A 716,318-nucleotide genomic window follows, 5' to 3' on the forward strand; every position below is an offset into this window, starting at 1 on the left:
CGCATTGCCTCAAATTAAAAGTAACTTTAGGAGAAACGTTGCCTCACAATAGATGTTACCTTGGGCAGAGAATAGAGAGCTGCCGAGGGAGCTATGATGAGTCAACAAAGCAAGCGAGAATTAGTAGAAACCATCCGACCCCGCTATCAAAAAGGGAACAAAACAGAAAAAGCAAGAATACTGGATGAATTAGTCGCCATCACGGGATATCATCGTAAGTATGCGATACGAGTATTGGGTAGGACGGGAAAACCAAGAGCCAAAAAGAAACCGGGGCCACGGAGAATCTATCAAGGCGAGGTGGTCACGGCCCTGGAGTATATCTGGGAAATATGTGGTCAGATTTGTTCGAAGCGTCTAAAGCCATTTTTGCCAGAAATCGTAAAGGTACTTGAACGGAATAACGAAATCCACATATCGCCAGAGACAAAAAAGTTACTGCTGCAAATGAGCCGGTCCAGCATAGACCGGTGTTTGAGTTCAAGATATGACGTGCGTCCTCATGGGCTAAGCACCACAAAACCAGGTACACTCCTTAAAAAATCAATTCCGGTACGTACCTATACCCCCTGGAATGAGGAAAGACCGGGGTTCATGGAAATTGACCTTGTAGCTCACTGTGGAGATACAGCCGCAGGTCAATTCGTAAATACATTGACCTGCGTGGATATTTGCACGGGGTGGACCGAGTGCCAGGCAGTCTTCCCGCGTAGCCGACAGACGGTTCTGGAGGCTATTGTGGCCATGCAAGAACGCCTCCCGTTTGATCTATTGGGGCTTGATTCAGATAATGGCAGCGAATTCATCAATGAGATGTTGTTCCAATACTGCCAATTTGAAAAGATCACTTTTACACGCTCTCGCCCTTATCGCAAGAATGATCAGGCTCATGTCGAACAGAAGAATTGGTCTGTGGTACGTCATCTGGTCGGTTATGACCGCTTTGATACTCTCTCTGGATATAATCTTCTGCAGAGTATTTACTCTGATCTCAGTCTCTATTTCAATTTCTTTCAACCAGTGCTTAAGCTTATCTCCAAGGAGTATGTTGATGGTCGAATTATCAAACTCTATGACAAAGCGGCTACTCCCTACCAACGAGTTCTCGGTTCTGATCTGATCCCCTTCCAGATCAAAGCCAACCTCACCAATTTGTATGTTCAGCTAAATCCAGTTACTCTTCGTAAGTCCATAGATCAGAAGGTTCACCAATTATGTACTTTATCTCGGTAACATCAATTATGAGGCAACGATTACCCTTTGGTTACATTTTCCCGTGAGGCATTACGGGTACGTATAAAGGCAAGAGTAGTTCTGAATGAATAAAATCGGAACGTCAGGTTTCGATAGAATTGTTTTATAACAGGCATTGACATAAAGCAGCCTGCACCTTACGTATGGAGAACACCGATTGAAAAAGTTCATTGGAATATTTATGGTGATATCCGGTGTATTGATGATTGGAATGTGGCTTTTCTTCCTATTGACCGGAAAAGTTCCTGAATTAGGCAGCGCTCCCTGGACGACAATGGCGCATATCTCTGCCGAGTTATGTACAGGCAGTTTAATGATTTTAGGAGGATTTCGTATTATTAAGATGAAACAAAACGCAGAGCGTATTGCTTTATTTGCGCTCGGATTTTATATTTACGCCGTCATTCAGGCTTTCGGGTATTATCTTCAACAGGGACTTTTCTTTTTTGTTGTCATGTTCACGGTCTTTTTTGTTCTGGGGATTTTATCTGTAAGCATCCTGGTTCGGTCAAACCTGGAATAATCAGTTCCACTATAATCAAAGGTATGATACTCTCCGAGCGATTTAAAGATGCCCTCTGGCGGGCAACAGACCTTCATGCCAACCAGAGCCGGAAAGGTTCAGGGGTACCCTTTGTTGCCCATTTATTAGGTGTGGCCAGTCTGGTTCTGGAATATGGTGGAACCGAAGATGAAGCCATTGCAGCTTTGCTTCATGATGCTGTGGAAGATCAAGGCGGTCAACGTACCCGTGAAATGATTGCCGATAAATACGGTGCGACCATTGCCCAGATTGTTGATGGATGTACAGACAGTGACACCATCCCGAAACCACCCTGGCGGGAACGAAAAGAAGCCTATATTGCCCACATCGCCACAGCCTCACCGTCTGTGCTGCTGGTTTCTGCCTGTGATAAATTGTATAATGCTCGATCCATTCTGGCTGATTACCGAGTGATGGGTGAAGAAATCTGGGAACGGTTCAAAGGCGGAAAAAAGGACGGCACTCTCTGGTATTACCAGGCTCTCGTGGAGGCCTATAAGAAAACCGGTCAACACCGTGTATATGATGAACTGGAACGTACGGTCAGGGAAATAGTTGATATGGTTCAATCGAATGATCATGATTGATTCTGATTGAAAACCGGCATCCCATAACCGGTGCGCCATGAAAAAATACGTGGAAAATTTATTTAGTGGAGGATTTCCTCATGCACATTGTTGTTACCAATGATGATGGTGTATACGCTCCGGGTTTACTGGCTCTGGCAAAAGAACTGATGAAATTGGGGACTGTGAGTATTGTGGCGCCAGATCACAACTGGTCTGCTTCGGGACATGTGAAGACACTGCACCGGCCGCTGCGTGTAAAAGAAATTGAGTTAGAAAACGGCATACCTGCCCGGGCTTGCGATGGCGCGCCGTCAGATTGTATTGCCCTGGCTGTGCTGGGGTTGCTGTCGGAAAAGATCGATTTCGTTGTCTCTGGCATTAACCCGAATGCCAACCTCGGTCATGATCTGACATACAGCGGCACGGTGACGGCGGCTATGGAAGGCGCTATCTGGGGTATTCCGTCTGTGGCTGTTTCGCTCGATGCACCGGAATATCACCGTGGACCCCTGGATTATTCCGCTTCGGCTGCTGCCGGTCGGATGGTGCTGGAAAAGCTGGCACAGAATCCGGTTGATGAGCATATTTTATTGAATGTCAACGTTCCCTATCTTCCGCTGGATCAAATGAAAGGTTTTGCCATCACCCGACAGGGACTGCGTATCTATAGGGATGAGCTGGTCAAGAGGGAAGACCCACGAGGTCGGCCGTATTACTGGATCGGTGGTGATGCCCCGACAGGTGTGAAGGAAGCTGGTACCGATTTCGGTGAGTTGGCTAAAGGATACATTTCTGTCACGCCCATCCAACTGGATTTAACGGCACATAACCTTATTCCCCAGATCAATACCTGGAACTGGAGTATTTAAAGGCAGGCTGAAAATACCATTGACGGGTTCGGACTAGCTGGATGGAGGCTGGATTCAATAGGCCAGCCTTTTCTGTTTATGTCTCATCGACCGATGTTCTCGTCTCATCAATTCAATCAATGTAAAGTCTATTGGCCATAAAACGGTGGATTTGTCTGTTTGTTATGCCGCTTCTTCAATCTCCTTAATTTTTCTTCTGTAGAAAATGCCCAGCAAGATTCCTGAAATTATGGATGCCAGCCAGTTTATGGATAATGTAGCAACCTCGAAACGATAATCTCGATCAAGCCCAAATTGAACTGAATAATAGATGAATGCGAATGTATTTAAAATAAACGGCAATAATAAGACCCAATGGAGAACCTTTTCCAATCGATTTTTCATAGTATAAGCAGGTGATAAGAATAAAAACGCAATACTCATCATGGAATAACCCAGTTCTTCAAGTGCAATGAAAATTCCATGACCGTTGTATTGTGTGAGTAATGCAATTCCATCCGTCTGGTCTTTCATAACACTGATTGGAATAACGGAGAATTGAAGAAAATAATCTGCCAGAAGGATTGTGGTCGAAATGATGGCAAAAGCAACACTGATGAGCGTGTATATTTTCTTCTCAACAGGTGCATTGAAGTGATTTGCGATCATCAGAATCAAAAACAAACATAGTTGGATAACAACCAGATACATCCAGTAGTAATCCCGCGGGAAATAGGTGAGAATATCAGGATAAGGATAATTCATGCAATTGCCGGGGCAATATGGACCAGAAGGTGGAACAGCGATTAATGCCAGTATAAAAGTAAGTAACGCAAATATCGCCAGCAACCATGCCGAATATATCCCAACCTTTATTGCATTCATACTCTTATAGTTTTTCTCCATTTTCTTCTCCTGTTGGATTGGCTGCTTTTCGGGAATTTTCCCTTTCAAGCCGCTATGGATGTCATATACCACGCTACGTTAATGGGACTTTCTTTGAGATTTTTAATGGGCTGTTTTCTTTTTTTTACTACGATAGTAAAGGCTGCAGGTGTTTTGCTATACTGAATACACTAACTATATGCAAAGAATCTGGAAAGGAGAAACGGCAATGGAATTCAAAGTACGTGATTGGATGGTCGATCTCATTGTGTACGTTGATCCCGAAAGTTCCGTCAGTGATGCGCTTGCGATCATGAGACGCCGTTATATTCACAGCCTGATCGTGCAAAAGACGAAAACCAACCCGGAATATGGAATTTTGACATCCACCGATATCAATGACAAGATTATTGCATTGAACCAGAATCCCTCAACGGTACGAGTTCGCGAGATTATGACGTCCCCCATTCTGTCTGTAAAAACTGATTTACCGATTCAGGAATGTGCCCAGATCATGAAGCAAAAACATATTCATCACCTGCCGGTCATAGATGAGAAAGGGTCTCTGGTCGGTATGATCTCAGCCACAGATTTTCTTGTAGCGGCAGAGGCTATGGGGCGCGAGCCCGGGCACAGACTCACGTAGACAGGTATATTCTTGCGCGAATCAGCGGGTGATTTCCCAGGCGAGATGTTGCATCTCGGGGGCAATCAGCCGTTCCCAGGCCAGTTGGACGGCTGCGGGAGAACCGGGTGTTGAGATAATCGCTTTGCCGCGAAATACCCCGGCTGTTGCACGAGAAAACATGGCGGCAGCTCCCACCTGTTCAAAGCTGAGCAGACGGAATATCTCACCGAACCCTGGCATCACTTTTTCCAATTTACGCGATATCACATCATATGTGGTATCGCGTTTTGATATGCCGGTTCCTCCATTAAAAAGGATCACCTGGGCATCAGATTGTGCTAATGTATCCAGGATTTTCTCAATTTCCACAGGTTCATCTGGCACGATATGGTAGGCGGCCAGAACAAATTCAGCATGTTTGATCTGCTGTTTCAAGTATTTGCCGTTCACATCGGTTTCCGGGGTGCGGGTATCACTGACTGTTACAATGGCAATCTTTGCAGGCGGCATTTCTTCTGCTTTGTGGTGATGTTCGCTTTTCCCTGATGGAAGTTGTCCTTCGCCAGGATTCATGACCCTATCCTTTTTAATACGTAGTTTTTTAATCTTCTATAAATGTACCACTTTTATATTGATCCAATATTGAATCTGGTATCCACAGAAAAAACAGTTTACATTTAATCGCCTGAAACGGCAAAAAGCTTACATCTTTTTAATACGGCGGGGAATAATCCTTGAAACCGTAAGGGTATAATGTGCGTGTGAAAGAAAAAATGCGAAAAATCCTCACATATTTATTTATTACTGTATGCCTGATGATCCCACCGGTCACAGTCAGCGCAGATTCGGGGAATGTCTACGACATGATCGCCCAGGTAAATGCCGTCCGTACCGGTAATGGGCTGTCTGCATTGGAAATCGATGGGGCACTCATGGCATCTGCTCAGGCGCATGCCGAGTATATGGCCAGCACCGGGTCGTGTTCACACACCGGGGCTGGAGGAACCAATGCCAAGCAGCGTATGGTCAATGCGGGTTATGGCGGAGGTTCCACCGTCTGGGGTACGGAAAACATCATGTGTGGTAATTTTTCCGTATCTGAGGTTGTCACCTGGTGGCAGGGCGATGAACTTCACCTTTTACCTTTCAATACTGCCAGTTATCGGTCAATTGGCGGGGGCATTGCTTCGGCTGCCAATGGGTATCGTTATTTTGTCATTGATGTGGCATACACGTCGGGTGGATCAGGCAACAGTAATACCACCACATATAATCCAACTTCGGCAGCGGCCAACCAGAATCAGGCCAGTACGGCATCTGCTGCACAGCGGGTTGTTCCGGTTATAACGGCTACATTAATGCCAGATGGATCATTGATACACGAGGTCGCGCAGGGGCAGGCGTATTGGAGCATTGCCATAGCCTACGGAATCAAAGTCAATGACATTATCCAGATGAATGGGTTGTCTTCTGGATCTGTATTAAGTATCGGTCAAAAATTGCGGATTCATGGACCGTATACCTCTACACCTGTATTATCAGAAACACCCACCCCAGAACCTGATACTGCCACACCTACCATTACACAGACTCCCACAATCACACCCACTCCAACGCAAACAAACACTCCCACCCAGCGGCCACTTTTTGAAGGCGCATCCGGGCTGCAAAAAATTGACCGCCGCAGCCTCGGGATCGGGCTTGTAATGGTGTGTGTGCTTGGCCTCGGATTAATGATAGTCAGTGGAATACGGCGCAAGAAAAAAGAAACACCGGAAGATTATGACCCTCTTGATCCACCAATTGATTCTCTCTAGATCATAAAATCTTCCCCATGCCAAAGACCTTTTTCCGGGGCCTGTGGTGTCAGAAACAACTCTAGACGGGCATCATCCTTATATAGAGGGAGATGCCCGTTCCCATTTCCGTTCACATGAATGTGTAGATTGGATTCGACTTTTTCGAGACGTTCCAGAATATAGGTTACAGATGCCCCGATGGTATCAGGCAGTAGATCATGGTGCAGATCCGGTGCGGCTTCGCGTGGTTTGCTGCGCTTCACGATCTGTCCCGGAACACCCACAACTACCGAATCGGGCGGCACAGATTTGACTACAACCGCATTCGCGCCAATCCGGCTGCCTTCACCAATGGTGATGGCGCCAAGGATTTTAGCTCCGGCACCCACAACCACACCATCCTGCAGTGTAGGATGGCGCTTGCCTTTTTCCAGGCTGACTCCTCCCAGGGTTACTCCGTGATACAGGGTCACATTTTTCCCGATCTCAGTGGTCTCTCCAATGACGACCCCCATGCCGTGGTCGATGAAGAAGCCTTCACCGATCACGGCTGCAGGGTGAATTTCAATACCGGTCGAATGTCGGACAAAATGCGAAATCAACCGACCAATCAGCAACATCCGGTGGGTCCAAAACCAGTGGGAAATTCGGTATCCCCACAGGGCATGCAAGCCCGGATACGCTAGAAGGACTTCCAGAGTGGAGTGCGCCGCCGGATCGCGGTCAAATACGGCTTGAATATCGTTTCGGATGGTTCTGAACATATCCGTCTCCTTATTCAACCAGATCGGCATACAACGGAGTGCTCAGGTAACGTTCACCGAATGATGGAATGATGGCGACAATAAGTTTTCCGGCATTCTCATCACGCCGGGCGACTTGAATGGCTGCCCACAGGGCAGCACCGGATGAAATGCCAACCAGTAATCCTTCCAATCTGGCTGCCGCCCGGGCTGTGGCAAATGCATCCTCTCCGGTTACCCGGATAATCTCGTCAAAAATTTTTGTATTCAATACCTCTGGAACAAAACCGGCACCAATACCCTGTAAAGGATGGGGTCCTTTTGTCCCGCCAGAAAGCACCGGAGAGGCATCGGGTTCTACGGCAATGGCTTTGAAGGATGGTTTACGTGCTTTTATCACTTCACCAATGCCGGTAATGGTTCCTCCAGAACCGACCCCGGCGACAACAAAGTCAACCTGACCATCTGTATCCCGCCAGATTTCTTCTGCCGTGGTCTTGCGGTGAATTTCTGGATTGGCCGGATTCTTAAATTGCTGGGGTAAAAAGTACCGAGGATCAGAAGCGGCCAGCTCTTCCGCTTTTTTAATGGCGCCGCCCATGCCTTCCGTTCCAGGAGTCAGGATCAAGTCTGCTCCGTAGGCTTTCAATAACATACGGCGCTCTTTGCTCATGGTCTCTGGCATCACTAATGTGACTTTATATCCCCTGGCGGCTCCTACCATGGCCAGGGCAATACCTGTATTCCCACTGGTGGGTTCAATAATAATTGAGTCTTTTTTTAATAAGCCGGCTTTTTCCGCCGCATCGATCATGGCAAAACCAATGCGATCTTTCACACTGTGAGCGGGATTAAAAAACTCAAGTTTTGCTGCAATTGTGGCCTTTGAACCTTCGGCCAGGCGATTAATGCGAACAAGGGGAGTATTGCCTATTAATCCGGTAACATCGGATGCGATATTCATGTAAACCTCTGCTAAATCTGAAAATAATACAACGAAAGATATATCTGCTGCGTATATGTAATATGCGGAGATACAACAGAGGCCTGGTTATTTAGTTGGTCGAATTATCAAATAAGAAATAATAACCGGGGCGGCTGAATTATCTCCGCCCGGTACACAAGCAAATAAGTGGTCTTTGAATGAATAGGATCATTAGAATTCTCAATTTCTTTGGCTAATTATACAATAGAGGCCAATTCTGTCAACAATATTGACACAGGTTGTACAACGGATGCAATGAAAATCAGTTGTAATCAGTCCAAGGAGGACAGGTATGCGAAAAGGTGGCTTATTATGGGGGTTGCTTTTACTCATGGGGGGTATCTTATTTCTGCTCGATAATCTGGGTTTTCTGCCGATCAGCGCGTTATCCTTGTTTTTCCCGGGCGTATTAATCCTGATTGGACTCTGGTTTCTGTTAGGACCGTTAATGTTTCGGCAGGTTGTTGAAACGCGTACACTTAGTCTGCCTGCCAATGGTTCAACGGCAGCACAGATCAAGTTCCGGCATGGCGCCGGAAAGATTTCCATTGGTTCATTATCTGCCGGTAATAACCTGCTGGAAGGTACATTTGCCGGCGGCGTTGAGGAAAAAATTGATGGTTCCGGTTCTGAGACAAACATACGATTAAGTGTGCCTGAAATGGAATGGTGGGGATTCCCTTCCATGGCTTCATCTAATGGGTTTAGCTGGGATGTGATGTTAAACAAACAGATCGCTTATGCTCTGGATATCAAAACAGGGGCCAGTAAAACCAGCCTTGATTTGCATGACCTCATCATCACAGATCTGAACATGGATTTCGGCGGAAATGGGACAGAGGTTTTCCTCCCAGAACAGGCCGGGAAGACAACCTGTCATTTCAATTTTGGATCTGCCACTCTGGAACTCCATGTGCCCTCCAATGTAGCAGCAAGGATCAAGATTGACGGTGCCATGTTGGAGACATCTGGCATTGATGAACAACGGTTCCCCAAAACAGGCGGCATTTTTTGCAGCCCAGATTATTCGACGGCCGCCAATACAATTGATATAACTGTAGAAGCTGGTGTTGGGAAAGTTATCGTTCACTGAGGCAGATATGAATCGCAAATTTCTAATTGGTCTTTTTTTTCTGGCAATTGGTATTGGAACGCTGTTTTCCAATCTGGGGTATTTTTCAATCAATGAACTCATCTGGCCGGCTTTGATGGCCGGAGGCGGATTGATCTTCCTGTATTATTTTGTGACTTCCCGCGGAAACTGGTGGGCGGCCATTCCCGGTTGTGTATTGCTTTCCGTTGGAATTACTGCTGCTCTTCCCTGGGTGGCACCTGGCTTGGATGCCCGGTTGGGAGGACCTGTAGTGCTGGCGGGCATATCCCTGGGATTCTGGCTGGTGTTTTTGCGGATTCCATCCAACTGGTGGGCCATCATCCCTGCAGGAGTAATGCTCACACTGGCATCAATGACCCTGTTGAATTCCGCCAATGGCCTCGAAACAGCCGGTGTGTTCTTTATCGGTCTTGGTCTGACGTTTGCCCTGGTGGCATTACTACCGGGCGGCGCATTACGCATGGCCTGGCCGTGGATACCGGCTGGAATCTTGCTGGTTATGGGTTTCCTTTTTATTTCATCCGCGTCCCGGTTGGCTACGCTGGTATTACCAGCAGCCATGATCATTGCCGGCGTGGTTTTAACTTTACGTGCAATTCGTCATCATTGATAGGAGAAAGACAATGCAAAGTCGTTTGGTTCGACCTGAAAATGGAAGAGTATTGGCCGGAGTATGCGCCGGTTTGGCTCAGTGGATCGGTTTGGATGTCACTCTAGTCCGGATTATTTTCCTCTTTCTGGGAATCTGGACAGGAATGGGCGTGTTGATTTACCTGGTGTTGTGGGTAGTCATGCCATCTTCCATGGAAACACCCGGCATTCAGACAGATTGGTCTATGCGAGCCGGTCAGATGAGGGATGATTTCATCCAGGCTACCAGCAAACCGAACATGGATGCCCTCAAAATTTTCGGAGGCGTATTGGTGGCACTGGGTTTGTTTTACCTGGTTAAAGAAATCCGCCCTGAATGGTTTTACTGGGCAAACCGGGGCGTCATCTGGGCACTGGTGTTGATAATCATTGGCGCAATATTCGTAATCCGCGCCTTACGTGGAGAAAAATAATGGACGAGAATTCATCCAACGAAAGAAATTACCGAAAACGAAGAGGGATTTTCTTCCCGTTGCTTTTGCTCACTTCTGGTGTGCTTCTACTTTTATCCAACTTTGGTTACTTACCCGGTGGATTCTGGGGATTTGTTGAATTGTACTGGCCTGTTCTTTTAATGGCAGCCGGTCTCGACGGTCTGATTCGCGGGAATGGAATCACCGCCTCGGTTTTGATCATTGGTTTTGGCGGGGTGCTTTTGGCCGGAAATCTGGGGTATATAGAAATCTCGGCCTGGGAATTATTGACCAAAGCCTGGCCGTTGATATTAATCGGGATGGGATTGGACATCATCGTAGGACATCGAACGGTTGCCCGATCGTTAATTGGATTATTTATCGCATTTTTGCTGATTGCCGGCCTTGTCTGGGTGGCAGATTTTTCACTCCCGGGTTCTGTAAAGACTCAGGAATTCAATCAGAATTACCGGCAGGAATCCAGCCTTATTCTCAACCTTGATCGAACGGCAGGAAGCATTAAAGTTAAATCAGGCAGCAAAAGTGACTCACTGGTAAAAGCCCGATTGAATTTACTAAAGAACGAGACTGTTGAGCCGGTCATCCAGCAAAATGCGGATTCAACCGAAATAGATCTGGAAGATAACAAGACCCTATTCCCGGGAACCTCGCGGCCGGTGCAAAACTTGGCATGGGAAATTGCCGTCAATCCAAAGCCGCTATTGATCTTGAAATCCAAAATCGCGATGGGTGAGAATAACCTCGATTTACGAGATTTGAACGTCAAAGAGCTGGTTTGTGAGACTGCTGCCGGGCGTTCAGTGATTTATGTGTCAGAAACCAGGGATTCTCGTTATCGTATCTCCGGCGCCACCGGTCAGATCAGTATCCATGTTCCAGCAGGAGCTCCGGTAAAGATTACGGCAGAAAAAGCCATTGGTGCGCTAACTGTTCCCTCGAAATATGTTCGTGAAAATGGATTTTATAAATCTCCCGCCTATAAGTCAGGTGCACCGGCCATTGAAATCTCCGTCGAATTGCCTATTGGGGCGATACAGGTTGTTGAATACTCCACCACGCTATAGGTAAAATGGAACAAATCAGGCAGGGAAAACGTCATACTGACTGGAATACTTATCCCTATGGAGGAAAAATGAAAAAAGTTTTATTAATTGTTATGAGCACGATATTGTTATTTACCCTTCTGGCTGCCTGTTCTCCTGCAGCCATTCCCACCGTTCCTGTTACGCTGGCCTCCACTACTTCTCAGCCTGAAGCTACGGCGGTTGAAAAAAAGGCAGCCAGTGGTGATGACTCTTCCCCCATACGCACCATGAGTGTGACCGGATCCGGTCAGGTTTTTCTTGTACCTGATGTGGCTTATATCTATATTGGCGTCCATAGCCAGTCTGAAAATGTGACGACTGCCTTGAATCAAAATAATGAACAGGCGAAGGCCGTTTCAGATGCCCTGAAAAAGCTCGAAGTGGAAGAAAAAGATATCCAGACAACCAGCTTTAATATCTATCCACAGCAGCAATATGAGCAAATGACGGGAAAAGTCACCGGGACAATTTACATGGTTGATAATACCGTCTATGTGACGGTGCGTGACCTGAAGAAGTTGGGAGAGATACTGGATGCTGTCGTCCGGTCTGGAGCCAACAGTATCAATGGTATTACTTTTGATGTGGTGGATAAAGAAACTGCCTTAAGCAAAGCCCGTGAACTTGCGATTGACAATGCCCGTAAACAGGCGGAAGAACTGGCAAAGGCATCAGATGTCACCCTGGGCGATGTACAGTATATTTCAACATCCCAGGTATCGACCCCAATGGCAAAGGAAATGTATGCTGTTGGCGGCGGGGGAAGCGGAATGGCGTCAGCCCAGACACCGGTTTCCGCCGGTCAACTGGTACTTTCTGTAGATGTGTCGATAACGTATCAAATCAAGTAAAGACAGGAATCTGGGACAAAACAGAGCCGGCGATTTTTCGCCGGCTTTTGTTGTTTTATTTCCAGAATTGGGTCAGATAATACCCGATCGGGACCGCCCAGAGCCATGAATCAATTCGATCAAAGATTCCTCCGTGACCAGGGATCAGATTCGATGAATCTTTAATGTTGAAATACCGCTTGAACATACTCTCGCCCAGGTCACCAAGAATACAAACCAGGCTTAAGATGACTCCTAATACCAACCCTTTTATGGGCGTTATCTCCGGGGCACGCAACTGCCACATCATAGCAATCAACGGGCAGCAGATGGCCGCCGTGACCAGGCCGCCGATATACCCTTCCCAGCTCTTGTTCGGGCTGGCACGCCGGGATATTTTATGAAATCCCAGATGCCTTCCTATCGCATAGGCACCGCCGTCGGCAATCCAAATGGAAGGCAATACCAGAAGCAGCCACCATTCGCCGTGTGGAATATTCCGAATTGAGATGAAATAGGCACCCAGCCAGCCCAGATAGAGAGCCCCACCCAGACTGATTCCAAAATCCAGGGCGGATGTCTGACTGCCGGCTTCATACTCGAATAAGTGGATGGCCAGGGTGATAAAGAGAACGACAACCAGCCAGATATCCACAAATTCAAATTTATAGAAATACCGCAAAACGGCCAGACTGGCTGGGCCGGCAACCAGGATAAAAGCGGAAGGCCGGTATCCACCGCGGGTGAACATTCGCCAGTATTCCCAACCGGCCAATGCGAGCATCAGGATGACGGCGATGGTGAACAACCACCCGCCAGCAACGACCAATGCCACTGCAGCAGGAATGAGGGGAATGAGGACGAGCAGCCGTTCTTTTAGCATCGGAGAGGGAAAAAGTTCAGGTGGATGACACTTTGCCGAAACGTCTGTCACGGCTGCTATAGGCGTATACAGCTTTACGGAGTTCCTCTTTATCAAAATCAGGCCAGTATGTGGGTGTGGAATACCACTCGGAATAGGCGCCCTGCCAGAGCAGGAAATTGCTGATACGCATTTCACCGCTTGTTCTGATGATCAGATCAGGATCAGGAACTCCTTTGGTGAAAAGATAGGTATTGAAGAGTTCGGGCGAAACCTGATCTGGCTTCACGCCATCTTCCATCATCTTCTTGATGGCACAAATAATTTCATCCCGGCCGCCATAGTTAAAAGCAATATTCAAGATCAGACGGTCATTGTTACGGGTGAGCTCAACAGCATTCAATACTTTTTCTTGCAAATCCGGTTCAAGACCATCAAGATGCCCGATATGCCGTAATTGAACACCTTCTTTGTTCAATTCATCCAGTTCTTTTTCAATTACCTCTTTAATGATATTCATTAAACCGGTAACTTCATCTGCCGGACGCCCCCAGTTCTCTGTGGAAAAGGCGTATATCGTTAAATATTTAATACCAAATTCCACAAAGCTGCGGATTACCCGCCGCAGGTTTTCCGTTCCAGCTTTGTGACCGGCAAGGCGGGGCAAGCCACGAGATTTTGCCCAACGTCCGTTGCCATCCATGATGATGGCAACATGATTGGGCATATGTTCAGGCAATCCGGTAAGTGTTGTATCGTCAGCCATAGGCGGGGAGGATTACACCTCCATGATCTCCTTTTCTTTCTTTATCCCGACCGCATCAATCGATTCGATGATTTTTTCCGTCAGTTTCTGAAGTTCCTCTTCACCATGTTTCAGGTCATCTTCAGAAATCAATTTTTCTTTTTCAAATTCTTTCAAATCTTTCATGACATCCCGCCGAATATTGCGAGCGGAAACACGGGCTTCTTCCAGTCGAGTGTGAACCATTTTGACCAATTCTTTACGTCGTTGCTCGGTTAACACCGGCAGATTCAGACGAATCACTTTCCCATCATTATTGGGCGTTAATCCGAGTTCACTGGCCAGAATGGCTTTTTCAATGGTTTTCAGAGTAGATGGATCAAATGGACGGATCATCAACACTCGAGGTTCAGGAACGCTGATCGACGCCAGCTGCATAAGCGGAGTCGGAGCGCCGTAATAATCCACCGCGAGATGTTCTACCAGGGCTGGTGAAGCGCGTCCTGTGCGAATGGCAGACAGGTCTTCTTCCAGAGCCTGAATGGTGCTTTTCATCCGTTGATCAGTTTCAGTAATCGTCTCCTTGATCATCTTGCCTCCTGTTATTTTTTCAAAGTGGGGGATGATGTTTTCTGTTTGCTGAATAGGGAATAATTATACAGCATACCCGGAAATCAATTTTGGCTCATTCCTTGCATCTATTACGACAACGCAACATTGAAGTCAGGCTTCTGGAGGAACACATGAGCACCGGTATGCTCTGGTACGACAGCAATCCAAAAAGCGACCTTCTTTCGCAAATAGCGCAGGCGGCTGCTTATTATCAATACAAATACGGGCAATATCCCGAACTATGCTATGTTCACCCTGATACGCTGGGCGGTGCACAGATCAAGACACATGATATTGTTGTATTGCCTGATCAGCAAGTTCAACCCGGCCATCTGTGGCTGGGTGTACGCGATGGCATGGTGCCGCTGGCCGCTTAGTCCTTTTTTCGTTTGGATAAGAACAAAATCTGTGAAATCCTGTGGATGAACCGTTTCACAGGATTTTCTGCAAATGTATTGAAAAAATCCCTGGCAGCATCTTCCAGAGAAATGTCAGAATTCTGGTCTTTCATCAGGAACCAGCGGTGCTCCATAATCCATAAATACAGGTCGGCTTCTGTTCTGTCCGGGAACCCGTTGAGTATTTGTTGACCACGGATAATATTGATCATGGGAAGGTAAATATTGTCATACCAGGATGTGGTGGCTTCTTCAAATGAAACACAGGCATGCCGTTCTTCACCGAGAAACCAGCCGTGGGTTTGGATGTGTTCCAGAAGTTTGGAATACATCTCAGGAATGCTTAATTCCACATTTGAATCCGGGCGCAGTTCTTTAATCCGAGTCTTCTTGAAAAATCTAATTTTCTCCCGCTGGCCGATCAGATCGAGCAAATCTGTATCCGGGGTAATAGGAATAGGGGTATTGATTTCAATGACCACGGCGTCGATAAACGCCTGACCGCGCTCCCGGGCAACCGAAACTCGATGGTTTCCATCTTTGACAAAATAAACCTCACCGAGTTTATAGACTTCTATCGCTGGAAGGTCAATATCCATCAGGTGGGCACGGTCAATACTCTCCCACCGGCCGCGGGTGGCTTTTCCTCTAGGAAGAAAAGCCCTGTCAAAATCTTGAAACCGGCCTACACTGCCGACGATGGCATCTATTGGCACCTGCCGCATTCCAACGTAATGCTGACCTGAGACAGGCAGCAACCGTAAAACCTGATCATAAGGCAGTAACTGGTTGGATTGGTGCGTGAGGGCGGCAAGCATTTGCCGAAAATTACTTTTCCGGTGGGCTGAATCGAAGTCTGCCTGGGCTTGTTGTACAAAATTGGATGGCATGTGTTGGCGTGAATCTGTCATCCGTTACTCCGTTTGTTAAACAAATTTGAGGGAAGTTCGGTAATCTGATACCCGTATGTGTTTATTATTTTTGTTTTGCCGAAGAACGTTAATTTTATGGCATCCTGCCTGTACAGATGAACATGCCCATGAAGATGATAAGCAGGCTGAAAGACCCGGTCAAACCAGTGAAAAGCTTTGATGCCCCTGTGAGGTAGATCTTCTGCGTCATGTATACCCCATGGAGGGGCATGGGTCACAAAATAATCCAGATACCGGCCGTAATGCAATCGATTCCAGAAGAGGCCGGGAACCAAACGAAAGACATTGAGCCACATTTGCCGCTGGGAATACTGATATGGACCCCTGTTATAACGCAGGCATCCTTCCAATCCAGCCAAAAGCGCCCCATTATGAGTCGTTAATGTCCTTCTGTGTATATTTTTCCCGCCGAGAGGAAAACGCCTTTCCCATTCAGATCCGTATTCAACTACAGGAGCATGGTTACCCCGAACGAAGAACAAGGGTTTGTTCAACATACTGATCATATATTCGAGATAGTAATACGGAAGATCACCGCAACTGATAATAATATCGACATCACCAAACCGTTCCACAATTTGAGGACTGTAAATTAAACTCAATTCGATGTCGCTGACGGATAGGACCTTCACTCTGTATCCATTCCCACGGCGGTCACGGCGGCTGCGGCGGTTTGTCTTGTGTGTGTGATACTGACAGCCCAGGTGGTGAGGCCGAGCATGTCAGCCAGATGGGCGGCATTCCCATGCAGGACAACGCGGGGAGCTCCTTTACTATCTGCAACTGTCTCGATATCTTGCCAGCTTATTTCACCAATTCCGCAACCCAAAGCTTTAGAGACAGCTTCTTTCACACAAAAAATACCTGCCAGAGAAGCAAACGACCCGTCCGCGCTTTCCAATTCGGCTGGAAGGTAGACACGGCGCATAAATCGATCACGAATCTTGGGATCGATTTCCTCCAACCGCGAAATATCCAACATGTCTATTCCGGTTCGCAAAATCAACCGGGGCATGGTTCATTTCTCCGGTCCGGCACTAATAACCGCCACTTTATCCGGGTGGATATACTGCCGGGCAGTTTCAAGAATCAATTCTGGTGTAACCGAATTGACAATATCTGCATAACGGCGGTAGTAATCCAATCCAAGCTGAAATCGTTCAATATTCAAAAGTGCACCGGCTACACCGCCATTGGATTCCAATGACAGAGGAAGACGACCTGTGAAATTTGCCTGGCTATCAGCCAGTTCTTCCGCCGTCACCAGTTCGCTGGTGAAACGTTTTAACTCCTGGATGACCAGGTCAACAGTTCGTTTGAGGTTGGCCGGGTTAACGCCGGCAGATACTTCCCACGATCCGGCTTCGATCCAGGAATTCAAACTGGCACTGGCATGGTAAGCCAGGCCGGATTTTTCACGAACAACATCTCCAATGCGTCCCATCATTCCAAATTGTCCGAGGATGCTATTACCCAGGGAAGCTGCCATATATTCTGGTACATTCCGTTTGGGGCCGAGAGTACCGATGATGATATCTGTCTGGCTTTTTCCCGGAATGGTGATGTGACGGGTCACTTTCTTGGTCAATGGCATCACAGTTGGGAATAATTTCAATGGAAGTGTATTCTCTACACTCCAGGAATCAAACACCCGGCACACCATATCAAAGCAGGCTTTCGGATCAATGGCTCCCACTACCACCAGCACCATACCGACCGGATGATACGCAGTTTTTTGGAAGGTACGGATATCTTCTGGGGTGATTTGAGAGATTGTTTCAACATAGCCATCTTCAGGCAGTCCATAGGGATGGTTGGCAAACAGGGTTTCATCAAAGGTCAGAGAAGCCATTTCTTCCGTGTCCTGAGACCGAATGGCCAATCCAGTTAAAAGCTGGGTACGCAGGCGTTCAATCTGGTCATCGGGGAAAACCGGTGTGCGCAGGGAATCAGAGAGAATTTCCAGTAGAAGCGGCAAATCTTCTGACAGGCAGCGTCCGCCAAAGCTGGTATGGTGCACACTGGAGCTGAACCCCAGACTGGCACCCACACTTTCGAGGGCATCGTACGTCTGTTGAAAATCGCGTCGTGTAGAACCGCGCATCAATGACATGGATGTGAAATGTGCCAGCCCCAGTTTTTCCCGGGGATCATACATGCTGCCGCATTGAATGTACCCGTTTATAACAACCGACTGACTGTTGAAATTTGGCCTGGTAAGCAACACCAAACCATTACGAAGTTCGAATCTTGATATATCGTCAGGTCCGGGCAGGCTATTGAGATGAGATGTGATGTTTGGCGGGGTCATAATTGATCTCCCGGTTTGTCTTCTGCGTGGTAAAAACCGACCACCCGGTTAATTGGTTTCAGGTATTTTCGGGCACAATTCTGCAAGGCTTCAGGGGTGACCTGCTCAAGCCGGGTAACGTATTTCTCAAACCAGGCGTAATTCGCGAACATTTCGGAATAACCCAGCCAGAAAGCCTGGTTGGTGATGTTTTCACTGCCATAGGCAAACAGTGCCCGCGCCTGTTTTACCGCCCTGGCGATCTCTGCTTCCGAGACTTTTTCAGCCAGAAGGCGGTCGATTTCGTCATCAATCACTGATAAGGCTTTTTCAAACGGACGATCATTGCGTAAAGTCAGCATGATCTCATATAAGAACGGATCGATCGTAGCCTGCAAGCCGCCGGATATGGCAACAGCCAGTTCTTTATCAATCACAGCCTGGTACAGACGGGATGTTTTGTTGGATATTCCGCCGCCGCCGAACATATTTAACCCCGATGGGCCAGTCAACAGACTATCCAGCACTGTAAAAGTAAAGAAATCAGGATCTGCAGCGCCCGGTGCACGGTAGGCCAATTGCACATATTCTGTTTCTCCGGGACCGGAGACATCTACATGTTTTTCATGTGTTGCTGGAGGTTCAGGCGTAATATTCTTGGGTTGTGTGTCTCTCGCCGGGATGGAGCCATAGATTTCCTGGATGAGAGCAAACATTTCACGGGTATCAAAATCACCAGCCATGGCAAGAACGGCATTACCTGGGCTGTAGTTCGCCTGATAATGCGCATAGAGGTCGTCTCGTTGGATGGTATTCAGATCAGCCATATTACCAATGATCTCTGTGTGGTACGGATGGGTCTCAAACGCAGCGGCCTGGACAGCTTCGCTGAGCCGGAAAATGGGTTCGTTTTCGCTGCCTTCACGTTCTGAAATGATGACCGTGCGCTCTGATTCAACCTCTTCTGGATCATACAGGCTGTTAACCATCCGATCCGCTTCGAGTTTCAACGCCAGTTCAATTTTGCTGGCAGGCAGGGTCTCGAAAAAAGTGGTCCAATCGAGATAGGTAAAGGCGTTCCAGTATCCACCATCGCGTGAAATGGCTTTATCGAGAATACTGGCCGGGAACATGGGGGTTCCCTTGAACTGCATATGCTCCACCCAGTGGCTGATACCGGTCAATCCGGGGGTTTCGTTACGGGAACCAACCCGATACCATACCCAGTGGCTGATAATGGGTGCGGTATGAATTTCTTTTAACCGCACCTGTAATCCGTTGGACAATGTAGATTCGAAGATGGAATTGTTCATAAGGTGTTGTTTAATATAGCATAGTCACCGCTAAAATGGTATCTGGCGCAGAAGGCGTTGTGGATGACCGGCAAACACAACCATGCGGACATCATTCATTTTACAATGAACCCGAAAAAACGATTTTTTACCATCAAGCGGGTGTTTCAATTGAATGGAATGAACGAATAAGTAGACTATTCTTCTTCCAGAGTCTGTAAATAGCGGTGAATAGCGCGTGCTGCCTTTCGGCCTGCACCCATAGCCAGGATGACTGTGGCAGCACCGGTGACTACATCACCACCGGCCCAAACCCGCGCTTTGGATGTCTTCCCCGTGGCTTCTTCGGCTTCTATGTTGCCTTTTCGCCCGATCGCCAAACCCGGTGTCGTGGACGGGATCAATGGATTGGGACTGTTTCCGATGGCGTAAATGATGGCATCGACAGGCATCACAAATTCAGAACCCGGAATGGCTACTGGAGACCGTCGTCCGGAAGCATCTGGTTCGCCGAGTTCCATTTTCTGGCACGATAGACCGGTTACCCAGGAATTCTCATTTCCGAGACAGGCGAGCGGAAGTGTCAGGAAGTCAAAGATCACGCCTTCCTCCTCCGCATTTTCCACTTCTTCCAGACGGGCAGGCAGCTCCTGGCGTGAACGTCGATACACGATATGCGCTTCCGCTCCCAGCCGCAGGGCTGTCCGGGCACAATCCATGGCTACATTTCCGCCTCCGATGACCGCAACACGATGGTGTTGTTTGATGGGAGTCTGGACGGAGGGGAAAGTGTATCCTTTCATCAGGTTCATACGAGTGAGGTATTCGTTGGCGGAATAAACTCCGTTCAAGTTATTGCCGGGAATTTCCATAAACCAGGGCAATCCGGCTCCGCTGCCCACAAAGATGGCATCATACTCTTCCAGCAGGCTGTCAACTGTACGTGTTTTGCCAACCACATAGCTGGTGACCATTTCTACACCCAGCGAGGTCAGATAATCTACTTCGCGGCGGACGATTCTTTTCGGCAGCCGAAATTCGGGTATGCCATAGACCAGCACTCCGCCTACTTTATGAAGAGCTTCATACACAGTCACCTGGTGGCCAAGTTGAATCAGGTCTCCGGCTACAGTCAAACCAGCCGGTCCGCCGCCAATCACAGCCACCTTTCGGCCGGTCGGTCGGGGCTTTTTTATCGAACCTGTATTTATTCCCTGACTGGCTTCCCAGTCGGCCAGGAAGCGTTCAAGACGGCCAATGGCAATCTGACCGCCGCGTTTGGCAAAAACGCAGCCGCCTTCGCATTGTTCCTCCTGCGGACATACACGGCCGGTCACGGCTGGAAGACAATTTTTCTGGCGGATAATGCGAATACCTTCTGCAAAATCACCGGCTTTTATGCAGCGAATAAAATCGGGGATATTGACTTCAACAGGACAGTTGCCCACACAGCCGGGTTTCTTGCAATCCAGACAGCGGCTGGCTTCGGCCATGGCTTCTTCTGGTGTGTAGCCGAAGGCCACCTCATCAAAATTCTGACGGCGTACTTCGGGCTTCTGTTTGGACATTTCAACCCGCTGAAGATTCATCTTTTTCGGTGCCGGGGAGGTAGAGTTTTCCACAGGTTATCTCTCCTTTTCCGGTGCGCTCGTGCGAAGCGTTACCGTTTCTTCGCGCAGATAAGCCTGTCGACGGCTGGACAATTCATCCCAGTTTACTTCATGGCCGTCAAAATGCGGTCCGTCAACACAGGCAAATTTGTTGCTGCCATTGACGGTCACACGGCATACACCGCACATACCGGTACCATCGATCATCAAGGTATTCAGACTGACGATCGTCTTGATCCCCAGGGGGCGGGTTTCTTCACAGCCGCGCATCATCACATAATTGCAACCGTTAATAATTACCCGGTCAACTCCGCCTTTTATGGATGGGATGATGGAACCCAGGTTGTTTATATGCCCGCGACGTCCAAGCGAACCATCACGGGTGATAAAGATCATTTCATCTGACGTTTTTCGTAGTTTTTCCTGCCAGTAGAAAAGGAAGGAGCTGCGGGCTTCCACCACACAGATAACCCGATTGTTCATTTCTTTTAATGCCCGGGCGATCGGGTAGATGCTGGCTATGCCATAACATCCACCGACGCAAATGACAGTACCAAAGTTGCCCAGCTCCATTGGATTGCCCAGAGGACCGGCTGCCGTGGGAATAGAGTCACCGGCTTTAAGGAGGGCAAGTTTGCCGGTTGTGGCACCAACCTGCATGAATACGACGGTGATGTCACCCTTCTCGGCATCCCAATCAGAGATGGTCAATGGGATGCGCTCGCCGTCTTCTTCGGCCTGCAGGATGACAAACTGACCGGGTTTTGCAGATCTGGCGACATCCGGAGCCTGCAGCCGCAGGTTGTGGATATTGGGGGCCACCATGGTGCGTTCCAGAACGGGGATCATTGTCCACCTGCCTTTGCACGAAGAGTATCAAGCAGGGCACGCAAACCAGCCACTTTTGAAGAAAGCGGTTTCCCCATAAAAATGGGATCATTTTTAGAACCCTGGCCGGTGAACACCAGACAAGGGCTTTTTGCTTCCATCCACCTGTTATTCTTGCTGTTGGCAGACATTTCCTGACGGATATCCTCAATAGTGTTGAAGTCAAACCCCGATGCGCCCATTCCTTTAGCAATGGCGGTGATAATTTGCCAGTCAGGTAACGCCATGCCGGGTGGTTCCACAGCTTTGTGAATAGGTCTATGCCGCAGCTCGGCATTGGTAAAGGTGCCTTCGCGTTCTGTGAACACAGCTGATGGCAGGCCGATATTTATCCCATCTTTTTCGGATGCAAATGCATTCTGATAAATCGTAAAGCCGGCATCCATTCCAGGTGTATCTCCGATGCAGTACAGAACATCCGGCTGTGTTAGCGTCTCTGTTTCTGAAATAAAGGCGGCTGACTGTATAGCACCGAAAAGATTGCCCTGCAGCGGCAGGCATATCACACCAGCTTTTGTTTTTTGAGCCAGGTTGGATATAAGGTCAACAAGCCGGGGATTTTCCATGCCATCAGCCCCGACGATGATCATGGGGTGTTGACTGTTACTTAAGGCCTCAACTACCTGATGAATTGGACCGATCCCTTTTTCTTTTTTATTGAGTGTTTCCAATAAGTCAGACGTCACACCCTCAAAACCTTCTTCTGAGGCATTCACAAATACATCCACAAATTGCTCAAGCGAACGATGAGATGTATTAATCGAAATCAGGAAGGTGCCATTTTTCTTGAGCATCTTAAATTCGTATTCCAACCAGGACAGCGAATAGCGGGTATCCAGTCCTACTCCAATGACACAATCTGCCTGACGCAGGCTTTCAAAAGTGCCAGCCTGGTTTATCAGGTGCCTCAGGCTGGATATGTACTTCACCTCATCCGGCATATTACTGGAGACATGCAACACCTCACGGGCAAATTTACCCGCCACATACAGGTCTTCGTCTGGCAGACTGGTGGAAACCTGTACTACAACCCTGTCTGATGCACAGGCGGACAGCCTGCCTGCCGCCTGTGCTATTATCTCCTCCCAGGAGGATTCAAATCTATGGTTGTCAATCCACTGCCAGGGTTTTTGCATCCGGGTAACATGGTTAACAACCTCTGAAACACCGAAACGTCCGTGAACACATAAATTACCGGCATTTATCGCAGGGTCTTCACCGGGCAAGCTGCCGATGACCATACCCTTGCGTACCTGCAATCGGATGGAACATCCGGCTGCGCAATACGGGCAGGTTGTCTCAATTTCATTGTCAGCCACGCCTTCCCACTTGCGGGCTTTTTCTGTGAGTGTTCCGGTAGGACAACGGTCAACGCAGGCACCGCAGAAACTGCATCCGGCATCCACATGATTTCTGCCGAAGGCTGTTCCGACGCCGGCATGAGGTCCGCGTTCCACAAAGGTCAGGGTGCTGAGAAAATGTAATTTGTCACATACCTGTACGCACCGTCCGCAAAGAACACACAGGTTGTAATCACGATCATAGAATGGATCAAATTTTTCCACCGGATAGGATCGGTATTTCACCGGCAGATGAATATCTTCTACGCCCAACCGTTTGGCCAGAACCTGCAATTCACATTGCTGATTCTTGGGGCAAGAGCTGCAACCTGTCGTAACGCCGCCTTTGCGAATGGTGATCATGCATTCGGTGCAATTTCCATTTTCCGGGCAAACCAGGCAGCTTAACGGATGTTCGCTCAATAACAGGTTGAATGTCTCCAACCGCAATGATTGCAGTGCCGGTGTTTCTGTGCGAATGACCATCCCCTCTTCTACTGGAGTGGTGCAGGCGGTGGGAAAACCGCGCATGCCGTCAACTTCGACCACACACATACGGCAGCCGCCGAAAGGAGGAAGGTCTTTATATGCGCACAGGGTGGGAATATCCACACCGTTTTCCTGGGCTGCTTTTAAAATGGTTTGTCCATGTTTGGCCAGGCAGGGAGTTCCGTTGAGGGTGATGTGTAAAGGGGTCATTGGATCGGTTTCCCTTCAATGGCATCAAAGCGGCAGGTTTCATAGCAAGCCCGGCAGCGGATACACTTTGAGCTGTCTATCGAGTGTGGTTCGTGTAATTTCCCTTCGATGGCATCCACAGGGCAAACCCGCACACAGGCTCTGCAACCGGTGCAGGCATCCTGTGAAATTTCATACTGGTAAAGATCTCTACACACTCCAGCCGGGCAATACCCTTGCTGGATATGTTGTTCATATTCATCCCGGAAGGAGCGCAGAGATGTTACCACAGGGTTTGGCGCTGACTGTCCAAGTCCACATAGTGATCCCTGTGAGATTGTTTTTGCCAGGTGTTCCAATGTATCCAGATCGTCTTGCTGTCCTTCACCTTTGGTGATTCGTTCCAGAATTTCGACGAGATGACGGGTACCGATTCGGCAGGGGACGCACTTCCCGCAGGATTCTTTCTGAATGAATTCCAGGAAATAATGGGCCAAATCAACCACACAGGTGTCACGGTCCATCACGATCAGTCCGCCGGATCCCATAATTGAACCGGCTTTTTTCAGGTTCTCGTAGTCAACCGGCAAATCAAGGTATTCTGCCGATAGACATCCGCCCGATGGTCCGCCGGTCTGCACGGCCTTGAATGGTTTTTCTGTTCCACCGCCAATATCAAAGATGATCTGACGAAGGGTCATACCAAGAGGGATTTCAATCAAACCTGTTCGGCGCACTTTTCCAACCAGGGAAAAAGTCTTTGTTCCGGTGCTGTTGGGTGTGCCATATTGGTGATACCAGTCTGCTCCCTGCCGGAGAATATGCGGAAGAGTGCTGATGGTTTCAACATTGTTGTTGACAGTGGGTTTGCCGTAGAGACCGCTGATGGCCGGGAAGGGTGGACGAGAGCGCGGCATTCCACGCCTGCCTTCGATGGAGGCAAACAGGGCAGTCTCTTCGCCGCAGACAAAGGCTCCGGCGCCTTCTTTGATCTTGATTTCAAAATTGAAGTTGGAACCAAGAATATGACTGCCCAGAAGTCCACTTTCACGCATCTGCTCAAGTGCCGTTCGCAGACGGGAAATAGCCAGCGGGTATTCAGCCCGAGTATATATGACACCGTGAGAGGCACCGATAGCATAACCTGCGATCAGCAACCCTTCCAGAAGGGAATGAGGATCGCCTTCAATGAGGGATCGATTCATAAACGCACCCGGATCGCCTTCATCTGCATTGCAGACCAGGTATTTGTCTTCTCCGGGGGCGGCACGGCATAATTCCCATTTCCTGGCTGTGGGGAAGCCGCTTCCACCGCGTCCGCGCAGGCCAGAGAGACGGACTTGCTCGATCACTTCTTCCGGCCGCATGTTCAGTGCATTTTGCAAACCCTGATATCCATCATGCGCCAGGTAATGATCAAGGTCTTCAGGATCTATCAGTCCACAATTTCGGAGAATAATGCGGACCTGTGGTTTTAACATTGGCTGGTCAAAGAAAGAGGGCAGTCCGCCCGTCTGACGGTTCTCAACAGGCTCCAGGACGCCTACAGCATCTTCAAGGGGCGGCGTTCCTGATTTTAATGCATCCACTACGAGTTTTTTGGCTTTTGCCGGGGTCATATGGGCATAACTTACTCGCGCCCAGCCAGGCATGGCAACATCCATGATCGGCTCCAGATAACAGGGACCAATACACCCGACATTTATCAGATGCGCAGACAGAAAATTCTCGTCCAGCGCTTCTTCTACAGCTTTTCGCACCTCAGCAGCTCCGGCTGCCTGACCACAGGATGCCATCCCGAAATAGATGACCGGCTGTGAATTATTAATAAGGTGATCCCAATTTTCAATGGCCGATTTCCGACGGAACGCTAAATCAGGCATAGCTCTCCAAGATGTGTTTCAACCGGGTTGCCGTTACCCGTCCAAAGATCTGGTCATCAATCTGCATTACCGGTGCTAGTGCACAACATCCCAGACAGGCGACCCGCTGCAGATCGAATAGACCGTCTGAGGTGGTTTCACCCGGTTTGATATGTAATTCCCGTTCAATGGCTTCCATCAATTTTTGGCCGCTGCGAACGTGGCAGGCAGTGCCCAGACAAATTTTTATGGAATGCCTGCCGGGAGCATTGAATCGGAATTGTGTATAGAATGAAGCCACACCATACACTTCATTTTCCGAAATATGCAGCTTGCGAGCTACTTCTGATACATTTTCAGGAGACAAATACCCAGCCCGTTCCTGAATACTTTGTAGAAGGGGGATCAAATCGCCCTGCGTATATTGAATCGGATTACCATTTGCGGGGAATTTATCAAGAGTCATATGTTTGTTCGCTGTATGGAGCCAGTTTGAGTTCGATCCATTCTAGTCCATTCATCAAATTTTTTGTAGGTGAAATTCCGTTTTTCCCCCGGAGCGTTAAGTTATTTTAGTGAATCGATTTTTCTTGACTAAAATTTCTGATCTAAGAAAGCTAGCTGGTTTGATTTATTGATATTCTGAATCCCCATTGTCCTTTTCTGATTTCTTTATCTTTTGTGAATAACCCGGAAAAATCCGGTGAAAAGGGAGCATGAGGATTATTCCCACCCCTATAACAAATTCTCCAATCTGCACTCCAGTAGATTGCAGGGGGCCGAAAAATGGTTTGGGCAGCCTGTGGCTTCCAAGCCCAAATACATCCGCCAGGCCGGTGAATATAATGATGACAAAACCGGTTGCCATCAAACGAGTACCGATCTGTGAGATGATGCTGGTCGGTTTACCTTTCCACAGGGCTTTCATCGCGACATATGCACCCAGACTCATGATGCCAATACCCAATATGAACATGCCAATTTGTACAAATCCAATGACGGGACTACGATCCAATCCATAGACAGATGGACGGGCACCCAGCAAAAAAATGGCGAAGCCAAGAAACGACAAAATTAATCCGTTGCGTATCTGACGTCGGAAATGCTGAAGTGGTTGGCTTGGAACAGCCTCTGAGGCAGATTCTAAATTATTTTGGGGAGGGGTTTGTTCTTCGTTTGATAGGGTCATGTCTCGGGTAGCGCCTGGTTAAGAATTCGTTCCCAGTTTCCGTGAAATATTGCTTCGACCTGTTCTGAAGTATACCCTCGATTTTGCAGGATGGGAGCCAGTTTTTGAATATCGCCAATGGAATTGACTTCATCGGGAACACACGGCCATCCGAATCCGCCGTCAAAATCAGTACCAATGGCTACATGGTCACAGTTTCCGGCGAGCTGGCAGATGGCATCTACATGATCAGCGAGATCATTAAGGCTGACATGACGGTCTGGATGACTGTAGTCCCAATCAATACGGAGGAAGCGCGCATACGGCATCACGCCGATAACACCGCCTCGGGCAATCAATCGGCGGACATTATCCTGTGAAAGATGACGCTGATTCGGAGGATTTTTCAATAACCACCGGCAATTAGCGTGACTGGCAATAACCGTACCTTCATATTCTTCCAGTGAGGTCGTCACAGATGAATCATTCATATGCGCTACATCTAGTATGTAGCCAATTTCTCCCAGCGCATGCAGTAACTGACGGCCTTCTGAATCAAAGGCTTTCCCCTCCAATGTGCCGCCGCAGAAGCGGGTTCCCGCCCAAACAGGTCCAAGAATACGGGCACCCAAGTCCCACCATTCTTCTAATTCTTGCATGGAGCCCAGCCCCTCAGAACCTTCGATCAGGTTCAAGATTCCCATGGGGGCAGGCAAGGAGTTGACAGAGGCTTTTTGTCTCTCGGTCAAAAGTGCGGCAAGGTCAGATTTGGATAATATTCGGCGGAATTTATCTGCGTATTTTTCGGCCATCATTTGATAATAATCAAATGACTGACGGATTAAACTGTTATATTCCCGGTGGGTATCAAAAACAGCTTTATCCCAACTTCCATCCGAGTATTTCTTTGGAGCCAGGAAGAGAGTTCCAAAAACCAGGGCAACCTGACCCCGGGTATATTCTGACCAACCGAATAATGTTTTACCGCCCCGATATTTTTCAATATCACCGGTTTCTGCGGCACGAATCTCGTCCATTGAGCGGGAGTAATCTGTTTTAAAGCACAACCAGTTCCAGGCAAGGTCTTCGTGTGAATCGATAAGGTAGGGCATGAATTGACCTCGAAAAAAGAGCGCACCAGCCGGTGCGCTCTTTTTTTATGCGATTTCAGGCAGCCGGTGTCTCGTCCTGTTCGTCAGAGGGTGTATCACCCTCATCCAAAGCCTGCCAATCCATTTCTGCGTAGGCCATTGAGTCGACCCGGCGAAGGCTCAAACCAATGCGATGATTGGCTGGATCGATTTTGATAACCCGCAGAGTAACGGTATCGCCTTCGTGAAGGACTTCTTTCGGGTGCTCAATCCGTTTCTCGCTTAATTCAGAGATATGGATCAGACCTTCAATATCACCTTCGAGCTGGGCAAAGGCACCGAATTTGGTCAACCGGGTAATCTTACCCTGAACAAGCTGACCAACTGTGAACGCAGCCGCCTGGCTTGACCAGGGATCATCCTGCAGCTGGCGAATGGACAGGCCGATGCGTTTTTTATCGCGGTCGATTGAAATAACTTTGACTTTAATTTCCTGTCCAACTTTGAGGACTTCACTGGGATGCTGGATGCGGTCCCAGGAGATTTCGGAAAGATGAACCAGTCCATCGGCACCGTTGATGTTAACGAAGGCGCCAAACTCGGCCAGACTGGTCACATGGCCGGAGCGAATTTCACCTTCTTTGAGTTCATCGATAACCCGTTCTTTGAGGGTTTCGCGGGTTTCCGTGCTCGCAGCGCGTTCTGAGAGAATGAGGCGGCGGCGTTCGCGGTCTACTTCGATGACGCAAACGTCCACTTCCATGCCAACCATCTTGCTCCACTTCTGTTCAGGAGTGTCGCCAGAGATATTGGCACGGCGGGAGAGGGCAATCTGAGAAGCAGGGACAAAACCGCGCAATGTTCCCAGCGGAACGATGAGACCACCTTTGTTGAAACCGATAATTTTGCTGTGGAAGGAGCCTTTAGACGCCAACATTTCTTCTGCCTGCTGCCAGCCGACTTCTTCGCGGGCGCGGACATAAGATAGTACCAGCGTTCCATTCTGGTCTTCCGGATTGACTACGTATACCGGAATTTCCTGACCGACTGACAGGGTGGCAAGTTCTGTGGAGGGGATGGCTTCGAATTCTTTACCGCTGATCACACCTTCGGATTTGGTGCCGACGCTGACCAGTATTTGCCCCTGGCTGATACTGGCAATAGTTCCGTTGCGAATCTCACCCTGCGACGGAAAATCGATGCCAAGACCTTCCTTTTCCAACAGGGATGCCATGTTGTTGCTATCGTTCATGTTATTTTCGGGTTGTTCTCCCTGATTCTGAAAGGAAGCGTTTTGTTCCATAGGAAATCTAACTCCGGACAAGAGGATTGCAAACATTATAAAGGTGAATCCACGGATTGGCAATACTGATGACGTCAAGGGAGGAGAAAAGTGAAATTTCGTATGGGATTCACCCCGAAATCTTTTATTAAGTAAAACCCATGGGTCTCAAAAGACTCATGGGTTTTTCTTAATAGGTTACTGTATCAATTGTTTGGGTTAGTTCTGTTCCAAAAACATGTTTTCAACCCGGCTTAGCTTAGTGACGCCGGCGTTTCTTTTTCTGTTCGGCGGCAGCCTGTTCATCGGCCTGGGGAACAATACTGGTCCCCTGTTCAGCCGCGGGGGAATTTTCACCGGTTGTCGTAGCTGTTCGGCGCGGTTGGTACATGAACATTCGGCTGATCACACCCATGCGGATATCACCCAGTAACTGGGTGAACATTTCAGAGGCTTTGCTCTTGTATTGCACCAGTGGATCACGCTGAGCGTATGCCTCGAGGCCAATGGACACACGCAGGGCTTCTACTTTGGTCAGATATTCCACCCAGAGGTCGGAAATAACACTGAGCAAAATGTGGCGGTAAATTTCAGTCTGAACCTTTGAACCGATCACTTCACAGACGGCAGCTTTTAATTCACTGTCCTGTTCGGCCAGGGGAAGGATTGAAACAGTTTTATAACGGTCTTCACCAAATAGTTCAGTAAATTTGGCCTGAACAGCCGGGTCTACCTGTGAAAGGGTGATGTTGTTATGCTGCAGCCTGTCCCATTCAGCCCGGCCCATGGCTGTACGCAGAGCGTCTATGGCACCTTCGAGATGTTCCAGAACTGTGGTTGTCATCTGATCAGCAGGGAGTGAACCGAGCAGTTGGGAAGCAAAATAGATATAGTTCAAACGGTTGGTTGACTGGCGCACCTGCCGATGGGTCTTTTTATCAAATGCCATACGGCTGCCCTGCGCTATCGAAATTAACGCATTGACCAGGAACGCATCACTTAATTCCGCGCCACCGGTGCGGTCGAGCAAAGCTTCGACATCTCTTGGAATCTGGGCTCCATTACCAAACAGGCGTTCTTTGCGTTGTGCCAATAGTTCGGCAGTTTTACCGTAGACCTGATCGGCGATATCTTTCCACGAGGATTCCTGGGTGGCTGTGAGCCGCATATCAGCAGCTTCCGGCAGGCGCCGCCGCAGACCGCCCACAACGCGGGTAGCCGTGATGGCCAGCAAGGTGGATGCCACCTGTTGTTTCAAGGCATCTTTCACATCGTCATCTGCCTGAGGAAGCCGGCGAAGCTGATCTGTTTGCAGACGCAGGGGTACACGCGCCAGTCCAATTAACTCGTCCAGCAATTCCTGTGGACGGCGAACCGGCATGCCTTCTTCTACATCACTGATACCTTCAAAATAGGTGTCGATGGTTTCATAGCGTTCTTCTATTTGTCTTTCCAGCGATTCACCGGTAGTATCGAGCAACGTGTTGAGACTGCGCAGCAGATGATCATCTTCGGCAGCCAGTGAACGTTCAGCTAAATTGACCAATACGTTTTTCAGGCTATCTAGAGAGATTTCACCTTTGGGGAGCTGCTTTCGGATCTCATTAACCAACAGACGGAAACTGAAGGATGGATAGCTGATATCATCGTAGCTGAGCGGAGGTTGGATTTCTTCCAGATAAGCCAGAAGACGCCACGGTCCTTCCTCATCTTTCAAACCAGCCGGGATGCGCACCTGCAATTCGGTATGCAGCATTTCCATCACGTCTTCACTCAAATCTTCCTTGGTGAAGACACGGTCGCGTTGAGAATAAATTCGCTTGCGCTGAGTGTTCAACACATCATCATATTCGAGTAGATGCTTGCGAACATCAAAGTTAGCGCCTTCTACGCGTTCCTGTGATTGCTCGACCATACGGCCGACCATACCGCTTTCGATAGGCAGACTCTCATCAATATTTAAACGTTTGAGCAGGTTCTCCACATTGGGACCGCCAAACAGGCGCATCAATTCATCATTCAAAGACAGGTAAAACCGTGATGAACCTGGATCGCCCTGCCGGGCGGCACGGCCGCGCAGCTGATTGTCAATGCGGCGGGCCTCATGCCGTTCAGAACCGACTACGTGCAGACCACCGATTGCCCGAACGCGTTCCATGTCATCCATATATTGATTGAATGATTTAACGGCTTCTTCGTAAATTCCATACTCTTCTACCGGGATTTTCATCAATTCCTGCCGGCGTTCCTCATTGTTCATACCGTAGGGATCAAGTCCGGTTTTTGCCAGCACATGGTTGACATCAGCCAGGATATCTTCGGGCAGCTCTCCACCCAGTTTGATATCTACACCGCGGCCGGCCATGTTGGTGGCAATTGTTACAGCCCCAAAGGCTCCTGCTCTGGCGATGATCTGCGATTCTTCATCATGTTTTCGGGCGTTCAATACCGAAAGGGGAATACCAGCCTGAATTACACCAATCAACCGGGGTTTGAGGTTTTCATCCAACCGGAAATACTCGACCAGTCTGTCTAGATTTTCCGGGTCTTCCAGATTGATGGACATATCCATCGTTCGGGCGAACTGGCGCATCTCAGGTGTTTTCAGTTGGTCAATTGGAACATTCAGGAATTCCAGCTCAGGTATGGCACGCTCTTCATCCTGCCGGTTATTCTTTTCGAGCCAGACACGTCGAATTAATACAGCCTGAAGGAGTGTGCGTACCGGTTCGGCACGTAAACGGTCTCCCAGACGTTCACTATGTTCCACAGACGTGGTGCCAACCAGAATTGGCTGCCCCTTGATATGCCGTTCAATGATCTCCAATGAAATGGCTCGTAATTTGGCTTCTTCGGTGCGATAAACTACATCAGGGTAATCTTTACGACGCCAGTACACCGGTTTTTTATCCGGGTCATTGCGATAAGCAAAATACGAAACCTTATATCCATCTTCATCTTTGGAATTGATCTCTTCAAGAGGCGAATCGTTCTTTGTCGCCTGGTATTCCAGGTTGGTGGGAATCGGAAGGACATCAAGTTTGTAGATTTTGTAGAACTCTTCTGATTCTGTTTCGGCTGTACCGGTCATACCGGCCAACTTTTCATACATGCGGAAGTAATTCTGCAGGGTGATGGTGGCGTAGGTAACGTTTTCAGCCTCGACTTTGACGCCTTCCTTGGCTTCTACAGCCTGATGAAGACCGTCTGACCAGCGGCGGCCGGGCATCAATCGCCCGGTGAATTCATCAACAATTACCACTTTCCCAGCCTGCACAAGATAATCCTTGTTGCGGCGGAAAAGATATTGTGCCCGCAGCGCCTGTTCCAGGTAACCCAGTTTCTGAGCCTGTTCCGGTGTAATATCTTCCGGTCTGTCTGGGTCGCGGAGGGTTTCACCGAGGATTTCTTCCACATGGGTTTCACCAATCTCTGTGAGAGAAACGGTGCGATCTTTTTCATTAATATCGTAATCTTCCGGTTGGAGCTGCCTCACGACCTGTGCCATACGGATATACCACTCCGCCTGGTCAGCCGCCGGACCACTGATGATCAACGGAGTCCTGGCTTCATCAATGAGGATATTATCTACCTCGTCTACAATGGCAAAATAATGGCCGCGCTGGACACGTTCTTCCAGTGACATGGTCAGATTGTCGCGCAGATAATCAAAACCGAATTCGCTGTTTGTTCCATAAGTGATATCGGCTTTATATGCGTCAGCGCGGGTGACCATTTGCAGCTGGTGCTGATCTTCATGTGGCGAAGTCTTAGTCAGGTCAACCAGGAAGGCATTTTTTCCATTTTCGGTACGAGCTGCCATCTGCAATACGCCGACGGTCAATCCCAGAGCCTGGTAGACAGGTGCCATCCAGCGGGCATCACGGCGGGCCAGATAATCATTGACAGTTACCAGATGAACACCACGGCCTGTGAGGGCATTCAGATACAATGGCAGGGTGGCGACCAGCGTTTTCCCTTCGCCGGTGCGCATTTCAGCGATATTTCCCTTGTGAAGGGTTATTCCGCCAATCATCTGGACGTCATAATGGCGCAACCCGATGGTTCGTTTTCCGGCTTCGCGGACGGCCGCAAAGGCTTCCGGCAGCAGGTCATCAAGTGTACTGCCGTTAGCCAGCCGCTGACGGAACTCATCTGTTTTGGCACGCAGGGCATCATTGCTGAGTTTCTCGTACTCATCCTCGAGCAGAGAAATCTGCTCGAGGATGGGGGCTATTTTTTGTATTTCGCGCTTGTGAGGGTCTCCCCCCAGAACTTTTACGATATTTTGAAACATTCTTTATATTTGAATGGGTTGGCCGTTCACTCCGTGGGCGGCCTCCATTAAAACCTCGCTCAATGTGGGATGGGCATGCACTGTCTGGGCAATCTCTTCCGCCGTTAATTCCATGCGCTGGGCAAGGGTTAATTCTGGCAGTAATTCAGAGACTTCCGGCCCGATCAGATGCGCGCCGAGAATTTCACCGTATTTGGCATCGGTGATAATTTTTACAAAACCGACGGATTCTCCAAGCCCCAGGCATTTTCCGTTAGCAATGAAGGGGAATTTCCCAACTTTGATATCCAGACCTTTTTCTTTTGCCTGAGCTTCGGTGTAACCGAAAGAAGCCACCTGTGGATGGCAATAGGTGGCACGCGGCATCATGGCGTAATCCAGCTTGACGGTTTCATGTTTGGCAATCGATTCAGCTGCGATCATTCCCTGGGCAGATGCCACATGGGCCAGAAGGACTTTGCCGGTCACATCACCGATTGCATAAATACCAGGAACGTTGGTGGCCATATGGTCGTCAATTACGATGTGTCCTCGTTCGCTCAATTTGACTCCCACCGTCTCAAGACCGAGATTGGCGGTATTGGGTTTAAATCCGATGGCCACCAGCGCCTGTTCGGCTTCGAGAACTTTTTCGCCGTCAGAACTGGAGACTTTGACTTTAACACCGGCAGCTGTGGTTTCAACGGAAAGTACCCGGTGACCGGCCAGAACATTGATGCCGCTCTTCTTGAAGGCTTTTTCCAACTCGGTGCTGATTTCCACATCTTCCAGCGGTGCAATGTGCGGCAGCATTTCAACAATGGTCACCTGGCTACCATAGGAATTCCAAACGGTAGAAAACTCCAGCCCGATGGCGCCGCCGCCGATTACAATGACGGAAGCGGGGAGGTTTTCCTGCAGGATGGCTTCTTTATAGGAAACAACTTTCTTTCCATCCATAGCCACGCCCGGAATGGGGGTAGAGTAGGAACCTGTGGCAATGATGATATTTTTGGCTGCAATATCCTGAACTTTTCCATCTGAGCCGGTTACCTGGACGGTGTTCTTGTTTTTCAAAACAGCCGTTCCCATGATGACGTCGATGTTATTCTTCTTCATCAGAAAACCGACACCTTTGGTCAGGCGGTCAGATGTCTGGCGTGAGCGTTTCACGGCGGCACTGTAATCCAGTTTCAGGTTGTCAAAGGAAATACCGAAATCTTTGGCGCGGACACGTAAAGTATGGGCCAGTTCAGCATTTTTCAACAAAGCTTTGGAGGGGATGCAGCCTACATTGAGGCAGACTCCACCGAGCCACTGCTTGTCAATAATCGCGGTCTTAAGACCAAGCTGGGAAGCGCGAATTGCGCTGACATAACCGCCGGGACCGGCGCCAATTACCACGAGATCATATTCAGTCATCAGAGTCCTCTTTTCTAAAAACAATATTATGGGCGAAAACCCGATATTCTGGTTAGTAATACATCAACCATTAAGACATACCTGAGTGGATTATACCCATTAATCTGAACAGAATGACGGTTGTGAACAGATTCACGGGCTGTTTTGTATAAGAATTTTGCATGAAAAGCTAATGGATGTCCGGATCACCTGATATTTTAGCGGATATGATATTATCCAGTCGGGGAAAAACCGAATTCGTGAAAGAAAGCGGGATATGAAAATTCTGGTCGTTGGGGCAGATGCACTGGGAAGTCAACTTACCCATACACTTTATCGCGCTGGAAACGATGTCACATTACTGGCCCGGGGGAAACGGTTAGCCGAGTTGCAGGCAAATGGATTGGTTATCTGTCATTACGTACAAATGAAAACCACGATAGATCCGATAAATTTAACTGATCATTTTGGGCCAGAGGACGCCTATGATCTGGTTTTTGTTGTCATGCAGTGCCAGCAGCTTGATGAATTTTTACCTGTCTTGTGTGCCAATACGGGGACGACGAATTTTGTTCTTGTGGGTAATAATGGTACGGCAGATAAAACTGATGTTTATATCCGAGAACACAGCCGGGTGGAAAGGCATGTGGTTTTTGGTTTTCAGGGCAGCGGCGGGCGGCGCGAAAATGGGCGGGTGAAAAGTGTGCACATCGGTTTCTCTACTGATAGTGGTTCCATGACGTTGGGTGGTTTAAATGGCGATTCGACTTTATACCCGCTTTTGGAAAAAGTCTTTAAACATACCCACTATCGCCTGTCTTTATGTGCAGATATGGATACCTGGTTGAAATGCCATGCCGCATTCATTCTGCCGATTGTTTTTGCCTGTTACTATTCCAATGACGATTTACGAAAAGTAAGTCGTAAACTTGGCCATGCTGAATAAAATGCTGGATGCTGTTGAAGAAGCCTATCGCATCGTGAAGGCGGCCGGCTATCCGATCATGCCGCCAGAAGATGAAGATTCCCTTCGGAGAAATCGATCAAAGGTGTATTGGATGTTAAAAATCGCCGCCGCCACGCCTGTTGGGTAACTGGTTGCCAGCGACCATGCCATGTCTGCCCCGTATGAAATGCGGCGGATGTATGAAGATTTCTGCCTTCTTAAGAAAAAGGCAGGCATACAAACACCCGCGTGGGATGAACTGGAAACCTATATGGAAAAATACCGGCCGATTTGATTCATCAAGCGGCCGATCAGATCAACCGTTCACCCTCAGCTTCGGCTGAATCTTCACGGTAGTGGCATCCACGGCTGTGACGGTTGTGCAGGGCAGCCTGGGCGATGATCAGGGCGACTTCTACCGCATTACGCAGGCCGATCAGACCGTCACTCAGTTTAGTGGTGCGGTAGAATGTTTCGATTTCGTTCCACAGGTGGCGAAGCTCGCGTATAGCCCGGGACAGGCGTTCTTCATTGCGTGCCAATCCGACGTAATGCCACATGATATTTTGAATGGTTTGCATATCACCCTGAATGAGGGCAGAATCGGCATCTTCGAACAGGCCGCTTTCGTCCCATTGTGGGACTTCCTCACGGGCGGTGTGCAGGTCTTCGGAGCATTCTTTTAGTTTTCGTGTGATATCGCGGGCTGACCGGTCGCCCCAGACCAATCCTTCCAGCAGGGAAGTAGATGCCAGGCGGTTGGCACCGTGCAGGCCGGTACAACTGATCTCACCAACGGCATACAGATTTTCAATATTGGTGCGTCCCCACTCATCCACCAGTACACCGCCGCAGAAATAATGGGCAGCCGGTACCACCGGGATGGGTTCCCGGGTGATATCGATCCCGGCTTTCAAACAGGTGGCATAAATATTGGGAAAACGCTCACGGATGGCGTCAGCTTCCATGTGCGTGGCAATATCCAGCAGCACATACGAATAACCGTGGGTTTCCATCTGGTGATGGATTGCCCGGGCAACAACATCACGGGGAGCCAGGTCTTTCCATTGAGGGGAATAATCCGCCATGAAAGCCCTTCCGTCGGGAGTCAGGAGGATTCCGCCTTCACCACGCACAGCTTCGCTGATCAGAAAGCCATCTGCACCCGGAGCCACCAGCGTGGTGGGATGGAACTGCACGTATTCGGCATTAACAATGCGTGCACCGGCGCGGTGTGCCATGGCCAGACCGTCGCCGCGGGCACCGAAGGGATTGGATGTATTGCGGTAAATCCGTCCAATACCGCCTGTGGCCAGGATGGTCATATCGGCCAGATAGCGATGCACCGTGCGGGCTTTGCGGTCAAAGGCAAAGGCGCCGTGGCAGACGAGGGGACCATATGTCAGCAGCGGGTCGCGGGAATGGTGTGGAAAAGTGATTAGATCTACAGCGGTCATATTGGGAAGGATAGTGATATTTGGACAGCGTTTCATTGTGGCGATCAAACCTTCCACAATAGCGCGGCCTGTTCCATCACCTACATGCAAAACACGCCGCCGCGAATGAGCGGCTTCCCGTCCGTATTCCGGTTCGCCGTCTGGTTCGCTGTCAAACTTCACACCGGCTTTGTTGACCAGAATTTCCTGTAATAAGGCTGGGCCTTCTTCTGCCAGAATCCGGGCAGCTTTGGGAGAACTGGCTCCTGCTCCGGCAGCCAGTATGTCATTAACCAATAGGTCGGCATTATCATCATGACCACGCCCGATGATACCGCCCTGGGCATATTGCGAATTGGATTCATGCGGATCTGGATCGCGAGTGATCACCAGAATTTTACAATCAGGGTTTTCCGCCAGACGCAGGGCGGCTGTAGCACCGGCAATGCCGCAGCCAATGATTAATACGTTGGTTGTATCGAGGTGAGCTTTAGTCTTATCCAATGGCGATCATCCGTTCCACCGCGCGAACAGCTTTAACGCGGATTTCTTCAGGTACCTCAATTTTGATCTTGTTTTGTTTTAGTGATTTAAGCGTGTTTTCCATGGTGATCTGGTTCATATGCGGACAGCGAACCATACAAAGCCGCAGCATGTTCTTTTCAGGATTAGCCGCAGCGATATTGTCTCCCATGGAACATTCTGTAAGCAAAAGATAATGCGGGGCGTGGGTATTTTCAACATACCGGATCATAGCCATGGTGCTGCCAGAAAAATCAGAGGCGGCGGTCACTTCAGGGCTGCATTCGGGATGCGCCAGGATCAGCACGTCAGGATACTGTTCACGGATGGTGCGAATATCTTCCACCGTATATTTCTCATGCACCTCACAGCGGCCTTTCCAGCCGATCATCTGGTAATCAAGCTGTGAATCTGGTACGGTTGGTTTTGTCAGCGAGGGGAAAATGATATGTTTGCCGGTTTCACGGGCTACATTGCTGGCCAGGAATTCATCCGGCAGGAAGATGATCGTCTGGGCGCCTAGAGATTCAACAACCGCCACGGCATTCCCGGATGTGCAGCAAATATCCGATTCAGCTTTGACATCGGCATAGGTATTCACATATGTGACTACCGGTACACCGGGGAAACGAGCTTTCAAGTCACGCACATCTTTGGCGGTGATGCTGGCGGCCAGAGAGCAGCCGGCATCCGATGGCAGCAGCACGGTTTTGGTCGGATTGAGGATCTTGGCTGTTTCAGCCATGAACTTCACGCCGCAGAACACGATCACATCTTTGTCGGTGGCGGCGGCTTTACGACTGAGTTCCAGAGAATCTCCAATGAAATCAGAGATGGCGTGGTACAGGATCGGTTCCATGTAATTGTGACCCAGGATCACCGCATTACGTTCCGTCTTCAAACGGTTGATCTCAACGGCCAGTTCCGCCTTATAGCGGATCTCACCATCGGGAACCATATTTCCGACCAGGTTTTTCAAATGTTCATACATTTGCTGAGAATTCATTCTTATTTACCTTCATATTTGAAACTTACATCGAACACAATAACCGAATGGGTGAGGGCACCCACCGAGATAAAGTCTACCCCTGTTTCCGCCACAGAACGGATCGTATTCAGTGTGATATTGCCAGAGGCTTCCAACCGGGCTCGTCCATTCACCATTTTGACGGCTTCTCGCATCATATCATTGGACATGTTGTCGAGCATGATCCAATCAACACCCAGATTCAACGCTTCAGATACATCTGCCAGTGTGCGGGTTTCCACCTCAATTTCCAATCCTTTGGCTGAAGCACGCGCCAGTTCCACCGCTTTTGTAATGGAACCGGCAAAGTCAATATGGTTGTCTTTGATCAGCACCATATCATACAGAGCGTGACGGTGGTTGCGCCCGCCGCCGCGTTTAACCGCCAGCTTATCCAGATCACGCAGCCCGGGTACCGTCTTGCGTGTATCAAGCACCACCGCTTTTGTCCCAGCGACAGCCTGCATATATTGCCCGGTCATGGTAGCGATGCCTGACATACGCCCCAGAAAGTTGAGGGCGGTGCGTTCACCGGTCAGCAGGGCGCGGGCGGGACCGGTTACACTGGCCAGAAGAGTCTTGTTGGATACATGCTCTCCCTCTTCCACATGGGCAGTGAAGCTGACACGATGGTCTACCATGTCATAGACTGCCTGCGCCACATCCAGCCCGGCCACGATGCCATCCTGCTTGGCCACAATGCGGCCTTTCATTACGGCATCTTCGGGAACAATGGCATTGGTGGTCACGTCACCGGGACCGATGTCTTCCACCAGCGCACGGCGAATGCAATCCAGGATTTCAGGTGTGATGGCAGATGAAGAAGTCATGGGCAGTTTCCATTTGGTCAGGATTATTCAGAGTATACAATGAAGCTCAGCGGATTTGCATTCTTTTTTACCTTACCTCGAACCCATCGCCAAAACTCTTTCCCCTCATGTACACATTTGGGACGACTTGCGGCACACAGGGGAAAGGTTTGTAGCCGCACTGCTGGTACTGGGTGGCACAGGCTACGCCAAAATTGGAAAAGCCGCACGGCTCTGTCGGCAGGTTGACATAGTCTGCCGGCAGAATCCAACGGACGGGTAAGGTTTTTGGATCGTAGGATGTCGCCAGCACAACGACCGTATATCCAATGATCAAGACGGCCAATCCTGATGGGATAAATCGTGTCATCGGTTTTAGGATGGACCGGAAAAGACCCAATCCGCAGAGGACCACGAGTACAAGACCGGCCATCAGCACGCCATTGCCAAAGCGGTAGCGGGGAACGCTGAAAAACCAGAAGAGAATCCCGGTATAGGTCACCAGCCACAGGGGCAGGGAAAGAGTGAATGGATGAAACCAATCTTTGAATGACTTTCGGAAGAATATCCATGCGGTGAGTGCGGCCAGACCAAATCCAAAAGGCGCGGCTGCCAGCACAAGAAGAATGATCTGGCGGTTTTTGCTCAAGTCATCAAACCACATCGGCGCCCATTGAGTCACAGGCATGGCAAGCACAAGCTCTTTGTCCATGCGTGGGAAGCGTGCCCAACTGACAATCCATTCGGCTTCATCTTTGACACCCTGTATCGGCATCTTCCAGGGGACATTGAAAATATCCAGCATGGTCTGCGGGTAGACCAGGTAGCCGGAGATGATCACGTTACGGGTCAGCCAGGGCAAACAGAACAGAAGAACGAAGATTATCGTACTCCAGATGGTCCGTCGTCCTACGTTTGTACGCAGACCGGGCACAAGCACCCATAAAGTTACGAGAAGCAACGGAAAAGCCGATAGTTTGATGGAAACCAGCATAACCGGCAGACTGACCAGCAGGACATGCCGCCAATCTGGAGAGCCGGAAGGCTTTTCGAGAGTATCCAGCCAAACGCAGAGGATCACCCAGGTAAAAAGGGTAACTGGCAGATCGGTGCCGGTGGACGATATCTCTGAGGCCAGCACATAGAAAGTCAGCGGCAGGAATGCCAGCCGCATCCAATGTGACAGGCGCAAGTCAGCTTTGATTAATCCCTGCAACCCACCTCCAAAATAAACCAGGCAAAGGCCGGTCAAGACGGCGCCCATCAGGTGGAAGGAGCGCAAGTCAAGGAAGGCAAAGCTGAATCCCGCTTGTAGCGGGAACCAGTTGGAGTTATACGCCAGGCGGGAATGCAGGTTCCCCAACCCGGGTACAACCGGGAATGTTTCAATCCAGCGAATTGCCTGGGCATGGTACAAACCGGTATCCGAATTACCGGGTTTGAGGGTAGATAGAACCAGCGTTGTTATAAGACTAATACAGATGGTCAGCCAGGTTAAAACATGCTGTTTTTGAAAACTTTGCCGCCAGGCGGCCACCCAATCTGGATGGATCCTGATCAATCTGATGGCCAGGCCAACAGCTCCGATCAACATGAGGAATGCGGCGATCTCACCTATAGGGAGAAAAATGGAGATTAATGAGGTGATCCAGATCAGCGGAATAAACCCGGCAAAACCTGCCTGCCATAATGTGGGTGGTTCAGCCGGTTGAATTTTCAGAACCTTCCGCGCGAATGACAGGAAACCGGCACCATAAATAACCAACATCACAATCGAATAAAGGCTGATGAGAATTGTTGCTAGCATGTGTACCTGCCCCTGACAATGGCATCTGTCATACGGGCCACACGAACCATGGCAGCCACGTCATGCACTCGAATGATATCTGCCCCGCGGGTGATGCCAACAGCCACAGCCGCCGCAGTTCCTTCCAACCGATCTTCCGGTGGAAGGTCGAGAGTGTAGCCGATGAATGATTTTCTGGATGGTCCTAAAAGAACCGGATAACCCAGTGATTTAATCTCGTCCAGCCGGTTGAGGAGTTCCAGATTCTGATTGACGGTTTTCCCGAAACCAATTCCCGGATCGAGAATGATGTTTTTATCCTGGATTCCAGCCTTGTGGGCATGGGAAACACATTCAAGCAGATCGTGTTTGATATCCTCCAACAGGTCGGTATATTCCACATCAACATACCGGCCAAGCACTGCTTTACCTGCTTTACTGCGGTTATGCATCAGAATCACAGGTACATTCGCTTTTGCGCATACGGCTGCCATATCAGAATCTGCCCGCAGCCCCCATACATCGTTGATCCAGTCAGCTCCAGTATCAAGAGCAGATTGAGCGGTAGCCGCCCGGTAGGTATCCACTGAGATCAGGCAGGGCAGGTTAGCGCGAGCCAAAGTCTCAATGACGGGCAGGATGCGGTCCATTTCCTGCTGCGCACTGACAGGCTCCGCACCCGGACGGGTGCTTTCACCGCCGATATCCAATATATCTGCCCCGGCCTGTATGAATTCTTCTGCATGTTGAAGAGCACCCAGAACTGGATCATTTGAATTGGCCAGTCCATCACCAGAGAAACTGTCTGGCGTTACGTTAATGATACCCATAATGTAGGTGCGTTGACCGTAGACAAGTTCTGGTTTCATAAGTGTCCTAAGATTCTACCGGTTTCACACCGTGGGATTTATGTCGGCCAAGCAGCTGAGAGACAGTATGCTGCATCCCGGGAATGACCATATCCGGTTCAAGATCAGCCAGCGGGGCAAGGACGAACGCCCGTTCGCTGATGTGCGGGTGGGGAATTATAAGTTCGGCTGATTTAAACATCAGATTGGAATAGAGCAGAATATCAATATCAATCAATCGCGGTCCATAACGCACCGATGGTTTCCGTCCCAGCCTTGTTTCCACCTCTTTTAAATGATGCAGTAAATCCAAAGGTGTGAGAGTGGTTGTGCCTTCCCAGACCTGATTCAAAAAATCCGGTTGATCCTGCAATCCCCACGGGGCAGTCTCATAGACGCGGGAAGTTTTCTCGATGATGACAAATTCGGAAACGGCTGTCTGGGCGTTTGAAAGGTTGGCCGAGCGGTCGCCCAGATTTGTCCCCACGCCGAGAAATACACGAGCTTCTTTCATAAGGGCAGCACCAGCAGCGAAGCTCCGGGTTCTTCCGACATAATATTTATCCAGACACCGGGGTCCGTTCGTGTTGAATTCATGGCGGTTACCAGATTAATCAGGCTGGTAAAAATGGAAGAACCGAATACCAGGCGGTCAGGAGACCAGTCAGCGATTTCCGGTTTTTCACGGGAATAAATTCCCATCCATGGCCGGGATGGCTTTTGAGGAACGGGAGGTCCCTCTGGATTTTGCTCTTCCGTTGATTCTTCTTCTGGCATGGAAGCCAGAAGTTTATGGGCACAGACAACCGGATCGGTCATCGAAATGGGCGAAGAGAAGCGCACGGCCAGATGTGCATGGGGGGATAAATTCAACCGGCCAACCCCGGTTGGACTGGCCAACAGTATGGCTGTCGAAGTGACGGAGGAACACTCTGCCAGAATACAAGTGGAAATTTCGCCGAGTTCCAGCGCACGACAGACGGAAAATAAAGTGGATGTCTCGAGGTAAGGTATCAGAGGCCAACATAGTATTGGCCCATAGGAAGTTTTGGAAATCCGTTGAAAAAGCGCCGAGGCAGCATCTGTAAAGTGATGGATTTCATTTACACTGCCAGCCCTGATCCCTGCAGATTCACACAATTTCTGTAACAACGTTTCCAAAGGAGTTCCGGCAGGCATCTGCAAGCCTGTTACAAAATATGCGTCGCTCATGAACCACGCACCGCATTGATGAGATCAGCCAATAATCCGTAGGCGGTAGTATCCGGACTGGGATCGCCTTCCAGAATGCCCAATCCGGGTAAGACATCAGTTTCGAATTGAACGAATGAACTGGTGCCGTTGATAGAAAACATCGGAGAGGTGGGGCGTACACGTTGGGGTTTAACACTTGCTTCAATGCTGTCTCCGCATCGGCGAGCGGAGCAGACCAATTTCCAACGCTCTCCAGCGGCGCGGGCTTCCTGAATCATTTGCGGGGTGATATTACGAATGCCTTCCCGTTCCACCTGGTCGGGTTTTAATGGGATGCCCATAACCACTGTAGACAGGGCCGCCACTTTGACAGCGGCATCCCAGCCATCTATATCTCCCGATGGATCAGTTTCAGTAATACCTATGGACTGTGCATAGTTCACAGCTTCGTCAAACGTCTTCTCTTCTTCCATCAGTCCTAACAACAGATTGGTGCACGAATTTAAGATGCCAGTAAAGCCTCTCAATTCAATGGCTGGCAATGGGGCACGGAAGAGGGAAAAAATGGGGGCACCGTCCATAACGGCGGATTCAAACATAAAGCGTTTCCCCTGCCGGGCGGCAAGATCGGTCAGTTCCTTGTAAGCATGTACCACTGGTCCCTTATTGGCAGTAATTACATGCATCCCGAATTCAAGCCCGGTACGTAGATGGTCAACGGCAGGTTGTCCGGTCTGATAATTCACGGGGCTGTTCTCGAACATCACGTCAGCGCCGCTCAACCGAATAAAGTCATAGGTATCGCGAATTTCCGGACCGTTATGAAAACGGGTGATTGATCCACCGTTTTTCAATGTTTCGATCACTTCGTCCACTGGCAACCCCATCAGGTTTAATGCCATTCCATGCCGTCCTGTGGAGATACCCACAATCCGATACGTAAAATCATACTGTTCTTCTAAAAGCTGTTTCTTACGATCGAGTAACTGCGCGAGTGCTTTACCTACATTGCCAAATCCGACAAAGATAATGGAGAGCGTGCTCATGTGTTTAATCCTTGGATGGTATAGTTCGAATTATACAGGCGGCCACGGAAATTGACGGCGGGTGTTATCTGATTCGGGAAATGTTTTTACTGAAAGGATATGGGAAGCCCGGGCGGCCAGTGCTTTAATCTCGCGTACCCGCAGGAATTGACGCAATTCGTCAAATAATTCGTTTCCTGTATATAGCTTCGGAAGGATCTTCTCCAGGTCTGAAAGCAGATTGGATGGTATGAGCTGACCGGAAAAGTCCCAGATCACCGTTCGGAGTTTGTCTTCCACATGAAAACAAACTCCGTGATCTATGCCATAAATATGACGGTCTTTCGACCAGATGATGTGGCTCCCCTTGCGATCGGCGTTATTGATCAGCCAGTCAAATAAAGCCAGCGGGCGCAGCATATCCTTCTCTTCGGGCGTCAGGTTGAAATAGTGATGCTGCGGATCATGGTCAATGAACTGCTGAACTGAACCGGCACCAAAAGGAAGTCCTTTCTTTCGGAATACAGTTGGTGGAACCAGATGCCAGCCAATGGCTTCACTTAGACGATAGGCTGCCACTTCACGTTTAGACAGGCTTCCTTCAGGGAAATCCCAGAGAGGGGCTTCACCGCGAACCGGTTTATAGACAGCCTGCATTTCACCTGTTGATGATTGCAAAGATAAGAAAAAAGTATAGTTCGATCCATTGACAAATTGCCCTGCTAATGTGCAGGGAGCTGTCATCAAATGATCAAGAACGGATTCTGTTGAAATTGCGTCAGGCATCAAACCATCAACGGTTAATGTTTATGCCCGTTCTTCTTAGGACAGAAATGACCTTCGGGATCCATGGGTTCACCACACTGCGGGCAGAGCGGGCGTCCACGACCGGTTACTTCTAATCCCCAGGCGCATAACGCCATGATCTGGCTGCGTGTGCACCACATACGAATCACACTGGCATCTTCCTGGTCGAGTTCAGTCCCCAGAATTTCGCGGGCGACCAGAATGATGATGTCCCGGTCTGGTGCGTAAGCTAACCCCAATTCGCCCACCCGGAACAAAGGATCTACCGGCGGGTTGATATGCATTTTGGTTTCATCGTATTCTGCTGTGGCATCGGGCAGGTCAGGATATTTACTGGCAACTTCTTCAAGGTATTGTTCCAGTCCGATAGCCAGTGATTGGATCTGTACCTTTTCCACCAGAAGTGTATAGGCTTTGTTTTTTTGCCAGGCTTGCAGGTAGAAGGTGCGCTGACCGGGCTGCCCGATCGCATCAGTTGTAATATGTGTGACAGGATCCAAATCCAAGTCTATTCGGGGCATAGGTCCATCCTTTCCTAGATACGAGTATACCAGAGCACCGAATAGAGAATTTATTCCTGTATAGCGATTAGCCTTTATTTGACGTCAGATGATCGGATGAATCCCACCGGGCTTTTTCGACAGTGGCAAAATATTTTATAGATGCGGGAACCATGTTCTGCATTCTCTTAAGGTCCCCCGTTGTATAAAGCTGAATGGTTCTCGGCTTGTGAGGTAAACGGGCAGATGCAGGAAGCACTCGGGCAGCCTGACGCGCAACGGCGGGTGCAGGGTCGATCACCCGCACCTGCGGACCGCAGATCTTTTCTATCATAGGGATGACAAAGGGGAAGTGCGTGCAACCGAGAACAACCGTATCAATACCCTTCTCGAGCATGGGTACCAGAGCCTTTTCAAGAATCCGGCGAGTTTCTGGCCCGTCCAAATGGCCTGCTTCAATTTCTTCCACCAATCCCGGGCAGGTATCTTCAAGCACAGTCACTCCATTGGCGAAACGTTCCACCACGGAGGCATACAAAGCCCCCTGGAATGTAGCGGGTGTGGCAATAACACCAACCACCCCAGATTGGGTTTGTTCTGCTGCCGGTTTTACAGCCGGTTCCATACCGACAAACGGGATATTCGGGTAGGCTTTTCGTAATTCATGCAGTGCTGCCGCAGAGGCTGTATTGCAGGCTACGATGATCTCGGAGCAATCCTGTTCCAACAGCCATCGGGTGATTTCAAACGAGAATTTTTGAACTTCTTCTAACGGACGTGGGCCGTATGGAACGTGTACCTGATCACCAAGAAAAATAAGAGAATGGCCGGGCAGTTCCTGGACTACAGCCCGAAGAACGGAAAGTCCCCCAACACCTGAATCAAAGATACCAATTCGTGAAAGATTGGTCAAGAATTAATCCTCAGGATTGGCCGCCCTTACAAAGGCAGAAAAAATTGCCTGATCAGAAGGTGATTCAGGCAGGCATTCCGGATGCCATTGAACACCCAGGAAAAATGGATGGAACATAAGCTCCACTCCTTCAATTAACCCATCCGGTGCGATGGCTGAAAGTGTGAGATCGGGTGCCAGATCTTTAATTCCCTGATGATGCATACTGTTGACTTTCATCTGACTTTGCCGGGTGATAGCCGTCAGGTGAGTGCTGATTTTTATCATTACGGAATGAGCCAGGTAATTGCGCGGCTTTTCCGGGTAACAGGGGTGTTTTAAAGCACCGGGAAGTTGATCGGTAATATCCGTGTAAAGGGTTCCGCCCAGAGCCACATTGATTACCTGCGTTCCGCGGCAGATCCCCAGAAGAGGATATTTATTTTTGGCGCAGTATTTTGCCAGGGCAATCTCGACTGCATCGCGGGCAGGGTCAATGCCATAGACTTTGGGATGTGGCAAACCGCCGAAGACTTCGGGGTCAATATCACCGCCGCCGGAAAGAAGAACGCCTTTCATGGATGAGAGTACATCCGAAAGTTTATCCACCGGGGTATCCATGGGAAAAGCCACCGGCTCGCCACCGGCCCGCCGGATAGATGTGAAATAGGCTTCCTTTAAGTTAAGTTCACGGGTGCGGTCTTTATTTTCATCTGCGCTGATGGTTACGCCAATTATTGGTTTATCCACTGATCCCTCTCCGGTCCTAATTAGCAAAATGGGTGCAACCTCGGCGTAGGCTGCACCCGGATACATTCACAGGGCGAATATGTTCTAGGAAAACTTCTGTTTCAAACGGGCGGATTTACCTGTGCGGCCGCGGAGGAAGAACAGGCGGGCGCGGCGAACAATATTATGGCGTTCGACGACTACTTTATCGATACGCGGTGAACGGAGGAGGAAAGAGCGTTCCACTCCAACACCATTGGAGGCCATACGGCGAACTGTGAAGGAAGAATTGGTTCCGTTATTCTTTACATAAAGTACGGTACCTTTAAATTCCTGAATACGTTCGCGGTTGCCTTCTTTAATTTTTACATGAACTGAGACGGTATCTCCGGCTCGCAGTTCGGGGATATTTGGATTAACAGGGGCCTCAACGGCTTTCAACAGGTCGCTCATTGTTATTATTCCTTCCGAGAAAATACCAAATCCACGTCGCCGGACGTTCAATTCAAACGGCGCGACCGCAGATTATAACACGAATTTACAAAGAATTATGGAAAGAACTACGGCAAAAACAGGTACCTTGTTGCGAGTAGTCATCATTTCAGCTCTTCGATCCCCAAAAATGACACCGGGGAAATCTTTTCAGCGTCCCCGGTGTCAAATTATACACCTGCAATGTTGCGATCGATTTATGAAAAAACAGTTTACTTCAGGTACTTGTCTTCCACAGCCTGCACAAACAGACTGACCTTGCGTCCATCTTCCAGACTACCCGAAAATTCCCATAAAGGCTGTAGTATCCGTGCCGGATGATCTTCCGGAAGGAGGTTTGAAGCAAATTGCATTGAGAGATAAGACAACCTGACGTTGGTGATCTTTACCTGACCGCTGATCATCTCGGAAATCTCCTGTGACGGCATGATCTCAGCCATCTGGGTGGATTCGAGGTCAGTGCCCTCTGATGACTGCCCATTTCTGATAAACGTTTCGCGGATCAACGTTTTACCGTTCCATGTCTCTTTTTGAAGTACACCTTCTACTGAGGAGATCTCATTGGGATCATACATTGGTTCATCAAAGGCTGCAGGTGGGTAATGGAGCGAATTCTTCAATATGTATTGATGACCATCCAGTGTTGTCAGCATCAGTGCTTTTTGACCGTTGAAGTCATCTGTCGTGATTTTTCCAATCCACACAGATACCTTCTCGTCTGGATATACCTTTTCCCACCGGTCAACAACAATGATGGGTTGTTTCCCTTCCATCTGGTAGGTTCCCCAAACCTTCAGGATCATACGTAAATTGTTTTCCAACCCGGTTAATTTGTCTCCGCGCAGATCTGCTGACCAGGAAACATCTCCTTTGTCATCGGTCATTACCAGTGTAAATTGAGGGATACTGGTTCCATCTGGTTTAATCAGTTTGTAGCCGTTCAATTCACCGGATACTCCTTCAACCTTATCCCCCTGTTTATAAGGGGTTACCTGCCCGGGGGCCTCCGCAATAGGATCGCCGGGTTGCAGGTTGTCAAATCCGCCGGTGGTCACATTCCCGTGGTGGTTCATGTATTTTTGGCACATATTGCCCTCGCCGCCGCCACCGCCGCCTCCTCCACCGCCACCGCCGCCTGCACTGGCGTCAGAATAACTGAAGCCTGAAGAGAAAGATGAGCACAGTGCCGGTCCGGCGTAGATGGTATTCCACTGCAAACGGCCATCTGGCAAGATAAATCCGGAGATGGATGCCGGTTCGTTTTCTGGAAGCCCATCGGGAGGTTCAGCCAATCGTAATGAACGTCCATCTGGTGTTGATAGCGTATATCCAGCCGATGTTCTGGAAAGTAGGCCGATGAATCCCAGGTTCTCAGGAGCAACAGTTGCGGGTTCCATTACTTCCACATTCAATGATGAAGCCGTTGTCATTTTGCCCAGGATATGCATGGTTTGCTGGTTATCTTCTGTGATATCGGGCAGGTTGCCTTCCAGAACCAGATTATCCAACATCACTATAGCCGTGCTGCCATCAACCGGGTGTGTTTTCTGTGGAATCCCATAAATTTCAACGCTGTCACCGGCTTTGTATTGACGTGACCAGACCATATCGGGGGTGGCCGGGGTTAATTGAGAGACCTGATAACCGAATCGTCCGCCGATTTTACCGTTGATTAACGCCTGCCAGGCATCGCTGGCTGTTCGCAGGGTGTAATTCCCTGCCGGCTCCAAGGACATTCTCTCTCCGCGTACCGAGAGGATGCTTCCATCACCCGAAACAGTCACGATAAATTCCGGGTTGGTTGGATCAGTGGATAGCAAAGGAGCACCCTGGTCGAGTTTGCGGTTGATCAGAACTTCATCGGTTTTGAGTATCCCCGGGGAGACAGTATATTCAAAATCAAGCAATTTTTTCTCCTTAAGAAATGCGATGGCTTTCTCCGACATTTGTTCAAATGGCAGGGGTGGCCTGTGTTCATTGGCCGCCATAAACACGTCGGGGATGTAGGTGAATGATCGGTTACTACCATACACAGACAATTCGGATTTGCCATCTTTAACCAGGAAAGAGGAGAAATCTGTCTGACCAGATAACCGGGCATAGATATGTCCGGCCATTCCAAATTGATTGGCCAGTTTTCGAACACTATCCACATCGAGATCAGTTTTTACCGTGTTCTTATAAACCATGGCAGAAATGGGTTGGTTGGGTAAAGATGCCTGCAGGGTCCACCGCGCATTGGGAAATTGTTCACTCAAATTTGCACTGGCCTGTACGCTTGAAGGACCTAACAATGGCAGGATCGGCAGACTTGTTGGCATTGGACCAGGCGATGCTATGTCGGGAGAACGAGCCCCATCTATTGGTGTGACTGAGGGATTGGGTTGGATGACAGGTCGGAAAATGGGGAAACCGAAGAGGATCAAAACAATTACGGCGGCTGAACCAGCCAGGGCAAACCAAAGGCTACGGTGTCGTACCAGACGGCGGTTATCTCCGGGATGGATTTTCTGCAAACGCTTTGAAAGATCGTTTACAAAATATGGGTCGGGCGGATTGGAATTTGATAATTTCATCAGTTCTTCGACCAATTTGACATCTGATTCTGTTGCATCGGCTCCCAGATCATTCCGTAATTCATCGGGGAGAATGTTGGGGCTTTTTCCAAATGGAGTGTTCATTTTTCCTCCATATTGACTGCGGGGATCAATTGTTCGCGCAGGTCCTTTATGGCCCGATAGACAAGGTTGCGCACAGCGCCTTCACTTTTCGAGAGGATCTGCCCGGTTTCTGCTGCGCTAAGCTGGCCGAAAACCCGCAGGCTGAGAGCTTCCACCCGGTCGTGGTCCAGGTGTAATAATGCCTGGCTCACCTGTTGAAGAGTTAACTTATGATCGATGGTTTCCTCTAAATTGTTTGTTGCCGCGCAATCTTGAATGACCGGATTATTTTCGGTGCGGCGGTAATGGTCTATCAACTTTCGGCGGGCAATACTGAACAACCAGGGAGAAAAATTGCCCTGGTTCCGAAACCCGGAAAGACATTCCAATGCCGAAAGGAATGTTTGTGAGGTCAGGTCTTCTGCTTCCTCCCGGCTGTTTGTCCGGACGAGATGGTACGCATAAACACGATTAACATACTTCCGGTACAGATCATCAAACGCCTTCGGATCCTGTACGGCGCGAAGTATCAGACGTTTTTCTTCTTCTGCCTCATCCATGAGAATTGGATTTTGACCTGAAAAAGCTTTGAAAAATCCCTCCATGAGGGCAAGTATGGATACACATCTTTCAGGCAATGCAATGATTGAATTTGTCATAACTTTTCCCTTGAACTATGAAAATGAACATGCATGCTGTCTGTAGTTAAAGACGTGCATCGTTTCATTTTGTCACACTCCCCCGATGGACCCGAATCAATGAGCTCCGGGAAAGGGGCTGTCAGTCCAGAGATGCGCGCAGCGAATTAATTACATCAGAATTGATACCCGGCACTGCCGCCAGTTGTTCGTCACTGGCAGCCAGGATATTCTCAATAGAACCAAATTGTTTTAATAGCGCTTTCCGCCGGGCTGGACCGATTCCCTTAACTTTATCCAACCGTGAAGCCAGACCTTCTTTTGTCCGGCGGGCGCGATGTGCTGTGATGGCGAACCGATGGGCTTCATCGCGGACTCTTTGGACTAGATACAGTCCCTGCGAATGCCGTGGAAGAACCAGCGGATCGGATTGATAGGGAAAGAAGATTTCTTCTTCCTGTTTAGCCAGGCCGGCCAATGAGACCATTCCTGTCAAACCAAGATCTTCTATCACTTTGACGGCACGGCTGAGCTGCCCTTTGCCGCCATCCACAATCAGCAGATCAGGCAGGCGTGAGAATGATTCATCCGGCTTTTTCCCTACCTCGGTTTGTTCTTGAGCAGATAACCATCGTTTGAACCGGCGGGTCAGTGCTTCTTCCATGCTGGCAAAATCATCAGGCCCCTCAACCGTCTGAATATTGAACCGACGATACATTTTCTTGTTGGGAACTCCCTGTTCAAAAACTACCATGCTGGCCACTGAATTGGTTCCCTGTGTGTTTGAAATATCAAAACATTCAATCCGGTTGGGTGGTTCTTCCATCTTAAAAGCCTGTCGCAGTTCATTCAAGGCTTCTGTCTGTCGGTTGGTGTCAGACTGCCATTGATTCCGCAGGGCAGACAGGGTTTCAACGGCATTGTTTGCAGCCATCTGTACCAGGTCAAAACCCTCACCTTTTGCCGGTACATCGATGCGTACTTTTTCGCCACCCCGGCGAGTGTTCAGCCACTCTTCTATTATGCGGTGTTCTTCAATTTCCTGAGGCAATAGAACTCTGGATGGAACTGTGGCTGCATCTGTATAAAATTGTTTCAAGAATTGCGAAACGACTTCTGCGTCCTTGGCTTCTTCCGTTCCTTCCAGAATGAAGTATTCTCTACCGATCAATTTGCCGCTGCGAATAAAGAAGATTTGAACACAGGCTTCTCCATCTGCCCTGGCCATGGCAATGACATCACTATCCACCTGATCAGAGGAAATGACTTTCTGCTTTTCGACAACCTTATCGATTGCGTGTATCTGATCCCGGATGGAAGCTGCTTTTTCGAACATCAAATCATCGGCTGCGGTGTTCATCTCTTTTTTCAAACGGCTGACAATCGGATCTGTACGCCCGTGCAGGAAACTGCACAGGTCATCGATCATTTGTCGGTAAGATTTTTCGTCGATGGCTCCAATACAGGGTGCCGTGCAAAGTTTGATGTCATGGTACAGACAGGCGCGCAGATCCTTGCCTGTGATCTCACGGTCACAGGTAAGATAGGGGAAGATGCGGCGCAATACATCCAATGTTTGATGCACTGCCCACACGCTGGTATAAGGTCCAAAATAGCGGGAACCATCTTGTACCATCTGGCGGGTGATGGTTACTTTGGGAAAAGGATCAGCCCAATGAACCTTGATATATGGATACCGTTTGTCATCTTTCAGACGGATGTTGTATTGCGGCCGGTATCGCTTGATTAGATTCATCTCGAGGATCAGGGCTTCCAACTCTGATCCGACAACAATCCATTCAATATTGTTAATATGTTTAACTAACTGGCGGGTCTTGAAATCCAGCCTGTTCTCATTTTGAAAATAACTGCGAACCCGGTTTCGCAGATTTATGGCTTTACCTACATAAATAACCGTGCCTTCTACATTCTTATAAATATAGCAGCCGGGTTTTAATGGCAGGTTGTCCAGTATCCCCTGGAGATTGGCCGGGATATCCATAGCTTAATTCTTCAGTTCGGGACCGTCCCATTCATGTTCGCAGCGGGAACAAATGAATGATTCTACGATTTTCTTACCGTTTTCCTGTGAGCGAGCCAGCCAGGGACGAAGACCGAGGTAAACAAAGTATCCACCAATACCGCAGGCCGCCAGGTAACTTATGGAATAGTTCAGAGTAAAGAACCTGAACAGGGTATAACCCATAACGGCCAGACCAAAAACAATCATCACAGTTCCACTGGTAGTGCCCTGACGTTCCTGGTTCATTGATTTTGTTCGTTCTTGAGTCACAGGGTCAATCACCATGACCGTGCGTCTTACAAGATTGGAATTGCATTTGGGGCAGGCGCCTTTAGCCGCGGCCTTTTTCTTTTTATTGCCCTTGATTGATGCATCGGAAGAAATATCAAATCCCTCTTTTTCAATGACGCCCGGTTTGATTGAGGCTGCTGTCAGGGCGCCCAATCCGCCGAAAAAGCCGAGGCCGAAGACTATGGAAATGATGGCAATTTTTGACCATCCCTGTCTGCCTCGGCGGATGGCAAATGTGCTCGCCCACAGGGGGAAAACCAGGCTGGTGATAAAGAATAATCCATAGATTATGGCATCGCGATATTTTTCCATACATTCACCAAAGGAGAAATTTTAATCTACAAGAATACCGCTTCCAGTATCCACACGGCCGATTTCCCAAACGGGTTGATCGTATGCCGCCGCTTTCTGGATAAATTCTGACGCTTTGTTTTCAGGAACACAAAGGAGCAGTCCACCGCTGGTCTGCGGGTCGAAAAGGAGCATTTGACGGGGTTCATCTATTTTTGGTGAGAAGGTCACATTTTCACCATACCCCAGCCGGTTATTGGCTGCTCCACCCGGGAATGTACCCATTAAAGCATATTTCATTACCCCATTAAGCAGAGGTATTTTATTCATATCGAAATGCATTTGCACCTTGCTGGCTTTGCTCATCTCAAATGCGTGTCCTATGAGACTGTACCCTGTGATATCTGTTGCACCGGTCAGATTCATATCTCGAGCCAATTGAGAGGCTGTTTTGTTTAACTGTTTCATCCAATATACGGCTTCAGCCACATCCTGTTCCTCTGCCTTTTCCTGTTTCAAAGCCGTGGTTGTAACACCAAAACCAAGCGGTTTGGTGATGAACAGACGGTCGCCGGGTCTGGCACCGCTTTTAGTGTAACTGCGGTTGTGGGGGACGAATCCCAGAACGGCCAGACCAAATTTCGGTTCCTTATCTTGAACGGTATGGCCGCCGGCAATTACTGTTCCGGCTTCGCGGGCTTTTTCTGCCCCACCGCGGATGATTTCAGTTGAAATTTCCAGCGGCAGGTCAGGTGGAAGAGCGGCAATATTCAATGCGAGGAAGGGCTCTCCACCCATGGCATACACATCTGACAGGCTGTTGGCAGCCGCAATCGCACCGTAATCATACGGGTCATCCACCACCGGTGTAAAAAAGTCGGTGGTGAATACCAGATCACGGGTTTCATCCAGCTTCCAAACGGCGGCATCATCCGGGGTGTCCAACCCGACCAGCAGGTTAGGGAAGGACAATCCGCCGAATGTGTCTTTCAAAGGACGCAGAACCTGCGCCAACGCTTGCGCGTTTAATTTGGATGCTCAACCAGCGCAACTGGAGAGTGAGGTAAGCCGGATTTGCTTGCCAGATGTGGAACGAATGGCATTATCCATGCAACAAATTGTAACATGATGAATATGCCTCTGCCTGCCGACCGGGTGACCCGGTGGATATTTCTGTCTCCGCATCTTGATGATGCGGTCTTTTCGTGTGGTGGATTGATCTCTTACCTTTCTGATAATGGTGTGTCGGTTGAAATCTGGACGGTGTTCTCTGATCAGATGGAGGATGCCCGTCAACTGACAGATTATGCCCGTACACTCCATAACCGTTGGGGAACCGGTGATCATCCGTATGTTCTGCGCAAACAGGAGGATGCCAACGCGTGTCGCACAGTAGGTGCCCGCCAGCATCATCTCGGTTACCTGGATTGCATATATCGCTTCATACCCGGTTCGAGAGAGCCGGTTGTACTATCTGATGCTGAATTGCAGGGAACAGTAAAACCTCAAGAACAGCCTTTCATTGAGAAAATCGCGAGAGATTTAAAAACACGGATTACCGAGCCAACTGTATGGGTGTGTCCGTTAAGTCTGGGCAGCCATGTGGATCATCAGATCACACGTAAAGCTGCCGAGATGACTGGCAAGCTGATGCTTTATTACGCCGACCTGCCGTATGCTTTACCCATGCCTCGCCAATCTATTTCAGGCATGATCCAGCTATCAATTGACGTTCCTGAGAAAAACATTCAAGACTGGGGACGGGCCAATCTGCAATACAGTTCACAGATATCTTCTTTCTGGAAGAGTCCGGCTGACATGGCTGACCAATACTCCGCTTTTTTGCAGCTTTATAAAGGAATGCCTTTATGGCTGCCAAATCCGGGTGGGGAAGGTGGAAAGTAGTCTATGCTATACTTTTTAAGTATGAATCGTCGCCGACCAGCCAGCACGGAATCGAACATCAACCTGTCTTCTCGTGAAATACATGAAAAATTTTCGGTGATCCTCGATGAATTATCGCCTTTCGGGGTGTTTATCTCTCAGTTTATTTACATGGCGGGGTGGTTTTTCCCGGGGAATCAACTTCCGAAATCGTGGCAGCGAACGGCTGAATATCTGGAAAAAGCCGGCGAAGCAGAGGGTACCCATGACCTCTATTGAAGGCCTGATCGGGTTGGTCGTCATCGGTCTGGCAATTGCTTTCATGATTGTCTTTTCTGTACAAGACCGAAAAAGCAAAATTCCCTTGCGGCGGATTCCAGCTATGGAGCATCTTTCCCGGATGGTTGGGTTAGCTGTGGAAGAAGGCCGCCGTATCCATATCAGTTTTGGCCGCGGGAACTTCCTGGACTCTCATGCAGCCAGTACACTTACCAATACCGCCTTGTTAAAAGAAGTGTTGAAACAGTCTGCCGGAAGCGATCGACCACCGGCGATCACCAGCGGAGATGGGACTACTACACTGCTGGCAATTGATGTACTGTACTCTACCCGCCGAGCCGGTATTATCGGTGACCGGGTCGATTCACGTCGCGGGCGTCTGTCTGGAGTCACACCGCTGTCGTATGCGGCCGGGATGCTGCCTTCGTTACACCAGGAACAGACCTCAATGATGGTGACAGGTGGTATGTTGGGCGCTGAACTGAACCTTATCTTGGATACCGCCGACGACGAATCGATTCATATATTGACAGCTTCTGATTCGCCTGTAGGGCAGGCAGTGGCTTTCTCAAGTCCGGGCGATGTGTTGCTGGGTGAAGAGATATTTGCCTTACCTGCCTATATGAATGCCGGCAGCATGTATCCGGCGAGCCTGTTGGCGGAAGATTCCCTGCGCTGGCTGTTGATTGTCTTTATAATTCTAGGTGCCATTTTACGCAGCATAGGATTGACCATTCTATGAAAGCCCCTTTGAGCACTCTCATTGCCATCATCTGTTGCGCGGTTGTTTTGCTGGCGTATTTTCTACCTTTTGAGCCGGTTCAAAACATCAGCCAGCTTATCATTAATTGGGCCGTCTCGTTATCTGGCATCGCCATGTTGGTGGCGATTGTCTCATTGCTTTCATCCCACTGGCAGAAGATCCGCCAGAAACGATCATCAGACCGTTACAGCATTCTTGTGATATTCGGTTTTGGCCTTACATTCCTGATCGGGCTGGTTTTTGGTGGACCAGGGAGCCTGGATTATCAGAACGTGGTTACCCATATGCTGCTGCCAATTGAAGCCGGCCTCCTGGGTGCATTGACCATTGGGCTAACGGTGGCTGCATTCCGGTTATACCGGGCCAACCGAGGTTGGATGACGATTGTGTTTGGAATTTCCACTCTGTTGTTTGTCCTGTTGAATTCTGGAATTTTCACCACAGGTACCGGATTGGATATCCCCCTGATTAAGAATGCTCTTGGTGTATTGCAGCGTTTACCTGATGCGGGCGGACGGGGTATCCTGCTGGGACTTGCCCTTGGAACAATCACAGCCGGTCTGCGGATTCTTCTGGGAATAGACCGTCCGTATAACAGTTAAAACAATGAACGATATCACCTGCCCAAATTGTGGAAGAAAGAACCTACCGGAAGCTGAATTCTGTGTGGAATGTCTGATGCCATTTAAGAATCGGACTGGTTCTACCTCCAAAAATGCAGATTCTCCTTCTCAGGAAACGCCCGACTGGCTTAAGAAAATCCGTGAAAAAAGCCATCTTGAAAAACCGGCTACACCGCCACTTGGTGCGTTTGGAGAAGCGGAAAATCGTCAATTTGGGGAGACGGAAAAGCCCGATGAAATTCCTCAGTGGTTAAAGGAACTGCAGAAAACTGAATCGCCAGTACCGGATGAACCTGAAAAATCGGAGGTCGATTGGATCACCCGACTGCACGAAATATTACCGGAAACTCCCAGGAGCGACAGCCCATCAACCACGTTGTATTCTGATGAAGAATTGGCGGCTATGGCAGCGGCTGCCAGAAAACTTGACGAGTTTAATCGAGTAATTGAAGAGCAGGCTTCCACGCAACCGCTTGGTGTTCCCCCGGAACCGGCACCCACGGACTTCCATTTGGAGTCTTCGTCTCCTGCTGCGCCGGAATCACCCGTTGAACTGGAAGGATCAATATCTTCTTTTAAACCAGAACAGAATCAACCGGACTCTGCTAATCCTGAAGACATTACCAGGGATTCACACATTGAAAAAGAACCGGTGCATATAGAATTAAAACCCACCGGCAATACCGAAGAATCCGTCCCCTGGATGCAAACACCGGTAATGGCTGAACCGGAACCTGTTTCCATTGACACTACTCCATCTGAACCGGTTGAACCGCAGCCGAACTCATTTGATATTTCTTCAGATAAATCGGAAACGCAATCCCTGGAATCCGGAATACCTGCCGAAGAAAATTTACCTACTGAAAAGAAGAAATCCTTCTTTTCATCCTTGTTCCGAAAAGATGAAACAGATTCATCTGAAGATGCTGAAGACGAACCGGAAGACGAATCAGGTCAAAATGATGAAGCTGCCGCCAGAACTGAAGAAAAACCGGAACCATTAATACCTGAGAGCGTATTGCAGCCACAATACAACCGATCTGTGGAATATTCTGGCCGTCTGGACATCAGTGAATCCCAGAAAGCCAGTATCCACTTATTAAAAAGCATGCTGATGGGCGAAATTCAACCTCCGGCTCCTACCGCTACACAATCGAAAATTAGCGGGAGGATGTTGCGATTATGTATCGGTATTCTTCTGTTGATCGTCATGCTCTTCCCACTGGCGACAGGATTTATGTTGACAGACCAGCAGGCATTATTCTCTCCGGGGGTGGTATCCATGCGGACTGCTGTTAATGCGCTGCCAGAGAATTCACCTTTTCTGGTGATTACTGATTTTGAGCCGGCTTTTGCCGGTGAATTGAAAGCGGCAGCCATCGGGGTCATTGATAACCTGATGATGAAGAACCTTAATCTGTCAGTGGTTTCAACAGTTCCTACCGGGCCTGCACTGGCCAGAGATTTAATTACATCTGTTCGGCAGGCGGCCTTTGCTTATCCGCCTGAGAAAATTTCCTATCTGGGTTATCTACCGGGTGGGACAACCGGCATGAAGGATTTCATTCATAATCCGCGTCAGGCCCTGCCTTTGCTGGATACCGGCCGGTATGCCTGGACTTACCCGGCCACTCAAGATGTATTTTCAATAAACGATTATGCCGGTGTGTTGATAATCACAGAGAACACCGAAACCGGCCGTGCCTGGATCGAACAACTGCATGGGAATATGGCAGACAAACCGCTTTTGATGGTGGTGTCTGCGCAAAGTGCCCCATTAATGCGCCCCTACCTTGATTCTAAACAATTGAACGGTTTGATCGGCGGCCGGGTGGAAGGTGCCATGTATGACCGTATCATGGAAGCACCGGCCAGATCTCCGGTGATTACGGCTTCTTATCAGGCTGGCATGTTGGTGGTGGCTGTTCTTATCATTCTTGGCGGCATTTTTGGTTTGTTCCATGGTCTTTTCAGCAGCCGCTCTTCTTCCTCAAAGGAGAATTGGTATGTCAGCTGATACGATCTGGACGATTACCGCTTTTGCTTTGACAGCCGGAGTAATTGTCTCATATCTGATTGGTGAGAAATATCCACCATTTAAAATCATCGCCAATCTGTTTATCGGCGCGGCAGCTGGTTATGCAGCAACCGTTGCCATTTTCCAGGTGATCTATCCGCGTCTCATTGTCCCGTTCATTTTCCCCTCACTGGGTTTTTCGCAGATTACAGCCATTATTCCCCTGGTGCTGGCTTTTCTGCTGCTTTTCAAAGCCGTCCCTCGTTTATCAAAAGTAGGCAATGTGGCAACAGGTGTGATTGTTGGCGCAGCAGCCGGTGTAATTATTGGAGGAGCGCTGCTGGGAACGATATTGACCCAAGCAAAAGCGGCCATCACTCTGTTTGATCCAGACCTGGGCTTGCAGTCAGGCCGGCTGGTAGATGCCCTTTTCATGCTGCTTGGCACCATTTCTACGCTGGTCTATTTCCAATTTGGTGGAATTCGACGGCCGGGAAAAGCAGTTGAACGTCCAAAGGCAACAAGGTTTCTTGCCGGTTTGGGAAAATTTTTTATCGCCATTACACTGGGTGCCTTATTTGCCGGGGTGATCTCCTCCACGATGGCTGTATTGGCGGAACGGTTGGGTTTCATCGTTCAAACCATACAAACCTGGATCCGGTAATCCATGGAAATAAGTCCCTCTGAGATTGAATCTGTTCTCTCTGTAGATGTCGGGTCAGTGAACACCCGGGCTGTGTTGTTTGACCTTGTGGGTTCATCCTATCGCATGCTGGCGGCCAGCATGGTGCCCAGTACACATCTGGCACCTATACGGGATGTTCAGGAAGGGGTAATCTCAGCCATTCATCATCTGGAAGAGATTACCGGCCGGATTCTTCTGGATGCCAACCATAAATTGATCCTGCCCACTTCGCTCGAGGGGACGGGCGTTGACCATATTCTGGCAAGCAGTTCTGCCGGCCTTGATATCCGGATTGTCACCGTTGGTCTGTTGAATGAATATTCTCTGGCTAATATCGACAGGTTGACCGGTGGTACCTATGCACGCATTGTTGACAGGTTCTCTCTTAACGATCCCCGCAAACCTGAAGACCGGTTGAATGCGTTCATTCAGTCTGAACCTGACCTGGTGATTATCGGGGGAGGAACCAACCATGGGGCAGGACGGGCTGTTTTACGCATGGTTGAGCAGGTACATCTAGCAGTACGAGCCAGCCAGTCCACCAGGCGGCCGGAAATTCTGTATGCAGGAAATGAAACACTAAAAGAAAAAGTGGATGAAACTCTGGGTAAACTGACAACAGTGGTTACTGCTCCCAATGTTTTTCCGTTTTCTTCGTCTTCTGATATGGGACCTGTGGAAGAAATTTTGACTCAGGTTTTGAATTCCATTCGAGCTGGAAGATATAAAGGATTTTCTGAACTCGAAAAAATGACCGGTCAGCCCATCATCTCTACTGCCGGTGCAGAAAGCCGGATCATTCGGTTCCAGAGCCTGCAACAGAGTTCGGAGAAAACCGTTCTGGGCATAAATATCGGATCATCTGCTTCCCATTTCATTACCGCCAACCGGGGGGATGTGCATACATCAGTCTATGGCGGTCTGGGAGTGGGGGAGGCAATGGCTGAAACAGTAGACCGGCTCGGGCTGGATGCCATTACTCGCTGGCTGCCGATGGATATTAAAGGCAATTCTGCCAGAGACTACATCTGGCAAAAGTCATTGTTTCCTTCCACAATTCCAATGGATGGTGAGACATTGGAAATTGAACAGGCCGTAGCCCGGGCGATTCTGGCGGAAATGAGGCGAGACTATCTTGGTCTGCCTTCGGCCTGTCCGGATAATTTTGAACCGGTGCTGGTCAGTGGCGCGGTCATTGCCCAGGCCCCCACATTTCAACAATCCTTATTAATGGTGCTGGATGGATTGCAACCTACCGGTGTAACGACCATATTTTGCGACCGTTATGGGCTGCTTTCGGCGCTTGGATCGGCAGCCGTTACGAATCCGACGTTAGTGGTTCAGGTGTTGGAAAGTGGTATTTTGACAAATCTGGGGACGATCATTTCACCGATGATCAAGGCAGCCCAGGGAGAAACTGTATTGCATGTACGTCTGTCTGAAGATAATGGCGTGAATCATGAGTATGACATCAGGAAAGGTGACATTGTTCGGTTGCCGCTGGAATTGAACAAAACAGCCAGACTTTCCATCAAGCCTCTTAAACGAATGGACAATTTTACCGGTTCGCGAAACCTGAAAGTGGTGGGCGGAGAACTTGGTCTGATTATCGACATGCGTGGACGGCCGATCAATCTATCATCTGATCCAACAGTCAGATTGGAAAACAGCATCCGTTGGACCCGGTCCTTACAGGAGGTTCTCTCATGATGTATGCTCCGGTTGTACATTACCTGAAACAGACAAATATTCGCCGATTACGGTTGTTGCCAGTACCAGGCCGTTTACTCGTTTCTCCCGGACAAAAAGTATCACCCATGGATTCTGTGGCGGAAGCTCCCAACCCGAGTGGACATTTTTTCCTCGACATACGAAAAGCGTTAAAAGTTGATACGGCAACAGCGGATGAGTTAATCCAACGAAAAAAAGGGGAACGCCTGGCCAAAGGGGATATCCTTGCGGAAACTGGCGGCGCTTTCTCACGGGTTGTAAGAGCGCCTGTGGATTGCCAGGTGACAGAAATAAATGCCGGAGTCATGATCATGGAGACTCAAGGCGAACCTGTCAGAATACCGGCAGGCCTGCCGGGCTTTATTCACAGCCTGGAAGGGGATAAAGGTGTTACCATTGAATCAGGTGGTGCCCTGGTACAGGGCGTTTGGGGCAACAACCGGACTGATAGTGGATTACTTGTTGTACTCTGCGATTCGCCCGACCAGGAGTTGACGGTGAAACAACTGGAAGCCAGTGCCCGTGGATCGGTTGCCGTAGCCGGTTATTGTTTATCCGGCGAGGTCATCCGACGGGCGGCTGAAATGGAGTTGCACGGACTGATTCTCTCTGCCATCAACCCGGATCTGATCCATCAAGTCAACAATCTTACTTTCCCGGTTATTCTCATTGAAGGATTTGGAAGAATACCCATGAACATGGCAGCGTATTCCATCTTTCATGAGAATGAACGCCATGATGCTGCCTTACATGCCCGACCGTGGGACCATATGACAGGTGAACGCCCCGAAGTGTTGATCCCATCACCAAATCAGGCGTTGCCGCCGCCAGAAGTGGATGAATTCAGTCCGGGACAGATTGTGCATATAAAAATGCCCCCATATTCCGGAGAAGTTGGCACGATTCTTGCAATGACTCAAGGATTGACGAACCTATCAAACGGGCTGCGCGTGCCGGCTGCGGTGTTGCGCAAACAAAATGGCGAACAAATCACCGTACCGCTGGCAAATCTGGAGCTGATCATCTGAGGTTGCCCATCCGGATATCAGGAGAAGAAAAAATGTCATACCCTGAAAATCAAAATCAATACGAAGAATTCGATGAATATGAAAGCGATGATCTCTCCGGAGAGAAGGCGGCTAAACCCAGCAACCGTACTTTTTTCATTTCCTTTGGCCTGATTGCGGTGATTTTTGCCCTCACCCTGGCTGCTCTGGCTTTTGTGGTATTTTACGTACTCCCTCAATCCCGTGAAAAAAGGGAAGCACAGAATATTCAGATCTATGCAGCCAATACGGCGACTGCATTAGCGGCTACCCAGCTTTCTGAAAGCCTGGCGATGGCTGCGGCTGCTACCGAAGAACCAACAGCCACGATCGCTCCCACCTTCACACAGCTGGCCCCCGAAGCAACAGCCACGCCTGAACTTGTGGAAGTGGTTGTAGGAACTCCAGAAGTGGTGACGGCGGAAGCCGTTGGCGGGGGAATGGACAGCCGCACGGCGACACTGGCTGCCTTGCAAACTCAGGCTGTGAGTGCCCGCCTGACGGCTGTTGCAGAAGGCCGGGTTACTACGGCATTACCTCAGACAGGAATTATGGATGGCGTCGGCCTGCCAGGATTGGCCGGATTGACGGCCGCTCTGGGTGTTGTGATCATCGCAGCACGTAAGTTACGCTCATCCAATAAATAAAGAGGAAAATAAAAGCCCTGACTTCTAAAAGAGTCAGGGCTTTTTTTGATTCAAAATTCGATCAACAAATGCTTGCGGCAATTTGCTCGCCAAAGCCGAGCAGGGCTTTGACCATATCCTGTGAACGGCCTTCGGCATATACCCGAAGTACGGGTTCTGTCCCAGAAGGGCGGATCAGCAGCCAGGAATCATCGGCCATGATGTATTTGACGCCATCCAGAGAGGCTACTTCTTTCACCGTTTCCCCGCCAATCTTGGCCGGGGCATCATTAATTAACTGGGTGGTCATCTGGGCTTTGGCGACTGGACGTTTGAGGCGTAGATCGGTTCGCTCATAGAAGGCCGGACCGACCCGGTTTAACAAATCTTCAATCAGTTCATACAGGGTGACGCCGGAAGCAGAGACAATTTCTAATAACAGCAATCCCATGAGGATACCATCACCTTCAGGGATATGACCTTTGAAGGATATGCCGCCGGATTCTTCCCCGCCAATGAGCACATCTTCCTGCATCATGATGTCAGCAATATGATTAAATCCAACGGGGGTTTCATGGACTTTCAGGCCATATTGATTGGCCAGCCGGTCTATCATGCGGGTGGTTGATACAGTGCGCACAACAGAACCTGACCATCCACGTTTTTCATGGAGATATTCAAGGGAAAGTGCCATGATTTTATGGGGGTCGACGAAATTTCCCCGTTCATCCATGGCACCGATCCGGTCGGCATCTCCATCAGTAGCCAGACCGAAATTCCCCAGATGTGTACCGATGGCTCCGGCCAGAGGTCCGAGGAATTTGCCGATGGGTTCAGGATGTACACCGCCAAATCCGGGGTTCATTTCTCCACGGATTTCCGTCACTTCACATCCGGTGCCCTGCAGGATGCCTTTGATCACCCCGCGCCCGGCGCCATACATAGAATCAACCACGATGCGCTGCGGATTAGCCGCAATTTTATCGAAATCAATCAATGTGCGCAGGTGGTCGTTATAGGCAGGGATGGGATTGAAGCGTTGGATCAACCCGGCGTGAATAGCCTGATCATAATCCATGAGATTCGGGCCGCGGCCCTGGTTTTCGTTATCATTCAGATACACTTCCACCCGGCGGCACTGTTCCGGCAGTGCGGAACCACCGTACGCCGATTTTAATTTCACACCGTTGTAACGCGGCGCATTATGTGATGCTGTGATCATCACACCACCCATGGCATTTTGTTGACGGACAGCAAAGGAGAGAGTCGGGGTGGGAACATCCGCATTTGTCAGGTATACAATAAATCCATTGGCTGCCAGTACACGGGCCACTTCAGAGGCAAACCGGTCGCTCAGAAAACGGGTATCAAAACCGACAACGAGCTTTTTGGGATCGGGGGTCAAATGGACGACGGTGCCGTTATTCCAGGCATCGGAGGCAATGGCATCTGCAATCGCCTGAGTGACCTGCCGTAGATTGGCAAAAGTGAATGTATCAGAGATAACGGCGCGCCAGCCGTCAGTACCGAAATGAATCGTCATAAATTGTCTTGCTCCTAAATTTCAATAGTATTACCCCGGCGGGGTGGGAGTTATCGTGGGTGTATCTGTCGGGATTCCTGTTGCTGTAATTAATACCGATTGTAACACCCAGCCTTCATAACCGTCGGGGCTTTTTACATGCAGCCAGATTTTACCGTCAGCCTCTGTTGCCTCGGGTAACAAGAACAATGGGCTGCCATTTAATAGACTCTTTACCAGGGCGCCGCTGTATCCGGGAGTTTTGCGAACAAAAGCGCCTCCGCCGGTTTCTGCTGACATCCAGGCTTTCACCGGTGTGGTGGTGGGGGTGAATGTAACAGTCGGTGTATACGTGGGCTCCGGAGTGGGAGTGCGCGTTATGGTCGGCGTGGGGGGGACCTTTGTGCGGGTAGGGGTATTCGTAGGGGTCGGCGCCAGGGTGGGTGACGGAACCAATGTAGGCAGCGCCACCTGAAAATGCCGTGCGGTTTCAACGCCGCTGAAGGCGACCACAGCACACATGCCGACCAACACGGCTGTTGTGCCCAGCGTGTATCCAAGGTTAATCATCGGACGCAGACCGGTGAAGGCAAGAACGGTTACTCCAATGAGAACAGAAGCTGCCAGATACACACCGTAGACGAGAAGACCATCCGGCCAAAGTCCTTTGCTTCCGGTAACAAGACCAAACCCGGCAACACTGAGCGGCAGGTAGAGCTCATATGCCAGGGCAATATTGGCGACATAAAGACGGTTGCTTGCATTGTTGCGAATTGTGAAAAAAGTCGTCAGACCGCCACCCAGCGCCAGCAAAAAAAAGTCATACCAGGAAAAATGTGCGTGCAGATAGGCATGCTGCACCATCACACTGTTGAATTGCATGGCCGCCAAACCGCCCAGAGCACCGCCAATGAAAACCAACGAGGCTCCAATCAGCGTGCTGACCAATGATCTGAGGAAGAACTCCCGCGATCCGATGATGGAAGCGAGTGAAAGTCCGATGACTGGCAGGAGCAATGGCGCTGTCAACGCCGCCAGCATGAACAATGCTGGCGAATTAACCAGAGCTGCCAGACCGGTGAGCAGGCCGCATATAAAGGAAAAGACCAGAAAGTCAAACGAAGGCGTCAACCGGGTGACCAGTTGTTCCAGCATGGCCGTTTGTTCATCGGTGGTATCCGGCGCAAGCAGACGACGCTGTCTGCGGCGGCGGGCTGGCGGCAGGGTCGAATCTTCAGGCGGGAGAGGTTCGCTGGTCGGCAGGGTCATTTTCGAAGCGTGGAAACGATCCGTTGTGGATTTTCAAGCAGGGAAAAGGCGGAAAAGATATCGGGCATGATAATGCGAGCTGAAGCTAAGGCATCTGCGCACAGGCCTTCTGGTGATAAGACAGCGATCCCGAGCCAGGCTTCCGCCAGCATCAGGGCATCGTTGGCTCCCTGACCGATGGCCGCACAGCTGCTGCCGCCCAACTGACGGATAAACGCCGCTTTTTGTACGGCTTCATCCCCCGGCTGCAACCGGACGGCTTTCATGCCCAGGATGTGATCGATCTGGTCCTGCCGGTCGTGTGTATCTGCCGTGATCAGGTGCACGTCAAGCCGGTTTTGCAACGAGGCGATAGCCCGCGGCATCCCTTCGAGCAACGTTCCATCGATGGCGATGGTTCCGTTAACATCCAGCACCAGATGAGAAATTTGCGCAGTTCCCGCGCCCGGGATAGTCAGATCAATCATGCCGCTATTATAATATAGCCGCCCCTGAGTCATTTTATCCCCACTTCTGCCGGGTGCCAGATTGGTATATTGATGAAGCGTCTTACATCGTATGGATTGACAGGTCTTATTTTTCTTTTGATGATTACCGGTTGCAAAGGGCAGGGTTTGCCGTTCTTCCGGCCGACCGCCACACCGATTCCCACAGCCACGACCATCCCCACGCCTGTTCCGACGGCCACGCCGGATGTCGGCCGGGTGGCGCTCATTGCGCCGCCGGAGATCAGGCCGGAAGAGGTCAAGGCCGTTACAGATGCCATTCAGCCTGTGGTTTCGCAGGCCGGTCTGGTGATTGAGACACTGGGGCAGCCTCCCGCCGGGTCACTTGGACCCAACCGCGCGGCTGCCATCTTCCTGACCATGCCGTCCAACCTGGTGGATATTCTCTCCGCCAATCCGCAGACGCAGATTCTGGTGGTGAGCCGGAATGACCTGCAGGTGGGACCCACCCTGACTGTTCTGCGTGTTCACCCGGAATATCAGGCATTCATTGCCGGGTATGCGGCTGTTCTGGCGGCTCCCAACTGGCGGGCGGCCGGGTTGATCGCCGAAGAGGCGGGTGACACCAGCCCGCTTTCAAATGCCTTTATGAGCGGCGGACGGTATTTCTGCGGCCGGTGCGGCACGTCTACACCACCATATGCTCCCTACCCGCTGACAGAAACGGCTCCGTCATCTTCTTCGGCTGCCGAATGGCAGACGGCCGTCGCCAATATCTTACCGGCTGGATTGGAATCGCTGTACTTTTCCAAAGAGGCCATGTCACCTGAATTGATGCAGTCGGTAGCTTCTCAAAACCTGATTTTCCTGGGAGCCACGTACCCCGGGGATGCCTATAAGGAACGCTGGGCAGCCACCATATCGTTGGATACCGTCGGCGCACTGGCACAGGCTTTACCCGATGTTCTGAAGGGACAGGGCGGAAAGACGGTATCGGTGGGTGTAAAACTGACCGATATCAACGAAGCCTATCTGACTATCGGAAAACAGCGGCTGATCGAAAAAACCAACGAAGACCTGATGAAGGGTGTACTCAATCCCTTCACGGTGACGAATTAATTCTTCGTTGTGCCTTTGAACTCTGTGGCTGTGGCTGCCCCCGGCTGGTTGATGCCTTCACGGCGAATCACTTTGACAAAGGTGAGTGCCAGAATTTTGACATCTAACCACAGGGACCAGTGATCGACATACCACACGTCGAGCTTGAATTTCTCCTCCCATGTGAGGGCGTTGCGTCCATTGATTTGTGCCCATCCGGCCATGCCGGGCAATACATCATGACGGCGGGCCTGTTCCGGCGTATACCGGTCAAGGTAGGCTGTGAGCAGCGGACGGGGACCGACCAGACTCATTTCACCGCGCAAGACGTTGAGCAATTCGGGGAGTTCGTCCATGCTGGTGGAGCGCAGGAACCGGCCAAAAGAGGTCAGCCGGTCGGCATCGGGGAGCAGGTTTCCTTCGGCGTCGCGCTGGTCTGTCATGGTGCGGAATTTATTCAGGGTGAACAACTTGCCTTTATAACCGGGACGTACCTGACGGAACAGGATGGGACTGCCCAGTTTGACCCGCACCAGAATCGCCAGCACAAGAATGAGCGGCGAGATGAGGATGACACCTGGAATGGTGAGACACAGGTCAAAGAGGCGTTTGGAGAGGGGGATTCCCTGAGGCATGGAAGGGATTATAGCCTGCGGGCAATCCTTTGACAACCAGACAAGGGCATGGTATATTTTTTGTCCTTGCCCCCATTGTCTAGTGGCCTAGGACGTGGCCCTCTCAAGGCCAAAACTCGGGTTCGAATCCCGATGGGGGCACTGATAATTCGCCTGAAAAAGACGGATTTTTGATTTGATTGGCCCTCTCACACCATCGAGGTGCAGGCGGTTAAAATCGACCACACCCTACGGCTGCGTAATTCATATAGAGATTCGAAGAAATAAAAGTAGGGGTGGACGGCCGTCCACCCCTACAAGGGTAACCCAAATCTGATCTGGAAACCTTACACCTTCTTCTTACACCTCACGCAATCCCAGAAAGCTCAGCCGATCACCGGCAGCATGTTGCTCAACCGGTTGTAATATCTACTCCAATATCACGAGATAAAGAAGGCCAGGAAGATGCCTTCCACCACCAGAATGCGCCACAGCCCCAGGCATAGCAATATTAAGCAAACACCGGTTCGACTTCTCTTTTTGCTGTCTCTCCATACCGATCCTGTGCTATTTCAAGATCATAACGTGATTGGATGCGCATCCAGAATTCGGGGTCGGTCTTCAGGGCAATTGCAAGGCGGATAGCCGTGTTGGCGGTCACACTGCGTTTCCCCTGAACTATCTCGCTGATCTGTCCGGCAGGCACGCGCATAGCCAGCGCCAGGCGGTTTTGACGGATGCCCAGCGGTTCTAGGAATTCAGTTTTCAGTATTTCGCCGGGGTGGATCGGCGGTAATTTTTCTGTTGTCATGGTATTTCTCCAGTCTGGTGATAAACCGCTATTTCAACATCATAAGCATTTCCGTTATCCCAAATAAAGCAGATCCGGTACTGGTCATTGATCCGTATGCTGTGCTGCCCATTCCGGTTTCCGGATAGTTTTTCCAACCGATTCCCGGGGGTAACGCGCAATGATTTCAATGAGGAAACCGCATCCAGCATAACGAGTTTTCTGTGGGTGGTTGGAAGAATATCCGGCGGGAATTTCTTTTCCCTTTCCCTGCCATCCAACAACCGCTTTACATCAGTGTCTTTATACGAAGCGAACACAACAAAATAATATTACGCCGCGAGTGTTACGTCGAGCGTAATACTCGTTAATTTCATACAAATACTCCGCAAAAATGGACGATTACAACCATTTCTGCAATGGATTCTTTCATTATAGATCGGGTATAAGTGATTAGAGTGGGATCGCTTTTGATCCCATCCTAACTAATGTCAATATTCAGGGTAACCTATTCCCCCGGACCGGGCTGGTAATGCCCTTCGATCCATTCCTGCCCGTTGGGTCCCACTTCTTTTTTCCACACAGGGACGATTTCTTTCAGGCGGTCAATGCCGTAATGGGCGGCGTCAAACACGCCGGTGTCGCGGTGGGCTGCCGTGCAGGCAATGATCACCGTGGGAGTCTGCGGCGTCAACTTGCCGATGCGCTGCACAATGACAATCCCTTCCACTGACGGCCAGCGTTCGCGGATTTCATCAGCCACCTGTTTCATTTTGGCTTCCGCCATGGGTTTATAGGCTTCGTATTCCAGGTAAGAGGTGGCGCGGTTCTCCCGCGCGGTTTCCCCGCGAACAATGCCGGCAAAGATGGCGGCCGCCCCGGTGGAGGGCAGGGTGATCTGTGCGAGCAGGTCATTGATGTCCAACACGTCTTCTGTGATCTGGAAAATCAGGGGGAAGTCAGCCATGGTCTACTCCAACGATTCGTTGACGACATCACCGGAAACTCCGCCGTGTTTTTCGATGAGGCGGATGTTTTCAATGTGCATGGTCTTCTCGACGGCTTTGGCCATGTCATAGATGGTCAGGGCGGCCACGCTGACGGCGGTCAGGGCTTCCATTTCAACACCGGTCTTGCCGGTCACCTTCACAGTGGCCGTGATAATCACACCGGGCAGGGCATCTTCAAACTCAAAAGCGATATCCACCTTTGTGACCGGCAGCGGATGGCAGAGGGGGATCAGCTCGGAGGTGCGTTTGGCAGCCTGAATGCCGGCAATCTGCGCCACGGTGAGCACGTCGCCTTTTTTCATCTGTCCGGCGCGGATCAATGCCAGCGTTTCCGGTTTCATGCGAATTTCACCCCGGGCGACAGCCGTGCGGGCGGTATCGGGCTTTGCGCTCACATCTACCATACGGGCGTTTCCGTGTTCGTCAATATGCGAGAGTTGCGGACTCATCATCCATCCTTATACCCCGGTCATCCGCCGATCTGTGACATGCAGCGGGAATCCGGACAGTTATGTTCTTCCAGTTTATGGCCTCTGGGTTTTTCTTCCACGGCCTTTTGAATAAACAATTTGAGGTCAGCCCCTGATTTTAACGCGTCACGGACAGAGATTTCTTTGTCCACCAGCAGGCACGAGCGCAGACGGCCGTCGGCAGTCAGGCGAAGGCGGTTGCAGCGGGCGCAGAAATGCTCACCCAGCGGGGCGATGAAGCCTACCGTTCCGGCTGCTCCGGGGATGCGGAACATCCTCTCCGGCCCGGCATTGGGAGGCGTCGCTTCGGGAACCAGGGAAAGGTCTGCCAGCTTCTCATGCATGGTCTGGACGGAAACATATCTCTGATCCACCGGCGGAAAGCCGCCGCCCCAGTCCTGGCTGTTCGCCACCGGCATCAATTCGATAAACCGGATGTGCCACGGATGGTCAATGGACAGCCGTGCCAGCTCTGGAATTTCGTCATCATTGAAACCGCCAACCACTACGGTGTTGAGTTTCAATGGCAGAAGGCCGGCTTTTTCGGCGGCCAGAATACCCTGCCAGGCCTGGTCGAAATCACCAAAACGCGTGACCCGGCGGTATTTTTCCGGGTGGAGTGTATCGAGGCTGATGTTGACTCGTTTTAGACCGGCATCCGCCAGCGGCCCAGCCAGTTTGCCGAGCAAAATAGCATTCGATGTAAGGCTCAGGTCCTCAATTCCTGGGATGGCGGCGATCTGTGCCGTGATTTCTAGAATATCCGGGTTGACGAGCGGTTCCCCGCCGGTGAGCCGGATTTTGGTGATCCCCAGTGCTGCCGCGACTCTGGCCAGACGAATGAAGTCATCTTTGGTGAGGCGTTGATCATCGGGGATCCAGTCCAGACCTGATGCCGGCTGGCAATACGCGCAGCGCAGGTTACAACGGTCTGTAATGGACATCCTCAAATAGGTGATAGCCCGGCCGTAATGGTCAATTAACATGGTTTATCTGTCTTCCATACCGAAAAAAACTGGTCAATTTCTTTCAACTCTGTCCTTTTATCTGGCATATCCCTGACAGAATGGCAGTCTCTATCCACCGCTGACCGGAGGAAAGAGCGCAATCTCATCATCGGGGTGGATAATCTGCCCGGGAGATGCATACGTCTGGTTGATGGAAATCAGCAGGTTGTGTGAAAAGGGTTTCAATTCCGGGTACTGGACAAACAGGTTCTGCAGGAAGGTGGATACATTGGTCTCTTCGGTCACCTGAACTTTGACCTGATTTTTACCCACGCGTTCTTTTAAAGACGCAAACAATAAAACGTTCAGTTCAAAAGATGTATCAGGCACGCACAACTCGATATATCCGGGATTTTTATCAATGTTTTCACCGATATTTCCGATAATTTTAACCATAATTCTGTCCAGATTGTTTTTTTTGATACCTTCCTTACAAAATCAATAACAATGTCACCCAGATTCGATTACAAATTGGCACTCTTTGCCGGAAGCAGATGGATGGCGGATGCCTTGAACACGGCGTACACCTGCCTGCCCACGTCCAGGCCCAATTCCTGCACAGAAGGGCGGGTCACCAGGGCGATCAACCGGATGCCGGAATCCATTTCCACCCGGATGAGCGATCCCTGATGGACCATGCTGGTAATCCGGCACAGCAGTCGGTTGCGGGCGGTTGAAGGGCGGATCTCTTCTTCCGCCGTATAAAGGGTGATATCTTCCGGTCTCAGGCAGATGAATACAGATGATCCAACCGGCAGGTTACCGACACTTTCCACGATTGTATTGCCCGATTTGATGGAGACAATGTTCTCGTTTGCCTGAGCGACCACTCCGGGGATGATGTTTTCCACTCCCATAAATGCAGCCACTTCCGGTGTTTTGGGGTGGTTGAAAATAGTCTGCACGGGGCCGATCTGGTGCAGGTCTCCACCGAACATCACGGCTACACGGTCGCCAATGGTCAGGGCTTCATCAATATCATGGGTGACATACATGCAGGTCTGGCTGGTTTTAGAGAGAACGCCGCGTAAATCATCCAGCAATTCCTGCCGGGTAGGGGCATCCACCGCGCTGAAGGGTTCATCCATGAGAATCAGTTCAGTCTCCAGACAAAAGGCCCGTGCCAGGCTGACCCGCTGCGCTTCACCGCCCGAAAGGACTCTGGCCTGCCGGTCTTTGATATGGGAAATGTGCAATAAGTCCATCCAGCGGTCAACCCGCTCGTATGTTTCTTTTCTGGATAGACCCCGAAAGGACAGACCCGTGGCAATGTTGTTTCTCACCGTATCTGTGAGCAGAAGAGGTGATTGGAACACCGTGCTGACTTTTCGCCGGTATTCCAGATCGCTCAACCGGGAGAAACCAGAAAACCGAACCGATCCGGATGTCGGCTTGATCAGGCCGGCAGCTGCCTGCAGAAGGGTACTCTTTCCGGCACCGTTGGGGCCCAGCAGAACAAGCACTTCATTCCTGTTTACGTCAAGTTCCGGCAAATTCAAAATCCGGTTCTGGCCGGCCATGATTGCAAGATTGCGTATTTCCAGTAGAGTATCCACGTCAGCGGTTCCGTTGTTGAATGGTGGTGAGACCCAGGTTGACCAGGAAAGCAATGCCAATCAGGATGATGCTGAGGGCAATGGCGGAGGCAAATACCCCGCGGCTGGTTTCCAGAACAATGGCTGTTGTCAACACACGGGTGTGGCCTTCCAGATTGCCGCCCACCATCATCGAGGCGCCCACTTCGGATATTACGCTGCCAAAGGCGGCAATGATCGCGGCGAACATTGGCAGACGGGCTTCTTTCCACAGCACCAGCACCATCTGGATTTTTGATGCACCCAGACCAAGCATCTGGATGCGCAGACGGGGGTCGAGCTGCTGCAACGCGCTGATAATCAGGCCTGCCGCCACCGGGAAAGAGATCAATACCTGGGCAATGACAATGGCTGTGGGGGTGTAGATCAGGTGGAGGTCGCCAAGAGGACCGCTTCGCCATAAAAATATGGAGACGATCAGGCCGACGACTACAGGAGGCAGCGCCATGCCGGTATTGATCACGCTGATCCAGAAACGCTTTGTCGGAAAGTTCACCAGCGCCAGGAATGTGCCGATCGGCAGCCCCAGAAGCAGGCTGATAATGGTGGCCAGCCCCGATACCTGTAAAGAAAGCAGGGTGATCCGGATTACTTCCGGATCACCCTGGATTAATAGTTGAAACGCTTTAACGATACCGTCAACTAAATTCTGCATTACGCGCTATTTTACTTCATCCTCAGCTTTGCCGGCATCCGCAATAAACAGTGCCTGGCCGTATTTATCTTTACCAAATTCTGCGATCAATTTCTGGGTATCGGCAGAGACCATCCAATCGGCGAAGGCTTTGCCGCCGGTGTAATTGATCTTCGGCCATTTTTCTGGATTGACGGTAATGACATGGTAGATGTTCAGCAGGGCTTTGTCACCTTCGTAGAGGATCTCAAGGTCGAGGGTGTCTTTCATGGAAAGGTAAGTGGCGCGGTCGGTGAAGGTATATCCGGCTTTTTCAGATGCAATGCGCAGGGTATCGCCCATACCCTGGCCGGTTTTCAGATACCAGTCGCCTTCAGGGGTGATTTTGGCAGATTTCCAGAGGGCTAATTCAGCCTTGTTTGTACCAGAATCATCGCCGCGGGAAACGAAGGTGGATTTGGATTCGGAGATGGCTTTGTAGGCATCAACTGTCGAAGCGCTGCCTTTGATTTTCGCCGGGTCAGCTTTGGGGCCAACGATGATGAAATCATTGTGCATAACCAGCATACGTTCCTTGCCGAAACCACCGTCCATGTATTCTTTTTCAGAGGCGGGGGCATGTACGAGCAGAACATCAGCATTGCCTTCTTTGCCCATGGTCAGAGCCTGACCTGTGCCAACAGCCACCATCTTGACGGTATAGCCGGACGCTTTTTCGAAAACAGGCAGCAGAACATCCAACAGGCCGGAGTCGCGGGTGCTGGTCGTGGTGGCCAGAATAATTTCTTTGCTGGTGGAGGCATCCGGGCGGGCGGTGGGTGCTTCCGTGGCGGCAGCAGGTTTAGCGGCGGCTTCGGTTGGGGCGGCAGCCGGGGCTTTCGTGTCAGCAGGTTTGGCGGCGGCCTCGGTTGGGGCAGCAGCGGCGGGGGCTTCTGCGGCGGGTGCAGGGGTGACGGCGGGTGCGCAGGCAGCCAGTGCCATGCTCAGCAACATACAAACACTGACAAACGACAATAATCTTATCTTCATTTTTTCTCCTGATATCCTGAACAATATGATGTTTCTTTTCAACTAAACAGTCCGGGAATAATTTGATTATTCGCTAATGTCTATCCTTTTTCAACTGTATAATTGTATAGAAACATTAATACATATAATATACACGTGAAGAAAAACTGTGTCAATATTCTGAATACATCTGACAGACTCCAGACACTATAATGGATTGAAATCATGGATGAAGAAAAATACCAGTACATTCAAATAGCAGCTTCCATACGGCGTGATATCTATAACGGACTGTATAAAACCGGCGATCTTTTGCCTTCCTTGCGGTCACTGTCGGAAACCTGGCACTGCACCCTCGGAACAGCCCAGCGTGCATACCAGAAACTGGCTGATGAAGGTCTGGTGACCAGCCATATCGGCAAGGGGACCCGAGTGCTGGGCGTGGTGCCTGTCCAGCCGATGGATTCCCTCCGGCGGGCGAGCCTTGTCAACCTTGCCGAAAAATTTCTTATTGAAATCCTGACGTCAGGATACACTCCTGCAGAAGTCGAAGATGCCTTTCGAGCAGCTCTTGAACGCTGGAGAACGGTTTCACGTTCGCAGATTATTGTGAATCAGCAGGTTATTCGTTTTGCCGGCAGCCATGACCCTATGGTGGCCTGGATTGCCACCCACTTCACCGATATCACCACAAGCTACGACCTGAATATCAATTTCTCCGGCAGCCTCGCCGGGTTGATGGCATTGGCTGATGGGAAGGCCGATATTGCCGGGTCCCATCTCTGGGATCGTGAAACAGAAACGTACAACACTCCGGTTCTTAAGAGCCTTTTCCCCGGCGAGAAAATGGTGCTCATCACCATGGCCCACCGCCGGATAGGATGGTTGCTTGGACAGGGTAACCCGAAGAATTTTCATTCGATCCATGATCTGACCCGGCCGGACATCCATTTTGTAAACCGGCATGCCGGATCAGGCACACGGGTGTTCCTGGATGCCCTGTTGAATAAAAACCAGATCGATCCCGCCCTCATACATGGCTACAATAATCAGAAGACCAACCATGCGGAAATTGCCCTTGAGATTTCAGAGGGAAAGGCTGACGTTGGCCTGGGGTTGGAAGCCGCGGCCAAAGCCTATAACCTGGAGTTTATATTTGAAAACCTGGAATGCTATGACCTCATCGTCAGGGAAAAGACGTTTTATACAAAACCCATGCAAGAGTTGGTCGCCTGGCTGAAAACCGAGCAGTTCCTTCAGATTCTAAATAGTCTGGGCGGGTATGAGTGCAAGAATTGCGGAGAAGTACGCTGGTCGTGAAAGCCTAATACTGAAATGCACCCGGCTGGTATTGCGATACCCAGGCATTGATCCCGCCAGTCAGGTTTTTTACACGGGGAAAACCGGCGGAATGTAAAATCTCAACAGCCCGCGCTGACCGTCTGCCTGTGCGGCAAAAGACAACAATCTCCTTTTGCCTGTCCAATTCATCCAGCCGGTCAGATAATTGTTCCAGCGGAATGTTGACAGCATTCTCCAGAGAGGAAATCTGTTGTTCAACAGGTGACCGGACATCCAACAGAAGAGGGGGTACTGGTTTTTGCAGAGCTTCAGCCAGATCGGATGGTGTGATCCTTTCATCAGGCGATAACGAGAAAAGGGTGGCATCACCGCAAGATTGTGTTGAATCTAACAGTGATTTGATGGACGGTGTTTGCCCGCATACTTCACAATTTGCCTGTTTAGGGAAGGCAATCCGTTGGAAGGAAGTCTCCAATGCATCGTAAATCATCAATTGGCCGACCAGTGGAGATCCTATCCCCAGGGCGAGTTTTATCGCTTCTGTGGCCATCATGGTGCCGATCACACCGGGTAAAATCCCAAAGACACCGGCATCCGAACAACTGGGGGATAGCTCGGGTGGGGGCAGCGTTGGGAAAAGGCAGCGGTAACAGGGACCGCGGCGGGAGTCAAACACGCTGACCTGACCTTCAAAACGGTAGATTGCTCCGTATACTTCCGGTTTGCCTGTTAAAACACACAGGTCATTGATCAGATAACGTGTGGCAAAATTATCCGTGCAATCCAGGATGATGTCATAATCTCTGGCGATCCCGGCGGCCGATTCGGAATTGAAGCAGGTGCTGATGGCATTCACTTCAATGTATGGATTTAGAGCCAACAGTTTTTCTTTTCCTGATTCCGCCTTAAGCTCACCGACATGGGCGGTATCGTGCAGTATCTGACGCTGCAAATTGGAGGCATCCACCACATCATCATCCACCAGACCGATGCGGCCAACACCGGCGGCGGCCAGATAAAAGGCTGCCGGTGAACCCAATCCGCCTGCACCCACCAGCAACATCGAGGTTTCCTTGAGTTTTCGCTGACCGTCAAGCCCAACTTCCGGGATCATCAAATGACGGGAATACCGATAAATCTCATCCTGTGTGAAAGTCGCGCTCATACTTAATTCACTTTCAATCGTAAAATCATCTCAATGTGTTTATTATACGAAGGGAATACCGGGACGTTACACCCGGAACCTGTTGAAATAATGATATCAACAGATTCCGGGTGTTTTTATGGTCAACTTTGGGCAAAAAGCCGGTCAGGTTTCAAAGAAGCAGATAAAGTATTACCGATCTGTGCAGGAGCAGCATGGATCAATGGAAGCCTGGATGAGCGGCATATCTGCCAGATATTGCCCTTTTACCATCGCACGGATGGAGGGGATGTTTACAAAAGATGGTGTACGAATTTTCACACGCGCGGGCGTATCCGTACCGTTCGATTTCACATAGTAGAAAACTTCACCGCGCGGAGCTTCTGACCGGGCAGTCGCTTCCCCATCAGGAATGGTCAATGGGACCTGTTCCGGGCGGATGGGACCGGAAGGCAAGTTCTTCAGGGCTTCTTCGATCAGACGGATGGATTCCATCATCTCCAGTGCACGTACCACCACACGGGCCTGCACATCGCAGGAATCGAGAACCACTTTCTTGAATCCGAGGTCGTCATAGGCAGCATACGGGAAGGATTCGCGGATATCTTCCTCAATACCGGAAGCTCGGGCCAGCGGGCCAACAGTTCCGTACATCAGAGCATCGTCTTTTGATAAGGTGCCGATCCCTTTGGTTCGGGCGATGATGGTTTTGTCCTGGGTGAAAATCGGAATAACTACTTTCTCCAGGCCTTTCTTGATTTCCTCTGCCATGGCCAGAATACTTTTTGGATCGGTGATATCACGGGTGACACCGCCCAGTGAGATCATTCCATAGTTGACCCTGTTCCCGGAAATGGCTTCGAGGATATCCATCACGCGTTCGCGCAGGAAATAAATCTCCATGAACATGCTGTGATACCCGATGTCTTCCGCACCGATACCCGCCCAGAGCAAATGGGAATGCAGACGTTCAAGCTCACCCATGATGGTGCGGATGTACCGGGCGCGGTCGGGTACTGTGATGCCGCCAATCTTCTCGACGGCCATCGCCATCGTGCTGGCATGTACATTTGAGCAGATACCGCAGACATGCTCCACCAGCACAAGATCGCGGATATAGTTGCGGCGCTGTGCCAGAAGTTCGATGGAGCGCATCACAAAACCCACTTCCACCTGGGCATCTTCAACGATTTCACCCTTGCAGGAGAGAGTCAATTTATAGGGTTCTTCAAAAGCCGGATGCAGCGGACCTAAAGGAAGTTTGTAAGGCATATTATTTCGCCTCGCTTTCTTTCAACAAAGACTCAGCTACCGATTTGCGGAAAAATCCTGCAGGCACCTGAGCCGGACGCACCAGAGGACGCGGATCCGGATGTCCGTCAAATTCAACGGCATAGAGATCGTTCATCTCGCGTTCGATCCAACTGGCAGATGGCAGGAATGCGGCCAGAGAGGGCAGGTGCTGGTTTTTTGTTGTGACGCGGATGTTTAATGCCAGCGATCCGTGAACGAAGTGATAGAGAACATCGAATTCGCCGTCTCCTCGTTCCAGACAGGTGGCTGTAGAAAGCCGCAATTCTAATTTGTGAACAGAATCTGCCAGTTTCTGCCGGTCAATCGTTTGTGAGGCGAACCAGATGCCGTCGATCCGTTCTTCCGGTTTTTCAAGGCCGGTTTGTTCCATCAATTTGATTATACGATCATCCATTATTGCCTCCACCATTAATCCTTACTGCCGCTGATACCGGATTTCAGAATCTGACTGTGCAGTCTATTACGGCATTTTTCGCACAGGTTATGTACTTCAGTTGCTTTCTTTGCTGCTTCTTCTGAATGGTACAGACGGATCAAGGTTTCATGTGGTATTGGGATGATTGTGGCGCCGCAGCGGGTGCAATGCTGGTATTCAACAACATGACTGGTTCTTTCCAATGAACGCATGCTTACAATCGGAGCCGAGTTTTGTAGAAACGTCAGGGCTTTTGTGGGGCAATACTCCACACATCGGCCGCAGAAGGTACACCGGCCGGCATCATAATCCCAGTAGCCCATATCACCTTCATCACGGGTTATCTCGATGGCTGCCGGAGAGCAGACATACGTGCAGGTTCCACACAGAGTGCATTGCAGAGCATCATGGGTAAGTTCACCCCTGAAATCTACCGGAAAGGGAACCCTGTCAACCGGTTTACGGGTGCGGGATTGTTTTCCCGCGTTTTTGAATATGATCTGAAGTATGTTCATAATCAGCGCTTCCTATCAGAGGATCAGGGCTGCTGCAACAACCAGTACGGTGGCTGCAATACCCCAGGTCCAGTAGAACTTGAACGCATGCTGCACTTTCAGGCGGGCTGTTCCGGCAGCTGTAATATTTGTCAACAAGATTACGACTACCGCAACAACAAAGAAAATGAGCAGTTTCATCCAGATGGAGGTAAACGGTCCGATGAACAGGATGGAAATCAATCCAACCAGCAGCGAAGTTTCCAGAGCGTGTGTCAATTCAAATAAAGCCAGAGGGAGACCGTTATATTCCACATGGATACCGGCTACAATTTCTTGTTCGGCGTTGGGGATGGAGAACGGGTTGACTTTCAATTGCGCCAGCAACGCAACAAACAGGGCAACGGCAGCAAGGATAGTCGCGATTGAGATCGGAGCGGCAGCAAACGTGGCAAGTTTGAACGAATGCAGGCGGACAGCCAGTGCGATCAATGCTCCAAGGAAGGGAAGGTTGTAGGCAATCGTCAGGATCGCTTCGCGGGTAGCGCCAACCTGGGCATAGACAGATCGGGTCACATATCCGGCAATTACATCCATCAAGACTGGCATTTCAATGAGATAGATCAGCAAGACAAGATCACCTTCAAAGGAAATACCCGAACTGCCGGGGACGGGCAGCAAGGCCAGCGCGAAGATAATCGAGATCAAGCCAATGATCGGCAGGGCGTAGAACAGAACCGGATTAACCCCGTTGGGAATGATGGTTTTCTTCCCGATAAGTTTCCAAAAATCGAAGAAAGGTTGATAGAACGGAGGCCCTTGTCGGCCCTGCAGCCGGGCAATAAATTTGCGGCTCATCCAGAGCAGGAACCAGCCAAACAGCGCACCACTTAAAAGACCCGGCCAGAATAACAGGGCCAGGATGGCATTAATCCACCAGTTATTCATGGCTCACCTCCCGTTGGCTGCGCGTTTCTCCTTTTTCCAGCATGACAGAGGCCTTCTGGATGGCTTCCAGAATTGCCTGCGGCCGGGGAGGGCAGCCGGGAACATACAGATCCACCGGAATGACGGCTTCTGCCGACCCTACAATCGTTGGACTGCCATGAAATACATTGCCGCTGGCAGGGCAGGAACCCAGGGCAATGACCGCCTTGGGTGACGGTATCTGTTGATAAACATCTTTGACCATTTCCTGAGTACGGAGTGTAATAGGGCCGGAAATCAATAAAATATCGGTGTGTTTAGGGCTTCCCTGTAAGACAGCCCCGATCTGTTCGCCGTCATAGCGCGGGCTGAAGCAGGGTGCCACTTCTATGTCACAACCATTGCAGGAGCCAGCATTGATCCTGTAAACCCAGGGAGACCGTCTGCGTGATGTTTGTATCAGGCGTGAGAAGATATTGCTCATGAATTACCTCCCGCCCATTCCTGGCAGTAATGCTGGAAACAGGCAAGCTACGATCATCAAGATGATCAGCATAATGAAGATTATTCCAACCAGAGAGTCGTCTTTGACAGCTTTTTTGGTTTCAACAGCTGGCTTGCCGAGCCAGACGCGATGAATTGCCCTGACGTAATACAACAAAGCCAGAGCAGTGGCCAGTGCCATGCCAATTCCAAGTGTAAGGCCGCCAACTTCTACTCCGGCAAAATACAAACGCCAGCGGCCGAGGAAGCCCATAAGCGGAGGAACACCAATCATGCCCAGCGCTCCGGCAATAAAGGCGGCTCCGGCAACGGGGTGGCGCGTTGACAATCCGCGATCCTCCAGAGTGACAGGGTGTTTCAGATCTTTTTCCGCCACTCCAACGGCGCCAAACAGGAGGAACTTGCAGAGGCTGTGAGACAGGGCGCCGATCAAAGCACCAAGCGCTCCGCCTGTTGTTCCAGCCGCCAATCCCAGCAATAGATAGCCAATATCATCAATAGTGGAAAATGCCAGCATGCGGCGGATATTCGTCTGTGCCAGTGCCAGCAGGGCGCCGCCAAACATACTGATCAACGCCAGAGTGATCCAAATCCACTGGACAGAATTGAATATCCAGGGAGCTTCCACACGCAACAAAGCCAGTTCACCAAATTCTGCCATATCCAGCAGACTGATGACCAGAACAGCCGTCATGGCTGTGGATTTTTCAGCCATGGGGGCCAACCAGAAGGCAAAGGGAATAACAGCCAGTTTGATGGCAAAGCCGATCAAGATGAGGCTGATTACCAGTTTGAGCATTGTTCCAACCGGCGCAGCCGCGGCTTCACTGCCAAACAGGCCGCCCATAACCATGCCGATGGCGGCCAGTATTGAACCCACGATAACCGCGAGGAGGAATAATCGGCCTGCCTGCTTATCTTGCTGCCAGACAAACCAGGCCAATAACAGGGCGGCAGCGTCTAGTGCCAGAGTTCGTCCCATTGTGGATGGTACCCATATACCGGCTAGAATTAATACTGTGGCCGTTGGTGCCATCCATAGAAAATGTTTCCCCTGATTTATTCGAGATGCATATAGTTCAGCCGCTACTAACAAGAGTACCGAAACGGCTGTAAAGGCAATTTGCCAATCGAGACCTGTAAGTTCTTTTAATGCCATTTCAGCCTCCGCCTATACCAGCCAGATGACAACCGCCAGAATAACGGCTGCCCCAAGGATCAAACCAACCGGCGATTTCTCCAGGTTCTCTGCCAGTTTTCTGATCTGTTGGCTGAATTTATATATTCCCTGCCATATACCGGTGTAAACCGGGTCGGGATTTAATGCTGTGAGTGCAGGAGCAAAAACATCTTCGGTGAATTCCGAAAAATCGATGGTGTTGAGTGTATTTCCTTCAGGCAACGGATCGCCACCGGTAAAGGTTGAAACACCTTTGGGTGAAGGCTTTCGCATGGCGAAGATGATCCAGACAACAAGAAGGGCAGAAATCGCCAGAACAGCGCCTGCCGTTACCGGAGCACCGGATTGATCCATGTGGAAGCCGAGAAACGTCATGGATTGGGATGCCTCAAATTTCATGGCTGTCATGGCAGGTTTAGCCAGCCAGTTGACCAGCAACTGGGGAGCGATACCAAAGAGCAGGCTGAAACCGGCCAGAATGCCCATTCCCGTCAGCATACCTGTAGACGCTTCTTCGATTTTTCTATCTTTCAAATAGTCAGATGGTTCACCGTAGAAGACGCTGACGGTTGCTTTCAAGATATAAAAAGCGGTGAAAGTGGAAACCAGCCAGGCGATGATCACTACCACCCAGGCACCTGATTCCAGAGCAGCGTCATAGAGCAGCCACTTGGCTACGAATCCGTTGGTCAAAGGAACACCGATGATTGCCCCGGCAGCGATTAACCAGATCAGGGCTGTACGGGGCATCTGTTTGGCCATGCCGCCCAGAAGGCGCATATCGCGGGTACCGGCAGCATGTTGGACGGCACCCGCACACAGGAAGAGGGTTCCTTTAAAGAGCCCGTGACTGAAAACGTAGAATACCCCGGCCAGCGCTCCGAAAGGGGTGCCAATGCCGAACGCTGTCATGATGTACCCGAGTTGGCTGATGGTGGAAAACGCCAACAGCCGCTTAAGGTCAGTCTGTGCCAGGGCAAACAACGCTCCAACGATCATGGTGGCACATCCTACAACCAGCAAGATGGTATTCCAAGAAGGCTGCCAGGGTGAAATGGAATACATGCGGGCAACCAGGTATACACCGGCTTTGACATAACAGGCGGAATGCAGCAATGCCGAAACAGGTGTGGGGGCATTCATGGCTTCCGGGATCCATGTGTGAATGGGGAACATAACCGATTTCGCCATGGCGGCAATAAGGATCAGCAGGAAAATACCGGTGGTAAAATGCGCTGCAATGGCCGGATCTGTCCAAATGAATGTGCCAGCATCTTTATATAGAAGTAGAATGGCCAGTAAAAGGGCATAACCCGGAATGTGGGTCATAACCAGAACTTTCCGGGCACCGTTTACGGCAACGGTTTCACTGTACCAGAAACCGACCAGAAAATACGAGCACAGGCCAATGACTTCCCAGCACAGGTAAACCATAATCAGGCTGCGGGCGCTGACCAGACCGATAAGCCCGGCAATAAAAGTGAGCATGAGCATATAGAAACGGGTTGTACCTGTTTCATGCTTCATATAATCAATACAATAGACCAAAATGGCGCTGCCAATTCCAGCTGCCATTAAACTGAATACGAGACTCAATCCATCAAAATAGAGCAAGAAGGGAGATTCCGCTTGCCATGGAAAGAGGTTTAATTCAACAGTTTGACCGTTGATGATAGAAGGAGCCATCCAAAGGATGCTTCCCAGAGCAAGTAGACCGGTAACAAATGCCAGCCATCCTTTCGCTTTGGTGGAGAGGAATCTGCCGGATAAAAACAATACCACAACTCCTCCCAGTAAAATTACCAGAGAAAAGCCTGCCAGAGCGTTCACTACACACTCCCCGGGTATCTCAATACAAAATCGGATACCTGTTTTTTGAATTTTTGTTTATCCACCGGCAATCGGTGGGAAAAGCGATATAACATCGCTATCCTTGAGTCGGGTTTGAAGCCCATCTAGACTTCTGTAATCCGTACCATTGATGAGAAAGATGCTCAGGCTGCCAAATCCGCCATCTTCGCAGGAAACCCATTTGGCAAAAGATCGTCCATACCTGGCGCAGAGAAACTGAATGAGTTCCTCCAACGTTTGTTCTGGAACGGAGATGTGTTCTTCTGAAACACGGGTTATATCACGCAATGTGGCGAAATATTTGATTTGCATGCATCTACCATATAAATGAAATGACTCCACCCCCCTCAAAAATAGGATTCGAGGGGGGTGGAAAGTTGTTCATATCGTTATTCTACGCCAAAGACAGGTCGTGGAGTTTTTCAGGTGTGGGTACACCTTTCGAATCCCAACCGCGTAGAGTGTAGTACTCGGGAAGCATTTTGTCCAGATGGCTGATTTCGCCTTTAGATGGACCGGCTGGAATGGGTTCTTTGGACATGCGATCCGGCAGACGGTCATCTTTGCCGGTAATAGCTGATTTCAAACCAAAGAGGCGTTCCAGGTTCCAGATACGATCGCCGGCTTTCATGAAATCGTCTACCGTGTAGGTAACACCGGTAACAGCTGAAAGCAAGGCGGCCAATTCTTCTGCACCGATACCGAAGGTGGTAAACAGGCAAGAACCGGTCGAATCCAGGGCAGCAGTCAGGTTTTGGAAGGTGATCACCAGTTGAGGTTTGCCTTCGGTAGCATGCTGGTCAACTTTGAAAGGCACACCAAGAACTTCCGGTGAGATGGTGTAGCCGCGAACATGGCAGCCGCCGCGGTTGCTGGTGGCGTAATGCAGACCAATACCCTGAATACCGCGGGGATCGTAGGCCGGCATTTCCTGTTTTTTGGCTGACATAGAATATTCTGGATGTCCATACCGGGTGGCCAGGCGGAAAGATCCTTCTGCCAGTTGATCGCCGAAACCTTCGCGATTTGCTGTCATTTCGACAAGTTTGAGCATAGTATCGGCATCGCCAAATTTGACAGCCAAACCGCCCGTATCTTTTCCTGTTATGAACCCGCTTTCATACAGATCCATAGCGCAGGCGATGGTCGTTGCCATAGTGATGGTATCCAGGCCGAGTTCATTGCAGATAAAGTTGGCTTTGACGACAGCATCCATGTTATCGATACCGCAATCGGAGCCGAACCCCCACGCTGTTTCATATTCCGGGCCTTCGCCTTCACCAGCGTATTTCGGATTGGTTACTTTGGTAGCGCGACCGCAGGAGATAATGCAGGAGAAACAACCGCGCGGCCGGGTAAGGTACTTGGCTGTGAGACTTTCTCCGCCAAATTTATCGGCATTCGGGAAATACCCTTCATGGAAATTGCGGGTCGGTAATGAGCCAACGCTGTTCAAAATGTTGGTCAATACGTCTGTGCCATAAACACGGAGGCCGGTTCCACCCACAGGATGTTCGGTGATTTTCTTGCGGGCCACCATAACAGCTTTTTCAAAAGCTTCAGGATCGGCTACGGCTATGGGTTTGGTTCCAACAACGACAACCGCTTTCAAATTCTTGGAGCCCATTACAGCACCGACACCAGAACGACCGGCAGCGCGATGCATTTCATTCATAATAGAGGCAAACAGGACCTTCTTTTCACCGGCAGGGCCGATACAGGCAACTTTTGCATCTTCATCCGTTGCAGCGCGAAGGGCTTCGGTTGTATCGGGAACGTTCTTGCCCCAGATTTCAGAGGCATCGCGGATTTCAACGTTATCATCATTGATCCAAAGGTAAACAGGTTTCTTGGCTGCACCTTCGACGATGACCAGGTCATATCCGGCAAATTTAATTTCAGGTCCAAATGAACCACCGGAATTGGATGCCGCCAGAAGGCCGGTCAACGGGGCTTTGCAGACCACATCATAGCGGCCCATTGAGGGCGCCATGGTGCCAGAAAGAGGGCCGGGGGCGAAGATCAATTTATTCTCGGCGCTTAAGGGATCGATTTTGGGATCAATCTCATCTGTTAAAATTTTGCTGGCCAGTCCACGTGCGCCAATGAATAATTTTGCATCCTGCAAATTGGTGGGTTCTTTTTTAATCTCACCGGTTGTGAGATTTACTCGAAGAATAATGCCAGTCCAACCGTACATTATGCCACCTCCTGGAAAGCTTCTTTAAATTTCTGGGCAAAAGCTTTCTTCCTTGAACGTGTAGCCACATTTTCTTCTACATATTCAATTGCATGAACAGGGCAGGCAGCCACGCAACTCGGATTATCATCGCAGGTATCGCATTTCAAAATCGAATCTGTCACACTGTCGTATACGGCATTGCCAAACGGGCATGCCTGAACACACATCCGGCAGCGGATGCATTTGCTGGCATCATATTCGATAAGTGTTGAACCGGTAACGCGGTGCATGGCTCCTGTAGGACAGACGCTGGCACAGGGTGCATCATTGCATTGCTGGCACATCATGGGGACAGAGATGCCTTCACGTTCCCATGAGTAGACATGTACACGAGCAGCAGCAGGCCGGAATTGCTTTTCTTTGGCATAGCTGCAGGCTACAACACAATTTTTGCAACCCGTGCACTTGTCAGGATGGATCATGATCAACTTCGCCATTGACAAACCTCCTTCATAGAATAAATTGCTATATGAGTATACAAAAATCTCTTTGCTAACACACCAACTTAGAGGATAGTACAATACTGGTCTTAAGACGGGAACGGGTATATATTTCCTATACTTAAGTATAGGAAATATCTTTCTATACTTTCAATGCATTAATAAGATGCAAAAGTCGTGAGGGTTCATCACCATGATAGATATATTCATCTGCTCCGGCATATAAAACAGCAAATCTATCTTCTTGCGTATTTCCGGTGACAACAATAACCGGATTGGATGGAAGGTTATGGAGTGAACGGATTACCACTCCTTTGACCTGATTCTTTGAAAGAATTCCGGTAGTTTTTATTAGATGGCTGGAAAGGCTGAATTTACCAAAATCTGGAAGGTCCCAGGCAAGGATGATCATATCGGGTTCAACCAATGAAGCATCTCGCAGCAATTCACCTACTCGTCGTACTTCTGAAACAATCTCGATTTCAGTTTGCGCTTGCAAGAACAATTCCAGTGCAAGCCGGATGGATGGATCGTGATGAGCAATAATAACCCTTACCATTAAGAACCTTTTATTCAGATATATCTACCAGACGATGTTTGATTGCCAATGATATTGCTTCACTGCGATTGTGGGCATTCATCTTAGACAGGATATTAGAGACATGGAATTTCGTCGTTGAGAGACTGAGGGTCAGTATGTCGCTGATATCCTGGTTATTTTTTCCATTGACCATGAGCCGAAGCACGTCCATCTCGCGGCTGGTAAGGTCAAAATCTATCTGATTTTTCCTGTCACCGGCATTCATTAATAATTGTGTGACATCCGGAGAAAAGATCGTGTTCCCTGCATGCACAGCTCTGATGGCATTGGCCAACTCATTCGCGGATGTATTTTTGAATAGATAACCCGATACTCCAGCTTCAATGGCATCATGGATTAATTGCGGATCGCTGAAGCTGGTCAGCGCAATCACTTTTATTTCCGGATGTTTTTGATGTAATTCGTATGCGGCATGCAAACCATCCATACCCGGCATGATCAGGTCCATAAGGATTACGTCTGGCCTGATCTTTTCTGCCAGTTTCACGGCTTCATTCCCGTTGGGTGCTTCACCGGCCAGTTCTAGATCGTCAAAAGCCATAAGGAACATGCGCAAACCGCTGCGGACCATGGCATGGTCGTCTACGATCATGATCTTGATCGATTTATCCTGAGCCATTTTTCTCCTTCTGGGTATCATTCCATTCCAATTGAATAGTCGTTCCGCAGTTCACCTTACTGTCAATTTCCAGAACCGCACCAATGCTTTGCGCTCTTTCCCGCATGATGTTGAATCCGAGATGCATGGCCGAATCAGGCAAATCTCTGAATCCGCATCCGTCATCCTTGATATGCAGAATGGCATTTTGGCAGGTTCCGTCTTCAATATGCGGAGTAATTCTCAAGAGAATCTCAATGTTTTCGGCTTCTGCATGCTTGAAGATATTATTCAGAGCTTCCTGGGTTATTCGATAGAACGTGAGCCGGACCTCGACCGGCAGAAACGCCTGTCCTTTAATATCCAGGGTCACGGGTTTGCGTAATCGTCCCGAAGCGGTTTCGACCAATTGGCGCAGCAAATCGTCAAGAGGAGTTTCTTCAAGAGCATGAGGACGCAATTCAAGCAATAAAGACCTCATCTCTGCCAGGGCTCCCCGGGTCAATAATTGAAGTTCACTTAATCCTTCTAACCCTTTTTGTGGGTTCCTTTCCATAATAATGGGTAGTGTTTCAGCTATCAGGCTGGCAGAAAACAGATTTTGGGTGACAGAATCATGCAATTCACGCGCCAGACGATTCCGTTCTTCGGCCACGGCATCCTGCTCGATACGCATGCGTAATCGGGCATTATCTATGGCCAGGGCAGCCTGGATGGAAAAATCTTTCGCCAGCGATATCTCTTCTTCGGTTATGTGATGTTCATTGAGATAATAAAGTGTCAGAGAGCCGTAGTTTTCTTCCCGAATCTCAATAGGAATGGATAGAAGGGAAGAAAATTGAGATGAAAGCCTGTTCATCGCTTCAATAAGATCTTCTGAAACGCCGGTTTCTTCACTCAATAGACGGGTATTGGGTACGAAAATCGGTTTTTTGGTTAATGCCGCATTCCCTGTGGCAAATTTACCCAAAGGAATGTTTCCATACTCAATGTATTCATTAGAGAGTCCAACAAGTGCCTGAATGGTCAGCATACCATTCATTTGAAGGTGGTATATCGCTGCGGCATCTGCATTGAGAAGTGGACAAGCCTGGTTGACGATGTAATTCAGTAATTTCTCTAATGATAGATTGGTATTAAGAACTGCCAGTGTTTCTCTCAAGCTGGCAGCGACAATCTGGCGTCGTTCAAGTTCTGCGATCTTTTCTGTCTCTGTGATAGAGGTTGAACGTTTCATCATTCCATTATATCGTTCACCGTCTAAATAACTAACTGAATAGATCATTCTACATCCGGCCGTTGAAAAACATTGGGCTAATCCATGACTGCCATAACGTTAGAATTTTAAAATTCGGCATATACATCTTCGCCGACCTTCCATCTCAGGGTTTTGACTGAATCTTTTTTGATGATGGATACAATCGTTTCTCTCTATTTGTGGTCATAATTACTATAAAAGTTGACCGCACCGGTGCCAATTTCTTGTACTTTCACTTGATCATATTACGAGCACTACCTTCCAAAACTACTCCAGGCAATTATTTGTGGTATGAACCTTGATATTTCTAATGCGTAGAAATCTGCATAAATACCATCAAATTTATAGCCTATCCGCCAATCGTTCAGGCAATCGAATGGCGTATAATATTTCTACGTTTCTTGTTAATTGTGATCCTCTTATTATTAATTTGATGGATAGATCATGCCTGAGTTTCTTAAGCTCCTAACACCTCAAAATGCCCTTAATCTTTGGTTCGAAAACATTCCTTTTTCGTTTCCAAAGTATGAAGAAATCAAAACAACAGATGGACTGGGACGGGTGACAGCCGAAGATATAAAAGCTCTTCATCCAATGCCTTCGTTTTCAAAAAGTACGGTAGACGGCTATGCTGTGATGGCAAAAGATACATATGGCGCAAGTGACAGTCTTCCATGTTACATAAAACTCACGGGAGAAATCCTGATGGGCCGTCAGCCAGATAGAATGTTAGTTGCCGGCACAGCGATGCTCATCCATACCGGTGGCATGCTACCAGAAGGCGCCGATGCTGTGGTAATGCTGGAACATACCCAATCCAGTCGGTCTGATGAAATAGAGGTCTGCCGGGCGGTTGCCCCGTTGGAAAATATCATCCAGGTTGGAGAAGACGTCCGGCAGGGCGAGGTAGTGATTCCTGCTGGAACAAGAATTCGACCGGCAGAAATTGGTGGTTTGATGGCTTTTGGAATTCAAACCATCAAAGCAGCCTGGAAGCCGAAAGTTGGCCTTATTTCAACCGGCGATGAGGTTGTTCCACCAGAGTCAACGCCAACCATTGCCCAGGTAAGAGACATAAATACATATTCACTGGAAGCATTGGTGAAGGAACATGGCGGAGAAGCCATCCGTTATGGCATTGTTCCAGACAGACCCGCTGAATTGCAGAAAGTTCTCCATTCGGCTTTGTCGGAATGTGATGTTGTCATGATCACCGCCGGATCATCTGCCAGCGCGCGGGATATGACCTCAAAAGTCATCCAGGAAGCCGGAAAACCCGGCGTCATCGTTCATGGGATCAATATTAAACCGGGCAAACCGGCCATACTGGCGGTCTGTGATGGAAAACCTGTCATTGGCTTGCCAGGAAATCCGGTAAGCGCTCTGGTAATCGCCTGGTTATTCTTGCCAGCACTTTTAGAACGTATGCAATGTTTACAAACAACCATCATTAAGAAGCAAATCGCCGCCCGGTTGACTATCAATTTTGCATCTCTGGCGGGCAGAGAAGATTACATTCCAGTCAAACTTACAATGGAAGATGGTATTTACCAGGCAGAACCGATCTTTTTCAAGAGCAACCTTATCTTTAATCTGGTAAAGGCAGATGGATTGATGGTTATTCCAGCCGATGCCAATGGATTGAATGCTGGTGATATGGTTCAGGTATTATTCTTTTAGAGGCATATGAGCATCTACCTTCACGATATTCCATTAACAGAAGCAAAATCACGTTTTCAACAGGAATTGAAAAACGCCGGCCTGTGGGGAGTTTTAGGACAGGAAGAAATTCCGCTTGATGAAAAAGCGGCCGGGCGGGTTCTGGCAGAATCGGTCTGGGCTCGGATTTCCAGTCCGCATTATCACGCTTCCGCCATGGATGGTTTTGCCATTCGGGCAGAAAATTCTCTGGGAGCCGCCCCATCAAACCCGGTTCAATTACGGTATGAGGAACAGGCAGTCTATGTAGACACGGGTGATCCATTGCCGCAATGGGCCAATGCCGTCATTCCGATTGAAAATGTTGAACCGTTGGATGACACTGGTCATATCAGCACCGAACCGAGGCATCCTTATTCCATCCGCATCCGGGCTGCCATTACTCCCTGGAGTCATGTGCGGCCAATGGGTGAAGATATAGTGGCGACCGAGTTGGTCATACCCGCCGGGCAGACTCTTCGTCCGGTGGACCTTGGGGCTCTGGCTGCTTCGGGTCAAACGAGTCTGAAAGTCGCCCGGGTGCCACGAGTGGCCATTTTGCCAACGGGTACCGAATTGGTTCCCATTGGCAGTGACCTGAAAGCCGGGGATATCATCGAGTTCAACTCTGTGGTTCTGGGAGCTCAGGTGAATCAGTGGGGTGGAAAGGCAGACCGCTTTCCAATCACCATTGATAATTTTGATGCCATTTGTCAGCGTGTAGAAGAGGCTGCCAGAGACCATGATTTGATTTTATTGAATGCCGGATCATCGGCGGGATCGGAAGATTTTTCTGTGCATGTGACCGAAAAATTGGGAACAGTCCTTGTACACGGTGTGGCCGTCAGGCCGGGGCACCCGGTTATCCTCGGGATGATTACCCGCAAAGATAACTCTAAGATTCCGATCATAGGCGTGCCGGGATACCCGGTTTCTGCTGCGTTGACAGGAGAGATATTTGTACAACCCTTGCTGACTTTATGGCTAGGAAGGAAGGATCCCTCTCAGGAACCTGTCATTACTGCAAAAATCACCCGTAAAGTAAACTCACCCCAGGGTGACGATGATTTTATGCGTGTGGCTGTCGGCCGGGTAAACGGGCAGGTACTGGCGGCTCCTCTGGCCAAAGGTGCCGGTATGATCAATACCCTGGTACACGCAGATGGCATCGCACTTGTCCCCAGAGGGATTCAAGGTCTTGAAGCTGGAGATGATGTGCAGGTGAAGCTGTACCGAAGCCTGAAAGAAATTGACCAGACGATTTTCGCCATTGGTTCTCATGATCTGACTCTGGATATTCTGGCACAATTTCTGGCCCAAAGGGAGCGCAGACTGGTGTCTGTTAATGTAGGCAGCCAGGGTGGGTTGGTGGCTCTGCGCCGTGGCGAAGCTCATTTCGCCGGATCGCATCTGCTTGACCCGGAGACAGGGGTTTATAACAAATCGTATATAAACCAATATTTGCCGGATACACCGGTATCTGTCTTCAACTGGGTGGGGCGTGAGCAGGGATTGATTGTTCAAAAAGGAAATCCCAAAAATATTCTGTCACTGAAAGATTTGGAACGATCGGATATTTCCTATGTAAACCGGCAGCGCGGCTCTGGAACCCGTGTACTGCTGGATTACCAATTAGGAAAACTTGGGTTATCGGCAGAGAGAATTTCAGGATATGCACAGGAAGAATACACCCATCTGGCAGTGGCCGCCGCCGTAAAATCAGGACGGGCAGATTGCGGTATGGGAATAACCGCTGCCGCCAATGCACTGGAATTGGATTTTATTCCGCTGTATACAGAACAATATCAGCTCGTCATCCCCAATACTGTTCTTGAAAATCACTTATTGGATCCATTATTTGATCTGACTCAAGATCCAGAGTTTAAAAAGGCGGTACTCAAACTCCCTGGATATACTGTATCCGATATGGGGCGATTGGTAGAACAATAGAACTTTGTTGTTTATTCGTCCGTCTTTCAATAGAATGAAGGCAAATTCTTTTTCACTTCTAATGCCAATCTATAATGACTTGTTGGGCGTGAAGTCTATCCAACAATAGTCTGACCTGGTCTGGATCGAATTCTTCAATTACCACAAACTTATTTTTAGAACATTTGATGAACAAAAACAAAACAGGAGTCTAAGAATTTCCAGACTCCTGTTTTCTATTTATCTACCAATAAGTTTTAATGTTTACCGTTAGATTTTCCTGATGAACCTGATCCGGATTGGCCGGAAGAATTATCTTGAGCAGGATTGTTGTTTTGATAATTTGGTTGTTGTAATGTGTTTCCTGAATACGGTGTTGCGGTATTCATCCAATTATTATTTTGACCGTTTCCCATTGTTGGCATTTGAGTAGTCTCGATATTTGGACCATTCTTGTTTTGTGAATTTGGTGTGGAAGTACAGTTCAGGCAATTTCCAGAACCACCTCCCGATCCATTACCATTGCTCTGAGTTGAAATCTCAGTTGGCAAACCAGCCTGGTTTTGTACTGCGGTCGTTTCAGGAGAGACCACAATTGTGGGAACATCTGTACCTGTCTGATCACGGTCACGATCACGTTCACGCAATTGATCCTGGTCTTGTTCACGCAATTGATCTTGATCTTGCAGGCGCAATTGATCTCGTAATTGATCAGGATTTGTGAGTCCATTATCGAGCAAGGATAAATATTGCCGCAACATGACGCGAGTCTGTTCCATTATGGGAGTCATCTCGGATGTTTCTTTTGCACGAGACTGTTGCATGGATTCCAACTGAGTTTCCACCTGATTTCTGATCTGGAACAACTCGAGAATTGCCTGTTCATTATCAAGTTTCAGGGCAGAACGAATAGCCTGATCAATTTCTCTGTTATAACGCATCTGAACAGCATCAGATGGAACACTTGCCTGGTTGAGCATTTTATTGATTTCTTCTGCCCGTCTGCTGGCAAAATCAAGTGCCAGTTTTGATTGAACAAACGGATCTGTAGATGCCCATAACCTTACATCTTCACTCAGTAATTTAAGGTTGTAGAGCGGTTCATCCGGAAGACTATTTTGGGCAGCGGCTACTGTAATACCACCACCGCCAAGAATCATGGAGATAACCAGAAGAATTGTGGAAATAGTAGTAACCATAGGGGAGCGTTCCTTTCGTGGGACGAATAACATTGATTGGATTTCTTGTATCCAACCCTTATGACGCAAACTCTCCCTTTTTGTTACGGTTTTCTTCAAACTTTCGGCTTCTTGAAGAAAGATTCTCCGCCCTTTTTGAGCTTTCAATGGATCCCGATCAGTGTCAATTTTTAGGAGGTCTAACTCATTTATGATTTGCTCAAACCGCTTGTCATCTAGATCCATAGGAGTTTTCTTTCTTATCCATCAACAATAGATCACGTAATTTATTTAATGCCCGTAGCTGCAATGCCCGGACAGCTCCAACAGGTTTTTTTATTACGGCAGATATTTCTTCATGATTCCAACCTTCAAGAAATCTTAGGCTTACAACCAGTCGTTGATCTGGTGTCAGAGATTTCAATGCCAGATGTATCTGATGTTTCTGCAGCAATGCATCTGTCTGATTTTCAGGATGCATCCTGTCATCATCGGGTAAAGAATCATGTAGTTCTAGAGATAAAGGTGCCTGTTTTCGATATGCATCTGTGATCAGGTTGTGCGCAATTCGAAAAAGATAGGCCTGAAGATGATCTTTAGGTCCTTGTCCTGCCTGAAGAGATTTTAAGAATCGAGAAAAAGTCTCGGCGACACAATCTTCAGCCATAGTATCATCACCAAGCAAACGCATGGCATAGCGATATAGCAAGGGGCTGTATCGGTCATAGATCATACCCAACACGGACAAATCGTACGATTTTGCTCCGTTTATGAGACTTTGTTCATCAGGATAGTTCATTGCTTGTTAATTATGACGGATAAACATGAAATTTGTTATGCATACGGTTGAGGCTGGTTAATAAAAAAAGGGCCAGTAATAAAAGTACTGACCCACTAAATCATTTTATCTTGTTCAATTCAGTTTGAAGTTGATTTTTTATTGTAGAAAACTCTACACCTCTTGATGTCAGGTAATCTTTGATGACGAGTGAACGTTCAGGCAATTCCGCTTCAATGATCTTCTCGATTTTTTCTTTCGGAATTCCCCAGTCCAATAATTCTTGAAAAGTTGTTTTTCCCGTTATTGTCCGATTGGATGAGGATTGATCAGCTGGCACAAGTTGTGTTGTTTCGTCTATGGTTGAGGTGGCGGTTTCCTCTGACGATGAAATTGGATTGGAATTGTCCTCTTTCGTTGTTGGGACAGCCGGATTGTTTTTCTGTCCTAACCAGGTTTTTAGTGCCGTTGTATCAAATGACTCACTTTCAAGGTCTTTTATTGCTGTGGTTGGTGGCGTATTTGATGGAAGGCCAAAATTTTGAAGAATTTCCTCCATTGGTACGTTAAAAGTTGTAGAGATCTGTTCAAGGGTCATCCAACCTTTTATCGAATTTACATCTCCTGCAATTGGTTGGATGGCTTCACCATTTGCGGATACTTTACCGGAAATTGACCAGATTCCTGCAGCCTGAAATCCAAGTATCGAGCCGAAAAAAACAATAACAACCAGCACACCGAAGAGAATTGGATTGATGCGCATTTTTTCTCCTTATTTTCCCGTAAAAGGTGATCCAATTTTGACTACCAGTGCACCTTCGCTTGGACAGGCTCCCACACATTCAAGGCAACCAATACAATCTGCGTTTTTGATCGTATTAGCGGAATGAATCTCCAATCCCATCGGGCAGGTTTTTGTACAAATTTTGCAGGAGGTGCACGTATTTCTGTCACGCATCAGGTATGTTGGGCTGATTTTGGCTACGATTCCGCTAACAGCACCAAGTGGACAGGCATAACGGCACCAGGGGCGGTCTATGAAAAATGATGAAATGACAATGATGGTCAAGATTACGACCCCGGGTGTGAAAGAGAACTCGGCAATATTTAACAATGCAGCCCATGGATCGTAATCTCGAAAAACCATGGTTCCAAAATAAGCAGAACCACCGATCGCCCATACCAGAACCAGATACTTTATGTATCGTAATATCCGGTCAATTGTGGAAAATCGGGCACCTAGCATATTGATTCTTAACATGGTGCGATTTAGAGCGGGGAAAACTTTCCTCATTAAATTCCGGAAATTACTGATTAAGTCTTGAATAAACCCAAATGGGCATATCCATCCACAAAAGGATGACCTGAGCAAAAATGCGGATAAAAGTACTGCAATCAGCAATACAACATTTGAAAGGTGTGTATGAGATACAAATGTGCCACCTTCTGCCATAAATTTATAAAGCGTTTCTAGTCCGCCAAAAGGACAAAACGCCTCAGGAGATGCCGTAATTGCAGGTCCATTTTCTCCAACAACCACGTGTTGAATAGCCAGAAATCCAATAAATCCCAATACAGCTACCTGAACAGAGCGTCGTATTATCTGATGCCAAATGACTTTCTTTTTTCCAAAAACATGGATTTTCTTTCGGTCAGTCTGGGCAGACATTTGTGAATTTTGGTAAGACATCCGAATCACCTCTTCGAAAAATGGAAGTAATCGGATAATAACTGGCAGATATGAATAAATTATGAAGATACGGGCTGGTTATGATTTTTCATGGTTTTTTTATGCAACGTGGTCTGAAATTTTCAACTCTCGCATTTCAATATAAAAAACCACTTACGGAATCATCGAACATTTTTTGAAGAATTATCGGCCAATCTCACCTGCCGCCTTTTGCAATAAAGAGTATCCCATATCAATCAAATATTTCACGTGCTTTTCCGATGGGAAATTCCCGGTTTCACTTTGTTCAAGAGCGCGAAGAATTGCGCCCCTGATTCCGCTGGCCCGATGCGCCACAACAGAATCGGCGGATATTCGTTCCAATCGGGAAATCAAGAACTGAAGTGTGATAATGAATTCATTATCCATATCAATATTTAAAATATGTACCTGCAAGTATTGAATTTATTTCTATAATTCTATCGAATATTCTGTCATCGATACTCTCGATGTCCAATCGTGGAATCCTGGCATCTGTTTATTAAGTGATGCCAGGGAATAGTGTGTTCTCTGAGAATTCATTACAGGAAAATATTCTATGATTGATTTTGGTGATCGGTTAAGACAGGTTAAAATCTTACTAATCTTGGAATAGATTAATCATATTCACATATTAATGGTTCTAAACGAAGTTGCTTTGTTTATTATTGATCCAAGATAAAGATGAGGAGTTTAATTGTGCTGAATAATCCAATCCTGAAAGATATTAACGAAACTGAGCACAAAAAAGAATCTATATGGACTCGACTTCCAGATTCTCGATTATTGGTGGAAGCATCTCTTTGGTCGGCTGATTTTAAGTATTTTGCCAGAGAGATGGAGCGCATCGATCCATATGCTGACATGTACCACATCGATGTAACAGATGGACATTTTGTCCCCGGTTTTCTTTTCTTTGCCGATCTTGTGGCGGGATTGCGCCCTTTGACGAAAAAGCCATTCCATGTTCACCTGATGACAGATAATCCCATTAACCATGTGGATGATTTCATAGCAGCCGGTGCAGATCTGGTGACTGTACACATGGAAAATGGTCCGATTGTTCCTGCAGTGTTGAATCTCATCCACCGAAAAGGTGCCGCCAGCGGGTTGGCGTTGGGGTTGGATGTTCCCATCGAAACCATCAAACCGTATCTTGAATTGACTGACCTGATTCTGATCATGGGGACTCCGATGGGGATTAAAGGTGTCAAACCATCGCCGTTTGTGTATGAACGGGTCAACCAGACAAAAAAGCTCATCCTTTCCCTTGGTTTACAGAATGTCGTCAAAGTTTTTGCAGATGGCGGAATTCGTGAGAACACTGTACCAGAATTGCGGGCTTCGGGTGTTGATGGTGTGGTCGCTGGATCATTGGCATTCAAATCAAATAATCTGGATGAGACTTTTCGCTGGTTTCATTCGATGGAAACAAATCCCGGGCGATTGACCTAGCGTTCTTTTCATTTGCCTGAATCAGGCAGGAAGGTTTTTGAAGTACTTCCCGTACACTTTTTTTGCTACGTACAGGTTTTCTACTGGCAAACACCTGCCTGTGGGTTTACTGATAGAATTTGCGAAAATAATCGACGGATTTCGCAATGATTTTTGACATCATCCTGATTTGAAAAAGGAATGTACATGAAAAAATTATCGTTAGGTAAGAAACGTGGTTTGGATCAATGCGCCAATGAACGGGCGGTTTTCAACATCCTTGCTCTGGATCACCGTCAGGCGGTAAAAAAGGTTTTTATTGAAAAACCTGATCCATATATGGAAGCCGTATCTTTCAAACGAGATGTCGTACGTATCCTGGCGCCATTATCCACGGCTGTGCTTCTTGATCCTTCGATAGGAGCCGGACCTTGCATCGCTGATGGCGCATTACCTGGAAATTGCGGATTGGTGTTGACCGTAGAAGCCAGCGGGTATGAGGGTCCATCTCATGCCCGAATCAGCCGCCTGCCGCAGGATTGGAATTCAGACCGAATCAAACGGATCGGAGCATCGGCTGTCAAACTGCTGGTGTATTACAGCCCGAAATCAACCACGGCGTCTGCAATGAAAGACCTTGTGGCAAAAGTAGCCAATGATTGTCAGCAGCTGGATATCCCATTATTTTTAGAGATTCTTACCTATTCTGCCAGTGAGAGTGAACCAAAATTACGCCCAGAAGAGCGGATTGACACAGTTGTTCAGGCGGCTGCAGATTTGACATCCATCGGCGGTGATATTCTGAAGAGTGAATTTCCGGTTGATGTGAAAGCTCAACCGGATAAAACGAAATGGGAAGAGGCTTGCCGGATGGTCAGTCAGGCATCAGCCGTCCCCTGGGTGCTTTTAAGTGCGGGTGTTGACTATCCTGTTTTTGCCGAACAGACCGAAGTCGCCTGTAAAGCCGGTGCTAGTGGTATTCTGGCCGGCCGGGCGATCTGGAAGGAAGCTCTGGAAGTGCCTGCAGATGAGCGAGTTGAATTCCTGAAGACTACTGGTATTCAACGTGTCAGGCACTTACAGGAAATCTGCAATACCTGCGGCCGTCCCTATACAGATTTCTACAGCATGGATACCCTGGCAGAAGATTGGTATACCTCTTATCAGGGACTATAAACGCTACTATTGTTGAACAGACCCGTAAACCGGCGGTTAAAATCCCGCCGGTTTTCCTTTAAAGGCAATCATATGTGATCAGCATTCACTACCGATTATTGATTCTTTGAGTTGATCTTTGAAAGGATATTTAAGTAATTTCGGTAATTATCAATGACATAATACGGCCGGGTGGAGTTATTCCGACGGATGGATTCCACGGTAAACGAACCCGAATCAGGAACAATTAAATCTGGATAGGTATATTCCAAAGTTCGTTGATACCAGGGAAACTGGAGGAGGTCTGCGGAAATTACCGTGATATCTGGTCGCTGTTTTAGGGCAAAATGGAAATACCAAAGAGCAAACGTCGATTCATCATCACCGGTAAAAACCAGAGAATTTTCAGGAACAGATTGCATGACCGCTATCCCAAATGTTTCTGCCCGGGCATCTTTGGAGGCATCCACAGTTGGGATCGTACTAAAAATTTGATATGCAATTGCCAGCAACAGCGCCAGATAAATTGCTGGTTGACTCAGCTTTCGATTGGAGGAAAGAATATCCACAATTTCCTGAATACCTCCTGCAATCCAGATGGAAAAAACCATGACCGCGGGAATTACGTAAACATAGGAATCAAACGTACCATAGACCAGTGCGAAACAACAACTTGACAGGAAAACCCAGAATAAGGGAATGTTCTTTCGTAGAGAAATTCTGCCACCGAGTAGAGAGAAAAATCCAACGGCCATTCCAATGGCATTAAATTGATCGATAAACAGACCTGCCAGTCCGCGCAAACGATCAGGAAGATATAACAATGTAAAATAACCCTGATAGATCTGACCGGTGATCAACTGAAAGAGAGATGAGAGGGTGGTTGGATTGTTCCAGCTGACCGGCGGATTTTGAATGGCACGCAGGGGAAGAATCAGGTAAATCAAGGTTCCAATTAAGATCCCGATCGCACGTAAGAAAGTCCGTCTCTTTGTTCCTGGAACGAATTCTTCTGTTTTCCAGAACAACAGGGGTATCAGCAATAATGAGGTCAAGTGGTTTCCCAGGGCGAGTCCGCCAACCAGACCACACACAATATCCTGATAACGCCATTGTCTATTGAAAAACGCAAGGTAAAATATGAGGGCTGTGAGAAGAGTCTGTAGAGCATATACTTCTGTAATCACAGCTTGAGACCAGACCAGATGGGAAAAACCGAAAAGCAGGGCAGATCCCCAGGAAGCCAGCCGGTTATAAGGTTTGCCATCCAGAATGAGACAGGTCACACGGTAAAGGAAAACGGACGCCGTAATTGCACAAACAACCGAAAGCAGATTTGTTCTGAATGCCAGGGTACCTGCAGGTATCCATTGGAATAATTCTGCAAGCAAGAGATAAAGCGGGTATCCGCTGGGGTGGGCTACTCCATGAGTTGCCGCTGCGGTGATCAGGTCTCCGCCATCTGTTCCACCATTTGCCCAGGTGAGTCCTGGAGCCAGGGTACATCCATAGACGGTTCCTATTATCAGAACCATACTGACTTCGTGGAATAGGGCAGTATGAGATGGAGAAATGAATAACGCCAGAGAAGATATTCTCTGGCGTACTTTGATTATAAAACTCTGACGTTGGCTGTTACTTCCCGAGCAGGGCATAATGCCCCTCGGCAGAACCTGTTCCACAAATCATAGGGGGATTCTCTCCGGTCACTTCTGTCGGGATGGGAGTCCAGGTACTATTTTCTGGATTCCAATAATGGAAGACAGTCGTTTTTGTCACCATATCCGGGGCTTGTGGAACACAGATATGTACCGAGTTCATGAGACCATTTGAAATGGTAACCTTGAGCGCCTGATCAAGCAGGAATACCCAACCTTCAGGAGGAAGTCCAATTTTGGTGGATGGATCAGCAATTTTTTCGATATTCATGGATCCGCCGGAAGAAGCATCTGCTTGAACGGAGACGGTTCCAGTACCGATATTAACGACTTCAGATAACCCTGCCGAGATATTTTCAGAAAGGACAGGAACAGTTCCAACACGGGCAGGTGCTGCCCATACTCCAATAGCCGTTACACTTAAGATGACCACAAGGAAAATAGCAACGATTAAGCGAGTCGATTTCTTCATCCGTTTTACTCCTGATCAAATCATATTAATCAATGTCTATTTATATCAATAATGATCACATAAACCAAGGACGATGAATTCGGATTTTGTTCGGATTTCGGTGGTGGATTTTTAAATAGAAAATTCGGCTGCGTTTCTTCAAATGATACAATACGAAAACAAATTTTTTCCCCTTTCCCTTAATTCATAATGGAAACTGACCTTCAAAGTCCACAATTAAAAGAGATTCTTGAAAACCTGACCACGCCAGATAAATTAGATTCGCATCCCTGGACCAGGAAACTCTTTGTAATTGATGCCTGTAAGGAATTTCCTGAAATTCAAATGCTTTCTCCCGGCAGACAATTGGCGGAAGCAGTTACCCGAATTTTCTTGAAGATCCTGCCAGCTTTACCTCCACGAAGAGGATTGCGATTGGATACCCGCTGGGGTGAATTTGGCATTCTGGCTGCCTTATATTTTGCCCCATACAGGTTTGGCGAACCCAAGCCAACTTCTCTGCGTGAGGCATGGCAGGGGATTGATAAAGCCATCCTTCTCTTTGTCTTTGGTCAATCAAAAGCGATCACGGCTGAAGACCGGGAACGGTTTCGCCTGGTTGGGGGAGAGACGGAAATTGCTGCCAACAGTACGATCAGTGACTGGCATAGAAAAGGATTGGAACATCTGGCCGGAGTGTTGAATCACTATGAAAACACACTGGCCGCCCGGGTATCATCTGGTAAAGGAAAAACAAAGCCTGGAAAACAGAAAGTCAAAACAGCAAATCGTCGTTTCAGAACGGTTATTCGATATCTATTTTTGCTCATCATCATCTCGATTTTTCTATGGACTGGTTTCACCATCTGGAAAACATACCAGAGGGTTCAATCCATAAAAGAGAACAGTCAGGCGTTGCTTGGCATTACCCAATCTTATTCAGAGCCCGGGAAGATCACCGAAGCTGGAACGGCAATCACGGCATTGCGAGGCGACTTACAGGGATTGAAGGATGACCTGGCTGTATTGTGGATGGTGTCACCCTATCTTGGCTGGCTGCCAGCACATGGAGGCGATATAGCACAGGCACCTTCTTTACTTGAAATGGGCCTCCAGCTAAGTATTGCTGGAGATGAAACATTTCAGGCGATTTCTCCGGCGTTATCAGATATAGATAAGACTGCTGGTTCACCGGCAATTCTTGATCTGATTGGCAGCCTGAAAGATGGGAGTACGCGCTTGCTTTCTGCACAAAGCGCTCTGGCCAGTGCGCGAGTCGCCCGGCAGACAATTCAATTGGATAGACTCTCTCCAAAGGTAAAAACTCTTCTTGAAGGGAAGATTGATCCTCTTTTGTCATCCATACAGGGAGCTTTCCCTGTGGATGACCTGCTTCAAATGGCCCGGTTGGCGCCGCGTCTCCTGGGGGCAATGGGAAATGGTCCGCAGACGTATTTAATCATGATACAGAATGAAGATGAATTACGCCCAACCGGAGGTTTCCTTTCTGCCGTGGGTCTTATCGGTTTTGAGAATGGCAAGCTGAATAACCTTTCCTTTGAGAGTTATGAGCTGGTAGAAGATTTATCAAAACCTTATCCCAAAGCGCCATGGCAGTTGGATAAGTACATGATGTCAGAAATGCTCCTGTTACGTGATGCCAACTGGTTCACTGATTTTCCAACATCTGTCGAGTGGGTGCGATTCCTTTATGCCTACACCCGTCCACAACCTGTTCAGGGTGTCATGGCAATAGACCAGCATGTGCTTGTTGAAATGCTTCGGCAAATCGGGCCGTTGCAAGTGGAAGGGGAAGCGGATCTCATCACAGCCGATAATGTTTTGATGTATATGCGTTCGGCAAAAGAACAAAAACCACCTGAAGGTGTTTCTGTTGAAGGATGGGATCGAAAACGGTTCATCAACCGGATGGCCAAACCCCTTCAGCAGCGATTGATGCAGATAGATTCAAAAACCTGGCAGAACCTCGCGAAAACATTGATCTCCCTGCTAGATGAAAAGCATATCCTGTTGTATACCGATGACCCTGAAATGAAAGAACTTGTTTCGCGGCGCGGTTGGGACGGCGCCGTTCGTCCAGCCAACTCCGGGGATTTCCTCATGGTTGTGGATTCCAATATTGGATTCAATAAGACCAATGTGATGATGGATGTTTCAGAGGAATACCAGGTGGATCTAACTGATCCAACTCGCCCTTCTTCCCGGTTGACCATCCAGCAAACAAATAGAGCAACGACACAGGACGAATGTATTCAGGGACGAGTTCTGCCGGAGGCTTCACAGGCTGAGAAGGATTATCGCACGAATGAATGTTACTGGTCTTATCTTCGGGTGTATGTTCCTGCCGGTTCAGAGTTACTCTCATCCACACCACATCCAATCCCGGCTAAATGGTCATTACGGGAGCAGGAGATACCCACAGCAGCCGATATTCTTGATGAAGGCATTCCCGGAATTCAGGCATTTGGATTGATTCTGGTGGTTCCGGGATCTCAATCGCAGGAAACCATGTTTGATTACCGCCTGCCATCCACTGCTGTCAATTTCAATGATCAGAATTCTACATGGACATATGATTTGAAAGTTCAAAAACAACCGGGAACTCTGAATATTCCACTGAAAATTCATATTTTGCCCCCGGCGGGGATGAAGGTGATCAATCCACCGGATGGAATGCAGACCTTGCCTGATGGACTGGTCTACTCCACCAATCTTAAGAAAGATATTTCATTAAAAATTGAATTCAGGTCGGTTGACCAATGACCACCTGGTTTTAATCTGTTCTTTTTAGCTAACCCCTTCTTGCCGGATGACTACCCAAAGTGTGCGGGTAAGAATATAGATATCCATCCAGATGGACCAATTCATCACATATTCCACATCAAATTCGACGCGGGTCGCAAACGACGTCTGGTTTCGTCCTGAAATTTGCCAGATACCTGTTATTCCCGGCCGCACCCGCACGTAATGGCGATAATCAGAACCATATAAATCGCGCTGGTTGATCATAATTGGACGCGGTCCGACAATACTCATCTGGCCGATCAACACATTCCATAATTGGGGGAGTTCATCAATGCTGAACCGGCGCAGAAAACGACCGACAAATGTGATACGGGGATCATTACTCAATTTCTGGTAGGCATCCCATTCCGCCTTCCGGTCGGGGTTCTTCTCAAGGTATTCATGTAAAACCTGATCTGCGTTTGGAACCATGGTCCGGAATTTAATGATTTCAAATTCCTCGTTATGTTTTCCCAACCGGCGCTGCCTGTAGAAGACATGCCCATGAGAATTAATGGCTACCAGGATTGTACTCACCAATAAGATAGGAGAGAGAAGGACTAATCCTGTGATTGACAATACAATATCGATGATTCTTTTTTGAAATTGGGCAAATGTGTCCATTAATGTATGATGAATTTCAAACGTATGCATCCTTCCGTATTGACTGAGAAACACTCCTGTCAGTTCCCTGCCGTAGTCCTGGGGATTGGCAAGAATTACATGGTCGAACATTTCACTGAAAATATCCCGGATGACCCCAAGTTCATTCATCTGCTCGTAGGCAACAATTACTGTATGAATGCTCATTTCCCGGTTGATCTTTTGGGTCTTTTCCAATAACTGATCACGTTGTGAAGGAGCAAGTTCACCGAATGAATCGGAGAGGGTAAAGCAAACTTCTGGTTTTAATCCGATCTTTGGATACCGGGAAAAGAAGGATAAGAGCTGGTCAACCTGATCAGGGTTGCCAATTATGACAGCCGGTTCACCCCACTTTTTTGCCACCGAAAGGACATGCTGGATAATCGTTCGGGAAAGAGGTACGGTGATTAGACTGAAAAACCATGTGAGTCCCAGGAACAACCTGGAGAAATCACTGCTGCTCTTAATAAAGAAAGTACCGGCAATAATGATCAAAGTGAGCATGCTGGTTGTGATGGTCAAATTGCGGAATTGGTTTTCTGCACTGAGACCGGTAGCCGGGTAAAGATCCCGCAGGCTGGCAGACAGGATAAAAATCAGCAGGTAGGCCGGTACCCAGAGGTAGGAATCAGGTGAGAGTGGACCATATAACGCACCGCGTAATCCGGCGGCGATCCCAACCGCTACGAGAATGGAAAAAATATCAGACAGAATCATCGTTAAAACCATCAATCTTCGGGTGAGAGGATTGATGACACGCGTGGATGTATTCTCCACCAGGAAGAAATCATCCTCAGCATTTCGGATTCGAATATCCGGGTTCAGGTTAGTGGAAGCGATATTTCCCTGCCTTGAATTGAATGCCTTCACATTGCCAATGGATGATCATACTGATTTGATGAAATCGTCAAACGATCAAATCCCGGGTAATGGATGGTTTAAACCAATACGTTGAAAATATGAATCTGGTGAGATCGATGTTTGATTGCAATATTAATGCCATGATTTATTATTTGTTCTTCAACCTGTGAGCAAATTAATGGGAGCGTTGAATACTTGTATAAAGTTGTTCGTATTGATCCGCTACTTCTTCCCAGTTATATCGGCTCTGAATCGACTGGTAACTGGCATGCCGTTGTTCTTCAACGTATTTAGGGTTATTAACAATATACGTCATTTTTTCCATCAAATCAGCAACAGATTTGTTCTTGAAGGTCATCCCTGCATTTCCGATCACTTCCATGTTTTCGCTGATATCGCTGACCAGAACACAATTCTGGTAATTCATTGCTTCAATCAATCCGACAGATAAACCCTCGATCTCTGATGGGAGAACATAGAGATAGGCATTGCTTAACAATTCTTCCAGCAGTTTTCCTTTAATGAAACCGGTAAATATCACATTGGGTGGGGCAAGCTTTTTTAATAATTTAATGTATTCCCGGTCAGTATTATCATCGCCGGCGATCACCAGTTTTAATGGTGTGTCCAGCTTTTGGAAGGCTTCCAGAAGATAATGGCAACCTTTTTCTGGAACTAACCGTGAGGCAAACAGGATGTAGTCATTTCCGGCAAGTCCATATTTCTTGATTTCATCGGGAGGAATTCGATTGACCTGGCTTGCTCCGTTGGGAATATAGGTTGCCGATCTACCATAGTGTTCATGATAATAGGTTTGCAATCTCCGGCTCACCACCACTGTTGCCGTGGGAAATATGCATGTCGTAAAGTCTGTCATTTTCAGATACCATCGGGCAAGTTTTCCCCATTTGGCCCTCTGCCAGTCCAAACCATGACTGGTTACCACTGTGGGAATTCCGAACCAACGAGGAAAAAAGGAAAATATCGAATTGCCTGTGGAATGGATGTGAACCACATCCGGATTCAATGAAACAGACTTGAAAACCGATAGAAAACTGTGTGAGATGGCATCAAAATTCTTAGTTGGGATGGAAGGCAGATGAACGAGGTGCATTCCCCTGTATTCCGTCAATGATCGTGGTGTGTAATGCGGCCGAACCAGCACGGTGACATCGTGGCCGCGTTTGACCAGGCGGCTGCCCAGTTCTTCAACCATGACTTCCACTCCTGCCGTAAACGGTATGCCTTTCAAACCGAACATGACAATTTTCAATCGGAGTTTTCTCCCAAAATCTCTATCCATGAACGAGTATTATCGGTTTTCATACTTGTCCTGGTAATGAGGTTGATCTTTGTATTCGATGACCGGTTTTATCCTGGTATTCAGATAAGACTCTCGACGGACAATATTAAAATCTTTATAAATGTGTGTGTAATCAATCGTCTTTTCGAACTGAATTGGTAAACCAATACCAACCTTGAATCTGTTGAGCAAAACCCAGAACAACGGAGATAGTTTCGGGAGACGGGTAAAATGTGGATTGCGCATAGCGGTACGCGCCGAACCTACCATCCAGCAATTCTGCGTGCAATCAGATACTTTCTGGTGAATTTCTTTCATTAATTCACCAGTGGTGATTTCTTCCCAGGTCTGATCGATCAGGTTGCCTATTCGCAGATCAGGCCTGACGTTGCAGGCATATACATCAGACCAGGGATCGATGAACAAGAAATCAACAGCGGCCGTACAAGGGATCAGGCGATCCTGCCCTAGGACTCTGGCGATCAGCCCAAGATTCAGGTAAGCCCTGAACCAATTCTTAATATTCCAGGTTTGCAGCTGAGCCGTGATCAAATTTTCGATATTTCGGGCAATTTTTAGTCTGTCATAAGGAATATTGTCACTTTTATGAAATTGAAATCCGTTATGCAGGGCGGAGGTGGCCAGCTCAAGATGATGTTTCTGACAGAATTGGAAGAGTTCCACCAAATCTCCAGCGTTATCATCTTGAATGGTGATGGCCAGACCGAGGTCTTTACCTCCCAGTTCCTTGAGTCGCAGTAATCCGGGAACTTTCCTGTTGTACCCATCCCTCTCTCCACGGATCTTATCAGATGTAATTCCCTGTCCATCCAGACTGAACCGGATCTTGATATCCGGAAATTTTTTGATAATCGGTTCAAGTTTTTGAGGATTTAGTCCATTCGTGCTGATTTCCAACTTGCGCGCTTTGGGGTGGAGAATATCCACTATATCCATTAAGTCCTCGCGTAATGTCGGCTCGCCGCCGGTGATGTTCAGGTTGTCGAATCCACCGGGTATCTTTTCCAATACTGCCAGACTGATCTCTTCTGATGGCAGGGTGGGTGATTTCCAAATATTGCACATGGAGCAGTGGGAATTGCACCGGTAAGTTGAAATGATGCTGAGATCCATTTTATTGAGATACCTGATGAGCAGTTTGGGCCAGCCTGGTATAGATATTCATAATTTGCCGATAATGTTCATCTGATGAGTGGTATTGTTTTACATACTCCAGACTATTCTTACCATACTCTTCGCATTTATCTGGATTTTCATAAAGGAATTTTATGGAGGCTGCCAGTTGGCGGGCATTCCCTGCTTCAAACAATAATCCACGCTCTTCGGGTTTTGCCAGCTCTTTCATTCCTCCCAGGTTCGAAACGATGACTGGTTTTCCAGCCGCAAACGCCTCGAGGATAACCAGGGGTTGATTTTCATACCAGATTGATGGAAGAATGAGTGCCCGTGAGTCTCCCAAAAGCGTGGCAAGTTCTACCCCGGTTTTCATTCCGAGATAGTGCATATTCGGCGGTAATGTTGATAAAAAATCCTGTGCCTCCTTATCATCTGCCTTTCCGGCCAGTCGAAATTCAATTTCTGGAAGATTTTTTGCCGCTTCCGCAAGAACATAAATCCCTTTGATCCTATCGAATTTTCCGAGAAACAAGAAGTAGTCAGAGAGAACTCTTGATCTGGTCCGGTGAGGAATGGCAATTTGATATGGAATGTGTACAATCTTTTCTGAAGGAAAGCCATTTTCGAGAAAAACATTCCGCAGAAACTCTGATGGAGTGAGAAACACATCAACGAGATCGCGAATGCCCAGTATCTGATGGACATATGCTTCCAGACACGCCATAAAGCTGGCGAGGAATGAACCCTTCTTGCATTTTTTCCAGACAGCCTGATAGAAGCGACCACCCTTGCAGGCTTCACAGATATTGCCGGTTGTATCATTAAGCAGGTGTGAATTTGGACAGACCAGTTTGTAATCGTGCAATGTCCAGACAACCGGTATACCCTGTTTCCTGGCCTCAAACAGAATTGACGGTGTGATATGGGCATGCAGGTTGTGAACATGAATGATGTCAGGTTTTTCCCGTTCAAGAAGGAGGGCGAATTTCTTCCTGGCTTCATTTGAGTAGATGCTTCTAGTAAGCACCTGCCATCCAGTCTTTAGATTTTTTTTCTGATTAAGGTCCCGAAAGTTGATAGGGCTGACAAATAAATCGCTGTTGGGGTCGGGCAGATTACGTTCGTCCTGCATGGCAAAGAACGAGACATGGTGCCCTTTTTCTCTTAGCAAGGATGCGAGATTGAAGGCATAAGTACTGTCTCCTCCGCCATGATAATGTCTGGTATTGGCCATCAGGATCTTCACGTTTTATCTCCGATAATTTTTATTATCTTTATTGATATTCGATCTATGAAACATTCTTAAAAAATTTTGAACCAATAAAGACGATACATACGGCAAAAAAGATACAAAAGACGAGTGTCGAAATCATGTTTGTTCCGTAAGGAATGATAAGGGCAGATATTACACCCAGCACTATGTAAAAGAAATGTCTGCAGTCTCCTGCCTTCAATCTTTTTTCTCCTTTTGATATCAACTCTAACCACACACCAAGACAGAAAAATACAATAATGATTCCGATTATTCCATATGCCAGATATGCTTCTCCAAGAAGCCCCAGTCGGATGGGTACGCTGGCACCGATAATGGAAGCCACATAGTCCCCGATGCTGAAAAGCAACAATTCTTTGTCAATATTAAGGATCCGAAGCAGTCCAGAAGGGAATAACGAAGCGAGGAAATTGGTGAGTATCTGAGGATAAATATCCGGAGGAGGTATCTTATATGCAACATACCCAAATGCCCGGATTTCAGGAAAAATATCTGCCCAAACAGCTCGTTCTATCAAATTGGCGTTGACATCCGAACCAAATATTCGGAAGGTTACAAATGCCATCGCAATGATCAACATGGTCAATCCAAAGTAGACAGCCTGTCTCAAGCTGATTTTCGAAATGAAAACTGAATGGCAGACAATGGTTAAGAGAATGGGAGTCAGGAAGTAAAAACGACCGCCATAAAATAACAGAGGGATAAAACTAAGCAAGAATTGAAGCCCGAATAAGAGAATATCATGCCAATGAACCGGCTTTTTCTTCATCAAGTGAATATAGCTCAGGGGAATGGCCAGAACCAACAGTAATTGAAGAATAAAAAGTGTTCCGCGTCCGGAAGAAAATGACCGGATATCACTTCGGCTTGCATCGATATTCGATGAAAAGAGGGGGATATCTGCATAGAAGTTATATAGAAATAGACTGGCAATATTCCCGATGATGATCATTCCCCAGATGATAAAAACGAGATAGGTTGGATTGAACGATCTTTTTTTTGATTTTGCATATTTGGGAAAAACCAGATCAACCAGACTTTTGCCTGCCAGCATTAAAATGGGCGCCAGGAAAACCGACTGACCGACAATTTCCATATCGGCAGGATCGTTGGTCCAATACCTTCCTCTAAATTCATACACCAGTACCCCCATAATGCTAAAGCACATTTGAAACAGGAAGGTAAATGTGAAAGGATCCGTCCATTCACCCTTATACCGGTATAAAGCAAAATAAATATAGTAAACCGTCACTATGATTGTTGCAGCCGTGTATGTGTACCATGATGGATAGCTTAGGTTTGATAAGGGAAAAAGGAAGAAAAATAGAATAATAAAAATCGGAATGATAAAGATAAAAATCCAATGAATGATCGATCTTCCGCTGATCATGATCGACCTTCCTCATTAAAAAGATAGGAAATTACTTTGTTGCATACAACAGTACCAGGTTCGGGCAGGTATTTCTTGAGAAATATTTCGCGCTCCTTCATAAATTCATGTTGAAAAGCCCTATCATTTCTTTCGATTAAATTGACCAGAATTGCCAGATCGTCCGTTGTTCTGATTTTCTGAACGACTTTTTCCTGAACAACACCGGTTGGATCAAAAAGGTCATCCCATAATAAAGCAGCCACCGGAATATTATTTAGAACAAAGTGTAATACTACGGAAGAATAATACATAATCCCCAGTGAACACCCCTTGATCAAATCAGAGAAATCGTCTTCCGATGATATCTGGACATTCCTCAGATTAAGAATTCTTCGGAAGTCTCTTCTGTCTATTGGATGGGGGCGGATAACAAGCTCTAATTTTCTTTCGCTGATCGATGAGATAGCAGCAAGGATAAGATCGACATCTTTTTTCACTTGAATGGCAGGTACCCCGGCAGTTAATGCAAAGATCACTTTCAGCGTATTACCACTTGTCCAATTTTTTGATGAATGTACATCGCCGAATAACGGTGACCCCCAGACCAACAGACGCTCTCTGTTGGCTCCTGCTGAAATAAGTTTTTCGGCATCCTGATCATTCCAGACGACGATTTTCTCGGCGTATGGAAGATAAAAACGGGGAATTGCCATTATGCCATGCTGAATGGAAACTGTTTTAATTTGATTTCGCACAGCAGTCACAACCAGTGCTCTGCCACGGGGACAATTGTCAAATCCAAAAAGAAAAGCGCGGGAATGAGTGAAGTTTTTCAGCCCTGTCTGCAATACAAGATAAGATAATGGCGCAAAATACAGGGCAAATTCGGGAAACATCTGAATGACGGGATTGTTATCCACCCAATGTAAACGGACCCATTCTCTGTTTTTCAGGCAATACTTAAGGAAACGGCCTAACATTGAAAACACGCAAACATAATAGCGCGCCAGCAAAACCAGATCATAATATTGTTCAAGCAACGCAGGTTTATCCCCTGTAATTTGCTGGTATCTCTTTATCTCTGATGGCAGCCTTGATAAACCGATGGAAGCTCTTACGAAATTGAAGGAATGGATCCCTTTTTCCTGCATTTCTCTGACAATGGGTATTAGAACAGCCGTATGGCTGGAGGCAAAACTGAAAAAACAGATGGAAGCATCATTCTTCTTTTTGATATAACCCAGAAGTTGAAATACGGCTGTTGCTGATTTTTGCCATATGGGGACAACCATTGCCTTGATTAACGATTTACTGACTGAAAGAAGGAAGCTCTTTTTTTTTGCCGCATTATTCGAAACGACATTAAGCAGTGATTGTGCCGCCAGTTCAGACAGGTTTTCCCCTCGAAAAATGATTGGATCCCCGGTAGTCAGCCTCTGAAGAACTTCTTCATTACTAGCTTTAGTATTCACTGTTCGAGCCTGTATGGGAGATCATTGAGATCATTTCGGAGAAAGAGAATGAGCCAATTAAATCGATAGTAACAAGCCAGATAAAGGGGAGCAAAATCATCCATAGCGGTTGAATGTAAAAAGACAGAACCAAACATACTGTTAACCATACCATCGTAATGACCGCAAACCGAATCATCAAACCAATTCCGATATTAAAGCGGCTTTTTGCAAGAGCCAGCCAACCGTTTAAAACCGCCAAAAAGAAATACGCCAGCAATGTGGTTAGAGCTGCGGCCAATATGCCAAATCGGGGAACAGCGTAGATGTTGGCGGCAATATTCGCCAGGGCGACTGCAACGGTGATAACCGGTATGAGCGCAATGTCTTTTGTCTGAAATGTCTGACTGACAAAGATAAAGTAGCACATTTGAAAAAAACCCGCCATGGATACCAATGCAATAATTTGCAGGCATATTGACTGGTTTTCCACTTTAAGAACACTAAGTATTAGAGGTGACAAACAGACTGTCACCACACTGGCACCACTAATGAGGAAAAGGAACTGTTTTACAGATTTTTGCAGGGATTTTTTATCAGTCGCGTTGGAAAGAACTTGATAATAGTAGGGTACCCAGGCATTATTCATCGCATTGGCGGTCAGAAACACCAGGGAACCTATCTGATAACCGATTGAGTAGGCACCTACAGAGCTCATATCAAGAAAATGGCTGATCACTAATCTGTCAGATTGACTGAGTGACCAGTGTGCGAGTAAATGGGGAATGAATGGGAGTGACAAAATCAGCAGGTTGGAAAGAATGAATCTATCGAGACAGGGATGAATTTCTTTGATTAAAGTAGCTGTATAACCTGCCGCCACCAACAGGTTGGATAAAACAAGAGCAGATATGGCACCTCTGACGCCGGATTTGAAAACGACCACGAAAATAACAGTGAAAAGAATAGTCAGCAGAAAGACAGAAATATTGAACAATATGGATACTACTGGACGATTTTGTATCTTGAAAATTGCCTGTGGAATTACACTCATAACGGAACATAAACTGATGGCTATGGCATATATCCCGTAAGGTTTGAATGGCAAACCAAAGAATCGTTCAAAAAAAAGATTGTTCCCAACTAACACCAATAGAAAAGTCAGACCGATAGAAAAAAGGATCAGAAAGAGTGCCGCCGTACCCAATAGCCTCTTTCGCGCTTCTTCCGATTTACAGTCATAGTAAAGCCGGGTTACCGCTCCGGCAAAGCCCAATCCAAAGAGAATATTAAGAAATGCTGTGATCGAAAGGGTAAATGTTATTTCTCCGTATTCAGCCTCTGAAAGATATCCGAGATATATTGGCAAAAGAATGAAGTTCAGGCCTTTGGAGATCATATCCCCGAGTGAGTAAACAAAAGACGACCTGAACAGGCTGACAGGTTTATTAATCAAGGTGGCAGATTCCTGAAAGTTCTATGTTTATTTGATCTACCAGACTATACAAGAGTCTTGCCAGGAATCGCGCATACATGCTGCTATTTTCAGCACAGTAGGTAAAAGGTGATGGTTGAGATGAAAGAACTGAATTGAAAATCGGATTATTTACCTTTTTTCTCAACAACCTTTTCTTCATAATAATCTTTGTAGGCGGAATAATTATGATAGTAGTTGTAATGATATCCGTAAGGATTTCCCTTAGTTGGAACATCATTCAAAACAATCCCCAGAACCCTGGCGTTGACCTGCCGAAGTTGTTCAAGGGTTTGTTTTAATGCATTGGTTCGGGTGATCCCCGGGCGCACTACCAGAATCATCCCATCCAATGACGGAGCCAGAGTGGCGGCATCTGTCACCGTTAATGTCGGGGGCGTATCAATGAGAATGATGTCAGCGGTTTCGAGTAAAGTGCTGAAAATCGTTTTTATTTTTTGCGAACCCATCAGTTCGGATGGATTGGGAGGGAGAGAACCAGATGTTATAACTGTCAGACCTTCGACGGGTGTTGATTTAAGCACTCCCGGTACAATATCATTATGGGCGAATAATGTGCTCATACCCTGCCTGTTTGGCAACCCAAAATACGTGTGTACGCGCGGCCGTCGGAGATCACAATCTGCGATAACCACTTTTTTCCCATTTTGAGCCAGAACAACACCCAGATTGCAGATGGTAGTTGTTTTTCCATCGCCGGGTTCGGGACTGGTGATTAACAATGTGCGGATGGGTTTGTCAATGCTGGCATAGCTTACATTTGTCCGCAGCGTTCTGTATGTTTCTGCAATGAGTGAGCGGGGTTCCTTTATCGTCACCAGAATATTTGATTTTGGCGGCTGATGGTTGATTACACCAAGTATGGGGAGATTAAACCGCCGGGTGATATCCTCAGGGGTTTTAATTGTGTCATTTATTGTTTCTCGGGCGACAAGTATGCCGGATGTCAGAAGTATTCCAATAAATGCCGCCAGTAGGGTGTTAAGGATGATATTGGGTTTCACAGGTATGGGATTGGCAACAGCCGGTTCAACCTGGACTACAGATGAAACAGCCTGTGCTTCTGAGAGGCGCAATTGCTCATACGATGTCAACAGGTTTGCATAAATAGTCCGATATTGTGCGACTTTGGCTTCAAGGCGTTCTTTTTCATCAGAAGACGAGGCCAGATCAACCTGCGCCGTATAGGTGGATATTTGTTTTTCTGTATCTGCCAGTTGAGTTTCAAGAGTGGTTTTCGATTGGGCAAACCGTTGTGTCTGAATTTCCTGAATCTGTGTAGAAAATGCCTCAACGATGGCATTGGCAATTCGTGCGGAAAAATTGGGATCGGTTGTTTCAACAGTCAACTGAATTAATTGTGTATCGCGAACTGTAGTAACTTTGATCCAGTCTCGAATATCTTCAATCGGATTTGATATTCCCACCTGTGCCGCCACCTGACCTAAAACAACATCATTGGTCATCATCTGCGCATAGGTACTGGTCAATTGCTTTGACATCATAACAGAGGAATAATCCGCTCCCTTGTTTGCAGGTGCTTCATTCACCAGAATACTCGTCGCGGATTGATATATGGGGGGCAATTTTATGCTGACAAGATAACTGATAATTCCACAAATTAAGGCTACCAGAATGATCAACCATGACCGGTAGAGTAATAAAGAGAAATATTGCCTGATATCGAGGCCTTCTATGGGTTGTTCAACGGTTGGTTTTTCTGTCACCTTAATCGATTCCTTAGATTTTCAGCCAGATTGTTAAATTTTTTGCTGGATTTGGTGGGCTTCAGCGAATTGTACCAATTTTGTGAAAGCCTGGTCTATACAGGTATTTATCATTCTGGCAGCGACTTCAGATTGTGTAAATTTATCCTGCGCAGGATCCGTGATTTCCCCGGCAAATACTTTTGAAAGTTTACCCAGAAGGACAATCCGCTCACGCGCCTGTGGAAAATCTGCTTCAATCGCATCTTTATGCCGGGATTCCATGACAGCAATCACATCAGCAGAATTTACCAGATTAACGTTGATCAGTCTGGTGCGATGTTTACTGATATCCAGGCCAATTTCTTTCGCCGCCTCCACAGCTTTCGGGTGGGCAGTCAACCCGGGTGTTCCCCATATCCCGGCGCTGCCAACCTTCCAATCACTCTGAATCCCCAGGATTGTCAATTTACGTAGAAAACAGGCCGCAGCAATTGGGGAGCGGAATTGATTGGCTGTACAGACAAACAATATGGCTGGCAAATCCTATCCTTTCAGGGTGTGATTACCGTATGAGGAATAAGGACCCACTCCCCCGATTGAAACTGGTAATTGATATCCCGTTTATTTATGAGTGCCAGCATAACTGGATCGGCACCCTGATCAATGGCCAGCGATTCGACAGTAACATTGTCTGTTGTTACTTCATATGGAGTCATGGGGACTATATTGTTGACCGCCGGCTGGTTAACCGGCACAACGATTACTGTATCAACCCATAATTCAAGCGGCATATTGAAATTTACTGCCCGAATGGCATCCACGGTTGTCTGGTACATACCTGCAATGGATATGATATCTTCCCCGCTTTTTACCTTATGCAGTAAAAAAGCCTGGTTCGTACCAATAGGTGTTTCCAGAAGGTGTGGCAATGCCGGTTCTGATGTCACCGTCGGGGGTACTGTTATTTCAAGCAAACTGAGTGGTTCCATTGTGGGTGGAATTTCTGTCTCTGTTGCTTCAGGCAACTGAGTTGGAGGAATTGTTGCAGATAGAACTTCCGCTGTTGGCACAATCAGGGTTTCAACAGCCGCAACAGGTGTTGCTGTTGGAATAATCCAGCGGGTAATCTGCCAGATGAGGATACCCGTAATTATCAGAAGAAACAACGCTCCCCCAAGCCATAAATAAAGTTTCCTTGTTTTAGCTGGCTTTGCCGTTTCAGAGGACATATCCATTGGCATGGAAGTCGGATGTTTAACAGCATACAGACGGCATTTTTCAAATGTCTTGTTCAGACAATATTCCCGTTGATGGGATAGAGAGGGAGAGGCATACGGCTTGACCTGGTGACACAGGTTTTGAACGGATGGATAATCCATGGCCGTATGTATATCAAATGCCAATCCAATAAAAGGGCAAATTTCAGATTCGGGAATTTCAGGAAACTGTTTTTCCATCTCAAATATTATCCGAGAAATTCCATGCCAGCGTACAAAACTCTAAAAGAATGAAAATAGTCATATCTCTAAGGTAGTATAGCAGTTTTCATTATTCTATATTAATGATTAAATTTGTTGTTATTTAGAAATTGAGCGTTATTACAAGACCTCAGGATGACAAAACGATGCTTCTGGCAAGGAGCTGATTATAGCTTTCACCTTTTAATACTGTAATTTCCTACCTATTCTCAATAAAAAACTCCGGCCGTAACATATATAGTGAAAATCTATCAACTATTGATTTTATAAATGCCTTTTATTCGTCTTCTTTATCCTGTTCGATCGTCTCTTTCTTTTCATTTATTAATGGTACGCAGGTGTTGACCATCACATGGTTGGGATTGTTTTTCTTGATGGCAGTAATGATGAATCCGGCTGCCAGAAAAATTAAAATGAGAGCCCAGGGAAAACCACCTGTCACATTCATCAATGTGGTAGACGGTACTGGAGTGGTCTCAACAGGCGGCGTTCCGCCTGCCTTCACGAAAATGAGCATAGACGGCAGGACTGACGTAACAAGAATTACCCTATAAGCGATTTTCATTTCACTTCCTTAGTATCTTGCCAGACAATAAAATTTAAAAATACTGTTGTTACTTAATAATACGTCTACCAACAATACACCGGCAAGTTAGCAGGAGATTATTGTCGGTTTTTGTATAACGATGAGAAAACTTGGTCAGTCGTTGAATTCTGGCAACATTTGATATAGTTGAAGATGATGTCCAAAAATCCATCCCCGTACTTAACCCGGTATTACAAAACATCTGATCTGGCCCGCGCGGTGGGTGTTCACGAAAATACCGTGCGCCGGTATGTCGATTGGGGGTTGCTTCCCCCGGTGGAGCGGGCCCCCAATGGGTACCGTCGTTTCACCCAGCGTCATCTGGATTGCCTTCGTCTCGACCGGCTGGTGATGGGGGGCGACTACCCGGGGCGGTCCATCAGACAATCGGCGTTTCTGGTGATCCAGAGCGCCGTCAAGGATGATTGGGGTGGCGCATTGGAACTTTCGTACAACCACCTGGCTCTGGTTCATGCTGAACAGGCGCAGGCCAATGCGGCCGTTGAATTGCTGGAGCGGTGGGTGCAGGGCAGTGGCGCTGAGACTGGCGGAAAGCTCCTGCGCATCGGTGAAGTGTCAAAGTTGTTGGGTGTTTCACATGATGTGCTGCGCAACTGGGAACGAAATGGCCTGTTGGAAGTCCCACGTCAGGAGAATAATGCTTACCGGCTTTATGGACCTAATGAGATCAGCCGCCTGCGGGTCATCCGTATGCTGGCAAAAGCCGGGTACAGTCTGATGGCTATTCTTCGTATGCTGCTGCAATTGGATCGGGGAGATACCCGTAACTTGCGCAAGGTTTTGGATACACCCCAACCCGATGAAGATGTCTATATGGCCTCCGATCGATGGCTTTCAACGCTTGTTGCAGAAGAAAAACGCGCTCGCGAAATGATCACCCTTACCGAATCTGTTATCCAGTCTCGGCTTGATGCGCACGGTTAAAACCCTCCCATTGCACACCAGGGTCCTAGAATGAGATAGTACAACATCATATTTCTTATGGAGCCTGAATGAACGAAACCATCTGTATTCGGGGAGCCAGACTGCACAATCTGAAAAACATCAGTCTGGATATCCCCAAAAATAAGCTTGTGGTAATCACCGGTCTTTCCGGATCGGGAAAATCCACATTGGGTTTTGACATCCTGAATCGGGAAGGGATGCGTCAGTATATGGAATCGCTGGGTATGGTGACAGACGGCCTGACCAAACCGCAGGGAATGACCATCACCGGTCTTTCACCGTCTATCAGTGTTGATCAACACCTCACCAATCACAGCCCCCGATCCACAGTGGGGACATCTACGGAAATATTCACGTACCTGCGCGTTCTATTTGCCCGTCTGGGGCACCGTCCATGTCCGGTTTGTGGAAAGGACGTACCCCCGCCAACCTATGAATTTGCCGAAGATGAACTGCCGGACGAAGTCAATAATCTGGAGACGGTCAATCCTGAAGATACATTCCCCTGTCCGTATTGCGGTTCGGCCATACCTGAAATGGGAATGGCGAATTTTTCGTTTAACAAACCAGCCGGTGCCTGTCCAAAATGTACTGGATTGGGCGTAGTGCGTCAGGTGGTAGTCAGCCGGATGATTGATGAAAACCTGAGCATCCCCGAGAATGGCATTCTCTGGTGGGATGAGTTTCACATCAATTATTACTCCCAGATATTACAGAATGCCAGCCTGTACTATGACCTGGATTTGGATATCAACCAGCCTGTAAAAAATTTCACCCCGGCTCAACGGGATTTACTTCTTTATGGAACGAACAGCTCACAATTTATGAAGCATTTTCCCAATAAGAAGCCACCTAAAACCAACAACCAGGGTAATTTTGAAGGAATTGTCACCAATCTGTTGCGTCGATATGATGAGCACGCCAGTAATGAGGCGTACCGGGCAAAATTGGAGCCGTATTTTGCCTCGCAAATCTGCCCGGATTGCGAAGGCACCCGTTTGCGGCCGGAGAGTCGGGCGGTGACAGTGGCCGGAAAAACCATCATTACTGTTTCCCGGCTGCCATTAAACGAATTGGATGCCTGGTTGAAAAGTATCCGATCCACCTTTTCCAGTCAGGAAATGTTGATTGCTCAATCGATTCTGGCTGATCTGGATGAACGATTGGGACGCCTCCTGGAAGTGGGGGTGGGTTATCTGACCCTTGAGCGATCGTCACCCACACTTTCTGCCGGAGAAGCCCAACGGCTGCGCCTGGCATCTCTGCTTGGCTCCGGATTGACCGGTGTTCTGTATGTGCTGGATGAACCCACCATCGGTTTGCATCAGCGTGATACGAACAATTTGATTCATGTTCTCTACCGGCTGCGCGACCTGGGGAATACCGTTTTGGTTGTAGAACACGATCTGGAGATGATGCGGGCAGCAGATTACTTGATTGATATTGGACCAGGCGCCGGCAAACATGGCGGTCAAGTTGTGGCAGCGGGAACACCGGAAGAGGTGATGGGAAATCCAAATTCACTCACCGGACAGTATCTTTCGGGAATGAAATCTGTTCCCGTACCCGTCCGCCGGCGTCCATTGAATGGAAACTCAGTGACCATACACGGAGCCCGTCAATTCAACCTGAAGAATGTCACTGTTTCCATACCGGCCGGGAGGCTGGTTGCAGTTACCGGTGTATCAGGATCGGGTAAATCTTCATTGATCTTTGATATATTGGATAAGGCTGCCCGGAAAAAATTGAACAATGCTTCCGAAGAACCCGGTACTCATGATTTCATCACCGGCTGGGGATGTTTTGACAAGGTTATCACCATTGATCAGGAACATATCGGACGGATTCCACGTTCAAATGCAGCCACATATTCCGATGCATTTACTCCCATTCGGGAAGCGTTTGCTGATACCAGAGACGCCCGGCAGCGTAATTTCTCACCGCGTCACTTCTCTTTCAACGTGCCCGGCGGACGTTGTGAGCGCTGTGAAGGTTCCGGTACACTGACAGTAAAAATGCACTTTCTTCCGGATGTTGAGGTGCGATGCCCGGTTTGCCATGGCAGACGGTTTACCCGCGAAACGCTGGCTGTGAAATACAACGGATTTGATATTTCACAGGTTCTCGATATGACGGTGGAAGAAGCCCTGGATGTCTTTAAAAATGTCCCTGCTGCGGCTTCCCGGTTGAAGGTTATGTCTGATGTCGGGCTGGGATACCTGCAGCTCGGTCAACCGGCTACCACACTGTCTGGCGGAGAGGCGCAGCGTGTCAAGCTCGCCAAAGAACTTGGCCGAAAAGCTACCGGGAAAACTTTATATCTGCTGGATGAACCCACCACGGGCTTGCACCTCGATGATATCGCCCGGCTGCTGGAAGTACTGCAGCGATTGGTGGACGCGGGAAATTCCGTTCTGGTTGTTGAACACAACCTTGATCTGGTTAAAGCGGCAGATTGGGTGATTGACCTGGGCCCTGAAGGCGGGGAGGCCGGAGGCCGGGTAATTGCTGAAGGTACACCTGAAGATGTTGCCGGTGTATCCGAGTCGTACACAGGCCGTTACCTTAAGAAGATGTTATGATCAATTCAGCAGCGGTTCACAGGATCAAGATGAAATATCAGGCAGGAGCGGGTTTAATCCGCTCCTGTTTGTTTTTCTTCTCATTGGTTTTCAATCCGACAACCACAAACCCTCCCATTGCGCACCAGGGTTGTACACTGGTATAGAAACCAACATCAAGGAGACACAATGAACGATTCACACATTCAGGTGAGAAACCTGAGCAAAACCTATCGAGTGCCGGTGCGCCCCGAAGGATTGCGGGCATCCGTCGGAAGTCTTTTCCACCCGACGTATGACGACATTCCCGCAGTAAAAGGGATAAGTTTTGATGTCCACGCAGGTGAGGTAGTCGGATTCATCGGGCCCAACGGTGCCGGAAAAACGACCACACTCAAGATGCTTTCCGGTTTGATCCATCCAACCTCTGGCGAATTGACTGTTCTGGGATTTGAACCCTGGAAGCGGGATGCGAAATACCTGAAACGGATCAGTATCGTCATGGGAAACAAAAGTCAAATGTTATGGGACATTCCTCCCATGGACTCCTTTCGGGTACTCGGTGAAATCTACAACGTTCCAGCCGGGCAATTCAAACAGACTCTGGATGAAATCATCGAGTTATTGGACATGCAGGAACTACTGACCAAGCCGGTTCGCAACCTTTCACTCGGCGAGAGAATGAAATGTGAACTGGCAGCCAGCCTTTTGTACCGACCGGCTGTCCTTTTTCTGGACGAGCCCACTCTTGGATTGGATGTATCCATGCAGCTGCGCCTGCGGAAATTCCTGGCAGATTACAACCGGCGCAGCGGGGTGACGGTTATTTTGACCAGCCACTACATGGCTGATGTCACCGCGCTTTGTCCCCGGGTGATTTTGATCCATAACGGCAGTTTGATGTTTGATGGTGAACTCTCTTCGCTGGCAAGGGATCTGGCTCCTTATAAATTATTACGATTGACCCTGCTGGAAGTAACGTCGATGGAATCATTAAAACTACCAGAAGGCGCCGAAATAACGGAAAGAGAGGGTTTGGGATTATCGATACGCGTTCCACGAGCGGATGCGCCCGACATTACGGCAAATTTGTTACAAACCCTGCCTGTGTCAGATTTAACCGTGGAAGATCCACCTATTGAGGCGGTCATTGACCGTGTCTATACGGGAGGTTCATTATGAATCTTCGCGGTGTAAAGGCACTTATCCGCGGATTGTGGCTTTCGTGGATGCAGTACCGGAGTTTCTTTTTCGTTCTGGCGTTTGGGTGGATGATTCCGCCATTGATCTACCTTCTGGTATGGTCAACAGCGGCCGGTGACGGCAGCCTGGGCGGCTTCAACCGCGGTGCGTTTGTGGCGTATTACCTGGTTCTGATACTGGTCAACCAGATCACATATGCCCAGGTCAATTGGACGGTGGGAGACCTGATCCGGTGCGGCCAGATCAACCATATTCTTTTGCGGCCGCTCGCACCTGTGTATGATGCACTGGCCTCCGAAGTCGCCGGGAAGACAGTTTACCTGTTGTTTGATCTCCCAATCCTTGCCATTCTGGCTTTGATCATGAAACCCGAGGTAACTTTCACCTGGGAAAAGGTCGGTCTTTTCCTGTTGGCGTTGCTGCTGGCCTGGATGCTGCGTTTCCTGTGGGGATACTGGATTGCGTTGTTGGCTTTCTGGTCAGCCCGGGCAGATGCCCTGTTGACTCTGCAAGATTCTCTGATTTTCCTTTTAGCCGGTCAGGTTGCCCCGGTGGCCTTGCTGCCTGGTTTCCTGCAAAGTGCAGCGATTGTATTGCCTTTCCGATATATGGTTGCATTTCCTGTAGAAATCCTCACCGGAAATCTGGGTAGGGCAGATATCGCTGCCGGATTCGCTATTCAAATCTTGTGGACGACTCTGGCGGCTGTATTGACAGTGGTGATCTGGCGCAGGGGAGTTCAGCGCTATGCCGGATTTGGAGGGTAATATGCATATTCTCAGACTTATTCCATATTTCATTAAGGTTTCTTTTCAAGAAGAAGCAGCCTACCGGGCGAATTTCTTTATCAGTCTGTTCACATCGGTGTTAAACCTGGCGACCGGGGTGTTGGGGATCATGATCCTCTTCGGACAGATCGATTCCATTCATGGATGGAATGAAGCTTCCACGATGGCGCTGCTGGGTATTTATTTGATGGTCACCGCATTGCGGGGATTGTTCATCGGTCCAGGGTTGGACGCTCTGGCCGGGATGGATGGCGAAATCTGGGCAGGCAAATTTGACTTTGTCCTTCTGCGGCCGTTAAATACCCAGGCATTGGTCAGCCTGAGGAAATGGCGGTTGTTTTCTCTGTTTGATCTATTACTTGGACTGGGAGTATTTATCCTGGCACTGGCCAAAATGCAGACAGTCTTATCTGCATGGCAGATATTTTCTTTTGTGATCGCGTTATTCTCTGGACTGGTCATCCTGTATGCCATTTTGTTGATTTTTTCTGCCCTGGTGTTTTGGAGCCCCGGCGTGCTGTTTACCTGGGTATTCGACGGGCTGTTCCAGATGGCCCGCTATCCCATGGGAATGTACCCCGGCTGGCTTCGGTTGGTTTTGACATGGATCATTCCGGTGGGAATGATCACCACCATTCCGGCGGAAGCTTTGACAGGCTCGTTAGAACCCGTCATGCTGGTGGCCAGTCTGCTACTGGCAGCGGCGCTTTTCGCCGCAGGAACAGCTCTTTTTCAGATTGGACTTCGTCGGTATTCCAGTGCCTCAAGTTGATAATTAACCATTTCCGAGTAGTAATCGCCCGATCCATGATTACAGATCGGGGGATGTCCTGAAAATCTTAAAATCCTGGTTTTCAGGGGTCTTATGAAAAATACTTATTCATAGATACAAAGCTTCATCGACGATAGAACCGGTCGAAGCCCGCCGGGTTCCGACCGGTTTTTGCTATCTGCTACATTCGGAATCGGCCCGAAGGCTGAGCATATCCCGACAGATGAACTTGTCCCGATGGCTGAGCATATCGAAGCCATTTCGGTTTTCTGAATGTACAGAGTAAAATGGATTGAATTAAATTCCATCGATACTGGTAAAACTTTAAACATTGGGGAGAAAAACAATGAACATTGAACCACCATGGAAAGAATTAGTACATGAATATGCTGACGGTCCCGACAGGCTTGCCCGAGAATTAGCCGGGTTGAGCGATACCCAATTGGACAGGCGACTGACGGCGGATACCTGGTCGATACGGCAGATAGCTCATCATATTGTGGATGGCGATGACATCTGGAACACCTGCATTAAAGCAGCACTGGGAAATCAGGCAGGCGAATTTTCTCTGAAGTGGTACTGGGATGTTCCGCAGACAGAATGGACCGGATTCTGGCAATATGAAAAACGGTCACTTGAAACCAGTCTGGCATTATTCAAGGCCAACCGGGCACACATTGTGGAGTTATTGGACCTTATCCCGGATGCACAGTCACGGTCTTGCCTGATTCGTTGGCCAGGGAACCCGGAGATTGAACCTGTGCGGGTTGAACAAATCGTAAAAATGCATGTGGATCATTTGAAAGGCCATCTGCAGGATATTAAGTCCATAGAAACCATGTAGCCTGTCTCCTGAGAAAGGGTTAAAAAACTCTTCCGGTTTACTAAAAATCGGAAGAGTTTTGTGATTAATCTGATTCGATTATCCGTGTTGAATATGACTGAGCCCGCATTCCAGTAATTCAACCACATGCGCGTCATCAAGGTAGATGTAAACATTGCGGCCTTGTTTGCGGGTATTGATAATACGTCTGTCTTTTAATCGGCGAAGCTGATGTGATATGGCGTATTTAGAAATGCCCACTATTTCGACAAGTTCCCCCACACCTTTCTCTCCATTCAATAGACTTATCAAAATAAGCAGTCTGGTCGGGTCGCTCAGGGAATCAAACAGGTTGGCCAGGTCAGATGTGATTTCAGGTGAAACAGGTGATTCGGGCATCTCTTTTCCTGATTAATAAATAAATGGAACATATCGTTTTGTCCGTTTCTTATACTCTACATATTTTATTCCATGTACGGCTGTCAGGTAATCTTCTTCACACCTCACCTGCACTTCAAGAAAAAAGATAAAAAACATGGCAAAGAAAAAAACAGACCAGGTCGGCCAGATCAGCCAGATTCCCAGATTCATCGCGAACAATCCGAGATATGTGGGATTGCGGATATATTGATAAAGACCATTGGTGACCAATTCTGTACTGTTCTTTTCATCAATTCCAACCCGCCAGGAAGAGCCCATTTTTATCTGTGCATATAGACACAAAGAAAGACCGGTCAAACCAACCAACAGACCGGTAATATCGACACCGAGGAAGCTCAGGCGGTCAATACGGGTAAACAACGACCCAATCTGAAAGTTTAGAGAATGTGCGATGATGGAGATCGCCATATACAGACTGAGTATTGAGGTTAAGCGAGAAAAATATTGTTGAACATTGGAAGTAGATTTTTGAATGACCTGTACATCAATACCCGATTCACGCATCAATCGAATCTGTTTAACTTTCCACAGGACCGCATAACACAGGAAAATAGTCAAAACAAAGATGGTTTCAAGCATTCTAGTTTCTCCGTTGTTTGTAATCTTGATAAACAAAAGTTGCAAAGTTGCGCAACAATATAACATATATAATACTGCCCGTCAACAAAGCGGCATGTAATTACAAGTATCAATAGACCAGGTTGAAATCATGAGGTAATATTTCACTGGTTGAATCATTGCAGGGAGGTATAAATTGAAAATCCACTCTCCGCGTTTCCCAAAACCCATGCCGGTCACAGAACTGGAACCTCTGGGTGATCATGCGCACATTTTTCAATCCTCACTGACAGGTGAGGAATATAACAACCTGACTGCCGGTGGACTGATCTTTGAACAGGTAAAATGCCGGAAACTTCAATTAATGCGTTCCAAACTTCCCGGTTTCAGAACGGTGGATTCGCTTTTTGATACCTGTGAAATGTCAGGTTCAGAGTGGGACAGAGTTTTCTTTCGCCGGGTGGTTTTTCAGGGGTGCCGGTTATTGGGAACCCAGATGTTGGAAGGGATATTTGAAGACGTGGAATTTATCCATTGTCAAATGGAAGGTCTTTCCATGGTCTCTGCGGTTTTCAAAAACTGCCAGTTTACCAAATGTATCCTCCGTAAGGCTACATTTGACAGTGCAGACCTGAGGAAGGTTGCCTTTTTGGATTGCGATCTGACGGAAGCCAATTTTCATCTGGCAAAACTGGATGGTACGGATCTCAGGACTTCCATTATCGATGGACTTCAGGTGGGTGTGGAAGAAATGCACGGTGCCATTATCGCCCCACATCAGGTCCTTCAAGTGGTGGGACTGCTGGGTGTAAAAGTACAGGATATTGATACCTCAGAATGAGGAAATACCAAAACAAGATTGACCTTTCAAAAAACGAGACTATAATATATTCAAAATTATGAATGCGATAGAAGATAATCCTGCAAAACTGGTCGAATCAATTTTTAAGGCTTTTGCCCATCCGGCACGGTTGGAGATTCTTGAAGAGCTGCGAAAAGGTGAATTTTGTGTTTGCCACCTTGAAGCCTTGTTGAATGCCCGGCAATCCTATGTCAGTCAGCAGTTGGCTGTTCTACGGGAAAGCGGACTTATCTCTGACAGACGAGATGGGTGGAATGTGTATTATCAAATTAAAGACCCTCGGGTGCTGGATTTATTGGATACAGCGTATTCTATTACGGGTAGAAAACCAATTGTACGAAAAGCAGTGAAAGGATGTCCATGTCCTCACTGTAATCAAAATTTTAAAAAGGAAATGAATGATGATGAATGTAAAAATTCTAGGATCCGGATGTGCCAATTGCCAGAGATTGGAAGCGCTGACCAAAAAAGTAATTGACGAGTTGGGAGTTGAAGCTCAGATCGATCATGTGAGAGATTATGCAGAGATCATGAAATATCCGATTCTTTCCACTCCAGCACTGGTAATCAATGAAAAAGTTGTCGCTTCCGGTAGAATTCCGTCAGAAAATGAGATCAAAGGCTGGCTAAATTCATAGCCTCCAATAAAAGCTCTTTTTTTTACCATGAGCATATTCAATAAAATGAATGTTAAGTTGAGATCAGACACAAGGCTGGATAAATCACCCTACAGATTCTATGTCTTATTTGTATTGATTGTTGTCGTCTGGGTTTTTCTCTATAACGTTATTCAACCATTCAGCCAATGGCTCGTATTTACGGTATGTAAATTTCAACCGGGTTCTTCCCTGGGGGAATCACTGGCGTTTTTCTTCTATGACGTCCCCAAAATTCTATTGTTATTATCCGGAATGGTTTTTGCCATTTCGGTTATTCGTACTTTTTTCAGCCCGGAACGTACCCGATCTTTGCTTGGCGGTAAAAAAGGGGCCGTAGGGAATGTTCTGGCATCTTTGCTGGGTATTGTCACTCCGTTCTGTTCCTGCTCGGCAGTCCCATTGTTTATCGGATTTGTTGAAAGCGGAATACCGCTGGGAATTACCTTTTCTTTTCTGATATCGGCTCCCATAATCAATGAGGTTGCGCTGGTTATGCTATTCGGCCTTTTTGGCTGGAAAGTGGCGGCTTTATATGTGGCATCTGGATTAACCATTGCCACAATTTCCGGGTTGGTGATTGGACGGCTGAATCTGGAAAAATATGTAGAAGATTTTGTCTGGCAAATACAGGCTGCGACTATTGGTGAAGGTGAAAAATTAACCTGGAAAGATCGATTCGAGAGAGCATGGGGATCGGTTAAAGAGATTGTCGGGAAAGTCTGGTTGTATGTCGTGATTGGAATTGCCGTTGGGGCAGGAATACACGGATATGTTCCTCAGGATGCCATGGCTGGAATTCTGGGTGCAAAAACATGGTGGTCTGTTCCGGCTGCTGTTTTACTCGGAATACCGCTCTATTCAAATGCCGCCGGCATTATTCCCATCGTCAGTGCATTGATGGAGAAAGGTGCATCCCTGGGAACAGTTCTGGCTTTCATGATGTCTGTTAGAGGCTTGAGTCTCCCGGAAGTGATTATTTTACGGCGGGTGTTAAAACCACCCCTGATTGCAGTTTTTATCGGAACTGTCGGTCTGGCTATTGTTTTGACCGGATACCTTTTTAATCTTGTTTTGTAAAGGAAAATGAGCATGAATGATCAGCCCGTAAAAAAATTGTCGTTTATTGATCAATACCTGACATTGTGGATATTCCTTGCCATGGCTATTGGCGTTTTATTGGGATATCTGGCTCCTGGATTTGAGGTGTTTATTAATCAATTTCAGGCAGGAACCACCAATATACCCATCGCAATCGGTCTGATTTTGATGATGTATCCGCCATTGGCCAAGGTCCATTATGACGAACTCGGTGATGTTTTTCACAATTGGAGAATCCTTGGTCTTTCGTTGATCCAGAACTGGGTGATTGGACCTGTACTAATGTTCCTTCTGGCGATCATTTTTCTACGCGGATATCCTGAGTATATGACCGGTCTGATTATGATTGGACTGGCCAGATGTATTGCCATGGTGATTGTATGGAATGAACTTGCCAAAGGTGATTCTGAATATGCTGCGGGACTGGTGGCATTCAATTCCATTTTCCAGGTTCTCTTTTATAGTGTTTATGCTTATGTGTTCATCACCGTTTTACCAACATGGCTTGGTATGAAGGGTGTGGCTGTAAATGTGACCATCGGTGAAATTGCCCGAAGTGTCTTTATTTATCTTGGAATTCCGTTTATTGCCGGATTTGTCACACGATATGTCTTAGTCAAAATTAAAGGGAAAGAATGGTATTACACAAAATTCATCCCGAAGATTAGTCCAATTACTCTGATCGCGTTATTGTTTACGATTGTGGTGATGTTCAGTCTGAAGGGTAATCTTATCCTCACCATTCCCATGGATGTAGTTCGCATAGCAATTCCTCTTCTTTTCTATTTCCTGATTATGTTCTTTGTCAGTTTTGTAATGGGAAAGAGCGTTGGAGCTGACTATAAAAAGACAACGACACTTTCATTTACAGCCGCCAGTAATAATTTTGAACTAGCTATCGCTGTAGCTGTTGCTGTGTTTGGAATCAATTCAGGGCAGGCCTTCACTGCGGTTATTGGACCATTGGTTGAAGTACCCGTAATGATAGGGCTGGTTAATGTTGCATTTTGGTTGAAGACAAAAATGTTTGATGTGAGGATACCCGAAGAATCAGCCGGATAAATCACTGAAGATAGAAGCGTTGATAAAAGGGATGTTTCATTCAGACATCCCTTTTATTTTGCCAAATTGAGATCTGGCGGAAAATGACTGTTAATGAAAATAAAATATATAGGCTTTATACTATGCAAATAGTACAAAATAATTACGAAAGCAAGTTTTCTTTAGGAAATATGAAGAATTTCTTACAGGAAATTTGCAAAAGTTATAGGAAAAGTAAAATAGAATCCAGTATATTAATATGTACAAATTGTTTAATGATTATCAGACAAAAAAGAAATAACTGCCAGGAAAAGAATTCACAGAGGAACCATGACACTATCATCCATTGATACCATATCTGATGACCCTAAATACACCATTAAAGCTGTATGTGAACAGACGGGTGTGCTACCAGTGACATTGCGTGCCTGGGAACGCCGCCATGAGGTCTTAAATCCTCAGCGAGGTGATAACCGCTACCGTTTATATTCTGATCGTGACATAGCCACCCTCCGGTGGATTAAAAACCGGCTTGACTCCGGAATTTCTATCAGCAGTGCTGTGTCAGAGCTTCGGCAGATGCAGCAAAACGGCGGGCAGCTGGAAACTGTTCCCACTATCCCGTTCTCTACTCCCAAACCGGTTACGCCAGCCGTGCCACCTGAACAAATTGCCCATGAGCTCTACCTGGCCTTGATCAAACATGACGAAGATCGTGCGAGTGAATTACTCCACCAGGCTTACAGCATGTATGACTTGTATACATATATACTAAAGACTCAGATTCCCTGTCTTGTGGAAATTGGTGAAGCATGGGCCAACGGAATCATACCTGTGGCAACAGAGCATTTTGCCAGTGCCTATCTGCGCGGGAACCTGTTGACAATTTTCCAGGCATATCCGGCTCGCAATTCAGCCCCCTTCATTCTGGTTGGATGTGCTCCAACCGAATTACATGAAATTGGCAGTCTTATGCTGGCTGTGATGTTGCGAAGCGAAGGATATCGGGTGGAGTATCTTGGACCAGATCTTCCATTGGATGACCTGGTGGATTACGCCAGATACGAACATCCTGCCATGGTAGTCATGGCGGCTACATCATTGGAATCAGCCGAACTGATTGATCATCTCAATGAGAAATTATCCAAATTAAAACCTGCACCCGTGCTGGGGTTTGGAGGTAGTGCGTTCAATCAGCAGCCGGATCTCATTGAGAAAATTTCAGGAAAATTCCTTGGTCTGTCACTGGATTCGGCGGTTGAATCGGTCAAACAGATGCTTCCTGTGACCCGTAAGAGTCCCCGTTAATTGTCATGCATCAGGCAAGTGCAATTGCCGGGCTCGTAATATGCCGACTGAGATGGCATTTCGAAGCAGGGCTGTGTTTTGCCGGTTTATCGTGGAGACTTCGAATGCAGGAACATTGCCGTGCCAATCGGGGAACTTTTTTTGAATTTCCTGTTTTACATAAACACTTCCGTTGCTGATCATACCCGGGGTGACCTCTCTTGAATGTTCCTGGTCCAAATGTGTGCCCACAAGTATGAACTGTGTGGAAGGATTGCATAAAGTTAGAGCCTGGTTGATCCAGAATTCAAGGTCGTTAAAACTGTTTGCTTCCACAAGTTTATACGAAAGTAATACGACATCGATTTGTTTGAATAAGAACTGGTATGTTTCGACGACTTTCTCAAAACTACGTCCCCCGCTGATTCCTTCCATCTCTTTTTGACCGGGTGGAACCAGGAATTGCTGCAATATCTGATAAGCTTTCCCTCGAAAAATTACACGATCAAGAACATAGCCGAATTCCAAATTGACAGATTTTCTCGATATCTGCTTCTGCATATGGTCGATATCTAATGCAACAGGGATGGATGATTTTCCTACCGCACCGTTGCCAACAGGGAGTACAAATCCAGTTACTTTTTGAATTACCGAAGAATCAATTTCAATATCTGCATCATACATAGTTTTCCACCACTCTTGACGGCCGAAGAGCACGAAGCTGTAACTCATGGTCATAAAGGACAGGAATTTCTCTGATTTCTTTTCCGCAGGTATGCCGCACATACAAAACATAAGACTTATTGCCCATTTTTGATGTTATTTCAACGCCTCTATTAAGTTGAGGATGAGAACGGACAACATCAGCAATGGTGTAATCTACCCTTTGACCACAACAATCGCAGTTTATCGAATTTCGATTGATGAGGACAGCCGGATTCGTAAGTCCGGTGATTTTCGTAAATTTCACGAACCTTCGGATAGCTTCCTCATCTGTCAGATGAATACCGTTCGATACAGTAAATACATGCTGGTTATGCATGGTTAGTAATATTTGATTTTCAGCCAAAAAAACCGTCAAAATATCCAGAACTCTAAAGGAAGAATCTTCTTTTGCCACAATAATCGGGTCATATATTGAACGAGAGTCTCGTTTCAAGGCTTCATGAATAGCCTGGCTGACAGGAACCTTTTCGGCAAGGACTAAAGGTTTGCTGGAATATTGATCCAGCATGGTAGAAATTGGACGACCAAGAAAAACCTCTACCCCAAAACGTTTTCCGGTTTTTTCAAAGAATACTTCACGTGATATAAGACCTTTGATGACATTGTTTTCTAGAATTATCACTCCAGGATTGGCCGGATTTTCCTGAAAAATCTTCGAAACAGAATCACCGGTTGTCGTTACATCAATGGAGGAATCAAGCGATGGCAATTCACCTATAGATGTATCAATGGATAGCGCATTCAGCAAAGTATGTCCCATACGATAAACATGATAATGAAAAGGTAATATCAAAATATCACGAACCAATAAAGCAGATGCGAAGGTTCGTTTAATAATTTGTAAAGGAATGGTTATTTTTATTACCTGGAAAATATTTTAGGGATTGCTTATCTAAAAACGAATTCTCAGGTTATTTGATAAAAAAAGGACTTGATAATACCTTCACGTTCAATCTTCTGATTTGATCTACATTGACTATGATCGTAAAGCCATGTTTTTCAATGATAAATTGTTATTTTTGAAAAATAAAAAGGGCAAAATTTATTCAACCTGTCTCTTGATAACGATTTTTCTGTCAGGAGGCAAATGACCTGGCCAGGCGGACAGCCCGGCTGGCATCAGAGGCAAATCCATCAGCCCCGATTTCGCTGGCGAATGTATCCGTTAAGGGTGCACCACCAACGATGATTTTCACCCTGTCACGAACTCCGGCCTGTTTAAGGGCGTCAATAGTCGTCTTCATATTTGGCATGGTTGTGGTCAACAGGGCAGATAAGGCTACAATATCAACGTCACCTTTGCTGACTTCTGCCACGAACTGTTCAGGAGCTACATCTGTCCCCAGGTCACGGATGGTATAACCGGCTCCTTCCAACATCATACAGACCAGATTTTTCCCAATGTCGTGCATGTCACCTTTTACCGTACCAGCAACTACAGTACCGGCTGATTTCACATTAGATTCTTTCATGGCCGGTTTTAATACTTCCAGTCCAGCCTGCATGGCACGGGCTGATACGAGCATTTCAGGAACAAAATATTCGCCTTCTTCAAATAATCGTCCGACCTCCGTCATCGGGGCGATCAATCCATCATTAAGAATAACTTCTACATCCAGTCCAGATTGGAGAGCTTCCTCCACACAGGCAATCACTGATTTCTTATTCCCGTCAAGAACACCCTGATAGATTTTTGCGATTAATTGATCCATCATCTCACCTCTATTTTGCTATACCAATCGGAAAAAGGACAAATAGTAAATAGATTCTACCCTATTACAGTTTGGGAGAAATCCTGGCCAGGCATTTTCATTACGATTTTTTCTACATATGGTAAAAATAGGCTCATTCTCAAATTTGTTATAGAGGTATTCTTGTGAAAATATTGATTGTGATGGGAAGTCCGCATAAAGGGGAGAGTTACTGGGGTGCCAACCGGCTGGAAGATCAATTGAAAACATATCCTGATGTGAATGTGGAATACCTCTGGCTGCGTGATTTAACCATAAAAGACTGCCTGGGATGCCATGCCTGCATTTTGAAGGGCGAAGAAAAATGCCCGCTGAAAGATGACACATCTTTATTTCAACAGAAAATGATGGAAGCCGATGGTGTGATCTTCACGTCACCGGTTTATTCCATGCAGATCTCTGCACAGTTGAAACGTATTATCGATCATTTATCTTATCTATGGCATCGCCCGCGTTTTTTCGGGAAATATGCCATGGCGCTGGTCAGCGGCGGGGGACAATTCAAAGAAACCCTGAACTATATCAAATTGAACACAAAAAACTGGGGCTTTACGTATGTGACAGGTCTGGGTATTGCACACCATGATGCCCTTTTGCCAAAAAGACAGTCTAAACAGGAAGCTGACCTGCGGAAGGCGGCAGACATCTTCTATCACGCTGTAAAATCACAAAAACATCCAGCACCCAGTCTGACCGATCTGATTGGCTTCCGTGTTTGGCGTATCAATGCGCGCTGTCTTTCTGAATCCAATCCGGTGGATCACGCTTACTGGTTGGGAAAAGGCTGGTTCAATACGGATTATTACGCGGACCGACCGGTATCTTTCGTTAAAAAATTAGCGGCGGATGCCATGGAGAAGGTCATCCACCGCTTTCTACAATCGGTGTATCAGGGTTATTGATCGCGAGAAGTGACTAGATAAAAGATTCGTAATCCTCGATAGTGCCGTCTTGCAGACAGCACTCAATGATCTGCCGTCCCAAGGGATCGAGTTCGGGATGCAGGTAATCTTGCAGGCATTCCTTGAAGAAGTTGGTGAGAATATTAGCGCCAATATCATAGGCTTCTTCGCCGACTTCCGGTTGGGTATCTACCTGCAGCATCCATCGGGCTACACTACGCCCTTCGATCAGCAACTGATGCATGGTGTAACCAAGCAACGGGCAGCGTGCTTTGCGAATTTGTTCAGGGCGGAACTTGGCATTACCGCGGCGGGCCAGGTATTCGCGGGCAATCCATTGCGGCATGAAACCTACCTTCCAGGCACCGATGTACTGGTTGGGAATCAACACATAAGATGTCGCGGTATTTTCTTTAAATTGATTGAAAAGAAGATTGGCCTGATCCACCCGGCGGCCGGTGGCAAATGGCCAATACGACCCGACACCCTCACTGCTCATTCCCTCTGTCTCGACAATGCTGGGGTTATCATGCCCACGCGGGGCAACCAGACGCCACAGCCAGGCCAAAGAAGGCGGAAGAATATGGAATAAACCGATGATTCCGTATGTTGGATTCTCGCGAGTGCAGGGCGGCGTTCGGACTCCCATGCTGCGAATATCTACACTCACTGGTTCATTGACAATACCAGGGATGATTCGGCGCGGAATAACCACCCGGGGGTTAGAGCACCGTTTACCCGGAGCATCCATCACATGCTCCCAGATTAAGGCCCGGCTGTTGGGGACGGCATCAATATTTAAAAAGAGAAGTGGTTCTGAAGGCTCTGCCGTCAAACGTTCTGTTTGTACATCTGTGCCGTAATGTTCAATGTGATTAACCCGCATAAACCAGGCTTTTTCTGCGTCAACAACTGTAAGCTTGTGGTTGTTTGATTGAATGGAAGGATGGCACAGTGCCATATCATCTGTTACAGGGCGAATCTGGCAGGTGCGAGGAATTTCGAGATGACGGGTTTCTTTGGTTACGATGTTTTCTCCAAGGAGAATTCGTCCGTCCATTTCACGGTGTACCTGTTCGAGCATTTCACTCTTGCCGCCGCCGCTGGCGCCTTCATGCATGATGGTGACCACATTGTCATACGGAGTGATTAATTGTGCAGTCGAACAATGTGTGGTTACCCAGCCTTCTTTTTCACCCAGACTGATCAAAACACCATAGACACCTTTTTTTGCGCTTGGACCCGGGTAAAGGTTGTAAGAATAAAGTTCATGCATTCCTTCAAGACGATTATGTACTACAACCTGCTCACCTGAAAAATGGGTGTGACGGAAGGGCGGTGCCACATAGATCACCATATGGGGAGTGAAATCATCGGGAATCTCTTCGTATGGAATCATTCCCTGAAGCATTGCCAGACCCAGGGCAAAAAAACCAGCATTGGATGGAGCGATGACCAGCGCGTCCATTCCCATACCTTTTTGACCGGCAACAAAACCAAAAATCAGCAATTGCTGGGTTTTTAACCAGTTGAACGTTTCCTGGCGAAGGATATTAAATTCAGTACCAAATCGAGATTTAAATGTCGGTTTGTCTGTGGGATTTTGATCGCCAATAACCATACATTCCGGATCTCGACGGCGCATATACGGTTCAAGGTAATTGGCCGCAACACCATTTCGAACGCGACTGACTGTTGCTTCAGTTACCCAGCCTTTGCCTTTTACCTCATATGCTACTTCAAAGTAACTGCTTCCCGGCCCGCCGCAGGAGAGATCGATTAGCTGCGGAATGGTACTGGCAGCAATTACTCCGGGTGCGGCATTTAGAATTTCGATTGCTTCTGGTGGAGGGTTGTATTTACGAAACTCCATTGTGACGGATCTCCTCTGGCATTCAATGGACGTTAAATTAATGCATTATAGTACGTTACAAAGCGTATAAAAGAAAATTGTCTGTCCCATTTTCTGCATGGATGAAACGAAAACCGTCATTCTGCGTATTTAGAAATGTAACGATTTCAAGGAGTGAAAAATGGGATTGATCAAATTTGTTTTAGACCTGATCGGGGGCATTATCGGGCTTGTTGTGGGTATCATCGGAGCTGCATTCGGCCTGGTTGTGGGCGTTCTGGGTTGCGTAGGCGGCCTGTTGTTGACTGTACTATTGCTTATCCTTCTGCCCATCGGCTTGATTGCTTTGATCTTCTAACCATTTCCCCGATGGCAAAAACCTCAGACTGAAACGAATGAGGTTTTTGTTTTTAATACTACAATAATAAGACTTATTGTTTTATCGTATCGGGAGGTACTGATTATGGCTTGGACGTCTCGAGAGCGAGTTATTGCGGCGATAAATCATCATGAACCAGACAGGGTACCCATTGACTTTACACCCTTGCAGGCATTCTATCAAAACCTGAAGGACTATCTGGAGATCCAAATTGATGAAACCATTCAACCCAATATGGCAATGGAAGTAATCCCTCATCCGAAAGTCCTACAAGCCATAGGAGCCGATCTTATCTCTGTAAAATTAGCCAGCGGCAGGGGAAAAAAGCCGCCGATGCATTCGGATGGTCTGGTGGAAGATGCCTGGGGCGTGGTTTATCGCCCGGTTAGCCAACCAGCCGGAGGTATGTATTATGAAGCTGTGATTAATCCACTGGCTAACGTAGACGAAGAAAAACTAGAGCGATACCCGTGGCCTGAAGTGGATGTGCCAGGCCGGTTTGAAGATACTGCCGAGAATGCCTGCAAATTATTTAACGAGACTGACTTTGCCCTGGTCGGCCGGTTTGGCGGCCCGATCATAGAGACGGCCGTCTATTTAATGGGCTTCGAGAAATGGATGATCACAGCCGCCAGCGAACCAGACCTGGCGGCACGTATTCTGGAAAAGATTACTGAAGTCCAAATAAGCCTTGACCGTATTGGATTGGAAGCGGCGGGCAGGTATCTTCAAATTTTTAAGGTAAGTGGTGAAGACTACGGCGGGCAAAAAGGACCGTTGTATTCCATGAAGATGTTTCGTTCCTTGCTGCTTCCCTGCTTGAAAAAACGTATAGATGCCGCTAGAGGATATCTGAAAAAGGTCAATCCAGATTGTAAGATTATGTTGCATTCCTGTGGGAGCGTGAGACGGTTTCTGCCTGCCCTGATCGATGCCGGGATTCAAATCCTTGATCCAGTGCAACCACTGGCGGCTGAAATGGACTCATTTGAGTTGAAGCGTGAATTTGGCCGCCAGCTTTGTTTTCATGGTGGTGTGGATATTCAGGAAGTCCTTCCCTTTGGGACGGAAGAAGATGTCATCGAAGAAACCCGTAAACGGATTAAGGCGTTCGCTCCAGAAGGTGGATACCTGTTATCTACTTCTCACAATGTACAGGCTGATATTCCCCCGGCCAATTTTATGACCATGATAAAAACGGCGCACGATTTTGGCATATACCCTATACGATAAGAATAAGAGATAGAAAAAAGTCCTTCCCGATTTATAAACTGGGAAGGACTTTTGAGCCATACAGATATTGTCAGAGCATCAATCAAGAGGATTGATCTTGATATTCGGACCTTTCATTCCGATTACATTGCCGCTGTCTTTAAGATCAGGGTGGGCAATAATCCATTGATTCTTGGCCACCAGGAGTTTGCCATCGACTGTATCCGATTTGGGAGAAGTCAGAGCTGTGCCGGTTCCTTTGGGAAGAACGAAGATATCGCAGAAACCAAGGTGTTGGTGCACATGAACAGGTACATAATGGAGTGCCCAGCCGGCTAATTCAGTGATAGTACCTTTGGGGCAGAAGAAGGCCTTGACTTTTGTCGTGTCAATCATGCCTTCAGATGTCCAGTCAATATCTTCAAACTTGTATAGAAGGAAGACGGTATCTTCGAGAGGAATATGGACTTCACTTCCCTGGTGATATTCCAATGCATTCAACATGGAATTACGGCCGTACACCCAGCCAACCTCAACGGGCATCTGTCCGAAAATCCGCTGGCTAATGGTTTTATCCAGATCTTTGTCGGCTTCAAATTCAGGAACAGAAACGGCAGCTCCAATACTGTCATCCACTTTCCATACCTTGCGGGCATGGGCTACGGCTGCATCCGCTTTTACATTGGATAGAACCCGACCAAATGCCTTAAATTCTGGATCTGTTACCGAATAGATCTTAATCTGAGGGTTCTTAGCCTGAAGATCACTTAATGTACTCATAAAATCTCCTTGTCATTTGCCGACAATTGCTTCGAAGACAACAACAAAGGCATTGCAGCCAGGATCTGGTAATCCTTTGGTGCGTTCACCCAGCCAGCTGGCGCGTCCGACTTTGTTTTGCAGAGATGTGACAGAATCACGACCATTTTTCGCAGCCTGCAGGGCTTTCAGTCCGGCTTCTCTTAAGCTTAAGCCTGAAGCAATACCGGCTGAAAGGGCTTCATCAGCCGGATGAATGGCATCGAGAACAGTCTTATCGCCAAGATTGGCTTTTCCGCGTTCCTGAATTCCTGTAAAAGCTGCATGGAGCATGGCTGCCGCATCAGCGGAAGAGAATTCGGTTTTTCCGGCAATTTCTTTGCCGGCGCGCATCAGGGCAGTTGCCAGCAGGGTACCCATGGTGGAGGGAGCAGCTTTGTTGGCTTCCATGCCGGCACTCATAAGAAATTTGCCGAGGTCGGTAGGCTGTGCATTTTTTGTATAAACAAGAAGAGCTTCACCAACTTTGCCCATTGTAATCCCCAGGTCTCCGTCTCCCATTGCCTGATCAAGGGAGGTCAGAAATTCAGAGTTATCAATAAGCGCCTGAGAAGCCCGTTGAATGGCACCAATCAAGGATTGGCTATTGAATGTTTCGGACATGGTTATACCTGTTTAAAGAAGGGAGTATTCGCCGGGTAATCAACGAGAGTTTTCAGTTCGGCATCAAGTTTCATGAAGGTCAGAGAAGCACCGGCCATTTCCATGGAGGTGGCGAATTCACCCACATAAGCGCGGTGAACACGCAGTTTCTTATCTGTCAAGATCTGATTGACTTTCCGGTAAATCACATAAAGTTCTTCCGGGGGAGTGGCACCCAAACCGTTTACCATCACGGCTAATTCATCACCAGCGGAGGGTTTGAGGTCGTCGAGAATGGCAGTGGTCATACGTTCAGCGATCTGGTCAGCCGTCTGAAGTTTTTCACGTTTCATACCTGGTTCGCCATGAATTCCCATACCGATTTCCATTTCATCTTCACCAATGGTAAAGGTGGGTTTTCCGGCCATGGGGACTGTGCAGGGGGAGAGAGCCACTCCCATTGTGCGGGTATTAGCCAGGGCTTTTTCTGTAACGGCTACCACCTCATCCAGGGATCCACCCAGATCAGCTTTGGCTCCAGCTACTTTAAAGGCGAAGACCATGCCTGCCACACCACGGCGGCGGCCGGCCTCTGCAGGAGGAGCGGATGCAACATCATCCTTTACCAGAACGGTCTTAACTTTGATATCTTCCATATCGGCCATTTCAGCCGCCATATCAAAATTCATGACATCGCCACCGTAGTTCCCATAAATGTAAACGACACCTTTGCCGCCATGAATCCGTTTGGTGACAGAAAGCATCTGTTCGGCAGAGGGAGACTGGAAAACATCACCAACGGCACAGCCATCTAACATACCTTTTCCGACGTAACCGAGAAATACCGGCAGGTGACCGGAACCACCGCCAGTGGCGAGGGCCACTTTGTTTTTTACCGGTGAATCAGCGCGAACGATGCAATGAATATCTTCTGCATAGGTTAGCTGGTTGGGATAAGCCTTGCACAGACCATCCAGCATTTCAGGAACGAAATCAGCAGGTTTATTCAGAATTTTTTTCATGGAAACCTCTCAGAAAGTAAAATGGGATGTTCGAATAACGCGAAAACGATTAAACCAATTTAGATTATACGATGAATTTCTAACACGGAATATGCATAGAGACGGTTATAATGTGAACAAATGGATATTTATCTGTTACAAAATGGTCAAATGTCATATATGAAATGTTCGAAACATAATATTAACATCAAATTCACCCCTTTCAGGCATTGACAATCAATAGGTTGATGTTGTAGAATTTTAATCAAGTTGGTAATTAGATTTCATCAAGTGAACAAAAACTCACATTATTGTTGATGATCTTACATATGTTTTAAAAATTCCTTCTTTTACTTTTTCCTGCAGATGTATTTGTCAGGAGAGGATGTTTATTTGTATCTGCGATAGTGAGGAGGTGATGTGTGTAGGTAAGACTTGTATCCGTAATGTAGTTAGTACCGCATCTCATCCAAAAAAAATTTAAGAGGTGAAGGAATGAAGAAGTTTATATTTACAATGGTTTCTGTGATGGCACTCGTTGCAATGCTTGCAGCTTGCGCTCCCGCTGCAACTCCTGCACCGGCTGCTGCCGAAGAAAAACCGGCTGCTGCTGAACCCACCAAAGCCGAAGCTGCTGCCCCGGCTGCTGCTGAACCCACCAAAGCTGAAGCTGCTGCCCCGGCTGCTGCTGAACCCACCAAAGCTGAAGCTGCTGCCCCCGCTGCCAAAGTTGACCCGACCAAACTGAAATTCGTCACCGTTGTCAAACTCTCCGGTGTGGGCTGGTTCAACCGCATGGAAGAAGGTGTCAAACAGTTCGCCAAAGATACGGGTGTCCAGGCCTTCCAGCAGGGTCCTGAAAAAGCTGATGCCGCCCTCCAGGTACAGGTTATTGAGAACAATATTGCCCAGAAAGTCGATGCCATTAGCGTCGTTCCTTTCCAGCCCGAATCCCTCGAACCCGTCCTGAAGAAAGCTATGGATGCCGGAATTATCGTGATCTCTCACGAAGCCTCCAATCAGCAGAACGTCAACTATGACATCGAAGCCTTTGATAATGCCGCTTATGGTGTTCACCTGATGGACAAAATCGGTGAACTGACCGGTGGCAAAGGTGAATATGTTGTCTTCGTTGGTTCTTTGACCTCCAAGACCCACAATGAATGGGTTGATGCTGGTATCGCTGAACAGAAAGCCAAATTCCCTGAAATGAAACTGGTTGGCGACAAAAACGAATCTTATGACGATTCACAGAAAGCCTATGAAAAAGCCAAAGAAATCCTGAAGAAATACCCCGATCTGAAGGGTATGCAGGGTTCCTCCGCCAACGATATCGTTGGTTTCGGTCAGGCTGTTGAAGAAGCTGGCCTGAATGGCAAGATTGCTGTTGTTGGTACTTCCCTCCAGTCCATGGTTGGAAAACTGCTCGATACCAACGCTGTACAGATGGCTTCCTGCTGGGATCCCGCGATTGCTGGTCAGGCTATGAACAAATTAGCCCTGATGATCAAGAACGGTGAAACCCCCAAAGATGGTATGGACCTGGGCCTGAAGGGTTATGAAAAATTGACCCTCAAGGGTAAAGTCTTCTACGGTTCAGCCTGGATTGACATCACCAAAGACAATCAGAAAGATTACGCATTCTAATCTGGAATCTTTCCAGCTGAATTGATATAAAATAACAGGAGCGGCTAACGGCAACAAAAATTATGTTAGCCGCTCCAGTTTGTAAGATTTTTCGTGAAACATCCCATTTTATAAAACGAGATGAATAATGGCTGAAGAATTCCTTAAAGTAAACCATATCAGCAAATCGTTCGCTGGTGTAAAGGCACTGGAAGATGTAAGTTTGACCATTAATGCGGGCGAAATTCATTGTCTGGTTGGTGAAAATGGTTCTGGCAAATCGACACTGATCAAACTAATTGCCGGAGTTTATGAACCAGATGAAGGTGAAATAATAATCAAAGGGAAACCATATAAGAGATTGCATCCCATTGATTCAATCCGGGAAGGTATTCAAATTATCTACCAGGATTTCTCGCTTTTCCCCAACTTAACTGTTGCCGAGAATATCGCTCTTAACACTGAGTTAGAGAAGAACAAGAAACTGGTGGACTGGAAAGAAGTCCGGACGATTGCCAAGGAAGCCTTGGAGAAAATTGACATCCACCTTGATTTGGATGCTCTGGTTGAACAGATGTCTGTGGCGGATAAACAATTGATCGCAATTTCCAGAGCTCTTCTTCAAAATTCTCAGCTCATTATTATGGATGAACCGACCACGGCATTAACACAGCGTGAAGTAAAGTCGCTTTTCAAAGTAATCAAGAGCCTACAGGCAAAGGGGATGTCCATCCTCTTTGTTTCCCATAAATTGAATGAAGTCCAGGAAATTTCCGACAGGACATTGATTCTTCGGAATGGAAAGAAGATTGTAGATGCTCCTGCTAGCGAAATTGACCGGGCCAAGCTTGTCTATTATATGACTGGCAAAGAGATCGTCGAAACATCATATGAATACAAACCTAAGACGGATTGTCCTGAATGCCTGTTAAAAGTTGACAACCTGACTTCACCTGGACGTTTCTATAATGTTTCATTTGAATTACATCCCGGTGAAATCCTTGGAATTACAGGTCTTTTAGGTTCGGGAAGAACTGAACTGGCCACCTCACTTTTTGGTGTTGAACCGGCCGAAAGCGGATCGATTTCAATCAACGGAAAACAGATAAAGATAAATTCAATTCAAGATGCCGTAGCGAACGGGATTGGCTATGTTCCTGAAGATCGGTTGACTGAAGGATTATTCCTTCCACAATCCATTGGGAGAAATTTAATAATTCGTAAACTGGATGAACTGCTGACGAAAACCAGATTAATTGATGAGCGTAGGGTAAATTCAGAAATCAAACGCTGGGTTGGCAGTCTATCCATCAAAACACCCAATGCCAATCTTCCCGTACAGAGCCTTTCAGGTGGAAATCAGCAGCGTGTGGTATTAGCCAAATGGCTGGCTGTTAATCCTCAAATCTTAATCCTCAATGGACCAACAGTTGGTGTAGATGTGGGATCCAAATCTGAATTACATGCCATTATGCGCAAACTAGCCACTGAAGGAATGGGATTATTGGTCATGTCTGATGACATTCCCGAGTTAATGGCCACCTGCAACCGGATTCTTCTCATGCGTAAAGGTCGCATTGTGGAAGAGTTCGATCGCAAGAATATTACCGAAAAAGAAATTAACTTGAAGTTGGTGGAAGCCTGAAAAAGGCCCCAAATCCCGAATTAGGACCAATTCGTTATGATAAAGCGCCTTTTTAAGAAAACAGAATTCATAGTTGCCCTGACGACAATCGGGCTTTCGCTCATAATTGGGATGATCAATCCGACATTTTTCTCCCTGGCTACTGTATTTGACACACTGCGCAGTGGAACAGTGGTGGGAATTTTTGCCCTTGGAACAATGATTGTCATTATTTCAGGTGGTATTGATCTATCCTTCACAGCTATCGCCATTTTTTCACTTTACGTCACAACCAAGTTAATGTTAGCCTGGCAATATTCCGGTTCTGTCGTATTGATGTATATCATTGCTGCTGCAATCGGAACTCTGTTAGGTCTAATAAATGCCTGGTTGATCTCATCTTTCAAATTGCCAACCATGATTGCAACTCTGGGTACCCAGAGCCTGATTCAAGGTTTCATGCTGTTCTTTATTGACAGTCAATACATTCGCAACATTCCAGATGGAATGGATAAATTTGCCAAGGCACAGTGGTTTGTGACTGATGTGGGCGGCGGTCCGGCAAAGACAAGCCTGCATCCTGGTGTGTTGATTTTCTTCGCATTGGTCATTGTCGTCTGGTTCATTCTGAAACGCACCATGATTGGCCGCGGTATTTACGCCCTCGGTGGGTCTCGTGAAGCAGCTGAACGCACTGGCTTCGACACGAAAGGAATCACGGTTTTTATTTATGCCTTTGTCGGTTTCCTGGCCGGTATCGGTGGAATGACCTTTGGTGCTTATGCCCGTGAAGCCAATCCATTTGCTCTCGTTGGCACCGAAATGGATGTCATTGCGGCTGTCGTGCTGGGCGGTACGGCTATTACTGGCGGCCGTGGTACTGTTATCGGAACTCTATTAGGAGTTCTGCTGGTTACTATCATGAAGAATAGTCTTATTCTCATCGGTATCCCTTCGGCCTGGCAGAAAGTGGTTATCGGTATCATCCTTATCATTGGTACCGGTATTCCCGCTTATCGTTCCCTCACGGCAAAAAAGCAGCTCAATGTAGACCTGGCCGAACAATCTTAAGTCGGAGTTATATTTCACATGACTCAACCATCTTCAGTTTCACCCAACGATAATTATCCAACCAAGACGGATTTCTCAAAGAATATTTTGAGCCTGTTGCGGAGTGATGAGAATATTACCCGGTTGTTTGTCATCATGCTGGTAATTCTTATCAGTATGAGTATTGCCCGGCCGGAAGTTTTCCCTACTCTTCAGAATTTTCAGTCCATGGCCTTCCAGTGCTCTGAAATTGGAATTCTGGCATTGGGTATCATGCTGACCATGATCACCGGCGGCATTGATCTTTCAGTGAACGCCATTGCCAATCTGGCTGGTATTACCGCCGGTCTTATTTTGACCAATATGGCCCCGGCTGGATCTACTCCGGAAACAATCACATTGGCGATTATATTAGCCATTGTGGCTGCATTGCTGGTTGGTTTAATTTGTGGTGCTTTTAACGGTTTTCTGATTACACGAATTGGAATTTCACCCATCCTGGCTACACTGGGTACTATGACTTTGTTCTCTGGCCTCACGATCGGGATCACAAAAGGTACGGGTATTTTTGGTATTCCAGAGTTCCAGTTCCTCGGAAATGGTGATTTTTTCAAAATTCCGATTCCCTTTATTATTTTTATCGTAATGGCGATTTTTATTTCCATCCTGCTGAATCGGACTACCCTGGGTATGCGTTTGTATTTGATTGGGACAAACCCGGTGGCTTCCAAATTCTCTGGTGTGGATAATCGCAATGTACTGTTACGCGTGTATGCTTTGAGCGGTTTGCTCTCTTCCATCGCGGGGATTGTTATTCTGGCTCGTACCAATTCTGCCAATGCTGATTATGGTGGTTCCTATGTATTGATGGCCATCTTGATTGCGGTTCTGGGCGGAGTCGATGTTGCCGGCGGTTTTGGAAAGATTTCTGGAATGTTGCTTGGTCTATTCTCTCTACAATTCCTTTCAACCGGTTTGAACATGCTGCTGGCTGAATATCGGGGTGCAAATTTCTTCAAGATATTCTCCTGGGGTTTCCTGCTTATTGCCATTATGGTAATCAATTACTTAAGTGCACAACGAAAGATGAAAGTAAAAACCAAACATATTGGTTAAATATTTGCAGGTTCGGATGAATTGCCTCAAAAACAGGGGCGAGGTTCTGCCTCGCTCCTGTTTTTATTCCTGAATTTTTCATCATGGAGGAATAATGGAAAAAACATACCTCTTGGGTATTGATATTGGAACATATGAATCGAAAGGTGTTCTGGTTGACAGTGAAGGGAATCTTATTACCAGTGCATTTCAACCACACGACCTGCTTATTCCCCGGCAGGGCTGGGCTGAACATGACCCTGAAAAAACCTGGTGGGGTGATTTTGTTTTATTAACAAAAACATTATTAGCGAAAAGTCAGATATCTTCAAAAGACATCGCAGGAATTGGGGTAAGTGCCATTGCACCCTGCATGCTGCCTGTAGACCAGCAGGGAAATCCTCTGCGAATGGGTGTACTTTACGGCGTGGATACGCGGGCCTATCGCGAGATTGACGAATTGAATGCTCGGTTTGGTAAGGAAAATTTGTTTGCAAAAACCGGGAATGAACTCTCTTCACAGGCGGTTGGACCGAAAATTCTGTGGTTAAAAAAGAATGAACCAGAGATTTATCATAAAGCGGCAAAATTTACGACAGCCTCGTCTTTTATCATCTCCCGATTGACCGGGAAGATGGTCATTGACCATTTGACCGCTTCCTTCTTTACGCCACTCTATGATTTTTACAAAGGTACCTGGAGTAATGAATTCTGTGAGGGCATCGTTGAACCTGAACGCCTGCCAGAAATTGGCTGGGCCTGTGAAAAAGCTGGAACCGTAACGGCCGAAGCTGCCCGAATTACAGGCCTGGCGGAAGGAACGCCAGTCAATTTTGGAACGGCTGATGCTTCGGCTGAAGCTGTCAGTGTAGGTGTCGTCAAACCGGGACAGATGATGTTGATGTACGGTTCGACCATTTTTATGTATCTTGTAACATCCACACCAAAAGTAGACAGCCGTTTATGGGCAGCCCGCTACCTGTTCCCTGGTACATCCGCGTTTGCCGCCGGTACGGCTACCAGCGGATCGTTGACACGTTGGTTTAGGGATAAACTCTCACCTGACCTTGTAGCGGCAGAAAAATCTGGCGGCGAAAATGCGTATACTGCCCTTATCCATGAAGCTGAAAACATTTCCGCCGGTTCAGAAGGGCTTGTGGTGTTACCGTATTTCTCTGGAGAAAGGACACCGATCAATGATCCGCTGGCAAGGGGAATGTTCTTTGGATTGACGCTTGCCCATCAACGCGGCCATCTATTTAAGGCTGTGCTGGAAGGTATGGGATACGGAGTAAGGCAGCATTTTGATGTTATGGATGAAATTAGTGTCAAACCTGATGATGTGATTGCCGTAGGCGGTGGAACAAAGAATCCGTTATGGCTCCAGGTGGTCAGCGACATCAGTGGAATCCCACAGCGAGTTCCGGCAGTCACATTTGGTGCTTCCTTTGGCGATGCATTCCTTGCAGGCATGGCTGTGGGTGTGCATTCTTCATACAATCAAATCACATCATGGATAAAATACGACCGCCTGGTTAAACCGGATCCAATGAAACATGATTTGTACTCAAAGTACTACCAGATATATCTTGACCTGTACCAAAAGAACAAAGATTTGATGAGTGAACTGCATTCGTTAATCTGACAAACAATTCTGTAAAGTCAGATTTGTTGATTACTATTGCATAAAACCCGAAATTTGGTAATATTGGATTGCAAGCGGTCGGGTGCCCCCCTCACCCGGCTGCTTGCACTTTTAAGGGCAGGATTTCTGGATGGCGTCCAACTCACGGCGTTTTACCGTTGAGAAAATCCCAGGTGATTGACATGCGGGCAATACGTCGAAATTAAATCGACCTTGTCAGTGATCAAACAAATCCAGTATATTTTTGACTCGAACCAACAGTTGAAGTTGATATTAATCCTGCAACTGCGGAAAATATAACCTACAACCTGGCGTGATACTCCCCTTCAATAACCCACTTATAGGTGGTCAATTCACGTAACGCCATAGGACCGCGGGCATGAAGCCGTTGGGTGGAGATGGCCACTTCGGCACCCAACCCTAATTGAGAGCCATCCGTAAATCGTGTACTGGCGTTCACATAGACGGCTGCGGAGTCTACCCGGGCAACAAATTCACGGGCATTCGTTTCTGTTTCCGTCAGAATCCCATCCGAATGGGCTGTGGAGTGAAGGCTGATATGTTCGATGGCTTCATCCAGTGTATCAACAACTTTAATACCCAGAACCAGAGACAACCATTCTGTATCAAAATCATTAACACCGGCCAATTCGACTCCTGCTGGTAGTGGATCAGGAAGGCAGGCCGCTGCCTTTTCGTCCACCCTGAAAGTCACCCCATCCTTTGACAATGTTTCCACAACCAGTGGAATGAATCTCCCTGCGACGTCTGAATGTACCAGAAGTGTATCGAGGGCATTACAGACGCTGGGCCGTTGGATTTTGGCATTCCGTATGACCGGTAGCGCTTTTTCAAGGTTGGCACTGGCATCCACATATTCATGACAGATTCCTATGCCACCGGTGATCACCGGAATCAGGCTGTTCTCACGGCAGTATTTATGCAAAGCAGATCCTCCGCGAGGGATCACCATGTCAATGTCATTATGAAGTTTGAGAAGTTCAAAAACTAATTCGCGGCTGGGACTGTCAACAAACTGGACGGATCCTTCCGGCAGGCCTGTTGACGCCAATCCTCGATGAATCGCATCGACCAGAGCTCGATTGGAATTAAGGGTTTCACTGCTACCGCGGAGGATAACGGCATTTCCAGATTTCAAGGCCAATCCGGCAGCATCCACGGTAACATTGGGGCGGGCTTCATAGATTACGGCCAGCACGCCAAGTGGAACACGTTGTTTACGCACTTTCAATCCATTGGGCATGAGCTGTTGATCAAACACTTCGCCGACAGGGTCAGGAAGGGTGGCCACCCGGCGCAGGTCTGTTGTAATCCATCCAAGGCGTTCTTCATTCAACATCAACCTGTCAATAAAGGCTGGTGATAATCCAGACTTTTTTCCCTCATCAACATCCTGCTGATTGGCGGCAAGAATACTCTCTTTGTTATTCTCTATTTCACCGGCAATAGCCATAAGCGCGGCTTCACGAGCACTGGTACTGGAATACGCCAATGAGTGAAAAGCTGAGCGGGCAGAGCGGGCAAGTGCAAGAGGAGATGTGGTGACCATCTTAAGAACCTTTCTGCCGTTTGAGAGCAGGTTTTAGCAAGAGCATGTTGTTATGGTGAACAGCTTCATCCCCTTCCGTAAACCCGAGGATGCTTTCAATTTCATCCGACCGGCATCCGATGATTTTTTTCAGATCAGACGAGTCATAGCTGGTCATACCTACGGCAACTTCGGAACCGGAGACATCCAAAATTCGAACGGTGGCGCCGCGGGAAAATTCTCCCGTTACCTCGCGAATCCCCACCGGCAGCAAACTGCCGCCTTTTCGCAAGGCCAGAGTGGCGCCTTCATCTATGGATAGAATACCACCGCCGCGTTTGCCTGCCAACAAGAATCGTTTTCGGCTTTCCAGTTTGGAAACCAACGGCGGAAATTGTGTGCCGATCTGCTTCCCGGAAGCGGCTTTTAGAATAATATCCGGTTCAGAACCGGAGGCAATCACTACTTTTACACCAGCACGGCGGGCAAGGTCAGCCGCCCGCAATTTGGTGACCATACCTCCTGTACCCAATCCTGATTGCGAACCCCCGGCTGCTTCCCAGTATTCCAGCGGAATTTCAGCCTGATCAACCTTTTCGATCAACCTTGCATTTTCATCTTTGCGTGGATCTCCGGTAAAAAGTCCGGCCTGATCGGTTAATAAAAGCAGAAGATCGGCTTCCACCAGGTTGGCTACCAGAGCACTCAAGTTGTCATTATCACCGAAGCGAATTTCTTCTGTGGCCACCGTATCGTTTTCATTGATTATCGGAACAACACCACCTTCGAGTAACCCTTCAAAAGTTCCGCGTGCATTCAGATAGCGATTGCGATCAGTCAGGTCTTCGCGAGTCAACAAGACCTGGGCGCTTACCTGGCCGAACATACGAAAGAATTGATCATAATAAGCAATCAAACGCGGTTGACCAATGGCCGCCAGCATTTGCTTGCCGGGTGTAAATCGGGGCGCTTCTGCCATACTCATGGCTTCGCGGCCAGCCGCAATGGCACCTGATGTAACCAATGCAACCTGTGCACCGGTCTCTTTCAATTGCATGATCTGACGGGTGATGTCAAAGATGTGAGGGATAGACAACCGGTGTGAACCGGCTGTCAGAGTGGATGTTCCTACTTTAATGATGACACGATGTGATTCCATAAGGGATTACATTTCCACTTCAACAGTATCGGGTTTCCCGGCGACCCTTTCTTCCAGTATGGCAGTGGTTAATGATTTGGGCCGCTCGATGGGTTTATTCAATGCACGGGCCCAAACGGCATGGGCCGTGATCCCAAGTATACGCGAAACTCCAAAAAGTACTGTATAAAAATCAAATTCCCGAACACCATAATGGTATTGCAGTGTGCCATTGATCGCATCAACATTGGGGTAGGGATTCTTGACTTTTCCCGTTTCCTTGAGAATACCAGGCAATACCTCATAGATCCGGCAGACGAGCTGATATAACTCGTCATCCGGTAAATATTTTTTGGCAAATTCATACTGGGCTGTGAAGCGGGGATCCGTTGTGCGAAGAACCGCATGGCCGTAACCGGGGATAACACGACCAGATTTAAGTTCCGCTCGGGCAAAATCAGCCATTTCTTCTTTTGACGGAAGTGACTCAAAACTGTTATAAACCTTCAACAACCAGCGCAGGCATTCCTGGTTGGCTAGTCCGTGAAGGGGGCCAGCCAGACCGTTCATGGCAGCCGATGACGCCAGATAAACATCTGATAGAGCTGAATTCACCAGATGAGCCGTGTGAGCTGATACATTGGCACCTTCATGGTCTGAGTGCAACAGGAAAAACAACCGGCATAATTCCTCATATTCATGGTTGTTCGGGTTTTCGATCATATAAGCAAAGTTGCCGCTCCAATCCAGGTCAGGATTGGGGGCGATGACAGATCCATCACGATATTTCCAGTTATAGATGACAGCAGCCAGGGCAGGCAGTTTAGCTGTGAGCCTTATGGAATCATCCAATGTGGGGATCCAATAATCCGATTTCGCCAATCCGTTCAAATATTGCCGGGAGAAAATGGAATCAACACCAAGCGCCATGATCCCCTGTGAAAAAAGGGTCATCGGATGGGTATTCCTTGGCATGGTATGAATCATATCAATGACATACTGTGGAATAACGGCGTATTTTTTCCATTCATCTTCCACTTCGAGTGCTTCTTCATAAGATGGAAGAGAATCCGTCATGAGCAGGTAATAAAGACCACCGGCCATAGGAAACTCACATCCCGGCAGGCGGGGTAATTTTTCAAGAACTTCCGGAATGGTATATCCCCGCAATCGAAGTCCTTCGTATGGATCTACATAAGAGATATCGGTTACCTGAATTTGAACGCCGCGAATTCCCTGGTAAATCTGACTTACCGTGACATCGCATACCTTGAAATCACGATGTTCCGTAACCAGATGGTTGACGCGGTCCCGCCAGGCGGGCAATATTTCAGCAATGCGATCGTGCAGGATCATCTTTTACTCCATGAACTTGGGTGGAAAGGGGCCGCGGTATCCCATATCACGGGAGATTTCAACAGCGGCATGGATTAAGGGCGGGGTAAATAGTTCGATTACCCGTGGAGTGAAACGCTGGGTTGGCCCTGATATGCTGATGGCACCCACCGGTTCATTGAATTGATCAAAAATCGGAGCCGCGATTCCGCTGGCATCTGAAATCCATTCACCATGACTGACAGAAACACCGCGTTTGCGGATTTCAACCAGTTCATTTTGTAATTTCGTTCGGTCGATGATGGTATTTGGAGTCAACGGTTCCATTTTTAGAGTGGGAAGAATTTCCCTCAGGCGGTCTTCCGGAAGAAACGCCAGTAAAACTTTCCCCGCAGAACCGGCATATAAGGGAAGTCTTCTGCCGATTCGGGCGACGATACGAACTGTCTGTGCACTTTCTAAACGCTCAACGCAGATACGGTCATTCCCCTGCAGAATGTAGAGACTAATTGTTTCGTTTGTAGAAACATACAATTCCTCCAAAAACGGCAGGGCCCGTTTTCGTAAATCCAACGTGGCTGTGTATACTCCCGCCCAGGTAAGTACGCGGGGTCCCAGACTGTAGGCTTTACTTTCCGGATTCTGGCTCAATATGCCCAGATTACGCAGTGAAGCCATTAAACGGCCGGTAGCGCTGCTGGAGAGATTAACCAGTCTTGCGGCTTCACGAACACCGATTTCCGGTCTGTCTTGGTTAAAACAATCCAATATATCCACTGCTCGAGCTAAAATGGGGGAGGTGTCGTTTTCCATAATTGTCTCATTTAATGGGACAGCGTCCCGTTATCTGATAATATTATAGATGTGCTTTTAAGTGACCGTCAAGGGTGATCTTTGGGTAATCTTTATTGCCTGTAATAGAAAAGAGGACTTATGGTTAACGATTACAAATCAGAAAATGACCAGATTATTATGAGGCAAGATAACCGGTTGATTGTGCCTGACCAACCGACCATTCCTTATATCGAAGGAGATGGTATTGGCGCCGATATCTGGCGGGCTGCCAAATCTGTCCTTAACCATGCTGTTGAAAAAGCGTATCATGGAAAACGTGCCATTCGTTGGAAGGAAGTTCTGGCCGGTGAAAAAGCTGTCAAACTGTTGGGTACCGGATTGCCAGATGAAACCCTGCAGGCGTTTCGAACCTATCTGGTGGGTATGAAAGGCCCCATGGGGACTCCGGTGGGAGGTGGAGCCAGATCCTTAAATGTCGCCCTTCGTAAGGAACTCGATCTCTATGTGTGCCAACGGCCGGTCCGTTGGTTTAAAGGATTGCCTGCACCCGTGATCCACCCAGAATATGTGGATATGGTGATTTTCCGGGAAAATACAGAAGATGTATATGCCGGAATTGAATTCGAGCTTGGTTCTGATGATAATTCCCGATTTTCAGACCTTTTGAGGGAGAATTTCCCTTCGCAATTTGCCAAAGTACGTTTTCCGAACACTACTTCATTCGGGATAAAACCCATCTCCAACGAAGGCAGCAGCCGGCTGGTGATCTCAGCCATTCGATGGGCGCTTCAGAATAGACGGAAGTCAGTAACTCTGATGCATAAAGGCAACATCATGAAGTTTACTGAGGGAGGGTTTCGTAAATGGGGATATGCAGCAGCCGAGGCAGCCTTCGGCGATAGGGTTTTCACGCAGATGCAGTGGGAACGAATTAAAACTGATCAGGGTGAAGATGCCGCCAATCAGGCCAAACAGGCTGCCCTCTCGGCGGGCAAAATGTTTGTCCGCGATATGATTGCTGATGCTGTGTTTGAAGCTGTTCTTACCCGGCCGCAAGAATTTGATGTAATTGCCACACCCAACCTGAATGGTGACTACCTGTCTGATGCTCTGGCTGCGCAGGTAGGCGGTGTGGGTATTGCCCCGGGTGCAAATTTGAACGATGATACTGGTGCTGCTGTCTTTGAAGCCACCCATGGCACAGCGCCGCTGTTTGCCAATACCAATAAGGCCAATCCATCTTCCTTGATACTTTCAGGTGAAATGATGCTGCGTTATCTGGGTTGGCAGGAAGCTGCCGATCTGGTAATTCGCGGATTGGAAGGTGCTCTGGCTGCGCGGACAGTCACGTTTGATATTCACCGCCTTATTCCCGATGCCACTCTGGTTTCCACAGATGGTTTCGGAGAGGCTATGATCAAGGCTATGAATTAAGGAAACAAAATGAAAAGCAATCGTTTTGAAGAACAGGTAGCACAATTTGGTAACCGAACATACCGATACTACTCCATCCAGCAGGCGGGTGTGGAATTTAAGAGGGATATTTCCCGACTGCCATTTTGCATTCGCATTCTGCTTGAAATGGCCATGCGAAAATGCGACGGACTTTCTGTCACGATTGATGATGTTTCACGATTAGCCCGTTGGGCACCCTCAGCCGATGATCGCCCTCCACTGGCTTTCTACCCCGCTCGTGTGGTGCTGCAGGATTTTACCGGTGTGCCTGTGATGGTGGATCTGGCAGCCATGCGGACGGAGATGCAGCGACGCGGTGGAGATCCTTCCCGAATTAATCCCGCCATACCGGTTGATCTGGTTATTGACCATTCCGTTCAGATGGATTTTGCCGGTTCATCAGATGCCATAAAAAAGAATGTGGAAATTGAATTCCAACGCAACCAAGAACGCTATCATTTCTTGCGATGGGCTCAGCAGGCTTTCACCAATCTGCGAATTGTTCCACCATCCCGCGGGATCATCCATCAGGTTAACCTTGAGAAATTATCTCCGGTTGTCCAGACAACAAACGACACCATTCCATTGGTATACCCTGATACTATTCTGGGTACCGATTCACATACCCCGATGATCAATGGATTGGGTGTGCTGGGTTGGGGAGTGGGCGGTATAGAAGCCATCGCAGCCATGCTTGATCAACCTGTCGAACTTGTAACTCCAGATGTTATTGGGGTCCACCTCACCGGTACTCTGCGCGAGGGTGTGATGCCGACCGACCTGGTTCTTCATCTGACGCAGATACTTCGCAAGACCGGTGTGGTGAATAAGTTTCTCGAATACTTTGGACCCGGATTGGATGAACTTTCACTGGCAGACCGCGCCATGATTTCAAATATGACCCCCGAGAATGGCGCCACCGTTTCCTATTTCCCGGTTGACAGGGTAACTCTTGATTATCTGCGGCTTACCGGCCGGGGAAAAGATCAGGTGGATTTGATTGAAGCCTATTTTACTGCTCAGGGTATGCTGCGCACTTCTCAGAGTCTTGATCCTCAATACTCCTCCATCATCGAATTTAATTTGGGGGAGGTGGAACCTTCCATTGCAGGACCGAAACGACCGCAAGACAGGATCAGTCTGAAAAATGTTAAGGCCGAATTTTTGGGTTCCCTGACACGATCAAAAACAGATCGTGGATACCAACTTCCAGAGGAAAAATTGGCGAATACGAGCCTCGTAAATTTACCGGATGGGAAAACCGCAACGCTTCACCATGGTTCTGTTGTGTTGGCAGCCATTACATCCTGCACCAATACTTCCAATCCCACCGTCATGCTGGCTGCTGGTCTGGTGGCTAAAAAAGCCGTAGAAGCTGGTCTTTCAATCTCGCCAACAATAAAAACCAGCCTCGCACCGGGTTCGCGCGTGGTGGCTGATTATTTACGCACTTCCGGCCTGCAAAAATACCTGGATCAGCTTGGTTTTCAGGTTGCCGGGTTTGGGTGCGGAACCTGTATCGGAAATTCTGGTCCGCTTCCAGATGTAACAGTCAATGCCATCAAACAGGGTGAATTGGTGGCGGCAGCCGTCTTATCGGGCAACCGTAATTTCGAAGGCCGGGTTTCACCGCATACTCTGGCAAATTTCCTGGCATCGCCTCCGTTGGTTGTGGCATTTGCTCTGGCAGGCCGGGTGGATATCGATTTTGAAAATGAACCAGTTGGATTGGGGAAAAATGGGACCCCGGTTTATTTGAGAGACATCTGGCCTACCCGTTATGAGATTGATGAATTGGCGGCTGCCTCCATTACTGCAGATTTGTTTACATCCGCCTATGCTGACGTATTTTCTGGAGATTCAGATTGGCAGGCGCTGGATGTCCGATCTGGATCGAATTATGAGTGGATCAGTTCTTCTACGTATATCCAAGAACCACCGTACTTTAAGCAGACGGCATCCACTTCTGCGCAGGGTGCAACGCTAAAAAATATGCGTATGCTGGCTGTTTTTGGTGATTCTGTCACAACCGATCACATCTCACCGGCGGGTAATATTTCCAAAGATTCTCCATCAGGAGAATATTTACGCAGCCTCAATGTTGCCCCGGCGGATTTCAATTCTTATGGTTCGCGTCGCGGAAATGACCGGGTAATGGTTCGAGGAACATTTGCCAATTTGCGGCTTCGAAATTTAATGGCAGGTGGAAAAGAAGGTGGATTTACAGCATTCCAACCAGACGGTGAAATCATCACTATTTATGAAGCCTCTCGTAAGTATATGGAAAAGGGTATCCCGCTGGCTGTTCTGGCAGGAAAAGAATATGGCACCGGTTCAAGCCGTGATTGGGCTGCCAAAGGACCAATGCTTTTAGGCATTCGTGTAGTTATTGCTGAATCCTTTGAGCGTATTCACCGGTCAAATCTGGCTGGAATGGGTATTCTTCCGCTGCAATTCCAGGCTGGACAAAATGCTCCTTCATTGGGTTTGGATGGCACCGAGACTCTGGATATCAACGTAGATGACGCAACACTTGAACCGGGTTGCCCGATTCTGGTAAGTGCTCATAAAAAGAACGGAGAAACATTAACCTTCAAAGTAACCTGCCGCCTGGATACACCTTTAGAAGTGCAGTATTACCGGCAGGGAGGATTACTCCCGGCTGTATTGAACACTATCCAGAAAAAATAATGGTTTGATGAGAAGATTTATGTAATGATAAAATACCCGGGTAAAACTTGAGTAATAATTTTGTTGGTTTTCATTGAAGCAAATTACCCGTTTTAAATCCATTGATATCTTATTGCTCGCCGCTCTGGCAACTGCTGGATGTACCTCAAACAGTGTAAAGGCGGCGAGTATTGATTTAGTCCTATCTCCAACAGTTCCTATTCTAATAACAGATACACCCTCTTTAAAGAATACAGCAACGGTTTTTCCACCAACACCATCGCCATCTGTTATTGAAACATTAGTGGCGACAGAAGTACCGTCACCAACGGGTATGCCCTTCGGCATGGAATCGGGAAAGACACAAATGGCTGACAACAAGACTGCCATTCCTACAGATGAATTCGGGTTGCCAGTCTCTCATTACATCACCAATATCTCAGGCCACAAACAATATTTCAAACTGGGGTGTGAAGCAGCCGCCACACGCGATTGGGCGTTATATTTTGGCTTTGACATCAATGAATTTGAATTTCAGAACCGGCTGCCCTTATCTGATAATCCAGAAGTAGGATTTGTAGGCAGTGTGAACAGCAAATGGGGGCAGGCGCCGCCCTATGCCTATGGGGTGCATGCCGCACCAGTGGCACAATTATTGCAAGAGTATGGGATGCCGGCGACGGCAGTCAAAAATTACACACTGACTTTCTTAAAACAACAAATTGCCAATGATCGTCCAGTGATTGTATGGGTCATTGGGAATGTGGTGGGAGGTGTACCGTTTGAATATACGGCGAAAGATGGACAGAAAGTCATTGTCGCTGCATATGAACATGTAGTTATTGTTACTGGATACAACGAAACCCATATCCGTTATTTGAACAACGATAAATTCTTTGAAGCTCCGACGGATGTGTTTTTAAATTCGTGGAAGGTGTTGGGCAATATGGCGTTAATTGCCGGGAAATAAAATGGAGTGAAATATGATTGATATTTATGTGGGTCGTCAACCGATATATACACCTTCCATGGAAGTGTTTGCGTATGAACTGATGTATCGTTCAAAGGAAAACACCCGGGCGTTACTTCGAGATGGCGATAAAGCATCGTCTCAGGTTATATTTAATACTTTCATTGAGATTGGTATTGATAAGATTGTAGAAGATAAATTGGCATTTTTACAGGTTGACCGATCTTATTTGACGGGCAAACTTCCCCTTCCTTTCCCCAAAGAGCAGATTGTAATTGATATTCCTGGCTGGATTGAAATGGATGATGAACTTCTTGTTTCCATTGAAATCCTCCGAAACCAGGGTTATTGGTTTGCTCTGGAGGATCACCCCAGTTTGATATTGAATGAACAAATCACAAAAAGCATCAATATTCTGAAGCTGAATATTCATGAGTTCCCATTATCTTCATTGAGAGACAGGGTACTGGAATTCCGGCGTTTTCCATGCCGGATTCTGGCAGATCATGTTCAAACTCAGGAAGAATATGATGCCTGTCGGGAATTCGGGTTCGATTTTTATCAGGGTAATTTTCTTTCCAAACCCAAGGTGATTCATGGCCGCCGTCTACCAGCACGTCGGTTCTCGCTCTTGCGATTATTAACCTGCCTTTATGATCCAGAAGTAGATATGAAAGAGCTGGAAGAATTGATCCGGCAGGATGTGTCCTTAAGTTATCGCCTGCTGCGTATGGTCAATTCGGCATTCTACGCCCTGGATACCAAAGTTGAATCCATTCGCCATGCTCTTGTCATTCTGGGATTAAAACAGATACGAGGCTGGTTAACCATCCTTGCCATGTCAGAGGTTAATGACCGCTCCAACACATTGATGACCACGGCAATGATCCGTGGAAAGATGTGTGAATTACTCGCTCTATCAATGGGATACAAACAAGAAGACCGGTATTTCACTATCGGGTTGTTATCCATTTTGGATGCCATCATGGACCTGCCCATGGCAGAAGTACTACAGAATTTGCCCCTTACAGATGATATGAATGCTGCTTTGCTTGATCACACCGGTCCCATGGGACAGATTTTGGGATGTGTGATTGCTTATGAAAATGGAGAATGGAACGATGTTGAAGCTACCAACATTTCGTCCATTTCTCTGCGTGATTCCTATCTGGCGTCTATAGCCTGGTCATCAGAAATCAGCAGACGTATTCAAATCTGACCGATAAATCCCCGGGTATTTTCCAACCGGTCGAGTAAGGATTCAAGCGGTAATGGTTTACTGAAATAGTAACCCTGCAGTTCATCGCATCCGTTGGTATTCAATAGATTGGCCTGTTCAAGATTTTCAACACCCTCTGCCACAACCTGCAAGTTAAGATTATGACCGATGAGAATGATCCCCTGCACAAGAGACAGGTTCTGTGAATTGGATGTAACCTCAAGGATGAAGGACTTATCAATCTTCAACGTATCGATGGGCAGGATCATCAATGAGTTCAGTGACGAATACCCGGTGCCAAAATCATCAATGGAAATTCCCAAACCAAGCGAGCGCAATTCCTGAAGAATCGCCCGGGTGGCTTTCATATTCTTCATTAACAATGATTCTGTGATTTCCAATATCAGGCTGGAGGGCATCAGTCCTGAGGATTCCAGAGCATTTTTTACAGTACCTACCAGGGTATTGCGTTCCAATTGACGCCCAGAGATATTTACGGATACTTTTAGGTTTGACCATCCGGCATCATGGATTTTCTTCAGATGCTGGCAGGCTGTCTCGAGTACCCAATCGCCAATGGGGACAATCAATCCCGTGGATTCGGCCAAAGGAATAAATACATCCGGGAAAACTCGTCCAAGTTCCGGGTTATCCCAGCGCAGGAGTGCTTCTATCGAATTGATTTCTCCCGTAGTGGCATTCACAATGGGCAGATATTCCAGCCGCAGCTCATTTCTATCAACAGCATGCCGCAGATACCCTTCCATATCCAATTGCTTGTGGACACGTTCGTTCAACTCTGGAGAGAAGAATTGGAAATTATTCTTTCCCAATTCTTTGGCCCGGTACATGGCCATATCCGAGTTTTTCATCAGTGTGGTTACATCATCTCCATCATTGGGATACAACGAAATCCCAATGCTGCTGGTGATATAGAACTCGTGATTGTCTATTCGGAAGGGGTAGGTAAAAAGGGATAATATTTTCTGCGCGAAAGTTGATGCACCGATAATTGAGTCAACCGATGTTCCTTCCAGCAAGACGGTAAACTCGTCGCCGCCCATACGGGCGATAGTGTCATTCTTTCGGGCAATGGAGATCAGGCGTTCACTCACCTGTTTCAACAACAGATCGCCTTTCTCGTGGCCATAAGTATCATTTATGACTTTAAAACGATCGAGATCAAGGTATAAGACTACCACCTGCTGGTTGTTCCGTTTGGCAAGTTCTAAAGCATGTGACAGCCGACTATGAAACTGGCTGCGATTTGGCAGACCGGTAAGCGGATCCTGAAAGGCAATCTGCCGGAGATTGGTTTCAATATATTTTATTTCTGATATATCACGAATATAGAAAATGTAATTGGTGGTTTGCCCGGCACTGTCTTTTGATGGTTGAATGGATATCCAGGAAGGGAAGATTTCCCCGGTTTTCCGGATGTTATTAATTTCTCCCTGCCAGATTCCATAGTCCTTGACCTGCCGAATAACTGATTCATAAAAATCTTTGGAATGCTGGTTGGAACGGAAAAAATCCACCGGCTTACCGATGACTTCTGTAAGACGGTAGCCGGTAATGGATGTAAAGGCTTTATTAATGGAGATAATCCGGCCTTTTTTATCAGTCAACATGATGCCTTCAGTAGCATTCTGGATGATCGAGGTAGAGAGATCCAGATTCTCAATTAACTGGTTTAACCGTGATTGTTCACGCCCGGTTGCTTCAACCTCTGTGATCTGGCCGTCTGGTCCAATCCGGCCTTTCAAAATCCACTGAACATGCAGGGCTTTATCATCCGGACCGATAAGGATGGTTTGGACAACACCGCGTGAATTGTTCCTACGCAATTCCTGCATCTGTATTTCAAAACGGATCCAATCCTGAGCAGAAAATAACTCGTAAATCTTCCGGGTAGCCGGGTTAAAGCCAGCTCTAGACAGGTACGAAGCAAACGATGGATCTACTTCAAGAATGGAACCATTTGGATCCAGCCGGCAGAAAAACTCAAGGTCATTTTCATTTTCGTTTTTCTGGTCCAACATGGGACGAAGAGTGGCCAGACAGGCCTTTTTATCTCTCCAATTAATGGTTATCGTCCGGGCTTCGACCAGAGTTGTAGAATTCTGGTTGGGAAGTGGATTAAACACCACACAACCTGTTTGAGACGGTGAGAAACCACAATACTGGCCGATTATGTCACGGGGAGATTGTTGATAGATATTTATTGCTGCCGGATTGGCAAAAATGATCTGTTGATGTTCATCAATAATAATGATTCCATCCATAGACTGGTCGATGATAGCCTGCCAGAAGGATGGATCAACTAGCCGCAATTCTCCAGATGATGAAGAAGCGGACATTTGCATTACCCGGTCTCTCGTAGATTTCTTGATAATACTCTCCTGTGAGATGGATCTATCCTCTCCCATAGACCTTACGTTAGTTTTTGTAAGCATCCCCATAGTTACCAGCGTTGGAATGACTACCAATAAACGGATTGGTATCGAGATAAATCAGGGATGTATCCAGGATTTTTGGATTGGTACTTTTGTAAACGCTCCAATGTCAGAATTGCAAATTTCATACCAACCCCTTGTTTTGATCGTTATGGTGGAATTCTGTCTGGCATTCCGGGAATCTATCTCTTGACCTTTGGTAGATAGAATCAATTCCAAGTAATTTGAAATAACCAGATAGAAATCCTCTTGTTAATTTTCGGCACAACTTACAAATAGTATATGGATAATTTTTCCTTTTTATTCATTTTTTATATCTCACACTCAGATTTTTGGGGCTGTCACCCCACCTATCGCAAAAGACTATAATTATGAAAATTCATACATAATTCTTTAATGGTTGGAATTTTTTCCTCAGGTTGTCATTGCCAGATTGGATTCGTCGTGAAAATTGATTTTGAACCGCTGGGCAGGCGGGTGGAAGTGAATGATTCTGAAACTATTCTGGATGCTGCCCAGCGAGCGGGTTTGACTGTGGCTGCCATTTGTGGCGGACGGGGTACATGCGGCACCTGTAAAATCCGGTTGGTTTCCGGTGAACTCACACCTCCAACAAGTGTGGAAACTCAGAAGTTGCCCTCTTCTGCTCTCGTATCAGGATTCCGTCTGGCCTGTCAGTCGAGACCAGCAGGAGACATCCGGGTGGAAGTTCCGCCAGAATCATTAACTGCGTTACAACGAATCCTGGTGGAAGGCATTGACAGTAAATTTGAATTCGATCCTTCTATCCGGTTCGTCTCCCTTGATATCGAACCGCCCGATAATGGAGACTTCGAAGCAGATGACCTCAGGATACTCAAAGCCCTGAATGATCTTGGATTCTCTTCTGGAATCACGATATCTCCGCCGATTTTTCCTGTATTATCTTCCCAGCTCAGGTCCCTTGAATGGAAAATAAAACTGGCTGTCACGACTACAGAACCCGGGAGTGTGATTGCCTGCCTGCCTGTCAATGCACATGGATTGGGAATTGCCTGCGATATGGGATCAACCAAACTGGCAATGTACCTGGTGGATCTGGAAACCGGGGGAATTTTAGCTCGAACAGGTCGCATGAATCCTCAGATAAGCTATGGGGAAGATGTTGTTAATCGGATTGCCTATTGCAATACCCATCAAGACGGTCGTCAGATTCTTCAACATCGACTGATCGAGACGCTTAATGAGATGATCGGTGACCTCTGTGGGAAAACCGGTTCGCGACCTGAATGGATTGTGGATTGTGTAATGGTGGGCAATACGGCCATGCATCATTTTTTTGCCGGTTTTCCTGTTCGGCAGTTGGGAGAAGCACCATTCATACCGGCAGTCAGTCAGGCAACATATTTATCTGCTGGTAATTTACACTTGAATGTTGCACCGGGAGCTGAGGTATACCTGCCTCCAAATATCGCCGGATTTGTAGGATCCGACCATGTGGCTATGTTGCTGGCCGCCAATAGCTGGATCGGCGAGAAGACTATCGTGTCGATGGATATTGGAACAAATACAGAAATAAGTTTGTTGTCAGGGGGAAACATGTACTCCTGTTCCTGCGCGTCCGGTCCAGCTTTTGAAGGAGCCCATATCGAAGCCGGAATGAGGGCGGCGGCAGGAGCCATAGAACGAGTTCAGATCCGCAACAGTCAAATCATCTGGCAGACAATAGAGAACACACGGCCAGTGGGAATATGTGGGTCTGGGATTCTGGATACTGTTGCAGAATTGAAATTGGCAGGATTTTTAGATACCCGGGGAATTTTTGTGAGAGATCATCCGATGTCCAACCGGCTGAAGGAAAAGAATCGCATGGTCTTAATACCGGCCGAATCCACTGGCATTGGCAAGGACATTGAAATTACCCGACGGGATATCAATCAGATACAACTGGCGAAAGCCGCCATTCAAGCCGGGGTGAAAATTCTCCTGAAAAAAGCTGGTTGTCAACCACAAGATATTGATGATTTCTTCATCGCCGGTGCTTTTGGAACATATCTTGATGTGGACCATTCCATCGAAATAGGCTTGCTCCCTGATATCCCATTGGAGCGGTATCATCAAATGGGCAATGCAGCTGGAGTTGGCGCCTGCCAGCTGCTCTTTTCAAAAAAGATGCGAAAAACAGCCGGATTCATTGCCAATAATTCCCACTATGTCGAACTGACGATAGATCCGGATTTCACCGGAGATTTTCTCGATGCCATGTTTTTGCATCGAGGATATTGACAATTATTTCAGGAGGTATATCCTAGTCAAACACAGAGAATAATGTATAATTACAATGTAAAGTGTAGGGAATTTGTAAATATCCATCTGATTAACAATTTGGTTCTTGCTCTCAACCGAAATCCATTGGATTGACGGATGACTATTTGATTTTCAAAAAATTTTTTTAGAGTTTTATTCTGGATAATTGGCAAAAGAATTTGTTATATTCGCGTGAGTGTCCATGCTGATTTTGCACGGCCATTGGCAATCACCCCGCCGAAGCACTGAACCTGGCGGGATGTTATTCTGGGCTGAGAATTCCCGACTGCTGGTTGATGCGGTCGGGCATCCCCCTGTTTTACGCAAAGGGATCCCATCTGCGCACCCTTATGCTTTGCCTTCCCGTCGGTTGCGGGAAGAAATTGCAGCCGGCACACCTCTATGGGATTCTGAATCACAATCAGCCTATCTGGCTCTTCCGACTGTTGGATCGATCCCTGTCCCTTCCTCCCAAATATTGGTTGAGGATGAGATTAATTTCGAAACAACGAATCCGGTTTTGGAACACTGGTCAGTTTCCGGTTTGTGGTTACCAGCGGCAAAAGCATTTGGAGTTTTAATAAATCTACCAGAAGATTCCCCTTCCGGCAGTTTTCGGCTCGGTTCAGACCTGAAGTTTTGGCGGATGGTTTCAAACCTTGTGTTAGAAACCCTGGCTCTTCAAAAACTGATCCCATCGTTAGAATCAGCAGATATTTTGGGACAGAGTTTCATTGCGCGCTGGCGGCCTGTTTTAGACGGGGAAAAAGATGAATTTCGACTTCGCTTGCTCTCAGAAGGAATGCCTTCCATCTGCCGGGCTGAACCATTGGATGCTGAAGCCGTTATCAGGCCAAATTATCCAACGGCAAGACGGGTGATTGATTCCTTTGTGGAATGCATGTGCGACGGATTAATGCGAACATGGACGCGGACTAAAGCTCCTCGCATTATGCCCGGAGAAGATGATCCGGCTCTCAATTGGATTGTTTCTCTTTTCCAGGAAGATGCCGGCGTAAAAGCCAGCAGTGCCCAATTACAGGCTTTGGAGAGTGGTTTGAGAGCCTGGAAACGAAGTCTTACGGCGGCAGGTGATTCCACCTGCCGGGTATCTTTCAAGCTGAATGCTCCACAGGTTGAACCTGCCAATCCTTTGGAAAAAGCCTGGCATCTGGAATACGGCCTGCAGGCACGGGATGACCATGCCATCAAATTGACTTCTGAACAAATCTGGGAAAATGGTATTTCCTCCAATCCTGAATACGCCAGTAGATTCCGACAACCTCAAGAAAAATTATTAACAGGTCTTGGTTATGCCGCCCGATTGTTTCCGCCGATTTTACCCAGTCTGGAAGTCAGTAAACCCTGTGGAGTAGATCTGGATACCAGTGAGGCATACCGTTTTCTGCGGGAAGCTTCTCCTTTGATCGAGGAGGCTGGATTTGTTGTCTCACCTCCAGAATGGTGGGATCGAAAAGGCGCCCGATTGGCTGTTCGGCTTCGTCTTGAACCGGAAAACAAAGAAATCACACCTCGCCCGACAAGCGGAAAAATGGGACTTGACCAGCTTGTGCGGTTCACCTGGGAGCTTTCTCTGGGTGGAGAACGGATTTCCCGAGAAGAATTTGAACGGTTGGCCTCATTACACACTCCTCTCGTTCAAATCCGCGGGCAATGGGTTCAACTGGAGACCACCCAGTTGGAAGCTGCCTCAAAGTTCTGGAGCCGCCAACAACAAACAGGTTCAATGAATCTGGTTCAGGCCGCTCTCTATTCTCTTGGCGGCGAGGAAGCCTCTGAAGGGCTTCCGGTAGACGAAGTCATTGTGGATGGCTGGGTACGGGAATGGCTGCATCAATTGGAAGATCAGGGACGTTTGATCATGCTCGAACAGCCTTTCGAGTTGAAGGGTACACTGCGGCCTTATCAACGTCTCGGTTATTCCTGGCTGACCTTCTTCCGGAATTATGGAATGGGTGCCTGTCTGGCCGATGATATGGGGCTTGGAAAGACAATTCAGGCTCTGGCTGTTCTGCTTAAAGAAAAGGAAACCAATGGGTCATTGCCGGGTCCGGCGATGCTAATCTGTCCTACATCTGTGGTTACCAACTGGCAGCGTGAAGTGACAAAATTCGCTCCATCTATCACTACGATGGTACATCAGGGAGCAGCACGTCTGCGTGGGGCGGCGTTTATTGATGCCGCCCGGAAGGTTGACCTGGTGTTGAGTAGTTATGCCGTTGTTCGGCAAGATGCTGAAACCATTCAGTCCATCCCCTGGTGGTCAGTCATTCTTGATGAAGCCCAGAATATAAAGAATTCCAATGCCAAACAAACCCAGGCGATCCGCAAATTACAGGCCAGTTACCGCCTGGCGTTAACAGGAACTCCTGTTGAAAATCGGTTAAGTGAGCTCTGGTCGATCATGCAATTCCTTAACCCAGGTTATCTCGGATCACTGGAAAATTTTCGGCGGTATTATGCCTTGCCGATTGAGCGGTTTGGAGATAAAGAAGCGGCTGGTCGATTGAAAAAACTGGTCTCTCCGTTCATTCTGCGCCGGCTAAAATCTGATCCAGCGGTTATTCAGGATTTACCCGAAAAGATCGAAGTAAAAGATTTTGTTCATCTTACCCATGAACAGGCGGAATTGTACAAGTCTGTAGTTGATGATGTAATGGCGAAAGTACAAGCATCTGAGGGTATTGAACGCCGCGGTCAAATTTTAAGTCTGCTTACACAATTGAAACAAATCTGTAATCACCCGGATCAATGGGAAAAGAAAGAGGCGGAAGCGGTTACGACGGATGACGCGTTCTCACGTCGCAGCGGGAAGATGCTCCGACTTCTTGAAATGCTCGAAGAAATCATCAGTGAAGGTGATCGGGTACTGTTATTTACTCAGTATGCCGAGATGGGAAAGATCCTGGCGTCCTGGCTTCCCAAACAGCTTGGTGTAAGTGCCCAATTCCTATACGGAGGTACTCCGCCGGAAATTCGTGACCAGATGGTTAAGCGATTCCAGGATGACCCCCATGGACCGCCAATTTTCATCCTTTCACTGAAAGCCGGCGGCATCGGTCTTAACCTGACCAGGGCAAACCAGGTTATTCATTTTGATCGTTGGTGGAATCCGGCGGTGGAAGATCAGGCGACTGATCGGGCATACCGTATTGGTCAGAAGCAAAACGTTCAGGTTCACAAAATGATTACTGTTGGAACATTGGAAGAACGAATTGATGAAATGATTGAATCGAAAAAAGGTCTAGCCGATGCCATCATCTCCAGCGGCGATCAATGGCTGACTGAAATGAATACGGAAGAATTGCGTGACCTTGTTACGCTCAGAGGGTAATAATGAACGATAATCCATTAACCCCTTCCAATCCGAATGATCCCTCAAATCCTTCTCAACCTCGCAGGCCGCGCCGACCGTATGGGCAGCGTCCAACAAATCAGGGACAGCGACATGATCATCGTTCGAAATATGGTATTTCCAGTCCTCAACGAAATCAACCACAGAAAACTACGGGGCAGACTGATGGACAGAACCAACGCGGGGGCCCCCGGCGGAGAATTCCAGAAAAAACCACCAATTCTTCTTCCTACAGTCACGAACATGGTCCTTATATCGGCAACCGGCGAAAACCGTCTGATAAGCGGAATAATCATGAACCCCGCAGTACCGAAGAGACAATTGCGCGTCCACCTTCAGTGCCTCTAAAGGCAGTGGGTGGAATCAAAGCTCTGACGGAAAATGGTCAGTTTGGACGAAACTGGTGGGCCAGACGGTGGATTCATGCCATGGAGAAACTGATGGACGGCCGCCGACTCTCACGCGGACAGGATTATGCCGCTCAGGGACAGGTCCTTTCGATGGGTGAAATCAAGAACGGCGTGGCTGCTACTGTGCAGGGTTCACGCGTTAAACCTTATCGGGTAACCATTCAGGTAATGCCATTGAAGGCGGAGGAGTGGGAGAAAGCCCTAGATGTTCTGGCAAGCCAGGCTGTGTTTGCGGCTAAACTTCTGGCAGGAGAAATGCCTGAAAACATTGAAGAGGCTTTTCAGAGCGCCGGACTGAGTCTGTTCCCTGAACGACCGGGAGACCTTGTAACCCAGTGTTCCTGCCCCGATTGGGCTAACCCTTGTAAACATGTGGCTGCCGCGCATTATATTTTAGGGGATCGATTTGATGAAGATCCCTTCCTCTTATTCCGTATGCGGGGACGATCTCAGGAACAGGTTTTGGAAGGATTGCGTCTTCACCGTGGAGGTCTGGCAGAAGAGGAAACACCTCAGACTGTTGAAGAGCCATCCATTCCTCTGGTGAGTGATCCCGAGAATTTCTGGGAACCGGGTGAACAACTTTCGGGATTTTCTGTTCAGATAAAGATGCCCAAAGTAAGTTTGCCAATACTGCGTCGGTTAGGCCAACCAGAGATTATCCGCACGTTTTTAATAGAAGATGAACTTGGTGCCGCGTATGAATCCGCTTCACAGGCTGCCATGTTCCTGGCGTATAGTGACAGCAGCGGGGTAACAGAAGAAACAGCCTCTGGATCAGAATCAGAAGAAGACAACTGAGTACCTGAATTGTCTTGACGAAGAAAGAAATCGGTATAAAATATTGAGCAGATGCTCAAAAAATGAGTGGAGGCTCAATATGGTAAGATCGACCGGAGTCGATCCTGTATCAGGAATTTCCAATCGGCGGCGGCATCGTATTGAAGACCGGCGGGAGCAGATTCTCTCTGCTGCTTCTACTGTGTTTGCCGAGAAAGGTTATCAACGGGCTACTACCCGTGAAATAGCCGAGCAGGCCGATGTATCTGAAGGATTGATCTATTCGTATTTTGAAAACAAAGATCATTTGCTGCTGGCCATTCTGGAGAAATTGGCCAACTCCGGATTTGAGGAATTTGTTGCTGAAACAGAGGACCACTCCTTAAATCAGGATATTTTGGGCAAAACATTGCAGATCAGGCACCAGTTTCTTGATGAGGTTGAACCGATGATGCGGGCAACCATGGGAGAAGCCATCAACAACTCACATTTTCGTGATCATTACTTTGAAATGTTGGTCAAGCCGGCGCTTCATTCAATGGAAAACGAGATTGAAAATTGGATAAAAAATGGTCAAATCAAAACCACAAATACATCCGCTGCATCCCGTTTTCTGCTGGCAGAAATTATTGGATTGTTCTTTTTGCGAGCGGTGAATGATCCGTATATGATGGAAAATTGGCAGAATAATTCATTTCTTCATCAAATTTCTGAGTATTTTATTGACGGATTGAAAGCGGTTAAGGAGCAGAATCAGGACTGACTCGTTATGCTGAAAATCATTTTAAAGAACTTGCTGCGACGGAAAACGCGAACATTACTCACCGTGTTGGGAATCAGCATCGGTTCTGCGGCCATTATTGGTCTGGGAACACTTGCAGAGGGATTCCAGGCTGGATATAACGGCATGATGAGTGGTAGCAAGGCGGATTTGGTTCTAAGCCAGCCGGATTCGTATGATATCAGCATGAGTACGGTGAAAGAAGAAATTGGAGAAGAACTTCTGGCATTACCAGAAGTATCGAAAGTCAGTGGTATGACGGAAGGTATCGTAACCACAGAGAGTGTTCCGTACTTTTTCGTATTTGGCTATCCTGAAGACAGTTTTATCCTTTCGAAATTTGCCATATCAGAAGGTGTGGGTTTCAATACTCCGCAGGCTGGCTCTTCCAAAGGGAAACCGGTACTGTTAGGCAGTCAGGCCGCCGAATCAATGCATAAGAAGGTCGGTGATACATTGCGCCTGACCCAGAATGTATATCGGATCATCGGTATTTACCAGACCGGGGATGCCTTTGAAGATAGCGGCGCAGTTCTTAAACTGGAAGACAGCCAGGCATTGCTCGGAAAAGCCCGACAGGTTTCGCTGTTTTATATTCAACTGAAAGATCCCGGCATGAAGGCGAGCTTTCAGGAACGTATCTCCAAACGATACCCCGATTTGCTTCTGGCAGGAACAAAGGAATTCGCCAGCAAGCAGGGAATGGTGGATGCTTTAAAAGGAACGGTATGGGCAATTGGTGGGATGGCCATTCTGATCGGCGGTGTGGGTATGATGAACTCGCAGCTCATGGCTGTGTTTGAACGCACCCGTGAGATTGGCGTGCTACGGGCAGTGGGTTGGTCTGGACGGCGTGTTCTATTCATGATTCTTGGAGAATCTGTTCTGGTTTCACTGACTGGAGGATTGGTCGGTTGTGTTTTAGGCTGGTTGTTCTTAACAGCTTTTGCCAGTGTTCTCCAGTATTTTGGTGGATCGGTGGGTAACATCAAGCTCCCATTGATTGCACAGGCATTTTCTGTCGTTCTGGTGCTGGGGATTATTGGCGGTATTTACCCCGCCTGGAAAGCCTCCCGCCTGCAACCAGTTGAAGCCATTCGTTATGAAGGGGGCGGCAGCGGAGGAAAGAAGAAAAGATTTCCCTTTGGTGGAATGGCTGTTCAAAGCCTCTGGCAGCGCTCAACACGCACGGCGCTTACTCTCGGAGGGATTGCCCTGACTGTTGGGGCGATTCTCTCCCTTGATGGCATAGTCCAGGGAATGGTGCATGCCATGAATCAGATGTTTCTGACGGATTCAGAAATCATGATCCGGCAGGCTGGAATTGCTGATACCGGTTACAGCGCCATTGACGAGCGTACCGGCGCCCGTATTTCATCTATACCCGAAGTGGCTTCTATAACCGGTTTGGTTTTTACGGCTGTTATGACCCCTGGTTCCAATGGTTTTTTTGTCGTTCAAGGCTATTCACCCAACAGTTTTGGAATTCAACGTTTCAATGTTGTGGAAGGCCGTCGGATTGAAGGAAACCGGGAAATCATGATTGGACGAATGATGGCTGATTCGATGAAAAAACAGGTTGGACAATCCATCGAACTGGGAAATTCCCGGTTCAAACTGGTGGGTATTTATGAATCAAGTGTCAGTTGGGAGGAAATGGGCGGAGTGATGACTTTGCGTGATGCGCAAAACTTCATTGGAAAGCCTCGTAAAGTCACCATGTATGCCGTCAAATTAAAAGACCCGGCTACCGCTTCGGCAACAGTAGCCAAAATCAATACGGAACTTCCAGATGTACATGCATCTCTTTCGGGAGAATTCAGTGATGAGATGCCGGATATGCAAAACTCCAAAGCAATGGTAGATGGTATATCTATTATGGCCATTTTATTAGGTGGACTGGGGATGATGAATACCATGTTGATGGCTGTCATGGAAAGAACAAGGGAAATTGGGGTTTTACGATCCATGGGATGGCGCAGGCGGTCAGTTTTGGGCATGATTGTTAATGAATCACTGTTATTGGGCGTTCTGGGTGGATTGGTTGGCATTCTGACAGGTATTGCCATGGGGTGGTTATTTACCCTTGAGCCTACCATGGGTGCAGCCCTGTCATCATCGTATACTCTGCCGATGTTTGTCCGGTCTCTTCTGGTGGCCGTTTTACTCGGCGGGCTCGGAGGTGTGTACCCCGCCTATCGAGCCAGTCTGCAGCCGCCAGTGGAAGCCCTGCGATACGAATAAAGTGGGAGAATTTGAAATGAAAACAAAAAACATCTATCGTGTTATCTACGTCCTGGCCTTTATGAGCATATTCACACTCTCGGCCTGTGGAGCAGGTACAACGGCGAAAACGGCACCGACACCGGCCGCAAATACCGCATCAGAAACATATGTCAGTGCAACAGGCGTGGTTATTCCCATCCGTTGGACTCTGCTGAGCGTCCCTACATCTGGTGTTGTAGAAAAAGTCACCGTGCAGGAAAATCAGGCCGTAAATTCTGGCGATATTCTGGTTTCATTAAAAGGTAAAGCGGCGCAGGAAGCCGCAGTTTCAGCGGCTGAAGTGGCTGTATTGACAGCTCAGCGAAAGCTGGATGATCTTTCAAAAAACCATAATGTTGTTCGGGCTGCCGCCCAACAGCGTTTGGCTAATGCTGTAAAAGCCCTGGATAAAGCCCAGGAAAAGCGGGAGGGTAAAAACTATCAGCGTGCCAGTACGGCAATTTTGGATCAGGCAAAAGCAGACATGATTCTGGCTGAAGACGAATTCAAGAAGGCCAGCGATCTCTGGGCTTATTATCAGGATCGGGATGAGAATGACATAACCCGTGCCGGTGTGTTAAGCATGTTCTCTGCTGCCCGTCTGGCACGTGATAAAGCCAGTTGGAACTTGAACTACCTGCAATCCCTGCCTGATGATATGGAAGTCGCACAGGCAGAAGGTGATCTGGTGGTGGCCAAAGCTGAACTTGAGGATGCCCAAAAGGAATGGGACAGGGTTAAGAATGGACCTGATCCCCGTGATGAGAAACAACTGGAAGGCGAATTAAATAATGCCCGCAAACAACTGGAAGCTGCCCGTTCAGCATTGGCTGACCTCGATTTAAAAGCTCCTTTCAGTGGAACAACCAGTCAGGTGAGCCTGCGTGAAGGAGAATGGGTTAACCCCGGTCAAAAAGCCATGCTTCTTGCTGATCTTTCTCAGTTTCAAGTCGAAACCACTGATTTGAATGAAATCGATGTGGCGCGCATTAAAGAAGGAGCTCCGGTTGAAATTACATTTGATGCCATAACCAATCTGAAAATTCAAGGTGTGGTAGAACGGATTGCTGCCCGCTCGTCCGAAGGCTCCGGAGTAAACTATACCGTCACGATATCAATGGATGAACGGCCGGAAAAACTTCGCTGGGGTATGACAGCTTTCGTGGATATTAAGGTGGAAGAATGACCTGGACGGTTGAAACTCGCGATCTATGCCGGATTTACGGTAATGGTGATGAGGTCAGGGCATTGGATAATGTGAACCTGAAAATCGCCCCCGGGGAATTTGTAGCTATCATGGGTCCCAGTGGAAGCGGAAAAAGTACTCTGCTCAATGTTCTGGGCGCTCTGGATAAACCAACCTCAGGAAAAGTTTTTATAAATGGGGATGATCTTTCAGAGGTAAAAGACCTTGACTCGTTTCGTGGAAAAACGGTTGGCTTTATTTTTCAATTGCACAACTTACTCCCGACACTGACATCTGTAGAAAACGTAGAAATTCCTATGCTTCATTACAGCTCGGCAAAAGAGCGCCGGGAACGGTCCATGAAACTTCTTGAATTGGTGGGAATGTCTCACCGGCTGGATCATCTTCCGGGACAGCTTTCTGGCGGACAGCGTCAGCGTGTGGCCATTGCCCGAGCCCTCGCTAACAGGCCATCGCTGGTTCTGGCGGATGAACCCACTGGCAACCTGGATTCTGTCAACGGACATGAATTGATTAAATTGATGCGCGAACTAAATGAAAGTCAGGGAACCACTTTCATACTGGTCACCCACGATCATGAAGTGGCTGCCCAGACCCGGCGCGTCATCCGCATGGGTGATGGAAAAATCACCGGTGATGAAGTAATCAATTCTCCTGTAGAGCAGGATCTGAAAGATATGAAGTATTCGCTGATCGGCCAGGCAATTGCAGATGGTGATTTGCAGGCTTTAGAAAAAGCCGGACTGAATCCCAGTGAAATAAAGGCTTTGCAGCGTATCTTGAAACGATAGTTTAATGTAAAAAACTCTCCCGTCGTGAACTGCACCCCAAAAGTTGGACACCACCAACGGAAAGGGGTGCAGTACAGTCGGGAGAGTTTTCTTATTAATTAACGTTCCATCGATACAACTTGAGATTCCCAGCGGTGCCAGCCGCCGAATCTCTCATTCAATATTTTCTTTCCTTCACCCGGGGGAGTCAGTCCTGTTAATTCCAGGTCGGCATCCATCATGATGCGCACCAGTTCATGGAAGTGAACGCGAGGTTCCCATTTCAACAGGTTACGCGACCGGCTGGCATCGGCCAGCAGATAATCAACTTCTGTTGGGCGGAAGTAACGAGGATCAATTTTGACATAGTCATTCCAGTCAAGATCGACATAACTGAATGCTTCATTCAGGAATTCACGAACGGTATGTGCTTCGCCGGTGCCAATCACATAATCATTTGGTTTTTCCTGCTGCAGAATCATCCACATTGCTTCTACATATTCGGGTGCATATCCCCAATCACGGCGGGAATCGAGGTTGCCGAGGTACAGGTGTTCCTGTTTGCCAGCCTTGATGGCAGCCACGGCGCGGGTGATCTTGCGGGTAACAAATGTTTCACCACGGCGGGGTGATTCATGATTGAACAGAATCCCGTTTGTGGCAAACATGTTATATCCTTCACGATAGTTCCGGGTGACCCAGTAGGCATAAACTTTTGCCGCAGCATATGGGCTGCGGGGTTCAAAGCGGGTTTCTTCATTCTGGGGCGGTTTGGCGCCGCCAAACATTTCGCTGGATGATGCCTGATAAAATCGGGCATTTGAGCTGCTCTTGCGGATGGCTTCAAGAATACGAATAGTCCCCAATCCTGTTACATCACCGGTATATTCCGGCATGTCAAAGCTGACACGTACATGGCTTTGTGCTGCCAGATGATATATTTCTTCAGGGCGAATATTATAGATCACATCCAAAAGGGTATCTGATGTGGCTACGTCACCGTAATGCAGGTGAAGGTTTACTTTCTCGCCATTGTTGTGTGGATCATGGTAAATATGGTCAATACGGCGGGTATTGAATGTGCTGGCCCGGCGGATGATCCCATGGACTTCGTATCCTTTATGAAGCAAAAGCTCTGCCAGATACGAACCGTCTTGGCCGGTAATGCCGGTAATCAATGCTTTCTTCAATTTATTCCTCCAACCCTGAAATTCTCAGGGGATGATTCAATTCTCACATTCTTCCAGTCATCCAGGCGCATAAGTATACCCACGCGGGAAGGCAGTGTCAATTCGTCAGAACACTTAATGGCAGATTATCTCAGATTTCCCCCAACCTGTGCATATATTCCAAAAAGACATCAACCACTTTGGGATCGAAATGTTTTCCTTTCTGTTCTTTTATAAAATTGAAAACTGCTTCTTTATCCCATGCTTTACGATATGGACGGTCGCTTGACAGAGCGTCGTATACATCCACTATGGCAAACAACCGGGCTGATAGGGGAATTTGTTCACCCTTAAGACCATATGGATAACCGGTTCCATCCCATTTCTCATGATGTAAATGTGGAATATCCAGTGCTGGTTGTAAATAATCAATTGATTTTAGCAGGTTGAAAGCATAAATGGGGTGTTGTTCCATAATCTTTCGCTCTTCCATCGTGAGAAGTCCCGGTTTTCTCAGAATGGCATCGGGAACACCCATTTTTCCGATATCATGCAGTAAGGTTCCACGGTGTATATTGGTAATTTCTTCCTGTGTGAAGTCCATCATCCTGGAGAGTTCAAGCATCATGGTAGACACCCGGCGTGAATGATCTTCCGTCTCATAGTCTCTCAGATTCAATGCCTGTACAAGGCTCTCAATTGTTGCATCATAGGCTTCGATCAAATGAATATTGGCAGCAACTAATTCTGTATTGGCTAAAGATAATTCTTTATTGGCTGATTCAAGTCCATCAAATAGACGGGCATTCTCAATTGCCAGTGCTGCCTGACCGGCGAGAGTTTCGTAAAAATCCAACCATTCTTTATCAGGATTGATATCATTCCGCATGAACAGTTCAAGCACCCCGACAAGAGTATCCTTTGAGATTAATGGCATCCCGAAATAATTTTTAATACCTTCTTCCCGCAACAGGGAAGAAAACGCTTCATCAATATGATTATTCTCCAGATCGCGGATATGGAGCATGGTTCTTTGTTGAGCAGCTATGCCGGCAAAACTCCCCCCCATTTTCACACGGGCATTCTGAATTCGGTTGGTATCGAATCCAGTACTTTCTGCATATTTGAAAACCTTCTCGGCATTATCGTAAAGAAGAATAGAAACAGCATCTGCATCCAAATGCTGCATGACATTTTGGACAATCTTTTCCAATGTTGTTAAAAAATCTGATGTTGAACTGATTTCATGGTCGATTTCGCGCAAAGAAGCAATTCGTTTTAAACGGCGCTGGGCATCTTCAAATAATCTGTTTCGGATAATTTCTGCTTCTTTGCTTTCTGTAATATCCGAGAATGTGCCCAACAGGCGGACTGGCCGTCCAGCGATATCCCTTTCGACAATTTGGCCAATCGAGAGGATCCATTTCCATTCCCCTGAATTTGTTTTTTGTCTGAATTCGACTTTGTATTCAGCCAATTTTCCGTCGATATAGTTTTTAAATATCTCATTAACAATTTCGATATCATCTGGGTGCATCCGTTCCAGCCATGATTCAACATTCTCATGGAAGGATATGGGGTCATACCCAAGCATTACGGCATAAATATCATTGACCACGAGATTTCCGGTGCGTACATCCAGGTCAAAAATCCCCTGGTTGGCTGCTGAAACAGCCAACCGCAGCCTTTCTTCACTCTCATGCAATTGGTTTTTGATTTTTGCCTGTAAATTCAGGTACTGCCGCAATAAGAGAAATATCAACAATCCACTGGCAGCAACAAACGCCCAGCCTTTGTAGCTTTGGATTCGGGTCATGTCTGTTGTATTATGAACAAATGCATCCAGTAATTGATCGGAGAATATGATCCATAGTCCCCCGAATAATAGATAGAGCATTGGTATTCTAATTCCAACATCAAGATGGAATTTTTTCATCAACATTCTCCACAAGGGGGATGAGACCAATTTTTCATATATATAAAACAATTGTATGTGAATAAATAGGGATTTACAATTCGCCGATGTTTCTATGTATACCTTTATATAAAAGCAAATGGGTAGCAGGAATAAATTCATGCCCCAGATATTATTCTGGTTGATATGTTTTTTTATTCTGGTAGAATCACCGCAGAGGTCTTATGAATATCAAGAAATCATTGACGTATCTACGCTGGATAGCTCTGGCGTTTATTTTTATTGCTGTTTTAATCACTGTCTATAATTTGATTGGTTACAGCCGAATCAGAGGGAATTTTCCTCCCGGAATGCAAATTGCCGGCGTTCCTGTTGGTGGGCTAGACAGACAACATGCTGCCGAACGGCTGGTGCAAGCATATGGTGTACCGGTGGAGTTGCATTACAACGATGCCATCATTCAAGTCAAACCGGCTGTGCTGGGTTTTGAATTGGATCTTGAAAACATGCTATCTGCGGCTGATCTTCAACGCGTAAACCAGCCGTTTTGGAACGGTTTTTGGGAATATTTATGGAACCAGCAGCCTTCAACGGCAAATATCCCTCTAAGCTCACAGATGGCTGAAGACCGTCTTAGAGGGTATTTAAAAGATGAAATAGCCGCCCGGTTTGACTCCCCGCCGTCTGCGGCCGTACCTGTTGCAGGAAGTACCAATTTTTCCGGCGGTTCATCAGGAATGACTCTTGATGTTGATCGTGCTGTGGTACTTATATCCGATGCCCTGAAATCACCGGTAAATCGTGTGGTAAATCTTTCTTTGAAGAAAGTAGCCCCTCCACGCCCATCTTTCCAGAACCTGCAGATCCTAATTCAACAAATTATTTCGCAATCCTTTGATGGATTAGCGGAAATATATTTGCATGACCTTCAGACAAATCAGGAATTGCATTTTGCGGTAAACAAAAACGAAGTCATCAAGCCTGATGTGGCTTTTACCGCGGCAAGTACCATGAAGATTCCGATCATGGTGTCTGTTTTTAAGCGCTCCAAAGAACCTTTACAACCATCCGTTAGTGACCAGATCACACTGATGATTGATCGCTCTGATAATCCTCCGGCAGATAAATTGATGTCTGATGTACTTGACGCCAACATGGGTCCCCTTGTTGTCAGTCAGGATATGGCTTCACTTGGATTACCAAATACTTTCCTGGGCGGTTACTTCTATCAGGGAGCTCCATTGTTGAAAAAGTTCACTACACCGGCCAATTCTCGTACTGATTTCAACACCAACCCTGACCAGTACAACCAGACCACCCCGATGGAAATGGGATTGTTATTAAGCGATATCTATGAATGCGCCAGCACTGGCGGCGGCACTTTTGCCGCAGTATTTCAGGGAGAGATTAGCCAGAATGAATGCCGGCAGATGGTCAACTATCTGGCCAAGAACAAAATTGGTGTTTTGCTTGAAGCCGGATTACCTGAAGGAACCCAGTTTGCCCATAAACATGGTTGGGTGACCGATACCACCGACGGTGTCATTCATACCATGCAAGATGCCGGTATTGTTTATTCTCCCGGTGGTAATTATGTTTTAACAGTCTACCTGTACCATCCTGTGCAGGTCGTGTTTGATCCCGTCAATATTATGTATGCTCAGATTTCACGAGCTGTATATAACTATTTCAACCTGCCTACACAATAGTCAGAAATACTCAGGATGATGAACTACTCTTCATCTGTACTACGGCCGTCAGCTCCAGTGAGATGAACAAGCGCCCGGATGTCCCAGGGCGTAAAATTGATAGGTCCCAGGTGCGGTTTCCCGTCCCTTACAGAGATAAGCGACAGGGAAGCCGGTTCGATGGATAGACGTTGGAAGTCATCAAGCCCCATATTTAAATAATACGCTACCGCCAGGCGAATTGGATCACAATGAGAAAAACAGATCGCCAGATCATTTTCACCCATGGCTGAAAGAATCTCATCCAGACTGGCAACCATGCGCTGCTGGGCTTCAATGAAAGACTCACCTGCCGGGAAGGTAACTTTAGATGGGATCGAGTGAATAACTTCCCAGAGTTTCAATTTTTGCAATTGCTTGTATTGTTTGCCCTGCCATGCACCAAAATTGATCTCTGTTAATCCGCTGTGCGGACTAATGGGTATCCCGCAGCTTTCAGATAGCGGCCGGGCAGTCTCCATGGCACGTTCCAATGGGCTGCTGAAAATCGCACCAATCTTCACACCCTCGAGTGCCTTTGCCAGACGATTGGCCTGGTTGCGGCCGTTTGCATTCAGATGAATGCCAGTTATACGGCCGGTCAATCGTTTTCCAATGACATCTGTTTCACCATGACGGGCCAGAATTAATGCAGGCATATCGGTTATTTCTCCTCAGAATCTTTTTCAGTCTGTCTCTTAATCTGCCGCCAATGTTTCAGCCTTTCGGCGATAATCTTTTCATAGCCCTGATCTGATGGTTCGTAAAATTGACGGTCATTCACCATTTTGGGTAGATAGTTTTGGGGAATGTAATGACCCGGATAATCATGTGGATAGAGATAACCTTCGCCATGACCAAAACCGGCTGCATCCCGGCTGGCATCCATTAAATGGATAGGAACGGCCCCCATGCCTTCTTTTTCAATCAACTCTTTCACCCCAAAGATGGCTTTTGCCGAGTTACTCTTGGGTGCTGTTGCCAGATACAGCGTGGCTTCTGTAATGGGGTAAACACCTTCAGGCATTCCAATAAATTCAAAAGCGGTGACAGCAGAGGCTGCTACCATCAACCCTTGTGGATCAGCCAGGCCAATATCTTCACTGGCAAGGACGACCAACCGGCGCAAAATGAATCGTGGATCTTCACCGGCTGAGAGCATTTTCCCCAGCCAGTATAGAGCCGCATCCGGGTCTGAACCGCGAACAGATTTTATGAAAGCAGATATTGTATCGTAATGATTATCGCCCTTCTTATCATAGGTAAGGGCACGCTTTTGAATGGACTCCTGGGCAATTTCCAGTGAAATGTGGATGATTCCGTCCTCAGATGGCCGGGTAGTTTCCACCGCTAATTCCAACGCATTTAATAGATTGCGGGCATCATGGTTAGCCATATCAATGAGGTGAGCTCGTGATTCTTCTGGCAAATCAATGGATAAATGACCGTAACCTCGTTCACGGTCCTGCAAGGCGGAATCCAAAATCTTCTTTAAATCTTCATCCTTTAATGGCCCAAGTTCAAATATGCGGGAACGGGAAACCAACGCCGGGATGACCTCAAAGTACGGATTCTCTGTGGTGGCACCGATCAAGGTGATCAGGCCACGCTCCACATGCGGAAGCAGGGCATCCTGCTGGGCTTTGTTCCACCGGTGCACTTCATCGACAAATAACAGAGTCCGCTGGTTGTGGTGTTTGCGGCGCATTTCTGCATTTTCAATGACTTTTCGCAATTCTGCCACTCCGGCTAAAACTGCGGAAATACTTTCAAAATATGCCTGTGTATGATTGGCTACAATCCGGGCCAGGGTTGTTTTTCCGGTACCCGGAGGGCCGTACAGAATTATGGAAGAAAACAACCGATCCGCTTCAATGGCGCGTCTGAGGAGACGGCCAGGAGCCGTGATATGCTCCTGGCCGATAAATTCATCCATAGTGCGCGGCCGCATGCGCTCAGCCAGCGGAGCTTCGCTTTTCATGCGGTTTTCCATCGCCTGACTGAATAAATCTTTTTCAGTCATAGATTTACGGTGTTGTTGTGGTGCCCTGGTTATTAATGTTGGGCAGTTGGAAGACAAACGGTGAACTGCTTGGCAGGAGCATCGTTTGCACTGTGGGTGATAACTTTGTGATGTACTGATAGGTTAACAGATTCGGATTGGACTGCAGGGCTTTGGCGATCAGTTCCAAAGATTGTGCTTCTGCCTGAGCTTCAATCACGCGGGCTTCAGCTTCACCTTTAGCGCGGATGACAGATGCATCTGCTGAGCCCTGGGCTGTCTGGCGAGCCTGTTCTGCTTCTTGTCGTTTCTGTTCCACGACAAATTTCGCTTGTTGAGCTGTCTGTTCGGCTATCTGTTTCTGTTCGACTGAAGCTGCATATTCTGGTGAGAAGGTGATATTGCGAAGAATAAAGTCAACCAGAACCAGTCCATTATCCGTTAATTTGGATGCCATTGTCTGACGCAATTTTTCGGCCATTTCAAATCGCTTTGTTGTCACGACTTCTTCCACCCTGTACTGTGAGACAACATCGCGGATCACACCGCGTGCCTGTGCCCGCACAAGGTCATCACCATAACGGTTTTTCCACAGGATATGGACCTTTACCACCTGGTTGGGGTCAATGGCATAAATTACAGATGCATCGACATAGATTTCCTGACCATCAGATGTCCGCGCGGTGATGGAATCATCTCCTTGCACTTTCCCTTCACTGGTGGCAATGCTCATGGTATAGGTTTGGCGGCTTATGGGATACTGGACAACCGTCTCGGCGAAGGGGATGATCCAATGCAGACCCGGTGTCAGGGCTTCTTCACGGTATCCTTTGGCAGAAATAGCTGATATCACCACGCCGCGCTGGTCTGGCTCGATGAAAACCAGTCCGGCGCTGATGGAAGAAAACACAATGGCAATAAGAATAGCCAGGGTCACATACAGTCCACTGTGTGGAACGGGCTTTCCTCGGCTTGCGCGGAAAATAAAGAATGCAAAAAGGGCGATGGCGAGAAACCACCCAAGTACACTGATAATTGAAACAAGTGAGGAAATGTCCATTCTCTCTCCTTTTAGTTCTTTTCGGGCGATTGTTGTATGAAGGATTATACAATGTGATATAGTCTCGGAAATGAAAAGTGCACAGTGTTCCCTGTTAAAGATTTGTAAGAACGGTTCGGTTGTATTTGTGGAATTGGAATTGCCGTCACCCGTTCTGACTGCCGGTCAATTTCTCCTGGCTCGAAATCAACGGGATATTCTACCGGCGGTGTTATTTTCAACAGATAAAAGAGGCCAGTACATATTCCCTATGAATAGCGAATTCCATTGGGAAGTTGGAGATGACCTGCTAATCACTTTTCCACATGGACACGGATTTACGATCAAGCCTGATATGCGAAAATTGTTGATGATTTCTCAAACATCCTCACCTGTGCGCTTGTTTTCGGCAGCCCGGCAAATACTTGAAAATGGTGGTGAGGCTGCTCTTTTCAGCCGTAATTTACCTGACCAGGTTCCTCCAGAGATTGAAGTCCTTTCCGATGAGCAGTTGGATGAAGCTGTTCTCTGGTCAGATGCCATCATTGGGGATGCCCAACTCCATCACATGGATTTTTGGCAAGGTTTTCAGACAAAATATCAATTATCCGCCAGACAATCCGTTCAGATTCTTGTTGACACTCCAATTGCCTGTGATGGAACGGCGGAATGCGGGGTTTGCGCCATCAAAACCCATGCAGGATGGAAACAAGCCTGCTCAGATGGCCCCGTATTTAATCTGCGGGATTTGGAATTCTGACAATGAACGAAACAGATCGTATAGTCCTTGATCTACCATCCCGCTGGATGAATCAAGCCGGAACAGCAGGTTTTTCCCCAGGGAACCAATTATTACCGAACGGTTCAATCTTTGTAACCAATCCGGTCAGCCTGCGGGTAAGGATGCCATCAGCCGATAGGAATTTGTTACCGTTCCCTGGCGGATTCCTGCTGCATACCGGCCTACCCAATGCCGGGTGGAAAGCCATCCGACGGAAATATCAATCCCACTGGCATCAGTCAGACTCCCCTATCTGGATCCATGTAATCAGTCAAGATTTGGCCGGGTTAGAGGGGATCGTACGCGATTGTGAGGAAATAGACGGTATTGCAGCTATTGAACTGGGGCTCCCTCCAGCCTGTCCGCGCGATTGGATGATGCAATTAATACAATCAGCCCGGGGAGAGATACCACTTGTGTTGCATATCTCGCTGGGTGAAGACCTTTCTGTTCTGTCCTCACTTCCTGAAGCTGTAAGTGCCGTCACATTGGGAACACCGCGCGGCATCGTACCGGAAGGTGAAAATGGCCGACTTATCCACGGCCGGTTGCACGGACCGGGATTGTTCCCGCAAATGCTGAACGCCCTGCAGGATGCAAGGACGTGGCAGATTCCGGTCATACTTGGCGGAATATGCAACCAGAAAGATGGAGAAACAGCATTGAATAACGGGGCTGCGGCGGTGCAGATAGACCATCTATGCTGGCAGGGTGGACTGCCAACCGGGTTGTAACAATATTGATCTGCACAGAAAACGTCAGTCCTCTGGATAGCACAGATCGCTAATCCTCTGGACAGCAAAAAAAACGCTAGTCATCGCGCAGGACGATGGTTACAGGCCCGTCATTGCTGATATCCACCAGCATATCGGCGCCAAAAACCCCCGTCTGGACGGGTACTCCCTGGTCGCGCAGAAATTGGACGAATCTATCGACCAACGCGCTGGCTTGATCGGGAAGGGCGGCATCGGTAAAAGATGGACGGTTTCCTTTGCGTGTGTCGGCATACAATGTGAATTGGGATACAACGATTGCCGAACCGCCAACATCAAGGATAGACCGGTTCATTTTATGCTGGTCATCTTCAAAAATCCGCATGAGCGAAATTTTTTTGGCGGCTGCCAACAAATTGACTTCGGTGTCTGTCGGGCCAATGCCCAGAAGAATCACCAGTCCGCGGTCAATATCAGCCGCAATATTGCCGGCTATGGTCACCCGGCCGTGTTTAACACGCTGCAGAACGGCGCGCATGGATCAGGGCAGGCCAATGGCTTCGCGCACTTCCACCATTGTCGCTTCAGCGATCTTGCGAGCACGGATCGCGCCGTCATCCAGGATCTCCCAGATGTGGTCCGGTTTCTGATCCAGCTCAGCCCGGCGGGCGCGGAAGGGTTCAAAGTGACTGTTCAGATTGGCCGCCAGCTTTTTCTTGCAGTCAACACACCCAATTCCTGCACGGCGGCATTCGACGTTGATATTGGCCAGATCTTCTGCTGAGGTAAACATCTTATGCAGGGAGAACACATTGCACACATCCGGATTACCGGGATCTGTGCGGCGCAGACGCTGCGGATCGGTCACCATGGTCATTACGCGCTTGGCGGTTTCTTCCGGAGTCGAAGCCAGTTCAATATGATTATTCAGACTCTTGCCCATTTTCTGCACACCGTCAATTCCCAGAACTTTCGGAAATTCAGTGGCTTTCATCTGCGGTTCGATCAATGCCTTGCAGTTATAGCGATAATTGAAAGAGCGCACACATTCGCGTGTAAATTCAAGGTGGGGAGCCTGGTCAATGCCCACAGGGACATAATCAGCCTTATAGAGGACAATATCGGCTGCCATAAGCACCGGATAACCCACCAGACCGTAGTTAACGTTATTGGGATTCTGGCGCACCTTCTCTTTAAAGGTTGGTAGATCAGTCAATTTGCCCAGCGGGGTGACCATTGACAGATACGTGTGTAATTCCATCACCTGGGGGACATGTGATTGAATAAAGACAATGCTTTCTTCGGGGCGGATACCGGCGGCCAGCCAGTCTAGCGCCATATCATAGGTGTTCGTACGAAGTTCCATGGTTGTGTCCATTGTCGTGAGGGCATGCACATCCACGATGCAATAAACACAATCGTAGTCATCCTGCATGGCAACATAGTTCTTGATGGCGCCGAGATAATTACCCAGATGCTGGCGTCCGGTGGGGCGGGCGCCCGAGAAAACACGTCCTTTTTTCGTCATTGCTGTAAGTCCTGTTATTCATTATTGGCCGTTGGCGGCTGGATTGAATTATAACATTTGGAGATTACCTAATTCCCTTTCTCCCAGTAGAGAATAAGGATGCATATGATGTGAAAGAGCTTGAAATTCCATCTGAAGATTCCTCCAACATGGTCGTGACAAAGTCGGGTGATCTGTTGATCATCGCTCAATCAGAATCTGGCGAACTTAATTTTCTCAATCCTTCCTCGGGAGAGGTAGTCTATGTGTTCCCCGTTGGAGGAAACCCGAAAAAGCTGGCTTTACAGTCAAATGACACCCTGCTCGCTGTGGCAGACAGGAAAAATGGAATTAGCATTCTGGGAATCCCCGGAGAATAAAATTCATTACATCGGTTTTGTTGACGCCGGGAAAAGTGCGTGATAGAATATTGCCCTGTTGGTTGGGCGCGTAGCTCAATGGTAGAGCAGTGGCCTTTTAAGCCATTGGTTAAGGGTTCGAGCCCCTTCGCGCTCACAAAGACCTGTCGAAAGACGGGTCTTTTGATTTAAATCCAGTACCGATGGGAGGATCGGCATACTGGATAAGGGTTCGAGCCCCTTCGCGCTCACAAAGATCTGTCGAAAGACGGGTCTTTTGATTTAAATCCAGTACCGATGGGATCGGCATACTGGATAAGGTTTCGAGCCCCTTCGCGCTCACAAAGACCTGTCGAAAGACGGGTCTTTTGATTTAAATCCAGTACCGATGGGAGGATCGGCATACTGGATAAGGTTTCGAGCCCCTTCGCGCTCACAAAGACCTGTCGAAAGACGGGTCTTTTGATTTAAATCCAGTACCGATGGGAGGATCGGCATACTGGATAAGGGTTCGAGCCCCTTCGCGCTCACAAAGATCTGTCGAAAGGCAGGTCTTTTGATTTAATCTCAAATTTTCAGTTGCGAATACCTGGTTTTATTTCTTACGTTCAAGAAGTGAAAATACCAGTAATAGATACAATTAACGAATGAAAAAACAAATCAACCAATTGCCTGAACGGTGGTGGCCTTCTCTATTGATTATGGGGGTGATATTCCTGGCGAGTTCCACACCGGGTAAGGAAATGCCGTCGTTTGGTCTGGCCGATACCCTTATCAAAAAGGGCGGACACATGACTGGCTATTTCCTTCTGACTCTTTCTGCGTTGAGGGGAATTCATCAATCGGGGAAGAAAGCTTCTGCTCTGGCAATGGCACTGGCGCTGCTATATGCCATCAGTGATGAATTTCATCAAACCTTTATTCCCGGAAGGCATCCTTCTGCTTTTGACGTACTTATTGATATGACAGGCGCCGGTCTGGCACTTTGGGCAGAACAGGCTTTTCCCTGGCTCAGGAAAATAATCGGAAGGGATAATCTTTAGTGTTTCTTTCCTGGTAATGAAGGTATTTTACCGGTTGAGACTCTTCTGATTATTCGTTGCTTTTCTGCTCTGCGACAGTTCCAGAATTTCTTCGATTCTTGAAAATAAAGATATAGAATAATCCGGCCACAACAATCATGCATCCTGCATAAATCACGAACATCCTGTTGGACATCCATGGACCCTGGGTCATGAAGTAATACTGGTACGGGAATTCAATCAGAGGGCCATGAAATTCTTCCACATTGATAGGCATCCAGATCTTTGAAACAATGAAAGCTGTCAAAGTAATCACCCAAAATTGCATTTTCCCCCAGTTCAAATCGTCCATTGCCTTGACGGTGAGGGCAATCACCAGCGGGAAAACGGGTGTCAATTGCCTTGATTCGCAAATCAGGATGAATTGAATAAAATAAAAAACAAGAAAAAGGGATAACCCCAAGCCAATTTGATTGGCGATTTGTGCGATTTTTCTCCAAAATAAAACAGCCAGGACAATAAAAACGCCGAAATACGCAAAATGGGCAACCAAGGAATTGAATGGCCGGATGACGGATGTCTGGAAGAACAACCGCAGGGTGGAATAGAGGGTCACTGTACCTTCATTACCAATCAAGAAGATGCCTACCTGAAGGAATAAAAATGTTGAAAGAGAAATGCTGAACCATTTTTTATCAAAATTTTGGCAGATTTTCTTGTGATCGTTGAAATTCCCATAACTGAATAATTCAACAGACCCGAAAAAGATAATCAGAAGAACTGATAGAACCGATACGGGAAACAGGGATTGAATTCGGGGAACAAGGTCAATCCTGATGGATGAGTCAACATAATAATGGAAGAAAATCAGTCCCACAATTACCATCAAAACAATGCAATACGCTAAAAAAATTGCGGTTTTACTTCGATGACGGAGATGGGTATTGGGGTTATTCTGCACCGGGAAAGCCAGCAAAAGGATTGACCCCAGGAAGAAATTCGGCCAGGTAAATGTCCCGAGGATCGAAACGGCCAATAAAGCTGCCGGTTTTTTCTTGAGGTAAAACAATAATTGCGAAATCCCGAGTACAAAAGCAGTCTGGTCAGTAAGAACGGGATAGTAAAAGAACATTTTCAGGAAACAATAATTAACCAGCAAGCCAACCACCATCAGCCACTGCCCGGTCAAACTGACATGAAATTCTTCGATTACTTTTGACCACAAAAAAGTCCCCAGGATTAGGACAATGGCATTGTAAATTCTGAAAGCCAGAATGATATTCGCGTAGGTTAATGGCTGGTGAATGACAGACATTCCAATAAAAATGATTGTAGATGGGACCAACCGCCCAAGATCATATCGTGGAAGGGACAGCAGGTATTTCAATGAAAAATTCTGGACAATATTTGTGTATCCAATTCCATCCCATCCGCGGCCATCGAAAACAGGAATGGTTTCACCGAAAAAGAAATTCAACAAACAGAACAGAATAACAAAAATAATGGACGCGACATCCACTCTGGTGATGATCTTAAGAAGTTTTGATAAAAATTTCTGCATGGTTTTCGTTGGTGTTTTTTGCTGACAATGTTTTCGGATGATTGACCTGTTATGAAGTGTTACCAATACTGAAAATCTTCAAATCACCAGATGACAGGGGATTGTTTTGCCCCCTCCATCATGATCAAAACAGATTTTATATTCTACGCATAAAACAGGATCGCAGATCGGTGTTTGATGAATAGACGTCAAAAATCGCAGAGGAATAATCCTCTGTGGCAACCTGTGTTATGGATGGTCTGTCACAATTTTACCGGATGTTTGGTCAGTAGATTTCTGGCACAAACATCTGAGAATTAATGGGCGGTCTCACATACCCGGTGTCTTTTTGCCGGGGCGGCAGCTCCAATGGCGGAGGAGTAAGGTCTTCATATTTGATCATACTCAGTAAATGATGGATGCAATTCAAGCGGGCGCGTTCCTTGTTATCCGAGTTGACAACCCACCACGGACTTTCTGGAAGATGGGTATAGAGAAACATCTGATCTTTTGCCCGTGAATACTCCACCCAGCGTTTTCGGCTTTCAAGATCCATGGGGCTGATCTTCCAGCGTTTTGTCGGGTCATTGATTCGATCTTTGAAGCGCCTTTCCTGTTCCTCATCACTCACGGAGAACCAGTATTTAATCAATATGATCCCGGCACGCAGAAGCAGGCGTTCAAATTCGGGGCAGGAATGCAAGAATTCTTGATATTCCGTTTCGTTACAAAAGCCCATCACATGTTCCACGCCGGCGCGGTTATACCAGGAACGGTCAAATAAGACTATCTCTCCCGCTGCCGGGAGGTGAGATACATACCGTTGGAAGTACCATTGAGTTTTCTCTTTTTCTGTTGGGACGCCCAGGGCTACCACCCGGCATATACGCGGGTTAAGGCATTCGGTGATTCGTTTAATGGTGCCGCCTTTTCCCGCAGCATCGCGGCCTTCAAACAGAACCACCACTTTCAATCCCTTAAACTTGACCCATTCCTGAAGCTTTACCAGTTCAATCTGCAATTTGGCCAGTTCTTTTTCATACTCTTTTGTTGTCAATACTTTTGAAGACTTACTGGCTTCGACTACGGTTTCAGCTTCTGGCTTCTGTTGATGAATGTGTTCTTCTTTTTCCTTATGTCCCCCGTGTGAATCTCCCCGGTTTTTTGACGATGCATGGGCGGACTCATCTTTCTTGTTTTTCATGACTGTATCCCTCCTGTGACGGTTGGATAACTTCTACAAAAAACAAATGATCATATATTGATTATATGACGAGTATTATCCCAAGCACAATTTCGGTTGCCAGGCTGATGATGTTTGATTTTTCGATAGAATGATCTAAAAACATTGAAATTACTCGAACCAGGGCTATTGCCAGATACATAATGCCTATAAGGCGGTATGTTTCAGGCACTTTTAATAGAAAAGGTGCTATTCCAAGTGCAATGAAAGCGGCTCCAAAAACTGCCCGGACTTCCGTAACGCCGCGTGGTCCGGCGATTGTTAAACCTGTGAAACCTTGTGCCGATTGTGGGGCGACTAAGGCAAGCACACCGGTAGCTGCTGTAGCAATCAGTGACAGGATTTTTAAAATGGATAGCAGATTAATCATAGTTTCCCTCTTAATGTTTTTACCATGGCATGATGGATGGAGATTCTTCTGTTATGCAAACCAGACCAACTGCCCCAGGGCCGATGTGTGCACCGATGACCGGATTAATTTCAACGCTCAATTTTGGTCCAAAAGGCAGAATATCTTTTACCTCTTCCCAGAACTGTTGTGCTTCCTGAATCGCATGTGTGTGCATTAAGGCTGCAATTTTAATTTTTGGCATTTTCTCCAGATACGTCCTCATCCGCAGAAATGCGCGTCGGCGGGTCAACACACGATCAGAGGCTGGAACACCATTGTGCATATGAAGAATGGGTGTAATCGAAAGTAAATTACCCATCATGTATACAGTTTTATTCATTCGTCCACTGCGTTTTAAAAAATCAAGAGTACCAAGGGCGGCAAACGAAAAGGTATTGAGTATCTGGTTTTCCAATTCTTTGATTATTTGTTGCATGGAAAAACCCCTGGCCGCTGATTTTGCTGCATTTAATGCTTGAAATCCGATTCCCAGACTCAACTGCTTAGAATCAAAAACTGTTACAGGTATGGATGTGAATTCCCTGGCTGCCTGTATCGCCGACGACATAACACCGCTTAATGTGGGGGAGAGATGAATGGAGAGAATTTCTGTTGCTCCCTTTTCGGCAAGATTTTTATACACCTTAATAAAATCAAAAGGACTGGGTGTTGCTGTTTGGGGAAAGGGGTTATAGCGAGGAAGATTCTTGTAAAATTCTTCCCGGGTGATATCCACTCCATCACGAAAACTCTTTGTTCCAATATTTACATACATGGGCACAACGGTAATATGGTTTTCATCCACCAGATTTTGCGGTAAATCACATGCACTATCAGTCACTATCGCTATGCTCATGATGTTCCCCTCTTTTTTGATCGGGTATATATGGTCGAATTTATATCAATATCCTAGCATGGAATGGTTGATATTTGTACTGGTTGTATAAGGGATCCGAATCACTGGTTTTTTTGTAATGATACAATTGCACTCTTGATTAATAACTTTCCGGAGTCATCCGTTGCAGTTTTCATGATGCCCGAGTCGAACAATCAGACAGAGTAAAGGTGGTCAATATAGATGAATAAAGGTATTTTTTACGCATTGAGTGCGTATATATTGTGGGGATTTTTCCCGCTTTATTTCAAAATGATCAGCATCGTTCCATCGCTCCAAATTTTGGGACACCGGTTTGTCTGGTCGTTTCTTTTTTTAATCTTACTTATCATGGCATTAAAACGTTTCCCTGAATTCCGAGCTTCAATCAACAAGAAAAATTTGATCACCTATTTTGGCGCCGGAGCGATTCTTGCGGTCAACTGGGGAACGTTCATTTATGCTGTCAATTCCGGGCATACGGTTGAATCAAGTCTTGGTTATTTTATTAATCCGATGGTCAGTGTTTTGTTGGGTGTGGTATTTCTTAAGGAAAGACTCCGCCTGTGGCAGTGGATTCCGGTTGGTCTGGCAGCCGTTGGAGTTTTCTATTTAACAGTGGTCTATGGCTCCATCCCCTGGCTGGCATTGATACTGGCATTCTCATTTGGTTTATATGGTCTGATTAAAAAAATCTCCCCATTGGATTCTCTCCCGGGGTTGACCCTTGAAACAGGTATGATCTTTCTTCCGGCACTGGTATATCTGATCATCCAGGAGTTTATAGGGGTAGGTTCATTTGGCCATACAGGATGGAGCACCGCCATTTTGCTGGCTGTCAGCGGTGTTGTTACAGCCATTCCACTGCTGCTCTTCGCCAGCGGTGCCCGGCGGATTAATCTTTCCACCATAGGCATTCTGCAATATGTTTGTCCGACCATTCAATTTTTCCTGGGAACATTTGTCTTTGGAGAGTTTTTTGATATCCATCGCCTGGTAGGATTTATCCTCATCTGGATTGCACTGATCATTTTTACAACCGAAACAATACTGAATCAACGGAATAAACTGAAGATTTCAGACCATCTCGAAATTCTTGAACCCGATTAATTTGTTTCTGGCAGGATGACGATCATGAATGTAAAAATACTGGTAATGGGCAGCTTGAATGTTGACCTGGTGGTAACTGCATCCCACCTTCCTCAAAAAGGAGAGACAATCATTGGCGGTTTATTCCAAACCCATCCCGGTGGGAAGGGAGCCAATCAGGCAGTTGCTGCTGCCCGTATGGGTGGAAAGATCAGTATGGTTGGTTCAGTGGGAAAAGATGCCTATGGGGATCAACTGTGTCGAAATTTGAAAGCAGAGGGAATTGATATCTGTTATGTTAATCAAATTGAAGAGATGTCAACAGGAGTTGCGGTCATCACCGTAGATTCTGAGGGGCAAAACACAATTGTGGTGGCTTCAGGTGCCAATTTTACTTTTTCTCCTGAAAATATTATCTCTGCCAGAGATGCATTTACCGGTGCATCGGTGTTTGTCACCCAGTTGGAGATACCGGTTCCAACCGTATTGGAAGGATTACGGTTGGCCAAACAGAATGGTGCTGTGACTATTCTTAATCCAGCTCCCGCCCAAAACCTCCCTGATGAGGTATTTGGTCTGGTGGATTACCTCATTCCAAATGAATTGGAATTATCCATGCTCACCGGCGAAACGAATCAGAAGACGGCTATTCAACAACTTCTTGATAAAGGTGTTCAAACCGTTATTGTTACACTTGGATCCAATGGTGCTGTTATCGCCACTCGTAATTCAATACAAATGATTCCTGCATTTCAGGTAGATGCTGTTGATACCGTAGCTGCTGGTGATGCTTTTATTGGAGCATTTGCCATTGGAATATCAGAAGCCTTATCTGTTAGACAGGCGGCCATTCTTGCCAGTGCGGCAGCGGCGCTTTCTGTCACTCGACATGGCGCACAACCTTCTTTACCTTGGAGAAGTGAGGTGGAAGATTTTTTGAAGAAACACTGATTAAACTGTAATAATCCATGAATTTTCTGACGAATTATATTTATCATACTTTTTAGTCAGAATTTATGGATGACCTTCCTTATTACCATTAGCATTTTATAAAGGAAATATGATTTTCATCTCTGTAAAAAATTTGTCGAATACCGTATCCTATTAAGGTAAGGTATGTTCTTTATATTAAATATGATGGCAAATTTACATTGAAAAACATCAGAATGGATTAACCTGATTCAATGCATAACATGCCTGAAGTTGATGAATCAAAAAAATCGATCCGTTTTGCGATCGTCCAGACTTTGGGGCTCACCTTTCTTGTTATAGTGGGAATTCTTCTTTTTTCAAGACTATGGATCAATAGGACCATAGAAAATGAAAAAGCGGCTATTCAATCGAATTTGATACAAATTATGACTCTGGTTCGTAATTCCATAGAACCAGATCTTGTTCTTTATCGAAATCATACTATCACCCGCGATGAAGCACGCGATGCAATCAAACTTAAACTAAAAAAAATGATCTATAAAGATAAGTACGGGGACAACTATATCTTTATGACAAATTACGAAGGCTACATTCTTGTTCAGCCTTACCAACCCTGGCTTGAAAACACCTATCAATGGAATATGCAGGATATTAATGGTGTGTACCTGGCTCAAGGATTATATAAAACAGCTCGAGAAAATAAGGATGGCGGTTTCTTTACGTATTATTACAAACCGCCCAATTTGCAAATTCCAGAAGAAAAGCTTACTTATGTAATCGACGTTCCGGAAATTGAATGTATTATGGGTACCGGAATGTATATGCGGTTGTATTATGAAGATCAGACAACAACCATACGTCAGATCACCTTTATTACTATTCTTCTTGCCTGTCTTGTTTTAATTATTACACTTTTTGGATTACAGAGAATACGGCTGACGGGTAAAAATCTTGAAAAAGAAATCATCAGGCGTGGGGAATATCAACAAAAACTGGCTGAATCAGAATCCAATCTCCGCACGGTTTTCAACTCCATATCTGATTCGCTTATTATTCATTCGGCTGAAGGCACGATAATCGAAATAAACAATCGCGTGCTTGATATGTTTGGCTGCCAGCGGGATCAGATTATTGGAGAAAATGTTGAAAAGATATCTGCTCCAGGTGAGTATGATCAGAACAAATTGGATGGATATTTCAAACAGGCTTTCGCAGACCATGATGTTTTATTCGAATATCAATGCAGAAGGCTTGACATGGGTGAAAAATTCTTTGTTGAAGTAGCTCTTCGAAAAGCAAATTGGTATGGCCAGAACGTAGTGCTTGCATTGGTTCGTGATATTCAAAAACGCAAATATATTGAACGTGAATTAACCCACAGTCAAATGATCAATGAACAGGCCGAAGAGTTTGGCATGTTTGGGCATTATTTCATTGATATGGAATCAAGGAAAGTTTCCTGGTCAAAAGGTCTATACAAAATTTTTGGACGTGACACGAACCTTCCAGCCCCTGATTTTGATGAATATGAGACCTTGATTGTTCCAGAAGATGTTGAAAAAACGATACGTATTCGAAAAGAGGCAAGGAAGAAATATGAAACAACCAAAATGGAATACCGAATACAACGGCCAAATGGAGAAATTCGGGATTTAATGGTTCAAACCAATTGGCTTAGTGATGGAACTAATTCACAACGTTACCTGATTGGGTCTATTCAAGATTTAACTGAAATGAATAAAGCCATACGAGAAATCAAACAGAATGAAGAAAAATTCCGCACTACAATGCAGCAGATGTCTGATGGGCTGATACTAATTGATGAAAGTTCAATAATTATTGAATGGAACGCGGCTCAAGAAAAATTAACGAATATGAAGGCCGATAACGTTCTTGGAAAACATGTCTGGGACGTTTTTCCAAAGCTTGGAATTACTGACACAGAAATGATAAAAGCCAGCACGCTGCAAAAAGAAATTCTCCGGACTATCGAAACTGGCGAATCGCAATTCTTTTCCAAACCCATTGAAGTTGCGCTTCAACAAAATGATGGTTCTAAACGGTTCGTTTTATTAACAATGTTCCCTATTAAATCCAGCAGTAGAGTTAAATTAGGGTTGATTTCTCACGATATTTCGGAGCAGAAGGCTTCTCTGGATAAGGTTAATCATGAACTTGAAAAACTGGCCAGCCTGCGCAGTATTGATGCCTCCATTTTAGAGAGGAGTACACCTGAAAAGACATTGCAGATGGTTTGCTCAATTGCTGTTAAATTACTGGGTGTGGATGCAAGTATTATTGTCGCCCAAATTTCAAAAGATGAATTGACAACCGCCTTCAAATCGTTGATCGACACGCCAGAAAATCCTGTTATTGGAGAATTGCTGCAATTGCAATTGGCTACAATTGAAAAACTTCAAGTCAAGAAAATTACCCCTGATATTCTTAAAACCATTAGTCAGATAAATCAAATTGACGAAAATACCGGTGAGACACTGCATCAGGTCATACTGCCTATTATTATGAACAGAAAGACCTGTGGGTATATTCAAACATTCTCTCGAAAGCCCATCCCTGATGACCAGGAATGGAACGATTATTTTGTCACATTGGCAGGGCAGACATCCCTGGCGATTGAGAATGTGACCCTGATCACGAATGAAGAACTGGCATACAACGAATTGAACCATGCGTATGAGGCAACCATTGCCGGGTGGTCAAAAGCTCTGGAATTGCGGGATGAAGAAACCAAAGGACACAGTGACAGGGTGATGTTCCTGGCGTGCAAGCTGGCCCGGCGGGCTGGATTGCCACACGATAAAATGACCAGTTTCAGACGGGGTGTCTTATTACATGACATCGGGAAAATGGGTATACCCGATCGCATATTGTTGAAACCAGGTCCTCTCACAGAGGATGAATGGAAGATCATGAAGCAACACCCCGGATTCGCCTATGATTTGTTATCAACCATTCCCTATTTGCATGATTCGCTGGAGGTCCCTTTCAGTCACCATGAGCGGTGGGATGGCAGTGGATATCCTCAGGGATTAAAAGGTGAAGAAATACCATTGGCGGCTCGAATATTTGCCATAGTTGATGTTTGGGATGCATTGATCTCAGATCGGCCGTATCGAAATGGCTGGGAACCTGAAAAAATTAAAGAATACCTGCTAGAAAACAAGGGAAAACAATTTGACCCGGAACTGGTCGAGCTCTTCCTGGATATGATTCAAAAACAGGAAGCCGGCATTGAAACGGATGAAGATAAGGATTGCGTGTTTTAAATTGCCTGGAAGAGAATCACTTTTTCCCCCAGTGAACAGCCATGGTTCCAAATTGAAACTTTTCAAATCCGACTGAATGGTAGCCCGTTTGTCTCATTTGTTCCGCCAGGCTGTTGGCAGTTACATGTTTTTGTGTTGATTCGGGCAGATACCGGTATGCATGAGCATCACCAGACACCAGTTTACCAACCAATGGAATAATCCATTTCAGGTAGATCATGATAAACGGATAAAAAATAGAATACCCTGGCGGTGTCGTATCCAGACAGATCATCATCGCTTGATCTTTTAGAACTCGCCGCTGTTCTGATAGCGTTGCATCAATATCAGGTACATTGCGAATTAAATATCCTGAAACAATCCCATCAAAAATGTCAGATGAAAAAGGAAGCGCCTGTGCATCGGCTACAACCCATTGAATGCCGGTACTTTTGTGATGATCCTTCCCATACTTCATCATTTCCATCGTTAAATCAGCAGCAATGATGGTTGCCTGTGGAGTAGTTGATCTGATCTCGCGAGCCAGGTCTCCGGTGCCCGCACCGAGATCAAGATACTGTTTGTAGTTCACTGGATGTAGTAAATTGACTACTTTCTTCCTCCAGATCTGATCCAGTCCAAACGTCATGATTCGGTTCATCACATCATAATAGGGGGCAATACGGCCAAACATTTGCCGAACATACGTACGTTTATCTTCATGAGAAGGAAGTATTCCGGTCATTTCGCAATTGTATCGTGAAGCCTGAAGATAATGCGTATATCGATAAAGAAGTGCGCTATTGTGAGGAATTTAATTCTCATTAAAAGTGGCATGGTAATCGAAGGTAAACATTTTTTTATCAAAGGTTGACAAAACCCCCTTTTCGGATAAAATACTTGCTAGCCAGAAGCTGTTGCCGAAGTGGCGGAACTGGCAGACGCGCTACGTTCAGGGCGTAGTGGGCGTACGCTCGTGAGGGTTCAAATCCCTCCTTCGGCACCAAAAAAGACCCCGCTTATGCGGGGTCTTTTCTTAGTCAGAGATCACTGGTAAGATAATTACACAACCATCTGGCTACCGGATTGACAGGTTTATCTCTTGAAAAATCTCCTAGCAAATCTCTGGCAGAACAAACGCCAACTGTTCATGGGGTTGGCTGTAATTTTCTTGCTCTTACTTTTCCTTGATCTAAATAACCGCATCGGCGAGTTATATACCCTTACAAATCAACGGAGTGTTATGCGCACTCAAGTTGAAATGCTCCAATCAACTGAAAAAGCCCTTCGGAAGCAAATTGCCTATGCCACATCCGAATCAGCTGTTGAAGAATGGGCTCGACAGGATAATAACCTGTCATTACCTGGAGATAAAGTGGTGATTCCACTCCCGCAGCCTGGTTATACGGTTGTTCCAACAGTTCAGCCTACACCCACTATGGTGGTTCTGGAAAACTGGCAGGTGTGGAAGCTGCTTTTCCTTGGTGAAAAATCCCCTTCACCTTAAATATTCAGGAAATCCCGCATCTGGTCTTCCGTTATATCTGTCAGGCGTTCCAAACGGATGGTAGCCTTCTCAAAGGCACTGATGGGGTGAGTGGTTGCCACTGTGATGCAACGCATTCCACCGGCCAGAGCTCCCTGCATTCCAGCGATGGAATCTTCAATAACAACACAGCGCGAAGGATCTGTCTGTAAGGCTGCTGCCGCCCGTAAGAACACTTTCGGATTTGGTTTTCCAACAATCTTGTTCCCACTCACTATGGCATCAAAGTAGTTGCTCAATTGAAATTCATCCAATGACAATGTGATATTCTCCATTGGCGCGGAAGAAGCAATTGCCTGCGGGAATCCATTTTGTTTAAACCATTTAAGCCAATCGAGAGCGCCCGGAAGCAATTTTAAGTTTCCTGGAATGTTTTGACAGAACCATTCTTCTTTTCGAAAATTGATATCATCTCGCATGGCAGGTTCAGGTTTTCTTCCGATGGCACTTTCAAGGACCGAATCATTATTCTGACCGAAAGTCTTTAAAAATTGACTGTAGGGAAACTCATATCCATATTCACGCATAACGAATACGAAAGAACGGTAATGTAGATCAGCTGAATCAACGATTACACCATCAAGATCCCACAAAATTGCACACGGCGAATTCATACCACATCTCCAATAAAAGTAAAATCAGCTCCGGTGTAAAACCAGTACTGTTACATCATCTGCATTGGGTGTTCCATCCCTGAATTGGAACAGGTCATTCTCGAGTGCCTGAGAAAAAGTACTCGAGCGGGTGATCCTGGTAGAAGCCAGGATTTTCATAAGTCGTTTACTGGAATAACTGATGCCATCTGGTGAAAGGGTATCTGTCACCCCATCGGTAAACATAACCAGGGCAGCCCCCGGTTCAATTTCAATAGAATGATCACGGTATTCCTGGTTTTCCAATACACCCAGGGCAATTTGCCCTTTTGGCAGCTCAACCACCTGGTTTGATCGTAGTTTAAGCAGGGGAGGATTATGCCCGGCATTCGCGTATCGAATTGTTCCCGATTGTTGGCTTCCGATGATGATCGTTGAGGTTACAAACATCCCGGTCGGGTTATCTTGCAAGAGCAAATCGTTGACTTTTTTCAATATCTGCCCGGGCGATAAATCTTTTTGAGCGAAAGATCGAATGAGGGTACGGGTGACTGTCATATATAGAGCCGCCGGCATTCCCTTATCGCTTACATCAGCAACCACAGCACAGAATGTGCCCGGTTTTAAAAAGAAAAAATCAAAAAAATCACCGCCCACTTGTCTTGCAGGCTGCCAGAGGCTGGAAACATCCCATCCTTTGACCTGGGGAAGATCACGTGGAAGGAATGTTTGTTGGATATCCCGGGCAAACTGAAATTCTTGTTGAAGTTTCTCATTCTCCAACTTTTTATCTTTGAGCATATCATTTTGAATTGCGAGTGTTGCCTGCCGGGCAATTCCTGTAAGCAGGTCCATCCTTTTTTCCAACATATTTCCGGCGACCGATTTTTCCAAAATGATCAGGGCACCAAGTATATCTCCCTTTTCACTCAAAGGAATACCAACAAGCCATCCGCCTTCAGGAGCTCTTTTATGGAGAGCATCTTTAAGGCGCATCGCATTTTTTATCTGAGGCCAATGGAGAGGTGTTTTCTCCCGGATGTTTAATGGGCATAAATAGATAGAATTTTGATCAGTGACCATATCCAACAGAGGGAAATCGCCATGAATCAGGCTGGTACCCAAAGATCGAATGGATTCATTGTCTATACCGATAAATCTTGTTAATGGCTCAAAACTGCTTTGATCTGTGTTCATGAGAAAAAGAGCAGCAGATTCAACCCCTGCCAGGATTCCTGTCAGGTCTAGTATCGAATCGAGGATTTTCGCCAGGTCTTCTTCTGATGAGACTGTTTGGGCTACCTGCAATAAAGCGGCCGCAATGTAGGCATCTAACTTTTGATTTTCAAATAATCGAAGGTTTTCGATGGCGGTGGCCGTTTGATTGCAAATGCCGGTAAGAACTTGAAGAGTGTCCTGAGAAAAATTGCCTCCATTTTCACAGCTGCCGACCCAGATCATACCTGTGATCTTGTCCCTGATCATCATGGGAATAAGTACACCGGATGATGAATCTTTCTCTGGCGTAAGACAAAATTCACTTTGCGTCAGATAGACTTTTATCGGCGAAGGTATTCTTGAAGCAAACAGGAATGCTGCATGCTGATCAGAGAATATTTTTGCTGGCAAAGCATCGGCAGCGAAACCGCTGGAGGCTTTGCGTTCGAAAATATTCAACGGAGTATTGTAATAATAGACGGCACAGTTCGCACATCCGATTAATTCTGGGATCAATTTTGCTGTGGTTTCAGATAATGCTGTTAAAGTTTGGGCTTCTTTATTGGCTTCCGCTACTTTTAATAAAACAGCTGAAATCCAGGCCTGTTCACGTATGGAACCATATAAGCGGTTATTTTGAATTGCCACTGCGGCATAACCGGCAAAAGTTTGAGTAATTTGTCGAGCTTCTGTGCCATACCGGTCAGGTTGATGGTGAGCCAATGTAAGAATCCCTACCACTTCACCACCAGCTCGTAATGGGGCGGCTATGGCAGAATAATCCTGCGGAAACCCCAGGGCTTCTCCCAGCGGACCCCGTGGATCAGATTGGGTTCGAATACGGGGCTCATCTGCCTCCATGGCTTCCGACACCCACTGCCCTACGGTTTCTTTGGTTTGATACGTTCGTCCCATTTGATGCGGCTGAATCCCGCGTGAAGCGGCCAGTGTTAAAAGGCAATCATCCCGGGCACTTGGAACAGCCAGCCAGATAGATGAGGCATCACAGGGTAAGACTTCCTGAAGTTTTTCCAGGATACGATCCATCAATTCTTCGACAGATGATCCATTGGATAAAATACCGGAAACATCACGAACGCTTTCAGCGACCTGCCGGCGGAATTGCTCAGATCGAAATAAAGTGGCATTGCGGATGGATGTGGCAATTCCAGCTGCCAGCGCTTCAAATAATGAACGATCATTATCGTCAAAAGCATTTACCTGATCGCTTTGAATATCCAGAATCCCCACCAATTCACCGGCTGCTTTTAATGGAATAGAAATTTCCGATCCGGCTGTGATTGAGAGGAATTCCGGCATCCGATACTGGGGTTCATGTGCCACATCATTGGATAGAAATGTTTTTTCTTCACGTGCCACCCACGGAAGAATGCCTGCCCTGTCATTTATATCGATGGTCAGGTTGGCATCACGATACGCCTGAATGCTTTTACCTGTGCCAGCCCGAAAAATGATCTTTCCTCTGCCTTTGTGAACTGTATATACATTTACCTGCAGGTACTGAAATTTCTGTTGAATGGTATTTACAATCTCGTTCAATAAAGAATCGAGATCAAGTATGGATGAGAGGGAATGAGAAATGTCAAAAACAGCTGAAATTTGTTCAGATTTTCGTTGGACGTCAGAAAAAAGTCTGGCGCCATCTATGGCAATGGCAATATTGTCTGCCAGAGTACGCAGAACAATGAGATCCATCTCATGGAATTCTCTGACTGCATCCGATTGAACATCCAACACACCCAAAAGGCAATCTTCAATCATTAATGGAAGGGCAACTTCTGACCGAGTTTTGGGAAGCGCTTTATGAAATTGATAAACGGATTGGCTCCCGGTATCTTCTACATATAATTCTTCTTTATGATCTGCTACCCAACCAATTACTCCCTGACCGGGAATGACATCCATCTTCTGGTTTTGTAGAAAGTCCTTTTCTGCCGAAACACATGAACGGCAGTGCAAAATCTCATCTTTTTCCTTAGTATAAATGGCAACATAATAATATTGAAATTTATCCCGTACTGTCTCAGCAATTTGGCAGCAGAGTGAATCAATATCTGTGATATTTGTTATCTTGTTTGAGATTTTTCGAACGATGGAAAGCTGTTCAACTCGCCAGCTTTTTAATACAGCCTGACGATAAATTTGCAATGACATGGCACATAATGCCAATAGTGATTCAATGGCAGAGATTTTTTCAGATGAAATGACGCTGCCGGGTTTTTCTTCAATATACAGAATACCCAGCATATCTTTTTGACAGATAACCGGCAGACTGGCGGAAAAAATATTCCCTGAATCCAGCAGAGTATTGCTTGATGGACTGTTGTTTGAACTAAAATGGGGAGATTTATCAAAAAATGTATCTTTTACTACCAGGGGAACCATCGATTGGTTGGAAACCAGATCAGAGGTATCTTCACCTGGAAGAGGATAAAACGGATGCGCAAACCAGAATTTTGATTTGACCTGGAACAAATCACTGATCACATCGCGTAGATATTGAGATTGTTCCTGTAGAGACCCCTTTTGTAATAGCGTTTCTGCCGTTTCGAGAAAACGCTTCCAATCAGAATCTACCGGAAGGGATTTCTCAGAAACGGATTTCATGAAATCCGCCCGGCTTTCTTTACCATCGTCAGGATATTCCCGGTGTTGCCTGCAAATTCGAAACGCACAGAGTCCATCCACCGGCGCATGAAGAAGAGTCCAAGACCATGATCTGGTCTATCTTCAAGAGAGAGTTCAAATTCAGGTGCTTCGACCATGTCAGGATCAAATGGCTTTCCTGTGTCTTGCAACCGCACTGTCAATTCGCCTGGCTTTGAAATACAATCGATCTCGATTTTCCCCTGATTTTCACCGCCATACGCATGTTCAATAATATTAGAGCAGGCTTCATCGACAGCTGTTTCGACCTGATAGATGGATCGATCATCCAGATTGGCTGCTTTCCCCGCTTGATGAATGAGAACACTCACATCGGAAAGACAATCAAAACATGCTGAAAAGGTTTTTTGAAAATGTACCGGTTCCAAGGTGTTTAAAAACTGCCAACAGCAGATATTACATCATCAAAGATGGGGAACAGAGGTATAAATCCAGCCAGATCCAAGGCAGAATGTATATTGGATGGAACAGAAGCCAGAACAACAGCACCACGGTTATACCGTTTGCAGGCTTTTTGTGCATTAATCATGGCACGCAACCCGGCGCTGGACATAAAGTTGACATTCGCTAAATCAAGAATTATATGGAAACGGCCAGATTCGATGAGTGATTCAAACGCTGCATTAAGTTGTGGGGCTGTTGAGCTATCCACACGTCCTTCGACATGAATGACATCGCACCGTTTAAACTGGCTTGTGGTTACATTCATCATGTTCCTCCAATTTATAAGCTGAGCAAAAAGATTATAACATGCCAAAAATCCATTGTTTGAATCGGTAAAACGGATAGAAAAACTATAAGGATGGAATAAGATAGGTCATATGCAGAAAATATCTTTACTAGCGGATGAGAGTATTCTCTGGGAGGCTGTTCTCGCAAAAGATCATGACTGGGACGGTAAATTTGTATTTGGCGTTAAATCTACCGGGATATTCTGTATGCCATCTTGCCCGGCCAGACGACCGTGTCAATCTTCTGTATTGTTCTTCGCAACATCAGAAGACGCAAAAGCTGCCGGATATCGCCCTTGCAAACGCTGCCATCCAGATCAATTTATTCCACCGGAAAAGGAATACCAGAAACTGATTCAAATATTGGATTCAATCGAACCAGGCAAAATAACCGTCAAACAATGGGCTGATCAGGGTGAAGTTTCAGAAGAAAAACTTCGAAATCTGATTATGAGGTTTTCAGGGCTTAACCCCAAAAAATACCTATGGATGAAGAAGATTGAATCTTTTAAGAGGAAAATTTCTTCTGGCGACGAGATTTTATCGGCACAGATTTCATCAGGTTTTGGTTCATCCAGCCGGTTATATGAAAAAGCCGGTAAATTTCTGGGAATGACGCCCGGCGTCTACAAAAAAGGAGGAAAAGGAATGGTGATTCGATACGTCTTTATTGAAACACCGTTGGGACAGATTCTTATTGCCGGTACAGAACGGGGTGTATGTTTTATTCAGTTTGGCGATTCAAAAGAAGAACTTATCAGGTTACTGATGAAGGAATTTCCAGCGACAGAGGTGATTCCTCATACTAATGAATTGACAGATTGGGTAAACCAGCTTGAAGACTACTTTTCTGGGAAACCGGAAAAACTTCAGATTCCACTTGATGTGCAGAATACGGATTTTCGTCTACGAGTCTGGCATGAGTTACAGAAAATTCCATTTGGAGAGAAACGAAGTTATTCTGACATAGCGAAAAACATTGGCCAACCGAAAGCCGTTAGAGCTGTAGCTTCCGCCTGTGCGGCCAATCCAGTAGCCATTGTCACACCCTGTCACAGGGTGGTTCATGAAGATGGCAGTATCAGTGGATATCGATGGGGAATTGAACGGAAAAAAGCGATCTTGGAATTTGAAGAAAAATCTAAACGGCTTCAAGATAAAAAGTAAGCAGTATCACAACGTTATTTTTCTTCAAAGAAAACGAATGTTGACAAGAAAAAGCCGGTGCAGCTTGGCCGCACCGGCTTTGATCGTCTTTATTTCGATTCGGAAAGCACACTCATCCGAATCTCTGGTTGTTCAAAATACCAGAGGAAGAACCATGAAACAATGATAGATAGAATAGTTATGATAATGTAGGCAGTATTAAAAACCTGACCATTATCAGTATTCAAAACCGTATGCGGCATCAGCATAAGCAAACGGCTGATGATATTGAAACCCTGTGCAAATGAAAGCAGATACCAGGGCCATGATTCTGGATTGTGCCTGACCATTAATTCGAACGTCGCAAAAACTGCCAAAAACGCCAACAAAACAGGAAGCCACCATTCCTGAGTTGTAGTTGAGTATGATTCTGGAGTAAATGCGACAAGGGGGATTAATTGCAGGATAAAAAAGGGAATGAGCAAACTGCGTTTGAGGACAGTTTTCTTCACGGGCCTACCTCCTGGCTTTAAGTTGTTAATTAGAAGATTATATGAGTGGGGATAATTTATGTCAAGTTTGAAATATCAGCTAAAGAATAGATTAAATACATTCTTCCTTGACAACTTACAATATCGCAAGTATATTATCAAGAACCATTAAGCTGATGTTAAATTATCAGCTTGTAGATGTATTTCAGGTTTTCACACCTGAAAGAATGCAATCCCCGTTATCTCTGAATTAAATAATTTGTAAAAACCAAATCGCGATTGGAGGTGATCTGGCGCAGCTAAGGTGATTCATTTTTTTTGGTCATGCTGTAGAAGGATTTGCAGTCCTTATGCAGTTGGTTGGGTTAATTAGTAAGTTGCTTAATTATCCAAAAGGAGGAGAAGTTAATATGCGTGCTTTCAAAGTTTTTGGTCTATTGATGGTTGTTGTTATGGTTCTCTCAGCCTGCGCACCTGCTGCAGCTCCGGCTGCCGGTGGCGCTGCTGCTGGTGGCGAAATTAAAATCGCCATTCTGGCTCCCTTGAGCGGCCCTGTTCCTACCTTCGGTCTGTCAACCAAGGAAGGCGCTACACTGGCTGTGAAAGAATGGAATGATAAAGGTGGCGTTTTAGGCAAGAAAATTGTCGCTATCGTTGAAGACTCACAGTGCACCCCTGACCCAGCCGTCAATGCGGCCAACAAAGTCATCAACCAGGACAAAGTCAAATACATCGTTGGCGAAGTCTGCTCCAAAGCTTCCATCCCTGTATCTGAAATTGCCAATGAAAAGAAGGTTGTCCAGATCTCCGGTACCTCAACCAACCCCAGTGTTGTGCGCGATGCAGCCGGCAAAGTAAAACCCTTCACCTTCGTTGCCTGCTTCAATGATGACACACAGGGTAAAGTAATTGCCAAATTCGCCAAGGAAAACATCAAAGCGAAAACCGCCTTCATTATGCTCGATCAGGCCAATGACTATGTAAAGGGTCTGGCTGAATATTTCGAAAAATACTTCACCGCTGATGGTGGAACCATTGTTGGAAAAGAAACATACACCAGCAAAGATACCGACTTCTCCACCGTTCTGGCAAAAATCGCCGAAGCCAAACCAGATGTCGTAGTACTCCCTGATTACTACAACATTGTCAACCTGGTGACCAAACAGGCCAAGGAAAAAGGTATTACCGCTCCATTCATTGGTGGTGATGGATGGGATTCTCCTGATCTTGATCCCAAGGCTGCTGATGGTGGTTTCTTCACCAACCACTACTCTCCAACCGAAGACCGCGAAAAAGTTAAGACATTCGTGAAGAATTATGGCGAAGCCTACAAGAATGATAAAGGCGAACCAAAAACACCGGATGCTCTGGCCGCCCTTGCGTATGACGCCACCAATATTTTGATCGAAGCCATTTCCAAAGCCGGCGAAGATGATGCCACCAAAGTTGCTGATACCATCGCCAAAGGCAAATTCGAAGCTGTTTCCGGTTCCATCACATTTGATGAATTCCACACCCCCATCAAACCGGTTACCGTTATCGCTGTGAAAGACGGAAAAGTTACCTTCAACTCACAGGTTATGCCGTAATTCAAAAAACCAATTTGTGCTTATAGAATATGGAGGGCAGCAATGCCCTCCATATTCGAGTTTATTCCACGTAACATAAGAGGAGTCAGGAGATGCAGAACACTTTAGTCGAGCAGAATTCTCCACCCGTAGATTTAAAACCTAGGATGTCGCTGGCCTGGGTTGGTAAGGCTTTTTTGATAGCTTTATCTTTGTTGATTGTTTATTTACTGGGAACAAATCTGGCGAAGAATCCATCCCTGTTTGCCAATATCATCCTTAGCGGCCTGCAGATGGGTTTTGTTTATGCCATGATCGCTTTGGGTTACACCATGGTTTACGGTATTGTCAAATTGATCAACTTTGCCCATGGTGATGTTTTTATGGTGGGTGCGTTTGTCAGCTATTATCTGGTCTACAGATTTAACTTCCAAAACTGGCCTGCTTTGTTTTTCCCCGATATGCCACCGATGGTAGTTGTGGTAATCGGGACGATCAGTGTAATTATTATTGCCATGATCGTTTGTGTTTTACTTGCAACAACCATTGAACGTGTTGCTTATAAACCACTCCGAAATGCCCCCAGAATTGCCGCCCTGATCACAGCAATTGGCGTTTCATTCTTCTTGGAATTTTTCGGGGCCTTGAATTTTGTATTCTCACCCCGTTTTATCCCTTACACCCGCCCATTTGAAGTGGTTGCCTGGTACATTGATGGTTCAGGTATTCATTCGATTGTCGCAGGAACCCAACCCCCCGCAAATGCCATTACCTTTTCCAATATCTTCTTGATTATTATGATCGTGTCTATATTGGTCCAGATTTTCCTGCAATTTCTGGTCAAGCAGACGAAGATGGGAATTGCCATGCGGGCTGTTTCTTATGATAAGCCAACCGCCCGTCTGATGGGTATTAATGTTGACCAGGTTATTTCCTTCACGTTTGCCATTGGTGCGGCTTTTGCCGGATTGGGCGGTGTGTTGTATGCCATCGCTTATTCATCCATTAATACTCAAATGGGTATCCTGCCTGGTTTGAAAGCCTTCGTCGCGGCCGTTCTTGGCGGTATTGGAAGTATCCCTGGCGCTTTTGTTGGCGCATTGATCATGGGACAGGCAGAGGCATTAACAATGGGCTTCATCTCAACGCCCATGCGTGATGCTGTGGCTTTTGCCATTTTAATTATCGTTCTTCTGGTTCGACCAACAGGTATTTTTGGTGAACCCGAAAATGAGAAAGCCTAGGAGAGAGCCACATGGAACTCGGTTTTCTAATTGGATCTGTAGTAAAAATCGGCGCCATCTTGGCCTATTTATACGGCCTTCTCTGGGTTTTGGGGCATAAAAAATTATGGGTCAAAATTGTTGGTGTTGTGGCGGCATTCGCCATTGTACAGCTGGCATTTACCATCACCATTGGTGATAGCACCATTCTCAACGAGTTTGACAGTGGTCTGGTATTCCAGGCAGCATCCATGACGATGATTGCCCTTGGGTTGAATCTCATCTATGGGTTCAATGGTCAATTCAGTCTTGGGCAATGGGGTTTTTATGGGATTGGCGCTTATACCGCAGCTGATATCACATTCCGATGGATCAACGGTGATAGCCGTGGGTTGCTGGTAGTGGGTATTGGCTCCATTCTCGGGGCGGTTATGATCCTGGGTATTCAGAAATGGTTAAGCCGTCTTCGCGGCGTACCCGTACTTTCCGCTTTTACATTCTATTTGTTTGGAAGTGTACTGGTAGGTGCGGTGGCTGTTGTTATCGGAAATGCCCTGAATCCGGCGATTTCTCCATTACTGGGATCCGCCTATGAACCCGGTCCACTTTCGCAAGGCATTTGGCTGCAAATTGTTTATTTCCTGGCGATCATCTTTGCTGGAGTGTTCGCCGGTGAGGTGAGCTTCCTTTTTGGTTTGCCCGTACTTTCACTTGGTTCGGATTACTTCGGTATTGCCACACTTGGCTTTACCATCATTGTGAATACACTGATGCTTAACTCCGACACCATATTGCCATTCCCTGAAATGAAGGGCGGCCGCGGTATGATCGGCATTCCCAAGTTGACCACCTGGTTCTGGGCATTCTTCTTCATGCTCATGGTGATCATCATCATGCGGAATGTTATCCATTCTTCCACCGGGCGTACTATTCTGGCTGTCCGAGAAGATGAAACTGCCGCAAAAGCAATGGGTATTGATCTGGCAAGCACAAAATTGTTGACATTTGTCATCGGCAGTTTCTTCGCAGGTATCGGCGGTGGCGTTTATGCACACTACATTGGCTTTTTAAGCCCCGGTACTTTTGACTTTCTTGCTGGATTCAATCCGTTGATCATTGTGGTTTTTGGCGGCCTGGGCAGTATGACCGGAACTATCGCAGCTTCCTTCGGCTGGATATTCTTCCTCGAAGGTTTGTTGCGTGTACTTCTTGGTCAGATGGGTCCTGATGCACCGACCTGGCGGTTTGTGTTATATCCAATAGTTCTCCTTCTGCTTATGCTGATCAGACCTCAGGGTTTGCTGGGTACAGTCGAATGGGGTTTTTTGAAGGCTCCTTTTGTAAGACCACGAGAGAATCAACATACTGCATCTGATGTGGTAGAAGGTTGATGGAGGAATGATGATGACACCTGTAAATCCCTCTACACCTGTCCTTGAAGTAACCGGATTGGCCAAGATTTTTGGTGGTCTTCGTGCTGTTAGTGATTTCAACATGACCATCCAAAAAGGTGAACTGGTCGGATTGATTGGCCCCAACGGTGCAGGAAAAACTACCGCCTTCAATATGATCACCGGTTTGTACTTCCCAACACACGGAGAAATCAAATTTGAAGGAACCTCTGTGGTTGGACTTCAACCTCACGAAATCACCCGTATGGGTATTGGCCGCACGTTCCAGAATATTCGCCTTTTTTCAAACCTTTCCGTTTTGGATAATGTACGCATTGCTTATCATTTTCATTCTGGTTACAGTCTGACGGATGGAATTCTTCGCAATGCCAATTATTCTAAAAATGAAAGAGAATTGACAGAAAAGACACAGGATTTTCTTTCTATTTTTCACTTAAACAAATTCGAAGGGGAAATTGCCAAAAACCTGCCGTATGGTCAGCAAAGGCGTTTGGAAATTGCCCGTGCACTGGCCTGTAATCCGCACCTGTTATTGCTCGACGAACCGGCTGCCGGCATGAACCCCAAAGAAATAACAGAATTAATGGATCTGATCCATTTTATCCGTGAAAAATTTGACCTGACTATTCTGCTTATTGAACACCAGATGCGTTTGGTGATGGATATCTGCGAGAAAATTACTGTACTTGATTTCGGCGAAGTAATCGCCCGCGGTACTCCTGTTGAAATTCAAAATAACCCGAAGGTGGTAGAAGCATACCTGGGTAAGGGAGCTGCCAATGTTGCTTGATGTAAAGAATCTGAATGTATACTACGGCGCCATTCATGCCCTTCAGGGAATATCTTTCCATATTGAAGAAGGCGAGATTGTTTCACTGATTGGAGCTAATGGCGCAGGGAAATCAACCACTCTGCGAACGATTTCTGGAATCCTGCGACCGCGCAGCGGGAGTGTTCATTTCAAGGGTGAAGATATCACCACTACGCCGGCTGAACAAATTGTCCGCCGGGGGATCAGTCATGTGCCCGAAGGCCGGAAAATTTTCGCCCCACTGACGGTTCGTGAAAATCTTGAAATGGGCGCTTATACCCGAGATGATCCAGATGAAATCCAAAAATCAATGGATCGTGTTTTTGTGAGCTTCCCCCGTTTGAAGGAACGTTTGAATCAACTGGGTGGAACGCTTTCTGGCGGTGAGCAGCAGATGCTGGCTACCGGTCGCGGCATGATGAGCAAACCTTCTTTGATATTGTTAGATGAACCTTCTATGGGCCTGAGCCCAATACTTGTGGAAGAAATTTTCAACATCATCAAAGAAATTAATTCACAGGGAACCAGTATTTTACTGGTGGAACAGAATGCCCTTATGGCTCTTTCCATCTCCAATCGTGCTTATGTTTTGGAAACCGGACGGATCGTACTGGAAGGTAATGCAGATGACATTAAAAACAATCCCCAGGTGAAGTCTGCATATCTGGGCATATAACATTATCTTTCGTTCCGATGATCGAGTTTATCGGAGGAGAAGAATAGACGAAACAGGGGTGGGAAATTTCCCACCCCTGTGGTTTTTAACAATCTGGTGATTTAATTGCGAAAGAAATCGGTATTAAGTTGGTTTATTTCTTGCACGTACAAAGTTGACAGTGAATTAATAAATGCGTAAACTAAAATCAATCTCATCACTCAGGAGGAAAAAATGAGTGCAACCTACCAGCTTGTAATACGCTCTGGTGCAGGTGCTGGCAAGGTGCTTCCACTGGATAAAACCGAGTTGCATGTTGGCCGTGATGTGACAAATGATCTCGTCATCAGTGATGAAAAGGTCTCGCGACGTCACGCGCGGTTGTACACTGAAGGCGACCAGTATGTGGTGGAAGACCTGGGCTCTACGAACGGTACGTTTATTAATGGCGCACGCCTTTCCGGTCCACATCTTTTGCGGGCTGGTGAACAAATCACCTTTGGAGAAACAAGTATTGTTTCATATGAGCGGATTGAAGGTGATCCCAATGCCACTGTAATGTCAACCATTTCTTCAAGTGCATCTGCACCCAATATGGTACCTCCACCCGCTGCCATACCTCAGCCGCATAAACAACCACAGCAATCCTATATTGCACCCGATGTACCTTTGGCCAGAGATGATTTTGAAGCTGCGCCTCCAAGATCAGCTCCCAAGAAAAAAACAAATACCTTATTAATTGTTATAGTAATTATTATCGTTTTATTTATCTGCCTCTGCGGCGTCATTTTCTGGATGATTGATTCAAACAACCTGTATTGTACAATTGCCCCTTCGTTGTTCCCAGGTTGCCCGACTCCGTGACGTTCGCAAAAATATTTTGATTGAAGCGATCGCCCAGCCGGAGAAAAGGCAATTCTCCGGCTGGTTATTTTTTTGATGGATAGAGTGGTATAAAGAAAAGAATGAATACACCTCAATCTTTATCGCCAAAATGGAGTAATACGACAAAACTAATTGTTGGACTTTCTTTTGTCGCCATCATTGCCTTTTTATTTGCACGGTTTCAATCATTGTTGGCACCGCTGTTAATCACATTTATTCTTGTTTATCTCATGTACTCTCCTTCAAACTGGTTAATGAAGCGGTTAAAGATGAATTGGAGAGTCTCAGTTACACTGGTTTTTCTTTTGCTTCTGTTGGTCATCATTGGACTTATTACCTGGGGTGGAATCGCATTAATCGAGCAGGGGCAGAGCCTTGTCCAATTTCTTAATAATGCCATTGTTGATCTTCCAAAAACTATTGAAAATTTCGTTAATACCCCGTTGCAATTCGGACCATTCAAATTCGATCTTCTTAAATTGAATCTGGATCCTATCAGCAGCCAGGTCACCTCAGTTGTTCAACCCGTCTTAAGCAATTTGGGAGGTGTTTTAGGTTCCATTGCATCAGGGGCGGCATCAACAGTCGGGTGGCTCCTTTTTATCATGCTTATGGCCTATTTCATACTGGCTGAAACGGGTGGAAAACCGGAGAAAATCCTCGAGTTTAATATTCCTGGCTACAACGAAGATTTCCGTAAAATGGGAATACTCCTTGGGCGGGTTTGGAATGCATTTCTTCGCGGACAATTCTTGATTATTGCGTTTGTTATTCTGGTTTATTCCATCTTGTTTGGTGCTCTGGGCGTTCGATACTTTTTTGGATTGGCCATCATAGCTGGACTGGCCAGATTCCTCCCTTATATCGGCCCATTAATTGCCTGGACTACCTATGGATTGGTTGCATATTTTCAGGGAACAACCATATTTGGTTTTAGTTCGATCGGGTATGCTGCCTTCATCGTGGGAACGGCATGGTTTACTGATCTAATCATTGATAACTTTGTTTCTACCAGAGTCATGGCGGATGCACTGTCAATTCACCCTGCTGCAATCCTGGTGGCAGCGTTGATCGGTGCCAATCTGATTGGTATCACAGGAATGATTCTGGCTGCTCCTGTTCTTGCCACTCTGGGGCTCTTTTTTCAGTATGCCGTACGCAAATTGTTTGACCGTGACCCCTGGGAAGATATTGACCTGGAAAACCATCACAAACCACCAGAAGTATTGCCTGTACCACTAAAAAAGTTTTTAGATAAAATAAAGAATATCGTATTTCATTCATCGAAACAAAAGAGCACTGACCACCCAACCCACTGAGTTGCAGGAACAGAGAATGAATAGAAAATCGACTGTGTTAGTGATTCTTATCATCATCGCGGTTCTAATACTAGGTATTCTCGGTGTTGTTTATTTACAAGGTGCCGTTCCTGATACGATTAAATCGAATATTTCGATGGGTGATTCAGACAAGGCAAAGGTACGATGTGAAGAAGTAGTAAAGGCATCATTGCGAAACGCAGTAAAGGCGAAATTTTCGGGGCAAAAAGTAGATTCACTGGGGAAAAACCGATTTCAGGTGACCGGAAAAGTTGATGCACCGAATGCTTCTGGTATCATTGTAAGGGGTAATTACAATTGCATTTTCAATTTCAATACAAAATCGTTTGATCTGCTTTCGCTTGAAGGCGATGATGTTTGGAAGCCATTGAAAAAATAACAAAAGGAGATAAAGATGAGTGACTCAGAACCCATGGTTAAGACTTTAGGCGAAACAGAGAATTATATGGCCTGGAAAGCTGAAGAACCGGATGGGGAAACCACTTACCATCTGGACTTGAACAATGTAACACTTCATTTCTTTACGGAAGAGTGGAATGAATTCCTTGATCTCGTAAAAAAACTTGAAAAAGCCGGACACTAACCTTCTTCTGCCAGAGAATTTTATACTTTCAGTATAAACGACATACACAGAGAATAAGCGGATGCCGCATTAAAAGGCATCCGCTTTTGTCTTAATATCCAAAAAATGAGTTAAGTTGGTATTCACAGTCATTCAAAAAAGAGTGACGGCCATTTTATAAAAGCGGATTGTCCTGGAATCATCGCCTCTTTCCCCAATCGGCATAATCCTTTCCTGTCCATTAATTGACGAGCATCCTTAAAAGCCTTTAGATCTTCCGGTTTTAATTTCCCTGATCTGGATTTCTTCATTACATCCTGTTGAACTCTTGTGCCAATAACGCAGGAAGAACATTTTCCACAGGATTCGTTGGCCACGAATCGACTGATCTTAAATAATATGTCCGCCAAATTTCGATTGTTATCAAACACAATAATTGATCCAAGCCCTCGAGATATTCCTGCTTTTTTAAAATATTCGAGGGATATCGGGTTATCCAGTTCTGTTTCTGAGATAAATGTTCCAGTTACTCCTCCAACGAGAGCAGCCAGAAATGGAACATTATCGGTTGTGCCCCCTGCCATTTTAAATATCAACTCGCGAAAAGTTGTGCCAAAGGGAATCTCTGCTAAACCAGGATTTTGGACGTCTCCGGTCAGGCTTATCAGCATGGTTCCCTTGGAGGTTTCAGTTCCGATTTTTCTATATTTCAAAGCACCTGATTGTATGATGATGGGAACATTGGCGAAAGTTTCAACATTATTGACGACTGTAGGTTTACCAAATAGTCCCTGTGATGTGGAAAAAGGCGGTTTATTTCTTGGGATAGCACACTTCCCTTCGATCATTTCCAACAAGGCTGTCTCTTCTCCGCTTACATAGCGGCCTGCGCATTTTCGGATTTCAATCTCAAAATTGAAATTTGACCCCATGATGTTTTTTCCAAGCAAACCTGCTTCTCGGGCATCGATGATCGCATCAGAAAGTATGTGATACGCGAGGTCATAATTGCCATTGATACATAGATATCCCTGGTTTGCCTGTAGGGCATAGCCAGCTATGATCATTCCTTCCAGAATGGAATGAGGATCATCTTCCAGAAGTATTCGATCTTTAAATGACGTTGGGTCAGATTCGGATGCATTGCAGATTATGAATTTTGGTTTATTACTTGCGGCGGCGGCTTTTTCCCACTTGATTCCAGTCAGAAGGGATTCGCCGCCCCGGCCGGTTAATCCGGAGGATTTTATTTCAGCGATCACAGAATCACACGGTTTGCCGAGAATACTTTTAAGCGCCTGATATCCGTTCTTGCTCCAGTATTCCATTAAAGTGCAGGTTCTACCTTTCCCGCAGTTACGGGTTATCTGCCGATTTTTTCCCAGAATGGTCGTACGCGAATGTTTCCCATCTTTTTCTTTATAATTTGCCCTGATATTTTTCACTGGTATACGCATCAAACCACCTTGAATCAACAATGAAGGAGTGTGGACGCAGAGGCCAAGGCAGGGAGTTTCTTGAATAACTTCTTCACCAATAAATTCATCTTCATCCATATGATATTGAAGAGATTTAAACACCGTTTCATAACCAGCCAGTTTACACCGGTGATCATTGCAAATGTGGATAATGGTTTTTGAAACGGGCTTGCGATGAAAAAGCGGGAAATAATCAATAACATCATAGATTTCATCTGAAGTTATCTCAAGGTTGTTGGCTATCTCTTGGATGACAGTTTCTGGAATGTATCCGTATAACTCCTGGGCTGTATGAAGACAAGGAAGCAGCGCTGTTCTACCGCCTCCAGATTGAGATTGCATTGTGGAAAGGAACATGGAGAGTTCTGGAAGGATAACGGTGTCAGTTTTTTCCATCTTTCACCTCCAAAGGTCCGATTCCTGATATTCCCATAAATTATGGTAGTTGTGGTGCCTGGTGAAATGTCAGGATATCAAGCGAGATAATACGATTTGGAATATGTATGGGTGATTTGTTAAAGATCAGGCTGCTTGAAGGCTTTATCGGGTTAGACCTGTAAGCTATGTGAGCGAGATTATGAATGAAAAAACTTGCCAGGGTAAAAAGAAGGGTGGCAAGCTCGCGAGATGGAGTAAAAAATACAATTTTGGGTTTTGAATTCCCGAAAAACTAATTTCCGGGAAAACACACGTTTTTTTTTATCCGATTCACAGACTATCGGAAGATATTGAGCTAAGATGGGTAATAGAGAAAAAGAACCGTCGGTTTTCATGGTTGTCTGTTTTCAAGAAACCATTTATCTAAACGGCTGTTTTAATATTATTGTACAACGGAGTGCAAGTCTCTGAAACAGTGCAATTAGCTTAAATCAATATGGTACAATATTTCTATATACGGAGTGGATATGAATCTGGATGATCTCACAGAAATGAAATCAGTGGATGAAAAAGACCTGGCTGGTTCTCTTCGTTGTTTACCCGAATCAATAATCAAGGCGTGGAATATCGGTTTATCGCAAAACCTTATTTTTCAAAATGAAATAAACCATATTTTGCTTTGTGGCACTGGCAGCGGCCTTATTGCTGCCCGTTTATTACAAAGTTTTCTTTCCGCCAGTTGCTCTACACCTGTCAGTATTCATGATGATTTCTCCTTTCCGAAATGGGTCAATAATCCGAAAATTCTAGTCATCCTCATCAGCGAACAGGGTGACGAACCCGGACTAATCCGATTTTTACAGAAATTACATCAAACAACCTGCCAGACAGTTGTCGTATCAACCACAGGCCTTTTAATTGAACTGGCAAAAGAACAAAATAAGCCAGTCTTTACATATTCCTATTCAGGAACTAAAAGAACATCCATTGGGTTTCACTTTTTCATTCCCCTTGCAATATTGAGTAAAGCAGGAATTATACAAGTTACCTCTGATGAGATTCAATTCGTGTGTGAACAATTGCAGAAAACCATTCAATCAATAGACCTTGAAATCCCTGTGGCGCAAAATCCGGCGAAAAGAATGGCCGGACAGTTTTTGAACAGGTGGGTAACCCTCTTTGGTTCGGGCATAATGGCTGCCGTGGCTGAATATTGGAAAGCCCAAATTAATATGAACGGAAAAGCCTGGGCTCAGGTGGAAAAAATTCCGGAGGCATGTCATTCAACAGTTGGCGGAATCTATTTCCCGGCAGATCAGCTGTCTCACATGATGACTCTTTTTATTCAATCTGGTTTTGACCATCCAACACACCATGTTATATCTGAAGAGGTCCGGAAGATGTTCATGGTAGAGGGATTCAATACAGATTTCTATGAGGCTCCTGGAGAGTCTGTATTATCCTGCATGTGGAATGCCATTCTGTACGGTGGTTATATAAGCTACTATCTGGCTATGGCTTATGATATTGATCCCAGTCAAGTCCCTGGTGTGGATGAGATGGAAGGATTCATTGCTTCTCTGGATTAAGCGGCGGTAACCTGTATGAAGAGTCGGAAGATCCTCCATATGGATTTGGATGCCTTCTTCTGTTCTGTAGAAGAATTACGTGATCCCTCATTAAAAGGAAAACCATTTGCCGTAGGCGGTCCGGCAGAAACACGGGGAGTGATCTCTACGGCTTCTTATGCGGCACGGAAATTCGGGGTGCATTCTGCCATGCCGACAGGTAGGGCGTTGCGCCTCTGCCCGGGGCTAATTTTGGTCTCTTCTTTTCATGGTCAATATGAAGAGATGTCAAAAAAAGTGATGGCCATTGTAGGCGACTTCACACCACTGGTTGAGACACTTTCTATTGATGAAGCCTTTTTGGATATCAGTGACCTGCCAGAAACTCCTCTCCAAATTGCGCGAAATCTTCAAACAAGAATCAATGATGAAACAAAATTGCCCTGTTCTATTGGTGGGGCGACCAATATGCTTGTGGCAAAAATTGCCAACGATTTTGGGAAACATCAGCACAAGGAACCAACTCCACCGAATGCCATTACAATAGTCGAACCGGGAATGGAAGAAACCTTCCTTGCGCCTCTGCCAGTGGATGCTCTTTGGGGTGTGGGGCCGAAAACAGCAGAGCGTCTGATTCGAATGGGGATTCGTACGATTGGAGATATCACCCGGCATACGGAAGAAGAAATGATCCAACATTTTGGCCGAAGCGGTAAGGAATTGCTGGATCATGCCAGAGGAATTGACGATCGCGTTGTGCAGGTGGAACACACGGCAAAATCGATCAGCCAGGAGACTACATTTGATGTTGATATCAATGACAGAAATATATTGCTTCAGACCTTGAAAAGACAATCCAGCCAGGTTGGAAGTCAACTTCGCCGGCAGGGTTTTACCGCTAAAACAATCCGGTTGAAAATCCGCTGGGATAACTTTGAGACCCATACGAGGCAGGTTTCGTTAGAATCACCGACCAATCATGATTCTGTGATCATGCAGTCAGCCATCGATTTATTTTTACGAATCTGGTCCGAGGGACGCAAGGTGCGTTTAATTGGCGTGGGGGCATCCCAATTAAACCAGGAGCCAGTTCAGATGAGTCTTCTGGATACAACCACACAAAAAGAAGACCGTCTACTCCGGTCTGTTGATGAACTCCGCCAGAAGTTCGGAAATCTTGCAGTTTATCGGGGATATGATATCCATCAGAAAAAGCATTGAGTTTTATGAAGTTTCCAGATGGTATCCAGGATGATCCAGAATCGGTTTCTTGATGGTTTCATCATACAAACGGATAATCTGATGGGTGATAATTTCCCAATCGTATGCTCTTGCCGCGGCAGCAGCCTGGTCACCAAGTTTTGTACGCAATTCACGGTCTCTCATTACCAGAAGCAAACGGTCACATAATTCTTGGGCATCACCATCGGGAACAACATAGCCAGTTTTGCCATCTTGAACGAGAAAAGCCAATCCTCCAACCTGCGATGCAATCACCGGAGTTCCACAGGCCATCGCTTCAAGCGCAACCATTCCAAAAGATTCATAAAACGAAGGAACAACAACAACCTCGGCCGCTGAATAATAATAAGGCAGGGTATCCTGAGCCTGTTTCCCTAAAAAAATCACCATATTTTCAAGGTTAAGATCATCGCGTAGAGAAAAAAGACGGGACATTTCTGCATTCATCGTTTCGGGAGTAACATCGGGTTCTCCCCCGATTACCACCAGGTACATGGGGCAACACTGGTTTGTTCCAGATTCTTTCAACAGAGCAAGCGCATGTAATAACGTCTCTAATCCTTTGAGCGGTTCAATCCGGCCGACGAAAAGGATCATTCGATCATCTGGTGAAATTCCGACCACTGCCTTGGCTTCATCTTTGGGAATGGGATAAAACCGGGAGGTGTCAACCCCGGGTGGAATTACTGTGATCTTGGATGATTCAGCCTGGTAGAGAAATTCAAGTTGAGCCCTTTCGGCAATAGTGGCTGCCACCAAGCGATTGGCTTCATGGATTACCTGACGTTCTCCATCAATTCGATACGCACCTTCGATTTCAGATTCACTTCGGGCGATGCGATTTTTCATTAATCCGAGTGTATGGAACATATTGATAACCGGTATATTCCATTCACGCTGCAACGATAGGGCTGAAAGGCCAGACATCCAGTAATGACTATGGATGGCATCGTATTGCAGGTTGCGTTCCGCAGAAAATGATAGTATTTCTTTTGTAAATTGGGGAATGTACGAAGAAAGCTGCTGTTTGGGAAGCGGTATTTCCGGTCCGGCAGGGATGTGGACTACACGATTTCCGTAACCAAGCTCATGTAAAACATGGGGTACGTGTTCATCCTGTGAACGGGTAAACACATCTACATGAATACCGGCACGCCCCAGATGGCTGGTTAGTTCACGGACGTAAACATTCATACCACCGGTATCTTTTCCACCCAGGGTGGCAAGAGGACAGGTATGATAGGAAAGCATGGCGATTTTCATATTGTTCAATTGTATTGTATATTCAAGTATTGGTTTGGTATAATCTCACCCACGCCACCGTAGCTCAGCTGGCAGAGCAGACGTTTCGTAAACGCCAGGTCATGGGTCCGAATCCCATCGGTGGCTCAAAAAGTAAAAACATCAACAGATGGATTCAACAGATCACGTTGTGGTGCCAGATTGAAAGTAATGATGGCTGTTGCACCGTTATGATTTTCAAACTTGATCTCACCATAAAGTGGGCTAATGGCGCTTAACCGGATCACTTGCATTCCAACATTACCACCCTTGCCAGCCAGAATTTCTTCCGGCCATCCCGGTCCGTTATCTGCAAAGCAGATACGTACTCTGTTTGTGTCTTTCGCTTCCTTGCGAATAGTGACAGTGATGGCGCCTTTTTCCTGATTGGAGAAAGCATGCCGGATGGCGTTGGTGGTCAATTCATTGAAGATCAACGCCAGCGCCGTCGCCTGGCGGGAATTTACCCAGAGGTTACGATCTTGCGCATAGATATTCAGGGACACTTTTCTGCCGATAGGCGATGAGGAAGATGCGTTTTCAATAATTTTCCGTAAGAAAAGATCCAATTGAACTGGAGCCCATTGGTTGGATGAAAGAATGTCATGGACAGTTGCCAGACCACTGATCCGCGTTTTAATATTTGACAGAACATTCTCGTAATCCGATGGAGAATGTATCTCTCTTTTTGCTTCCAGGTCCACCAATCCTATTATGGAAGCGATATTATTCTTTACACGATGGTTTACCTCATTCAAGAGCAATGTCTTGGTTTCGGAATCCCGACGAGCCTGGGCTAACAAACGGAGATTATCCTGAGATAGCTGCCGCATGGCTTCGAAGTCTCTTTTGCGAGTGGAGATATCCGTCATGATTCCATTAATATAAAGAGGTTGATTATCTTCATCATAAGTGACTCGGCCGGTATCGACAATCCAGATATATTCACCATTAGCTTTCCGTAAGCGATATTCAACCTCAAATGGAGTGTTATCTTTAATAGATTTCCCGATTGCCTGAGATAACTTTTCCCAGTCATCCGGGTCAATCATGTCTTTCCAGTTTATTGCATGGTTGAATAAGATATCATTTTTGTCTATATTGGTAAGCTTAGTGAAGTAATCCGATATGTAGATTGTTGTGAAATTCTCATCACAAAGTGCCTGATATACAATCCCAGGAATGTTTTCCACCAATTTTCGAAAATCATCTTCGCTTTTTCTTAATTCTTCCTGGGTCTTTCTGTATTCTGTCATATTCTGAACAATGGTCAGGGTGCGGGTGGTAGCTCCATCAGACGACCGGTTGATGGCAGTTTGATATGAATGCAGGTACAAGATTGTTCCATCCGGTTTTAACCACCGAAAATCCCCTTCTAAAACCTCTCCTTCAGATAACCGCTCCAATTTTTGATTCATTTGTATTGCAGATTGTAGATCCTCCGGATGAACCGATTGAAGTATCTGTCTATTATCTAGTTTGAAAAACTCTTCGGATGAATAACCGAAAATATCTGATGCGGCGTTATTGAAAAAAACCATTTGGTTTGAAATCCGGTCATACACAAAGATCGCCAATGGGGAAATATTCAAAATATCATTCAAGAAACGACGATTGCTTTCAATTTCCTCTTCTATTCTTTTGCGATGAGTGATGTCTACGCCGATGGCAAGAAAAGCTCCCTTACCTTTTAATTTAATGGGCAAGGTCATAAATTCCACAACCACATTTCTGTTACCTCGAACATGAAAAGACAACTCAACTGGTTTAATTGTCTTTCCTGTTTTGCTGATATGCTGTCGAAATGTCGTGAGCATTTCTTTGGGTATGAGCTTTTCATATTCTACATTTATCAGTTCTTCTGGGTTTTCATATCCAAATAACCGGGCACCGGCTTGATTTGAATAGATGATCTGGTTATTCTGAATAATGAAAATGGCATTTGGAGAGTTTTCTGATAATGTTTGATATTGTTCCTGGCTTTCATTCAACGCATTTTCTCGGTCGCGTCTTTCAAGCACATTAACGATGGTAGTCCTAAATAGTTCCAACAAACCTTTTTCCCGTTCAGACCAAAAGGGATGGGGAGTGGCAGAACCGAATCCTACATAACCGAAAAAAACACCAAAAACAAAGAGTGGAAGAAGGACCAATGAACGAATTTCTGTCTGAAGGAGAAATTCCCGTTCAGAAACAGCTTCATCCGGAATTTCTCTGGAATCTGCCACATAAACAGGTTGATTATTACGTAACTGGGCATCTGTCCAGGAAAAGAAATCCATTGGCAAACCCGGGGTTTCTAATTTGGTAGAAGCAAGGGATCGAGCATTCCATTCAAATCCTCTTTGGATGATCCCTGTTTCAGGATTGATCAGACGAACAACCCCTCGGTCAGCTTCGAGATAACTGGCCATTTTATGGAGAGCGTCTGGTATCTGCTCTTCAATATGGGCGATTTTGGCTGCAATGAACTGTGCCGAGATATCAGCAACAAGTTTTTCGCCTTCAAGCTGTTTTTTTAGTTCCTGTTCTACAACCTTCTGGTCCGATATATCTCGGAAGTATGTAGCGATTCCTATTGCTTTACCTTCTTCATTAAACCAGACTTGAAAACGTTTTCCAAAATATCGGATGGTATCGTTTACAGGCAAACTGACTTCTTCATAGTAACTTTCTCCGGTTTCCAGCAAATGTTTTTTAATATTTGTTACTCTTAAAGCTTCATTCCTGGATAGAAGATCTGCATCCGTCTTCCCGATAATTTGCTCCAGTGCCATTAATGGCGTGGAATTTACTACCCAGATATAAATAAGTTCTTTATTTTGAAAGAGAATGGTTTCAGAAGAGTTGCGGGTGATGAGTTGAAAACGTGTATCTCTGAGTATCAGGCTGGCATTTTGTTCTTTGAGATGTAAATTTTCTTCCTCCAGTGCCTTGATTCGTTTAATCAATTCATCATTCAATGGCATGGAATTAGAATTAAGGTGAAGCTCAGGCGAGATTGTTTTTGAGGGTGTTTCTTTCAAAGGCACCTTTTGTTTGGCCACCCCTGCCTCCTGTTTTGAATGAGATAAATTTGATCCGTTGGTGTTTTCATTATATTGGATTCTAAAAATTTAGATTGTAGGAGCAGCATCGGTTATAATTTCTACTATGCCTGCACATGGGAAACCACTTGTTATTGGAATTGCCGGGGGGACTGGGTCCGGAAAAACAACAGTTGCCAACGTAATTCTGAACAAGGTCGGTCGTTCACGAATTGCATATATCCCGCATGATGCTTATTATAAGGATTTGCGGCACCTTCCTCCATTACGGCGAAAAGAGATCAACTTTGATCATCCTGATTCGCTGGAATCGGATTTAATGGTAGAGCATATTAAAAACCTGCAAGTTTGGAAATCTGTATCTCTGCCAATATATGATTTCACAACCCATACCCGCACGGACCAGGTAGTAGAAGTCAAACCCAGCCGCGTAATTCTGGTTGAAGGTATATTGATTTTTACTGAAGCTGCCTTGCGCGAATTATTCGATGTGAAGATTTTTGTCGATACCGATCCAGATATCCGGTTTATTAGACGGTTGCAGCGCGATATTGCTGAGCGCGGAAGAACGATGGATTCGGTAATCACCCAATATTTATCAACTGTCAGACCCATGCATTTAGAATTTGTTGAACCATCAAAACGTTATGCCGATGTAATAATCCCTGAAGGCGGGATGAATGAAGCCGCTATGGATATGGTCATCGCGCGTATTGAAATGATGCTCAAGACAGAACAATCACAGGCCTGAGAAGAACCATTATCAATGAGCGAAACTGCAAAACAGCGTGTAATCAGCGCCTTAATTATTTTTGGTGTGATTGGATTGACTGCATTGTTGATCGCCAATCGTCAACAAATTCAAAAATTTGGATCTCTTGGTTACCCTGGTATTTTTCTTATAGCCTTGCTTTCCAGTGCCACTGTACTGATCCCACTTCCAGGGATCATGTTTACTACGGCGATGGGAATAGTATTCAATCCATTCTATGTGGCTGTGGCAGCAGGTCTGGGTGCTGGACTGGGTGAAATCAGCGGCTACATGGTTGGATTTTCCGGCCGTGAGCTGGTCAACAAGACTGCCTGGCATGAGAAGGTGGAGGGTTGGATTAAGAAATATGGGGTCTGGGTAATTATGGTGATGGCCATTATCCCTAATCCGGCATTTGATCTGGTTGGCTTTTCCGCAGGTGTCTTAAAAATGCCACTCTGGAAATTTATCGTTGGGGCAGTAGTTGGCAATATCATCAAAATGATGCTTTTTGCGTATGGGGGAGCCGGGATTTTCAGTTTCATCCCCGCACTGGCCAGATAACTGGTCTTTCTTGGCAAATGGCCATTTGTCTACTATACTAATCCCCTGATGTAGAGAGATTATTCGATATCACTTCATGGTTTCTATGAAAAAATTGACGATTTCTGAGCGCACAATACCTTTCGCGCTGCTATTGACATGCATTATTGCATATGGACTACTGATCCCCTGGCTGGGTTTTTACTGGGATGATTGGCCGTATATCTGGTTCGCCAAAACTCTGGGCGCTTCTGGTTTTGCGGATGTTTTTTCTCACGATAGGCCCTTCCTTGCTCTGATTTATTCCATAAATTTGCCTATCCTGGGTACTAATCCTATCATCTGGCAGATATTTGCCCTGCTTTGGCGCTGGCTGGCCACTTTAACATTCTGGAAATCATTCAGGTTGCTTTGGCCAGAGCGTCCGCATCAGGCATTATGGGCGGCTCTATTGTTTGCTGTTTATCCGGGTTTCAGCCAACAGTGGATTTCTGTCATCTATAGCGAAGCCTTTATCATCCTGACTGCCTTCCTGGCTTCATTGGGCTTGATGATGGCTGTTCTGCGAAAGAAGATTCCATTCTGGCCGGGGACACTTGCTGCTGTTTTACTGTCGATCTTCAATCTGTTTTCTACTGAGTACTTTTTCGGTCTTGAATTGTTACGACCGTTATTAATTTTTTGGATTATCAGTGAATCGACCTCTGATTGGAAGACAGGAATAAAGAAAACCTCTCTGCAATGGATTCCCTATGGCATCGTTCTGGTGGTGTTCACCATCTGGCGGGTTTTCTTCTTCCAGTCTAATAATTATCAAATCTCTGCCATGGAATCGCTGGCGGCCACTCCTCAGGCAACCATGGTCGAATTATTAAAGACTCTGGCCTCCAATTTTGTCCTGGGTGGTTGGCTGGCCTGGAATCAGATATTTAGTCCACCCAATGCACTGGAATTTCAAATTCTTACAACCCGGCTTTTCTGGATGGTGGTACTGGCAGTTTTTATTTTCTCTGTCGTATACCTCTTACGGGTAAGAATTTCTGAAGAACCATCAAAGGAAGAAACCGACCTTCCAGAAAAGTGGGGATGGCAGGTTGCATTTCTTGGTGTTCTCGCTCTCTTGACCGGAGGCATTCCCTTCTGGATTGCCAACCTGCCATTAACACTGACGTTTCCCTGGAATCGATTCACGCTGGCCCTTATGATGGGTTCCTGTTACCTTCTTGTAGGTTTGGCCGAGGTATTTATCCGAACTTCCAGACAGAAGGTTATCCTCCTGTCAATACTGGTCAGTCTGGCAGCCGGATGGCAATTCTATAATGCCAATACATATCGGCGTGAATGGGAACAAAACAAGGACTTCTTCTGGCAATTGGGTTGGCGTATTCCCGGGTTGAAGCCAAATACACTTTTGCTTACACACGAATTCCCCTTTAAAAGCTATAGCGATAATTCATTGACGGCACCGATTAACTGGATGTATGCACCAGATTTCAAAGGCCGCGAGATGCCATACATGTTGAATTATCTGTCTGTGCGATTAAAGAATAGCTTGCCTTCCGCAAAACCCAACCAACCTGTGGAACAAACCTATCGGGCATTGACATTCCATGGAAACACATCCAATTCTGTGGCATTGTACATGAATACAGGTGAATGCCTTAAGGTTATGGATCCTGTTTTCACCAATGCTGATTCTGTCCCAGATTTGCCATATAAAATGGAACCAGCAATTTCGATCTCCAATCTATCTCTTATTGAGATCAATACAGAGAATCCGGTAACACCACCACCCCAGTATTTTCCCGAACCTGAACATACCTGGTGTTATTACTATGAGAAGGCTGACCTTGCCCGTCAAAAAGGTGATTGGCAGGAAGCTGCCCGGCTAGGTCAGGAAGCCATTGATAAAGGATTTGTTCCCAACAAGCCGAATGAGTGGATGGTCATGATTGAGGCATTTGTGCATGTTCAAAATTGGAAACAGGCGAACAAATTGACTGAAGGTTCCTACGCTACCAGGCCTGAATTACGTCCGGCACTTTGTGCACTATGGGAACGGGCTGTGGCAGATGATCAATCTGAAAAGGCAAAAAAGAATCTGACGTATATTAAAGCGTATATCTCCTGTGGAAAACCAGTAGAATCAGGTGACAGATGATGTCTATCCCTTCTGGAATATCCGTAATCATCCCTGTATATAACAGTGCAGTTACTTTGCACGAGTTAATTAATCAATTGGGGACTGTCCTTCCTACGCTGGCATCAAGTTATGAAGCAATATTGATCAACGACGGATCCCGAGACAAGAGCTGGGAAATCATACAGGAGATTTGTAAGACGACTCCCTGGGTGCGGGGCGTCAATATGATGCGCAATTATGGACAGCATAATGCTCTTGTTTGTGGGATGCGCCTGGCTTCTTTTGATATTACAGTAACAATGGATGATGACCTTCAACATCCTCCGGCAGAGATCCATAAGTTATTAAGCCCATTAGCCGAAGGGAATGATGTTGTCTACGGTATACCTAAAAAGCTGCCCCACTCTTGGTGGCGAAACGTATTTTCTCGAATGACAAAACGAATACTTGCGATGGTCATGGGTATCCCGACCATCAGAGATATCGGGGCATTTCGTGCTTTCCGAACTGAAATCCGCCGAGCATCAGACCTGTTCCAGAGCCCGACTGTGATTTTGGATGTATTGCTTTCCTGGGGGACTACCCGGTTTGCCACTGTGGAGGTTGATGAAGCCCCGAGGCAGGTTGGCCATTCCAATTACAACTTCTCCAGGTTGGTATCTCAAGCTTTGTTGATTCTTACCGGGTTCAGCACAGTTCCTCTACGGATGACCAACTGGCTTGGATTTATTGCCACATTTTTCGGTTTTCTTGTGCTACTTTATGTATTGATACAGTATTTTATGGCCGGAAGTATCCCCGGTTTTCCATTTCTCGCATCTTTGGTCGCAATATTCTCAGGTGTACAATTATTTGCCCTGGGTATTTTTGGGGAATATCTCGCAAGGATATTTGACCGCAGTATGGAGCGGCCAACCTATGTAATTTCTGAGCAAATATCTTCACTCAAGGATAAATCTTCTTGAAAGTAGTAATTCTTCAACCGTCATACATTCCATGGCGGGGTTATTTTGACCAGATACAGACATCTGATTTGTTCATTTTTTATGATGATGTTCAATACGACAAAAGGGGATGGCGGAATCGTAATCGGATAAAAACCTCCTCCGGGCCAATCTGGCTTTCCATTCCTGTTTTCAATCGCGGTGCTCAAACAGAGCATATTCCAATCAATGAGATAAAAATTGTCTGGGACAGACCCTGGAACCATGAGCACTGGAATTCTATCAAATTAGCCTATAAGAAAGCGCCCTATTTCAACAAATATGCTGAAATGGTAGAAGGGTTTTATTCTGGTAAACCAGATTTACTGGCCGATTTCACGATTGAAACAACCATTCAGCTGGCACGTACCATTGGAATTGACCGGACACGATTCATGCGTTCATCAGAAATCCAGGGAGTGGAAGGCACCAAAACCGACAGACTGATCTCAATTCTTCAAAAAGTCGGTGCAACCCATTACTATTCTGGACCTTCTGCTCGTGATTATATTGAGAATGACAAATTTGCCGATGCGGGAATCAAACTGGACTATATGACGTATGAATATCCCGAATATCCTCAACTTTACCCGCCTTATGACCCACAGGTCTCCATTCTTGATACTCTGTTTATGATGGGCGAAGATACTTTACAGACAATCCGACGATAGAGGTTTTATGTCAACCGATAAAATTGATATGAATGATATCCGAAGCTATTTTGCTGAAAAATTGGAACAACACGGTGCAACACCCCGCGGTGTCGATTGGAACTCAAATGGCGCTCAGGATACCCGGTTTATGCAACTTGCACGCATCATTGACCGGCCTGAACGCCCCTATTCATTACTTGATTATGGTAGCGGCTTCGGTTCGTTTTATGACTATCTGGTAAACCAGGGAGTCCGTCCTCAACGATATGTCGGGTTTGATATTGTGGAAGGCATGGTAGTAAAAGGGCGTGAATTGCACGCCGGTATAGAGGGCGTAGAGTTCTCGCAAACGGATGACAACCTGCCTGTTTGCGATTATGTTGTTGCCAGTGGAATCTTTAATATCAAGTTGGATACCGAATATGATACCTGGACCGAATATGTAATTAAAACCATCACCCGGATGAACGATCTGGCTGATCGCGGTTTTAGTGTCAACTTCTTGACAAAATATTCTGATGCAGATCATATGCGGCCGGATTTATATTATGCCGATCCGGGTTATTTGTTTGATATTTGCAAACGTCGATTTTCTCGAAATGTAGCAATCTTGCACGATTATGATCTATATGACTTTACTCTTCTTGTTCGAAAAAAGCTGGATTAGAGTTAAAACCTATGACCGAGACTATTGTTGATTTCAATAAACCCTGTATCGTCGGTAAAGAATATGAATATATCGCTGATTCCATCAGAGAAGCGCATATATCCGGCGATGGTAAATATTCAAAGCTTTGCCATAGTTTGCTGGAAAAAGAACTGGGAGTGAAACGGGTTTTAACAACTCCTTCCTGTTCACATGCCCTTGAAATGACGGCCCTTCTTCTGGATATTAAACCCGGCGATGAGGTCATCATTCCTGATTTTACATTTGTATCCACCGTCAATGCGTTTGTGCTGCGGGGAGCTACACCGGTTTTTATTGATATCCGGCCGGATACGTTGAATATGGATGAGACCCGGTTGGAAGAATTGATCACAGAAAAGACTCGGGCGATTGTGCCTGTGCATTATGCAGGAATTGCCTGTGAGATGGATACCATCATGTCTATCGCCAACCGGCATGGTATTCCTGTGGTGGAAGATAATGCCCATGGTTTGTTTGGCAAATATAAAAACCGCTGGTTGGGAACTATCGGTTGTATGGCTACACAGAGTTTTCACGAAACTAAAAACTTTACCTGCGGTGAAGGTGGAGCCATCCTTATTAACGATCCGGCATTAATTGAGAAAGCTGAAATTATCCGGGAAAAGGGAACAAATCGCAGCCGTTTCTTTAGAGGGCAGGTGGATAAATACACCTGGGTTTCTGTAGGATCAAGTTACCTGCTTTCAGACATTCTGGCCGGATTTTTGTACGCTCAATTGGAAGTATGGCAGGAAATTCAAGCCAAACGAAAATGGATCTGGCAAACCTATCATTCTGAATTGGCTGCCTGGGCGAAATCCAAAGGTGTGGTTACTCCTTCTGTACCAGAGGGCATTGATCCTTCCTGGCATATTTATTATCTTCTTCTACCCGATTTGGAACAGCGTCAGGCGATGATCACGCATCTTAAAGATGCCGGCGTAAATTCAGTTTTCCATTACTTGCCTTTGCATTTATCTGAAAAAGGGCGGGAATATGGCGGGAAACCGGGCGATATGCCAGTGACAGAATCAGTGAGTGACCGTCTGGTTCGACTTCCTCTGTATTACGATATGGGCGAATTAGAAATGGAGCAGGTACTTAATGCTGTAACATCCTTCTGATGGAACGGCTATATCAATTATTTTTCATGCTAGAATTTATATATGGATGAGAAAAAGAGTCGGCAGTACTTTCTTGATCAACATAGACGAGAGGTAATCTGGCAGATCTTGATTCCGGTTATCATTGGTGTGATGATCATGCTGGCTTTAGGACTGCTTTCAGCGCTTTCGTTGCAAACTGGAACTGATGCCAGTGTGCGGTGGGGGCATGTTGCCGCGATCTGGTTAATACTCCCCTTTTTTGTCATTGGCACCCTGCTCCTTTTTTTACTCATCGGTCTCATTTTAGGTGTTACCAAAATAACCGAAACACTTCCTGATTATGCTTCCATTGTTCAGATGTATGCCCGCATTCTTGCTCAGAAAACACTTGTCTTGGCTAATAGATCCACCAGACCAGTAATTATTATTCATTCTGTCAGGGCATCAATAAAACGCTTCTGGTTGACTCTTCGTATCTTATTTCTGGGATAAATGGAAGATAAACTTCCCGGTTAAAGGACTTCCTCATGAATTGGAAAACAAAAACATTGATAATTGGAACAACTGTTGGGGCTGTCACCGGATTGCTCGCTGCCATTCTCATCATGCAGCGGGCGGAGAAAAATGAAACCACGCCTAAACTCTCTGCCGGAGAAGGAGTAAAAATCGGAATGGGAGTTCTGGGTGTTTTACGAATGCTGGCGGATATTACATCGCACTAACAAACAAAACGCCTGATTCGCAAGAATCAGGAATGGATTATATTTTGCCGGCCTGAAATGCCGGATAAAATTTGTTATAAAAATCCAACCATATGAAAAGAAAAAATGATAAAAGTCAACCAGTATTACGATATTTGCTGGCCGGACTGCTTGACCGTTCAACCATTGTCACAGCCGACGGACGATACAGGGTGGATCAGCCTGGTGGAAGTGCCTTGTATGCGGCTGGAGGCCTTGGACTGTGGGATTCTTCCATAGGTATTCTGGGAGCCGTGGGATCAGATTATCCAGATGAATGGCTTAAACAACTGGAAGAAAGAAATTTTGATATCCAGGGGATTCGAACAATTGCCGAACCCATAGATCAGCGGTTTTTTGTCGCTTATGATCAAACAGGGGCCCGGGATCGCAGCGCTCCGGTTTCGGTTTTTCTCAAATTGCAGGCACCCCTTCCACATGAATTGCTTGGATATACACCGCGCGAAATCCAACTTGATTCTCGAAATCGTCCGGGTCCATTGACATTAAGACCGGCTGATGTTCCAACGGAATATCTGGATGCCACTGCCATCCACTTCTGTCCATCTGACTTTTTAACCCACTCTCTCATGCCAGGTATCTTGCGTCAGGGGCAGATACAAACGATAACTATTGATCCTGCTCCCGGATACATGAACAAGACTTTCTTTGATGACATACCACAGGTGGTTGCAGGGATTACAGCTTTCCTCCCTTCGGAGGAAGACGTGTATTCTCTGTTTGAAGGGAAAACCCGAGACTTGCATGATATTGCCGAAACTCTGGCTGGCTACGGTTGCGAGTTTGTGGTGATAAAACGTGGTGACAAGGGTGTTTTATTATATGAACACGTTTCGCATTCCTTCTGGACAATACCGGCTTACCCGATTCAACCTGTTGATCCGACAGGTGCAGGTGATGCTTTTTGCGGTGGTTTTTTAGCTGGTTTGCGATTGAAGTATGATCCGTTGGAAGCTGCATTAATGGGATCTGTATCCGCTTCATTTAAAGTCCAGGGATCAGGCCCGTTCTATCCGATGGATGCCTTGCCTGAATTGGTAAAAGCACGCATCGATATCTTACGAGAAAAAACCAAAAAAGAATAAGTTCAACTTCGAGAGGCAATGTTCATGTCAATCTTAAGATTAGAAAATCTATCCAACTCCATTGCAGATAACGGTTTTGACGGGGTTGTTTTAAATCCTGGTGCTTCACTGACATATCTGACAGGTCTCTCTTTTCATTTGATGGAGCGGCCTGTAGTATTTATTTATCTTCCTCATAAAAGACCTGTGTTGATTCTTCCAGAATTGGAAAAAGCTAAACTTGCTGAATTACCTTTTGAGTCTTCTGCTTTTTTCTTTGGAGATAATCCTGCTGATCGAATCGAGGCATTCCACTCTGCCGCTAAAGAATTAGGATTGGATGGAAAGAACCTGGCTGTAGAACCTACACGGATTCGTTTCCTTGAACTGGAGTACCTAAAGGCCTGCGCTCCATCAGCCCGATATCTCGATGGAAGTGAAATTTTTGAGACGCTTCGCCTGAAAAAAGATGAATCAGAAATCCATCTGATGGAAAAAGCCGTGGATATTGCCCAAAAGGCATTCCAGGCACTTCTCCCACAAATACGAGTTGGAAGAACAGAACGCATGCTGGCTAATGAATTAACTACACTGATGCTTAAATTTGGTTCAGACCCGGAATTACCTTTTCAAGCAATCTTTTCAAGCGGGCCAAACAGTGCCAACCCGCATGCCGCACCATCAGAGCGAGAGCTTCAGAAAGGCGATCTGGTTGTTGTGGATTGGGGTGCCAGTTATCAGGGCTATGCATCAGACCTCACTCGAACACTGGTAATGGGAGAACCAAACGCCGAACAAAAAGCCATTGCAGCCAGTGTTTTGCGGGCCAATACTGCTGGTCGAGCTTCCGGAAAACCCGGAATTCAAGCCGGAGATGTGGATCGGGCTGCACGTGCAGAAATTGAAAAGGATGGTTTTGGTGTTTACTTTACCCATAGAACCGGTCACGGTCTCGGCATGGAAGCTCACGAGACACCGTATATGTTTGCAGAGAATAAAAACTTACTGCACACCGGTATGGTGTATACCGTTGAACCTGGCATCTACCTGCCGGGTAAATATGGTGTTCGGATCGAAGATGATGTGGTTGTGACAGAAGGTGGGTCTAGATCACTTTCAGATTTGCCGAGAGAAATGTACGTGATCGCATGAGCCTGAAGATTGAGACTTTCATTCTAGGACCGATTGATAATAATTCCTATTTGCTGTGGGATGAAGATACCCGCGATGCCGCGGTGATTGATCCCAGTTTTGATGCCGGGCGAGTGGCTGAATCTGTATTATCCAATGACTTAAATTTGACCGGTTTTTGGTTGACACACGGTCATTTTGACCATTTTGTGGGAACTCCGGCAATTATTGAAATACTTAGACGACAAGCTCCCCTATACCTGCATAAAGCTGACCTGGCGATGTTTGCCGATGGCGGACTGGCCAGACAATTTGGTTTCCCCTTACCCGATATGCCAAACCCGACGGATTACCTTACCGATGGACAAATCCTTCAACTTGGTGAATCGAAAATTACAGTGTGGCATACCCCCGGACATAGTCCCGGGCATGTTATCTTCTATGCAGAAGAAATATCAATGCTGTTCACCGGAGATTTGATCTTCCGGCAAAGTGTGGGAAGAACCGACCTGACTGGCGCTGATTCAGACGAATTACTGCGCAGCATTTATAACGTAGTATTACCTTTGCCCGGGGAGACAATCCTTCTTTCTGGCCACGGAGAGCCTACAACCATTGATGATGAAGTGGAATATAACCCGTATCTGAATTGAATTAAAAAAAAGAGAGACAGCCAGAAAATTTAGCTGTCTCTCTATGTTGACTTGTTGATAGTTATTTCGCGAATTCAGTAGCGCGGGTTTCGCGGATGACAGTAACCTTGATTTGACCGGGGTACTGCATGGTCTCTTCAATCTGTTTGGCGATATCTTTTGCCAGGCGGGTGCTGGCCAGGTCATCAATTTCTTCCGGGCGGACAATAATACGTACTTCACGACCTGCCTGAATGGCATAACTCTGAGAGACACCTTTGAATGAATTGGCGACTTCTTCGAGAGCTCGCAACCGTTTTATGTATTGTTCCAGGTCTTCACGGCGGGCACCAGGGCGTGCGCCGCTGATGGCATCTGCTGCTTCAACAATTACGGCTTCGACAGAATCTTGTTCTGTCTCGTGATGATGTGATGCAATGCTGTTTACAACCCGGGCATTCACACCGTATCGTTTGGCAAATTCAGCGCCAATCATGGCATGAGTCCCCTCTGTATTATGGTCCATAGCTTTGCCAAGGTCATGCAGCAGACCACCGGCTTTGGCAACTTCTACATTAGCCCGTAATTCAGCCGCAATTACGGCAGCCAATTTAGAGACTTCTACTGCATGGGCAAGCTGGTTCTGGCCATATGAAGTGCGGTATTTCAAACGGCCCAGCATACGGGTGACTTCAGGATGAAGGCCGGCCACACCGGCATCGTAGGCAGCCTGTTCACCAGCTTCTTCGATATCTTTATCAACCAGACGCTGCTCATCACTCAGAACCTTTTCGATATGAGCGGGATGGATGCGGCCATCCAAAATCAGACGGGCCAGCGCACGCCGGGCAATTTCACGACGAACAGCATCAAAACACGAAACGGTGACTGATTCGGGAGTGTCATCAACTATGACATCCACCCCGGCAGCCTGTTCAAACGCCCGAATGTTTCGGCCGTTTCGTCCAACGATACGACCTTTCATCTCTTCATTGGGAAGGGTGACGATGGATGAAGTCACCTCGGCCACATGGTCTGATGCAACACGCTGGATGGCATCGGCAATCAGTTCGCGGGCCCGTTTTTCACCTTCGGCACGGGCTTCCGCTTCAATCTGCCGAATGATTCGAGCCATATCATTTCGAGAATCTTTTTCAGTTTCTGCCAGCAATTGGGCACGAGCTTCATCCTGAGTCATCTTAGCGATGTTTTGAAGTTCTTCCATTTGTTGGGTGTACATTTTTTCCACTTCATTGGCACGGCGGTCTAACATGCTTTGACGTTTATTCAAAGCCTGCTCGCGCTGTTCCAATCGTTCAACCCGGTTATCCAGGTCTGCACGGCGGCGTTGAAGTCGTTCCTCTTCAGAGGCATGTTCAGCCCGGATGCGGGCAGCTTCTGCTTCGGCTTGTTGTAAAACTTTCAGAGCTTTATCGCGGGCTTCCAGCTCAATTGCGTTTGATTTTTCATTGGCTGCGGCGATAATTCCATCAGCTTTATATTGCTGTTCTTTTTTGAAATTGCTGGCAATAATTCGTGTAACGATGAAGACAATTACAGCCAGTAAGACGAGATCCCCAATTATCAGGATTGGTATAAAGCTCCCCGGAATATTCATAGTTTCCTCTTAATGTTCATATGGTTATGTTAAAGTCTCCGCTTCAACCTGCATTATTTGCCAGGTATGGTTGATTGCCTCTGTAACGGTTTCAAAATTAAAACCGCGTCGGGAGAGGTATCCAAACATTTTTTTACGGAACTCATCAAACGGCATGTCTTTGCATCGTGAAACATATTTCTGCGCCGTTTGTAAGGCCAGAGATGTCTCGTCAAGATCACAGACTGCCGACTGAATTTCACTGTCAGCCACACCTTTTTGATGCAATTCCAATACCAGAACTCGTTTTGATCTGGGACGAAATGTGCATCGGTTTTCGACCCAGGTATGGGCAAATACCTGATCATTGATTAAACCGGCTTCCTGCAACCGGGCCATCACCGGTTCGATGATTTTTTCTCCATATCCAGCTTTTGCTAACCGGCTTGAAATTTCAAAAGCCGTTCTGGGGCGGATATTGAGAAGCCGCAGGGCACGCAGGTAGGCTTTTTCCAGTTCATCTTTACGTAATAAGGCTTCAATTTTCGCCGGGTCAATTTCATCACCGATGGATAACCAGGCTCCAACTAATCGTTCAACCCCAAATGCAAATTCACCGTCAAGGTAAATGTTGAGACGGTTCGGGTTATGTTTTTGAATTTTCAGGTCGGTTATTTGCGGCATAGATGAATACCTGGTCTCGCTATGGGCCGGCCACCTTTGCTTAGAAACAGATATGGGTAATCAGATACGAGCATCAACAGGCTAACTTGCCTGTGTTTGCCAAACCCCCGGTGATTTGATGAGCAGGTTGGAAGGTTGCTACGATACAGTGTATATAACAGTTATCTTACGAAACCTGTCACACACTTCTGTAAATACAGGGCTGCAAAGAATGCATCGCGGAAATAATAAAACCCTGTCTATTAACTGCTTTGCTGCCAACTTCTACTCCCATTCCGGGAGGGATGATTCTGAAATACTCAAAACGTTTCAAAGTAGAAGGCAATCTGTGAAAATATCCACAGAAAAAAGTTTAAGGTCTGCCTGTATATTATTATACATTAATTTTCATGATGTGCAGAAAGCTGTGAAAGGTTGGTTGTAAAAATCTACTATAATCAAACCCAGATAAATTTGACGGTCGGAGGCGGAATGGTTAACTGGCTGGTAACCGGCGGCGCCGGTTTTATTGGATCGAATTTTATCCACCATATCCTTAAATCTCGTGAAGATATTAATGTTTTTAATTTTGATCTTCTGACATACGCGGGTAATCTTGAAAATCTATCTGACATAAGGAATAACGACCGATATCATTTCATTCGAGGTGATATTTGCGATCGGAAACAGGTAGATGAAGCACTTCTAGATAATAAAATTACCACAATTGTGCATTTTGCCGCCGAAACCCATGTTGACCGCTCTATCCTTGGTCCGATGCAGTTTGTGATCACAAATGTCAATGGAACGGCAACATTATTGGAAGCAGCCCGTGATTACTGGTTAAACAATCCAGAAAAACCAGCCAGAGAAACACGGTTTCACCACATATCTACTGACGAAGTATTCGGAAGCTTGAAAAAAGGTGAACCAGCCTGGACGGAAGATTCTCCCTACGCACCTAATTCGCCTTATGCTGCATCCAAAGCTGCGAGCGATCACCTGGTGAGGGCGTATGGCCACACGTATGGTTTGCCGGTTACCATCTCAAATTGTTCCAATAATTATGGTCCGTATCAATTCCCTGAAAAATTGATGCCCGTGGTTATTTTAAATGCGTTGAGTGGAAAAAGTATTCCTGTCTACGGAGATGGCCAACAGATCCGTGATTGGCTTTATGTGGAAGATCACTGTGAAGCCATTGAAAAAATCATTCTGCAGGGGAAGCCGGGAGAAACATATAACATCGGCGGTGATAACCAACCTACGAATCTCGCGATTGTAAAGACAATTTGTCAATTGCTGGATGAATTGGTTCTGGATTCTCCCTATAAGCCATTTGAATCGTTGATCACATACGTTGCAGACCGACCTGGTCATGACCGGCGGTATGACATGGACAGCCATAAGATCCATCAGTTACTGGGTTGGTCTCCCCGTTTCACACTAGAGACAGGCTTGCGAAAAACTGTCCAGTGGTATCTGGATAATCTGACCTGGGTTGAAGGGATTACAGGGAAAACCAATTACCAGGATTGGATGCAAAGGAACTATACTGGCAGGGGAGGCAATAATAAATGAAAGGGATTATTTTGGCCGGCGGGTATGGAACCCGTCTTTATCCGCTTACTATGGCGATCAGCAAACAATTGCTGCCTGTGTATGATAAACCTATGGTGTACTATCCGCTTTCAACGCTGATGCTTGCCGGAATCCGCGATGTGTTGATTATCGCCGCGCCGGAAAGCATGGATGCATTTCAGCGCCTGTTGGGGGATGGATCGCAATGGGGTATGCACTTTGACTATGCCGAGCAGCCATCTCCGCGTGGACTGGCGGATGCATTTATTCTTGGCCGTGATTTTGTTGGTTGTGAACCGGTGGCATTGATTCTGGGAGATAATATTATTTATGGTTCCGGACTGGTGGAAAAATTACAATCGGCGGCAAAAAACAATGATGGCGCTGTCATCTTTGCCTACCCGGTGCGTGACCCTGAACGCTATGGTGTGGTCGAATTTGATGATTCTACCGGGCGGGTGATTAGCATAGAAGAAAAACCGAAAAATCCCCGCTCGAATTTTGCCGTTCCAGGAATCTACTTTTTTGACGAAACAGTATGCCAGAAGGTGGAAAACCAGAAGCCTTCAAAACGGGGTGAATTGGAAATAACCGATCTGATTCAAAAATACCTCGATGCGAACCAATTGCGGGTCGAGGTGCTGGGTCGAGGCATTGCCTGGCTTGATGCCGGCACACAGGAATCATTATTGCAGGCTGCCAATTTCGTACAGGTGGTGGAAGAACGTCAGGGTTGGATGATTTCATGCCCGGAAGAAATTGCTTACCGCATGGGATATATTGACCGTGAAGGGCTGAGGAGGCAGGCGGAGAAGGTCAGCGCGAATCAGTATGGACAATATTTACTGCGGCTGCTGGATGATGAGTAAAATGATAGGATTTTACAAAAATAACCCCGATTTTTTTATGCCATTAATAGCATGGGTAAATGCTTTATGAATCTAATGGCATTAAAATCAGTAAGAGGAATATTAATGATTATTCTTTGAAATTGGAACCATACATATCTTATTTGCAAATGAATCAAAAGAGAATCTCCCCCAATTTTATTATTAAATGGAATGAGCTTTTTATAACAATATTTGCCTCTTCCTTTTTATATGTTTTATCTGAATGGTTATTCTATATTACAAAACCATCCTTTTTTGATAAATCCTTGTTTCTAGAAAAGATTGAAATATTGTTGTTTATATCATGCTTGTTATGTATATGTTTGTTCTTGTTTTCTTTGTTGGTCTTATTAGGGGTAAAAATACTTCCTTATATTAAGTCAAGAAAAAAAATACAATTCTATATTGTTTATACAATCCCAACTTTTTTAATTAGTGCTACCCTATTGTTATTATTTGATAATTTTACTTACACACTTTTCAGAATTGGAATCATTACTGCAAGGGGTATCCTCGTTTTCACTTATGCCGTTCTATTTTTGGGTTTTGTTCTCTTAAGTTATTCATATATTGAAAGATTTATATTGCATATTTCTAAAAATAAATTAATTTTAAAAAAGATATTTGCTCCTGCCCTTATTGCAATAATAATCTTAATAATGGCATTGATCTTTTTTGATAATTTTACCGATTTCCCATATGAAAAATTGCATTATCCGAGAACTACGAATACTGCTGTGACCTATCCAAATATTCTTTGGATCACTGCTGATGGTTTAGATTCGGAAAATATGTCATTGTATGGTTATGGGAGAAAAACAACCCCAACAATAGATCAATTGGCTTCATCATCTCTTGTTTTTGAAAATGCTTTTTCTAATGCGGGAAATACTACTGGTTCCATAGTTTCAATGCTTACTGGCAAATATCCATCCACTACTAAAGTATTACATCCACCTGATATATTACGAGGATTAGATTCTTATCAAAATATGCCTGCGATATTACAAGAATATGGATATTATTCTGCGCAATTGAGTATGCGGTATTATGCTGATGCATATGAATTAAATATGTTAAAAGGTTTTACTGTTGTAAATAACCGAAAATCTCTTACAGAGAATCCTTTTTTTCATTTTATTAGTTGTTATTTACCAGATAATTATTTTTTCTTTATTGAAGAATTATGGAACAGAATATTTGATAGATTGGGTTATATTTTTGGGGGAAAGGAATCAATCAATCCTTTTGAGTATTTAATGATACAAAATCAAAGCTCAGACTATACAAAAATTAACGATTTATTTAGAGTCATTGATGATGCAAATAATAAGCCATGGTTTATAGAAACACATTTTCTGGGTACTCATGGACCGACTTTTCACATTTCGAGACAGGTTTTTTCTACTGGAATAGACCTTCAAAATCAAGATTATTGGAATAACGATGTTTATGATGATAGTATTTTGGAATTTGATACTAATATAAAGAAAGTTATTGACGAATTGCAGAAAAGACAACTGCTTGATCATACGATTTTAATCATAGGTAGTGACCATGGTTCAAAATGGGATCAGCTGAAGAGAATTCCATTATTGATTCATTTCCCAGGTGAAATATACAAGGGTAGGATTTATAAAAATGTATCCAATATTGACATTGCTCCAACGATATTGGACTATTTAAGAATTGAGAAACCACAATGGATGGTTGGAAAATCACTATTAGCCAGTTCTAGATCGACAAATCCGATAATAGGATTTACAGTTGCTGGCCTGGACGTCTATGAGGATAATATCAATTCTATTGATCCTCGGAAGATCTTTCCCCCATTTTATCAATTCGGTGAAATTACTCTGATAAATTGTGAGAAATGGTATAAACTCTCACTTGCTCAAAACATATTCACTACGGGATTGGTATTTGGATCAAAAGAAAATTGTTCACAAGATGAACAACTAGATGATCAACAAGTTTATTTTCTATTAAAGCATAGATTAGAAACAGATGGTTTCAATACCTCATCAATGAATTTTCCAAATAAACCGTAACCTAAATATAGAATAATAAAAATATCAATTTCCCTTTTTCTTATATATGTTAATCACGTCATTTGTATAGATACAATCATATTTTTCTGATTCTTCAACGGTTTTAATAAAAAACTTAAGACCAATGTCTTGCGAATTCATCGAACCATTAACGCGAGAGACTACAAGATAATCAAATTTATTGTGATTTTTTAATTCCCATTCTGCAAGACAAGTTTCCCCTGTTTTGGCACATTCTTTGAATTCATCATATATTATCTTTTCTTTTTCGAATGTCGAATCAGGTAACCATTCAGTTCCTTGAATTGTAGTAAGGCTCTTCCTATTTGTCAAAGCAGGGAACCATTCACCTAGCTTGTCCATGTGCCATTCAATGGATGGATTGAGAACAACAAAAACCCCATTTTTATCTGTATTATCCCTAATCCATTGCAATGCCTCAAGTTCCTGTTGCGGAAGCATTGAAAGAACTGGATGTATTCCCAGTGTATTTATGAATCCCAAAAAGAATGGGAAGCCAAATGCGAACAGAATAAACAAATGAGAATAAAGTTTTGGGTCTGCTTTGGTAAAAAGTTTTATTTTTGATTTTTTTTCTGAATTTTCAACCTGAGATGTTCTCAAATTATCTAACGCGGGACATATCAATTCATCTATTGCTATTGATGCAAGAATAACAACAGGAAAAATAAGCGAGCGATTAGCACTTCTGGGATTCAGAAATCCAATAAGAACAAGCCAAATTACTATAATAAAGTTTTTAGTAAAAAGGCAATATAACAAACCTATAATTGCCAGAACATTGATAAAAGCAATCAATGTTTCTTCTGTAAAAACCAAAATAGTTAATCTGGCAAATGTACTGAGAAAATTGAACTCTCCGGCGGAGAATGCCGATAAAAAGGGTTCAGGACCATGTTTAAGCAATATTACAACCCAATATGGAGCCGTTAATATTCCTATACCAAAAAAGAACAAGAGAAGAGGACCTAGATTCTCTTTAATTTTCCATTTGTAAAAGGAAAATAAGACAGAACTAAATACTAACATCCAACAGTATTCAATATGATGCAACGTCATTAATGCGCCGGTAAAAATAGAAAATATCAGGTGCTTCTTTTCCCGTGTACGTAAAAAGGCAAGATATAAAGTAAATGAAATAATAAAAAAGGTATGCGCTGGTGACCTAGTCAACCCACCTCCAGAAATTAACCATTCAAATCCAGGTAGGAGGATTGCATAAAATCCAGTTGATATAATAGCCTGTTTCGTCTTACGAACAATTTCCATGGAAAGGAAATAGACAGCTGGTATCGATAAAATATTAAAAATAAGGGGATACCATCGGAAGATGGTTATCAGGTCAACATGTAAAAATTGGTTTATGAACGCACCCTCATAAAATGAAAGAGGTGGATATGCAAAAGGAATCTGACTTTGATTATATGAAGTGAACATTGGCAGGAGGTAATTATTTCTCTCCAAATCCAATATCATAGTATAGAACATACCACCATCATTTATTACAAAATCTGATTTTTGTAGGTATTGAAAACGGAGAAATGTACCAAGTAAAGTAATCGCTAAAATTATGAATGTATTCGCGAGTTCTAAACGTTTTTCTTCCTGCTGTGGTAGTGAAAACATCAATTCTCCCTGAAATCTTTTATTATTTAGATTGATTTTAAGATTATACAATGACATATTCCTGGTACATTGCGTGCAACACTAACGATTATAGTGTATCCACAGTAATTCGATTCTCGATCTCCAATTCCGATATGATGGGCGAGATTTAAGGGAAGATATATTTTCAGGGTAAAATCGATGCGACTATGACATCAAAAATGAGGGGTTTTTCTATGCTGAAAAAACTGCTGATACTGGCAGGGATCATTCTATTTAGTTGTGCGTGTGTAATCACTTCTCCGGCAGAAATGTTTTCTTCCACACCTACCATGTGTGTGGAATGTATGCAGGCTACGATCTGTGCGGAAAATCAGTCAGGTGAGGCCTGCCCTTTAAACGAAGAACCAACAACAGCTGTAGAACTGCCTACTTTGATTCCCACAGAAACAGAAGAACCGGATTCTACGGCGACTGCAACAGAAACACCAATTTATACCGAGACGCCTGAACCGCTAGTTCCAGACGATGTAACCGAAGAGGCTTCCTCAGATTCTACTGATACTTTTACTGTAGAGACTGAAATAGAACAACCTGCCGTTACCTCGACTGGCGTTCTGATTAACACGCCAGTAAGCGCGGCCACAACTGTGGCTCCGTTTGCCGCATTGACTTCAGAACCGCTGGATCTCTGGTTATATAAGAAACAAAATGGTTCTCCCAAATATATCAAGAATTTCGCTCATTCAGAAGCTCCCTGCGGTTGGGGGGGGATTGCAGGGCAGGTATTTGGTCCGGGCAACGTTCCCCAATCTGATGTCGTGGTGGTTGTGACTGGAATTATGGACGGTAAAGAAATTGATCTTGTCGGGCTTACCGGAACCGCAAAGAAATACGGAGAGGGTGGGTACGAGATTGAATTCCCTGATGGTCCGGTAACAACAACGAATTCTTTAGCCATTCAATTGTTTGATGAGAACAACAATGAACTATCTGATATCATCCCGATTAATACATACGCAGAATGTTCAAAGAACCTGATGATTTTCAATTTCGTTCTGGCAAAATAATCTACATTTAGGGTGCTCTTTGAAAGAATCTCAAACCTTCTCGATTATTAATTTTCTTAACCTGGTAAAGCAAGGATGGAAGATAGTGGTTATCGGTGTTATTGTTGGCGGTTTACTCGGCCTGGGAATATCATCGATTCAAAAGCCTGAGTATGAAGCTATCTCCATCTTTTCCTTTAGCATTGATTATTCCCGTACCGGCCTCCTGACAGATATTGAAGAAGATCAGGCAATGGAAATTGTCGGTGATCTCATCAAGTCAACTGATGTAATGAAACAGGTAGAGATAAAAACCGCTTCACAGGGATTGGTCATAGATGGGTATGAGATTCAAAAAAATTTCATCGCAGAAAGAAAATTTGACCAGTGGAATCTAAAAGTACGCAACGGAACGGCCGAAACAGCCGCGCAATTGGTTAACCTATGGAGTGAAGAAGTTAAATCAGCGTTGGAGAAAGCCCGTCAGGCATCCTGGAAGGCGGATGCACTTCATCGGTATATCCTGTCTCTGGAGTCCTGTTATCAACAAAGCACTTCCGGTCTGGCGGGTCAACCGCTTTGTCAGGCGTCTAATCGAATGGAATTGTTGGAAGAGATGGAAAAATCGGGAAAAGACCTGCAGAATTGGCAAAATGATGCCAAAGGTATCTTCCCTGGATTAAACTTCTTATGGGCACAACATGCCGATGTACCAGATAAACCCATCCAACATAGCCGCGGCAGTCTGATCTTGGCTGGCTGTCTGGCAGGTCTTCTATCAGCGTTTTTAATCGCTGAATTTACCTATAAAATCTGACAACCCCGATGCGTGTCACAGGCCGAACTTATTCAGGTATTATAAATTTTCTCTGGGCGGCTTTATTGATTCTATTGCCGATCACAAGCATGCCGTCTATTCGTGACCTGCTGCATATCAATGTGATTTCAGGGCCTTCTGTTCTTATTCTGGCTTTGCTCATGGCTGCGTGGTTTTTGCCATATTTCTGCAAAAATGGAAATTTGCCCCGTGAAATGCTGCCATTGATCGGCTTTGTTTTGGTCAGCCTGATTGCGACGACAGTTGCACAATTTCTCGATGTTCCTTCATATAAAGATGCCGATATGATCCGCACATCTGTTACGGCATTTATCACACTTCTGGTTGGAATAGGGTATTTTGTTCTAGCCTATTCAAGAGTCTCGACTTCTGATCAGCTCAGGAATACATTGATCTGGATTTATCTGGGCGGATTAGTGATGATCATCTGGTCTGTCATGCAGTCTGGAATGTGGTTCATTAATGGCCGATACCCTGATTGGATGCGGGATTTTCAGGATGTTTTTTCTCTTGGTCCGCTGTACCGTCAACGGGCGGCCGGTTTCGCTCTTGAACCTTCATGGCTTGCACACATGTTGAATATGCTTTATCTGCCCATGTGGCTGGCAGCATCTTTCAGTGGATACTCGGTTTTCTCGTGGAGATTATTTAAAAAGATTTCGATCGAGATGGTTTTACTGGCGATGGGGGTATTAACACTGATACTGACCCTTTCACGAGTTGGATGGATCACTTTCTTTTGCATGGTTGCGTTTCTCGTTGTTCATTGGAATATCCTGCTTGTTCAATGGATTCAACATCGCTTCAAGATTCCCCGTAACCGCCGCATAATCTCTGCCATATCAATCACATGTCTTCTTGTGATTATCTATCTGTCCTTTTTCATACTGGCTGCCTATATAATGAGTCGGGTTGATCCGCGTATGTCAGATCTTTTTACGCAAGGTTTCTGGCAGTTAAACGATATTAACCGATATGCAAACGCTCTGCAATTTGGTGAAAGAGTGGTCTACTGGCAGGCCGGATGGGAAGTATTTTCCCATTATCCCATTTTGGGGGTAGGGCTGGGAAATGCCGGACGATGGTTTACGGAGACCATACCTGCATATGGCATGAATCTTATAGAAGTGCGAAATCTCTTATATCGATCCGGTGATTTGCCGAATATCAAGAATCTTTGGGTCCGTTTACTGGCTGAGACAGGTCTTATCGGTTTCGCTTTTTATTGTTCCTGGCTCTCTTCTTTTCTAATCAAAGTCAAGTCATTTCGACATTCCACTTATCCGCATGAGAAAATGGCCGGTTATTGGGGAATATTCATCATAATAGGTATAATCTTTGAAGGCTTTAGCATTGACTCATTTGCCATGCCTTATTTCTGGATATCTGCAGGATTAGTTTTATCAATAGTAAATTTTCCAGGTTCGCACACGCTTACGGTTTCGGAGGATGGGAATAATGACGAATAAAATCATCTGGATCATTATTGGGGTTTTGTTGGCGTTTTTCTGCTGCTGCGGGATTGTTGGTGGTTATGGGTTCTACAAACTATATGAAGCCGGCGACATTTCTCTAGATTCAATAATGGATAATACCGATTTCAAGAAAACCCAACCATCAGGTCAGAGAGTCGAAGCGACTATGCAGGTTCCTGCACCGGGGACAAAAGTAGACAAAGATGCCCTGGAAACGCGCAACATTCTGGATACCACTATCGTACCCAATAATGATCTTAGAGAGCTGGCGATGCGTCTAAAGGGAATAAAAGATATTCCAGAAACAACCGGTCTGCCTGTTGAAAAGTATCAAATTGGAGATTCCAAAGAGTTTAATGCCCTTAATACAGACACAAATGAAAATTTTAAGATTACCGCCTCACTCGCCTACGCCACCGATCACGCCTATTTCTGGATCGAGGATGGAGTGGACTATGATAAAGACAAAGTAAAAAAGTTGGCTGAGATTTTTGAGACGAAAATTTACCCCACCGATCGCGAATTCTTCGGATCTGAGTGGACACCGGGAGTTGATGGTGACGTTCATCTCTATATTATCTATGCCCGTGGGCTCGGCAAGAATATTGCCGGGTTGTTTTCATCCATCGATTCTGTAAATCCCCTGGCCAGGCCGGACTCTAATGGTCATGAATCTTTCTTCATGAGCGCTGATAATTTGAATTTTGGTGAGGAAGATATGGGTACTCTGGCTCATGAGTTTCAACACATGATCCACTGGTACCGGGATCGCAATGAAGATACATGGATGAATGAAGGTTTCTCTGTTTTGGCAGAGTTTTTAAATAAATTTGACACAGGTGGATTCGATGAACTGTACACCATGAATCCTGATCAACAATTGACAGATTGGCCGGATGATCAAGATTTAACCACCCCCCATTATGGTGAATCATTCCTGTTTCTGACATATTTCTTGGATCGATTTGGAGAAAATGCCACCAAACAATTGGTAGCTGAACCTGAAAACGGGATGCCAGCCATCGATAAGGTATTAAAAAACATCAACGCCGTCGATAAATTAACCGGTGAACAAATAACCGCAGATGATGTATTTGCCGATTGGGTTGTGGCTACCTTATTAAAGGACCCCAAAGCCGGTGATGGACGGTATGTTTATTCCAATTACCCAGAATCACCGCAGCCAGATGTAACCGAAACACATTCTGATTGCCCGACTTCTATACTGGACCGGACGGTTTCACAGTATGGTGTGGATTACATCCGGTTTAAATGCAAGGGTGATTTCAAATTGAATTTTCAGGGTGCTCTGGAGATTGGCGTTCTGGCGGATAATCCCCATTCTGGAAAATATGCTTTCTGGTCAAACAAGGGCGATGAATCTGATATGACCCTGACAAGGGAGTTTGATTTTTCCACTTTAACATCCAACATTGAGATGGATTACTGGATTTGGTATGACCTGGAAACCGATTTTGATTTTGCCTATCTTGAATACAGCGAAGATGGCAAAGAGTGGAAAATCATTCCTACTGTCTCCTGCACATCCGTCAACAAATCAGGTAATAACTACGGATGCGGTTGGAATGATTCCAGCAATGGCTGGAAGAAGGAATCCATTGATCTCTCCTTCCTGGCAGGAAAGAAAGTCCAATTGCGATTTGAATACATCACAGACGCCGCCGTAAATGGCGAGGGAATGATGCTGGATGATATTTCCATCCCTGCCCTGAATTATCAGACAGATTTTGAGTCTGATAACGGCGGTTGGGAACCGGCAGGATTTGTTCGCATTCAAAACAAACTGCCGCAATCGTATAAGATTTCCCTGATCGAATATGGATCCCCGACAAAAGTCACTTCTATTAACCTGGATGAAAGCAATCAGGCAACTGTACCCGTTTCCATCACAGATTCAAAAGGCGCCGTACTGGTAGTCAGTGGCACTACCCGGACGTCTCGTCAGGCAGCCCATTATCAATTCAGTTTAACGAAATAAAAAAAATACTTTTTTCAGGCTTTAGGAGCGCGCAGTGCCTGGAGTTCATTCTCCAGCTCGGCGCGCTTTTGAATCCGGGCATCATTAATTTCTTTTTGGAGAACCATGATGCGGTCATTTATCTTCATCCGAAGTTTAGTCCCTGAAACAGGGGTCAGGAGTAAGGCAGCTGCGGCCCCTAACATCCCTCCTGTTATGGCGCCGAGCATAAATCCAAAAATTTTCCGCATACAGATCCTCCTGTCTTTATTTTTTCGATTTGCTTGATTCTACATCCAAAGGTTTTTTCGGAGTTGACAAACCCAGACGAATAAATACCCAGGGAGCCAGACCGCTGATCCATGCGCCCATCAGCCCAAAGCGTAGAAGCCTTAGTGTCAGCCCGGTCACAGTTTCAGTTTGAGGAAAAACTACCCCAAGACCAGAATAGATAATGATGAGTCCGGTAATGCCGATAAAAAAGCGAGCAATCTTTTGATTGGGAGTTCCTGCAACCTGGTATTTCCCCAGTTTGATTTCTTGAGAAAGAAGAAAACAAACACCGGTGATAAAACCAGTCCAGAGCCCGACATAAGAAAATAAATCATCCAGGCTCACAGGGTTGATGGTTTTTCCAGTTCTTGAGGAAAGTGCTATCCAGCTATCCGGAATTTCCCAGTCCAATAGGAAGGATTGGAATAATATCCCAAGTGAAAGAATGATTAATGCCAATACGACAGCAGACAGAAAAATAACCCAGGGATTGGTCTTCTTTACCCATTTGCAGACAGGTTTTTCTACAAGAGTGACTAACCACAAAACAAGAAAACCGAAAAACAATGCACCCAGAACATCGATTAAATAATGGACACCCAGATATAATCGAGATAAGCTGATCATTAGTATCATGAATAAACAAATAATAGTAATGATCAATCGCTTCTGGCTGTATCCCAGCATTCCCCAGAAAGAAGCTGCTTTCTGCGAATGCCCGGAGGGGAAACCGAAACTGGCTTCAGTGGAATAAATTTTCACATTTTGATCTACCCAATATGGGCGGGGAAGATGAAATGCCAGTTTCAACAGACCATTCAGACTGGATGTTGTGAACAAAACAATACCAAGACGAAGCCCCAAAGTAGAATCAATACACCAGTAGATTGCCGGGAAAAAGAAGAAATAAAAACCTTCTGTCCCGATGAAAGTAAATAATTCCATGATAGGCCGAAATCCTGCGCCTAAACTCTGGAAAAAGATGTTAGGTCCGGTATCTAGAGGTATCATTGGCTTAAAACGGGAACCTCGGTTTCATCAGAATAACGCCTATTGTACACTCAATCCATGCATACTAATTCCACCCGATTATGGGATTATCTATCCATCGTATTAATCCTTATTTGTTTATGGATTCCTGCTGCTTTGCTTCAATCCACCGGTTGGGCTGCCGATCTTGACCAGGTTGAACTCCTTGCATTGCTTGGCGGGGTGGCTGGATTAATCCTTGGTCGTTCTTCTTTAAAGAATTATGAATCCCATAGTATTTTCTTGCTGCTATCCATCATCCTTCCCTTCGGGTTGTTTACTTTTAGGATGACTCCGGATGTCGAATTCATTCTTCGTTTTGGTATTCTGGCACAACGAGTGAGCCTTGCCTTTGGTCAAGTGATCGCTCACAGGGTTGTCCAGGATTCAATCATCTTTGTTATCTTCTGTTGTTATTTCTTCTGGCTGGTCGGTTATCTTTCTGGTTATGGATTATCACGGAAGTGGAATCCATGGCAGGGATTACTAATGGCGGCGGGGATCTTTGGGGTCATCGATTTTTATTCCGGTTCACCCAATGGGGCAAAATGGTCGGGTGCTGCCCTGATATTTTGTCTGCTTTTGCTGGCTGCCCGGTTGTTTTGGGTGTATCAGAAAAAAGCCTGGGATGAAAAAGGTTTTATGGTCGAACGAGATGCCGGTGAGACGGTTTTTCGCCTGGCTGGAGTGGTGGCAATTGTACTGGTATTGTTTTCATGGAATCTTCAGACCATCATCCTGACCCTCACTCCTGGAACTCCTGAACATGAGAGGGTATCTGAATTCTGGAAGAGCGTTCAGACAAATTTACAAAACAATTTCGCCGCCCTTCAATCAACTACCAGCCTGACCGGAGCTTACCCTGGTGGGATGAAACTGGGCAACCAGGCTCCCCTGAGTCAGGCACCGGCATTTCAGGTAAAAATTCTCTCCGCTTCTTCACAGGTACCACGATTTTACTGGCGTGTAAGGATTTATGAGGATTATCACCGGGGGCAATGGCAGGCACCGGAAATTCAAAACACTGACAGCCTTCCCCTCGACTTGAAAACAGTTTCACAAATATCAGCTTACTCTCGCGTGACAGCTCAATATATCTGGCAGGAGGGTGACGGTTCAATCATCCCGTTTTATGGCCGGCTGAGTACACTCGATATTCCATTTCATCTAAAAACCTCCACAGGAACAGGCCAGGTTGCCGGTGATGGGATTCTATTCCCGCAGACACCGCTGGGGAAAGACCGGTTGTTCATACTCACGAGTGCCATCTTCAATGGAAGTGGGGATGATCTTACCGCAGTTCCATATTCAACGCCTTCACAGATCAATGAAAAGAACCTTGAAGTTCCAGATACAATTCCGGATCGAGTGAAAAATTTAGCCCGCCAGATAGCCGTTGGAGATACTGTCCTGCAGCGTGTGCAGGCAGTCACCAACTACCTCCGTTCCGGGTATGAATACAAGAGCCAGATATCGCCGGTTCCTTTTGGAAAAGAGCCAATTGACTGGTTTCTGTTTGATTCAAAACAGGGATTTTGCAATTACTTTGCTACAGCCGAGGTGTTATTGCTGCGATCTGCCGGTATTCCTGCCCGCCTGGCTGTAGGGTACAGTCAGGGAGAACCGATGGGCGACTGGTTTCAGGTGCGATTAAGTAACGGTCATGCCTGGCCTGAAGTTTATTTTCCGGAATATGGATGGGTGCCATTTGAACCGACCCCCAACCAGCCGGAAATTGCTTACCCGATAAAGCAGCAAAATAATCGCAGGGATGTACTCAATGAACTTTCGCCGGAAGAACGCCGGTCTACCCTGGGCGAGATTTCTCCAGAAGATCAACCTCTTGATGAGACAGAGGACGATCCACGTCTAATTCGATCGCGCTGGATATTCGCGGTCACCCTGATTATTCTTGCCATTTTGATCGTGTTCACCATCTGGTGGATCTCTCGAAAGCAGAATTGGAAGAAACCGCCCCGTTTGTCTTCAATGATTTTGATGTGGTTGAAAAAACATCACAAACCGATACCTGTTTGGCTGGCTGAATGGGATTGGTATTCTGGTTTACCGGATCTGGCTGTGCAATATTTCTGGTTGGAAAAAATCGCGTTGTTCTCACGAACTATTCCAGATCTTCCCACAACTCCCGGTGAGCTTTTGACTGAATTGGCTGTAAGAATGCCGGATTGTTCGCCGCAGGTAAAACAGTTTCATGATGGTCTCTACCAGCAGCTTTACAGCCGAGAACACAGTCATTCGATTCCTGAATGCAAAACAGCCGGATATGTTCTGCAGAACCGGTTATTGAAGGAATGGCGGAGTAAGATTTTCACAAGAAAACCCCGGCGGTCCAGACGAATTAATCGATAATCTCTATTGCATACTGCCCATCGACAACCAGAATATGTTCATCTATTGCCAGGCAGGCAGCCAGATCAGGGCGTGAGTCGGCAAGGTTGAGGTATTCATCTGACAGGAATTTAATTTTTCTTGTGGTCATTTTTTCCGGATCATAGGATGTATCCGTCCATACACCATCCTTAATTACGAAGGTATGTGTACCTGCGGTTTTTATCGTCTGTTCGCCGGTCTGGATAATAGATGGTGCGGACAGAGATTGTGCCAGATCATTCTGTTCCTGTGCTTTTTTAACGGCTTCTGCGCCGAAGGAAGGTGCAGCCGACATGGTTTTCATTTGATTATAGGTTTCTAACGATAGACGCTCCTGCTCAACCGCTCCCAGAGCAAGCGGTTCTGTCACCAGGTAAGATGTGTAAGGCGTTACAATGCCATACCGGATGCTCAACTTCACGATCTGATCGACAGTTTCTCTATCAGACCCATCAAGTCGGATGCGATTCAATAAGGTTCCGATTTTTCGGGTTGCCCATAACCGGGGCAAACTGGACTCGGGGGAAAGATTTGAGGGGCTTTCTTCTGTAAATGTCACATTGAAATCATGCGATAGCATTTTTTTATTGGATTTCCCGGTGAGATGGATAACAGCCGAACCTCCATTTTGGTATCGGCCTGTCAACACAAGTTGACTCCCCTGAAAAAGATCTGGTAATGAAGAAGGGTAAATATCGTAGGTTTTTACTCCTGAAATTTCTACATGGATGTCTGTCAAAACAGGAGTGGAGATTTTTTCATAAAAACCAGAAAGTGATTGATCCAGGGCATCTCCGGGTTTGACATAGGTGCTGGCGCCATGATGATCCTGACTAAGGGTATCCAGTAGAAATGTATCCACATCGTAACCCACTCCGAAGGAAAAGATACGAACATTCGATCGGTTTTTCCCTGAAAGATTCTCTAAAATTTGACGACTTTCCCTGACTCCAACTGTTGGCAAGCCATCGGTCAGGAAAAGCAGATATGTTGGTCGTTCCGAATCAGATGCTTCGATTGATTCCAGCAAGGCACGGTTGATATCTGTGCTTCCGGCAGCACTTATCCGATTCAGCCATTGAATCGCTTCACTTGCTTCTGAAGCCGGTGATAAACCTGATGTAAAATGCTCCACACTGCTGCTGAAGGTGGAAAGATGAAAACGGTCGTTTTTCCCCAGGTGGTCCAGCACATAGCTGGCAGCAGTTTTTGCCTGCTGAATTTTCTCTCCATCCATACTTCCAGACCGATCGATAACCAGAAGAATATCCTTGGCTACCTGTTCCGTTTCGCTGTCAGGGCGGGGTGCCGCCAGCAAAAGGAAAAAGCCGTCAGGATCATTCACATCCCGCCCATCTCTATACGTGAAAAGATTCAAGGCCTCTTCATCACCATAGGAATAATACAGGGTAAAGTCTGAATCAGGCTTGAGATTGCCGGCTTCATAACTGGCTGTGGCTGAATTGAGAGCAGTTCGATGAACATCTACAGAATGGCTGGGTGAATAAATTGCTCCAATCGGATTCGGAGTATTTATCTCTACTGTAACTGATACTTTTTCCAATGGCTCTGCCGAGAATTTTTCGGTATTTAAAGGGTAAACATATTTCACAAGGCCATTATCTGCTGTTAATGCCTGGGTATACTCCAATTCCACCCGGCGTTCTTCACCGGAAGCAAATGGAAAAATCCTCGCCTGCAAGGCTCCTCGATCGGTGTATTCCAGCAAGGCTGGATCGCGCATGGAACGGATGATATCCAGGTATGTTCTACGGGCTTCTTCTGCTGAAAGTACTTTTCCTTCCACTGCCTGGCCGTCTATCCATAGTGTGAAGCTCTGAACAACCGCATCTTTTGGAAGTGGGAAAACATAGGTACCTTCTACAGTAGAAGAAGACGTATTTCGAAAAATCTGGTCAACATGCGTTACAGCTAACTGACCTGAAATTTTGACAGTTACTGTGTGATTGATAACAGTCAGAGGACTGCTTGAAAGAGTAAAGACCGGTGGATGACAGGAGCCCGGATCACAGATCGGGGGTTCGGGTATGATGATTCCATCCGCCAATACCGGAATCGTTGAGGATATTAAAGTGAAGACTGCTAATGTAAAACTAAATATCCAGAGAGTACATTTCTTCATCATATCCTCCATCCGATAAAATGATCTTGTGTTCTATCGTATGGACGATAATGGCACCGATATTGTTCCAATATTACCGGTCAAAGAAAATAAGATTAGTCTGCTGTTCCCAGAGACGCCTGTACAACCCCTGAGTAATCAACAGGTCTGTATGTGTGCCGCGCTCTACGATTTTTCCATCATCTAAAACCAGAATTTCATCATAGAGATGCATTCCAGTTAATCGGTGAGTCGCAATAATCTGAGCACAATTTGGCTGACACTGGAGCAGGAGATGAAGCAGCTTATCCTCTGATGCAAGGTCAAGGTTGGCAAATGGTTCGTCAGCCAGCAATAAGGGCCGATTGAGAAGAATGGTACGTGCCAGCAATAAACGCTGCCTTTCACCCCCACTCAATTGACTGCCATTGTCTCCCAGCCAGGTATCCAACCCATTCGGAAGAGAATTCAGCCAGGCGGTCAATCCTACTTCTTCCAATATGGATTGAAAATTTGGATTATATGAATTCGCAAGTTTTAGGTTCTCTTTTATTGATGTAGAAAACAGATAGGCATTTTGCGATAAGACACCAATCAGACCGCGTATAGAATATCCATCCAACTCACATGCATCTTTCCCATTCCAGAAAACCGTATCCGATAAGACCGGGAGGTTATGTTGAATTATGTTGAGTAAGGTAGTTTTACCGCTTCCGCTTGGACCTACAATGGCGATTCGTTTCCCTGGCGTTATCTGCAGGGAGACGTCAAAAAGTGCCGGTTTTTGTGCTCCTGGATATGTAAAATTCAAATGCCGAATTGTCAGGTTGGAAAAATGGGTAATATTTTCCGGGTGAATCGGTTCTGGAATTGGCACAGGCCTGTCGGCCAGGTCGAACAACCGACGAGCTGCTGCCAGACTGGTTTCAATTTTAACTGTTGCAGAAGGGAGGAGATTAATCGGTTCAAAACTGGCCAACGTAATTAATGCCAATACAGCCAACGACACTCCATCAATCTGGCCTGACCGGACAAGGGGAATCCCCAGATATAAGATTCCCACCAGAGTCAGGTTTGAAATGAGAGTACCGGTTCCCAATGAAATTGAATACCAGATGGATAGGGAAAGACTGGCATCCTTTGCCTGCCGGGAACCCGTCTTAATCTTTTGAAGGTGCGCATCAACAGTATTCGCCATTAATATCTCTGCGGCACCGTCAATGGTCTCAACGGCTAATTCTGAAAGTCGAGTACGGGTTTGAATTCGGGCGCGAGACAGGCGGCTGGTGATAGAACGAATTTGTAACGATAAAACCAACCCAGTAAGGATCAATCCAATAGCCAACATTCCAGCCATTGAAATTGAATATTGAAGAGTAAACAAACTGACCCCGGTAGTCACGATGGCTGCCGCAATGGGAGGCGCTATCCCGCGAACATAAAAATCTTCCAATGTTTCAATATCCTGGACTGATCCTGCCAGAAGATTGCCTGATTTCAAATCTTCAACCCCACCGGGGACGAGAGGTTCAATTGCCCTGAAAAACCATCCACGCAGTTCTGATAATAATTTGAAATTGACGGAATGTGAAACCAGCCTCTCCAGATAGCGGAATACTCCCCGGGAGATTCCAAAGGTTCGAACACCTACTATTGCCACCTGAAGGACAGCTATGGAAGGCTGTAAGGCGGCTGTGGCAATCAAATAAGCAGAGGTACCCATCATTCCGATATTGGCTGCTGTGGTAGCCAGAGAAAGCAACATAGACAGACTGATCTCTTTCCAATATGGCCGGGCAAATGACAATAACCGGCGGGACACTTCCGTTGAAATTGCAGCAGGATCAGCCAGATCCACGGCATTCATAATTTCGATTCTCCGGCAAAAAGGGCGGCATATTGATGGTTTGACTGGAGTAGATCGTCATGTTTCCCTGAGCAGACGAGCTTCCCGGCTTGCAACATTATCACACGGTCAGCCTGTCTGACAGTGTCCAGACGGTGGGCAATAATCAGACATGTCCGGTTATGCTTCAATTTTGATAAGGATTGTGTCAAATCAGTTTCAAGGAGGGCGTCAAGATGTGAGGTTGGTTCATCGAGAACCAGAATTGGTGCATTTTTCAAGAACGCTCTCGCCAATCCCAGCCGTTGCGCCTGACCGCCGCTAAATCGAAAGGCATTTTCTCCTACTTGAGTATCCAATCCCTGCGGCAGATTCAGGATAAGATCATCAAGCCGGGCATCTCGTAAAGCCTCGAGCAGTTCTTTTTCGTCGGCTTCTGGTTGAACTAGTGAAAGGTTTTCTCGAATGGACGCATTGAATAGTGTGGGACGTTGGTCTAGCCAGGCGATCCCTGTGCGCCATTGATCAACGGAAAATTCCTGAATATTCTGGTTGTTGTAAAGAATTCTCCCTGATTGAGGTTCAATGAACCGAAGAAATAAAGATACAAGAGTACTTTTTCCTGCTCCGTTTAGGCCGACAAGGGCTATAGTCTCCCCTGATTGAATGGAGAATGTTACATGACTGACAGCCTCATTATCACGGCCAGGGTAAACAAATGAAACGTCTTCAAACTGAATGTCAAATGGGAGAGTAAAAAGAGAGGAAGTTTTTCTTATGGCGGCCGGCAATCGAGGTTCTGGTTCATCCAGAATGGTGAATAATTGCCGGGCGGCACTGACTCCATTTCGCGAGGCATGAAATCGGGCTCCAAGTTGACGCAATGGCAGGTAGAACTCCGGGGCGATTACCAATAAAAAGAACGCCTGCTGAAATTCTATCTGACCATACAAAAGCCGGATTCCGATTTCCACAGCGATAACCGCCACACTCAATGTGGCAGCCAGCTCGAGTACCAGGGCAGAGAGAAATGAAATTCGCAATACATTCATGGTGGCAGACCGGTATCTTTCGCTGACAATATCCAATTGGACGGCGTGATCTTGAATGCGTCCAAGTTTCTTTAATTCCGCTATTCCACGGATGGAATCAAGGAAAAAGCCACTCATCTTGCTGAATGTTTGATACTGCCGATGAGTCAGGGTTTCGGTAGTTTTGCCGATCAAAATCATAAATATTGGAATTAATGGTGCGGTTAAAAGCAAAATGACAGCCGACAGAACGTCAATGGGAAAAACAACAGCCAGAATACCCAACGGTAGTACGGCAGCGATCACCAGTTGAGGAAGATACTGACTAAAATATGCATCCAGAGTGTCTATGGCGCCTGTGAGAGTATATGAGAGACTACCAGCCTGTTGTTGGCTGATAAACGCCGGTCCAAGTTTTAAAACTTTGGCGGTCAATTTCTCACGGATATCTGCCCGGATATTTTCCGAAAGGATGGAAGCGCTGTATTCATTGGTAAAAACTGCGATTGCCCTGAAGATTACAATTGTTATTAGAAAAACGAGAAGGGGTGATACCTGTTCAAGATCGGCTTTTTCCAGATGTACCCGGCTGATGATTTGAGATAAAAACCAGGCCTGTCCGATAACCAATCCACCTGTCAGAATGGCAGAGATGATAACGATGGTAAAGAGCAACGTATTGGAGATAGCCAGGCGGGTCAGGCGGCGTTGGATTGTCATGTATTCTATTGTGCCTGAGGCGAGCGACTACGTCAACTCGATGCAAAAGAAAAGCTCCTAAGAAGGAGCTTTTCTTTTGCATTAAGATGGATCTACCGTCGAAGTGGTTGTTGGTTTCGGATTGGCTTTCCGGTAATCCTGGCCAGCCGCACGCAAATTTTTAAGAGCCTCGCCCAGTATATCGCGGACTTCTTTATTGCCTTTCCGAATTTCTTCGACTGTGATCTTTGCCAGTGTTGAGTCTGTTACTTTATTGGTATCATCAAACCCCTGGTGTAGTTGGATCAGTTTGCCGGTGCGATCGTATACCAGTCTGGCCTTCCCCAGTTGAGCATTGAAATCTGATAGAGCCTTTTCCAATTCCGTAGTGTCTTTCCCATTTTCTTTTGCACGGGCAATTAATTCTGATATTTTCTCCGAAGCTTTATCCGCTTTGGAGATTAATTTCTCCTGTCTTTCATGATTTTGCTTTTCGCGTTGGAAAATTAACCCTAATGCCACAGGGTGTTTTCCGGTATTATCGTTTTCTGGTGTAATTGGTTCTTCCGGTATGGCCGTGGTTTCCGGCGGAACTGAATCATCTGCCGGTGAACTGGCTTTTACCAGACTTGTCGGTTGAAGCCAGAATAATACAGTGGCCATTAGAATAACCAGTAAAAAATTGAAAACTCTTTTTCCATTAACCTGTTTCATATAAACTCCGTTTCTCTATTAAAGTTAACGACATTGTAGAAACGGGGCGTCATACGAATATTTCAGCCATGTAATGAAAATGTAAAAAGCATCAAAATCGGATGAGACCAATCTATTTCCCTGAAATGAAAAGAGCCACCCAGGTGGGTGACTCTTTATCCTTATTTGGTATAACAACCAGCGATTTTATCCAACAACATTAACCAGCCGGCCGGGTACATAAATCACCTGTTTGGGCTGGCGGCCATCAAGGGCACGTTGAACGGCCTCATTGGCCAGTGCGGCAGCTTTGGCATCTGCCTCAGACACATTCACAGGCATAATCAAACGATCGCGTACTTTGCCATTCACCTGAATGACCAGTGTAATGGTTTCATCAGCCGCTGCCTGTTCATCTACGGTCGGCCATTTTTGGGTATGAATGGAGTATGGTTTGCCCAGGCGCGACCAGATTTCTTCAGAGATATGCGGTGCAACCGGTGCCAGCATGCGAAGATAGACATCCACCGCTTCATCCCAGGCTTTTGATGGGCCGGGATTTTCCTGGCGGAATTTCTGCATATCGTTTAACAGCTCCATCAAACCGGAGACAATTGTGTTGAATTCAAAGTTTTCGAAATCGCGTGTAACGGAACGCAGTGTTTGATGAAGCCTGCGGCGCAGATTTTTCTCTGCTTCCACTGATGGAGACTTACCGGCAGATGGTTCCTGCATGATTGTCCACACACGGCGCAGCCAGCGGACTGTACCGTCAATACCCGTTTTGTTCCAGGGCGCACCCAGATCCCAACGGGCGAAGAACATCAGGTAGGCACGAACGGAATCTGCACCGTATGCTTTCACCAAATCATCAGGGGCAACCACGTTCCCGCGGCTCTTACTCATCTTTTCTGAATCTTCACCGAGCACAATACCCTGATTGCGCAGCGTAAGCATAGGTTCCGGCCCTTTCGCGATGCCCATATCACGCAGGGCTTTCTGGAAGAAGCGGGTATAGATGAGGTGCATGGTGGCATGTTCAATACCACCGGTATACACATCAACCGGAGCCCAGTAGTTGTATTCCGCCGGATCAAAAGGACCTTTGTCATAATTCGGTGATAAATAACGCAGGTGATACCAGGAGGAGCACATAAAGGTATCCATGGTATCGGTTTCGCGTTCAGCCGGTCCTCCGCATTGCGGGCAGGTTGTTTTCTTCCAGGTAGGATGCAGTTTCAGAGGACTTTCGCCGGTTGGTTTCCACTCTACATCATCGGGCAGCAAAACAGGGAGTTGGTCATCTGGCACAGGGACAACGCCGCATTTATCGCAGAAGACCATGGGGATGGGAGCCCCCCAGTACCGTTGACGTGAGATTAACCAATCACGGATTCGATAGTTGGTGGTGGCATGGCCGGCTTTCTTTGCTTCCAGGAATGCGATAATTTTCTCCATCGCTTTGTTTTCTGGAGTGCCGGTCAATTCTCCAGAGTTGACCATACTGCCTTTGGCAGGAACAGCCGCCTCCATGGTGTCGGGGTCGATCACAGCTTCTCCGGCAGGTTGAATAACCACACGAATGGGTAAGTTGAATTTGCGGGCAAATTCAAAGTCACGCTGGTCATGTGCAGGAACGGCCATGATGGCGCCGGTACCGTATGTCATTAGCACATAATCGGCAATCCAGACTGGAATTTTCTCTCCATTGACCGGATTAATGGCATAGCCTCCAGTGAAAACACCTGTTTTTTCCTTATCGGCGGCTTCCCGTTGAATATCCGATTGGCGGATGGTTTCAGCCAGGTAGGCATCCACCTGTGATTTCTGGGTGGCTGAGGTCAATTTGGCGACAAGAGGATGTTCGGGAGCCAGAACCATGAAGGTAACACCCCAAAGGGTATCCGGTCGGGTAGTGAAGACTTCCAGAGGATCACCCTGTTCGGTACGGAATGTCACCGAGGCACCTGAGGATTTACCGATCCAGTTGGTTTGCAGCGTTTTGACTCGTTCTGGCCAGTCAATGGTGCTGAAATCCAGCAATTCTTCGGCATAATTTGTAATCTTGAAAAACCATTGGTTAAGATCTTTCTTTATGACCGGCGTACCGCAGCGTTCACAATGACGGTCATCGCCCCAAACCTGTTCGCGGGCAAGGGTTGTATTGCAATTCGGACACCAGTCAACTGGAGAATGTTTGCGGTAAGCCAACCCATGTTTGTAAAGCTGGGTGAAGAACCATTGAGACCACTTGTAATATTTAGGGTCAGCGGAAATGGCTTCGCGCCGCCAGTCGAACATGCCCCCCATGCTTTTTAGCTGGAGGCGCATACGTTCAATATTGGCATAGGTCCATGTTTTTGGGTGTATGTTCTTTTTAATTGCAGCATTCTCAGCAGGCAGGCCGAAGGCGTCAAATCCCATCGGAAAGAGAACATTAAAACCGCGCATACGCATAAAACGTGCGCGGGCATCGGCAGGTGTCATGGCATACCAGTGACCGATATGTAGATCGCCAGACGGGTAGGGAAGCATCGTTAACGCATAGTGCTTGGGTTTGGATGTATCGATATCCGAATTGTATAAACCGTCTTTGTCCCAGCGCTGCTGCCAGCGGGGTTCGATCTCACCGGGGTCATATGTAGGGATTGAAGCCTGACTCATAAATCATCTCCAAATAGTAATTTAAACAAAAAACCCTTCGCCATCAGGGGCGAAGGGACTTTCTCCGTGGTACCACCCTGCTTGCCCGGTAAACCAGGCCGCTTTGGGCGCTGTATCGGGCGTACCCGCCGCCAGCTTATGTATTCACCGCGGCTGCATACCAACGTTCGGTACGGCGGGCGAGTTCTGTCTCTTCGGTGTTCCGTAACACCTGCCGGTCTTTCACCTGTTGACCGGCTCTCTGACGGATGGCATACTACTCCCGCAAAATGTGTGGACCCAGAGAGATTCGAACTCTCGGCCTTCTCAATGCCATTGAGACGCGCTCCCAACTGCGCTATGGGCCCATTCAATTGTTAATCTCTGTTTCTTTCGATCCCGTCCAAGTGGACCTGGAGGGATTCGAACCCTCGGCCTCTTCAGTGCGATTGAAGCGCGCTCCCAACTGCGCTACAGGCCCGTTACCAGAGTGATTGCATTTTACCTGAGGGGTAGGGTGTTGTCAAGGGGCGTTTTAATTCGTCTCAAACGATCTGTGATTCAGGTGGCTTTTTGAATGGAAATGATGACATCCTATCGATTCGATCAGGGATGATTATTATCTTTACATTCAAAAAGGACTGCCCAGAATTGTATTCAATGAGCAGTCCTTTTCTTACCGTCCCCTAACGGATGGAAGAATCATCAGTATGTTTTGGGAAGGAGTATTAAGTATTTCCCGATATAACTCTTGCAATTTGGAGGAAAACCATAGTAATATTCAAACATTATGCGATCATTGTGAACGATCACAGTTGAATAAATGTTGGATTGTCGACACCTCTTTCTATTTCAGTATAGTTAAATTTCAAAGAAAAAATTGCAAAAATTGTGCAAAAAATCGGCAAATTTATGAATGATCCAACTGAATTACCCCGAAGTGTAATTAATTATGATGGCGTTTATTCCTTATTGAAGAATTTAGATAATGACCCGGTATTGGAGAATTCAGCGTTTAAAAATTTGTCTCTGGTAAAAGTATGCCGGAGGAATAATCCTCTATTTTCAAACAGTCAGGCTATTCGACGGGTTTTTACAGATGTTTTGAATAATCTGGCTGCTGGATCTGAAAAGCATCAATTGTATGCCTATATATTGAAAGGACGGTTCTGGGATAATTACTCTATTGTTAAAATGACCACATCTGGCCGGTTGGATCAGATGGCTCCCAGAACGTTTTCCAATGAACAAAAAAAGGCTATCACTTCGTTCTGTGAAACATTGACAGCTCTGGAACAACAGTGCATAAAAGATAATCCTGAATTGGATATGATCCAATCCGATGACAGTACTCGGGATAATTCTGATGTTCGCACTTTACAGAACACATCTGGATCAGATACTAAAACAATTGACCATAAAGGACGAAACCGATTATTCATCGCTATTTTTTCCCTGCTGGTAATTTTTTCATTGATAAACTGGTTTATTACACGTTCCACTAATTTGGATAAGGAAAATTTGTCTGTAGCTTCTCTGCCTGCAACCAGCACACCAGAAAAAGGAATCGGACAACAAGCATCTACTCCAGAATTGTTGACGGGCAATATTTGCAAAGAGAAGGCAGCGTATCCTGTAAATGTTGCCGACAATCAATTTATTCGCAGCCAGGGGATCATTATTTTTAACAAAGATACCACTCCTGGAATTATTAATAATAAAGTCCGAACACTTCAATCTGTTACAAAAGGTGTCTGGCTGGGTTATTTCGGCACAGAAAAGGATCCTTCCAGCGGAGTTGGTTTTTATGACCGGGAGAATAAGAGACTTCTGGATTGCAGCCAGACCGGGATCACTGAGGGGGAAAACATCAACGATATTGAAATTGATCGGAAGGGAACTGTCTGGATCGGTATGGAAAAAGGGGGGATTGCCTCCTATAACGGATCTGTATGGCGACTTTATAAAACTGAGGATGGACTTCCATCAAATTGGATATATGGACTTTATGTAGATAACCAGAATAACATCTGGGCAGCCACGTACAAAGGAATTGCCCGATTTGATGGTGCCCGATGGAATTTAGTCTACTCAGTGGAAAACAATTCGCTTATCAACGACCGTACACACATAATTACGATGGACAGCAGCAGTAATATATGGGTTGGATATATCGAAAATGGTGTGAGTGTTTTCCACCCTTCCACAGGAAAATGGGAACATTTCACTCGTGAATCGGGTGACTTATCAGGGAATAAAATCAGGAATATTGTGGTCCAACCCGGTTCTTCAACCAGTGAGGATACTATCTGGATTGCGACGTTAGATAACGGAATAAGTCAATTTAGATCTGGGAAATGGACATCTTTCACAGAAAAGAATGGCCTGCCATCCAACGAAATTCGAGATATTGCCCTTGATAAATATGACCGGTTATGGGCGGCCACAGATAAAGGTGTTTATATCTACACCAATGGACGATGGAGCCAATATGACCGTGTAGATACTGTGTATCTGACTTTTGGTGTTGATTGCAAGGGAAAAGAGGGATACTGTCTGAATGACGAAGAGGTTTTTACCGGCACATCCAATCTGGGGATCACACATTCCAGAATCCCGCTTCCTGATGAAGGACTGGATGTGTTAAGGGTATGCTTTATCACGACAGAAGACCATGAAGTATGTCCTGACCTGGTACGGGATGAAGCTCTTAATACGGTGATCGTCAATTATCCACAGCCATTGAAACCGGGAGATAAATTTTTTATGAAGGCCGTTGTCTCCCCTCACAATCCATATAAGCTTCTGGAAAGCCGCGGCGATATGCTCATCCATGTTGATGCAGACAGCAGTTACTTATACGGGGCCTTTGAGAGGATTCCGGTGGCAGGGTCAATCGAATCTGGCCAGGAATTCGCTTTCATCGATACCAATAATCCATTTGTCGCTCCTGTTCCGGAAGGAAGTACCAGACAAACTTACTTCAGCACCTGGCGGGTATGGATGCAAACCCGGTTGATCGGTCCAAATATTCGTGTTTCATTTACTGTAGAAAAAGAGTAGTAATCTTACAATAATTTGCTTGGGATTTAATCGGTTGACCAATCATATGAAAATTTTGGTCAACCGTTTTTATCCCTTCCATTCGAGGAACCTGCGTATAATTGTTTTGTTGCCTTTCAGGCGGCTCCTGTAGTTTGTATTATGGACATTACAGGTTTATCTTAACCAGACATTTTGTCTGAATCTTATTCGAGGGATAATGTCGATCGAAGAACTTTGCAATGATGTATACAATATCGCCATGAGGCTGGTACCTGATGGATTGGCTCATGGTGCACAGGGAAATATCAGTGCGTGTGACCGGGCTTCTGGACTTGTGGCAGTTACTCCATCAGCCATTCCTTACCATGTGATGAAACCGGAAGATATCGTGGTAACAGATCTGTTTGGCAAGGTGGTAAAAGGCAAATGGACACCAACCACTGAAATTCGAATGCATACCATCTTTTACCGTGAAAGAAAAGATGTAAATGCTGTGGTGCATACCCATGCCCCGTACGCATCAGTATTTTGTATCACTCATGAACAAATTCCCCCGGTACTCACTGAGGCAGCTTCCTGCCTGACAGGGCCTGTTCCTGTAGCGCCTTACCGTGCTCCTGGGTCAGTTGAACTGGCTCAGATTGTGTTTGAAACGATTGGTTCTGGTGTGGCGGTACTACTGGCCCAACACGGACTACTGACAGTCGGAACAACTCTTGCAGAAGCATACGACTCAACCCTTGCAGCCGAAAACACTGCCCGGCTGGTCATCTGGGCGCGTTCGATGGGATCAAAAGTCGTTACACTTGATCCTGAAACTCAAGCACAGGTACGTCAATCGTATATAACCTACTATCATCCTGTTGCCAATCAGTAAAGAACCAACAGAAATTGTAGTTTTTTATCAGTTATTGAATAGTATGTTAATGTTACAAGGGATTGGTCTTATTGAACCAATCCCTTTTTTGCCCAGTCTTTTCCGATCATCAGGATGATGTCGGTTGTGGCATCTTGCTGATAATTTGCTTCTATCTGGTGTTCATCAATACCGAACATATCAACCAGATATTGCATCGTATAGACCATCCCTGTATAACTCTTTAGTTGTGTGACTGTGGAAGAAGCAGGGGACTCAAACACGGCAGTGATATTCAACCCTTTACTCCGCAGATAATCTGCGGTTTTTTCACCCAATCCTTCCACGCGGCTGGCATTACTGATTTCGATCCGGGCGCCTTCTTCTTTGAGTATTTTTTCCCAATCATCACCGTAGAGCTGCTTTCCTTCAGGGATACTGGTTGAAAAAATACGGTCGCGCAGTTCATGGATCTTGTCAGGATACGGAATGAGAATATCCAATCCATCAGGGGATTTGGCAAAACTTACCATGTGGGTATCGATTACCCCTTTCTGGATATTTTCAGGAGGTATTTGTTCTGCCAGATATGCCAGGCGGATGATTTGATCCAGGGTCAAATCAGTGTGAACGCCTGATGATAATTTTTTGTAGAGTTCTGGGGCTTTGGCAACCAGGGTTGGCAGCATTTTTAGGTTAACTACCTGGTTGCGGATAGCCATGATGACTTCCTGCTGGCGTTGAGCCCGATCAAAATCATCAAATTGTGTATATCGGTTGCGGGCATAGGCCAGTGCAACGGCTCCACTTAATGTTTGAGTACCGGCTTCCAGAATGATGGTGTTACCCGGCCCGACGGGATCAACCTTTATAGGTGTTCTGATTTTCATATCCAGCCCGCCAAGTGCATCGATGAAATCTACAAAAGAATTGAAATCAATCTGAGCGTAGTAGTCAATGGGAACTCCCAGGAAATTTTCAACAGTCTCTTTTGCCAGTTGTGGCCCCCCACCGGGTAGTTTATAGCGTTCCCCGAGAAAATACGCTGTATTGATTTTGTAATAATCAAAGCCGGGAATAACTGTCCACATATCGCGGGGAATGGAGAGCATCCCGGCCGTTTTTGAGAGGGGATCAATAGTGACCAGAATCATAGAATCAGAGCGGGGGGTATCTCCTGCTTCCCAATCACGATAATCCAATCCTAACAGTAATACTGTAACCCGCCGCGAGCCCTTCCATTCTACGGGTGTCGGTTGAATACTGACAGAAGACATATCCAGGGCGGGATTGGCTACTCTGGTAGATATCGCATTCGGAGTAACCGGGTACTCGGTGAGCAATGGGTCTACTTCCAAAAGAGGTGAACCGGGTATACTGGTCAGACTCCAGGAGGCTGTAATTGAGCGAACAATCGTATATCCCATCATAGCCGCGGTAACGGTCAAGATCGCTATAACGATCTGGATGATTAATGTGAGGAAATCACGCCGCTTTTTGATTTTGACTGGTTTGGTTTCCATACAGGGATTCTACCGCTTAAACAAAAAGGGATTTTGATAGAAAAAGATTCCACCTTATTCTGTGCCTAAGGAAAAAAGGAATCTGATTTGTAATGATTGTTACTGGACGACATTTAATACAAAGAAAAACCGGATGGCTAAAAACTGCCGGGTGGTAATTTATTGAAGTAAAACCATTGTCAATGCAACATCCAGAAGTTTTCGGAATTGTGATTTCATCAAGTCTTGATCCAAAATGTTGGGTCAGGAACTGGCATCCTGACCCAATGCGGAAAATATCTCATCATCTGAAATGGCGCCATGTCGCAAGATGACCGGAGGTTCAACACTGCAATCCACGATGGTGGAAGGTATCCCACCGGGAACCCTTCCACCATCCAGAATAAGATCAATCCGGCCGTCCAATTGCTGAAGAACATCTTCAGCAGTCAGTGTATTCGATTTACCGCTCAAATTGGCTGATGTAACTGCCAGTGGACCGCAGTGCTGCAAAACAGTGAGCACCGGGGTGTAATCTGGCATGCGTACGGCTACTGTTGGTCCGCTGGATAAGTTTTCCGGTAGACTTGCCAGACGGGGAATGATCAGAGTCAATCCACCCGGCCAGAATCGTTTTGCCAGTTTCTGCGCGTTGGCTGGAACTTCCAGGGCAACCTGATCTAATTGGTTGATATGGTTAACCAGAACCGGAATCGCTTTTTCCGTATCTCGTCCTTTAGCCTGGTAGATGCGGTCAATAGCAGTTGATGAATGGAGATTGGCTCCCAATCCGTAAACAGTGTCTGTTGGGAAAGCCACGAGTCCACCGGACTCAATGATGCGCAGGGCTTCTCGCAGCGAAGTAAATGAATCAATGGGAAGAACCCGGGTTTTCATGAAGTTCACCTTTAATAATCGATGGATTTTGCTGGGTGATCATTACACCAACAATGGCGATCAATCCTCCCAGCAATTGAATTAAGGAGACTGATTCACCGGTAAGAACCGAGAGGATCAGACCAATGATGGGTATCAAATTTATAAACGGCGCAGCCAGAGAGGCTTCAACCGAATTCAATGCGAAATTCCAGAAAAAATAGGCCAGAGCTGATGCAACCAAACCAAGATAGGCCAGAGCCAACCAGGATATTGGTGCCACAGATGGAAGTCCGCGGTTGATTAGCTCCCAGCCTAAAAACGGCAGCAGCCAGATTAAACCGGTGAAAAAACTTACTGTTGTGGTAACAAGAGGATGAATATCTGCCGGAATTTTTCTGCTCTGGATGGTATACACAGCCCAGGCGATGACACTGCCAATAATTAGAAGATTGCCTGCCAGAGTGGATTTCCCTGTGGAGGATGGTCCGCCGGAGACCAGCAATACCCCGATGATGGAGAGAGCTATACCAGCCATCCGCTGGCGGGAGATTTGTTCTTTTAGAAACAGAATGGAAAAAAAAGCAACGGCTGCCGGATTGGCTGCCTGAATCAAGGCGGCATTTGCTGCTGTGGTGCGTTCAAGTCCGGTATTAGAAAGCCCGAAATACAACGCAACGCCGGTCAAACCAAAGAGTAGATAATCTTTCTGGAAAAGCATCTTCCATTGAAAACCGTGTTTGAAAGCTATGGGAGTAATAACAATCAAGGAGATGGCAAACCGAAGAAAAATGATCGTAAATGGACCGATCGAATCCATCAAGTGTTTTGTGATAACAAATGTTGAGCCCCAAATGGTTACAGAGCCGATCAATGCCAGAATGCCAGGTTGCAGTTTTATTTGTTTCATGATCAGTAATTACCCGGGTTGCTAAATTTGAACGGAAACCAACCTGGGGAGGTCAGCCAGATCTTTATGCATGGTGACTTGAGCCGTTGGAAAGTATTTTCGCACCAGTGAGGGCGCAGATTCTCCCTGTGAGGCTTCGATTTCCAGAAGGATCAATCCACCCGGTCGAAGGTAAGATTGCGATTGTTGGAGCAATTTCTCTATGAGCCGCAAACCATCGATACCCCCATCCAGTGCGAGCAAGGGTTCAAACCGGGCTGCCGGCAGGTCGGATAATGTATCGGATGGAATATAAGGCAGGTTGGCGCAAATCAAGTCGTATCTGCCAGGTGAATTGGAAAGCAAATCACCGGATAATACATGAATTTGATGGACGACATGATGTTTTTTAGCATTGTGGATAGTCATATCAATTGCCAGTGGATCAACATCAATAGCGTCTATTTGCATGTCATGGATTTCGGCTGCCAATGTCACAGCAATACAACCCGTTCCACAGCCAACATCCACCGCCAAACGTCTGTCAGGATGATTGTGAAGCCAATCAAAAGCCTGCTCGATGAGCAATTCTGTTTCAGGGCGGGGGACTAACAGGCCGGGGCGGACGTCAAAATTGCGACCATAAAATTCCCGTTCTCCTGATAAATATGCAAATGGATAACCTTCTATAAGTTGTTGAAGACATGAATCCATCCGAGATTCTTCCGATGCAGAAAGTTCAATCTCAGGATGGGAAATTATCCATGATCTGGATTTTTGCAGAACAAAAGCACCAACCATCTGTGCTTCAATACCAGGTTGGTTGGTTACTGGCTCCAGCAAATGCCGGGCATTAATCAGCCAGTCTGCCAGCGTCTTACTCGGCTGTGGCAGCCAGTCGTTCTGTTTCATCGCGCATTGATAGTTCATCAATAAAGATATCCAACTCACCATCCAGCACACCGACGATATTGAATGATGAAACATTGATCCGGTGGTCTGTAATACGCGATTGCGGGAAGTTATAGGTACGGATCTTTTCGGAACGTTCACCCGTGCCAACCTGTGAACGGCGGTCAGCCTCCAGATTCGATATCCTTTTCTGTTCTTCAATTTCATACAGGCGGGCGCGCAGAATGCTCATGGCTCGCAGCTTGTTCTGCAATTGCGATCGTTCATCCTGACAGGCTACAACAATGCCAGATGGGAAATGAGTGATCCGGACGGCTGTTGAGTTTTTCTGCACATTCTGACCGCCGGCACCGGCGGATTTGTAAACATCAATTTTGATATCTGATTCAGGGATTTGAATATCTACGTCTTCCACTTCGGCCAGTACAGCCACGGTTACGGTGGAGGTATGAATTCGTCCAGATGATTCCGTTGTAGGTACGCGTTGCACACGGTGTACACCAGATTCCCATTTAAGCCGTGAGAAGGCGCCTTTTCCCTTCACCATAAAGATGATTTCTTTGAAGCCGCCAATACCGGTTTCGTTCTGAGACATAACCTCAACTGACCAGTTCTTACGTTCCGCATAACGGGTGTACATACGGACTAATTCAGCCGCAAACAGGGCAGCTTCATCGCCGCCGGTACCTGCACGGATTTCGACAATTACATTGCGTTCATCGCGCGGGTCTTTGGGTAGCAATAGAGATTTCAGCTCTTTTTCAATAGATTCTATTTTCGGAACCAGTTCCTCAAGATCTGATTCTGCCAGAGCACGCATCTCTTCATCATCGGTCTGGAGAAGCATTTCGGCTTCTTCTTTTTGTTGTATTGATTGGCGGTATTCGCGAGTCTTCAGCACAATTGGCTCAATTTCTGCGCGTTCTTTCGCCAGTTCTGCGGCACGCTGATAATCTTCCCCAGTTTCTTCCAGCAGATGATTGATTTCGTTATAGCGTTCTTCAATTCCCAGTAATTTTTCGAGCATATTACCCTTTTCCATTGATCGAAAGCGATTATACCACCGGGGATCAGGAACTAAATATTGACAAAAGTAGTAAATGTTTACTATACTAGTACGTGAAAGATATCACATATGATCCGGATAAATCGAGAAACCGACTACAGTTTTCGAGTGATACTTGCTCTGGCCAGGGCAGGGGAAAATACGCGTCTGCCAACATCTCAGATTCAAAAAGATATGCATATTCCTCCTTCCTTTCTACACAGGATAATTGCGCTGCTTGGCCGCAGCCAAATTATCCGGACTTTTCCCGGGCGGGAAGGCGGGGTTCAATTGGCTCGCCCGGCTGCCGATATAACCCTGTTGGATGTTTTTGAAGCGGTGGAAGGTCCGATCCAATTATCCGTCTGTTTTACCGGTGAGAATGACTGTCCATTGGATACTCCTTGCCCGGTTCAGAAGTGTCTGCGGCAAGTTCAAAAAGCCATAATCAAAGAACTGAGCTCTGTGCATTTTGATCGTTTTAAACCGGAAACGGATTTAACCCTGCCATAATCAATTCCATTTTTGTGAATGAGGAGAGCAATATGACTGTATTGACACTCTCGCAACTGCAATTTGCTGCCACAACCGTCTACCATTTTTTCTTTGTCCCATTAACTCTGGGACTCTCCGTACTGGTAGCCATCATGGAAACACTTTATGTTACCAGGGGAGATGAAATTTACCGGCGTATGACGAAATTTTGGGGAAAATTATTCCTCATTAATTTCGCCATGGGTGTGGTCACCGGCATTGTCATGGAGTTCCAATTTGGAATGAATTGGGCGAATTATGCCCGCTTTGTCGGTGACATTTTTGGCGCGCCATTGGCCATCGAAGCTCTGCTGGCTTTCTTCCTTGAATCCACTTTTCTCGGATTATGGATTTTTGGTTGGGATAAGCTCTCAAAGAGATTGCATGCCGCAACCATCTGGCTGGTGGCCATTGGCAGCAACCTGTCTGCCTTGTGGATCTTGATCGCCAATTCATTTATGCAGCATCCGGTCGGGTTTGAGTTAGAAGGATCGCGTGCCATTATGAAAGATTTTGGTGCCTTGCTGACCAACCCATATGTCTGGCATCAGTTTCCCCACACAGTTCTGGGTGGATTTTCCACCGGAGCATTTTTCGTTCTTGGCATCAGTGCCTACCATTTGATCCGCAAGCATGAAGAAGATTTCTTTAAACGATCATTCAAGCTGGCGGCCATATTTGGAACGGTTGCCATACTTCTCACCGTTCTCGTAGGACACAGTCAGACACAGTATATTATTCGAAACCAACCGATGAAAATTGCGGCAGCCGAAGCCCTTTGGAATACAGAAAATCCGGCCTCATTTTCTCTGCTTTCCATACCCAATGAAAAAGCGAGAGAAGATTATTTTTCCTATCGTATTCCCGGTGTCTTAAGCTTTCTGGCTTATAACCAATTCAGCGGTGAAGTTAAGGGCATCAAGGATTTGCAGGCTGAATACGAACAGAAATATGGCCCCGGAGACTATGTTCCTTCTGTGCTAACCGCTTACTGGACATTCCGGGGCATGGTTGGGGCAGGGGCATTAATGGTTATATTGGCTCTATATGGACTGCTTGTGGCATTTAACAGAAAGCCACTGGGTGAAAAACGATTACTTGCCCTCTTTCCATTCTTTATCGCCCTTCCCTACATTGCCAATACCACCGGATGGCTTCTCACTGAAACCGGACGTCAACCCTGGGCGGTTTTTGGTGTCTTGAAAACGGCAGATGCCGTGTCGCCAAATCTGACCGTTGGTGTGGTGTTGACCAGTCTGATCGTCTTTACCCTTTTATACGGTGCATTGATGGTAGCCGATGTTTTCCTGCTTGCCCGATTTGCGAAAGCAGGTCCTGTCAACCCGTCTGAAGTGACGAATACGGTTTCCAATTCAGAAGAAGCCTTCTGGGGATAGGAGAAATACCATGAGCCTGAATATCATCTGGTTTGTTTTGATCGGCATCCTGTTTACAGGATACTTCATTCTGGAAGGTTTTGATCTCGGTGTGGGGATTCTTCATCCGTTTGTAGCAAAAACAGATACAGAGCGCCGGATGGTCATTAACACTATTGGCCCCCACTGGGATGGGAATGAGGTCTGGTTGATTACCGCCGGTGGAGCCATGTTTGCTGCTTTTCCCAACTGGTATGCCACATTGTTCTCTGGATTCTACTTGCCGTTGTTTCTGATGTTGGTCGGGTTGATCCTGCGCGGAGTGGCATTGGAGTTTCGAAGTAAGAACCCAAATCCGAGATGGCGGGCCTTGTGGGATTGGTCTCTTTTTGCCGGTAGTCTGATTCCGGCTTTGCTCTGGGGAGTGGCTTTCGCCAACTTTCTGCGCGGTGTTCCGGTGGATGCATTTCAGAATTATGTGGGCGGTTTCTGGAATTTGTTGAATCCTTACGCCCTGTTTGCCGGATTATTGACCACGACCGGATTCACTTTGCAGGGAAGCCTGTTTCTTTTGCTTAAGACCGAAGGGGTTGTTTATGAACGGGTCAAGTCTCTAACATTCAAGATATGGATGCCAGTGGTGGTTCTGCTGGGAGGTGTAATTTTATTATCGAATTACGAAACAGATCTTTTGACGAAAGAAGGAATCACCACAGGTATTATTCCTGTACTGTCCGTTCTGACCTTGCTCGCTGCCGGGTTCTTTATCTACAAAAAGCAGTATGCCCAGGGATTTATTTTGAACTCCCTGACCATCCTTCTTGTAACCGTCCTCGTTTTTATGGGATTGTTCCCGCGTGTGCTGGTTTCAAGTCTGAACCCGGATTGGAGCCTGACGATCTTTAACGCTTCTTCCAGCCCGTATACACTGCAGGTGATGTCCATCATTGCGTTGATTTTTGTCCCCATCGTGTTGATCTATCAGGGGTGGACATACTGGGTGTTCCGCAAAAGGATATCCGACGACCCCAAAAAGATGGTTTATTGAACGAAAACGAGGTCGGCTCAGACGACAATACTTGTTTTTCCATTTCCTACTTTAATAAAAAATTGACGAATATTAGGTGTTAGCCCTGATTATTCGTCAATTTTTGTACGTTACTTCCTACTTTAAGCCGCCTCAAAAGTCATTTGTTGTCCTTTGAGACGGCCTCTTTTTAGGGATTATTTTTCTGGCGCTTCGCTGTTTTTCCCTTTACCCAGGGCTTTTGATTTTTCATAGGCTGCCCAGACGGCGCGGCTGATGGCAGTTCGGAAGCCAGCTTTTTCAAGATAGTACAGGGCTTCAGCAGAAGTGCCACCCGGTGAGGTCACCTGATTGCGAAGGTGGGCAGGGTGGGCTTTGGCACCCAGGAAGAAATCAACCGAACCACGCAGGGTTTGTGCGACCAGCTGTTCGGAAATTCGGCGGGGGAAACCGAGATGCACGCCGGCGTCAATCATGGCCTCCATAAACAGGAATACATAGGCAGGGCCGGTACCGGAAAGAGCTGTGGCCATATCCAGATATTCTTCTTCATCGGCAAAAACTTCCTGACCGAGTGCGGTCAAAATGCTGCGGGCAAGGTCAATCTGATCCTGGCGAACGGCTGGTGAAGCCACCCAGACTGTAATTCCCTCTCCAATCTGGGCAGGGGTGTTGGGCATGGCACGGATCACCGCCGGATGCAACAGTCCATTACTCACGGCAGAAATGGATGCGCCCGCCACTATGGATAGAACAACAGCACCTGTAGGAATTTTCCCTTTGAGAGCGGTGTAAACGCTTTCGATTCGCTGGGGCTTGACAGAAAGGATGACCACATCTGCCCCTTCTATCGCCCGGAGGTTGTCTGTGAAAGGTTTGATCCCATACAAGTCATGCAACTCATTGACCCGCTCGTCTCGAATGTCTGCAGCACAGATTTGATCGGCTGTGGTCACTTTTTGCCGGAGGATACCGGCGATCATAGCTTCTGCCATTACACCTGATCCGATGATTGCGATGGTGGGATTTGCTTTCATAGAGGCTCCTCTTGCGACGAAAGATGATTATTCAATCTCAACAGGCTGGTTGCTCCACAGAGAAAAGACGGCTGTACTGAGGAGACGACCACCTGCTTCTTCTTTTAAAGCCAGCTCTCCGGATGTAATAGATCCGCCCAGACCATCCATTATCTGGTCCAATGATTGAGCCAATGTGATGGATGAAGCTTTGACGGCATAAGCTGTAAGTGCAACAAACACTGGTTCAGGTGTAAGGGACTCACGGCAGGCTTGTAAGAGTTCAGGAAGCAATTTATAGAACTCCCAGACTTCCCCCTTTGGACCGCGTCCGAATTTCGGTGGATCCAGAATCAGGCCGTCAAATTTCTCTTCCCGTCTGGCCTGGCGGTGGATAAATTTGATAGCATCGTCCACAATCCAGCGGATAGGACGGTCTGACAGGTTGGACAGGTCCTGATTCTGATGAGCCCAGGTAATTGCTTTCCGAGAAGCGTCTACATGGGTGACCGATGCCCCGGCTTTTGCGGCCGCAATTGTGGCCAGACCGGTGTACCCGAAGAGATTAAGCACTTTAAGGGGCCTGGGGCTCTTTTTAATCAGTTGGGTGATCCAATCCCATTGAACTGCCTGTTCAGGAAATAGGCCGATATGACGTGAACCACTTAACTGAACTTTGAAAAAGAGGTCACGATATTGAAGGTTCCATTCTGAAGGCAGATAACGACGGATATTCCAATGTCCGCCATTTTCTTCGGCGGAGGGGAGAAATTCTGCCGCTGCTTTTTGCCATTCACTATCTGGTAAAGTCGGTTTCCAAACAGCCTCTGCTTCAGGCCGGATTAGAACATAAGAACCGCATCGTTCCAGTTTTCGCCCGCTTCCAGAATCAAGCAGGGCATAATCGTCCCAATGTTTGGGAAAACAAATATTGACAACAGGGATAAAGGTATTTTTTTTCACAAGGCAATTATCCCACAGGTAAAGCCGGCGGGCAAAAGAAATTTTGATATTTATGAGCATCTTGATACCCGGCGGTATAATGCAGTGATTATTTTTAATAAAGGGATAAATACAATGCCAAAGAGTTTTGACCGGGTGATTGACCGCAGAAATTCCGATAGTATCAAATGGAACCTTTACGACAATGATGTGCTCCCTATGTGGGTTGCCGATATGGATTTTGCCTCCCCGGTTCCTGTTATTCAGGCATTACAGAATCGAATCGAACATGGTGTTTTTGGTTATGCTGGTGATCCAACGGCACTGCGGAAAGTAATTGTTGAACGATTTGATGAAAAATATCACTGGACGATATGTCCGGAGGATATCGTTTTTACACCAGGAGTAGTTGTGGGATTCAATATTGCGGCACATTCTATCAGTATGCCGAATGGAGAAATATTGATCCAACCACCGGTTTATCCGCCGTTTTTCAAAACCGGATCTTACGCTGGATTAAAGACGGTTGAAAACGCCCTGATACAGGATGAAACAGGCCGATATGGAATAGATTTTCAAGACTTCGAAAATAAAGTCACAGATAATACACGCATGTTTCTTTTGTGCAACCCGCATAATCCAGTTGGACGCGTTTTCAAACGCGAAGAACTGGAGCAGATGGCGGAAATTTGTCTGCGGAAGAACGTCTTGATTTGCTCTGACGAGATTCACGGCGATCTGATTTTCCCGGGGCATCAACATCTCCCAATTGCATCCATTAATCCAGACATCGCCATGAAGTCAATCACCTTGATGGCTCCCAGTAAAACTTTCAATATTGCCGGATTGGATTGTTCTTTTGCTGTAATTCCGAATAAGGAAATCCGCGAACAATATTTGAAAGCCATGAAAGGAATTACTGGAAATACCAATATGTTAGGTATTACCGCTGCATTGGCTGCTTACCAGAATGGAAATCCCTGGTTGGAAGATTTGCTGGTCTATTTACAGGAAAACCGAGATTTCTTAAAGAGAACCCTCGATAGAGAAATGCCGCTAATCCGTATGAATCCCCCTGAAGGAACCTACCTGGCCTGGTTGGATTGCCGGCAATTGGGATTATCAGAAAATCCGTATGATTTCTTTTTAAAAAAAGCCCGCATTGCTTTCAATAGCGGTGACGCTTTTGGTACAGGCGGAAAAGGCTTCGTTCGGATGAATTTTGGATGTACCAAAGCCCTCCTGAACGAAGCCCTCGAACGGATGAAAACAGCCCTTGAGAATATTTCTGCCTAGAAGATTGATTTCAACGTCAACAGGAACCCGATGACCATTAATGGTATACCGACGATGGCCCCAACAACGGTTACGGTAAGAATAATTCCTGCAATCATCAAGACGAGTCCGAGAACTACTCCGATCAATCTTCCAGTCAAGAGGAAGATGAATTCAATCAACTTCCAGATGGCATAGAACGGCCACAACAAAAATGGAACATGTTTTGATTCAGACATAATTGCCTCCACTATAACGATATACGGAGGAATATGAAGATGGTTGCAAAAGAGGATGTTTTTCCTCTGGTAGAATCGAAATATGGACGCAAATTCAAAGAAACGTGCAATCAGCCGCACTGGTTGTTTTGTTTTATTAATAGTACTTCCTTGCCTGGCCGTTTTGCTCCTCACAGCAATGGGCGGATTACTGGTAGTGGCCGATCCGTTGAAACGGGCAGATGCCATCGTGATCCTGAGCGGCGGTCAGGTAAACCGGATTCAAGAAGCCATACAATTATATGAAGAAAAATATGCTGATACGGTCATTCTAACAGAAACGGGTGCGGTGATAAAAAGTTATAACACTCAGTATTCAAAGGAACAGCGGTTGATTTTACTGGATGCCGGGATTCCTCCAACTGCCATCTTGATCACTCCACGAAAGGCAGCGAGCACTCTGGACGAAGCCAATGATGTAAAAGCATTGATTGCAGATAAGAATATCCATGATCTAATCATTGTGACTGATCCTTACCATACGTTCCGTACACGTTTGATCTGGAAAGAGGTCTTTTCGGGTAGTGGTATTAATCTCATTGTTCGGCCTGCACGGGGTAGTTGGTACCGGTCAACCACCTGGTTTCTTTCTGCCAAGGGATGGGAATATACCTTAAATGAGTATGCCAAGTTATTAGGATTTATCGTTTTACATAAACTGGATTAAGAAAAAATCGCCCGTTTCGAACAAAACGGGCGATTTTTGGATTTCAATGCAAAATTTCAGGAAAGTGGAATTACATTGGCTGCCTGCAGGCCTTTCGGTCCCTGCTCGACAGAGAACTCAACCTTTTGTCCTTCTTTCAAACGGCGATAGCCTTCCATTTCAACGGCGGAGAAATGCACAAAAACATCTTCTCCATCTTCGCGGCCAATGAAACCATAGCCTTTCGTGGCATTGAACCACTTGACGGTCCCCATTAAACGATCTGACATTCTTAAATCTCCATACGGTGGTGATTTTGGCAAGAAAAATCCACTGACAGAGCAACAGAATCAAAAAGTCAGTGGGTCTTTTCTTTACCAATGGCAAGGGTATCACGACTTAAAAAGCATGTCAAGTTGATTGAATCGCAAGGAATAAAAAGAACTTTGTAAATTCCGGGGAAATAATCGCTTCTGTTTTTTACTATCTTTTGATGGATGGAATGGAAAAAAGGGAAAATAATTGGAGTAAAATCGTACCATTCATAGTATACGAAAGAGGTTTTATGCGTCGAGTTTTTTATGCCTTGAGTCTGGTTCTCGTTCTTTTTTCCAGCTCTGGAATATCACCGGTAAAAGCCAGGCAAAAAGAGACAATCACCCGGGCAGATTTTTCTGGCGATGTGATTTGCTTACCGGGAGTCTACCTTACTACACCCGATTCATGTCTGCCTGTCGGTCCATCGTCTGTATTAACTCAGATGGCAAAAGATGGCGTGGTTTATCCCATTCCGTCTCTCCCCGTAAGCAAGCCTCCAATATCGCTCAATGACGTTCCTTATAAATATGCCAAAATCACCAGTCCAAGTGCTCCACTCTACGGTTCACCTGCACAGGGGGATGCTCGTGCGGCGACCTATTTTTTGAAAGGTGCCACACGATATATATCTTATTCGACATTTACCGAGACTGATCTTGGCCGTTACTTTCTCTCGAGTTCTGGCCTGTGGGTAGATGGCGGTGATCTTGCCCGGGCTGCGCCTCCGGTTTTTCAGGGCGTTGTGGTTCATGGAACACCGAAGACTCAATTTGGTTGGATTTTGACCAACGGGAAACCACGAACAGAACCTGACTTCAGTGCTCCTGAAGTTAAGCGTGAACTAACCCCTGGTGAATTTTATGCCATTTCTGGGACGAAAAAGGTCGGCGATACTCTCTGGGTGATGATTGGGCTGGGTGAGTGGATTGAAGACCGGATTATCGGACGGGTTATCCCCACAACTGTTACACCTAAAGGTGTAGACAACGGGCGTTGGATTGATATCAACCTGGAAGAACAATCATTATCTGTATATGAAAATTCTCGCATGGTTTTTGCCACGCTGGTTTCTACTGGAACAAAGCCATTTTATACCAGACCAGGTTTGTTTAAGATCTACGAGAAAAAAGAAAAAGAAACTATGAGTGGTGACTTTTCGGGTGATAAATCTGGATATTATTATCTTGAAGATGTTCCCTGGACCATGTATTTTGACAGACTTCGGGCATTGCACGGCGCCTACTGGCATGCCCGATTTGGCTATGATGCTTCCCATGGATGCGTGAATTTATCACTCGGAGATTCTCACTGGTTATATGATTGGGCAAAGACAGGTGATTATGTCTACGTATACGATCCATCAGGTCAAACACCGACAGATCCAAAATTCTATACGGATGGCGGAGCATAATCCATAACACGAAAAAAGACGGTGGGAAAGAAAAAACCCACCGTCTTATTTTGTCAATGTGACTTTTTCACTCCACATCAGTACTGTGCCGGTGATGAGAGTGCTGCTTTCCTGGCGAATACGTATGGTTACAGGTGTATCTGTTCCTGTTTTATACGGGAGCTTGACCTGAATAGGGATATAAGCTGTTTGGTCTGCGGGAAATTTAACGGAAACGAGTTTTGACGCCAGAGTATTCCAGTCCTTTGCCAGGACTTCCACAACAACAGGAGTCTCATTGATTGGTTTGATCTTTGCCTTGACAAAAAGATCAGTCCCGGGAACTGTTGAACCTGATACTGGTTGTTCGATGATAAACCGGGGATTCACAGGAGCATCACCATTGGTTTCAGAACCTTTAACAACCAGCAATGTTAGTTCAATGGAAGAAACGAAAATAGTTTTTCCTTTTGAGTCTTCCAGAACGACCTGCAGTCGGGCTGGTTCATCATTGCGAACTTCAAAGGGGATTTCCTGTTCAATTAAGAGTGTTTTATTGGAATACTCTTTGTAATCCAATAACTTTCGGAAAATGAGACGGTTGTCATGACCAATCAACTCAAGCCGGACCAGACCGTCTTCACCCGGGTGAGTTAAAAGTTTTAATTTCAACGGAGAAACCAGCCGGGCATGATTTCCGGGTTGCAGGATTACCGGCTCCCCGGATTCAGGAATGGATATCCCAGAAACCGAGGATGGGGTGGCAGTCATGTGTACGGATGAATCTGCCTGTACTATTGAGGTGCATTCAAGGGAGTAAACTGCCAAACCCAGAAGCATGAGAATCAGAAGAACCGGGCGGTAATACCGCCCCGCCCGGTTTGCATTTGATTTGAAAAAACGAATTTTGATCAAGAATAAACTTCCTTGAATTTTGCTTCAAGATACTTTAGGTATGGATGCGGATCAATGGGTGAACCGGTTACCTTCTGTACCAATTCCTGGGTTTCAAATTTAGCGCCGTGGACATGAATGTTTTTTCGCAGCCAGGATAATAAGACTTCAAATTTTCCTTGCGCAATCAAATCATCCAAATCTGGGATATCTTTCTTTACTGCTTCCCAGACTTGAGCCGAAATTACGTTACCCAAAGCATAGGTTGGGAAGTAACCAATCAATCCGCCTGCCCAATGGATATCCTGCAAAATGCCGTGAGCATCATCAGCCGGTACAACCCCAAGGTATTCCTTCATGCGGTCACGCCAGATTTCCGGCAAGTCTCGAACTTCAATTTTCCCTTCCAACAGGGCTATTTCCATTTCGAGACGCAGCATGATATGCAGATTATAGGTGGCTTCGTCTGATTCTGTACGGATTAATGAAGGCTCAACTCGATTAATGCCTTTATAGAAGGCATCTAATGATACATTCCCCAACTGGCTCGGGAAGAGAGATTGCAGTCGTGGATAGTAGAATGTCCAGAAACTTTTCGAACGTCCAACCAGATTTTCCCACATACGGGATTGAGATTCATGGACGGCCATTGACGCACCTGTTGCCAACGGTGTACGGAAGAATGCAGGACTGAATCCCTGTTCATACAGGGCATGTCCGCCTTCATGGATCGTGCTGAACAAGGCCGAAGCCAGATTGTCTGGGATTAGCCGTGTTGTGATGCGTACGTCTCCCATTCCGAAAGTGGTTGTGAATGGATGCGCTGAGTTATCCTGCCGGCCCTTATTCCAATCAAATCCCATTCTGGAAACGACTTCGACGCCAAAATCCCATTGGACGTTTTCCGGGTAGAAAAGTCGGAGGAAACTGGCATCCACTTGAGGGCGGGAAGCGATCTCCTTTATCAGGGCCACCTGTTCTTTGCGAAGAATGGCAAAGATTTTTAATACATCAGCCGTCTTGAGACCAGGCTCAAATTCATCCAACATGGGATCATAAATATGCTCATACGGCTGAAAGAAGGATGCGTACTCGCGCCGCAGGTCAATGATCCTCTCAAGGAATGGTTGGAATCTTTTAAAATCGGATGTTCCTTTTGCCTGTTCCCACATTTCCTGGCCAATAGCCGTGGCTTCAGCAAAGCTGGCCACCCAATCAGCCGGGATGCGGATTCGCCGGTCAACTTCACGACGGGTCACTTTAATCAAACGTGCTTCATCGGAGTCTTCCGGCCAGCCGGCTGCCTGCGCTTCACATATAGACAGACATTTTTGCAGCTCTTCTGAAGTGATTTTTAGATGCATGATCCGCGAGATGGTTGCCATGGCACTGCCACGTTCTTCGGCTCCACCTGTGGGCATATAGGTTTGCTGGTCCCATCCTAAAACCGCCAGTGTGGAATTAAGATCGTAGATTTCGCCCAGTAATACTTTGAGTTGGTTGATCGAATTGTCTGTCATAGTTTATGCCACACGCCATCGGAGAGATTCCCCATTGAGTGCGGCGAGAACTTCAGAGGCGATATCAGCCGCGGCACGTGCCTGCGCTTCAACAGTTTGAGCACCGATATGCGGTGTAGCGACCACATGTGGATGCGATGCCAGAGCACTTTCACCCGGAGGTTCCGTGGCAAAAACATCGAGACCTGCCGCGGCAACCTTGCCAGAATTTAATGCTTCAAGGAGGGCTGCTTCGTCAACAACACCACCGCGGGCGGCGCAAATAATGCGAACGCCATCCTTCATCCTGGCTATGGCGGCCGCATTGATAATGCCGCGCGTTTCGTTGGTCAGCGGGGTGTGAATGGTGATGAAATCAGCGCTGGCCAGCAGTTTATCAAAGGAGACCGGATCTCCACCGCGGGCACGGATTTCATCGTCACTGAGTTGTGGATCGAAGGCAATAATCTTCATTCCCATGGCGGCGGCGCGTTGGGCTGTGGCAGCACCAATACGGCCAAAACCAATTACACCCAGGGTCTTCCCATTCAATTCAACACCTTCGAGTTCTTTTTTGAGCCATTTTGTGTTCTTCATTCCGGCATCTGCCCGGGGGATTTCACGAGAAACGGCAAACATCAATCCGATGGTCAGTTCTGCCACGGCCAATGTTGTCGCCAGTGGAGAATTTACCACAATAACATTATGACTTTTAGCCGCAGACAGATCAATGTTATCAACCCCGACACCGGCACGGCCAACCACTTTTAGTTTATTCCCCGCATCAAACACGGCCGGGATAACCTTGGTTCTTCCCCGAACGATGATGGCATCGTAGTCTCCTGCTACCTTAAGCAGGTCATCGGCCGTAATACCCGGCTGATCAGTCACCTCTGCCTTCGCGCGTAAAATCTCTTTCCCATTTTCTTCCAAACCGTCTGTTAACAGCACTTTCCAGGTCATGGACGAACCTCCTCCTCGCGAAATTTGTATGTGTTTTTTAATACGGCAATTCTACACCAAGTCATCGCGAGAATCCTGTTCTCGATGTACAATCACGGGCATGAAAAAACTGGAAATCAATCCGCGCATGCTTGAAGCGGAGCTTATGACTCGATGCAAACTACATACATGTCACGCAGCCTGCTGTATTTATGGCGTTTGGATAGATTCACAGGAAGTCAGGGAGATTCTTGAAAATGTATCGATAATCCAGCCGGAAATGCCGACGAAATGGAGGCAGCCAGAAACGTGGTTTGATGACCGGGAGGATACGGATGAATTTTCCCCTTCCGGTAAAGTGTTTCACAGCCGGGTTGTGGACGCTCCCAGACATTACGGAGGGACCGCCTGTGTATTTTTGCGTTCTGACCATAAGTGCGCGCTGCAAACTGCTTCACAAAAAGATGGCAGACATCCCTGGGCATTGAAACCGTTTTATTGTGTTTTACATCCCCTTGATCTCGACGAAAAAGGCCGGATCACATTGGATGATGCCGGCCTGTTATTGGATGAACCAGGTTCCTGTTTGCGCCCTTCGCCCGAGAAAATACCTCTTCTGGTTACATTTGAACCTGAATTAAGGTATTTTTTGGGCGATCAGGAATATGAAAAACTTCTCTTACTCGTGCCGTAACGCCTCAACTGGCTGCAAATTGGATGCGCGGTTTGCCGGATAAATTCCAAAGAATAAACCGACAGCCGTGGAAAACATGGTAGCCAGGAGAATGGCGTTTACCCCAACTTTTGGCGTAAATGCCGTGCCAGAAGCGGCGGCTACTTTCCCAACAATAAAGGCAATCAACCATCCAAGGATAATACCAATAAGACCTCCAAAGAGGCTCAGCAGGGCGGATTCCACGAGGAATTGAAGCAAGATATCCCCCTTACGGGCACCAAGAGCTTTCCTAAGGCCAATTTCACGGGTACGCTCTGTGACGGAAACAAGCATGATATTCATAATCCCGATACCACCCACCAGCAGTGAAATTGCGGCGATACCTCCTAAAAATATTGTTAAAACATTGGTGATAGAACTCACCATGCTAACGGCAGATTGCTGGGAAATAACCTGAAAGTCATCAGAACCAACCGGAGTTCGGTGCCGGGTACGTAGAATATTGGATATTTCTTCCGTTGCTTTATTAACTGTTTCAGCAGAAGATGCCTGAGCCACAATCATATCAACTGCATTTTGCTGCCGCCTGACCATCCGTGCCTGAGCTGTTGTGAAGGGAATCATAACCAGATTATCCTGGCTGCCGAAAGAACCGCCTCCTTTGGGTTTCAAAACACCTACAATCCGGAATGGCTGGCCCTCAATCCGGATTGTTTCTCCAACGAGGCCTTCGCGACGGTTAAAGAGTTTGTCAGCCACATCGACACCCAGTACGGCCACCGATGCCTGTCCAAGGATATGTTCTTCTGTGATTCCTTCCCCTTCCTGGTATTCGTAATTACTAACTTTGATATATCCGGGAGTGACACCATCGATCGAGGTATTGGTTTTTTCACTACCGTAGGTTACCTGACGGCGGTTCGAAAGAACCGGTTCAGCTACCAGAACCGATGGCGCGAGATTTTCATCCACCAATGCAGCCGCATCCATTTGGGTCAATGGTTTAGGATTTCGAATTTCTGCCTGTGGATTACCAGGGGCAATAAAAATCAAATTCGTTCCAAGACCACTGATCGTTCCTGTGATATACGATTGCGCACCTTCACCAATGGCCAGCATGGCAATAACTGCCGCCACACCGATTACAATTCCGAGAATGGTAAGGCCGGATCGCATTTTATTTGCGCTGAGTGTTTCCAGCGCTTCGAGTAATGATTCTATAATATTCATCAGTTCTCCACGATCAAACCATCTTTCACGCGAATGATCCGTTGAGTCTGGTCGCCTACCCAGGGATCATGTGTAACGATAATTACCGTGGCACCTTTTTCTTTATTCAGGTTCAAGAGTAATTCCATAATTTCTTTACCTGATTTTGAATCCAGATTGCCTGTGGGTTCATCCGCCATAATGATGGCTGGATTATTGACAAGGGCGCGGGCAATTGCCACACGCTGCTGCTGTCCACCTGAAAGCTCAAATGGCTTGTGATGTAATCGGTGACCCAACCCAACAGTCTCCAGGGCTTTTTTTGCCATTTCGGAACGATTTGATTTTATTCCGGCATACCGTAAGGGCAATTCCACATTTGTCATAGCTGTTGCCCGACTTAAAAGGTTGAAACTCTGGAAGATAAACCCCACCTTTTTATTACGGATAAGCGCCAATTGGTCATCGTTCAAGTTGGAGACTTTTTCACCATCGAGATAATATTCGCCCCCCGTGGGGCGATCAAGGCAGCCAAGGATATTCATCAGAGTGGATTTACCAGAGCCGGATGGACCCATAATGGCTACGATTTCTCCGCGGTTTACGGTAATTGAAACGCCGTTCAATGCCCGAACTTCCACTTCACCCATCTGATAAATCTTTGTGATTTCGTTAGTGAGTATTACTTGATCAGTCATATCTTTTGCCTGAGTCAATTAATTATTCCCTCGTCCAAACATAGTTGCTGTTGGAGGGTTAAGAATAATCAAATCGCCTTCTTTTATATCACCCGATAATAACTCGCTGTTGGTTTCTGAACCGGCACCAATGGTGATATTGACTGGGGTAGGGACATTGTTTTTCAAAACATAAACCACGCGTTTTCCATCTTTAAGTCTGACAGCTCGATTTGGAACGAGAAGGACGTCGTCAAGCTGATTGACAACCAGATTTACCGCTGAAGTCATTCCGGGTTTAACCGCCTCATCGGCATCTGTAATTTCAACCGTCACAGTGAAGTTAACAACACCTTGAACAGACGTACCTACTTCACCAACATCTGTCACTTTCCCGTTGTATGTTTTGTCCGGAATGGCATCAAAGGTTAATGTGGCATTCTGTCCAACTTTAACCCGGTTAATATCCACCTCAGTAATATCAATATCGGCATATAGGTGGGAAAGATCGTCGATACGGAAACCGGTGGAGGTCATAGAAACCTGATCGCCAACTTTTGATTCAACATCGGTAATTGTGCCGCCAAAGGGAGCAGAGATATATGCCATTTTTAGTGTGGCTTCTGTGGCAGCTACTCTGGCTTTGGCGGCTTCGATATCTTCTGGATCAGGTCCATTTTTTAACCGATCGTATTCACGCTGGGCATCTTTGACTTTTGCTTCTGCCAGGGCAAGATTGGCATCTATTTCTGCCTGCTCCAGTTCATCAGGGTAAGACTTGGCGTAATTGTAGTTAGCCAGAGCTGTATCCCGTTTTTGTAAAGCAGCAGAATACCTGGCTACAGCGGCTGCCCTGGTTGGATTGTCTTCTGCCATGTATTTAGTACCTTCATAATCTGGCTCTACATCTTCCAGAGCTTCTTTTGCCAGAATGTAATTCGCATAGGCTGCGTCAATCACACTCTTATCTGCCTTGGTGAACTTTTTACTTTCACGTTTATCCTTAGCGTCATCTAATGCCTTCTGTGCTGCAGCCAGAGTTTGTTCGGCTTGAGAAGAAGCAAGGCTGGATTTTTCCAAATTTTCCAGATCGCGTTTGGCTGTGACCAACTCCGCCTGGGCAAGGATGATTTGCTGGGAAAGGGATGTTTGAGAAAGCTCCGCCAGTCGGGCATCTTTGACCACATTGTCACCGACTTTAACCAAGACGGACCCTACAGTACCACTGGTTTGCCAGTTTAAGACGGCAGTTTGTTTGGCTCTAACCGTTCCGGTTGCACCAACAGTTGCTGTTAATGATCCTTTTGACAGAGGCGATGTTTGATACATCGAATTTACGGCCGATGAATTCTTGCCAACAATCTGAAGAACTACGACAGCTACAACCGCAACCAAAATTACAACGGCAGGAATCCAGATGATCTTCTTTGAAAAGATTTTTTTGAACATTGCTTTCTCCTTAACTTCCCGGATTAACTTCAACCAGCGCCGCACGGATAACCATTCGCCACAGATACTTACCGCTGGCTTCATCAAAACCCTGACAGGTTATCAAGGTCAGCCAGCTTCCTTCTTCATGGCGGAAGGCGCTGCGGTCATCCGGTGATACGCGTTCAACAGAGCGAACGCGGTATGTATAAATATTTCCCCAGGCTTTTACTTCAATGGGGTCATCATATTTCAAACTCGATAAGTTGGCGAAAGGTCCCGGTTTCCCATTGGGTAGGGACACGTGAGCTGTAATGACCGAGTTCCCTTCATAGGTTGGAAATGCAGTACCCTGTAAATATCCAGCCTGGTTCCAAAGCCAGGTGAGGTCCCAGCCTTTGTTATTGGGCAACACGCCCACGATATCAGTCTGAACATTCAAATTGGGTATAGCCAGTTTAACACTGCCGATATCTTGATATTGACTTTCTTTCGGCTGCGGGTTTATTTTCGTTACCCGGTTGGGGGCAAATCCAGTGGATGGCATGTAGAAACTGCCATCCAATTTCCAGATTTCAGATCCCAGGTGACCGTCATCGGCGCTAAAGTACAGAGTCCGATCAAGAGCGGCAAAACTGTGAGGGTTGGATGTATGCCACCCACTGTAGATATCCGCTACTCTGACGGTTGTGTATTCTTCGTAAGGAGGTTCGCTCATATACAATTCGCGGCCGTAAGTTCCATCGTCAGCCGTGAAGAACAGTGTGGTTCCGATGGCAGTCAATTGACGGGGATCAGATGCATTTTTCCCGGGATTAATATCTGCCACAATGTTGGTGTGGTCATCATCGTAAGGAGGCACACTCTTCCATAATTCTGTTCCTGCAATCCCCTCATTGGCTGTAAAGAATAAGGTAGTGCCCACGGGGGTAAGGTTGCGGGGATTGGAACTCCCGAAATCCTTAAAAATATCATCGACGATGAACGTTGTGGTGGGATCATACGGCGGTTTGGAGATGTATAACTCGTTGCCGCTGTATCCAATATTGCCTGAAAAGAAAACATACGAACCGATGGATGTAATCCAATCCGGTTTGGTATCGTTAATGGTGTATGTCATCAACGTTTTAGGTTCATCACCGGCGATATCGGTAACACGAACAGCACCATTATATGGAGGCTCTAGTTTATAAAGTTCGTTACCTGACTCGCCATCGTTTCCGGAAAAGAATATGGTGTTTTCCACAACGGTCAGATCATAGATTTCTGCATCTCCATTGCGGGCAATATTCGTTGTTTTGATGGCTGTATCCGGCGAGTATTGGGGATCGCTGCGCCAAATCTCAACGCTGGATGAATCGTTGGCAATGTAGAATAACATCCAACCTATTCGGGTTAATTCACGTGGATTGGATCCGTGGGCCCCATGCCAGATATCTGCCACCAGTTCTATTGACTGATACGGCGGTGATGTTTTGAAGATCTCCCGTCCATGAATGCCGTCATCGGCTGAAAAGAAGACGGCATTGCCAATCATGACAAAATCTTTTGGATCCGAATCACCATTCTGATTTAAGTCAGCCACGCGGTGGGTGGAGGATCGATCATACGGAGGTTCGGAAATCCAGAGTTCCCGGCCGGCAATATCTTCCGCACTGAAGAATACAAGATTGCCAAAAGCAGTAATATTTTCGATATTTGAGCTAAGGTAGCCTGGGTTAATATCGCTTACCAATTCTGACCGAGTGTAAGGCGAAGGAAGTTTCCATAATTCACGCCCCGTGTTTCCATCATTCGCGCAAAAAAACAGGGTGGTTCCGGCAAAAGTCAACCCCTCAGGGTTTGAACCGGGTGTACCAGCGCGCAAATCCTGTATGTTGGATGGCGGGGTATCGCTGTCTTTGACACCAAGGTTGACGGCATCAGCCCTCTGTGCTGGAAGACAAAATGCCGCTAAGGAGGCTATTAAAAGACCGCCTGAAATAATTCTCACGATACTACTGGATATCTTCTGAGGCGTTTGCATTATTTGCCTGATCCCGGAGTTGGAATTAAATTGGGATTGGTCACAACCATATCCCCTTCTTTAATATCACCTGATTTCAATTCACTGAACTCCTCTGAAACCAGCCCCAGTTCAACAGGTATTGTTTGTATGGAATTATTCCGCACTACATATACAGACCTACTGGAGCCTGTTTTGAAGATGGCTTTGTTGGGAATTACCAGAACATTTTCCGCTCTTTTTTCTTCTATGGAAGCGGCGGCGGTCATGCCGGGTTTTATCGCTGTATCAAAATTTTTCAATTCGCAGGTGACAGTGTAGTACATGATTTCTTGATCCAACTTGCCCACTGTGCTGATATCGGTAACAACACCTTCATACGTTTTGTCACCGATAGCATCAAAGACAAAAGAGACTCTCTTGCCTACCTGAACTTTATTAATATCCACTTCTGATATGGATATTTTTAGATACATGTGTGAATAGTCAATCAGTTTCAAAACCGGTTGACCTGGTTTCACCAGATCACCTGTGAGCTGATTTAGATCGGAAACCGTGCCATTAATCGGAGCGACAATTTTTGTCTTGTCGATCTGGGTTTTGAGAGAATCAACCGTAGCTTTGGCAGATGTAATATCATCTGGATCGGGGTTGTCTTTTACTTTCTCCCATTCGCGTCGGGCATCAGCCAGTTTTGATTCAGCAACTTTAAGATCGGCATCAGCCAGACGGACATCTTCTGGAAGTGGTTTGCTTTGAGCCCATTGGTAATTCCATAGAGCCCAATCATATGATTTCTGCGCAGATGATAGAGCCATTGCCGCCTGTGCTCTTGTTAAATCATCTTCCGGGCGGTCTTGTACATAAGAATAAAATGTTTTGGCCGATTCAAGATTTGACTTGGCTTGCAGATAGGAGGCTTGAGCTACCTCGAGGTTAGTATCTGACGTATTGCGTTGATTTTTTAATTCCCGTGCTTTTTTCGCGTTGTCATACGAAATTTCAGCCTGCGAAAGATTTTCTTTTGCCTGTGTTCGTTTGACATCGGATACATTCAATAATTCGAGGGCGCGTTCCGCTGCCGGCAATTTCTGCATAGCCTGTAGAATGGAACCATCCAATGATTCTGGATCTAATTCGAGAAGAACATCACCAGACTTAACCTGATCTTTTTCCTTAACATTCACTTTGCCAACAGTTCCATTGGTTTGCCAGCTTAATGTAACGATCTGGTTGGGCTCCACTCGACCTGTCGCACCGATTTTGGTGATAATTGTTCCACGACCAATCGGTTGAGTAGATAATTGCGATGGCAAACCTGGCTGGCGGGAATACACCAGAAAATAGTAAGCTCCTCCGGCAACAAGCAGCAAGAGCAGGACAACAACGATGGCAATCCTCTTAATATTAAATTTCACGTATGTTTTTCCCTACGGAAATATTAAATTTCCGCCTTTTTTGATATGAAGCATCCGGATTGATTCTTGTTGAAACTATTATAATCATAACGAAATTGAGGCCTTTGTGAATAAGAAGTACTTACAAAACTTTTACAATCAATACAAAGTTTTTGATTTCCTTCATACTATACGTCAATGCGGCATAATCAGTTTCTGGATATTCTTATCTGTCCTATTTACGACCTCTTCATCACTCCTTGTTCAGGAATATCCCGGCAAAGTACGTCAGTATACCCATACAATTGAATTTGATTATGTCAACTGGACATTTGATGCGTTCTGGCAGAAGTTCCTGCAGTCTTCTATTCGACTGGAAGATTATCTGCCTGAAAAACAACCTTCAGGTATCGTCAGAGAATACCTTCGCTCGGTACGTCAAATTTCCCAACTGGAGTCACAGATCAATGTGATCTATGCTGATCCAAAAATTACCGATAAGGTAGCCGCTGCAAAGTCATACCAGCTTCAATTGGATCAGTTTAATGCGTATAAGAAACAATTGGCACCATATGCAGAATCCACCCTGCAATCACAGATCAGCACAATCCTTAGTGAAAATGGCTTGACTCTGATCGGTCAGCCCATTCCGCCGGTGCTTTACCATTCCACTCCGCTGCCTATGGCTTTAATTGTCTCTCCGCGAAACAAGATTCAACAGGATGCCAATATCTCACTCCTTGCGGATATGACGGCCGGTGATATGGCAGCTCTCGAAGATGAGGTTATGAAAAATCTGAATGTCTCTGCCCTGGTGGTACCGATCGGTGGCGTAGGCATTTATCCTACCATGGTCATGTCAACGTCTGATCTTTCTTTTTTGGCTGAGACTGTGGCGCACGAATGGACACATAACTTCTTAACCCTGCGTCCATTAGGAATAAATTATGAAACAAATTCCGATCTGCGCACAATCAATGAGACCACAGCTTCGATCGTTGGCACAGAAATAGGTAAACAGGTGCTTAAGCGATATTACCCTGATCTTCTGCCTCCTGAATCCGAAATCTCAACGCAAGATACTACATCTGACACGTCAAATCCTCAGGCAACTGAACCAGAGCCGTTCAATTTCAGACGTGAGATGCACACCACCAGAGTCCAGGTGGATAAATTGCTGGCTGAGAATAAAATCGATGCAGCCGAAACATACATGGAACAACGCAGACAATTCTTCTGGGACAACGGTTATATGATAAGAAGGTTGAACCAGGCTTATTTTGCTTTTTATGGTGCTTATGCTGATACGCCAGGTGGTGCAGCAGGGACAGACCCGGTGGGACCGATGGTTCGTGCTCTTCGCAAGCAAAGCAGTTCACTCGCTGCATTTTTAAACCAAATTTCCATGGTCACCAGCTTTGACCAGCTTACCCGGATGGTTGATAATCCCCCGGCCGGATAAATTTAGAAATCCAAATCATCGGCGACAGATGAGTTTCCGGCTCCTTCCGAAAAATTATCTGCCAAATCGGGCATGGCGCTATCGATCTGTTCCGGCGATTGACCGTGATCAAGCCGATCTACCACTTCATCGAATTCAGCGGGCATTTCTTCACCAAGTTCTGAACGCATCTGCCGCATCATGGCTCCCAAAGCCTGTGGATCATCATCAATTGAATTTAAACGGGTTGGATCTGCCAGACTTTGCATTCGATCAGAAGCATTTCGCGCAATACGAATCCGGCCAATCTTACGTCTGATATTGGAACTACCGCAATGCTGACACCTGATCACAGCGCTATCATATTCACTGTAGGATAATGAGACTTCAAATCGCTTTCGACAATCAAGACAAATGAAATCATAAGATGGCATACGAAGCTCCTAACGTTCGGATGACATTATAAATGCCAATCCGCTACAATACTACTATAAGAAATTTCTTCATTTTCAGCGCAACTTTGTTCACGATATGATGAGGAGTTCATTCACATTACTGGCGTTATAATCCTGATCTATTGTTTCCCCAAGGAGAACCTGAATGGAATCAGACGCAACTTCATCTGCATTAGCCAATATTCGATTTGATGTGTTGCAGCCATCACCCTTATTAATTGTAATATCTGGTCCTTCGGGTGTTGGTAAGGATGCCGTGTTGAATGAAATGAAAGCCCGATTGCTGCCTTTCCATTTTGTGGTGACCACAACCAGCCGCAAACCCCGTCCCGGAGAAGTGGAAGGAGTTGACTACAATTTTGTCGATCTGGCAGACTTTGAATCCATGATTGCGAACAATGAATTAATTGAATATGCTTTGGTTTATCAAGATTACAAAGGGATTCCCCGTAATCAGGTAACCCGAGCGCTGCAAAGTGGTAAAGATGTGGTGATGCGGTTGGATGTACAGGGTGCCAGGAAGATCCGCGATTTATTCCCTGAGGCGGTTTTGATATTTCTTGTTCCAGCCGATGCAAAGGAGTGGTACCAGCGTCTTATTGACAGGAAAACTGAAACGCCTGAAAGTTTAAAGATCCGGATCGAAACTGCCCTGGGTGAACTCAATCAGTTGGATTTATTCGATTATGTGGTGGTGAATGCGCATAACCGGCTGCAAAAAGCTGTTGATGATATTGAAGCCATTATCAAGGTTGAACATTCACGTACGAAACCTCGAAAGATCAATATATGACCATGGAAAATCCTGAAAATTCACAGAACCCGACCGGGAATTCATCTCAGATTAGTGGTTCACCGGTTCCTTCTGATCAAATTCCTTCAGCCAGGGTATCCATTCAACTGGAGACCAAGAAGCCGTTGGTCACCTACATTCTGGTGGGAATTACCTCAGCCTTTTTTCTTTTGCAAGTAGCCAGCGGATATATTCTCGGATTTGATTTATTGGCTGCATTGGGAGCTAAGGTTAATGAGGCGATCAAAGCGGGGCAAATCTGGCGGTTGATTACACCCTTATTGTTACACGGAAGTTTTGCCCATATCTTTTTTAATATGTACGCCCTGGTTACGATTGGCCGTGATATTGAAATGTTCTACGGGCATAAGCGATACCTGGTGCTCTATCTGGTCAGTGGATTTGCAGGAAATGTATTCTCTTTTCTCATCACACAAAGTCCATCATACGGTGCATCCACGGCCATATTTGGATTAATCGCCGCCCAGGGAGTTTTTATTTTTCAGAACAGGAAATTTTTCCGTAATTCAAAAGCAATGTTGACGAATACTGCGGTGGTTATAGGGATCAACCTGTTTATTGTGGGAATGATCCCCAATATTGATAATTTCGGTCACCTGGGGGGCTTGCTGGGTGGAACCGCGTTTGCCTGGCTGGCGGGCCCGATCTGGGGACCACACGGCTTATTTCCTGAAATCGTCATCTCTGATTCTCGTGATAAAAGCCGCACACTCCCGGTTACGTTGGGAGTGTGCTCTTTATTTGCTCTGGGTGCTGCGTTGAAAATATTCCTGTAGCTCAGGAACCGGTCGCAGAATTGCGTATGCGGCTGGCCAGTTTTAATAGGGCTGTCAATAATGGGATCAAGATAGCCCCGCATACCACAGGTATGGGCGAAAAAGGTTCTGCTTGATCGTAGCAGATATTATAAATAGACCTTGTTCCGGCTAGGTTATCATTGGCCGCTTTTACATGCAGGTAATACGTGGCGCTGGTTTCGGGCTGGTAATTCAATGTGGTAATTGAATTCAAAGTTTCGGGAGAGATTTCATCCGTCACGGCCTGGCCGGCAAGATTAAAGACCTGGAGGGTAACACCGGCGGCCAATTCCTGGGGAACAGCTTTGAATGTATACGTTTTCCCACCCTGTAAAAGCATGCTGGTCCAATCTTCATCTTTGAATCCGCACAGGTTATGAAGCTGGCAATTCCCTGAAGTTAGTGATGGCGAATTGGTGGGAACGTTATCCTTAGGTTCATATTTATCGGGGATGCACTCCTTTTCAACCGTTGTTTTTACCTGAGGTTCTTCCGGAAATTCTTCAGCACCTGATTCTGTTATGGCCCGAATCCGGAAGCTGTAAGTGGCACCGTTGGTGGCAAAAAAGCTGGTTTCTCGGGCATTACCCGGCAGAGGTTCTGCCCAGGCCTGCCAACCACCGTTGTTCACCTGATATTGAAGCTCAAAGTGATCAATTTTGACTTTAGAAACAGCTGTCCATTTGAGGTTGATGAGAGTGCTTCCGTATTCATTGGGGAGAGCATCCAGATGCGTTACTGGAGTTGTGCCGTCGCCAGCCAGAATAACGGCTGCACTGTCAGTGTGGTTACCCGCCTGGTCAAATGCACGGGCAAATACTGCCGCTCCCTGTAATTTGCCTGTGTAATCGGCCGGGATTGTTCCTATCCAACCGTCTTTCGCGGAATCATCCACAGCCACACGATCTGCTTTTTCAACGGGTACTCCGGCTGGTTGAACATAAAACTCTACCCGACTTGCCGGCTTATCGCCATCTGCCGCTTCTGCTGAAAGGGCAATGGGTAGAGCCAGGCTTATTGATCCATCGGCCGGAGTGATTAATTTGATGGATGGCGCGGTTGTATCCTGAATCAAGGAGAGTTGGTAGTCGAGATAAGGGACTACTACTTTGGTATTTGCACTGGCTGATACTTTAAGGAGGTATTGTCCGGCTCCGGGCAGGTTGGCTGTCAATTGAGCGGTGCTGCCGCTAACTTTGGCATCGGCCAGAGTTGTTTTTCCATCGGAACTGATCAAAGATAGCGCTGGCTGCCAGTTTGTTGCTGTTGATGTGATATTCAGTGTGGCATTGAATGCCTGTTTATTATCACTGGTGAATGTAAAGTAATCAACATCACCAGCCGGGCAAATCTGCCCACTGGCATTCTTCCCAACCGCTATTGATTGGGCGTTTTCTGGAGAATCGTCATTGGCAAATTCCTGACATACTTTGGATGGATTATCACTGATTCGCACTGCGGTGATCGCCCAGCCAAGTCCGGTGTTGTACATTGAATCAATGGTATCGAAATGGAAGCGGAAGCGAACATTCTTGCCAACATAGGCAGAAAGATCAATGGGTTTGCTTTCCAGCAGACTGGTTCGATCAGAACTGCCTGAGATTTTTTGCAGATCCTGGAATGGTCCACCATCAACAGAAATTTGGAGAATTCGCTGATCCCATATCTCACCTGATGATTCTGTAACAGATACATATCGGAAGGAGAATTGTTGGCCTTTATATCCGATATGGATTAATGGTGAAGTCAGATCGCCCGAAGCGCGCGAATCACCCTTACTGTATTCATTATCGGTTCCGAAAATCCACCCGGTTTGACTCTCGGTTCCAACTTTGAAACTGTTCCGGGTCCACAAACCGGTGCCAGCCCAACCAGCTGCATCTTTGTAGAAACCCACTTCATAGGGTGATGTTATGGGTGTCAGGGTTTCAGTCTTTCCTTCTTTGATGATGAACTTTCCGGATGCTGATTTTTCACCGGCACTGTTACGGGCAGACGCCGTCCAGTCATAATTACCAGGTTTCAATGTGCCCAACGAGAAGGATACAGATGGTTGCCAGTTTTGAACGGCATTGAATCCATCGGGTCCAGTAACAGATGCACGATATTCCACTGCACCTGGAACCGGCTGCCAACTTAAGACGATGGAGTCGGAGGATGTAGCATCACCACCATTCGGTCCTGAGACTGGATTCAATACTGGCTCAGACGGTGCAGACAATACACTGACCAATTTCAATGATGAGACACGATTGGCTCCAACAATCTGGGTATCCAGATTTTCAGAAGAAGATGTCAATGACTGACTTCTTCCAGAGAAATCGACGCCATCATATAGGATAGCGCTGACGCCACCACCCAGTTGGATGGATTCAAGGTTGTTATCTCCAAAATCAACCAGCGAATTGATATCTGAGATATCACCTATATCAATAACCTTGCAGAATCCCTGGAAATTGGCGTTGTTATACAGGGCAGCCTGGTTGGCTGCTGGTGAACAGGCAGGGGGTAATACAGGGCAGGTGAATTTCTTGCGTATGGGTATATCCCCAATGGGTGTGATTGTTTTATTCCCGCCGTTATCCCAGATATTAATACCTACAGATAATGGACCATCCGGGACGCCTGCGGCACAAAGATCTACGTCTGTCACAAAAGCCGAATCAGTGATTGGATCACCTGCTGCCCGCCATTGTCCGTCATATTTCACCATAGGCTGAATACGTGCCACCCCAGATTCATCTGATCCATAACCGCTCAAGGTTACAGTCTGGCTGGTGACGAGTGTGTTGGCAGCCGGAGCATTCAAAACACCTGTTGGCGGTTTGGAATCACCATTGTTCGATGTATATTTATCACCGGGCATGCATTGACTACCATACGTTGGAAAGGCCTTTGCTTCTGCGCATGTACGCGGCCGACCGCCATTAACAGAGACATCTTCAAACACGATGTCGACCGAATTTCCCCAGTAGGACGTGGAATTGGCATGTACATGAAAATGAAGATGCGGTCCAGAACTATACCCGGTGTTGTCTACATTTCCTATATACTGGCCCTGATTTACCCATGTGCCTTTTACACGAAGCGCCTCTGGAATGGAATTCTGGGAAAGATGGAAGTAGACCTGATAGGTCACAGGAGAGGTTGAATCATCTTCAAGTATGATGTAGTTGGCATTTTCGTGGTTGTTATCAGGAAATTTCCAGACGGCATATTTTACACGGCCGCCTTTGGCAGCCAGAATGGGGAAGTTCCCGCCGTCGGCAAAATCGAAAGCATACATGCAGGATGATGGACAGGATTTATAGGTCAAGACATGTCCGATACTGCCTGTGAGAAATTTGGTAACACCCTTCTTCCAGGGAAGGCGATACCCGCGCAGAGGAGCGGCTTTCGTTAAGGCCTGTGGAGCCGACATGTATTGTGCCTTGGTTTCAGCGTCAATCATAGACTCGGGGATATCCTTCAACAGATTGTTAAAGCCATCATCTGCCTGAACGGTGACCGTCCAGTTATTTTCTTTTGTCTTTTGTGCAATTGCCAGGCCTGGTTCTGCTGGAATTAATGTATCGGTATCTTTATCATATAAAGCCAGCCACAGCAGCGCGGTGTTCTTGTCTTCCGTGTAAGAGACTTGGGTGATCCCAACCCGGTACATCAGGTAAGATAAAACTTCTGGATGACGCTTCAGCGCTTCTTGAAGTGCCTGGTCAAGTTGGGCTGTGGCCATGTCTTTGGGTTGGGAATATTTCGGAAATACCATTGAGGCATCAGGCTCGGCAAAGAAAATCTGATAAGCCAGAATGGCCGATCCTGCAGCAAGGATAAGAAAAATCCCGATTAACACCGGGAGCAGCCAACGGGGAAAGTTGGATCCTTTTCGATTAAATTGGTTCATTTAAGTCACCGTTTTTAAACGTAGAGTCAGATGAAACGGTGCAACTTACAGGCCAGTGATTTTTCTTCTCCGATAATCTGAATGACAAGATTTATAGTAAATTAACCCTAATTCAACAAAACTTGATATATGATTCTGTTATTAATAGAATCAGTTCGTTTTTCTTATGTAAATTTTTCACTGAAACAAGGAATTCTTAAAACGTGTCTGATTTGCTTGTGGGACGTCAACCGATTTTCAACCGGAACAAGGAGGTGATTGGCTATGAACTTCTATATCGCAGCAGCCAAAATGAATCATCGGTTAATGTTTCAAATGGTGATTACGCCACTACTCAGGTATTATTAAATACATTTTCAGAAATCGGTCTGGATAATATCGTTGGATCAGGCTTCGCTTTTATTAATTTCACCCGGAATTTTCTTGTAGGAAAATACCCCATTCACCTTCCACCTGAACGGATTGTGGTGGAAGTACTGGAAGATATCACCCTGGACAAGCAATTGCTTGATTCACTGCAGGGACTAAAAATCTCCGGTTTTCAAATTGCACTGGATGATGTTATCACAATAGACAGGGTCATTCCTGCATTACGCTGCGGTCTTGTCAATGTCATTAAAGTTGACCTGATGGGAATGAAACGGGTATTGCTGCCAGATATGGTCAATACACTCAAGCAACACGGAATGTTATTGCTGGCAGAAAAAGTAGAAACATTAGAAGACTATGACCTGTGCTACCGATTGGGTTTTGACTTTTTCCAGGGGTATTACCTGTGCAAACCCAATATTGTCAAAGGGCGGCGCATGGATTCCTCACGTCTTGTCGTCATGCGGCTTCTGGCTCAGGTGACGGATCCCAAGGCAGATTTTAAAAACCTCGAGACTCTGATATCTCAAGATGTGGGATTGACGTACAAGTTACTGAAACTGGTCAATTCGGGATATTACTCTCTCTCCACCACAGTCAATTCCATCCGGCAGGCTATATCACTTATTGGATTGAGTCAGCTTCGAGGCTGGATGATGCTCATCCTGATGTCAACCGTTGACGATAAACCCCATGAACTGACGTCTATTGCTCTGCAGCGGGCAAAAATGTGCGAAATGATCGGAAAAGCGCTGGGAGAATCTCAGGCGGAATCCTATTTTCTTACGGGGCTGTTTTCAGTGTTGGATGCCATAATGGATTTACCCATGCATGAAGTCGTTTCCAGTATCCATCTGGCTGACGACGTTGTCGCCGCTCTGATCAAGCATGAGGGAAAAATTGGTTGTTCATTGAAAACAGTGTTGGCCATCGAACAAGGGGAGTGGGAGAAAGTGTTGGAATGCGGTATTCAACCAGAAAGACTACGTTCTATTTATTTCGATTCCATTAAATGGGCAAACATTCTGACCAATGAAGTATATGAATCAAACCTTCCCAATTAGGAACTGAATTATTTCAATTGCTGCTCAAAGAACGCCGCAATTTTGTCAAAAACACTGTCAAGCGGCGGTTCAATAGGTTCATCTTTAACAGGTATGAAATTGTGATCAGCATTTTTTACGGTAAGAAATTCCACGCTGTTTCCCTTTAATTTCATAGCATCATACAACCATATTGACTGTTGATATGGGACTACCTGATCAACATCTCCATGGACAATTAACATAGGCGGAGCCGATGGTGCCACATAAGTTAACGGACTGGCTTTTTTCAAAACAGGATCATCAACAGACCGGGCTCGAAACACTTTCTGCATGATATCGGTTGAATCATCAACAAAAATTTTCGTATTATCCGTAATCCCGTAAATATCCACTACAGCCTGAACGCGACTGGATTGTTGGGCATATTCTGGTGTGTCCCACTCAGTAACGGAAGTTGCCATTCCCACCAATAACGCCAGGTGCCCTCCGGCACTGTCGCCAAAAACGCCGATCTTTTCTGGATCAATGTTGAATTTCATGGCGTTTTCCCGTAAATAGCGAACGGCACAGCGGGCATCTTCGATCATGGCCGGGAAGGGATGTTCAGGCGCAAGCCTGTAGTTAATGGAAACCGTGAAAATCCCTTTATCCTGCAATTTCTTCATCAGAGGGAAAAACAATTCGGAGTCTTTGTCACATTCCAACCAGGCGCCCCCATGAATGTAAATTACCGCCGGGGTGGGATGATCAGATGACGTGATCGGATGATATATATCCAGTTTTTGTGGAATTCCTTCCGGTGTGCAATATGTAATATCCCTTTCGATGGATCCTGACTTGGAAGCGGGATTTAACTGAGTTGGAGTAACAGGCATGGTTGGTTTTCCTTGTAAATCAAAAACGGTTGATTGGATTATCGTGGTTCGGGTCGGATTTACAGAACATGCAGAAAGCAATATCAGTAAGATGTAATAGAACCCGGCATGGGTGAATTTTACAGCTTTCATTATATTCGACTGAAAATGCAGGATATTCTGGAAATCAAAACCGCTGCCTTGATTTCGACAGCGGTCTAACCATAAAGAATGTTCTAATCGAGATGGATAATCTGATCTCTTTCAGGACCAACCGAGACCAGACTGACTTGAACGCCACTCAATTCCTGTAAACGGTGGATATACGCCTGGGCGTTTTGGGGTAAATCCTTCCATTTACGAATTCCAGTCAAATCTTCCGTCCAACCGGGAAGCGTTTCATAGACGGGTCTGGCTTTCGCTAATTGCTCTGCACTGAGACCTACCGGCAGGGTTTCGTATCCCATACCGTTCAATTGGTACGAAGTGCAAATTTTGATTTCTGGAAGGCCAGATAAGATATCCATTTTGGTAATACACAATTCGTTAACACCATTAATCGCCACCGTATATTTCAATAATACGGCGTCGAACCAACCAACCCGGCGAGGACGACCTGTTGTAGTGCCAAACTCATCCCAAGGATTTGCCCCGGTGCCGCGCAGACGTTCGGCCATTTCACCGGAGAGCTCGGTTGGGAAGGGTCCTGACCCCACTCGTGTCTGGAAGGCTTTGGTGATGCCAATAATCCGGTCAACTGGCATGATCCCCAGACCGAGACCGCTAAAAACACCGGTCGCGGTGGTGCAGGAACTGGTAACGTATGGATACGTCCCGAAATCCAGGTCCAAGAGAGAACCTTGAGCACCTTCTGCCAGTACCTGATCACCGCTGCGAAGAGTGTCATGAAGCAGTTGGGAATAATCCTGAATATAAGGAGCGATTTTGCTGGCTTCAGCAACCCATTCAGCGGTCATTGCTTCAATATCCAGAGGCTCTTTTTCATACATTCGCTGGAGTTGAATATCCACTTCACGGAAATGCTCTTTGACACGAATGCGAAATGCCTCGGGATCCAGAATTTCTCCGGCACGCAGCCCACGGCGGGCGGCTTTGTCAATATACGCCGGACCAATCCCCCGGCCTGTGGTGCCGATGGCACCCTTACCACGGGCGGCATCTTGAGCCTGATCAAGCAGGCGGTGAGCCGGAGTAATCAGATGTGCCAGCGGTGATATGTAAAGCCGGCGCGGTGAAATTTCGATGCCGCTTTTCTTGAGGGTATCCATTTCTGAAAGCAGGGTGAGGGGATTGATCACCATCCCGCTTCCAAGAATTCCAATGGTATGGGAATGAACAATACCGGAAGGGATCAGATGAAGTTTGAACGTCTTTGTCCCGACGGTAACGGTGTGACCGGCGTTGTCACCTCCGTTATACCGGCAGACCAGGGCTGCATCGGCCGATAGCAGATCGACGACACGACCTTTGCCTTCATCGCCCCATTGTGTACCCACAGCAATATGGATAGGCATGGCAGACTCCTGTTACTTATGTTTACTCTTCTCGTATTTCTTCGGATCAACTGAAGCGATATAAGGGAGATTGCGCCCTTTTTCATCTATATCCAATCCGTAACCCACCACAAAGACATCGGGGATGGAAAAACCCAGATAGTCAATAGGCACATCCACTTTATGGCGTTCTACTTTATCGAGCAGAGCGCATATTTTTAAACTGCGGGGATTACGGTCAAGCAGTAACTTGCGGACAGTGTTGATGGTGAATCCGGTATCCACAATATCATCAATCAAGATGACATCCCAACCGGAAATGTTGGTCTTATGGTCAGAATCGATACGGACGAAACCATTGGTTTCTGAACCCGAATAGGAAGAAACAGACATGAAGTCCATGGTGAGTGGCATTTGAACTTTACGCATCAGGTCTGTGATAAAAACAACACTTCCGCGCAGGAGGCCCAATAAAAGAAGCTTCTCAGAATCACGATAATCGTTATGGATCTGGTTGGCAATAAAAGAAATTCGTTTTTCGATTTCTTCCGGCGTAAAGAGAACCTTGCCAATAAAGTCATATGGAAAATCAAACTCGGAAGACATTAAGTCCGCTCCAATTCAAGAGATGATCAAAAAACAAACCTATGATACAGCATTTTTATAAAAACGCGGCTGATTGGTTCGTTTTCTCTCTCTATAGTTTTATGAATATGATTATGAAAGGTCAGGGAATGAGAAAGGTAAGAACAACCTGTTAAAACAGGGCCGAAATGATATTGACAGGAATTCAATTCAAATTGATTAGTGAATAAAAAAGTACAATTCTAATCAGAATTGTACGAAGAGAGAAGTGTGGGCGGAACAGGACTCGAACCTGCGACCACATCGGTGTAAGCGATGTGCTCTAACCAACTGAGCTACCCGCCCGGGAGTTCCTATTATACACCAGGGAATGATTATTTTCCTATATTTTTTCAAATATTTTTGAAAACAGGGATGCCTTCGGGCATCCCTGTGAGCGTTAAATATTTGTTCTCGCCCCGGCTTTGGGATGGTAAATATCCTCATCGGTTTTCCATATTCCCTGGAGAGCCAGATCGATTTTGAGCCTACGCGGGTATACGAAAGCCGTAGAGACCAATCCAAGTTTATGAAGGGCTACCGCCCGCATCTGGCGAGGGTCGATCAGAATACATTCGTCTATGTTGCGACCGGCTGCCTTCGGGATGGAATAGGCAATATCGGGTAGCATACGATTTAATTTGAATGGTGTTGTGAATATCAACCGGTTGGCAGGGAAAGAATTTTCGAGTTGCCAGCGTTTGATGAGACTATGGAACCAGGTTTCAGGGAGGTCAACAATCACACGGGTATCATTATCAGAGACGACATGCGTATAGATATCGTGCAACGGTTTGTTCAGATTCGCCTGGTGGATGATTTCACTCTCAAGGTGATCTACAGTTAGGTTCACCTGGCAAAGTTCAACGGCTTTCTGGCAGAATTCATCTGAGGTCAACTTTCCTACAGACAGATCATCTTGAATAAACTGGATTTTTTCCTGCAAAGTTACTCTGGCAGCACCGGAAAGATCGGGACGCAAAATTTTCAATACAAGAGATGAGACGGTTTCGGTAAAAGCGCCGTCAAACCAGAAGAATACGGTTTCAAATTTTTTTGGCATTCTACTCTCCCATCACCTGTAAAACGATATACCGGGGGAGTCCTTCCGGCTGGCCGTTGGTTACCATGATTTCCTGATGGGTTCCAAGAACCATGGAGCCATCATGAATGGGAACAACAATGGAGGTTGGCATAAAGGCAGCCCGTACATGAGCCGAACCATTGAAATCTAATTCTCGCCGGTGGTGAAGATATTTTCCATCTGAAGGGGCCATGGCTTCCAGAGCTCTTTCGATATCCGCAATGATGCCGGACTCATGTTCACCAATAAATATGGACCCGGTTGTGTGTTTGTAGAAACCGGTCAACTGGCCTTCTTTTACACCGGTTTCGGTCACAAAATCAGTCACCAGATGGGTGATGTTCTGAAGAGAAAAGCCGGGCCCCGGTGAAATTTCAAGCGTTTTTGTAAAGAAGTTCATGGATGCACCTTTTAATTAATTCTCAAGATTCAAGAGATTCAAGAAAATTGTGGCTGTTGGCAATCAAATCGGGGCCGGCCTTATGCAAGCCGCCGCCCATCAAATAGATCATTTCATTGTCGTACACCTGTTTCATGTCAGGGACATTTTTCATCGTAATACCACCCCCGGCTACCGGGAAAATTGGTTTGATGTTGTACATCGGGTCTGCAGTGCCTTTTACAACTGACAGGCAATCTTCTTTTGTGCTGGCGAACCGGCTGCCAAAATTGATAAAGATGCTCATATCCGATCCCGCCAGACGGGCAATCTGCCCAAACCAGGTGTATGGTGAAAAACCTGCTGTGGGACTGACAACATAAGATCCAGAAAAGGAAGGATGGGTCATAATGGGTAAACCCAGTGAATCATCTTCTGACAACATGCGAACGGCATCCCAACCGGTATGAGCAGGGAGAACCATCAATCCGCCGCAGCCTACCTTTTTCGCGAAATGGGCATTTTCTAATAATTCGTCGGCACGGCCGGTAATATTGGGGAGAAAAATGCTTTTCCGGCCGGTTTCTTTATTGGCCTTTTCGATAGCTTCCTGGTTGTATTGAACCCGTTCCCTGAATTTAGAAAACGGCTGGTTGGAAATGCCATGGTCGTCTTTGATGATATCAATCCCACCTTTGGCAACCTGATAGCCCATTTCTGCCAGTTCTTTGTAACTCAACCCCATTGGTTTCAAGGCTGTACTTAATAATGGACGGTGGGGAACTCCCAGAATTTTGCGCAATCCTTCCCGTCCAAAACGTGGACCGGAAAATTTGGCGGCCAGTGAAGGTGTGAGGTTAATTCGTTCCACCCGAATATTGGGCATCAAGCTGATGTTTCCCAACACAACATTTAATAATTGGGCGATTGTGAAGGCAGTAATTTCCACTGCATAACTGATGGTGACATGGAAGTGATTTTCTCCCACCTGTTTGACATCTTCAACTTTGCCAACCACCTGATCTTTGATTTCTCCTTCTGGCAGTAATTCGTATGGGAATTCGATGGTATCTTCTACGATGATGGCCGTGGTCATCTGATCGATTTCGGTACGAGTGCCAAAAAGGCTGTATTCGACTGTAAACCGATCACCTGATAAATGCAATTCCTGGTTTCCTTGCATAATAAATTCTCCTTATGGGCTTGTAAGCCAGAAGTTGATAAATAGCTGGATCTATGTCTTTACCAATAAAACTAATTTTGACCTTGCTCAGAAAACAATGAATAAATAAAGTACCTATAAGAATCGTTCTCAATAGATTCTTTGAATGTGGATATTTTTGCTATAGGAGAAGCTCCTTTCAAGATGAATGTATGGATAAATGCATCGAAAACTTATTGATGCGTTTGGGTTAAGACAATTCTAAAATTTCGGCCGCCGTATGTTCGTCTGTGATCAGCACGTTAAAATAACGAGCTTTTAAAGCTGCATGGATAGTCTTCACTTTTTCTTTACCGCCAGCTACCAGCACGCCCAGGTGAACTTTTTGAAGAGCTTCGAGCGATATGGATATGATTAATTCGTCATAGGGAACTTTTACCGGATTTCCGTCGATATCAACGAAATGCCCCAGAATATCACCCACTGCGCCATTCTCAGAGAGATATCTAAGGGTCTCTTCCTGTAGACTTTTATTTTCATAAAGCAGGGCACCCGTATCTACTCCACCACAGCTCTGGAAAAGAATATCGCAATGATGGGCTTTTTCGAAAACCTGATTAAGAATGGGTTCAGATAATATGATCTCGTAAGCTTGTTTGCTTGAAACAACGGATGGTGCCAGTAAACGATATGCCCGCCCACCACAAATCTCAGCCATTTGTGACGTGATGTTCAATGAAATCATAGCAGACGACGGTCCAGTAACTCCACCGATAATGTCGGTGAAATCACACGCGATCTTCCGTTTTGGACGGAAGTATTCAGGCATATAGTAAAGCGTACGGCTTAAGCCCATCCCGATCGTCAAACCCGATTCCAGACGAGGTACAAGCCATTCACTGGCTCCTTTAGCCAACAAACGCAATTGCGATTGGCGTTGTTCCACACTCATCACAACTTTGACATCTTTCAGGTTGTATTTATTCGACAGTGCAGATTCAAGTTCGAGGAGGCTGTTATTTTCGGATTGAATACTGATTTGTACCAATCCTTTTTCACGGGCTCGCTTTAGATATCGGGTAATTTTGATTCGAGACACATTCAAACGGTCAGCAATTTCTGCCTGGGTAAGGTCTTCCATGTAATATAGCCAGGCAATTCTGACCAGCAACTGGTCTTCACCAGATTGGTCAAACGAGGTAGATCTGTGGGTGTAATTGTTCATTGCCATGGCATATTTTCCTCGTTATTAAAATCCATCAGATTTTTTTACCTGATAACTTTTTATTAAAAATATCTTTCAGTGATGTGGTAAAGGGGGGCTGTGCAATGCCATATTCAGTAATAATGGCTGTGATGTTTGCATTTTCTGTCACATCAAAAGCCGGATTAAATACTTTTATCCCCTGCGGCGCCATTCGCTGAGCATACCATTTTTCTGTAATTTCCTCTGCCGGGCGTTGCTCAATATGAATATCTCTGCCCGTCTGACAATTCATGTCGATTGTAGAAGTAGGTGCGCAGACATAAAATGGAATGCCATAATAATGAGCCAGGATGGCTACACCGGATGTGCCAATTTTGTTGGCGGTATCACCATTGGCTGCTACACGATCACAGCCAACAAAGACGGCATTGACCCAACCATTTGACATAACCGTTGCTGCCATGTTGTCACAGATGAGAGTGGCATCTATTCCAGCCCGGTTAAGTTCGTATGCCGTAAGACGGGCGCCCTGTAACAGTGGACGGGTTTCGTCTACAAAGACCTTAAAGTTGTATCCCTGTTCTTGCCCCAGATACATCGGAGCGGTGGCTGTTCCATATTTCACCGTAGCCAGTTGCCCTGCATTGCAATGAGTCAATAATCCCATTCCGGGTTTTAAAAGCGAGAGCCCATATTCACCAATAGCCCGGCAGGTATGAATATCTTCTGCCTTGATATCGTGTGCTTCCTGCAATAACGCGGTTTTGATTTTTTCCACTGAGGCAGATGCGTTCTTCATAAGGCAGGTTTCCATCCGGTCCAGAGCCCAAAACAGGTTTACAGCCGTTGGGCGGGATGAAGCCAGGTATTTTTTGACTTTAGAGAACTCAGCAAAAAACGCATCAAAATCTGTTGCGGAGCTTTGCTTAATTCCGAGATACAAACCATATGCAGCCGCTATACCGATAGCCGGTGCACCACGTACCTGTAAATCGTATATAGCCTGCCAAATTTCCGCCATCGTTTTTAGGCTGAGATAGACGACTTTGTTTGGTAAAAGTGTCTGATCAATGATCACCAGCGCATTCTTTTGATCATCCAATTCAACGGTTTCAAAATTCAATGATTGTAATGTATCCATGAAAATTTCCGACGGAATAAGAGTTTTGTTTAAAAATGAACTTATGTACACATATTGAGCATTTGTACATAATAAGGGGTTTGTCTAAAGGTAACAAGTGACATTTAGCACTGTATTATGTATATAACTTTACTCCTGAAAGACTTTTTCGAAAATAGTTGGACTTTTAGATATATACAAAAAATGAAACCAAAGGCTTTTGAAATGATTACATGCAAAATAACAAAATTAGAGAAAGAAAAAATACGAGTTTCTATTTGCATATAAAAAATATTACATTCGTAATTGACAAAGTGATCAAAATCCCTATAATCTAAAAATAGTGTTATGAAAGAAAGTTAAATGCTTACGTAAGTAAGCTGAGATACAGATTAGCGATATATATCCCTGAAAACATTACTGGAAAAAAATTCATGCGCAGTCTGGAAAACAACACTGAAGTACGGCGAACATCACTCGTAAGTTACGTCCTTGAGCGCGGATATGTATCTGTCCAGGATTTGAGTGATCACTTCAATGTTTCCAAGGTGACAATTCGGGGAGATCTTACGGCTCTTGAAGAAGCCGGCGCCATTAAGCGGCAACATGGTGGAGCCACAATTCCAAAAGATGACCTGCCAGGAACGATTGCCTTTCAGGCCAGGGCGCGAATTGACCAGGAACAAAAACAACGGATTGGTGACCTGGCTGCCACACTGGTTCATGATGGCGACTCGATCATGATTGATTCGTCAACAACGGGTTTGTACCTGGCACGAGCTCTTAAGAACAAAAAAGACCTGAAGGTGGTTACCAACGGAATTAACACCTCTCTTGAATTATTGAAATCTTCCCATTCCGTTATCATGGTTGGAGGGATGATCAATGATCGTACATATGGAACCGTAGGACGCCTGGGACGAAACACGTTATCTGAGATTCGGATAGGTAAGGCGTTTCTGGGCGCCAAAGGTGTGAGCATTCGCGACGGCCTGACAGATACAAATTTGTTGGAAGTTGAATTAAAACAGGCTGTTATTGAAGTTTCCTCGCAACTGATAGCCATCGTAGATTCGTCCAAGTTCTCAACTATGGGAATTTCATCTTTTGCTCCAATTGAAAAAGTGTCAATTATTGTTACAGATTCGGGAGTGCCTATGGTTGAAAAAGCAAAGTTTGAAGACCTGGGAATTCAGGTGTTGGTGGCCTGATTCGGCTGATTTTTTTCCCAAACTGGCTGTGTCACAAAAAAGTACCTGATAGTAAGTGATTAATATCACTTGAAGAACGATTTTTTTACCTGTATTATGAACTTTAGCACACCGAGTGAACAAATGTACACTCCAGACATTGTTTTCTGCTCTATGTGTTTTCCGAGGTCCTTTTACTGGTAGTGCATTACCCTCGATAAGCAAAAATACTGGTTTTCAGGAGGTAGGAAGAGTAAGAGATAAAAAATTGTTTACTGTAATTTTCATCGCCCTAGTAATTCCACAACCATTACACAAGAAGGAGTCCCATGAACAAGCAAAATTTGTTCAAAATTGCTGGTTTGATTATGGTGTTTTCCATGTTATTGACAGCCTGTGGAACACCAGCCACCCCTGCACCTGCCGCTGCTGAACCTGCTAAAGCGGTAGAACCGACCAAAGCTCCTGAAGCTGCTGCTCCTGCTGAAGCGGCAAAACCGACCGAAGCTGCAGCTGCTGAAGCAGCGCCTGCCGCCGCCGATCATCCGTTGAAGGGACAGAAAATTGAGATGTCCATCCTCGGTATCGGTGGATGGGTTCCCTCCCGCCTGGGCGTGGACATGTCTCCTCTCTTCGCCGAATATGCGAAGAAAAACTACGGTTACGATGTAACCTTTACCTTCCAGGAAGCCCCCTTCTCAGATCTGTTCCAGAAGGCCAACGCCTCCCTGCTCACTAAGTCACAGGAATACAACATCATCATCTCTGACTCACAGTGGCTGGGCGCATTCGCGGAAGAAAAAGCCATCGTTAACATCAGCGACCTGATCAAAACTAATCCTGAATTCGATGTCAAATGGGTCAGCCCGGTTGTAGCCGATGCCTACCAGGTATATCCTGATGGCTCTGGCATCAAATGGGGTCTCCCAGAAGAAGGTGATGTTGTCGTTCTGTACGTTCGGCAAGATATGTTCAGCGATCCAAAGAATATTGCCGATTACAAAGCCAAATACAATGCCGATCTGCCCCAGACCTTTGAAGACTGGGAAAAGGTTGACATGGATACCTTCAAGAACATCTCTGAATTCTTCACTCGCAAGGATCAGGGCCTGTATGGAACCGCTTATCAATACAGCAAGGTCTATGACTTCATGACCATGTTCTTGTATCCGTTCATGTTCTCCACCGGTGGTGATATCTGGGATCCCAAAGATGGCAAGATCTTCGGTATTCTGAACAGCGATATCAATGCCAAAGCCATGGAAGCCAACCGTGAAATGCTGAAATACCAACCGGAAGGCGCCCTGCAGTATGACATTGCCGCTATCGTTGATGCCTTTACACAGGGTAAAGTTGCCACAGCTTTCCAGTGGGCTGCTGAAGGCTCTGCCATGATCCCCGATGCTCTTAAGGGTAAAGTTCTGGTTGTTCCCCCACCTGCTTTCAAACAGGCTGATGGCTCTCTGAAACGCGTTTACTCCGTTGGTGGACAGCCGTGGGTTATCAATGCCTACAATGATGACGCCCACATGCGCGTAGCACTTGACTTCTTGAAGTGGTGGTACTTACCCGAAACCCAGCTTGAATATGCCAAACGCGGCGGCAACCCCACCGATGCAGCTACCGTCAATGCTGCTGGTTTCGAAGATATTCAACCCTGGTTCAAAGCCTACAAGTACATGATGACCTCAGAACACACTCGTGACTTCTGGCACGAACCGACCTACTCCACCATGCTCTCCACCCAGCAGGAAGGCTTCACCGCCTATGCTTCTGGTCAGGTTAACGATGCGAAGAACACCCTCGATTGGATTGCCTGCGAACAGCAGAAAATCCAGTTCGAAGCTGGCCGCACCAAGATCGAACCCGATGCTTCCTGCAAGAATATCAAACTCGACAAATAGTTTCTCCTTTTATTGGTAGTTCTCGCAACACCGCCTGGCAGATGGCCCTACATCTGCCAGGCGCAACAAAACAAACGCCGGTGACTTCCAAAGTATTAACGATGCTTTTTTGTTCTTTCATACTCCGTTCTTTTCATCGTTATTCATATTGATTCTTCTGGCCTCGAATATTCCGGGAAAAACCCGTGCAAAAGACCTTGTAATAGGAGGATTGTGGTGGAAAACGTTAGCGCCCTGCAGCGTACCGCTGGTAAAAAGCCCTGGCATAAAAAGCTAATGGACGGTTTTGATAATTCAAATCTGTTCCCTTATTGCTTGATCATTCCTGTTTTATTGTTCTTCATAATCTGGAACCTGATCCCTACACTCTGGATGATCGGGATGAGCTTCTACAATTACGCCTTCACTACCGGCGCTCCTGAGAAGTTCAATGGCATTAGCAATCTGATAGATATCATGAACAACGATACCGTTTGGGGGAACCTGGGAAGAACTTTTACCTGGGTTTTGGCTACAACCGGTATTGAAACCGTACTTGGAATTTTATTGGCTTTCCTTTTCTGGAACAGCGCCAAACTGCCCGGCCGACGTCTGGCTTTGACCTTACTGTTCACCCCCATGCTGATTGCCCCGGCTTCAGTCGGTGCTTTCTTCAAACTGCTTTACGAACCCGATTTTGGTGTAATTAATTATCTGCTGTCACTTTTCGGTATTGCAAAAATCAACTTCCTGGGTGATCTGAAATGGGCATTCCCTGCCGTTACTCTTGTGGATGTATGGATGTGGACGCCCTTCATGATCTTGATCACACTGGCAGCCCTGGGTTCCGTTCCGAAAGCAGAACTGGAAGCGGCTGAAATTGACCGCCTTCCCTGGACAAAGCGTCTGGTCCATATTATTTGGCCATATGGCAAGTTCGTTCTCATGCTTGGTATCCTGCTGCGGACGATCGATTCTTTCAAAACGATGGATTTGATCTTCATGTTGACCCGCGGCGGTCCCGGCAACACAACGGAACTTGTAGCCATTGGGTTGTATCGAAAGGCATTTGAAGGCTTTACGATGGGTTGGTCTTCTACCCTCGCCGTAATCCTGCTCTTTATTGCCATTGCTTTCACGTCCGTTTACCTATACATCTTGAACCTCAGCAATGCTGAGAAGGAGTAGACAGAGATGCATAAAGGATTCAAAACTACTCTGTATCACATCATTCTATGGATTGTGGCGCTTATTTTCTTTGCTCCAGTTTTCTGGATCATACTCTCAGCGTTCAAAACCAAAGACCAAATTCTGTCCATTCCACCGAAATGGTTTTTTACACCCACATTGGCAAACTTTGTAGACCTGTTCACCCGCCCGAATGTTGGTACGTATATTCGTAACAGTCTATTGATTTCTGCCATTGCCGTTTTGATTGCCCTGGTGGTGTCATTCCTGGCGGCGTATGCATTTTCACGTTTCAAGTTGAAGAGCACCAGCCTGATTATGTTTTTCCTGCTCTCCATTCGTATGGTACCGGCTGCCGCCTCTGTAATCCCTGTTTTTCTTATGTATGTGGCACTCGGATGGAAAGATACGTATCCTGGTATGACCCTTTTCTATGCCATGTTCAGTATTCCTTTCTCTGTCTGGATTCTGAAAGGATTTGTGGATGGAGTATCTGAACGTTTTGATGAAACCGGTCTTGTGAATGGTGGATCCCGTCTTCATGTTCTGTTTGATGTTGTACTTCCACAGGTACGTCCGGGCCTTGTGGCGGCATTCATTTTCAACATGGTCTTTGTCTGGAATGAATACATGTTCAACTACATTATTGGTGGAAAAACAACCACTACTGTGCCGGTTGCATTGGTCACCTGGATGTTGAATCAGGGTGGAGTAGACTGGACGTTCATGGCATCACTGACTGTGGTCTTCATGATCCCGCCTATTCTGGCTGTTTACTTCTTCCAGAAGTACCTGTTAATCGGTATGACATTCGGAACCGTGAGAGGTGAAATATGAACCAACCGGTTAAGAAACCGTTTGCCTTTCGCTTTCAAACTGTCTTGATCGTTGTTTTGTTGATCAGCCTTGTTTTGATCGGGCAGCAATTCAGCAAAACGATCTATCAGATAGGACTGGTATTGTTGATCGTCTCAACCTTTTTGCAGATCGGCGCCAGTAATATTGACCCCAAAGCAGATTTCAAAGGTTCGATGAAAGTAATGGGTATTGCCATGTCGATCGTTGTAGTTGTTTTTACGGCAGGCATCTTGTTGGTCCCTTATTTCCTCGATCTCGGGAAGAGGTGATATTGTGAATTCTGTAGAATTTAAAAACATCTCCAAGGTATACGGTAAACAGACCTTATTAAAGGAAACAAGTTTTGCCGTTGAAGCTGGAACCTTTACTGTTATTTTTGGCGCTCCGGGATGCGGTAAATCGGTCATCCTTCGGCTGCTTACCGGGCTCGAAAAACCCACCAGCGGAGAGGTCTTCTTGCGAGGCGAAAATGCAACAAGTCTTTCAGCCGGAGACCGCAATATCGGTTATATCCCGCAGTCATTTGCTCTCTATCCTCATTACAAAGTACGCGACAATATCGGGTATCCCCTGAAATTGATCGGCGCTCCGAAATCAGAAATTGACGATGTGGTTGCCCGCACAGCTGAGTTATTGAGAATTACCCGACTACTCGATAAATACCCGAACCAGCTTTCTGGTGGTGAGAAACAGCGTGTGGCCATCGCCCGCGGCATCGCCAAAAAGACCGACATTTTTATCTTTGATGACCCTCTGACAGGTCTGGATTTTAAACTGCGTGAACAATTATTCGACGATTTGCGTTCCATGCAGGAAACATTGAAAGCAACTTTCATCTATACCACGTCTGATCCTCTTGAAGCTTTAATGCTCGCCGAGAAGATCCACGTGTTGGATGATGGTAAGGTTATTGAAGCCGGTAATATTGAAACTGTTTACCACCAGCCTCAGCATTTGAGAACTGCTTTGTTGCTTGGATTCCCCAAAATAAACACCTTTGATGGAACATTAGAAAAAGACAGTAAATCAATCATTTGCAAGACCAAATTGTTCTCATTCCCGGTGGATCTCAATCAGAGTGAGAAATCGGACAACGACCAGGTTGTTGTGGCAGTCAGACCTCAGTATCTGAAACTGAATGAAAAACCTTCGGGCAAATCTATCTTTATTAATGCAAACATCACGTTAGCCGAAGATCTGGGCGGCGAGATGGTCATTCATATGGATGCCGACGGTGTTTATCTGCTGGGTGTGGAAAGGCATGACAGCTTCTCGCAGCAGGAAGGTGCTGTTGAGATTGGTGTTGCCAATCAAAATCTCATGGTGTTCGATGCAAAAACCTCCCGGCGCATCGGCCAAGGAGCAAATTAACCATGTCTGATATTCGAATTGAGAAACTGCGTAAAGAATACGGTCAGACTGTTGCTGTAAATGATGTCACAATTACGTTTCCTTCTGGGTCCGTTACCTGTCTTCTGGGTCCTTCCGGTTGTGGAAAAACCACGCTTTTAAGAATGATTGCCGGCCTTGAAGATGTTACTTCTGGTGAAATCTATTTTGGTGATCAAAAAGTGACAGATCTGGCCCCCAGCAAACGGAATATTGGTATGGTATTCCAGTATCCGGTAGTTTACCGGGGGATCACCGTATATGAAAACATCGAATTACCCCTGCTTCAAGAGAAATTATCTGATCAGGAACGCCGAAAACGCGTCATGGATGTAGTGGAAACACTGGGGTTGCAGAGCAGTATCAATAAAGATATTACCAAACTGGATAATGGAACACGCCAGAAAGTGGCTGTAGCACGTACTGTCGCCCGCCAACCACAGATCATCTTGTTCGATGAACCGATCACCAACGTGGACGTGGCATCCAAAGATCAGTTGAAACAGGCTCTGAAAGATTTGACCCGCATGCTCAAACAAACCATCGTATATGTAACCCACGATCAGACGGAAGCCATGACTCTGGCAGACCAAATCGCATTGATGAAAGATGGTGTAGTGGTTCAACGGGATGCTCCCCGTTCTCTTTATAATCAGCCAAACGATGTATTTGGCGGCTGGTTCCTGGGAAATCCGGGTATGAACTTCTTTGATCTCTCTGCAAAAACGAACGGGCATGGAACTGAAATCCAAACAGGCCTGTTCAGCCGGCCGCTCATGATCGAAGGTCTGGAAAAAGATTCCAATATTAAACTGGGAATTCGTCCAGAACAGGTGAAAGTAAGTGGAAAAAAGAACGACAGAATGGTGCAGGGTACTATCCTGCGGAAATCCATAGTTGTCGGCGGACAATACCTGGTAACAATCAAATCTTGCGATCAAACATTTAAAGCCAAAGTTGAGCCGGAGACTGGATATGCCCTTAAAGATGAAGTCTGGTTTGAGATTCCTCTAAAAGACATCATAATTTTCGGACCCGACGGTCACCGGTTGGATGTAAAGACATCATTGGCTTGATCAATCTACTGAAAATCTCTGTAAAAGGAGCATAACAATGGCAAAAGTAGTCAGCTTGGGAATTCATATCATTGATATTTTAGGTCGTCCGGTTACCGGCATTCCTGCAGGCCAGAATCTGGCCTTGTTGGAAGAGATCCGCATCACAGTAGCCGGAACGGCTGCTGGTACCAGTGTAGATATGGCCAAATTGGGACTGGATGTTGTTGCCATGGGAGCCATCGGAGAAGATGAACTGGGCAATTTCATGATTACAACGATGAATCGCTATGGTATTGATACATCCTGCCTGGTGCGGAAACATGGAGTACAAACATCGTCCACAATGCTCCCGATTCGCCCCAACGGCGAGCGTCCGGCCTTGCATGTAGTGGGTGCCAACGGCGAATTGACATTGGATGACATCAATTGGGATGTGATTGCATCTGCCCAATTCTTGCATATGGGTGGTTCATCTCTGCTCCCCAAGATCGATGGCGAACCCACCGCTAAAATTTTGAAATTTGCCAAAGAGCATAATGTTGTCACCACATTTGACCAGGTGGCTATTGCCCGTCCTGATCTTCTGGATATCATCGTTCCATGCATGCCATACACCGATTATTTTATGCCTGGTTTCGAAGAAGCTCAGATGATGTGCGGCTTGAAAGACCGGAAGGATGTCATCAAATTCTTCCTGGATAAAGGCGCAAAACACACCGTCTTTAAGATGGGTGGAGCCGGTTCCAGTATTGCCTGGTATGACAAGAATGGCCATATCGAAGAGATTCGATTACCGATCCTTAAAGCCAATGTGGTAGATTCCACCGGCTGCGGTGACTCCTACTGTGCCGGCTTTATCAAAGGGCTCTCCCTGGGTTGGGACCTGGAAAAATGCGGCATGCTCGGAAGTGCCTGCGGCGCCCTGGTCATCACAGGATTGGGTTCAGATGCCGGAATCAAAGATTTCGACAGCACTGTCAAATTCATGAATACGGCGGAAAAATTACCGTTACACGATTAATGGTAGGATGGGTGAAAAGCCGCGGTTCCCTAAGCCGCGGCTTTTCCGAATTTAATAATGACAAACCCAAATTTTATTAAAGGAAGAGACAAATGAAAAAATTCATCAATGATCCCTTCAATCTTGTAGATGAAATGTTGGATGGTTTTCTGGCTGTTCATAAAAAGAAGATCCGAAAGCTGGAAGATGTGCGCTCCATAGCTCGCACCGATGCCCCGGTTGCGGGGAAAGTTGGGATTGTCAGCGGTGGAGGCTCAGGCCATAAACCGGCGTTCATTGGCTTTTGTGGAGAAGGCATGCTGGATGCCGTAGCCGTTGGAGAAATTTTTACTTCACCTCCTCCACTGGCCTGTTACGAAGCTGTCAAAGCTGCCAACGGTGGAAAGGGTGTTTTGATTCTGCTGGGGAATTATGCCGGTGATGTGATGAACTTCCAGATGTCTGCTGATCTCAGCGCGGCAGATGGAATCGAAGTAGAGCAGGTGATCCTGACGGACGATGTGGCTTCTGCTCCTAAAGGACAGGAAAACCGGCGTCGTGGCGTTTCGGGTGCTTTCCTATGCTGGAAAGTGGCTGGGGCCAAAGCGGCAGCTGGGGGCAGCCTGGCAGAATGTAAAGAAGTTGTTGAACGGGTCAATGCCAATACCCGCACCATCGGTGTGGCTCTTTCACCCTGTACGGTTCCAGCCAAAGGTTCCCCCACATTCGTGCTGGCTGATGATGAGATGGAATACGGCGTAGGTCACCACGGTGAACCAGGAACGGAACGGATCAAAATGATGTCTCTGGATGATACTGTCCAGAAGATGATGAATGAGATTCTTGTGGACCTCCCATTTACAAAAGGTGACAATGTCGCGGTTGTGATCAATGGATTGGGATCAACGCCGCAGATTGAGCTGTACGCTGCTTTCCGAAAAGTAAAGAGTATTCTCGATACGGAAAAAATAAACATTGAGAATGCCTATGTGGGAGAATTCTTTACCGGGTTGGAAATGGCTGGATTCTCCATCACATTATCGAAACTGGATCCAGAGATCAAATCTTTGTTAGACGCCCCGGCCAGTACGCCCTGTTATACATGCTAGGAGTGAAATGATGTCTGAATCAATCAGCAACAAACAGATGTACCATATCGTCGAAACCATCTGCGATACCATTGAAGAACAACAACAATATCTTTCTGATCTGGATGGCGAACTTGGCGATGGCGATCATGGTGTTAATATGGCCAAGTGTTTTCGAGAGGTCCGCAAGAAAGTGGAACCCGTTGCGGATAAGGATTGTGGAACCATATTAAAAACCGTTGGAATGTATGTCATGAACTCAGTGGGCGGAGCCATGGGTGCATTATATGGAACCATGTTCCTAAAACTGGCAGCCGAATGTACCGGCAAGACGGAAGTCACACTGGATGATCTGGCACGCATGTTCACGGCGGCAGAAAACGGCATCCGTACTATCGGGAAAGCACAGGTCGGTGATAAGACTCTATTGGATACGGTCGCACCTGCCGTAGCATCCTTGCAAAAATCAGCCGCTGAACACAAATCTCTGACAGAAGCTCTGGCGGCTTTTGAAATGGCGGCAAAGAATGGAATGGAATCAACCCGTGACCTTATTGCCAAAATGGGACGGGCGAGCCGTCTGGGTGAACGGACAATTGGTCATCTGGATGCTGGCGCCACATCTTGTTATTTTATTCTGAGATCATTCGCCCATGGTGTGGAGAAATAGCTGATACGGGTAAAGAATATTCTTCATAGACCTGGGTGGAACTGGTCTTATGGCTTGTTTCAACCCAGGTCATATGTCAATTAGAGGCTATCATGATCGGGAACAAAACTGTTATTGTTATTGGAACCGTAGATACAAAAGGCCCGGAATTGGATTATCTGAGACAGCAAGTAAAAGCGGCTGGCTGTGAAGCCTTATTAATGGATGTGGGGGTACACAATAAATCTGAAACCAGAGCCGATATTACAGGTGATGATGTTGTCAAAGCCACAAACGACCAAATTGAGTCGATTCGTTCGCTTCCTCGCGGTGAAGCCGTTGAAAAGATGAGCAATTCGGCGGCCGTATATCTGGCAAAGATGGTGGCTGACGGAAATGCTCATGGTGTGATCGGACTGGGGGGATCTGGCGGAACCACAATCTGTGCCGCCGCTATGCGCGGTTTGCCGTACGGTTTGCCTAAACTACTGGTTTCCACCCTGGCTTCGGGGAACACCCGCTGGCATATTGGCATATCGGATATCGTGATGATGCCGTCTATTCTGGATATCGGTGGATTGAATCCGATGCTGCAAATGGTCCTTAAGAATGCAGCCGGAGCGATTGCCGGAATGGTGAATCACCATGAAGCCTATATTCCCTCCGGAAAGCCGGTGGTTACATTCACCATGTATGGCACAACAACCCCGGGAGTCAGTGCCACACGGAAAATCGTTGAGGATGCCGGTTTTGAACCCTGGGTATTTCATGCCTCCGGTGTAGGCGGAAAAACCATGGAACGGATGATTGATCTGGGTTACGTGAAGGGTGTGGTCGATATGACCCTGGCTGAAATTGGGGCGCATTTGATTGGCGGTTTGCATGATGCCGGCCCGGAACGGCTGGATGCTGCCGGAAAAGTTGGAATTCCCCAGTTGATTGTTCCTGGAGCAGCCGATACCGTTGTGCTTCCTCCACGGGATCAAATACCGGAGAAGTTCAAAAATCGTATTTTGAATTTCCATAACCCGACCATGACCACCATGCGTACAGAACCGGATGAAAATCGGGCCATTGGTGAATTTATAGCCCGTAAATTGAATGCCTCCCACGGACCGGTAAAGGTTCTTTTCCCGTGGGGTGGTTTGTCATCCATTGACCATCCAGGTAAGATTTTCTATCTGCCGGAAGCCAATAAAGCCCTGTTTGAAACCTTGAAGATAAATCTTAAACCCGAGATTGAACTTCTGGAAGACGATCATCATCTGGATGACCCGGAATTTGCCCAAAGGGCAGCCGGAATCTTCCTGAAAATGATTGAGAAAACTCATTAATACTAAAAGGATTTCCCCATGAAACAATATACGCGAATTGAGCTAATTAACCGGTTAAAGGCCAAACTGGCTTCTGGAAAGATCATTGTAGCCGGTGGAGCCGGTACTGGCATTTCTGCTAAATTTGAGGAAGAGGGCGGAGCCGATATTTTGATGGTTTTTAATTCGGGCCGTTACCGAATGCACGGGTTGGGTTCTCTTTCCGGCTGGATGGCTTATGGTGATGCCAATGCCATCTCAATGGAAATGGGTGAACGCCAGGTGCTTCCGATTACTAAAGAAGTACCCGTGGTTTGTTCTGTAAATGGAACTGATCCAACCCGGGTGATGTCTGTATTCCTCAAAAAAGTGGTTGAAGCCGGATTTTCAGGTGTAAATAATTTCCCCACGATGGGTATGATTGATGGAAACTTCCGGGCGACTCTCGAAGCCACTGGGATGGGGTATGACAAAGAAGTGGATATGATAGGCCTTGCACACCGCATGGATATTTTCACGATGGCTTATGCTTTCAAAGTTGAAGAAGCGGTAGCCATGGCGAAAGCTGGCTGCGATATGCTGCTGGCTCATGTCGGCCTGACTTCTGGCGGTTCCATAGGTGCAGTTAAAACTTTGACTCTCGATGAGTCGGCAGATCTGGTGGCTGAGATGAATGCCGCTGTCAAGAAAGTCAATCCAGAAATTATGGTCTTATGCCACGGCGGTCCCATCTCGCTGCCAAAGGATGTGGAATATATATTAAGCAAAGTAAAAGTGGAAGGCTTTGTGGGGGCATCCAGTATGGAACGCCTGCCGGTTGAAACCGGCATCCGCGAAATGACGGCCGCTTTTGCTGCCATCCCCTATAGAAAATGAGTCTTATTTTTTGATTCTTGTAGAAGGCCTGATTGTGATGAATCAGGCCTTCTATTATTTAGGCGAATAGAAAACACCTGATCCAGATCTTCGGTCTATTTTATAGTTATTCGCAATGGCAATTCGCATGTTGCGGGTCATTGAACCTGTGCGGTCTTTTTCCTGTGAATATTCTAAAGTGCCTGTGCTTTTAGGTAAAGCGTGATTAAGTTGGATGACGGAAAATTGATGTGTTTCAATCATCATCAAAATTAGATTTTCGTCTGTTTCACCCAATATAGCCAATTCAGAAGCCTGATATGGATCAATTTCCAGAGGCTTTCCAGCTGTGTAACATAAAAGCAAGTTTTCACAAAAGATGCGTCCTTGTTGATTCTTAAGATAATCTGCATCATCACGAAAACCTTTTTGAACGGATGCCAGCAAATCGGTTGAATTACTTCGAGGCAGGCGTATCGGCAGGTGATAGAGCAGGGAAAAAGTTATTATGACCGGTAGCAACCATAACATCGTCTTCCTAATTCCAACGGATTTTGGGAAGGCAAATTGAACCTTTAGAAGGCAGACACTTAAAAGAAAAGCTAGAGCCAGAAAGAGGTCAAAGAAATAACTAATAGAAGATATTGTTGACCCGGAAAAGGCCACGGCAACCACCAGAGATATCGCCATATATAACCCGAAGACACGTAATTGCGTATCGAAGACACAAAACATACTGGTCCAACCGGCGGTCAACAGAAGGATGAAAAACGGGATATCCAGGCGGGAGAGTTGACTCAATACCCGATCAGGAGCAACATGGGATAATGAATGGAATTGCTGACGAAATTGGACTCCGAAATGAAAATCAGAAAAAGCATCCAACAAAAACCAGAATAAAAGCAAAGCCAGAACCCAGATAATGCCGTATTTTCGAGAACGGATCATTACATCCAGGCCAATAGCCAGTGGCAAAGCAAAAAGACTCTGCACGGTGTACAGACTGAGTACCATGAGAAGAGCGGAAATCATCAGAGGCGGCCATGAAGTGGATTTCCGCAAGTAAATAATCAAACCTGTAACAGCGAATAAAAGTGCCAGGAAATGAGGGTCATCCATTCCGATGTAATCTTGCGCATAGTCAAGATATAAAAGGAGGGCGGATACACCACCAAAAATGGCAGGTCCTCTATTTATTCCCTGGTGGATGAGAAGCAGACTGCATGCGAAAATAATTACGAGCAGGGAGACCAGAGAGATGACTCTGCCAGCAAGAAGATAGCTGCCAAAATTTTTGCCTGATAATCCAACCAGGAAATATGACAGCGGCGGATAGGCTGGAGGTGTGAAAGGATCTGATGACGAATCAGCATACAGTGGTTGACCTTCGGCAATTTCAGAAGCGTGATACACATTGCTTCCTTCATTGTAATTGATTTGATACACATACCCGAGACGCATGACCGGATAGATCAACATAAGAATTGCCCCAATAACAAGGAGTAATATCCAGAAGAACAATCCGTTCCTATTCCGGGGATTGATGGCTACGGTTTGAAAAGAGTCAATCTGTTGAGTTTCCATTTATCCGCTATTGACGTGAAGTACTACAACACAATTGTCTATCAAATGCTGTTATTTCATTCTAGCTTAAAGGGGATGCCTGGTTCCAAAATCTGATTCAAATTGTCAGGATCGGAAAAACAACTTATCTTTTTTGTAAAATAAATTCGTATTGGTTTGTGTTATACTTCACAAATGATAAGGCATGCCTTATCATTTGTGAGGAAAAATGATAAATCCATCGGTTTCAATAGAAGATTATCTGGGTGCTATTTACCGTTTGCAACGGAAAGACGGTCAGCCTCTCCCGCTGGGAGATTTACAAGAACATTTTGGTTTTTCACCTATTTCCATCCATGAGATGGTACAAAAGCTGGTTCAACGGGGATTGGCTGTATATATCCCCTATAAGGGGGTATTGCTGACTTTAACTGGTTCCACCACCGCCGAGGCTTTGATCCGCCGACACCGTATATGGGAATGTTTCCTCTCAAACGAATTGGCTGTCCCGATTGATGAAGCTCATCAGTTAGCCGGTGATCTGGAACATGCGGCACCAGATTGGATTACTGAACGGTTATTTAACCATCTCGGTCAGCCATCTTTCTGCCCTCATGGCAGTGCAATAGATGAACTGACATCCACACCAGTGGGAATTTCAATAGCCAACGGTCAGGCGGGGCGGACGTATGTAATCTCGTGTATATCTCCTGAGAACTCAAATTCTCTTCAAATCGCTCGCGAGGCCGGTATATTACCTGGTTCATCGTTAACGATCATTGAGAAAAAGAACGGGAATATTGAAATTGAAATAAATGATCAGAAAAAGCAATTATCGGAAGACGATCTCGCTTATTTCTGGGGAATGGATATGACGGATGGATCATGATTTGGTGCGATTGACAGATTTGGGAGTAGGAAAACATGCCCAGGTTCGTCGTCTCGAAGGCGGGAAGGGATTTATTTCGCGTCTGGCGGCTATGGGGTTTACACCTGGTGCTCCGGTGACGGTCTTGCGCCGTAATGGAAACGGCCCGATATTGGTCAGTCTGCGGGGTGCCCAGGTAGCTCTCGGATTTTTAGAGGCAAAGAAAATCAGGTTGACAGTTGTAGAAGAACAGGACCAAGCCTTTATTCAAGAGCCTACGATTCACGGCAATACCCCTGAAAAACACATGGTCATTGCCCTGGCCGGGCAGCCGAATGTAGGAAAGTCTACAGTTTTTAATCTTCTTACGGGATTAAATCAACATGTGGGTAATTGGGCTGGAAAAACGATTGATTTGAAATCCGGTGGATTCATGGTGGGTGACACCTCAATCACCCTGGTGGATCTTCCCGGCACATACAGTCTCACAGCCAATTCGGAAGAAGAGCGAATTGCCCGCGATTTTATCCTTAAAGAACACCCCGATCTGGCCATTGTTGTGGTGGATGCGGCGAACCTTGAACGCAGCCTTTATTTACTGGCAGAAGTCCTTCTCCTGCCGGTTCCTGTTATTCTGGCGTTAAATATGATGGACGTTGCCGGACAGGAAGGAATTCAAGTTGAACCGGGAGTCTTAGAGAGTGCGCTTGGCATCCCGGTGGCTCCAATGTCTGCTGCACACAATCAGGGTATAGACGCATTATTGGCTGTCATTCGGGAATATCTTGATGGAAAAATGCCATTCAACCCGAAGAAGCCTTCCATATCCGATGAACATAAGGGGATATTGGCCGAGATTGTTGAGCAGATTAATGGTTACACCCCAGAGGGATACCCGACAAAATGGGTTGCCCTGAAACTGCTGGAAGGAGATGAAGAACTGGCGGGTTTAATCGAGAAAAACCTGCCTGCGGCCAACTGGCAGAAAGTGGCCGCATTGTTATACGAACACGAAGATGCCGTGTTGGATATTGCCGGTGAACGATATGAATGGATTGCCCGGATGGTGCGTGCGGCTGTTGTAGAACCGCGGATTACACGCGGAAGTCTGACCTCACGTTTGGATCAGGTATTAACACATCCTGTATTTGGGTCATTGATACTGGCATTGGTACTGGGTGGTGTATTTTTCGTAACGTATGCAATCGGATCACCCCTGCAAAGTTGGCTGGGGAGAGGTGTGGAAGCCCTCACAGAATGGTTACGAGTGCAAATGGCTAATTCTCCCGACTGGTTGTCTCATTTGATAACGGATGGTGTTTTAGGTGGTGTCGGTCTGGTTCTGACTTTTCTTCCGATACTGGCGATCTTCTATATCGCATTGGGATTATTGGAAGATACGGGCTATATGGCACGCATCGCATATTTGACGGATCGTTGGATGCACCGTCTTGGACTTCATGGCAAGAGTTTTCTTCCATTACTTCTTGGATTTGGTTGTAACGTCCCAGCCGTATTTGGAACGCGGATTATTGAATCTCGCCGCAGCCGATTATTGACCATTTTATTAATCCCGTTGATCCCCTGTACAGCCCGCATGGCTGTGATCACGATTTTGACGCCCATCTTTTTCCCGGTGCACTCCGCACTGGTTGCCTGGGGGTTGGTGGCTGGTAATCTGGTGATCTTGATGTTACTGGGATTGGCATTGCACAGTTTGATATTGAAGAATGAGCATGTGGCGTTTATTATGGAACTTCCTTTGTATCATGTTCCCAACATGAAAACCATTGGAATTTATGTATGGCAGAATCTACTCAGTTTCCTGCAAAAAGCAGGAACCGTCATTCTGGGCGGTTCCCTGGTTATCTGGGGATTGTCATATTTCCCTACAGGCGAGGTTATGACGAGTTATCTTTCCTATGCCGGCCGCTTCCTTGAACCTATTGGACTGTGGATGGGGTTACCCTGGCCTGTACTGCTGGCCATTCTGACCAGTGTTGTTGCCAAAGAGAATACGATAGCCACACTGGGTATCTTGTATGGGGATGTCGTAAAGGTTCTACCTACACTCCTGACTGCTTCATCAGCCCTGGCTCTTCTGGCTTTTCAAATGCTTTTTATCCCCTGCCTCGGTACCATAGCCGCCATCCATGAGGAGACGAAATCTCTGATGTGGACCATTGTCAGTGCGGTTATGATGCTTTCTCTTTCCATCGGGGCAGGCGTTTTGATCTATAAGGTCGGATTATTACTTTTTGGATGAATATGTTGATCAAAATTCTGCAGATCATACATCGTTATCCTCTGGCTACAATGGAACAAATCCAGGAGGAATTAAGTGTCTCGGCAGAAATGCTGAATAGTATGGTTGCTGATTTAGTTAAAAAAGGGTATCTTAAATCGTATGAAAGCTGTGCCTCTGCCTGTGATCATTGTTCCTTATCCTCTGCATGCGGGGGACAAAGCCATCCCAAAATCTGGATGTTGACAGATAAAGGAAACGATCTAGCCCGCAGGTAAAAAACTTCATTGGTCAGGTGAAAAGATGAAATTTGTCCGCTATAGAATTGGCAATGGTGAACCCCGTTATGGCTGGATATATCAGGATCGGGTTGGTCCGGTGGAAGGGGATCCTTTTGGAGAATACCGCCGGTTGGAAGTGGAAACATCTTTATCAGATGTGCAATTATTATCGCCTGTTATTCCCGGGAAAATCATCTGTGTGGGCCGGAATTATATCGAGCATGCCAAAGAACATTCTGCTCCCGTACCTGAATGGCCGATGTTATTTATGAAACCTCCCAGCAGTGTTATTGGGTTGAATGATTTAATCCATCTTCCTCCCCAATCTGAACAGGTGGAACATGAAGTTGAACTGGTGGTCGTGATGGGAAAAGGCGGCCGGTGGATTCAACCGGATGAAGCTTTCCGGTATATTTTTGGTTACACCATTGGTAATGATGTTACCGCCCGGGATCTACAAAATAAAGACGGCCAGTGGACGCGATCAAAAGGATTTGATACGTTTTGTCCGCTGGGACCATGGATTGAAACTGAATTGGATCCGGCTGATGTCTTATTAAGCTGCCGGGTAAATGGCGAATTGCGGCAGATGTCATCAACCCGTGAAATGGTTTTCACTGTTCAACAACTGGTGGCATTTGTGACATCCATTATGACATTGAATCCTGGTGATATTATCATGACAGGTACACCTGCCGGTGTTGGCCCGCTGAATGAAGGTGACGTGGTGGAATGCACGGGAGAAGGCATCGGTACATTAACCAACCAGATTGCTGCAAGATAACTGGTGCGTAGGCAAAAAGTCAGTACATATGATTTGGATGAACGACTCTGGTTTTGCTACTTCACAGGTGCTTCACCGGTACCAGGATGCTTTCATGGTATAATTTTTTTCCGTTCTTTTGAAACATTCCATCCTTGCAACTATTAAAGGAGTTATTACCCATGTCCGGTCATTCTAAATGGGCAACTATTAAAAGGAAAAAAGGTGCTGCTGATGCAAAACGCGGGCAGATATTCACTCGTTTGACACGTGAAATCGTCATGGCAGCACGTGATGGCGGCGGCGATGTTGATTCAAACTTCCGGCTGAGATTGGCCATTGAAAAAGCCCGCGCCCAAAATATGCCAAAAGACAACATAGACCGGGCCATTAAACGCGGCACCGGCGAGTCAAAGGAAGGCAATTCCTTCGAGCAAATTACTTATGAAGGCTATGCCGGACACGGTGTTGCCTGCATGATCGAAGTGGTTACAGATAACCGCAACCGTTCTGTTGCAGAAATCCGTCATGTTCTCTCCCGCGCTGGCGGTAATCTTGGCGAAAATGGTTCTGTTGCCTGGCAGTTCAAACGGATAGCCTATTTTTCCATTCCGGCTGCCGGAAATGATTTTGACAAGATTTTCGAACTGGCTGTGGATTGCGGTGCAGATGATGTGACCAGTGAAGAAGATGAAATTGAAATCTTCGCCCCTGTTGAATCCTTCAAGACGATCAGCGACCGCCTCCGCGCAGAAAAGATCACCATTGATGAGGCAGAACTGCGCATGATCCCCACCCAGGAAATGGATCTGGATGTCGAAAAAACTCTCGCTGTAATGAAAACTCTGGATGCCCTGGAAGAACTGGACGATGTGCAGGCTCTCTCATCCAATCTGCACATTTCTGAGGAGGCCATGGCGGCTCTGGAGAACGAATAGACTGCCATGTTGGTGCTGGGGATTGATCCCGGTACAGCCACTACAGGTTTCGGTCTTATCCGTAACCTGAATAATGGTGACCTCGAATCAGTGTCCTACGGGGTGATCACCACACCGAAAAAAACTCTTCCAGAAGAACGTCTTCTTTCTATTTATAACGAGGTTATACAATTACTGACTCTCCACAGCCCTGATATGGCGGCTGTGGAGAAACTTTTTTTTCAGCGAAACGTAACCACAGCACTGGCTGTCGGCCAGGCCAGGGGAGTGGTGTTACTGGCTCTTGCTCAGAAAAAGATACCTCTGGCAGAATATACTCCCATGGAAATTAAACAGGCTGTAGCTGGATATGGCGGAGCAGAAAAGAACCAGGTTCAACTGATGGTGAAAGCCCTTTTGAATCTTGAGGATATTCCCCGTCCGGATGACGCTGCAGATGCTCTGGCAGTGGCCATTTGTCATTGCCAATCCTACCGGTTTAAACACCTGGAATCTTTGAGCCTATGACCCTCATTACCAGTTCTGCCAATCCGCGAATCAAAGACCTTCGCAAACTGCGCGACCGGAAATATCGATCTGAAACCGGCCTGGCATGGGTGGAAGGTTTGCGGGCCTGCGGAGATGCTTTCTCACACCCTGAGCATGTTGAGCAGATGGTTATTTGCCCGGAGACTTTACACAGTTCATTTGCCGATGAATTACTCCAAAAGGCACTGGATCATAATATTGATGTAATCGAAACCAGCCGAGAGGTGTATTCCTCTCTTTCTGGCAAGGAAAATCCACAGGGAATGGGCGTTGTCATTCGGCAAACATTCCAGACTCTGGACAATGTTGTATTAAGTCAGGCTGACCTGTGGGTGGCTTTGGACCGTGTAGCTGATCCTGGGAATCTGGGAACCATACTCAGGACACTCGATGCCAGCGGTGGTAAAGGATTGATTCTGCTGGATCACTGCACCGATCCGTATGATCCTACAGCGATTCGTGCCTCAACGGGCGCCGTTTTCCATCTCGATCTTGTAAAATCAGATACACAATATTTTTCTATGTGGAAAACCCGGCAAAACGCTAATCTGGTAGGAGCAGTGGCCGTCCCGGGGGCTCAGGATTATCATTCCTATGTCTATACCCGTCCAATGATATTGATCATGGGCAGTGAACGGGAAGGATTATCACCTACTCTGACTGAACTTTGTGATGGATTGGTATATATCCCCATGATCGGTCATGTAGATTCATTGAATCTGGCAGAGGCAACGGCTATCATGTTGTATGAAATCTTCAATCAACATCGTGAAGCAAATTCAGGGCTGGGAGAAAAAAGATGATTGCAGCCGTTCGTGGTGAGGTGATTGGTAAAGGAGACGATCATCTGATAGTAGAAACAGGTGGGGTCGGATTTAAAATATTTACCACACAGGATTATGCCTTACGAACTGTGATCGGTGATCCTGTTCTCCTGTTTACCCATCTGGTGGTTCGTGAAGACGCCCTTACATTGTTTGGTTTTGAAACCGAAGAATTGCGCGACCTCTTTATACTTTTGCTGGGTGTCAATGGGGTAGGTCCGCGAATAGCACTGGCCATACTTTCCAGTATGTCGCCTGATGCCATTCGACGGTCTGTTTTATCCGAACAGGCAGATCTCTTTACCCGTGTGCCCGGGGTTGGTAAGAAAACTGCACAACAAATTCTGTTGCATTTGCAGGGTAAGATAAAGGGCGAGATGGCACCTGGCCGCGAGCCGGGTACAATTGAAATCGATGCCCAGGTGTTAGACGCCCTTACCGGATTGGGTTATTCTGTGGTGGAGGCTCAGGCAGCCATTCAATCCATTCCGCGCGGGTCGGCATCTGATGTGGAAACCCGTCTCCGCCTGGCATTGCAATATTTTTCCAACTGAATCTTTGCCGGTTTATTTCTTTTAGTGATCTGGATGGTGCTATGAAACAGGTTCTGCAATCCATGCAAGATGGAAAAACCACTGTCGTCGAGGTTCCTGATCCTTCTGTCAGACCGGGAATGGCACTCGTACGAACCGCATTCTCACTCGTATCGGCAGGAACGGAACGGATGGTGGTGGAATTTGCGGAAAAGAACCTGTTAGATAAGGTGCGTTCACGGCCAGATCTGGCCAGGCAGGTGATTGATAAAGCCCTGAAAGAAGGCCCATTAACTGCACTGGACGCAGCGTTTAACCGGCTGGACCAGCCTATGGTTTTAGGATATTCATCCAGTGGTGTGATAGAGGCAGTTGGACCCGGTCTGACCGGTTTTTCTGTGGGCGATAGAGTGGCCTGTGCGGGTGGTGGTTTCGCCGTTCATGCTGAACTGGCTGTGGTGCCGCAAAACTTGCTGGCAAAAGTACCTGATTCTGTCGAAATGGATCAGGCTGCCTTTGCCACACTGGGTGCCATTGCCATGCATGGTTTCCGTCTGGCTTCTCCGCAGGTTGGTGAAAGAATTGCTATTATCGGAATGGGCTTGCTGGGTTTACTGGCTGCGCAAATTGCCCGGGCTGCCGGATGTTTTGTGCTGGGAATTGATACCAATCCCCAGCGGGTCAAACTGGCAGGAACCATAGGTTTTGAATCTGTCGGTCGGGACGAAGCAGAATCCGCCTGCTTGGCTTTTACACACGGAAAAGGTGCCGATATTGTCTTGATCTGTGCAGATACAACATCAGATGACCCGATTGACCTGGCTGCACGCATCGCCCGAGACCGGGCTGTGGTTGTTGCTGTGGGAGCGGTCGGGTTGAAATTAACCCGCAAGCTGTATTATGAAAAAGAATTGGATCTACGTATTTCTCGTTCTTATGGTCCCGGACGGTACGATCCAGAGTATGAGGAACACGGTAAAGATTACCCGATCGGATATGTACGCTGGACGGAAGGCCGTAATATTCAGTCCTTTGTTGAACTTCTGGCTGCGGGAAAAATGGATATTTCGCCGTTAATCACACACCGTTTTCCGATTGATCAGGCTGAAAATGCCTACGAACTGATCACAGGGAAGATAAATGAGCTATTCCTGGGCGTCTTGTTGACATATCCCCAACCGAATAGACCGGTGGAATATCAACGTAAAGTCATTAATCCTCTGGCTTCAGGAAAAGCAACCCAGACAGTGAGAGTGGGAGTGTTGGGAGCCGGAAATTTCGCCAATGCCATTTTGCTGCCAGCGGTAAAAAAGGCAGGAGGCGTTGATTTAACAGGTATTGCGTCTGCCGGCGGGGTTACTGCACAGGCAGCCGCCCGGAAATATGATTTCCGGTTTGCATCAACTGATGAAAAAGATATTCTGGAAAACCCAGATATCAATACCGTTATGATTCTTACCCGGCATAATCACCATGCCCGCCAGGTACTGGCGGCTTTGCGTGCGGGAAAGAATGTATATTGTGAGAAACCTCTTGCACTTACGGAAGAAGACCTGAATGCCATTTTTGATGCATTGAAAGAAGTATCTGGCGTCATGCTGGCTGTGGGTTTTAATCGTCGGTTTGCACCGTTATCCACACGATTGAAGGCTTTTCTTGGTTCCTGCAATGAGCCGTTTGCTGCGGTATACCGGGTGAACGCAGGTTATTTGCCCCCTACTCATTGGACACATGATCCTGCTCAGGGTGGTGGACGGATTGTGGGAGAAGGTTGTCATTTCATTGACTATATGACCTATCTCGCTGGAGCTGCTCCGGTCAGGGTGGAAGCCCGGGCATTACCCGATTCAGGCCGCTACCACAGAGATAATGTTCAAATTAATCTAACATATCCCGATGGATCTCTGGCTCAGGTGTTATATCTGGCCAATGGCGACAAAGGATTACCGAAAGAAAAGTTGGAAGTCCATTGTGCCGGAAGAAGTGCCATTCTAGATGATTACCGGGAATTGCAGTTATGGTCAGGCGGTTCGAAGAAAGTGTATCGATCCATGCTGCGGCAGGATAAAGGGCATCAGGCGGCATGGCAGGCCTTTGTGGAAGCCGTGAAGACTGGAGAAAATCCATCCATACCCTATGATCAATTGTACGGCTCCAGCCTGGCGAGTATTCAGGCTGCCCGTCAGATCGCCGGGCAGGTCTGACCGGCAGGATCAAACAGTGAACAATCTGGTCCGAGTCTACAAAACCATCCGTCAGGTCGGGCTGCGACCTGTCTTGCAGGTTGCTCTGTATCGTTTCGGATTGCTCACCGGCCATTACCGAAGGTCAACACCACCCATACCTTATACAGGTAAGGGAAACGAACTGACATGGATAAAACCAGTAAAAAAGCTGGATGAATCTGATTTGCCAGGATTTTTCCAGGGCGAGCAAACAAAGTATGAGGAATCCCCGGAGAGGCTCAAACTACCGTTTCAGGGTAAATGTGAAATCTTTGGTCGTCAGGTGGTGGATATTTTTCAAACGTTTCCGGATATAAATCGCCATTGGACGGACTATGAATTGGGCCGGGTCAAGCTGCCTGAAAAAGATATCAAATTCGTCTGGGAGCCTGCCCGATTGGGGTGGATTTATTCTCTGGCGAGAGCCAGAGTCCGAAATCTCTTACCCGATTCTGGGGTAAAAGGTTGGTCCCTTTTGAAGGAATTCTTTCACAGGAATCCAGTCAATTGCGGGCCGAATTGGATGAACGGGCAGGAGGTGGCACTGCGGATCATTGCCCTGGTTTTCTTCCATGAGGTCTTCTATGATGATGACCTTCCTGCAGATTGGGAGCAGATTCTGGCCGCTGCCGTAGTGGATCATGCCCGGCGTATCCCGCCGACGATGGTCTATGCGCGCAGTCAACAAAACAACCATCTGCTGGTTGAAGCGGCCGGTCTTTATACGGCAGGGGTATTCCTTCCCGATTTTCCTGAATCGACCAGATGGAAAAAGATTGGCTGGGAGACATTCCATCAGGCTCTCAATGATCAGGTTGCGGATGATGGACTGTATTTACAATATTCCACCAATTACCACCGCCTGATGCTTCAAATAGCCATCTGGATGAAAGCTGTCAGCACACGGGCAGGAGATGAATTTCCAGAACAAAGCCAGCAAAAACTGGCTACGGCAACGGCATGGCTGGCTGGATTGATGTTTGCAGAAACCGGCCGGGTTCCCAATTACGGTCATAATGATGGAGCCTATATTCTTCCTCTGACAGGTAATCGGTATGACGATTTCCGCCCGGTAGTACATACCGCCAGGCATTGTTTTAATTTAGCCAGTCCAGACGAGAAAAAAGATGAAATGACTCTCTGGTTTGAATGGCTGGCCGGAAAATCCTTTGGCGGTGGCAGGAGTGCCAAATCAAATCCGGCCATTCAATCTTATAAAAAATTATCTGATGGACAAACCTCGATCATCCTCTTTGGACCAGATATTTCCCGGCGTCCCGGTCAGGCTGACCTGCTTCACATTGATCTATGGCATAACGGCTTGCCTGTACTTCTTGACCCCGGTACCTATCGCTATAATGATGAACCACCCTGGGATAATGCATTAACTCGAACGATTGTGCATAACTCCGTTTCGATCAACGGAGAAGACCAGATGACTCGGGCGGGCCGGTTCTTGTGGCTCGATTGGCCGGTTATTAAATGGGGGAAGGAAAAACATGGCGGAAACAGCCTGGAGGCTTCCCATAATGGATATCATCGGTTCGGGTTGATTCATGAACGCGAAGTGGTGATGATCAATGAGCATGTCTGGCGAGTATTTGACAGGTTAATTCCAGAGAATGGTAAATCACCTTCTCCAGTTGACATTTCGATTAACTGGTTATTACCTTCATTAGACTGGCATATTGACGAGACGAGTTTAAGATTCGAAGACACATTCACCAGCTGTAAAGTTGTAATGACACCTATTTCTGCAGGCGGTGCAAATCCGGTTTACGAATATCAGGTCATAAAAGCTGGAAAAATGCTCTATTCCAGTACTGGCAGGGGGATTCCAGAAGAAGATATTGTCAACCTCGGGTGGTATTCGCCGACTTATGGATATTTAGAACCGGCTGTATCCTACCGTGTACTGATTTCGGGAATTACAAATTTGGAGTTTTTAACAGAATTTAATGTCTGTTAGAATAATCGCGTGCATATCTTAATCATCCATCAGGCCTTTTCATCGTTATCTGATGCCGGAGGAACGCGTCATTATGAAATGGCGCGATATCTTCGGCAAAAAGGGCATGACGTAACAGTCATAGCCAGCCCGGTGAATTACCTCACAGGGAAAAGCAGCTCCCGGGGAAAATGGATTGATCGCCAGGTTGATGAAAATGGAATTGTCATTTTACGTGCCTATACATACCCGGCCTGGCATCGCAGTTTCTTTCACCGGGTCATTACTTTTCTCAGCTTCATGGTGTCATCCTTTTTTGCTGCTCTTTCGGTAGAACAGGTTGATTTTGTCTGGGGGACATCTCCTCCCATTTTCCAGGGGATTACAGCCTGGCTGACAGCCCGTCTAAAAGGTGCTCAGTTCCTTTTTGAGGTTCGCGACCTGTGGCCGGAATTTGCCATAGCAATTGGTGTGTTAAAAAATCCCATCATTATCCGGCTGTCAAGGTGGCTGGAGCATTTTCTCTATTCTCATGCCGACCAGGTGATTGTTAATTCACCGGGTTATGTGGATTATGTCACCAGCCGGGGAGCACGATCAGTCAAACTTATTCCCAACGGAGCTGACGTTGAGATGTTTCAATCTGATCGTGGAGATCAACAGAAAAAGGAATGGGGGCTGGAAGGTAAGAAAATTGTTCTTTATGCCGGGGCTCATGGTATTTCCAATGATCTCGGTGTGGTTTTGAAGTCGGCTGATCTTCTTCGGGAGCGAAAGGATATTGCGTTTGTTTTTGTGGGGGATGGAAAAGAAAAATCCAACCTGATCAAACAGGCTGAATATCTTAATCTTCCGAACGTCAAATTTTTACCATCTGTTAACAAAAATAGTATTGCCAGTGTGTTCGCAGGGGCTACAATTTGCCTTGCCATTCTCAAACCATTAGAATGGTATAAAACCACATACCCAAATAAAGTTTTTGATGCCATGGCGGCTGGAAAACCTGTACTGTTATGTATTGATGGTGTGATCCGCCAGCTTGTGGAAGGAGCCGATGCTGGAATGTTCGCTCAGCCTGGTAATCCGGAAGACATTGCCAGAGTGATCATATCCATGGTGGATGATCAAAAGCATTGTCGTCAGATGGGTATTAATGGGGAGACGCTTGTACGAGAAAAATATTCACGCAGCGTCATCACCGATGAATTACTGGTTGTGTTGGAAGCGATGAGGAGGGAACGTGACAGAGGCCATTCTGGTGGTGGAAGATGAAATATCTTTACAGGAGACACTGGCATACAACCTGAAAAAGCAGGGATATACCGTTCATACAGCTTCCACAGGCGGACAGGCTTTAAAGTTTGCCCGAGAATTGAAACCCGACTTAATTTTGCTGGATATAATGCTGCCCGAAATGGACGGATTTGAAGTATGCCGGACCCTTCGACAGGAAATGAACACCCCTATTTTGATGTTAACCGCACGTGATGATGAAATTGACCGGGTGGTTGGGTTGGAAGTGGGCGCCGATGATTATCTAACCAAGCCGTTTAGTATGCGGGAATTGCTGGCACGAGTCAAAGCCATGCTGCGACGGGTAAGGTTAATCCGTGAAGATGCCGAAGCTCATACAGCCGCCCTCGAATCACCTGCGGGCGGAATCATGCAATTTGGCAATCTTGAAGTCAATTCCACGCGCCGTGAAGTTCTATTTAATGGAAAACCCTTACCCTTGAAACCAAAAGAATATGAATTATTGCATTACCTGGCTATTCATCGGGGGCAGGTTTTGACCCGGGAGACAATTCTCGAAAAAGTCTGGGGATGGGATTTCATAGGAGACAGCCGGACGGTAGACGTTCATATCCGGTGGCTGCGGGAAAAAATCGAAAAAGATGCCGCGACACCGGAACGAATCGTAACCGTACGCGGTGCCGGATACCGGTTTGAAGGATAAGTCTTATGCGACAATCATTGTTTGCACGGTTTGCGTTGCCCTATATCATTCTTATTCTCGTGATTATGGGCGGGTTAAGCCTGGTGGTCTCTTATTCCCTTGAACAGTCTTACACCGAAAATTTAAAGGTACGACTTCTTGCTGAAACGCGCGGTTTGGCCGATGACGTGGCAACAGTCATGAAATCCGGCCAACCTGAGTCAGTATATGAACAGATTGCCTCTTCTAATGCCCGTTTGTTGGATTCACGAGTCACTATTATTCTGGCGGATGGAAGTGTGGTGGGTGAATCGCAGACCAATCCATCAGAAATGGAGAACCATCTGGAGAGGTTTGAAGTGCAATCGGCGCTAAAAGGAAACGAAGCTACAGCTACACGTATTTCCAGTACACTGGGCAAACAGTACCTGTATGCTGCTGTACCCGTTAAAGTGGATGACCGTGTCAGGGCAATAGCCCGACTTTCAATGCCGTTAACAGAAGTGGAAGCCAGTGTATGGGCATTAAACAAGGCGATACTTGCCGCCACAGGGGTGGCGGCGCTTCTGGCCATTCTGTTAAGTATCTTGATCACAAACTGGACAACTCAACCGGTTAGACGGTTATCAGATGCCATACAATCGTTTCGAAAATCTTCTACCGGAAAAAATTCACTGCCTGAAAAAGTAGATGAGATTTCCCGTTTGAATCATGCCTTTTCCAGCATGAGCCTCCAATTACAGGCGCAAATTGACGAGCTCACCAGCGAACGCACAAAACTGGCAGCTGTGTTGAACAATATGGCGGATGGAATCTTGATTGCCGGGAAAGATGGCACAGTTCAGCTGATCAACCCGGCAGCAGAGCGCATGTTTAAGACAACGTCGGCGGAAGCCATGGGTAAGACTCTCGTTGAAGTTGTCAGGCATCATCAACTGGTTGAATTATGGCAGCGATGCAAGAACACGGGAGAACCACAAACAGCCAGTTACGAAATAAGCCTGGAAAAAATATTTGTTCAGGCGGGTGCAACGTTAATGGATTCGGGAATGCCCGGCGCCGTCCTTCTGATATTGCAGGATATGACCCGGATTCGAAAGCTTGAATCCCTGCGGCGCGAATTTGTCTCCAATGTATCTCATGAGTTGCGAACACCTCTGGCTTCCATGAAAGCGCTTACTGAGACTTTGCGCGAAGGTGCCGTGGATGATCCGCCGGCTGCCCAGCGTTTTTTGAGTCGCATGGATATTGAAATTGATACCCTCACCCAAATGGTGGAAGAACTACTGGAACTTTCCCGTATTGAATCTGGGAGGGTTCCTCTGGAACACCGGATTGTTCCTCCCGGTGATCTTATGGACAAAGCTGTTGATAGGATGATTCTTCAGGCTCAACGAGCCGGTTTGACCATTGAGAAATGCATTGAGCCGGATTTACCGAAGGTATCTGTGGACGTCAGTCGTATGGTGCAGGTAATCGTAAACTTGTTGCACAATGCCATCAAATTTACCTTGCCTGGAGGGAAAATCACCTGCGGTGTGAACAAAACGCAGGAAGGTGTGGTTTTCTTTGTTCAAGATACCGGCGTAGGAATTGACCCAGAATCTTTGCCCAGGATATTTGAGAGGTTTTATAAGGCCGATAAAGCTCGTTCTGGCGGCGGTACCGGACTTGGATTGTCTATTGCCAGACACCTGGTGGAAGCACATGGCGGCCGGATTTGGGCTGAGAGTGAGCTTAATAAGGGAACAACAGTATCTTTTCTTTTACCGGAAAATTAGCACGATCATGATATCCACACAAACCTGGTTGGATTCATCCTTCCAGGTTTTTCTTTTAACAATTTACGGGATCCTAAACACTCCTTATTCATTTGTTAACATTGCCTTCCTGCCTTCTTAAACATGACTGGTTATGATAATGGCTATGAAAACAATCCAAAGGAGTAAAGATATGCGTTCAAAATTGATGATTTTTGTCTCCCTTTTTGCGGCCATTGGTATGTTCCTGACTGCCACTGCCCCGGCTTCACCGGTTTTTGCTGCTCCTGCCGCAGAACCGACCAAAGCCGCCGAACCAACAAAAGCAGCAGTAAAAGAAGTTGAACTTCCAGAAGTTGATCCGTCCAAATTAAAAGGTGATATTTATTCCGCTGGTTCTTCAACAGTGGGACCTCTGTCTGAAGCCATCCAGGAGCTTTTTGTACAGGATGGTTATACCGGTGAGATCAAGAATGACATCATCGGAACGGGTGGTGGTTTCGAACGGTTCTGCAAGACCGGTGAAACCGATATTGCCAATGCCAGCCGTGGAATCAAGGACGAAGAAAAAGCCAACTGCGCCAAATTAAATCCCGCCCGCAACCCGATTGCCTTCCGTGTAGGCACAGATGCGATCACCATTGTCGTCAATAAGAAAAATGATTTCCTGAAAAACGTTACCACCGAAGAATTGGGCAAAATCTTCACCACGGCTGAAAAGTGGTCTGATGTCAATCCAAAATGGCCTGCCCAGCCTATCAAACGGTTTACTCCCGGAACCGACAGCGGCACCTTTGACTTCTTTGCTGAATTTGTTATCCAGAAACCCCAGAAACTTGCCAAGCTGGATGATGCCAAGAAACTTTTGCTCAATGCCAAGAATACCCAGGCCAGCGAAGATGACAATGTCCTTGTGCAGGGTGTGGAAGGCGATCAATACGCCATTGGTTACTTCGGGTTCGCTTATTACCAGCAACAACAAGACCGCCTGAATGCCATCTCCATCAACGATATTGCACCCAGTTTTGAGACTGCAGAATCTGGTAAGTATCTGCTCTCCCGCCCGCTGTTCATCTACTCTGATGCAGCCATCCTGAAAGCTAAACCCCAGGTTGCCGGTTTCATCAACTACTACCTGACCAATGTTGACAAAGTTATCGACAAGGTTGGTTATTTCCCGGCCAGTGATGAAGCTCTGAATGCTTCCAAACAGGCTCTACTGGATGCCTTGAAATAACAAAACAACGGCAAGACCTGATTTATAGATAGATAATTTCTCCGGGCTGGTCTGTGGAAACACAGGCCAGCCCAAGTCTGAAGAATGGAAAAACATGCGTGAACAGATCATGAACCATACGCTAAGCACGGTACAAATCAAACCAGCTTCACGGGTTCCTGAATTTCTTCGCAAGAAAAAACGTTGGAATGAAATCCTCATTCAGGGATTTTTATTTTTTTGTGGATTTGTGTCGATACTGACAACCATCGGAATTGTATTTGAACTGGGAAAAGAATCTCTCCTGTTTTTTGCCAATCCAGATGTCAGTCTGCTTGAATTCTTTACAAACACCCGTTGGCAGCCTTCCATAGGGGAATTCGGTATCTTGCCGCTGGCTACATCTACCCTGTTGACCACGTTGATTGCCATGATCGTAGCGTTGCCCGTGGGGTTGAGTGCCGCCATTTTTCTTAGCGAATATGCTTCATCCAAAGCGCGCAGTGTATTAAAACCTATCCTGGAGATACTGGCAGGTGTTCCGACGGTAGTCTACGGTTATTTTGCACTCACGTTCATGACGCCGGTATTGCGGGGTATTTTTGGCGAACAGAATGTGGAAATTTACAACACACTCTCTGCCGGTCTTGTCATGGGGATCATGATTCTTCCTCTGGTAAGTTCAATGAGTGAAGATGCTCTTACGGCTGTTCCGCGTTCATTGCGAGAAGCCGCCTATGGATTGGGAAGTACCCGTCTGGAAACAGCGGTACAGATTGTGGTTCCTGCCGCCCTCTCTGGCATTATTGCTGCTTTTATTATTGCCATTTCGCGAGCCATCGGTGAGACAATGATTGTGGCCATCGCCGCCGGGTCTGGCTCAAATTTCACTTTTAATCCATTCAAGGCCGCAGAAACCATGACGGGGTATATTGCTCGTATCAGCGGTGGTGATGTGGGTTATGACACTCCAGATTACAACAGTATTTTTGCCATAGGGCTGGTGTTATTCCTTGTAACCCTCGGGTTAAATATTCTTAGCCGCAGACTTTCTGCAAAATACCGTGAGGTATACGAATGAATGAATATACTGATCTTGCCGGAGAAAGTAATACCAATCTACAAAAGAGACACCGTGATAGTAAAATCTGGCGGACGATTTTTTATGCCTCGACGGCAGCGGCCATTATTATTCTGGCTATCCTTATTTTAAGTATAGTTAATCAGGCATTCGGTCTGGTTGTCTTGAAAAACACGGTGGAACCCGAAAAAATATCTTCGGTGCCGCTGGAACAGTTAAGCAGCCAGGATTTGATCAAAATCTTGAAGAAAAATCTCACAAGCAATCGATACAAGACCATTGATCGTGATATGCCCTTTACTGCTAGAAGCCAGGCGGACCTGGTCGATCTGGTCATTGCAGAAGTAGTCAAACCTACCGTGGTGGATAGTTATCATCTGGATGTATCAATTCTGCATAGGAATGAAATCATGGCCAGAGCGGCCGAAAAGTACCCGAATGGGCATGTGGAATTTCATTCCTGGCTGAACCCTGAATTCATCACCAGAAGTATGTCAAGCACGCCGGAACTGGCCGGGGTACGCACGGCCATATTCGGTTCTCTTTGGATCATTTTGATCACCGTCCTGGTGGCTTTCCCAACCGGTGTTGGAGCTGCGATCTATCTTGAAGAATATGCGGCATCCAACCGGATCAACAAGATCATTCAAACCAATATCGATAACCTGGCCGGAGTGCCCTCCATCATCTATGGGATTTTGGGATTGGCCATATTTGTCCGTGGCTTGGGCTACTTTACCGGAGGTGGTTTTCTCGGTAGCGGTGAGACCGGCGGCAGAACGATCCTCTCTGCAGGATTGACCATGGCTTTGTTGATATTGCCCATCCTGATTATCAACGCACAGGAAGCCATCCGGGCTGTACCAAGATCTCTTCGAGAGGCAAGCTATGGGTTGGGTGCCACCAAATGGCAGACCATCTGGCACCATGTTTTGCCTTCGGCTCTTCCCGGTATTCTTACCGGTACTATTCTTGCAATATCCAGAGCTATTGGTGAAACGGCTCCGTTGATCCTGGTAGGAGCTTCTTCGTTCATCAACCGCGACCCAAGCAGTGTGTTCTCCCGGTTTACAGCGCTGCCAATCCAGATTTATAACTGGACAACACGTCCACAAGACGAATTCAGAAATATCGCGGCAGCAGCCATTCTGGTATTATTAGTCTTACTCTTATCTCTTAATGCGTTTGCCATCCTTATGCGCAACCGCTTTACCAGGCGGATTTCATGATCGATCATCAAACACAAACAAAGCCTCCCATTATTAGTGCTGAAGACCTTTGCATTTTTTATGGTAATTTTCGTGCTGTAAAGAATGTAGATATGAAAATCGTTCCCAATCAAATTACGGCCATTATCGGCCCTTCAGGATGCGGGAAAAGCACGGTTCTGCGCTCTTTCAACCGGATGAACGATTTCATACCCAATTGTCATGTCACCGGAAAGATAACATTTCACGGACATAATATTTATGACGAAGACGTTGACCCCGTCCAGGTTCGGCAGAAGATTGGTATGGTTTTCCAAAAGCCCAATCCGTTCCCAAAATCGATTTTTGATAATGTAGCCTGGGGATTGAAGATCAATGGTATGAAAGGCGACTTGAGTGAACCGGTTGAACAGGCGTTGAAACAGGCTGCCCTGTGGGATGAAGTCAAAGACCATTTGAAGAAATCAGGGTTGTCACTTTCAGGAGGGCAGCAGCAGCGGCTGTGTATTGCCCGGGCGCTGGCGGTGAAACCAGACATCATCCTCATGGACGAACCATGTTCAGCACTTGACCCGATTGCCACATTAAAAATTGAAGATTTGATGCGCGAACTTTCGAAGGACTATACCATAATCATCGTCACCCATAATATGCAGCAGGCTGCCCGCGCATCCGATTACACAGCTTTCTTTACCATGGATTCAGACCGGGCAGGGGTCATGGTAGAATACGGTGAAACCAGCCACATCTTCACCAACCCGCAAGACAAGCGGACGGAAGATTACATCACCGGGCGGTACGGATAAAAGTTCGGGTGACAGAGAGCCAGGTGAATCTATGACGCGAGAAGTATTAACCCAACAGATAAAGAAGCTGCTGGATGAGGTCTTATTACTCGGTAGTATGGTAGAACAGGCCACATTCAATGCTATTGCCACTCTTAAAAATCGGGATATACATGCTGCCCGACAGGTATATGATGATGATCAAACGATTAATGAGAAGCGGTTTGCCATTGAGAATGCCATCATCATTACAATAGCAACACAACAGCCGATGGCGCGCGATTTACGTACACTGGCCGCCATACTTGAAATCATTACAGAACTGGAGCGCATGGGTGATTACGCCAAAGGTATTGCCAAGGTGACCATGCGTCTGGGTGATGCTGAACTGCCCATACCCATCCGAGAAATTGAGCAAATGGGAGAACTTGGGTTAGGGATGCTCCACCGCGCACTGAGCGCCTTTGTGAATGAAGATGCTCGCACAGCCAGCAAGATACCGGCAGAAGATGATGCCGTCGATGCCTTATATAATGAGATTTACAGTGAATTGGTTAATGAAATGATCGCCGATCCCCGGTTGATCGAATCAATCAACCTGCTCCTCTGGGTGGTTCATAACCTGGAACGGCTGGCTGATCGCGTGACCAACATCTGTGAACGTACCGTGTTCATCACTACCGGAGAATTGATGGAGATGGACACGGCAGACGAAGAAGAAAACGAATAATTTTCATTGCTATATAATGAATAATAAAACTTCTTTCCAAACTATAAGGCAGGAGAAGGATGTTATCTACTGGCAACTATAAAGGAAAACTGATAGTCGTTGAAGGAATTGACGGCAGCGGCAAGTCAACGCAAATCGATCTGCTTCACAAATGGCTGCTTTCTAAAGGACATTCTGTCTATTTCAGTGAATGGAATAGTTCAGAACTGGTGAAATCGACCTCGCGGATGGCGAAAGAGAAGAAGATGTTTACCCCCACCACTTTCAGCCTGATGACAGCCACGGATTTTGCCGATCGCTGGGAACGATACATTTTCCCTTTGTTGAAGGCTGGCGGAATCGTTCTGGCTGACCGGTATGCCTTCACGGCATTTGCCCGCGATGTAGCTCGTGGAGTTGACCCGGCCTGGGTACGCAGCATGTATTCCTTTGCTCCTATGCCTGACCTTACCCTCTATTTCCGCGTCCCGTTGGATGTAGCTGTGGACCGCATCCTATCAAGCCGTGCCAAGATCAAATATTATGAGGCTGGCATGGACCTGGGTCTGTCGGATAACAAGGTTACAAGTTTCCGACTATTTCAACAACGGGTTATCGACGAGTACGAGAAAATGGTTGATGAATTTGGCATGACCGTCATAGATGGAACAGAATCTGTTCAAAAAGAACAAAAACTTGTTCGACAACTGGTGACCCGCATTTTACGTGGTTGGGAAGGGCTGCCAAATCCATTGGTTCGTTCTCGCCGCCGTTCAACGGTTGTGGCATAAGGGGAGGTAACGATGCATTCAGTTGATTTTTACGGAGCTGGTTTCCCCTATAATCCTATCAAAGAACTCGAAGGGAAATTGATCGTACTCGAAGGAACCGATGGTGTCGGTCGTTCGACCCAGATACAGTTGCTGCGCCGCTGGCTGGAAGATGAAGGGTATGCTGTTAGCGATACTGGACTTCACCGGTCACCGTTAACCCAGGCAGGATTGGAATCTGCAAAGAATGGTCATACGCTCAGTCCATTAACAATGAGTCTTTTCTATGCCACTGACTTTGCCGACCGGCTGGAAAACCAGATCATACCTGCTTTGAAAGCCGGTTTTGTTGTGCTCTCAGACAGGTATTTCTTTTCTATTATTGCTCGTGATATTGTGCGAGGTGCTGACCCGGATCGGGCAAGGTCAATTTATGGATTTGCCCTTAAACCTGATCTGGTAATCTATATGCGTTCTGACGTGGATTCGCTGGTTGCCCGATTAGTTCACGGCCGTGGTTTTGACTACTGGGAATCAGGAATGGATATTCGCTGTGCCGATAATATTTTTGACAGCTTTGTCATCTATCAGGGAAAACTGATCGAGCAATTTGACAAGATGTCAGATGAATTCGGTTTTGTGACAATTGATGCTACCCGTTCTGTACAGGCGGTCTTTGGGGATTTGAAAGCCCAGATAAAGAACCTGTTTGAACGATTACCTGAATAAAACCGGTATGTAATCAATATATTCGATCAGGCTGGCGGTTTTTTGAGGAGAAGCTGGTGAAACAAAAACCGGAAGAAAGCATCCGCATTTATGCCGCTGGCCTGTTCTTAAAGCAACTGGATGTTATTTCATCTGAAATTCCTGGTGTTCGAAAACAGCGGGATATTGAAGCTGTCCATAGGATGCGTGTATCCACACGACGAATGCGCGCCGTGTTGGACGTGTTTCAGGATTGTCTTCCTGCCAAACGTGGAGTGATCTGGGAGAAGGAAATTCATGGACTCACCAGTGCACTGGGGGCTGCCCGAGATACAGATGTTCAGATTGATTCCATATCTCACATCCTGAAAAATATCCCTGATCCTCAATTTGGTCCGGGGATACGGAGGTTATTGCTTCGTCTAAAACAGAAACGAAACAAAATACAAGACCGGTTATTAAAGCGGTTGACAGCTTATGAGCATTCCGGGGTGGCAGAAGAGATGCGGGCGGCATTTGAAGGAGCCGCTGCCCGAAGTTCAGATATCTATTTATATACTCCAGCCCTGTATCAACGTTCTTTTGACACAATCCATTCGGCATTTGAAACATTTTCTTCCTATGAGGAAAGTATTCAAGATCCTGCCAACGTTGCTGACCTTCATGCCATGCGGATTGCCGGAAAAAATCTGCGGTACACGATGGAATGTTTTTCTTCTATTTATGCCAACGAATTGAAAAACACATTGGCCATCATGCGTACTGCTCAGGAATTGCTGGGTTCTATCCATGATTGCGATGTCTGGATTCAGTTCTTGCCAGGCTTTGTGGAGGAGGAGCATCAGAAAACTCTGGCTTATTTTGGCCGTGATCGCTACTCCAATCACTTCATTCCCGGTGTTAATTATCTGCTATCGTTGAAACAGGGGAATCGGGAAGAACAGTATAAGGAATTCATTGAAAAATGGTATCTTTGGAAAACTGAAAAGGTCTGGGAAAATTTATTCCAGGTTCTGCAGGTTCCCTTTTTTAATAAAAAGGAAAATATTCCTTTATCTCAAAATAATCCGGTACAAAGCGGAGGAAACACATGAAAGTTGCATTGCTTTCTGATATTCATGGCAATTTGCCAGCACTGGAGGCAGTTCTAGCCCATGCCGGAGAAATGAAAGTGAAACAAATCTGGAACCTGGGAGATTTCACTGGCTTTGGTGCAAAGCCGGATGCAGTAATAAAGCTGGTTAAGAAACATAAAGCCATCAGCATCATTGGTAATTATGACCAGAAGGTACTGAAAGTTCCAGAAAAAAGTGATGAGTGGAAAAATACCAAGGTCCCTGAGAAATGGTTTTCATTCCACTGGTCTTATGAACAACTTTCAAAAAAAAGCATTGACTACTTGAAAAGTTTGTCTGAAAATCATCGTGAGACAATAAAAAACTGGAAAGTCCTCTTTTGTCACGGCAGTCCAGAAGCCATTGATGAAGCATTAAACGATGAGACACCGCAGGAACGGTTACGCGATCTGGCCAAAAAAGCTCATGCCAACATCATTCTTTGCGGACATTCCCATGAACCCTTCATGCGTTTTGCGGGAGGATCTATTTTTATTAACCCCGGCAGCGTCGGCCGGCCATTTGACGGGGACCCGCGGGCATCATATGCCGTACTATCCATAAAAAAGCATAAGGTGGAAGTGGATTTCTTTCGGATTGATTATGATGTAGAGAAAGCTGCCGAAGCTCAAAATGCAGCCGGTCTTCCGGTTGAATACGCTGAAATGACTCGCCGCGGTATCAGTCTGGATGATATTCAAAAAGAAAACCACTCAAAAGAAAAGAGAAGAGAAGACCAGGATCAAGCTGATGCGTTGCCAATATCAACTCCTGAAGAGAAAGTGGAAATAACCCGAGAAGTTGTTCAACCGACCGAGATTGTAAAGAAACCCGCCCCCCGCCGAAAAAAAGTTACAGAAGAGCAATCATGATTTTCCCTGATGAGACCAATCCCGAAGAAGATGTCATTCTTTCTCAGGTAATCGACCTGGCAAAAACGTGTGAATCTGAATATGAACACGTGATTCACGTGTCAAAATTGACTTTACGTCTATTCGATGAACTGGCAGAATGGCATCATCTGAGGCATGAAGACCGATTCATTTTGCAATGTGCGGCCATCCTGCATGACATTGGATGGGTGGAAGGATGGAAAAACCATCACAAGACGGCTTTGCGGATCATCCTTGAAACCAAATTGCTGCCATTTGATCATCATAACCGTTTGATTATCGGGTCTATTGCTCGTTATCATCGTAAAGCTTTACCGGTTATTTCTCATGATCATTTTGCATCAATGAATCCCGCTGACCGTAAACGTGTACAGATATTGGCATCCTTTCTACGGTTGGCCGATGGACTTGACCGCACCCACAGGGGAAAAATCCGTGATCTTGCCTGCAAGATAAAAAAGAATCGAATATTGATTTTTTGCTCTTCTGCGTTTCCCGCTGTTGAAGAATGGCGCGGGGGTATTGAAAAATCGGATTTGCTTTCATTGGTGACTGACAAAGAAATACAAATAAAAATAGTGGCTCTATAAACGCTATGGACGAACATCCCATCATTACCCTTTTAACTGATTTTGGATTGCGTGATCCGTATGTGGGTATTATGAAGGGGATCATTTCGGGTATTGCTCCAAATGCAAAGATCATTGATCTGACACATTTGATTCCCCCACAGGATATTCGGGCGGGCGCCCTGGCACTGGACCGATCCTGCAAGTATTTTCCACCTGGCACGATACATCTGGCAGTTGTTGATCCGGGAGTAGGAACGGAACGACATGCTTTGGCTATGCGGATTGATCGTCAATTATTCATTGGTCCAGACAATGGTCTGTTTACCTTCATTATTCAGTGGGGAAAAGAAAACAGGAAGCAAGTAAAAGCGTTCAAAATAGAGAATCCACGTTTCCGGCTTGAACCTGTGAGCCCGGTGTTTCATGGCCGTGATCTTTTCGCTCCGGCCGCCGCCTATCTGGCTGCTGGAGCCGCCCTGGAAGATTTTGGCCCTGAAATAACCAATCCTTTTGTTCTATCAATGGCTGTTACTGAACGTACCAGTAGTGGATGGGTCGGTGAAATCTGGGCAGTCGACCACTTTGGAAGTCTGGAGACAAACTTCGATAATACGTTGCTGTCAGGTTGTGATCCGAAACGCGCACGTATTCACATTGCAGAAAAAATTATTGATCGTTGGGTTACCACATTTGCCGAAGGAAAACCGGGGGAACTTGTTCTACTTATAGATAGCGCTGACCGATTATGTATCAGTGTGGTCAACGGCAGTGCTGCCCAAGAATTGGGTGTTGGAGTGGGAACTCCGGTCGAACTGTTGGTTTATTGAATTGTTAGTATCTGGTTTGCATTTTGAGAAGCAATCATGATATTTCTTATTCATAACTCCATTTTGTTTTTGGGGTTATAGATATTAATCTATCCTTAATCTTTTCATTCAATCGGTGTATACTTTTTAAAGTTTTATGCATTTATTCTACTTTTGCATCAGTCATGACGAGGAAAAATGATCACAGTTGAGCAAATTGACCTTTCAAACAAAAAACAAGTAGATGATTTTGTCATGCTCCCCTATCGTCTATACAAAGATTGTCCACAATGGGTGCCACCATTCATCAATGATATTCGGCTAATGCTCAATAAAAAGAAACACCCTTTCTATGAATTAAATGATGCAGACTTCTTTGCCGTTTATCGTGATGGTCGGATGGTAGGCCGCATTGCCGCCATGGAGAACCGGTCATTTAATGATTACCATAAAACAAAGAAAGCGCAGTTCTATCTGTTTGATATCGAGAATGATCAGGAAGCTGCCAATGCGTTGTTTGCGCGCACATTTGACTGGGCACGTGATCGCGGTTTGGATACTCTGGTAGGGCCCAAAGGTTTTTCTGCTTTTGATGGGTATGGCATTCTGGTGGAAGGATTCGAAGAACGCCAGATGATGACCATGATGAATTACAACTATGATTATTATCCCAAACTGGTTGAAACCGTCGGATTTGAAAAAGAGGTGGATTTTGTTTCCTGTTATCTCTCTCGCGAGAATTTCCGATTACCTGAAAAGGCACAGGAAATTGCACGCCGGGTGGAAGAACGCGGTGCTTTCAAAGTAATTAAATTTAAGAACAAACGGGAAATTGTCAAAATGGCCAATGATATCGGCCATGCTTATAACAATGCTTTTGTCAACAACTGGGAATACTATCCCCTTACACAGGGAGAAATTGACTTGCTTGTTGAGAACCTGTTGACTGTGGTTAATCCAAAACTGATCAAGATTATGACATACAACGATAAGATCATTGGATTCCTGCTGGCCTTCCCGGATATTTCAGCTGCCCTGCAGCGGCATGGTGGAAAGATCACCATCTGGGGGATCATTGACATGCTGATCGAGATGAAAAAGGCCAAGGTCGTTTCTTTGAATGGCGCCGGTGTTCTGCCTGAATACCACGGACGCGGCGGAGCAGCATTGCTTTATTCTGAGATGCAGAAAACTATTGAAGATTTCAATTTTGAGCACGCCGAATTAACCCAGGTGGCCGAAACAGCGGTCCAGATGCGTAAGGATTTGATCAATGTAGGCGGCCGGGCGTATAAAAACCACCGCGTCTATCGCATCAAACTTTAGTCTGATATTGTTATTGGAGGCTGCCCATCCCGGCAGCCTCTTTTTGTTTCGATTGAAAAATCAATTTCCCCAGAGATGTTATAGCGGCTGCCTGTGCGGTACTGAACAGGGGAATCAGAATGATGTAGTACCGTTGGAATGGAACAGGTGTAAAGAAAGTCAACATAACAAGGCTGACCAGTGTAATTGCAAAGAACATGACTGTGGAATATCTGTTAGTGGTTTTCTTGTTTGATAACTTTCGAATTAAGAACACATACCCCAACACAGTCAATATTAAAAGACCTGTCCCATTGATGAAACCCTGGGTAAGATTGTTCAATGGCTGCGAAAAATACCGATCTTCCTGATTTTTTGTTTCTGCCTGGTAATTTAACACATCGGCGCAGGCAGGTGGTTGAAAGAAAACCCGGACTAATAACGTAATTCCCTGTTCCATTGGATTGTGATTTACCCTGTAATCCGCTTCCATCCGGGAAGATAATTCAGCCCTCAAGTCAACACTTTTGGTCACAGCTTCAATGGGTGATTTCCAGAATACCGGATTTAATATGCAAAAAATCACTAATAGTATCAACAGGTAAAGAAACAGATTCCAAAATTTCTTTCGAATTGAATCGGCTTTTTGAAAAAAGATTGTCAATACTCCCAAACCTGCATACGGGATGGCGGTCTGTTTGGAATTAACCGCCAACCCTAAAAAAAGTGCAGAAGGGATTGTTCTAAAAGGATCACATACGAGAACCCATAGAGAGGCACAAAAAAAGCAGATCAGGGAACTTTCTGCCATCGCCCTGCGGGTATGCAGAAGAATTAAACTGTTGAACGCCATGAGAATAACCGCAATCAGGGCTGACCCTTTGTTGTCAATCTGTCTAACGGCAAGGAAGAGGAAAAGGCAGCTAAAGGGAAAAAGCCACGCTACAGAAAATCTGGCCGCCAGTAACACGTCACTGGTAGGTAGAGCACCGGCTAATTCATTGGCTATCCATGTGGTTGACCAATTCCAATCGGTTGGAATGGAGTGCTTGCCCTGAAGAGTCAACCCCCATCCGATCAATGTCCGGGTGATGGGAGAATCCAGCAGGCGGTAACGCAGGCGATCACTCATTTCCATCGGTGGATTGTAAACAAGGTCGAATGGATGTTGACTGGTATCTGCGCTCATATAGATCTGAGTGCTTTCATCCGGGTGGAATGGTACAAGGATCACTCCAGCGAAATACATCCAGAAAATCAGGATGAAGAAAAAAAGACCGGCTGTCTGTTTCCAGGGGAAGGTTTTCATTTTGCGCTACAATAATTTAATGAATAATTCAACCCGGTCTACGGAAAAGAACATCATATCTGACAACATTCCGGTCTGGGGCTGGGTTTTGCTCATGGCAATGCTGGGGATACTTTGGAAAATCATCTGGCTGGCCAACCAGGCCTTTCCCTTCAATTCTGATGAAGCCATTACTGGACTGATGGCCCGGCATATTCTGCAGGGTGAGCGTCCGGTTTTCTTTTATGGGCAGGCATATATGGGCAGTCTGGATGCTTTTCTTGTCGCCGGATTGTTCCGCCTGCTGGGGGATTCCATTCTTTCCATCCGTATTCTTCAAATGATACTTTATACCTGTACTATTATATCGACAGCCGCTCTTGGATGGAAATTGACACATCGGCGAGATGTGACGGTTATTTCGTCTTTTTTAATGGCCATCCCGGTTGTGAATGTGACTCTGTACACAACAGTCAGTCTGGGTGGGTATGGGGAGGCTCTGGTTTTATCCAACGCCGCTTGTCTGTGTGCTTTATCTATGGACGTGGATAAAAAGGGAGAAATGCCTATCCATAGATTGATCATTCTCTCAATTCTTCTTGGTTTGATAACAGGTCTTGGATTCTGGTCATTTGGACTCAGTCTGGTGGCGACGGTCCCAGCCTGTTTGTATGGATTCCTGACTATCTTGAAGGCAAGGAAAAAGAACAACTGGATTTTTTCCATCGCATTAATAATCATATTCTTTTTTATTGGGTCATTTCCCTGGTGGCAGGCGGGTTTCCAATCAGGATCGAGTTTGCAAATAAGTGAGATGTTCGGGTCTGCCGTATCCATAGAAAAAGATCCCTGGATTGTGAGGACCGGGAATCATCTTTTCAACTTCCTGTTTCTGGGTTTGCCGGCAATATTCGGTTTGCGTCCGCCATGGGAAATCCGATGGCTTGGTCTGCCACTTTTGCCATTCATTTTGGTCATCTGGGGGGGAGCTTTCTGGTTTTTCGGAAAACTGTTGAAAACTATGGAGGCGGGAGAACGCCAAAAATGGTATTTGATTCTGGCATCTGTCGGTTTTTTGGCAGCCGGTTTTATCTTTACAGCATTTGGATTGGATCCGTCAGGTCGTTATTTTCTTCCCCTGGCGGTACCATTCTCATTGATATTTGCCCGAACGGTGGTCTCGTTACCTGTAAAAAAAACAATCCAGTTTGCTCTGGTGGCCATTTTGGTTGTTTATGCCGGGGTGGGAACAATCCAGTCTGCTTTAAAAAATCCCCCGGGAATTACGACGCAGTTTGACAGTGTGACATGGATAAACCACCAGTATGACGAAAAACTGATCGAGTTTTTGAAGGATAAAGGTGAGGTGTTTGGTTATTCCAATTATTGGGTGACTTATCCGCTGGCCTATAAGAGTCGGGAAGAAATCCTGTATTCTCCTAGTCTGCCATATCATAATGACCTGCGTTATACATCACGTGATAACCGTCTGCCCGAATACACCCGTCAGGTGGAAAGAGCATCCAGGACGGCATATATCACGACGTTTAATCCGCCCCTGGATATGGCATTAAAAACGGGTTTTTCTCGTCTTGGAGTAAACTGGAGAGAAGAAACCATCGGAGATTACCATATCTATTTTGACCTGAGCCGCCCGGTTCATCCGTCTGAACTAATCGGTGAATTGACGCCAATACCCCCGAGTCAGTGATCATGGATACAACAATTTCGCCTGCTAAAAACCGAAATTCCATCGGATTCCAGAACCTGATTCTGGTTCTTACTCTGTTATTGATATTTCTGGTGGCATCACGCTCGCCTCTGGATTCTGATCTCTGGTGGCATCTTCAAAGTGGGAAAGTGATGACAGAGACTGGAAAGCCTCTGCTTTCTGATGTTTTTTCATACACGCGCGGGGGGCAGGTCTGGGTGAATCATTCCTGGTTGAGTGAAGTATTCCTGTACAGTCTTTACCATCTGACCGGATGGCTTGGAATTTCCGCCTGGATGGGGCTTATGGCTGTGATTATCGCCTGTATATTATGGTTTCAGGTGGAATCGGATCATTTTTCAAAAGCAGGAATAGTTCTTTTGGCCAGTGTGTCCTGCGCTCCTTTATGGACTCCGCGTCCGCAATTTTTTTCTCTGGTATTGCTGGTTTTTCTGGCATGGTTGATTGACCAATGGATAAAGAAAGGCGGCCGCAGCCTCTGGATCACAATTCCTGTATTTATTTTTTGGTCAAATTTGCACGGAGGATACATACTCGGGATACTTTATCTACTGGCCTGTGCAGCGGGATTGGTTTTGGATGGTTTCCCCACAGAAAAGCAAAAATTGCATCAGGCCGGGTTGATTCTTATCGTTGCCATTGGCGGTTATCTTTCAACAGCCGTCAACCCAAATGGAATTCGCATGTGGCTGATACCATTTCAGACTGTTGGAGTGGGTATTCTGAGACAGTTTATACAGGAATGGGCATCACCCGATTTTCATTCTGTCGAATCCTGGGCATTCGCGGCTTATCTGATCTTATTTCTATTCTGTCTCGCCCGTCGATCCGGTAAGGTTCCCTTCTGGCAACTTATGCCTTCTTTATTGTTCATTTTGATGGCTTTATATGCCCGCCGAAACATTTCGACGGCTGTAGTCGTATCAACACCGATCTTTTTGCAGGCATGGACGGACATGAAGGTCTGGTCAGTGATCTCGCAAAAATCTCCGGAATATTTGAAGCAGCTCTTTGTCCGCTACAAAGCAATGCCCCGCCGTGAATTGACAGATTCTCAAAAGAGAACCATCAATCTGGTTTTTGCCGGGCTACTGGGACTGTTCAGCTTTTTCAAACTGGCTGCCGTGACGAATCCTGTATTGATGGAGGCTTTCGAAAGGAAATACTATCCCGAAAATGCCGTGAAATATCTGGCAGCCAGTCCCATCACTGAAAAGGGCAGGCTTTTCAATGCTTATAACTGGGGCGGGTATATCGTCTGGAAGAATCCTGATGAGAAAGTCTTTGTTGACGGCCGCACAGACCTTTTTGGTGATGCCATTCTGGGCGAATGGCTGACCATCATCCAGGCCGGTAATGGTTGGCAAGATTTGATGGCAAAATGGGGAATCACCCGAATAATCATTGAGCCAAATCGGCCGTTGGTCTTTGCACTTCCGAAAGACGAATGGGTGGAACAGTATCGAGACGATCAGGCAGTAATTTTTAACCGGGTTTCACCATAGGGTTGTTTTCATGTCGATAATGCGAAAGCTGGATGGGAAGCTGGCTGCCGGGGTATTCATCATCCTCAGGTGCATCCTGTTTTTCGTCATGCCTTATTCTGCCTACCTTGGATTTGGCGACCAGTTGAATTTCTATCGACTGGCACAAATACCGGGATGGCCTTTTTTTGATTACTGGGTGGAATTCCCTCCGATTTTCCCCTTTATCTCAACAGGTTTGTATCGACTTGCCGGTGGGGATGAAAAAATCTACTGTTATATGCTGGCAAGTCTCCTGACTCTTTTTGATGCTGGTTCAATTCTAATTTTCTGGAAACTTGTGGAACGAACCGATGCGAAAGAGACGGCCAGAGTCAAATTGAGTCTTTACACCCTGTTTTTGTCCTTCTTTCCGTATGGCTGGTGGTATTTTGATCCAATGGCTGTATTCTTGCTTTTGCTGGGTCTCTGGTTCGCTCTTACAAGAAAACAATTTGCTGCCGGACTTACATTGGGATTGGGATTTCTTGTAAAAATATTCCCGGCTCTGGTACTACCCATCGTCTGGAAGCGGACAGATAAAAAAAGTTTCCTTAAGACTTTCTGTTTGTTCAGTATAACGATTCTTGTTACGCTGGGATTTCTGTGGCTGTTTTCTCTCCAAATGACAACAGCTTCTCTTTCCGCCCAATATTCCAAAGGATCGTGGCAGACTGTCTGGGCTTTATTGGATGGTAATCTGGGAACGGGGAATTTCGGTCCATTAACAGACCGTTGGGATCCAGCAAAGGCGTTCCATCGGCAGGGAAATCCCGCCAAAATTCCGGCCATCGTTCCCTTTTCGATTGCTGTCTGTATCGGGTTTTGGATTTTATTAAAATCGGTTCTGCAATCCGATCGTCAACTAACGGCCTTGGTCGGTGTGGCCTGGTCTTTACTGATTTTGGTATCTCCAGGATGGAGTCCCCAGTGGATTTTGTATATTATCCCACTCATACTGTTGGTATTGCCGATCAATATAGCGGCGTTATATTCATTGCTCCTGATAGGTTTGAGCTTGATCGAATGGCCGATACTTTTTAGCCGCAGCAGGATTGACCTCCTCTGGATCGTGGTGCTCATGCGAACTATGCTGATACTGATTGCCGGGATCCATTTCGCACGAATTACTATGAAATTAGAAAGAGCTAAACGAACTATTTAAAGAATAAGTTTTTTGAAAAAACCATCTGTTTTCTGCTGGAAAAAACTAGATATAAAAATCTCTCAAATTAGCAATTTTGAAAAGATTCCATAGATTATCCTCGGCATCTCCAATGAATTATAATGACGTTAATTATCTATTATCCGGAGTGATCATTGAGGATTCAACGGGAATTACGCAACTGGTTATTTGCTGCCCTGGGAGTGATCATTTTCCTGGCGGCTTTGACCTATGCCAACCATTATTATGCGGTACGGAATCCGGGGGGAAACGATTTTCTCGTTCACTGGGTAGGTACGCGGGCTCTTCTGGTGGATGGGATCAGTCCTTACAGCGATGAAGTGGCGGGACGAATACAAACGATGGTTTATGGGCGGCTGGCGCAGGCGGGTGAACATCAACTGCGTGTTGCGTATCCCCTTTATAGTATTTCCATTTTCCTTCCTTTTGCCCTCATCCCTGATTTTGTGATTGCCCGGTCCCTATGGATGACTGTATTGGAGATAGCCCTGATTGGTCTGGCCATTCTCTCCATGCGTCTGGCTGACTGGCGCCCGGGGATGAGCATGACTGTCGGATTTATCCTCTTTTCTTTGTTCTTCTACCACGGCCTGCGTCCATTAATTAATGGAAATGCGGTGATTCTTGTCGCTTTTCTTTCGGTTGCTGGTTTGACAGCGTTGCGCGGCAGGGCAGAAGAATTGGCCGGGGTATTGTTTGCTTTTATGACCATCAAGCCGCAGATTGCCCTTGTTTTTATCCTCTATTTAACATTCTGGGGAATTTCCAACCAACGCTGGAGAATGCTGGGCTGGTTGTATGGAACAGTGGTTGTATTATCCATCGTTGCCACTATGTTAATTCCCGATTGGTTGATGCAAAACCTGCGCGAAGTGGTGCTTTATCCAAAATATAACCCACCCGGTACACCGGCGGCGATCTTCGCAGATTGGCTTCCAGCTACAGGTCAGAAAATCGGTCTGGCATTGACCATCATATTATCTGTTTTATTGATCGTTGAATGGTTCCTTTCCCGACGATATGAATTTCGTGGATTTCTCTGGGTTTGCTGCCTGACCCTGACGGTTTCGCAATGGATTGGCATTCAAACAGATCCAGGCAATTTTATTATTCTCCTGCCTGTTCTGGCTTTATTATTTTCGATTATTGATGAACGCTACCGCCACATGGGAAAGTACTTTATATGGTTCCTGATGATCCTGTTGATGATTGGTCTCTGGTGGCTCTTTTTAGGAACAGTAAGTTATGAGTATCAACCTATCCAGAGTTCAGTAATGTTTTTCCCGTTTGTTGGACTTTGCTTATTATTGTTGGTATGGGTTCGCTGGTGGGCGATTCGTCCCATTCAGCTATGGTTTGATCAGATTTCCAGGCAGGGATAATCTGCGCCGGGCTTTATTTCACCCTCTCACTGGCATAATCACCGGGGCGGCTGCCATCCGGTTAATTGGAATATCCACCCGGGGAATTCAATATGATGATGCTTTCAGTATCCTGTTAGCCGGGCGGCCTCTGGCAGAAATAATGAAAGGTACCGCGGCGGATACCATGCCGCCTCTGTACTATTTAATTTTGCATCTCTGGCAGCAGCTGGGTACTTCCGTCGCGTTTCAACGCCTTCCAGGAATTGTCTTTAGTCTTGGCATAATCTTGGTTTCTTATTCACTGGTAAACAGGCTGGCTGGCAGACAAGCCGCCATCTGGACGGCTGCCATACTGGCTGTATCTCCGCTTCAGTTTTACCATGCGCAGGATATCCGTATGTACAGCCTCGCGACGCTGTTTATTCTTGGGTGGGATTGGTTTGCCATCCAGATGGACAGGGTAGAAGATCCAATAAAGATGCCTGTTTGGAAATGGTTATTAATGGTTATCTGCGGAGCAGGAGCTTTGTACAGCCATGCTCTGGCTGGTTTTGGTCTTCTGGCGCCTTTTGGATATTACTTATGCAAAAAAGACAGAAAACGCCTGATTAGTTGTTTCGCTGCGGGTGTGTTTTCACTGGTCTTATATTTTCCCTGGCTGGTTATGGTCCCCGGACAAATTGCCAAGGTACAACATGCCTTCTGGACACCGGTGCCGGGTATTGTTGAAGTAATCCAGGCGGTCATCATGGTTCTGGGTGATATCCCATCTCCAGCGTGGGTTTTGGGTTTTGTCCTGTTTGCGATCTTGATGATAACAATCCTCTGCGGGATGGAATTTTTTCGTCATAAACAGGACAATGCTCCCCTGTTATTTTTTACCCTGATGACTCTTATCCCCCCGATCTGCCTGTTTCTTCTTTCCTATTTGATGCGGCCGATGTTCGTTCCACGTGGTTTTTTAAGCGGCTATGTGGGGATCTCAGCCTGCATTGGGGTATTGGGATCGCGATCACGCAAGATAGAACAGATACTCATTGGTGGATTAATCCTGGTGTCTTCTTTGGTTACGCTACCTGTATCCATCAATTATGAAAGTTTTCCACGGTCACCATTTCAACCAGCATCACAATATCTTTTATCTGAGATGAAAAATGATGATATTGTGCTGCATGATAATAAATTGAGCTTTTTCCCGTTTCAAGTATATGCTCCCGGATTGAATCAACGTTTCCTGGCAGATCAGCCTGGCAGTGCCAATGACACCCTTGCCCGGCAGACCAGTGATGCCCTTCATTTGACATCCTTTATTTATATTGATCCAGATGATGCCGTCCAGGGATTCAGCCGAATATTCTTTGTCGTTTTCTCACAAACGATCCAGGAATATTCAACTACAGGCGGACATCCTGTTATTCGTAACCTCGATTTGAAGTTTGGAAAACCGATCGAACACGCATTTGGTGACTTATTAATCCTTGAATATCACTCTGTTCGGGATGACTGAATGAGACTTCGTGACTATCTGATCCAGTTTTTCATTGCGCTGACTGTTTTTGCCATATTTTCGATATGGATTCGCGTTCCGGGGTATATGGACGCCGAATACTACACTTTATCTGCCACTCGATTGGCAACCGGGCACGGACTTACTCAGCCTATCATCTGGAATTTTCTAGATGATCCAACCCGATTGCCGTATGCCTCGCACACGTATTGGATGCCGGCACCATCCCTCGTAGCCGCTGCCGGGATGCGGATATCAGGTACAACTGATTTCTCTTTCGGAAGACTGCCTTTCGTTCTTCTGGCTGCCCTTGTCGTTCCGGCAGCCAGTTGGATGGGATGGCGGCTGGATAAAACAAGGTTGACCGGTTGGCTGTCAGCCGGATTGGCTGTCTTCTGTGGATACTATGTCCCCTATTCTTCCACTGTGGATAGCTTCTTTCTGATAATGCTGGGTGCCTGGCTGATCCTGTTCCTGATGGATGGAACATTGGCCGACTGCCTGCCCTTCAAACCATTCATCTGGTTGGCATTTGGACTGGCATCAGGATGGATGCATTTAAACCGGGCAGATGGTTTCCTCTGGCTGGCATTGACCGCCGGTTTCTGGATACATCAATATATAAAATCTGGTAACACTTCCACACGGCAAAAATTGATATTTTACGGTTTCCTGTTGGCATCAGGATATTTTTCTGCCACCTGGTTCTGGTATAGCCGGAATGTTGTCGAATTTGGAAGCCTCTTTACTCCTCATACATCCCGGGCTCTCTGGACAACAAATTATGATGAGTTGTTCTCATATCCGCCGGAAGTTTTAACCTACAACCATTGGATCACTCCAGGCTGGGGAATTATTTTGCGTGATCGCCTGGCAGCACTGGGGAACAACCTGGCGGCTATGGTGGCTGTTCAGGGACTGGTGTTTCTCTTCCCGTTTTGTGTGGCAGGCATCTGGAACCGCCGGCATGATCCTCTGGTACGGATGGGGATCGGAATGGAGATCGTCATTCTGTTGGTCATGTCATTTGTCTTTCCTTATTCGGGACGACGAGGTGGTTTTTTACATTCATCTGCCGCCCTGCAACCGCTGATCTGGGGTCTTTCAGCGGCCGGTCTGGCGGATGTACTGAAATGGATTGCGCCAAAGCGGAACTGGAATGCCGCTAGATCCATAAAAATGTTTGCTCCTGGTGCTATCCTTCTTTGCGCAATCACCACAGTCTTCGTGTTTCAAATGATGGTAATCGGTAATAATCCCATGCAGCCTTTATGGGAGGAAAGCTACCGGGATTCGGTGACGGCGACAGAAATGATTAATAAGAACGGCATTCCAGTTTCAGACCGAATCATGATCAATAACCCGGCTGGTTTTTCTCTGATTTCTGGACGTGAGTCTGTGGTCATTCCCTATGGAAATCCACAGGCAGCCCTCGAGGTAGCGGAAAAGTTTAAGATCGATTACATTCTGCTGGAAAAAAACCTGGTCAGCAGATTGATGCCGTTATACCGCCAACCAGAAAAGTTCTCAGCGTTTAAAGTTGTTGATCGCCTGGACGATAAAATTCTCTTAAAAATCAACCAATCATCCGGAGGAAATTAATGAAACCGGATTTCAGAAAAACCATTTTCTTAATACTGATGGGCGCCTCGATTCTGGTAGTTGCCATTTTCCTGGTTTTTTCTGCCAGTTCCGGTTATTGGGGATTCCCTTTGGATGATGCCTGGATTCATCAAGTTTATGCACGCAACCTGGTTCAAAGGGGAGAATGGTCATTTAACCCCGGCCAGCCTTCCGGCGGATCTACGTCACCGTTATGGTCAGTGTTGCTGGCAGGGGCATATCTACTAAAAATTTCCCCGATCATCTGGTCAGGGTTTTTGGGGCTTCTTTCTTTATTTGGAATCGCCCTGTTCGCAGAATTAATCCTCCGGCGCTGGGTGCCCGCTTATTCGGGATTGCTCCCCTGGGTTGGTCTTTTCTTTATTTTCGAATGGCACTTAATCTGGGCTTCTGTTTCTGGTATGGAGACAGTCGTCTATATCTGTTTGATACTGGCTGTATTTTTTTTCCTGGGGCAGGGAAAGGAAAAATCCTGGCTGGCAGGCCTATTGATTGGGTTGAGTGTATGGGTCAGGCCGGATGGAATTACCCTGCTGGGTCCTGCACTATTATTGGTCGTATGTCGGAAACAAAGATGGCATAGTACGGCAAGAGATTTGGCGACCATACTGGCCATATTTCTTTGCCTCTTTGCACCTTATCTATTGTTTAATTATCAACTTGCAGGAAGCCCCTGGCCGTCAACTTTTTCTGCCAAACAGGCTGAATACAGCGCTTCTACTACATTACCCATTTTTACACGATTAGGCTCACTCATTCTTCCATTTCTTGCCGGAGGGGGTGTTATTTTACTTCCGGGAATCATTGCTGCGGCAATATGTATCTGGAAAGAGAAAAAGGTTGAACAGGCTGGAGTCTTTCTCTGGTTTACAGGATACCTGGTGCTGTATGCCGTCCGTTTGCCAGTAAATTATCAGCACGGGCGATATATGATGCCTGCTATGGCAGGTTTCTTTCTGATTGGATTATGGGGGGTGATTACTCTGGTGAATCAATGGGGGAAAAACCGCCGGGCGAATTTATCCCGAATGTTCTGGTTGTCAGCGCTGGCTGCCGTCACTCTGACGTTTTTTGTCATGGGATTGGCTGCTTTTCGCACCGACGTGGGAATTATCGAAACCGAAATGGTACAGACAGCTCGCTGGCTGCGGGATAATACGCCGGCCGGGAGTCGACTGGCGGTTCATGATATCGGGGCGATCGGGTATTTTTCCAATCGTGACGTAGTGGATCTGGCCGGTCTGGTTAATCCAGAGGTGATTCCGATTATGCGTGATGAAGATCAACTGGCAGCTTATCTGAACCGAAAGGATGTGGATTATCTGGTTACTTTTCCCGCCTGGTATCCAAAAATGACATCACATGCCCGTCAGGTATATCAAACCGGAGGAAAAATTTCACCGCTATCAGGTGGTGAAAATATGACGGTATATGCCTGGAAGAAATAAGAAATTATGGATGAATACTGTATAATTTGCGCAAATTCTTATGAAACAGGAATGGAAAGCTGAAGAGCTTTCGATCTGTATAGAGATGGAATGAGGCTTTCAATGCGGCGTATAGAGAACAAATGGCTCAGATTATTGTATGGTTTTTTGATTATGCTTGTTTTTATGGGGATCACCTTTTCTGCTTTACCTTCCTGGATTGAAACGTATGGTGCCTCGGAGAATGATGTAAAAGCAGTTTATCCTGGAGATGAGATTATTCCGGAGCCGTCCATTATCTGGACGCATGGATTGACCATTGCTGCACCTCCGGAAAAGGTATGGCCCTGGATCGTACAAATTGGCCAATCCCGGGGCGGTTTCTATTCTTATACGTTTATAGAGAATATGATCTCGCAAGATCAGTCATATCAGAACGCTTCGATGGTGAATCCCCAATTCCAACATCCACAACCGGGGGATTTCATCATCAACAATATGCTTCCTATCAAAGAATACAAAGACGGAAAGTATTTCCTTGCGGCAACGGATGATTTTTTCGGTATGGGGTGGACCTGGAGCTGGAATCTTCAGGCGTCAGGTTCAGATTCTACTCGCTTGATCATCCGCATGAAAATCAAAGCACCTGAAGGCGGATCGAACCCTGTGATGAACTGGTTCTTGAATGCGGGAGGGTTCGTCATGGAGAAAGCCATGCTTCGAGGAATTAAGGAACGGGCGGAAGGGCAGTCACTCCCTTCACCTATTGAGCCGCTTGAGATCGTCATCTGGGTGGCAACTCTCCTGACAGGATTAATATCAGGCTGGCTGGTATTTCGTCAAAAGGACTGGCTGCTCCCATTGGGAATTGGAGTTGTCAGCCTGGCGGCATTACTGGTATTCACGTTTATTCAACCATCTCTCGTTTGGCGGATTGTCATACTTTCGGTACTGATCATAGCTGTCTGGCAATGTGCAAAACGGGAAGAAAATCCAAAAGAAAAAGAACAAAAATAATCAATATGACAAACAGGTTATGCTATACTATTCACTTGTGCCTTGAATACCCAAAAGTACCTGCAATTAAAGCATTACTGAAGTGGGAGATTCAGGATGACCATTAAACGGGCTGAAACAAGCGACCCCTGGTTGGAATTTCAACAAGAAGTTAATAATGAACTCGAACAATCCCGACGCACGATGTCAGAGATCAGGATGATGCTCGAGCAGAGTCAGGCTGAATTGACGCGGTTGACGCAGCGGAATGCGGCCATTACCGGAAAAATGCAGCAAGTTCAAACTAGTTTTGAAACCCTGCCCCGTGAAGAATTACGCCTGACGTTCAATGAAGCACTTGATGCGCAGCAGCGGTTGTTGGTCATGCGCGGTCAGATGGATAAATTACAATCTGATCAATCCCATTTACAGCGGTATATCAATTATCTTGAAAAAGTACAGCTTTTTGTTTTCAATGAAAAAGCTATCAGCAAAGATGTAAAACAGCAACAACAATCTCAACAATCCACGGGCGTGGAAACACTGGCGATGGTGATGGATGCCATCGAAAATGACCGGATTAAGATTTCCCATGAAATGCATGATGGCCCGGCTCAGGTTCTCTCCAATTTCATCATCCAGGCAGAAATCGCCAACCATCTTGTGGATGTAGATCCAGCAAAAGCCAAGATTGAGCTTGAAAACCTGAAAGCAGCCGCCGATGCTACGTTCAAAAAGATCAGAGCGTATATCTATGAATTACGCCCGATGACTCTGGATGATCTGGGTTTGCTTCCAACGTTGAAACGCTTTTTCGAGAGTTTTGCTGAACAAAACGGCGTAGAGTACAAATTCGAATACAAAGGGGCCGAGCGTCGTCTGGTCAGTTACCTGGATGTCTTACTCTTCCGGGCTGTTCAAGAGTTATTGACCAATGCTGTTGAACATAATAAGGATTATCCGGTTAAATTACAGCTGTATGTGCAGGTCATTTATGAAGATTCAATCGTACGTGTAATCGTACGAGATAACGGGAAAGGGTTTGATGCTACTCAGATGGACCAATCTGGAACGCATGGTCTTCAGACTCTTCAACAACGTATCAAGATGGCCGGCGGTGAGATAGAGATAGACTCACAACCGGGAAAAGGTTGTACAGTTACATTCCAGATCCCCGCGATTGAACCTGGCGGTGCCGCGCCTGAAATGCCGCCGGTAAAATGAACTTCTATTTTTTTATCTTGAGGAGGTAGAAATGTCGAAGACCATTGGAATCTTAACAGGCGGAGGAGATGTACCAGGGCTAAATCCATGCATGAAGGCAGTGGTTATCGGTGCATTGGAAATGGGGTACAGGGTTCTGGGTATCCGCCGGGGTTGGGCTGGCCTGCTCAACTACAACCTGAATGAACCATCTACCCATGAGTATTACGTCCGCGAGCTTCACAAAGAAGATGTCCGGACGATTGATCGGACTGGTGGAACTTTCCTGCACACATCACGGACCAATCCACAAAAAGTTACCGTAAATCGGATTCCAGATTTCTTAAAAACTTCATCCTATGGTGTCAAGGTTAATGATGAAGGAATCATGGATTACACCGATTATGTGATGAAGGTGTTGGACCATCTGACAATAGATACCCTGGTCACCATTGGTGGTGACGATACATTAAGCTATTCTGCCCGTCTGCACAAAGAAGGGTATCCGTGCGTCGCCATCCCCAAAACCATGGATAATGATGTTTTTGGTACAGATTACTGCATTGGCTTTTCCACGGCTGTTACCCGCAGTGTGGATATGATCACAAATATGCGCACCTCAGTCGGTTCGCATGAACGCATCGGTGTTGTTGAATTGTTTGGCCGGAATTCTGGTGAGACCAGCCTGATTGCTGCCTACCTGGCATATGTCGATCGCGCCCTGATCCCAGAAGTCCCGTTTGATATCAATAAACTTTGTGATTTCTTGATTGATGATAAACGGAGCAATCCGTCTAACTATGCCATGATCACTGTTTCTGAAGGCGCCATCATGGAAGGCGGCGAGATTATTGAAAAAGGCGAAGCGGATGCCTATGGTCACCGTAAACTTGGTGGAATCGGCGAACTCGTTTCGGCAGAAATTAAAGCCCGCACAGGACAGGATATCATGTATCAGCAGCTGGCTTACATGATGCGCTCTGGTGCACCTGATTCGTTGGACCGCATGGTGGCTATGTCCTTTGGTAATCTGGCCGTTCAATTGATTAAACGCAATGAAACAGGTAAAATGACTGCCCTGCATGGCGGGAAATACACCACAGTTCCGATCGATATGATCATGGCTGGAAAAAAACGTGTGGATGTTCCCGCTTTTTATGATATTGAGACGTACCGTCCGAGAGTCAAAGACTTTATGGGCGTCCCGATGTTCCTGAGCTAATAACAGGAACTATCGAATTTTCCTGGAGGATATTGAGACATGAAAGAAGCATTGGCAAAAGAATTTGTAACCCTGTTGGAAAACAGTATCGAAATCACCGGTGACAAAGTCAAGTTGTTAAAACCGGATACCGCCAAAAAATATGCTCGAAAACTGGCAGAAATCTCTGCGCTTGAAAAAGGACCTCGAGCAGGTGCAGCCCGCTATATCACCCGCTGTATTGCCCAGCAGATGGGCATTGTCCCTGCCTCCATCCATGAACTTTATATGGCCCGCGGTACTGGCGAAGTAAAACCCACATTCACCGTTCCTGCAATCAACCTGCGCGTTCAAACTTTTGACTGCGCTTCTGCTGTTTTCCGTGCCGCGAAAAAAATGGATGCCGCATCCATCCTGTTTGAAATCGCCCGCAGCGAAATGGTTTACACCGATCAGCGCCCGTCTGAATACACCACCTCTGTTCTGGCTGCCGCCATTGCAGAAGGCTACAAAGGCCCGGTATTCCTGCAGGGTGACCACTTCCAGGTCAAACCGAAAGCCTATGCTACGGATCCAAACAAAGAAATTGAATCGCTGAAAACTTTGATGGTAGAAGCCATTGCAGCCGGTTGGTTCAACATTGATGTCGATACATCCACACTGGTTGACCTTGAAAAGAAAACCATCCCTGAACAGCAGGCTGTTAATGTTGGTCTGTCTTCCATGTTCACCAAATTCCTGCGTGATACCCAACCGGCCGGTGTGACAATTTCGGTCGGTGGTGAAATCGGAGAAGTTGGCGGGCATAATTCTACCGTAGAAGAATTGCGTGGTTACCTGGAAGGGTACAAAGCTGCATTAGCCAAACTTGATCCGAAGGCTGTTGGTCTGAGCAAGATCAGCATCCAGACCGGCACATCACATGGCGGCGTGGTTCTTCCAGATGGCAGCATTGCCAAAGTGAATGTTGATTTCAACTGCCTCAAAGAACTGGGTGCAGAAGCTCGTAAATACGGCCTGGGTGGCGCAGTTCAGCATGGCGCTTCAACGCTGCCTGAAGATGCTTTTGGTCATTTTGTACAGTATGAAGGCCTCGAGATTCACCTGGCAACTAACTTCATGAATATCTGGTACGATCATATTCCTGCCAGCCTGAAAGATGAAATGTACAAATATCTGCGTGAGAATAATGCTGCAGATCGCAAACCAGATATGACCGATGAGCAGTTCTATTACAAGACTCGCAAGAGTGCAGTAGGTCCTTTCAAGAAACAGAGCTGGAATCTGCCCGAAAACGTTCGCGCTGAAATCGGCAAAGCCTGGGAAGATCAATTCACCAAACTGTTCACACTGTTAGGATTGAAGGGCACAAGCGAAATCGTTGCCAAGACGGTTCATGCTAAAGTGATTGATCCGGTGGAAAAAGATTACTTTGTGGGCGAAGCAGCTGCCGAAGATGTGACCGGCATGGCTGACTGATTCATAAAATATTCTCGATGTTAGAATCAAGGGCAGGTCATTGACCTGCCCTTATTTTTTCTTTTTTAATTGCGGAAAGGAAATTTGAAGAATGCCCGTATCTGATCAAGGAGTGTCTCACGATCGGTATAAGATAATTCCCAGGGTATTGATATTCCTCACCCGCGGGCGGGAAGTATTAATGATTAAAGGGTCGCCATCCAAACGATTATGGGCAAACAAGTATAACGGGATTGGCGGTCATATTGAGCAGGGAGAAGATGTATTATCTGCGGCTTACCGGGAACTTAAGGAAGAGACTGGAATCATAGATGTCGATCTGGAGTTCTGTGCCCTTCTCACAATTGATACCGGAGAACGAACCGGCATTCAATTGCATGTATTCCGTGGGAAGGTTGATGAAGGAAGTGAACCCAAACTTGAGCCTTGTGGAGAAGGCAGCCTGGAATGGGTTCACCAATTTGATATGGTTTCCCTTCCTTTGGTGGAAGACCTGCCAGTATTAATTCCGCGTGTTCTGGCGTTCAAATCTGGAGAACCACCGTTTTTCGGTCTATATTCATATTCGCCAGACGGCCGGCTTAATATTCGCTTGATTTCTAACAAGTCATAAGGGACCTGGAACGCCATTTCATACTGCCAGTTTTCTTTCATAAAAAACCAGCAATGTGCTCCCATATTTACGCCGATCGATTTCTTCAAGATTAATCAGCGAGATTTCTTCCATCTCAACCGGATGAATTTGAACGATCGCCCAGCCATCTTCACTTAACCAACCGGGGTTGTCATCCACCATTTGAAGCGCTTCACTCCACATGGATTTATACTGGGGTGGGGCAATATAGATGTAGTCATACGCACGATCAGGGGCAGATCGCAGAAGTGTGAATGCATCGCCCTGTGTAACCTGACCTTTGGCTTTCAATCGGGTGATTTCAAGGTTGGTATGTATGGTCTGAATAGCCAGACGATTCATCTCATTAAAACGTACATATTCAGCCCCGCGGCTGAGCGCTTCGATGCCAATACTGCCGGTACCGGCAAAAAGGTCCAACCAGATTGATCCCCGAACGTCGCTTGACAGGATATTGAACAGTGATTCCTTCACCCTGTCAGTGACAGGGCGGGTGGTGTCACCAGGAACAGCCTGTATACGCATCCCGCGGGCAGTTCCACTGATAATCCTGAGTCCAGACATTTTCTTTTATAGGCTTTCTTTTAAATTTCGCCGACAAAAATGATTTAACCCTGAGGTTCAATCAATATCATTGTAGGTCCAATAACGGTTGGCGATGTAATTCCACATCATGACTACCAGAATGGCAAAAGCCAGAGTGAAATTGTGGCCGATGAAAGTTGGTGTCAGGCCGATATTTGGAAGGTAACTTTCTGCGAGAGAAATCAATGGTTTTTCGAGCAGGGCAAACAGTCCCAGACGTATGGCCATACCAACCAGACTGATCAGCAAGAATTGCACGGCCTGCCGTGCCAATGGTTTGCTTCGCGAATCGGGGTATGTCCAGTAGCGGTTTAGAATGAAATTGCTGGCCACGGCCATGATGAATGACAGTGCACTGGAAATAATCGCCGGAATACCAACGAGACTGGTAAAAAGATTAAAGAAACCGAAATCAATAACCGCCCCAAAAGCGCCTACGGCAGCGAATTTGAAAAAGCGGGTTCTTTCTTGGGGATTGGAGAGAATCATAAAAGGCCTAACTTCTCCTTGAAGTATGGAATGGTCCTGTTGATCCCTTCTTCGAGGGAGGTTTTTGGTTCCCAATGAAGGATGGATTTAGCCCTGGTGATATCGGGTTGGCGTTTTTGTGGGTCATCTCCGAGACGCAGATCCATTTTTATCTGGATACCGGCTGGATTGTTCGTGATGTGATTGATTGTCTCGGCAAATTGGCGGATCGTTGTTTCTGTCGGGTTGCCAATATTGACCGGGTAATGTTCGTCAGAAAGTAACAGGCGGTAAATTCCTTCTACAAGGTCATCTACAAAGCAGAAACTTCTCGTTTGCATGCCATCACCGTAAACGGTTAATGGTTCTTTTCGCAAAGCCTGTTGGATGAAATTGGGAACTACGCGGCCGTCATCCAACCGCATACGCGGACCGTATGTGTTGAAAATCCGAACAATGCGGGTATCAATGCCATGTGCACCGTGATAGGCCATTGTCAGGGCTTCAGCAAATCGTTTGGCTTCATCGTAGACGGAGCGAATACCAATTGGATCGCAATGCCCCCAGTATGTTTCCTTTTGTGGATGTTCCAACGGGTCCCCGTAGATTTCGCTGGTGGAAGCCAGCAGAAACCGAGCCTGATGTGCTCGGGCAACACCCAGAGTGTTATGGGTACCCAAGGCCCCGGCTTTCATGGTCTGAATGGGTAAATTGGTATAACCATATGGCGAATCAGGGTTTGGACTTGCCGGTGAGGCAAAGTGCATAACCGCATCCACTTTGCCGGGTACAAAGATGAAATTGGCCACATCATGCCGGATAAAAGTAAATCGGGGATGACCGGCCAGATGGGCAAGATTCTCCGGATTACCGGTAATAAAATTGTCCATACCGATTACTTCATGACCTTCTGAAATAAGGCGATCACATAAATGTGAACCTAAAAAGCCTGCTGCACCAGTTATTAGTACTCTCATTATTCCTCTTATAGGGGTTTGATTTTATCGCCAGGCGAGCATACTGACCAGACCATCGCCGGTAATTTGTTGCGATTGACCGGTGAATGGATCGACAAACCAGATATTGCCCTGATAGATCAGGGCGATTCTCTGGGGGATGTTATCTTCAGGTGGCGGTGACCAGGTCACCTGTTGGGGTTCGATTGGTTGTGAACCTTCCGGCGGAAAAACCTGTCGATGGTTTGAACCATCGCGATCCATCACCATCAAGCGGGTGCGGCTGGTTTCGCTTTGACCGGGAAACACAGCCTGCAGATAAGCTACCAGATAATTTGATTCATCTAACCAGGGAGATGGGATGGGATAAGCAAACATACCAGTCTCAGGAACGAGTTCGAGGGTTAATCCCTGGCGGGGAACGGTGACGGATACATTGAAACGCTGGGATTGTTCCGGGGTAGAAACAGCGGGATCCTGATTATGATTGGTGAAAAATAGCGATCTGTGGTCGGGAGACCAGCCAATGGCTGGAACCCAGGCCCAGTCACCTCTTGTTTGCAGGGGAGTAATATGCATTAGTTCTGTCATCTCCCCGCTATCTGGATCTACCAGTCCAATAGAATCGGGGCGCGCATAGGCAAGCCGTTCGCCATCTGGCGACCAGACATACCGGGTGCCCCAGTATCCGAAAACGCCACCAGAGTTGACCGCCACAATTTCTTTCCCGCCGATGATTTGACCACCGTTATCTATGCGTAAGAGCTGAAGATCATTGTTGGATTGCCAACCGGGAGCCGCCGTACGAGATTCGACGGTGGAATATGTAAATGTGACATCTTTTCCCGGAATAAACCCTGCTGCATTAATTACATTATTCACATGCAGATTAACCAGTGTCTCCGTTTTAACGTCTGTACGAGCAAGCCACAGTGAATTAATAATATTCGGTTCACTATCTTTTAGCTTTCGAGTGAACAACACCCATTTCCCATCGTTTGAAAGACTCAAAACATGCCCATCGGCATCTGCCGTGGTGACGATAAGCCGGCGATTGCCTGTGGAACCTTCCATCATCCAAATATTGCCGGAAGAGAGATAGACGATATGCCCTTGAATTGCAGTCGAACTAAAAGGAGCCCGTACGCCGATCATCACTATCTCGGGCTTGGCCTCTTTAATCACCTGTGATTTGAAAAGGGTTTCGGCTGTCTGCTGTTCATCTTCAAAAACCCGGCGGTACGTGTCTTGACGCTGCCCGTTTTCTCCAGGCTGGATCATCATGGTTTGTCCCTCAGGAAGGGCTTCATTGCGCACGGTCTGATGTTCAAAAGGAATGGTCACATCACGGGTATCGAATTCTTCTCGAACACGCGTCACTGTAATGAGTGAAATATCAGCAATTACAGAACCCGCCGGTGGATTTACTTTGTCCAGGGGAGCCAGAGTAATTCCTGCTTTATCCAAAGCCGCTTGAACACTTGAACCCGGAGGAACATCCACGGTTAGCTTTGTGCCGTCGACACTGATAACGACTGATACAAGTGTCGTCTGAGTGGGTGTGACGGCACATCCTGTAATAAGGATGGTGGTTATCGCCATAAAGGCGAGAATTAACAGTGGGAGTTCTATCCGACGTTTAATGATGACCTTTGTCCCGCAATTAGAGTTTCTGAGCGGTGATAATCAATTTGTGATCCGAAATTGACATGGATTGGATGATAAAACCCTGACCGGTCTGTCCCTTTATCCCATCATTAATGGAAGTGGAGATATTTGTCAACATACTTTGCGGCAGTGAGAATCCATTCAGGGTGGCATTCGTGATGGTAAGAGCTGGTTTCCCTTCGGCATCAGCGGAAACAGCCAGAGAAATGCTAACCTTGCCTGATATTCCGCTGGCCACGACATCACCGGAAAGCTGCGCCTGATTGTCGTTCAGAGTAACCTGAATGTTGGAAAATTGTGCATCCTGAGTGGCGGGGATTTTTGAATTGATGAGACTGGTCAATTGGCTTTCGGTTAATTCGACGGTAATTTGTTGGCCACTGGCAGCCTGACTGATTTGAGAGGCGATCTGGTTTTCAAGCTGCTGTTGTTCGGCGGCAGGGATTGTTGGGATAACCTCTTTTTTCTCGCTTTTCGTTACGGCAGCCGGAAGGTTACAGGCCAAGGCTGAAGCTACAAGCAAGGACAGAATCAATATTATTTTTACTTTCTTCGTTTTCATTACTTTAACCCTTATAATAGGTAGAAAATACCCTAAATATCGCGGCAATTATAGCATGAGTGAAGAGAGAGAAAAATTACCTGAAATCAACTTGCAGTCGGCTTTGGAAGCCCTGTTATTTATTGCACCTGGCCCGGTCACACCTGACCAATTGGCCGAGGTGATGAATGTTCCGGTCAACCAGGTTGAAGCAGAGCTCTCCACTATGAGTGAAGTTTTTGAACAAAGCCGGGGTTTACGTCTGCAATTTCATGGTGGACGAGTTCAGTTAACAACCGCACCCGAATTGGCTCCATTTGCAGAGAAATTTCTTGGTCTTGATGTTACTGCCCGATTGAGCCGTGCTGCACTGGAAGCACTTTCAATTATTGCCTACCGACAACCGGTCACGCGACCCGAGGTGGATTCCATTCGTGGAGTCAATTCAGATGGCGTTTTAAAAAGTTTGTTAAATAAAGGTCTCGTACAAGAAGTAGGGCGGGCGGAAGCACCCGGCAGACCAATTTTGTATGGTACAACGGCTGAGTTTTTACAACATTTTGGTATAGATTCTTTGCAGAAATTACCTCCCTTAGAACAACCAGAGTCTGCAGAGGCTGAAAAAGGCATTGAATTATTAAAGGAATAGACAAAAATGGAAGAACGGATCCAAAAAATCATGGCACGCAATGGACTGGGTTCACGGCGTGACTGTGAAGAATTGATCGCTGCAGGCCGCGTAAAGGTGAATGGTGAAAAGGCGATTTTAGGAACCAAAGCAGACCCGGCGGTTGATTCGATCATGGTTGACGGCAGGGTTCTATCGAAAGAAGAACCTGAACGTATTTATGTAGCTTTGAATAAGCCGCGAAATGTTCTTTCTGACAGTGATCCGAATGATCCCAGACCATGTGTACGGGATTTGATTCCTATTCCCGGGCACCTGTTTACAGTTGGCCGTCTGGATTTTGACAGCGAAGGTTTGATCTTAATGACCAATGACGGAGAATTGGCCAACCGGTTGACTCATCCGAGATACGGTCACGAAAAAGAATACCGTGTTTTACTGGCTGCCACCCCGGATGAAGAACAACTGGGAACATGGCGGCGGGGTGTTGTGTTGGAAGACGGCGACCGGACGTTGCCGGCTGATGTTCAGATTGAATCCAAATTGGGTAAAGGCGCATGGGTACGGGTGATCATGAGGGAAGGGCGGAAACGCCAGATTCGTGAGATTGGTAAGCGCATTGGTCTTCCGGTTGTGCGGATTGTACGAGTGCGGATTGGAACCTTGCGCCTGGGAACATTGAAACCACGGGAATGGCGCCATTTAACGCCTGAGGAAGTGAATACTCTTCAGAGTTTGCAATCAGAATCAAAAATGAAATTCGGGCCGGCAGAGAAAAGACACGCTGAACGCAATTCAGACAGATTCGCCGAAAGGGCCAGTCATCCGGGGTCTTCCAACCGGCCGACCCGGTCACGCTCTGAGCATACTGGCACTGGCAACTTTCGACGGCCGGGCGGTTCAGGAGCACCTCGCCGACGAACGGGAGAAGATTCTGGAAACGTGTTGGAGTCAGATAAAAAGCCCTGGCACAAGAGTTCGAACCATACAGATCCATCTTCATCCACTCGGTCTGGCGGAGATCATCCTTACCGAAAACCGGTGGATCGATCTGGCAGAAAAACAGAAAATTGATAAAAAAACTGGAGCCGGTTTCCGGCTCCAGTTTTGTGTTAATTATTTGCACTCTCATCTTTTGTTTCTTCCAGAGATTTATCTTCTGGAAGGATTACTGCATTGATCTGGTTGACCTTTTCGAGGGGGAATGCGTTATCTTTAGCTTTTTTCCGTAAGAAGTCTTTTACTTTGTCAGCATCCACTGTTACATAAGGAGCATCCGATGCTTTTACCGTTACCTTCGGATTGGTGAAAAGTAGCAATGGATGTACAGTAGGAACTGAATCTGCATCCATTTGACGCAAAAAGAACTTTTGAATATCTTCCAGAGCGTATTGGGCTTCCTTTTCCGGACGTCCCAGACCTTCCTGCGCGAATAGTTTCAGATACCAGTTGCCACCTTTTTGCCGGTATTTTCCTTTTTCAAAGGTAATTATGCCTGGCTGGTTGTACGGAAGGATGGTCCAGACTCCAGATGGTCCCACCAGCAGGTGGGAGGCTGATGTGGCATAGTGGTAGAGGGAATAGCGGTCGTCCAAGCCTTTCAGAGATGCACTGACCTGTTCATCTGGCCGGGGAGAACGCCCGAATTTATTGCTGTAATAGATACCGAACTGCGAAATGAGAAAACCGATGATCAGGGCGATATATGAATAGGTGATATTCTGTACACTACCCGTGAGAGAGATGATCAGACCCAAGACCAGCACAGCGATAGCTGTGAAGGTAAGAATTTGACCGATCTTCTTATTTCGATTTATCAACCTGGTATTCGTGATTATTTTCATGGAGTGATTCTTTCTAAAAGAAGAGGATTAGGAATTGGCGCCTGAGGCTGGTAATTGGGCAAGGCGTTCCTGGATTGCTGTGCGTAAAGATCCCAGTAAATCTACCTGAACAGACTGGTGTGCTACTCGCAAAGCGGAAACCATCGCACGGGCATCTGATCGGCCGTGACCAACAAAAACCAGGCCGTCAATCCCCAGCAGAGGAGCCGCACCAGTCTCCGCCGGATCCATCATTTTCTTAATGGCTTTAAAGGCAGGTTTGGCAAGAGCGGCACCCAGTTTTGTCTGGAAGGAAGACATCAATTCTTCCTTCAACGTATCGGTGATTAATTTTGCCACAGCTTCACTGGATTTGAGGAAAATGTTTCCGGTGAATCCATCTGTCACCACCACGTCTGTCTGACCTCCAAAAACCTCTTTACCTTCTACATTACCGATATAGTTCAGTCCGCAGTTTTCCAGAAGATGATAGGTGTCTTTGATGAGTTGATTGCCTTTACCGGATTCTTCTCCGTTCGAAAGCAGACCAACTTTGGGATTGGGAATCTGCAATGTTTTTTGCGCATAGATGCTTCCCATAACCGCAAATTGCACAAGAAAATCCGGTCGACAGTCGGCATTGGCGCCGATATCGAGAACCACGCAATGACCGCCCTTAACGGGAAATAAAGTGGTCAGAGCAGGGCGCTGTACACCGGGGAGACGTCCGAGAATGCGGAGGGCGTTGAACATCACACCGCCGGTATTGCCGGCAGAAATAAACGCCTGGCCTTCACCGGTTTTCAAGAGATTCAACCCGACTGCCATTGAATTTAAAGGCTTCTTTTTAGCATTTTCAACAGGTTTGTCCCACATTTCCAGAATATCAGGGGCATGCACCAGTCGCACTCTGGATTTGTCACCGCTGGCAGCGGCTAATTTGGGCTTGAGAATATCCTCATTGCCTACCAGAATGATCTCTTCACCAAATTCAATGGAACAATCGATGGCAGCCCTTATTTCAGGATCGGGATATTGATCGCTTCCCATAGCGTCTAGAACGAGAGTCATATGCATCTCCTTTTTCAGTTATTTTCGTGTTTGCTTGACATAGGTACAGAGCCGATTATAATAGCACTCGTACCCGCGCTGGTGCTGGAATTGGCAGACAGGCATGGTTGAGGGCCATGTGCCGCAAGGCGTGGGGGTTCAAGTCCCCCCCAGCGCACACGAAGACTTGAACGTACCACCCCGAAATGGGGTGGTTTTTTTATCCAATAATTGGATAGGTCATTCCTCCGTGCGGAAACAGGGCAACCTGTGCTTTACCGGGGAATTTTTCTCGAGCCAGTTCTATCCCTTCTTCCGGTGAATTCACAAATTCTATAAAGACCAGATTTTCGCGTGCTTCAGAAGGAATGGTGGGCGCATACATCACCAACCGGCAGCGAAGCATGGCCTGAAGGGCAAAATAGAGGAAGAACTTATCTTCTTCTCCCATCCCTTTTAATTTCATTTTTAGAACCAGCGGAAGGAGAAGGGGAGCAATAAATTTTAACATTTTCCGACCGACGGGCAGCTTTTTATTCGCCAGACCAAAAACACCGGTGCCCTCTTCTGCCCGGGCCAGAACAAGCAATACGCCTCCGGGACGCACAGAACGTATGGTGTTGGCAAGCGCTTTGACGCCCTGACGCAGGTCTGTATCCATTGGATGAGAAGAGGTGATCACAACATCCGCCGGTTTCTCGAGATGGGCGCTGTAAATCTCTGCGCTGGTCCGGCAGCCTTCGCGGTGGGCAGCAATGGGATCACCCGCCACAATGCGGACTGGCTGCAATGAGCTGTTCAAGACGGCGTTAATAAGGAAAACCGGTTTGCCGATCATGGCGGCACCTTCTTCCAGGTCAAGCCGCATGGGATTTCCCTCAATCGGCTGGCCAACCATGTTGAATGTATCCGGCCGGCAATTGATGGCATGATTATGGGCGATGGTGGCACGCGATGCAATACCGGGAATGAGGTTTTTATATCCTCCGCCGAAACTGGCGATGATATGCGGTTCGATACATCCTATGGAGATAATCAGGTCGCTTTCAGCGGCCGTCTTATTAACCAGAACTGGAGTACCGCGAGATGTTGTTCCGATATTTTTTAATTTTTCCGGGTTATCACAGTCATGACTTTCCAGGTGTATTTCGGCTGACACGTCGGTGCCCATGCGTGTACGCACTTCTTCTTCCGTCATTGGCCTATGGACACCCAGAGCAGGAATGACTGTTACCTGGGAAAGAGAAGCACCGGCCGTTGTCAATTCGTTCAATACTTCGGGAAGAATTTTCGAAATGGGAGTGGGGCGGCTCAGATCATCAATGACAATTGTTATGGACATTCCAGGTTTGACCATTGTGCGCAGCGCCGGTGCCATGATCGGCCCGGTAAGTGCTTTACGCACCTCGGCAGATACATCAATAGTTGGTAATGAAGCAGATGGTTCCAGCCGACCGACGATATGCCATTCTGATGGAATTTCAAAAGCGTGTGTTTCTTTTCCCCAGGGAAGAGTGATTTTATCTGTCATGATCTGCCTCATATGATTAAGTAAACGGGGCGCTTTCGTGCGCCCCGCAGGGTAAAGATCTGGCTATTGAAATGTACAAAAAATTGGAAGAGCGGGTGATGAGATTCGAACTCACGAATGGTACCTTGGGAAGGTACTGCCTTACCACTTGGCGACACCCGCGTGGGTACCCTGGTGTTTTTAGGGAGGGTACTGCTTGTGGTATTGGAAAATATGAAAGTCCTTAGGTACTGCCCATAATCGATGATGTTATAGTGTAGTACCTTAAACAACTTACTTATTATACCAAAATTATCAACACACAAAAAAAATTCCTTATCCTGATTTGTAAATAAAAAAGATTGTTTCCCCCAGAAAAATATGTTGCCCATAAAAATATGCCTCTTGTAAATATCCCTGATTACGCATAGCCAACATGGTTATTTAAAAGAAGAAAAGTAGAACCTTCCAACTAATATATATAAAATTAATAAATTGTATGCCATATCAGTGATATATATAGACACAACGTCTGCAAGAGGGGGTAAATTTTCATGGATGAAAAAATGTCTGGATTGTTCTAGCTTGATCGTGGTGTTAAGTTACCGCCGGTTGGCAAAATTATCAATATGGTTCAAATCAACCAGGAATATTCGAACAGATCGGGATTTGATCTGACGGTAGGCTAGTGTTCGCCAACCAGATGGGTGGAAATGCTGCGTTCCTTTAAAAAGAAGATGTGCCGTAGAAATATCCGGTGGTTGGCTTTTGTTATGTTCCATAATACCCATTAGATTAAGGAGAGAAATGAAATTTGTAACCAATTTTCCACACCAGGAACATCCATACTGCGAACCTGGATTAGAGCTTGCGAGAAGTCCACACGGATTGGAAGAATACAAGATGTACGTCAGGGGAGAGTTAGGCACGTTTCATTGCCTGGATACCTTTGAATATAAAAATGGGGAGTTTACCGGAGGTCTGGTCGAAGGGATTGGCCCGGATACAATTTACATTTGCATTGATACAGAAGACACTCCGATGGAACAAATCTTCTTACGGGCTGATGAAGCAGCGGCCATTGTATCCCTTTTAGGAAAGGCGCTTAACCAATATCACCTGAATGATGTACGAAGTGGTCTCAAGCCTGAGTAAAACATGAAGAAACTGACTCAGAAGATAAAATTTTTTTACGTCTCCCATTTTTAATTAAAAGAATCGACGAATATTGGGCGTAAAGCCCGATTATTCGCCGATTTTTGTAAGTTAATTCCCACTTTGGGCTGTCTCAAAGGCAATAAAAACTTTTGAGACAGCCTCTTTTTGTATTCGGACTGTGTATGTCGTAAATGTCTGTTTGTAATTGTCTTGAAAGTGATCTAAGTAGTGGAGATTGATGATGTTGATCAGGTAATTGCTAGCCCTGTTACCTTTAACTTGAAGAGAGTTGCTCTTTCTGGCGATGCGAGATCAGGTGCGAAGCAGTGAAATCTACGTCAACCAAATGTTTTTTTACGATGTCTGATGGAAATAAATCCACAAGATTTTTTGAATTAATTAATTATTAATTTGATTATGGTTATCAATTAGTTGTGATAATTTAATATCTGTCATACAATGTGACTGTTTTAAATATCTCAGGGTAGGAATTTTATGAGGGAGACAATGAAGAAACTATTATTCCGCGCAATCTCAATTCTTGTTGTGCTCAGCTTAATGCTGTCCAATGTCAGCCTGATTGGGGCTGTTCCGGTCTCGGCAAAAGCCAATACAGAGAATTCTAACGGCAGCCTTACGCTTCAAGAGACGGTTGAACCCCCGGCTGACAAACCAACAGCTGAACCTACTATGGAGATTCCCGCGGTCACTGAAATACCTCCACTTCCCGAAGTAACCGAACCTGTAGAAGAGCCCAGCCCCACTCCTACGGCATTTGCTACCAGTGATATTATGTTGCCCACAGAAACGGCAGTGGTTGAACAGCCTACAGCTACACCCCCAGTTGAAGTCACACTGGAAACACCAACAATCGAACCAACCTTTACAGAGACTCCCACCATTGCTTTATCTCCAACTCTGGAAAGCCTGTCTGCTCAGGCGGCTTTTACGAGCTGTTCAGCAGTGACAGAAATCCCAACAACAGAATGCCAGGCGCTCGTTTCTTTTTATGAAAATGCTGGCGGATCCAATTGGACAAATAAATCGGGGTGGTTATTGACGGATACACCCTGTTCATGGCATGGCATCACCTGCAATTTGGGACATGTGGCCGGAATATCACTGGCATATAATAACCTGGTCGGTTCACTCCACGAATCAGTGGGAAATCTAACCAGGCTTGTCTTACTGAGAATTAATAATAACCCTCAACTTAGCGGCAGCCTTCCGCTTGCTTTATCTCACATTAGCGATTTATTTACTTTTGCCTTTGAGGAAACAGGCCTTTGTGAACCAGCCAATTCTGATTTTCAATCCTGGTTGGCAGGTATTTTGATGCTAACTCGAACAACCAGTTGTTCACTGGGAACCATCACCGGAACTGTCTCGGCGGCTTCTGGTGGAGCCCCATTGCAAGGTATACGGGTTGAGGCACATGATTTCAATACTTACGATACCATAGCTTCTACCTCGACAGATTCAAATGGTGTGTATTCCCTGATGAATCTTCCGGTTGGTGATTATAAGATGGTTGTTGAATCAGAAGGTTATGCCCGCCAGATCTACAATCAAAAACTGAGTTTCTCTGAAGCCGATAAAGTAACCACGACAGCCGGCGGTACGGTTTCTGGGATTAATTTCTCCTTATCACAGGGCGGAACGATCTCTGGAACGGTGTTCGCTGCAGATGGTACCACCCGTCTGGCGAATATGAACGTGTCTGGCATTATTAATGACACGTACGGTGGTTTGGGAACCTGTACAGATGGATCTGGTAATTTCACATTTCAAAGTGTTCCGTTAGATGTCGATGTGAAAATTCTTGCCGCTGAAAGCGGTTCAAATAACTGGTGTACAGGGCAAGCCAATACGTATTCTGAACAGTTCTGGAATCACACTGCATCAGGAGACCAGGCAACGACCGTCCGCCTTTCGACATCCTCTCCCAGTCTTTCAGGAATTACATTCAGTCTGACGCAAAAAGGACAGATTTCCGGTACTGTCACAGCTGCAAATACCGGTCTGCCACTGGCGAATGCCCAGGTTTGCTTCCAAAATTATGATACTGGTCAGGACAGCCGTTGTGTAAACTCCACCAGTAATGGTACATACATTTCCGGTCCTCTGACGAATGGCGATTACCGGATTCGTGTTTATCTGGCCGGGTATAGCTGGCAATGGTATCCGATGACATTAAGTTATGAAGATGCCCAGCGAGTTTCTGTTTCCACCGGAGTGACTACTTCAGGAATCAACTTTTCATTGGGTCTTGGCGGTACTATATCAGGTAAAGTGTTTGCCCCTGATGGGACCACCGGACTGGAAAACGCTCTGGTTGTCCTTGAAACACCAAACGGAAACAGCCCCTATTGTACAGGTGCACAAGGTGAGTTTGTATTTGATTCGGCGCCTCTGAATACAAACCTTTTTGTCAGGGCCGGTGTGTCTGACTGGGGTGACTTTTGCGGCGCATCGACGGTGAAAACTTACCCACAGCAATACTGGCAGAACGCTTTGTCTAAAGATCAGGCAAATGTTATTGTCTTATCTGGGACGACTACTTCGCGTACAGATATTAATTTCACACTTCACGAAGGGGGAAGTATCAGTGGAACGGTAACAGCGGCCGATGGCGGGACTCCCTTGCAGGGTGTTCGAGTTTCGGCTCATAATACCGGTTATCAAGAACTTGGAGCCGCTATCACCGATGCCAGCGGGAATTACACAATCCCGAATTTACCGAATGGATTTTTTACGGTTGTAGCGGAAAAAGGTGGTTTTGGCCGCCAGGTATACAACCAGAAAGTATCCACGTCTCAACATACTCCGGTGGAAATCTCGGATTTTTCTGCGGTTACAGGAATAGACTTCTCGTTATCGCAGGGCGGCACAATTTCAGGGACTGTATTCGCAGCCGATGGAACCACGCCATTATCGAGCATGAATGTGACTATTGCTTTTGGAAACGATTATGGCGGTCTGGGAACCTGCACCGATTCTTCCGGCAATTTCACCTTCGATACCGTTCCGCTGGATGTAGACCTGCACGTTCTGGCGGCTGAAAGTATCAATCAAAACTGGTGTACAAACAGCCCAAACGCTTATAACGAACAGGTGTGGGATCATACAACATCCTGGGATGACGCTGTCGTCATCCGGTTGACCACTTCTTCCCCCAATGTTTCAGGAATAACTTTCAGTCTGGAACCAGCCGGACATATTTCCGGTGTGGTTACATCGGCTGCGAACGGTCAACCGCTTTCCGGTATATCTGTTTGCGTAGAAACATACGATAATCACGAAGGAAAAGGTTGTTTTACAACAAATACCAATGGTCAATATACGTCAGAATACCTTCAATCAGGAGATTACAGGGTTCGTATAGATCAACCGGGATGGGGTTGGCAGTTTTATTCAAACACACCGAATTATGAAAATGCTGCCAGAGTGCATGTGGATTCTGGTGGAACAATATCGGGGATTAATTTTGCCCTGTCACCTGGTGGAACCATTTCAGGCAGAGTGCTGCAATCAGACGGGTTAACCCCGATTCCCAACTTGAACATCTCACTCGATGGAGAAGGCCTTGGAAATGGTACCTGCACGGATGGGAATGGGTACTATTCGTTTAGCTCAGTTCCGCTTGGTAAAAATTTCCGGGTGCGTGCCGCGCCGAGTGACCAGGCAAATTGGTGCGGCAGCTCTTCAGTTGGTGATTACTCTCAACAATACTACAACAATACACAGGATTGGAATGCTGCAACCGTATTTAATCTGACGAGCACATCCTCAACAGCCAGCGGGGTCAATTTCGTCATGCAAAAAGGGGGCAGGATTCAGGGAACCGTCACGGCTGCCGATGGCGGTGCATTTTTAAACGACATCAGTGTCTGTTTTGAAGCGTACGATTCCGGGTGGTGGTATGGGTGCGTAAATACATATAGTGACGGTCAATACCTATCCATGGTATTACCTCCACAGGATTATCGGATTCACCTGTTTAATTCCGGCTGGGGATGGCAGTATTTTGACCATACAACCGATTGGGGAAAGGCAGCCCGGGTCACTGTGACTGGTGACCAAAACACCAACGGAATTGATTTCTCTCTTGTAAAGTCAGGTACTATTTCTGGAACGGTTACTGCCGCAGATGGATCGACACCGCTACCAAATGTAATGGTCATTGTGGACACTCCCGATGGAGGAGCCGGTACGTGTACCGACAGCGAGGGGAATTATTCACTTGATTATGTCCCATCCGGAGTTGACCTTACCGTAAGAGCATCGCCGGAGGATTGGGGCAATATTTGTCAAACCGAAACAGATCGTAGATTCCTGCAACAGTACTGGAACAACACCAGTTCAAAAGATGAAGCGACCAAAATAAACCTTGCACCAGAAGAGGTTCGAACTGGGATTAAATTCTCCCTGATTCAGGGGGGCACTGTAACCGGTCGAATTACCGATAAAACTTCAGGTGCCGGTCTGGCCAATATTCGGGTCGCTGCCACCAATAATAATGATATTTATCGAGCCGTTTGTACCGATTCAAATGGTTACTATTCCATAAATGGCCTAACTCCGGATTCTCCTGTGGCAGTGGAAGCAGCTCCTCCGAATGACTATTGTTCTGATGGAGACAAGGGTTATGTCCGAGAATATTGGAATAATTCCGACTCCTGGGATGGGGCCACGCAATTAACATTTACTTCAGAAAACCATTTGTATAGTGACATTAACATAGCCGTATCTCATGGCGGATTTATCACTGGAACGGTAACCAATAAGGCTTCCGGTGATCCTATATCGGGAACCTATGTCTGTTTTGAAACATATGATTCACATGTCGGGATGGATTGCAGCCAGACAGAAACTGATGGCTCTTACATATCACCGGCTCTGCCTGCAGGAAATTATCGGGTGTCATTGTTTGCAGATGGATATGCCCTTCAGTATTACAACAGAGGAATTAATTACGACACAGCTGATCCGGTTGCGGTGACTGTTGCCCATTCCACTAGCGGGATAAATTTTGCACTTTCACTCGGAGGAACTATTCGCGGTCGGGTAACCGATAGCGAGGGTCACCCACTGGCCAGAATGAATGTGGATGTGTCAAACGATGATTTCTGGAACGGCACATGTACAGATTCTGATGGAAATTATTCCATGGCCTGGGTGCCAATGGACACTGATGTGATAGTCACGGTCGGGTTCGGCACCAATGGCTGCCAGGGAGGAATCGTCAACCCGTATGAAGAACAGGTCTGGCAAAATGCGGCCTTTCTCCAAGATGCCACCTTCATAAAAGTAACGACAGAACATCCTGTAGTAGAAAATATAAATTTCTCACTGAAATCCGCCGGTGTTATTTCCGGTCAGGTTACAGACAGTTCAGGCAAACCTTTAGCAGATGCCTGGATATCGTTGAGATTTCCTGGAACCCATAAATTCCTGGGTGATTGGATTCCGACTGGACCGGACGGCCGGTACACGTATGGTGCAATTCCCGAAGGCACCTATAATGTGGTCAGCGCAAAAGCCGGGTATGCTATTACCAACTACAACAATACAATAAATTGGGATAACGCCACACCGGTCACAATTAATGCTGGATCATCTACCAGCGGGATCGATTTCAGGCTTACAGCCGGCGGCACGATTTCGGGCAAGGTATTTGATACAGACGGGAAAACTCCTCTGGCGAACATACCCGTATGGATAGGCGACAAAGAATTTGGCGTAGGCGATTACGCCTGCACAGATTCAAACGGTTCGTATGAAGCCGCCGTTATTCCCATCAATACAGACCTTATTGTGGTGGCCGCACCGTCTGTAGAAAAAGAGAATTGGTGTTCCCGCAAGCCCCTCGATTATTCTCCGAAATACTGGAATGGTGTTGATAACGCTGCATCAGCCACCATACTGCGGTTAACTTCGGCCAACCAGAAAATCAATAATATCAATCTTGTAATGAGCAAGGGCGGACGAATCAGCGGCAAAGTAACCGCGGCTGAGGGTGGCGCACCTCTGGCAAATATTAATGTATGTTTTCAAACTTTCAATGGAGGTACTGATTTCGGCTGTGTAACTACAGATTCTGATGGCACCTATATGTCAAGTTACCTGCCGGAAAATGATTATCGTCTTCAGATAACCCAGGATGGCTATGCCTTCCAGTTCTATGACCATACCAAAATCTATGAAAATGCAGCTGCCGTATCTGTGCATTCGGGAGAAACCACCACAGGTATCGATTTCAGTCTGTTACCAGGCGGCACGATTCGTGGACGAGTGACAGACAACCAGGGTCATCCTCTGGCGTCTATGAATGTGGACATCTCGAATGACAGTTATTGGAATGGTACCTGCACAGATTCTGATGGTTACTATTCCATACCCTGGGCACCGTTCAATGACAATTTAAAGGTGTCTGTCGGCATGGGGACAAATGGCTGCCAGGGAGGAATTGTTAATTCTTACGAAGAGCAGTACTGGCAGAATGTACCTGTCAGAAATTCTGCTACCGTTATCAATCTGACAGCGGAAAATCCTCTGGCAGACAATGTCGACTTCTCCCTGAGGCCAGCCGGCGTTTTGAAAGGCAATATTGTTAATAAAAACGGTCAGCCAGTGCATGGCTGGGTTTCATTAAGACCGCATGGAACCCGTGATTTCCTGCAGGATGTCGTAGAATCTGGTCCGGATGGGAAATATACGTATGGGGCCATTCCACCCGGAATATATGATGTTCTGGTTGCCGGTGATGGTTATACCCTGATGTGGTACAACAACACACTCAGCGAGAAGAATATTCAACCTGTGACAATTAATGCCGGTGCAACCGTCTCCGGGATCAATTTCGTCATGAAACAGAGTGGAACTGTCTCCGGGAAGGTGTTTGAATCAGATGGAGTGACTCCACTGGTAAACGCCCCGGTAGCCATTTCAGAAGTGAATGCTGGAGTAGGGGAAGGCATTGGCGTGTATCTTTGCACTGATTCTTCCGGTGCTTTCGCTTCAAGTTCGATAGCGCTCAACACGGATTTCTATGTAGCCGTGGCTCCATCTGAAGCTGGAAATTGGTGCTCCGGTTCACCAGTACCCTATCCGCAGCGTTATTGGGATAATGCACCGGATAGAACTACAGCCCAAACCATCCGGCTGACAACAGCCGGACAGGAAATAAAAGATATCAATATTGTGATGCAGGCAGCCGGAACGATAACCGGTACGGTTCGCAAAGCCAGCGATAACTCTCCTGTTTCCGATGTCAATGTTTGCGTAAATTCGTATGATACCGACAAGGAACTCGGCTGTTTCAAAACAGATACCAACGGCGTCTACACTGCAACCAATATTCCTGATGGCGGTTATCGTGTTCAGGTAAATCAAACAGGCTGGGCTCTGGCTTTCTACAATAATACAAACCTCTGGGGTAATGCCGCAAAAGTAACCGTCACTCCCGGAACAACGATATCGGGCATTGATCTGCTTCTTGATCAGGGTGGCAAAATTTCGGGCCGGGTAACCCAATTGGGTGGAACAACCGCGATTGCCAATATGAATGTTGAGATTATTTGGGGAACAAACGGACGGGCTCGGAGCTGCTCTGATAGCAATGGCAATTATGAATTCACCAGCCTCCCTCTGGAAACAGAACTATATGCTGTTGCTGCCCGGACCGAAAACTGGTGCAAGGGTGGTCCGACCGACCTGACCACACAGTACTATCCGAATACTACAGCCATCGATACTGCCGAAAAAATCACACTGAAATCTGACTCTTCAGAGAGAAATGATGTTAATTTCTCTATGGGGACGGACTCAACACCTCCCAGTGCCCCAGAGTTAACCAGCCCGGCCAGTGGTGCGGGAACAAATACTCCACCCGAATTTAAATGGAGTAAGGTGACAGATGCCGTTCTCTATCAATTCCAGTATGACAACAATTCTGATTTCAGCTCTCCTGTTATATCAACAAATTTGACAGCCCAGAGCTATACACCTGCTGTCATGACAGTTGGCAAGTATTACTGGCGCGTAAGGGCACGCGATCTGACGGGCAACTGGAGCGACTACAGCGGTACGCGTATTATCTATATCACTCCATCAGCTCCAGTTTTGAATTTACCTGCTGCGGCAGATAGTGTTTTAGGCACTCCGTCCTTCACCTGGTCAGTATCAACAGGTGCCACGGCGTACCAGTTTGAATATGACAACGATGTGGATTTTGGCAGTCCCACCTACACTTCAGCTGCTTTAACTGTTACCAGTGTTACTCCACCTCTGATGGTAGCCGGTACGTTCTACTGGCATGTACGGGCAAAAGATACCTATGGCAACTGGGGCCCCTGGAGTGAAGGACACAGCATTACGATCCTGGCGCCTTCTGCACCGGTCTTGTCGGCTCCCACAGACAATATCTCAGGCTTGCATGCCATCCCAACTTTCACCTGGGCAGCCTCAACAGGTGCCAATGCCTACCAGTGGCAATACACTCTGGCAGCAGATGAGACATTCGCCTCACCCATCCTGACAACCCCCGGCTTGAATGGCACCATCACCGGTACACCGCTGACGGTTACCAGTTACAAACCGGCAACCATGGCGACCAATACCGATTTCATTTGGCGTGTCCGTGCCAGAGATGCTGCAGGAAATTGGGGCGCATGGACCGATGCCTGGCGAATCAAAGTTCTACCTCTTGTTCCAACTGCAGCTCCTGCGCTTGCTTTGCCGGCGGCGAATTTTGTCACCAGCAATCAGACTCCCGCATTCACCTGGGGAGCCGTGACCAATGCGGTCGCCTACCAGATTGAATTATCAACAGATTCCAGTTTCCCGGAAGGAAAGATATCCGCTTCTGTAAACGTCTTGACTTATACCCCGGCTGCCGGTCTGGCAGAAGGGGTATGGTACTGGCATGTTAGGGCAAAAAATGCCGCGGATGAAGGCGGTCCATGGTCTGCCTATCGATCATTCAAAGTCGATCGGACAGGACCTGTTGCCCCATTGCTTGTATCACCGGCGGATGGAACCGATGACCTGCGGGCGATACCGGTCTTCACCTGGTCTGCCGCTGCCGAAGCCAATGCCTACCAGTTCCAGCTCGATGATAATGATTTTACCGGTGACATTGCGATCTCCACACCTGGAGATACAGTTCCTGGGACACCGATTACCACGCTGACCTACAAACCGGTGAGCATGACAACCATGGTGGACTACCAGTGGCGGGTTCGGGGTAGAGATGCCGTCGGCAACTGGGGCCCATGGAGTGAAAAACGCCATATACAAATTATCCCCTCGAAGATCACCACTGCTCCGGTATTGTCGCTTCCGGCAGCCAATGCACTAACATCTGATGCAACCCCCACATTTACCTGGTCTTCTGTAAATCTAGCGACAGAATATGATATTGAGATTGATAAGGTAAGTACATTTGTCAATTCTGATAGGGTAATTGGTGATTCAGCGACGACGACCTTTACACCCCCAACAGACCTGGCAGACGGCACGTGGTACTGGCGTGTGCGGGCAAAGAATGCCGTTGGCGATATTGGTCCGTGGTCAGCGCCGAGAGCCTTCTCACTGGATACCCAGGCGCCTCTGGCACCAGAGATGACTGCTCCGGCGGACGGGACGGATAACCTGCGGGCGATACCGACCTTCACCTGGAAAGCTTCTGCGGAAGCGAATGCCTACCAGTGGCAGTACACGCTGGGTGAGGATACCGGGTTTAGTAATCCGATTCTGACAACGCCGGGATTGGACGGAACCATAACCGGTACACCGCTCACCACGACGAGTTACAAACCGTCAGCGATGGAAACAAATAAGAAATACCTCTGGCGTGTACGCGCCAGAGATGCCGCAGGCAATTGGAGTAAAGATTGGAGTGCGGCGTGGAGTATTACGATCAAGCCATTACTGCTCACAACAGCTCCGGTTCAAACCCTGCCAGCGGCCAATGCGCTGCTATCCGATGCCACTCCGACCTTAACGTGGAGCAAGGTAGTGAATGCGAATGGGTATAACCTGGAGATCGATTCACTTAGCACGTTTACCAGTGGTGGTAAAGTGAGTAAAAGTACGGATAAGGACACCCTGACCTTTACACCCGGTACGGATCTGGCAGATGGTACGTGGTACTGGCGTGTGCAGGCAAAGAATACGGCGGGAGAACCCGGTCCGTGGTCTGCGCCGAGAGCCTTCTCACTGGATACTGTAAAACCGACAGCTCCAGAGTTGACTTTCCCGGGCGTAGATGCATTTGATCTGCGTGCCATACCTACATTCACATGGAAGTCTGTTAGTGACGCGAAATTCTATCAAATTCAGATCGACAATGACGATTTTGCTGATCCTATTGCATACTATACACCTGGCGATGAAGGAAAACCAATTGCCACAACCAGCTATAAACCGACCGGACTTGAGTTGATGAAGGACTATGAGTGGCGGGTGCGGGCGAGGGATGCGGCAGGCAATTGGAGTGATTGGAGCGAGGAACGGTCGTTCCACATAAAACCGCCTTTAATCACAACTGTCCCGATCCTCTCTCAACCTGCAACTGGGTTCCTCACGTCGAATACCAGACCGACCTTCACCTGGGGCAAGGTTGTCAATGCGAACAAGTATGAAATCCAGATCGATAAGAAACAAGATTTTTCGAATGACGATAAGGTGACTGGAGTAGTAGAAAATGGGCTGACTTTCACCCCGGGTACAGACCTGGCCGGTGATGGAGGGTGGTTCTGGCGTGTCCGCGCCGTAAATGCGGCCGATGAGGAAGGTCAGTGGTCAATTGTAAGGACCTTCACACTGGATACAACAGGGCCGGAGGCACCAGAATTGCTGACACCGGGAAATAATCCCGATAATATTCGGGCTATCCCGACCTTTACCTGGAAAGCTATCACCGGTGTCAATGCCTACCAATGGCAGTATACTCTGGCGGAGGACGGTAGTTTTAACAGTCCATTATTTACCACACCGGGACCTGACAGTTCAATAAATGGGTCGCCGATTACCACAACGAGTTACAGGCCGACCAGCATGGCAACGAATACCGATTTCCTCTGGCGTGTTCGGGCAAGAGATTTGGCCGGAAACTGGGGATCGTGGAGTGATGTAACTGATCCACGCACTGTCAAAATCCTACCGCTCAAACCCACCACTGCACCAGTACTATCCCTGCCTGCGGCCAACGCCCTGGTCAATTCACAAACACCTGAGTTCACATGGGCTGCGGCGGTGAATGGTGCTTCATATGATATTGAGATCGATACAGTCAATACGTTCACCACTGCAGATAGGCAGACAAGTACTGTTGATAAATTGAAATATACAGCCACACCGCTTACAAAAGACACCACATGGTATTGGCACGTCAGGGCAAGAAATGCCATCGATGAGCAAGGTCCATGGTCCGCAGCCCGCGCCTTCACTGTTGATACACACGGACCAGACGCACCCGGTCTGAAATCGCCAGCAGATACGTTCACTACAAATAACCTGAAGCCAGTATTCTCTTGGAATTCATCAGCGACAGCCACACGCTACCATATACAACTGGCGGATAGTGATGCTTTCGATGAATCAACTTTCACATCTGCTGAATTGACTACAACGAGTTTCACACCGGCATCACCACTGGCTGAAGGAATGAAATACTGGAGAGTTCAGGCCAAAGATGCGGCCGGCAACTGGGGAGCCTGGAGTTCCATCTGGACTGTTGTTATCGATGCGACACCACCAACCCCGCCGATCCTGTTTGGGCCGGAAAGCGGTTGGGTTACCATGAGTACCACCCCGTATTTCTCCTGGTTCATTTCCAGCTCTGCAACTGGATATCAGTTCCGGTATGACAATGATGCCACCATGGCTTCACCGGTCTTGACAACCCCAATACTCACAGTCACACACTATACACCCGCTAAGATGACACCGGGTACGTATTACTGGCAGGTTAGAGCTATTGACCAGGCGGGTAACTGGGGTGCATGGACAACTGCCCGTGTCATTACGATTGATATCGTGCCACCGCCAGTTCCAGTTTTGCTTGGCCCGGATAATGGAGCCACAAGCGTGTATCCAACGTTCACATGGAAAGAATCAGCTGGTGCCATGGGGTATCAGTTCCAGTATGACAGCCAATCCACCTTTGCCGACCCTGTGGACTATACAGCCGATGAGATGTCAACCAGCCATACTCCGGAATACCTGATCCCTGCAGGGACGTATTACTGGCGGGTGAGGGCAGTTGATGAAGCTGGGAACTGGAGTGCCTGGAGTACTTCTCGCATGATCATCATTCCAGGATAATCTGAAGTAGTATTATCTATCTTTACAACGTCCAGGATGCACATTAATGTGGATCCTGGACGTTTCATTGTTTTTTACTTATGTCAGGTTGGTGACTAAACCTGAGAAAAAACTCATTTTCAACCATACTTCTTAATGTCCAGTTTTTCTCTGGTATAATTTTTTACTTGTTATAGACCATACCATTTCTTAAATGTTTTATTTAGGAGTTTTTTTGGCATTCAACCCACTCAACTGGCTGATGGGGATGTTTTCCCTGGATATTGGGATTGATCTAGGGACGGCCAATACCTTGGTTAATGTTCGCGGGAAAGGCATTGTCATCAATGAACCTTCATGGGTGGCAATTGATAAGCGGACTCGTCGTCCTTTGGCGATTGGCGCACAAGCCAAGGAAATGGTCGGACGGACTCCGACGAATGTTGTCGCCATTCGCCCGCTGCGCGATGGTGTGATCTCTGAATTTGAAATTACACAAGCAATGCTCGGGTATTTCATAGGCAAAGCCCACCAGCAGACGATCGTACCGATGCCGCGCCCTCGTGTGGTGATCGGCATTCCATCTGGGGCTACTGAAGTGGAGAAACGGGCCGTATTTGATGCTGCCATGGCAGCTGGTGCTCGTGAAGCCTATTTGATCGAAGAACCCAGGGCAGCTGCTCTGGGTGCCGGTTTGCCTGTATCAGAGATTCATGGAAGCATGGTAGTTGATATTGGTGGTGGAACAACGGAAGTAGCCGTTATTTCGATGGGTGGTATTGTCGTTTCCCGTTCACTACGGGTTGCTGGTGATGAGCTTGACCAGGATATTGCCCTGTATGTAAGGAACAAGTACAACCTGTTTATCGGTGAGCGAATGTCAGAATTGATCAAAATTCAGATCGGTTCAGCTTATCCCCTGCCGGTGGAAAAAACTATGACCATTCGCGGACGCAACCTGGTGACCGGGTTGCCGGAAGCCATTGAAATTTCTTCTGTAGAAATTCGAGAAGCAATCTCAGGTTCCATTCAAGTGATTGTCGACACCATTAAGGATGCTCTGGATGAAGTTCCACCGGAAATCATCTCTGACTTGATTGAAGGTGGTATTTGTATGGCGGGCGGCACATCTCAGGTGCAGGGTTTGCCAGACCGGCTGTCTGATGAATTGAAATTGCGTGTCTGGGTGGCCGAAGATCCGATGACCTGTGTAGCCCGCGGAGCAGGTCTCATTCTCGAAGATCTTGATCTCTACCAGCAATTCCTGGTAAGTCTTGATCGGTCTGGTTCAAACAGGTAGGTTATAATCCGCGTGTTCATGTTTCAGATGAACACAATTTACGAATGAAAATATTATCCCCTGGAAAAGTTCGGCCGCTGATTGTGGCGCTTGTCCTTGCCGGAATTGTAATAATGGCGTTAGCCGGTTATCTGGCTCCTTTACTACGGATGGCCATAAATCCTGTAGTGGATGTTCAGAGTTGGATTTCAACTCGATATATGGCCCTCTATGATTTTATAACTGTTCCGCGTGATATTGCCAGTTTACGGCAACAAAATGCTGTATTAACCAATGCAAATTCTCAATTACAGACTCAAATCATACAATTACAGCAACAATTGAAAGAAGCGGAAGTTCTATACGCCTTACTTGATTTTGCCCGATCAAGACCGGAAAATGAATATGTAGCCAGTGCTGTCATCGGAAGAGACCCCAGCCCGTTCATGAGCTATGTAATTATTGATCATGGTTCCGATGACGGTCTGCGGCATGGAATGCCGGTTGTCACTCAACAGGGATTAGTAGGACGTGTGGATGCCGTCACCTCCAGTGCAGCTCGCCTGCAACTGATCACCGATCCAGGTTCTTCCATTAATGTCCGGCTTCAGTCTACTCAGACGGAAGCATTACTTCAAGGATCCATTACGGGAGACTTAACCCTGGAGATGATCCCACAGGAAACGAAATTAAAAGCAGGTGATCTGGTGCTAACATCAGGTCTCGGCGGCGGATACCCTTCTGATGTTCTTGTCGGGCAGGTGGTTTCCATTCAACATCGTGAAGGTGAACTGTTCCAATCGGCATCAATCCAACCCGCTGTTGATTTTTCCAGCCTGAGGGCGGTTCTGGTGATTACAAATTTCAAGCCGGTTGATATTGAACCACTAACACCTACCCTATCTCCATGATTATGCCAGTATTAATTGGTATTCCCGTATTACTTCTTTCTTTGGTAATACAAACCACAGCTTTTTCGCGCCTTCCATTGCTTTACGGTACGGCTGATATTGTGATGCTCGTTATTTTGGCCTGGATGCTGAATGAACGGGTAAAACATGGATGGGAATGGGTTCTCATGGCAGGCATTATGGTGTCATTTGTATCGGCGTTGCCATTCTTTACACCATTATGGGGTTACCTGGCGGCAGCTGGTTTATCTTTTTGGTTGAAGAAACGTATCTGGCAATCACCTGTTTTGGCTATGCTGGTAAGTACATTTATCGGCACTATGATCATGTTACTGCTGTCGATGGTCGTTCTTCAGATTAACGGATCTGCCATTTCAACTAAAGAAGCATTCAACCTTGTAATTCTTCCAAGCCTTTTATGGAACTTGATCTTGTCTATTCCAGTCTATTCCATCATAAACGAACTGGTAGATTGGGTCTATCCGGATGAGGTAAATGTATGAATAACACAAGCCCTCTTGAACATTTTGAAAATTGGCGCTTTTTTGCTGTACTGGGGGCAGTGGGATTGGTGTTTATTTTCTTTATGATACGGTTGTTCAGCCTGCAAATAATCAATGGACAATCCTTTGTTGATCAGGCTGATGAAAATCGGATCAAGAATGTCAGTGAACCAACCCAACGAGGGATTATTACGGACCGTAATGGTTTTGTTTTGGCCCGAAATGAACCTTCGTATAATGTGGTAATCACTCCTGCCTATCTACCGACGGACGACGGAGCCGTTCAAGAGATTTATCGTGGCCTCAGCAAACTGATCGATATTCCGGTCAGCAAGGGGGAGATCAATGATGAGTCAGTAAAATCATTTAAATACTGTGACAATGACTTTGGCATCACACAGATCGTCTACATTGGTGATACGAATGCTCCATACACGCCTGTTCAGGTGAAATGTAATATTGATGAAAAAACTGCCAAGATCATCGAAGCTAAAAAATCCGATTGGCCTGGCGTTGACATCGAAATTCAACCGGTGCGTGAATATCCAACCGGTTCATTGACATCCGAAATCATAGGATTTCTCGGACCCATACCAGCCGCATTAGAGGAAACTCTTAAAACGCAGGGTTTTGTTCCCGGTCGAGACAAGTATGGTTATGCTGGTGTTGAAAATTACATGAATGATCTGTTAACGGGGAAAAATGGCCAGCGAACCGTTGAAGTGGATGTCGCCGGAAAGGAAATTCGCAACATTACTAAACCCATTGATCCTGTTCCAGGCAAGAATCTTAAATTAACCATTGATGTCCGTTTGCAGAATGCCGCTAAAACAGCCATGGTCAGTGAGATCAATTTCTGGAACACCTATTTAAATAAAATACGGTCATCCAATGGTGTGACTATTGCCATGAACCCGAAAACAGGTGAGATACTGGCACTTGTTTCCTATCCAACATACGAAAACAATCGAATGGCCCGGTTTATTCCGGCATATTATTACAACCAGCTAAGCAACGATCCTAACCGGCCTCTGTTCAACCACGCCATATCAGCAGAGCATCCACCAGGATCTGTATTTAAGATGGCAACGGCTATCGGTGCCCTCAATGAGGGTGTAATTGATCCTAACAAAGAGCTGGAAGACAAGGGAAAGATCACCATCGTTCAAAAATTTACAGAAAATGAAACCGGCACGCCGCGTGACTTTGTCTGCTATGACCGTAATGGACATGGCATGGTCAATTTCTTGCGTGGTGTGGCGCTATCCTGTGATGTGTATTTCTACAAGATTGGTGGCGGTTATCAGAATGAAGTCCCCCAGGGTCTGGGAATCTGGCGCATTGGTGAATATGCCCGTGCTTTGGGTTATGGCTCAATCAGCGGGATTGAATTGCCCGGTGAAGCAGAAGGTTTGATTCCTGATCCAACCTGGAAACGCATTAATATTGGTGAGAACTGGTCAACCGGTGATACATATATCGGCACAATTGGCCAGGGATATGTGTTAGCCACACCATTGCAGGTGTTAGAATCAGCCGCCACAATTGCCAATGATGGTAAGTTAATGCAGCCAACCATCATTCGTGAAGTGACAGATTCGGCTGGAAATGTTGTCACCCCCTTTACACCGAAAATGCGTTGGGATATCACGGTAGATCCAAAAATCCGTGTATTTGATGAGAACAATATTCCCACCGGCGAGATGAAAACTGTTGCGCCATGGACGATCAAGCTGGCCAAAGAAGGAATGGAACAGGCTGTAATCAATGGAACGGCAACAAAAGAGTTTGCTGGAGATGAAGCATTAAAAGTTGCCGGGAAAACTGGAACAGCGGAGTATTGTGACAATATTGCCCAGGCAGCCAACCTGTGCCAACCAGAAAACTGGCCATCCCATGCGTGGTTCATGTCTTATGCGCCATATGATGATCCAGAAATTGCTGTAATGGCTTTCGTGTATAATGGTGGAGAAGGCGCCAGCGTGGCAGCTCCTATTGCCAGAAGGATTATTGATGCATATTTTGAGCTGAAAGCCATTGATACGGCCGCCAATGTGGAACGGTGATTCGTAAATCCTTATGTTTAAATCTGCCCCACTGACTGCTGAACGATCAACAGAATTTCAGATCAAAGGGATCAATGATGGCCTTCTTGTGACACTGGGTGAAGGTGAATGGTCTGTTCTTCGTGAATATCTCTTACATAATATCGAAGAACGATCTGCTTTCTTTCAAGGAGCCAGACTTGCCCTCGATGTGGGAGATCACGTATTAAAAGCTGCTGAATTAGGTGCTTTGAGAGATAAACTGGGAGATTTTGGAATATCACTAACAGCGGTCATCTCCAGCAGCGTCGTAACCGAAAAGACAGCATTAATGCTGGGTATCGCCACGCAAATCCAGCCTGTAAAACGTTTGGCATCTGCGCCCAAACCGGTGGAAGAGCCTGTCCATGTCAATGGTGAAACGGCAGTCTTTCTTCAGAAAACCATGCGATCTGGAACCCGAATTCAAAACTCAGGAACGGTGGTTGTTCTGGGTGATGTCAATCCGGGAGCTGAGATTATCGCTGGTGGAAATGTCATCATCTGGGGAAGGTTGAAAGGGACTGTGGTGGCCGGTTGTGATGGCGATGAACATGCCCAGGTTTGTGCACTCGAAATGACGCCCATGAGTCTGCGCATAGCGAACATCAGTCTGGATGAAAAACCGCGCAAGAGTAAACCAGGACCTGAATTTGCGTCTATCGAATCGGGAACGGTCATTATCCAACCCTGGAAACATCCTACTTATTGAGGTACATGTATGGCTGCAAAGGTAATTACAGTTACATCCGGAAAGGGCGGCGTTGGCAAAACAACCACCACTGCTAATATCGCTGTTGCTCTGAGTATGGATGGGGCAAAAGTCGTTTGCCTTGATGGTGATATTGGATTGAGGAATCTGGATGTGGTCATGGGGCTAGAAAACCGGATTGTGTACGATCTCGTAGATGTTGTGGAAGGCCGCTGCCGTCTACGACAGGCTATGATTCGCGATAAGCAAAATTCGGAGCTTTATCTTATTCCGGCTGCTCAAACAAGAGATAAAAATGCCATTTCTCCGAGCGACATGGTTCGGCTTTGTGATGAATTGCGGCCTGATTTTGATTGGATCCTTATTGATTCTCCGGCTGGCATTGAACGTGGCTTTCGAAATGTCATTGCACCAGCCGATATTGTTCTGGTGGTGACCAATCCAGAAGTCTCAGCTGTACGTGATGCAGACCGCATCATCGGTCTTGTGGAATCAGAAGAAAAAGGACCGGCCCGGCTGGTGATCAACCGTTTGAATTCCTCCATGGTTAAACGCGGCGACATGCTCAGTGTTGACGATGTAACGGAATTGCTGGCCATTTCATTAATCGGAATTGTTCCAGAAGACGAATCTGTCATCTCAAGCGCCAATAGAGGTCAGCCGGTGGTGAATGATACAAAATCGCGTGCTGGAATGGCTTTTCGCGATATCGCCCGGCGCCTGCGCGGAGAGGATGTACCTTTCCCTCCGATGGAAGTCAAAGATGATTTCTTCAAAAAATTGTTCCGAGTAAACTGAGCAGGGAGGGGAATATATGCCCGGCTGGATGGACCGAATAGCAGGAACACATACCTCTAGTGCCAATTTAGCCAAGGAAAGGCTTAAACTGGTTTTGATTCACGATAGAACAGATCTGACAAGTGAAGATGTAGATCACCTGAAAGATGAATTGATGCAGGTGATTCGCAAATACATTGATATTGACCCTGGCGAGGTGAGCATATTGGTGAACCATGATGGCCGTGAGCAACGTCTTGTAGCGGATGTACCTCTACGAGCCGGGCAACGACGAAGGGTCGGTTGAATTTTTAAAAATTATGTTTCGTCTAGAAAATTGGCGCCACTTTGATTACTGGTTGTTTGGCACCGCAACCATCCTGAGCATATTTGGAATCATCATGATCCGATCTGCTGTTGCCGGATCGATTGAACTGGCTGGTTATGCCAATCGGCAGACCATGTTTGTGGTTGCCGGTCTGGTAGTAGTACTGGCTACGGCTGTTTTAGATTACCATTTCCTGGGAAATATGGCACGGGCCATGTATATCTTCGCGGTCGTATCTTTGATCGTGATTTATATCTACGGACAGGCCAGCTTTGGCTCTGCCCGATGGCTTGATACGGGTGTGTTTTTCATTCAGCCATCTGAGCTTGTAAAAATCATCATGGTTATTGTTCTTTCAGATTATTTTTCCCGCAGCCAGCTGGAAAAACACGATCTTATGTGGATCGGAAAGAGCGCTGCATTAACGTTTGGTGTAGTCATCTGGATTCTTCTACAGCCAAACCTGAGTACATCCATTGTGATTACTGTTCTCTGGATATCTATGTTGTGGATCAGCGGGCTTCCGCCAAAATATATCGCCCTTTTTATTGTATTGGGGATTGTATTGGGATTAATCCTTTTCCCTTTTTTGGAAAGCTATCAACAACTACGTATCATCAATTTCCTTTTTCCTGACCCAAATTCGCGACATGGCAATAGCTACAACGTTGAACAGGCTTTGATCTCCATCGGCTCAGGCGGTTGGTTTGGAATGGGATATGGGCACGGAACCCAGGTACAATTACGATTCCTAAAAGTCAGGCACACTGACTTTATTTTTTCTGCTATGGCAGAAGAATTTGGTTTTGTTGGAACAGTTCTGGTGATCAGTCTGCTGGTTTTTGTGATATACCGCTGTTTCCGTGTAGCGCGTGAAGCTCAGGATCAATTTGGTGCCTTGATTGCCTATGGAGTGGGAGTATTATTGGCTTTCCAGACTTCTGTAAATATCGGGGTTAATCTTAACGTAATTCCGGTGACAGGTCTGGTGCTTCCATTTATCAGTTATGGCGGCAGTTCGCTGCTTTCGACTGTTCTGGCGATTGGTTTGGTAGAGAGTGTAGCCTTGCGGCGAAAACCGCTTGATTTTTAGAAAACTTCTGGAGATATATGTCATCATCTATTCCTGCCCGTGTCCGTTTTGCACCTTCTCCCACAGGTCACCTTCATCTTGGAGGAGCCCGAACTGCCCTGTATGATTATCTGTTGGCCAGGCAGACTGGCGGGCAATTTATTTTACGTATTGAAGATACAGACCGTAAGAGGCTGGTTCCCGGTGCCGAAGAAGAAATCATGGCCGGTCTGCGGTGGCTTGGATTGCAATGGGACGAAGGTCCGGATATCGGCGGTCCCTATGGTCCATACCGCCAATCGGAACGAAAAGAACTATACCAGGAATATGCACGTCAATTAATTGAAAGCGGAAATGCCTTTTATTGCTTTTGCACACCCGAACGCCTGGAAAGGGTACGCACCGAGCAACAAAAGAACAAGATAATTCCACATTATGACGGTACCTGTCGGAATATTGACCCTGATGAGGCGCTCCGCCGTGTGAAAGCAGGTGAACCTCACGTAATCCGTTTCAAATCTCCTCAAGAAGGTTCCATTACCGTAAAAGACGTTTTACGCGGTGAAATCACCGTGGAAAACCGCACCATTGACGATTACATCCTGGTCAAGTCAGACGGATTGGCACTGTACCATCTGGCAGCCATGGTTGATGATCATCTGATGAAAATTACACATGTGATTCGCGGTTCAGAGTGGCTGCCTACTCTTCCACTCCACAGTCATATCCACAGGGCACTGGGTTGGGATGAGCCTCAATGGGTACATCTTTCCGTATTCCTCAAACCGACCGGAAAGGGTAAGATGAGCAAGCGCGAAGCGGCTGATCTTATCAAAGACGGGCATTCCATCTTTGTAAAAGATTTTAATGATCTGGGGTATTTACCCGAATCGGTAGTCAATTGGATCACATTGATGGGATGGAGTTATGATGACCATACGGAATTTTTCTCACTCCCAGATCTGGTGGAAAAATTCAGTCTGGATCGGTTGAATCCATCACCTGCGGCTATCAATTTCACCAAGCTGGATCATTTCAACGGATTGCATATTCGCGACCTGCAAGTAACTGATTTCAGCCGCCGAATAAAACCATTCTTTGTGTCTGCCGGATTGAACCCCGATGATGCTACTCTATTGAAAATTGCACCCATCATTCAGGAACGGGTGGCTACACTGGATGAAGCACCAGAAATTGCCGGTTTCTTCTTCAAGCCAACAGTAAACCCCACTGCCGAAGAGTTGACTGCTAAAGGCCTTACTGCTGCTCAGTCTGCTGATGTGGCCCGGAAGTGCCTATCGATACTGGAATCTGTCACTGAGATGACCCCAGAGGCTGCAGAACCGCCTATGCGGGCTCTGGTGGAAGAATTGGGATTATCAGCAGGGCAGGTGTTTGGAATAGTCCGCACAGCGGTTACAGGGCAGCGTGTAAGCCCGCCTTTGTTTGAAAGCATGGAAATCATCGGGAAAACCGAAGTACTCAAACGGATGCGGCTGGCGATTTCTCTGCTTGATGCAGCCGGGTAAGTTGACACATCTACGCCCTGGTGGTATAAATGGGGGCGCGAGCAAGCTTTGGGGGCTCGTCTAATGGCAGGACAGCAGACTCTGGATCTGTATGTAGAGGTTCGACTCCTTTGCCCCCAGCCACGAAAAAAGTCATCACACAGGTGATGGCTTTTTTTAATTCTTTGTGTTGGCTGTTTAGTCAACTGGCACCTCAAATTACTCTTATCTGCATTTATTGTAATTTTAGATATTTCTAAATAGACGAAAAAATATAAAGGTAGATAAACCACAATATCCACCGGATAAATTTTGATTTAATCGTACTATACTGAAATCAGACGAACCAATAGAACCGGGGTGGAATATGGTTAGATTACGGGTTTCAGTTATTGCCGGCTTTCTATTACTAATCCTGGGCTGCCGAGGATTTGCAGAAAAAACACCATCGGCCGTTCCTGATATGTTTAATGCCACAGCTACTTTTTTCCCGCAGAATACTCCATCTATGGATATTTCACACTGGCGGAAATTTGAAGCTGAAGGAATTACCCTGAAGTACCCGGATTCATGGAAAACGGTGGATCAAGTTTCTGGACGACCATTGCAGACTGTGGAGAATAAAGAATTCCATGCCAGGTTGTTGATCAAAATGACAAATGCCATTCCAAGTTCTTTTGGTGAGAAATATACTGCCTGGTGTGACTTGATGGAAAAAGGATTCTCTCCTAATACCACCACACAGGAAGCTATGAAGGATGCGTATACGATTCTGGATAATTATCCAGATTCGGTATTATCTGAACAGCCGATCAGTATAGCAGGAAGAAATGCCATTGAGAAAATCTATCGGCGTCCCCGGGGTGAGCCCTGGTATCAAGTACGTGATGTTTGGATAGAGGATACAAACAGGTGGATAATTCTTTCCTGCTATTCGTCGCCGGGAAAATTCGAAAGCAACAATGTATTATTCGAAACAATTTTAAATAATCTGGAAATAAAGACAGGCCGGTAAATCTTACCGGCCTGTCTTGCATTCATAATTAATTCTAACAACCAGCTATGGATGAATTGTCACCACGAAGCGGGGCGCAAAATGAAATACCAATGTCGGTGTAAAACTCGGGAGGATGTGTAAAGGCACTGGAACCAGTTGACGAAATTCCACAGAATCAATTTGCACCCAGAAAGCCTCCATCCCGGAGGCTCCGATGCCAAAAACTATGTTATCGGGAGATTTTAACCGGAAATACCCTTTATACGTTCCTCCGGTTGTCGGGGCTTTCAATTTGACAGCTATATCAACTGTGGCACCCGGTGGAACCGAACCGCTGGTAAGTACAGTCTCATCGGGAGCACTCATCCGATCGCCCGAATCAAAAATTACATGGTAACCTGAAGTCCATGTGCAGGAACCCGTATTCGTGATGCGCCATTTCTTCGTAAATTCAAAACCTGCGGTAACGTCTGTTCCATCCGGATGACTGACATCGCTGACGAACGCGGCCCGGTTGCATGGTATGGGTACTGGTGTGTTGGTGAATGTAGGTAGAATGACTGTATTTGTTGATGTCATTGTTGAGGTTGGTGTATTTGGAGCAAGCGTTGCAGTTTCGGTGATCACCGGAGGGACTGATGTAAATGTGATTGCCGGTGGATTTGTGATGGTATTTACCGGTGAGGTTTTGGTTGTCTCTGTTCCGGTGTTGGGAATGAGCGGCATATTGCAGGAAAGCGCAATGAGAAGAAAAACAACCAGAATGTAGAGCCGTAGAGAATATTTTTGATTTCCCATCTGACCTCCTCATTTCTGGTAGGCGATATTAACATTATACAGACGGGAAAGATTAAAACAAGCTAAATTGTCATGTGACGTTTTCCACGATCTTTTACAAATATTTGCATGATTATCACGCATATGATGGAAAACACGGCTGCTGTAAGAAATGTTACTGAAAAGCTGCTGATATCGGCCAACCAACCACCGATCAGTGGCGAAAGAATGGTGCTGGGAGCAATTAACGTATTGGAAAGTCCAACATAGGTGGGCTTTTCTTCTTCTGTACCAAATTCCAACGACATAGCGATGCCGATTGTCCAAAAAGCCGTTGTCGCTGTGCCTGATAGAATAATGACCAGATAGAACCAATCAGCAGAAGGAGCCAGCCAGGCAATCAAAGATGCCAGACCAATACAAACGGCCCCTCCTTTGAGCACATTCGAGCTGTTCCATTTATCAGATATTCGTCCGAGAATTGGATTGGCAGCCACCTGGGTGATAAAAAGAAGACCAGTCATAATGCCAGATGCTTCAAGACTTAGATTAAGTTCTTTTATGGCATAAATGATAAAAAACGCCTGAGCCATCATGCCAAACTGGAAGGCATTGCGGGAAATGATAAACCACCGGAATGACGAGTCGTTTTTCATAATGGTGATGACTTTGCGCCAAAAATCAGCTTTTGAATGGTCTTCCGGAATTTCTTCCCTGGCAGGTTCACGGGTCATGGCCAGCAGCGAATATGAAATTGCCATCAAAAGGAAGGTTATGACAAAGCAAATGGCAAAACCATTTGTATTGCCATTTGCCGAACCGAATTTCTCGAGGATATATCCGGCAATAACGGCACCACCACTTGCCAGGAGGTTTGAGCCGGCTGATTGTAATCCTATGAAAGTTGCCAGTCCGTCAGATGGGATAATGCGATTCACCATATTTTGCCAGGCATTGGCAGTCATACCGGCGCCCATGCCCTGCCAAATCAATAACAAGAAGGTGAGAAGTAATCCTACTGTTGTGCCAAGTTTGGGAGCCAGTAAAGCGATGATAGCCAACCCGAGAAAGGGTACCCTTTCTTGAATGGTCATCAAAAGAACATAGGGTTTAAATCTTGGCAATCGGGTAATTCTATGGGCAGTAAAGAGCTGGGGGAATTCCCATCCGACATTGTGAATAGCAGGGATCAAGCCAATTAAAATAGCAGAATTGGTCATTGTTGAAACAAATAATGGGATGATGGTATTAAACGAAGAAAATCCCAACCCGAAGCCGAAAAACGAACCGTCTCCCATATTGACGATGAAATTATGTTTTAAATCTTTCCTGATGATATCTGCCATTTTTCCCTGAGAATAAAAAATCCCCTTCCGTCGTTAGATATCGGAGGGGGATTTACTGTTGACTAAGTGTTTCTGGTTTTACCTTTCAGAATCACCTGAATTGTACTGTTTAACAAGGTTTCCGACTAGTAGGCTTCTTCATCTTCTTCCGACCAAAGATCTTCGTCTTCGTCTTCTTCCCCTTCAATCTCTTCCCATTCTTCCAATTCTTCTTCTTCCTCTTCCCAATCTTCATTGGTTGAGGATTCTGCATTGGGGTTATAGGTCATACAACCTGAATCAGGGTCAAATTCCACTGCAGCTGCGCTGCACATACCTTCGTCGATGAAAACGCAATCCAGATAATGACATCGAATTCTAGCCATTCTTTTCCTCCAAAGACAGGATGTAATCGCCACGGTTTTGAACCAGGCGTAACAAAGTGCAAACAAATAATGTAGTCATTAATAAAGCGGAAACTACACAGAACGGACAGACCGCTTTTATAACCGCAATTTCCAGATAGGTCAAGTAAAAAGAGTATATAAAACCGGCAAAAGTAGCCCCAAATATAAGCTGGTCTAAGATAATTTCAGGAAAAGGAAGGTATTTCTTGCCAACCAGTAAGACAAAGATAATCAAATATGCTGCAATACCCAGGGCAGAAACCGGAATACCCAGTATTTCTGAATATTGGCTGTTATTAACCGTCCAACAATCACCCAGACCAGGCAGACACATAGCCTGATTGTGGGTAAGTTTAATAAATAATAGATAAGCAGAATCGATTAATCCAAGTATGGAGGCCGTTATGGCAACCTTTTGATTAATCGTAAAATTCTTCATAATGGACACCTGGTTGTACTCAATAAAAGCGGAGCGATTTTACCGCATTGGTGGCAATGCGTAAAGTATAAAAATCTAAAATATTTGTTAGATTATCCAGGTTTTTGCCTTCTGGCTTCCAAAACATTCGGAAGATTCTCGATTTTTGTTAAAACACGGCTCAATTGGGCAATATCCCCGATTTCCAAAATCAGGTTGAAGGCTGCAAGATTCTGATTTACTTTCAGATTAATATCCAGCACATTGATTCCTTCATTGGTCAAAATAGAAGATATATCACCCATTAATCCTTGCCGGTCATAAGCCTTGATTTGTATGGCTACCGGGAATGTCTTTTGTGCTTCACCCCAATTAACCTTAACCAGCCGCTCTCTGTCTGTCAATCGGAGAATATTCGGGCAATCCTGCCGGTGGATTGTAGCTCCGCGTCCGCGAGTGATATAACCGATAATTTCGTCACCTGGAGCTGGATTGCAGCAACGAGCCAGACTGGTGAGAATTCCTTTCAACCCGAGGACTATTACGGCATTGCCTACTTTTTTTGTTTCGGTGGGAAGCTTTGTCTCCAACGCTTCCACCTGTCGATCTTTTTCTACTTCTGACAGTCGGTTGATGATGCGGCCCATCGAAAAATCACCGCAACCGATATCTTCATAGAGGTCTTCAATTTCGTGGTATTCAAAATCGCGGGCGACTTTTTCAAGATCGAAATCAGTGATCCCCAGACGGCGGAGCTCTCGATCGAGCAAGGTTTTTCCCTGGGTGATATTTTGATCGCGGTCCTGTTTCTTGAACCACTGGCGGACCTTCGACCGGGCCCTCTGAGTACGGATCAGGCCGAGGTTGGTGTTCAACCAGTCTCGGCTGGGACCGCCTTGTTTGGCTGTGAGGATTTCAACCTGATCGCCGGTTTTAAGTGCATAATCAAGGGTAACCAGCTTGCCGTTTATTTTGGCTCCGCGGCAGCGATGACCAATCTGAGTATGTACATGGTAGGCAAAATCAATGGGGGTTGAACCAGCTGGCAGGTCTATGATGTCTCCACGGGGTGTGAATACATACACCCTGTCTTGAAAGACATCTGTTTTCATGCTGTCGACAAATTCCTGGGCATCACTCACATCCTGACGCCAGTCCATCAATTGTCTGAGCCAGTTGATGCGCTGTTCGTACGTTTCGTCGCGGCGTCCGCGTTCCTTGTATCGCCAGTGTGCAGCAATACCATATTCCGCGTTCTGGTGCATTTCGGGCGTACGGATTTGCACTTCAAGAGGTTTGCCATCATCATAAATGATAGCCGTGTGCAGCGATTGATAAAAATTGTCTTTGGGTGCTGCAATGTAATCGTCAAATTCGTGAGGAATAGGGCGCCAGCGGGTGTGAATGACACCAAGTGCAGCGTAGCATGAAGGAATATCAGGCACGATCAGACGAAAGGCACGCAGATCGCGAACCATTTCGAAAGGTTTGCCTTTTTCGATCATTTTTTTATAGATGGAATAGATGTGCTTGGGTCGGCCGGAAATCTCAGCCTTAATCCCTGCCTGTGCCATGATATTTTGGAGTCTGGTTTGAATACTCTGAACCTGACGGTTGCGGTCTTCCTGCCGTTCTGCCAGATTTTCAGCAATTTCTTTATACTTTTCCGGCATGGCATAGCGGAATCCGAGGTCTTCTAATTCCCATTTCATTTGCCAGATACCGAGACGATTAGCCAGGGGAGCAAAAATATCCAAAGTCTCTTGAGCAATCCGGCGCCGCTTGGCCTCAGGCATAAAGCCCAGGGTGCGCATATTGTGCAGACGGTCGGCCAGTTTGATCAATACAACGCGAATATCTTCCCCCATGGCCATGAATGTTTTTCGCAGGGTTTCAGAAGCCAGGTCTCGGCGGCGGCTTCGGGCTGCCTGTGATTCGTCTGCTTCCTGGGCAGGCGTCATGGCATTGACTTCATTCATATGTTGATCACCCCGCGAGACACGGGGCAGATTGGTCAATTTGGTTACACCGTCGACCAGTTTAGCCACTTCATCGCCAAAATCACGTTTTAGATCTTCGTTTGTAACTTTGGTATCTTCGACTGTATCATGGAGTAAACCGGCAATTACTACAACCGGGGGAATTTTTAATTCGGCCAAGATACCTGCCACAGCCACACAGTGTGTTATGTAAGGTTCCCCCGACGCCCTTTTTTGATCTCTATGAGCTTCTTCGGCGTAGTTATATGCTCGCATGACCAGTTCGCGGTCTACGGCACTGTAATTATCAGGAAGAATGGCCATTAAATCTTCTATTTTCATTGGCAGAATTTTAGAAGATCATTTCTCCATCAAGATTAATGTGTCAGATAGTATACCTTCCGGTGTGCGCGAAAACAACTGTTTCCTTAAAAAGGTTCGGCATAATAGGTCTTCAGTTTAAATCCATTCTGGCGAATCACCTGACTGTACCATCGTGCACTGTCTTTGATAATCCGCTTGCAGTTATTTTCATAATCTACAAAAATAATGCCAAAACGTCGGCTGTATCCCTGTGCCCATTCGAAATTATCCAACAGTGACCACACAAAATACCCTTTTACCGGAACCCCATTTTGTATTGCCTGATGCACAGAGGAAATATAATCTTGCAGGTATTGAATACGTCGAGAATCCCTTACCCGGCCATCGGCATCCACCCCATCTGTTATGGCTGTGCCATTCTCAGTGATATAAATCGCTTTTATGGGGTAATCTCGCTTTAAACGGATAAGCAGATCGTACATGCCGTTTGGATTGAATTCCCACATTTCTGAATATGTGCTGCCTTCTGGTTGGATCGTTTCATAGTGGAAAGGTTCGATGGATGCATTGAATCGTACAACATTGCGGAAATAATTATTAATTCCAAGGAATTCAGTCTGAGTTGATATTGTAGGATAGTCTTTTTCATATCCTTCAGGAAAAATGAAGCCCATTGTTGTAGTAATTTCATCTGGATATTTCCCAAGGAAAAGTGGATCAAGGAAAATCCTGTTCAAGTGAAGATCGTTAGTGTGAGCTGCCTTTTGGTCTTCGGGAGATTTTGTGGCACTTTCAACACTACTAAGGTTGAGTGTGATACCGATTTGAAGCGGCTGCCGTGCTACAGCTCGCATGGTTTGGACTGCCAGTCCGTGACCTAAAAGCAGGTGATGTATGGCGGATGCCGCCATACCCTGGTCTTGCACCCCGGGAGGGAAAACCCCTTCCAAATGCCCCATTATGGCTACAACCCAGGGTTCATTAATGGTGATCCAATTGTTGATTCGATCGCTGAAATGCTCCACTACGATTCCGGCATAATCAGCAAAGTGTTTTGCTGTCTCACGATTTGTCCATCCACCTTTGTCTTCCAATACCTGTGGAAGGTCCCAGTGGAACAGGGTGGGGAATGGTTTGATATCGTTCTTTAGCAATTCATCTACCAGGCGATCATAAAAATCCAATCCTTTTGGATTAATAGTACCGGTTCCTGCAGGGAGAATGCGGGGCCAGGAAAAAGAAAACCGATAGGCGGGCAATCCCAACTGTTTCATCAGGGATACGTCTTCACGCCAGCGATGGTAATGGTCAGCCGCCACATCGCCGGTATGTCCGTGATAGACTTTGCCCGGCAACTTGGAAAATGTATCCCAGGTGGACGGGCTGCGGCCATCTTCGTTCCATCCCCCCTCAATTTGATAGGCAGCTGTTGATGCACCCCACAGGAATCCATCAGGAAAACTGATCTCCATAATTAATAGACCCTTTCAACGATGTCAGTATTAATTGCCAATAGATCTCTCAGCGATATATCTGCCAGGGAAGACAATATCAGATCAGCATGATCTATACATAATTGGCCTGAAATGGCATTGGGGACGGCTACACAAAAAATTCCCGCATTATGAGCCCCCGTTATGCCATTGGGGGAATCTTCAAATACAATGGCTTCTTCTGGTCTGGCATCCAGTTCCCTGAGTGCCATCTGAAATAGTGCCGGATTGGGTTTCACAGCAGGCACTTCGTTGCCTCCGCAAATTGTGTCAAAGTATCTGGCAAGGCCAAGACGCGATAGATGACACCATACCCAGTCTGCTGAACTGCTTGAGGCAACCCCTAACCGAATGCCATTTTCATGTGCGGTTTTTATCAGCGTTTCAACTCCAGGAAGAGCAGGCAGTCGTGTAATTTTGGATAATGCGATAACTTTATGGGCATGTTCCACCTTCTTTTTATTAATTGGGCGGCCCAGCAATTCTTCCAGATACGTGGGGGGATCAAATTCCAACCGGGATGTTCCCAATGCTTTTTGCCATTCAGAAAGGGGAAGAGAAAGACCATATTGTCCAAAAACCTGTTGCCAGGCTTCAAATTCTGGAGTTTCCGTATCCAGTATCAGTCCATCAAAATCAAAAATAAAAGCTTTAATCGTCATTCAAACACCTGCAACAGTAATTTATTGCTATTAAAAAACCGCCCACCAGAAGCCGGTCGGCGGCGGAATGTCTTTTATTTTACTCCCATTTACCGAATAAAAACCTGCCAGGCTGTCAGGATCTACTAGAAAGGAAACTTGTACTGATCTAAATGGAGAGCTTGCTGCATTTCAAGAATGTCTTTTTGAAGGTTGGGTACGATAGCGATACCTGTCTTGGCTGTTTCGATTTCAGAATAGTATTCTTTCTCTCCAGCGGTGAAGATGCGATTCTGGCCAGGAGCTTTGCGGGATGCCCGGAGCTGACGAATGATTTCGCCGGTTGAGTGTTTGAAATCGGCCAATGGGCAGAAGGCTTCAATCTGGATGGCCATGAAGAAATGCCCCAGGTAATTTGGCTGGGTTTTCCCATCAGGAGCAATTCCTGAAAGATCCCAGAGAAATTTCCCCTGTTGAAGAGAAGCGCTTAATATTTCTACGATCGTCGCAAGGTCATATCCTTTGTATCCAGCCAGATCTTCTCCGGCACCACCAAGCGGAAGTAGAGCCGCGGCATCCCGGGCAAATCCCTGCAGCACCTGTTCAGCGTCTGTGATGGTCTCTCCCCTGTCATTAATTGCCCATCCAGGCCTGGCCGGTTGGCCTTTGCGCGCCAGGACTTCAAATTTACCGCGTTGGGTAATGCTGGTGGCACCGTCAAATAGGAAGGGGCAATCTTCATCTGTTGGTGCGCCAAAAGCGATAGGATTTGTCCCCAACATGGGTTGAACCCCAAATGTGGGAGCAATACTTGGCCTTGCATTGGTAAATGCCATACCGATCATTCCGGCTTTGATGGCCATTAAGGGATAATAACCAGCTATCCCAAAATGTGTCGAATTTCGGACGGCAACCGAACCCATGCCGAATTTTTGCGCTTTCGCAATGGCCAATTCCATGGAACGAACACCGATGACCTGACCCATACCATGATGACCGTCAACCACGGCTGTGGTCGGGGTTTCCCGAATAATCTCAAAGTTAGTCGTGGGTTGTTGAATTCCCTTACGAATCCGATCGAAATACAGCTTGAGCCGGCCGATACCATGAGATTCTATTCCTCTGCGATCGGAGGTAATTAATACATCGGCACATGTTGCCGCATCGTCAACTGGTACTCCACAACCGATGAATACATCGCGCATGAAAGAATACAGAGTTTCAACGGGGACGCGTGGATATTCTGAGGGCATAACAGGCTCCTGATATTCAAAAGAATTATTGGCATAATTATAGAACCAGATGCAGGAGATTATCGGAAGATTTCCATCTGGATATAAGAAACGAATGAAAAGACATGCAGATAAGATTTTAGATCAGATGAGTGGCAAAAACCTTTTTCTGGAAAAAATCAGATAATCTATTTGAATAACAGGTTCAATAATGTAATTTACTGATAAAGAAATGCCAGAACCAGAGAAAACCAATTTCCAGAGCAAGTAGACTGATTTCAACCAGAGTCCTTATCCAACCGGTTACCTGAAGATCGAAACCTGCCTCAAGCAAGAAGGCGCCAATAATTATGACGATGATTCCCACCCACTCCAGAATTTGCCGGGTAAGATATTCCATTCTTTCTTTGGTGGATGATGTGATCATTCCGTAAACAGGACAGGCTCTGGAACCATATTGTGATTGCAGCGATTCATTTCGCGGATCGTCTGATATCAATGGTTCAATTTCAGCCGGATACATGACATAATCGCCCGTATTGAATTCTTTTGAGGCAATCTCAATCCAGGTGGGAAAATGAGAAGTGGCAAAACTGGCTTTTATCGGGTTAATGTTGGCAATGCCTGCAAGTGTGATCAACCTGCGACGTATAGATGCCTCTCGCTCGTCTGACCGAACCATACTCAAAAAAAGGACATCCATATGCATGGATGTTGCCAGAGCCCGGACTTTTCGGGCATATCTGGCCTCATCCAGGTCACAATCGGGTACAAGAGCGATTATTTTTGAACGAACTGGATTATCTTGAATATTCATAAAATGCCTCACAATAATTGGATCAGTCTTATCTTAAACCTGAGGCATAAAGGCGCTGATAGGAATTTTGGGGAAATGATAAAGAAAAGATAAAGATTATTTATCCGTAATAAAACGGTATCCCACGCCTGATTCGGTCACAATAAATTCCGGCTCTTCGGGGTTGACTTCCAATTTTTTACGAATCTGCCCGATGTATACCCTGAGGTATTCAACACGATCTGAATCGGCGAAATCCCAAACATGGCTCAGAATAGCCTGGTGGGTAAGCACCCTGTCGGCATGTGCAGCCAGATACGCCAGCACTTTGAATTCGGTGGCGGTCAGCTTGACTTCTGTTCCGTCGCGGGTGACGATATGTTTGACCAGATCAATTTCTATTGGACCTGCTGTGATGATGGATTGTTGTTTGCCGTTTGTTTGAGTACTGTGACGCAGCGCCACTCGAATACGTGCCAGCAATTCTTCTATGCCAAAAGGTTTGGTCAGGTAGTCATCGGCACCTTTATCCAAGGCCTGCACCTTGTCACTCTCACGGTCTCGAACAGAAAGAATGATGATGGGAACCTGGCTCCATTCACGTATACGGGAACACACTTCCATCCCAGAAATATCCGGAAGACTGAGGTCTAAAATGATCAGATCCGGCTTCTGGGTGGCCGCCATTGTCAGTCCGTCTTCGCCCCGGCTGGCGGTGATAACCCGAAATTGTTTAGATGTAAGAATTGTTTTCAGTGCGCGCAGGATTTGCGGCTCATCATCAATCACCAGAATGGAAGGTTGGAGATTCATTCAGCCTCTTTTGAATCAGATTCGGGTAGGATATCCAGATTGGATGCGATTGGAACAGTGAAATTGAATGTAAATCCATCTGGACCATTTTCTGCCCAAATCTGCCCATGATGCGCATCAATGATGCCCTTGCAGATGGATAATCCCAGACCTGTGCCGGTGATCATAGCGGCATCCGTCACCCGATAAAACTTGTCAAAAATCCGGGTAAGGTGTTGTTCTGCGACTGGAGGCCCCTGATTGATCACTTGCACCTGAATCATTTTATTTTCTTTCGGCCAGGCATTTATGGTAATAATCGTTCCTTCAGGGGCATACTTTGCGCTGTTACTTAACAGATTGGAGAAGACCTGATCCATCTGGCTATAATCTACATAGATCAATGGCAGACCATCGGGAATGTTAATCTTTAAAACATGGGTGGAAAGAGACTGGCGCATTCGTCGGATTGTTCCGGAGAGAATTTCACGCAGTGAGTTATTCTTCTGGTTGGGCTGCAATGCCCCCATTTCGATACGAGACATATCGAGAAGATTCCCAACCAGAAGATTCAGATGATCTGCCTCTTCTTCAACAGCAGTCAATAGTTCTCTGCGGGCTTCCGAATCCCATTCAATTTCTCCACTCCGTAAACTGGATACAGATGCTTTAATAGTGGAGAGGGGAGTACGTAATTCATGCGAAACGGAGGATAAAAGAGTCGATTTCAAACGGTCGCTTTCTTCCAATAAGCGTGCCCGGCCTTCTGCTTCCATTAAATAAACCTTTTCCAACACAAGTGTCACCTGACTGGCAAAAGCCCTAAGCAGCCTTTGCCTGGGTGGATCCAGAATCTGCTCCGTCCAGATCAGAATCTCGCCCTGTGTATTGCCTCCACCAGAGATTCCAAGATTGATATCAGGTGCTCTTTTAGGTCTTTGGATACCCTCAGGAAAAACCATTTGATTTTGTGGTCGGGCTGGCGATTTGAGATAAATTGAAACAGCTTCTACCGGGAAATGTTCAACTATCTTCATCCCAACAATCCGAAGGATTTCATCTTCATGGGTCGAACCGGCCAGGGCGACATTCAATTCATACAGAATGGTGGTCTCTCGTTCTCGGGCTACAGCTGTTGCCATTCCAAGTTTTGCCTGACTTAGGGATTGACTGATGATCACAGCCACCAGCAGGAAAACGATCAGAGCCAGGATATCCTGGGTTTGATGGACTGCCAGAGTATGGATGGGAGGAATGAAAAAATAGTTGAAACTAAAAAACGCAGCGAAGCTTGCCGCGATTCCACCAGAGACATTAAAATAGCCAGCTGAGATAACCACCGGTAAAAGAAATAGAAGGGCAATAACCGGTGTACTTAACCTGGATTGGAAGAATAATAAAATCCACGAGAGAATAAAAACAAGAACCAAAGAGGCCAGAAATTGCCATAAATATGTAAGGGTTACTTTTTGGTCTTTCATACTCTGGATATCTTACCTTTTTGAACAAAGTAATGCAAGAAAAATGTTTTTTTTACCGCTTGAACAACTGGATGGATATGATAAAATTACAAATTGCAAATAAAACGCTCATAAAATGATCATATTCTTACTGAGAAAACAGTAATGGAGGAGCAATGAAACGGATTGGTGTTTTGACCAGTGGTGGCGATGCGCCAGGAATGAATGCAGCCATTCGGGCTGTTGTTCGAACCGGAATCGCAAAAGGCTGGGAAGTGTGGGGAGTTAAAGGTGGGTATCAAGGTCTCATTACCGGAAAAATCCTGCCATTGGGTGCCCGTGACGTAGGTGGTATTATGCAGCGCGGTGGAACGATCCTCGGGTCTGCCCGCGCCCCTGAATTTAAGACTGAAGAAGGGCAACTGAAAGCCCTGCGTACATTGAACGAACAGGGTATTGAAGCCCTTGTAGTGATCGGTGGAAATGGTTCACAGACCGGATCCGGAGCCCTGCATAAATTGGGTTTCCCGGTGGTGGGCGTAGCCTCAACAATCGACAATGATCTATATGGTTCTGAAACCACAATTGGTGTGGATACCGCTCTGAACATTTCTCTGGAAGCCATTGATCGCTTGAAGACTACCGCTTCCTCTCTCCAACGTGCTTTCATGTTGGAAGTCATGGGACGCGATTGCGGTTACCTGGCTTTGATGTCTGCCATTGCCGGAGGTGCCGAAGCTTGCGTTATCCCCGAAGTTGAAACTGACCCGGAAGATCTGGCCCAGCGTCTGCGCGCTGCATATCAGAAGGGTAAGGAACATGCCATTGTTGTTGTAGCCGAAGGCGCCAAATACAATGCTGAAACACTGGGACAGTACTTCTCATCGCATCGCGAGCGTCTTGGATTTGATTTGCGGGTCACCATTCTTGGCCATGTACAGAGAGGTGGCGCCCCCACAGCCTACGATCGTATTTTAGCCTCACGCCTGGCAGCCGGTGCCACGGAAGCTCTTGCCCGCGGTGAATTTGGCGTTCTGGTAGGTTTGAATCAATCAAAGATCACTACGACCCCGATTGAGGTTGTCAATTCTAGCAAGAAAGAAATTGACATGGAACTGTTCGAGCTGGCTAAAATTTTAGACTAAGCATGCAAATGGAAATGAAAACGGCGGAAATTCATTTTTCCGCCGTTTTTTTTATTTAATCCGATTTGCCATTCCACCGAAGAAACGCTTCAATGAAACCATCCAGGTCCCCATCCAGCACACCCTGGGTGTTTCCGGCTTCATATTCTGTGCGGTGGTCTTTGACCATCTGGTATGGATGCAGCACATACGACCTGATCTGGCTGCCCCATTCTGTTTTGGTATATTCTCCACGTAATTCCGCTAACTGTTTGTCCTGTGCTTCGCGCTTCAACTCTAGAAGTCGGGACCGAAGAACCCGCATGGCATTTTCGCGGTTTTGCATCTGAGAACGTTCATTCTGGCAAGACACCACAAGTCCTGAGGGGATGTGTGTGATACGGACGGCTGTGGCATTTTTCTGTACATTTTGTCCACCAGCGCCAGAGGATTTGTATATATCAATTTTCAGATCGTCAGGGTTGATCTGTACTTCCGGGTCTTCTGCGGCTGCTTCAGGCAGCACCTCCACCTGGGCAAAAGATGTATGCCGGCGGTGGGCGGAATCAAAAGGAGACAACCGGACGAGCCGATGTACCCCTTTTTCAGGGCGAAGATACCCGTAGGCATACAGCCCGTTGACGGCTATAGTACAACTTTTAATGCCGGCTTCTTCACCTTCAGAAAAATCGAGAATTTCCGTCTGGTACCCACGGCGTTCACACCAACGCAGGTACATACGTTGCAGCATGGAAGCCCAATCCTGTGAATCGGTACCGCCGGCACCGGAATTGATGGCCAGCAGAGCATTACCGCGGTCATACCTTCCAGAGAGGAAAACACTCAATTCGCGCCGGGCGAGTTCGTGCTCAATATCAGATAATTCTGATTCAAGTTCCGGCCGCATGGATTCATCCCCCATCTCACAAAGCTCCAGCGTATCGGAAATCCGGTTATTTAATTTTTTCCAGCCTTCCACATCGTCCCTGATATCAGAAAGGCTTTTCATGACTGCCTGAGCCTGCTCGGGATTATTCCACAAATCGGGAGATTCGGACTGGGATTGTAATGCAGCTAATTCGGCTTCCCGTTTAGGGAAGTCAAAGATGCACCATGAACTGCTGAATTTTTTCGGCACAAACGCGTGCCCGTGAAGAAAGGTCTTGCATGAAAAACAACTCCGATAAGACTAATGTTCGGCAAGAATTCCATTGACGAATTCGTTACGATCAAATGGCTGCAGGTCCTCCGGTTTTTCTCCGAGGCCGGCGAATAAAATGGGCACATGCAATTCGCGTTGTATGGCAAAAGCCATCCCACCCCGTGCGGATGAATCGAGTTTGGTTAAAATTACTCCTGTCACTCTGGTTGTCTGATTGAAAGACCTGGCCTGTTGAAGGGCGTTCTGCCCGGTGGTGGCATCGAGGACCAGCCAGACACCGTGGGGAGCTCCAGTAAGGGCTTTGCCTACCACTCGATGTACTTTTTTCAGTTCTTCCATAAGATTAAAGCGAGTATGGAGACGGCCGGCTGTATCAATCAACAAGAGATCTGTTCCGCGCGCTTTGGCTGCTTCCACGGCATCGAAAGCTACTGCACCAGGATCCCCACCTGTTTGACCGGAAATGATGGGAATATTTAAACGGTCTGCCCAGACCTGCAACTGGTCAACGGCTGCTGCGCGGTAGGTATCTGCCGCGGCCAACAAGACCTTCAATCCTTCGTTAGAGTATCGTTTACCCAATTTGGCGGCTGTGGTGGTTTTTCCAGAACCGTTAACCCCTACCAGCAAAATTACAGCCGGACGATCTGCCGGAATCAGCGACTCAGGGGCAGGATCAAGACGATTGATCAATTCTTCGCGTAACTTTTCCTGCAATTCAGGTGCATGCGTCAGGCCTTCTTTATCCACTGTTGCTTTCAAGGATTCGATCACGGATTGTGTGGTTTCCAATCCCATATCTGCCTGAATCAGCGCAGCTTCCAGGTCATCCCAGGTATCATTAGTGATTTCACTGGTGCCAAGCAATGAACTGATACGCCCGAAAGTTTGCTTTCGGGTGCGTTCAAGTCCATTAAACCATTTTGAAAAGATATCAGCCACGGGTGCGTATTATACCTTACTGGAAACCCTCAATTCAAATTACCAGCGGCGGAAATCTAAAATTTTTGTTTATGTTTTCCAGCCAGCTGACCGCAGCCAGCTTGAATATCGATGCCCCGGCGTAGACGGATTGTGCAGGGTATACCTGTGTTATTTAATTCTGCCGCAAATTCCTGCGCACGTTCAAGGGTAGTGGCTCGTCCTGAATAATCATGGGTGGGATTCAACGGAATTACATTAACATGGCAGATCATCCCGCGGATTAACTCTGCCAGTTCTTTTGCATCCTGCAGACGATCATTAACATCCTGAATTAACGCCCATTCAAATGTAATCCTCCGACCAGTTTCTTCTACATAATCCCGGCAGGCTGGTATCAATTCGGAAAGGGGGTATTTTGTATTGATTGGCAGTAATTTTGAGCGCAGTTCATCATTAGCGGCATGCAAGCTGACAGCCAGGTTGATCTGTCGTTTTTCTGATGCAAATTGTCGGATGCGGGGAACCAATCCAACGGTGGAGATGGTGAACCGGCGGGCTCCAAGGTTAAAACCGCGTGGATCATTCAACCGGTCCACAGCTTCCAGAGTGTTGTCGTAATTCTGAAACGGCTCGCCCATGCCCATTACCACGATATTGGTAACATGATCATTTTCTTCGGCCAGCAAGCGGGCGTAGAACAACACCTGTTCGACGATTTCACCTGACGTCAAATTGCGAGAGAAACCCATCTGCCCTGTGGCGCAAAATACACAACCCATGGCACAACCAGCCTGCGTAGAAATACACAGAGTGCGACGCTCATCGTATTTCATTAATACTGCTTCCACTGATTTGCCATCACGAGTGGAAAACAAGGTTTTAACCGTTTGACCATCGGACGATTGGAGCCTGTCAATGGGTATAAGTCCGGTGAATTCCACCTTTTCTGCCAATATGGATTTCAGACTGGATGGAAGGTTGCTCCATTCGGAAGGGGCTTTTTTAAGGTTGCGATACAGTCCTTCCCAAATTTGATTAACCCGGAAAGCTGGCTGTTTCCAGGCGGCAAGAAGCGCTTTGATCGCTTCACGGTCACAATCGTAGATTAAAGGTTTAAGTTCAGACATTCCTCAACGAATATCCAACATTTTCCAGAGATCGTCAGCCACAAGATCGGGCTTTGGTTCCCATTGTTCCAATTCGGCCGGTGTGGTCACACCGCTCATTACCAGACCGGTGCGGCAGCCGGCACGATACCCGCCGAGAATATCTGTGTCCAGCCGGTCTCCGATAGCCAATGTTGTCTCTGGAGTGGAACCCAGTCGTTCCATGCTTATTTCATACATAGCTGGTTCTGGTTTTCCGGCAAACAGAGGCTGAACCCCCGAAGCTGTGGTCACGGACGCAATAATGGCTCCGGCACCCGGAAGCTGCCCTCTGGGAGTTGGAAAGGACGCGTCAGGGTTTGTACCAATATATGGAAGACCTGAGCGAACCAGGATGGTGGCGGTTTCCAGTTTCTCGTAGGTAACATTGCGATCCAGCCCTACAACCACTGCCTGTGCGTTCTTTTCATCGTTGTAATACCCTGCCTCTTCGATGGCTGCCATTGTTGATGTACTGACAACACAATAAACCGGACCTCCCTTGGGGAATTTCCGTTTTAAGAGTTCTACTACAACCTGAATTGAATTGATGACCTGCCACGGTTCGAGATCAACACCAAATGATTTCATTTTTTCAAGATGTTCTGTTGAGTTTCGGACGGCGTTATTGGTGGCCATGATAACGCGCAATCCTTTTTCCTGAATTCCCCGAAATAATGCCGGAAGATCACCAACAGGTTCATTCCCCCGATATAAAACGCCATCCATATCCAATATCAATCCACGAATTGAAGGTGAGAGTGACTTAATCATGGTTTCTCCGCTATTAATAAAATAAGGCCGGTAAATTTCACCGGCCTTATTGTAATGCGATTATCCTGTTATTTCTGGGGCGATTTCAAAATTTGATCCACCAGACCGTAGTCTACGGCAGCCTGGGCATCCAGGTAGAAATCGCGCTCAGTATCACGCTCAATGGTTTCGAGCGTTTGTCCGGTAGCCTCTGACATGATTTCGTTCAGACGTGCCCGCAGGCGCAGGATTTCTTTTGCCTGAATTTCAACATCTGAGGCCTGACCCTGGGCGCCACCCAGAGGCTGGTGCATGTGAATGGTGGCATGAGGAAGGGCAAAACGTTGGCCTTTTGTCCCTGCAGCCAGAAGTACTGTACCAAAGGACGCTGTAACACCGACTGCCACTGTGCTGATTTTGTTGGGAACCATTTTCATTGTGTCCAGGATGGCGAGACCGGCATAGATCTGCCCGCCAGGGGAGTTAATGTACATCTGAATGCTTTTATCAGGGTCTTCATGGCTCAGATAGAGCAATTGAGCTACGATGACATTGGCAACCTGTTCGTCAATGGGGGTTCCCAGGAAAATGATGCGTTCCTTGAGCAGCAGGGAATAGATATCGTAGGCGCGTTCCCCGCGGCCGGATGATTCAACTACCATTGGGATCACTGAACGGAACGTGGATTCACTCATTCGATCTCCTTTTCGAGAACAAACAAACGTGACTTACTCAGCTGACTTGGGCTCTTCTGAAGTGGTTTTCTTTGCCCGGGATGTCTTTTTGGGCTTGGCTTCGCCTTCAGCTGGCTTTTCAGCCGATTTTTCAGAGCTGGTTGAGCCTGAAGCAATACCTCGCAAGTATTCCAGTACTTTGCGGTTCATGGCGCGGTTGGCGGCTTCAAAAGCCACAGCCTGGCTGAAATTCTTGTTGTTGAAATTCTTGCGAATATGTTTCATGTCATACGACATGCTAATTTCATTCACCGTCTGGTTGAAGGAACTCTCGAGCTCTTCGTCGCTGAGTTCCAGTTTTTCCTTCTTACTGATCTCAGTGACCAGCAGGGAGCGTTCCAACCGTTTGACGGCAATGGGTTTCAATTCCTTCTCCACCAGTTCTTCCATCGTCAATTTGCGAACCTTGAGGTATGTATCCAGGTCCATTTGCTGCTGGGCCAGGGTATCCTGCAGGGAATGCTGAACACTGTGGAGTTCTTCATCGAGCATGTGTGGTGCATATTTAAACGAGCAGAGGGCAACCATCTTATCGAGCAGGTCGTCAAAGTAGGCGTTGTCATACTCGGCTTTGGCATCGGCTTCCAAACGGCGGCGCAGATAGGCTTTGAAATCATCCACAGTCTGAAACTGGCCAATTTTCATGACGAATTCATCGTTCAATTCGGGGAGTACAAGTTCTTTTATAGACCGAAGTTCTACCGTGAATTCCAGTTTCTGACCCTGTAATTTTTCTACCGGGTCGTCTTTGGCGTAGGTATGGGTAAAGGTCTTGGTCTCACCGACCTTCATTCCAATGACATTTTTAGAGAAATCTTCAAACGGCCAGGTTTCTTTGCGCATATCATTTTCGCCAATGATTGCCTGGTGAGGAGTTTTGGCGATGAAGGATTTATCTTCACCTTCGGGTGCTTTGACATAGTCGGCTGATAAATCCATATTGACCAGATCGCCTTCTTGGGCGGCACGATCAACATCATTGGGAGTTGCATAGCTGGAAAGGACGCGTTTAACAGCATCTTCCACCTGGGAGTCAGTGATAACCGGTTCAACGTAATCCAGTTTGACAGAAGCCAGATCGCCTACTGTTACAACCGGGGCAAGTGGAATGGTGAACGAAAACTTTGGCGGATTGGTGCTGATAATATCATCCAGTTTACCAGAACCAGAAGCTTCGATTTTGGCTTCATCGAGTATTTCGGGGTATTTGTCATCCACAAGGATTTCAATGGCCTGTTCACGAACAGCTTCATCGCCGTATGTACGCAAAACTACGGCGTAGGGAGCTTTTCCGGGGCGAAAACCGGGAATCTTGGCCCGTTCGGCGATCCGCCGGGCGGCCTTGTGCATGTAAGCTTCAAGATCGGAAGTTTCGAATTCCGCTACAACATTGACCTGATGGTCATCACGGGGGGTAGTTTCTAGTTTCAATGGTACTTTCCTTCTATTAATATTGAGGTTTCAGTGGGGATGGAGGGACTTGAACCCTCACGCCTTGCGGCACATGATCCTAAGTCATGCCTGTCTGCCAGTTCCAGCACATCCCCACACCAAAATGCCGAGAAATTTTATCACTTTTTAGATGAATAAATCAATTCTTACAAAGAATTTAGATAAAAGCAATGCTGCGTATAGACGCTGATCGGGATTTCTTTGATTTAAGTCTTTTGTAAACATAGAACGTTATTGTTATTTTTCTCGTCAATTAAAACCTGCAATGATTTTCTCAACTATGGGGATAATACTCTCTGGTATACCTGGAATACTCTGGAGTCCTTTTATTCCCATGGTTGCATAAACCAGCCGGATATCGGTCTGCAGGTCTTCCACTGCCCAGGCGGCTTTACGGTATTCCCAGATAATCCTCGTCGGTTTATGGTTGATCTCCATCACATAGGCGGTATTCGCCAGCTGCTCCACAATTCTCTTATTCACCGTAAATTTGTCACCGGGGATGATAGGACGCGGCATTCTATCAGAAATACCATAACGGTGGCAGAGGTCTCTGACTCGCAGGGCAATGGCTTCCCAGTCGTAGTTCCAGGGTGCATAACTGCCTGGCGGATACCAATGCCGATAAGAATCCAAAAGCTCAGGGCAACTCTCCTGTAGAAAATCAAAGAAAAAATCCTTCTGTTTATCGGCCAGCGTCAGACTGCTGGCCAGAACGAATTTTCCGCCTGATTCTGCCGTCCAACGGACTACATTCTCCAGGTTGGCCTCATCATCACAGATTCCGGGAAGAATCGGCATGAAGCACGTGCCGGTAAGGATGCCGGCTTTAGCTATCTCTTGCATGGCTGCAAAGCGTTTTTCTACACGAGGCGCAAGGTGTTCCATCTTGACAACCTTTGGATGATTGGACGAATCGGGTGTACTGATGATGCTGAAGGCCACGGCAGAGGTTGCCTGATGGTTGATTTGCTGCAGAACATCCAGATCGCGGAGGATGAGAGGGGAACGTGAAAGCATAAAAACCGGAAATCCCAGGTCGCGGCAGACTTCCAGCATCTGCCGGGTAATCCTGAATTTCCGTTCAGCGGGTTGGTAATCACCCAGACAGACGATATCGACAGGTTTGCGGCTTAATGCCCGCCGGAGCAGATTGGCTGCGTTTTCTTTGACTTTGATTGTGGTGGCGAACTCATCCGCATTGTCATACGGGGAATATTTTTCCTCCCTGGCATAGCAGAACTTACAGCCATGCTGGCAGCCCTGATATGGATAGGCTGAATAGCGGGACCAGAACCAATGATCGACGCGTTTATGACTGTTAAGAATGGTCTTTGGTTGATATGGTATGAACCGGGTCTTTTCGGTCATTGTTACCTGATAATTGATTGAGTCTGTTTTCAATCAGGAATTTTCTGGCTTTGGGGTTTATTGCTTCCCGATGGGGACGTCCGGGTTTATGCAGAAGCCAGTAAGATAACAGGGCAGGATAGTACTTACCCGGTGCCTTCAAACTCCAACCAACCCCTTGGGCAGTGTTCAATTGCCACTCGGAAAACATGGGTTCAAGCAACCGGAGCAGAGTCTCCACCTTCGACCCGCAGATAAATTCACCATGCGTCTGTTTGGCCCCGTAATGCACATCGACATTCACCATACGGCGGAACCAGGGAGTAAGATGTACGAACAACAGCGGTTTAGTGCAACAACAGGTCTGTTTTGCCTTGTTCGTGGAGTACACCGACAATCACAATCCAACCGCCCATCGTCTGGTCTGCGGCTATCAATGAAGAAATAGATGAAGCCGGTCATCCTGATCTTGCCTAATTCTGTTCCCGATGATATCGAGCATACGCAACGGAGTGTATTCCTTCAAAACAGAAGATTTGACATGCCTCTGATATACCAGCTTCAGACAAACATAAGGCGATCTGATTTCCCATCTTACGAGCTTTAATCGTTCTCTGGGTCTATCCCGGCATGTACCCTTTCATATGATTATAGAACAAATATACGAAAATGCAAGCAATATAGAATAATTGTTGTTTAGTTTCTCTTTGAAATATATGGAAAAAATCCTACCCACAGCGTTATAATCATCCCTCAGATTTTCCAAAGGAGCTATTCAATGACACGCGTTATTGCCACTGAAGGGGGAACCCGTGAACGAACCCGATTAAGCAAAGCTGTAGTCAAGGCGATTCGCCTGCTAGCCCAACAGGAAAAACCGGATGATGAGAGCCGTGATCTGGCCGCGTTTATTTCCATTGCCCTTGACCAGATGTATAAATCGGTGGAAACCAGCGTGGTTGCCTGGGAGAAAAAAGATTACTGGGTTAAAGCAGACCGATTCCGGATGGAATGGGAATGGTGCAGCCGTGCTTCTGCCGCTATGGAGAAAGCCGTATTATCAGATGATTGGGGAACGGTGGCTTCGACAGCTGGCTTGATTGCTCAAAAATTAATGAAAGTCCAACTGGCGCCGGGTGCACGGGTGGGAACACCGTGGGTGGGCGCCTATAAACAGTTGAAAACCAGTTCAAAATAGCCAGTAATAAATTTTACGGATTAATTTGATTGATCCGGGTCAATGGATGTCAATGGGGAAATAAAAGTGGGAGGCGATCAACACCTCCCACTTTACTAATACATAAGATGTTGAAGAGTTATTTCTTCTTCAAGATAATACGAGCATCGACGACCTTCAGACCTTTACCTTCTTCGTAAACCAGTACGGGGTTGGCATCAGATTCGCTGATCTCATCTTCCAGGTCGATGATCATGCTGGAGTATTTCTCCACAGTATCGCTCAGGGCTTTGCGATCGCGCGGAGCTTCACCGCGGGCACCCTTGAGGATGGCAGCAGCGCGGATTTCTTCGAACATTTCGGCAGCCTGAACTTTATCAATAGGAGCTACCCGGAAGGTTACATCCTTCAAGACCTCGACAAAGATGCCGCCCAGACCGAACATGATGGTCGGTCCAAATGTGGCGTCGTTGGTGGAACCCAGAATCGTCTCAGTGCCCCAGGGAGCCATTTCCTGAACAGCTACACCATGAATATTCGCATCGGCTTTGTAGGCTTTGGCATTTTTGATGATTGTGTTGAATGCTTCGCGGGCAGCAGCTTCGTCTTTGATATTAACTTTAACACCACCGGCATCGGATTTGTGCAGAATTTCCGGGGAGACGATCTTCATCACCACCGGGAAACCGATTTTCTTGGCCAGGGCAACAGCTTCGTCTTCGGTTTTTGCCAGTTCGGTGGAAGTGACAGGTAAACCGTAAGCATTGAAGACCTGTTTGGCTTCGATCTCGGTCAAGGCGTCGCGGCCGTCAGCGCGGGCGGCAGAAATGATCTGCATAGCGGCTTTGCGGGCAGCGTCATTAGATTTGTAATCGGGTTCCTTGGCGGTTTCGCGGAGCAGGGCGTATTCACGCAGAGCAGCCATGGCGTTGACAGCCAGATCAGGGGCGGCGTAGGCAGGAATACCATTTTCCACCAGCCAGGACATGGCTGCTGCGGATTTTTCACCACCAACATACGAAACAGTGACCGGTTTGTCTTTGATACCGGCTTCATTCAAAGCCTGTTTGATACCCTTGGCGATTTCCAACGGGTTGGTCATGGCGGTTTCGCAATACAGAACGATAAGACCATCTACCCATGGGTGGCTGATGGCGAAGCGCACAGATTCGGCATACCATTCCGTGCCGGCCATACCGGTCAGATCAACCGGGTTCTTGGCGGAACCGAATTCTGGCATGTGTTTCTTGAGCTCTTCCTGGACATCCTTGGGAGCAAATTTCATGGGGATGCCGTAGCGTTCAGCGGCATCAGTGGCTAACACGCCGACACCACCACCATTGGTGATGACCAGCAAATTTTCACCCTTCAGCGGGGGCATCAGAGAGAGGGCCAGAGTGCGGTCGAACAGGTTGTCAAGATCAGAAGCCTGAATCACACCGGCCTGTTTGAAGGCAGAGCCGTAAACCTTGGCAGCACCAGCCAGTGAACCGGTATGAGAAGCCGCTGCGGCAGCACCGTGGGCAGAAACACCGGATTTAAGGGCGATGATCGGTTTTTTGGATGCGCGGCCGGCTTTAATGAATTTACGGCCATCTTTCAGACCTTCAATATACAGGGATGTGCAGGTAGTGCTTTCATCGCCATTGAGCCATTCGATGATATCGGCAATATCTACATCGCACATATTGCCAATGGAGACCATCTTGTCAAAACCGACCCGGCGGGTATAGGTGGCTGCATCCATGGCGATCAGTAAAGCGCCAGACTGAGTGATGAGTGTGGCTTTCCCATCCAGAGGGAGGAAAGGAGCAAAGGAGGCATTCATTTTGTCCGAGTTGGACAGGGTACCCACAATGTTCGGTCCCAAAATGCGCATTTTGTACTTGCGGGCTGTGGCAACCAGTTCTTCTTCCAAATCTTTGCGGCCGACTTCGCTGAAACCGGAGGTGATCACGATCAAACCTTTGACGCCTTTTTTACCGCAATCTTCGGCGCAGGTATTGACCAGTTTCACAGGTACGCACATAACCGCAGCGTCCACGGAACCGGGGACATCCGTAATAGAGGCATAGCATTTGAATCCCAAAATATCAGATGCAGAGGGATTGATCGGGTAAACTGCACCTTTGTATCCGGATTTTTTCAGGTTTTCCACTACGGTATAACCGATTTTTCCGGGTGTGGCTGAAGCCCCAACAACAGCAATGGTTTTTGGCTTCAACAGTGTGTTAATTTCATCATGGTTCACGAGAGTTCCTCCTGAAGGAAAATAATAGCTATTAACTACTAATGCAACACTAATGACACACAAAACCAACCGGTGAAACAAATTTTACCGGTTGATACGTTTTTCGTATCTATTTTACGACAAAAACCATGATTTAACTTGTAGAATTAATGATGAATTTGAAAGGAGTGGATAGGATGAATGTCACTTCGTCGAACTTTATATCTCTGGGAGAAAAAGCTGTATCTGCTGCAGAGATAATTTCTGCGGCTCTTGAGTCTGCCAATCCGTTTGTAGCGGTCAAGAAAGCCGTGCAATCACTGAACAGTGAGGTTGACTTCTATTCCTTTGACAAAGTTGGATTGGTTTCCATCGGAAAAGCGGCCGTACCCATGGCCGGAGCTGCCCTTTCTGCGCTTCCTGGCCGTATTAGTCACAGTCTTATTGTGACCAAATCCCTTCTCGGGAAAGATGACTATGATTTCTCCCGGTCTAAAATACTTCAGGGAAGCCACCCTGTGCCGGATGAAAAGAGCATTCAGGCTGGCAGAGAAGTACTCGAATTTGCAAAATCTTTCAACAAGGAAGATGCCATCCTTTTTTTGATCTCTGGCGGTGCCAGTGCACTGGTAACAAATCCGGTTAATGGCATAACATTGGATGATCTGCAAAAAATCACCGCACTTTTACTGAGCAGCGGGGCTTCCATTAATGAGATTAATGCCGTGCGAAAACATCTTGATACGGTTAAGGGGGGAGGTCTGGCACTGGCGGCTGCACCGGCTGCTTTCTATTCTTTGATCCTTTCGGATGTACCTGGTAATGTGCTGGATGTGGTGGCTTCTGGGCCAACGGTTGCAGATACTTCAACATACGGTGATGCGCTGGCGACATTGTCAAAATATGACTTAAAGACCAGAGTGCCAGAGTCAATCCTTGCCATCCTGACGGATGGTGCTTCCGGAATTCTGCCAGAAACACCCAAACCGGGAAATCCAATTTTTTTCAAAAATCGATCTTTGGTTATTGGCAGTGTAGAACAGGCAATGCAGGCGGCGGGGGATACTGCCCGGAAGATTGGGTATAAAGTGGAATTACTCACTCCACTTTTGACCGGAGAAGCCAGCATGCAGGGGAAACGACTGGCGGGTTTCTTGAAACAACAGGTTCAAAATCACAAATCCGGTGATCCCGCTTGTTGCTGGGTCACCGGCGGCGAAACCACAGTTACATTGACCGGAACTGGCATTGGAGGGCGAAATCAGGAGCTTGCTCTCGCTGCCGCCATCGAATTGGAAGGGGTGGAAGGTGTCTCATTAATTACCTTTGCCACCGATGGTGAAGATGGCCAGTCGCCGGCTGCCGGGGCGGTGGTGACAGGTGCCACCTGCCGGCTGGCCAGATCAAAAGGATTGGATCCCGTCGATTTTCTTTCCCGTCATGATTCATATTCCTTTTTTAACGCTATTGATGCCAGTATCACTACAGGATCAACAGGAACGAACGTTAACGATCTGGCTGTTCTGTTTTTAGATTAATTCGACTGCTATTTCAAGGCGGCAGCCATGATCTGTTGAATCCGTCCGATCATATCAGCCGGATCAGGATGCAACCCTTCGATCAGCAGAGCATCTTCGTAGATTTGTTCAATGAGTAGTGGTGCTAAATCTGAATCCGCTGGCAAGGATGCCAGTTTGACCAAAAGCGAATGGCGGGGATTGATCTCAAGTACCTTTCGCGGGACTTCCAGAGGCTGATTCATTAACTGGTATACTCGCTGGATTTCCTGGGCAGGACTATTTTCTGTATCAACCAAACGAGCCGGTGATTCGATAAGCCGGTCAGATGTACGAACTTCTGCCACTTTGCTGCCAAGCTGTGCAGAAAATCGGCTGATAAGGTTTGTTTTGACCTCTTCAGATACCGGCTGTGTTTGTTGATCAGATGGTTGGGCTGCTTCGCCCAGATCGGCATCACGATCAGATACATTGACCAGTGGAATGTCTTTATATTGTTTTAGTGCAAGAAGCATGAACGAATCCAGAGGATCGGTAAGAAGTAAAACATCCAGATTGCGCTGACGCACGACGTCAAGGTGAGGACTGTGAACCACAGAATGTTCATCCTCTCCGAGGAGGTAATAAATTTGCTGTTGGCCGGGACGGCGCTCTGAAAGATACGTTTCCAATGAGATCAGATCAGTCGGGTGGTGGAGAGAATGGAAGCGCAGAAGGGGAACCAGGTTGTCATAGTCGGCAAAATCAGAAGCAACACCTTCTTTCAAGTAACGACCAAAAAGGTTCCAGAACTCAATATATGTATCCGGTTTTTCTTCTGACAGCTTGCGGATCATATCGATGGTTTTACTGGTAACCAGTTTTTTTAATTGCATCAAAAGGCGGTTGGATTGGATTGTTTCGCGAGAAATATTGAGCGGCAGATCTTCTGAATCCACAACACCCTGGATAAATCGCAAATATTCCGGAAGGAGGTCACGGAAGTAATCTTGAATCAGCACTTTACGGGCATAAAGACGAAGCCCGTCTTGTTTTCTTGGGGTATAGAGGTAATGCTCAGCAACAGCCGGGATATATAACAGAGCATACGCTTGAACTGGAGCATCTACAGCCAGGTGTGTATATGTAAGCGGTTCCTTCTGGTCCATGGTGAACTGTTTGTAAAACTCATTGGCATCCTGAACACTGATCTGCTGGGAGTTTTGCCGCCACAGGGCAGTCTGCCTGTTGACCTGCTCTGTAGAAGTACCCACATAGATTGGGAAAGCCACATAGTCACTGTGGCGTTTGATCAATTGCCGGATACGGTTTTCATCTGTAAATTCGGCGGCATCTTCTTTCAAATAGACAGTGATCTTAGTACCGCGATCGGGCTTATCGTATTCATGGATGGAATATGTTTCCTGTCCATCTGAAACCCATTCCGCAGAAGGTTCTGATTTATTGAAAGAATGTGATGCGACCTCAACTTTATCTGCCACCATGAAGACAGAATAAAAACCCACACCAAACTGTCCGATGATGTTGGATAGGTCTGCTGATTCCTGGTTTTTTGCAGCCTGCATAAATGCTTTGGCGCCAGAGTGAGCAATGGTACCGAGGTTTTCTTCCATCTCAGAGCGGGTGAGACCGATTCCGGTATCTCGAATGGTAAGAGTACGGGCAGCAGGATCTGTAGTTATCCAGATACCCAATTCAGCTTCCGGGTCAAGGATTTCACGATTCGTGAGCATTTCAAAATTCATGCGTGTAAGAGCATCAGACGCATTGGAGATCAACTCACGAAGGAAAATTTCGTGGTCGGTATATAACGAATGGATAAGGATATTTAATAACTGACGGGTTTCAGCTCGAAATGGCAATGATTCTGAGTTTGTATTCTGTTCTGACATATTTAAACCCCTGAATTGAAATAATAACCGAAGTAATTTTACGCGAATTGTGTATGAAGAATATTAACATCGTCTGTGTCACACAAACCAGTAACCTGGTAAAGTCCAATATCTCAATTGACAACTTAAATTCTATGTGGCGATTAAATCAGATCATTCGTTCTCAGTATTGTGAAGGTAGAATTGAACAGAGAATTTTCTACCTGGAGTTTAGTGATATGACAATTATTAATATGACTGAGTTCAATAATGACCTGGTTGAGTTCGCCAGCCGACTGGTACGTATCCCTTCATTTTCCGGTAAAGAAGGTGACGCAGCAAAATTCATTGCTTCAAAAATGGAATTGCTGGGGTTCGACGAAGTGAAAATTGACCGCTACGGAAGTGTTATCGGCAGGATTGGACATGGTGAAAAAATCATTTTGTTCGATTCACATATTGATACTGTTCAGGTGCATGACGCAGACCAATGGGAAGTGCCTCCGTTCAGCGGAGAAATCAAAAATGGATATCTCTGGGGGCGAGGCTCCGTTGATATGAAGTCAGGCGCAGCGGCATCCGTCTACGCGGCCGTTTACGCAAAAAAGATGGGGTGGCTGGAAGGAAAGACTGTCATTATCTCATGTTCCACATTTGAAGAAGATTGTGACGGTGAGACTCTTAAACATGTTCTGGAAGAATTGGATAGAAAACCCAATTTTGCTGTTATCTGTGAGCCTTCATCCAATATCATTGTTACAGGACACAAAGGAAAAGCCCAGGTCATTATTAAGACGCGGGGAATTTCAGCTCACGGATCGGCACCTGAAAAAGGTAAAAATGCCGTCTACGAGATGGCCGAAATCATCCAGAGGGTAAATCAAACCAACCTTGACCTGATGAAGAACCCCGGACGGAAGGGGACATTGGTATTATCACAAATCTCCTCCACCAGCGTTTCATTGAATGCCGTCCCATCGGAATGCCAAATATACCTAGACCGGAGAATGGTTGTTGGAGAAACTAAGAAAACCATTGAAGATGAGATGAACAAGATCATTGCCGGAAAGGATGCCGCCTGGGAACTTGGTACACTCCACCGGACTACCTGGACTGGGGAAGAATTAACCTATGAGCCACTGCATCCCGCCTGGGAGATCAACCTTGATTACCCTCTCGCGAAAGCATTTATCAAAGCTTATTCAGATGTGCTTGGTCATGAGCCGGAGAAATTTGATTATTGGGATTTCAGTACCAATGCCGTGGCGGTAGTGGCGCAGGGCATTCCTACCATTGGATTTGGACCGGGAGAACATAAATTAGCCCATATGCGCGACGAGAAATGCGCTATTGAAGAAATAACTGAAGCCTGTGCTGTGTATGCAGGTGCTATAAAACACCTGTAGCTGAAATTCGAAATATTAAACTTTCACCTAAAATCATTGTTGCTTGTAGAATGAAAGTAAGAGATTTCTTGCTTTGAACCATTTTGCCACTTGAACCGTACTCATCTTCTTTGGTTAAACATGGAGTTGGCATGGGAACATCTTCAATCATTAAAGCGGCTGTCATTCAGGCATCACCGGTATTGTTCAACAGAGATTCCACTGTTGAAAAAGCCTGTACTTTGATTCACGAAGCTTCCTCTCAGGGTGCCCAATTGATATTGTTGCCGGAATCATTCATACCGGCATATCCTCGGGGACTATCCTTTGGAGCAGTGGTGGGCAGACGGTCTGAACAGGGGCGGGATCTCTATAAACGATACTGGGAAAATTCGGTGGATGTACCCGGCCCGGTTACAGATATTTTGGGAGAAGCCGTCCGAACAGCCAATGTTTATCTTGGCATTGGCATTACAGAACGAGATAAAGGTTCTTTATATTGCACCCTGTTGTATTTTGGGCCAGATGGGCGTCTCTTGGGAAAACACCGTAAAGTTAAACCCACTGCATCTGAAAGGTTGATATGGGGGGAAGATGACGGAAGTACATTAACAGCAGTGCCGACAGAAATCGGCTGTATCGGTGGACTGATTTGTTGGGAAAACTATATGCCATTGGCACGCATGGCAATGTATTCAAAAGGCGTTCAGATTTATCTGGCCCCTACGGCAGATTCACGGGATACCTGGCAGGCGACCATGCGGCATATCGCCCTGGAAGGGCGTTGTTTTGTATTGGGATGCAATCAATATGTCACTCGATCAATGTATCCGGCCGATCTCCCCGGTTACGAAGAACTGGCGAACCAGCCAGATGTCATGTGCCGAGGGGGAAGTGTCATCATCTCGCCCATGGGTGAAATTCTGGCTGGACCATTATTTGATAAAGAGGGTATTTTGACTGCTGACCTGAATATGGGTGAGATCATACGTGGCAAATTTGATTTTGATGTAGCCGGGCACTATAATCGGCCAGATATTTTCCGATTCTCTGTTAACGAAAACAATCACTGATCCGGGTTTGCCGCGGTTTGCATTCAAATCTTGACTATCTATGTCGGTTGATGTATATTGAATAATAAACCGACCGACGGTTTATTATTCAATATGGCCAGACAAATAAACGAAGAAGCCCGGTTATCTAAACTAAATGAAATCCTGGATTGTGCCCAGGGGTTGATTTATTCTACCGGGTATGAGCAGATGTCTATTCAGGATATCTGTCAGAAATTGGGAATTTCAAAGGGGGCTTTTTACCATTATTTTGATTCAAAGCCTGCCTTGTTGGAAGCATTGCTGGATCGGATGAGTCAACAGGCTTTGGAGATCATTTTTCCTGTTCTTGAAGATCCCAACCTCACGGCACCCGAAAAACTGGAACAATTTTATGAAAAAACGAATAACTGGAAGTCAACGCAAAAGCAATATTTGATGGCTGTTTTACAAGCCTGGTATATGGATGAAAACGCCATTGTCCGTCAGAAATTATTGGCATATTTTGGTGTGACCTTTTCTTCTGCTTTGGAAAGAGTCTTTTCGCAGGGAATTGAGGAAGATGTTTTTCATCCAGCCTATCCTCAGTTAGTTGGAAATGTTGTTTATTCACTGATGGTTCAATTGAGTGATTCCATCGGAACTATTCTGTTAAGTGCCATGACGTCTCCTGAAGAATCAGAAGAAAAGATCATGCACCGACTGAAGGATTTAATCCACGCCTACACGGATGCCATAGAACGAGTACTTGGAGCCAAGCCGGGTACGATTCACCTGATGGATGAAAAGATGCTGAAAGAATGGCTCCCAGAGAATATCAAACCCGAGACTTTTATTCCTCAGGTTTTATCTGTGGAAAAGGAGTAATACGATGAGATTATATTTGCGCCTGGCCTGGCGCAATATCTGGAGGCATAAACGCCGTACATTGATTGTCGTCCTTTCCATTGCCTTGAGTCTGTCAATGATGATGATGTATGACGGGCTGGTAGTCGGATTCCAGGATGCGATCTATGCCAATGCTGTAAAGATCCTGGGCGGGAATATTCAGGTTCATGCAGAAGGTTACAAATTAAAGACCGGGAGTAAATCGTTATTACCTTTGCCAGATGATCAGAAAATTGTAGAAGCCTCCCGGAATATCCCCGAAGTGTTGGCGGCATCACGGCGGATCAACACCGGTGGAATGGTTACGAATCGTAAAGGTGCATTTTCGGTTACGGTAACAGGAATTGAACCGGAACAGGAACAAAAAGTCAGCCTCATAGCCGCCAACATCAAAACCGGACGATTTTTAACCTCAACAGATCAAGATGTGGTTTTAATAGGTCAGGGATTGGCGGATGCCATGGATGTGAAACTTGGCGATCGTATTACCATTGCCGGATCTGGTTTGCATAACCAGACGACAAAACGCACAATGTCCATAATTGGCATCTATGACGTTGGTTTGCCCGAGATCGAGAAAAAGACGATCTATGTTTCCATTGACGAAGCCGGGTATCTATTCGGTCTCGACGGCCAATCTACTGAGGTATCCATTTCCCTTCAAAAATTAGGTCAGGAACCGGGGGTGATGAAAAAACTGCAAGCCCTGGCTCCTTCTGCTGAAATCGACTCATGGGAAAACAATTTTCCTGAATTGAGTTACGCTCTTGAAAGAAAAAACGGGGTAATGACAGTTTTTGGAATCATCATTCTGACCATTGCCGGGATCGGTATTCTTAATCTGCTTTTGATGGCCGTTTTTGAAAGAACACGAGAAATTGGCATTATGGGAGCGCTCGGTATTAAACCCCGGCAAATTGCTCTGATGTTCATTCTTGAAGGTACCATGATGGGACTGGTCGGTCTGGCTGCGGGAATTGTTATGGGTTTGATCTTTAACGGAATTCTCGGTCAGGTGGGTCTGGATTACTCCCAGTTTGCCAATATGACAGACTATACCGCATTAATCACCGGCCGGGTCTATTCCACGCTCGGACTTGAAAATATCTGGATGCGCAGCCTGACTGTCTTAATTATTGCGATACTTTCATCTCTCTATCCTGCCCGCGAGGCATCGTTGAAAGAACCTGCCATCGCGCTGCATACCGTGTGAGGCCGAAAATGATGCAATTAATCAAAATGGCCTTCCGTGATCTACTGCGCAATAAACGGCGTTCATTCTTTTCCTCTCTGGCTTTAGGGATGGGGCTGGCTTTGCTGCTTTTAATGGCGGCTACCGTGTCTGGTGAGATCAGAGGCGCGATGGATACCTCCATCCGGCTGGACAGCGGTCATTTGCAGGTTCGGGCAAAAACCTATGATGCGAACAAAAACAGTGTTGCGTATGAAGATCTTATCGCCAATCCCAACGAGGTAGCGGCAAAGATAGCTTCACTTGAACCGGTTTCAGTAGCCACTCCTCGTCTTTTTGCCAGTGGGATTCTTTCTGATAGAGATGAAACAACCGGTATTCGAATTCTGGGTATCGATACCTCTTCTCCTGCGATGGCGCCTTTCAAAGACGGAATGCTTACCGGTAAATATCTTGAAAATGATGACCGCTCTGGTATTTTGATCGGAGAAACCCTGGCCAATAAACTTTCTTTGAAAGCCGGAGATGCCGTCAATTTGCTGGCGAATACGTCAAATGGAGATGTAGACCAACAGTTATTCACCATTCGTGGAATCTTTACCACCCACACACCGGCATTTGATGAATACACCGTATTAATGCCGCTGGCAAAAGCACAGGCCATCACGAAAACTGAAGATCACGCCAGCGCCATATTCGTATTGCTAAAAAATAGTGATCAGGTGGATAACGTAAAAAACGCTCTACAGACAGAACAGTTGCAGGTAGTCACCTACTTGAAAATGAACGAAGTTTTATTGCAGACTGAAGAGTTTTCCCGCGGATATATGGTTTTAATCTATCTGATCGTTCTGGCTATCACAGCAGCCGTAATCGTAAATACTTTAATCATGTCTGTATTTGAACGTACCAGAGAAATCGGCATTCTTTCGGCAATTGGCATGAAGAGCACCCGCATCATGTCGCTTTTCTTTATCGAATCCAGCTTCCTGGCAATTGGCGGGATTTTCGCAGGGTTGATCATCGGCGGTATCATGGTCTATTTTGCCTCAACAGTGGGTTTCTATATCGGCAATTACGGCGCTACCAGCATGTTGATTGGCGAAAGGATTTATGCCTATCTGACGCTTAAGGATGCCATTGACCTGACGATCATGGCGTTTATTGTCGCCATTCTGGCAGCTTTGTACCCGGCAATCATGGCTGCACGGTTGGAACCTGTAGAAGCCATGCGTGGTGGAAAGATTTAAAGGAGCTAAACATGGAAGTCGTAAAAACTGAAAATGTCACCCGAATTTACCGGGTAGGTGATGTGGAAACCAATGCCTTACGGGGAGTCAATCTTTCCATTCAATCCGGAGAGTTTACAGCACTAATCGGGCCTTCAGGTTCTGGCAAAACCACTTTACTTCAATTAATTGGCTGCCTGGATATGCCTACATCAGGACGTGTCACAGTTAATGGTAAAGATGTTACGAATTTAAACCGGAACCAGAGGGCAGATATCCGCGCAGAATCGATAGGTTTTGTGTTCCAGTTTTTTGCTCTCATCCCAACACTGACAGCCTACGAAAACATCGAGATGCCCCTGTTACTGGCAGGGAAAAGTTCCAGCGAACGGGCTGAACGAGTAAAGCAATTACTCGAATGGATTGATCTGCCAGACCGGGCAAATTACCGCCCAGACCAATTAAGCGGCGGTCAGCAGCAGAGAGTGGCCGTGGCGCGAGCCCTGGCAATTAACCCGGCGTTGATTCTGGCAGATGAACCCACAGCCAACCTGGATACTCCCAATGGACGGCAGGTGATGGACGTGATGACCCGCTTGAATAAGGAAACAGGAGTTACATTCCTGTTCGCCACTCATGATCCTCGGGTCATCCAATATGCCCGGCGTGTTGTTACTCTTCAGGATGGTTTGATCATTAAAGATGAGCTGGTGGAGAAATCCGCCGTTGGAGCGTAAAATGAAACGCTTTGGATTTATCGGTTTATTGGCTGTATTTGTTTTATCAGGTTGCAATAGCATGGCGGGGACACCAACACCTCTGCCTACGGTTGTTTTAGATTCAAAAGACCAACCACAGGTAAAACAAACCCGGCTGCAAATAACACCAGATACCAGTCAGTCTGCAATAGGTGGAGTAACAGCCTCAGGGATAATCACATCACAACATCAGGCTCAATTTGTCTCCAATGGCAGCGGTTCTGTTGAATCAGTCAATGTCTCAATGGGGGAGGAAGTAAAGAATGGCGACCTGCTGGTTGTGTTGTCGGGTCGTGAAAAAATGAAAGCCTCTGTTGAAGCTGCCCGGTTGGAACTTATCTCGGCTCAGCAGGCATTGGATGCCGTCTATCGCGATGCAGATAAAGCAAGGGCTGCAGCCCTGGTTCGATTGGCTGAAGCAAAAAAGTCTCTGGATGATGCCACAAAACGCCGTGAATATCGGAATTTCAGGAATGGGTCTGAAAGTACCATCAATCAAGCCAGGGCTGATTTTATCCTGGCAAAGGACTCCCTTCAGAAAGCAAAAGATGCCTACAGTTATTTTGCCGACCTTGGTGATGAAAATATCAATAAAGCCGGCGCATTAACCGCACTGGCTGCCGCCCAGAAAGCCTATGATAAAGCACTGGCCAATTTGAACTACCTTACAGGTATGCCCAGTGAGTTGGATGTTGATCAGGCTGAGGCTGAGCTGCAGGCTGCCAAAGCCGAAGTAGCTAATGCGGAAAAGGCATTTGATCGTGTAAAGAATGGGGCAGATCCCGAAGCGGTTACCCTTGCCCAATCTCGAATCAGTAATGCCCAGGCGCAACTTGAGGCGAGTCAGGCCGCTCTGGATGATATGGAAATTAAAGCTCCGTTTGATGGTACAGTGGGCAAGCTGGAAATTCATACAGGCGATTGGGTAAATCCGGGTCAGTTGATTCTGGCGATGGTTGATTTGAAACATCTTCAGGTGGAAACCACAGACCTGAGTGAACGGGATGTGGTCAAGGTCAAGGTGGGTGAACCGGTAACGGTTTTTATCAAAGCTATGGATAAGAATGTAACCGGTGCGGTAACCGAAATTGCGCCATTAGCCGATACCCTTGGAGGGGATGTTGTCTATAAGACCATCATTTCACTGGATGAAATACCCGAAGGTCTTTTGCCAGGAATGAGTGTTGATGTGAAATATGAATAGACAAGAGAAAAGAATCATAGAGACAACTTCCTTCAACCAAATAATTGCGTTGAGGGAAGTTGTCTTATTTATGACTACATCTGAAATTTATCCTTCATCTTTTGAATAGACAACCACTTTATTTCGACCGGATTTTTTTGCAGAATAGAGGGCTTCATCCGCCATCGATAATATCTGGTCGTAATCAACTCCATGATCTGGATAAATAGCAATTCCAATAGAAATGGCAATATTGAATTTATGGCCGTCATATTCAATTTCAAGGTCATTGATCCCTTGACGGAATACTTCTGCTTTTTGCCTGGCATCGGTAATATCTGTCTCCGGCAAGATGATCATGAATTCTTCTCCACCATACCGGCAGGCAATATCGCTCTGGCGGATATGCGTTGAAATAAAACCTGAGACAAGTTTCAAGGTTTGGTCACCTGCTTGATGGCCGTATGAATCGTTGATATTCTTGAAATGATCAATATCCATCAGTAAGAAAGCAATCGGGTGATGTCCGCGATCTGCCCGGCTGAATTCTGCCTGTAAGCGTTCCGACAGGAACCGCCGGTTGAATAGACCTGTCAGAGAATCATGGATGGCCAGTTCTCTGACCTCTTTTTCAAGAGCTGTAATGGCAGCCAGTTGAGATTTCAATTCGGAATTCGCCAGATCCAATTGCTTTTTCGAATCTTCCAATTCAGTGGTCCGTTCCATGACCCTTTTTTCAAGTTCTTGATTGATGGTATTAATATTCTTGATCCGTAATTGCACAAGCGTAACGATCAACAAGAATCCGCCAAAGATCACGAATACCCTGAACCACCAGGTTTCCCACCATGGCGGTTGGATGATGATAATCAGGCTTCTTTCTTCATTATCATTCCAAAGGCCGTCATTATTGGCTGCTTTGACTCTAAAGGTGTATTTACCGGGTGGAAGATTGGTATATGTAACCTCATTCTTGGTTTTCGGCGGGGACCAATCTGCATCAAATCCGTCCATTTTGTATTGATATAGGTTTTTATCCGGCAATTGGTAACTTAGGGCGGCAAATTTAATGGTGATTACAGATTGGTTGTATTGCAAAAGAATTGAGGCGGTTTTCTCGATCGGTTCTAGTAGTATGTCACTACCTGCTGGGACAGACTGATTGAATAATTGAAAATCTGTAAATACTACAGGGGGCAGGAATGTATTCTTAGCGATTTGATCCGGACGGAAAAATGTGACTCCGTTAGATCCACCGAAGAATATTTCACCATCCGGGCCAAGTTGTGAACTTGCTATTTCAAAAAGGTCACCCTGCAATCCATCGCGGGCGCTGTAATTTACAAACTGATTTTGTTTTCGAAGGAAGTGACTGATCCCTTTGCCGGTGCTCACCCAAAGGTCATCAGAATTCCCCGGTTGAATGCCAACAATGGTTTCGCTGGGTAACCCATCTTTGACAGTGTAATTTTCCCATTCACCTGTTTTGATATGCAATCCGCTCAGCCCGTTAGACGTACCTGCCCAGATAATGTCATTCTGCTCATCGAGATACAGGGCAAATACAGCATCATCAAGAATGCTGTTTTCATTCGCGGGATCGTTGCGGTGATGGGTGAATTCGTCAGTTTTTGGATCAAGTAATTCCAATCCACCGCGGGCAGTGGCAATCCACACCCTGCCAGATTTTTCAACAGCCAGATCGTAGACGGTATCTTCGGTTAAAGAATTGGGATTTTTGGCATCATATTTATATTCTTTTTCCATGAGACCCGTTTTCGTGTTGAAAAGATCAAGACCAAAGCCAAGTGTCCCCACCCATAAATGATCGTAGTCGGCTGATTTCATTACTGTGAGAAAATTACTGCCCAAAGCACCTGTTTTAGTAGTATCAGATTTGAAGGCGGTAAATTTTCCGGTGACAGGATCCATCTTATTCAACCCGCCGCCCGACGTGGTCAACCAGAGGATACCTTTGCTGTCACGAAGGATATTCTGGATCTTGTCGCTGGAAATTGAGGTTGGATCATTCGGATCATTTTTATACAAGGTCATCCTATTGGTGGAACGCTCAAATCGGTTCAAGCCGCCGCCAAAGGTACCAATCCAAATGATCCCATCTTTTTCTGCCAGAATGCTATATACGTTATTGGAACTCAGAGAATTTGGGTTTCCCGGTATGCTGCGATATAACCCGAATCGTTGAAATGAAGGATATAGTTTGTTCACCCCGCCATACCGGCTGGTGATCCATAGAACACCAGAACGATCTTCGGTCATCCAATAAAGGTCATTATTACTGACTGTTGTTGGATCGTTGGGGTTGTTTTGAAAGGATCGGAAAATTCCTTTTTCCCGGTTGAATAAATTCAGCCCGCCGTTTTCTGTCACAATCCAGAGGTTGTCGTGTTTATCTTCGTATATATTCCAGATGCGATCATTACTTAAAGTTTTAGGATCATCTGGTTTATTTCGGTAGGCGGTAAATTTCCCGGTATTGCGGTCAAAACGATTGAGACCACCGCCTCGCGTTCCGACCCAGAAGTTCCCACGAGAATCTTCGAGCATTGCCCACACATTGTTATGACTGATACTTTCTGGATTCTTTGGATCATTCGTGTAGAGGGTGAAATTATCAGTGTCAGGGTTATAACGTGACAGGCCGGCGCGGGTGCCAACCCAGATGACACCGGAGTGATCCTGATATATGCGGTTTATTACTGGTGCCGCCAGCGCATGAGGATCATCTGGATTTACCACATAGTTTTTAAATAATCCGGTTTTGCGATCAAGAACACTCAGGCCACCACGAGTTCCAACCCAGATCTTCCCATCTTTGGCTTCTAAAAGAGACCAGATACTGTTATCTATCAGACTGTTGGGATTGTTTCCTTCTTTTTTATAATTCTTAAAATTCCCAGTCTCTGGATTGTAGACATCCAATCCACCGGGATCAGTACCAATCCAGATAAGACCGTCTGTTGATTCAATCAAAGCGAAGGTATTGTTATTACTGAGACTGTTGGGATTATCAACATCATGCCGAAATATGGTAAAGGAATATCCATCGTACCGACAGACTCCATTGGCTGTGGCAAACCACATGAAACCCTGACGGTCCTGCAATACAGAAAGAACGGTAGCATGAGGAAGACCATCTTCAACCGTGAGGCGTTCAAACCTCAAATTACCCGAATACAGGTCAGGAGTAGAAGACTCGGCTGCGTAAACATTTTGGATGGAAAAAAACTGGGGGAAAAACATCAAAGCAACAGCAAACGCCAAAATTCGGGATCGATGTGATTTCATTTTTCCAGCCTGTAAGGGTACTGAATGTGAAAGCTGTTGATTATTTTCCAGAGGATTAAATCTGCGGTCAGCAATGAGATTGCTTTCCCCGTTAGTAATAATCTGGTAGTGATGCTGTTAGCATGAATATCTATTAATTTTACATGAATAGAATATGAAAATTGAATTTTAAGATAATTTTTATACAGTTTTTATGAAACAGATTACTAATTTTTTATTGGCAAAAAAATGGTGAGATTCGGTTTTTTAAGGAAAGGGTGTCGTTGTCAATCAACCACACCCTTCTCAACCTACGATAAGTATTTATTTCATATAGTGGGGAAATAGTATAACTTTCCAGCTTTTTTCTTCTTTTGATCCCAACCGGTTAAGATGCGCAAGGCTTCAGCACCTACCCGGCAGGCTCGTTCTTCACCGCCGGCATCGTCCCATTTACCCGTCAGTCGCTGGGCGATAACCGAAGCGACTATACCAGCCCTGATTTTAAACAGACGAGCCAGAGTAAGAAGAGCGGCAGCTTCCATTTCAAAATTCAACACACCCAACCGACGGATATCGTCAAAAAAGGCGTCTGTTGAGGAGAGTTTGAAACCGCCAAAACTGGTGCGTCCCTGGCCTGCAAAGAAGGAAGCAGAAGTACAACCGGTTCCAACATGGTATCGATAACCGAATGTTTCAGCTGCTTCAATTAATGCCATTGTGACTTCATATGAAGCGGCGGCAGGGAATTCGGGACGAACATAGAGGGGCGTCATTCCATCTAAACGGATACAGGCATCATTGATGATTAGATCGCCGTTTTCGATCCCCTCTTGAATGGCACCCGTTGAACCGACCCGGATGATGGTATGGGCACCCAGTTCGGCAGCTTCTGTCATTTTGTACTCCAGAGATGGCGCGCCAATTCCAGACGTCAGTGCCGATATTTTGGCGCCTTGATATACTCCCAGTGCAGCCCGATATCCGCGATTCTGAGGGAATTCTTTTGCATTTTCCCATTGACCAGCCATGACACTGATCCGGTCAGGATCGCCGGGCATTAGCATATATCCACTGTAATCTTTGATTTCATCTTTGATGGCGATTTCAATATCACCACCTAATTCTGCATCTGACAACCCTTTTCGTCCTTCTTCCACTTTGCGAGACATAGTATGTTCCTTCCGATAATTTGAATTAATTGTATCTCTCAATAGTCTTATCTCGGGGAAATATCTTTCTGAGATAAAGAATGAAAAATCCTCCTTGAATCGAATTTCTAATCCGACACAAGGTATTGAAATTCAGAGACAACTTTTCCTATCGTCAACATACCCATAAATGATCAGGCTTTTTCAAATTAATATGTATGATTTATGGTTCTCCTCAAATTTGCCATATTTAATAATATTGAAGAGTCCATTTAATCCGACTTTTTCCCTACTTATACGGCAGGGTTTCTTTCCATCAAAAGAGTATTATCAGAAAATCACTCTTTATATTTTTCCTTTATGGCGGGTATCAAGTATTCCTTGAAGGCACGGTTGATGTCATACTCGGGTTTCCAATTCCAATCATAACGGGCGGCACTGTCATCTACATCTTGAGGCCATGAATCGACGATCCCTTGCCGTGCCAGGTGGGGTTGGAAACTTACTTTGGCATCTGGAAAATGTTCCAGCACAATTTTGTGGAATTCTTCTGCCGTCAGGCTGAAACTGGTGATGTTGTAGACAAGTTTGGATAATTTATCTCGGGGAGCAGCTTCCAATTCCAGCAACGATCTGACGGCGTCTGGCATCATCATAAAGGGCAGGCGTGTATCTTTTCTCACGAAGCAGTTATAGGCTTCTCCACGGGCGGCATAATGTACCATCTCGGGTCCGTAATCACTGGTGCCCCCAGTGGGAGTGGTAACTGCACTAATCAGACCGGGAAAACGGAGACAGCGGAAGTCAATATTGTTTCGTGGTTTATCAGCAGCCAGTTGGCGATAATGCCGGGTGTAATATCGTCCAAGATGTTCGCAATAGAGTTTGTTGCAGCCATACATCGTAAATGGTTCAAGATATTGTTCTTCTTTGACTTTTCCCACCTGATTCTTCAATTCAAGGGTGGGAATACCATAGGCGGCAATCGAAGATGGATATAAAAATTTGACGGTTTTTCCCTGCCAGGCTGCCTGTTCAACCGCAAGCCGGAGTAAATTCAGTGTTCCCTCTACGTTAACCCGGTGGGCTGTTTCAGGGTTGTATTCTGCTTTGGTTGATAAGATGGAAGCCAGGTGATATATGGTGCGAATCTCATATTCCGCCACCAGACGACCAAGAAGCATGGTATCCAGAATATCTCCCTGGATAAACGGGTGACAGTATCCCCGGATGCTCTCATCCAGAGGAGAGACATCCAGTGCCACAATCTGCACATCTCCGCGCTGCCCCAGGTGACTGATCAACCCGTGGCCTATTTCCCCATTTGCGCCTGTGATCAAGACAACTTCTTTTCGCATAGTACACTCCTGTTTACATTATTTTGAAACGGGACTGCAATGGCAAGTTATCTGAAATCATTGTAGCAGGATTTATTACCCTGTATTTATCTTTTATTCTACTGTTGGATGATTCCTCTCATACTAAGGTAGTTTTTCACGGTTTGGATAACATCCTGAGGGGTGAGGTAATCCGTAAGAATATAAAGATCTGCGTTTTCTCTGGCATGAGATAATCGGTTTTTCTGTTCCTGGTATTCGGCTTCTGTCCAATTCAACCTGCGGCGTTTGCAGGTTACTTCATAGGACGCATCAAGATAGATGAGTACTGCAGGATTTGTCAGCCGGCGCCACATTGTGGGAACATAGGAATGTTCCTGTGCGATATGACGGAATTGGACTCCCTCCCAATGCAGGGCAGAAATAAGCGTGGTTTTTCCTGAAGCACAGGGTCCAACAATTCCAATGATCACTATTTTTTGATGAGTTGTCTCCATAGGAAGAAAAAAAACCGCCGTTTTAGACCGGCGGGCACAATAAAATCAGTTCAAACTTTGCTCATCTTCACTGGGGAAACTTTCACGCATAATCATGGCATTGGTCGCTCTGAAGGGCAGCCGGACAGTCATACGCCTGATCTGGTCAGATTCCTGGGCAACAACTTTCAAAACAACAATACTCATATCGTCATTGGGTCTGCCCTGATCCATCCGAATTGCATGATTCAACAGGGTATCTGCAATTATCTGGGCAGGCGGATCCTGGTCTTCGATCAGGCTGTCAAGCAGTGTGCAAATATCCAATTGCTGACCGTACCGATCGCCAGCGTTATATACACCATCGGTATACATCACGATGGTGATGCCAGATTCAAGAGGTATTTCGGAGATAGCCGGTTTTATATTTCGAGAAGTACCTATTGGTCTGCTTTCCGAATTCAAGCAGTCGATTTTATTATGGGTGGCTACAAATACCGGGGTGGGATTGTTGCGGGCAATTACCACTGTGCCAGTCTGTAAATCTGCTGAAAGGATATTCAAACAGGCAGTAACCTTGCCATTTCGTTCAGTGAACAGGTGATCTGAGGCTGCCCGTGCCGCAGCACCGTCGCGAACACCTTCAGCCAACAGACCTATGACCTTGCGAACTACCATGGATGATATAGCTTTTGCCCCTCGGCCAGAAGATTGTCCATCGGCCAGAACTACGGATACTCCACCGTTCGGGCGTTCTACCACTTCTAATGTATCGCCTGATTCTGAAATGGCGTATTTATTGGTTTTGGCGGCTGCAACACTAATTTCCATTATGATGATTCTAATACAAAGTAACTCTGTTTGTAAGGACAGAAATATTATACAGGATGTCCAATGATCACAAACAATTTTGCGTTGTTGGCTTGTATCCAATTCGTATTGACCAGGAATCCACTTTCTGAAAATCTCTTTTGAAGATACTCCTGAAAGGACTTTGATAGCGAATTGAATCCAAGTAAGGTTGTAAAGAAATGGATGATTTTTTCATGCAAACTGGTTCCTGTGATTTCTGCCGTTAATAGGATGATGAGTTTCCCATCAGGCTGAAGTACTCTGTGGATTTCATTCATGGTTTCGATGAAAAAAATATAAGGTGCCGGAAAGGTGGCTGTAACTGTCTTAATTGAGGCTGTTCGAAAGGGTAAAGTTTGCCCCAATCCTCTGACCAATGGTGGAGACGTGGATTCCCAGAATTGCCGACTGTAACAGAGCATCTGCGGACTCTCATCCAATCCAATTGAGAAAAATCCTTTCTCTTCCATTTGATGGACAAGGATACCCTTGCCGCAACCCAGATCGATTACCGGTCCGATTTCCACTTCATTGCCTGCGGTCCGGATCCAATCATTCCATTTGCCTGCTGAAACCAGCCAGGCGGCAAAATCATACAACCACGAAAAGCTGTGATAAAGGAGGTCATATCCCCAGAGAATCAACCGGCTCAACCAGTGGATATAGAAGGCTGACATAATTCGATTATAGTCATTCTCTGCCGTTGACAAAAAACCGGGAATCTTAGGGCAAAAAGATTTTTCCAGGATGGTTCTTCATGGAATATAATTCGGCAATTCTTAATTGCATCCTGGTGCTGGAAAGAGGTATGTTATGCCTGGTTTTACCCCCGGCCGCCGCTGGCAGCCTGCTTATTATGCCTTTCACAACGATACTCTCCCCAAAAAAGCTCTGGCGACCATTGAACGGCTGGCGAAAAGCCCTTTTTTCGGCTGCCGCATGTGCGGCAATTGTCTGCTCCAGGAAACGGCGTTTATCTGCCCGATGGAATGTCCAAAAGGTTTGCGAAACGGTCCCTGTGGCGGGTCTACACCGGAACACTGCTATGTTGACAATACTCGTCCCTGTATCTGGTACAAAATCTATGACCGGTCTGAAAAATTACACCGGACTGATAAGCTGTTGGAAGTCTTACCGCCTCTTGATTGGGAAAAAGTTGGTACCGAACAATGGTGGGACTTATTTGAACTCTGGAAGAAGAAGGGTGGAATAAAAACAACCTTTAAGGCTCTTGCCTCACATGACCGGATGGCGATTTTTGAACATTTCATGAAAGAATATCGTCAACCAGACTGGTGGCAGGGCGATGATCAACCACATCCGGCCAAAGCACATGAACCGGTTTCTGGCCTGGAAGAGAAGTTTATCAACGGGAAATTTGTGGTCACGGCTGAAGTGGCTCCTCCCATTTCTGCTTCTGCGGCAGATTTGGTGAAAAAAGTGACCATGTTGAAAGACTATGTGGATGCCGTCAACTTTACGGATAATCCATCGGCGACACCAAGAATGTCATCACTGGCATCGGCAGCTCTATGTCTGCAATCAGGTGTTGAACCTGTGATGCAGATTACCGCCCGTGATTACAACCGGATGGGAGTCCAATCTGCTGTACTGGGAGCCAATGCTCTGGGAATACGCAATATCCTCTGTCTGACAGGTGACCATTCACGCCTGGGGCCTGAACCCCACAGTCGAATGGATATCTGGGACCTCGATTCAGTTCAAATGATCTGGTTGCTTAGGCGTATGCGTGATGAAGGACATTTCCTTGATCAGCGTGAGATTAAAGAACCTCCAAAACTTTTTATTGGAGCCGCCAGTTCACCAAATGCTTCACAGCCACGTTTCCAGATTATTCGTGAGACCAAAAAGGCCAACGCTGGAGCTCAGTTTTTCCAGACCAACTTGATCTATGATGTGGATGCATTCAAATCTTATCTTGACCTGCTCGATAAAGCTGGACTTCTGAACCGTGTTTACATTATGGCGGGTGTTACACCCATCCGGAGTGCCAAAGCAGCCCGTGTGATGAATACCATCCCGGGAGTTAAAATTCCGCAGAAAATGATCGACCGGTTGGAAAACTCGGCTGATCCAAAAGAAGAAGGCGTTCAAATCGTACTTGAGTTAATCAGCGGCATGAAGGATTTTCCGATTAATGGGATCCATTTTATGGCTGTCGGCTGGGAGAGCATTGTCCCAAGGCTGATCACAGAGAGTGGATTACAGGATCGCCGAATGGGAATGTAAGACGAACAGGATATTTTGACATTCCTTGACTGATTTTGATTCATGCAGGTATAATCTATCTGTTAATTTCTGAAAACAACGACTTGATCAAGCAGGAGCAAGAAAATGGGTCCACTTCCAAAACGGAAACTTTCCAAGGGTCGCCGAGACCGCCGTCGCTCACAGGATGCGCTCGACAACCTGAACCTCACACAGTGCAGTAACTGTGGTGAGATGCGCCTTCCCCACACGGTTTGCCCGAAATGTGGGCATTACAAAGGCCGTGAGGTGATTGTTGTCTCTAAAGAAGAGAAGAACAAATAGTTCTTTTTATCAAATTTGATGGTTTCATTGTTGATCGTCTAATAATGGGCCAGACATAAAAGACAATAAAAAGACCGCAGACGCGGTCTTTTTATTGTCTTGATAATTATCTTCTGTGTTACATTATTGTGCTTTTCCGATGGGTTATTCAGATTGGGGTGAAAACGGATCGTCACTTTCGTTGCCGCTGATTTCTGGTGTAACGTCTATCCGGTTGGGATCGAAAATGAATGGTTGGAATTGTGCAAGTAACCTGCCCGGCAGGCTGCCACGGATGATGACACCGGTGCGATCCTGTTCGAAGCGTTCGACCTGACCAATATCATGGAACAGTGAAATCAACTGACCCTGTTGATAGGGCAGTCGGACAATCACCGGTATGAATTGCTCGAATAATACATTTTCAATGAGTTGTGATAATTCGGGCAAACCTGTTCCGGATTTTGCTGAAATCAGGGCGGAATTGGGCAATGATTTTACTGTTTCTTCCCCATAGGAGAGATCATCCAACTGGTCCATCTTGTTGAAAACAGTGATCACAGGGATATGGTCAGCCTTGATATCCTTTAACGTTCGTTGAACTGATTCCCATTGGGCCAGAGCATTTGGGTGGGTGATATCAACAACATGAATGAGAAGATCTGCTTCTGAAATTTCTTCCAGAGTAGCTCGAAATGCTGCCACCAATTGTGTGGGGAGTTTTTGAATAAAACCAACCGTGTCTGTCAACAAAGCGAGATGCCCGCCCGGCAGATTGATACGGCGGGTAGTGGGATCCAATGTGGCAAAGAGCTGGTTGGCAACATAAACATCGCTGTGAGACAACCGATTAAGAAGGGTTGACTTACCTGCATTCGTGTAGCCAACAAGAGCTACAATGGGAATTTGTGATCGCCTTCGTTGTGCACGATATCGTTCGCGGTGCTGCCGCACTTTTTCCAGTTCACCTTTGAGACGGGCAATTTTTCGATTGATTTCACGGCGGTCAACTTCAAGCTGGGTTTCACCAGGGCCGCGGAGACCTACTCCGCCAACACTGCCAGTTCTTCCAGCGCCGCCGCCAGCCTGACGGGCAAGGTGTGTCCAGGCACGGGTAAGGCGGGGAAGGCGGTATTCATATTGGGCAAGTTCAACCTGCAGAGCACCTTCTCGTGTCTGGGCATGCTGGGCAAAAATATCCAAAATTAAAGCTGTTCGGTCAAGCAGTTGGACTTTTGATCCTAATTTTTCTTCCAATTCGCGCTGATGGGTAGGAGCGAGTTCATTATCAAAGATAACAACATCAGCCAGAGTCTCTTCCACCAGAGCGATAACTTCCTGTACTTTTCCAGAACCGATGAATGTTCCGGCATGGATATGGTCAATCCGCTGATAGGTTTGTCCAACGACATCGAGACCGGCGGTATCTGCCAGAAGAGCCAGTTCTTCCAGCGATTCTTCCATGGAAAGGATGCCTGGTTCGCTTTTTATTTCAACACCTACCAGGAATGCCCGTTGACGCGGCGGCCTGGTAGGTTCAGGTTGTTTTTTTGACATAGATCAGGCTTTTTTCATCCAGGATTGAATTCGATCCAGGGCTGTTTTCATTTCAGCAGTTGATGTACCCAGTGAGATGCGAATAAATCCTTCTCCATGTTTCCCGTAAATACTGCCTGGAGTGAGACTGACACCGGTTTCTTCCAGTAATCTATTGCAGAACTCTACAGAGTCCGTCAATCCTTCAGGTAGATGTGCCCATACATAAATAGCTGCCTGAGGAGAATCCACATGGAAACCACAGGCTTTTAATCCTTTGACAACAATATCACGCCGTTCCAGATAGATATCGTTACGATCCTGGATCCATTCCTGGTCAGACGTAAGGGCAAAAATACCAGCAGCCAGTAAGGGATTGAATTGTGAACTATCCATCTGGCTTTTATAGATGCTCAGGTAATTAACGGCATTGGCATTGCCAACGGCCATACCAATACGCCATCCGGCCATATTGTAGGTTTTTGACAACGAATTGAATTCAATAGCAACATCTTTCGCTCCATCTACCTCAAGAATGGATGGGGCAACATAACCGTCGAAACAGATATCCACATATGGTGCATCATGCGCGATCAATATTTGATGATCATGGGCAAAACGGACAGCTTTTTCAAAAAACGACAGAGGAGCAATTGCACCTGTAGGATTGTTTGGATAGTTAAGCCATAAAATTTTCGCCTTTTCGAGAACGGCATCGGGTATGGTGTTCAGATCTGGCAGGAATTTATTCTCTGGCAATAGCGGCATATCGTACAGTTCAGCGCCGGCAATCCTGCCGCCTTCCCGATAGGCCGGGTAGCAGGGATCTGGTACCAGTGATATATCACCTGGATTTAATATCACTTGACTCAGGTTAAACACACCCTCTTTTGAACCAACTAACGCCAGCACTTCTTTCGTCGGGTCGAGTTTGACATTGAATCGTTTGAGATAATAATCAGCACAGGCCTGTTTGAATGCCGGTGTCCCACCCAGGGCGGAATACCCGTGTTGACGTGGATCGCGGGCATTTTTAACCATTACATCGATAATTTCATCTGTTGGCGGAAGATCGGGTGAACCCATATCCAACCGGATTATGGATACACCTTTCTTTTTTAATTCGTTAATTTTCTGATTGAGAGTTGCAAAGAAATAGGGTTTGAATCCTGCGATTCGTTCCGCGGGTTGGATATAATTCATTGTTAACCTTCAAATTTGGTAGTGTAATTTGTGTTATTTTACACTGTTGCCAGCAGAATAGGAGCATTACTTGACCTGGAATTTACACGGAACTCATGCCCGCGAAGGCGACCTGGTTGAACTGGTCGGACTTAGTCATAAACATTTTATTGTTCTTCTAAAGAAAGATGGTGAATTGCATACCCACCGAGGTGTCATCTATCACAATGACCTCATCGGTACAGCCTGGGGAAGCCAGGTGCATTCTCATTCGGGCAGCCCATTTTTTATGCTTCAACCAGCATTTAATGATCTGTTGCGGTCTGTTCCACGAAGAACGCAGATCATGTACCCAAAAGAGATTGGATACATCCTGGTGGCACTGGGAATTGGACCCGGACAACATGTAATTGAAGCTGGAACTGGTTCGGGTGCGTTGACAACTGCATTGGCATATGCTGTTGGCAATGAAGGAAAAGTGATCAGCTATGAAGCCCGGCCTGAAATGCAGGAAGTGGCTAAAAAGAATTTGGAACGCTTTGGTCTTGCAGACCGGGTTGAATTTAAAATTAAAGACATTGGTGAAGGTTTTGATGAAACCGGTGTGGATGCATTATTCCTCGATGTTGCCAATTCGTATGATTATATGCATCAGGTGAGGGAGGCCTTAAAACCTGGCGGATTCTTTGGCAGCATTTTACCCACCACCAATCAGGTTTCCAAATTGTTATATTCATTGAGGCATGAAGACTTTGCCTTTACAGAAGTTCTGGAAATAATGTTGCGGTTTTATAAGCCAGAACCAGATAAACTTCGACCAACAGACCGTATGGTAGCCCACACTGGATATTTGATCTTTGCACGGCCTGTAATCATTGACCATTCTGTAGATAGTCAAGATTCCCTGGCGGAAGAAGGTTGGGAAGCCGATAGTGATGTTTAATTTAGGAGGAGAAAACAATGTTTCGTAGAGGAATTCCTTTTCGTCCGGCAGCCCGGATTTTTGGATTTTTGGGTCCAATGTTTCAGGGAATATTAAACGAGGCGAATCAAGAATTTGAATCAGGTGATTACCGCGAAGCAGCCTGCCGGTATACCCGTCTGGCTGAACGGGCAGCCATCCGTGGAAAACACAGGGCAGGAAACTGGCTGGTAAAAGCCGGACAGGCAAATGTTCTCAGTGGAGCCAGAGAACAGGGAATGCAGCAAATATTCCGTGGGATGGAAATCATGCAAACCCAGGGAAGACAGAAGGATGTAGGTCGATATGCCTGGCGCACGATTGATTTGTTTACCAGCCATGGATTGACTACAGAAGCCAGGCAGGTTTCTGATTGGCTTCAGGGAAAAATGCCGGATATTAAAATCGAAGAGATCTTTCCAGAAAACGACTCGAAAACGGTTAATAACCGGCAGAAACTGCCATCCAGGTGCCCTTCATGCGGTGCCCCTGTTCATCCAGATACAGTCGATTGGGTGGATAACGGTCAGGCTGCCTGCGGTTATTGCGGTATCTTATTGCCTGAAGGATAAAGAAAATCATCCGAGAACCAGGTGGTTCCAATGGATAAATCACTTATCCGAAGGAATCTGTCTATTCCAGAGGGTGTAACAGCAATCCCTGACGGATCATGGAAAAGGGCGGCTGTATTGGCTTTGTTTCTTCCCGGCCAACATGGAGAGGAAATTCTTTTTACCCGGAGAACCGATAACGTCCTTGATCATAAAGGACAGGTATCGTTTCCAGGTGGTGCTGTTGAACCCGAAGATTCCAGTCTGGAAGAGACGGCACTGCGAGAAGCCAGAGAAGAAATTGGAATACAAACAACCGATGTAGAGATATTGGGCCGTTCCAATGATTTATTCGCTGTCAGTGGATGGTGGATTACTCCTGTTGTTGGATGGCATGCCCACCGTAATGGCTTCAAGGCCAATCCGACTGAGGTCTCCCGGATTTTTTCGATTCCTGTAGACTTTCTGGTAGATAGAGCCAACTGGGAAATCCGATCTTATGAAAAAGATGGTTCGGTTCGAACCAATGTGATTTTTTATCGTATGTATGATAATGAATTGCTATGGGGAATTACGGCTCAAATTGTGCATGATTTGTTGCATAAATTACATTTGATGTAAAAATAAAAAGAACACCCCTGCCAATTATCATAACGGCAGGGGTGTGTATATTGCCTGTTGAGGAAATTACTCGGCTTCCTCTTCTTCTTTCTTGCCTTTTTCGATGACCTCCGGTTCGGCGGCTACAGCTTCGCCTTCGGCGGCTGGTGCTGCTTCTTCTTCCTTGGCCAGAGTGACAATGACAACAACTTCATCTGGTTCTGCATGAATGTGGACCTTATCAGATACAACCAGATCTTTGACGGTGAAATGATCGCCAATTTTCTTCAGAGAAGAGAGATCGAGAACGATTTTTTCCGGCAAGTCTTGCGGCAGAGCTTCCACCTCAACGGAATCCATTTCAGAGATGATGACACCGTTGAAATCTTTGACGGCAGGTGATACACCTTCCAAAACGATGTTGACATTGGCACGGATCTTCTCTGTCAACGAGACGATTTGGAAATCAACATGTTTGATGACATTGCGCAGATAGTCACGTTGTTTTTCGCGAACAAGTGCGGCATGTTCTTTACCATCGAGGTTGATGTAAACCAGGCTGGAGGCAGTCAGACCGTGCAGAGTACGGGTGGCTTCACGAAGATCCAGCGTTATGGGTGTGGCATCAAAATGATGACCATAAAGAACGGCAGGCAGCTTTCCTTCGCGGCGGAGAGCACCTACTTTTTTCCCTTTGACTGTGCGCAGGGTGGCATTAAGAACTGCTTTTTCCATTTCATTTTCCTTCGAGCGCCTCTCACCTCAAAATGAGGTTACCTTCGCTCTATGATAGATTCGGCTTACGCCGTGATTACCTTCGATAACGCAGCCAGCGAAACAATCCGGTGATGATTCCGAAAACCAATCCAGCTGCGGCTCCAAACAAAGCAATGCTTCTTGTATCTACCACCGTTTCAACGGGAGCATCCACACGCGTGGAAAGAAGAAATACAGTTTTTACTTTGGCGCCGTGAATTTCACGTGCCACAATAACACCTGACCGGGATTCGGTCATTCGCACAGATTGGGCAACCATCACGCCGGAAGTACCGTGAATCACAGCATCATTAGTGGTCACTACGCCGGCTATTCCCTGTTCTGATGCGATCTGATCTGTATGCAGATATCCAGTGAAACCGCGTTTAATCGTTGCGTTCTGGGTATGAACTTCACCTAGAAAGCTATCGGTGGCCTCAATCGAATTTGCCTCCACCCGTGAAGCACCACTCTGCTGCATTTGTACAACCTGTGCATCCACTGATTCGGATGAAAGGTTTTTCATGTAAGCCGATTGTGGAATTTGGCTTTTTTTTGCATCACTTCCGGTATCAGGGTTCATTTGCCGCTGCTTTCTTCCTGATGGATTAGACAAAAAGACTAGTCATTTTATCGTATCGGCTTCATTCGTGTCAAGGAATTCTTCCCATAGCGCTGACTGTCAATAACAACCATATACCATATATGATAGTCAAAATTCCCAACCCGATCAATCCGATGTTAATGATCTTAATGAATGTTGGTGATGGATTCAAATCTAAAACGACACTGCGCACACCAAGAAGTGCATGAACGATCACAAAAGTAAGAAAACTACCTTCCATGATTAAAACAGCCGGGTTCTGATAATATGCGACAACATCACTGTATGTGAATAATCCACCCGGTGCGATTAAATGATTCGCTATGAAATGAATGACCAGGAAAACAAGGATCAGACCTCCTGCCAGAACTTTTATGAACCAGAGCAGGGCACTTTCGTGATTTGATGGATAAGTATGATTTGTTTTCATGAGATTACGCACCCCCCAGCATGTGTATAGCGAAAAATAGAATTCCTCCGGCAGAGATTATTCCCGCAATAATGAGCATGGTCAACTGATACCGGACAGCAATTCCGAAACTTGTAAGGCCGATACGAATACCATTTATTCCGTGCATAATTCCCGCGGCGATAACCAACAATTCGCCAATAATAAAAATGGGATTCTTCATTAACTGAATAAAACTATCATATGCTTCTGCTCCCCTGGTCAATTGGAAGAGAACGATCATATGCATAGCCAGGTAGAGAACCAGACCCAGCCCGGTGATCCGGTTGAGCATAAATCCCCATGATCCGGCGGACCGGCCTCGTGGATCAAACCATTGGAGAAAATTGCGCGGAGAAGGAGATCCTTTCATTTTCCAGCCTCCTTGCCGCCAAACCATTGGTGAAAATTCTTTCGCATCAATTTTTTCCGCAGGTCCATGATGCGATATCCTGGTTCAACATTTGATGGACAGACGGCAGAGCATTCGAAGGCACTGTGGCAGCGCCAGACGCCAGAGTGATTATCAGCCAGAGCGAGATTGGCCGAAAGTGCATTGGCGGCCAGTGCCTGATGCAATCCTGACAGAGCAGCCGGCCCGACATACGCCTCATCAGTCAGGGCAACCGGACAAGCTGAGACGCATAGACCGCATTCAATGCAGTCAATAAGGCGTTCTTTTTCTGCCACATCAGGAAAGACTTCTTCATAATCAAGATTAGCTGTGCTATTCGACGATACGGCCGGAGCTTGCATAATTTCCAGTTCCTGGAAGAAATGCGAAACATCGACAACAAGATCGGAAACTATTGGAAAATTCCGAAGAGGTTCTATACGAAGCATCCCGTTGTTGTGGGTGACTGATCGGATTGGCGTAATACAGGTTAACTTTTCAATATTATTCACACGCATTCCGCAAGCTCCACAGGTTGAATGATGGCAGGCATGTCGAAATGTGAGGGATCTATCCTGAAATGCCCAGACCCGTTCTACGGCATCCAGAACAGTCTCGTCGGGATCGATGTCTAAAGAAAAATCCTGCCAGCTGGTTTTCGTTTCTCCCTGTTTTTGGCGAAGAATGCGTAAGGTTATTTTCCAGGTGGTTGTCATGTTTACGCCTGCCTGTTGTAAAAAGTACGATACGAATCGAGCTCAAAATCTTTTGTCTGGCATGTTTTTCTCCAGGCAAATTTCTCACAAACAAGATCGGCTGTTTTTTCCGCCATAACACGGCAGGTAGTGGCTTTTCCACCGGTAATTGTGATAAAACCTTTCAATCCATGATCCGTTTCATGGTCAAACACTTTGAATGTGCGTGATAAACTGCGGGCATTCGTTCCGGTTTGGATCAACGGGCGGGCAGACATATACGAGGCTCGTATTTTTACTCTGGCAATAGCTGGAATCATTTCAATTGCCCGATCTACCATTTCTTTGACCATACCTTGATCTACGGGGATATAGTCTGCATCATTCACTTCAAAAGATGTTGTACCAATGACGGACATACGACGTTGGGGAATGATGATATCTCCATCACCGGGCAACGAAAGACGATTGACCACATAATTGCTCATCCGCTTTTCAAAAGCAACCATTACACCAGGTGATGGAATAACTGGAACATTAACGCCGGCCATTTCTGCGATTTTGCCAGCCCATGCGCCTGTGGCGTTAATGACCATGTCGGCATGTTGTTCAATAGAACGGCCGGTGTGACGATCTGTCAAAATAATAAAATCCACCGAAGAACGGCCGTCAATATGAATACTCTCCACCTGATGAAATGGAAGGAAAATAGCTCCACGATTTCGTGCACTTCCGGCGAATGCCAATGCCAGACGCAAAGGATCAAAAGAACCGTCTGGAACTTCAAATCCTCCAAGCACCTGGGGGTTGATTGCTGGTTCTCTGGATAGAATATCTTTCTTATCCATCCATCGGATGGGAATGCCGCATTTTTCTGCGCCAGCTTTAAATGTTTCCTTGTAGGCCAGTTCTTCTTCTGAAATAGCCAGAAACAAACCATTGTTAAATTCAATGCATTGTCGAGCTATGCGTCGAAGAATGGTATTCTCTTCAATACACTCAACGGCTGCTTCAGGATCATTCACACAGTACCGTGAACCGGAATGGAGGAGCCCATGAGTACGGCCGGATGTACCAGAGCAAATTTCTCCTCTATCCACTACAGTAACTGAAAAGCCGCGTAACGTAAGGTCATAGGCCAGGGCGCATCCTGTAAACCCGGCACCTATGATGAGAATGGTCGGTTTATCCATCATTATGATCCGTTGTCCAATCGAAAGAACGGGTGATGGCTTTCTTCCATCCCCGGAATAATTGATCTCGCCGGTCGGTTGGCATCGAAGGAGACCAGGTCCTATCTGGTGTCCATTTTGAGCGAAGTTCATCCAAAGATTTCCAGAAACCAACTGCCAGTCCGGCGGCGTAGGCAGCGCCCAGGGATGTGGTTTCTGAAACCCTCGGTCGAATGACCGGAACATCCAATATATCTGCCTGGAATTGCATTAAAAGATCATTGACTACCATCCCACCATCGACTTTCAGGTTTTGCAGATCAATTCCAGAATCGGATCGCATGGCATCCAATACTTCGCGGGTCTGGTAGGCCGTGGCTTCCAATGCCGCCCGGGCAATATGTCCGCGGTTGACGAAGCGGGTAAGTCCCACAATCACACCACGTGCATCACTCCGCCAGTACGGGGCGAATAATCCGGAAAATGCCGGAACGATATAGCAACCTCCATTATCTTCAACTGATCGGGCCAGGGGTTCAATTTCACTGGATTTTTGAATAATGCCAAGGTTATCCCGCAGCCATTGAACCAGTGCACCTGAAATGGCAATGGATCCTTCCAGGCAATACACGGCTGGTTGGTTTTCAAGCTGATATCCGAATGTAGATAACAATCCATTTCGGCTTGCAATGGGTTGTTGACCTGTATTCATCAACATGAAACAACCCGTGCCATAGGTATTCTTGGCTTCACCCGGTTTATAACATGTCTGACCGAATAAGGCTGCCTGTTGGTCTCCCAGAATTGACGCGATTGGAACGCCTTCGAGAATTCCGCGTGCCTCACCATATACCTGTGATGACGGGCGGATTTCCGGCAGAATTGATTCAGGTATTTTCAGCAGGTCAAGCAGCTCTTTATCCCATTGCCTCTTTTGAAGATCCATTAAGAGGGTTCGCGAAGCATTGCTTCCATCTGTGATGTGCAAACCACCATTCTTGCCGCCGGTCAGATTCCAGATGAGCCATGAATCTATGGTTCCTGCCAGAGCCAAGCCATTTTTTATGGCATCGCGTATTCGTGGATTATTCTCCACCATCCATTTGATCTTCGGACCGGAAAAATATGTTGCCAGAGGAAGGCCGGTTTTTTCACGCAAACGATCCTGACCGCTTTCGCGGGCTAAATCATGACAGATGGCATCTGTACGGGTATCCTGCCAGACTATAGCCGGGTGAAGCGGCTGTCCGGTGGTTTTATCCCAGATTACAGTCGTTTCTCGTTGATTGGTGATTCCGAGTGCGGCGATATCAGAAGGATGAATACCCGATTTTTGCAGGGTGTTAAAAATCACTTCCTGTGTACGGATCCATATTTCCATCGGGTCATGTTCCACCCAACCGGACTGTGGGTAATGTTGTTGATGTTCCTTTTGATCAACGGCAATTATTTGACCATCGTGATCAAAAAGCATAAAACGTGTGCTGCTGGTACCCTGATCAATGGCGGCAATATATTTCGGCATGTTAATCTCTGCTAATGGGATAATTATTCACCTGTGCTTCCAAGTGAATTAGCAATATTTGCTTTTACAGATTCTTGATCATTTATTGACATTGTGCCGTCTTCAAAAAAATTCAGGCGGCTCTGTGGCAGAGAATAATATCGGAAACGGACTGATTCCATCGTGTTTGCCAGGCAGACCAGTTGTTTTAACTGCCCCATATCCAGATCTGTGGCAAACCCATCTTCCGCTTTAGTGGTGAAATTCGCAATGAAAGCAGCCGGATCCTGTGTCTTGGCTTCCTGTCTAAAGGAGTTGATTACATCATTTTGTCTGAGAACCCGATCCCATTCAGCTGTTTTATCACCTGTTTTATACGTCATATACTGACGAATCAATGTGCCGTCTAACTTCTGCCAACCGCGTTGCATATCAAATCCATTTGTAACAAATGTGCCGCTGATTTTTACATCCATTGACCCCTTATCGTTGGCATAATTTTCAAAGGTGGCTGTATCAATAACTACATAGTGCGAGACCAGAATCCCCAGACTTTCGTTAATCATTTGGGCGACAGCATTTGCCGCCATTGAAACCGCATCAGCATTGCTGCGTTCAACACTATAAACCGTATCAAACGCATTGGACAAAGTAGCGTTTGGATACCCATAAGAAACAAGATTTGGTGATGGGAGAATTAATGATGGGGGTAGTGCGTAGACTACAATCCGTTCCTGACTGAAATTTACATGAATAATCCGGTAGCCAATAGCGCCATCCAGATCGGTATCTGGATTGGTAATATCGGTAAGGATTGCGAGCATAACATACGAACCTGTAGCACCGCATACTTCTTTCAAAGGTCCCGGAGTGCTTGTTGGACCAGGTGTATTCAACAGTTCCGGAGAAGCCAATGGGATTGGTGTAATCGGCGTCGTCTCCTGTGTAGCGGTCACAATACGTTGCGGTGTGATGGTTCCTGGAGTTTCTGAACCTTGCGGCGTAAGTGACATCATGGCAGCCAGGGTCGAAGGTGGAATAAAGGGCTGGCGGTAGAAAAGTTGAACAATAATGATCCCGATCACGGTACCCAGAACGATCAGGATACCCAGAAGGATCAAAATAGCTGTTCTACCTTTCATTCGACGTGGCTCCTAAAAAGCTAATGTTGATTCTTCCCTGTAATTATCCGTCCAATGGGAAGCTCAAAGGATTAAAACCTGACAGTCCTTTATTAAAAATATTTTATACCCGGATGAAGAATCTGTTCAATTTAATCAAAAACAGATCGCTATTCTCGTTCTGGTTTGCGAAAAATGACTGTTTCCTTTATACCATTTCCAAACCAGACATTATCCCAATCTTTGATTTCATTGATTACTTTTTGCCATTCTTCATTTAATGGACCATCTTTGATATGCCGGCTGTTGGGTGCAGTAGACTGACATGGAATGTAATGGTTGGCATCGTCTATGATCAATAATCCCCCATTTTTAAGGAGCGGAATACTCCGCAAGGCACAGGCAGGGCGGACAATACCATCCACAAGGGCAAAGTTAATAGATTTTTCCTGCAAGGCTTCCGATACCCGGACATATTGTGATTTCTGAATATCCTCAAAAGATGAATTTGGATCAGGCTTGGGATAAAAATGATATTCCACATTTTTACAACCAAGTTTTTTAATATTTTCTTTAACAATATTGAACCATTCTTCATTATGTTCCACACTGACCAGACTTTTCACATGGCTGGCAAACCAGGTAGTACTTCTTCCTGATCCATATTCGAGGCCGGCATAATCTGGTTGAAGTGCCTGTTCGAGGTATTCCACAGCTCTGGGAGTCAGCCAGGGGGCAGCTGGATTTCGAAAACGATAATACCAATCTGATAGACGACTGAAAATATATACGGGTGTCCAGTGTGAAAAAGAACGCATCTGCAGTCCTTGATATTAGAAGGATGTATCCGATTGTACCGGAAGTTTTTGAAAATGATGTTGATTAAGAAAATAGGCAGCGATACCAAAAGATACCGAAACATTCAATGACTTCTTTATACCCACCATAGGTAAGTAATATAGACGATCACATAATTCCATGACGGCTGGATCAATACCATATACCTCATTGCCTACAATAAGATTCAAAGATCCTTCCCACGGTTCTATAGAATCCAAAAGATTGATAGCCGATGGACTGGTTTCCAGTCCAACAACCAACTCGCCACGGTTTCTCAAATCTCGCACCAGTTCAACACAGTTTAAATGTTGTGACCATGATGTATGAATTTCGGCTGAAAGTGCCGTTTTAGATAAACGTGGATGCAGAGGCGTTGGGGTGATGCCGCACAGGTAAGCATGTTGAACACCGGCTCCATCTGAGCTGCGTAGAATGGAACCTACATTGTAGGCAGACCGTAGATTATCGAGAATTACAGATAACCTTGAGCCATCGTTTTTATACGCTTCAACCGAATTACTGGATTCCCAACGACCTTTTTGCAACACCGGGGAGTGGCATAGCGGACAGGTGAGGTTTTCTTTAAATGGAGCCGGGAATCTAAGCCGACAGGTTCCCGAAGTACATTCATAGTACCAGCAGGCTTCCCGGGGAGAGGATTCACCGGAAAATGGATCATTATCAGGATGCGTTTTTGCTGTCGCCATAATGGACTAAATCATATAAACGCGGGACTTGGTGGAGTAATACTCTGGATTCACTTCGCCAGACAAAAGGTGCACCAGTTCCTCCATATTCAAAAGCAATAATTTCAGGTGTACGCCAATTTCCGATTTTTATCTGGTCAATTGCCGATTCAAAAAGTGTCCAATCCTGATCACGCATCTCCATATGATCATGGATTTCACCCTCATGCAACCCCAGACCCGTAATGTGAATTTCTTTCAATCGACGCAGAGGGAATTCTGAAAAAAATTGCAGCGGATCTGTATGCAATGTTTTTGCGGTAATGGCAGCATGGGCCAGATCGAGAAGCATACCGCAACCTGTTTCGGTGACAAGGCGCTGGAAAAACGGGGGTAATGCCACCGGACGCAAGTACTCTTTACCAGATGCCGGCAGAGGGACATTCTCTGCGATAACATGATCTGGTCCGAACCGTTTACACACCGACAGCACTTCTTCTATGATCGTATCTGATAATTGGTCTAACTGGGCGCCGATACATGGATTTAGCTCAGGAGGGGCAACCACGTGTACATTTACGGTTTGAGTACCCGTAGCAGAAAGAAAATCCTCCACTTCAATCCAATCCACCTTTGATAAGCGTCCATCACCTACACTCAGGTCAAAATGGACATAGACTGGTAACAGCCTGCCAGCATCTGCCACCATGTCTTTCCAATTGGGTGATTTGAATAGATCAAATTTGATCAGGCCTGACTTTAATAAATCAAAGGCCTGAGGTGAATAATTCACGGCCAGTTTCATAGAGGAGCGATTCTATCACCCAATTCGGCTAAAAGGGGCTCATCTGGTACAATTGCACATATTCCGGGGCTGGTGAGCCCCGGTTTGTATGCTATGGTTTTGGGAGGGTTCTTTGCGATCGAAGATTTTGAGATCCCCTTTTGAAGTGGCTCTGGTCGTAATAATTGTGTTGGCGCATTTGTATGTTGCTCTGGCACCGGCAAACAGCCTGATGAATTGGTACACCACAGATGACGCTTTCTATTATTTCAAAACAGCCCAAAATATCGGGCTTGGACACGATATCTCATTTGACGGTATCAGCCGGACAAATGGATTTCATCCTTTATGGATGATCATTTGTGTTCCTATTTTCCTTCTGACCAATGTAAACCTGCTGCTTCCACTGCGTATAGTTGTCCTTCTGGCCGGATTAATGAATGCTGCCACTGTAGTTTTGATTTGGCGTTTATTTAATTCAAACGGAGCTGCATTCGCCGGAGTACTGGCGACCCTTTTTTGGGCATTTTCCACACGCGTTCATGCCATAACTGTAACGCTGGGAATGGAATCAACTGTCAATGCACTAACGGTTACACTGTTGATTTACCTGGCTTCTCAACTGGATGTAAAAAAAGAGCTGGGGACCCTTAAAAAGCAGGATTTTGGTTTGATTGGAATCACGGCGATTTTCACGTTTCTAAGCCGCATTGATAATGGATTTGTCATTGCTGCTGTATTATTCTGGATTTTGCTAAAGCACCGTGATTCACTGGCTGTTGCAGGTGAAAATAGAAAACAGGTCTGGCTCCGGCGCCTGAAAATTGCCCTTATGCTCGGCCTACCTGTCGGGATTACACTGTTTGCATATCTGGGATTCAATAAGTGGTATTTTGGCACAGAAACACCGGTCAGTGGACAGATAAAACGCTGGTGGGGAACATTACCTAACACTGTTTATGGTTTTCCTGTTGATAACTACAAAGTGTTCCTCACTCATTTGATCACACCACAGGTGAATATTGGCCCATTTGCATTAATCACTCAGACTCCTCATGATATTGCTTACTGGATCGAAAATGCATTCAAATTGACTGGAGACCTGAAAACGACCCACCGGATTCTGGTACTTGTCATTAGCCTTGTACTTTCCGGGGTCGCTGCATTGCTGATTAAATATAACTGGAAGCGGGCGGTGAAATTAATAGACCGCTTTTATCTTGTCCCATTCTTCATTGGTTGCATGGCTCAAATCTACAGTTACAAATCTACCACCTATATCGAAACACTCACCTGGTATTGGGTGAGTGAGATGGTTCTCATTGTGCTGGCAGAAGGGATTCTGGCTGACTGCCTGATCGAATGGATTAAAAAGAAGGTGACATCCCAAAGGGTATACCAGATGGTTGGTGCTGTTCTGGCACTTGCCATGATCGTTCCTTACATTTCTTATATTATCAATCTGGCACCTTATCAGGTAGACCCTGAATATTCGGAAGCTTATCTGGGTGGAGCCCATGCGCTGGAGCAATTCACAGAACCAGGGTCTATCATAGGTACAACTGGCGGCGGGATAGTGGCGTATTTCATAAAAGACCGCACGATTGTCAATCTCGATGGTCTGATTAACAGCAATGAATACTTCCAACGAATGCGGCGTGGAAAAACAACAGAGTATTTCGATAAAATCGGACTTGATTATGTGTACGGCAATATTTATATGATCACAAAAAGTGATCCGTATGCTCGCATGTTTTCTGACAGAGTTGAATTGATTGGAACAGTGGAAGGAGCCAGTCTATTCCGGTACAGGCCATCAAAACCGGCAAATTAGTCTATAAAACGGCCGCCTCATACAAAGAGGCGGCCGTTCTTTTTTTATAAACTCCATCAGGCAGTTGTTATCTCTTTTATAGGAGAGGCACCGGGGCGTATTTGAAGCCATTCTGTCTGCGGATTTGGAAGCTCCCTTCCAGCCACAAGGGCATAATATAACATGCTATAGGCGGCGATGGTGTTTTCAATCGTATGCGTCTGTACAAGCCTTAGGCTTTCTGTGCCAAGACTGGTCCATTGGTCAGGATGAGCAAGGAAATAATCGATTTTTTCAGCCGCATCTTTGGATGAACCAGGTGAAAATAGAAAACCGTTTTTTCCCTGGTGGACCAATTCAGGCAAAGCGCGGGCATTGGCCAGAAGCAGTGGTTTGGCACAGGCCATGGCTTCAAGAGAAGCAATTGAGAGTAATTCAGCTTCACTTGGCATAGTGAACAAATCAACCGAGTTAATCAAGGATGGCAGGTCTTCATTGGGGACAAAACCAAGAAAATGGACCTGGTCCTCCATATGTAGATGGATTACCAGTTCTTCGAGATGTTTCTTATATGACCCGGTTCCAGCAACGGCGAATTGAATATCGTTCTTTTGACGGAGTTTTAATGCCTGAATAATTATGTCGATCTTCTTTTCAGCATCCACCCGGCCTACGAAAAGGATGGTTGGTTTATCAGGATCAAGTTTATATTTCTTTTTCCATTCTGTTCTATCGATGGATGGTTGAGGCATGAATCGCCGGATATTGACCCCACATGAAATGGGATAAACGGGCAATTTAATGTGCTGCTGTCGAAGTATTTCTGCCGCCGTACGAGATGGGGCAGTGGCAAAATCCAGATGATTAAAGGTAAAGAGCATCCATTGCCACATTATTTTGCCTAATATGGATGCAAAGTATTTTGAACCAGGAACATACGGAGTCAGGTTATCAGGAACAAAATGGTTGGTGCCGACTAACCGAATTTCCCGTTTTTTTCCTTCATGAACAAAAGTATTGCTCAAAGGATAATGATCATGAATATGAATGATATCTGGCTGAAAACGGTTCAAAATCTCGCGCACCTGACGGCCAGGAAAGAAGGACATAGCCGCTTCAGAGTGGAAACGTCCCAGATCAAACGATTCAATCTCCTGGATTTCAACACCGTTACGAAAATGGATTTTTGGCTTTCCGTCAAGTGCCGGAATTACTACGAGTACTTTATTTCCCTGGGCTGCAAGTCCCTCGGCAAGATTGATTGTGAAGATGGATTGACCATTGAGCGAGGGGAAATATGTGCAGCCTGTTATCAGGATCCGCATAGTGCCTTCCTACAATGAGAGATGGATTGTTCAAATTTTATTTATTGTTCGTCTGATACGTCTTCAAATGCTCCGCTGGCTTTTAAAGCCTTGCGGATGAAATGTACCATAACGAGAAGAAAAACGATAGATGCCCCCAGAAGAACATATTCAATTCCTCTAGAAATACTGGTTAACATCTTCGTTCCATGATATCCGATAAACACAAGTGCGCCTGTCCAGATCATTTCACCCATCAACAAGGTAGGCAGCCATTTTTTTAGAGGAACTTTGGCCATACCGGCAGCCAAGAGGGATGGAATCATGAAACCGGATGATAGCTTGGCGAAAAATAATATTTTTGCCGCATGTCGGTGCATTTCATCTTCAAGGTGTGACATCTGGCGAGGTTTAATTCCAAGCCAGCGTTGGTAGGGAAGAAGCCATTCCATCTTTCCTGCATAACCAAGACGATACCAGACCATATCTGCTGTTAGGTTTCCGCAGGCGGCGGATGCCAAAACAAGTCCGGTCTTCAAATAACCAGAAGCAGATGCAGATGCGCCCAGCAGAGTTACGATAGGGCCTTCTATTGCCACCAAAACAGCAATAATAAGATAATTCCAAGACCCAACCTGGGTAACAACCCCAACTTGGAGATTTTGCCAGAAAGTTTGAATTACATTAACCATAACATTCATTGTTTCTCGCTACCGTCCTTATATCATATACGATTCGGTGTAGGTTTTCGGTGCAAGCACAATATGAAAACATGACTTTTCATCCTGTTTTACAGGATTCAATGTCTGCAAATATCATAAACCGATTTAACCCGAATTACAAGTAAGGTGCAAGTTCTATGCTGATTAGAGATTATTAATTTATTGTGTACAGGTGTGAACCTGATACATTTTGAGGTCTATTGAATATTAAGGTTCGGCTTATAGCCAGCCTTGAAAATGATACGAAACCAATCCTAAATATTCTTTTAGAACTGTCGTTGTTAATCCAAGCGAACTGGAATTGGGCAATATGTTGGTCAGCAAGGTTTCAAAATTGGGAGAAAATGTCCTTTGCCACCCATCTTCTGTAATTGTGAAATCTGCAGGGGAAGGAATGACAATCAAACCCTGTTTTTCAAATAAAGGAACAGAACGGGGCATGTGCATGGCTGTTGTTACAAGAATTATTCGGTTAATTCCTCTTGCCTTTAACAATTCAGCACAATAAACTGCATCTTCATGGGTATTTTGAGATTTAGGTTGAAGCAAGATGGCTGATTCGGGTACACCCAGCTTTATCATTATCTGTTGCATGTCTGCTGCCGGAGATTTGTCAACCGAATCCATCCAATCTATGTTTCCACCGCTCAATACGATGAGGGGGGCGGCACCTGCATGATATAGATCTGCCGCATGGATCATCCGGTCTCCGGCACTATTTACTTCAACGGCTGTTCGTGGCGGATAAGATGATTCGGTTCCACCACCAAGCACAACAATAGCCGGGGCAGAGATAGGTGCCTGCTGAGGCAAATATTTCCATTCCAGTGATCTGGCAAGACTATACGAGACCCATCGATTGCCTGAAAGAAACAAGATCAAACCGCTGAGGATTATCAGGGTTTTGGATATTTTCTGATGTTTTGAAAAGATCAATGCAAAAAGAATCAGAATGGTAGAAAGACCAAGAGGGTATACAAACAGGGGAAGCAATTTTGAAAGAAATATGAACATAAGTTTGATTGTAATCGATGAAAATCCTTGCATGATATAATCCGGCTTCAATTAGTGAGTATATGTAAAAGGTTTTATGACGGCTCCCGATTATTCAAAAAAATGGCAGGTATTAATTGCCATATCATTTGGTGTTTTTCTCGCCACATTGGATAGCAGTATTGTCAATATCTCTTTGCCTACATTAGAGAATAAATTGAACACCGATTTTGCCAGTGTTCAATGGGTGGTGCTCGCATATCTTTTAACCATCACAGTCTTACTTCTCGGAATTGGCCGACTTGCAGATATGATCGGTAAGAAATCTTTATATATCGCCGGATTTTTTATTTTTACCATCGGTTCGCTTCTATGCGGACTATCAAACAAAGTGACATGGTTAATTTTTTTCCGAGTTCTACAGGCCATAGGTGGATCGTTTTTAATGGCTCTTGGTCCGGCATTATTGGCAGAAGGATTTCCACCGGAAGAACGGGGCAGGGCGCTTGGAATCAATGGTCTGGCGGTTTCATTGGGGATTATCACCGGTCCCACACTGGGTGGAATTATCCTGGCAAATCTTGGTTGGAATTGGATTTTCTTTGTGAATATTCCTGTTGGCCTTCTTGCCATTCCGATCGGAATTCGTTCTCTGCCAAGAATAAATAAGCAAAACGACGAGAAATTTGATTTTCGAGGCGGGTTGTTATTATTTTTAACACTATCTTGTCTTTTATTTGGATTGACGATTTCCCAAAATAGGGGATTCCTATCTTCTCCTTCAATAATTCTCTTTACAGCATTTCTCCTATTGCTATTGCTTTTTGTGTGGACGGAAAAAAGAATCGAACAACCAGTTGTAGATTTATCGTTATTCCATAATAAGCTATTTAGCGTGAACATCATCACAGGATTCTTGACATTTGTAGCCAGTGCAGGAACTGTCTTTCTGGTTCCTTTTTATCTACAAAATGTTTTGAATTATGATCCAGAGACATCTGGACTTCTGATGTCTGTATTTCCCATCGCATTGGGAATCACCGGTCCAATTTCAGGTTGGCTCTCCGATAAGTATGGGTTTCGGTTGTTAACAATTATTGGACTTTTTGTACTAACACTTAGTTATTTCAACCTTTCACGGCTTTCAATTCAAACGACCTGGTGGGAATTTGTTCTTTGCTATATACCGATTGGAATAGGAATGGGTTTATTCCAAAGTCCTAACAACTCAGCTATTTTAAGTTCAGCTTCTGCCAACCGGTTGGGAGTTGTATCGGGTTTGTTAGCCATTTCCCGGACATTGGGTCAAACGAGTGGAATAGCCATTATAGGTGCCATTTGGACAGCCCTGGTATTCAAATCATCGGGTTTTCTGACCCAGGGAGCAACGTCTGCACCGGCAGCATTTCAGGTCAACGGGTTGCATATTGTTTGTCTGATTCTGGGAACAATTCTTTCACTGGGAACGGTATTAAGTATTATCGCCTGGCGGCAGGAACGAACTGCTACAAAATCTTTGGTGATTGAGCCTCAAATTAAATAAAAACCAGATGGATAAGGTATTCCATCTGGTTTTTTTGATCATACTGAGTTACGTACTATCCAACTTTTGGTTCAATTAACCCATATGAACCATCACGGCGCCGGTAAAGAACATTGATTTGACTGGAATTAGCATTGTAGAAAATAAAGAAATTTTCATGACCCAACAAGGCCATTTGTTCAATGGCTTCAGCTTCATCCATCGGAACCAGAGTAAATTCTTTCCGGCGGACAATGACAGGTCGTTCCACCTGTTCTTCAATAGCGGGTTCTGGTGCTACCGCTGAGGCGGGTGTCCCATCACCGCGACCACGTTCCCGTTTTCCTTTGTAACGTTCTATTTGACGCTGCATCTTCTCAAGGGTTATATCCATGGCGGTAAAAATATCATCCGCCCTTTCCTCGGCGCGAAGGATATAACCTTTACCACGAACGGTGATCTGGGCTACATTACGGTCACTCAGGCTGCGGGCGTTCTTTAGATGTGACAAATCAATGCGGACTTCATCAATCGCCGGGAGTAACCTGTCAAATTTTGCTACTTTTTTATTAATATAATCACTAATTCGTTCGGTTACCTCCATATTCTTTGCTGAAATCTCGACCTTGAAATCCATAGAAGCCTCCTTGACAGCTTATTTGATGGATCCACCAGGGGTTCCAGCCTATTGACTTGATAATGGAGCCCGAGCCAGGGTTAATGCATACACTTGCCTGGCTCCTGCTTCCTTTAGTGCAATAGCACATTCAGAAATGGTTGACCCTGTAGTGGATACATCATCTATTATTATGACAGATTTTAGATTAACGTACATAGAGTTTGCATAAAAAGCGCCTGAAACATTTTCTCGTCTTTCTTCTGCTGATAAATCTATCTGACTTTTTGTATCTACAACTCGTTGAATAGCTTTTGAATAATATGGAGCATGAATTAATGCGGCAAAAGGCCGGGCTAATTCTTCTGCCTGGTTATACCCCCGACTTTTGAATCTTTTTTTACTAAGTGGTACTGCTGTGACAATATCAACAGGCCATTCATATTGCCTGTAGAGATTTACTAATAAAGGAGCGAGCACTTCGCCTAATCCAATATCATTACGATACTTCAAACGATGTAATGATTCTCGTGTCAATCCTGTAAAAAGCGTGAAAGACCTGAGGCGGTTAAAACCAGGAGGGTTTAATTGACAATCATGGCATATACGGGCATCCATACCGGGTTCACCACATATTGGACAGATGGGTTCCGGTAATGACACAATTGTATTCCGGCATTCATCACACAGACGGACGCCTGTTTTTTGGCACCCCGGGCACTCAGGCGGGAAAACCCAATCAACGGCTTTCCAAAACATTTTATGGAAACGATACGAAAACTGCTGCCTTTGGAGGACAGCAGTTGAATAATCGGTCATTCTATTTGAACATACTGCCCAGAGCAGAATGCATTAACCTAAATGCGGCGGGAGTCAAAAGAACAATCATCAGCGAAGGGAAAATCAACAAAGCCATAGGAACAAGCATCTTGATAGGTACTTTGTGGGCTTCCTCTTCTGCCAGTTGACGACGCCGAATACGCATCTGATCAGATTGGATACGCAGTACTTTTGCCAGACTGACACCAAGTTGTTCACTTTGAATAACCGCGGCAACAAAACTGGTCATTTCAGGAATACCGATGCGATCTGCCATGGTACGTAGAGCCTCTCGACGAAGTTTCCCCAGCTGAATTTCACGTATGGCACGGGCAAAAGCAAGACTCAATTCCGTTTCCCATTTTTCTGCCACTTTAGACATCGCTGCATCAAAACCAAGTCCGGCTTCAACGCAGATCGTCAAGAGGTCAAGCGCGTCTGGCATGGCGCGGCGGATGTTGTGTTGACGTTTATTAATCGCTGAGCTTAAAAGCAATTGGGGAATGAAAAAACCCAAAACTGAAAATCCAAGAACGATCAAAATCACAACTCCCAACGGCCAGCTTACTTTGGCTATTGAGAAAATCAAGAAAAGGAATCCACCAAAGAAAACAAAGGAAATGAACTGGAGAGCCATCATCATGGTGGGATCCAATTTTCCCGGACTGCCAGCCAATTCGAGTTTCTTTGCTGTATCCTGCAGAGCATTTTGAGGTGTGAAGCGAATAGCAATTTCACCCAACTTGCGGGCAATAGGGTAGATAACCCGTTCAGAAAATGGAAGTGAAAGTTCTAGTTTTTCCAGATTAACTACTTCACCCCCCGTGGTTGACATTTCTTCCAACCGTTCCTGAAGGATTCGGTTGTTTTGGAATGAAGGATTGCGCAACCCTATTGCCACCAAAACGGCCGCAACGACCAGGACGATTGCTATAAGGACCAAAAAACCGATCATTATATTAGACATATTCCACGTCCTATCTCGCCGATTAAACTTCGATGTCGCCCAGTTTATTCATTGACATATAACCGGCGAAAATTAACAACGCACCCAAACCCAAAGAAATATAACCGCAGGGTACATTTTCTTTATTGAAAAATTCCATCATATAGGGACGATTGACCAGATAAAGAACGCCCACTACAAAGAGCGGCAGCATGGAAAGAAACCGGCCAGAATACATTACCTGGGCCGTTAAAACCCGAATCTCGCCTTTTATCCGAACACGCTCACGTATGGTATAGCTGATCGTATCCAAAATCTCTGCCAGATTACCACCGACCTCTCGTTGAACATTAATGGCTGTGATACAGAGGTCAAGATCATCACTGGGGATACGCCGTAACAGGTTATCCAGCGATTTCTCCATGGTGATACCGAGCTGCATTTCTTGAACAACACGCCGAAATTCATCGCAAATTGGAGGAGGAAGCTCGCGGCTTACGGCTTCCATAGCCTGCATTGTTGAAAAACCGGCACGCAGACCATTAACCATCAAATTCAACATATCTGGCAACTGTTCATTAAACTTGATGAGACGTTTGGATTGCTGTCTTTTTAAGTACATACCGGGTAAGAAGGAACCACCGATGGCTCCAATCACACCCATAAGAATATTCTGTCCAGTGAAAAACCAGAGTACCAGGCCGACACCAAAGGCAGCGATAACAATAACCGCAATATATTCACCGGGTTTCAATTTTAGGTCGGCGCGTGCCAGGCTCTTAGAAAGCCTTTCGCCTATGGAAGAACCTTCCATGCGACGATTAAGCCAGTCCGTCAATGGTTTTGCTGCCTGCTTTTGTAATTCTTCTTCGACAACACCGGCTTCAACATAGCGACCCAGGCGTTCATCCACCAGGTCACGGTCGCTACGGACGGAAACTACGATGCCTACAATAAGCAACAATATGGCAATACTTCCGCCAATAATAAAGAAGACCATTAAATTCATGGTTTCGTTATCCTATCCTTATTGTATCAATCCGGGGTTTGATCAACAATTATCTCCGTCCTATACCAAAAATTGATGTGGGCAGATTGATGCCCGAAGCGCGGATTTTTTCCATGAATTTCGGAACAAGACCGCTCGGGCGCAGTAGACCGATGATCTGACCATTTTCAATGCCTGCCTGTTCAAATGTAAACAGGTCCGTAGTCGTAATAACATCGCCTTCCATGCCAAGCACTTCCGTTATATAGGTCACTTTACGTGTACCATCGCGCATACGATCCTGGTGAATGATCAGGTCAATAGCCGAAGAAACCTGTTCACGAATGGCACGTACGGGTAATTCCATACCTGCCATAAGTACCATAGTCTCAAGGCGGGATAGTGTATCACGTGGACTATTGGAGTGCAGGGTGGTCATGGAACCTTCATGACCGGTATTCATAGCCTGGAGCATGTCCAGCGCGGCTTCATCACGAATTTCACCAACGATAATACGGTCTGGACGCATGCGCAGGGCATTGACCACAAGTTGACGGATGGTGATTTCGCCTTTCCCTTCAATGTTCATCGGGCGCGATTCCATTGTCACCACGTGTTCCTGTTGAAGCTGAAGCTCTGCCGCGTTTTCTATGGTGATAATGCGTTCATCACCGGGAATAAAACTGGAAAGCACATTGAGGAGGGTCGTTTTACCAGAGCCGGTACCGCCGGAAATCACAATATTCAAACGTGCCTGAACACAGGCTTTCAAAAATTGCATAGCTTCAGGTGTGACTGAGCCAAAATTAATCAACTGCTCAACCGTTATAGGACGTTTGGAAAATTTACGGATAGTCAGAACCGGGCCTACCAATGAGATCGGTGGAATGACCGCATTGACACGGGAACCATCTGGAAGACGGGCATCCACATATGGACTGGACTCATCAATACGACGTCCCAGAGGAGATACGATGCGGTCAATTATCCGGAGGACATGGTCATTGCTTTCAAAAGCCACATTGGCTTTGATGATCTTTCCACGCTTTTCTACATAGATATGGTCAGCTCCATTGACCATGATTTCTGTGATGGCCTCATCATCAAGCAGAGGATCCAAAGGACCAAACCCGAGTAATTCAGCACAAACCGATTCGTGCAGACGAATTTTTTCTGGTCGTGATATGGTGATATGTTCTTCAAGGATCATTTCATCAATTACACGTTCGATCTGCAATCGAAGCTGTTCCTTGCGCGACATATCTGTGGTGGGTTCCAGTGATGAGAGTAATTTGTTCTGAACCCGATTCTTGAATTCAGTCAATCCTTCCATACTGGAAACGGATGTAGAAAAAACCGGCCGTGAAGGAGAGGGAACAGGGTTTAACGGTGGACGGTTTCCTTCTCCACCGGATGTGATTGTATTGTTGCTCTCTCTGGATGGAGTATTTCCTGTATCCCCTGTGTTGAACCGCTTAAGTAACGCCATTACCTGACCTCCAAAATCAATAAATCCACCCTGTTATTTCAAACCTGCCTGAGTATATGCATTGTCGTCCTGCTTAATGATTTTCTCTTTGACCATCGAGGCCAATTTTTGAATACTCATACTGACAGGATGGGTGCGATTTTCGATAAATATTGGAACGCCTTTATTAATGGAGCGAATAACATACGCTTCGTCCATTGGAATTGTAAGATTGACAACTTGATTAAGGCGATTCCCGACTTTTGCCGGATCAATATGCATATTCCGATCAAATCGGTTAAGCACAAATACGATCCGATCACGTTCAATACCACTCATATCGGCCAGGTTCAAGAACTGGCTGCAATTCTTAATTGAAGCAATATCAGGAGTGGTGATTAAAATTATGATATCAGACGTTGAAAGCGCTGATTGAACTACATCAGAAAGATATGATGAGGTATCAATGATGATGTATTGAAATGATTGGCGCATCAATGTTAACAATTTGACCAACTGATCTCCATTGACGCGATCGACGAGATCAGGACTGGGGGGTGGAGCGAGAATCTTATAACTGACAGTTTTGGGCTGAATGAGAGACGCTGCAACCGTTTCAGGATCAAGATCATCTGCACGAACAGAAAGATCAATAATAGAATTCTTTGGTTGTTCGTTGAGGAAAACGGGGACATCTCCATAGAGCAGACTGGCGTCCACAAGAGCTACATTGGAATTTTCTGCCTGAAGAGCAGATGCCAGGTTGGTAGCTATAGTTGTACAACCGGTTCCACCTTTGGGGCTGTAGATCACAATAATCTTCCCCAGTACCATAGGAATGCTGCTATACGGTAAGGGGCCCGTCCTGCCTGATGTGGCATAGACTTGAACAGCCTTGTTTTTCTCTTCTTGAGCCATCGCACCGGCGCGATGTATGGCCGCCGTCAACTCGTCAATCATGGGAGGCTTGGAGATAAAATCACGCGCTCCGGCCAGCATGGCTTTTCTGTAATACCCAGGATCATCCTGAACAGACAAAATGATGATTTGAGTATAGGGTGTTTTTTTTCGGATGGCCTCAGTGGCTTCAATTCCGTTCATATCGGGCATGTTAATGTCCATCAGAACTACATCCGGCTTGAGCTGTTCGCATTGTGCAATAGCTTCCATACCGGATTGAGCGCCACCAAGCACTTCAATAGTTGTGTCAAATTGCAGGAGACGGCGAACCGTCTCTCTGGTTTCTGCGATATCGTCTACGATCAACACCCGAATCTTTTCTTGCCCGGGCATAAGCTCTCCTGATAAATGGTCTAAAAATAATTATTATGGAGCGGGAGTGGGTTTGACAGCTTCAACATCCAACTGGTTGTAACCAATTGAATCTCTCCTGGGTTCCATACTAAAACCTGTCTTGGGTGGGTTGGGGATGTTGTAAGATTGGAACAGGTATTGAAGTGTGACAGCTTCAACAGCTGCTGCATCTACATCGCCGGCAGAACGCAACACCAGACTCATCTTGGCACCACTCAGCATAAGATAGTTCAATGTGATTGAATCTTGTGGACGGACAATCAAAGTGATCATCTTGGGTGCAGCCGGAACTGCGGTTGGCTGTCCACCACCTGTAGCGGCTTCAGGCGCCGGAGTTGGCTCAACACCACTTGTTTTCGCAAGTTCGTTTGTGGGGAAACTACCAACACGCAGAACAATGGCATCCTGAATGACCATCTGGCTGACCAGGCGTGGACGTTGTTCTTCAGATGGTACCAGATAAATCGGTTGAGGGGCATTGGTGGCATCCAGAACGTCCAGACGGCCCTGTTTACCTGCACCTTCCGTTGTTGTTGCTGTAAGTGAACCTGGATCAGCTTCAGATGCTGCACGGGGAGGGACAACATTACCTGTTTTGTTGGGAAGAATGGATTGTGTATTTTGATCAACATCCACGACAAGCATAGAGGCAATGATATTGACATGGTCACCAACGACCGGTGCGAATGAAACGGCAGTCAGTTCGGTGATGGGAATGGAGACGGCAACATAGCCCTTGGGAATCTGGAATGCGGCATAAGAACCCACCTGTCCGGTAACCAGCATGTTTTCTGTGACCGGTATACGGGCTTCGAGATCGTATTTTGCCTGTTTGTTAATGATTGTCTTGGGATCTGTAATGAAAGTTCCGGCAACCAGATCTTTTTCAGGGTATGCCAGCGTTGTAATAACGTCTTCTGTGATAACAGACCCGCGGGGGATACGCTGGGTTGTGATCACAATGCTGGTCATTTTCGTGCTTGGTTGAGGTGCCACGGCTCCCTGTTGAACACTTGGTGCCAGTAATTGTGTACCGCGTGACAGCAAGAAAACCACTGCCAGTATTGCGATGATTACAAGGGCAATAATGATAAATATCAGCCCCCGACGTTTTCCTCCACTTGCCATGTAGTCCTCCTACACAATTCTTAGATGCGGTTTGATCTCCCACCGTAAAGAATTATAGTATAAAAAACCAACTTACAATTAAGCATAATTCGTGCCACTTATAAAATGAATTAATTCCGTATGAAAAAGAAAAGCCCTGCAACTCTGGGCTTTTCTTTCCGTATACCAATTTAGATATAACGAACAACAAAAGTTGTGATTAGATAGCCTGCACAACGTTCGAGAAGATCCGACCAATGGCGGGTCCGAGCAGGGCGAGGATCACGATAACAACAACAGCAACTAAAACGAGAATCAATGCATATTCAACTAAACCTTGACCTTTTTCCTTCGGGGAAAACAACATGTTCTTTCACCTCCTTTCATGATGTAGATGCTTGGTTGAATAACCTAAAACCTATTATAGGAAAAAAAAGGTTTTATGCAAGTGAAAAAGATTACAAACACCTTACAACGAAGTTTACAACGGGTCAACTTGTGACAAGGTTTTGAACCCGCTATAATCCTATTGTCAAACAATGTCAGTACCATCAATTGGAGGAAATAATGAGTGATCTATTTGATCAAGTGACATCCAGCGAAGATTTGATCACAAAACTGCTGGCAAAGATTCCCGGTTTCAGTGGATATATCGAAAGACAAAACCGGCGGGCAGCCGATAAACTCCTGCGTGATACCGTATCCAACCGCTTTGAGGAAATCTGGCGGCGGATCAGTACCATACAGACTGACCTTGTCAGCCAGGGCGCTATCGAATATGTTGATGATATGGAAGGTGCTGCTATAAAGTACCGACAATTCATCGATCGTGTTAAGAATGCTGCCTACGGTTATTCTGGTGTATTTGATGCTGTGAAGATCAATGAGCCTGAACTGGTTAAGATTTACCAGTATGATCTGGCCCTTTTGACTCTGGCTGATGAAGCCAATCGAGCTGTGGATACCGTTGAAGCATCCATCGGAACCGATGGATTGCCTGCTGCCATCCGCAACCTAAAATCACTTGCCACTAAAGCTGTCGATGCGTTTAATCATCGGTCTGAAGTTGTGCTTGCTCAACAAGACCAACCCTCTCAATAAATAATTATTCGATCTATTAACGGAGATAAACAATGGCCAGGATTTTTGATGTAGTTGAATATCCAAATGAGATGGCAGATGAAATTGTCCATCGCTTCCCTGAAGAAGGCGTGGCGGATCTACGTATCGGCAGTCAGATTATTGTGCGCGAAAGCCAGAGGGTAGTGTTTTTCAGAGATGGCAAAGCACTTGATACATTTGGCCCCGGACGTCACACTATTGTTACAGCCAATATCCCCAAGCTAATTGACCTGATCGGAAAGGCGTTTAACGATCGGACGCCATTCACGGCTGAAGTGTACTATGTTTCGACTAAAGAATTTGTTGATAGAAAATGGGGAACACCCCAACCGATCATTGTCCGGAACCCGGGCATGGGACTCGGTGTGGCTCTTCTGCAAGGTTTTGGATCGTACAGTTTTTCGATCGCTGATCCTGTGCAGTTTGTTACCCAGGTAGTGGGTGCCCAGGCTTCCTACAGGATGGCGGACATCGAAAACCGTATTCGCAATATGCTGCTGAGCAAATTGCAGGATGTGTTGGGTGAAACCGCGGCCAAGAACAGCGTTGTCCAACTGATCGGTCTTACGGAAGAACTGGGGGCCGCCGTCCGTGCCAAAGCGCAGGATGATTTTGCTGCCATCGGTATGACGTTAAAATCGTTCTACATCGGCAACCTGAAACCCTCTGAGAAATCGGCAGAAGAGTTGAGGGCTATGGGTATGCTCGATATGGCAACTTATACCCAATTACAGGCAGCCGATGCCATGCGCGATGCTGCCCAGAATCCGGGCGGGGGTGCAGGACTCACTGCCGGTATTGGTGCCGGTATGGGAATTGGAAATATCATGAACCAGGCATTGGCTGGTGGAATGGCCGCCAAACCGGCGGATATGGGAGCTGCCACGGCCGCTGGTGCTGCTGCAGGCGCTGCCATGAGCGATGTGATGACACCGGCAGAAGCCGCCGCGGTTTTACGGGTTTCTGAAGAAGATGTAATGGCTTCCATTAATTCTGGAGAATTGAAAGCCAAGAAAATCGGAAATGCTTATCGTATCAGTAAAGAAGCATTGGATGCTTTCTTAAAAGGATAACCATTTTCTTAATTAAAACGTAGTAAAGAGGCCGTCTCAAAAAGCAACTAATGACTTTTGAAACGACCTGAAATGGGAAGTAACTTACAAAAGACGACGAATAATCGGGTCTTACACACGATATTGGTCGTCTTTTTAATTAATAAAGTGGGAGATGCAAAAAAAACATTTATTGTCATCTGAGTCAGCCTCTTTACTACCTTCTCAACATCTTGATTTGAAAAAGAGCGATATAAGTAATTGATACGATTTTTAACCCCATAATAAGGAAATTGTTCTGTTTATTGATATTTAAACCTTGATATAATTAATTTATCCCTACTGATTACATACAAAGGTTAAACAACATATACCGTATCTTTTTCTTTCATAGGTTTTCTGGCGGATTATTGTCGGAAGACCTGTATCTATTTAATGCTGGAAATATGGTGAACCAGATATGAGATTACATGAATATCAGTCAAAACAGATATTTGCTAAATATGCGATTCCGATTCCCAATGGACGAGTTGCATCATCATCCGGAGAAGCCAGGCAAATTGCTGAAGAATTGGGCGGAAAAGTAGTGGTAAAAGCACAGGTTCTTGTAAGAGGGCGTGGTAAATCAGGGGGGATCCGACTGGCAAAATCTGCCAGAGAAGCAGAAGAATTGGCTGCAGCCATTCTGGGGATGGAAATCAAAGGGTTGCCCGTGCGAAAAGTTCTGGTTGATGAGACTGTTGACATATTGAAAGAATTTTATCTGGGCATAACCACTGACCGGTCATTGCGAACTCCAGTGATGATTTCTTCATTTGCCGGAGACACGAATATTGAAGAAGTAGCCAGAATGGCACCAGAAAAAATCATCAGAATTCCCATAGATCCGTTGCTGGGTTTGCGTGATTACCAGGCGCGTGACATGGCGGCTGCCATTGATCTTCCGCGTGAATTATGGAAGAGCTTTATTGAAATCTGTCATGGAATATGGAATGTTTACAACGATTTTGACGCCACTATGGTGGAAGTAAATCCCCTGGTAATTACCAATGAACAACATCTTCTGGCGCTGGATGGAAAGATGTTCATTGATGAAAACTCGCTATTTCGCCATCCCGAAATGACAGACTACCGGGATATGGACAGTGAAGGTTCAGTGGATAATGAAGCCCGGAAATTTGGTCTTTCTTACATAAAATTGGATGGGAACATCGGCTGTCTGGTCAATGGAGCTGGTCTGGCCATGGCTACAATGGATATGATCCATTTTTCAGGCGGAGAACCTGCCAATTTTCTCGATATTGGCGGTGGAGCGAGTGCTGATAGGGTTGCTGCAGCACTGCGTATTGTATTGTTGGATACTTCCATTAAGTCCATACTTATTAATGTTTTCGGTGGAATCACCCGCTGTGATGAAGTTGCCCGCGGAATTCTGACAGTTATGGCAGAGAATTCCATTTCCATTCCTGTTGTAGTACGCCTCGAAGGAACTAATGCGGAAGAAGGACGCAACCTTTTAAAAAATACAAAATTGATTTCTGTCAATTCGATCAGTGAAGCCGTAAAGGTCGCCATCGAAGCTGCAGAAAGGGGTATGTAAGATGGGAATTCTTCTCCATAAAACATCCCGAGTATTGGTGCAGGGAATAACCGGTCATGAAGGACTATTCCATTCTCAACAGATGATGGAATTCGGAACCCATCTGGTAGCCGGAGTGACACCGGGACGCGGTGGTGAATGGGTTCTTGATGGAAAGATACCGGTTTTTGATTCTGTTCACACTGCAGTCGAAATGACAGGAGCTGAAGTCAGCGTCATTTTTGTCCCCTCACGTTATGCCGCTGATGCCATGTATGAGGCTGCAGATGCCGGTATTTCTCTGATAATTTGCATTACAGAAGGCATTCCGATATCGGACCTGATGCGGGTGCGACGGTACCTTTCACATAAAGGGACATTACTGGTTGGACCTAATTCGCCCGGAATACTAACCCCGGGCGAATCGAAGGTAGGGATTATTCCGGGAGAGATTGCTGTTCCTGGGAATATTGGTGTAGTTTCACGATCAGGTACTTTGACATATGAAGTCTTACACGAATTGAAGAATGCCGGATTTGGAATTAGCACCTGCATCGGGATAGGCGGGGATCCAATTCAGGGAATGAACTTTATCGAAGTATTGCAGCACATGGAGGATGATCCACACACTGAGCAGGTTGTCCTTATTGGAGAGATTGGTGGAGAAGAAGAAGAGAAGGCTGCCGAATACATAAACCGCAGTATGACAAAACCTGTAGTGGCCATGATAGTCGGTCAAACAGCCCCTGTTGGCAAACGTATGGGGCATGCCGGAGCCATAGTGGACGGGATTGCTGGCAATGCTCATGAAAAAATCGCTGCATTTGAAAAAGCGGCTGTGAAAACTGCCAATAATCCAGAGGAGATCCCGGGTTTACTTCTCCGCTAATGGAAAAATTCCGAAAGAAAAACTCCTGAAGACCAATCACTTCAGGAGTCTGATTTTTTTAAGAACTGACTATTTATTTTTTCTGGGAGTCAATATATTTAACCACATCCCCTACGGTTTTGATGTTGCGCGCATCTTCATCGGCGATGGACACATTGAATTTCTCACTGAATCCATCAATCAAGAAGAATTGATCCATTGAATCGGCTTTCAAATCCTCAATGAATCGTGTATCCATATTGATACCTTTTCCATCGATTTTCAAAACATCAACAATCACGCTGCTAACCTGCTCTAGTGTGTCGCTCATGCTATTCTCCTGGATATGAATGGATTATTCCTCGTGTTGTATTGTAATAAGGGAATATAGATTGTCAAGTCTAAAGTGATTTGAACCTCAGACATCCGCATCTACAAAATATAACCCCGAATCCATGGTTTTGGTATACTGAAAACAACTTCTTTCAGGATACTGACATGCCAGATTCATCTCTACTATCCTCACGTAAAGGCGATCACATCCGGATAAACCTGGATGAAAATGTTCACTCCTCCATCACAACGGGATTGGAAGCATATCAATTCATTCCAAAGGCGATTCCAGAGATCAATCTGGAGGATGTGGATATTTCGCAGATGTTATTGATGAAAAAACTGCACGCTCCAATATTAATATCCTCCATGACTGGAGGGACTCCTGAAGCAGAAAAAGTCAATCGCAATCTGGCAGTGGCAGCCAGGGAATGCGGTGTTGCTATAGGGGTGGGCTCGCAACGGGCTGCCATTGAAAACCCCGCATTGGCCAAAACTTTTTCTATCAGAGCCTATGCCCCAGACGCCTTGCTTTTTGCTAATTTAGGTGCTGTGCAATTAAACTACGGTTACTCTGTAGATGAATGCCGACGGGCAGTTGAGATGATAGGCGCTGATGCTCTTTTTCTTCACCTGAATGCATTGCAAGAAGCTGTTCAACCAGAAGGGAACACACGCTTCTCAGGATTGCTGGATAAAATTGAAAAAATATGCCGGGAACTTGATATACCAGTATTTATAAAAGAAGTAGGTTGGGGAATTTCATCGGAAGATGCCCGAAGGCTGGCATCAACGGGTATCACAGGCATCGATGTAGCTGGTGCCGGTGGGACGAGTTGGTCTCAAGTTGAAAAGTATCGCATTGAAGCACCCCATCGTGCCAGAATAGCTGGAACATTTCAGGGTTGGGGATTGCCAACTGCGCTTTCGCTCGAATTGGTGCATGCTGCCGTTCCGGATATGATCCTTTTTGCATCAGGTGGTTTGAGAGATGGATTGGATGTGGCAAAATGTATCGCGCTTGGTGCCACTCTTGGTGGGATGGCATCTCCGATTTTAAAAGCTTCGGTGATATCTGAAGAAGAGACTGTTTTAACAATAAAAGAGATTATTGAAGAAATCCGCATCTGCCTGTTTGCATGTGGAATAAATAATCTGACATCATTACGCAACAATTCTTCGATCCTGGTAAAAAGAGGCTGAAGATGAGTCTGACAGATTTCATTAAGGAAGCTCGACCATTTATTGAACATGAATTAAAGCATGTGGTTGATACAGTTGACAGAGAACAATATCCCGGATTGCATGAAATGCTGGCCTACCATATGGGGTGGGAAGGAGACGATGCCGGTGAAAAAGCCCAGGGAAAACGCATTCGCCCTGTGCTTGTGTTGCTTGCTACATCGGCGGCGTGCAAAGATTGGAAAAAAGCTCTTCCAGCTTCAGCCGCCATTGAGTTAATTCATAACTTCTCCCTCATCCATGATGATATTGAGGATAAATCTGAATACCGACACGGTCGAAAAACTGTCTGGGCAAAGTGGGGGGAGCCGCAGGCCATCAATGCCGGTGACTGCATGTACTCTCTGGCATACCGGTCTCTCGTACAATCTCCCAGTTCACCAGAAAATCTGGTAACAGCAATAAGCCGGCTGGAAGAGACCTGTATTCGTTTGACTAAAGGTCAGTATCTCGATATGGCATTTGAAACCGAAAGCCAAGTGACTGCAGAGATGTATTGGAACATGGTTGGAGGTAAGACTGCTGCCTTATTGGCTTGCAGCGCCGTCATCGGAGCTATCGTCACAGGTGTAGATACAAAGACTATTGACGCCTTACAGGTATTTGCCTGGAATCTGGGATTGGCATTTCAAGCTCAGGATGATTGGTTGGGAATTTGGGGTGATGCCGCGTTGATGGGAAAATCGACTGAAAGCGATTTGATGAGCGGGAAAAAGTCACTTCCTATATTGTTGGGATTGAGTTCATCCCGTAAGTTCAGGGAACATTGGGCAAAAAGACCGTTCCGGTCAGAAGAGATATCGGAATTAGCTCAGCTATTAATTGATGAAGGAATTCAAAAGACTGTTGAAATAGAAACCTCTCAATTGACTACAAAAGCTAAAACTGCTCTCGATTCAATGCCCTGTCAGAATGAGGCTGTAAGGGACCTGCATGAATTGGCTGATCTTTTACTTGTCAGGAAGAAATAAATCTTATACATACATGTGGAAATTTCGCTTTCATAAGCCTATAATGTCAACAACCATTTGAAATGGAAAGGTTGGCATCAGGCAGATGCGAGGAGTGGAAAAGTAAATGCATAATTCAGAAGATCTATACAATGCTGCAGAAATAATCTGTGATGATGGAATTGATCAGGACTCGATTAAAAATTCTGTTTCAACGATTCTAAAAGCCATTGGAGAAGATCCCAACCGTGAAGGATTGGTTAATACTCCCAGCCGGGTTGCCAAAAGTTATGATGAATTGCTTTCTGGTTACCGGGTGGATCCGTACAAATTAATTAACGGTGCTCTCTTTGAAGTTGAATATGATGAAATGGTGATTGTTCGTGATATCGAGTTTTACAGTATGTGCGAGCATCATATGCTACCGTTTATTGGCAGAGCTCATGTAGCTTATTTACCCGATAAGAAAGTGATCGGACTTTCAAAGATTCCACGGATCGTAGACATGTTTGCCCGCCGCCTTCAGGTTCAAGAACGTATGACGCAGCAGGTAGCACAATTTTTAGATGAAGCCCTGCATCCACACGGGGTTGCTGTGGTGATTGAAGCACTTCACCTGTGTTCGATGATGCGCGGGGTGAAAAAACATGATTCCCGCATGACTACGTCAGCCATGCTGGGCTACTTCCGAAAGAACCTGGCGACTCGTACTGAGTTTCTCGATAATATCTCTAGAAGTGCTGAACCGCTGCACTTCTAATCAAAATAAAGAAAAACCTTGAATACGTCTGGCTCCACTTGTGGGAGCCAGACGTGTGGCTATTTGCGCCAATGTAACAGAACCGTCTGGATGGGGAAAATCGGGTGTTATCTCCGCGATCGGTAAAAACATGAAGGCCGTTTTCCATAATCGTTTGTCCAGAACCTGGTTATTGAGAATGATTACATCCAGGTCAATTGTCCGCGGAGCATACTTGTCAGTAGTACGAACCCGTCCCAGTTTTTCCTCAATGGGTCGAAGGATTGTGAATTTAATGGAATCGGCATCCAGATCTGTAGTACAGGTGACAGCAGCATTGTAGAAATCGGGTCCTGTTGTTCCAACAGCAGGAGTCAACCAGACAGAAGAAGTTTTGATGATAGAAAAATGTGTTTTTAATTCAAGAGCACCCAGCCTGATGTTCCTGGCAGGGTCAATATTAGATCCCAACAGAATAACAGCCTCTCCCATCTTATTTGAATGCACTATGAGCGCATCCGTTCGATTTCAACACCAACCGAACGGCTAAAGCGGACTGCACCGGGTTTTTCCACCCTCACACGCACCCCAAGAACTCGGGGATATTCCAGAATCATGCGGGCAACGTCTTCTGCCAGCGCTTCTACAGTAAACCGCCCGATCCTGGAGGCATATTCCAATATTTGCTTTGATACCGTCCGATAATTCACACTTTTTTCGATATCATCTGTTGCACCGGCCTCTCGGATATCCGTAAATATGACAATATTGAACAGGATATCCTGAGGTTGTGACCTCTCTTTGTCACTGATACCTATCACTCCCCTCGCGAGTAAGTCTTTTATCAATATTTGATCCATAGCAACTCCATTAATTAAACCAAATGTCGGCCGCCATCCAAATGAATGATCTCGCCGGTGATATATTCGGGTCCGTCAAGTAAAAATAGAACCGTCTGACTCAATTCATCCAGTTTAGCCCAGCGTTTCATGGGGACAGGTTGGATGATTTTTTCCTGTGAGGTATCCTCGTTTGGTGGCAAAATCGCTCCCAAAGCAATTCCATTTACAGTTACTCTGGGTGCCATGATGATAGCCATAGATCGGGTCAGGGATGCCAATGCTGCTTTGCTCACGGTGTACGGTAAATGGTCAATACCCGGTCGGAGCGCCCGCCAATCCAACATGGTAATAATCCTGCCAGTCTCATCAGGTTTGAGATTCTGAAAGAAAGCCTGACTGATAAAAAATGGTGCACCAAGATTGATATTCATGTGGTGCTGCCAACTTTCTGGTGTTACATCAGGTAATTGTAAGGGCTCAAAAATGGCAGCATTATGGATAATGGCGAAGATCGGCGCTTTTTCACAGGCAATCAAAGGCAACCGTGCAGCGGAATCCAGATCAGAAAGGTCTGCCTGGAATAGCCAGGCTTTACAGCCCAGAGAACGAATCTCTTCCGCCGTTTCCTGGGCTTCGGCAGCTGATCGACCGTAGTGGAGCAAAATATTCGCACCGGCTTTTGCCAGAGAGATGGCGATATGCCGTCCCAGTCGTACTCCTCCGCCGGTGATAAGGATGTTCTTCCCTTCGAGGCTCATTTGAATTCTCCACTCAATAAAATACTATAGATGAGTGTATCCAATCGAAGGGAAGGATGTCAAGTTTTCCTATATTAGTCTTGTTTTACAAATTTTCCCTATCATTATGAAAAAATTTTGTTTTAGAGCGGTTGAATTTATTAATGGCCAGCAAAGAAAATGCCGTAAATATCAGAATGCCGAGAATGCCACTTGCGAGATCTGCCCAGGATGCAGATCTTCTTGGAAAAAATGCCTGAGAAAATTCTTCTATAGAAGCCAAAGCCATACAGAACAAACTTCCGACCGGGGTTTGTATCGAGGCTATTCGAATATGTCTTTCAGGAAAGCTGCAATTGATGAGAAAAGCGAGAATTCCATACAAAATAAAATGACCCAACTTGTCACCATTGGGGAAATAGTAGATGCGGTAAAAAAGTTGTGGCAGCGATCCGTTATCGGCTGCCACTATGACATAGATAATGAAAAGAAAGAAAAGTGCGGAAATAATGCGAATAATTTTCATGCAGTGATGAAATCCCAGATAAGGAATAAAGCTGCATAAATTTTACTTCTCTTCCTGCCTTCCAAAGACAAACCCGTTCAACTCATTGATTGTCTGGGCACCAAATTTTGAAATTTGTTGGATTAAGGTAGGTTTCTCTGGCAGAGTCTGAGCCAGATTAATTAATCCCGTTAACGATTTTGGTCCGGTGGACGGTTCCCATTTGAGTAAAACATTCAAGACTTTGAGGTTCTCGTCGAAATCTGTGTCGGTATGATTGGAGAGTTCCAGATCAACAGCCGCGGTACCATGCATGGCAAGCCAGTCTGCAAATTGACCTGTGTAATCACAACCTGTGTCTGTCGGTGGGTACGCATAATTGGTTACAGCAGCAATCGATTTAGCCAGATGGACAGATTCAGTTTCAGGCGGACGGCCACCTGCGAATACACCGAGAGCGGCTGAATGATAATTTATCAATGCACTGACTTTATGCTTCAAGAGAAAATCGCGCAGAGCGGCGGTTTCGGGTTCAGAAAATGGAGAAGAACCGGCACTGATTGGGCGGTAGTTCCAGCACCCATCCCGGGGCCAATCAACCACCCAGAAGGCATCCCAGTTGCGGTTAAGATCAACACCTCGTTCATTCGTACGGCCGTCCAGGTTATGCCCCCGGGCCTCACCATCAGGATTTAGAAGACGCAAGATATATAAAGTGCGATCAGCCGGAATCACTTTGGGATTTTTTTGTAAGTATTCGATCAGTTGATCGGCCAGGGCTGTGGTGTTCCATTCGTTACCGCCGTGAATACCAGCCACCATCATTCTTTCGACCGGTCCATTGCCAAACTGCATGATCTCGATATTATTACCTTTAATAGATTTCCCAATCACAATCGGCCCGGCAACAAAACCTGTCGGTTGTGATGGAGTATTGGATACGGATGCATCAACTGCGGGTGAATCTGAATTGGTGGATATATCTGTGGTCTGCGAATCTTCGCCCGTATTGGAGACACCCACAGAATTCGATGCGTCTGAAGATTCACTCTGAGCCGTATCTTCGCTGGCAGAAGAGATTTCTGCCTGATCTTCTGAGGTAGAAGCAGATGTTGCATCAGAGGCCTCAACAGCACCGGGTGCTTCTGCCGAAACCCGGGTATCGGCTTCTTCTGTTGGGCCAACTGCGGGCATTTGATCATCTGGCTGTGGGGTAGCAACCGGAGTGGGGAAATATGTGGCCAGTACTGAAACTTCTGCCGGCTGGTTATAGGGGGATTCCGTTGGTTTTTCTCCATTTCCCAGGAAGGAAATTTCAGATGTGTTGTTTTTTATTTGAAGCGAAATCCAATTCCATACCTTTGTGCCGGTAGTTAATCCTGTTGAAAATAAAACATAGGCTGATACCGTACAAACACAAATTATCAGAATGCTAAAAAACAACCCTTTCCCTGATCTTTTTTTAGAAGACTGTCGAATCTGACGGTGATTGACTGTTACGGCCACATTCTGTGATTTGGAATTCCTTTCAACAGATGGCGGGCGTTGCGTGCGACGGGGATTGGTGGATGATTTGGGATAGTCAATATTAACGGGAAGAGACGTATGATAATGGGGCGGAAGCTCTGCGCGTTTCTGGCCACGCAATACAGCTTTTTGGGCATGTTTTTCTGCCAGAGTTGGTTCAGATGGATCTTCATAAAAGTCTGTCATTGAACTCTGACTGAAAACGGCGGAAGATCGTGGGGATGTAGGTATTCTGGTTTGGAAATTGTTGGCAGCCAGGCCGGCACGTTCGAGACAATAATCGCGTTTAGACGGATTTGGCATACATTCAGCCAGCCATCTCCAGGCATCCATATTATCTGGATCAATTTCGAGAATGCGGTTTAAGTATGCTGCCGCTGCTGGTTTGTGCCCATATTGAATAGCCCGCATAGCCTGGGCAAGAAGCTCTGTAATTTCGGATGTCATTTCGGTCATAGTCCAACCGCCGCCTGAATAAGGTTTTGTGACGGTGGTTGCAAGAACAAGGCCAGAGAATAATACCCCTATTGAGGTGGAATCGATGGTGAGGCCGCAGGGTCGATGAATTCCCTGGTGTATCCATTTGATACCAGTAAATTGAATGCCCCCATAACCTCATCGGGAATTGGTTGAGGTGTTTGCCAACCTCGCTCTGCATAAAGAATTATTCGTTGAAAATCTCCCACCAGTACATGAACGAGATCTGATGTCGAGAAACCTTCAAATGGATAATTTTCGAAAGAAATGGGTGGTGATGAGATCATAAACTTCAATTCTGGCCAATGATGGGTAAGGGTGGCCATGGTTCTTCGTTCCATATAAGGCTTTTGCAAGACGATCAAGTTTTTATAGGTCAGATTATGTTTGATTAATAACTGGCGTGTGTAAAAAACATTTTCAGCTGAATTGGTTGCCCGATCTTCCCGGAAAATTACATCAGACGGCACACCTGCCTTGATTAGCACGTCTGCAAAGGCTTCAGCTTCTGGTTTGTGAAATAATCCATAGGTAAGCCGGCCTACGCCGCCGGATGGGCATATCCAGGGAGCGTAACCGTGATGGTACAGGCTGGCTGCATATTCCGCCACCCGTAGATCATTACTGCAGAAAATCAGAATGCCATCCGCTTTTTCAAGCGGCATATCGACTTTCAGGTAATTCCAGAGGATCTTTGCAGAGTTTAAGATTGAAGAATCAGGTTCTCTTTCCATATTATTAATTGTACTTTTGATATAGAAAAAAGAATTACTGTATAAGCTTTCAGGATAAATTCACAACAATTTGTATAATTGCCATAAATTACTCATCTGAGGGATCTATATCCGGGGAGGATTAATGGGTTTTTATCTGGCGGTAAAAGAAGTATGGAGAAACCGGGGACGGTTTGTATTAATTAGCCTTGTTATTGCTCTTATTACTACACTGGTGCTGTTTATTGCAGCTCTGGCAGAAGGATTGGCTGACTCCAACCGGGAATACCTCAGCAAAGTAGACGCCGAGCTCTTTGTCTTCCAGAAAGATGTTGACAACTTGATTGCAACGAGTCGAATTGGGCGATCAAAAATTAATGATGTTCGTCGGGTTGAAGGTGTTAAAGATGTCGGTGCTATTGGATTTGCCACTGGTTCACTTATTTTGCCAGATGGACGACAACCGGTTAATGTTTCATTGATAGGTGTTGAGCCTAATAGTCCTGGAATGCCACCCGTTTTGACCGGCAGAACCATCAATACTCTAAAAGGTAACGAAGCTGTAGTTGAAGAACGGTTTTTAACTAGGTTTGGCGTAAAAGTTGGAGATGATATCACCATTAAAACGATACAGGGAACAAAAGAAAAGTTTTTCTCTATCAGGGTTGTTGGTAGTACTGATGGACAACAATATCAGTTTTCCCCAGCGATGTTTATGCCATTTAAAACCTGGGACCAGATTCGACCTCAAGCTCAAAAGACAAATACTGCAGGTGAACTGACATCAAATGTATTGGCAGTTCGATTGAAAAATCCCGAAGACAAAGCTGCAATGGCGCAAAATATTCAGAATCAGGTCGACGGAATTGAAGTGATCGATAAACAGGCTACAATCGATGCTGTTCCTGGTTATAAAGTCCAACAGAGCACATTGAATACACAACAATTCTTTACTCTTTTGATTGGTGTGTTAGTGATCGGTGGATTCTTCCAGATCCAATTATTACAGAAAATTCCGCTAATTGGTGTTCTTAAAGCTATTGGTTCATCCAATACCACAATTGCCATTTCGGTAATCGCGCAGATTATCATGGTGACCACTTTCGGCGTTTTTCTTGGGAGTGCAGTCACCCTGTTGTTATCGGTAGTCCTGCCGGCAGGAATTCCCATTGTGTTTAATGGCAGCTCTGTTTTCCTGGCTATTCTGGCACTTCTTGCGATTGGACCGATTGGTGGTCTGGTATCTGTTCGAGTGGCTATTGGTGTTGAACCTCTTATCGCACTCGGATTGTCTTCTTAGGAGTATTCATGTCAGCCATTCTCGAAGCAAAATCGGTCAGCAAGATATACAAAAATGGAGCATCTGAAGTAAAAGCGGTTGATTCGGCTTCATTTCAAATTCACCCTGGCGAATTTGTCGGTCTGGTAGGTCCCAGCGGCTCAGGAAAGACAACCATGTTAGCTATGTTGGCTGCTTTATTGGTTCCAACACATGGTGATGTATTAATCGATGGAATAAATCTGAGGGATATGGATGAAAAGGAGAGGGTGAAATTTAGACGGAATCGTATTGGGTTTACCTTTCAATCAAACAATTTGGTTCCTTTTCTGACTGTAAGAGAGAATGTCGAATTAATGCTGAGACTAAATAACCTGTATGATCAGGATTCTCGGAAAAAAGTCGATGAATTGCTAGAGAGATTGGGACTCTGTGAACGGAAGAACAGCCTTCCCAATCAGCTTTCTGGAGGTCAGAAACAGCGGGTTTCTATTGCGCGATCTCTTATTCATGATCCAAGTGTTGTACTTGCTGATGAACCGACGGCAAGTCTGGATAGCCAAAGAGCATTTCAAGTTACCCGTTTGTACGCTGATCTGATTCATGAACAGAAAAAAGCCGGCATTATGGTTACTCACGATTTACGAATGTGTGAGTTTGTTGACAAAATAATCCAAATATCCGATGGAAAAATTGTATCGATCATTGATGATCGCGAAACCATTAAAGCAATGATTTCCTGTGGATGATAGGTTTAATTATCAATTCTTACTGCGAAGAATAAATCAAAAAGAAAGGGTACGATGGAGTAATTCGTACCCTTTCTTTATCGATCTGTTCTTACTAACCGATACTATTTTTCTAATTCTTTCTCAAGCTTAATAGATGCGGTCATTCGCCATTTTATTCGCGGGTCCTGTTTTTCAAGACCGATGACAACAGTATAGGTGATGTCACCCTGATTATCTTCCCCCAAAGGTTTGATTCGTTCAACTTTGCCAGGTATTTCCAGACCGGGGATCCCATCAAACGTGACAGTCACCCTGTCGCCTTCCATTACTTTTGCAATATTTAGCTCCGTCAAATCATTCGTTTCAATATGAAATTCTGATAAATCTGCTACGACCACATTTGATGATCCAACGGATGAAACCTGTCCTGCCTTAAGATTTGAAGATACTATTGTGCCGGTAATGGTTGTCTTTAGAGACAAATCCTCAAGAGCTGATTCAGCTGATGCAAGCTGAGCTTTTGCATTGGTTACCCGTTCTTCAGCCAACTGTAATTCACTCGGATTAGGACCATTTTTTACCTTTTCCCATTCTTTCTGAGCATTTTCGTAATCTGCTTTTGCCACAACCAGTTCACCTTCAGAAATTTGCACGTCAACTTCTTCTGGGGCACCCTGTAAATATTTATAATTTGCCTCAGCCTGTTCTACCTTTTTTCGAGCAGCGGCAAAATTCTGCAGGGCAAATGCCCTGTTGGGATCAGTTTCATCTTTGTTTTGCCAGTTTTCCCAGACCATTTTGGCATTATTAAAATCATTCAATGCCAGGATATAGTCAGCCTGTGATTGATCGATATACCATTGATCAGCTTTCTTGTAATTCTTATAATTTCGATTTTCGATCGCTTTATCAAGAGCCTTTTTTGCCTGGGCCAGTTTTAATTGGGCGTTTGCCCGGGCTACATTTGCATTTTGATTAAGGTCATCCAACGCCTTCTGCGCTGACAAAAGGTCAGTCTGAGCAGCAGATATGGACGCTTTTTGTTTCTCGGATCCTTTTAGTGTTGCAATGATTGCTCCCTGATTTACCAAATCGCCTTCCTTGACATTTACCTGGTCAACTACACCATTGATGGGAAAAGAAAGGGTTACATAGCTGATGGGAACTGCTTCACCTTCAAAAATCAGTCTGTTGGGAGATGAAGGAGTTGTAGTAGCTTGAACGGTTGAATTTGTGGGTGCTTGAGTAGGCTGGCTTGTTTGACAGCCAACCAGAACAAAGCCTGCAAATGCAATCGCAAACAAATATGGGATAAATTTATGGCGTCTCATATATACCTGTTTTGTATTATTGATAAACTCTGTCACTATTATACAGAGAGCTGATTAATGGTGAACAAACTCTATACAAATTGTTTTTTCGAGATTCATGCTTTTGTACAGAAGAAAATTTTAGATAAATTCTTCTATTTAAAAAATTACCAGGGCACTTGATTATCTTAACAGCAGTATGTATTAAAACCCGTAATGATCAGGCGTTGTTATCCAATAATCTTGGCCGATATTGAAGAGCCTCGGCCAGATGTGTCGAGGTGATTTTCTCGCAACCTGCCAGATCAGCAATCGTACGGGCTAATTTCAGGACCCGATGATAGGCCCGTGCAGAAAGCTGAAGTTGCATACTGGCACTCTTCATCAGATTTCGACATGTCTCATCCAGATCACAATACAATCTCACCTCAGCTGGCCGCATATCAGCATTGCAGGCAACTCCGTTGATGAAACCACCTTCTGGATTTTTAAACCGCTGACGTTGGCACTCACGGGCAGCTTCCACCCGTTTTTGAATGGCACAGGATGGTTCGCCGGTACGATCGCTGGATAACTTCTCATATTCCACTCTGGGAACGTGGATGTGTATGTCAATACGATCCAACAAGGGGCCTGAAATGCGTTTTTGATATTTTGTTACAGTGGCATCAGAACAGGTACATGCTCGCTGAGGATCGCCATAATATCCGCATGGACACGGATTCATTGCCCCGACTAATTCAAAATTCGCCGGGAAGGTGAGCGAACCATTGGCGCGGCTGATGGTGACCATCTTGTCTTCTATAGGCTGGCGCATAACTTCGAGAACGCGTTGGCCAAATTCAGGAAGCTCATCGAGGAACAGAACGCCTCGATGCGCGAGGGAAACTTCACCCGGATGAGGAATGTGCCCGCCTCCCACCAGACCGGCGTGGCTAATGGTATGATGCGGTGCGCGAAACGGTCTGGCGCGTAAAAGGGGAACATCAGAAGGCAGTGCGTCAGCTACCGAATATATCCGAGTGACATCTAATGCCTCATCAATGGTCATTTTTGGCAGGATGGATGGTAATGCCCGGGCCAGAAGCGTTTTACCAGAACCAGGTGGCCCAATCATGAGTACATTGTGTCCACCGGCAGCTGCTACTTCAAGTGCTCGTTTGGCATGTTCTTGCCCTTTGATTTCACTAAAATCAGACAGGATCGGTTCAATAACATCTGCCGGATCTATGGTATGGGTGGTTTCTATGTGGATTTCACCCCGAAGATGCATGACCAATTCCGTCAATGAATTAACAGGAATAACTTCAAGATCTGGAATTAATGCTGCTTCCGCTGCATCAGAAGATGGAACAAAAACACGTTTAAAGTTTTGTTCCCGTGCGGTGGCAGCCATGGGAAGCATACCGCGGACGTGCCGAACACTTCCATCAAGAGAAAGTTCACCAATAACCAGACTTTCATCCAGAAGGCTCTGGTCAAGCTGATGGGTGGCAGCCAGGACACCCAGGGCAATCGGAAGATCATAGGCTGGTCCTTCCTTGCGCACAGAAGCTGGCGCAAGATTGACCGTCAACGCGCGGCGGGGGTAATCAAAACCCGCATTATGGACAGCTGACCTTACCCGTTCACGGCTCTCTTGAACGGCAGCATCCGGCAGACCAACAATGACCATTTTAGGCAATCCCGGACCGGTATCAACCTCAACTTCTACGATGACCCCATCAAGGCCAATGACAGCACAGGAAAATATTCTTGAAAGCATGGGTTAAGTGTAGTTATCTGCAAGTAAAGAGTCAATTGTGTTGGGATTATTTCTCGAATTGGTCCAGGAGTGTGAGCCTCCAATTTTCAAACCAATCATACCGGCATGGAGCAGATGAATGAAGATAATCAGGATTGGTGACTACCAGTCGGAAACTTTCTGCAAAATCCTCTGCTGGTCCCAAACTGCGACCATATAACGTTGGATTCTGTTCCACACATAATGCGGTCATTCTCTTTTCAAAACCTGGTGCACGAAATCGGGGAAAGAAGCATTCCGGTTCTGCACCGATCGACCTGCACATGAGATCTGCGGGGCCCCCACCAAAAATAGTAGACAAAGGATGCATCCCCAGAAAATTATCCAACACATGCGCGATCTCATGAACGGCCGTGTCACAGCAAAGTGCTTCTCCTACGACAAAAGTTGTGGAAAATTCAACATGATGATACCGGGTTTTCCACCAGAAAGGTGGAGACGGCTTCCAGTATATCCCGATTGTTTTAAATAATTGACTGGAAGTGCGGGGCTGAATTCTTCCTTGAAAAAGCCAGTTTTCGACAGCTTTTAATGCCTGCAAAATAGTATCGCAGGTGGCATCAGAAAGACGGGCATCAATAGTCCACTCAGCTTCATCAGATAATATTTGCCGGGATTTCATGGATTACACCGCATACAAAAAGAAGAGCGGTGGCAGACTTGTCATCGGTTACGATTTCTGACACCGCTCCATTTCAATCAAAATTTTTGATGACAAATCAGTATGAGACGATTCGCGGCAAAGTCTTGGCTTCAGCAATCCATCCTTCAACCATTTGCTGGGTTGGTACTCTTCGGACCAGTTTCTTTTCCACATTAACCTCAACCATCTTTTCGGTCAGGTTATCAGAGCGGCGCTTGGAAAGTTCAACAACAGTATCGACCCCGGCAGCTTCTAAAAGATCTGAATATTCGGAGCCGATCCCTTTAATTCGATATAAATCAGCACGGTTTACCCATTCAAGAATTTTATGTTCATCAATTCCAGATTCCTTGCTGATATCATCACGGCCTTTTTTTGTGGCACCTTTTTCCAGTAATGCTTCAACCGAAGAGATACCGATTGCCTGCAATTTCTTGGTGTAGACATCACCAATTCCTTCAATATCTTTGATGGCAGTCATAACATCTCCTTTCAACAACCTCATGATGATCGAAAATTAATTATAGAATCGGTTTTAAGAAAGCACAAATCTGTTGTCAACAACACTGCAATGCCTTAGAATGTACAAAACATGGAGGATACCCTATGAGCTGTGATTGCAATGAAAAGAAATCCATTGTTGCACCCAAAGCGCCGAAAGCGCTTGGGCCTTATTCGGCTGCTGTGAAAGTAGGAGATTTTATCTATTGTTCTGGTCAAACCGGTCTGGATCCGGCAACCAACGAACTGGCTGAAGGCGGAGTAGAGGGACAAACCCACCAGGTTTTAAAAAACCTCAAGAATGTTCTTGAAGCCGCCGGTACTGATCTGGCACATGTTATCAAAACTACTGTATTCCTTAAAGATATGGCGGATTTTCAGAAGATGAATGCCATATATGGTGAATACTTCACTGAAAATTTTCCTGCACGATCAACCATACAAGTGGCTGCATTACCAAAGAACGGTCTGGTCGAAATTGAACTTGTCGCTGTTGTTCCATCTGCAAATGATGGGGAAAACCATTGTTGCTGCAACAAGGATTAAGAGCCAAACAATATGACGGATGAGTTGATTTTACTGGTCGATGACGAACCCAATATCATTCAACTTGCCAAGATGTATCTTGAGAGAGAAGGGTATCGGATCATTTCTGAAGCTGACGGGAAATCTGCCCTGGAGGCAATCAAAACAAGGAAACCCAATCTTGTCGTGTTGGATGTTATGCTGCCAGAAATGGATGGGTTGGAAGTTTGCAAGCGTTTGCGTCGGGAGAAGAATAATATACCGGTCATAATGCTTACCGCCCGTGATGATGATATTGACAAAATTCTTGGCCTTGAACTGGGTGCAGACGACTATATGACCAAACCGTTTAACCCGCGAGAATTGACGGCACGTGTAAAAGTCATTCTCCGAAGGTCTGAGCGATTTGGGAAAGAAACCTCCGGCGAGATGGTGCGCGTAGGTGAATTGGTCATTGATCCAGCTCGTCGTGAAGTCTACCTAGGAGACCAACCGTTGTCATTACGTACACAGGAGTTTGAAGTTCTGTGGGTGCTGGCAAAAAATCGAGGGTTGGTTTTAACTCGGGAAAAATTGTTGAACCTGGCCTGGGGCTTCGAGTACTTTGGACAGACGCGTACTGTAGATGTACACATCGCTCAATTGCGGTCGAAAATTGAGGGAAGTGGAGTGCATATCGAAACTGTAACCGGAATAGGGTATAAGTTGACGGCCTGATGCTTTCGACTATTCGATCTCGATTGTGGTTAAGTTACTCCTTAGTAATTATTGCGGCATTAACCGGAATGATTGGTACTACCATCAGTACGTTGAATCGCAGTCCTTTATTCTACCGGCAAGCAATTCTTCAATTACGGTTATCACAATCAACGCTTTCAAGCAAGATAAAGTTAGAAGTTTCATTTAACATCGACAAAATCTCTGGTTTGCTATTTGATCAATCCCGCAGGGATAAGATTCGTTATGCCATTATTGATGCTGATGGAAAAATAATCATTGATAGTGGTGAAGGTGAATATCCGCCCATTCCGACTTTCAACGTTCCTTTACAGGTTACTGGAGATGATCCCATCTCTTTCAAAACATTCGTTGATGTAGAACATAGGCCATGGTTGTATATCCTGCGTCCGTTGGATGAACACTACTATTTACTGGCCGCATCGCGGCAACCTGTAATTGAGATCAGAATGCTGCTGCGCGATGAAATTGTTCAACCCATGTTGCAGGGAAGCATAATTGCGTTATTTATTGCATTTGCCATGGGATTATTTATGTCTGCATGGATCGGCAGCCCATTAAAACGGCTGGCGGACGGCGCCAGACAAATTGAAAGCGGAAGCTATCCTGTCCTTGAAAAAGAAGGTCCGCAGGAGATTCAGGAGTTAGCGGAATCATTCAACCAGATGAGTAAACGAGTTCAACAGACAGAAGAATCTCAAAAGGATTTTCTGGCAAATGTTTCTCATGAATTAAAAACTCCACTAACATCCATTCAAGGCTTTGCACAATCCATTCAAGATGGCGCTGCCAGTACACCAGAAGAATTGATGCAGGCTGCCAACGTTATATTCGATGAAGCCTCACGTATGCATCGCCTGGTAATGGACCTGTTAACTCTTTCCCGGCTTGAAGAAGGATCTGCCGGCATGAATCAGGCTCCCGTCGATCTCTCCATGGTACTTGATCAACTTGATGAAAAAATGCTGCCCCTGATTCAAGCGGCTGGATTGAAAATAATCAAACAGATCACACCCGGCCAAATAGTGATGGGAGATGGTGATCGATTGGCTCAGGTGTTTACTAATCTGGTGGATAATGCCATAAAATTCACACCGAAAGGTGGAGAAATCACTCTTAAGATTGTTCCCGATCAAGGGAATGTACTGGCTTCTGTTTCAGATACTGGAAAAGGTATACCCGATGTTGAAGAAAACCGGATTTTTGAACGATTTTACCAGGTAGATAAATCGCGTCGTGGCGGATCAAGCCGGGGGATTGGGTTGGGGCTGGCCATTGCCAGGCAAATTGTTCTTTCTCACAATGGAGAAATTTGGGTCACTAGCGAACCTGGTAAGGGGAGCACATTTTTTGTCCGTTTGCCATCTTATGACAAACCAACAGTAAAGGTACATCGATCCTCAACATGAAAACTGTATCCATAATTATCCCCTGCCTTAACGAAGAAAAAACCATCCGCCGTGTTTTGCAGGCTTTATATGATCAACAATTCCCCCGTGATCAAATGGAAGTTGTAATTGCAGATGGTGGATCGAATGACCATACCTTAATGGTTATTGACGAATTTAGAACTCAACATGCAGATCTTGAAATCAGGGTAGTGGAAAATCCTCAAAAGCAGATACCCGTTGCACTTAATCTGGCTATTCGGGCTGCTCAGGGTGAAATCATTATCCGCATGGATGGCCACTCATTGCCTGCATTGAATTATGTAGTTACCTGTGTAAACGATTTGCTGGCAAAAAGAGGGGATAATGTTGGCGGCCGGTGGGAAATCATCCCAGGAGCCGAAACCTGGATGGCGCGGGGTATTTCTGCAGCTGCTGCCCACCCTCTGGGGGTTGGGAATGTACGTTATCGAATTTCAGGAGAAGCCGGACCTGTGGATACCGTCCCATTCGGGTGTTATTACCGGTCACTTTTTGATCGTGTTGGTTATTTTGATGAATCACTGCTTACAAATGAGGATTACGAACTTAACACCCGTATTCGAGAAATGGGAGGAATTGTTTGGTTTGACCCTGACATCGTCTGCCAGTATTATTCACGATCTACTTTATTTGATCTTGCCCGTCAATACTGGCGCTATGGATTTTGGAAAGCCAGGATGGTGAAACGATACCCATCATCAATAAAACTTCGCCAGCTGCTACCGCCGTTATTCGTGGCAGGACTGGTTTTCCTGTTGGTTTCAGGTTTTTTTTTCCATTATTTTTTGATAGCATTTTTTGCCGTTTTTTTCCTATATATGGGTATAATCGTCATTGCATCCATCCCTGAGGTGAGAAAACGGAACGATTTATCTCTGATAGCTGGAATGCCTTTAGCAATTTTAACCATGCATATCACATGGGGATCTGGTTTCATTATCAGTCTACTTGTGCGATAGGAAAGCATAGTTTCTGATTTTCGAATGAACATACCGAAGACTCTTCGCCCACTACGCTGGCGGTTAAAAACAACAGAACGTCGATTAATACTGTTCTTTGGCGATCTACTGGTTGCATGGATTGGTCTGTTTATAGCCATGTATTTTTGGGCACAACGCGACCAATGGTTGAAATTTTCGTGGGAATTTTTCCGCGATCGACCAGCTGACTGGTTCTATCTGCTTCCGTTTTGCTGGTTGTTACTCATCGTTGAACTTTATGATAACAGGCGATCCAGCCGTATAAATGAAACGATCCGCGGGGTGGGAATTGCTGCAGCGATCAGTTTTGTTGGATATTTCATAATCTTCTTCCTAAGTACACCCAATTCACTGCCAAGAACCGGAGTAGCTGCCTTCATAATTGCTACCTCGTTGTTGACTATTCTATGGCGTCTTCTCTATATCAACATATTTACTGCGCAGCAATTCATGCGCCGGGTAATTATCGTTGGAGCAGGCCGGGCTGGAACAAATCTCGTCCATTCATTGAGAGCTGTAAAACCGCTTCCCTTTCATATCGTGGGTTTTGTGGATGATGATCAAGCCAAAATTGGTTCTGTTATCGAAAACGTTGCCGTTCTGGGAAATGGTGATGACCTTCCCAGGATATTGGAAGATGAAAATATCTCGGACCTGATTTTTGCCATCAGCGGAGAGATGAATCCAACACTTTTTCAAAATTTGTTAAAAGCAGAAGAAAAAGGTGTTGAGATCACGACTATGCCTATTGTCTACGAAGATACATTAGGCAGGGTTCCTATTATGCTGCTTCAATCAGATTGGATTCTGCGATCATTTGTAGATCAGGCGCATGCGGGTGGTTTTTATCAATTGGCTAAACGTCTGATGGATATTTTCGGCGCCATAATTGGACTACTGCTTTTTGCCCTCTGTTTTCCATTCATCGCTCTGGCAATTGTTCTTGAGACGGGACGGCCGATTTTCTTTTCACAGGATCGTCTGGGAGTTAACGGGCAGGTGTATCGCATCACAAAATTCCGCACAATGCGTCAAGATGCAGAAAAAGATGGGAAAGCCCGCATGGCCGTAGAAAATGATGACCGGGTAACAAAAGTGGGGCGTTTTCTTAGAAAATCTCATCTTGATGAGCTTCCCCAATTCTTCAGTGTTCTTATTGGCACAATGAGCCTGGTGGGACCCAGAGCAGAGCGTCCTGAATTGGTTGATACACTTCAGAAAGAAATTCCATTCTACCGGGCCCGGTTGTTTGTACCTCCAGGTATCACAGGATGGGCGCAGGTAAATTACGGGTATGCCTCTACTATCCAACAGACAATTACCAAACTGGAATATGATTTGTACTATATCAAACATCGCAATCTTTTACTTGATGTGACTATCATTTTGCGGACTGTCGGGGCCGTGTTTGGGCTAAAAGGACAATGATGAAATCTCGCCCCAATATTCGAAACCGATATGTACTGTTAGCCGATGTAGTACTTGTCATTGTTTCTGTGCTTGGCAGTTACGTGCTTCGGTTGGAATTGGGGGCTGCATTTACCTTTTATTTACCCTCGGCATACTGGATGATCGGTTCTGCCCTGGTTATCAAACCATTGATCTATTACTATTTCCGCCTTTATCGGCGTATGTGGATCTATGCATCAGTTCAGGAATTAAAACTGATAGTGGCTGCAGTATCCACCGCATCAGTTGTGCTTTCTGTTGTAATGGTAAGTTTTTTCAATCTGGGAATGTTCACCGGTTTTCCCCGATCAGTTCTGATCATTGATTGGCTGATTTCGCTAATGCTGGTAGGCGGCTTGCGATTCACCATCCGCCTGCTATCTGAAAATTTTTCCCAACAAATGGCTACATCGCCCGATGGGAAAACCAAGAAAGCATTAATCATTGGTGCCGGCGATGCCGGCGCAATTGTCGTGAGGGAATTGCAGAAAAACCCGCAATTAAATATTATTCCCATCGGTTTTCTGGATGACAATCCGATAAAATTCAAACAGCAGATATATGGAATCCCCGTCATTGGTGCGTTGACTGATCTGGCAAAAGTATTGGATAACCGCCGTATTGATGAGGTCATTATTGCCATACCGAGCGCTCCCGGCAAAGTGATCCGTTTAGTGACGGATGTTTGCCGGTTGAAAGCTGTTCATTTCAGAACGATGCCGGGTATCTATGAATTATTAGGGGGTAAAGTTAATGTCAACCGGCTTCGTGAGGTTGATATCACCGACCTTCTACGCCGCGAACCTGCCCGCATTATGGATGAGCAGGTTGGACGAACCATCAGCAACCGGGTGGTTCTGGTCACAGGAGCCGGAGGATCAATCGGTTCAGAATTGTGCCGACAAATTGCCCGCTGGGCACCGGCTGAATTGGTCTTACTCGGACATGGTGAGAATAGTATTTTTGAAGCCTATCTGGAACTTCAAGATCGTTTTCCTTCGTTACCCATCAAAGCGGTTATAGGCGATATTCGCGAAAAAGACCGGTTGGAGAGAATCTTTAGCATGTACCGGCCCCAGGTTGTTTTCCATGCGGCTGCCCACAAGCATGTTCCATTAATGGAATCTAATATTGAAGAGGCCGTTACAAATAATGTGGAAGGCACCCGAAATCTGGTCATGACGGCAGTGGAATTTGATGTTGAACGATTGGTGATGATTTCAACGGACAAGGCTATCCGACCAGCCAATGTGATGGGAGCTACAAAACGGCTGGCTGAAATGACGGTATTGGATGCTGCTGAGAGATATGGAAAAGACTTTTCTGTTGTGCGATTTGGAAATGTTCTTGGCAGCCGGGGTAGTGTAGTCCCCCTGTTCAAACGTCAGATTGCGCGGGGCGGACCAATCACCATTACCCACCCGGACATGAAACGATATTTTATGACCATCCCGGAAGCTGTGTACCTGGTATTACAGGCGGCTGCCATGGGCAGCGGTGGGGAGACTTATGTTCTTAATATGGGAGAACAGGTCCGAATCCTTGACCTGGCAGAAGATTTGATCCGGCTTTCAGGATTGGAGCCTGGTCGAGATATTGAAATTGTTTTTACCGGTATTCGCCCCGGCGAAAAATTGAGCGAAGACCTTTGGGACAGTGGAAATACTTTTGAACGAACACTTCATCCGGATATTTATCAGTTAGTTGGAAATGAAGATTTGCGCGGTGAAAAATTGCAGAAAGCTGTTGACGAGGTGATCCGATTAGCGAGAGAGGGCGATTATCAGTCAGTTCTTGGAATGATTGATGACATAATTCCCGGTGCATCCGTTCGAAGCACACCACCGCCTGAAATGATATCAATTGAATGATGGCTACTCTCAATAAAATGCAGTGGGATGAGTTTATTAATAACCAGCACAATGCCCACATTTTGCAAACATCCATGTGGGGGGAGCTGAAAAGTCACTTTGGCTGGCAACCGTATCGAGTGGCCAACCAGCACTGTGGCGCTCAAGTGTTATTCAGGAAATTACCCCTTGGATTTACGCTGGCATATATACCCAAAGGACCAATTGGGACCGATTGGGCAGATTTATGGCCTGAGGTACATGCTCTCTGCCGGGAAAAAAAGGCTGTCTTTCTTCGAGTCGAACCCGATGCTGAAGAACCGCTTCAAGCGGAATTAAAGCAACAATTGGCCGGATTTGTTCCTGTGGAAGATACCATCCAACCCCGGCAGACAATACTCGTTGACCTAAAAGGTTCCCCCGATGACTGGCTTGCCCGGATGAAACAAAAAACACGGTATAACACCCGACTGGCAGAGAAAAAAGAAATAATTGTTCGGCAAAGTCAAGATTTTGATGCCTTCGAAAGATTGATGCAGACAACTGGCAACCGCGATGGTTTTGGTGTCCACTCTATTGAATATTACCGGCAGGCATATGCGATTTTTGCGAAAAATAATCAGGTGGCATTGTTATCTGCTGAATATAACAATCAACCGGTAGCCATGTTAATGGTATTCGCGCAGGGAGATCGAGCCTACTACCTGTATGGTGCTTCAGGCGATGAAGAAAGACAAAGAATGCCAACCTATCTTCTGCAATTTGAAGCCATGCGTTGGGCAGCCTCACAGAATTGTTTATTCTATGATCTCTGGGGAATTCCCGATGCCAAAGAAGATGACCTGGAAGCGCATTTTGAAGAACGTTCTGATGGTCTCTGGGGGGTTTACCGGTTTAAAAGAGGATTCGGTGGACGTATCTCTCGATCTTGTTCCGGATTTGACTATGTCTACCATCCTTTGATATACAAAACCATCCGCTGGCAAATGCTGCGCAGCCGTGGGCTTTCAGCAGGCGGGTGAATTCTATGAACTGGGACAAACTGATTGAAATGCTTCCTGGTTCAACATTCCTGCAGACAGAGGAATGGGCAAAGATAAAAGCTCCCATTGGCTGGCGGCCTATTTTTGAATCTTGGCCAAGAAATACCGATAGTATCGAATCTGCAGGAATGATGTTGATTCGTTCCTTCCATCATTTCCCTTTCACCATCGCTTATGTACCTCGAGGTCCGCTGGTTGATTGGACAAATCCATCTTCATATCAGAAAACCCTGTTTGATCTTATCCAAAAAGCAAAAGACCAGAATGCTATTTTTTTGAAAATTGATCCTGATTTACCCATAGGCCGGGGTATTCCGGGTACAGAATCAGATCGGCCTGATTTGACGGGCATGGCAGTCCAACAGTATCTATCAACGCACGGGTGGCGATTCTCACAGGATCAAATTCAATTCAGAAATACAATTGAAATTGATCTTTCACCTTCTGAAGATCAATTACTGGCGCGAATGCATCAGAAAACACGCTACAACATCCGTCTGGCTGAAAAACGTGGTGTTCAGGTAGAAAAAGCTGATGAGAATGATTGGCTGACTATCTACCGGATGTATGCAGAAACTGCTGATCGGGACGGGTTTATCATCCGGCCATGGGAGTATTACGATCGAGTCTGGTCAATTCTTTCAGATGCCCATATGGCGACTTGTTTAAAGGCTGTTATGGATGGAACAATAATCGGGGCTATTTGGGTAATTGGTTTTGGCCGTAAAGCACATTATCTATATGGGATGTCATCTTCCATACATAGGGAACTTATGCCCAACCATTTGCTGCAATGGAAAGGTATGCTTCTAGCAAAAGAACAGGGTCGGGAGATCTATGATATGTGGGGTGCACCGAATGAGTTTGGTGGAACAGATTCGCTCTCCGGTGTCTTTCGTTTCAAACAAGGTTTTGGTGGCGATGTAATTCGGACGCTGGGTGCCTGGGATTATTCAATTAATTATCCGATGTATAAAGTATACACATCCATTCTCCCCAGGGTTTTAAATCTCCTCAGAGCTCGCAGCCGAAAAAATACCCGTCAATTACTTGATAATTAATTCCTATTACCTGGTTTCCATACGGGTTGATAGGAGTTTTCTTCTGTTGAGGAGAGGGGTTCTGAACCACTCCCCGTATGCGAAATACGATATACCTGATAAACACCGCCCATATTTGAATCAAAAAGAATCCAATTTCCATCGGGAGAAATATCTGGATTGGCTGCATAGGTCAATCGATTATTAAGTATTTTTTCCGTCGTGGGTTGATTATCGATGTTTTTTTCAACCAGACGAAGTGAATTTGTTTGACTGTAAACAATACTCTTTCCATCAGGTGACCAATCTGCAAAAAAGGCTGATCCATTGTTCTGAACTGAAAATGCTATTCGTTTGGCCCCATCTGCCCCCATTAACCATATTTGAAGGGATCCGAATTGATTTGAGCTTGCCGCAAGGAATTGACCATCAGGTGACCAGGCAGGTTGCCTGTTAATATAATTGTGATTTGTTACCGAGTAAGTGCTTTCATCAGCCAAATTATGGATATAAATACCCGGTGTCTTTTCGCGTATTGAGGTAAATGCAATCTTTTCTCCGTCAGGTGACCATGCCGGGTCAAAATCTCCGCCGGGTTGCGATGGGATGGGAATGATCTGATTGTCATCAAGCAATAAAATAAAAAGACCTGAACCGGAATATGGTTCTGGTTTTCCGGTCAGTTTTGCTTTGGGCAGGCAGGGTGAAACAAAAACTATCCTTTTGCCATCAGGAGACCAATCTGGTTGGCAGGCACCTTCTGGAATGTCGGTGATTTGTTTGATCTCCCGATCATCAATAGAACCAAGGAAGATCTGAGGCATACCTTTCTTTTCTGATACAAAAGCATATATTCCTGTTCCTCCGCCAAGGGGAGTCGGCTTTATTTCTACCTCGGTATTGTGGTTTGGCGTGATTGTGTTGTTCGTAACAGGAGTTTTATCAGGAGTGTCCATTGCTGCAACAGCTGTGGATTCAACTGGAGTATGGTTGATACCCGGAGTAATCGTTACAATGAGTGCAGATGTTGGTGAAAGCTGTTGATAATTTATCCGCAAATTCACAACACCTAGAATGACTATACCGGTAAAGAAAAAAGCAATCGCCCAAAGCATGGTCCTTTTTCGATTCGTATTTTTATTAAATAATTTGCGCGTAGGTGTATGAGTTAATTCCAGCTCGGTCTTAATAACGGCATTCAGCGAATCTAAAAATGCCTGAATATCTGAATATCGATCAGATGGATTTATGGATAAGGCTTTTTCCAGGCAGGTAAGGATATCCAGTGGGATTCGATATTTTGAGAGGTTCGGGATTTGATTATTGCCTGATGCCCTTGACAGTCCGTCAGGAAGGAGCAAACCTGTCAGCAGGAAATACAGGGTTGCAGCGAGTGCATATTGATCAGAGGCCTGACAAACCATACGATTGTATTGTTCTGGGGCGGCAAATCCGGGCGTCAACCCTTGGACGGATATGGGAGGTTGTGTATTTCTTTCATCAGGTGAAAAGGCAAGATCAAAATCGACCAGTAAGGCTTTTCCACCGGGAGTCAATTGTATGTTTCCAGGTTTTACGTCTTGATGAATGATCGGGGGAAGGTGGTTGTGAAGATATTGCAGAGCTGAGCCAACAGTCGTAATGATTCTGACTGCGTCACCTAATGCAAGTGGGCCATTGGTTTCCACCCGGGATTTCAAATCTTCACCCGGTATGAAATCCATCACAAGCAGTTGTCGGCCATCCTTTAATTCGCATACATCTGTCACTCTCGGGATGGCCGGATGATGTAATTGGGCTAAAAGGGATGTATTCTGGTTTGAAATCTGTTGAGTATTTTCAACCGTGAAAGGTTCTTTTATGGCAACATCAATCCCCAGACTTTCATCTTTTGCCCTGTACACAATACCCATACCGCCGCTGCCGAGTATTTGTACAATGCGATAACGATCTTTAATGACTTCACCGATCTGCAATGTCATGAGGGAGGAATTCCGGCCGGCTTCCAAACAGGTCCAAAATCCCGGTCTTTATCGGTTGTCAAACGTTTTCGATTTTCGCCCTCAATAGATATCATATAAATATCATGGTTTATTCCATCAGGCCAACTTTCATATACAAACCATTTCCCATCGGGTGAAATTACAGGTTCTACAACCGGGCCAATGTCGTCGGTTCCCAGAGGAGGGATTCTAAATTCCAGGTTCTTTCCGCGATCTTCATACGATAATCCTACCAGGAAGGGAACCACTGCATCGGGACTCATTTGTGAATAAAACAGAATGGTGCCGTCTTTATTCCAAACAGGCCATTGATTTATCACCGCCCCGCTGGGACTGTATTGGAATTGTTGTTTTCCGGTAAGATCGGTCACCCAGATCTGGGCATTTGGAAATTGACGTACGAACGCCAGTTGCAGTCCACTTGGTGCCCATGAGGGGTGAACATCTCCATAGGCAGCACTGGTAACCTGTTTTATGGAGGAATCAGAGAAATTAAAGAGGAAAATATGTGGTTTGCTATCTGCCCGAAGAGATGAAAAGGCTATCATTTTGCCATCTGGCGACCAGGCCGGTGAGAAATCACCTGCTGTAGCCATTGGCACAGGAAGTGCCCACATGTTCTTTCCTTCAGAATCAGCCAGATATATCTTCGATCCAGGGTAGATATCTTTCCTGCCATTACATGGAGATATAAATGCAATTTGACTGCCATCTGGAGACCAGGCAGGTTGACAGGCACCATTGGCCAGGCCAGTGATCTGGCGTTGACCTGTTCCATCTGTGTTCATTGTCCATATTTGAAAATTCCCGGAACGTTCGGAGGCGAATGCGATTTGACTGCTGCCGCCAAATGTAATCATTTCAGTGGAAGCTGCCACTTTGGTCATGGTTGCTGCCAGCCGGGTAGGAATAGTCACCGCCTCGAGAGTGGGAGTGACTTCCATTGGATGATCAACAGGTTTTCCCGCCATTTGTGTAACTAATGTTGATGCTTTCGTGGCAGGTTTCACCCGAGTAGCTGTTTTTGCGGTTATGTTCTGTGCTGTTGGATGCAGGAATGTGGGTAAATTATTCCAGGGGACAAAAAACGATCCTAAAACCAGCATGGAAATAACAGCCGCCGAAATTAATAGAACACGTGATTTTGTTTTTACAGGTTTGGCTTCAGATATTGGCAACAGGGAATCTTGAAGGAACAGGTCTTCTGAACGTGAATAAATTTCATCGAGATTTGCATCTACCGGCAAGTTATCCACTACTTCTGGTGGTGGGGCCGTGATTCTGGGAGGTGCCAGAAAACTGGATGTAAGTTCAAGTGAGGACAACAAAGCTGCCCGAAATTCATCCGCCGTCTGGTATCGGTCATTGGGATTAAGTTCCAAACCTTTTTCAATAACCGCGGCCAGATGTTTGCTGCAACCTGGCATCAGGCTAGTTATCGGGGTTAATGGAACATTGCGAGTGGCACGGGTGATACTATCTTCAGGGATGGAACCAGTTAAAGCTGCATATAATGTGGCAGCAAGTGAATATATATCGGTTCTGGCATCCGTACGGGCTGTTCCATATTGTTCCGGAGGTGAGTATCCCGGGGTCATTGCCCGGGCACCGGTGGTAGTTGCCTGATCGCCAAAATCCTGCTTCACCAGGCCAAAATCAACGAGAAATACTTTCTGCGATGGGGTGATCTTAATGTTCCCCGGTTTAATATCCCTATGAATTACCGGTGGAACACGGGTATGTAGATATGTCAATGCATCACAGACTGCTTCGCCAATCAATACAACATCGCGATCTGAGAGATGGTCTTCCCTTTCAATTCGCTGGCGAAGATCTTCCCCCTCGATATAATCCATTACAAGATATTGGCCTTGTTTGGGGAAGGCAAAGTAATCAGCCACCCTGGGTAACGCCGGATGGCGGAGACTGGCCAGTGTGACAGCTTCTCTTTTAAACTGACGCGCAAATTCTTCGGCCAGGTTTAAATTCTCTTTTACGGCAACCGGACTTCCAAGCCGTTCATCAACCGCACGATATACAGCTCCCATGCCTCCCTGGCCGAGAACGGAGATGATGCGGTAACGATTGTTTAAAATAGCGCCGGGTTCGAGAATCATTCCGGAATCTCCATACTGCTATAGATTTTACACCATGGTTTCAACAAATTTGAACATGGATTTGACGTGCTATAATCAAAAATCATTTTCAAGGTTGGATCACGGAATGCCCGTTTCTCTTCATCTCGACATTGAAACAGCTTTACAGGTATTGTTCTTCCTATCTGTTATTGGAGGCATCCTTGCCATAATTGTAGGACTTCAATCGATTCGGTCTGGCTCACGATTGATGTTCTTTCGCAAGAGGCAGGAGATGATCATGCGTGGTTGGCGCAATATTGGCCTGGCAGTTATTCTTGCCGGAGTGGCTTTTTCATTGAATCAATATGCAAGGCCGGCAATTTATAGAGTGTTCCCGCCATCGCCTACGATTACTCTAACACCAACCATCACATTAACTCCTACCATTTCCCTTACACCTACGATTACCTTTACGCCGACTATCACTACAACGCCGTTGTTTTCTCCAACCCCGGTGATCCCAACACAGTATGCCGCCAGGTTTACTGGCAAGGTGACACCAAGTTCCAATGCTGTGTTCAGCAGCCTGCAATTCAGCCGGAAAATTGAAGGCAACTTACCGGTAGACCCTCTGGTTGAATTTGCGAACCCGATTGATCATATTTTTGGCACATTTTCATATGACAAAATGACAGACGGTTCTCAATGGACAGCGATCTGGCTCCGGGGTTCTGATATCGTTTGTGATGAAACGAAACCATGGGATGGCGGAACCGGTGGATATGGTTATACGGATTGCCTTCTTCCCGGTGACCAATGGCTTCCAGGACAATACGAGGTTCAAATATTTCTCGGCAGCCAATTCATAACTGGCGGCAAGTTTACAGTGACGGGAAATGCACCCACATCCACCCGCACACCTGTACCCACAAAGACTCCTGCGCCGACCATTACACGGATTCCTTCTGCAACACCTGTTCCTTCAATCACCCGGACTACACGGCCAACAGATACCCGTCAGCCGACAATTACTGCCATGTCTACATTAAAAGGTACGCCTGTGCCATCATCGACCAGTATTTCTACATCCGTTCCGGATGTGATGGTAGTCACCTATACCGGAACACCTCCTTCCGGTCTCATTCCATAAAAAAGCCGCCCTTCTTATTAGAGAGGGCGGCAAGATAATTTATTCCAGCGGATTAAATCACCTGTTGTTTTTCTGGAAACAACGCACAGGCTATTTTTGCCGCCAACTCAGCATTATTGCGCAGTAGAGCAAGGTTGGTTTTTAATGTGGCATTTCCACTAATTTCACTCAACCGGGAGAGCAGGTAAGGTGTAAGAGCATTCCCGTGAACTCCGGCCAGGTGTGCGTCTTTTTCTGCCCGTGTTATCCAGGCTTCCACGATTTGGGTTGGGATCGCATCTGCAGGGGGTGGGGGATTGACCACCAGTACAGCCGACTTTAAGCCAGTCTGCCAATGGGCTAGGGCTACATTGGCTACTTCTTCCGGAGTGTCCACCCGGCATTCCAGACGAAGTCCGCTGGAGGTGGAATAAAATGCAGGAAATTCATCCACGCCATAACCAACTACCGGTACACCCTGAGTTTCAAGAAATTCAAGCGTTGCAGGAAGGTCAAGAATTGATTTGGCACCGGCACAAACCACGACGACTGGACTGCGTCCCAATTCAATCAGGTCGGCTGAGATATCAAAATTGGATCCCCGGTGAACACCACCAATCCCGCCAGTGGCAAATACACGGATACCGGCATTGCGGGAGACAATTAATGTGGCTGCCACTGTCGTTCCGCCGTCCCATTTTCGCGCGGCTGCTGGACCAAAATCACGGGCACTGATTTTATGAGTGGATCGCGATTTTGAAAGATTTTCCAGCTCGTCGGCTTCAAGGCCAACATGCACCTGGCCGCCTAAAACCGCAATGGTCGCCGGGGTGGCATTTCCATCGGAGACGATTTTTTCCATACTTTGAGCGAGTTCAAGATTGACCGGTTCTGGCAGGCCGTGGGTGATCACAGTTGATTCCAGAGCCACAACAGGTCGTTGATTTCGTAATGCGGCGCTCACCGTTTTGGTAAAGGCGAAGGTACTACTACTGGCTGAATCCATTAAATCTCTCCTGATAGAGTTGATTTTACAATTTTTCTTTTTATTCTAACATGTTGGGTGATGAGGTTGAATGGGTGCGGTATAATCTGTACCTGACTGTACGACTTAACGTTAACGAAATCTTGCCATTGGGATTTTTATAATGACAGAGGAACTGATTAAAGTTGATTTTCATTGCCATAGCGATGCTTCACCAGACAGCCTGGTAAAACCTGCCGAATTGATCGCTACGGCCCGTGAACGGGGAATTACCCGCATGGTGGTGACTGATCATAATACCATCCGGGGTGCATTGCGCTGCAAAGAATTGGATCCCGAACTTATTATTGTAGGAGAAGAAGTACAGACAACCTGCAGCGAATTGCTGGCATCATTTGTAACAAAAGAAGTACCCCGCGATCTTGAACCAAAAGAGGCAATTGCGTGCCTGCGTGACCAGGGAGCATTTATCAGCATTTCGCATCCTTTTGATCCGCATCGCGGATGGCAGATTAAAGACCTTTTAGCGATAATCGATCTGGTGGATGCTGTTGAAGTGTTCAATGCCAGGTGTTACAAGCCTGAATGGAACCTTCAGGCAATGGAATTTGCCGGAGAGCATGGCAAACCTGGAACGGTGGGCTCAGATTCGCATTCTTTGTATGAAATAGGCGGCGCCGGTCTCATGGTTCCGGCCTTCGAAACGGCGGATGAATTGCGGGCTGTGATTCACCGGGGAAAAGTGGAAGCCGAGCTGGCTTCACCGCTTGTGCACCTCGGCTCACGTTATGCCAAGTGGGTCAAGAGTTTTTTTCCAATTGAAGAGAGCTGATTCTCTTGACGAAGGAATCGAATGGTGTAGAATTAGACAAGTCATGGGGCGATGGCGGAATCGGCAGACGCAACGGACTTAAAATCCGTCGATGGTGACATCGTGAGGGTTCGACCCCCTCTCGCCCCACACAGAGTTTTTGATTTTTTAATAGCATAAAAGTGTTTGAATTTGCTGTTTAGTAAGTAATAAAATTTTCTGTAGAAGTTGTTCAAACATTATATTTATTCCAATTTTCCAGGTAATCAATTGGTTAGATTTAATCATTTTTATTGCCAAATAGATCTATGAAATTGTTGGATAAAAAACACAACATACAGAAAACCACTCTGGTGGTTTGTAGATAAATCAATTAGCAAGATAGAATCTGGATAAAATAATAGAAGTAGAAATTTTCAACCTGTCGAGGTTCTCATGGAATTCACCGAAGAACAGATTCTTGACCTCATCAACAGCAATAAACCAGCTCAGTTGGCTGGAAAAGACCTTGAAAATGCCAATCTGGAGGGAGTAAATTTAAAAGGCGCCGTACTGCACGATGCCCGATTATCTGGTTCGAACCTGAGCAAGGCGATCCTGACAGATGCCGACCTTCGGAATGCCAATCTGATGATGGCTAACTTGAAGGAAGCCATCCTGCAAAATGCCAATATGGTGGAGATATTATTAATCGGCACATCCATGAAAGATGCCTTCCTGTGGCGCGCCAGAATGCAAGGCGCCAATCTTGATAATGCTGACCTGGAAGGTGCCAACGCGGATGAAGCTGATTTTCAAATTGCCAAAATGCGGACCTGCAATCTGGTGAAGACGAGTCTGAAAAATGCAAATCTCTGGGGATCCATTCTTCAGTTCTCCTACCTGGAAGGAGCCAACCTGGAGGGCGCAAATCTGCAGGCAGCCAATTTGCGGGGTTGTTTTCTCATTTCTGCGAACCTGAACCACGCAGATCTGAAGGGTGCCCGCCTGGTGAATGCAAATCTCGAAGGTGCTGATTTATCTTCGGCGAACCTGAAGGATGTGCATTTTAATGGAGCGAACTTAAAAAATGTCAATCTGTCTGGTGCTAACCTTGATGGGGTGGAATTGGATGGTGCTGTGATGCCCGATGGTTTGGAGTACGATCCGCAAAATCCGGGCAGGGGGCTATAACGCGCACATTTTTGTGTTCTTAACCTGATGAGACTTTCGAGGATAGACATCATCTTTTGATCATGCCTTCCGGCTCTTTTTTGAAAACACCACTTGCTATACAATTTTTATATTGTAAAAAATTGCTGACTCCCCGGCAAATTACTGATCCATAATCCATCGATAAAAAAGCAAGGATTCATAAACATAGACAAATGGCGACCAATGTTATGAACCAACCCGGACCTCTTCAAATGAAGGGGATCAGCCTTGCAGGGACAAATTTAAAAGGACGTGACCTGACCAAATCGGTCCTGGTAGATTGTGATTTAAGCAGTGCCATTTTGCATGGTGCAATTCTGGTAAAAGCCGATCTGACCAATGCCAATTTAAATGATGCAATTTTGCAAGATGCCGACCTGACTGAAGTCTGCCTGAAGAATGCCCGTCTAATCGGAGCTTATCTGTGGAGGGCGAATCTTCAAAAGAGTAATTTGGAGAATGCCAATTTTGAACGTGCCTTTCTAGAATACACCATTCTAAAAGAAGCAAATATCAAGGGTGGAATCCTCAGGGAAGCGAAATTGAAAGGTTCCAATCTGGCAGGTGCCATCCTTCAGGGGGCCAATTTGGATGGAACCGACCTGGTGAAAAGCAATATGCAGTCCGTCACCTTGCGGGATGCCAGCCTCAAAAAAGCCGATCTTCGCGAAGTGGACCTGAAAGGAGCACGGTTGATGGATGCTGATTTTTATCAGGCAAATCTGGCAGGTGCCATACTCAAGAATACCCACCTTGAAAGGGCAAATCTGGCTGGCGCCAACTTACGTGGGGCTGACCTTTCAGGGGCTGACCTGGAAGATGCCATTATGCCTGATGGCAATCCATACGACCCCAAACATCCCCGGCGGGGATGGTAATCGACTGGTGCATTTTACGCCTGCCTTCAGGGAAGCGGACTGTATACATATCCTTTGAAGACGACCTGTCCGGTTGAACGTTCTACAACCTTGAACAGGATATTTTCATCTACTGCCGGAATTCGGCCAACACAATACAATCGTTCCGGGTGGTTATATTCTACAAGTGGACGGCAGGTGAATTTTTTGGGGGGATCATCCACCAGTGCATCGTATTCACCTTTGATTTCATCCGGCAATTGGATTGTTATTCCAAAATCCCAGCCCGGCCGTGGGCCGAAGGAATACAAGCGCGCTTTTGAGAAATCGTCTACAGGTGGAAGAAGAGTTGGAGTGGGCGTAATTGTAGGAGTATTGGTAGGTAGTTCAGTTTTTGTCGGTAGTGGTGTTGGAGTACGTGTAGGTTTTGGTGGACGGATGGTTGGTCTTAATGTGGCTGTTTCAGTCGGTTTGGAAAATGAGAGATTCGAACATCCGGCCGTTGTGAATAGACTGGATGAGAGTAAAACAAAGAGAATGAAGATTTTGAATTTCTGGATCATGGTAGCGGGGTCTCCGATTTGGTTCGAGTAACTGGGAAAGTCACTCGGGCTGTCATGTTCCATAATAACCGTTCATCTGTTCCCTGTAAATCGATAGTAACTGTGTATGTGTTATCTCCTCGCACTGACACTCCATAACCTTTCACCCGATTGACTGTTCCTTTCATCTCAAGACCAGGAATGGCGTCAAACGTTATGGTAACAGGCATGCCAGCTTCAATGCCCACGATGTCAACTTCTTTCAAATCAGTGGTTTCAACCTGCCAGGCAGAAATATCTCCAATCATTACCTGCCCGGCTGAAGCCAATTCTCCGATTGCAAGGTTATTCACAATGATCTGGCCGTCAAAAGGAGCGGTCAATTCAAGGTCAGCCAAAGATGAACGGGCGGCATCCACCTGTGCTGTGGCATTCTTGACGTTGGCTTCGGCTATAGCAAGATCTTTGGGATCCGGGCCAGTTTTCCGGCGCTCATAGGTTCGTTGGGCATCTTCCAGGGCGGCTTGAGCTTTGGATACTCGGGCATCTGCTTCGGCAATGTCCTGGCTCGTTGGTGGCCCTTCTGCATATTCCAGGTTACGTTTCACCTGATCCCGGGCCAGGCGGGCCTGTGATAGATACATCAATGCTTTGGCTCGGTCGGCATCATCTTCAGGCCTGTCTTGGACGTAACTGAAAGCAGTTTCAGCATCATCAACAGCCTGCTCGGCCATGGTTAATTGAGCCTGGATACTTTCCAACATGTACTGATTTACCCGTTTGTAATTCAGGTCTTCACGATGGTCCTTAGCGTCCTTGAGTTCCTGTGATGCTACGGCTACAGCCATTTCTGCATCAGCTTCGGCCAGTTTGGCTTTCTCTTTCAAATCGTCCAGCGCTTTTTTTGCCGAAGCTTCCTGCAATTCAGCAGCTGCAATGGCAGCCTGGGCATGTTCACTGCCTTCCAGATGGGCAATGGGATCTCCTTTTTTTACGAAAGAACCTTCCGGTGCCTGGATGGATTCAATTTTGCCTGTAGCAGCAAAACTTAACGTTGAACTTCGGATAGGGATGACTTTTGCTTCAGCCGCTGCACCTGCACCAGTTTTTACAGGCACTGCCGGGGTTGGCGTGGTTTTCGTAAAAGTATTGCATCCTGCAAGCAACACAAAGCCAGAGATCAAGACGATGATCCCGATTGACAGATATTTCTTTTGAAGATGGGTTCGTGAAAATGCTGTCTTCATTTTTCAAATGCCACAAACGCTTTCATATTCCATAGCAAACGTGGATCAGATTCATCAAGATCAATGGTGACTGTGTATGTGGTATCACCCTTGCTGGCGACACCCATTTGCTTGATGCGGTTAACCACCCCTGAAATTTTCAATGAGGGGATGGCGTCAAAAGTGACTACGGCCTTATCACCCGGATGGATATTGACTATATCCAATTCCACCAGATCTGTTGTTTCAACCTGCCAGGCAGAAACATCTCCCAGCATTACTGTGTTCGCTGGACTGACAGCTTCTCCAATTTTTAGATCATTTGAGATCACTGTGCCTGAGAATGGGGCAATAAGTTCAAGATCGTTCAGGCTGGATTGGGCGGATTTTAATTGAGCATCTGCATTGGTTACGGCTGCTTCCAGAATGGATAATTGTGACGCGTCAGGGCCGTCTTTGACTTTGTCATACGTCGATTGTGCGTCATTAAGAGCTGCCTCAGCCAGTGCCAACCGCGCATCCGCCTTTGCTATTTTCTCGGGATCAGGCATCTCCAGTGCTTTATTCAAGTTATACAGGGCTTTGTCTTTAGCCAGCCTGGCATTTGAGAGTTTGGCCAGGTATTCAGCCCTTTCAATATCTTTTTCTCCGCGATCTTTGTATGGTTCATAATCATCTTCTGCCTCTTTGAAATCAGAGAGCGCCATGTAATATGTGGCACGCAATCCATCCAGTGCGGCACCGGACACTTGCTGATAATCGAGGCTTTTTCGAGCATCACGGGCATTTTTTAATTCTATTTGCGCTTTTGCCAGAACAAGTTCCGCCTCTGCTTTTGATACATTCGTCTTGTCTCGAAAGTCGTCCAGATTTTTCTGGGCAGTAAGCTTAAGAACTTCTGCCTGCGTGATGGCGGCTTTTGCCCGATCAATCCCCTTTAAGCGTGCGATGACATCGCCTTCTTTAACAGACTGACCTTCCGTAACGAGGACTTCATCAACTATACCGGGAACGGAAAAGCTCAATGCTGCATTATGTACGGGAATTACTCTGGCTTCTGTCAGAGTACGAGGGGCAACAACTGTTGCAGATGAAACAGTCTGGGTTGGTTCCGGGGATTTTCCGATGACTGCACAACTGGATAACAAGACCATTGCTGGAATTATTACTAAACCATTGATAATACGATTCATTTCTTTCTTCTTACAATTCCTGAATGAGTTCTCTTTCAGGGAAGAGCAAATTAATTCTAGCCGAAATATCCGTGATTTGAGGTTATTCATACGCTAACACTTCTCGGATCGTTAGATGTGCAGCATTGCGGGCAGGAATAACGCTGGCAGATACCGACAGGATAATTACAAGCACAAGCCAGACAATGAAACCCGTGGGGGTAATGGAGAGGACTGACGGTGCATCAAACAATGCCCGGCTGAGGATATCAGAAAGGGCGTTACTGATTGGAAATGATAGAAGGCTGCCGAGAATCCAACTGATAATCCCGATCAGCAGACCTTCAACAATCACCAGGGACATAACGGTTCGATCCGATGCCCCGATTGCCCGCATGATCCCGATTTCGCGGGTTCGGTCCATGACATTCATACTCATGGTACCCATTAATCCAATTGCGCCGACAAGGGCTGTAAGGAAGGCCATAAATACAAGAAAGGTTGTGAGGATATTAAGCCCTTCCGTACTCGAATTTAATGCGAACAGACCTGCATTTACACTGGCCACTTTATAACCTCTGGTGCGCATATATTTCTCAATGGTACTGCCAAATTGACGTTGTTGTTCGATATTTAAATTTGGCGTTTTTGAACTGATTTGGAATGATATGGCTTTATCTGGGCTGCCGATGAAATGAGAAAGGTATTCATAATTGCTGTATGCCCTGAAACCGGTACTTTTTCCCGCCAGTTGGAAGAACCCGACGACAGTCCATTTACTCTTGACGCCGTTCACCCGAAGATCAAGCGTATCCCCGACCTTAAGATCGGGTTTGGCTGAAAGAAAACGTTCACTCAAAACAATGGCATTTTCGTCGCCTGGAATTATCCAACGACCTTTAATTAAAATAGGTGTGATCAACCGGCTTTGGGGATCGACACCCAGCATTTCCACCGGTTCACCCGGTTTGTCATTGGCCTCCATTACTTCACATTGTGCGTAAGTCCAACCTTCAATGATGTCGATCCCAGGTAATGTCTTCAAATCTTTCTGTACCTGGTCGATTCGATAGAACTGATCCATAGTCATGCTGACATCAGCTATGAAGTATTTGCTAACTCGCTTTATATAAAGGGTCAGTGCCCCCTGAACATTAAATGTGGCGATAAAAATGGCGCCACCCAGAGTAAGAGTGAACAAAGTCAGAGCCAGACGACCTTTATGCCGGAATGTGTTTCGCAGGGATATCAACATAGGATGAGATATGCCGCGGATGCGATTTATCCATCGATCAAAAGCATCGTCTTTATGATCTGAAGCGATATTACTTCCACCGCTTATAGCCTGAACGGTTTTTATCTTTGCACCGCTGTAAATTGGGAAAAAGGCGGCTACCTGCGGAACAATCAGGGCGATACCAGCCTGTAAGAATACTGTTCGGGCAATCAACCGGTACCCCTGGACATCAAAATTCAAGGTCCCGGAAAGGAAATTTACCAGTGCATACGCAGACCAATTGGCTGTTGGAATGGCCAGAGCGAGAGCGATGGCTCCATATAACGCGATTAACACCATGTAAATGGTGATGATAGACATACGCCGAGCGCCGATTGTTTTCATCACTCCAATTTGTCTGATTTGTTGGTTCATTAATGCCGATAAGGTATTTGTAATCAGGAATCCACTCAGGAATACAACCAACATACCCAGAATAAACAACACTCCGGACAGCGCATCGATATAAATAGAATTGGGGTGACTTTTCGTCGTACGAATTACAGTAGATGTAACCACACCACCATAATCCTCAATCTCTTTATTTACATCTTTTGATAGATCTTTTAAGTGCTCTTCATCGTTTTTTCCGGTTTTTGACGTGATCAGCATTTCATTATAAATAGCCGGCTGTTCCAACCAGTCGAGGGTATGTACAGTGATGTATCCATTTACTGGAGCAATGAAATAGCCGCCGCCTCCTCCGGTAGCGCCTATTGTTTGATCATGCACAATCCCTGTGAGTTTGACTTCGCGGGTTTTTCCAGATGGAAGCTGTATTTCAATCATCTCCCCGAGGTTTGCGGCTACGTCATTGCGCTTACTGATATCAATGGAAATTTCCCTATAGTCAGGCGGCCAGCTGCCCTGTAACAGCTTTACTTTATTTATAACAGTCTCATCAATTTCAGGAATAGCCTGTATTGCCAGCCTGTCCCACTCACCGTTTTTATTTTTATAACGCAGGGTCATGGACCGCCGGCCTTCAACTTCAGCCACATCTGGTAAATCCCGAATTTTGTCGATAAGTGAATCTGTAAATCCGGGAATAAAAATATGCAGATTTGCCGGATTGACAGCTGTATAACCGATCTCCATATCCTTATTAATTATCTCGTTGATACTGGAGATGATTCCCACGGCATATAATCCGACGGCGATGGAAGCAATCACCAGCAAGGAACGGGTCTTATTTCCCCACAAATCTGCAAAAACCTTTTGCCAGCGAGGCCTCATTTTTTGAGTTTTACCTCCCGAGAGCCTGATAGTTCGAAATCAAATCCGGCTTCCAATTTTTGTATATAATCCTGAAAACTTCGTGATGATGTGATGATGTTCTGTAAATTATCTGTAGAGATATATTTCATACGTGCAGATGATCGGTTGCTAATTCGGAAGTTTCTCCTGGCTTCCAGGTTTTTCTTAATAAAACCTCCTGGCAGCACAGAACCACTTTCATAACTGGCTTGTCTTTTTCCATCGTCGGATCGCATTTCAACCTGACCATCGACCACAAGTAGAAGGCCTGGTAATTCGTTGGATTCGAAAAATAAGTTTTCTCCAGGTTCCTTCCTGATTTCGAGTGCTTCATGTGATAAACGTAACATTGAACGGTGTGATATATGCGGCAAAATACGGGAAATATCTTCATCCACCAATTCACCATCACAAATCACTAGTGTTCGAGATGCCCTTTGTGCCACAGCTTCATCGTGGGTAACCACAAGAACAGTTTTTCCTTGTTTTACGAGTTTATCGATAAGCTGTAAAACCAGATCAGCTGTCTTTGAATCAAGGTTTCCCGTGGGTTCATCGGCAACAATGATCGGGGGGTCATTCGCCAATGCCCGGGCAATGGCTGCACATTGCTCCTGGCCTCCAGATACTGCCGCTGGGAGTTTGTCTTTGAAATCGTGAAGGCCAACCAGATCCAGCAATTCCTCTGCCCGAATATCACGTTCAGGCGGAGTGTACATATTACAAAAATCCATCGGTAAGATGGTGTTTTCTTTCAATGTCAACATGGGCAGTAATTGAAAAAACTGGAAAACAATTCCCAGGTTTCGTCCACGCCATTCTGAAAACTCACTCTCTGTCAGATCCTGTAGATAGGTTTCACCGATCAGGATTTTTCCCGAGGTTGGCCGATCGATGCCGGTGATCATATTCAACAGGGTAGATTTTCCGCTTCCAGATTTTCCAATTATGCTGACAAATTGACCGGGGAAAAAACGCGCCGAAACACCTTTCAAGGCTGTAAATTCACCGGCATTTGTCTTATATACTTTGTAAATATCCTGCATCTCTATCAGAGGCTGAAGGTCTGATTTCCCATTGGCATTTTCTTCCGGCTTCCGATCAATGATTTCGATGGGTTTCTTTATAGAGTGGGATCTTAAGCGTGTGGGAATTTGTATTGGACGCATTTATCGAAGTCCAGATGAAAAGGGATCAGGCGGTTGCGACGATGGATTTCATGGAGATATTTGTTGAATCTCCTGTTTTTAGTTCACCATCGACGATCTCCAGCACCCTGCTGGCACGTTGGGCGGCACTGGCGTCATGTGTAACCATAATAATGGTTTTGCCTTCTTTAACCATGTGCTCAAATATATCAAGTATTGTCTCTGCCGTGGTTGAATCCAGCCGACCAGTGGGTTCATCAGCCACAATTACCGGTGGATCATTGGCTAATGCACGGGCAATAGCCACACGCTGCTGCTGGCCGCCAGAGATGGCGTTGGGTAGTTTATTCATATGTTCTTCCAATTCGACCATACGCAGCAATTCACGGGCACGTTCGCGGCTTTTACCTGGTGTATAGAGATGACAGAAATCCATGGGAAGCATTACATTTTCAAGAAGGGTAAGCATGGGCATTAACTCAAATGACTGGTAGATGATTCCCAGATTCAAACCCCTCCAAAGGGCCTGCTCATCCTCAGACATATCATGAACTGAGATGCCATTCACATTCACTTTACCTGATGAGATCGAATCAACTCCGGTAATCATATTAAGCAGCGTAGTTTTACCCGCACCGGATTTCCCGACGATACAGAGAAACTCATTCGGGTCAATTGATACCGTAATCCCTTTTAATGCTTGAAAATCTCCTGCTGGGGTTTGGTAATTTTTTTTGACATCCTGAAGTGTGATAATAGATCCAACAACGGTAGAATCAATTTTATTTGATTCAACGGCATGGATTTCGTTGGAGGAGTTATCTGAAATGGTTGAAGGAAACCATTTCGGCTTTATTATTTCAAGATTTTTTAAAACAGCATACTTCATTATATTTTCTTGCCCGGTCATCAAGCCTTAACACTAACATGCAAAATCCCAGGAAGGGATTTTTATTTCGTAAATGGAAGGATATGAGTACTGTACATCACCTGTGACGATATTCCGTATCCCTTGCGTCATAATTCAAGGTCATATATAGATATAGTCGTTCCATTCATGAAAAGCCGAAGTCAATTTAACCATTCCTCGGATAAATTTCGATTAAGAGTTTTATAAGAATTAATCAAAAAGAAGCTGACACAGAAGAGAATCCTTATATTTGTATCTCCTACTTTAAAAAAAACGACGAAAATTGGGTGTAAGACCCAATTATTCGTCGACTTTTGCACGTTACTTCCCACTTTTGGCCGTCTCGTAAGTCAGTAAATGACTTTTGAGACGGCCTTTTTTTCTGGCGAATATCCAATTATTATTTCGATGAAGTCTTGCTCTCCAGGAGTTTGATGATAGGTTCCGCAAAGATCAGGTTATAACCGCCAGCACTTTTACGGGCTGTTGTCATCGCAGCTGCTGCGTTTGGTGTGGATTTGGTTGACGAGCTGCTTCCGCCTGCTGCCATCATCATTCCGGGCATTCCGCCAGGGCCGCCGGGCCCGCCCATCATGTCTCCGCCATTATTGGAACTACTAGACGAAGAGGATGAAGACGAAGTTAGACCATAGGAATCCATTAAATTTTTCAGATCTGAATAGGAGAGTTCCATTTTTTCAATAGCTGCCAGCTGGTCTGCTGTCATTGTATTTTTAATCTGAGTATTTAGAGCACGGATTTCGTCTACGGCTGTGTTATTGTTTGAGCTCAATGTTTTCAGAGCTTTAAATAAAGGAAGCAATTCTTTTGCTTTCGCTTCATCTACTGCCTGATCAGTTCCTTCCAGTTTCAATATCCCGATGCCCACTTTTGATTCGAGATTAAGTTGCGTGTTTTGACCATTACCGTCCGGCTGGCCTGCACCAGCATTGAATGAAGGATTCTGACTGTTGCTCTGAGTTCCGTTGGTGGAATTGCGTGACCAGGATTGTCTTGTGCTGCAGGCAGCCAGAACACCGATCAAAATCAGGATAATAGCGATAACGAATGACTTTTTCATAAGGATTGACCTTTCATTTTCTAGAAATTATTCGTGCCGGAGAGCCACGATTGGATCTAATTCAGCGGCATTTTTTGCCGGTACATATCCAAAGAAGATACCTACAAGGGCCGCGGATAAGAAGGAGAGAAATACCGAATAGGGGAGGACGACCGTGCGCATTCCACCAACTGCATTGAAAATATACGATCCTCCCACACCTACAATGACACCAAGGATTCCTCCGAAGAGACTTAGCATCAGAGCCTCTGATAGGAATTGAACACGAATATCCAATGGCGTAGCACCAATTGCCTGACGAAGACCAATTTCACGTGTACGTTCGGTAACGCTCACCAACATGATATTCATGATACCGATACCACCAACGATCAACGATACACCCGCCACGCCGGCTAACAGGGTACGGAAGGATTCGGTTGTGGATGACGCTGTGGCGATAATTTCATCCTGGGTTCTGATATTAAAATCCAGAGAATCTGTGCTGACTTTATGCCGGTTGGCCAAGAGAATGGTGATTTGATTGATCACATTCTGCATGTTGGTGCTGTCAGCTACCGATACATAAATCATTCTCACGCGGTCACCCACAATACGGGCAAACATGGATGGTGTGAATTTTTTAAACACCAGTTGAATAGGACAGTACATCTGTTCGTCAAAATCAGTACCAGAAACCAATCCCTTTGGCGAAAGCACTCCGATGACTGTGAGTTTGACATCATTCACCATAATTACCTGCCCAAGTGGATCACCATCAGGGAAAAGGCTTTCGGCAACGGAGCTGCCCAGCACAACCACTTTTGAAGCTTTGGTAACCTCTTCATCGGTAAAGAAACGACCAGAACCTACTTCAAGCTCACGGACAGTGGTGTAATCTGGCGTAGTACCCACAAGAGTCAGGTCTTCCAGAGTAATATCGTTCACTTTTGCTGTTAGGCTTGATTCTGATTGTTCCACAGCCACGCCGGCGATACCAGACACCTGATCACGAATGGCCGCAACATCTGAATATTTCAAGCCGCCTTTTTGATTGGTTGGTCCCTGACCTGGTCCACCACGGTTAAAGGATTCATTGATAAAAATCAGGTTGGAACCCAATCCGTTAATCTGTTCTGAAATTGTGGCCTCAGTTCCAGCGCTGATAGCAATCATCATGATTACAGCTGCCACACCAATAATCACGCCAAGCATTGTCAAAATGGAACGGAGCTTGTTTGAAAGAACACTCTGCCAGGCAGTATGGATAATTTCACGATAGTTCATCATTCACCTCAAATTTTCTGGGGCTGCATATCAATTGGTTGCAGAACCCGGCGGGCATAGTGATGTCCGTTTTTCTCATCGGAATGCAATCTACCATCACGAATATGAAGGATTCGTTCAGTATGAGCAGCAATTTCTGGTTCATGCGTAACCATCACAATGGTGCGTCCGCGATCATGTAATTCATGCAGCATGTCCATGATCTCTTCACTGGATTTGGTATCCAGGTTACCGGTAGGTTCATCAGCCAGAATAAGGATAGGATCGTTGATCAATACCCGGGCAATGGCAACACGTTGCTGCTGACCACCTGAAAGTTCACTCGGAAGGTGATCGGCTCGTGCGCCCAGCCCGACACTTGTTAAGACCTTCATAGCCATTTCTTTCCGTTCTTGCATTGTCGTGGGTTTATCTGGCCGATACATCAGAGGCAGCATAACGTTTTCAATGGCCGTCATTCTTGGAAGCAGGTTGAAGGATTGAAAGACAAATCCAAGTTCTCGACCGCGAATTCTTGCCAATTCTGTGCGGCTATGGTGACTTACATCTTCTCCATTCAGAATGTATTGGCCGCTGGTGGGCCGGTCTAGACAGGCAAGAATGTTCATCAACGTGCTTTTGCCGGAACCGCTTGGACCCATGATGGCGACAAATTCACCTTCTGTGATGGTGATGCTGATAGAGTTGACTGCTATAACTTCATTGTCTCCGTCACCGTAGGTTTTCATCAAATTGATTGTTTCTATTATTTTCTTTTTCGGTTCCATTACTTTGTCTCCGTAATACCGGTAGTCACAGTTTGACCTTTTTCAAGCCCGGTCAAAATCTCGACGTAAGACGTATCCTTAAGGCCGATAGTGACTGTGTTCAACTTCAATGAACGGTCTTTCTCTACAGTAAATACACCATACTGGCCATCTCCGATTTCTCGTAAGGCAGCTATTGGCACGAGCAGTGTGTTTTCCGATTTTCCTTTATAAAGCGTTACCGAAGCTGTCAATCCCTGAAACAAGTTGGGAACTTCTGTCAAGTTTTCTGTATTCAGGGAGATAATACCCTGTACTGTCGAGTAACCGCTGGTTGAAACCAGAGTTGGATTAACCTGGGTTACTGTTCCTTTGAAGGTGATACCTTCAATAGCATCGAAAGTGACTTCGGCTTCTTCATCGACAGCTACATTTTGCAGATCAGTTTCGTCTACTACAAATTCGACCTGTGGATGAACATCATCCGCAACCGTCATGAAAACGGTATCTGAATCAACCCGGTCGCCTTCAACACCAGCTATGGTCAGAATGGTTCCATCAAATGGTGCAACGAGGGTGGCATTATCAAGATTGGTCTGAGCTACATCATACGCCGCCTGGGCTACTGCTACTTTATTTTCTGCTGTAGCCAGATCAACAGGGTCAATGCCATCATTCTTTAGAAGGGTTTCAAGCTTGGTTTCGTCGATTTGCAACTGGGCTTTGGCCAGATTCAAATTTGCCTGAGATTTATCTACCTCATAAGATTTATATTCCGCACAGTACTGGTATGTAGCGTAAGCCTGCAATGCAGCATCTTTGGCTGGAACAATAACGGTAAGATAATAGTTGCCGTCAACAGAACCATCATTCAATTCGTTATATTTGTTCTGAAGCCGAATGTAATTATCATAATAAGCGGACGTGGTTTTTTGATCACACCGGATTTGACCTTGTTTAATTAATCCAGCTTCAGCATCTGCCAGATTCTTTTTATCCGTGGAAATAGCCAATTGGGCATTGCCAATGGCGGCACTGGCGTTATCTTTGAGATCCTGGAGTTCCTTTTGCGCTGTTACCAGTGCAAGTTTTGTGGAGGTTACTTCGGAAGATAGTGTAGAAAGGTTTTCAAGTTTGGCCAGAACATCACCTTTTTTTACCTTTTCACCAACTTTCACGTTGATCTTTTCAACCGTACCATCGATAGAGAACGAGAGTTTTGCCTGCCGGTTGGCCACCAGTGTTCCTGTTCCCGTAGCCGTGACCGATATTTCTCCTTCTCTGACAGTAGATGTTCCGTACCTTTGACCAAAAACAGCGGTTGTAGGCATTTGTGGACGTCTGGTCATTAAGTAATATGTTGCTCCACCTGCGATGGCCAAAATGACAACACCGATGATGATCAATACTTTACGAGACGGTAATTTTATCTTTTTGAACATTGGATATTAGCTCCTCTCCATTGCTGGAGTATTTTTCTTGATTAAGTCAAACCTATTTGATCGTGCTAATTACCACTTTGTCACCGACTTTCAAATCGCCGGTAACTTCGGCTTCTGAAGATGATTTTTCTCCAACACTCACAGTGTGGGCGGTATATGTTCCATCCGAATTCATTACATAAACCTGTGCCTGATTATTGTCTTCGTTTTTTAAGGCCTGCAGGGGTACTTTCAAGACATTACTTGCAATCGTGCAATTTAATTCAACAGTGGCATTCATTCCCACTGGCATGTTGGTTATGCCGGATGAAGAATCATTCTTTACACTGATATATGTTGCAATAGAAGTAACGCTGTTTGAGTCTGTCAATGACGGATTGATTTGAGTGATTACACCGTCGAATGTCCTGTCAGTAATGGCAGTAAAGGTTATTTTTGCCGGGCACCCCGTCTTCACGCTGGCAAGGTCTGATTCGTCAAAATTGGCTAACAGAACCGGCTGACTCAAATCGGCTATTTCTATGAAAGGCGATTTATAGGTATCCTTATTGAGAATTTCTCCTACAGCAGAGGCCACGGTAATAACGGTTCCATCAATCGGTGAAATCAATGTAGCGCCATTCAGTGTGTTTTGAGCCTGCTCCAACTGCAATTCGGCATTCTTCTTTTTCGCCTGAGCAATGGCTAGCTCATCAGGGTCAATCCCATCATTGGCTTTCAACTTCTCGTAATACTCTTTTGCTTTGTCATAATCTGACTGGGCTTTTTCTACCGCTGCTTTAGATTGTTCAATCTCAAGATCAGAATAACCTTCACAATATTTCCAGTTGGCAAAATTTTGATCCATGGATTTTTTGAAAGGAGCCATTCTTTCCTGAATATACATATCGCCGTAACCCGTATTATGTTTTATCAGGGCGTTGTACCAGTAAAGATAGTCATGCCGGGCGTACATATAGTCATAGTAGTACTGCTCAGTCGTGTCTTTTCCACAACGGGATGAATATTTATTGACTTCGCTTTTTTGGGCAGTTTCCAAAGCTTTAGCCGCATCTGATTGGGCAATCAGAGCATTTGACAGGTTAACTTCTTTATTTGTTTCCAGATTGTCCAGTTCCTGCTGAGCTTTGGCCAGGTCAAGTTTGGCATTTTCGACGGCTTCCTGGAGCGTTGATATTTGATCAAGTTTTGCCAGGATATCTCCTTCTGATACTGATTTTCCGGGATTTACATTGAGTTCTGCTACTTTGCCTGTGGTGGAAAAAGCTAGATCAATTGCATTGGGCGCAACGATTTTGCCTGTGCCCGAAATGTCGGTGGTTAAGTCTCCCTGAGTGACTTCGGCTGTCTTGATAGTCTGTGTTGTTTTTGCCTGGCTTTTTCCAGATGATTGGAATTGGATAAAAGCCAGACTGCCTATCGCAAGGAGAACGATGATCAACCCACCGATAATCAGGCGTTTGTTTTTTAATTTCATAAACGCATCCATGATACGATCCTTAATGGTTCGGGTAGACATCATTTTGTACCAGATGAGATACCTGTGCTGATGACGTCGTTTTCCTGCAATCCCGATTTGATTTCGGCGGTTGAGCTATCCATTATTCCTACTTCAACGATTTTGAATATCAGGTTGCCATCATTTCCACGTACAAATACTCCATACTGGTTGTCTCCTATGGCTCGCAGCGCATTGGCCGGAACAAGCAGGGCATCTTTTACTTCGGCAGAAGTAATAGTGACACTTGCATTCACGCCGAGCGGCATCTTTTCCAGGTTGCTGCCAGAGATGTTATCCAGACTAATGACTGCTGTAGCTACCCGGTATTGGCCGGAGCTGGATAGTTGCGGGTTGACCTGAATAACTTCACCAGAATAGGTTTCGTTGGGGAGAGAATCAAAGATGACTTTTGCTTTAGCTCCCACATGTAATTTATCCACATCCGTCTCGTCAATACTGACATTTACATCAGAGGTGGTCAAATCAGAAATTGTGATATACGTAGATGTGTCTACATACGCACCAACATTGGCCTTCAGATAAGTCACCGTACCATCAATAGTAGCGGTCAGCGTGGAACCAGCCAAATTCTCTTTTGAAAGGTCAAGTTTGATTTGGGCTTCATCGAGTTTTGCTTCTGCCAGTTTCAATTCATCTGGATCAATACCCGATGCTGCCTTCAAGGTTTCATATTTTGCTTTAGCCTGTTTTAGCGTAACATCCGCCACATTCAGAGATGCCTGAAAGTCTGTCTTTTCCTGGTCAGTATATTTGATACAGTATTCATAATTCGCCAGAGCGGTGTCATACACGTTCTTGGCCTCATTCCAGGCATCTGAACCCTGATACCGTAAACCGATTTCGTTCAGACGATCTTGAGCTCTTTGCAGTTTAGCCAGATTCTGGGTGTTTACAGTATCACTGCAACGGGCATAATCTTTTCGTTGCAACTTTTTTTCTGCCTCATCATATGCCTGTTGGGCAGTAAGGACAGCCTGATAAGCTTCCGCCAGATTGACATCTTTGGAGCTCTGAAGATCATTGAGGTTTTTTTGAGCTTGTAGAACATTCAATTCATTGGCCGCCACCTGTGCCTCCAACGTTTTAGCGTTGTTCATACTGGCCAATTTCATACCCTTTGTAACCTTATCGCCAGCTTTTACATTCAACTCTTGAACAATGCCTTCGGTAGAAAAACTCAGGTCAACCGATTTCCCGGCGACCAGCGAACCAGTACCTGTAGCTGTTATTGTCAGGTCACCTTTTCGAACAAGGGATGTTTGATAGGAGGGTGATGCTTCAACGGCAGTCTTCTTACCAAACGATATCATTCCGCTATTCAAAAGCCAAAAACCTGTGCCACCGATAATAATCAAAGCTACAATGGTGGGTATCCATATCTTTTTCTTTGAAGCAAAATTTTTTAGAAAACTCATCTAGTTACCTCCCTGAAATTTTTCAGGAATAATTCAGAATCAGTTGCTGGTGTCCAACTGTTTTCATGCTGATATTAGCCCTGCTGTATTCAGATTTTATTTAGATGAGATAAAAAACCATAACCCTTTACGAATAAATTCTTAATACTGATTCTGAAGGTTAACTCAGTGGGTTTTGAATGATCTGATCAAAGAATTTTGGATCAATATTTGTCAGAAAAAAGGTTGCAGGAATTTCATTAATCCATTCAAAAAGGTACAATTACCGATATCGAAATATCCACTGAGCACTAAGGAGAGCTGAATGACCAAAGAATTTCGCCCCATCCCATTGAAACGGAAAAATCCGGTTCCTTCTGATATTGAAATAGCCCAGGACTCAGACCTGAAGCCGATTTCTCTGGTAGCAGAAGAACTCGGTCTGTTACCTGATGAAATTGAATTCTATGGTCCAGTGAAAGCAAAAGTAAAACTGGATGTGCTCGACCGATTGAAAGACAGACCAGATGGTATCTATGTGGATGTTACTGCCATAACCCCGACTCCCCTTGGTGAAGGAAAAACCACAACAACGGTAGGGTTGAGTCAGGCTTTGGGTGCTCACCTTGGTAAGAAAGTGATGACTTGCATCCGGCAGCCAAGTCAGGGACCCACATTTGGCATAAAGGGCGGCGCTGCTGGTGGTGGATACAGTCAGGTCATTCCTATGGAAGATTTCAACCTGCACCTTACCGGTGATATTCATGCCATCACAGCTGCCAACAACCTGATGGCGGCGGCTATTGATGTTCGCATGTTGCATGAATCTGAAGCAACCGATGAACAATTATTCAACCGCCTGTGTCCGGCAGATAAATCAGGAAAGCGGAGATTCGGGCGTGGAATGCAAAACCGGTTGAAAAAACTGGGGATCACCAAAACAGACCCGGATGAGTTATCTATTGAAGAACGTAAACGTCTTTGCCGGTTGGATATTGATCCAGAATCGATCACCTGGCGTAGAGTTGTTGATACCAATGACCGCTTTTTAAGAGGTATCACGGTGGGTACCGGTGATGAAGAAAAGGGACATGAACGCAACACTGGATTTGATATCACAGTGGCCAGCGAAATTATGGCAATATTGGCTTTGACAACAGACCTTCGGGATATGCGCCGACGATTGGGTGAAATTGTTGTCGGGACCAGTAAGAGCGGAGAGGCAATTAATGCAGATGATCTGGGTGTTGCCGGTGCCCTTACTGTATTAATGAAAGATGCCATCAAACCCAATCTGATGCAAACCCTTGAAGGCACGCCAGTATTCGTCCATGCAGGTCCGTTTGCCAATATTGCCCACGGTAACAGCTCGATTGTTGCTGATCGCATCGCCTTGAAATTGGCCGATTATGTGATTACAGAGTCGGGCTTCGGTGCAGATATGGGTATGGAAAAATTCTTTGATATTAAATGCCGTGCATCTGGATTGGTGCCTAATGTGGTGGTTCTAGTGGCAACCATTCGCGCCTTAAAAATGCATGGCGGTGGGCCCAAGGTTGTAGCCGGGAAACCACTGGATCCAGCCTATACGGATGAAAACCTTGAGCTGCTAAAAGCCGGTTTACCTAATATGGTTCACCATATCAAGACTGCCCGTAAATTTGGTGTTCCCGTAGTGGTAGCGGTCAATTCCTTTGCTACCGATACAGATGCTGAACTGGCTTTGGTTCGGAAAGCTGCCATTGAAGAAGGCGGTGCAGAAGATGCAGTAGTTTGCCGACATTGGGCATTGGGCGGTGAAGGTGCTATTGATCTGGCCAGGGCAGTGATCGAAGCCGGCAAGAAACCTCGTAATTTTCACTTCTTATATCCGTTGGAAAAATCCATTAAAGAGAAAATTGAAACCATTGCCAGGGAAGTTTATGGTGCAGATGGTGTAGATTATTCACCTGAGGCTGAAGAGCGGATTGCCAGTTATACCCGCCTGGGATTTGACAAACTGCCTATTTGCATGGCTAAAACCCACTTGAGCCTGAGCCATGATCCGACGTTAAAAGGTGTGCCTACTGGTTTTCGCATCCCGGTGCGGGATATACGCGCATCTGTTGGTGCCGGTTTCCTGTATCCACTCCTGGGTAAAATGTCTACCATGCCCGGATTGCCCACCAGACCGGCTTTCTATGATATTGATATTGATTTTGAAACGGGGCGGGTTGTTGGCATGTTTTAGATTTGCAGGTAGTTAAAAATTACCGGTGAAGGGCAAATCCCTTCACCGGTTTTATTATCCAAGAAGCCGGGTATTGATTTCCTGTACATCTGTTTGATAAACAAGCAAATCGTCCCGTAAACGATCAATATCATTTCCATACCGCAGTCTACGCGCCAGAAATGAAAATTCTTCACTGCCGAATGGCGGAACGGTGATGTCTTTGGCATTTCCACGGACAACACGAAGGGAGTCGATCAACCAGCGCAGGAAAGTGTGGGCTTTTCGCAATTTCGCGTAATCAATATCAGAGAGAATTTTATTTTCGTATAGACACAACATGGCCTCTCGTATATTCGTTACACGGAGAGCTGGAATATCTTTGCCATAGATTATTTGAAGACCTTGGATCAGGTATTCCACATCAACCAATCCACCCGGGCTGTATTTTGCATTGAATGTGCCGCCGATCACCAGGTGACGAACCTGTCGTTCCCGCATTGCACGCATGGCTGTGACATCAAATATTCCGTTGCTATAGATAAAGTCATCACGCAGTCTGCAGATTTCATCACCAAGCTGTTTATCACCATGGATGGGTCTGAGTTTTACCAATGCCTGACGCTCATATGCCCATGCCGGACCATCAGGGGAAAAATACCGCCGGAAAGCCTCCAGTGATACAGCCATGCTTCCTGCATTACCATATGGACGAAGCCGGAGATCGATCTGGAAAATTCCTTCCTGTCTAGCATGAATTGAAGAGATGACGGACCTGACCAGTTTTTCATAGAATTCACTGATCTCTATTTTTTCCGGACCATCTGTATACCCTGTTCCATCATATATGAACATCAACTCAATATCTGAAGCAAAGCCTAATTCACGTCCGCCGCATTTTCCCAATGCGACGACTGAATATTTCCCTGCTGATCCATCTTCCCCTGTTGGTTTTCCATACCGAAATGTTAACTCTTCAAGACACAGGTTTACCACGGAAGAAATGATCACTTCTGCCAGTTCAGTAAGTTCGGCGGCAAAGTCCCAGAATTCTGATGTAAGCTCTAAAATATGACGCATATCGATACGGAAGAGCTCACGATCTTTGTAGGCATTGATGGCAGCCCGCCAGTCGGGATAACCAATACCTCCGACAATCTTTGTTTCTATGGCCAGAGTGACTTCATTCCTCAATTCCATGCGCGGTTTTGCCGCTGCCAGGGCACCCACATCTTTTACCACCGGGAAAAGGTTGGCATATTGCATCCGGAGAAAATCATCCCACAGGAATTCACTCACGCCCAGAATGTGCGCCAGCGCCTTTAAGACATCCGATTGTTCCAACGATGCGATCTCATCCGTCCAATTGGGACGTTGAAAGAGATGGCCGAGGAATTCGCGGAAATGGAGCAGGGCAATTTCTGGGTTTGGCGAGTTGGGAAGCAAATGTGTGAAGTGTTTAATTAGAACGATCGCTGCCCGCAACTCGCGTTGTTTGCCGGGATCTTCGATCCGATTCCCATTTTCATCGGTCACATAGAAAACATCCTGTGCGCGATTACCGATGGACCTGACTACCATGCGGGCAATATTGGTGCGTGTAAAAGCCAGAGCATTGGTAAATTCGTAAAGAAAACCGAATGTATCCGGGGCATCGATACGCAGGATCGTATACCGGCTGGAAGGTTCATTGATGATTTCGATGTCAATGGGCAGCAGGGGAGCAACCGTTCCGGGAATAGATTGAAATGCCGCTCCTACTCGTTTTGCCAGCGATCCTCGTGCTTCTCTGCGAAGGCCGGACTGAAACATGTCCAACATTCGGTGAAGATCATCACGGTAGTCGTCCCAAACAGATTGATCTACCGGTTTATGATTGGCCGGGCGAACGGTTAACACATCTACGATTTTTTGTCTTGTTTCCTCGTGATTCTTTTTTATTGCCGTATTTTTTGTTCCATTGGTCGTTGTGCCCGGGCTTAAAAGTCCTTTTTCAGATTGACCGGCTGCCTTCTCTGCCGGCTCATACGTGAAGGCATACCCATCAATGATATTCATTCCATGCACAAACAGGAGACCACAAATCACTGATAATTCCCCTGGATAATCATAGGCAACGACAGTTACTCTATAGGTTTCATCTGATGAAAAAGATGTGTCTACGATCACAGGTTTGGATGGGGAAAGTTCACGCGCCAGTCTGGCATGGTTTTCTATCTCTTCTGGTGTAAAGGCTTTTATATATGAGGTATCCATGCGTGAGATATGCTGATGCACTTCTGGCGTAAGCGGTGGAGCTTTCTGAGGGACACCAATATATTTCATGAAAATTGCCCGTATCGCCTGGCAATGTTCCTCATACCGTTCGATGAAATGATCCCCATCTTCAAAACCCAACCGGCGCGCCAGTATCCGAATAGCCATGGAATCTGATGGAAGAGAATAAGTCTGCCGGTAATCCATCATTTGCAGGTAATGTTCAATCGTCCGCAAGAAAATATAACCATCATGCAAAATCCGGGCATCAGCAGATGAGAGCAATCCGGCTGATCTCAGATAAGAGATCGCTTTCAATGATGCCCGGGTGCGGATTTGTGGATATTCCCTCAAATTTACCAATTGAAGATATTGCAGCACAAATTCAATATCACGAATGGATCCGACACCGAGTTTGACCTCTCCCCAATCGCGTCCCTTTTCACGGAGGATTTCTTCTGTTCGTTGTTTCATGGTAAAAACTTCCGTTTTTACCTGTTGAGGAGGCAGGTTCACAATGAAAGGGTATGACATTTCACGGAATTCTTCCCCCAATGGAAGGTCACCGGCTATCGGGCGCAATTTAAGCAGTGCCTGTTTTTCCCAGAGACGGGCATTTTTCTCGAGGTACTGGCAGAAACCTGCCAGGGTTGGAATCAATGGACCATCATTTCCCCATGGACGCAGCCGCAGATCAATACGATATAAAAAGCCATTGGAAGTTGTTGATGCCAGATTATCGATTAATTTTTGTGCAAGTGGAATAAACCTGGATGGATCATCACGGACAATAAACACCAGATCAATGTCTGAACTGTAATTTAATTCCCGACCGCCCAGCTTACCCATGGCAAGAACAGAAAAACCAGTGCTTGAGATTCCCGTCTGGGTGCATGCCAGGTTTAAACAGGTTCGTGTAAGGGCAATGGCTGTACGGGATATTTGAGAGACTACAGCCGAAAGATCATATAAATCAAGGAAATCGCTGGCACCAATACGAAGTAACTCATTTTGTTGATACCGCCTGAGGGCATCTTTCTTTTCAATATCTGTTGATGCAGTTCGAACAGCTGCTTCTGCTTCAGTCTGTATTTGCTCGATTGTTTTTCGCTGGGTTAATTTTTGCCTGTCTAACAAAAGATCAACCGATCGTGGATTTCTTAATAGAATTTCTGTCAGAAAATGACTGGCCGAGAATAAAGTAATGAGAATCTCAATAACCCTCGTATTCTCTTCCAGAAGAGGAATTAGATCGACACCGTAGTTTTCTATAAACCGTTCGAAATTCACGAGTGATCGATCCGGATCGGCGGCTGTTCCCAGTACACTCAAAAAAATCGGGGTTATCTGTTTAAAATTGGGATTTTTCGTTTCAATACGAGTTAAAACTGATCGGGCAGAATGTGGATCTGCAAACGGAATATCTTCCATCAAGGTTTCAACCATAAAAAGATTATACCTGAGAGGGGTATGTGAAATTTATACACAGATATTTTCGGGTACACATCACCCGCATGGGTAATCGAGTTACCAACAACCCCGTTGAATCGATTCCTTTCAGGCAAATTTTGGAGATTCCAATAAAGAAATACTCTCCATACGGGTAATTACAAAAAGGACTACCCATTTGTAAAATGCTCTCATACATCAGAAAACCATGGGGTTCATATGATTAAATCTATCGTAATTTTTGTCATTGCATATGCCGTAATCATCAGCGAGAAATTCCCCCGTCATTGGGTAGCCCTGATTGGAGGAGCCTTACTCATCATCACTGGTGTATTGACTCCACAGGATGCCATAACCTATATCAATTGGGAAACCTTGGGATTGCTTTCAGGTATGTTTGTGCTGGTTTCCATTTTAAATGAAGCCGGATTCTTTTCATGGTTGGCTATGACGGCTATTCGGAAAGTTAACTACCAACCGATTGCTTTGTTTCTGGTGCTTGTTCTGATGGCGAGTGGCTTATCTATGTTTATGGATAGTATTACAGTCATGCTATTCTTATCAGCACTCACACTGCAACTGACACGCCTGCTAAAAATTGATCCAATTCCAGTTGTTATCGCAGAAGTCTGCGCGGCCAATGTGGGTGGTGCAGCCACTCTCATGGGTGATCCACCCAATGTGATCCTGGGTACTACTTTGGGGTACACATTTAACGATTTCGCTATCAATACTGGACCCATATCTGCTTCAATCGCTATTATGTTATTTGTTGTGTTCTATTTTATAAATCGAAACTCCTTGATGCATGCCCGCGAAATGCTTACACCGGAAACGATTGCAGAAATTGAAGGGTTGCAGACAGAAAAAGTGCATGTCCATATGACGCGTGTAGGTGTGGTATTTTTCAGCATTGCTGTTCTTCTGTTGGTATTCCACCTGCCACTCAGTAAAGTGACCGGGCTGCCGATCAATGCAGCGACGGCTGCATTAGTCCCGGCGTTGATGGCTATTCTATTCTTGAAACCTGGTCAAGCTCGAAATGTGATTCTAAAAGTAGATGGTGAAAGCCTGTTATTTTTCGGAGGCCTATTTTTATTGATTGGTGGATTGGAAAAAACGAGGGTATTTGAAATGATGGCCGATATACTGGCGGGATCGACTACTACCAGTAATGGTATGGTGATGGCGTTACACTGGATACCCGGTTTGGCCAGCGGAGTGCTGGATAATGTCCCACTGGCTCTGGCGATGAGTTATGTGTTGGAAGATTTAGCAAAAATCCCTGGAATGCCTGCCCTGGCGTTGATGGTATGGGCGCTCGCGCTTGGTGTAGATATCGGTGGTAACCTGACACCCATTGGTGCATCAGCCAATGTTGTAGCGTATTCGTATATGGAACGGAATTACAGTAAGGTCGGTTGGAAACGTTGGATAATGATTGCTGTCCCTCCCACGCTGATGGCAATGATTATGGCTTCACTCATGGTTGTTGGCAAGGGAATGATCGGTTGGTATTGAATCTGCTTCAAGCCTTCTTCTTCAGAAAACAATAAAACCGCCATTGGCGGTTTTATTGTTTATGAGGTCTGGTCTGGAAATACATTCCTCTCTTTATTATTAAAAAATGTACCTGTTTGGGTAATAAAAATAAAAGAGAAATGCTCCTAATTAATCCAATATCCTCCATCCGGGTAATTTCTCAATCCAGTTGATTTTCATAAAATACGACCAATAATTCACCAAAGGAGTGAGAAATGAGCACCATATTGAAACATCGTATCAAATGGCTACGGATTTTGATTATGGCAAGTCTCGTAGCGGCTCTTTTTATACCGTCTCTGGTGGTTTTCGCTGATGATGGCGGACCAACGGTGGAGAGTGTTAACGGGGCAGTCCAGGGCGTATCGCTGGATCTAAACACTCTCTGGCTTTTTATCGCGGCATTTCTGGTGTTTTTCATGCAGGCTGGTTTTGCTCTCGTAGAGACGGGATTTACCCGCGCAAAAAATGTCGCCCATACCATGATGATGAATTTGATGGTTTTTTGTGTGGGTGCTATTGGTTACTGGGCTACCGGTTTTGCCATTCAATTTGGGGGAATAAATTTCGTGTATCCTGAAATCAGTTCATCACTTCCTGCCTGGTCGTTCGCGCCGGTCACGCTGAGCAACTGGGTTAGCGATAAACTGGTGTCACCGCTATTGATCGGTGGTTCAAATGTATTCGGATTGGACGGTTTCTTCTTGAATGGAGTGACCTTATCAAGCGGCATCCTGGCATTCTTTTTATTTCAGATGGTGTTCATGGATACAGCTGCGACGATCCCAACCGGTTCCATGGCAGAACGCTTGAAATTTTCTGGATTTGTTTTGATGGGATTATGGGTCAGCATGTTTATTTACCCATTGGTAGGCAACTGGGTATGGGGTGGTGGTTGGCTTGCTAACCTTGGGCGTAGTATTGGTTGGGGGAACGGCGTTGTAGATTTTGCCGGTTCGGGCGTTGTACACATGATTGGAGGTGCTGTGGCATTAGCCGGAGCTATAGTGATCGGCCCCCGTATTGGCAAATTTAATAAAGACGGATCAGCGAATACCATTCCTGGACACAATATTTCCCTGGGTGTGTTGGGAACTATCATCCTGTTCTTTGGCTGGTTTGGTTTCAATCCGGGTTCGTCACTCGGCTTTACTGGCGGTCTCCGCAACCTGGCCATTCTAGCGGCCGTGAACACCCTGTTGGCTGGTGCAGCCGGCGGTATGTCTGCCATGTTCTATATGTGGTGGTTCAGTAAAGCTAAAAAACCAGATCCTTCTATGTCTGTTAACGGAGTTTTAGCCGGTCTTGTGGCTATCACAGCTCCCTGTGCATTTGTTGACGTTTGGGCTTCTGTGGTAATTGGATTAATCGCTGGTGTGTGGGTTTGTCTGGCTTCAGTATTGCTCGAAAGGTTAAAAATTGACGATCCAGTGGGAGCCATTCCGGTTCACTTCTGCAATGGCCTGTGGGGTGTACTGGCGGTCGGTATTTTTGCCAATGGCAATCCGGATACGGCTGCATGGAATGGCATATCAACACCGGTGACCGGTTTGCTATATGGGGGAACAACCCAGATATTATCCCAAACAGCGGAGGCTCTTTCCATTATTGTCTTTGTAGGCGGCTTGTCATTCGTCTTCTTCAAAGTGATATCTGCTCTCGGTTTATTAAGAGTTTCTGCAAAAGACGAATTGGCCGGGTTGGATTTACCGGAGATGGGTTCACTGGGATATCCAAAAGACTGGGAGCCTTCATCCACTGCTCTAAAAGGTTTACCTGGAGAAAAAGGAAAGGTCACATCGGTGCCAGTACCGGTGGATTAAGAGGATTGATCTTTCCTGACTGGAAGACAGATACCGGCATGGGGTTGGCCGGTATCTGTTATTAAATATGCTCCATTTGGGTAATGTACGCGGGTAATATGGATGCATATAATCGGGAACATAAGTTTGAAAACGGTCTGAAATCAACGTATTCTATTAAGGAGAGTAATTCATGGCTAAGACAGTTGCAGATGTATTGGCTCTTTCCAAGAATGTAAAAATGGTGGACATCCGCTTCACCGATCTTCCCGGTCAGTGGCAGCATTTTTCCATTCCAGTACACAGACTATCTGCGGAGTTTTTTGAAGATGGTATTCCGTTTGATGGGTCATCCATCCGCGGTTTTCAAGAAATTCATGAATCGGATATGCTTCTCAAAGCAGATCCCGAAACGGCGTTTATTGATCCTGTGGATGCAATTCCGACACTTGTTATTACGTGCGATGTGTATGATCCCGTAACAATGCAGCCGTACTTACGTGATCCACGCTATGTGGCCCGCAAGGCGGAAGCATATCTGAAACAGACTGGAATAGCCGATACTGTTTTCTTCGGTCCAGAAGCTGAATTCTTCATCTTTGATAATGTTCGCTATTCAAACAACACCTACGAATCTTTCTATTACATCGATAGTGAAGAAGGCTGGTGGAACAGCGGCCGCGCAGACAGGCAAAACTTTGGTGGTCAAATTTCCCCGAAACGCGGTTATTTCCCTGTTCCACCGGCAGACACTCTTCAGGACATTCGGTCCAAGATTGTAATGGCTTTGGAAGAAGCCGGTGTTTCGATGGAAATTCATCACCATGAAGTGGCTACCGCCGGGCAGACAGAATTAGGTATGCGTTTCGATACCCTTACACGGATGGCTGATAATTTATTACTTTATAAATACATTGCCAAGAATATCGCCCGGCAGAACGGCAAGACTGTCACCTTTATGCCCAAACCGCTCTTTGGTGATAACGGTTCTGGTATGCATGTCCATGCTTCTCTGTGGAAAGGCAACACCAATGTATTTTATGATGCTGCCGGTTATGCTGGTATTTCAGATACGGCCAAGTATTACATTGGCGGTCTATTAAAACATGCCCCGGCTTTGTTGGCATTAACCTCCCCGACGACAAACTCTTTCCGCCGCCTGGTTCCCGGTTATGAAGCACCGGTCAATCTGGCTTACTCTCAACGCAACCGGTCAGCCATTTGTCGTATCCCGGTGACCAAGAGTTCAAAAGCAAAACGTGTTGAATTCCGCGCGCCAGATCCTTCCTGCAATCCGTACCTATGCTTCGCCGCTTTATTGATGGCCGGTCTGGATGGTATCCAGAATCGCATTGATCCCGGTGAACCACAGGACAAGGACCTTTACGAACTCCCGGCGGAAGAAGCAAAATTAATCAAACAGGTTCCAGGTTCTTTGAGTGATGTTTTGCTGGCTCTGGAAGCAGATCATGATTTCTTGTTGAAGGGTGATGTGTTTACGAAAGATTTGTTGGAAGCCTATATTTCGTACAAACGGTATAACGAACTTGATCCTGTACGGATGCGCCCCACACCTTACGAATTCACTCTGTATTTTGACATCTAGTCCTTTTTAGACGGACGACGAGCAAGCTGTATCGTTATGACCGCCGACAACTGAGTGCCTACCTTCATTGGTTCGACATCAGCGGTCGGCGGTTTGATTTTGATAGGATAATTTTATCGTTGGGCACATGTTACAATGAAAAACATTCACAGGTCTCAGGTTATGAAAATACAAGAATCCATCTCGCCCAATGAAGCCGATATTCGTCTATTGGAGGCTCTGGCAAGCCTCAATCAGATTAGCAAAACAATTAACGAGATTGGCTCAGCTGATGTCATCAGCAGCGTCGACAGCCTAAAACTAATTGTGGAAAGTGCCATCAGGGTTGTCCCCGGATCATCAGCCGTGATCTATACCTATAATGAAGCGAAAGCTATATTTGAACCGGAATCACGTGTTTCTGCCGAACCGGATGGCAATGAAAATCTGGCTGCCGCCAGTATGAAGGATGATCTGCCGCGAGTTCATGGAATTGGGAATCGAGCAGTTAGCCGGCGAGACCGGGTTCTATCGTATGAGGAATCGGATGTGAATGTACATCCGTACTATGAATCTCTGGGTGTCAAAGCAGTTGGGTGTTTCCCAATGATTGTGGCTGATCAAGTTGTTGGTGTTTTATATGTTTATCTTTATGAAGAACGACCATTTTCTCGCCTTGAATTACTAATGCTAGAAAATTTTGTTCACCAGGCTGCAATGGCCATTTACCATTCACGACGTCTGGCTGATGTAAGAAAAGACCTGACACGAAAAGAAGACGACTTGAACCGGTTGAACCGCGCGGGAATGTTGATTTCATCCCGGTTAAAACTGGAAGAAACCCTGGAATCCATTCTTCATCTGGCATTAGATATGACGGGAGCTCATTACGGAATTTTCCGGCTATTGGATAAAAGCGGCAAAAATTTGGTCACCCATGCCTTCGCCGGTCAAGACATGACTCGGCCTTTAACGGAAGAATTGCCCCTTAATTCCAATAGTGTAATGGCTTTTGCCGCCAGAAGTCGACAGACCATACTTATTCCAGATTTGATGGCAGAACCGTGGGCCAAAGTATATTATCCGCTGGATGCGGGAATGCAGATGCGTTCAGAACTGGCGGTACCGTTAATCAATGCCAGCGGCCGGTTGGAGGGTGTCTTAAATCTGGAAAGCCCCGAACCCGGTGCATTTGATGAAAACCACAGCCACAATTTGCAGACCATGGCCACTTTTGCCGTGGCGGCGATCCAGGAAGTCAGATTGCTGGATGCCTTGCAGGAGGTTGCACAGCTTATCCTTTCACAGCCATGCCAGAAGGTTTTAGATCACTTGACGTCTCTGGCGTGCGATTTATTAAATGCGTCTGTCAGTGCGTTGTGGTTGCGACATGAAAATGAACTTGTACTGGAATCTTCCTGCGGCGCTTATGTTCATGGTGAAACCATGCCCGTGGAAGGTAGTTTGACCGGCCTGGCAGTGCTCAACCGGCAAGCTGTTGTAGCAGATGATGTCCGTATTGATCCCAGGTTCCACCGGCGTGATCTGGCCAAATCTCAAAACTGGATGCGAGCCCTTATTGTGCCATTATTATCCAACGAGAATGAACTTCCGCTCGGTGCCATCGGGGTTTACAGTTCAGAACCTGATCCTGGACTTTTTGCCGAATCTGATTGGGACAAAAAGGTACTGACATTCCTTTCGTATTATGCCGTAATGGCCATTCAAAATGAAAGCCGGCAACAGGCTCTGCGATCTGCACAGGAACAACGCTCAGTCGCAGAGACTTTCGCGGCTGTCGGAGATATCGCCTCTAATCTGTTGCATCATTTGAATAATAAAGTGGGAACCATACCGGTTCGTGTTCAGAGTATTCAGGATAAATGCGCACCTGCTTTACAGGCAGACCCGTATCTGGCAAACAACCTGGGGGAGATAGAGCGGTGTGCTATGGAAGCCATGCAGACCGTACGCGACAACCTGTCTCACCTGAGACCTATCAGACTTGAACCCGTGAATATAGAAGGCAGGATTGCAGAAGCGTTGCAGGCGGCAAAACTGCCACCCGGTATAAAAATCCAACTTAAGGGGTTATCAGATCTTCCTCTGGTGACCGCCGGAGGACAAAGTCTGGTATTTGTTTTCACGAACCTGATTGAAAATGCAGCAGATGCCATGCAGGGAAAGGGTATCATTTCGATTAATGGTAAGGCTTTTGAGAAATGGGTCGAAATTACTATCAGAGATACCGGGCCGGGCATCCCGCCTGAATTGCATGACAGAATCTTTGAATTAACTTATTCAGGCCGTAGCGGTCAACGCCCTGGAAAATTAGGATTTGGCCTTTGGTGGGTAAAGACTTTGATGACGCGTCTGGGAGGATCTGTTAATATCGATAGCGATGGTGAGCACGGTACCGCATTCCGATTGCGTTTACCCAGAGTGGAGGAAGTAAAATGAATCAATCCCAGCCTCAGGCGTTAGTCGTTGAAGATGACCGGTCCTGGCAGCAAATTCTATCTGAAATTTTAAGTGATTCCGGTTTGCAGGTGACGGTCACAAACAATCTAGATGATGCCATCTATGAACTTCGAAAAAATCCACATCGATTGGCGATAGTTGACTTATCCCTTTCTCCCAACGACCATAATAATTTCGATGGTTTGAGGGTGTTAGACGCGGTTCGAAAACTTGATCCTAATTGTAAAACGATCCTCCTGACTGGATTTGCCACCGTCGAACTGGCTGTGACAGCGCTTACCGATTATGGTGTTTTTACCTTTCTCAGAAAAGAGAGTTTCAACCGTGGACAATTTCGTGAATTGATATCCCGTGCCCTGGCCAGTGCTCCCCAATCGGCTGGAGCCAGTATTTCGGAGTCACAGACTGTTGATCATTTCACTCAACCATTAAAAAATAGCAGCATATCTAAACGAGAATCCAACCGCGGAAAAGCGATGATTGTGGAAGATGATGCCGGTTGGCGCAGTATTATTGAGGAGTTATTATCTGATGCCGGTTATCAGGTGCGTGTTTGTGGAAGTTTTGGCGAAGCACTCGGTTATTTACGCCGCGAGAAATTTACACTGGCTGTTGTTGACCTGTTATTAAATGGCTCCCTGACGAATTTATGGGAACAACGCATACCCAGCGAGAATCTGGAGGGATACCAACTTCTTGCCAGTACGCGTGCTGCTGGAGTTCCAACGGTTGTCGTCAGCGGAGTAGCCTCACCGGAAGATATCAAGCGAGCTTATGCTGAACAATCGATTTTTGCTTATCTGGAAAAACAGGCCTTTGATCGGGCTTCCTTTCTGAAGATTGTTGAAGATGCAGGCAATATACAAAATACATTCGATGAGCTGCGTGTACTGACCGAGCGTGAACGCGAGGTATTTGACCTGCTGGCTCAGGGGATGACCAACAAAGAAATTGCCGAAAAATTGGTCATTACGACAAACACTGTAAAACGTCACCTGAAAGCTATTTTTGAAAAGCTGGATGTCCACACCCGGTCGGCTGCTGCTGCGAAATCCATGGGAAAATAAACCTGCGACCTGATTTGAATCCTGGTAAGAATTTCGTTTACAATAATTAAACAGGATTATTCCCAAACAGGATTACTGGTTTTGCCTATCCATGGATACTATTGACCTTTTCCCTGATACAGTTGAGATTCATAATGGTCATATTTCTCATATTGGTGGTTGTTCTCTGAAGGAATTGGCTTCAAAATATGGGACGCCATTATACATTTATGATGCTGTAACCTTTGCCTGGAATTACCGTTATCTGCATGATTTACTTGCAGATACATACCCTGGTAATTTTGACATTGCCTATGCTTCAAAAGCGTACTTATCGCTGCCGTTTGCCCGCAAACTGGCAAATCTGGAAACATCCATTGATGTCGCTTCCATCAGCGAATTGGAAATTGTTCTAAAAGCGGGAATTCCACCTTGCAGGATTCATTTACACGGGAACAACAAATCAGAAGCAGAAATTCACAAAGCGATAGACTTGCAGATCGAATCTATTGTGGTGGATAGTCTGGATGAATTGCATTTTGTTGAAGAGATAAGCCGGAAAATGAATCGCATTCCTGCCATCTGGCTGCGTATTACCCCGGATATTACTGTGGATACCCACAAAGCTGTTCAAACAGGACACAGCGCCAGCAAATTCGGAATTCCTGTGGGAAATGGAGAGGCAGAAGAGGCGATTAAGCTGGGTTTATCCAGCGATGCAGTTCGATTAACCGGGCTTCATACACATCTGGGCTCACAATTATTTGATTCTGACCGTTATTCTGAAGCTATCAATATTCTTTTCAATTTGTGTCACAAAACTGACTGGCAACCCGAAATCATCAGTCCGGGAGGAGGGTGGGGTGTACCGTATACAACCGGTTCACCTGACACAGATCCGTCTGATTGGATCGTGGCCATCAGCCACACTGTACAAAACTGTTGTGAGAAGTACCAAATAAAACTTCCCAAAATTATCATTGAACCCGGCCGGTGGTTGGTTGCGAAGGCCGGTGTATCGATCTACTCAGTAGGCAGCACGAAATCTTTACCTACTGGGGAGTGGATCGCAGCTGTAGATGGAGGGATGTCGGATAATCCCCGGCCAGCCTTATATGACGCCCATTATTCCGCAGTGGTCATTGGTAATTCGGCAGACCGTCCGGTTGTGCCGACTCGACTGGTTGGGCGATTTTGCGAATCTGGTGATGAGTTGATCCATCAGATAGACCTTCCCAGACTCGAAAGGGGTGATATTGTTGCCATTCCCGTATCGGGGGCGTATCAACTTAGCATGTCATCCAATTACAATCTGGCAGATCGTCCGTGTGTATTATGGCTGGATAATGGTAAAGTCGAAGTGATGCAAAAACGGGAAAAAGCAAGCCAATCCAACTGGTGGCTTGGTGAGTGATAAAAAATCAAAGATTTAGCCATTTCGCGGCTGTTCTGGGTAATTCCGAGAGCGAACCTGTCACCATGTGACATTCTGGTATGGATTCAATAAATAACTTGCCATATTTTTTGGTGAGAAGGCGTTTGTCGAACACTGCTACAACACCGCGGTCTGACTGAGTGCGGATGAGACGGCCAAATCCCTGACGGAATTTTAGAATAGCTTCTGGAAGCGAATATTCGTTAAACGGATCCTCATATGTTTCAGAACGGGCAGCGATGATTGGATCGGAGGGAACATCAAACGGTAATTTCGTTATGGCCAGAACAGAGAGAGCTTCACCGGGAATATCCACTCCTTCCCAGAAAGCTCTGGTTCCCAGCAGAACGGCTTTATCAGCTCCACGAAAGTTTTCCAACAGCGCATTGGCTGATGCCCCAACACCCTGTTCATATATCTGTATTCCTGCATCTGCCATTCCACCGGCAATAGCCTGAGATGTCTTTTTCAATTGTGCATAAGACGTGAATAACACAAGCATACGGCCGTTTGTGGCTTTTGCCAGCCTGACCAGACCTGATTCAAGAGATTTTTGGTAACCATAGGCGTCTGTGATCTCTGGAATATCATTGATTAAATAAAGGAGAGCGGAATTTTCATAATCAAATGGAGATCCCAAGGCAAGCTCGTCTGCTTCATCCGCATTCAACCGGCTGCGCAGGTAGTCAAACTCACCATGTGTAGTTAATGTAGCTGAGGTAAGTACAACGGATGTTTTCTGGTGCCAGAGGTGTTTTTCCATCAGAGGCCCGATATGCAGCGGCGCCATTTGCAGCGTTATACGGTTGGAGGTCGGCTGTTTTTCGATCCAGTAGATTTGAAGACTATCTGGTTTTGAAACCAGGGAGGTGATATTGGAGCTAATTTCAGAGAACCGGGATGCCACAGTAGCCAGATTACCAATGATATCTTCCAATTCTTCGTTGGAATTCTCTTCATCCGGGCTGCCTGCTCGAATTAAGCCGGTAATCAAATTCAACATTTCTTTTAGCTCTTCACTTTCGTCATACCAGATTTCTTCTACAAGATCCCATGACGGTAACGTTCTTGTAGAATTCTGTATTCTTTCCTGCTGCGGGTATGTCCCCATGGGACGGCCATCGCGCTGATCCGTCAGGAAGTTGTCAACAGCCTCAAAGAATTGATTATTAAGGCTGGTGATCTTGAAAGCCAGATCAGAAACCTGGCGCACAGTTGTTTGTACAGCCGCCAGATCAGATGGTAGGAGAATCCCTTGTAATTGGATAAGAAAACGACCCAGAAGACCGGAATTCAAGCCACCCAGTTCATGGATCAGGCGGTCGAAGTCATATTGGTTGACCTTAAAGGCGAGTGCGCCGGTTGTTGCCTCTTCCATATGATGGCCTTCGTCAATGATCAGATAGTTATATTCCGGCAGAATCCGGTTTCCTGCGGCAACATCAGATAACAGCAAAGCGTGGTTTACTATGATTAGATGGGCGATACTGGCAGCCTGCCTGGATCGGTAGAATGGGCATTCCCCACCTGTTCGGCTTAAACAAGTCTCGGATTTGCAGCCTTCATCTTCTGCTGATATTTTCATCCAGACATCCCATTCGGGAGACTGGTTCAAATTGATCTCATTGCGATCGCCTGTGCCACCTTCATGCAGCCAGATCATGACTTTACCAAGAACTCGCATCTCTTCTGCTGTTTCTGGACCTCGCTGCCGCAGCATTTCAAAGCGGCGAGGACAGAGGTAATTTGACCGACCTTTAAGAACAGTTGCCCGTAAATCAATACCAAGAGCTTCACGTAGATCGGGAATATCTTTATTAATCAACTGATCCTGAAGGTTTATGGTATTTGTGGAGATGACCACACGCGTATTTGTCTGCATAGCCCACATAGCTGCCGGGACCAGATAGGCAAATGACTTGCCTGTCCCGGTACCAGCTTCTACTAACATATGTTGCCCCTCTGAAAACGATCGGGCTATTGCTTTTAACATTTCGAGCTGCTGCGGTCGATATTCATATGAACTAAAAAACTTTGAAAATGGTCCTCCATGTTCTAAAATGGCAGATACTTCATCAATATCCAACCGGGCATTGCCATTTTCAGGTTCTGCTCCGATGACTATTTTCCCTGCAGGTTTTTCGAACAATGGGCCTGATGAAACATGCAGGGCTTTCCGTGCCTGGATTGGTTCACGCGATCTGGCACGTAACACCTGCTGAAGAGCAAAGGATCCAATCCAATCGGTGCGATCACCCTGACGCACCAACTCGGCCAGGAGATCTATTGGAAGTTCACCAGCCTTACGGATCAGCTTTTCATATACCCCGCGAGTTGCGCGGGCATCATCGAGCGCGCGGTGCGTGGCAGGAAAAGGAATGGATAGAAGCTGCCCAAGGGCACCAAGGTTATATCGGCTGGCTGTAGGAAGAAAAACGGCTGCCAATTCATATGTATCAATTATGTCGTTATATTCCAGAATATTCTGCCGCCGAAGGAAACTCAAATCAAACCGGACATTGTGACCCAGAACCGGGCTGTCTCCGACAAAATCAGCAAAATCCTGAATAATCGCTTTGATCGGTGGTTCTTTATGTACCATCTCGTTAGTAATACCGGTCAATTGAGTGATCATCTGAGGGATTGGCCGACCGGGATTAATCAATTGTGAAAATTCTGCTTCGATACGATTACCATTAAATTTAACGGCACCAATTTCAATGATGGCGTCATTCATCGGGTCTAGCCCGGTCGTCTCAATGTCGAGAGAAACAATGGATGTCATAATAGGGTTGCCTGGATTAACCGGCTAATTCTCCCCGATCGAAAAGATATTTGTCTAGGTAATTTCAGCATCGAGAAATTTCCTGGTGTGAAATCATTCGATTGATGTATAAAAGTCCATTAGCAAGGAAAGAGTAATAGCTTTTTCCCCGGGGCTTATTCAAGGAAAGATTCACCGATCTTTACTGTAGAAAAGATTTCCAATTATAGCATTCCAGCTGATAAAACCGAAAAAAGAGAGGGACTGGTTCATATGGAGCCAGTCCCTCTTGTGAAATACTTAGTAATTTAGGTCAGGATGTTTTCTTTGTTTCTTCCTCAACCTTTTGTGCTTCTTTTTTCGCTTTATTCTTCCGTACGATTGCGCGGATAATCATAAATATAATCCAGACCGGGATAAAGAGAATAATGAGCACCGGCAGCAGGAAAAGAATAATCCAGATGGCGGCTTCAGCAAAGAACTTAAGTGCATTGATCAATGCCTGAATCGCATTCCGGGCGACACCACCCGGCTGCCAACCGCCAATGGACAATGGAGCGACGGATGATTTTGATTGAATTGTGATATCAATCGCAGACATTGCGGCTGATTCTTCGTAGTATTTAATCTGCCCTTTGATCACTTCAATTTGTTCACGAACCTGAGTGAGTTGATTGAATACAGACATCACATCTTCTGTACGTGTAGCCGAAGCCATAATTTCTCGCAACTGAGCTTCGGCATCCTCAAGGTTTTTCAAGCGGCTCTGGAGGTCAGTGTATTCCTTTGTAACATTCTGACCTGTACGGTTTTCGGATAAAACATCTGTATCTGGGTTGGGTGTGAGGTTCTTAATCTGTTCCATAGCAGTAGTTAATTTGTCTGCCGGAACGCGGACGGTAATTCGAGCTTCAGGTAATTCAAGACCATTATCATTCCGGGTTTTATAGATGTTGGATGTCACTACAAAACCCTTCATATTTTCTGTCATTTTAATAATTTCATCCATCGATGTTGCCGGGTCGACAACAACGATGGAAATGGACGCATTCTGTATGATCAATTGATCGACAGAGGATTCATTGCCGCCATTGCCAGCTGTTGAACTGGTTATTGAATTCTCTTCTATAGGTGCGGCTGCCTGAGGAACCGCTTCCATTGCTTTGGGTGCCTGTTCGTCATAAGCCTTATTCTGGGCAGCAGCTGTAGGAATACTACTTTTTGCCTGTGCACAGCCAGACAGAAAAAACACCAGCAGACATAAGGATAACCACACACGTTTCATCTTTTCCTCCACCACTGTTGATGATTTATGTTCTATTAACGATGAAACTGTAATGAAAGTTCCCTGGCTACCAGCCGCCAAAAAGCCGTTCCCCGTTACGAATAGGTAAGCCGGAACGAATGATCCGTTGTTGGACAGAAGAAATATCGTAAGCTATGCGCCTGAGGTCCCAGGTTTTATCCAGTAAGTCCAGTATGGCATAACATGCCCGCGGGTCAGCGTCGCGTGGTTGACCAACAGAACCCGGATTGAGAATTGCCCGACCGGTTAATTTTGTGCTCAGGGGATTGTCTGAATTCATTGCATAGAGAGATGATTTACCATTTTTTGTATGATAAATCACCGGGATATGTGTGTGGCCGATTAAACAAAAAGGCGTAACGAAATAATCAAGGTTATCGGCGGCGCTTTCCACATCCAGAATATATTCCCAGATGGAATTTCTTGGACTGCCATGTGTAAGGGTGAATCCATGCCTGACCGTCTTTTTCCTGAGACTGGTCAGATAGAGTTTGCTTTCTTTTGTAAGGTTTTCCTGGTTCCAGACTGTGGTTTCGCGTGCTTCAGTGTTAAAGCTATCAAGATCAATTTGGCCCAGAGCGGCGGCATCATGATTCCCAAGTACACATACGGTATAGGGAAGGTTGGCGATACGATCAATTACTTCATTGGGATCGGGTCCATACCCTACCAGATCTCCCAGGCACCAGACAGCATCCACTGAACCGGCATCCTCAAGAACCGCGTTAAGAGCGGTCAGATTGGCATGGATGTCAGAGATCACAAGAATGCGCATATGATACCTGTTTCAGGGAATGGCGAATTGAACATTCCACTTACCCGGTTCTGATTGGTCAAGAGTGGATGCCAGACCTAAAATAACAAACCAGGTATTCCCTGGTTTCAATGGAATAGCGTGATTATAGTCATCAAAGAAGACCATAGGACGGTCATTTGCCTGTGATTGCCAGTATCCGGTGATCATACGTCCATCCCGGAAAAATACTGCTCTGCGGGCTTCCTTGTTTGCCCACAATTCAATATTATGGAGTGTTGGATTGTATTCATTGTAACGGGCATAGAGCAACACAACATTGTCAAAGGCAACTTGTTTTCCGGTTAATTTGTCCATCAACGGGACAAGTTTAACCGGATTTTCTGGGATATCAGTTTCAGTCCAGCGTTGGTATTTGCGTTGATTGGCATCATAAATCCACTGACTGAGATTTAGATCATTATACCGGATGAGAACAGAATTACCGGTATCATTTTCGGATTCTGATGGTTTAGAATCAAAAACCATTCCGGTGACGATTTGACGATAATTATTGATCTTTTTCAACTTCGCATATTCATCGAATTTTGAAATATTAGCAAAAACTGAATTTACAGTATGTTCACCCGTATCACATAATGCCGGGCATGTGGATTCTTTGACGGTAACAGCCAGACCATCCAGTTGGGCAATAAGGTTGTTTCGAACACGCGTATCGGCGCTGGCAAAAGCAAATATCGTTTGATACATGCTGGCTAATTGAACATCTGCCAATCTGGCAGAACGAACAGGTCCAACTTTTTCAGGTTTGCTGCCGTAATAAATTGCTGAGAATCGATTCATCCCTTCGCCGATGTAATGTTCGAAAACAAGATCTGCCAGTGATAAACCAAATTGTGGGCGGCCGGAGGGAGGAAAATTGCTGACCTTTACCATAACAGGGCGACGGTCCAAAATAGACGGGTCATCGACTTTAAGGCCGGTAAAAGGATTGATATTTTTAGGGAACCTGTCTGGTCCATAATGTACGGCTTCTATGGTCGAGGTTAGTGTTGGCAGGGGCGTTTCAGTAGGTGAGGGTAGAGGTGTGGCTGTAATGACTGCCGGAGTCGGGGGTGTAGTTGCTGATGGAATTGGAGTTGATGAAGCAATATCCATCAGCGTCGGTTGGATACTTACGGTTGGCGTTGTCGCTGAAGTAGATTGACAACCGGTCAGACTTACCGCGAGTAGGAATAAAAACAACAACGAAAATACTAATCGCCAGTTCATGGTTATTCTTGTTGTCGGTTATGGAGTGTAAAAATAAAGTTCATATCGGCCGCCTTGCGGATTTGCAATCTGTGAACTGATGCCGGCAAGAACAATCCAGGTATTGCCCGGTTTTAATGGCATGGGGGAACCGTCATTCTGTAGAAGTTCCAATGGTTGTGAATGATCTGAAATGCGCCATTTCCCATCATATTTCATTCCATCCCTGAAGTACATGGCATTTTGTGGACCGGCATTATTCCAAAGATCAATATTGTGTAACGTGCGGTTGTATTCGATATAAAACGTTGTCAGAATAATGACATTCGAAAAACCGAGCTGAGCTCCCGTGTTCCGATCTACCAATGGAATCATGGTTAGCGGCTCACCTTCATTCCCATCTTCAATCCAACGCAAATATTTTCCGGAAGTGGTGTCGTATTGCCATTCCCCCCGATTAATATCTGCATATTGGATCAACAATTGGATGGCAGTTTGTCCACCAGGAGGAGGTTCAGCTGAGAAGGTTGCAAATTGCAGGCCAGGCTTCTCTTGAGCGATGCCGAGAGATTGAGCATATTGCGTAACTCCGGCAGAGTCGGCAAAAACTCCTGTGACACTATGGGTATCATCTCCACAGATGGGTGGACAAAGCGAATATTTATAGGGTATTGCTCTCGCACCCAGCTGTTTGTCCAAGACGGTATCTACGCGTTCATCCGCATTTCCATAAACAAGGATACCCCGAAACATCTGGGTGATTTCCGAATCAACCAATCTTCCTGAACGGATAGGACCAACCTGCGGGGCATCATTACCGTAAAAAACCGGAAGAAAACGGTTGAACATCTCACCGATGTAATAATCAAAAACAATATCGGCTGCTGACAGACCAGCATGAGGCCTTCCCGTTCTCGGATAGTTTGATACTTTTATTAACACCGGCAAACGGTTTAATTTGGCCGGATCATCCACCGGCAGCCCGGTCAATGGATTGATATTTTCCGGAACAGTCGTCGGTTCAACGGTAAGTGTCACATCTGGTACTATTATCGTGGCCGACGGATCTGATGGCATTGCTGTTGTGGAAGCGATGGGTTGAGATTCAGAAGCGGCAGGCAAGGGTGTATTTATTGCCTGACATGATACCAGCAATGAAAGAAAGAAAACTACAAGGAAAATTCGTTTATTCTTCAAACCTTTTCAAACCATGAAGCTGCTTTATTTAAAATGGACTGCGCCGCTTCTAATTTCGTTTGCAGTCCGAGCTCCTGTGACGAGCCGTCAGGGAAAAGCAGAACTACCCGGTTGGTATCTACCTCAAACCCGGCATCAGATGTTGAGATATCGTTGGCTGCGATCATATCGAGTCGTTTTTGTTTTATCTTTCGCCTGGCATTTTCAACAAGGGCTTCGGTTTCAGCGGCAAAACCAATAACCCGGCGAGGGAATCCGGTTTTTTCACGAATGTTAGCAATTTCCTTCAAAATATCCGGAGTCTTTTCAAGATTGATTGCCGGTACTCCATCTTCTTTCTTGATTTTTTCATCGGCTGGATGAAATGGCCTGAAATCTGCCACTGCCGCAGCCATGATCAGTAAGTCTGCCTGATCGGTATGATTAATGACAGCTTCCATCATCTGTTGAGCCGTATCTACATGAACCAGGTTGGCTCCGGCTGGTGTCATTAAGTGATCTGTTGTACTGATTAAAGTGACATCACAACCCATATCCAGTGCGGCCTGAGCAAGGGCATATCCCTGTTTTCCTGAGGAACGGTTCGTAATCACTCTGACTGGATCAATGGGTTCTGAAGTGCCGCCTGCTGTGACCACAACTTTTCGGCCTTCCAGTCTGCCGCCGCGACTCAAGACATACCGGGCCATGTTGACAATCTCTACCGGTTCTGACATCCGGCCAGGTCCAACCAGACCAGAAGCCAGGTGACCGCTTTCCGGCCCAACAATAATGGCTCCCCGCTGGCGCAATTTTTCCACATTTTCCTGTGTGATAGGCTTCTGATACATGTCAACATCCATCGCCGGAGCAATAATCAGCGGGGCAGAAGAGGCCAGTACCGTAACGGTGAGCAGATTATCCGCAATTCCCGTGGCAAGTTTGGCCAAGGTATTGGCTGAAATCGGTGTAATCAGAACAAGATCGGCTTTATGGCCAAGGGACACATGCACTACGTGTCCTTCTCCACCCCAAAGATCGGCTTCAGTAGATGCTTTACGTCCGGTGACAGACTGAAATGTGAGCGGTGACACAAATTTGCAGGCGGATTCTGTCAATACGACATCTACAATGGCGCCATTCTGGGTTAATTTAGAAGCAATTTCTACAGCTTTGTATGCTGCGATGGAGCCGGTTACTCCGAGAATGATGTGCTTATCCTGCAGCGGGTTAGTCATGCTTATGATTCATCTCCCAGATTATTCTTAAGCCGTCCAATGTCAACCAGGGGGCAACAATCTGGATGACATCTGTCTCGTTGGCGACAATTTCTGCCAATCCCCCGGTTCCAATGACTTTCAAATCATCTCCGGTTGTTTTTTGTATCCGGGCGACCATTCCTTCGACCATGGAGACATAACCGAAAAGGAGACCGGATTGCATGGCATGAACGGTGTTCTTTCCGATAACCGAAGGCGGACGGACGAGGTCAACGCGCGGTAATTTGGATGTACGTTGAAAGAGGGCGTCCGCCGAAATTCCAATTCCAGGAGCTATGGCACCACCCAGATAGTTACCCTTATTATCCAACACATCAAATGTGGTGGCTGTTCCAAAATCAACAATGCAGGCCGGGCCGCCATAAATTACCTGAACAGCAGCGGCATCCACCAAACGATCAGCACCGATTGCTGATGGATCATCCAGAGTGATATTGATTCCGGTTTTAACCGATGAATCCACAATAAAAGGGGATTGGTTTAAATACTGTTTGCAGGCCTGCACAAGTCGCCCGGTAAGAGGTGGTACTACTGATGCCAGGCAAACTGCCTGAATATCACGGATGTCTATCTTCCCATGGCCTAATAGACTGGCAAGCTGGATGCCGTATTCGTCCGCCATTCTCTCGTGGTCCGTAGCAAGCCGCCAGCGTTTGCCCAACGTTTCAGCCTGATAGCAGCCTATGGTGATGTTTGTATTCCCAATATCAATAGTAAGCAGCATAGAAAAATTATACCGCAGGGAATTAAGTGAGATTGTGGTTGAACTCTTTTATACCTTTTTCTTTTTCGATGGGATGCAGGAACAGGAATAATAATAGAATGAATGCCGGGTACATGTGCATCAACAACCTGGAATACGATTGATTAATGTGGGTTTGAAGATCATGCGGGGTGATAACGTAGATGAAGAAATAACCGGTCCATTGAAGCAGGAGAATGGCTGCGATGGAAAGAACCGAGGCTTTATTTTCTTTTGTCAGACGCGGCAAAAGAACCAATCCGCATAAGAAAAAGAAAACCGGGATCGCACCATACCATCCACCAAATATGGAGTAATACGGTTTCATGGTCTTAAGTACTTCACTATAACGGGAGAATATCGTCAGGTTTGTCAGAGCAGGTGAAAGATTGTTCGTATCAACAACATCATTGGCTGGCGCCAGTGTAAATTTAAACAGGAAGAGAACGAATACTGGTAATAGAAGACCTATGGCCAGGTAAAGAAAGCGTTTATTTCTTTCGCATTTCTCGAAGGAAAATATGAATCCAATCACGACCACGAAAATGAAAACCAGTAGAAAAAGCTGCCCTTCATTTTTCGTCCAACTGGCTAAACCGCAAAACAGACCCGCCAGAAATGCCCAGGTTAGTTTTGATTCTCGATCCATGAATACCATGCAAAGGCAAACACTGGCTGATAGGATATTGGCTGCCAGCGGAACATCTGAAAACTGCACCGATCCAAAGAAAATCAACCATGGAGTGCTTAACAGAATTAATCCGGCAAGCCAGGATACCTGTTTTTTCCCCATTGATAGAAGGGCACCCGTGACGATCCCCGGAATGGAATACGTGAAAAGGAAAGCCACCATGGGAGGAATGCGCATTGATTCTGTGCCAGCCATCAGCCAGGAATGTGCAATGGTAAATGGAATCAGCATTGGATAATCGCCATGGAATAGTTGCGGAACAAATACGCTTTTCCAATTTTCGCCGCCGCGGAAAATCATACGGGCACGAACATTCCATATAGCCCAGGCGTCATATCGACCGTGTGGATTGGTTTTTACATAATCCATGAATGCTAATATACCGATCAAAGCGACGAGAATAAAACTTAATCTGAGAAGCCAATCAAGCCACGACCATTTTTTAACATTTGGAAGATAATATTTGATTTCGCTCCTATTTTTCAAATTTATGTAGAAAAGGAAGCCAATCAAAAGAATTTCTATAATCCAGAAACCCGGAAATGAAGGAGAAAAAATAAAGGACCAGAGAAAAAGCAGGCAGGATATAATCCCAAATCCCATTGGGATACCCAGGGATGCAAGAAGCAGCAGGTTCCCTTTTTTTGTTGGGATGATCAACCAGGCCGCTAACAACAGGCCTATAAAGATGGGAGGAACAAGGGTAAGATAAACAAGGTAACTCATTTTTCGTTACCTTCCAGCAGGAAAATTTCGTTTGAATAGGCCTTGATCAATTTCACATTCAATTCTTTTTCAACTCTTTTAATTTTTTCCGGATCACCGTCATCTCGAAAATTACCTACTACCACCTTATGATTGGCACCTCGTTCCAGGACTACAGGTGCAAGTGTATATTGAGTCAATATGAATTCGACTTCTTCGTCTCTGATTCCATATTTATATCCCGGAATATCCCGGTCAGATAGATAACCGACTATACCCGATTCAGGTAAATCCAGCCTGAATTTTCGCAACCGCCTGTCCCAATCTGTCACCATATCAGTTTCAGGTGGATTTGATGAATATTCAATTGCTGCTTCATACCCTTTAATGGCAGAAAATATAGCCAGACCGCAACTGGCTACGCAGGCGAAGATCCCAGCGTACTTGATTATGATTTGGATTCTTGTATGCATAGAGTATGTGTACCTATTCTTTGATAGCCTCAACCACTTCTGCAACCAGGTCATAGCGGTTGAAAGCCGGCATGATATACGCTCCATTGATCAGCGGGCGAAGCTCTTCTATCAATTCAACAGCTATCTTCACTCCCTCTTCACTACTTTTTTCCCCGGCTTTTCTCATCCGTTCTAACACCGATGGCGGAATGATAATTCCAGGAACTTCCTGATCCAGAAAATTGGCATGTCGTGTATTTGCAAGGGGTAATACTCCCCCTAGAATTGGGAGATTAAACTCCCCCATTTCATTCTTAATTCTATTGATAAATTCTCTGGCAGCTTCAGGTTGGAAAACTGGTTGTGTAAGAGCAAAATCCGCTCCAGCTTTGATCTTTCGTGCCAGATTCTTAATTTCATCTGCGGGGGAATTGGGAGTCAAGTTCAAAGCGCAACCAACAAAAAAATTGGTCGGCTGACCGATATTGGCTCCAGAATGGTCTATACCAGTGTTGAATCCCTGTTTGATTAATTTGATCAAACCAGAAGGAACCAGGTCGTAGTTATCCATTGCGTCTGGATAATCGCCAATGGATGTCGGATCGCCCATAACAACAAACACATTCCGCACATCAAGGGCATGGGCTGCCAAAAGGTCACCCTGAACACGAATAAGGTTGCGTCCGCGAGTTGGGAAGTGTAGCACAGTCTCAATGCCCACCTTTTGCTGGATGAGACTGCAAACTGCCCATGGGCTCATGCGCATGCGAGCCATTGGACTGTCTGCCACATTAATCACGTCAACACCTGCTTCAGCCAATAGACTGGCGCCGGCTATCAATTTTTGTGTAGCCAGACCACGCGGAGGATCCATTTCAACTGCGGTCACAAATTTCCCGGCAGAGATTTTTGCGCCAAATTTCGTTGGCGCAAGAGCTTCTTCTTTTCTGGAGAACTCAGGTTCTTGTTCGGAAACCTCGAATGGTTCTGCTGATTCAAGCGGAACTGCCTTGGATAATGCTTTTTTCATGGCAGAAATATGTTCGGGGGTCGTCCCACAACAGCCGCCAATTATGCGAGCACCGTTTTGGTGAAACAGAACGGCATAATCTCCGAAGTATTCCGGAGTTGCGGCATACATAATACGACCGCCAACCTGCTCAGGCCAACCGGCATTGGGCATTACAGAAAATTTGCCATTGGGAATAGCCGCATGCATTTGCCGTAAAATCCGTAATATCTGTTGAGGACCGCCAGAGCAGTTGACACCAGTCAAATCTGCCCCTTCGTTGATTAATGTTCTGGCAACAATTGATGGCGAATCACCCAGTAAAGTACGGTCGTCGCGGGTAAAAGTCATGGAAGCAATTATGGGAATTGTCTGATTGAGTGACCGGGCAACTTTAACTGCCAGACGAGTTTCCTGCAGATCGGTCATCGTTTCGATCAACAACAAATCCACTCCAGCATCTAAAAGGGCCGAAATCTGTTCCGTAAAGGCCAAACGTGCTTCTTCGGGTTGAACCCGGCCATAGGGCGCCAGTCTGACGCCCAACGGACCGATGTCACCCGCGATGAGAATTTCTTTAAAAGTGCCCTGAATAACCCGTCTGGCAAGATCAACCCCAGCAGTATTAATCTCTTTAACACGATTCCCAAGACCAAAACGGGCTAATTTATAACAATTTGCACCGAATGTATTTGTTTGAATAATCTGTGAACCGGCTTCGATGTAATCTCTATGGATTTCACCTACGATTGATGGATTAGTGATATTTAACTCATCAAAGCAGGCATCAAAACTCACTCCCTTTTGATGAAGCATGGTACCCATGGCTCCATCAGATAGCAGGGGAAATGTCAGGTGGATGAGTTGATCCCGGGTCAAACGCCCGGCCGGTTCTTCTTTTAAATGCAGCATCTGTTTGTTCAGTCTTTCATCAACTGCTCGATCCTGCTTTCACCGATATTGTAATATCTTGCCTGCGGGTGGTGTACCACGATTGCCGCAGTGGATTGTTCAGGTACCAATTGAAAAGCTGATGTCAGGGTCATACCGAGTTCCTGTTCAACTGGCAGGAGGGAGAAGACCTTGGCATGATCTGCAAGTTCTGGAATGGCAGGGTAACCCCAGGAATAGCGTTTGCCTTGCTCGGCATCTAAACCCAATTCTCGGCGGATGTGCCGATGCAGATATTCTGCTGCCGCTTCCGCCATCTGGACGGCCAGCCCGTGAGTAAAGTAGCCTTCACTGTAATCCCCGGCCTTTTGAAGACGGTCAAATCGATCGGTGGCTTCCTGCCCGACGGTGACAACCTGGAAGGCAACCACGTCCATCGTTCCGCTTTCAACAGATGCAAAATAATCTGCCAGACAAAGGAAGTCACCCGATGATTGCCGTGGGAATGAGAACCGCGAAATTTCCAGCGGTTTGCCGTTACGGACAGATGCCGGCTGATAAATGATTAAATCAGTCCCATTGGATTGGCAAGGCCAGTACCCATACATTCCCTGCGGTTTCAGCCACCCTTCTTTTTCTGCTTCTTTTATCATTATCTGCAGGCGATCTTCGTATTGCTGCTGCAGTTTTTTCCAATCATCTCCGTGAGCGTTCTTTGCACCCCAAGAAAGCCGGAACAGCTCGTTCTTTGAGAGACACTGGTAAACAGCTTCAAGTGGCATTTTCCTTACCAAACGGGGGCCATACTCATCCACTCTGGGAATGTATTTCGCTGGAGGCATGGACGAACCTTTGGTTTCCTGTGGTTGTTTCTCTACGGTTTTTTCTCTTACCAGTCCCAATTCGTATGATGCTTCATGACGAATTTTCTCCATAAGGGCTGGTTTTTCTTTTGGATCAACAAGGCTGTCCATTGTGGCCAGTCCTTCAAACGCATCTCTGCAATAAAAAACACCGGGTTCATACAGTTCATTTTGTTCGGTCATTAAAATCCGACGGCCGAATTTCTCATTGATAGCCGCACCACCGATCAAAACCGGAAGGTTTAATTTCCGTCGGTTTAACTCATTGACGATTAATGGCATCTGTTTACTGGTGCTGACCAATAAGGCACTCAATCCGATGGCATCTGCATTCAATTCAACTGCTTTGGAAATAATGGTTTCTGCTGGAACCTGCTTGCCCAAATCGTGTACGGTATAGCCGTTATTGGATAGGATGGTCTTTACCAGGTTTTTCCCAATATCATGAACATCACCATATACGGTAGCCAGAACAAGCGTCCCTTTGGAAGCCCCTTCCTGTCTTTCCAGGAATTGTTCCAGGTAGGAGACGGATTTTTTCATTACTTCAGCAGATTGAAGAACAAACGGGAGTATTAATTCTCCGGCACCGAATTTATCTCCTACATCTTTCATGGCTGGAAGAAGAATGGTGTTGAGAATTTCGACAGCACGTTCTGATTTGGAATCAGTTTCAGAAAGCAATTCATCCAATTCCTTTTCAACGCCGTCTTTCACACGGTGCAGAATTTTCCAGTGTATGCGTTCAGCAGCAGAAAGACCTTCTAATGGAGAAACCTGTGTATGCTGGACTTCAACTGCATTCTCAAAATGCTGGATCAGGCGTTCAAGGGCGTCTGGTCTCCGATTAAAAATCAAATCATTGGCGAGTTCGCGCTCTTCCTCTGGAATATCGGAGTAGGGGGTGATCTGCGCTGGATTGACAATGGCCATATCCAACCCTGCCTGTACGGCATGATATAGCATCGTACTATTAATCACTGCACGGGCCGCCGGTTTCAAACCAAAACTGATATTGCTTACACCCAGGGATGTCAACACTCCGGGAAGAGCCGCCTTGATCTGCCTGATGCCTTCCAAAGTTTCCATAGCCGATTGGGCGAATTCTGGATCACCGGTAGCCAGGGTAAACGTGAGGTCGTCATAGACCAGATCGCCAGGTTGAAGACCGTGATCTTTTGTTGCAATTTCATAAATTCTTCGGGCAATTTCCAATTTCCGGGCGGCTGTTTTGGCCATACCCTGTTCATCAATTGTCAAGACTATGACCGCCGCGTTATACTTTTTTGCCAGGGCAAATATCTTATCGGCTTTTGCCCGGCCAGATTCAAGGTTGGTTGAATTGATCAGGCTGCGACCCGGGGCTGTTTTTAATGCCGTTTCCAAAACTTCGGGTTCTGTAGAATCAAAGATAAAGGGGACTTTGACAACGGGTGCCAGTGCCTTGATGATGTTCCGCATTAAGACGGCTTCGTCGGTGCGTTCCGTTAATGCAACACATAGATCCAATCCGTGTGCACCACTGTCGATCTGGTCGCGGGCAATGGTGATCATTGAATCATAATCTTCAGCGATGAGTAATTGTTTGAACTTCCGGCTGCCTTGAGAATTCAACCGTTCTCCGATCAAGAAAGGCGCCGGTTCCTGATTCATGGTAGATATCTGTACCCCTGACGCCAGTCGAGGTGTTGGTTCCACCTTTCTTTCCAACGGTTTAATATCTTTTATCGATTCAACGAGTTTCTGAAGATGTTCCGGGGTGGTTCCACAACAACCACCGACTACATTAACGCCAAATTTTGTAACAAACTCAGTCATGGCTGTGGCAAAAGGTTCGGGTTTTAATGGATAGACTGCCTGACCGTCAATATTTAGTGGAAGACCGGCATTGGGAATGCATGAAACCGGAAGGCTGGTCTGACTGGTCAACATACTGATCGGATCACGCATGAAATCCGGCCCAGTGGAGCAATTCAGGCCAATAACATCAATAGGCAGGCCTTCCAGAATGGCATCTACAGCATTGATATCTGTCCCCAGAAGCATACGTCCAGTGGTATCAAGAGTCACCTGAGCCTGGATGGGAAGCCAGATATCTGTTTCTTCAAATGCCTGATGGATACCCAGAATGGCTGCTTTTACTTCCAATATATCCTGAGAAGTCTCTATAAGGAGCAGGTCAACACCACCTTTGATTAAACCGGTTGCCTGTTCTTTAAAGATGCTCACCAATTCATCAAAAGTGATATCGGAAAGTTCCGGGTCATTCATGGAAGGTAATTTTCCGGTTGGGCCCATAGAACCGGCCACCAGTCTTTTCTGGCCGGTTTGACTGTATTCATCCGCAAGTCTTCGAGCCAGGGAAGCTGCCGTCTGGTTTATTTCACCAATTCTGTCTTGAAGTCCGTATTCTTTCATGGTCAGACGGTTGGCGCGAAAGGTACAGGTCTCGATTACATCCACCCCGGCTTCCAGAAAGGCCCGATGAACATTTTCTACAGCTTTTGGATAGCTGATGACAAGGAAATCATTACAACCATTGGTTCGTTCTCCACCAAAATGCTCGGCGGTCAAATTTTGAACCTGAAGATTGGTTCCCATGGCACCATCAAAAACGACAATCTTCTTTTTCAAGAGGTCAAGATACTGCCGGTTGGTATATTTTCGATTCATGACATTCCCTTTCAAACAGAGTACATCACAGAATGGATGCATTATTAGCCAATCCATCTATGACATTCTGTCTGTTGCGATGTTTTTAATAAGGAAAACTAATTTACCGATATTACCACAATTAGATTACCATTATCCGGTTGCGGCCGGCTTCTTTTGATAGATATAAAGCTCGATCTGCCATATCGATTAGCTGGGTAAGGTTCTCTGTCTGATCATTCAAGGAGGCAATGCCGATGCTGATTGTTGTTGTCAGGTTGCCGGCATCGGTCCGAAATACCCGGTTTTCAATAGATTGGCGAAAACGATCTACAATCTGGTAAGCCTGTTGACTATCGTTTTCGATCAGTAAGACAACAATTTCATCTCCCCCATAGCGGCCAATAATATCAATCTCACGAAAACTCGCCCGACAACAATCTGCTACTTGATTTAGCAACTGGTCTCCAGCAACATGACCGTAGGTATCGTTTATCGATTTAAAATTATCCAGATCCATGATAGCCGCTGACAGAGGGTGATGGAAACGGCGGGCTCGGTCAACTTCGCGCCTGCCAAGATCCATCAAACCACGGCGGTTGAACAGGCCGGTTAATTCATCGGATATGGCTAATTTTTGGGTTTCCCGTTGCAAATTGTCATTTTCTATGGCTGTAGCTGCCAGATCCACAAAAGATTGTAACTTATCAATATGTTCTGCAGTATAAACACCCGGTTTGATACTTTCAAGACAAAGAAATCCGACGACTCTCCCTTTAACCTTGATCGGGCTGCCTAAATATGATCGTGTGCCGTTATCTCCGGATATATCAACCCAGGCGGGATAATGTGAGATATCAGGTATAACTAGCGGATTCCCAGTCCGCTTCATAGTGCGCAGGGTCTGAAAATCATTGAGATTCATTTGTTGGAGAATTTCGATTTTTTTCTGAAATCCTGGAAGCCCTGATCGACCAAATCCGATCAGACTTCCGCGTTCACCCAACAAGATAATACTGGCTGCGTCCTGTGTTACAACTTCTCCTACAGCTGCCAGGACTCTGGTTAGAACCTCGTTGATATCAAGGGGACTGTTAACCAGTGATGCGGCATTTTTCAAGGCGTTTGCCAGGGCTCTCTGGTCGCGTTCACGTGAACTTGATTTTATGGTTTCCGTGATATCCCGACTGACCATCACTACTTTGTCCGTCTCAAACGGCGATATAGTGCCAGAGAACCAGCGTTCTCTTTCACCGTCATTTATACAATAATCAATCATCCGTGTTTGATGGGAATAAAGGGCTTCATGGATTTGTTCAAGCACTTCATTTGCTTGAGGCTGTGGAATAACGCGTAAAATATTTTTACGGTGGTTTTCTGCCACATTATCCGTTGTTTGAGAATTTCCATCAGATGATTTCAGGATTCTTCCCTGGGCATCGATCACCAACACTCTATCACCGATGGCATTGAGTAAAGCCTGCAATTCAGCTTCTCTGGCTTGAAGACTTCCTGTAATCTGGCGCAGCATTTTTCCCTCAGAAACCAGCCGATTATTTTGCTGCGATGTATGTGTATTCATCCGGCTGAACTGCCAGATAAGAGCTACCAGACCAATAAGAACTGTTCCGAAAATAATGCCGGAAGATACCCACGTGAATTTATTAATGATTTTCTCTTGTGGAATGAACTGAATGGGCATGAAATCGAGATTAGGGACAAATCCGGCAAAGATATATGTAGAAAGGCTCAATGCAGTGAATATCCAGCAAGCGCGACTTCCTGAAAGCAGTAAGGCAACTACAGGTGCTGCCAGAAAGAAAATTCGACCGTCACCTGTCAGCCCTGTAGAAAAAAGGTCAATCATACCTGCCAGATAAACCAGAACTGAAAGGCCTATTGCCCGAATCTGATAATCAATTGACCTGATGACTGCAAATATAAAAACAAACAGAATTAACAAGCAGAAAAAAAGGAAATTGATGGAATATTCTTGATTTTTTTCGAAAAATACAACCAGAAAACCAAATTCTATCAAACTGCAAATCAAGGCAATCGAATAGAGCAGATCCAGGGTCTTCCTGCGCCATTGGGAAATATCTGTATTTTCGTAATCAGTATGCTTTGAGGTAAAGTGACCCATGATCTACTGCGACGATCTTCCCCTGTATATTCTTTTGTTTCCATAACAATTATTGGGAGGGTGAATTGATTATGATTGCGGTAATTCTATTCTAATAAAAAGGCAATGTCAAAGCCGAATCAGTCAGATTTCCTAAATTTATGCATTTTTTACAGACTAAACAGACTATTTTGTTTCTTTATCTGACGAATATGATTGTTATCATGGGCAATGATAAAACTGATCAGCTCTTTTAAGGTGGTAGGTCCAAATATAGAGTGCCGGATGGTCCGATTAAATTCATCTTCCTGTATTGTCTCAAGCAAATCAATCAGCATTTGGCGTGTAGATATAAATGCTTCGAGAGCTTTGCACCCATCTTGATGAATGTAGTCGCGTTCTACAGCCCAACGATCTGATTCAACCCCGGCAATAAATGGCTGTTTCTTTTGAAGAATTGTCTTGACACGCGGTAGGTTAATATCACCATCCACATCACGTAAATGGCATACGACTTCTGTAGGGCACCATTCGGATTCTATCGGGCGCTTATTCCACATTTCGCAGGGAATTTGTCTGAAGGTTGTGTCAATGGCAGCCGCACCTCCCCGGAGAGAAGCCAGTAATGCTGATTTCGATGCAGGGGAATTCGGACAACAATTATTCTCAATTGTTTTCAACCAGGGAATAATATCTTCCATCTTGCCTTTTGCAGAACCTATAGGCAGATCATCAGGTAGAGAGTCTTGAGATTCTGTCAACCAGAATGCTGGTAGTCCAGCCTTTCCTGCCGGAATAATGTCATCTTTCAAATCATTCCCAATCATAACGACTGGATGGTCAAAGGCTGAAATACGTGCGGCAACCTCAGTAAAGAAAGCTGGCTGAGGTTTCGCGAAATGATACGTGTCATATGATGTAATAGCGGCAAATGGGATGGTATTGGAATCAAGTCCAGCCCATTGCAGGCGGTGATGAACCGCAGCAACAGGGAAGAGAGGATTGGTTGCCACGGCTGTATTCCATCCGTAAGATAGGCACTTTTTTACAACAGATACAGCTTCGGGGCGGGGAGACGTTTCTGTTTTTAATTGTGGGAATATATCTTTATAGAAATTTGTCAGTCTTTCTGAAAGTTGTTCTTTACTCAATCCAATTTGCGGATAGAAGAACCGGTCAAATTCATTTTCCAAAGTACCAGTTATGGTTGTTTTTGTAACCATGGCTTTGGTGCCGTCCATCAGGGCATCAACCAACTTTTGAGGTTCAACGAGATCTTCAAGGTATTTACCCAACAAGCCTAGATATACACGGGTAAAATGCTCGGCATTATTAGCTATGAGTGTATCATCGAGGTCAAAAAGAACCGAAATCATGATTTATCGATCCCTAAAAATACATCAGGCAGATTATGGCATTTACCGCAGCCAATGTGTGGATCAGTCACAGGTTTGTTCGTCTTTTGACAAAATGCCCTTATGATCACCTTTTTTCGCAGACCAAAGAGTTGTCTTTCGACAGAACCTGTTAATACCATATCTGAACATGAATTTGCACGTTGAATTTCTGGTACAGGGCAATTTTTACATAAATCCCTTGTCCAGTTATGTGGAGGAGCCACATTCCCAATTAGTCTGCATTCCTCCCGATTTTTCCCCCGGTAATAGTCACCGAAGAAATAGCTGCATTCAAAACCTGCTGGTGTGCGCATTGTTGAATTAATTAAATCCGCCCATCCATACAATATGGACAGGCGGAAACAAAAATTGCAGCCTTATACACGGGTAACGTAAGAACCTGTACGGGTATCAACACGGATAATATCGCCTTCAACAACAAAATAGGGGGTTTGAACTTCCTGACCAGTCTCTGTGATCACTTTTTTCGTCACACCGGTAGCGGTATCGCCTTTGACTGCCATTTCGGCATGTGTCACTTTCAGATCAACAGATGTGGGGAGTTCAATGTCTATAGGTTCATTATTAAAGAAAGTCAATTTGACTTCCATATTTTCTTTCAAGAAACCAGCAGCCTCTCCAATGACGTCAGCGGGAATGGCTGGCTGTTCAAAGGTTTCCATATCCATAAAGTAAAACAGGTCGCCATCTTTATAAAGATATTGAACGTTATGGAAGTCTAAACGTGCATCAGGAACGCGATCTCCAGACTGGAATGTCTTTTCCAGAGTCGTACCGGTCCGCAAGTCTCTGGCTTTAATCCGAATGGTGGCATTCCCACGACCAGGTTTATGATGGCTGTATTCCAGGACTTTATACAGACTGCCATCCAATTCAAAGGTTACACCTTTGCGCAAATCATTTACATCAATCATGACTCTTTCCTCTTTTCATCCAAAATAACCGATGAATTATATAACCTGTATACCGGATTCACAAGGCGAAGACAAAGAAAGATTCTTTTAATCGATTCATGATAATTCTTCAAAAACCCCCAAGTTTTCTTTTAAATAAATTTAGTGGATAATAATTTTATCCTTGCACACGAGTGTCGTTTATGGAGTGAAAATGATGGACCGATATAGAATTGAACCAGGGAAAAAATTCAAACTATCTGATTATTCACCTGATGATCTCGGAGATTTTGAAGGTAAAAAACAAAAAGGGAATGAAAAGCTGGCCGAATACAGGGCAGAGATTGACCGTCTACAAGAACTTCTTTATTGTGAACATAAACATCGTCTTTTGGTGGTATTTCAGGCTATGGATGGAGGCGGGAAAGATGGAACTGTCAGGGCTGTGTTTGACGGTGTCAATCCCCAGGGTGTGAGGGTTACCAGTTTCAAAGTTCCAACAGAAATTGAACTTGACCATGATTACCTCTGGCGTATTCATGCTCAGACACCGGGGAAGGGTGAGATTGTTGTTTTTAATCGCAGCCATTATGAGGATGTTCTGGTGGTTCGTGTTCACAACCTGGTTCCAAAGGAAGTTTGGAAGAAACGCTACAAACAAATAAACGATTTTGAGCAGCAACTGGCGGAAGAAGGTACGACAATACTTAAGTTCTTCCTCAATATCAGTTTGGATGAACAAAAAGAACGAATGTTGGAACGGTTGGAAATGCCGGAAAAACGTTGGAAGTTCAATCCAGGCGATCTGGATGAACGTAAACTTTGGCCGGAATATATGAGTGCTTTTGAAGATGCTATTGAAAAAACCTCCACTAAATGGGCCCCATGGTATGTTATTCCGGCTAATCGAAACTGGTATCGCAATCTTGTAGTTGCTTCTGTTATTGCCGATACTATGCGGTCATGGAAAATGCAGTATCCAGATCCCCAAATAGATGTGGAATTATACAAAAAACAGCTGATGGAAAGCTGATCAATCCAGCAGAATGGAGCGGATGATCTGCAAGAAGCGAATCCGGTCTCTGGTAGTTAATGCCTCATGACGAGTGGCTGGAGACGGCCATTCGTTTTTTACATATAAAACAGCCTGTTTTCGAAAAACCACCAGCCCGTGATCTTCTCCATAATAATTGATAGAAGCTTCTAAATGTTCAACCATTGTCCGGTAGATTTCTTCTTTTGAACAATCCTGTTGGTCTTTCCCGGAAAATATCCAGGGGTTACCTATGGCACCACGGCCTATCATAATGGCATCACAATCTGTATGAGATAAAAACCGTGAAATATCATTTGCGGTTTTTACATCACCGTTGCCAATTACAGGAATTGAGACAACTTGCTTGACCTGGGCAATGGCATCCCAATCAGCCATTCCGGTATATGCCTGTATCTTTGTCCGACCGTGGACTGCTAAAGCTGATACTCCGGATTGTTCTACACGACGGGCTACCTCAAGATAATTTCTGTTCTTTTCATCCCAGCCTAGACGAATTTTCGCTGTTACTGGAATATCCAGATTTTTCACAAGAGAATCCAAAATTAGAGAAATCTTTTCTGGTTCTACAAGCAATCTAGCACCGGCACCGCGCGAACAGACTGATCGACTGCAACATCCCAAATTAACATCAATGAAGTCAGGATTTCTTTCACGTAATATCTGGGCAGCTATCAAAATCCTGTCAGGTGAATTGTCCAGGATCTGGTACCCAAATGGTCTTTCTTCCTCTGAAAAAAACAAGCGTCCTCCAATATGAGGATGTTGTTTGCCTTCCAGATCCATGGCATTGATAAATTCAGAGTACGTACACGCAGACCCCCAACGACGGCAAATCAAGCGGAATGGATGATCCGAATAACCATCCATTGGCGCAAGAATTAATTTCCTATAGATTGGAATTGCACCGATATGGAACGCAGGTGGTACAGACTGTTCAGGAGCAGACATGATCATGGTGTAGAAGAACAGGTCCATGGAATGGGCGGGTTGGCTGTAAAAACTGAGGGAGTTTCATCAGGAAGAACGAGCATACGGGCTTTTATTGCCAGACCATCCATACAACCGACCAGATAGATTTCTTCTGAATTTCTCAAAGGCAAATCTGATTCAGTATGAGGAAAAATGACCGTGCCTTCTGGTTGACCGGCAACCAGGAACACATAACGGGCATAGGGAAGAACTGTGTAGCCTGTCTTTCCGGTATTTTCTTCACCGTCTTTGACATCATAAAAACGCGGATATAGCATGCGTCCATGCATAATGATGGAATCGGGATCTGAAAGAAGAACGGATACATCTTTTTGAAAATTATCCGGTAAATTTGAGGAGGCTTTAAGAATAATCTGGGAGATGGAATTCTTTTCCACGGCTGGATAGATACGTGGGAAAGAATTTTCCGCTATTATCGGAATGATTCCGATCAGCAATAAGATCGAAGAAATACCAGCCATCACTGCAAATGGAAATTGGACATGTTGGCCAGATATGTCAGAATCGAGCAATGTTGATCTGGCTTTGACCCATAAACCATTACCCAGATTTACCAGGGCATAAATTCCGGCAGCAAAATACAAAATGAAGACCCAATCAACCGGTAGAAGATAACGCCAACCCGAATTGCGGGCGATTGCATTGGAAAAATTGTAGGCAAGGTTAACTGTCAAAGGGAAAAGGCTGATTATCGATGATCTTTTATAAAGATAAATCACACCGGCTGCCAGCACGGCCAGGTTGACCATCATTATGGCTGTCTGAAGAGGATTGGCCTTCCCTTTCCAGTCTTCCCAAAAAGCATGTTCAGGTTTGAGAAGCTCTCCAAAATCCTGAATACTGTAGCGAACCGGAAAGACTTGCAGATTGGCGATCTCGCTATTCAAAAAATGAGAAACAATAAAGTGTGCGACTTCTATTGGATTGGTGAGGAGCTGCTGCCGAATTGCGGACGATAACCGTTGATTGTATGTTCCTGTAGTCTCACCGGGTTTGCGATCGAATTCAGTCAATTCCACATCTGGATAATACCGTTGTACCATGACGCGTGTCTGAGACTCCGGGTCATCAAAAACAAACTGTCCTGATATTCGATAACTGCGAATTAACCAGGGAGAGACTGTCAAACCAAAACCGACCAGAAAGCATATAGTTGCTAGAAGAACATTCATAAAAGCAGTTTTCTGGCGAAGGCAGACAAACCAATAAAATAGCCATATAACCGGAAGGATAATAATAATCTGTGTACGAATCAACAAACTGATTCCTAAAATACCCCCGGTTAAAAGACTCAATACCCATTTCTTCGGATTTCGCATCCAATAAATCGATACAAGAACAACCAGACTGATAAACAAAGCTGCTGGAAGATCTGCAAAAAGTAATTTGGAATTTGAGATATCAGATGTAAATGGAGTCGAAACGATGGAAGTCCATTCGCGAAGAATTATGAAAAGGGAAGTAACAAACCCGATGGTTGTAGATGAAAGTTTTTTCCCGATCCAAAAGATGATTACCGGGAAAAATGCCAAAAGAGCTGTTTGCAAAAGGATGACCCGGGTGTAATCTTGCCCGGCAATCAAGTGGGCGGCGGCGAGAAATAGTATATAGAGAGGTCTAGGGGGAATAGACTCTCCCCTGTACCCCAGACCGATCAACAATGACTGGGCATGAAAATCATAATAGGCGGCATCTGAAAAGGGATAAATTTCATAATTGGGGGCGCGAGGTGGAGTAGCAAAGAAGCCGGGTGGAACAGGCTGGCTTGACCAGATTCCCATAGCCAGACACCAGATAAAAATTGAAATCAGCCAGGCAGACAAGACAGGTCTGTTATTCCACCAGTTGATGATCCGTTGAATTAGCGGTAGAGGTGACATAAGCCGGAAGAGAAGGCAGAAAAGAATGCCCATCCAGATTTGCCACTCCAATAATGGTACAGTTGGAGCTCCCCATCCCTTGAGATCGGGAATCAAACCAAGCCCGGTGATAACGAGAAGAATAACGAACAGCACTAATCCAGCGAAGACCACCCCCCAGAGTTTGAGGAATGATTTTTCTTCTTCGAAAATTTGAGAGATTCTGTTTTTATGTATGTTGAGTAAAAAGACACTCATCTGGAAAAACAGCGCCGCCAGATAGGCAAACAATGGCAACAGACGTTGAGAATAAGCAAGATATGAATAGTTTCCAGTCGATTGGTGAATTGTGGTCAGTAAAACTGGAAATAAAAAACAGATTATCGAAATCAAAAATGCAACCACAATCATGTAAGTTTTTGATTGCGTATAGCAAATATCAAAAATGGAAGATTCTGTTGAACGAATAACAGTAATTAAGAGAAACAAACAAATAAATAAAGGAACCAGAATTCCAATAAGAATACCCATGCGGGTTGCAGAAAGACCAAAGAATGCCCCACTTTCTGATGGAAGACTGATTAAAAATAGGGAAGCTATTAACCCTTCCACTAAACCCAGAAAGAGAAAAATAATTGCCAATATTTTCGAAGGTATGTATGTTGGTTTTGTGTCCATAGATACGTGGGATTATAAACAAGAAATCCCGCTTTATAACGGGACAAAATGCAGAGAAATTTTCTATCGAGCTCAAAAAACTTATTACGAGAGTTTTGCTTATTTGAAAGAAGATGAATTTTCCTGGTCTTGATAAATCTTTTCAAAAGCCGCAACAATTTGTGGATCGAATAATTTTCCGGAATTTTCTTTTAGATAATTGAAAGCGGCGTTTTTTGCCCAGGCGGGACGATAAGGACGATCAGAAATCAAAGCATCCCAAACATCCACCACGGCGAAAATTCGGGCAGACAGGGGAATTTCTTCCCCTTTCAAACCACGCGGGTAACCACTGCCATCCCATCTTTCATGATGCGCATAAGGAATATCCAGGGCTGGCTGTAGAAATGGGATACGAGATAAAAGTTGATAGGCATATAACGGATGCTGACGCATGATTACCCATTCATCCGATGACAAAGGTCCGGGTTTTAATAGAATATTATCCGGGATGCCCATTTTCCCGATATCATGAAGCAAGGCCCCGCGTTGAATATGGGTCAATTCATGTTCCGGTAATCCCAACATTCGGCAAATTTGTAGAGTTAATTCGACAACACGTTTGCTGTGGCCGGCTGTTTCACGTTCCCGTAATTCCAATGCATTTGACCAGCCTTCCAGGGTAGCTTCATATGCATTGGCCAATTCAATGGATTTATGCTGAACAGCCTCTTCTGCTTTCTTCCGCTCTGTGATATCAAGAATGATACAAAAGACAAGATTCTCTTTTTTTATTTGAACAGGTGTTGCGTGGATTTCGACTACGCGAGTTTCTCCGTTGCTGAGTTGTAATGTTTGAACAAATTTAGTTTGCCCTTCTCCAAAAAAACTATTGGTCATGGATTGAATAGGCCAATCAGAAAACTCATCTATTTCATCCAATTTCAATTTCCGCATTTGTTCAATTGTGTACCCGTAAAAATCTGCTGCAGATTGGTTTAAATCAACAATTTGATTGTTCTCTGGAGAAATCAACACCATAGCGACATCATGATTTTCAAACATGATGTGAAAACGATGTTCACTTTCTATTAATGCTTCCTGCGTATTTTTCCACTGGGTAAAATCTCGTGAAACAAGAAGCGCGCGTTTCTTATCCAAAGGCGAGATCACCCCGGAAAACCAGCTTGTTTTGCCATCGATGGAAACCGTATATTCGGATATTTCGGGTTTCTGTGTCGATAGAACGTTTTTAATCACGTTCAAGACATTTTCACCGGATTTATCTGGAATAAGATCTTTTACATGTTTCCCAACGATTTTCCTGTCTAATAAGGGAATCTTTTCCCTTGATTTGATCGGCAGGTCCAAAAAAAATCCATTTGTGTCAATGACAAGGACGAGGTCTTGCATAGCTTCGAACAGCGCATTAAGTTCTCTGGTTCTATCTGATACACGCTGTTGCAGGATTCTATTTGAGAATAATAACAAAAGTGCACAGAAAGATATGAATCCTGCACCTATCAACAGGTACCGAGAATTCTGCGGGGAGATCATTCGGGTCCCCAACCACCTTACATTGATCGTGTTGCTTTCCAAAGATGAAATCTGTTTGAAACCACTTTCAACTGTATTCAAAAGTGTCAGATTCCCCTTTTTCACTGCACGATGAAATTGACCGGTATAAAGCGGGCTGGATGAATTGAATTCGGATTGAATACCGTATTTATTTATGAAATATTCGGCAGGTGGTTTATCTACTACAAAGACCAATACTTGATGGTTTCTGGCAGCCTGGATAATGGATTCATAGCTATCAAACTCGAGAAATTCTTCAATTCCTTGTGTTCGCAAATAAGAAACCGCATAATCCTGTTTTTTTACACCAACCTTGAAGCCTTTTAATGAAGCAGCATCCGTCAAACCGCTGATATTGTTTTTAAAATATATCGGAACTTCAATATCAGTATACGGTGCGGAAAAATCGAGATACTCCAGACGTTCTGCATTCATGAAAGCAGTATCTATCACATCAAACTTCCCGGCTTTCATTTCTTGAATGGCTTTTTCCCATTTCATTGTAGAGATTTCTACTTTGATGCCAGTTTTTTGTTCCCACAGTCTCCATTCATCGATCAGGATACCCTGTGGATTCCCATTTTTATCTAGAAATGTATACGGAGGGTAGTTGTCATCCATTACAACACGAATCGTCTCAATATTGGATGGATCGGAATTCTTTTTTGTCAGTCCCGAAAAAAAAGCAAAAAACAAAAGACAGAGCACAACTAAAGCACCTGTCTTAAAAATCCGACTTCTTGAGTCAACCGTTAAAACAAAATGTGGGAAGTTTGATCCCATATTGATTAACTTATCGTCTAATTTAGATAGAAGGTAAGAGAATTCGACATCATTTTTCCTTACATTTTTGTTATATTTTTCAGGAAAAGAGGAATTAAGTAGATAAAGGACAAGGCAACTTGGATTTTGTCAAAGTTGCCTTGTCCTTTACTTCAAAATACTCTGGCGGGAGCGACGGGGTTCGAACCCGCGATCTCGGCCTTGACAGGGCCGCATGTTAGCCGCTACACCACGCCCCCGAGCGATTTGAATATTATCATAAGGGGATTCTTTCGTCAACCCATTTGCATAATCGGTTTATAATCCTCTTGTACTATGAATCACGACTTTCCACGCTTACCTGTTCTGCTTACTTCTTTATTTCTCACCGTAACCGGCCTGGGGGGACTGGCCGTGATTATCATTAATACGGTTCCTACGCTGGGTCCTCGCTGGCTTTTTTATTTTTTTCTCTTCCTCAGTATTTCAGGCCTTAGTATGCCGGCGACCGATTTTTTAAATCGTCGTTTTCCCTCCAGACCTCGGGCTGGAGCCAATGTTATAGTTCGCCAGTCTGTGTGGGTTGGAGTATATGGATGCATATTGGCCTGGCTTCAATTTGGACGGATTCTAAATTCTGGATTAGTGTTATTTCTGGCAACCGGAATTATCGCCATTGAATTGCTTATCCGGATGAACGAACGAAGCCGGTATGAACTAACCGTGCACGATGAAAACTAATCTTGCTGACATTCCTTCAGTTGAACGGATTTTGCAATTCCCTCATATAAAAGAATGTATAACAAATTTTGGCCGCCCACTGGTATTGGGTGAAATTCGGATTGTTCTAGATACTATCCGTAAAAACGCAGAAAAGGGGTGTGAAATTCCCGAGAATGACGAATTGATCCGTCAATTGGATGCTTCTCTGCAAGAAATTGAAAATAAATCAACTCGGCCAGTCATTAATGCGACTGGAGTGATTCTACATACAAATCTTGGCAGAGCTCCGCTTAGTCAGTCAGCTATATCCGCGATGCAAGAAAGTTCTGCCGGGTATTCCTCATTGGAATTTGATATTCTCACGGGAAGCCGGCGTAAACGGACTGAACCTGCCGAATATTTACTAAAAAAACTGCTCGGTATTGATGAAGCGTTGATTGTAAACAACAATGCATCTGCGGTCATGCTGGTATTATCTGCTTTGGCTTCCAATAGAAAAGTAGTTATAGCCCGAAGTCAGATTGTAGAAATAGGTGGTGGATTTCGATTACCTGATATTCTGAAACAATCGGGCGCTCATCTGATAGAAATAGGAACGACCAATCAGATACGTCTCACAGATTATGAAAATGGAATTCGAGAGGGCGGAAAGCTGATTTTACGAACTCATCCTTCGAATTTTAAGATCATCGGATATACCGGTGAACCAAAACTCACTGAGATCTGCAAATTGGCATCAAGTTTAAAAATACCTGTTGTTGATGATCTCGGTTCCGGGGCTATTCTAGATACAACAAAATTCGGTCTTGCACATGAGCCTATGGTTCAAGAGTCTTTGATGGCTGGTGCCGATGTTGTCTGTTTTTCCGGGGACAAGCTTCTGGGAGGACCTCAGTCAGGAATCATTGTTGGCAAGAAAGAATATCTTGGAAAGATAAAAAAGCATCCACTTGCTCGAGCCTTAAGAGCAGATAAAGTATTGCTTTCTGGCCTTGAAGCAACCCTTAAGGAATATCTGAAAGATAAAGCTGAAGAAAGAATACCCGTATGGAAAATGATCTCTGAAAAAGAGAATTCTTTGAAAAAACGTGCTGAGGCATGGTCAGAGAAAATTGGTTTCGGGATGGTAATTTCAGGGAAGTCAACAATTGGGGGTGGCAGTTTGCCGGAAGAAACTTTACCAACCTGGTTGTTTTCGTTACAGGTAAAGCATCCCGACGCATTTTTGAAGAAATTGCGTTATTCCACCTTGCCTATTCTGGCGCGCATTCAGAATGACTTGATTGTATTTGACCCCCGTACTGTTTTGGAAGAACAAGACGAAGTATTGGTATCATCCATTATTAAAATCTTGCAGGAAACTAGAGAAAACTATGAAAAACGAACTTGAACAACTGATGAAATCCAATGGAATTGCAGCCATATTAATTACGGGTGCAGCAGACCACAACCCGGCTATGACGTATTTTACCGGTCATGTACATGTATCTCATGGGGACCTGGTTATTAAACCCGGAGAAAAACCCATTCTCTTCCATGATCCAATGGAAAGGGAAGAAGCTGCCAAAACCGGATGCGTATTGAAGTCATACCTTAACCATCCGTACGCCGAATTGGTCAAAGAAACGAATGGTGATAAATCAAAGATGGATGCGCGAAAATTCGCCCATGTCCTGGAAGATTGTGGTGTCACATCTGGAAAAGTGGTTTTATATGGGCAGAGCGATGCAGGTAAGGCTTATTCGGCGATTAAAGGAGTTATTGAATATTTGCCAGACGTTGAATTTCAGGCTGATTGGGATGAGAACCTGCTTTACAAAGCCATGACAACCAAAGATGAAAATGAATTGAACCAGATCAGAGATATGGGTCGGGTTACTACCGATGTTGTTGGAAGAGTGGCTGATTTCCTATCTCAACAAAAATCAAAGGGTAATCAGTTGGTCAAAAAGTCGGGAGAACCGGTGACAATTGGCGAAGTTAAGAATATGATCAACCTCTGGCTGGCCGAAGGTGGTGCTGAAAACCCGGAAGCCACAATTTTTTCACTGGGGCGTGATGCCGGAATTCCCCATTCAACGGGAACAAATTCTGAAGGATTACGCCTGGGAGAGACAATCGTTTTCGATATTTTCCCCTGTCAATTTGGAGGCGGTTTTTTCTATGATTTCACCAGAACCTGGTGTCTGGGGTACGCACCCGATAATGTAGTAAAACTTTATGATGATGTAAAAAAAGTATATGATACTGTTGTTTCGGAACTCAAACCGAATACACTATGCAATTCCTATCAAAAAAGGACCTGTGAACTATATGAGAATATGGGGCATCCAACCATGCGTACCCATAAAAATACCGAGGTGGGATACAACCATTCCATAGGTCATGGTGTCGGATTACGTATTCATGAAAAACCCTGGTTTGGTGATAAGGCCGATGAAACCGATGTTTTGAAACCTGGTTCGGTTTTCACTATTGAACCCGGTTTGTATTATCCGGATAAAGGTATGGGCGTCAGAATAGAAGACACCTACTGTGTGAATCATAAAAATCAGATTGAGTTGATGGCCGAATACCCGTATGATCTTGTGCTCCCTATTCGATCTTGAATTTATAATGGAACAATATGACAGAAATTAAAACGGCAAGAATACTTGGAATCGAATCGTCCTGCGATGAAACCGCTGCTGCGGTAATTGAAAATGGGAACAATCTGTTAGCCAGTTCAGTTGCTACACAGATTGAACTGCATAAAAAATTTGGCGGTGTTTTTCCCGAAGTCGCTTCAAGGCAGCATACGTTGAGTATCTACCCCATTATTGAAGAAACCCTGCTGAAAGCACATCTGAGTTGGGATGATATTGATGCCATTGCGGCTACCCGCGGCCCCGGATTAGCTGGTTCTCTGGTGGTAGGATTTAACGCGGCCAAGGGAATTGCTCTGGCTCGAAACCTTCCATTGATAGGGGTAAATCATCTCGAAGGGCATATTTATTCCGCCTGGGTGAAACCGGAAATTTCTGACCGGTTTACACCTCCAGAATTTCCGGTGATGGCTTTGCTGGTTTCCGGTGGTCACACTGAATTGAATTTGATGGAAGGTCATCTGAACTACCGTCGTTTGGGAGCTACTCTCGATGATGCCGCAGGTGAAGCTTTCGATAAGGTTGCCCGCCTGCTCGGATTGCCTTATCCGGGCGGGCCATCCATCCAGAAGGCTGCAGAGACTGGCAATCCAACGGCATTCAATTTCCCGAGGGCCAGGTTGGAAGGTGGCTGGGATTTTTCTTTCAGTGGTTTGAAAACAGCTGTTTTGCGCACAATCAAACATATGGAAGAAGACGGTAAAGATATTCCCGTTGCTGATATGGCCGCCAGTTTTCAAGAGGCGGTAGTAGATGTTTTACTTACAAAGACAATGGCAGCGGCACGTGAATACAAGGTAAAGGAAATTGTTGTTGCAGGCGGAGTTTCCGCCAATAAGGCGCTGCGTTCGGCTTTTACAGGACAGGGAGAATTTCCCGTTCACATACCCCCGCTTTACCTTTGCACCGATAATGCAGCCATGATTGCCTCAGCCGGATATTACCGGTTTGTTCACGGCCATATTGATTCTCTGGATATGGACGTTTTACCAAATTGGCCGTTAAGCTGAATGGTTTCAAACGTCCCACGGCAATATTTTTGAGCAATAAGCACTTTTTTATTCGTATCAAAGGAGAACTGATGGACGCAAAAGTAATCTGGAAAAATAAAATGAGTTTTGATGGAACATCGGATTCTGGATTTGTTGTTCCGCTTGGGACAGATCCGGAATTGGGTGGCGATAATGATGGCTTCCGTCCGCTGGAATTATTTGCCATTGGGCTGGGTGGCTGCACCGGAATGGATGTCGTCTCAATTCTTGCAAAAAAGAAACAAAAGATTCATACCTTTGAAGTGAAGGTTCATGTTGATAAATCTACCGATCACCCAAAGGTATTTACCAAAGTGGAAGTGGAATATATCGTTTCAGGTGAAGATATTGACCGTGCAGCCGTTGAACGTGCCGTTGAATTATCTGTTACAAAATATTGTCCGGCACAAGCCATGTTATCAAAATCCGTACCAATTACTCATAAAATCACAATCAAGTGATATCGCGATATCCAAAAAAGCAAACTTCATCAGTTTGCTTTTTTTATTACGGTGCCTCTGATTGAATTTGACTGGCAGCATCTGAACACTCACAAGCTTCAACAATTCGGCTATATTTTGTTAGTGTACCCTGGTATGGTACCTTTCCATTTTTTGCCACCCAACCTTCAATATCAAAAGGAATGGGACCATCTGCCGGAATCCATTCCCCGTTATATTTTCGGGCGATGTGAATATGTGTTCCGGTTGCATGACCACCTTCACAAGAAGGTCTTCCGATGCGGTCGCCAGCTTTTACTCTGACGCCTGCTTTTATTTGATCCGAGGAAGCCAGGTGAAGATAAAAAATAACCCATCCAGTACGCTCATCACCATCGCCATCAAGATCCAACACGGCTATAGCCGGTTCTGATCTTGAAATGATGCCATCGGCCATAGCCACAACAATTTCTGACGTTTCAGAGCATCCTCCAACTACAGCCGGAGGGGCAAAATCAATGGCAGCCAATGGAGCATCTTCACCCCAGGCAGAGTGCGGTCCACCGGTATATGCCCAGGATTTGCCTCCTAGAAAAGGAAACCTTAATGGAGGTTGTTTTAAGCTACCGGGAATAAAGTTTGTATCACCAGCCCATGGGTCTCCAAACATTTTCTTGTATGTAAGGTAGAGGCCTTCGGGGCTGATGGATTTTTTATACTCGTTTTGTGGCAAAACTCGGGCAAAATAATACTGAATAGCCACTGAACCGGCATTTTGCCAGGGATCAGGACGTTCCAGCTGCCCATCTGACAGATCAAATATTTTTAATTTGCCAATTCGCCAGTCATAGTATCCATTGCATAAATAATTCACTGCCCAACTGAGCTGCAGATAAAGTCCTTTGTGTGCAGTATCTTTGAATCCGAGAGGATAATTTTCAATATCAACATCTGTTTTTGAACCAGAAAGGGCACCCGTCTGGTACTCAATAATTGCCAGGATCAACCTGGGACTTACACTATAATTTTGTGCCAGTAGATTTACCAATTCGCCGCCACGCCGGTTAGCTCCAGAAGCATAGGTAGTGTAGTTTTTTAACCATCCCGGTTGTTCGTTAACGTATGCCACCGGATCAAACCCAATTTGTGCTGGCCCGTAAACAAATTCACTATCAGGAATGATTTGGAATGGAGTTCCCCACAATGACTGGTAGTAAATAGGAATTTTCATAGGGAAACCCGGCGGCATGGTCGATGCGTCATTGGGGATGATGGGGTTGGCTTCATGAATTTCTTTTATGGTGGTATTGAAATGAGAAGCCAGGCCGGGAAGTGTGTCGCCCGATCGTGCTGTGTAATCAATCAATTGCCCGGGGGTAAAAGCCTGACGTTGTGGAAGGGGAGTTGCCGTAGCCTCCCCCTCTTCTACTTCATTTCCATCAGAGGGTGGTAGAGCTTCTTCTTCTGCAAGAGGCGGGGTAACACAGGCAGTAATCTGGAATAGCAAAAAAAATGCTGCCATCCAATGTGATAATTTCATTCGATCCATTTTTTGGTTATTTTTTAGGGCGGTTGGTTAGTGTATACATTGTTCCACTGGTATTTGCCTCAGCGACCATGCCGTCTTTAGTCATTTCACCTAGATACGGCTGATTTCCAGCATGGGCCTTCCATCCGCTTAATACAAATGGCATAGGGCTATCGGCCAATATCCACTCGCCATTATATTTTCTGGCAATATGGACATGTGTACCGGTTGCCTGGCCGCCTTCACAGGATGGATGGCCTATGCGATCATCTTGATTTAACCAGGTACCCACAGGAACCCGGTCTTTCGTGGCGATGTGGAGATAAAGAATAGCCCAACCAGTCTGTTCAAAACCATCACCATCTAAATCTTCTATTACCACACCATTGGCAGAGCGTACTACCAGACCGGGGGCAGATGCAGTGACCCATTCAATTGACTCTGCACAACCGTGGAAGTTGCTGGGAGGGGCAAAATCAAGGGCAGCCAGTGCACCATCAGGTCCCCAGGCGGAATGCGGTCCGCCGCTAAAACTCCAACTTTGACCAGGTTTAAAAGGCAGTTCAAGCACGGGTTGTTTCAGGTCTGTTGGATAAAGTGGTTCGTATTTTTGGGCGCGCAGCCAGGGATTCCCAAACATGCGTTCATGCAGTTCAGACAGGTTTCCAGGAGAATAAAGAGATGCTCCCCACTCGTCTTGATTGGCTATCTGGGAGAACAAATATTGGACAGCTACAGTTCCAGCGTTCAACTCTGGCGCCAGTCTCATGTTGGATCCATCGGGGAATTTCAAGTTGGTGATCAAACCAGCCCTCCACCCATAATATCCGATAGAAAATTGTTGCACAGCCCAGCTCAGTTGATGATACAGGTGCTGATACATCATTGGTTTTAGTGTAATCGGATATTCCTGTTCCAATGTGGAGGGATTTTTATTGGTTACCCAATGGCTGCGGTATTCCAATAGACTTAATAAAATTCTCGGGTTAATGGAATTTTCAATAGCCACACGTTGGATAACCTGGGCACCAGTATGCCAGCCGCTGGAAAGATATTCTTTATACGTGCTTAAGTACCCGCCATTTTGATTTACAAAATCTTCAATATTTAAATCAAGGGCGGAAGGTGAATAAACTACTTCACTATCGGGCATTAATATTCCACCCGGGCCTGTTTTATCCAATTGTTTGGGGATCACCAATAATTGGTTTGGATTTAATAGATCTTTTTCAGGAATGTCTTGTGGAGATGTGATACTGTCTGCTGTAACACCAAACCGGACAGCCAATGCCGGAAGGGTATCTCCTGCCTGAGAATAATACAGGATCATTTTCTGATTCTTATTATCGAAAGATCCCATAGGGGGGATTGTTGGAGAAATCAGAGGTGTTCGTGTAACAGAAGGGAATGCTGATGTTGGGGCTGTTGTTGAGGCGGGTGGAAAAGGCGTAGCTGTTGTAAGTTCTGTGGGAATTTCACTTGGGATGTTGGTATGAGTGGGTGCAATTGACTGAGTGTCTGCCGGTATTTCCGGTTTCTGAGTATGAACGGGAATTTCCTCCAGTGTTTTTGAAGGCAACGAAACCAGAGGTGTTGGCGTAGATTTATGCGAAGGAGAATGAAGGCCATCCGCTCCCGTTGTTTTTCCGGGGTTTCCCTGTACTTGAGCTGATCGCGTGCTGGCGAAAATATTTGTCTGTGCTGTAGCTGTTAAATCTACAGGACTTGAATAGGCTGGGGCACATGCGGAAAGGATTAGACACAGGGAAACAACCAGTGCAGCGAATCGATTACCTCTTGATCTGGTTCTCTGCCTGGCGTCCGTTAATGGCTTCAATACTCTTATTGTCACGGGTAAGTTCACCGTCGTATTCCGTTCCCTGGCCTGAAGATTTCCAGCCATCCAAGTTGAAGGGAATTGTCCCATCCGCTGCAATCCACGTGCCATTATACCTTCTGGCGAAATGTAAATGTGTTCCAGTAGAAACGCCGCCCTCGCAGGATGGATGCCCTATGTGATCTCCTGCTTTTACTACAGTGCCTCGCTTTACACGGTCACGAGATTCAATATGCATGTAAAGAAGTGACCAACCAGTCTGTTCTTTTCCATCATTATCCAGATCTTCTATAACAGCACCGTTATCTGCGCGGATAATGGTGCCGTCGGCGGCAGCAACCACCCAATCGTCAGATGAGTTGCAGCCCAGCATATCACCCGGTGGGGCAAAGTCCAAAGCTCCCCAGGCGGCACCATCGCCCCAGGCAGCATGCGGCCCTCCAGTAAAAGACCATTCGACATCTGGTTCAAACGGAAGTTGAAGTTTAGGTTGTCGCAATCCCCTGGGAAGAAGCGGCTCCATTCCAAGATCAAATGGATATTGAAAAATGAACTGGTATTGGGCAATCAGTCCATGCGCTGTGATGGCATTTTCCCAGGCCGGGTTGGCCAGCATTTTACTGAAGAAATATTGAACTCCAGCAGTGCCGGCATTTATGGTTGGGTTTGGAGTAATCACACTCCCATCTGCAAGAATGAAGTTGGAAAGGGCATTCGCCTGCCACAGATAAAAACCCTTGTTCAAGTTATTTGCCGCAAAACTCAATTGCCGGTATAGACCTTTATAATTGTCATCTTCAAAGCCTAATGGGAAAGTAACTTGATCTGCTGCCGGACGCGGATTGGTAATCCAACCGCTCATGTATTCCATTAAACACAGAAGAAGCCTGGGATTGACAGAGTATTCTCTGGCAATTTTGTTAACAATTTCTACCCCTGCTAACTGAACACCATCTACTTCTTCGGAATAATTTGTCAGGTAACCCTGCCGGCCTTCCATGAAAGTAGCCACACTGAAATCAACTACGGTTGGACCGTAGACCAGTTCAGAATCAGGAATAATCTTAAATCCTGGCGCCTGTCCAACAGGTTTGGCCGGTGGAATATCAATTTCCTGACCTATACTCAGCATATTTTCATCGAGAATATCATTTTCTTCGATCAGGTCTTCAAGGGAAACGCCATGATCACGGGCGATTTTTCCGTAGGTATCATTTGCCTGGGCATAATACTTGACAGGATCTGAACGAAGAGTCGGTAATGTATGCGGAGCATCGGGCGTAGGGGTAGGAGCAGGTTCACCGGGCTTTCGAACAGGATTACGAGCGGCCTGCGTCGCCAGGACTGATACGGTGGCCTGGATCTTTTCATCATCCGTCATTTCTGGAAGGATCGCATTTCGAACGCAGGCTAATGATGCTCCTGCCAGGATCATTATTGATACAGCAATACGTTGACTATGACGCATGAGCTCATCCTCCCATCAGGGGCATGGCTTTACCTCCCAGCAGGTGAACATGCAGATGGTGAACCGATTGCCCGGCATTCGGACCGGTATTAATCACCAACCGGTAACCATCTTCAGATAATCCTTTGTCATAGGCTAACTGACGGGCGGTTAATATCAAGCGGCTGATTGTCAGTTGATATTCATCTGACAATGAATTGATTGAATCTAAGTGTTTATTTGGAATAACCAAAATGTGAACCGGAGCTTTTGGGAATCTGTCATTAAAGGCAGTGACCAAATCATCCTGATAAAGAAGTTCTGTCGGTTGACGTCCTGCAATGATTTCACAAAAGATGCATGGTGAGGTCATATTCGCCTGAATTTTCGATTATTGAGCGGCCAATGTAGGTATTTCACCTGTTTTTGCTTTACACACAATATCGTAATAGGCCAATTCACTTGCTTTGGATTGTTCAGCCGCCGCTGCTGCTTCTTTTCCGGTAAGACGAACTTCATCCAAACGGTAATAGGCATCAGTATCCCAGAAACGGGGAAGGGTCATCATCGGATCACCCGCCGGTCCCTCAGGTGCATAACCGGGACGTTGAAGGTCAACTTCATCTGCCTGGGGAATCCAGTTATACATGACTGGACTACGAGGATTGGTAGTGAAACCTGCTTTATACCCAGCTTCACGGGCTATTTCTGCTCCACGTTTGGAAAATCCACCTCCTGGCCAGATGTAGGCAATTGGAGTAACCCCAATATCGCGTTGCATGCTTTCTTTGGACCCTACAATCTCACTTTTAATATATTCATCGGTTGAATTATTACCTATAGGTATATTATGAACAACGCCATGCGCCTGATAGTCAACATAACCGGCAGCTACCAGATTGCGTTGATCCTGGATTAAGTCCTGTGTATTGTCCTTAAAACTGATCCATGCATTGATTACCGGCCAACCCCATTTGTCGTAATAAGGTTTAAAGTTTTGATCAAAATATTGTGCATAGTGTCGGTCGTCTACAATCAATAGAACGGAACGGTTTGGGATTTTTGCATTGTCGTACATGAAATCGACGAACTGTTTCATGTTAATTGCCTGAAATCCCAGTTCATTCAACGATTTCATCAATATTTTGAAATTTGTTGAGGTTATATCGTTTTCTTTAGCTGCCGTCTCTTGAGCAATGCCATGGAACATTATCGGCATCACAATAGTTCCTGGTGCACTTTTGTTTGGATCCCAACGATTTTTCAAATAGGTACAGGTATCACTAATATAAGTCCGTGGAATATCCACGGGTTTCAGGAATTGTGATCGATATACTTCAGGCAATGGGGGCGGTGTGATATTAGGATCAACAGTAGGGACGGGTGTTTCAGTTGGAGGAGCCGGAGTGGCTGTTGGAGCTGGAACACCATAGGTCGCCGTTAGAAGGGCATCTTGAAATTGTTTGGTGAGATCGATTTCAGGCTGAGCTGATACCGTGTTAAACGAACTGCCGCAAGCGGAAAGGAGCATCATTCCTGGAAGGACGAAACTCCAGATTATCCGATTGCGGCGATTAAAAGAATGTTGTGTGATCATATGCTAAATTCTACCAGCAAGTATGATCACACAAACATGGAATTATGAGAATCTACGCCTGTTCAGTCTGCTCACCGCGGATGAAAGCTTCTACCATTTCGCGGCAAACACTGTCGCGAAATTGTTTCGGAGGAGTCTTCATGAAATAGGAAGAAGGTCCAATTACCGGGCCAGACATACCGCGGTCAAGGGCGATCTTGGCGCAGCGAACAGCATCGATGACGACACCGGCAGAGTTCGGAGAATCCCAGACTTCCAGTTTGGTTTCCAGATTCAAGGGAACTTCACCAAAAGTGGTACCTTCCATGCGGATATAGCACCACTTGCGGTCTGTCAGCCAGGGGACATAATCACTCGGACCTACATGGATGGCATCCGCAGGAAGCGGGGAGGGCAGCTGGCTTTGAACGGAACCGGTTTTGGAGATTTTCTTTGATTCAAGGCGTTCGCGTTCGAGCATGTTCATAAAATCGGTATTGCCACCGAAGTTGAGTTGGTATGTGCGTTCAAGTTTGACGCCGCGGTCAACAAACAGGCTGGTGAGGGTACGATGCACGATGGTGGCACCCACCTGACTCTTGATATCATCACCGATGATCGGAAGCCCGCGTTGTTTAAACCGTTCACCCCAGTATTCAGAACTGGCTATGAATACGGGAATACAGTTGACCATTGCACAGCCGGCATCCAGGATCTGTTCGGCATACCATTTTGTGGCCATTTCTGATCCGACGGGCAGATAACTAACAACAACATCCGTCTTGGTATCTTTCAGGATTTTGACAATATCCGCGGTGGGGCCAGGGGCTTTTGTCAAAATTTGAGACAGATACTTGCCAAGTCCATCGTGGGTCATGCCGCGATACACGGGCACGTTCAAATTGGGGACATCAGAGAATTTGAACGTATTGTTGGGATAGGCAAAAATGGCTTCCGAGAGGTCTTTGCCTACTTTAGTATCGACTACATCAAAAGCAGCAGTGAATTCAATATCGCTGATATGGTAGCCGCCAAGATTGACATGCATCAACCCTGGAACACGTTCGGTTTCTTTAACGTTGCGGTAGAACTGCACACCCTGTACAAAGGATGATGCGCAGTTACCGACACCAATGATGGCGACACGTACTTTTTTACTGGTTGTCATACGATTAAGCTCCTTATTCATTTAGAAGTACCTGAAGATGTTGTGTCTTTAAAATTATAGTCTTCATAAGAAAATTACGTCAAAAAAAGAGCCATTTAATCAAACAATTGATAGAATAATATGGAATCTTGTTAAAAAACTATCAAACATTTGATTGACATGGAAATTATTATGGAAATTGATAAACAGAATACTGATTTAAAAAAATTAGCTTTGATCAAAGCAGCGTGTAATCTCATTGCCATAAAAGGGTTTGAAGGCTTGCGAATTCGAGAAATTGCTGCCAATGTGGGAATAAATGCGGCTACGTTGTACTACTACTATCCAACAAAAGAAGCATTAATCGACGACTTGGTTTCGTATGTTTTTAATCAAATGAGAATTTTTGAAGAAGAAGCACCAGGTACACCCAGAGAACAACTGCATGCGCACCTTACTCGTTTATATCGAAAAATGTTAGATGAACCTGGAATCTTTGCTGTTTTTATTGAAATTCAATTACGTATGGAAAGAACTGACAATCATGAGACTTTCAAAAGTTTCACGAATGCCTGGCATGTTAAACTGGAAAAACTGATTCAAACGGGAATCAAGCAGGGTTATTGGCCTAATTATCTGGAGGCGGATCATGCCGCGAACACCATAATCATGCTCATGCAGGGAGCGTTTCTGACGGTTTCATCCAATCCTCGAAGGGTTGAAAATTCGATTGCCCAACTTGAACGTTGGCTGATTGGACGATAATTACTGAAAACCTCTCCTTTTTTAAAAAGTTATAGAACTATAAATACTTCTTTTAAAACTATCGTCTAATAGGGAAAAGGAAAATTATTCAACCCGTCTGAAAAGCACTTGAAAAAAACAAAATGGATAAGTAATTCAAAGATTTCGAACAAAAAATAACAATATTGACTAAATATAAAACATTAAGTTATAATTAAAAAATGCGCAATTTTTTCTGTCTTCGATGGAATACTGCGTTTTATCAAAGCTCATTTTTAATCCCAATTGCTGGAGGATTTTATGAATATCTTTGATTTGGCTCGACATGGCCTTAACGGCTTCGAGCAAACTGCTGTTTGGTGTGTGATGGCCGTCGCGTTCATCAGTCTGGCATATGCCTGGCTGCTGCGTAGTACCGTCATGAAAAAGGATAAAGGCTCTTCCAAAATGCAGGAAGTTTGGGAAGCCATCCGCATTGGTGCTGATAGTTATTTGAACCGCCAGCTGAAGACTATTCTTCCGGCCATTGGTTTATTAACTATCGCCATGTTCCTGAGTGTTTTTGTTTCAGAACCTACGGCTGAATCCATTAAGGAATTTGGCGCCGATAACGCTAGAATTATCATCGCCATCGGCCGAACCCTGGCATTCATTCTGGGTTCAACCTTCTCCTTGCTGGTTGGGCAGTTGGGCATGCGCATGGCCATCCAGGCGAATGTGCGTGTTTCTTCCGCTGCACGCCGCGGTTTCAATGAAGCCCTGACCATTGCTTACTATGCCGGTACCATCACCGGTATGCTGACCGACGGTCTGGGATTGATGGGTGGAACGCTCATCTTCATCATTTTTGGCACAGCTGCTCCTGATGTGCTGCTTGGCTTTGGCTTTGGCGGTACATTACTGGCCATGTTTATGCGCGTTGGCGGTGGTATTTACACCAAGGCTGCTGATGTTGGTGCCGACCTGGTAGGTAAGGTTGAAAAGGATATTCCCGAAGATGATCCCCGCAACGCAGCTGTTGTGGCCGACCTTGTTGGTGACAATGTTGGTGACTGCGCCGGTATGGCTGCCGATATCTTTGAATCCTATGAGGTGACCATCGTTTCTGCGTTGATCCTGGGTATCACCCTGGTTGCCATGGATCCCTCCCACAGCCTTAAGTGGATTGTTTACCCTCTGATGATTCGTGGTATCGGTGTGATTTCCTCCATGATCGGTACCTTCACTGTTCCTATCTGGGAGAAAATCCCGGTGAAATTCCTGCAGGCTCACGATGCGGAAGAATCCATGTTCCGCTCCTATGAAGTCTCCAGTGTGATCACTGTCTGTATTTCATTCATTGTTGCCAATGCTTACGCTCATGATTGGCGGCTGGCTGTTTTGACAACCATCGGTGTTGGTCTGGCTGTTGCCTTCAACCCATTGACCTCTTACTTCACTTCCACAAAGAAGGCACCGGTCAAAGAGATTGTTCAATCCACCACCACCGGTCCAGCCACCACTATTTTGACCGGTCTGTCAGTGGGTATGGAATCCAGTGTATGGGCTCTTGTTGTTATTGCTGTTTCCTTTATCTTTGGACTGGCTTTATATGCGGCTGAAGGTCCTACCTATGTTCTGTACGGCATTGCCATCATTGGAATTGGTATGCTCTCTCATACCGGTAACAATGTTGCCATGGACTCCTACGGCCCCATTTCTGACAATGCCAATGGTATTGGTGAAATGGCCTGGCATGACCTGAACGATGAAGAAACCATAAAAGCCCGCCAGATTATGGCTGACCTGGATGCCGTAGGTAATACCACCAAAGCTATTACCAAGGGTGTTGCCATTGCATCCGCCGTTATTGCAGCGGTTTCTCTGTTCGGTTCATTCATCACAGATGTTGCCAAAGTACAGACTCAGCTGGGTCTGCCTGTTCTGAACTCCATCCGTGTCTCTGAAACCAAAGTTTTCATCGGTTTACTCCTGGGCGGCGCTTTACCCTGGTTAATCAGCTCACTGTCCATCCGGTCAGTTTCACGTGCTGCCAGTGAAATTGTGGAAGAAGTCCGCAAACAATTCCATATTCCCGGTATTATGGAAGGCACTGTAAAACCCGATTATGCCAAGGTTGTGGAAATCTCCACTCGTTCTTCACAGAAAGAACTAATCCCGATGGTAACCATCTCCATCGCCATGCCTCTGCTGGTTGGCCTGATTCTGCAGGTGGAAGCCCTGGGTGGTTTCCTCGCCGGTGTGATTCTTTCCGGTCAACTCCTGGCTGTCTTTATGTCCAATGCCGGTGGTGCGTGGGATAATTCCAAGAAAGCCATCGAAGATGAACCGCGTGACCTGGCTGCTAATACTGGCAAGGGTTCTGAACGTCACAAAGCCGGTGTGGTTGGTGATACCGTTGGTGATCCTTTGAAAGATACCGCTGGTCCCGCTTTGAACCCGATGATCAAAGTGGTGAACATGGTCAGTCTGCTGGCCGCCCCGATCATTGTGAAATACGAAAATCTGGGAATCGGCGGCTGGATTGTGGTAGTTTTGATTGCTGCTTTGACCATCTGGGCTATCTCTCAGTCCAAGAAACCTGTTGTTAAGATCGAGCAGTAATAAAAGTTGGAAAAGTAACGAAGAAGCGGAACCCTAAAAGGTTCCGCTTCTTTTATTTTTATTTTGATAGAATCAACAAAAAAGATGAACAAGGAGATTCCCATGCATATCGTCCATGTTTTTGTTCATGTGAAACCTGATCGTATAGGCGAATTTATATCTGCAACCAAAAAAAATGCAGAGAACAGTCTGAAAGAACCTGGTGTAGACCGGTTTGATGTAATTCAGGATGCCAAAGATGATACCCAATTTGTCTTATGTGAGGTTTACAAATCTCCAGAAGATGCAATAAAACACAAGGAAACAGAGCATTATCGTATTTGGAGAGATACTGTGACTGACATGATGGTTGAACCGAGGAACGGGGTACTTTATAAAAACATCTTTCCAGGGGATGACAGGTGGGCTTCATGAATTCTTTTGAATTTGTAACTTCTCCCCGGATTATTTTTGGAAAAGGTTCGCTTAAGAACGGTATTCAGGCAGCCAGTGGATTTGGTAAGAAAGCTTTACTAGTACACGGGACGAAAGCCGCTCCATTGGAGACGATTCTTTCCATTCTTCATTCAGAGAGTATAAAGTATACCGATTTTTGTGTTGACCATGAACCGTCAGTTGAACTTGTGCAACAAATGGTGGCTCTAGCGCGGGCCAATAATTGTGAATTTGTCATTGCATTTGGCGGTGGAAGTGTGCTGGATGCTGGAAAAGCCACATCTGCCATGTTGACCAATGAGGGTGATTTATTGGATTATCTTGAAGTTGTAGGGAAAAATCAACCTCTGCAGAAACCTGCGGCTCCCTGTGTGGCCATTCCGACGACGGCAGGTACTGGTGCTGAAGTTACCCGAAATGCTGTTCTGGCTGTACATGAGAAGAAAGTAAAAGTCAGTCTACGATCTAATTTCATTCTTCCCAGATTGGCAATCATTGATCCGGAATTAACATATTCTCTGCCTCCTCTGGTAACCGCCTACACCGGTTTGGATGCCCTTACCCAGGTGATTGAACCGTTTGTTTCTATAAAATGTAATCCCTTGATGGATGTCATTTGCCGGGATGGAATTATCCGCAGTGCCCGGTCTTTGTATCGGGCATACCAAAATGGATTGGAAGCCGATACCCGGGAAGATCTCAGCCTTACGAGTTTGTATGGAGGTCTGGCGTTAACAAATTCAGGGTTGGGTGCTGTTCATGGTTTCGCAGCTCCCATGGGCGGAATGTATGATGCTCATCATGGAGCCATTTGCGGAATTCTTCTCCCCGAAGTTGTACGTATGAATATTAAGGCCCTCAAAGAAAGAAAAAGCGACAGCCCGGTTTTATCACGATATTCAGAAATTGCCTGCCTGTTGACCGGGAATTCCAACGCCAGAGGAGAGGATGGCGCTGACTGGTTATCTGACCTGGTATCCCGTATGAAAATACCTCATTTATCAGACTATAAAATCCCCAGGGAAGAATTTCCCATAATTGTTGAGAAAGCACAAAAAGCCAGCAGTATGAAGGCCAATCCGATTGTACTTACTGATGAAGAACTAACTGATATTCTTAAGGCGACATATTAATAAAAAATGAGCCTGGTTAGAAATCAGGCTCATTTTTTGTCTATTTATTTGGAGTCACGAATATAACTTACAGCGATGGCTCCCGGACCGGCATGGGTCAATATGGCCGGTGGCAGACCGTAAATAGGTATGTTTTCAAATCCAAGATCAGATTTGAAATGGTCTGTGAGATAGGCGATATCAGCCGGATCGGCTGCTTCGTGAGACAGGCATAGATGGGCGTCACCTGAGTGCGGGCAGTCTTCCATCACAATCTCGATAAGACGGGCCAAAGCTCGTTTTTTCGTACGCTGACTTTCTGCCGGTTCGGTACGACCATTAACAAGGGTCAAGATCGGTTTTACTTGCAAGATTGAACCAAACAACGCCTGAGCACCGCCAATCCGACCGCCTTTATACAGATATTCAAGGGTATCAACGAGGAAATATGTACGGCTGCGGGAAGCCAGATTCGTCACTTTTGTAAAAATTGTATCTGTATCCATTCCGTCTTTTGCGTATTGATTGGCAATTAGAACAAGCTCGCCCAAACCGCCAGCAATTGTTTTTGTATCGAGCACCCGGATATCCACTCCTGGAAATTCCAACGCTGCCACTTCTGCTGATCTGACGGTTCCACTCAAACTGGCAGATGGAGCGATCACAATGGCGGAATTTCCTTCTTCTTTGATCTTTTGATAATATGGGTTATAAAGTTCCGGGGGCGGGGCGGCTGTTTTCGGAAGCTGACTGGAAGAACGCAGTTTCTTTAGAAAAAGGGCTGAATCCATTTCAGAATCATCACGGTAGGATTCATTTCCAAAAATCACAATTTGGGGGAGGAATGGTATGCCCAGGTCTTTTGCCGTGGAAACCGGAATACTGGAAAGCGTATCAGCGATAATCTGGACCATCAAGTCTTCCTTTCTTTACTAAAATGGTGAACGAGCGTTTTCTAAAGAAACTATTATATCTGACTTTTATTATTAAAACTAGATTAGAGAATACTCGAACTGGGTAGACCAGCCGCCGGTTCTGCGGATTTAACTGCATTTATTACAGCCTGTGCCATGGTTTCTGCGGCAAATGCCCCAACAATATTAATATCTGCCTTATGTTTTCCCGTTGCCAGCGCAAAAATGGTATCCCCATCAAACATGGTATGAGCCGGTCGTATGGACAATGCCAGTCCATTATGTGTCATTTGTGCCAGTTTATTTGTCTCTTCCTTATTCAAATTCGCGTTGGTGGCAATGACTCCGATCACAGTATTGGAAGCAGCAGAGGCAAAACCCATGATGGTACGGCCAGCGAAACTTTTCATTACATTCAAGGTATCGGCAAATTTATCTTTACCGCCAATATTTATGGGGCCTGCCTGCATAGGTCGGGCTCCGGCAATAATCTGCCTTGTGGTTGGATCAACAACATCTCCAAATGCATTGACAGCCACCAATGCACTGACGATAACACCACCACCAATTTCCATACTGGCTGATCCAATACCCGATTTCATAGCCTGTTTCATTCCGAATATTTTTCCAACGGTAGCACCTGTTCCGGCTCCCACATTACCCTGTGAAAATTCACCGGATGTTGCGTTCAAACAAGCCTGATACCCCATGTCAGCATCAGGCCGGACAGCCGGATCACCGATACCCAAATCAAATAAAACTGCTGCCGGAACAATAGGCACTCGAACAATCCCGGAATTAAAACCAATACCATGTTCTTCAAGAAATTTCATGACCCCGGTTGCTGCATCGAGGCCAAAAGCCGAACCACCGGTAAGGACTATGGCATTAATCTTATCCACCATGTGCATGGGACGCAGAAGATCTGTTTCTCGAGTACCCGGGGCACCACCTCGTTGATCAACGCCACCAACAGCACCTTTTTCAACGAGAACCACTGTGCAGCCTGTTAGAGCATCAATATTCTGGGCATGTCCTACTTTAATCCCTTCAATATCTGTTAAAAGATTGTGCATTTCAGCCATTATTTTTCCTGCCTGAAAAATTAGAATTATGATGATTATATAATCATCTCATAGGTATTCTTCTTATATAAAAACATTTGGAGTTAACCATGAAGGTTTTCCTGATCGGACTGGGTAAGATGGGTGGAAATATGGCTCGCAGGTGGCTGTTGGCGGGTCATGATGTAATTGGATATGATCGAGATACTACCGTGGCGGAAAAACTGGCAAACGAAGGGAGGCTTATCCCGGTGACCAGTATTGCAGATGGTGTCTCAAAGCTTTCAAAGCCGAGAGTCGTGTGGCTTATGGTTCCTGCGGGCAAGGTAACAGAAGATACGATATTTCAGGTATCTCAATCGTTGTCTAAAGATGATGTGATTGTAGACGGTGGAAACAGCAACTTCAATGATAGTATGCGGATTGCCAGAGAATTGACAGAGAAAGGAATTCACTTTCTGGATGCCGGAGTTTCTGGTGGTGTCTGGGGATTGAAGGAAGGATATTCCATCATGGTGGGTGGAGAAGAGGCAGCCTTCAAAACAATTATTCCTCTCATTAAGTCCCTTGCCCCTTCAGAAACAACCGGCTGGGGGCTGGTTGGACCATCAGGGGCGGGTCATTTTACCAAGATGGTACACAACGGTATTGAATATGGGATGATGGAAGCCTTTGCCGAAGGATATGATCTGATGCAATCACGTAAGGATTTTGATTTAGATCTTCATCAGATTTCAGAAATCTGGCGGCATAGTTCTGTCATTCGTTCCTGGCTGCTTGATCTTATCTCCCTGGCACTTGAAAACGATCAGGAGTTAAGCCATATTCAGCCCTGGATTTCAGATTCGGGAGAAGGACGATGGACGGTTAATGAGGCCATCAAGCAGGATGTACCTGCGCCGGCAATTGCTGCCGCGCTGTTTAGACGGTTTGACAGCCGGGAAGAAAATAGCTATGCATATCGTCTCATTTCTGCCATGCGTAATCAATTTGGCGGACATACCATGAAAACCGAGAAATAAACTATGTTCAATGATTCTGTTACCTGTGAAAGCGCTGGATCAACGGCCTTTATCATTTTTGGGGTAACTGGCGACTTGACCCGAAGAAAATTGATCCCGGCCATCTATGAATTAGCCGCAGGGCATCGTCTACCAGATCCATTCCTTATTATTGGTTTTGCCCGGAGGGATTGGACGGATGAAATCCTAAAACAGAATCTCAAAGAGGGCATCAATCAGTACGCACAAAACCAACCTGTTGACCAGGAACTGGTGAATAAAGTTCTTTCTAATGCCGTTTATGTTTCTTCTAACTTCGATGACCCTGAAGGATATGAAGCACTATCAAGGGTTATTGATGAAAAAGGTATCTGCAACATCATGTACTACCTGGCTACACCGCCAGATGCTTATGAAGGAATTATCAGGCAGATCGGAAAAAGTGATCTTTCGAAGCACAATGGTGGGTGGACTCGTATCGTCATTGAAAAACCATACGGACGTGACCTTGACTCTGCAACTAATTTGGATGAGACAGTTCACGAAGTTTTCCAGGAAAATCAAATATTTCGCATAGATCATTATTTGGGAAAAGAAACAGTACAAAATATCCTCGTATTTCGGTTTGCCAACGGTATTTTTGAGCCTCTTTGGAATAATCATTATGTTGACCATGTTCAAATTACTGTGGCAGAAAAGAATGGCGTTGGTACAAGGGCAGGGTATTACGAAGGAGCGGGTGTTATTCGGGATATTTTCCAAAACCACTTGCTTCAACTACTCAGTCTGACAGCCATGGAAGCACCTGTGGCGTTCAATGATAAGAGCGTACGTGATGAAAAAGTGAAAATCCTGAGGTCATTGCGGCCGATGAAAGATGCAGATGTTCTGGCAAACACATACAGGGCACAATATGCGTCAGGTCTGATTGATGGGCATCGTGTACCCGGATATAAAGATGAAAATGGTGTTGCGTCCAATTCCATTACAGAAACATATATGGCAGCGCGTCTGTTCGTGGACAATTGGCGTTGGGCTGGAGTTCCATTTTATGTTCGCTCTGGCAAACGCATGCCTGCATTTCTCACCGAAATCGCCATTCATTTCAAACAAGTCCCACTGCCGTTGTTTGACTGGCAAAATATGGCTGGAACAGCCCCCAATATTCTTGTGCTCAATCTTCAACCCGATGAAGGAATTACACTGACCTTTGGGGCAAAACGTCCCGGGCCAATTAACCAGATAGCCCCGGCACGGATGGAATTCAATTATCGCAAAGCATTTGGTGGAAATCCGCCTGAAGCCTATGTCAGATTGCTTCAAGATAGTATGGCAGGAGATGCCACACTTTTTACTCGTTCAGATGAGGTAAAAGCAGCATGGGCTTTCACCAATTCAATCCTTGAAGGTTGGGATAAGACTCAGGTGAAAAACCTTCCTGTTTATGAAGCCGGTACGTGGGGACCACCGGGAGCGGATGATTTTATCAGTTCCAATGGCCGGTGCTGGCATGATGTAGAAACAGGCGATCAGTAATCTACAGGTTTGATTGTGCCGCAATTTGGACAATATTTTTCATCAGTTTTGAAAACGTAACCGCACTTACTACATGTATGAGGCTGTATGCCACCCAGCGGTGCCCCGCAGGCTACACAATTTGATTCCCCTACCGGATTGGCGCTGCCGCAATAGTCGCATTCAAGTCTACGCAACCGTTCTGAAAGCTCCTGGCTTGCACCAACCGAACGGGCAAAAGCATCAATACAGTCCCATACCTGCTGGGTTAGTTGAAGAGATTCAATATCTGTGGCGATATCATCCAAACGACCCAGTAAACTCCAGGGATTTCGCAATGCCGAAAAAATGGAGAAACCAAGGCTGGCAGCCACCCCAAAAAGAGCCTGCTGACCAATCTTAACGGAGACACCATCTTCGATCTTCTGAATGATCACCGTCAGGGCTGTTTGACCGCCAGACAGTGTCTCATTGTTGGCAATTTGAACAGCCAGTTGATCATCATTCCCCTGTTTCATGACTCTAAAAGCTCCCCGGTTGAATTGCGAATTCAACACAGTCGCGACATCTACTGGCAGGATACTTCCGTGATAATTCTTCTGGTCCATGTTTAGGTTATAATCAGCCCGTTTCGTATTTTTTTACAATCTCTAATTATATACGCAGGTATAATGTTTTGGTTGTGAATACTTATGAAGAATAAAATTATCCAATGGATATTGATAACAGGTGGAGCATCCTGTCTCTTTTTTATCCTGTTTGTAATGCAAATGACTCCTGTTAAAGCGAGCGGGCTTCCGCAAATGCCAACTGGGTCTATTCCAACAGTAACCAGCACAGCAATGGGTGCTGCTGTTACCGTTAAATTAGATCAGGAACAGATAAATGTTCGATCCGGGCCCGGCACTTTATACCCCAAGGTTGGCGTATTACTGGCAGGACAGGTCATTCCAGCCAAAGGGAAGTCTCCAGGTGGCGAATGGATTCTGGTGGATTACCCAGGTGTAGAAGGTGGTACGGCATGGCTATATGCTCCCCTGGTGGATCTGATGCCCGGGAGCGTATTAAATGTAATTGAACCGCCCCCAACACCAACACCTCTGGTGACGGCAACCATTGATCCTACGCTGGCTGCCCAATTCATTGTTACCAGTGTTCCAACTCGTTTGCCTACTTTTACACCTCCGGCTCCCCTGCAAATCCCCACATTTCAAGCGGTGGATGTGGGAGGCAGCAGGACGGGCGTACCACCAGGTTTGGTTATCATATCCCTGATCATCGTGGGCGCTCTGCTGGGCGTAGTATCTTTTACACAACGGCGCTAATCTTTGAGAAAATTATTTAAACCATTAAAACCGGCGGCACTCAATTTATGTCCGCCGGTCTTTTCATCATATTTAACAATGGCACCCCGGCTGGAGAAAAGGTCAACAGCTTTCCTTGATTCATCAACCGGCACAATATCATCATCTGTATTGTGTGAGATGTACATGTTTAATCCGGAAAAATCCCGATCTTTGATTAGGTCCGACATTCCAGGTGGAAGATAGCCTGCCAGTGGAGCGACCTTCACTGGTGAGGCGTTCAAACACATGGCATATGTCATGGCAGCTCCCTGACTGAATCCAATAATATCCAGACGGGTGACAGACGAGAAATCTGGAACCCAATCAGGCATTCGCTGCATCAGACCATCAGCATTTGCCAGGAAACGGGATATATCCGGTCGTTTACCATCTTCCGGGATTCCCCAGGCATAACCGCCATCCGGAGAGTTCAATGGACCGCGAGGTGCCAACATCCAACAATTTGCCGGCAATTTCCGAGCAAAAATCCACATGATGTTTTCATCTCCGGTCCACCCGTGAAGAAGCAGAACGACCCGGTTATTCCAGGGTTGTGTTGGAGGGCGAACTCGGGCTATCCATCCGTGAGCTTCAACCAGACTTGTTTCATCGAGAATCTTTATTTGCACGTTTTACAATCCAATCCATGAGCCAGATGGCTCCCATTACCAGTAAAATCGGCACCATACCAGCCAGGAGGCAAATGAGCCCCATACCTGCCGCACCGGTTCCATAAATGAGATAGATCAGTCCATCACCAATGATGAATAATATAAGTATTCCACCGATAATCAATCGGGTAACAGTTTGAGAGTCGTACTTTTTTAAGTCAGTCATTCGTTGGGGGTGAACTCTTCGTCTTCTGTTCCAACCAGTCGGGCTGGTAATTCAACTTTTCGAAAATACCGACCGATGGCATTAGGCCAATCCAGGGCTTTTCGAATGTTATCCATTGATTCTTCGACAGCATCTTCTCCGATTTTAATCATTTCTTCGGCATCCACTTTATCAAGGATGTTGAATTTTTCTACCTTCGGCCGTATGATCACTTCTGGTTTATCAATTTTCAAGCGTAATTCTGAAAGCATACGTCCGCTAATATCCATGGAACTGGTATAGATATTCATAGCCTGGGTAATGGCTAATTTCGAAAAAGTTTCCATAATTGGTCTGGGAAGCATGGAGACACTTTCCAAACCGGGTGAAGGTACATGGGCCCAGCCTTCCGGAGAGGGTGAGAGAACTACGGCGATTACCGGCAGAGTAGGTGCCAGCCATCTCACAACACTGACAGGCACTGGATCCAGAACGCCGCCATCTACCAGAAGATTGTCTCCCATTTCTTTGGGAGGAAATACTCCCGGAATGGCCATGGTAGCCAGAACTGCATCCAGAATTTTTCCCTTGCTGATGATGACTTCCTGATAGGCTTTGATATCCACGGCGGTGCAGGCAAATGGAATGGGTAAATCTTCAAAAGCGGTATCGCCCAGCATTTCAACCAATACATTCGCAAACCCTGAAAGATCAAGCAGGGCAGGAGCTTTATTCAAACTGAGTTTGAAGAATTCAGTTTGATCGAGATGAATTATCCGGTTGACCACATCATCCAGAGGTATCCCTTTTGCGATAACAGCACCGATAATACCGCCTGCACTGGTGCCTGCGATCGCTTTAACTGTAAGTCCCTGTTTTTGAAGGCCGCGTAATACACCCAAATGGGCAATCCCTTTTACACCACCACCACCGAGGGCAATTGCGATATCTGGCATGATAAATTCTCCCTAAATTCTTTCAAAACATATGGTTATTATAATCAATCCAACACATAAAAATGTTACAGGCAGTGTATACTTCGTCTCCGTAATTTGAAGGAAAACAGATGAAGGTTGAAATACCCTTATTGACGCGCGTTCGCCGGAATAGACTGGCGAAGAACAGTATCCACCTTTACTTAGATATGCTATGGTTTGGCGTGCTTACAGGTAGCACGTTGGCCTTCTTATCAATTTATGCTGCCCGCATTGGTGGATCAACATTTCAAGTTGGCATGATCAATGGTGCGCAGGCGATTGTTAATTTGCTTGTTGCCCTGCCTGCCGGTCACTTTTTAGCCAAACAACCGGTTGACCGGCTGGAATTTGTTTCAGCCTCGTTGCAAAGAATCTTTTATGGCTTCATGATCTTCATCCCGGTTCTTTTCACACAGGCTGTACAGATGAATATCATATTGATGGTTACATTCATCATGTCTATTCCGGGAACTGCACAAGCCATTGGTTTTAATGCATTGTTTGCCGATTCTATTCCTGTGAATTTTCGAGGCAGGGTAGCCGGTATTCGGAATGCCGTTCTTTCCATTACGACCATTATTACCACACTAGCCTGCGGTCAAATCTTGACTCAGATTGTTTTTCCATTAAATTATCAGATTGTATTTGGAATCGGCTTTTTGGGTGCGGCCATGAGCACAATGCATCTTGCATTTGTTAAACCGGCCTTTAAAGATGAACACGCCATAGAACAGATTCGATATGACGATAGCAAAACAAGCGCTTTCAAAGAATTACTGCGGTTTGATGTATTAAAAGGCCGATATGGCCAAAAAATTGGGCTGCTCTTTTTCTTCCATTTTTCCCAATACCTTGGCATAGCCATCTTTCCCATTTATCAGGTCAATATTATTCATATTTCTGATGAAGTTATTTCCATTGGTACCGGTATCTTTTATGTCTTAATGTTTCTTGTATCCATACGTCTGGAGAAAATTACCCGGAAGTATGGATATAAAAAAGCTCTTGGTTTTGGTGTAGGCTTGCTGGGTTTCTTTCCTGCTTTTCTTGCATTAAGCACAGGACCAACGCTCTATTATGTTGCCAATATTTTTGGGGGAATAGCCTGGGGATTTGTAGGTGGAACCATCTATAATTACGTACTTGAAGCGGCACCACCTGGCGGCAGGGCAGGGTATCTGGCCTGGTATAACCTGGTTTTCAATGCTGGTATTCTGGCGGGATCTCTGGGCGGGCCGTTATTAGGACAGGTTACCGATCTGCACATCGCCCTGTGGATTGTTTCCATTGCCCGGTTATCTGCTGGTCTGGCGCTGTTTACTTTAGGCTAGTATGTTAAAATTGTGCTATGAGCATCAAAGTCGTCGCCAATAACCGAAAGGCTCATTTTGAATACTTCTTATTGGATCGATTTGAAGCCGGCATTTCACTTGCCGGAACAGAAATCAAATCCATTCGTGCCGGTCAAATTAGCCTGGCAGAAGCCTATGTAGAAGTAAATGATCATGAAGCCTGGTTGATAAATTCACATATTGCACCTTATGAAGCGGCCAGCCGCTTTAATCATGACCCGAAACGCCCCCGTAGATTGTTATTGCATAAAAGGGAAATTCGGGAATTGTTTGATTCAGTGCGTCAAAAGGGCGTGACGGTAGTTCCTGTACAGGTTTACCTGAAAGACGGCCGGGCAAAAGTGGAAATCGCCCTGGCTAAAGGTAAGAAGTTATATGACAAGCGCGATGTTATGGCAAAACGTGATGCCGAACGGGAAATCCGTCGCGAACAATCAGGTAAGAACGGGTAGAGGCAAATTTATATAATGATGAATCAATGGCTGGCCATGGTAGTTACACTGGCTCTTGCTGTCAGTTGGCTGCGATTAAATGATTTTTTTGCACATAGAGGATGGATAAGCGGGCCAACCAGCCGGAAGATCATCCATATAGGAACGGGACCGATCTTTGTTATTTGCTGGTTGCTTTTTCCTGATGAAGGATTATCCCGTTATCTGGCTGCCATTATTCCACTGATGATCTCGATGCAATTTTTACTGGTTGGTCTGGGAATAATGAAAGATCAGGCATCTGTAGATGCCATGACCCGACGCGGTGACCGTCGAGAAATCTTACGCGGACCACTCATTTATGGAATAGCATTTGTTTTACTGACTATGATCTATTGGAAGAATTCAGCCACAGGCATTACCGCACTGATGATGCTTAGTGGAGGGGACGGTCTGGCTGATATTATCGGAAAAAGATTTGGGAAGACTCGTCTGTCATGGTCTCCAAATAAAACCTGGGCTGGTTCAGTTGCCATGTTTCTGGGAGGCACCGGATTTGCTCTTTTTGTAATCTTCATCTTTTTGCAGGCAGGTTCATTCACTCAACCTATTCAAACATTTCTTTTACCGATGGTCTGTATCGGAATGGTTTGTACAGCCATCGAATCGCTTCCTGTAGAAGAATATGATAATGTTACCGTACCATTAATGGCTCTCTTATTGGGAAATTGGTTGCTGCCGAAAGGATAATAAAGCTATGATTGAATTGACGGGGTATGACCTGACACTCGATCAAATTGAAGACGCGGCACGAAAAGGGGAGCAAGCACAATTATCCAAACAGGCTGAAGATCAAATCGTTCAATCGCGATCATGGGTTGACGAGATCGTGGCTTCTGAGAAACCTGTGTATGGAATAAACACTGGTTATGGGATTTTTTCTGATCGCCGGATTAATAAACAAGATGCCCGAAAATTAGCCCGGAATTTAATTTTAAGCCATGCTGTGGGAACAGGGAATTATTTACCTGAAGATATTGTCAGAGCAGCTATTTTGATTCGAGCAAATACACTGGCAAAAGGCTTTTCTGGAGCACGACCTGTCCTTATTGAACGATTGCTTGATTTGAATACCCATCGTGTCATTCCTTTAATCCCGGAAAAAGGGTCTATGGGTTCTTCGGGTGATCTGGCACCTCTCTGTCACCTTGGTTTAATCCTAACACGTGATGATGATGATAACGAAGCACTTTCTGGTGAGGCTATATTTCATGGACAGACAATGTCTGGGAAAGCTGCCATGCAGGCGGCTGGATTGGAAAGGATCATCCTTCAACCCAAAGAAGGTCTGGCGTTAAGCAATGGGGCAACATTTTCTGCCGCCATTGCTGCACTCTGTGTTATTGATTTTGAATATTACTTGAGACTGGCTGACCTCGCTGTTTCCATGACCCTTGAATCTGTCAAAGGATGTTCGTCTGCATTTGATGAACGGCTTCATAACGCAAGAGGCCATAAAGGGCAGATCGAGTCTGCCCGGAGGATTCGGTCAAATACTATTGGCAGTACTCTGGTAGATTCGGCTGGTCGGGTTCAGGATGCATATTCCATACGGTGTGCCCCTCAGGTTCATGGAGCCAGTCAAGATGCTTTGAACTATGTTAAAGGATTAATAGAAATTGAAATTAATGCAGCCACAGATAATCCATTGTTATTTGAATCGGGGAGTGCAATTTCTGGAGGAAATTTCCATGGAGAACCGATCGCCCAGGCAATGGATGTTTTGAAAATCGCCGCGGCTGAAATTGGGGCTATCTCTGAACGCCGTATTTTCCGTCTTCTCGATGGAAATTTGAACAGTGGTTTACCTTCGATGCTCGTGGATTCTCAGGTAGATGCAGGGTTAAATTCCGGCCTGATGATGCTGCAATACACCGCAGCTTCTCTTGTACTGGAGAATCAAGCACTGGCAGCCCCTGATTCCGTCTATTCACTGCCTACCTCGGCAAATCAGGAAGATCACAACGCTAATTCCATGAATGCAGCCCGTCATGCTCGGAGTCTATTGGAGAATCTGAAGCACATTCTGGCAAGCGAATTATTTACAGCATCCCGTGCATTGACACAACGTTTACGCGACGAGAAAAACACCCATCTGGGAAAAGGTACAGGATATAATTACGAACTTATTAGAAACCTTATACCTTATGAGGCTGGCGATACATACTGGGAACCAGGAATAGTTAGAATTAAAGAAATGATTGATCGGAAAGAATTCACCGGTTAAATGGTTGGAATTATTATGACGAATAAAATCAGTCGAAGAGATTTCTTGAAATTTTCTGTTGCAGGTTTTGGTCTTGTGGCAATCAAACCCCGGCTGGATTGGCTGCAACCTGTGCAAGAGATCCCTCAAGGGGAAAACCTGGGACGAATATGTGTGGGTTCAGTAAATTTGCGAATAAGGCCGTCTGCTGATGCGCAATCTGTCGGGAAGTTGTATCAGGATCAACTGGTTCAATGGAACCGAACAGTCGTTGGAGAACTGCCCACTGGATTAATGAACAGAACCTGGGTGGAAACTCCAAATGGCTATCTGTTCGCTGGAAGTGTTCAACCAGTGAAAAATAATCCCAACCAACCGGTTTCCACTTTGCCATCCAATGAAAAAGAAAAAGGTATGTGGGTGGAAGTCACTGTCCCTATTGTCGACCTGTCATTGGTCAATACTGTAGCTGTGGGGAATTGGATTAATGTTGTCCAATACCCACGGCTGTACTACAGCCAGGTAATCTGGGTGGATGATATCCGGACAACTTCTGAGGGCAAAGTCCAATATCGAGTAAATGAGAAATATGGAAACCCTGGTGATATTTTCTGGGCGGCAGCCGAAGCGTTCCGTCCAATCACAGCAGACGAATTATCGCCGATCAATCCGGATGTTTCTGACAAACGGATCGAGGTCAGTGTAGCTGAGCAAACCCTGTCTTGTTTTGAAGGCAAAAAGGAAGTGTATTTCTGTCGTGTTTCCACTGGTGCAAAATATGATGCCGATGGAAAGTTAGTGGACAACTGGATGACTCCACCGGGACCGCATCCGATCTGGCGGAAATTATTATCCATCCATATGGCGGGTGGAGCCACCGGTAATGGTTGGGATACTCCCGGTATTGCCTGGACAAGCCTTTTTTCTGGCGAAGGCGTAGCCATTCATTCCACTTTCTGGCATAACAACTATGGAATGCCGGTATCGCATGGATGCGTAAATGCCTCACCGGAAGACTCAAAATGGATTTTCCGTTGGACTACTCCAACAGTATCATATTATCCCGGTGATTTAACGGTTTCTATGCCGGGTGGAACAATTGTCAATGTAACTGATGGATAAATACAAGTGACAGTGACTATAGGGCTGGCTTTTATTGCCGGCCTGGCATCTTTCTTTACTCCCTGCGTTATATCCCTGATGCCGGCATATATCGGGTATCTGGGTGGGAGAGCTGCTTCAAATTCGACGGATGAAGTCCTGGCAAACCGATGGATGATTATTAGCCATGGGCTGTTTTTTATACTTGGATTCAGCCTTGTGTTTATTGGATTGGGTTTGGCTGCCTCTGCCATCGGGGTTTTACTGTTTGGTATACGGATTTGGCTGGCCAGAATTGGTGGTATTCTCGTTATATTATTCGGTTTGCATTTGATTGGAGTGTTGCACATTCAATGGCTGGATTATGATTTACGGCCAACAACAAAAATTGAAAAAAATCAGGGATTATTCTCCTCGTTTTTAATGGGAGTATTTTTTTCCGCCGGTTGGTCTCCTTGTGTCGGTCCGATTCTGGGAGGAATACTGACTCTGGCAGCAAATGAAACTTCGATTTCTACCGGTTTCTGGTTGTTGACAGCCTACTCTTTAGGATTTGCCATTCCATTTTTATTAATGGCCATAGGGATAAACTGGATAAAGAATTATTGGAAATTCCCCAACCGGATTGCTCATTCCATTGAAATCATGATGGGTATCGTTCTTGTTGTGCTTGGAATATTGCTTCTTACCGGTTTGTATGAACAGCTTGCCATATTAGGATCAGGGATAAATCTAGGGATATAGGCTTATCGTGAAACTGTTAAAGAACTGGTATTACGTTATTTTTATTTTGCTGGTTATCTGGTTGATTGTGGATAATATCCAAACCAGGATGAATGAATCCAATCAAAAAACAGAAAGCAGTAATCCGTTTGCCTATCTGGTAAAGAAACCTAAGATTGGCTCACCAGTTCCTGACTTTGAATTATCTGACATAACTGGAAAAAAATACAAGATTCAAGATTTGAATGGAAAACCGGTGGTGATTAATTTTTGGGCTACCTGGTGTCCGCCTTGCAAATCTGAGTTGCCTCTTTTCCAGGACTTGAAAGCAATCCATTCTGATGACCTGGTAATCTTGGCTGTCAATATTCAAGAATCAAAAGTAACAGTAGCATCATTCATTGAAAATAACAAATATAATTTCCCTGTTCTATTGGATGAAAATGGCATGGTTACGGATGAATTTGGTGTATTTGCCTATCCTGCCACCTTTTTTATTGATAAAGAAGGTATCATTCGATCTCATTATGTTGGACAGTTGAATAAAGAATTGCTACAGAAAAATCTTGAAACCATTGGAATTGACGCATGGTAACAGTAACCCTCTACCGCAAGTCTGACAGTCAGGGATGTGACGAAGTTTTACTTTTTTTGAATGAGTTACAGGCAGATTATCCACATCAACTGGCTGTTGTTGATGCAGACCAAATTGAAATGGACCGACATGTGGAAGCCAGGACTCAATTTCCCTATATTAAAATCGGGCCATATGTAATTCATGCACCTTTTAGAAAAATGGATTTACAAATCGCCCTCGGTGCATCCATCGACCGGGCCAAACATCTTGAGAATGTTGGTGATAAAACATATCATCAGCGGATCACCCGGGGGCATACGATTTCAAAAACAGACCGTTTTTCATACTGGCTAAGTAAACACCTTATGTTGCTTGTCAATTTAGGTATCTTCTTGTATGCCGGATTGCCATTTCTGGCTCCAGTTCTTATGAAAATTGATCTGGTGGCTCCTGCCAGAGTAATTTATGCCATGTATTCACCGCTTTGCCATCAATTGGGATTCCGTTCCTGGTTCCTTTTTGGCGAACAGTTTTATTATCCTCGTGATCTCGCGCATATTCCCGGTGTAAAAACATTTGAAGAAGAAACTGGGATTACATCGAAAGACATTTTTGAAGCCCGTGCTTTTATTGGGAATGAAAAGATGGGTTACAAAGTTGCACTTTGTGAACGAGATACGGCGATTTACGGCAGTATGCTCTTATTTGGTTTGATATTCGCCCTGACAGGGAAGAAAATCAAACCCATACGATGGTATTTCTGGTTGGCTTTTGGGTTGATGCCAATTGCATTGGACGGGTTTTCTCAATTACCCGGCCTGGCCGGGGGATTGCCGTCATGGGTTCTTCTTCGGGAAAGCACACCTTTACTGCGTGTAGTGACCGGTGCTTTGTTTGGAGGTACAACAGCCTGGTATCTTTACCCATTGTTGGAAGAATCGATGCATGAAACCAGAACGCTGTTGGGTGCAAAAATGGCGATTGCAGATCAGATATCTGGTTCAACAGAAACAAAATCATGACAATGAAAAAATCTGGTGGACTTTCGTATTTTGAATTTGAATCCTTTTCAAGATTTCCTGTTCATCAAGGGATTTTTTCCCGGAACGGGGGAGTGAGCCCGGAACCCTGGCGGTCATTGAATCTGGGTGGACTGAGTGGCGATACACGCGAAAATATTATCGAAAACCGAAGACGGATTTTTTCCTGTTTTAACCTGCCAGTTGAATCCATCTTTGATGTCTGGCAGGTACATGGCAACAGGGCAATTTGTACAGAATCTCCCCGTCCGTTGGATCAGGAGCATGAAAAGGCAGATGCCATATTTACCAACAAACCGGGGATCACCCTCTTTATGCGTTTTGCCGATTGTGTACCGTTATTTTTTTATGACCCCCAAAAGCACTGCATCGGAGTTGCTCATGCAGGTCGAATCGGCACATTGAATCGTATTGCTGCGGATTGTGTTAAAACTATGCAGATGAATTTCGGTTCAAATCCAGAAGATATTTATGTTGGCATAGGTCCGTCTATTGGACCTGACCATTATGAAGTCAAAGAGGATGTTATTCAACATGCAGAAATTTGCTTCAACAATCTCGATAACATTTTAGAGACTGATATCAACGGGAAAACGACCTTGAATCTTTGGGAAGCAAATCGACGTATTCTGATTGAAAGTGGTGTGAAGAATATTGAACTAGCCGGGATCTGTACCGCCTGCCATACCAGGGATTGGTTTTCACACAGAGCTGAAAATGGAAATACCGGACGTTTTGGTGCCCTGCTGGCATTGAACGAGGAAAAAAATGTCTGAAATCCTTACATCTACCATAGCCGATCGTTATAAGAGAATCAGCGAGAGACTTCAAATTGCCATTACAGCTGCCGGAAGACCGATGGATTCTGTCAAAATGCTTGTGGTTACCAAAGGGCAACCTGTAGAAAAAATCGTCGAAGCCTATAATGCCGGAGCACGTTTATTTGGAGAAAACTATCCTGAAGAAACTGCCAGAAAACTTAATACATTAACTGCTTATACGGATCTTCAAATTCATATGATAGGACATCTGCAAAGCCGAAAAGCCAGAGTGGTAGCAGAGTCCTTCTGTTATATGCATTCTTTGGACAGGGTTTCCATTGCTCAAAAATTGAATCAAGAATTGGAATCCACAGGCCGAACTTTACCAGTACTATTGGAAATGAATGTATCAGGTGAAGAATCAAAACAGGGTTTCAATGCGTGGGATCCGCAACAATGGGGGAACTTACTAGATGAAATTGGGCAGATTGCTGCCTGTAAATCTCTTGAAATCCATGGATTGATGACCATGCCGCCCTTATCTGCCGAGGCAGAAGCGGTTCGTCCATATTTCCAAAAGTTGAGTAAACTACGTGAGTATTTGACCTTTCAAATGCCTTCGATTGATTGGTCAGAGCTCTCGATGGGAACCAGTTCTGATTTTGAAACGGCAGTACAGGAAGGCGCTACATTCATTCGGGTAGGGACAGCTATCATGGGCCCCCGAACATACAAAAAACTTTCTATTTGAGGAAAAATGGGAGATATCCTTTTTACATCACTATCACTCTTTTTTAGGGTAATTTCATTTATTGTGATCATCGATGTGCTGCTGTCATATTTTATGTCACCATACCACCCGGTACGGTCATTTTTAGACAAAATCGTAGAACCCTTACTCGATCCAATACGGCGTGTTGTTCCATCAATGGCCGGATTGGATTTTTCACCTGTGATATTGATTATCATCTTGCAGGTACTGGAATCAATAGCTGCATCACTGACTCGAGGAATGTGATCTATCGGGAATTTTTTGTGAAGATAATAATCAAACGAGAAGCAGGTAGATTTCTCTTATAGAAAAAGATTTATCCGGCATATAAAATTCGGCCGCAGGATGTACAAATGACCAATCTCTGAGGAGATCTGGCAGCCTGCCAGTCTGCCGGGGTAAGAGTGGCTCCACAGGCGCTACAGGCCTGATCAGTTACGAGTGCAACGGCTAATCCACGTTTGGATTTTCGAAGAGAATCATATTTTTCCAATGAAATCGAATCCACGTTCTGAATAGCTGCCAGACGTTCAGTCTGCAAATTTTCCTTCTTTTTTTCCAGGGAAGAATTTTCACCTTTTAATCCGGCAACACGGGTGGCAAAGACTGATTGCGCTTTCGTTAATTCCACCTCTATTTCGGCACGTTTCTTCTCTAAATCTTCCACCTGTATCATGGTTTTAAACTGCTCGTCATCGAGAGCAGATATTTGTTTCTTTAGGGAAGCAATATCATTTTGAAGGTCCTGGAGTTCGCGGGGTAAACGAACTTTCCCGCCATATAAGGCATGCTCGTCTTCCTGTAGTTTTAATTGAAGCTGGGAATTTTTCTCTTCCAGTTTACGTAAGATTCCTGCGACCGAATTCAATTCGGTAGTTATTCCATCAAGTCGGTGCTGAACTTCCTCTACCAATGATTCATCTTGAATCAACCGGATAATTTCCTGCTGTCGTTGATTGATATGGTCAAGTTCAGTATCTATTTTCTGGAGTCTTGATAGTTGAAACGCTGGGTTCATCGTATTCTCTTGGAAATATGGTGGGAATGAGCAATCAAAGTGGAAGAGCGATAGAATTATATTACCATGAAGAACAGATACCGCTCTTTTTTCATAGCCGCCCTTCTCGTGGTGTCTGCTTTACCGGATATCATCGGTTGTATCCGTTCAGTCTCAGAACTTTCATATAGCGGACTGGTTTTCAACCCGATTGATGGGTATTCTTATCTGGCAAAAATGCAGATTGGCAAATCGGGTGAATGGTTGTTCACTCTGCCATTTACGGCGAATCCTGGCGAGGGAAGGTTATTATTTCCATTCTATATCGCATCAGGGCATATTTTCGGCTGGTTGGGTATTCCCTTATCCGTGGGATTTGTCGTACTGAGATTGTTATGTTTTGGATTGCTTATCCTTTCTTTGATTCGATTGTCAGAGAAGGTGTTCAATGATAATTTTTCTCTCATTTTTCTTGTCCTCACGGCAGGCGGTGGGCTTGGATGGTTGTTATTGCCAACAGGCAATTTCGGTGCTGATTTCTGGGTGGCTGAAGCTTTTCCATTTCTATCCGGTTTAGCCAACCCTCATTTTCCGCTTGCATTATGTCTGATGGTCTTCACAATACTTCTTTTTTCTGATTCTAATCAAGCCGCGAAGTATCCAGGCATAATGTTCTGTGGTTTTTTCCTATCAATACTATCCCCGTTTGGATTTTTCGTTAGTTGCGGTGTGTTGTCAATCAGCTGGTTATGGGAAAGAATAAATGGCCGCCAATCAGTCATTTGGCCTTTGTTAATCTTTCTGTTCTCAGGAATACCTTACGCAGCCTACCAATACTGGGCGGTAAATTCAACCCCTGAATTTGCTGCCTGGACCGCGCAGAACCAGACTCCTTCTCCAGCAGTCTGGGATGTCGCCCTGACGTTTTCTCCCTGGATTGTATTAATTGTTTTAGGATGGCGGGGAATCTGGGCTCAAAACGAAAATCCAATCATCAGAAAATTAATTATCTGGATGGTTGTGGGATTGGTTCTGACGGTTATCCCTTTCAATTTACAGCGAAGATTCCTCATCGGTTTGTATATTCCTATTGCTTGCCTTGGATTTCTTGGATTGGACAGGGCAGCCAGTACTATCAAAATACAGGCAAGAAAACTGGCTGTAATTTGCACGGCTCTTTCATTAATTACGCCTTTTTTATTAGTTGTCATGACGTCCAGCGTCATAGCCTCACATAACCCACTTTATTATTTTCAACCTGGAGAAGTATCCGCCATCCAATGGTTATCAAAACAAGATGGGGGTAGAGATCTGGTACTGGCTGACGGACAAACAGGCAGTCTCATTCCAGCTATCAGCCGGCTGCGGGTTTTATATGGACATCCTTTTGAAACGATCGATGCAGAAAATAAAAAAGACCAAGTAGAGGATTTCTTTTCGGGGAAAATGACTCGGGATGAAGAAGAAAAATACTTGAAGGAGAACTCTATCAAGTGGATTTTTTATGGTTCCAGGGAACAAAATCTTGGAAAACCCGATATCCTGAAGGACAAGAATCCTATAAAACAATTTGAAAACGTATCAATTTTCTCTGTAACGGAGTTAGTCCGATGAAAATTTGGCGATGGAAGTTTTTTGCACTTCTCCTGCCGGCTGTTCCAATTTTGCTCGCATGGAATCAATTTATTGTTCCATCAGGAACACATGTTTCCGATATTCTGATTTCCCATTACCCCAATTTATTGTTAATTCAAAGGTCTCTGGCATCAGGTGGTGGGTTTCCGTTATGGTCACCATTGATTCTTAGTGGTTATCCGCTTGACGCCAATCCACTATCAACACTATGGTACCCTCCGGCATGGATAAGTCTATTATTCTCTCTTCCCCTGGGAATAAATCTCGTTATGGCGTTACATATCATTATAGGGGTAGCCGGGTACTGGCAATTACTTCGGAGATTGAACCTTTCAACAGGTATCACTTTTTTGGGCAGTATCCTATTTGGTTTTTTACCAGCCGGTTATGCCCATATCATTGCCGGACATTTCACATGGATCTGTGCGGCTGCCTGGTTCCCCTGGTTGGCGGCATTTTCAATTCAAAAAGCCAGATCAAAATGGGAAAGGATTTCCCTTCCGGCATTTTGTTTCGGGTTGATGATGTTGGCAGATTTGAGGTTTTCTGCCTATGCCGGCGCCTTCTGGATAATTCTATTGGCAGCAAGAATGTTTATCAATACACCAAACCATTCGAGAAGAGACCGGCTAATTCCTATGATTCGTGCTGGTGGAATAGTAGTGCTTGCTGCAGGGATGAGCGCCATTGTGTGGTTGCCGTTATTGGAATACACAGGTGCAAGTACACGTGTTCTGATGGGCAATGACGATATTTTCTATCTATCCTTACCTCCCGTTCAACTGACAGGACTGGTTGTACCAGGTCATCCAACTTCCATGGAGTGGATTTTTTACCCGGGATCAGTCTGCCTTTTACTCGGGATGATTGCATATTCTTTTATCAAAGAAAAGAGAGACCTATGGGTGTGGACAGGTTTATCTGTGCTTTTTCTCCTGTGGTCTTTTGGTGATGCGATCCCGGTTAATCGTTGGCTGGTTGGACTACCCGGACTGTCATTATTGCGTGTACCTGCCCGCGGACTGTACTTCTTCAATTTTGCCCTACTTACTGGTGCCATGATTTCTCTTGATCATCTTATAGAGCATAATCCTGAAAAAGCTGTTTTCCTCAGGTTATCAACTCTTTTCTTTACTATTTTGGTGATCTTATTACAAGTGTTTATTATTGTTACCAATCCTGAGAAGAACGGCTTTTTAATCTGGCATATGATTTTCTGGATAATCGCAGCCAGTTTAATCTTGTTATATTCTTACCGGAAGATAACAGCAAAGTTGTTTCTACTTGGAGTGTTTACAGTGGCGATTTCAGATGCTGCCTTTGTGTGCATCCGCCTCATGGACCGGCTGCCTGTCACAGAAGCTCTCTCGTTAGGCCAGGCAGAAGCCAGATATGTAATTTCAGAAGGAAAAAACACTGGGCGGATTTTCTCACCTTCCTATTCCATTCCTCAGCAAACTGCCGCATTTTGGGGATTGGAAATAGCCGATGGAATAGATCCTTTGCAACTTCGGACTTATTCAAACTTTATCCATGACTCCAATGTGATTGTTGACGATAATTATTCTGTTACTCTCCCGCCGTTTAAATCAGGTGATCCTTCGATAGATAATATTGACATAAAACCTGATGCCAGAGCGTTGGGACTTCTCAATATACATTACCTTGTTTCATCATTTCCCATTAAACAGGATGGATGGTCATTATCCAAACAATTGGATCATGCCTATATTTATAAAAACCCGATGGCACGAGGTTGGGCATGGCTTGAGAATGGAGATGATGGAGAATCATATTTATCCATTGGAAATGACCAGATTTCCAGGCAGAATAACAGAATCACCATACAAACTACAGGCCCGGGCAAACTGGTTGCCTCTGAGATTAATTATCCTGGATGGCAGGTGTGGGTAGATGGCAAATTAGCCCAGATTCAACCAGCTTATACGATATTACGTTCTGTATCATTAGAAGGTGGGCCACATAAGGTTGAATTTGTATATTATCCGGTTACCCTGATTATCGGAGCCATTGTAAGTCTTGTTTCCATTTTGATCATTTTTTTGCTTTCAAAAAAGACTATCGCCTATGTTTGAAAAAGAAAACCGTCGCTGGTTAATTTCTGCTTCGATCATTATCCTATTTTTTACTTCTGTCCCCTATCTCATGGGATATTTCAAACAGGGAACAGAATGGCACTTCACAGGATTCCTTTTCGGTGTAGAAGATGGCAACTCTTATATTGCTAAAATGCTGTCTGGTACGTATGGAAGCTGGTTATTTAAATCGCCATATACTGCCATACCTCAAAAGGGTGTCCTGGCGTTCTTACCGTATATTATTATGGGAAAATTAGCCTTTCCACCGGAGGTTCATGACCAGCTTGTAGCACTTTTTCAGATTTTCCGGTGGGTTGCGGGAGGATTACTGATTTTTTCTGTATATTTATTCGCCGGCCTCTTTAGTGCGAATGAAAACCAGAAACGTTGGGCTTCTCTGGTAATTCTTCTTGGCGGCGGTCTCGGCTGGATCGGTTGGATGATGCTGCCGGAAACAGGAGCCTGGAGACTTCCACTTGAAGTATATTCCCCTGAGGCATTCGGCTTCCTGTCAATTCTTGGATTACCACATCTCGCGGCAGCGCGCGCTTTTCTTTTATTCGGTTTATTCTTTTATATAAAGGAAGAACATAGGTCTTCAGTAGTAGGCGATTCCGTCAAAGGAGGTTTATGTTGGTTGACGGCTGGTTTTTTCCAACCTCTGGCTATTGTTGTTGGTTATGGAATACTGGCATGGCATATTTTGTTGGTTTTTTTGATCAATAGGAATAATCGCTTAAAAGAATTCGAGAAATACTTAAAAAAAGCCATAATTCTTGGTTCTATTTCAGTACCGTGGGTGATCTACAATTTCCTTTTCTTCCAATCAGATGATTACTTAAGAGCATGGTACACACAGAATGTGATCCAATCACCGCCAATTTGGGATTACCTGTGGTCATTTGGACTATTTCTCGGAGCCTCAATCCCTGCTGTTATCTGGATAATTCGTAATAAAAGAGAACAACAATCAATTCTTCTTGCATGGGTACTCAGCGCCTGTTCTCTGGCATATTTCCCCTATAATGTTCAACGACGGTTTATTGATGGCATCTGGATTGCATTGGTCTTGTTGGTGTTTCTCTCTTATGAACTAGTGCAAAAAAACGTATGGAAGAACGTGATAAAAATTCTTGTCGGTTCGACAGGTGCGGCTACACTGTTGGTTTTAATGGTCATCCTGAAGGGTGTATGGACACTTCAAATGCCAGTCTACCGGCCGGCGGGTGAAGTACAGTTTTTCAACACCATCATTGACAGAATTAAACCGGGCAGCATCGTGTTATGCAGTTATGAAACAGCCAACACATTACCTGCCTGGGATCCCGTTTTTGTACTTGCCGGTCATGGACCAGAAAGTGCGAACCTGTCCACAGTATTACCAGAAGTGAAAGATTTCTTTTCGGGTCAAAAGGACATTGAGTGGCAAAAGAATTTTATTAAACAATATTCCATCAACTTCATAATTTCTGGTCCACTCGAACAAAAACTTGGTGTTTGGGAACAGAAGTACGCCCGCCATTACACGCAAGTAGTGGAAGTAAACGGGTATTCAGTTTATCGATCGGAACCTATAAATGGTGAGTAAGGGAAAAGAAATGGACGAGAAGTCTTCCCGTTGGGTATACGCTCCGATTATTCTTGCTCCCATCCTGCTGTTCTTGCCGGTATTGATACCGGGTAAAGCTCTATTCTGGGGTATTACATCCATACAATTCATTCCCTGGCATTGGGAAGCACTCAGAGCCCTTCAGAATGGAGAATTGCCTCTCTGGAACATATGGAACGGTATGGGAGCCCCACTGGCTGCCAATTACCAGTCTGCCGTATTTTATCCGCCCACATGGTTGACGTTGCTGGCAGGTTGGTTGGGTGGTTTGCAGGCCATGGCATGGTCGCACGGATTGTTGATTGTTTTGCATCTCATCTGGGCTGGCTGGGGGATGAAAAAACTCTCTGAGTTTTTGGGGTTACATCCGATTCCACAGGCAATCTGCGGGCTTTCATTCAGTTTATGCGGTTATTTCACCGCTCGAAGCAGCTTTCTGACAATGGTGCAGGCGGCAGCATGGCTTCCCTGGATCATTCTGGCTGCCAGCCGAATTGCAGCACCGATTCGGAATGAAAAGAATATTGAAGAGAAAATTCAATTACAAACCGCAATACCTCTCGCCCTTGCTTTTACTGGACAGTGGTTGAGCGGACATGCCCAGATTTCATGGTATTCACTTCTATTTTGTATGGCATGGTTGATGACAGGTGCCCTTATCAATGGTGGGGTCAAAAAACTGCTGCAGATTATCCTGCCGGTTGGACTTGCAGGAGTATTGGCTTTTCTGATCAGTTCAATTCAATTGGTCCCAACTATAGAATACTTTCTTCAATCGCAGCGTTCAGGAATTATTGATTATCAAACAGCCCTCTCGTATTCTTTCTGGCCATGGCGGGTTATTACCTGGATTTTTCCAGAGATTTTTGGAAATCCAGGACGCGGCGATTACTGGGGCTATGCCAGTTTTTGGGAGGATGCTGTCTATTTCGGCCTACTGCCGTTTGGATTGGCGTTGTATTATATTTTCAAAAAGAAAAACGATCCATCTGGAAGCCCGATAAAACCACTTTTCTGGTTTTGTATCATATCCTCACTTATTATTTTTATCCTGGCTCTGGGATGGAATACACCTGTTTTTATCTGGCTGTTTAAAAATGTACCAACATTTGGTTCCTTCAATGGTCCAACCAGGTGGATGATTCTGGTTGAGTTTTGCCTGATCCTGTTGGCAGGTTTAGGGGCAAATGAATGGATAAAGCACTCGATAATTTCTTCAAAAATAATCAACTTGAGTCTGGCAGGAATGCTGGCTTTGCTTCTCAGTACAACAGCGGCTATTATCTATCTTCCTGAAATAAAATTCTCCTTTAAATTCGCTATGATTTCTGCTGGCTTGATAGCCTGTAGTTATCTGGTTCTGATTAAATTGAAATCAACGATGGTTTCAAAATGGGGAATACATCGATGGCAAAATGCATTTGTTTTATTACTGGCAATTGATCTTATTTGGGCAGGAAGTCAACTGAATCCGGTAGTTTCTTCAGAAATATATCTTCCCGAAGAAACTTCCAGAGAGCAAAAGATAAACGCAAGTGGGAGATATTTCATCTCAACTGTAGACGAAAGAGCTCAACGGTTTGATCGCTTTTTTAAATTCAACGATATTCGACCAGATATAGATTGGAATAATCTGGTCAGAGATTACCTGCCAAATTCCAACATTTTCTCTTCACAAGAAATGGTAAACAACTTTGATCCGATGCTGCCAGACCGTTACCTTGATTACTTAAATACACTTGAATCAGCGACACCGGAAAATCGTGAAAAATTGCTTTCTCTTGCCAATGTGACCCATGTGGCTGAAGTACCTTCGAAAGAATTGTCAAAAATCCGATGGCAAAAAATGGAGCCTTTTCCTTCCATACGTATGGTTTATTGTGCGGTATCTGTCAAAAATGCCGGAACAGCACTTGATTGGGTGAAATCCGCAGTAAGATCTGACCTACTAGACAAAATCGTGGTTGAAGATCATGATACTCAACAGCCTCATTGTGATAACACTATTCAACAATCCACAGTAACAATCGAACGGATAAAGAAATCAACCTGGCAGACAATCTCAATAAAAAACAATCCTGCGGAAGGATGGCTTTTTCTGGCCGATAGCTGGTATCCAGGGTGGAGAGCAACTGTAGATGGAAATCCTGTGAGTTTATTTTCCGCAGACTTCGCTTTTATGGCTCTTCAAGTTCCAGCCGGCGATCACATCGTACAAATTAATTACCAACCAATTTCCTTTTTAATAGGTACATTCTTTTCAATCATGGGTATTATTGGAGCTATTATTATGAAATTCGTTGTTAAGAAATCCGCTGGAGGATCTCAATGAAAGAAGAAGAAAACATCAAACAGGCACAGGAGCTTGGAATACGGATTCTTACCAACCTTGAACAGGTGATTTTTGGAAAAAGACCAGTTCTTGAACTTGTTGTAATTGGTCTTTTATCCGAAGGTCATATCCTGATAGAAGATGTCCCCGGCGTTGGAAAAACTATTTTAGCCAGAAGTTTAGCCATATCTACAGGCTGCAAGTATTCCCGAATTCAATTTACACCGGATTTATTGCCAAGCGATATTACCGGTGTATCTATTTATGATCAAAAGAAAAATCAATTTGAATTCAGGCCTGGTCCGGTTTTTACTCAGATATTGCTGGCTGATGAAATTAACCGGGCTACACCCAAAGCTCAATCTGCTTTATTGGAAGCGATGGGAGAAACTCAGGTTTCTGTTGATAATATGACCAGAGAATTACCTCGACCGTTTTATGTTATTGCCACTCAGAACCCTGTAGAATATGAAGGCGTATATCCCTTGCCTGAATCTCAAATGGACCGTTTCCTGTTAAGAACATCAATGGGATATCCAGAATTGGATGTAGAAGCGGCAATTTTGGAGAGAATGCAGGTGGAACATCCCATTAATTCACTAAAGGCAGTTGTCTCAGCAGATGAAATTCTCAAAGCGCAGACAATTGTCCGGAAAATCTATGTGGCTCCCAGTGTGAGGAATTATCTTTTAGCTATCATTCAGGCCACGAGGAAACATAATGACATTATTCTGGGTGCCAGTCCTCGCGCCAGCCTGGGTTTGATTCGGGCATCACAGGCTTCCGCGGTTTTGGAAGGAAGAAGCTACATTACACCGGATGATGTGAAAAAACTGGCAAGCGCTGTACTTTCTCACAGACTTGTTCTGAATCCAGAAGCCAGAATGAGCAATATGAACCGAAACACAGTTATGAACGAAATTCTGGATGGCATTCGGGCTCCATTGCGTGATGAAACTCTTCCGCGGTAGACTCGCTCAGAAAATTCATCCCGGAAGAAATTTCTGGGGTTTACTTGTCATTGCGGGTTTTCTTCTACTAACCCGGATGTTATTTGACGAGTCATTTTTTCTTAATTCGCTTTATGTTGTGGTGATCTATATTGTTTTCGCGTTCATATTTACATTCTTTGCATTAGATCACATCAGTATAGAACGGCGGTCCAGATATCACAAAAGACAGGTTGGTGATCTCTATGAAGAAAATCTGGATATCGTCAACAAATCGATACTTCCTGCTTTTTGGATGCAAATTAGAGATTGCTCGGATTTGAATGTAACCCAGTCAAAACGAATTATTGGTTATCTTGGCGGCCGGCAATCCAGGATTATTCGATTGAGCAGCATATTACAGAGAAGAGGAAATATCGCATTATCGCCAATTGAAATTATCACATCAGATCCACTGGGATGTTTTTATGCCATCCACCAGATTAGAACTGAGGGATCTTTAATCATACTTCCTTACCGGGTTGATTTATCCGCTGTTTCGGTAAGAAAACGGCAAAATGAGGAAGGCAGATCCTCAAAAATCGCGATACACCAGAATTCCATGATCAGCGGATCTGTGCGCGAATATTTGGATGGAGATCCTTTTAATCGGATACACTGGCCGACAACAGCCAGACGGGGAAATCTTCACACGAAACTACCAGACGAATCCGAACAGAAAATTGTCTGGTTATGCCTTGATTGTAATAAAAAGGTACAAACCAACAGGGCAGTACGTGTTGAAGAAGAACAAATAGACTTTCTTGATGCGGAAAAATTACATTCTTCTTATGCCTTGCCGCCTGATTCTTTTGAGGCGGCTGTCTCCATAACAGGTTCTCTGGCAACTACATGGCTGAAAAAAGGAATTGCGGTTGGATTGGCATTAAACCAGCAACCGTTTCAACTGATTTCTCCAGGATATGGAATCAGGCAGCAAACTGAGATTTTAAATCTATTGACATTTATTCGGGCTAATTCACAACACCCTCTTGTTGCTTTGTTGAACAATCTGTCACCACAGCTTAATTCGAGTGTAATCTGTTTTCTGGTAACACCAGATGATTCGGGCGAATTAGTACAATTCGCATATCAATTAAAGCAAAGAGGTATTGATATCCGAATCGTAGCCATAAATAAGGCCAGTTTTACTTCAGGATATAAAAGAATACCAGCTAATGGTATCTGGGGGAAATTCAGAAAGACCGATTTTGAGTATGGAGATTCGCTAAATAAACTGGTGGATGTTTTATAGAGAATAAGATAATTCTGTCATTACTTCAGGTATTTCGTGAAAGGGATGACATTCATTTGTTCATAACCGTTATGTTTATAAAACTCGGCAGTTTTAATATTTCCCGGTACCACAAACAGGTAAACTTTCGAGCATCCTGTTTTCAGTAATTCAGATTCTACTCGAGATAGTAATTCAGAACCAAGGTGACGTTTCTGATATTTTGGTAGTACGGCAAGATGGTAGATCAAACCCCGGCGTCCGTCAAACCCTCCCATGACGGTACCAATGATCTCATTCTTCCTTTCAGCCACAAAGAAGAGGCCAGGGCTCTTTTGAATGAGTCTTTCGATTTCTTCCATCTGATCAGAAAAAGACACATGTATACCTTCACCAACAGAAGTCCATAATCTGTAGACCTCAGAGTAATCCTCTGGATGACGATATTCGCGAATAAGAATATCCGAGAGATTTTGTGCTGTCATATTTCAATTTTTTTAAGAAGGCTCACTGGAGTTTTCGTCTTCTTCTGTTAATAATTTCCAGCCTCCGTGAATGCCATTTGGTGTAACGCCAAAGAAGAACCGATAACCATCATCAGGAAGGCGCTGGACAAGATCAAATGTGGGGGTCTTACCTTGTTGATAACGCTTAAGAAGTCCAAATTCACCATTCCAGTAGGCTGTTCGCGGGTCAAATTCTCCTTCAAGTTCCATATACCGGCTGATGGCATAATGCCATAACCGACGGGCTGAGCGCTGGGTTACATTTTTTACCATGGAACCATTTCGCAGGTCTCGCATGGTAAAGTAACGAGTTCCCTGGCGTTCTTCCACACTGGCTACTTCTACACCGGTTCTAGGCGTGGTCTCATCAGGTCTTGGAAATTCTTTCTCCTCAATGGAGGTTATTTCAGGTACTGCATCTGATCCGGGTTCAAGATGGATGACAACCTGACGGGCTTTTCCGCGGGTAACCAATCCTACTATCTCATCGCGCACAGCCAGACCGGTTTCAGCTTCACTGCGAACATAGATTTTATTGTCTTCCACAGCATATGGTGCATCGTCACCGCGTGGAATTATGACACGGATAATTTTTTTTCCACGGGTTTCCTGAACATCAAGATGACAGGTAAGGGCAGGGCTTATACGTTTGGAAATTTCTTTTTCCAAAAGATTAATATTTTGTTCGGGATCTGAGATACCGATGGGTGGTTTGTGTGGATCTGCACCAGTTCCGATGTACAGAGTTCCGCCATTCGTGTTGGCAAACGCACAGATGTCTGCGATAATGTTGTACAACTTGCCGCCACGGACTGTCATCGATTCATGAAAATCTTGGATGATGTTGGCGCCTTCTTCCTGTGAGGCGTGGATGAAGTCAAATGCCGGTTCTTCCTTTAGACGGTGGGGACGTGTTCGAGAAAAATCATTTGATCCAAACAGATCTTTGAGAGCTTTAAAACTGACTTCAGGAATCAGAACATCTGTTGCCCGATCGCCAATACCAAGATTCTTCTTTCGCAAAGGATCTGCCGTCAAACGGTGAGCATCGGAACCTTGAATACAATGCATACGGCGGGGATATTCAGGTTTCGTACCGTTAAAAAAAGCTGCTGTTGAACGGGGAGCTTTTGTATCAAGATCGGTGACTTCCAAAGCATCCAGAGCCTCATCTTGCGTATAGGCAATTTTTGTCTGGCCTCCAAAATTGAAACCCCGCATGGCTACACCATTGCTTGAATTGGCATGGGCTGCAATAACAATACCGCCAGCCGATTGGATTTTTTGATAGGCTGTCAATACATCAACAGTGGCTCCAACTGTAGCTGAACCATCATCCAATATTGTTCCTGGAATTTTCAAATCAAGAAGAAGGTGTTCAATATCACGCACGGGGGTATTTTGCGAAAAAACCCCAATAATGTGAAACCCGAAGGTCGCCGTAAATTCAATGCCAGGAAGAACCAGGATTTTTTTTAATAACCGCCGATATTCCAAAAGACGGTTCTTTTCATCAGGAAGAAGTCGGTTGAGTTTTTCTAATAATTCGAGTTGCTCAATTTCATTCTGCATTGACCGGTAACCGGCAATTGTGTTGTGATCTGTAAAAGCGATAATATCAAGATTTCGCTGCTCAGCCCTCTGGATGAGTTCCAAATAGGAAATCTCAGGTTGTTGAAAATCGCTGGATGCCGGTGTATGGATATGTAGATCCATAGTCCGCCATTGATTGGAAGGTTCAACTTTTTTCCCCGCAGATTTTTGTTTATTCAAAAGGATGTCTCCTTATAGATTTCATAATAATTTCTTTATCAAATTAATCAGGTCATCTGGCATATAGGGTTTCATTAAAAATGCATCTGCACCGGCTTTCATGCTTTCCTGTTTCTTATCCGAACCAGAACTCATGATTATTTTTACATTTTTTAATTCGTCCATTTTGCGTAGTTGATCCAATAATGCCAGGCCACTGGTGCCGGGAAGATTCACATCCATCAAGATTACATCTGGAGTAATGTCTTTTATTAATTGAATAGGGTCATCCAAAGGGAAGGATGGCCCGGTTACCAAAAAGTTCTCCAATTCAAGTAATGTTTGCAACAAAGAACGCATCATTGCATTATCTTCCAGTATGAGAACTTTTTGTTTTTCATCCATAGAGGTCATTTTTTCGCTTTCTTCTTGGGAATGGCGATTTTTATTACATCATCCATATGTTCAACAAGATGAAATTCCATATCTTTACGAATTTCCTGAGGAATGTCATCAAGATCAGGCTCGTTCAATTTAGGAAGAATAATTGTTTTCAAACCAGCCCGATGGGCAGCCAACATTTTTTCCTTGATACCACCAACAGGAAGAATTTGCCCGCGAAGTGTAATTTCACCTGTCATACCCAGATCTGCACGAATGGGACGATCGGTAAGCAGGGAAATTAGAGCAGTTGTCATGGTTACACCGGCAGAAGGGCCATCTTTGGGTGTGGCACCTGCGGGTACATGTAGATGAATGTCTTCTTTTTGAAAGAATTGTGGGTCAATATTCATCTCTTTGGCATGCGACCGCACAAATGTAAGTGCTGCATGTGCAGATTCTTGCATGACTGTTCCAATTGAACCGGTAATCTGAAATCCTTTTGAGCCTGGCATTTTGGACGCTTCAATGAAGAGGATATCTCCACCGGTTGGTGTCCAGGCTAAACCGGTGGCCACGCCCGGGATGGATGTTCGACGTTCTATCTCTTCATTACCCATAAATTTGGGACGTCCAAGCAAATTATGGACTTCCTTTTCTCCGATTTTTCCTCTGTGTCTTTTCCCTTCAGAGATAGTAGTGACTATCTTTCGGCAAATTGCCCCAATTTCTCGTTCCAGGTTCCTGACTCCGGCTTCACGTGTGTACTGCCGGATGATAGACAAAATCCCATCATCGTCAAGCTTAATTTCTTTATTCAGCAGACCATTTTCTGCTATCTGTCGGGGGATGAGGTAATTACGGGCTATGTTTAGTTTTTCTTGTTCTGTATAGCCAGCAATCTGGATGACTTCCATACGGTCAAGAAGTGGTGCCGGGATAGTCTCAAGCGTGTTGGCTGTGGTGATAAACATCACCTGAGACAGGTCAAACGCCACTTCAAGATAATGATCGCGAAATTCAAAATTCTGTTCCGGATCAAGTACTTCCAGTAGAGCAGAGGCTGGATCGCCGTGGAAATCAAATCCCAATTTGTCAATTTCATCGAGCATGAACACCGGATTATATGATTCAACCCTGCGTAATGCCTGTAGAATACGGCCTGGAAGCGCACCAATGTATGTTCGGCGATGGCCGCGAATTTCAGCTTCATCTCGCATACCACCAAGTGAAATTCGGATGAACTTTCTACCAAGTGCACGGGCTATGGATTGTCCCAGTGAAGTTTTCCCTACCCCTGGAGGACCAACAAAACAAAGAATGACCCCTTCACGCTCTTTTCGAATCAGATCGTTCCTTTTTGCAGAGTCTAATTCTGTTTTGCGTTCAAGACGCAATTTCCGAACGGCCAGATATTCAAGGATCCGTTCTTTAACATCATTAAGACCGTAATGATCCTCATCCAACACTTTGCGGGCATTAATGATATCCAGATTGTCTTCAGTTGATTTTTTCCAGGGCAGGGCAGCCAGCCACTCTATATAAGATCGAATGACACCATATTCTGCTGCGGCTGTAGGTAGACGTGAGAGACGTTCCAGCTCACGATTTGCCTGTTTGAGGGCTTCTTCCGGCATTTCGGCTTCATCAATACTTTTTCGAAGATCATTGATATCTTCGGTTTGTTCATCACCTTCGCCAAGTTCTTTTTGTATGGCCTTTAATTGTTCACGAAGAAAATAATCTCGTTGAACTTTCTCGATCTCTGACCGGGCTTCATTTTGAATTTTCTGCCCCAGATCGAGAACTTCGCTTTCACGAACCAAAATGGAAACAAGTTTCCGGAGTTTTTCGTCAACGGGGTCCAATTCGAGAATTGCCTGCGCATCGGCTAATTCCATGCGTTCAAAATTCGCGATGGAATAGGCCGTTTGAAGAGGATCCGAGATATTTGTTATGGAATCTACCAACTCCCGTGGTATGGACGGGATCATTTTTGCAATATGCTCAAATTGATCCCTGGCATTACGGGCCAATGCTTCAGTTTCGAGACTTTCTGAAACAACTTCGGTTGCTGGTGTTATTTTCGCTACCAGATAAGGTTCCAGGGAGGTAAATTCTCCAAGGTGAAAACGGCTGATTCCCTGGATTAGGATACGTATGGTTCCATCTGGCGTACGGAACAGACGATGAATAATTGCCACTGTTCCGACTGAATATAAATCTTCTGGACCAGGATTTTCCAGTTCTGGATTTTTTGCGGTAACCAGTCCAATGATCCGATTCCCGGACACTACGTCATCCACAAGCCGTATGGAACGAGGTTGACCAATTGTCAATGGGACGGCTGTTTGTGGATAAACGACCAATCCACGCAGCGGTAATATGGGTAATGTCTCAGGTATTGATAAAACCCCGTCATTTCCAGACTCGGGATTCTCAATCGGATTTTCTTCTGTTTTTACCAGATTATTTGTATCAGACAAAGATAATCCTAGAAACAAGTCACCAAGATTTTGAATCATATTTTCATCTTCAAACCAATTCAGGATTTCTTTCAAATTTGCATTCCAACGTGAGGCGACCATTCGATGATCAGGCTTCCTTATCTTTTATGTGAATTTCTTGAGGTACTGCTTTGGCAATGTTAATCGTTAAGAATCCATCGATATACTCAGCTTTAATGGAATCACGGTCAACAGGTTGAAGAATTTTCACTTCTATTTGAAATTCTCCAAAATGAATTTCCATTTGATGAAAAGCGTGATTTTTCATTGGATCATGCCGTATACCACTTACAAACAGGGTATTATGGTCCATCCGTATTGAAAAATCTTTTTCATTTACTCCGGCAATTTCTACCCGGATAATAAATTCTTTCTTCGTTTCAACCACATCCACCGGAGGGCGGTAGCTGTTATTTTCATACGAAACCCGAAGGTTGAACATACCAGAACGTGGATATTCAAACATTCTTACCTTCTTTGATCTTTTACCCGATTACAGTGCATTTCGTGCAGTCTCAAGCACTTCAGAATAATCAGGTTCGTCACCGAGATTCTGCGAATAATTTGCATAGATTATCTTATACTTTTTGTCGATAACAAAAACTGCATTGCGTAATACACGATGCTCCTTAATTAAACAACCATATTTTTTCCCAAAATTTGTCTTCAAATGATCTGAAATTACAATTATCTGATCAATTCCAGCCGTAGCACAATATCTTTTTTGTGCATATGGCAGATCAGTACTGATAATTAGTATGGATATTACTTTTGAAAGATTTCCAGCTTCTTCATTGAAGCGGCTGATTTCACGATTACATACTTCCATTTCCACTGAAGGGACGGAAACAATTATCCGTACCTTTCCTCTGGTCATTTTTAAAATATCCAGATATGTCCAATCTTGAAGATGCGCCTTAAAAGATGGGGCTTGTTGACCGATTTTGATATCTTCCCCAATAATCGTGGCATCTTTATTGTCAAATCGGATGAGCCCCTTACGTTCCAACATCCAAATCCTCCAATAATGTCAACGTACAAAGGCGCCCCCGGTGGGAGTCGAACCCACAACCAACAGCTTAGAAGGCTGGTGCTCTGTCCATTGCGCTACAGGGGCAAGTAACAACACTTAATATCGAAAATTGACTTCAAATTTGCATTGAAACCAACGCATTATTTTCTATTCTTTACATCGTCAATTATAGTCGATTTGATATTGATGCGAATAGATTTTTTAGATTTTTGTACAAGAATTCTATAAGAAATTTTCCATTTTCCAAACAATAACCGGGATGTCTGTTACTTTAGGCATCCCGGTTTCAAATTCAAGAAGAGTTTTTCCTACGGAGTAATGATCGGGCTAAAGATAAACGCATAGTTATCTGAACTACCTTCCATCGGATAGATATAGAAGAGGAAGGATGTCGCTTTACCCGTCATTCCATACTGGTTATTCTGGGTTAGCTTGATAGATATCTCCTCCCATTCACCAAATCCGTGAACTCGGTTAACCAATTCCTGTTCTTCACCACCTTCAATAGAATATGTTAACCGGAAGCGGAAATTACATTTTGTATAACCTTCCAGACATCCAAAGTGAAAGATCAGGTTGGAATATTCGGGCACAACAATGGGTGGAAATTGACCAACAATAAAGCTGTTTGATTCTTTAGGAGGAACCATGACGATTGCCGGATCATTTTCTTTGATACCACCTTCGATAGCCGGGGCCGTGTTAATATACATGAAGCCTCTGGGATCATTCTTCGTCCCAGGGCAGGGAAGGACGCCAGCCGAACTGGTCCAGGTTGCGCTGCAGGCATTGGCGATGAAATTGTAGGTTTTGCCTACATAGATTTCAGACCAGATAGATTGTTCCTTTCCCTTGTTATCCATAATGCCAAATACCTGGCCGTTCTTATTCATTAATTTCCATTGACTGAACACATGAGAGCCGATTTCTTGAGGGGCAGTCAGAGTAACAGATACATGAGCTGTTTGCCCGGGAAGGATATTCTCTGTCGTTAAGGGTACACGGTTGGGAGCACTCATCTGATTGGCACCAATCCATACCAGACTGTAATCGGATGTCCAGGTACAGGATCCCGCATTACGAACTGCCCATGTTTTTACGAATTGTGTTCCAGGGGGAACCATTGTTCCATCGGGAATGGTGATGTCGCCCACATACGATGCATAATCAGTGCATTTCCCGGGAGCCAGAGTATTCGTAGGTTTCACAGCAGCCGCCTGCGCTGCTGGTTGGGCAGCTGCTGTTGGCGCAACAGTGTTTTCCTGGGTGGCTGTAGGAGCTGTTGTTGCCGTCGGTTTGGCTTCATCTGTTTTTTGAACCTCGGCAACTTTTGTCGTTAAAGCTGACAGGGTTTGAGCAACGGCTGCATTGATTTGATTCTGAACATCCATCGAATCAGGAGTAGATTCCTGTGCCGTGCAAGATGTCAGTAAAATTGCCACCAACAAAAAGGCGGTTGTAATTTTCCGTAATTTTGTCATAAGAATTTCCTTCGCTCTTTGTGTATAGCTCAATTGACAATAGAATTATACATGGTTTCAATTTGCATACAGTTGCAAGGAATAGACCATACAAAAAGAACATGGCTGGGTAAATAATCTCAACCTTAAAAAGAAGAAATCACTAATTTCTGAAAATGGTTGTTCAGATTGATTTCGCGTAATGTGTCGTTCGGATTATGTAGTATTTAGCAGAACGAGGGTAGGTTTCCTTTCTGAATGATTCCAATAAAATGAGAGACTTTAATAACATCAAAAAAACGATTCACTTTCATTAATACTGGGGATATATTGATCATATTCGATCAACTCATATATATTGGGTGAAATTCCATTGTTGGAATATTTCCAGCAAGTTGTTATTATGTATTTGAAATCTGAGTAATGCGCTTTATTTTTACAATGGGTGTAAGAAGTCAACGGAATGAGTTGTCAAAGAAAATGAAGCACTTAAGCAAAGAAAACAAAAACAAAATATTCTCCTGATTAATACTATCTTTTTTACCATAAGACATCAGACTGACTAACTGTATTCATCAACTTGAATGAAAAACATCAAATAAATCATTGTAAATAAACTCTGAATTTTCTATCATAAGACGGCAATAATCTACGGACACAATTATCCATAAAATTGATAGCAGGGTAACCACAGGCAGAATGAACCAAATTTTGTTTTACACAATTTTTTCAGCTTTTTTAATTCATCGGGTGATATGGCCAAATCATCAAACGATTACATCAAGCCAAAGAATTGAAGAAACATGAGGGTTATGATTAACCAGCAGTATTTTGACAGATATTTGTATTTGACCCCTAAATACTACAATATCCATAATGAAGATTTCGCGTGTGATTGTTTGTTAATTTACAGGGGGAATGCCTTGATAAAAAATTACAACAATGGAAAAAGTACCTCCCGTGGAACCAGAACCTTGAAAAGTGTCTAAGCAAAATTTCTCTGATGATAAATACATCCAGGTGATAAATAGAAACTTTCAATTTCACCAGGGCTATGGAACATCAAAGATTTGCCAGCGCAGGGGATAAGTAGGAGTATTTCTTATGGAATTTGGACTCATTATGGCATTTTAATCATGACATGATCTAGTAATCCGGCACTCAGATGCAAAGATATCTGAATGTATTTACCCAATTCAAAGAGAATGTAATCAATCGAAGATTGGATTAGGACATAATGAGAGATCCGGATAAACAAGAAAAACTTTCCCATAATAGGGCTCGATCATCCAAAGTTCCTACCACCATATCTGATGTTGGAGGGATGCCTGACGGTATGGACTTCATGACAGATGCGGAACAAATACGAGATCTACATAAATTGATCACCCTGGGCATACTACACATTGATATAGATGGCATCGTCACACAGGCGAATCCGGCAATTTCTCGAATATTTAATATTCACACCCAGGAAATTGTTGGTCGGTCATTTATTAACCCACGATACAGGTATTTTTACGAAGATGGCTTAGAAATTCCAACAAACAAACATCCATTTTTTATTATGTTAAAGTCAGGCAAACAGTTACATAACAAAACTATTGGATTGTTTGATACAGTCTCTCAAATATTTCGATGGCTACTTGTCAATTCTTACCCTGATTTTCTACCTGGGAACGAACAACCATTCCAAACAGTTGTAACCCTTATTGATGTCTCTACTATAAAAACCATTGTAGAGACTTTTGGAAGGTATGAAACCCTTCTCAATCTAGCCATGGTTGCCTCAGATCTTGGCATTTGGAAACAATCTTTCGAATCAGATGTTTTTTATCTTGATGATACTACTCGCCGTCATTTTGGTTTTAATGCGGAAAAAATTCAAATTAACGATGTTCTGAATCGGATTCACGTGGAAGACGTGAATCGAGTCAAAGAAGTCGCTGTATCGGCAATAAAAAACCGGGTAACATCCCCAATCCATACAGAGTTTCGAGTTATTCATCCAGATGGTTCGCTAAAGTGGCTTTCAGTTAATGCGATTCTGCAATTCACGAATATGAATTCAGAGCCCGTTGCCTGCATAACTGTTGGAACTTCGAATGACATCACAGAACGCAAACTGGCCGATGAAGCTCTTCAGCGAAAAAACCGGGCTTTCTTTTTAATAAGCAATTGCGATCAGGCGCTGGTCAAGATCAGTGATGAAATTGAATTGCTGAATGAGATCTGCCGTATTTGTGTTGAGGATGGCGATTACCTTATGGCCTGGGTAGGTTACAGAAATACTGAGGTTGATAAAGTCATTAGCCCTAAGGCACAATTCGGATTTGATAATGGATTCCTTAGTTCGATAAATCTCTCCTTGGATGAAACTGGATGCAGGAATAACCCAACGATAAAAGCGATTTGCAGCGGCAAAGTTTGCTTTGTCCAGAACATTCAAAATGACCAAGAGTATCTTTGGGATCGTGACGAAGCTTTCAAGCGGGGATTCAACGCTTGCATCGCACTGCCTATTATCCTTGAAAACAAGGTCATCGGTGCTTTTACATTATTCGCACGCAAAGCTGACAGTTTTACAGTAGAAGAAGTTGACCTCTTAGAAAACCTGATGAATGATCTATCCTTTACCATTAATTCCATCAGAGCTCGTGTCAGGCAAAATCGATTGGAAGTGGAATTACAAAAATCCGAATCAAGAAATAGACTGGCGCAACAATCGGCTCAGGTTGGGATTTGGGAATGGGATATAAAAACCGATACTCTGTTCTGGTCAGATGAAATATATCGGATTTTTCAAAAGAAAAAAGATGAATTCATTCCAACCAATGAGTCTATTTTTGAATGTGTTCTCCCTGAAGATAGACAACGCGTATTTTCTGAAATGCAAAAATCTATATCAAAGGGAGGATTTTTTGAAATTGAATATCGAATTCATGATCGCAAAGAAGAAATTTTGTGGATTAATGTTAAAGGTAATGTGAGCATTGATGAAAAAGGAAGACCGATTTTAGCTGTAGGGACAATTCAAGATATAACGCACCGAAAGAAGGCAGAAGAAGAGATCATTCAGGCAAATCATAAATACCAGCTCATATCTGAATACACCAATGATGTAATCTGGGTTATGGATGTATCAACAGAGGCTTTTTCTTTTATCAGTCCATCAATTAAAAAACTTCTGGGTTATTCTGTTGATGAGATGATGAGACAAAAAATGTCTAATGTGCTCACACAGGATTCTTATCAACGAGTGAAAACTGTTCTTGCGAATAGTATTCCGGATTATCTGGATGGAAAGAATTCCACATCATTAATACTAGAGTTGGATCAAATCCGTAAAGATGGATCAACAATATCCACTGAAGTTACAGTATCTGAGGTATATGATGATCAGGGAAATTTACAGGTCATCGGAATCACCCGGGATATTACAGAACGAAAGCGTGCTGAGGCAATTATCCGCGAGGAACGTAATCTATTTCGGATATTAATGGACAACATCCCTGATGCTATTTATTTTAAGAATCTACAAAGCAGATTTATCCGAATTAATAAAGCAGGTGCAGCCATATTTGGTTTGAAAGATGTAAATCAGGCTGTAGGAAAAACAGATTTTGACTTTTTCAAGGAAGAACATGCCAAACCTGCTATGGATGCTGAAAGGCAGATAATCCAAACCGGTAAATCGATAATTGATCTGGAAGAAAAAGAGACATTTCCTGATGGTCGCATACGTTGGATATCTACTTCAAAAATGCCACTACGAAACAGTGCTGGAGAAATCATAGGAACTTTTGGTATTTCACACGATATCACTAAACGAAAAGAAGCTGAGCTGGCATTAAAACAACGAATTTTAGAAATGGAAACGGTATACAACTTATCTAATTATTTAAGATCAGCTGACACCGTTAAAGAATTGTTGCAGATGTTATTGTCAGAAACACTGCGGATTATCGATTGCTATGATGGAGCCATTTTTCTGTACGAACCGGAGACTAAAAAACTTGTTCTTTATACGGCTATTGGATGGTTTGAGCAATTGGCTGGTCTGACCCTCAATTCGGATGAAGGTATTCATGGACACGTTTTCTCTACTAATAAACCATATTTTGTAATTAATATGCAGGAGGATGAGATTCTTTCACAAAAGGTTAAAAACTTCATTCCCAAAAATCAAAATGGTGGTTTCTTTCCTATTGAGTGCAAAGAAGGAATAATTGGGGTACTTAGTATTTTTTTCCCTTCTCCGAGAACAATCAATGAGATTGAAGAAAGACTCGTGGGAATCATTTTGCAATTAGCCGGTAATGCCATCCTCCGTTCACGGCTTACAGAAAAATTAAAACTCTCAAATTTAAACCTTCAGGAAGAAATCAATCAGCGTATTACTTTCCAGCGTATGTTGGCCGCAGAGAAAGAGCTCTTATCCACAACAATCATGAGCCTGGCAGAAGGGGTGATCATTACAAATAATGATGGGATGATCATCCTTTTCAACCGATCTGCAGAAATTATTACTGGGTATGACACACAAGAAATAATTAATAAACCCCTGAATGATGTATTCCGCATTTTAGACCCGAACACTCACCAACCTATTCAGAACCTGATCGAGAATTTGGAAATAAATACCAAATTTCAGCAACAGAATTCAGGTTATAAGACCAATACCTTGATCCAGAAATCAGGTGAAAGAATTCTGATAGTAGGAAGTATCAAGATCTTAAAATCACCTGAGGGGAAATCAATGGGCCATGTGGTCGTATTTCAAGATGTGACTGAAAGGATGAAAGCAGAAGCTCAATCTGCCCTCTCACAAAAAATGGAGGCCATAGGTCAAATGGCTGCCGGAATCGCGCATGAGATTAACACTCCGATTCAGTATGTGGGAGATAACTTGAGATTTCTTCAAAAAACCATATTTCGGTTTGAAGAAGTCATGAATGCTTACCAAAGTTTGGAGTTGGAGACAGGTCACATAATCCAACAGGCACAATTAGATAAAGTGGAAGATGTAAAAAAGCGTACTCGAATCGAGCATTATCTCAGTGAAAGTACTGTTGCAGTGAATGAATCGCTGGAAGGAGTTGAACGTGTTCGAAAAATTGTTATGGCTATGCGAGAGTTTTCACACCCTTCAGATAGAGAGAAAAAAATGGCAGATATCAATCATGGTATTGAGACGACAGTTGCCATTTCACGAAATGAATGGAAGTATTCTGCCGAATTGGTTACTAATCTGGATCCTAATCTCCCTGCCGTTTTCTGTCAGATTGATGAAATTAACCAGGTAATTCTTAATATGATTGTTAATGCTGTACAGGCAATACAAGAAAAACATCCACCAGAATCAGGTGAAAAGGGGACAATAACAATAAGTACCTATAAAATTGAAAATCAAATCGCTATAAAAATTCAGGATACTGGAATTGGTATTCCCGAAGACATCAGGAAAAGAATATTTGATCCATTTTTTACTACGAAGGGTGTGGGGAAAGGAACCGGCCAAGGACTTTCTCTGGCCCATCAGATCATTGTCCAAAAGCACAAAGGAAAAATCTACGTAGATTCTAATGTTGGCGAAGGAACAACATTTACAATCGAATTACCAATTAATGTATCAGAGAGTACAACCTGATGGGAAATCAAATCCATTCGATATTGTTTGTTGATGATGACCCAAAGATACTTCAGGGGTTAAAGAGATCTGTGGAAGAATACAGTGATCACTGGAGGACTGATTTTGCATCAACCGCAAAAGAGGCATTACAGAAACTTTCCAACGAACCTTTTGATGCCATAATCGCAGATATACAGATGCCTATGATGGATGGAATTCAGCTTCTAGATCTTGTAAGCAGGACATATCCGGGCGTAATGCGTTTTGTTCTTTCCGGCAATGTTACTGATACTCAGGCAATGCGATCCACATCAGTGGTACATCAAATGATTGCAAAACCCAGTGATATTGACCACATTTTCGTAATTGTTGAAAGGGCTTGCCGTCTACGTGACTTGGTAGCTAACCCTGAATTAAAAAAATTGATCACAGAAATTAAACGTTTACCCAGCGTTCCTGTTTTATATAATCAATTGATTAAAGAGCTGGATTCGCCAAACGCCAGTACACAAATTATAGGCAATATTATTGCCAAAGATACGGCAATGACAGCGAAAATTCTTCAATTGGTCAATTCTGCCTTTTTTTGTTTGTCGGAAAACATCAACAGCCCACAACGGGCTGTTTCCATACTGGGGTTTAATACAGTTAAAGCGCTGGTTTTAGGTATTTGTATATTTTCAGAATATCAGGAATATGGAATAAATCCTGTCGGTATTAATTCGATATGGAAACACTCCTTGCTTGTGAGTAGTGTCGCCTATACGCTGGCTCAGAAATTAAACATGTCAATTCAAGATCAAGAAAATGCCAGGATTTCTGGCATATTGCATGATATTGGGAAACTGGCTTTATTGAGTTTCCCTGAATTTATGAATCAAATTTATACCAATGGCAGGGGGGAAATTTCATTGGAAGAAGAATATAGAATGTTGAAGACATCTCATGCCGAAATCGGTGGATATCTGCTTGCTATGTGGGGGATACCTACTCCAATAGTGGATTCTGTCACATTTCACCATCGACCTTATTCAATAGTAAGAGAAGATCCAGATCTACTTTCCGTAATGTATGTGGCCAATGGTCTGGCAAATATGGTAAAGAATGAAATTGAAATCAATTACTCTTCGTATTTGGATATGTCATACCTGAAGAGAAACGGCCTTGTCAACTATCTAGATGAATGGACAGAGGTTGCCAAAAGTATTTATATCAGCTCAACTGAAAATAAGGAATCATAGTTAATTACGAGGGGAAATCTATGACTGAAAAAACAATCTTAATAGTGGATGACGAAATAAATGTATTATCTTCCCTTTCCCGGACTTTATTTGAAGAGGATTTGGGAGAAATTTTCACCGCGAAAAACGGACATGATGCAATAAGTATCATAAAGGAAAAATCTATCCCCAATGTGATCATATCCGATTATCACATGCCCGGGATGAATGGAATTAATCTTTTAGCAAAAGTTAAAGAAATTGCTCCAGACACTACTCGAGTTTTATTGACAGGGGCTGCCGATATGGGTATGGCTCTGGAAGCCGTGAATAAAGGGAACATTTTTCGGTTTCTACTCAAACCTTGCCCATCAGATGTTTTTATACAGGCTGTAAAAGACGCGGTGCGATATAACCAGCTAATTCTGAGTGAACGAGATTTGCTATCAAAAACTTTAAATGGCAGTATCAAAGTTTTGGTTGACATACTTGAAGCCCAGAGTCCTTTCATTTTTACACAAGCAACACGCCTTCGAAAACTGGCACATAATCTTGCAGAAGCACTGGATATGCAGGAAAGAATGTGGGAAATCGAGCTGGCAGTATTATTATCTCAAATTGGGGCAGTTACAATCCCACAAGAGCTTTTACTCAAGAACTACCAGAAGAAAGAATTGTTGGATGGTGAGCGCGAAATAATCAATTCAATACCCCGGGTTGGCCGGCAGTTACTGATGAATATTCCACGCATGGAAACAATCGCAGAGGCCGTAGGCGATCAGAATTGTGTATTTTGGGATATAACTGAGCCTGGTTCTCCGTATAGAAAAGACATTTCAATCGTCTCACGTATTTTAAAAATAGTTTTGGATTATGACCGTTTTCGCGGAAATCTGATCAGTTCAGTCGCGGCCATTAATGCAATGAAAGCACGAGAGACTGAATATGACCCGAAAATTTTCAGCGTTTTTTGCACAAAGGTGCTTCAGATAGATGAACAATTGGCATACTACGCTACAAAACCCAAATTGGGGGAAAAACAAATTTATATTGATGATCTTAAAACAGGAATGGTTCTCACAAGGGATGTTGTAGATAGAAATGGAATTTTGATTGTCGCAAAAAATACAATTATCACAGAAGTATTACTTTATAAATTAATCAATTACTTCCGTTCACAAGCTTTAATTACCCCGATTTTCATCGAGATTGATCTCTAATCGGTTTCTAAATTATGAATAGGGGATATGTAAAAAGGCTCGCCCAATGTTCCCTTCTTCAACCATATTGTATGTAGTAGCTAAAGGCGTAATTATTACATCCAGAATCTTTGAGTCTCTTTTTGAAACTGATTTTGGATTTTTTACAGAATAGATGCTTATTGTAAACTGCACCCCAGACGTTGGATGATACCAACCGAATGGGGTGCAGTTTATTAATAACGATCATTCTCTTGTTACATAATGTAAAAACAAACTAGATGGTGCTTACTTCCGGTTTCAGAGAACCAGCCATCATTAACCCCAATTCTTCGCGGGTGACTTTATCGGCCGGGAGGATGGCTACAATCTCACCATGATACATAACGGCAATACGATCGGAAAGTGCCATAATTTCATCCAACTCGGCCGAAATCAATACCACACCAATCCCTTCATCGCGCATTTGAACGATCTCATGGTGGATATATTCAATTGAACCAACATCCAAACCGCGTGTAGGCTGATTGGCAACCAGGAATTTGATATTCCTCGAAAGTTCGCGTGCAACAATTACTTTTTGTTGATTACCGCCGGATAATTTGGAAGTGGGGACATAGGGACTTGGGGTGCGAATATCGAACCGTTTGATCAAATTCTCTGCATTTGTCCCAATTGCCGAGTTTTGAAGAACTCCCCTCCGACAAAATGGCGAAACGTAGTATGAGCACAAGACCAGGTTATCTGAAATCGGGTATTGCATCACAAAACCGTGTTTTTGACGATCTTCCGGGATATGGCCCATACCTTTTTCTACCAGATCACGCGGAGGATGATTGAAGACATTTTGGTCTTGAATTCTGATTTCACCAGAAATGGCATGACGAAGTCCTGTCATCGCTTCTGCCAGTTCGGTTTGTCCGTTTCCCTGCACACCGGCTATACCCAGTATCTCGCCCTTTCGGACTTCAAAGCTGACACCGCGAACCGTTTCGATTTTCCGGTCATCCTGTACATGAAGGTCCTTCACACTTAAAACAACATCACCGGGTTTTGCCGGAGTTTTATCGACCTTCAGAATAACAGTGCGGCCGACCATCTGGGAAGCCAGTGCCTGTTCATTTGTCTGTTTCGGATCATCTGTAGCTATCACTTTTCCACCACGCATTACCGTAATTCTGTCTGCGATGGAAAGAACCTCTTTCAATTTGTGAGTGATGAATATTACAGAAATACCCTGATCCACCAGCTTGCGAATGATAATGAAAAGATCTTCCACTTCCTGTGGAGTCAGTACCGCGGTAGGTTCATCGAGGATAAGAATCTCCGCTTTCCGATAGAGAGCTTTGATAATTTCAACACGCTGCTGAATACCCACCGGAAGGTCGTGTACCAGAGAGGTTGGATCAATTTCCAAGCCATACTGAGTGGAAAGCTCTTTCAAGTCTTTATTAACCTGCACTATGTCGAGAACACCATTACGCAATTTCTCTGACCCAAGCATGATATTCTCAGCTACCGTGAAAACGGGAACGAGCATGAAATGCTGGTGAACCATTCCGATACCGCAGGCAATAGCGTCTTTAGGTGAATGAAAATGGGTAGCCTTCCCATTAATCAATATTTCTCCGTCATCCGGTGATGTCAATCCGTAGATAATATTCATCAATGTAGATTTCCCGGCACCGTTTTCCCCCAGTAATGCGTGAATTTCACCTTTTCTCAGATTGAAATCTACATGGTCATTGGCCAGAACACCGGGAAACTTTTTTGTAATACCTTTTACTTCGAGAACAGTATCCATTTTTATCTCCTGATCGTTTCCGGTTTTTATTTCTCGTAGGGGGTGCCATCAGCTGCAGGACTTGTGGTACGCCCGATCAATCCGGCCAAAATAATCATGGTCAGTATATAAGGAGTAAGGCCAACGATATATGATTGTTGAAGAAAAGCCCATTGAGGTGGAATGAGATCGCGGAAGAATTGAAGGTTGATCTGGAAGGCCTGCGCTGCTCCAAAGACCAGTGCTGCCGCCCATGCTCCCAAGGGAGTCCAATTGCCAAAAATCATTGCTGCCAGAGAGATAAATCCACGACCATTGGTCATAAGGGGTTCAAAAGATGGAACGGACTCAAGAGTAAAGTACGCTCCACCTAATCCGGCCAAACAACCACCAATGATGACATTGATATATCTCATGAAAGAGACATTAATACCGACAGTATCTGCGGCGCGAGGATGTTCACCTACAGCACGAGTACGTAATCCCCAGCGGGTTCGGAAAAGGACGAAGTTGGCAACAAAGACCAGAATTATTGCTGTCCAGGCAATAGGTTGTTGTTCGAAAACTTTACCGAACACAGGAATTTGTGAAAGACCTGGAATGGCAATAATTGGAAGTGTACCGGGAGCGTGAGGAACATTGCCTCCGAAAATACTACCTTTTTCAAAAAACAGTTGACGGTTCAAAAAGCCTGTCACACCAGTTGCCAGAATATTAATTACCGTGCCGCTGATGATCTGGTCTACTTTGAATGTAACAGATAACCAGGCATGCAATAATCCCAGAAGCCCTCCGGTTAATATGGCGACAAAAACACCGATAAGGAGGCTGGGTAATGGGGTGACATGATAGATGGTGTTCAAATAAATTGAAGTCAGCCAACCAAAGAATGCTGCAGAGAGCATCATCCCTTCAATACCGATGTTGGTGACACCAGATCGTTCACAAAAAGTTCCGCAAAGAGCACCCAGTGTGAGCGGAGTTGCCACTGAGATGGTCGTGGCGATCATTGATGTAAGGATGATTAATGGTTGAGTTGTATCTTTGCCAATCAGAATAACAATGGAATATAGAAATGCCACAATTATAGTAATGAAGATAGATCGTTTTAAATCCATGATAGGCTCCTATTTTCCCCAACCACGGGTGTAAACAACACGTTCCTGTGGGGTGCGGATGCGATAGATGTAACGCACAATGGCATCGGCTGAAACAAAGAGCAGAATCAATGCTTGAATGATCGAAATAATATCAACCGGAATTTGTGTTAGAAACTGCATCTTTGTAGCACCATTACGCATGGCGGCAAACAGGAGAGAAGCGAGAACGACGCCTAACGGGTGGTTTTTGCCAAGAAGGGCAATGGCAATTGCATCAAATCCATAACCAGATGAGAAGCCTAGTTCATGTCTGTAATTCAAAGCTGTTACTTCTATGGCTCCTGCCAGACCAGCCAGGGCACCAGAAAGGCTCATTGCGATGACAATTGTCTTGGCTACATCAATACCGGCATATTTTGCCGCATCAGGATTTAAACCGGTAGTGCGAATTTCAAAACCCAATCTGGTTTTCCACAATAACCACCAAACACCGAAAGCTAGGGCTAAAGCAAGAATAAAGCCCCAATGAAATCGATAGTTTGGGAAAATAGCCGGTATGCGGGCGCTCTCAGCAATAAGGGGTGTGCGTGCAATCACGTTAGACGGACTGGGATCTTTCATTGGCCCATTTAACAAAAAGCTAGTCAAATTGAGCGCAATATAGTTCATCATAATGGTATTAATCACTTCATGTGCGCCGGTTTTGGCCTTCAGGTACCCCGGAATACCGCCCCAGATTGCACCAGCCAACATACCTATGCCAACTGAAAGGAGGATGTGAAGGATAGGGGGAATTTGAGCATGGAAGATACCTGGAAGAGCATAACCTGCCCAGGAAGCTGCTACGGCACCAAATGCCAATTGACCTTCTCCACCAATATTGAACAATCCACCTTTAAAACCTACGGCTACAGCAAGGCCGGCAAAAATATAGGGTGAAGCCCACACTGTGGTTTCACTTAATGCACGAACACTTCCAAAAGCTCCTTGAAGAAGCCCCTTGTATGCAAGTAAAGGATTTCCACCTACCCACCAAATGATAAATGCACCAAGAATCAATGCTGTAACAACAGCCAAAATGGGAACAAGGTAGATATTGATAAATTTGCTATCGTTTATTGGTTCGGGGGGCGTAGGTTCCTGTGGTTTTAAATTCTCCTTATCCATCAAATACCATCTCCTTATTTGATCTCACTGATAACCTGCGTGTGGAATATTTGATTCTAACTAATTATTCCTAAAAAAGATAATGAGTTTCATCTTAAAAAAAGAGAAAGGGTTTATGCCCTTTCTCTTTTTTTTACTAAAAGAAAAACTTAGTTTATCCGGGTTTGGTTGGAGCAACGTTTGTCTTGATGGAGCCGTCTTTCAAACCTTTGCTGACCTCATCCAATTTGGCTTTGATATCTGCAGAAACGGCAGAATCCAAATCATGGAAAGGAGCCAGGAAGACTGGACCAACGAAGTTACCACCCTTGTAGGTGCCGTCTTTGACAGCTTTGATGTTATCGAAGACAGCCGGGGTGATATCTTTCATGGCGCTGGAGAGCAGAACCTTCTGGGCTTCGGGAACGGAATAATACTGGTCGGCATCCACACCGATGGCGTAGATGGGTTTGTCAGCTGTGGATTTACCAGCAACAGCAATCAAACCGCCATTACCGGTCTTGCCACCAGCGCTGAAGATAACATCAACACCCTTGTCCATCATAGAGTTGGCTGTGGTCTTGCCCCATTCGGGATCAACGAAGGTTTTATCCAGACCGACATCATTGTGGTAGACAATATTGATTTCAGCTTTATCGTTAACAGATTTGACACCAGCGCGATAACCTTCACCGAACCGCCATACTGGAGGAATAGTGTCAGTAGCAAATACGCCGCCGACCTTATTGGATTTGGTCATCAAACCGGCCAAAACACCAGCGAGGTAGCCAGATTTGTCTTCGTCGAAGATGATACCGCTGAGGTTCGGGATAACATCGGTCTGAGACTGGTCTACACCGATGAATTTGACATCCGGGTACTGCTTGGCAGCGGCGATTGTGGCTTCACCCAGAGCAAAACCGACAGTCACGATGACTTTGTAACCATTTTCGGCGAAGGTGGCGATGTTCTTGCCGTAGTCTTTTGAATCAGTGGTTTCGATGTATTTGATGGTGGCACCCAGTTCTTTTTCAGCCTTCTTCAGGCCTTCATACGCTGACTGGTTGAAAGATTTATCATCAACTTTACCTACATCGGTGACGAGACCTACACAAAAAGAATCAGCTTTTGTGCAGTCAACTTCTGCGCTGGCGGCAGGGGCGGCTGTCGCCTGAGCAGCAGGAGCAGCGGCAGGAGCACAGCCTGTGATGACCATGCTCAAAACCACGATAAAACTTAGTACAGCAAACAATCTGGTTTTCATAGTTCTCCTCTTGAAGAAATATTTGGTACTGAGATTATTGTATATCAAGAAAACGATTCTTGCTACTCAGGAATCTTTATTCAAAAGTATAAAATTGAAATTTACTGACTATTCAATATGCTCTTTCTTATATTTCTCTAAAATATCCGGCCTTTTTTTTGCTGTCCGTTGAATGGATTGTTCATGACGCCACTTGTTGATTTCTGCGTGGTTGCCCGATAAAAGAACATCCGGTACTGACCATCCTCGGAATATTGGAGGCCGTGTGTAGTGTGGATATTCTAATAACCCGGAGGCATGGGAATCATCCTCGGCTCCCGTTGGGTCTCCAAGAACACCGGGTATGTAACGGGAAACAGCATCGAGAATAACCAGTGCGGGTAATTCTCCACCTGTGAGCACATAATCACCAATGGAGATTTCATCTGTCACCAGATGTTCCCGAATACGTTCATCCACTCCTTCATAATGTCCACAAAGAAGGGCAATATGAGGAAAATCAGATAATTCTTTGGCGACTTGTTGGGTGAAAGGTCTTCCTTGAGGGGTCATCAAAATCAATGGAATGGAAAAATCCGATCCCAGAACATCTTCCACGCAGGAAAAAACAGGATCAGGTTTCATAACCATCCCGCCACCCCCTCCATAGGGCGTGTCGTCTGTAGTATGATGACGATCGAAAGCCCAATCACGTATATTGTGAAGGCAAATTTCAACCAGTCCGTTCTGCCTTGCCCGTTTGATGATACTGGCATCGATATAGGGTTGAAATACTTCGGGAAATAAAGTGAAAATATCAAATTTCATGATCAAATTATACGCGCAGGTTAACTTGACCGGTATTTTCCTCTAATGGTAAGATGCGATTATGTATTTAAAAGGCAGTAATTGGAGCATGAATAAACGGCGGAAGCCGATTAAATTTGGGCGAATTTTGGTGCTCATTATCCTGATTGCCGGTGGAGTTTATGTTAATCAGGTAATTGTTCCATCCACACCACCATTGTTTATTCCGACTCCAACAGCCACACGAGCACCTGAATCATATATTACCGAAGCACAACGACTGGAAAATGAAGGAAAATTCAACCAGGCGATCAATTTATATAACGAAGCTGTCCAATCTGACCCGAGGAATCCTGCTACTTATGTTTCACTGGCACGGCTACTGATATATACCGGTAAATATGAGGATGCTGTCAAGAATGCTGAAAATGCTTTGCTGTTGAACGGAAATAACTCTTCGGCACATGCCATTCGGGGATGGGCTCTGGGACTGCAGGGTGATTACCTTGGAGCGGAGGCAGCTTTTACCAAAGCACTTGAATTGGATCAGAATAATGCAGATGCCTACGCTTATCGGGCTGAAGTGCTGGCAAATCAGACCCAGGCAGGAACAGGCAGTATAGGTTCTTTGGATAAAGCCGTCGAAGCATCACGTAATGCACAAACAATCGCTCCCAATAGCCTGTCAACGCATAGAGCCCGTGGTATTGTTCTGGAATTGACTGGAAATTATGCTGATGCTGCCCGAGAATTTGAACAGGCTGTTGCCATAAATGGAAATATCGCAGATCTACATCTGGCGCTTGGAAGAAATTATCGGTACCTTGAACAATATGATAAAGCCGTCGAAGAGTTTAACCGGGCGAATGCATTAAATCCGGGTGATCCTCTTCCGAATTACTATATTTCCCGCACGTATGCGGCCATTGGTGAATATGCCAAGGCCATACAATTTGCCGAACAATCATTGAAAGTGGATCCGACTGATCCATATATGTATGGTAATCTGGGAACCATGTACTATAAGAACAAACAGTTTGAAGATGCCATCAAACCGTTGAAAATGGCCGTTTCGGGTGGAACGGCTGATAGTGGAGAAGAGGTGAAAGGATTGCCATTGGACTATGGCCGTGTTGCAGAGTTCTATTTCACCTATGGCCTGGCATTGGCGAATTTGGGGATGTGTGGTGATGCACTTCCGATTTCACAAACCTTGCTTGAAGGTGTGAAAAATGACGAAGTATCTGTTTTTAATGCACAGGAAATCGTCAATATTTGTTCAGGAAATCCAACAAGTCCTGATAAATTGAATCCAGTAAATACAACTCCCGGTGTACCTTCAGAAGCTGATATGGAAAAAACACCCGATAAGGGGAAGGGAACTCCAGTTCCAAAGATTAGCAAAAGTACACCTGTACCAACGGCTGAAAATGCAAAATAAGCCATTATGTATCTAATAGACAAGCGACCTGAATTCAGACCTGAGAAACCCTCATCTGATCCTTACCGAATGCTGGTTTGGATTATGCTAATTCTTGGCTGTGTCCTTTTGCTGCGAGCTGTTAATACAGGGCAGGTACAGCCATTATTTTCCCCTACCTTAACACCAACACGGAATGCCAATTCTTTTGCTTTCGAAGGTGAAACACATTTTAAAGCTGGCGATTTGAATAAAGCCATAATAGCATATAACAATGCCACCAGATTGTCACCAAATGATGGCGAATTGTGGTCAAAGCTTGCACGTATTCAAACGTATTCATCGAATTTATTAACAACAGACAAAGATCGACAAAAGCGATTGGCAGAAGCGCTCCAATCGGCCGATCAGGCTGTCAAGGTTTCTCCGGAAAACAGCGACGCCTGGGCAATTCGGGCTTTTACCCTGGATTGGAATGCCAACAATCCCCTGAATACAGAGAAGCGCGATAGTTACATGACGGAGTCTGAACAAAATGCTGTTCGAGCATTGCAGCTGGATAACCAGAATACACTGGCATTGGCTTATTATGCTGAAATTTTGATAGACCAACAAAAGTGGGATCAATCATCTCAGGTAATTACACAGGCTGTTGCACAGGCGAACGAACGCAATGAACAAATTATGGATGTTCACCGGGTCAATGCCTATGTCAATGAATCCCTGGGGAATTATGATGTTGCAATAAATGAATATAAAGAGGCAGTAAAAATCACGCCAAATTTGACATTTCTGCAAATTTCCATTGGATTAAACTACCGTCAACTTAAGCAATATGAACGTGCCATTGAATATTTTGCACAGGCTGCAACAATCAACGAGAATCTGGGGGTTCGTGACTCAATTCCTTATCTGGCGATTGGAAAAACATACACTCAAATGGGTGAATTTTTTATTGCAGCCCGTAACGTAAAGAAAGCGATTCAATACGATCCAACAAGTCCGGATGTTTATGGCCAATTAGGAATTGTGTATTTCAAATCACATAACTATGAAGGATCCATCGATCCTTTAAAATGCGCTATTTACGGTTGTGATGCTGACACCAGCTGCACTATTCGTGATTGTGACCCCAAAAAGGATGAAAAGATCACCATACAGGGAATGCCGCTAAGTCCCAACACAGTAGTGTACTATTACACATATGGTTCAGTTTTGGCCGGCCTTCACCGCAAATCACAACCATATTGCAATGAAGCGGTAAAAGTTTTACATCAGGTTCGACAGGGTTTTCCACAAGACCAGACGATCCTTTCGATTATCAAGCCCAGTGAAGAAATATGCTCTTCCTACGGGATTGTCTATTCCGGCGGGTAATTATCAAAACTTTATAAGAATGTTTATAAACATCTTGACTTGCGATATAAAGGCAGGTATATTTTGCTTTGTTAGCACTCTATATGCTTGAGTGCTAAAAACATGAAAATCAATCTGCATTAGGAGGATTATATGGCAATGACTCTCAAACCCTTAGGCAGTCGTGTGGTTGTCGAACCCATCGAGCAGGAAGATATTACTGCCGGTGGCATCGTGCTCCCCGAAACCGCCAAAGAAAAACCACAGAAAGGAAAAATCATTTCTGTCGGAGCTGGTGATCGTGATGAAAGTGGCAAACGTATCGCCATGGATGTAAAAGCGGGTGATACGGTTTTGTTTGCCAAGTACTCTGGCACTGAAATCAAGGTCGACGGCAAGAAACTTCTTATCTTGCGCGAGAGCGATATTCTTGCCATCGTTGAGTAGAATTTATTCTAATTAATTGAAGGAGTAGAACAATGGGTGCAAAACAAATCATTTTCGCCGATGATGCACGCCGCAAATTGAAAAACGGCATTGACATTGTCGCAAATGCAGTATCCACAACTCTTGGCCCCAAGGGACGAAATGTCGCCCTGGATCGCAAATTTGGTTCACCTACCATCACGCATGATGGCGTTACTGTGGCCAAAGAAATTGAACTCGAAGATCCATTTGAAAATATGGGTGCCCAGCTTCTGAAAGAAGCCGCAACCAAAACAAATGATATTGCCGGTGATGGCACTACGACCTCAACCGTTCTGGCACACGCTATTGTGACCGAAGGTTTGAAAAATCTGGCCGCCGGCGCCAATCCGATGCTGCTCAAACGCGGCATTGAAACAGCTGCCAAAGCTGTAGCCGGTGAAATCACCAAAAACGCCATCGAAGTTACCACCAAAGAAGAAATTGCCAATGTAGCTACAATTTCTGCCCAGGATCGTGTTATCGGTGAACTGATCGCAGAAGTTATGGATAAAGTTGGTAAAGACGGCGTTATTACCGTTGAAGAATCCAAAGGGCTCGAATTTGAAAAAGACTACGTGGAAGGTATGCAGTTCGATCGCGGTTATATCTCCCCGTATTTCGTCACCGATTCAGAACACATGGAATCCGTTATTCCGGAACCGTATGTTTTGATCTATGACAAGAAAATTTCTGCAGCTACAGATATTGTCCCCATTCTGGAAAAACTCGTTCAGATCGGCAAACGCGATCTGCTGATTATCGCGGAAGATATTGATGGTGAAGCTCTGGCTACGCTGGTTCTGAACAAACTGCGCGGTATGCTGAATGTTCTGGCTGTCAAAGCTCCTGGTTTTGGTGATCGCCGCAAAGCCATGCTTCAGGATATCGCCATCCTGACCGGCGGTCAGGTGATCTCTGAAGAAACCGGCCGCAAGCTGGAATCTGTGGTCATTTCTGATCTTGGCCGTGCGGAAAAAGTTGTTGCTGATAAAGACAACACCACCATTGTTGGTGGAAAAGGTGATGACAAAGAAATCAAAGGACGCATCGAACAGATCAAGGTCGAAATTGAGAAGACTACCAGCGATTATGACCGCGAAAAACTGCAGGAACGTCTGGCCAAACTCTCAGGTGGTGTAGCCATCATTCGTGTAGGCGCTGCCACTGAAACCGAACTGAAAGAAAAGAAACATCGTGTGGAAGATGCCCTGTCAGCTACCCGCGCTGCTGTTGAAGAAGGTATCGTAGCTGGCGGCGGTGTGGCTTTGATCAACGCTGTTTCTGCTCTCGACGGTGTCAAGATGACTAACGAAGACGAACAGATTGGTGTCAAGATTGTTCGCAAGTCTCTTGAAATCCCCATGATCAAGATCGCTGAAAATGCCGGCAAAGACGGTTCTGTCATTGTGGAGAACGTGCGCCAGGTACAGAAATCCAAGAAGAACAAAAACATGGGTTACGATGTTCTTCGCGATGAATTCATGGATATGGTCAAAGGCGGCGTAATTGATCCCGCCAAGGTTACCCGCGGTGCTCTCGAAAATGCTGCCTCCATCGCAGCTATGATCCTCACCACGGAAGCCCTGATCACTGATGTGCCGGAAAAAGAAAAACCGGCACCCATGCCTCCACCTGAATACTAGAATTTACTGAATTAAAAGAGAGACTGTCTGCAGATATACACAGACAGTCTCTTTTGTTATTGGGTATAATCTCTGGAATGCAAACCTCAATAAAACGATTATTTTCTTTTTGTTTAGCTTTCCTATTTATTATTATTACCGGATGTATCGGGAAGCCCATTCAACCAACTCCCACTCCGATTCCACCAACGGCCACTTTTCCACCTCCAACACCTACTTCTTTACCGCTGGCAATTCGTGTAAATGATGGTGGTATTCTTCTTTCAGATTATGAAGAAGAAGTAAAACGTTTTGATGCTGCCAGTCAGGCGTTGGGAAAGACATATACACCTGATGAGAAAAAAACTAAGATTGAGGATGATTTAATTGGTTACGAGCTGCTCTACCAGGCTGCAGTGAAAAATGGTTACAAAATATCCGATACTGATATAGAAGCTCACATCACCCAACTTACTCAAGCGATGGGCGGACCGGATGCGTTCAATAGTTGGCTTCAAACCAATTTTTATTCCAATGATTCTTACCACCGGTTTCTCGTCCGATCGTTGGGCGCAGCGTGGCAGCGCGACCAGATTATAAAATCACTACCTGCCACGGCTGAACAGGTGCATGCCCGTCAAATATTTTTCTCTCGAGAAGAATCAGCTGTAAATTACCGTCAAAAGGTGGATAACGGCTCTGATTTTGCTGCTCTGGCAAACGATGCAGATCCTGTCACAAAAGGTGATCTGGGTTGGTTCCCAAAAGGATATTTGCTTCAACCTGAAGTGGAAGAGGCAGCATTTCAGTTACAACCGGGGCAGGTTAGCCAGGTAATAAAATCTGCCATTGGATTTCATCTTGTGCAGGTAATTGAAAGAGATCCTGCGAGAGAATTGACTGCAGATGCAAAAACGGTTCTGCAGGGTAAAGCGATAACAGATTGGGTTAAACAGGCAAAAACCACTGCACAAATACAAATTCTGATTCCTTGAAGGATATGAAGGTGAAATACGGGCCTGCCAGAATTCGATATGAACGCAGAAAACGTCGCCGTCAAAAACTTCAAGCTCTAAACGGCCTCTGGAATGCCCTATCGATAATTCTTGGAATGGCTACTGTGGTTGTTGCCGGATATGTCATCTGGAGAATGTCGAATTCATCGTCATCTGTATTGGCAAATGAAATCGCTACTGCAACAATAGAAAGATATGATCCTATAGCGACTTCGACATTGGAACCAGAAATCAAACCCACTTTTGTGAAAAATGAAGTTACTTTAATTCCTACTCGCCCAATGCCGACGGTTGAGGATGAATCCCTCTATACCTTTGATCTTCAGGCTTCACCTGAGAGCATTTCTGCCACATTATTCAGACCTGACCGCACCTGTAACTGGGCGGGTATTGCAGGTCAGGCTTTTGATCTCCAAGGACGACCAATTCCCGGGATCACAGTCCAGGTTACCGGACCGATGTATGGGAAAGATATTCAATTCCTGAGCATTACAGGATCAGCACCAATTTATGGTTTGGGAGGATATGAGATTTTCCTTACTGATAAACCATCAGATACAAAAGGTGAATATCAGATCAGACTGGTTGATCAGAATGGACGTGGACTCTCAAAACGATTTTCATTTGATACCAGCAGCGATTGTTCAAAGAACCTGGTAATAGTCAATTTCCGCCAAATTAAATAGATATCATCCTTTTACCCAATTATCCAACCAGGGTTGATGCAGAACCGGATTGAATTCTATGAATGTATGAGTTGCTACCTTTTGCAGATGGTATGGATCATTATTAAAGAATTCTTGGATTTCTTCCAGAGAATTGGCTCTGGCGACAACCATACCGCCTATCCTCGGTTCGCGGGGACCGGATAATAGTAACAATCCACGATCATATCCTGTCTGTAGAAATGCCCGATGATTTGGAAGAACATCGGAAAGTTGATCTACTGGAACCAGATAATTTATTTCAACAATGAAATGTTTCATTTGATCTCCTTTTTTATCGGGCTGTTTCTTTGTCTAACAACTTCGAATAACAGAATGCCTGCGGCTACGGCCGCATTTAATGATTCAAAACCTCCGGGCATGGGAATGGAAACAGGACAATCAGCAAACTGGAAGGCTTGTTGTGATGCTCCATTGGCTTCACTGCCCACGATTAACAGTGTGGGTTTTGTGAAATCACATTCCCAGCAAGTCGCTTTTCCATCTGCGGCGGCTACATAGGATGTCAAGCCATTGGCCGTTCCTGGTGTAATTTCTTCCATGATCTGAGGCCAATCCATTTCCATACATACCATATGAAAATGTGCTCCCATGGCAGAACGCAAAACTTTAGGAGAATACAAGTCTACACTGCCATGGGTTGTAATGACTGCCTGTGCTCCTGCGGCTGCCGCTGTACGAAGCAGAGTTCCGAGATTTCCCGGATCGCGAAGTTGATCAGCAAGCACCAAAAAATCGAGGTTTGAAGGTAAGGTAGGTTTCGAATAGCGGCAGATGGCCGCTATTCCCTGACTCGTAGCGGTATCCATGATCGACAGAAAAACGTCTTCATCGACTTTTTCAACAGGGATATTCTGGTGGGAAAACTGATCCAGCAATGATTTACCTCGATCCGAAAGGGAATCACAGTAGAATATGTCAGAAATATCAACAGATTTCGCGTAGGCTTCTTCCACCAACCTGACACCTTCGATTATATAAAGGTGGGTTTCTTCACGACTTTTTCTGTCTTGAAGCAGGGAACGGATCAACTGTATGCGCGGATTCTTTTTTGATGTGATCATCCGTTTTCTAAACCTGTAGAAAATGTATCCAGAAAAACTTGAAGAGTTCCTGTATCAAATAGAACAATTTTGACTGTTTCGAGAAAGAGAAGGGTCGCTTCTTTAGAAAATTGCTCAATAGCATGAAGAAAACATTCTGAAGCCAGTTTTACAGGGAATCCGTAAATTCCTGTTGAAATCGCTGGAAAAGCAACCGATTTACACTTAAGATCATTGGCTGTCAGAAGACTTGACTTGATTGTGCAAATCAATTTGTCCACTTCGGCGCCTTCACCCCAGATTGGTCCGACCGCATGAATAATATACTTGCAGAAAAGAGAACCCGGACCGGTTATGGCTGGATGGTTGTGAGTCACTGGACCGTGCAAATGGACCCATTCATTTGACTCCTGTTGGATGATGGATCCGCCACGGGCGACAATGGCACCCGCAACTCCACCACCGTGTTGCAGATGCTTATTGGCCGCATTGACAATGGCATCAACTTTTTGCCGGGTAAGGTCTCCCTGTTCAATTTGGACAGTCAAAGAACCAAACAAATACGTTGCCATAAAAAGATTTTACCGCTTTTAAAATGAAAACAGGATGGCTTAAGGCCATCCTGTTGTTTACAGAGAGGGGGAATTACGCAGATTTCGCTTTTCCAACCACTGCCGCAAATGCGTTTGGATCGCGAACTGCCAGATCAGCCAGCATTTTCCGATTAAGGGTAATACCGGCAGATTTCATTCCAGCGATGAGACGGCTGTAAGAAATCCCATTGATACGTGCAGCAGCGTTGATGCGAACGATCCACAATTTCCGTAGATCGCGACGACGAACGCGGCGGTCGCGGGTGGCATACCAAAGACCCTTCAGCATAGTTTCATTTGCCCGGCGGAAAAGCCGATGGCGGCTGCCGAATGAGCCTTTGCTCATTTTCAACATTTTTTTATGACGCAGATGGCCTTTTGGACCACCTTTCACTCTTGCCATTTAGAACTCCTCTGCAAACCCCTGGGCGTCGACAGTATGTCAGTTGAAAACACCCAACAGTCGCACTAAAAAAGAATAACCAGATCCCTACTTCATATTCGGGGCAAGACGGGTAACGCGCTGGACGATCTTCTCGCCCTGCACAGTAACCATCTCAGACAGTAAGGCCTTTGTGCGTTTTGACGTACGACGGCGGAGATGGCTCTTTCCACCTTTCGTGCGCATCAAAGTGCCCGACCCGGTAAGGCGGAACCGTTTAGAGGTTGCTTTATGGGTCTTTAGTTTGATCTTACCTGCTTTAACCTTGCGTGGCACAGTACAACTCCTCTCTGCAGAATCAACCAGGAATTTAATTCAATTCCTGGAAATTACGAACCTATATTTTACATCAATTTTGGTCAGAATCGGCTACAACCGTCATGGATTCTGCCCCTTCTGATTTTGGAGCGTCGGCTGGTTTTTTCTTTCCCGGTTTGGATGGTCCCAGAACCATAGTCATCACACGGCCTTCAATGGCAGGGATTTGTTCAACTGTTGAAATATCAGCCAGCTCTGCAGCAATTTCGCGAAGATCTTCGAGAGCCAATTCAGGATATGTGATTTCACGTCCACGAAAACGTACCGTCACGCGGACTTTCATTCCATCATTCAGCCAGCGTCTGGCATCTCGAGTTTTAAAAGAGCGGTGATGTTCATTGGTTTTGGGTCTTAGCCTGATCTCTTTTACTTCAATTTTGGTCTGAGATTTTTTAGCTTCCCGTTCCTTTTTAGTTCGTTCATAAAGGAACTTGCCGAAATCCATAATCCGACAAACAGGCGGGGTAGCATTACCAGAAACTTCGACCAAATCCAATTCAGCTTCTCTGGCCATTCGCAATGCCTGGTCAATAGAGACCACTCCCACATTTTCCCCGTTTGCTCCGATAAGTCGGACTTCGGGAACCCGAATTAATTCGTTGACTCGAAAATTGTTGGCGCTGATAGTCTACTCCTATGTGTACACAAAAATGATGATATTTTGATAAATCGTACAAAATCATACCATATTTCTGTATATATCGCTATTAAAAAGAAACGCTTCCATTGTCAAAAACAGGAAATAATGTAAAATTAATGTTGATTAATTAGGAACTTATTTTATTGGAATGGGTTAAGTGTACATATGAGCAATAAATTGCTGCAACTATTAGATAGTGAAGCTGTATGTTTGAAAATGGATGCCCGCGACGCGGCTGATGTTATTGAGAACCTGGGAATTCGTTTGTATATCGACGGGTATGTAAAAGATACCTTTGTTGATGCGGCAATGGCGCGCGAAAAGAAACTTCCTACCGGGTTGCCGTTAGGAGGAGAAGTTAATGCGGCTATTCCACATACTGATGTTATTCATGTGTTAAAACCGGGGGTTGCCATGGCAACTTTGAAACGGCCGGTTATTTTTAAAAACATGATTTCACCCGATGAAGATGTTAATGTGCAGCTTGTTTTCTTGTTATCGTTGGAACAACCTAAATCTCAAATAGAGATGCTGCAGGAAATTGCTAGTGTTTTACAGCGGCCTGAAACTGTTGAAAAATTGATGGCCGCGACTACTTTTGAGGATGTTCAGGCTGCCCTGGCATAACCTGAAGTATTAAAAATTATAACGTGGAGGAATGTGGGTATGGCTGAAAAACCGAAGTTGGTCTTAGTGGCTTGTGGAACGGCTATTGCGACTTCCACCGTAGTTGCTATTGGCATTGAGGAAGCGATGCAGGAACGTGGTGTAAAAGTTACGACCCAGCAGTGCAAGGCAATGGAAGTTCCCAGCTTGGCTGCTAGTGCTGACTTAATTGTCACCACTACCCCTGTTCCCGCGAACCTTGGAAAGCCCGTATCCAAACACTGGCGTTCTTAACCGGTGTTGGAAAGGAGGAGGTTCTGGATCAGATCGAGAAAATTCTGCGCAGTTGAAACTAGGGACTCTCGACACTAAATAACTTGATGTTTGGAGGATTCGATGGATGCATTTTTAGCTGGATTGAAAACTGTAATTGATAGTTTGGGTTCAACGGTTGTCCTGCCTATCTTCATCTTCCTATTGGCATGGGCGATGGGAGCCAAACCCGCCCGCGCATTCCGCGCTGGTGTCACCATCGGTATTGCTTTCATCGGCATTAACCTGGTGATCAACCTGATGTGGGGAAGCCTCTCTGGTGTTGCCCAGGCAATGGTTACCAACACTGGTATCAAACTCGATACCGTTGATGTTGGTTGGCCTTCTGCCGCCGCCATCGCTTTTGGATCGTCCGTTGGTCTATGGGTCATTCCGATCGCATTGCTTGTCAACATTGTTCTTCTGTTCACGAATGTGACCAAGACCCTCAACGTAGACATCTGGAACTTCTGGCACTTCGCCTTCATCGGCTCCCTGATCGTAGCCGCCACCGGCCAGCTCTGGTACGGTTTGGTTGCTGCTGCCATTGCCGCTGCATTTGCTCTGTTCCTGGCTGACTGGACTGCGAAAGCTGTTCAGCACTTCTACGGACTTCCTGGAATTTCCATTCCCCATTTGACCTCAGCCCCTGTCGTTCCGATTGCTATCGGCGTGAACTGGCTGATCGAAAAAATCCCTGGTCTGCGCGATTTGAATGCTGATACTGAAACCATTCAGAAAAAATTCGGCATTCTTGGTGAGCCTATTATTCAGGGTTTGGTCATTGGTCTGATCCTCGGTATCATTGGTTACTATAATGCCGGCGATGCCGCTACCGTTATTTCAAAGGTTCTCCAGTGCGGTATGAACCTGGCGGCTGTTATGTTGCTGCTGCCCCGCATGGTAAAAATCTTGATGGAAGGCCTTATCCCCGTATCAGAAGCTGCCCGCACCTTTATGCAGAAACACTACGGTGGACGTGAATTCTACATTGGTCTGGATTCTGCCATCTTGATTGGCCACCCGGCTGCCATTTCTTCATCCCTGGTACTGGTTCCCCTGGTGATCCTGTTATCCTTCATTCTGCCTGGCAATCATGTTCTCCTGTTTGCCGACCTGGCCATTATCCCGTTTGTTGTGGCCATGTGCGCACCTCTGATGAAGGGTAATGTTGTTCGCATCATCATTGCCGGTTTGATCACTCTTGGTGTCGGCTTCTACTTCGGTACCGGAATGGCAGATCTGTTCACCAGCGCTGCTCAGGCTGCCAAGTTCCAGATGCCTGAAAACGCTGTCAAAATCATCTCCATCGGTGATGGTTTCCTGTGGCCGCCGTTTGTCTTCACCAACCTGGTGAAAGGCCTGGGCGTAGTTGGTCTCGTAATCCTCATCGCTGCCATCGCTGCCCTGTTCTTCTTCTTCTCCAAGAATACTAAGAGCTGGGAAAAAGCCGCCGGCGCTCCTGTAGAAGAATAGTCCTCAGAATATCAACAGAATTATTCAATCTGATTTTATGAATCTCGGATACAATTGGGCGAACCAGATTTTTGGTTCGCCCAATTCATTTTTATGGACAACACCATGAGCATAGTTCAGAGTATTATCCACGGTTTTATTGGAGATTTTGGGATGAAGGTTGGTGATTTGTACTATGCCAACAGTCTGTGGATCAATGGAATTATTCTTTTTTATGCCCTTATTGTTTATATCTCATGGCGCAATTATGAGCGTGTACATGAGGTCATCATTTCTTCCATACTCGAACAATTGGAACCAAAATTAAAAAATTGGAGCAAATCTGAGATCACACGAAACTTGAAATCAGTCAGTATTCCTTGGGATAAGGCACGGAAAACGATAAAAATTCCGTTGCTGGCAAAATCGGGTACCTTTCTACCGAAATTTGCATCTATGGGGACAATTATGGCGTTGTTTCCATCTGATGTATTGATCCAAATTCTGCGAGAAAAGAAAAAAAATTAGGAGGTTGCTTTGTCTGAAGCTAAATTTGTGGTTTCTCATCCAGCTGGTCTGCATGCCCGACCTGCATCTGTTTTTGTGAAAACATGCAATACGTTCCCATGTGATATTAAAGTTAAAAATGTGACAACCAATAGTGCAACCGTTAACGCAAAGAGTGTTTTAGCTGTATTGACTCTGGGAGTTGACTCTGGTCATGAAATCCTTGTCACTGCAAATGGAGACAGGGAAGGTGAGGTATTGACAGCCATTAAAGATTTGATCGATACCAACTTTGGAGAATCTGCCTGAAAAGAAGAGGTTATCTCAAACGTTATTTGTTGCCTTTTTGAGATATCCCAAAGTGGGAAGTAACTTACAAAAGTCGGCGAATATTAGGAGCAAAACCCAATTATTCGCCGACTTTCTTGAATAAAGTGGAAGATGTAAAAACAAATATTAACTTCTGAATACGCTTCTTTTCTTATTTTGCTTCAGAAATGTCTTTTTTGGCCCGTAGGACAAAGTCCGTGTAACCAATAGGTCCCGGGTTTTCACCGCTTCGCAGCCGTAATGCTACCTGGTCTTGCTCCATCTCCTTATCGCCTACTACAAGCATATAGGGAATTTTTTGATTTTGCGCATCGCGAATCTTGGCGTTCATTCGTTCGCTGCGATCATCAACTTCTGAACGAATCCCTTCGGCTTTGAGTTTAATTTGGATGGAGTGTGCGTATTCCAGGTGGCGATCGGCGATGGGAATGATTACTGCCTGGACAGGTGCCAGCCATACAGGAAAGGCTCCAGCGAAATGCTCAATTACTACACCCAGGAATCTTTCGGTTGATCCGGTGACAGCCCGATGGATCACCACGGGAGTATGCTCTGCGCCATCTTCTCCAATATAGGTGAGGCCAAGTCGTGACGGTTGGATGAAGTCCACTTGAATTGTAGAGAGCTGCCAGTCTCTTCCCAAAACATCACGGGCGATAAAATCCGCTTTCGGGCCGTAGAAGGCAGCTTCCCCTTCAGCCTCAAAATATTCCAATCCAGCTTTATCCATGGATGATCGCAATGCGGACTCTGCTTTATCCCATTTCTCGTCATCCTTTACAAATTTTCCGGTCTTACCGCGCAGAGATAATCGTACACGGTAATCTGTAAAGCGATAACGATTTAATACCTCTCGAATCAGATTTAACGCCAGTAGGAACTCACTACCTATTTGATCTGGAGTGCAAAAAGTGTGGCAATCATCCTGTGTCAGTGAACGAACGCGAGTTAGACCGGTCAGTTCGCCGGTTTTTTCATATCGGTACAGAGTGGCAAATTCAGCAAATCGTAACGGTAATTCACGATATGAATGGCGGCCCATTTCTTTGAAAAGCGTCATATGACTTGGGCAATTCATCGGTTTCAAACGGAATGTAATATTTTCATCGACCATCGGCGGGAACATGGCGTCTTTGTAATTATCATAATGCCCCGATTTTCTATATAAATCCTCTTTGACGACATGCCCGGTCCACACATGTTGGTATCCGTATCGAGTCTGGGTTTCTCGTACGTATGATTCCATCACATGACGAAGCATTTCACCTTTGGGGGTGAAAAGGGGAAGACCAGGACCGACATCATCAGAAAAGTAGAACAATCCCAATTCTTTGCCTAGTTTTCGATGGTCACGTTTTTTAGCTTCTTCCTGCTTCCACAAAAATTCTTCCAATTCAGCAGGCGAAGTAAATGCTGTTCCATAGATTCGTTGCAGCATCGGTCGTTTTTCGTCGCCACGCCAGTACGCCCCTGCAACGGTCAATAACTTAATAGCATCAGGATTGATCTGACTGGTTGATTCTACATGAGGTCCTCGGCAGAGGTCTGTAAATGTGTCGTGCGTAAAGGTGGAAATTTCAACTTTATCTGTCATCGGGTTTCCATCTTCATCCAGACCGCCCGATTCTAAGCCATCGATCAACTCAAGTTTAAAAGGTTGATCTTCGAAAAGTTTACGAGCTTCATCGGCTGAGAGTGTCTTTTGGATAAACTTATGGTTTCCCTTGATTATTTTCCGCATCGATTCCTCAATGCCAGAGAGATCTTCCGGAGTCAGGGGGCGAGGCAGATCAAAATCATAATAAAAACCATCATCAATGGCAGGACCAATGGCAATTTTAGCAGTGGGGAATTTTTCCCGAACAGCTTCAGCCATGATATGAGCTGTTGAATGCCGAATTCGGTAAAGTAAAGAATCCTGGTAGCGTACAAATTCTAGTTTTGGCATTTAAACCTCCAAAAAAATAAAAAAAACCTCGCCCCATCCGGGGCGAGAGTTTTACTCACGCGGTTCCACCCAGTTTGGTTGGCTTGCCAACCATCTCATTTTGACGGTAACGGGTCATCCGGCAGCCATATTGAGGTAAAAACCTGTTCAAGCTGCTCACTCGCGGGTGGTTTTCATCTGATTTATTTGAAATCTCTTTCAGCTATTGAGATTTCTCTCTGAAAATCAACGCAGATTACTCGTCCCGGTCATTGTGATGAGCGTATTATAATGAACTCCAGGGGCATTTACAAGCGGATGAGCAGGTTTATCCGTAAAAAGGACAGGATTATCGAAGTGAACAAACAGCTGGAAAATAACCGAACATTGCCACTGATAATCCTAATAGTCACAGGATTGATTATAGGATTTTTCCTGTTTGATGATTATGGTGCCAGTTGGGATGAACCGGATTTATATACGTATGCTGACCAATCTATCCGGGCGTATTCTATTCATGACAGAATCTCAGGACAATTCAGTCTTGACAGTCTTTTAGGACCGGATAACCTTCGACTTTATGGTCCGGCTTACCTGATATTTGGGCGCCTGGTTGTTAATTTGTTCAAATTCTGCCTCCCGGGTGTGTTGGAAATCGATCTCTGGCATTTGGTTAATTTCTGGGTTTACTGGGCCGGGATGATTGTTTTTTACTTATTGTTATTACGCTGGTTCAAACCGCTCGTTTCTTTATTGACTGTTCTACTATTTGCCACACAACCCGTTGTTTTTGGTATTTCGTGGATAGATCCCAAAGATATCCCTTTTATGGTTTTGTTCATTATCAGTCTGTATTTCGGATTGAAGTTGGTGGATAGGCTGTCTGATGCTTTTCGTGATCCTGTTCTAGTTGAAAATCGTAATGATTTATTAGTTTTCAAAAAAGAAACATTGAGGAAACTGAATATTGTCTGTCTTTGTCTGATTTCTCTTTCAATCATAATCTTCCTGTTTTCACCCACGATAGAAAATACAATACGATCAACGATCATGGGAATGCAAGAACGTTCTGAAAGTGACCTGATCTACACAATATTCCATAATCTTGCCAGACAATCTCAAACAGTTCCGTTGAAATCTTATGCAGGAAAAGCAGTCTCCATTTTTTATACTTTTCGTTCGGGTCTTACCTTTCTTTCAATTTTTCTCACTACATTTTCCTTTAGCCTTAAACTTTTCCCCTTATGGATTAACCGACTCATCTTTTTGATTAAATCTGTGAATGCTTCCTATTTTAAAAAAGGAATTCGCAATAAAAATATTTGGACGTTGTCCATTGCCTGTTTTTTTCTGGGTGTAACCACATCAACCAGAGTCTTAGGACCATTAATGGGTATCTTGACTGTCTTGGAACTATGCAGGCACTTCCGATGGAGATCATTACCAATAATTGCTCTTTATTTTATGGGAACGGTAGTGATCACGTACATTTTCTGGCCTTACCTTTGGCAGGATACGATACAGAGATTTATTGACGTTTTCATCCATATGTCAGATAACCCGGTAAGTGTTGGTGTTTTATTCAGGGGAACTGTCTATGATTCAAAGGATTTACCAGCTGATTATTTACCCTGGCTTCTGGGTGTTACTCTGACAATTCCTTCTTTGTTTTTCATTATTACAGGTTTTTTGATATATTGTTTCAGGCTGGTCTCGAAAAAAATCGATATCGGAACATGGATTTTTGTCGCCTGGTTGATGATTCCGTTGGGTTATGTTTTGATATTTCGGCCGGCAATGTATGATAATTACCGGCATTTTCTATTTATTCTTCCTGCTTTGTTCTTTTTCAGTGCCTTATCTTTTGACTCTTTGCTCAATATAAAAAAATCATATTTAATCCAGGTTTTGTGTTTTGTCGCAGCTTTATCAGGATGCTTGGGAATTGTACGAGATCATCCCTATGAATATTCTTTTTATAATTCATTGGTAGGAGGTATGGAAGGCGCAGCAGGAAAATATGAAACCGATTATTGGTTAACGTGTTATCGAGAATTGACAGAGCAGGTAAATAGGAATGAAAGCAATGCCAATAATATATTCGTCGCTTTTGTGCCAAATCTTGTACGCTATTATGCCGATAAACGATTCGAAATAATAAAAGCAAATGATCCATCCTATCCGCCTGACAGTTTGCTTTTCCTTCCTCTCCGGCGAGAAGCATTGTATCAATATCAAGAATTGCCTGTGGCGTATCGAATACAAAATGGGAATGTCACATTATGCCTTGCCAGACGAGTTGAGTAGAAATGATCAAGATGATATATAAAAATGTACATATTAATCAAAATGAGACAATAAAAAGAACAATTAACTGGTAGAATTTAAACATTACTAATATTTTTTATAGAAAGAGGCAAAAGAAATGGCAGTAGTACATCGTTTTATTGGAACAGATACAGCTTTTGATTGGGAAGATGTTCACTCCAAGAAATATGATGACGGAGCAGCCAAAGGAGCAAGTGGCAAGATTTTAATCGGACGTGATGAAGGTGCCGAGCATTTTGTCTTCCGCTATTTCCTGATTCAACCAGGCGGCCATTCTGCCACCCGAGATTATCATGCCCACGTTCACGGCGTCATGATCCTACATGGACATGCCCGCGTTACAATTGAAGACCAGGTTTATGACCTGAAACCGCGTGACCTAATCTTTATCAAACCCTGGGAGCATCATGATCTGGCCGCTGTTGGCGATGAACCTATGGGCTTCCTGTGTGTGATACCGAATAAAGAGATGTTGGCAAAATTGGAAGAAGAAGCAAAATAGGAATAACGAGCGAAATATGAATTTCGATAAATCACTCAATTTATCGGGTGATCTCTTAACGGTTACCTATTCTATCTTTTGTTCTCATGAAGATGCTGTGACCCAGGCGAAGGAAATTTCTGTCGAAAACACGATTGAGTTCCCGTTGGATCTTCTTCCCGAAGGTGACATAAAGAATCATCTGACTGGGAAAGTACTTGAAGTTGAAGAGATTGGTCCCTCTCATAACCGAGTAGTCATTTCATATCCGGTAGAAACGACGGCTGATGAGTTTATCTATGTTCTAAACGTTATGTTTGGAAACGTAAGCATGATGCGCAATGTTAAAGTTGAAAGCTTTGACCTGCCACCTGTACTCTTGCAACATTTCAAAGGTCCGCGTTTTGGACGTATTGGTTTACGCAAACTATTGAATGCAGCGACACGCCCGATGCTATGTGCGGCGCTAAAACCTTTGGGCTCATCGCCAAAAGAATTCGCGGATATTATTCGACTGATGGGACTGGGCGGCATTGATATCGTTAAAGAAGATCACAACATCGGGAACCAGAAATTTGCCCGTTTTAAAGACCGTGTCAAAGCATGTGCAGAAGCCATGCAGGAAGCCAATCAGAAAACCGGGTTCAAGAGCCTTTATATCCCCAATATAAGCGGTCCTGTAACTGAGGTATTGGAGAGAGCTTTATATGCTAAAGAAGTAGGCGCTGGTGGTGTAATGGTTATTCCTGGTCTTGTTGGCCTTGACTTCATACGTGTTCTTTCTGATGACGATTCCTTCGGACTACCTATACTGCATCACCCGGCATTTCATGGAACCTACGTACATAATCCGATCCAGGGTTTTTCTTTTGGATGCTGGTATGGTCAGATTCCGAGGCTGGTAGGTTCAGATGTAACCATTTTCCCCAATTACGGTGGACGCTTCTCATACCCTCGAGAAGGTGTTCAACAAATAATTGATCAGACAAAAGCCCCCATGGGACATATTCGGTCAATTTTCCCTGCGCCTGGTGGTGGTATGACCTTTGAGAATATACCGGATATATTGAAAGTATATGGCCGAGATGTTATGTTTTTGATGGGAGGCGGTCTATTCCGTAACGGACCTGACCTGACAGAAAACTGCCGAAAATTCAGAGAGCTGGTTGAAAGGGTATAAATCTCCATGCCGTATGACTATGCTGACGGATTGGGTTTCCTGATTCATCCCAGGAATGTAGCCCGATATGAAGACGGAAAAGTATTCATCCTTGATCGGCGAATTTATCCGATGAAGGTTGAGTTTACAATCTGCACTGATTATCGAGAGGTTGTTCAAGCCATTCGTGACATGGTGACACAAAGTATGGGACCATGGTTGGCATCTGCCTGTGGAATGGTTCTGGCTGCCCATCAAGTAAAAAACATGAAAGCTCTAGAGGCTGAAGCTTTCATGAAAAAAGCCGCCGACGATTTGGGTCATGCACGTCCTACCACATCCGCTTTTCAGGTAAGACATATGCAGCGAATCCTTAATGTTTCCCTGAAAGCTTTGACTGATGGCAACGATATTGAGAAAGTCACATATGATTTTGTACAAAAAATCCTTGAAGAACGGTATCTGGAAGATCGGAAAATCGGTTCTTTGACCGCCAGTTTACTTCCGCAAAATGTTAGATTGCTGACACAGTGTTTTGCTGAAACCTATATTGGTTATACCTTGTTGGAAGCAAAAAATGCCGGAAAGAATATTTCTTTGATCTGTCCGGAAACCCGGCCATTTCTGCAAGGTGCACGCCTGACGGCCAGCATGGCACAGGAAATGGGAATTCCCGTTACCGTTGTGACAGACAATATGCCTGCTTTCATGATGTCTCAGGGGTTGATAGATGTTTTTGCCTGTGCGGCCGATGTTGTAACTCTGGATGGTTATGCAGTAAACAAAGTTGGAACTTTTCAAATTGCCATCGCAGCCCATTATCATAAGATTCCCTGTTACATTCTAAGGAATCCTTCTCTCTCTGAACCAAATATCAATGGAGTTGAAATTGAACTTCGTGATCCGGAAGAAAGCCTGAAAGCATTGGGAACCAAGACAGTAAAAGAAGGCGTGAAAGGCTATTATCCGGCATTCGATATCACTCCACCGACCTTAATCAGCGGGATAGTGACTTCATTGGGTGTGTTTTCACCCTTTGATTTGAAAAATCACTTTAGACCAGTTATTGAGTAAGAAACGAGCGCTGAAAGGCGCTCGTTTCATGCAATTTTGAAAGTGATTTGCTCAAAACATGACTCTGTATTATTCTAGATATGGAATATCTTTTATTTCGTCTTTATTTGATTTTCCGTTGAAGTAGTATTTAATCTATGGTAAGTGAATAATTCTTGCTTACAGGAAAGGAGGATTGGGATGGTTTTTCACGAAAGTGAAAGGGGACAGGGGCTTGTAGAATACGCCTTAATTTTCCTTATGGTAGTACTTATTGTCATTGTATTAATCCCCTACATAGCTCCCTGGGTAAATTCAGCGTATAACAATGTCATCAATAATTTGTAAAGTAATATATGCGTAGTTCATAAACAGGCAGTGTCCAAAAACACTGTCTGTTTATTTAAAGAGAAACCACCAATACCAGTATAATTTATGGGTTTCCCATAATTAGATGCGTTGATGGGTGAAATATGGAAGCAAACAAATCAATGCCAGCATATCAAATATGGTGGCTGGCTGCTCGTCCTAAAACTTTGCCGGCTGCCGCGGCGCCGGTTATCGCAGCAACGGCATTGGCATTCCATGATGGATTTCTGCAGCCTTTGGTTGCATTGGCTTGTTTGCTGACCGCTTTATTGCTGCAAATCGCAGCGAATCTGGCCAATGACTTGTTTGATTTTCAACGGGGTACAGACACAAACGAACGGCTTGGTCCTCTTCGGGTAACCCAGGCGGGTTTGCTTTCAGCCAGTCAGATTAAAACTGGAATGGCTGTTTGTTTCTTACTGGCTGCATTTTTGGGAATTTATGTTTCCATTTTAAGCAGTTGGCACATTTTATTGATCGGGATTGCCGCGATTATTGCTGCTCTGGCTTATTCCGGTGGTCCAATACCATATGGTTATTATGGACTTGGAGAACTGGGCGTTTTTCTTTTTTTCGGGTTGGCAGCAGTGTGCGGAACATACTTCGGGCAGACAAAGACAATCACAACAGCAAGTATTTTGATATCCATATCCATGGGATGTCTGTCAACGGCCATTCTGGTTGTCAACAATCTCCGTGATATCGCAACAGATCGCCTTGCAGGAAAAAAGACGTTGTCTGTAATTTTTGGAGAATCCTTTACGCGTTATGAATATTTCAATTTATTGGTTGTTGCTTTTATCATCCCAATCATTCTTTGCGTGAAAGGATTGACAACTCCATACGTTCTGGTGTCATTTTTATCCATTCCAATGGCTCTACGAACAGGGAGAAAAGTTTACCAATCACATGGACGAGCACTAAACCAGGTACTGGCTGAAACAGGTCAATTGGAATTGATTTTTGCCCTGTTTATTGGACTTGGGTTTATTTTAGATAAAGTAATATAACAAAAATCCCGATGTGCCAAATTGGCAGATCGGGATTTCATACTTCTATGCAAAATTAAAGTACTATTGAGCTGGATGGACGTTCAGATTCAAATAAGAAATGCTCATTGGAACTTTTGAATGAGATACACCACCCATACCCACAAGGCCACCCGAAGTAAGGCGTGTGTCTTCAACACTTGTGATCTCTTGACCGTTGACAGAAACTGTTAATTTATTGCCCTGGCAACGTCCTTCAATACGGTTCGGTTGATCACGGAATAATTCAACGGAAAGTTTGGCATAGGCCAGACGTGTATACGGATTTTGATATACGTCTTTCCGTTCAAAATAATAAATTACAGCGGCTCTTTCAAAATGGATAACTCGAAACTCATACCATTTATTGCGTGATGTCGGATCAACCCGGCAAACAACAGATGCTTCTGAACTTTGCGTTGTATCCATATTGTACGTTGTTTCAACAGTAACATCTGCCGGCATTTCCTTCTGGTAGAACGTATACAGGTAGGTTTCAGGGTCAGCAAAATCATATTTCAAGGTATCTGCGTTTACAGATACACCGAAATTATGCTTTACCAGTGACGCATCCATAGGATCTGACCAATACTCTGCATTCGGATACGTAAAATTGGAACCAAATTCCTCCATCAATGTGCCGGGGGGAAGGACAGTGGGGGTGGGTTCAGGCAGTGGGGTTTCAGTGGGTGGAGCCGGTGTAGGAGCGATAGCCGTTAATGTTGCCGCCATCATGGTGCCAACCAGTGCATTAAGGTCAGGTGTAGGGACAGGGGGTGGGGTAGGCTGAGTGGAGCAGCTGGTACTCAACACTGCCAAAAATACTAGTGAGGTTAAAATTTTCTTCATGAGATTCGTTAATTCCTGGTCAAAAAAACGTGTGATGAGTTAATGGGTAGTATTATAGCAAACTACGTAAATCAATCCGGATAAATGAGGATACCAATTTTCAGGTTGAGAGGATGATGTTCAATCTGGCTTTTTGAGTATGAATTACATTCAGATCAAGGATGGGAGATACGAGGTAAATGGAGAAATCAGCCCAGATCCGATTCTTCTCTGCCACCGGAAAAACCGAGAAAATCGTTCAAGCTTTTTCTGAAGGCTAAATTACAAGACACACTTTGTGAATTTGTCACAAATTAATTCGAGGCAGACTGTTCTGCCCGTCGACTGTGATATCGAGATACTTGCTTCGCCAGTTTTTGGTAAATGTATACCTTCATTTATTTATGAAATACCAACGGTTGGCTCGAATTAACAATTTCAGATTGATTGGAGCCGGTATTATTATTGCTGAACATACATATTGCACTTCTATAAATCAGGTGGGAATTGGGCGGCCAAATGTTGATGATCTTTACCAGGCTGGTCTTCTGGGAAAACTGGTACGAGAAAAACTGGAATCAAAAAATCTCTCCACGATCAATCTGCCAGAATCAAATTTGCCGATTTTTATTAAGAAGTTTCCACAGAGAGGGACTCGTTTTATTGTCAGACAGCCTGAAGCAGATCAACAACGATGCCGGCATTGCGGTCTTTGTGCAAAAAGGTGCCTGGTTCAAGCTATTAATCCTGAATCTCTTCAAATTGACGAAACAAAATGCATACGTTGTATGGCCTGCAAGAGCTGCTGCTCATCATCAGCAAGAAAGATGGAATTTTACAATAAGGTTATTGATAAAACATTCGGTTTGATTGGTCATCGCAAGAAAAAAACCAGATTTTTGTTTAAAAGAAAACAACCGCCTGACGATGCATGTCAGACGGTTGTTTTAAAATTTGATGTATGTTTATTCCACTACAACCTTGTCACTGCCGCTGCGACCAAATACTTCGGGAGAGTACATCTCTTCCGCCTTGGTCGGAGGAACTATGAATTCTCCCGGTGTTGTGGCGCGGGTAATATACGAGTATTCATACACTCCATCCCAAAGTAAGGATGTAAAAACCTCTGCGCGTTCATCACGTAGATTCTGATGGTCAAACCAGTTCCAGTGCCACCACCAGCTGTATCGGGGCATCAGCGTTCCTGTTGTCAGGCCTTCGTTTCCGGTTATTGCCAATGAGGGGTTAATGATTTCCAGACCGGCGGGTAGCGGGTCAACCAGTGCCACATGATACCGTCGATTATCTGCAATCATTGTCAGGTGGACTTTGACTTTAGCACCAGCCTTGATAAACCAGGTCCCATCCGGTCCGCGGCGAACATCATCTGGATTATCAATCGCCTCGTATTTCCTTTCGACGACAAAACCCATATCCAGAGGATCAAGAGTAAGGTTAGTGGGAACATAGGACAAACCAAGACGGTAATACAGGCGTCCAGAGCCTTCCTTATTGAGAACCAAATCACGGGTTTCATTTGTTGGGATTTGATCGAGAAGGTAATTCATTGGAATATTCGATTCCTGCCGTTCAGTTGAACGACCACGAAAATCTTGGCTGCCAGCATACCCATCACCCAACCATATTCTTGCGACAAAATCAGGGGTCTGGTTCTCGTAGGTATTGAAATAACGATCCAATGTGAGCAGGACAAAAACATTTTCCTGAGTGCTGCCCCAACGTCCTTTAGTACGGTGGGCTAACAAACCATTCACCACCTTGGGTATCAGGTCAGACTGGGGATTGTCAATCATCAGAGCTTCCAATAAGATTGCATCGGTTCTACGATCGGATCCTAACAGTAAGTAATTTTGATCATCATAATCTGTGGTGAAATTGGCTGCACCGGCTGTTTCAACAACTCGATTGTTGACCAATGTACGAATAGCCGTAATCTTGTTTGAATCAGCCGACGAATCGGATAAAACGGTCCACAGCCAACCAATTGAATCGAGAGGAAGGTTTTCAAGACCAGCCTGGTCAATAATCGATGCCGCTTTTGAAGAATCCCTGTCACCCATCAAATTGCGGACATACAGCGCATAAGATGAGAGCACCCAGCGGGTTCTCTGGCTGTACCAGGCAGGATAGTGGCTTTCAATCTGCTGGAGATAACCCAATGCCTGAGATAGCATTTCCGGTGGAACGTCAAATCCTTTGAGTTTAGCCCGTTGAAGAGCATGTGCGGCATGAATTGTATTAAAGGGGATGGACTCTTGCCCATGCCGCCAGTAGGGGAAGCCTCCGTCAGAATTCTGAAGGCTTTGCAGCCGGGTGATATCGCGCTGTATGGCATTTTCCATGTCAGCTGGAGATGGCATATCTTTGGCTTCAAAGGCTGTGAGAACATCCCTTAAGGCGGCAACACCCAAAATACGGGAAGATAACTGTTCACTGCATTCAAAGGGATAAGAAACCAGATATATCACGGCATCTGTTAACGCCTGCAAAGCTGTTGAGGACGTATTGATCTCTAATCCACCATATTGCGGATAGACATCGGTTGGAGAAGCAATAGGTTGAACTACAGACCCTTTATCCACCACTCCATATGTGGCAAAAGCTTCTGTGGTTGCCGGTGTGTAAACTGGTAATTCTATTGTGGCAGCATCACTGAAATTCCCGGCGACCGCCGCAACCTGAAGAGTAACTTTTCCAGCAAAGGATGTTTTCGCTGGAAAACGGACTTCCACCCGATTGCGTGCCGGTACAGTCAGTCGTTCTCCGCGGGATTTCGTAAAATCAAGATTGGCAGCCCGAACCGCAACAGACACCTGCATATCTGCATCAGTTTGATTTTGAAGAACAATAGGTAATTCAAACTGATCTCCGAAATTTAAGAAGCGAGGAGCCGAAGGGCGTACCATAAGGGGAAGGCGAGCCGTCAGACTAGATTCGCCGATTCCAAAACTTTTTCCATCTTTAGATACTGCCACTGCCATAATCCGATAACGTGTCAGATTATCCGGAAGCTTAACCGGTATTGAAACCACCCCATTATTATCTGTGATGGCAGTCGGTGAAAATGCCGCCAAAGGATTGAAATCTGAGCGGATGCGTATAGGTGCAGGAGTAGAAGGAGCAGCTGCATATGGGGCTGCTTCCATTATTGGCGCGGCCGGCATCAATCCCATGGTTGGCATGGGAGCTCCGGTATCCATGCTTTCCGCACCTCCCTTGGCCATCATTTCACGTTTGGTCGTTTGAGCAAGAACCATCGGATCGGCAAGAATAATACTTGACCGTCCATAGGTAGCATTGAAACCGGAAGGTCTCTCTGAATAAAACCATGACACAGGATCTGATAATGAGTAATTCGTCAAAGACAGAATGGCTTCATCTACAACCACTATAGCCACTTCAGCATTCTGGACTGGGTTCCCCTGTTGGTCTGATAAGGCAACTTGAACGGAGGTTTCTTTTCCAGGTTCCAACTCTTTTTCAGCCGGTGTAGCTACCAGTTTAAGTTCTCTTTGCACCGGAGGAATTTTTAGATTCAGGCTACCCGTTGCATAAGCCGTACGATTGGGGGCATCCGATATTACTTTGCCATTATCATCCAGACGAGGTGTGGACCCAGTAATATCTACCTGGATATGTACATTGGGCAAATAGGCTTCTTTAATGGGCACCTGAAGGGTGACGGTGTCCTTATCGATATGGAACGGTTCAGAATAAAGGAAACCGTTTCGGCTTACAGTCATAACACCATCGGCCGGGGAAAAGGGCGGTTGGACCAGAATCTGGGCATTATCACCGGGTAAATACGTCTCTTTATCCGGTATCAATGTGACTGATTCCTGCTCTACCTTCCGGGCAGGTGGACGCTTGCCGCCGCTAACCCAGCGGGTCAGGTCAGTTTTATTGATACGACCTTTTTCATCGCTGACAGTTGCAGTAATTCGGTATGAACCTCCCAGAGGTGTCTGGAATGTACAGGTTCCCGGTTCCAATTTTGACGATTCACTACATTTTTGGGTATCAACTTCTTCTTCAACCCAATGTCCATTTTTATATTTCCATTCAAGACGGGAAGCCTGAATATTGACCAACCGGTCTTCCACTGCCTTACCATCAATATCGGTAACGATGAATTCTATATTCAGTGGTGTGCCTTTTTCCACAAAATACCGGTTACTCTTAAGACCAACATACAATGTGGCAGGATGAACCAGCATACTCGTAGAACTGGTCCAGGCTTGCCGATTGACATCCATTACGGTTGCCTGTGCCGAAACTGTTATTGGACGGGCGGATGAATTCTTTTCAAAATTTATTTTCAGATAATGGGTTCCAGTTGCATCGGTTGTCCCACTAAATGTTTCTACTTTTTTCTCACTGCCTTTTCTAAAATATCCAACGGGTGATTCAAATGATTCTGTCGTATTTATCCACCAGGGTGTCCAGGAACCAAAGGTGAAGTCAGACCAATTCGGTGGGCTATAACTGGACGGAGTGGTTGAAACCTGCCAGGTTACATCCGCATTTGGAAGGGCACCTCCGGCATAATATTTTGCTTCGACTACTGCTATGGCGGATTCACCTGCAAGATACGGCCCGGGTGTGTCATTACGCGCTGTCACTTCAAATTCAGGCCGGCGAAATTCCTGAATGCTGAAACTATGTGTATACGATGTGTTCGACAGATTTGTAAGTGGACCTATGCCCTGCAGGTTGATCTGGGCATTCCCCAGATTGGTTTCCTGTGGAATGGTGAATGTAAAGTCAAAACCACCCAGAATGTCAACCTCAGCCAGCCCTTTACCAATTTCATTCCCCTGAGGTTCTATGATGGAATACGAGATGTCGTTCACATCATTCGTTGCCAGTGTTACATCACCGGTCTGAGACCCACCAATACGCCGCAGCCAGCCTTTTATATGTACTTCTTCACCGGGTTTATACATCTTCCTGTCATCAAAGACATACCAGCGCAATTCATCTGTGACTGGATATGATTGCCAGGAATCGTTGCCCCAAAAGTTGATGTTTTTTGGCAGAATGGCAATATCTGACCATTGACTGGCGGTCAGGTAGGTTGCCTCGTTGGGTATGTCTATAGTCGTTAATCCTGATTCTCCTGACTTGATTTGAAGAGATTGTCCATCGGATGAAATGTTCGCCCCTTCAATTGGAGATCCATCGGCAAGATTTGTTGTCCAAATCGTCATTTTATTCTGATCGGCGAATGCGTCCAATCCGATATGGGTAACCTGTACCCAAACCTGGATTGTGCGCCAATAATCTTCTTTTTCGAGCAAACCGAGGTGCGGCTTCACAATCATAATAAATTGGCCGAATTCACCGGTCATGAAAGGTTTTAATTTGATTGCAGTTTCTGTCAACACATCGTCTGTAAATTTGACATCAATTGTCTTGTCAAAAACTTTTTTGCCTGGGATAGAAAAATTCTTATCTGATTGTTGATAATTCTGAAGGTACTTTATATATGCTGGCCAGTCAGATGGTTTTACACTGAAAATCTGGACATCCAATCGGGAATAATTGATGGAATAAATGGAGAGGGCTGGATCCTTGGAAGCTGGATCCAATGTTATGAAGTTTTGTCCAGGGCCAACCAGAGTTTTTTCTGCCTGTCCAATTTTGAAGGATAGGCTGGTATCTTTACCCAATTTCTGACCAAAGACATCTTGAAGATTTGCGCTCAAAACGGCAGAGTAGGTGGATCTTCCCTTTGTTTCCCCTTCAATTGTGATAGTATCACCGACAATGTTGGCGGATACACCGGGAATCTCGGGTTGAATTTTTAACATTCCATCCTGGAAGGATTTTTCATCAATCGGATTATTGAACCGGATATAGAGTGGTGTTAACGGTGGACAATTGGAACCACCCCATGAACATCCATGTTCAATTACTTTTAAGGGTGAATAGGTTCGAAAACTAAAAGATTGGACTTCTTTAGACGTCAATGGTCCCTCTACAGAGGGAGTATTGGGACCGACTGTGATGTTGATATCTGAGTCCAAAGGAAGGGGTTGAGATGCCTGAAAGACCATCCAACGGCCTTCCTGTGCGTTCTTCACCAAACCAGATATCCGTGAATCAGATTTCCAATCTGAATCTGAGCTAAGCTTAGTATCAACAGGTTTCCCGTTGGCCGTCAGCGTAATGGTTTTTAAAACAGAAGCGGGATCAATACGTTGATCAAACGATAAAAATACCAGAGAATTCTGAGGTTGGCTGCTTCCTTCTGGATAATGGGTGACCAGTTTTACCGGTGGTGTTGTAAATTTCCACTCAACAGACTTTTGTAGTACACCTCCAGTTTGAGATGTTGTACCGGCAGGAATAATGACGAAGTATTCTGTTGACTTTGGCAATCGATCAATCAAACTGGAATCGTAGTTAAAAGTTAATGTCTTCGTGCCAATCCACCGCCAAATCCCGGGTAGGTCGGGTTTAATTTGAACAGGGACATCCTTGCTGCTCAGGTCGCCAATTGTTGTCAACGGAACCATTGGTTGGTTGAAAGTGACACTAATGAAGGGCGCTACAGGTATTTCTCCTTCGGGAGAAAAACGTAAAACTTCGAGCGGACCAGCCTCGGTTTTTTCGGTTGGGGATACTTTCTCAGATGGCGGGAAAGGCTGTGAAACCGTGTCACCGGTTCGAGGAGGCGGTACCAATCCCTGAGGGAGTTTGAAATCCGTCTGTTGTGTCTCATCGACAGGCAAAGCAGGAAGGCGGGCAAGGATATCATCGATTTCAACATCGGTAAGGTTTTCACTTACAGCTGTTGGAAGTACCTGAACAGGTTGTGTTTGAGGTTGTCCTTCATTCAATGTCATAGGTTGGCTGGATATACTTTCATCCATGGGTGTTTGTTCTCCATTTGGCTGAGGAGTTGAATTCTTAACAGGTACGGGTTGGGCAGTGACATTTTGAGAGGTATTCAATCCGGGAAAATTGCATCCGGTGATCATTACTGTTGCCAGTAGAAAAAATAAAAAAATCGTGATGCAAAGGAATACTCTTTTTCGCGTCACATTAGCCATATCACAACCCTCTTTTCTTCTTCTCTGAAAATCCGATTTAATTGTATATCGCAATGTGTAGACGGAAAAATGGGCGGATTTGTTCCCAGGAGTTAAATGCAAAAAGCCGCCGAAATGGCGACCTTTATTGTGGGCGAAACAGGGCTCGAACCTGCGACCTCACGGATGTCAACCGTGTGCTCTAACCAACTGAGCTATCCGCCCGGAGTTTCAGTATTATAAGACCAATATGCAGAAATGACAAGAATTTTATAGGGATAGATTTTGATGATGTTGAAAGGGCAATTTCCCTATCAAACCGAAAACCTGTGGTAAAATAGCCGTCGCAAATCAAGCTGGAGAGGTCGCATAGTTGGCCTAGTGCGCGCGCTTGGAAAGCGCGTATACCGAAAGGTATCGAGGGTTCGAATCCCTCCCTCTCCGCCACTTATACCGCCGAAAGGCGGTTTTTCTTTATCCATGAAAAAAGTTAAAGCATTTTTGTTAACAATCAACATATTTCTCTTATAGTTGAATAATAAGAGGTTTTTGGATTAAGGAATGTATGAAAATCCGAAAAATCGCGAAAACAAATATAATCGTTCTGCGATCAGTAATCTCTATCTGACAGGTTGGAATACAGCCTACAGAAGGATAGTACCGGAAATATTTCTTGATACCTTAAAGAACTTTAAAAGTTTGGAGTACTGCAACACTCCCAACTGTTCAACGTTCATCATTGTAGATGGCAGCCAATACATTGGAACTGCAACGGCGGGGAAAGCCCAAGACAAAAAAGGCATCCTGCTTGTGAAATAGCAGAATGCCTATAAGGAAAAAAGTGAGTTATCTAATTTAATTTAAATCTGTCTACTGTTTTCTGCAGCATTTCTGCCATATCCGAGAGGGATTGAGCTGAAGCAGTTACTTCTTCAACCTGCGCGCTCATCTCTTCGGCAGAGGCAGAGACCTCTTCGACAGCGGCCGAGTTCTCTTCACTCACCGAAGCGATATTATCAATCGCCTGGGTGATTTCAGACGATCCAGCGGCCATTTCTTCTGTAGCCGCTGTATTCTCTTCAACAATAGCAGAAACATCATCGGCGGCTGCCACCAGTTCATTGGAAAGCGATCCCATCTGAGCAACAGCACTGGCAGCCAATTGCGCCTGTTCGTTTACCGCTTCTGCCGCTTTCAAGATATTTTCAAGAGCTGTTCCTGCCCTGGATGCCCTTTCAGTACCTGTCTTCACTTCAATGGCGCTGTCATTCATTGCATTGACCGCTTCTGCCACAGTCTCCTGAATGCCATTAATAAGGGAACCAATCTCTTTTGTGGCAGAACTTGAACGTTCCGCAAGTTTTCGAACTTCATCCGCCACCACGGCAAAACCTTTGCCATGTTCACCGGCGCGTGCTGCTTCAATAGCCGCATTCAGCGCCAGAAGGTTGGTCTGTGATGCAATATCGTCAATTGTTTCGACAATTGCTCCAATCTGATCAGAGCGGTTTCCCATTTCTTGAACTTTTTGAGCCGAGAAACCTACTTTTTGACGGATGGTTTCCATGCCCTGAATCGTGTCAGACACTGTTGCGGAACCTTCGCGGGCAGCTGTGGCTGCATTGTTCGATTCTACCGATACCTGATTTGCATTACCGGCAACCTGCTGGATGGAAGACGACAATGATCCGGTAAGAGCTGCCATTTTTGAGACTGCTTCGGCCTGGGCCTGGGCTCCTTTGGATACATTCTCAATAGCCCTGCGCAATTCTTCGACAGACGCAGCAGAATGGGTGGCTGCTTCGGTTTGCTGGGTGGTACCACGGGCTACCTGTTGAATGGTAGTGGCAATCTGTGACGTTGCCTGGCCAGCCTGGTCAGAGGCTTGAGCCAGTTGACTGGAGGCTACATTCAAATTGTGAGCATTGGATGCCACTTCACTAATAGCATCACGTAGGTTCTTCAACATCCGTTCAAAAGCTACACCCAAAACATCTTCATCAGATTTCGGTTTAATATCCGCTGTAAGGTCTCCATTAGAAAGTAATTCTGCCGATGCTGCCATTGTCTTTTGGAAACTGATCATCTCACGGAATGAATTGGCCAGTTCGCCGATTTCATCACCGGATGTATATTTCACGTCTTGATTAATTTTGCCTTCGGCCATAAGGTTAGCAATTGAAGCCATTGATTGAATGGGTTTTGCAATGGAATTGGCTATGATTATGGCAATAACAATTACAAGAATTAATGAAATAGCGATCAATCCAAAAATAAAATTGCGAAGAGAATTAACGGCTTCAAAAGCCTCACTGCTGGCTTGTTCTACAATAATGCCCCATTTTTCGTCCGGCAGCCAGCTATAAGCACCAATAACGGGGGTTCCCATGTAATTTGTGTATTCCGATAGGCCATTTTTCCCAGCCAATATTTGTTGCGATGCATAGGTTTCAACTTTAAGTTCCAACTCTGCCATTTTTGTGACACGTTTGGACTTAATTAATTCATCTTCATAACGCGAAGGAGTGATAATTAATCCATCGGCATTGATGAGATAGGCTTCACCAGTTTCTCCCATAGCTGCACTACTCATAAGTGTGCTAATGTATGTCATGGGAACTGTTGCGGCTACTACACCCACTGTCTTATTTTCTGAATTGATAACAGGTGTCGCGATGGCCATGACAAGATTACCGGTTGCTTTAGAGAATACTGGTTGCGATATGACAGTTTTTCCCGATGAAAGAGCTTCTTTGAAATAGGCGCGGTCTGAAAGATCGACAGGATTTCCATCACTTGTGGCTACTGATTTGCCGTCCACTCCGAGGACAAAAATCGTTTCATACCGTCCCCAACCCTTAAAAAACTGGTCAACGGCGGATTTTGCCGATTCTGGATCCATGGATTGGATTCTGGCATTGCTGCCCATTACAATAAGATCTTTTTTTCGGCTTTCCAACCAATCTGAAATATTGGCAGAATTATTATCTGCCGCTTCTTGCAGCTGGTTTGTTATACTTTCACGTAAGGCATTTTGACTCTGGAAATAGGCAAATACACTGACGACGATCAGAGGAATTAAAGAAAGCGCCAGAAAAAATAAAATCAATTTTCCACGCATTGATTTAAAAAATGGAATATTTTTTCCCATGGATTACTCGTCTTTCTATATGATATGTAAGGAGGGTATATCTACTATAAGAATATGAACAAAATATATACAATAAAAAAAGGATAAAATATCTTTTATATGTCATTAATAATTATGAATAAAACGAAAAAAAGCAATAATATGTATATAAAAGGATGATTCGCGATAACAAGAGATTGAGGGATTGAAATGTTTGATATTGTTGTTGAACAGATGATTTACGGCGGTTCGGGAATAGCCCGTATGGATAATGGGCGCATTGTTCTGGTACCATTTACCCTGCCAGGGGAGAAGGTGACCATTGAAGCTTTTAATGAAAGTAATCGAAACTTGACTGGTAAGCCGATTCAAATTGAATACCCGAATGTAAATCGCGTAGATCCACCCTGCCCATACTATTCGCTATGCGGGGGATGCCATTATCAACACGTAGACTATTCATTTCAACTTGAAATAAAAAAACAGATTTTGAAAGAACAATTGGAACGTTTAGGTGGGTTGGGTAACAGTTATATTCAAGCCACCGTTGCTTCTCCCCGAAACTTAAATTACCGAAACCATGTTCAATTTCATCTGGATTCAACCGGAAAACCTGGTTTTCAAAAAGCACTTTCTCATGATGTAATCCCAATTGAAAAGTGCCTTCTTTTGGAAGAGCCATTGAATGAATTGCTGAGATCCCTTAGCTTTGAGTCAGATACCGGACTCTCACGAATAGCGTTACGTGATGATGGTCAGGGTACTCCAGTATTATTCATGACAGGGGATTCGAAGAATCCCCCTGAGTTTGCTGTGGATTTTCCGTTGAATGTGGTATATCGCGGTCCAGTTGGAGACATGGTTCTATCTGGTGAAAACTTTAATTTATTTGATATCAATGGGAAACGCTTTCAGGTTTCTGCGGGATCTTTTTTCCAGACAAACCGGGACATAGCGTCATGTATGATCGATTTGCTTATGGAAAATTTGAAATTTGGAAAGACAGATACCGTTTTGGATTGTTATTGCGGTGTTGGTTTCTTTAGTGCTTTTATTGCCGATAAAGTGCAAAAAATCATCGGTATTGAATCATCCGAAGATGCCTGCAGCGATTTTGCTATTAATCTTGATGAATATGATCATATTGATTTGTACCAGGGTTATGTGGAGCATGTTCTGCCTGAATTAGATTTGCATCCAGATATTGTAATTATTGATCCCCCAAGAGCCGGCATTGCACCGGCTGCCATAAAGGCTCTTATAAAATCAAATCCAAAGAAGATTGCGTACATTTCCTGTGATCCATCAACATTAGCACGGGATTTGAAAATTCTGGTTTCGTCCAATTATGTCATTCAAAAGATCATCCCGATGGATATGTTTTCACAAACGTATCATATTGAAACCATGACATTCTTAACGAAAAATGAATAGGAAAAAATGAGAAAATTCCTCGGAAAAATCATTATTACTTTCATCAAAAACAGGAATTATTGGTGATCTAGGAACGAACGAAATGGGGAACTTCTTCATCCAGAACAAATGAGATTTCAACCAATCCACCAAATTGTCCGTCTTTGTACCATGGAGTCTGGTAGATAAATTTTTTAATCCCTTTTTTTTCTATAGTGTACATATTTACACGGGGTTCAGTCAGTAGATTTTCCAATTTTTGCTTGGAAGAGCCGGGGTGACAATCAAGTAGATTTTTACCAATCAGTGCATAACCGCCATCTTTTGTAAAAATCTTCGACGATTGTTCATTCATAAATATAATGATTCCCTCAGAATCACAGACTGTGACAGCCGCATCTAATGTTTTTGCCCAATCAAATTCCATTTTTCCCTCGTATAGATGAAAAGATGGTTGATTGTACCGGAATTTTTATACTATCATTAGGGTTACTAGACAGAATCAAAGCGGAGGGAAGAATGAAAAGAAGTATCGGCCAGATAACGGGGATAATCTCCCTGGCTTTAATGATATTGAGCTGCAACCTTACATCAACACTAGTCCCTGCACCGACAGCTACATTATCTTTTACCTCAACACCTGAAAATACAGCGACCAAAGCCTTACCTCCAACATTTGTGGCACCACCGATTGTATACACAGATACAAGTGTACCTCCCACGAATACGTCGGTTCCATCTGCTACAAGTACACAGGTGGTTCCAACTGAAACCAGCACAAATACATTGATTCCATATGATCCAAATGCGACTCCAACTCCGCCACCGACCATTCCATCTGGCTATCATTCTGCCACACCGAAACCTTTTTATTCCAAAACACCAACAGAACCGGCTCCCACGGCAAGATCTTCCGGTAGTGTAACCGCCATTCAATTTACTCCTTCAATGGATGGTGATTGGAGCGATTGGCCAAATGCTGAAACACCTGCGAGTTATGTGGTTTTTGGCAGCGCCAATTGGGGCAATGGCAATGACCTTAATTCTTCATTTAAAGCGGCCTATGATGGAAATTATCTATATATAGCTGCCAAAGTAATTGATGATGTCTATTCTCAAAATAATACAGGAAATAACCTTTATCTTGGCGATAGTCTTGAAATATTGATGGATACAAACCTGGCGGGCGACTACTATACCAAGGGGATAAATACTGACGACTATCAACTCGGGATTTCAGCTGGTAAAGGTAGCATTGATGGTCCGAAAGAAGCCTATCTTTGGTATCCAAAAGAGAAAAAAGGAACAGTACAGCAGGTTTCAATTGCCTCTCGGGCAATTTCAGGTGGCTATGAGGTAGAAGTGGCAATTCCCTGGTCCATTTTTGGAATTTCTCCTACTGCCGGGCAACATTTTGGTTTTGCATTTTCGGTATCTGATAATGACAATCTAAATAAGAATGTTCAGGAATCTATGGTTTCAAATGTATCGACTCGAAAATTCCTTAATCCGACAACCTGGGGAGACCTGACACTTCAATAAATCTCATACAAAGAACCGGGGATAATCTCTCCGGTTCTTTTTTTATAATGGTGTGGTACAGTTCTTGCTACTTAGGCATTGACGGTGAAATATGGCTTTCCGGTTCGCCGGTAGGGATTGTTTTACCACTGGATCAGACAGTATTCTGCCTGGAAAAGGGAAAACGCCAATCTTTCTGATTTGGAATCCCGCACATACGGAGGCAAAACCGAAATTCCTGGAGGTGAGGCATGAAGCATTTGTCTAAAATAATCCTTGTATTAATTGTCATGGTTGGTATTGCTTTTCCGTGTGCCAATATAGTACAGGCTTCCAACGGAGTGGATCAACTGGTGGCTGATGACGAGACTCCTGAAGAACCTGCGCCTGATGGGGTAGGAGGTGCGGCTACACCCACTCCAATCAGGGTAAGAATGAATGGCACAGTAAAGGCCTACTATACAGCTACAGCACCATCAATTGATGGTGACTGGAGCGACTGGTCAAGTCCGGAAAATCCTATGAGATTTGTGGTTGTAGGTGGTCAAAATCGCAGCGGTGTACAAGATTTTGATGCTTCTTTTAAATTGGCCTGGGATGAGAATTGCCTTTATATGGCAGCAAAAATCCGAGATGACAAGTATGTTCAAAATGCCCGTATTGACCAACTTTATAAAGGTGATTCATTAGAGATATTATTTGATTCGGAATTCTTTAGCGATTTTGATAGTACTGTTTTGAATAATGATGACTATCAGCTGGGAATAAACCCCGGACATGGAAGCCCTAACGGACCAAAAGAATCCTATATTTTCTACCCATTAAACCAAAAGGGTCCACGAGATGATATTTCGATAGGCACAAAACGTACAAACGGTTATACAAGAGTTGAAGTTTCCATTCCATGGACAACATTCAATGTTACCCCGGAAACTGGTGCACATTATGGTTTTGCCATCGGAGCTTCAGATAATGATGATCCTACCCGGGATCAACAACAAACATTCCTGTCAAATATCAAGAAACGGGTTTTGGCCAATCCAACAACATGGGGTGACCTTACTCTGGTTCAGTAATTTGAATTAAGCAAAGTGTACTTATGTGAAAGAGCTGATATTTTTAGATATCGGCTCCTTTTCTATTTAAAGAGGATCAAGGACAATTCGTCACGATAATCCCGTGCACTCGGATCCTGATCTCCAAGTAATTCAAGAATAGCCAGAAAGGCGAACTTGGCTTTCCCCTTGCGATAGTTCTTGTCATTATTCAAGACTTCTAATAATCCATCCAGTGCGGAGAGGAGATTACCACGGTTGACGAGACGAAGGCTGTTGGCATACATGGCATCAAGATCAGTTTCAGGTTCAATGCCACTGGTTAAATCAGCAGCAAGTGGTAACAAAGCTTCGGCCTGACGATATTCTTTGCTGGCAGGAAACCTTTTTAAAAGAACTAGAGCATCTGAGGATTTACCCTGTGGAATAAGTGATTTCGCCAGACCCAAGATGGCGGCAGGAGGACAGTCTTCAGATTGTGATAGAGAACGAAAGACATCTTCCGCTTTTTTCCATTGATGTAAGGACAAAAGAGAATTTCCTTTTTCAAGATCAAGGTCAATTTGACTGGGTGGAAGCAAAAGCTCCACAAATTCATCCAATTGGTCCTGAGAAATTAATCCTGAAAACTCTGCCACAACTTTTCCATCCTGGAATGCAATGACAGTGGGCAAGGATCTAACCTGATATTGCATAGCCAGTTTTTGGTTGGCATCTGCATCCACACGGGCAAGACGAAGTGAACCATCTGCTTCTGTTACAACATTCTCTAACATTGGGCTCAATTGCTTGCAGGGTTGGCACCAGGAAGCCCAGAAATCCACTAATACAGGGATATTCCGGGAGTAATATAAGACCTCAAATTCAAAACTTTTTTCATTTACATCAAGAATAAATTCGGATGGCACCATTTTTTCCTGCCGCTATGTAAAATGCATATCTAACCCATAATGGAAAAGTCATTCATCCTCTGGTGGAGGTATCTGACCCGGTTGATCCACGCTGAGTACTTCTCCATGAATGTTTATTTTAACTTTGAATCCCATCAAACCAAGATATTCCCGACTCGCATCAGGTATTCCTGTTTCTTTTAATGCTTCAAATTGTTTATCCATATTCTTTAATTGGTTTAAAAGAACAGCTCTGGAGAATAGATTGTCTTCTTGATTTAACATTTTTTGGGCTTGTTCAATAATAATATCCTCATGTCCCCGAATCTGTTCCATTAAAGTGTCGAAAACTTGCCGGTCTACATCAGCTGCCGGAATATGACGAAGAAATCCGGCATCGTTGACTATATAAAATGGTTCCCCATTAATAGAAACAGTATTGACGGGCTGACCGTATTCATCAGAAATTAAACCTGAAAATAAAGGATGACTGTACATAATTTTGTTTTCCTACTCCAAATATACTATATCAAAATACGTTATAAACATAAAAAAGTTGTTAGAGATTAATGGATATAGACAAGCGTTCCAATACTGGCCCATTGAAAAAGCCAGGCTGCATCATCGGTTTTTAGATTGACACATCCATGACTCATGGGTGTTCCAAAATTATGATGCCAGTAGGTACCATGCAATCCATAACTTTGATAAAAATACATTGTGTAAGGAACATTAGGTAAGTAATAGCCAGGACCGCGCATATCTGCATATCGTTTCTTAATATATATGTGATAGGTTCCTTTTACAGTTGGGTGAGCTGCTGTTCCAGTGGAAACCAGGAATTCCCGTAATAAAGAATCTCTGGCGTACGCACGGACTTTTTGTTTTGCCAGATCCACTTCAATCCACCGGCCATCTTCAAGCGTTTCTGCAATCTGATCGCCGATAAGAATAGGCATACTTTCTGATTCACCGTCATCCAATTCTTCTTCTGTTGGAGAAATGACTGTTTGTGATGGCACAGGAGTTGAGGTCAATGTGATGGTTGGTATCTTTGTCGGGGTTCGGGTTGGTGATGGTGTAATAGTGGGTGCTTTTGTCTCTGTTGGACGGGGATTGGCAGTGAGGATCTTACTTACAAGCTCATCAGTGTTACTTTCAGAGGCAACAGATTGTGCTCGAACACTGGGAAGTCCTGAAAGGAGCCAAATTGTAAGTAGAAAGAGAAAAATCACAAACGACACAGTGTATGGCAGTAACACCGACCAGGGATTGACTGGTTCTGGGGGACGAGGCCGGGGTCGTCGTCTCCGGATTATTGTTGGTTGAAGGCTATTTATCTGAGGTTCTACCTTAGGCGGAGTAGAAGTATCAGCTATTCGAGAGGAATCCATGTTTTGCCGAAAATCAGAAAATGAGTCAACTTTCGGAGGCAAAACATCTGCTGGTGGAAAGGTCGATGATGGTTCAAAGGGTTTATACACCGAAGTTTCATTCGACTTTTCGAGATTGGGAACAAAGTCATGTAATGTTGCTAGGTATTCTTCAAAGGATCGGCCGGTTTTTGTTTCAGCCCACACTACACCTTTATTTCCCCTGCGGCTGAGAGGATTAATATCCAGGGCTTTTTTCAAATACTCAAAGCTATTATTCGGGTCAGATGTAGCCGCGAGAATCAGCCAGGCTTCTTCCAGCCCGGGGTCTAGAGTTGATGCTTCGGATGCCCAGAAATGCGCATCAGACACTTCACCTCTACGAACCAGGTGCCAGGCATGGTCAAGTGCTGATTGGGCAGCCGAAAAGGTCATTACGGAGTGGGTTCCTGCGTCGGCAAGTTATTCAAATCTTCATTACGAATAAAGCAAAGGATACCCTGAGAAATACCACGGGCTACAAGATCTGTTCTCTCCGTCAGAATTTGGCGATCCAGATTCATAAACCCAGTCTCTATGATTGCTGCCGTGGTATTGGCATTGATCTCGTTGAAAGTGTGGTAATTTGTCATATCTTTGGTAATTGTATTGGCATGGTATTTCATATTTGTCACAGAACCATATCGATCAACCAGACAGGCTGTCAGCCGGGATGCTTTCTCAGGAAAAGCAGACGACATGGCTGCTGCTACTTTGAAACCAGTGGCTTCATTATTGATGTAATCGCAGGAATCATTATGAATGGATACCAGAGCAAGAGCGTTATATTCAAAAAGCTTCTCGTCTTTTTCTTGAAGCAAATCGACATCATAACCTTCACTGACAAGGTCTTCTCGCACTAAAGTGGCAATTTTCTGGTTTAATTCAACCTCTGTAAATCCGTCCTGGCAGACAGCTCCGGAATCATTTCCCCAGTGACCTGCTACGATCCCGATTCGAGGTTTTGGCGAAGCGGTGGGAGTTAGTGGAATGGTAGTCGGTTTGATGGAACTAAACGTGGATGATTTAAACATCCGGTCCAACATCTGGTTTGAAAAGATATTCGAGGGATTCCACATGGTGAACACTGTGGCTATCACAATGGCGACAGAAAATACCGTTTGTAATGCAGACCACATATTAAAACCATAAGAGGTTATTTGCTCCTGGAACTCGTCATCCATAATCGAGGATTCCTGCCTTGCCTGAGAAGAAGTATTATTGGAATTTTGTGGTGGTTTAGCAGGTTGGTGGTCTATATTTGTCATAATGTCCCATCATACCAAAATTTATTAATCTATAACAAGTTATATTTCTCATTGACGAACCAAAATTATCTTCGTATAACGAAGGATATATAATAAAGGTGAAATTGTGAAAGCGATATCTGAACAACTCAGGGAAGCAATGCGGCAATGGACAACGGGGGTTTGCATCGTTTGCAGTAGATTTGGAAATATGGTTCATGGGATGACAGTAAATTCTTTTACGTCAGTTTCTCTCGATCCTCCAATTGTCGCCATAACTTTGGCCAACCAAACGCGGACTGCCAATCTGGTGCAAAAATCCGGCCGATTCTCGGTGTCAATTCTGGCCAAAAATCAGAAATCATTAGCGGAAAAATTTTCCGGAAAAGTTATTGAAGGTCCTGGACGATTTGATAATGTTTCGACGGTACTGTTACCCAACGAAATTCCGGGAATTGCAGAATCTTTATCTTTACTGGCATGTGAGGTAATCCAGGTTATCCCTTTGAAAAACTCCTCTATTTATCTGGGGAAAGTACTGTATTCTGAAGTAATTCATCAATCCCTGGAACCTTTGGTTTATCAAAATAGGGAATATAAAACATTATGAAAAAGCAAACCATCAGTAATGAAGACCGACAAATCTTATTGGAATTAGCACGACGTTCAATTGAAGCAGCTGCCCGCAAAAGATCTCTTCCGGTAGTGCATACAGGTGATTATTCAGAAAGACTACAGGAAGATGGAGCCAGTTTTGTCACGTTAACAATACAAGGGTCATTACGTGGTTGTATTGGAACTCTGGAGGCGTATCAACCACTGGTAAAAGATGTTGTGGAACATGCTGCAGCGGCTGCAGTGGAGGATTTCAGATTCAATCCGGTATCGCCTTCTGAAATTCAAACGATCGCCATCGAGATTTCTGTTCTTTCAAAACCTGAAAGATTGATATATTCGACTACTGAAGAATTATTGGAAAAGCTTAATCCTAAAATTGATGGTGTGATCTTGAAAGACGGGCGGGCAAGAGCAACATTTTTACCGCAGGTTTGGGAGCAATTACCTGATAAAAATGAATTTCTTTCCCATCTATGCAACAAAATGGGCTCACCATCAAACCTGTGGAAAATAAAAAACCTGGAGGTTTTCACCTACCAGGTTGAAGAATTTCATGACTGATTTCTAAAACTTTGTTGCTTCGTTATATGCCTGCCCGTAGAAGTGCGCTATGATAAGAGTTGAAAATGGAATAGTGATTAAGAGTCCAACCACGCAGGCAATGACTCCAGCCCCGCCGATCATGCCGGCAATTAATGAACCAAGCCAGGTCAAAAGGTAAGCCACGGGGGCTTTCTTAATCAGGGCAAAGATTTCACCAAGGCGAAAACCGGCACCGATCTCTTCATTGTTATTAAGAAAGAGGGCGTAGGCAGCTGGCAGAATAAATACCATTACAAGACTATAGATCAGATTGAGTATACTGGTGCAGATCGTGATTATAGCCAAACCGCCCAGTATCGCACCGGTGCCATTATCAGAAGAAGCTGATTGTGCCATGGCATTTGATAAAGTGCTGGGTATCTGGAAAATCATTGTTGGAATGGAATAAACAAAGGAGATCACAAACGCTTTCAAGCCACGAGATAAGAATTTCCCGAAATCAGTTTCCGGAATGACAACGGGTTCTTTACGAATGATTTGAAGTGTAATTTCTAATCCCCAACCCAGAAGATAAAACCAACCAACAATTGGAATAAGAAAAATCAGACCAGGTATGATTAACTTTTTGAACCAATTTTGATCTTTAAAAGCAAAACTAAAAGGTGATCCGAAATCCATTTAATTTCTCCTCATTATGTTAGAAATGAATAAATTGATCCACTTTTATTACAAATACAGTGGCTTTTTTCGTCCCTTGCTCCTGTGGTTGCAGGCAATTTTCTTTGATGGTAGCAATGGCTTTTTCTACTTGATCATCTTCAACCCCAATCAGAAGAGTAGTTGAGCCGCGATGAAAAAAGCCTCCGGTAGAAGCAATCATCGTAACAGAAAATCCAGATTCAGTAAGTGCATGAGATACCTGATCGTTATCTACATCCCTGATGATAGTAATGATCAATTTCATGGTCTAAAACTCCTCAAAATGTTCGATATCGATATTAAAAATCGTAGCACCACCAACATTGATTGGGGTAGGCGTTGGAAGCGGCAACGGGGCACTTTCCAATGGAACTGCCAGATATTCAATCCTCTGCCGGCAGCTTTCTTTTAATGCACTTTGTGCTTTTTCAATTTCATCAGGTTTAAGGCCCAAAAGAAGAGTGGCATTGCGGCGGCCCAAAAAGCCACCTACACTGGGAAGCCGGGTAGGCATAATATTCACCGCTTTTAAAGCGGAATAGGCCGCATCTATGTCTTGTGCCTGAATTACGGCGATGAACATTTTTGAAATTTCGTTATCGGTAGATTTGATGGCGTCCATAATCTCTCAAAGATTAATCTGATATTAAATTCCATTCGTATTGTACATACAGGCGGGTGAAAGGTCAAATCGTAATTTATAATTGATTAAGGAAAATTAAGAATAGATACGGAATTTACCATGGCTTACTTTGATTCATTCTATAACAGTTCAGAGGATACATCAGATTCGGAGAATCCATCATTACCGGATGGTGGTGAAGAGCCTGAAAATGAATCACCTCAATCACAACCACAGGAAATAAAACCTGATTTCCCATTAGAAGATAGAGATGAGGATTCAGAGAAGAATAAACAAGGTCATAAAAAACCGCCGTATCCTTTAAATAACCACGATGATTTCTTATTGAATGATACAGGCGAACAAAGAGCTTTCAGCGAAAATAGATTTACAACTACTGGGGGGACTGTTGTACCCAAACGGCATGCCCCACCGTATGCAACACAACCTTTCTTTCAACCACAAATAACTGGTGCAACCAAGGTGGCTTCACAACCGTTGCCAACAGAAGGTAAAACGAGATCAGACGGTGTAACCACAACTGGTACTGTTCAGACCAACACCAATGCTGGTAAAAATCGCACACAAGTCATTTCAACTCCAGCTGGTGGTAGCAAACCACCTGCAAAGTATAAAAACAAAACCCCGGGTAAAGATACTGGTTGTTTTGTAAAGGCACTTATCATCATATTGATTGTTGGCCTGGCTGCAGTTTTCATCATGGGTGCTGCGGCCATCTATCAATACTTCTCCTTGGCTTCTTCATTACCAGGAATCGAAAATCTATCTGAAAAAACGTCGCAGTTCGAAACCACCCGCATAATGGACAGGAACGGCGATTTACTCTATGAATTATTGAGTCCAACAGCCGGACGAAGGACCTACGTTCCGTTGGAAAAGATCTCACCATACCTGATTGCTGCCACAATCGCAACAGAAGACAAGGATTACTATAATCATCCGGGTTTTGACCCCTATGCGATTTTTCGAGCATTGGTGCAAAACTATACATCTGGAGAAACTGTTTCGGGTGCTTCGACAATTACACAACAACTGGCACGTATGCTTCTCTTTTCACAGGAAGAACGTGTAGAAGTCTCACTTCGACGTAAGGCTCGCGAAATTGTTCTGGCTGCAGAAATTACCCGTAAATATTCGAAAGAACAAATACTGGAAATGTATTTAAATGAAGCATATTACAGTAATATGGCTTATGGTATTGAAGCCGCTGCAGAGACATATTTCAATACAACAGCCGATAAATTGACATTAAGTCAGGCGTCATTTCTAGCCGGTTTGCCTCAGTCGCCGGGGGTATATGATATCTTCACAAATCGAGAAGATACTTTGCGCCGCCAGGTGCAAGTTCTTGACTTAATGGTTCAACTCTCGAATGAAAGAAATTGCATTTATGTAAGTACAAATGTGCAACCTGTTTGCATCGATGCCAACAGCGCCGCTACAGCTGCCGTTGAAACTTCTGATTACCCATTTGAAATACGTCAAAACAACATGCGATTTCCACATTGGGTCAATTACATTCGATCACAGTTGGAACAGCAGTATGATCCACAAACGATCTACCGATCTGGATTTACTGTTTACACAACTATTGACCCCACCATGCAGGAAATGGCTGAAAGAATTGTAAAAGAACAGGTTGACACACTGGCTGATTACAATGTTTCAGATGGAGCGCTCGTGGCAATTCAACCATCCACAGGTCAAATACTCAGCATGGTTGGATCGGCAGATTTTAATAATGTGGAGATAAGCGGGCAGGTGAATATGGCGGTCAGTCCACGACAACCCGGTTCTTCCATAAAACCATTAACCTATACGGCTGCATTTGAAAAAGGATGGACACCGGCAACGATAATTTGGGATGTCCCCAGTGAATTTCCCCCCAGCGGAGATCCCAATGACCCCAGAGAACCTTACAAACCCATCAATTATGATGAAAAATTCCATGGACCGGTGACGGTTCGCACAGCTCTGGCTAACTCATACAATATTCCGGCTGTAAAAACACTTCAATATATTGGAATTTATGATAACAAAGATACTCCAGAACCAGATGGTTTCATCAATTTTGCCAAACGGATGGGAATAAACACCCTGACACGCGATGATTATGGATTGTCACTAACCCTCGGAGGAGGGGAAGTTACTTTATTAGATATGACATCTGCATTTGCCATTTATGCCAATCAGGGTATGCGGGTAAAACCTGTTTCGATCTTAAAAATCGAGGATTACTCAGGGAATCTTATCTACCAATACAAACCAGAAGAACCGGAACAGGTAATTCGGCCTGAACATGCCTACCTGATCACCTCGATACTTTCTGATAATAAAGCAAGGGCTCCTATGTTTGGGGAGAACAGCGTTTTACGAATGCCTTTCGATGCTGCTGCAAAAACAGGAACAACCAACAATTATCGAGATAACTGGACGATGGGTTATACGCCGGATCTGGCTGTTGGAGTTTGGGTAGGTAATGCCGATTACTCACCAATGCAAAATACAACAGGCGTTACGGGAGCTGCTCCCATTTGGTCAGCTTTTATGAAAGAAGCAGCCCCTTATATTTCCCACGATAATCCAACTCCGTTCAAGCGTCCAGGTGGTATTATCGATAAGGTAATATGTACAATTTCAGGAACAGAACCGTCTGAAGACTGCCCTGAGACACGATCAGAAATTTTTGCATCCGATCAATTACCTTTACCGAAAAATAAAGATTTTTATTCAAAAGTGACTATCGACACATGGACTGGATACCTGGCTTCAGGAGAATGTCAGGAATTTCAGAAGGCAGTACGGGCATTATCCATTGATGATAAATGGGGAAAAGATTGGCTTTCGAATACAGATGAAGGTCGGGAGTGGTTAAAAAAAGCCGGCCTAAGCAAGAATGTACGGTTTGCCCCCGAGAGGCAATGTAAAGCATCTGATCCAAAACCAACCATATTCTTCCCCGGCCTCGAAGATGGTCAGACGATAACAGAAAGCCCGTTTGATATTTATGCTGTGGCAGATGTACCATCTGGTTTCAAGGAGTTTTACCTCGAATACGGAATAGGCGAAGATCCGGGTGATTGGATAAAACTAGCCGGACCATTTGATTCCACCAGGCCAACACCAGATAGAATCGTGACCTGGGATGTTAGTGAATTAACCGGAAATATTGTTACTGTCAGGCTGGTGATGGTGGGTCAGGACGAAAATTATGCAGAGAAGAGGATTCACCTCATTCTGAATGTCCCGCCACCCACTCCCATGCCGACGGCAACACCAACCATCACACCTGAACCATCCCTTACACCTACAAATACTGAAGTTCCACCACAGCCTACTGGGACTGTAGAACCAATTACAACTACACCCGAAAATTCAGTATCATAGAGGAACAGGATAAAAGTACATCAGAAAAGGATCATGGCGACATCAACCATGAAAAAAGAGATTCCGAAAAAATCAAGCAGTAAAGAAACTGTTGAACAGGCAAAGCAGGTACTTCAAGGAAAAGCAAAAAAATCCGGATTTCGGAAAATTGCGCCTTTTCTTGGACCAGCTTTTATTGCCAGTGTAGCCTATGTTGATCCCGGTAATTTTGCCACCAATATACAAAGTGGTGCCCAATTCGGATATCTGCTTTTATGGGTAATCATTGGTTCAAATATCATGGCCATGCTGGTGCAGACACTTTCTGCTAAACTGGGGATTGCCACCGGCAAAAACCTCGCTGAGATTTGCCGTGAACGTTTCCCGAAACCTGTAGTGTGGATAATGTGGGCGCTTATGGAAATTGTGGCCATGGCGACCGATCTGGCAGAATTTTTGGGGGCTGCTCTTGGTTTTAATCTGTTGCTTGGTGTTCCGCTTTATCTGGCAGGGATTCTTACTGCCATAGCCACATTCTTAATACTTGGTTTTGAGAAATCAGGATTTCGATCACTTGAAACGATCATTACAGCTTTTGTCGGTGTGATTGCTATTGCCTATGTTGTTGAAACCTTCCTGGATAAACCTGATTGGGGTTTGGTTGCAAATTCTATTTTGGTTCCAAGATTTGCCGGCACAGAAAGTGTTTTACTGGCTACAGGTATTCTTGGCGCCACCGTCATGCCGCATGCCATATTTTTACATTCAGCATTAACTCAAAATCGGATTGTTGTTCGTAAGCCTAAATTGATGCAGAAGTTATTCCGTTACGAACAGATTGATGTTTTTATTGCTATGGGAGCTGCCAGTCTCATCAATGCAGCTATGTTAATCATGGCTGCTTCCACATTCCACCGTAGTGGTCTGACTTCAGTTGGAACGATTGAACAGGCATATATAACGCTTGAGCCCTTATTAGGGAAGGCTGCATCATGGGTATTTGGTCTTTCTTTATTGGCATCTGGTTTGTCTTCTGCTTCAGTAGGCACTATGGCAGGACAGGTCATCATGCAGGGATTTTTGCATTTTGAGATCCCTGTTTGGATCAGACGATTAGTCACAATGATTCCATCTTTGATTGTTATTTTTATTGGATTGGAACCAACCAGAACATTGGTGATCAGTCAGGTTGCATTGAGCTTTGGTTTACCATTTGCCATCATTCCTTTGGTTTACTTTACAGCCAAAAAAGATATCATGGGTGTCTTGGTAAATCACAAATTGACAACGATTGCCGCGAGTCTGGTTGCATTGCTGATTGTTGTTCTAAATGTCTTCCTTATTGTCAATTCAATTGGGAAAGGTATCTGATGTTTAAACACATTCTTGTTCCTTTGGATGGATCATCACTTGCTGAGAGTGTCATTCCCGTCGTGGGCGCTCTAGCGAATTGCCTGAAAGCAAAAATAACCCTAATACATATTATTGAAGCCAATCCTCCTGAAACTGTTCATGGACAGCACCATATCTCGAATGAAATGGAGGCGTGTCAATATCTAGAGCAAATTGCTTCAGGATTACGGAAAGACGGTTTACTGATTGAAACTCATGTGCATACCAGTTGTGTGGAAGATCTGGCTAAGAGCCTGGTTGACCATGCAAAGGAAATAGACCATGATTTGATCGTAATGTGTACACATGGTGAGAGTGGGTGGAAGGACCGATTTATTGGTTCCATTGCCCAGCAAGTGATTGGACTTGGAGCTTTGCCTGTTTTGCTTTTACATCCCATCGAGGATAAGGTTGGAATAAATCATAGTCGAAGTTTTAGCAAATTCCTTCTCGCTCTAGATGGTAATGAAGACCATGAAGCAGGTGTCAAGAAATCTTTAGAGCTGGCCAGAGAATTAAAGGCCGGGTTGCACTTGTTGACCGTAGTAGAAACATATTCAACTTTAAGTGGATCAGAAGCCGCCACAGGAATGCTTCTTCCGACTGCGACATCCATAATGTTAGACCTGGAAGAGGAAGATGCACGGGAACGACTGGAGATGATGGCAACTGACTTGCGAACTAAAGGTTTTTCTGTTTCGCTAGATGTTCACAGGGGAGATCCTGTTGAATGGATTGTTAAGGATTCATACAATCATGAATGCGACCTTATCGTTTTAGGAACGCATGGGAAAAGTGGAATAAATGCATTCTGGGCAGGTTCATCTGCTCCACGGATACCGGGACTTGTGAAAACAGCCATCCTTCTTTTTCCGGTGCATAAATCCTGAAAATTAAGAATTACGAATTAATATATACCCCAAAGAAATTAATAAAAGACCGATCCCATCAAAAAGAATGAATCGGGAAATGCTGGATGATAAAGGTGCATGACCTATAGGGATTGTAATAAGGAGACAAGTCTCTCCGACGAGACCAATTGATTGCATGATGAGAGACTGAAGATATGACGTTTTATTTTTTACAGGTTGTATTGCAGCGAATATGTAAGGAACATTCCACATGAGAAAAAGTATTCCCATTCCTCGAATAGAATAATCGCCAGATAGTCCTATCAACTCAAAACTTGGGGAAAAACTTGTGGGAAAAAACATAAACTGAAATGCACATTGCAGATTAAAAAATAAGACTATTGCCATGAATAATCTGGCCAGATGAGTTTTTAAAGTTGGTGATGAAAATTTACTATCAAACCTTCTGGAAAAATTTCTCTTCAATTTCATTGGCATTTTCTGTCTGATTAATTCGCAAGAAATTTCCCAAGCCGGGGAAAACATTTTTCACCTGATCTGCCATCTGATGGGCGATCCGGCGCATTGAGAAATGGGCGTTGGGAGCCGTTCGTAAAGATAAGAAATGAAAAAGACTGCGGAAATTTGATTGCAAAAGCACATGTCTGTTGAAGGCATTTGGAAGAATATAAGCGGCTGCATGTTGAGAATATGCAGATAACTCTTCATATGATTTCTGCACCATTTGCATGATGGAAATGTATTCGTCCAAAAGCCCGGCTTTTTGAAATTGACGAGGAATGGCATATCCAAAGGATGGTGTAAACGGCGAAGGGGTCTGGGCCATCATACGATGACGTTTCAATTCCAGATATGCGCCTTCGTCCAAAACTACTTCGAAGAGAAAATTCCCATACTCAAGTTCTCTGATGGGGATATCATGATCTTTCAAATTACCAGTAAGATGTGATAGAAGATCCTTCTTTTGATCAACTGTCAGGTTGTTAACGAAATTGCGAGATTGCGCATAGGATACATTTTGATAGCGCATTATCGCGGCAATAAGAATTAGCTCTTCTGCATCTTGATCATAACTACGTAGATATGCCCCCGGTGTTAATGGATCAACATAATGTAGGTTATTTATGCGCAAACTTTCAAAGAATCCCGATGTGTCAGTCAGTGATGCCTGCTCGTTGGCATATTTGAGAAGGGTTGGTAAAGAAACACGGGAAATTTCTTTAATTTCATTTCCAAGAGCCCGAACTTCCTGCAAGGGATGCGATAACATTTTTGTTATGGCATGTTCCAATGCCCGTGCGTTAATGGTCATACCCACATTGGCAAAAGCAGATACGGGTAATAGAAATCGACAAACATCTCCAGCAGCTGTTAGTAAAATCCTTTTCCGGCGGGCAGGGGATTCTCCTGAAACAATGGGGGTCTCTTCATCTAATGAATCTATTACTAATGGTAAAGCACGATCATATAGAGAAAATAATTCTTTGCATGTATCTTGAAAAATCTTTCGAGATTGGTCATCATTAAATTCATCAGGAATATGAAAATCATCGCTATTCCATTTTTGGTATCGAGTGGATTTTTCAGTATAAGATGCAAGACGATTAGATTCCAGGCATTCAACCGCCAATCGTGAAATATTCTCTACAGCAATATGCAATACGGCATGCTCGGCAACCGACGAATGCCCGTAACCAACGACCCATTTTTCATTGAATTCCGCACTCGATTCACCTGTTAATTCGTCTGCATTTTTTTTGAATGATTCAGGCGAACGGGATGTTTTTGCAAAAGCTACGGCAATGGTTTCTTGCGGATAAACCTGTGGATCAAGCAGATATACTTCTCGAGAACGGGTCATCTTTCACATCCCTGGCGGCTTTAATATCGCTATGTATCTGATATACAAGTCCTTCGAATGACGGGAACTTGACTTCACCGCGAAGCCTATGGGTGAATTGTACTTGAAGATTTTTTCCGTACAAGTCACCTTTGAAATCTAATAAATGGATTTCTACAAATACCAGTTTCGTGTTGTCCGTAAAAGTTGGACGGTACCCCACATTTCCTACAGAAAGATAAACCTGTCCATCAACATTGGTCAGACAACGATAGACCCCAATCGCCGGGAGAATTTTCTGCGGAAAAGTGTCTAAATTAGCCGTTGGGAATCCGATTGTTCTTCCCCGGCCGTCACCTCTTATGACGATTCCCTCTACTTCATAATACCGTCCTAGAGAGTGGGCTGCAGATGAAACATCACCTATTTCAAGCATTTTACGAATAGAGCTTGAGGAGATTGTCTCATCTCCCACTTTCTCAGTAGAGATACAATTTACTTTATATCCCAATTTCCGACCAATAGAAGATAAAACTGAAACATCTCCCGACCTATTTTTTCCAAGGGTAAATCCGCATCCGACAACCAGTTCCTTCAAACCCGTGTGAATTGACAGTGACTGCATAAACTCCTCAGGTGTCTTGTTTGCAAGTGATCTGGAAAATGGTATCGAAATAAGGACATCTACACCGAGTTCTTTCAGCAATTTACTTTTTTCGTAAGGTGATGAAAGGTAAAAAGGAGTATCAACACCCTTCAACACCACAGCCGGATGAGGGAAAAAAGTAAGGACGGCTGAAAGGGCATTATGTTCCTGGGCAGATATTTTGAGATTTTCTATCAGTTTTTGATGGCCCCGGTGAACACCGTCAAATGAACCAATAGTAACGCAAGCCTTCTCAAGGCTTAATTCTTCAATGGAGCTGGCTTCGATCATCTGTTATTCAAGAGAAAAAGACTTTTTTCGGCTGCCACTCATTTGATTCGGTATTAAATTCCATCAACGCAACAAGTTCTCCCTGTTCGTTGATACCGCGAGCCCAATTTGATTGCAGAGCAGGGGATTGAACTCGAATACCGTGGCGTACGGCTTCTACCTGTTCATTGGTTAACTCAAGAGCCGGCCAATCTGATAAAGCTTCGGCCGCAGGGATCAGGTACTGATACCAATTACCGGCATCGAATGATTCACGAAGTTTCCGCAGTGGAACGGCATCTCGCAATGTAAATCGTCCACTTTTTGTACGACGAAGTCCAACCAGATGAGCACCGCACCCCAGTTTTTCACCCAGATCATGGGCCAATGAGCGGACATACGTACCTGATGAGCAGTAAACATCTATTACCGCTTCTGGTGGTGCCCATTCAAGCAAATCAAGGTTATAAACATGAATGGTGCGAGGTGCAAGGTCAAATTCTTCGCCATCGCGGGCCATATCATAGGCTTTTTTCCCTTTGACTTTAATGGCAGAGTATGGAGGTGGAACCTGTTCAATTTCACCAATGAATGTTTTCAATTCATTTTCAAATTGATCTTCTGTGATATTGACCGGCGAAGATCCGCCGGTAATCCGACCTTCTGCATCGTATGTGTCGGTGGATTGACCAAGGCGCACCACTGCCTGGTAACGCTTGTCTGAAGCTGATACATATTCACTAAGGCGTACAGCTGGACCCAAAAGCACAACTAAAACCCCGGAAGCTCGAGGATCGAGAGTACCCGTATGACCAGCTCTACGAATATTTGTACCCTTGCGAATTATTTGTACTACATCATGCGATGTTAAACCTACTGGCTTATCTACAACCAGCACGCCTGAAATGGCATTGTTTATGTTGAAGGATTCCTCATACATAGTTATTTGAGTTCTCCCATCTTTTTTATTTCCTCACCTGTTATTCCCGATTATTTTTATTATCGCTATTTTTGACATAATTGATAGTGGCAGATAATACACTTTCCTTTACTTCATCCAGCGTACCATTAATTTCTGCACCAGAAGCTGCCGGATGACCACCACCGCCAAAAGATAACGCTAATTTTGATATATCCAGTCCGGGTATTGCCCGCCAACTGACTTTGACCTTATTATGCCCTTGTTCAACAAACATGACAGCAACAGATGCACCATCAATAGAACTAAGCATATTAATCAAATCGGCATCATCATTCCCTGTATAGGAAACCGATTTTCGATCTTTGAGAGATAAAACTGAATAGATTACCCGATCCATTTGAGTAAGATTGGTCAAACCAATACCCCAGTATTTTGCCGCTTCAAAAGTACGGCGCACTAAAGTTTTGGAATACATCTCCGCAAGATTGATTCCCTTATCCATTAAATCTGCCGCAAGACGAAGTGTGTCTGAAGATGTATTGCTGGTTCGGAAACCGAGAGAATCGCCAAGAATGCCCATCAACAATGCTGCTGCCACAGGCTTTGTCATGCTCAATCCCCAGGCATCCAAATGAGCAGCAATTACAGCACTAGTAGCTACGTTTTCTGATTCCACCAGGTTGATACGGCCAAAATTTAGATTGGATAAATGATGATCGATGTTGATGTCAACCATAACATCTTGTGGAAGGGCATCTCCCAATCTCTTTGTATCAGAACAATCCAACGATATAAAGAGATCAAAAGGATCCTCGACTTTATGTTTGACTTTTTCTGCTCCTTCGAGAAATCGCATCCCCACTGCGATAGAATCTGCCAGCACCATTTGCACATGTTTTCCAGCGTCTTCAAGTGCAGTACCCAGACCGAGTAGGGAACCAATTGCGTCCTGGTCTGGTCGAATATGGGATGTAACGACAATCCGATCGGCCTTTTGAAAGGCAGATCGAATTTCGAGGTCAATCGGGTTTGTCATTTTTTGATGCATCTTCTTTTTCTTGTCTTAGCGAGGCAAGGAGAGTTTCGATATGATCTGCCCGTTCTGGTGTGGGATCCCAATGAAACCGTAATCGCGGGAAAACGCGCAGTTCAATTCTATCTGACAATGATTTTCGTAAAAAGCCGGAAGCATGGTCAAGACTATTAATTACTTCTTTTGACCGGATTTGACCTTCGATGGCTGAAACAAAAACATCTGCGTACGCAAGTTCGCGATCGACTTTTACATCTGTAATAGAAATACCATCCAATCTTGGATCGGCAATTTCCTTAATTACCATTTCTGATAACTCCTGACGGATTCTATCTGCAATCCGTTGAAGCCTTAAACTTGATGGCATAATGTGACTCTTTCTACTTTGCTATTCTGGTCAGCCTGAACGTTCCAACGTAAAGCATTCCAGAATATCACCTTTTGCAAAACTTTCGAAGCCTTTCAGGGAAATACCACAATCAAATCCCTGACGGACTTCCTTGACATCATCTTTCTCGTGTTTGAGTGATGAAATATCACCTTCAAACACTTTTTCTCCATTACGTATGACACGAATCTTACCATTGCGTCTGATTTCATTCTGGGTAACTCTGCAACCGGCAATATTACCAAGTTTGGAAATTTTGAAAACTGCCAGAACTTCTGCTTTGCCTATTTGAACTTCTTTAAATTCTGGTTCAAGCATACCTTTCAAAGCTTTTTCTACATCTTCGGTCAATCGGTAGATGATTTCGTATAGACGAATAGATACTCCCTCGACTTCAGCCAGACGTTTTGCATTAGAATCAGCTTGAACATTGAAGCCTACAATAATGGCCTTGGAAGCAGAAGCTAGATTAACATCATTTTCACCAATATCGCCTGTTTCAGAATACAAAACATTGATATTGACATCACCTTTTTCAATTTCATTCAATGCAGTGGTAATCGGTTCGAGAGAACCCTGAACATCTGCTTTGATAATAAGCCGTAATTCTTTTGTTTCACCAGCTTGAATCCGGTTAAAAAGTGATTCAAGAGAAGCTTTTGGCGCATTGATTGATTTTTGTTGAACCTGTGCTTTACGTTCTTCCGCAATCAACCGGGCTTCTTTTTCACTGGAATAGACCTGGAATAATTCTCCGGCTTCTGGAACGTCGGATAATCCCATGACCTGAACGGGGGAAGAAGGCCCAGCTTTTCTAATTTTCTTACCGTGGAAATCAAACATAGCGCGAAGCTTGCCAACAGCTTTACCGGCCAATATGACATCACCTACTTCAAGACTGCCATTCTGTACAAGCAAGGTTGCCATAACACCTTTGCCATGATCAAGTTCTGCTTCAATGACAGTTCCGATGATCTGATTGCTTGAGGGGTTGGCTTTGATATCCATACTTTCAGAAACAAGAAGAATGGCTTCCAGGAGATCTTCAATACCGGTCTTTTGTTTGGCTGATACTGGAACGACCATTGTATTTCCATCCCATTCATCCGGGACAAGATCAAGGTCAGCTAATTGTTTCTTAACGAAGTCGGGATTGGCGTCAGGCCGATCAATCTTGTTCAAAGCGACAATAATCGGTACACGAGCTGCCCGGGCATGTGCGATCGCTTCACGAGTTTGAGGCATAATCCCATCGTTTGCCGCAACAACCAGAATAACGATATCAGCACCCTGGGCACCACGGGCACGCATGGCAGTAAAGGCAGCATGCCCTGGTGTATCAAGGAACGTAATTAATTTTCCTTTATGCTCAACTTGATAAGCACCAATATGTTGTGTAATTCCGCCTGCCTCTCCAGCAGCCACTTCACTATGCCGGATGGCATCCAACAAAGTGGTTTTGCCGTGATCAACATGACCAAGGATAGTTACAACAGGTGGACGATTGACAAGTTTGGATGAATCCTCATTGGCAATAATTTGCCGCCAGAAGGGAATTTCCCCAGTTTCAGTCTCTTTGACTTCTTCTTCCACCTCTAATGTTGCTTCGAAGCCTAATTCTGAGGCAACGATGGCCGCTGTATCAAAATCAACCATCTGGTTAATATTTGCCATCACACCGTTGGCCATCAGGATTTTTATCACCTGAATGGGACTGGTAGATGTGGCTGTGGCCAGATCACGGACTGTGACACTACCGGCCAACTCAATTGTTTTATGCCCATTCTCGCTCATACTGCACCTCCAGTTATTAGCGAGCCTGTCTTTCCTCCCCCATGAAATGGAAATCAGGGCCCGATCATATTGTTCTTGATGAATGACGCGAGAATGTTGGATATTAAGAACTCTTACATTTTACTCTTCCATTTTTGGTGAATGAGCAGTATCCACTACATCATCCGGAAGATTTGTAAGATAAGATCTTAGTACTTCACGATCCATCTCGGTCAATTCAGTTTTCAAAGCACTGGCAAGAGGACCTTTTAGCCCATTTTCCCAACATCGTTTGTTTTCATGAAGATATGCACCGCGACCGGCGATCTTGCCACCGGGGTCGATGATAATACCCTCATTCGTGCGAACCAGGCGAATTAGATTTTTTTTCTCCAACACCTGATGGCATCCAACACACGTTCGCTGGGGTATATGCCGAATACGATTACCAGATTTTTTTGCCACCTTTCCTTTACTCTAATTCTTACTCATCCCAGTCCCAACCGCCGCCACGTTTATGTTTCTTGATTACTGTGGTCATATCACGATCAGGATCATATGTAACTTCAACATGTTTCGGTTTCTTTTTCTTCCCGGATTTTTTGGAGACTTCGTCCAATTCATCATCTTCTTCTGAAACAGGTTCAATGATATCCAAGGCTTCTGATTTCAGAGAGAATAATTGATCAAATGACACTTCCTCTTCTGGCTCTTCTACAGATTCAACTGTCGTTACCGGTTCCGCCATTTCAACATCTGAAACTGGTGTTGTTTCAACAATCGGGGTTTCTACGATTGGAGATTCTACAATGGGTTCTGGTACTTCAACAACCGCAGGAGCTTCCAGTTGTGACATGAAATTCTGAATTTCCTGCATGGCTCGTGGTCCAATACCCTGGAGTTTTAAAATACTATCAGGTGATGTGCGGTATGTGTAAGCCAGGTCACGAACTGTAAGAATATTTGCTTCCTGAAGGAGGTATGTAACGTGCTCAGGTAAACCAGAATCCAAGATATCCACATCCAATTTTTCTGTTGGAATATCTTTAAGAACCTCAACGATTTTTTCTTCTTCCATGTCAGGAGTCGGTTGTTTGTGAGCGATTGCCCGGCGTTCAACACGATCCACAAATTTCGTCATTACATCATATTCTTCAGGTGGAAGCGGGCGGCCGTCAGCTTTCTTTACAAGCATGGCTTCAATGACTGGAATTACATCATGTTCAGCTTCAGCCTGCATCATGTATGTCTCATCTGAAGATAATTTGTTTAAGGCATCACTGGCAGCTTCAGGAAGGCTCTTAATATCAATCCGCCAGCCAGTCAATTTGGCAGCCAAACGGGCATTTTGACCATCACGACCAATAGCCAGACTTAATTGGTCTTCTGGCACAACAACCGTGGCTGTTTTACCATTTTCTGACTGTTCGTTCAGATAGACTCCGCTAACACGGGCAGGAGATATTGCTTTGGCTATGTATACTGCCGGATCATTGCTCCATTCAATTACATCGATCTTTTCATCATGCAATTCACGAACAATTGCCTGAATTCGGACACCGCGAATTCCAACACATGCACCAACTGGATCAATACCTGCCTGAGCAGCTGAAACGGCTACTTTGGCACGCTGACCCGGCTCACGGGCGATAGAACGAATTTCTACTACACCGTGATAAATTTCTGGCACTTCGTTTTCCAATAGACGGCGCAGAAAATTTCGATGAGTTCTTGAAAGGATGATTTGTGGCCCGCGCTGTGAATCTTTTACCTCGGAAATCAATGCACGAACGCGATCGTGAATACGGAATCGCTCACCGCCAATCATTTCTTTGCGGGGCATCGTGCCTTCTGCTTTCATTTCAAGGCCGATTGTTAAACCTTGGCCACCAACTGCCTGAACAACCCCTGATACGATTTCACCAAGCTGTTTTTCATAAAAACTCAATTGCGATTGGCGCTCGGCATCACGGATTCTCTGTTGAATCACCTGACGGGCAGTCTGTGCAGCAACACGGCCGAAATCCTTGGGAGTAGATTCAACCAATACCATGCTGCCCAATTCGGCATTTGGATTTACCTTGCGTGCTTCTTCCAGAGTCACTTCTGTGCGTTCATCTTGAGATTCTTCTACAACTTCTTTTTCGGCATAGATGGTGACCTGGCCAGAATCGGGGTCAATTTTTGCTTCAACTAATTGTGCATTTGAAGCATTGACCGCACGTCGATAGGCTGAAACCATAGCAGATTCCAATGCCTGCAGAATGATCTCTTTCGGTAATTGTTTTTCTTCCAGAACTTCATTGAAAGCCAGTGTGAATTCGTTTTTCATTTCTTTACAGACTCCGAGTGAAACCCGTTACAAACAGAAAAGTGGGGGAAACCCACTTTTCAAGGACGACTAAAAAGCTAAAAGCGTATATATTTTAGCATAGGCGAACTGCTTAATCAAGTAGATTCCGGGTATACTTGAATTTCAGCAGATTAAACTAGAATTAGAATTCATTACATAAACCAAACTATCCCAATGGGTTACAAACAACCATTGGGATTATGTGAATGTGAGATAAAGGAAATTGACGATGAATTTCAGGGGTAAAAATGTATTAATTACCGGCGGATCACGGGGAATCGGATTGGCTGTAAGTGAAGCGCTAGCAAGAAAATGCGCAAATATAACTATCATCGCGCGCGATATCGAAAGATTGAATAAAGCTGTAGATATTATCAAAAATGCGAGGATGGAAACAGATCAGACAATTAATGGGATTCCGTTGGATGTTACCTCCTCGAGAGATGTAATGGAAAAAATTGGTGGATTCATAACAGAGAATGGTGCTCCAGATATCGTAATCAATTCTGCAGGTTTTGCCCATCCTGGAAATATCGAAGATCTACCTCTAGAGATATTTCATAAAACAATGAATGTGAATTATTTTGGTACTGTTAATATTATTAAGGCAGTATTACCTGCAATGCTTGAAAAGAAGACTGGGCTTATTGTGAATATTTCATCGGTAAGTGGTTTTCTCGGGATATATGGTTATACGGCATATAGTGGATCAAAGTTTGCTGTTACCGGATTTTCAGATGCTCTTCGTAATGAATTGAAACCTCGAGGAATTGATGTGGCGATTGTATTTCCTCCAGATACCGACACCGAACAACTTGCATATGAGTCAAAATTCAAACCAGCAGTGACAAAAGAGATAGCGGGTTCGGCAGGTTTAATGACTCCGCAAGCTGTTGCAGCGGGAATTGTACGTGGAATTGAAAGACACCAGTATATTATCACCCCGGGTTTTGAACCATCCATGATTTACTGGCTTCAAAACTTTATGGGAAATGTGACTTTCAAAGTTTTGGATCACATGTCTTTGAAAGCATATAAAAAATACAAAAATGGAAATTTGTAGAATTCTCGGATGGAAGCATTATTCATTCCGATGTATGCAAAATTATTCATTTTCAATATATGGAGACAGTCATGGATATCTTTGAAAAATGTTTTCAATATACAGAAGTAAAAACCGCCATAAAAGAAGGATATTATCCTTATTTCATCCCTTTGACTGAAAATGAAGGAACCGAAGTCACATTCAAAGGCCATCGCATGATTATGTGCGGGTCAAATAATTACCTCGGTCTAACTACTCATCCAAAAGTTCGGGAAGCCGCTATAGAAGCAATAAAAAAGTATGGTACAAGTTGTACTGGATCAAGATTTCTCAATGGGACCCTTGAAATGCATGAAAATCTTGAAGCTGAATTGGCTGAATGGGTGGGAAAGAAGGCTGCATTAACTTTTTCAACTGGAATGCAAGTAAATCTTGGCACAATAAGTGCCCTGTTAAACAAAGATGACACTGTTATTCTTGATAAAGATGACCATGCGAGTATTGTCGATGGTGCAAGACTTGGTTTTGGAAAGATAGAACGATACCGTCATAACGATCTTGATCACCTCGATCGGGTTATGAGAAGTATCCCTGAAACATCGGGAAAGTTATTAGTGACTGACGGAGTTTTTTCGATGGAAGGAGATCTGGCAATGGTTCCGGAGTTAGTGGATTCATGCCAGAAATATGGTGCCCGAATAATGATCGATGATGCTCATGGTATTGGTGTAACAGGAGATGGGCATGGAACTGCCTGGCATTTTGGCCTTACCGATAAGGTAGACCTGGTCATGTCTACTTTTAGCAAGAGTTTTGCTTCTCTGGGTGGCTTTGTTGCGGGTGATGAAGATATTATTGACTATATTAAACACCATGCACGATCATTAATCTTCAGCGCAAGTATTACTCCGGCATCAACGGCTTCGGCCATGGCTGCATTACACGTCATGAAAGATGAACCCGAACGTATAAAACGAATAAACCAGATTGGTGAAAAAATGCGGGATGGATATAAATCGATGGGATTCAATGTGGGAAAATCCGTGACACCTATCATACCAATCATGGTGGGTGATGATCAGAAAACCTTTTTGTTCTGGCGAACATTATTTGATGAAGGTGTTTTTGTAAACCCAGTGATATCTCCAGCAGTTGCACCAGGATGTCAACTATTACGCACTAGTTATATGGCATCTCATACAGATGCACAGTTGGATAGAGTGCTTGAAACATTTAAGAAAGTTGGAAAGAAGGTTGGAATAATTTAGTTATGAAGAAACAACCTTTGCCAGTCAGGGGCTGGTTAAAAAAATCTGCTTTCGATATTTTAACCTTCCTGATTATTCTGGGTGCTATAGTTTTTCGCTTCTCATTTTATGAGGATATTCGATTATCCATTGCCACAAATGATTCTTCATCATATTACAATCAGGTGGAGATACCTCTGTTTAGTTGGGAAGCGTTCACATCTCGGCGATTACCCAGTTATCCTGTTTTCTTAAGCCTCTTTAAACCTGAAGATGGTTTTCCAAGCCCAACAGCCATCAGCTACCCTGCAGCCCACGGAGTTGGAACCAGAAATAAAGCAATGCAACCCGGGTTTGATATAGCTGTTAGTGTGCAGGCGATTCTTGCAGTCTTTTCATGGACTTTCTTTACCGTTATCTTTTGTAGAAGACTCAATAATAAATTACTTCGTCCCATCGCCGCGGCAATTATCTTGGCTTTTGCATTTACCCCATCAATGGTTGAATGGGATTCCATACTGATGACGGAATCTCTCTGTTTCTCTTCCTTTATTCTTCTCTCTGCCATAACTGTTGAATTGTTATTCAGAATATTTGTTGATAAAAAAATCAAAGGAAAAATCACCGGCTCTTTGTTTGTTATATGGGGACTTCTTGTTCCAGTATGGGCTTTTTTACGCGATTCCAACGCAAATACTTTGATAATACTGGTTGTCCTGTTGTTCCTTCTTCTGGCAATCCCTAATATTCGAAAACAGATACCCGTGTATTGGGTTACGGGATTGGCAGTTTGGGTTGGATTTCTTGCTTTTTGGTATTCGTTTACTACATTATCGGCAAACAGATGGATATACGGTTGGACAGATATCTACTATGATTGGATTAAAGGATATTCATCACGCTTGAAATTCTTCACAGACCATGGTATGCCACGACCTTGGACGCCTGAATGGGTAAAAGAAAATGGTTCCAAGACATACTTGTTATTTCTTTTCCAACATCCAGGATTTATGATTACCGAATTTTTTGGAAGATTATCGGATGCGTTCTCTGAGAACATACAACCATTTTTTTATACATATCCAACATTATGGCGAAAAATGGTATTGGCTTTAGGGGATATTTTACATCCTCTCTCCAGCACAGCATTTGTATTTCCTTTGGTTAGTGGATTCTTAATCGTATTTTCTGGATTACGGGAAAATTTACCTGACAATCTACCCTGGATGTTCTTTATTATTTGGATCATATGTATCATTTATGGACTATACGTGGCTAGTTTCTTTGGAGATAGCGCTGGATTGATACGCCATTCTATGGGTGGAGTAGTTTTCATGCGGTTACTTGTCTGGATGACGCCAATAATCCTGACTGAAGTTGCACTTAAAAATAGAACATGAGGGAGACTCATAACTAACCTGGATTCGTCCTAAAAAGAAGAGATAAAAAGAGGCTGACCTCAAAAGCAGCCTCTTTAGTTATGATAATTTGAGTATTCAAATAAATCTATTAAGTTTATGGCTAATTATTTTGATTCTATTGCCAGTTATTATGACGCTATTGCCAGTATCTTTGATTCACTACAACCTATGTAGGGAATCAAAGATACTGGCAATTGCTCAATCTTAAGGGATATCGATTAAATCAAAATTATTGGCAATTATCTTCAAATTACTTGGCAATATTTTACTTTTTTATAACAATAAATGGCAATACACTTACTTTCAACAAAACTCAAAGTTTACTGAATATGATGGCAATACCTTAATCAAACTATTTTGTATAAGGTTGATGTACAATTATATTAAAAAGAACAAAACAGGATTAACAGAATTTTTTTTTAACGAATATATTGGCAATTTTCTTACTAATGATAATTAACAATATTGGCAAAAAAAACGGCAATACCCTAATCTTTTTTTATATTAGTTTGTTCTAATAAGTTAATAGAAAATTGCGAGTTTTAAAAGAAAAGAATTAGAACAAAATTAATTTCCATAACTATGAATTATATATCCAATCGCGATTAAAGGAGGCATATCAGGTTTTAGCCTCTAATAGTAGCCTATATTTTCTAAAGAAAATTTGAAAGTTCATTATATCAAAATCTTGTTAAACGAAATCTTTGGACGTAATTGTTTTATGAACGAGATAATTTGGGCTTATGACTATAGTGGAAAACATATGAGCAAATGTCCGCCAAAGCACGACAACATTCTGTTTTATGTAAAAGACCCTAACAATTACATTTTTATGTAGACGATACTGACCTAGAGGTATACATGGCACCGGGTTTGGCTGGCCCAGAAAAAGCTGCAAAGGGAAAGCTCCAACAGATGCTTGGTGGTGGACAATTGTAGATACAAATTCGAAAGAGCGAAAAGGTTACCCAACCCAAAAAACACTAGGAATAATTAATCGAATAATCAGAGCTTCTTCGAATCCTGGGGATACTGTGTTAGATTTTTTTGCAGGTAGTGGCGCTGTGGGCGATAGTTGCATTAACCTCGGCAAAAAATCATTTTTTATTGATAATAATCTAGAGACATTACAGACTATGGCAAGACGATTTCAAAACAACATTGATATCTATTGGAATAATTATTCTCCTGAAGAATAATCATCCGTCTTCAAAGGCAAAGTACATAGCTTTCTCTTTGCGTATATAAGTAAGTATATTTCATTAATTTTTAAATAAATCGTAGGAAAACAGAAAATAGCTTTCTGAAAATATTATAAGCTTCTTATTTTTTTTTACCAAAGTTGTAATGGCAACATTCTAGCAAACTGTTAAATATTCTTATTGAATCAATTAATCTAATTTAATTTAATTAACTATTCAAATAGATATTTAGAGTCTAGGATTTTATAAAATTATAGCAACAATAAGTAGATTATTTATTGTATTATTATGGTAAACAAATAATTTCAGGGAGGAATACATGGCCACAAAACTTATTTCTTTAGCTTATCACTTAGTCGATAAAAAGAAACCAGAACTTAAGTTTTCTCAAGGAGTAATTAAAGCCATCGATTTGCCTAAAGAAATACTTGATTTCTTTGTTGAATTGACAGACAAATTAATTCAAACAAATGATTCTGGGAATTGTGTATCTGGCAACTTTCAAAAAGTGGATGCTGAGACATTAATAAAGGATATTTTAGATGCTCCGGAAAAACTCTTTGATGATTCAATAGAATTAGCCAATATACTCTTTGAATCTTCGCCCAAAAATGCTTCTCGCGGATTACTAGCAATTTTACATTGTCATGATGGCATAATTAATAAAGACTTTTTGGCGATATACAAAATTAAATGCGAAGATGAAAAGATAATTAAGATAGTGACAGGCGAACAAATACCACAACTAAAAGTTGAAGAATTAAGAGACATATTATTTAGACAGCTTCAGAAAGGTGCTATTTATCCTCATCCCAATAAAAAAAACTTCGATATCAAAGTATTTGACTTACAAACACAAGATGAGCCGAGAAAATACTTTAGTCAAGTATTTCTAGGGTGTAAAACAAAATTGTCAGATGAACATCAAATAAAGAGACTTGTTCCAGAATTAAACAAATTTTCATTAACGAACGGAATAAAATTTTACAAAGAAAAAGTCCCTCGTTTTTTATCAACTATCGGTCAAATTAAAGGTGATATTGAGATTCAAGATGTTGAAAAGGCAATAAAAGAACAGCAATTGTTTGGTGAAGGATATACGAGTGAGAAATTTCATAATTATGTTATCCAATCTAATGATTTAGCTGATTTTAAAATCGAATCACCATTATTGTTAAAAATGGGGACAGGAATAAAAAGAAAAGTAAAAAATTAAAGTAACTGACCCAAAATTGTTAGGTTTAGAAATCTCTGGGCCTCCTGAAGTTATGGAAAAAGTACTATCTTCTGATGGAAATAATGTTGTTATTACTTTAGAAGTTTTAAATTCCAATATCGAGATTGATTATGAATAAACTTTTATTGGGGGAATTTTCTGAGGCTCTAAAACTATTATTTTCTTTTATAGGAACTAATTATCATAATATTGATGAAAATGAAGCAGATTTTACCTATCAAGTATTAACTACAAATCCCCAGAAAATTTTGGAAGATATAACAAAAAGCAGCAAATTTTTGAATATTTTTCATGTTTCAATTTTGGGTTATATTCAACAATATTCTTTTATGTTTCAAATTATTAATGAGAAAGAAATTATGTGTCAAAGGGTTGAAATTAATGGAAGCATCACCCCACAATCTGTTGATGATAGCGAAAATAAAATAATAGAAAGATTTAAGAAGGAACATTTGCGCCAGGAACAAGTATCCAATTTAGGCTCATTTATTGAACGATTAGAACAATTAAGTTGTACAGAAGTCGATTCAACCATTTATATAAAAGTTTCACTGAATAAGAAAAAGTTGATTGATGAATTTGATTTCTCGGCGCATAGTAATATATGCATGTATATTTTCACCAATAAATTAGTTGAAACAATTAAGAGACTTCATTATTGGGAATTGAATGATGAATGGGGGAATGTTCATATCTATAATAAGATTTTTTTATTAGCAGATGCAAATGGATTTGCCAATTCAAATTGGTTACAGCTTTATGGTAAAGACCTCTGGTCGACCATCGGGGACGAAAATTTCATAATTAAAGAGGATGAAAAAATTGAAATAACAAATGCACTAGAATTTAGAAAAAATGAAGTCTTTTGGGGGATTAATAATTCATACACTCCACATTTATTCTTTATATCAGAAAACAAAATCGATAAACAAGAATTGATAATAGAAATCAATAGAATTTGTTGTGAGGCATGCATTTGCCATGTTGCAAATAGAGCCTCTTTTGACAAAGGAGATTTTTTAGTTGAATTTGGAATGCAATATAAAAAGAAAATTCTCTCTGATTTAAAAGAAAGATATACATTTGATTCTTCACCCTTAATGAAAATATTTACATGGGCTTATGAAAACTCAAAAGCTGATAAGCTGGATATAGCAAGAGAAGTTATTTTCTATTATCTCCGAAATGAACCGCAGGATAATTTTCTTCTCCTTCTAACTAAGAGTGATGAGATATATTCTTCAATAAAATGCAATTTTCAGTTTTATTTGACTAATAATGTTGGACTGTATTTTGCAAAACGAGAAGAACTTATCCAATTTCTAGATAATTATTTTGACGATACTAATGATTCAATATCAAGAATGACAACTGACTTTGTAAATGATTTCTACAAGTCAATCGGAATTGTTTTAGCTGATGTAATAGCTATTTTGATTAATCCACAATACTTATCAAAGATAATAATTATGACCGCAGTTTTATTTTTTATTTATATTTGTATTTCACTAATCTATTCGCATTCATTTATTTATCAAAAATTTTATAATTCCCGGTTGAAAATTAAGAACGTTTTATCTGATTTTTCTTCAATTATTAGTGAACAAGAATTAGTTGGCTCAAAGAAAGAACAATATTCGCAACAAAGTTTGATTTTTTATATATATTTTTTGCTATCAATCTTTTTTTATGAAGCAACAGGCTTTTTGGCATATTTCCTGTTTTCATTTTATCCAAAATAAAATTTAAACAGGAAATTTTTTTCCCCATTTTACTAATTTCTCTAAATCGATGATATTAGGTAAGCTCGGGTAATTTTGAATTGTTACGAACAACAAATCTATAATAAGAATTTCTCGATGTGTTATTATCGAATGCGACCCAATATTCAAATAAAAAAGTCGAGTTAAATTTTTTTCGTATTTAGGTCACTTCTCAAAAAATATAGAGTTTTAAAAAGGATATATAATACGCATCCCTTCAAACCGCACCCCGCCTCATCCGGGTGAAATGCTACTGGAGGAATTTTTAATTCCAATGAATCTTACTCAACGTGACTTGGCTGATGCCATTCATGTTCCTTACCAACACATTAACGGTATCGTGAACGGGAGGTGTAATATTACACCATCGACCGCACTTCGTCTGCCTAAGTTTTTCGGGATGTCAGCAGATTTCTGGATGAATGTACAGGTTCGATGGGATTCATTTTATGAAATTTTGGACAAGAATTAATTAGTTTGTTGCCTCAATCTATAACTGAATTCTATTATTAAGGGAAATCATGATAAAAAAGCGAATTTCAAAATGGGGTAGTGGGTACGGCATTAGAGTACCCAAAAGTATACTGAATAAATTAGGTCTGTCTGATGGTGATGAGGTTTTCGTCAATATAGAAAATGAGCAAATAGTAATAAAGCCTCTAAAAAATCCAAGTCCTTCCTTTGATGAACTTGTTTCAAAAATCACCCCTGAGAATATCCATAAAGAAATTGACTTTGGCCCTAGAATTGGAAATGAGTTTTGGTGAACAGAATATGTCCATTTACCAAGTTATAAGCTTATCAACCGGACTAGCTTTTTGGGGCATATTTGTATGAATTCTAATTATTTGACTATTTAAATTACTCGCAATATCATTGTTACGAAAAAAAGTGTACACCAAGAATTGAGGGGAAAATGAATGCTGAATTACGTGAAGTAAATATCCCTGGTTGCTATTCATCAAAAATCAGCATAGGAAAGAATAATGCACAACAATTATTAGAGGCTTCAGAAATTGGTTTACTTGATTTTCAAAGTAACCCTCTAAGTGTTATACGAAAGAATAACCAGAAAAGAATAAATATTTCATCAAATGTTTCTGTAGATTTGACCTCAGAAAGATATTTATTTTTGCGTTCTGGCGCATTACAACATCCCGAAATTATCCCTTTTGAGAATCAGGTAAATTGGAGAGGAAATTTATTTCCTGAAAAACCTTCAGAAGTTATTCTTACTTGGAAAAACAACTTTGAATTTGTCCAAGAAGATAATGCATCTGGGAAAGCGGGCCTTCGATTACCGCAACTAGGTGCTTTACACAGTATATTAGGTTATTGGACAACAGATAACCTAAAACCTGCTACTGTTGTTTTACCAACCGGAACAGGGAAAACGGAGACGATGTTAGCGTTATTGGTTGCGGCTCAAATTGAGAGTCTTCTAGTAGTAGTTCCGTCCGATGTACTTAGAAGTCAATTATCAAAGAAATTTGAAACATTCGGTGTCCTCCAAAAGAGTGGGGTTATTGGAAATGATGCTCATCGACCAGTTGTTGGTCAATTAAGGCAGGCATTTGAGAGTGTAGATGACGCGAATGCTTTTTGCTCAAAATGCAATGTAATTATTACTACACCAGATGCTTTATATGCATCATCAGATAATATCTGGAAAGAAATTTTACATAATTTTTCGCATTTATTTATTGATGAAGCTCACCATGTTGAGGCAAATACTTGGAATAAATTGAGGTCTCATTTTGAAAATAAGTATGTCCTACAATTTACCGCAACACCTTTCAGGGAAGATGGAAAGAGAGTAGCAGGACAGATTATTTATTCATTCCCTTTGCGTCAAGCTCAAAAGTTAGGTTATTTCTCAAAAATCAATTATCTTCCTGTAACGAAATTTGAAGAACCGGATATTGCTATTGCCAAAGAAGCTATTGCTCAATTAAGAAGAGATTTAACCCAAGGATTTCAACATATTTTGATGGCGAGAGTAAAGCGAATTGGACGGGCAGAAGAAATTCTCCAAATTTATAAAGAGTTAGCTTCCGACTTTAATCCTGTAATTCTCCATAGCACACTTGACGCACAAACACGCAAACATGCACTAGAGGAAATTAGGAATAACAGAAGCCGAATAATTATTTGTGTGAATATGCTTGGTGAAGGATTTGATTTGCCAAACCTGAAAATTGCAGCGATACATGATGCCCATAAAAGCCTATGTGTTACTCTTCAATTTATAGGAAGATTTACAAGAGTGTCAAATATAAGTATTGGTAATGCCAGCATTATCACATCAAAACCTGAAGGAATCATTGATGAAAACCTTCGAAAGCTTTATTCAGAAGACCCAGATTGGAACTATTTAATCCAAGATTTGTCGGAGACCTCCATTGCAAAAGAAAAAGAAGCAAATGAATTTGATAATGAGTTTGGGAAGTTACCTGAAGATATCTCAATTAAAAGTATTGATTTGAAAATGAGTACTGTAATTTATCGAACTCATTGTGATGCCTGGAATCCCGAGGCAATATATGACTATATTCCTGTTGAACAACTATTTACAAATCCAATAGCGGTTAATGAAAAAGACAAAGTAGTATGGTTTATTGTTGAGAATCGAATACAAGTTGAGTGGGGAACAATAGAGACAATAAAAGATATACGATATGATTTTTTTGCATTATTTTGGGATGAAGGAAACGACCTCCTGTATATCAATGGCTCAAGTACGGACAGTATTTATAGCGACTTAGCAAAAACTGTTTGTGGTGGTGATGTGGAGATTATTAAAGGTGAAGAAATATACCGCTCAATGGCTAGAATTGATAGATTGGTTCCAACAAATGTTGGTGTATTAGATATTCGGAATCGGAGTCGTAGATTTTCTTTGTTTGTAGGTGCTGATGTTATTGAAGGATTCCCAATAGCAGAAGCTCAAACGAAAACAAAAACTAATATTTTTGCAAATGGTTTTGAGAATGGTTATCGAGTAAGTATTGGTGCTTCATTGAAAGGACGTATTTGGAGTTATCGAATAGCATCTTCACTAAATGAATGGGTTGAATGGTGTAATCATATCGGAAAAAAAGTAACCGATTCAAATATCAATATTGATGATGTTATGGGTGATTTTATACGACCAATAATTGTCGAATCACGTCCCCCTTATGTTGCTCTTGGAGTTGAATGGCCTTATGAAGTTTATGCGAATTGTTCCGATGAAATTCGATTAAAGTACGCAGGTCACGAATGGGCCTTAATTGATTCCGACTTGAAAATTTCTAATTTCAACACAAATGAAAATATACAGTTTGAAATTGTAACTCCTGATATGAAAGTCGGATATGAGATATTTTTTTTGAATAATGGTATGAACTTCCGAGCTATCACCGACGAAATTAGAGTAGTAATAAAAAGAAATGAAGTAAACCTTTCTGATTTTTTGAACAATCTTGGATTATCAATTCTATTAGAACAGGAGGCAAAAATTGAACCTCCCGGTTTATTATTAAAACCGAATAGAAACTTATTACCATATGACAAAAATAAAATAATTACTTTAGATTGGGATGGAATTAATATTAGGAAAGAATCTCAGGGACATAATCGGGATGTTGATTCTATTCAATATAAGGTTACCGAATATGTAAAGAGTTTGTTAGATTGGGATTTAATTATTGATGATGATGGGTCAGGTGAAATTGGAGATATTGTTGCCTTAAAAATCGATGGGCACAATTTAATAATGCACATTTCTCACTGCAAATTTTCAACGGAGGATTCACCCGGAGCAAGAATAGAAGACCTTTATGAGGTATGTGGGCAAGCTCAAAAATCTGTAATTTGGCACAGAAATTTGGATGTTTTCTTTAAGAATTTAATTCGGCGGGAAAGGAATCGAGGAAAAAACCATCAAACTGGATTGATTGTTGGAGATAGAAATTTGTTATTGAATATTCAGGAAAAATGGCGTTACTTAATTCCAAATCTGACAATTAGTATTGCTCAACCCGGATTATCGAAAAATAAAGTAAGTTCAAAACAACTAGAGCTTCTTAGTTCAACAGAGGTTTATATTTACGAAGTTGCACATGCAAAATTCATTGTAATATCAAGCTCATAATAGTTCTATTAAGTCAACAATGAAAGTCGGTAAGTTGATTGAATGCTGAATATTCGATTCTTCACTATACCAAGCTGAATTGCATAATCAGGCCACTTCTTTATTGAATCGATAACCCTTTCAAGTAATTCAAGTCCGCGATTTTTGCCTATTCCAGCGAACGCAGCGAAATCAATTAAATCGTCCTTATTGAAAAAATCTCGTTTTCCATTAATACTCATCTGGTGTTTATTCGTCCATGCGCCAGAAGGGTCATACGCATAAGTCACATCGAATGCTGGTGACAATTTCCACTCACCTGATGGATTCATTAAAAAAGCAATATTCTTAGTATGGTCATCCTGATTTCTCCCCACGACATTGAACATTGCCCGTAAAACCTGTTGTTCCATTTCGTCCTGGGTAAGCCCTATTTGGCGCATGACCTGAATTGCCTGTTCATAAGAGTAACGACCAGCTTGATTGAAATCCATGTGGGCCAAACCACATAGCGATTGCATATGTAGTTTTTCACCTCGTTCATTTCTATCAAACCGTTTGGTCATAAAATGACTTCTACCATTCTCGTTGAATAAGCAACATTCCGTCATATTTATGCCTGCGGCTTGGGCCATCAGGTAATAGGCGTATTCAATTTTTCCATACCCAATCGGGTCGGCTTGTTCTTTGTCTTTGTTATTGCCAATACCATCGAATTTAATCAACCAGTTCCCAAAATTTTCAGACTGCTGGATATCCCCCGGAAACATTTCGTTTGTATCTGTATTCCAACAAACGATAGCCTTTGCTCTTGACCCTCCAGCCGATATTCCAATTCGCAATAATTCATTCAGAAGAGAGAAGTCACTTTTATATGTGAGTGAAGTTAAAATATCTAATTTGTTTTCAAGTATTGTGTTTATGAGTCCAATAAGATTAGGAGTATTAAGTGGCCGAGGTATAGGAGATTCAATCAAGAGGGGTGAGGGGTATTCCAATGCACCTAAACCACGATTGCCTATCAAAGCCAAACGGTCAACTGTCCCGAACGAGGCTTCCGGAGTTTTGTGAACATTCAACCATGCCCGGATAATAGTATTTCCGAATTTATCAGGTAGCGAATCTGATAAAAGTCCCGGTAATCCTAAAAAAGTATTAAATTCAAGGTCAGGAAAGCTATATGTTTGTGTTCGTAAAGGCATCTTCAATGGAGACAACTGAAGACCATTATTGAGATAGGATGGAGAATATTGGAAAGTTGCAAAATTTCTCTGGTCATCCCAGATGATATTTCCAACTTCTTTTCCCCATATTGAGACTAAAGTATCAGACAATCTTTCCTCAACTATTTTTTTAAATTTATATATTACTCATGGTTTACACCATCTTTTTCGCACGTTGGTATATACATCTCAATTGAAGAACTAAAGGACAAAACAATTTGGTTAAGGGTTGTACCTTGAAAGGTTATTATCGCGTTTGTTCTTTCGACCTCTCCTGTAAATATTTTCCCAGAATCATCAAATTGGGCTATACCCCTATAACCTTTGTAAGTAAGAAAAATGTATGTGTCAAAATCAATTTTGTCAGAAATTTCATGGGTTGAAGTCTTGATTATTCTGGATGAATTAATATCATAAAAACCAGATAGTTCATTTAAAAATCTATCTCCTTGATACAAAGTATTTGCATTTTTTTCTAGACTAATAGGGTTATCCAAGGTCTCGCCATTTTATTTATATCAAGCTACAAATGGAAATCAAATTATAGTAATGTGTGCAGAAAGATGCAAGAACAAAAGAAGCTACAAGAATTACTACTCCTGTAGCTTCTTAAAATACTTTTTATGATTTCTATAATGATTTTAAGTCTTCAAGCCAATTCGGTTCAGGATGGTCATATAAAGCTAAAAATCGGCTTAAAGTCAATAATAGTCTCCCTGCATTATTTTTTTGAAGTCGATTATTTTCTCTTACTTCCTCACTTGCTGCATTCCAAGTCATCATGAAAATCTCATTGTTTGTAGCAATCTCCAAATCAAGTAAATAAATATCATTCAACTTTAAACTTGAAATTTGAGTAGTTTCTATTAGTTTTGATATGGTCTGGTTAATTCTCATATATTTTTTTACTGTATCTCTATTTAGGGCAACTTTTTGCATATCAGATTTTTCGAGTATGTATTCAATATATCTTCCAATTTCTTCAGATAATAGAACCCCGCCATCAATAAAGATTTCATATCCAAGTTGAGGAGGTAATTTATTTGGATATTTGAAATGGGGTTCAAAAATTATTGAATCGCAAGTGAGTAAGTATTTAAAAACTTCTTCTGATGAAAATTCAGTCTCTTTGTGAATTTCTTTCCTAATCGAATCCATTTTAGATTTTTCAATTGAATAAAAAGAATTGTCTTTTTGTTTATTATGCAATTTCCAAATAATGTTTAAATAATGAGTAATGTAATCGCTTATTGGGATAGGGTTCTCATCAAAACTATGTTCAATTAATTCGACATCCTGTAATGAAGGGTAAAGGTGTTGATTTTCATTAGAATTTTTGGGTGTAGCTGGATTTTTTCCAGAGGCAATTTTATAAAACTCCGCAGGATTACCATTTAAAGCAGTGGCCATTTTTATGGCTGTGTCTAAACTCGGTTCATTTAATCCTTTTTCTATTCGACTTACTGTAGTGAAATGTAAATTTGATAACTGCCCAACAATTCTGAGGTCGGCATCGATTTCTTTTCGTAAACCTTGTATCCATAATCCAAAAGCTTCCATTTTTCTCCTTTCAGAATTGATAATTCTATTTCATTGAAAATGGGAATTATCGCTGCTATAATGTATTGTAAAAATAATATGCAACATAAGTATGAAAAAAAGAAAAAACATGAATAAAAATAATTATTGCAACAAATATGTATTTATTATACCAAATAATTGTTTTTTGGAAAAAATAATTACTACATCATTCATGTCTTTTTTTTTGAAAGGACGTATGTCACCAATTCGAATACCCAAAAGTCATAGTGGAAGCTTTACCGGGAAATTTCCATCACAAAAAATGAATCGAATGATTCATTATGAATCAAGTATTGAGAAGGATTTTATTCATCTGCTAGAGTTTGAAGAAAGTGTTACTTGGTATGAGGAACAACCTCTTCGAATTGAGTATATGGAAAACAAAAAGAAGCATTATTACATTCCGGATTTTTCAGCAGTAGTAGATGGCAAAACATGGATTTTTGAATGCAAACCCAAAAAGTTGGTTGGTGTACAAAAAAACCTAATAAAGTTTGAGGAAGCTGAGAAATATTGTTTGAATACCGGAGAAAATTTTCGAGTAGTAACAGATGAAGAGATACGGACTGGATATAAATTAAGAAATATTAAATTTCTAACAGGATACTCGCGAGGTGAAATCAATCCCGTTCTAGTTTCCAGAATCCTTTCTTTTTTCGGAAATACTGATAACGCTTGTCTTCATGATTTTGAAAAATCGGAGAAGAATTTTTCACCAAAAGAAATCTATCCAACAATATTCTTCTTAATTTACCATCACAAGCTCTCGTTTCAAGTCGATGAGGAACTTCTTTCCAAAAAAACAGTTGCTCATTTAGTTATATAGAAGGTGATATGTCTAGTTTTCAATTTTTAAATGGAACACAAATTCGGTACAAAGGTAAAACCTTCTATGTATCCAATCATTCGAAGGATAATATTACATTGTATTGTGAAGATGAAAAACTTGAAATCAAAGAATTGCGAAGTACTTTAATATCAGAATTTTTTTTGGGAAATCTTGAGTTTGAAGTTTCGACAAGATATCAAAATTCAAACTCTACTTCGTCGATTCCGTTACCGGAACAATTAAAAATTGACCTTTCAGATTATCCGCCACATCACGTCGAAATAGCCCGATATAGATATGATGCTATTGCTCCTTTAGTTTTGAGAGAAGAACGTAAAACCAAAGAGCTTATCTCAAATAGATACAAAGAATTGAAAGACGAGGCTAAAAAGCAGGGAATAAGTCTATCTATTCGTTCTTTGTATAGGTGGATAAAAGATTTTGATTCAGGTGGACATGATATTCGCTGTCTAATTCCAAATGTAAAAAGAAGAGGTGGCCCAGGAAAATCTCGAATTAAGAAAGAAATTCTAAATATAGTAGATACCGTAATAAGGGAAAACTGTCTCAACAGAGAAAAGATTTCTATACATACTGTCTATTGCCTGTGTGCAGCACAAATTCAACAAGAAAATGAATATAGGCTTGACAGCCAGAAACTAAAAATGCCTTCTGAAGCTACTATTGCTCGACGTATCAAATTATTAGATGTAAATGAAAGAATCATCGGAAAGATGGGAAAGAAGAAGGGTATTAATTTTATCAAACAAGTTGGAAAATACGAACTACCATTACTCCCATTACAACGAGTTGAATTTGACCATACAAAGGTAGATGTAATTACATACGACGAAAAAGACGGCCTTCCATTTGGTAGACCTACTCTTTCATTTTGCATTGACAGAATTGGTATGCCTTTGGGTTATTATCTCGGTTATGAGGCAGTAAGTTACTATGCGGTTATGGAATGTTTGTACCACTCAATTTGTCCTAAACCAGATGTAAAAAATTTGTATGGTACTGACCATGATTGGATAGCATACGGTATTCCTAATACTCTGGTTGTTGACCAGGGGAGAGAATTAATTGGAAAAGATTTGTCTGATGCTTGCCTATCACTTGGTATTGTTCTTGATATTGCACCAGTTAAGACTCCGGAGTTTAAGGGTGGTGTAGAAAGAAATTTTCGCACATTAAATGAGCAACTATTTCATACTTTACCCGGAACGACTTTTTCAAATTTTCTTGAAAAAGATGATTACAACAGTGAAAAGACAGCCTGTTTAACGTTAGACGAATTTGAAAAAGCCTTAAACATCTATATTATTGACCAATATAGTGAACAATACCATCGGGGATGTGGTGGAATTCCTGCGCGACAGTGGGAGCGAGCTTTGGAAACGAATTTCTTCCCCCGGCTTCCTCCAAATGAGGAATTGTTAAAAATCTTATTAGGGCGAGTGGCGTACCGCAATGTAAATAAATATGGGATTGAATTTGAAGGATTAAAATTCAATTGCCAAGAACTAGCTTATTTACGTCTAGAAAATCGGGGTCGAGATAAAAGGATAAAAATTAAATACCATCCGGGAGACTTAAGCCGGATTTATGCATATAACAAATATGATAACGAGTATATAGAAGTCCCTGCTCTCGACCAAGAATATACTCAAAACCTTTCCTTGTGGAAACACAGAAATATAAAAAATTTTAGAAAGAAATACGGAGATGTTGAAGACCCGGCTGGATTAGGGAAAGCAAAAATTAAAATTCAACAAATTGTTGAAAAAGCCCGAAGCCGAGCAAAATTGCGAGGCCGTTCAAAGATAGCGCGTTGGGAAAATTCTCCTCCGAAGAGGGATAAAAATGAAAATCCATCACGGATAATTCCAACTTCAAAAACAAGGAGTAAGGGAAAATCAACACCATCTCCTTTATCCAGTATTACGATTACTTCTTTCGATACTGATACATCAGGTTGGGAGATAGCTAATAGTGATTTGAATACCAACTAATGGTATTTCGAGATAGCCAATGGAAAATCAATTTCTTAACCCAAATTTAAACTTTATCCGGTATCCGCAATTCAATGCAATTCAAAATCAAATTACAAGATGTCGGGAATTGTCAAAGAGTTCTCTTGAACCTCAATGCATGTCACTAGAAGGTGAAACAGGATGTGGTAAATCAATACTACTAAAAGATTATGCTAGTAGATATCCACGACAAGAAACCGAACATGGAACTATCATTCCAGTATTCTATGCGGAATTTCCTTCTCCTACCACTGTAAAAAGTACAGTCGCAGCATTATTAGAACAATTAGGTGACCCAGGAGCGGGAAAGGGAACAGTATGGGCATTGAATTCTCGATTAGTCAGGTTGATAAAGAATCGAGGTGTCGAGCTTGTTTTAATGGATGAAGGTTCAAATATTATTGAATCAGGAACAAACCACATCACTTATTCCATTTCCGATTGGTTAAAAATGTTTATAAAACAAACGAACATACCAGTATTAATAGCAGGAATGGAAAACTCAGTTAGTCGAATAATTAACGCAAATCCTCAATTATCAAGGCTCTTCGCTTGTCGGGCAAGTTTGAAACCATTTTATTTTAATGACGAGAAAAGTATAAATAGTTTTTCAATGTTTATTAGTTTTGCTGAAAAAGCTATCGAAATTCCACTTACAACGGATGTTCAAAAATTCGAAATGTTGTCAAGGATTCATTATGCTACTGATGGATATGTCGGAAACATTATGAATCTTCTACGGAATGCTGGTTCTTATTCTAAAGATAGACAAGGCAATTGTATCGAATTGAATGATTTATCAATAGCTTTTGAGGAGCGACTCTCCAAACATGTACGAACAAAAGTAAATCCGTTTGCCACTCCATGTACAGAAAAGTTTGAAATCCCGGAAAATTCTGATGATTCGTTTCTAAGAATTAATTACACCATTTCAAATACTCTTTCAACAAAATAGTCATGACACAATTTCTTTGTCGTATCCAATTTAAACCAGATGAATTATTGTCATCATTTCTAATACGATTGGCTAATGCTAACTATTATGATTCATTCAATACATTTTCCAATACAATCCATGAATACTCATCGGTTTTAGGAATACGAGACAACCTTCTAAATCCCTCACGATCGGAAACATATTTGGCATTATCTGATTTGTGTTCAATCTCTGAACAAGAATTGTTTGAACATTCAATTCATAAATATGCAAGTTTGTTTCGTTCATTTCAAGAAGAAGATGAAAACATTCAATTTTCAGATGGATGTTCGAAGAAAGTATTATCCCGCGAAGCAATAAGAAGAAATTGCCGTCCTATATTAAAAGCAGCATATTGTCCTAAGTGTTTGAAGGAAGACCTATATTACAGAATGGAATGGCAGATTTTGGCAACGACTGTATGCCTGCATCATGGCTTGCTCTTAGTAGATGAATGCCAAAAGTGTGGAAAGAAACTTACAATATTTGATATTGTCCAAGGTCAATGTGGAAAATGTTACTTTGATTTAAGCACTTCGGATTCCATTGATGTGGCTTCAGATAGATTTTCCTTAGTAAGTCAAAGGATACTCTCTGGCTGGATGGGAATTGGAGAGCCTGTACCTTTGATACCCGGAATATCACCCGACACTCTTTATCGGGTCTTTAGTGGAATCCGATATTGTCTTCAAACAAAAGCGGATTGGAAATACCTGCACGCATTCCCGGAGTATACTGAATCACTACCAAGCAAAAAGGAATTGGCAAGGTGGGTTGTTCCCAATAAATACCTTCACCGGCTAAATGTTTCAGCCATAAAACCCCTAATCGACTTTCCAAATGGGATGTATAGTTTTTGGGATGCATATCGCGAACCCAATCCCAGTGTAAGTATCGCGTTAGGGTTGGGAAATTTATACTGGGGATGGATTGAAAAACGGTGGCTCTCTCAAGATTTTGAATTTATCCAGAATGCTTTTGATGATTATCTGGTATCACGAGTCAATATATTAAATAAAGGAATAGCCAAATCACGTAGACTTCAGAAAAAACCTGAGTTGAAAACAAAATTTGAATACATTTCGTACTCATTAGCTGCAAAAGAATTAAATTCTACTGCCCCTAAAGTTATGCGCCTTGTTAAAGCTAAAATGGTCGAAGGAAATATATGCACGGATAGAAAGAAAACTAAAGTTGTTTCCCAAAAAGATATTTTAGAATACTCAGATAAACTGGCTAAATCGGTAACTTTAGATAGAACTTGTGAAATACTAAGAATATCACCTACATTGGCGAAATCATTTATCCGTCATAATTTACTTGAAGCTATTGGTGGACGTACATACGACAATTCACCTCAATGGGCGATAACCCTAAAATCAATAAGAGAGCTTCTAGATAATCTGCGGGAAGTTGTCATTAGAGTATCTTCCGATGAATTGAAGGAACATTCTCCTCTAGTCACTATTTCTCGACAATTAGCAGGGTGGGGTTTTGAAGTAGGTGATATTCTTTCTGATGTTATAAACGGGAAGTTACAAGGTTATGTTGATTATAGGTATCCGGTTACTATTACTTCAATCCATTTGCTTAATACTACCCCAAGAGATATTAAACAAAAAATTATCTCTGAAGGTAACTGGATTTCGGAACATGATTTTGCCAATGAAATGAGTGTAAAACCAACCACCTTACATAAATGGGCAAAAGCAGGGTTAATTCAACCCATAAAAAGAGTTAGTGTCACAAATTACTACACAAAATCCTGTGCAGATGATTTCAAGCGGAAATATATAAATTCAAAACAAGTCTCTGATTTGCTGCAGGTGGGTGTTTTGACAGTTCAGAAGTGGGCTAGGATTGGAAGATTAAAACCTGTCTCAGGTGGAGAAATCAACGGTTGCCATGAATACCTTTTTCTAAAATCAGATGTACAAAAAATGATTCGCGAGAACCGATTAACTGCTCCACAAATGGCCAACCGATTGGGGATAAGCAGGTCAAAGGTTTTAGAGCAAATTCGGTCTGGAAAGCTCCATCCAATTTCAGGGCCCGGAATAGATGATTCGAAGCATTTCTTGTTTCTTATCTCTGATTAAATTAGGGTAATAATTTATGACAATTTCTTATGGAATTATCAAACATATTTCCTCAAATAAAAAGAGCCAATGGTTTGGTTTACACCGATACTCTACAACGATGGAAGGAAAAATCCAAATTATTTCATATGAAGCTCCTATACTTACAGGAGATTCTGTTGAGAATATTAAGAAACAGGTCGAGAAGATTTTGTTAGATATCCATGATTGTCCGGTGATTCTAGTTGATAAACAATAAGACCTGATACGTCAGGTAATTTGTTTTTAATCTCATTACTTTTGATTTGATTATTACTGAACAATTGGATTAGGGGGAGGGAAGAAAGATTGGTAAAATCTTTTAATAAATAATTGGGGAAGATAAAAAATTGGAATAGGTGCTATGGCGAACAACAACAATTTCACGGAAAAAGTAAACTTTCTATGGTCAGTAGCCGATTTAATTCGTGATACCTTCCGAAGAAGTAAATATCAAGATGTTATTCTGCCTTTAACAGTTTTACGTCGAATTGATTGTGTTCTTGAACCTACCAAAAGCAATGTCTTAAAGGCGTATGCAAAATATAAAGGTAAAATTCCTAACCTTGACCCTGTTTTACGAAAAGCATCTGGTTATGTCTTTTACAATATCACTCCATTCACCTTTGAGAAGTTATTAGAAGACCCCAATAATCTTGCTGCCAATCTGTTAGCCTACATCAATGGTTTTAGCGAAAACATGCGAGAAGTTGTAGAAAAATTTGACTTCCGAAATACCATCACGAAACTTGATGAGGCTGGATTACTTTTCCTCGTGGTGGAGAAATTTAAAAATATCGATTTACACCCAGATGTTGTAGATAACCATGAGATGGGTACGATTTTTGAAGAACTCATTCGCAGGTTCAACGAAGCACTGGATGAGAATCCCGGTGAACACTTTACTCCACGGGAAGTAATCCGGTTGATGGTGGATTTATTGGTAGGGCCTGAGAATGGAAAATTGACGCAGGAATACAGGGTCATTAAAGTTGCTGACCCGGCTTGCGGTTCCGGCGGTATGTTGACAATTGCTAAAGAACGTTTGCTTGAACGCAATCCAACACTACAAGTTCACATTTATGGGCAGGAAATTAATCCTGAAACCTTTGCCATGTGCAAAGCCGACCTTTATATGAAATCCGAAGATGGAAAAGATGCTGAGAACATAGCATATGGAAGTTCTCTTTCGCACGAGGCACATCCGGCTGAACGTTTTGATTACCAGTTAGCTAATCCGCCATATGGTAAAGAGTGGAAGATGGATGAAAAAGAAGTAAAGGCTGAAGCGGTAAAACCTAATGGCCGCTTTGCAGCTGGACTTCCAAGAATTAGCGATGGTCAGATGCTATTCTTACAGCATATGTTGAGTAGAATGAACCCACCTGAGCAAGGTGGGGGAAGAGTAGCAATAGTCCTTAATGGTTCTCCATTATTCACAGGAGATGCAGGTAGCGGAGAAAGTGAAATCAGGCGATGGATAATAGAAAATGATTGGTTGGAAGCAATCATCGCTTTACCTGAGCAGCTTTTCTACAATACAGGTATTGCGACATATATCTGGGTTCTAAACAACCGAAAAAAGGATTTCCGCAAAGGGAAAGTGCAATTAATTGACGCAACCGGTATTTGGACACCGATGCGGAAGAGCCTGGGTAATAAACGCAGGGAAATCACTGATGAACAAATCACACATATTTATTCGATTTTTGAAAAATTTGAAGAAACCAATCAATCAAAAATATTTGACACTGTAGATTTTGGTTACCGAAAAGTAACAATTGAACGACCTCTGCGATTAGCTTATCAAGCCTCACCAGAGCGGATAGCCAGATTGAAAGAACAAACTGCCTTTATTGGGTTGGCTCAATCCAAGAAGAAATCTGGGCAAGAAAAGCTCGAGGACGTGACTGAAGGGCGAAGACTTCAGGAACAAATTCTGGAAATGTTAAAACAGATGCCGCAGGAAATCTTTTTTAGCCGGTCTGCGTTTGAACAAATACTTGACCAAACTTGTAAGAAAGAAGGGATAAAACTTGATTCTCCAATTCGAAAGGCCATCCTAGTAGCCCTCTCCGAACGGGAAGAAAGTGCTGAAATTTGTTTGGATAAAGATGGAAATCCGGAACCAGACCCATCACTACGTGACACGGAAAACGTACCTCTCAAAGAAGATATAGGAGTTTATTTCGAGCGCGAGGTCAAACCGCACATACCAGATGCATGGATTAATTCCAGTTTACAAGACCCTAAAGATGGAAAAGTCGGGATGGTTGGGTATGAAATTAATTTTAATCGCCATTTCTATATATATACGCCACCTCGAAAGTTGGAAGAAATTGAATTGGAGATAAAATCTTTACAGGCAGAAATCACTCAACTATTAGGGGAATTCGAATGAATATCCAAAAGACTTTTACAAGCCCTGACCTTCCGCTGGAAGATATATTAAACAAGGTAGAAGAAGGAAAAACGCAAATTCCAGAATTCCAACGCGGGTGGGTATGGGATGATGACAGGATAAAGAGTCTCTTAGCCAGCATCTCACTCTCTTACCCGATTGGTGCGTTAATGATGCTCAAAGATGGACAATCAAAGTCACGTTTCAAAACACGCCTTGTGGAAGGGGTGGAACTAACGACAATCCCTCTTCCTGAAATGCTTATTTTAGATGGTCAACAACGATTAACCTCTTTATATCAAGCTCTTAAATCCAACAAGCCTGCTGATACTCGTGATAATCGGGGAAAATCTATTAAACGGTGGTATTACATTGACATTGAAAAAGCATTAAATCCTAATTTTGACCGTGAAGAAGCAATTATTAGTTTGCCAGAAGAGAAATTGTTACGAAATTTTCGCGGTGAAGTTATTGCTGATTATTCTACGCCTGAGAAGGAATATGAAACTCAATTATTTCCCTTCAGGGAGATTTTTTCATCATCAAATTGGCGAGCAGGATTTAATAAATTTAATAAATATAATAGCGAAAAGGTTGAATTATTCGATAAATTTGAACAAGAAATAATCAAGAGATTTGAACAATACCAAGTTACCGTAATTCAACTAGAAGCTGAAACTCCTAAGGAAGCTGTCTGTCAAGTTTTTGAAAAAGTAAATACGGGTGGAGTCGCACTTACTGTATTTGAGTTACTAACCGCGACTTTTGCGGCAGATGACTATAGTTTAAGAGATGATTGGTTAGCTAGAGAAAAATGTTTCAAAAAAAATAAAATATTATCCAAATTAGGTAATACTGATTTTCTTCAAGCTCTTACCCTCTTAGCCACTCGGGCGAGACGGGAACAACAGTTAAAAGATGGTGTTTCTTTAGATGATGCAACAGCAATAAGTTGTAAACGGAAAGATATTCTTAACCTTACCCTTGAAGAATACTCAAAATGGGCAGATTCGCTCACAACAGGTTTCGAGCTTTCTGCAAGATTTATTCATACTCAAAAGATTTTCTCACATCGTGACTTGCCTTATACAACTCAGCTTACCCCATTAGCCGCAATTATGACCATATTACATGATAAAGCTGACAACGATGGAGTTCGCTCTTTGTTAGCACAATGGTACTGGTGCGGAGTTTTAGGTGAATTATATGGGAGTTCAGTTGAGACTCGTTTCGCAAAGGATTTACTTGAAGTTCTTGATTGGATAAATGCGGGAACTATTCCAACAACTGTAAGTGAAGCATCATTTAACCCTGCTAGATTGTGGACTTTGCGTACAAGAAATTCGGCGGCATATAAGGGTATTCAAGCTTTGTTGATAAGAACTGGGGCGCAAGATTTTAGGACAGGGATTTCGATAGATGACCAATCCTATTTCGATGAAGCAATCGATATTCACCATATTTTTCCTCAGGATTGGTGTATCAAACAAAATATTCCTGCCTCGCGATATAACAGTATCATCAATAAAACCCCGATTTCGGCTAAAACGAACCGAATGATTGGCGGAAATGCTCCCAGTGTTTATCTTTGTAAAATGGAAAAGAGTGCTGGAATAGATAACATTAGGATGGATTCAATAATTCGTTCTCATGTAATTGAACCAAAATTGCTCAGAGAAAATGATATGAACGCAATGTGGCAAGCTAGAGAGAAAGCTCTTTTGTCACTTATTGAAAGTGCAATGGGCAAATCAGTTCTACGTAGTTGGTCAGATTCAGAAGAAATATTTGCTGAATCGGAAGAAGCTGATGATGAGCTTTAGGTTGACGGGCAAAGCATGAAGACATTAAATGGATATGTCAATTACAAAGATTCTGGAGTCGAATGGCTAGAGAAGATTCCAGAACATTGGGAAGTTAAAAAGCTCAAATTTGTAACAAATATAAATCCAGAAAAACTCTCTGAAAATACATCCCCTGACTATTTAATCCGATACCTTGATATAAGTAATGTCGAAGAAATTGATGGTATTGGGGAAAACCAAGAATTGTTTTTTGAGAATGCACCTAGTAGAGCTAGAAGAATTGTAAAAGATGGGGACACAATAATATCTACAGTCCGGACTTACCTAAAAGCCATTGCATATTTTGATAATCCTCCTGCAAATCAGATAGTTTCAACTGGATTTGCTGTTTTAAGACCTCAAAAAAATATTTATCCGAAATTTCTAAAATGGTTAATTCTCTCTCCAGAATTTATTGAGAGAGTGGTAATGCATTCTCAAGGAGTTGGATACCCGGCAATTAATCCTTCTGAATTAGCTAATTTCCCTATTTGGATTCCACCGTTCTCCGAACAACTTGCCATCGCAAATTTTCTCGACCGCAAAACCGCTCGTATTGATGCGATGATTGCTAAATACAACCGGTTGATTGAACTACTCAATGAAAAACGTCTCTGTCTCATCAATCAGGCTGTTACAAAAGGGTTGGATGCGTCTACAGAGATGAAGTATTCGGGTAAGCATTGGTTCGGAAATATGCCAAAAAATTGGAAAATCTCACGACTAAAGAATATTTCTAAAGTAATATTAAGTAGTGTTGACAAGCATTCACATGAAAACGAGGAGTCTGTTTTTTTGTGTAATTATGTGGATGTGTATAAGAACGATTCAATTATTTCTGAACTAGGTTTTATGAAGGCAACAGCTTCAGCGGAAGAAATTAGAAAATTCACTTTAAAAAAGAATGATGTACTGATTACAAAAGATTCCGAATCTTGGAAAGATATTGCAATATCCGCTTTTGTTCCAGAGGATTTAGATAATGTATTGTGCGGTTATCATCTTGCACTAGTTCGCCCTAACTCCCAATGTTTTGATGGGCGATATTTATTTTACTCTTTTCAAGCACGACCTATAAATTACCAATTGGAAGTAGAAGCGACAGGTATCACGCGTTATGGAATTGACCAAAATGCTATTGGAAACGTTTTTATTTTATGTCCTCCACTCAACGAACAACAAAATATAGGTATTTTTCTCGACCAAAAAACCGCTCAAATCGATTCCTTAAAAAAAGGCATTATTCGTATGATTACTAAACTGCAAGAATACCGTACCACTCTCATATCAGAAACAGTGACAGGGAAAATTGATGTGAGAAATTAAGGGGTCAATATGGTCAACATCTCGGAAAAAAACTTCGAAGAAACCGTCACCAATTGTTTGCTTGTAGGTGGGCAGGATACACTTATCACAGACAAGAAAATTGTAAAAGATATAGCTACATTTCCGGGTGATTACTTAATGGGAGGATATCACCAACGTAACCATTCGGATTATGATAAAAACCTTTGCTTAGTCTCTCAGGATGTTCTTGATTTCGTACTTATAACCCAACCAAATGAATGGGATAAATTAAAAAAGAGCTTATCTGGGGATATTCGGCCGCATTTTCTTGAGCGGGTGAATTATGAAATTAAGCAGCATGGAACACTACATGTCCTTCGCAAGGGGATAAAAGACCTAGGTTGTAAATTCCACTTAGCTTACTTTCCACCTGCGACTGGTTTAAACCCAGAAATTCAAAAGAAATATCATGGAAATATTTTTTCTGTTATACGCCAACTAAAATATAGTGAAAATAACGAGAACAGTCTAGACCTTTGCATTTTTCTTAATGGTTTACCGATTTTTACTGTTGAATTAAAAGACCCATTGACCGGGCAGTCTGTAGAAAACGCAATAACTCAATATCGAAGCACACGTGACCCTAAAGAACCTTTATTTGCATACAGGCGCTGCCTGGCTCATTTTGCTGTTGACCCTGAATTGGTGTATTTCACAACTAGATTGGAAGGTTCAAAGACACGGTTTATTCCCTTCAATCAGGGAAATAACCTCGGGGCAGGAAATCCTCCTTCGTGGAATAATTTCCCAACCGCTTACTTATGGGAGCAAATCTGGGCAAGAGATAGTGTACTAAATCTAATCCAGTATTTTATTCATGAATACGAAGAAGAGGACGAAGAAGGAAATAAGACTGGAAAAAGGATACTGATATTCCCTCGGTATCATCAACTTGATTCGGTAAGACGAATTATTAATCATGCCAAAGTGCATGGTTCGGGTCAACACTATCTTATTCAACATTCGGCTGGAAGTGGTAAAAGCAATTCAATTGCATGGCTTTCACATCAATTATCAGTTCTCCACAACGCGAAAAATGAGCGGGTTTTTGATTCGGTAGTTGTTATTACAGACAGGCGTGTTTTAGACAGACAGCTTCAATCAACTGTTCGACAATTTGAACAAACACTTGGAACTGTTGAGACTATTACAGAGAACTCGCAGCAATTGAAAATGGCCATGGAATCAGGCAAGAACATTATCGTTACTACATTACAGAAATTTCAGGTAATTTCTGAACAGGTAAAATCTTTGCCCGGGAAGAACTTCGCCGTAATAATTGATGAAGCACATTCATCACAAAGCGGCGAAGCCACTCGTCACCTGAATACTGTATTGTCAGCCAGTAGCCTCGAAGAGGCAGAAAAGCAGGAAGCTGGTGAAATTGAAGAAGATATAGAAGACCGGATAGAGAGAGAAATTCGTCAAAGAGGACAACTTTCGAATGTCTCATATTTCGCATTTACCGCAACACCCAAAACAAAAACCCTAGAACTATTTGGGACGAAAGTTGACGGTGGTGGATATCAACCATTCAGCCTTTACCCTATGCGTCAGGCTATTGAAGAAGGATTTATATTAGATGTTCTGCAAAATTACACGACGTATAAAGCTTATTGGAGCTTATTAAAAAAAGTAAAAGATGACCCAACATATGACAGAAATAAAGCTGTACGGTTAATGATGTCATTTGTTGATATGCATGAACACACTATTGGTAAAAAGGTAGAGGTCATTGTTGAACACTTCAGGAATCAGACACAATCTCGAATAGGCGGACATGCGAAAGCGATGGTCGTAACCCGTTCCCGCTTACATGCTGTTCGTTATAAACAGGCAATTGATTCTTATATGACCTTACATGGATACCCCTTCAAATCGTTAGTAGCTTTTTCTGGAAAAGTAGATAACGATGGAGTAAAGTACACAGAAAGTGGTATGAATGGTTTCCCAGAGACTAAAACAGCACAGACTTTTAAGTTGGATGAATACAAGTTCTTAATAGTCGCCGAGAAATTCCAAACTGGATTTGACCAGCCATTATTGCATACAATGTATGTCGACAAGAAACTAAAAGGTATTCACGCTGTTCAAACTCTATCACGTCTTAATAGGGTTCACCCCGGAAAAGAAGAAACATTTGTACTTGATTTTGCAAATGAAGCTGATGATATTCAAAAATCATTTGAGCCATATTATGAAAAGACCATCTTGAGTGAAGCAACTGACCCAAACTTACTCTATGATTTACAGACAAAACTTGAACAGCATGGTATTTTCTCAAATGATGAAATAAATCAATTTGCTAACCAGTATTTTAGTTCTAAAGGAACTCAAGCCAAATTATTCGCCGCCTTGCAGCCGGCCATTACAAGATTTAAGGCTAAAGGAAAAGACGAACAGATTGAATTTAGAGGAACTCTATCTGACTTCGTTAGACTTTATGCTTTTCTATCTCAAATAGTCACTTTTAGTGACCCTGAATTGGAAAAATTGTATGCATTTGGACGATTCCTTTTGCGGCGTTTGCCAATAGAGAAAGAAAAACTCCCATTAGAAATACAACAATCGATTGACCTTGAATCATATCGCCTCGATATAACAGGTAGTGGGAAAATAACTCTTAATAGAGGTCAGGGGGAATTAAAACCCGAAGACCCCTTGTCTCCCACCAATATAATTCAACCTGATATAGAAGCTTTATCATCAATAATCAAAGAACTCAATGAACGTTTTGGGACTGATTTCACCGAAGAAGATAGGTTAGTTATCCGTCAATTGGAAGAGAATTTAGCCAAAATTCCCATGTTGGAGCAATCCATAAGGGTTAATACTCCTGAAAATGCTATGATGACGTTTAGAGAAGTAGTAGAGCAGCAATTACAGGACATGATTGATACAAATTTCAAATTCTATAAGCAGGTGAATGCCAACCCAGATTTTGCACAAACCCTGACAAAATTCTTATTTGATAGATATAGAAAAGGATTAGAAGGAGCGGTATAAATTCGAGTATTTTCGCTTATCCTATAATAGAACAAGCATTAGCCTAAAAAATCACTGGTTAATGCTTGTTCTATTATAGAAATAGAAATTAGGATGTTGCCAATATATTATATAATTTCGCTGTTTAGCAATCATTGTAATTCTATTGCCATTATCTTTGATTCTCTATATTTAAACAAAAGAAGTAACCTTATACACGGTTACTTCTTTTGTTGTGAAATGGCTATTGCCAATATATCTGTTAAGGATATTGCCAATTACTTTGATTCTATTGCCAATTATTATGACGCTATTGCCATTATCTTTGATTCCCTACAACCTAGATATCCAGGTTGCGCACATCCTTGGCATGTGTGGTGATAAATTTATTACGGGGTGGAACGGCTTCTCCCATCAGCATATCAAAAGTTCGATCTGCCGCAGCTGCGTCTTCAACAGTTACCTGGAACATGGTACGTCTTTCTGGATCCATGGTTGTCTCCCACAATTGTTGTGGATTCATTTCACCAAGACCTTTGTAGCGTTGAATCGAAGCTTTTTCTGCACTCACACCCATTTCTTTTAAAACTTTATCTTTTTGTTGTTCGGTGTAGGCGTAACGGATCTTATCTTTATAGGCCAGACGATAAAGAGGAGGTTGGGCAATAAAAAGATGCTCTTCTTCTATTAAGGTTGGCATATACCGGAAAAAGAAAGTCAATAGGAGAGTACGAATATGACTTCCGTCTACATCAGCATCGGCCATAAGAATGATTTTGCCATATCGTAGATTGGATGAATCAAACGTATCTCCCACTCCGGTACCCAGAGCGGATATTATGGACTTAACTTCATTATTGGAGAGGATTTTATCCAGACGGGCGCGCTCAGTATTCAGTATCTTGCCGCGTAGAGGAAGTATTGCCTGAAAATGACGATCGCGGCCCTGTTTGGCGGAACCACCAGCACTATTACCTTCGACAATGAAAAGCTCAGTCTTATTCAAATCACGATCAGAGCAATCAGCAAGTTTACCGGGAAGGGTAAGGCTTTCAAGAGCCGATTTCCGAATGACCAGATCGCGTGCTTTTCGAGCGGCATCTCTGGCGCGAGCTGAGGTCAGGCATTTTTGAACGATTGCTTTTGCAGCCGTTGGATTTTCATCAAGGAATGTTGAAAATGCTTCAACAACGACCTGTTGAACAAAAGTCTGAACCTCAGGATTCATAAGTTTGACTTTTGTCTGACTTTCAAATTGTGGATCAGGATGTTTAATGCTGACAATCGCTGTCATACCTTCGCGGGTGTCGTCACCGGTAAAGTTCGTATCGGCTTCTTTTAATAGATTGGTCTTCCGGGCATAATCATTAATAACACGAGTAGTGGCTGTACGAAGACCAGTGAGGTGGGTGCCGCCATCTATTGTATTAATTGTGTTGGCAAAGGAGTAAACTGATTCTGAATAGGCATCTGTGTATTGAATAGCTACTTCAACGCCAACATGTTCCAACTCTTTTTCGGCGTAAACTACCGGATGCAAAGCTTCACGATTGCGGTTCAGATACCGTACAAAAGATGTGATTCCGCCTTCAAAGTAAAAAGTCATCTCACGGAAAGTGCGTTCATCCAACAGGTGAATCCGTACTCCACGGGTGACAAACGCCATTTCTCTGAATCTTTGGGTTAATGTCGAGAAACTAAACTCAAGTCCCTCACCTTTGAATATTTGTTGATCAAAACGGAACGTTGTTGTAGTGCCTGTATCTTCAGGGTTGCATGTTCCGATCTGTTTCACGGGTTCTTCAGGAATACCGCGATTATATTTCTGACTGTAGATTTTTCCATCACGACGCACTTCAACGGAACAATATTCTGATAATGCGTTGACAGCAGAGACTCCTACACCGTGAAGACCGCCCGAGACTTTATAGCTGCCAGAGCCAAACTTTCCGCCAGCATGTAAAACGGTCATTACAACTTCAAGCGCAGATTTCTTTTTCTGGGGATGAATATCAACGGGAATACCGCGGCCGTTATCTTTTACTGTAACTGCGCTATCGGGATGAATTGTGATCTCGATGTTCGTACATGCTCCAGCCAATGCCTCATCGATTGAATTATCAACCACTTCGTATACAAGGTGGTGAAGAGCTTTTAGATCAGTTCCACCCACATACATACCAGGGCGTCTTCGAACGGCTTCAAGCCCTTCAAGAACCTGAATGTCTTTTGCACCATAGGAAGAATTGACATCGGCAGATTGTTGCATGATGTTACCTCGCGTAATTATTTTATTTCTATGATCAGGCTTGAATTGCTGGTTGATGCAATTTGCTTTCCATCCAGTCAAGACCTTTCCGATAATACACAAAACTGGAAGCAATTAGACCAGTGCTTATGAAGGCATGACCAAAAATCCCCACCATTGTCATCCAGGATGTGTCTGGTGCAGTTTCCCAGAGTAAATTTAGCCCCTGATACAACATGAGTGCAGTCAATATGAACATTCCAGTTCCAGGCAGGAAATTCCTTACAAGGCGGATACTGGTGGAAATTGACGTTGTAATCGGGTCATGAGAAACAAACACTCCATGTGGAGAAAAAACCAGAGGCATCACAAACCAGATGATAATAATAAAAAGAAATAAGACTGCAATCTGTCCTAACGTCATTGAAATGAGTGATAGCAGCGTGATTAATAACAGGCATGGAAGTGAGAACAGCAAAATCACGACAAAACATAAAATTGTAAAAATGATAATTTGGATAAAAACATCCAGTATCTGGTTGATGGAAAAATGGGTAGTTGTATTTGATGTCGCCCGCGAAATGGCATCAAAATATAAACATCCTAAAACAATCCCGGCAAGAGTAAAAGCAACCCAGATAAAAAAGACTTGGAAAACATTGTTAATTTCAAAAAGCGATGCAGAGCCATATGGAGTTTGAATAGGAGAAATTCCTGCCATTAAGCTGGGTATTCCAATAGGAAAAACACGAATGAGACTGATCAGGTTGAAATGACTCAGGAGAATATCCCATAATTCCTTGCTCCATTTGCTCATTTCAGCCAACTCTGGATTGGACAATTCAGGTAAATCAGATATCAGACTCAGTACCAATGGCTGGAACAGGTTCTTAATGCGTAAATGGGGACCAAGCCACAGAAATACGTCTAGAAGTAAGGGAAAAAGAATCAAATAAATGTGGTTGGCAACCACATTAAATCCCTCTGTAATAGAGGATATCAACCTTGGGGGATTTTCAGAGATTGGAGATTGTGAGTTTTCCATAACCTGTTAATTTTACCACTTCAATCAATTACTTTTCAAAACTAGAACATTCGCATTGCCTCAAATTAAAAGTAACTTTAGGAGAAACGTTGCCTCACAATAGATGTTACCTTGGGCAGAGAATAGAGAGCTGCCGAGGGAGCTATGATGAGTCAACAAAGCAAGCGAGAATTAGTAGAAACCATCCGACCCCGCTATCAAAAAGGGAACAAAACAGAAAAAGCA

616 protein-coding genes, 16 tRNA genes, 4 pseudogenes and 1 other annotated feature are annotated in these 716,318 nt (G+C 45.1%); of the genes and pseudogenes, 309 read left to right on the top strand and 327 right to left on the bottom strand.

The window, feature by feature from the left end; genetic code table 11:
• Positions 1 to 93 precede the first annotated feature (93 nt).
• The 4 genes from LTAR_RS04045 (at position 94) to surE (ending at position 3,236) form a co-directional block, all read left to right on the top strand.
• Positions 94 to 1,233 carry an integrase catalytic domain-containing protein gene (locus LTAR_RS04045; RefSeq protein WP_081419793.1) on the top strand — a complete coding sequence of 380 codons (1,140 nt, stop codon included), beginning with the start codon at positions 94 to 96 and terminating at the stop codon, positions 1,231 to 1,233.
• Between the two features lie 178 nt (positions 1,234 to 1,411).
• Positions 1,412 to 1,777 (top strand): DUF8058 family membrane protein, encoded by a 366-nt coding sequence (locus LTAR_RS04050; RefSeq protein ID WP_062420894.1) that lies wholly within the window; start codon positions 1,412 to 1,414, stop codon positions 1,775 to 1,777.
• 26 nt (positions 1,778 to 1,803) lie between these two features.
• Positions 1,804 to 2,385: an HD domain-containing protein gene (locus LTAR_RS04055; RefSeq protein ID WP_062421488.1), complete on the top strand. Its 582-nt coding sequence runs from the start codon at positions 1,804 to 1,806 to the stop codon at positions 2,383 to 2,385.
• A gap of 80 nt (positions 2,386 to 2,465) precedes the next feature.
• A complete protein-coding gene (gene surE, locus LTAR_RS04060) occupies positions 2,466 to 3,236 on the top strand; it encodes a 5'/3'-nucleotidase SurE (RefSeq protein ID WP_062420895.1) in 771 nt (256 codons plus the stop codon).
• Positions 3,237 to 3,398: 162 nt separating this feature from the next.
• Here the strand turns inward: surE and LTAR_RS04065 are convergent, their stop codons facing one another.
• A complete protein-coding gene (locus tag LTAR_RS04065) occupies positions 3,399 to 4,121 on the bottom strand; it encodes a hypothetical protein (RefSeq protein ID WP_062420896.1) in 723 nt (240 codons plus the stop codon).
• 208 nt (positions 4,122 to 4,329) lie between these two features.
• Here LTAR_RS04065 and LTAR_RS04070 point away from each other — a divergent pair, with 208 nt between their 5' ends.
• On the top strand, positions 4,330 to 4,746 hold the full coding sequence (locus LTAR_RS04070) for a CBS domain-containing protein (protein WP_062420897.1): 417 nt from the start codon (positions 4,330 to 4,332) through the stop codon (positions 4,744 to 4,746).
• Positions 4,747 to 4,767: 21 nt separating this feature from the next.
• Here the strand turns inward: LTAR_RS04070 and LTAR_RS04075 are convergent, their stop codons facing one another.
• Positions 4,768 to 5,301 (bottom strand): MogA/MoaB family molybdenum cofactor biosynthesis protein, encoded by a 534-nt coding sequence (locus LTAR_RS04075; RefSeq protein WP_201775935.1) that lies wholly within the window; start codon positions 5,299 to 5,301, stop codon positions 4,768 to 4,770.
• Positions 5,302 to 5,501: 200 nt separating this feature from the next.
• On the opposite strand from LTAR_RS04075, the gene LTAR_RS04080 reads away from it, so the two are divergent.
• Complete coding sequence (locus LTAR_RS04080) at positions 5,502 to 6,545, top strand: CAP domain-containing protein (protein WP_139044409.1); 1,044 nt, start codon at positions 5,502 to 5,504, stop codon at positions 6,543 to 6,545.
• Here the strand turns inward: LTAR_RS04080 and cysE are convergent.
• Entirely contained in the window at positions 6,542 to 7,291 is a 750-nt protein-coding gene (gene cysE, locus LTAR_RS04085) for a serine O-acetyltransferase (protein ID WP_062420899.1), read from the bottom strand. The two genes, LTAR_RS04080 and cysE, sit on opposite strands and share 4 nt — an antisense overlap.
• Positions 7,292 to 7,301: 10 nt before the next feature.
• Positions 7,302 to 8,234 carry a cysteine synthase A gene (gene cysK / locus LTAR_RS04090; protein ID WP_062420900.1) on the bottom strand — a complete coding sequence of 311 codons (933 nt, stop codon included), beginning with the start codon at positions 8,232 to 8,234 and terminating at the stop codon, positions 7,302 to 7,304.
• A 313-nt stretch (positions 8,235 to 8,547) separates the two neighbouring features.
• Here cysK and LTAR_RS04095 point away from each other — a divergent pair, with 313 nt between their 5' ends.
• The 5 genes from LTAR_RS04095 (at position 8,548) to LTAR_RS04115 (ending at position 12,390) form a co-directional block, all read left to right on the top strand.
• Complete coding sequence (locus LTAR_RS04095; RefSeq protein ID WP_062420901.1) at positions 8,548 to 9,348, top strand: toast rack family protein; 801 nt, start codon at positions 8,548 to 8,550, stop codon at positions 9,346 to 9,348.
• Between the two features lie 7 nt (positions 9,349 to 9,355).
• Complete coding sequence (locus tag LTAR_RS04100) at positions 9,356 to 9,979, top strand: hypothetical protein (RefSeq protein WP_062420902.1); 624 nt, start codon at positions 9,356 to 9,358, stop codon at positions 9,977 to 9,979.
• A 13-nt stretch (positions 9,980 to 9,992) separates the two neighbouring features.
• Positions 9,993 to 10,433: a PspC domain-containing protein gene (locus LTAR_RS04105; RefSeq protein ID WP_062420903.1), complete on the top strand. Its 441-nt coding sequence runs from the start codon at positions 9,993 to 9,995 to the stop codon at positions 10,431 to 10,433.
• On the top strand, positions 10,433 to 11,518 hold the full coding sequence (locus tag LTAR_RS04110) for a LiaF transmembrane domain-containing protein (RefSeq protein WP_062420904.1): 1,086 nt from the start codon (positions 10,433 to 10,435) through the stop codon (positions 11,516 to 11,518). Before LTAR_RS04105 ends, LTAR_RS04110 begins: the two co-directional genes overlap by 1 nt.
• 68 nt (positions 11,519 to 11,586) lie before the next feature.
• On the top strand, positions 11,587 to 12,390 hold the full coding sequence (locus tag LTAR_RS04115; RefSeq protein WP_062420905.1) for an SIMPL domain-containing protein: 804 nt from the start codon (positions 11,587 to 11,589) through the stop codon (positions 12,388 to 12,390).
• Between the two features lie 55 nt (positions 12,391 to 12,445).
• Here LTAR_RS04115 and LTAR_RS04120 read toward each other — a convergent pair whose 3' ends face one another.
• From LTAR_RS04120 to frr, 3 genes are read right to left on the bottom strand one after another with little or no spacing between them, the layout of a single operon-like run.
• The gene (locus tag LTAR_RS04120) at positions 12,446 to 13,303 is read right to left on the bottom strand and encodes a phosphatidate cytidylyltransferase (RefSeq protein WP_152967650.1); all 858 of its coding nucleotides are present in this window, start codon (positions 13,301 to 13,303) and stop codon (positions 12,446 to 12,448) included.
• Positions 13,269 to 13,997, bottom strand: a complete 729-nt coding sequence (gene uppS / locus LTAR_RS04125; RefSeq protein ID WP_062420907.1) for an undecaprenyl pyrophosphate synthase — start codon at positions 13,995 to 13,997, stop codon at positions 13,269 to 13,271. Before uppS ends, LTAR_RS04120 begins: the two co-directional genes overlap by 35 nt.
• A 12-nt stretch (positions 13,998 to 14,009) precedes the next feature.
• Entirely contained in the window at positions 14,010 to 14,567 is a 558-nt protein-coding gene (gene frr, locus LTAR_RS04130; protein WP_062420908.1) for a ribosome recycling factor, read from the bottom strand.
• A gap of 152 nt (positions 14,568 to 14,719) precedes the next feature.
• Here frr and LTAR_RS04135 point away from each other — a divergent pair, with 152 nt between their 5' ends.
• Positions 14,720 to 14,965: a hypothetical protein gene (locus LTAR_RS04135; protein WP_062420909.1), complete on the top strand. Its 246-nt coding sequence runs from the start codon at positions 14,720 to 14,722 to the stop codon at positions 14,963 to 14,965.
• Here the strand turns inward: LTAR_RS04135 and LTAR_RS04140 are convergent.
• The 15 genes from LTAR_RS04140 to lpdA all read right to left on the bottom strand — a co-directional run bounded on the left by LTAR_RS04140 (position 14,962) and on the right by lpdA (position 35,120).
• Positions 14,962 to 15,897, bottom strand: a complete 936-nt coding sequence (locus tag LTAR_RS04140; RefSeq protein WP_081419796.1) for a DUF4032 domain-containing protein — start codon at positions 15,895 to 15,897, stop codon at positions 14,962 to 14,964. The two genes, LTAR_RS04135 and LTAR_RS04140, sit on opposite strands and share 4 nt — an antisense overlap.
• Entirely contained in the window at positions 15,894 to 16,550 is a 657-nt protein-coding gene (locus LTAR_RS04145) for a metallophosphoesterase (RefSeq protein WP_062420910.1), read from the bottom strand. Before LTAR_RS04145 ends, LTAR_RS04140 begins: the two co-directional genes overlap by 4 nt.
• Positions 16,547 to 16,933, bottom strand: coding sequence for a holo-ACP synthase (gene acpS / locus LTAR_RS04150; protein ID WP_236686573.1), 387 nt, complete (start codon positions 16,931 to 16,933; stop codon positions 16,547 to 16,549). Before acpS ends, LTAR_RS04145 begins: the two co-directional genes overlap by 4 nt.
• A gap of 3 nt (positions 16,934 to 16,936) precedes the next feature.
• Complete coding sequence (locus LTAR_RS04155) at positions 16,937 to 18,229, bottom strand: M16 family metallopeptidase (protein ID WP_062420911.1); 1,293 nt, start codon at positions 18,227 to 18,229, stop codon at positions 16,937 to 16,939.
• Positions 18,226 to 19,521, bottom strand: coding sequence for a M16 family metallopeptidase (locus LTAR_RS04160; RefSeq protein WP_062420912.1), 1,296 nt, complete (start codon positions 19,519 to 19,521; stop codon positions 18,226 to 18,228). The genes LTAR_RS04155 and LTAR_RS04160 overlap by 4 nt, the downstream gene beginning before the upstream one ends.
• A 176-nt stretch (positions 19,522 to 19,697) precedes the next feature.
• Complete coding sequence (gene gltA / locus LTAR_RS04165) at positions 19,698 to 21,089, bottom strand: NADPH-dependent glutamate synthase (protein WP_062421492.1); 1,392 nt, start codon at positions 21,087 to 21,089, stop codon at positions 19,698 to 19,700.
• Between the two features lie 36 nt (positions 21,090 to 21,125).
• Complete coding sequence (locus LTAR_RS04170) at positions 21,126 to 21,959, bottom strand: sulfide/dihydroorotate dehydrogenase-like FAD/NAD-binding protein (protein ID WP_062420913.1); 834 nt, start codon at positions 21,957 to 21,959, stop codon at positions 21,126 to 21,128.
• Positions 21,956 to 24,037 carry a 2Fe-2S iron-sulfur cluster-binding protein gene (locus LTAR_RS04175; protein WP_062420914.1) on the bottom strand — a complete coding sequence of 694 codons (2,082 nt, stop codon included), beginning with the start codon at positions 24,035 to 24,037 and terminating at the stop codon, positions 21,956 to 21,958. Before LTAR_RS04175 ends, LTAR_RS04170 begins: the two co-directional genes overlap by 4 nt.
• On the bottom strand, positions 24,034 to 25,899 hold the full coding sequence (locus tag LTAR_RS04180) for an NADH-quinone oxidoreductase subunit NuoF (protein ID WP_062420915.1): 1,866 nt from the start codon (positions 25,897 to 25,899) through the stop codon (positions 24,034 to 24,036). Before LTAR_RS04180 ends, LTAR_RS04175 begins: the two co-directional genes overlap by 4 nt.
• Positions 25,892 to 26,344, bottom strand: a complete 453-nt coding sequence (gene nuoE / locus LTAR_RS04185) for an NADH-quinone oxidoreductase subunit NuoE (RefSeq protein ID WP_062420916.1) — start codon at positions 26,342 to 26,344, stop codon at positions 25,892 to 25,894. The genes LTAR_RS04180 and nuoE overlap by 8 nt, the downstream gene beginning before the upstream one ends.
• A gap of 165 nt (positions 26,345 to 26,509) precedes the next feature.
• Positions 26,510 to 27,067 carry a hypothetical protein gene (locus LTAR_RS04190; RefSeq protein WP_062420917.1) on the bottom strand — a complete coding sequence of 186 codons (558 nt, stop codon included), beginning with the start codon at positions 27,065 to 27,067 and terminating at the stop codon, positions 26,510 to 26,512.
• Positions 27,064 to 28,158, bottom strand: coding sequence for a dipeptidase (locus LTAR_RS04195; protein WP_062420918.1), 1,095 nt, complete (start codon positions 28,156 to 28,158; stop codon positions 27,064 to 27,066). Before LTAR_RS04195 ends, LTAR_RS04190 begins: the two co-directional genes overlap by 4 nt.
• A gap of 55 nt (positions 28,159 to 28,213) precedes the next feature.
• A complete protein-coding gene (locus tag LTAR_RS04200) occupies positions 28,214 to 29,440 on the bottom strand; it encodes a 30S ribosomal protein S1 (protein ID WP_062420919.1) in 1,227 nt (408 codons plus the stop codon).
• A gap of 238 nt (positions 29,441 to 29,678) precedes the next feature.
• A complete protein-coding gene (locus tag LTAR_RS17585) occupies positions 29,679 to 33,716 on the bottom strand; it encodes a preprotein translocase subunit SecA (RefSeq protein ID WP_062420920.1) in 4,038 nt (1,345 codons plus the stop codon).
• Between the two features lie 3 nt (positions 33,717 to 33,719).
• Positions 33,720 to 35,120, bottom strand: a complete 1,401-nt coding sequence (gene lpdA, locus LTAR_RS04210) for a dihydrolipoyl dehydrogenase (protein ID WP_139044444.1) — start codon at positions 35,118 to 35,120, stop codon at positions 33,720 to 33,722.
• Positions 35,121 to 35,373: 253 nt separating this feature from the next.
• Between lpdA and LTAR_RS04215 the strand changes: the two genes are divergently transcribed.
• Both LTAR_RS04215 and LTAR_RS17120 read left to right on the top strand, forming a co-directional pair.
• Positions 35,374 to 36,042 (top strand): ketopantoate reductase family protein, encoded by a 669-nt coding sequence (locus LTAR_RS04215; RefSeq protein WP_062420922.1) that lies wholly within the window; start codon positions 35,374 to 35,376, stop codon positions 36,040 to 36,042.
• On the top strand, positions 36,032 to 36,190 hold the full coding sequence (locus LTAR_RS17120; RefSeq protein WP_158423383.1) for a hypothetical protein: 159 nt from the start codon (positions 36,032 to 36,034) through the stop codon (positions 36,188 to 36,190). Before LTAR_RS04215 ends, LTAR_RS17120 begins: the two co-directional genes overlap by 11 nt.
• Positions 36,191 to 36,353: 163 nt before the next feature.
• Here LTAR_RS17120 and nadB read toward each other — a convergent pair whose 3' ends face one another.
• The 18 genes from nadB to selD all read right to left on the bottom strand — a co-directional run bounded on the left by nadB (position 36,354) and on the right by selD (position 55,122).
• Positions 36,354 to 37,982 carry an L-aspartate oxidase gene (gene nadB / locus LTAR_RS04220; RefSeq protein ID WP_062420923.1) on the bottom strand — a complete coding sequence of 543 codons (1,629 nt, stop codon included), beginning with the start codon at positions 37,980 to 37,982 and terminating at the stop codon, positions 36,354 to 36,356.
• A complete protein-coding gene (gene nadA, locus LTAR_RS04225; RefSeq protein ID WP_062420924.1) occupies positions 37,975 to 39,006 on the bottom strand; it encodes a quinolinate synthase NadA in 1,032 nt (343 codons plus the stop codon). The genes nadB and nadA overlap by 8 nt, the downstream gene beginning before the upstream one ends.
• Before the next feature lie 2 nt (positions 39,007 to 39,008).
• Positions 39,009 to 39,857 (bottom strand): carboxylating nicotinate-nucleotide diphosphorylase, encoded by an 849-nt coding sequence (gene nadC / locus LTAR_RS04230; protein ID WP_062420925.1) that lies wholly within the window; start codon positions 39,855 to 39,857, stop codon positions 39,009 to 39,011.
• A 67-nt stretch (positions 39,858 to 39,924) separates the two neighbouring features.
• The gene (locus LTAR_RS04235) at positions 39,925 to 41,643 is read right to left on the bottom strand and encodes a DUF8201 family protein (protein ID WP_062420926.1); all 1,719 of its coding nucleotides are present in this window, start codon (positions 41,641 to 41,643) and stop codon (positions 39,925 to 39,927) included.
• A complete protein-coding gene (folP, locus tag LTAR_RS04240) occupies positions 41,637 to 42,491 on the bottom strand; it encodes a dihydropteroate synthase (protein WP_062420927.1) in 855 nt (284 codons plus the stop codon). The genes LTAR_RS04235 and folP overlap by 7 nt, the downstream gene beginning before the upstream one ends.
• A 7-nt stretch (positions 42,492 to 42,498) precedes the next feature.
• On the bottom strand, positions 42,499 to 42,984 hold the full coding sequence (folK, locus tag LTAR_RS04245; RefSeq protein WP_081419797.1) for a 2-amino-4-hydroxy-6-hydroxymethyldihydropteridine diphosphokinase: 486 nt from the start codon (positions 42,982 to 42,984) through the stop codon (positions 42,499 to 42,501).
• A complete protein-coding gene (locus LTAR_RS04250) occupies positions 42,981 to 43,682 on the bottom strand; it encodes a hypothetical protein (RefSeq protein ID WP_062420928.1) in 702 nt (233 codons plus the stop codon). The genes folK (LTAR_RS04245) and LTAR_RS04250 overlap by 4 nt, the downstream gene beginning before the upstream one ends.
• On the bottom strand, positions 43,679 to 44,710 hold the full coding sequence (locus LTAR_RS04255) for a homoserine dehydrogenase (protein WP_062420929.1): 1,032 nt from the start codon (positions 44,708 to 44,710) through the stop codon (positions 43,679 to 43,681). Before LTAR_RS04255 ends, LTAR_RS04250 begins: the two co-directional genes overlap by 4 nt.
• A 30-nt stretch (positions 44,711 to 44,740) precedes the next feature.
• Positions 44,741 to 45,475 carry an SCO1664 family protein gene (locus LTAR_RS04260; protein ID WP_062420930.1) on the bottom strand — a complete coding sequence of 245 codons (735 nt, stop codon included), beginning with the start codon at positions 45,473 to 45,475 and terminating at the stop codon, positions 44,741 to 44,743.
• 14 nt (positions 45,476 to 45,489) lie between these two features.
• The gene (locus LTAR_RS04265; RefSeq protein ID WP_062420931.1) at positions 45,490 to 46,017 is read right to left on the bottom strand and encodes a DUF3090 domain-containing protein; all 528 of its coding nucleotides are present in this window, start codon (positions 46,015 to 46,017) and stop codon (positions 45,490 to 45,492) included.
• Between the two features lie 67 nt (positions 46,018 to 46,084).
• Complete coding sequence (murI, locus tag LTAR_RS04270) at positions 46,085 to 46,909, bottom strand: glutamate racemase (protein ID WP_062420932.1); 825 nt, start codon at positions 46,907 to 46,909, stop codon at positions 46,085 to 46,087.
• A gap of 3 nt (positions 46,910 to 46,912) precedes the next feature.
• Entirely contained in the window at positions 46,913 to 47,638 is a 726-nt protein-coding gene (locus LTAR_RS04275; RefSeq protein ID WP_062420933.1) for a gamma-glutamyl-gamma-aminobutyrate hydrolase family protein, read from the bottom strand.
• 84 nt (positions 47,639 to 47,722) lie between these two features.
• Positions 47,723 to 48,070, bottom strand: coding sequence for a 50S ribosomal protein L19 (gene rplS / locus LTAR_RS04280; protein WP_062420934.1), 348 nt, complete (start codon positions 48,068 to 48,070; stop codon positions 47,723 to 47,725).
• A gap of 251 nt (positions 48,071 to 48,321) precedes the next feature.
• Positions 48,322 to 50,790 carry a hypothetical protein gene (locus tag LTAR_RS04285; RefSeq protein ID WP_062420935.1) on the bottom strand — a complete coding sequence of 823 codons (2,469 nt, stop codon included), beginning with the start codon at positions 50,788 to 50,790 and terminating at the stop codon, positions 48,322 to 48,324.
• The gene (locus tag LTAR_RS04290; protein ID WP_062420936.1) at positions 50,787 to 51,428 is read right to left on the bottom strand and encodes an RNA polymerase sigma factor; all 642 of its coding nucleotides are present in this window, start codon (positions 51,426 to 51,428) and stop codon (positions 50,787 to 50,789) included. Before LTAR_RS04290 ends, LTAR_RS04285 begins: the two co-directional genes overlap by 4 nt.
• Positions 51,429 to 51,549: 121 nt before the next feature.
• Positions 51,550 to 53,409, bottom strand: coding sequence for an excinuclease ABC subunit UvrC (gene uvrC, locus LTAR_RS04295; RefSeq protein WP_062420937.1), 1,860 nt, complete (start codon positions 53,407 to 53,409; stop codon positions 51,550 to 51,552).
• A 3-nt stretch (positions 53,410 to 53,412) separates the two neighbouring features.
• On the bottom strand, positions 53,413 to 54,033 hold the full coding sequence (locus tag LTAR_RS04300) for a hypothetical protein (RefSeq protein WP_062420938.1): 621 nt from the start codon (positions 54,031 to 54,033) through the stop codon (positions 53,413 to 53,415).
• 21 nt (positions 54,034 to 54,054) lie between these two features.
• On the bottom strand, positions 54,055 to 55,122 hold the full coding sequence (gene selD / locus LTAR_RS04305) for a selenide, water dikinase SelD (protein WP_081419798.1): 1,068 nt from the start codon (positions 55,120 to 55,122) through the stop codon (positions 54,055 to 54,057).
• A gap of 15 nt (positions 55,123 to 55,137) precedes the next feature.
• Between selD and LTAR_RS04310 the strand changes: the two genes are divergently transcribed.
• The 9 genes from LTAR_RS04310 (at position 55,138) to LTAR_RS04350 (ending at position 63,687) form a co-directional block, all read left to right on the top strand.
• Positions 55,138 to 55,917, top strand: coding sequence for a PIG-L deacetylase family protein (locus LTAR_RS04310; RefSeq protein ID WP_062420939.1), 780 nt, complete (start codon positions 55,138 to 55,140; stop codon positions 55,915 to 55,917).
• Positions 55,918 to 55,920: 3 nt separating this feature from the next.
• On the top strand, positions 55,921 to 56,175 hold the full coding sequence (locus tag LTAR_RS04315) for a hypothetical protein (RefSeq protein ID WP_139044411.1): 255 nt from the start codon (positions 55,921 to 55,923) through the stop codon (positions 56,173 to 56,175).
• Positions 56,162 to 56,917, top strand: coding sequence for a DUF6754 domain-containing protein (locus tag LTAR_RS04320; protein WP_062420941.1), 756 nt, complete (start codon positions 56,162 to 56,164; stop codon positions 56,915 to 56,917). The genes LTAR_RS04315 and LTAR_RS04320 overlap by 14 nt, the downstream gene beginning before the upstream one ends.
• Positions 56,914 to 57,540, top strand: a complete 627-nt coding sequence (locus LTAR_RS04325) for a hypothetical protein (protein WP_062420942.1) — start codon at positions 56,914 to 56,916, stop codon at positions 57,538 to 57,540. The genes LTAR_RS04320 and LTAR_RS04325 overlap by 4 nt, the downstream gene beginning before the upstream one ends.
• Positions 57,541 to 57,616: 76 nt before the next feature.
• Positions 57,617 to 59,578 carry a hypothetical protein gene (locus LTAR_RS04330; protein WP_062531933.1) on the top strand — a complete coding sequence of 654 codons (1,962 nt, stop codon included), beginning with the start codon at positions 57,617 to 57,619 and terminating at the stop codon, positions 59,576 to 59,578.
• Complete coding sequence (locus LTAR_RS04335; protein WP_062420944.1) at positions 59,568 to 60,242, top strand: hypothetical protein; 675 nt, start codon at positions 59,568 to 59,570, stop codon at positions 60,240 to 60,242. The genes LTAR_RS04330 and LTAR_RS04335 overlap by 11 nt, the downstream gene beginning before the upstream one ends.
• A gap of 3 nt (positions 60,243 to 60,245) precedes the next feature.
• Positions 60,246 to 61,973 (top strand): glutamate mutase L, encoded by a 1,728-nt coding sequence (locus LTAR_RS04340; RefSeq protein ID WP_062420945.1) that lies wholly within the window; start codon positions 60,246 to 60,248, stop codon positions 61,971 to 61,973.
• Complete coding sequence (locus LTAR_RS04345) at positions 61,970 to 63,022, top strand: hypothetical protein (protein ID WP_062420946.1); 1,053 nt, start codon at positions 61,970 to 61,972, stop codon at positions 63,020 to 63,022. The genes LTAR_RS04340 and LTAR_RS04345 overlap by 4 nt, the downstream gene beginning before the upstream one ends.
• A gap of 32 nt (positions 63,023 to 63,054) precedes the next feature.
• Positions 63,055 to 63,687: an LPXTG cell wall anchor domain-containing protein gene (locus LTAR_RS04350; protein ID WP_062420947.1), complete on the top strand. Its 633-nt coding sequence runs from the start codon at positions 63,055 to 63,057 to the stop codon at positions 63,685 to 63,687.
• A gap of 61 nt (positions 63,688 to 63,748) precedes the next feature.
• Here LTAR_RS04350 and LTAR_RS04355 read toward each other — a convergent pair whose 3' ends face one another.
• The 3 genes from LTAR_RS04355 to LTAR_RS04365 are packed head-to-tail and all read right to left on the bottom strand — an operon-like array spanning position 63,749 to position 66,957.
• On the bottom strand, positions 63,749 to 65,209 hold the full coding sequence (locus LTAR_RS04355; RefSeq protein ID WP_062420948.1) for a phosphoglucomutase/phosphomannomutase family protein: 1,461 nt from the start codon (positions 65,207 to 65,209) through the stop codon (positions 63,749 to 63,751).
• A 30-nt stretch (positions 65,210 to 65,239) separates the two neighbouring features.
• The gene (locus LTAR_RS04360) at positions 65,240 to 66,457 is read right to left on the bottom strand and encodes a DUF389 domain-containing protein (protein ID WP_062420949.1); all 1,218 of its coding nucleotides are present in this window, start codon (positions 66,455 to 66,457) and stop codon (positions 65,240 to 65,242) included.
• Entirely contained in the window at positions 66,454 to 66,957 is a 504-nt protein-coding gene (locus tag LTAR_RS04365) for an HAD family hydrolase (protein ID WP_081419799.1), read from the bottom strand. The genes LTAR_RS04360 and LTAR_RS04365 overlap by 4 nt, the downstream gene beginning before the upstream one ends.
• A gap of 39 nt (positions 66,958 to 66,996) precedes the next feature.
• Here LTAR_RS04365 and LTAR_RS04370 point away from each other — a divergent pair, with 39 nt between their 5' ends.
• Complete coding sequence (locus LTAR_RS04370; RefSeq protein WP_062420951.1) at positions 66,997 to 68,022, top strand: hypothetical protein; 1,026 nt, start codon at positions 66,997 to 66,999, stop codon at positions 68,020 to 68,022.
• On the opposite strand, the gene LTAR_RS04375 is transcribed toward LTAR_RS04370, so the two are convergent.
• On the bottom strand, positions 68,019 to 68,636 hold the full coding sequence (locus LTAR_RS04375) for a sugar transferase (protein WP_062420952.1): 618 nt from the start codon (positions 68,634 to 68,636) through the stop codon (positions 68,019 to 68,021). The genes LTAR_RS04370 and LTAR_RS04375 overlap by 4 nt on opposite strands.
• A 68-nt stretch (positions 68,637 to 68,704) precedes the next feature.
• Between LTAR_RS04375 and LTAR_RS04380 the strand changes: the two genes are divergently transcribed.
• A tRNA-Glu gene (locus tag LTAR_RS04380) sits at positions 68,705 to 68,777 on the top strand.
• A 349-nt stretch (positions 68,778 to 69,126) separates the two neighbouring features.
• Here the strand turns inward: LTAR_RS04380 and LTAR_RS04385 are convergent.
• The 9 genes from LTAR_RS04385 to LTAR_RS04425 form a co-directional block, all read right to left on the bottom strand.
• Positions 69,127 to 69,426 (bottom strand): HigA family addiction module antitoxin, encoded by a 300-nt coding sequence (locus tag LTAR_RS04385; protein ID WP_062420953.1) that lies wholly within the window; start codon positions 69,424 to 69,426, stop codon positions 69,127 to 69,129.
• The gene (locus tag LTAR_RS04390; RefSeq protein WP_062420954.1) at positions 69,423 to 69,725 is read right to left on the bottom strand and encodes a type II toxin-antitoxin system RelE/ParE family toxin; all 303 of its coding nucleotides are present in this window, start codon (positions 69,723 to 69,725) and stop codon (positions 69,423 to 69,425) included. Before LTAR_RS04390 ends, LTAR_RS04385 begins: the two co-directional genes overlap by 4 nt.
• Positions 69,726 to 69,913: 188 nt before the next feature.
• A complete protein-coding gene (locus LTAR_RS04395) occupies positions 69,914 to 70,372 on the bottom strand; it encodes a molybdenum cofactor biosynthesis protein MoaE (RefSeq protein WP_062420955.1) in 459 nt (152 codons plus the stop codon).
• A 3-nt stretch (positions 70,373 to 70,375) separates the two neighbouring features.
• Positions 70,376 to 70,867, bottom strand: coding sequence for a cyclic pyranopterin monophosphate synthase MoaC (gene moaC, locus LTAR_RS04400; protein WP_062420956.1), 492 nt, complete (start codon positions 70,865 to 70,867; stop codon positions 70,376 to 70,378).
• A 17-nt stretch (positions 70,868 to 70,884) separates the two neighbouring features.
• Entirely contained in the window at positions 70,885 to 71,871 is a 987-nt protein-coding gene (gene moaA / locus LTAR_RS04405) for a GTP 3',8-cyclase MoaA (protein ID WP_062420957.1), read from the bottom strand.
• 90 nt (positions 71,872 to 71,961) lie between these two features.
• Complete coding sequence (locus tag LTAR_RS04410) at positions 71,962 to 72,288, bottom strand: MoaD/ThiS family protein (protein WP_062420958.1); 327 nt, start codon at positions 72,286 to 72,288, stop codon at positions 71,962 to 71,964.
• 68 nt (positions 72,289 to 72,356) lie between these two features.
• Complete coding sequence (locus tag LTAR_RS04415; RefSeq protein WP_062420959.1) at positions 72,357 to 73,448, bottom strand: ABC transporter ATP-binding protein; 1,092 nt, start codon at positions 73,446 to 73,448, stop codon at positions 72,357 to 72,359.
• Between the two features lies 1 nt (position 73,449).
• Positions 73,450 to 74,142, bottom strand: coding sequence for an ABC transporter permease (locus LTAR_RS04420; protein ID WP_062420960.1), 693 nt, complete (start codon positions 74,140 to 74,142; stop codon positions 73,450 to 73,452).
• 6 nt (positions 74,143 to 74,148) lie between these two features.
• Positions 74,149 to 75,150, bottom strand: coding sequence for an ABC transporter substrate-binding protein (locus LTAR_RS04425; RefSeq protein WP_062420961.1), 1,002 nt, complete (start codon positions 75,148 to 75,150; stop codon positions 74,149 to 74,151).
• 204 nt (positions 75,151 to 75,354) lie between these two features.
• Here LTAR_RS04425 and LTAR_RS04430 point away from each other — a divergent pair, with 204 nt between their 5' ends.
• Positions 75,355 to 76,449, top strand: coding sequence for a substrate-binding domain-containing protein (locus LTAR_RS04430; protein ID WP_062420962.1), 1,095 nt, complete (start codon positions 75,355 to 75,357; stop codon positions 76,447 to 76,449).
• 4 nt (positions 76,450 to 76,453) lie between these two features.
• Here LTAR_RS04430 and moeB read toward each other — a convergent pair whose 3' ends face one another.
• The 14 genes from moeB to LTAR_RS04500 all read right to left on the bottom strand — a co-directional run bounded on the left by moeB (position 76,454) and on the right by LTAR_RS04500 (position 89,426).
• Positions 76,454 to 77,596, bottom strand: a complete 1,143-nt coding sequence (gene moeB, locus LTAR_RS04435; protein WP_062420963.1) for a molybdopterin-synthase adenylyltransferase MoeB — start codon at positions 77,594 to 77,596, stop codon at positions 76,454 to 76,456.
• 171 nt (positions 77,597 to 77,767) lie between these two features.
• Positions 77,768 to 78,847, bottom strand: a complete 1,080-nt coding sequence (locus tag LTAR_RS04440) for a hydrogenase large subunit (protein WP_062420964.1) — start codon at positions 78,845 to 78,847, stop codon at positions 77,768 to 77,770.
• Position 78,848: 1 nt separating this feature from the next.
• Positions 78,849 to 79,283, bottom strand: a complete 435-nt coding sequence (locus tag LTAR_RS04445; protein WP_062420965.1) for an NADH-quinone oxidoreductase subunit C — start codon at positions 79,281 to 79,283, stop codon at positions 78,849 to 78,851.
• Positions 79,284 to 79,297: 14 nt separating this feature from the next.
• The gene (locus tag LTAR_RS04450) at positions 79,298 to 79,819 is read right to left on the bottom strand and encodes a 4Fe-4S binding protein (RefSeq protein WP_062420966.1); all 522 of its coding nucleotides are present in this window, start codon (positions 79,817 to 79,819) and stop codon (positions 79,298 to 79,300) included.
• Positions 79,820 to 79,834: 15 nt separating this feature from the next.
• Positions 79,835 to 80,746, bottom strand: a complete 912-nt coding sequence (locus LTAR_RS04455; protein WP_062420967.1) for a respiratory chain complex I subunit 1 family protein — start codon at positions 80,744 to 80,746, stop codon at positions 79,835 to 79,837.
• On the bottom strand, positions 80,739 to 81,209 hold the full coding sequence (locus LTAR_RS04460; protein ID WP_062420968.1) for an NADH-quinone oxidoreductase subunit B family protein: 471 nt from the start codon (positions 81,207 to 81,209) through the stop codon (positions 80,739 to 80,741). Before LTAR_RS04460 ends, LTAR_RS04455 begins: the two co-directional genes overlap by 8 nt.
• 3 nt (positions 81,210 to 81,212) lie before the next feature.
• Positions 81,213 to 82,388, bottom strand: a complete 1,176-nt coding sequence (locus tag LTAR_RS04465) for a proton-conducting transporter transmembrane domain-containing protein (RefSeq protein WP_062420969.1) — start codon at positions 82,386 to 82,388, stop codon at positions 81,213 to 81,215.
• A 12-nt stretch (positions 82,389 to 82,400) separates the two neighbouring features.
• A complete protein-coding gene (locus LTAR_RS04470; RefSeq protein WP_201775937.1) occupies positions 82,401 to 84,239 on the bottom strand; it encodes an NADH-quinone oxidoreductase subunit 5 family protein in 1,839 nt (612 codons plus the stop codon).
• Between the two features lie 57 nt (positions 84,240 to 84,296).
• Positions 84,297 to 84,572: a MoaD/ThiS family protein gene (locus LTAR_RS04475; RefSeq protein ID WP_062420970.1), complete on the bottom strand. Its 276-nt coding sequence runs from the start codon at positions 84,570 to 84,572 to the stop codon at positions 84,297 to 84,299.
• Between the two features lie 82 nt (positions 84,573 to 84,654).
• Complete coding sequence (locus LTAR_RS04480; protein ID WP_062420971.1) at positions 84,655 to 86,460, bottom strand: aldehyde ferredoxin oxidoreductase family protein; 1,806 nt, start codon at positions 86,458 to 86,460, stop codon at positions 84,655 to 84,657.
• Complete coding sequence (locus tag LTAR_RS04485) at positions 86,460 to 86,939, bottom strand: 4Fe-4S dicluster domain-containing protein (protein ID WP_062420972.1); 480 nt, start codon at positions 86,937 to 86,939, stop codon at positions 86,460 to 86,462. The genes LTAR_RS04480 and LTAR_RS04485 overlap by 1 nt, the downstream gene beginning before the upstream one ends.
• A gap of 145 nt (positions 86,940 to 87,084) precedes the next feature.
• The gene (locus LTAR_RS04490; protein ID WP_062420973.1) at positions 87,085 to 87,501 is read right to left on the bottom strand and encodes a response regulator; all 417 of its coding nucleotides are present in this window, start codon (positions 87,499 to 87,501) and stop codon (positions 87,085 to 87,087) included.
• A gap of 10 nt (positions 87,502 to 87,511) precedes the next feature.
• A complete protein-coding gene (locus tag LTAR_RS04495; RefSeq protein ID WP_201775938.1) occupies positions 87,512 to 88,162 on the bottom strand; it encodes a response regulator transcription factor in 651 nt (216 codons plus the stop codon).
• Positions 88,149 to 89,426: a GAF domain-containing sensor histidine kinase gene (locus LTAR_RS04500; protein WP_062420974.1), complete on the bottom strand. Its 1,278-nt coding sequence runs from the start codon at positions 89,424 to 89,426 to the stop codon at positions 88,149 to 88,151. The genes LTAR_RS04495 and LTAR_RS04500 overlap by 14 nt, the downstream gene beginning before the upstream one ends.
• Positions 89,427 to 89,843: 417 nt before the next feature.
• On the opposite strand from LTAR_RS04500, the gene LTAR_RS04505 reads away from it, so the two are divergent.
• Positions 89,844 to 91,079, top strand: a complete 1,236-nt coding sequence (locus LTAR_RS04505; RefSeq protein WP_062420975.1) for a molybdopterin molybdotransferase MoeA — start codon at positions 89,844 to 89,846, stop codon at positions 91,077 to 91,079.
• A gap of 6 nt (positions 91,080 to 91,085) precedes the next feature.
• Positions 91,086 to 93,047: a molybdopterin biosynthesis protein gene (locus LTAR_RS04510; protein ID WP_062420976.1), complete on the top strand. Its 1,962-nt coding sequence runs from the start codon at positions 91,086 to 91,088 to the stop codon at positions 93,045 to 93,047.
• A gap of 236 nt (positions 93,048 to 93,283) precedes the next feature.
• Here LTAR_RS04510 and LTAR_RS04515 read toward each other — a convergent pair whose 3' ends face one another.
• The 5 genes from LTAR_RS04515 to LTAR_RS04535 form a co-directional block, all read right to left on the bottom strand.
• Positions 93,284 to 94,450 (bottom strand): DUF5667 domain-containing protein, encoded by a 1,167-nt coding sequence (locus tag LTAR_RS04515; RefSeq protein ID WP_062420977.1) that lies wholly within the window; start codon positions 94,448 to 94,450, stop codon positions 93,284 to 93,286.
• Positions 94,437 to 94,937 carry an RNA polymerase sigma factor gene (locus tag LTAR_RS04520; RefSeq protein WP_062420978.1) on the bottom strand — a complete coding sequence of 167 codons (501 nt, stop codon included), beginning with the start codon at positions 94,935 to 94,937 and terminating at the stop codon, positions 94,437 to 94,439. The genes LTAR_RS04515 and LTAR_RS04520 overlap by 14 nt, the downstream gene beginning before the upstream one ends.
• A gap of 166 nt (positions 94,938 to 95,103) precedes the next feature.
• A complete protein-coding gene (locus LTAR_RS04525; protein WP_062420979.1) occupies positions 95,104 to 95,745 on the bottom strand; it encodes a hypothetical protein in 642 nt (213 codons plus the stop codon).
• Positions 95,746 to 95,754: 9 nt separating this feature from the next.
• The gene (locus LTAR_RS04530) at positions 95,755 to 96,672 is read right to left on the bottom strand and encodes a 4Fe-4S binding protein (protein WP_062420980.1); all 918 of its coding nucleotides are present in this window, start codon (positions 96,670 to 96,672) and stop codon (positions 95,755 to 95,757) included.
• Between the two features lie 183 nt (positions 96,673 to 96,855).
• Positions 96,856 to 97,080 (bottom strand): hypothetical protein, encoded by a 225-nt coding sequence (locus tag LTAR_RS04535; RefSeq protein WP_062531931.1) that lies wholly within the window; start codon positions 97,078 to 97,080, stop codon positions 96,856 to 96,858.
• A 309-nt stretch (positions 97,081 to 97,389) separates the two neighbouring features.
• On the opposite strand from LTAR_RS04535, the gene LTAR_RS04540 reads away from it, so the two are divergent.
• Together LTAR_RS04540 and LTAR_RS04545 are read left to right on the top strand one after the other, a co-directional pair.
• Positions 97,390 to 98,145 (top strand): ribulose-phosphate 3-epimerase, encoded by a 756-nt coding sequence (locus LTAR_RS04540; protein WP_158423384.1) that lies wholly within the window; start codon positions 97,390 to 97,392, stop codon positions 98,143 to 98,145.
• 186 nt (positions 98,146 to 98,331) lie between these two features.
• Positions 98,332 to 99,300, top strand: coding sequence for a tagatose 1,6-diphosphate aldolase (locus LTAR_RS04545; protein WP_062420982.1), 969 nt, complete (start codon positions 98,332 to 98,334; stop codon positions 99,298 to 99,300).
• A gap of 95 nt (positions 99,301 to 99,395) precedes the next feature.
• Here the strand turns inward: LTAR_RS04545 and LTAR_RS04550 are convergent, their stop codons facing one another.
• Positions 99,396 to 100,814, bottom strand: coding sequence for a glycosyltransferase family 117 protein (locus LTAR_RS04550; RefSeq protein ID WP_062420983.1), 1,419 nt, complete (start codon positions 100,812 to 100,814; stop codon positions 99,396 to 99,398).
• Between the two features lie 100 nt (positions 100,815 to 100,914).
• Positions 100,915 to 101,409 carry a hypothetical protein gene (locus LTAR_RS04555; RefSeq protein WP_062420984.1) on the bottom strand — a complete coding sequence of 165 codons (495 nt, stop codon included), beginning with the start codon at positions 101,407 to 101,409 and terminating at the stop codon, positions 100,915 to 100,917.
• A 189-nt stretch (positions 101,410 to 101,598) separates the two neighbouring features.
• On the opposite strand from LTAR_RS04555, the gene LTAR_RS04560 reads away from it, so the two are divergent.
• On the top strand, positions 101,599 to 104,172 hold the full coding sequence (locus LTAR_RS04560; RefSeq protein WP_062420985.1) for a DUF4012 domain-containing protein: 2,574 nt from the start codon (positions 101,599 to 101,601) through the stop codon (positions 104,170 to 104,172).
• Between the two features lie 24 nt (positions 104,173 to 104,196).
• On the opposite strand, the gene wbaP is transcribed toward LTAR_RS04560, so the two are convergent.
• The 11 genes from wbaP to LTAR_RS04615 form a co-directional block, all read right to left on the bottom strand.
• Complete coding sequence (gene wbaP / locus LTAR_RS04565) at positions 104,197 to 105,708, bottom strand: undecaprenyl-phosphate galactose phosphotransferase WbaP (protein ID WP_062420986.1); 1,512 nt, start codon at positions 105,706 to 105,708, stop codon at positions 104,197 to 104,199.
• Between the two features lie 166 nt (positions 105,709 to 105,874).
• Positions 105,875 to 106,972, bottom strand: coding sequence for a glycosyltransferase family 4 protein (locus LTAR_RS04570; protein WP_062420987.1), 1,098 nt, complete (start codon positions 106,970 to 106,972; stop codon positions 105,875 to 105,877).
• A gap of 39 nt (positions 106,973 to 107,011) precedes the next feature.
• Positions 107,012 to 108,136, bottom strand: coding sequence for a radical SAM protein (locus LTAR_RS04575; protein ID WP_062420988.1), 1,125 nt, complete (start codon positions 108,134 to 108,136; stop codon positions 107,012 to 107,014).
• 1 nt (position 108,137) lies between these two features.
• Positions 108,138 to 109,385 (bottom strand): glycosyltransferase family 4 protein, encoded by a 1,248-nt coding sequence (locus tag LTAR_RS04580; protein ID WP_062420989.1) that lies wholly within the window; start codon positions 109,383 to 109,385, stop codon positions 108,138 to 108,140.
• Positions 109,386 to 109,428: 43 nt separating this feature from the next.
• Positions 109,429 to 110,802 (bottom strand): hypothetical protein, encoded by a 1,374-nt coding sequence (locus LTAR_RS04585; protein WP_062420990.1) that lies wholly within the window; start codon positions 110,800 to 110,802, stop codon positions 109,429 to 109,431.
• Positions 110,799 to 112,256, bottom strand: coding sequence for a CDP-glycerol glycerophosphotransferase family protein (locus LTAR_RS04590; RefSeq protein WP_062420991.1), 1,458 nt, complete (start codon positions 112,254 to 112,256; stop codon positions 110,799 to 110,801). The genes LTAR_RS04585 and LTAR_RS04590 overlap by 4 nt, the downstream gene beginning before the upstream one ends.
• On the bottom strand, positions 112,246 to 113,691 hold the full coding sequence (locus LTAR_RS04595; protein ID WP_062531929.1) for a lipopolysaccharide biosynthesis protein: 1,446 nt from the start codon (positions 113,689 to 113,691) through the stop codon (positions 112,246 to 112,248). The genes LTAR_RS04590 and LTAR_RS04595 overlap by 11 nt, the downstream gene beginning before the upstream one ends.
• A gap of 146 nt (positions 113,692 to 113,837) precedes the next feature.
• Positions 113,838 to 115,457, bottom strand: a complete 1,620-nt coding sequence (locus LTAR_RS04600) for a tyrosine-protein kinase domain-containing protein (protein WP_062420993.1) — start codon at positions 115,455 to 115,457, stop codon at positions 113,838 to 113,840.
• 33 nt (positions 115,458 to 115,490) lie between these two features.
• Positions 115,491 to 115,979, bottom strand: a complete 489-nt coding sequence (locus LTAR_RS04605) for an arsenate reductase/protein-tyrosine-phosphatase family protein (RefSeq protein WP_062420994.1) — start codon at positions 115,977 to 115,979, stop codon at positions 115,491 to 115,493.
• Positions 115,980 to 115,990: 11 nt separating this feature from the next.
• A complete protein-coding gene (locus tag LTAR_RS04610) occupies positions 115,991 to 116,896 on the bottom strand; it encodes a LysM peptidoglycan-binding domain-containing protein (RefSeq protein ID WP_062420995.1) in 906 nt (301 codons plus the stop codon).
• Positions 116,897 to 117,194: 298 nt separating this feature from the next.
• Entirely contained in the window at positions 117,195 to 117,482 is a 288-nt protein-coding gene (locus tag LTAR_RS04615; protein WP_062420996.1) for a hypothetical protein, read from the bottom strand.
• 174 nt (positions 117,483 to 117,656) lie between these two features.
• Between LTAR_RS04615 and LTAR_RS04620 the strand changes: the two genes are divergently transcribed.
• The 6 genes from LTAR_RS04620 (at position 117,657) to LTAR_RS04645 (ending at position 124,637) form a co-directional block, all read left to right on the top strand.
• Positions 117,657 to 118,448 carry a MerR family transcriptional regulator gene (locus LTAR_RS04620; RefSeq protein ID WP_081419806.1) on the top strand — a complete coding sequence of 264 codons (792 nt, stop codon included), beginning with the start codon at positions 117,657 to 117,659 and terminating at the stop codon, positions 118,446 to 118,448.
• Between the two features lie 68 nt (positions 118,449 to 118,516).
• Positions 118,517 to 121,051: an excinuclease ABC subunit UvrA gene (gene uvrA / locus LTAR_RS04625; RefSeq protein ID WP_062420998.1), complete on the top strand. Its 2,535-nt coding sequence runs from the start codon at positions 118,517 to 118,519 to the stop codon at positions 121,049 to 121,051.
• Between the two features lie 168 nt (positions 121,052 to 121,219).
• Positions 121,220 to 122,212 carry an ABC transporter ATP-binding protein gene (locus LTAR_RS04630; RefSeq protein WP_062420999.1) on the top strand — a complete coding sequence of 331 codons (993 nt, stop codon included), beginning with the start codon at positions 121,220 to 121,222 and terminating at the stop codon, positions 122,210 to 122,212.
• Positions 122,209 to 123,000, top strand: coding sequence for an ABC transporter permease (locus LTAR_RS04635; RefSeq protein WP_062421000.1), 792 nt, complete (start codon positions 122,209 to 122,211; stop codon positions 122,998 to 123,000). Before LTAR_RS04630 ends, LTAR_RS04635 begins: the two co-directional genes overlap by 4 nt.
• 1 nt (position 123,001) lies before the next feature.
• Positions 123,002 to 123,793: an ABC transporter permease gene (locus tag LTAR_RS04640; RefSeq protein ID WP_062421001.1), complete on the top strand. Its 792-nt coding sequence runs from the start codon at positions 123,002 to 123,004 to the stop codon at positions 123,791 to 123,793.
• A gap of 346 nt (positions 123,794 to 124,139) precedes the next feature.
• Complete coding sequence (locus tag LTAR_RS04645; RefSeq protein WP_062421002.1) at positions 124,140 to 124,637, top strand: DinB family protein; 498 nt, start codon at positions 124,140 to 124,142, stop codon at positions 124,635 to 124,637.
• Between the two features lie 78 nt (positions 124,638 to 124,715).
• Here LTAR_RS04645 and LTAR_RS04650 read toward each other — a convergent pair whose 3' ends face one another.
• Both LTAR_RS04650 and LTAR_RS04655 read right to left on the bottom strand, forming a co-directional pair.
• On the bottom strand, positions 124,716 to 125,015 hold the full coding sequence (locus LTAR_RS04650) for an ArsR/SmtB family transcription factor (protein WP_062421003.1): 300 nt from the start codon (positions 125,013 to 125,015) through the stop codon (positions 124,716 to 124,718).
• A 12-nt stretch (positions 125,016 to 125,027) separates the two neighbouring features.
• Positions 125,028 to 125,636: a methyltransferase family protein gene (locus tag LTAR_RS04655; RefSeq protein ID WP_062421004.1), complete on the bottom strand. Its 609-nt coding sequence runs from the start codon at positions 125,634 to 125,636 to the stop codon at positions 125,028 to 125,030.
• Between the two features lie 175 nt (positions 125,637 to 125,811).
• Here LTAR_RS04655 and LTAR_RS04660 point away from each other — a divergent pair, with 175 nt between their 5' ends.
• The 6 genes from LTAR_RS04660 to LTAR_RS04685 all read left to right on the top strand — a co-directional run bounded on the left by LTAR_RS04660 (position 125,812) and on the right by LTAR_RS04685 (position 130,583).
• Positions 125,812 to 126,456, top strand: a complete 645-nt coding sequence (locus LTAR_RS04660) for a pentapeptide repeat-containing protein (protein WP_062421005.1) — start codon at positions 125,812 to 125,814, stop codon at positions 126,454 to 126,456.
• A gap of 58 nt (positions 126,457 to 126,514) precedes the next feature.
• A complete protein-coding gene (locus LTAR_RS17620; protein ID WP_081419808.1) occupies positions 126,515 to 126,955 on the top strand; it encodes an ArsR/SmtB family transcription factor in 441 nt (146 codons plus the stop codon).
• The gene (locus LTAR_RS04670; RefSeq protein ID WP_062421006.1) at positions 126,879 to 127,115 is read left to right on the top strand and encodes a thioredoxin family protein; all 237 of its coding nucleotides are present in this window, start codon (positions 126,879 to 126,881) and stop codon (positions 127,113 to 127,115) included. The genes LTAR_RS17620 and LTAR_RS04670 overlap by 77 nt, the downstream gene beginning before the upstream one ends.
• 45 nt (positions 127,116 to 127,160) lie before the next feature.
• The gene (locus LTAR_RS04675; RefSeq protein ID WP_062421007.1) at positions 127,161 to 128,213 is read left to right on the top strand and encodes a permease; all 1,053 of its coding nucleotides are present in this window, start codon (positions 127,161 to 127,163) and stop codon (positions 128,211 to 128,213) included.
• Between the two features lie 12 nt (positions 128,214 to 128,225).
• On the top strand, positions 128,226 to 129,296 hold the full coding sequence (arsB, locus tag LTAR_RS04680) for an ACR3 family arsenite efflux transporter (protein WP_201775939.1): 1,071 nt from the start codon (positions 128,226 to 128,228) through the stop codon (positions 129,294 to 129,296).
• A gap of 309 nt (positions 129,297 to 129,605) precedes the next feature.
• A complete protein-coding gene (locus LTAR_RS04685) occupies positions 129,606 to 130,583 on the top strand; it encodes a MerR family transcriptional regulator (protein ID WP_062421009.1) in 978 nt (325 codons plus the stop codon).
• Positions 130,584 to 130,586: 3 nt separating this feature from the next.
• Here LTAR_RS04685 and LTAR_RS04690 read toward each other — a convergent pair whose 3' ends face one another.
• The 3 genes from LTAR_RS04690 to LTAR_RS04700 all read right to left on the bottom strand — a co-directional run bounded on the left by LTAR_RS04690 (position 130,587) and on the right by LTAR_RS04700 (position 133,003).
• Positions 130,587 to 131,246 (bottom strand): P-loop NTPase family protein, encoded by a 660-nt coding sequence (locus LTAR_RS04690; protein ID WP_062421010.1) that lies wholly within the window; start codon positions 131,244 to 131,246, stop codon positions 130,587 to 130,589.
• Positions 131,239 to 132,048, bottom strand: coding sequence for a CBS domain-containing protein (locus LTAR_RS17000; protein ID WP_062421011.1), 810 nt, complete (start codon positions 132,046 to 132,048; stop codon positions 131,239 to 131,241). The genes LTAR_RS04690 and LTAR_RS17000 overlap by 8 nt, the downstream gene beginning before the upstream one ends.
• A 316-nt stretch (positions 132,049 to 132,364) precedes the next feature.
• Complete coding sequence (locus LTAR_RS04700; protein WP_139044412.1) at positions 132,365 to 133,003, bottom strand: cobalamin B12-binding domain-containing protein; 639 nt, start codon at positions 133,001 to 133,003, stop codon at positions 132,365 to 132,367.
• A gap of 161 nt (positions 133,004 to 133,164) precedes the next feature.
• Between LTAR_RS04700 and LTAR_RS04705 the strand changes: the two genes are divergently transcribed.
• On the top strand, positions 133,165 to 133,941 hold the full coding sequence (locus LTAR_RS04705; RefSeq protein WP_062421012.1) for a flavodoxin family protein: 777 nt from the start codon (positions 133,165 to 133,167) through the stop codon (positions 133,939 to 133,941).
• A 13-nt stretch (positions 133,942 to 133,954) separates the two neighbouring features.
• Here LTAR_RS04705 and LTAR_RS04710 read toward each other — a convergent pair whose 3' ends face one another.
• A complete protein-coding gene (locus LTAR_RS04710; protein ID WP_062421013.1) occupies positions 133,955 to 135,814 on the bottom strand; it encodes a DUF4914 family protein in 1,860 nt (619 codons plus the stop codon).
• Positions 135,815 to 135,974: 160 nt separating this feature from the next.
• On the opposite strand from LTAR_RS04710, the gene LTAR_RS17125 reads away from it, so the two are divergent.
• Both LTAR_RS17125 and LTAR_RS04715 read left to right on the top strand, forming a co-directional pair.
• Positions 135,975 to 136,151, top strand: a complete 177-nt coding sequence (locus tag LTAR_RS17125) for a hypothetical protein (protein WP_158423386.1) — start codon at positions 135,975 to 135,977, stop codon at positions 136,149 to 136,151.
• Between the two features lie 105 nt (positions 136,152 to 136,256).
• Positions 136,257 to 137,405 (top strand): uroporphyrinogen decarboxylase family protein, encoded by a 1,149-nt coding sequence (locus LTAR_RS04715; protein ID WP_062421014.1) that lies wholly within the window; start codon positions 136,257 to 136,259, stop codon positions 137,403 to 137,405.
• 78 nt (positions 137,406 to 137,483) lie between these two features.
• Here LTAR_RS04715 and LTAR_RS04720 read toward each other — a convergent pair whose 3' ends face one another.
• The 3 genes from LTAR_RS04720 to dhaK are packed head-to-tail and all read right to left on the bottom strand — an operon-like array spanning position 137,484 to position 139,807.
• A complete protein-coding gene (locus LTAR_RS04720; protein WP_062421015.1) occupies positions 137,484 to 138,164 on the bottom strand; it encodes a DUF4867 family protein in 681 nt (226 codons plus the stop codon).
• 12 nt (positions 138,165 to 138,176) lie between these two features.
• Complete coding sequence (locus tag LTAR_RS04725) at positions 138,177 to 138,806, bottom strand: DAK2 domain-containing protein (protein WP_062421016.1); 630 nt, start codon at positions 138,804 to 138,806, stop codon at positions 138,177 to 138,179.
• Between the two features lie 2 nt (positions 138,807 to 138,808).
• Positions 138,809 to 139,807, bottom strand: coding sequence for a dihydroxyacetone kinase subunit DhaK (gene dhaK, locus LTAR_RS04730; protein ID WP_062421017.1), 999 nt, complete (start codon positions 139,805 to 139,807; stop codon positions 138,809 to 138,811).
• A 474-nt stretch (positions 139,808 to 140,281) separates the two neighbouring features.
• On the opposite strand from dhaK, the gene LTAR_RS04735 reads away from it, so the two are divergent.
• The 5 genes from LTAR_RS04735 to LTAR_RS04755 all read left to right on the top strand — a co-directional run bounded on the left by LTAR_RS04735 (position 140,282) and on the right by LTAR_RS04755 (position 146,826).
• Entirely contained in the window at positions 140,282 to 141,433 is a 1,152-nt protein-coding gene (locus tag LTAR_RS04735) for an autoinducer 2 ABC transporter substrate-binding protein (protein ID WP_062421018.1), read from the top strand.
• Positions 141,434 to 141,560: 127 nt separating this feature from the next.
• Positions 141,561 to 143,057 (top strand): sugar ABC transporter ATP-binding protein, encoded by a 1,497-nt coding sequence (locus LTAR_RS04740; protein WP_062421019.1) that lies wholly within the window; start codon positions 141,561 to 141,563, stop codon positions 143,055 to 143,057.
• 36 nt (positions 143,058 to 143,093) lie between these two features.
• Complete coding sequence (locus LTAR_RS04745; protein WP_201775940.1) at positions 143,094 to 144,107, top strand: ABC transporter permease; 1,014 nt, start codon at positions 143,094 to 143,096, stop codon at positions 144,105 to 144,107.
• A gap of 18 nt (positions 144,108 to 144,125) precedes the next feature.
• Positions 144,126 to 145,202, top strand: a complete 1,077-nt coding sequence (locus tag LTAR_RS04750) for an ABC transporter permease (protein ID WP_062421020.1) — start codon at positions 144,126 to 144,128, stop codon at positions 145,200 to 145,202.
• A 94-nt stretch (positions 145,203 to 145,296) separates the two neighbouring features.
• Positions 145,297 to 146,826 (top strand): FGGY-family carbohydrate kinase, encoded by a 1,530-nt coding sequence (locus tag LTAR_RS04755; protein ID WP_062421021.1) that lies wholly within the window; start codon positions 145,297 to 145,299, stop codon positions 146,824 to 146,826.
• 301 nt (positions 146,827 to 147,127) lie between these two features.
• On the opposite strand, the gene LTAR_RS04760 is transcribed toward LTAR_RS04755, so the two are convergent.
• Genes LTAR_RS04760 through LTAR_RS04775 form a run of 4 tightly spaced genes read right to left on the bottom strand, consistent with a single transcriptional unit; the run spans position 147,128 to position 151,661 of the window.
• Positions 147,128 to 148,396, bottom strand: a complete 1,269-nt coding sequence (locus LTAR_RS04760) for a glutamate-5-semialdehyde dehydrogenase (RefSeq protein ID WP_062421022.1) — start codon at positions 148,394 to 148,396, stop codon at positions 147,128 to 147,130.
• Position 148,397: 1 nt separating this feature from the next.
• Positions 148,398 to 149,534, bottom strand: coding sequence for a glutamate 5-kinase (proB, locus tag LTAR_RS04765; RefSeq protein WP_062421023.1), 1,137 nt, complete (start codon positions 149,532 to 149,534; stop codon positions 148,398 to 148,400).
• A 6-nt stretch (positions 149,535 to 149,540) separates the two neighbouring features.
• Entirely contained in the window at positions 149,541 to 150,869 is a 1,329-nt protein-coding gene (locus tag LTAR_RS04770) for a citrate (Si)-synthase (protein WP_062421024.1), read from the bottom strand.
• A 3-nt stretch (positions 150,870 to 150,872) separates the two neighbouring features.
• Positions 150,873 to 151,661, bottom strand: coding sequence for an IclR family transcriptional regulator (locus LTAR_RS04775; protein ID WP_062421025.1), 789 nt, complete (start codon positions 151,659 to 151,661; stop codon positions 150,873 to 150,875).
• 120 nt (positions 151,662 to 151,781) lie between these two features.
• Between LTAR_RS04775 and icd the strand changes: the two genes are divergently transcribed.
• Together icd and acnA are read left to right on the top strand one after the other, a co-directional pair.
• Positions 151,782 to 153,077, top strand: a complete 1,296-nt coding sequence (gene icd, locus LTAR_RS04780) for an NADP-dependent isocitrate dehydrogenase (RefSeq protein ID WP_062421026.1) — start codon at positions 151,782 to 151,784, stop codon at positions 153,075 to 153,077.
• 9 nt (positions 153,078 to 153,086) lie between these two features.
• Positions 153,087 to 155,789, top strand: coding sequence for an aconitate hydratase AcnA (gene acnA, locus LTAR_RS04785; protein WP_062421027.1), 2,703 nt, complete (start codon positions 153,087 to 153,089; stop codon positions 155,787 to 155,789).
• Here the strand turns inward: acnA and LTAR_RS17130 are convergent.
• Positions 155,751 to 156,149: a hypothetical protein gene (locus LTAR_RS17130; protein WP_158423387.1), complete on the bottom strand. Its 399-nt coding sequence runs from the start codon at positions 156,147 to 156,149 to the stop codon at positions 155,751 to 155,753. The two genes, acnA and LTAR_RS17130, sit on opposite strands and share 39 nt — an antisense overlap.
• Here LTAR_RS17130 and LTAR_RS04790 point away from each other — a divergent pair.
• Positions 156,136 to 156,738 (top strand): C39 family peptidase, encoded by a 603-nt coding sequence (locus LTAR_RS04790; protein ID WP_158423388.1) that lies wholly within the window; start codon positions 156,136 to 156,138, stop codon positions 156,736 to 156,738. The two genes, LTAR_RS17130 and LTAR_RS04790, sit on opposite strands and share 14 nt — an antisense overlap.
• A 13-nt stretch (positions 156,739 to 156,751) precedes the next feature.
• Positions 156,752 to 157,957: an EAL and HDOD domain-containing protein gene (locus LTAR_RS04795; protein WP_062421029.1), complete on the top strand. Its 1,206-nt coding sequence runs from the start codon at positions 156,752 to 156,754 to the stop codon at positions 157,955 to 157,957.
• Here the strand turns inward: LTAR_RS04795 and LTAR_RS04800 are convergent.
• Positions 157,948 to 160,317: a sensor domain-containing protein gene (locus LTAR_RS04800; RefSeq protein WP_158423389.1), complete on the bottom strand. Its 2,370-nt coding sequence runs from the start codon at positions 160,315 to 160,317 to the stop codon at positions 157,948 to 157,950. The two genes, LTAR_RS04795 and LTAR_RS04800, sit on opposite strands and share 10 nt — an antisense overlap.
• A gap of 540 nt (positions 160,318 to 160,857) precedes the next feature.
• Here LTAR_RS04800 and LTAR_RS04810 point away from each other — a divergent pair.
• From LTAR_RS04810 to LTAR_RS04840, 7 genes and pseudogenes are all read left to right on the top strand, one after another.
• Positions 160,858 to 162,678 carry an ASKHA domain-containing protein gene (locus LTAR_RS04810; protein ID WP_062531926.1) on the top strand — a complete coding sequence of 607 codons (1,821 nt, stop codon included), beginning with the start codon at positions 160,858 to 160,860 and terminating at the stop codon, positions 162,676 to 162,678.
• 223 nt (positions 162,679 to 162,901) lie between these two features.
• Complete coding sequence (locus tag LTAR_RS04815; RefSeq protein WP_062421033.1) at positions 162,902 to 166,054, top strand: DEAD/DEAH box helicase; 3,153 nt, start codon at positions 162,902 to 162,904, stop codon at positions 166,052 to 166,054.
• Between the two features lie 2 nt (positions 166,055 to 166,056).
• On the top strand, positions 166,057 to 167,286 hold the full coding sequence (locus LTAR_RS04820) for an SWIM zinc finger family protein (RefSeq protein WP_062421034.1): 1,230 nt from the start codon (positions 166,057 to 166,059) through the stop codon (positions 167,284 to 167,286).
• A 79-nt stretch (positions 167,287 to 167,365) separates the two neighbouring features.
• On the top strand, positions 167,366 to 168,028 hold the full coding sequence (locus LTAR_RS04825) for a TetR/AcrR family transcriptional regulator (protein ID WP_062421035.1): 663 nt from the start codon (positions 167,366 to 167,368) through the stop codon (positions 168,026 to 168,028).
• A 6-nt stretch (positions 168,029 to 168,034) separates the two neighbouring features.
• A complete protein-coding gene (locus LTAR_RS04830) occupies positions 168,035 to 170,290 on the top strand; it encodes an ABC transporter permease (protein ID WP_062421036.1) in 2,256 nt (751 codons plus the stop codon).
• Between the two features lie 16 nt (positions 170,291 to 170,306).
• Entirely contained in the window at positions 170,307 to 171,497 is a 1,191-nt protein-coding gene (locus LTAR_RS04835) for an HlyD family secretion protein (protein WP_062421037.1), read from the top strand.
• Positions 171,494 to 172,165: pseudogene (locus LTAR_RS04840) on the top strand (ABC transporter ATP-binding protein); the annotation flags it as partial. The gene LTAR_RS04835 and the pseudogene LTAR_RS04840, both read left to right, overlap by 4 nt.
• A gap of 242 nt (positions 172,166 to 172,407) precedes the next feature.
• Here LTAR_RS04840 and gmd read toward each other — a convergent pair.
• Complete coding sequence (gene gmd, locus LTAR_RS04845; RefSeq protein WP_062421039.1) at positions 172,408 to 173,478, bottom strand: GDP-mannose 4,6-dehydratase; 1,071 nt, start codon at positions 173,476 to 173,478, stop codon at positions 172,408 to 172,410.
• 130 nt (positions 173,479 to 173,608) lie between these two features.
• Entirely contained in the window at positions 173,609 to 175,393 is a 1,785-nt protein-coding gene (locus tag LTAR_RS04850; protein ID WP_062421040.1) for an HD domain-containing phosphohydrolase, read from the bottom strand.
• Positions 175,394 to 175,596: 203 nt separating this feature from the next.
• On the opposite strand from LTAR_RS04850, the gene LTAR_RS04855 reads away from it, so the two are divergent.
• Positions 175,597 to 177,081, top strand: a complete 1,485-nt coding sequence (locus LTAR_RS04855) for a serine hydrolase (protein WP_062421041.1) — start codon at positions 175,597 to 175,599, stop codon at positions 177,079 to 177,081.
• A 23-nt stretch (positions 177,082 to 177,104) separates the two neighbouring features.
• Here LTAR_RS04855 and LTAR_RS04860 read toward each other — a convergent pair whose 3' ends face one another.
• From LTAR_RS04860 to LTAR_RS04870, 3 genes are read right to left on the bottom strand one after another with little or no spacing between them, the layout of a single operon-like run.
• Positions 177,105 to 177,758 (bottom strand): histidine phosphatase family protein, encoded by a 654-nt coding sequence (locus LTAR_RS04860; protein ID WP_062421042.1) that lies wholly within the window; start codon positions 177,756 to 177,758, stop codon positions 177,105 to 177,107.
• Positions 177,759 to 177,763: 5 nt separating this feature from the next.
• A complete protein-coding gene (locus LTAR_RS04865; RefSeq protein ID WP_062421043.1) occupies positions 177,764 to 179,122 on the bottom strand; it encodes an AAA family ATPase in 1,359 nt (452 codons plus the stop codon).
• Positions 179,123 to 179,126: 4 nt separating this feature from the next.
• Positions 179,127 to 180,161 (bottom strand): SPFH domain-containing protein, encoded by a 1,035-nt coding sequence (locus tag LTAR_RS04870; protein ID WP_062421044.1) that lies wholly within the window; start codon positions 180,159 to 180,161, stop codon positions 179,127 to 179,129.
• 127 nt (positions 180,162 to 180,288) lie between these two features.
• Here LTAR_RS04870 and LTAR_RS04875 point away from each other — a divergent pair, with 127 nt between their 5' ends.
• Together LTAR_RS04875 and LTAR_RS04880 are read left to right on the top strand one after the other, a co-directional pair.
• Positions 180,289 to 180,900, top strand: coding sequence for an iron-sulfur cluster-binding protein (locus LTAR_RS04875; protein WP_158423390.1), 612 nt, complete (start codon positions 180,289 to 180,291; stop codon positions 180,898 to 180,900).
• Between the two features lie 2 nt (positions 180,901 to 180,902).
• A complete protein-coding gene (locus LTAR_RS04880; protein WP_062421046.1) occupies positions 180,903 to 181,655 on the top strand; it encodes a beta/alpha barrel domain-containing protein in 753 nt (250 codons plus the stop codon).
• A gap of 76 nt (positions 181,656 to 181,731) precedes the next feature.
• Here LTAR_RS04880 and dtd read toward each other — a convergent pair whose 3' ends face one another.
• Complete coding sequence (gene dtd, locus LTAR_RS04885; RefSeq protein ID WP_062421047.1) at positions 181,732 to 182,172, bottom strand: D-aminoacyl-tRNA deacylase; 441 nt, start codon at positions 182,170 to 182,172, stop codon at positions 181,732 to 181,734.
• A gap of 3 nt (positions 182,173 to 182,175) precedes the next feature.
• A complete protein-coding gene (gene trpS / locus LTAR_RS04890) occupies positions 182,176 to 183,162 on the bottom strand; it encodes a tryptophan--tRNA ligase (RefSeq protein ID WP_062421048.1) in 987 nt (328 codons plus the stop codon).
• Between the two features lie 110 nt (positions 183,163 to 183,272).
• On the opposite strand from trpS, the gene LTAR_RS04895 reads away from it, so the two are divergent.
• From LTAR_RS04895 to LTAR_RS04905, 3 genes are all read left to right on the top strand, one after another.
• Positions 183,273 to 183,521, top strand: coding sequence for a YncE family protein (locus tag LTAR_RS04895; RefSeq protein ID WP_062421049.1), 249 nt, complete (start codon positions 183,273 to 183,275; stop codon positions 183,519 to 183,521).
• A 64-nt stretch (positions 183,522 to 183,585) separates the two neighbouring features.
• Positions 183,586 to 183,657, top strand: a tRNA-Lys gene (locus LTAR_RS04900).
• A gap of 490 nt (positions 183,658 to 184,147) precedes the next feature.
• Complete coding sequence (locus LTAR_RS04905) at positions 184,148 to 184,543, top strand: VanZ family protein (protein ID WP_062421050.1); 396 nt, start codon at positions 184,148 to 184,150, stop codon at positions 184,541 to 184,543.
• A gap of 49 nt (positions 184,544 to 184,592) precedes the next feature.
• Here LTAR_RS04905 and LTAR_RS04910 read toward each other — a convergent pair whose 3' ends face one another.
• The 4 genes from LTAR_RS04910 to LTAR_RS04925 form a co-directional block, all read right to left on the bottom strand.
• Complete coding sequence (locus LTAR_RS04910; protein WP_062421051.1) at positions 184,593 to 186,083, bottom strand: hypothetical protein; 1,491 nt, start codon at positions 186,081 to 186,083, stop codon at positions 184,593 to 184,595.
• 265 nt (positions 186,084 to 186,348) lie between these two features.
• Positions 186,349 to 187,266 (bottom strand): polyphosphate kinase 2, encoded by a 918-nt coding sequence (gene ppk2, locus LTAR_RS04915; protein ID WP_081419812.1) that lies wholly within the window; start codon positions 187,264 to 187,266, stop codon positions 186,349 to 186,351.
• Positions 187,267 to 187,327: 61 nt separating this feature from the next.
• Positions 187,328 to 187,675, bottom strand: a complete 348-nt coding sequence (locus LTAR_RS04920) for a DUF4345 family protein (RefSeq protein ID WP_062421052.1) — start codon at positions 187,673 to 187,675, stop codon at positions 187,328 to 187,330.
• A 19-nt stretch (positions 187,676 to 187,694) separates the two neighbouring features.
• Positions 187,695 to 188,552: a DegV family protein gene (locus LTAR_RS04925; RefSeq protein ID WP_062421053.1), complete on the bottom strand. Its 858-nt coding sequence runs from the start codon at positions 188,550 to 188,552 to the stop codon at positions 187,695 to 187,697.
• A 222-nt stretch (positions 188,553 to 188,774) separates the two neighbouring features.
• Here LTAR_RS04925 and rarD point away from each other — a divergent pair, with 222 nt between their 5' ends.
• The 4 genes and pseudogenes from rarD to LTAR_RS17710 form a co-directional block, all read left to right on the top strand.
• Positions 188,775 to 189,680, top strand: coding sequence for an EamA family transporter RarD (gene rarD / locus LTAR_RS04930; RefSeq protein WP_062421054.1), 906 nt, complete (start codon positions 188,775 to 188,777; stop codon positions 189,678 to 189,680).
• Positions 189,681 to 189,704: 24 nt separating this feature from the next.
• On the top strand, positions 189,705 to 190,610 hold the full coding sequence (gene rbsK, locus LTAR_RS04935) for a ribokinase (RefSeq protein WP_062421055.1): 906 nt from the start codon (positions 189,705 to 189,707) through the stop codon (positions 190,608 to 190,610).
• A gap of 242 nt (positions 190,611 to 190,852) precedes the next feature.
• Positions 190,853 to 192,727: pseudogene (locus LTAR_RS17705) on the top strand (PAS domain S-box protein); the annotation flags it as partial.
• Positions 192,728 to 193,372: 645 nt separating this feature from the next.
• A pseudogene (locus LTAR_RS17710) lies at positions 193,373 to 193,879 on the top strand (HD-GYP domain-containing protein); the annotation flags it as partial.
• A 16-nt stretch (positions 193,880 to 193,895) separates the two neighbouring features.
• Here the strand turns inward: LTAR_RS17710 and LTAR_RS04945 are convergent.
• The gene (locus LTAR_RS04945; RefSeq protein ID WP_062421056.1) at positions 193,896 to 194,603 is read right to left on the bottom strand and encodes a ubiquinone/menaquinone biosynthesis methyltransferase; all 708 of its coding nucleotides are present in this window, start codon (positions 194,601 to 194,603) and stop codon (positions 193,896 to 193,898) included.
• 174 nt (positions 194,604 to 194,777) lie between these two features.
• Between LTAR_RS04945 and LTAR_RS04950 the strand changes: the two genes are divergently transcribed.
• Positions 194,778 to 194,864, top strand: a tRNA-Leu gene (locus tag LTAR_RS04950).
• Positions 194,865 to 194,960: 96 nt separating this feature from the next.
• The gene (locus tag LTAR_RS04955) at positions 194,961 to 195,365 is read left to right on the top strand and encodes a septum formation initiator family protein (protein ID WP_062531924.1); all 405 of its coding nucleotides are present in this window, start codon (positions 194,961 to 194,963) and stop codon (positions 195,363 to 195,365) included.
• On the opposite strand, the gene LTAR_RS04960 is transcribed toward LTAR_RS04955, so the two are convergent.
• From LTAR_RS04960 to LTAR_RS04975, 4 genes are all read right to left on the bottom strand, one after another.
• On the bottom strand, positions 195,362 to 196,018 hold the full coding sequence (locus LTAR_RS04960) for an HAD family hydrolase (RefSeq protein ID WP_062421058.1): 657 nt from the start codon (positions 196,016 to 196,018) through the stop codon (positions 195,362 to 195,364). The two genes, LTAR_RS04955 and LTAR_RS04960, sit on opposite strands and share 4 nt — an antisense overlap.
• A 24-nt stretch (positions 196,019 to 196,042) precedes the next feature.
• Entirely contained in the window at positions 196,043 to 199,843 is a 3,801-nt protein-coding gene (locus tag LTAR_RS04965; protein ID WP_062421059.1) for a GAF domain-containing protein, read from the bottom strand.
• The gene (locus LTAR_RS04970) at positions 199,840 to 200,214 is read right to left on the bottom strand and encodes an ATP-binding protein (RefSeq protein ID WP_158423391.1); all 375 of its coding nucleotides are present in this window, start codon (positions 200,212 to 200,214) and stop codon (positions 199,840 to 199,842) included. The genes LTAR_RS04965 and LTAR_RS04970 overlap by 4 nt, the downstream gene beginning before the upstream one ends.
• Positions 200,215 to 200,276: 62 nt before the next feature.
• Positions 200,277 to 200,615 (bottom strand): STAS domain-containing protein, encoded by a 339-nt coding sequence (locus LTAR_RS04975; RefSeq protein WP_081419815.1) that lies wholly within the window; start codon positions 200,613 to 200,615, stop codon positions 200,277 to 200,279.
• A gap of 109 nt (positions 200,616 to 200,724) precedes the next feature.
• On the opposite strand from LTAR_RS04975, the gene LTAR_RS04980 reads away from it, so the two are divergent.
• On the top strand, positions 200,725 to 201,801 hold the full coding sequence (locus LTAR_RS04980) for a bifunctional transcriptional activator/DNA repair enzyme AdaA (protein ID WP_062421062.1): 1,077 nt from the start codon (positions 200,725 to 200,727) through the stop codon (positions 201,799 to 201,801).
• Between the two features lie 89 nt (positions 201,802 to 201,890).
• On the opposite strand, the gene LTAR_RS04985 is transcribed toward LTAR_RS04980, so the two are convergent.
• On the bottom strand, positions 201,891 to 202,292 hold the full coding sequence (locus LTAR_RS04985) for a hypothetical protein (RefSeq protein WP_062421063.1): 402 nt from the start codon (positions 202,290 to 202,292) through the stop codon (positions 201,891 to 201,893).
• 389 nt (positions 202,293 to 202,681) lie between these two features.
• On the opposite strand from LTAR_RS04985, the gene LTAR_RS04990 reads away from it, so the two are divergent.
• The 9 genes from LTAR_RS04990 to LTAR_RS05030 all read left to right on the top strand — a co-directional run bounded on the left by LTAR_RS04990 (position 202,682) and on the right by LTAR_RS05030 (position 210,748).
• On the top strand, positions 202,682 to 203,860 hold the full coding sequence (locus LTAR_RS04990; RefSeq protein ID WP_062421064.1) for an ABC transporter substrate-binding protein: 1,179 nt from the start codon (positions 202,682 to 202,684) through the stop codon (positions 203,858 to 203,860).
• A gap of 272 nt (positions 203,861 to 204,132) precedes the next feature.
• The gene (locus LTAR_RS04995) at positions 204,133 to 205,083 is read left to right on the top strand and encodes a branched-chain amino acid ABC transporter permease (RefSeq protein ID WP_062421500.1); all 951 of its coding nucleotides are present in this window, start codon (positions 204,133 to 204,135) and stop codon (positions 205,081 to 205,083) included.
• Between the two features lie 11 nt (positions 205,084 to 205,094).
• Positions 205,095 to 206,453, top strand: a complete 1,359-nt coding sequence (locus tag LTAR_RS05000; protein ID WP_062421065.1) for a branched-chain amino acid ABC transporter permease — start codon at positions 205,095 to 205,097, stop codon at positions 206,451 to 206,453.
• Between the two features lie 7 nt (positions 206,454 to 206,460).
• Positions 206,461 to 207,264 (top strand): ABC transporter ATP-binding protein, encoded by an 804-nt coding sequence (locus tag LTAR_RS05005; protein ID WP_236686577.1) that lies wholly within the window; start codon positions 206,461 to 206,463, stop codon positions 207,262 to 207,264.
• On the top strand, positions 207,254 to 207,961 hold the full coding sequence (locus LTAR_RS05010) for an ABC transporter ATP-binding protein (RefSeq protein ID WP_062421066.1): 708 nt from the start codon (positions 207,254 to 207,256) through the stop codon (positions 207,959 to 207,961). Before LTAR_RS05005 ends, LTAR_RS05010 begins: the two co-directional genes overlap by 11 nt.
• A 213-nt stretch (positions 207,962 to 208,174) precedes the next feature.
• Positions 208,175 to 208,804, top strand: coding sequence for an FHA domain-containing protein (locus LTAR_RS05015; RefSeq protein WP_062421067.1), 630 nt, complete (start codon positions 208,175 to 208,177; stop codon positions 208,802 to 208,804).
• A 101-nt stretch (positions 208,805 to 208,905) separates the two neighbouring features.
• Positions 208,906 to 210,144, top strand: a complete 1,239-nt coding sequence (locus LTAR_RS05020; protein ID WP_062421068.1) for an AI-2E family transporter — start codon at positions 208,906 to 208,908, stop codon at positions 210,142 to 210,144.
• Positions 210,145 to 210,160: 16 nt separating this feature from the next.
• Positions 210,161 to 210,544 (top strand): hypothetical protein, encoded by a 384-nt coding sequence (locus tag LTAR_RS05025; RefSeq protein WP_062421069.1) that lies wholly within the window; start codon positions 210,161 to 210,163, stop codon positions 210,542 to 210,544.
• Positions 210,545 to 210,559: 15 nt separating this feature from the next.
• On the top strand, positions 210,560 to 210,748 hold the full coding sequence (locus LTAR_RS05030; RefSeq protein WP_062421070.1) for a hypothetical protein: 189 nt from the start codon (positions 210,560 to 210,562) through the stop codon (positions 210,746 to 210,748).
• Positions 210,749 to 210,876: 128 nt separating this feature from the next.
• Here LTAR_RS05030 and LTAR_RS05035 read toward each other — a convergent pair whose 3' ends face one another.
• Positions 210,877 to 212,601: an NAD(P)H-dependent oxidoreductase subunit E gene (locus LTAR_RS05035; protein WP_062421071.1), complete on the bottom strand. Its 1,725-nt coding sequence runs from the start codon at positions 212,599 to 212,601 to the stop codon at positions 210,877 to 210,879.
• A gap of 509 nt (positions 212,602 to 213,110) precedes the next feature.
• Here LTAR_RS05035 and LTAR_RS05040 point away from each other — a divergent pair.
• A complete protein-coding gene (locus LTAR_RS05040) occupies positions 213,111 to 214,172 on the top strand; it encodes an SIS domain-containing protein (protein ID WP_062421072.1) in 1,062 nt (353 codons plus the stop codon).
• 15 nt (positions 214,173 to 214,187) lie between these two features.
• Complete coding sequence (dinB, locus tag LTAR_RS05045; protein WP_081419817.1) at positions 214,188 to 215,372, top strand: DNA polymerase IV; 1,185 nt, start codon at positions 214,188 to 214,190, stop codon at positions 215,370 to 215,372.
• A gap of 3 nt (positions 215,373 to 215,375) precedes the next feature.
• Here dinB and LTAR_RS05050 read toward each other — a convergent pair whose 3' ends face one another.
• On the bottom strand, positions 215,376 to 216,656 hold the full coding sequence (locus tag LTAR_RS05050; RefSeq protein ID WP_062421074.1) for a glycosyltransferase: 1,281 nt from the start codon (positions 216,654 to 216,656) through the stop codon (positions 215,376 to 215,378).
• Between the two features lie 53 nt (positions 216,657 to 216,709).
• On the opposite strand from LTAR_RS05050, the gene LTAR_RS05055 reads away from it, so the two are divergent.
• Positions 216,710 to 216,782 (top strand) — tRNA-Thr (locus LTAR_RS05055).
• On the opposite strand, the gene LTAR_RS05060 is transcribed toward LTAR_RS05055, so the two are convergent.
• Complete coding sequence (locus LTAR_RS05060) at positions 216,782 to 219,721, bottom strand: PAS domain S-box protein (protein WP_062421075.1); 2,940 nt, start codon at positions 219,719 to 219,721, stop codon at positions 216,782 to 216,784. The genes LTAR_RS05055 and LTAR_RS05060 overlap by 1 nt on opposite strands.
• 106 nt (positions 219,722 to 219,827) lie before the next feature.
• Here LTAR_RS05060 and udk point away from each other — a divergent pair, with 106 nt between their 5' ends.
• From udk to LTAR_RS05120, 12 genes are all read left to right on the top strand, one after another.
• Positions 219,828 to 220,472: a uridine kinase gene (gene udk, locus LTAR_RS05065; protein ID WP_062421076.1), complete on the top strand. Its 645-nt coding sequence runs from the start codon at positions 219,828 to 219,830 to the stop codon at positions 220,470 to 220,472.
• Between the two features lie 15 nt (positions 220,473 to 220,487).
• On the top strand, positions 220,488 to 221,036 hold the full coding sequence (locus LTAR_RS05070) for a TVP38/TMEM64 family protein (RefSeq protein ID WP_062421077.1): 549 nt from the start codon (positions 220,488 to 220,490) through the stop codon (positions 221,034 to 221,036).
• Positions 221,037 to 221,121: 85 nt separating this feature from the next.
• Complete coding sequence (locus tag LTAR_RS05075) at positions 221,122 to 223,176, top strand: tetratricopeptide repeat protein (RefSeq protein ID WP_062531923.1); 2,055 nt, start codon at positions 221,122 to 221,124, stop codon at positions 223,174 to 223,176.
• Positions 223,173 to 224,123, top strand: coding sequence for a glycosyltransferase family 2 protein (locus LTAR_RS05080; RefSeq protein WP_139044413.1), 951 nt, complete (start codon positions 223,173 to 223,175; stop codon positions 224,121 to 224,123). The genes LTAR_RS05075 and LTAR_RS05080 overlap by 4 nt, the downstream gene beginning before the upstream one ends.
• The gene (locus LTAR_RS05085; protein ID WP_062421080.1) at positions 224,120 to 224,812 is read left to right on the top strand and encodes a WbqC family protein; all 693 of its coding nucleotides are present in this window, start codon (positions 224,120 to 224,122) and stop codon (positions 224,810 to 224,812) included. The genes LTAR_RS05080 and LTAR_RS05085 overlap by 4 nt, the downstream gene beginning before the upstream one ends.
• A gap of 7 nt (positions 224,813 to 224,819) precedes the next feature.
• Positions 224,820 to 225,461 (top strand): class I SAM-dependent methyltransferase, encoded by a 642-nt coding sequence (locus LTAR_RS05090; protein ID WP_062421081.1) that lies wholly within the window; start codon positions 224,820 to 224,822, stop codon positions 225,459 to 225,461.
• Between the two features lie 23 nt (positions 225,462 to 225,484).
• Positions 225,485 to 226,606, top strand: coding sequence for a dTDP-4-amino-4,6-dideoxygalactose transaminase (rffA, locus tag LTAR_RS05095; protein ID WP_062421502.1), 1,122 nt, complete (start codon positions 225,485 to 225,487; stop codon positions 226,604 to 226,606).
• Between the two features lie 42 nt (positions 226,607 to 226,648).
• Positions 226,649 to 227,080 carry a hypothetical protein gene (locus LTAR_RS05100; protein ID WP_062421082.1) on the top strand — a complete coding sequence of 144 codons (432 nt, stop codon included), beginning with the start codon at positions 226,649 to 226,651 and terminating at the stop codon, positions 227,078 to 227,080.
• 35 nt (positions 227,081 to 227,115) lie between these two features.
• Positions 227,116 to 227,310, top strand: a complete 195-nt coding sequence (locus LTAR_RS05105; RefSeq protein ID WP_062421083.1) for a hypothetical protein — start codon at positions 227,116 to 227,118, stop codon at positions 227,308 to 227,310.
• Positions 227,311 to 227,402: 92 nt separating this feature from the next.
• The gene (locus LTAR_RS05110; RefSeq protein WP_062421084.1) at positions 227,403 to 228,434 is read left to right on the top strand and encodes a carbohydrate kinase family protein; all 1,032 of its coding nucleotides are present in this window, start codon (positions 227,403 to 227,405) and stop codon (positions 228,432 to 228,434) included.
• A gap of 24 nt (positions 228,435 to 228,458) precedes the next feature.
• Positions 228,459 to 229,565: a M24 family metallopeptidase gene (locus LTAR_RS05115; RefSeq protein WP_062421503.1), complete on the top strand. Its 1,107-nt coding sequence runs from the start codon at positions 228,459 to 228,461 to the stop codon at positions 229,563 to 229,565.
• Positions 229,562 to 230,197, top strand: a complete 636-nt coding sequence (locus tag LTAR_RS05120) for an MBL fold metallo-hydrolase (protein WP_062421085.1) — start codon at positions 229,562 to 229,564, stop codon at positions 230,195 to 230,197. The genes LTAR_RS05115 and LTAR_RS05120 overlap by 4 nt, the downstream gene beginning before the upstream one ends.
• A 61-nt stretch (positions 230,198 to 230,258) precedes the next feature.
• Here LTAR_RS05120 and rny read toward each other — a convergent pair whose 3' ends face one another.
• On the bottom strand, positions 230,259 to 231,794 hold the full coding sequence (gene rny, locus LTAR_RS05125) for a ribonuclease Y (RefSeq protein ID WP_081419819.1): 1,536 nt from the start codon (positions 231,792 to 231,794) through the stop codon (positions 230,259 to 230,261).
• Positions 231,795 to 231,818: 24 nt separating this feature from the next.
• Entirely contained in the window at positions 231,819 to 232,457 is a 639-nt protein-coding gene (locus LTAR_RS05130) for a regulatory protein RecX (RefSeq protein ID WP_062421086.1), read from the bottom strand.
• A gap of 471 nt (positions 232,458 to 232,928) precedes the next feature.
• Here LTAR_RS05130 and rfbB point away from each other — a divergent pair, with 471 nt between their 5' ends.
• The 3 genes from rfbB to LTAR_RS05145 are packed head-to-tail and all read left to right on the top strand — an operon-like array spanning position 232,929 to position 236,958.
• Positions 232,929 to 234,017 carry a dTDP-glucose 4,6-dehydratase gene (gene rfbB / locus LTAR_RS05135; protein WP_062421087.1) on the top strand — a complete coding sequence of 363 codons (1,089 nt, stop codon included), beginning with the start codon at positions 232,929 to 232,931 and terminating at the stop codon, positions 234,015 to 234,017.
• Positions 234,014 to 234,886 (top strand): glucose-1-phosphate thymidylyltransferase RfbA, encoded by an 873-nt coding sequence (gene rfbA / locus LTAR_RS05140; RefSeq protein ID WP_062421088.1) that lies wholly within the window; start codon positions 234,014 to 234,016, stop codon positions 234,884 to 234,886. Before rfbB ends, rfbA begins: the two co-directional genes overlap by 4 nt.
• Before the next feature lie 59 nt (positions 234,887 to 234,945).
• A complete protein-coding gene (locus LTAR_RS05145) occupies positions 234,946 to 236,958 on the top strand; it encodes a sulfatase (RefSeq protein WP_062421089.1) in 2,013 nt (670 codons plus the stop codon).
• Between the two features lie 24 nt (positions 236,959 to 236,982).
• On the opposite strand, the gene LTAR_RS05150 is transcribed toward LTAR_RS05145, so the two are convergent.
• Positions 236,983 to 238,605, bottom strand: a complete 1,623-nt coding sequence (locus tag LTAR_RS05150) for a 6-pyruvoyl-tetrahydropterin synthase-related protein (RefSeq protein WP_062421090.1) — start codon at positions 238,603 to 238,605, stop codon at positions 236,983 to 236,985.
• 215 nt (positions 238,606 to 238,820) lie between these two features.
• Here LTAR_RS05150 and LTAR_RS05155 point away from each other — a divergent pair, with 215 nt between their 5' ends.
• The 4 genes from LTAR_RS05155 to LTAR_RS05170 all read left to right on the top strand — a co-directional run bounded on the left by LTAR_RS05155 (position 238,821) and on the right by LTAR_RS05170 (position 243,945).
• Complete coding sequence (locus LTAR_RS05155; RefSeq protein ID WP_062531921.1) at positions 238,821 to 239,654, top strand: hypothetical protein; 834 nt, start codon at positions 238,821 to 238,823, stop codon at positions 239,652 to 239,654.
• Between the two features lie 19 nt (positions 239,655 to 239,673).
• Positions 239,674 to 240,450, top strand: a complete 777-nt coding sequence (locus LTAR_RS05160) for a hypothetical protein (RefSeq protein WP_139044414.1) — start codon at positions 239,674 to 239,676, stop codon at positions 240,448 to 240,450.
• 89 nt (positions 240,451 to 240,539) lie between these two features.
• Positions 240,540 to 241,940 (top strand): O-antigen ligase family protein, encoded by a 1,401-nt coding sequence (locus LTAR_RS05165; RefSeq protein ID WP_158423392.1) that lies wholly within the window; start codon positions 240,540 to 240,542, stop codon positions 241,938 to 241,940.
• Positions 241,930 to 243,945 (top strand): M6 family metallopeptidase, encoded by a 2,016-nt coding sequence (locus LTAR_RS05170; protein WP_062421094.1) that lies wholly within the window; start codon positions 241,930 to 241,932, stop codon positions 243,943 to 243,945. The genes LTAR_RS05165 and LTAR_RS05170 overlap by 11 nt, the downstream gene beginning before the upstream one ends.
• A gap of 14 nt (positions 243,946 to 243,959) precedes the next feature.
• On the opposite strand, the gene LTAR_RS05175 is transcribed toward LTAR_RS05170, so the two are convergent.
• Both LTAR_RS05175 and LTAR_RS05180 read right to left on the bottom strand, forming a co-directional pair.
• Complete coding sequence (locus tag LTAR_RS05175) at positions 243,960 to 244,175, bottom strand: YtxH domain-containing protein (protein WP_062421095.1); 216 nt, start codon at positions 244,173 to 244,175, stop codon at positions 243,960 to 243,962.
• A 16-nt stretch (positions 244,176 to 244,191) separates the two neighbouring features.
• Positions 244,192 to 245,142, bottom strand: coding sequence for a phosphatase PAP2 family protein (locus tag LTAR_RS05180; protein ID WP_062421096.1), 951 nt, complete (start codon positions 245,140 to 245,142; stop codon positions 244,192 to 244,194).
• Positions 245,143 to 245,265: 123 nt separating this feature from the next.
• Here LTAR_RS05180 and LTAR_RS05185 point away from each other — a divergent pair, with 123 nt between their 5' ends.
• Positions 245,266 to 247,596: a transglutaminase TgpA family protein gene (locus LTAR_RS05185; RefSeq protein WP_062421097.1), complete on the top strand. Its 2,331-nt coding sequence runs from the start codon at positions 245,266 to 245,268 to the stop codon at positions 247,594 to 247,596.
• Here the strand turns inward: LTAR_RS05185 and LTAR_RS05190 are convergent.
• From LTAR_RS05190 to LTAR_RS05220, 7 genes are all read right to left on the bottom strand, one after another.
• The gene (locus LTAR_RS05190) at positions 247,586 to 249,763 is read right to left on the bottom strand and encodes a VIT domain-containing protein (RefSeq protein ID WP_158423393.1); all 2,178 of its coding nucleotides are present in this window, start codon (positions 249,761 to 249,763) and stop codon (positions 247,586 to 247,588) included. The genes LTAR_RS05185 and LTAR_RS05190 overlap by 11 nt on opposite strands.
• Positions 249,764 to 249,833: 70 nt before the next feature.
• Entirely contained in the window at positions 249,834 to 251,606 is a 1,773-nt protein-coding gene (gene cydC, locus LTAR_RS05195) for a thiol reductant ABC exporter subunit CydC (protein WP_062421099.1), read from the bottom strand.
• Positions 251,603 to 253,336 carry a thiol reductant ABC exporter subunit CydD gene (cydD, locus tag LTAR_RS05200; RefSeq protein WP_062421100.1) on the bottom strand — a complete coding sequence of 578 codons (1,734 nt, stop codon included), beginning with the start codon at positions 253,334 to 253,336 and terminating at the stop codon, positions 251,603 to 251,605. The genes cydC and cydD overlap by 4 nt, the downstream gene beginning before the upstream one ends.
• Positions 253,337 to 253,417: 81 nt before the next feature.
• On the bottom strand, positions 253,418 to 254,029 hold the full coding sequence (locus LTAR_RS05205; protein WP_062421101.1) for a hypothetical protein: 612 nt from the start codon (positions 254,027 to 254,029) through the stop codon (positions 253,418 to 253,420).
• 186 nt (positions 254,030 to 254,215) lie between these two features.
• Positions 254,216 to 256,672, bottom strand: a complete 2,457-nt coding sequence (gene leuS, locus LTAR_RS05210; RefSeq protein ID WP_062421102.1) for a leucine--tRNA ligase — start codon at positions 256,670 to 256,672, stop codon at positions 254,216 to 254,218.
• 274 nt (positions 256,673 to 256,946) lie between these two features.
• A tRNA-Ala gene (locus tag LTAR_RS05215) sits at positions 256,947 to 257,019 on the bottom strand.
• 40 nt (positions 257,020 to 257,059) lie between these two features.
• Positions 257,060 to 257,132, bottom strand: a tRNA-Ala gene (locus LTAR_RS05220).
• A gap of 431 nt (positions 257,133 to 257,563) precedes the next feature.
• On the opposite strand from LTAR_RS05220, the gene LTAR_RS05225 reads away from it, so the two are divergent.
• A complete protein-coding gene (locus tag LTAR_RS05225; protein WP_139044415.1) occupies positions 257,564 to 259,714 on the top strand; it encodes a ligand-binding sensor domain-containing protein in 2,151 nt (716 codons plus the stop codon).
• Positions 259,715 to 259,913: 199 nt separating this feature from the next.
• Complete coding sequence (locus LTAR_RS05230) at positions 259,914 to 260,573, top strand: class II aldolase/adducin family protein (RefSeq protein ID WP_062421104.1); 660 nt, start codon at positions 259,914 to 259,916, stop codon at positions 260,571 to 260,573.
• 68 nt (positions 260,574 to 260,641) lie between these two features.
• Here the strand turns inward: LTAR_RS05230 and LTAR_RS05235 are convergent, their stop codons facing one another.
• From LTAR_RS05235 to prfA, 5 genes are all read right to left on the bottom strand, one after another.
• Positions 260,642 to 262,075, bottom strand: coding sequence for an LCP family protein (locus tag LTAR_RS05235; RefSeq protein ID WP_062421105.1), 1,434 nt, complete (start codon positions 262,073 to 262,075; stop codon positions 260,642 to 260,644).
• Positions 262,076 to 262,318: 243 nt separating this feature from the next.
• Positions 262,319 to 262,951: an L-threonylcarbamoyladenylate synthase gene (locus LTAR_RS05240; protein ID WP_062421106.1), complete on the bottom strand. Its 633-nt coding sequence runs from the start codon at positions 262,949 to 262,951 to the stop codon at positions 262,319 to 262,321.
• Positions 262,926 to 263,840: a DMT family transporter gene (locus tag LTAR_RS05245; protein ID WP_062421107.1), complete on the bottom strand. Its 915-nt coding sequence runs from the start codon at positions 263,838 to 263,840 to the stop codon at positions 262,926 to 262,928. Before LTAR_RS05245 ends, LTAR_RS05240 begins: the two co-directional genes overlap by 26 nt.
• A gap of 21 nt (positions 263,841 to 263,861) precedes the next feature.
• Positions 263,862 to 264,731 carry a peptide chain release factor N(5)-glutamine methyltransferase gene (gene prmC / locus LTAR_RS05250; protein WP_062421108.1) on the bottom strand — a complete coding sequence of 290 codons (870 nt, stop codon included), beginning with the start codon at positions 264,729 to 264,731 and terminating at the stop codon, positions 263,862 to 263,864.
• Positions 264,697 to 265,758, bottom strand: coding sequence for a peptide chain release factor 1 (prfA, locus tag LTAR_RS05255; protein ID WP_139044416.1), 1,062 nt, complete (start codon positions 265,756 to 265,758; stop codon positions 264,697 to 264,699). The genes prmC and prfA overlap by 35 nt, the downstream gene beginning before the upstream one ends.
• Before the next feature lie 108 nt (positions 265,759 to 265,866).
• Here prfA and LTAR_RS05260 point away from each other — a divergent pair, with 108 nt between their 5' ends.
• From LTAR_RS05260 to cydB, 3 genes are read left to right on the top strand one after another with little or no spacing between them, the layout of a single operon-like run.
• Positions 265,867 to 266,289 (top strand): RrF2 family transcriptional regulator, encoded by a 423-nt coding sequence (locus LTAR_RS05260; protein ID WP_062421110.1) that lies wholly within the window; start codon positions 265,867 to 265,869, stop codon positions 266,287 to 266,289.
• A 32-nt stretch (positions 266,290 to 266,321) separates the two neighbouring features.
• A complete protein-coding gene (locus LTAR_RS05265) occupies positions 266,322 to 267,707 on the top strand; it encodes a cytochrome ubiquinol oxidase subunit I (RefSeq protein WP_062421111.1) in 1,386 nt (461 codons plus the stop codon).
• A gap of 10 nt (positions 267,708 to 267,717) precedes the next feature.
• The gene (cydB, locus tag LTAR_RS05270) at positions 267,718 to 268,734 is read left to right on the top strand and encodes a cytochrome d ubiquinol oxidase subunit II (protein ID WP_062421112.1); all 1,017 of its coding nucleotides are present in this window, start codon (positions 267,718 to 267,720) and stop codon (positions 268,732 to 268,734) included.
• A 176-nt stretch (positions 268,735 to 268,910) separates the two neighbouring features.
• On the opposite strand, the gene proC is transcribed toward cydB, so the two are convergent.
• The gene (gene proC / locus LTAR_RS05275; protein WP_062421113.1) at positions 268,911 to 269,750 is read right to left on the bottom strand and encodes a pyrroline-5-carboxylate reductase; all 840 of its coding nucleotides are present in this window, start codon (positions 269,748 to 269,750) and stop codon (positions 268,911 to 268,913) included.
• 27 nt (positions 269,751 to 269,777) lie between these two features.
• Positions 269,778 to 270,752 carry a class I SAM-dependent methyltransferase gene (locus tag LTAR_RS05280; RefSeq protein WP_081419824.1) on the bottom strand — a complete coding sequence of 325 codons (975 nt, stop codon included), beginning with the start codon at positions 270,750 to 270,752 and terminating at the stop codon, positions 269,778 to 269,780.
• A 54-nt stretch (positions 270,753 to 270,806) separates the two neighbouring features.
• Here LTAR_RS05280 and LTAR_RS05285 point away from each other — a divergent pair, with 54 nt between their 5' ends.
• Positions 270,807 to 271,967: a MalY/PatB family protein gene (locus LTAR_RS05285; protein ID WP_062421114.1), complete on the top strand. Its 1,161-nt coding sequence runs from the start codon at positions 270,807 to 270,809 to the stop codon at positions 271,965 to 271,967.
• On the opposite strand, the gene LTAR_RS05290 is transcribed toward LTAR_RS05285, so the two are convergent.
• Positions 271,964 to 272,185, bottom strand: coding sequence for a hypothetical protein (locus LTAR_RS05290; RefSeq protein WP_062421115.1), 222 nt, complete (start codon positions 272,183 to 272,185; stop codon positions 271,964 to 271,966). The genes LTAR_RS05285 and LTAR_RS05290 overlap by 4 nt on opposite strands.
• Positions 272,186 to 272,267: 82 nt before the next feature.
• On the opposite strand from LTAR_RS05290, the gene LTAR_RS05295 reads away from it, so the two are divergent.
• A complete protein-coding gene (locus tag LTAR_RS05295; protein WP_062421116.1) occupies positions 272,268 to 272,891 on the top strand; it encodes a YdcF family protein in 624 nt (207 codons plus the stop codon).
• A gap of 56 nt (positions 272,892 to 272,947) precedes the next feature.
• On the opposite strand, the gene LTAR_RS05300 is transcribed toward LTAR_RS05295, so the two are convergent.
• Positions 272,948 to 273,160 (bottom strand): cold-shock protein, encoded by a 213-nt coding sequence (locus tag LTAR_RS05300; RefSeq protein ID WP_062421117.1) that lies wholly within the window; start codon positions 273,158 to 273,160, stop codon positions 272,948 to 272,950.
• Between the two features lie 275 nt (positions 273,161 to 273,435).
• On the opposite strand from LTAR_RS05300, the gene LTAR_RS05305 reads away from it, so the two are divergent.
• Entirely contained in the window at positions 273,436 to 274,599 is a 1,164-nt protein-coding gene (locus LTAR_RS05305; protein WP_158423394.1) for a L,D-transpeptidase, read from the top strand.
• Positions 274,600 to 274,644: 45 nt separating this feature from the next.
• Here the strand turns inward: LTAR_RS05305 and LTAR_RS05310 are convergent, their stop codons facing one another.
• Genes LTAR_RS05310 through LTAR_RS05320 form a run of 3 tightly spaced genes read right to left on the bottom strand, consistent with a single transcriptional unit; the run spans position 274,645 to position 277,934 of the window.
• On the bottom strand, positions 274,645 to 275,493 hold the full coding sequence (locus LTAR_RS05310) for a hypothetical protein (RefSeq protein ID WP_062421119.1): 849 nt from the start codon (positions 275,491 to 275,493) through the stop codon (positions 274,645 to 274,647).
• Complete coding sequence (locus LTAR_RS05315) at positions 275,490 to 276,992, bottom strand: carboxypeptidase M32 (protein ID WP_062421120.1); 1,503 nt, start codon at positions 276,990 to 276,992, stop codon at positions 275,490 to 275,492. The genes LTAR_RS05310 and LTAR_RS05315 overlap by 4 nt, the downstream gene beginning before the upstream one ends.
• 3 nt (positions 276,993 to 276,995) lie before the next feature.
• Positions 276,996 to 277,934, bottom strand: a complete 939-nt coding sequence (locus LTAR_RS05320) for a hydroxyacid dehydrogenase (RefSeq protein ID WP_062421121.1) — start codon at positions 277,932 to 277,934, stop codon at positions 276,996 to 276,998.
• Between the two features lie 100 nt (positions 277,935 to 278,034).
• Here LTAR_RS05320 and LTAR_RS05325 point away from each other — a divergent pair, with 100 nt between their 5' ends.
• Positions 278,035 to 278,607: a DUF3109 family protein gene (locus tag LTAR_RS05325; RefSeq protein ID WP_062421122.1), complete on the top strand. Its 573-nt coding sequence runs from the start codon at positions 278,035 to 278,037 to the stop codon at positions 278,605 to 278,607.
• On the opposite strand, the gene LTAR_RS05330 is transcribed toward LTAR_RS05325, so the two are convergent.
• The 5 genes from LTAR_RS05330 to LTAR_RS05350 are packed head-to-tail and all read right to left on the bottom strand — an operon-like array spanning position 278,593 to position 285,326.
• Positions 278,593 to 279,819, bottom strand: coding sequence for an ABC transporter permease (locus tag LTAR_RS05330; RefSeq protein ID WP_062421123.1), 1,227 nt, complete (start codon positions 279,817 to 279,819; stop codon positions 278,593 to 278,595). The two genes, LTAR_RS05325 and LTAR_RS05330, sit on opposite strands and share 15 nt — an antisense overlap.
• Positions 279,819 to 280,496 carry an ABC transporter ATP-binding protein gene (locus tag LTAR_RS05335; protein WP_062421506.1) on the bottom strand — a complete coding sequence of 226 codons (678 nt, stop codon included), beginning with the start codon at positions 280,494 to 280,496 and terminating at the stop codon, positions 279,819 to 279,821. Before LTAR_RS05335 ends, LTAR_RS05330 begins: the two co-directional genes overlap by 1 nt.
• An 18-nt stretch (positions 280,497 to 280,514) precedes the next feature.
• A complete protein-coding gene (locus tag LTAR_RS05340) occupies positions 280,515 to 281,924 on the bottom strand; it encodes an efflux RND transporter periplasmic adaptor subunit (protein ID WP_062421124.1) in 1,410 nt (469 codons plus the stop codon).
• A gap of 10 nt (positions 281,925 to 281,934) precedes the next feature.
• Positions 281,935 to 283,896 carry a sortase gene (locus tag LTAR_RS05345; RefSeq protein ID WP_158423395.1) on the bottom strand — a complete coding sequence of 654 codons (1,962 nt, stop codon included), beginning with the start codon at positions 283,894 to 283,896 and terminating at the stop codon, positions 281,935 to 281,937.
• A gap of 32 nt (positions 283,897 to 283,928) precedes the next feature.
• Positions 283,929 to 285,326, bottom strand: coding sequence for an efflux RND transporter periplasmic adaptor subunit (locus LTAR_RS05350; RefSeq protein ID WP_062421126.1), 1,398 nt, complete (start codon positions 285,324 to 285,326; stop codon positions 283,929 to 283,931).
• 106 nt (positions 285,327 to 285,432) lie between these two features.
• Here LTAR_RS05350 and LTAR_RS05355 point away from each other — a divergent pair, with 106 nt between their 5' ends.
• The gene (locus LTAR_RS05355) at positions 285,433 to 286,767 is read left to right on the top strand and encodes a hypothetical protein (RefSeq protein ID WP_062421127.1); all 1,335 of its coding nucleotides are present in this window, start codon (positions 285,433 to 285,435) and stop codon (positions 286,765 to 286,767) included.
• A gap of 2 nt (positions 286,768 to 286,769) precedes the next feature.
• On the opposite strand, the gene LTAR_RS05360 is transcribed toward LTAR_RS05355, so the two are convergent.
• Positions 286,770 to 287,180 carry an FmdB family zinc ribbon protein gene (locus tag LTAR_RS05360; RefSeq protein ID WP_062421128.1) on the bottom strand — a complete coding sequence of 137 codons (411 nt, stop codon included), beginning with the start codon at positions 287,178 to 287,180 and terminating at the stop codon, positions 286,770 to 286,772.
• A gap of 166 nt (positions 287,181 to 287,346) precedes the next feature.
• On the opposite strand from LTAR_RS05360, the gene LTAR_RS05365 reads away from it, so the two are divergent.
• Both LTAR_RS05365 and LTAR_RS05370 read left to right on the top strand, forming a co-directional pair.
• Positions 287,347 to 287,994, top strand: a complete 648-nt coding sequence (locus LTAR_RS05365; RefSeq protein ID WP_062421129.1) for a guanylate kinase — start codon at positions 287,347 to 287,349, stop codon at positions 287,992 to 287,994.
• Positions 287,991 to 288,791: a rhomboid family intramembrane serine protease gene (locus LTAR_RS05370; RefSeq protein ID WP_062421131.1), complete on the top strand. Its 801-nt coding sequence runs from the start codon at positions 287,991 to 287,993 to the stop codon at positions 288,789 to 288,791. Before LTAR_RS05365 ends, LTAR_RS05370 begins: the two co-directional genes overlap by 4 nt.
• A 1-nt stretch (position 288,792) precedes the next feature.
• Here the strand turns inward: LTAR_RS05370 and LTAR_RS05375 are convergent, their stop codons facing one another.
• Positions 288,793 to 292,713, bottom strand: coding sequence for a peptidoglycan DD-metalloendopeptidase family protein (locus LTAR_RS05375; RefSeq protein WP_062421133.1), 3,921 nt, complete (start codon positions 292,711 to 292,713; stop codon positions 288,793 to 288,795).
• 203 nt (positions 292,714 to 292,916) lie between these two features.
• Here LTAR_RS05375 and LTAR_RS05380 point away from each other — a divergent pair, with 203 nt between their 5' ends.
• Entirely contained in the window at positions 292,917 to 294,146 is a 1,230-nt protein-coding gene (locus LTAR_RS05380; protein ID WP_062421135.1) for an EAL and HDOD domain-containing protein, read from the top strand.
• An 8-nt stretch (positions 294,147 to 294,154) separates the two neighbouring features.
• Here the strand turns inward: LTAR_RS05380 and LTAR_RS05385 are convergent, their stop codons facing one another.
• From LTAR_RS05385 to mtnA, 9 genes are all read right to left on the bottom strand, one after another.
• Positions 294,155 to 295,135 (bottom strand): alpha/beta hydrolase, encoded by a 981-nt coding sequence (locus LTAR_RS05385; protein WP_081419827.1) that lies wholly within the window; start codon positions 295,133 to 295,135, stop codon positions 294,155 to 294,157.
• Between the two features lie 83 nt (positions 295,136 to 295,218).
• Complete coding sequence (locus LTAR_RS05390; RefSeq protein WP_062421138.1) at positions 295,219 to 296,517, bottom strand: adenylosuccinate synthase; 1,299 nt, start codon at positions 296,515 to 296,517, stop codon at positions 295,219 to 295,221.
• A 12-nt stretch (positions 296,518 to 296,529) separates the two neighbouring features.
• Positions 296,530 to 297,102 (bottom strand): hypoxanthine phosphoribosyltransferase, encoded by a 573-nt coding sequence (gene hpt / locus LTAR_RS05395; RefSeq protein ID WP_062421140.1) that lies wholly within the window; start codon positions 297,100 to 297,102, stop codon positions 296,530 to 296,532.
• Positions 297,103 to 297,352: 250 nt separating this feature from the next.
• Positions 297,353 to 297,426, bottom strand: a tRNA-Val gene (locus LTAR_RS05400).
• A 94-nt stretch (positions 297,427 to 297,520) separates the two neighbouring features.
• Positions 297,521 to 298,183 (bottom strand): hypothetical protein, encoded by a 663-nt coding sequence (locus LTAR_RS05405; protein WP_062421141.1) that lies wholly within the window; start codon positions 298,181 to 298,183, stop codon positions 297,521 to 297,523.
• A 1-nt stretch (position 298,184) separates the two neighbouring features.
• Positions 298,185 to 298,604 carry a secondary thiamine-phosphate synthase enzyme YjbQ gene (locus tag LTAR_RS05410; protein WP_062421143.1) on the bottom strand — a complete coding sequence of 140 codons (420 nt, stop codon included), beginning with the start codon at positions 298,602 to 298,604 and terminating at the stop codon, positions 298,185 to 298,187.
• A 22-nt stretch (positions 298,605 to 298,626) separates the two neighbouring features.
• The gene (locus tag LTAR_RS05415; RefSeq protein ID WP_062421145.1) at positions 298,627 to 299,766 is read right to left on the bottom strand and encodes a RuBisCO large subunit C-terminal-like domain-containing protein; all 1,140 of its coding nucleotides are present in this window, start codon (positions 299,764 to 299,766) and stop codon (positions 298,627 to 298,629) included.
• A gap of 229 nt (positions 299,767 to 299,995) precedes the next feature.
• Complete coding sequence (locus LTAR_RS05420; RefSeq protein WP_062421146.1) at positions 299,996 to 300,976, bottom strand: sugar-binding transcriptional regulator; 981 nt, start codon at positions 300,974 to 300,976, stop codon at positions 299,996 to 299,998.
• Positions 300,977 to 301,004: 28 nt separating this feature from the next.
• On the bottom strand, positions 301,005 to 302,093 hold the full coding sequence (gene mtnA / locus LTAR_RS05425; protein WP_062421147.1) for an S-methyl-5-thioribose-1-phosphate isomerase: 1,089 nt from the start codon (positions 302,091 to 302,093) through the stop codon (positions 301,005 to 301,007).
• Positions 302,094 to 302,506: 413 nt separating this feature from the next.
• Here mtnA and LTAR_RS05430 point away from each other — a divergent pair, with 413 nt between their 5' ends.
• The 12 genes from LTAR_RS05430 (at position 302,507) to LTAR_RS05485 (ending at position 314,564) form a co-directional block, all read left to right on the top strand.
• Positions 302,507 to 303,283 carry a DeoR/GlpR family DNA-binding transcription regulator gene (locus LTAR_RS05430; protein ID WP_062421149.1) on the top strand — a complete coding sequence of 259 codons (777 nt, stop codon included), beginning with the start codon at positions 302,507 to 302,509 and terminating at the stop codon, positions 303,281 to 303,283.
• A 308-nt stretch (positions 303,284 to 303,591) separates the two neighbouring features.
• Positions 303,592 to 305,166 carry an extracellular solute-binding protein gene (locus LTAR_RS05435; RefSeq protein ID WP_062421150.1) on the top strand — a complete coding sequence of 525 codons (1,575 nt, stop codon included), beginning with the start codon at positions 303,592 to 303,594 and terminating at the stop codon, positions 305,164 to 305,166.
• Between the two features lie 216 nt (positions 305,167 to 305,382).
• A complete protein-coding gene (locus LTAR_RS05440; protein ID WP_139044417.1) occupies positions 305,383 to 306,333 on the top strand; it encodes a carbohydrate ABC transporter permease in 951 nt (316 codons plus the stop codon).
• Between the two features lie 6 nt (positions 306,334 to 306,339).
• Positions 306,340 to 307,170: a carbohydrate ABC transporter permease gene (locus LTAR_RS05445; RefSeq protein ID WP_062421152.1), complete on the top strand. Its 831-nt coding sequence runs from the start codon at positions 306,340 to 306,342 to the stop codon at positions 307,168 to 307,170.
• Positions 307,167 to 307,460, top strand: a complete 294-nt coding sequence (locus LTAR_RS05450; RefSeq protein ID WP_062421153.1) for a hypothetical protein — start codon at positions 307,167 to 307,169, stop codon at positions 307,458 to 307,460. The genes LTAR_RS05445 and LTAR_RS05450 overlap by 4 nt, the downstream gene beginning before the upstream one ends.
• Positions 307,461 to 307,464: 4 nt before the next feature.
• Entirely contained in the window at positions 307,465 to 308,562 is a 1,098-nt protein-coding gene (locus tag LTAR_RS05455) for an ABC transporter ATP-binding protein (RefSeq protein WP_062421154.1), read from the top strand.
• 2 nt (positions 308,563 to 308,564) lie between these two features.
• Positions 308,565 to 309,656: an ABC transporter ATP-binding protein gene (locus tag LTAR_RS05460; protein WP_062421156.1), complete on the top strand. Its 1,092-nt coding sequence runs from the start codon at positions 308,565 to 308,567 to the stop codon at positions 309,654 to 309,656.
• 37 nt (positions 309,657 to 309,693) lie between these two features.
• Positions 309,694 to 310,659, top strand: coding sequence for a carbohydrate kinase family protein (locus LTAR_RS05465; RefSeq protein ID WP_062421158.1), 966 nt, complete (start codon positions 309,694 to 309,696; stop codon positions 310,657 to 310,659).
• Between the two features lie 92 nt (positions 310,660 to 310,751).
• Positions 310,752 to 311,747, top strand: a complete 996-nt coding sequence (locus LTAR_RS05470; RefSeq protein WP_062421159.1) for a dihydroxyacetone kinase subunit DhaK — start codon at positions 310,752 to 310,754, stop codon at positions 311,745 to 311,747.
• A gap of 7 nt (positions 311,748 to 311,754) precedes the next feature.
• Positions 311,755 to 312,396, top strand: coding sequence for a dihydroxyacetone kinase subunit DhaL (gene dhaL / locus LTAR_RS05475; protein WP_081419829.1), 642 nt, complete (start codon positions 311,755 to 311,757; stop codon positions 312,394 to 312,396).
• Between the two features lie 92 nt (positions 312,397 to 312,488).
• Positions 312,489 to 313,709, top strand: a complete 1,221-nt coding sequence (locus tag LTAR_RS05480) for a Tm-1-like ATP-binding domain-containing protein (protein WP_062421163.1) — start codon at positions 312,489 to 312,491, stop codon at positions 313,707 to 313,709.
• An 18-nt stretch (positions 313,710 to 313,727) separates the two neighbouring features.
• Positions 313,728 to 314,564, top strand: coding sequence for a phosphoenolpyruvate hydrolase family protein (locus LTAR_RS05485; protein ID WP_062421164.1), 837 nt, complete (start codon positions 313,728 to 313,730; stop codon positions 314,562 to 314,564).
• A gap of 54 nt (positions 314,565 to 314,618) precedes the next feature.
• On the opposite strand, the gene LTAR_RS05490 is transcribed toward LTAR_RS05485, so the two are convergent.
• Positions 314,619 to 316,127 (bottom strand): glycosyltransferase family protein, encoded by a 1,509-nt coding sequence (locus tag LTAR_RS05490; protein ID WP_062421166.1) that lies wholly within the window; start codon positions 316,125 to 316,127, stop codon positions 314,619 to 314,621.
• A 208-nt stretch (positions 316,128 to 316,335) separates the two neighbouring features.
• Between LTAR_RS05490 and LTAR_RS05495 the strand changes: the two genes are divergently transcribed.
• The 25 genes from LTAR_RS05495 (at position 316,336) to LTAR_RS05615 (ending at position 342,144) form a co-directional block, all read left to right on the top strand.
• Complete coding sequence (locus LTAR_RS05495) at positions 316,336 to 316,995, top strand: metal-dependent transcriptional regulator (RefSeq protein WP_062421167.1); 660 nt, start codon at positions 316,336 to 316,338, stop codon at positions 316,993 to 316,995.
• Positions 316,985 to 319,240, top strand: a complete 2,256-nt coding sequence (feoB, locus tag LTAR_RS05500) for a ferrous iron transport protein B (protein ID WP_062421169.1) — start codon at positions 316,985 to 316,987, stop codon at positions 319,238 to 319,240. The genes LTAR_RS05495 and feoB overlap by 11 nt, the downstream gene beginning before the upstream one ends.
• Before the next feature lie 2 nt (positions 319,241 to 319,242).
• The gene (locus LTAR_RS05505) at positions 319,243 to 319,497 is read left to right on the top strand and encodes a winged helix-turn-helix domain-containing protein (RefSeq protein ID WP_062421170.1); all 255 of its coding nucleotides are present in this window, start codon (positions 319,243 to 319,245) and stop codon (positions 319,495 to 319,497) included.
• Between the two features lie 25 nt (positions 319,498 to 319,522).
• Positions 319,523 to 320,284, top strand: a complete 762-nt coding sequence (locus LTAR_RS05510; RefSeq protein WP_062421172.1) for a fumarylacetoacetate hydrolase family protein — start codon at positions 319,523 to 319,525, stop codon at positions 320,282 to 320,284.
• Positions 320,285 to 320,445: 161 nt separating this feature from the next.
• Entirely contained in the window at positions 320,446 to 321,201 is a 756-nt protein-coding gene (locus LTAR_RS05515) for a YebC/PmpR family DNA-binding transcriptional regulator (protein ID WP_062421174.1), read from the top strand.
• 6 nt (positions 321,202 to 321,207) lie between these two features.
• Positions 321,208 to 321,708, top strand: coding sequence for a crossover junction endodeoxyribonuclease RuvC (gene ruvC, locus LTAR_RS05520; protein WP_062421176.1), 501 nt, complete (start codon positions 321,208 to 321,210; stop codon positions 321,706 to 321,708).
• Positions 321,705 to 322,532, top strand: coding sequence for a TrmH family RNA methyltransferase (locus LTAR_RS05525; protein ID WP_062421178.1), 828 nt, complete (start codon positions 321,705 to 321,707; stop codon positions 322,530 to 322,532). Before ruvC ends, LTAR_RS05525 begins: the two co-directional genes overlap by 4 nt.
• On the top strand, positions 322,529 to 323,107 hold the full coding sequence (ruvA, locus tag LTAR_RS05530) for a Holliday junction branch migration protein RuvA (protein WP_062421180.1): 579 nt from the start codon (positions 322,529 to 322,531) through the stop codon (positions 323,105 to 323,107). Before LTAR_RS05525 ends, ruvA begins: the two co-directional genes overlap by 4 nt.
• A 41-nt stretch (positions 323,108 to 323,148) precedes the next feature.
• Positions 323,149 to 325,290 (top strand): bi-domain-containing oxidoreductase, encoded by a 2,142-nt coding sequence (locus LTAR_RS05535; RefSeq protein WP_062421181.1) that lies wholly within the window; start codon positions 323,149 to 323,151, stop codon positions 325,288 to 325,290.
• Between the two features lie 16 nt (positions 325,291 to 325,306).
• Positions 325,307 to 327,280 (top strand): heparinase II/III family protein, encoded by a 1,974-nt coding sequence (locus LTAR_RS05540; RefSeq protein WP_062421183.1) that lies wholly within the window; start codon positions 325,307 to 325,309, stop codon positions 327,278 to 327,280.
• Between the two features lie 9 nt (positions 327,281 to 327,289).
• Positions 327,290 to 328,531, top strand: coding sequence for a glycosyltransferase family 4 protein (locus LTAR_RS05545; protein WP_062421184.1), 1,242 nt, complete (start codon positions 327,290 to 327,292; stop codon positions 328,529 to 328,531).
• The gene (locus LTAR_RS05550) at positions 328,500 to 329,216 is read left to right on the top strand and encodes a response regulator transcription factor (protein ID WP_062421186.1); all 717 of its coding nucleotides are present in this window, start codon (positions 328,500 to 328,502) and stop codon (positions 329,214 to 329,216) included. The genes LTAR_RS05545 and LTAR_RS05550 overlap by 32 nt, the downstream gene beginning before the upstream one ends.
• Before the next feature lie 5 nt (positions 329,217 to 329,221).
• Positions 329,222 to 330,976 carry an ATP-binding protein gene (locus tag LTAR_RS05555; RefSeq protein ID WP_062421188.1) on the top strand — a complete coding sequence of 585 codons (1,755 nt, stop codon included), beginning with the start codon at positions 329,222 to 329,224 and terminating at the stop codon, positions 330,974 to 330,976.
• A 172-nt stretch (positions 330,977 to 331,148) separates the two neighbouring features.
• Entirely contained in the window at positions 331,149 to 332,192 is a 1,044-nt protein-coding gene (locus LTAR_RS05560) for a PstS family phosphate ABC transporter substrate-binding protein (RefSeq protein ID WP_062421189.1), read from the top strand.
• A 109-nt stretch (positions 332,193 to 332,301) separates the two neighbouring features.
• A complete protein-coding gene (pstC, locus tag LTAR_RS05565) occupies positions 332,302 to 333,252 on the top strand; it encodes a phosphate ABC transporter permease subunit PstC (protein ID WP_139044448.1) in 951 nt (316 codons plus the stop codon).
• The gene (gene pstA / locus LTAR_RS05570; RefSeq protein ID WP_062421194.1) at positions 333,249 to 334,481 is read left to right on the top strand and encodes a phosphate ABC transporter permease PstA; all 1,233 of its coding nucleotides are present in this window, start codon (positions 333,249 to 333,251) and stop codon (positions 334,479 to 334,481) included. Before pstC ends, pstA begins: the two co-directional genes overlap by 4 nt.
• Positions 334,478 to 335,266, top strand: coding sequence for a phosphate ABC transporter ATP-binding protein PstB (gene pstB, locus LTAR_RS05575; protein ID WP_062421195.1), 789 nt, complete (start codon positions 334,478 to 334,480; stop codon positions 335,264 to 335,266). Before pstA ends, pstB begins: the two co-directional genes overlap by 4 nt.
• Positions 335,267 to 335,297: 31 nt before the next feature.
• Positions 335,298 to 335,975 (top strand): phosphate signaling complex protein PhoU, encoded by a 678-nt coding sequence (gene phoU, locus LTAR_RS05580; protein ID WP_062421197.1) that lies wholly within the window; start codon positions 335,298 to 335,300, stop codon positions 335,973 to 335,975.
• 59 nt (positions 335,976 to 336,034) lie between these two features.
• The gene (tmk, locus tag LTAR_RS05585) at positions 336,035 to 336,745 is read left to right on the top strand and encodes a dTMP kinase (protein WP_062421198.1); all 711 of its coding nucleotides are present in this window, start codon (positions 336,035 to 336,037) and stop codon (positions 336,743 to 336,745) included.
• Positions 336,746 to 336,757: 12 nt separating this feature from the next.
• The gene (locus LTAR_RS05590) at positions 336,758 to 337,453 is read left to right on the top strand and encodes a dTMP kinase (RefSeq protein ID WP_062421199.1); all 696 of its coding nucleotides are present in this window, start codon (positions 336,758 to 336,760) and stop codon (positions 337,451 to 337,453) included.
• Positions 337,454 to 337,509: 56 nt separating this feature from the next.
• Positions 337,510 to 338,526 (top strand): CHAD domain-containing protein, encoded by a 1,017-nt coding sequence (locus LTAR_RS05595; RefSeq protein WP_062421200.1) that lies wholly within the window; start codon positions 337,510 to 337,512, stop codon positions 338,524 to 338,526.
• Positions 338,523 to 339,419, top strand: coding sequence for a metallophosphoesterase family protein (locus LTAR_RS05600; protein WP_062421201.1), 897 nt, complete (start codon positions 338,523 to 338,525; stop codon positions 339,417 to 339,419). The genes LTAR_RS05595 and LTAR_RS05600 overlap by 4 nt, the downstream gene beginning before the upstream one ends.
• On the top strand, positions 339,416 to 340,030 hold the full coding sequence (locus LTAR_RS05605; RefSeq protein ID WP_062421202.1) for an HD domain-containing protein: 615 nt from the start codon (positions 339,416 to 339,418) through the stop codon (positions 340,028 to 340,030). The genes LTAR_RS05600 and LTAR_RS05605 overlap by 4 nt, the downstream gene beginning before the upstream one ends.
• 5 nt (positions 340,031 to 340,035) lie before the next feature.
• A complete protein-coding gene (locus LTAR_RS05610) occupies positions 340,036 to 340,839 on the top strand; it encodes an SAM hydrolase/SAM-dependent halogenase family protein (protein ID WP_062421203.1) in 804 nt (267 codons plus the stop codon).
• A gap of 177 nt (positions 340,840 to 341,016) precedes the next feature.
• The gene (locus tag LTAR_RS05615) at positions 341,017 to 342,144 is read left to right on the top strand and encodes a hypothetical protein (RefSeq protein WP_062421204.1); all 1,128 of its coding nucleotides are present in this window, start codon (positions 341,017 to 341,019) and stop codon (positions 342,142 to 342,144) included.
• A gap of 10 nt (positions 342,145 to 342,154) precedes the next feature.
• On the opposite strand, the gene LTAR_RS05620 is transcribed toward LTAR_RS05615, so the two are convergent.
• Entirely contained in the window at positions 342,155 to 343,432 is a 1,278-nt protein-coding gene (locus LTAR_RS05620) for an ArnT family glycosyltransferase (RefSeq protein ID WP_062421205.1), read from the bottom strand.
• A 19-nt stretch (positions 343,433 to 343,451) separates the two neighbouring features.
• Between LTAR_RS05620 and LTAR_RS05625 the strand changes: the two genes are divergently transcribed.
• The 12 genes from LTAR_RS05625 to LTAR_RS05680 all read left to right on the top strand — a co-directional run bounded on the left by LTAR_RS05625 (position 343,452) and on the right by LTAR_RS05680 (position 359,265).
• The gene (locus tag LTAR_RS05625; RefSeq protein ID WP_062421206.1) at positions 343,452 to 345,122 is read left to right on the top strand and encodes a glycosyltransferase family protein; all 1,671 of its coding nucleotides are present in this window, start codon (positions 343,452 to 343,454) and stop codon (positions 345,120 to 345,122) included.
• Between the two features lie 2 nt (positions 345,123 to 345,124).
• Positions 345,125 to 346,648, top strand: coding sequence for a hypothetical protein (locus LTAR_RS05630; RefSeq protein WP_062421207.1), 1,524 nt, complete (start codon positions 345,125 to 345,127; stop codon positions 346,646 to 346,648).
• 10 nt (positions 346,649 to 346,658) lie between these two features.
• Positions 346,659 to 347,831, top strand: a complete 1,173-nt coding sequence (locus LTAR_RS05635) for a glycosyltransferase 87 family protein (RefSeq protein WP_062421208.1) — start codon at positions 346,659 to 346,661, stop codon at positions 347,829 to 347,831.
• A 155-nt stretch (positions 347,832 to 347,986) separates the two neighbouring features.
• The gene (locus tag LTAR_RS05640; protein ID WP_062421209.1) at positions 347,987 to 349,234 is read left to right on the top strand and encodes a glycosyltransferase family 87 protein; all 1,248 of its coding nucleotides are present in this window, start codon (positions 347,987 to 347,989) and stop codon (positions 349,232 to 349,234) included.
• Positions 349,209 to 350,723: a glycosyltransferase family 39 protein gene (locus LTAR_RS05645; RefSeq protein WP_062421210.1), complete on the top strand. Its 1,515-nt coding sequence runs from the start codon at positions 349,209 to 349,211 to the stop codon at positions 350,721 to 350,723. Before LTAR_RS05640 ends, LTAR_RS05645 begins: the two co-directional genes overlap by 26 nt.
• Entirely contained in the window at positions 350,724 to 352,325 is a 1,602-nt protein-coding gene (locus tag LTAR_RS05650; protein WP_062421211.1) for a hypothetical protein, read from the top strand. It begins immediately after the preceding gene.
• A complete protein-coding gene (locus LTAR_RS05655) occupies positions 352,325 to 353,794 on the top strand; it encodes a DUF8728 domain-containing protein (RefSeq protein WP_062421212.1) in 1,470 nt (489 codons plus the stop codon). The genes LTAR_RS05650 and LTAR_RS05655 overlap by 1 nt, the downstream gene beginning before the upstream one ends.
• Before the next feature lie 102 nt (positions 353,795 to 353,896).
• On the top strand, positions 353,897 to 354,790 hold the full coding sequence (locus LTAR_RS05660; RefSeq protein WP_062421213.1) for a hypothetical protein: 894 nt from the start codon (positions 353,897 to 353,899) through the stop codon (positions 354,788 to 354,790).
• Positions 354,791 to 354,886: 96 nt separating this feature from the next.
• Entirely contained in the window at positions 354,887 to 355,993 is a 1,107-nt protein-coding gene (locus LTAR_RS05665) for a sensor histidine kinase (RefSeq protein ID WP_062421214.1), read from the top strand.
• A gap of 31 nt (positions 355,994 to 356,024) precedes the next feature.
• Entirely contained in the window at positions 356,025 to 357,194 is a 1,170-nt protein-coding gene (locus LTAR_RS05670; RefSeq protein WP_062421215.1) for a 6-phosphofructokinase, read from the top strand.
• A gap of 39 nt (positions 357,195 to 357,233) precedes the next feature.
• Positions 357,234 to 358,652, top strand: coding sequence for a class II fructose-bisphosphate aldolase (locus tag LTAR_RS05675; protein ID WP_139044419.1), 1,419 nt, complete (start codon positions 357,234 to 357,236; stop codon positions 358,650 to 358,652).
• A 91-nt stretch (positions 358,653 to 358,743) separates the two neighbouring features.
• Positions 358,744 to 359,265 (top strand): NUDIX domain-containing protein, encoded by a 522-nt coding sequence (locus LTAR_RS05680; RefSeq protein ID WP_062421216.1) that lies wholly within the window; start codon positions 358,744 to 358,746, stop codon positions 359,263 to 359,265.
• An 18-nt stretch (positions 359,266 to 359,283) separates the two neighbouring features.
• Here the strand turns inward: LTAR_RS05680 and rsmD are convergent, their stop codons facing one another.
• From rsmD to LTAR_RS05705, 5 genes are all read right to left on the bottom strand, one after another.
• Positions 359,284 to 359,850 (bottom strand): 16S rRNA (guanine(966)-N(2))-methyltransferase RsmD, encoded by a 567-nt coding sequence (gene rsmD, locus LTAR_RS05685; RefSeq protein WP_062421217.1) that lies wholly within the window; start codon positions 359,848 to 359,850, stop codon positions 359,284 to 359,286.
• A gap of 57 nt (positions 359,851 to 359,907) precedes the next feature.
• A complete protein-coding gene (locus tag LTAR_RS05690; protein WP_062421218.1) occupies positions 359,908 to 360,360 on the bottom strand; it encodes a GtrA family protein in 453 nt (150 codons plus the stop codon).
• On the bottom strand, positions 360,357 to 361,316 hold the full coding sequence (locus tag LTAR_RS05695) for a UDP-glucuronic acid decarboxylase family protein (RefSeq protein WP_062421219.1): 960 nt from the start codon (positions 361,314 to 361,316) through the stop codon (positions 360,357 to 360,359). Before LTAR_RS05695 ends, LTAR_RS05690 begins: the two co-directional genes overlap by 4 nt.
• Positions 361,317 to 361,340: 24 nt before the next feature.
• Positions 361,341 to 362,897, bottom strand: coding sequence for a G5 domain-containing protein (locus LTAR_RS05700; protein ID WP_062421220.1), 1,557 nt, complete (start codon positions 362,895 to 362,897; stop codon positions 361,341 to 361,343).
• A gap of 61 nt (positions 362,898 to 362,958) precedes the next feature.
• A complete protein-coding gene (locus tag LTAR_RS05705; protein WP_062421221.1) occupies positions 362,959 to 363,525 on the bottom strand; it encodes a hypothetical protein in 567 nt (188 codons plus the stop codon).
• Between the two features lie 55 nt (positions 363,526 to 363,580).
• Here LTAR_RS05705 and scpB point away from each other — a divergent pair, with 55 nt between their 5' ends.
• Complete coding sequence (scpB, locus tag LTAR_RS05710) at positions 363,581 to 364,153, top strand: SMC-Scp complex subunit ScpB (protein ID WP_062421222.1); 573 nt, start codon at positions 363,581 to 363,583, stop codon at positions 364,151 to 364,153.
• 6 nt (positions 364,154 to 364,159) lie between these two features.
• Positions 364,160 to 365,206, top strand: coding sequence for a pseudouridine synthase (locus LTAR_RS05715; RefSeq protein ID WP_081419832.1), 1,047 nt, complete (start codon positions 364,160 to 364,162; stop codon positions 365,204 to 365,206).
• Positions 365,207 to 365,244: 38 nt separating this feature from the next.
• On the opposite strand, the gene LTAR_RS05720 is transcribed toward LTAR_RS05715, so the two are convergent.
• Together LTAR_RS05720 and plsX are read right to left on the bottom strand one after the other, a co-directional pair.
• On the bottom strand, positions 365,245 to 365,976 hold the full coding sequence (locus LTAR_RS05720; protein WP_062421223.1) for a hypothetical protein: 732 nt from the start codon (positions 365,974 to 365,976) through the stop codon (positions 365,245 to 365,247).
• A 27-nt stretch (positions 365,977 to 366,003) separates the two neighbouring features.
• Positions 366,004 to 367,026, bottom strand: a complete 1,023-nt coding sequence (gene plsX, locus LTAR_RS05725) for a phosphate acyltransferase PlsX (RefSeq protein WP_158423396.1) — start codon at positions 367,024 to 367,026, stop codon at positions 366,004 to 366,006.
• A gap of 75 nt (positions 367,027 to 367,101) precedes the next feature.
• On the opposite strand from plsX, the gene LTAR_RS05730 reads away from it, so the two are divergent.
• Positions 367,102 to 367,183, top strand: a tRNA-Leu gene (locus tag LTAR_RS05730).
• Positions 367,184 to 367,225: 42 nt separating this feature from the next.
• On the opposite strand, the gene LTAR_RS05735 is transcribed toward LTAR_RS05730, so the two are convergent.
• The 3 genes from LTAR_RS05735 to LTAR_RS05745 form a co-directional block, all read right to left on the bottom strand.
• Positions 367,226 to 368,536 carry a nickel-dependent lactate racemase family protein gene (locus LTAR_RS05735; protein WP_062421225.1) on the bottom strand — a complete coding sequence of 437 codons (1,311 nt, stop codon included), beginning with the start codon at positions 368,534 to 368,536 and terminating at the stop codon, positions 367,226 to 367,228.
• 90 nt (positions 368,537 to 368,626) lie between these two features.
• Positions 368,627 to 368,698 (bottom strand) — tRNA-Gly (locus LTAR_RS05740).
• Between the two features lie 419 nt (positions 368,699 to 369,117).
• Positions 369,118 to 369,297, bottom strand: coding sequence for a hypothetical protein (locus LTAR_RS05745; RefSeq protein ID WP_062531917.1), 180 nt, complete (start codon positions 369,295 to 369,297; stop codon positions 369,118 to 369,120).
• A gap of 25 nt (positions 369,298 to 369,322) precedes the next feature.
• Here LTAR_RS05745 and LTAR_RS05750 point away from each other — a divergent pair, with 25 nt between their 5' ends.
• From LTAR_RS05750 to LTAR_RS05810, 13 genes are all read left to right on the top strand, one after another.
• Positions 369,323 to 369,670 (top strand): hypothetical protein, encoded by a 348-nt coding sequence (locus tag LTAR_RS05750; RefSeq protein WP_062421227.1) that lies wholly within the window; start codon positions 369,323 to 369,325, stop codon positions 369,668 to 369,670.
• 510 nt (positions 369,671 to 370,180) lie between these two features.
• Positions 370,181 to 382,003 (top strand): carboxypeptidase regulatory-like domain-containing protein, encoded by an 11,823-nt coding sequence (locus LTAR_RS05755; RefSeq protein WP_062421228.1) that lies wholly within the window; start codon positions 370,181 to 370,183, stop codon positions 382,001 to 382,003.
• Between the two features lie 214 nt (positions 382,004 to 382,217).
• Positions 382,218 to 383,282 (top strand): rod shape-determining protein, encoded by a 1,065-nt coding sequence (locus LTAR_RS05760; RefSeq protein WP_162489094.1) that lies wholly within the window; start codon positions 382,218 to 382,220, stop codon positions 383,280 to 383,282.
• A gap of 44 nt (positions 383,283 to 383,326) precedes the next feature.
• Positions 383,327 to 384,172, top strand: a complete 846-nt coding sequence (gene mreC / locus LTAR_RS05765; protein WP_062421230.1) for a rod shape-determining protein MreC — start codon at positions 383,327 to 383,329, stop codon at positions 384,170 to 384,172.
• A gap of 2 nt (positions 384,173 to 384,174) precedes the next feature.
• On the top strand, positions 384,175 to 384,675 hold the full coding sequence (locus LTAR_RS05770) for a hypothetical protein (protein ID WP_139044420.1): 501 nt from the start codon (positions 384,175 to 384,177) through the stop codon (positions 384,673 to 384,675).
• Entirely contained in the window at positions 384,672 to 386,741 is a 2,070-nt protein-coding gene (mrdA, locus tag LTAR_RS05775) for a penicillin-binding protein 2 (RefSeq protein ID WP_062421232.1), read from the top strand. Before LTAR_RS05770 ends, mrdA begins: the two co-directional genes overlap by 4 nt.
• 13 nt (positions 386,742 to 386,754) lie before the next feature.
• Entirely contained in the window at positions 386,755 to 387,471 is a 717-nt protein-coding gene (locus LTAR_RS05780; protein WP_062421233.1) for a septum site-determining protein MinC, read from the top strand.
• Positions 387,472 to 387,480: 9 nt separating this feature from the next.
• Positions 387,481 to 388,269, top strand: coding sequence for a septum site-determining protein MinD (minD, locus tag LTAR_RS05785; protein WP_062421234.1), 789 nt, complete (start codon positions 387,481 to 387,483; stop codon positions 388,267 to 388,269).
• Between the two features lie 16 nt (positions 388,270 to 388,285).
• Entirely contained in the window at positions 388,286 to 388,555 is a 270-nt protein-coding gene (gene minE, locus LTAR_RS05790) for a cell division topological specificity factor MinE (RefSeq protein ID WP_062421235.1), read from the top strand.
• Positions 388,556 to 388,568: 13 nt separating this feature from the next.
• A complete protein-coding gene (locus LTAR_RS05795) occupies positions 388,569 to 389,669 on the top strand; it encodes an FtsW/RodA/SpoVE family cell cycle protein (RefSeq protein WP_062421236.1) in 1,101 nt (366 codons plus the stop codon).
• A 17-nt stretch (positions 389,670 to 389,686) separates the two neighbouring features.
• Positions 389,687 to 391,177: a glutamate--tRNA ligase gene (gltX, locus tag LTAR_RS05800; RefSeq protein ID WP_062421237.1), complete on the top strand. Its 1,491-nt coding sequence runs from the start codon at positions 389,687 to 389,689 to the stop codon at positions 391,175 to 391,177.
• Positions 391,178 to 391,226: 49 nt separating this feature from the next.
• Positions 391,227 to 391,300, top strand: a tRNA-Gln gene (locus LTAR_RS05805).
• Positions 391,301 to 391,523: 223 nt separating this feature from the next.
• Positions 391,524 to 392,171 (top strand): hypothetical protein, encoded by a 648-nt coding sequence (locus LTAR_RS05810; RefSeq protein ID WP_062421238.1) that lies wholly within the window; start codon positions 391,524 to 391,526, stop codon positions 392,169 to 392,171.
• A gap of 45 nt (positions 392,172 to 392,216) precedes the next feature.
• Here LTAR_RS05810 and LTAR_RS05815 read toward each other — a convergent pair whose 3' ends face one another.
• From LTAR_RS05815 to LTAR_RS05865, 11 genes are all read right to left on the bottom strand, one after another.
• Positions 392,217 to 392,951: an NBR1-Ig-like domain-containing protein gene (locus tag LTAR_RS05815; protein ID WP_062421239.1), complete on the bottom strand. Its 735-nt coding sequence runs from the start codon at positions 392,949 to 392,951 to the stop codon at positions 392,217 to 392,219.
• A gap of 62 nt (positions 392,952 to 393,013) precedes the next feature.
• Positions 393,014 to 394,276, bottom strand: a complete 1,263-nt coding sequence (locus LTAR_RS05820) for an MFS transporter (RefSeq protein WP_062421240.1) — start codon at positions 394,274 to 394,276, stop codon at positions 393,014 to 393,016.
• A gap of 125 nt (positions 394,277 to 394,401) precedes the next feature.
• The gene (locus LTAR_RS05825; protein WP_062421241.1) at positions 394,402 to 394,641 is read right to left on the bottom strand and encodes a hypothetical protein; all 240 of its coding nucleotides are present in this window, start codon (positions 394,639 to 394,641) and stop codon (positions 394,402 to 394,404) included.
• A complete protein-coding gene (locus tag LTAR_RS05830) occupies positions 394,634 to 395,101 on the bottom strand; it encodes a vitamin K epoxide reductase family protein (protein WP_062421242.1) in 468 nt (155 codons plus the stop codon). Before LTAR_RS05830 ends, LTAR_RS05825 begins: the two co-directional genes overlap by 8 nt.
• A gap of 92 nt (positions 395,102 to 395,193) precedes the next feature.
• Positions 395,194 to 397,383 (bottom strand): RelA/SpoT family protein, encoded by a 2,190-nt coding sequence (locus tag LTAR_RS05835; RefSeq protein ID WP_236686578.1) that lies wholly within the window; start codon positions 397,381 to 397,383, stop codon positions 395,194 to 395,196.
• A gap of 104 nt (positions 397,384 to 397,487) precedes the next feature.
• Entirely contained in the window at positions 397,488 to 398,855 is a 1,368-nt protein-coding gene (locus tag LTAR_RS05840; RefSeq protein WP_062421244.1) for a GH1 family beta-glucosidase, read from the bottom strand.
• 2 nt (positions 398,856 to 398,857) lie between these two features.
• Positions 398,858 to 399,538, bottom strand: a complete 681-nt coding sequence (locus tag LTAR_RS05845) for an HAD family hydrolase (RefSeq protein ID WP_062421245.1) — start codon at positions 399,536 to 399,538, stop codon at positions 398,858 to 398,860.
• A gap of 125 nt (positions 399,539 to 399,663) precedes the next feature.
• Entirely contained in the window at positions 399,664 to 400,770 is a 1,107-nt protein-coding gene (locus tag LTAR_RS05850) for an Ldh family oxidoreductase (protein ID WP_062421246.1), read from the bottom strand.
• Between the two features lie 184 nt (positions 400,771 to 400,954).
• Positions 400,955 to 401,566 carry a hypothetical protein gene (locus tag LTAR_RS05855; protein WP_062421247.1) on the bottom strand — a complete coding sequence of 204 codons (612 nt, stop codon included), beginning with the start codon at positions 401,564 to 401,566 and terminating at the stop codon, positions 400,955 to 400,957.
• Positions 401,567 to 401,662: 96 nt separating this feature from the next.
• The gene (locus tag LTAR_RS05860; protein WP_062421248.1) at positions 401,663 to 402,358 is read right to left on the bottom strand and encodes a response regulator; all 696 of its coding nucleotides are present in this window, start codon (positions 402,356 to 402,358) and stop codon (positions 401,663 to 401,665) included.
• Complete coding sequence (locus LTAR_RS05865) at positions 402,355 to 403,818, bottom strand: sensor histidine kinase (protein ID WP_062421249.1); 1,464 nt, start codon at positions 403,816 to 403,818, stop codon at positions 402,355 to 402,357. Before LTAR_RS05865 ends, LTAR_RS05860 begins: the two co-directional genes overlap by 4 nt.
• Before the next feature lie 155 nt (positions 403,819 to 403,973).
• On the opposite strand from LTAR_RS05865, the gene pfkA reads away from it, so the two are divergent.
• Positions 403,974 to 404,942: a 6-phosphofructokinase gene (gene pfkA / locus LTAR_RS05870; RefSeq protein ID WP_062421250.1), complete on the top strand. Its 969-nt coding sequence runs from the start codon at positions 403,974 to 403,976 to the stop codon at positions 404,940 to 404,942.
• 55 nt (positions 404,943 to 404,997) lie between these two features.
• Here pfkA and prfB read toward each other — a convergent pair.
• The 9 genes from prfB to LTAR_RS05915 all read right to left on the bottom strand — a co-directional run bounded on the left by prfB (position 404,998) and on the right by LTAR_RS05915 (position 412,781).
• A protein-coding gene (gene prfB / locus LTAR_RS05875; protein ID WP_139044423.1) for a peptide chain release factor 2 occupies positions 404,998 to 406,090 on the bottom strand; the annotation gives its coding sequence in 2 pieces (ribosomal slippage) (positions 404,998 to 406,023 and positions 406,025 to 406,090; 1,092 coding nt in all).
• A gap of 20 nt (positions 406,091 to 406,110) precedes the next feature.
• Positions 406,111 to 407,025, bottom strand: a complete 915-nt coding sequence (gene ftsY / locus LTAR_RS05880; protein ID WP_081419837.1) for a signal recognition particle-docking protein FtsY — start codon at positions 407,023 to 407,025, stop codon at positions 406,111 to 406,113.
• Positions 407,026 to 407,081: 56 nt separating this feature from the next.
• Positions 407,082 to 408,134, bottom strand: a complete 1,053-nt coding sequence (gene rlmN, locus LTAR_RS05885; RefSeq protein ID WP_062421252.1) for a dual-specificity RNA methyltransferase RlmN — start codon at positions 408,132 to 408,134, stop codon at positions 407,082 to 407,084.
• Positions 408,135 to 408,137: 3 nt separating this feature from the next.
• Complete coding sequence (locus tag LTAR_RS05890) at positions 408,138 to 408,926, bottom strand: HAD-IIA family hydrolase (protein ID WP_062421253.1); 789 nt, start codon at positions 408,924 to 408,926, stop codon at positions 408,138 to 408,140.
• Positions 408,927 to 408,994: 68 nt separating this feature from the next.
• Entirely contained in the window at positions 408,995 to 409,600 is a 606-nt protein-coding gene (locus LTAR_RS05895; protein WP_062421254.1) for an ATP-dependent Clp protease proteolytic subunit, read from the bottom strand.
• A gap of 33 nt (positions 409,601 to 409,633) precedes the next feature.
• Positions 409,634 to 411,070, bottom strand: coding sequence for a trigger factor (gene tig / locus LTAR_RS05900; RefSeq protein ID WP_062421255.1), 1,437 nt, complete (start codon positions 411,068 to 411,070; stop codon positions 409,634 to 409,636).
• A gap of 34 nt (positions 411,071 to 411,104) precedes the next feature.
• Positions 411,105 to 411,186 (bottom strand) — tRNA-Leu (locus LTAR_RS05905).
• 154 nt (positions 411,187 to 411,340) lie between these two features.
• Positions 411,341 to 412,462, bottom strand: a complete 1,122-nt coding sequence (locus LTAR_RS05910) for a radical SAM protein (RefSeq protein WP_062421256.1) — start codon at positions 412,460 to 412,462, stop codon at positions 411,341 to 411,343.
• Positions 412,413 to 412,781: a hypothetical protein gene (locus tag LTAR_RS05915; protein ID WP_139044424.1), complete on the bottom strand. Its 369-nt coding sequence runs from the start codon at positions 412,779 to 412,781 to the stop codon at positions 412,413 to 412,415. Before LTAR_RS05915 ends, LTAR_RS05910 begins: the two co-directional genes overlap by 50 nt.
• A gap of 438 nt (positions 412,782 to 413,219) precedes the next feature.
• Here LTAR_RS05915 and LTAR_RS05920 point away from each other — a divergent pair, with 438 nt between their 5' ends.
• On the top strand, positions 413,220 to 413,639 hold the full coding sequence (locus tag LTAR_RS05920) for a hypothetical protein (RefSeq protein WP_062421258.1): 420 nt from the start codon (positions 413,220 to 413,222) through the stop codon (positions 413,637 to 413,639).
• Positions 413,640 to 413,757: 118 nt separating this feature from the next.
• Here LTAR_RS05920 and LTAR_RS17590 read toward each other — a convergent pair whose 3' ends face one another.
• Entirely contained in the window at positions 413,758 to 415,869 is a 2,112-nt protein-coding gene (locus LTAR_RS17590) for an acetate--CoA ligase family protein (protein WP_062421259.1), read from the bottom strand.
• 149 nt (positions 415,870 to 416,018) lie between these two features.
• On the opposite strand from LTAR_RS17590, the gene LTAR_RS05930 reads away from it, so the two are divergent.
• Entirely contained in the window at positions 416,019 to 417,386 is a 1,368-nt protein-coding gene (locus LTAR_RS05930; protein WP_081419839.1) for a glycerate kinase type-2 family protein, read from the top strand.
• Between the two features lie 8 nt (positions 417,387 to 417,394).
• Here LTAR_RS05930 and htpG read toward each other — a convergent pair whose 3' ends face one another.
• A complete protein-coding gene (gene htpG / locus LTAR_RS05935; protein WP_062421261.1) occupies positions 417,395 to 419,257 on the bottom strand; it encodes a molecular chaperone HtpG in 1,863 nt (620 codons plus the stop codon).
• A gap of 218 nt (positions 419,258 to 419,475) precedes the next feature.
• On the opposite strand from htpG, the gene LTAR_RS05940 reads away from it, so the two are divergent.
• The 7 genes from LTAR_RS05940 to LTAR_RS05970 all read left to right on the top strand — a co-directional run bounded on the left by LTAR_RS05940 (position 419,476) and on the right by LTAR_RS05970 (position 426,944).
• Positions 419,476 to 420,642, top strand: a complete 1,167-nt coding sequence (locus tag LTAR_RS05940; RefSeq protein WP_062421510.1) for a YgeY family selenium metabolism-linked hydrolase — start codon at positions 419,476 to 419,478, stop codon at positions 420,640 to 420,642.
• A gap of 131 nt (positions 420,643 to 420,773) precedes the next feature.
• Positions 420,774 to 421,694: a carbon-nitrogen hydrolase family protein gene (locus LTAR_RS05945; protein ID WP_062421262.1), complete on the top strand. Its 921-nt coding sequence runs from the start codon at positions 420,774 to 420,776 to the stop codon at positions 421,692 to 421,694.
• Between the two features lie 57 nt (positions 421,695 to 421,751).
• Positions 421,752 to 422,540, top strand: coding sequence for a TetR/AcrR family transcriptional regulator (locus LTAR_RS05950; protein ID WP_062421263.1), 789 nt, complete (start codon positions 421,752 to 421,754; stop codon positions 422,538 to 422,540).
• 4 nt (positions 422,541 to 422,544) lie between these two features.
• Positions 422,545 to 423,774 carry an ABC transporter permease gene (locus LTAR_RS05955; protein ID WP_062421264.1) on the top strand — a complete coding sequence of 410 codons (1,230 nt, stop codon included), beginning with the start codon at positions 422,545 to 422,547 and terminating at the stop codon, positions 423,772 to 423,774.
• A gap of 8 nt (positions 423,775 to 423,782) precedes the next feature.
• Positions 423,783 to 425,003 (top strand): ABC transporter permease, encoded by a 1,221-nt coding sequence (locus LTAR_RS05960; protein WP_062421265.1) that lies wholly within the window; start codon positions 423,783 to 423,785, stop codon positions 425,001 to 425,003.
• Positions 425,004 to 425,014: 11 nt separating this feature from the next.
• Positions 425,015 to 425,719, top strand: a complete 705-nt coding sequence (locus LTAR_RS05965) for an ABC transporter ATP-binding protein (RefSeq protein ID WP_062421266.1) — start codon at positions 425,015 to 425,017, stop codon at positions 425,717 to 425,719.
• A 1-nt stretch (position 425,720) separates the two neighbouring features.
• Complete coding sequence (locus LTAR_RS05970; RefSeq protein WP_062421267.1) at positions 425,721 to 426,944, top strand: efflux RND transporter periplasmic adaptor subunit; 1,224 nt, start codon at positions 425,721 to 425,723, stop codon at positions 426,942 to 426,944.
• 87 nt (positions 426,945 to 427,031) lie between these two features.
• Here the strand turns inward: LTAR_RS05970 and LTAR_RS05975 are convergent, their stop codons facing one another.
• The 6 genes from LTAR_RS05975 to LTAR_RS06000 form a co-directional block, all read right to left on the bottom strand.
• Positions 427,032 to 430,232 carry a ligand-binding sensor domain-containing diguanylate cyclase gene (locus LTAR_RS05975; RefSeq protein ID WP_062421268.1) on the bottom strand — a complete coding sequence of 1,067 codons (3,201 nt, stop codon included), beginning with the start codon at positions 430,230 to 430,232 and terminating at the stop codon, positions 427,032 to 427,034.
• A 308-nt stretch (positions 430,233 to 430,540) separates the two neighbouring features.
• Positions 430,541 to 431,383: a nucleoside phosphorylase gene (locus LTAR_RS05980; RefSeq protein ID WP_062421269.1), complete on the bottom strand. Its 843-nt coding sequence runs from the start codon at positions 431,381 to 431,383 to the stop codon at positions 430,541 to 430,543.
• A 317-nt stretch (positions 431,384 to 431,700) separates the two neighbouring features.
• Positions 431,701 to 432,720, bottom strand: a complete 1,020-nt coding sequence (locus LTAR_RS05985; protein ID WP_062421270.1) for an NAD-dependent epimerase/dehydratase family protein — start codon at positions 432,718 to 432,720, stop codon at positions 431,701 to 431,703.
• 98 nt (positions 432,721 to 432,818) lie between these two features.
• Positions 432,819 to 433,196 (bottom strand): nucleoside/nucleotide kinase family protein, encoded by a 378-nt coding sequence (locus tag LTAR_RS05990; protein WP_062421271.1) that lies wholly within the window; start codon positions 433,194 to 433,196, stop codon positions 432,819 to 432,821.
• A gap of 45 nt (positions 433,197 to 433,241) precedes the next feature.
• The gene (locus LTAR_RS05995) at positions 433,242 to 434,006 is read right to left on the bottom strand and encodes a PP2C family protein-serine/threonine phosphatase (RefSeq protein ID WP_062421272.1); all 765 of its coding nucleotides are present in this window, start codon (positions 434,004 to 434,006) and stop codon (positions 433,242 to 433,244) included.
• A gap of 47 nt (positions 434,007 to 434,053) precedes the next feature.
• Positions 434,054 to 434,704: a class I SAM-dependent methyltransferase gene (locus LTAR_RS06000; protein ID WP_062421273.1), complete on the bottom strand. Its 651-nt coding sequence runs from the start codon at positions 434,702 to 434,704 to the stop codon at positions 434,054 to 434,056.
• Between the two features lie 136 nt (positions 434,705 to 434,840).
• Between LTAR_RS06000 and LTAR_RS06005 the strand changes: the two genes are divergently transcribed.
• Both LTAR_RS06005 and rpmF read left to right on the top strand, forming a co-directional pair.
• Positions 434,841 to 436,277 carry a methylenetetrahydrofolate reductase C-terminal domain-containing protein gene (locus tag LTAR_RS06005; RefSeq protein ID WP_062421274.1) on the top strand — a complete coding sequence of 479 codons (1,437 nt, stop codon included), beginning with the start codon at positions 434,841 to 434,843 and terminating at the stop codon, positions 436,275 to 436,277.
• A 105-nt stretch (positions 436,278 to 436,382) separates the two neighbouring features.
• Positions 436,383 to 436,580 carry a 50S ribosomal protein L32 gene (gene rpmF / locus LTAR_RS16840; protein ID WP_062531914.1) on the top strand — a complete coding sequence of 66 codons (198 nt, stop codon included), beginning with the start codon at positions 436,383 to 436,385 and terminating at the stop codon, positions 436,578 to 436,580.
• Positions 436,581 to 436,724: 144 nt separating this feature from the next.
• Here rpmF and hflX read toward each other — a convergent pair whose 3' ends face one another.
• Both hflX and LTAR_RS06015 read right to left on the bottom strand, forming a co-directional pair.
• Complete coding sequence (hflX, locus tag LTAR_RS06010; RefSeq protein WP_081419841.1) at positions 436,725 to 438,116, bottom strand: GTPase HflX; 1,392 nt, start codon at positions 438,114 to 438,116, stop codon at positions 436,725 to 436,727.
• Between the two features lie 3 nt (positions 438,117 to 438,119).
• Positions 438,120 to 439,298 carry an aminotransferase class I/II-fold pyridoxal phosphate-dependent enzyme gene (locus LTAR_RS06015; RefSeq protein ID WP_062421275.1) on the bottom strand — a complete coding sequence of 393 codons (1,179 nt, stop codon included), beginning with the start codon at positions 439,296 to 439,298 and terminating at the stop codon, positions 438,120 to 438,122.
• Between the two features lie 70 nt (positions 439,299 to 439,368).
• Between LTAR_RS06015 and LTAR_RS06020 the strand changes: the two genes are divergently transcribed.
• The 3 genes from LTAR_RS06020 to LTAR_RS06030 are packed head-to-tail and all read left to right on the top strand — an operon-like array spanning position 439,369 to position 441,410.
• On the top strand, positions 439,369 to 440,220 hold the full coding sequence (locus tag LTAR_RS06020; RefSeq protein ID WP_081419842.1) for a tRNA (adenine-N1)-methyltransferase: 852 nt from the start codon (positions 439,369 to 439,371) through the stop codon (positions 440,218 to 440,220).
• A gap of 17 nt (positions 440,221 to 440,237) precedes the next feature.
• Positions 440,238 to 440,810: a zinc ribbon domain-containing protein gene (locus LTAR_RS06025; RefSeq protein WP_062421276.1), complete on the top strand. Its 573-nt coding sequence runs from the start codon at positions 440,238 to 440,240 to the stop codon at positions 440,808 to 440,810.
• Between the two features lie 30 nt (positions 440,811 to 440,840).
• Entirely contained in the window at positions 440,841 to 441,410 is a 570-nt protein-coding gene (locus tag LTAR_RS06030) for an NUDIX hydrolase (RefSeq protein ID WP_062421277.1), read from the top strand.
• Between the two features lie 66 nt (positions 441,411 to 441,476).
• Here LTAR_RS06030 and LTAR_RS06035 read toward each other — a convergent pair whose 3' ends face one another.
• The 11 genes from LTAR_RS06035 to LTAR_RS06085 all read right to left on the bottom strand — a co-directional run bounded on the left by LTAR_RS06035 (position 441,477) and on the right by LTAR_RS06085 (position 450,414).
• A complete protein-coding gene (locus tag LTAR_RS06035; RefSeq protein WP_062421278.1) occupies positions 441,477 to 442,124 on the bottom strand; it encodes a 50S ribosomal protein L25 in 648 nt (215 codons plus the stop codon).
• A 76-nt stretch (positions 442,125 to 442,200) separates the two neighbouring features.
• A complete protein-coding gene (locus LTAR_RS06040) occupies positions 442,201 to 442,728 on the bottom strand; it encodes a hypothetical protein (protein WP_062421279.1) in 528 nt (175 codons plus the stop codon).
• A 70-nt stretch (positions 442,729 to 442,798) separates the two neighbouring features.
• Complete coding sequence (locus LTAR_RS06045; protein WP_062531913.1) at positions 442,799 to 443,179, bottom strand: succinate dehydrogenase/fumarate reductase transmembrane subunit; 381 nt, start codon at positions 443,177 to 443,179, stop codon at positions 442,799 to 442,801.
• A gap of 4 nt (positions 443,180 to 443,183) precedes the next feature.
• Entirely contained in the window at positions 443,184 to 443,570 is a 387-nt protein-coding gene (locus tag LTAR_RS06050; protein ID WP_062421281.1) for a succinate dehydrogenase/fumarate reductase transmembrane subunit, read from the bottom strand.
• Positions 443,567 to 444,307 carry a succinate dehydrogenase/fumarate reductase iron-sulfur subunit gene (locus LTAR_RS06055; protein ID WP_062421282.1) on the bottom strand — a complete coding sequence of 247 codons (741 nt, stop codon included), beginning with the start codon at positions 444,305 to 444,307 and terminating at the stop codon, positions 443,567 to 443,569. The genes LTAR_RS06050 and LTAR_RS06055 overlap by 4 nt, the downstream gene beginning before the upstream one ends.
• A 2-nt stretch (positions 444,308 to 444,309) precedes the next feature.
• Positions 444,310 to 445,482 (bottom strand): FAD-dependent oxidoreductase, encoded by a 1,173-nt coding sequence (locus LTAR_RS06060; protein WP_081419844.1) that lies wholly within the window; start codon positions 445,480 to 445,482, stop codon positions 444,310 to 444,312.
• Entirely contained in the window at positions 445,472 to 446,983 is a 1,512-nt protein-coding gene (gene glpK, locus LTAR_RS06065; RefSeq protein ID WP_062421284.1) for a glycerol kinase GlpK, read from the bottom strand. Before glpK ends, LTAR_RS06060 begins: the two co-directional genes overlap by 11 nt.
• A gap of 23 nt (positions 446,984 to 447,006) precedes the next feature.
• Positions 447,007 to 448,104 carry an LCP family glycopolymer transferase gene (locus LTAR_RS06070; protein WP_062421285.1) on the bottom strand — a complete coding sequence of 366 codons (1,098 nt, stop codon included), beginning with the start codon at positions 448,102 to 448,104 and terminating at the stop codon, positions 447,007 to 447,009.
• Positions 448,105 to 448,253: 149 nt separating this feature from the next.
• Positions 448,254 to 448,901, bottom strand: a complete 648-nt coding sequence (locus tag LTAR_RS06075; protein WP_062421286.1) for a class I SAM-dependent methyltransferase — start codon at positions 448,899 to 448,901, stop codon at positions 448,254 to 448,256.
• Positions 448,902 to 448,916: 15 nt separating this feature from the next.
• On the bottom strand, positions 448,917 to 449,630 hold the full coding sequence (locus LTAR_RS06080; RefSeq protein ID WP_062421287.1) for a TrmH family RNA methyltransferase: 714 nt from the start codon (positions 449,628 to 449,630) through the stop codon (positions 448,917 to 448,919).
• Positions 449,605 to 450,414: a multinuclear nonheme iron-dependent oxidase gene (locus LTAR_RS06085; protein ID WP_062421288.1), complete on the bottom strand. Its 810-nt coding sequence runs from the start codon at positions 450,412 to 450,414 to the stop codon at positions 449,605 to 449,607. The genes LTAR_RS06080 and LTAR_RS06085 overlap by 26 nt, the downstream gene beginning before the upstream one ends.
• Before the next feature lie 112 nt (positions 450,415 to 450,526).
• Here LTAR_RS06085 and LTAR_RS06090 point away from each other — a divergent pair, with 112 nt between their 5' ends.
• Positions 450,527 to 452,227 (top strand): hypothetical protein, encoded by a 1,701-nt coding sequence (locus tag LTAR_RS06090; protein ID WP_062421289.1) that lies wholly within the window; start codon positions 450,527 to 450,529, stop codon positions 452,225 to 452,227.
• A gap of 56 nt (positions 452,228 to 452,283) precedes the next feature.
• Here the strand turns inward: LTAR_RS06090 and LTAR_RS06095 are convergent, their stop codons facing one another.
• The 3 genes from LTAR_RS06095 to LTAR_RS06105 form a co-directional block, all read right to left on the bottom strand.
• Positions 452,284 to 453,531: a glycosyltransferase gene (locus tag LTAR_RS06095; RefSeq protein ID WP_062421290.1), complete on the bottom strand. Its 1,248-nt coding sequence runs from the start codon at positions 453,529 to 453,531 to the stop codon at positions 452,284 to 452,286.
• A 41-nt stretch (positions 453,532 to 453,572) separates the two neighbouring features.
• Complete coding sequence (locus tag LTAR_RS06100; protein ID WP_062421291.1) at positions 453,573 to 454,211, bottom strand: DedA family protein; 639 nt, start codon at positions 454,209 to 454,211, stop codon at positions 453,573 to 453,575.
• Between the two features lie 240 nt (positions 454,212 to 454,451).
• A complete protein-coding gene (locus LTAR_RS06105; RefSeq protein ID WP_236686579.1) occupies positions 454,452 to 455,279 on the bottom strand; it encodes a YdcF family protein in 828 nt (275 codons plus the stop codon).
• 43 nt (positions 455,280 to 455,322) lie between these two features.
• Here LTAR_RS06105 and LTAR_RS06110 point away from each other — a divergent pair, with 43 nt between their 5' ends.
• The gene (locus LTAR_RS06110; protein ID WP_062421292.1) at positions 455,323 to 456,768 is read left to right on the top strand and encodes an MFS transporter; all 1,446 of its coding nucleotides are present in this window, start codon (positions 455,323 to 455,325) and stop codon (positions 456,766 to 456,768) included.
• A gap of 55 nt (positions 456,769 to 456,823) precedes the next feature.
• On the opposite strand, the gene hpf is transcribed toward LTAR_RS06110, so the two are convergent.
• The 8 genes from hpf to LTAR_RS06150 form a co-directional block, all read right to left on the bottom strand.
• A complete protein-coding gene (gene hpf / locus LTAR_RS17350; protein ID WP_062421293.1) occupies positions 456,824 to 457,384 on the bottom strand; it encodes a ribosome hibernation-promoting factor, HPF/YfiA family in 561 nt (186 codons plus the stop codon).
• Positions 457,385 to 457,432: 48 nt separating this feature from the next.
• Complete coding sequence (locus LTAR_RS06120; RefSeq protein WP_062421294.1) at positions 457,433 to 458,182, bottom strand: ComF family protein; 750 nt, start codon at positions 458,180 to 458,182, stop codon at positions 457,433 to 457,435.
• 1 nt (position 458,183) lies between these two features.
• Positions 458,184 to 459,149: a type II secretion system F family protein gene (locus LTAR_RS06125; RefSeq protein ID WP_081419845.1), complete on the bottom strand. Its 966-nt coding sequence runs from the start codon at positions 459,147 to 459,149 to the stop codon at positions 458,184 to 458,186.
• Between the two features lie 22 nt (positions 459,150 to 459,171).
• Entirely contained in the window at positions 459,172 to 460,137 is a 966-nt protein-coding gene (locus LTAR_RS06130; protein ID WP_062421296.1) for a type II secretion system F family protein, read from the bottom strand.
• Between the two features lie 49 nt (positions 460,138 to 460,186).
• On the bottom strand, positions 460,187 to 461,605 hold the full coding sequence (locus tag LTAR_RS06135; protein ID WP_062421297.1) for a TadA family conjugal transfer-associated ATPase: 1,419 nt from the start codon (positions 461,603 to 461,605) through the stop codon (positions 460,187 to 460,189).
• Positions 461,606 to 461,638: 33 nt separating this feature from the next.
• Positions 461,639 to 462,877 (bottom strand): CpaE/TadZ family protein, encoded by a 1,239-nt coding sequence (locus tag LTAR_RS06140; RefSeq protein WP_062421298.1) that lies wholly within the window; start codon positions 462,875 to 462,877, stop codon positions 461,639 to 461,641.
• A gap of 33 nt (positions 462,878 to 462,910) precedes the next feature.
• Positions 462,911 to 464,026: an SAF domain-containing protein gene (locus LTAR_RS06145; protein ID WP_062421299.1), complete on the bottom strand. Its 1,116-nt coding sequence runs from the start codon at positions 464,024 to 464,026 to the stop codon at positions 462,911 to 462,913.
• A gap of 199 nt (positions 464,027 to 464,225) precedes the next feature.
• The gene (locus LTAR_RS06150; protein ID WP_062421300.1) at positions 464,226 to 464,372 is read right to left on the bottom strand and encodes a Flp family type IVb pilin; all 147 of its coding nucleotides are present in this window, start codon (positions 464,370 to 464,372) and stop codon (positions 464,226 to 464,228) included.
• A 200-nt stretch (positions 464,373 to 464,572) separates the two neighbouring features.
• Between LTAR_RS06150 and LTAR_RS06155 the strand changes: the two genes are divergently transcribed.
• The 4 genes from LTAR_RS06155 (at position 464,573) to sucD (ending at position 468,647) form a co-directional block, all read left to right on the top strand.
• Complete coding sequence (locus LTAR_RS06155; RefSeq protein WP_062421301.1) at positions 464,573 to 465,106, top strand: hypothetical protein; 534 nt, start codon at positions 464,573 to 464,575, stop codon at positions 465,104 to 465,106.
• Between the two features lie 32 nt (positions 465,107 to 465,138).
• Complete coding sequence (locus LTAR_RS06160) at positions 465,139 to 466,200, top strand: SPFH domain-containing protein (RefSeq protein ID WP_062421302.1); 1,062 nt, start codon at positions 465,139 to 465,141, stop codon at positions 466,198 to 466,200.
• A 439-nt stretch (positions 466,201 to 466,639) separates the two neighbouring features.
• Positions 466,640 to 467,779: an ADP-forming succinate--CoA ligase subunit beta gene (sucC, locus tag LTAR_RS06165; protein ID WP_062421303.1), complete on the top strand. Its 1,140-nt coding sequence runs from the start codon at positions 466,640 to 466,642 to the stop codon at positions 467,777 to 467,779.
• Position 467,780: 1 nt separating this feature from the next.
• The gene (gene sucD, locus LTAR_RS06170) at positions 467,781 to 468,647 is read left to right on the top strand and encodes a succinate--CoA ligase subunit alpha (protein WP_062421304.1); all 867 of its coding nucleotides are present in this window, start codon (positions 467,781 to 467,783) and stop codon (positions 468,645 to 468,647) included.
• Positions 468,648 to 468,720: 73 nt separating this feature from the next.
• Here the strand turns inward: sucD and acpP are convergent, their stop codons facing one another.
• Complete coding sequence (gene acpP / locus LTAR_RS06175) at positions 468,721 to 468,957, bottom strand: acyl carrier protein (RefSeq protein ID WP_062421305.1); 237 nt, start codon at positions 468,955 to 468,957, stop codon at positions 468,721 to 468,723.
• A gap of 167 nt (positions 468,958 to 469,124) precedes the next feature.
• On the opposite strand from acpP, the gene fni reads away from it, so the two are divergent.
• The 3 genes from fni (at position 469,125) to folE (ending at position 471,911) form a co-directional block, all read left to right on the top strand.
• A complete protein-coding gene (fni, locus tag LTAR_RS06180; protein WP_062421306.1) occupies positions 469,125 to 470,162 on the top strand; it encodes a type 2 isopentenyl-diphosphate Delta-isomerase in 1,038 nt (345 codons plus the stop codon).
• Between the two features lie 2 nt (positions 470,163 to 470,164).
• Positions 470,165 to 471,172: a polyprenyl synthetase family protein gene (locus tag LTAR_RS06185; protein WP_062421307.1), complete on the top strand. Its 1,008-nt coding sequence runs from the start codon at positions 470,165 to 470,167 to the stop codon at positions 471,170 to 471,172.
• Between the two features lie 106 nt (positions 471,173 to 471,278).
• Positions 471,279 to 471,911, top strand: a complete 633-nt coding sequence (gene folE / locus LTAR_RS06190; RefSeq protein WP_081419846.1) for a GTP cyclohydrolase I FolE — start codon at positions 471,279 to 471,281, stop codon at positions 471,909 to 471,911.
• Here folE and folK (LTAR_RS06195) read toward each other — a convergent pair whose 3' ends face one another.
• From folK (LTAR_RS06195) to LTAR_RS17205, 4 genes are all read right to left on the bottom strand, one after another.
• On the bottom strand, positions 471,912 to 472,397 hold the full coding sequence (gene folK / locus LTAR_RS06195) for a 2-amino-4-hydroxy-6-hydroxymethyldihydropteridine diphosphokinase (protein ID WP_062421308.1): 486 nt from the start codon (positions 472,395 to 472,397) through the stop codon (positions 471,912 to 471,914).
• Positions 472,397 to 472,750: a dihydroneopterin aldolase gene (locus LTAR_RS06200; RefSeq protein WP_062421309.1), complete on the bottom strand. Its 354-nt coding sequence runs from the start codon at positions 472,748 to 472,750 to the stop codon at positions 472,397 to 472,399. Before LTAR_RS06200 ends, folK (LTAR_RS06195) begins: the two co-directional genes overlap by 1 nt.
• Positions 472,751 to 472,764: 14 nt before the next feature.
• Entirely contained in the window at positions 472,765 to 473,490 is a 726-nt protein-coding gene (locus LTAR_RS06205) for an SDR family oxidoreductase (protein WP_062421310.1), read from the bottom strand.
• A gap of 85 nt (positions 473,491 to 473,575) precedes the next feature.
• The gene (locus tag LTAR_RS17205) at positions 473,576 to 473,869 is read right to left on the bottom strand and encodes a VanZ family protein (protein WP_236686587.1); all 294 of its coding nucleotides are present in this window, start codon (positions 473,867 to 473,869) and stop codon (positions 473,576 to 473,578) included.
• On the opposite strand from LTAR_RS17205, the gene LTAR_RS17355 reads away from it, so the two are divergent.
• Complete coding sequence (locus tag LTAR_RS17355; protein ID WP_139044428.1) at positions 473,804 to 474,034, top strand: hypothetical protein; 231 nt, start codon at positions 473,804 to 473,806, stop codon at positions 474,032 to 474,034. The two genes, LTAR_RS17205 and LTAR_RS17355, sit on opposite strands and share 66 nt — an antisense overlap.
• 3 nt (positions 474,035 to 474,037) lie before the next feature.
• On the opposite strand, the gene LTAR_RS06215 is transcribed toward LTAR_RS17355, so the two are convergent.
• Both LTAR_RS06215 and LTAR_RS06220 read right to left on the bottom strand, forming a co-directional pair.
• Positions 474,038 to 475,957 carry a M14 family zinc carboxypeptidase gene (locus tag LTAR_RS06215; RefSeq protein ID WP_062421312.1) on the bottom strand — a complete coding sequence of 640 codons (1,920 nt, stop codon included), beginning with the start codon at positions 475,955 to 475,957 and terminating at the stop codon, positions 474,038 to 474,040.
• A 68-nt stretch (positions 475,958 to 476,025) separates the two neighbouring features.
• Positions 476,026 to 476,643 carry a YdcF family protein gene (locus tag LTAR_RS06220; RefSeq protein WP_201775943.1) on the bottom strand — a complete coding sequence of 206 codons (618 nt, stop codon included), beginning with the start codon at positions 476,641 to 476,643 and terminating at the stop codon, positions 476,026 to 476,028.
• Between the two features lie 193 nt (positions 476,644 to 476,836).
• Here LTAR_RS06220 and LTAR_RS06225 point away from each other — a divergent pair, with 193 nt between their 5' ends.
• Together LTAR_RS06225 and LTAR_RS06230 are read left to right on the top strand one after the other, a co-directional pair.
• Positions 476,837 to 477,991, top strand: coding sequence for an ABC transporter permease (locus tag LTAR_RS06225; RefSeq protein ID WP_062421314.1), 1,155 nt, complete (start codon positions 476,837 to 476,839; stop codon positions 477,989 to 477,991).
• An 8-nt stretch (positions 477,992 to 477,999) separates the two neighbouring features.
• Entirely contained in the window at positions 478,000 to 478,719 is a 720-nt protein-coding gene (locus tag LTAR_RS06230) for an ABC transporter ATP-binding protein (RefSeq protein ID WP_062421315.1), read from the top strand.
• 104 nt (positions 478,720 to 478,823) lie between these two features.
• Here the strand turns inward: LTAR_RS06230 and LTAR_RS06235 are convergent, their stop codons facing one another.
• The 4 genes from LTAR_RS06235 to LTAR_RS06250 all read right to left on the bottom strand — a co-directional run bounded on the left by LTAR_RS06235 (position 478,824) and on the right by LTAR_RS06250 (position 482,939).
• Positions 478,824 to 480,032: an HlyD family secretion protein gene (locus LTAR_RS06235; protein WP_062421316.1), complete on the bottom strand. Its 1,209-nt coding sequence runs from the start codon at positions 480,030 to 480,032 to the stop codon at positions 478,824 to 478,826.
• A 199-nt stretch (positions 480,033 to 480,231) separates the two neighbouring features.
• Entirely contained in the window at positions 480,232 to 481,776 is a 1,545-nt protein-coding gene (locus tag LTAR_RS06240) for a YifB family Mg chelatase-like AAA ATPase (RefSeq protein ID WP_062421317.1), read from the bottom strand.
• Between the two features lie 46 nt (positions 481,777 to 481,822).
• Positions 481,823 to 482,437 carry a hypothetical protein gene (locus LTAR_RS06245; RefSeq protein ID WP_062421318.1) on the bottom strand — a complete coding sequence of 205 codons (615 nt, stop codon included), beginning with the start codon at positions 482,435 to 482,437 and terminating at the stop codon, positions 481,823 to 481,825.
• Positions 482,438 to 482,534: 97 nt separating this feature from the next.
• Complete coding sequence (locus tag LTAR_RS06250) at positions 482,535 to 482,939, bottom strand: DUF4332 domain-containing protein (protein WP_062421319.1); 405 nt, start codon at positions 482,937 to 482,939, stop codon at positions 482,535 to 482,537.
• Between the two features lie 125 nt (positions 482,940 to 483,064).
• Here LTAR_RS06250 and LTAR_RS06255 point away from each other — a divergent pair, with 125 nt between their 5' ends.
• The 8 genes from LTAR_RS06255 to LTAR_RS06290 are packed head-to-tail and all read left to right on the top strand — an operon-like array spanning position 483,065 to position 492,035.
• A complete protein-coding gene (locus LTAR_RS06255; protein ID WP_062421320.1) occupies positions 483,065 to 483,505 on the top strand; it encodes a RidA family protein in 441 nt (146 codons plus the stop codon).
• Positions 483,506 to 483,517: 12 nt separating this feature from the next.
• Complete coding sequence (locus tag LTAR_RS06260; RefSeq protein WP_062421321.1) at positions 483,518 to 484,201, top strand: response regulator transcription factor; 684 nt, start codon at positions 483,518 to 483,520, stop codon at positions 484,199 to 484,201.
• The gene (locus tag LTAR_RS06265; protein ID WP_062531910.1) at positions 484,201 to 485,631 is read left to right on the top strand and encodes a sensor histidine kinase; all 1,431 of its coding nucleotides are present in this window, start codon (positions 484,201 to 484,203) and stop codon (positions 485,629 to 485,631) included. The genes LTAR_RS06260 and LTAR_RS06265 overlap by 1 nt, the downstream gene beginning before the upstream one ends.
• Positions 485,628 to 486,611: a glycosyltransferase family 2 protein gene (locus tag LTAR_RS06270; protein ID WP_062421323.1), complete on the top strand. Its 984-nt coding sequence runs from the start codon at positions 485,628 to 485,630 to the stop codon at positions 486,609 to 486,611. Before LTAR_RS06265 ends, LTAR_RS06270 begins: the two co-directional genes overlap by 4 nt.
• Positions 486,612 to 486,635: 24 nt before the next feature.
• Positions 486,636 to 488,060 (top strand): sugar transferase, encoded by a 1,425-nt coding sequence (locus LTAR_RS06275; RefSeq protein WP_062421324.1) that lies wholly within the window; start codon positions 486,636 to 486,638, stop codon positions 488,058 to 488,060.
• Positions 488,057 to 489,952, top strand: coding sequence for a polysaccharide biosynthesis protein (locus tag LTAR_RS06280; RefSeq protein ID WP_062421325.1), 1,896 nt, complete (start codon positions 488,057 to 488,059; stop codon positions 489,950 to 489,952). The genes LTAR_RS06275 and LTAR_RS06280 overlap by 4 nt, the downstream gene beginning before the upstream one ends.
• Positions 489,949 to 490,953: a lipid II:glycine glycyltransferase FemX gene (locus LTAR_RS06285; RefSeq protein WP_062421326.1), complete on the top strand. Its 1,005-nt coding sequence runs from the start codon at positions 489,949 to 489,951 to the stop codon at positions 490,951 to 490,953. Before LTAR_RS06280 ends, LTAR_RS06285 begins: the two co-directional genes overlap by 4 nt.
• A 5-nt stretch (positions 490,954 to 490,958) precedes the next feature.
• Entirely contained in the window at positions 490,959 to 492,035 is a 1,077-nt protein-coding gene (locus tag LTAR_RS06290) for a lipid II:glycine glycyltransferase FemX (RefSeq protein WP_062421327.1), read from the top strand.
• Here LTAR_RS06290 and LTAR_RS06295 read toward each other — a convergent pair.
• Both LTAR_RS06295 and LTAR_RS06300 read right to left on the bottom strand, forming a co-directional pair.
• A complete protein-coding gene (locus LTAR_RS06295; protein WP_062421328.1) occupies positions 492,032 to 493,996 on the bottom strand; it encodes a protein kinase domain-containing protein in 1,965 nt (654 codons plus the stop codon). The two genes, LTAR_RS06290 and LTAR_RS06295, sit on opposite strands and share 4 nt — an antisense overlap.
• Complete coding sequence (locus LTAR_RS06300; protein WP_062421329.1) at positions 493,993 to 496,134, bottom strand: protein kinase domain-containing protein; 2,142 nt, start codon at positions 496,132 to 496,134, stop codon at positions 493,993 to 493,995. The genes LTAR_RS06295 and LTAR_RS06300 overlap by 4 nt, the downstream gene beginning before the upstream one ends.
• A gap of 106 nt (positions 496,135 to 496,240) precedes the next feature.
• On the opposite strand from LTAR_RS06300, the gene LTAR_RS06305 reads away from it, so the two are divergent.
• Entirely contained in the window at positions 496,241 to 497,245 is a 1,005-nt protein-coding gene (locus LTAR_RS06305) for a hypothetical protein (RefSeq protein ID WP_062421330.1), read from the top strand.
• A gap of 52 nt (positions 497,246 to 497,297) precedes the next feature.
• Here LTAR_RS06305 and LTAR_RS06310 read toward each other — a convergent pair whose 3' ends face one another.
• The gene (locus LTAR_RS06310) at positions 497,298 to 498,230 is read right to left on the bottom strand and encodes a pseudouridine-5'-phosphate glycosidase (RefSeq protein ID WP_062421331.1); all 933 of its coding nucleotides are present in this window, start codon (positions 498,228 to 498,230) and stop codon (positions 497,298 to 497,300) included.
• A gap of 142 nt (positions 498,231 to 498,372) precedes the next feature.
• On the opposite strand from LTAR_RS06310, the gene LTAR_RS06315 reads away from it, so the two are divergent.
• From LTAR_RS06315 to LTAR_RS06330, 4 genes are all read left to right on the top strand, one after another.
• On the top strand, positions 498,373 to 499,041 hold the full coding sequence (locus LTAR_RS06315; RefSeq protein ID WP_062421332.1) for a PHP domain-containing protein: 669 nt from the start codon (positions 498,373 to 498,375) through the stop codon (positions 499,039 to 499,041).
• 45 nt (positions 499,042 to 499,086) lie between these two features.
• Positions 499,087 to 499,170: transfer RNA gene (locus LTAR_RS06320), tRNA-Leu, on the top strand.
• 285 nt (positions 499,171 to 499,455) lie between these two features.
• Positions 499,456 to 500,193 (top strand): pentapeptide repeat-containing protein, encoded by a 738-nt coding sequence (locus LTAR_RS17495; RefSeq protein ID WP_062421333.1) that lies wholly within the window; start codon positions 499,456 to 499,458, stop codon positions 500,191 to 500,193.
• Between the two features lie 194 nt (positions 500,194 to 500,387).
• Positions 500,388 to 501,092: a pentapeptide repeat-containing protein gene (locus tag LTAR_RS06330; RefSeq protein WP_062531908.1), complete on the top strand. Its 705-nt coding sequence runs from the start codon at positions 500,388 to 500,390 to the stop codon at positions 501,090 to 501,092.
• A 26-nt stretch (positions 501,093 to 501,118) separates the two neighbouring features.
• On the opposite strand, the gene LTAR_RS06335 is transcribed toward LTAR_RS06330, so the two are convergent.
• The 12 genes from LTAR_RS06335 to LTAR_RS06390 form a co-directional block, all read right to left on the bottom strand.
• Positions 501,119 to 501,634 carry a hypothetical protein gene (locus tag LTAR_RS06335; RefSeq protein ID WP_062421335.1) on the bottom strand — a complete coding sequence of 172 codons (516 nt, stop codon included), beginning with the start codon at positions 501,632 to 501,634 and terminating at the stop codon, positions 501,119 to 501,121.
• Positions 501,631 to 502,860, bottom strand: coding sequence for an HlyD family secretion protein (locus LTAR_RS06340; protein ID WP_062421336.1), 1,230 nt, complete (start codon positions 502,858 to 502,860; stop codon positions 501,631 to 501,633). Before LTAR_RS06340 ends, LTAR_RS06335 begins: the two co-directional genes overlap by 4 nt.
• Positions 502,857 to 504,032 (bottom strand): HlyD family secretion protein, encoded by a 1,176-nt coding sequence (locus LTAR_RS06345; RefSeq protein WP_062421337.1) that lies wholly within the window; start codon positions 504,030 to 504,032, stop codon positions 502,857 to 502,859. Before LTAR_RS06345 ends, LTAR_RS06340 begins: the two co-directional genes overlap by 4 nt.
• Positions 504,033 to 504,114: 82 nt before the next feature.
• Positions 504,115 to 506,523 carry an ABC transporter permease gene (locus LTAR_RS06350; RefSeq protein WP_062421338.1) on the bottom strand — a complete coding sequence of 803 codons (2,409 nt, stop codon included), beginning with the start codon at positions 506,521 to 506,523 and terminating at the stop codon, positions 504,115 to 504,117.
• A complete protein-coding gene (locus LTAR_RS16845) occupies positions 506,520 to 507,713 on the bottom strand; it encodes an ABC transporter ATP-binding protein (RefSeq protein WP_081419848.1) in 1,194 nt (397 codons plus the stop codon). The genes LTAR_RS06350 and LTAR_RS16845 overlap by 4 nt, the downstream gene beginning before the upstream one ends.
• A gap of 25 nt (positions 507,714 to 507,738) precedes the next feature.
• Complete coding sequence (locus LTAR_RS06360) at positions 507,739 to 508,581, bottom strand: ABC transporter ATP-binding protein (RefSeq protein ID WP_081419849.1); 843 nt, start codon at positions 508,579 to 508,581, stop codon at positions 507,739 to 507,741.
• 421 nt (positions 508,582 to 509,002) lie between these two features.
• Positions 509,003 to 509,683, bottom strand: coding sequence for a hypothetical protein (locus LTAR_RS06365; protein WP_062421339.1), 681 nt, complete (start codon positions 509,681 to 509,683; stop codon positions 509,003 to 509,005).
• Positions 509,684 to 509,710: 27 nt separating this feature from the next.
• Positions 509,711 to 510,952, bottom strand: coding sequence for an ABC transporter permease (locus LTAR_RS06370; protein WP_081419850.1), 1,242 nt, complete (start codon positions 510,950 to 510,952; stop codon positions 509,711 to 509,713).
• A gap of 5 nt (positions 510,953 to 510,957) precedes the next feature.
• A complete protein-coding gene (locus LTAR_RS06375) occupies positions 510,958 to 511,716 on the bottom strand; it encodes an ABC transporter ATP-binding protein (protein WP_062421341.1) in 759 nt (252 codons plus the stop codon).
• Complete coding sequence (locus tag LTAR_RS06380; RefSeq protein WP_062421342.1) at positions 511,716 to 513,137, bottom strand: efflux RND transporter periplasmic adaptor subunit; 1,422 nt, start codon at positions 513,135 to 513,137, stop codon at positions 511,716 to 511,718. The genes LTAR_RS06375 and LTAR_RS06380 overlap by 1 nt, the downstream gene beginning before the upstream one ends.
• Before the next feature lie 52 nt (positions 513,138 to 513,189).
• Entirely contained in the window at positions 513,190 to 514,614 is a 1,425-nt protein-coding gene (locus tag LTAR_RS06385; protein ID WP_158423398.1) for an efflux RND transporter periplasmic adaptor subunit, read from the bottom strand.
• 41 nt (positions 514,615 to 514,655) lie between these two features.
• On the bottom strand, positions 514,656 to 516,074 hold the full coding sequence (locus LTAR_RS06390; RefSeq protein ID WP_062421344.1) for an efflux RND transporter periplasmic adaptor subunit: 1,419 nt from the start codon (positions 516,072 to 516,074) through the stop codon (positions 514,656 to 514,658).
• Positions 516,075 to 516,378: 304 nt separating this feature from the next.
• Here LTAR_RS06390 and LTAR_RS06395 point away from each other — a divergent pair, with 304 nt between their 5' ends.
• Entirely contained in the window at positions 516,379 to 518,283 is a 1,905-nt protein-coding gene (locus tag LTAR_RS06395) for a formate--tetrahydrofolate ligase (protein WP_062421345.1), read from the top strand.
• A gap of 54 nt (positions 518,284 to 518,337) precedes the next feature.
• Here LTAR_RS06395 and LTAR_RS06400 read toward each other — a convergent pair whose 3' ends face one another.
• Complete coding sequence (locus LTAR_RS06400; protein WP_062421346.1) at positions 518,338 to 521,964, bottom strand: [protein-PII] uridylyltransferase family protein; 3,627 nt, start codon at positions 521,962 to 521,964, stop codon at positions 518,338 to 518,340.
• A 222-nt stretch (positions 521,965 to 522,186) separates the two neighbouring features.
• Here LTAR_RS06400 and LTAR_RS06405 point away from each other — a divergent pair, with 222 nt between their 5' ends.
• The 6 genes from LTAR_RS06405 (at position 522,187) to lysA (ending at position 531,837) form a co-directional block, all read left to right on the top strand.
• Positions 522,187 to 523,488 (top strand): ArsB/NhaD family transporter, encoded by a 1,302-nt coding sequence (locus LTAR_RS06405; protein ID WP_062421347.1) that lies wholly within the window; start codon positions 522,187 to 522,189, stop codon positions 523,486 to 523,488.
• 236 nt (positions 523,489 to 523,724) lie between these two features.
• Positions 523,725 to 525,332 carry an ammonium transporter gene (locus LTAR_RS06410; protein WP_201775944.1) on the top strand — a complete coding sequence of 536 codons (1,608 nt, stop codon included), beginning with the start codon at positions 523,725 to 523,727 and terminating at the stop codon, positions 525,330 to 525,332.
• 172 nt (positions 525,333 to 525,504) lie between these two features.
• Positions 525,505 to 526,917 carry a type I glutamate--ammonia ligase gene (gene glnA, locus LTAR_RS06415; protein WP_062421348.1) on the top strand — a complete coding sequence of 471 codons (1,413 nt, stop codon included), beginning with the start codon at positions 525,505 to 525,507 and terminating at the stop codon, positions 526,915 to 526,917.
• 162 nt (positions 526,918 to 527,079) lie between these two features.
• Positions 527,080 to 529,356 carry a GAF domain-containing protein gene (locus LTAR_RS06420; protein WP_158423399.1) on the top strand — a complete coding sequence of 759 codons (2,277 nt, stop codon included), beginning with the start codon at positions 527,080 to 527,082 and terminating at the stop codon, positions 529,354 to 529,356.
• A complete protein-coding gene (locus tag LTAR_RS06425) occupies positions 529,353 to 530,444 on the top strand; it encodes a response regulator (RefSeq protein ID WP_062421350.1) in 1,092 nt (363 codons plus the stop codon). Before LTAR_RS06420 ends, LTAR_RS06425 begins: the two co-directional genes overlap by 4 nt.
• 91 nt (positions 530,445 to 530,535) lie before the next feature.
• Positions 530,536 to 531,837, top strand: coding sequence for a diaminopimelate decarboxylase (gene lysA, locus LTAR_RS06430; RefSeq protein WP_062421351.1), 1,302 nt, complete (start codon positions 530,536 to 530,538; stop codon positions 531,835 to 531,837).
• A 7-nt stretch (positions 531,838 to 531,844) separates the two neighbouring features.
• Here the strand turns inward: lysA and LTAR_RS06435 are convergent, their stop codons facing one another.
• From LTAR_RS06435 to efp, 14 genes are all read right to left on the bottom strand, one after another.
• On the bottom strand, positions 531,845 to 534,643 hold the full coding sequence (locus LTAR_RS06435) for a helicase C-terminal domain-containing protein (RefSeq protein ID WP_062421352.1): 2,799 nt from the start codon (positions 534,641 to 534,643) through the stop codon (positions 531,845 to 531,847).
• 292 nt (positions 534,644 to 534,935) lie between these two features.
• Entirely contained in the window at positions 534,936 to 535,907 is a 972-nt protein-coding gene (locus LTAR_RS06440) for a DUF4349 domain-containing protein (RefSeq protein WP_062421353.1), read from the bottom strand.
• 67 nt (positions 535,908 to 535,974) lie between these two features.
• A complete protein-coding gene (locus LTAR_RS06445) occupies positions 535,975 to 536,703 on the bottom strand; it encodes a metallophosphoesterase family protein (protein ID WP_062421354.1) in 729 nt (242 codons plus the stop codon).
• 12 nt (positions 536,704 to 536,715) lie between these two features.
• The gene (locus LTAR_RS06450; protein WP_081419852.1) at positions 536,716 to 537,954 is read right to left on the bottom strand and encodes a DUF3048 domain-containing protein; all 1,239 of its coding nucleotides are present in this window, start codon (positions 537,952 to 537,954) and stop codon (positions 536,716 to 536,718) included.
• An 18-nt stretch (positions 537,955 to 537,972) separates the two neighbouring features.
• Entirely contained in the window at positions 537,973 to 539,130 is a 1,158-nt protein-coding gene (locus LTAR_RS06455) for a DUF3048 domain-containing protein (protein ID WP_062421356.1), read from the bottom strand.
• Positions 539,127 to 540,347, bottom strand: a complete 1,221-nt coding sequence (gene coaBC / locus LTAR_RS06460) for a bifunctional phosphopantothenoylcysteine decarboxylase/phosphopantothenate--cysteine ligase CoaBC (RefSeq protein ID WP_062421357.1) — start codon at positions 540,345 to 540,347, stop codon at positions 539,127 to 539,129. The genes LTAR_RS06455 and coaBC overlap by 4 nt, the downstream gene beginning before the upstream one ends.
• The gene (locus tag LTAR_RS06465) at positions 540,340 to 541,113 is read right to left on the bottom strand and encodes a type III pantothenate kinase (protein ID WP_062421358.1); all 774 of its coding nucleotides are present in this window, start codon (positions 541,111 to 541,113) and stop codon (positions 540,340 to 540,342) included. Before LTAR_RS06465 ends, coaBC begins: the two co-directional genes overlap by 8 nt.
• 22 nt (positions 541,114 to 541,135) lie before the next feature.
• Positions 541,136 to 542,548 carry a phospholipid carrier-dependent glycosyltransferase gene (locus LTAR_RS06470; protein WP_062421359.1) on the bottom strand — a complete coding sequence of 471 codons (1,413 nt, stop codon included), beginning with the start codon at positions 542,546 to 542,548 and terminating at the stop codon, positions 541,136 to 541,138.
• Positions 542,545 to 543,000 carry a hypothetical protein gene (locus LTAR_RS06475; protein WP_062421360.1) on the bottom strand — a complete coding sequence of 152 codons (456 nt, stop codon included), beginning with the start codon at positions 542,998 to 543,000 and terminating at the stop codon, positions 542,545 to 542,547. Before LTAR_RS06475 ends, LTAR_RS06470 begins: the two co-directional genes overlap by 4 nt.
• 13 nt (positions 543,001 to 543,013) lie before the next feature.
• Positions 543,014 to 544,903: a bifunctional homocysteine S-methyltransferase/methylenetetrahydrofolate reductase gene (locus LTAR_RS06480; protein ID WP_081419853.1), complete on the bottom strand. Its 1,890-nt coding sequence runs from the start codon at positions 544,901 to 544,903 to the stop codon at positions 543,014 to 543,016.
• Positions 544,904 to 544,911: 8 nt separating this feature from the next.
• On the bottom strand, positions 544,912 to 548,418 hold the full coding sequence (metH, locus tag LTAR_RS06485; protein WP_062421516.1) for a methionine synthase: 3,507 nt from the start codon (positions 548,416 to 548,418) through the stop codon (positions 544,912 to 544,914).
• A gap of 121 nt (positions 548,419 to 548,539) precedes the next feature.
• Positions 548,540 to 550,540 (bottom strand): sensor domain-containing diguanylate cyclase, encoded by a 2,001-nt coding sequence (locus LTAR_RS06490; RefSeq protein WP_062421361.1) that lies wholly within the window; start codon positions 550,538 to 550,540, stop codon positions 548,540 to 548,542.
• Between the two features lie 149 nt (positions 550,541 to 550,689).
• On the bottom strand, positions 550,690 to 551,895 hold the full coding sequence (locus LTAR_RS06495) for a DinB family protein (protein WP_062421362.1): 1,206 nt from the start codon (positions 551,893 to 551,895) through the stop codon (positions 550,690 to 550,692).
• A gap of 398 nt (positions 551,896 to 552,293) precedes the next feature.
• Positions 552,294 to 552,851, bottom strand: a complete 558-nt coding sequence (gene efp / locus LTAR_RS06500) for an elongation factor P (RefSeq protein ID WP_062421363.1) — start codon at positions 552,849 to 552,851, stop codon at positions 552,294 to 552,296.
• Positions 552,852 to 553,044: 193 nt separating this feature from the next.
• Between efp and LTAR_RS06505 the strand changes: the two genes are divergently transcribed.
• A complete protein-coding gene (locus LTAR_RS06505) occupies positions 553,045 to 553,863 on the top strand; it encodes a polyphosphate kinase 2 family protein (protein WP_201775945.1) in 819 nt (272 codons plus the stop codon).
• Here LTAR_RS06505 and LTAR_RS06510 read toward each other — a convergent pair whose 3' ends face one another.
• Together LTAR_RS06510 and LTAR_RS06515 are read right to left on the bottom strand one after the other, a co-directional pair.
• Positions 553,864 to 554,754 (bottom strand): tRNA dihydrouridine synthase, encoded by an 891-nt coding sequence (locus LTAR_RS06510; RefSeq protein WP_158423400.1) that lies wholly within the window; start codon positions 554,752 to 554,754, stop codon positions 553,864 to 553,866. It lies immediately after the preceding gene.
• A gap of 83 nt (positions 554,755 to 554,837) precedes the next feature.
• Positions 554,838 to 557,129, bottom strand: coding sequence for a hypothetical protein (locus LTAR_RS06515; RefSeq protein WP_139044430.1), 2,292 nt, complete (start codon positions 557,127 to 557,129; stop codon positions 554,838 to 554,840).
• Between the two features lie 52 nt (positions 557,130 to 557,181).
• Between LTAR_RS06515 and LTAR_RS17015 the strand changes: the two genes are divergently transcribed.
• Positions 557,182 to 557,547, top strand: coding sequence for a hypothetical protein (locus LTAR_RS17015; protein WP_139044432.1), 366 nt, complete (start codon positions 557,182 to 557,184; stop codon positions 557,545 to 557,547).
• Here LTAR_RS17015 and LTAR_RS06520 read toward each other — a convergent pair.
• Positions 557,514 to 559,592 (bottom strand): HD domain-containing phosphohydrolase, encoded by a 2,079-nt coding sequence (locus LTAR_RS06520; protein ID WP_158423401.1) that lies wholly within the window; start codon positions 559,590 to 559,592, stop codon positions 557,514 to 557,516. The two genes, LTAR_RS17015 and LTAR_RS06520, sit on opposite strands and share 34 nt — an antisense overlap.
• Before the next feature lie 325 nt (positions 559,593 to 559,917).
• Positions 559,918 to 559,993: transfer RNA gene (locus tag LTAR_RS06525), tRNA-Asp, on the bottom strand.
• 76 nt (positions 559,994 to 560,069) lie between these two features.
• Here LTAR_RS06525 and LTAR_RS06530 point away from each other — a divergent pair.
• From LTAR_RS06530 to LTAR_RS06550, 5 genes are read left to right on the top strand one after another with little or no spacing between them, the layout of a single operon-like run.
• Entirely contained in the window at positions 560,070 to 560,474 is a 405-nt protein-coding gene (locus tag LTAR_RS06530; RefSeq protein WP_062421367.1) for a hypothetical protein, read from the top strand.
• Positions 560,464 to 561,846: an L-seryl-tRNA(Sec) selenium transferase gene (gene selA, locus LTAR_RS06535; protein WP_062421368.1), complete on the top strand. Its 1,383-nt coding sequence runs from the start codon at positions 560,464 to 560,466 to the stop codon at positions 561,844 to 561,846. The genes LTAR_RS06530 and selA overlap by 11 nt, the downstream gene beginning before the upstream one ends.
• On the top strand, positions 561,830 to 563,065 hold the full coding sequence (locus LTAR_RS06540; protein WP_062421369.1) for a M24 family metallopeptidase: 1,236 nt from the start codon (positions 561,830 to 561,832) through the stop codon (positions 563,063 to 563,065). Before selA ends, LTAR_RS06540 begins: the two co-directional genes overlap by 17 nt.
• Before the next feature lie 17 nt (positions 563,066 to 563,082).
• Positions 563,083 to 564,111 carry a tRNA (adenosine(37)-N6)-threonylcarbamoyltransferase complex transferase subunit TsaD gene (tsaD, locus tag LTAR_RS06545; RefSeq protein ID WP_062421370.1) on the top strand — a complete coding sequence of 343 codons (1,029 nt, stop codon included), beginning with the start codon at positions 563,083 to 563,085 and terminating at the stop codon, positions 564,109 to 564,111.
• Entirely contained in the window at positions 564,096 to 564,593 is a 498-nt protein-coding gene (locus tag LTAR_RS06550; protein WP_236686581.1) for an OsmC family protein, read from the top strand. The genes tsaD and LTAR_RS06550 overlap by 16 nt, the downstream gene beginning before the upstream one ends.
• Before the next feature lie 46 nt (positions 564,594 to 564,639).
• On the opposite strand, the gene LTAR_RS06555 is transcribed toward LTAR_RS06550, so the two are convergent.
• From LTAR_RS06555 to LTAR_RS06580, 6 genes are all read right to left on the bottom strand, one after another.
• Positions 564,640 to 566,094, bottom strand: coding sequence for a LysM peptidoglycan-binding domain-containing M23 family metallopeptidase (locus LTAR_RS06555; RefSeq protein WP_158423402.1), 1,455 nt, complete (start codon positions 566,092 to 566,094; stop codon positions 564,640 to 564,642).
• A gap of 34 nt (positions 566,095 to 566,128) precedes the next feature.
• Positions 566,129 to 567,952, bottom strand: coding sequence for a LasA N-terminal domain-containing protein (locus LTAR_RS06560; protein WP_139044433.1), 1,824 nt, complete (start codon positions 567,950 to 567,952; stop codon positions 566,129 to 566,131).
• Positions 567,891 to 569,405 (bottom strand): LasA N-terminal domain-containing protein, encoded by a 1,515-nt coding sequence (locus tag LTAR_RS06565; protein ID WP_062421374.1) that lies wholly within the window; start codon positions 569,403 to 569,405, stop codon positions 567,891 to 567,893. Before LTAR_RS06565 ends, LTAR_RS06560 begins: the two co-directional genes overlap by 62 nt.
• Before the next feature lie 4 nt (positions 569,406 to 569,409).
• Positions 569,410 to 569,757: a histidine triad nucleotide-binding protein gene (locus LTAR_RS06570; RefSeq protein ID WP_062421375.1), complete on the bottom strand. Its 348-nt coding sequence runs from the start codon at positions 569,755 to 569,757 to the stop codon at positions 569,410 to 569,412.
• An 18-nt stretch (positions 569,758 to 569,775) separates the two neighbouring features.
• Entirely contained in the window at positions 569,776 to 570,918 is a 1,143-nt protein-coding gene (locus LTAR_RS06575) for a polysaccharide deacetylase family protein (protein WP_160316751.1), read from the bottom strand.
• Positions 570,919 to 571,033: 115 nt separating this feature from the next.
• Positions 571,034 to 572,128, bottom strand: coding sequence for an inositol-3-phosphate synthase (locus tag LTAR_RS06580; protein WP_062421377.1), 1,095 nt, complete (start codon positions 572,126 to 572,128; stop codon positions 571,034 to 571,036).
• Positions 572,129 to 572,299: 171 nt separating this feature from the next.
• On the opposite strand from LTAR_RS06580, the gene LTAR_RS06585 reads away from it, so the two are divergent.
• From LTAR_RS06585 to LTAR_RS06600, 4 genes are all read left to right on the top strand, one after another.
• Positions 572,300 to 572,872 carry a TetR/AcrR family transcriptional regulator gene (locus LTAR_RS06585; RefSeq protein WP_062421378.1) on the top strand — a complete coding sequence of 191 codons (573 nt, stop codon included), beginning with the start codon at positions 572,300 to 572,302 and terminating at the stop codon, positions 572,870 to 572,872.
• A gap of 279 nt (positions 572,873 to 573,151) precedes the next feature.
• Positions 573,152 to 575,455, top strand: coding sequence for a sodium-translocating pyrophosphatase (locus LTAR_RS06590; RefSeq protein ID WP_062421379.1), 2,304 nt, complete (start codon positions 573,152 to 573,154; stop codon positions 575,453 to 575,455).
• A 102-nt stretch (positions 575,456 to 575,557) separates the two neighbouring features.
• Positions 575,558 to 575,869, top strand: a complete 312-nt coding sequence (locus tag LTAR_RS06595; RefSeq protein ID WP_062421380.1) for a putative quinol monooxygenase — start codon at positions 575,558 to 575,560, stop codon at positions 575,867 to 575,869.
• Complete coding sequence (locus tag LTAR_RS06600) at positions 575,866 to 577,023, top strand: iron-containing alcohol dehydrogenase (protein ID WP_062421381.1); 1,158 nt, start codon at positions 575,866 to 575,868, stop codon at positions 577,021 to 577,023. The genes LTAR_RS06595 and LTAR_RS06600 overlap by 4 nt, the downstream gene beginning before the upstream one ends.
• 44 nt (positions 577,024 to 577,067) lie before the next feature.
• Here the strand turns inward: LTAR_RS06600 and LTAR_RS06605 are convergent, their stop codons facing one another.
• Entirely contained in the window at positions 577,068 to 577,916 is an 849-nt protein-coding gene (locus LTAR_RS06605) for a DegV family protein (RefSeq protein WP_062421382.1), read from the bottom strand.
• An 83-nt stretch (positions 577,917 to 577,999) separates the two neighbouring features.
• Positions 578,000 to 578,992 (bottom strand): P1 family peptidase, encoded by a 993-nt coding sequence (locus LTAR_RS06610; protein ID WP_062421518.1) that lies wholly within the window; start codon positions 578,990 to 578,992, stop codon positions 578,000 to 578,002.
• A gap of 98 nt (positions 578,993 to 579,090) precedes the next feature.
• On the opposite strand from LTAR_RS06610, the gene gnd reads away from it, so the two are divergent.
• Positions 579,091 to 580,002, top strand: a complete 912-nt coding sequence (gnd, locus tag LTAR_RS06615; protein WP_062421383.1) for a phosphogluconate dehydrogenase (NAD(+)-dependent, decarboxylating) — start codon at positions 579,091 to 579,093, stop codon at positions 580,000 to 580,002.
• A gap of 3 nt (positions 580,003 to 580,005) precedes the next feature.
• A complete protein-coding gene (gene zwf, locus LTAR_RS06620; RefSeq protein ID WP_062421384.1) occupies positions 580,006 to 581,517 on the top strand; it encodes a glucose-6-phosphate dehydrogenase in 1,512 nt (503 codons plus the stop codon).
• On the opposite strand, the gene LTAR_RS06625 is transcribed toward zwf, so the two are convergent.
• A complete protein-coding gene (locus tag LTAR_RS06625; RefSeq protein WP_081419856.1) occupies positions 581,511 to 582,104 on the bottom strand; it encodes a zinc ribbon domain-containing protein in 594 nt (197 codons plus the stop codon). The two genes, zwf and LTAR_RS06625, sit on opposite strands and share 7 nt — an antisense overlap.
• An 84-nt stretch (positions 582,105 to 582,188) precedes the next feature.
• On the opposite strand from LTAR_RS06625, the gene LTAR_RS06630 reads away from it, so the two are divergent.
• Entirely contained in the window at positions 582,189 to 582,821 is a 633-nt protein-coding gene (locus LTAR_RS06630; RefSeq protein WP_062421386.1) for an SH3 domain-containing protein, read from the top strand.
• On the opposite strand, the gene LTAR_RS06635 is transcribed toward LTAR_RS06630, so the two are convergent.
• Genes LTAR_RS06635 through LTAR_RS06645 form a run of 3 tightly spaced genes read right to left on the bottom strand, consistent with a single transcriptional unit; the run spans position 582,818 to position 584,614 of the window.
• Positions 582,818 to 583,471: an alpha/beta hydrolase gene (locus LTAR_RS06635; protein ID WP_062421387.1), complete on the bottom strand. Its 654-nt coding sequence runs from the start codon at positions 583,469 to 583,471 to the stop codon at positions 582,818 to 582,820. The two genes, LTAR_RS06630 and LTAR_RS06635, sit on opposite strands and share 4 nt — an antisense overlap.
• Entirely contained in the window at positions 583,449 to 583,679 is a 231-nt protein-coding gene (locus LTAR_RS06640; RefSeq protein ID WP_062421388.1) for a hypothetical protein, read from the bottom strand. Before LTAR_RS06640 ends, LTAR_RS06635 begins: the two co-directional genes overlap by 23 nt.
• Positions 583,676 to 584,614 (bottom strand): patatin-like phospholipase family protein, encoded by a 939-nt coding sequence (locus LTAR_RS06645; RefSeq protein WP_062421389.1) that lies wholly within the window; start codon positions 584,612 to 584,614, stop codon positions 583,676 to 583,678. Before LTAR_RS06645 ends, LTAR_RS06640 begins: the two co-directional genes overlap by 4 nt.
• A gap of 110 nt (positions 584,615 to 584,724) precedes the next feature.
• Between LTAR_RS06645 and LTAR_RS06650 the strand changes: the two genes are divergently transcribed.
• From LTAR_RS06650 to LTAR_RS06700, 11 genes are read left to right on the top strand one after another with little or no spacing between them, the layout of a single operon-like run.
• Positions 584,725 to 585,966, top strand: a complete 1,242-nt coding sequence (locus LTAR_RS06650) for an MFS transporter (RefSeq protein ID WP_062421390.1) — start codon at positions 584,725 to 584,727, stop codon at positions 585,964 to 585,966.
• A 17-nt stretch (positions 585,967 to 585,983) separates the two neighbouring features.
• Positions 585,984 to 586,439, top strand: a complete 456-nt coding sequence (gene smpB / locus LTAR_RS06655; protein WP_062421391.1) for an SsrA-binding protein SmpB — start codon at positions 585,984 to 585,986, stop codon at positions 586,437 to 586,439.
• A 15-nt stretch (positions 586,440 to 586,454) separates the two neighbouring features.
• A complete protein-coding gene (locus LTAR_RS06660) occupies positions 586,455 to 587,168 on the top strand; it encodes a diacylglycerol/polyprenol kinase family protein (protein ID WP_236686582.1) in 714 nt (237 codons plus the stop codon).
• Between the two features lie 7 nt (positions 587,169 to 587,175).
• Positions 587,176 to 588,705: an HAL/PAL/TAL family ammonia-lyase gene (locus LTAR_RS06665; protein WP_062421392.1), complete on the top strand. Its 1,530-nt coding sequence runs from the start codon at positions 587,176 to 587,178 to the stop codon at positions 588,703 to 588,705.
• A 15-nt stretch (positions 588,706 to 588,720) separates the two neighbouring features.
• The gene (locus LTAR_RS06670) at positions 588,721 to 589,806 is read left to right on the top strand and encodes a L,D-transpeptidase (protein WP_158423403.1); all 1,086 of its coding nucleotides are present in this window, start codon (positions 588,721 to 588,723) and stop codon (positions 589,804 to 589,806) included.
• A gap of 6 nt (positions 589,807 to 589,812) precedes the next feature.
• Positions 589,813 to 590,529, top strand: a complete 717-nt coding sequence (locus LTAR_RS06675) for a cytochrome c biogenesis CcdA family protein (RefSeq protein WP_062421394.1) — start codon at positions 589,813 to 589,815, stop codon at positions 590,527 to 590,529.
• Positions 590,530 to 590,536: 7 nt separating this feature from the next.
• On the top strand, positions 590,537 to 591,103 hold the full coding sequence (locus LTAR_RS06680) for a TlpA family protein disulfide reductase (protein ID WP_062421395.1): 567 nt from the start codon (positions 590,537 to 590,539) through the stop codon (positions 591,101 to 591,103).
• A complete protein-coding gene (locus LTAR_RS06685; RefSeq protein ID WP_062421396.1) occupies positions 591,097 to 592,107 on the top strand; it encodes a DUF2085 domain-containing protein in 1,011 nt (336 codons plus the stop codon). Before LTAR_RS06680 ends, LTAR_RS06685 begins: the two co-directional genes overlap by 7 nt.
• Positions 592,108 to 592,109: 2 nt before the next feature.
• Positions 592,110 to 592,901, top strand: coding sequence for a peptidoglycan editing factor PgeF (gene pgeF, locus LTAR_RS06690; protein WP_269079264.1), 792 nt, complete (start codon positions 592,110 to 592,112; stop codon positions 592,899 to 592,901).
• Complete coding sequence (locus LTAR_RS06695) at positions 592,894 to 593,637, top strand: YggS family pyridoxal phosphate-dependent enzyme (protein WP_062421398.1); 744 nt, start codon at positions 592,894 to 592,896, stop codon at positions 593,635 to 593,637. The genes pgeF and LTAR_RS06695 overlap by 8 nt, the downstream gene beginning before the upstream one ends.
• Before the next feature lie 6 nt (positions 593,638 to 593,643).
• A complete protein-coding gene (locus tag LTAR_RS06700; protein WP_062421399.1) occupies positions 593,644 to 593,904 on the top strand; it encodes a YggT family protein in 261 nt (86 codons plus the stop codon).
• Positions 593,905 to 593,974: 70 nt separating this feature from the next.
• Here the strand turns inward: LTAR_RS06700 and LTAR_RS06705 are convergent, their stop codons facing one another.
• Positions 593,975 to 594,676, bottom strand: a complete 702-nt coding sequence (locus tag LTAR_RS06705; RefSeq protein WP_062421400.1) for a zinc ribbon domain-containing protein — start codon at positions 594,674 to 594,676, stop codon at positions 593,975 to 593,977.
• Between the two features lie 66 nt (positions 594,677 to 594,742).
• On the opposite strand from LTAR_RS06705, the gene LTAR_RS06710 reads away from it, so the two are divergent.
• The 6 genes from LTAR_RS06710 to LTAR_RS06735 are packed head-to-tail and all read left to right on the top strand — an operon-like array spanning position 594,743 to position 604,574.
• Positions 594,743 to 596,269 carry a hypothetical protein gene (locus LTAR_RS06710; protein ID WP_062421401.1) on the top strand — a complete coding sequence of 509 codons (1,527 nt, stop codon included), beginning with the start codon at positions 594,743 to 594,745 and terminating at the stop codon, positions 596,267 to 596,269.
• A complete protein-coding gene (locus LTAR_RS06715; protein ID WP_062421402.1) occupies positions 596,266 to 598,386 on the top strand; it encodes a glycosyltransferase family protein in 2,121 nt (706 codons plus the stop codon). Before LTAR_RS06710 ends, LTAR_RS06715 begins: the two co-directional genes overlap by 4 nt.
• A complete protein-coding gene (locus LTAR_RS06720; RefSeq protein WP_062421403.1) occupies positions 598,379 to 599,977 on the top strand; it encodes a hypothetical protein in 1,599 nt (532 codons plus the stop codon). The genes LTAR_RS06715 and LTAR_RS06720 overlap by 8 nt, the downstream gene beginning before the upstream one ends.
• A gap of 10 nt (positions 599,978 to 599,987) precedes the next feature.
• Positions 599,988 to 602,330, top strand: a complete 2,343-nt coding sequence (locus LTAR_RS06725) for a YfhO family protein (protein ID WP_062421404.1) — start codon at positions 599,988 to 599,990, stop codon at positions 602,328 to 602,330.
• Complete coding sequence (locus LTAR_RS06730) at positions 602,327 to 603,301, top strand: AAA family ATPase (protein ID WP_062421405.1); 975 nt, start codon at positions 602,327 to 602,329, stop codon at positions 603,299 to 603,301. The genes LTAR_RS06725 and LTAR_RS06730 overlap by 4 nt, the downstream gene beginning before the upstream one ends.
• On the top strand, positions 603,258 to 604,574 hold the full coding sequence (locus LTAR_RS06735) for a DUF58 domain-containing protein (protein ID WP_081419858.1): 1,317 nt from the start codon (positions 603,258 to 603,260) through the stop codon (positions 604,572 to 604,574). The genes LTAR_RS06730 and LTAR_RS06735 overlap by 44 nt, the downstream gene beginning before the upstream one ends.
• A gap of 20 nt (positions 604,575 to 604,594) precedes the next feature.
• Here the strand turns inward: LTAR_RS06735 and LTAR_RS06740 are convergent, their stop codons facing one another.
• The 8 genes from LTAR_RS06740 to LTAR_RS06775 all read right to left on the bottom strand — a co-directional run bounded on the left by LTAR_RS06740 (position 604,595) and on the right by LTAR_RS06775 (position 612,213).
• Entirely contained in the window at positions 604,595 to 605,038 is a 444-nt protein-coding gene (locus LTAR_RS06740; RefSeq protein WP_062421407.1) for a GNAT family N-acetyltransferase, read from the bottom strand.
• A gap of 12 nt (positions 605,039 to 605,050) precedes the next feature.
• On the bottom strand, positions 605,051 to 606,832 hold the full coding sequence (locus LTAR_RS06745) for an RNA-binding domain-containing protein (RefSeq protein WP_201775947.1): 1,782 nt from the start codon (positions 606,830 to 606,832) through the stop codon (positions 605,051 to 605,053).
• A 21-nt stretch (positions 606,833 to 606,853) separates the two neighbouring features.
• Entirely contained in the window at positions 606,854 to 607,225 is a 372-nt protein-coding gene (locus tag LTAR_RS06750; RefSeq protein WP_062421408.1) for a response regulator, read from the bottom strand.
• Positions 607,222 to 609,717 (bottom strand): endopeptidase La, encoded by a 2,496-nt coding sequence (gene lon / locus LTAR_RS06755; protein WP_081419877.1) that lies wholly within the window; start codon positions 609,715 to 609,717, stop codon positions 607,222 to 607,224. The genes LTAR_RS06750 and lon overlap by 4 nt, the downstream gene beginning before the upstream one ends.
• Before the next feature lie 70 nt (positions 609,718 to 609,787).
• Positions 609,788 to 610,165 (bottom strand): Hsp20/alpha crystallin family protein, encoded by a 378-nt coding sequence (locus tag LTAR_RS06760; RefSeq protein ID WP_062421409.1) that lies wholly within the window; start codon positions 610,163 to 610,165, stop codon positions 609,788 to 609,790.
• Between the two features lie 27 nt (positions 610,166 to 610,192).
• A complete protein-coding gene (gene tpx, locus LTAR_RS06765; RefSeq protein WP_062421410.1) occupies positions 610,193 to 610,711 on the bottom strand; it encodes a thiol peroxidase in 519 nt (172 codons plus the stop codon).
• Positions 610,712 to 610,743: 32 nt separating this feature from the next.
• Positions 610,744 to 610,816 (bottom strand) — tRNA-Arg (locus LTAR_RS06770).
• 224 nt (positions 610,817 to 611,040) lie between these two features.
• Positions 611,041 to 612,213 (bottom strand): NBR1-Ig-like domain-containing protein, encoded by a 1,173-nt coding sequence (locus tag LTAR_RS06775; protein WP_062421411.1) that lies wholly within the window; start codon positions 612,211 to 612,213, stop codon positions 611,041 to 611,043.
• Positions 612,214 to 613,429: 1,216 nt separating this feature from the next.
• Here LTAR_RS06775 and LTAR_RS06780 point away from each other — a divergent pair.
• The 3 genes from LTAR_RS06780 to LTAR_RS06790 are packed head-to-tail and all read left to right on the top strand — an operon-like array spanning position 613,430 to position 620,264.
• Positions 613,430 to 617,842, top strand: coding sequence for a PAS domain S-box protein (locus tag LTAR_RS06780; protein ID WP_062531902.1), 4,413 nt, complete (start codon positions 613,430 to 613,432; stop codon positions 617,840 to 617,842).
• Positions 617,842 to 619,065: a response regulator gene (locus LTAR_RS06785; protein ID WP_062421413.1), complete on the top strand. Its 1,224-nt coding sequence runs from the start codon at positions 617,842 to 617,844 to the stop codon at positions 619,063 to 619,065. Before LTAR_RS06780 ends, LTAR_RS06785 begins: the two co-directional genes overlap by 1 nt.
• Positions 619,066 to 619,085: 20 nt before the next feature.
• Positions 619,086 to 620,264, top strand: coding sequence for an HD domain-containing phosphohydrolase (locus tag LTAR_RS06790; RefSeq protein ID WP_062421414.1), 1,179 nt, complete (start codon positions 619,086 to 619,088; stop codon positions 620,262 to 620,264).
• A gap of 256 nt (positions 620,265 to 620,520) precedes the next feature.
• On the opposite strand, the gene LTAR_RS06795 is transcribed toward LTAR_RS06790, so the two are convergent.
• The 5 genes from LTAR_RS06795 to trmD all read right to left on the bottom strand — a co-directional run bounded on the left by LTAR_RS06795 (position 620,521) and on the right by trmD (position 626,343).
• A complete protein-coding gene (locus tag LTAR_RS06795) occupies positions 620,521 to 622,047 on the bottom strand; it encodes an ABC transporter ATP-binding protein (protein WP_062421415.1) in 1,527 nt (508 codons plus the stop codon).
• A gap of 26 nt (positions 622,048 to 622,073) precedes the next feature.
• A complete protein-coding gene (locus tag LTAR_RS06800) occupies positions 622,074 to 623,144 on the bottom strand; it encodes an ABC transporter permease (protein ID WP_062421416.1) in 1,071 nt (356 codons plus the stop codon).
• Positions 623,145 to 623,153: 9 nt separating this feature from the next.
• Positions 623,154 to 624,293 carry an ABC transporter permease gene (locus tag LTAR_RS06805; RefSeq protein ID WP_081419859.1) on the bottom strand — a complete coding sequence of 380 codons (1,140 nt, stop codon included), beginning with the start codon at positions 624,291 to 624,293 and terminating at the stop codon, positions 623,154 to 623,156.
• A gap of 154 nt (positions 624,294 to 624,447) precedes the next feature.
• Positions 624,448 to 625,536: a BMP family lipoprotein gene (locus tag LTAR_RS06810; RefSeq protein ID WP_062421417.1), complete on the bottom strand. Its 1,089-nt coding sequence runs from the start codon at positions 625,534 to 625,536 to the stop codon at positions 624,448 to 624,450.
• Between the two features lie 108 nt (positions 625,537 to 625,644).
• Positions 625,645 to 626,343 (bottom strand): tRNA (guanosine(37)-N1)-methyltransferase TrmD, encoded by a 699-nt coding sequence (gene trmD, locus LTAR_RS06815; RefSeq protein ID WP_062421523.1) that lies wholly within the window; start codon positions 626,341 to 626,343, stop codon positions 625,645 to 625,647.
• Positions 626,344 to 626,431: 88 nt separating this feature from the next.
• On the opposite strand from trmD, the gene LTAR_RS06820 reads away from it, so the two are divergent.
• The 6 genes from LTAR_RS06820 to LTAR_RS06845 all read left to right on the top strand — a co-directional run bounded on the left by LTAR_RS06820 (position 626,432) and on the right by LTAR_RS06845 (position 632,890).
• Positions 626,432 to 627,763, top strand: coding sequence for a tetratricopeptide repeat protein (locus LTAR_RS06820; RefSeq protein WP_062531901.1), 1,332 nt, complete (start codon positions 626,432 to 626,434; stop codon positions 627,761 to 627,763).
• 69 nt (positions 627,764 to 627,832) lie between these two features.
• Positions 627,833 to 629,119, top strand: coding sequence for a tetratricopeptide repeat protein (locus LTAR_RS06825; RefSeq protein WP_062421419.1), 1,287 nt, complete (start codon positions 627,833 to 627,835; stop codon positions 629,117 to 629,119).
• Positions 629,120 to 629,257: 138 nt separating this feature from the next.
• Positions 629,258 to 629,545, top strand: a complete 288-nt coding sequence (gene groES / locus LTAR_RS06830) for a co-chaperone GroES (protein WP_062421524.1) — start codon at positions 629,258 to 629,260, stop codon at positions 629,543 to 629,545.
• A gap of 32 nt (positions 629,546 to 629,577) precedes the next feature.
• Entirely contained in the window at positions 629,578 to 631,209 is a 1,632-nt protein-coding gene (gene groL / locus LTAR_RS06835; RefSeq protein WP_062421420.1) for a chaperonin GroEL, read from the top strand.
• A gap of 77 nt (positions 631,210 to 631,286) precedes the next feature.
• Complete coding sequence (locus tag LTAR_RS06840; protein WP_062421421.1) at positions 631,287 to 632,183, top strand: peptidylprolyl isomerase; 897 nt, start codon at positions 631,287 to 631,289, stop codon at positions 632,181 to 632,183.
• 11 nt (positions 632,184 to 632,194) lie between these two features.
• Positions 632,195 to 632,890: a hypothetical protein gene (locus LTAR_RS06845; RefSeq protein WP_139044435.1), complete on the top strand. Its 696-nt coding sequence runs from the start codon at positions 632,195 to 632,197 to the stop codon at positions 632,888 to 632,890.
• A 3-nt stretch (positions 632,891 to 632,893) separates the two neighbouring features.
• Here LTAR_RS06845 and LTAR_RS06850 read toward each other — a convergent pair whose 3' ends face one another.
• The 6 genes from LTAR_RS06850 to infC form a co-directional block, all read right to left on the bottom strand.
• Positions 632,894 to 633,190, bottom strand: a complete 297-nt coding sequence (locus LTAR_RS06850) for a YciI family protein (protein WP_062421423.1) — start codon at positions 633,188 to 633,190, stop codon at positions 632,894 to 632,896.
• Positions 633,187 to 633,993, bottom strand: a complete 807-nt coding sequence (locus LTAR_RS06855) for a TrmH family RNA methyltransferase (protein ID WP_062421424.1) — start codon at positions 633,991 to 633,993, stop codon at positions 633,187 to 633,189. The genes LTAR_RS06850 and LTAR_RS06855 overlap by 4 nt, the downstream gene beginning before the upstream one ends.
• A complete protein-coding gene (locus LTAR_RS06860) occupies positions 633,990 to 634,544 on the bottom strand; it encodes a macro domain-containing protein (protein WP_062421425.1) in 555 nt (184 codons plus the stop codon). The genes LTAR_RS06855 and LTAR_RS06860 overlap by 4 nt, the downstream gene beginning before the upstream one ends.
• A 73-nt stretch (positions 634,545 to 634,617) precedes the next feature.
• Positions 634,618 to 634,968: a 50S ribosomal protein L20 gene (gene rplT, locus LTAR_RS06865; RefSeq protein WP_062421426.1), complete on the bottom strand. Its 351-nt coding sequence runs from the start codon at positions 634,966 to 634,968 to the stop codon at positions 634,618 to 634,620.
• A gap of 87 nt (positions 634,969 to 635,055) precedes the next feature.
• Positions 635,056 to 635,283 carry a large ribosomal subunit protein bL35 gene (locus tag LTAR_RS06870; protein WP_062421427.1) on the bottom strand — a complete coding sequence of 76 codons (228 nt, stop codon included), beginning with the start codon at positions 635,281 to 635,283 and terminating at the stop codon, positions 635,056 to 635,058.
• Positions 635,284 to 635,356: 73 nt separating this feature from the next.
• On the bottom strand, positions 635,357 to 635,950 hold the full coding sequence (infC, locus tag LTAR_RS06875) for a translation initiation factor IF-3 (RefSeq protein WP_062531899.1): 594 nt from the start codon (positions 635,948 to 635,950) through the stop codon (positions 635,357 to 635,359).
• Between the two features lie 180 nt (positions 635,951 to 636,130).
• Here infC and LTAR_RS06880 point away from each other — a divergent pair, with 180 nt between their 5' ends.
• The 5 genes and pseudogenes from LTAR_RS06880 (at position 636,131) to LTAR_RS06900 (ending at position 639,154) form a co-directional block, all read left to right on the top strand.
• On the top strand, positions 636,131 to 636,592 hold the full coding sequence (locus LTAR_RS06880) for a PTS sugar transporter subunit IIA (RefSeq protein ID WP_062421429.1): 462 nt from the start codon (positions 636,131 to 636,133) through the stop codon (positions 636,590 to 636,592).
• A 39-nt stretch (positions 636,593 to 636,631) separates the two neighbouring features.
• A pseudogene (locus LTAR_RS06885) lies at positions 636,632 to 636,921 on the top strand (PTS sugar transporter subunit IIB).
• Between the two features lie 46 nt (positions 636,922 to 636,967).
• A complete protein-coding gene (locus LTAR_RS06890; RefSeq protein WP_062421430.1) occupies positions 636,968 to 638,359 on the top strand; it encodes a PTS galactitol transporter subunit IIC in 1,392 nt (463 codons plus the stop codon).
• 105 nt (positions 638,360 to 638,464) lie between these two features.
• A complete protein-coding gene (locus LTAR_RS06895) occupies positions 638,465 to 638,866 on the top strand; it encodes a hypothetical protein (protein WP_139044436.1) in 402 nt (133 codons plus the stop codon).
• A 9-nt stretch (positions 638,867 to 638,875) separates the two neighbouring features.
• Positions 638,876 to 639,154: an HPr family phosphocarrier protein gene (locus LTAR_RS06900; protein WP_062421432.1), complete on the top strand. Its 279-nt coding sequence runs from the start codon at positions 638,876 to 638,878 to the stop codon at positions 639,152 to 639,154.
• Between the two features lie 172 nt (positions 639,155 to 639,326).
• On the opposite strand, the gene thrS is transcribed toward LTAR_RS06900, so the two are convergent.
• Complete coding sequence (gene thrS, locus LTAR_RS06905; RefSeq protein ID WP_062421433.1) at positions 639,327 to 641,123, bottom strand: threonine--tRNA ligase; 1,797 nt, start codon at positions 641,121 to 641,123, stop codon at positions 639,327 to 639,329.
• Positions 641,124 to 641,158: 35 nt separating this feature from the next.
• Positions 641,159 to 641,384: a binding site (T-box leader), on the bottom strand.
• Between the two features lie 105 nt (positions 641,385 to 641,489).
• Between thrS and LTAR_RS06910 the strand changes: the two genes are divergently transcribed.
• From LTAR_RS06910 to LTAR_RS06930, 5 genes are all read left to right on the top strand, one after another.
• A complete protein-coding gene (locus LTAR_RS06910) occupies positions 641,490 to 643,409 on the top strand; it encodes a hypothetical protein (protein WP_139044438.1) in 1,920 nt (639 codons plus the stop codon).
• A 118-nt stretch (positions 643,410 to 643,527) separates the two neighbouring features.
• Entirely contained in the window at positions 643,528 to 643,932 is a 405-nt protein-coding gene (locus LTAR_RS06915) for a cupin domain-containing protein (protein ID WP_062421435.1), read from the top strand.
• A gap of 16 nt (positions 643,933 to 643,948) precedes the next feature.
• A complete protein-coding gene (locus LTAR_RS06920) occupies positions 643,949 to 645,091 on the top strand; it encodes a RuBisCO large subunit C-terminal-like domain-containing protein (RefSeq protein ID WP_062421436.1) in 1,143 nt (380 codons plus the stop codon).
• Between the two features lie 6 nt (positions 645,092 to 645,097).
• Positions 645,098 to 646,144 carry a s-methyl-5-thioribose-1-phosphate isomerase gene (locus tag LTAR_RS06925; RefSeq protein WP_062421437.1) on the top strand — a complete coding sequence of 349 codons (1,047 nt, stop codon included), beginning with the start codon at positions 645,098 to 645,100 and terminating at the stop codon, positions 646,142 to 646,144.
• A gap of 470 nt (positions 646,145 to 646,614) precedes the next feature.
• On the top strand, positions 646,615 to 647,502 hold the full coding sequence (locus LTAR_RS06930; protein ID WP_236686583.1) for a 1,4-dihydroxy-2-naphthoate polyprenyltransferase: 888 nt from the start codon (positions 646,615 to 646,617) through the stop codon (positions 647,500 to 647,502).
• Between the two features lie 63 nt (positions 647,503 to 647,565).
• Here the strand turns inward: LTAR_RS06930 and LTAR_RS06935 are convergent, their stop codons facing one another.
• The 3 genes from LTAR_RS06935 to LTAR_RS06950 all read right to left on the bottom strand — a co-directional run bounded on the left by LTAR_RS06935 (position 647,566) and on the right by LTAR_RS06950 (position 655,631).
• The gene (locus LTAR_RS06935) at positions 647,566 to 648,369 is read right to left on the bottom strand and encodes a hypothetical protein (RefSeq protein ID WP_062531897.1); all 804 of its coding nucleotides are present in this window, start codon (positions 648,367 to 648,369) and stop codon (positions 647,566 to 647,568) included.
• 944 nt (positions 648,370 to 649,313) lie between these two features.
• Positions 649,314 to 655,427, bottom strand: coding sequence for an Ig-like domain-containing alpha-2-macroglobulin family protein (locus LTAR_RS06945; RefSeq protein WP_062421441.1), 6,114 nt, complete (start codon positions 655,425 to 655,427; stop codon positions 649,314 to 649,316).
• A gap of 130 nt (positions 655,428 to 655,557) precedes the next feature.
• Positions 655,558 to 655,631, bottom strand: a tRNA-Val gene (locus tag LTAR_RS06950).
• Between the two features lie 133 nt (positions 655,632 to 655,764).
• Between LTAR_RS06950 and LTAR_RS06955 the strand changes: the two genes are divergently transcribed.
• Positions 655,765 to 655,853, top strand: a tRNA-Ser gene (locus LTAR_RS06955).
• Positions 655,854 to 655,967: 114 nt separating this feature from the next.
• Positions 655,968 to 656,225, top strand: a complete 258-nt coding sequence (locus LTAR_RS06960; protein ID WP_062421442.1) for a hypothetical protein — start codon at positions 655,968 to 655,970, stop codon at positions 656,223 to 656,225.
• A 31-nt stretch (positions 656,226 to 656,256) separates the two neighbouring features.
• Here the strand turns inward: LTAR_RS06960 and LTAR_RS06965 are convergent, their stop codons facing one another.
• Positions 656,257 to 658,557: a methyl-accepting chemotaxis protein gene (locus tag LTAR_RS06965; protein ID WP_062421443.1), complete on the bottom strand. Its 2,301-nt coding sequence runs from the start codon at positions 658,555 to 658,557 to the stop codon at positions 656,257 to 656,259.
• 189 nt (positions 658,558 to 658,746) lie between these two features.
• Between LTAR_RS06965 and LTAR_RS06970 the strand changes: the two genes are divergently transcribed.
• Positions 658,747 to 659,970 carry a class I SAM-dependent RNA methyltransferase gene (locus tag LTAR_RS06970; RefSeq protein WP_062421444.1) on the top strand — a complete coding sequence of 408 codons (1,224 nt, stop codon included), beginning with the start codon at positions 658,747 to 658,749 and terminating at the stop codon, positions 659,968 to 659,970.
• 67 nt (positions 659,971 to 660,037) lie between these two features.
• Here the strand turns inward: LTAR_RS06970 and LTAR_RS06975 are convergent, their stop codons facing one another.
• The gene (locus LTAR_RS06975) at positions 660,038 to 660,376 is read right to left on the bottom strand and encodes a hypothetical protein (protein WP_062421445.1); all 339 of its coding nucleotides are present in this window, start codon (positions 660,374 to 660,376) and stop codon (positions 660,038 to 660,040) included.
• 92 nt (positions 660,377 to 660,468) lie between these two features.
• Between LTAR_RS06975 and LTAR_RS06980 the strand changes: the two genes are divergently transcribed.
• Both LTAR_RS06980 and LTAR_RS06985 read left to right on the top strand, forming a co-directional pair.
• The gene (locus LTAR_RS06980; protein WP_062421446.1) at positions 660,469 to 661,491 is read left to right on the top strand and encodes a sugar-binding protein; all 1,023 of its coding nucleotides are present in this window, start codon (positions 660,469 to 660,471) and stop codon (positions 661,489 to 661,491) included.
• Positions 661,492 to 661,721: 230 nt separating this feature from the next.
• A complete protein-coding gene (locus tag LTAR_RS06985) occupies positions 661,722 to 662,546 on the top strand; it encodes a sugar-binding protein (protein WP_062421447.1) in 825 nt (274 codons plus the stop codon).
• 62 nt (positions 662,547 to 662,608) lie between these two features.
• Here the strand turns inward: LTAR_RS06985 and trxA are convergent, their stop codons facing one another.
• From trxA to LTAR_RS07005, 4 genes are all read right to left on the bottom strand, one after another.
• Entirely contained in the window at positions 662,609 to 663,436 is an 828-nt protein-coding gene (gene trxA, locus LTAR_RS06990) for a thioredoxin (RefSeq protein ID WP_062421448.1), read from the bottom strand.
• Positions 663,437 to 663,484: 48 nt separating this feature from the next.
• Positions 663,485 to 663,913 (bottom strand): hypothetical protein, encoded by a 429-nt coding sequence (locus LTAR_RS06995; RefSeq protein ID WP_062421449.1) that lies wholly within the window; start codon positions 663,911 to 663,913, stop codon positions 663,485 to 663,487.
• Between the two features lie 68 nt (positions 663,914 to 663,981).
• Positions 663,982 to 665,223 carry a L,D-transpeptidase gene (locus LTAR_RS07000; protein WP_062421450.1) on the bottom strand — a complete coding sequence of 414 codons (1,242 nt, stop codon included), beginning with the start codon at positions 665,221 to 665,223 and terminating at the stop codon, positions 663,982 to 663,984.
• Positions 665,223 to 666,011: an N-acetylmuramoyl-L-alanine amidase gene (locus LTAR_RS07005; RefSeq protein WP_062531894.1), complete on the bottom strand. Its 789-nt coding sequence runs from the start codon at positions 666,009 to 666,011 to the stop codon at positions 665,223 to 665,225. Before LTAR_RS07005 ends, LTAR_RS07000 begins: the two co-directional genes overlap by 1 nt.
• Positions 666,012 to 666,285: 274 nt before the next feature.
• On the opposite strand from LTAR_RS07005, the gene LTAR_RS07010 reads away from it, so the two are divergent.
• Both LTAR_RS07010 and amrA read left to right on the top strand, forming a co-directional pair.
• On the top strand, positions 666,286 to 666,684 hold the full coding sequence (locus LTAR_RS07010; RefSeq protein ID WP_236686590.1) for a flavin reductase family protein: 399 nt from the start codon (positions 666,286 to 666,288) through the stop codon (positions 666,682 to 666,684).
• On the top strand, positions 666,681 to 667,253 hold the full coding sequence (gene amrA / locus LTAR_RS07015; RefSeq protein WP_062421453.1) for an AmmeMemoRadiSam system protein A: 573 nt from the start codon (positions 666,681 to 666,683) through the stop codon (positions 667,251 to 667,253). Before LTAR_RS07010 ends, amrA begins: the two co-directional genes overlap by 4 nt.
• Before the next feature lie 3 nt (positions 667,254 to 667,256).
• On the opposite strand, the gene LTAR_RS07020 is transcribed toward amrA, so the two are convergent.
• From LTAR_RS07020 to LTAR_RS07030, 3 genes are read right to left on the bottom strand one after another with little or no spacing between them, the layout of a single operon-like run.
• Positions 667,257 to 667,913, bottom strand: a complete 657-nt coding sequence (locus LTAR_RS07020; RefSeq protein WP_062421454.1) for a DUF4013 domain-containing protein — start codon at positions 667,911 to 667,913, stop codon at positions 667,257 to 667,259.
• Between the two features lie 19 nt (positions 667,914 to 667,932).
• Positions 667,933 to 668,199, bottom strand: a complete 267-nt coding sequence (locus LTAR_RS07025) for a cyclic-di-AMP receptor (protein WP_062421455.1) — start codon at positions 668,197 to 668,199, stop codon at positions 667,933 to 667,935.
• A 3-nt stretch (positions 668,200 to 668,202) separates the two neighbouring features.
• Complete coding sequence (locus LTAR_RS07030; RefSeq protein ID WP_062421456.1) at positions 668,203 to 668,556, bottom strand: cyclic-di-AMP receptor; 354 nt, start codon at positions 668,554 to 668,556, stop codon at positions 668,203 to 668,205.
• Positions 668,557 to 668,676: 120 nt separating this feature from the next.
• On the opposite strand from LTAR_RS07030, the gene LTAR_RS07035 reads away from it, so the two are divergent.
• The 3 genes from LTAR_RS07035 to LTAR_RS07045 are packed head-to-tail and all read left to right on the top strand — an operon-like array spanning position 668,677 to position 674,225.
• A complete protein-coding gene (locus tag LTAR_RS07035; RefSeq protein ID WP_062421457.1) occupies positions 668,677 to 671,964 on the top strand; it encodes a transglycosylase domain-containing protein in 3,288 nt (1,095 codons plus the stop codon).
• Between the two features lie 48 nt (positions 671,965 to 672,012).
• Positions 672,013 to 673,314, top strand: a complete 1,302-nt coding sequence (locus LTAR_RS07040) for an Nramp family divalent metal transporter (protein ID WP_062421525.1) — start codon at positions 672,013 to 672,015, stop codon at positions 673,312 to 673,314.
• The gene (locus LTAR_RS07045) at positions 673,314 to 674,225 is read left to right on the top strand and encodes a universal stress protein (protein WP_062421458.1); all 912 of its coding nucleotides are present in this window, start codon (positions 673,314 to 673,316) and stop codon (positions 674,223 to 674,225) included. Before LTAR_RS07040 ends, LTAR_RS07045 begins: the two co-directional genes overlap by 1 nt.
• A gap of 418 nt (positions 674,226 to 674,643) precedes the next feature.
• On the opposite strand, the gene LTAR_RS07050 is transcribed toward LTAR_RS07045, so the two are convergent.
• The 8 genes from LTAR_RS07050 to nusA form a co-directional block, all read right to left on the bottom strand.
• Positions 674,644 to 676,068: an FAD-dependent thymidylate synthase gene (locus LTAR_RS07050; protein WP_062421459.1), complete on the bottom strand. Its 1,425-nt coding sequence runs from the start codon at positions 676,066 to 676,068 to the stop codon at positions 674,644 to 674,646.
• Positions 676,037 to 676,984 (bottom strand): bifunctional riboflavin kinase/FAD synthetase, encoded by a 948-nt coding sequence (locus LTAR_RS07055; protein ID WP_062421460.1) that lies wholly within the window; start codon positions 676,982 to 676,984, stop codon positions 676,037 to 676,039. The genes LTAR_RS07050 and LTAR_RS07055 overlap by 32 nt, the downstream gene beginning before the upstream one ends.
• A gap of 7 nt (positions 676,985 to 676,991) precedes the next feature.
• A complete protein-coding gene (gene truB, locus LTAR_RS07060) occupies positions 676,992 to 677,903 on the bottom strand; it encodes a tRNA pseudouridine(55) synthase TruB (protein WP_062421461.1) in 912 nt (303 codons plus the stop codon).
• Positions 677,904 to 677,943: 40 nt separating this feature from the next.
• Positions 677,944 to 678,921, bottom strand: coding sequence for a DHH family phosphoesterase (locus tag LTAR_RS07065; protein ID WP_062531893.1), 978 nt, complete (start codon positions 678,919 to 678,921; stop codon positions 677,944 to 677,946).
• A complete protein-coding gene (rbfA, locus tag LTAR_RS07070; RefSeq protein WP_081419865.1) occupies positions 678,905 to 679,285 on the bottom strand; it encodes a 30S ribosome-binding factor RbfA in 381 nt (126 codons plus the stop codon). Before rbfA ends, LTAR_RS07065 begins: the two co-directional genes overlap by 17 nt.
• A gap of 30 nt (positions 679,286 to 679,315) precedes the next feature.
• Entirely contained in the window at positions 679,316 to 681,100 is a 1,785-nt protein-coding gene (gene infB / locus LTAR_RS07075; RefSeq protein ID WP_062421464.1) for a translation initiation factor IF-2, read from the bottom strand.
• A 120-nt stretch (positions 681,101 to 681,220) separates the two neighbouring features.
• The gene (locus LTAR_RS07080) at positions 681,221 to 681,544 is read right to left on the bottom strand and encodes a YlxR family protein (RefSeq protein WP_062421465.1); all 324 of its coding nucleotides are present in this window, start codon (positions 681,542 to 681,544) and stop codon (positions 681,221 to 681,223) included.
• Positions 681,545 to 681,563: 19 nt separating this feature from the next.
• Complete coding sequence (gene nusA / locus LTAR_RS16850) at positions 681,564 to 683,411, bottom strand: transcription termination factor NusA (protein WP_081419866.1); 1,848 nt, start codon at positions 683,409 to 683,411, stop codon at positions 681,564 to 681,566.
• A 250-nt stretch (positions 683,412 to 683,661) separates the two neighbouring features.
• Here nusA and LTAR_RS07090 point away from each other — a divergent pair, with 250 nt between their 5' ends.
• From LTAR_RS07090 to LTAR_RS07130, 9 genes are all read left to right on the top strand, one after another.
• Positions 683,662 to 684,495, top strand: coding sequence for an SDR family oxidoreductase (locus tag LTAR_RS07090; protein ID WP_062421466.1), 834 nt, complete (start codon positions 683,662 to 683,664; stop codon positions 684,493 to 684,495).
• 71 nt (positions 684,496 to 684,566) lie between these two features.
• A complete protein-coding gene (locus tag LTAR_RS07095; protein ID WP_062421467.1) occupies positions 684,567 to 685,745 on the top strand; it encodes an aminotransferase class I/II-fold pyridoxal phosphate-dependent enzyme in 1,179 nt (392 codons plus the stop codon).
• 2 nt (positions 685,746 to 685,747) lie between these two features.
• On the top strand, positions 685,748 to 687,124 hold the full coding sequence (locus LTAR_RS07100; RefSeq protein ID WP_062421468.1) for a hypothetical protein: 1,377 nt from the start codon (positions 685,748 to 685,750) through the stop codon (positions 687,122 to 687,124).
• 878 nt (positions 687,125 to 688,002) lie between these two features.
• Positions 688,003 to 688,344 carry a DNA methyltransferase gene (locus LTAR_RS17625; protein WP_081419867.1) on the top strand — a complete coding sequence of 114 codons (342 nt, stop codon included), beginning with the start codon at positions 688,003 to 688,005 and terminating at the stop codon, positions 688,342 to 688,344.
• A gap of 322 nt (positions 688,345 to 688,666) precedes the next feature.
• Entirely contained in the window at positions 688,667 to 689,563 is an 897-nt protein-coding gene (locus LTAR_RS07110; protein ID WP_062421470.1) for a nucleoid-associated protein, read from the top strand.
• Positions 689,564 to 689,694: 131 nt separating this feature from the next.
• Positions 689,695 to 691,326 (top strand): hypothetical protein, encoded by a 1,632-nt coding sequence (locus tag LTAR_RS07115; protein WP_062421471.1) that lies wholly within the window; start codon positions 689,695 to 689,697, stop codon positions 691,324 to 691,326.
• Between the two features lie 223 nt (positions 691,327 to 691,549).
• Positions 691,550 to 691,819 carry a HigA family addiction module antitoxin gene (locus LTAR_RS17630; protein WP_062421472.1) on the top strand — a complete coding sequence of 90 codons (270 nt, stop codon included), beginning with the start codon at positions 691,550 to 691,552 and terminating at the stop codon, positions 691,817 to 691,819.
• A gap of 49 nt (positions 691,820 to 691,868) precedes the next feature.
• On the top strand, positions 691,869 to 692,114 hold the full coding sequence (locus tag LTAR_RS07125; RefSeq protein ID WP_062421473.1) for an AbrB/MazE/SpoVT family DNA-binding domain-containing protein: 246 nt from the start codon (positions 691,869 to 691,871) through the stop codon (positions 692,112 to 692,114).
• A 149-nt stretch (positions 692,115 to 692,263) separates the two neighbouring features.
• Positions 692,264 to 695,482, top strand: a complete 3,219-nt coding sequence (locus LTAR_RS07130) for a DEAD/DEAH box helicase (protein ID WP_062421474.1) — start codon at positions 692,264 to 692,266, stop codon at positions 695,480 to 695,482.
• Between the two features lie 8 nt (positions 695,483 to 695,490).
• Here the strand turns inward: LTAR_RS07130 and LTAR_RS07135 are convergent, their stop codons facing one another.
• The 3 genes from LTAR_RS07135 to LTAR_RS07145 all read right to left on the bottom strand — a co-directional run bounded on the left by LTAR_RS07135 (position 695,491) and on the right by LTAR_RS07145 (position 698,244).
• On the bottom strand, positions 695,491 to 696,795 hold the full coding sequence (locus LTAR_RS07135) for a type II toxin-antitoxin system HipA family toxin (protein WP_062421475.1): 1,305 nt from the start codon (positions 696,793 to 696,795) through the stop codon (positions 695,491 to 695,493).
• 32 nt (positions 696,796 to 696,827) lie between these two features.
• Positions 696,828 to 697,181: a hypothetical protein gene (locus LTAR_RS07140; protein WP_062421476.1), complete on the bottom strand. Its 354-nt coding sequence runs from the start codon at positions 697,179 to 697,181 to the stop codon at positions 696,828 to 696,830.
• Positions 697,182 to 697,314: 133 nt separating this feature from the next.
• Positions 697,315 to 698,244 carry a helix-turn-helix domain-containing protein gene (locus LTAR_RS07145; RefSeq protein WP_062421477.1) on the bottom strand — a complete coding sequence of 310 codons (930 nt, stop codon included), beginning with the start codon at positions 698,242 to 698,244 and terminating at the stop codon, positions 697,315 to 697,317.
• A gap of 217 nt (positions 698,245 to 698,461) precedes the next feature.
• Here LTAR_RS07145 and LTAR_RS07150 point away from each other — a divergent pair, with 217 nt between their 5' ends.
• From LTAR_RS07150 to LTAR_RS07190, 8 genes are all read left to right on the top strand, one after another.
• Positions 698,462 to 699,091, top strand: coding sequence for a TnsA endonuclease N-terminal domain-containing protein (locus LTAR_RS07150; protein ID WP_158423405.1), 630 nt, complete (start codon positions 698,462 to 698,464; stop codon positions 699,089 to 699,091).
• Between the two features lie 8 nt (positions 699,092 to 699,099).
• Entirely contained in the window at positions 699,100 to 701,109 is a 2,010-nt protein-coding gene (locus LTAR_RS07155) for a TnsB C-terminal domain-containing protein (protein ID WP_062421479.1), read from the top strand.
• Between the two features lie 19 nt (positions 701,110 to 701,128).
• A complete protein-coding gene (locus tag LTAR_RS07160) occupies positions 701,129 to 702,085 on the top strand; it encodes a TniB family NTP-binding protein (protein ID WP_062421480.1) in 957 nt (318 codons plus the stop codon).
• A 2-nt stretch (positions 702,086 to 702,087) separates the two neighbouring features.
• Positions 702,088 to 704,205 (top strand): TniQ family protein, encoded by a 2,118-nt coding sequence (locus LTAR_RS07165; RefSeq protein WP_081419870.1) that lies wholly within the window; start codon positions 702,088 to 702,090, stop codon positions 704,203 to 704,205.
• A 382-nt stretch (positions 704,206 to 704,587) separates the two neighbouring features.
• The gene (locus tag LTAR_RS07175; RefSeq protein ID WP_062421483.1) at positions 704,588 to 706,624 is read left to right on the top strand and encodes a type I restriction-modification system subunit M; all 2,037 of its coding nucleotides are present in this window, start codon (positions 704,588 to 704,590) and stop codon (positions 706,622 to 706,624) included.
• Entirely contained in the window at positions 706,621 to 708,447 is a 1,827-nt protein-coding gene (locus LTAR_RS07180; RefSeq protein ID WP_062421484.1) for a GmrSD restriction endonuclease domain-containing protein, read from the top strand. The genes LTAR_RS07175 and LTAR_RS07180 overlap by 4 nt, the downstream gene beginning before the upstream one ends.
• A 15-nt stretch (positions 708,448 to 708,462) precedes the next feature.
• On the top strand, positions 708,463 to 709,794 hold the full coding sequence (locus LTAR_RS07185) for a restriction endonuclease subunit S (protein WP_062421485.1): 1,332 nt from the start codon (positions 708,463 to 708,465) through the stop codon (positions 709,792 to 709,794).
• A gap of 9 nt (positions 709,795 to 709,803) precedes the next feature.
• On the top strand, positions 709,804 to 712,821 hold the full coding sequence (locus LTAR_RS07190; protein ID WP_201775951.1) for a type I restriction endonuclease subunit R: 3,018 nt from the start codon (positions 709,804 to 709,806) through the stop codon (positions 712,819 to 712,821).
• A gap of 319 nt (positions 712,822 to 713,140) precedes the next feature.
• Here LTAR_RS07190 and gyrB read toward each other — a convergent pair whose 3' ends face one another.
• Together gyrB and LTAR_RS07200 are read right to left on the bottom strand one after the other, a co-directional pair.
• Positions 713,141 to 715,069, bottom strand: coding sequence for a DNA topoisomerase (ATP-hydrolyzing) subunit B (gyrB, locus tag LTAR_RS07195; RefSeq protein ID WP_062421486.1), 1,929 nt, complete (start codon positions 715,067 to 715,069; stop codon positions 713,141 to 713,143).
• A gap of 34 nt (positions 715,070 to 715,103) precedes the next feature.
• On the bottom strand, positions 715,104 to 716,021 hold the full coding sequence (locus LTAR_RS07200; protein ID WP_139044441.1) for a hypothetical protein: 918 nt from the start codon (positions 716,019 to 716,021) through the stop codon (positions 715,104 to 715,106).
• Between the last annotated feature and the right edge of the window lie 297 nt (positions 716,022 to 716,318).

It is taken from the genome of Leptolinea tardivitalis (assembly GCF_001050275.1).
Taxonomy (GTDB): domain Bacteria; phylum Chloroflexota; class Anaerolineae; order Anaerolineales; family Anaerolineaceae; genus Leptolinea; species Leptolinea tardivitalis.

Excerpts from the sequence above, each read along its gene's own strand:
- LTAR_RS05015 (WP_062421067.1), top strand. The coding sequence starts at position 208,175 with ATGAGTGCAACCTACCAGCTTGTAATACGCTCTGGTGCAGGTGCTGGC.
- LTAR_RS06025 (WP_062421276.1), top strand. The coding sequence starts at position 440,238 with ATGTTTCGTAGAGGAATTCCTTTTCGTCCGGCAGCCCGGATTTTTGGA.
- LTAR_RS06350 (WP_062421338.1), bottom strand. The coding sequence starts at position 506,523 with ATGAGGCCTCGCTGGCAAAAGGTTTTTGCAGATTTGTGGGGAAATAAG.
- LTAR_RS04760 (WP_062421022.1), bottom strand. The coding sequence starts at position 148,396 with ATGGTCACCACATCTCCTCTTGCACTTGCCCGCTCTGCCCGCTCAGCT.
- pstB (WP_062421195.1), top strand. The coding sequence starts at position 334,478 with ATGATCGATCATCAAACACAAACAAAGCCTCCCATTATTAGTGCTGAA.
- LTAR_RS04140 (WP_081419796.1), bottom strand. The coding sequence starts at position 15,897 with ATGACAGATTCACGCCAACACATGCCATCCAATTTTGTACAACAAGCC.
- LTAR_RS05510 (WP_062421172.1), top strand. The coding sequence starts at position 319,523 with ATGAAATTTGTCCGCTATAGAATTGGCAATGGTGAACCCCGTTATGGC.
- LTAR_RS04065 (WP_062420896.1), bottom strand. The coding sequence starts at position 4,121 with ATGGAGAAAAACTATAAGAGTATGAATGCAATAAAGGTTGGGATATAT.
- LTAR_RS04620 (WP_081419806.1), top strand. The coding sequence starts at position 117,657 with ATGATGTCCAAAAATCCATCCCCGTACTTAACCCGGTATTACAAAACA.
- LTAR_RS05715 (WP_081419832.1), top strand. The coding sequence starts at position 364,160 with ATGGAAGAACGGATCCAAAAAATCATGGCACGCAATGGACTGGGTTCA.
- LTAR_RS06580 (WP_062421377.1), bottom strand. The coding sequence starts at position 572,128 with ATGACAACCAGTAAAAAAGTACGTGTCGCCATCATTGGTGTCGGTAAC.
- LTAR_RS06490 (WP_062421361.1), bottom strand. The coding sequence starts at position 550,540 with ATGGGTCACTTTACCTCAAAGCATACTGATTACGAAAATACAGATATT.
- LTAR_RS06645 (WP_062421389.1), bottom strand. The coding sequence starts at position 584,614 with ATGCCAGATATCGCAATTGCCCTCGGTGGTGGTGGTGTAAAAGGGATT.
- LTAR_RS04485 (WP_062420972.1), bottom strand. The coding sequence starts at position 86,939 with ATGGCGAAGTTGATCATGATCCATCCTGACAAGTGCACGGGTTGCAAA.
- LTAR_RS06750 (WP_062421408.1), bottom strand. The coding sequence starts at position 607,225 with ATGACCTCTATGGATGAAAAACAAAAAGTTCTCATACTGGAAGATAAT.
- LTAR_RS04315 (WP_139044411.1), top strand. The coding sequence starts at position 55,921 with ATGCTATACTTTTTAAGTATGAATCGTCGCCGACCAGCCAGCACGGAA.
- LTAR_RS06105 (WP_236686579.1), bottom strand. The coding sequence starts at position 455,279 with ATGCAAGGATTTTCATCGATTACAATCAAACTTATGTTCATATTTCTT.
- proB (WP_062421023.1), bottom strand. The coding sequence starts at position 149,534 with ATGGAATCACATCGTGTCATCATTAAAGTAGGAACATCCACTCTGACA.
- LTAR_RS06265 (WP_062531910.1), top strand. The coding sequence starts at position 484,201 with ATGCTTTCGACTATTCGATCTCGATTGTGGTTAAGTTACTCCTTAGTA.
- LTAR_RS06030 (WP_062421277.1), top strand. The coding sequence starts at position 440,841 with ATGGATAAATCACTTATCCGAAGGAATCTGTCTATTCCAGAGGGTGTA.
- LTAR_RS04980 (WP_062421062.1), top strand. The coding sequence starts at position 200,725 with ATGCAGAAAATATCTTTACTAGCGGATGAGAGTATTCTCTGGGAGGCT.
- minE (WP_062421235.1), top strand. The coding sequence starts at position 388,286 with ATGCCCGGCTGGATGGACCGAATAGCAGGAACACATACCTCTAGTGCC.
- LTAR_RS05845 (WP_062421245.1), bottom strand. The coding sequence starts at position 399,538 with ATGACGATTAAAGCTTTTATTTTTGATTTTGATGGACTGATACTGGAT.
- LTAR_RS05840 (WP_062421244.1), bottom strand. The coding sequence starts at position 398,855 with ATGGAGATCAGTTTTCCTGATGGATTCCTGTGGGGTGCATCAACAGCT.
- folP (WP_062420927.1), bottom strand. The coding sequence starts at position 42,491 with ATGAAACCAGAACTTGTCTACGGTCAACGCACCTACATTATGGGTATC.
- LTAR_RS06920 (WP_062421436.1), top strand. The coding sequence starts at position 643,949 with ATGAATTTCGATAAATCACTCAATTTATCGGGTGATCTCTTAACGGTT.
- LTAR_RS06860 (WP_062421425.1), bottom strand. The coding sequence starts at position 634,544 with ATGGCAACGTATTTGTTTGGTTCTTTGACTGTCCAAATTGAACAGGGA.
- LTAR_RS04960 (WP_062421058.1), bottom strand. The coding sequence starts at position 196,018 with ATGAATTCGCCGTGTGCAATTTTGTGGGATCTTGATGGTGTAATCGTT.
- LTAR_RS06820 (WP_062531901.1), top strand. The coding sequence starts at position 626,432 with ATGAATAAACGGCGGAAGCCGATTAAATTTGGGCGAATTTTGGTGCTC.
- LTAR_RS05605 (WP_062421202.1), top strand. The coding sequence starts at position 339,416 with ATGATTTTCCCTGATGAGACCAATCCCGAAGAAGATGTCATTCTTTCT.
- LTAR_RS06395 (WP_062421345.1), top strand. The coding sequence starts at position 516,379 with ATGACCAAAGAATTTCGCCCCATCCCATTGAAACGGAAAAATCCGGTT.
- LTAR_RS05755 (WP_062421228.1), top strand. The coding sequence starts at position 370,181 with ATGAAGAAACTATTATTCCGCGCAATCTCAATTCTTGTTGTGCTCAGC.
- LTAR_RS05830 (WP_062421242.1), bottom strand. The coding sequence starts at position 395,101 with ATGAAGAATTTTACGATTAATCAAAAGGTTGCCATAACGGCCTCCATA.
- rbfA (WP_081419865.1), bottom strand. The coding sequence starts at position 679,285 with ATGCCATCAAGTTTAAGGCTTCAACGGATTGCAGATAGAATCCGTCAG.
- LTAR_RS04445 (WP_062420965.1), bottom strand. The coding sequence starts at position 79,283 with ATGGATGATCGTATAATCAAATTGATGGAACAAACCGGCCTTGAAAAA.
- LTAR_RS05340 (WP_062421124.1), bottom strand. The coding sequence starts at position 281,924 with ATGTTCAAAAAAATCTTTTCAAAGAAGATCATCTGGATTCCTGCCGTT.
- LTAR_RS06660 (WP_236686582.1), top strand. The coding sequence starts at position 586,455 with ATGATGAATCAATGGCTGGCCATGGTAGTTACACTGGCTCTTGCTGTC.
- LTAR_RS06275 (WP_062421324.1), top strand. The coding sequence starts at position 486,636 with ATGAACATACCGAAGACTCTTCGCCCACTACGCTGGCGGTTAAAAACA.
- LTAR_RS05235 (WP_062421105.1), bottom strand. The coding sequence starts at position 262,075 with ATGGAAACCAAACCAGTCAAAATCAAAAAGCGGCGTGATTTCCTCACA.
- uvrC (WP_062420937.1), bottom strand. The coding sequence starts at position 53,409 with ATGGATATCCCGGCCAATCTCCAGGGGATACTGGACAACCTGCCATTA.
- LTAR_RS05890 (WP_062421253.1), bottom strand. The coding sequence starts at position 408,926 with ATGATTAAGTCACTCTCACCTTCAATTCGTGGATTGATATTGGATATG.
- LTAR_RS06795 (WP_062421415.1), bottom strand. The coding sequence starts at position 622,047 with ATGGATACTGTTCTCGAAGTAAAAGGTATTACAAAAAAGTTTCCCGGT.
- LTAR_RS04575 (WP_062420988.1), bottom strand. The coding sequence starts at position 108,136 with ATGGATCTCAGCATCATTTCAACTTACCGGTGCAATTCCCACTGCTCC.
- LTAR_RS04045 (WP_081419793.1), top strand. The coding sequence starts at position 94 with ATGATGAGTCAACAAAGCAAGCGAGAATTAGTAGAAACCATCCGACCC.
- LTAR_RS06725 (WP_062421404.1), top strand. The coding sequence starts at position 599,988 with ATGGACGAGAAGTCTTCCCGTTGGGTATACGCTCCGATTATTCTTGCT.
- LTAR_RS05040 (WP_062421072.1), top strand. The coding sequence starts at position 213,111 with ATGAATCTGGATGATCTCACAGAAATGAAATCAGTGGATGAAAAAGAC.
- LTAR_RS05650 (WP_062421211.1), top strand. The coding sequence starts at position 350,724 with ATGAGACTTCGTGACTATCTGATCCAGTTTTTCATTGCGCTGACTGTT.
- LTAR_RS05555 (WP_062421188.1), top strand. The coding sequence starts at position 329,222 with ATGCGACAATCATTGTTTGCACGGTTTGCGTTGCCCTATATCATTCTT.
- dhaL (WP_081419829.1), top strand. The coding sequence starts at position 311,755 with ATGATGTCTGAATCAATCAGCAACAAACAGATGTACCATATCGTCGAA.
- LTAR_RS06305 (WP_062421330.1), top strand. The coding sequence starts at position 496,241 with ATGCCCGTTTCTCTTCATCTCGACATTGAAACAGCTTTACAGGTATTG.
- LTAR_RS07180 (WP_062421484.1), top strand. The coding sequence starts at position 706,621 with ATGAATATCCAAAAGACTTTTACAAGCCCTGACCTTCCGCTGGAAGAT.
- LTAR_RS06705 (WP_062421400.1), bottom strand. The coding sequence starts at position 594,676 with ATGAACCCAGCGTTTCAACTATCAAGACTCCAGAAAATAGATACTGAA.
- LTAR_RS04610 (WP_062420995.1), bottom strand. The coding sequence starts at position 116,896 with ATGGAAAAACAGTTTCCTGAAATTCCCGAATCTGAAATTTGCCCTTTT.
- LTAR_RS05030 (WP_062421070.1), top strand. The coding sequence starts at position 210,560 with ATGAGTGACTCAGAACCCATGGTTAAGACTTTAGGCGAAACAGAGAAT.
- LTAR_RS05815 (WP_062421239.1), bottom strand. The coding sequence starts at position 392,951 with ATGGGAAATCAAAAATATTCTCTACGGCTCTACATTCTGGTTGTTTTT.
- LTAR_RS05150 (WP_062421090.1), bottom strand. The coding sequence starts at position 238,605 with ATGTTTTCACTACCACAGCAGGAAGAAAAACGTTTAGAACTCGCGAAT.
- LTAR_RS06140 (WP_062421298.1), bottom strand. The coding sequence starts at position 462,877 with ATGCCCGGGCAAGAAAAGATTCGGGTGTTGATCGTAGACGATATCGCA.
- LTAR_RS07150 (WP_158423405.1), top strand. The coding sequence starts at position 698,462 with ATGTCACCAATTCGAATACCCAAAAGTCATAGTGGAAGCTTTACCGGG.
- LTAR_RS04685 (WP_062421009.1), top strand. The coding sequence starts at position 129,606 with ATGACACTATCATCCATTGATACCATATCTGATGACCCTAAATACACC.
- LTAR_RS07155 (WP_062421479.1), top strand. The coding sequence starts at position 699,100 with ATGTCTAGTTTTCAATTTTTAAATGGAACACAAATTCGGTACAAAGGT.
- LTAR_RS05445 (WP_062421152.1), top strand. The coding sequence starts at position 306,340 with ATGCATAAAGGATTCAAAACTACTCTGTATCACATCATTCTATGGATT.
- ruvC (WP_062421176.1), top strand. The coding sequence starts at position 321,208 with ATGTTGGTGCTGGGGATTGATCCCGGTACAGCCACTACAGGTTTCGGT.
- LTAR_RS04375 (WP_062420952.1), bottom strand. The coding sequence starts at position 68,636 with ATGCCTCAGGGAATCCCCCTCTCCAAACGCCTCTTTGACCTGTGTCTC.
- feoB (WP_062421169.1), top strand. The coding sequence starts at position 316,985 with ATGGATCATGATTTGGTGCGATTGACAGATTTGGGAGTAGGAAAACAT.
- LTAR_RS04910 (WP_062421051.1), bottom strand. The coding sequence starts at position 186,083 with ATGCAGAAATTTTTATCAAAACTTCTTAAGATCATCACCAGAGTGGAT.
- LTAR_RS06595 (WP_062421380.1), top strand. The coding sequence starts at position 575,558 with ATGCATATCGTCCATGTTTTTGTTCATGTGAAACCTGATCGTATAGGC.
- LTAR_RS06980 (WP_062421446.1), top strand. The coding sequence starts at position 660,469 with ATGAAAAGAAGTATCGGCCAGATAACGGGGATAATCTCCCTGGCTTTA.
- LTAR_RS05625 (WP_062421206.1), top strand. The coding sequence starts at position 343,452 with ATGAATAATTCAACCCGGTCTACGGAAAAGAACATCATATCTGACAAC.
- tpx (WP_062421410.1), bottom strand. The coding sequence starts at position 610,711 with ATGTTGGAACGTAAGGGGCTCATCCGATTTGACAATAAAGATGCCACG.
- LTAR_RS05115 (WP_062421503.1), top strand. The coding sequence starts at position 228,459 with ATGTCAATCTTAAGATTAGAAAATCTATCCAACTCCATTGCAGATAAC.
- LTAR_RS04505 (WP_062420975.1), top strand. The coding sequence starts at position 89,844 with ATGCCTGAGTTTCTTAAGCTCCTAACACCTCAAAATGCCCTTAATCTT.
- rplS (WP_062420934.1), bottom strand. The coding sequence starts at position 48,070 with ATGAGCGACCTGTTGAAAGCCGTTGAGGCCCCTGTTAATCCAAATATC.
- LTAR_RS06040 (WP_062421279.1), bottom strand. The coding sequence starts at position 442,728 with ATGAACCCTGATACCGGAAGTGATGCAAAAAAAAGCCAAATTCCACAA.
- LTAR_RS06565 (WP_062421374.1), bottom strand. The coding sequence starts at position 569,405 with ATGCGTCATAGTCAACGTATTGCTGTATCAATAATGATCCTGGCAGGA.
- LTAR_RS04525 (WP_062420979.1), bottom strand. The coding sequence starts at position 95,745 with ATGCGCATCAATCCAATTCTCTTCGGTGTGCTGGTTGTTATTGTTTTT.
- LTAR_RS06730 (WP_062421405.1), top strand. The coding sequence starts at position 602,327 with ATGAAAGAAGAAGAAAACATCAAACAGGCACAGGAGCTTGGAATACGG.
- LTAR_RS04475 (WP_062420970.1), bottom strand. The coding sequence starts at position 84,572 with ATGCAAATCAAATATTTCGCCACATTGCGTGATATAACCCGTGTTTCA.
- infB (WP_062421464.1), bottom strand. The coding sequence starts at position 681,100 with ATGAGCGAGAATGGGCATAAAACAATTGAGTTGGCCGGTAGTGTCACA.
- LTAR_RS05415 (WP_062421145.1), bottom strand. The coding sequence starts at position 299,766 with ATGCAAGGAAACCAGGAATTGCATTTATCAGGTGATCGGTTTACAGTC.
- LTAR_RS05700 (WP_062421220.1), bottom strand. The coding sequence starts at position 362,897 with ATGGCGATAACCACCATCCTTATTACAGGATGTGCCGTCACACCCACT.
- LTAR_RS06975 (WP_062421445.1), bottom strand. The coding sequence starts at position 660,376 with ATGGAATTTGATTGGGCAAAAACATTAGATGCGGCTGTCACAGTCTGT.
- LTAR_RS04995 (WP_062421500.1), top strand. The coding sequence starts at position 204,133 with ATGGGTTTTGTTTATGCCATGATCGCTTTGGGTTACACCATGGTTTAC.
- selA (WP_062421368.1), top strand. The coding sequence starts at position 560,464 with ATGAAAACTAATCTTGCTGACATTCCTTCAGTTGAACGGATTTTGCAA.
- LTAR_RS05470 (WP_062421159.1), top strand. The coding sequence starts at position 310,752 with ATGAAAAAATTCATCAATGATCCCTTCAATCTTGTAGATGAAATGTTG.
- LTAR_RS06330 (WP_062531908.1), top strand. The coding sequence starts at position 500,388 with ATGGCGACCAATGTTATGAACCAACCCGGACCTCTTCAAATGAAGGGG.
- LTAR_RS04495 (WP_201775938.1), bottom strand. The coding sequence starts at position 88,162 with ATGGCTCAGGATAAATCGATCAAGATCATGATCGTAGACGACCATGCC.
- mreC (WP_062421230.1), top strand. The coding sequence starts at position 383,327 with ATGAAAATATTATCCCCTGGAAAAGTTCGGCCGCTGATTGTGGCGCTT.
- LTAR_RS04725 (WP_062421016.1), bottom strand. The coding sequence starts at position 138,806 with ATGTCCGAAACATTCAATAGCCAATCCTTGATTGGTGCCATTCAACGG.
- LTAR_RS05720 (WP_062421223.1), bottom strand. The coding sequence starts at position 365,976 with ATGAAAATAATCACGAATACCAGGTTGATAAATCGAAATAAGAAGATC.
- LTAR_RS05630 (WP_062421207.1), top strand. The coding sequence starts at position 345,125 with ATGGATACAACAATTTCGCCTGCTAAAAACCGAAATTCCATCGGATTC.
- plsX (WP_158423396.1), bottom strand. The coding sequence starts at position 367,026 with ATGACTCTCGTTCTAGACGCTATGGGAAGCGATCAATATCCCGATCCT.
- LTAR_RS04460 (WP_062420968.1), bottom strand. The coding sequence starts at position 81,209 with ATGAGCAATATCTTCTCACGCCTGATACAAACATCACGCAGACGGTCT.
- LTAR_RS06855 (WP_062421424.1), bottom strand. The coding sequence starts at position 633,993 with ATGATCACATCAAAAAAGAATCCGCGCATACAGTTGATCCGTTCCCTG.
- LTAR_RS04285 (WP_062420935.1), bottom strand. The coding sequence starts at position 50,790 with ATGAACACTCCATTTGGAAAAAGCCCCAACATTCTCCCCGATGAATTA.
- LTAR_RS04175 (WP_062420914.1), bottom strand. The coding sequence starts at position 24,037 with ATGACCCCTTTACACATCACCCTCAACGGAACTCCCTGCCTGGCCAAA.
- LTAR_RS06805 (WP_081419859.1), bottom strand. The coding sequence starts at position 624,293 with ATGGATAAGGAGAATTTAAAACCACAGGAACCTACGCCCCCCGAACCA.
- LTAR_RS05970 (WP_062421267.1), top strand. The coding sequence starts at position 425,721 with ATGAAACGCTTTGGATTTATCGGTTTATTGGCTGTATTTGTTTTATCA.
- LTAR_RS04615 (WP_062420996.1), bottom strand. The coding sequence starts at position 117,482 with ATGAAAATCGCTTATAGGGTAATTCTTGTTACGTCAGTCCTGCCGTCT.
- LTAR_RS05670 (WP_062421215.1), top strand. The coding sequence starts at position 356,025 with ATGTCGAAGACCATTGGAATCTTAACAGGCGGAGGAGATGTACCAGGG.
- LTAR_RS05370 (WP_062421131.1), top strand. The coding sequence starts at position 287,991 with ATGACCATGGAAAATCCTGAAAATTCACAGAACCCGACCGGGAATTCA.
- LTAR_RS04775 (WP_062421025.1), bottom strand. The coding sequence starts at position 151,661 with ATGGAAAACGACACCTCCCCCATTTTAGCTCGAGCAGTGGATATATTG.
- LTAR_RS05600 (WP_062421201.1), top strand. The coding sequence starts at position 338,523 with ATGAAAGTTGCATTGCTTTCTGATATTCATGGCAATTTGCCAGCACTG.
- LTAR_RS04975 (WP_081419815.1), bottom strand. The coding sequence starts at position 200,615 with ATGATGAATGTAACCACAAGCCAGTTTAAACGGTGCGATGTCATTCAT.
- LTAR_RS06255 (WP_062421320.1), top strand. The coding sequence starts at position 483,065 with ATGAGCTGTGATTGCAATGAAAAGAAATCCATTGTTGCACCCAAAGCG.
- rlmN (WP_062421252.1), bottom strand. The coding sequence starts at position 408,134 with ATGTCTGAACTTAAACCTTTAATCTACGATTGTGACCGTGAAGCGATC.
- phoU (WP_062421197.1), top strand. The coding sequence starts at position 335,298 with ATGACGCGAGAAGTATTAACCCAACAGATAAAGAAGCTGCTGGATGAG.
- LTAR_RS05365 (WP_062421129.1), top strand. The coding sequence starts at position 287,347 with ATGGAATCAGACGCAACTTCATCTGCATTAGCCAATATTCGATTTGAT.
- LTAR_RS05325 (WP_062421122.1), top strand. The coding sequence starts at position 278,035 with ATGAAAAAACTGGAAATCAATCCGCGCATGCTTGAAGCGGAGCTTATG.
- LTAR_RS05985 (WP_062421270.1), bottom strand. The coding sequence starts at position 432,720 with ATGCGAAAAGAAGTTGTCTTGATCACAGGCGCAAATGGGGAAATAGGC.
- LTAR_RS04750 (WP_062421020.1), top strand. The coding sequence starts at position 144,126 with ATGACTCAACCATCTTCAGTTTCACCCAACGATAATTATCCAACCAAG.
- LTAR_RS06915 (WP_062421435.1), top strand. The coding sequence starts at position 643,528 with ATGGCAGTAGTACATCGTTTTATTGGAACAGATACAGCTTTTGATTGG.
- LTAR_RS04430 (WP_062420962.1), top strand. The coding sequence starts at position 75,355 with ATGGATGAAGAAAAATACCAGTACATTCAAATAGCAGCTTCCATACGG.
- scpB (WP_062421222.1), top strand. The coding sequence starts at position 363,581 with ATGAGTGAAGAGAGAGAAAAATTACCTGAAATCAACTTGCAGTCGGCT.
- folK (WP_081419797.1), bottom strand. The coding sequence starts at position 42,984 with ATGAAAGAAGCTCGTGTATTTCTCGGCGTGGGGACAAATCTGGGCGAC.
- LTAR_RS04265 (WP_062420931.1), bottom strand. The coding sequence starts at position 46,017 with ATGCCCCGAATAGACTTGGATTTGGATCCTGTCACACATATTACAACT.
- cysK (WP_062420900.1), bottom strand. The coding sequence starts at position 8,234 with ATGAATATCGCATCCGATGTTACCGGATTAATAGGCAATACTCCCCTT.
- LTAR_RS05305 (WP_158423394.1), top strand. The coding sequence starts at position 273,436 with ATGCGTCGAGTTTTTTATGCCTTGAGTCTGGTTCTCGTTCTTTTTTCC.
- LTAR_RS06435 (WP_062421352.1), bottom strand. The coding sequence starts at position 534,643 with ATGACATCCATTGTTTCTCTCGACATTGAGACGACCGGGCTAGACCCG.
- LTAR_RS06740 (WP_062421407.1), bottom strand. The coding sequence starts at position 605,038 with ATGACAGCACAAAATCTCTCGGATATTCTTATTCGCGAATATCGTCAT.
- LTAR_RS04830 (WP_062421036.1), top strand. The coding sequence starts at position 168,035 with ATGCTGAAAATCATTTTAAAGAACTTGCTGCGACGGAAAACGCGAACA.
- LTAR_RS06785 (WP_062421413.1), top strand. The coding sequence starts at position 617,842 with ATGGGAAATCAAATCCATTCGATATTGTTTGTTGATGATGACCCAAAG.
- rpmF (WP_062531914.1), top strand. The coding sequence starts at position 436,383 with ATGGGTCCACTTCCAAAACGGAAACTTTCCAAGGGTCGCCGAGACCGC.
- LTAR_RS04250 (WP_062420928.1), bottom strand. The coding sequence starts at position 43,682 with ATGAGCGACGCATATTTTGTAACAGGCTTGCAGATGCCTGCCGGAACT.
- gyrB (WP_062421486.1), bottom strand. The coding sequence starts at position 715,069 with ATGCAACAATCTGCCGATGTCAATTCTTCCTATGGTGCAAAAGACATT.
- LTAR_RS05295 (WP_062421116.1), top strand. The coding sequence starts at position 272,268 with ATGGACGCAAATTCAAAGAAACGTGCAATCAGCCGCACTGGTTGTTTT.
- pgeF (WP_269079264.1), top strand. The coding sequence starts at position 592,110 with ATGAAAAAATCTGGTGGACTTTCGTATTTTGAATTTGAATCCTTTTCA.
- LTAR_RS05155 (WP_062531921.1), top strand. The coding sequence starts at position 238,821 with ATGCTGAAAAAACTGCTGATACTGGCAGGGATCATTCTATTTAGTTGT.
- acpP (WP_062421305.1), bottom strand. The coding sequence starts at position 468,957 with ATGAGCGACACACTAGAGCAGGTTAGCAGCGTGATTGTTGATGTTTTG.
- LTAR_RS05975 (WP_062421268.1), bottom strand. The coding sequence starts at position 430,232 with ATGAAATCACATCGATCCCGAATTTTGGCGTTTGCTGTTGCTTTGATG.
- LTAR_RS05895 (WP_062421254.1), bottom strand. The coding sequence starts at position 409,600 with ATGAGTGAATCCACGTTCCGTTCAGTGATCCCAATGGTAGTTGAATCA.
- LTAR_RS06370 (WP_081419850.1), bottom strand. The coding sequence starts at position 510,952 with ATGATGAACTATCGTGAAATTATCCATACTGCCTGGCAGAGTGTTCTT.
- cydC (WP_062421099.1), bottom strand. The coding sequence starts at position 251,606 with ATGAATGCCGTGGATCTGGCTGATCCTGCTGCAATTTCAACGGAAGTG.
- LTAR_RS04835 (WP_062421037.1), top strand. The coding sequence starts at position 170,307 with ATGAAAACAAAAAACATCTATCGTGTTATCTACGTCCTGGCCTTTATG.
- dinB (WP_081419817.1), top strand. The coding sequence starts at position 214,188 with ATGAAGAGTCGGAAGATCCTCCATATGGATTTGGATGCCTTCTTCTGT.
- LTAR_RS06260 (WP_062421321.1), top strand. The coding sequence starts at position 483,518 with ATGACGGATGAGTTGATTTTACTGGTCGATGACGAACCCAATATCATT.
- LTAR_RS06130 (WP_062421296.1), bottom strand. The coding sequence starts at position 460,137 with ATGAATTTAATGGTCTTCTTTATTATTGGCGGAAGTATTGCCATATTG.
- LTAR_RS05050 (WP_062421074.1), bottom strand. The coding sequence starts at position 216,656 with ATGAAAATCGCCATGCTTTCCTATCATACCTGTCCTCTTGCCACCCTG.
- LTAR_RS05655 (WP_062421212.1), top strand. The coding sequence starts at position 352,325 with ATGAAACCGGATTTCAGAAAAACCATTTTCTTAATACTGATGGGCGCC.
- prfA (WP_139044416.1), bottom strand. The coding sequence starts at position 265,758 with ATGCTCGAAAAATTACTGGGAATTGAAGAACGCTATAACGAAATCAAT.
- LTAR_RS06360 (WP_081419849.1), bottom strand. The coding sequence starts at position 508,581 with ATGAAGTATGCTGTTTTAAAAAATCTTGAAATAATAAAGCCGAAATGG.
- minD (WP_062421234.1), top strand. The coding sequence starts at position 387,481 with ATGGCTGCAAAGGTAATTACAGTTACATCCGGAAAGGGCGGCGTTGGC.
- LTAR_RS06295 (WP_062421328.1), bottom strand. The coding sequence starts at position 493,996 with ATGACATTGCAGATCGGTGAAGTCATTAAAGATCGTTATCGCATTGTA.
- LTAR_RS04710 (WP_062421013.1), bottom strand. The coding sequence starts at position 135,814 with ATGGAGTTTCGTAAATACAACCCTCCACCAGAAGCAATCGAAATTCTA.
- LTAR_RS06880 (WP_062421429.1), top strand. The coding sequence starts at position 636,131 with ATGAGCAATAAATTGCTGCAACTATTAGATAGTGAAGCTGTATGTTTG.
- nuoE (WP_062420916.1), bottom strand. The coding sequence starts at position 26,344 with ATGACTCTTGATAAATTCCCCGCAAATGGTAATCCGATTCAATATACG.
- LTAR_RS04635 (WP_062421000.1), top strand. The coding sequence starts at position 122,209 with ATGAATCTTCGCGGTGTAAAGGCACTTATCCGCGGATTGTGGCTTTCG.
- LTAR_RS04865 (WP_062421043.1), bottom strand. The coding sequence starts at position 179,122 with ATGACTGAAAAAGATTTATTCAGTCAGGCGATGGAAAACCGCATGAAA.
- LTAR_RS04675 (WP_062421007.1), top strand. The coding sequence starts at position 127,161 with ATGAATGTTAAGTTGAGATCAGACACAAGGCTGGATAAATCACCCTAC.
- LTAR_RS04530 (WP_062420980.1), bottom strand. The coding sequence starts at position 96,672 with ATGTCTTACCAAAATTCACAAATGTCTGCCCAGACTGACCGAAAGAAA.
- rplT (WP_062421426.1), bottom strand. The coding sequence starts at position 634,968 with ATGGCAAGAGTGAAAGGTGGTCCAAAAGGCCATCTGCGTCATAAAAAA.
- LTAR_RS05005 (WP_236686577.1), top strand. The coding sequence starts at position 206,461 with ATGATGATGACACCTGTAAATCCCTCTACACCTGTCCTTGAAGTAACC.
- LTAR_RS06250 (WP_062421319.1), bottom strand. The coding sequence starts at position 482,939 with ATGACTGCCATCAAAGATATTGAAGGAATTGGTGATGTCTACACCAAG.
- rfbA (WP_062421088.1), top strand. The coding sequence starts at position 234,014 with ATGAAAGGGATTATTTTGGCCGGCGGGTATGGAACCCGTCTTTATCCG.
- prmC (WP_062421108.1), bottom strand. The coding sequence starts at position 264,731 with ATGAAACAGAACGACTGGCTGCCACAGCCGAGTAAGACGCTGGCAGAC.
- LTAR_RS04630 (WP_062420999.1), top strand. The coding sequence starts at position 121,220 with ATGAACGATTCACACATTCAGGTGAGAAACCTGAGCAAAACCTATCGA.
- LTAR_RS05490 (WP_062421166.1), bottom strand. The coding sequence starts at position 316,127 with ATGGAAACTCAACAGATTGACTCTTTTCAAACCGTAGCCATCAATCCC.
- LTAR_RS06610 (WP_062421518.1), bottom strand. The coding sequence starts at position 578,992 with ATGCACAATCTTTTAACAGATATTGAAGGGATTAAAGTAGGACATGCC.
- LTAR_RS04255 (WP_062420929.1), bottom strand. The coding sequence starts at position 44,710 with ATGAGCACGCTCTCCATTATCTTTGTCGGATTTGGCAATGTAGGTAAA.
- LTAR_RS05795 (WP_062421236.1), top strand. The coding sequence starts at position 388,569 with ATGTTTCGTCTAGAAAATTGGCGCCACTTTGATTACTGGTTGTTTGGC.
- LTAR_RS04585 (WP_062420990.1), bottom strand. The coding sequence starts at position 110,802 with ATGATCAGCGGAAGATCGATCATTCATTGGATTTTTATCTTTATCATT.
- LTAR_RS05020 (WP_062421068.1), top strand. The coding sequence starts at position 208,906 with ATGAATACACCTCAATCTTTATCGCCAAAATGGAGTAATACGACAAAA.
- LTAR_RS07050 (WP_062421459.1), bottom strand. The coding sequence starts at position 676,068 with ATGACCCGTTCTCGAGAAGTATATCTGCTTGATCCACAGGTTTATCCG.
- LTAR_RS06965 (WP_062421443.1), bottom strand. The coding sequence starts at position 658,557 with ATGGGAAAAAATATTCCATTTTTTAAATCAATGCGTGGAAAATTGATT.
- LTAR_RS06470 (WP_062421359.1), bottom strand. The coding sequence starts at position 542,548 with ATGAGTTACCTTGTTTATCTTACCCTTGTTCCTCCCATCTTTATAGGC.
- LTAR_RS06290 (WP_062421327.1), top strand. The coding sequence starts at position 490,959 with ATGAACTGGGACAAACTGATTGAAATGCTTCCTGGTTCAACATTCCTG.
- acnA (WP_062421027.1), top strand. The coding sequence starts at position 153,087 with ATGAAAAGCAATCGTTTTGAAGAACAGGTAGCACAATTTGGTAACCGA.
- LTAR_RS06425 (WP_062421350.1), top strand. The coding sequence starts at position 529,353 with ATGAATCAATCCCAGCCTCAGGCGTTAGTCGTTGAAGATGACCGGTCC.
- LTAR_RS04815 (WP_062421033.1), top strand. The coding sequence starts at position 162,902 with ATGCTGATTTTGCACGGCCATTGGCAATCACCCCGCCGAAGCACTGAA.
- LTAR_RS06075 (WP_062421286.1), bottom strand. The coding sequence starts at position 448,901 with ATGCGTTCTTTTTCACACTGGACACCCGTATATATTTTCAGTCGTCTA.
- moaA (WP_062420957.1), bottom strand. The coding sequence starts at position 71,871 with ATGTTAATTGACCATTACGGCCGGGCTATCACCTATTTGAGGATGTCC.
- LTAR_RS06285 (WP_062421326.1), top strand. The coding sequence starts at position 489,949 with ATGATGGCTACTCTCAATAAAATGCAGTGGGATGAGTTTATTAATAAC.
- LTAR_RS06300 (WP_062421329.1), bottom strand. The coding sequence starts at position 496,134 with ATGATTCTCGAACCCGGCGCTATTTTAAACAATCGTTACCGCATCATC.
- LTAR_RS07100 (WP_062421468.1), top strand. The coding sequence starts at position 685,748 with ATGAAGAAACAACCTTTGCCAGTCAGGGGCTGGTTAAAAAAATCTGCT.
- LTAR_RS06695 (WP_062421398.1), top strand. The coding sequence starts at position 592,894 with ATGTCTGAAATCCTTACATCTACCATAGCCGATCGTTATAAGAGAATC.
- thrS (WP_062421433.1), bottom strand. The coding sequence starts at position 641,123 with ATGCCAAAACTAGAATTTGTACGCTACCAGGATTCTTTACTTTACCGA.
- fni (WP_062421306.1), top strand. The coding sequence starts at position 469,125 with ATGCCAGATTCATCTCTACTATCCTCACGTAAAGGCGATCACATCCGG.
- LTAR_RS06505 (WP_201775945.1), top strand. The coding sequence starts at position 553,045 with ATGATGGACCGATATAGAATTGAACCAGGGAAAAAATTCAAACTATCT.
- LTAR_RS05080 (WP_139044413.1), top strand. The coding sequence starts at position 223,173 with ATGATGTCTATCCCTTCTGGAATATCCGTAATCATCCCTGTATATAAC.
- LTAR_RS05175 (WP_062421095.1), bottom strand. The coding sequence starts at position 244,175 with ATGCGGAAAATTTTTGGATTTATGCTCGGCGCCATAACAGGAGGGATG.
- LTAR_RS05230 (WP_062421104.1), top strand. The coding sequence starts at position 259,914 with ATGTCGATCGAAGAACTTTGCAATGATGTATACAATATCGCCATGAGG.
- LTAR_RS07175 (WP_062421483.1), top strand. The coding sequence starts at position 704,588 with ATGGCGAACAACAACAATTTCACGGAAAAAGTAAACTTTCTATGGTCA.
- LTAR_RS06060 (WP_081419844.1), bottom strand. The coding sequence starts at position 445,482 with ATGATGGATAAACCGACCATTCTCATCATAGGTGCCGGGTTTACAGGA.
- LTAR_RS05615 (WP_062421204.1), top strand. The coding sequence starts at position 341,017 with ATGATCACAGTTGAGCAAATTGACCTTTCAAACAAAAAACAAGTAGAT.
- LTAR_RS06155 (WP_062421301.1), top strand. The coding sequence starts at position 464,573 with ATGAGTGATCTATTTGATCAAGTGACATCCAGCGAAGATTTGATCACA.
- LTAR_RS06070 (WP_062421285.1), bottom strand. The coding sequence starts at position 448,104 with ATGAAAGGTAGAACAGCTATTTTGATCCTTCTGGGTATCCTGATCGTT.
- LTAR_RS05865 (WP_062421249.1), bottom strand. The coding sequence starts at position 403,818 with ATGAAAGACCAAAAAGTAACCCTTACATATTTATGGCAATTTCTGGCC.
- LTAR_RS05280 (WP_081419824.1), bottom strand. The coding sequence starts at position 270,752 with ATGCTCATAAATATCAAAATTTCTTTTGCCCGCCGGCTTTACCTGTGG.
- cysE (WP_062420899.1), bottom strand. The coding sequence starts at position 7,291 with ATGTTCAGAACCATCCGAAACGATATTCAAGCCGTATTTGACCGCGAT.
- LTAR_RS04310 (WP_062420939.1), top strand. The coding sequence starts at position 55,138 with ATGATGAATATGCCTCTGCCTGCCGACCGGGTGACCCGGTGGATATTT.
- LTAR_RS17620 (WP_081419808.1), top strand. The coding sequence starts at position 126,515 with ATGAATGCGATAGAAGATAATCCTGCAAAACTGGTCGAATCAATTTTT.
- LTAR_RS05850 (WP_062421246.1), bottom strand. The coding sequence starts at position 400,770 with ATGCCCTCAGAATATCCACGCGTCCCCGTTGAAACTCTGTATTCTTTC.
- LTAR_RS07185 (WP_062421485.1), top strand. The coding sequence starts at position 708,463 with ATGAAGACATTAAATGGATATGTCAATTACAAAGATTCTGGAGTCGAA.
- LTAR_RS06245 (WP_062421318.1), bottom strand. The coding sequence starts at position 482,437 with ATGAAATCCCGGCAAATATTATCTGATGAAGCTGAGTGGACTATTGAT.
- LTAR_RS06125 (WP_081419845.1), bottom strand. The coding sequence starts at position 459,149 with ATGTCTAATATAATGATCGGTTTTTTGGTCCTTATAGCAATCGTCCTG.
- LTAR_RS06035 (WP_062421278.1), bottom strand. The coding sequence starts at position 442,124 with ATGGAAAAAGCAGTTCTTAATGCCACCCTGCGCACAGTCAAAGGGAAA.
- gnd (WP_062421383.1), top strand. The coding sequence starts at position 579,091 with ATGAAGGTTTTCCTGATCGGACTGGGTAAGATGGGTGGAAATATGGCT.
- LTAR_RS05960 (WP_062421265.1), top strand. The coding sequence starts at position 423,783 with ATGATGCAATTAATCAAAATGGCCTTCCGTGATCTACTGCGCAATAAA.
- LTAR_RS06625 (WP_081419856.1), bottom strand. The coding sequence starts at position 582,104 with ATGGACCAGAAGAATTATCACGGAAGTATCCTGCCAGTAGATGTCGCG.
- LTAR_RS06450 (WP_081419852.1), bottom strand. The coding sequence starts at position 537,954 with ATGAACTGGCGATTAGTATTTTCGTTGTTGTTTTTATTCCTACTCGCG.
- LTAR_RS06100 (WP_062421291.1), bottom strand. The coding sequence starts at position 454,211 with ATGAATGTTATGGTTAATGTAATTCAAACTTTCTGGCAAAATCTCCAA.
- LTAR_RS05535 (WP_062421181.1), top strand. The coding sequence starts at position 323,149 with ATGAAACAGGTTCTGCAATCCATGCAAGATGGAAAAACCACTGTCGTC.
- LTAR_RS04520 (WP_062420978.1), bottom strand. The coding sequence starts at position 94,937 with ATGATCTATGACCGATACAGCCCCTTGCTATATCGCTATGCCATGCGT.
- LTAR_RS04755 (WP_062421021.1), top strand. The coding sequence starts at position 145,297 with ATGGAAAAAACATACCTCTTGGGTATTGATATTGGAACATATGAATCG.
- LTAR_RS06375 (WP_062421341.1), bottom strand. The coding sequence starts at position 511,716 with ATGGAACCGAAAAAGAAAATAATAGAAACAATCAATTTGATGAAAACC.
- LTAR_RS05735 (WP_062421225.1), bottom strand. The coding sequence starts at position 368,536 with ATGACAGATAAAATCACTCTTCCCTGGGGAAAAGAAACACACGCTTTT.
- LTAR_RS06850 (WP_062421423.1), bottom strand. The coding sequence starts at position 633,190 with ATGAAACATTTCATTGTTGAAATAAATTATCTGGTTCCAGTAGATCAA.
- LTAR_RS06045 (WP_062531913.1), bottom strand. The coding sequence starts at position 443,179 with ATGAAAACAAATCATACTTATCCATCAAATCACGAAAGTGCCCTGCTC.
- LTAR_RS05420 (WP_062421146.1), bottom strand. The coding sequence starts at position 300,976 with ATGGCAATGAACAATTACACCCACAGATCTACCTCGTTTGACCAATCT.
- LTAR_RS04925 (WP_062421053.1), bottom strand. The coding sequence starts at position 188,552 with ATGAGCATAGCGATAGTGACTGATAGTGCATGTGATTTACCGCAAAAT.
- truB (WP_062421461.1), bottom strand. The coding sequence starts at position 677,903 with ATGTATGAGGAATCCTTCAACATAAACAATGCCATTTCAGGCGTGCTG.
- surE (WP_062420895.1), top strand. The coding sequence starts at position 2,466 with ATGCACATTGTTGTTACCAATGATGATGGTGTATACGCTCCGGGTTTA.
- LTAR_RS06575 (WP_160316751.1), bottom strand. The coding sequence starts at position 570,918 with ATGATGCTCCTTTCCGCTTGCGGCAGTTCGTTTAACACGGTATCAGCT.
- LTAR_RS05820 (WP_062421240.1), bottom strand. The coding sequence starts at position 394,276 with ATGGCAGATATCATCAGGAAAGATTTAAAACATAATTTCATCGTCAAT.
- glnA (WP_062421348.1), top strand. The coding sequence starts at position 525,505 with ATGGCTAAGACAGTTGCAGATGTATTGGCTCTTTCCAAGAATGTAAAA.
- LTAR_RS06570 (WP_062421375.1), bottom strand. The coding sequence starts at position 569,757 with ATGACCTCACCATGCATCTTTTGTGAAATCATTGCAGGACGTCAACCG.
- trmD (WP_062421523.1), bottom strand. The coding sequence starts at position 626,343 with ATGAAATTTGATATTTTCACTTTATTTCCCGAAGTATTTCAACCCTAT.
- cydB (WP_062421112.1), top strand. The coding sequence starts at position 267,718 with ATGAGCCTGAATATCATCTGGTTTGTTTTGATCGGCATCCTGTTTACA.
- LTAR_RS06340 (WP_062421336.1), bottom strand. The coding sequence starts at position 502,860 with ATGAAGACAGCATTTTCACGAACCCATCTTCAAAAGAAATATCTGTCA.
- LTAR_RS04700 (WP_139044412.1), bottom strand. The coding sequence starts at position 133,003 with ATGATGGATCAATTAATCGCAAAAATCTATCAGGGTGTTCTTGACGGG.
- LTAR_RS05100 (WP_062421082.1), top strand. The coding sequence starts at position 226,649 with ATGGATGAGAAAAAGAGTCGGCAGTACTTTCTTGATCAACATAGACGA.
- LTAR_RS06185 (WP_062421307.1), top strand. The coding sequence starts at position 470,165 with ATGAGTCTGACAGATTTCATTAAGGAAGCTCGACCATTTATTGAACAT.
- dtd (WP_062421047.1), bottom strand. The coding sequence starts at position 182,172 with ATGCGCGCCGTTCTGCAGCGTGTTAAACACGGCCGGGTGACCATAGCC.
- LTAR_RS05110 (WP_062421084.1), top strand. The coding sequence starts at position 227,403 with ATGAAAAGAAAAAATGATAAAAGTCAACCAGTATTACGATATTTGCTG.
- LTAR_RS05300 (WP_062421117.1), bottom strand. The coding sequence starts at position 273,160 with ATGTCAGATCGTTTAATGGGGACCGTCAAGTGGTTCAATGCCACGAAA.
- LTAR_RS04510 (WP_062420976.1), top strand. The coding sequence starts at position 91,086 with ATGAGCATCTACCTTCACGATATTCCATTAACAGAAGCAAAATCACGT.
- LTAR_RS04800 (WP_158423389.1), bottom strand. The coding sequence starts at position 160,317 with ATGTCCGCTTCTTCATCATCTGGAGAATTGCGGCTAGTTGATCCATCC.
- LTAR_RS06445 (WP_062421354.1), bottom strand. The coding sequence starts at position 536,703 with ATGCGCATTCTTGTGATCTCTGACATCCATGCCAATCTGACCGCTCTT.
- LTAR_RS07045 (WP_062421458.1), top strand. The coding sequence starts at position 673,314 with ATGTTTAAACACATTCTTGTTCCTTTGGATGGATCATCACTTGCTGAG.
- LTAR_RS04770 (WP_062421024.1), bottom strand. The coding sequence starts at position 150,869 with ATGATCCTGCACGATCGCATTGCTGAAATATTGCCCGCCTGGCGGGAC.
- LTAR_RS06685 (WP_062421396.1), top strand. The coding sequence starts at position 591,097 with ATGGTAACAGTAACCCTCTACCGCAAGTCTGACAGTCAGGGATGTGAC.
- LTAR_RS06700 (WP_062421399.1), top strand. The coding sequence starts at position 593,644 with ATGGGAGATATCCTTTTTACATCACTATCACTCTTTTTTAGGGTAATT.
- LTAR_RS04345 (WP_062420946.1), top strand. The coding sequence starts at position 61,970 with ATGATGTATGCTCCGGTTGTACATTACCTGAAACAGACAAATATTCGC.
- LTAR_RS07130 (WP_062421474.1), top strand. The coding sequence starts at position 692,264 with ATGAATGCTGAATTACGTGAAGTAAATATCCCTGGTTGCTATTCATCA.
- LTAR_RS04360 (WP_062420949.1), bottom strand. The coding sequence starts at position 66,457 with ATGACCCTGCCGACCAGCGAACCTCTCCCGCCTGAAGATTCGACCCTG.
- LTAR_RS04990 (WP_062421064.1), top strand. The coding sequence starts at position 202,682 with ATGCGTGCTTTCAAAGTTTTTGGTCTATTGATGGTTGTTGTTATGGTT.
- uppS (WP_062420907.1), bottom strand. The coding sequence starts at position 13,997 with ATGGCTGACGATACAACACTTACCGGATTGCCTGAACATATGCCCAAT.
- LTAR_RS05190 (WP_158423393.1), bottom strand. The coding sequence starts at position 249,763 with ATGATGAAGAAATGTACTCTCTGGATATTTAGTTTTACATTAGCAGTC.
- LTAR_RS05995 (WP_062421272.1), bottom strand. The coding sequence starts at position 434,006 with ATGGAAATTAGTGTTGCAGCCGCCAAAACCAATAAATACGCCATTTCA.
- LTAR_RS06495 (WP_062421362.1), bottom strand. The coding sequence starts at position 551,895 with ATGATTTCGGTTCTTTTTGACCTCGATGATACACTCATAGCTAATAAT.
- LTAR_RS06345 (WP_062421337.1), bottom strand. The coding sequence starts at position 504,032 with ATGAATCGTATTATCAATGGTTTAGTAATAATTCCAGCAATGGTCTTG.
- LTAR_RS06585 (WP_062421378.1), top strand. The coding sequence starts at position 572,300 with ATGGAAATTGATAAACAGAATACTGATTTAAAAAAATTAGCTTTGATC.
- LTAR_RS04440 (WP_062420964.1), bottom strand. The coding sequence starts at position 78,847 with ATGCCTTACAAACTTCCTTTAGGTCCGCTGCATCCGGCTTTTGAAGAA.
- LTAR_RS07190 (WP_201775951.1), top strand. The coding sequence starts at position 709,804 with ATGGTCAACATCTCGGAAAAAAACTTCGAAGAAACCGTCACCAATTGT.
- LTAR_RS06810 (WP_062421417.1), bottom strand. The coding sequence starts at position 625,536 with ATGAAAACCAGATTGTTTGCTGTACTAAGTTTTATCGTGGTTTTGAGC.
- LTAR_RS04160 (WP_062420912.1), bottom strand. The coding sequence starts at position 19,521 with ATGAACAATTCCATCTTCGAATCTACATTGTCCAACGGATTACAGGTG.
- LTAR_RS06215 (WP_062421312.1), bottom strand. The coding sequence starts at position 475,957 with ATGACCGAAATGACATCCGAAATTACAGAGCTTCTTGCCCAGGCTATG.
- LTAR_RS05090 (WP_062421081.1), top strand. The coding sequence starts at position 224,820 with ATGTCAACCGATAAAATTGATATGAATGATATCCGAAGCTATTTTGCT.
- LTAR_RS06945 (WP_062421441.1), bottom strand. The coding sequence starts at position 655,427 with ATGGCTAATGTGACGCGAAAAAGAGTATTCCTTTGCATCACGATTTTT.
- LTAR_RS06015 (WP_062421275.1), bottom strand. The coding sequence starts at position 439,298 with ATGAATTATATCCAACCCGCGGAACGAATCGCAGGATTCAAACCCTAT.
- LTAR_RS06590 (WP_062421379.1), top strand. The coding sequence starts at position 573,152 with ATGAATATCTTTGATTTGGCTCGACATGGCCTTAACGGCTTCGAGCAA.
- LTAR_RS04560 (WP_062420985.1), top strand. The coding sequence starts at position 101,599 with ATGGAAACTGACCTTCAAAGTCCACAATTAAAAGAGATTCTTGAAAAC.
- trxA (WP_062421448.1), bottom strand. The coding sequence starts at position 663,436 with ATGGTGCCATCCGAATTTATTCTTGATGTAAATGAAAAAAGTTTTGAA.
- LTAR_RS06280 (WP_062421325.1), top strand. The coding sequence starts at position 488,057 with ATGATGAAATCTCGCCCCAATATTCGAAACCGATATGTACTGTTAGCC.
- hflX (WP_081419841.1), bottom strand. The coding sequence starts at position 438,116 with ATGTCAAAAAAACAACCTGAACCTACCAGGCCGCCGCGTCAACGGGCA.
- LTAR_RS05330 (WP_062421123.1), bottom strand. The coding sequence starts at position 279,819 with ATGAATATTATAGAATCATTACTCGAAGCGCTGGAAACACTCAGCGCA.
- LTAR_RS05515 (WP_062421174.1), top strand. The coding sequence starts at position 320,446 with ATGTCCGGTCATTCTAAATGGGCAACTATTAAAAGGAAAAAAGGTGCT.
- LTAR_RS06150 (WP_062421300.1), bottom strand. The coding sequence starts at position 464,372 with ATGTTGTTTTCCCCGAAGGAAAAAGGTCAAGGTTTAGTTGAATATGCA.
- proC (WP_062421113.1), bottom strand. The coding sequence starts at position 269,750 with ATGAAAGCAAATCCCACCATCGCAATCATCGGATCAGGTGTAATGGCA.
- LTAR_RS06760 (WP_062421409.1), bottom strand. The coding sequence starts at position 610,165 with ATGTTTGAATATCCACGTTCTGGTATGTTCAACCTTCGGGTTTCGTAT.
- LTAR_RS06160 (WP_062421302.1), top strand. The coding sequence starts at position 465,139 with ATGGCCAGGATTTTTGATGTAGTTGAATATCCAAATGAGATGGCAGAT.
- LTAR_RS07065 (WP_062531893.1), bottom strand. The coding sequence starts at position 678,921 with ATGACAAACCCGATTGACCTCGAAATTCGATCTGCCTTTCAAAAGGCC.
- ppk2 (WP_081419812.1), bottom strand. The coding sequence starts at position 187,266 with ATGAAAAACAAGAAAGATGAGTCCGCCCATGCATCGTCAAAAAACCGG.
- LTAR_RS06050 (WP_062421281.1), bottom strand. The coding sequence starts at position 443,570 with ATGAAAGGATCTCCTTCTCCGCGCAATTTTCTCCAATGGTTTGATCCA.
- LTAR_RS06080 (WP_062421287.1), bottom strand. The coding sequence starts at position 449,630 with ATGGCGACAGCAAAAACGCATCCTGATAATGATCCATTTTCCGGTGAA.
- LTAR_RS05185 (WP_062421097.1), top strand. The coding sequence starts at position 245,266 with ATGCATACTAATTCCACCCGATTATGGGATTATCTATCCATCGTATTA.
- LTAR_RS06895 (WP_139044436.1), top strand. The coding sequence starts at position 638,465 with ATGAGCATAGTTCAGAGTATTATCCACGGTTTTATTGGAGATTTTGGG.
- LTAR_RS04465 (WP_062420969.1), bottom strand. The coding sequence starts at position 82,388 with ATGGCATTAAAAGAACTTACAGGTCTCGATTGGCAAATTGCCTTTACA.
- LTAR_RS07055 (WP_062421460.1), bottom strand. The coding sequence starts at position 676,984 with ATGATCGAAGCCAGCTCCATTGAAGAATTAAGCCTTGAGAAGGCTTGC.
- LTAR_RS17495 (WP_062421333.1), top strand. The coding sequence starts at position 499,456 with ATGGAATTCACCGAAGAACAGATTCTTGACCTCATCAACAGCAATAAA.
- LTAR_RS17120 (WP_158423383.1), top strand. The coding sequence starts at position 36,032 with ATGCTGAATAAAATGCTGGATGCTGTTGAAGAAGCCTATCGCATCGTG.
- LTAR_RS04650 (WP_062421003.1), bottom strand. The coding sequence starts at position 125,015 with ATGCCCGAATCACCTGTTTCACCTGAAATCACATCTGACCTGGCCAAC.
- LTAR_RS06475 (WP_062421360.1), bottom strand. The coding sequence starts at position 543,000 with ATGCATACAAGAATCCAAATCATAATCAAGTACGCTGGGATCTTCGCC.
- LTAR_RS06385 (WP_158423398.1), bottom strand. The coding sequence starts at position 514,614 with ATGAAATTAAAAAACAAACGCCTGATTATCGGTGGGTTGATCATCGTT.
- LTAR_RS04290 (WP_062420936.1), bottom strand. The coding sequence starts at position 51,428 with ATGACAAATTCAATCATTGCATTGCCTGAAAGATGTGTATCCATACTT.
- LTAR_RS06270 (WP_062421323.1), top strand. The coding sequence starts at position 485,628 with ATGAAAACTGTATCCATAATTATCCCCTGCCTTAACGAAGAAAAAACC.
- coaBC (WP_062421357.1), bottom strand. The coding sequence starts at position 540,347 with ATGACTAACCCGCTGCAGGATAAGCACATCATTCTCGGAGTAACCGGC.
- LTAR_RS05695 (WP_062421219.1), bottom strand. The coding sequence starts at position 361,316 with ATGAGAGTACTAATAACTGGTGCAGCAGGCTTTTTAGGTTCACATTTA.
- LTAR_RS07000 (WP_062421450.1), bottom strand. The coding sequence starts at position 665,223 with ATGACCTTTTCGGCTGCCCAATCAGCACTTGACCATGCCTGGCACCTG.
- amrA (WP_062421453.1), top strand. The coding sequence starts at position 666,681 with ATGAAAAAGCAAACCATCAGTAATGAAGACCGACAAATCTTATTGGAA.
- LTAR_RS07010 (WP_236686590.1), top strand. The coding sequence starts at position 666,286 with ATGGTTCATGGGATGACAGTAAATTCTTTTACGTCAGTTTCTCTCGAT.
- LTAR_RS06315 (WP_062421332.1), top strand. The coding sequence starts at position 498,373 with ATGACAGAGGAACTGATTAAAGTTGATTTTCATTGCCATAGCGATGCT.
- LTAR_RS05560 (WP_062421189.1), top strand. The coding sequence starts at position 331,149 with ATGCGTTCAAAATTGATGATTTTTGTCTCCCTTTTTGCGGCCATTGGT.
- LTAR_RS05000 (WP_062421065.1), top strand. The coding sequence starts at position 205,095 with ATGGAACTCGGTTTTCTAATTGGATCTGTAGTAAAAATCGGCGCCATC.
- LTAR_RS04320 (WP_062420941.1), top strand. The coding sequence starts at position 56,162 with ATGACCTCTATTGAAGGCCTGATCGGGTTGGTCGTCATCGGTCTGGCA.
- LTAR_RS05075 (WP_062531923.1), top strand. The coding sequence starts at position 221,122 with ATGAAAAAATTGACGATTTCTGAGCGCACAATACCTTTCGCGCTGCTA.
- LTAR_RS07095 (WP_062421467.1), top strand. The coding sequence starts at position 684,567 with ATGGATATCTTTGAAAAATGTTTTCAATATACAGAAGTAAAAACCGCC.
- LTAR_RS04855 (WP_062421041.1), top strand. The coding sequence starts at position 175,597 with ATGAATATCAAGAAATCATTGACGTATCTACGCTGGATAGCTCTGGCG.
- LTAR_RS05265 (WP_062421111.1), top strand. The coding sequence starts at position 266,322 with ATGACTGTATTGACACTCTCGCAACTGCAATTTGCTGCCACAACCGTC.
- LTAR_RS05810 (WP_062421238.1), top strand. The coding sequence starts at position 391,524 with ATGGTTAGATTACGGGTTTCAGTTATTGCCGGCTTTCTATTACTAATC.
- LTAR_RS06085 (WP_062421288.1), bottom strand. The coding sequence starts at position 450,414 with ATGAAACTGGCCGTGAATTATTCACCTCAGGCCTTTGATTTATTAAAG.
- LTAR_RS06205 (WP_062421310.1), bottom strand. The coding sequence starts at position 473,490 with ATGAGCCTCGAAGGGAAGAACATCCTTATCACCGGCGGAGGAGTACGA.
- LTAR_RS06120 (WP_062421294.1), bottom strand. The coding sequence starts at position 458,182 with ATGACCGATTATTCAACTGCTGTCCTCCAAAGGCAGCAGTTTTCGTAT.
- LTAR_RS05405 (WP_062421141.1), bottom strand. The coding sequence starts at position 298,183 with ATGCCAAAAAAATTTGAAACCGTATTCTTCTGGTTTGACGGCGCTTTT.
- LTAR_RS17585 (WP_062420920.1), bottom strand. The coding sequence starts at position 33,716 with ATGTTTCAAAATATCGTAAAAGTTCTGGGGGGAGACCCTCACAAGCGC.
- LTAR_RS05245 (WP_062421107.1), bottom strand. The coding sequence starts at position 263,840 with ATGAAACAAATAAAACTGCAACCTGGCATTCTGGCATTGATCGGCTCT.
- hpf (WP_062421293.1), bottom strand. The coding sequence starts at position 457,384 with ATGGATTTCAAGGTCGAGATTTCAGCAAAGAATATGGAGGTAACCGAA.
- LTAR_RS05390 (WP_062421138.1), bottom strand. The coding sequence starts at position 296,517 with ATGCCTATCCATATTGCTGTGGGTACACAATGGGGCGATGAAGGCAAA.
- LTAR_RS05010 (WP_062421066.1), top strand. The coding sequence starts at position 207,254 with ATGTTGCTTGATGTAAAGAATCTGAATGTATACTACGGCGCCATTCAT.
- LTAR_RS04235 (WP_062420926.1), bottom strand. The coding sequence starts at position 41,643 with ATGCTAGCAACAATTCTCATCAGCCTTTATTCGATTGTGATGTTGGTT.
- LTAR_RS06310 (WP_062421331.1), bottom strand. The coding sequence starts at position 498,230 with ATGGATTCAGCCAGTAGTAGTACCTTCGCCTTTACCAAAACGGTGAGC.
- LTAR_RS05430 (WP_062421149.1), top strand. The coding sequence starts at position 302,507 with ATGCGCAGTCTGGAAAACAACACTGAAGTACGGCGAACATCACTCGTA.
- LTAR_RS04550 (WP_062420983.1), bottom strand. The coding sequence starts at position 100,814 with ATGGTTCTGATAATAGGAACCGTCTATGGATGTACCCTGGCTCCAGGA.
- LTAR_RS05170 (WP_062421094.1), top strand. The coding sequence starts at position 241,930 with ATGACGAATAAAATCATCTGGATCATTATTGGGGTTTTGTTGGCGTTT.
- LTAR_RS05945 (WP_062421262.1), top strand. The coding sequence starts at position 420,774 with ATGGGAACATCTTCAATCATTAAAGCGGCTGTCATTCAGGCATCACCG.
- LTAR_RS05910 (WP_062421256.1), bottom strand. The coding sequence starts at position 412,462 with ATGACCGAAAAGACCCGGTTCATACCATATCAACCAAAGACCATTCTT.
- metH (WP_062421516.1), bottom strand. The coding sequence starts at position 548,418 with ATGAATCGAAAATATACCAACCGGCAGTATCTTGACCTCTTGAAAAAG.
- LTAR_RS04880 (WP_062421046.1), top strand. The coding sequence starts at position 180,903 with ATGAACGAAACAGATCGTATAGTCCTTGATCTACCATCCCGCTGGATG.
- mtnA (WP_062421147.1), bottom strand. The coding sequence starts at position 302,093 with ATGGATACATTACAATCATTGAATTTTGAAACCGTTGAATTGGATGAT.
- LTAR_RS07025 (WP_062421455.1), bottom strand. The coding sequence starts at position 668,199 with ATGAAATTGATCATTACTATCATCAGGGATGTAGATAACGATCAGGTA.
- LTAR_RS04395 (WP_062420955.1), bottom strand. The coding sequence starts at position 70,372 with ATGGCTGACTTCCCCCTGATTTTCCAGATCACAGAAGACGTGTTGGAC.
- LTAR_RS06555 (WP_158423402.1), bottom strand. The coding sequence starts at position 566,094 with ATGGCAGCATTTTTTTTGCTATTCCAGATTACTGCCTGTGTTACCCCG.
- LTAR_RS06510 (WP_158423400.1), bottom strand. The coding sequence starts at position 554,754 with ATGGATGGTTATTCGGATCATCCATTCCGCTTGATTTGCCGTCGTTGG.
- tmk (WP_062421198.1), top strand. The coding sequence starts at position 336,035 with ATGTTATCTACTGGCAACTATAAAGGAAAACTGATAGTCGTTGAAGGA.
- LTAR_RS06960 (WP_062421442.1), top strand. The coding sequence starts at position 655,968 with ATGTATGAAAATCCGAAAAATCGCGAAAACAAATATAATCGTTCTGCG.
- LTAR_RS06715 (WP_062421402.1), top strand. The coding sequence starts at position 596,266 with ATGAAAATTTGGCGATGGAAGTTTTTTGCACTTCTCCTGCCGGCTGTT.
- LTAR_RS04095 (WP_062420901.1), top strand. The coding sequence starts at position 8,548 with ATGCGAAAAGGTGGCTTATTATGGGGGTTGCTTTTACTCATGGGGGGT.
- LTAR_RS06335 (WP_062421335.1), bottom strand. The coding sequence starts at position 501,634 with ATGATCCAGAAATTCAAAATCTTCATTCTCTTTGTTTTACTCTCATCC.
- LTAR_RS04260 (WP_062420930.1), bottom strand. The coding sequence starts at position 45,475 with ATGCCTGACGCAATTTCAACAGAATCCGTTCTTGATCATTTGATGACA.
- LTAR_RS06790 (WP_062421414.1), top strand. The coding sequence starts at position 619,086 with ATGACTGAAAAAACAATCTTAATAGTGGATGACGAAATAAATGTATTA.
- LTAR_RS04170 (WP_062420913.1), bottom strand. The coding sequence starts at position 21,959 with ATGATCCCCGTTCTGGAACGCACCATGGTGGCCCCCAATATCCACAAC.
- LTAR_RS04455 (WP_062420967.1), bottom strand. The coding sequence starts at position 80,746 with ATGAATAACTGGTGGATTAATGCCATCCTGGCCCTGTTATTCTGGCCG.
- LTAR_RS05680 (WP_062421216.1), top strand. The coding sequence starts at position 358,744 with ATGCCCGTATCTGATCAAGGAGTGTCTCACGATCGGTATAAGATAATT.
- LTAR_RS07020 (WP_062421454.1), bottom strand. The coding sequence starts at position 667,913 with ATGGATTTCGGATCACCTTTTAGTTTTGCTTTTAAAGATCAAAATTGG.
- LTAR_RS05435 (WP_062421150.1), top strand. The coding sequence starts at position 303,592 with ATGAACAAGCAAAATTTGTTCAAAATTGCTGGTTTGATTATGGTGTTT.
- LTAR_RS07040 (WP_062421525.1), top strand. The coding sequence starts at position 672,013 with ATGAAAAAAGAGATTCCGAAAAAATCAAGCAGTAAAGAAACTGTTGAA.
- LTAR_RS06400 (WP_062421346.1), bottom strand. The coding sequence starts at position 521,964 with ATGGTTGAAACCTTGATGGAAGATATTCCGTTTGCAGATCCACATTCT.
- LTAR_RS04735 (WP_062421018.1), top strand. The coding sequence starts at position 140,282 with ATGAAGAAGTTTATATTTACAATGGTTTCTGTGATGGCACTCGTTGCA.
- ruvA (WP_062421180.1), top strand. The coding sequence starts at position 322,529 with ATGATTGCAGCCGTTCGTGGTGAGGTGATTGGTAAAGGAGACGATCAT.
- LTAR_RS04330 (WP_062531933.1), top strand. The coding sequence starts at position 57,617 with ATGCCATTTAAGAATCGGACTGGTTCTACCTCCAAAAATGCAGATTCT.
- LTAR_RS06145 (WP_062421299.1), bottom strand. The coding sequence starts at position 464,026 with ATGGCAAGTGGAGGAAAACGTCGGGGGCTGATATTTATCATTATTGCC.
- LTAR_RS05035 (WP_062421071.1), bottom strand. The coding sequence starts at position 212,601 with ATGGAAAAAACTGACACCGTTATCCTTCCAGAACTCTCCATGTTCCTT.
- moaC (WP_062420956.1), bottom strand. The coding sequence starts at position 70,867 with ATGATGAGTCCGCAACTCTCGCATATTGACGAACACGGAAACGCCCGT.
- LTAR_RS07110 (WP_062421470.1), top strand. The coding sequence starts at position 688,667 with ATGGCCACAAAACTTATTTCTTTAGCTTATCACTTAGTCGATAAAAAG.
- nadC (WP_062420925.1), bottom strand. The coding sequence starts at position 39,857 with ATGACTTCTTCATCTGCCATCACACCTGAAATCCTGGATTGCATTCGC.
- LTAR_RS06640 (WP_062421388.1), bottom strand. The coding sequence starts at position 583,679 with ATGACTGACTTAAAAAAGTACGACTCTCAAACTGTTACCCGATTGATT.
- LTAR_RS06420 (WP_158423399.1), top strand. The coding sequence starts at position 527,080 with ATGAAAATACAAGAATCCATCTCGCCCAATGAAGCCGATATTCGTCTA.
- groES (WP_062421524.1), top strand. The coding sequence starts at position 629,258 with ATGACTCTCAAACCCTTAGGCAGTCGTGTGGTTGTCGAACCCATCGAG.
- moeB (WP_062420963.1), bottom strand. The coding sequence starts at position 77,596 with ATGAGCGCGACTTTCACACAGGATGAGATTTATCGGTATTCCCGTCAT.
- LTAR_RS05120 (WP_062421085.1), top strand. The coding sequence starts at position 229,562 with ATGAGCCTGAAGATTGAGACTTTCATTCTAGGACCGATTGATAATAAT.
- LTAR_RS04200 (WP_062420919.1), bottom strand. The coding sequence starts at position 29,440 with ATGGAACAAAACGCTTCCTTTCAGAATCAGGGAGAACAACCCGAAAAT.
- LTAR_RS04745 (WP_201775940.1), top strand. The coding sequence starts at position 143,094 with ATGATAAAGCGCCTTTTTAAGAAAACAGAATTCATAGTTGCCCTGACG.
- LTAR_RS04825 (WP_062421035.1), top strand. The coding sequence starts at position 167,366 with ATGGTAAGATCGACCGGAGTCGATCCTGTATCAGGAATTTCCAATCGG.
- LTAR_RS04655 (WP_062421004.1), bottom strand. The coding sequence starts at position 125,636 with ATGCTTGAAACCATCTTTGTTTTGACTATTTTCCTGTGTTATGCGGTC.
- trpS (WP_062421048.1), bottom strand. The coding sequence starts at position 183,162 with ATGACGAAAAAAGGACGTGTTTTCTCGGGCGCCCGCCCCACCGGACGC.
- LTAR_RS06650 (WP_062421390.1), top strand. The coding sequence starts at position 584,725 with ATGAAGGTTGAAATACCCTTATTGACGCGCGTTCGCCGGAATAGACTG.
- hpt (WP_062421140.1), bottom strand. The coding sequence starts at position 297,102 with ATGTCTTCCGAGTTTGATTTTCCATATGACTTTATTGGCAAGGTTCTC.
- LTAR_RS06230 (WP_062421315.1), top strand. The coding sequence starts at position 478,000 with ATGTCAGCCATTCTCGAAGCAAAATCGGTCAGCAAGATATACAAAAAT.
- LTAR_RS04340 (WP_062420945.1), top strand. The coding sequence starts at position 60,246 with ATGGAAATAAGTCCCTCTGAGATTGAATCTGTTCTCTCTGTAGATGTC.
- LTAR_RS05855 (WP_062421247.1), bottom strand. The coding sequence starts at position 401,566 with ATGAATATTCAAGATAATCCAGTTCGTTCAAAAATAATCGCTCTTGTA.
- LTAR_RS04105 (WP_062420903.1), top strand. The coding sequence starts at position 9,993 with ATGCAAAGTCGTTTGGTTCGACCTGAAAATGGAAGAGTATTGGCCGGA.
- LTAR_RS04180 (WP_062420915.1), bottom strand. The coding sequence starts at position 25,899 with ATGCCTGATTTAGCGTTCCGTCGGAAATCGGCCATTGAAAATTGGGAT.
- tsaD (WP_062421370.1), top strand. The coding sequence starts at position 563,083 with ATGACAGAAATTAAAACGGCAAGAATACTTGGAATCGAATCGTCCTGC.
- uvrA (WP_062420998.1), top strand. The coding sequence starts at position 118,517 with ATGAACGAAACCATCTGTATTCGGGGAGCCAGACTGCACAATCTGAAA.
- LTAR_RS06055 (WP_062421282.1), bottom strand. The coding sequence starts at position 444,307 with ATGACAACCACCTGGAAAATAACCTTACGCATTCTTCGCCAAAAACAG.
- LTAR_RS06825 (WP_062421419.1), top strand. The coding sequence starts at position 627,833 with ATGCTGGTTTGGATTATGCTAATTCTTGGCTGTGTCCTTTTGCTGCGA.
- LTAR_RS06840 (WP_062421421.1), top strand. The coding sequence starts at position 631,287 with ATGCAAACCTCAATAAAACGATTATTTTCTTTTTGTTTAGCTTTCCTA.
- LTAR_RS06480 (WP_081419853.1), bottom strand. The coding sequence starts at position 544,903 with ATGCTGCATTTAAAAGAAGAACCGGCCGGGCGTTTGACCCGGGATCAA.
- LTAR_RS04335 (WP_062420944.1), top strand. The coding sequence starts at position 59,568 with ATGTCAGCTGATACGATCTGGACGATTACCGCTTTTGCTTTGACAGCC.
- LTAR_RS06200 (WP_062421309.1), bottom strand. The coding sequence starts at position 472,750 with ATGGATCAAATATTGATAAAAGACTTACTCGCGAGGGGAGTGATAGGT.
- LTAR_RS05105 (WP_062421083.1), top strand. The coding sequence starts at position 227,116 with ATGAATTGGAAAACAAAAACATTGATAATTGGAACAACTGTTGGGGCT.
- LTAR_RS04820 (WP_062421034.1), top strand. The coding sequence starts at position 166,057 with ATGAACGATAATCCATTAACCCCTTCCAATCCGAATGATCCCTCAAAT.
- LTAR_RS07115 (WP_062421471.1), top strand. The coding sequence starts at position 689,695 with ATGAATAAACTTTTATTGGGGGAATTTTCTGAGGCTCTAAAACTATTA.
- LTAR_RS05450 (WP_062421153.1), top strand. The coding sequence starts at position 307,167 with ATGAACCAACCGGTTAAGAAACCGTTTGCCTTTCGCTTTCAAACTGTC.
- LTAR_RS06710 (WP_062421401.1), top strand. The coding sequence starts at position 594,743 with ATGAAGAACAGATACCGCTCTTTTTTCATAGCCGCCCTTCTCGTGGTG.
- LTAR_RS05025 (WP_062421069.1), top strand. The coding sequence starts at position 210,161 with ATGAATAGAAAATCGACTGTGTTAGTGATTCTTATCATCATCGCGGTT.
- LTAR_RS05505 (WP_062421170.1), top strand. The coding sequence starts at position 319,243 with ATGTTGATCAAAATTCTGCAGATCATACATCGTTATCCTCTGGCTACA.
- LTAR_RS05315 (WP_062421120.1), bottom strand. The coding sequence starts at position 276,992 with ATGACAGACAATTCGATCAACCAACTCAAAGTATTACTGGGCGAAATC.
- LTAR_RS06735 (WP_081419858.1), top strand. The coding sequence starts at position 603,258 with ATGGCATTCGGGCTCCATTGCGTGATGAAACTCTTCCGCGGTAGACTC.
- LTAR_RS04480 (WP_062420971.1), bottom strand. The coding sequence starts at position 86,460 with ATGTACGGTTGGACTGGCATTATTCTTCGAGTAAATCTCACAACCGGT.
- LTAR_RS06665 (WP_062421392.1), top strand. The coding sequence starts at position 587,176 with ATGATTGAATTGACGGGGTATGACCTGACACTCGATCAAATTGAAGAC.
- frr (WP_062420908.1), bottom strand. The coding sequence starts at position 14,567 with ATGATCAAGGAGACGATTACTGAAACTGATCAACGGATGAAAAGCACC.
- LTAR_RS05955 (WP_062421264.1), top strand. The coding sequence starts at position 422,545 with ATGAGATTATATTTGCGCCTGGCCTGGCGCAATATCTGGAGGCATAAA.
- LTAR_RS06135 (WP_062421297.1), bottom strand. The coding sequence starts at position 461,605 with ATGGCGTTACTTAAGCGGTTCAACACAGGGGATACAGGAAATACTCCA.
- LTAR_RS05375 (WP_062421133.1), bottom strand. The coding sequence starts at position 292,713 with ATGAACCAATTTAATCGAAAAGGATCCAACTTTCCCCGTTGGCTGCTC.
- LTAR_RS06890 (WP_062421430.1), top strand. The coding sequence starts at position 636,968 with ATGGATGCATTTTTAGCTGGATTGAAAACTGTAATTGATAGTTTGGGT.
- LTAR_RS04790 (WP_158423388.1), top strand. The coding sequence starts at position 156,136 with ATGGCTGACAACAAGACTGCCATTCCTACAGATGAATTCGGGTTGCCA.
- LTAR_RS05320 (WP_062421121.1), bottom strand. The coding sequence starts at position 277,934 with ATGACCTGGAAAGTGCTGTTAACAGACGGTTTGGAAGAAAATGGGAAA.
- LTAR_RS05180 (WP_062421096.1), bottom strand. The coding sequence starts at position 245,142 with ATGGAATTATTTACTTTCATCGGGACAGAAGGTTTTTATTTCTTCTTT.
- LTAR_RS17000 (WP_062421011.1), bottom strand. The coding sequence starts at position 132,048 with ATGGGACATACTTTGCTGAATGCGCTATCCATTGATACATCTATAGGT.
- LTAR_RS06405 (WP_062421347.1), top strand. The coding sequence starts at position 522,187 with ATGATTAAATCTATCGTAATTTTTGTCATTGCATATGCCGTAATCATC.
- LTAR_RS06410 (WP_201775944.1), top strand. The coding sequence starts at position 523,725 with ATGAGCACCATATTGAAACATCGTATCAAATGGCTACGGATTTTGATT.
- LTAR_RS06930 (WP_236686583.1), top strand. The coding sequence starts at position 646,615 with ATGCCAGCATATCAAATATGGTGGCTGGCTGCTCGTCCTAAAACTTTG.
- lysA (WP_062421351.1), top strand. The coding sequence starts at position 530,536 with ATGGATACTATTGACCTTTTCCCTGATACAGTTGAGATTCATAATGGT.
- LTAR_RS06465 (WP_062421358.1), bottom strand. The coding sequence starts at position 541,113 with ATGCTGCTTACTATTGATATTGGGAATACAAACATCACCATAGGCTGC.
- LTAR_RS04545 (WP_062420982.1), top strand. The coding sequence starts at position 98,332 with ATGAAAAAATTATCGTTAGGTAAGAAACGTGGTTTGGATCAATGCGCC.
- LTAR_RS05965 (WP_062421266.1), top strand. The coding sequence starts at position 425,015 with ATGGAAGTCGTAAAAACTGAAAATGTCACCCGAATTTACCGGGTAGGT.
- LTAR_RS06440 (WP_062421353.1), bottom strand. The coding sequence starts at position 535,907 with ATGAAACGTGTGTGGTTATCCTTATGTCTGCTGGTGTTTTTTCTGTCT.
- LTAR_RS04385 (WP_062420953.1), bottom strand. The coding sequence starts at position 69,426 with ATGACAACAGAAAAATTACCGCCGATCCACCCCGGCGAAATACTGAAA.
- acpS (WP_236686573.1), bottom strand. The coding sequence starts at position 16,933 with ATGCCCCGGTTGATTTTGCGAACCGGAATAGACATGTTGGATATTTCG.
- LTAR_RS04715 (WP_062421014.1), top strand. The coding sequence starts at position 136,257 with ATGGCTTGGACGTCTCGAGAGCGAGTTATTGCGGCGATAAATCATCAT.
- LTAR_RS04690 (WP_062421010.1), bottom strand. The coding sequence starts at position 131,246 with ATGTATGATGCAGATATTGAAATTGATTCTTCGGTAATTCAAAAAGTA.
- LTAR_RS05780 (WP_062421233.1), top strand. The coding sequence starts at position 386,755 with ATGTTTAAATCTGCCCCACTGACTGCTGAACGATCAACAGAATTTCAG.
- LTAR_RS05705 (WP_062421221.1), bottom strand. The coding sequence starts at position 363,525 with ATGAAAACGAAGAAAGTAAAAATAATATTGATTCTGTCCTTGCTTGTA.
- LTAR_RS06365 (WP_062421339.1), bottom strand. The coding sequence starts at position 509,683 with ATGAAAAAGTCATTCGTTATCGCTATTATCCTGATTTTGATCGGTGTT.
- rsmD (WP_062421217.1), bottom strand. The coding sequence starts at position 359,850 with ATGTCTGGACTCAGGATTATCAGTGGAACTGCCCGCGGGATGCGTATA.
- LTAR_RS07160 (WP_062421480.1), top strand. The coding sequence starts at position 701,129 with ATGGAAAATCAATTTCTTAACCCAAATTTAAACTTTATCCGGTATCCG.
- LTAR_RS07125 (WP_062421473.1), top strand. The coding sequence starts at position 691,869 with ATGATAAAAAAGCGAATTTCAAAATGGGGTAGTGGGTACGGCATTAGA.
- LTAR_RS06995 (WP_062421449.1), bottom strand. The coding sequence starts at position 663,913 with ATGTACAGTCATCCTTTATTTTCAGGTTTAATTTCTGATGAATACGGT.
- LTAR_RS04490 (WP_062420973.1), bottom strand. The coding sequence starts at position 87,501 with ATGGTAAGGGTTATTATTGCTCATCACGATCCATCCATCCGGCTTGCA.
- rbsK (WP_062421055.1), top strand. The coding sequence starts at position 189,705 with ATGAATGTAAAAATACTGGTAATGGGCAGCTTGAATGTTGACCTGGTG.
- leuS (WP_062421102.1), bottom strand. The coding sequence starts at position 256,672 with ATGAGTCAGGCTTCAATCCCTACATATGACCCCGGTGAGATCGAACCC.
- LTAR_RS05485 (WP_062421164.1), top strand. The coding sequence starts at position 313,728 with ATGAAACAATATACGCGAATTGAGCTAATTAACCGGTTAAAGGCCAAA.
- LTAR_RS06235 (WP_062421316.1), bottom strand. The coding sequence starts at position 480,032 with ATGAGACGCCATAAATTTATCCCATATTTGTTTGCGATTGCATTTGCA.
- LTAR_RS04155 (WP_062420911.1), bottom strand. The coding sequence starts at position 18,229 with ATGACCCCGCCAAACATCACATCTCATCTCAATAGCCTGCCCGGACCT.
- LTAR_RS05980 (WP_062421269.1), bottom strand. The coding sequence starts at position 431,383 with ATGTCTCGCAAAGTGGAAGAAGGACGAAAAGGGTTGTCAGATGCAGAA.
- LTAR_RS04410 (WP_062420958.1), bottom strand. The coding sequence starts at position 72,288 with ATGGTTAAAATTATCGGAAATATCGGTGAAAACATTGATAAAAATCCC.
- LTAR_RS05205 (WP_062421101.1), bottom strand. The coding sequence starts at position 254,029 with ATGAAACAGGTTAATGGAAAAAGAGTTTTCAATTTTTTACTGGTTATT.
- LTAR_RS04325 (WP_062420942.1), top strand. The coding sequence starts at position 56,914 with ATGAAAGCCCCTTTGAGCACTCTCATTGCCATCATCTGTTGCGCGGTT.
- lon (WP_081419877.1), bottom strand. The coding sequence starts at position 609,717 with ATGATTCAAAATCTTGGTGACTTGTTTCTAGGATTATCTTTGTCTGAT.
- LTAR_RS04515 (WP_062420977.1), bottom strand. The coding sequence starts at position 94,450 with ATGGATCTAGATGACAAGCGGTTTGAGCAAATCATAAATGAGTTAGAC.
- nusA (WP_081419866.1), bottom strand. The coding sequence starts at position 683,411 with ATGAAAAACGAATTCACACTGGCTTTCAATGAAGTTCTGGAAGAAAAA.
- LTAR_RS04920 (WP_062421052.1), bottom strand. The coding sequence starts at position 187,675 with ATGATTAATCTGCTATCCATTTTAAAAATCCTGTCACTGATTGCTACA.
- sucD (WP_062421304.1), top strand. The coding sequence starts at position 467,781 with ATGGGAATTCTTCTCCATAAAACATCCCGAGTATTGGTGCAGGGAATA.
- LTAR_RS05750 (WP_062421227.1), top strand. The coding sequence starts at position 369,323 with ATGAAATTTGTAACCAATTTTCCACACCAGGAACATCCATACTGCGAA.
- LTAR_RS06800 (WP_062421416.1), bottom strand. The coding sequence starts at position 623,144 with ATGGATTTAAAACGATCTATCTTCATTACTATAATTGTGGCATTTCTA.
- udk (WP_062421076.1), top strand. The coding sequence starts at position 219,828 with ATGCCTGCACATGGGAAACCACTTGTTATTGGAATTGCCGGGGGGACT.
- pstC (WP_139044448.1), top strand. The coding sequence starts at position 332,302 with ATGAACCATACGCTAAGCACGGTACAAATCAAACCAGCTTCACGGGTT.
- LTAR_RS05690 (WP_062421218.1), bottom strand. The coding sequence starts at position 360,360 with ATGATTCTCTCCAATCCCCAAGAAAGAACCCGCTTTTTCAAATTCGCT.
- LTAR_RS04215 (WP_062420922.1), top strand. The coding sequence starts at position 35,374 with ATGAAAATTCTGGTCGTTGGGGCAGATGCACTGGGAAGTCAACTTACC.
- LTAR_RS04720 (WP_062421015.1), bottom strand. The coding sequence starts at position 138,164 with ATGAGTACATTAAGTGATCTTCAGGCTAAGAACCCTCAGATTAAGATC.
- rfbB (WP_062421087.1), top strand. The coding sequence starts at position 232,929 with ATGGTTAACTGGCTGGTAACCGGCGGCGCCGGTTTTATTGGATCGAAT.
- LTAR_RS17355 (WP_139044428.1), top strand. The coding sequence starts at position 473,804 with ATGTCTTTCAGGAAAGCTGCAATTGATGAGAAAAGCGAGAATTCCATA.
- glpK (WP_062421284.1), bottom strand. The coding sequence starts at position 446,983 with ATGCCGAAATATATTGCCGCCATTGATCAGGGTACCAGCAGCACACGT.
- LTAR_RS05495 (WP_062421167.1), top strand. The coding sequence starts at position 316,336 with ATGATAAATCCATCGGTTTCAATAGAAGATTATCTGGGTGCTATTTAC.
- pstA (WP_062421194.1), top strand. The coding sequence starts at position 333,249 with ATGAATGAATATACTGATCTTGCCGGAGAAAGTAATACCAATCTACAA.
- LTAR_RS04350 (WP_062420947.1), top strand. The coding sequence starts at position 63,055 with ATGTCATACCCTGAAAATCAAAATCAATACGAAGAATTCGATGAATAT.
- LTAR_RS06775 (WP_062421411.1), bottom strand. The coding sequence starts at position 612,213 with ATGACAAAATTACGGAAAATTACAACCGCCTTTTTGTTGGTGGCAATT.
- LTAR_RS04370 (WP_062420951.1), top strand. The coding sequence starts at position 66,997 with ATGAAGCGTCTTACATCGTATGGATTGACAGGTCTTATTTTTCTTTTG.
- LTAR_RS07005 (WP_062531894.1), bottom strand. The coding sequence starts at position 666,011 with ATGGATGACGAGTTCCAGGAGCAAATAACCTCTTATGGTTTTAATATG.
- LTAR_RS05835 (WP_236686578.1), bottom strand. The coding sequence starts at position 397,383 with ATGGCCATTCTTCCTGATAATTACAGTGCCGTAGACCGCGAACTGGTC.
- LTAR_RS06600 (WP_062421381.1), top strand. The coding sequence starts at position 575,866 with ATGAATTCTTTTGAATTTGTAACTTCTCCCCGGATTATTTTTGGAAAA.
- LTAR_RS05335 (WP_062421506.1), bottom strand. The coding sequence starts at position 280,496 with ATGACTGATCAAGTAATACTCACTAACGAAATCACAAAGATTTATCAG.
- LTAR_RS06605 (WP_062421382.1), bottom strand. The coding sequence starts at position 577,916 with ATGGTCCAGATTATCGCTGATACGCTTTCCAGTATTCCGGTTTCCACG.
- LTAR_RS05130 (WP_062421086.1), bottom strand. The coding sequence starts at position 232,457 with ATGCCGCAAATAACCGACCTGAAAATTCAAAAACATAACCCGAACCGT.
- LTAR_RS05860 (WP_062421248.1), bottom strand. The coding sequence starts at position 402,358 with ATGAATCTCCAACCTTCCATTCTGGTGATTGATGATGAGCCGCAAATC.
- LTAR_RS06225 (WP_062421314.1), top strand. The coding sequence starts at position 476,837 with ATGGGTTTTTATCTGGCGGTAAAAGAAGTATGGAGAAACCGGGGACGG.
- sucC (WP_062421303.1), top strand. The coding sequence starts at position 466,640 with ATGAGATTACATGAATATCAGTCAAAACAGATATTTGCTAAATATGCG.
- LTAR_RS07145 (WP_062421477.1), bottom strand. The coding sequence starts at position 698,244 with ATGGAAGCTTTTGGATTATGGATACAAGGTTTACGAAAAGAAATCGAT.
- LTAR_RS04190 (WP_062420917.1), bottom strand. The coding sequence starts at position 27,067 with ATGACCCTATCAAACGAAGAACAAACCCCTCCCCAAAATAATTTAGAA.
- LTAR_RS07035 (WP_062421457.1), top strand. The coding sequence starts at position 668,677 with ATGGCTTACTTTGATTCATTCTATAACAGTTCAGAGGATACATCAGAT.
- LTAR_RS06780 (WP_062531902.1), top strand. The coding sequence starts at position 613,430 with ATGAGAGATCCGGATAAACAAGAAAAACTTTCCCATAATAGGGCTCGA.
- LTAR_RS04945 (WP_062421056.1), bottom strand. The coding sequence starts at position 194,603 with ATGACCGGAATACTTCCTTCTCATGAAGATAAACGTACGTATGTTCGG.
- LTAR_RS04870 (WP_062421044.1), bottom strand. The coding sequence starts at position 180,161 with ATGGACATTTCCTCACTTGTTTCAATTATCAGTGTACTTGGGTGGTTT.
- LTAR_RS05285 (WP_062421114.1), top strand. The coding sequence starts at position 270,807 with ATGCCAAAGAGTTTTGACCGGGTGATTGACCGCAGAAATTCCGATAGT.
- LTAR_RS06720 (WP_062421403.1), top strand. The coding sequence starts at position 598,379 with ATGTTTGAAAAAGAAAACCGTCGCTGGTTAATTTCTGCTTCGATCATT.
- LTAR_RS05745 (WP_062531917.1), bottom strand. The coding sequence starts at position 369,297 with ATGGAACATAACAAAAGCCAACCACCGGATATTTCTACGGCACATCTT.
- LTAR_RS04420 (WP_062420960.1), bottom strand. The coding sequence starts at position 74,142 with ATGCAGAATTTAGTTGACGGTATCGTTAAAGCGTTTCAACTATTAATC.
- smpB (WP_062421391.1), top strand. The coding sequence starts at position 585,984 with ATGAGCATCAAAGTCGTCGCCAATAACCGAAAGGCTCATTTTGAATAC.
- groL (WP_062421420.1), top strand. The coding sequence starts at position 629,578 with ATGGGTGCAAAACAAATCATTTTCGCCGATGATGCACGCCGCAAATTG.
- LTAR_RS06380 (WP_062421342.1), bottom strand. The coding sequence starts at position 513,137 with ATGTTCAAAAAGATAAAATTACCGTCTCGTAAAGTATTGATCATCATC.
- nadA (WP_062420924.1), bottom strand. The coding sequence starts at position 39,006 with ATGAATTCTCAGCAAATGTATGAACATTTGAAAAACCTGGTCGGAAAT.
- LTAR_RS05410 (WP_062421143.1), bottom strand. The coding sequence starts at position 298,604 with ATGAACTTCTTTACAAAAACGCTTGAAATTTCACCGGGGCCCGGCTTT.
- LTAR_RS06110 (WP_062421292.1), top strand. The coding sequence starts at position 455,323 with ATGACGGCTCCCGATTATTCAAAAAAATGGCAGGTATTAATTGCCATA.
- LTAR_RS04500 (WP_062420974.1), bottom strand. The coding sequence starts at position 89,426 with ATGATCTATTCAGTTAGTTATTTAGACGGTGAACGATATAATGGAATG.
- dhaK (WP_062421017.1), bottom strand. The coding sequence starts at position 139,807 with ATGAAAAAAATTCTGAATAAACCTGCTGATTTCGTTCCTGAAATGCTG.
- LTAR_RS06520 (WP_158423401.1), bottom strand. The coding sequence starts at position 559,592 with ATGGATGACAACTACCCTCCGTATACATTTCTAGATAAAAATGGGAAT.
- LTAR_RS04965 (WP_062421059.1), bottom strand. The coding sequence starts at position 199,843 with ATGAAATCCGTTTCTGAGAAATCCCTTCCGGTAGATTCTGATTGGAAG.
- LTAR_RS05480 (WP_062421163.1), top strand. The coding sequence starts at position 312,489 with ATGATCGGGAACAAAACTGTTATTGTTATTGGAACCGTAGATACAAAA.
- LTAR_RS04195 (WP_062420918.1), bottom strand. The coding sequence starts at position 28,158 with ATGCCCTACCTTATCGATTCACACGAAGACCTTGCCTGGAACTGGTTG.
- LTAR_RS05660 (WP_062421213.1), top strand. The coding sequence starts at position 353,897 with ATGCGGCGTATAGAGAACAAATGGCTCAGATTATTGTATGGTTTTTTG.
- pfkA (WP_062421250.1), top strand. The coding sequence starts at position 403,974 with ATGAAACGGATTGGTGTTTTGACCAGTGGTGGCGATGCGCCAGGAATG.
- LTAR_RS04860 (WP_062421042.1), bottom strand. The coding sequence starts at position 177,758 with ATGCCTGCATTAATTCTGGCCCGTCATGGTGAAACAGATGTCATTGGA.
- rny (WP_081419819.1), bottom strand. The coding sequence starts at position 231,794 with ATGAATATTCCGGGGAGCTTTATACCAATCCTGATAATTGGGGATCTC.
- LTAR_RS05825 (WP_062421241.1), bottom strand. The coding sequence starts at position 394,641 with ATGGCTAGAATTCGATGTCATTATCTGGATTGCGTTTTCATCGACGAA.
- LTAR_RS06000 (WP_062421273.1), bottom strand. The coding sequence starts at position 434,704 with ATGTCAGCCTTCTATATCCACTGGTTGAGCCGGTTGATTCTCTGGGGA.
- LTAR_RS06220 (WP_201775943.1), bottom strand. The coding sequence starts at position 476,643 with ATGCCGCTTGAAAAAGCGGATGGCATTCTGATTTTCTGCAGTAATGAT.
- LTAR_RS05260 (WP_062421110.1), top strand. The coding sequence starts at position 265,867 with ATGATCCGGATAAATCGAGAAACCGACTACAGTTTTCGAGTGATACTT.
- LTAR_RS04070 (WP_062420897.1), top strand. The coding sequence starts at position 4,330 with ATGGAATTCAAAGTACGTGATTGGATGGTCGATCTCATTGTGTACGTT.
- LTAR_RS04850 (WP_062421040.1), bottom strand. The coding sequence starts at position 175,393 with ATGAAAAAATTCCATCTTGATGTTGGAATTAGAATACCAATGCTCTAT.
- LTAR_RS05770 (WP_139044420.1), top strand. The coding sequence starts at position 384,175 with ATGCCAGTATTAATTGGTATTCCCGTATTACTTCTTTCTTTGGTAATA.
- mrdA (WP_062421232.1), top strand. The coding sequence starts at position 384,672 with ATGAATAACACAAGCCCTCTTGAACATTTTGAAAATTGGCGCTTTTTT.
- LTAR_RS04535 (WP_062531931.1), bottom strand. The coding sequence starts at position 97,080 with ATGGATAATGAATTCATTATCACACTTCAGTTCTTGATTTCCCGATTG.
- LTAR_RS05930 (WP_081419839.1), top strand. The coding sequence starts at position 416,019 with ATGATGAATTTGAAAGGAGTGGATAGGATGAATGTCACTTCGTCGAAC.
- LTAR_RS17125 (WP_158423386.1), top strand. The coding sequence starts at position 135,975 with ATGGGATTGATCAAATTTGTTTTAGACCTGATCGGGGGCATTATCGGG.
- LTAR_RS04645 (WP_062421002.1), top strand. The coding sequence starts at position 124,140 with ATGAACATTGAACCACCATGGAAAGAATTAGTACATGAATATGCTGAC.
- LTAR_RS07030 (WP_062421456.1), bottom strand. The coding sequence starts at position 668,556 with ATGGACGCCATCAAATCTACCGATAACGAAATTTCAAAAATGTTCATC.
- LTAR_RS05240 (WP_062421106.1), bottom strand. The coding sequence starts at position 262,951 with ATGAAAACCCGGGTTCTTCCCATTGATTCATTTACTTCGCTGCGAGAA.
- LTAR_RS05610 (WP_062421203.1), top strand. The coding sequence starts at position 340,036 with ATGGACGAACATCCCATCATTACCCTTTTAACTGATTTTGGATTGCGT.
- LTAR_RS05290 (WP_062421115.1), bottom strand. The coding sequence starts at position 272,185 with ATGTCTGAATCAAAACATGTTCCATTTTTGTTGTGGCCGTTCTATGCC.
- gltX (WP_062421237.1), top strand. The coding sequence starts at position 389,687 with ATGTCATCATCTATTCCTGCCCGTGTCCGTTTTGCACCTTCTCCCACA.
- LTAR_RS04450 (WP_062420966.1), bottom strand. The coding sequence starts at position 79,819 with ATGAACATACTTCAGATCATATTCAAAAACGCGGGAAAACAATCCCGC.
- LTAR_RS06540 (WP_062421369.1), top strand. The coding sequence starts at position 561,830 with ATGAAAAACGAACTTGAACAACTGATGAAATCCAATGGAATTGCAGCC.
- folE (WP_081419846.1), top strand. The coding sequence starts at position 471,279 with ATGCATAATTCAGAAGATCTATACAATGCTGCAGAAATAATCTGTGAT.
- LTAR_RS04905 (WP_062421050.1), top strand. The coding sequence starts at position 184,148 with ATGAAAAAACAAATCAACCAATTGCCTGAACGGTGGTGGCCTTCTCTA.
- gltA (WP_062421492.1), bottom strand. The coding sequence starts at position 21,089 with ATGAATCTTCAGCGGGTTGAAATGTCCAAACAGAAGCCCGAAGTACGC.
- LTAR_RS04075 (WP_201775935.1), bottom strand. The coding sequence starts at position 5,301 with ATGAATCCTGGCGAAGGACAACTTCCATCAGGGAAAAGCGAACATCAC.
- arsB (WP_201775939.1), top strand. The coding sequence starts at position 128,226 with ATGAATGATCAGCCCGTAAAAAAATTGTCGTTTATTGATCAATACCTG.
- LTAR_RS06630 (WP_062421386.1), top strand. The coding sequence starts at position 582,189 with ATGAAGAATAAAATTATCCAATGGATATTGATAACAGGTGGAGCATCC.
- LTAR_RS16845 (WP_081419848.1), bottom strand. The coding sequence starts at position 507,713 with ATGCGTCCAATACAAATTCCCACACGCTTAAGATCCCACTCTATAAAG.
- LTAR_RS05460 (WP_062421156.1), top strand. The coding sequence starts at position 308,565 with ATGTCTGATATTCGAATTGAGAAACTGCGTAAAGAATACGGTCAGACT.
- icd (WP_062421026.1), top strand. The coding sequence starts at position 151,782 with ATGGTTAACGATTACAAATCAGAAAATGACCAGATTATTATGAGGCAA.
- LTAR_RS04135 (WP_062420909.1), top strand. The coding sequence starts at position 14,720 with ATGAGCACCGGTATGCTCTGGTACGACAGCAATCCAAAAAGCGACCTT.
- LTAR_RS05145 (WP_062421089.1), top strand. The coding sequence starts at position 234,946 with ATGCTTTATGAATCTAATGGCATTAAAATCAGTAAGAGGAATATTAAT.
- LTAR_RS05675 (WP_139044419.1), top strand. The coding sequence starts at position 357,234 with ATGAAAGAAGCATTGGCAAAAGAATTTGTAACCCTGTTGGAAAACAGT.
- LTAR_RS06670 (WP_158423403.1), top strand. The coding sequence starts at position 588,721 with ATGACGAATAAAATCAGTCGAAGAGATTTCTTGAAATTTTCTGTTGCA.
- LTAR_RS05920 (WP_062421258.1), top strand. The coding sequence starts at position 413,220 with ATGACACGCGTTATTGCCACTGAAGGGGGAACCCGTGAACGAACCCGA.
- LTAR_RS17015 (WP_139044432.1), top strand. The coding sequence starts at position 557,182 with ATGGAAGATTCTGTTGAACGAATAACAGTAATTAAGAGAAACAAACAA.
- LTAR_RS05465 (WP_062421158.1), top strand. The coding sequence starts at position 309,694 with ATGGCAAAAGTAGTCAGCTTGGGAATTCATATCATTGATATTTTAGGT.
- LTAR_RS05635 (WP_062421208.1), top strand. The coding sequence starts at position 346,659 with ATGTCGATAATGCGAAAGCTGGATGGGAAGCTGGCTGCCGGGGTATTC.
- LTAR_RS04100 (WP_062420902.1), top strand. The coding sequence starts at position 9,356 with ATGAATCGCAAATTTCTAATTGGTCTTTTTTTTCTGGCAATTGGTATT.
- LTAR_RS04115 (WP_062420905.1), top strand. The coding sequence starts at position 11,587 with ATGAAAAAAGTTTTATTAATTGTTATGAGCACGATATTGTTATTTACC.
- LTAR_RS04110 (WP_062420904.1), top strand. The coding sequence starts at position 10,433 with ATGGACGAGAATTCATCCAACGAAAGAAATTACCGAAAACGAAGAGGG.
- LTAR_RS04795 (WP_062421029.1), top strand. The coding sequence starts at position 156,752 with ATGATTGATATTTATGTGGGTCGTCAACCGATATATACACCTTCCATG.
- LTAR_RS04365 (WP_081419799.1), bottom strand. The coding sequence starts at position 66,957 with ATGACTCAGGGGCGGCTATATTATAATAGCGGCATGATTGATCTGACT.
- LTAR_RS04080 (WP_139044409.1), top strand. The coding sequence starts at position 5,502 with ATGCGAAAAATCCTCACATATTTATTTATTACTGTATGCCTGATGATC.
- LTAR_RS05070 (WP_062421077.1), top strand. The coding sequence starts at position 220,488 with ATGAGCGAAACTGCAAAACAGCGTGTAATCAGCGCCTTAATTATTTTT.
- LTAR_RS05665 (WP_062421214.1), top strand. The coding sequence starts at position 354,887 with ATGACCATTAAACGGGCTGAAACAAGCGACCCCTGGTTGGAATTTCAA.
- LTAR_RS04670 (WP_062421006.1), top strand. The coding sequence starts at position 126,879 with ATGATGAATGTAAAAATTCTAGGATCCGGATGTGCCAATTGCCAGAGA.
- LTAR_RS05590 (WP_062421199.1), top strand. The coding sequence starts at position 336,758 with ATGCATTCAGTTGATTTTTACGGAGCTGGTTTCCCCTATAATCCTATC.
- LTAR_RS07090 (WP_062421466.1), top strand. The coding sequence starts at position 683,662 with ATGAATTTCAGGGGTAAAAATGTATTAATTACCGGCGGATCACGGGGA.
- cydD (WP_062421100.1), bottom strand. The coding sequence starts at position 253,336 with ATGACAATCCAACGCCGCCTGACCCGCCTGGCTATCTCCAATACGTTG.
- LTAR_RS04640 (WP_062421001.1), top strand. The coding sequence starts at position 123,002 with ATGCATATTCTCAGACTTATTCCATATTTCATTAAGGTTTCTTTTCAA.
- LTAR_RS05525 (WP_062421178.1), top strand. The coding sequence starts at position 321,705 with ATGACCCTCATTACCAGTTCTGCCAATCCGCGAATCAAAGACCTTCGC.
- LTAR_RS07165 (WP_081419870.1), top strand. The coding sequence starts at position 702,088 with ATGACACAATTTCTTTGTCGTATCCAATTTAAACCAGATGAATTATTG.
- LTAR_RS05620 (WP_062421205.1), bottom strand. The coding sequence starts at position 343,432 with ATGAAAACCTTCCCCTGGAAACAGACAGCCGGTCTTTTTTTCTTCATC.
- zwf (WP_062421384.1), top strand. The coding sequence starts at position 580,006 with ATGTTCAATGATTCTGTTACCTGTGAAAGCGCTGGATCAACGGCCTTT.
- LTAR_RS06095 (WP_062421290.1), bottom strand. The coding sequence starts at position 453,531 with ATGCGGATCCTGATAACAGGCTGCACATATTTCCCCTCGCTCAATGGT.
- LTAR_RS05385 (WP_081419827.1), bottom strand. The coding sequence starts at position 295,135 with ATGAAAGCTGTAAAATTCACCCATGCCGGGTTCTATTACATCTTACTG.
- LTAR_RS05225 (WP_139044415.1), top strand. The coding sequence starts at position 257,564 with ATGAATGATCCAACTGAATTACCCCGAAGTGTAATTAATTATGATGGC.
- LTAR_RS06935 (WP_062531897.1), bottom strand. The coding sequence starts at position 648,369 with ATGAAGAAAATTTTAACCTCACTAGTATTTTTGGCAGTGTTGAGTACC.
- LTAR_RS04355 (WP_062420948.1), bottom strand. The coding sequence starts at position 65,209 with ATGACGATTCATTTCGGTACTGACGGCTGGCGCGCCGTTATCTCTGAT.
- efp (WP_062421363.1), bottom strand. The coding sequence starts at position 552,851 with ATGATTGATGTAAATGATTTGCGCAAAGGTGTAACCTTTGAATTGGAT.
- LTAR_RS04555 (WP_062420984.1), bottom strand. The coding sequence starts at position 101,409 with ATGAAGAAATCGACTCGCTTAATCGTTGCTATTTTCCTTGTGGTCATC.
- LTAR_RS05165 (WP_158423392.1), top strand. The coding sequence starts at position 240,540 with ATGCCGTCTATTCGTGACCTGCTGCATATCAATGTGATTTCAGGGCCT.
- LTAR_RS06390 (WP_062421344.1), bottom strand. The coding sequence starts at position 516,074 with ATGAGTTTTCTAAAAAATTTTGCTTCAAAGAAAAAGATATGGATACCC.
- LTAR_RS04740 (WP_062421019.1), top strand. The coding sequence starts at position 141,561 with ATGGCTGAAGAATTCCTTAAAGTAAACCATATCAGCAAATCGTTCGCT.
- LTAR_RS04425 (WP_062420961.1), bottom strand. The coding sequence starts at position 75,150 with ATGAAGATAAGATTATTGTCGTTTGTCAGTGTTTGTATGTTGCTGAGC.
- LTAR_RS04300 (WP_062420938.1), bottom strand. The coding sequence starts at position 54,033 with ATGGAAAAATATCGCGATGCCATAATCTATGGATTATTCTTTATCACC.
- LTAR_RS06240 (WP_062421317.1), bottom strand. The coding sequence starts at position 481,776 with ATGCTTTCAAGAATATTTTCCTGTGCTGTCATTGGCCTTGATGGGGTC.
- LTAR_RS05990 (WP_062421271.1), bottom strand. The coding sequence starts at position 433,196 with ATGGAGACAACTCATCAAAAAATAGTGATCATTGGAATTGTTGGACCC.
- LTAR_RS05940 (WP_062421510.1), top strand. The coding sequence starts at position 419,476 with ATGACAATTATTAATATGACTGAGTTCAATAATGACCTGGTTGAGTTC.
- rarD (WP_062421054.1), top strand. The coding sequence starts at position 188,775 with ATGAATAAAGGTATTTTTTACGCATTGAGTGCGTATATATTGTGGGGA.
- LTAR_RS06005 (WP_062421274.1), top strand. The coding sequence starts at position 434,841 with ATGCCTGGTTTTACCCCCGGCCGCCGCTGGCAGCCTGCTTATTATGCC.
- LTAR_RS06985 (WP_062421447.1), top strand. The coding sequence starts at position 661,722 with ATGAAGCATTTGTCTAAAATAATCCTTGTATTAATTGTCATGGTTGGT.
- LTAR_RS06970 (WP_062421444.1), top strand. The coding sequence starts at position 658,747 with ATGTTTGATATTGTTGTTGAACAGATGATTTACGGCGGTTCGGGAATA.
- LTAR_RS05360 (WP_062421128.1), bottom strand. The coding sequence starts at position 287,180 with ATGCCATCTTATGATTTCATTTGTCTTGATTGTCGAAAGCGATTTGAA.
- htpG (WP_062421261.1), bottom strand. The coding sequence starts at position 419,257 with ATGTCAGAACAGAATACAAACTCAGAATCATTGCCATTTCGAGCTGAA.
- LTAR_RS06925 (WP_062421437.1), top strand. The coding sequence starts at position 645,098 with ATGCCGTATGACTATGCTGACGGATTGGGTTTCCTGATTCATCCCAGG.
- LTAR_RS06530 (WP_062421367.1), top strand. The coding sequence starts at position 560,070 with ATGAATCACGACTTTCCACGCTTACCTGTTCTGCTTACTTCTTTATTT.